Below are 918,608 nucleotides of genomic sequence, written 5' to 3' on the forward strand. Positions count from 1 at the left end.
GCGAAGCGGTACATCAGGTCGCGCCAGCTCCAGAACGAATCGGCCGCGCTCGCGCGGTACTCGGTAAGCCCGGCCATCGCGCGCTGGAACGCGTGCGAATGCAGGTTCGTCATGCCGGGCAGCAGCGGACCCGCCGCGCGCGCGACGCCCGCCGGCGCGACGCTGTCCGCGGCGACCGAACTCAGCACGCCGGCCGCGTTCCATTCCAGCAGCACATCGCGGCGCCAGCCATCCGGCAGCCACGCGTGCTCGGCAAACAGCGCGCGCGGCGATGCGTCGCGAGACAACGCTCTCGATTCAGTCATTCGGAACCCTTGGAAAAAGCGCTTTGGAAAAAGCGCCTTGAAAAAAGTGCTTCGAAAAAAGCGCTTCGGAAAACGTGCTTTGAGAAAAGCGCTCTGGAAAAAACGCGCGACGCACGCCGCGCGAGCCGCCATGTCGCCCGTTATGCAGGCACGCCGCGACGATGGACGGTCTCGCCGCCGCGAACCACCCGCGCGCACAGCGGACGTCCGAACCAGTACGCGAGTTCGGCGAGCGTCTCGATCTGCCAGACCGCGAAATCGGCCGGCCGGCCCGGCGCGAGCAAGCCGTGCCGATCGGCCTTGCCGAGCGCCTGCGCGGCGTGGCGAGTCACGCCCTGCAGCACCTCGGGCACGGTCATGCGGAACAGCGTGGCGGCCATGTTCATCGTCAGCGGCAGCGACGTGGCCGGCGAGGTGCCAGGATTGCTGTCGGTCGCGATTGCGATTGGCACCTCGTAGCGGCGCAGCAGATCGAGCGGCGGCAACTGCGTCTCGCGAATGAAGTAGAACGCGCCCGGCAACAGCACCGCGACCGTGCCGGCCGCCTTCATCGCCGCCACCCCCGCTTCGTCGAGAAACTCCAGATGGTCCGCGGACAGCGCATGGTGGCGCGCTGCCAGCGCCGCGCCGCCGCTGTTCGACAACTGCTCGGCGTGCATCTTCACCGGCAGCCCGGCCCGCGCGGCCGCGTTGAATACGCGCTCCGCCTGGGCCGGCGAGAACGCGATCCGCTCGCAGAATACGTCGACCGCGTCGACGAGCCCTTCGTCGACGAGCGCGGGCAGCATCTGCTCGCACACCGCGTCGACGTAGTCGTCCGCGCGGCCGGCGAATTCCGGCGGCAGCGCATGCGCGCCGAGAAAGGTCGTGTAGACGGACACCGGATACTGTTCGCCGAGCCGACGTGCAACGCGCAGCAACTTGCGCTCGCTCGCCAGATCGAGCCCGTAGCCGGACTTGATTTCGAGCGCGGTCACGCCTTCGGCAATGAGCGGCTCGATACGCGCGGCGGCCGCGCGCAGCAATGCGTCCTCGCTCGCCGCGCGGGTGGCGCGCACCGTCGACACGATCCCGCCGCCCTGCTGCGCGATCTGCTCGTAGCTCGCGCCGGCGAGGCGCTGCGCGAACTCGTCGGCGCGCTGGCCGCCGTACACGAGATGCGTATGGCAGTCGACGAGCCCCGGCGTGACCCACGCGCCGTGCAGGTCTTCGCGCGGCCACGCGGCGTACTCGGCGGGCAGCGCGTGCGCCGCGCCGAGCCACGCGATCCGGCCGTCGCGCACCGCGATCGCGGCGGCGTCGAGCGTATCGCGCGGGTCGCCCGCGGCGCACAGTTTCAGGTGATGCCAGACCGTCTGCTTCATCGGATATCCGTTACCGCCTGTGTTTGTCGTTGCACGAGGGCGTGCCGCAACCGGCTCAGGCAACGCCCGCCACAAGATGATCCACCCGCACCGCCAGCAGCGCGCCCTGCCCGCGCACCGTGCACGCAAGCGCGCGCGGCGCCGCGATATGCAGCGTGTCGCCGATGCCGAGCGCAAACCGCTGCGCGGGCTCGGACGCCCCGGACGCCACGTCGAACGCGACCTCCAGCGCGCCGTCCGCGCAGAACAGCAGCGCGTCGTCCGCCGACAGACGCTGCCGCTGCTCGCCGTCGACGCGCCATACCTCGAGCGAGCCGCGCGCCGCGTCGCGCCGCACCATCAGGTTGAAGTCGCGCGTCGCGCCGTCGGAGAGCACGGCGCAAAGCGCGGCCTCGCCCGAAAAGCGCGCGACGTCGAGCGGCTGCGCGAGCGTATGCGCGCGCCCTCCGGCGGCGTCGAGCCGCATGCCGGCCCCCGCCAGCAGCACCAGCGTGCGGTCGATGCCGGGAAAGCGCGAAAACGGTCCCGGCTGCGCGACGTCCGCGACGCTCACGCGCCACACGAACGCATCGAGCCCCGCGTGCGGCGGATACGCCGCGATCTCGCGCGTGACGCCGCCGCCGTTTTTCCACGGCGCCGCGACCAGATCCGCCGCGCGAATCAGCGTGAACGCGTCGCTCGCCGACGCGACGAACCCACCCCCGGCGACGACGGCCGACATGGCGCGCCTCACACGCCGCGGCCGAGCATCGGCAGCTTCAGCCCGGCCTCGCGAGCGGTCTGCTGCGCGAGGTCGTAGCCCGCATCCGCGTGACGCATCACGCCGGTGGCCGGATCGTTGAACAGCACGCGCCCGAGCCGCTCGTGCGCGGCATCGCTGCCGTCCGCGACGATCACGACGCCCGCGTGCTGCGAGAAGCCCATCCCGACTCCGCCGCCGTGATGCAGCGACACCCACGTCGCGCCGCCGGCGGTGTTCAGCAGCGCATTCAGCAGCGGCCAGTCGCTGACCGCGTCCGAGCCGTCCTGCATCGCCTCCGTTTCGCGGTTCGGGCTCGCGACCGAGCCGGTGTCCAGATGATCGCGGCCGATCACCACCGGCGCCTTCAGCTCGCCGCGCTTCACCATTTCGTTGAACGCCTGGCCGAGCCGGTAGCGATCCTTCACGCCGACCCAGCAGATCCGCGCGGGCAACCCCTGGAACGCAATCCGCTCGCGCGCCATGTCGAGCCAGTTGTGCAGGTGCGGGTCGTCCGGAATCAGCTCCTTCACCTTCGCATCGGTCTTGTAGATGTCCTCCGGGTCGCCCGACAGCGCCACCCAGCGGAACGGCCCCTTGCCTTCGCAGAACAGCGGCCGGATGTACGCGGGCACGAAGCCCGGAAAGTCGAACGCGTTCGCCACGCCCATTTCCAGCGCCATCTGGCGGATGTTGTTGCCGTAGTCGAGCGTGGCCGCGCCGCGCTGCTGCAGCGCCAGCATCGCACGCACCTGCACCGCCATCGACTGCTTCGCCGGCGTCACGATGCTCTCCGGCGCCGTCTTCTGCCGCTCGCGCCAGTCTTCGACGCGCCAGCCCTGCGGCAGATAGCCGTTGATCGGGTCGTGCGCGCTCGTCTGGTCCGTCACGCAATCCGGCGTGATGCCGCGCGCGACGCATTCGGCGAACACGTCCGCCGCATTGCCGAGCAGCCCGACCGACACCGGCTTGCCGGCCCGCTTCGCCTCGTCGAGCATCGCGAGCGCCTCGTCGAGCGTCTTCGCCTTTTGGTCGACGTAGCGCGTCTTCAGACGGAAGTCGATGCGCGTCTCGTCGCATTCGACCGCGATCATCGAGAAACCCGCCATCGTCGCGGCGAGCGGCTGCGCGCCGCCCATGCCGCCGAGGCCGCCCGTCAGGATCCAGCGGCCTTTCGGGTCGCCGCCGAAGTGCTGGTTCGCGACCGCGTAGAAGGTTTCGTACGTGCCCTGCACGATGCCCTGGCTGCCGATATAGATCCAGCTGCCCGCGGTCATCTGGCCGTACATCATCAGGCCCTTGCGGTCGAGTTCGTGAAAGTGCTCCCAGGTTGCCCAGTGCGGCACCAGATTCGAGTTCGCGAGCAGCACGCGCGGTGCATCCGCATGCGTGCGGAACACGCCGACCGGCTTGCCGGACTGGATCAGCAGCGTCTCGTCGTCGTGCAGGTCCTTCAGCGACGTGAGAATCTGGTCGTAGCAGTCCCAGTTGCGCGCCGCGCGCCCGATGCCGCCGTAGACGACGAGCGCGTGCGGGTGCTCGGCCACCTCGGGATCGAGGTTGTTCTGGATCATCCGGTACGCGGCCTCGGTGAGCCAGCTGCGGCAGGTCTTCTCGCTGCCGCGCGGCGCACGGATCGTGCGGGTCGGGTCGAGACGGGGATCGATATGCTTGGGATTATTCATCGTTGGGGCCCTCGGAAGGCATGAAATCGGTTCAGACGGATCAGGTGCTTCAAACGGTTCAGCAGTTCAGCGGTTCGGATGTCGCGTGTCGCCGCGCTCAGAAATGTCCAGTGAAACGGTAGCGGTTGCCCGGATGCCACAGGTTCGCCACCGACGCGACCCGTTCCTGCGACCACGTGCGCCGGTGCAGCACGAGGCACGGCTCGCGTTCGTCCATCGTCAGCAGTTCGCCGGTGGCCGCATCCGGCATCGCCGCCTCGATCCGGTACTCGACGCGCTGCAGCGGCGCGACGCGCACGAGATACTGGTTCGGCGTCGTGTGCGTGAAATCCTGCAGCGCGTACTCGGGTGCGATGTCCGGATTCACCCAGCGTTCTTCGAGCTGCACCGGCTCGTCGTTCTCGTAATGCAGCACGCGCGAATGAAACACCGGGCTGCCGTTGCCCATGTGCATTTCGCCCGCGAGCGCTTCGTCGGCCACCGCGGCGCCCAGGTGCAGCACCTTCGCGTGGTACTGGTGACCGCGCGCGACGATTTCGTCGGAGATGCTGCGGATCGCCACCAGCGTCGACTCGTATTTCGGCCGCGCGACGAAGGTGCCGGAGCCCTGCACGCGCGTGAGCACCTGCTCGGCGGTCAGCTCGCGCAACGCACGGTTGACCGTCATGCGCGCGACGCCGAATTCGCGCGCGAGTTCGTTCTCCGACGGCACCTGGTGGCCCTCCGACCACTCGCCCGCGTGAATGCGGGCGAGGATGAAGTCCTTGATGCCCTGGTAAGCCGGTGCGTTCATGCTCGCGGTTCCGTGATGCCCGGTGCGGCGCTTACTGCCCGGACGCGAACGCGAACGGGCTGTGCGCGGCGATCGTGCCGGCCTGCACGAGCCGCGCAATGGCGGCGATGTCCGGCGCGAAGTAGTGATCGAGCTCGTAGTGCGCGACCTCGCCGCGCAACGTCTGCATGACCTGCTGCAGGCGCGGGCTGGTTGCGTGGGGCGCGCGCAGGTCGACCCCCTGGGCTGCCGCGAGCAGTTCGATCGCGAGGATGTTCGCGGTGTTCGACGCGATCTCGCCGAGCTTGCGCGCCGCGAAGGTCGCCATCGACACATGGTCTTCCTGGTTCGCCGAGGTCGGCAGCGAGTCGACCGAGGCCGGATGCGCGAGCGTCTTGTTCTCCGACGCGAGCGCCGCGGCGGTCACGTGCGCGATCATGAAGCCGGAGTTCACGCCGCCGTCGCGCACGAGGAACGGCGGCAGCCCCGACAGCGTCGCGTCGATCAGCAGCGCGATGCGGCGCTCGGCGAGCGCGCCGATTTCCGCCACCGCCAGCGCGAGATTGTCCGCCGCGAACGCGACCGGCTCCGCATGGAAGTTGCCGCCCGACAGCACTTCGCCGGTGTCCGGGAAGATCAGCGGATTGTCCGACACCGCGTTCGCCTCGACGAGCAGCGTCTGCGCGGCCGCGCGCATCTGGTCGAGGCACGCGCCCATCACCTGCGGCTGGCAGCGCAGGCTGTACGGGTCCTGCACCTTGCCGCAGTCGCGGTGCGACTGGTTGATGGCCGAGCCTTCGAGCAGCGTGCGGTAGGCCGCGGCCGCGTCGATCTGGCCGGCGTGGCCGCGCAGCGCGTGAATGCGCGCGTCGAACGGCTTGACCGAACCCGCCGCGGCGTCGACCGACAGCGCGCCCGCCACGAGCCCGGTGCGGTACAGGTCTTCGATCGCGAACAGATGGTAGAGCGCGAGCGCGGTGGACGCCTGCGTGCCGTTGAGCAGCGCGAGGCCCTCTTTCGCCTGCAGCGTGAGCGGCTTCAGGCCGACGAGGCGCAGCCCCTCGGTGGCGGGCAGCCGTTCGCCCTGCGCGAACACCTCGCCGACGCCGAGCAGCGCCGCCGACATGTGCGCGAGCGGCGCGAGGTCGCCCGATGCGCCGACCGAGCCCTTGACCGGGATCACCGGCAGCACGTCGGCGTTGAACAGCGTGACGAGCGCTTCCATCACTTCGCGGCGGATGCCCGAGTGGCCGCGCCCGAGGCTCGACAGCTTCAGCGCGATCAGCAGCCGCACGACCGGCGCCGACATCGGCTCGCCGACGCCGACCGCGTGCGAGAGCACCAGGTTGCGCTGCAGCAGTTCGAGCTGCTCGCGCGGGATGTGCGTGCTCGCGAGGCGGCCGAAGCCGGTGTTGATGCCGTAAGCGGGCTCGCCCTTCGCGGCGATCGCGGCGACCGCGGCCGCGCAGGCGTCGATGGCGGCGTGGCTCGCCGGATCGAGCTGCAGCGTGACGGGCTGGCGGGCGATCTGGCGCAGTTGCGGGAGGGTCAGGTGGCCGGGCGTGAGGGTAATCATGTGAGAGCGTCCTGTCTATACAATTTCAATGAAGTGTAGCGGGACGAGCTTGTATATACAACTCCTTTTGTGACTTTTTGCCTCAGGGCTTTCCCGCATGAACACGCGCGAGATGGACGGGCGCACAAGCCCGCGAGGGGGACCCCGCGCGACGCTGCGGACGGGCCGTGGCGGCATCCGGCTTGTCTAGACACGCAACGAAAATGGGAGACACCGTGCGCGTGGAGCGGGCCGGCAGCGAACCCGGCGAGCGTCTGGCGGGTTCGGCGGCGGGGGCGGCGGGGGCGGCGGGGGCGGCGGGGGCGGCGGGGGTCGGCGGGGTTCGGCGGGTTCGGCGGGTTCGGCGGGTTCGGCGGGTTCGGCGGGTTCGGCGGGTTCGGCGGGTTCGGCGGGTTCGGCGGGTTCGGCGGGTTCGGCGGGTTCGGCGGGTTCGGCGTGGTCGGCGTGGTCTGCGTGGTCGGCGACATTCGGCAGTATTCGGCCGCAGCGCTGCCCGGTGTAAGCCGTGTAAGCGCGGGCGTTGCGCATCCGTAAGGTGAACTCGCTAAAATCCGCCGCTGCGCGGGATGTGGCTCGGCCATTCCCGCGACTCGTCCCCACGCCCGGATGCTTCGATGAATCTCGCGCTGAATTTCGAATGGCTAACCAATCTGCTCGCGATCCTGTTCGTGGTCGCGTGCCTGTATGACTCGCGCTACGACGAGTACGGCACGCTCACGCTCGCCGCGGCGGCAATGGGACTCATCGTGATGGCGATCGAAGTGTTCATCAGGCCCGCGTTCGAGCTGTCGCTGTAGCGGGCTTCGCGCAACCGCGCGCGCAGCGTGCGCCGCGCCAAAAAAGAAACGTGCAACCTGTTGCGGACCGACCCGGCCGCAGCATGCTGCACGTGAAAGCGGGCACAACCGCCATGGAGAAAGACCTGGTGCGTGGCCGCGCGGCGTTTCGCGGCCGGCCACGCCTGCGGAGCGGGCGGCGCGCAACGCCGGCCCCGCCCCCGTGCGACGGCGCGCGCGGACCGGCCCGAGCCGGCTGCGCGCGCGGACTTCAGATGGCCCAGCCGCCGAGATAGAACACGGCCAGCACGATGGCGATCGCCACGGTGCCGACGTTCAGCTTGCGGAACTCGCCGCTCACGATGCGGCCGATCACGAGCGTGCTGAAGCCGAGCATGATGCCGGTCACGATGTTCGCGGTCAGCACGATGAACACCGCGCACACGAGCCCGGACATCGAATCGACCATGTCGTCCATGTGCAGCTTGCTCACGCTCGACAGCATCAGCAGGCCGACGTACATCAGCGCCGGCGCGGTCGCATACGAGGGCACGAGCGCGGCGAGCGGCGAGAAGAACATCACGACGAGAAACAGCAGGCCGACGACCGCCGCGGCCATGCCGGTCTTCGCGCCGGCCGCGACGCCGACCGTCGACTCGATGTAGGCTGCCGCCGGCGCGCCGCCGAGCAGGCCCGAGAAGATCGAGCTGAGCGAGTCCGCGGTGAGCGCGCGCCCGCCGTTGATGATGCGGCCGTTCTCGTCGAGCTGGCCTGCCTGGCCGGCGACCGCGCGGATCGTGCCGGTCGCGTCGAACACGGCCGTCATCACCAGCGCGAGCACGCTCGGCAGCACCGCGAGCGACAGCGCGCCGCGGATGTCCATCGCGCCGATCAGCGACGTATGCCCCGGCGCGCTCAGCGACGGCACCGCGAACACGCCATGGAACGTCACGCTGGGGTCGATCAGCAGGCCGAGCGCCGAGATCGCGACGATCACGATCAGGATCGAGCCCGGCACGCGACGGCGCACGAGCCCGAAGATCGCGGCCAGCCCGACCACCGACATGATCGCGGGCAGCGCGGTCAGATGGCCGAGCGTGACCGGCAGGCCCGCGCCCGGGTTCTTCACGACGAGGCCGACGTCGTTCGCGGCGATCAGCAGCAGGAACAGCCCGATGCCGATGCCGGTGCCATGCGCGACGCCCGCCGGCAGATTGCGCAGGATCCACGAGCGCACGCCGGTCACCGAAATCCCGGTGAACACGACGCCCATCAAAAACACCGCGCCGAGCGCGACGGTCGGGTGCAGCCCCTTGCCGAGCACAAGGCCGAACGCGGTGAACGCGGTGAGCGAGATTGCGCAGCCGATCGCGATCGGCAGCTTCGCCCACACGCCCATCAGCAGCGAGCCGAAGGCGGTGGTCAGGCAGACCGCGACGAAGACGGCGCTAGTGTCGAAGCCCGCCTTGCCGAACATGCCGGGCACGACGAAGACCGAATAGACCATTGCGAGAAACGTGGTCACGCCGGCGACGAATTCCTGGCGCTGCGAGCTGCCGCGCGCGGTGATCTCGAAGTAGCGGTCCAGCCAGCCCTTGGCGGCAAAAGGCGTGACGCCCGGCTCGGCGAGCGGCTGCGCGTGGGGTTCCATCATGATGAGTGCCTCCTTTATCAGCAAGCTGAAACAGCCACAGGCACGGCTGTCATCAGGTTGGTCTCGGGTAAATTGGTTTAGTGTGGGTAAGGCAAGGTTGGAACGTTTGTCCCGGCCGCGTGTCGGTATGCCGGGTCAGGCTGCTTTCGTACGACGGTTGCCGGGATCCGCTTAACGCGCTCGCCGGGCCATCGCGATCGCACCGTTCTTCATTTGCTGCCCCGAAATGTAGGCGAAGACAACTATGTCTCCCATCGCATCAATTACATGCCGGTCATGTCAGGGGCCTTATATCCCTCAGCGCGCGGCGGGCGGCGCGCGCGCGCCGCGCGTTTACACCTACGGCGGCGCGGCCCGCGCGCGCGGGCAACTGCGGGCAGCCGGACATCGCAGGCGCGGCGGGTGTGACGTGCGCCTCGGGTGCGAAGGGTGCGCCGCACGCCACGGGTGCCACGGGTGCCACGGGTGCCACGGGTGCCACGGGTGCCACGGGTGCCACGGGCGCCGCGGGTGCCACTCACACCACTCACACCACTCACACCACTCACACCACGCACGCCACTCACGCCACGCACGCCACTCACGCCACGCACGCCACTCACGCCACGCACGCCACGGGTGCCATGGGTGCCACGGGTGCCGCGCACACCGCGGGCGCTGCGAGCCGCAGGTTAAACTCACGGCCGTGCGCCGCGCCCTTCGCCGCGCCGGCGCGCCTCGCCCCTGCCCCTGGAGCCCTTGCCGATGACTGGTGGTTTTCCCCGCCCTGCCTTGCCCGCCGCCGCCACGCTCCACGCGTCGCGCTGCCTGATCCTGCCGGTCGCCGCGGCCGCCGCGCTGTCGGGCTGCAGCCTGCTGCGGGGACCGCAGCGCGCGCCGATCACCGAGGCCGTGCCGGTGTTCGTCGAGCCGGCGAGCGCCGCACTCGTCGCGGGGGCGCCCGAGACGACCGTCCCGAGCGCCCCCGCCGAGCCGGAAGCCCCGAAAAAGCCGCGCCGGCCGCCGCCGCCCCCGCGCAGGATCGAGCCGCCGAAGCCCGTCGCGAGTCCGCGGCCGGCCGCGCCGCCCGCCCCGGCTCCGCTGATCACGACCCGCACGATCGGGCGCGACGACGCGCGCGGCCTGCTCGATGCGCAAGTGCAGAAGCCCGACGGCAAGGTCATCGGGCGCGCGGTCAACATGATTGCCGATGCGGCCGGCAAGCCGGTCGAGATGGTCGTGAACCTGCTCGGCTTCCTCGGCGTCGGCGACCGCAAGGTGAGCTTCCCGTGGAGCGCGTTCCGCTTCACGCCGGCGGACCGCAAGGTGCCGGTCACGCTCGATCTCGTGCCCGGCCGCACGCCGCCGCGTGAGCGCACGCGGGAGAAGGAGCACACCGCGACGCAGTTGCCGCTGATCGATGCGACCGTCGAGCGGCCGGACGGCGCGAAGGTCGGACGCGTCGTCGACGTGCTGATCGACGCCCAGGCGCAGCCGCAGGCGCTCGTGCTCGACGTGAGCGGCATGGTGAGCCCGGAGCGGCGCATGATCGCGGCGAGCTGGTCGGCCTTGCACCTCGTCGCGAAAGGTCAGGCGCTGCAGCCGCAAATCGATCTGAGCGAGGCGCAGATCGCGGCGTCGCCGCGCTATGCGTCGGGCGAGCCCGTGGAGGCGGTGTCGCCGGCGCCGCGCGCGCCGGCCGCTGCGCCGGCCACCGCGGCGTCGGCCGCGCGGGCGGTCCGATGAGCGGCGCAAGCAAGCTTCACCTGCGCAGCCTGCGCGCGCTCGACTGGATGAACTTCTTCGTCGCGAACGTGCAGACCGGGTTCGGCCCGTTCATCGCGTCGTACCTCGCGTCGCACAAGTGGACCCAGGGCGAGATCGGCATGGTGCTGTCGGTGGGGACCGTGAGCGCCATGGTGAGCCAGGTGCCGGCCGGCGCCGCGGTCGACGCGATGCACAACAAGAAGGGGGCGGCGGCATGGGCGACCATCGCGATCATCGTCAGCGCGGTGCTGCTCGCGAGCAGTCCGACGATGCTGCCGGTGATCGCCGCCGAGGTATTCCACGGCTTTGCGAGCTGCATGCTGGTGCCGGCGATGGCCGCGATCTCGTTCGCGCTGGTGGGACGCCAGAACCTCGGCGACCGGCTGGGCCGCAACGCGCGCTGGGCATCGATCGGCAGCGCGGTCGCCGCCGGGCTGATGGGGCTGTTCGGCGAATACTTCTCGGCGCGCGCGGTGTTCTGGCTGACCGCCGCGCTGGCGCTGCCCGCGCTCGTCGCGCTGTCGATGATCCAGCACACCGGCAGCGTGGGAGCGCTGCCGCACGACGCGCCGCCGCCGCCCGAGGACGGCGAGCGCGAAAGTCTGCTCGATCTGCTGCGCGACCGGCGCATGCTGGTGTTCGCGGCGTGCATCGTGCTGTTCCATCTGTCGAACGCGGCGATGCTGAACCTCGCGGCCGGCGAAGTCACGGCCGGCATGGGCGACAACGTGCAACTGGTGATCGCGGCATGCATCATCGTGCCGCAGGCGATCGTCGCGATGATGTCGCCGTGGGTCGGACGCTCCGCGCAGCGCTGGGGGCGCCGGCCGATCCTGCTGTTCGGCTTCATGGCGCTGCCGCTGCGCGCGCTGCTGTTCGCCGGTATCAGCAGCCCGTACCTGCTCGTGCCGGTGCAGATGCTCGACGGCATCAGCGCAGCCGTGTTCGGCGTGATGCTGCCGCTGATCGCCGCCGACGTCGCCGGCGGCAAGGGGCGCTACAACCTGTGTATCGGCCTGTTCGGACTCGCGGCGGGAATCGGCGCGACGCTCAGCACGGCGGCGGCGGGGTTCGCCGCCGATCACTTCGGCAACCGGATCAGCTTCTTCGGACTCGCCGCGGCCGGCGCGCTCGCGGTGCTGCTCGTGTGGGCCGCGATGCCGGAGACGCGCGATGCGGCGGGCGCCGAAGCGGCAGGCGCCGTGGCCGGGCCGGAGATGTGACGGCGGCGGCCCCCTTGACGGCGGCGACGAGGATGACGAAGCACGGCGGCGCCGTCCATCTATGAATCCGTCTCATCGATCGAGTCAAGGGGCTCAGCGACGGTCGATGTCATCGCCCCGGCAAAGCGCGGGGCAGGCGGGATCGCGTCAACCCGTGCGGCACGTTCCCGCCATGCGATTCACACAAGGATTTCTTCGGCGGTGTTCGTGTTCGCAAGTGTGACGACAAGCGCCGGCACCCCGGCCATATGGTCAGCGTCGGCTTCAGGTCGGCGAATCTTGACAGAGTGATGCGGCTTCAGATGGATTCGTTCATGTGTTGAGATGGCTGTGTATTTGAGACAGGTTAAATATTAAAATAAGCAGTCCTTTATTTTTTCGGATCTTATATACCGTGGATATATCACCAGTCAACTGGGCGCCTTTATCACAATGGAAGCTGGTTTGACGGCGGCTATTCCGGCCAAGGCAACGGCAGGAATAATTCCGCCATGCAAGGGACACCCGATGTCGGCCCCATTCCGCTGGGGCAATACAGCATAGGCGCGCCGTTTCATCATCCCCATGCAGGATACGCGATGCGCCTGACTCCACAAAACGGCACCTATACTTATGGACGCTCCGGTTTTTTGATTCATGGTGACAGCATGAGCCACCCGGGAAGCGCCTCTAACGGTTGCGTCATTGAACGCCGGTCAGTCCGGGGCCAGATCTGGGACCATATATTGCAGGTAGTCCGGTGATGCGGCGCATTCTCCTGTTACTGCTGGGCATACCCGCCTTATGCTTCGCCCGTCTGCCCGCCGGGCTACCCTGCGCAAGCTGGCCAGTCAACGTCACAGAAGTCAAGTTGCAAAATGCCGGAATCCTGCAGATTCCGCAGCTTGACGAGTCCCGGACAAAGGCCACTCCGGTTTCAATAGAGAAAATCGGCAAAGATCTTTACCGGCAAGTATTCGATATCACACTCTATTCCAAAGCAGGGCGGGAAATTCACGTTGTCACTGTCAATAACGCGTCATCCAGCGAATGCTCAATGAGTGACGTTACGGTGTATGTGATTTCCCGCAAATTCGACGCTCAAACACCATGATGCGATCGGCCGGATGGCGGTGAGGAACAGGCGAAATGCAAGGGCGTCGTCAGAACGCCTAATCCGAAGGCAGCGCCTCGCAAGGCCGCAGCCTGACGAACCTCAAAGGTAGGCCGCAGCCGCAGCGCCCCACCCCGCTCAATCCAGAAACCGCCCCGCCCGTTCGCGCAGCACCGCACTGAATTCGTCGAGCCACGCGATCGACAGGCGCCAGCTTTGCCAGTACAGGTCGACGTCGATCGGCTTGCCCGGCGCAATGTCGATCAGTTCGCCGCGCGCGAGATACGGCTCGACCATCCGCTCCGGGCACATCCCCCACCCCATCCCCGTCACGCACGCGCGCAAAAAGCCGGCGACGTGCGGAATCCAGTGCCGCGGCGGCTCGACCTGCGCGCGCGTGATGCGGCGCACGAAGCGCTTCTGCAACTGGTCCTTCGGGTTGAAGTCGATACACGGCGCATGCCGCAACGTGTCGCGCGTGACGCCCGCGTCGAAGTAGCGCCGATGAAACGCCGGCGCACATACCGCCCGGTAGCGCATCCGGCCGAGCCGCACCGCGCGGCAGCCCTGCACCGGCTCCGCCTGGGTCGTGACCGCGCCCTGCACGCTGCCGTCGCGGATGCGCTGCGCGGTGTGATCCTGGTCGTCGATCACGACGTCGAGCAGCATCGCGCGCTGCGCGCAGAAGTCGGCGACCGCATCGATGAACCAGGTGCCGACGCTGTCGTCGTTGACCGCGACGCGCAGCGTCGGCCACGCTTGCGGGCGTGCCCCCGGCAACGCCGGCAGCATCCCGCCAAGCTCCGATTCGAGCAGCTTCACGCGCTCGGTATGCCGGCACAGCAGCGCGCCGGCCGCCGTGGCCACGCACGGCTGGCCGCGCTTCACGAGCACGCTGCCGACGCGCTCCTCGAGCAGTTTCACCCGCTGCGACACCGCCGACGGCGTCACGTTCAGCGCACGCGCCGCGCGCTCGAACGAGCCATGCCGCACGACCCCCGCAAGCGCGTCCAGCAGCGCATAGTCGAGCATTAGCGTTCCTTAATCGAGGTTAGGGAAATGAGCTTCTCTTATGATCACCCAAGCCGCAGACTAGCGTGTATTCCGTTTCCGCGTCCACCCGAATCCGATGAACTGGCTCGCTTTTTCTCATGGCGCGGCGCTGTGCGCGTCGCTGATCGTCACCATCGGCGCGCAGAATGCGTTCGTGCTGCGCCAAGGCATCCAGCGCGCGCACGTCGGCAAGATCGTGCTGCTGTGCACGCTGTCCGATTTCGCGCTGATCGGCGCGGGCGTCGGCGGCGCGTCGGCGCTCGTCGAACGCTATCCGGCGTTCGTTCACGCCCTGCTGTACGTGGGTCTCGCCTATCTCGCGTGGTTCGGCGTGAGCGCGCTGCGCCGCGCGTGGCAGCCCGGTCATGCGGTGCTCGACGTGCGGCCGTCCGGCGCCGCCAGCGAACCCGCCACGCCGGGCGCGCTCGCGATCGTGCTCATGACGCTTGCGTTCACCTGGCTCAACCCGCACGTGTATCTGGACACGTTCCTGCTGATCGGCACCGCCGGCGCACGCGAGCCGCCGCACGCGCGGCTCGCGTTCGCACTGGGGGCGATGGGCGTGAGCGCGGTCTGGTTCGCCGGGCTGGGATACGGCGCGCGGATGCTCGCCCCGCTGTTTCGCCGCGCCGGCGCGTGGCGCGTGCTGGATGGCGCGATCGGCAGCATGGTGCTGCTGCTCGCGTTCGTGCAGTTGCGCTGACGCGGGGACGGTGCCGCACGCGCCACACGCCCCGCTCACCCCACACGCCCCGCACCCGGTCCGGCACGTCCGCGCAGCCTGACTGCCGAGGCTCGCCTCAGCGCAGCCTGACCGCCGGGACTTACCTCAGCAGGACTTACCTCAGCAGGACTTACCTCAGCAGGACTTGCCTCAGCAGGACTTGCCTCAACAAGACTTGCCTCAACAGGGCTTGCCTCAGCAGGACTTGCCTCAGCGCGGCGGCCCCGCCCGCCGGCGCATTAATGCGGCAGATCGGCCGGATCGCACAGTCCGGCCGCCCCGACACCGACGGTCTGCAGCGCGCCGTCGGCCACATAAGGCACCAGGCCGTCCGCACAGATCCTGCGCACCGTATCGACGGCGCAGGCACGATCGTCCGGCGCGCAATAGTCGATCGACACCACCGGCAGTCCGTAGCGCTCGCGCACCTCGTGCGCCTTGCCGAGCAGCCACGCGCGGTCCGCCGCCGGCACCGGCACGTAGCGCCGCTGCGCCTGATCCCAGCCGCTGTAGAGCGACTCGAACGCGACCGCATACGCAAGGTCGTGCACCTGCGGCAGAATCTCGAAGCCGCGATTGAAGATCAGCTTCGCTTGCGGATAGCGCGCGCCGATCGCGCGAATCACCGCGACGAGCCCCGCCTGCTGGCGCGCGCGCGCCGCATCGGTCTTCGCGATCAGCTGATACGAATCGAGCGTGTCGAGAAAGAAGCCGCGATACCCCTTGCGCCAGAGCGGCGCGATCACGTGCTTCACGTAGAACGCCGGCCAGCCCGGCGCCGCCTGGTCGATCACGCGCGAGCCCCACGTCGTGTTGTGGCCGGCGAGCCACGCGGGCGGAATCTGCGCATACCATGCGCGCTGCGGCGCCACTTCGCCGACGCTCACATACGCGAACCAGCGCGTGCGGCCGTCGGCATGCATGGCCGGATCGAAGCCGCTGTCGGGCTCGACCACCACCGCATCGAACGCGGACAACGGCTCGACCGGCACCGGTGCGCCGTAGAAGAACGCGACCGACGGCGCCGCACCCGCGCCGTCCGCGGGCGCCGCGCCCGCCGCGCCCGCTTGAACCAGCCCGCCGAGCGTGGCGAGCCACATCGCGCGAGCAACGCGGCGCAGGCGCCGCAGCGTCGTATCGTTCATCGCGCGCTCAGTTGTGCAACATGTAGGTTTCGTATTCGAGCCGCGAAAACTTGCGGTCGAGCACCAGCACCGCCGCCACCACGAGGATCAGCAGCGCCGCCGCGAAACCGTAGCCGTAGGCGTTCGGGCTCATCTGCAGCGTGCCCCACGTGAGCGCGCCGTTCAGGAACGCAAACGCCGCGCACAGGCGCAGCACCGTGCCGCGCGCGTCCAGATAGAAGAAGACGTTCAGCAGGCCGAGCAGCAGCACCTGCAGGCTGGCGGCAATCGCGTCGACGGTCAGCAGCGGCATGTAGAGCGTCGAAATATGCAGCGCCTGCAGCAGATTGCGGCCGAACGCGACGATCAGCAGCAGCATGATCGCCTGGATCTTGATGATCTCGTACAGACCCGCGCGCACGCTGCCCACCATCATGTCGCGCATGTCGTTGATATGGCGCAGCGTCGCGCCGCTGCGCACGGCTTCGTAGAACGCGTCGTAGTACTCGACGAAGTCCGCCTCGATGCGCACCAGAAAGGTCGCCATGCCCGGCATCACGCACACGTAGGCAATGAACACCGGAATGTCGTAGATCATCGACGCGCGCAGCGGCCCGATCACCGGCGTGCTCGTGCCCGGCGTGTACCAGAACATGAACTTGTCGATCCACACGCCGAGGTTGAACAGCAGCCCGACGAGCGCAAGCGACGGATACGCGAAGCGCCGGTCGAACGCCTCGAACGAAATCAGCCGGCCGCTGCGGTAGCCCCGGTAGATGAGCCCCGACAGGCCGCCGAGCAGCACCACGTGCCCCGCGACGAAGCCGCCCAGCAGCCCGACGATCCCATGCCGGTTCAGCAGCAACGCGAAGGCGACCGTGCAGCCGTAGCCGAGCGTGAACACGTAGAGAATCTGCCGGTACTGCTTGACGCTCGACAGGAAGATCACCGCGATCCAGATGTTGCTCACGACCACGAAGCCCGCCACCATCAGCACGCGATACGCGAGCGGCTCGCCGCGAAAGCCGGCGAGCATCGCGATGCTCGCGACCAGACCCGCGACCAGCGTGGTCACCAGCACGACGCCGTTGTAGTTCGACAGCACGAGGTCGTCGCGCTTTTCGAACAGACGGTCCGAGATGAAGCGCGTGAACGCGAGCTGCAGCGGCCCCGTGAGAATCAGGCTGAGCGCGATCAGATAGGTGACCGACACCTGGAACTGCACGATCGCGAACTTCGGAATCACGAACGCGAGGCTCATCACGCCGATCAGCAGAATGCCGAAGATCGACAGGATCAGCGGCCCCGAGCTGATCAGGCCGGCATAGGCATACGCGCGCGCGACGCCGAAGAGCGTCTCCTCGCGCAGGATCTTGCGCAGTTCGAAACCGATCCCGGCCATCAGCGCGCCTCCCCGCCATGCGCCGCCGCGTGCGGCACCGGGCAGCCGCGTACGGCGGCCGCGCCGGGCCGCGCGTCGGGGGCGGCCGCGAGTTGCGTGTAGAGCGTCTCGTAGCTGTGTGTCATCTGGGCCTTCGTGTAGTAACGGCGCACGCGCGCGAGACCTGCCTGCTGCGCGGCGCGCCAGCGCGCGTCGTCGTTCAGCAGCGCGAGCGCGGCCTGCGCGAATTTCGCCGGATCGGCAATCGGCACGATCGCGCCGGCGCTGCCGAACGCGCGGTCGTCGTCGCTGAAGCCCTCGATCAGCTGGCGGCACGAGCCCACGTCGGTCGTGACCGACGGCACCCCCGCCGCGAAGCCTTCGAGCACGACGAGCGGCAGCGCTTCGCTGATCGACGTGAGCGCGATCAGGTCGACCTTCGGCAGCACCGCGTCGATGCGCTGAAAGCCGAGAAACTTCACGCAGGCGGCAAGGCCCAGACTCTCGACCAGCGCGCGGCATTCGAGCGCGTAGGCCGGATCCTCTTCCTCCGGGCCGACGATCCAGCCTTCGATGTCCGGCATGCTGCGCGACGCGACGAACATCGCGCGAATGAAGGTCTTGATGTCCTTGATCGGCACCACGCGGCCGATCAGCGCGACCACGCGGCGCGGCCCCTCCGTGCGCTGGGCGACGAGCGGCGCGAGCGCGTCCACGTCGACGCCGTTCGGGATGCTGCGGGTCTTCGCGGCCGCCGCGCCGTCGGCGATCTGGCGCAGCCGGTTCGCTTCGTACAGCGCGACGATCTCGGCCGCCGCATCGTACGCGAGCCGGCCGAGCGCTTCGAAAAAGCGCACCCACAGTTCGCGGAAATAGCTGATGCGCGAGATGTCGCGCTCGAATGCGCCGCGGTTGTCGCGGATCCACTGGCTTTGCAGCAGATCGATCTTGCGCTCCTTCGTATAGATGCCGTGTTCGGAGACGAGCAGCGGCCGGCCGCTGCGGTAGTGCAGCAGCGTGCCGAGAAAGCCCGCGTAGCCGGTCGACACCGTGTGATACACGCGCGCCGGCGGCAGCTGCGCGGCGATGTTCGCGAGCTGCCACAGCGGCTTGTGCATGATCCGCACGGTCCAGAAGTAGTCGGTGAACGACGGGTCCGTGCAGTGCCGTTCGTACTGGTCGACGATGAAATCCCACGCGGCGCGGCTCGTCGAGAACTGCACCTCGTTCAGCGCGCCGTGCGCGCCGAGCGTCGGCACCATCTGCGCCATCAGCGCAGCCGCGCTATCGCCGTTCGCGCCGCGCAGCGCATCGTGCAGCCGCGCCGACTGCGCGAACGCGGCCGCGTCGCCCGCGACCTCGCGCGGCTTGTGCTCGACGCTGGGCGCCGCCTCGTACAGATAGTGCGCCTCGAAGTGCACGACGTTATCGGGCAGCGCGTAGGCCGCGCCCCGGTAGTCCTCCTCGCGGCTGCCGATGAAGACCACCGCGAAGCGCGTGTGCGGATACGCGCGCAGCATCTCGTTGACCCAGCTCGACACGCCGCCGCGCACGAACGGGAACGTGCCTTCGAGCAGCAGGCAGACATCGGCATCGGCGGCGCGCCGGTTCAGGGACGGATTCATCACGACCAGTAAGTGACAGTAGGTTTGAGCGTCGGCAGCGCCGCCGCGTTGCCGAGCGACGCAAGCAGTTCGCGCGTGAGCGCGTACTCGCCGCGCAGGAACGCGACCTCCGCGAGCCACGGCGTCAGGCGCTCGCGCGGAAAGCCGAGTTCCAGCGCGCGCGCCATCGCGGCGCCCGCATCGTCGGCGCGCCCCTCGGCGAGCGCGAGGCGGCCGCGGATCAGCCACAGCGCGGCATCGCGCGCGTCGATCGCGAGCGCGGCGCGGGCGTGCCGTTCCGCCTGTTCGAGCGTGTGCCGGTACACGGCGCCCTGCACGAGGTTCTGATAGATCAGCTCGAAGTACAGCTCGGCAAGCTGCCGGTTCAGCGCGTGGCGCTCGGTGCCGGAGCCGGCCTTCTCGAGCATCTGGCTTGCCGCGTAGATCTTCTGCATGATCTCGTTCTCGGCATGGTCCAGCGTGCCGTATGCGATCAGCCGCACGTCCTCGATCGGATCGGCGAGCAGCTCGCGCAGCAGGCTGCCGGTGGTGCGGGTCGGCATGCTCTGGATCGCGACCAGCGCGGTGAGCCGGTCGGTGGACGACACCTGGGTGTTGACGAGCCGCGCCTGCAGCCGCGCGCCGCCGCCATGCGCGACCCGCGACACCAGATGCGTGACGAATTCGGGGCGCCCCACCTCGGTGAGCCGCTCGTTCGCGCGCACAGCCGGAAACCACGCCGCCCACGCGCAGCTCGCGAGCACGATGAGGCCGCCCGCGAGCGGCACGAACGCGAGCAGCGCCCACAGCAGCCAGAACGCCGCGCGGCGCGGCTCGCGATAGCGCACCGGCAGCAGCGGCCGCAACAGGAACGCCTGCACCGCGGCGGCAAGCGCCTGGAGCGCGAAGCCGGTGACGAGCGGATCGACCCGCGGATCGACCCGCGCGCCCGCATGCGCGAACGCCCACCATGCGAGCGCCTGCACGAGCACGCAGCCGAGCGCGCGCAGCACGCCGGCGCAGAAGGCGGCGGCCCTAGACATCGGCGCCGCTGCGCTTGAGCAGGCGCTGCAGCGCCAGGCCCGGTTCGAGCGCCCCCAGATGCAGCGTATGCACGCCGATGTGCGCGCGCTCCATGTCGAGCTCGAACTGCGCGGCGAGACTGCTCTCGATACGCGCCAGATAGCCGTCGATGCCGGTCGTGTCGGTGGCCGGCATCAGGTTCACCAGCACCGAATGCGACGCGGTCTGCAGCGGCCACATCAGGTCGAGTGCGCGCCGGCGGCGCAGCACGTGCTCGAACAGCGAGTCGCCCTCTTCGCCGCGCGGAAACACCAGCGCGACCAGCGACGACGCGATCCCCGCCTCGCGCTGCAGCCGCGTGAGACGGCCGAGATCGAGCGCGAAGTCGTACGGGCACCCCGGCACCGCGGCAAGGATCCCCTGCACGAGACCCGCATGTTCGACGCCGTCCGCGTAGTACGCGAGCAGCACGAGCAGCAGTTGCAGGTTGTCGAAGTTCAGCGACAGGAACGGCATGCGCCTGACCGCGAGCAGCGCGATCACCTCGCCGTCGGCGCTCACGAGGGGCGCGCACACGAGATATTCGGTCTGCGCCGCGTTCACGCCTTCGCTGCGCAGATGCGCGACGCTTTTCGTGCGCAGCGCGTGCACCACCAGTTCGTCGCCGGCGACGAGCGCGAACGCGTCGCCGACCTGCGCCGCCGCCACGCTCGCGGGGCGGCCGTGGCGCACCGGAAACACCGCGCCGACTTCGATCTGGCATACCTGCGCGACGAATTCGAGCATCCCGGCCGCGCCCGGCAGCGCGCGCAGCGGCGCGCGCGAGCCGGCCGGCGCGTCGGCTGACGGATCGGCGGCCGCGGCGGCCGAGGCCTCCTGCGTGCCGGCGACCGACAGGCGCCGCAGTTCGGTGATCGAGTCGCGCAGCGTGGTCGGCTTCGACAGCAGGTCCTTTTCGAGCCGCTCGTGCGACAGCCGCATCAGGTAGTGGCTGTTCGTGATCGCGACGAGCCGGTCGTTCAGGTAGTCGTTGATCGTCGACGCGCGGCGCGCCCGGTGTCCCCACGTATCGCCGAAATGGCCCGCGATCACCGTCTGCAGCAGCCCGCCCGCGAAGAACATCACCGGCCACGGCGCGCCCGGCGGATAGCCGAGCTTCCACGCGCCCACCATCAGCGCCCCGCCGAGCAGCCCGGGCAGCGTGCCGTAGCGCAGCGCGACGACGAGCGGCGCGAACCACAGCCACGGGAAGCCCGCCTGCAGCAGCAGCGGATCGCGCGGGTCGAATCCGCGGCTCACGGCGAGCACGATCGCGACGAACACGGCCGTCTCGACGATCGCGAACGGCCGCGTGACGGCCGGCGCAATGAACCGGCGCAGCGGCCCGAGATGGCCGAACGGGTTGGAGCTGCGCGTCTTCGACGCGCCAGCGGCGGATTGCATCGCGGCGGAATTCACGGCCGGTTCCTTTTCACGAGTCCAGAGGGGCGACGGCGCACATGCCGCGCATGCAGCGCATGCCGGCTCAACGGCGCGGCGCGAGCGGCGCGAGCACCTTCGCGATCAGCCCGGTCGCCACGCTCGCGAGGCTCGAACGGCTCCAGCCGCTGCGCGAGCCCGTGGCGCTCCAGACGATCTGCCCCGAACGCACGTCGGTGAGCTCGAAGGTCAGGCCGACCACCGGCTCGCCGTCGACACCCGTCTTGTAGCGCCACTCCTCGACCGAGCCGGACAGGATGTAGCGGATCTGCTGCGACTGCGCCCACGCGAGCTTTTGCTGCGCATCGTTGCGCTGCGCGGTATCGAACAGCGCGTTCGAGCCCGCGTCGTCCGGCGCGATGCGCACGTCGGCGAGACCGTCCGCGCGCAGCACGCTCGCAGCGATCGACGCCGCGCTCTGGCCGGCCGACGGCGTTTCAGTGTAGTTCGCGATCGCGCCGACCGCCACTGCGTCGTGCGCGTGCAGCGCCGGCGCCGCGGTCTCCTTCAGCGTCCCGCAACCCGCCAGCAGCAGCGTTGCCGCTGCGGCCGCCGCGCACCACGACGCGGCCCGCTTCCACCCTTGCGTTCTGTTCATTGCCCCACTCCTTCGTCGATGTCGTCATTCATTCCGGCTGCGCGGCAAGCTGCCGCGCCCGCGTCCGTCAGGATCGCGCCGGGCCGCCCCGGTTGCGTCGCCCGGCGGCCCCGCGAGCGGGGCGCGGCCGGCGCCGGGGTATTCAGTAGAACCAGCTATAGCGTCCGCCGATCACGGTCACCGGCGCCGAGCCGACCTGCGACACGCTCTCGTGCTCCAGATACAACGCCGCGTGATCGCCGCCGAACACGCTGCCGGCCACGCCCACGGTCACCTGCGGCCCCCAGCCCTGGACCGAATCGTGCACGATGCCGACGTCGAGGAACGGCCGCCAGCGATGCGTGTACTGATCGAGCAGATCGGTGCCGAAGCTGAAAAAGAGTCCGTACTGCGCATACGTCGGCGGCATCACGTTCGTCGCCGCGATCGTCCCGAGCGACACCGGATACAGCCGCGCGAGCAGCGGATCGACGCCGCCATTGGCCGAATAGTTGCCGCGCGCGCCGGCAAGGCGCAGCGTGAAGTCCGGATAGTCGACACGAATCTTGTAGTCGATCTCGCCGGTGGACAGCACGCCGCTGCCGAGATAGTCGCGCGCCTGGCTGTAGAAGCGGTCCGCCTCGACGCTGCCCGTCGCGAACAGCTGCGGCGAGATCGTCCAGCGCACCCCGCCGATCAGGTTATCCTTCATGCCGCCCACCAGCAGTTGCTGCGATTCGGTCGCGCTCTGGTTGCGCCCGGCGCTGCCCGAGAGCGTCACGGCCGAATTGCGGCCGAGCTCGCCCGCGATGCTGAACGTGTCGAAGCTGTCGAGCCCCTCGCGCCGTCCGGCGTTCACCTGCAGCGCGGTATCGAGCGTCTGGCGGCGCAGATAGACGCCGAGCGAGCGGTCGACGCCCGGCACGTTCACGAGCTGCGTCCGGTCGGTGCTCCACTGATAGCGCTGCACGCCGGTCACGCCGACCATATAGGCGTCCGCGATCTTCAGGCTGCCCGCGAGCGTCTGCTCGACGTAATCGAGCGGATGCTCGACGTAGCTTTCGGCGTTCGCGTCGAGCGACTCGGGCCACGCCAGCGCCGTATCGACGAGGCGCGTATGCAGGTCGGTGTTCCGCGGCGCGCCGGCAAGGCCTTCGAACGCGAGCTGCTCGGCCTCGCCCGGCCGGTCGAGCGCGAGCGTTGCGTCGATGCGCCCGTCGATCGGCAGCCGCGAGCCCTGGTGATCGACGAGCCGCTGCATCGTCGCGGTGTCGCCCTCGGCCAGCGCGAGCGTCAGTTGCGAGTCCGCCGGACGCGCGAGGCGGCCCGCGTACTGCTGCGCAAGCCAGCGCTTCGCGAGCGGATCGGACTCGTGCGACAGCGCCCACGCGATCGCCACGTCGAGCGCCACCGCCGAGCGCAGCCGCGCGGCCGCCGTGCGGTCCATCGCATGGCTTGCCGGCGCGGGCGGCAAACCGGGCGCGTCGCCGAGCAGCGTGCGGCGCGTCGCGGCCATCGGGTCACGGCCGCCGTCGTCCTTCAGCAAGCGCCCCAGCAAGGCCGCCGACGCGTCGCCATTCTCGAAGATGTCGGCCAGCAGCACGCGCCGGCCGCGCAGTTCGTCGCGCCGCTCGATGTCCTGCCCCGCCCGGTTCCTGAGCAGCGCGCGCGCCGCGCTGCCGCCGGCGGCCGCAGTCTGCACGTCGTGCGCCATCTGCAGCCAGACCTTGCGGCGGATCGACCACGCGAGATCCGCGTCGCCCGCGCTCTCGCAGGCTTCGGCGAGCGTCAGCAGCCACAGCGGATCGCGCGACATCGACGCGCTCTGGCGCTGCAGATACTGCAGCGCCGCGGCCGGCCGGCTCATGCGCATCTCGGCGGCCGCGAACGGCCCCCACAGCGCGCTGTCCTGCAGCGAGCGCGCGCGCCAGGCGGCGAGCACGGTGCGCAGATCGGCGTCGCTGCCGTAGTCGACGAGCGTCCAGATCAGCGCGGCGCGCACGTCGTCGGTCGCGTCGGGCAGATCGACCGCGCGGCGCAGGTCGGCGAGCGCGGCGAGCGGCTGCCCCGTCTCGCGGTAGAACTCCGCGCGCGCGCCGAGAAAGCCCGCCGAGCGCTCGGCCCGCGCGCGCTCCTGCGGCGTGAGGCTCCTGAGCAGCGCGTCGGCGCGGTCCATCGCCTGCGCGAGCGTGTAGTAGTAGATCGCCTCCTGCAGCGCGCGCGTCGTGTGATCGCGCTCGAACTGAAGCTGCGACGTGCGGCCCGCGTCGAGCGGATACGGGTCGTAGAAGTACGTCATCGCGCTCAGGTCCTCGGGCGCCGCGTCGCCGCTCGCGAGCAGATGCCGGTAGGCCGCGTCCGCGACGCTGTCCTGCTGCAGCAGGCGCGCGAGCTGCGCGTCGTTGCGCCAGAACAGCGTGTCGGAATCGGGCGCGCCGGGGCTCGCGGTCTGCAGCATCGCGAGCGCCTGCGCATACTGGCCGTGGCGATACAGGATGCTCGCGCCGTGCAGCGCGTAGGACGTATTCCCGGGCTCCGCCTGCTGCAGCTTGCGCCAGATCGCCAGCGCCTCGTCGTCGTGACCGGCGCGCTCGGCCAGCAGCGCCATGCGCTCGTCGAGCGCGTGGCTGCCGGCGGTGCGCAGGCGCGCGCGCAGGAACGCGAGCGCGTCCTCGGGCCGGCCGAGCCGCTCGTAGGTTTCGGTCGTGGCATCGACGAGCCGCATGTCCCCGGGCGCCGCATCCGATGCATGCACCAGCGCGACCACGTACGACGCGTCGTCATGCAGCATCGGCGCGAGGCGCAGCACGTTGGCCCAGCCGAGCGGATCGTTCGACGCCTGTGCGTACGCGAGCCACGTGTGCAGTGCCAGCAGCGGCGCGCGATTCCACTCGGCCACCTGCGCGAGGCGCTTGAGCCACAGCGCCGAATGCGGATCCTTCGCGACCTGCGCGGCGGCGACCTTCTGCGCGTTGTCGAGGTCGCTCGATTCGAGGAACGACTGGTACAGCAGGCCCGGCAGATCGCCCGACACGGCGACAGGCGGCACGCCCGGCTGCAGGCGCGGCGGTGCCGCGGGCGGCGGCGCCGGGTGCGGCAGGGCTGCCGCGGCCGGCGCCGCTGCCCGTGCCGCCGATGCCGCCGGCACGGGGCCGTCGCCCTGCCCCACGGTGACGGACACGCGGATGAGCCTCGCCTCGCCCCACCGCGCCGCGGTGCGCCGCACGCCGCGCCATCCGTCGCCGACCGGTCCGTCCATGTACAGATAGGCGGCCGCGCGCGCGCCTTGCGGCGCCGGCGCCGCGCGCAGTGCGAGCGGCCCGCTGCCGCCTGCGCGCGCGCTGCCTTGCTGCTGCGTCGACAGCCTGAGCAGCGTCTTCGCATAGCGGTCCACGAGGTCGGGACGCTGCGCGGCGCGCGCGAGATTGAGCAGCACGATCAGCGTGTCGCGATCGTCGGCGAGCGTGCCGATGTGCACATCGGCGGCCTGCAGCGCCTCGTCGAGCAGGTTGCCCGCCTGCAGCGCGCGGACCCCGGCGATGAAGCAGCGGCGCTGCGCGGCGCGCGTCGTCGCGTCGGCCTGCAGGCTGAACCACGCGGCGGCGGCGCGCCGGTAGTCGCCGGCCCACAGTCCGTACTTCGCGACCTCGGCATTCCAGCGCGGGCGGTTCGGCGCGTCCTGCCGCGCCAGACGTCCGTACAGTTGCGCGGCGAGCGCGGGCGCGTCGAGCGCGGCCGCGTAGCCGGCCAGCACGGCGAGGTCCGCATTGCCCCACGCGTCGCCGGCCACTGCTGCCAGCCGCGTGCGCAGCGCGGCCAGTGCGCTCGCGCGGCGCGGGTCGCCGGGCGGGAACGAGAACGCCTGCTGCTCGTCCACGTTCAGACGCAGCAGCGTCGCCGCGCGATGCAGCCGCGCGTCGGGCAGCGCGTCCATGCGCGCCGCGATCCGCTCGGCCTCCGCGCGGCGGCCCAGTTGCGCGTACTGCGCGCCGAGCGTCTCGAGCAGTTCGACGTTATCGGGCTGCACGCGCAGCCACGCCTCCAGATAGGCGACGCCGAGCTCGCTCGGGCCGGTGGTCGCGGCGATCCGTTCGCGCAGCCCCTCGCGCGGCCACGTCGCGTAGAAGGTCAGCAGCACGACGGCTGCGAGCAGCAGCACGAGCCACGGCGGCGCGATGCGCGGACGGCTAGCGGCCACAGTCGATCTCGACCGGTTGGTACGTGACGCGCTGGCCGGCGACGCCGTTCGTCTCGAAGCGCAGCAGCGCGCCGTCCGCGTGCGTGGCGACCGGCTGGCCGGCGACGCGCACGCTGCAGCGCTGCGCGTTCGCGAGTTCGACGAACGGCTGGTAGTAGCCGCCGAATTCGAACGCCAGCCCGTGCGGCTTCACCTGGAAATGACGCACGAAACCGTTGGCCACCGCGATGTACGGCCGCATCGGCGCGGCGCTGCCGGCCGGGTCGAGCGTGAAGCGCGCGGCGCCGTCGGCGATGTGGATGTAGGTGCCGTCCGGCCCCGGCGCGTAGCCGGTCACGCCCGACGCGTGCGCGAGGTCGGGCACCTCGCGGCCTGCCCAGTGCAGCTCGCGCACCATGCCGTTGCCGCGCACCACCCAGCCGTCCGGCGTGCCGGTCTCGCGCGCCACCGCGAAGGTGCGCCAGTCGAGCACCTTGCGGATGTAGTCGGTCACGTGCACCGGCAGCACCGGCTCCTGCAGCACGGTCGTGAAGATGTGGTCGAGCGAGCGCAGCGACGCGACCTTCGTGCCGCTATACATGTGGTAGTAGATGTCGATCGGCTTGAAGCGCAGCGGGCGGTCGGTCATGTCGAAGGTTTCGAGCACGCGGTCGAAGCCGTAGAACGGGCCCTGCCAGTCGTTCGTGTAGACGTTCTCGTCCTGGTTCGGCGCGTACACCTGATACGCGCCCGGTCCCTTGTCGACGCCGATCGGCGCGATCGACGTCCAGCTCGGCGACGAGCGCGTGATCACCGTGTCGCCGCCGTTGAAGTTGTAGACGCCCGCCTCGTACGCCTTGCGCACGACGAGCGCGGGCGGCTCGCAGTCGCCGGACCATTGCAGCACCACGGTCTTCTTGCCCGGCGGCGCGAGACGCGAATTGATGTAGGCGATCGAGCCGGCGATCTCGCGGTCGATGTTGAACTTGTAGCCCGGGATGTTCAGCGAGAACGCGGCATCGCCGCCGCCGCGGTCGACCTTTGCGCCAGTGCTGCCGTCGACGTCCTCCCACTGGAACGGGTGCGAGTACGTATGCGAGCCGATCTCGACCCACGGCAGCGCGAACATCTTGCGCGCGATCGCCTCGAGCCGCGGCGAAATCTTCGGATACAGCCCGGTCGGACCGACCTCGCCTTCGATCACCGACAGCGTCATCGGGATCTTGTAGCGCGTGAAAATCTGCTCGTACAGCGCTTCGCCCGAGTAGTCCGGGCCGGGGAACTCGGCACGCGACGCGAAGCCGTCGCCGTCGACGTGCGTCATCAGCAGGCGGCGGCCGTTTTCGGTGGTCACGCTCGGCGACGGCAGCGCCGGCAGCCGCAGCGCGGCGGTGAGGAACTTCATCGGCTGGATCGCCCAGCGCTCCATCTCCACGCCGTCGAGCGACACGACCGTGTACGGCGCCAGCGCGTAGCCGCCCCACGGCATGACCGCCACCGGATCGACCTCGCTGCCGTTCACGCCGAGGCGCAGCAGCGCATGCCCCTTCGCGCCGACGCGCACGCCGAGCAGATCGCGCGGATCGGCGCGCGGATCGATTTCGAAGCCGACCATCGGATCGCGCGAAATCACGCTCACCGGTCCCGAGAACGGCCCGGGCACCGCCTGCAGATCGAGCCCGGCGGCAAGCGGGCCGCCCGGATCGAAGCCGAACTGGTCGAGGAAGGCGACCGGCACGTGGTCGACGACGCGCGCGGCAATCCAGCGCTCCCAGGCGCGCGTGTTCGGCACGCCGGAGCCCTGCAGCCAGACGACGACGCCTGCGTAACGGTCCGGCGTGATGTCGTTCGGCAGCCCGGACGCGAAGTCCGCGTACTGGACGTCGTAGCCGAGGTAGTTCAGCGGGGTCGCGAGATCGCGCACGCCGATGCTGCCGTCGAGCGGCGTCTTCGGGTCGCGGTCCTGCACGACGAGAATCTTGCGCGGCAGCACCTCGATCGCGCCGATACCGACGACGTCTTCCGCGGGGCTCGTCACGTAAGGCTCGACGCCCAGCGCGAGCACCGTCGCCGCGGTGCGGCGCGCGCACGCGCGGTCGGTGCGCAGGCAGTATTCGAGCGACACCACCGGCACGCCGGTCTGCGCGGTGAACGCGCGCGCCGCGGCCGCGCGGCTGTCGCGCAGCGCCGGCGGCACGTCGAGCGGCAGCGTGCCGGACGCGTTCAGGCCGGATACCAGCGAGTCGCCGACCACCGCATAGAGATCGTGTGCGACCGGCGCGGCTGCCTGCAGCGCATCCGCGCCGCCGACCACCAGCCGCGCGTCCGGGTGCGCGGCGCGAATCGCGCCGATGGCGGCGAGTGCCGCCGGCGAATCGAGCAGGAAGCCGCGATAGCCGCGCTGCCACAGCGGCTCGACCGTCTGCGCGACGAACTGCGCGGGCGTTTCGCCGGACTCGGCCGTGGTGCGCGCCAGCCACCGCGTGTGCGCGAGCGGATGGGCGAGCGGATCGAAGCCGCGCGCGGGATCGAGGATCACCGCGTCGAATGCCTGCAACTCGTCGACTGGCGGGTTTGCGCCGAAGTAGAACGCGAGATTGGGACGCCCGGCGGCGGCCGCGCCGGCGGCGGCCGGGACCGGCTGCACAGCGGCAGGCAGGCTGTCAGGCGCGCCGGTCTGGGTTTGAGCTTGGGTTTGTGCCTGAGCTTGGGTTTGTGCCTGAGCTTGGGTTTGTGCCTGAGCCTGGGTTTGAGCCTGAGCCTGAGCCTGAGCCTGAGCCTGAGCCTGAGCCTGAGCCTGAGCTCGCGCCGGCGTGCCGAGCGCACAGGCGAGCAGCCACAGCACGCCTGCGCACAGCGCGCGCGCCACCGTGCGGCGCTGCGCTTTCCACTGCCCCCACGGCCCGCGCGATGCGGGGCCGGCCCGGTCGGTTCTGTTTCGCATATCGTTCTTCTGGATGCGCTGCGCGCAGGCGCAGTGCGATTCTTGGGTCCCGTTTCACGAAGGCCGGAAATCACCGCGGTTTGCCGCCATTGCGCCGCATTCGGAGGGCGCTGCGATTGACCTCCCCAACGGATTCGCCGTGCGGACAGGCCCTGCGCCGCATCAATGAATCGGCGCGGATTTTAACTTGAATTTTGTGGCTTGCATGCATTCTTTTTTATCCCCACGCCGCTTTTAACTTTAATTCCGTCGATAGCCACGGGCCGGCAAATTGTTAAATCGGCGGGTTTGAAGCGGCGCAAACGTTTTCTGTCGATGCTTAACACCCCCACGTGCGGCATCGCGCCGCACAATGTCCGCCGGCTCAAGGTGTTGCAGCGACACCGCATGTTTTCAGCGCTTCGCATTATGCGCAACGACTCATCGCACGCCGGTACCCGGTTTCGAAACATGCGGCACATTGGCGCCATTGAGTTTTGTCGGCCGGTAATATCTGCGGCACGCCAGCGATTCAATCGCCTGCATTTAATGCTCAATGCGTCAATTACACATGAATACAGTCTGACTCATTATCAAGGTTGAAAAAATGACCGATTAGCCCGCATCGATTCAAATGGCGCGCCACCTGTCACCGCACAATCCGGTCATTTTTACCCAGTCCGCAGCCTTGAACCAGCAAAAAAGTCCTCATCTTGCGACGGACCGGCCGCTCAAAGGCCGCACCAGCCGATAGAATGCGCGATAGGTCCGGCGCACCGGACACGTGACGTCCCTTATCCGGCCTCCACACGCCATTTCTCCGCCTGCGGATACGCGTTGCATGAAAAGCAGCATCATGAGCCTGACGGCGAGCCGCCGTCACCGGATCGCGGCCTACACGGTGGCCGCGTTCATCGCCGCCGTGGCTGTCGGCGTGCTGCCGGTCGCTCGCGCTCCGGCGCCGACGGTGCCCGCCTTCCTGCCGATGTTCGCGGTCGCGGTGTTCGCCACCGAGGGCCTCACCGCCTATCTGTTGTGGACGCAGTTCGTGATCACGCGGCATGCCTTTCTCGCCGTGCTCGCCGGCGCGTATGGATACACGGCGATCGCGGTGATGCTGCAACTGCTGGTCTTCCCCGGCGTGTTCGCGCCGGCGGGTCTGCTCGGCGCCGGCGCGCAGGGCTCGGTCTGGATCTGGGCGTTCTGGCATTGCGGCACGCCGCTGTTCGTCGCGGCCGCGCTCGCGGTGCAGCAGCGCCACCCCGCGCCGCTGAGCGCGCCGCGCACCGCGCGCATCGGCGCGCTGCTGACCGGCACGCCGATCGCGCTCGCGCTGCTGCTCGGCTACCTGGCGATCCGCCATCAGGGGTGGCTGCCGCCGCTGATGGATGCGCAGACCGACCAGCGGCTGCCGCACAGTCCGCGCGGCATCGGCATCGCGCTGGTGTGCGCGGCCGCGCTGCTCTATCTGGTCCTCCGTACCCGCCTGCGCAGCGTGCTCGAACTCTGGCTCGGCGTCGCGCTGCTCGCGGGCCTCGCGGACGTCGTCGTGTCGATCGTCTCGAACGAGCGCTTTAGCGTCGGCTGGTATGTGTCGCGCGTCGAATCGGTGTTCGCGTCGAGCGCGGTGCTCGGCGTGCTGATCTGGGAGATCAGCCATCTGTACCGCGAACTGCATGCGGCCAATGCCCGGCTGAGCGCGGTCGCCGAGCGCGACGGGCTGACCGGCCTCTACAACCGGCGGCACTTCGACGAACACTATCCGGCCGCGCTCGCGCGGGCCTACCACACCCAGCATCCGCTTTCGATCCTGATGGTCGACATCGATCATTTCAAGGCCTTCAACGACACGCTCGGTCATCTGCGCGGCGACGACTGCCTCGTGGCCGTCGCCGTTGCGCTGCAGACGAGCCTGCGGCGCGGCGGCGATTTCGTCGCCCGTTTCGGCGGCGAAGAGTTCGCGGTCGTGCTGCCCGACTGCGATCGCGAGATGGCGCGCAGCATCGGCGAAAACCTGCGCGCCGCGGTCGCGCAGCTCGCCGTGCCGGCGCCCTGCGGCGACAGCGGGCACGTGACCGTATCGGTCGGCGTCGCGACGGTGAACCGCCAGTACCCGGCGAGCGCCGCCGAGCTGCTCGCGCACGCCGACGCCGCGCTCTACTGCGCGAAGGAAAGCGGCCGCGACCGGGTCACGACGTGGCCGACCGGCCCGCGCCGGCGCATGCCGGTGACGCTGCACTGAAGCCGTTCCTCAGACGAGCCGCGCGTACCTCAAGACAACCCGGGCACGCCGTTTGCTGAATGTCGCCCGGCGGCCACGCGTGCCGCGCGTCGGCAAACCGGTGCGGACGCACGCCGGCCATTCCCGACGACATCCGTCCACCGAGGAGGAGGAGTCCATGCTTCGCTACGCAGCCATTTTCTTCGTCATCGCCATCATCGCCGCCGTATTCGGTTTCGGCGGCATCGCCGCGGGCGCGGCGGAAATCGCGAAGGTGCTGTTCTTCATCTTCGTCGTGATCTTCCTCGTCACGCTGCTGATGGGCGTCGTGCGACGCTGAACGGCACGCTCATCCCGGCGCGCGCGACGCGAGGGCGCGCGCCGCTTTATACCGCTCGCCGCACGATTGTCTTTCAGAAACGCGTCTCGCCGCGCACGGGCGCCGGCCTATACTCAAGCACCCGCGGAAACGCGGTCTTTTTCAAGATCTCCTTAGCAAGCGCGGCTCGTCCGCGCTTTTTTTTCGTCTGCCCTACCCCGAACTTTCAACATCCCTTGTCATTCTTACGCAAGGCTGCCATTTTTGCGGATAGCTGATTAATTTCATGAACATCGCGACAAACTAAAAAATAATTAATCGAGGTGGCAGGCGTGTTTTATCTGCAAACGCCCATCATTCACGCATCGTCCATTTTCTGATGTCACCACCATGAACCAGCTACAAGCGATGCGTGTGTTTACGCGTGTGGTCGATCTCGCCAGCTTCAATCTCGCGGCGCGGCAACTGGGCATGTCGGCAGCGGCTGTCACGCGCAGCGTCAGCATGCTCGAAGCACACCTGAATATGCGACTGCTGAACCGCACGACGCGCAGCCTGTCGCTCACCGACGTCGGCAAGGAATATCTGGAAGGCTGCCGCGCGATCATCGAGAAGCTCGATGAAATGGAATCGAACCTCGTGCAGACCACGCGCGACCCGCGCGGCACGCTGCGCATCGCGGCGCCGATGACGTTCGCGGCGTCGGGCCTCGGCACGCTGCTCGCCGCCTATCGGGGCCAGCATCCGCGCGTCGATTTCGACGTGACGACGTACGACACGCATATCGACATCGTCGAAGGCGGCTTCGACGTGTGTTTCTCCGACGACCGGCGCCTTGCCAGCTCGACGCTCGTGAGCCGCACGCTCACCAGCATCGCCGAGGTCACGGTGGCCTCGCCGACCTATCTGACGCGCAGCGGCACACCGCGCGATCCGTCCGCGCTGACCCGCCATGCGCTGCTGACGGTCTCCGACGGCACCTCGCGCATGTGGGAATACACCGATGCGGACGGCGTGCACCGGGTCTGCACCGGCAACGGCCTGACCGCCACCAGCAGCGCGATGGTGCGCATCGCCGCGCTCAACCACATGGGCATTGCGCTGCTGCCGCTGCCGTTCGTCAACGAGGACATCCAGAGCGGCGCGCTCGTGCCGCTGCTCGAAGGCTACGAAGTCAATGGCGGCGCGCGCAGCGTGTCGATCGTCTATTCGGGCCGCAACTATCTTTCGATGAAAGTGCGCAGCTTCATCGATTTCGCCGTCAACCAGTACCGCGCACCGGACAAGACGGTCGCGCTGCGCGCAGTCGCCTGACCCCGCAACCCTGCAGCGACGAATCATGGCGAAAATACTCACAATCGAAGAAAACGAGGCAGTCGCGAACGACATCGTGCGCACCCTGAGCGCGAGCGGCTTCAGTGTCGACGTGGCGCGCACGGGCCGTGAAGGGATGGCGAAGGCGATGGCGGGCGAATACGATGTCGTCACGCTCGAACGCCGGCTCCCCGACCTCGACGGCCTCACGATCCTCACGACGATGCGCGGCGTGGGCCTCGAAACGCCAGTGCTCGTGACGAGCGAGCAGACGGAAGTCGAGCACCGGATCGAGGGGTTGCGCGCGGGCGGCGACGACTATCTGGCCAAGCCGTTCTCGCTCGACGAAATGTTCGCGCGCATCGAAGTGCTGCTGCGACGCCGGCCGATCAGCGTGAAAGCGCAGACGACGCTGCGCAGCGGCGCGCTCGAACTCGACCTGGTGCGCCGCCGCGTCACCTGCGGCGAGCGCGCGCTCGAACTGCAGCCCACCGAATTCCGCGTCCTCGAATTCATGATGCGGCATGCGGGCCAGGTGCTCACGCGCACGATGATCTTCGAAGCCGTCTGGGGCTGCCGTTTCGATCCGGGCACGAACCTGATCGACGTGCACGTCGGACGCCTGCGCAAGAAGGTGCAGGTCCCGGGCACGCGCCCGATGATCCGCACGATCCGCGGCTCCGGCTATCTGTTCGGCTGAGCGCGCGTCGCCTTTCCCGCCCGCGCGCATGCCGCGGGCGGCCGCCCCGGGCCCGCGCAAAGCGGGCCTTTGCGCTTTTCCGGGCGGCATCCGGCATCGTGCGTGCGAGCGCGCGGTTTCCGGTGCGGTGCGGTGCGGTGCGGTGCGGTGCGGTGCGGTGCGGTGCGGTGCGCTGCGCTGCGGTGCGGTGCGGTGCGGTGCGGTGCGCTGCGGTGCGGTGCGGTGCGACAAGGTGTGCCACGCCTTGCGCCGCTACAGCGTGCTCAACTGATAACCGTAGCGGCTGACCGTCTCGATGCGTACCTGCGGCAGGCGCTGCGCGAGCTTGCGGCGCAGCCGCGACACGACCAGATTCACGCTCGCCGGATCGACCTCGTCCTTCTCCGGCCACGCGTAGCGGATCAGCTGGTCGCGCGGCACCGGGGCATTCGGCTGCCGCATCAGACATTCGAGCAGCAGATATTCGCGGCGCGTGACACCCATGCGGCGCGTGCCCGACACCAGTTCGTGCGTGAGCGGATCGAGCGTGGGCACCGGGTCCGCGTCCGCCTCCTGCGCCGCGCGCGACGCGCTCGCGCGCCGCAACGCCTGCAGCCGCTCGTGCATTTCGATGAACGAATACGGATGCCCGAAGCACGCATCCGCGCCCGCCCGCAGCGCCCGCGCGCGATCCTGCGCACCGGCCTGGCCGATCATTACGACGATCGCCGCGCCCTGGCCGGCCCGCACGAAGTGCGGCAGCGCATCGAGCACCGCGGGGTAGGCGTTGATGTCGGAGGCCATCAGGATCAGCGCGTCGAACGGCTCCTGGCCGGCGAGAAAGGCGCCGTCGCGCAGGTCTTCGGCGCGCTCCAGACTGTGGGCGCTCTCCTGCAGCGCCTTGAAGAGCCATGTGGATTCGTGATGGGGGGGTGCGACGAAAAGGATACGCATTCAGTCACCGTCGCGGGACAAGAAAAAGGGCGATCGGGACCCCGCTCACGCGAGCGTCCTCGACCAGCATTCGATGGTCACGCGCGTGCCCGGATCGGCGCTGCCGATGTGCAGCGCGAAGTCGTGCACGCGCATCACGGCGGACACGATCGACAGCCCCAGCCCCGACCCCGCAACGTGGCGCGTGTGCTCGCCGCGATAGAAGCGCTGCAGCACCGCGTCGCGTTCGCGCTCCGGGATGCCGGGCCCGGTGTCCGTGATCTCGACGACCGGGCCGTCGGGCGTACGCAGCAGCGCGATGCGGACCGCGCCGCCGCGCGGCGTGAACTTGACCGCGTTGTCGACGAGGTTGCTGAACGCCTCGAACAGCAGCGCGCGATCGCCGTGGATCGCGGCCACCGCCTCGGTATGCACGTCGAAGCGGACCGCATGCAGTTCGGCGAGCGGTTCGTACAGCTCGCCGACCTCCTCGACCAGCGCGCGCAGATACACCTCGGCGAAGCCGCCGCGCCGCTGCAGCGCGCCGATCTCGGAGATGCGCAACATCGCGCGAAAACGGTCGAGCAGCGCATCGGTGTCGGCGCGCGCGCGCTCGACGCTCGCGCACAGCTGCCGGTCGCCGAGCGCATCGGCGCGCTCCGCGATATGGCCGAGCAGCGTGCGCACGTGCGCGAGCGGCGTGCGCAGATCGTGCGCAATGCCGTCGCAGGCGCCCTTCACCTCGTTCATCAGGCGCTCGACTTCTTCGAGCATGTGGTTGACCAGATGCGCGAGCATGTCGATCTCGTCGCGCCCGCCGACCGGCAGGCGCTGGCCGAGATCGCCGTCGGCGATGCGCGCGGTCACGCGGCGGATCGCCTTCAGGCGGCTCATCTGGCGAATGCTCAGCGCAAGGCCGCCGAGCACGCCCGCGGTCAGGCACAGCATCCCGCCGAAGATCAGCGCCTTGATGATCGTGTCGCGGATGCGCAGGATGTGCGTGAGGTCGCGCCCCAGCACGAGCGTGTCGCCGTCGGCGCGCTGCTGCGCCATCACGCGCACGACGGGCGACGGCACGCCGCCGGCGACCTGCAGCGTGTGATGCAGCGTCACGCCGCTGCGGTCGAGCGGGATGCCGGGCGGCAGCACCGCCACGTCGCCGGCGATCCGCGTGCCGTCCGGCGCGAACAGCCCGTAGTAGTCCTCGTGCATGCGCTCGTGTTCGAGCCGCCGGTTGATCGCGGCGGCCAGCGCATTGCCCGGCATCGAGTCGAAGTAGATGGCCTGCCACTTCATCACGATGTCGGTTTCGCGCTCCATCTGGCCGGTCACGGTCCAGCCGATGAAGCCGAGCAATGCCATCACGGACGACGAAAAGATCACCGCGTAGATCGTGATCAGGCGAAACGTGGTCGAGTGCCAGCGGCGCCCGAGAGAGGTCTGGGCGAAAAAGGAAGCGTCCGTCAAGATCGTGCGCTCAGCCGAGGATGTAGCCCGAGCCCCGGACGGTCTGGATCAGCGGCTTGACGCCCGGCGGATCCACTTTCTTGCGCAGGCGGCCCATGTGGACGTCGATCAGGTTCGTCCCCGGGTCGAAGTGGTAGCCCCAGACGGCCTCGAACAGCATCGTGCGGGTAATCGTCTGGCCGGCGTGGCGCATCATGAATTCGAGCACCTTGTACTCGGTGGGCAGCAGCACGATTTCCTCCCCGTCGCGCGACACCTTGCGCGAAATCAGGTCCAGTTCGAGCGGGCCCACCCGCAGCGCGGTTTCGAGCTGGGCAGCGGGACTCTGGCTGCGGCGCAGCAGCACTTCGAGCCGCGCGGTCATCTCCTCGGGGTCGAACGGCTTGGTCAGATAGTCGTCGCCGCCGGCGCGCAGGCCGCGCACCCGCTCGTCGACGTCGCCGAGCGCGCTCAGCATCAGCACCGGCGTCTGCACGCCGATGCTGCGCATCGTCGTGAGGATCGTCAGGCCGTCGACGCCCGGCAGCATGCGATCGAGCGTGATCACGTCGTACGCGTCGCTGATCGCGCGCGCCATTCCGTCGCGGCCGTTGGCGACCCAGTCGACTGTGAAACCGCGACTTTTCAGTTCGCCTACAATTTCTTGCGCGGTCATTTCATCGTCTTCGATCGTCAGCACTCGCGACATGATCGTCTCACGTGCCGCAGCCTGCCCGGCGGCGTTCAGCGGGCTGTGCGACAGGTTGTCTGCAGGCTTGCATGATGCCATATTCAATTGGCGGCTCCGTTCGGGGGAGGTACGGCTAGCGATTAAATTGAAAGCTTCGACTGCGCAGACTACGCGCGCGCGCCTAAAAACCCCCCCTCCGTTTCATTAAAATATATTTAAGTTTACGACATCTCCGCCCTGGGCGGCCCCGCTCGCCGCGCCGTGCGCCCCGCTGGCGGGCATGAACGAACTTTCATCCTGCCGACGCCATTCCGGTAGGGCCGCTCCCCTAGCCTGTGTCCATCCGGCGCCCATTCCGGGCGCTCCCTTCACCTGTCAAAGGATGGCCAACATGAAATACCCAACCCGCACTGCATGGATGACCCTGCTGCTCGTCGCGAGCGCGAGCGCCATGGCCGCGCCGCACCTGACGCCGCAGCAATGCCACGACTACCCGTTCGTCCCCGCGAAAGGCGAGGTCACGCATGCGCAGTTGATGCAGGAGCTGGGCGAGCTCGAAGCCCAAGGCTACAAGCCGAGCGACGACGAGACCATTTATCCGGCCGACATCGAAGCCGCCGAGAAGAAACTGCACGCGCAATACCGCGAGGATTGCCTGCCGGCGGCGAGTGCAAGCGCGCCGGGCGCCGCGAGCTAGACAAGGGACGATTTGCCCGTTCCGCCGCAGCCTCGGAACGGGAACGTTCCATCTCTCGAAGCCGCACTACGCATCAAATATCAAGAATCGAACCTGCGTTGCCTCTTGAATTATTATTCGTTATGCTTAATAAGCATCGAAAAGACTGGCAAGAATGTGAAAAAATCTTACAGCTACGGAGTGAACAGAGATCTCACTCCATCAGAACTATTTTTCCTGATTGCGGTGGATGAAACGCTAGACGAGCCTGGGATCGGGGACGTTGTCGGCGTCGCGTTGATTCTCGCAGGATGACCGTTTGTAATGGACCACTCATAGTGCCAATTACAGCAATTCATTGCGGAAATACATAGCCCTTCTTTATTTGGGCTGGATGAAAAACTCGATCGCGACACGGACCTGTATCACGACCTCGACTGGGAACCGCGAAAAATCGGGGAAGTCATGCAGAGGTAGGCCGACCGGTTCCGGGTCGACATCAAGGATTTTGACGTCACGTACTACATCCCGCAAGCCGGCATGAGTGCGCGCGCATTTTTCATGGTGACGCTGAAATCGCTCTTCAGTCCACAGGCTCGATCGTTGCTCGGCGGACGCTCACTCACCCTCGGCATGCTGGAAGAGGCCATGATCAAGGGGAAATGGCCGCGCGACCCATGATGTTTTCAAGTGCGTCACGCGGAATCGACGCGCTTCGTCGCGCGCGCCACGCGCACCTCCGGCGCCTCGTCCGCGTCCCGCGCGTCCTGCGCGGGCTGGCGCGCGAGCACCGGGCGCAGCGCTTCGCCGGTATGGCTGCCGGCCACCTGGGCGAGCCCTTCCGGATCGGCCGCGCCGACCACGGTGCCGCCGCCGGTGCCGCCTTCCGGGCCGAGGTCGATGATCCAGTCGGCTTCCGCGATCACGTCGAGGTCGTGCTCGATCACGATCACGCTGTGGCCGCCGTCCGCGAGCCGGTGCAGCACGCTGATCAGGCGGGCGACGTCGGCCATGTGCAGGCCGACCGTCGGTTCGTCGAGCACGTACAGCGTGTGCGGCGCTTTCTGGCCACGCCGCGTGATGTCGTCGCGCACCTTGCTCAGCTCGGTGACGAGCTTGATGCGCTGCGCCTCGCCGCCCGATAGCGTCGGCGACGGCTGCCCGAGCGTCAGATAGCCGAGCCCGACGTCCTGCATCAGCTTCAGCGGATGCGCGATGCTCGTCACCGCGTCGAAGAAATCGACGGCTTCGTCGATCTCCATCGTGAGCACGTCGCCGATGTTCCTGCCGCGCCACGTCACCGCCAGCGTCTCCGGATTGAAGCGCTGGCCGTGGCAGACGTCGCACGGCACCTTCACGTCCGGCAGGAAGCTCATGCCGATCGTGCGCACGCCCTGCCCTTCGCACACGGGGCACCGTCCGTCGCCGGTATTGAACGAGAAGCGCGACGCGCTATAGCCGCGCGCGCGGGCTTCCAGCGTGCCGGCAAACAGCTTGCGGATCGCGTCCCACACGCCGATGTAGGTAGCCGGGCACGAGCGCGGCGTCTTGCCGATCGGCGTCTGGTCGACTTCGAGCACGCGGTCGATCGCTTCCCAGCCGCTCAGGCCCGTGCAGCCTTGCCAGTCGTGCGTGACGTGAAGCGGCGCGTGCGCCGCGCCACGGCCCGCGCTGCCCGCGCTGCCCGCGCTGCCCGCGCTGCCCGCGCTGCCTGCGCTGCCTGCGCTGCTGGCGGCCTGCTGCGCGACGGCCGCGCGCGCGCGGCGCGTGGCCGGCGACGACAGCACCGAGCGGCCGACCGCGTCGAGCAGGTTCGTCATCAGCACGTCGCGCGCGAGCGTGGACTTGCCCGAACCGGACACGCCGGTCACCGCGACGAGACGCCCGAGCGGCAGGCTCACCGTGATATCGCGCAGGTTGTGCAGATGCGCGCCGTGCACGGTGAGCCACTGCCCGGGCTGCGCCGGCGCGCCGCGGCGCGCCGGCACGACCGTGCGGCGCGGCTGCAGCGGATGGACGATCGGCTGCGCGAGAAAGCGCCCGGTCACCGACGCCGGCTGCGCGGCGAGATCGGCGACGCCGCCCGCCGCGACCAGCGTGCCGCCGCGTTTGCCCGCACCCGGCCCGATGTCGATGATGTGGTCGGCGCGCCGGATCGTGTCCTCGTCATGCTCGACGACAACCAGCGTATTGCCCTTGTCGCCGAGCTTGCGCAACGCGTTCAGCAGGATCTGGTTGTCGCGCGGATGCAGGCCGATGGTAGGCTCGTCGAGCACATAGCAGACGCCCTGCAGGTTGCTGCCAAGCTGCGCGGCAAGCCGGATGCGCTGCGCCTCGCCGCCGGACAGGCTCGGCGCCGCGCGATCGAGGCTCAGATAGCCGAGCCCGACCTCCTCGAGGAACTGCAGCCGGCTGCCGATCTCGCTGACGACGTCGCGCGCGATCTGCGCGTCGCGGCCCGCGAGCTGCAGGCCGTCGATCCAGCGGCGCGTGCCGGACACCGTCCATTGCGCGATCTCGACGATCGGATGCGCGTCGAACGTCACCGCGCGCGCCACCGGATTGAGCCGCGTGCCGCCGCAATCCGGGCACGGCGTGTCGCCGACGCCTTCGGGCTCCTGCTCCTCCGACGGCAGGCTTTGTTCGCGCCCGCGGCCGTCTTCGGCGAGCACCGTGTCGTCGAACGCGGCACGCTGCTCGCGCGTCAGCGCGAGACCGGTGCCGACACAGCCGGTGCACCAGCCGTGCTTGCTGTTGTACGAGAACATGCGCGGGTCGAGTTCCGGGTAGCTGGTGCCGCACACCGGGCACGCGCGCCGCGTCGACAGCACCTTGACCTCGCCGAACGGCGCGCCCGCGCTGCCCGCCTGCAGCCATTGCGCGAGCCCGTCGAGCGGCGCGAGCAGATGCATCACGCCCTTGCCGAGTTCGAGGGTCTCGTCGAGCAGCTGGCGCAGCGGGGCCTCGTTGTCCGCCGACACGACGAGGTCCGCGACCGGCAGCTCGATCGTGTGCTCGCGGAAGCGGTCGAGGCGCGGCCACGGATCGACCGGCACGAACGCGCCGTCGACGCGCAGATGCGTGTTGCCGCGCGCCTTCGCCCACTTCGCGAGATCGGTGTAGACACCCTTGCGGTTCACGACCAGCGGCGCGAGCAGGCCGACGTGCTGGCCCTTGTGGTCGCGCAGCAACTGCGCCGCGATCGACTCGACGCTTTGCGAGGTGACCGGCGTGCCGTCGTGCACGCAGTGCTGCAGGCCAAGCTTCACGTACAGCAGGCGCAGGAAGTGCCAGACTTCCGACGTGGTCGCGACCGTGCTCTTGCGGCCGCCGCGCGAGAGCCGCTGCTCGATCGCGACGGTCGGCGGAATGCCGTAGACCGCGTCGACCTCGGGACGCCCGGCCGGCTGCACGATCGAGCGCGCGTACGCGTTCAGCGATTCGAGGTAGCGGCGCTGGCCCTCGTGAAACAGGATGTCGAACGCGAGCGTGGACTTGCCCGAGCCGGACACGCCGGTGATCACGCTGAAGCGGCCGTGCGGAATATCGACGTCGAGCGCCTTCAGGTTGTGCTCGCGCGCGTTGACGATGCGCACGACGTCCTCGCCCTCGACCTCGCGCCGCGCGCGCGCCGCCTTCAGCGCCTGCTGCAGCGGCACGCCGGACGGCTCGCCGAACGATGCGCCCGGCAACTCGCCCGCCGCGGACGCGCCGAGCGCCGCGGCGTACTGCTTCAGCGCGGCGCCGGTATGCGACGCGGCGCACGCGACCACGTCGTCCGGCGTGCCCGCGCAGACGACCTGGCCGCCCGCGTCGCCGCCTTCGGGGCCGAGATCGATCAGCCAGTCGGCCGCACGGATCACGTCGAGGTTGTGCTCGATCACGACGAGCGAGTGGCCGCCGGCGAGCAGCTTGCCGAACGCCTGCATCAGCTTCGCGATGTCGTCGAAGTGCAGGCCCGTGGTCGGCTCGTCGAACATGAACAGGCGCGCGACGGCCGGGGCCGCGCCGGCGCCGGCCTTCCCGTCCTTCCCGTCCTTCCCGTCCTTCCCGTCCTTCCCGTCCTTCCCGTCCTTCCCGTCCTTCCCGTCCTTCCCGGCCTTCCCGGCCTTCCCGGCCTTTTGCGCCTTTTGCGCCTGCGCGGTCTCGGCGAGGAAGCCCGCGAGCTTCAGCCGCTGCGCCTCGCCGCCCGAGAGCGTCGGCACCGGCTGGCCGAGCTTCACATATTCGAGGCCGACGTCGACGATCGGCTGCAGCACGCGCAGCACCTCCGCGTCGCCGGCGAAGGCCGCCACGGCCTCGCTGACGGTCAGCTCCAGCACGTCCGCGATGCTGAGCGCGTGCGCGCCGCGCGCGATCTTCACTTCGAGCAGTTCGGGCCGGTAGCGCCGGCCGTCGCAGTCCGGGCAGCGCAGATAGACGTCGCTCAGGAACTGCATCTCGACGTGCTCGAAGCCCGATCCGCCGCAGGTCGGGCAGCGGCCGTCGCCCGAATTGAAGCTGAACATGCCGGGCCCGTAACCGCGCTGCTGCGCGAGCGGCACCTTCGCGAACAGCTTGCGGATCTCGTCGAACGCGCCGACGTAGCTGGCCGGATTCGAGCGCGCGGTCTTGCCGATCGGCGACTGGTCGACGAACACCACGTCGCCGATCTGCGCGGCGCCGGCGAGCCGCCGGTGCGCGCCCGGCGATTCGGTGGCGATGCCGAGCTGGCGCGCGAGCGCCGGATACAGCACGTCCTGGATCAGCGTGGACTTGCCCGAGCCGGACACGCCGGTGATGCAGACAAGCCGCCCGAGCGGAATGGCGGCCGTGACGTCCTGCAGGTTGTGCTCGGACGCGCCTTCGAGCACGATGCGCGGCGTGTCCGGCGTGACCGGCCGGCGCGCCCAGTGCGCGGCGTCGGCGACGTGGCGGCGCCCGGCGAGATAGTCGCCGGTCAGCGTGCCGGCGCCGCGGATCTCGCGCGGCGTGCCGTCGAAGATGATCGAGCCGCCGCGTTCGCCGGGGCCCGGTCCCATGTCGATCAGCCGGTCGGCGGCCAGCATCACCGACGGGTCGTGCTCGACCACCACCAGCGTGTTGCCGGCGTCGCGCAGCCGGTGCATTGCCTCGACGATCCGGTTCAGGTCGCGCGGATGCAGACCGATGCTCGGTTCGTCGAGCACGAACAGCGTCTTCGTGAGCGACGTGCCGAGCGCGGTGGTCAGGTTGATGCGCTGCACCTCGCCGCCCGACAGCGTGCGGCTTTGCCGGTCGAGCGTCAGGTAGCCGAGCCCGACGTCGCACAGGTACTTCAGGCGCGTGCGGACTTCCGCGAGGAGCAGTTTGAGCGCGTCGTCGAGCAGCGCGCCGGGCAGCGTCAGCGTGTCGAAAAAGCGCTGGATCCGCGCGATCGGCAGCAGCATCAGGTCGTGCACGGTAAGGCCCGGCAGCGCTTCGAGCTGCGCGCGGCGCCACGCGACGCCGCGCGGCAGGAAGCGGCGCGCCGGCTCCAGCACGGCATCCGCGTTCTCGCGGGTGCCGAGGCGCCACAGCAGCGCCTCGGTCTTCAGACGCGCGCCGCCGCAGGTTTCGCAGGGCGTGTAGCTGCGGTACTTCGACAGCAGCACGCGGATGTGCATCTTGTACGCTTTCGATTCGAGGTACGCGAAGAAGCGCCGCACCCCGTACCAGTGGGTCTGCCACTTGCCGTTCCAGTCCGGCGCGCCGCCGATCACCCAGTCGCGCTCGGCCTGCGTGAGCGCCTCCCAGGGCGTGTCGCGCGGGATGCCGGCCTTCGCCGCATAGCGCATCAGGTCGTCCTGGCACTCTTTCCACGCGGGCGTCTGCATCGGCTTGATCGCGCCCTCGCGCAGCGTCTTGCGCGCATCGGGGATCACGAGGCCGAGATCGACGCCGATCACGCGGCCGAAGCCGCGGCACGCGTCGCACGCGCCGTACGCCGAGTTGAACGAGAACAGCGCGGGCTGCGGCTCCGCGTAGCGCAGGTCGCTGTCCGGGTTGTGCAGGCCGGTCGAGAAGCGCCAGATCTGCGGCCCGGCGGCGCCCGGCGCGTCGCCTGCGGCGGCCGGCGGAGCCTGAGGATCCTGCGGCAGCACGTAGACGTTCACGCGGCCGCTGCCGCGCTTGAGCGACGCCTCGATGGCCTCGATCACGCGGGCCTTGCCGGCCGAACCGATGCGCAGCCGGTCGGCCACCACGTCGAGCACCTTGCGCGGCCCGGTGGGCGACGCGACCTCGCGCTGCGCCTGAACGCGCGTGTAGCCGCTCGCGGAGAGCCACTGGCTGACCTCGTCGTCGCTTGCCGAGTCCGGCAACTCGACCGGGAACGTGACGACGAGACGCGGATCGTCCTGCGCGCAGCGCGCCGCGAGTTCCGCGTAGATCGTCTCGGGCGAGTCGTGCCGCACCGGCTGCGCGGTCTCGCGGTCGAACAGCGCGGCCGCGCGCGCGTACAGCAGCTTCAGGTGGTCGTTCAGCTCGGTCATCGTGCCGACCGTCGAGCGCGAGCTGCGCACCGGGTTGGTCTGGTCGATTGCGATGGCGGGCGGCACGCCGTCCACCCGCTCCACCTGCGGCCGGTCCATCCGGTCGAGGAACTGGCGCGCGTAGGCGCTGAAGGTTTCGACGTAGCGGCGCTGCCCTTCGGCATACAGCGTATCGAACACGAGGCTCGACTTGCCCGAACCCGACGGGCCGGTGACGACCGTCATCTGGCCGGTCTGCAGGTCCAGATCGAGGTTCTTCAGATTGTGCTGACGCGCGCCGCGAATGCGGATTTTTCCAGTAGTAGACACGTTGTCCGACCGTCCGAATGAGAGCGCCGGGCGCAGCCGCCAAAGCGCGGCGGCGCGGCTGCGGCGAGCCCCGCGCCGCCGGATGGGCGGTGTCGCGGGACGCCATGGAAGGGGACACTATACTGTATGTCCATACAGTTTTCTATCCGCGTGACGGAAGCGGGCGATGCGGGCTTCTACGCGGTCATACGGCCCGCAGGGCGGGAACCGACCCATGCCGTCGTTCCGGGTACGACGGATGCACCGTCAGAACTCACATTGACGACGCACCCCGGCCTTCCTCGCGCGGCAGCTTCGTGCAGCGCCGATTGCGCTTCGTCAGCCGACACCCCGAAAACAATCGCTCATACCCCGCTCGCCCCCCGACATCCGGGCCAAAACCGCATCCTGGCAACCCTGTCGCCATTCACGCAACAGTCAGGCATCGGCATGAGAATGACGCCGCAGCACCCCATGCATGGCCTTCTCCGACGGCACATATTCAACGCATTCGTACCCCAACGCCCGCAGATCGACGCCGTCGAACAGCGACGCTCCCCGCCCGAGCAAAACCGGCGCGATCGCGAAATGCAGTTCGTCGACGAGCCCCGCGCGCAGATACTGCCGGATCGTGTCCGGCCCGCCGCCGATCCGCACGTCCATTGCGCCGGCGGCCTCGCGCGCGCGGTCGAGCGCCTCGCGAATGCCGCCGGTGACGAAGTGGAACGTCGTGCCGCCTTCCATCTCGATCGACGGCCGGGCATGGTGGGTCAGGATGAAAACGGGCACGTGATACGGGGGACTGTCTCCCCACCAGCCTTTCCAGTTCATGTCGGGCCAGTCGCCCCGAACGGGACCAAACATGTTGCGCCCCAGGATCCACGCGCCGACGTTCCGAAAGCCACGGGCGGCAAAATCATCGTCGACGCCGGTCGTCCCGCCGTCCTTCCCGAACAGGGTCCGCTGGAACGTGCGTGTCGGGAACAGCCACTGGTGCAGTTCCATCCCGCCCACGCCGAGCGGATGATCGATGTCCTGATCCGGACCGGCGCCGAATCCGTCCAGCGAAATGGTGAAGCCTGCGACGCGAACACGTGTCATTGTCTGCCTCCGTCTGGATGCCCCGGCAACCGACGGACACCGACGTCCGTCGCAGGGAGCGATTCTGTCGTCACCGCGCGTCGTTTCCGAGCCGCGCCGGTATGACCGTCCGTTTACCGCACCTCGATGAAGGCCGTCAATCCGGATCGATGCGCTTTACCACCCCTGCTTCACCACCCCCGCTTTACCACCCCGTCACGCCCCCGACGCTGCCACGACCGCACAGGGACGGACGCTGACGCCCGACGGCGCGGCGTTCGTGCTGGCGGGTTCGTCTTCGTCGACGCTCGGCGATGCCTGATCCTGCCGTCGCCACGCGTGCGCGCCCCTGCCGCGCGCGTCGTTCGACGCTAGCCCGGTGCGCCCTCCTTGACGAAAGCCAGTCGGCTCCACGTCACGCCCATACGCCGGTTGCCGCGCTGCAACGATTCGGTCTGGAGGTTCAACACGGTTCGCCATCCATGAGCCTTCGCGAGCTCGATGGTCTCTTGCGCCGAAACGTCGAACATCCGCCGGCCCGCCGGAACCGGGCCGTGGCGCAACGACAGGGCCAGCACGGCGCCGTCGGAACGAGCGGCATGATGCACCGATGGTGCTCCGCAAACGCGATGTCCCGCCATTGCCCGATGAGCACGGGCGCGTTCTCCGCGTAGCCTTGCGTGCCGCTCGCAGGAATCGACACCAGCGCCCTCCGGGTATCCGTGTGTCGGCAAGTGTGCCAGAGTGCGGCCGGTCCGGCGCCGCTGCCTGTCCGGGCAGCGCGCGATGCGTAAATCGTCGGCACCGTCGCCGGCGAGCGACACGTCATCGCACGAGCGATGCCATAATCGCAGCTTCGCCGCGTTGACGTAGCCACTGCCCTCATGTTCTCCGTCCCGAAAGCGCTTCTCCCCCCGCTCATCGTCGCGTGCGCGATGTTCATGGAAAGCGTCGACGGAAACGTGATCGTCACCGCGCTGCCCGCCATGGCGCGCGACTTCGGGCGCGATCCCGTCACGCTGAAGATCGCGGTGACGAGCTACGTGGTCGGACTCGGCGTGTTCATCCCCGTGTGCGGCTGGTTCGCGGACCGCTTCGGCGCGCGCTCGGTGTTCCGCACGGCCATCGGCATCTTCGTCGCCGGCTCGCTGCTGTGCGCGGCGTCCGGCTCGCTCGTCACGTTCACGCTTGCGCGCTTCGTGCAGGGCGTCGGCGGTGCGATGATGGTGCCCGTCGGGCGGATCATCATCTTCCGGGTCGTGCCGAAGTCCGAGTTCATCCGCGCGATGAACTACCTGAGCGTGCCGGCCATGCTCGGGCCGGCCGCGGGGCCGCTGCTCGGCGGCTTCATCACGACGTACCTGCACTGGCGGCTGATCTTCTTCATCAACGTGCCGGTGGGGCTGCTCGGCATCTGGCTCACCAACCGCCACATCGCCAACTCGCGCGAGCCGCATCCGGGGCCGCTCGACTGGATCGGCTTCGTGCTGTCGGCCGGCGGCGCGGCGCTGTTCCTGCTGGGCCTGTCGCTGGTGGGCGGCAAGACCGGATCGAACGGCAACGCGCTCGCGCTGTGCGGACTCGGCGCGGTGCTGCTCGCGATCTACGTGCCCTACGCGCTGCGCATCGAGCGGCCGCTGCTCGATCTGCGCTTCCTGCGCGTCGCCACGTATCAGGCGAGCGTGCTCGGCGGTTCGCTGTTTCGCATCGGGCTCGGCGCGCTGCCGTTCCTGCTGCCGCTGCTGCTGCAGGAAGGGCTCGGACGAACGGCGTTCGAGTCGGGCCTGATCACCTGCGCGTCCGCCTTCGGCGGCATGTTCATGCGCACGCTCGCGTCCACGGTGCTGCGCCGCTTCGGCTTTCGCCAGGTGCTGATCGTCAACGCGGCGCTGTCGGGCCTCTCGATCGCGATCTGCGGCACCTTCTTCCCCGGCACGCCGACGTGGTGGATCTGGCTCATCGTGCTGCTCGGCGGCTTTTTCCCGGCGCTGCAGTTCACCAGCCTGAACTCGCTGATCTACGCGGACATCGACAGCCGCGACGTGGGCCGCGCCACGAGCCTCGGCAGCGTCGTGCAGCAGATGTCGCTCGGCCTCGGCGTGACGATCGGCGGAATCGTGCTGCAACTCTCGCAGACGCTGCACGGACATGCCCAGATCGCATGGAGCGATTTCTGGCCCGCGTTCCTCGTGGTCGGCCTGTGCTCGTTCGCCTCGATTCCGGTCACGCGCCGCCTGCCGCCGCAGGCCGGCGACGATATCGCGCGCGGCACGCGCGGCTGAACGCGCCGCGGGCAAGGTGACTGCCCGCGCGGCCATGCGGGTTGCGCGGGTTGCGCGGGTTGCGCGGGTTGCGCGGGTTGCGCGGGTTGCGCGGACATCATACGCACGACAACCACGACAGGCGCTGCGCCGTCCGCCCGATCCCGGCCCGCGACACCGGCACGCGTGCCCGTGCGCGCCGATGCGCGCTCTAGTCCTTCGCGGGACGGCCGGTCTTGACGGTTTCCACCGCCGCGACTGCTGCGAGAAAATCCTCGCTCGACGCACGTTCGAGCAGCAGCAGTCCCGCCCGCAGCACCTCGCTCTTCTTCACTTCGAGCCCTGCCTGCAGGCCTTTCTGCTTCAGCATGGCAATCTTCGCATAGTCGGACTTCGGCATCGTGAAGCTGTCGCGCACGACCTTTTCCTTCTTCAATGCGTCTTTCTTCGGCGCATTCTTTTTCACGGTTTCCTTCTTCACCGCGCCTTTCTTTGCGACGTCCTTTCTCGCGCGAGACGCCTTGCCGTCCGCCGCGACTGGGGCCGGTGCCGCAACGCTCGTCTCCACCGCTGCCGGATCGGCTGCGGCTGCGGCTGCGGCGCGGGGCTTGCGCGCCGGGGTCGCCGTCACGCGCGCGTCGGCTTTCGCCTTTGCGCCCGTCTTTGCGCCCGTCTTTGCGTTCGTCTTTGCGACTGTCTTTGCGTTCGTCTTCGGGGACGCGTCGGCTTTCGCATCGGCCTGGGGCTTCGCTCGGGCCGCAGCCCGGCCGCGCACCGCCTGCGGTGCGGCGGCCGCGGCGTCGGCACCGTCGGCGGACGCGCTCTTCGGAAAATGGAAGGCCTTGCGGGTCGGCTTCCTGACGCCCGGTTCGTTCATCACATGCTCCCTTTCTTAAACGGTATAAACAGTATATACCGTTTTAGGGTGCTCTCCGTGTGGGCGCAGCGCGTCCGCACGCGGCGCGCAACTCCAACCCTGTGATCAGGCGCCGGCCAGAAAACGCACGGCGTCGTTCAGTCCGCCGGCAACGTCAGCGCCGCGACCTCGCAGTTCGCCAGCGCGCGCAGCAACGCCGGGTCGAGCAGCAGTTTCGCGACGCGCACCCCGGCGCCCATCACGACCTGGCGGCGCGCCATCACGGCCGCGTCGACCAGGATGCGCCAGTCGGCCGGCACGCCAAATGCGGTGATCCCGCCAAACTCCATCCCGCTTTGCTCGACCGCCAGCTCGCGCTTCGCGAACGACAGCCGTTGCGCGCCGAGATGCGTCTTCACCGCGCCGTTGATGTCGAGCCGCAGCGCACCGAGCGTGACGATGGCAGCGTACTGCTCGGCCCCGTCTTTCCGATAGCGGATCACAATTGTGTTCGCGCAGTCTTCGAGGCCGAAGCCGTAGCGCGCACTGAAGGCGGCGGTATCCGACGCGTCGTCGCTGACGCTGAAGACCGCGACGCCTTCGGCCGGCAAATGCGCAATCACATGCGCCGGAAGATGATCGCCGAGCGCGCCGGCGGGGATCAGATCGAGCTGCGGGACGGATTCGTGCGAGTGCATGGCGGGCCGGCAATGGAGGACTGCCCGCTATTTTATCGGCTCGTGCGCCAGCGTGCAGCGTGCACGGCGACGCCGCACGGCAACCGGCCGTCGTGGACCGTGCGCGCCGCGCGCGGCGTCGCACGCCACATGACGGACAGGCGGATCATCCGGCGCAGGCGGAGCCGAAGCATGCGCGCACGCTCAGCTGCCCAGTCCCGGCGACAGGGCCGCATCGCCAGATAATCTGCAATCCGAACGATATTTTTCGATCAGACGGGCGCGCGCATCGTCGAGGTCCGGCGAGTAGTTGTCGATTGCGGGCCGATAACCGACCGACTCCAGTTCGGTCAGCTCGCGCATCAGGTCCCGGTGCGTCACCACGCCGTGAGCCGGCGCAAACGGGTACGCGTGGCACTCGGCGGGCGTGAGCGTGGTCGAAGCGAGCGCCGATGCGCTCAGCACCGCCAGCGCGGCGGGCACGATCAATCTGAAGCAGCGTTTCATGAATGTCTTCCTCCAGGGCGTCCCGCTCGCACCGGATCAACGGTGCGAGGCAGTCTGACGCGGGACGGCGGCAGGGGAAAGGTCAGGACTGCGTGGCTAGCGTAGGGGGGCGGGACTGTCGCACACGCGTCGCGCCGGTGAAGATTCTTTTAAGGTCCGCGCGGCATCGACGATGCGCGATAACGGCGGCGGCGCTGCGGCACATCGCACGTTACAGCGTCTGCGCGATCCGGCTCGCAATGCGCGCGATGCCCGTCGCGATGCGCCGCTCCCGACGGCTATCGAGAAAGACAACAACGGCTCGTGCGCGATCGGACCTTTCGTGCAGCTGTTCGACGACGCCTTCACGCTCGACACGGTGCGCGCGGCGAGCGTGTCGCTGCGCATCGAAGGCGCGGACGGCTTCGTGCTCGAAGGCGTGAGCCACATGGCCGAGATCAGTCGCGATCCGCTCGAGCTCGTCAGTCAGACCTGCGGCCCGCATCACCAGTACCCGGACGGCTTCATGCTGTTTCTCGGCACGATGTTCTCGCCGGTCAAGGACCGCGACAGCGAAGGCGGCCGCTTCACGCATCATCTGGGCGACGTCGTGACGATCTCGACGCCGTCGCTCGGCGCGCTCGTCAACACCGTGGGCCTCTCCACCGGGATCGCACCGTGGACCTTCGGCGTACGCGCGCTGTACCGCAGCCTCGCGGCGCGCGGTCTGATCGCCGGCTAGACGCGCCCGCGTGCGGCGCCGCCACGCATGATGCGCATCGCACGCATCACGCGCGCTACGCGAGCGCGACGCGCGCGACCGCGCTCACTGTCGCGATGCCGAGCGTCGTCATCAGCAGCGACGCACCGACATGGACGACGATCTCGCACGCCGCCCAGCCGAAGCGGCCCTGCTGCAGATCGGCCACGACTTCCGCGGAAAACGTCGAGAAAGTCGACAGACCGCCCATCAGCCCGGTGATGACGAACAGCCGCCACGCGCCCGGCAGCTCCGGCAGCCGCGCGAAGAACGCGACCGCGACGCCGATCACATAACCTGCGATGAGATTGGCCGCGAGCGTGCCAGGCGGAAGGTCGGGAAACAGGCCGTTGAGCCGCAATCCGAGCGCCCAGCGCAGCAACGAGCCCAATGCGCCGCCCGTTGCGACAGCAAGAATCGAGAGATACATGACGATGCCCCAGAAAGAAACACGTGCGGCGCGAGCCGCGCACAAAGGCGTGCTCGCGTGACGGGTTGTAGGCATCATCGGCTCGGAACGAGCGGTTAAGGGAGAATGCCATCTCCAGGTGCGGAGTCTATCATTCCGACTCCGTGCGTCAAGGCATTCCGCGCGCCGTGCGCACGGCGCGCGGAACGCCCTGCCCCCTCCCGCTACCGGTCGCAGCCGAGCTGCCGCCGGCCGGCCGCGCTCAGATCCGCTTCGCCCGCGCGGCCGCTGAAGCCGGTTTCGAAGTGATCCGCGGGAAAATCCGGCGGGCTCTCGCCGCTCAGGAAAGCCGGCCACTGACGCTTCAGATAAGCGTCGTTCTTCGCGCAGCCCGGCGCGGCCGCAATGTACATCACGTTGCTGTAGCCGGCGCCGCGATGCGCGTCCTCGACCGCATGAATCACGTCGCTGTGCCAGAACACCGCGTCGCCTGGCTGCATCGGCGGAATCGACGATAGCGCGTCGTGCAGCGGCGCATGCCAGCGCGGACTGATCGACAGCGCGCGGCCGGGCCGCGCGCCGCACAGGTCGTCGTCGGCGACGTCGTCCTGCAGCGCACGCAGCAGCACATAGACCATCGCGTTCGCCATCGGCACCAGTTGCAGCGTGCCGTCGCCCGGACCCTGCGGGGTGAGCGCGGTCCATCCCTGGAAGGTGCGGAACATCGAGCACACGGCGGGCGACGCGATCTCGCGCGCCGCGGGACGATAGGCCGCGTCGAACGCGTCGTAGCGACGCCAGTCGCCGCTGAACACGTGCCGGTAGACGCGCCGGAAGCCGTCGTCGAGCCAGCGCTCGACCGAGCCGCCGTCGCAATGCGCGGACAGTCCGAGCGACGCGGAGCCGGGCGGCCTGCGCCGCAGGCGGTCCGCGTACACGCTCACGCGGTCCGGGTCGAAGTGCGTGCGCCCTTCGCTTTGCCACTTCCACAGGCGGTTCAGGAAGATGCGCGTCAGCGTGAGTTCGGGCGACTGGCGGGCCTCCACCTGCGGCGGCGACCAGTAGATGCCGTAGATCTGCGGCTTGCCGGACGCGAGGTTGCCGAAATAGCGGTCTTCGGCGCGGCGCGCCAGCTTTTCGTCGAGGCGATTGCGGTCGACGTACTGCGCGATCGCGTCGTCCCACGCGGCCGCGCGCGACGCATCGAACACGCCGCGCACGACGCACGCGCCGCGCGTCCTGAGCGCCGCGATCGCCGCGTCGCTCACGCACTGGCCGGCGATGTCCGCATAGGCGATCTCCGGGATCACCGCCTCGCCGCGCTGCCGCTGCGCGACGATGTGCGCCGCCTGGCGACGGATATCGTCCTCGACGTCGCGGAATACCTCGCGATAATGCGGCAGGTTCTGCCGCAACTGGCGCTTCGCGGCGCGAATCGCCGCGGGCAGGTCTTCGATGTGCAAGGCGTCCAACGTCGGTCTCCGGGTGAGTGAAAGTGCCCACAGGTTAGCGCCGCGCGCGCATCCGAAGCGATACAATCCGGACAGCCTTTTTGCGCATTCAGACAATGAAACCCGCGTACGAACACGTGACGATGGACGCCGGCTGCTCGATCCGTGTGTTCCACCGCAAGCTGCCGCGCATTCCGTTCGAGTGGCACCGCCATCCCGAGTACGAGCTGACGCTCACGCTGAACAGCCGCGGCAAGCGCTATATCGGCGATTCGATCGGCCACTACGGGCATCACGACCTCGTGCTCGTGCCGCCGGACTTGCCGCATACGTGGTCGTCGAACCGCTCGATCGACGCGCTCGCGCCGCAGGTGGCTGTCGTCGTCTGGTTCGACGGCGACTGGGCGCGGCGCATCGCCGACTGCTGCGCGGAATACGAGGCGCTGCGCAAGTTGCTGCGGCGCGCCGCGTGCGGGCTCGCGTTCGCGCCCGAGGTGGGCGCGGGGACCGCGCAGCGGCTCGATGCGCTGCTGTCGCCGGCGCCGCGCGCGCGGCTCGGCGCGGCACTCGACCTCCTGTGCGCACTCGCGGACTGCGACGCCACGCCGCTCGCGTCGCCCGCCGCGTTCGACGACGTGCACACCGGGCGGCCGTCCGGGCACGAGCCGGAGCGCATCGACCGCGCGCTCGCCGTGATCGACGCCCGCTTCGCGCAACGCGTCACGCTGCGCGAACTGGCCGAGGCGGCGCGCCTGTCCGAACGCACGCTGAACCGCTACTTCGTGCGGCACCTCGGCGAAAGCGTCGGGCAGTACCTGACGCGCGTGCGGATCGGCCACGCATGCCGGATGCTCGCCGACACGACGTGGCCCGTCTCGGTGATCGCATCGCGCGCCGGCTTCCCGAACGTCGCGAACTTCAACCGGCAATTTCGCGCGCTCAGGCAGACGACGCCGCTTGCATGGCGTCGTGCGTTCGCGGGGGGCGGCGGCGTCGCCGAGGCAGCAACGCCGCTCGACGCGCGGCCGCCGTCGCTGGATGCGCTCGCCGGCGGACCGCACAGGCCGCGACGCAGCGGGCGATCCGTTTGAGCGCCGCGGCCGCATGCTTCATCGACTGCCTGATCGGAACGATCCGCGCGAGCATCGATGCCGCGACGCCCCAGATGCGACGGCTGCTGCATTCGGTCGAGTGGCTGCTCTAGCGGCGTTGCGCACGCACCGCGCCCGCCATTGCCAGCGCCATTGCCAGCGCTATCGAGCCAGGCCCGCTCCGCTGCCGCCCAGATACGCCGCCTGCACGCGGCTGTCCTTCATCAGCGTCTGCGCGGGGCCGCTCAGCGCGATGCGGCCGCTTTCGAGCACGTATGCACGCGACGCGATCTTCAGCGCCTGGCGCGCGTTCTGCTCGACCACGAGAATGGACGTCCCCTCGCGGCTGATCTGCCCGATCATGCCGAAGATCGCGCGCACGAGCTTCGGCGCGAGCCCCATCGACGGCTCGTCGAGCACGACGAGGCGCGGCTTGAGCATCAGCGTGCGCGCGATCGCGAGCATCTGCTGCTCGCCGCCGCTCAGCGTCCCCGCGAGCTGGCTGCGGCGTTCGAGCAGACGCGGAAACGTCTCGTACAGCGCCGTCATGCGCGCGTCGAGCACGGCCGCGTCGCGCCGGATCAGATAGCCGCCGAGCCGCAGGTTCTCCTCGACCGTCAGCGCGCTGAAGATGCGCCGCCCCTCCGGCACGTGCCCGAGCCCGAGCGGCACGATGCGGTGCGCGGGCCAGCCGTTCACGACCTGCCCGTCGAGTGCGATCTCACCGGCGCGCGGCCGGATCAGCCCTGAAATCGCCCGCAGCGTCGTCGTCTTGCCGGCGCCGTTGCTGCCGAGCAGCGCGACGATCTCGCCCTCGCCGACCTCCAGCGAGATGCCGTGCAGCACCTCGACCTTGCCGTAGTTCACGTGCAGATCGCGAATGCTCAGGAGTCCCACAGCGACGCCTCCCCGGCCTTGCCGTCGTCGGCCGTCTCGTCGGTGTCGGCCGTGCCCAGATACGCGTCGATCACGCGCGGATCGGCCTGGATGCGCGCAGGCTCCCCCTCGGCGATGACCACTCCGTGATCCATCACGACGATGCGGTCGGACACGCCCATCACCAGCATCATGTCGTGCTCGATCAGCAGCACCGTCACACCGTGCGCCCGAATGCGGCGGATCAGCTCCATCAGCGCCTGTTTCTCGGTCGGATTCATCCCGGCCGCCGGCTCGTCGAGCAGCAGCAGGCGCGGATGGCTCGCGAGCGCGCGGGCGATTTCGAGCCGCCGCTGATCCCCATATGGCAGGTCCGCCGCGCGCTCCCACGCGCGCGCGCGCAGTCCGACGAAGTCGAGCCACGCGAGCCCGTCGGCCGCATGCCGCGCCGTCTCCGCGCGCGCGGACGGCAGCCCCGCCAGCTCGGCGACGACCGGCGCGCGGAAGCGATGGTCCATGCCGACCAGCACGTTCTCGAACGCCGTCATGTCGCCGAACAGCCGGATGCCCTGAAACGTGCGCGCAATCCCGCGATGGACGATGCGGTGCGGCGCGCCGCCCGCGAGCGGCACGCCGAGCCAGCGCACCTCGCCGCCGGTGAGCCGGATCACGCCCGTCAGGCAGTTGAACACGGTGGTCTTGCCCGCGCCGTTCGGCCCGATGATGCTCAGGATCTCGCCGGCCGTCACCGTGAACGACACGTCCGCCACCGCGCGCACTCCGCCGAAGCGCCGCTCGATGTGGCGCACGTCGAGCAGCATCTCGCCGGGCACGACCGCGCGCACCGGCGCGGCGCCGGCCTCGTCGTCCGCCGCGCGCGGCGGCACGGCGCGGCGCGGCGATGCGGGCCACAATCCTTGCGGACGCAACAACATCAGGATCACCAGCGCGATCGCGAAGCCGAAGATGCGCCACAGGCTCAGAAAGCGCAGCATCTCCGGCAGCCCGGCGACGATCACCGCGCCGATCAGCACGCCGGGAATGCTGCCGCGCCCGCCGAGCACGACGATGATCAGGATCGTCACCGACTGCAGGTACGTGAAGCCGGTCGGGTCGATCGTGCCGAAACGCGCGGCGAACAGGCTCCCGCCGAGCCCGCCGATCAGCGCGCCCATCACGTATGCGAGCAGCTTCGTGCGCAGCGTCGGCACGCCGACCGCCTCGGCGGCCGACTCGTCCTCGCGGATGCTGGTCCACGCGCGGCCGAGGCGCGACTGGCCGAGACGGATCGCAAACACCAGCACGCAGCCGACGAACACGATGCCGAGTTCGTAGACCGCGCGCGGCGATGCGATCTCATAGCCGAACAGGCTCGGACTCGCGATCCCGTAGATGCCGTTCGGCCCGCCGGTGATGTCGAGGTTGGTGGCGATGATGCGCACGATCTCGCCGAAGCCGAGCGTGACGATCGCCAGATAGTCGCTGCGCAGCCGCAGCGTCGGATAGCCGATCACGATGCCCGAGGCGCCCGCGAACACGAGGCTGAACGGCAAGGTCTCCCAGAACGACAGATGCAGCAGCGTCTCCATCATCGCGGTCGTGTAGGCGCCGATCGCGAAGAACGCCGCGTAGCCGAGGTCGAGCAGCCCCGCATAGCCGACCACGATGTTCAGCCCGAGCCCGAGGATCGAGTACGTGACGATCGTGAGCGCCACGTCGACGATGTAGTTGCTCGCGACCGCCGGCAGCGCGGCCGCCGCGGCAAACAGCCCGAAGCCGGCGACGCGGCGCGGCACGGCGGACGAGGGGGCGAGCGCGCGCACCGGCTACATCCTCTCGACCACGCGTTCGCCGAACAGCCCGGTCGGCTTCACGACGAGCACGGCGATCAGCACGCCGAACACGAACACGTCGGTCCATTGCGACGACACATAGCCCGCGCCGAACGCTTCGAGCAGCCCGATCAGGATGCCGCCCGCCATCGCCCCCGGAATATTGCCGATCCCGCCGAGCACCGCGGCGGTAAACGCGCGCAGTCCCAGCACGAAGCCCATGAAGAAGTTGATCTGCGTGTAGTAAAGCCCCTCCATCACGCCGGCCACCGCCGCGAGCGCCGAGCCGACGAAGAACGTCAGCTGGATCAGCCGCTCGACCTCGATGCCCATCAGGCGCGCGGCGTCCTGGTCGATCGCGAGCGCGCGCATCGCGGTGCCAATGAACGTGTGATGCACGAAGAAGTAGAGCGCGAACATCAGCGCGAAGCTCGCGCCGACGATCCCGACCTGCGCATACGTGATCTGCACGCCGCCGATGAAAAAACCCGCTTGCGTGAGCAGGTGCGGGTAGGTCTTGAAGCCGGCGCCGTACAGCAGCAGCACGCCGTTTTCGAGCGCGAGCGACACACCGAGCGCGGTGATCAGGATCGACAGCCGCGGGGCACGCAGCAGCGGCTGGTACGCGAGCCGCTCGATCGCGAGACCGAGCAGGCCCGTCGCCAGCATCGACACGACGAGCGCCGCGACCAGCGCGACGAGCCACGGCAGATGCGTGGCCGCCAGCGCGGCGAGCGTGGTCCAGCCGAGGAACGCGCCGACCATGAAGAGATCGCCGTGCGCGAAGTTGATCAGCCGGATGATCCCGTAGACCATCGTGTAGCCGAGGGCGACGAGCGCGTAGAACGAGCCGATCGTCAGCCCTTCGACGACGAACTGGAAGAATGTGCTCATGGCGGCAACCCGTGGACGAGGACTGCCCGCGCTACTTCATCGCCACCCACTTCCCGCTGTCGTTCAGCATTTCGTATGGCTGGAACGCGTCGTTGCGCACGATCACCGTGATGTACACCGCGTGGCTGCGGTCGCCCTTCGCGTTGAAGCCGATCGACCCGGTCACGCCCTTGTAGTCGCGGATCTTATGCAGCGCGGCGACGACGTCGGCCGGCTTCGTGGACTTCGCATCCTCGATCGCCTTCGCGGTCACGCCGACCGCGTCGTATTCGTAGACCGAATACGGCCCGGGGCCCTGTCCATATGCTTTCGTATAGCCGTCGACGAAGCCGTGCGCGCTCGACAGGAACTGCGCGAGCGGCGCGGTCGTCACGATCATCCCGTCGGCGGCCGCGCCGGCCGTCTTGAACAGCGTCGGATCGTTGGTGCCGTCGCCGCCCATGAAAGTCGCCTTGTAGCCGAGCTGGCGCGCTTCCTTGACCATCAGCCCCGCTTCGGCGAAGTAGCCGGTGTAGTAGATCACGTCGGGCTTGAGCGCGTTCACCCGCGTGAGCGTCGGCGAATAGTCCATCTGCCCGGCCGTGATCGAGTTCGCGTACACGACATCGACGCCGTCCTTCTTCAGCGCCTCGACGGTGTTCTGCGCGAGCCCCTTCGAATACGTCGTGTTGTCGTCGATCACCGCCGCGCGCTTCGCGTGCAGGACATTCTTCATGAAGCTGGCGGCGAACGGACCCTGCTCGTCGTCGCGTCCGATCGTGCGGAACACGTTGTCCCAGCCCATCTCGGTCAGTTGCGGATTGGTCGATGCGTCGAGCACATAGGGAATGCCCGCCCGGTGGAACGCCGTCAACTCGGGCAGCGCGGCGCTCGAACAGTAGCCGCCCGCCACCGCGACCACGCCCGCGTCGATCAGCTTCTGCGCGGCCTGCACCGCGGTCTGCGCATCGCAGGCATCGTCTTCCGGGATCAGTTCGATCTTCTTGCCGAGCACGCCGCCCGCCGCATTGATCTTCTCGGCGGCGAGCTTCGCGCCGTTCAGGATGTCGGTGCCGGCGTTCGCCGAGCTGCCCGACAGCGGAACCGGCACGCCGATCCTGATCGTATCGCCCTGGCTGTAGACGGCGGTGGGAACGAGGCCGGCCGACACGGCGAGCGCGACGAGCGGCACAACGGTGGTCAGTTTCGTGCGAAAAGCGCCTTCATTTCGAATAGCCATATCGTTCTCCTTGTTGTGGAACAGTGGCGCAATCGGTCGAAAAGCGTCTGACGAACGGCCCCGCGGGCTCCCGCGCGGCGGCGGCACGCAGCAAAAATCCGGCACCCCGGCCGCAGGGCCCGGGAAAGCATATCCCCGGGTTACCCCGAAAGCGCTGGATTCATCATAGATCGCTCTGTCGCCAGTATGAAGGAAGAGGAAACACGTAGATCGCGCCGCCTTGCCGCGCTGCCGCTCCTGCGACAGCCTGCGCGCGGGCCGCGCGGCACACGGTGCGGTATTCAACAGTTCCTTACATCGCGCCCGCCGCGCTCAGGCATGATGACGGTCGCGGCCCGCCGCATCCGTGCTCCCATCCGGGCGCGTCCGGCGAGCCGGTCCCTGACACAGGAGATGCCCATGCCTGCCCACACGATCCGCCTTCACCGCGTGATCCGCACGACGCCCGAGCGCCTGTACCGGGCGTTTCTGGACGCCGATGCGCTCGTCAAATGGCTGCCGCCGCACGGCTTCACCGCACGGGTCCACCAGCTCGACGCGCGCATCGGCGGCCATCACCGGATGTCGTTTGCGAACTTCACGACCGGAGACAGCCACGCGTTCGGCGGCGAATACCTCGAACTCGTGCCGCACACGCGGCTGCGCTACACCGATCGCTTCGACGACCCGAACCTGCCCGGCACGATGGAGGTGACGGTCACGCTGCGCGAGGTGGCGTGCGGCACCGAGTTGCAGATCGTCCAGGAAGGCGTGCCCGAGGCGATTCCGGCCGAGGCCTGCTATCTCGGCTGGCAGGAATCGCTTGCGCTGCTGATCGCGCTCGTCGAACCGGAGATCCGCCCCGGCTAGCCGCGCGCGCCAGTGCGCGCGACGCTCACGCATGCGCGGGGTCGCGCAGCCGGAACTGCGCGACCGCAGCGGTGAGGCGTGTGCTCTGCTCTTCGAGCGACAACGCCACAGCCGACGCTTCCTCGACGAGCGCGGCATTGCGCTGCATCGTCTGCTCCATCTGCGTGACCGTGACGTTGACCTGCTCGATCCCGCACGACTGCTCGTCGGACGCGATGCTGATCTCGCCCATGATCGTATTGACGCGTCCGACGGCTTCGACGAGTTCGTCCATCGTCGAGCCCGCCTGCGCGACGAGGCCGCTGCCGTCCTCGACGCGGCGGGCCGACGCGCCGATCAGTTCCTTGATCTCTTTCGCGGCGGCCGCGCTGCGCTGCGCGAGCGCGCGCACCTCGGTCGCGACGACCGCGAAGCCGCGGCCCTGCTCGCCGGCGCGCGCCGCCTCGACGGCCGCGTTCAGCGCGAGGATGTTGGTCTGGAACGCGATGCTCTCGATCACGCCGACGATGCCGGAAATCCGCGCGGAACTCTCCGCGATCGCCGACATCGTCGCCACCACGCGCTGCATCGCCTCGCCGCCGCGCGACGCGATGCCGGCCGCGCCTTCGACATAGGTCCGCGCATCGCGCGCGTTGTCCGCGTTCTGGCGCACCGCCGCGGTCAGCTGCTCGACGCTCGCGGCCGCCTGCTGCAGCGAGACCGCCTGCTGCTCGGTGCGTCCCGACAGATCGACGTTGCCGCTCGCGATCGCCCGCACGTCGCCGACGATCGTCTCCGTGCTCGCGCGCACCTGCCTGACCGTCGCGGTGAGACCGGCCTGCATCTGCTGCAGCGCGTTCAGCAGATAAGCCATTTCGTTTTCGCGGGCGATCACGACGGTGCCGGTCAGGTCGCCCTTCGCGATCCGCTCGAAGTGATCGACGGCCGCGTCGATCGGCTCGACGATCGCCTTCGCGAGCGCGCGCTGCGCGAACAGGCCGACGACCAGCGCGAGGCCGGCCACCGCGCCGAGCGCCCAGACGATCCGGTGAAAACGCGCGGCGGCCGCGTCGTAGCGGGCCTTTTCGCGCGCGACCTGAAAATTTTCGAGCGCGCCGATCGCATCCTGATAGGCGGCGAAAAGCGCAGGGGGTGCCGCGTGCAGCGTGTCGAGGAAATTGAAGCCGTCATCGTGATCGAGTTGCGACAGCGCTTTCAGGAACACCTGATCGAGCAGCGCGCCCCGCTTCGCGTGCAGCGTGTCGTAGAGCGCCTGCTCCTGCGGCGCGCGGCCGTGCAGATGCGCGTACGCGTCGAGTTCGTCGTTGCTCTGCCGCAGCAACGCATGCAGTTGCGCGATCTCCGCTTTCGCGGGCTGCCCCGCGCTCACGCGCTGCGCGACGTCGCCGAAGCGCTCGCGCAGCACGAGCATGCGCTCGGAACTCGTCTTCAGGTGCAGCAGCGACGCGGTGTCGTCGCGATACATCGCTTCGAGCGATGCATTGCCCGCATACAGGCCGGCAACGCACGCGCCGACGACCAGCACGAGCAGCAGCGTATAGCCGGCGATCGTCGCAGCGAGTCCGCCGCGGATGGTGAACAGTTTTCGCATGACGATGCCCATAACGGGTGGCCGGACGCGTCCGATGACCAGATGGAGGGACCCGGCACGAAAGACGCGCGGCATCGCGCGACGCGGCGATCGTGGGGCTGCAGGCGGAATAACGGCGCATCGGATGAGGGGGTTTTGCGCGGACGCGACTTCGATGTGGCGAATTGCGACATCGCGGCCGCCGGCTTGCGATGCCTGGGGGCGAAGCGCCGGGGAGCGGCGCGGCGTGCGGCCGGGACAGCGGACGAACCCGTCCATGCCGGCCTTTCGGTATGAATCTGGCGCAATGTCGCTTGCCGAAGACGCCTGCGTGATTGGCCGCCATTCGGTTACGACATACAATCGTCTCGCCCGACCAGAAGATAGAATTTTCTGAAATGACCGAATATTCATGGACCAATTTTGAGCATTTCGTCAGAAACGAAGCGGGCTTGTCCCGGTCAGCCGCGCTCTCCCAATCGACCCGATTACATGAAGACCTGAATCTGACCGGTGACGACGCGGGCGCGTTTATGGCAAGTTTTTTTGAAGCATTTCCAGTGGCTGGCGGAGATTACGATTTCCACCGCTATTTCCTGATGGAAGGCGAAGGATTGCTTTATTCGTTCTTTCAGCGCTTTATCATGAGAAAATCGCACACGTTCAGACGCGAGCCGCTCACGTTGGGCCTGCTGTATCAGGCCATTCTCGACCGGAAATGGGATAGCGAGCGACTGGCGCGGCTGGGCAGGTAAATGCGTTTTGCGTCCTGTGTGGAGGAAACATCGCAGCGCATGGGCCTGTCGGGAATTTCGTGTTTAAGGCATAACATGCTCCCAAGGAGAGTTTATGCCTCGCAAACCTAAAGCCCAGCCGGCGGATCTGCCGGCGATTCCCGCCGAGTTGCTTGAGCAGTTCGGCAACGGCCCGATGACAGCCGAAACCATTAGCGCTGCGACGATGGCCTTCAAGAAGGCCCTGATCGAGCGTGCGCTGAACGGAGAGATGAACCATCATCTCGGTTATCCCACTGGCGCGGCCAGGCCGGCCGACGTTACCAACCAGCGTAACGGCCGGGGTGGCAAGACGGTTCTGACCGAGCATGGTCCTGTCCGTATCGAGGTACCGCGCGATCGTGACGGTAGCTTCCAGCCGATCCTGATACCCAAACACGAGCGACGCTTCACCGGCTTCGACGACAAGATCGTCGCCATGTACGCCCGCGGCATGACGGTCCGGGAAATCCAGGGCTTCCTGCTTGAGCAATACGGCACCGAAGTCTCGCCCGACTTCATCAGCTCCGTCACCGACGAAGTCATGGCCGAAGTCACCGCCTGGCAAAGCCGACCGCTTGAGCCGATGTATCCGGTCGTGTTCTTCGACGCCTTGCGCGTCAAGATCCGCGAAGACGCCGTGGTCCGCAACAAGGCTGTCTATCTGGCCTTGGGCGTGCTGCCCGATGGTTCGCGTGACATTCTCGGTTTGTGGATCGAGAACACCGAAGGCGCCAAATTCTGGATGAAGGTATTCAATGATTTGAAGACGCGCGGCATTGGCGACATTCTGATTGCCGTGACCGACGGCCTCAAAGGCATGCCCGAGGCGCTGGCAGCTGTGTTTCCTGCAACGACGCTGCAAACCTGTATTGTCCATCTGATTCGCAATAGCCTGGCCTACGCGAGCTGGAAGGACCGCAAGGCGCTGGCGGCCGCGATCCGGCCGATCTACACTGCGCCGAGCGCCGAAGCCGCGCAGGCCGAACTCGATGCCTTTGCCGAAAGCCCGTGGGGTCAGAAATTCCCGACAGTCAGTGTTGCCTGGCGCAGCGCCTGGGACCGCGTGATTCCGTTCTTCGCGTTCCCCCCGGACATTCGCAAGGTTATATACACTACGAACGCCATCGAGAATGTCAACTCGCAACTACGCAAGATCATCAAGACGCGCGGCCATTTCCCAAGCGACGATGCCGCGACCAAGCTCATCTGGCTGGCATTGCGGAATATCACCGCCGACTGGGGACGCGCAGCAAAAGACTGGAAAGCGGCCATGAACCAATTCGCTATCCTCTACGCGGATCGATTTGTTCGGCCATCCGTGTGATTCTCAACCCCGCCTTGAACACGGAATTCCTGACACCCCCCAGCGCATCGTATTACCCGGACCTCAATCCGCCCCTTCAAGCCGCTTCAAGCCGCTTCAAGCCGCTTCAAGCCTCTTCACGCCTCTTCACGCCTCTTCAAGCCTCTTCAAGCCTCTTCAAGCCTCTTCAAGCCTCTTCAAGCCGCTTCACCCCCCTTCCCCCTCTCCCTCTCCCGCCAGCCACGCACAGAACATCGCTACCCGCTCGTCCGCTGCCTTCGCGTCGGGCACATACGTGCAATAGCTGCGTGACGGCAGCCGCGGACCCGTGAACGGCATCACGAGCCGAGCGGCCGCGAGATCGTCCGCGACGAGCGCGCTCGGGCCCATCGCGATGCCAATGCCGTCGATGGCCGCCTGCAGCGTCAGATAGAAGTGATCGAAGGTCAGACTCGCGGCTGGACTGAGCGATGCGACGCCGGCCTTCGCGAGCCAGTCCGGCCATAGCCGCGGCAGGCTCGACGTATGCAGCAGCGTATGCCCGCGCAGATCACTGGGCGTGCGCGCGGGCACGCGCTGCAGCAGGTGCGGACTGCACACCGGCACGCGCTCCTCGGACAGGAACACGTGCATCGTGTAGCCATAGAACGTATCCGGACCGCCGCGGATGATCACATCGTGCGCGTCCTTCACGCTTTCCACCGGTTCGTTCGACGTCTCGACCTTCACGTCCAGCTCCGGATGCCGGTCGCGAAACCGCGCGAGGCGCGGCACGAGCCAGCGCAACGTGAAGGTGGCGGGTGCGTTCACCGTCAGCGTCCGCGCGACGGCGCCGGCAAGGCCATACGTCGCGCTCGCGCGCGCCAGTTCGTCGAATGCCGGACCGATCCTGTCGAGATAGGCCTTCGCGGCCGGCGTCAGCGACACCCGCCGGTTGTGCCGCTCGAACAGCGCCGTGCCGAACCACGCTTCGAGCAGCCGCACATGCTGGCTCACCGCGCCGTGCGTCACGTGCAGCTCGGCCGCGGCTTCCTTGAAGCTGCCGAGCCGGCCTGCCGCCTCGAAGGCGCGCAACGCATTGAGAGGAGGCAGCGTTCGCTTCATTCAGGTCAGTTTTCGTGACGCAAATGGTCAATTTATCGGGTTTGCCACCCGGCAGCAAGATAGATATTCTGCTTCCTGATACCTTGGAGCGAACCCATGTCCGTCGATGTCATGCTGATCGTGCTGTTCGCGGCGTTCCTGCACGCGAGCTGGAATGCCGTGGTGAAGTCCAGCCCGGACAAGTTTCTCGACGTGGTGTTCGTGACCGCCGGGGCCGCGCTCCTGTGCGTCGTCGCCCTTCCGTTCGTCGCGGCGCCGCTCGCGCCGAGCTGGCCGTTTATCGGCGCGTCCGCTGCGATTCACGTGCTGTACTTCCTGCTGGTGGGGGCCGCCTATCGCAGCGGCGACATGAGTCATGCGTATCCGCTGATGCGCGGCACGCCGCCGCTGCTCGTCGCGCTCGCGAGCGGTCCGCTGATCGGCGAGCGGCTGACGGGCGGCGAATGGAGCGGCATCCTGCTGATCTGCGCGGGCATCCTCGGTCTGCTGTTCACGCACGCGAGCCGCGGCCTCGCGAACCGCACGACCCGTCTCGCGCTGGCGAACGCGGCGGTCATTGCTGGCTATACGCTCGTCGACGGCACCGGTGTGCGCGTATCCGGGCATCCGGTCGCGTACACGATGTGGATCTTCGCGCTGACCGCGCCGCCGCTCGTGATCTGGGCCGCGCTGCGCCGCGGCCCGGACCTGCTGCGCCACGGCCGCGCCCGCGTGCCGCTCGGGCTCGCGGGCGGCGCCTGCACGCTCGCCGCGTACACGCTCGTGCTGTGGGCGATGACGCGCGCACCCGTCGCGCTGGTCGCGGCGCTGCGCGAAACCGCGATCCTGTTCGGCGCGCTGCTGTCGGCGTTCGCGCTGAAGGAGCGCCACGGCTACGGACGCTCGCTTGCGGCAGTCGTGATCCTGCTCGGCATCGTGACGCTCAAGCTCGCGTAAGCGCGTCCGCCAGTGCAAGCCCGCGCCACGAGGGCGCAGGCGCGCGCGCCGGCCCCGCCACGACGACGCCACAGCCGCACCAAGGCGCCACCACGGCGCCCAGGGCTGCGCTGCGCCGCACCGGCGCGGCACGGCATTTGCTGCATCGGGCACCGTCCCGTTTCCGCACGGACGCCGCCCGGTTGCGGCGCCGGTCAAGCCCATGAAAGCGTCCCGTCCTGCCTCCCCCGCCGCCGCCTGCGCGGCGCGCGCCGACACCGCAGCGCTGCCGGGCAACGCGCCGTGCGCCGAGCAGCGTGTCCCCGCACCCCGGCCCGCGCGCGAGCCGGCCGCTTCGGCGCTCGTGCTCGGCTCGCTCGGGGTCGTGTTCGGCGATATCGGCACCAGCCCGATCTACGCGCTGCGCCAGGGCGTGATGGACGCCGGCACCTCTGCTGCGCCGGTGGTGATGGGCACGCTGTCGATGATGCTGTGGGCCATCGTGATCGTCGTCATGCTGAAGTACGCGTGCTACGTGATGCGCGCGGACAACGAGGGCGAAGGCGGCATCATCGCGCTCTCGGCGCTCGTGAAGGCGAGCTTCGACGATGCATCCCGGCCCCTGCCGCGCACGCTGCTGCTGGTGGGCCTGTTCGGCGCGGCGATGTTCTACGGCGACTCGATGCTCACACCGGCGGTCTCGGTGCTCTCCGCAGTCGAGGGCTTGCGGCAGATCGACCCGCATTTCGGCCGGCTGGTCGTGCCGCTCGCCACGCTCATCCTGATCGCGCTGTTTCTGTTCCAGCGGCACGGCACCGGCGTGGTCGGCCGCTGGTTCGGACCGGTGATGGCGCTGTGGTTCCTCTTTCTCGCCGCGACCGGCGTCTACCGGATCGTGCAGCACCCGCGCATCCTCGCCGCGCTCTCGCCCGCCTGGGCGCTGCGGCTCGTCGAGCACGCGCCGGGCACCGCGTTCGTGATCCTCGGCGCGGTGATTCTCGCCTTGACGGGCGCCGAGGCGCTCTATGCCGACATCGGGCACTTCGGCACGAAGCCGATCCGCACGGCGTGGCTGCTCGTCGTGTTTCCATCCATCGTGCTCGGCTACTTCGGACAGGGCGCGACGATCCTGTTCCAGCCGGGCTCGGCGCAGCAGCCGTTCTTTCACGCGGTCCCGCACTGGGCGCTGATGCCGGGTGTCGCGCTCGCCATGCTGGCCACCGTGATCGCCTCGCAGGCGGTCATCTCGGGCGCGTTTTCAATGACGAGTCAGGCGATCGAACTGGGCTTCATGCCGCGGCTGCGCGTCGTCGAAACCTCGCGCCGGCAGCGCGGGCGCGTGTACGTGCCGGCGGTCAACGCGGTGCTGTTCGCCGCCGTGCTGTTTCTCGTGCTGACGTTCCGTTCGTCGGCGAAGCTCACGTCCGCCTACGGCATTGCGGTCGCGTTGACGATGTTCACGACGACGCTGCAGATGGTCGGCCTGTCGCGACATGCGTGGAAGTGGCCGGTGTTCGCGGTGGCGGCGGTCGCACTTGCGCTGCTGGCGGTCGACGGCATGCTGATCGCCGCGAACGTGCCGAAGATCGTCGACGGCGGCTGGTTCCCGATCTCGGTCGGCCTGCTGCTCTTCGCGCTGATGACGACGTGGTATCGCGGACGCCAGATCGCCGCGCGCAGCGCGCGCGAAAGCGAACCGCTCGACGCATTTCTGCCGCGGCTGCTCGCCGAGGCCGAGCCGCTCGCGCGGGTGCCCGGCACCGCCGTCTACCCCGGCAGCACGCCCGGCGCGACACCGCCGACGCTGCACCACAACGTGCGCCATAACCGCGTGCTGCACCGGACCGCGATCGTGTTCGCGAATCTCGCCGAATCCGCGCCGCGCGCCAACAGCGACACGCGCCTCGAAGTCACGGACCTCGGCCACGGCTGTTTTCAGGTGGTCGCGCGTCATGGCTTCGTCGAACGGCCGAATCTGCCCGCGCTGCTCAAGTTGCTGGAAGGCAAGCTCGGCGACTGGCGCTACGATCCGGCGCACACCACGTATTTCCTGCCGCGCGACGAAGTGATCGCGCCCGACGGCACCGAGGCAATGGCGCGCTGGCGGCACGCGCTGTTCGCGCAGATGTCGTTTCATTCGGCATCGAGCGCCGAATACTATGGGCTCGCGCCGGAAAGCGTGATCGAAATGGGCGCGCAGGTGGCGATCTGAACGGACCGGCGGCAGGCGTGCGCCCGTGGTTCGCTCATTCGCGCGCGGCTTGTTTATGCGGCTTGCCCGGCTTGCCCGGCTTATGCGGCTTGCCCGGCTTATGCGACTTGTGCGACTTGTGCGGCTTATGCGACTTATGCGGCGTCGACCGGCTCCACGACGCGGGTCGGATCGAAATCCGCCCAGCGGCCTTGCTGCCAGCGCCCGGTGGCGCGCTCGATCTCCAGGCTGCCGGCTTCGCGCAGGACCTCGGTGGCCGTCTGCTGCGTGTCGGGCGTGACGTGGACCGCGAGCAGCACGCCCGAATCGCGCGATTCGCGATGCACATGGGCGCGCGGAATCCGTCCGCCGCCGCGCATGTGCGACATCGCGCCGGCCAGCGAGCCGACATACGCGCCGACGCCTGCTGCGACGATCAGCACGAGCAGCGACGCGGACATCGAGCGGAAGATGGCAACGCCGACCACCGCGCCGATCAGCGCGCCGATTGCGCCCCCCTTGCCGGCTCCGGTGCTGGCCCGCTCGGACTCGCTGTCGACGCCCACGTCGCCGCCGATCGGATGACGCGCGTGCTGTCCGCGCGGATTCACGAAGAACAGCGACACGTCCTCTTCGACGAAGCCGCGCGCGAACAGCCGGCTCGCGGCATCCTCGGCGGCGGGAAAGGTCGTAAAGCGACCGGCTACGATCAGTGACATGATGGCTCTCAGGAAGGTCTTCCGGTGGACGGCGGCCGCGCCTCGGCATGTGCATCGGCCCGCCCCTGCCTCGACACTTCCGCTCCTTGACGACGCACGCTGCGTCACGGCATGCGCCGCGCCGGCTGCGTCGCGTGCTGCGCGTGCGGCGCAATGTCGGTCGGGCCCACGCCTTTCCGTCCGCCGGCACATCGCGAGCGATCGTACATCGACCGGCGGTTGCCTGTGGGCGCAGCAAGGCCGATGCCCGCGCTCGCGCGGTGGTGCCGGTGGGGCCGGTGGTGCCGGTGGGGCTTGTAACGCTTGTGGTTCGTCGCTCCGTGACGCACAGCGCGATCCCGCGTGGCCTGCGTTGCAGGCCCATGCTTCGCCAACCGATGCGTTCCGGGCCGATCGGCAAGGCCATCGTCCCTTGCGTTGCAAACTTTACGGGGACGTTGCAATGCTTGCGCGCGCCGCGCCGCACGGGCGCACCGCCGGGTCCGGCGAGCGCGGCACGCGGATTGCACACGATCGCACACGCGGATCGCACACGCCGGCTGCACACGCTTCACCCGCACGCGGACCGCACGAAGATCGCACGAAGATCGCACGCAGACCGGCCGTGCCCCTGCCCATCGACATCGAAAGGAGTTCTTCATGACCGCAGCGACGGCGGGGTTCCGGCCCCTCACCCGAACACGCATCCGCCCTGGCGCCCACCTGCCGTCCACGCCGCCCGCAGACCCGCATCGCAAGCCCCCGCCGCCGCCGCTGCCCGACGACATGCCGCCGCCGTTGCCCGAGGGCGACCCGCCCACGGACGCGCCGCCCGAACGCGCGGCATGACGGCACGCATGCCGGGCACCCCTACGAAACGCGTCCGCGCTACCGCCGGGCAGCGCCGTTACCGTGCCGTATACCCGCCGTCCACCGGCAGCGACACGCCGCTGATCATCGACGCCGCGTCGCTCAGCAGAAACAGGATCGGCGCCACCACCTCGTCCGGCTGCGCGAAGCGCCCAAGCGGAATCGCGGCGAGCATCGGATCGCTTTTCGCCGGATCGCTCCATGCGAAGGTCGCCATCGGCGTCAACGTCACGGTCGGATTCACGCTGTTCACGCGAATGCCGTGCGGGCCGAGTTCGATGCACAGCACGCGCGTGATCGCGTCGAGCGCCGCCTTCGACGCGCAATAGCTCAGATGGGCGGGCAGACCGACCAGCGCGGCCTGGCTCGACACGTTCACGATGCTGCCCGCGACGCGCCCCCTGTCGTGCCCGCCGCCGCGCGCATCGCACCTGAGCATCCCGCGCGCGACGGTGCGCGCGACAAGCGCTGCGCCGCGCGCGTTGACCGCCATCACGCGATCGAAGTGCTGTGCGTCGACATCGAGCGACGATTCGAGCGACGACACGCCCGCGCAGTTCACAAGACCGTCGAACGCATCGAGCGCGCCCAGCGCGGCGTCGATCGCATCGCCGTCGCCGGACACGTCGAGTCGCAGCGTCTCGCAACCGGCTTCGCCGGCAAGCGCAGCGAGCGCGGTCATGTCGCGCGCCGCCGCCACGACGTGCGCGCCGTCGCGCGCGAGCGCGCGGGCGCACGCGCGCCCGATGCCGCTCGATGCGCCCGTGACCAGCACCCGCTTGCCGGCGAAATCGAATCGGGCGGCCGTCATGATCCGCGCGCGGGCTTCAGCAGCACCTTGACCGACTCCGGCGAGTTCGCGATCCGGATCGCCTCGTGCCACTCGTCGAGCGTGAAGCCGTGCGTGACAATCCCTTTCGACGTGACGAGCCCCCTCGCGAGCAGGTCGATCGCGACCGGATAGCAGTACGGCCCCAGATGCGCGCCGCGCACGTCGAGTTCCTTGCGATCGCCGATGATCGACCAGTCGACGGTCGCATCCTCGCCGAACACGCTGAATTCGACGAAGCGCCCGAGCTTGCGGATCAGCGCGAGCCCCTGGCTCACGCCGGCCGCGACGCCGGTGGTTTCGATGTACACGTCGCAGCCGTAGCCGCCGGTGAGCGCCTGCACGATCGCGAGCGCGTCGTCGCGCCGCGGGTTGATCGTCACGTCCGCTCCGTACTGCTTCGCGAGATCGAGGCGTTCGTCGAGCATATCGATCACGACGAGCTTCTTCGGCGTCTTCAGGCGCGCAACCTGGGTCATCATCAGACCCAGCGGCCCCGCCCCCGCGATCACGACGACGTCGTCCAGCTGGATGTCGCCGCGATTGACCGTATGGATCGCACACGACAGCGGCTCGATGATCGCCGCGTCTTCGAGCGACACGCCAAGCGGGATCTTGTGCACGATCGCGGTGGACGGAATGCGCATGTACTCGGCCATGCCGCCGTCGGCGACCTCGCGCTGAAAGCCGAAGATGTGGTGCACCTCGCACATCCAGTACTCGCCCGAGCGGCAATAGCGGCACTTGCCGCACGGCACGATCTGCTCGGCGATCACGCGCTCGCCCATCTGCACACCGAAATGTTCGGCCGCGCCGCTGCCGAGTTCCTCGACATAGCCGAAGAATTCGTGGCCTGGAATGACCGGCGCCTTCACCCACGGGCTCGACCCGCCCCAGAACATCTTCGCGCCCTTGTAGCATTTGCAGTCGCTCGCGCAGATGCCGCACGCGGCGATCCGGATCACCAGTTCGTGCGGACCCGCGCGCGGCTTCGTCACACGCTCGACGCGGTAGTCTTCGGGCGCGTGGCAGACAATCGCGGTCATGTCCTGCGTGGCTTCGTGTGTCGTCATGGGAAGTCCCTGTGTGTCGGTAGCGACGATGAGTTGAGTTACCGCGAGCGTTCGCGGCTGATATAGATCGCGAGCAGGATGATTGCGCCCTTGATCACGTTCTGCACATAAGGATCGACGCCGATCATGTTCAGGCCGTTGTTCAGCACGCCGAGCAGCAGCGCGCCGATCAGCGTGCCGACGATCGAACCGCGCCCGCCGGAGATCGACGTGCCGCCCATCACGACGGCCGCGATCGCATCGAGTTCGAAACCGACGCCCGCGTTCGGCTGTCCGCTCATCAGGCGCCCGGTCAGCACGATCGCGGCAATCGCGGACGTGAAACCGGAAATCGTGTAGACGAGCAGCTTCACGCGCGCGACCCGCACGCCGGACAGACGGGTTGCCTGCTCGTTGCCGCCGATCGCGTACACGTAGCGGCCGAACGGCATGCGTTCGAGCAGCAGCCATGCGCACAGGTAGACCCCCAGCATCACGAGCACCGGCACCGGCACGCCGAGCGCATTGCCGTTGCCGAAGACGCCGATCCAGTCCGGCAGCCCGTCGATCGGATAGCCGCCCGTGTAGATCAGCCCGAGCCCGCGCGCGATGCCCATTGTCGCGAGCGTCACGATGATCGACGGCATGCCGGCCTTCGCGACGAAAAAGCCGTTCGCCGCGCCAAAGCCGATGCCGACCGCGAGCCCGACGCCGAACGCCGCCACCGCGTTGAGGCCGGCGGCCATCAGCCCCGCCGCGAGCGTGCCCGAGAGCGCCATCACCGAGCCGACCGACAGGTCGATGCCGCCGGTCAGGATCACGCAGGTCATCCCGACCGCGATGATCGCGTTGATCGACACCTGGCGCAGCACGTTCTCGAGATTCGCCGCACTCAGAAAGCTGCGGCTCGCGACCATCATCACCCCGCAGACGACCACGAGGCCGAGCAGCGGATAAAACAGCGTCGAGCGTGTCAGGTTCGCCCAGCCAGCGACGAGCGGCGCGTGGCGCGCCTGCGCGGCGGCGGCCGGCACATTCGAGGAAGAAGACGAGGTATCAGGCTGGTTCATGGGTCGCTCCTGGCTTGCCGGCCGTCGCATAGGTCATGACCGTGTTCGCGTTGATGCTGTCGCCTTCGAGCGTGGCCTCGATGCGCCCCTGGCGAAATACGCAGACGCGGTCGCACATGCCGACGATCTCCGGCAGTTCCGATGAAATCATGATGATCGCGTAGCCGCGCGCGGTGAGTTCGCGCATCAGCCCGTAGATCTCCGCTTTGGCGCCGACGTCGATGCCGCGCGTCGGCTCGTCGAAGATCAGGATCTTCGTGTGGTGGTTGAGCCAGCGCGCGATCACCACCTTCTGCTGATTGCCGCCGGACAGCGCCGCGACCTCGGTGTGCATCGACGGCGCCTTCACGCCGACGCGCTTCATGATGTCGGCCGTCGTGCGCGCCTCGTGGCCGCGATCGATGAAGCCGCCCGCGCGGCGGTACTTGCCGAGGTTGTTCAGCGAGATGTTGTCGCGGATCGCAAACGACGTGACGAGCCCTTCCGTCTTGCGGCTCTCGGGCAGCATGCCGATGCCGGCGCCGAGCGCATCGGCGGGATCGGCGAGCTGCGCGGGCGCGCCGTGCACGCGAACCGACTTGCGCCACGCGCGGTCCGCGCCGATCACCGCGCGCACCGTCTCGGTTCGCCCCGAACCGACGAGGCCCGCAAAGCCGAGAATCTCGCCTTCGTGCAGCGTGAACGCATTCACCGGCGCGTCTTTCGCCAGCTGCAGCGCGCTCACTTCGAGCACGGGTTGCGCATCCGCGCGCGGCGCGGGCCGCGGCGGAAAGCCGTGTTCGACGCGCCGCCCGACCATCATCTCGACGAGACGGCCGACGTCCGTCCGCGCGACGTCGGTCGTGCCGATGTACTGGCCGTCGCGCAACACCGTGATCCGGTCGCACACGTCGAAAATCTCTTCGAGGTGGTGCGAGATGAAGATCATCGTCACGCCCTGCCGTTTCAGCTCGCGCATGATCGCGAACAGATGGGCCGCTTCGGCCGGCGTAAGGGTGGCAGTCGGTTCGTCGAGGATCAGGATGCGCGCGTCGAGCGACAGCGCCTTGCCGATCTCGACGAACTGCTGCTGGGCGACCGACAGCGTGCGAACCGGCGCGTCGAGCGGGATCGCGACGCCGAGCCGCGCGAAGATCGCCGCGGCGCTGCGGCGCATGGCCGCCCGGTCGCGCAGGCGCCAGCGGTTCGTCCGCTCGCGGCCGAGAAACAGGTTGTCGACCGCGTCCAGATGCGGGATCAGGCTGAACTCCTGAAACACGATCCCGACGCCCGCGGCCACCGCGTCGTGATAGTTCGTGAAGTGGCGCGCCTCGCCGTCGATCCCGATTGCGCCGTCGTCGGGCGGATAGATTCCGCAGAGAATCTTCATCAGCGTCGATTTGCCCGCGCCGTTTTCGCCGAGCAGCGCGTGAATCTCGCCGCGCGCAATCTCGAGATCGATGCCTTGCAGCGCCTTCACGCCCGGAAAGCTTTTCGTGATCCGTTCGAGTCTGAGTATCGTATCCATCTGCTGCTCCCGTGCCGCGGCGCCGTCGCGCATCCGTGCCGCGACGCCGCCTCCGGCCGCTGTTATCCGTTGCCGTTACCAGCTGAAGCCCTTCGCGTTGCTCCGGTCGATCACCTTCACGTCGACCGGGATCGCCTTCGGCACCGTGGCACCCCACTTCTTCGCGAGCGCGATGCCGAGCGCAATGCGCACCTGGTCGGCCGGGAACTGCGCGGTCGTCTCGATGAACTTCGAGTCCGGCTTCTGGATCGCGGCGATCGCCTCCGGCGCGCCGTCCACGCTCGTCAGCCTGATGTCCTTGCCGGAGCCTTCGATCGCGCTCAACGCGCCCATCGCGCCGCCGTCGTTCACGCTGAACACGCCCTTCAGGTTCGGGTGGGCGGAAATCATGTTTTCGGTCACGGAGAGCGCGGTCGCGCGTTCCTGCTTGCCGTTCTGCGTATCGACCAGCTTCACGCCGGGGAACTTCGCGAGCGCCGCCTTGCAGCCGCGCACGCGTTCGAGAATCGGCACGACCGGAATGCCGTCGAGGATCGCGACCTCGCCGTTGCCGCCGATCGCCTTCGCGAGGTACTGGCACGACAGCAGCCCCGCATCGTAGTTTTTCGAGCCGACAAACGAATCGACCGGGCCGTCCGCGTTCGCATCCACCGCGACCACCACGACCCCGGCCCGCTTGGCGGCGGTGACCGCGGACTGGATGCCGGTGGAGTCGGTCGGATTCACGAGCAGGATGTCGATCTTCTTCTGCAGCATGTCCTCGACGTCGTTGACCTGCTTGCTGACGTCGTGATGCGCATCGGTCACGATCACCTGCGCGCCGATCGACGCGGCCGCCGCATCGAGCGCTTTTTGCATCGTCACGAAGTACGGGTTGTTCAGTTCCTGGAACGTCATGCCGATCCGCAACGGCGCGGCATGGGACGACACCGGCAGCACGAGTGCCGTGGCGAGCGCGCCTGCCACGGCGACCGGGCGAAGCGGCATGAAGGACTTGAAGGACTTGAAGGGCATGACAGTGTCTCCTAGGATGTGATGCAGCTTTTTTCAGGGTGAACGAAGCCCGCACACCCGCGAAGAACGGGTGCGGCAGGGTACTACCGGAGCGTGGAAATCGCGTGGAGCGAGACGCCCGCTATCGGGGCGGAGGACTCAGTGCCGCGCCGACGGGTGTCGCGTACCGGCCGTTCAGGCCCGGTGTCGATACGTGGTCGGGGCTGCCCTCGGACGGCGCGTGCAGGTTCGTCTCGCGGCTGCGCGCGTTCAGGCGCTGCAGCGCGCGGAACTCGGACGGCGACATGCCCTTGGCCGCGCGAAACTGGCGGTTGAAATTCGATACGTTATTGAAGCCGGACTGGAAGCAGATATCCGTGATGCTCATCCCGTCGGCGAGCAGCATGTGGCACGCCGCCTCGATCCGCAGACGGTTCACGTACTGCACGAACGGGGTGCCCATGTGCCGGTGGAACGCGCGCGAAAACGTCCTGACGCTCTGCCCGGTCAGCCGGGCGAGATCCGATTCCCGCAGATCGGATGCGAGGTTCTTGCCGATGTACGCGAGCGCGTGGCTCAGATGCGTGGACGGCACCTCGGTCTGCGCGTAGCCGACGCTCGCGAGCGGCGTCTGCTCCTTCGCTTCGCACAGGCGCTCGAAGATGCGCAGGAACAGCGAGATACGGCGCATCCCGCGTGCCGCGATGAGCGCTTCGAACAGCGGCGCGATCGCCGCACTCGTGTCCGCATCGAACAGGATGCCGCGGCGCGCGCCGTCGAGCAGCGGCTGGGCGTCGTGGCACTCGGGAAACGCGCTCATGCAGCGTTCGACGAACGGCTGGCCGAACTGGATCACGAGATTGCGGCGCTCGACGTGCTCGCCGTCGGACACGTCGCTGACCCAGTTGTGCGGCAGGTTCGGCCCCATCAGCACGAGATTGCCCGGCGCGAACGCGCCAACGTGATCGCCGACGAAGTAGCGGCCGCTCGTCGCGACGATCATCTGCAACTCGAACTCGGGGTGGAAATGCCAGCGGACCGTCTTGTACGGGTAGCCGTGCGACCAGGCCTTGAACGACTCGCCGCAGCGTACCTCAACGACTTCCAGATCCGGGCGCATCATGATGCCGTCTCCCCACTTGTATGATTCGGTCCGCCTCGCCCGGCCGGCACGATCACCGGCAAGCGCTTGCGTGAGTGGAAATTTACGGGTTGGGCCGCTTGTACTCCACTCACTTTAGGCCGTTTTTTCCATACTTTTTCGCCAGTTTCCGCACGCGATGGGCCAGGATGGCCAATATCTGCACGTCGCGGGCGCCGCGTGCGCTCGCGACGGCTTGTCAGGCCGGCGCTCAGGCCGGCCCGGCGGCGGCGGCCGCCGTGGCGCCCGCGGGACGGGTCGCCTCGTCGAGACTCAGGACCGCCTGCGCGATCGCCGTGGTCGTCGCGAGCGTGTTGATCGCACCGGTGCGCAGCGCGCCGAGCACCGCCGTGGTCTTGGTGATCTCGCTCGCGACCGCGATCACGTTCGGAATGCGGATCAGGTCCGCGAGCGACAGCCCGATCACGCGGCTCGCGAACGGCGTGCACACGGTGGCGCCGTTCAGATCGATGAAGTCGTAGCCCATCATGTCGCCGACCGCGCCCAGCTTGCGCGCGGCCGCAATCTCCGCCGCGGTGAACCAGCCCATGCGGACCATGCTGCTGTCCTCGTTGACTTCGCCAATGCCGATCAGCGCGAGCTGCGCGCGGCGCGCGTGGTCGAGCGTCTGCCGGACCGTGTCGTCGTCGAGCAGCGCCGCGCGCACCTGCGGGTCGATGACCAGCGCGGGCGCATAGAGCGTCTCGCTCTCGCCGCCGAAGCGCGCGGCGAAACGCCGGCACGTGTGATCGGCGTTCATCGTCTCGCCGCCGCGATACGCGCCGCCGATCGCGCAGACGAAGCTGCACTGGCGCCGCGTGGACGAGATCGCGTGGCCCGACACCGTGCTGATGTTGCGCCCCATGCCGACCGCCACGATCGTGTCGTCCGCGAGCACGCGGTCCAGATGGCTCGCGACAAGCCCCGCCAGCAGTTCGCGCTGCTTGTCCTGATCCTTGTGGTTCACGGAAATGATCGCGCGCTGCAAGCCGAAACGCGCCATCAGCGTCTGTTCGAGATCGCTCGTATCGCGCGCGTGGTGACGCACGCGGATCTCGACGATGCCCTCTTCCTGCGCGCGCTTGAGCAGCCGGCTGACCTTGGCGCGCGAGATCGAGAACGTCCGCGCGAGATCCTCCTGCGTCTGACCGTCGACGTAGTAGAGCATCGCGAGGCGGGTGAGTTCGTCGGTATCCATGGCGGCTTGACTTGATCCGGTGTCGGGACGCGCTGCGCGGACCGCGCGCGGGCTGCTCATTATAGGGGCCGCCCTTCGCGGCGCAGTCCGGGAGGAACGGTCCCGCCCGGGCCTGGCGGGGTCTGGCCAGGCTTACCCATATGAACATTTGATCATTATTGCACATATGATCAATTCGCCTCTCGATGCCTCCTCTCCGCTTTCAGGCCTATTAACCGCCTGAAGCACACATTTTAATTAAAAATCTCCGTAATTCGCGGCCCGATACCCCAAACCAGAAGAACATTGACAGCACACGCGCGCGTGGCTATATTTTCCGTCGCTGCGCATTTGATCAAACTCAATCAAATGATTGACCTGCCCAGGATGCGCGCGAGGCTCACGAGCCCGCCTTCGCCGACGCCGTCGGCGATGAATCCGCCATGAGGGGGTCCCGGCATGAAACGACCGCGGTCGGCAGTGCATCAGCGTTCAACGGCTTCCTTTCGGGCGGTGTCGAAAGACCTGCTGCTGCCGATCCCGGCGGAATGCGTGCGCAGCCTGTCGCTGCGAGGGCACCTCGCGCTCGTCGGCAGCCGCGCGCAGGAGGGCAATCGCGATTCGGTCATGCAACTGACGCGCATCGTGTACATGACGTTCTTCTTGCGGCAGATCAGCGTGGGCTGCACGGACGACGCGACGTTCCTCGCCGCCGAAGCCGCGCTCGACAAGACCGTCCAGGCCGCGCAGCACACCGGCCAATGGCAGGTGGGCGACGACGCAGTGCAGGCCATCGAAGCCCTTCTGCGGCTGTACGACGAAGAACTCGCCGCCGCTTCCGCCAAAACCTACTTCGCGGCCGAAAAGCGGCTGCAGCGCCTGCTGGGCTCGGCCGACGCGGCCTCGCCGCTGCGGCCTCAATGCGCCGCTTCGGAGGCCCGCATCGCCACGCCGTGACGCTCTTGCACGAGCGTGCTGAGCGCGTCGATTTCGCGCTGCGTGCGCAGCGCATCCCAGCCGAGCACGCCGGCCGCAAGCGCGGCGGTCTCGCTCAGCAGCGCGGGACCTAGCCGGCCGGCGAGCGCGAACGGCGTGCGGCGCAACAGCAGGTCGGCCAGATGCGTGACTGCTTCGTGCTCGCACAGGTACTGGATTTCGCGCACGGTGTAATCGGGCGCGCTGGCAAGCGGCACGTCGTCGGGGGCGCCCTGCAGCGGCGCGCAGAACTGCGCCACCGCCGACGCACGCGTGCCGTAACGCGACAGCAGCGCGTCGGCGCGCCCGGCGCTCACCGCGCCGCCGGCGGCCAGCGCGCTCACCCATGCGGCGCGGGCCGCCGCGCCGCGCGGGAAATCGCGGCCGCCGCCGATCGGCAGGTCGCGCGTATCGACGCGGCGCGTGCGTGCGAGGCGCGCGAGCACATCGTCCGTCACGGATGCCGCGAAGCCGCGAAACGTGGTCCATTTTCCGCCGACGAGCGACAGCACTGGAATCGGCGTGTCCGGGAGATGATCGACGTGCACGACGTGGTCGCGGCTCACGTCGCCCGGGTTCGCCGCGTCCGAATACGGCAGCGGCCGCACGCCGCTATAGCGGTAGACGATGTCCGCTGCGTCGAGCCGCAGCGCGGGAAAAATCTCCTTGAGCACGCCGAGCATGTAATCGACTTCGCTGTCCTCGCAGCGAACCCGGTCCGGGTCGTCGACGCGGATGTCGGTCGAGCCGACCAGCAGCTTGTCCATGAACGGATAGACGAGGCAGATGCGGCCGTCCCGCGATCCGAAGTACACCATGCGCCCACGCAACTGCGCATGCAGTTGCGGATGATCGACGATCAGGTGCGAGCCCTTCGCGCCGCCGATATAGTGCCGCTCGATGCCGAGCGAGCGGTTCACCCGGTCGATCCACGCACCGCCCGCGTTGATCACGAGCGTCGGCTTCACCGGGAACAGCCGGTCGTCCACGAGATCGCGCAGCCAGACCGTGTCGCCCTCCACATGGTCGACGCTCACGTAGTTCGCCGCGACGGACCGCTCGCAGGCGGCGAGGCCGTCGGCGACCAGTTCGTAATTCAGGCGTTCCGCCTGCGTCACCTGCGCGTCGTAATAGGTCGCCGTCGCCTTGATGGCCGGATCGAGCAGCGGCAGTTCCCGCCGCGCGCGGGCGCGCAGCGCGAGGCGGTGCCGCGGCATGGTCCGCGCATGCCGGCCGAGAAAATCGTACAGCGTCAGACCGAGCTTCGAAATGATCGCACCGCGATCCGCGAGCTTTGTCTTCACGCCGAAAAAGCGCAGCACCGACGCCATGATGCCGCCGAACACCGAATAGATCGGCAGCACGGTTTCCAGCGGCAGCACGACATGCGGCGCATTCTTCAGCAACAGGTTGCGTTCGAGCGTCGACTCGGCGACGAGCCGCAATTCGCCGGTCTCCAGATACTTCAGACCGCCATGGATCAGCCGCGACGGCGCCGAGCTCGCCCCCGACGCGAAATCGCCCTTGTCGATCAGCAGGCAATCGACCTGCTGCAGCGACAGGTCGCGGAACACGCCCGCGCCGTTGATGCCGCCGCCCACGATCAGCACGCTGATGCGCGGCTCCCGCGTCAGCTGATCGGGCACGCGTTCGCGCATTCGATTCGTCATCCTCAATTTTCCTTAGCCTTGCGCGGTCGCCGCGCGGTCGAGCGCCGGCCACAGCGGAGCGACGGCCGACAGAAGCTGGAGATACAGCCGATACGTGTCGCTGTAGCGCGCATGCCGTGCCGCATCCGGACGATGCGTGCGCTCGATGCGGCAAGCGTGCGCGCACGCTTGCGCGAGCGAGTCGAACAGCCCCGTGCCGACGCCCGCGCACAGCGCCGCGCCGAGCGCACTCGCCTCCTGGCTCTGCGGGATGTCGACCGGTATTCCGAGAATGTCGGCAAAGAGCTGCGCAAGAAACGGACTCGACGAGCCGCCGCCCGTCAACCCCGCACGGCTTGCGGCAAACGCGCTGGTGAGCGCCTCGACGTGATAGCGGTGGTTGAAGATCATCCCTTCGAGCACCGCGCGCGCCAGATGGCCGCGCCGGTGCCAGCTGCGCATCCCGAAGAACGATGCGCTTGCCGGCTCCTCGAACGGCGAGCCGAACAGGAACGGGTGGAACATCACGGAGCTCGGCCCGCTGAAGGCCGCCTGCAGTTCGTCCTCGATCAGCGCGAACAGCGACACGCCGCGCCGCGCGGCCTCGTTGGCTTCGTGTGCGAAGCATTCGCGCAGACACCAGTCGACATTGCTCGACGACGCGGGCGAAATCGACATGTTCATCCACTGGCCCGCTCGCGTGCCGTTGCGGCACGACCAGCGCGGATCCCGCTGCGGATGGTCGGACAGGATGCCGTTGATGCTGAAGGTCCCGGCCGTCATCGACAGCGCGCCGGCCTCGGTATACCCGATGCCGACCGCGCTCGACGTCACGTCGTGCAGACCGCACGCGACCGGCGTGCCCTCCCTGAGCCCGGTCTGCTGCGCCGCCTGCGCGCTCACGCGCCCCGCGAGCGCGGCCGACGGCACGATCGGCGGCAATGCGCCGGCAAGCGCGGTCAGACCGTAGAGCGCCAGCACGTCGCTGCTGTAGCCCTGCGTGCGGACATCGGTGAAGGACGAACTGGCCTCGGTCGGATCCGTCGCCGGCACGCCGGTCAGGCACAGACGCAGCCAGTCCTTGCAGAACAGCACATGGCCGATGCGCGCAAAGCGCGCCGGCTCGTTCACCTGAATCCATTTCAGCAGGCTCGCCGCCGCATACGGATAGGGGCGCTGCCCGCTCAGTTCGAGCGCCGCGTCGAGCACGCCGGCGTCGCGCCACTGATCGCGCACCTCGACAGCGCGGCTGTCGAGCGACAGGATGCCGGGGCCCAGCGGCGCGCCGGCCCGATCCACCAGATAGACGCCGTCGCCGTGCCCGGTCACGCCGACCGCGGCAATCGCGTCGGCAGGCACCTCGCTGCGCGCGAGCACTTCGCGGATCGCCTCGCGCGCGGCCGCCCACGTCTCGTCCATGTCGCGCTCGACGTGGCGCTCGCGCGGCTGGCGCTGCGGCACGCGCCGGCTGCCGACCGCAACCGTGTGGCCCGCGCTGTCGAACAGAACGGCCTTGGTCGCGGTCGAGCCGCTATCGAGGCCGAGCAGGTAGGTCTGCATCGTGTCTCCGATCCGCCGCCGCGACGCGCGTGTCAAGCGCCGTCGCGGCAACGGGCCGCGCCTAGCGGCGGTACTTCGAATCGACCGCGTCGATCGCCGACACGTTGCCCGCGCTTTTGCCCTGTTCGTCGAAGGTCTGCGCGAGGTACGCATCGACGATGGTCTTGGCCACTTCCGGCCCGATCACGCGCGAACCCATCGTGATGATCTGCGCGTTGTTCGACAGCGCCGCGCGCTCCGCCGAATACGTGTCGTGGCATAACGCGGCGCGAATGCCGCGCACCTTGTTGGCGGAAATGCACACGCCGATGCCGGTGCCGCACACGAGAATCGCGCGATCGTACTCGCCGCGCAGCACGCCGGACGCGACACGATCGGACAGATCCGCGTAGAACTCCTTCGGATCGGCCGCATTCTCCGATAGCTCGGACACGTCGTGACGGTCCTTCAGGTATTCCGCCAGGACATGGGCGAGGCCGGCTCCGGCACTGTCTCCCGCGATTGCAAGCTTCACGATGCTCTCCTTCAGATTAAAACGGCGTCGGACGGTGCACTCAGAGCACCGCGCGGACCCGTTCGATGATGTCCAGATAGCCGGCCACGTCCCACGCGGAACGGCCGATGAACAGGCCGTCGATATGCGCGCAGGCGGCCAGCTCCGCGCAATTGCCCGGGTTGACCGAACCGCCGTACAGGCACGGCACGCGCCGGCCCAGCACGTCGTGCGCGACCGCGATGATCTCGGCCTGGCGCGCGTCCGCGTAATCGGCGCTTGCGGGTACGCCGCGCTCGCCGATCGCCCAGACCGGCTCGTACGCGAACAGCAACGGCGCGTCCTGCTGCGCCGGGGCGAGGCGCGCGAGCGCGCCGCGCACCTCGGCGGCGAGCACCTCGGCGGCGCGCCCGCTTTCGCGATCGGCCAGCGTCTCGCCGATGCAGATGAGCGGCGTCAGCCCGTGGCGCACCGCGGCCTCGACCTTCAGCCCGACCGTCTCGTCGGTCTCGCCGAAATGCTCGCGCCGCTCGGAGTGGCCGAGCTCGACGAGGTCCATTGCGCAATCCACCAGCATCGGCGGCGATATCTCGCCGGTCCACGCGCCGTGATCGGCCCAATGCATGTTCTGCGCGCCGACCTTCACGCTCGTGTGCGCAAGCAGCGCCTTCACTTCGCGAATCGCCGTGAACGGCGGAATCACGAAGCGTTGCACCCGGGGATCGGCGTCGCCGGCGAGCAGACCTTCGGCGAAGGCCCGCGCCTGCGCCAGCGTCTTGTTCATCTTCCAGCTGGTGCCAATCCAGAAAGGGGTCTTGATCATGATGAATTCGTCAATCGGCTGCATGAGTGCGCGCCGCGTCGGCGCGCGGCGGGCGGCGCGAACCGCGCGCGCCCGCCCGGCCTGTCGACGCCCGCCGCCGGTGCATCGCAGCACCGCGCGGCGGCGGCGCGCCGGATTACTTCGCGAGCGTGAACGGTGCGATGTACTTCGACACGTTGGCCTTCGTGATCAGCACGCAGTCGAACAGCTGCTTCTCGCTCTTCGCGCCGGTCTTGCCCGTCTTCAGATACGAGTTCGCTTCTTCCACGGCCTTCGCGGCAAACGTCGCGACCGGCTGCAGCACCGTGTACTGCAGTTCGCCGGCCTTGATCGCCGCCACCGCCGCCGGCGACCCGTCGAAGCCGCCCACCTTCACCTGCGACAGCTTGCCCGCCTGCTTGAGCGCGGCGATCGCGCCGAGCGCCATCTCGTCATTGCCGCTGATCAGGCCGATGATGTCCGGGTGCGCCTGCAGCAGGCTCTGCGTCGCGTTGAAGCCCTGCGTGCGGTCCCAGTTCGCGACCTGCGAGCCGACTTCCTTCAGGTCGGGATACTGGCTCAGCACCGAGCGGTAGCCGTTCGAGCGCGTCGCCGCGTTGTTGTCGGACGGCGCGCCGAGCAGCTCGACAAAGTTGCCCTTCGTGCCGACGTCCTTCACCCATTGCTCGGCGCCGAGTGCCGCGCCCTGCGCGTTGTTCGACACGAGCTGCGCTTTCGCGAGACCTTCCTGGTTGATTTCGGCGTTGACGAGGAACACCGGAATATGCGCCGCCACGGCCTTCTTCACCGCGCCGATCGAGCCGCTCGCGTTCGCCGGATCGAGAATGATCGCCACCGACTTGTTGGTGATCGCGGTATCGATCAGCTGGCTTTCGGTGTTCGTGTCGCCCTTCGAGGCAGCGACGTTGGCGGTGTAGCCGAGCTTCTTCGCTTCGGCGGCCGCGACCTTGCCTTCGGTGAGCCAGTACGGGTTGGCCGGGTCGTTGACGATGATCGTCATGAGCCCGTGATTCGCTGCCGCCTGAGCCTGTCCGGCGAACAAAGGCATGGCAACGGCAAGCGCGGCGAGCAGCAGGGTTTTTTTCATGCTAGTCATGGTAGGTCTCTTTCTCGGTTGGTGATGGCGTGGTAATCCGACAAGCTTCCCGCAAGCCGGCGGGGCGACGCGTGCCGCCCTCCGGCTTACGTAGAAGTAGGTTGGCTGCCGGTCGACGCGGGACGCCTGACGCGGCGGCGATACTGGATGGCGTTCAGCATCACCGCGAGCACGATCACCGCGCCGGTGAACACCGTCTGCCAGTACGACGAAATGCCGATGATCACGAGGCCGTCGGACAGGAAGCCGATCACGAAGGCCCCGAGCAGCGTGCCGCGGATGTTGCCGGTGCCGCCCGTGAGCCGCGCGCCGCCGATGACCACCGCGGCGATCGCCGTCAGCTCGTAAGACAGGCCGGCCGTCGGACCGGCGGAGGTCAGCTGCGACGACAGGATCAGCCCCGCGATCGCGGCGCACACGCCCGACAGCATGTAGACGCCGATCTGCACCCGCTTCACCGGCACGCCGGACAGCTCGGCCGCGCGCTCGTTGCCGCCGGAGGCGTACAGCCAGCGGCCGAACGCGGTGCGGCCGAGCAGGATCGCGCCGAGCACCGAGACGACCGCGAGGATCAGCACGCCGACCGGAACGTCGAACAGGCGATTGAAGCCGAGCCAGTTGAAGCCCGTGTTGCCCAGATCGGCGCGCCCGCCGAGGTTGTTGTAGGTGAGGCCGTTGGTCATCAGCAGCGCGAGGCCGCGCACGACGTACATCACGCCGAGCGTGGCGACGAAGGCCGGCACCTTGAAGCGCGCGATCAGCACGCCGTTCACGAGGCCGATGAACGCGCCGAGCAGGCAGCACAGCACCACGACGACCCACACCGCCGGGTACAGCACGACGCCGAACAGATTCAGCGTCACGCCCTGCATGAAGAAGCCGGCGACCACGCCCGCGAGGCCGAGCGTCGAGCCGACCGACAGGTCGATGCCGCCGTTGATGATCACGAGCAGCATGCCGATCGCAAGGAGGCCGTAGATGGCCACGTGCGAGGCCATCGTCAGGAAGTTGTCCACTGAAAAGTAGTTCGGCGACAGCACCGAAAAGATGATGATGATCGCAATCAGCGCAAAGAATGCGCGCCCTTCGAGCAGGATCTTGCCGATCTCGAAGCCGTCGCCGAAACGGCCGGCGTGACGGTTCGACTGGGTGGTTTTGGCAGCGTCGTTCACGTTCGTGTCTCCGTACATGTCTTGTCTTGATCAGATCGCCACGGCCTCGCCGGAAGCGGCCATGATCTGGTCCTTGGTGGCATCGGCGCCGAATTCCGCGGATATCTTGCCCCGACGCATGACGACGATGCGATGCGCGATGCTCAGGCATTCGGCCACTTCCGAGGTGGAAAACACCACCGCGAGGCCGCGCGCGGCGCTCTCGCTCAGCAGCCGGAACACCTCGGCCTTCGCGCCGATGTCGATGCCGCGGCTCGGTTCGTCGAGCAGGATCACTTTCGGGCGGGTCGCGAGCATCTTGCCGATCACGACCTTCTGCTGGTTGCCCCCGGAGAGCGAACCGATCGCCGCGCCCGCGCCCGAAGTCTTCACGTGCACGTTGCGGATCGACTCGGCGATGATCGTGCGCTCGCGCGGAGTCGACAGCAGCAGCCCCTTGACGAACGTGCCGATGCTCGCGAGCGACAGGTTCGCGCCGACGTTCATCGTCTGCACGAGGCCGTCGCGCTGCCGGTCCTCCGGCACCAGCACGAGGCCGCGCGCAATGCGCCCGGCGATGTCGAGGCCGTCCACGTCCTCGCCTTCGAGCCGCACCGTGCCGCCCGTCGTCGGCACCCGTCCGGCCACCGCCTCGAGCAGCTCGGTGCGCCCGGCGCCCATCAGGCCGTAGATGCAGACGATCTCGCCCGCGCGCACGTCGAGCGACAGGTGATCGACGACCGACATGCCCGACCCGGACGCGTCGGCGACGCTCACGTCGTCGATCGACAGCGCGACCTCGCCGAACGCGTAGCCGCCCGGCGGCGAACCGAGATCGAAGTTCTCGCCGACCATGTTGCGCACGATCCACCCGAGGTCGATGTCCTTCGCCTCGGCGGTGGCGGTGATCCGGCCGTCGCGCAGCACGACCGCGTAATCGGTGATCTGCAGCGCCTCTTCGAGGTGATGCGAGATATAGACGATCGATACGCCGCGACTCGTCAGATCGCGGATCACCTTGAACAGCACCTCGACCTCGGACGCGCTCAGCGCAGAAGTGGGTTCGTCCATGATCAGGATGCGCGAATCGATCGACAGCGCGCGCGCGATCTCGACGACCTGCTGCTGGCCGAGACGCAGATCCTGCACGAGCGTGAGCGGATGGATCTGCTCCTCGTCGAGCGCCGTCATCAGTTCGCGCGTGCGGCGCGCTTCCTCCGCGAAGTTCACGCCGGTCGCGGTGCGCAGCTCGCGGCCCATGTAGATGTTGTCGCGCACGCTCAGGTTCGGCGCGAGGCTCAGCTCCTGGTGGATGATCGAGATGCCGTGATCGCGTGCGTCGTTCGACGATGCAAACGCGACACGCTCGCCGTCGAGCTCGATCTCGCCGGAGGTCGGCGTCTCGACGCCGGCGAGAATCTTCATCAGCGTCGACTTGCCGGCGCCGTTCTCGCCGAACAGCGTCGTCACCTTGCCGCGGCGAATCTCGAAGTTCACGCCCTTCAGCGCGTGCACGCCGCCATACGACTTGACGATATCGCGCGCGGACAGCACCACGTCGCCGGTTTCGGACGGGATCGGGAGCGCGCTCATCATTTCACGTCCAGCTTGACCGGCGTCACGAGCCAGCCGTTCGGGTTGATCAGCTGGAACGCGCCGACCACCGAAATGGTCTTGCCGGTCAGCTTGCTGGCGTCGATCTTCGCAAGCACGGCTTTTTTCATCGCCGTGTTGATCGCGTAGCCGGCGTTCTGGTAGTCGATCTGGTTCGTGAACTGCTCGAAGGTGATCGTGCCGGTCGCGTCGCGCAGGTCGGTGCCGTTGATCGCCGGGCCGGTCTGCACGCGAATCACCAGCGAGTCGGGCACGCCCGGCACCTTCACGGTGTAGATGCCCGAGTCGTCGCTGGTCGCCACGCCGGTGAACTTCACCGCCATTTCCGGCCCGATGCCGCCGCCCGGAATGCCGTACTGCTTGCCGGCGGCATCCTGATCCTTCGCGATCGCGGCGGCGAGCGTCGCCGCATCGACCGCGCGGTGCTCGATCGCAGCCTGCGTCTTCGGAAACTGGGTCACGCCATAGGCTGCCGGATCGAATGCCTTCACCTGGGTATCGTCGGCCGAGCCGATCTTCACGATCTTGACGCTCGCGGCCATCGCCCCGAGCAGCGCCAGCACCAGCACTGTCGCGACCGCGGTGGACACGCCGCGCCGCGAACGGCGCTTCAGCGAGGGAGCGATTGAGCTCATAGGAACAACTCCTGTACGTTGAAACTGCGGGCACGCCCAGCGGGCAGGCCCGCTTGCGTCGTGCCGCCCGGTTGCCGCGAGGCGTCTGCGGCGCACGCACGCGGATCGCTCCGCGCACGCATGCCGCCTGTCATGTCATGCCGTATCACGCTTGCTCCAGTCTTCGGCGATTACATCGAGCACGAGCGCCGCGGAGGCGGCGCCGGGATCGACGTGTCCGACGCTGCGCGCGCCGAGACGCGCGGAGCGCCCCTTCGTCGCCACCATCGCGCGGGTCGACTCGGCCCCATGTGCGGCCGCCTCGCGCACGCGCGCCATGATTTCGCGCAGCGGCCAGCCCGCTGCCATGCCCTGCGCGGCCGTCTGGGCCGCGGGCGCCCACACGTCGACCATCGTCTTTTCGCCGGGCTCGGCCTTGCCGCGCGTCCGGATGCCGTCGGCCATCGCGACGATCAGCGCCGGCGCTTCGGCGAGCGGCATCTGCGCGCGCACGCCGGCCACCCGCGCCGCGCGCATGAACGCGGTCGCATAGAGCGGCCCCGACGAGGCGCCCACCGCATTCAGGAAGCCCTTCGCCGCCGCGTTGAACTGGTCGGCGAGCGTGCCGGCTTCGGGCAGCGCCGCCAGCGCGCTGCACGCGCCGGCAAAGCCCTGCGCCATCGCGATGCCGTGGTCGGCATCGCCGATCTCGCCGTCGAGCCGGCACAGTTCGTCGCGCGCCGCGCCGAGCGTATCGGCGAGCTGACGGAACAGGCGCGCGACGTCGCCGGTGTCCAGTTCGGCCATCACGACGCCTCCTGGCGGAACATCGCGCACGCGCACGGATGATCGAGCAGGCGCTGCAGTTCGTCGTCGAGATGCATCAGCGTGATCGACGCCCCCGCCATTTCGAGCGACGTGCACAGCGGTCCCACGAGAGTCCGATGCACGACGAGTCCGGCCTGCGCGAGGCGCTGCGCGACGCGGCGGTTGACGATGTAGAGCTCCATCAGCGGCGTCGCGCCGAGCGAATTCACCAGCACCGCGACGCGTTCGCCGCGCGCCGCGCCCATTTCCGCGAGCAGCGCATCCATCATTTCGTCGACCACCGCGTCGGCGGGACGCAGCGGCTCGCGGCGCATGCCCGGCTCGCCGTGAATCCCCATGCCGACTTCCATCTCGCCTGCCGCGATGTCGAAATTCGCGCGCCGCGTCTGCGGCAGCGAGCACGGCGCCAGCGCGACGCCGAGCGTGAACGTGCGCGCGTTCGCGTGCCGCGCGACCCGCTCCACGTCGTCGAGCGGCATCATCAGATCGGCTGCGGCGCCGGCCGCCTTGAAGATGAACACGTTGCCCGCGACGCCGCGGCGCTGCGCGCGCTGATCGCGCGGCGCCGACGCGATGTCGTCGGTCGTCAGCACGGTGCGCGCCTCGACGCCGTCCAGCGCGAGCAGCTCGGCGGCCATGTCGAAGTTCATCACGTCGCCGGCGTAGTTGCCGTACATGAACAGCACGCCGGCGCCGCCGTGCGCGGCGAGCGCCGCGTCGACGGCCGGCTGCGGCGGCGGCGACGCAAACACGTTGCCGATCGCCGCCGCGTCGGCGAGCCCCTTGCCGACGAAGCCGAGAAACGTCGGCTCGTGGCCCGAGCCGCCGCCGATCACCAGCGCGACCTTGCCCGCGCGCGGACCGTGACGCGCGACGATCGCGCGCGGCGCGGCGTCGCTGCGCATCAGCACGTCGCCGTGGGCGGCCAGCACGCCTTCGAGCATTTCATCGACGGCGGCGTCGCCGTCGTTGATCAGCTTCTGTGTCATCACGCGGTCCATGGCGGTCGGGTCCGGTCAGAGGTTCAGGTCGGCGATGCCGGTGTCGAAGTGCGGCGCCCAGAACGCCACCGATTCGGCAATCTGCGCGACAACCTGGCGGTCGGTCGGCTCGCGCTCCTTGAACGACAGTTCGAGGCAGATCTCGTTGTCGCGGCCGCCGCCCGCGTGCAGCGCCTCGATCAGCGGCGCGGGCTGGATGCGGCCGCGCGCGTTGTACCCGGCGGTGAACGGGCGGTGGCCGCCCTTGTCCATCAGCGACTGCTTGATGTGGATGATCGGCGACACGCGCGGCACCGCGCGCGCCCACGCATACGGGTCGTAGTCGTCCGGGTTCGCGCTCGTCACGTCGCCGTGATCGATGTCGGCCATCATCCACATCGGCACCGCGGTGCCCGCGGCGCTCAGGCGCGCCTGCAGCGCCATGCAGGCCGCGATCGTCTCGCCGAACTCGCGGCCGATCGACATCGGCTCCCAGAACACGAACTTCAGGCCGGCCGCATGCGCGTGCTCGGCGACCTCGGCCCAGCAGTCGATCGCGGTGTCGATCAGCGCGTCGCGCCGGGCGGCGTCGTCGTAGTCGCGGTAGGTGAAGATCGCGAACTGCGTGCCGATCGACTCGCCGCCCAGGTCCGCGGTGATGTCCGCGAAGGTCTTGAACCAGTCGACGTAGTAACGCCGCACGTCCGCGTCCGGATGGCCGAAATGGTTCAGCCGTCCGTAAGGCCCGGTCATGCCCGACGTGATGCGCACCCCGGTGCGCGCAAGCGCCGCGCGCATCTGGCGCGTCAGGCGGCGCGTCACCGCGCCGGGCCACGACGGGTTGATGAACTCGTGCGTGAGCTGCACGTCGCGGATTTTCATCTGATGCGCGATCGCGTCGATCAGATCGTCGGGTTCCGCAAAGCGGTTCACGAGCGGGTTCGTGTTCAGCGAAAGAGTGAAGGCCATGGTCGTGTCGTAACGGATAAGGATCGATGTCGGCTCAGGCGGTCTTCCGCGCGGGACGCCCCTCGAACCACGCGCCGAACGCGGCCGTCTGGTCGGCGCTCATGTGCAGCCCGTGCTTCGTGCGGCGCGTCAGGATGTCCTCCGCGGTCTGCGCCCACTCGTCGGCCGTGAGGTAGCTCACCTCGGCCTCGTAGAAATCCGGCCCGAACTTGCGGCCGAGTCCCGCCAGCGACGTAGCCTGCCCGATCACCCGCGCCGTGCGCGCGCCGTAGGTGCGCGCGTAATAGCGCGCGAGCGCTTCCGGCAGCCACTCATGCTCGCGCTGCAGGCGGGCGATGAAGCGCGGCACGTCCGCCCCGTCGATCTCGCCGCCCGGCAGCGTCGCCTGCGCGGTCCAGTCGCGGCCCATCTGCGGGAACGTCGGCCGCAGATGCTGCAGCGCGTGCTCGGCGAGCTTGCGAAACGTCGTGATCTTGCCGCCGAACACGTTGAGCAGCGGCGCGCCGCCCTGGGTGTCGAGATCGAACACGTAGTCGCGCGTGACGGCCGACGGATTGCCCTTGCCGTCGTCGTAGAGCGGGCGCACGCCCGAGAACGTCTGCACCACGTCGTCGCGCTGCAGTTGCCGCGTGAAATAGCGGTTCACGGCGGCGAGCAGGTACTCGATCTCCGCTTCGTCGATCGCGACGCTTTCCGGCGCGCCATCCCACGGCACGTCCGTCGTGCCGACGAGCGCCATGTTGCCTTCGTACGGGTTGATGAAGATCACGCGCTTGTCGTGGTTCTGCACGAGGTACGCTTGCGGGCCGTCCCAGAACTTCGGCGTGATGATGTGACTGCCCTTGACCATGCGCACCTTGCGGGTCGACTGGCAGCCGGTGCGCCCGATCACGTCGGCCACCCACGGCCCGGCCGCATTGACGAGCGCGCGCGCCCGCACGACGCGGCTCGCGCCGTCGCGCGTATCGCGCAGCTCGACGCGCCACGCGCCGTTTTCGCGCTGCGCCGACACGCACGCGGTGCGCGTGAGCACCTGGGCGCCGCGCTGCGCCGCGTCGAGCGCGTTGAGCACGACAAGGCGGGCATCGTCGACCCAGCAGTCCGAATACTCGAAGCCGCGGCGGTACTGATCCTTGATCGGCTGGCCCTCGGGGCTGCGCCGCAGATCGAGCGTGCGCGTGCCGGGCAGCTTCTTGCGGCCGCCGAGATGGTCGTACAGGAACAGCCCGAGCCGCACGAGCCACGCGGGACGATCGTCCGGGCTGTGCGGCAGGACGAAGCGCATCGGCCAGATGATGTGCGGCGCGGCATTGAGCAGCACTTCGCGTTCGATCAGCGCCTCGCGCACCAGACGAAATTCGTAGTACTCAAGATAGCGCAACCCGCCGTGCACGAGCTTGCCCGAACGCGAGGACGTACCCTGCGCGAGATCGTCCTTTTCGCACAGGACGACCGACAGCCCCCGGCCCGCGGCATCGCGCGCAATGCCTGCCCCATTGACGCCGCCGCCAATGACGAGCAGGTCTACCATCGCGTTGTCGCTCATTGCACCGTCCTCCGTTCGACGTCCATACCCGATGAAAGCGCGTGCCGGCCAAAGCGCGCTTTCGCTTGCTGCGCGAGCGCGTCCCAGACCGGTTCCAGCGCGCGGCGCGCCTGCTGGTACGCGGGAAACAGCTGGTCGTAGGTGCGCACGAGTTCCGCATCGGGCGGCTCGGCCGCGCCCAGCAGCGGCGTAACCCACTCGGCGATGCACGCGTGCATGTCCGGGTACGCGCCGAGCGCGACCGCGGCCATCATCGCCGCGCCGGCCGCGCCGGCTTCCTCGCGCGCCGAGGTGCGCACCGGCGCGCCGACCGCTGCGCCGAGCACCGCGCGCAGCGCGCGCGAGCGCGTCGCGCCGCCCGTGAGCCGCAGGTCCTGCGGCATCGCGCCGCCCATCGCCGCGTAGCAGTCGCGCGTCGCCATTGCGAGCCCCTCGACCACGCCGCGCAGCAGGTCCGGGAAGCGGATCTCGCTGGTGAGCCCGATGAAACCGGCACGCGCATGGGCGTTGATGAACGGGCCGCGTTCGCCCCCGTCCGAAATGTACGGGTGGTAAAGCTGCACGCCGGGGCGGCCCTGCTGCAGCCACCCGTCGATCCGCTTCACGCGCTCGCTGGCCGAGAGCTTCGCGCCGAACTCGGCGAGCAGATCGCAGGCGAGGTTCAGGATCCAGTCGAGATTCAGCGTGGCCGCCATGTTCGATTGCACCTGCGCCGACATGCCCGGCAGCGGCAGCGCGATCACATAGCCGGTGCCCGCGTCGTTCAGGTGCACGTCGGCGTTGCCGAGCGCGCGCATGTGCATGCCGGTCGAGCCGATGATCGAGCAGGTCGCGCCGGCGGCGCCGTCGGTGTGAATGCCGGCGCCGAGCGCGGTCAGCACGATGTCGACGAAGCCGAGACACACCGGCGTGCCGGCCAGCAGGCCGGTGGCGCTCGCCGCCTCCGTAGACAGCGCGTGCAGCCGCTCGCTGCCGTCGACGATCTCCGGCAGCAGGTGCCGGTGCGCGCCCAGTTCGAGTGCGTCGATCACGCCGTCGTCGTACGCGCGGGTGCGGAAATTGCCATACGTGAAGCTCGCCTCCGACGGATCGGTTGCGCGCACACCGGTCAGTTTCAGGTACAGCCAGTCCTTGCAGTGCAGCGCGACTTCGGCGCGCGCGAGCACGTCGGGCATCGTCGCGGCCATGTGCGCGAGCTGCGCCCCCTGGCTGCAGGCCGCGAGCCCGGTGCCGGTGGCTTCGAAGCGCGCGCGGCTCGCCGGCTTGCGCTGCAGGCGCCGCACGGTATCGGCGGCGCGTCCGTCCAGCCACAGCCAGGCATCGGCGGCGGGCCGGTTGCCGGCGCCGACGAGCCAGGTGCCGTCGCCCTGCCCGGTGACCGCGACCGCACGGGTGCGGCGCGCGAGCCCGTCGACCCGCTCGCCGAGCATGCGCAGCGTCTGCGCACAATCGGACCACGTCTGTTCGAGCGACTGGAAGGCCGCGCCGTCGGCCTGCGTCGTGTAGCGGTTGGGCACCGAGGCCACCGCGATCTGCCGGCCGCTCAGGTCGAACGCCACGGCCTTGATGACCGAGGTCCCGGCATCGATGCCGATCAGCAGATCGTGTGCGTCGCGCGTCATCATGCCGGCTCCCCGGCGCGCGCCTCGCGGCAAAGCGCCAGCGCCGTTGCTTCGTCCGTGACCAGCCCGTTCAGCAGGCGGCTCTTGAGCACCGCGCGAATCGCCTTGATTTTCCCGGTTCCGCCCGCGATCGCGACGATGCGCCGTCCGGCCAGATCGGCCAGATCGGGCGCGACCGTGCGTGCCGCAAGCGATGTTTCGACGGGCTTGCCGTCGCAATCGAAAAAGTGGCCGAGCAGTTCGCCCTCGCCGCCCAGTTCGCTGACTTCGCGGATTTCGGCCGGCTCGATCATCTGCGACGCGACCAGCTGCGCATCCGGCAGCGCGCTGCCGATCCCGACGATCATCGGGTCCGCGTGCGCCGCCAGATCGAACACCTCGCGGATGCCGCGCTGCGACAGCAGCACCTCGCGATCCTCGGCGGTATTCGCGAAGAAAGGCAGCGGCAGCACATACGACATCGCGCCGGTTTTTTCGGCGAGGCGGTAGATCACGTCGTAGGGATTGGCCGCGTAATCGCGCGTCACGCCGCCGAGCAGCGACACGAAACGCACTTTGCCGGCCTCGACGTGCGGCATGTGCGCGACCACCGCCGCAAGCGTGCGGCCATGCCCGATTCCGATCACGCCGCCCTGGCGGGCCGCGATCTCGCGCTGCAGGAATTGCGCGCCGGCGATCCCGAGCGCGCGCAGCGGCAGGCCGTCTTCATGCAGCTCCGGCACCACCTCGCAATAGGCGAGGCCATAGCGCTCGGCGAGTTCGGCTTCCAGCACCACGCATTCCGCGATCTCGCCGTCGATCGTGACCTTCACCGCGCCGCTCTGGTTGGCGCGCATGATCAGCCGGTGCGCCTTGACGTTGCTGACGCCCAGACGCATCGCCACGTCGGCCTGAGTCTGGCCTGCGGCGTAATGCAGCCATGCGGCCCTGATCGCGAGGCTTTCCTCGGGATCGCGCCGGCCGGCGGATTTCGTCATGTCGTCTCCGTATGCCCATCCAACCCGCGAAGTGAATTTTTTTACGTCGCGTGTATTTTTTTTCAATATGGGCACTATAAGCATGTCAGCACGCCGCCGACATCCGACTTAACCCTTACCTGGTATCCCTGATACGCGAGGGCGAGCGGACGTGCGGCGCGCAGCGAAGCGGACGGCGGAAAACGCGGGAGAGGCGCTGGGCGCGGGGAGCAGCCCGGTGCATGGCCGATGCCTGAGCGTGCGCCGGAGCGCGGACGCGCGCAGCAGGGTGCGCTGAAATACAGAATTGCCTGTGGGGGATGGGGTGCGCGCGGTCCAGAGGGGGCCGCATGCCCGGAGCGCATCGACAGGGGAGACGATCCTGATTCGCGGCAGGCGGCCGGGGGATCGGCGATGCCGTCACGCGGCGCTTGCACGGATCGACCCGGCTTACGCCCCCGATGCGTCCGACATTGACGCAGCAACCGGCGTTCTGCTGTCCACCGGGGTTATCGGCTTGCCGCGCGTGTCGTCGCGTGTCGTCGCGGCCGTGCGCATCCGCGCATGGCGACGTGCCGTCCGCCGGTGCGGCGCGCCCGGCCGGTATGCGGGAGGGCCGGGCGCGAGCGCCCGGCAGGCGGGCCCCGCGCGTCGCCGGCAACCGCGGCGCGGCCGCGATGCCGGCCGCGCTCCGCGGCCCCTAGAACTTCGTGGTGGTGCCGACCATGAAGACCAGCTGGTTCGGCGTGCCCGAGCTGGATTCGAGGTCGCCGACCGTGCCGCCCGCGGGAACGAGGCTGTTGCCGTCCTGGCTGAACGTCGTCCCCGTTGCGTGCGAGTAGGCGGCAATCGCATAGATCGTCGTGCGGACCGACAGGCTGTACTCGGTGCCCGCGGACAGGTTGTTATAGGTCGCCGACGACCCGCCGTTCGTTCGGGTGTACGTGTAGCCGAGATCGACGAGCAACGCCGGCGTAAAGCGGTAACCGAGCGATGCGGCCGCCGTGTTGAAGTTCTCGGTCCGGTCGAATGCCGTATACGTGTCGTAGGGTTTCCACTGCGCGTTGCTGTAGCGGAGATTCGTGAAGAACTTGCCGAAGTCATATTCGGCCGCCACGTGCGTGATCATCCGCGAGCCGACGAACGGCGTGTTGCCGTACAGCGGCGTCACCTCGCTGTTCTGCGTCTGATCCGCGGTGCCCACGCCGCCCGCGCCGTCGTTCTTCGCAAACACGTAGCCGGCGGCGATGCTGAAGCCGCCGTGCGTATAGGAAACCGCCGCCGACGACGATCCCTGCGACGAAACATCGCCCGCAACCCCGCCGAGCCCGTACATCAGTTCGAACTGCACGCCGCGGTAGTTGGGGCTCGTATATTTGATCGCGTTCTGCAGGCGGAACGTGTTGTCGTTGTTATCGGCGTCGCCCGGCGTCGTGAACGCCGGGCCATAGCGGTCCGCGGTCAACGGCTGCACCAGATCGACCGTCGTATCCAGTTGCCGGCCGAGCGTGACGGTGCCGAAGTTCCTGTTACGCAGACCGACATACGCGTTCTTGCCGAATTCGCGGCCGCCCTGGCTCAGCTTCCCGGTATTGAGATTGAAGCCGTTTTCGAGGTTGAAGATCGCCGCGGAGCCGCCGCCGAGGTCTTCGGTCCCCTTGAGACCCCACTGGTTCGCGGTCAGATCCGCGCCCTGCAGTTCGAGTAACGAAGCTTTCCCGACGTTGTTGTAATAGGCGATCGCTTCGTCGAGTTCGCCGTACAGCGTCACGCTGCTCTGCGCGCGGGCCGACGAAGCGGCCCCCAGGGCGACGAACGTGGCCAGGACGGCGCGAGTCCGTGCGGAAGATTTCATTTTGTCTCCTTCATGATTAGTAAAACTAAATGTCTGGCGCATTGGCCTGCCTGTTTCGATACGGCCCTTCTGCCTGATGCGCTCACCGACGTGTTCAGACCGGTGCGTAGACGCGCACCACATTGCTCTTGCCCAGGTAGACGAAAACCTGATGGTTCTTCGTGTCCACCGCCAGCGTATGCGTATCCTTCTCGGCCGGCAGATGGTCGATCACCTGATTGGTGTCCAGATCGATGACTTCGAGGCTGCCGGACTTGTCGCCGAGGAACGCACGGCGAGCGCCGACGTCGATCGCCGTCTGATCGATCTTGCCGCCGTCGAACGGAATGCTCGCGAGCAGCTTGCCGCTCGTATCGACGATCAGCATTTTCTTGTCCCGGCTGCCGATGATCAGATGCTTCGCCTCGCTGTCGTACACCATCGGCTTCGCATCCTTGTGCAGATGAAAGTTCCACACGTCGGCAACCGTGTGCGTGTCCGGATCGATCACGTCCACCACGTTGTCGACCGGCTGATAGATGCGGTCGGTCGCATCGACATACAGGTTCACGTCCGGACCATGCTTCGCTTTGGCGGGCTTCAGCGCAATGTCGGCGATGCGCCCGAACGGCGGCGTGCCGGAAAAGACGGTCTCGGTGTTGCTGTCGTCATTGCCGACGAAAACCGCATCGCGACGCGAATCGAATGCGACGCCGTCCGGTGCTTTTCCGCCGGAATCGACGCTGGCCACCGGCTTGAAGTCCTGCTTGTCGATCACCACCAGCCGGTTCGCCGCCTGGTCCGCAATGAACGCGTACTGGCCGCTGAGCGCGATCCCGTTGGCGTCCTTGATCCCGTCGATGACCGCCTTCACCGCATGCGTCTTCGCGTCGATCACGACGACGTCGTGGTCCGGCGACTGCGCGAGCCAGATCAGGTTCGTCGCGGGATCGAACACGACCCAGTCGCCGTGCCCACCCTTGCCGGGCAGATCGATCGTCTTGACCAGCTTGTAGTGCGACTGCGCCTGGGCCGGCATCGCACACAGCGCCGCGCTGCATGCGACGAACGCCCAGGTGAAGGTTCTCCAAAAACGCTGCATGACGTCTCCTCCGTTGGTTTCGTGATAGTGGGATGCGTGAATCCGAGCGTGCTTCGCGAACCGGATGACCGGCTGCGATCTGCCAACCTTAAAATGTCGACATTTTTCATTCTACGTTACGACATTAAACTGTCAACCCAGTATTTGTGCCCAGTTTCAGGTCACCAGGACCGCATCGGCGGTCCCCAAAAACAGGAAACAGAACGGCGTGCCCGCGCGCCTCGCGGCAATCGGGCGAAGGCGTCGCGCACGCGTGGCGCGTTCAGTGCGCGCCGCCGTGCGGGATGCGAGGTGCGCGTCGTCCAGTCGTCGCGGCGCAATGCGCCGGCGTGCCGCCGGACGCTGTCAGGCGCGAGTGGCTTCGATCATTCCCGCGCGGCTGCGCAGCTGCGCAAGCCAGCGGGCTACCTCCGGTATCGCGAGATCAAACACGGGTCGCTCGGGGAAACGTTCGGCGAGCCCATACCAGCGGTGCGCGGACAACCCGAGCACGATATCGGCCAGCGTGAAGCGCCCCGCCGCGACGAACGGCTGGCCGTCGAGCCGTGCATCGAGCAGCCGCAGAAGCCGCGCGGTCCCGGTCAACGACGCATCGATCGTCTGCGGATCGCGCTGCGCCGGCGGCGTGCGCGTAAGCCCCAGGAACGCGATGCGCAGCGTGGCCCACAGCGTGCCGAGTTGCCAGTCCATCCAGCGCTCGACCTCCGCGCGCTCGCCGGGCTGCGTCGGCAGCAGCGCGCCGTCATGCTGTCGCGCGGCCAGATAGCGCAGGATCGTGTTGGATTCCCAGATCACCTGGTCGCCGTCGACGAGCGTCGGCACGAGCCCGTTCGGGTTCAGCGCACGATACAACGGCGTATCCACGACGCCGAATTCGAGACCCGCATCGATGCGCTGATAATCGCGCGCCTCGGCAAGGCCCAGTTCGGCGAAGCACCAGATCACCTTTTGCACGTTGATCGAACTGCGTCTGCCATAGAGTTGCATGCCCGTCCTCCGGTCAGGCCAGTTTGCCGGCCAGCACATTCAGCATCCCGGCACAAAAAAGAATGGCCAGCGGATTCAGCTTCGGCCGCAGCACGAACACTGCGAGCGAACACGCGGCGAGTCCCCAGATGAGCCATGTCGACGACGCCGCGCGCAGCACCACGAACGAGCTCGACAGGATCAGGCCCGTTGCGATCGGCACGAGGCCGCGCTCGGCGACGCGCCGCCACGGATGATGCGCGTGCCGCCGCCACACAAGCGTCGCGACGAGCGCCAGCACCGACGACGGCACGAACAGCGCCAGCGATGCGACGACGGCGCCGGGCCATCCGCCCGCCTTCCAGCCGATCAGCGTGGTCAGCAACGCGCCTGGGCCGGGCGCCGCGCGCGAGATCGCGTACAGATCGACGAACTGGGCTTGCGTCACCCAGCCGTGGATCGCGACCGCCTGCTGGTTGATGTCCGCCACGACGCTCTGCCCGCCGCCGATCGACAGCAGCGAGAGCGGCACGAACACCGCGATCAGTTGCAGGTAAAGATCGTCACGCATCGCGCGAAGCCCTCGCAGACAGCACGAGCCCCGCCGCACCGGCGACCAGCGCGACCGGCACGAGCGGCCAGCGCAGCACGCCGACGGCCACGAACACCGCGGCAACCAGCGCGAGCGGCCAGCGCGGCACGCCCCGCCCCACCCGCATGTTGCGCACCGCGACCGATGCGCTCAGCCCGAGCGCGCCGGCCGCGACGCCTTCCAGAAAGCGATGTGCCCACGGCAACTGGATCGTCGTATGCAACGCGCTGGCGAACAGCACGATGACGACCATCGGCGGCGCGAGCAGCGCCAGCACCGCGACGATGCTGCCCGCGACGCCGCACATCCGGTAGCCCACGTAGATCGACAGGTTGACGACGTTCGAGCCGGGCAGGATCTGCCCGAGCGTGAGCGCGCCGAGAAACTCCTCGGCGCCGAGCCAGCCGCGCTGCGTGACCACTTCGCGATAGATCCACGCGGACAGGCCGCCCCCGAAGCTCGTCATGCCGATGCGGCAAAACAGCACGAAAATCTGCCGCAGCGATACGTCGCCGCGCGGCCGTCCTTGCGCTACCGTCTGCATCGGCGCACCTCCTGGTTCGGGCCGGGCCGCCGGGCGGCTGCGGCGTTCAATGACGCTCCTCGACAAGCTGATGCTCGGCGCTTTGCCGCGCGATGCGCCGCATGAGCCTCGCGGGGCGCCGGCGCGCCCACACCGAGGCGATCACGCTGATCGCCGCGCATCCGAGCAGGCTCGCGGCAATCGGGCTGCGCAGGAAGACCGTCGGGTCGCCATCCGAAATCGTCAGCGCCTGGCGAAACGACTGCTCCAGCGTATGGCCGAGGATCAGCCCGAACAGCAACGGCGCCTTCGGGATGTCGAAGCGACGAAACGCATAACCGAGCACGCCGAAGCCGAGCGCCATGTACAGGTCGAACGTGTCGTTGTTGAACGAATAGACGCCCGCCGATGCGATCACGAGAATCAGGCACAGCAGGATCCTCGGCGGGACGTACAGAATGCGCGACAGGATGCCGACCAGCGGCAGATTCAACACCAGCAGCATGATGTTGCCGATGTACATGCTCGCAATCAGCCCCCAGACGAGGTTCGGCTGGGTGTGAAAGAGCATGGGGCCCGGCTGCATCCCGTACATGATGAACGCGCCCATGATCACCGCCGTCGCGCCCGAGCCCGGCACGCCGAGCGCAAGCAGATGCACGAACGCGCCGCAGGTGTCCGCGTTGGTCGCGGCTTCCGGTGCGGCGACACCTTCGATCGCGCCGTGACCGAACTCTTCCGGATGCTTCGACAGCTTCTTTTCCAGCACGTACGACATCATCGACGCGAGCGTGCCGCCGAGGCCCGGCGCGGCGCCGCACAAAAAGCCGAGCACGGACCCGCGAAAGATCGCGGGGCGCGCGCGGCGCCAGTCGTCGCGCGTGAATCCGAGCTTGCCCTTCACGCGCACCGTATGCAGCGTGCCGCCCAGCGTGCCCTCCACCATGCGGCCCACTTCGGCGATCGCAAAGAGCCCGACCACGACGACGAGAAAATCGACCCGGTCCTGCAACTCGGTGAGGCCCATCGTGAAGCGCGGCACGCCGCTTTGCAGGTCGATGCCGACGGTCGCGAGGCCGAGCCCCATGAACACCGCCATCATGCCCTTCGCGAGCGAATCGCCGGTCAGTGCGCTGACGGTCGACAGCGCGAAGCAGATCAGGCCGAAATACTCGGCGGGTCCGAAATGCAGCGCCACGGCCGCGAGCGGCGCGGCTGCGAACGACAGCGCGGTGACGCCGATCATGCCCGCGATGAACGAGCTGACCGCGGCAATCGACAGCGCCGCCGCCGCGCGCCCCTGTCTCGCAAGCGGGTAGCCGTCGAGCACGGTCATCACCGCGGCGGCGTCGCCGGGCGTATTCAGCAGGATGGCCGTCACCGCGCCGCCGTACATGCAGCCGTAGTAAATGCCGGTCAGCATCATCAGCGCCGACGTGGGATCCATGCCGAAGGTCACGGGGATCAGCAGCGCGATGCCGGCCGACGGCCCGATGCCGGGCAAATGACTGATCATCGTGCCGATGAACACACCGATCAGCGTGTACAGCAGATGCATCGGCGTTGCTGCGACAGCAAGCCCGTGCAAAATGCCATGAATACTGTCCATGATGCAAGCGCCTCAGAATGGGAGGGGCCCCGTCGGCATCGGAACGCCGAGAAGATGGGAAAAGGCCAGATAAAACGTGACGGTCACGCCCAGTGAGATCGCAAGATTCGTCTTCAGACGATTTCGATTGAAATAACTCAGCAGTCCGAACAGGAACACACTCGTCGCAATCAGATAGCCGGCCCGCTCGAAGCAGAAGTCGTACAGGGCGGTCCACGCGATCATCCCGAGCAGCACGCGCGGCTTGTACACTTCGTCGGGCGTTCCGGTGTGACCTGCGCTGCCGGCATGACCCGCGCTGTCGACACTGCCGGCGCCCGGCTGCGCGGCGACCTGAGCGACCTGAGCGACCTGAGCGACCTGAGCGACCTGAGCGACCTGAGCGACAGGCGGCGTGGCGGCGCACTGCGCCTGCAGGCGCTTCTTGCCGCGTGTTTCGAGCAGCAAAATGAGTGCCGACGCAATCAGGCCCACGCCGACCAGCGCCGGAAAGGCCTTCGGCCCCAGCGGATCGCTCAGCCGGACATCCGGCAGGTGGGCGTCCATGTAGAGGTACACGGCGGCCAGCACGAGCACGCACACCGCCAGCCAGCTATCGGACTTGATGCTTTTCATGTCTCCTCCAGAATTCGGTCGCGGCCGTGCGCCCCGCCGCCGGTTCGCGACGTCTGCCCACGCCGCGCACCGGCGCGCGGCGCGGCGCGTGCGCACCCCAAGGCGCACACGCGCTCGCTCGCGTTACTTCTCGTTATAGCGGCCCGGCTTCACGACTTCGGCAATCGTGCCGTCCGGCGCGCGGAACTTGAGCGCGCCCTCGCCCTTCGCGGACAGGATCTCGCCGCCGTACTGCCGGATCCTCTCGGCGGCCAGTTCCTGGTCGTCGACCGTGACGCCCCAGTGGTGCAGGCGCGGGCCGGGACCGGCCAGCTGCGCTTCGTGCGCGTCCTCGCTGTCGTACTTCATCAGCGTAAAGTCGATGTGGCCGTCCGTCATATGCCGCGAGATATGCTGGCGGTTGCGTCCGGTCTTGACCTCCGTAAAGCCGAACACTTCGGTGTAGAAACGGGTGGCCGCTTCGAGGTCGTCGACCTTGACAGCGAGGTGAACGATGCGTGACATAGGTTTCTCCATATCGGTACTGCGGGTTGAAAGGAAGGGGTTATCTGGCGAGCCCGAGTTCGCCCAGTAGCGGCGTCAACTGACTGCGCTGCTGCGCAAGAAAGGTGCGCGTGTCGGCACTGTCCTTGTAGTCGGCCGTCCACAGGTTGCGCTCCACCGCCGTTGCCCATTGCGACGATGCGGTCGCCTTCTGCAACACGTTGTCCCACCACGCGATCTCGGCAGGGGTCATGTTTTTGGGTCCGACGAGCACGCGCCACGTCGTGAAGTCGACGTTCACACCCTGCTCTTTCCAGGTGGGAACGGCGGCGAGCGCGCCGCCGTCGCGCTTCGCGCCGGCGACCGCGATCAGATGCACCCGGCCGGCTGCGCTCGGCCCGATCACGACGCCCGCTGGCGTCGCCGACGCGGTGACGTGTCCGCCCATCAGCGCGGTCAGCGCCTCGCCGCCGGAGTCGAAGAACACGACCTTGACCTTCGCGGGGCTCTGGCCGGCGGCCTTCACGACCATTGCGGTCGCATCGTGGCTCTGGCCGCCTGGCGAACTCGATACGCCGATCGTCACCGCCGACGGATTCTTCCGGATCATGTGGACGAGATCGGCGCCCGACTTGATCGGCGAATTGCCGGGCACCGAGAACACCACCTGCTCGGTCACGAGCACCGCCAGCGGCGTGACGTCGTCCATGCCCATCTTCGAGAGGCCGGTGATGCGGTTCGTGATCAGGGGCAACGCCTGCACCGTCACGAAGTCGCCGTCTGCCGGGTGCGAATTGATGTATGCGATGCTGACCGTTCCGCCGCCGCCCGGCCGGTTCACGACCGTCACCGGCTTGCTCGACAGCTTTTGCTGGTCGATCACGCTCTGCAGCGTGCGGGCCACGAGATCGAGCCCGCCGCCCGGCGCGCTCGGCACCACGATCTCGATCGGCCGGCGCGGTTCCCAGCCCGACGCGGCATGCGCAAGCGTCACGCACGCCGATATCATCGCGGCGCACACTGCTCGCGCCGCGCACGCATGTCGAAGCCTCCTGTTCATCATGTCGTCTCCTGATTGTGTGTGCCGATGGCACTTTAGAAATTGAATCCGTCGAAGGTGCTCTGGGCGAACAGCTGCTCCATCGGCACCGTTTGCCGGATCAGACCGTCGCGCTGCGCATAGCATTGCAGCGCCTCGAGTTCCGCACGGCTGCTGTTCACGCCGTAGCGCCAGTAATCCTTGCCCATCAGCGCCCTGACCCGGTCATATTCGTCAGTGATCCACGGATGCATGACCCGCAGCGTATCGGTGATCGCGAGCTCGTCGAGCGCGATGTCCCGCGCCTTCCTGAACGCCGCGTAGAGGTTCACCGGCAGCCACGGATGCTGCTCGACGAGCGTGCGCCGGATGCCGAGCGTGTGCATCGGCGGAAAGAATCCGGTCTTGCGAAACCAGGCCTCCTCGACCGCGCGAAAGTCCGTGAACAGCCGCTGCACCTGCGGATTGCGACCGAAGCACGACGGCGGCTTCGGCGCGATCAACGCATCGATCTCGCCGGCGTCGAGCAGACCCGCGAGCGTCTCGTGCGCCGCGACCGGCTCCGCCGTGATGTCGGATGCGAGCGCGTAAGGCATGCGCGCCTGACGGCCCGCCTGTTCGAGTCCGCCGACGATCCAGCGCACGTCGCGGCTCGCGATGCCGTACTCGTCGGCCAGAATGCCGCGCACCCAGATACCGGCGGTCTGCTGGAAATCCGGCACGCCGATGCGGCGGCCGCGCAACGCCTGCGCCGAGTCGATACCGCGATCGGTGCGCACATAGATCGCCGAGTGGCGAAACGACCGCGACAGGAAAACCGGCACGCCGACATAGCGGCTCTCGCCGCGCGCCGCGGTCAGCACGTGCGTGCCGAGCGAAAGCTCGGAGACGTCGAACTCGCCGTGCCGGAACGCGCGCTGAAACAGCTCCTCGGCAGGCCCGTGCACAAAGTTGATCTTGCAACCTTCAACGAGGACTTTTCCGTCGATCAGCGCCCGGGTCCGATCGGTCATCTGACAAGCCAGCGAGAGTTCGAGCATGAAATGAACACTTAGGCAGTGGGGTTAACCGGAGCACGGTGCTTCACGAAAGAAAGACCGCGCCACGGACCTGTTGATTTGCACTACGTAATAATGACTCCGCACCCGCGAGCCGCCGGGGTGCTCATGAACCGGCGACGCGCACGCCGCCGGTTCTCCGTTATGACTGCTGTGACGTGACGATTACTCCATGATGCCCATCAACTTCTGCCCGGCGCTCTGGGCGCTGGCGCGCGTCATGTCGTCGAGCGCGACCAGCATGCGCTCCTTGCCCCTGGATACGTGGCTGAAGCTGGTTTCGTAGCTCTGATTGACGCTGCGCGCCTTCAGTGCGTTGACGATTTCGCGGTGCTCCTGATTCGATTCGAGAAGCGCCCCGCGCTGCACGAGCCCGTGCACGCGAAACAGGTGGAATTCCTTGACGAACCCGCGATACAGCTTCGTCAGGCGGGTATTACCCGTGGACTGCACGATGTAGTCGTGAAACTCGAGATTCAGCGGATCGAAACGCGCGAAATCGCCCTTTTCCGCGGCGTCCTGCATATCCTCGACATAGGCGTCGAGTTGCGCCTCCATCTGTCTGGTCAGCATGGGGGCGAGCAGCGAGGCGGCCAGCGCAGTGAGACCGGCGCGCAGATCGTAGACCTCGATCGCGTCGTCGCGCGTGACCTGCTGGATGAACACGCCGCGCTGCGGGATCAGATAGACGAGCCCGAGTTCCGCGAGCGCCCGGCAGGCTTCGCGGACCGGGCCCCGGCTGACCGAGAGCTTGTCCGCAACGGCCTTCTCGTTCAGCCGCTGCCCGGGCTTCAGCTCGCCGCTGAGAATCATGCGTTCGATCTCGTGCTGGACGACGCCCGTCAACGTGTGCGCCCGGAAGTCGGCGAGGGAAACCGGAGTGTGGGGAGTGCGATTGCTTTCCATAATGATCGGAAGTCTAGGGTTCACCGTGCAAAATGTCAACACTTTACTTTTGATGTGTCGATACCGCCCCATCATCGTCGTACCGAGCCATCCGGTCAATCCTGAATCCGGGGCTTTCGGGGGCTCGCGGGCTGCGTGAGTTAAGCGTCGACGTAGCCGCGCGCCAGCCGCCCGCGTCGATCGTCGGTGAGGCTTGGGCGCAGCGCGCTGATGCGTCGCGTGAGAGCGCTCGCGGGCGACGCCAGGTCGCACGAGCCGTCCGCGCATCTGGGGCCACCCACCGGACGGGTGCCAGGATCGTTCAGTCCTGGCGGGTACGGTGCCACGCGATGATGCTGCGGGCACGATGATCGCGGTGGAGATCAGATAGGCCACGACAAACAGCAGCAGGTCTAACGCGCCTTCGAGGTCATAGCCATCGGGGTTATAGTCCGGTTGCTCGATCTTGCGTAACGTCCACATTGCGCCGTGCTGCAACCATAGCGGCACATCCCACGATATGTGCAGGAATGTCCACGCGAGCAGGTGACCGAGAATGAACCACACGATTAGCGATGTGCTCCACCACAGGAGCAGCGCTGAGCGTCGCATCATCGAACCTCGACCCGGCCATACGCCTTCAGATCGCTGCCCGGTACCGACATCGCAGGTTTATCCAGCCGGATGAACCGTTGCAAGCGTTCGAAGTCGGCGGGGTTTTTCACGGTTATGCATCCTTCGCCAAGATGCATGTCTCCCTCGGGATGAAGCCGGAACGAGCCTCGCCGGATACCGTGAATCATGGTCACATCGCCGCCGTGCGCATTCCAGAGCATGAACCACTGGCGATGATCGGTACTCGTGGTGGGCGCAGCGGCGGCCATGCGCGCCATGACGGAATGGCCCGGACGCCCGAAGCGAAGCTGGGTCAAAGACGGTGCGGCGAACTAGCAGCGAGAGCGGGCAAGAAAATTGACACCCCAAAATCGCCCGTAGAAGGGGCCTTCAGGGGTATTGGCGGGAAGTATTGAGACTTCGCAAGAATGTGTTCTGGCGGAGAGAGGGGGATTCGAACCCCCGATAGGCTATTAACCTATACACGCTTTCCAGGCGTGCGACTTAAACCGCTCATCCATCTCTCCGGCGGGAGTCGAAGTATAGCAGAGTCCGCGACCGCCGCCAGCCCCGTCCTGTTGCGCCGCGCCGCGCTCACGGATGGCGGATGTAGTCGACCAGCGCCTGCGTGTACGCATCCGGCTTGCGGTCGACGAGGCTCACCGCGATCGCCACCGCGAAGCCCGCCGGCACGCCGAACACGCCCGAGCTGATCGGGTCGATGCCGAACCAGCGCGCGCCCGCGAAGCCCGTCATCTGCGTGAAGAACGGATACGTCGAGACGATGTAGTAGACGCACACCGCCAGCCCCGCCACCATCCCCGCCACCGCGCCCGCGCGCGTCGTGCGCTTCCAGAACACGCCGAGCACCAGCACCGGGAACAGGCTCGACGCAGCCAGCGAAAACGCCGCGCCCACCAGAAACAGGATCTTGCCCGCGTTCAGCGACGCCACATACGACGCCAGCAGCGCCACCCCGAGCAGCAGGATCTTCGAAATGGTCACGCGCCGCTGGCTCGACGCGCCCTTGTCGATCATGTGGTAGTAGACGTCGTGCGACAGCGCATTGGCAATCGTCAGCAGCAGCCCGTCCGCCGTCGACAGCGCCGCGGCCAGCGCCCCGGCCGCCACCAGCCCCGAGATCACGTACGGCAGCCCGGCAATCTCCGGCGCCGCCAGCACCACCATGTCCGGCTGCATCTGGATCTCGCTCCACTGCACGATCCCGTCGTGGTTCGCATCGACCACCCGGATCAGGTTCGGCTCCAGCCTCAGCCACTGCGTGAGCCACGCCGGCAGATCGGCAAACGAGTGCCCCACCAGATGCGTCAGGATCTCGTACTTGATCAGCACCGCCAGCACCGGCACCGTCAGGTAAAACAGCGCGACGAAGAACAGCGTCCAGCCCACCGAGCGCCGCGCCGACGCCACCGACGTCGTCGTGTTGTAGCGCGTGAGGATGTGCGGCAGGCTTGCCGTGCCCAGCGACAGGCACAGCAGCAGCGACAGGAAATTGCGCTCGTGCGTCTGTCTGTCCTCGGCGGCCCCTTCCGGGAACGGCACCGACATCGGCACCGGCGGCGACGCGCGCGTGAGCAGCGCATCGCGCTCCTGCGACCACACGATGCGCGCGGCCTCCGCGTCGCGCGGAAACATCTCGAGTGCATGCTCGCTGGTATTGATGTCGCGCAGCGGACCATTGTGGCGGCGCAGCGCGTCCACCTGCTGGATCAGGCGCTGCTTCTCCTCGACGAACGAGCCCGGCAGCGCATCGATGCGCGCCTGCCACTGCTGCGCCTGGCGCCGGTAGTTCTCGCGCACGCTGCGATCGAGCGGCGCATCGCGCAGCCCGCGTTCGAGCCGGTCGACGCGCGCCATCAGCCGCCCATAGTTGAATTGCGGCACCCAGCCGAGGCCGTCCTGATGCGCGATCAGCGACACCGGAATCAGCATCGCCGAAATCAGGATGATGTACTGCGCGACCTGCGTCCACGTGACCGCGCGCATCCCGCCCAGAAACGAACACACGATGATGCCCGCCAGCCCGCAGAAAATCCCCACCGTGAAATCCACGCCGATGAAGCGCGTCGCGATCAGCCCCACCCCCTGGATCTGCGCGACGAGGTACACGAACGAGCACAGGATCGCCGCCAGCGCGGCAAGCCCGCGCACCGCGTTGCTCGAAAAGCGCGTGCCGAGAAAATCCGGGATCGTGTAGCGCGCGAGCTTGCGCACGTAAGGCGCGAGCAGGAACGCGGTGAGGCAGTAGCCGCCGGTCCAGCCCATCAGGTAGGCGAGCCCGTCGTAGCCGGTCATGTACAGCGACCCCGCGAGGCCGATAAACGACGCCGCCGACAGCCAGTCCGCCGCGGTCGCCATGCCGTTGAACGCGGACGGCACGCGCCGCCCGGCCACGTAGTACTCGACGAGGTCCGACGTGCGCGACAGGAGCCCGATCACCGCGTAGACCGCGATCGGCACGAACATGAACACGTAGCCGATCCATACGCCGGGGCCGGTCGCGCGCTCGATGCGCCACATCACGGCGATGAAGATCAGAAACCCGGCCGTATAGAGCGCGTACGAGCGGATCAGCCGGTGGGTCAGCGTCATCGGCCGGGTTTCCGCGCGGGGTCGGCGCTGCGCGCGTCCGCTTCGAGCGCGCGCTGCAGCGTGCGGTCCGCGCCGCGCATCAGCACGATGTACACCACGATCAGCGCAACGTAGATCAGGATCGCCCCTTGTGCGCCGATGTAAAACGGCAGGCTGAAGCCGCCGAAGCGCAAGGGCGCGAGCACCTTCGCCATCAGCGGCACGACAAACGACACGACGAAACCGATCGCCATCAGCACTGCGATCGTCGCCAGATTGAAGCGCCAGTAGCGCCGGTGGGCACGCGCCATCGCCGCCGACACCGGTGGCGGTTCGGGGGGCGGATTCAGCAGGGTGCGGGAAGCGGGACGTGGCGCGGCCATGCGCCTGTGTATCAAAAAGGGATCGAGCAGGCAATCGGGATTGTCCGCGCGCCGCCGCGCTGCCCACCGGCCCGCGTGCCCGCGCCGCGCGGGATCATGAAAAACGGCGGCCTGCCGCAAGGCAGGCCGCCGTTGTCGCGCGGTCATCGCACGGTCATCGCGTGCCGTAATCACGCGCCGTTTTACGGTTCATGCGGGCGGTACGTCGCCCGGGGATGCCCGCCGGCCGCGCCGGCCCCGCCTGCCTGCATCGATGCGCAAAAGGCAGGCGCTCTGCCCGTCAGCGCGCCTGCCCGAGTTGTTCGAGAATCGCCGGATTCTCCAGCGTCGACACGTCCTGGGTGATCGCCTCGCCGCGCGCGAGCGAGCGCAGCAGCCGCCGCATGATCTTCCCCGAGCGCGTCTTCGGCAGGTTCTCGCCGAACCGGATGTCCTTCGGCTTCGCGATCGGCCCGATCTCCTTGCCCACCCACGCCCGCAGCTCGCTCGCGATGCGCGCCGCCTCCTCCCCTTCCGGCCGCGCCCGCTTGAGCACCACGAACGCGCACACCGCCTCGCCCGTCGTCTCGTCCGGGCGTCCCACCACCGCCGCCTCCGCCACCAGCTCGTTGGCCACCAGCGCCGACTCGATCTCCATCGTCCCCAGCCGGTGGCCCGACACGTTCAGCACGTCGTCGATGCGGCCCATGATCGTGAAGTACCCCGTCTCCCGGTCGCGCACCGCACCGTCCCCCGCCAGGTACAGCCGCCCCCCCAGCTCCGCCGGGAAGTAGCTCTTCACGTAACGCTGCGGATCCCCCCACACCGTGCGCAGCATCGACGGCCACGGCCGCCGGATCACCAGTATCCCCCCCTGGCCGTCCGGCACCTCCTGACCCGTCTCGTCCACCACCGCCGCCATGATCCCCGGCAGCGGCAGCGTGCACGAGCCCGGCACCAGCGGCGTCGCCCCCGGCAGCGGCGTGATCATGTGCCCCCCCGTCTCCGTCTGCCACCACGTGTCCACCACCGGGCAGCGCCCGCCTCCCACGTGACGGTGGTACCACACCCACGCCTCCGGGTTGATCGGCTCGCCCACCGTGCCGATCACCCGCAGCGAGCTCAGGTCGTAGCGCTGCGGATGCACCTTCGCATCCGCCTCCGCCATCTTGATCAGCGAGCGGATCGCCGTCGGCGCCGTGTAGAACAGCGTCACCCCGTGACGCTCGATCATCTGCCAGAACCGCCCCGCGTCCGGGTACGTCGGCACCCCCTCGAACACCACCTGCGTCGCCCCCAGCGTCAGCGGCCCGTACGCAATGTAGCTGTGACCCGTGATCCACCCGATGTCCGCCGTGCACCAGAACACGTCCTCAGGCTTCCAGTCGAACGTCCACTTCAGCGTCTGCGCCGTCCACAGCAGATACCCCCCCGTGCTGTGCTGCACCCCCTTCGGCTTGCCCGTCGAGCCCGACGTGTACAGGATGAACAGCGGATGCTCCGCCTCCACCCACTCCGGCGCGCACTGCCCCGACTCCTGCTCCGCCAGCTCGTGCATCCAGTGATCGCGCCCCACCTGCCAGCCCACCGTCCCCCCCGTGCGCCGGTACACGATCACGTCCTTCACCGCCTCGCACCCGCCCAGCGCCAGCGCCTCGTCCGCGATCGCCTTCAGCGGCAGCGCGCGGCCGCCGCGCATCTGCTCGTCGGCCGTCACCAGCGCCACCGCCCCCACGTCCACGATCCGCTCGTTCAGCGACTTCGACGAGAACCCCCCGAACACCACCGAGTGCGTCGCCCCGATGCGCGCGCACGCCTGCATCGCCACGATCCCCTCCACCGACATCGGCATGTAGATCACCACCCGGTCGCCCTTCTTCACCCCGCGCCGCTTCAGCGCGTTCGCAAACCGGCTCACCCGCTCCAGCAACTGCGCATACGTGACGTTCGTCACCGTCCCGTCGTCCGCCTCGAACACCAGCGCCACCCGCTCGCCATGCCCCGCCTCCACGTGACGGTCCAGGCTGTTGTACGACGCGTTCAGCCGCCCGTCCCCGAACCACCGGTAAAACGGCGCATCCGTCTCGTCCAGCACCTGCGTGAACGGCGCATGCCAGCTCAGCGCCTCGCGCGCCAGACGCCCCCAGAATCCTTCGTAGTCACGCTCCGCTTCCGATACCAGCGCGCGGTATGCGTCCATGCCGGACACCGTTGCACCCGCCACGGCTTCGGCGGAAGGAGGAAAGACCCGGCTTTCCTGAAGAACCGATTCAATCGCAGACATCGACTACCCCTAGGTGAAGATGAAACGTGAAACCGCGTGCGGCCGGCCGGCCGCACGCACTGTGATCGATGATCGTGCCGCGCCTGTGCCGCGCGACACCCGTCTCCTGCCCTCGCCGGCGCTTCGCGCGCGGCGCCCATCCGCAGCGGCATGCGGCGCCGCACCATGCGCGCCACGTGCCACCGCCGGTTCAGTTGCACAGTAAACGTTGCAACTTACCGGCCACTTACGCAAGTGCGGGCACACCGGAGCACGTGCGCGCGCCGGCGCGCAGCGCATGTCCACGCGCGCGCATGCGGCCCGCGATAGCCGCCCGCGCGGCAGTGCCCGCCGACTGGCGCACGCGCCTTCCTGCGCGCCCTCTGCCGGCCGCGCGCCGCTTCGCGGGTCAGCCCGGCGCTTTGCGTGTTTCGCTGTGCGCGCTCCTTCACGTGCTCCTTCACGTGCTCCTTCACGCGCTTCTTTGCGCGCTTCTTCACGCGCTTCTTCACGCGCTTCTTTGCGCGCTTCTTTGCGCGCTTGTATGCGTCCTTTTACAATGCTAGCTGAACTCTCCGTCCGGATTCCAGCTTGAATCGCTACTGCCTGCTGCTCATCGCTGCCATGCTGCTGGTCGGCAGCAACGTCGGGATGGGCAAGTCGATCGTCGCCTTCGTTCCCGTTGTGCTTTTCGCGCTGCTGCGCTTCGTGATCGCGATGGCGGTGCTGTGGCCGCTGCTGCGGCCAGCGAAGCTGCGCCGCGTCAGGCGCGGCGAATGGCTCAACCTGTTCCTGCAGGCGCTGTTCGGCACGTTCGGCTTCACGCTGCTGATGCTCAACGGCGTGCAGCGCACGAGCGCGGTCGCCGCGGGCGTCATCACCAGTACGATTCCGGCGGTCATCGCCCTCTTCTCGTGGCTGTTGCTGCGCGAGCGGCCGAACGGCCGCACGCTCGTGTCGATTGCGCTCGCGATCGCCGGGATCGCGGTCATCAATCTCGCCCACGCGCAGCAGGGGCCGGCCGGCGAGGGCTCCGTCGCCGGCAACCTGATGGTGCTCGGCGCGGTGTGCTGCGAGTCGCTCTACGTGATCCTGTCGCGCCGCCTCACGCAAACGCTCGCACCGCTCGACATCTGCGCGTACACGCACCTGTTCGGCTTTCTGCTGATGCTGCCGCTCGGCGCCGGCGCGCTGCTGCACTTCGATTACGCGAGCGTGCCGCCGGGCATCTGGGCACTCGTGCTGTGGTACGGGCTGTCAGCCAGCATCTTCTCGTTCTGGCTCTGGATGAAAGGCATCCGCCATGTGCCGGGCAGCGTGGCGGGCGTGTTCAGCGCGGTGCTGCCGGTCGCGGCGGCGCTCTACGGCATCGCGTTCCTCGGCGAGCGGCCGACGCTCGCACACGGCATCGCGCTCGCATGCGTGATCGCGGGCATCGTGCTCGCGAGCCTGAAAACCCGGCTCGGCGACGCGCCGCCGATCGTGCCCTGACGCGGGCCGTGAAGCACGCCCTGAAGCGGGCCCCGAAGCAGGCCCCGAAGCGGGCCGTGAAACGTGCCCTGAAGCGGGCCCCGACCCACGCGCCGCCGCACCGGCGGCCAACCCGCTGCCCGCCGGCGCGAAACGCGCGCGGGTGTCGCTGTACAATAATGCGCCTGCCGCGCACTGTCCCGGCGACCGGCACGGCCGGCGCCGCGGCGCGGCCCGAATTCATCGCTTCGAACGCTGTCCATGTCCGCTTCGCGCTCCGACCCCGCCGGTCATCCGCCGCACCCGCTGCCCGCCGCCCGCGGCGCATGCGCGCGCGCCGGCCGGCGCATCCGCCGCCGGCACCCGGACGCACCGCCCCGCCGTTTTTTCTCCCCTGAAGCCGCCACGCCGTGCGCGCCTCGCGCGCGGCGCCCCGAGCGTCATTCCCCACTGAGCTAGCCATGACCGTCATCAAACAGGAAGACCTGATCCAGAGCATCGCGGATTCGCTGCAGTACATCAGCTACTACCATCCGCTCGACTACATCCAGGCCCTCGGCCGTGCGTATGAGCTCGAACAGAGCCCGGCCGCGAAGGACGCGATCGCCCAGATCCTGACCAACAGCCGCATGTGCGCGGAAGGCAAGCGGCCGATCTGCCAGGACACCGGCATCGTCACGATCTTCGTGAAGGTCGGCATGGACGTGCGCTGGGACGGCGCGACGATGAGCGTCACCGACATGATCAACGAAGGCGTGCGCCGCGGCTACACGCATCCGGACAACGTGCTGCGCGCGTCGATCGTGAGCCCGCCCGAAGGCGCGCGCAAGAACACGAAGGACAACACGCCGGCCGTGATCCACTACGAGATCGTGCCGGGCGACACGGTCGACGTGCAGGTCGCGGCCAAGGGCGGCGGCTCGGAGAACAAGTCGAAGTTCGTGATGCTGAACCCGTCCGACTCGATCGTCGACTGGGTGCTCAAGACCGTGCCGACGATGGGCGCGGGCTGGTGCCCGCCGGGCATGCTCGGCATCGGCATCGGCGGCACCGCCGAGAAGGCGATGCTGATGGCGAAGGAATCGCTGATGGACCCGATCGACATCCAGGACATCGTCGCGCGCGGCCCGCGCGACTGGATCGAGGAGCTGCGCGTCGAGCTGCACGAGAAGGTCAACGCGCTCGGGATCGGCGCACAGGGGCTCGGCGGCCTGTCGACCGTGCTCGACGTGAAGATCATGGCCGCGCCGACCCACGCGGCGAGCAAGCCGGTCGCGCTGATCCCGAACTGCGCGGCGACCCGTCACGCGCATTTCGTGCTGGACGGCTCCGGCCCCGCCGCGCTCGAAGCGCCGCCGCTCGACGCCTGGCCGAAGGTTCAGTGGGAACCGAACACCGAGACCAGCCGGCGCGTCGACCTGAACACGCTGACGCCGGCCGAGGTCGCGTCGTGGAAGCCGGGCCAGACGCTGCTGCTGTCGGGCAGGATGCTGACCGGCCGCGACGCGGCGCACAAGCGCATCGCCGACATGCTCGCGAAGGGCGAGAAGCTGCCGGTCGACTTCACGAACCGCGTGATCTACTACGTCGGCCCGGTCGATCCGGTGCGCGACGAGGCAGTCGGGCCCGCGGGCCCGACCACGTCCACGCGGATGGACAAGTTCACCGAGACGATGCTCGCGCAGACCGGCCTCATCTCGATGATCGGCAAGGCCGAGCGCGGCCCGGTCGCGATCGAGTCGATCCGCCGGCACAAGGCGGCCTACCTGATGGCCGTCGGCGGCGCGGCCTACCTCGTGTCGAAAGCGATCCGCAGCGCGAAGGTGCTCGCGTTCGAGGACCTCGGCATGGAAGCGATCTACGAGTTCGACGTGCAGGACATGCCGGTGACGGTCGCCGTCGATGCGAACGGCACGTCGGTTCACCAGACCGGCCCGAAGGAGTGGCAGGCAAAGATCGGCAAGATCCCGGTCGCGACGGCCTGAGGTTGCCCGCGCTGCCCGCGCCGCATCGCGCCAGACGAGGCAAGCCGGGGCCCGCGGCCCCGGCTTTTCGTTGGCCGCGCGTTTTGCCACGTTTGACCGCGTTTGGCCGCGTTTGCCCTGTTTCCCCGGTTTGCCGCAGGTTCGGCGCACGCGCGCCATTCCCGCGGCAAACGCCCCGCTCCTTGGCATTTTCGGAGCGGACGTTTATTGTTGTGTGCAATCCCTGTTCAAAGCCGCGCGAAGCCGCGAAGGAATTCATCATGCAAGGCGACAAAAAAGTTATCGAATATCTGAACGCCCAGTTGAAGAACGAGCTGACCGCGATCAACCAGTATTTCCTGCATGCCCGGATGTACCGCCACTGGGGCCTCGAAAAGCTGGGCAAGCACGAATACGACGAGTCGATCGGCGAGATGAAACATGCGGACTGGCTGATCGAGCGCATTTTCATGCTGGACGGCCTGCCGAACCTGCAGGACCTGCACAAGCTGCTGATCGGCGAGGAAACGAAGGAAATCCTCGAATGCGATCTGAAGCTCGAGCAGATCTCGCAGTCCACCTGCAAGGAAGCCATCGCTTATTGCGAGTCGGTGCGCGACTTCATCTCGCGTGAAATCTTCGTCAAGATTCTCGACGACACCGAGGAACACATCGACTGGCTCGAAACGCAGCTGGACCTGATCGACAAGGTCGGCATCCAGAACTACCAGCAATCCGGCATGGGACCGGTTGAATCCTGAGCGCGGCGACGCCGCGCTTCACACTGCCCCTGTTCCGGCCAACCCATCCTTCGTCAGCCTGCCACCGTGACCGCCTCCGAACCCGTCGCCTCCGTCGCACGCGTCAGCCCCGTTTCCGCCGCATGCGGCGCCGCCGGACCGGCGGCGGACCGCGCGCCGGTCGGCATCTTCGATTCGGGCCTCGGCGGCCTGTCGGTGCTGCGCGCGGTGCGCACGCTGCTGCCGGCGGAAGCGGTGCTGTACGTCGCGGACTCGCGCTACGCGCCATACGGCGAGCGCGACGACGACTTCATCGCCGACCGCACGCTGACGATCGCGCAGTGGGCGGTCGCGCAGGGCGTGAAGGCGCTCGTCGTGGCCTGCAACACGGCCACCGCGCAATCGATCGCGCTCGTGCGCGAACGGCTGCCGGTCCCGCTGATCGGCGTCGAGCCGGGCGTGAAGCCCGCCGCCGCACAATCGAAGACACGGGTGGCCGGCGTGCTCGCAACCCAGGTGACGCTGCGCAGCGAACGCTTCCAGGGGCTGCTCGAACGCCACTCGGCCGACTGCCGCTTCCTGTGTCAGCCCGGCCACGGGCTGGTGCAGGCGATCGAGCGCTGCGACATCGGCTCGGCGCAACTGCGCGCGCTGCTGCGCAGCTATCTGGAGCCGATGCTGGAGGCCGGCGCGGACACGCTGGTGCTCGGCTGCACCCACTACCCGTTTCTCGACGCGGCGATCCGCGACATCGTCGGCGACCGGATGACGCTGGTCGACACCAGCATCGCCATCGCGCGCCAGCTCGAACGCGTGCTCGACCAGCACGGCCTGCGCGCCGCGCCGGACAGCCTCCCCGGCTTGCCGCGCTTTTACTCGACCAGTGACGGTGCGCACCTGCAGCAGCTCGCCACGACGCTGCTGCAGATCGACGCCCCGGTGCAGCAGGTCGAGATTCCCTCGCGGCGGACCTGCGCGCCGGATTCCCAGGCGGCCTGAACACCCCCGGGCGGCGGGCGGCACGATGGCCAGCGTCCATCGCGCGTCGCCGCCCGCCGCGATCCGACCCCGCGTATCGCGCACACTGCCGGCTAACCGACTGGTTTGACTGAAAAAATTCCGCATCGGCCTCTTGCCAAAGCGCACAAAAATAATGATAATAATTCGCATTAACGTTAGCTCTTGCGTCTCGCCATGATTGTCTGTGTGTGCAAGTCCGTATCCGACCGTACGATCCGCGCCTCGATCGCTCAGGGGGTCGACTCGTTCGACGAGCTTCAGTTCGAGCTTGGCGTAGCGACCTGCTGCGGCAAGTGCGAGGAGTCGGTGCGTGACGTCATGGCGCAAAGCGGCATGTGCGCGAGCCGCTGCGGCGTCGAGCACCGCGGCCATCCGGTGCCGCTTACGTTCTACGAACGCAAGGCGGCCTGAGGCGCGCGCCGCCCCGCCGGCGCCTGCTGCCCGTCCGCGACGTCGCGTCGCGTCCGGCCTCCCCGCTTTTATCCACCGCCGTCAGCAAGCCAGTACCCGTTACCAGCCAGCGACCGCTCACGCTTGACAGGAGCCTGAGATGGAAATGCTGCTTGGTTTCGTCACGACACTGTGCATTTCGCTGCTGATTTTCCGTCCATGAAGCCGCGCCGCCCCACCGCCCATCCCGCCGGCGCGGAGCGACGCTGATGCGCGCCCCCGTTTTCCCTGCGGCCGCGACCTTGGCCGCGCCCGGCGGTACGCCGGCGCGCCGCGCCGATCTGCGGGCCGCGACGATCGCGCTGGTCGCGCTCGCGCACGCCGGCGCGCTGGCCCTGCTGTTGACGATGCGGACGCCTCCCGCGCCTCCGGTCGCATCGCCCGTGCTGAGCGCGGAACTGCTCGCCCCGGATACCGCTGCCCGCCCCGCTGCGCTTCATTCGAGCGCGCCGGCCCAACCGCGCATCGCGCACCCTGTCACGCCGAAGGCTCGGCCTCGTCCGGTGCCGCCCGCACAACCCACGGCTGCGGCCACGACCAAGGCCAAGGCCATGCCCTCCGCCGCTACGCCGACGCCTGAGGCAGCGCCAGACCTCACGCCCGCCCCTGCTGCGACGCCGCACAAGCCGACGGCCGCCGCGCCGCCGGCGCTCGCCTCTGCGCTTGCCGCATCCGCGACAGAGCCTGCGCCTGTGTCGACGCAGACGCCCACGCTCGCGATCGCCGCGCCGAAAGACGTCTCGCATCTCGACTGCGCAATCGCCCGCCCCGATTACCCGCTGATTTCGCGCCGCCGCGGCGAAACCGGCACGGTGGACGTGAGCTTCGTGGTCGGTCTCACCGGCGCGCTCGAACAGATCGCGGTGCGCAAAAGCAGCGGCTACGCGCGTCTGGACGCCGCCGCGCTCGCCGCCGTCAAGGCGAGCACCTGCAAACCGTATCGGGAGAACGGCGTGCCTGTGCGCGCCGCCTACACGCAGCCCTACCAGTTCGGTCTGGACGGTTAGGCCGCGGCGCGCGCCGGGCCGGTCGCGCGAAAGACAAACCGGCTTACGCCCGCTTCGAACAAGGAATAACGATGCAGAACTACGGTTTGGCCCATGTGTGGGCACAAGGGGATGTCGTCACGCGCGGGATCGCGCTCGCACTGCTGGCGATGTCGGTGCTGTCGTGGAGCGTGATCGTCGCCAAGGGCGTACAGGCGATGCGCGTGAAGCGTCTGACGAAAAACGCCGAGCAGGCATTCTGGCATTCGGACGATCTCGCCGACGGCATCGGCCGGCTCGGCGCGGCCGCGGCCACGCCGCAGGACAATCCGTTTCTCGCGCTCGCGCTGTCCGGCCAGCAGGCGGCCGAGCATCATCAGCGGACGCAACCGCATCTGCACGACCGGATGGACGTCTCCGACTGGATCACGCGCTGCCTGAAAGACACGATGGACGACAGCGTCGCGAGCATGCAGAGCGGCCTCGCGATACTCGCGTCGATCGGCAGCGTTGCGCCGTTTGTCGGCCTGTTCGGCACGGTCTGGGGCATCTATCACGCGCTGCTCGCGATCGGCGCGAGCGGCGCAAGCTCGCTCGATCACGTGGCCGGCCCGGTCGGCGAGGCGCTCATCATGACGGCGGCCGGCCTGTTCGTCGCGATCCCGGCGGTGCTCGGCTACAACGCGCTCACGCGCGCGAACAAGGCGCTCGTCGGGAAGCTGAACCGCTTCGCGCACGGTCTGCATGCGCTCTTCGTGACCGGCGCGCAACTCGCGCCGGCGCGCCAGGGCGCGGGGCTGCGCGTCGCGGCCGCGCGCCGCCCCTGACGCATGCCCCTGACCCGCGCCCCTGAGCACGCCCACAGCATAAGGTGTCCACCATGGCCATGAGCCCCTTCGCGAGCGACGATGACGACGCGCTGATGAACGAAATCAACATGACGCCGCTCGTCGATGTCATGTTGGTTCTCCTGATCGTTTTCATGGTCACGCTTCCGGTGATCCGCCACGCGGCACGCATCGACCTGCCGCATGCGAGCAGCCAGCCGCTCGATCCGAAACCCGCGCACGTCGACGTGTCGATTGCCGCGGACGGCGCCGTGCTGTGGGACGGCAAACCGGTCGACGACGCGGCGCTGCGCGCGCGCATCGCGCAGGCAGCGCAGTCGAGTCCGCAGCCGGAGCTGCATCTGAGCGCCGATCGCAAGGTTGCCTACGAAAAGGTCGCCGACGTGATGTCGGCCGCGCAGGCCGCCGGTCTCACGCGGATCGGCTTCGTCACGCAGCCGGATCGCCGCTAGTTGGCGCGCGCAGCGCAACGTGCACGGCGTGCGCCGTGCGCCGTGCGCCGTGTGCCGTGTGCCGCCTGCGCGGATCGCGTTTTGCGCGGCCCAAAGTAAAAGGCCTTCATCGAAAGATGAAGGCCTTTTTTGGTGCGCACTCGGCGCCTTCGGGCGGCACGACCGGATACTCCTCTCGAATGAGCAGCCCCGGTCGCTACATGCGACAGCCGTGGTCGACACGGACAGCGCGAGCGACCCTATCAGGCTCGCTGAAATAGCGGCCATGAAACTTCGCACAGGAAACGCCTTCGCGAAGGGATTTCAATATATCCCCGCCCATCCGCGCATTCAAGCAATTGCCCATTGAAAGTACTGATCGCAGACGGCGCTTAAATGACAAAACGAAATGACACCCGCAAAGCAGCGGTGGCCGCGATGACCGCGATCGCGCTGGCCGCGACGCGCGGCGCTCAGACGGTCGCTCACACGGTCGCGCGCGCGCTCGCCGCAGCAGGCGCGTTGCCGGGCGCGGCGAGCGTGCGCGCCGCGCCCGACCGCTCTTCCGATGCCGGGCATTCGCCCATGATGTGCCGGCCGGTATCCGGATCGAGCATCTCCACCAGGTAATCGACGAACGTGCGCACGGCCGGCACCATCCCCTGACGCGACACGAAGACCGCATACAGTTGCGGCGACGGCAGCGTCCAGCCCGGCATGACCGGCGACAGTTGCCCCGCACGCAGCGCCGCGCCGTACATCATCTCCGGCAGCGCTGCGATGCCCACCCCCGCCAGCACCGCCTCGCGGATCGTCATCAGGTCGGCACTCACCAGCCGCGGCTCGTGTTCGATGGTGTGGCGCGTGCCGTCTGGCGCGCTCAGCTGGAACGCGTGACGGCCGTCGGTGGTCGGCGTATCGAGCGTGTCGAAGCGCGCGAGGTCCGCCGGCTGCAGCGGCGGCGCATTCTGCTGCAGCAGGCTCGGCGCGCCGACCAGCATCTGCTGCGTGCGCCACAGCGGCCGCACGACGATATTGGCGTTTTCCGGCGGATCGGAGCGCACCCGGAGCGCCACGTCGATCGAGTCCTCGTAGAGGTCGACCACGCGGTTGGTCACGCGCATCACGACGCGTACCTCAGGATAGCGGTGCATGAATTCAGGGAGAATCTGCGACAGCAGCGTCTGCGAAATCGTCACGGGCACGCTCACGCGCACCGTGCCGCGCGGCGACGCGCGCAGTTGCTGCACGACGTTGACCGCCGCCTGGGCCTCGGTGAGCATCGCCTGGCAATGCTGGTAGAACAGCTGCCCCGCCTCGGTCAGCGCGAGCTTGCGCGTGGAACGCTGCAGCAGACGCACGCCGAGCGAGGCCTCGAGTTCGGTCAGGCGGCGCGACAGCCGCGACTTCGAGATGCCCAGCACACGTTCGGCAGCAGAAAATCCGCCGTGCTCGACGACCTGCGAGAAGTACATCAGGTCGTTCAGGTTATGCGAATCGATCTTCATCACATCGTTCCACGGATAGAACAATCCATTGCGTGAGGGTGGCTGGCACCCCTAAAAACGGTCCCTATAATAGCCCCATGTTTCAGAAATGACGTTATTCCCGATGTTTCAAGGTGACTTTTGATGAGCTCGACCCGTACGATCGAACGCACGTATCCGGCCGTGCGCACACTTGAAGGCGGTGGTTTCGTGGTCCACCGGCCGTTTCCGACCCGGATGCTGATGGACTTCGACCCGTTCCTGCTGCTCGACGAAATGGGGCCGGTCGACTACGCGCCCGGCGAAGCGAAAGGCGCGCCGGATCACCCGCACCGCGGCTTCGAAACGGTCACCTATGTGCTCGAAGGCCGGTTCGGCCACAAGGATTCGGCGGGCCACGCGGGCACGCTCGGCCCGGGCGACGTGCAGTGGATGACGGCCGGCGCCGGCGTGGTGCACAGCGAGATGCCCGATCCGGACTTCACGAAGAACGGCGGCCGCGTGCACGGGCTGCAGTTGTGGGTCAACCTGCCGCGGCGCGACAAGATGATCGCGCCGCGCTACCAGGAAATCCCGTCTGCGCGGATTCCGGTGGCCACGTCCGCCGACGGCAGCGTGCGCGTGAAGGTGATCGCAGGCGAGGCGCTCGGCGCACACGCGGCGATCGAGACGCGCACGCCGATTCTCTATCAGCATTTCACGCTGCAGCCGGGCGCGCGCATCGAGCATCCGGTGCCGGCCGACTACCGCGTGTTCGCGTATGGGCTCGCCGGTAGCGGCTACTACGGCGCGGAGCGCCGCGTAGCGGCCGCGCAGCAGATGGTGGTATTCGGCAACGACGGCGAGACAGTCACGCTCGCCGCCGGCGACGCGCCGCTCGATGTGCTGCTGCTCGGTGGCGTGCCGCTGAAGGAGCCAGTGGTGCGCTACGGTCCGTTCGTGATGAACACCGAAGACGAGATCCGTCAGGCGGTCGCCGACTATCAGGCCGGACGGATGGGCCGCATCGGACGCTGACGCGGGCGGGCTCAGGCGGCGCGCGGCTGGGCAAATTCGGTCACAATACCGGCTTGGGCCGCGCCGCGCATCGGCGGCGCGGCATCGCCCGTCCCCGTTCAGGAGCCCGCCGCATGGCCGAGTCCACCGTCATTGCCCACACTGGTTCGACGAATTTCCAGGTCCATTTCGACGACGGCAAGCACAGCTGGCTTGCCGACGAGCCGGAATCGCTCGGCGGAGGCGATCGCGGACCGACCCCGGTGGCGCTGCTGCTGTCGAGCCTCGGCGCCTGCACGTCGATCACGCTGAAGATGTACGCGCAGCGCAAGGGCTGGCCGCTCGACGACGTGCGCGTCGCGCTGTCGATCGAAACCGGCAGCGAAGGCTCGACGATCGAGCGGCGCATCACGCTCGAAGGCAATCTGTCGGACGAGCAGCGCGAGCGCCTGCTGCAGATCGCGAATGCGTGCCCGGTCCACAAGATCCTGTCGAATCCGATCGCGATCCGCAGCGGGCTCACGGCCGTCTGACGCACGCCGCAGCATGCCGGTCCGATCCCCTGTCCCCTGTGCACCGCTTGAAAGGAAGGCGTCGTTTTGAATTTCGAACACCTGATCCAGATCAATGACCCGTTGAACCCGCTCGTCGAGACGATGACGCGCGAGCAGTTGTGGGAAGGGCTCGTGCTGCGCGCCGAGCAGCCGCAACTGTTCGTGCTCGGACTCGACAGTTGCACGATCCTGTCGCGCACCGGCCAGACGCTCGAGCGCGAACTGCACTACGGTCAGGTGACGGTGCGCGACCGCGTCACGCTCGAACCGAACGAGCGCGTGCGCTACGACATCCTCGCCACCGAGACGCACGTCGGCGGCTCGCTGACGATGAGCATCGAGCAGCCGGACCCGCTGCAACTGTTTCTGCGCTTCGAGTACAGCACGACGCTGCCGGTCGCGGACAATCAGGATGCGCGCCAGACCCAGGAAATCGTCAAGTCCGCGTATCGCGAATCCGACATCGACACCGTGCGTCTGATCCGGCAGTTCGTGATGGGCCACAACGCATCGGACGGACTGCATTAGAGGCGGGTGGACGGCTGAAGCAGGTCTTGGCCGCTATCGAGAACCAATCTCCGATAGCGACGAGCGATTTGTAAATGCGAATAATTTGCATTTACAATCTATCCATCGACTCAGCCAACGGATGGAATGCATGACCGATCGCACACTCAGCCTCGGCCGCCCGGCGGGCGCGGCGGCCCACCGCCAGCCCGCCTCCGCCGCGCCGGCGGCGCGATCCGAGGAGCGCGCCGCCGGGCCCGCCGCGGTGCGCAGCGAAGCGTTGCTGCAAGGACGCAGCCACATCAGCATCGTGCACAACGGCGAAATCTATCAGTTGCGCGCCACGCGGCTCGGCAAACTGATTCTGACGAAGTAAGGACAACCGTACCGGGTATTGTGGGGACCGCCTCTTCGAGAGGCGTTGGCATTAGCCAGCCACGACGGCTTGCACGCGAGACTAGACCCCTTCGTGCGAACATCATGCCGGCCGTCGCAGCCAGCCAGGCCATTTTTTGCCCGGCGCTTTCTCGGGACGCCCCCGCTCCCGATCGCGCGCGTGCCGGCGCACGGCCGGGCCGTGCGGCGCGCGCATCGCGCGTCAGCCGGCGCCGCTCAGATGGTCGCCGACGTTTGCGCCGAACACCCGCTCGCGCAGCAACGCAAGCGCGTCGCGCGTTTTCGCCGCCTTCTCGAATTCGAGATTTTTCGCGTAGTCCATCATCTGCTTTTCGAGGCGCTTGATTTCCTTCGCCAGCTGCTTCTCGGACATGTCCTCGAACCTGGCGCGCTCCTGCTGCTCCTTCAGTTCCGCGCGCGCCTCGTCTACGTTGTAGACACCGTCGATGATGTCCTTGATGCGCTTGGTCACGCCGCGCGGCGTGATGCCATGCTGCGCGTTGAAGGCAATCTGCTTCGCGCGGCGGCGCTCCGTTTCGTCGATCGCGCGGCGCATCGAATCGGTCACGCGGTCCGCGTACAGAATGGCCTTGCCGTTCACGTTGCGTGCGGCACGGCCGATTGTCTGGATCAGCGAGCGCTCGGCGCGCAGGAAACCTTCCTTGTCGGAGTCGAGAATCGCCACCAGCGACACCTCCGGGATGTCGAGCCCCTCGCGCAACAGGTTGATGCCGACCAGCACGTCGAACGTGCCCAAACGCAGGTCGCGGATGATCTCGACCCGCTCGACCGTATCGATGTCGCTGTGCAGATAGCGCACCTTCACGCCGTGATCGGCGAGAAACTCGGTCAGCTGCTCGGCCATCCGCTTGGTCAGCACGGTGACGAGCACGCGCTCGCCCGCCTTCACCCGCTCGTTGATTTCGCCGAGCACGTCGTCGACCTGGCTGCGCGCCGGGCGCACCTCGATCTCCGGGTCGACGAGACCGGTGGGCCGCACGAGCTGCTCGGCGACCTGTCCGGAGGTCTTGCGCTCATAGTCGGCGGGCGTTGCCGACACGTAGATGACCTGGCGCATCTTGCGCTCGAACTCGTTGAACTTCAGCGGCCGGTTATCGAGCGCCGACGGCAGCCGGAACCCGTAATTGACGAGATTTTCCTTGCGCGCGCGGTCGCCGTTGTACATGCCGTTCAACTGGCCGATCAGCACGTGCGACTCGTCGAGCAGCATCAGCGCATCGCCCGGCAGGTAGTCGACGAGCGTCGGCGGCGGCTCGCCGGGCGCCGCGCCCGAGAAGTGCCGCGAATAGTTCTCGATGCCCTTGCAGAAGCCCAGTTCCTGCAGCATTTCGAGGTCGAAGCGGGTGCGCTGTTCGAGGCGCTGCGCTTCGACCAGCTTGCCGTCGCCATAGAAGAACTCGAGCCGCTCGCGCAACTCCGCCTTGATGGTTTCGACCGCGCGCATCACGGTCTCGCGCGGCGTGACGTAGTGCGACGACGGATAGACGGTGAAACGCGGAATTTTCTGCCGCACGCGGCCGGTCAGCGGATCGAACAGCTGCAGCGATTCGACCTCGTCGTCGAACAGCTCGACGCGCACCGCCATTTCCGCGTGCTCGGCCGGGAAGATGTCGATCGTGTCGCCGCGCACCCGGAACGCACCGCGCTGGAACTCGGTTTCGTTGCGGTCGTACTGCATCGCGATGAGCCGCGCAATGATGTCGCGCTGACCGATCCGGTCGCCGCTGCGCAGGGTGAGAATCATCTGATGGTATTCGGACGGATTGCCGATACCGTAAATCGCCGACACGGTTGCAACGATCACCACGTCGCGCCGCTCCATCAGGCTCTTGGTTGCCGACAGCCGCATCTGCTCGATGTGCTCGTTGATCGACGAGTCTTTCTCGATGAACAGGTCGCGCTGCGGCACATACGCTTCCGGCTGGTAGTAGTCGTAGTACGAAACGAAGTACTCGACCGCATTGCGCGGAAAAAATTCGCGAAATTCCGAGTAGAGCTGTGCGGCGAGCGTCTTGTTCGGCGCGAACACGATGGCCGGGCGGCCGAGCCGGGCAATCGTGTTGGCCATCGTGAAGGTCTTGCCCGATCCCGTCACCCCGAGCAGGGTCTGAAACGACAGGCCGTCGTGCACGCCCTCGACCAGCGTGTCGATCGCGCCGGGCTGGTCGCCCGCCGGCGCATAAGGCTGGTAGAGCCGGAAGGGCGAATCGTCGAACGTGACGAACCGCGACTCGTCGAGCGCGTCGTTGACTTCGGTCAGGTGGTGTTCGGACATGGATGCGGCGTCGGCGCCTGGGCAAAAGACCATTCTAGCCGGTTGCGGCGGCACGGGCTGCGCGCATGCGGGAACCGCGCCGGGCGTGGCGCGGCACAGGGCGGCCGCTACGACGCGCGGGTGCGGGTGCGGGTGCGGGTGCGGGTGCGGGTGCGGGTGCGGGTGCGGGTGCGGGTGCGGGTGCGGGTGCGGGTGCGGGTGCGGGTGCGGGCAGCGTACCGGCGATGCTGCGTTACAGCAAGGGAGCCGGCCTGCCCGGCACGGCCGCTCCACGAGGCCGGTGCACGACGGATCGCAGGCGCGCCGCCCCGCATGCGTTGTGGCGCGCGCCCAAGGCGCCAGCACGCTGTTTTTCAAGCAGATCGTGCCGCGCCGCGGCCGAACGGAGCCGAAAAAAGCGCCCGGATTCGTTACAATGACACGTTGTGCTCGCGGCGGCTGACTGCCGTGCGGACGGAGCGCCGTCCGCACCGGGTCGCCGTCCCGCCTGCCGCCGTATTTTTTTCCACTACTGCCGAACCATCATGTCTCTGTTCTCCGCCGTCGAACTTGCTCCTCGCGACCCGATCCTGGGCCTGAACGAAGCTTTCAACGCCGATACCCGTCCCACCAAGGTCAACCTCGGTGTCGGCGTGTACTTCAACGAAGAAGGCAAGATTCCGCTGCTGCGCGCCGTGCGCGATGCGGAAAAGGCGCGCGTCGAGGCAGGACTGCCGCGCGGCTATCTGCCGATCGAAGGGATTGCCGCGTACGACGCGGCGGTGCAGAAGCTGCTGCTGGGCAACGAATCGCCGCTGATCGCCGCCGGCCGCGTCGTCACCGCGCAGGCGCTGGGCGGCACGGGTGCGCTGAAAATCGGCGCGGACTTCCTGAAGCGCCTGAACCCCGCCTCCCGGGTCGCGATCAGCGATCCGAGCTGGGAAAACCACCGGGCGCTGTTCGAAGCCGCCGGCTTCGAAGTCGTGTCGTATCCGTACTATGACGCGAACACGAACGGCGTGAATTTCGACGGCATGCTCGCCGCGCTGAACGGCTACGCGCCGGGCACCGTCGTCGTGCTGCACGCGTGCTGCCACAACCCCACCGGCGTGGATCTGACCGCGGCCCAATGGAAGCAGGTCGTCGAGGTCGTGAAGGCGCGCGAACTGGTGCCGTTCCTCGACATCGCCTACCAGGGCTTCGGCGAAAACATCGAAGCGGACGCCGCTGCGGTGCGCCTGTTCGCCGATGCCGAGCTGAACGTGTTCGTATCGTCGTCGTTCTCGAAGTCGTTCTCGCTGTACGGCGAGCGGGTCGGCGCGCTGTCGATCATCACCGGCAGCAAGGACGAAGCCGCGCGCGTGCTGTCGCAGTTGAAGCGCGTGATCCGCACCAACTATTCGAACCCGCCGACACACGGCGGCTCGGTGGTGGCGGCCGTGCTGGGTTCGCCCGAACTGCGCGCCACGTGGGAAGCGGAACTGGGCGAAATGCGCGACCGCATCCGCGCGATGCGCCATGGCCTCGTCGAACGTCTGAAAGCGAACGGCGTCGCGCGCGATTTCAGCTTCGTGAACGCACAACGCGGCATGTTCTCGTACTCGGGCCTGAGCGCGCAGCAAGTGGACCGCCTGCGCGACGAGTTCGGCATCTACGCGGTCAGCACGGGCCGTATCTGCGTCGCCGCGTTGAACACGCGCAACATCGACGCGGTCGCCAGCGCGATTGCGCAGGTTCTGAAGTAACGTCCTGAGGCTACGGCGGAGCAGCCCGTCCTGAACGGGCTTGCCGGCGAACCTTCGAGCCGGCGGCAAGGCAACCTTCAGAGGTGGCCCGCCTGCCAGAAGAAACGGCGCCCCGCGGGGCGCCGTTTTCACGACTGCGAGGTGTGTCGGGCGCTTGCGTCTCAGCGGACATCCCGGTGAATGTCGTGCGTGACGAACCCGGCATCGTTCTGCGGCAACTCGAGCCAGCCCGGCTGCGCGAGGGACGCCCGAATATCCTGCAAGCCGCTTTCCCAGTGCTCGCGCATCGTGGACAGGCCGAACTGGTAGTCCTTGAAGTTGCCCTCGTATTCCTTCTCGCGGTAGATCAGATGAATCACGTTGTAGCGCTTCGAGCAGGACAGTTCGTCGGCAAGCTTGCACCAGGGGTCGTCGCGATGCTCGGGCGCGACCCGATCGAGCACTTCGCGCAGCACGTGCCTGAAACGCTGCGACCGCTGCAGCATGTCGGTGACGAGGCGCGTGCGGCTGGAGTACTGGATGTCCTTCATGCGGCCCTGCACGTCGGTAAGATTGTCCGGCACCGGACCGACCGCACTCCACAGGTCCACCTGAAACGCAAGCGTGTCGCGCCGCGGCGAAGTCTGGACAACCTCGTAGAGCGGCGTGTTGGACATCAGGCCGCCGTCCCAGAAGTACTCTCCGTCGATTTCCGTCGCGCCGAAACCGGGCGGCAGCGCACCGGATGCGATGAAATGCTCGGGCCGCAGCGTCGTGTGCGTGTTGTCGAAGTACACGAAGTTGCCGGTGCCGACATTCACCGCACCGACCGACACGCGCGTCTCGCCGGAATTGATCCGGTCAAAGTCGCATAGCCGCTCGAGTGTGGCTTTGAGCGGCGTCGTATCGTAGTAGCTCGCTTCTTGCGGCGACACCGACATGGCCGGGAGCGGAGGCGGAAACCGCGGTACGAAAAAGCCCTTTTGCCCCTGCATGATCGCGCCGGTCGCCTGCAGCGCCGTCAACGCCTTGCGCACCGGTTCGGCCGAATTGAACAGCGTGTCTTCGACGAAGCCCGGCATCGGCAAGCCGAGCGCCGGCTGGCAGATCGTGTTCCAGAATTCGAGCAACCGCGCGACGCGATGCTCGGGCGCGTTGCCGGCGATGATGGCGGTATTGAGCGCGCCGATCGAGATGCCCGCGATCCAGTTCGGCTGGATGCCGGCTTCCGCCAGCCCCTGGTAGACGCCCGCCTGATAGGCGCCGAGCGCCCCGCCGCCCTGCAGCATGAGCGCGACGGTTTCGTACTGGGACACGCCGTGCAGCGCGCGCGCCTGATGCCCGGCCGCTGCGCCGGCGCGCTCGCCGTCCCCGTCGCCGGCCGCGTCGATGCGCGCCCGCTTGACATTGCGTTGGGCCATGTCCGGCTCCTTACTGCATATACCAGCCGTGGCTCACGATGAACGATTGACCGGTCAAGGCCGCGCTCGGGAACGTGGACAGGAACAGCACGGTTTGCGCGACGTCTTCGACAGTGGTGAAAACGCCGTCCACGGTGCCCCCGAGCATCACGTTGCGGATCACCTGCTCCTCGCTGATGCCGAGCTCCTTTGCCTGCTCGGGAATCTGCTTGTCCACGAGCGGCGTGCGCACGAAGCCGGGGCACACGACATGCGAGCGGACGTTGTGCTTCGCGCCCTCCTTCGCCAGCACGCGCGCGAGACCAAGCAGTGCGTGCTTGGCAGCGACATAGGCCGACTTCAGCGGCGAGGCCTCGTGCGAATGCACCGAGCCCATGTAGATCACGATGCCGCCGCGATCGTCCTTGTACATGTGCTTCAGCGCCGCCTTGGTGGTAAGGAAGGCGCCGTCCACGTGGATCGCCTGCATCTTCTTCCAGTCCGAGAATGCGTAGTTTTCGATCGGATTGACGATCTGGATGCCGGCGTTCGAGATGAGAATGTCCACCGAGCCGAGTTCGGCCGCGACCTTGTCGATCCCCTGATTGACCGCTTCTTCGTTCGTGACGTCCATCGCCACGCCGAGCGCCTTGCCGCCCGCCTGACGGATCTCCTGCGCGACCGCATTCGCGCCGTCGAGGTTCAGGTCGGCGATCGCAACAGCGGCTCCCGCGGCCGACAGGGTCAGCGCGATCTGCTTGCCGATCCCGCTCGCGGCACCCGTGACGACCGCGACCTTGCCATTCAGATTGGTATTCTGCGACGACATTCAGCGCCTCCATACAGTTGATGAGCAATGAGACCATGGCGCGGCGGCAGTGCGAAACTATCCGGATGGCATAGGCCGTACGGACGAATGCTGCACTGCGGCCAACCCTGCTATTGTGCATGAACCGCGTGTCGTTCAGCGTGAAATCACACGCCGGCCAGGATCTCTTTACACTGTCTGTTTCACGCGCCGCCTGGCGCAGTCATTGCACCGAGTTGCAAGGAGAAACGCATGAATTATCGGAGACTGGGCCGTTCCGGCCTGCAGGTCAGCGAGCTGTCCATCGGCTCGTGGGTCACGTACGGCAATCAGGTGGATCGCCGCGCAGCCCGCGAGTCGCTTGCTGCAGCGCGTGATGCGGGCGTCAATTTCTTCGACAACGCGGAGGTTTATGCGGGCGGCGCGTCCGAGCAGATCATGGGCGAGGCACTCAAGGAACTGGCGTGGCCGCGCATCAGCTACGTCGTCTCGACCAAGTTCTTCTGGGGCCTGCAGGAGGCGCCGAACCAGTACCACACGCTGAACCGCAAATACCTGCTGAACGCGATCGACGGCTCGCTCGCACGCCTGCAACTCGATTACGTGGATCTCGTGTTCTGCCACCGGCCGGACCCGCATACGCCGGTCGAGGAAACGGTCTGGGCCATGAGCGACATCATCGCGCGCGGCAAGGCCCTCTACTGGGGCACATCCGAATGGAGTGCGGATGAAATCCGCGCGGCGTTCGAGATCGCGGAGCGGCACCACCTGCACAAGCCGGTCATGGAGCAGCCGCAGTACAACCTGTTTCATCGCAAACGTGTCGAGCAGGAGTACCGGCGCCTTTACGACGACATCGGCCTCGGCCTGACCACGTGGAGTCCGCTGGCATCGGGACTGCTGACCGGCAAATACCGCAGCGGCGTACCCGCCGACAGCCGCGCGCAACTGCAAGGCTACGACTGGCTGCGCAAGCAGTTGACCGACACGCACAGAAACGAGCTTGTCGCGAAGCTGGGCGCCATGGCCGACGAACTCGGCTGTACGGTCGCGCAACTGGCGATCGCGTGGATTCTGAAAAATCCGCATGTCAGCACCGTGATTACCGGCGCATCCCGCGTCTCGCAGATCGAGGAGAACATGAAAGCGAAGGACGTCGCCGCGAAGATCACGCCCGAAGTGAAGCAGAGGATCGAAGAGATCGTCGGCGACGCTTACGATTGAGCAGCACGTGGTGCGCGGTGGCGCGTCGCGTACAATACGCGGCCGCCCCGCGGCTGCCCGTCACCGGCGCCTCGCGCCCTCTCCGTTCTGTTTCGCCGAATCATGCTCAGTTACCGCCATGCCTTTCACGCCGGCAATCATGCCGACGTCCTGAAACACGCCGTCGTCGTGCAGTTGCTGCGCTACCTCGCCCAGAAGGACAAGCCGTACTGGTATGTCGACACGCACGCGGGCGCCGGCGTCTATGCGCTGAACGAAGGCTACGCAACCCGCACGGGCGAGTTCGAGACCGGCATCGGCAGACTCTGGGGACGCACCGACCTGCCCCCGCTGCTCGCCGACTACGTCGACGAAGTGGCAGCCCTCAATGCGGATGGTGAACTGCGTTTCTATCCCGGCTCACCGTATCTGGCCTGGCGCCTGATGCGCGAACAGGACCGCATGCGCCTGTTCGAATTGCACAGCACCGAAATCGAGGTGCTGCAGCACAATTTCCGCGACGCCGGCCGGCGTGCGATGCTGTACGCCGGCGACGGCTTCGACGGCATCAAGGCGCTGCTGCCGCCGCCCCCCCGCCGCGCGCTAACCCTGATCGACCCGTCATACGAGGACAAACGCGACTACAGCCGCACGCTGAACTGCGTTGAAGCATGCCTGCAGCGCTTTGCGACCGGAATGTATGCAGTCTGGTACCCGCAGGTCGCGCGTACCGAATCGCAGCGCTTTCCCGAGCAGTTGAAAAAGCTGCAGCCGGGCAACTGGCTGCATGTGTCGCTGACAGTCAGCGAGCCGCCCGCAGGCGGTCTGGGACTGTTCGGCAGCGGCATGTTCATCCTGAACCCGCCCTATACGCTGACGAACATGCTAAAGGTTGCCATGCCCTGGCTCGTCGAGGCGCTCGGCAACGACAAAGCCGCGCAATTCCGGCTCGAACACCGGATCGACTGAGCACGCCGTCCCGGCCGGCGGCAGGAAGGCGCTGGGCGCGCTGCGCGCAAACCTACTGCGGTGGCTGCACGGGGCGAACGGTCGGCTTCGTCCGCGCAGCGTTCGAACTACCGCCGTAGCCGGTATAGCCTCCGTTGCCGCCGGGCACCGCAATATAAGGCTCGACGACGATCGGCCCGGAGGACTCCGGAGCCAGCTCGACGGGTTTCGCGATCGGCCGGGCCTGCACGATCGGCGCATGCGAGAACGGCGCGGTCTGCAACACGATCCCGCCCTGACCGTCGTTGATGCCCTGCTGCGTGCCCAGCACTTCAGGCTGGCCCCCCGACGGGGCGGCAAAGGCGACGGTGAGCGGTATCGTCAGCAGGGCTGCGACGGCAATCCGCGTGATGGTGGTTGCGCGTTGCGACGAACGGGGTGAAAAGGCTGGGTGCATGAGCGGGCCGCGTCAGGATTGGAAGGCGGAACTGCGCAAATAACGCTTTACCTTACCGCGGTGGCAACGTTCAGGCTAGTCACATGGGGGTCTGCTCGACAGACAACGTAGGGCGACCGTCTGCCATCGGCGCGCAGAAACGACAAAGCCCCGCCAATGCGGGGCTTGCGCTTGACGGCCAGGCGGCCCGAGGCCGCCGCGACGCCGTTGCTTACAGCGAGTAGCCGTTCTTTTCGAGCGAACGGATGCGCTGTTCGAGCTGGACGATGTCCGTCGATGCGGCAAGGTATGCCTCGCGACGGCTACGCTCCGCGCCTTCGAACCAGTTACTCAGCTTTTCCAGAATGTATGCAAACATGATGTTCTCCAAGGATCAGGTGTGTGTCCCCGGTGGATGTCGCATCAGGGATTACCCTTATAAAGGGTTAACCCGCATTATAAGCGAATCAGATCGTTTGACCAGTGAAATGCCCGAATGATGTGCATTCTGTTTTGGAATGGTGCAGCAGCACACCGCAGGAAGGCCTCTGATTTTTATGGAATTAATGCCAGCCTTGGACACGATGAGCCGGCGAACCGCACCATTTTCGTGCACACGGACGCTGGACGCCGGGCGTTGGTGTCATGTGGCGGCCCTCGTCTACCCGGCCGCGCATTGCTCGCACGCCGGCGCATGCTCCGCGGCGAGACATTCGATGATCGGGCAATCGGGCCGCGCGTCGCCATGACAATGGGCGGCGAGGTGCGACAGCGTGTCGCGCATCTGGGTCAGCTCGGCAATCCGCCGGTCAAGGTCGGCCACATGCTGAAGGGCGATCGCCTTCACTTCGGCGCTCGCGCGCGAGCGATCCTGCCACAGCGCAAGCAGCCGGCGGATGTCGTCGACGAGAAAGCCGAGACGCCGCGCCTGGCGAATGAAGCGCAGAGAATGCACTTCCTGCTCGCCGTACACCCGGTAGCCGGCGCTCGTGCGCCCCTTTGCCGCCAGCAGGCCGACTTGCTCGTAGTAGCGGATCATCTTCGCCGTCACGCCCGACGCGCGGGCCGCTTCACCAATGTTCATCTGCGTTTCTCCACTCTGCCGGGCCATCGTACACCTTCCCACCGTGGGAAGGTCGACGGCGGCCCGGCATTCCAGCGGGCATCGCTCGCCCCCTTCATCTTTTCGAGGTAAATCCATGACGATCGAATTCCAGGTCACAGGCATGAGCTGCCAGCATTGCATCGCCGCCGTCACGAACGCCATCCGTGAGCATGATGCCGCCGCCCGCGTCGAGGTCGACCTCGCACACGGCCGCGTGAAAGTGGACTCCGCGCAGGCCGTCGACACGCTGAAAGCAGCGATCGGCGAAGCCGGTTACACGGTCGTCGCCACGCGTTGATACCAGCCTCCATGTTCAAGGTGGCGGTGATCGGCGCATCGGGGCTGCTGGGTCGCGCGCTCGTCGACGAACTGGCGCTGCAGGCAGGCTGGCACATCGTGACGACCGCCCTGCGGCGGGCCACTGCGCCAATGAAGACGCTCGACGTCCGCGACCCGGCGGCGCTCGAACAGTTCGTCGCGCGGGAAGCGCCCGACGCAATCGTGATCGCGGCCGCCGAGCGGCGCCCGGACATCTGCGAGCGCGACCCCGCGCTCGCCCGCGCGCTGAATGTCGATGCGGTGCGCACGCTCGCGGCGGCAGCCAACCGATGCGGCGCGTGGGTGCTGTCGATCTCGACGGACTACGTATTCGACGGCACGCATCCGCCCTATCGCACGGACGCCGTCCCGGCGCCGCTCAACGCGTACGGCCGCAGCAAGCTCGAAGGCGAGCAGGCGCTCGCGGAGACGGCGCACCTCGGCTGCGTGTTGCGCCTGCCGCTGCTGTATGGCCCGATCGCCGACTGGTCGGAATCGGCCGTAACCAGCCTCGTGCCGGCCATCGCAGCCTCGGCCGGGGCCGGACCCGATGCGAAGCCGGCCGTGATGGACGCATGGGCGATCCGCTACCCGACCTTCACGCCCGACGTGGCGCACGTGATCCGGCAGATGCTCGAATGCCACGCGCGCGGCGCAACGATCGGCGGCATCGCGCAGTGGTCCGGCGACGAGCCGATGACAAAACACGACATCGCGCTCCGGCTCGCGCACGCACTTCACCTCGATGCCCGGATCGTGCCGCAATACACGCCGGCGGACGCAACCCCGCGTCCTTATAACTGCCAGCTCGATGCCAGCCGGCTCGAGGCACTCGGCATTGGCCGCCGCACGCCCTTCGACACCGCGATCCGGCACGTGCTCGCACGCTTTCCGTGGCATGGCCCGAACGCCGCGCCCGTCGATGCGATGCCCTGAGTTGCCCCGATTGCGTTATCCCGACGGTGCGGCCCTGAGTTATCCGCGCCGTTCAGCAAAAATCCCGGCTGGTATGGCGCAGCCCCTCCAGCAGCGACGACAGATCGACAAGCCGCTGCGCCACCAGATGCCGCACCTCGCCCTCCCGCTGCCAGACTCCATACACCGCAAGCAGCGACGCGCCCAGCACCTCCTTGCGCTGCGCCTCGACCAGCGCCGGCCAGACGATCACGTTGACATGGCCGGTCTCGTCTTCGAGCGTCATGAAAAGCACGCCCTTCGCCGTGCCCGGCCGCTGCCGGACCGTGACGATCCCGCAGGCGCGAGCAAGCCGGCCGTCCGGATAGCCGTTCAGCGTCGCCGCCGGCAGCAGCCGGCTCGCAAGCAGTCTGGGGCGCAGCAGTTCGAGCGGATGACGGCCGAGCGTCAATCCCACCGACCGGTAATCCGCCACGACCTCACACGCCTCCGAAGGCGTGCCCAAGTCCGGCGTGTCGTCCTGCACCGCGGCGGGCGCCAGCATGTCCTTGTCCGGCACCGCGGCCACTGCCTGCCACAGCGCCGCGCGACGGTTGCCGGCGAGCGCGGCAAGCGCATTCGCGTCGGCAAGCACCTGCAGATCGTGCCGGCCCAGCTGCGCGCGGTGCGCGAGGTCGTGCACGCTCGCGAACGGACGCGCCGCACGCGCCTTCCCGATACGCTGCGCCGCATCCTCGTTCATCCCGCGCAGCCGCGACAAGCCGAGCCGCACGGCCGGGCGCGCCGCGCCAGCGCGCGACTCGAGCGTCGAATCCCAATCGCTGATCGTCACGTCGACCGGCAACACGACGACGCCATGCCGCCGCGCATCCTGCACGAGTTGCGACGGCGAATAAAAGCCCATTGGCTGGCTATTGAGCATCGCGGCCAGAAAGGCCTCCGGCTCGTGGCATTTCAGCCAGCTGCTCGTGTATACGAGCAGCGCAAAGCTCGCCGCGTGGCTCTCAGGAAAACCGTACTCGCCGAACCCCTTGATCTGCTCGAAAATCGCCTCGGCGAACTCGCGCGCATAGCCGCGCTCGAGCATGCCGTTGACAATCCGGTCGTAGTATTTTTCGAGGCCGCCCTTGCGCTTCCAGGCCGCCATTGCGCGGCGCAACTGGTCGGCTTCGCCGGGCGTGAAGCCGGCGGCGCACATCGCCACCTGCATCACCTGCTCCTGGAAAATCGGCACGCCGTACGTACGCTCCAGTGCGGCCCGCAAGGCGTCGCTCGGGTAAGTGACCGGCTCGATCTCCTGACGGCGCTGCAGATACGGATGGACCGCGCCACCCTGGATCGGCCCCGGGCGCACGATCGCAACCTCGATCACGAGATCGTAGAAATTGCGCGGACGCAGGCGCGGCAGCATCGACATCTGCGCTCGCGACTCGATCTGGAACACGCCGATCGTGTCGGCACGGCAGATCATGTCGTATGTCGGGCCGTCGCCATCGGGGATATCCTGCATGCTGAAGTGTTCGCCACGCCGCGCCGAAACCAGATCGAGCGTGCGCCGGATCGCCGACAGCATGCCGAGCGCAAGCACATCGACCTTCAGCAAACCTAACGATTCAAGGTCGTTCTTGTCCCACTGGATCACCGAGCGCTCCGGCATGGCCGCGTTTTCCACCGGCACGAGCCGCGTCAGCTTGCCGCGACTGATCACGAAGCCGCCCGAATGCTGCGACAGATGGCGTGGAAAATTCAGCAGTTGCGACGCGAGCTTCGCCCATGTCTGGATCAGCGGCGCCTGCGGATCGAGTCCGACCTCCGCGAAACGCTCCAGCAGATCGTCATGGTTATCGAACCAGTGATACGACTTCGCGACCCTGTCGATAATCTGCGCGTCGATCCCCAGCGCCTTGCCCGTTTCGCGCAACGCGCCGCGCGGGCGATAGGTCGACACCGCGGCAGCGAGGGCTGCGCGCTCGTGTCCGTACTTGCGATAGATGTACTGGATGACCTCCTCGCGCCGCTGATGCTCGAAATCGACATCGATATCCGGCGGCTCGCCCCGCTCCTTCGACAGAAAGCGTTCGAACAGCATGTTGCTGCGGATCGGATCCACCGCGGTGATCTCGAGGCAGTAGCACACCACGGAGTTGGCCGCCGAACCGCGCCCCTGGCACAGGATGCCCTGACTGCGCGCATACCGGACGATATCGTAGACCGTCAGGAAATACGGCTCGTAGCCAAGATCCTCAATCAGCGCAAGCTCGTGTTCAAGCTGCGTGCGCACCTGAACCGGGATGCCGGCGGCAAAGCGCTGCTGCGCACCGCGCCAGGTTTCCTGACGCAAGTAGGCGCCTGGCGTATAGCCCCGCGGCACGAGTTCATCGGGATACTCGTATTTCAGATCGTTCCCGAGCGAAAACGTACAGCGGTTCAGCACGTTGATCGTCTCGCGCAACGCCTGCTCCGGGTACAGGTTGGCGATGCGCAGCCGCGAGCGCAGATGCTGCTCGGCATTCGGCGCGAGCGCATAGCCGCACGCCTGGACCGGCTGGCCGATACGGATCGCCGTCATCGTGTCCTGCAGCGGTTTGCGCGAGCGCACGTGCATCACGACATGGCCGAGTGCGACGACCGGTACCTGCATCTGCCCGGCGGCATGCTCGATCGCACCGCGGTGAATATCGTCCATCGCGCGCTGTAGCTGGACCAGCCCGACCCAGGCGCGCCCCGGAAAAGTGGCATTGAGCCATTCGAGCTGCGACGCCAGCCTGTCTTCGCGCGCGGGAAAATCCGGCACGAGGATCGCGAGACAATCGGGCGCGCCACGCAGATGCGCGTGCGCGCGTTCGGGCCGCGACAGGTCTTGCGGCGTCAGCCGGTATTCGCCTTTCGGCATGCGGGTGCGCGCCAGCGTGATCAGCTCCGACAGATTGCCGTATCCCTCGCGATTCTGTGCGAGCAGGATCAATCCGAACGCAGGCGAACCGTCGGCATGGCGCAACTGGAAGTACGAACCGACGACGAGCGGCAGCGTTGCCTCCTGCGCGGCGACGTACGCGCGCACGATGCCGGCGAGCGAGCACTCGTCAGTGATCGCGAGCCCGGCATAACCGAGCTGGGCGGCACGGTCGGCCAGCTCTTCCGCATGCGACGCACCATGCAGAAACGTGAAGTTGGACAAACAGAACAGCTCGGCATAGGCCGGCACGAGGGTGGAGGTCATGTCCATCGCCCGTCATCCGAACAGGCCGTGCAAAAACCAGCGCGGTGCGTTTTCGGCATCGCGGCTGCTGACACGCTCACGGTAAATCCAGTAGTAGCTGCGGTCGTCCGCCTGCGCGACGAAATAATCGCGCGTGACCAACTGGCCGTCGAACCAGCCGGCCTCGATCCGCTCGGCCGGCGATACGACGCGCAGCGACGAGCCGTAGAACGGTCGATCGTCCCGCATCAGCAGACGCAACGGTTCGGCCAGCATCCAGGTCGGCCGCGGCAGGGTCTGCGGCAGGCCGTCGGCTTTCACCGCCTGGTGTACCGGCACCCAGCGGTTTGCGACCTCCGGCCGGTGATCCGCGAGGGGCGCCGGGCGCAGCACGTTCTCCTCGCCCAGACGGGCAATCAGCAGTTCGAGCAAACGCGCGTGATCTTGCGGCGAGGCGCCGGGCTGCGGAAACAGCGTCTGCGTTGCGGGCTCCGCGGGTGCGAAGCGCACCGCATCGAGCCGCAACGCGAGTGCCGGTGCGGGCAACGCGAGCCGGTGCAGCCGCTCGGTCAGAAGACGCAGCAGGTGTGCTTCTCGCCAGGTCGGATCGGCGAGCGCGATATCAAGCGTCGTAGGCGGCAGCGCCGCGCGGCCGCGCTCGTGTTCGATCGACAGCGTGAACGCCGATACGGCCAGCTGCTTCGCACACAGCCAGCCGCATAGCTGCACGAGCAGCCGGTGCGCGGCGAAGAGGGCGTGGCTTGCGTCCTCGATCCGGTCCGGCAACTCGACACGTGCCGAAAAAAACGGCGGCAATTCGAACCAGTCGAAGAGCTCCGGGGCAGTGCCGAATGCGCGATCCAGCGAGTCGAGCAATGTTTCGCCGCAACGCCGCAGCAGCCCCGCTCGCGGCAAGCGTCGCAGATCGGCAAGGGTGTCGCAGCCCAGTCCCGCGAACCAGTCGGCAAACGGACGGCATGCCGCGATTGCCTGCAGCGGCAACGGCGACAGCACGCGTTCGAGCGACGCGAACTGCAGGACCCGCCGGGCCCGCTGCGTTGCCAGCAGCGCGGCGCCGTACCCGGTCGGGGCAACGCCGATACGGGCGCTCAGACCGAGCGTGCCGAGCAGCGCCCTTGCCTGCCTGCACAGCGACAGCATGCCACCGAAAAGCCGCAGGCTCGCGCCGACTTCGACAACGATCGTGGCTTCGTCGAGTAATGCGAGATCGGGAGAAAACCTCATCAGCGATATCGCGACTTCACGCTGCACCGCGCATTCGCGCGCCATTTCGCGTTCGTACAGCATGGTCTGCGGCGAAAGCGTCACGACTCCGCCGCGCTTCATGCCGGGACTGACGCCGGCTGCGCGCGCCGCATCATCCGCGACGAGCACCGTGTCCCGCTCGAGCACGGCACTGCCGCACGCGGGCTCAGGCGACCACTTCGGCCGAAAGACCTCGATGCACAACCGTGGCAGATGAACGGCGAGAAAGACGCGCATGGCGGGAAAACAGAATGGGGGTGGGTTGAAGAGCAATCGACACAGATTCCGTACGCAGGGGGCCTCGCCGTTTCACGATGTCGACGCTCAAGCCTTCGTCGGTCGGTCGCAATATCAGCCTCAGCATGGCCGGCGATGCCTGCTGCGCCGTCTCGATCGGCCGGATCATCACGAACAGCGTTCCGGATGCCTGGGCGGCCAGATGCAGACGTCTCAGCGATGAGGCATGCGCGTGGTGTGCCCACAGCATCAGTGCGCCGCAACTGCCCGCACGCAGAATCTGCGTTGCGGACCAGAGGGCATCGGTAAATTTTGGTGTCCTGATCAGTAGCAGGCGATCAAGCGGTAATCCGATATGGCTGAGCCCCAGGGCGTCGGGCAGATGAGGGGGCTGTACCAGTGCAATCGGACGATCCGCAAGCCTGCCGAGCGCGGGCCGCAGGAGACGCATCTCGCCGCTCCCCGCCTGGCGGATCATCAGATCAATCAACACGCCGACCGGCCAGCCGCCGCCGGGCAACTCGGCCGATAGCGCCGGGTAGCCGGTATCCACGATATCGCCCTGTCCCTGAGCGAGTTGGGATGCTCGCCAGAGCGATGGATGAATGTCTTCAGCGCTGCTAGCCGGAGTGGGCATGAGGTGTAGGGAAATACTGTATATATATACAGCATCCTACACGGAAATTTTCCCATGCGATCCAGCACTTTTAATATGCCAGCGTGGGGATTTTTGACGGAAGGGAAAGATGGACAGTAAGCGTCCGGCCAAGTCACCTTGAATGCCGCTCAAGCACTTGCGAGTATCGCGTCCACTAAGAGCAAATAAGTGGACACGTGAACACTATCGAAGAACGCGCTCCGACGGAGCGCCGTCGCCGGCGACGCTACAGCGAACAGTTCAAGGCCGAAGTGGTAGCCGCCTGCCAGGCCACGGGCGTTTCGGTCTCAGCGGTCGCGCTGGAGCATGGGCTCAACGCGAACCTGCTGCGACGCTGGATTGATCAGGCCGAAGGCAGATTGCCGCGTGGAATGCCGGGGCGCCCGTCAGAAGTGCAGCCGTTACCGTCGCCGACGTTTGTTCCAGTCGCGCTGGAGCAGCGGAGTGTGCGCCCCGCAGAGATCCGGATCGAAGTGCATCGCGGCAACCAGTCGGTCACAGTGAGCTGGCCGGTCTCGGAGGCAACGCAATGCGCGGCCTGGCTGCGCGAGTGGCTGAGGTGATCCAGGTCGACGAGATCTGGCTGGCTGTTGAACCGCTGGACATGCGTGCGGGTTTCGATACGGCACTGGCGCGCGTGGTCAAGGTGTTCGGCGCTGCACATCCTCACCACGCGTACCTGTTCGCCAATCGCCGCGCCAACCGCGTGAAGGTTCTGATTCACGACGGTTTCGGCATCTGGCTGGCCGCCCGGCGCCTGAATCAAGGTCAGTTCAGCTGGCCACCTGTCGGCAGCGAGCCGAAGCAGCACACCCTCACGCACGAACAGCTCGCGGCGCTTGTGCTGGGCCTGCCGTGGCAACGCGTCGGACCGGACAGCGTGATCCGGATCGTCTGATGGCGGCGTAAACTGTTTCGCTTCTCCGGGTTGCTGGCTTCTGGCAGACTGATTCGCATGAACCTGCCATCCGATCTCGAAGCCCTCAGCCCGGAACAACTGCGCACGCTGGCAGCGCAGCTCGCGGCTCAGGTTCAGGCAAAGGATCTGGAGATCGAGGCGAAGGCGCGTGAAGTCAGCGAGCGTGACCGCGAACTGCGCTTCCGGCAGACACGTATCGACCATCTGACGCATGAGATCTCGATTCTCAAGCGCCAGCAGTTCGGCCGTCGCAGCGAGCAGTTCAACGGTGAACAGATGAACCTGCTCGACGAGGCGATCGATGGCGATCTGGCCGCCATCGAGATCGAGCTGGAGCAACTGCAACCCGCCACAGTCACACAGCGCGAACAGCCGAAGCGATCGGTTCTGCCTGCGCAGTTACCGCGCATCGAGATCCAGCACGAGCCGGACAGCACGACCTGCCGGTGTGGTTGCGAACGTGTCCGCATTGGCGAGGACGTCAGTGAGAAGCTGGACTACACGCCGGGCGTGTTCACGGTAGAGCGGCATATCCGGGGCAAGTGGGTATGCCGCAACTGCGAGACGTTGATCCAGGCCCCCGTGCCGGCGCATGTGATCGACAAGGGCATCCCGACCACGGGGCTGCTGGCGTCGGTACTGGTCAACAAATTCGCCGACCACCTCCCGCTGTATCGTCAGGAACAGATCTTTGCGCGTGCCGGTCTCGCCATTCCGAGGTCGACGCTGGGGGCGTGGGTCGGCGCGTGCGGAGTGCAACTGCAGCCGCTGGTGGACGCGCTCCGACAGGAGATGCTGAAGCAGGCCGTGCTGCACGCAGACGAGACACCGGTACAGATGCTCAGTCCCGGCAAAGGCAAAACACATCGGGCGTACCTGTGGGCGTATACGTCCACCCAGCTCAGCGGGTTGCGCGCCGTGGTCTACGACTTCGCCAGCAGCCGTGCTGGAGAGCATGCCCGGGCGTTCCTCGATGGCTGGCATGGCAAGCTGGTATGCGACGACTTCAGCGGCTACAAGGCATCGTTCCAGCAGGGCATCACCGAGATCGGGTGCGCTGCGCACGCACGGCGCAAATTCTACGAACTGCATGCCAACCACAGCAGCGAGGTGGCGAAGCAGGCACTACCGTTCTTCGCCGCGCTCTACGATGTCGAGCGCGACGCCGCAGCACTGAACGATGACGCCCGATACCAGCTTCGACAGCATCGAGCCAGGCCAGTGTGCGATGCACTTCACGAGTGGCTGATCACACATCGCCGGATCGTCTCCGAGGGCTCGGCGATAGCGAAGGCGCTGGACTACACGCTCAACCGGTGGGAAGCGCTGACGCGCTATCTCGACGACGGGGCTGTGCCGATCGATAACAACTGGGTTGAGAACCAGATCCGCCCGTGGGCTGTCGGACGCAACAACTGGCTGTTTGCCGGATCACTTCGTGCCGGTCAACGTTCAGCCGCGATCATGAGCCTCATCCGGTCAGCGCAACTCAACGGCCATGAGCCGCAAGCGTATCTCAAGGATGTTCTCACGCGACTGCCGACACACCGGCATAGCGATATCGCCTCGTTGCTGCCGCATCGATGGCAACCGGCCGCGACCAGCTAACTCCTTCCTCGCGCGTCAAGATGGGATGGCTGGCCGCTTACGATGGACAATCGGATGATCGCGGCGGATGGAATTTTGCTACGACAAAGTCATGCGTAGCTTTGCAGGCCGCCACGGGGATTCGGCACGCGCAATGACGCTAATGGCGCCGGGATGGATCCGCACCGCGCTGGGCGGCCCGGATGCGCCATTCGGTATTGAGGAGAACGTACCGGGTCTCGTGGACGTGTTGCTATCGAAGCGGGGTACGCCGGGCTTGCAGTACGTCGATTATCTCGGTCGTACCGTTCCCTGGTAGTTCGATATGCGCTGGAATCCAGACGCGCGGATTGACGGCGCGCATGTCCAGTCCGTAAACGGCCGAACCCCGCCACGGAGGTGGACGGGGTTCGGAGCGAGGGCATGAGGAGCCTGACGATTACCTACTTTCACACGGGAATCCGCACTATCATCGGCGTGGAGTCGTTTCACGGTCCTGTTCGGGATGGGAAGGGGTGGGACCGACTCGCTATGGTCATCAGGCATGACGGGTTGCTGCGTCGCCGGCACGGCGCCGCAGCCAATCGGGAAGAAGCGTAAAGAGGGATGCTGAAGCGGGGTTGCGTTGTTTCAGGCACAACACGCGATCTCAACCCGGGTGGTCTGCCGCGCATCCCGGTTCGGGGGCGGCGAAACACACCGGTTATAGGATCAAGCCTTACGGGCAATTAGTATCAGTTAGCTTAACGCATTACTGCGCTTCCACACCTGACCTATCAACGTCCTGGTCTTGAACGACCCTTCAAGGGGCTCGAAGCCCCGGGGAAGTCTCATCTTGAGGCGAGTTTCCCGCTTAGATGCTTTCAGCGGTTATCTCTTCCGAACATAGCTACCCGGCGATGCCACTGGCGTGACAACCGGTACACCAGAGGTTCGTCCACTCCGGTCCTCTCGTACTAGGAGCAGGCCCCCTCAAACTTCCAGCGCCCACGGCAGATAGGGACCAAACTGTCTCACGACGTTTTAAACCCAGCTCACGTACCTCTTTAAATGGCGAACAGCCATACCCTTGGGACCGGCTACAGCCCCAGGATGAGATGAGCCGACATCGAGGTGCCAAACACCGCCGTCGATATGAACTCTTGGGCGGTATCAGCCTGTTATCCCCAGAGTACCTTTTATCCGTTGAGCGATGGCCCTTCCATACAGAACCACCGGATCACTATGACCTGCTTTCGCACCTGTTCGACTTGTCAGTCTCACAGTCAAGCACGCTTATGCCATTGCACTATCAGCACGATTTCCGACCGTACCTAGCGTACCTTCGTACTCCTCCGTTACACTTTGGGAGGAGACCGCCCCAGTCAAACTGCCTGCCATGCACTGTCCCCAGACCCGCTTCAGGGCCCAAGGTTAGAACCTCAAACAAGCCAGGGTGGTATTTCAAGGACGGCTCCACGCAAACTGGCGTTCACGCTTCACAGCCTCCCACCTATCCTACACAGGCCGGTTCAAAGTCCAATGCAAAGCTGCAGTAAAGGTTCATGGGGTCTTTCCGTCTAGCCGCGGGGAGATTGCATCATCACAAACACTTCAACTTCGCTGAGTCTCGGGAGGAGACAGTGTGGCCATCGTTACGCCATTCGTGCAGGTCGGAACTTACCCGACAAGGAATTTCGCTACCTTAGGACCGTTATAGTTACGGCCGCCGTTTACCGGGACTTCAATCAAGAGCTTGCACCCCATCATTTAATCTTCCGGCACCGGGCAGGCGTCACACCCTATACGTCCACTTTCGTGTTTGCAGAGTGCTGTGTTTTTATTAAACAGTCGCAGCCACCAGTTTATTGCAACCCTTTCACCCTCCAGGCGCAGGCCTGTCAAGCTACAAGGGCGTACCTTATCCCGAAGTTACGGTACCAGTTTGCCGAGTTCCTTCTCCCGAGTTCTCTCAAGCGCCTTGGAATACTCATCTCGCCCACCTGTGTCGGTTTGCGGTACGGTCAATGTGAAACTGAAGCTTAGAGGCTTTTCCTGGAACCCCTTCCAGTTGCTTCGCTTCCGGAGAAGCTCGCGCCACGCCCTTGAATCCCGTGCCCGGATTTGCCAGAGCACCTTCTCCAACGCAGCGACCGGGACTTCCAACACCCGGACAACCTTCCGCGATCCGTCCCCCCATCGCATTTCACACTGGTGCAGGAATATTGACCTGCTTCCCATCAGCTACGCATTTCTGCCTCGCCTTAGGGGCCGACTCACCCTACGCCGATGAACGTTGCGTAGGAAACCTTGGGCTTACGGCGAGGGGGCCTTTCACCCCCTTTATCGCTACTCATGTCAGCATTCGCACTTCCGATACCTCCAGCACACCTTCCGGTGCACCTTCGCAGGCTTACGGAACGCTCTCCTACCATGCACATTGCTGTGCATCCGCAGCTTCGGTATATGGCTTAGCCCCGTTACATCTTCCGCGCAGGACGACTCGATCAGTGAGCTATTACGCTTTCTTTAAAGGGTGGCTGCTTCTAAGCCAACCTCCTGACTGTTTTAGCCTTCCCACTTCGTTTCCCACTTAGCCATATTTCGGGACCTTAGCTGGCGGTCTGGGTTGTTTCCCTCTTGACACCGGACGTTAGCACCCGATGTCTGTCTCCCGTGATTGCACTCTTCGGTATTCGGAGTTTGCTATGGCGAGGTAATCCGCAATGGACCCCTCAACCATGACAGTGCTCTACCCCCGAAGGTGATACACGAGGCACTACCTAAATAGTTTTCGGAGAGAACCAGCTATTTCCAGGTTTGTTTAGCCTTTCACCCCTATCCACAGCTCATCCCCTAACTTTTCAACGTTAGTGGGTTCGGCCCTCCAGCACGTGTTACCGTGCCTTCAGCCTGGCCATGGATAGATCACCTGGTTTCGGGTCTACACCCAGCGACTGGACGCCCTGTTCGGACTCGCTTTCGCTACGCCTGCCCTATTCGGTTAAGCTCGCCACTGAATGTAAGTCGCTGACCCATTATACAAAAGGTACGCCGTCACCCCTTGCGAGGCTCCGACTGTTTGTATGCATGCGGTTTCAGGATCTCTTTCACTCCCCTCCCGGGGTTCTTTTCGCCTTTCCCTCACGGTACTGGTTCACTATCGGTCGATCACGAGTATTTAGCCTTGGAGGATGGTCCCCCCATCTTCAGACAGGATTTCACGTGTCCCGCCCTACTTGTCGTACACCCAGTTCTTCCACACTGCCTTCGCCTACGGGGCTATCACCCACTATGGCCGCACTTTCCAGAGCGTTCAGCTGACAATGCAGATAAAGAGTACAGGCTGCTCCCATTTCGCTCGCCACTACTCTGGGAATCTCGGTTGATTTCTTTTCCTGCGGCTACTTAGATGTTTCAGTTCGCCGCGTTCGCTTCACATGGCCTATGTATTCAGCCACGGATACTCCATTCGGAGTGGGTTTCCCCATTCGGACATCTGCGGATCAAAGCTCGTTTGCCAGCTCCCCGCAGCTTTTCGCAGGCTACCGCGTCCTTCATCGCCTGTGATCGCCAAGGCATCCACCACATGCACTTGTTCGCTTGACCCTATAACAGGTGTGTCTCTTCCGACACCTTCCCGCTACAGGTTGAGTTTTCGCGTTGTGCCGTATTCCACTGCCCTCTTCCGAGGGCCCTGAGATACATCGATACAATCACAACCCTGATTCACCTACTCGCATCCATCTCGAGATGCTTTCGGCCAATCTCTTTACTACTTCTTCCTGATTGTTAAAGAACGACAGCCGGCGCACACCCTGTGCGCGCCGCCATGACTGGCTCAATCGCCAATGCACGCAGGCCCTGCCACCGCAGGCGCTTCGTGCATTGAGGACTGGTGGAGGCAGACGGGATCGAACCGACGACCCCCTGCTTGCAAAGCAGGTGCTCTCCCAGCTGAGCTATGCCCCCCATGTCTTCCCCCAGGGGCCCGCCTCCGACAGATTGGTGGGTCTGGCTGGATTCGAACCAGCGACCCCCGCCTTATCAAGACGGTGCTCTAACCAACTGAGCTACAGACCCCTGAGTCTGTCATGCCTACAGCCGATAAGCGTGAGCACTTGCGCCATGGCGCAGGCTCTGGAAAGGAGGTGATCCAGCCGCACCTTCCGATACGGCTACCTTGTTACGACTTCACCCCAGTCATGAATCCTGCCGTGGTGACCGTCCTCCTTGCGGTTAGACTAGCCACTTCTGGCAAAACCCACTCCCATGGTGTGACGGGCGGTGTGTACAAGACCCGGGAACGTATTCACCGCGGCATGCTGATCCGCGATTACTAGCGATTCCAGCTTCACGCACTCGAGTTGCAGAGTGCGATCCGGACTACGACCGGTTTTCTGGGATTGGCTCCACCTCGCGGCTTGGCTACCCTCTGTTCCGACCATTGTATGACGTGTGAAGCCCTACCCATAAGGGCCATGAGGACTTGACGTCATCCCCACCTTCCTCCGGTTTGTCACCGGCAGTCTCCCTGGAGTGCTCTTGCGTAGCAACTAGGGACAAGGGTTGCGCTCGTTGCGGGACTTAACCCAACATCTCACGACACGAGCTGACGACAGCCATGCAGCACCTGTGTGACGGCTCCCTTTCGGGCACCCCCACCTCTCAGCGGGGTTCCATCCATGTCAAGGGTAGGTAAGGTTTTTCGCGTTGCATCGAATTAATCCACATCATCCACCGCTTGTGCGGGTCCCCGTCAATTCCTTTGAGTTTTAATCTTGCGACCGTACTCCCCAGGCGGTCAACTTCACGCGTTAGCTACGTTACCAAGCCAATGAAGGCCCGACAACCAGTTGACATCGTTTAGGGCGTGGACTACCAGGGTATCTAATCCTGTTTGCTCCCCACGCTTTCGTGCATGAGCGTCAGTATTGGCCCAGGGGGCTGCCTTCGCCATCGGTGTTCCTCCACATCTCTACGCATTTCACTGCTACACGTGGAATTCCACCCCCCTCTGCCATACTCCAGCGCTGCAGTCACCAATGCAGTTCCCAGGTTAAGCCCGGGGATTTCACATCGGTCTTACAGCACCGCCTGCGCACGCTTTACGCCCAGTAATTCCGATTAACGCTCGCACCCTACGTATTACCGCGGCTGCTGGCACGTAGTTAGCCGGTGCTTATTCTTCCGGTACCGTCATCCCCACGAGGTATTAGCTCAAAGGTTTTCTTTCCGGACAAAAGTGCTTTACAACCCGAAGGCCTTCTTCACACACGCGGCATTGCTGGATCAGGGTTGCCCCCATTGTCCAAAATTCCCCACTGCTGCCTCCCGTAGGAGTCTGGGCCGTGTCTCAGTCCCAGTGTGGCTGGTCGTCCTCTCAGACCAGCTACAGATCGTCGCCTTGGTAGGCCTTTACCCCACCAACTAGCTAATCTGCCATCGGCCGCCCCTGTAGCGCGAGGCCCGAAGGTCCCCCGCTTTCATCCACAGATCGTATGCGGTATTAATCCGGCTTTCGCCGGGCTATCCCCCACTACTGGACACGTTCCGATGTATTACTCACCCGTTCGCCACTCGCCGCCAGGCCGAAGCCCGCGCTGCCGTCCGACTTGCATGTGTAAGGCATGCCGCCAGCGTTCAATCTGAGCCAGGATCAAACTCTTCAGTTCAAACCTGTTACTGTTTTCGGTTCCGCGGTCTCCCGCTAAACCGGTCGCTCACTCAACGTACTGACGTTGTGGCCAGGCCCTGCCCCTTGACGAAGCAGCCCTGACCTTCCTTTCAATACTGTGTGAGACACTTTGATACTTTTGCCCTGCGCGCGGCTCTTGCGAACCCCGCGCTGCGCGCCCTGCATCAAGTGCCCACACTTATCGGCTGTATGTTTTTAAAGAACATTCGCTGCGTGCTGCGCCCCGCTACTGCCCTGTTCACTCCGGCGCTGCTTCGCTGCGTTGCTGCGTCTGCAGCAGAGAAACGAGATTATGCAGAACCTCCTCCCCCCCGTCAACTCCACCTGCGAAAAAATTTGCAGCCCAGTGACGATCGCGTGAAAAAATGAAAAAGCGAGGCCGCTGACCACCTGGCTTATTGGCCAGGCTCCACCGGATCGTGCGCCGGATGCTTCGCCCGCACCGGACCAATCGCCCAGTCGTGCAATACCGTGTAGGCAACCGCCAGCAACGTCGGGCCGATAAAGACACCCAGAAAGCCGAACGCCAGCGCACCGCCGAGAATCCCCAGCATCACGAGGATCAGCGGCATGTCACTGCTCTTGCCGATCAGGATCGGCTTGATCACGTTATCTGCCATGCTGACCACGAGCACGCCCCAGACGAAAAGAAAAACGGCCCATCCCGTCGAACCGCCGTGAAAAAGCCAGATGGCCGCCGGCAACCAGACGAGTACCGGGCCGCCCGGGATCACCGACAGAAAGAACGTGGCCAGTCCCAGCAAAGCCGGTGCCGGCACCCCCGCAACCCAGCATCCCACGCCGGCCAGCACACCCTGCACGAGCGCCGTGCCGAGAATGCCGTACACCACCCCTCGCACGGTGCTGCCCGCCAGCGCAAGCAGGTACTCGGCACGCTCGCCGGCGATACGGCGCATACCCGCATTCAGCCACGCAGCGGCACCCTCGCCCCCCGTGTAGAAAAAGAATGCCAGCACGATGCTCAATGCGAGCAACCCCAGCCCGTGCGTGACCGCAATGGCCGCGCCCAGGATCCATCGTCCCGCAGGCGCAGCCAGTGTGTGCAGCTGCGTGGCCAGTTCCGAGCTGCCGCTTGCGAGACGCCCCCAGAACGCATCGATATTCGGACCGGCAATCGGAATCCGGATGACCCATGCCGGCAAATCCGGCAACCCCGATCCAAACAGCCGCTGTACCAGCGCAACCATCTGACGGGCATGCGCCCCGAACGCGAAACCCGCGTAGACGAACGGCCCGAGCACCACGACCAGGATGAGCAACACAATCAGCAACGCCGCCAGCCTGCGCCGCCCGCCGACCCACCTCGTCACCCGGCAGTACAGCCCCCATGACGTATAACTCAGGATCGCCCCCCACAGCAGCGCCGTCGTGAACGGAGCAAGCACCAGCAGCGAGCCGCCCACCAGCACGATCAATGCAAACACGGCGGCCAGCTGCTCGATCAGTTGGTCCGATTTCAAGGCTTCTCCTCGTTGCACGTCTGCGGCCCGCCGGGCCGGATCCCGCCAGTATAGAGGGCGGGACGCCCCCTGGAGGAGGCCGGCGGCACGGCCGCCAGGCCGCCCTGCGAAGGTCGGCCGCGGCCCGTCGGACGCGCCTGTCCGCGCATAACCGGTAAGGCCGCGCAGAAACGAATAGAATGTAGGGTTCTGTGCACCCCAAATCCCTGATTTATGCGCTCGCGAATCGCCAAACGTCTCCCTCCCGATGCCGACAAGCTCGTCGGACTCTCGCTCGCGCTATTCGCGTCGGGCAGCCGCACCGAAGACCGCTTCTGGGAAGCGAAGCTCGATGCGCTGCTGGCAAAGATCGTCCGCAACGCCAACCAGACCACGCTGGACGCTGCGCTCGATCACCTGCAGCAGAATCACCCGGATGCATACGGGGCACTCGCCGACATGGCCGAAACGCACAGCGAGTCTTTCCTCGTCGAGCATGAGGGCGCCCCGTACGAGGCCCTGCTGATCGCCGCGCCCGTGCTGGCCTGGACGCGTTACGCCATCCCGTCCGGTTCGCTAAAGGCCGACACGGCCGACGCGCTTCGCTCGCATCTGCAAGCACACGTCCTCGCCACCGGCACGCGCGTCGCGATGGCGCCGTTTCTCTACAGCATCGACCAGTTGCCGCGCCACCACGTCGAAACCTGGCGTCTTGCCCAGCAACTGACCCAGGCCGCGCTCTCCGGCGGCACCGTGCGGCTCAATTTCGGCGACCTGCCGGAAACCTCTCCGATTCTCGCCGACCCGCGCTTCCTGCTGGCTGTCGTCGCGGCGCCCGTCGGCTCGCCGGTGTTCCGCTGGCAGGAAGAGGAACACGGCAACCGGATCGAGCGCAGCCAGTGCCTCGAGCAATGGGCGACGCAAGGCGGCGCCAATCTCGCGCTCGCGCTGCCCGGCTGCGAGGTCGAATGCCTGCTGCCCGATGCCTACTACTCGGCCTGCCGCGACGCCGACGAGCAGGTGCGCCCGCACACGGTGCGCACGGCGGTGCGCTACCTGTTCGATACGATCAGCGCAGCCCCGGCCGATCTGCGCGCGGTGATCGGCGGCTTTGGCGAGCGCCGCATCGACGAATACCGTATCGGCTTTACGCGCCGCGGCAGCAACGACGTGATCTATGGCGTCGTCTGGCCGCTCTACGGGCGAGAAAACGGCGAAGCGGGCCAGGAAGAAGACTTGCCGGAAAGCGACGCCGCGAACGGCCCGCTGGATGAAATCGTCGCGCTGCTGAAGGAAACCGGCGTCACCGACATCCGTCGTCATGCGGGGCGCTTCGAGCCTGAATATTGCGACGATTGCGGCGTGCCGCTCTACGCCGATCCGCTCGGCGAAATCGTGCATGCGGAAATGCCGGAAGACGCGGACCCCGCACAGCCGCACTTCCATTGATCCGCGCGTTCGCGCAGTCCGGGCCCCGCCGCGAGCGGGGCTTTTTTTTGTCATTTGTCTTATGACTTCCGGCCAGGCCGTCAAACCGCAAGGAATTTGTCATCATTGGTCGCAAGGCGCACTCCGCCGCCTACATCGACTCATCAGGAGACATGGCATGCGATTCTCGGTTATCGGCCCGGACGCGGAGCGACGCGCCGGCCTCAAGGCACTGCTGCGGCAGATCGACCGCCTTGCACGCTTTGACGAAGCCCACGACTGGCGCCAGGCAAGCCGCATCTTGCGCCGCCAGCCGCACGACCTGCTGGTAATCGACTGGCAAGACCCGACGGCCGCCGCCGAAATCGGGCCGCTGCTCGCCGAGCACGTGGGCCTGCGTACCGCTGTGCTGGCGGGCGACCAATCGCAGCCATTCGTTCACGGCCTGCTGTCGCGCGGCGTGCTCGGCGTGATTCCGCGCACCACGGACCCGCGGCTGATCGTGCGGGCACTCGAAATCGTGCTGCTCGGCGGACACTATGTCCCGGCGGGCGCGCTTGCGTTCACGCCGGTGCCGCCGCCCGAAGCGCCACCGCACCCGCCGCACGCACCGCGCCCACCACACGCGCCACCCGAAGCCAACCCACCGCGCCGGCGCGCCCGCCTCGCGAGCGGACTGTCGCCGCGTCAGGAGCAGATCATGCGCTGCGTCCATATGGGCAACACCAACAAGATGATCGCTCGCACCCTCGGCATCAGCGAAGGCACCGTCAAGATCCATCTGGCGAGCATCTTCCAGCAGCTCGGCGCACCCAATCGCGCCGCTGCCGTCGCGCTCTACAACGGCTGGCTCGCCTCGCAACTGGAGGTGCTGCGCGGCGAAGACGAGAGCGCGCCCAAGCCGGTGATGGGTCAGGCGGGAAGCGTGCCGCTGCGTCCGCGCACGCCGCCGGCGTTCACCTACCCATTGCCGGCGGACAACGAGAGCGACCCATTGCCGATGGCCGCCGAACCGGGCGTCCCGTTCGGCGAACCCGACGACAGCGAGCCCGAATGAGTCCGCTCAGCAAGGCGAGGCGCGCGGCGCGAGCCGCGCTGGCATGGAATCCGCTCACACCTTTTTCCGTCCAACGAGTAATATGAGGCATATGGGATTCCTCTACACACCGCTTCCGCTATGGGTCGCAGTCGGTGGCTGGATTGCCGCCACGCTGCTGCTCGCGCTCGCGCTGTGGAAAGCCCCCTTCCGAAGACTGCAGGACGCCACGCTTCAGCACGTATGGCTCGCCATCATCGTGGCCGTCTCGGTGCTGTGGGCAAGCAATGCATGGCTCGAAGACGGCACCGTGATCCATCTTCTCGGCGCCACGCTCGTGGTCACGCTGTTCGACTGGCCGCTCGCGCTGATTGCAATGGCCGCGGTCACAGGGCTCGCCGCAGTCGTCTTCGACGCCTCCTGGGAGGGCATCGCGCTCACGTTCGTGGTCTACGGCGCGTTGCCGGTCGGGATCTCGGCGCTGCTGCAACGGGCTTGTATCGCCTGGCTGCCGCGCAGCCTGTTCATGTTCATCTTCGGTCAGGGCTTCATGTCCCCGGCGATCGCGGTGGGTCTCACATCGCTCGCCGCGCTGGCCACGCACGTGGCCGTTACCGGCGGCTCGCTGCTCGTCGTGCCGGTCGGCTACGCGTTCAGCGTGCTGCTGCTCGCCACCGGCGAGGCGTGGTTCACCGGCATGTCCACCGCGCTGATCGCAATCTACCGGCCAGCCTGGGTCACCACCTACGACGTGCGCCGTTACCGGCTAGGCGGTCCGCGCGTCTGACAAACCCCTGCACGCCGCAGTGGCGTCTCTCGCGCGTTCACGCGCGTCTCGAGAGGACCTACCACGACAGCGCAAAATAATTGTGTCAGGATTGAACTCATTCCTGTCGTCAGGCATCTTATCTGCCTGATGTCTCAATAGCCCTTACCGAACTAGATGGATTGCACCTACCTACCGCGCCGGTTGCTGCGGGTGGCCGGCCGGTTAGCGGCAGTTGCAGCGAGCGCCGCGCTCCTGTGTCCTGTTCCCGCATTCGCCGATCAGATCGAACAGCACAACGAACTCGTCCAGCACTACATCACCGACATGCACGCCAACCCGCTCGTTGCGGACTGTGCGGCACACGGTGACTTCGTCGCCAGTACCTCGACCGCCTTCGATCACGTCGAATTCCCACCCAGCTCGTTCGATAGCGCCCATTCGTCGATCACCCCGTGGAACGATTCGTTCGACGAGCGCAAGCAGCGCGTGAAGGTCGACACCATCGTTACCGTCGAAGGACTCGGGGTACGCCAGAACGGCACAGACGACCCTTCCGCGCTGAAATTCCGCTGCGGCTACGTGGGCAACCAGATGCTCGCGTTTAGCTGGAACGATCCGGTGCCGCCGCTCAGGCCGCACTACACGCGTGCGCCGGCACGGCACCATGTGGTCAAGGGCAGGCATGTGAGCGGCAAGCGGATCACCGGCAAGCACGTCACCAGGCACCCATCGCCGTCATCGCGGACAAGCAGCAAGAAGAAGGTGACGAAGAAGAAAACGCACTGACGCCCGCCGCGCACGTCGGCAACGAAAAGCGGCGTACACGTGAACGAACGTGTGCGCCGCTTTTCGTTTCCCGTCCGCACAACGCGGCGGCGCCGCTCTACGCGAACGTTTCCAGATGCACGAGAATCGCCTGCAGCATCGCCGCGCCGAGTGCCGCACTGCGCTCGCCGTTCCAGCCGACGCGCTCGTCGGGCAAATTCGCATTGTCCTTGAACGGCATTTCGAGCGTCAGCGACAGACAGCCGAACGCATTGCCGATGTACTTGGACGCGAGCTTGAGCGCATCCTCGCGATACTTGCTCGCCGCATACCCATGCTGATCCTGGAAGTCCGGGCTCGCCCGCCTGAATGCCTCGATGAACACCCTTTGCTCGCGCCCTTGCCGCTCGGTAAACCCCGGCAGCATCTCCGAGCCCGCGACGAACACATACGGCAGCGCCTCGTCGCCGTGAATGTCGAAGAACAGGTCGCACCCGCTCGCATGGATCGCGTCGCGCACCACCTGCACCTCGGGGCTGCGCACCGGATCCGGCGCCATCCATTCGCGGTTCAGATTGGCGCCGGCCGCGTTCGTGCGCAGATTGCCGTGCACGCTGCCATCGGGATTCATGTTCGGCACGATATAAAACACCGCATGCCCGACCAGCTTGCGCGCCACCGGATCGCCCGCCCAGTCGCCCCAGCCGGCGAGGCGTTTCACGAGCCCTTCGACGAACCACTCGGCCATCGTTTCGCCCGGATGCTGGCGCGCAATGATCCAGACTTTCTTGCGCGGCACGTCGTCGCGCCCGAGGCCGAGCGTGAGCAGCGTGACGGGCCGGCCTTCGACCGTCCGGCCAAGCTCGGTCAGGCGCGCGTGCGGCAATTGCTGCACGGTGCCGAGAAACGCCGCGTGACGCTCCTCGCCATACGGCTCGAAGTACGCGTAATAAATGCGATCGAACTCGGGCGTGTGCTCGATCGTCAACACGCGGCCGTCGTATGAGGTCGGCACGCGAAACCAGTTCACGCGGTCGTAGCTCGCCACCGCCTGGTAGTCGCGCCAGCCGTCCGGGAAGGCGCAGTCCGCGGCGTTCTCGAAGCGCATCACGCATCGTTCGCCGCGCGCGCCGGACAGGCAGAAGTAGAACCACTGCGCGAACCCGGCCGCGCTGTCGCACCGGACGCGCAGCCGGATCGCGTCGGCCTGCGCGCAGGACAGCACGTCAATCGCGCCTGCGTCGAAATTGCTCGTGATCGACAAACTCATGGCAGATGTCCCGGCTGGCCAGCGATGGATTCAGGAGAAACGCCGCTCATCCTGCGAGGCGGCGCCGAAACACATAGGTCGCGTCGTTCGATGCCGCGGCGTCGAACGCGTAGCCTTCGGCGTCGAAGTCCTTCAGTTGCGCAGGCGTCCCGATCCGGTTCTCGACCGCATAGCGCGCCATCAGGCCGCGCGCGCGCTTCGCGTGAAAGCTGATGACCTTGTAGCGCCCGCCCTTCCAGTCCTCGAATACCGGCGTGACCACCGGCGCGTCGAGCAGCTTCGGCTTGACCGACCTGAAGTATTCGTTCGACGCGCAGTTGACCAGCACGCGCGCCGCGCCCCGGCGCGCCTTCAGTTGCGCGTTCAGCGCCTGCGTGATGCGCTCGCCCCAGAACGCGTACAGATCCTTGCCGCGCGCATTGACGAAGCGCGTTCCCATTTCGAGCCGGTACGGCTGCAGCAGATCGAGCGGGCGCAGCAGTCCGTAGAGCCCGGAGAGCACGCGCACGTGCTGCTGCGCGAAATCCAGATCGGTCGCCGTGAGCGACCGGGCGTCGAAGCCCTCGTAGACGTCGCCGTTGAACGCGAGCACCGCCTGCTTCGCGTTGCGCGTGTCGAACGTCGGCGACCAGCGCGCGTAGCGCTCGACATTCAGTTGCGCGAGCGGATCCGAAATGCTCATCAGCGACGCGATCTGCTGCGGCGACAGTTCGCGCAGCCCGCCGATCAGCTCGGCCGCGTCGTCGACGAAGTCGGGAATCGTGTGCCGGCTGATGTGCGCGGGCGTTTCATAGTCGAGCGATTTCGCCGGCGACAGAACGATTATCATAGAAGCTTGCAGGCACGCCGTGCCTCGCGTTGATGACGAAAGCCCGATTGTAACGAATGCCTGCCTGCCCTGCCGCGCCCATCCCACGCGTCGTCCTCGATTCGAACGTGTGGATCGACATTCTCGTGTTCGACGATCCACATACCCGCCCGATCCGCGCCGCGCTCGAATCCGGCGCGCTCGAAGCGCTGATCGACGCGCGCTGCCTCGCCGAACTCGTCCATGTGCTCGATTACCCGCAGTTCGTGCGGCGCGCGCTCGACCGCGACGCCGCGCTCGCCACGCTCAGGCGCCTTGCGCGGCACGTCGAGCCGGCCGTGCCGGACGATCCCCGGCCGCTGCCGCGCTGCAAGGACCGCGACGACCAGAAGTTTCTCGAACTCGCGCACGCGTCCGGCGCCGACTGGCTGGTCTCGAAGGATCGCGCGGTGCTGAAGCTCGCCCGCCGCATCGCGCGCGATTTCGCCTTCCGGATCGCGCCGCCCGCGCCGTTCGTCAAGGCCTGCCTGGTCGCGGCCGCCGAGCCGGTGCCGGTCTGACGCGCACGCCGCGCGGCGATTCCCTACAATCGAGTCTCGAACCGTCCCGATCACCCCCGTCTCCACGCCGCCGCCATGAACGCACCGCACGATCCGCCCACGACGCCGTCGTTTCCGTCCCGCCTGCCGCACGTCGGCACGACGATCTTCACCGTGATGAGCGCGCTCGCCGCCGAAAAAGGCGCGGTGAACCTCGGTCAGGGTTTTCCGGACTTCGATTGCGATCCGCGCATCGTCGACGCCGTGTCGAACGCCATGCGCGGCGGTCACAACCAGTACCCGCCGATGGCCGGCGCCGCGCCGCTGCGCGAGGCGATCGCGGACAAGATCGCGCACCTGTACGGGCGCCGCTACGACGCGGCCAGCGAGATCACGGTCACCGCGGGCGCGACCCAGGCGCTGCTCACGGCGATCCTGTGCACCGTGCGCCCCGGCGACGAAGTCATCGTGATCGAACCGAATTACGACAGCTACCTGCCGTCGATCGAACTGGCGGGCGGCAAGCCGGTATTCGTCACGCTCGAAGCGCCCGACTACCAGATCCCGTTCGAGCGCCTCGCCGCCGCGATCACGCCCAACACGCGGCTGCTGCTGATCAACACGCCGCATAATCCCACCGGCACCGTCTGGCGCGAACACGACATGCGCCGGCTGGAAGCGATCGTGCGCGGCACGAATGTGCTGATCCTGTCCGACGAGGTCTACGAACACATGGTCTACGACGGCGCGCCGCACGAGAGCGTCGCGCGTTATCCGGAACTCGCGCAGCGCAGCTTCGTCGTGTCGAGCTTCGGCAAGACCTATCACGTGACCGGCTGGAAGGTCGGCTACGTTGCGGCGCCCGCCGCGCTCACCGCCGAATTCCGCAAGGTCCATCAGTTCAACGTGTTCACCGTGAACACGCCGATGCAGATCGGCCTCGCCACGTACATGCGCGACCCGCTGCCCTATCTGGAGTTGCCGGGGTTCTATCAGAAGAAGCGCGACCTGTTCCGCGCCGGTCTCGCGAACACGCGTTTCCGGCTGCTGCCCTGCACCGGCACCTATTTCCAGTGCGTCGACTACTCGGCGATCAGCGATCTGCCCGAGGCCGAATTCGCCCAGTGGCTGACGAGCGAAATCGGCGTGGCCGCGATTCCGGTGTCGGCGTTCTATCACGCGCCGCACGAATCGGGCGTCGTGCGTTTTTGCTTCGCGAAGCAGGAAAGCACGCTCGCGACCGCCCTCGAACGGCTCGCACGCCTGTAGGACGGAGCGCGCCGATGCGACCCGCGCTGCCGCCCACGACGCCCCGCGTCGCGCGAGCGGGCGTCGCGCGCGTCGCACAAGCGGGCGCGCGGCCGTGGGGCGCGCCGCGGGGCGGCGCCCGCGGCCGCACCGCGGCTTCAGTTGCGCGCGCTAGCCGCGATGAACGCCTTGCGGTCCGCCGTCACGCGCTGCGCGGCCGGCCGCTCGCCGACCTGCTCCGCGTAGCGCTTCCAGTCCACGCCGGCCTCGAGCAGCAGATCGCGGCCGTACACCTGCCGCGTCGCCAGCCCCACGAGCGGCAGACTCACGAAGCCCGCCGCATCCGCGACGCTGAAGCGCTCGCCGCACAGGTAAGGCCCGAACTTCGCGAGCCGCCTGAAGCCCGCAATGTGGCGCGTCAGCAGTTTCTCGACGCGTCCGCGGGTCGCGTCCGTCACCGTGCCGCCAAAAAACGCCTGCTTGTAGAGATCGCGCGCCACCAGTTCGAGATGCAGGTCGACGAACGCAATCATCTCGCGCTGCTTCGCCGCTTCCCATGGATCGGCCGCAAAGATGCCCCGCTCCGGATAGCGCGCGTGCAGGTACTCGACGATCGCCTGCGACTCGCAGAGATCGCCCTCCGCGGTCTGGATGAACGGCACCTTGCCGAGCGGCGAGTGCGCGAGCACCGCCTCGTCCTGGCCCGTCATCACCGTGACTTCCTCGAACGGGATGCCGTACTCGAGGAGCACGAACTTCACCTTGTTGTAGTAGTTGGACAACGCGAAACCGCACAGTCTGATCATCTGCCGCCTCCTGTATGCAAGCGACCCGGACCGCCTGTGCAGATCGCGCAGGCCGCCCGTGAGCGCATCCCTTCGAATCCCTCATCCTGACACCATCAACAGAATGGCACGACCGTGCTATTCTAGAGCAACTACGGAGACACGCAACCCCATGACCTCTCGCGAATACAGCATCGAGACCATCGGCATCGTCGGCACTGGCGCCATGGGGCGCGGCATCGCGCAGATCGCCGCACTCGCCGGCCTCGCGGTGCGCCTGTACGATACCAACCCGAGCGCCGTCGCCTCCGCGCGAGACTACCTGGCCGATACGCTCGCAAAGCTCAGCGCGAAAGGCAAGCTCGACGAAGCGCAGGCGCGCGACGCGCTCGCGCGTGTCGGGGGCGCGCAAAGCGTCGGCGAACTGGCCGGCTGCGATCTCGTCATCGAGGCGATCGTCGAGAAGCTCGACATCAAGCGCGCGCTGTTTCGCGAACTCGAAGGCGTGGTCGGCAGCGATTGCGTGCTCGCGTCGAATACCTCGTCGCTGTCGATCACCGCGATCGCCGCCGGCTGCAGCGATCCGTCGCGCGTCGCGGGCTTTCACTTCTTCAATCCGGTGCCGCTAATGAAAGTCGTCGAGGTCGTCGACGGACTGCGCACCGACCCCGCCGCCGGCGACGCGCTGATGGCGCTCGCGCGCCGCATGGGCCACACGCCGGTGCGCGCGAAGGACATGCCCGGCTTCATCGTCAATCACGCGGGCCGCGGAATGAACACCGAGGGTCTGCGCATCGCGGGTGAAGGGGTCGCGGCCTTCGCCGACATCGACCGGATCATACGCGAGCAGGCCGGCTTCCGTCTCGGCCCGTTCGAGCTGCTCGACCTGACCGCGCTCGACGTGTCGCATCCGGTGATGGAATCGATCTACCACCAGTTCTACGAAGAACCGCGCTTCACGCCGTCGCCGATCACCGGCACGCGGCTCGCGGGCGGCCTGCTTGGCCGCAAGACCGGCGAGGGCTTCTACCGCTACGAGGACGGCAGGCAGCAGGTCCCCGCGGAAGCGCCGGCGCCGGCGACGCTGCCGCCGCGCGTCTGGGTGAGCCGCCGCTACCCGGAAGCCCGCGCCGCCGTCGCGGCGCTCGCCGCCCGCGCGGGGGTGCCGCTCGACGACGGCGCGACGCCCGCGCCGGACGCGCTGATCGTCGTCACCCCGTATGGCCACGATGCAACGAGCGCCGCGGTCGACGAAGCGCTCGACGCACGCCGCGTGGTCGCCGTCGACACGCTGTTCCCGCTGGCAGACGCGCGCCGCCGCACGCTGATGACCACGCCCGCGACCGGCCGTACCGCCCGCGAGCAAGGCCACGCGCTGCTCGCCGCGGACGGCGCGGCGGTCACGGTGATCCGCGATTCGACCGGTTTCGTCGCACAACGCGTGGTGGCGACGATCGTCAACATCGGCTGCGACATCGCGCAAAAGCAGATTGCGACGCCGCAGGACATCGACCTCGCGGTCACCCTCGGGCTCGGCTATCCGCAGGGCCCGCTCGCACTCGGCGACGCGCTCGGCGCGCAGACGATCCTGACCATCCTGCGCAACCTGTCGAGCGTGCTCGGCGAGCCGCGCTACCGGCCCTCGCCGTGGCTCGCGCGCCGCGCGCAACTGGGCCTGCCGCTCACGCAGCCCGACGCTGCCGATCTCCCCACGGAGCCGCAACCATGACCGCCGAACTGCTCGCCTCGCGTCCGCCGCACAGCGATACGACGCTCGTGCTGACGCTGTCGAACCCCGGTGCGCGCAACGCGCTGCACCCCGACATGTACGCGGCCGGGATCGAGGCGCTCGACAGCGCCGAGCGCGATCCGTCGATCCGCGCCATCGTGCTGACCGGCGCGGACGGCTTTTTCTGCGCCGGCGGCAATCTGAACCGCCTGCTGGAAAACCGCGCGAAAGATCCCTCTGTGCAGGCGCAGAGCATCGAGTTGCTGGCCGGCTGGATCAGCGCGCTGCGCGCATCGAGCAAACCGGTGATCGCCGCGGTCGAGGGTGCGGCGGCCGGCGCCGGCTTCTCGCTCGCACTCGCCTGCGACCTGCTCGTCGCCGCCGACGACGCGAAGTTCGTGATGTCGTATGCGCGCGTCGGCCTGACACCGGACGGCGGCGGCTCGTGGTTCCTCGCGCAGGCGCTGCCGCGCCCGCTGGCCACCGAAATCCTGCTCGAAGGCAAGCCGGTCGGCGCCGCGCGGCTGCATCAACTGGGTGTGGTCAACCGGCTCGTCGCACCCGGCGCCGCGCGCGACAGCGCTGTCGCCTGGGCCGAGGAGCTCGGCGCGCTCTCGCCGAACGCGACCACCCGCATCAAGTCGCTGCTCGGCGCGGCGGCCGGGCAGCCGCTCGCCGCGCACCTGACGACCGAGCGCGATCATTTCGTCGCGGCGCTGCATCATCGCGACGCGCTCGAAGGCATCAGCGCGTTCCTCGAAAAGCGCGCGCCGCGCTACCGGCCGTAACGCACGCGCCCGCCATGGCCGTCTTTCAACTGCCGAAACGCCGCCGCCTCTACCTGATGCGGCACGGCGACGTGACCTACTTCGATGCGACGGGCCGCGCCATCGATCCGCACACGGTCCCGCTGAACGCGCACGGGCGCGAGCAGGCGAGCGCCGCAGGCCGCCTGTTCGCCGCGCAGCAGATCCGCTTCGACCGCGTGATCGTCAGCGGCCTGCCGCGCACGCTCGAAACCGCCGAACGCGTGCTCGCCGAAACCGGCCAGCCGATCGCGCCCGAGTCCAACCCGGCGCTGCAGGAAATCCGCGGCGGCAAGCTCGCGAGCATCCCGCCCGCCGATCTCGAAGCGGCCTTTCTCGGCGCCTTCGACGGCATCGTGCCCGAAAGCACGCGCTTTCTCGGCGGCGAGACGATCGGCGAACTGCTCGACCGCGTCCTGCCCGCGCTCGCCGCGCTGCGCGACGACCCGCATTGGGACACGATGCTGCTCGTGCTGCACGGCGGCGTGAATCGCGCCATCCTGTCACACGCGATCACCGCGGGCGGCCGCGCGTTTTTCGGCCATCTGTCGCAGGCGACCGGCTGCATCAACGCGCTCGATGTCGGAACACACCCGCGCGACTGGGTGCTGCGCACGCTCAATTTTTCGCCGCCCTCGCCGCTGCATCGCGACGTGCGCAACACGACAATGGAACTGCTGTACGCGCAATTCACCCAATTCAGACGCGACGCCTGACGTGCGCCGCACCGGAGGAGAGCATGGACGACGCCACGCCCGCACACCCGCCGCCGGATTACGGTGCGTTCATCGGCACGCGCGCGGTCGCGCAGCAGCAGCGCTTCGATACCGGCGCGCTCGAACACTGGCTCAGGCAGCACGTGGATGGCTTCGCGGGCCCGCTGACGGTCGAGCAGTTCGCCGGCGGCCAGTCCAATCCCACCTTCAAGCTGATCACGCCGTCGCGCGCGTACGTGATGCGCGCCAAGCCCGGTCCGGCGGCGAAGCTGCTGCCGTCCGCCCATGCGGTCGAGCGCGAATACCGCGTGATGGCCGCGCTCGCCGCGACCGAGGTCCCGGTCGCGGCCATGCTGGCGCTCTGCGAGGACGAAAGCGTGATCGGCCGCGCGTTCTACGTGATGGCGTTCGTCGAGGGCCGCGTGCTGTGGGATCCCGCGCTGCCCGGCATGACGCCTGCCGAACGCGCGGCGATCTACGACGAGATGAACCGCGTGATCGCTGCCTTGCACCGCATCGACCCCGTGGCGCTCGGCCTCGACGGCTACGGCAAACCCGGCAACTATTTCGCACGCCAGATCGGCCGCTGGAGCAAGCAGTATCTCGCGTCGCAAACCGAACCGATCGACGCGATGGCCCGGCTCATCGACTGGCTGCCGCAGCACATGCCGGACGAAAGCAGCGAACGCGTGTCGATCGTGCATGGCGACTACCGGCTCGACAACCTGATCTTCGATCCGCAAGCGCCGCGCGTGCTCGCGGTCCTCGACTGGGAACTGTCGACGCTCGGCGATCCGCTCGCCGATTTCGCGTATCACTGCATGACCTGGCACGTCGACCCCGCCCAGTTCCGCGGCATCGCGGGACTCGACTGGGCCGCGCTCGGCATCCCCGACGAGGCGCACTACGTACAGCGCTATTGCGAACGCACCGGCTTCTCGATCCACGGCGACTGGAACTTCTACCTTGCGTACAACATGTTCCGGATCGCCGCGATCCTGCAGGGCATCATGAAACGCGTCGTCGACGGCACCGCATCGAGCGCGCAAGCGCTCGATGCGGGCCGGCGCGCGAAGCCGATGGCCGAGCTCGCCTGGCACTACGCGCAAAAGGTCCGCTAACCGACATCTCCGTTCACCGCGAGGTTTCCGATGAATTTCGACTACACCCCGAAAGTGGACGCGCTGCGCACGCGCCTGCTCGCGTTCTTCGACGCGCACATCTACCCGAACGAGCACGCGTTCCATGCCGAGATCGCGGCCAACCGCGCGAACGGCAACGCATGGGTGCCGACGCAGCTCGTCGAACAGTTGAAGCAGCACGCCCGCGAAGCCGGCCTGTGGAACCTGTTTCTGCCCGACTCCGGGCGCGGCGCAGGCCTCACGAATCTGGAATACGCCCCGCTGTGCGAAATCATGGGCCGGGTGCCGTGGGCGCCCGAGGTGTTCAACTGCAATGCGCCCGACACCGGCAACATGGAGACGCTCGAACGCTATGGCACGTCGGAACACAAGCGCGACTGGCTCGAACCGTTGCTGCAGGGGCAGATTCGCTCAGCATTCCTGATGACCGAGCCGGGCGTCGCCTCGTCTGACGCGACCAATATCCAGACCCGTATCGAGCGCGACGGCGACGCGTACGTGATCAACGGCCACAAGTGGTGGTCCTCCGGGGCAGGCGATCCGCGCTGCCGGATTTTCATCGTGATGGGCAAAACGGATCCGCACGCGGCACGCCATCAACAGCAGTCGATGCTGCTGGTGCCCGCCGGTTCGGCCGGCATCACGATACACCGGCCGCTCGGCGTGTTCGGCTACGACGACGCGCCGCACGGCCACATGGAGATTACGCTCGAGAACGTGCGCGTGCCGGCGTCGAACATCCTGCTCGGCGAAGGGCGCGGCTTCGAGATCGCGCAGGGCCGCCTCGGACCAGGCCGGATCCACCACTGCATGCGCCTGATCGGTCTCGCGGAACGCGCGCTCGAACTGATGGCAAAACGCTCGCTCGAGCGCGTCGCATTCGGCAAGCCGCTCGCGCAACAGGGCGTCACGCAGGAACGCCTCGCCGAAGCGCGCTGCCTGATCGAGCAGGCGCGCCTGCTGACGCTGAAAGCCGCGTACATGATGGACACGGTCGGCAACAAGGGCGCGCGCGGCGAGATCGCGATGATCAAGGTGGTCGCCCCGAACATGGCATGTCAGGTAATCGACTGGGCGATCCAGATGCATGGCGCGGGCGGAATGAGCGACGATTTTCCGCTCGCCTACGCGTACACGTCGGCGCGCACGCTGCGTCTCGCAGACGGTCCCGACGAGGTGCACCGCAGCGCGATCGCACGGCTCGAACTGGCGCGCTACATGGACGGCGACGCGGCCGGACGCGTCGAGATGCCGGTCACGCGCGGCTAGCCGGCCCGGCACGCGCGCGGCAAGCCGGCGCGATCTGTGCTCTAATTTTTGCCTGACCGGGGCCGCCGCGCGGTCCCGCTCGCCCCAAGGAGGCACGATGATCGACGTCTATAGCTGGGCCACCCCGAACGGCCACAAAGTTCACATCATGCTGGAGGAGACCGGGCTGCCGTACACCGCGCATCCGGTGGACATCGGCGCGGGCGACCAGTTCAAGCCCGAATTCCTGGCGATCAGCCCGAACAACAAGATTCCCGCGATCGTCGATCCGGACGGACCGGAAAGCGCGGACGGCAAGCCGTTTGCGCTGTTCGAATCGGGTGCGATCCTGATCTATCTGGCCGAGAAAAGCGGCCAGTTCCTGCCGTCCGGTCCCGCCGCCCGCTACGCGACGCTGCAATGGCTGATGTTCCAGATGGGCGGCATCGGCCCCATGCTCGGCCAGGCGCACCACTTCCGCATCTACGCGCCCGAGCGCATCGACTACGCAGTCAACCGCTATACGAACGAGGCCCGCCGCCTGTACGGCGTGATGGACACGCAACTCGGCAAGACCCGCTTCCTCGCCGGCGACGACTATACGATCGCGGATATCGCCACGTTCCCGTGGACGCGGTCCTGGCAGAACCAGGGCGTCGATCTCGACGCGTTGCCGAACGTGAAGCGCTGGCACGAAGAGATTGCCGCGCGGCCCGCGGTCAAGCGGGGGGTGGACGTGCTGGCATCGGCCCGCAAGCCGCTCGACGACGCCAAGGCACGCGAGGTGCTGTTCGGCGCGACGCAATATTCGCGGCACTGAACCCAAGGCACTGAACTCGCGGTGCCGAACTCACGGCACTGCGCAGCCGGCACTGAGGCGCTGCTCAGGACGCGCTGCTCGCGCGGAGCGCGCTGCGCGGATAACCCGCGCAGCGCGCCAGACGCTAGAAGTAGTGCCGGGTAATGAACTCTGCGATGCACACCGGCCGTGCGCCGCCGTCACGTTCGAGCATCACCTCCCAGACCACCTGCACGCCGCCGTCGACGTCGTCGACGCTCGCCACCGCGAAGCTCGCCCGCACCCGCGAACCGACCGGCACCGGCGCCGTGAAACGCACGCGATTCAGCCCGTAGTTGACGCCCATCCGCTGCCGCAGCACGACCGTCTGTTCGAGCAGCCCCGGAATCAGCGACAGCGTCAGAAAGCCATGCGCGACCGGCCCGCCAAACGGCGATTCGCGTGTCGCACGCGCCGCGTCGACGTGAATCCACTGATGGTCGCCGGTGGCGTCCGCAAAGCGATCGACGCGCGTCGGGTCGATCGTCACCCAGTCGCTGACGAGCGGCTCGCCGCCGGCCAGCGCGCGCAAAGCAGCGGCATCGAGCCCCGACGGATCGCGCTTCACGCGTCTGCTCCCGGATCGCGCAGCCCGAACAGGCCCTTCGAACGCACCTGCACGACGGTTTCGCCGTGCTGGTTGCGCCCCGTCCATTCGGTCCAGATCAGGCCGCGATCCGGCTTGCTTGCGGACAGGCGCTTGTCGAGGATCGTGTTCGTCATCCGCAGCGTATCGCCGACGCGCACTGGCTTGATCCAGCGGATTTCGTCGATGCCGGGCGAGCCCATCGATGTCGAGCCGGCAAACGCGTTGCGCACGAGCAGTCCCATCATGACCGAGCAGGTGTGCCAGCCGCTCGCGACCAGCCCGCCGAACGGCGACGCAGCCGCGGCCGCCTCGTCCAGATGAAACGGCTGCGGATCGAACTGCTGCGCGAACGCGACGATTTCTTCGCGCGTGAACGTGTGCTCGCCGCACTCGATCACCATGCCGACCTGCATGTCCTCGTAACTCAAACCCATGACGAAAGCTCCGTGATTCGAAGGCGCGCTCACGCTTCGACCGGGGCAAAACCCGGCAACGCGGCAAAACGCGCAAGATGGTGATCGACATCGCCCAGCGTCGTCTCGATGATCGCGAGGCGCTTGAACAGATGGGCCGCAGCGAGTTCGTTCGTCACCCCCATCCCGCCGTGCAGTTGCACGGCCTGCTGGCCGACGAAGCGCGCCGCCTGCCCCACCCGCACCTTCGCGGCCGACACCGCGCGGCGCCGCTCGTCCGCGTCGCGGCTCGCGTAACGCACCGCGGCGACCCAGGTCAGCGAACGCGCCTGCTCCGCGTGGATCAGCATCTCGACCATCCGGTGCTGCAGCGCCTGGAAGCGCGCGATCGGCTGGCCGAACTGCTGGCGCGCTTTCGTGTATTCGACGGTCGCGTGATTCAGCGCGTCGAGTGCGCCGATCGCCTCCGCGCACAGCAGCACGATCCCGTAGTCGGCGATCTGTTCGAGCGCAGCCGCGCCCGCCTGCGTCCCGGCGAGACGCCGCGCGGGGCAACCGCGCAGCGCCAGCGTCGCTGCGCGCTGGCCGTCGATGGTCCGGTAATCCGTCACCTCGACGTGCGCGGCGTCGCGCATCGCGACGAACAGGCCGACCTCGCCGTCGCAGCGCGCCGGGACGATCCAGCCGTGCGCCTGCGCGCCGTGCTGCACGACCGCTTTCGTGCCGGTCAGCGCGTAATGGTCGCCGTCGCGCACGGCCACGGTGTCGAGTTCGAACAGGTCGTAGCGTGCCTGCGGCTCGTGAAACGCGACAGCCAGCGTCAGTTCGCCGCGAGCGATGCGTTCGAGCAGCGCGGCATCGTCGCCCGCCCCGCTGCCCGCGATGCGCAGGGCCTCGGTCGCCACCGCGTTCGCCCAGACCGGCTCGACCGCCAGCGCGCGGCCAAGCGCCTGCATCACCACCAGCATGTCGAGCGCGCCGCCGCTGAAGCCCCCCTGCGCTTCGGGCACCGGCAATGCGGTCAGCCCAAGCTCGGCAAACGCGTTCCAGTGCGTCTCCGACACGCCCGCCGCCGAGTGCACGATCGCCTGACGCGCTTCAAATATGTAATGCCGGTCGAGATAGCGGCGCAGCGCATCGGCGAATTGCTGCTGCTCGTCGGTAAAGGTGAAGTCCATGCGCCGCTCCTCACAGTCCGAGTATCATCTGCGCGATGATGTTCTTTTGAATTTCGTTCGAGCCGCCGTAGATCGACGTCTTGCGGAAGTTGAAGTAGTACGCGGCGAGCGGCGCGGCATCGTCGTCGCCGGCCACGCTGTGAGCGCGCTCACCCTCCAGATACGGCACGTCGAACGGCGCGGCCATCGGCCCGATCGCATCGAACATCAGTTCGGTCAATCCCTGCTGGACCTCGGTCCCCTTGATCTTCAGCATCGATGCTTCCGGTCCCGGCCCGCGGCCGCCGGCCTCGCTGGCGACAACCCGCTGCACGGTCACTTCGAGCGCCATCAGTTCGATTTCGAGGTTTGCGACCCGCGCACCGAACACCGGATCGTGCAGCAGCGGCTTGCCGTTCCTGCGCTGATTCAGCGCCAGCCGCTTCAGGAATACGAGTTCGCGCTTCGACTGGCCGACCCGTGCAATGCCGGTGCGTTCGTGTCCGAGCAGATACTTCGCGTAAGTCCAGCCGCGGTTCTCCTCGCCAACCCGATTCTCGAGCGGCACCCGGACGTCCTCGAAGAATACCTCGTTGACTTCGTGATCCTCGTCGAGCGTGATGATCGGGCGCACGGTGATGCCGGGCGTCTTCATGTCGATCAGCAAAAAGGAAATGCCCTCCTGCTTCTTCGCGGCGGGATCGGTGCGCACGAGGCAGAACATCATGTCCGCGTGCTGGCCGAGCGTGGTCCACGTTTTCTGGCCGTTCACGACATAGTGATCGCCCACCCGCTCGGCGCGCGTGCGCAGCGAGGCCAGATCAGACCCGGAACCGGGCTCGGAATAGCCCTGGCACCACCAGTCGGTGCCGTCGAGAATACGCGGAAGATAGTGGCGCTTTTGCGCTTCGCTGCCGTACTTCATCAGCACGGGCGCAACCATTGCGACGCCGAACGGCAGCACCGTCGGCGCGCCGACGCGGGCGCATTCGTCATCCCAGATGTGGCGCTGTGTCGCGTTCCAGCCCGGACCGCCGTACTCGGGCGGCCAGGCGACGGCCGACCAGCCGCGCGTGCCGAGCAGGCGGTGCCAGCTCGCGAAGTCCTCGCGATTCAGACGTTTGTGGTGCAGAACCTTGTCGCTCAGCGCGCGCGGCAGATTCGCCTCGAGCCATGCGCGGATGTCGGCGCGAAACGCCTCGTCGGCAGCGGAGTAATCCAGATTCATACGCTGTGTCTCCTGGCTAGCGCAGCCCGCTGCCAGAAGCGCACCGCGCTACTGCAGCGACCCCTTCAGGGCGGGCGGAACAGGCAACGGCACGATGTCGATGCCTTCCTCGGCCAAGGCGCGGGCATCCTCCGACGTGGTCACACCGCGAATGCTGCGAGACGGCGCCTCGTTGTAGTGAATGCGCCGTGCTTCCTCGGCGAAGCGATCGCCCACGTTCTCCGTGTTTTCCAGCACCTCGCGCAACACGCGCATCACCTGTGCCTGCAATGCCTGCGCATTCGCGGGCGGCTGCTGCGGCGCGCTCGCCCCCGACAGGTTCAGACGCGGCGCCGACGGCAGCCGGCTCACTTCGGTCGCGCCGCACATCGGGCATTCGACCAGCTGGCGCGCGCACTGCGACTCGAAGTCTTCCGCGGACGCGAACCAGCCTTCGAAGCGGTGACCGTGCGAGCAGTGTAAATCGAGGACCTTCATGGGAATCTGGGCTTGCGTACGAGTTTAGCGCAAAACGGCGTTTTTGGAACGATCGTTCGTAATTTTGCGGCCCGGCAACGGCAGGCTCGCGCGCCGGGGAAAACCGCTGAAAAATCCGCGCGGGTGCGCGATTCTAACGCGTTGCACGCCGACGCGCCGACGCGCCACGTGGCGCGTCGGGTCGTTCGATCCCTGTGGATCGTCAAGATGCGGGAAGGCGCCGCCTGCCGCGCGGCGGCAATCCGGCAATCCCGGCATGCGCGGCGCGCGCGGCTCAGTCCGGCTCGGGAGCGTTCAGCGGCCAGGCGCCCGACAGCACCTTTTCGAGCCAGAACGTGCCGATGATCGTCTTGACGTCGGTGACCTGACCGGTACGCACCCACTCCGACATCTCGGGCAGCGTTGCCGTGAAGATCTCCAGAAACTCGCCGTCATCGAGCTTGCGCTCGCCCGGCGTCAGGCCGCGGGCGAGGTAGATGTCGATGAACTCGGTCGAATACGAAATGATCGGGTGAATGCGCGTGACGTACACGTACTCGCGCGCGCTGTAACCCGTTTCTTCGCGCAGCTCGCGCTTCGCGCACGCGAGCGCGCCCTCGTCGGGATCGAGCTTGCCGGCCGGGTATTCGACCATCACCTTGCCGATCGGATAGCGGTACTGCCTTTCCAGCAGCACGCGGCCGTCGTCGAACAGCGGAATGACCATCACCGCGCCCGGGTGCTGGACATACTCGCGCGTGGCGTGCTTGCCGTCGGGCAAGCGCACCGTGTCGCGTTTCAGCGTGAGAAACGAGCCTTCATGAAGCGTCTTGCTGTCGAGATGGATCTCGATCAGCCCGTCGTCGTGATCCGGAAGTTCAGCCATGTGCAACCTCAGTACAGCGTGGTGCGCGACGGCCTCGGCCGTCAGCGCCGTTTGACGAGATACTGGAACGTAAAGCCGGGAAATGCGAACACGACGAACAGACTGAACGTGATCGCATAGAACTGCCAGCCCTGCTCGAAGCGGTTACCGGCACGCGCTTCGAGCATGAAGCCGAGTTCGCCGACCACCACATACAGCAGGATCAGCTCGGCGATGCGCAGCCATGCGCTCTTGCGCGCCGTCTTCAGCGGGAACACGCCGAACAGGCGCTGATTCAGGAACGGCAGGTTGGCGCCCACGAGCGCCAACAACACGATAAACCAGCCAGCGGCGGACATCAGAGCGTCAGGGTATGCGAGATGGCCTGCAGGCAAGCGCTCAGCAGATGACCCGGCACCAGACCCAGCACCAGCACGGCAACGCCGTTCAGCGCCAGCAGCGCGCGATTGAAGGCATCGCCCTGGAGCGGCGCCGTATCGATCGGATCGTCGAAGTACATCAGCTTGACGATGCGCAGGTAGTAGAACGCGCCGAACAGCGACGTGATCACCGCGAGCACCGCCAGCCACGTCAGACCCGCGTTCATCGTCGCCTGCAGCACCGCGAGCTTCGCGTAGAAGCCGACCGCCGGCGGGATGCCCGCGAGCGAGAACATCAGGATCATCATCACGAACGCGAACACCGGGCTGCGCTGATTCAGGCCCTTGAAGTCGTCGAGCGTTTCGGCTTCGAAATCGCGGCGCGTGAGGAGCATCACGATGCCGAACGTGCCGAGCGTGGTGATCAGATAAATGATGCTGTAGAACATGGCCGAGCCGTATGCGCTCGCCGCCGTGCTGGTCTTACCGTCCACGACGCCGGCGAGCAGCCCCAGCAGCACGAAGCCCATATTCGAGATAGCCGAATACGCCAGCATCCGCTTCACGTTGCGCTGCACGATACCGGTGATGTTGCCGACGATCAGCGACAACGCCGCAAGGATCACCAGCATCTGCTGCCAGTCGACGGCGAGCGGCAGCAGCCCCATCACGAGAAAGCGCAGTGCCCACGCGAACGCGGCCACCTTCGGTCCGCCGCCGGTCAGCAGCGTCATCGCGGTCGGCGCCCCCTGGTAGACGTCCGGCACCCACATGTGGAACGGCACCGCGCCCATCTTGAACGCGACGCCGGCGACGACGAAGATCACGCCGAACAGCAGCACCACGTCGTTGATGCGGCCCGACGCCACCGCCTTGAACACGTCGTTGATGTCGAGCGAGCCGGTCGCGCCGTACAGCATCGAGATGCCGTACAGCAGGAAGCCCGAGGCCATCGCGCCGAGCACGTAGTACTTCATCGCCGCTTCGTTCGACTGCGCGGCTTCGCGGCGCAGCGCGATCACCGCGTACAGCGACAGCGACATCAGTTCCAGACCCAGATACAGCGTCAGGAAGTTGTTGCCGGAGATCATCACCAGCTGGCCGAGCAGCGAGAACATCCCGAGCAGGAAGAAATCGCCCCGGTACAGATCGCGGTCTTCGAGATACTTGCGCGAGTAGACGATCGAGATCGCGTAGCCGATGCAGACGACCGACTTCATCATGTTCGCGAACGGGTCCACCACGTACATGTGGTCGAAGTAGTAATGCACCTGCGGATCGAAGGCGTTCACGGCGAACCAGACGCCGGCGGCCAGCGTCGACACGACGGCGATCAGGTACGTGGTGCGTCGACCGGCCTGGCCGACAAACGTGTCGTTGAGCCACGCGACAACGACGGCGAGCATCAGCAGGCCGTCGGGCAACAGGGCAGTCATAGGTGCGTTTTGCATGATCTTTTAATAGCTCCGCTCTGTGTTACTGAGGCAGCGGCAGTTTCGACTGCGCGACGTGGGAGAGCAGATTTTCCACGGATACGTGCATCACATCGGTGAAGGGCTTCGGATACAGGCCCATGAACAACGTCAATGCGGCCAGCACGACCAGCATGAAGAACTCGCGCGAATTGATGTCGAGGAGCTTCTTCACGTGGTCGTTGGCGACCGCGCCAAAATAGACACGCTTGTACATCCACAGCGTGTATCCCGCGCCGAGAATCAGGGTGAACGCCGCACCGCCCGCAATCCAGAAGTTGTACTGGACCGCGGCCAGAATCACCATGAACTCGCCGACGAATCCCGAGGTGCCCGGCAGCCCGCAGTTGGCCATCGCGAACAGCATCACCAGCGCCGCGAACTTCGGCATCGTGTTGACGACGCCGCCGTAGTCGGCGATCTGGCGCGAATGCATCCGGTCGTACAGCACGCCAATGCACAGGAACATCGCACCCGACACGAAGCCGTGCGAAATCATCTGCACGATCGCGCCTTCTGCGCCAAGCTGGTTGAAGATGAAAAAGCCCAGCGTGACAAAGCCCATGTGCGCAATCGACGAATACGCGACGAGCTTCTTCATGTCCGCCTGCACCATCGCGACCAGGCCGATGTAGATCACCGCGATCAGCGACAGCGTGATCACGACCGGCGCAAGGTAATGGCTCGCGTCCGGCGTGATCGGCAGCGAAAAGCGCAGAAAGCCGTATGCCCCCAGCTTCAGCATGATCGCCGCCAGCACGACCGAGCCGCCGGTGGGCGCCTCCACGTGCGCGTCGGGCAGCCACGTGTGTACCGGCCACATCGGCACCTTCACCGCGAACGCAAGGAAGAACGCAATGAACAGCAGAATCTGCGGCGTCATCGCGATCTTCGCGCTCTGCCACGTCGCGAGATCGAACGTATGCGTCTGCGTGTACAGGTACAGCAGCGCGACCAGCATGAGCAGCGAGCCCATCAGCGTGTACAGGAAGAACTTGAACGCCGCGTACACGCGGTTGGGGCCGCCCCAGACGCCGATGATGATGTACATCGGAATCAGCGTCGCCTCGAAGAACACGTAGAACAGCATCCCGTCCGCCGCGCAGAACACGCCGATCATGATCCCCGAGAGAATCAGGAACGACGCGAAATACTGCGCGACATTCTTCGTGATCACCTGCCAGCCGGCAATCACGACGATCAGCGTGATCAGCGCGGTCAACACGACAAACCACATCGAAATCCCGTCGACACCGAGGTGGTACGAGATGTTGAACCGCTCGATCCAATGCACATTCTCGACGAACTGGAGATCGGCCGTGCCCGGATCGAAGCTCGTGAAGAGCGGGATCGTGACGATGAAGCTGAGCAGCGAGCCGATCAGCGCAAGCCAGCGCGCCGGAGCGGGATTTCTGTCCGAACCGATAGCAAGGACCAGCAAACCGAACAGAACCGGCAACCAGATCGCAATACTTAAAATCGGAAACGTGTGCATGTAGAGGGCTCCCCCGCCTTATTTGCCGCCGAGCGTTACAAACAAAGTCAGGAGGCCCAGCATGCCGATGATCATGGCAAACGCGTAGTGATAAATGTAACCAGACTGGAGGAACCGGATCACGCCGGCGAACCAGCTGATAAAGCGCGCGCTGCCGTTGACGACACCATCGATGACGACCACATCGCCCTCCTTCCAGAGGCCGCGTCCGATCGCGACGGCGCCGCGCGCGAACACGACTTCGTTGATCTTGTCGAGGTAGTACTTGTTTTCGAGCAGCGTGTAGACCGGGCCGAGGCCGCGCGCAATGGATGCGGGCAGTTCCGGACGCTTCAGGTACAGGAACCACGCGACGAGGAAACCCGCGAGCGCCAACCAGACCGGCAGGCCCGACACCGAATGCAGGCCCATCAGGAACCAGCCTTCGAAGTCGCTCGCCATCTCCGCCATCGCCGGATGATTCGCGGCGATGTAGATCACCTTGTCGGCCACCACGCCATGCTGGAAGAAGTCGCCGAACAGCAGCGGCCCCACCGCGATCGCGCCGATCACGACCGACGGAATCGCGAGCAGCACGAGCGGCACCCACACCACCCACGGGCTCTCGTGCGGTTCGTGCGCGTGATCGTGACCATGGGCGTCGTGCGCGTCATGAGCGCCATGCGCGGCCGCCTCGATCGCCATCGGCGACTCGGGATGCTTCGGCTGGCGGAAACGCTCTTCGCCGTGGAACACGAGGAAGTACATGCGGAACGAGTACAGCGCGGTCACGAACACGCTCGCCACCACCGCGAAATACGCAAAGCCCGAACCCGGCAGATGGGACAGCTTCACGGCATCGATGATCGAATCCTTCGAGTAGAAGCCCGAGAAGAACGGCGTGCCGATCAGCGCGAGCGCGCCGACGAGCGTCGTGATCCACGTGATCGGCATGTACTTGCGCAGGCCGCCCATGTTGCGCATGTCCTGATCGTGGTGCATGCCGATGATGACCGAACCCGCGCCGAGGAACAGCAGCGCCTTGAAGAACGCGTGCGTCATCAGGTGGAACATCGCGACCGGGTACGCGGACACGCCGAGCGCGACCGTCATGTAGCCGAGCTGCGACAGCGTCGAATACGCGACGACGCGCTTGATGTCATGCTGGACGACGCCGAGGAACCCCATGAACAGCGTGGTGATCGCACCGATCACCGTGACGAACGACAGCGCGGAGTTCGACAGTTCGAACAGCGGCGACATCCGCGTCACCATGAAGATGCCGGCCGTCACCATCGTCGCCGCGTGAATCAGCGCGGAGATCGGCGTCGGGCCTTCCATCGAATCCGGCAGCCACACGTGCAGCGGGAATTGCGCGGACTTGCCCATCGCGCCGATGAACAGGCAGACGCAGGCCACCGTCAGCAGGCCCCAGCTGGTGCCGGGGAAGTGCATCGCGGCGAGCGCCTGGCTCTTCGCAAACACGTCGCCGTAGTTCAGCGACCCCGTGTACGCGAGCAGCAGCCCGATGCCGAGCAGGAAGCCGAAGTCGCCGATGCGATTCACGATGAACGCTTTCAGGTTCGCGTAGATCGCGCTTTCGCGCGTGAAGTAGAAGCCGATCAGCAGATACGAAACGAGGCCCACCGCTTCCCAGCCGAAGAACAGCTGCAGCAGGTTGTTGCTCATCACGAGCATCAGCATTGAGAACGTGAACAGCGCGATGTACGAAAAAAAGCGCTGGTAGCCGTCGTCGTCGGCCATGTAGCCGATCGTGTAGATGTGCACCATCAGCGACACGAAGGTCACGACGCACATCATCATCGCGGTGAGCGAGTCGACGAGGAAGCCGACTTCGAACTTCAGCTTGCCGATCGCCATCCACTCGTAAATGGTGGCATTGAAGCTCGCGCCGTTCATCACGTCCATGAAGACGATGCACGACAGCACGAACGAGATCGCGACGCCGAGAATGGTGACCGTGTGGGCGCCCGCGCGCCCCACCGTCCGGCCGAACAGCCCGGCGATCAGCGAGCCGGCCAGCGGCGCAAGAGGGACCGCCAGCAAAAGGTATTCATTGAGTGTCGTTGACATAACAGTCTGCCCCGAAATTAGCCTTTGAGCTGATCAAGATCCTCGACGTTGATCGTGTCGAGGCTGCGGAACAGGGTGACCAGAATGGCCAGACCGATCGCCGCTTCCGCTGCGGCTACCGTCAACACGAAGAAGACGAAGATCTGTCCATGCACGTCGCCGAGATAATGCGAGAAGGCGACGAAATTGGTATTGACCGCCAGCAACATCAGCTCGATGGCCATCAGGATAATGATGACGTTGCGGCGGTTGAGGAAAATGCCCACGACGCTGATCGCAAACAGGATCGCGCCGAGCACGAGGTAGTGAGCAAGGGTCAACATGATTTCTCTCCCGTCTCCGCTTAACTGTTCTTTGCCGCTTCCGGCGCGGCGGCAGCGGCGGCTGCCGCCGCAGCAGCCGCGGCTTCCGCCGCGAGCGTCGCCGCGGTCTTTTCCGTGGGCATCTTCACGACCCGCACGCGATCTTCGCGCCGCACCCTCACCTGCTCGCTCACGTTCTGGCGCTTGCTGTCCTTGCCGTGACGCGCGGTGAGCGCGATCGCCGCGATGATCGCCACCAGCAGCACCAGACCCGCCACTTCGAACGCGAAGATGTAGTCGGTGTAGATCACTTTACCGATCACACGCGTATTCGACCAGCCCGCCATCGCGCTGTTGGCCGCCACGGTCGCATCGCGCAGCGGCGTGACCGTGGCGCCGAAACCGCGCCACAGGATCAGCGCGGTCTCGACCACGATGATCGCCCCTACCAGGGTGGCCATCGGCACGAAGCGTTTGAAGTCGCGCCGCAGCACGTCGACGTTGATGTCGAGCATCATCACGACGAACAGGAACAGCACCATCACCGCGCCGACGTACACGAGCACCAGCAGGATCGCCAGGAACTCGGCCTCGAGCAGCATCCAGATCGCCGCCGCATTGAAGAAGGCGAGCACGAGAAACAGCGCGCAGGCCACCGGATTGCGGGCAGTGATCACCTTCAGCCCGGACACGGTCAGGAGCAGCGCGAAGATGTAGAACAGTACGGTCGTGAATTCCATGATTACCGGTTCATCGTGAGGCCATCGTCAGGCACGGTTTGGGCACAAATGCGCCGCGCTACAGCGCGTCAGGCAGCAGCCTACGGCCAGACTACAGGCCGGTACAGCGTGATACATCAACGTCGATCCCGCGGACTAGCGGTACGGCGCATCCGCGGCCTTGTTCGCAGCGATCTCCGCTTCGTAGCGATCGCCGACGGCCAGCAGCATCTCTTTCGTGAAATACAGGTCGCCGCGCTTCTCGCCGTGATACTCGAGAATATGCGTCTCGACGATCGAATCGACCGGGCAGCTCTCTTCGCAGAAACCGCAGAAGATGCACTTGGTCAGGTCGATGTCGTACCGGGTCGTACGGCGCGTGTTGTCGGCGCGCGTCTCCGACTCGATCGTGATCGCGAGCGCCGGACACACCGCTTCGCACAGCTTGCACGCGATGCAGCGCTCCTCGCCGTTTTCGTAACGGCGCAGCGCGTGCAGCCCGCGAAAGCGCGGCGAGATCGGCGTCTTTTCTTCCGGAAACTGCACGGTGATCTTGCGCTGGAACGCGTACCGTCCGGTCAGCGCGAGACCCTTCAGCAGTTCCGTCAGGAAGAAGGTCTTGAAGAAGTTTTGGATTGCGGTCATGAGTTCATCCGCCCTTATTTCCAGATATTCAACGGCGACATGATCCAGAATCCCACCACGACCAGCCAGACCACGCACACCGGAATGAACACCTTCCAGCCGAGACGCATGATCTGGTCGTAGCGGTAGCGGGGAAACGTGGCGCGCGCCCAGATGAATACCGACAGCAGCAGAAACACCTTCAGCACGAGCCACACCACGCCCGGCACGAACGACAGGAAGCCGAACGGGGCGCTCCAGCCGCCGAGGAAGAGCGTGGCCGCGAGCGCCGAGATCACGATCATGTTGATGTACTCGGCGAGGAAGAACAGCGCGAACGCCATGCCCGAGTAATCGATCATGTGACCGGCGACGATTTCCGACTCCCCTTCCACCACGTCGAACGGATGGCGGTTCGTTTCCGCGAGGCCCGATACGAAGTAGACGATGAACATCGGCAGCAGCGGCAGCCAGTTCCACGACAGGAAGTTGATGCCGTGCGACGCGAAGAAGCCGCGCTCCTGCGAACCGACGATACCCGACAGGTTCAGCGTGCCGGCCGTCATCAGCACGACCACCAGCGCGAAGCCCATCGAGATTTCATACGACACCATCTGCGCGGCCGCGCGCATCGCGCCAAGGAACGAGTACTTCGAGTTCGACGCCCAGCCGGCGAGGATCACGCCGTACACGCCGATCGACGAGATCGCCATCGCATACAGCAGGCCCGCGTTGATGTCGCCGAGCACCGCGCCCGCCTGGAACGGGATCACCGCCCACACCGCGAACGCCGGCACCACGACCATGATCGGCGCGATCATGTAGATCCAGCGGCTCGCCTGGGTCGGCTGGATCACTTCCTTCAGCAGCAGCTTCAGCACGTCCGCGATCGGCTGTAGCAGGCCCGCCGGGCCGACGCGGTTCGGGCCGAGACGCACGTGCATCCAGCCGATCAGCTTGCGCTCCCACAGGATCAGATACGCAACGCACAGCAGGATCACGACCGCCACGACGAGAATGCGCACCAGCGCCCACACCGTGGGCCACGCCGCACCGAGGAGTTGAGCGCCGCCGGAGTTGATCGATTCGAACATTTACGCCTTCTCCACGAGCAGTTCACCGAACAGGCTGCCAAGCGCCGCCGCGGCAGGCGTGGCCGCCGGGACGCGGACGACGGTTTCCGCGAGATTCGCATCGCGCACGGCCGGCAACTGCACCGTGCGTTCGCCCTGGCGCACGCGTACCGCGTCGCCGTCTTTCAGGCCGAGCCTGTCGAACAGCGCGGCGGGCAACGCCGCCGCATGCGCGGCGCGCGCGGCGTTCGTCAGGTGCAATGCATGGCCGCGCCGCACGAGCGGATCGGCGTGATAGATCGGCACGTCGGCGATGCGCTCGAACGCGCCCGCGGCCGCTTTCGACGCCGTGCCGCGCTCGACCGGCGCGTCGGTGCGATTCGACAGGCGCGACGCGATGTCGCCGTCGCCCAGCGCGGCGTCACGCACCTCCTCGGCCGTATCGAATGCGAAGCCAGGCAGCCCGAGCAGCGTACCCAGCACGCGCAGCACCTTCCAGGCCGGCCGCGTTTCGCCCAACGGGCGCACGACGCCGTTAAAGCTCTGCACGGCGCCTTCCGCATTGATGAAGGTGCCGGCGGTTTCGGTGAACGGCGCGACCGGCAGCAGCACGTCCGCATAGTCGGCGCCCGTCTGGAACGGCGACAGCACGACGACCATCTCGGCCTGATGCAGCGCCGCGAGCGCCTCGGCCGGATGGGCCGTGTCGAATTCCGGCTCGACGTTCAGCAGCACATAGCCCTTGCGCGGCTGCGCGAACACTTCGCGCGCGTTCAGGCCGCCCTCGCCCGGCAGCACGCCGACGACGTGCGCGCCCACCGTGTTGGCCGCTTCCGTGAGAAAACCGAGCGTCGCGCCGGTCGCATCCGCGATCCATTGCGCGGCCGCGTGGAGGCGCGAGAAGTCCGGATGACGGACCGCCCCGTTGCCGAGCAGCACGACGCGCGCGTCGCCCTTCGCGAGCGCCGCCGCGGCCCGCCGGCCCGCGTCGGTCGGCGTGACGCTGGCGAACGCGCCCGGCCGTGCGACGCCGTTGGTCTCCGCCACCGCCGCGGCGATATCGGCCAGCGCGTCGAACCACCCGGACGGCGCGGCGACGATGCGCTGCGCCTGCGGAATCAGCGCGTCGTCGCCGGTCGCCTGCACGAGCGTGAGCTTCGTGCCGTCCTTCGCCGCCTGGCGCAGCCGCGCCGCAAAAAGCGGATGATCGCGCCGCAGATCCGAGCCGACGATCAGCGCGGCATCGAGCGACGACAGCGAGGCGATCGGCGTGCCGAGCCACGGCGCGCCTTCGGGCGCGGCCGAGAAATCGGACTGGCGCAGCCGGAAGTCGACGTTGGGCGTGCCGATTCCCTGCGCGAGCTGCTTCGCGAGGAACAGTTCCTCGAGCGTGCTGTGCGGACTCGCGAGCGTCGCCAGCGCATGCGCGCCATAGGACCCCTTGATGCCGTTCAGGCCGCGCACCACGTAATCGAGCGCGGTCTGCCAGTCGGTTTCGAGCCACTTGCCGTCCTGCTTGAGCATCGGCTTCGTGAGGCGCTCGGGACTATTCAGGCCTTCGTACGAGAAACGGTCCTTGTCCGAGATCCAGCATTCGTTGATTGCCTCGTTCTCGAACGGCAGCACGCGCATCACGCGGTTGTTCTTGATCTGCACCACCAGATTCGCGCCGACCGAATCGTGCGGGCTCACCGACTTGCGGCGCGACAGCTCCCACGTGCGGGCGCTGTAGCGGAACGGCTTGCTCGTCAGCGCGCCGACCGGACACAGGTCGATCATGTTGCCGGAAAGCTCGGAGTCGACCGTCTTGCCGACAAACGACGTAATCTCGGAGTGCTCGCCGCGGCCCAGCATGCCGAGCTCCATCACGCCGGCGATTTCCTGGCCGAAGCGCACGCAGCGCGTGCAGTGAATGCAGCGCGTCATCTCTTCCATCGAGATCAGCGGTCCGACATTCTTGTGAAACACGACGCGCTTTTCTTCGCCATAGCGCGACGCCGACTTGCCGTAGCCGACCGCCAGATCCTGCAGCTGGCACTCGCCGCCCTGATCGCAGATCGGGCAGTCGAGCGGGTGATTGATCAGCAGGAACTCCATCACGGCCTGCTGACCCTTGACGGCCTTCTCCGATTGCGTGCGCACGATCATGCCGGAGGACACCGGCGTCGCGCAGGCGGGCACGGCCTTCGGCATCTTTTCGACATCGACGAGACACATCCGGCAGTTGGCCGCGATCGACAGCTTCTTGTGGTAGCAGAAGTGCGGGATATACGTGTCGACCTTGTGCGCAGCCTGGATCACCATGCTGCCTTCGGGCACTTCGACTTTCTTGCCGTCTATTTCAAGTTCAACCATGATGGTCAATCTTCCTTAACCTGTTACCGCTCAATCGTTCATCCGTTCGCCGCCTCATTGCCACCGGCGCTGGGGCGATGAATCCCGCGGTTGACGTTGCAGGCGGCGCGCGCTAGGCCGCCACCGTTTCCGACGCCGTCGCTGCGCCGGCGTGGCCGCCCACGAGGCAGCGCTTGTTGGCGACGTGATATTCGAATTCGTCCCAGTAATGCTTGAGCATCCCGCGCACCGGCATCGCCGCGGCGTCGCCGAGCGCGCAGATCGTGCGGCCCATGATGTTTTCCGCCACCGAGTTCAGCAGGTCGAGGTCTTCCTTGCGCCCTTCGCCATGCTCGATCCGGTTGACCACCCGGTACAGCCAGCCGGTGCCTTCGCGGCAGGGCGTGCACTGGCCGCACGATTCCTCGTGATAGAAGTACGACAGGCGCAGCAGCGAGCGCACCATGCAGCGCGTCTCGTCCATCACGATCACCGCGCCGGAGCCGAGCATCGAGCCCGCCTTCGCGATCGAGTCGTAGTCCATGTCGATCTGCATCATCATGTCGCCCGGAATCACCGGCGCCGACGAACCGCCCGGGATCACCGCCTTCAGCTTCTTGCCGCCGCGCATGCCGCCGGCCAGTTCGAGCAGCTTCGCGAACGGCGTGCCGAGCGGCACTTCGTAGTTGCCCGGCAATTCGACGTCGCCCGACACCGAGAAAATCTTCGTGCCGCCGTTGTTCGGCTTGCCCATCTCCAGATAGGTCTGCGGGCCGACCGCGAGCAGGAACGGCACGGCCGAGAAGGTCTCGGTGTTATTGATCGTGGTCGGCTTGCCGTACACGCCGAAGCTCGCCGGGAACGGCGGCTTGAAGCGCGGCTGGCCCTTCTTGCCTTCGAGCGATTCGAGCAGCGCGGTTTCCTCGCCGCAGATGTACGCGCCATAGCCGTGGTGCGCATGCAGCTGGAACGAAAAGCCCGAGCCGAGAATGTTCTCGCCGAGATAACCCGCGCGGCGGGCCTCTTCGAGCGCTTCCTCGAAGCGCCGGTACACTTCCCAGATTTCGCCGTGGATGTAGTTGTAGCCGACGGTGATGCCCATCGCGTACCCGCCGATCGCCATGCCTTCGATCAGCGCGTGCGGATTCCAGCGCAGGATGTCGCGGTCCTTGAAGGTGCCCGGCTCGCCTTCGTCCGAATTGCAGACGAGATATTTCTGCCCCGGAAACTGGCGCGGCATGAAGCTCCACTTCAGGCCCGTCGGAAAACCCGCGCCGCCGCGGCCGCGCAGGCCGGACGCCTTGACGTCCGCGATCACCTGCTCCGGCGTGATCTTCTCTTCGAGAATCCGGCGCAGCTGCTGATAGCCGCCGCGCGCGACGTAGTCTTCGAGGTGCCAGTTTTCGCCGTTCAGGCCGGCGAAGATCAGCGGTTTGATGTGGCGATCGTGTAACGCTGTCATTTCGAAAGCTCCTCGAGCAGCTGGTCGATCTTCGCACGGCTCATGAAGCTGCACATGCGGTGATTGTTCACCAGCAGCACCGGCGCATCGCCGCACGAACCCATGCATTCGCCTTCTTTCAGCGTGAACTTGCCGTCCGGCGTGGTCTCGCCGAAATCGATACCGAGCTTCTGCCGCAGATAGTCCGCCGCGCTTTCCGAGCCGCCGTGGGGGCCGAGCTGGCACGGCAGGTTCGTGCACAGCGTGATCTTGTGCCGGCCCACCGGCGCCGTTTCGTACATCGTGTAGAAGGTCGCCACCTCCTGCACCGCGATCGCCGGCATGCCGAGATAGTCTGCGACGAACTGCATCAGCTCCGGCGACAGCCAGCCATGCTCTTCCTGAGCCACGGCCAAAGCCGCCATCACGGCGGACTGTTGCTGACCGGCGGGATACTTCGCGATCGCGCGATCGATTTCTTTCAGGCCTTCAGCTGAGATCATTTTCAGACACGACTCTTTCAATTCCTACCGAACGAAAACCTGCCGCGTACCGCACGTTGCGACAGACCCGGCGTTCCCGTGCCCGGCGCGCGCCCGCCTGGCAGACGGCACGCGCCACGGTGAGCACCGCTCTTAACGATCGATTTCGCCAAACACGATGTCCTGCGTACCGATGATCGTCACGGCGTCGGCGATCATGTGGCCGCGCGCCATCTCGTCGAGTGCGGACAGATGGGCATAGCCCGGCGCGCGAATCTTCAGGCGATACGGCTTGTTCGCACCATCCGAAACCAGATAGATGCCGAACTCGCCCTTCGGATGCTCGACGGCGGCATAGGTCTCGCCCTCGGGCACGTGAAAACCCTCGGTGAAGAGCTTGAAGTGGTGAATCAGCTCTTCCATGTTCGATTTCATGCCGATGCGCCTCGGCGGCGCAACCTTGTGATTGTCCGTCATGACCGGACCCGGATTCTTGCGCAACCAGTCAATGCACTGTTTCGCAATCCGCGTCGACTGGCGCATTTCCTCGACGCGCACGAGATAACGGTCGTAGCAGTCGCCGTTCACGCCGACCGGGATGTCGAAATCCAGCTTGTCGTACACCTCATACGGCTGCTTCTTGCGCAAGTCCCATTCGACCCCCGAGCCGCGCAGCATCGGACCGGTCATGCCGAGTTGCAGCGCCCGCTCGGGGCTCACCACGCCGATGCCGACGAGCCGCTGCTTCCAGATGCGGTTGTCGGTGAGCAGCGTTTCGTATTCGTCCACGCAATGCGGAAAGCGCGTGAAGAAGTCGTCGATGAAGTCGAGCACCGAGCCCTGGCGCGTCTCGTTGAGCTTCGTGAGCGCTTTCGCGTTGCGGATCTTCGACGCCTTGTATTGCGGCATCGCGTCCGGCAAGTCGCGATAGACGCCGCCCGGGCGATAGTAGGCCGCGTGCATGCGCGCGCCCGAGACGGCCTCGTACACGTCCATCAGGTCTTCGCGCTCGCGGAACGCGTACAGGAACACCGCCATCGCACCGACGTCGAGCGCGTGCGAGCCGATCCACATCAGGTGATTAAGCACCCGGGTGACTTCGTCGAACAGCACGCGGATGTACTGCGCGCGCAGCGGCACCTCGATGCCGAGCAGCCGCTCGATTGCGAGCACGTAACCGTGCTCGTTGACCATCATCGACACGTAGTCGAGGCGGTCCATGTAGGGCACCGACTGCAGGAACGTCTTGTTCTCGGCCAGCTTCTCGGTGGCACGGTGCAGCAGGCCGATATGCGGGTCGGCGCGCTGGATCACTTCACCGTCGAGTTCCAGCACGAGGCGCAGCACCCCGTGCGCGGCAGGGTGCTGCGGACCGAAATTGAGCGTGTAGTTCTTGATTTCTGCCATGGCGTTCCCTTAGTGTTTCAGACCGCCGTAGCGGTCCTCGCGAATCACACGCGGCGTGATCTCGCGCGGCTCGATCGTCACCGGCTGGTAGACGACGCGCTTTTCCTCCGGGTCGTAACGCATTTCGACGTAACCGGAGATCGGGAAATCCTTGCGGAACGGGTGGCCGATGAAGCCGTAGTCGGTGAGGATCCGGCGCAGATCCGGGTGCCCGTCGAACACGATGCCGAACAGGTCGAATGCCTCGCGCTCGTACCAGTTGGCGGAACTCCAGATGTCGACGACGGACGGCAGCAGCGGCAGGTCGTCGTCCGGCGCGAACACGCGCACGCGCAGACGCCAGTTGTGCGTCACCGACAGCAGGTGCAATACCGCGGCAAAACGCGGACCGTCATACGCACCGTTGCCGTAGGTCTGGTAATCGACGCCGCACAGGTCGCTCAACTGCTCGAAGCGCAGCGCCGCGTCGTCGCGCAGGGCGCGCGCCACGTCGAGATAATCGCTCGCCTTGACGACGAGCGTCAGCTCGCCGGTCGCCTCGGTGATGCTCTGCAGGCGGCCGCCAAAGGCCGCCTCGAGGTTCGCTTTCAGGGTCTCGAGTTTGCTTGCCATATTGTGGGAGGCGTGCGCCTTATTGACGGGCGATGGTGTTGGTGCGGCGAATCTTGGCCTGCAGCTGGATCACGCCGTACAGCAGCGCTTCCGCGGTCGGCGGACAGCCCGGCACGTACACGTCGACCGGCACGATCCGGTCGCAGCCGCGCACCACCGAGTACGAGTAGTGATAGTAGCCGCCGCCGTTGGCGCACGAGCCCATCGAGATCACCCAGCGCGGCTCGGCCATCTGGTCGTAGACCTTGCGCAGCGCCGGCGCCATCTTGTTGCACAGCGTGCCGGCGACGATCATCACGTCGGACTGGCGCGGGCTCGGACGAAACACCACGCCGAAGCGGTCGAGGTCATAACGGGCAGCGCCCGCATGCATCATCTCGACCGCGCAGCACGCGAGACCGAACGTCATGGGCCACAGGGAGCCCGTACGCGTCCAGTTGATCAGCTTGTCAGCGGTGGTGGTGACAAAGCCTTCCTTCAAGACCCCTTCGATACTCATTTGCTTTCCACTCCAGACGGGACGGCCAGCCGGCCTACCCTCGCAAACCGGCGGTTAATCCATCACTCCCAATCGAGACCACCCTTTTTCCAGATGTACGCGAAGCCCAGCAGGAACTCGAGCAGGAAAATTATCATCGCCATGAAGCCGGGCCAGCCGATATCACGCAGCGCCACGCCCCACGGGAACAGGAACGCGGTTTCAAGATCGAAAATGATGAAGAGGATCGCGACGAGGTAGTAACGCACATCGAACTTCATGCGCGCATCTTCGAACGCTTCGAAGCCGCACTCGTACGGTGCGTTCTTTTCGGAGTTGGGCCGACTGGGACCGAGGATCTTGCCGATGCTGACCAGTGCTACACCTAAACCAACGCCCACGAGAAGAAACAGCAAAACGGGGTAATAGGGTGCGAGGTTCAAGACTATCCTCAATCGGTTGGTTGCCGCCAGGCGACAGCGCAAACCCGGCGAGAAATCACTTCGCTATGCTTGACGCCGCAAGCTTACCGCAAACGTCGCGCCAGAAGTGAAAATGCCAGCCGAAGCGAAGCAAGCGGCTGGCATTAAGATAACATTGGTGCCGACGGCGAGACTCGAACTCGCACAGCTTTCGCCACTACCCCCTCAAGATAGCGTGTCTACCAATTTCACCACGTCGGCACTGCATACAATCCGGGAAATCACATCGTAAAACCCGCGAATCGCTTCAAGACTTGAATTGTAACTGGTTTAAGCGGTTTGTTCAACGCACAACCGCACTTTTCCAGAAAATTTATTTCGGCACGTCCTGGCCCGGTGCGGATGCCGGTGCGGCCGGCAACGCGGCGGACGCAGCGACCGACGCAGCAACAGGCGCAGACGCTCCCGAAGCCGCCGCCGGCGCGGCGCCGAATTCGCCGAGCACGCCCGCGGAAGGCTTTGCGTGATACGAGCCGAGGTAGGTCAGCGCCAGCGTCGACGCGAAAAAGATCGCGGCCAGCACCGCGGTAGAACGCGACAGAAAGTTGGCCGAGCCCGTCGCCCCGAACAGGCTGCCCGACGCCCCGCTGCCGAACGCCGCGCCCATATCTGCGCCCTTGCCATGCTGAAGCAGCACGAGACCGATAATCCCAAGCGCCGACAGCAGTTGCACGACGATAATCAATGTTTTCAGATACAGCATCACACTCACCCGAGTCCCGATTTGACGCGCGCGGAGCAAACCGCCCCGCGCACAAAGTTCTTACCGCCCCGACGATCTGCTCAGTGGGCGGCGCACACCGCGCCGGCCGCCTCGCAGATCGCGAGGAAATCCCCGCTCTTCAATGACGCGCCGCCGATCAGGCCGCCATCGATATCCGGCTGGCGGAACAATTCTTCCGCATTCTCCGGCTTCACGCTGCCACCGTACAGCAACGGCACGCGCGCGGCGCCTGCGTCTTTCGCCGCGACGCGCGCACGCAGAAAGGCGTGCACGTCCTGCGCCTGCTGCGCACTGGCGCTGCGGCCGGTGCCGATTGCCCAGACGGGCTCGTACGCGACCACGATACGCGCCGCATCCTGCGCCGACAGCTTCGCGAGCACGGCCTCCAGCTGTTCGCCGACCACCTGTTCGGTGCGGCCCGCCTCGCGTTCGTCGAGCGTTTCGCCGACGCAGACGATCGGCGTCAAGCCCGCTTCGAGCGCGCGCTGCGTTTTGATCCCGACGCACTCCGCGCTCTCGCGATGGTAAGCGCGACGCTCCGAGTGCCCGACGATCGCGAACGATGCACCGAACTCCGCAGCCATCTCCGCGGCGACCTCGCCCGTATAGGCGCCCTGCCGATGCGCGGACACATCCTGCGCGCCCCAGCCGAGCCGCCCCCCTGCGAGCAGCGTCTGCGCCTGCGCGAGATAGGGAAACGGCACGCACACCGCGGCCCGTACCGCTTGCGGCAACCCCGCGACGCCTTGCGCCACCTCGCCGAGCAACGTCGCGTTGTGCGCGAGCTGCCCATGCATCTTCCAGTTACCGACTACCAGTTTTGCTCGTTGATTGCCCATCGTCTCGTCGTGTTGTCGCGGCCGCCCGCGTTGCGCGCCCGCGGGGTCGAGCCCCCTGCCGGGCGGCGGCCATCCGGGAAACACCCGAACCGGCGCAGCGCACGCAAAACGTCGCATTTTACTTTGCGCTGGCGGACCCGGTCAAACCAGCGCGCTCAGGCCCCGGGCCGCCAGTCGAGCACGATCTTGCCGACGTGCTCGCTGCTTTCCATCAGCGCGTGCGCGTCAGCCGCCTGAGCCGCCGCGAACACCTTGTAGATGACCGGCTTGATGCGCCCTTCCTCGAGCAGCGGCCAGACCTTGTCTTTCAGTTGCGCCGCGATCTTCGCCTTGAATTCGACGGAGCGCGGGCGCAGCGTCGAGCCCGTCAGGGTCAGGCGCCGCCGCAGGATTTCGTGCATGTTGACCTCGACCTTCGCACCGCCGAGCGTCGCGATCAGCACGAGCCGGCCGCCGTCGGTCAGCGCCGCGAGTTCGCGCGGCACATAGCTGCCGGCGACCATGTCGAGAATCACGTCGACGCCGCGATCGTGTGTGAGCGACTTGATGACCTCGACGAAATCCTCAGTCTTGTAGTTGATCGCGCGCTCCGCGCCCAACTGTTCGCAAGCGCGGCACTTGTCGTCCGAACCGGCCGTCGCGAAGACGCGAAAACCGAGTGCATGCGCGATCTGGATCGCGGTCACGCCAATGCCGCTCGAGCCGCCCTGCACCAGCAGCGTTTCATTGACGCCACCCTCGCCCGCGCCAAGATACGCGCGCTCGAACACGTTGCTCCAGACCGTGAAGAAGGTTTCGGGCAGCGATGCCGCCTCGACATCCGTCAGCCCTTTCGGCACCGGCAGACATTGCGCGAGCGGGACGGCCACATACTCCGCATAGCCGCCGCCCGCGAGCAGCGCGCACACACGGTCGCCCGTCTTCAGGCCGAACGGATTGTGGCGCTCGTCGAGCGCGCCTTCGACGATTTCGCCGGCCACCTCGAGTCCGGGCAGGTCCGACGCACCCGGTGGCGGCGCATAGCTGCCCTTGCGCTGGAACACATCCGGCCGGTTCACGCCCGACGCGGCCACCTTGATCAGCACTTCGCCAGCCTTGGGTTGCGGCGTCGGCCGCTCGGCGAGCTTCAGGACTTCCGGCGCGCCGAACTCGGTAATCTCGATCGCATTCATCTGCGTGACCTCCAGGGTTGGGATCGCGCTGCCAGCAAGCCGCCCGGCTCGTCACCGGCTGGCGCACACTCGCAAAACAGCCTCCCCTGCATGAAAAACGGCCGGCACGCGATGCGTTGCCGGCCGTTCCCAGACTACCTCATTATTGCGGCGTCGGTTCGCTCTGCGGCGCGCCGGATGCCGCCTCGTTCAACAAGGCCTTCGCCGACAGGCGCACACGCCCCTTCTCGTCCACCTGGATCACCTTGACCTTCACGTGCTGGCCGTCCTTCAGGTAATCGTTGATGTCCTTGATACGCTCGTTGGCGATTTCGGAGATATGCAGCAAGCCGTCCTTGCCCGGCAGCAGGTTCACGATCGCGCCGAAATCGAGCAGCTTCAGCACCGTGCCTTCGTAGATCTGGCCGACTTCGACCTCGGCGGTGATCGCCTCGATGCGGCGCTTCGCTTCGGCCATGCCCTCGGAGCTCGTGCTCGCGATCGTGACGACGCCGTCATCGGAGATGTCGATCGTCGTGCCGGTTTCCTCGGTCAGCGCGCGGATCACCGAGCCGCCCTTGCCGATCACGTCGCGGATCTTTTCCGGGTTGATCTTGACCGTGATCATGCGCGGCGCGAACTCCGACAGCTGCGTGTTCGCACCCGCCACCGCCTGGGTCATCTTGCCGAGGATATGCATGCGGCCCTCGCGCGCCTGGGCGAGCGCGACCTGCATGATTTCCTTCGTGATCCCCTGGATCTTGATGTCCATCTGCAGCGCGGTCACGCCCTGCGCGGTGCCGGCCACCTTGAAGTCCATGTCGCCGAGGTGATCTTCGTCGCCGAGGATGTCGGTGAGCACCGCGAACTTGTTGCCTTCGAGAATCAGGCCCATCGCGATGCCGGCGACGTGCGCCTTCATCGGCACGCCTGCGTCCATCAGCGCGAGGCAGCCGCCGCACACGGAGGCCATCGACGACGAACCGTTCGATTCGGTGATTTCCGACACGACGCGGATCGAGTAGCCGAACTCGTCGGCGCTCGGCAGGCACGCGACGAGCGCGCGCTTCGCGAGGCGGCCGTGGCCGATCTCGCGGCGCTTCGGCGAGCCGACGCGGCCGGTCTCGCCGGTCGCGAACGGAGGCATGTTGTAGTGAAGCATGAAGCGCTCGCGGTATTCGCCTTCGAGCGCATCGATGCTCTGCTCGTCGCCCTTCGTGCCGAGCGTCGCCACCACCAGCGCCTGCGTCTCGCCGCGCGTGAAGAGCGCCGAGCCGTGCGTGCGCGGCAGCACGCCGGTGCGGATCTCGATCGGGCGCACGGTGCGCGTGTCGCGGCCGTCGATGCGCGGCTCGCCGTTCAGGATCTGGCTGCGCACGATCTTCGCTTCGAGATCGAACAGCACGTTGCCGACCGTCGCCTTGTCCGCCGCCGGCGCGCCAGTCGCGGCCGCGTCCTCTTCGAGCTTCGCGGCGGTCGCTGCGTACACTTCCTTCAGCTTCGTCGAACGAGCCTGCTTGTCGCGAATCTGGTAGGCGGCGAGCAGTTCGGCCTGGGCAAAACCGCTCACGCGTGCAATCAGCGCCTCGTCCTTCGGCGCCGGCTGCCAGTCCCACTCCGGCTTGCCGCCGTCGCGCACCAGTTCGTGGATCGCGTCGATCGCCGTCTGCATCTGCTCGTGGCCGAACACGACCGCGCCGAGCATCACCTCTTCGCTCAGCTGCTGCGCCTCGGACTCGACCATCAGCACGGCGCGCTCGGTGCCGGCGACCACGAGGTCGAGCGCCGATTCCTTCATCTGCGCGCGGGTCGGATTCAGCACGTAGGCGTTATCGATGTACGCGACGCGCGCAGCGCCGACCGGGCCGTTGAACGGCAGGCCGGACACGGCGAGCGCAGCCGATGCGCCGATCAGCGCCGGGATGTCGGCCGGGATGTCCGGATTCAGCGACAGCACGTGCACGACGACCTGCACTTCGTTGTAGAAGCCTTCCGGGAACAGCGGGCGCAGCGGGCGGTCGATCAGGCGCGAGATCAGCGTCTCGCCTTCCGACGGCCGGCCTTCGCGGCGGAAGAAGCCGCCGGGGATCTTGCCCGCGGCATAGGTCTTCTCGATGTAGTCGACGGTCAGCGGAAAGAAGTCCTGGCCCGGCTTGGCGGTCTTCGCGCCGACGACGGTTGCGAGCACCACGGTGTCCTCGACGTCGACGATCACCGCGCCGCCTGCCTGACGCGCAATTTCGCCCGTCTCGAGACGAACGTTGTGCTGCCCCCACTTAAATTCTTTGACGATCTTGTTGAACATGGACATTGTCATTCCTTCACTCTTCGTTATGCCGCGCGGACCGGAACCGGCGCGGCCAGGCCAAGGCCGGCGCTACACGGGAAGAGGAGTGTTATGCCATTCCAGAGAATCGCGCCCACGCGCGAACCGCTGGAATGACACAAAGCTCTGCCCTGGAGCCCGACCGCATTTCGCCCTGCCCGCCGCACCCGCCTGGCGGCCGCTACGGGCTGATGCGCCTCGACGGAAGCACACCGTTAAAAAGCAAAATGCCTGCATCAGTGAACTGACACAGGCATCTTGCCAGGAGCGCATCGAACTGCGCGCCCGCTTACTTGCGCAGGCCCAGCTTTTCGATCAGCGCACGGTAACGATCTGCGTCCTTACCCTTCAGGTAGTCGAGCAGCTTGCGACGACGGCTCACCATGCGCAGCAGACCGCGGCGGCTATGATGGTCCTTCGCGTGCGACTTGAAGTGGACGGTCAGTTCGTTGATGCGGGTCGTGAGCAGTGCGACCTGCACTTCGGGAGAACCCGTGTCGTTGGCTGCGCGGGCGAATTGCGCGACGACGTCGGATTTCTTGCTTGCTTCAACTGCGGACATATTGTTTTCCTTGAAAACGGAACAGGCGGTCACGGAAGAATGGCCGTGCCGTGGAGGTACGACAAGCCGCGTATTGTAGCACAGGCCGGCGCGAGCGCGCACCTGCGCCGTGTGGGGCGGGCGTGGAACCGGTGCGCCGGCGCACAACCTTGTTCAAGGCCGCTTCATCACGCACGTCTCCGGCAGCACGGTCTGCTGCGGCGGTAGCGCGAGCACCGTGCGAAAGCCATAGCCGGAGCCTTCGTTGTCGAAGCGCACGCCCGGTGTGCCGGCCTTGTCCATCTCCATCACGTAAAGGGGCTGGATCAGCTGGTGGTCGTCGGCGCGCATCCACGACGGATGAAAGCTGTTGTCGAACCGCATCCCCTCGAGCGCGTGCGCGACCGCGGTCGGATCGGCGCTGGCCGCGCGGTCCATCGCGGCGGCGAGCATCTCGATCATGACCTCCATGCGCAGGACCGGGTAGTCGTCGCGCGCGGCCGGGAAACGCTTGCGGAACGCCTCGTACCACGCATCGGAGGCCGGGCCGCCGGCGTTCGGGTGCCAGTCGGCCACCGCCAGCACGCGCTTCACGCCGGCGTCGCCCAGCGCTGCCGGCGCGCCGAGGCTGTTGCCGTAGAACGTGTAGAACTTCACGTTCAGCCCCTGTTCGCGCGCCGCCTTCACGAGCAGCGTCAGATCGTTGCCCCAGTTGCCGGTGATCACCGTATCGGCACCGCTCGCGCGGATCTTCTCGATGTAGGGCGCGAAGTCCTTCACGCGGCCGATCGGATGGAACGTGTCGCCGACGATCGCGATATCCGGCCGCTTCTCCGCCAGCGCCGCGCGCGCGAGGCGGCTGACATCTTGCCCGAAGCTGTAATCCTGGTTCAGCAGGTAGACCTTTTTGACCGACGGATCATGCGCGATCACGTCCGCGAGCGCGTTCATCCGCATACCCGCGTGAGCGTCGAAGCGGAACTGCCAGAAACTGCAGTCCGCGTTGGTGAGCGCCGGGTCGTCGGCCGAGTAGTTCAGGAACAGCACGCGTCGATCCGGCTCGCGGCTGTTCTGCCGGTTGATCGCACCGATCAGCGCGGCCGCGATCGCGGAGCTGTTGCCCTGCATCACGAAGCCGATATGGCGGTCGAGCGCCGCGCGCAACTGCACGAGCGCCTGTTCGGTACTGCCCTTGCTGTCGAGCACGACGAGTTCGAGCGGGTGGGTACCGTCGGCGAGCTTCACGCCGCCGCGCGCGTTGACCAGCTCGATGCCGAAGCGCAGATTGCGCTCGACCGCCGCGCCGGCATCCGCGAACGGCCCCGACATCCCTTCGATCAGCGCCAGCTGGACCGGCGCACCCGGCGCCGGCGCGCCCGCATGCGTGTCCGGCTGCGCGCCCCGCGCCCCTTGCAGCGCCGCGGCGAACGTTGCCGCGACCACTACCGCCGCGCGCGCCGCCGCCGCGACGCGTCTCCACTTCGCCGCCATGCGCAGCTCCTCCGAATCGTTCGAACGGCGGATCATAGGGCCCCGGAGCCGCGACACGCAAGTGCCGGCCGCCATGCCGTTGCGCCGGCGCCGCGCAAGCGGCGCAGGCTGCGCAAGCGGCGCCCGGCACGCGCCTGCGCCGTCGCATGCGATTTTCCGCCCCCTCGTGTCAAAATGGCGGACATATCGATGACGGGAACGTCATCAGAGCGCCATCGGAGGAGTCCATGCCTACCCGTCTTTCATCCGCGTTCGCGCCGCCCGCGTGGCGGCGACTGCGGCGCGCCGCGCTCGCGTGCTGCGGCGCGCTGCTGCTTGCCGGCTGCGCGCAGCCGTGGCAACAGTTCCAGCAGGGCGAGGCCGAATCGACGATCGTCGCGCGACTCGGTCCGCCCGCGGAGATCTACGATCTGCCCAATGGCGGCCGGCGCCTGATGTGGCCCACCCAGCCCATGGGCGAAACCACCACCGCGGCCGACATCGATGCAAACGGCCGGATCGTCCGCGTGCGGCAAGTGTTGCAGACGAACGAGTTCTACAAGGCCGAGATCGGCACCTGGACGAAGAGCGACGTGCTGGTGAATTTCGGCCGCCCGGAGGAAACCGCGTACTTCCCGCTGATGAAGCGCGAAGTGTGGACCTACCGCTACCTCGAAGACAACGTCTGGTACATGCTGTACAGCTTCTACTTCGACAGCAACGGCATCCTGCGGCTCACGCAGAAGACCCCCGACCCGCTGCACGACCCCGACCGCCGCGAACTGTTCTAGGCGTGGCCGGATGAAACAAAGCCCTCGCCGCTTGCGCGGCGAGGGCTTTTTTATCGGACGTGGCAGCGTGCGAAAAACGCTCAGACGCCTTCCGAACGCTGCGGATTCAGCTTGTCGACGTTCCCGTACAGCTTGTTCAGCGCGGCAATATACGCCTTCGCGGAGGCCGCGACGATGTCCGGGTCGGTGCCCACGCCATTGACGATGCGCCCGCTCTTCGACAGCCGCACGGTCACCTCGCCCTGCGCCTGGGTGCCCGTGGTAATCGCATTCACCGAGTAAAGCAGCAGTTCCGAGCCGCTGCCCACTTCCGTTTCGATCGCGTTGAGCGTTGCGTCGACCGGCCCGTTGCCGCGCGCCTCGCCGGTCACCTCCTTGCCCTCGACCGAAAAGACGATGCGCGCATGCGGCTGCTCGCCGGTCTCCGAGTGCTGCGACAGCGACACGAACTTGTAGTGCTCCCGCTGCTGCGCTTCTTCCGACTCCTCGCTGACGATCGCGATGATGTCCTCGTCGAAGATCTCCGCCTTGCGATCGGCCAGTTCCTTGAAGCGCGAAAACGCGGCATTCAGCTCGCCTTCGCTGTCGAGCGCGATGCCGAGCTCCTGCAGGCGCTGCTTGAACGCGTTGCGCCCCGACAGCTTGCCGAGCACGATCTTGTTCGCGCTCCAGCCCACGTCTTCCGCGCGCATGATTTCGTACGTGTCGCGCGCCTTCAGCACGCCGTCCTGGTGAATGCCCGACGCGTGCGCGAACGCATTCGCGCCGACCACCGCCTTGTTCGGCTGCACGACGAAGCCGGTGATCTGCGACACGAGCTTCGAAGCCGGGACGATCTGCGTGGTGTCGATGCCCAGATCGAGGCCGAAGTAATCCTTGCGCGTTTTCACGGCCATCACGATTTCTTCGAGCGACGTATTGCCCGCACGCTCGCCGAGGCCGTTGATCGTGCATTCGACCTGGCGCGCGCCGCCGATCTGCACGCCGGCGAGCGAATTGGCCACCGCCATGCCGAGGTCGTTGTGGCAGTGCACCGAGAACACCGCCTTGTCCGAATTCGGAATCCGCTCGCGCAGCGTCTTCACGAGGTTGCCGTACAGCTCGGGCACGCCGTAGCCGACGGTATCCGCGATGTTGATCGTGGTCGCGCCTTCGGCGATCACGGCCTCCAGCACCCGGCACAGGAAGTCCATGTCCGAGCGGCTGCCGTCTTCCGGCGAGAACTCGACGTCGCTCGTGAACTTGCGCGCAAAGCGCACCGCGAGCTTCGCCTGCTCGAACACCTGGTCCGGCGTCATCCGCAGCTTCTTCTCCATGTGCAGCGGCGACGTGGCGATGAACGTGTGAATGCGGAAGTGATCGGCCGGCTTCAGCGCGTCGGCCGCGCGCTGGATGTCCTTGTCGTTCGCGCGGGCGAGCGAGCACACGGTGCTGTCCTTGATCAGCGACGCGATCGTGTGGATCGCATCGAAATCGCCGTTCGAGCTGGCCGCAAAGCCGGCCTCGATCACGTCGACCTTCATCCGCTCGAGCTGCTTCGCGATGCGGATTTTCTCTTCCTTGGTCATCGACGCACCGGGCGACTGCTCGCCGTCACGCAACGTCGTGTCGAAAATGATCAGTTTGTCGGCCATCTCGGGTCTCCTGCGGGGGATTCGGTCAAAAAAGGGGATAGGGAATGCGGATGTTTGCGCCACCGTAGGCGACGCCGGACAACGAACGAGGCAGACGGGGGGCGAAAACGATCAGCGCGGCAGGCGCGCTGGCGCTAGCACGCATAGCAGCGCACCGGCTTGAAGGAACGAAGGGGGGAATGCGGCGGTAACCATCCGCTGAATATAGCGGCATTCCGGCGATCCCGCAATTGGCGCGATACCGGTGCGGCCGCGCGCAACGAAAAACGGCAGCCGCGCGGCTGCCGTTACGACCGGAGCAACACGGCCGGCACCCGGCGGACGCCGCGCCGGCTAGCGCTCGCGCTGCACCGAGCGGGCGGGATTGGCCCGCCCGCGCAGCGCCTGATACCCCCAGAACGCGTAACCCGACAAGCCATACAGCACGAACAGGCCGAACAGCATCAGCGGCGGATCGGACGAAACCAGCACGAATGCGACCACCACCAGCAGAATGACGCCGAACGGCACGCGATGCCGCACGTCGAGCGCCTTGCCGCTGTAGAACGGCGCATTCGACACCATCGTCACGCCGGCGTAGATCGTCAGCGCAAACGCGACCCACGGCAGCCAGGTGAGGCGCACCGGCACGCGGTTGTCCGTGGCGAGCCAGACGAAGCCCGCGATCAGCGCCGCGGCCGCCGGGCTCGGCATGCCCTGGAAAAAGCGCTTGTCGACCACGCCGATGTTCGTATTGAAGCGCGCGAGCCGCAGCGCCGCGCCCGAGCAATAGACGAACGCCGCCAGCCAGCCCCAGCGGCCGAGATCCTTCAGCACCCATTCGTACATGACGAGCGCCGGCGCGACGCCGAACGACACCATGTCCGACAGGCTGTCGAACTGCTCGCCGAACGCGCTTTGCGTGTGCGTCATGCGCGCGACGCGGCCGTCCATCCCGTCGAGCACCATCGCGACGAAAATGGCGATCGCCGCGACCTCGAAGCGCACGTTCATCGCCTGCACGACCGCGAAGAATCCGCAGAAGAGCGCCGCCGTGGTAAACGCGTTGGGCAGCAGGTAGATGCCGCGCTTGCGCAGGAACTGCTGGCGCGCCGCGCGGCGACTTTCGAGCGCCGGCGTCGTGTCCTGCACGACCGGCTTGTTGCGGCGAAGCGGCCGCAGCTGCGAGGCAGCGCCGTTGCGCGGGCGACGTTTGAATGCGGCCATCGGAAACCCTCCTGCCCGCGTTACGGCGCGAGTTCGGCCAGAATCGTCGACGACGCGGACACCTTCTCGCCGATCGACACGCGCGGCCGGCTGCCGACCGGCAGATACACGTCCACGCGCGAACCGAAGCGGATGAAACCGTAGCGCTGACCGCGCGTGAGCGGCTCGCCGGCGCGCACATAGCAGAGAATCCGGCGTGCAATCAGGCCGGCGATCTGCACGGCCGTCACGGTCTGGCCGCTGGCGGTCTGGATCACCACCGCGTTGCGCTCGTTTTCGAGCGAAGCCTTGTCGAGCGCGGCGTTCACATAAGCGCCCGGGAAGTATTCGACCTTCGAGATCGCGCCGTCGACCGGCGAGCGTTGCGAGTGCACGTTGAACACGTTCATGAACACGCTGATCTTCAGCGCCTCGCGGTTCGCGTACGGGTCGTGCGCGGTCTCGACGGCGACGATACGCCCGTCGGCCGGACACAGCACCGCGTTCGCCTGGGTCGGGATCGGCCGCGGCGGATCGCGGAAGAACTGCACGACGAAGATCAGCAGCAGCCAGAACGGCCATGCGAATCCGAAGCCCGCGACGGCATGGATCAACAACGCAACGATGGCCGCGATGGCGATGAACGGCCAGCCTTCGCGCGCGATGATCGGATGAGGGTAATTCATGGATCGATTGGGCTCAGTATTTTTGCAAACCCGTAGGATAGCAAAAGCCGCCCAGGGTTCGGCACGCCTGGACGGCTTTCGGGATGACCGGCGCGACTGCGCCGGCGATCGGTCGGACGCTTTAGTTCTTCGACTGGTCGACGAGCTTGTTCTTCGCGATCCACGGCATCATCGCGCGCAGCTTCGCGCCGACCTGCTCGATCTGGTGCTCGGCCATCAGACGGCGGCGCGACTGCAGCGTCGGCGCGCCGGCGCGGTTCTCGAGAATGAAGCTCTTCGCGTATTCGCCGGTCTGGATGTCCTTCAGGACTTCCTTCATGACCTTCTTCGTCTCGGCGGTGATGACGCGCGGGCCCGTCACGTACTCGCCGTATTCGGCGTTGTTCGAGATCGAGTAGTTCATGTTCGCGATGCCGCCTTCGTAGATCAGGTCGACGATCAGCTTCAGTTCGTGCAGGCACTCGAAGTACGCCATTTCCGGCGCATAGCCTGCCTCGACCAGCGTCTCGAAGCCGGCCTTGATCAGGTCGACGGTGCCGCCGCACAGCACGGCCTGCTCGCCGAACAGGTCGGTTTCGGTTTCTTCGCGGAAGTTGGTTTCGATGATGCCCGCACGGCCGCCGCCGTTCGCCGCCGCGTACGACAGCGCGATGTCGCGCGCCGCGCCCGACTTGTCCTGCGCGACCGCGATCAGGTGCGGCACGCCGCCGCCTTGCGCGTACGTGCCGCGCACGGTATGGCCCGGCGCTTTCGGCGCGATCATGATCACGTCGAGGTCGGCGCGGGGAATCACCTGGCCGTAGTGGACGTTGAAGCCGTGCGCGAATGCGAGCGCGGCGCCCTGCTTGATGTTCGCGTGCACTCCCTTCGCGTAGACCTCGGCGATCTGCTCGTCGGGCAGCAGCATCATCACGACGTCCGCGCCCTTGACGGCTTCCGCCACTTCCTTGACAGCCAGACCCGCGTTCTCCGCCTTGCTCCACGATGCGCCGCCCTTGCGCAGACCCACCGTGACGTGCACGCCGCTGTCCTTCAGGTTCAGCGCGTGCGCATGGCCTTGCGAGCCATAGCCGATGATGGTGACCTGCTTGCCCTTGATGAGGGAGAGATCGGCGTCCTTGTCGTAGAAAACTTTCATGTCAGTTCCTTGGCTAGATTCGGTGAATTTCAACTGCTGCAGTGTGTGTTGCGTAGCCGGTGCGTCTCGCGTCGCGCCGCACCGGCCCTAACCGGTTCGAAAACCGCTGTCAGACCTTCAGGATGCGTTCGCCGCGCCCGATGCCCGAGCCGCCCGTGCGGACCGTTTCGAGAATCGCGGTGGCGTCGAGCCCCTCGATGAACGCATCGAGCTTGTCGCTCGCGCCCGTCAGCTCGATCGTGTAGGTCTTTTCGGTCACGTCGATGATGCGGCCGCGGAAAATATCCGACATCCGCTTCATCTCCTCCCGCTCCTTGCCGACCGCCCGTACCTTGATCAGCATCAGCTCGCGCTCGATGTGGGCGCCCTCGGTCAGGTCGACCACTTTCACCACCTCGATCAGGCGGTTCAGATGCTTCGTGATCTGTTCGATCACGTCGTCCGAGCCAATGGAGACGATGGTCAGGCGCGAAAGCGACCGGTCTTCGGTCGGAGCCACCGTCAGGGTTTCGATGTTATAGCCGCGCGCGGAGAAGAGGCCCACCACGCGCGACAGCGCGCCGGGCTCGTTTTCCAGCAGGACGGAAATGATATGTCTCATGGTTTCGCTTCTTCCAGATAGATGTCGATGCATGCGAACCGGCGCGCGCCGCTTCGTCCGCCCGCGCCCTTCGTGAAGGCGTGCATGACGAAGCCGGCCGCGGCGCCGTCGTTATAGATCTTCCGAGCCGAGCAGCATCTCGGTGATGCCCTTGCCGGCCTGAACCATCGGCCAGACGTTTTCGGTCGGATCAGTCTGGAAGTCGAGAAACACGGTGCGGTCCTTCAGGCGCAGCGCTTCCTTCAGCGCCGGCTCGACGTCCGCGGTCTTCTCGATGCGCATGCCGACATGGCCATACGCTTCGGCAAGCTTCACGAAGTCCGGCAGCGCATCCATGTACGAATGCGAATAGCGCTTGCTGTACTCGATCTGCTGCCACTGGCGCACCATCCCCAGATAGCGGTTGTTCAGCGACAGGATCTTGACCGGCGTGTCGTACTGCTTGCAGGTCGACAGCTCCTGGATGCACATCTGGATCGAGCCTTCGCCGGTGATGCAGAGGACGTCGTCGTCCGGGTGCGCCATCTTCACGCCCATCGCCGCCGGCAAGCCGAAGCCCATCGTGCCGAGACCGCCCGAGTTGATCCAGCGGCGCGGCTTGTTGAAGCGGTAGAACTGCGCGGCCCACATCTGGTGCTGGCCCACGTCGGAGCAGACGAACGCGTTGCCGTCGGTGAGCTCCCACGCCTTTTCGACCACGTATTGCGGCTTGATGATCTCGCTCGCGCGGTCGAACTTCAGGCAGTCCTTCGCGCGCCAGGCCTCGATGTCCTTCCACCAGTCGGCAAGCGCCGCGGTATCGGGCCCGTGCTCGGCGGTCTGCAGCTGCTCGATCAGTTCCTTGAGCACTTCCTTCACGTCGCCGACGATCGGAATGTCGACCTTCACGCGCTTCGAGATCGACGACGGATCGATGTCGATGTGGATGATCTTGCGCGGACGCGACGCGAAGTGCGCCGGGTCGCCGATCACGCGGTCGTCAAAGCGCGCGCCGATCGCGATCAGCACGTCGCAGTGCTGCATCGCCATGTTCGCTTCGTACGTGCCGTGCATGCCGAGCATGCCGAGGAACTTGCGGTCGCTCGCGCGGTAGCCGCCCAGCCCCATCAGCGTATTGGTCACCGGGTAGCCGAGCAGGTCGGCGAACTGGTTCAGCTCGCGCGAGGCGTCCGCGAGGACGATGCCGCCGCCCGTGTAGATGTACGGGCGCTTCGCCGACAGCAGCAGCGCCACGGCCTTGCGGATCTGGCCCGAATGGCCTTTGGTCACCGGGTTGTACGAGCGCAGCGACACGCTGCGGACCGGCTCGTACGCGCACGGCATCTTCGACACGTCCTTCGGAATGTCGATCAGCACCGGGCCGGGACGGCCCGTACGGGCGATGTAGAACGCCTTGTGGACGGTCGCGGCGAGATCGCGCACGTCCTTCACGAGGAAATTGTGCTTCACGCACGGACGCGTGATGCCGACCGTGTCGCACTCCTGGAACGCATCCTGGCCGATCGCGGCGGTGGGCACCTGGCCGCTGATCACGACGAGCGGAATCGAGTCCATGTAAGCGGTGGCGATGCCGGTCACCGCATTGGTGACGCCGGGGCCGGAGGTGACGAGGCACACGCCGACCTTGCCGGTGGAGCGCGCGTAGGCGTCGGCGGCATGGACCGCGGCCTGTTCGTGGCGCACCAGCACGTGCTGGATCCGCTCCTGCTTGTACAGCTCGTCGTAAATGTAGAGTACCGAGCCGCCGGGATAGCCCCAGATGAACTCGACGTCTTCGTCGGCGAGTGCTTTCATCAGCACGGTGGCGCCGATGGAGCCGGGTTCTTTGCTGGCAGTGGGGTCCGACGTGGAGAATTCCGCGCTAGGCATATTCATTATTCACCTTTCGAATTTTCGGCAAAAAATTGATCGGGTGCTCTCTGCCGGGCTTATGGCTCGGGTTCAAGCGGCGCGTCCAGTTGACAGGCGGGCTTCTTGGGCTACACCTCAATTGAGACAAGTCACTTATGTTGCGAACCAGAGACGATAGCCGTTGATGGCAGCACGGTCAAGCACATATTTTGCTGGGGGCCCGCCGGCGCGCGAAACCGCCGGCCCGCGCGGCACCGGCGCCCACCTTTTCCCCGGTCGGCGCGAAAGTTTGCTAGCATCCGCGGGTTTTACGACAATTTCGATCGATTACGCGCACACTTGCTGCGCCGACCCCTACGGATGGCATCAGACAAGGAACTCGCCGACTTTCTGGCGGGCGTCGAGAGGCGCGCATTCAAGCAGACCGTCTACGCCGTGCGGGACGACGACGCGTCGCTCGACGTCGTGCAGGACGCCATGATCAAGCTTGCGGAACGTTACGGCGACCGGCCGGCGGCTGAACTGCCGCTGCTGTTTCAGCGTATCCTGCAAAACGCGATCCACGATTTCTTCCGGCGCCAAAAGGTCCGCAACACGTGGATCAGCCTCTTTTCGTCGCTCGGCAACGGCGAGGACGACGAATTCGACCCGCTGGAGACCTTCGAGGCGCGGGACGGCGCCACCGGCGCCGAGAGCAGCGAACAGCAGCTGGAGCGGGAACAAGTCTTACAGTTGATTGACGACGAGATTCAAAAATTACCGGCACGTCAACGGGAGGCATTTCTGATGCGTTACTGGGAAGACATGGACGTCGCCGAGACCGCTGCCGCCATGGGCTGCTCCGAAGGCAGTGTGAAGACACACTGTTCGCGGGCGACTCATGCACTGGCGCAAGCGCTCAAGGCGAAAGGAATCACCCTATGAGCTCCTCTCTCGATACCCGGGAACTCGAATTCGCGATGCAGGTGCGCCGCGCGCTCGACGAAAATTCCACGCGCATTTCCCCCGCCGCCGCCGAGCGTCTCGCCGCGGCGCGCCGCACTGCGCTCGCCCGCAAGAAGGCCGAACCGCTCGACGCGCCCGTGTTCGTGCGCGCGTTCGCCACCGCCGGCGTGCCGGCGGGCGCCCCGCCGACGCAGCCCGGATCGCGCCGGCGCTCGCCGCTGCGCCGTCTGGCGCTCGCGTGGCCCCTCGTGGCGCTCGTGGTCGGGCTGGTCGCAATCGCATACTGGGAGGACCAGCAGCGCACGGCCGAACTGGCCGACATCGACGCCGCCATGCTGAGCGACGATCTGCCGCTCAATGCCTATCTCGATCACGGATTCAACGCGTATCTGACACGCGCCAACTAAGCGGGGATTCTTCGGGTGAGTTACAAGCGCGGCCTCGCCGTTGTTTTCGGATGCGCGATTGCGGCCCTCGTCTCGTTCGGCGCGACCTATCCACGCTTTTTCTCCCCTGCCGCGCCCGGCACCGGCCCCGCGCCGAAAGCCGCGGCCCCGGCATTGCCGGTCGAGCTCCCCGGCCTCCCCGAGAGCAGCCCGCTTGCGTGGGCGCGGCTGTCCGACGCGCAGCGCGTCGCGCTCGCGCCGTTTGCGAGCGAATGGAACCGGTTCAGCGACGCCCGCAAGCGCAAATGGATCAGGATCGCCGCGCGCTACCCGAAGCTCACACCGGAGCAGCAAAAGGCGCTGCACGACCGGATGACGCAATGGGTGCACATGACGCCGGAGCAGCGACGGGTCGCACGGGAAAACTACCAGGTGTCGCGCGAATTGCCGCGTGAAGCGCGCCAGCGCGCGTGGAAGGCGTATGAGCAGCTTCCCGAAAAGCAGAAGGAACGGCTCGCCGCGCTTGCGCGCAAGCATCGGCCCACCATCGTGAGCGCGCCGCCTTCCGGCAAGGTGGAACTGAAGGACATCAACCGTATCGTCAGCGAGCGCGAACGGGGCGCAAGCGCCGTTCGCGCCGGCAGCGCACCGGCAGTCGCCGCGCTCGCGCCGCCGGCGTCGGCCGCCGCGGCGCCCGGCGCGGCACCGGCGCAACCGGCATCGGCCGCGCCGGGCGCCGCGCAGCCGCTCTACAACGGATCCTGAAGCGCATGCGCGCGGCCTTTTCCGTCCCTCACCGTGCGTGAACCGCCGCCCCCTGCCCCCGTGCATGCCGCGGCCATCGTGCCGGCCCGCGCGCCGGCGCTGCGCCGGCGGCTCGCCGCGATGCTGTACGAGGCGGTATTGCTGTTCGGCGTCGTGTTCATCGCGGGCTATCTGTTCAGCACGCTGACGCAGCAGCGCAACGGCCTGACTCACCACAACCTGCTCGCCGCGTGGATCGGTCTCGTGATCGGTCTGTATTTCGTGTGGTTCTGGACGCACGGCGGCCAGACGCTGCCGATGAAAACCTGGCGTCTGCGCGTGGTCGCGGCAAACGGCGCGCCGCTGTCGGTGCCGCACGCGCTCGTGCGCTACGTGCTCGCGTGGCTGTGGTTCCTGCCGCCGCTCGCGCTGCATCCGCTGCTGCACCTGACGGTGCCGCACACGCTGCTCGTCGCGCTCGCGTGGTCCGTGCTGTGGGCCGCGTCGGGGCGGCTCGGCGCAAGCCGCCAGTTCCTGCACGACCGGCTGGCGCGCACCCGGCTGATCGACGTCACCCGCGAGGCGCCGCGCCCGGCGACGCCGCCCGCATCCGCACAGCCCTAGGCTGACGGGCGCGGCGCGCGTGCCGCTGCGTCGCCCCGCCCCGTCGCGCTTCCCGGTCGGCCCGGCCCTTCTTCGCCGGCTGCGTAATAAGAACTTCTCGTGACTGTCACGGCTCCGTCACGGCCCCATGGCGCAATACGGGCACCGCAACTCGACGCGTGAGCCATGGACCCCAAGACGTCCGCGACTTCCCTGTTCCGCCAGACCGGCCCAAGCGTCGACCCCGTCGCGTTTCGCCCCGATCCCGCCGCGGGCCGCGCGAACCTGCCGCTGCCCGTGCCGCCAATGGTCACCGCCCCGCATGCCGGCGAGCACGACGAAGACCACGTCGATCCGCACCGCTACCGCACGATCTGGCTGTCGGACATCCACCTCGGCTCGAACGGCTGCCAGGCGGGCTATCTGCTCGACTTCCTGCGCCACAACGATTCGGAGTACCTGTACCTGGTCGGCGACATCATCGACGGCTGGCAGCTGCGCAAGGGCTGGTACTGGCCGCAGGCGCACAACGACGTCGTGCAGAAGATCCTGCGCAAGGCCCGCAAGGGCACCCAGGTCGTCTACATCCCCGGCAATCACGACGAAGCCGCGCGCCAGTTCTGCGATCTTGCGTTCGGCGACATCCATGTGCGCGGCGAAGCGTTCCACACGACGCTCTCCGGCAAGCGCCTGTGGATCGTCCACGGCGACCTGTTCGACGGCGTGATCCAGCACGCGAAATGGCTCGCCTACCTCGGCGACTCGCTGTACACGCTGATCCTCGTGCTGAACCGCTGGTTCAACCGGATCCGCAACCGGCTCGGCTTCCCGTACTGGTCGCTGTCGCAGTACCTGAAGCACCAGGTGAAGAACGCGGTGAATTTCATCTCGTCGTTCGAGCGCGTGATGACCGACGAAGCGCGTCGCCGCGGCTGCGACGGCGTCGTGTGCGGCCACATCCACAAGGCGGAGATCCGCGACATCGACGGCGTGCTCTATTGCAACGACGGCGACTGGGTCGAAAGCCTCTCTGCCCTCGTCGAGACCTTCGAAGGCGAACTGAAGGTGATCTACTGGACCGTGCTGCGCGCGCCGCAGGCGAGCGCGCAGAAGGCCCGCGCCACCGCATGACGCATCGCCGCCGCTGTCCGCCGTTTCTCCACCCTCGAATGGGCCCACACTGATGAAGATCATGATCGTCACCGACGCCTGGGAGCCGCAGGTCAACGGCGTCGTCCGCACGCTGAAGAACACGACCCGCGAGTTGAGCGCGCTCGGCCATCAGGTCGAACTGCTCACGCCGCTCGAGTTCAGGACCGTGCCCTGCCCGACCTACCCGGAAATCCGCCTGTCGCTGCTGCCGCGACGCAAGCTGCACCGGCGCATCGGCACGTTTGCGCCGGACGCGCTGCACATCGCCACCGAAGGGCCGCTCGGCCTCGCCGCGCGCGCGTACGCGATCGAGCACAAGCTGCCGTTCACGACCGCGTACCACACGCGCTTTCCGGAATACGTGCAGGCGCGCTTCGGGATTCCGCTCGCCGCGACGTACCGGTTCCTGCGCTGGTTCCACAAGCCCTCGCTCGCGGTGATGGCGCCGACGCCCGTCGTGAAGGCCGACCTCGAACAGTTCGGCTTCACGAACGTCGTGCTGTGGACGCGCGGCGTCGACCTCGAAATCTTCCGCCCGATGGAGTCGAAGGTGCTGAACACCGCGCGCCCGATCTTCCTGTATGTGGGACGTGTCGCGGTCGAAAAGAATGTCGAGGCCTTCCTGAAGCTCGACCTCCCCGGCTCGAAGTGGGTGGCCGGCGAAGGCCCGGCGCTCGCCGAACTGAAGTCGCGCTACCCCGAGGTGAACTATCTCGGCGTGCTGAGCCAGGCCGAGCTCGCGAAGGTCTATGCGGCCGCGGACGTGTTCGTGTTCCCGAGCCGCACGGACACGTTCGGTCTCGTGCTGCTCGAAGCGCTTGCCTGCGGCACGCCGGTGGCGGCGTACCCGGTCACCGGGCCGATCGACGTACTCGGCGACGGCGGCGCCGGCACGATGAACGAGGACCTGCGCGAGGCCTGCCTCGAAGCGCTGAAGATCGACCGCGCGCACGCACGCGCATGGGCCGAGCGCTTCTCGTGGACGGCGGCGTCGGAGCAGTTCGCCGCGCATCTGAAACCGCTGCCGCGGCCGGCCCTGCGCACGGAAAGCGCAGCCGCGTGAGCCGTCCCGCCAGGCCGCCGATGTCCGCCAAAGCCACCCCGCTGCGCCGCGCGCCGGCGGCGCACGCCCGCGATGCAGCGGGCGCAGCCGACGGCGAACCGTTCGACGAGATCCACGAGACGCACGCCGCCGCAGCGCCCGCGCAGGGCCACGGCGGGCCGCGCGGACAGGCCGGCCCTTTGCCTGCGGACGCGCCGCGCGGCGCCGACGCCGGCCTCGTGTCCGCGCCGGCGCCGGCCGCTGCATTGCCCTCTCCACCGGCCCCCGCCTCGGACCCTGCCTCAGCTCGCCCGGAGGCCGCCGTGCACCGCGGCCAGCGGCTCGCGGCCTCCACGACGCCTGCACCTGCACCTGCACCTGCACCTGCCCCCGCCCCGGGCGCCGGCGCGGCGCCCCATACCGAGCCGCATCCCGACAGCCACGAACCGCTCGGCCCCGACGACCCGCTCGCGCCGCTGCCGTTCAATCCGTACAAGGGCAATCGCGGTCTCACCCGTGCATGGCACGCGATGAAGAATTCGCTCGCCGGCTTTCGCGTGGCGATCCGCGAAGAGAGCGCGTTTCGACAGGAACTGACGCTCGCGGCAATCCTCGTTCCGTGCGGCATGCTAGTGCCGGTCGAACCGGTTGCACGGGTGCTGCTGCTCGGCTCGGTGCTGCTCGTGCTGATCGTCGAGCTGCTCAATTCGAGCGTCGAAGCGGCGATCGACCGCATCTCGCTCGAGCGTCACGAACTGTCGCGCCGCGCGAAGGATCTCGGCAGCGCGGCCGTGATGGTCGCCCTCGGCATGTGCGTGATGACCTGGGCGCTGCTCGTCGGACCGCTCGCGCTGCGTTGGCTGCAGCACGTGCTTTGAGCCGGGGCGGCGCGTGGCCGCGCGTGTCACACCCCGGCGTCGATGCCGATTCGCATGAAAACCCTGGCGCTGATACTGATAGCGGAACGACCGGTTTATAATCAGCCGACGATCTCAAAAGTATCCATCGCGCCTGGGGGACCACGCTGCGTCGGCTTGCCGCCGCGTGCGGCACGCCCGGCGTCACCAGGGCCGGACGACATGGAAGCCAAAACTCCCCGCCGCACGCGAGAACGGATTCTCGAGCTGTCGCTGAAACTCTTCAACGAAATCGGCGAACCCAACGTCACGACGACCACCATCGCCGAAGAGATGGAGATCAGCCCCGGCAACCTGTACTACCACTTCCGCAACAAAGACGACATCATCAACAGCATCTTCAGCCAGTTCGAGCAGGAGATCGAGAAACGCCTGCGCTTTCCTGAAGATCACCGCGCAACGATCGACGAGATGTGGTCGTACCTGCAGTACATGGTCGAGTTCATGTGGCGCTACCGCTTCCTGTACCGTGACCTGAACGACCTGCTCGCGCGCAACCGCACGCTCGAAATGCACTTCAAGCAGATCATCAGCCACAAGGTGCGCTTTGCGAGCCAGTTCTGCGAGCAGCTCGTCGCCGACGGCGAAATGGCCGCCACGCCCGAGGAACTGGCGGTGATCGCCACCAACGTCGGCGTGATCGGCACGTACTGGCTGTCGTACCAGTTCGTGATGAATCCGCGCAAATACAACGAGCAGGATGCGATACGCGCGGAGCTGCGCCAGGTGAGCGTGCAGATCGTCTCGCTGATGGCGCCGTACCTGCGCGGGCGCTCGCGCGCGCTGTTCGACGACCTCGTATCGGGCCGGCTGCCGCAGCGCGAGTTCTACGACTACCTGCCGCCGCGCGACGGCGGCGCGACACGCAACGAACCGAAGGACACCTGACGATATGCAATCCGTGTGCGTCTACTGCGGCTCGTCGAACGGCGCGCGGCCGCTGTACGCCGAGGCCGCGCGCGCGTTCGGCGGCGCGCTCGTCGATGCGGGCCTCACGCTCGTCTACGGCGGCGGCAAGGTCGGCCTGATGGGCACGATCGCCGACGCGGTGATGACCGGCGGCGGCCGCGCGACCGGCGTGATCCCCGAGCTGCTCGTCAACAAGGAAGTCGGCCACGACGGCCTCACCGAGCTGCACGTCGTGCCCGACATGCATCAGCGCAAGAAGATGATGGCCGATCTGGCCGATGCGTTCGTCGCGCTGCCGGGCGGCGCCGGCACGCTCGAAGAGCTGTTCGAGGTCTTCACATGGGCCCAGCTCGGCTACCACCAGAAGCCCGTCGCACTCCTGAACATCGACGGCTACTACGATCCGTTGATCGCGCTGCTGCGGCACACGGTGCAGGAAGGCTTCATGCGCCAGGCCTACCTCGACATGCTGCTGGTCAACAGCGATCCGGTGCGCCTGATCGCGCGGCTGGCCGCTTACCGGCCGCCCGCGCACGACAAATGGACGGTCAGCCGCGAAGCGGTCTGAACCGCCGCGGCGCGGGCGGGCCGGAACGCCGCGCGACACCCCTCTCCACGATCGCCACGAGGTCCGCATGACGAAAGCCGTTCTCATCACCGGCGCGAGCCGCGGCATCGGCCGCGCCGCCGCGCGCCTGCTCGGCGCACGCGGCTGGTCCGTCGGCGTGAACTACGCGCGCAACGAAGCCGCCGCGCACGAAACCGCGGACGAGGTCCGGCGCGCGGGCGGCAACGCCCGCGTGATCGCAGGCGACGTCGCGCACGAAGCGGACGTCATCGCGATGTTCGACACGCTCGTGCAGACGTTCGGACGTATCGACGCGCTGGTGAACAACGCAGGCATCGTCGCGCCGTCGATGCCGCTGGCCGACATGGACCTCGCGCGTCTGAAGCGCGTGTTCGACGTCAACGTGCTCGGCGCCTACCTGTGCGCCCGCGAAGCGGCGCGCCGCATGGCGAAGGACCGCGGCGGCCACGGCGGCGCGATCGTCAACGTGTCGTCGGCGGCCGCGCGGCTCGGCTCGCCCAACGAGTATGTCGATTATGCCGGCGCCAAGGGCGCGATCGACACGCTGACAATCGGCCTCTCGAAGGAACTCGGCCCGCAGGGGGTGCGCGTGAACGCCGTGCGCCCGGGGCTGATCGACACCGACATCCATGCGAGCGGCGGGCGGCCGGATCGCGCGGCGGTGCTCGGCGCACAGACGCCGCTCGGCCGTCCCGGCAGCGCCAGCGAGGTCGCCGAGACGATCGCGTGGCTGCTCAGCGATGCCGCGTCCTACGTGAGCGGCGCCCTCGTCGACGTGGCCGGCGGCCGCTGAACCCGGCGCGGCGCGCCGCGCGCCGATCTCAGAACGACGAGCCCGGTTCCCGCAGAAACGCGATCTCCTGCGCGGTGGACGCGCGTCCCAGCACCGCGTTGCGATGCGGAAACCGCCCGAAGCGCGCAATCACGTCCGCATGCCGCAGCGCCGAGCGGTAATAGCTCGCGCCTTGCGGGTCCGCCGCAAACGGCTCGAACAGACGCACGGCTTCGCGCTGGCTGGCGAGCGACTCGTCGTGCTCGAACGGCAGATAGACAAACGCGCGATGAAACAGGCCCGGCAGCCGCTGGTCGGCGCCGCAGGCGACCATCCGCGCAGCGATGCCGAGCGCCTGCGCATCGGTCGCGAACGCACGCGCATCGCCACGGTAGAGGTTGCGCGAAAACTGGTCGAGCACGATCACGAGGGCCAGCGCCCCGAGCGGCGTCCGCTCCCATTCGTCCAGCGCGTGACGCGACGCCGCGTCGTGCAGTGCGCCGAAACGCGCACGCAGCATCGCGTCGAACGCGGGATCGCGGCGGAACCAGAGAGGCCTCGCGCGACCGAAGTCCGCGGAACCCGGCGCGCCGAACCAGCAATCGAGCACCGCGCGGGCACGCGGATCGAGCGACGCGTCGTCGTCGGCGGGAAGACTCATGCGTGCCACCGTGTGCGTATGTGCGCCATTCCCATCGCCCGCGAGCCCGCGACTTTCAGCCCGGCCGGTTGCGCATCCAGTCGGCGGTGTCGAAAAACGACTGCAGCAGACGCTCGCGCAGCGCGTCGTCGAAACCGCTGTCCTCCATCGCCCACGCCATGCAGCGCAGCCACTGGTCGCGCTCGGACGACGCGATCGCAAACGGCAGATGCCGCGCGCGCAGCATCGGATGACCGAAGCGGCTGACGTAATGATCCGGCCCGCCGAGCCAGCCGCACAGGAACCAGAACAGCTTGTCGCGCGAACCGTCGAGCGTCGGCGGATGCAGCGCCCGAATGCCCGCGAACGCCGGCTCGAGGTCCATCAGGTCATAGAAGCGGTCGACGAGTTCGCGCACGCGCGCCTCGCCGCCCACCCGTTCGAATGCGCTCGGTTGCTGCACCGGCGCTTCGTCGATCGAATCGGTCATACAGCCTGCTGCCTGTAGCAAAAGAAATCGGAAAGCGTCCCGCTCATGCGTCGCGCAGCGATTGCAGCGCGGGCCGCACGAGCACGTGACGCAGGCTCAGCCAGCCGCCGAGCCCGGCGCTCGCAACGCCCGCCGCAAGCCCGGCCGGCAGCAGCCACGGATCGAACGCCAGATAAAAGAAGAACACGTGCGCGGCCAGTTCCGAGCCGATCACCTCGGCGCCCACCGCCGCCATCAGCCCGGCGAGCGCGCCGACCACGACGAACTCCGCGACCTGCACCGCGCGCACCTGCCGGTGCGATGCGCCGAGCGCGCGCAGCAGCGCGGATTCTCGCACACGTTCGTCGCGCGTGCCGGCCAGCGCCGCGTACAGCACCAGCACGCCGGCCGCCAGCGTGAATGCGAACAGGAACTGCACCGCGTCGATCACCTGGCCGATCATCCGCTGCATCTGCGCGAGAATCGGCCCGACGTCGATCACCGTCAAGTTCGGAAACGCCGCCACCAGTCCGTCGATCATCGCGCCGCGCGTATCCGGCCAATGAAAACTCGTGATGTAAGTCGCAGGAAAATCCTGCAGCGCAGCGGGCGGCATCAGCACGAAAAAGTTGACCTTGAACGACCCCCAGTCGAGCTTGCGCATGCTCGTCACGGGCGCATCGATCGGCTGGCCGGCGACGTCGAAGCGCAGCGTGTCGCCGAGCTTCACTTTCAGCAGCTTCGCGAGCCCCTCTTCGATCGAGATCTGCGGCCGCGTCGTGTCGCCGTACCATGCGCCGCCGACGATGCGATTGTCCTCGGGACGATGCAGCGTGTACGACAGGTTGAACTCGCGGTCGACGAGACGCCGCGCGTTTTCGTCGCGAAACTGCTGCGGATCGACCGGCTTGCCGTCGATCGCGATCAGCCGGCCCTTCACCATCGGCGCGAGCACCGCGTCGGGCATCCCGTGCGACGCGAGATAGCGCGTGAGCGGCACGCGCTGATCGGGCTGGATATCGATCACGAACTGGTTCGGCGCATCGGGCGGAGTCGATTTGCGCCAGCCGGCGATCAGGTCGTTGCGCGTCATCGCAATCAGCAACAGACACATCAGGCCGATCGCGAGCGACGTGATCTGCAGCGCGCTCGCGCCGCTGCGCCGTTCGAGCGACGCGAGCGCATAGCGCCAGCCGATGCTCGCGTTGACGCGCTCGCTGCGCACGATGCGCGCGGCGAGCCACAGCGCGAACCACGCCAGCGACGCGAACACCAGCATGCCGAGCGCGAAGCCGCCCGCCACGATGCCGCCGAGCTTCAGTTCGCCCGCCGCGACGATCAGCAGCGCAGCGAACAACGCTATGCCGATCGCATAAGCCGCCCAGGCGGTGCGTGCCTCGCTGCCCCACTCGCGGCGCAGCACCCGCACCGGCGGCACGCGCGTGAGCGGCAGCAGCGGCGGCAGCGCAAAGCCGAACAGCAGCACGAGCCCCGCCGCGACGCCTTCGAGTGCCGGCCATGCGCGCGGCCACGGCAGCGCGACGTCGATCAGGCTGCCGAGCCACGCCAGCAGCACAAAGTGGCCGGCAAACCCGAGCACGACGCCGAGCGCGCCGCCGGCGAGCCCGAGGCCGAGAAATTCGATGAAGAACAGGGCGCGCAACGCACGCTGGCTGATGCCGAGACAGCGCATCGTCGCGCAGCCGTCCAGATGGCGGCGCATGTAGCGGTGCGCGGCCATTGCGATCGCCACCGCAGCCAGCAGCGCGGTCAGCAGCGACACGAGTTTCAGGAAATGCTCGGCGCGATCGAGCGTCTCGCGCACCTGCGGCTGGCCGTCGCGCACCGATTCGAGCGCCACGCCGCGCATCCTGCCATCGTCGACGCGCGCGTGGGCCCAGGCGGCGAACTGCGCGACCGCCGGATCGTCGCCGGCCACCAGCAGCCGGTACGTGATGCGGCTGCCGGGCGCGACGAGCCCGGTCGCCGCGAGATCGTCGGCGCGCAGCATCACGCGCGGCGAGAAGTTGACGAAGCTGAACCCGCGATCGAGCTCGCGCGTGATCACCGCGGCAATCGTGAACCTGCGCCCGCCGATCCGGACAGGGTCGCCGACCCGCAGCCGGAGGGCTTCGAGCAGCGTCGCGTCGACCCACACGGTGCCCGGCGCCGGGATGCCGCGCGCCGGATGGCCCGGCACGCCGGGCGCATCGGCGATGCGCAGCGCGCCGCGCAACGGATAGCCCGGCGACACCGCCTTGAGCGCGGCCAGCCGCGTGAGCGGCTGCGCGGCCGTCGAGCTGACCATGCTGGGAAAAATCGCCGTGTGAGCGGTGCGCAGGCGAAGCTGGCGCGCCTCGTCGAGAAACTGCGGGTCGACCGGATGATCGGCGCGCACGACGAAATCGGCACCGATCATGCGCCGGGCATCGCGTTCGAGCGCCTGGTGCAGCCGGTCCGCCAGGAAGCCGACGCTTGCGAGCGCGGCCACGGCCAGCACCAGCGCGACGAGCAGGATCGTCAGTTCGCCGGCGCGCCAGTCGCGCAGCGTCATGCGCGCGGCGAGCCGCACGAGGTCGGTGCCGCTCAAGCGGCGCGCCGGCGTGTCCGTCACCGGCCGCGGCGCAAACCGGGCCTGATCGCTCAATCGTGGCGACTCCGTACGAGACGCGACACCATATGCGAGGCCATCCCGCGAAACCCGCCCTGCACGCCGCGCCACAGACGCGGCAGCGCCCAGCTCGCGAGCATCAGGAAGCCGACCATCAGCACCAGGAACACCGACGGCACGAACAACGCGATCAGCAGGCCGACGAATACGAGCCCGTCCTCGGCGGTCGAGGTCACGACGTTGGACACGGGCTCCGGGGACAGATTGATCAGCGCGCGCGTGCCGGCCTTCGCGAGGTGCGCGGTGCCGGCCAGCGTGCCGCCGGCGAGTGCCGCCACCGTGAGCAGGGCCGGATCGGCATGGCCGAGCGCGCCGGCCGCCAGCACGGCGCCGGCGGGAATGCGGATGAACGTGTGAATCGCGTCCCACAGCGAATCGAACGCGGGAATCTTGTCAGCGAGGAATTCGGTGACCGTCAGCAGCGCCGCCACCCCCATGACCCACGGCGAAGCCAGCGCGGACAGCGTGTCGGGCAGATGGATCAGGCCGAAGCGCGCAAATACGCCGGCGAGCAGCACCGTCAGATAGAGCCGCAGGCCGCTGCCCCAGGACAGGCCCGCTGCAAGCGAGAGGGATTCGAGCATGGCCGCCTCCGGGCGCGCCGGGCGCTTCGCCGTGCAGCAGCCCCCCGCCGCATCGAAGCTTCCGGACCCGCGCCAAGCCGGCCACGGGACTGGTTAATATTGAGACCGGCTTCATTATAGCCACGTTGTTTCGCAGTCCGCAGGCTCGCGCGCAAGCTGTGGCCAAACGGCATCGGCGCCGGTCCAGGGGGCCGCGGCGCGATGCCGCCACGGCTTCACGAGCATGGACCCGGCAGGCTGAAATGGATTTGAGCCGGATCAACGAGGACAGAGGCGGAGCGCGGCGCGACAATCGGTCACGCCGCGCGGACCAGCACGAGCCAGGGGCGCGGGCCGGCCGGAGCGGCCGGGCATCAGCGGACGGCGGGCGGCGCCGCGCCGCCGCCGGCCAGCACCAGCTGGTCGACGAGTTCGAGCTTCAGGGGCGTGTCGACGGCAAGCTTTTTCTTCGCGATCACATATTTCCAGCCGCCGCCGCTGCCGGGGTTCCGGTAGAACGCGACGATCGCGACGTACCGCGTGTCGGGCTTCATCGGTTGCGACAGGCTGGCGGATGCGCCCGGGTTCAGCACCGTCGCCATGCTGTCCTGCAGGTCCTGCGCGAGCAGCGTGCGGTCGTGCGTCAGGAGATCGTCGTAGGACGCCCCGTCGAACAGCGTGCGGTCCCGGAGCTGGTAGACGCGCACCGCGACCGACGTCGCGCGGCCGGCGTCGTCCGGATTCAGCGCTTCGCGCGCCGAGAGATCGACGTTGAGGACCTTGACCTGCGAATAGAACACCGCGCGGTAGGCGCTGGACGAAGCGTCCGATACGCTCTGCCACGCGCCGCAGCCCGACAGCAGCAGGACAGCGGCAGCGGCGGCCACAGTGAAGCGGATAGACATCATGGATTTCTCGGTTAGGCGCGTTGCACGCGCAGATACGGATTGGCCTCGGGGGCCGGGAAAGCTTCATGAACGCCGAGCGGGATCGCGATCGTGCGTTCGTCGCCGGCAGGCAGCACCGTCGTCCAGCCGAGCCGGGGCGCGGGTCCCGCCGGGCGGGCGCCGATGCTCGGCACCGGCGCGATCCGCGAGGACACCTCCATGCGCAGATGAACATCCGCCTTGACCCCCACATAAAGCCGCACGAACGCCATCAGTTCGCGCTGCAGCCATGCGCCGGGCAACAGATCGTGCGCCTGCCGCGCATCGGCGGGGCGCAGCGTGACCCGCACTGCGCGACTGCGATAGATGAGCCTCCGCCCCAGCACGTAGCCGCCGCCAAGGCCGCGCCGCGCCCGCTTCGCCGCCTGCTGCGGCGCGCGCGTCGCCTGGTCCGCCTGCCCCCGCTGCTCCCCCTGCGCCGCCCCGCGCGACGTCAACGGCAGCGGTGCGCCGCTGCCGGTGCGCGTGGGAAAAAATTCGTCGACGCGCACATCGGCCCCCGGCACGGCCAGCGCGACGACCCCGGCGAGACCCTCGGCGGTTCGGGTCTTCTGCGTCAGCAGGCCCAGCAGCGCGAGCATCCGGACGTCCGGGAGCCCCGCGCGCTGCGGCTTGTCGCCCCAGCCGAAGCCGGCCAGGCACAGCAGGTTGCGCGAATGCGCGTCGTCGCCCCCCGGGCGGAAACTTTCCGGGTAACGGTACTTTTTCCACGCGCGGTACAGCAGCGTGACGAAGCGGTGATGGAACCGGTCGAGAAACGCCTCGACCACCTCGTGCCCCTCCTCGCGCAGCACGATATCGTCGATCAGGTGCGACGGCAGCGCCGCATCGACGCCGTACAGCCCCATGAAGGTCGTATGGACCGCCGGCGGCGCATGCGCGTCGATCTCGCCGGACAGATCCTCGCACCGCACCGCGGCCACCTCGCCCGCCGGGAACCCGACGCGCGGCCACGCGCGAAACCGCACGGGCTCGTGTTCCGGCGTATCGCGCGTGCCCCATCCGGGACGATCGGGCGCGCTCGATTCGAGCAGGCGGCACAGTTGCATGAAGCTCATGCGCGGCGCGCGCGCGAGCAGCGCATCGACGATCAGCGGCAGCGCCTGCGCGACAGGCGGCTCGTCGGAAGGAAGCGCTTGCATATTCATAGCGGAGCACGCTGCGCCTTGCTGCGCGGCCACGCCGTGCGCGTTTGCGACGGCAGGCTCACGATCGCGAGCTTCGTGAACAGGTTGATCTCCGCATACAGCGCGAAGAAGCGATGCAGCAGCTCGCCGAACAGCATCAGGTCGCCTTCGCCGGCAAACGCGTGCGAATCGAGCGTCACCTCGATCAGCACGCCGCGCTCGACCGCACCGCCCGACACCTCTTCGAGCAGTTCCTGCGCGACCCACAGGATGCCTTCGAGACGCCGGCGGTTCAGTTCGTCGTCGGTCCAGTCGTAGAGGGCGAGCGCGCCGCGCAGCACCTCCGCATTCATCATCGACAGGAAGTTCGGTGCGAGATGCGACAGCACGCGCCACTGGAAGCGGTCTTCCGTCGGCGGATAGAGCGGCAGCGTGGGCGCGACGAGATTCTTCACGCCCGCGACGTTCGGCGTGCTCGCCGCGAGTTCGCCGAGGCTCGCCTCGCGCAGTCCCTTGCGCGGCAGCAGCCCGTTGGTGCCGGTCACGCGCAGCGACAGGCTTTCCTCGGGGAGCGCGGTCATCGTCTCCCACGCGTGGCCGCCGAGGATCACCCAGGTCTCGTGCAAGCCCGACACGCCCGGGCGCACGCGCGTATGGAAATACCGCTCCGGCGCCTCGTGGCGCAGCATCCCGCCGCGATGCCGGAACGTGGCAAACGGCACGTACTCGTAGCGCCCGGCCGTCTCGTGATCGAACGCCTCGATTGCGTCGACCGAATACGTCTCGACGTGTTCGCCCTGGTGACCGGCCGGCACCACGCGATACTCGGTTTCGTCGTGACTGATCGCGAGCGGTTCGGCGTCGAGCTCGAACAGGTTGATTACCGGCGCGCAGAACAGCCGCAGGTTGTCGCGGCTGAAGCGCTGGTCCGTCGGGTACGCCTGCGTGAGGACCAGTTCGAGCTCGAAGCGGGTTGTCCCGGCCGGCAGCTTCGTGACGTCGAGCCCGCACAGGTCGACGAAGAGAAATTTTTCGCGGAACGAAAAATATTCGAGCAGCAGCTGATAGCCGGAAAACGCGGCGTCGGCGTTCGGCCACAGCCGCTCCTGTGCGGAGAAGCCGGCAGGCTCGAACGCGATGCCGGACAGCGGCACCGCCTCGCCGTCGCGCACGTCCGGGATGCGCCACAGCACCGACTCCACCTGGCGCGTGAGCGCGAGGTGCAGCGCAAACGCGACCGGCAGATCGGCGCTCAGATGCAGGCGCAAGCGTGTCAGATCGGTTTCCTCGCGCCGCGCCGAATGATGCAGCGCAAAGCCCAGCCGGATCACCGAGCGGCCGTCGTGCCGGACCGAGGGACCCGCGTGCGTGATGGACAGCGGCTGCAGCACCACCTCCTGCGTGGTCCGGTACAGGCACTGCACGGCCTTCGGCTGCGCGCCTCCGGTGCCGGCGGCCGCCGGCACGCCGATCGGCGCGGAGCGCACCGGCACGCCGGCCGGCACGACCTCGGTGCGCTGCAGGGTCTCCCGAAGCGGCGCCAGTTCGACGACCGACAGCGACGGGATCATCCGCAGGTAATGCGGCCACAGCAGGCTCACGAGTCCTTCCGTCAGCTCCGGCAGTTCGTCGTCGAGCTTCTGCTGCAGACGCCCGGCGAGAAACGCGAAGCCTTCGTGGAGCCGCTCGACATAGGGGTCGCGGTCGCCGACGCGGTCGAGATTGAGCAGGCGCGCCCGATCGGGATGCGCCTTCGCAAACGCCTTGCCGGATTCGCGCAGATAGCGCATTTCCGCTTCGTAGTAGCGCAGAATGGGATCGTCCATCCAGGTCATTCCTGTTTTTCAGTTTCAATGAACCAGCGACAGCGCGCGGGCGGGATCGAGTACGGTCATCTCGCCCTGGAGTGCGCCGATGCGGCGCGCGAGCGCGGGCCTGTCGGCGTCCTTGCGGTTGCTCGCGGCCTTCAGCGCCCGGACCAGCTGATGCTTGACCTCGAAGACGAGCCCCGGCTCCCAGCGCATGAGCGGCAGCGCGCCCGCGGACGTGTCCAGTTCGGTCAGCAGCGCGAGCGCGGTTTCCGCGCGGCCCGCGTGATCGGCAAGGCGCGCCATCACGAGCCGCTGCAGATAGCGATGGCGCTCGGTCTTCATCCCCGGCAGGGATTCGAGCCACGCGAACGCCGCCTCGATCCCCTCACGCGCGGCCAGCTCTCGCGCCTGCGCCTCGATTTCGGGCCAGTCGCCGGCGCGCGGCGCTTCGCTGCCGGCCGATACCGGCAGAGGCGCCAGCCCTTCGCCCGCCTCCAGGTCACGCACGACCGCGTGCCGTGCAATCCATTCGAGCGTCGTATCGTCGGCGAACGGCGTGCCGTCGCTGAACGCGAGACGCTCGATGCCGGGCAGACGTTCGAGAAACAGCGCGAAGTCCGCGCGCAGCAGTTCGCGCCAGCCCGCGTAAGGGGCGCCGACGTGATCGAGCGCGACGTGCTGGAAATACTGCAGGTCGAACCAGAGGTGATTGACGCCTTCCATGAACGCGCCCTCGACGCGCTCAAGCAGTTCATGCCACTGCTTCTGCAGCACGAGCCGCTTCAGCTGCTGCCGCAACTCGGCGCGCGGCGCGACGAGACGCGTCTGCGACGCCGCATCCGACGGCGGCACCTCGTGCAGCGTATCCCAGCGCACGCTCCGCACGAGCCGCACCGACGGCAGATAGCCGCTGTCCTGCTCGCGCAGCCACGCGGCCATCGAACGGGCCTGTTCGAGCAGATCGCGCCCCGACGCGATCGGCCTCGCCGGGGCGCCGGCCGCGACCGGCGGCGAGGCGGCCGCCCCACCGGCGTCGGCGCTGCGCTCGCTCGGGCCGGGGTGCGCGAGCCGCGCCACCAGCGGCTGCAGGTTCGGCCGCGCGGGCGCGGGCCACGCGTCCGTGAGCGTCAGCAGCACATCGAGCGCCGCAAGCGCGCGCTCCCGGTCCGCGGGCGCGAACGCGCCGCGCCGCTCCAGCAGATCCAGCAGGCGGGCGGTCGCCAGCATATCGAGCGCGCCCTTCTTCGCTTCGGCCCGCGCGGGAAGCACCGTTTCGCCAAACCGGTCGACGAGTGCGGCGGCCAGCTCCAGCCCGTCGGCCAATCCCGCCGGCCCGTCCTGGCGCAGTCGCGCGAACGCGTAGTAGCCCGCAAGACGCAGGTCCTTGCCGGTCTCCTTCAGCAGTTGCTCGCAGGAACGCACGATGAGGCCGTCGTCGATACCGGAGAGCTTCTGTGCTTCCTCCCGAAGCGTGAAAAAGACGTCCTCATACCCCGGGTCCCGCCCTACGCCGCGAGAGAGGTCTCCCCCGGAAACACCGGCCTCCCCCGCGAGCGGCATCAGCCACGGCGCCCACGTGTCGAGCCGCGCGCGCACGCGTGCCGCGGCGTCTGCGTGGGCAGGAAAGAGATTCCTGAACAGCTCGCCGAGTTTCATTCGGCCTCCGGAACAAATCCGTGCGGCAACGGTATCGCCGCGTGTTTCGCGGCGGCGACCGCGGCCGGCGGCAGCGGCGGCGGACTGCTCGCGGAAGGTCGGGGGCCGGCCTTCGCGCCGCCGGTCACAAAGATGCGCGCGGGCAGCGCGAAGTGCCGAAGCTGCAGCACGTCGAGCGGACCCGCGCCTGCATCGCTGCGCAACTGCACGCGCAGCGCTATCCCCTCGCTCGTCGCGGGGGTCCATGTCAGCAGGTAGCGCGCGTTGTCCTGCTGCGACACCTGCGCGCGTTCGAGCAGCCGGATCAGGCCGAAACGGCCCTGCGCATCGAGCGCGGTACGCAGCCCGCCCTGCTCGGTCTGCCATTCGATATGCGAGAGATTGTCCAATGATTGACCGGGCCACTCGAACGGGACCCACGCCTCTTTCTGGTTGAAGTAATCGAGCGTGCGTCCCGACAGCACCACCTTCATGCCGGTCACGCCCGGCGTCGCGACGCCGCGCAGATCGAAACGGATATGCGCATCCCCCGCCGGGAACAGCACCGTCGAAACACGGCTGAGCCGGTTCAGGCCGTCGAGAAATCCCGGGTCGAGCGTCAGCGAGCCGTGGTCGGCACCTTGCGCGGCGACCCACCGGTCGCCCTGACGCTCGACGACGCCCGCGAGCTGCGTCGCGACAAACTGGGCGATCATCCCGTTGTCCGGCCGCATGAAGCGCGCCATCTCCGGCAGCGACGCGTCGTTCTCCGAATCCGCAAACGGATAGCGGCCGCCGAACGTGCGATTCCAGTCGGCCAGGACCGACGTGCGCCAGATGTCGTTCAGGCTCGCTGCCGCGGGCTGCACCACGGCCTGCCAGGTCTGGTCGAGCGGCGCCTGCAGCAACTGGCCGAGGCCTGCCCATTGCTCGCCCAGGCTCGCGGCAACCCGGCTCGCGTAGTCGCGGCTTTCCGCGAGGTCCGACGTCCTGCCCTGCAACACGGACTGTGCGGCGACGCGTGACATCGCCTCGGGATCGGCGCTATTCACCATCTGCTCGATTTTCAGGCGCATCGCGGTCACGCGTTCAAGGTAGCGCGCAAGACTCAGGTCGCCGGTGGCAGCCAGTTGTGCCGGGGCCTCGCCCGTTTTGCCGGGCAGCGCGGACAGCGTGTCGCTGCCGCTCAGACGCAGGATCGGGCCAAAGGCGCCGGCAAGCGGGGCGAACTGCGGCTGCGCCTGCTTCGACGGATCCTGTTCAGCACTGCCGACGAACTGCTGCGCCTTGCTGATCAGGGTGTCCGAAAGCGACGGCACGCTCGCGCCCGTGCCCGCCTGGTACACGATCACGTTCATCAGCGCGACCAGCGGCGAGCGTTGCGGGTCACCCAGCAGGGCAAGCTGGTCGGCCGTCGCCGACAGCGTTGGCGCGGGCTGCCAGCGCAGGCTGTTGAGGAACTGCGCCCAGGCGCGCGCGTAATCGTCAAAGTAACGCTGGCGCAGTTCGGCCTTCAGTGTCGAGGGCGCCTGATTCGTGGTCTTCGCATCCGACAGCACCCAGTCGCCGGCCACGTTGCCCTTCTCGCCTGCTTCGTCAATTGCCTTCGAGATGCGTTCGTCCCAGGCGGCGCGCGTGAAGACACCTGGGATGGTCTGCGTCGTGTTGAACAGGCCCCGGCCGGTGGTGTCGCCGAGCAGCGCGGCCAGCGTCAGGGGCGGGTATTTCGGCTTTGCATCGTCAAGAATCTGCTGGTAAATCGCATCGGTCGAGTTCTGGATACCGTGCACTTCGATGATCGTCTGGCGCGCGGAGGCGACCAGAGCGCCGTCCGGTACGATTGCCAGCGTGGAGCCGCTCGCCGCCGTCCGGCGTCCGAGGTGCCCGGCAAAAAAGGCGATCGCGTGCTGGCGCAGGTCTTCCCACGTGCCCAACGAAAGCGGCGAACCGGACGGCCTTGCGGGAACCGCTGTCGCGACCAGTTGCGGCGTGAGGAAGGACGCGACCGCGCGCTGCGGCTGCGCGAGCATCAGGTAGGCCTTGAGCGTATCGTACGCGGCCTGCGCCTGGGCGCTGCCGCCGCTCGCGATTTCTTCGTCGGACAGGGCGGCGAGCTGGTGCAGGCGGTCCTCCAGTTTCTGGCGGACCGGCGCAACGAGGATGCGGCTTGCGGCGTTCTCGTAGCCTGGCCAGAGTGCGTCAAGCAGGGCATTGTCGCGGTTCAGGCCGAAGCGGGTGACCCACGGCGCGCCATCGCGCTGACGTGTCTCCAGCGTGTCGATCTGTCCGTCGAGGCTGCTCAGCGTTTGCAGCGCGCGCGTCGGATCCTGGGCGCCCGACAGCGTGGCGAGCGTATCGCGGACGGTACGGATCGTCGCCCGGTTCGCGAAACCCGAGACGATCGTACCGGCCATCCAGAGGCCGACAGCGGCGGTTGCGATCCATGCCGCGGTGGTCGAAAACGAGAAGCCGACACGGCGGCCGTGGATGCTTCGGCTGTGTTCGGCGACGGTCTGCCAGACGGAGCGCTGCTGCGCGACAGGCAGATTATCTTCTCCTTCTGGCTTCTCGATGTTTGCCGGCGGCTCCAGTTCGCGCTCCTTGAAAAGCGGTGCGAACAGCAAACCGTGCACGGCGTGCCGCCAGACACGTGACCGGGCCGTTTGCAGCACCAGACCCGACAGCGCACTACGAAGGTTTGAAATATGCTGCGACAGCTCAGCGGGATAGCGATCGTCTGCATCCTTCGTCAGCCGCGCGACACCGGCATCAGCCAGGTTGTGAGTGAGGTCTTGCAGTGACGCGTCGATCTCATCCGCGCTGACGCGCGCGTTCGACCACGTGAAGCCGATAGCCTCGTCGGGACTCGACGTCTCGCTGCCGAAATCGGTGACGTTGAGCAGATATGCGGGTGCGGCCCAGCGCAGCGCACGGGCATGGCGCGCGAGCCGCTGCGAGAGGTTATCGGCGTCGAAGGGAGCATGAGCCGAGCTGCGGTTACGCGTCACGACCACGATCGCGTCGACCGGCCGACAACGGCGCAGGCGGCGAATCTGGTCGAGCCAGTCGGTCTCAAGCGTGTCGCGGGTTTGCCTGGCGTACAGCAGGACTGCGTCGCCGGTAATCAGATACCCCGCCTCGACGAGTCCCGGCGCCAGGCGTTTCACCAGCGGCACGTCACCGACGATCAGCACCCGGCGATCCCGGTAACGCCAGCGCGAGCCGTGGCGGTCATGCAGGGCATTGCGAAGCCCGGCAACCCGGTCGGCTTGTCCGGGCGGCTGGCCCTGACTGTCATGATTACCGGATGCCGGCCGTCGGCCGGCGTCGTAACGGGCAAACCAGCGGGACGCTCTCAGCGAGGCGATCCACAGTAGCACCGCTTCGAAGTACTTGACCAGCAGGATCACCACCAGCAGGGCGGAAAACAGGGAAAGTCCGATGATGATCCGGGTATCGCGAGACCACCCGCGACGGGGCCCCTCCACCCATACCGCAATACCGAGCGCAAGAAAGACGATGACGGCCGCAATGCCAATGAACAGGCCGGCCGGTCGAGTCTCGCTTTTATTCATGTTGTGGTTCATATCTGCTTTCTGCACATGAGGGCGATCAGTTCCTCACCTTCGCCACACAGCACCCATTGCGGATCGCCCGTTGCCCGGGCACTTTCTGCGGCAAGGGCGACGGCCAGCCACGGCCCTGCGCCCGAACAGTCGCCCACCGAGGTCTCGAGCGCGATCCATCGTGTTTCATCCGGGAAGGACGCGGCTTGCCGAACCGCGCTCAGCGTGTCACTGGGCAGGCCATGCGTCCACACCGTGCGCAGGTAATCGCGTGAGGATTGTCCCCAACGGGTTGCAAGCTCAAGCGTCGAGGCGGCGGCATCGAGCGCGCCTTTGGCAGGCCGATGCAGCCGTAGCCTGACGGGATTGGCCGGTGACGCGAGGCGCGGATGCCCCACGAGCAGGGCGATGCCCGCCTCTGCGACTCCCTCGGACAGGACTGCACTGATTGCATCGCGAAGCTCAATAGCCACCAGCAGGTGCGCCGCTTGGACCTCCCGGCTGTCAAGCCACGCGTCCGTCCGGAAGAGCGGTATCGTGTGATTGCCCGGCACGACATTTACCTTCAACGCAGGGGTCCGTTCAGCAAACACTTCCCGTAGCCGGGTCTCGACCACGTCGGACTTCAGTCTGGACCGATGATGCAGTTCGACCTGGAGATTCGTTCGCGGTGGAAGCGCGTTGAGCTGCGGCAGGAGACGGTCGATCAGGCGTTCCAGCAGCCATGTACACACGGCTTGATGGCGGGCATGTTCGGCGATTTCGTTACCCGGCTGAAAACGCATATCGGGAATGTCGAGCCAACGTGCGTTGACTTCAGTATCCGCGACTGCGCCGCTTGGCCTGAGTTTCGCCCGTTCGGCTCCCGTCAGTATTCCTTCGAGTGCGTTTTCCGGATCGTTCGCGGCGAAACACCAGGCATGGCCCAGTATCGCCAGCGGTCTGCCCGCGACGTCGTGACACCTTTGCTCTGCCTCATCACTGACGCGATTGGTCGCCATTGCCTGATTGCGACGGACATAACCATACCCGAGCCAGGAGCACAGCAGAAATGCCCACGCCATGAACGGGTAGCCCGCGACACAGAACCCGAACCACAACGTGTTCGTTGGCATATCCGCAGGCCAGAGCACGATCGCCAGCGCCGCTCCCGCGCCCATCACGAGCACCAGCAGGGTCGTCCAGACGATCGTCGACGGCTGCGGCGCGGGCGGCACCTCGACCCGCGGCGGCACGCGATTGAAGTCGATGGGCATCGCTTACCGAACCTGCGCCCCGGCACACGAGGCAATGAGGATGGCCCCACACCGCGTGTGATCCCCGTCGCGCGATAGCGGCGTGGCGCCATCCCTCATCCTGCCGCTGCCCTCGACAATTTCGTTGTCGCCGTGGATCGGGCACGACACCTTGTCGCCAATTCGGGCCGCCCGGCGGCCCTTCACCTTGATGCGATCCGAGCCGGTCAGGATCTTGCCGCCATGGCTCGTTGCATCGCCTTCGTATGCGAGATTTTTCATTGGGTGTTTCCCCTCGGGAATAACGATTTAACTCAAGAACTGAGGCTTAACACTTGAGCAATCCATCAAATTCAACACCGATATTTACATCAGCTTATTTCTCCAGTATTTCTTAACATCTGAAGCCGTTCGATATCGAAATTTAGACCCCCTTCCTTCGGCATAGCCATCGATCCCAGACATTGAATCGTCTTCGGAAACGCGCTTATTTTCTACCAACACTCCATTTTCATCAAAATAATAGGCATACACCTGATAAAGCCGCCCATAGGTACCATCGCCACGATTATTTATATCCCATGCAACAATGGAAAACACATTGACGCGACCACGCAGAGGCATATAAAATATCGACTCGACTGTCGGCGCGCCTCCCTCAATCGAGTATCGCGCAAATTCTGTTTTTACGCATCCGTGCTTTGTTGGTCGATAAAAATCGAGAATCAATGGATATTCTGCGGTACCGCTCTCGATAGAAATTCTCGAGTTTGTTGCCAGCGCAGATGCATCGAAAACATTGTTCTTTACGTCCACCACTGGGCAATCGGTGGCACTTTCAGCACCGTACCCGCTGAGCGTGAAAACGAACAACATCGCACTCGCTACCAATAACTTGGGAATGAACATTTTACGCCACCTCTTTGGGGAGCCCAAGAATTGGGGCTACATTGTTATATGCAATCAAGCGTTCTGGATATCCAATTGTGCCACCATTTACCGCCTTCGAAATCGCATGGACATTCCCAGAATCCGAAACTCCGTTTACATTTTTCGTGACGGCCCAAAACACAAAGGCCGACTCGACCCCATACTCCAAATCGCTAAGAACAAGATCTGGATTTTCTACGAAATCGCGCTGATTATCCGGGAATCTTCGATTATGCTCATCTGTGAGCACCACGTAGTTGCTTTTGAATGTTGTTTGTATCAATCCTCTGCCGCGATATTTATAGCCGTCGCCAGATTCCTCGCTTCCATTTTTGTACCGATCCATATAAACATAGCTTGCGAGATTTTTTGGATTATATTCGTACTTGCTTGTTTCGGTCCATAATTTTTCCCGCTTCCGTCCAAAGTTGCAGACAATCTCACCCGACACTTCGTTATAGGCCCTTTTTCCTTTTGGCGGAGCATTGCACCCAAAAATCTGCTTCATTCGTTTCGCCGAATATGAGAGCCTTTCTTCGACATTTTTAAAGCCGCTCTCGACAGCGATCTGCGAGAGAAAATGGGCGATCCTTCTCGGAGTGGTGACTTGATAACCTTTCGCGTACTTATTGAGCGATGGGAGAATCTGCCGGTGATAAGATTCGCTACCATTCGGATCAACGGCGGCGAGCATTTCAAGTGTGATAATTCCGAGTTCTTGTGAAAAATTCCCCACCAACGCAACCGGATGAATATGAAAAATCTCAGGTCCCGGGAAACCCGGCACACCGGCCTTCACCTCATCCCACCACACGAGCCTGTCGATCCGTTTCTGCTCTTCCTCGTGCTGCGGCTTGGGCCCTGTCCGCTTCTCCAACTCGGCGATCAGCTCCTCCTTGTGCGGACCGTGCTGGTTGACCCATGCACGCCCCTGCCCGAGGAACGACTCGATGCCGTCGTCGCAGAACACCTCGATGTGGGCCATCCGGGTTCCGGACGTGCCTTGATTCAGCGCGTCGTAACGACCAGGGTGACCCATCGGGTCGCCTGCCTTGACGGGAATACCGCCGTCGCCTTGCGGATGCTCCTTTGTACACGTCCGATTCGCCGTCACGATCACGCGGTCGAACGTCGAGTCGGGGATCACCTCCTCCACGAGCGGCCCGCCGTTTTCCTGGCCCAGAGTCCCCTCGATCCTTCCCCTCGCATCCATAATCACGCGCCTATCGTTGTAGCCGCTCAATAACCGAGTTGGTTAAGAGCTTTCCGAATCGAAGAAGCATCCTTAAATGTATAGTGAACGGGCTTCCCATTCATCTTACCATCCCACCCTTCATCTAATTTTTCCACAACACCCTCTGAGGAATTAAAAATCGATGACTCAATTACCTGCGGAGCATGCATTCACATCTTCACAACGAATCCATCGTTCGATAACGTTTCCATTTTTCTGGCGATACCTTGATGCCATAAATCCCTGCGACAAACTAGATCGATTCACCAATACCGAATCACCTTGCACAAGGTAGGCTCTGGTAACTGATGATTTCTCGGGTTTTTCATAAAGATACGCCTTCTTGGAAATCACAGCGTGGGCAACCCAGGCGCCCGGCTCAATTTGCGCTACGTGGATAGACGTCTCATTCCGGTCATCACTCAGGATCTTCTTCAGCTTCGCGGCGTTTTCCGTGTCGCCATCTCCCTGTAATTGGATAAGTAGCTTCGAATAAATGCTTCTGTTACCTGAATTAGGTGGATCGCACGCAAGCAGATTGTCAAATGTAGTACCTTCCGCCAGATATGCTAAGATTGGGGGCTGTGAAACTTGGTGCCCACTTTTGTGTTTCGATGCGTAAGCGGCATAGGTGTCGGCTGCATTAGGTGGATTATCGAAGATCGGCTCAATATTGATGGACCACTGATGAGGCGGATGCCACTCTCCACCACAGATGGCATCTTGCGCCACATGCACAACACAGCCGTCCTTCATACGTACGAAAGCACATAGATACTCGGCCTGCACAGACACACCGTTGGAATCATCGAGATCTCCTTGGGCAGAAAAACTCACGATCGAGTATTGCCTGTCCGGAGACAGACTGTTTGCGCCGGGCTTGTAAAAGCTCAATCCCTCATCGAAAGGGGTAAACATCGTGCCATCTGGGCGCTTAAAGCGTAAAGATCGGTAGACATTGCCCCCACCATTGGCATACTCTAAAACACTTGATTCACCCGACACATTTACCTCGGCCTGAACGCAGGTGGACAGTACTGCTAATAATATAAATATTGATTTACGAATCATTTGAAGCCCTATAGCCGACCGCGAAGTTGATTGTAACGTTCTACAGCGGAATTCATGTGGCGTGATGAGCCATATATCTGAATAAGTTCGGCTTCATACTGCGACCTGTTCTCACCCCAGTGCGTAGGGTCTGCGCTCAGTCTCGCATGTCGTTCCCGAAGTGTATCAATTGACGCTCCAAGATCTGTAGTGACATTACCGGGTGCGTTGACGTCTTGATCAAGGACAAGTGCGCGACCCAAACGGGACAAAAAGAAGTCACTTGCAGAATTGCTATAGCCACTCGGCTTCTTAGCGATGGCAATGTGTAAACGGCCAATAAAATCCACAACCTGCTTCTTCTGATACTCATCATTTATCATCGCGTGCGCAATGGAAGCCAATGGTTTCGATTCCTTTGGGAATCCACTGTCCGCTTCTTGAAACCCTTTCTTGATGAAGTCATAGAGTTCCTGTCCGGTAATTTCCTTGTTTGCGGTATCACTGGATGAATAGTAAATCCTCGGGCCTTTTTCCTGTTTAATCGACCATCCACATTGGCAAAAAATTTCCTGAAACAGACTAGGATTTTCGTTTTGGAACTCCCAAATCTGTTGCGGGAGCTCTCCGTAGCCTTCTGGTGTCACCGTCTTCTGCATTGCACCGGCACTGAATGTCTGCCAATCCCAAGCCTGTACGGCATCCATATTGCCTTCGTTGGACGACATGGCGATCACGATCGCTTTTTCGTCCTCAGTGGCCTTGGACTTAACAATGAGGTCATCCCATCCTGTGAACTTGTCCAACTTCTTTGTACCCGCATAGACAGGGCCAAAGTACGTCTGTGGCGGAAGGTTACGGCGATGTCTCACCCAACGATAGCGGTTAAACACCTTGCCAAGGCAACATCCGCAGGCGCAAGTATCGTCGTTGAAAAAATTCCCCACGATAGCAACAGGATTGACGTGATAGACCTCAGGTCCCGGGAAACCCGGCACACCGGCCTTCACCTCATCCCACCACACGAGCCTGTCGATCCGTTTCTGCTCTTCCTCGTGCTGCGGCTTGGGCCCTGTCCGCTTCTCCAACTCGGCGATCAGCTGCTTCCACTTCGACGGGTTCGCCCACTCGCTTTCGTGCCTGACGATCAGCCGTGATGCAGCCTGCATCAGCCACGGATACCCGCCACGTTCGGTCTGCGCCAGCGTGCATAGTTCATCCGCTGCCTGCCTCCCATCGCCTCTCGTGAACAGGACGTTATAGACCTTCAGCATCAAGGGACTGAGCTTCGAACGCGACGCACGCTCGGCAACCTCGGCGCCGCTCGCATAATCAACCCACCCCTGGGTCGTCGCAAAGATCGTATGCGCCGGATCATGGGTATCCGCCACGCACTCGAAGTCGATCCACTTCTGCGCGAATTCCCGCGTCACCCGCCCGCCCGCGTGATTGAAGTCGCATACCCAGCCCCCGACCGGTTGACCCTGTGCATTCACGCCGTCCACGTGCCACCAGTTCACCGCGTAACCGGGATCGGGGTTCGGATGCGGCTCGGGGATTCGCCGCTTCGGGTCACGCGCCAGTTCGGCGAGCGAATACACCTGAACGGTATCCGTCTTTCTTGACTGCGGGTCTGCACCCGGGACGAATTTATTGCCCTGGGTGCGTTGATACAGCACCGTGCCCGGCGCAATCCGCAGAATTGTCGGCTCCGATGGCAGCCCCAGCGTCGCCCAGTCCTCCTTGTGCGGACCGTGCTGGTTGACCCATGCACGCCCCTGCCCGAGGAACGACTCGATGCCGTCGTCGCAGAACACCTCGATGTGGGCCATCCGGGTTCCGGACGTGCCTTGATTCAGCGCGTCGTAACGACCAGGGTGACCCATCGGGTCGCCTGCCTTGACGGGAATACCGCCGTCGCCTTGCGGATGCTCCTTTGTACACGTCCGATTCGCCGTCACGATCACGCGGTCGAACGTCGAGTCGGGGATCACCTCCTCCACGAGCGGCCCGCCGTTTTCCTGGCCCAGATAAATCCAGCCGCCGACGGCACGGGACGGCTCGACGTATCCGCCGGCTTCCGGCGGATACAGCACGGCCTCGTGCAGTTCCGTCACCTGGCCCCAGCCCTTTTCCTGCCTGCCGATGCTCACGCTCGCGCCCTGCGGCAGGATGCCAACGATTTCGCCGTGCGGGCTTTTGCGAACCCTCAGCCCCTGCTGCGACGAATCGGCAACCTGCCCGTTGCGCCCCGGCGAAGGCTTATCCTGCCCGTGCGGCGTCACCTTCCATTGCCGCGACCAGTACGACGGCCTGTCACGCTTCGGGAAGTTCGCGTAATCCTCGTTGGACATCAGGTGCATGTACAGGCTGTAGAACGTCAGCTTCGTGCCCTGGGGGAACTCCATCGTGTGCCGCACCAGCGCGAAGCCCGTGCTATACGGCGCCTGAACCGGTGATCCGCCATCGGTCGCAGCGATCTCGCTAACCGGATAGGTTTTGTTGGCACGAAACGCGATCAGCACGCCATCGGCGATGCAGCGCAGCCCCGCGTCAAGATCCAGCGATTGCCCGGCACCGGCCTCCGTGACGTGGATTCCACCATGCCACATGCCCTTGCGGCTCACGAGATACGCGCCTGATGGCTCGCGCTCGGCCAGCAGGCGGTAGATCTCGTGCTCGTCGGTGAATTGTGCGGAAGCCCCGGATTGACCCCGTCCCTTGCGCAGAAACGGAAAGGCGAACGGCAACGGCTTCAGCTTCGCTGGCGTCGGCGCTTGCGGCTTCTTCGGTACAGGTTGGCTTGTCATGATTGAGCTTATTCAGAAAATCCGAAGTTCGTTGCGTCCTTCACATCGTTGAGCGGCGCCCTGGACCATGTCGGGAATTTGAAGCTGCCACCGTCAGGGCCGTCGACTTTCAGGTTGCCCTTGAGCTCGATTTCTCCAGCCGGACTGCCGAGAATGATCTTGCCGCCCGAGAGCTTGATGTAGGCGCCAGACCCATCGCCGAGCGTGACACCCTTGCGGCCCGTGATAATCACCTCGCCGTCCGACGAACTGGCTGTCATGTCATGCATCGACATCAGTTCCATCGTGTCCGACTGTGCCTGGACCTGGACTTTTCCCCTCGCGGCGAGAATCCGGATCCCAAGCCGCGCTGCAAAAAACGAGATCGCTTCGCCAGCCGCGACTGCCATGCGCTTCATGACGCCGATGTCGAGCCCGTCTCCAGCAGTGACAAACATTTGCTTGCGGGCAGCAAGCTGCATCTGCTGGCCACTTGCGAGCCCAACGCCATCGGGAGCCGTCGCGACGATAACGGGCTTTTGAAGCCGCTTGAGCTTTTGCTGGATCAGCACGCGCTGTTGATCGATGTCAGCCTGCAACGCCTTCGCCGCGTTTGCCGAGTCATTGAGCGTATGCAGGATTTGTTCGGCCTGTTCGAGCGTCATGCCGGCATCCTGCATCGCGAGGTGCTGGCCGGCAGTGCCTGGCTGCCCTTCGGCGGTAATCAGCACACCCTTCGCACCCCGAACAGCAGCCAGCCCATCGGTGCGCAATTCCGCGCCACGCCCACGCTCCTTGCGATCACCGTCGACCATGTGCCCAAGATTGAGCTCGCTGGTCTGGAAGGGCGTCGTCAGATGGATGTGTTCGACGCCTTCCTTGTCCTCCATCCGCAGCTCGTTCTGCGCCGCCGTGCGAACGATGTTGCGGGTGTGATCGAGGTTATTGACCAGGTCAGGATGCAGGCTGTCATGCATGGCCCCGATGATCACGGGCCGGTCCGGATCGCCATCGGTAAAGATGATGGCCACTTCCGCGCCGTCGATCAGCGGAAAGTGATGACCATAGTTGCTGCCGCTGTAGGGCTTGGCAAGCCGCACCGGCCGGCTCGTTCCGCCCGGACTCCACTCGTCGAGATCGAACGGCAGCTTGATCACGTACCAGCCCTGCTCCGTCAGGTACGCGTATCTGTAGTTCCCCGGCGACGTAATGCGCGCCGGCAGGATGCCGTCAATGGCCGGTCGTGTGACCGAAGCGATCGGCGTCCGATACACACGATCGGACGGGATGCCTTCGAAGGTCACCCAATACGATTGGCTACGGCCACCGCTCGACTCCACTGCCGTGATGAAGAGCCCGTGTTTCGCGTCGGCCTGGACCGGCTCGACGCGCATGACTTCACCCGCTTCGAGCCAGAACGGATTGCCGGTGCCTTTGAAGGTGATCTGGTTCGCCAGATACGCCTCGTGACGCAGACGGGCGATCTGCCTACCCTCCTCCGGCGTCTCGTAATGCTCCCCCCAGCGGTAATCGATCCCGTTCGTCGACTTGTCGGCACGCGCAGCGTTTTCCTCGACGAGGAGCGATACGCCCGCCTGCCGGTGGTTGTAGTCGTGCAGGCGCACCGCTTCAGGCACGCGCCGGGTACGCTTCTCAAGCGTCTTGATCGCATCCGCGCCGGAACTCTCGAGCCCCGAGTCACGCCGGTACGCGACCGTGCGCTGCTTGCGCGCATAGGCATCGAGATCGTCGCCGAACACGATCACGGCGTGATCCTTCTTCTGCTCCCAGCGGAACCAGATGCCCTCCTGCGCACAGATGCGCTGGATGAAGGCAAACGTTGTCTCGTGGTATTGCGTAACGTATTCGTGCCGCTTGTACTTGCCGCGCAGCTGGAACATGAAATCGACGCCGGCGCGGTAGCCATAATGGCGCAGCGTGTCGGTCACGATTTCCTCGACCGACTGCTTCTGGAACAACCGGCTCGTGACGCCCCGGTTCAGGTCCGCGAGCACCGGCTCGAGCCGGACCCGGTAGTGCGTCTGGTCGGCCGTTGTTGCAAATTCATCGAACTCCGTGATGATGCCGTGGATGGTGCGCGCGGGCGGCATCTTGCTGAACTGCCCGGCGTTCTCCCCGAACATCTTGCGCAGAGAATCCATGTTCGGGTCAACCGGAGCAACGGTGAATCTCGCCGGTCGGCCGACCACCTGATCCATCGGCATACCGGCCGTCGGACTGGTGAACTCGATGTCGTAGTGATACAGCTCGCTCACGGCATCCCGGCCGCTGAACTTCAGCACCGAGAACAGCGCCGGATGCGGCGCGAGCTTCAACTCATAGGCCTGGGTAGGCAGGATTGACGACACGCAAGAACTCCGTTGAACGGGTGGGAGATCTGAACAGCACCGCCGGAGCCATCACGGCTCCGGCGACCGGCATACGAGACTGACCGGATCAGTCCGGTTTAACGTTTGGCCTCCGGCATCTGCGACACCACCGACAGCCCGATGTCCATGCCCTCGACCTGGAAGCCCTTCTACTGTGCCCCTCCCGGATGAAGGTCAAGCGCAATGGAGACCCGACCTTCTGGAATTTTTCCCGGGAAGATTTCCGTAACACTCCTTACTAAATCACGCTGACGATCTCCACCGAATTCGCCCGTAGCGATAGGGAAGCCAGCATCATGCCCCTGCGATCATCAGGCAACTGCAACCGTGCTGACGACGCCCCATTGTGAGGCTTCCATTCTTGCGGCTTGGTTTACCGTGGCGTATTAGACCGGATTATTATCAGACCGTCAAAGAAAATTCTCCATCAACCGGCAAAAGCGATTCCACTTTAATGAGATAAATACGCAAGCACCACTTCAACGGACGCCTTTAATGAGATAGCCGCGAAATTCTCGTGGAAATTTGACAATCGCAGAACCGGAGCGAGATCGCAAAGGCAATCCACAGCGGCATTGAAGCCCCTCCTGCCTCAAGACTTTCCCTGACGATCGTCAGAAATAGACAACTCATGTCAAGAAAATCTTATATTGAAGTTTTTTGTGACGCCCTTTCGCGGATAAATACAGATTTAACGTTAATTTATTTTAACAAATGCGCACCTCGAAGCATACGCATAGGGTATACAAATGTCTATGGCGTGTTAGGAATTTTTGCTGAGGTCTACGAAGTGGACAAGCATAAGCACGGTGAAGACGACAAAGTGCAGGCCGGCCAGGGTTTCGGGCAATCGCTCATAGTCTCGGGCCAGTCGCCGGAAACGGTTCAACCAGCCAAAGCTGCGCTCGACCACCCAGCGACGTGGCAACAGAACAAAGCCTTTTTTCACTTCAGGCGTCATCATGGCTGACTCGATGACGGATGCACTTGTTTCCGGGTCAGTACCCCACGGTTGCACCCGGCTTTGTGTCCGATCACTTATCTGGCTCAAGGAATGACGCAAGCCGGCTTGCTGCGACTCGCGTTGCATCATCTCTCCCGACTCGCGCTGGATTCGCTCCCATACACCTTCCGAAGGACGGCTCTTTTCGAGCTGAGCAGGTCTGAATGACGCCAATTCGCTGTCCTGTGCATCCATTGCACGCGCCTGCGCCGATGCCCAAGACTTTGCGTCGCCCCCCGCTGCCCGGGCCGCTGCCGCGGCCGCCTGTGCGTCTTTGAGCGTCCGAAGATCATGGCGATGCTGTGCGTCCAGCGCGTCGAAACGGCTCGTCACCGAGGATCGGAATGCCGGCGACTGATACCGTGCGGCCATCCAGCGCAGGAAAACCCGCATGTGATCGATGAAGTTCAGCCGGGCGACGTACGGGACAAGGTTTCGGTAGGCATCGATCAGATCCCAGATCTTGTACGTTGCCTTGCCGTCTGAAATCGGATGCGCGAGGGTGAATTTCTCGTAAGTCATCGGTTTCGATTTCTTCAAACTTTCCATCGTATCGAGCACCACGCCGTACGATACCGCCTCATTCAGCATGTCGCGCAAGACAACGCGTTGCAGTTCGGCACGCGCACCCAGTGTGCCCGGCGGCGCCCCACCGGTAATGTCTTCACTGGTACCCGGATACAGGTACTGGACTCCGCGGGTCCTCTCGAGACTGTCGAGGCGCTGGTAGAAACGCAGCTCATGCGCCGCGGCAAAATGCACGCAACGTTCAACCGATTCGGGCACGGACAACTTCTGGTCACCGTAGTTCTGTTTCACCATACCCAGAACCGGCAGCATGTTCAGCAGCTGATTGTCCTCCATCAGCGACGATACGGCATCCAGCAATCCCAGAAATTTGATCTGAATGGGAACCGCCGTATGGTTAGGATCCCTGGGATCGACGTAGGCCAGCTTCGCCTCGCTCGGGTGCTTGTAGGTTTCCGTCAGTTCGTTCGCAAACGCGCGCGCGATGACCCCGCCTCGATCAGCGCCGAAGATGGAAACCTGAATCCGCTGAATCTTGGGTATCGTCAACTTTACGTCGTCGATCGCGTTCTTGAACTGGGTCATCGCCGCCGCGAGCCGGTCCTCGACACCCGTGCCCAACAATCGCGCAATCGCCCGATTGTCCCGAAACCAGGGAATCGAATCGAGTGCGACACCGACAAATACGTCTTTTGCAACTTCGAACCCAGCCGCCATCGGATGGTTCTTGATGTCGTAGAGCGATGCACGGATGGCCGCCCGCCCACGTCTGACCCAGCGATCATTCTGCTCGAGCCTCAGGACCCGTCCCACACTCTTCGCTGAGTTTGCGGCCCCATCGATGAGGTCATTAAAAGACTTGACCACCGGCCGGTAAGAAAAATCCTCAAGCCCTTTCTTGAAGCCATCCGTCATTGCGTCTTTCGGCTTGATTTCAAGGCGATCAATGCCGGTGATCTTCTTGCCGGCGCTGACGGCTTTATCCTGGGCAGCTTTTGCGCTTTGCGCCGCCAGCTTCATGCCTGCAGACTTGACCTGCCCTGCCTTCGCGTCTTGATTCAGGTCCGTGCCGAGGCCAGAATAATAGAACGGATACCAGAATTGATTCGGCATCGTTTGACGACGCCGATCAACATTATCCCGGTGAGCCTCCCAGAGCCTGCAAATATTCGAGTATCTCGATGTAGTCTTGTCGTCGTGGTCACGATGCCGTCCGAATCCGTCGAAAAAGAAACCCATGTGAACCACCGCGCCACAAGGAATGCAGTCGTCCTTGGGGAATGCTTTCTGGTTCTCGCCAATCGCTACCTTTACATCCAGCGGCGTCCGATCGGCCGGATCGAGTTGTGTCGTTTCAGCCATGGGCGGCTCCTGTCCGCGCGTGATCAAAGTGATTGCTCCGGATTTCCTGAACCACCGAATCGGGCAGTTTCTGCATGGCGGCGCCAAACGCCCCAGGTTTCCCCTTCGTTTCCCGAAGGATGCGTTGCACCGCAGGATGCTCGTCAAATTCCGGATTGACGAGCAATGTGTAGTACACGTACTGCTCGAGGTCTACCGCATCGGTCAGGTGGTACTTCAACCAACCCTGCGATGCGACGCGCGCGGTACGTCGATACGCGAAAGCGTCGTCCAGGCCGTCCGGGTTCGCGGCCTTGCCATATTTCGTTTGAAACCAGTAGTCCACTTCCGTATAGTCGATTCTTGTCCCCCTCATGTCATGCCGAAACTCGAACTCGATATGGTCGTCGGGGTAGAAGTGCACGGCCAGCACTGCCTCGCCGGCACCGCCGGATATTTTTGTCTCCGGGAAATGCACCTGCGTTGTCTTGTGAATTTTCTTGATAGGGGCGTAAAGATTCCTGGCAGCTTCATCAGCGTCGTACACCTCCCAGTCAACCGTAAAATCCGTTCCCTTCAACGTGTAGCAACAACTCAGGCGACCGGCACCGGCACTGGGCATGAGGTCTCCGCCGCCACTGGCGGTGTTGCCGTATTTGTCATGAATGGTGAAGTCGCTGAGATTGAAAGGCGTGTAGTTCATGCCCTCCACGCTCACTCCCCGGTAAACAGGTTCCGAATCGAAAGCGCACCAGCCCACTAGCACCACGATCACGAAGAGCAGCACCATCACTCGTTTCGTCATGGGTTGGAACTTGCGTGGCTTTGAGCGATTTCAGGGGCGACCATGCGCGACGCCTCGTTCAACACACTACGGTCGATCCTGGACAGCGCCTCATGGTGAGTGCTTTCACCATCCACAGCACGTCTGAGCCGCTCACGGATCACTGGATGTTCATCGAAACATGGCGAAACGACGAGGCCTTTTGAAACATAATTCAGCAGATCGTCGTCGCTGTTGATGCGATAGCGGGCTGCTCGCTCGAGTTGCTCAGAGATACGAGCATAGAGCGTTAAATCCGGAACATCACCGAGCATCTCGTCGTACATGCCGCGCAACTGCATCGCGAGCTTATCGGCCTGACCGAGCCGAAGCAGTTCGCTGTGCTGCTCATTCGTCAATACATACTCGCCCATGACAGCGCCTTCAGCGGCCTCGACATCATTGCGCCAGACAACCTCGGTCAGATCCCGGTCGCGATACCAGACCTCGACGCACGGCGACAGAAACCGGTGCGCCTGCCCGGAGGTCCAGACAGCGCGCAACCGCTTCAGGATGCGGTTGTCGTAAAAGTGCAGGAAAAACGCGCGCTTGTCCGGTGTAGCGTATCGGCAGTGGTACCGCAAATGCCTGCTCAACGATTCAAGCGACGAGGGCGACCATAGCCACGTCAACATGTACAGGCCCAGCGACTCTCTCCAGAGACGCCGGAGCAGTCGATTCTGCAGATCGCGTGGATCAGACAGCACAATCCGGTCAAGCTGGATCAGACACGGCGCGATGTCCGTATAGGACTCAAGCACCGAATCGTGCCAAAGCGAAGTCCAGGCAAGCCGTGGCACCTGGGCGAGAAGCCTGTCAACGCCGGGGTTAGCGCGAGAATCGACCAGCAGATAAAGCTGCGTTTGCTGCCCGTCTTTTGACAGATCCTCGCATTGCGCCAGTAGACGTTCGCGCCACTGCTGCCACACCGATTCGACGTCATTGACCGAAGTCGGGCCGACGGAATTCGACATCACGCGACCTCCGTCATCGCTTCGACGCCGCGTTGGGCATCAAGCAAACATTCCCTGCACGGTCCGATCGGCATTGCGGGTAACGGCAGCGACAGATTGCCCGGTCCAGTCCAGTGGAAATTCCCGCACTTGAGCGTAATGTCGCCCGGGCAGCCGAGCTCGATATTGCCGTTATCGATCTTGATGTACGCTCCATTACTGGAAAGTGTGAGAGCGCCCTTCGAAACAGCGGTGATCGTTCCCTCGACGCTCGTGAACTGCATGGCCTTTGACGCCGCGAGCGTCATGCCGCCGGTACGCGCCTGTGCCAGAATGTCCTGCTTCGCCGCAACAAGTCGCATACCCTCTGCCTGTGCAAAGAGCGCCACCTGACGGCCCGCCGCGACGGTGTAGTTATGCATGACACCCACATCGTAGTTGCCGCCCGCCGTCGCGATCAGATTCTGATCTGCGTTTGTATGAAGGTGTCCGCCGGTGGTGAGGCCGATGCCCGCCGGCGCACTCATGAGGATGGCTGCACGCTTCAGGCCGTCGAGTGCGTGTGCATAGAGGTCCTTCTGCTTTTGCAGTTCGGCAACCGTTGCTTCGGCGGCCCGGACAGCCTCCGTCAGCGACTCCATATGGTCCATGGCTCGCTGCAGTTGTTCCCTCGCCTCAGTCATGTCGACCTGCTGCCCCGTGGCACCTGGCTGCGCTTCAGCAGAAACGAGCACCCCCTTCGCCCCCCGCACAACCACATGTCCATCGGTGCGCAACTCCGCACCCTGCCCCCGCTCCTTGCGATCCGCATCGACCATATGCCCGAGATTGAGCTCGCTGGTCTGGAAAGGTGTCGTGAGGTGAATGTGCTCGACGCCCTCCTTGTCCTCCATCCGCAATTCATTCTGCGCCGCCGTGCGAATGAGATTTCGCGTATTGTTCAGGTTGGTGACGAGATCGGGATGCAGGCTGTCATGCATCGCGCCCATGATGACCGGCCGGTTTGGATCCGATGCAGTAAATGCGAGCGCCACTTCCGCCCCGTCGATCAGCGGGAAGTGATGACCATAGTTGTTGCCGCTGTACGGCTTGGCGAACCGCACCGGCCGGCTCGTTCCGCCCGGGCTCCACTCGTCCAGATCGAAGGGCAGCTTGATGACATACCAGCCTTCTTCCGTAACGTAGGCATATCGGTAATTCCCGGGCGATGTGATACGCGCCGGCAGAATGCCGGTAATCGCGGGTCGCGGGATCGTATCCATGGCGGTCCGCCAGACCCGGTCGGACGGAATGCCCTCGAACGTCACCCGGTATGACTGGCTGCGCGCCCCATGCGAGCGCACCGACGTGACGAAGATCCCGTGCTTCGCATCGACCTGCACCGGGTCGACCTGCATGACCTCGCCTGCTTCCAGCCAGAACGGATTACCGGTGCCGGTGAAGCTGATCTGTCCCGCCAGATATGCCTCATGCCTCAGGCGCGCGATATTTTTGCCTTCTTCCGGCGTTTCGTAGTGCTCACCCCAGTGGTAGTCGACAGCATCGGTGCTTGTGTCGCCCTTCGCCGTATTCTCCTCGACGAGCAGCGATACATCGGCTTGCCGGTGGTTGTAGTCGTGCAGCCTGACGGACCCGGGCACACGCCTCGTTCGTCGCCGCAGCGTCCTGATCGAATCGGCGCCGACGCTTTCGAGCCCGGAGTCACGACGGTACGGTACGACACGCGGCTTGCGCGCATACGCATCCAGATCGTCGCCGAATACCATGACGGCGTAGTCCTTCTTCTGCTCCCACCGGAACCAGATGCCTTCTTCGGCACAGAGACGCTGAATGAAGGCGAACGTGGTTTCGTGATACTGCGTAACGTACTCGTGCCGCTTGTAGGTGCCGCGCAGCTTGAAGACGAAGTCGACCCCGGCCCGGTAGCCGAAATGTCGCAACGTGTCGGTGATGATCTCGTCCGCCGACTGTTTCTGGAACAGCCGGCTCATCGCCCCCCGGTTGAGATCCGCCAGCTTCGGTTCGAGGATCACCCGGTAGCGGGTCTCATCGGCGGACGTGCCGCATTCGTCGAACTTCGTGATGATGCCGTGAATGGTGTGCGCCGGCGGCTTCTTGCTGAACTTCGCCGCGTTCTCGCCATGCATCCTGAGCAGATGGCCCATGTCCGGATCGATCGGATCGATGGTAAACCGGGCGGGCCGCCCGATCACCTGGTCCATCGGGATTCCCGCCACGGGGCTCGTGAATTCGATCTCGTACCCGTACAGCTGGCTGATCCGGTCGACGCCCGTGAATTTCAGGACCGAGAACGGCGCCGGATGCGGCGCCAGTTTCAATTCATAAGCCTGCAGCGGCATGACCATCGACATCGGAAGCCTCACGGGAACACGACAACAGCAATATGGCCGGGGCGCCTCGCGATGCCCCGGCCGGTCAGGCCGACAATGTCAGATCAGCTTTTGGCCTTCGGCATCTGCGACACCAGCGACAGCCCGATGTCCATGCCCTCGACCTGGAAGTGCGGGATGATGAAGAGCTTGATGCGGAAGAAGCCCGGGTTGTCCTCGATGTCTTCCACCGTCACCTTCGCATCGCGCAGCGGGTGCGAGGCCTGCAGTTCGTCGCCCGGATCCTTCATCTCGGTCACGAGGCCCTTGACCCAGTTGTTCAGCTCCAGTTCGAGCAGACGCCGGTCCTTGGTCGTGCCGATGTTCTCGCGCTGGATCAGCTTCAGGTAGTGCGCGATGCGCGAAAGCAGGAAGATGTACGGCAGGCGCGCGTTGATGCGGCTGTTCGCGCTCGCTTCCTTCGTTTCGTACAGCGCGGGCTTTTGCGTCGAGTTGGCCGAGAAGAAGCACGCGAAGTCGTGGTTCTTGTAGAACGACAGCGGAATGAAGCCCAGATTCGCGAACTCGAACTCGCGCGTTTCGGGAATCAGCACCTCGGTCGGGATTTTCGGCTGCACGCCGGTGCCGAGATCGTACAGATGCACCGGCAGATCCTCGACCTTGCCGCCCGCCTGCGGGCCGCGAATCTGTACGCACCAGCCGTTGTTCACGAAGCTGCGGACCATGTTCGCCGCGAACGCAAACGACGCGTTCACCCACAGGTAGCGGTCGTGATCCGGGCCCTTCACGGCCTCCTCGTAGCTGAACGCCCGCACCGGCACCGTGTCCTTGCCGTACGGCAGGCGGCCGAGCACGCGCGGCATCGTCAGGCCGACATAGCGCGCGTCGTCCGTGTCGCGGAAGCTCTTCCACTTGATGTACTCGGCACGATCGAAGTAGTTGCCGATGTCCTGGATGGCCGCCACCTCTTCCATCGACTGCTTGCCGAAGAACGCCGCCCCCACCGAGCCGATGAACGGCATGTGCGCCGCCGCCGCGACCTTCGAGATGTTGCGCAGCAGCGCCACGTCCATCGGCGAATTGGCGAATTCGAAGTCGCTGATCATCGCGCTGATCGGCTGGCCGCCCGGCGTATCGTATTCCTCGATGTACGCGAGGCGATACAGGCCGCTCTGGATCAGCTCAGGCGTGTCCTCGAAGTCGCGCTGCAGCGCGTCCTTCGACACGTCGAGCACTTCGATGCGCGCGTTGCGGCGAAAATCCGTGCGCGACACCAGCATCTTGAGGCCGCGCCAGCGTCCTTCCAGTGCCTGAAACGCGGGCGCGTGCATCACTGCGTCGAGCTGGCGGCCGATCTGGCGATCGAGCTGGCCGATGTGGAAGTCGAGCAGCGACTTGTCGAGCCGGTCGACCGGCTGACTCGACTGCGCGACCAGTTCGAGAAACGCGCTCATGCCGCGCGCCATCCGTTCGCCGGCGGACGCCTCCGACAGCATGTCGTTGTCGCGAAATGCCTCGAGCGGGCGCGCCTCGGCCACGGGCGTGAGATTGATCTTGTTGCACAGCGACGCGTACACGCTGTCCGCCGTGTCGAGCACGACGGTCTGCGGCGCGCCCTGTGTGGATTCGTTCTGGTTCATGTCGGTTCCTGTTTGAAGCGCAACGCGGTTGCGAAAAGCCGTGAAAGCCGTGAAAGCCGTTTCGGGCCGGCGGCGCTCAGGCATGCCCTTCGGGCTGCGTCGCCGCCGTCGCGATCTGCGCGAGTTCGCCGCGCAGCCGGTCGGACAGACGCCTGTCCTTCAGGATTTTTTCGAATTCGCGGCGGAAGGTGCCGTTATCGAGCAGATTCGATTTCAGGTCGCGCAGCAGGTTGCGCATCGCCAGCAGCGCCTGCAGCTCGGGAATCTGGCGGGCAACCTGCTCCGGCTCGAAGTCTTTCATCGAGCGGAACGACAGGTTCACCGGCAGCTCCGCGCCGTCGCCGGCGAGCGTGTTCTCCGCAGCGAGACGCAGATCCGGCGCGTAATCGGCCAGCACGGCATCGAAGTTGTTCTTGTCGATGTTGACTTTCTTGCGCTCGGCGAGCGGCGCCTGCTCGCGGCCCGCGCTGAAGTCGCCGGCGACGAGCAGCTTGAGCGGCAGCTCGACCTTCTTCTGAGCGCCGCCGGTGTGCAGGTCCAGGGTGATTGATACGCGGCTTTTCGGGATTTCGCGCTGGAAGCTGTCCATAGTACTCCTCAGGATGTGCAGTTCGGGATTCCGCAGAACGTGCCCGCCGCAATGCCGTGCCTCGCGCCGCATCCGCGCAGACCCGCGCCGATACGCAATCGCGAAATAATGCTGACGGCACCCGATGGCGCGGCCTTTATTCATGCGACTTTATTTGCGACGGCGTATTAGAACGGATTATCGTCAGCGAGTCAAAGATTATCGGCCCGCGCGCACCGGAAGCGGATAAAACGCCTTCACGCAACGCCTTCATGCCAATTCCGCGGGGCGGCGATATCGCGTGTCACCGTGGCGCATGCGCAATGCGCGGACATCGTCCAGACCCTCCGCCCGGGCCCGCCTCACACGGATATCACAAGGACATCACAGGGATTTTCACATATTCCCACATAATTCACATTTATCAATAATTTCCAATTCCGCCACCTCTTATTATTGAGATAATCACCGGGCATGATCCGTCGCCATTCAAAAAATAAATTATTGTTAAATCTACCGCCAGATCCGAAAAAGCCCGGCTTTACCGCTATACAGCATTCGGATCTCACGTTTAAAATCCGCCGACCCGTAACAAAGCCATCGAAATCAAACCATGCGGATCGAAAAACCGCTCTGGCATGAGGGCCTGATCCTCACGCAACAGCACTTCCAGCAGCAGGACCGTTGGTCGGGCTTCGCGCTGCAGCAGATCGCGTGCGCCGCGCTCGCCGAGTCGTGGGGCACGCTGGGCGTCGAAGTCGATGAGCAGGCGCTGGCAGCGGGGCGACTCAAACTCGCCCAGCTCAAAGGGCGCTTTCCGGACGGCACGCCGTTCGACACGACGGTTGCCGACGCCATCCCGTCCGCGCGCGATCTGGCCGAGGTGCCGGCCGACCGGCAGCACGTCGTCGTGCTGGCCGCACTCGCGCTGCCCGACGCCAGCGGCAACAACTGCCGCTTCGACGAGACGGTGCTCGCGCGCCCGCGCCGCGCCTATCGGGAATTCGCGAAAGTCGCCGACCTGACCGGCACGACCGAGGCCGAGATCGCAGTCGAGCGCCATGCGATCCGCCTGCTGTTCGATTTCGAGCCGCATGCCGACGACACGGTCTGCGCGATCGCCCGTCTCGGCCGCGCCACCAACGGCCAGTTCCAGGTCGATCGCCGCTTCGTGCCGCCGTGCCTCACGCTCGGCAGTCATCCGCTGCACGTCGAGCGGATCAACCGTCTCGCCGACATCCTGCAGGCAAAAAGCCTCGCGCTCGGCGCGCGCCGCAGCGAGCGCCTCGAACAGGTCGCCGAATACGGCGTCGCCGACGTCCAGCTCTTCTGGCTGCTGCACTGCATCCACGCGGCATGGCCGGCGCTGCGGCTGTACGCATCGCATCCGGCGCGCACGCCCGAGCACCTGTATGTGACGCTGGCCCAGCTCGCCGGCGCGCTGATGACGTTTTCCACCGGCGCGCAGCTCGCCGAGCTCCCCGCCTACGACCACGCCCGCGCGGACGCGGTGTTCGCGCAGCTCGAAGCGACGATCCGCGACCTGCTCGACGCGATCATTCCGTCGCGCGTGGTGTCGATCGGGCTCACGCGCAAAAGCCCCACGACATGGTCGGGCCAGTTTCTCGACGAGCGCATCGCGCAGGGCGCCGCGGACTGGTACCTGTCGGTCAACGCGCCCGTGCCGGCGTTCGATCTCGTCGCGCAGCTCCCGCGGCTGTGCAAGATCGGCGCGCCGGACGACGTCGAGCACATCATCAACTCGGCGCTGCTCGGCATTCCGCTGAAAGCCGTGCAGCGGGTCCCGGCCGCCATTCCCGTGCGTCTCGACAACCAGTATTTCGCGCTCGACGCCGCCAGCCCCGCGCACGCGAAGATGCTCGCGGCGCGGGCCTGCCAGATCTATCTGCCGGCGTCGGTCCCCGACGCCACGCTTGAACTCTACGCGGTGCTGCGCGCATGACGACTCCGACTTCCGCCCGCGACGCACGGGCCCCGACGCCCCCCGCGCGCGACGCCGACCACCCCGGCGACGCGGGAATGCGCGACCTGTTGCGCGACACGGCGCTGCTCGCGACCTCGCTCGCACCCGGCAGTGCGGTGAACGAAGCGGTGCCGTTTCGCGAGCGCTGCCGCCAGGTCATCGACCGCTTCGCCGACGCGCTCGCGCGCCGCGGCTATCCCGACGATGTCCGGCACGAGGCGCTGGTCGCCCAGTGCGGCCTGCTCGACGAAACGGCATTGCGCTACCTGGACGAAGCGGGCCGCGCCGGCTGGGAACTCACCCCGCTGCAGGTCGAGCGCTTCAACCTGCACGACGCCGGCGAGCGCGTGATCGACGCAATCGAGGCACGCGTCGCGGAGCGCTCGCCGAACGCGGACCTGCTCGAATACTACGCGGCGATTCTCGGCATCGGCTTTATCGGCCGTCATGCGCGCGACGGCGCGGCGCGCCGCGCCGCGCTGATGGCCGCGCTCCATGCGCGGCTCGCCACGCTGCGCCCCGCTGCCGCGCCGTCGTTCGTCGCGGACCGCCCAGGGCGGCGCCTCGCCGACTGGTTCCACCGGCTGTCGCCGTGGGCCGTCGCGGCGCTCGCCTGCCTCGCGGCCGCCGTGCTGTGGGGCATGTGGGGCGCGACGCTCGACGCGCAGCTCGCGCACATCGTGCCGGCGAAGGCCGTCCAGCCGTGAAGTCCGATCTGCCCGTGCTGGCTTCCGCGCCGCCGCGCGCACGGTTCGCGGCTCACGAAGGGCTCGGCTATCCGTGGCGTCCGGTGATCGTGTGCGCCGGTGCGCTGGCGCTCGGCGTGACCTGGCTCGTCGCGCTTCCCGAGCGCGACGTGGCCTGGCTGCTCACGGCCGGCATCGTGCTCGCGATGGGGCTGCTCGCCGGCTGGCATGCCAGCCGGCTGTCCCGCGCGCGGCATCAGGGCGCCCGGGTGCTCGCCGCGCTGGGCGAAGCCACAGCGGCCATTCCGGTGCGGCTGCGCACCCGCATGCCGCTCGTGCTCGTCACCGGGGACGCACTGCACGCGCTCTTCGACCGGGAGGACGGCGAGCACTTCGCGCATGTCGGCGACGGTGCGATCTGGCTGCGCGTCGACCGGCCGCAGGATCTGCCGCCCCTCGCCGTGGCCGTGCGGCAGTGGCGCGACGGCCGTGCGCCGGATGGCGTCGTGCTGTCGGTGGTCCCCGCGCGTCACCGGGACACCGACGCGCTGACCCAGTCGCTGCGCGTCGTGCGCCAGGCCGCGGCCGATGCCGCGCGCCTGCTCGGCTCGGCGGCGTTGCCGGGATACGTCGCGGTCTATCAGCGGCTCACATACGAAAGCGATCCGGATGCGGCGGCCGGCCTCGCCGCACCGCGCTGGTACGGCGTCTCGTCCGCCACACGCATCGTCGACGCACAACGCTTCGAGCCCGTGATCCGCGCGGCCGAAAGCGAGACCCCGCGCACCGCGGCCGATCGCGCGACGGCCACCCGCGCCGCCGCGCTGGCGTCGATCGTCGGCTGGACGCAGCGCGTCGTGCTTCACGCGCTGACCGAGCGCCATCAGGCCGCCGCGCCGTGGGCGCTGTTCGGCGCCGGCTGGATCGACTGCGGGCCGGCCAGCGGGCCGGACAATCCGTGGGCGCGCGACGTGTATCGGCAAACGCGCGTGCAGCGGGTTGCGGCGGCCGCCTCGGCGGCGCCGTGGCCGCTGCCGCAGCCGCTGCTCCGCGCGCTGCCGCAGCGGCGCTGGATGTCGCCGCGCACGGCCGCCTGCGCGCATGTGCTCGCGCTGCTCGGCTGCGCCGCCCTCGCTGCGTTCTGGGCGTCCGCGCGCCACAACGCGGCGCTGCTGACCCGCGTCGGCGCCGATCTCGAACGCTATGCGGCGATCCCGGCGCCGCGCGACGCCGCGCGGCGCGACGCCCTGCAGACGCTGGTCGCCGATCGCGACGAGCTGGATCGCTATGCGCGCCTCGGCGTCCCGCCACACCTGTCGCTCGGACTGTACCGGGGCGCAGCGCTCATGCCGGCGCTCGACGACGCCATTGCGGCGTACGCGCCGCCGCCTCCGCCGCCCTCCATCGTGACGCTCGACAGCATGTCGCTGTTCGACAGCGGCGAGGCGCAGCTGAAGCCCGGCTCGACGCGCGCGCTCGTCACCGCGCTCGACATGATCCGCGCGCATCCCGACAAGCGGATCCTCGTCGCCGGCTACACGGACAACGTCGGGAGTCCGCCGCGCAACCTGGCGCTGTCGACCGCACGCGCACAGGCCGTGCGAGACTGGCTGACCGGCGCCTCCCGCATTCCGGCAACGCAGTTTGCGATCCAGGGATACGGCGATACCCGCCCGATCGCCACGAACGACACGGCCGCCGGCCGCGCGAAAAACCGGCGCGTGGAGATCACCCTCGTCCCCGACGCGGGGACAGCGCTGCCGCAGGACGCCGCCGCACCCGCGCCCGCGCCCGGCCATGCCGGCCCGGCCGCCCAGGCGAGCCCGCTCAGCCGCTGAACCGATCTGGCCTCCCGGAGCGCATGCTCCGGGAATTCAGGGCCCGGACGTGTGCTCCGGGCATGTTTCGCAGTACGAACCAGGAGAAGAAATGGCAATTCCGGCATACATGTGGCTCAAGGACGATGGCGGCGCCGACATCAAGGGTTCCGTGACCGTCCAGGGACGCGAAGGCAGCGTCGAACTCGTGGCGTTCAGGCATGGCGTGCACATTCCGACCGACGGCAACACGGGCAAGCTCACGGGCACCCGCGTGCACAAGTCGATCACGCTCACGAAGGAAACCGACTCGTCCACGCCGTACCTGTACAAGGCGGTGACGAGCGGCCAGACGCTCAAGTCGGCGGAGATCCGGTGGTACAGGATCGACGACGCGGGCAAGGAAAAGGAATACTTCAACACGAAACTCGACAACGTGAAGATCGTCGCGGTCAACCCGATGATGCACGACATCAAGAACCCGGAGTACGAGAAGCACAACCACCTCGAGGAAATCGAGTTGCGCTACGAGACGATCACCTGGTCGTACAAGGACGGCAACATCATCCACAAGGACACCTGGAACGAGCGCTCGTGATTCATGGACGCTCCGGCAGCCAGCCAGCAGGATCGGCGGCTGCGGACCGGCCAGTCTGTGTCGCCAGTCCGCCCGCGCGGACTGGTGCTTTCCCCGCGCGCAGGCCCGATCACCGCCGCCTGCGCCCCCGCCTGTGCCCCTTGCGAGCCGCCTCGACATGACCTCGTACCTCCCCCGCCCCCCGTCCCTGCGGGACGCCGCCGCTCTGCTCCAGCACCTCAACGCGCACTGCGCAAACGCGCTCGAAGCAGCAGCCAGCCTGTGTCAGACGCGCCTGGCGGACGAAATCACGGTCGAGCATTGGCTGCTGAAGCTGATCGAAGCCGGCGACGGCGATATCCCGGCGATCCTGCATCATTTCGCGCTCGACGCGGATACGCTCTGGGATGCGCTGCTCGGCGCGATCGCGCACGTGCCGCGCAACCTGCGCGGCAAGCCCAGCCTGTCGCCGCAACTGGCCGCCGTGCTGCAGGACGCCTGGCTGCATGCATGCAGCCGGCACGACGACACCGCAACGGCGTCGATCCGTTCGGGCAACGTGCTCCAGGCGATCGCCGACGCGCCGCATGTGTTGCGCGCCCCGCGCGCGTGGGCGCTGCTCGGCGCCAGCAGCGCCCAGATCGGGCGTCTGCTGCCGCGCCTCGGACCGCGCACCTGCGAGAACCCGCCCGGGCCCGCGGACGCGGATTCGGCCGGCCATGCGTCTGACGACGGCGACGATACCGCTCGCAGCACCGCTGCGAGCGTCGGGTACGGTGCCCCGTCCGGTGCGGCTGCAAGTACCGCTGCAACTGCTGCAAATGACGCTGCAAGTGCCCCTGCAAATGACGCTGCAAGTGCTGCTGCAAATGACGCTGCTCATGGCGCGACCGCCCATCACGCTGCCGCCTCTTCCGCCGGATCGTCCGCGCCGCGCCGCACACCGCCCGCGGGCGCGGCAGCGTCGCGCGCCGTCGCGCCCGCGCCCGCGCGCGACGCACTCGCCCGCTTCGCCAGCGATATCACGGCCCAGGCGCGCGAAGGCCGGATCGACCCGGTGTTCGGCCGCGACCGCGAAATCCAGCAGATGCTCGACGTGCTCGCGCGGCGCCGCAAGAACAATCCGATCCTCGTCGGCGAGCCCGGGGTCGGCAAGACCGCGCTCGTCGAAGGCCTCGCGTTGCGCATCGCCGAAGGCAGCGTGCCGGACGCGATGCGCGACGTGCGCCTGCTCACGCTCGATCTGGGGTTGCTGCAGGCCGGCGCCGGCGTGAAGGGCGAGTTCGAGCAGCGCCTGAAAAACGTGATCGACGAAGTCCAGGCCTCGCCGGTGCCGATCCTGCTGTTCATCGACGAAGCCCACACGCTGATCGGCGCGGGCAACGCCGCCGGCGGCGCCGACGCGGCGAACCTGCTGAAGCCATCGCTCGCGCGCGGCGAACTGCGCACGATCGCGGCGACGACCTGGTCCGAATACAAGGAATACTTCGAGCGCGACGCCGCGCTCGATCGGCGCTTTCAGATGATCAAGGTCGACGAGCCCGACGACGACGCGGCGTGTCTGATGCTGCGCGGCCTGAAGGCACGCTATGCGCAGCATCACCATGTGCACATCCGCGACGAAGCGCTGGTGGCCGCGGTAAAGCTCTCGCGCCGCTACATCCCCGCGCGCCAGTTGCCGGACAAGGCCGTCGACCTGATCGACACCGCCGCGGCGCGCGTGCGCATGGGGCTCGAAGCGCCGCCGGCGCAACTGCAGCGGGCGCGCGCCGCCGTCGCGGCGCTCGAACTGGAGTGCGCCGCGCTGGATGCGGATGCACGCGCCGGCGCCGCAAACGACGCGGCGAACGACACCGCGCGACGCCACACGCTGCATGCAGCGCTCGCGGAGGCCAAAACCGAACGGGACGAGGTGCAGGCGCGCTACGCGCAGGAACTCGAACTCGTGCGCGTCCTTCACGCGCAGCGCGATCACGCGGCCGCGACGCACGACCACACCGGCCTCGCGCCGGCCCGCCAGGCCCTGGCCGCCGCCCAGGGCAAAACACCGCTGGTTTCCGCGGACGTCGATGCGCAGGCGATCGCCCGCGTCGTCGCCGAGTGGACCGGGGTGCCGGCGGGCACTCTCCTCGAAGACGAGTTGCACGGCCTGCTCAGCCTCGAAGCGCAGCTCGCACAGCGCGTGGTCGCGCAGGACGATGCGCTTGCCGCGCTCGCGCAGGGCCTGCGCACCGCGAAAGCCGGCCTGAAAAGCGAACACGCGCCGCTCGGCGTATTTCTGCTGGCCGGACCATCCGGCGTCGGCAAGACGGAGACGGCGCTCGCACTGGCGGATTTGCTGTTCGGCGGCGAAGCGGCGCTGACGACGATCAATATGTCGGAGTACCAGGAATCGCATACCGTCTCGCAACTGAAGGGCTCGCCGCCGGGCTATGTCGGCTATGGCCGCGGCGGCGTGCTCACCGAAGCGGTGCGCCAGCGCCCGTACAGCGTCGTGCTGCTCGACGAGGTGGAAAAAGCCCATCGCGACGTGCTGGACCTGTTCTACCAGGTGTTCGACCGCGGCACGATGCGCGACGGCGAAGGCCGCGAAATCGACTTCCGCCACTGCGTGATCCTGATGACGTCGAATCTGGGCAGCGCGCAGATCGACGATGCCACGGCCGCCGACCCGGCGATCGCGCAGGCCGATCTGCGCGAGGCGATCCATCCGGCGCTCGTCGCGCACTTCCAGCCGGCGCTCTGCGCGCGCTTCCAGACGCTCGTCTACCGGCCTCTCGACGCCACGGCCCTCGGATCGATCGTCCGTCTGAAGCTCGCGAAAATCGCGGCGCGTCTGCGCCGGCAGCACGATGTCGCGCTGTCCTGCGACGACGCGCTGACCGACGCAATCGCGCAGCGCTGTCTCGCGCGCGAATCCGGCGCGCGCAATGTCGATGCGTTCCTGAACCAGCGCATCCTGCCGGCGGTATCGCGCGAACTGCTCGCGCGCATGGCGCACGGCGTCGGCACCGCGAAGATCGCGCTGTCCAGTGCGCCCGACGGCACCCTGACGGTCGACTTCCTCGAACGCGACGCGGTGTCGCCGCCGCAGCCGGCGCCCGCCGGTCCGCTCGCATAACCGGAGCCGCGCGATGCCTGTGGGACCGTCCCTTTACGACATGCTGCTCGGGCACATCGACGGCGAACCGCTCGCCCGCCATGACGACCGAACGCTCGAAATTCTCAGCGTGCAGGCCAACCTCCGGCGCATCCTCAACACGCGCGCGGGCGCCCTCAAGCACGTCCCGGACTACGGCTTGCCGGACCTCACGGAGGTCTACCGGAACCTGCCGGCGTCGGTGCACGACCTGCGCAACCAGATGGAGCAGACGCTGCTGCGTTTCGAGCCCCGTCTGCGCGCGGTCGAGATCGAGATCGACGACAGGCCGGATCCGGGTCTGCTCGTGCGCTTCACGATGATCTGCCACCTGCGCCACGCGGGACTCGTGCGCTTCGGGACATACTTCGAACCGCCGGGGCGCCTGCGTGTCGAGCGTCTGATCCATCGCGAGCGTTAGCGCGCGCTCCAGTCCCGTCACGCCGCCGCGCGGCGATGCATGGCGACGCCCGCCGCACGGCACACGCGCGGACATCCGCCTCGCGCAGGCGCAGGCACGCGGTCAGCCGGAACTCAGGCCGCGCCCACCAGCCGGTAGCCCACCCCCGTCTCGGTCACGATGTGCTCGGGCTGCGCCGGATCGCGTTCGAGCTTCTGGCGCAGATGGCCCATGTAGATGCGCAGATAGTGATAACTCTCGACGTGCGACGGCCCCCAGACGTCGCGCAGCAACTGGCGGTGCGTGAGGACGCGCCCCGCATGGCGCACCAGCGTCGCGAGCAGCCGGTATTCGATCGGCGTCAGATGCACGGCGGCGCCGTCGCGGCTCACCTGACGCAACGCGAGATCCACCGTCACCGTGCCGAAGCGCACCTGCGGCGAATCGTTGGCGCCACCGAGATTGCGGCGGCGCATGTGCGCGCGAATCCGCGCCAGCAGTTCGGACACGCCGAACGGCTTGGTCAGGTAGTCGTCCGCGCCTGCGTCGAGCGCGGCCACTTTCTCCGCCTCCTGGGTACGCGCCGACAGCACGATCACCGGCATGTCGCTCCAGCCACGCAGTTCGCGAATCACGTCGAGACCGTCCGTATCCGGCAGGCCGAGATCGACGATCACGAGATCGGGCTTGCGCGTCGCGGCCTCGACCAGCCCCTGCTTGCCGGTCTCGGCGTCGTACACGACGATGCCTTCGCCTTCGAGCGACGCCCGCACAAAACGGCGAATCTGCTTTTCGTCCTCGATCAGGACGACGGTGATGCTCAGGTCACTCATGGGCGGAAGTTGCGTTGGGCGTGTTGGGCGTGTTGGGCGTGTTGGGCGTGTTGGGCGTGTTGGGCGTGTTGGGCGTGTTGGGTGCTTCAGGCGCCGCCGGCGGCGGCGCGGCTGCCGTGTCGGCACCCCCCGCCTCGCGCTGCGACGCCACGTTATCATCGCGCGCCGCGGCGGGCAAACCGTCCGTCGCCGCCGTCCCGGACACGCCGACGCCCGCGTCCGCGCGCTCCTCGTCGGGCACCTCGGGGGCGGCCGGCGGTGTTTCGACCGGCAGCGTGAACCAGAAGCGCGCCCCTTCGACGCTGCCGTCCGCCGCCACCCGGTTCACGGCGCCGATCGCCCCGCCATGGGCATCGACGATCGCGCGGCAGATCGCAAGACCCAGGCCGATGCCCGGCTTCGCGGATTCCTTCTCGCCGCGCGTGAACTTCTCGAACACCCGCGCTTCCATGCCGGCGGGCAAACCCGGCCCCCAGTCGTCGACGCTCACACGCACGAACGGCTTGCCGTCCTCGTCGATGCGCTCGGCGCCGATCGCGAGCGGCGAGTCGGCCAGCGTATATTTCGCCGCATTCTCGAAGAGGTTCGCGAACAGACGCTCCATCAGCACCGCGTCGAGCCGCAGCAGCGGCAGGTCCGGCGCCAGACTCACCCGCACCGGATGCCGCGCGAGCGCGCGCCGGCAGGCGCGCAGCGCGGCGCCGACGGTTTCCTCCAGCAAGGTCCACTGGCGATTCAGCTGCAGGCCGCCCGCCTGCAGCCGCGCCATGTCGAGCAGATTCGTGACGATGCCGGTCATGCGCAGCGCTTCCTCGTGGATCGCCTCGACAAGCTCGTCGCCGGGCTGCGGCGTCGGGCGCGCATCGCGGGCCTGGGCGAGCATCGAGGAAAAGCCGACGATCGTCGTGAGCGGCGTGCGCAGATCGTGCGAGATCGCCGACAGCAGCGAATTGCGCAGCCGCTCCGATTCCATGCTGACGAGCGCGTCGCGCGCGATGTCGACGTAGTGGACCCGTTCGAGCGCAAGCGCGATCTGCGCGGCGAACGCGTCGAGCATGCGCTGCTGCTCGGGCACGTCGAGCTCGCGCGCCTCGCGCAGCACGACGGCCAGCACCCCGCGGGTGCGCATCGGCGCCTTCAGCGGCAGGTACAGCGCAGCCGCCGCGGGCAGCGTGTCGGTCCCGCGGCCCGCGGGCTTCTGCTGGTCGTACACCCACTGGCCGACGTCGATATCGAGCGCATCGCCTTGCAGCGTGATCGCGGCATCCGGATCCTCGATTTTCTGCTTCACCTGATCCACGCTGTCGGGCAGCAGGATCGCGACGCGCGCGCCGAACACCTCGCTCACGTGCCGGCTGCCGATGGCGACGATCTGCTCGGCGGTGAGCGCCGCCGCCAGCTCGCGCGCCATGGCGTACATCGCGCCGGTGCGCTGCTCGCGGCGCCGCGCGACGCTCGCCTCGCGGCGCAGGCTCGCGGTCAGGTTGCTGATCACGAGCGAGGTCAGCAGCATGCTGAAAAAGGTCAGCAGATACTGCGTGTCGGACACCGAGAACGACATGCGCGGCGGCACGAAGAAATAGTCGAACGCGGCGACGCTGACGAACGACTGGATCACGCCCGGCCCGCGTCCGAGCTTCACGGCCGTGAAAATCACGCCGAGCAGATACAGCATCGCGAGGTTCGTCAGGTCGATGTGCTCGATCAGCCCGCTCGCGATCAGCGTGATGCCAGTGCAGATCGCGAGCGCCCAGCCGTACGCGCTGAGCGGCGAGCGGCGCCCGCGCACCGCGCCGAGCGCTTCGCGCCACGCGCGCGCGTCGGCGCGCCGGCGCGTGTCGTCCGCGTGACGCTCGGCCGACACGCGGATCAGCGTCAGGTCGAGATCGCCGGCCGCGCGCTCGGCGATGCGCTCGCCGAGCGGCCGCCGCAGCCAGCGCGTCGCGCCCGTGCGCGCCGATGCGCCGGCGACGAGCTTCGACACGTTGCGCACCTGCGCATAGCCCAGCAGCGCCGCCACCGCGTCGTCGCCGGCGAGCGTGGCGGTTTCCGCGCCAAGCTCGGCGGCAAGCCGCAGCGCGTTCAGCGTGCGCTCGCGCAGCGCATCGGGCAGCCGCTGCAGTTTCGGCGTTTCCACATACACCGCGAGCCAGTCGGCCTTCAGGCTCGCCGCGAGGCGCGCCGCCGCGCGCACCAGCATGGGCGCCTCGGGCCCCGGGCCCACGCAGACGAGCAGCCGCTCGCGCGCCTGCCAGATGCGCTGGATCGAGCGGTCGGCGCGATACTCGCGCATCTGCGCATCGACCCGGTCGGCGGTGCGGCGCAGCGCCAGCTCGCGCAGCGCGATCAGGTTGCCCTTGCGAAAGAAGTTGCGCACGGCGCGCTCGGCCTGCTGCGCGAGGTAGACCTTGCCGTCGCGCATCCGGTCGAGCAGTTCCTCGGCCGGCAGGTCGACCAGCGTGACCTCGTCGGCCTGATCGAACACGCGGTCCGGTACGGTCTCCCACACGCGGATGCCGGTGATCTGCCCGACCACGTCGTTCAGGCTCTCCAGATGCTGGACGTTAACCGTCGTGTAGACGTCGATGCCGGCGTCGAGCAGTTCGTAGACGTCCTGCCAGCGCTTCAGGTGACGCGCGCCCTGCACGTTCGAATGCGCCAGCTCGTCGACGAGGATCAGCTGCGGCTTGCGCGCGAGCGCCGCGTCCAGGTCGAACTCGGCGAGCGTGCGGCCGCGGTAGTCGATCTGCGCGGGCGGCAGCACGTCGAGCCCGTCGAGCAGCGCCGCGGTCTCGCTGCGCCCGTGCGTCTCGGCCACGCCGACCACGACGTCGACCCCTTCGTCGACGCGCCGGCGCGCCGCCTGCAGCATCGCATAGGTCTTGCCGACGCCCGCCGACGCGCCGAAGAAGATCTTCAGCTTGCCGCGCAGGCGTTTTTCCTCATCGCGTTGCAGCTTGTCGAGCAGTTCGTCGGGATCGGGTCGGTTCATGCGCGAATTCTGGCGTTCGAGCGCGCCGGCGGGCGCCTGACAGACATGGTGGCACGGCTCGCGGGCCGCCGCAAACCCGGCGGCACGGCGCCGCCCGCATGCGCGACAAGGGCGGCGCCCTGCCCGGCGCCGCCCTGCCGCGACGCGCGGCGCGCGCTAGCCGCGTTGCGCGGCATCGAGTGCGAGATTGAGTTCCAGCACGTTCACGCGCGGCTCGCCGAACACGCCGAACTGCCGCCCTTGCGTGTAGCGCGCGACCAGCGCCTCGACGTCGGACACCGCCATCTTGCGCGCCTGCGCGACCCGTTCGACCTGGTAAGCCGCCGCGGCCGGGCTGATGTCGGGGTCGAGACCGCTCGCCGACGATGTCACGAGGTCGACCGGCACCGGCTTCGACATGTCGGTGCCGGCTGCCTTCAGCGCATCGAGCCGGCCCTTCACCTCGTCGAGCAGCGCCGGGTTGGTCGGCCCGAGGTTCGAGCCGCCGGAGTTGGCCGCGTTGTAGGGCATCGGGCTTGTCGCCGACAGGCGGCCCCAGAAATACTGCGGCGCGTCGAACTGCTGGCCGAGCAGCGCCGAGCCGGCCACCTTGCCGTTCTGCCCGATCAGGCTGCCGTTGACCTGGTGGTGAAAGACCGCCTGGCCGAACACGGTCATCACCGCGGGGTAGGCGAGCCCGGTGAGCGCCGACAGCACGGCGAAGATCACAACAAGCGGACGAAGCAACGATTTCATGATTGCGATTCTCTCCCCGGCCGGGGCGCGCGGGCCCATCCCGCGCGCCCCGGCCGCTTAGGCTTCCTAAACCCAGCCGAACGCGGCCAGTACCATGTCGATCAGCTTGATGCCGATGAACGGCACGACGATCCCGCCCAGCCCGTAGACCAGCAGATTGCGCCGCAGCAGCACGGCCGCGCCGAGCGGCCGGTACTTGACGCCCTTCAGCGCGAGCGGAATCAGCAGCACGATGATGAGCGCATTGAAGATCACCGCCGACATGATCGCGGAGGCCGGCGTCGCCAGATGCATCACGTTCAGCGCATTGAGCGCGGGATAGGTCGACGCGAACGCCGCCGGAATGATCGCGAAGTACTTCGCGACGTCATTGGCGATCGAGAAGGTCGTCAACGAGCCGCGCGTCATCAGCATCTGCTTGCCGATCTCGACGATCTCGATCAGCTTGGTCGGATTCGAATCGAGGTCGACCATGTTGCCGGCCTCCTTCGCGGCCTGCGTGCCGGTGTTCATCGCGACCGCGACGTCGGCCTGCGCGAGCGCGGGCGCGTCGTTGGTGCCGTCGCCGGTCATCGCGACGAGCCGCCCTTCGGCCTGGTGCGCGCGGATCGTCGTGAGCTTCGCTTCCGGGGTCGCTTCGGCGAGGAAGTCGTCGACCCCCGCTTCGGCGGCGATCGCGGCGGCGGTCAGGCGGTTGTCGCCGGTCACCATCACGGTCTTGATGCCCATCTTGCGCAGTTCGGCGAAACGCTCCTTGATGCCGCCCTTCACGATGTCCTTCAACTCGATCACGCCGAGCACGCGCGCGGCGCCCTGCTCGCCCTTTTCGGCGACCACGAGCGGCGTGCTGCCGCGCCGCGCGACCTCGGTCACGGCGCTCGTCACCTCAGCCGGAAAGCGCCCGCCGTGCGCCTCCACGTAGTGCTTCACCGCGTCGGCCGCGCCCTTGCGGATCTCGCGGCCCGGCCCGCCGGACGCACTTCCGGTGGGCGCAAGATCGACGCCGCTCATGCGCGTTTGCGCGGAGAACGCGAGAAACACCGCATGCAGCGACGCCATGTCGCGCGCGCGGATGTTGAAGCGCTGCTTCGCGAGCACGACGATGCTGCGCCCCTCGGGCGTCTCGTCGGCGAGCGACGACAGTTGCGCGGCATCGGCAAGCGCTTCCTCGCTGACGCCCGGCGCCGGCACGAAGGCCGACGCCTGACGGTTGCCGAGCGTGATGGTGCCGGTCTTGTCGAGCAGCAGCACGTCGACGTCGCCGGCGGCTTCGACCGCGCGCCCCGAGGTTGCGATCACGTTGGCCTGCATCATCCGGCTCATGCCGGCCACGCCGATCGCGGACAGCAGGCCGCCGATCGTGGTCGGAATCAGGCACACGAGCAGCGCGACGAGCGCGGTGATCGTCACCACATGGCCGGCCTTCGCGGCCTCGACCGAGAAGATCGAGAACGGCAGCAGCGTCGCGGTCGCGAGCAGCATCACGATCGTGAGCGCCACCAGCAGGATCGTCAGCGCAATCTCGTTCGGGGTCTTCTGCCGCTTCGCGCCTTCGACCATCGCGATCATGCGGTCGAGAAACGCCTCGCCCGGATTGGCGGTCACGCGCACGACGATCCAGTCCGACAGCACGCGCGTGCCGCCGGTCACCGACGAGAAGTCGCCGCCCGACTCGCGGATCACCGGCGCCGATTCGCCGGTGATCGCCGACTCGTCGACCGACGCGACGCCTTCGATCACCTCGCCGTCCGCCGGGATCACGTCGCCGGTCTCGACCAGCACGACGTCGCCGCGGCGCAGATCGGATGCGGTCATGATGCGGATCGGCGCCTTCGGATGCGGCTCGTTCAGCTTCTTGGCCATCACGTCTTTTTTCGCGCTGCGCAGCGACGCCGCCTGGGCCTTCGAGCGGCCCTCGGCCAGCGCCTCCGCGAAGTTCGCGAACAGCACGGTGAACCACAGCCACAGCGTCACCGCGAGGATGAACCCCGCGGGCGCCTCGGCCTCGCCGGCCAGCGCGGCGATCCAGAGGACCGTGGTCAGGATGCTGCCGACGTACACGCAGAACATCACCGGGTTGCGGAACTGCGTGCGCGGCGTCAGCTTGCGGAACGACTCCACGATCGCCGGGCGCAACAGCACCGGATCGAACATGGATCGGGTTGCATTGTGTTCAGTCATTGAATCCTCTTGTTCCCGAATGGTCCGCTTCAGTGGCTGCCGAGCATCATCAGCTGCTCGACGCCGGGACCGAGCGCGAGCGCCGGCACATAGGTCAGCGCACCGACCAGCAGCACGGTGCCGAGCAGCAGCACGACGAACAGCGGACCGTGCGTCGGCAGCGTGCCGCCCGTCACCGCGATGCGCTTTTTCGCCGCGAGCGAACCGGCGATCGCCAGCACCGGCACGATCGTGCCGAAGCGGCCGAACCACATGGCGATCGCCGTGAGCCAGTTGTAGAACGGCGTATTCACCGAGAGCCCCGCGAACGCGCTGCCGTTGTTGTTCGCCGCCGAGCTGAACGCGTACAGGATCTCCGAGAAGCCGTGCGCGCCGGGGTTCGCGATCCCCGCGCGGCCCGCGTCGCACAGCACCGCGATCGACGTGCCGACCAGCACCAGCAGCGGCGTGAGCAGCACGACGATCGACACCATCTTCATCTCGTACGACTCGATCTTCTTGCCGACATATTCAGGTGTGCGACCGATCATCAGACCCGCGACGAACACCGCGAGGAGCGCGAACACGAGCATCCCGTACATCCCGGAGCCGACGCCGCCGAAGATCACCTCGCCGAGCTGGATCAGCAGCATCGGATACAGGCCGCCGAGCGGCGTGAGCGAATCGTGCATCGCATCGACCGCGCCGCACGACGCGGCGGTGGTCGCCACCGTGAAGATGCCGGTCTGCGCGATGCCGAAGCGCGTTTCCTTGCCCTCCATGTTGCCGCCCGCCTGCAGCGCGCTCGCCGACTGGTCGACGTGCAGTGCCGTGAGCGCCGGGTTGCCGCGCTGCTCCGCGCTGATCTCGCCGGCCACGCAGGCGGCGAACGCGATCGTCATCACCGCGAGCACCGCGATGCCCTGCCTGCGATCGCCGATCATGCGGCCGAACACGAGACACAGCGCCGCCGGAATCACCAGGATCGCGAGCGTCTGGATGAAGTTGCTGAACGGCGTCGGGTTTTCGAACGGATGCGCGGAGTTCGCATTGAAGAAGCCGCCGCCGTTGGTGCCGAGCATCTTGATCGCTTCCTGCGAGGCCACCGGGCCCATCGCGATGGTCTGCGTGCTCACGCGGGTCGGCACGGTCTCGGGATTGCCCTGCGCATCCTTCACCGGATTGCCTTGCGCATCGACCTTCGGCGCCGCGTACGTGGTGGTTTGCAGCGTCGGCACGTCCTGATACGCGCGGAAGTTCTGGATCACGCCCTGGCTCATCAGCAGCGCGGCGATCAGCGCGGCCATCGGCACCAGCACGTAGAGCGTCACGCGCGTGATGTCGACCCAGAAATTGCCGATGGTCTGCGCCGAATGCCGCGCGAAGCCGCGAATCAGCGCGATCACGACCACGATGCCGGTCGCCGCCGACAGGAAGTTCTGCACGGTGAAGCCGAGCATCTGCGCGAGATAGCCGACCGTCTGCTCCGGCGTGTAATCCTGCCAGTTGGTGTTCGTGACGAAGCTCACCGCGGTGTTGAACGCGCTGTCCACCGACATCGCGCCGAACTGCTGCGGGTTGCCCGGCAGCCAGCCCTGCACGCGCAGGAGCCCGTAGACGGCGAGCGCGCCGAGCGCGTTCAGCGCGATCGTCGCGATCGCGTATTGCTTCCAGCCCATCTCGGCCGCCGCGTCCACGCCGGCCACGCGAAACAGCGCGCGCTCGAGCGGGGCGAACACGCGCACGACGCGCGCGCTGCCGTCCATCACACGGGTCAGATAGCGCGCCACCGGCACGGCTGCGGCAAGCAGCACGACCAGATAGAGTACGGACTGAAGCACATCGTTCGCAGTCATTCGATGTCCTCCGCGCGCAGCAGCGCATAGACCAGGTACGCGAACAGCAGCGCCGTCGCCGCCCCCGATAGCCACATGATCCAGCTCATGACCGCTCCCCCTGTCCGCGCCGGAACTGCATGAGCTTCTCGCAGCCGGCAATCAGCGCAAAGGTCAGCGCTGCGAACAGCACGATTCCCCCGACGTACAGCACATCCATTTCGTGTTCTCCCTTCACGGACTTTGGATGGCTGCAACGTTATGCCGATCGGCGTAAAGGCCTGGTCAAAGATCGGGGAGCGGGTGTAAAAAGCGCGTAAACGCCGTGCCGCGAAATACCGCGAAATGCGGGGAAACGCGCCGCCGCGCGCGCGCCGGCCCGGCGGAGCAAGGTGGAACGACAGGGAGCGGGAACAGCAAGACGCGGCGCGGCACACGCCGCGCGCGATTTTTGACGGTTTCGCTGCGCGGCTTCGACGCGCTTGCGAGCAAGCCAGCCAGCCGGTCACGACACCGGTCAGCGAACCGTCATGCGGCCCGGGGGCGCGGCCCGTTCAGGGCGGGCGAGACCCGTTCAGGGCAGCAGGATCGTCGAGCCGGTCGTGCGGCGGCCTTCGAGGTCCGCGTGCGCGCGCGCCACCTCGGCGAGCGGATAGCGCTGGTTCACGCTTGCCCTGACCTTGCCCGAGAGCAGCACGTCGAACAGTTCGGCGGCCATCGCCTCGTAGTCGCTGCGCTTCGCAATGTACGTGAACAGCGTCGGACGCGTGAAGAACAACGAGCCGCGTCCCGCGAGTTCCGACGAATCGATCGGCGGCAGCGGGCCGGACGCGTTGCCGTAGCTCACGAACAGGCCGAGTGGCGCGAGACAGTCGAGCGACGCGGCGTACGTGTCCTTGCCGATCGAATCGTAGACGACGGGTACGCCTGCGCCATCCGTGATTTCGCGCACGCGCTTCGTGAAGTTCTCGCGCGTGTAGACGATCGTGTGATCGCAGCCGTGGGTCTTCGCGAGTTCCGCCTTCGCGTCGGAGCCGACCGTGCCGATCACCGTGGCGCCAAGCGTCTTCGCCCACTGGCACAGCAGGAGGCCGACCCCGCCCGCCGCCGCCTGGATCAGCACGGTATCGCCGGGCTTGACCCGGTAGGTGCGGCGCAGCAGGTACTGCGCGGTCAGCCCCTGGAGCATGACCGAGGCGGCCTGTTCATCCGTGAGCGCATCCGGCAGCCGGATCACCTGGTCGGCACGCAGCACGCGCTCCTGGGCATACGCGCCGGGCGGCCGCGCGACGTACGCGACGCGGTCGCCCGGCGCGAGCGTGCTCACGCCAGGCCCGACCGCGCTCACCTCGCCCGCCGCCTCCATGCCGAGCCCGGCGGGCAGCGGCAGCGGATACAGGCCGGTGCGGAAATACACGTCGATGTAATTCAGGCCCACCACGTGCTGCCTGAGGCGGATCTCGCCTTCGCCGGGTTCGCCGACCTCGACGTCGACCCACTTCATCACGTCGGGGCCGCCGGGTTTGTCGAAACGGATTGCCTTGACCATCATGTCTCCTCGTGGGTCGATGACGCGCGCGGCGCGCGCCGGTGCTGCGCCCGTGGCGCCCGCGTTACATCTGCCCGGCGAGCCGCGCCGTCAGCACGTCGAGAATCATCCGCGCGGTCGAGATGTTCGTCGCGCACGGCACGTTGTGCACGTCGCATGCGCGCACGAGCGCGTTGATGTCGGGCTCGTGCGGCTGCGGCGTCATCGGGTCGCGCAGGAAGATCACCATGTCGACGTTGCCCTGCGCCAGTTGCGCGCCGATCTGCAGGTCGCCGCCGTGCGGCCCCGACAGCATCCGCTCGACGGTGAGCCCGTGCGCGTCGCTGATGCGCGCGCCGGTCGTGCCGGTCGCGACGAGCGCGCACTGCCTGAGCGTGTCGGCATACTCGCCGGCAAGGCGGACGATGTCGTCCTTCTTGTGATCGTGCGCGATCAGTGCAATGCGGGTGCTCATGAAGTCGCTCTCCTGAAATGTCGTCATTGATCCCTACCCTCGTGCGCGCGGCCGGCGGTGCGCGCCGGCGCGGCCCGTGCGACTGTACCGGCTCAGAACGTCCCCGGATAGGCCCCGCCGTCGAGCAGCCAGTTTTGTCCGGTGATATAGCCCGCGTGCACGCTGCACAGGAACGCACACGCACGGCCGAACTCGTCGCGGTTGCCGAAGCGGCCCGCCGGGATCGTCGCCATGCGCTGCCGGCGCGCGTCCTCGACGCTGATATTGTGCGCCTTCGCCTGCGCCTCGATGGTGGTAGCGATCCGGTCGGTGTCGAAGATGCCGGGCAGCAGGTTGTTGATCGTGACGCCGTCGCGCGCGACCTTGCGCGCGACGCCGGCGACGAAGCCGGTCAACCCCGAGCGCGCGCCGTTGGACAGCCCGAGCACGTCGATCGGCGCCTTCACCGACGAACTCGTGATGTTGACGATGCGCCCGAAGCCGCGCGCGCGCATGCCGTCGATCGTCGCGCGCATCAGCTCGATCGGCGTCAGCATGTTGGCTTCGAGCGCGCGGATCCAGTCGTCGTACGTGAACGCGCGAAAATCGCCCGGCGGCGGCCCGCCCGCGTTGTTCACGAGGATGTCCGGCTGCGGACACGCCGCGAGCGCGGCCGCGCGCCCCTCGGGCGTCGTGATGTCGCAGGCCACGGCCGTCACGTCGACGCCGCTCGCCGCGCGAATCGCGGCGGCCGTCGCGTCGAGCGTGGCGGCGGTGCGCGCGACGATCACCAGATTCACGCCCTCGGCGGCGAGCGCCTCGGCGCAGCCGCGTCCGAGCCCCTTGCTCGCCGCGCATACCAGCGCGGTGCGGCCCGCGATTCCCATATCCATGTCGCGCTTCCTCCGTGCGTTGAGCGTTTCGCCGCTGCAGCCGGGCTGCGCGCGGCGCCTCCCCGGATTCTAGAAGAATCGGGGCCCGACTGCCGGCGCGCCCGCGGCCGGCGCCGCATGCCTGTTGCGGACGTTTTGCCTGTTTTGCCTGTTTTGCCTGTTTTGCCTGTTTTGCCTGTTTTGCGTGTTGCACCCGCTGTACCCGCTGCACCCGCTACGCACGGCGCGGTCGGCGCGCACCGGCAATTTCGCTAAACTGTTAGCCGTGTGGCGCGGCGCGCCCGCCGGGGCCGCGCGTCCCCGGCGGCGCGCTGCCCGTCCCGACGCGCCCCGCCGTCGCCCTTTTTGCCGCTGGCTTGCCGCCCGCGCCCTTGCCGCCATGACCCAGGACAGCCGTTTTCCGAATCTTTTCATCCTCGATCACCCGCTGATCCAGCACAAGCTGTCCCACATGCGCGACCGCGACACGTCGACGCGCACCTTTCGCGACCTGCTGCGCGAAATCACGCTGCTGATGGGCTACGAGATCACCCGCAACCTGCCGATGACGACGCGCCGCGTCGCCACCCCGCTCATCGAGATCGACGCGCCGGTGATCGCCGGCAAGAAGCTCGCGATCGTGCCGGTGCTGCGCGCGGGCGTCGGCATGTCCGACGGGCTGCTCGAGCTGATTCCGTCGGCGCGGGTCGGCCATATCGGCGTCTACCGCGCCGAGGACCACCGTCCGGTCGAATATCTGGTGCGGCTGCCCGATCTCGACGATCGCATCTTCATCCTGTGCGATCCGATGGTCGCGACCGGCTACTCGGCGGTGCACGCGGTCGACGTGCTGAAAAAGCGCGGCGTGGCCGGCGACAGCATCCTGTTCCTCGCGCTGGTGGCCGCCCCCGAGGGCGTGCAGGTGTTCCAGGACGCCCATCCGGACGTGAAGCTCTATGTCGCGTCGCTCGACTCGCATCTGAACGAGCACGCGTATATCGTGCCCGGCCTCGGCGACGCCGGCGACCGGCTGTTCGGCACGAAGAACTAGCGGGGCCCGGACGAAAAACCGGCCGCGCACGCCGCCGCCGCACGCGGTCCCCGGCCGGCGGCATGGTAAAATTGCGCTCCGCTTATCGAGCGGCTCAACTTGCACGATCACCCGGCACTAACCTGGCACTAACCCGGCACTGCGCCAGCACGGCGGCCCGGCCGCGCGCCCCCTGCGAGGCGCCGCGCAGAACGGCCGCGCCAGCAGGCCGCAGGCCGGTCTGTGCCGCCCCCCGCCGCGCCGCGCGCGGCCACGTTCGCCGGGCAATCTTTCAAGCTGGGACCGCTCTGGCATCGAGGCGCGCGATCGCAGGCGCCCGACATCGCAACGACAAATGCACTGTGCGTGCGCCCGGCTGGCGCGCGCGATGGAGAAAAGTATGGCGGGTCATTCGAAATGGGCCAACATCAAGCATAAGAAGGCCGCGGCCGATGCCAAAAAGGGCAAGGTCTGGACGCGGCTCATCAAGGAAATCCAGGTGGCCGCGCGTCTCGGCGGCGGCGAGATCGATTCGAACCCGCGCCTGCGGCTCGCCGTCGACAAGGCGTACGACGCCAACATGCCGAAGGACAACATCAACCGCGCGATCCAGCGCGGCGTGGGCGGCGTCGACGGTGCGACCTACGAGGAAATCCGCTACGAAGGCTATGGCATCGGCGGCGCGGCGATCATCGTCGACACGATGACGGACAACCGCACCCGCACGGTCGCCGAAGTGCGCCACGCGTTCTCGAAGTTCGGCGGCAACATGGGCACCGACGGCTCGGTGTCGTTCATGTTCGATCACGTCGGCCAGTTCCTGTTCGCGCCGGGCACGCCCGAGGACAAGCTGATGGAAGCCGCGCTCGAAGCCGGCGCCGACGACGTCGTGACGAACGACGACGGCAGCATCGAAGTGCTGTGCCCGCCGAACGATTTCCCGAAGGTGAAGTCGGCGCTCGAAGCCGCCGGCTTCAAGGCGGAACTCGCCGAGGTGACGATGAAGCCCCAGACGGAGGTCGAATTCACCGGCGACGACGCGGCGAAAATGCAGAAGCTGCTCGATGCGCTCGAAAACCTCGACGACGTGCAGGAAGTCTATACGAACGCGTCGATCGCCGACGAATGAGCGGGCGCGGCGGCGTGCGGCACGGCGCCCGGGCGCGGCCGCGCGGGCGGGAGGATCACGGCCGGCGCCGCAGCGCCGGACGGTTACGGTTTTTTAGTCTTCGGGGAATCACATGAAGTTACTCGTCGTCGGCTCCGGCGGTCGTGAACACGCGCTGGCCTGGAAGCTCGCGCAGTCGCCGCGGGTGCAGCGCGTCTATGTCGCGCCCGGCAATGGCGGCACGGCGCAGGACGAGCGCCTGCAGAACGTCGCGCTCAGCGACCCGGCCGCGCTCGCCGATTTCGCCGAGCAGGAACAGGTGGCGTTCACGCTCGTCGGGCCGGAAGGGCCGCTCGCCGCGGGCATCGTCAATCTGTTCCGTGCGCGCGGCCTGAAGATTTTCGGGCCGACGAAGGAAGCCGCGCAGCTCGAAAGCTCGAAGGACTTCGCGAAAGCCTTCATGAAGCGCCACAGTATTCCGACCGCGGAGTACGAAACCTTCGCCGACGCCGCCGCCGCGCACGCGTATCTCGACGCGCACGGCGCGCCGATCGTGATCAAGGCCGACGGCCTCGCCGCCGGCAAGGGCGTGGTGGTCGCGCAGACGCTCGACGAAGCGCACGCGGCCGTGGACATGATGCTGTCCGACAACCGCCTCGGCGACGCCGGCGCCCGCGTCGTGATCGAGGAATTCCTCGCCGGCGAGGAAGCGAGCTTCATCGTGATGGTCGACGGCAAGCATGTGCTCGCGCTCGCGTCGAGCCAGGACCACAAGCGGCTGCTCGACGCCGACCAGGGACCGAACACCGGCGGCATGGGAGCCTACTCGCCCGCGCCGATCGTCACGCCGCAGCTGCACGCGCGCGTGATGCGCGAGATCATCCTGCCGACCGTGCGCGGCATGGAAAAAGAAGGCATCCGCTACACCGGCTTCCTGTACGCCGGCCTGATGATCGACGCGCAAGGCAACCCGAAGACGCTCGAATTCAACTGCCGCATGGGCGACCCGGAAACGCAGCCGATCATGGCGCGCCTGAAGGGCGACTTCCCGAGGGTCGTCGAGCAGGCGATCGCCGGCACGCTCGATACGGTCGAACTCGAGTGGGATCGCCGCACCGCGCTCGGCGTCGTGCTTGCCGCGCACAACTATCCGGACAGCCCGCGCAAGGGCGACCTGATCAGCGGCATTCCGGCCGAAACCGCCGACGCGGTCACGTTCCACGCCGGCACCACGCTCGCGGACGGCAAGCTGACCACGTCGGGCGGCCGCGTGCTGTGCGTCGTGGGACTGGCGGATTCGGTGCGCAGCGCGCAGGGTGTCGCATACGAGGCAATCAACCATATCGCGTTCGACGGGATGCAGTATCGGCGCGACATCGGATATCGCGCGATCGGCCGGAAGCACTAGCGCGGCGGCATCGGCCGGCGGCGCGTCCGCCTGCCGGGGTGTGCCCGGGGTGTGCCGGGGTGCGCCTGGTCCATCCGCAGGCGTGTCCGGCGCGCGGAATCGCCTTGGCCTGTCGGACAGGTCGAGCCGGCGCCCCCGGTCGCGCCGGCCGCCCCCCAATCGCGAGCGGGCCGCCCCCGCGCGCGATGCGCGCGGCGGCAAGCGAACCGGGTAGCGCTACACTACTCACCGTATTCGGGGCGGTAGCGGCTGCGCCCGTCGCACGGCAGACCGCCGGGCGCCGCGTGCGGCCCGAGCGGTCCGCCACACGCCCATCGCGCCAGCGGCCGCTGGCCCGGCGCTGCCCTGCCGGGCACTTTTGACGCATACCCCCGCGGCACCCGCTGTGCCGCACCGGAGCACCTCGACCGATGACGGATTCGACCTACGACGTACAGACTGTCCGCAGCTGGATGCAGGCCCTGCAGACGCGCATCGCCGATGCGCTCGGCGCCTTCGACGGCACGCCGTTCGGCACCGATGCATGGCAGCGCGCGCCCGGCGAGGCGCTGCGCGGCGGCGGCTGCACGCGGATCCTCGAAGGCGGCCGCTTCTTCGAGCGCGCCGGCATCGGTTTCTCGGACGTCGCCGGCGACGCGCTGCCCGGTTCCGCGAGCGCCGCGCGGCCGCAGCTCGCGGGTCGCGGCTTCGAGGCGATGGGCGTGTCGCTGGTGCTGCACCCGCGCAACCCGTACTGTCCGACCGTGCACATGAACGTGCGGCTGCTGAGCGCGACCCGCGCCGGCGAAGCGCCGGTGTACTGGTTCGGCGGCGGCATGGACCTGACGCCCTACTACGGTTTCGAGGACGACGCGCAGCATTTTCACCGCGTCTGCCGCGACGCGCTCGCGCCGCACGGCGACGCGCTCTATCCGCGCTTCAAGCGCTGGTGCGACGAATACTTCTTCCTGAAGCACCGCAACGAGGCGCGCGGCATCGGCGGCATTTTCTTCGACGACTTCGCCGAGCTCGGCTTTGCCGGATCGTTCGCCATGGTCCAAAGCGTCGGGGATGCCTTCCTCCACGCGTATCTGCCGATCGTCGAGCGGCGCCGCGACACGCCGTACGGCGAGGCCGAGCGCGACTTCCAGGCGTACCGGCGCGGCCGCTACGTCGAGTTCAATCTCGTGTTCGACCGCGGCACGCTGTTCGGACTGCAAAGCGGCGGACGCACCGAGTCGATCCTGCTGTCGATGCCGCCGGTCGTGAACTGGCGCTACAACTGGCAGCCGGCGCCCGGCACGCCGGAGGCGCGCCTCGCCCGCGATTTCCTCGTGCCGCGCGAGTGGGTGTGACGGCGCCGCCGCCGACCATCCCGCCGCCGCAGCCCGCACCGTCACGATAAAGGACCCGCACCTGAAGCCCGCCACTCACCCCGTTGCCCTGCCGCGCCGGATCGGCCTGCTCGGCGGCACGTTCGATCCGATCCACGACGGCCACCTCGCGCTTGCGCGCCGCTTCGCCGACGTCCTGCAGCTCACCGAACTGGTGCTGCTGCCGGCCGGCCAGCCGTGGCAAAAGCCGGACGTCTCGCCCGCGGCCGACCGCCTCGCGATGACCCGCGCGGCCGCCGCCTCGCTCGTGCTGCCGGGCGTGACGGTCAGCGTCGCGACCGACGAGATCGAGCACGAAGGCCCGACCTACACGGTCGAGACGCTGCAGCGCTGGCGCGCGCGCGAAGGCCCGGACACGTCGCTCGCCATGCTGGTCGGCGCGGACCAGTTGGTACGGCTCGACACGTGGCGCGACTGGCGGCGCATTTTCGACTACGCGCATCTGTGCGCATCGACGCGCCCCGGTTTCGACCTCGCGGCGATCCCGCCGGCGCTCGCCGCCGAAATCGCCGCGCGCCGCGCGCGCGCCGACGTGCTGCAAGCCACGTCGCACGGCCATCTGCTGATCGACGCCACGCTCGCCTTCGACGTGTCGGCCACCGAAATCCGCGCCCGGCTGCGCGAGAGCCTCGCGCAGCGCGCGGGCGGCGACGCGCGCGCCGCCGCCAGCCACGTTCCCGCCGCCGTGTGGGACTATATTGTTCAACATCACCTGTATCACCGCTAACCCTATGGATATTCGCAAACTGCAACGCGCGATCGTCGACGCACTCGAAGACGTCAAGGCGCAGGACATCAAGGTGTTCAACACCAGCCATCTGACCGGACTGTTCGACCGCGTGATCGTCGCGAGCGGTACGTCGAACCGCCAGACCCGCGCGCTCGCGTCGAGCGTGCGCGAGAAGGTGAAGGAAGGCGGCGGCGAGATCGTCAGCGTGGAAGGCGAGGACGTCGGCGAGTGGGTGCTGGTCGATTGCGGCGACGCGGTCGTGCACATCATGCAGCCCGCCCTGCGCCAGTACTACAACCTCGAGGAAATCTGGGGCGACAAGCCGGTGCGCGTGAAGCTCGCGAACCCGGGCCCGTTCGGCGCCGCCCGCGCGCTCGCCCCGCTCGACGACGCGGAAGACGACGAGGACGAGCCCGCCCGCCCCGCGCGCAAGAGCCCCGCGCGCCGCCGTTGAGCGCGGCCGTGACGCACTGCCCGCCGCGCAGCCGGAACCGGCGATGAAACTGCACATCGTCGCGGTCGGGCACCGGATGCCGGACTGGATCGCCACCGGCTTCGACGAGTACACGAAACGCATGCCGGCCGAGCTGCGCATCGAGTTGCGCGAACTGAAGCCCGAACAGCGCTCGTCCGGGCGGTCCGCCGAAAGCGTGATGGCCGCCGAACGGGTGCGCATCGAGGCGGCGCTACCGAAGCAGGCGCGCATCGTCGCGCTCGACGAGCGCGGCAAGGACTGGACCACGATGCAGCTCGCCGCCGCGCTGCCCGGCTGGCAACAGGACGGCCGCGACGTCGCGTTCCTGATCGGCGGCGCGGATGGCCTCGCCCCCGAACTGAAGGCGCGCGCCGATCTGCTGCTGCGCCTGTCGAGCCTCACGCTGCCGCACGCGATGGTGCGTGTGCTGCTCGCGGAACAGCTCTACCGGGCGTGGACCATCACGCAGAATCACCCGTATCATCGCGCGTGAGCGCGGGGGCGCGGGGGCGGCGGCTACGCGTGCTGCGCGTGGCGGGCGCGTCGTACGGTCTGGCCGGTTGCGTGTGTCGTGCGTTTCGTCTGCTTCGTGCGCTTCGTGTGATTTGCGTGTGTGTCGCGCCTTCCGTCTGTTCGCGCCTGCCGCGCGTGGCGCATCCTGCTCGGCCCGCGACGCATGCGTCGTGCGCCAGCCCCCTGCCGCCCTCATCGGCGACCGCTCCCCACCCGTCAACCAGGATTGTTCCGTCATGTCCGCGTCGACCACCGTCCGTTTCCCGTTCGTCTACCTTGCCTCGCAAAGCCCGCGCCGTCAGGAACTGCTGCAGCAGCTCGGCGTGCGCTACGCGCCGCTGCTGCCGCGCCCCGACGAGGATGCCGAAGCGCTCGAAGCGGAGCGGCCCGGCGAGCCCGCGCGCGACTACGTGCTGCGCGTATGCGCCGCCAAGGCGAATGCCGCGCGCGACCGGCTCCTCGCGGGCCAGCATGCGCCCGCGCCGATTCTCGTGGCCGATACGACCGTCACCATCGACGACGCGATTCTCGGCAAGCCGGCCGACGCGCGCGACGCGCGCGCGATGCTCGCGCGCCTCGCCGGACGCGAGCACGAGGTGCTGACCGCGGTCGCCGTGATCGATGCGCAGGGCGCGCTGCTGCCGACCGCGCTGTCGGTCTCACGGGTGCGTTTTGCTGCGGTGCAGGCAGCGGCGCTCGAACGCTATGTCGCCAGCGGCGAACCGTTCGGCAAGGCGGGCGCATACGGCATCCAGGGACGCGCGGCGGCGTTTGTCGAGCGTATCGAAGGGTCCTATTCGGGTATCATGGGTTTGCCATTATTCGAAACGGCCGCGCTGCTGCACGCAGCGCACGTCGACTTCTAGAACAAGACCATGAATGAAGAAATCCTGATCAACGTGACGCCGCAGGAAACGCGTGTCGCGCTGATCCAGCAAGGCGCCGTCCAGGAGCTTCACGTCGAGCGCACGCTGTCGCGCGGGCGCGTCGGCAACGTTTATCTCGGCAAGGTGGTACGGGTGCTGCCGGGCATGCAGTCGGCATTCATCGATATCGGCCTCGAACGCGCGGCGTTCCTGCACGTCGCCGACATCTGGCATCCGCGCCCCGGCGGCGAAAGCCCGCAGCCGGCGCATCATCAGCCGATCGAGAAGATCGTCTTCGAAGGGCAGACGCTGATGGTGCAGGTCGTCAAGGACCCGATCGGCACGAAGGGCGCGCGGCTGTCCACCCAGGTGAGCATCGCGGGACGCACGCTCGTGTACCTGCCGCAGGAACCGCATATCGGGATTTCGCAGAAGATCGAAAGCGAGGCCGAACGCGAAGCGATCCGCGCGCGCCTCACGGCGGTGCTGCCGACGGACGAAAAAGGCGGCTATATCGTGCGCACGATCGCCGAGGATTCGACCAGCGAGGAACTCGCGAGCGACGTCGCGTATCTGCGCAAGACGTGGGCGACGATCCTCGCGCAGGCCCAGCGCATGCCGCCGACGAGCCTGCTCTACCAGGACCTGAGCCTCGCGCAGCGCGTGCTGCGCGACTTCGTCAACGACGAAACGTCGCGCATCCAGGTGGATTCGCGCGAGACGTTCCAGAAGCTCTCGGAGTTCGCCGCCGAATTCACGCCGGCGGTGTCGTCGAAACTGCATCACTACACCGGCGAGCGGCCGCTGTTCGACCTCTATAACGTGGAGACGGAAATCCAGCGGGCGCTGTCGCGGCGCGTCGACCTGAAGTCCGGCGGCTATCTGGTGATCGACCAGACCGAAGCGATGACGACGATCGACGTGAACACCGGCGGCTATGTCGGCGCACGCAACTTCGACGACACGATCTTCAAGACCAACCTCGAAGCGGCGCACACGATCGCGCGGCAGCTGCGGCTGCGCAACCTGGGCGGCGTGATCATCATCGACTTCATCGACATGGAGAATGCCGAGCATCGCGACCAGGTGCTCGGCGAACTGAAGAAGGCGCTCGCGCGCGACCGCACCCGCGTGACCGTCAACGGTTTCTCGCAGCTCGGACTGGTCGAGATGACCCGCAAGCGCACCCGCGAATCGCTCGCGCACGTGCTGTGCGAGCCATGCCCGGTGTGCCACGGCAAGGGCGAGGTGAAAACCGCGCGCACGGTCTGCTACGACGTGCTGCGCGAAATCCTGCGCGAATCGCGCCAGTTCAATCCGCGCGAATTCCGCGTGGTAGCGTCGCAGCAGGTGATCGACCTGTTCCTCGAAGAGGAGTCGCAGCACCTTGCGATGCTGATCGACTTCATCGGCAAGCCGGTGTCGCTGCAGGTGGAGTCGAATCTGAGCCAGGAGCAGTACGACATCGTGCTGATGTAGGCTCACGCCGGCGTGCGCGAACGCACGGCGTGCCCGGGAACGCTCAACGAACGGAACGCGGACGGACGAAGCGCCTCCACGCGATCACGGCAAGCGGTGCGACGAACTTCACCGGCGCCCGGCGCGCCCTTCATGGCGATCGGCCGCCCCCTCTAGCGAATCGCCCTCGCCACCTGCTGCAACTGCTCGAACGCACTGAAGCGCGCGTCATGCAGCGCGGCAATCGCACCGTCTGCGGGCGCATACGTCTTGCTGATCTGCGACATGCCGCCCATCGCCGCGCGCACGCTGTCGAACTGGCCGCCGGCCACGCTGCCGAGCATCGCCGCGCCGAGCAGCACCGGCTCCTCCGCGCGCGTCGCGAGCACCGGCTTGCCCGTTGCATCCGCAAGCAACTGGCGCACCAGATCCAGGCGCCCCGCGCCGCCGCTGATCATCACACGTGCGATCGGCGCACCCGCGCGCGCCTGCGTCTCGATGATCTGGCGCAAGCCATAGCCGATGCTGCAAATGCCCGCGACGTACAACGCCACCAGGCTGTCGAGATCGCTCTCCATCCCGAGACCCGCGATCACCGCGCGCGCATGCGGATCCGCGAACGGCGCACGATTGCCCAGAAACTCCGGGACCACGTGCAGCCCGCGCGCGAGCGTCACCGCGTCCGACAGGCTCGCCGCCTGTTGCTGCGCGAGACCGGCCAGCAGCGCGGGCAGCGCTTCGCCGGCCTCTTGCGCGCGCCGTTGTGCGTCCAGCGTCGCCGGGTGCAGCGCGAGCAGCCGCTCGATCGCCGCCCCCGCCACCGACTGCCCGCCCTCGTTGAGCCACGCATCCGGCACCATCGCCGAGAAATACGGGCCCCAGACGCCCGGCACGAACACCGGCTCGCGGGTCGTCGTCATCGTGCACGACGACGTGCCGAACACATACGCAAGACACGCCTCGGGCTCGCCCTCCGCGCCGACCGTACCGATCCCGCCGGCATGCGCGTCGATGACGCCCGTCGCGACCGGCGTGCCGGCAGGCAGGCCAAGCTCCGCGGCCGCCTGCTCGGTCAGCCCGTTGCCGAGCGGCGTGCCCGGATCGACCACGCGCTCGCCGATGCGCGCGAAGCCTTCGTCCGCCAGCACGTCGAGTCCGACGCGCCGGAAATAGCTGTCGTCCCAGCGCCGCTCGTGCGCAAGATAGGTCCACTTGCAGGTGACCGTGCAGGTCGAGCGCGCGAGGTCGCCGGTTGCGCGCCACGTGAGGAAGTCCGTCAGGTCGAAGAATTGCCACGCCGCGGCAAACACCTCCGGCCGGTTCTCCCGCAGCCATAGCAGCTTCGGCGTCTCCATCTCGGGCGAAATCCGCCCGCCGACATACTTCAGCACCGGATGGCCGGTCGCGTTGATCCGCTCGGCCTGTTCGACGGCGCGGTGATCCATCCACACGATGATGTCGCGTCCGGGGTCGCCCGACGGACCGACCGGCAGCGGTTGCCCGCCCGCGCCGAGCACCACCAGCGAACACGTCGCATCGAAGCCGATGCCGGCGATCTGCGCGGGCGACACGGCCGCCTGCGCGAGCGCCGCCTTCACCGCATCGCAGACGGCGCGCCAGATCTCGCCGCTCGACTGCTCGACGATGGAGCCGCTCGCATGAAACAGCGTGATGTCGTGCTTCGCCGAAGCCACCATGTGCCCGGCGAGATCGAAGAGGCCGGCGCGCGCGCTGCCCGTGCCGACGTCGACGCCGACGACATAGCGGGTATCGCCGCGCGCAGCGGCGTGAACGTGTTCTGCTGTCATGACCGATGACCTGTCTGTTGGAGGGCGCGAACGGCCCGGCGCGCGCCGGGCCGGCGCCCGGTGTGCGGCGTCGTGCGATTACAGATCGACGCTGTTCGGAAGAATCACGAGGTCGCGAATCGTCACGTTGCGCGGCCGCGTCAACATGAAGAGTACCGCGTCCGCCACTTCCTGCGGCTGCATCAGGCTGCCGGACGCGAGCGCCTCGTCCATCTTCGCCTTCGGCCAGTCGTCGAGCAGCGCGGTGACGACCGGGCCCGGCGCCACCGCGCCGACGCGCACGCCGTGCTTCGCGAGCTGGCGCCGCGTCGTGTGCACGAACGCCTGCACCGCGAACTTCGACGCGGTATAGATCGGCTCCCAGACCACCGGAACGATCCCCGCGATCGAGCTGGTGAAGACGATGTCGCCGGACTTCTGCGCGACCAGGTGCGGCAGCACCGCATGCACCGAGCGAAACGCGGCGTTGATGTTCAGGTTCAGCATGCGATCCCATTCGTCGGGGTCGCCCGCGCTCACCTCGCCGCCGACGTATGCGCCCGCGTTCGCATGAAAGATGTCGAGGCCGCCCGCGAGATCGAGCAGCTTCGGCAGCAATGCGGACACCTGCGCCGGCTGCAGCAGGTCCACTTCGAGCGCGAGCGCGTTCGGGCCGAGCGCCGCGCAGCAGGCGGCGAGCCGCTCCCGCGCGCGGTCGATCAGCACCACCTTCGCGCCGTGCGCCACCAGCGCGCGCGCACACTCCAGACCGATACCCGAGGCCGCGCCGGTAATCGCGGCCACTTTTCCCTTCAACGATTCAGACATTGACTGCTCTCCTGGATGGCTGGCCTCAGGCGCGACCGTGCGTGACACGGGACTGCCGGGCGAGCGAATCGACGATCACCGCAATGGCCAGCACCGCGCCGGTGATCATGAAACGGAGTGACGAGGACAGGTTCAGCAACGTGAGGCCGCTCGCGATCGACTGGATCACGATGATGCCGAGCACCGCCGAATACGCGCTGCCGCGCCCGCCGAACAGGCTGGTGCCGCCGATCACCGCCGCCGCGATGGCGTTCAGGTTCACGTCGCCGGTGCCGGCCTGCTGGCTCGCCGACGCGAGCCGCGCGGCCGTCAGCACGCCGCCGAGCGCGGCGAGGCCCGCGCACAGCACGAACGCGCTCGTATAGATCGCGCGGACGTTGATGCCGGCGCGCCGCGCCGCTTCGTGGTTCCCGCCGACCGCGTGCATCGAGCGGCCCCAGCGCGTGCGCGTGAGCGCATAGTTCATCGCGACCGACAGCCCGAGAAAGACGCCGAACATCAGCGGCACGCCGCGCCCGCGGTCGAGATAGGCCACTACGAGCTCCAGCAGCACCGTGATCGCGACGCTGCGCGCGACGAGGCTGCCCACCGAGGCCGCCGAGAGCCGCATCGCATGGCGGCGCGCGCGCGTGCGCAAGCCGATGAACAGGATCGCCGCACCCGGCAGCAGCGCGAGGAGGTGCGAAACGGGCGCCGGGATGATCATCAGTTGTCCGAAATTGACGATCGTCGACCCGTACGGCAGGTTGATCGAGCCCGCCGCGCCGAGCACGTAGAGCTGCAGGCCGAGGATCGCGAGCAGTCCGGCCAGCGTCGAGACGAAGCTCGGCATGCCGAGCCGGTTCAGCAGCAGCGCATAGAGCGCGCCCACCACCGCACCCACCGCGAGCGCGACGAGGATCGCGAGCCACACGGGCCAGCCCGCGTTGACCCACAACATGCCGACCAGCGCCGATGCGAAGCCGCTCATCGAGCCGACCGACAGGTCGATCTGCCCGACCATCAGCACGCACACGATGCCGAGCGAAATCACGCCGACCGTCGAGCAGTCGAACAGCATGTTGACGAGATTGTTGGCCGACAGAAACACCGGATTCAGGCTCGCGAACACGGTCCAGATGATGACGAGGCCCACGACCACCGGCAGCGAGCCGAGATCGCCCGAGCGGACCCGCTCGACGAAGGCCGAGACGGTATCGCCGAGCCCGGCCGCGTGCTTCACGCGCACGTCGCTGCGATCGAGCAGCGTGGAAGGCGCCGCGCCCTGCGGGTCGGACGGGGCAGACTGTTGCGTTCGATGGCTCATGATCCTTCCTTTGTCCGGGCATCCTGCCCGGCCTGGCGACGGCCTGCGCGGCGCGACACCGCATTCTCGGTGGCGCCGGTAATCGCAGCCACCAGTTCCTGATTCGACGAGTCCGGATAGAACACGCCATTGTTGCGGCCGAGCCGGAGCACGACGATGCGGTCCGCGACCGCGCGCACGTCCTCCATGTTGTGGCTGATCATGATGACCGCATGGCCGCGGTCGCGCACGCGCTCGATCAGGTTCAGCACTTCGGCGGTCTGCGCGACGCCGAGCGCGGCGGTCGGTTCGTCGAGCATGATCAGCTTCGGGTCGAGCAGCAGCGAGCGCGCGATCGCCACCGTCTGGCGCTGCCCGCCCGACAGCGACGCGACGACGTCGCGCACGCTCGGAATACGGGCCGACAACTCGTTCAGCAGCGTCCACGCGCGCACTTCCATCTGCACCTCGTCGAGCCGCAGCGGACTCAACTCGCGTCCGAGAAAAATGTTGGCGACGACGTCGAGGTTCTCGCACAGCGCGAGGTCCTGGAAGACGGTCGCAATGCCGAGGTCGAGCGCGGCAGCGGGATTCGCGAGCGTCACCGGCTGGCCGTCGAAGGTGATCGTGCCGGCGCTCGGCTGATGCACGCCCGCCAGCACCTTCACGAGCGTCGATTTGCCGGCGCCGTTGTCGCCCACCAGCGCGACCACTTCGCCCGCATGCACGTCGAGTTCGATATCGGTCAACGCCGAGACCGCGCCGAAATGCTTCGAGACGCCGCGCAGGCTCAGCACGAGCTTGCCGGGCTTCGGGCGTGTCGTGGAAATGTCAGTCATGGAAACCACCCTCTCGAGATCGGGGCGCAGGCGGGCGAGCCGCCTGCGCCCCGCGTCATGCCGGATCAGTTCGCGATGCCGAGCTTCGCGCATCCCGCGGCATAGCGGCCGGTGCACAGGTCCTTCGCGCTCACGAAACCCTTGTCGACCACCTCGGCCTTCAGGTTCTTCGCGGTGATCACCTGCGGCTTGAACAGCTGCGTCGGCGTCTTGTAGAGCATCGTTCCGGCCTTCGGCGCGTGGCCTTCCAGGAAGCCGACCGCGACCTTCGCCGCAGCCGCCGCGACGATCTCGCTCGGCTTCAGGATCGTGTTGTACTGGTCGCCGGAGACGATCAGCTGCAGGCCGGCGAGCGTCGCGTCGTTGCCGGTGACGGGCGGTACCGGATTGACGCCGGCCGCCTTGAAAGCCGCGATCGTGCCGCCGGCCGTGCCGTCGTTGGCCGCCACGACGCCGACGATCTGCGAGCCGAAGCGCGTGATCTGGCCGCTCACCCATTGCTGCGCCTTCGGCGGCGCCCAGTCCGGCGTGTCGTACTCGGCGAGCGTCTTGTAGCCGCTGCCCGCGAGGCCCTCATGGATGCCCTTCCTGATCAGCCCCGCCGCCGCGTCGGTAGGCGAGCCGTTCACCTCGAGCACGCCGCCCTTGCCGGTCGGCACGCCGCTCGCCTTCAGATGCTGCACGAGCGACTGGGCAATCGACTTGCCGATGCCTTCGTTGTCGAACGATACGTAGTAATCGGCGGGCGTCGACGGCACGGGCCGGTCATACGCAATCACCTTGATGCCCTGGCTCTGCGCGAGGTGAACGAGCGAGGCGGCCGCGGTCGAATCGACCGGGTCGAGCACGATCACCTTCGCCCCCTGCGCAATCGCCGAGTTGAACTGTTGCTGCTGCTGCGCGACGTCTGCGTTGGCGTTCTGGTAGAGCACCTTGCAGTCCGGGCAGAGCTTGCTCATTTCAGCCTTGAAGCCGGGGTAGTCGTGTTGCTCGTAGCGCGTCGAGGCCTCGTCCGGCATCAGGAAGGCGACCGTGCCGCTGGGCGCGGCGAACGCCGCCGTGCTGCTCAGCAGGCTTAGCGTCAGTGCGCTGGCGCCGATCAGTTGGGTCGAAAGTGTGGTCATCGGTTGTCTCCGTTGTTGGAAAATTCCGGCACTGCGCGGTTCGCGGCGAGCCGGTACATGAGTCGGGATACTGCGGGCCTACGGGTCGCTACAGATACACAGACGGGCAGATACAGGTACAACAGGGGATCAGCATCCGGCGAACCGCGTCGGACAGGCGCATCGCGCAATCCACGCGCGCCGCATCGCATCGCGCTGCCATAGCTGAAAATTAGCGCCACTGCAGATCTTTCACTACTGAAAATCAAGCCGCGAACCGATACTTTTTTGCATTCGGGTTAATCCTGAGCGCACAAATCGTCAATTTTTGTGCAGTGCGGGCGGGGGGATTCGTGAGGGAGCGAGACAAATGTATCTGTCGTTGGGAAAGCTTGCACCGATCGGCCGTATGCAGGCGTGGCCGGGATCGACTAGCTGCCTCCGGATACTGCGCCGAGCACTTTATAGGTGCTTGATCTGCATCGCCCATGCCCTTGTGATCTGCGCGACCAACGGAAGCAGCCTCCCGCGCAGTCAGTAAGGGCGATGCAGTTATTTCAGATAAATCCGATTATCTATAGCGGTGGCAGATCGCATCGTTCTTGGCCGCTCGTCTAATGAAGCCATTTCATCGCTACCTGAGAACCCTGATGATCGACCCGCGCGACAAGGCCCGCTACGACAGCGTGGGCCATTACATCGAACTGACCCATTACGACGACCTACTCCCCGAGGATTCGCCGCGGGTCGCGCCAGCCCACCGCGCGTGGCTGCTCGTTGGCAATCTTGCCTACGCGCTCTTGTCTGGTGCTAGAGCGTGTTAGGTACTTTCGGTCAAACCTGGTAACCTGGCGGAATGCCAGAACGCAAGCCATATCCCACGGACGTTTCGGACGAGGAATGGAGCTTCGCCGCTCCCTACCTGGTCTTGATGAACGAAGGCGCGCCGCAGCGCCGATACGAACTGCGCGAAATGTTCAACGCGCTGCGCTGGATGGCGCGCGCCGGTGCGTCGTGGCGCATGCTGCCGACTAATTTTCCGCCGTGGGAGATGGTCTACCAGCAAACGCAACGCTGGCTTAACGCGGGTTGCTTCGAGGCGATGGTCAACGATTTGCGCTCGGTGCTGCGCGTGGCACAGGAGCGGCAGGGCCAGCCCAGTGCGGTTATCCTGGATGACCGCACGTTGCAGTCCACGTGTGAGAGCGGTCCGCGCGCGGGCTATGACGGTCACAAACGCAAGCGGGGCAGCAAGGTTCATATGGCCGTCGACACCCTGGGCCTGCTGCTCGCGGTACACATTACGCCGGCCAACGAGCAGGAGCGTGCGCAGGTGGGCGAGCTGGCGCGCCAGGTTCAGCACGTCACCGGCCAGACAGTGAAACTCGCCTTTGCAGACCAGGGCTATACGGGTGACACGGCGGCACAGGCCGCACGTGACGAAGGTATGGAATTGCAGGTCATCAAGTTGCCCGAGGCGAAAAAGGGCTTCGTGCTGCTGCCGCGTCGCTGGGTGGTCGAGCGCAGCTTCGGATGGCTCAACCGCTTCCGGCGGCTGGCACGCGACTATGAGCGCTTGCCTGAAACCCTGGCGGGCCTGCACTTTGTCGTCTTTGCCATGCTCATGCTCGTCCATGCTGTGCCCATTATCCAAAGTGCCTAACACGCTCTAGTGAGCATCTTGTGACGGAAAATGTGCACATCCAGTCGATGCTGCGTTTTATCGACGAAGTGCTTGATTACCGCCACTGGCGACGCATAGCATCGGCAGAGATTCGCCGGAACTGGGCAGATCTTCTGCGGCGTGCACTCGACAATGGCAGATGGTTCGTACTCGACTCGTCACACTCCGCGTCAATGGTGAAATGGACCAACGACTCAACTTGGCCTGACAGCGGATATTGGAGCATTGATGAAGCCGCACAGCATCTGTCTAATGCCACAGCCTTAAGGTGGCAATTGGCCAGTGTTTATCGGACGCGGCGGAGCAACGCAGCAGCAAGAGAGGCCATCATCGGAATACCAAAGGCATCTGAACGGCGCGTCGACATGCAAATGGCACAACACGTTGCATCGCCCGATCTCAACAGACTGAATCTAGATGACATCCACGCGAAAAATCCGGCAGGCGCCAGTTCTTTAACACCGCTCGCCGCAGATCAGCCTTTCGAATACATCGACAATGTGGCTAGCGGCGACGCCCTCGAGATTGCGGCGCGGGGGGTGCGGCTGACAGGCAATGAACCAGGTGGCTTTCGAATCAATCCGAACGGCATGGACGTTGACTATTTCGATGATCAGGGAAACCTTTGCGCCCAATATCATGAAAGTCACGGTGCCGCACACGGGCATAATTTTAGCGGGCGCATAAGGGACAGCAATCATCTCCCAATGTCGCCCATCCCCTGCAGATAACCCGCTTTCGCGAGGAAAAGTTGGATACCGACAATCACAACGGCTGGCAGCTTGCGACAAACAACGCGCTGCTGCTGCAAACATTCGGGACCTATCCGTCGTTTCATGACGCGTTCGTCCGAACCTTCCGCATGACGCGGGCACGGCAACATCCGGAGTCGCAGCAGCCTCCGGCCGCACCCGACACCGCGAATGCGGAGCACGAGCAGCTCGATCTGGAACTGGAGATCCTGCACAACCGCTATGGTCCGGAGCGTGACGATGCGCGACGCGACTTCGCTGTGTGGCTGAGGCTCGTCGACATCCGGAGCGCGAAGATCGACGTCAACGCGATGATCGACGGTAGCTGGATCATGGACCTATCCCTGTCCCGGGCGCCTGATGGTGTGATCCGGTTCGATCTGCTGCCCAACATCGGGCTCGATATCGAACTGACGTGCCGCGAAGCCGTGGTGTGCGCGGTCCGCCCTTACGTGCGCGGCGAGCTTTGACGTTCCGCGAACGATCAGGTCATGAACCGGCGCATAAAGATTGCGCGCGCAACGATATGCCGCCCGGCAAACGCACGATGCGCCGCCCGTGCGGTGCAATGAACCACTGGCTGCCGTGTGTGCCGGTATTGGCTTTTTTCAATATCCACCGGTATTTTTCTCGTGCTACGGTAGCCACATGGTCCGCAACGGATCAGCAATGCGCCATTCGCACGGCCTGCCGTACACAGTACGCCGATCGTCCGTCCGGTAGCCGCCCACGCAGCGCGCGACGGGCCGGCGGCTGTGCACTGTCACGGTAGTGCAAGACTGGATCGGCAGAATCCCGACCAGCATTAAAAATACGCAACGGGGCAAGAGCGCGATGAACAAGTACAAGGTGCTGTTTCTCTGCCTTGAGAACGCGGCACGCAGCATCATGGCGGAAGCGTTGCTGCGCGAACTGGCCGGCCACCGGTTCGACGTATTCAGCGCGGGCGCGGAGCCCGCGGCGCGCGCCCATCCGCTTGCGCTCGCCCAGTTGCGTCCGGGCATTTCGGAACTCGACCGGCTCGCCCCGAAAAGCTGGCTCGAATTTACCGGCGAATGGGCGCCGCGAATGGATCTCGTCATCGCCCTCGACCCGCGCGTAACCGGGTATCACGCCCCCGCGTTTCCGGGCACGCCGCTTTTCCTGCAGTGGGATTTTGCCGACCCGCTCGCGCCCGGTATGACTTCGGACGAGCGCGCCCGCTCGTTCGAGCGGGTGTTCTGGCAGATCGTGCGGCGTGTCACGCTGTTCATGGACCTGCCTCGCTTCGCTGCATCCGGCGCCGCGCACACGCCGCATGCGGACGATATCGTCTGCGGTTGCTGAGGCAAAAACCGGCGCGCGCGGCGCAAGGCAAGCAGCACGCACGGCTGCGTCTGCGTCTGCGCGACGCGCGCCGAACAAACGCCATTGCTTCAGCGGGTTACGCGAATTGCCCGCACCTTGTCCACAGGCTTGCAAACAATATCTGTGGATAATCTCGCGCTCATCGCAGCGCGTGTCCGCTACGCGGTCCCCAGACAGTCAAAAGCCCCGCGCGGCAATGCTGCCGCGCGGGGCTTCATTTCAGCGGATGGACGCCGTCGGCGCGCCGTATGAACCATGCGCCGCGCGAGCGGCGCGTCGCACTTACCGCGCGGCTTCCCGCATCGCGCGATATTCGCGTCGCACGATATCCATCAGTTCCGGCACCGACGTGTTCGCCGCCTCGTTCTCGTAGGTCACGCGGCCGCGCTGCATCAGCATCACGCGATCCGCGATGTCGAGTGTCTGCGCGTAGTTGTGCATGATCATCACGATCGACAGGCCGCCCTTCTCCTTCAGACGCAGCACCAGGTCGATGATCAGCCCGGCTTCGCGCGCGCCCATCGCCGCGAGCGGTTCGTCGAGCAGCAGGATCTTCGCGTTCGAGTTGACCGCGCGCGCGACCGCGATCGCCTGACGCTGCCCCCCCGACAACTGTTCCACCGGCAGATCCACCGAGGGCACGTGCACGCCGATCTCGTCGAGACACTCGGCGGCGCGCGCGCGCATCGCGCGATTGTTCAGCAGTCTGAACGGACCCGGATAGATGATCTCCCGGTTCAGGAACATGTTGTGGTAGATGCTCAGGGAATTGGCCAGCGCGAGATCCTGGTACACGCACTCGATACCGAGCGCGCGCGCGTGGTCCACCGAGCGCAGCATCGTCTCCTCGCCGTGAATCACCAGCTTGCCGCTCGTTTGCTGGTGAAACCCGGTCAGGATCTTGATCAGCGTCGACTTGCCGGCGCCATTGTCGCCGAGCACGCCGAGAATCTCGCCTTCCCTGAGCGTGAGCGTCACGCCGTCGAGCGCCGTCACCGCGCCAAAGCGCTTGACGATCTGCTCGGCGCGCAGTGCATAGGTCGCGTCGGACATCAGCGGCCTCCCTTGCGTGCGAGCCGCACGACATGAATGTTGAAAATCATTGCCGCGAGAATCGCCGCGCCGAGAATCATGTTGAACGTGAACGCGTTGATGCCGATCAGCGTAAAGCCGTCGTTCAGGATGCCGAGCACCGCCGCGCCGATCAGCCCGCCGATGATCGTCCCCGACCCGCCCGTGAGCGGCGTGCCGCCGATCACGGCCGCCGCGACCGCGAGGAACATGATCTGGTTGCCGCCTGCCAGCGGATCGATCGACGTGATCCGGAACCCCTCCAGAATGCCGGTGAAGCCCGCGAGCGTCGCCGCCACGATGAAGTTGCCGAGTTTCAGCCGGCTCACGCGAATGCCGGCCTCGCTCGAACCCAGCGGATTCGCGCCCGACGCGATCGTATGCAGCCCCCAGCGCGTATTGCGCAGCACGACGTGCATGACCGCGGCGATCGCCACCGTCCAGATGATTTCGCTGTAGCCCCAGTTGCCCATCACGCCCGAGAACAGCGGACCGCCCGGCGTCGACACCGGCGTGCCGCGCGAGATCGTCAGCGTGAAGCCGTTGACGAGGAACAGTGTGCCGAGCGTCGTGACGAACGACGGCAACCGCAGATACACGGTCACCGCGCCGTTGATGAGCCCGACCACCGCCGCCGCCAGCAGCCCCGCCACCACGCCCAGCCACAAGGGCGCGCCGGCGCTCTGCGCGAAGTACATGACGAACGGCGCGAGCGCAAACACCATCCCGGCGGACAGGTCGATCTCGCCGCCGATCATCAGCATGATCTCGCCGCACGCGATGATCGCGACCGGCGCGATGAACTGCGACAGGTTGACGAGACTCGCACTGGTCAACAGAAAGTCATGGTTGACCGTCTCGAAGTAGGCGCTGAGGATCAGCGCCACCGCGAGAATGCGCACTTCGGCGGACGTCCAGAGCCCGCGCGGCAAGCGCCGCGCGCGATCGGTTGATTGGCTGGTTTCGGACACGGATGCCATCACGATTTGATCGGACCACTGCGAGGCACGATCTGCGGCTTCGTGCTCTTGCCTTCATAACGCGTTTCGGTGTTCAGGTACGGATTGACCGTATCCTTCGTCACGAACTTCAGACCGGAGTTGATGTCGGCCGGGCCGACCAGTCCGCCGGACACGAGGAACGTGAACGCCTCGACGACCGTGTAGAAGCCCTGCACATAAGGCTGCTGGTCGATCGTGAAATCGAGGAAGCCGTCGTGAATCAGCTGCACGGTGCGCGGCAGCAGGTCGAAACCGCCGCCATGCACGCCCTTGGCCGGCAGGTTCGATTCCTTCATCACTTCCGCGACGCCCTGCGTGCTGCCCGCGTCCACCGCGAACATGCCCTTCAGGTTCTGGTGGCCGAGGTAGAACGACTTGATCTTCGAGAGTTCCTCGTTCACCGTCGGGCCGGTGGTGATCATCTGCGCGTCGATCTTCTTGCCGGACTTCTTGATGGCGTCCATGGCGCCGTCCAGACGCGGCTGGATGTTCAGCTGGCCCGGTGTCGCGATGAACAGCGCGACGAGGCCGCTGTCGACGAGGCTCGCGATGCGCTCGCCCATCTGGTAGCCCGACTGGTACAGGTCCTGGCCGATATACGCGAGGCGCGGGTTGGTGCTGCCGCGCGGCGCATCCGCGTTGTACGCGAACACCGGAATGCCGGCTTCGAGCGCGCGCTGGATCGGGGCGTTGAACGCCTTCGGATCGACGATCGGCACGGCGATCGCATCGGCTTTCGCGGCAATCGCCGCGTTCATCGCATTGACCATCTCGCCGACGTCGGCGTTCGCCGAACCGGTCCACTGATAGTCCATGCCGAACAGCGCGCACGCGTCCTGGATCCCGTACTGGGTCGGCACGAAGAACGGATTCGTCGTCACGTGGTTGACGAATACGATCTTCCAGCGCTTGTGCGCCGGGAAAGGTGCGCCGCCTTCGGCCGCGAAAGCCGGCGTGGCCACGCCGCCGAGCATCGCCATGGCGGCTGCAAGGCCCGCGCCCTGCAGCAGCCCGCGCCGGGCCGGCTGCTGAACCTGGTTATTCTCTTCCCGCTCCTCTGCCATCTCGTTCTCCCGTCTTCAGTTATACGAACCGTGTGTGTTCATGATTCATGACGGCACCGCCCGGGAAAGCCCCGGTGCCGTGCGCCGCCCTGCGCGAGGAGGCCGCCGGCTCCCGTGCCGGCCGACCCGCATGACGACCCGACCACGATGCTAGCTCACGCGGGTACGGCGATTAATCGATGTATACCCTTAACTAGTCGGACTATTTGATGAACAATCCGGCGCGCCTGAATGAACGCGCGGCGCCTGCCGCATCCCCCGTTTCCCCTGCCAAAAACGTGCCAGGCACACGCGCCGGCACACCGCGCGAAGATTCCGCGAAATTCGCGCAAACCCTTCATCCGTCTTGCAATGCAGCACGTACCCGATAGTGCGCGCAAGACGCGCCCGCGGTATGCGCGATGAGTCGGAACAGCCCGCGCGAACTTCCCATATGCCAGGCAGATAAACTTGCCCGTCACGCCTAAAATAGTATTACTATCTACGCTTGGCCTAGGAGGAGACAGATGAAAGATCCCAAACGCCCCCTGCGTTCGGCGCAATGGTTCGGCACGGCCGACAAGAACGGCTTCATGTATCGCAGCTGGATGAAAAATCAGGGTATTCCGGACCACGAATTCCAGGGCAAGCCGATCATCGGCATCTGCAATACGTGGTCCGAGCTGACTCCATGCAATGCGCATTTCCGCAAGCTCGCCGATCACGTGAAGCGCGGCGTGTTCGAAGCCGGCGGCTTCCCGGTCGAGTTCCCGGTGTTCTCGAACGGCGAATCGAACCTGCGCCCGACCGCGATGTTCACCCGCAATCTCGCGAGCATGGACGTCGAGGAAGCGATCCGCGGCAATCCGATCGATGCCGTCGTGCTGCTCACCGGCTGCGACAAGACCACGCCCGCGCTGCTGATGGGCGCGGCGAGCTGCGACGTGCCGGCGATCGTCGTGACCGGCGGCCCGATGCTCAACGGCAAGCACCAGGGACGCGACATCGGCTCGGGCACGGCCGTCTGGCAACTGAGCGAACAGGTGAAGGCCGGCACGATCTCGCTGCACGAATTCATGTCGGCCGAGTCCGGCATGTCGCGCTCGGCCGGCACCTGCAACACGATGGGCACGGCGTCGACGATGGCCTGCATGGCCGAGTCGCTCGGCGTCACGCTGCCGCACAACGCGGCGATTCCGGCCGTCGACGCGCGCCGCTACGTGCTCGCGCATCTGTCCGGCATGCGCATCGTCGAGATGGCGCTCGACGATCTGCGCCTGTCGAAGCTGCTCACGCGCGAGGCGTTCGAGAACGCGATCCGCACGAACGCGGCGATCGGCGGCTCGACCAACGCAGCGATTCACCTGAAGGCGATCGCCGGGCGCATCGGCGTGCCGCTCGAACTCGACGACTGGACCCGCATCGGCCGCGGCACGCCGACGCTCGTCGACCTGCAGCCGTCCGGCCGCTTCCTGATGGAGGAGTTCTATTACGCGGGCGGGCTGCCCGCGGTGCTCAGGCGCCTCGGCGAGGCGGGGCTGCTGCCGCATCCGGATGCGCTCACCGCGAACGGCCGCACGCTATGGGAAAACTGCAAGGACGCGCCGCTCTATAACGACGAGGTGATCCGCCCGCTCGACACGCCGCTCGTCGCGGACGGCGGCCTGTGCGTGCTGCGCGGCAACCTCGCGCCGAACGGCGCGGTGCTCAAGCCGTCGGCCGCCACCCCCGCGCTGCTCACGCACCGCGGGCGCGCGGTCGTGTTCGAGAACTTCGAGGACTACAAGGCGCGCATCGCCGACCCCGACCTCGACGTCACCGCCGATTCCGTGCTCGTGATGAAGAACTGCGGGCCGAAGGGCTACCCCGGCATGGCCGAGGTCGGCAACATGGGGCTGCCGCCGAAGCTGCTCGCGCAGGGCGTCACGGACATGGTCCGGATCTCGGACGCGCGGATGAGCGGCACCGCCTACGGCACCGTCGTGCTGCACGTGGCGCCCGAAGCGCGCGCCGGCGGCCCGCTCGCGGCCGTGCAGAACGGCGACTGGATCGAGCTCGACTGCCATGCCGGACGGCTGCATCTGGACGTGAGCGACGCCGAGCTCGCGCGCCGGCTCGACGCGTGGCGCGCCGCGCAACAGGCGCTGCCCGACGACGCGAGCGGCTACCGGCATCTGTACGTCGAACATGTGCTGCAGGCCGACGAAGGCTGCGACTTCGATTTCCTCGTCGGCTGCCGCGGCGCCGCCGTGCCGCGTCATTCGCACTGAGCCCACGCGGCGCGCGGCGGCGGCCGCGCGCACGCCCGTCCGTCAGAGCGCGCGGCCGCCGGGTTCGAGCACGCTCTCGGCGTCGGCGCCCGCGTTTTCGAGCTGCACGAGGCTCGCCTGACGCGCGCCGAGCGGATCGCGGCTCTGGATCGCCGTCAGGATCGCCTTGTGACGCGGCAGGGACAGCGCATGCGTATCCGGGTGGCGGCTCGTCAGCTTGATCGACTCCGATAGCGCGAGCGACAGCATGTTGCCGATGTGCGCGAGCAGGTCATTGTGCGTCGCAGCCATGATCGCGCGATGAAACTCCAGATCCGGTTCGAGCAGCGCGGTCGCGGTGGGCGCATGCTCCATGCGGTCGTAGGCGGACGCGATGCGCGCGACCTCCTCGGTGGTGGCCGCCGTCGCCGCGAGCGCCGCGGCCGCCGGCTCGATGACGCGGCGCACCGTGAGCAGCGTGCGGAAGAATTCGCCGGGCGGCACGCTGCTGAGCGTCCAGTACAGCACGTCCGGGTCGAGCATGTGCCAGTCTTCGCGCGGCCGCACGACGCTGCCCACGCGCGGCTTCGACACCACCAGCCCCTTCGCGACCAGCACGCGGGTCGCCTCGCGCAGCACGGGGCGGCTCACGCCATAGCGTTCGCACAGGTCGGCTTCGGCCGGCAGGCGCTGGCCGGGCCGCACCTCGCCGCCGACGATGGCGATGCCGAGTTCCTGCACGATGCGTCCATGCAGGCTCTTGCGTTGTGGCAAATGACGATAGTCCATAGGAAGAGATCGCGGCTCGCGTCCGCTGGCGTTATGGCACAACTCGGGCACAACTCGGACACAACTGGGGCACAACGGCGACACGACGTTGGCGAGCCTGGGACAAACCCGGCTCAGCGACAACGCCCCCCCCTGGCGGCGCGCCGCATGCCGGAGCGCATTCAAGCATAGCACGCGCTATCGGTGCGGTCGCCAGGGCCTTCTCACCCCCTGCGCGCGCCGCGCGTGCGGATCAGCGCAAATGGGCGCCGCGCGCGTCGAGCAGCTGGCGCAGAACGCTGCGATGACAGCGGTTTTCGTCCTCGCAGTAGCATCCGATCGAGAAGTCCGAGTTCTTCGATAACGCAGCCAGCAGGTCGAGGACTTTCGCCGGATCGCCTTCGCTCATCTGCGCGCGAAAGCCGCGCACGAAGCGCGTCCAGTCGGCGTCGCTCGCCGCGGACTTCGCTTCGGCCATCAGCGCCGGGGTGGGCGACAGCGTCGGCAGCCAGACGTCGTAGTAGTCGCGCGACGCGAACTCCGCCTTCGGCACACCGCGCGGCGGCCGCCTGACGGTGCCGATGCGCAGCCCCTCGCCAGCCTCGCGCTTCGATCCCAGTTGCACCACGCGAATCGCCATCGTCGGTCTCCTGTCGTTGCGGCGCGGACGCCGCTTCGGCGCCTGCGTGATTGCCTGCCTTGCCCCGCCTTGCCTGCCTTGCCGGCTGCCTCCGCGCCGCCTGTGCGCGCGATGCGCAAGTGTAGCGGAATACCCACCGCGCCAACCACCACGGACGATTCGGCCAGCCACGCGAGCGCTGGCCGCCGGTTTCGCGCGGCCCATCGGCTTCGCGCTGCCCATCGGTTTTGCACCGCCTGTCCGTTTCGCGCCGCCGGTCCGTTTCGCGCAGCGCGCGGCATACGCGACATTTTGCTTCGGACTGCCATTCGAATATCATGTCGGGCATCGTCGTGTCGCGTCAACTGCCGTGCTCCCAGTCCGCCCGCTCTCCCTGCCTGCCGATCGTCCCGCCCGCCCGATGGTTCGGCCGCCCCCCGCGTGCGCCGCAACGCGGGTGAGCGCACGCGGCACGGCCAGCGCGCGCGCCAGGTCGACCGCGCGGATGCTGCGCGCACTCGCGTGCGCACTCACCTGCGCAGCGCTGCTCGCGCTGCCGCCGCTCGCCCACGCGCTCACCCGCGACCCCGCATTTGTCGCGCGCTGCACCGCGCTCGCCGATACGACGATCGCGCCGCGCGCGATCGTCCTGCCCACCGAGGGCGCGCGCATCGACAGCGCCACGATGATCGCGGCGTCCGCGAGCGGCAACCAGAGCGGCGAATACTGCCGCGTCACGGGCACCATCGTTGCACGCCATCCGGGCACGCCCGACATCCACTTCGACCTGAACCTGCCGGTGAACTGGAACGGCCGCGCGCTGCAGATCGGCGGCAGCGGCTACGACGGCGTCGTCGTCAGCGGCACCGGCGTGACGCCGTTCTCGCCGACCCGCGCGCCGCTCGCCGAAGGGTATGCGACCTTCGGCGACGATTCCGGTCACGCGGGCAATGCCGCGCTCGCGGTGTTCGGCCTCGTGGATCGTGCGGTCGTGAACTTCGGCTACGCACATCTGAAGAAAACCCACGACGTCGCGCTGGCCCTGATCGAGCACATGTACGGACGTCGCCCGCAGCGGATGTACTTCGGCGGCGGCTCGACCGGCGGCCGCGAAGGCTACACGGTGATTCAGCGCTACCCGGACGATTACGACGGCGTCATCGCCAATTCGCCGGCGCTGAACTTCTCCGGCGTGCGCCTGATCGGCGTCGTGCTCGGCGAAGCGGAGTACGGCACGCCCGGCGGCTACCTGCCGCCCGCACTGCTCGAGCGGCTCTATCGCCGCACGCTCGACGTGTGCGACGGGCTCGACGGCGCTGTCGACGGCATCGTCAGCAACGTCGAAGCATGCCGCGCGCACGAGCAGGAGATCGTCGACGCGCTGCGCTGCCCGGCCGATGCGCCCGCCGGCATCGACTGCATGAGCGACGCGCAACGCGCAACCCTGCGCGTGCTGCGCGACGGGCTGTCGCTGCCCTACCCGCTCGCGTGGAACGCGAACCGCTATCCGGGCTACAACGTCTATCAGGGCACGCGCTTCACCGGGATGCTCGGGCTCGGCCACGAACCCGAACGGCGCGCGGCCCCGACGTTCTACGCGAACGGGTATCTGTACACGCAGGGCAACAGCTATCTGCGCTACTTCGTCGCGCGCGACCCGGGGTTCGACTCGCTCGGCTTCGACGCGCTGCATCCGGGGCGCTATCGCGAGACGCTCGTCACGCTCTCGCAGACCATCGGCGCGCTCGACACCAACCTGTCGCGCTACATCGCGCACGGCGGCAAGCTGATCACGCTGCAGGGCCTCGCCGACGAGGTGATCAGCCCGAACCAGACCATCGCCTACTACCATGCGCTGATCGCGCGCTACGGCGCCGGCACCGTCGATTCGTTCATGCGCCTCTACATGGTGCCCGGCTATCAGCACGGCAGCGGCGTCTTCATCCCGTCGGTCGACCTGCTGGGCGCGCTCGACGCGTGGGTCACGCACGGCGTGCCGCCGCAGACGCTCGTCGCCACCGACCTCGCGCCGCCAACCAACGGCCGCACCCGGCCGCTGTGCCGCTATCCGCTCTACCCGCGCTACGCGGGCCGGGGCAGCGTCAATCTGGCCAGCAGCTTCGTCTGCACGCCGCCCTGACCGGCGCCGCCCCGCGCCGCGTTGCGTCTTGACTTCATTGATTTTGGGCCTACCGTTAACACGAACGGACACGGCCGATGCAGGGAGCGCGGCCGCGGAAATCGCAAGGAAACATCATGGGTAACCGGTATGAACGCTCGCGCCTGTCGCGCTCGTTCACCTATAAGGGCATTCAGTACCACCCCGCCATGCTCGCCGTGCTGGCCGCGCAATGCGTGTGTCTCGCGGTATTTTCGTTCGCCGACACGCTGCTCGACAACGACAAGTGGCTTGCCGCGATGCTCGGCTTCAGCCTGCTGTTCGGACTGATCCTCACGCTCGGTTTTTTCGGCACGTGGAGCCAGTTCCGCGACGACATCGACCTGCGCACCTTCTTCGACACCAATCCGGTCGAACTGGCGATCGCGGTGGCGACCGCCGGCGAGGTGATCGCGATCCTGATGATCGCGCCCGTGAACTGAGCGCGCACCGCAAACGTGCATGAGCGGGCCGCACGCGCGGCGGTCAAGGATCAGGGCACGAGCCAGAGCGCGGCGCCGTAGATCGCGAGCGAAACGACGAACGTCACGGCGGTGTAGCCCATCACCCGCTGGATGCGGATGCCGGCGATCGCGACAACCGGCACCGCCCAGAACGGCTGCAGCATGTTGGACACGTTCTCCGCCATCGCGACGCCCATCGCGGTGCGCGGCACCGACGCATGCAGGCTCAGCGCGGCCGGCAGCACGAACGGTCCCTGCACGGCCCAGTGGCCGCCCGCGCTCGGAATCAGCAGCGTAATGATCAGCGAGCTCAGGTAGCTGAACAGCGGCAGCGTCACCGGCGTCGCGATCGCGACAAACGTCTTCGCAATCGCCGACGCGAGCCCGGTGCCCGTCATCATCCCCATGATCCCGCCGTACACCGGGTACTGCAGCAGCATCGAGCCGGTCTGGCGCGCCGCGCGGCGGATCGCATCCGCGTATGCGATCGGGGTGCGCTGCAGCGCAAGGCCGATCAGCAGGAAGATCAGGATCGTCGTATCGATGTCCAGATCGAAGCCCTTCGCATGCCAGGTCATCGCGAGATAGCCGACGCCGAGGGCGAGCAGCAGCAGCGTGCCGAGCATCGAGTTTTCGGCGCGCGCCGCAAACGACGTGCGCGCCGCGCCGCGCGCATGCGGATCGGCATCGGCGGGCGACGGCGCGTCGTCGGAAGTGGCATCCGTGAATGCGACGACGTGCTCGGGCTTCGGATGCATCGCGATGAAGATCGCCGTCATCACCACCACCACGGCAACGGTCGGCACGAACACGAAGGGCGCGAAGATCGTCTCGGTGAGCGGGATCACGTGACCGGTCGCCTTTTCGACGAGGTTCAGCGCGTTGCCGTGCGAAGCCTGCGACAGCGCGATCGAGCTCGACAGGCCGCTGTTGCAGATCGACCAGGCCGAGTAGCTGCCGGCGACGAGCCACGCGAAATCCACCTTGACGCGCCGCGCGATTTCGCGCGACAGCAGCGCGCCGACAATCAGCCCGAGCCCCCAGTTGAGCCACGCCGCCACGCCGACGATCGGAAACACCAGCAGCGCCGCGCGCGCGGGCGTGCGCACGCCGGCTGCCAGCGCGCGCAGACCGCGCTGCACGAGCGGCGCGTCGGCGATCGCATAGCCGGTGGCGAGAATCAGGATCATCTGCAGCGCGAAGCCGAGGATGTGGAACGTGCCCTCGTACCACGAGCTCAGAATGACCGGCATCGACGCGTGCGGCGCGAATCCGAACGCGAGCAGGATCACGACGAACGTCAGGCCGATGGACAGCACGAACGGGTCGGGCATCACCTGTTCGAACAGATAGACAAGACTGGCGACGACGCCGCGCTGGCGCTCGCCGGCGCGCGCGGGGGCGGATCCGGGTTGGGGGGTGTGCATGATGTCTCTTCCTGTGCCCGCGCGAGGCGCGGGTCCTGTGTCTCTGCGATCGCGGCCCGTCCGCCCGGAGGCGGACAGGACGCGGCGCTACCACGTGTACGCACAATGCATAGCGATACACGCGGCACGAACCCTACCTGATTTTGAGATTTGCTGCTCTGAAGCCGGCAAAAGGAAGCGCGCGAGGAAAGGAGACCCGCAAAAGCAAGAAGGCAGCCGGAGGCTGCCTTCTGTCGGGCGATGATCGCAAAGCGTCAGAACGCCGTACCGATCTGGAACTGGAATTTCTGGTACTGGTCGCCCGTGTGCTTGACGATCGGGAAACCGAGACTCAGCTTCAGCGGACCGATCGGCGAAATCCACGCGAGACCCGCACCATACGCGTAACGCAGCCCGTTGGAGCCGACGCTGTTGCCCTCGGTGCCCCAGACGTTGCCGCCGTCGACGAACGTGAACACGCGCAGCGTGCGATCGTAGCCGGTGCCCGGCAGCGGCAGCGTCAGCTCGATGTTGCCGACCAGCAGCTTCGAGCCGCCGATCGGGTCGCCGGTCGTCGCGTCGCGCGGACCCAGCGAGCTCGGCTCATAGCCGCGCACCGAACCGATACCGCCCGCGAAGTAGTTCTTGAAGATCGGGAACGGCTTGCCGTCGAGGCCGTTGCCGTAGCCGCTCTGGAAGTTCAGGCCGAGCACGAAGCCGCGCGCGAACGAGTAGTAGTATTGCGCCTGCAGGTCGGCCTTGTAGTACGGCGTGCTGCCGATCGGCGTACCCCACTCGGCGTTCGCCTGCGTGTAATAGCCGCGGCTCGGCACGAGCGCGCTGTCGCGATTGTCGCGCGACCAGCCGACCGTCAGCGGGTAGTTGTTCGACACGCGGCCGAAGTCGTTCACGTAGTCGATATAGCTTTGCGGCGTCGTCGAGTCGAGGTCGAGGCGGTCCTGCTCGATGCCGAGACCGAAATACACCATGTCGGTTTCGGAGAACGGGATGCCGAACTTCGTGTCGGCGCCCATGCTGATAATCCGGAAGCTGGTGTCGGTCGTGCTCGAATAATAGAGCGGCTCGCTCGTCCGGTAGTAGACGTCCGTGATCCGCTTGATGCCATCCACCGTGAAATACGGGTCGACCTGCGTGACCGTCAGCGTGCGGAACGTCGTGGCCGTGTTCACGTTCACCGCGAGGCTCGTGCCCGAGCCGAACACGTTGTCCTGCGACACGCCGGCCGACAGGATCGGGCCTTCGCCCGAGCCGTAGCCGACCCCCAGCGTGATCGAGCCGGTCGGCTTCTCGGTCACCTTGACGTCGACGTCGACCTGGTCGGTCGTGCCCTCGACGGGCACCGTGGTCACCTGCACGTCGGTGAAGTAGCCGAGGCGGTTGATGCGATCCTTCGACAGCGCGAGCCGGCTGGAGTCGAACCACGAGCTTTCGAGCTGGCGCATCTCGCGGCGGATCACCTCGTCGCGCGTGCGCGTGTTGCCGGTAATGTTGATGCGGCGCACGTACACGCGCCGGCCCGGCGTGACCTGCAGCGTCAGGTCGACCTTGTGGTGGACCTGATCGATCTGCGGCTGCGCATTCACCGTGGCAAACGCATAGCCGTATTCGCCGAGCTTGTCGACCAGCGCCTTCGTGGTCGCCTTCAGCTTCGCGGCCGAGAAGCGCTGCCCCGCCTTGATCGTGATGAGCTTCTGCAGCTCGGCCTGGCGGTCCAGCAGATTGCCGGCCAGATGGACGCCCGAGATCGTGTACGGCTGACCCTCGTGCACCGCGAGCGTCAGGTACATCTCCTTCTTGTCCGGCGTCAGCGACACCTGGGTGGAGTCGATGTTGAACTCGAGATAACCGCGGTCCAGGTAGTACTGGCGGACGTTCTCGAGGTCGGTGGTGAGCTTGTCCTTCGTGTACAGGTCGTTCTTCGTGTACCACGAGAACCAGTTCGGCGTGCCTTCCTGCATCTGGTCGCGCAGCGTGCTGTCGCTGAACACCTTGTTGCCGACGAAGTTGATCTGGCGGATCTTCGCGCTCGGCCCTTCGATCACCGAGAACAGCAGGCCGACGCGGTCCGTGTCGATCGGCGTGACGGTGGTCGTCACTTCCGCGGCGTAGTAGCCGCGCGTCAGATACTGGCGCTTCAGCTCCTGCTCCGCGCGGTCGACGAGCGCCTTGTCGTAGTAGCGCCCCAGCGACAGCCCGACCGCGTTCAGCGCCTTCGTCAGGTTGTCCTTGTCGAACTCGTGGATGCCGGCAAAGTCGATCGTGCCGATCGCCGGACGCTCCTGCACCTGCACGATGACGACGTCGCCCTCGGTCGAGATCTTGACGTCGTTGAAGAAGCCGGTCGCGTACAGCGCGCGGATCGCGTCAGTCGCCTTCTGATCGGTGAAGGTCTCGCCTTTCTTGATCGGCAGATACGCGAAGACCGTGTCGGGTTCGATGCGCCGCAGACCCTGGAGCCGGATGTCCTGAACCACGAACGGGGCGGTGGCGTAGGCCGAAGCCGCGGTGGCGCTCAGGCCAATAAATGTCAGCGCCCTGGCGCAGCGGGCCGATAGAGTGTGAACCTTCATGCAGGATAAGCGACAAGAATTCAATGCAATCTGGAAACCGCCGCCGCTGTTTTTCCCATATCTGGTGGACGGCGCGGAGGGGGATGTCTCTCGGGTCTACAGCTGCCTGATGCCGCGGGCCGCGACGGTCCGCGAACCCGGCCGGCGCCCTGCATCGGCCGGCTGCCTGTTGCCGGCGCGAGCACGAGGCGCACGCCGCGCGCAGGACACGCCGTCAGCACAACTGGAAACTTCAGGCTAAAGCCAGATCGGGAGTATAGAACGGAATGGTTCCGATGCGGCCAACCCGGGAATCATATGATTACCGCTACTTTCTTACTGCGTGGGTACATTCCTTACAGATCACGCCCATTCCTCCGATTTTTAATGAGGATTCTTCGTAGCATATCACGAGCCCATCCCCGTTAATCTGACCGGCATTCCCGTCTGCAACGGCATCCGCACGCGGCTCGACGGTTCATGCGCCGCCATTCTAGCGCATGGACACCCCCAACATTCATGAATGTTCAAATGAAAGCGAGAGCACGCGGCGCACGGGGGCCGCGTCGCGACCGGCAATCGAAATCCCGCGGACCGCCCACGCGAAGGTTGCGGGAAACAGACACGTGCCTGCGCCTGCAGCCGCCTGCAGTCACCGTCAGCTGTCCTGTGCGCGCGGCGCGGCCGGTGCGCCGCGCGCCCCCGGTTCGCCGTGTTCGCCGCCCGGGCGGCGCGCGCCGCCCGCCCCGGGCGACAGCGGCGCCAGCAGGTTGCGCAGGGCCGCCATGCTGAGCGGCCGGGCGAACCAGAACCCCTGCACTTCGTCGCAACCGAGCTCGGCCAGACGATCCGCCTGCGCCTGCGTCTCGACCCCTTCCGCGGTCACGCGCAGTTTCAGCGCGTGCGCCATCGCGATGATCGCCCCCACCAGCGCCTCGCACTGCGGATCCGTCATCATCCGCATGACGAACGAGCGGTCGATCTTCAGCCGGTTCAGCGGGAAGCGCGTCAGGTAGGCGAGGCTCGAATAGCCGGTGCCGAAGTCGTCGACCGCGACCTCCACGCCCAGCCTGCGCAGCGCCTGCAGCGTGCGCAGCGCGTCGTCGCTGTCGTCGAGCAGCACGCCCTCGGTGATCTCCACTTCGAGGCACGACGGTTCGAGCGCCGCGTCGTGCAATGCGCTTTCGATCATCGCGAGCAGGTTCTGCCGGCGAAACTGCTGCGGCGACACGTTGACCGCGACGCGCGGCAGCGTGCCGGTGAGCCGCAGCAGCTTGCCCGCCTCGCGGCACGCGGTGCGCATCACCCATTCGCCGATACCGTCGATCAGGCCGGTCTGCTCCGCGACCGGCACGAACTCGGCCGGGCTGATCATCCCGCGCAGCGGATGATTCCAGCGCAACAGCGTCTCGACCTGCGCGATATGGCCGGTCGCGAGCGTGATCTGCGGCTGGTAGACGAGGTGCAGCTGCTGGCGCTCGAGCGCTTCGCGCAGCATCGTTTCGAGCTCGAAGCGGCGCGCCGCCTGCCCTTCGAGTTCGGGCGAAAAGCGCCGTGCGGCGCGACCGCCGGCGCTGCTCGCCGCGGACAGCGCGACGTGCGCGCGCCGCATCAGCGTCGCCGCGTCGCCGCCGTGCTCGGGATAGCCGGCGCACCCGAGACTCGCGGCGATCGTGAGCGTGGTGCCGGCGCAGTCGATGGGGGCGGCGATGCGCGCGAGCGCCGCTTCCGCGAGCGCGTCGGCCGCCGCGCCGGTGTCGTCGACCCGCATCGCGAACTGGCTGCCGCTCACCGACGCGATCAGGCCGTCATGGGGAACCAGCCCGCGCAGCCGCTCGCCGACGATCTGCAGCACGAGCTCCGCGCCGTGCGAGCCGAGCGCGTCGCGCAGTTCGCGCAGCGAGTCGAGTTCGGCGAGGAGCACCATGAAACCGGTGCCGTCGCGCCGGCAGCGCGCGATCGTCAGATCGAGGCGCTCGGCGAACAGCGTCTGGTTCGGCAAACGGGTGATGCCGTCGTGATGCGAGACGTACCAGAGCCGCGCCTCCGACTGCGCGTAACGGCTCGTTTCCACGATCATGCCGACGTAACGGCGCGGCGCAGCCTGCGCGAAGGCGCCGCTCCAGTGCGGTTCGCGGCGCGCGCCGGGGCGTTGCGCGGGCGCGGGCGCCGGCCCCTCCGCCTCGCCCTCCCCGGCGAGCGCGAGCGGCGCGAGCGCGAGCATCACCGGCACGCGAGCCTTGTTGCGCTTCACGCAGGTCCATTCGCGTTCGTAATGCGCGTAGTGCGCGGATCGCGCCTGCGGCGACGATGCGAACCCCGCCGCGCCCGGCAGTTCGGCGCGGCGCCGCGCGAGTTCGGACGGATCGAGCAGCAGATGGTACGGGCAGCGCCCGACCAGTTCGTCCGCGCGATAGCCGGTCAGCCGCTCGCACGCGGGATTGACCGCTTCGAAGGTGCCGTCGGCCGCGCAGACGAACACGGCGTACGGCGCCGCAGCGAATGCCGCGCCGCCCAGTCGCTCGCCCATCGAACGATCGTCATGCATGCGCCACCCCCTCGGCGCGCGGCCGGCGGCACGCCGCATCGCGCCCGCGCCGGGCGGCGGCCCGCCCTCCGTTGTCGTCCATCGTCTCCCTCGCCCCCGATCTTCACATGATGTTCGCGCTGCCGGCGATTGCCTCGGCGCGTCGCTGCCGATCGCCTTCGATGCATTGCCGCAGGTCGCCGCGATGCCGGCACACCTGCGCACCTGCGCACTCGCGCACTCGCGCACCTGCACACTCGCACACTCGCGCACCTGCACACTCGCACACCGGCACGCGCCGCCAACCACAGCGTACCGCGCCCGCCTGACGAACACCTCACACCAGGCAGACCGCCTATGCCACCGCACGTCGCCGTGCGCAGTCGCACTGCCGCCTGCTCACGGCGGCGCACGGCGGCAGGCCGACACGAGGCTGACTCGCGAGACTGACCCGATCGTAATCGGACGGGCGCGTGAACGAAACCCGCGCAGGACGCGCAAGCGAATGTCGGGCGAGCCGGCTTAGCGCTCGCGCGTCTCGACCCGCACCGCGACCGGGCGCCCGGCGAGCGGCAGCGCGCGTGCGCGCAGCAACTTGAGCCGCTTCGCGCAGGCCGCGAGCAGCAACAGGATGGCGATGGCCGCCGCATCCCCCGCGAGGCCGTTCAGCCAGGCCGGCTTGCCGGCAAGCCGGACGGCCGTATCGACGCCGATCGACACAAGCGTGCCGCCGACGAAACAGACCAGCCCCTGACGGCCGACCTCGACCACCGCCGGCAGCCGTTCGGCGAGCCGCCGCACGATCTGCCACCGCACCAGCTGCGCGACGAGCCATGCCACCGAAACAAAGCTGAGCACGCGGATCGCGACGAGATTCTGCTTCATGTAGCCCGGTGTCGGCTGCGTGTAGACGCACAGCTTCACGTAAGCGATCCCCAGCGCGACGACGAGCGCCGCGACCGTGAGCGCACGCCCGGCGCCGCCGCGCTGAAACGCCCCGGATGCGGGGTGCAGGCGGCACAGCACGCCGAACATGAACATCAGTTGCCAGGCGAACGGGTTGAATGCCCATCCGCCGGGGTCCGTGCTCGGCAACAGACGGCCGAGCCACGCGCTCGCGAGCCACACCGCGACGCTCAAGGCGAGCGCCGCAGCGGGCCGCCGCGCGGCGAGCGGCACCGAAACCGGCACGCACAGCGCGAACAGCGTGTACATCGGCAGCACGGCGGACAGGAACGGCTGATGCTGCAACGTGACGATGCTGAGCAGGTCGCCGAGCGGATGCTGGAGAAATCCGTTCCAGCCGGTTTCGCCGGGAACCGGCGAGGCCACCCGGCACAGCGCGAGCGCCGCGCCGGCGACGAGCATCAGCGCCGCGGTCAGCAGGTAGGCGCGGTAGATCTCCCAGGCCCGCACGACGAAACGCCGCTGCGCGGCGCCGATGCCCCGATAGGCCTCGACGTACGAAAACGCGGCGGCCGACGCATACCCGCCGAGGAATACGAACACTTCGGCGGCGTCGCAGAATGCGTAGCTGTGCAGCATGAAATGCGACAGCACGCTGCCTTCAATGTGATCGATTGCAATGACGATCAGCACGAGACCGCGCAGAAAATCGATCTCGATCGATCGTCGGACGGGCGCATTCATCGACGGCGACTCCAGGGGGCAGCCGGCCGCAATGGAACGACCACGGGCCGCACGGGTAAAAATCCGGACAGGCAAACCGGAGAAACGCGAAGCAAGGCTTATGCCAAACTGCTGCCGAACATGTGCCGGACGCGCGAGCGCGGGCCAGCGGCGAGGCGCCAGGTGCAAGCGCGACGCCGATTGAACCGCAGCACTCGCCTCGTTGTAAACCCGAAGAATTTTCAACATGTTACGCGAGTCCGCCGCGTGTCCGTCACGTGCGGCCGGCCGCGCATCCGCGCGCTGCGACAGGCGCCGCGCCCCGCCTGCTCTCATTCTGGAAACCGCCCGATGCCGGCAGCAAGTGAAACGGCCGTAAAGCCCCGTGGGACGACGATACGCCGTGACGCATGGTTACAAATACGGCATGTCCACCGCGCACCGTGCGCCGCTGTCAGGCAGCCACCGCGGTCTTGTCGGCGGTCTTGTCGACGCTCCCGCCGGTGACACGGTCCGCCAGCTCGCCGCCCAGCGCGTCGACCAGATCGGCGAAGAGCCGTGCGAGCTCGCCGGTCATCAGCGTGATGTCGGCATCGAACTGCTCGTCGTCGTTTTGCGCGGCATCCCCGGCCTCGCGCAGCACGTCGAGCGGCGCGACGCGCTTGAGCGTCAACGACGGCGTCAGCACGAACGACACCCGGTCGTCCCATGTCATCGCGAGACGCATGCACTGCTTGCCGGCTTCGATGTGGCGGCGCATGTCGTCCGCATCGAGCGTGTGCCCGACGTAGCGCACCGTCGCATTGCCCTGCACCGGGGAGCGCAGTTCGGTATCCTGGTCGAGCGTGAAGCCGGCCGGCGCCTCGCCGCTCGCGAGCCAGCCGGTCATCGCGGCCACCGGCGAGCGCGCCACGCGCACGCTCGCGAGCGGCAGCTGGCCGGCCGACTTGACGAGCAAACCGAGTACTTCGTCCGCAAGCGTCTGCGACGCGGCGTCGATCACGAGCCAGCCCCGGACCGTATCGATCCACACCCGCGTATCGCGCCGGATGCTGAATGCGCGCGGCAGCAGCTCGTCCGTGACGAGCTCCTTGAGTTCGCGCATCTGCTTGCGGCCGGGCTTGAAGCCCTGCTGCTCCTCCCGTTCAAGCGCGCGCGAACGCGTGACCTGGTTGATCACCGACGCCGGCAGCAGTTTCTTCTCGCTGCGGAACAGCAGCAGCCACTGCCGGTTCGTCACGTGGACCAGCGGGCCGTTTTCGCGCGGCGGCGCCCATCCGTGGATGTGCCGCTCGACGCTCATGGCCGGCGCAAACGCATACGGCGCGAGCCACTGTTCCATCTGCTCGGGCTTGACCTGCCACGGCGCGGGGAGACGATGAAGCTGGAGATTCCTGAACCACATGGGCGTACGGGCAAAGCGCGCCATTCTATACGAGCGGGCGGCGACCGGCACCGTCGGACGGCGCGCGACGCCGCGTTCCTCGCGTGAATCACCTAGACTTTTCTTATGCAGCAGACGGAACAGGAGGCTGCCATGGCGGAATCGATGGTAGGCATCATCGTGGGGCTGATCGTGCTCGTCGGCTCGGTGGTGCTGGTCTCGACGCATCACCGGCGCGTGCCGCCGGGACAGCACGGGCTGCCCCGGCACGACGGCCACCGGCTGTGGGAACGGATGCGGCACCGGCACTGACGCACCGCACCGCCCGCCGGGCCGCGCGCCCGCGGGCAGGACAGCATTCGGCTCGCGCCGTGCTGGTCCGCGCGAACCGCACACGGAGACGACCATGCCTGACACGACAGAAGACTGGCAAACGGTTGAGTACGAAGGTTTCGAAATCCACGTGCTGGCGCGTCCGACGGAACCCGACGGCACTCGCTTCAGTTACGCCGGCTACGTGTGTCATCCGGGGGCCGACGCCCGCATGCCGGGCCATACGGTGCCGTTCCACGCGGACGGCGACGCATCGTATGCCAGCGCCGCGCAAGCGCGCGGCGACGCGCTCGCGGTGGGACGCGAGATCGTCGACGGAACCCATCCGGATCTGTCGGTGCTTGCGCTCGTGACGAGCGGCGCCTGAGCGGCCGCGCGCGTGCCGCCGGTTCAGGCGCCGCGCCGCGCGACCGGCGGCGGCCCGGCGCCGATGCCGGGCTCCGCGCGCGCGGCGCCGCGGACGGCGCGCGCGAGCGCGTACAGCCGCTCGTTGGCCGGCCCGGGTGCATGGTTCGCCACATTGCGGTGCGCGTTCTGCACCAGCGCGCGCCGCAGCAGCGTGTCCGTATGGAGACGCTCGATGGCGTTCGCAAGCGCTTCGACGTCGCCGGGCGGCACCAGCAGGCCGGCCTTGCCGTCTTCGAGCAGCGCGCGCGGGCCGCTCGGGCAATCGGTGGCGATGACCGGCGTGCCGAGCGCCATGGCCTCCGCGAGCACGATGCCGGATCCTTCGCCGCGGCTGCTGAGCACCAGCATCTCGGCCTGACGCACATACGGAAACGGATTCGGGCAGAAGCCGAGGAAATGCACGCTCGCGCGAATCCCCAGTCCGGCGGCAAGCTGCTCGAGCGCCTGCTGATCCGGCCCTTCGCCGATCAGCACGAGATCGGCGCTGCTCAGGCCGTGCGCGCGCGCGAGTGCAAACGCGCGCAGCAGCGTCGCGTGATCCTTCTGCGTTTCGTCAAGCCGCGCGACCGAAACGATGAACGTCTGCGCGGGCCGCGCTTCGAGCGGCACGCGCGCGCGGGCGCGCAGCCGGTCGACATCGATCACGTCCGGTAGCTCGACGAGATGCGCGGCGCGGCCGCTCATCAGCTGCTGCGCTTCGCCCAGCATGCCGGGCCCGAGCACCGCAAGCGTGTCGTAGCGGGCAAGCTGCGCGGCGTAGCGCGCGGCGGCCTCCGGGCGCGCTCCGGCCAGCGCCGTGGCGAGACTGAAGTGGCTCACGCCGATCCATGACGCGCGCCCGCTGCCCGCAATCGTCCGCAGCGACAGATCGAAATCGCACACCACGTCGTGTTCGCGCGCGAGGCGCCGCATGCGCAGCGCGAGGAGCGGCCGGATCGCGCGGCGCACACCGGCGCGGAACAGGCGCTTCAGCGCAGACGCTGCGTCGCGCCGGCGGCCCGCCTCGCATAGCGCGTACATCCATGTCGACGGAGCGAGCACGTGGAGCGGCACGTCGTCCGGCAAGCCGTGCGCGCGCCAGAACACGAGCGCGTCGCCGGGAAAGGTCAGCGCGAGAGCCGGCGTGAAGAGGCTCCGGTCGAGGGTCCGCAGCCATGCGAACAGCGACGCCTCCACCCCGCCTCTGCCGAGATGATCGACGTGAAACAGGATGCGCAGCGGCGCGCGGCGCGGCGCGGTGCGCGGCTCGATGCGGGCAGATCGGCTCTCGTAGGGCATGCTGGCGTGGGCGACGGCTGGACGAAGGCTGGGCAGGTGGCAACGGACGGCGGCATCGGGCCGCACGCGCCGGGCAGCCTGCACCCGGCGCGCGCCTGCGATTAAACCACAGGCATTGCACGTTTGACTTTCAGTCCGCCGACGGCCGGGCGCCGGGCGTCACGCCGCGTGCTGCTGGAACTGGATGCGGTGCAGGTGCGCGTAGAGGCCGTCCTGGCCCAGCAGGTCATGGTGACTGCCCCGCTCGACGATGCGCCCCTGCTCCATCACGAGAATGCGGTCGGCGCGCTCGATGGTCGAGAGCCGGTGCGCGATCACGAGAGTCGTGCGGCCCTTCATCAGCGTTTCCAGCGCGGCCTGCACGTGGCGCTCGGATTCGGAGTCGAGCGCCGAGGTCGCTTCGTCGAGGATCAGGATCGGCGCGTCCTTGTAGATGGCGCGCGCGATCGCGAGGCGCTGGCGCTGGCCGCCCGACAGCATCAGGCCGTTGTCGCCGACCAGCGTCTCGATGCCCTTCGGCATCGACTGCACGGTGTCCCACAGGTTGGCCGCCTGCAGCGCCGCCTTCACCTTGTCGGGGTCGGCGGACTGGCCGTAGGCGACGTTACGCGCGATCGTGTCGTTGAACAGCACGACGTCCTGGCTCACCATCGCGATCTGGCTGCGCAACGCATGAATGCCGTATTCCTGGATGGGCACGCCGTCGACGAGGATTTCGCCGCCGGTCGGGTCGAAGAAGCGCGGCAGCAGGTTCACGAGCGTGGTCTTGCCGCTGCCCGAGGGCCCCGCGAGCGCGACCATTTCGCCGGGTGCGACGCGGAACGACACGTGGTCGAGCGTCGCGCGTTCGTGCGTGCTGTTCGCGCCGTAGCTGAACGACACGTTGCGGAATTCGACCTCGCCCGACGCGTGTTCGAGCGTGCGCCCGCCGCCCTCGGGCTCGGCCGGTTCGTCGATCAGCCCGAAGATCAGTTCGCACGCGGTCATGCCGCGCTGCAGCGGCTGGTTCACGTCCATCAGGTGCTTGAGCGGCGAGATGATCAGCAGCATCGACGTGACGAACGCGACGAAGCCGCCCACCGTGGTCTGGTCCGACGACGACTGCACCACCGCGATCGTGATCACGAGCGCGAGCGCAATGGACGCGAGGAACTGCGTGAGCGGCTGCGCGAGGCCGCCCGACACCGTCATGCGCATGGCGTAGCCGCGCAGGCGACGGCTCATCTGCGTGAAGCGGTCGATCTCGTACTGCTCGCCGTTATGCACCTTGACGACCTTGTAGCCGCCCACCGTCTCCTCGACGATGTACGACAGCTCGTTCGTCAGCAACTGGTTCTCGCGGTTCAGGCGCCGCAGCCGCCGGTTGATCTTGCCGACGAGCCAGCCGATGGTCGGCAGCAGCACCGCGACGATCAGCGTCAGCTTCCAGTTCAGATAGAACAGGTAGCCGAGCAGGAACAGCACGGTGAGCGAGTCGCGCACCAGCGTGACGAGCACGCTCAGCAGCACGTTGAGGATCTGGTTGACTTCGAAGACGATCGCGTTGATCACCGTGCTCGCGGTTTCGCGCTGGAAGAAGCCGACGCTCGTGTGGATCATGCGGTTGAACATTTTCAGCCGCAGTTCGAGCAGGATCCGGTTCGACACATACGCGAGCAGATAGCCGGACGCGTACTGCGACACGCCGCGCACGAACGCGAGACCGATCACGGCGAGCGGCACGAGCCACTTCGCCTTGCTGCTGGCGTGCGTGCCGAAGCCCTTGTCGAGCAGCGGCTTGAGCAGCGCCGGAATACCCGCGTCCGTGCTCGCGCTGACCGCCATCGCGACGACCGCGCCGACCAGCACCCACACGAGCGGTTTCAGGTAGGGCCAAAGCCGGCGCATCACGACGGCGGGAGAAGACGCATCGCCTGAACCGATGACTTTGCTTAACGTAGGCTTGGCGCTCAAGGAATCCTCTGCGTGCGGGTCGCGCGAGCGCTGGCGAGGCGCAACAGGCGAAATACCGCATTGTAAACGTTTGACCGCGGCACGCACCCCTGGCCGGTCGGCCAGCCGCGCGCGCGACGCGGCGCCTTACCGCGCCGGACGCGGCACGGCGCTGTGTATACTTGCGCGGCCGGTTTCGCGCCGGCGCCCCCTATCGCGCCTCACTCTTCGTCCAGCGCATGACACAGACTACCCTCGGCGTTGCCATCATCACCCGGAATGCGGCGGCGCGCCTCGCCGAGTGTCTCACGGCCGTGGCCTTCGCCGACGACGTCGTCGTGCTCGACAGCGGCAGCACCGACGACACCCTCGCCATCGCTCGCAGCCACGGCGCGCGGATCGTGCAGTCGGCCGACTGGCCCGGTTTCGGGCCGCAGAAAAACCGCGCGCTCGACGCGCTCGGCACCGACTGGATCCTGTCGATCGACGCGGATGAAATCGTTTCGCCGGAGCTGGCGGCAGCGATTCGCGCGGCGCTCGCCGCGCCCGCCGCCGACGTGTACGCGCTCGACCGTCTGTCGTCGTTCTGCGGTCACTGGATCCGGCATGGCGGCTGGTATCCGGACTGGATTCCGCGCCTGTTCCGGCGCGGCGCCGCGCGCTTCTCGGACGACCTGGTGCACGAGCGGCTGGTGTTCGCGGGGGCGGCGCAGCGGCTGAGCGGCAAGCTGATGCACTACTCGTACGAAGACTTCGAAACGGTGCTGCGCAAGCTCGACGCCTATTCGAGCGCCGGCGCGCGCCAGCGGCGCGACGCGGGCGGGCGGGGCGGCTTCGGCAAGGCGCTCGGGCGCGCAGCGTGGGCGTTCTTTCGCACGTATGTGCTGCGGCGCGGCTTTCTGGACGGCCGCGCCGGTTTCATGATCGCGGTGTTCAACGCGGAGACCGTGTATTACCGCTTCCTGAAGCTCGCGCACCCGCGCGCGCCACACGACGCGCCGCGGCGCTGAAGCGCGGCAGGCGCGGCAGGCGCGGACCGCCCGCGCGCCGACGCCTTCCTGATACGTCAATGCGTCAGTAGACGATCTCGATCGAGCTGCCCGCGAGTTCGCCGCGCAGTGCAGCGAGCAGTTCGTCGGTCGGCTTCACGCGCCACGCGTCGCCGAGCCGGACCTCGCCCTCGGCATTCTCGCTCCGGTACACGACCTGCACCGCGAGGCCGCTCGGAATCTGCACCGCGCTCCGCTGCCGGCCGCCGTCAGCGCCGCCGAAGCCGCCCGCGCGCGGCCCGCCACGCGGCGCCGCCGGAGCCGGCGCCGCTTGGGGCGCATCGGGCGGCGCACTGTGCGCTTCGAGCACGCGGCGCAGCGCAAGCGCATCCGCGTTGCCGTTCATTTTCACCTTGACCGCTTCCGCATAGCGGCAGCGGGCGCGGCCCAGGTCCATCACCGTGTCGACGGTGAAGCGGATGCCGCCGGTGAACGCGTCGTTGCGCGCCTGGCCCTGCACGACCAGCAGTTCGTCTTCGCGGAACAGCGCCTTGTGCGCCTCGTACAGTTCGTTGAAGGCCGTGACTTCGCACTGCCCGGTGCCGTCGTCGAGCAGCGCGACGAGCATCTTGCCGCGCTGTGTCATCTGCGTTCGCAGCGAGACGATCACGCCCGCGATCAGCTTGTCGCGCCCTTCCTTCAGCTCGCCGATCTTCTGCCGCACGAAGCGGCGGATCTCGTCCCTGTACGCGTCGAACAGGTGGCCGGACAGATAAAAGCCGAGCGCGCCTTTCTCTTCCTGCAGCTTGCGCTTCTCCGGCCACTCGGGTTCGTCGACCAGTTCATGCCCTTGCGACGGCGCGTCGCCCATGTCGAAGAGCCCCGCCTGCATGGCGTTCGCGCTCGCCTGCTCGGCCGCTTCCATCGCGAGCGGCACGGACGCGAGCAGCTGCGCGCGGTTCGCGTGCAGCACGTCGAATGCGCCGGCGCGGATCAGCGCCTCGATCGTCCGGCGATTCACGATGCGCCGGTCGATGCGATTGCAGAAGTCGAACAGGTCGATGAACGGACCGTCCTCGCGCGCGCGCAGGATCTCCTCGATCGCGCTCTGGCCGCTGCCCTTTACCGCGCCGAGACCGTAGCGGATCGTCTTCGAGCGCTTGCCGTCCTTCTCCGCGACCGGCTCGAAGCGGTACGCCGACTGGTTCACGTCCGGCGGCAGCACCTTCATGCCGTTGCCGATGCAGTCTTCGAACAGGATCTTGACCTTGTCCGTGTCGTCCATCGCGAGCGACATGTTCGCCGCCATGAATTCGGCCGGGTGATGCGCCTTGAGCCACGCGGTGTAGTACGCCAGCAGCGCGTAGGCGGCCGCGTGCGACTTGTTGAAGCCGTAGCCCGCGAACTTCTCCATCAGGTCGAAGATCTCGTCGGCCTTCTCCGCGGTGAGCCCGTTGTCCGCCGCCCCTTTGCGGAACAGCTCGCGGTGCTGCGCCATTTCCTCGGCTTTTTTCTTGCCCATCGCACGGCGCAGCAGGTCGGCGCCGCCCAGCGAGTAGCCGCCGATGATCTGCGCCATCTGCATCACCTGCTCCTGGTAGACCATGATGCCGTAGGTCTCTTTCAGGACAGGTTCGACGCGCGGATCGGGGTACTCGACCGTCTCGCGCCCGTGCTTGCGCGCGCAGAAGCTAGGGATCAGATCCATCGGGCCGGGACGGTACAGCGCGACGAGCGCGATGATGTCCTCGAAGCGGTCCGGCTGCGCGTCTTTCAGCATGCCCTGCATGCCGCGGCTTTCAAGCTGGAACACGGCGACCGTGTTGGCCTTCTTCAGGATCGCGAACGACGCGGCGTCGTCGAGCGGCACCTGCGCGAGCGACCAGTCCTGCTTCGACGGATCGAGCCGGCGGATGTAGCGCTCGGCCCAGTCGAGGATGGTCAGCGTGGTGAGGCCCAGAAAGTCGAACTTGACGAGGCCGACCGCTTCGACGTCGTCCTTGTCGTACTGGCTGACGACGCCGCTTTCGTCGCCCTGCGTGTAGAGCGGGCAGAAGTCGGTGAGCTTGCCCGGCGCGATCAGCACGCCGCCCGCGTGCATGCCGACGTTGCGCGTGAGGCCTTCGACGCGCTGCGCGAGTTCGAGCAGTTGCCGCACCTCGTCCTCGTTGTCGAAGCGCTCCTGCAGCAGCGGCTCTTCCTTCATCGCGTCGGCAATCGTCACGTGCTTGCCGGGCTTGAACGGGATCAGCTTCGCGACGCCGTCGGTAAACATATAGCCGAGGTCGAGCACGCGGCCGATGTCGCGCACCGCCGCCTTCGCCGCCATCGTGCCGAACGTGGCGATCTGCGACACCGCATCCGCGCCGTACTTTTCCTTCACGTACTGGATCACGCGGTCGCGGCCATGCTGGCAGAAGTCGATGTCGAAGTCGGGCATCGACACGCGCTCCGGGTTCAGGAAGCGCTCGAACAGCAGGTTGTAGCGCAGCGGATCGAGGTCGGTAATGCCGAGCGCGTACGCGACCAGCGAGCCCGCGCCGGAGCCGCGGCCCGGCCCGACCGGCACGCCGTTGTTCTTCGCCCAGTTGATGAAGTCCGCGACGATCAGGAAGTAGCCCGGAAAGCCCATCTTGATGATCGTGCCGCACTCGAATTCGAGTCGCCCGTAGTACGTCTCGCGCTGCGCGTCGCGCGCGGCCGCGTCCGGGTAAAGCTGTTCGAGGCGCTTTTCGAGCCCCTCCTTCGACAGCCGCACCAGGTAGTCGTCGAGCGACATGCCGTCCGGCGTCGGAAAGAGCGGCAGCTTCGGCTTGCCGAGTTCGAGCGTGAGATTGCAGCGCCGCGCAATTTCGACGGTATTGGCAAGCGCCGAAGGAATGTCCGCGAACAGCGCGCACATCTCGTCCTGCGTGCGGAAGTACTGCTCGGTCGAGAAACGCTTCGGGCGGCGCGCGTTCGCGAGAATGTCGCCCTCGGAGATGCACACGCGCGCCTCATGCGCGGTGAAGTCGTCGGCCGTCATGAACTGCACCGCGTGCGTGGCGACGACCGGCAGCTTCAGTTGCGCCGCGAGCTTCACCGCCTCCTGCACGTAGGCCTCTTCGCCCGGCTGGCCGCAGCGCTGCAGCTCGATGTAGAAGCCGTTGCGGAATACCTGCGCCCAATGCTGCGCGCGACGGCGCGCCGCCTCCTCGTTGCCGGCCGCGAGCGCAAGCCCGATATCGCCCTGCTGCGCGCCCGAGAGCGCGAGAAGCCCCTCGGCGAGGCCGCCTTCGAGCCAGCCGGCCTCGATTTCGGCGCGGCCGCGGTACTGGTTCGTGAGCCACGCGCGCGTCAGCAGCTCGCACAGGTTCAGATAGCCGCGCCGGTCTTTCACCAGCAGCAGGAGCCGCGACGGCTTGTCGCGATCGGCCGGATTGGCGACCCAGACATCGCAGCCGGCGATGGGTTTCACCCCTTTGCCACGGGCTTCCTTGTAGAAACGGACGAGGCCGAAGCCGTTGCCGAGATCGGTCAGCGCGAGCGCACCCTGACCGTCTCCGGCCGCGGCCTGGACGACGTCGTCGAGGCGCACGATGCCGTCGGCAATCGAGAATTCGGAATGGACGCGGAGATGGACAAAGCGGGGATCTGACATGGGCGCTATTGTAACCCCAGCTGTAACCCCAGCTCACCCGGCGCTTGCGTCGCACAGGCGCGAAACGCCGCCTGCCGGCCGAACGGACAAGGGCTGACCAGACGGCCAGCGTGGCAAAGCGCGCGCTTGAGGGATAATACGGGTTTCGCCCTGCTCGCCATGGCCTTGCCATGGCCGCCACGTTATCGCCGCACCATCATGAGTATCGTCAATCTCGCCGCCTACCAGTTCGTGACGCTGGATTCCCTCGACGTGTGGCGCCCGGCCGTCACCGCGCGCTGTCTCGCGCTCGGTCTGCGCGGCACGATCCTGCTCGCGCCCGAGGGGATCAACCTGTTCGTCGCAGGCACGCGCGACGCTGCCGACGCGTTCATTCGCTATCTGCGCCACGACCCGCTGTTCGAGGGTAAATTCGCGCCGCTGCAGTTCAAGGAAAGCCTGTCGGAGAAGCAGCCGTTTCGCCGCATGCTGGTGAAGCTCAAGCGCGAAATCATCACGATGAAGAAGCCGGCGATCCGGCCGGAACTCGGCCGCGCGCCGTCCGTCGACGCAGCCACGCTCAAACGCTGGCTCGACGCCGGCCAGGACGACACCGGCCGCCCGGTCGTGATGCTCGACACGCGCAATGCGTTCGAAGTGGACGTCGGCACGTTCGACCACGCGCTCGACTACCGCATCGGCAAATTCAGCGAATTTCCCGGCGTGATCGAAGCCCACCGCGCCGACCTCGACGGCAAGACCGTCGTGTCGTTCTGCACCGGCGGCATCCGCTGCGAGAAGGCGGCGATCCACATGAAAGAGGTCGGCATCGAGAACGTCTATCAGCTCGAGGGCGGCATCCTGAAGTACTTCGAGGAAGTCGGCGGCGCGCATTATCGCGGCGAATGCTTCGTGTTCGACTATCGCACCGCGCTCGACCCATCGCTGCAGCCGACCGACACCGCGCAGTGCTTCGGCTGCCGCGCGATCGTCAGCGCCGACGCGCAACGCTCGCCGCTCTACGTGCCCGGCAAGACCTGCCCCGCATGCCATCCGCAGCGTCCCGCCGCGCAGGCGGCCTGATGGGTCTATGAGTCCGATCTCGCGCCGCGCCGGCGGCGCACGCACACACGCATGAGCCTGCCCGCCGCGCCCGCGTCCCCCGGCCGCATGGCTTTGCCCGCATGCGCGGACAGCGGCGCCGATCGGCCGTATCGGGGCCGCTTCGCGCCGTCGCCGACTGGGCCATTGCACTTCGGTTCGCTGGTGAGCGCGCTCGCAAGCTGGCTCGACGCGCGCGCCCGGCAAGGCGTGTGGCTCGTGCGCATCGAAGACATCGATGCGCCGCGCACCGTGCCCGGCGCCGCCCAGCAGATTCTCGCAACGCTCGCGCGCTTCGGCCTCGTCGCAGACGAACCGCCGCTGTGGCAAAGCGCGCGCACTGCCCACTACCGTGCCGCGTTCGACCAGTTGCGGCGCGACGGCTGGGTGTATCCGTGCGGATGCTCGCGCAAGGAAATCAGCGACTCGCTGTTGCGCGCCCATGCGCGCAACACGACGCTCGCCTACCCGGGCACGTGCCGCGACGGGCTGCACGGCAAGCCCGCGCGCGCCTGGCGGCTGCGCGTGCCGGATGCGCCCGCGGCCGCCATCGCGTTCGACGACCGCTGGCAGGGTCCGCAAACGCAGAATCTCGCGACGGAGGTGGGTGACTTCGTGCTGCGCCGTGCCGACGACCAGTGGGCCTATCAGCTGGCGGTCGTCGTGGACGACGCGCAGGCAGGCATCACGCATGTGGTGCGCGGCGCGGACCTGCTCGATTCGACCGCGCGGCAGATCTGGCTGCAGCGCTGCCTCGGCGTGCCGACGCCCGCGTACCTGCACGTGCCCGTGGTCGTCAATGCGGAAGGGGAAAAACTCAGCAAGCAGACCGGAGCAGCCGCGCTCGATGCGCAGCGCCCGCTCGATGCGCTCGCCGCGGCCGCGCAGCATCTGGGGCTCGCGGTCGCGCCGTGCGCGTCGCTTGACGCGTTTCTGGAAGCGGCCATTGGCGCATGGGCGCGGCGGCTGGCGGCGCGCGCAAGCCAGCTGGACACGCCCGCGCAGAAGGGCTGAAAAGAGCTGAATAGGGCTGATCGCCGCGCATGGCGCCGCGCCGATCAGGGGTCCGGGATCAGGACGAGGTCGTGCTCTTGCGGGGCATCCCGAAACCGCCGAGCAGCGCGGCGAGCGGCTGCTTCGATGCCGGCTTGGCCGCCGGCGCGGGCGCCTCGTCGGGCTTGCGGGTGGTCGGCGACGGCTCGTACGGCTTGTAGAAAAATTCGTCCACCGGCTGTGCACGGTGATGGTGCGGGCGCTCGAACGACGCCGCCGCACCCGGCGCGGCGCGCCGCCGCGCGGGACGCTCGTCGCGCTCGCGGCGCGCGCCGCGTTCTTCGTGGCGATGCCGCACCGGCACGTCGACCACCAGCGTCTGCACATCGAGCGGCCGCTTGATCAGCTTTTCGATATCGGCAAGCTGCTTGCGCTCGTTCGGGCTGCACAGCGACATGGCCTCGCCCGACGCGCCCGCCCGCCCGGTACGCCCGATGCGGTGCACGTAGTCCTCGGCGTTGAAGGGCACGTCGAAGTTGATCACCGCCGGCAGTTCGACGATATCGAGCCCGCGCGCGGCCACGTCGGTCGCGACCAGCGCGACGATCTCGCCGCGCTTGAACGCGTCGAGCGCCTGCATCCGCTCGTTCTGCGTGCGGTCGCCGTGAATCGCGGTCGCGACCACGCCGTCGCGCTCCAAGCTGCGCGCGAGACGGCTCGCGCCGATCTTGCTGTTGCAGAACACGATCACCTGCTTCAGGTCGCGTTCGCGGATCAGTTGCACGACCGCGCCGGTCTTGTCGCCCTCCGCCACTTCATAGACGGTCTGCGCGACGTTGGTGGCGGTCGAATTGCTGCGCGCGACTTCGATGGTCTGCGGATTGCGCAGGTAGGTCGACGCGAGCTTCTTGATTTCGCCGGAAAACGTCGCGGAAAAGAGCAGCGTCTGACGCTCCTTCGGCAGCAGGTTCAGGATGCGCTGCAGGTCCGGCAGAAAGCCCATGTCGAGCATCCGGTCGGCTTCGTCGAGCACCAGCATCTGCACCTGGCCCAGATTCGCGGTCTTTTGCTGCACGTGATCGAGCAGGCGCCCCGGCGTCGCGATCAGGATTTCGACACCGCGACGCAACTGCTCGGACTGCGGATTCATGTCGACGCCGCCGAACACCACCGCGCTGCGCAGCGCGGTGTGCTTCGCGTACGCGTGCACGTTGGCGGCCACCTGGTCGGCCAGCTCGCGGGTCGGCGTGAGGATCAGCGCGCGCACCGGGTGGCGCGCCGGCGAGGCGCTCGTATTCGCGTTCGGCAGCAGGCGCTGGATGATCGGCAGCGAAAAGCTGGCGGTCTTGCCGGTGCCGGTCTGCGCGGCGCCCATCACGTCGCGCCCGGCCAGCACGACGGGAATCGCCGTTGCCTGGATCGGCGTGGGCGTCGTGTAGCCCTGGTCGGCAATCGCCTTCAGGATGTCGGGCGCGAGACCGAACTGGTCAAAGGTCGCAGGATGGGTGGTGACGTCGGTGTCGGACATGGTGGCTTTCGCTAAAAATGCGCCTGCGCGGGGAATGCGGCATGGGCCGGGCCACAGAGCGCATCGGAATGGAGCGGAGCCACGGCGCGCCGCACGGCGCCCGATTGCGTCAGGTCGCGGTGCGGCCGGCTCCGGCCGGCGGAAATACCCGCCAGAAAGGGCGGTATTGTAGCACTTCAGCAAAAATACTCATGGCGCGCCTCGCGGCTTTCTGCTTGAGCCCGCCGATCGCCGCCCGCCGGCGGCGCGGCGCTAGCCCGGCGGCGCGACGCAGTCCGCCAGCACAGGCGGCGCGTTGGCGCCGGCCGTCTCGTCATACAGGTCCGCGCGCGGCCCCTTCGTCCACCAGACATAGCGTCCTGCCTGATAGCGCGCGCCCGACGCGGACAGCGTGTCGACGAACAGCCGCGGCTGGCCGTCCACCGGCACGAGCGCGAAGCCCTGATGGTTCGCCGCGTTCCAGTACGTCACGCGCAAGGACGTGCCGTTCGCGCACGTGTAGCGGTAGACATGCGGCACGCCCGTCCGGATGCCGGGCACCTGCAGCGACTGCGCGCTGGCCGGCGCCGCGCCGCCCAGCGAGGCGAGCGCGCCGAGCAGCGCCGCCCATTCCCTGATGCTCATCGGAAGCCTCCGGCCGTCACACGCCGCGCGCATCGCGGGCGCGCGGGAAACCCGCGGGAAGCGCCGGTCATGGGTCGATCGCATCGGCGCACGCATCGGTGGGCGCCGCCGCCACATGGCCGACGACCGGCACGATCTTCAACCCGGCCGACGCGATCCGGCACGGTGCCGCGGCAAGCCCGCAGCCGCCGAGCGCCGCGCACAGCAGCGCGAGCGCGCCGCATCGCCCCCAGCGGCGCAGCCGCGTGCCGTGATGTCTGCTCAACGCCATGTCGCCTCTCCTCGCGGTGCGGCCATGCATGTGGACGAATATGCGGCCGTGCATGTGGCCAAGGATGCGCCCGCGCATGCGCCAATCTCCGTCGCACGCACCGCTGCCGCCCGCGCGTGAACGCGGGCCCGGCATGCGTCCGGCGTCGCCCGCACGGCGCCCATGCACACGGCTAGCGGGCCGACACCGGTTGCACGGCCGCCGCGGCCCGCCTCGCGCGCTCGCGCGCCTCGTCGGTGTCGCGGCCGGTCGCCAGCGCCACGCCCATGCGCCGCTTCGCGAAGCTTTCGGGTTTGCCGAAGAGGCGCAGGTCGGCGTCGGGCACCGCGAGCGCGGCGGCGACGCCCTCGAACGCGATGCCGGCTTCGTCGAGCCCGCCGTAGATCACGGCCGACGCGCCCGGCGCGCGCAACGACGTATCGACCGGCAAGCCGAGAATCGCCCGCGCATGCAGTTCGAACTCCGACAGACGCTGCGAGCACAGGGTCACGAGCCCGGTGTCGTGCGGACGCGGGCTCACCTCCGAAAACCAGACCTCGTCGCCGCGCACGAACAGCTCGACGCCGAACAGCCCGCGCCCGCCGAGCGCCGCGGTGATCCGGCCAGCAACCTCGCGCGCGCGCTCGAGCGCGCGCGGCGACATCGGCTGCGGCTGCCAGGACTCGACATAGTCGCCCGCCACCTGAACGTGCCCGACCGGTTCGCAAAACGACGTGCGGATCTCGCCGGAGAGCGGATCGCGCGCGCGCACGGTGAGCAGCGTGATCTCGTAGTCGAACTGCACGAATCCCTCGACGATCACGCGGCCATGATTCACCCGGCCGCCGGCCATCGCGTACTGCCACGCGGGCTCGACATCCGCTTCGCTGCGCAGCACCGACTGGCCCTTGCCCGAGGACGACATCACCGGCTTCACGACGCACGGATAGCCGACCTGCGCGATGCCCGCCTTCAGCGCGTCGACGGAATCGGCAAACGCATACGGCGAGGTCGGCAAGCCGAGCGTTTCGGCGGCGAGGCGGCGGATGCCCTCGCGGTTCATCGTGAGCTGGGTCGCGCGCGCGGTGGGGATCACCTCGGCGAGGCCGTCGGCTTCGATCGCGGCCAGCGCGTCGGTGGCGATCGCCTCGATCTCCGGCACGATCAGGTGCGGACGCTCCCGCTCGACGAGCGCGCGCAGCGCCGCGCGGTCCGTCATGTCGATCACGTGCGCGCGATGCGCGACCTGATGGCCCGGCGCGTCCGGATAGCGGTCGACGGCGATCACCTCGACGCCGAGACGCTGCAGCGCGATGATCACTTCCTTGCCGAGCTCGCCCGCGCCGAGCAGCATCACGCGCGTGGCCGAGGCGGACAGCGGGGTGCCGATGCGTTGACCGATCTGCATGGGAACTCCAGAAAAATATCGGATCAGATGGAATGGCCTGACGCGCGATGTTAACATGCGCACCCTTCGCGCCGGCCGCGGCAAACCGCGCGCGTCCGCGCATGCGACGGCGCTCGCATGCGGCCGCCCGGGTGCGTTACCCTTACGCCTTCGTCTGTTCGAAGAGGATCGCCGTCATGTTCACCCCGCCTTCCGTCCGACGCATTGCGCGTCCTTGCGCCGCGCGCGTCACGCTGCCCCGCCGCTTCGCGCGCAGCGTGACGGCGGCGCTCGGCGCGGCGCTGCTCGTCGCGGCATGCGCGATGCCGACGCATCCCGACGCGAGCGCACCGCCCCCCGATCCGTTCAACCCGGCCGCCACGCAGCTGCTCGACAACACCGCGTGGCAACTGGTCGGCTGGAAGAACGCTGACGGCACGCCGCGCGCGGTGCCCGGACATGACGGCAGCGCACCGGTCACGCTCGATCTGTCGGCACAGACCGGCCGGCGCGTCGCCAGCGGCTTTGCGGGCTGCAACCGCTACACGGGTCCGTACACGCTGCAGGACGGCAAGCTCGGACTCGGCCCGCTCGCGGCCACGCGGATGGCGTGCGCCACGCCCGGCGGACAGTTCGAGCCTGCGTATCTCGACGCGCTCGCGCACATCGAGCGCAGCGGCGTGCAGATGCGCGCCCCGCAGCAACTGCTGCTGGTCCTCGACGACGGCGCCACGCTCACCTTCGCGCACGCCGCCCGATGACACGCTCCGGCCCTCCGCCGCGCGACCCGCGCGCCGTGCCCGCGGGACCGCCGGGGCCACCGGGGCCGCCGTCGTGCCGGCGCACGCGCACGCCGCTGTCGCCGCCGCGTCAGATCCACCGGTTTAAACTCGACGGGTTGCGGCCACGCGCCCCGTCATTCGTTGATGTCTAGCATGCACACGGTCGTTTTCGGCTGGTTCGGCGGATCCGCCGTCTGGTTCCTCCCTCTTCTGTGGCGCCTCGCGCGGTCCCTGCTGCCGGGCGACGCCGGCACGCGCGACGCCGGTGCGATCCGTCTGTGGCTCGGCTTCGCCGGCGTGCTGACGGCAAGCTGCACGCTGGAGGCGCTGGCCTTGCCGATGACCGGCCACGACGGGCTCGGCCGCGTGCTCGCAGGCGGCCTGACGCGGGTGCTGGGCCATCACGGCACGCCGTTCGCGATGCTGGCGCTGCTCGTTCTGGCGCTGCCCTGGCTGCTCGGCATGAGCTGGCGCTCGGTGGCCGTCTGGGCGGACGGCGCATTCGGACTCGGCTTCGGCACGGGCCGCGCGGCGGGTCGTCGCGACGACGACGCGCGCCGGCGCAGCCTCCCCGATGACGCCGCGCCGGCCTACGGTCCCACGCCGACCAATACGATGGCGCCGCGCGAGCGGGGCCGCTATGCGCGTCCGACCGTCTGGCGGCCGCCGGCCGTGAAGCGCAGCCCCTTGGGGGCCGGCGGCGAATTTCCCGCGAGCGCATCGAAAGAGGGCGGCGCGGGCTGGCAGGCGCGCGCCGCCACCTCGACGCGCGAGGCCGCAAGCCGGGCCTGGGCCCGCGCGACGAAGCACGACACCGCTGCCGGCAAACCATGGGCGCCCAGCGAACCGGTCGCGCCGCCGGGCTGGCTGCGCGACGTGGGCGCCCGGGCGCGGACCCGCAGCGTCGGCGGCGCGGCGGGCGGTTATGGCGGCGGTCATGGCGGCGGTGATGGCGGCGGTGATGGCGGCAGCAGCTTGAACAGCGCTCGCGCAGCCCACGCGCCGGCCGGGCGCGCGCCCGCACAGGCCGCGTCGCTCGCTGCGGCCGGCGCGACCGTCACGGCCACGGGGGGCGCCGGACCGAACCCGCTGCAGCCGGCCGTAGCGGCGGCGCGCGCGCGCCCTGTCAGCCTGCCTGCGTCCACGGGCAGCGGGGCCTCGCGCGGGCGCGCGGCGCTTGCGTCGGCCGGCGCGCCGGCCAGCGCCACGATGCCTGCCGCCGCGCCGACGCGCAGCGCGCGCGCGGGCGCGGCCGCGAACCTGTCGCGCGGCAACGCGGCCATCGCGGGCGCGACCGCCGTTCCGCCGCGGCCCCTGCCCGGGACGTCCCGGACGAGCCGGCTACCGGGCGGCGCGTACCTGCGCACGCCCGGCTATTCGCGGCCGATGCCGGCCACTCCGCGCGCCGAACCTCCCGCGCCCGCCGCGAGCGTGCTGGAGACCTTGCGCACGATCGAGGAGAACGCGGCCCGCTGGACGACGATCGCCGGCGCAAGCCTCGCGCGGCGCAGCAGCGCCGACGCGCCCAGGATCACGCCGGCGCCGGCCGCCTCGGGCAGCGCGGATGCGCGGACGAATGCGGCGCCGGCCGACGACGTCGTGCGCTGGCCCATCGGCGCCGAGGACAGCGCGGCGCGCATCGCTTTGCAGCCGGATGAGCACACGCGGGAAGCAATGAATGCCGCCGGTGCAACACTGCTCGTCGACGACACGCCTCCGCGCCGGGAAGACGCGCACGCAGAAGCACGGCAGCTTGCGGCCTCCGGTGCGGGTGCGGGTGCGGGTGCGGGTGCGGGTGCGGGTGCGGGTGCGGGGATCAGCGTAAGCGCCAGCACAGTCGCCAATACAGACGGATCGGATCTGCCCGCCCCCTCTACGCTTGCATTAGCAGCAGCCGGAGCCGAGTCGGCGCCGGCATTCACGTCGCCTGATCCGGTGCAGGCCGCGCCGACCCCCGCCGCGTCGGCCGAAACGCGCGCGCCAGCCCCGGCTCCGACGGCCATGACGGCCACGCCGCTCGCCGCCCGGGTCATCATCGAGCGCTCGCTCGCGCCGTGGGATCCTCAGGACAGCGAAGACAACGAAGACAGCGCAGCCCCGGCCGACGCGTTGCCGCAGCCGCACGACACGCTGCGCGTGCCCACTCCGCCGGCCACCGCGCCGCTCGGCGCCGCCGCCGGCGAAGCCGACACGGCCGGCGACGCGGATCGGCACGACACGCCCGCACCGCCGGTCTTCACGGCAGGATCGAACGTCGTTCGCTTCCCCGGTGCGTCTGCGATGGCCGGCGCGGCATCCGCGGCGGCGCGCGAATCCGGCGCCGGCGCTCGCCGCACAGCACTCGCCGGCGAGCAGGCCGAACCCCGCCTGCACGCGCCCGACGACGCCTCCGCCGCCTCCGCTGCTTCAGTTGCTTCCGCTTCCGCCGCCTCCGCTGCTTCCGCCGCCGCCACCGCAGTGAGCCCCCCCCTTACCCCCGCCGCCGCGCCCGCAGCAGCCTTGCCGCCGGCCGCCGACGACGACGCGGCGCGCCCCCCGGTGCGCGGCCACGCGCCGACCGTATTCGAATTCCACGCGCCGGCCGCCTCGCGCGTCGAACTGCCGGCGCTCGACCTGCTCGCGCGCGCCGACGCGGGCGTCGAACCGGTCTCCGAGCAGCACCTCGCCGACACGGGCCTCGTCATCGAGCAGCGGCTGCAGGAGTTCAAGGTGCCGGTGACGGTGGTCGGCGCGAGCGCCGGCCCGGTCATCACGCGCTTCGAGATCGAGCCGGCGCTCGGCGTGCGCGGCAGCCAGATCGTCGGGCTGATGAAGGACCTGTCGCGCGGCCTCGGGCTCACGTCGATCCGCGTCGTCGAGACGATTCCCGGCAAGACCTGCATGGGGCTCGAACTGCCGAATGCGCAGCGCCAGACCATCCGGCTCTCCGAGATCCTCGAGGCGGACGTCTACCAGCACTCGTCGTCGATGCTCACGCTCGCGCTCGGCAAGGACATCACCGGTCATCCGGTGGTCGCCGACCTGGCGCGCGCCCCGCACATGCTGGTCGCCGGCACCACCGGTTCGGGCAAGTCGGTGGCGATCAACGCGATGATCGTCTCGCTGCTGTGCAAGGCTACCCCCGAGGACGTGCGCCTCATCATGATCGATCCGAAGATGCTGGAGCTGTCCGTCTACGAGGGCATCCCGCATCTGCTCGCGCCGGTCGTCACCGACATGAAGCTCGCCGCCAACGCGCTCAACTGGTGTGTCGGCGAAATGGAGAAGCGCTACCGGCTGATGTCGGCGGTCGGCGTGCGCAACCTCGCGGGCTTCAACCAGAAAGTGCGCGACGCCGACGCGGCCGGCCGCAAGCTCGGCAACCCGTTCTCGCTGACGCCCGAGGCGCCCGAGCCGCTTGCCGCGCTGCCGCTCATCGTGGTCGTGATCGACGAGCTCGCGGACCTGATGATGGTGGCCGGCAAGAAGATCGAGGAGCTGATCGCGCGCCTCGCGCAGAAGGCGCGCGCGGCCGGCATCCACCTGATCCTCGCGACGCAGCGGCCGTCGGTGGACGTGATCACCGGGCTCATCAAGGCGAATATCCCGACGCGCGTGGCGTTCCAGGTGTCGTCGAAGATCGACTCGCGCACGATTCTCGACCAGATGGGCGCCGAGTCGCTGCTCGGCCAGGGCGACATGCTGTTCCTGCCGCCCGGCACCGGCTACCCGCAGCGCGTACATGGCGCGTTCGTCGCGGACGAGGAAGTGCACCGGATCGTCGAGCATCTGAAGCAGTTCGGCGAGCCGCAGTACGAAGACGGCATTCTCGACGGCCCGGCCAGCGAAGGCGCCGCGCAGGACCTGTTCGGCGACGCGCCGGATGCCGAAGCCGACCCGCTCTACGACGAGGCGGTCGCCTTCGTCGTCCGCACGCGGCGCGCGTCGATCTCGTCGGTGCAGCGCCAGTTGCGGATCGGCTACAACCGCGCGGCGCGGCTCGTCGAGCAGATGGAGACGGCCGGGCTCGTGTCGGCGATGGGCATCAACGGCAGCCGCGAAGTGCTCGCGCCCGGCGCACCCGAGTAACGCACGGCGCGCGCCGCCATGCGCGGCGGCTAGACCAGCTTGAAGTCGACCGGCGCGCCGATCTCGAAGCGCGCCGGCGCGGGATCGAGCAGGCCGGTCTCGCGGTCGCGGCGGAACACGTACGCGCAGTCGCTGCTCTGGTTGCCGACGATCAGCCACTGTCCGCCCGCATCGATCGCGAACTCGCGCGGCGCCCGCCCGAGGCTCGACTGCCGGCCGACCGGACGCACGCGGCCATCGTCCGGGTCGACCGCGAAGATCGCGATCTCGTTCGCGTCGCCGCGGTTGCTCACATAGAGAAAACGGCCGTCGGGCGACAGGTGCAGCGCCGCGCCGGCCTGCTCGCCGTCGAAGCCCGCTGCCGCGAGCGGCAGTTCCTGCAGCGGCGCGAGCGTGCCGCCGTCGTAGCGGAACACGCCGAGCGTCGCGCTCAGTTCGCTGACGAGATACGCATGCCGCCCGTGCGCCGCGAACAGCAGATGCCGCGGCCCGCTGCCGGCAGGCATGCCGATATCGGCCGGTTCGGCCGGCACGAGCACGTCGGCGCACGCAAGCGGCTGCGGCGAGCCGGCAGACGCAGCGGCCGCACCCGGTACACCCTGCGCACCCTGCGCACCCGGTACACCCGGTACACCCGGTACACCCGGTACACCCTGCACACCCTGCACACCCTGCGCATCCTGCACACCCGGCACACCCGGCGCACCCGGCGCACCCGGCGCACCCGGCGCACCCGGCGCACCCGGCACGTAACGGTACACGTCGAGCCGGTCGGCGCCGAGATCCTGCACGAACACATGACGCCCGTCCGGCGCGAACACCGCCGAATGCACGTGCGACGCCGCCTGGCGGCTTCGCACCGGCCCCTGTCCGGGCCGGCGCAGGATCTGCACCGCGGCGCCGACGGCGCCATCGGCCTGCAGCGGCAGCACCGCAAGGCTGCCGCCCGGATCGGCCGCCACCGAGTAGTTCGACACGAGCAGATACCGGCCGTCCGGCGAGAGCGCCAGATGGCACGGATCGTTGCCGCCGGACGATACCGCGTTCACGAACGCGAGTTCGCCGGTAAGGGGATCGAAACGAAACGCGCTGACGCCGCCCCGCAGCGACGCCGGCGCGTCGTCGCCGGGCAACTCGTTGACCGCGTAGACGTGGCGCCGGTCGCGGCTCGCCACGAGAAACGACGGGTTGACCGTCTTCGCGACCGACACCGGCCGCACCTCGCCGCGCGCTGCGTCGAAGCGATACACGTGGATGCCTTCGCTGCGCCCGCCGGTATAGGTGCCCACCAGCAGATGAAAAGCGCCGCCCGACGCGGGCGATGGATCGTGCGAGACCATGGAAGCGAAACCCTCTATCATCGAACCGGTGCCGCGCCGGCGCCATGCCGGCGCACGGACCGTGCGCGCCAGTATAGAAGAACCGCCGTCGCGCGCGCCCTGCGGCGCGCCTCACCTCGTGGAGCTTTCATGAACGTCACCTTCAGCCTGGGCCCGCTCGTCTCGCTGATCGCGGGAATCCTGATCCTCGTGATGCCGCGGCTGCTCAACTACATCGTCGCGCTCTACCTGATCATCATCGGCATCATCGGACTGTTCGGCATGGGTGCGTCCCACCTCTGAGCGCGCCCGCGCGGCTCAGCCGTGGGCCAGCTGTTCGAGCCGCAGGCGCCCCTGCAGCGACAGGCCGCCGACGGCATATTGACCGTCCGCCGCGCGGTAATGCCGGAAGCACGCACGCTCGATCAGAAACGCCGCCGCGGTCTGCAGCACGTTGCGCGACATGCCGAGGCCCTGCGCATCGAGCGGCAGCAGCGCGTCGCCGCTCAGTTCGCTCGCGGCGGACAGGATCGCAATGCAATCGGATTTCGACGGGTTCAGCATGGCTTTCATCCTCGAAAAAGTATCTTGCGCAAATTGCAAGCCTGCCGCGCGGCGCGGGCGCGCCGCCCAGCGAAGCCGGCCCAGTCCCGATTCTAGGCAGCCCGTTTGACAATTTCCAGGCACAGCTCGCCTGAGGCCCGCGCGCGACGCCGCTGAACCAAAAGCGTTTGCGCGGGTCCGGTAAAAACGGGCGCCTGCATCCCGGATGCCCGGCTCGCCTGCTCCGCTAACCTGCGCCAAGCTGCGCCAACCCGCCGCGCTCACGCGCCGCGCCAACCCGAATAACCATGCCCTCACTCATCGAAGACTATGCCCTCGTCGGCGACGGCCACACCGCGGCGCTGATCTCGCGCGACGGCTCGATCGACTGGCTCTGCTGGCCGCGGTTCGATTCCGGCGCGTGTTTCGCCGCGCTGCTCGGCACCGCGCAGAACGGCCGCTGGCTTCTCACCCCCGACACCGACGCGCCCCCGACCATCACGCGCCGCTATCGCGGCGACACGCTGATCCTCGAGACCGACTACGAATGCGCGCAGGGCGCGGTCACGGTGATCGATTTCATGCCGCCCGGCAACGGCTGGTCGGAGCTCGTGCGCATCGTGACCGGCCGGCGCGGCACCGTGCCGATGAAGATGGAACTGGTGCTGCGCTTCGACTACGGTTTCTCGGTGCCGTGGGTGAGCCGCCTGAAGCACGACAACGGCGTGAAGGCGATCGTCGGGCCGGACACCGCGGTCCTGCGCACGCCGGTCGAGTTGCGCGGCGAGAACATGCGCACCGTGGCGACGTTCAGCGTCGCCGAGGGCGAGCGCGTGCCGTTCGCGCTCGCGTACGCGCCGTCCCATCTGCGCGTGCCGCCGGCGCGCGATCCGTTCACGTCGCTTGCGCGCACGGAGAACCACTGGCTCGAATGGGCCGCGCGCAGCACCGTCAAAGGCAAATACGCCGCGCAGATCCGCCGCTCGCTGATCACGCTGAAGGCGCTCGCCTACGAGCCGACCGGCGGCATCGTCGCGGCGCCGACCACCTCGCTGCCCGAGCAGCTCGGCGGCACCCGCAACTGGGATTACCGCTACTGCTGGCTGCGCGACGCCACGATCACGCTGCTCGCGATGATGCGCGGCGGCTACTTCGACGAAGCGCGCGCCTGGCGCAGCTGGCTCGCGCGCGTGATGGCCGGCTCGCCGGACCAGTTGCAGATCATGTACGGCATCGCCGGCGAGCGGCGCCTGCCCGAATCGGAAATCGACTGGCTCGCGGGCTACGAGAACGCGCAGCCCGTGCGCATCGGCAACAACGCGGCGGGCCAGTTGCAGCTCGACGTGTACGGCGAGGTCATGAACGCGCTGCATCTCGCGCGGGTGGGCGGCCTGCAGGCGGACGACACCGCCTGGAACGTGCAGTGCGCCATGCTCGAACACCTCGAAAAGATCTGGCAGGAGCCGGACGAAGGCATCTGGGAAACGCGCGGCGGCCGCCAGCATTTCACGTTTTCGAAGGTCATGGCCTGGGTCGCGTTCGACCGCGCGATCAAGTCGGCCGAGACGTTTTCGCTGCCGGCGCCGCTCGATCACTGGCGCGCGCTGCGCGCGCAGATCCACGGCGAAGTCTGCGAAAAGAGCTGGAATCCGGCGCTCAACGCGTTCACCCAGGTCTACGGCGGCGACGAGCTCGATGCGAGCGTGCTGCTGCTGCCGCTGGTCGGTTTCCTGCCGCCCACCGATCCCCGCGTGATCGGCACCGTCGCCGCCACCGAGCAGTATCTGATGCACGGCGGCTTCGTCATGCGCTACCGCACCACCCACTACCACGACGGCCTGCCGCCGGGCGAAGGCACGTTCCTCGCGTGCAGCTTCTGGATGGTCGACAACCTCGCGCTGCAGGGACGCCTGCAGGAAGCGGAGGCGATGTACGAGCGGCTGCTCGCGCTCGCCAACGACCTCGGCCTGCTCGCCGAGGAATACGACCCGGCCGCGGGGCGCCTCGTCGGTAATTTCCCGCAGGCGTTTTCGCACGTCGCGCTGGTCCATACGGGCCTGAACCTGATGAAACACGAGCAGGAAATGGCCAAGGCCACCGGGCAGCCCGCACGCAACGGGACATGACGGTTCGTGACGGTTCCTGACGGCACGCAGCGCGTTTCCTTGACCCTGCGGGAACCCCGTATGGCGGCACAGCAACCTCGTCGCTACCATGAACTCATGACGTTTTAGCGGCCAGGAGGCGCTCCGTTGCTGCATTGCACAAATGGGGTTTGTCCGATATGATCAACCGTCACTCCTGGTCGATAATCAAGCGCCCGAGAAACCTGTCACGGCCGCCCGCACGCCAGCCCAAACCGTGCCCGCGCCGCCCCATGCGAAAGCCCCATACGCCGGAGCCCCGATGCTCTATCAATTTCATGAATTCCAGCGCGCGCTGCTGAGCCCGCTGACGGCCTGGGCCCAGGCCACGTCGAAGTCCTTTGCGAATCCGGCCAGCCCGTTTGCCTACGTGCCGGGCGCCACGCGCCTGTCGGCAGCTTACGAACTGCTTTACCGGCTCGGCAAGGATTACGAGAAGCCCGAGTTCAACCTCCATCAGATCGTCAAGGACGGGCACAATATTCCGATCGTCGAACAGACGATCGTCGAAAAGCCGTTTTGCCGGCTGCTGCGCTTCAAGCGCTATGCGGACGACACGGGCGCCGTCAACCAGCTGAAAGACGAGCCGGTCGTGCTGGTCTGCGCGCCGCTGTCGGGCCACCATGCAACGCTGCTGCGCGACACCGTGCGCACGCTGCTGCAGGACCACAAGGTGTACATCACCGACTGGATCGACGCACGCATGGTGCCGCTGGAGGAAGGCGAATTCACGCTGGACGACTACGTCGACTACATCCAGACCTTCATTCGCCATATCGGCGCGAAAAACCTGCACGTGATCTCGGTGTGCCAGCCCACCGTGCCGGTGCTGGCGGCCATCTCGCTGATGGCGAGCCGCGGCGAGGACACCCCGCGCACGATGACGATGATGGGCGGCCCGATCGACGCGCGCAACAGCCCCACCGCGGTGAACTCGCTCGCGACCCAGCATTCGCTCGAATGGTTCGACAACAACGTGATCCACACGGTGCCGCCGAACTATCCGGGCGTGGGCCGCAAGGTCTATCCGGGCTTCCTGCAGCACACGGGCTTCGTCGCGATGAATCCGGAGCGTCACGCGGCCTCGCACTGGGACTACTACCAGAGCCTGCTGCGCGGCGACGAGGACGACGCCGAGGCGCACCGCCGCTTCTACGACGAGTACAACGCGGTGCTCGACATGGACGCCGCGTACTACCTCGACACGATCCGCGTCGTGTTTCAGGAGTTTCGCCTTGCCGAGGGCACGTGGGTCGTCAACGGCGAGCGGGTGCGTCCGCAGGACATCCGCACGACCGCGCTGTTCACGATCGAGGGCGAGCTCGACGACATCTCGGGCGACGGCCAGACGCGCGCCGCGCAGGATCTGTGCAGCGGCATCCCGGCGCGCCACAAACGCCACTTCACCGCGGAAAAGTGCGGCCATTACGGCATTTTCTCGGGGCGTCGCTGGCGCACGATCATCTATCCGCAGTTGCGCGACTTCATCCTCGAACATAACCGCAGCGAAAAGCCGCATAAGGAAAAGGTCGAGGCGTAACGCCGCGATCGGTTGCGTGCGCATCCCGTTGCGCGCAGCAAAGAAAACGGCTCCTTGCGGGGCCGTTTTCCTTTTGCGTCCGGGGAAACCGGGGGAGGCCCGCGGCCTGCCCCTGCGAGGCTGCTAGCGGCGCAGCAGGTACGCGAGCAGCAGCGCCGTGTTCATCTGCACGATTTCGCTGCGCTCGGCCGGCGCGCTGAAGTCGCGGCCGAGCGTCGCCTCGAGCGTATAGCGGTTTGACACGATGTAGTAGCCCATGCCGGAAAGCGTCACATAGAACCGCAGCGGGTCGACGTCGGTCCGGAACAGCCCGGCGCGCTGGCCGCGTTCGAGGATGCCGCCCAGCGTCGCCACGATCGGCGAGATCATTTCGCGAATGCGGGTGGACTTCTGCATGTAGCGCGCTTCGTGCAGGTTCTCGTTGTTCACGAGCCGCAGCAGTTCCGGGTGATCGCGGTAGTAATCCCAGACGAAATGCGCGAGCCGCGTGATCGCCTCGACCGGCGCGACGCCGTTCAGGTCGAGCGAGCGCTCCGCCTCGGTGAGCGCGCCGAACGCATGCTCCAGCACCGCAGTGAACAGTTGCTCCTTGCTGCCGAAGTAGTAGTACAGCATGCGCTCGTTGGTTTCCGCCCGCCGGGCGATCTGGTCGACGCGCGCGCCGAACAGCCCACCATTGGCGAATTCCTCGGCCGCCGCGAGCAAAATGCGCCGTTTCGTGCCTTCAGGATCTCTTTTGATTTTCGGCTGATTCATGGTGGCATCATCGTGAGCCGCGTTGTCCGGGTCGCGCTACCTGCCCTGCGGATGCGCCGGCGGCGTCGAACGGGCGCGTCCTGGTCGAAAAACAGCGTTCTGCGGTCGCTGAAAAGCGATTTGATTATGGCATATGGTTTGCCAATGGCAATCGGGGAAATCGGCGATAATGCGCTCTTTCTCCGATGCCGCGCGCGCCCGCCACCCGGCACCGGCGCGCGAGCCTGTCGCCGCGCCGCGGCGGCGCGCCGGCAAGCCTCACCGTCGTGACCGTGACCGATTCGAAAACACTCGCAGACCGTATCGAAGATCTGCTGCCCCAGACCCAGTGCACGAAATGCGGCTACCCCGCATGCCGGCCCTATGCCGAGGCGGTGGCGCCTGGCACAGCGAACTACAACCAGTGCCCGCCGGGGGGCGCCGAAGGCATCGCCCGGCTCGCCGCGCTGCTCGGCAAACCGGTGATCCCGCTCGACACCACCCATGGCGTCGAGCGTCCACGCCCGCTTGCCGTCATCGACGAAAGCCTGTGCATCGGCTGTACGCTGTGCATTCAGGCCTGCCCGGTCGATGCGATCGTTGGCGCACCGAAACAGATGCACACGGTGCTCGAAGCGCTGTGCACGGGCTGCGACCTGTGCGTCGCGCCCTGCCCGGTCGACTGCATCGCGATGGTGCCAGTCACCGGCGACGCGACCGGCTGGCGCGCGTGGTCGCAGGCGCAGGCCGACGCCGCCCGCGCGCGCCACGACCAGCGCACCGCGCGGCTCGCCCGCGAGCGCGACGCCGCCGAGGCGCGCGCGGCGGCGCGCCGCGCCGCAAGCCATGCGGCAGCCGGCCACCCCGCGGCCCCCGACGCCGCGGCCGGCGCCCTCGCGTCGGCGGCGCCGTCGGCCGCCGCCGCGACGCCGGCCACGGGCGACGCCGACGCCGACGCAAAGAAGCGCGCGATCATCCAGGCCGCGCTCGAACGCGCGCGCCAGAAGAAGGAACAGATGGCCGCCCAGGGCACCCGGCCGCAAAACGTCGAGCGGCCGGACCCGCACGTACAGGCGCAAATCGACGCCGCCGACGCGCGCCGCCGGCGGCTCGGCATCCCGGCGGACGACGAGGCGGCACCGGCTGCCGACGGCGACGCGCCGAGCCCCCACCCCCGTCCCCGCTCGTCATGAACGCCACCAAACGCCGCGCGATCTTCGAAACGCTGCAAAGCCTGAATCCGCATCCGACCACCGAACTGGAGTACACGACACCGTTCGAACTGCTGATCGCGGTCATGCTGTCCGCGCAGGCCACCGACGTTTCGGTCAACAAGGCAATGCGCAAGATGTTCCCGGTCGCGAACACGCCGCAGCAGATCGTCGCACTCGGCGAAGAACGTGTGGCGGACTTCATCAGGACGATCGGGCTTTACCGGACCAAGGCGAAAAACGTCGTCGCGACCAGCCGGATACTGCTCGAACAGTATCGCGGCGAGGTGCCGGCCGAGCGCGAGGCGCTCGAAAGCCTGCCCGGGGTCGGGCGCAAGACCGCGAACGTGGTGCTGAACACCGCGTTCGGCATGCCGACCATCGCGGTCGACACGCATATCTTTCGGGTTGCGAACCGTACCGGACTCGCGCCCGGCAAGGACGTGCGCGCGGTCGAAACCGCGCTCGAAAAATTCACGCCGGCCGAATTCCGGCACGACGCGCATCACTGGCTGATCCTGCACGGCCGCTACGTGTGCAAGGCGCGGCGGCCCGAATGCTGGCATTGCGCGATCGAACCGCTGTGCGAATTCCGGCCGAAGACGCCCCCGCCGAACGACTGAGCGTCGCGCGGCCGGCATGACCGGCGCACGCGGCGTACAATGACCCGCTCGTCCATGTGCCGCGCGGGCATCGCGCGGCACGCCTCCGCGCTGCGCTCACTCCCGCTTTACACGTATCGCCTCACGATGTTCAATCCCAGCCGCGACGAAGTCCGACGCTTTTTCACCGATACCTGGCGCAAGCAGCGCGAAGGCGGCGTGCTCACGCCGCTCGAAGCCATCGCCGCGGACTGGATCGCCGCGCATCCCGAGTATCACGCGGCGCTCGCCGATACCGAAGGCGCCCCCGCGCAGGAGTACTCGCCCGAGCGCGGCCAGAGCAATCCGTTCCTGCATCTGTCGATGCATCTTGCGATCAGCGAGCAACTGTCGATCGACCAGCCGCCCGGCATTCGCGCCGCGCACGAGCGGCTCGCCGCGCGCCTCGGTTCATCGCACGACGCGCATCATGCGATCATGGAATGCCTGGGCGAGACGCTCTGGGAGGCCCAGCGCACCGGCACCCCGCCGGACACCGACGCATACCTGCAGCGCATCGAACGCCGCGCATCGCGCAACTGAAGCACGCCGCCCCCAGACGCACGACACCCCGCCGCAGCGGGGTGTCGTGCAGCAGCCGGACAGCCGGGCAAGCCGGCGCTGGCGGACCTACTTTTTCTGCACCAGCGAACCCGGCAGCGACTCGATGTAGGCGGCAATGTCCTTCATGTCGCTTTGCGACAGCGTCTGCACCTGCGCCTGCATGATCGGGTTGCTGCGGCCGAAGTTCGGGTTGCCCGTGCCCATCTGATACTGGCGCAGCGCCCAGTAGAGGTAATCGGCATGCTGGCCGGCAAGCCGCGGATACTCCGGGCTCACCGGATTGTTCAGGTTCGCGCCGTGACAGGCGGCGCAATTGTGGCTCTCGACGAGGGCCTTCCCGTTGGAGATGTCGGCCGCATACCCCACATGCGAGACCGCGAGGCCGAACAGGGCCGCGGTGGCGCAAACAGTCCGGAATACCGGGTAGCGTGCCTGCTGGGGCTTCTTCATGAATTCTCCTCACCCGCGAATGTGATCGGCCGGTCGGCTGGATGGGTCGGCGCGAGCCGGTTATTTGTCGGGATTGTCCGGCGAAGAAGCTGTCTGCGCCGCGTAATACGCCGCGATGTCGGCAATGTCCTGATCGGAGAGCGACGCGGCGATGGCGTGCATGGTCTGGAAGTGACGGTCGCCCTTCTTATACTCGCGCAGCGCGTTTTCGAGGTAGGCCTGGTTCTGGCCGCCGAGCATCGGTACCCGGTAGACCTCCGGGTAGGCGGTACGGTAATCGTCGATGCCGTGACAGCCGATACACGTGGCGACCTTCCCGCGCCCCGCGATGGGATTGCCGACGACGTCGGCCGCCTGCGCACAGACCGCGTAGCCCGCCCACACCGACAGCGCTGCGATTACCGCGTACTTGCCGACGAATTTATTCATAGCATGTCACCTGGCTTGAGGGGAAACGCACCCGCCGACGCGACGGTCTACTCCATCTTGTTCTTCTAGGCTCGCCACACAGTCTGAAAAAATTCGACCTGATTGTAACGCGACGCCGCGCGGGGCGTCCACCGAGGGCAAGCCCGTGTTTACGGCGTCGACGCAGGCACGAGCGCGCGCTGGCACACCTGCGCGAACGGCCGCGGCGCCACGGCGCCACGGGACGGCCACGCGTCCGCCATGCGCGACGCATTGCCCGGCGTCCGCGCCGGTCCACACCCTTCAGCGCACTTCAGCACCATTCAACACCGCCCCCGGCCATTTGCGCTTGCCCCGGCCGCACGCCCGTCGCCGAGGCCGCCGATATGTCCGCCGCTCCCCCCTCGCCGCGCGCCCGGCTCGCCGTGCACGCGTGCAGCCAGCGTGATCGGCACGGTCCCGGCACCCGATGCCGCGCGCGCCCCGCGCCAGCCGGATTCGGCCCGACAGGGCTTCTGACTTATACTGGAATTTTTCTCTCAAAAGAGCGCTCGTCATGCGTTTCGAAGGCTCACAGCACTACGTCGCCACCGACGACCTGAAACTCGCGGTCAATGCCGCCATGACGCTGCAGCGTCCGCTGCTGATCAAGGGCGAACCGGGCACCGGCAAGACCATGCTGGCCGAGGAGGTCGCCGCGGCGCTCGGCATGCCGTTGCTGCAGTGGCACATCAAGTCCACCACGAAAGCGCAACAGGGCCTCTACGAATATGACGCCGTGTCGCGGCTGCGCGACTCGCAGCTCGGCGATGCGCGCGTACAGGACATCCGCAACTACATCGTGAAGGGCGTGCTGTGGCAGGCCTTCGACGCGGAAGAGCCCACCGTGCTGCTGATCGACGAGATCGACAAGGCCGACATCGAATTTCCGAACGATCTGCTGCGCGAGCTCGACCGCATGGAGTTCCACGTGTACGAGACGCGCGAACTCGTGCGCGCGCGGCACCGGCCGCTCGTCATCATCACGTCGAACAACGAGAAGGAGTTGCCGGATGCGTTCCTGCGGCGCTGCTTTTTCCACTACATCCGCTTCCCCGATCCGGAGACGATGCAGCGCATCGTCGAGGTGCACTATCCGGGCATCCGGCGCGAACTGCTGAGCGCGGCGCTCGCGAGCTTCTTCGAGCTGCGCAACGTGTCCGGGCTCAAGAAGAAGCCGTCGACGAGCGAACTGCTCGACTGGCTCAAGCTGCTGCTCGCCGAAGAGATTCCGCCCGAGGCGCTGCGCTCGCAGGACGAGCGGCAGATCGTGCCGCCGCTGCACGGCGCGCTGCTGAAAAACGAGCAGGACGTGAGCCTGTTCGAGCGGCTCATCTTCATGAACCGCAACCACCGCTGATGTCGCGCCGAACCGGCCGCGGCGCGGCCGCGCGAGAGGACTGGGCATGCTGATCGACTTCTTTTACGCGTTGCGCGCGGCAAAGCTGCCGGTGTCGGTCAAGGAGTACCTGACGCTGCTCGAAGCGCTGAAGGCGCAGGTGATCCCGCCGTCGCTCGACGCGTTCTACTATCTCGCCCGCCTCACGCTGGTGAAGGACGAGCAATACTTCGACCGCTTCGACCAGGCGTTCGGCGCGTACTTCAACGGCATCGCGCACGCGGCCGACGCGATCCCCGACGTGCCCCCCGACTGGCTGAAGAGAAAACTCGGGCGCGAATTCACGCCGGAAGAAAAGGCGCAGATCGAGGCGCTCGGCGGCCTCGACAAGCTGATGGCGCGCCTGAAGGAACTGTTCGACGAACAGAAGGCGCGCCACGAAGGCGGCAACAAGTGGATCGGCACCGGCGGCACCTCGCCGTTCGGCAACGGCGGCTACAACCCGGAGGGCATGCGCATCGGCGGCGAGTCGGCGGGTCATCGCACGGGCGTGAAGGTCTGGGAGGCGCGCGCGTACCGCGACTACGACGACCAGGTCGAGATCGGCACGCGCAATCTGAAAGTCGCGCTGCGGCGTCTGCGCCGCTTCGCGCGCGAGGGTGCGGCCGAGGAGCTCGACCTGCCGGACACGATCCGCAGCACCGCCGCGAATGCGGGCTGGCTCGACCTGAAGATGGTGCCCGAGCGGCACAACACCGTGAAGGTGCTGATGCTGCTCGACGTCGGCGGCTCGATGGACGACCACATCAAGCGCACCGAGGAACTGTTCTCCGCGGCCAAAGTCGAGTTCAAGCACCTCGAGTTCTACTACTTTCACAACTGCGTCTACGACTTCCTGTGGAAGCACAACCGGCGCCGCCACGCGGAACGCACACCCACATGGGACGTGCTGCACCGCTTCACGCCCGACTACAAGCTGATCTTCGTCGGCGATGCGACGATGAGCCCGTACGAGGTGCTGCAGCCCGGCGGGTCGGTCGAATACAACAACCCGGAAGCGGGCGCGGTCTGGCTGCGCCGCCTCGCGGACCACTTCCCGCACCATGCGTGGCTGAACCCCGAGCCCGAAGGGCTATGGGAATACCGGCAATCGATCTCGGTGATCCGCGAAGTGCTCGCGCACCGGATGTATCCTCTCACGCTGGCCGGTCTCGAAGCCGCGATGCGCACGCTGAGCAAGTAAGCGCGCGCCGCCGCAGAAACCGGTCCTCCACCCCGTCCACCCCGTCCATCCCGTCTATCGTCGCCCGTCACGCCGCATGAGTCCGATTCCCTCACCCGAGCTGTCCGCCTCCCCTGCCCGCCCCGCGCGTTTGCGGCCGTTTGCCGATACGTCGCTGTCGGCGCTGGTCGCCGGTTTCGTCGCGATGATGACCGGCTACACCAGTTCGCTCGTGCTGATGTTCCAGGCCGGCGAGGCCGCGCACCTGTCGGCCGCGCAGATTTCGTCGTGGATCTGGGCGCTGTCGATCGGCATGGCGCTATGCACGATCGGCCTGTCGCTGCGGTTTCGCGCGCCGGTCGTGATCGCGTGGTCGACGCCGGGCGCCGCGCTGCTGATCGCATCGCTGCCGCATGTGGCCTATTCGCAGGCAATCGGCGCGTATCTGGTGTGCGCGCTGCTGCTCACCGCGGTCGGCCTGACCGGCTGGTTCGACGCGCTGATGAGGCGCATCCCGGCCGGCATCGCGGCCGCGCTGCTCGCGGGTATCCTGTTCGAGATCGGCATCGCGATCTTCCATGCGGCACAGGTCCAGACGCCGCTCGTGCTGGCGATGTTCGGCGTCTATCTGGTCGTCAAGCGCGTCGCGCCGCGCTATGCGATCGTCACGACGCTCGTGGCGGGCACCGCCGTTGCCGGTAGTCTCGGGCTGCTCGACTTCAGCCGCTTTCACGTGGCGCTCGCCCACCCGGTGCTGACGATGCCGGCGTTCTCGCTCGCGGCCACCGTCAGCATCGGCATCCCGCTGTTCGTCGTCGCGATGGCGTCGCAGAACGTGCCGGGCATCGCCGTGCTGCGCGCGGACGGCTACACGACGCCGTCCTCGCCGCTCATCGCGACGACCGGCATTGCGTCGCTGCTGCTCGCCCCGTTCGGCTCGCACGGGGTCAATCTCGCGGCGATCACCGCCGCCATCTGCACCGGCCCGGAAGCGCACGAGGATCGTCACAAGCGCTATACGGCCGCGCTCTGGTGCGGGGTGTTCTATCTGATCGCGGGGGTGTTCGGCGCGACCATCGCCGCGCTGTTCGCGTCGCTGCCGAATGCGCTGATCGTCTCGGTCGCGGCGCTCGCGCTGTTCGGCTCGATCATGAGCGGTCTCACGAATGCGATGCAGGACGCGCGGCAGCGCGAAGCAGCGCTCGTCACGTTCATGGTGACCGCTTCCGGACTCACGCTGCTGTCGATCGGCTCGGCGTTCTGGGGCCTCGTCGCCGGCGTGCTGACCCAGTTCGTGCTGACCGCGCGGCGCGCGTGAGCGCGGCGGAGCGCCGCCCGGCCGCTTCGCAACGCGCGTGCCTGAACGCGGCGGCACGCGCGGATGTCAAAAACGCATCACCCGATCCGCCATAAAATAGCGGTATCGAGCGGCATTCTGAGGCAACATGGCGACGAATGCCGCGGCTCGAAAGGCCGCAGCCGGTTCTGCGCATCGCGCGCGCCGGCCGTTGCGGCAACTTCCACTTCTGGACCATTGCGCCTGTGCGCCAGGAAGGCCTGATATGACTACCGCACTCGACCAACTGAAGCAATTCACGACCGTCGTCGCCGATACCGGCGATTTCCAGCAGCTCGCACAGTACAAGCCGCAGGACGCGACCACGAATCCGTCGCTGATCCTGAAGGCCGTGCAGAAAGCCGACTATCGGCCGCTGCTCGAAAAAACCGTGCGCGACCACGCGTCGAAGCCGGTCGGCGAGATCATCGATCACCTGCTGATCGCCTTCGGCACCGAAATCCTCAAGATCATCCCGGGCCGCGTGTCGACCGAGGTCGATGCGCGCCTGTCGTTCGACATCAAGGGGTCCATCGACAAGGGCCGCGAGCTGATCAAGCTGTACGAAGCAGCCGGCATTGCGCGCGAGCGCGTGCTGATCAAGCTCGCGTCCACGTGGGAAGGCATCCGCGCGGCCGAAACGCTGCAGAAGGAAGGCATCCGCTGCAACATGACGCTGCTGTTCTCGCTCGCGCAGGCCGCCGCCTGCGCCGAGGCGGGGGCGCAGCTGATCTCGCCGTTCGTCGGCCGCATCTACGACTGGTACAAGAAGAATGCGGGCAGCGCGTGGGACGAGGCGCGGGACGGCGGCGCGAACGATCCGGGCGTGCAGTCGGTGCGCCGCATCTACGCGTACTACAAGAAGTTCGGCTATCCGACCGAAGTGATGGGCGCGAGCTTCCGCACGACCAGCCAGATTCTCGAACTCGCCGGCTGCGATCTGTTGACGATCAGCCCCGATCTGCTGCAGAAACTGCAGGACAGCACCGCGAACGTCGAGCGCAAGCTTTCGCCGCGGATGGACGCGGGCGGCGCGATCGAGCGCGTGCCGGTCGACGAATCGTCGTTCCGCTTCCTCGTCAACGACGAGGCGATGGCCACCGAGAAGCTCGCCGAAGGCATCCGCGCATTTGCGGCGGACGCCGTGAAGCTGGAACAGCTGATCGACGGCCTGCGCCAGGGCTGATCGGACACATCCGGGCGGCGCTCGCCGCCCATCGCGCACGCCCCGCCAGGCGATTACAATCGTCTGCCGGGGCGTCGTGCCATCCGCGCGGGATCCGCCGCGCGCGAACCCGGCGTACCGCTTTTACCGGGAGCCGCTCATGCAGATCCATCCCTACGTGTTTTTCGACGGCCGTTGCGACGAGGCGCTGCGCTTCTACACGGAGAAGCTCGGGGCGCAAGTGCTGATGCGCATGCAGTACAAGGACGCGCCGCCTGAAGCGCAACGCACCGCCGACCCGAAAGTCGCGGAGCAGATCATCCACGCGTCGCTGCAGATCGGCACGTCGATCCTGATGTGCTCGGACGACTGCATGAACCCGGGTGTCACGCACAGCGGCTTTAGCCTGTCGCTGCACGCGGACAGCCTCGCCGACGGCGAGCGCCTGTTCAACGCGCTCGCCGAGGGCGGCAACGTGTTCATGCCGTGGCAGCCGACGTTCTGGTCGAAGGGCTTCGGCATGGTCACGGACCGCTTCGGCATCCGCTGGATGGTCACGCTCGCCGAAGGCGTCTGACGCAGCCGGCGGCGGGCGGCGTCTGTTGTGCGCGCATCCGTTGTGCGCGCATCCGTTGTTCCTGCAACCACTGCCTGCTGCCGCCTATTGCGGCCGCTTCGCCGCGGCCATCGGCGGCCCGTGCCGTTCGATGTTCCAGTTCGGTTCGATGTCGAGCAGCAGCGCGCGCAGCCCGTCGACCTGCTCGACCACACGCTGCGCGAGCCAGAACGGGCCTTGCAGCGGTGCGGCCGGCAGCGCGGCGCCCTCGTCGGCGGGCGGGGCGCTCCCGTCGGCGGGCGGCGGCGCGAGAAACCGCGCCGCGCCGCCAAAGCGCAAGCCGCGCGCCATATCCAGCAGCATCGCGCGCACCGCGCGCGCATCGCCGCGGCATTGCTGCGCGAACGCGGCGCGCGCCGCGGCATCGGCGTGCCCCAGCCCGCCGCTCGCGAGCAATTCGATCGTGCTCAGCAGCGAGCGGTGCAGCCGCTGGATCGCTTCGAGCTGCGCCTGCGGCACGTCGATCTCCTTCGCGACCGACGGCATCAGCGAGCGCAGCTGCACGAGCCGCCCGCCCAGCGCGAGGAAGGTGTTGAGCGGCTCATCGGCAGGAAACGGCATGCCGCCGACGAGACGCGTATAGACACGCGCGCATCCGCGCAGATTGTCCGCGAGCAGATAGCGCCACGAGTAGGTCGCGTGCAGCGGCAGCGCGAACGAAAACGCGAGCGCGATGACAATGCCGATCAGCACGTTCAGCGTGCGCCAGAGGCCCGTATCGATCAGGTTGTCGCCGTGGCCCGCGACGATCAGCATCGTGATCGCCGTCAGCAGGCCGATATAGCCGCCTTTGCCGATCGCATACCACGCGCAGACGGCGGCGGCCGCCGACATCAGCACGTAGGTGAGCCATAGCGAGCCGACCAGGCTCTGCTGCAGCAGCAGCACAAGACCGATCGATGCGCCGAGCAGCGTGCCCGCGGCCCGCTCGGTCGCCTTCTTGCGGATGTTGCCGTGATGCTGTAGGCCGCCGATCACGACCAGCAGCGTCACCGACGCCCAGATTCCGTGCGGAATGTGGATGCCGGTGGTGGCGAGAATCGACACCATCATCGCCAGCCCGACGCGCAGGCTGTGGAACACCTTCGCATGGCGATAGCGGTAGTACGGCGACGTGAACGCGCGCACTACCCGGCCCGCGAGCGAGCGGCGCACGACGATACGGGGAGAATCGGCAGAGGTCATGTTCGCGCACACCTGGACGGGGACGACGCGATCTCGCCCCCCGATATCCTGCACCCGAAAAGCACGACGCCCGCAGTTTTTTTCCTGCGGGCGTCGGATTGCATCAGATCATGCGCGACAGCGGCGAGCCGCTCAGCTTTCGACCACGTCCAGATAATCGCTCGGATGCGTGCGGTCTTCCGCGGCCTTCATCCCGACCGCGCGAGCCAGCAGGCTCACGACGATCGCGACCACCAGGTTCACGATCAGCGACCACACCGCCGCATAGCCCGGAATCGCCATGCCGAACAGGTGGAGCACGAAGATCGAGCCGTGCAGCTTCAGCGAAATCGCCATCCACGTGCCGGTGATGATGCCCGCCGCCCAGCCGAGCAACAGGCCGCGATGGTCGAGCACGCGCGTGTAGAGGCCCAGCACGATCGCCGGCAGCGTCTGGATGATCCAGATCCCGCCGAGCAGCTGCAGCTGGATCGCATAGGTGAGCGGCAGGCCGAGAATGAACGCGACCGCGCCGACCTTGACGATCAGCGACACCATCTTCGCGACATTCGTCTCCTGCTCGTGGGTCATCCCGCGATTGACGAACTCCTTGTGGATGTTGCGCGTGTACAGGTTCGCCGCCGCAATCGACATGATGGCGGCCGGCACCAGCGCGCCGATGCCGATCGCCGCGAACGCGACGCCGACGAACCACGACGGGAAGAAATGCAGGAACAGCGCCGGCACCGCGAAGTTCGGGCCGAATGCCTTGAAGTACGGCACGAACTCGGGCATGTCCTTCACGCCGGATGCGAGCGCCATGAAGCCGAGCAGCGCGAGCAGGCCGAGCACCAGCGAGTAGGCCGGCAGCATCGCCATGTTGCGGCGGATCGTATTGCCCGACTTCGACGACAGGATCGCGGTGACCGAGTGCGGATACAGGAACAGCGCGAGCGCCGAGCCGACCGCGAGCGTCGCATACGCGCTGTAGCCGTTCAGGCTCGCGACGTCGGGCGCCTTCAGCAGCAGCTTGGCGGGCGGCACCGCCGCGAAGATGTGGCCGAAGCCGCCGAGCTGCGGCGGAATCACGATGATCGCCGCAATGATCGTCGCGTAGATCAGCAGGTCCTTGACGATCGCGATCATCGCCGGCGCGCGCAGCCCCGACGTGTACGTATACGCGGCAAGAATCGCAAACGCGATGATGAGCGGCAGGTCGCCGACGAAGCCGGTGGTGTCGAAGCCGAGCGCGCCGATCACCACTTCGATACCGACCAGCTGCAGCGCGATATACGGCATCGTCGCGACGATGCCGGTCACCGCCACCGCAAGCGCCAGCGAGCGGCTGCCATAGCGCGCGCCGACGAAGTCCGCCGAGGTCACATAGCCGTGGCGCTTTGCGACGCTCCACAGCTTCGGGAACACCACGAACGCAAACGGGTAGATCAGGATCGTATAGGGCAGCGCGAAGAAGCCCGTCGCGCCGGCGCCGAACACGAGCGCGGGCACCGCGACGAACGTGTAAGCGGTGTACAGGTCGCCGCCGAGCAGGAACCACGTGACGACGGTGCCGAAGCGCCGGCCGCCGAGGCCCCACTCGTCGAGCCTGGCGAGGTCGCCGCGCCGCCAGTGCGCCGCGACGAAGCCGAGGATCGTGACGCCGATGAACAGCAGGACAAAGACGAAGGTTGCGACCGGATTCATTGTGCGCCCCCTTGCGGCCGGCCCGCCGACGGCTTTTTGGTTTTCACGTACACGAGCGCCGTGATCACGGCGCTGATCAGCACCCACAGCAGCTGATACCAGTAGAAAAACGGAAAATCGAACAGCGTGGGTTCGACCTTGTTGTACGACGGCACCCAGATCATTGCTATCCAGGGCAATACCAGCAACCAGAGCCAGTGGCGGTTCCCTTTATTCGCGTCGGCGTTTTGAGCCATGACGTCTCCTTGTGTTCTATTACATTGCGCCCCGCGGTAGACGGGTGGCGAGCCCGCCTGCGGATAGCCCGCGGGTACCCCGAAAATCTTCAGAAGAGTATAGGAGGGGCGAACGCCCGGTCAAGCCGGGGCGACCCCGAGGCGGTCCGCACGGCAAGACGGCGTGCGTCGCCGGGCGGCGCCCGCCGCCCGGGCCGGCCTGCGGGCGCATGCCAGCGACATGTCGACGGCATGCCGACGACCCGCCGCCGCGCGCCCGCGGAACCGGCGTCGGCCGGCGGGCGGGGCTCCCGCGCGCGCTAGATCGAGAACAGGCCGTCGCGCTCGCCCGCGCTCTGCCGCAGGCCCTTGACCCACTTGCGCGCGGGCAGACCGAGTTGCGCCTCGATCAGCTTCGCGCGCGCGTCGAGCGCGGCATACGGCACGGCCAGCGGCGGTCCCGAGAACGCCAGCGCGACGCGATTGCCGTCATGCACTTCGGGCAGCGCGACGACGCGGCCATCGAACGCCTCGGCGAGACGCTTCATGTTGCGCACGAAGCTCGGATGATCGCCGAACAGGTTGATCGTGGCGATGCCGGCCGGCGCGAGGCAGGCGCGCGCCGCGCGATAGAACGCCACGCTGTCGAGTACCGGACCGCGCGCCGTCGCGTCGTAGACGTCGATCTGCAGCGCGCCGATCGTCCCGTGCTGCGCCCGGTCGCTGACGAAGTCCCACGCGTCGGCCTCGTGCACCGTGAGGCGCGCGTCGTCCGGGGGCAGTTCGAACATCGTGCGGGCCGCGACCAGCACGGCCGGGTTCAGCTCGACCGCCTCGACTTTCGCGCGCGGCAGGAAGCGGTACGCGAACTTGGTCAGCGCCGCCGCGCCGAGGCCGAGCTGAACGATGCGCCGCGGCGTTTCGAGAAAGAGCAGCCACGCCATCATCTGTTGCGCGTATTCGAGCTCGATCTGATCGGGCTTGCGCAGCCGCATCGCACCCTGCACCCACTCGGTGCCGAAGTGCAGATACCGCACGCCGCCTTCTTCGGAGAACGTGACCGGCGCGAAGCGGGGCTTGCGCGGCGTATCGAGCCGGGGGGCGTCATCGGCCTGTGCGTCGCGCCGCGCGCGGGCCGTTTTCGGTCGACGGGCGGACGAAGAGGCGTCGCTGCTAAACGCGCGCGCCTCCGCAGAGGCGCGCCGGATAAGTTGGGTCATGTAAGAAGTCCGCGCCAGAGGCGCAATTTTTGATCGAACGAGAGCATAGCATTGGCCGGGCTCGACGAAGGCAGCACAAGTGTCTCGTAGCCCGCGGCGCCGATTACGCCGGCAAATCGCCCCGCCGTCTTGCCATTGAAGCAGACCTTTTTCAGCGACGGCGCATGCTCGCGCAACGACGCGAAGTCGTTCGGCTGGGCGTGGCGGATCGCTGAGTCGAGACTGCCTTCGCGATGGCACGCGTCGAGGACGTCCCAGATGCCGATGCCGTGCGCCAGCACGCGCGTGAGCCGCGCTTCGTAGGGCGCGTCGTGGAGCGAAGGTTCATCAAGCACCGCGCCCAGCAACCGCCAGAACTGGTTGCGCGGATGCGCATAGTATTGTGCGGCCGCGAGCGACGCCACTCCGGGGAAACTGCCGAGTATCAGCGTATGAGTGTCGCGCGCGACGACCGGGGGAAAGCCGCACAGCATCAGCGCGGCACCTTGCCGCCGCGCGGCGCGTCCGGGACGCTGGCGCGCGTGGCGCGAGGACCGGCGGGCGACGCGCCGGCGCGCGGGCGCTCCGCATGCGCGCGCGATGCCGTATGGTCGAGCGGCCGCGCGTGGTCGCGCGCCTGCGCACGCGGCCACGCGTGCGCGCCCTCGCCGTCGCGCGCGAGCCGCGTCCACAGCGACGGCAGCATGCACTCGGTCACCATCAGCGGCGCGCCGAGACGCCCGAACACCGAGCGGCGCGCGACGAGCGCATGCGCCGGCACGCCCCCGGCAGCCTGCGCGGCGAGCCGGTACAGCGGATGCCGCGCGGTCAGCCGGCGACTCACGAGGCTCGAGCGCGCGACACTGCTGTCGCTGTACAGCAGTTCGGCGAGCGGCCGGTTGCGCAGCCGGCGCATGGCCTGCCAGACGCCGCTGCTCGCGACGAGCGGCGTGATGCTATGCGCGGCCACCACCGCCACGCCGTCGACCGACAGCACGACTTCGCGCACCCACACCGGCGCGCGCGGCGCGAGGTCGAGCGCCGCATGCTCGTCGGCCCAGGCCGGCGCGACCGCTTCGCGCGTCACGCGCACGTCGACCGCGCCAAGCGTGCGCAGATGCGCGGTCAGCGAACCGCCGCGCGTAAGCCAGTCCTTCTGGCAGGCAGTGAAACCAGGCAGGGGCGCGACGCGCCAGTGCGCATCGGCCGCGTCGAAACGGATCAGCATGGGGAGCGATTATAGCGGGACAGCCCGCAGCGCCGCCCCGGGCATCGCAGACCCACAGGGCAAAACGCAAAGCGCAAAACACAAGGCACAAAAAAAGCGCTGCCCGTGGCAGCGCCTTTTGTGCGGACGACGTGCGGCCCGCAAGACTTGCAGTCCGCAAGACGTCCTGGCCGCGATACGTCCGGCCCGCGATACGTCGCGACGCGCGGCGCGCGCCGCCCGCCCTTAGCCCGCGCGTGCCAGCAGCAGCGCGTTGGTGCGCTTCACGAAGCTGGCCGGGTCTTCCAGCGCGCCGCCTTCGGCAAGCAGCGCCTGATCGAACAGCAGATGGCACCAGTCGTCGAAGTGCACGCCGTCAGCCTGCAGGCCCTTGACGAGCGCATGCTCCGGATTGACCTCCAGAATCGGCCTGAACGACGGCGCCTGCTGGCCGGCGGCCTTCAGCATGCGCTGCAGATAGCCGCTCATTTCGCCGTCGTCGGCGACGAGGCACGACGGCGAATCGGTCAGGCGGAACGTCAGCCGCACGTCCTTCGCCTTGTCCTTGAGCGCCTCCTTCATCTTCTCGACGAGCGGCTTGAGCGCTTCGCCCACTTTCTCCTGCTCGGCCTTCTCCTGATCGTCCAGCGCGCCGAGGTCGAGGTCGCCGCGCGCGACGCTTTGCAGCGGCTTGCCGTCGAACTCGTTGAGGAACGACAGCATCCACTCGTCGACGCGGTCCGTGAGCAGCAGCACCTCGACGCCCTTCTTGCGGAACACTTCGAGATGCGGGCTGTGGGTCGCGGCCTGCCAGGCGTCCGCGGTCACGTAATAGATCTTCGACTGCTCGGGCTTCATCCGCGCGACGTAATCGGCGAGCGCGACGGTCTGCTCGGCCGAGTCGTGATGCGTCGACGCGAAGCGCAGCAGCTTCGCGATGCGCTCGCGGTTCGCGAAGTCCTCGCCGACGCCCTCTTTCAGCACCTGGCCGAATGCCTGCCAGAAGGTCGCGTACTTCTGCTTGCCGGCCTCGTCCCCGGCGTTCGCCAGTTCTTCGAGCATCGACAGCGTGCGCTTGGTCACGCCGTCGCGAATTGCCTTCACGTCGCGGCTTTCCTGCAGGATTTCACGCGACACGTTCAGCGGCAGATCGCTCGAATCGACCACGCCCTTCACGAAGCGCAGGTAGTTCGGCAGCAGCTGTTCCGCGTCGTCCATGATGAACACGCGCTTCACATAGAGCTTCAGTCCGCCGCGATGATCGCGGTTCCACAGGTCGAACGGCGCGGCCGACGGCACGTACAGCAGTTGCGTGTACTCGCTGCGGCCCTCGACGCGGTTGTGCGTCCACGTGAGCGGGTCCTGATGGTCGTGCGCGATGTGCTGGTAGAACTGGCGATACTGCTCGTCGGTGACTTCGCTCTTCGCGCGGGTCCACAGCGCGCTCGCCTGGTTGACGGTCTCGTCTTCGTCCTTCGTGACCATCTCGCTCTTTTCCGCGTCCCACTCTTCCTTCTTCATCAGGATCGGCAGCGCGACATGATCCGAATACTTCTGGATGATCGAGCGGATCCGGTGCGACGACAGCAGTTCGTCCTCGTCGGCGCGCAGATGCAGCGTGATGCGCGTGCCGCGCGGCGCGCGCTCGATCGCCTCGACCGAGAAATCGCCCTCGCCGCCGCTCGTCCAGCGCACGCCCTCGGAGGCCGGCAGCCCGGCGCGGCGCGTCTCCACGGTGATCCGGTCGGCGACGATGAAACCCGAGTAGAAGCCCACGCCGAACTGGCCGATCAGCGCCGCGTCCTTCTGCTGGTCGCCCGACAGCTTGCCGAAGAACTCCTTCGTCCCCGAGCGCGCGATCGTGCCGAGGTGCGAGATCGTCTCGTCGCGGCTCATGCCGATGCCGTTGTCGTCGATCGTGATCGTGCGCGCATCCTTGTCGTACGACACGCGGATACGCAGGTTCGGATCGTTCTCGTACAGCGCGTTGTTCGCGATCGCCTCGAAGCGCAGCTTGTCGGCCGCATCCGATGCGTTCGAAATCAGCTCGCGCAGGAAAATCTCCTTGTTGCTGTACAGCGAATGGATCATCAGGTGCAGAAGCTGTTTGACTTCCGCCTGAAAGCTCATGGTTTCTTGTGCCATGGTCCGTCTGTCCTCGTTCGTGAATGATGTGCGGCGCGGTGCGGGTCGGCGGCCCGGCCTCCGGTCGGGCCGGCGCGACGGTCGCGGTGCGACCTCGCGGGCGCCAGCCCGGGGGCCGCCGCCCGCGTCGAGCGGGGAGATGGGGGCCGCCACTCGAAATTCAAGAGGGAAAATATTGGGGCAGGGATGCGCAGCCGCAGCGGCCGGGCCGGCCGGGCCGGAGCGCGGCCCGATTCCGGGGGGCATGCCCGCCGGGTATCGCCGGGTATCGCCGGGTATCGCCGGGTATCGCCGGGTATCGCCGGGTATCGCCGGGTATCGCCGGGTATCGCCGGGTATCGCCGGGTATCGCCGGGTATCCCCAGGTATCGCCGGGCCTTGTCGCGCGGTTCGGTCGTCCCTGTGTCCATTGTGACAAGCAAACCGGGACCCAACCGGGCAAGCCCCGGCAACCTCCATCAGTCGGCGCACTCCGGCAGGCGCACCCGCCGCGCGACCGAGTCCAGATAAGCGCCGAGCACCCCCGGCAACGCCGGATCGCCGCAGTTGGCCACGTTAAAGCGCATCCAGCTCGACGGCGACTGCTGCGGCGAAAACAGGCTGCCAGGCGTCAGCAGGAAACCGGCTTCGTGCGCGGCGGCCGCGAACGCGCTCGCATCGACGCCGGTGTCGGCCCACAGGAACATCCCCGCGCCCGGCGCCTGGAACAGCCGCAGGCCGGTGCGCTCCAGCATCCGCGCGGCCTTGTCGCGCACGCCGTCGAGCCGCGCGCGCAGCCGCTCGACGTGACGCCGGTAGTGCCCTTCCGTGAGGATCTTGTACAGCACGCGCTCGTTCAGCTCCGGACTCGTCATGCCGACCAGCATCTTCTGGTCGGCCAGCGCATTCGCCACGCCGGTCGGCCCCGCGATGAACCCCACCCGCAGGTTCGGCGCGAGCGTCTTCGAAAAACTGCCCAGATAGATCACGCGCCGCAACTGGTCGAGGCTCGCGAGCCGCGTGGCCGGATAGCCCGGCGGACACAGGTCGCCGTAGATGTCGTCCTCGACGACGATGAAATCGTAGGTCTGCGCCAGCTGCAGGATGCGAAACGCCTGCGATGCGGTCAGCGAGGTCCCGGTCGGATTCTGCAGCACCGAGTTGATCACCAGCATCTTCGGCCGCCAGGTCTGCACGAGCGCCTCGAGCGCGTCGAGGTCCGGCCCCTGCGGCGTGTACGGCATGCCCACGAGGCGCGCCCCCTGCGAGGCGAAGCGCCCGAACATCTGAAACCACGCCGGATCGCCGACGATCACCGCGTCGCCCGGCTGCACGAAGATGCGCGCGATCAGATCGATCGCCTGAGTCACGCCGGAGCACATCACGATCTGCTCGGGCGCCGCGCCGATCTCCTGCTCCTCGAGCCGTGTCTGCAACTGCACGCGCAGCGGCAGGAAGCCTTGCGGCGTGCCGAGGCGCAGCATGTGCGCCCCCGCCTGGCGGCCGAGCGTGCGCAAAGCGCCGGTGATCAGTTCGCCGTCGAGCCAGCGCTCCGGCAGGTAGCCGAGTCCGGGACCGCGCTCGGGCTGCGTCGACGGATGCAGCATGTTGCGCAGCAGCCAGACCACGTCGATCGTGCTCGGCACGGGCGCCGCCTCGGTGCGGCGTCCGCCCGGCAGCGGCACGGCGAGCCGCTCGCGCACATAGAAGCCGGAGCCGCGGCGCGACTCGAGATAGCCCTGCGCGACCAGACGCTCGTACGCCTCGACCACCGTGAAGCGCGACACGCTCTTGTCCACCGCCAGCTTGCGGATCGACGGCATGCGCATGCCCGCGCGAAACACGCGCTCGTCGATACGCCGCCGCGCCCACTGCACGAGCTGGTCGACGAGCGTCAGCGCGGCCGTATCGTGCGGCGCAGGAATCAGATCGGGAGGAACGGACATGCGAGGCCTCAACTGTACCGAGCACTATGTGGCCGATTGTACCGTTACTGTGCAGGTCGATGACGCTACATTCGTAGCGTGTCGCAGGCCGCCCGCCTGCGGCAGCCGGATCTGCCGCGCCGTGGCGCCGTGGCGCTGTGCCGCCGCCGGCCCCGCGCGGCGCCGGAGCGCCTCTTTGCGCGCGCCGCGCCGCATCCACCGTCCTGCCCCGCTCCCAGCCATGACCGTCTCTTCGCTTCGCCTCGACCATCTCGTGATTGCCGCGCGCACCCTCGACGAAGGCTGCGCGTACGTCGCCGACACGCTTGGCGTCGCGCCGTCGGGCGGCGGCGCGCATCCGCTGATGCGCACCCACAACCGCCTGCTGAACCTGTGGGGCGGGCTATACCTGGAAGTGATCGCCATCGACCCGGACGCACCGCCGCCCGCCGAGGGTGCGGTCCGTCCGCGGCTGTTCGCGCTCGACGCGCCGCACACGCAGGCGCGCGTCGCCGCCGGCCCGTACCTCGCGCACTGGGTGGCGCGCGTCGAGCGTCCGAAGGACCTGCGCCGCTGGCAGGCGCAGTACCCGCAGCGTCTCGCGCCGGTCGTGCCGATGACGCGCGGCGCGCTCGGCTGGGGCCTCACGGTGCCCGACGACGGCGCGTTCCCGGCGTGGCAAGGCGTCGGCGACGGGCTGCTGCCGTCGCTGATCCAGTGGGACACGCCGCGCCATCCGTCGGCCAGCCTGGCCGACGCGGGCCTTGCGCTGAAGGCGCTGCACGGCGTCCATCCGCGCGCGCAGGCGCTCGCCGAGCCGCTGCGCTGGCTCGGCGCCGCCCACCTGATCGCGCTGTCCACCGCTTCCGACGCCGCGGCCGCTCCAGCGCTCGCGGCCGACATCGAAACCCCAGCCGGGCTGCGTGTGCTCCGGTGACGGTAGCGCCGCCCGCCGGCGGCGTACACGGCGCGCGAACGACAAACTCGCGCATAATTGACGTTTTTCGAAGACGCCGGCCCGAGCCGGCCCCCCGTTGAGGACATCATGGATCAAAGCGACCTTCAAGCCCCGTCGTGGCAACTTTCCGAACGCGCGCGCAAGCTCACCAGCTCGGCGATTCGCGAAATCCTGAAAGTCACCGAGCGGCCGGAGGTCATTTCGTTCGCGGGCGGCCTGCCGTCGCCGGCCACGTTCCCGGCCGAACGCATGCGCGAGGCGTCCGACCGGATCCTGCGCGACACACCCGCCGCCGCGCTGCAGTACAGCGCGACCGAAGGCTATCTGCCGCTGCGCGAGTGGGTTGCCGCGCGCCACTCGGTCAATGGCGCGCAGATCCGCGCGTCGCAGGTGCTGATCACGACCGGCTCGCAGCAGGCGCTCGACCTGCTAGGCAAGGTGCTGGTCTGCCCGGACAGCCCGGTGCTGGTCGAAACGCCGACCTACCTCGGCGCGCTGCAGTCGTTCTCGATGTACGAGCCGCGCTACGTGCAGGTGCCCACCGACGACCGCGGCCTGATCCCGGACGCCCTCACGCCCGCGCTCACCGCCGGCGCACGGCTGCTGTACGCGCAGCCGAACTTCCAGAATCCGACCGGCCGGCGTCTGCCGGTCGAGCGCCGCCGCGCTCTCGCCGCGCTCGCGCAGCGCGCGCCCTTCCCGATCATCGAGGACGATCCCTACGGCGCGCTCGACTACGCCGGCGAGCCGCTGCCGACGATGCTGTCGATGGCGCCCGGTCACATCGTGCACCTCGGCTCGTTCTCGAAGGTGCTCGCGCCCGGTCTGCGGGTCGGCTACATCATTGCGCCCGAAGACCTGCACTTCAAGCTGGTGCAGGCCAAGCAGGCCACCGACCTGCACACGCCGAGCTTCACGCAGCGCATCGTGCACGAGGTCGTCAAGGACGGCTTTCTCGACACGCACGTGCCGACCATCCGCGCGCTCTACCGCGACCAGTGCGACGCGATGCTCGCCGCGCTGGCGCGCGCGATGCCCGAGGGCGTGAGCTGGAACCGGCCGGAAGGCGGCATGTTCATCTGGGTGAAGCTGCCGCCGCAGATCGACAGCATGAAGCTGCTCGAACAGGCCGTCGCGCAGAATGTCGCGTTCGTGCCCGGCGGCCCGTTCTATGCGAACGACGCGCAGCACAACACGCTGCGCCTGTCGTTCGTGACGGTGCCGCCCGCGCGCATCGAAGAAGGCGTCGCGCGCCTCGCGGCGCTCGTGCGCGCGCATCTCTGAGTGCCCGTTTCCCTTTGAACCCTCGACAAGGACTCCCGTCATGTCTCAAGTGAATGTGTATGACACGCTCAAGGCGCTCGGCATCGCGCTGCCCGCGGCCGGCGCGCCGGCCGCCGCTTACGTGATGAGCGCGCAAAGCGGCGACACGGTGTATCTGTCGGGCCATATCGCCAAAAAGGACGGCAAGGTCTGGGCCGGCAAGCTCGGCGATACGCTCGGCACCGAAGAAGGCAAGGCCGCCGCGCGCGGCGTCGCCATCGATCTGCTCGCAACGCTGCATGCGCACGTCGGCGACCTGAACCGCGTGAAACGCGTCGTCAAGCTGATGAGTCTCGTGAACTCGACACTCGCGTTCACCGAGCAGCACCTCGTCACGAACGGCGCATCGGAGCTGATGGTCGAGGTGTTCGGCGAGCGCGGCAAGCATGCGCGCTCGGCATTCGGCGTCGCGCAGATTCCGCTCGGCGCATGCGTCGAGATCGAGCTGATCGCCGAGGTCGAGTGACGCGGTTCCCGGCCGCGGCGGAAACGCCGCAACCGCCGGGGCAGCGCGTCCATCACGCGTCGCCGGGTGCCGTTGCGCCCGCGGCGCGTTTTTTTTCGGCGAGCCGCCCGCGCACGCACACCCGCACGGGTACGCGCGCGCGTGGCGACCGGCCTATTGCCGTGACCACAAAAAGAGAATAAAAAAATAAATAAAAATAGTGTCGGTACAGTGGCCGGCAGCCCCGCCACACAGTAGAATCGGCCGATCTGTCCACATAGGGATAAATCGATCCCATGTCCGCCCGCACTGTCCGCTTCAAACAGGTCGACGTATTCTCCACGGTCCCGTTCAAGGGCAACCCGCTCGCCGTGATTTTCGACGCGGACGGCCTCGACACGGCCCAGATGCAGGCCATCGCGCACTGGACCAACCTGTCCGAGACCGCCTTCGTCCTGAAAGCTAGCGACCCGGCCGCGGACTATCGCGTGCGCATCTTCACGACACACGGCGAATTGCCGTTCGCCGGCCATCCGACGCTCGGCACCGCGCATGCGCTGATCGACAGCGGTTATCAGCCGAAAACGCCCGGCCAGCTCGTGCAGCAGTGCGGAGTCGGCCTCGTCGCGCTGCGCGCGCAAGCGGACGGCACATGGGCGTTCGCCGCGCCGCCCGCCCGCATGACGCCGCTCGACGCGCCTCACTATGCGGCGCTCGCCGCCGCGCTGCGCAGCGACGCGATCGACTTCGACGCCGCGCCGTGCGCCGTCGATAACGGCGCGCCGTGGCTCGTCGTGCGCGTCAAGTCCGCCGATGCATGTCTCGCGCTTGATGCGGATTTCGCCGCACTCGCCCAGGTGGCCGCGTCGGCGGGTACCCACGGGCTCGCGATCTACGGTCCGCATCCGGCCGGCGGCCCGGCGACGTTCGAGATGCGCTGCCTGATGTCCGGCGGCCAGTTCGCCCTCGGCGAGGACCCGGTCACCGGCAGCGCCAATGCGGCGCTCGCCTGCCTGTTGAGCGCGCAGCAGCGCCGGCCCGGCGCGCACTACACGGTGCGCCAGGGGACGGCGCTCGGCCGCGCCGGTCAGGTGTCGGTCGCGTACGACGATGCGGCCTATACGGTCTGGATCGGCGGCCCGAGCGTCACGGTCGTCGACGGCACGTTTCGTCTGCGCTGAAAAGGATGTACGCGCGTGCAGCAGTCAATGCCGCATGCATGGAATCGACGGGTGAAATGAGTCCCTGCGGGCGTCGCGGGGCGCCATCCGCCCGCGGCGGCCTGTCGGTCGCGCCCACCGGCGCATCGGCGGCACGCATGCGGCATGACAGGGCGGTGGAGCCGATCGTATACCCGAACGGCGGCCACTTCCGTAATTCTGTGCCATTCAGTAATATCGAAAAAGATCTGCCGACCCTGTCTGGGTTCGGCATGACGCCACGCTGTTCGGCCCTGCGCATCTGTCCCGGCACCCCGCTCATCATGCAGCCAATTACGAAACCCGCGCAGTCGACCTTCCCGAATCCGCAGCGGCACGGCGTACGGGCAGGCCTGCCACGATGAGCCAGGCACGCTTTTCCACCTCACGCGACTCGCGGCCACATCTCGACCCGGGCTTGCCGCGCCGTCGGGCGCTGCTCGCGATTCCCGCGCTCGGCCTGCTCGTGCTGGTCCTGCTGTGGACGGTGATCTTCGCCCGCCTGTCGGTCGAGCGCGATTCCGCGGCGCGCGAGGCCACGGCCTCCGCGGCCATCCTGTCGGCCGCGCTCGAACAGCACACGCTCAAGGCGATCCACCAGGTCGACCAGATCACCCGCTTCGTCAAATACGAGTACGAGAAGGATCCGACGCACTTCGATCTCATCAGCACGGTCGCGAAGGGCGTGGTGCAAAGCGACACGCTGGTGCAGGTGTCGATCATCAACGAGCACGGGCTGCTCGTCGCGAACACCGCCGAGCAGAATCCGAAGCCGATCAACCTGTCGGACCGCGAGCACTTCAAGGTGCACGAGCACAACAACGACGACCAGCTGTACATCAGCAAGCCGGTGCTCGGGCGCGTATCGGGACAATGGACGCTGCAGATGACGCGGCGGCTGAATCATCCGGACGGTTCGTTCGCGGGGGTCGTGGTGGTGTCGGAAGACCCGAGCTACTTCACGAGCGACTTCTACAACAACGCGGCAATCGGCCGCGACGGCGTGATCGCCGTGGTCTCGGATAACGGCAGCGTGCTGGCGCGGCGCACCGGCAATACCGAAATGGCGCCGGGCAAGTTCTCCGCAGCCGGCGCCTATCCGGCTTCGCGGCACGTCTCGGGCACCTACTCCGATCCGATCGATCACGTCACGCGCATCTTCTCGTACCGCCACATCGACGGCTATCCGCTCGGCGTGCTGGTGGGCCTGTCGAAGGCCGAAGAGTTCGCCGACTACGACCACACGCGCAACGTCTACCTGCTGATGGCGGGCTTCATCTCGCTCGCGATGCTCGGCTTCTTCGCGGTGGCGACCGGCCTGATCGGCAAGCTGCTCGGCCGCGAACGCGAAATGACGCATCTGGTCGAATACGACCTGCTGACCGGCCTGCCGAACCGCTACGCGACGCTCCAGGGACTGCGCCACGACGTCGCGAATCCGGCCAACCTGAGCCGCCTCGCGATCCTCTTCATCGACCTCGACAACTTCAAGACCGTCAACGACACGCTCGGCCACAACGCGGGCGACATCGTGCTGCAGATGACCGCCGCGCGCCTCGCGGACGCCGTCGGCGACGGCGGCAGGCTGAGCCGCATCGGCGGCGACGAGTTCGTCGCGGTGGTCAAGGGCGACGACGTCGAGCAGCGCGCGGTCGAGCTTGCCGAAGCCGCCTCCGAGGTCTTCTCGAAGCCCTTCGAAGTGCGCGGCAGCGCGTTCGTGCTGCATGCGAGCATCGGCATCGCGCTGTACTCGGTGCCGAACGAGAACGAGATCGACCTGCTGAAGAAGGCCGACCTGGCGATGTACAGCGCGAAGGACGCGGGCAAGAACTGCTACCAGTTCTACTCGCCGCAGCTGTCGCATCGTGCGGACCATCTGATGAAGTGGGAGCAGCAGTTGCGCGTCGCGCTCGCCGAAGGTCAACTGTTCCTCGCGTACCAGCCGAAGATCGATCTCACGCGCCGCTGCATCACCGGCTTCGAGGCGCTGGTGCGCTGGAATCATCCGCAGCACGGCCTGATTCCGGCCAACGAATTCATTCCGGTGGCGGAGTCGACGGGCCTGATCGTGCCGATCGGCAACTTCGTGATCGAAACCGCGTGCCGGCAGCTCGCGCTGTGGCAGCAGCAGGGCTACGAAACGCTATCGCTCGCGGTCAACATCTCGGCAGTGCAGTTCTGGCGCGGCGACCTCTACGAGACGATCGCCCAGGCGATCGAGGAGACCGGCATCGCCGCGCGGCGCCTCGAACTCGAAATCACCGAGACCGCGATGATGGAGTATCCGGAACTCGTCTCGGAGAAGATTTTCGCGCTCAAGCGCCTCGGCGTGCGCATCGCGCTCGACGACTTCGGCACCGGCTACTCGTCGCTGTCTTACCTGAACCGCTTCTCGGTCGATACGCTGAAGGTCGACCGCTCGTTTATCCAGGCCATTCCGGCCGACCGCAGCGTCTGCGTGATGGTGACGGCGATCGTCAATCTGGCGCGCTCGCTCGGGCTCACGGTCGTCGTCGAAGGCACGGAAACAGAAGAACAGATCGCGTGGCTCGCCGCGCTCGGCCATATCGAGGCACAGGGTTTCCTGTTCTCGCGTCCGGTTCCCGCCGATGCGATCGGCGCGCTGCTCGACCGCTTCGGCGTGTGCGGCATGCGCGAGCAGCGGTCGTCGCACGAACCGGCCGCGGAGCGCACCGGCGCAACCTCGGGCAGCCAAGGATAACGGCAGCGAGGGCGCCCCGCGTCCTCGCCGCCCTCACGAACGCGCAGCATACCTCGGCCTTCCCGGAAGGATCGCGCGCGTCACCGGCCACACGATTCGCAGAGCGTTCCCGCCACCATGAAGAACGACGACCCGACGAGGCAAGGCGACCGGCTAGCGCTGTGGACACTGTTCCGCGTCGTCTGCGGGCTCTCGGCGCTGTCGTGGGGCGGGCTCGCGCTGATGGCGCAACTGGAAAACCACTATGTCGAGCGCGAGCAGCGGCTCTCGCGCGTCGCCTTCTCCGACCTGATTGCGCTCGCGTGGATGGTGCCGGGACCCGTCGGCTGCAACGTCGCGGTGCAACTCGGTCACGCGCTGCGCGGGCGGGCCGGCGCATGGGTCGCGGGTGTCGCGAGCGTGCTGCCGTTCTTCGTGCTGATGACGCTGTTCGCGATCTTCTACCGGACGCCGGCCGTGCATGCGGTCGCGTCGCGCACGCTGCTCGATCACTTCAGCGTCGTGCTCGGCACGCTGATCGGGATCACCTGGTACAAGCAGACGCGCGCGCTGGTGCGCGGCCGCCTCGAATGGGCCGCCGCGCTGCTCGGCTGCGTGACGCTGCTGCTCACGCACAGCCCCGCCGCCTACGTGGGGATGCTCGTCGTCGCGTTCGTGCTCGGCTGGCTCAACAGCCGCGCGCGCGACGCCCGCGAGCCCGCCCGCCTGAATGTGTCGTTCGGGCGCGGCGATGCGCGCATCGTGGTCTGCCTGTGCGTGCTGATCGTGCTGTTCGCGCTGCCGCTGCCGCCCCACTACGCGCTTGCGCTGCTCTGGCCGCGCCTCGCCGGCGCCGGCATGACGCTGTTCGGCGGCGGCTTCTCCGCGTTGCCGGTGCTCAAGACCCTGTTCGTCCGCCCGGGGTTGCCGGTGACCGAGGGCGACTTCACGCTCGCGTTCTCGCTGTCGCCGCTGTCGCCGGGGCCGCTGCTCAATGTGGTGCCGTTTTTCGGCTATCTGGTCAACGGCTGGAGCGGCGCGCTGATCGCGACGCTCGCGCTGTTCGTGCCGTCCGGCTGCCTGGTCGTGCTGGCGCGGCGCCATCTGCACCAGTTGCGCGACCATGCGCGCTTCGAGCAGGGCATGCGCGTGCTGCGCGCGGTCACGACGGCGTTTCTCGCGGTCGCGGTGCTGCGCATCGCGCAGCACGTGCCGCACGAGTGGCCCTATGCGGTCACCGCGCTGTTCGCGGGCATGTGCTTCGCAAAGCTGAAGGTGCCGGTCTACGTGGTCTATGGAACGGTAGCGGGCGCCTGCGGACTGTGGCTGATGTACGCGGGCATCGCCTGAGGCGCCAAGGGGGCGCCGGGGGGCGCCCGGGGGTGCCGGATGCCGTCAGGCACCGCGGCGGCGCTTCGTCACAGGCCGCCCGACAGTACGGCCACGCCGATCGTCACGACGCCGAGCACCAGGTTCACGAGCACGAGGCGCCGCACGGTGCCGACCGCTCGCGCGCCGTCGGGCCAGTTCTGTGCCTGCACCGCGCGACGGATGCGCGGAAACACCGCAAAGCGGATGTGCCCGAAGATCAGCATCATCACGATGCCGAGTCCCGCCATCGCATGCAACGGCCACGTCGCGTGCGCGCCGCCGAACTGCATCAGCAGAAAGCCGCCGGTGAGCAGGATCACCAGCACGGAGGCCGCGACCCAGTTGAAGAAGCGGGCGAACACGGACGCCCACAACGGCAGCCGCAACTGCGGCGACAGATCGGCAAGCGCGGGGCGCAGGCAGAAATGGGCAAAGACCATGCCGCCGACCCAGACGGCGACGCCGAGCAGATGCAGGAACAGTGCGAATTCGACGGCCTTCGTCATAACGTTTCTCTCTCAGGTGGGATGGGCCGCCCATGCGCGGCACGCTGTGCGCTGCACGTTGCACGTTGCGCGTTGCACGTTGCGCGTTGCGCGTTGCGCGTTGCGCGTTGCGCGGCCAATGACCGCTTTCGACCGCCTTTGGTGCGGCCAGTTCCGCGCGCCCCTTCCTGGGGTGTCAGCCGTGCGCGTGGCGGCACGCGCATCCGGACGCCGCCGCCGGGCGCAGACTACGCGAGCGCCGGGCGCATGCCGAGCAGCTTGAGCTTCGTGTCGGGCAAGCGCCCCTTGCGCGCGCGCTTGCCGACATAGCCGGCGAGCGCGGCCTTGTCGAGCGTTTCCTCGTATGCCTTGCCGCCGCGTCCGGTGCCGCTCAGCACGAGCCCCGCGCGCCCGATCGCGAGCGCCTGCGCGAGCGGCTCCCTGTCGTCGAGCCCCATCAGCGTGACGCCGCGGCCGCCGCCCGCGAGCGTCTTCATCTCGTCGAGGCTGAACACCAGCAGACGGCCGCCGCCGGACAGACAGGCCACGTGCGTTGCGTCGGGCACCATCGGCATCGGCGCGAGCGGCGCCGCGCCTTCGTCGATCGTCATGAACGCCTTGCCGGCCTTCACGCGGCTCACCATGTCGCCGACCTTCGCGATGAAGCCGAAACCATTGCTCGACGCGAGCAGCAGCGCCTGCTCGGCCGGCGCCGCGTAGTAGTGCATCAGGTGGCTGCCCGATTCGAGCTCGATCAGCGAGGTGACCGGCACGCCGTCGCCGCGGCCGCCCGGCAACTGCGCGACCGCCACCGAATACACGCGTCCGTTGCTGCCCCACGCGATCAGCATGTCGGGCGTGCGGCACTGGAACGCCGCATACAGCGCGTCGCCCGCCTTGAACGTGAAGCCGGCCGGATCGAGCCCATGCCCCTTCAGCGCGCGCACCCAGCCCTTCTGCGACACCACGACGGTGACCGGCTCGTCGACCACGCGCGCCTCGAAGGTTGCGCGCTTCTCCTGCTGGATCAGCGTGCGCCGCTCGTCGCCGAACTGCTTCGCATCGCTCTCGATCTCCTTCACGATCAGGCGCTTCATGGCCGGCTCGCTCGCGAGCAGCTCTTCGAGCTTCGCCTTTTCGCTGCGCAGTTCTTCGAGTTCCTTCTCGATCTTGATCTTTTCGAGCCGCGCGAGCTGGCGCAGGCGGATGTCGAGAATGTCGTCGGCCTGGCGCTCGCTCAGGCCGAACGCGGCGATCAGCGCCTGCTTCGGCTCGTCGGACTCGCGAATGATGCGGATCACTTCGTCGATATTCAGGTAGACGATCATCCGCCCTTCGAGGATATGGATGCGTTCGTCGACCTTCGTCAGGCGATGGCGGGTGCGGCGCGTGACGGTCGCGAAGCGAAAGCCGATCCATTCCTGCAGGATCTCGCCGATGCCCTTCTGGCGCGGCCGGCCGTCCGCGCCGATCATCACGAGATTCAGCGCCGCGCCCGATTCGAGGCTCGTGTTCGCGAGCAGCGAGTGGACGAATTCGGTCTGGTCGATGCGGCTCGTCTTCGGCTCGAACACGAGCCGTACCGGCGCGTCCTTGCCGGATTCGTCGCGCACCGCGTCGAGCAGCGCGAGCATCGACTGCTTCGTCTGCAACTGCTCGGGCGTGAGCGCCTTCTTGCCGAGCTTCACCTTGGGATTGGTGAGTTCCTCGATTTCTTCCAGCACCTTCTGGCACGACGTGTTCGGCGGCAGCTCGGTGACGACCAGTTGCCACTGGCCGCGCGCGAGCTCCTCGATCTTCCAGCGCGCGCGCACCTTCAGGCTGCCGCGGCCGCTTTCGTAGGCTGCGGCGATCTCGGCGTCGCTCGAAATGATCTGGCCGCCGCCCGGAAAGTCCGGCCCGGGAATCAGCTGCATCAGCTCCGCATGCGGCAGGGCCGGATGACGGATCAGCGCGACCGCCGCCGCGGCGACTTCGCGCAGGTTGTGCGACGGAATCTCGGTGGCCAGCCCGACCGCGATGCCCGATGCGCCGTTCAGCAGCACGAACGGCAGCCGCGCGGGCAGCAGCTTCGGCTCCTCGAACGAGCCGTCGTAGTTCGGCATGAAATCGACCGTCCCCTGACCGATCTCGTCGAGCAGCAGCTTCGCGATCGGCGTGAGGCGCGCTTCGGTGTAGCGCATCGCCGCGGCGCCGTCGCCGTCGCGCGAGCCGAAATTGCCCTGGCCGTCGATCAGCGGATAGCGCATCGAGAAATCCTGCGCGAGCCGCACGAGCGCGTCGTAGGCCGACTGGTCGCCGTGCGGGTGGTACTTGCCGAGCACGTCGCCGACCACGCGCGCCGACTTCACCGGCTTAGCGTTGTCGGCAAGGCCCATCTCGTTCATCGCGAACAGGATGCGCCGCTGCACCGGCTTCTGGCCGTCGCACACGTCCGGCAGCGCGCGGCCCTTGACCACGCTCACCGCGTAGTCGAGGTAGGCGCGCTCGGCGTACAGGCCAAGCGTCAGCGAATCGCCCGGCGCAGCCGCCGCGGCGAAAAGATCAGGCGTATTGTCGTCCATCTGCAGTCCGTATCCGTGTGTGATCCGAAGCGACGAGGCCCGGCGCGGCGCGCGCGCCGGGCGTGCGCTCAGATATCCGCTTCGACCTCGTTACCCTTTTCTTCGAGCCAGCTGCGCCGCGACGCCGCTTCGCCCTTGCCCATCAGCATCGTCATCCGCGCGACGGTGGCGTCGAAATCGAGATCGCCGAGCCTGACCGGCGACAGGCGCCGGGTGTCCGGGTTCATGGTCGTGTCCCACAACTGCTCGGCGCTCATCTCGCCCAGTCCCTTGAAGCGGCTGATGGTCCACTGCGTGTCGCGCACGCCGTCCTTGCGCAGCTTGTCGAGAATCGCTTCGAGTTCGCCCTCGTCGAGCGCGTAGAGTTTCTGCGCGGGCTTCTTGCCGCGCGCCGGCGCATCGACGCGAAACAGCGGCGGGCGCGCGACATGCACGTGACCGCGCTCGATCAGTTGCGGGAAATGCCGGAAAAACAGCGTGAGCAGCAGCACCTGGATGTGCGAGCCGTCGACGTCCGCGTCCGACAGGATGCAGATCTTGCCGTAGCGCAGATTGGACAGATCGACGGCATCGTCCGGGTTGTGCGGATCGACGCCGATCGCCACCGAGATGTCGTGCACCTCGTTGTTCGCGAACAGCCGGTCGCGTTCGGTTTCCCACGTGTTGAGCACCTTGCCGCGCAGCGGCAGGATCGCCTGATACTCCTTGTCGCGGCCCATCTTCGCGGAGCCGCCGGCCGAATCGCCTTCGACGAGAAAGAGTTCGTTGCGCGCGATATCGGTCGTCTCGCAGTCGGTCAGCTTGCCGGGCAGCACCGCGACGCCGGAGCTCTTGCGCTTTTCGACCTTCTGGCCCGCGCGGGTGCGCGCCTGCGCCTGGCGGATCACGAGCTCGGCGAGCTTCTTGCCGTGCTCGACGTGCTGGTTCAGCCACAGTTCCAGCGCCGGCCGCGTGAACGACGACACGAGTTTCACCGCGTCGCGGCTGTTCAGTCGCTCCTTGATCTGCCCCTGGAACTGCGGATCGAGCACCTTCGCGGACAGCACGAACGACACGCGCGCGAACACGTCCTCGGCGAGCAGCTTCACGCCTTTCGGCTGCAGGTTGTGCAGCTCGACGAAGCTCTTCACTGCCTGATAGAGGCCGTCGCGCAAGCCGGATTCGTGCGTGCCGCCGGCGGGCGTCGGGATCAGGTTCACGTACGACTCGCGCGTGAGCGGCCCTTCCTCGCTCCATGCGACGACCCACGCCGCGCCCTCGCCCTCGGCGAACGTGTCCTCGCTCGCGCGCGAACTGTCCGCGTAGCGCTCGCCTTCGAACAGCGGAATCAGCAGGTCGCTGCCGTTCATGCCTTCGAGCAGATAGCCGCGCAGGCCGTCGTCGTATTTCCAGCTCTGGCGCTCGCCGGTCTTCTCGTTGACGAACACCACCTCGACGCCCGGCAGCAGCACCGCCTTCGAGCGCAACAGCCGCTGCAGCTCGCCGAGCGGCAGGTTGGCCGAATCGAAGTATTTCGGATCCGGCGCGGCCGTCACGCGCGTGCCGGATTTCTTGTCCGCCTTCGTCGCGGCGCGCACGCTCAGCGGGCGCGCGAGATCGCCGTGCGCGAAACCGAGTTCGGCGACCTTGCCGTCGCGCCAGACGGTGACGTCGAGCCGCGACGACAGCGCATTGGTCACCGACACGCCCACGCCATGCAGGCCCCCCGAAAACGTATAGGCGCCGCCCGCGGCCTTGTCGAACTTGCCGCCGGCATGTAGGCGCGTGAACACGATTTCGACGACCGGCACGCCCTCTTCCGGGTGCAGGCCGAACGGGATGCCGCGTCCGTCGTCCTCGACCGAGACGGACTGGTCCGCATGCAGCGTCACGGTGATCTGCTTGCCGTAGCCGCCGAGCGCCTCGTCCGACGCGTTGTCGATCGCTTCCTGGATCACGTGCAGCGGATTTTCGGTGCGGGTGTACATGCCCGGCCGCTGCTTGACGGGCTCAAGGCCCTTCAGCACCTTGATCGAGGCTTCGCTGTAGGCCGCGTTTGGCTTTTTCGTAGACATGGTTGACTCGGATCCGTCGGTTCAACGTTGTCCACAGGCGCTGTGGACAGCTGCGTGGACAACGCGTTGAGTTCTCAAAAAAAGCGAAACGAAACAACGGGGTGAGGGGGCATGCCCGTGTCGCGGGCACGCCGCCAGGCTGCTGCTGCCCGACGCGCGTGCGCGGCGCGCTCGTCGGCGCGCCTCGCCTCGCGGGCAGCCTGTTCGCGGGGTATTGTACTGATTTCGATCGGCCCGGCAATTTGCCGGGCCGCGTGGGCAAGCGCGCGGCGCAGCACGGCGCCGCGTGGGGCCGGCGTCTCGCGCAGCACGGTGCCGCGCGTGGCGTGGCGTGGCGTGGCGTGGCGTGGCGCGACGCGGCGCGGCGCGGGTGCGCGCGGGAACGCGTGCCGGCCGGTCCGCGCATCAGGACCGCGCCCGGGTTGCCCGCCATGCACAAGCGCACCTACTTGCGTTTGCTCTCCAGTTCCTCCCAGCGTTCGAGCGCGGCGAGCAGTTCTTCGTCGATCGCCGCGTAGCGTTCTGTGAGACGCGTGCCCTCGGCCGCGTCTTTCGCGAAGATCGAGCCGTCTTCGAGCTGCGCGCCGATCGTCTTCTGCTCGGCTTCGAGCGCGGCGATCCGCTCCGGCAGCGCGTCGAGTTCGCGCTGCTCCTTGAACGACAGCCTGGCCGAACGCTGCGCATTGCGTCCGGCCGCGCTGTCCTTCGGGGCCGCTTCCTTCGCAGGCTCCTTCGGCGCGCCCTGCTGGGCGAGCTGACGCGAGCGCTCGCTTTGCACCTGCCAGTCCGTGAAGCCGCCGACGTATTCGCGCCAGGCGCCCGCGCCTTCCGAGGCAATCACCGAGGTGACCACGTTGTCGAGAAACGCGCGGTCGTGGCTCACCAGCAGCACGGTGCCGTCGTAATCGGTCAGCAATTCCTCGAGCAGTTCGAGCGTCGGAATGTCGAGGTCGTTGGTGGGTTCGTCGAGCACCAGCACGTTTGCCGGACGCGCAAACTGCCGCGCGAGCAGCAGCCGGTTGCGCTCGCCGCCGGACAGCGACTTGACCGGCGAGCGCGCGCGCTCCGGCGCGAACAGGAAGTCGCCGAGATAGCTCATCACGTGCTTGCGCGCACCGTTGATCTCGACCCACTCGCTGCCGGGGCTGATCGTGTCCGCGAGACTTTTTTCGGGGTCGAGCTGCGCGCGCATCTGGTCGAAGTACGCGACCTGCAGGTTGCTGCCGGTGCGCACCGCGCCTTCGTCCGGCTTCAGCGCGCCGAGGATCAGCTTCAGCAGCGTGGTCTTGCCCGCGCCGTTCGGCCCGACGAAGCCGATCTTGTCGCCGCGCATCACCGTGGCGCTGAAGCGCTCGACGATCGCGCGCCCCTCGTAGCGTTGCGTGACGTCGATCAGTTCGGCGACGATCTTGCCGGACTTTTCGCCCTGCGCGACGTCGAGCTTGACGTTGCCCTGCACCCCGCGGCGCTCGGCGCGCTCGCTGCGCAACTGCACGAGCCGCGCAATGCGCCCGACGCTGCGCGTGCGGCGCGCCTCCACGCCCTTGCGGATCCACACCTCTTCCTGCGCGAGCAGCTTGTCCGCCTTCTCGTTCTCGATGCGCTCGACTTCGAGCTGCTGCGCCTTGCGAACCTGGTAGGCCGCGAAGTTGCCGGGATACGACAGCAGGCGCCCGCGGTCGAGCTCGACGATGCGGGTCGCCACGCGGTCGAGAAACGCGCGGTCGTGCGTGATGAACAGCAGGCTCGAGCGCAGCGAGACGAGCAGTTCTTCGAGCCAGCGGATGCCGTCGAAGTCGAGATGGTTGGTCGGCTCGTCGAGCAGCAGCACGTCGGGCTGCACGACGAATGCGCGCGCGAGCGCGACGCGCTTCTGCATGCCGCCGGACAGCGCGCCGACCTGCGCGTCGCCGTCGAGCCCCAACTGGGCGAGCGTGGTGGCGACGCGGGTGCGCCAGTTCCACGCATCCGCCGCATCGAGCGAGGATTGCAGCGCGTTCATGCGGGCGAGCAGCGCGTCGTGCGGCTCGCCCTCCGGCGTGTGCGCGAGCGCATCCGCGACGCGATCGTATTCGTCGAGCAGCGCCCGCGCCTCGGTAAGGCCGCCGGCGACCGTGTCGAACACCGACGCCTGCGCGTCGAACTCGGGTTCCTGCGGCACGTAGACGGTGGACAGATTCTGCTGGCGCGTGACGAGGCCGTCGTCGGGCTTCGTGAGATCGGCGACGATCTTCAGCAGCGACGACTTGCCCGCGCCGTTGCGGCCGATCAGCCCGACGCGCTCGCCCGCCTCCAGCGAGAAATCCGCGTGATCGAGCAACGCGACATGGCCGAACGCGAGCTGTGCGCCGGTGATGGTGTAAAGCGACATGGGAAATGGAGTGAAGACAGCGCGGGATCGAAACGCCCTATTGTAACGGGCGTTCGCGACGCCGCCTGCTGGCCGGATGGCCAGGCTCGCGGCGCGGCGGCCAATCTGTCAAATTCCGGTAATATTGCGGGTCGCCGCGCGGGCGAAACAGGGCCGGATGGCGAGGGTCGGACTGCGTGGCTTACCGGTATCGAATTGAAGAAAGAGTGTGTCGTGAGCGAAGTAATGACCGAATACAAGAGCTGGGTCTGCCTGATCTGCGGGTGGATCTACAATGAGGAAGACGGCCTGCCGGACGAAGGTATCCCGGCCGGCACGCGCTTCGCCGACATTCCGGCGGACTGGCGCTGCCCGCTGTGCGACGTCGGCAAGGCGGAGTTCGCCGTGGTCGAGTTCTGAGGTGCGGGGAAGCGGGTCATTCGCATCGCGCGGTGGCTTTGCTATACTCTGGCCCCTATGGCGCGGTTCGGGTACGCGCCGCTGAATCAGGCCGACACGGTGCTACGACGGGTCACTTGGGAACGTAGCGTTGTATAGCCGACCGCCTGACGTCAACCGCTTCTCCCCGTAGTTCAATGGATAGAACAAGTGCCTCCTAAGCGCTAGATACAGGTTCGATTCCTGTCGGGGGGACCAATTGCCGATCCCCCGCATTCTGCAGAATTCCCGGAAACCCGTGATAGCATAAGGCTTCACGGGTTTTTTGTTTCTGTAGCGGTCCGTTGACGTGCTACGACAGCCGGGGGTATTTGGGGGTACTTCTTGGGGTACCCGAAGTACCCCTTGGAGGGATACCCCCATGCCTCTGACCGACAAAGCTATCAAGCATGCCAAGCCCGGCGAAAGACCATTGAAGCTGTTCGACGGCGGCGGCATGTTCCTGCTCATCACCCCTACCGGCCAGCGCTATTGGCGCCTCAAGTACCGCGTCGACGGGAAGGAAAAGTTGCTTGCGCTCGGCGTCTACCCAGATGTTTCGCTGGCGACTGCACGCAAGAAGCGCGATGAGGCACGCGAAAAGCTGGCAGCCGGTATCGACCCGAGTGAAGCCAGGAAGGAAACGAAGCGCGTGGCGCGCATCGCTGCGGTCAGTTCGTTCGAGGCGGTTGCGCGTGAGTGGTTCGACACACAGCGCGCTGGATGGACCGACGTCTACGCAGAGAAAGTCATTCACTCGCTTGAGATCGACGCCTTCCCAAAGATCGGCTCGCGCCCGATCGCCAGCATCGAGGCGCCGGAGATGCTGAATATTGTCCGCGCGATCGAAGCACGGGGCGTGCGCGAGACTGCCAAACGCATCTTGCAGCGCGCGAGGGCTGTATTCCAGTATGGCATCATGACCGGCCGCTGCACTCGCAACCCTGCAGCCGACATCGATGCGGAAACTATCTTGAAAAAAGGGCCGGGCGTCCAGCACATGGCTCGCGTGAAGCCGCTAGAGATCCCTCAGCTCATGCGCGATATCGCCGCGTACCAAGGTGAACCGGTTACCCGGCTGGCGCTCGAATTGATGGCTCTCACCTTTGTCCGCACGAAGGAAATGATCCGCGCTCAATGGACTGAGTTCGACGAGGACGCTGCCGAATGGCGAATCCCGCCAGAAAGGATGAAGATGCGCGACCCGCATATCGTTCCGCTCTCACGTCAAGCTCTGCTAGTGCTCAAACGCCTTCGGCAACTCAATGGCGATCGGCCGCACGTGTTCTACAGCGTACATGGCCGCGCTCCGATTTCTAACAACACGATGTTGTTCGCGCTCTACCGCATGGGCTACAAGTCGCGGATGACGGGACATGGATTCCGAGGACTCGCCGCCACGCTGTTGCGCGAGCTCGGCTACGGTCGCGATATCGTAGACCGTCAACTCGCGCACGCGGAGCGCAATCAGGTAACCGCAGCTTATGTTCACGCCGAATATCTGCCGGAACGGCGCAAGATGATGCAGCACTGGGCCGATCACCTTGACGAGCTCAAGGCTCGTTCTTAACGTTAGGTCTACGCGGGGAATAATCGAAGCATGCGTCACGCAGTTTGCCCGGGCTGCGGCTGTCGGGCGAATATACGCGAGGCCAATGGCGCGGTCGTTCGACATCCCGGCGAGCATCGAACAACGGGTGCCATAGCACACGCATGCATCATGCTCGGCGACAAATCGATGTCAGCGGCTCCCAGAAGAATGCTGCGAAATCGCGAATGTGCCAACCCGATTCCAGCGCTGTACGCAAAGCGTCGGAGCGGCGCGTGATTTCTCGTGACAGCGGTGATACGGCGCCCAGCGGTGTCCTGTTATGCAATCACTCCAGTGCTGCGTCGAGCTTCGCCTATTGATCGGGCTATGGATGTTGCCGTTTATTGGTTAACCTACATCGCTGTTGATGCTGGTTCCGTTCGAGTATGGCTCCACTGTGCGCACGGACCGCATTGCATCCGTTACGGGACTACGCGCTGCCTGTTACGGCAGCGCGTAGGTCGATGCGGGGTTGCTCGCCGTCGTCCATATCTGAAATTTCCACTTACCGATTCGCCGTTCACATGCGCCAGATCAAGAAGCAAACTGACCCTGTTTCACGGTCGTTACGTTGTCCCATTTCGGTCACACACGCCGGATACACCACATGTGTGACGGAACTGCATGGGTTCAGATCGTGGCGTAGTTGCTTTCGCGCCGACGCACTTCACGTTTCGGACAACGGTCATTAACTGCGGGGGCAGGGTGAGGGTTGTGCAACCGCGCGACATGCGCGCCGTTGCCCACCACCAGGCAGCCACTCGCATAGCGCTCGTTATGCCTGGTTACCCCCTGCTCAGGGCGCGGCCCCAAGACCCCGAGCACCGCGCGCCACGCCCACGCATCGCCACACATCCAGACGCGGCAGTACGCCCGTCTTGTCCATCAGTGGACACGGTCCGACGGCATTGCAAGACACCACTGACGTGAAGCGCGCGAACCGCGTAAAGCCGGTCGGTCGCATTCCAAGCTGGGCCCCTGCGGGTCAGGCCGGGATCTGCCCACGGCTCCAAGCGTCGAGACGGCATCGCCGGTCGAGGTGCGGTTAGAACCGGAGTTTCATTACGGCCCGCTTTGAAGCGGGCTCGAGCAGGCAGTGCGCCGAACGGACTTCTCACAGCGCGGCCACCTCTCAGGACATGCTTGGAAAGATCGAGGCTAAGGCGCGGCTTCTTGCGCTCACTCAGCGAGCCTCGTCACGCGTGGCGCCTTCGGCATCACCGCCAGGTGCGATCCTGGGACGGCGCGACTCGATGCGAAGCAACAGGTGATCGAGCATGCTAGGCAACTCCATTATCATCATGTGCGACTCCTTGCTTCCGGCGAACTCCTCCGCGAAGGGACCACGACGGAGCATTTTGATCAAGCGCCGCAGGCGCTCGACCGCGCGTTGAGCTGCCTTCGCATCGCTATTGCGCAGTTCGCGATAGACCTCGACTATCAATTCGTAGAGCCAAGGCAGATCGTCTCGCACCATGCTGCCGAACATCAACAACGCGATCGGATCGTCGCCTTCTTCGGAGACCATGTGCGATATGTCGTCCAGTATCATCGGATGCATCGGCCTGCGCCGACGCCTTGAGCGATAGTCCACAACATCCACTAGGCTCTCGTCGAGCTTGGAAAAACGTGCCTCGAACCCGCGCACGGTCGCCACAAGCTCCTCGAGAATCTCGGTCTGAGGCCGCGTGCGCTTTGCGTCTGGCGCTTGCTCTGGAATGGTTGCGATCTTCTTCTCGATATCCGGCCAAAGACCAGCAAAGCGATCTTTGACGCGGTCCTCCGGCTCGGGCACCTGAGCCGATTGATTGATCGATTGCACGATCTCCGAGAGGCCGGCCTTGCCCAACTTCTTGGCCTGGAACTGCGCGAGCGGCCCGCTAATGTCGCTAAACTCCAGCCCGAGCAGCAGCGGGATCACCTTGGCGCCCTGTAGCGACTTGGCCAACGCTCCGGCCTCGAACAGAATCCATGGTGAGCCGAGGTTCTCTGGCGTGACGCAGATGATGCCAAAGTTAGAGGACTCCAGTTCCTTAGCGACTTCTTGCGCCCATCGGTCACCAGCAGAGATATCGGCCTGAGACAGCCACGGTTGCACGTAAGGCAGCACCAGAGGTAGCCAGTGGTGCAGTGCTTGTGCGAGCTGGTGGCTGCGCTCGTCACTCCAACTGATGAAGATTTTCATCGCGTCCTCCGCTTGGCCCTGGTTGTTCCGTCGTTCTTGCGCTCGTGGAGTATAACGAAGATGATGGGGCGCTTTGGCGGATCGAGTGGCGTTATCAACTCATGCAGCGCGCCGGAGCGCAATTTGCAAGGTGATCGGCGAGTAAGCCAACGAGCAACCTGAGGTCGGTCGGAATCGGTGGAGGTCAACGCGTTAAGCCGCAGTACGATCCAGGTAGAATCGCTGCGTAAATGCGGCAGGCGACAGGTAGTCGTAGCGTTGCGCGCCGCGCTCCGGATGGATCAGCACCTTCTGCCCGGACGTACCCCCTCGAATATCGTGCCCGTTCCACCATTTCGCGAACTCGGTGCTGTGCGCGCGCAGTCTTTCGACCAGTTCGACAAAGGCCGGATCGTCGGCATAAAGATCATGCGTTGCGCGAGAACGGCTAATGCAATCCGAAAGCGACCGTCCGATTGACCTCTCAAGTTCCTGGCCCAGTTGCCGTAGATCTGGTGTAATCGCTCTATGTTCGGGTACGGACGGGGTTGCCCAACGTCTTCCGGGAAAGCTGCAATGTTAGAAGCGAAGAGCCTGACGATCATGCCGATCGATGGGGACCATTGGGATGGCTTGTTTGGCGGGTAGAGTCCCGGTAGACCGGCGCGAACGTCCGCTTCGGAGAACCTAGAATGTCCCTTGTGAGTCGGGCTGCGATCTTCCCGCGGCACGGAGCGCCGCGTCTGCATCGTCGGTCGGAGTTCGGCCAAGAGCAGACAGTCGTTTCCGCTGGCAAGATTGTCGAAAGCGGATGAAATATGGGTTGAATAGACCCTTACCCGGATAAACTCTTCTCGCTGTCCGCCGTTATGTTGTCGTTGTGGATTGCGACTATGGTTGCCCCCCCGTTGACCTGTTCGACGTCACGGTCTACGGTAATTCCCGTCACGCACTGCAATTTGTCACGAAGCCGTGCCGGCGTGCGAGGCACACAACAATTCTAGACTGCGATGCATACTCACTATGACAACCTGCGCGTGACGCGCAACGCAACACCCGGCGTCATCAAGGCAGCGTACCGCGCGCTGAGCCAGGAGTTCCACCCGGACAAGAACCTTGGCCGCGACACAACGCGGATAATGAAAATCATCAACGAGGCATATGCGGTGCTAAGTGACCCGGTGGCGCGGGCTCGGTATGACGCTACTTTGGCGGGTGACGATCGCCAGTCGAGCAGTGCGAAGCAGCAAGAAACGGACGGCGCGCAGCGCGCCGCGGAAGCGGCCGAGCGTCAACGCCGTGCAGGTGAGGCTAAAGCGGCTGCGGAGAAGCGGCGCGCGGATGAGGCCGAAGCGGCTGCAAAGAGGCGTCGAGAGGACGAAGCCGCAGAGCACAAACGTCAGGTTGAAGCAGAGACTAAAAGGATAGTGGAAGAATGCACGGGAGCCCTGGAACAGCTTGGCTACCGACTTGCGCAAAAGGCGGTAGGCTGGGAAGTCCGTGAACCACTTGGTGGACGGGCTCGGATAGGGTCGCTGGAAGAACTCGTTGACTACACGAAATCAAAGCAGTTTCAAAACAGACAACGTGCGGCCGCAGACGCTGAAAGTGTAGTTGAGGAATCAAACCTTACATGTGTTGAAGAATGTGCGAGAGTTCTTGCGCAGCTTGGCTATCAACTTACTAAAAAAGCGAGGGGTTGGGAAGTCCGAGAACCACTCGGTGGACGCGCGAGGATAGGGTCTCTGGTAGAACTCATTGAGTACGCGAAGTCAAAGCAGATTCAAAGAAGTCGACGGTGATCGACCGCGACGCAGCGCACAGAAAGGGCGAGCTCCAAACAGCACAGACGAAGTTGTCAGCACGCTCGTCCGCTGCGGTTCAACCGGGAAGGATTTTCGCAGCCTTATCGCCGTTTCATTGGCGCACCGGCGAAATCGTGAGCGATGGGCGTTGCTGGCCGTCATCCACGACTACCCGCCGAGCAACGACCCCATGATGAAGTACATCAATACCTACGGGTTGATTGAAGCGGTGGCGGCGGCGATCCAGCGCTGGATCGTGTCGTTCAACGGGCACCCGGAAAACATGCGCACGTTCGTCCAACGTTACGACCGTGTGGCGTCGGACGACCGCCAGGCGTTCATTGCGATGCCGCCCTCGACGGGTGCAGGGGACGGGGCGACCGAAACCGAATGACGGCGCTTGCCGCGCCCCGCCCGTACATGCCGCTTGCCCAGTGGCGTCGCTGTTCCTCGTTACAATCGTCGACAGACCGGCCTATACATCGGGAGCAGCATGGCAACCTTGTCCTCCATCGAAAAGCGGAAACTCGAACGCTTGCTTGGCATGAGCAGCGGCTATGTGCTCAACTTTTCCGACCGCACGTTTTCCCTCTTCTTCGAGGAGCACACCGGCCTGGACATCGACGACGCCAAATACCGGATCAACATGAGTTCGGGCTCCAAGGCCAACCGGATGCGGGGCTTTTGGACCATTGAACCTGACCACATCGTTGCCAAAGTGCTGGTCGCGATGATCGAGCACACCAACGAATACGAGTGCCTTCCCGCCGACGTGGACAATGCCCTGCTCGACGACGCGCAGAAGATCATCGACCGACTCCATCAAAACCCGTCGAGTCCTGTTCCGGAGGTCGACGCGTTCACCGCCAGCGTCAACGACCTGGACTTTGAAGCAGCCGCGAAACATATACGAACGGCCATCGATCAAAACGAGCCGGCTACCGCGCTTGATCGCTTGCATGTGTTCACGATCAAGTTTCTGCGCACGCACTGCGAGCGCCGCGGCATTGAGGTGAGTCGGGACAAGCCGCTGCACAGCCTTATGGGCGAGTACGTCAAAGCAGTTCGGGGGGCCGGACTGCTTGAGTCGGAGATGACCGATCGCATCCTGCGGAGCAGCATCAGCGTTCTGGAAGCATTCAACGATGTGCGCAACAACAAAAGCCTCGCGCACGACAACCCCATCCTGAACCACAGCGAGGCTCTGCTGATCTTCAGCCACATCGGTGCATCGATCCGGTTCATCCGAACGCTGGAAGGGCGAGCGGCGGGCCGATCGCGTTGAACGTTGCGTCCAAGCCCGGAGCGCGTATTGCCTTTACAATGGGGGAAAATCGTAGGCGACGCGGCCCTGTTCGGGTGAGCAGCCGGTTGCGAGGAACGGGGGATGGACATCTCGAAGAAAAAGGAGCAGTTCAACAAGGCATACGTCCGTGCCATTGCGGCGCAGGCCGGGTTCAACCCGTCCGAGCTGGAGGTGGACGACGATAGCGTTGACCTGGAACTAAGTGGCCGTGGATTCACCGGCGTGCTTCGCAACCCCAAGGTCCAGTTCCAACTCAAATGTACTTCGCAGGATCTCATCTCGGGCGACGTGATCAAGTTCCCGCTGTCCCGCAAGAACTATGATGACCTGCGGGGCACCAACGTACTATGTCCGCGCTACCTGGCTGTTCTACTCGTTCCTGATGATCCGGCCCACTGGGTGGAACATCATCAGGAACACATGCGCATGTATAACGCATGTTTCTACGTGTCGCTGCGCGACCAGCCGAGTACGACGAACAGCAGTAACGTTACAGTTGACGTACCGCTGAACCAGCGGCTCACGACCGACAGCCTCATGCACCTCATGACGCTTGCAAGCAATCGGGAGAGCGCGTGATGGACCGCAACGATTTGCTGAGACGCCTGGCTGACGTCACGACCGACCAGCTTGCTGCGTATCTCACGCTCACAGGCTGGAGGAAGGACGCGGACCTTGGCGATCTGGCATCGGTGTGGCACCGGCCCGAGCCAGACGCCATCGATGCCGAGGTGCTGCTGCCAACGTCGGCGCAGAGGGCCAAAGACTTCGGCAACCGCCTCGTTGATGCAGTCACCGCGCTCGCTGACTTCGCGCGGCGCACACCGCTTGAAATCGTTTCGGACGTGATGGGCCGCTTCGCTGACCGAATCAAGGTGCGCGTGTTTCACTTCGACGTGGAAGGTGGCACCATCCCCCTCGACGACGGGGTGATGTTGAACGAGCGTGCGCGCGACCTGATGGAAGCGGCGGCGTGCGCATCGATGTCGAAACGCCGACAGTTTAGTGGGCGCAGACAGGAAGAGGCCACCGAGTACCTGAAATCGCTGCGGCTGGGTCAGACCGAGGTGGGCAGTTACGTCGTCAACATCATCGCCCCCCTGCCGCAGCAGCAGACCACGCAACTCGGCCTGCCGTCCGTTCCGATGACCACCCTGGTAACAGCTACGCTGTCGTCCGGTTTGCGAGCGCTCGACAATGCGATCGAGACCGTGGCACGCGGTGGCAGCGCGATCGTGCTCGATGAGGCGATCAACAACGGCGCGAGCGCGAATTTGTGCGATGCCTTGGTTGGATTGAGCGGTACGGACAAGAAGCGCGGGTTCGAAGTGACGATTTCGCCGGCCAGCGGAAGCGAGGCCCCGAGCCTACCTGTCACGTTCGTGTTCGACCGTGACAAGGTGGAGCGGGTCGCGGAGGCCGCAGCCTATTACAAACGCGAGGACTACACCCTCCATGACCGAACGATCACCGGGTCCGTGGAAAAACTCGATCGGCCGTTGGCCGACGAAAGCGGAACGATCACGATCGTCGCGATGATCGAGGGCCAGCATAGGAAGGTATCGGTCGAACTCAGCAAGGACGACTACCAGGAAGCGATCACCGCTCACGGTGAGAAGCATCTGGTGCAGTGCCATGGCGATGTCCGCATCACCAATCACTCGGCTCGCATGCTCAACCCTCGGGACTTCAAGGTAATTCGGAACGGCGAGTTGTTGTAGGCGGCTGCAATTGTCGTCCCAGATGCCGACAGCAATACTTTAGAATCAGTGCGCTTTTAGCCATCAACCGCCCGGTACAAGCGATGCTTCGGATCGTCAGGACGTTTTCAGGAAAGACCGCCGCCAACTCGGACGCTGGCGATCTCAACAGATTTCTGTGCGATGTCCTAGTCGAGGTCGCTGCCGAGAACTATCGGCAAACCATGTACGAGTTTATGGCCCTCACCGAGAAAGGCGATCTGGGAAGCCCGCTCCATCTGGATCCGCCTCTTCGGGCGAACGAGCGGGTGATGTCCGGCTTGTTCGCCACGGCCATCTCCAGAGCGTCGCTGCGGTCAAGGACGGAAGTTAGGATTGACCGCCCAGAACAAATTCAAACTTTCGATGCTCTAAGCTACACCGGTACGCTGGATGAAGATGACGAGGCTCCATCCCCCACGAAGCACGGGCGGGTCGATTACCTTGCGTGGTATGGTAGCCGTGTGATTGGCATTGAGCTGAAGATGGCTGGCTTGAACTGCGCAAGCCCCACCGTCACCCAACAAATTGCGAGGCGGTGGGATAAGGCCGTAGCGCAAGCAAAAACGGTACAAACCTGCCTCCGTGATCGGCAACGAGACGATCGTGTCCGCTATCCGAGCCCTGCATCGCTAGCCTTGATGGTGCTCGTCGGCCGACGCAATACGAGTGTCGGGAATATCGAAAGCTTTGATGAGTCAGTGGATGCACTGGTACAGTCGGCGGTCGATGTCGTAACGAGCCTAAAGCCTCCGCCAAGGTTCATGGCGACTTATACGTTTCCGAACGAGTTCCGCAAGCTTGTACCGCGACGACAAGGGAAGGAGGCGCCCAAAGAAGGCAGTGCCATATACACACCGTTCGTGATGTTCATTGCTCGGGCCGCCATCAACTCGACGTGAGCGGATGATCTGATATATCGCAAGAATACCTACATATCGCGCAAGAGCTATCGTTGAAAGTAATGGAATGGACGCCCCCACCCGAAACGGCATCGATGTGCCAAAGTGGAAGTGTCGAAGCAACCACCTGACCGAGGGGAGCGCCCATCATGAAGATTACGACAGTTGGCATCGATCTGGCGAAGAACATTTTTGCCGTGCATGGTGTAAATGAGCATGGGAGGGCCGTCCTCCGGAAGATGCTCAAACGTGATCAGGTAGCGGCGTTCTTCGCCAATCTGCCGGCCTGTCTCATCGGCATGGAGGCGTGTGCCAGCGCACACCACTGGGCCCGTAAGCTGCAAGCGATGGGACACACGGTACGATTGATCGCGCCGCAGTTCGTCAAACCCTACGTCAAGACGAACAAGAACGACGCGGCTGACGCCGAGGCGATCTGCGAGGCCGTCACACGGCCGAACATGCGCTTCGTGCCTATCAAGAACATCGAGCAGCAGTCGGTGTTGTCACTGCACCGCGTTCGCCAAGGCTTCGTGCGAGCGCGCACCGCGCAGGCCAACCAGATTCGCGGTCTGCTCAGCGAGTTCGGGATTGTCGTTCCCCAGGGGATTGCGCATCTCGCCCGCCGGGTGCCCGAGCTAATCGAGGATGCCAGCAACGAGTTGACGGGCTCCTTCCGGCTGCTCATTCAGCGCCTCCTGGACCATCTGAAGGATCTCGACCAGCAGGTCCGCGAACTCGAACGTCAAATCCAGGCCTGGCACCGCAGCGACGACACCAGTTGCAAGCTTGCAAGCGTGCCTGGCATCGGACCGCTTACGGCCAGTGCACTCGTCGCGTCTGTCGGTGACGCGAAGAGCTTCAAAAACGGACGGCAACTCGCGGCCTGGCTTGGCTTGGTACCTAAACAGAACTCAAGCGGCGGCAAGAATGTGCTGCTCGGAATCAGCAAGCGCGGCGACACCTATCTGCGAACGCTGCTCATCCACGGCGCACGTTCCGTCATGCAAGCCGCTGAGCGCAAGCAGCAAAAGGACGGCTGGTTGGACGGATTGCTACAGCGACGAAACTCAAATGTCGCGGCCGTCGCGCTTGCGAACAAGAATGCACGGATCATCTGGGCGTTGCTCGCTCACGGCCGCGAATTCCGGCCTGATTACACGCCCGCGACTGCGGCCGCGTAATCAGGCCGGCCAAACACTGACGTAGACACCTTACAGGAGAGACGCAAACCACCGATTGCTCAGGCGATCATGAAGTGATGGCAGAACAGGTAAGACCGTGGCCGGAAAACTCTGGGTACACCAGTGTGCACAGGAGCACGCGAAAGTGATGAGAGCCCGGCCAGCGCATTCCATCAGGGACCGCCGGCCTCGCGCCGGACATCGAAGTCCGGATGCATGGCTGCAATCTCCACCTTCAGTTCACCACAAATGAGAGCTTGGCAAACCGGGGGCGTCCATGCATGGTGTACGCGGCACAGGGAGGAGGCAGGAGAAGGCGGTGGCGATTGAAGGAGAATGTTGCTTCTCACGGTAACACTTCCTCAATCGAACTCCACCACCATGGCGAAACATACGCAGGATACGAGCGGCAGTCAAACGGCAGAAGCAGAGATCAAGGGTACGGTCGGCCTGGACGATCTGATCCAGCAAGGCGCACGGCGCATCATCCAGCAGGCCATTGAGGCGGAACTGACAGCAATGCTCGAGCAGTATTCGAATGTGAAGACGATCGACGGCCGGCGGGCCGTTGTGCGCAACGGCTATCTGCCGGAGCGCGAGATCGTCACGGCCGTAGGCCCTGTGCCGGTCCAGGTGCCGAAGATGCGCGACCGCTCGGGCTCGGGCATCAAGTTCAATTCGGCGATCGTGCCGCCCTACGTGCGCAAGTCGCCTCGCGTTTCGTCGTCGCTGCCCTGGTTGTACCTGCGCGGCGTCTCGACCGGCGACATGGGCGACGCGCTGTCCGAGCTTCTCGGCGAGCAGGCCAAAGGGCTGTCGGCGAGCGTTGTGAGCCGCCTGAAGGCATCCTGGTCCGACGAGTATGAGCAATGGAAGAAGCGCGATCTGTCGAAGGCGCGATGGGTCTACTGGTGGGCCGACGGCATCCACACACAGGCGCGCACGGAGGATTCCGACGGCCAGTGCCTGCTGGTGATCATCGGCGTAAAACCGAACGGCGAGAAGGAGCGCGTGGCGCTCAGCGACGGCTATCGCGAATCGAAAGCGTCGTGGGTCGAACTGCTGCTTGACCTGAAAGCACACGGTCTGCAGGCACCGCCGTTGCTGGCTGTCGGCGATGGCGCGATGGGGCTGTGGGCGGCGCTCGAAGAAGTGTTTCCCCAGGTCCGTCACCAGCGCTGCTGGTTCCACAAGATCGGCAACATCCTCAACGTCATGCCCAAATCGCAGCACGGCCGTGCCAAGGCGGCGCTCGCGGAGATCTGGAACGCTGCGACGAGAGCGGATGCAATCGTCGCGTTTAACCAGTTCGTCGACACGTACGCGGCCAAGTACCCAAAGGCCGTCGAGAAGCTCACGAAAGATCGCGACGCGTTGCTCGCGTTCTACGACTTCCCGGCCGAACACTGGCAGCACGTGCGGACCACGAATCCGATCGAATCAACGTTCGCGACGGTGCGCCATCGCACGAGCCGCACGCGTAACTGTCTATCGCGCGCGACCTTCCTCGCCATGGCGTTCAAGCTGATTGAAGCCGCCGAGAAGTCGTGGAGGAAAATCCGCGGCGTCGACAAGATCGAGCCGCTTCTGAAGGGCATTCCCTTCAAGGACGGAACCCCGGTGATTGAAAGCACACCGGCTCCTCAAGCGCTGGCCGCCTGATCATGCCATCCCGCACGCATACACCAGACTTGACGATTGCTCTTCGCGCAACCGTACCTACCTTATGAATTGCCATGGGGTTTGGCCAATTACTTGTCTGTCATGTATCACTGAATGGCGGATGTGGCTTTGTAAGCGGTCGTCAGTCAACACTAGCATGTAGGGCCGCTTCGGGTCGACGCGCGCCGTCCGCCGGTCCAGGCGCGGTGCGACGGGGTCGTCGGGCAGTGGTCGGCCACAACCGGTCACTGGCACTCGATGCCAGAATTGTAGACAATCGTGGAGACTAGGAAGAACAAGCATCTTGCGCTCGGGACCGAAACAATGAAAGAGCATTGGCAACTGCCTGTCGCGGCGTCAGCTTTATTACATAGTCCGGAATTTGTGGTCCTCGCACGCCGGGATTGCGCGTTGAAATTGTTGATCGAGGGCGAGGACGGAGCGCCCAAAGCGATTACGCTGCAGTTCGCCGGGGTGGAGTCCTATAAGTGCACTTATCTGACCTCGTGTACTGCAAGCATATTCAATCTCGCGTACGGGAAACTCGTGTCGCTCGATAGTACGTGGCTAGATGAGGTGCGAAATGTGGGAAGGAAAGATCAAGCGACTATCAATGCGTTGCAGCATTTGATGATCACCTTTGATGACGGACCTTGCTACGAGATCATATGCCTCTCGTGGAATATCAACGACTGACCGCCAACATCATGTATCCCGGAGGTGCCGCCGAAAAATCGGGCGACAGTCGGCCAGGAACTGCCCTTCAAGAAAAAGAAAGTTGCTCCGCTGGAACGGCTACATCGATTCCAAAAGCGGACAGACGAGTACGCTGGACATTCGGCATATTGTAATGGTCCCGGACTGCTGATGCTCGTTCGGTGGTGGTTTCCATCAGACTCTATCTTCTGGTTGACGATGAAAATCTGTTTTTCCCGGAAAGGCTTCGATTCGCAATACGGGCGGATTGCCAGTCCGATTCTCCCTGATGGCCGTCTAGTGCCGCTCCCGATCCCGGCCGCCCATGACGATCTCACGATGAAAGATCTCGAACTCGCCAACGTGGATGTGGACGGCCTGCTCCATGACCTGTCGGGCGGTCGCTTGTCTATGGAGACTCGCATACATCTTGATCCCGACCTTGCTCGGACATCAAGCCAGCGACTGCCTGGGTGGCGGCCAGCGCTCGGTCAGACCGGTGCCGCGCACGGACATCTAGTCCGCCAAAAATTCGGTGTGGGAGACGTATTCCTGTTCTTCGGGTGGTTCCGAAAAGTTGAACGAGTCGGTGATCGCTGGCGATATGCGGTTTCAGCGCCGAACCTTCACGTAATGTTCGGCTGGCTCGAAGTCGCAGAAGTGCTTCCCATTGTGACTCAACGCGAAGATTGCCTGATGCGGCATCCATGGATCGCGACTCATCCTCACGTGGCAAAACCCGACCATTACGACAGCGCGTTGAACAATTTGTATGTAGCCGGTACAGCTTCACGATATGTGAATCGCGCCACGTTCGCTGCGGGGCAGTTCCCGCAGTTCAAGGATGCTCTTCGTCTTACGGAAGACGGTCGCACGCGGACGGTGTGGCGCCTACCGGGTTGGTTCATGCCCGACAGCACTCGGCCCCCGTTGTCATACCATCCTGCGGGTCCACGATGGGTCCATGATGAGCAAGGCGTGCTGTTACGCTCCGCCGCAAAGGGACAGGAGTTTGTGCTCGACGCCGACCACTATCCCGAGGCAGAGCCTTGGTTGAGGAACCTACTGGAGGAAGTTGTCTGATGCTCTACTTCGTCTACCTACGTCGACCCTCCGGCATTAGCGATCTGCGCCGCGATCCGTTCTGGGAGTTTGGCTGCTTCGGACAGACCGGCTGTCATCGAACTAACCTCATGCATCCCAACAGCAGCCCGCTGGCGACTGGCGACAGGCTCGTCTTTTTGCAGGGGGGCGATAGCGAAATACGTGTTGTCGGGTTGACGCCACCGATTGCGGTCAAGCGCGGCCAGCAACCGCTCAACGTTACCTGGGACCGGGCCTATCGGCCGCTACCTTATGCGATGGCGCCGGTGCTCACGAACAACAGCGGGTACACGGACTTTCCAGCCGTCGCGCGCATTCTCGAAAACACCAATCGAACCACCAATTGTGCGAAAGCGGCGAGTCGCCTTCGTAGCCGCAGTTCCCCCGTCGATCAGGATCTGCAGGAGCAACTGCTGAAGTGGTTCTCTCAAGACTCGCTACCGACGATCTCTCACTACCTAGAGGCGATCAGTGTGGTCGAGTCGAAATGGGTGCAGCACGGTCTTGCTGCCGGATGGGCCTCACCAGAGGAAAGGGCACTTCGATTCGCGGAAGCAAGCGGCGTCTATCCGGACTTCATCGAGGTCGATGAGGGAGCGCTTCCTGCCGCCAAAGTCGGCGCTACTCTAAATACTTGCAAGGCGGCAGATCCACAACGCAAAAAATTGCGAGCTGGGTGCAGGTGAGCAGTTCTCGCGCCAAGCGCAATTGTCAATGCCCACAGTTCCGACGGCTCGAAGACCCGCCGCGCGCTTTACCTGCGTAGTATCCGGGCAGGAAGATTTTCTACGTGCGTGATGCTGTATGCAATCTGATCGTAATGGACAAGGGTTAGCTTACCAGCCGCGTGAGAGTACATCGCCTTCCCGATACGAACGACATAGAGGCGCGGGATTTCGAATTCGTCGAGTCAGGGCATTCGCTCGCCTTTGCGGACAACCGATATCGTGTCTGCGCGGAGATATCGCTTGCCGTCCTGGACGTCCAATGGACGCTCTTCTCTGCAGACGACCTACACGTTCAATTGCTGTTTGTGCATCTTCAGGCGGCTGGGTCCGCTATGCGATCGATCGGTGGCGGCTAGGAGCGCGGCGATGCGGAAACTCACCGGGCTCTCATGAAAGCAGGTGGACTCATTTGCGTCTTGACTTCGGCTCGTGGGTGTCCGCTCCGCAATCGAGACCCGCCTTTGAAAAACGGACGGGGCGATCGGCGGCAAAGGGTCGGACTGAGCCATCCGTACCTGGGCTGTCCGACCCGAAGTGTCATTTACTCGGACCGACGTTCGGAAATTCAGGCGTTGGATCCGCCAGGAAAGCGACTATTCGATTATAGGGAACTCGCTCTACAAATTTTCATTTCGCAATCCTTATAATTTTAATTGATCCTTGTCGAGTAAAGCGCACTGCCCGCCCTCTGGATTCGATGCCGCGACAGAATTGCATCCAGTCGGCCTCGAAAGCCGCGTCGGATCGCATCGTTTCCCATGCACTTTGTGCTGCGACGCCCAGTTCTCCGTCATTCGAGCGAAAATTCGCCGCGACGGTCATCGCACGCAACATAGCGCGCTGCCGATCGTTAAAAAATAATGCCTTGGACAGCACGTCCCGGGCAGCGCGATCAAATGCGTTATAGGGTGCTTCGACAGCCAACTTGGCGTTAGGCATAATTTCGATCAGCACGTCGACGAGATGCTCGATATCTTCGCCATTGGCTGGGGCTTCGGCGTCTGCCTGCATTCGGATAGATGCTTGCATCAGATGCAGCACCGCGCCGACGCGGCACATACGCGTCATCGCATCATCGATCCGCTCACCCGTTAAATCGGATGCCTCGTCGAACAACTCATACAGGGGATGAAGATAGACCGTAGCGGGAAGTCCTTGGCGAGAGGACAGCCGTGGCTGACTGTCATTTGATGATACTGCTCCATGGGTAAGCGGAAATAAGTTAGGATCACTTAAAATTTTGGCGTTCATCTCATGCTCCCGGTCGCAAAGCATGAGGGGTTCTCGATGAAAGCCTCAATTGCTTGAGCAGGACCCACTCGGAACATGATTCGCCCCCCGAGGCGACGATCAAACTCAAGCAGGCAGCGACCGAAATCGCGAAGGCGCTCCCCAACATTGTCCGCATACGTGCATGAAGTTGTGCCGAGCCCTAAGAGGTCGGGGCATTGCGCGCGGGCTTGCTCGAAAAATAAGGAACGACTGATTGAGTTCGGGGCCTTGGCGCGGACGCGCAGGCGAAAGTGGATTGGGCACATAGTGCTGCCTCCTGTTGCGGATTAAGCAACCCGGTACCCGCTTCCAAACGGGTGGCCGGGCACATGACGAGGTTGGAAGACCGGCGCAACAGAAACCGGCGAGCCCGAGGGCTCCCCCGCCAAGGCCCGACCATTAAAGGCGCGCGTTGACGCACGGACGTAAAAAAAACCGCGCTATGGCGGCTGTCCGCCTGTTGCATTTCCGGCTTCCACCCCGGATCGCTGCTGTTTCAGCGATAAGTGCAGAGTACTGCCGTGCCAAATACAAGTCAAATGAAGGTCACTTCCGAAGCGAATTGCTGTATGCGGCAGATAGCGACGACTGTAACGAGCGGTCCTTGGGGGTATTTTTGGGGGTACTTATTCAAAAACTCTCCGAGGTACCTTATATCTACTTGGAAGTGTGAATTCTGTCGGGGGACCAGACAGCCCTCCCTGCCGCTCCCGGGATCGCCCGGAAAAGCCCCGTACGCGACGGGGCTTTTTGCTGTGATCGCTGCTCACGGCATCGCCCCGGCGGAGTGCACCCGGCCGCACCACGCGCCGGGCCCCGGCGTCCACGCGCTTCAGGCTCGGCGCCGGCATCGATACCGGTACAGTCCCGCGCGCGGCACACACCCCGGCTCACCCCAGCGCCCGCACCCCCTCGAACGCCAGCGAGAAAAACTCGTTCGCATGATCCGGATCGAGCCATCGCACGATGAGCGCAATCCGCTGCGACGGCTCGATCCACATGAACGAGCTCCCCGCGCCCACGCCGAAATAGCTCGACGCCGGCACGCCGGGAAACATCTTCTGCGCAGTGTTCAGCCACACGAGATAGCCGTAGTACGGCGCAATCGCACACGGCGTGCGCATGCGCGCAATCCATTCGCCCGACAGCACACGACGGCCTCCCGCCATACCGTCGTCGAGCAGCATCTGCGCGATCTTCAGCTGATCGTTCGCGCTGATCGACATGCCGCCGCCCCAGTGCGTGCCCCCGGGCACCGATTGCACGCGCCGTCCGTTGAGCTCCACCCACGCGTTGTCGTAACCGACCCAGCGCCAGTTGTCGCTCGCCCCGGCCGGACGCGCAATCGCGTCGCGAAACACCTCCGGCAGCGGCTCGCCGAACAGATGCAGCAACGCGAGCGACAGCTGGTTGATCCGCACGTCGTTGTATTCCCAGTACGTGCCGGGCGTGCGCAGCGGCCGCAGCTCGCCCTTGTTGCCGGCAGGCGGCTCGCCGAACGTGACCGCGCGATAGTGATCCGCCTGGTCGGACAGCCCGAAGCAGGTCCCCTGCCACTCGCTCGTCTGCTGCAGCAGTTGCGCCCAGGTGACGGATGCATTGTGCGCATCGTCGAAGCCGATGCCGGGCACGCGTACGCGCACCGGCTCGTCGAGATCGGGCAGCAGTCCGCGGTCGTGCGCGACGCCCGCGAGCAGCGCGAGATACGTCTTCGCGATACTGAACGTGAGGTCCGCGCGATCGGGCTCGCCCCACGTGGCAAGGACGCGTCCGTCAAGCGCGATCGCGCCGGACACCGGGCCGCGATCGTGCACCGGACCGAGCAGCCGGTTCCAGGGCGCGGGATCCTTCACGTGGACCCCCCAGTTGCCGTCCACCTCGCGATCCCAGGTCGATTCGTGCTCCACGGAAAACTGGATCGCGCGCTGCAAGGCTGGATTCGTATGCATGCCTAAGACTTTCGAAATTGAACGTTTATCGGACGTGCAGGCGCACGCGCGCCCACACGAGCGTGAACAGGCTCACGACCGCGGCGATCATCAGATAGAGGCCCGGCGCAAGATTGTTGTGGGTCACGGCAATCAGCCACGTGACCGCGAGCGGCGTGAAGCCGCCGAACACCGTGGTGCCGATGTTGTAGCCGAAGGCCATGCCGGTCGTGCGCGTGGCGGTCGGAAACAGGTCGGCCATCAGTGCGGGAATCGGTGCGAAATACGTGGCTTTCAGCAGCGCGACCCAGATGACCGCGGCTATCAGCGTCGGCAGCGACGGATGCGCATTCATCAGCACGAACGCCGGGTACACCGTCACGAAGAACACGGCGCCCGCCGCCAGCATGATGCGCGTGCGGCCGACCTTGTCCGACAGATGGCCGACGAACGGCACCAGCACCATCACGATCACGCCGGCCACCAGCGTCGCGATGAAGCCGGACGAGCGCGAGAGACCCAGTTGCCGCGACGCATAGGTCGGCATGTACAGCAGCATGTAGTTGGCGGTGGTCGTCAGCACGAGCGAGCCGATCCCGATCAGCAGACGTTCCTTCTGCGTCGCAAGCACTTCGCGCACCGGCGACGCGAGCTTCGCGGACTTCTCGAACTCCGGCGTCTCGTCGACGCGACGCCGGATATACAGGCCGATCGGGCCGATCAGCATGCCGAACAGGAACGGGATGCGCCACCCCCACCCCTCGATCTGCGGCGGCGTGAGCAGCCCCGTGATCAGCGCACCGAACAGCGACGCGAGCAGCACGCTCGCGCCCTGGCTGGAGAACTGCCAGCTCGACATGAACCCCGAGCGGGCCGGCGCGTGTTCGACGAGAAACGCGGTGGAACTGCCGAACTCGCCGCCCGCGGAAAAACCCTGCAGCAGCCGCGAGCAGAAGATCAGGATCGGCGCGGCTACGCCGATCGCGGCATACGGCGGCATCAGCGCGACCATTCCCGTGCCGATCGTCATCATCGCAATCGACAGCGTGAGCGACGCCTTGCGGCCGTGCCGGTCGCTGTAGGAGCCGAGCACCAGCGCCCCGACCGGGCGCGCGAGGTACGACAGCGCAAACGTGCCGAACGTGAGCAGCAGCGAGATCGTCCGGTCATGCACCGGAAAAAACAGCCGCGACAGCGTAGTGGCGAAAAACCCGTAGACGACGAGATCGTAAAACTCGAGCGCATTGCCGATGGACGTCGCAACGATCAGCCGGGTGACGTTCGGCTTCGATGCTTGCGCGTGCAACGGTTGCGCAATCGTGGCGGATTCACTGCTCATGACGGCGGTCTCCGGAGAGCTTGCATGGCAAAGGGATGGCGGGATCGCAGCCGGCTTCGACGCCGGCCTGCACGCTGCCGCGCGCGTCGCCACAGAAGAAGCGCGGGCGCAGCCGCCGGGTCGGCCCGTCCGGCGCTCCGACCCGATGTCTGGCGAGCATGCTGACATGGACGTTATTGGCGAACAATTACAATATTTCTCCTCGACCTTTGCCGGATCGGCAAGGGTCGCCCGTGTTTTCCCTCACGCATTCCCCGTGGACGTCATGGATCCGACCGCACTCCGCTATTTCCTCGAAGTCGCCCGCAGCGGCTCGCTCAGCAAGGCGTCGGAGCGGCTGTTCGTGGCCGCGTCGGCATTGAGCCGGCAGATCGCCAGGCTCGAAGAGCAGATGGGCACGCCGCTGTTCGAGCGCCAGCCGCGCGGCATGGCGCTCACCGAAGCAGGCCGGCTGCTCGCGAACCACGCGCGGCGCAGCCAGCTCGAAGACGAGCGCGTCGCCGACGAAATTCGCCACCTGAGCGCGCGCGGACGCGTGACGCTGCGCATCGCCGCATCGGAGGGCGTCGCGCCCGATTTTCTGCCGCAGGTCTGCGAGCATTTCCTGCGCACCTATCCGCGCGCGCATTTCCAGATGGACGTGTCGGTGCCGTCGCTCGCGACGCAGCGCGTGCGCGACGGCACGCACGACATCGCGGTGTGCTTCAGCATCGCACCGGAAAAAGACGTGCATGTCCACTATGCGCAGCGCGCCCCGGTGTATGCGCTGATGCGGCGCGGCCATCCGCTCGCGACGCGCAAGGCGGTCGCGCTGTCGGACCTGCTGTCGTGGCCGGTCGCCATTCACAGCGAAAGCGGCACGCTGCGCCAGCTGTTCGACGTCGCCTGCAGCCTCGAAGGACTCGCATTCGAGCCCGTGTTCGTCGCCAACATCCACACGGCGCTGCAGACCTTCGTGCAACGCTCCGACGCGATCACGCTGGCTGGTTATCTGACCGCGCGCAGCCGCCTCGCAAGCGGCGGCCTCGTGGCCCTGCCGATTCTCAACCCCGAGTTGCACCAGCGCACACTGCAGATCCAGACGATGGCGGGCCGTACATTGCCACGCGCCGTGGTCGAATTCGTCGAGCTGCTCAAGCGGGCGATCGAAAAGCCCGAACTCGTGGAGTAGCGGCACGCGCGCTCAACCCGTGCTCAACCCGCTCCCAGCCTGCCCTCAACCCGCGCGCAACTCGCGCACGCCCCGGCCCAGCCGGCGGCGCAGCAGCGTGCGCAGCGTCGCGCCGTCCGCGTAGCCCACTTCGGCCGCGATCGCGTCGATGTCCATCGCGCTCGTTTCGATCAGATGGCGCGCCCGCTCGACCCGCCGGTCCTGAAAGTACGCGAGCGGCGAGCGGCCGAGCACCGCCTCCGCGCGCCGCTGCAAGGTTCGCGGACTCGTCGCGAGATCGCGCGCGGCCCCCTGCAGCGAAAAGCCGTGGGCGAGGTGGGCGCGCGTCCATCGCTCGAAGCGCTCGATGAGCGGGTCGTTGTGCGCGAGATGATCGGGAATGATGTACGGCGCCTGCGAGACCCGTCCGTCGACCAGCATGTATCGCGCCGCCAGCGCGGCCAGTTCGGGACTCGCCTGCCGGATCAGCCAGAGCACGAGGTCCAGGTGCCCCATGGCGGCGCCGGCGGTCACGAACGGCCCCGACGGCACGACCATGCGATCCTCGTCCAGCCGGACCGCCGGATAGCGGCGGCGAAACAGCGGGCTCAGCCACCAGGTCGTCGTCGCCTCGTGCCCGTCGAGCAGCCCCGACTCGGCCACGAGGAAACTGCCCATGCAGGCGGTGGCAATACGCGCGCCCTGCGCGTGCCAGCCGCGCAGCCATGCCCCCGCCTCGCGCACGGCCGGCCGCGCGAGCCCCTCTACCAGCCGTTCCGGCGTGGCCGCACTGATTGCGGGCACAACGATCCAGTCCGCCAGCGGCGCGCTGCCCACCCGGGTCACGGCGACGCGCATGCCCAGCGCGGTCGTGACCCGGGTGCGCAGGCCGGCCAGCGTGACGTCGAAAGGCGGCGGTTCGCCGGGACGCGTCCGCGCGGCGAGCCCGTTCGCCATCCGGAGCGCGTCGAGCACCACGGCCATGCCGGTATCGAACACGCCGTCGAGAGAGAATACGAGAACACGCATGGCGTAAATGATGCGAATAATGTCATTTGCGATGCTACTGCCGCAGCCCGTTCGCGTCTATCCTGCACGGCAATCCCTCGCCACGACAGGAGCACCTCATGTCCGAAACCGCTGCTTCGCACGCGGATCGCCCTCACCCGCTCGACGCGGTCGTCTGGCATGCGCTCGCCGGCGCGCAGCGCCGCCTGGCATTGGGCGACGAGCGGGCGCGGCGCTATCCGGCCGCCGTCGCCCCCTTTGCGGCGATGTCCGATACGCATCCCGCGTCCTTCGACGCGTTGCGCGCCCTGATCGGCGCGCATGGACCGGTTTCGCTCGTCACGCCGCACGCGGTCCCGCTTCCGGCCGGCCTGAGCCGCGTGCGGCATGCCGTGCTGCTGCAGATGATCTGGCAGTCCGCGCCGCTGCCGTCGACGGCATGGGACCCCGTTACGCTCACGACGGCCGACGTGCCCGCGATGGCGAATCTGACCGCAGCGACCCAGCCGGGCCCGTTTGGGCCGCGCACGATCGAACTGGGCACCTATCTCGGCGTGCGCGCGCAGCACACGCTCGTCGCGATGGCGGGCGAACGCATGCGGCTCGACGGCTACACCGAAATCAGCGCGGTCTGCGTGGATGATGCGCATCGCGGACACGGCTACGCGGCGGGTCTGATGACACGGCTGATCGAGACGATCCGCACCCGCGGCGACACGCCGTTTCTGCACGTGCTCGCGTCGAATGCATCCGCGATCGCGCTATACCGAAGGCTCGGCTTTGTCGAGCGGCGCGCGATGCATCTCAGCGTGCTGGATCTCGCTGCCCGCTGACGTCATACGCCAAAGCGGCGCGCCAAACCACACGCCTGCGCCTGCGCCCGCCCGCGCGGCGGATCGACCGCCGCGGCGCCCGCGCGCGCGATGCCGGCGCGCGTCATGCGCCGGCGTACGTATTCAACATCGGCCAGTGCAGCGTATTGAACGCGGCCGCGCCGCGATTGACGGCCGGCGCCGCCGCCGGCGCGACCGGCAGCGCAGGCGGGCACGGATGCATGTCGCTCGCCTTGCGCGGCTGGGTCAGCGTCAGCAGCGCGGCGAGATCCGTCGCCTGCGCGAAGCGTGCCGTATCGAGCAGCGGCGGCGCGGTCCGGCCGACGATCTTCGCAAGCGTCGCCGCAATCGCCAGATGATCGTGGAACGCGTGATCGATGGTGGCCTGCTTCACATACGGCGACACCACGATCGCCGGCACCCGGAACCCATACCGGTCGAAGCGGAAGCCGCGCTGCGTCAGCGCCGTCGGCGCAACCGGCTTCAGCGGCGGCATGTCGGGGATATCGGCAGGGTTCGGGATCACGTGATCGAAAAAGCCGCCATGCTCGTCGAACACGATCACGAGAAGACTTTCTTCCCAGTACGGCGACGCGAGAAGCGCGTTGTACACCTGCTCGACAAGGGCCTCGCCGTTGCGCACGTCGCCGCACGGATGCATCGATTCGCCGTTGCGAAAGTTGCCGACCGGATCGTAGGTCGGCTCGATGAAGACGAAGCGCGTCGCGTCGAGCCGACCGCCTTGCAGCGCATTCATCAGTTCGACGTGGTGTACGAAGCGCCCGGGATGCGCATCCACGCCCCGCAGCGCCCACGACTGCGGCAAATCACCGTGTGCCACGAGCCACTCGGGCGGCGTCAGGCGCGTGAGCAGCGAGTCGCTCCCGGTGCCGAACTTCGATCCGTCGAACAGGCTCGACGCGATCGTCGTCGCATCGCCCGGCGAATGGTCGAGCCCCCACGAGGTGCCCGCCAGCGCGAAGAAGCGGTTGGGCCACGTGGGCCCCGGCATCGACGCAAACCAGCGATCGCATATCGCGAACTGTTGCGCGAGAAAGGTCAGCACCGGCAACTGATCGGGCGTGAAGCCGCGCAAGCCCGTCGCGGCGTCGTAGCCATGCAGCGCGAGATCGCACGCGAAGCCCGCGCTGTCCGCGTTCGCCGCGAGCGGCGGATACTGCCCGGCGGGCAGGTTCGCCGCGTCTTTCACCGCCTGTCCGAGATAGGCGCTGCCGTTGGCCGGACCGCACATCTGCACGAGCGTATCGGAGAACTCGTGTCCCGGATCGAACGCGAGCCGGAACGGCGCGCCCGGCGCCACCGCATGCACGCGTCCGTTCGCGTCCACGTTGCCGAACGGCGGCTTGCCGACAAGGCCGTCCGCCTGGGTGGCGACGCCTTCCGGCGTCCAGCCGCGCAAATCCGACCAGCCGAACAGGTTGTCGTAGGAGCGGTTCTCCAACATCAGCACGAACAACCGCTTGATCTTCTGGATCGCCGACATGGCATGCCCTCGCGGTCCGCTACCTGAACGCGTCCGCGAACTTGTTCGCCCCGTAGGGCAGGAACATCGCGGAGCCCGATATGAAGAACGTCCATGCCGCGTTTGCGCGATCGACAGGCTGTGCGTGACACAGCGCCCAGATCACGCAAAAGCCCACGCCGATGAAGAACGCGCTGAAGACGATCAGCCCCATCAGCGCGATCAGCCGCGACGTGCTCGGCACCATCGGCGGCAACTGGCCGGCTGCCGGCGGCGGCGTGCCGGCAGGCAGATCGGCCTCTTCGGACAGCGCCAGTCCGAGGTTCCAGTTCTGCCGGCGCAGCGTGCGAATCACGGCCATCCAGCTGATCGCGAGGATCGCCGCGATGCCGATCATGATCAGCGTCGTGGCACTGTCGCCCATCGGCACCGGTGGCGCCGGCGGCGACGAGGCGGCCGCCGGCGCAGTCTCCGCCAGCGCCGCCTGGCACGCCACGATGCCCGCGACGATACAGGCATCGCGTACACAGGCGCTGCCTGTCCGCCCGGGCGCGCGGCACGCGCGCGTCCAGGCGGCCCTCGGATGCATTCCGTCCATACCGTTCTCCCATCCTGTTCTTGTTCTGCGGACTCGCGCAGATCGAGCGAGCAGCGCGTCGCGCGCCGTCATGCCTCCCTGCCCGATGCGCAGCGATTGTCGAACATCGTCGAGGAGGGCGCCATCAAGTAAATGCACGATTGACCGTTAAATCAAGGCGTCATTTCATCGACGGGTTAGTCAGGACTGCCGGTCTTGTCTGTTCTTGCCGTGCAGCACGATCCGGCCCGTGCGGCCCGCGCGGCCCTGCGCTTGCGCGCACATCCTTTCCGCGCCTTCGCGCAGTGTCCGCGCGCCTGCACAGCGTGCTACCGTGCGCCGCAATTCGACCGGAAGGCGGCCGGGTCCGGCCTACACGACACGATGGAGCGGCTTTTCATGGGGCGCGCGAGCGCCGTCACCTACCTGCTGGGGCATCGCCGCGCGTGGCTCGCGCATATCGAGGCGACCTCCAGCGGCAGCGTCGAACGTGCATGGCGTCATGTCGAAACGATCGACCGGCTCGTACTCGACGTGCGGGCCGGCCGCGTGCGTGCGCTCGAACTGGCCGAGCCGAAACCGGTGACGATTTTCGTCACCGACTGACCCCGAGCGTCGCACCGAGCCAGCCGGCGATCTGCGCCAGTGTCTCGACGCACTGCGGAAACCGTGCAACCTGGCTGGGCGTCACCGGAAAGTTGTGGCCCATGTCCGGCGCGTGAAAATGCGTGACGGCCACGCCGGCGCGTTTGAGCCGGTCCGCGTACGCGATGCCTTCGTCGCGCAGCACGTCGTAGTGCGCGGTCGTCACGAGCGTCGGCGGCAACGGCGGAACGTCCGCGCGCCGCAGCGGCGCAAGGTCCGGATCGCCGGGTGTGCCCGTGGGCGCGTACTGCTGCCAGAACCAGCGCATCGTCTCCGCTTCGAGCCCGTAGCCGCGCGCGTTTTCCTCATACGAAGCGTGCCCCGCGCGCGGATGATCCGTCACCGGGTACAGCAGCAGTTGCGCCTGCAACGCGCGGGCGCCTTCGCGTGCGCAAAGCCGGTTAGCCGTCACTGCGGCCAGATTGGCCCCCGCGCTGTCGCCGCCGAGCGCGAGCCGGGACGCGTCCGCACCGAATCCGCTTGCGTGCGCACGCACCCAGTCCAGCGCGGCGCGCGCATCGTCGAGCGCAGCCGGATAGGGATGCTCCGGCGCAAGCCGGTACTCGACCGACACGACGATCACCCGCGCCGCTTCGGCAAGCAGGCGGCAAAACGGATCGACAGTCGCCACCGCGCCGATCACCCATCCGCCGCCGTGCAGATACACGAGCACCGGCAGCGCCGCCGCGTTGTCCGGTACGTAGACGCGCGCGCCGAGGCCCGGTGCGATCGCCACGTCGCGCGTCGCGACCGCGTTCGGCAAACCCTCCATCCGCGCGCGCTCCTGCACCGCGCGCAGCATCAGCGCGCGCGCCGTCCGCACGCGTGCTTCGTTGCCGGTGGCGGGCGGCAACGCGGCTGCCGCCGCGGCCTGTGCGTCGAGCAGGCGTCGAACCGCCGCATCGAATGGCTTGCGTTCTGTCATCGAGGATCCCTCTGGTTGCGCGGCGTGTCCACGCTTCGGAACGGCAACCTTGCGGGAACGAAGCGCCTGCCGCGATACCCGATTTTCGCCCGATCCAGGCCGGCTCGCCAGCGCGGGCGCGCGCACGCCCCCTTGACGAAACAGGTCCGCATTCCTGCCGGAATGCGGACCTGTTCGATGGCCAGCCCGTCCCGGTTGCCGCCGGCAACCGGGCCACGCGCCGCGCCTAGCGCGCGTTCTGAACCGGCGGCGAGTACGGGCTCACGGTCGTTTCGCCGCGCACACCCGCCTGCGAGGAACCGTTCGACGGCATCCCATAGCCGGTGTTTTCCGCCCGCGCGCCCGCTTGCTGCGCGGCAACGCGTGCTTCCGCCGCCTGAATGTTGTCCGGGTAAGCGTACGGATTGGCGGTGGCCGGGTTGTAGCCGGCCTGCTCGATCTGGATCAGTTGGTCGCGCACCTGTGCGCGGGTCAGCGGTGCGTTGCCTGCCTGCGCGAACGACGCGACCGGAACGGACAGCACAGCGGCAAATGCGACGGCCTTGAGCAGCGATTTCATGATATTCACCTCCGAAGATTGTTGTGCGAGGCGCTACGAGCACCGTGGTTCGCAGCGAGTGATGCCAGTCTAGAAGCCGCCAATCTCGGGATAAATACCTAAAAGTCGAATTCACCGTTATCGCCGCCGATACAATCCGCCGGCTGCCGGCGCGCATCGTCCGGGCCACGCCGGCCCGTTCGCGCCTGTTCATTCGTTCCCACTCGTGCTCACCCGCGCCCCTCCCCATCAATCAGGACGACGAATCAAACTGGCCGGCTCGCGCGACACCACGTCATTGCAGCCACTTGCGCGCGTCCCGTTCCCAGTCCGGCTCCGCGCATCCGGATGGATTTTCCGGCCCCAGCAACGTCAGATAGCCACGCGCCTTCATGCACGCCTCGTAGGTGCGCACCTGCACGCAGCGTCCTGCGCCCGCGTGGTACGCGGCCGCCTTGCAGGCCGCGATCGAATGATCCATCGGACCGAAGTCGAGATCGTCGGCCCGGGTGGTCATTGGCGCGTCGGAACCGGTCGGCGAGAATTCGAGCGGACCCGTCTGGGTACATCCGGCGAGCGAGGCCGCGGCCAGCGCGAACCACAGGAAAGCACAGCGTTTCATCCATCGATCTCCAGGGGGCATATCGCACCCATCATACGCCGCGCGTCGTCGCCCGGCCCGTGGCCGCCATTTCGGCGATAATCGCCGCCAGCCCGCTCGCTCGCGCGACTTCGCGGGCGCCCGTCCGGACCTTTTTCACGTCATGAGCAAGACAGCGAATCTCCAGCGTCAGATCGACGCGATGCTGCGCGAGGCGGTCGCGCTGCAGCAAAACGGCGCGCACGCGGAAGCCGAGGCGCGCTATCGCGAGATCCTCGCGCAGCGGCCCCGTCATTTCGACGCGCTCCAGTTGCTCGGCGCGCTCGCGCTGCAGACCGGGCGCGTCGACGAAGGCATCGCGCTGCTGAAGCAGGCCATCGCGATCAACGGCATGCAGGCGCCGCTGCATTCGAACCTCGCTTATGCGTTCAATGCGCAGCGCCGCTTCGGCGAGGCGCTCGCGAGTGCGAACCGCGCGCTCGCGCTCAAAGCCGATTTCGCCGATGCGCTGAACAACCGCGGCAACGCCCTTGCCGGGCTCGATCGCCCGGCAGACGCGCTTGCGAGCTTCGAGCGCGCGCTCGCGTTGCAGCCCGCTTCCGTGCAGGCATGGAACAACCGCGCGTGCGTGCTGCGCGACCTGGGCCGTCCGGCCGACGCGCTCGCGAGCTGTGACGAAGCGCTCGCGCTGCAGCCCGCCTACGCGCAAGCCTGGAGCAACCGCGCGAACGCGCTGAGCGATCTGAACCGTCCCGAGGAAGCGCAGCAGTGCTACCAGCGCGCGCTCGCGCTGGCGCCGGCGTTCGTGGATGCGTGGAGCAATCTCGGGCTCACGCTGGTCGACCTGAACCGTCACGAGGCCGCGCTCGATGCGTACGCGCGCGCGCTCGAACTCGACCCGCACGCGGCGGAACCGCACTGGAACCGCGCGTTGTGTCTGCTGCAACTGGGCCGCTTCGGGCCCGGCTGGCAGGAGTACGAGTGGCGCTGGCAGCGGCACCGGATCCGCGCGAGCCTGCGCCCGTTCGAGCAGCCGCTGTGGCGCGGCGACTTCCCGCTCGCGGGCAAGACGATCCTGCTGCATGCGGAGCAGGGTTTCGGCGACACGCTGCAATTCTGCCGCTATGCGCCGCTCGTCGCGGCAATGGGTGCGCGGGTCGTGCTCGAAGCGCCGGCGGAGTTGCTGCGGCTGCTCGCGACGCTCGACGGCGTCAGCACGCTCGTCGAGCAAGGCGCGCCGCTGCCGCCATTCGATTGCCACGTGCCGCTGCTGAGCCTGCCGCTCGCGTTCGGGACCGATCTCGCGAACATCCCTGCCGCCACACCCTACCTGCGCGCGGATCCTGACGCGGTGCGGCGGTGGGCCGACCGGCTGGCCGGCGAACCCGACGCATCCGACGCAGCCTGCGCCCCTCACGCCCCCCGCGGCGCGCCGGCGCTGAAGGTCGGGCTCGTGTGGGCGGGCGGCAACCGGCCGCATGTCGCCGAACTGCGCAAGAACGACGCGCGGCGCTCGGTTGCCTTCGCGCAGTTGCAGCCGCTGCTCGACGTGCCCGGCGTGCGCTTCTACAGCCTGCAAAAGGGTCCGGCTGCCCAGCAGCGCGACGCGTCGTCCGAGGCCGGCGCGCGGGTGGCCGACTACACCGGAGAATTCGCCGACTTCGCCGACACCGCCGCGTTCGTCGCCCGCCTCGATCTCGTGATCACCGTCGACACCGCCGTCGCGCACCTCGCCGGCGCGCTCGGCACGCCGGTATGGATCCTGAACCGCTTCGACACCTGCTGGCGCTGGCTGCTCGCGCGCACGGACAGTCCGTGGTATCCGCACGCGCGGCTGTTCAGGCAACCCGTGCCCGGCGACTGGGCAAGCCCGATCGCCGCCGCGCGCGAGGCGCTCGCGCAGTGCGCAGCCGGGCGCGGCAAGCCGGCCTGAGCGTGTCTGAGCGCACCGGCGCGCACCGGCCCGTCAGTCGCGTGCGGGGATGGTGAGCCCGCGCTGCACGGCCGGGCGCGCGACGAATGCATCGAGCGCGCGCCGCACGTTCGGGAAGTCGGCAAAACCGACCAGTTCGCCCGCCTCGTAGAATCCCACGAGGTTGCGCACCCACGGGAAGGTTGCGATGTCGGCGATCGTGTACGCGTCGCCCATGATCCACGCGCGCGTCGCAAGACGCTCTTCGAGCACGCCGAGCAGCCGCCGCGTTTCGGCCACGTAGCGATCGCGCGGCCGCTTGTCCTCGTACTCCTTGCCCGCAAACCGGTGGAAAAAGCCGAGCTGGCCGAACATCGGTCCGACGCCGCCCATCTGGAACATCACCCACTGGATCGTTTCGTAGCGGCCGGCGCCGTCCTGCGGGATCAACTGGCCGGTCTTGTCGGCAAGATAGATCAGGATCGCGCCCGATTCGAACAGCGCGAGCGGCTTGCCGCCGGGTCCGTCTGGATCGAGGATCGCCGGGATCTTGTTGTTCGGGTTCAGCGACAGGAACGCGGGCGACATCTGGTCGTTCGTGTCGAAACGCACCAGATGCGGCTCGTACGGCAGGCCGGTTTCCTCCAGCATCACGGAAACCTTCACGCCGTTCGGGGTCGGCAACGAGTAGAGCTGCAGACGCTCGGGATGCTGCGCCGGCCATTTGGCCGTGATCGGAAACGCGGACAGATCGGTCATCAGGGGCCTCGGACAGAGAACGGAGAGCGATGCGGCGCGCGCCATCGCGCGGCCAGGCCGCCTACTATAAACGCTCCCGCGACCGCGTTCCGGCGCGCTGCCGGCGCGGCTTCGCCGCCGCCCCCTCACAGTCTCACAGTCTCACAGTCTCGCGGCCTCGCCGCTTCGCCGCACGCGCGGCTTCACCTCACCAGGGATCGCCGGTGCCGCTGCCGGCCGTGCGGCTGAAACTCTCGCGCCACAGCCACGCGCCGATCTCGACCAGACGTGCGCGCTCCTCCTCGTCCAGCAAGTCCCAGGCGCTCGCGAGCCATTGCGCGAGTCCGGTGCAGACGCGTTCGGGATCCGAGGGCGCTTTTTCCTGCAGGTAATGTCGCTCGAACTGGGCCAGCACTTTCGCGGGTGTCATTGTCGGTCTCCTCCCGTAGCGGGTTCTCATGGACCCAGTCTAGACGAGCGAGACGCGACGCGCGACTCCTGGCAGCAAGCGGGCGCGGCGAGCAGTGTGGCAGACCGTGCGGCAAACACGCGGCAGGCACACGGCAGGCACGCGTCAGACAATGCGGCAAGCACGCGGCAGGCGCGCCTGCGCGCGCCGCCAGCCTGCCATCGCCGTGCGCGGGCGTTACGGCGCGTCGCGTCCGGCCTTGTCCTTCGCCTTTTCCTTGCCGTCTCCGTAGGCCTTGCGGATCGAGCCGGCCGCCTGCTGAAGGTCGCCCTTCAGTTCGCGAGCCTTGTCGCCGGTGGCCTTGCCCAGCCCCTCGTTCACCTTCCCCTTGACCTGTTCCGCGACACCCTTCACCTGGTCCTTGTTCATGGATCTCTCCGTGATATGCAACGCCGGCGCGACATTGCGCCGGTACACCCGGTTCAGCAAGCGCTGTACCCGCCACCCGGCGGCGTCCGTCAAAAAAAGTGCCGCGATGCCCTCAAGTCGCGCGCCGGCGCGCCGTCAACCAGTCATGGACACGACCCTTCCGCTGCCGGACAACGCGTCGTTCGCGACGCTGATCGATCAGGACATCGCGCATATCCGACGCGTGATGCGGCCATCGCTACACGGCGACCTCGGCGGCCCGATCCTGTCTCCCGCCTACTGGCGCAGACGGCTGCACGCGCTGCTCGATGCCGCGCACCTGTCGCACGCGCAGTTGTGCGCGGTCGACAGCCTGCTGCTGCAGCTCGACCGCTTCGATCCCGCCGCGAGCGATCCGGCGTGGGGCGCACAGCCGCTCGCGGCGCATGAAGGCCGCGTGCCGCGCTCGTCCGCGCTCGGCTGAACGCGCGGCGCACGGGCGCTTCGCGCGCGCCGGGCGTCCGGCGCCCTGTTCATTGCGCGAAAAAAAGCCGCGACGGTCAGTCGCGGCTGTCAACACGCCGTAACGCGGAAACAACTGCGCTACCCGACCGAGCATAGCGACGTTTGGTGACGTTTTTCTGCACGCCCGCGCGTCAGGATGGCCGCGCCGCGGCCGCCTGGACACGAATTTCTTCCCGCTAATCGCCGTCATTGCTCGAAAAGGGACACTGCCAGGTCATAATGTCCGCAAAAATCCCCAGCCAGGACTGTTCGTGACCGATCCCTCCGCGCTCGCGCTGCTCAAGCAGGCGCGCACCCGCTTCACTCAACGCGAAATCGCCGCGCACGTCGGCAAGGACATCAAGACCGTGCGCCGCTGGGAAAAGGGCGCCACCCCCTGCCCCGCGATGCTCGAAGCCGCGCTGCGCGACCTGCTGCGCGCCGGCACCGCGGGCACCGCGGGCGCCGCGGTTGCCGGTCGCCCGCAAGCGCAGGCGCCAGGCGACCCGGCGTTCCGCTTCATCGACCTGTTCGCGGGTATCGGCGGCATCCGCATGGGCTTCGAGGCCCAGGGCGGCACCTGCGTGTTCACCAGCGAGTGGAACGATTTCTCGAAGAAAACCTACCTGGAAAACTATGGCGAACATCATCCGTTCGTCGGCGACATCGTCGCCTTTCCGGAGCGCGACGTGCCCGCGCACGACGTGCTGCTCGGCGGCTTCCCGTGCCAGCCGTTCTCGATCGCCGGCGTGAGCAAGAAGAACGCGCTCGGCCGGCCGCACGGCTTCGCGTGCACGACCCAGGGGACGCTCTTTTTCGACGTGGCGCGCATCCTCGCCGAGCAGCGTCCCGCCGCCTTTTTGCTCGAAAACGTCAAAAACCTGCTGTCGCATGACAAGGGCCGCACGTTCGACGTGATCCTGCGCACGCTGCGCGACGAACTCGGCTATGAAGTGCACCACCGCGTGATCGACGGCAGCCATTTCACGCCGCAACACCGCGAACGCATCATCATCGTCGGCTTTCGCGGCGCGACCGCGTTCTCGTGGGACGACCTGCGGCTGCCGGCAGCCGGGCCGACGCTCGGCGCGATCCTGCACCGCACGGACGGCAGCGAGCCGTTGCTGCCCTGGGACCGCGACCGCTTCTTCGATCACGACGCGCGCCGCGTGCAGCCGAAGTACACGCTCACCCCGAAGCTGTGGGCCTATCTGCAGCACTATGCGGAGAAGCACCGTGCCGCGGGCAACGGCTTCGGCTACGGACTGGCCTTCGCGGACAGCGTGACGCGCACGCTGTCCGCGCGCTATCACAAGGACGGCTCGGAGATCCTCGTCGATCAGGGCCGGCGGCAGCGCCCGCGGCGGCTCACGCCGCGCGAGTGCGCGCGGCTGATGGGCTTTCCCGACACATTCCGCATTCCCGTCAGCGACACCCAGGCCTATCGCCAGTTCGGCAACAGCGTCGTGATGCCGGTGATGCGCGAGGTCGCGCGCATCATGCTGCCGCACGTCCGCGCGCTCGCTGCCCCGGCGCGCGCCGCCTGATGGTCGATATCGTCGATCCCGCGACCCGCAGCCGGATGATGTCCGGCATCCGCGGACGCGACACGCGGCCCGAGCGGCTCATCCGCAGCCTGCTGCATCGCCGCGGCTTTCGCTTCCGGCTCGACGTGCGCGAACTGCCCGGGCGGCCCGATATCGTGCTGCCGCGTTACCGGGCGGTCGTGTTCGTGCATGGCTGTTTCTGGCACGGCCATGACTGTCCGCTGTTCAAATGGCCGCAGACGCGCACCGCGTTCTGGCGCGAGAAGATCGAGCGCAACCGCAGCAACGATGCCCGCGCCCGCGCCGCACTGCTGGCCGCCGGCTGGCGCGTCGCATCGGTGTGGGAATGCGCGTTGCGCGGCGCCCACCGCGATCTCGACGGCGTGCTGCAAGCGCTGATCGACTGGCTCGACAGCGACGCGACCGAACTCGACGTGCGCAGCTGAGACGCACCCGCGGCTGCCTGCATCGCGTCGGGCTGCGTCGGGCTACACCGGGCCACACCGTGCCCCTGCCCGGCGCGGCGACGGCGAAACAGCCCCGGTGATACACTCGATCGAACAGGCCGGCGCGCGCCGGTGCATCGCGGCAACTCATCGCGAAACGATGCTTGAGGAGGCATACGATGGCTGATTTTCGTCTCTGGTCCGATGACTTCCCTTCGAACGGTTTCATGCCGAAAGCCCAGGAGTATGACGACAAGGCCTTCGGCGTCGACGGCGAAAACCTCTCGCCCGCGCTGCAATGGGAAGGCGCGCCGCCCGGCGCGCTGAGCCTCGCGCTCACGGTCCACGACCCCGACGCGCCGACGGGCAGCGGCTTCTGGCATTGGGTCGTCGTCAACCTCCCGGCCGAGCTCGGCGCGCTGCCGCGCAATGCCGGCAAGGCGGACGGCAGCCTGCTGCCGCACGGCGCGGTGCAGTTGCGCAACGACTACGGCACCGCCGGTTTCGGCGGCGCCGCGCCGCCGCGCGGCGACCGGCCGCATCGTTACATCTTCAGGCTGCACGCGCTGAAGGTCGCACAATTGCCGGTCACGCCCGACACGACCAACGCGGTGGCCCGTTTCATGACGCATCTGAACGAGCTGGATTCGACGACTTACACCGGCTTGTACGAACTGAAATAGCCGGCACCACGAGACGTCGCGGCACCGCAGGCATCCGGGTGCCGCGCGCACGGACGCGGCCCCGGGTGAGCGCAGCGGCGCCGCTCCTGTGTGCTCACGCCGACAGCAGCCCTCCTCCCTCACTCACGATGCACGCTCAAGCCTGCGGCCCCGACTCCTCCCCGCCCTGTGGCGCGAATGACCGCGCCACGCCCGATCCGGGCCGCGACGCGCCCGGCGGCCCGGCGCACGAGCCCGGCAAGGCCGAGCCCCCGCCGGGTGAAGCGCAGCGCGGACCCGGCGAAACGAACGACGAAACGAACGACGAAATCAACGGCAAAACCAACAGCAAACCCAACGGCAAAACGAACAGCAAAACCAACGGCGAAACAGAGCCCGGGCTGCCGCTGCCGCAGCGCTACTGGGCGATTCTCGTCGTCGCGCTCGGCATCACGCTGGCTGTGCTCGACAGCGCCATCGCCAACGTGGCCTTGCCCACCATCGCGCGCGATCTGCGCGCGAGCGCCGCCGCCTCGATCTGGGTCGTCAACGCGTACCAGCTGTCGATCACGGTATCGCTGCTTCCACTCGCGTCGCTCGGCGACCGCATCGGCTACCGCCGCGTCTATCTGGGCGGGCTGATCCTGTTCACCGCGGCGTCGCTCGGCTGCGCGATGTCGGGCACGCTCGTCACGCTCGCCACCGCGCGCGTGATCCAGGGGCTCGGCGCGGCGGGCATCATGAGCGTGAACACCGCGCTCGTGCGCGCGATCTATCCGGGCAGCCAGCTCGGGCGCGGCGTCGCGATCAACGCGATGGTAGTCGCGGTCGCGTCGGCCGTCGGGCCGACGATCGCCTCCGGCGTGCTCGCGATCGCGCCGTGGCCGTGGCTGTTCGCGATCAACGTGCCGATCGGCCTGGCGGCGATCGCGAGCGGCCTGCGGGCGCTGCCCCGCGACGCCGGCCACCGGGCGCCGTACGACTACGCGAGCGCCGCGATGAACGCGCTCGTGTTCGGGCTGCTGATCACCGCGGTCGACGGCATCGGCCATAGCGAGCGCTTCGGCTGGGTCGCGGCGGAACTGCTCGGCGCGCTGGCGATCGGGTACTTCTTCGTGCGGCGCCAGCTCGCCCAGCCCGCCCCGCTGCTGCCGATCGACCTGCTACGCATTCCGGTGTTCGCGCTGTCGATCGGCACGTCCGTCTGCTCGTTCGCTGCGCAGATGCTCGCGTTCGTGTCGCTGCCGTTCATGATGCAGGACGTGCTCGGCCTGTCGCAGGTGCAGACCGGGCTGCTGATGACGCCGTGGCCGCTTGTGATCATCGGCGCCGCGCCGCTGTCGGGCGTGCTGTCGGACCGCATGTCGGCCGGCTGGCTCGGCGGCATCGGGCTCGCGGCCCTAACCGTCGGGCTGCTGCTGCTCGCCGGGCTCGGCACGCACCCGACGCAGATGCAGATCATCTGGCGCATGGCGCTGTGCGGCGCGGGCTTCGGCATCTTCCAGTCGCCGAACAACCGCACGATGCTGTCGTCCGCGCCGCGCGAACGCAGCGGCGGCGCAAGCGGGATGCTCGGCACCGCGCGCCTCACGGGCCAGACGCTCGGCGCGGCGCTCGTCGCGCTGATCTTCGGCGTGGCGCCGCAGCACGGGCCGGTCATCGCGCTCGAAGTCGCGGCGGGATTCTCGGCGGTCGCGGCCGTCGTCAGCACGCTGCGGGTCACGCAACAGCGCCCCCGGCGCGCACGCGCTGCGTAAGCGCGCGAAGCCGGGCGAGGCTGCCGGACTCCGAGCGAACGCGAGCGACGCCGCGCGACCTTAGGCGTCCCTAACGACGCTGGGCCACGCTGGGCCACGCTGGGCCACGCTGGGCCACGCTGGGCCACGCTGGGCCACGCCGGGCCACGCTGGGCCATGCCGGGTCACGCCGGGCCACGCTGGGTCACGCCGGACCACGCCAAGTCACGCCAAGTCACGCCAAGTCACGCCGGCCAACGCCCGCAACCCGCGGCCCGCCGGCCCCCCGATGACGCGAACGCCCGCGCACTTGCCGTGCGCCGCGCGGTCTAACCCGTTACCCGCACCGCGTCGTCGCGCATCGTGCGGCTGCGGGCCCTCTCCCTTCCTGCAAGGCTTCCTGGCGATGCCGAGGAGGATTCCATGTCCCTGATCGTCGCAGCACGCTTCACCACGTTCCCCGCCGCCGAGGCCGCCGCGCAGCAGCTCTTCGAACGCGGGTTCGTCGGTGAAGATGTCAATCTCTTTTTCGTCAATCCGCGCGGACAGCATGCGCGCCATCCGCACGCCGGGGTCGAGTGGCACGATCCGGCCAGCGCGGCACACAGCGCGGCGCCACCCGGCGCCGGGCTCCATCACCACCGGATGGCGCTCGGCGCGGTGGTCGGCGCGATCGTCGGCGTTGCGCTGTTCATGGGTTTCCGGGCGGCGCTGCCGATCGTCGCGCTCGCGGCGGGTGTCGGCGCGTATCTGGGCGCGCGGATCGGCGCGACACTGCTCGCGCAGCGCGCGCGTCACGTGCATCACGAACGCGTGCTGCACGAGATGCGCAACTCCGGGGTGCTCGTGGCCGTGCACGTCGGCGAAACGAATGCGCTCGACGCCGCAAGCGTGCTGAGCGAAGCGGGCGGCGTCGATCTCGAACGCGCGCTCGGTCAGTGGCAACGCGGCCACTGGGCGGACTTCGACCCGACCGCGGCGCCGACGCCGTTCGCCGGGTGGCGCGAGCAGCATACGTGAGCAGAGGTGAGCAGAAGCGGGCTGCAGGCGCGCCGACCGGCACGCCTGCAGCCACGTCGCGCGGCCCCGCGCTGCGCGCGCGGGCTAGCCGGCGGTCACGTCGGCGAGCTTCACCGCCCGCGCGGTCACGGAGGACGCCGTCGCCACATTGCGCAGATCGGCAAGGAAGGTATCGCGCCACACCGACAGGTTGTTCTCGCGCAGCGGCGCCATCATGTCCGCGTGACGCGCCTGGCGCTCGGCGAGCGGCATCGAGAGCGCCCGTTCGAGGGCCTCGGCCATCTGCGACAGGTCGAACGGATTGACGACCAGTGCGCCCGGCAACTGCTCGGCGGCGCCCGCGAACTGCGACAGCACCAGCACGCCCGGGTCCGCCGGATCCTGCGACGCGACGTATTCCTTGGCGACGAGATTCATCCCGTCGCGCAGCGGCGTCACGTAGCCGACTTGCGACTGGCGGAACAGCCCCATCAGCAGGTTGCGCTCGTATTTGCGGTTCAGATACTGGATCGGCGTCCAGTCGAGCTGCGCAAAGCGGCCGTTGATGCGGCCCGCCTCGCCTTCGAGGTTCTGCCGGATGCGCTGGTAGGTCTGCACGTCCGAGCGCGTGGGCGGCGCGATCTGCACGAGCGAGACGCGCCCGTGCCAGCCCGGCGCGGTCTGCAGCAGGCGCTCGAAGGCCTGGAAGCGCTCGACGAGCCCCTTCGAGTAATCGAGCCGGTCGACGCTCATGATCAGCTTGCGGCCGCGCATCGCGTCGCGCAGGCTGCGCACCTGCTTGCGGTCGCTGAACTGCGCGGCGGCCTTTGCGATCGCGTCCGGGTAGATGCCGATCGGGTAGGCGCCCACTTTCAGGAAGCGCTGGAACGCGTGCAGCATCCCGTCCTCGCTCGACGTGCCGTGCCCGCCGCGCTCGACGTAGTCGACGAACGACTGCCGGTCCGCGTCGGTCTGAAAGCCGACCACGTCGTAGCTGCACATCGCCTTCACAAGTTCGTCGTGCGGCGGCACACTGCGCAGCACCTCGGGCACCGGAAACGGAATGTGCAGGAAAAAGCCGACCGGATTGGTCACGCCGAGTTCGCGCAGGCAGCGCGCGAACGGCAGCAGATGATAATCGTGCACCCAGATGATGTCGCCCGGCTCGATCAGTTCGCGAAGCTGGCGCGCCAGCGTCTGGTTCACGCGCAGATAGCCTGCGTATTCCTCGCGGTCGAAGCGCGACAGGTCGTTGCGGTAGTGGAAGGTCGGCCACAGCGTCGCGTTCGAAAAACCGCGGTAGTACTGATCGTAGTCGCGCCGCGTGAGGCCCACGGTCGCATACGTGACATTGCCCTGCTGCTCGATCACTGGCGCGCAAGGCTCGCTCACCGTTTCACCGCTCCAGCCAAACCAGACGCCGCCCGTCTCCCGGAGCGCGTCCAGCACGCCGATCGCGAGGCCGCCGGCGGCCGGCCGGCCTTCCTGGGTCGGCGCAACGCGATTCGATACCACGATGAGTCTGCTCATGGGTTCTCCACCTCATTCGGTTGTACGTGTATGCGGGGATGCACCGTAAGAAACCCGCAAGTTTCGTGCCGTGTGGTTCAGCAGGCGAGAGAGAAATTGGAACCGGATCGACCGGGCGAGTAAAAAATACCCGCCGCGCCCGTGGTGCGAGAAAATTTCAGCGCGGCCGACAGACGATGTCACCCGGCATTCAGGCGTCCTGCTCGGCGCCCAGATCGCGCTGGTAGTCGAGGCCTTCGGAGCGGCTGCCGCCCTGGTTATGCTCCCCGTCCGGCGGAGCATCGGGTGCGATGCGGTTTTGCGCGGCCGGGTCCGGCCCCGCCGGCGGCGCCCCGCTCGCGGGGTCGCGGCGCGGGTCGCGCTTCGCGTGGCGCGCGGAGCGCCGCAGTGCCGGATGTCTCATCGTCGTCACCTCCCGTTCAGGCGCGCCGCCGCGCGGGCAGCCTCCCTACAGTCTAGGGCTCGCAGCAGGACTTTGCCGGTAAAAGCAGTGGCGCTTTTGTAACACTTACAGCAACGCGGCGTCCGCTGACGGGACAGTCTCCGGCACGTCCCGCTCAGGCGTCGTCGACGGTCTGCGATGCGTCGGCGGCATCGCCGTCGGCCGCGCGGCTCGCGTCGTTGCCATATTCGACGAGCCGGTTGTACAGCGTCTTCAGGCTGATGCCGAGGATCTCGGCCGCGCGCGTCTTCACGCCGCCGCACTGTTCGAGCGTCGCGAGAATCAGCTGCCGGTCCGCTTCGGCGAGCGACGTGCCGAACGGAACGGTGATCGCGGTGCCGGCCGCCGGCTTCGACAGCGTGATCTGCAGCGGCACCGTCGCGGTGCTGTCGGAATCCGCGCTCGACATGATGTGCGCGCGCTGCACGTAGTTCTTCAGCTCGCGCACGTTGCCGGGCCACGGATACGCCATCAGCATGTCCTTCAGCGCGGGCGGAAAGTGCTTGCGGGTGCTGTGACGCTCGTTGAGTTCGTCGAGAAACGCCTGCGCGAGCAATTCGACGTCCTTGCCGCGCTCGCGCAGCGGCGGCAGGTTGATCGGAAACACGTTCAGCCGGTGATACAGGTCCAGCCGCAGTTTGCCTTCGAGCACCGCCTGCTCGGGATCGCGGTTGGTCGCGGCGATCACGCGCACGTCGGTTTCGATTTCGCGCGTCGTGCCCACGCGCATGAACATGCCGGTTTCGAGCACGCGCAGCAGCTTCACCTGCAACTCGATCGGCATCTCGGTGATTTCGTCGAGAAACAGCGTGCCGCCGTTCGCGCGCTCGAAATAACCCTTGTGCTGACGGTCCGCGCCGGTGAACGACCCGCGCTCGTGGCCGAACATCTCGGATTCGATCAGGTTCGGCGAAATCGCGCCGCAGTTCACCGCGAGAAACGCCTGCTTGCGGCGCAGGCTCAGTTGATGCACGGTCTGCGCGGCGACTTCCTTGCCGGTGCCGGACTCGCCGACCAGCATCACCGACGCGGCGGTCGGCGCAACCCGGCCGATCTGGTCGTACACCTCCTGCATCGCCGGCGAATTGCCGAGCATCAGGCCGAAACGGCCCATGCGCCGCAGTTCGCCGCGCAGCGTGCCGATCTCCGCCTTCAGGTCGCCCGCGCGCGGCAGCCGCGACAGGATCGCCTTCACCCGCTGCATGTTGATCGGCTTGACCAGATAGTCGGCCGCGCCCATCTTCAGCGCGCTGACGGCCGACTCGACGCTCGCGTGGCCGGTGATCACGATCACCTCGACGCCGGAGCGCGGGTCGAGGTCCTCGAACAGATCGACGCCGCTGCCGTCCGGCAGCTTCAGGTCGGTGAACACGACGTCCGGCATCTGCCGCACGAGCTGGATGCGCGCTTCGCGCAGATCGCCCGCGCTCGCTGTGGTGAGACCGTCCTCGGCGATGATGGCGGCGAGGGCCTCGCGGGTTCCGGCATCGTCATCGACAATCAGTACATGTGGCATCGCGTCTCGAAGGCCCAAAAGTGAGGGTGGCAGAGGGCATGCGCGTCGGCGCACGCCATGCGAGAACCGCCAGCGTGACGGTCGACCTGATACTTGCTCGCAACAATACCGGAATTTCCCTGAAAAAATACACGGATTGTTGCAAAACCATGCGCATTATAAGCTTTTATTAAGATATCACTGCATACCCCGGCCGTGCCACTCGTGGATGCGCCGCGTACGGCGCCCCCGGCTGGGCCTAGCCGTGCGGAAACGGCCAGGGTTCGCCGTGGCCGCCGTGGCCGCCGTGGCCATTGGGCGCCCCCGGATGCCGCGCGCCTGCCGCGCGGGGCGCAGACGACGCAGCCGCCGGCGCGGCCTGCGGCTGCGTGGCGACCGCGCCGCCCTCGCCTTCCCAGCGGCTCAGGTCGCGATTCAGGTTGACCTGCGCGACGCGATGCTTCTGCGCCCAGCGCCAGGCCAGAACGCCGCCGACCGCGACCAGCGCCCCAAAGATACCGATTCTCGGTTGTGCCATGATTTGTCCTCCTGTTCGGTGAGTGTCCCGCGACCCGCGTGCGCCGTGCCCGTGCCCGCCCCATGCACGGAACGCGCCGCGCGGCCCGACTGTCCGACTTTGCCTCGGCCATCCGCGCGGCGTAGCAAGATCCCGCTCGGGTTTCCGCTGGCGTTCCGCTGGCGTTCCCGCTGAGGGCCCCCGCGACAGCCCAGTGCGGCGCGCGGCCGGGCCGCATTACCCGCGTGCCGGCGCGCAAACGGCATGCCTGGCGCGATGGCGAGCGCCCACAGGCACGCGCGGATCGATGACGAGCGAATCGCCGCGCCGGCAAACCGGCCTGTCGCCTGCGCTTTCATCGGGCGTACTTTCAATCGGGCGTACTTTCATCCAGATTACGCCCGCGTCCGTCACGCAGGGTAAAAACGGCAGGCCCCACGTCCGTCGCCCGGTCACTTTTGCCGCGCGTCACGTGTCACGACCTGCGCCAGACGCGCAGGATCATGAGGTTAGACCGCGGGCGCGGCCCGTCGTTGAACGAATCGTCGTGCTGCCTCGCTGCCGCGCCGCGCATTGCGGTCGGCAACAAGCAGATGGTTAAATCAATTTTTATGAGATAGTGAATGAGTCAACGCGCCGGTGTGCGCGGCATTCACGAACACACTTGCACAGGACACCTGGTCATGACGTCAACCGATCTGGACCCACCCGTTGCCGCCGGCGCAGGCGCCCCGTCGGCGCCTGCGCCGGCGCGCGCGCCGCAGAGCGTGCCGGGTCTTACGTCCTATGGTCTGCTGTACGGTTCGTCGCCGGCGATGCTCGAACTGTACGAACAGATCGGGCGGGTCGCGTCGACCGATGCGACCGCGCTGGTCGTCGGCGAATCCGGCACCGGCAAGGAGCTGATCGCGCGGACGATTCACGAGCAGAGCGCGCGCAAGGACGCGCCGTTCATCGCGGTCAACTGCGGCGCGATTCCCGACGAGCTGATCGAAGCGGAGCTCTTCGGCCACGAGAAAGGCAGCTTCACGGGCGCGGTGCAGGGCCGCGTCGGCTACTTCGAACACGCGAACGGCGGCACGCTGTTTCTCGACGAAGTCACCGAAATGGCGCCGGTGCGCCAGGTGAAGCTGCTGCGCGCGCTCGAAACCGGCACGTTCTACCGCGTCGGCGGCAGCGACCTGATTCGCAGCGACGTGCGCGTGATCGCCGCCACCAACCGCGACCCCGCGCTCGCGGTCAAGGAAAACGGCTTGCGCGAAGACCTGATGTACCGGCTCGCGGTGTTTCCGCTGCGCGCGCCGCCGTTGCGCGAGCGCGAGGGCGACCGCGAACTGCTCGCGCAGTATTTCCTCGCGTCGCTCAACGCGCAGGAAAACACCGCCAAGGTCTTCAGCAAGCGCTCGCTCGACACGCTGCGCATGTGGTCGTGGCCCGGCAATGTGCGCGAGCTGAAGAACGCGATCTATCGCGCGTTCATCCTGGCGGAGAAGACGGTCGAGCTGCCGCATCCGCATCTCGCGTCGCGCACGAAGAAGGCGGTCACGCAGGGCGAGGCGCTGAGCGTATGGATCGGCACGCCGCTCGCCGACGCGCAGAAGCAGATCATCCTCGGCACGCTGAAGCATTGCGGCGGCGACAAGCGGCGTGCCGCGAAAGCGCTGGGCGTGAGCCTGAAAACGCTCTACAACCGCCTGAGCGCCTACGGCAACAACGACGACGACACGCCGGACGACGACGCGTCCTGACGGGTCCTGACGGGTCCTGACGCCGTCCGCACGGTGGACGGGCGGGCGCGCATCGCCATGCGGTTCGCGATCGCGCCGCCGGACCGGAGCGACGCCTGCGTCAGCGCCAGCGCGCGCGATACCCGGCGGCGTCATCGGGGCTGACGTCGGGAGCTAACGTCAGGGCTGATCTCGGGGCTGACGAGCGGCGCCCGCCCGCATCATGCGTATCGCATGATACTTTTGCAATTGCTTGCATTTTTCCTATCCCCTTCGCTCCACGCATCCTGCACAATGCTGCGGCATCGCAGAACCATTGCCGTTCGCGCTGCCCGTCGCGGCACGACGTGCGCAAGCGGCACATGCAGGAGTCCGAACAGGGATATGCCACACCATCCATTCGCCGCGCAGCGTGCACGCTGCGCGCGCCTCGTCTGTACCGTCGCGCTCGCCGCCGCCGTGTCGGCCAACCTCGGCGGATGCAGCTCGCTCTACTCGGAAAGCGCCACCGCGGGCGCCGGTATCGCCGGCGCGGCGGTGGCCGCCCAGGTCACGCGCAATGCCGCGGTCGCCACCGGCATCGGCCTGGGCGCCGTTGCCGCCGCGCAGGCCGGCGTGCAATACACCGAACGCGTCGCCCATCGCCATACGCAGGACAGCATCGCCCGCGTCGCCGGTCCGCTGCAGGTCGGCGCGGTCGCGCCGTGGAGCGTCACGCATTCCGTTCCGATCGAGGACGACGAACATGGCCGCGTCACCGTAAGCCGCGTCATCAGCAGCGGTGCGCTCGACTGCAAGGAAATCGTCTTCTCGGTCGATCACGACGCGACCCGCAAGGCGCCGGCAAGCAGCGCGTTCTACGTCGCCTCGGTGTGCCGCGACGGCGCGGCCTGGAAGTGGGCATCGGCCGAGCCCGCGACCGCGCGCTGGGGCGCCTTGCAATGAGCGCGCGCATCGGCACGCCATCCGAAGGCTGCGCGTCGAGCCCGCCGGGACGCGAGCAGCCCGCCCGCGCCCTCCGCTTCGGGCGCGGCGCGCTCGCCGCACGGCGCATCGGCCTGCGCGAGGGTTTGCGCATCGGGCTCGGCGCCGCGCTGTGCGTCGGCGCGAGCCTGCTGACGAGCGGCTGTGCATCGGTGGGCGCGGCAAGCGGCGCCGCCGCCGGCGTCGCGTCGGGGCTCGTGACCGCGAACCCGGCTGTGGGCATCGGCGTCGGCATCGCCGTGCAGGCCGCCACTGACGAAGCGATGAAGCGCTATATGCGTTCGATGCACGGCGACCAGCAAGACGTCATCGCCGCGCTGGCCGGCAGCATGCCGGTTGGCGCGAGCGCGCCGTGGCGCGTCGCGCACACGCTGCCGGTCGAAAACGGCCACGGCGAGGTTCGCGTGTTACGCGCGTTCTCGTCGGCGCTCGCGCTCTGCAAGGAATTCGCGTTCTCCGTCGCCGACAGCAACAAGCCCGCTGCGCACGCCGACTGGTACACGGCGAGCGCCTGCCTGCAGCAGCACGGCTGGAAGTGGGCATCGGCGGAACCGGCGGTCGATCGGTGGGGCACGCTGCAGTGACGCGGGCGGCCTGAGCGCCGCGCGCGGCGCTCAGCACACCGAGGCTCAGGCCGGGCTCCGGCCAAGGTCTCACACCGAGGCACAAGCCGGCGCTCCGGCCGAGGTCTCACGCCGAGGCACAAGCCGGGCTCCGGCCGAGGTCTCACGCCAAGGCAAAACCCGCGGCTCCGACCGAGGCCTCACACCGAGGCACAACCCGCGGCTCCAGCCGAGACACCCAGCAAAGCACAACCCGTGGCTCACACCGGCGTCAGCACCGGCTCGCCGGCGAAATGGCGCGCCGCGTTCTGCACGAAGTGCGCAACCGACGCGTCCACCGCTTCGGGCGAATGCGCGCCCACGTGCGGCGTCAATACCACGTTGGTCAACGGCAGCAGTGCGGCGGGCGGCTCGGGTTCGCCCTCGTAGACGTCGAGCCCCGCACCCGCGAGGCGGCCGTCCCGGAGCGCGGCAGCAAGGGCCGCCGTATCCACGACACTGCCCCGCGAGATATTGACGAGGTAGCCGCGCGGGCCAAGTGCGTCGAGCACCGCGCGATCGATCAGATGACGCGTGGCGGCGCCGCCCGGCGTCGCAATCACGAGGAAATCGCTCCAGCCGGCCAGCGCCGTCACGCTGTCGAAATAGCGTGCCGCGCTCGCGGGACGCGGATGGCGGCTGTGATAACCCACTTCCATGTCGAAGCCGCTTGCGCGATGGGCGAGCCGCTGGCCGATGTGGCCGAAGCCGACGATGCCGAGCCGCTTGCGCGCGAGCGTCGGCACCAGCGGCAAGGCATCGCGCCACACGCCGTTGCGGCACGCGACGTCCGACTGCGGCAGCCGCCGGACCGCCGCGAGCAGCAGTCCGAACGCGTGATCCGCCACGCAGTCGGCATTCGTGCCCGCGCCGTTGACCACCGTGATGCCGCGCGCGCGTGCGCGCTCGCGATCGATGTTCTCGTAGCCCGCGCCGAGTGCGCTCACGAATTCGAGCAGCGGCATCCCGTCGATCTCCGCGGCGCTCAGACCGGTGGTGCCGTTCGTGAGCACCGCGCGGATCGCCGCGCCGTGCGAGGCGAGCACGGCGGCGCGCCGATCCGCGCCCACCGCTTCGACAATCTCGAACGAGGCGGCGATCTGGCCGACGTGATGACCGGCCAGCGGGATAAGCAGCAGCAAAAGGGGCTTCATCGCGGCAACGGCCTGTGCAGGATAGGGGGCCGCTCATGGTATCCCGCCTGCATCGATTGCGCAGTGCGGATGGCAGGCGGCGCGCCCCCTCGCCGTCGGGCGCGTCGGGCGCGTCGGGCGCGTCGGGCGCGTCGGGCGCGTCGGGCGCGTCGGGCGCGTCGGGCGCGTCCTGGCACGTCCAGGCACGTCGGGCGCGGACGCGACGCATGCGGACCGCAACCCGCCAGCGCGCATTACAACGCGCGTTCGATCGCCTGTCCGAGCAGCGCGAGACCGAGGTCGATCTCGTCGTCGCGCACCGTCAGCGGCGGCGCGATCCGGAAAACCCCGCCCATGCCGGGCAACTGCACGATGTTCATGCTGAGTCCGAGCGTCATGCACTCGCGGGTGATGCGCGCGCCGAGCCCGTCGGCCGGATCCTTCGTGCGGCGGTCCTTGACGATCTCCACGCCGAGCAGCAGCCCGCGTCCACGCACGTCGCCGATGCAGTCGTAGCGCGCCATCAGGTCCAGCAGCCCGCGCCTGAGCCGCTCGCCCATCGCGTTCGCGCGTGCGACGAGCCCTTCGCGCTCGACCACGTCCAGCACCCGCAGACCGACCGCCGCGGGCAGCGGGTCGGACACATGGGTCGTATAGAACAGATAGCCGCGCTCGTGCGCGCGCTCTTCGATCTGCGCGGAAGTCACGACGGCCGCGAGCGGCAACCCGGCGCCCAGCGTCTTCGACAACGTCAGGATGTCCGGCGTGACGCCGTCGCGCTGGCACGCGAACATCGTGCCGGTGCGCCCGATGCCGGTCTGCGCTTCGTCGAGGATCAGCAGCATGCCGCGCTCTTCGCATTTGCGCTTGAGCGCCGCCATGTACCCGTCCGGCAGTTCGATGATGCCGCCCGAACTGAGGATCGGTTCCGCGATGAACGCAGCAAGATTGCCGCTCGACTGGCGGTCGATCAGATCGAACCCGTAGTCGAGTTCCGCGAGGTAATCGTACTGGCCGTCGCGCAGAAAACGCGGCCGATAGGCAAACGGCGCGGGAATCGCAAACGAGCCGACCGCGGCCGGGCCGACGCCCTGGCGGCCCGCGCTGTAGGTGGCCGACGCCGCGCCGCCGGTCATCCCGTGCCAGGACTGCGCGAAGCCGACGATTTCGTATTTGCCGGTGACGAGCTTCGCCATCCGGATCGCAGCCTCGTTCGATTCCGCGCCCGTGCTGAGCAGCAGCGCGCGGTCGAGTCCGGGCGGCGTGACCTGGGCGAGCCGCGTCGCGAGATCGACCACCGGTCGCGACAGCATCCCGCTGAACAGGTGGTCGAGCTTGCCGATGTATTCGCGCACGACCGACACGATCTCCGGGTGGCTATGGCCGAGCACCGCGCTCATCTGCCCCGACGTGAAATCGAGGATCGCGCGTCCGTCCGCGTCGTAGACGAAGCTGCCCTCGGCGCGCTCGATGATGAGCGGCTCGAAGGTGCCGCCGTAGCGGATCAGGTGTTGACGGGCATGGCGCCAGAAAGTGGGATCGTCGTTGTGGGACACCGTCGTTCTCCTCGCGGGATGGTCACATCGGCTTGCAGATCAGCTTGCAGTCTAGGGGGCGCTCTGCTTTCATAAAATCGAATACTTTTTATAGAAGATAGAAGCGAGGCTAATATCTTGAGCCGTTCCCTCGATATCGATCTGCTGCGCTCGTTTGTCGTCGTCGCCGAGGTGCGGGCGCTCAGCCGCGCGGCGAGCCGGATCGGCCGCACGCAGTCGGCGCTCAGCCAGCAGATGAAGCGCCTCGAAGACATCGTCGGGGAGCCGCTGTTTCAGCGCACCGGCCGTGGGGTCGCGCTGACTCGTCCGGGCGAGCGGCTGCTGATGCACGCGCAGCGCATCCTGCGGCTGCACGACGAGGCGGTGGCCGACCTGAGCGGCACGGGCTTGTCCGGGACGATCCGCTTCGGCTGCCCGGATGACTATGCGGCGGTGTTCCTGCCAGCGCTGCTGCGCCAGTTCGCGAGTCCGCACCCGCACGCGCAGGTGGAGGTCGTCTGCGGTCCGACACCGCGCCTCGTCGAACACCTGGCGCGCCACGCGCTCGACCTGGCGCTGATCTCGCTGCCGCACGACGCGCCGGATGACGACGTGATCCGGCGCGAGCCGCTCGTCTGGGTCGGCTATCCGGGACTCGATCCCGCGCACTTCGATCCGTTGCCGCTCGCGCTATCCGATCCGGACACGCTCGATCACGTGGCGGCCTGCGACGCGCTGCAACGGGCGGGCCGCGCGTACCGCGTCGCCTATGCGAGCAGCAGCCTCGCCGGACTGACCGCGCTGGTCCGCTCCGGGCAGGCGTTTGCAGTGGTCACGCAAACGGCGGTCGCCGCGGATCTGCACATCCTGAACGGCGACCCCGCGCTGCCGCCGTTGCCGACGGTGGGAATGACGCTGCGGTTCGAGCGGGCACGGCCCACCCACCTGGTCGCGGCGTTCGCGGAGCACATCCGGAGCACGCTGCCGCTGCTGTGAGCGGCACGGGGGTTGCGGGTTGCGGGTTGCGGGCTGCGGGCTGCGGGTTGCGGGTTGCGGGTTGCGGGCTGCGGGCTGCGGGCTGCGGGCTGCGGGCTGCGGGCTGCGGGCTGCGGGCTGCGGGCTGCGGGCTGCGGGCTGCGGGCTGCGGGCTGCGGGCTGCGGGCTGCGGGCGCGCAGTGTATCAACCGGTTGCGCGCGGCCCGCAGCCTCAGGCAGACGTCACGATTCGACGTCTTCGAGACTGAAGATTTCGGTCTGGTCGTTGTACGAGAAGATCTCGCCGTAGCGGCCCCAGTTGATCACCGCGTCGAGCGTTTCCTCGGCCGCGCTGTCCGACAGGAAGTCTTCGAGCTCCTGCTCGAAGCGCACGCGCGGCGCGCGATGCCCCGGACGCTCGTTGAGCACCTTCTTGATCCGCGCCGCGAGCGGCACGTGGCGCAGCAGATGCTCGGCGAACATCATCTTGCGCTCCTGCGTGCCGAACTCCGCGAACACCCGCGCCGGCGGCGTGAGGAAAATATCGCCCTCGCGCACGTCGGCGAACCCCAGATGCTGCAGCACTTCGGCCACCGGAAACAGGTCGTCCACCTCCAGATGCAGCGAGCGCGCGATTTCCGGCATGTCCGCGCGGCCGTGGTACGGCGCGGCCGCGAGCATCTCGATCAGACCCGCCATCAGGTTGGTCGACACGTGCGGCAGCCAGCTGCCCAGTTCGAGCCCCTTCTTCGCGGTCTCGTCGGGACGGCGCGCCGTCATCTTCGCGTAGATCTCGTCCACCAGCCGGCGAAACGCCGGATCCAGCCGGTTGCGCGGATGCGCGAACGGCACCTTGATCTCCGCCAGCACCCGCCCCGGATTCGACGACAGCACCAGAATCCGGTCGCACATGAACACCGCTTCCTCGATGTTGTGCGTCACGATCAGCACCGACCTGATCGGCATGCGCCCCTGCGTCCACAGGTCCAGCAGGTCCGTGCGCAGCGTCTCGGCCGTCAGCACGTCCAGCGCCGAGAACGGCTCGTCCATCAGCAGCAGCGTCGGATCCACCACCAGCGCGCGCGCAAACCCCACGCGCTGGCGCATGCCGCCCGACAGCTCGCGCGGATAGGCATTTTCAAAGCCGTCCAGACCGATCAGGTCGATCGCCGCGAGCGCCCGCTCGCGCCGCTCGCGCGCGCCCACGCCCTGCGCCTCCAGTCCCGCCTCCACGTTTTGCAGCACCGTGAGCCACGGAAACAGCGCGAAGGTCTGGAACACCATCGCGACCCCCTTGGCCGGGCCGTCCAGCGGCTTGCCGAGATAGGTCACGTCGCCGCCGGTCGGCCGGATCAGCCCGGCGATGATGCGCAGCAGCGTCGATTTGCCCGAGCCCGAACGGCCCAGCATCCCGACGATCTCGCCCTCGCGCAGCGACAGGTTCACGCCGTCGAGCACCAGCAGTTCGCCCTGGTTCTTGTTGAAACCGCGGCTCACGTCGGCGACGTTAAGAATCTCGTCGCCGAGGCGCGGCGGATTCAGCGGCACCTGCGTCGGTGCGGCGGTTACGGCAGCTTTAGGGTTTTGCATCGCGGATTCGCCTCTCATTTCCGGTCAGTCGAGCCGCAGCCGGGATTCGGCATAGGCATACATCGGTCGCCACAACAGGCGGTTGAACAGCGTCACGAACAGCGACATCACCGCAATGCCGAGGATGATCTTCGGAAAATCCCCCGCCGCCGTCGTCTGCGCGATATACGCGCCGAGCCCATGCGCCTCCACCTTCGTGTCGCCCCACTGCACGAACTCCGCCACGATGCTCGCGTTCCACGCGCCCCCCGACGCGGTGATCGCCCCCGTCACGTAGTACGGAAAAATCCCCGGCAGCATCGCCTTGCGCCACCACTGCCAGCCGCGGATCCCGAAGTTCGTCGCCGCCTCCCGGTAATCGTTCGGATAGGCGCTCGCCCCCGCGATCACGTTAAACAGGATGTACCACTGCGTGCCCAGCACGATCAGCGGCGACAGCCAGATGTCCGGGTTCAGGTGAAACCGCACGATCACGATCACGAACACCGGAAACAGCAGGTTCGCCGGAAACGCCGCCAGAAACTGCGCAAGCGGCTGGATCTTCTCGGCCAGCGCCGGACGCAGCCCGATCAGCACCCCCACCGGCACCCACACCAGCGAGGACAGCGCGATCAGCACCACCACCCGCACGAGCGTGATGAACCCGAGCACGAACACGTGGCCGACCTCGTCGAGCGTCACCCCGGTGCGCACGTAGGCCTCCACCCGGTACACCACATAGGCGGTCAGCAGCAGCACCAGCACGCCCCAGACGATATCGCCCACGCGCGACGCCTTGCCGCGCCCCGGCAGCTCGAACCGGATGCCGCGCGGCGCCGGCAGCCGCATCGGCACCCGTGCCGCGCGGGCGAACACCCAGCCGAGCGGCACCAGCAGCCGGTGAATGAGCCGCGTGCGGCGGATCAGGTCGAGCAGCCACGACTCCGGCGCATTGCCCGAACTCGTCGTCTCCATGCGGAACTTGTCGGCCCACGCGACGAGCGGACGGAACAGCAGCTGGTCGTACGCGAGAATCACCACCGTCATCGCGAGAATCACCCAGCCGACCGCGTGCAGGTTGCGCCCGGCAATCGCCTGCGCCAGATACGCCCCGATCCCCGGCAGCGTGATCGTGTTGTTGCCGACCGTGATCGCCTCGGACGCCACCACGAAGAACCAGCCCCCCGACATCGACATCATCGTGTTCCAGATCAGGCCCGGCATCGAGAACGGCACCTCCAGCTTCCAGAAACGCTGCCAGCCGGTCAGGTGAAAGCCGCGCGAGACTTCGTCCAGATCGCGCGGCACCGTGCGCAGCGACTGGTAGAAGCTGAACGTCATGTTCCACGCCTGGCTCGTGAAGATCGCGAAGATCGCCGCAAGCTCCGCGCCGAGCACGCGCCCCGGAAACAGCGCGAGAAAGAACGTCACCGTGAACGAGATGTAGCCGAGCACCGGCACCGACTGCAGGATGTCCAGAATCGGCACCAGCACGAGCCCCGCGCGGCGGCTCTTCGCCGCGAGCGTGCCGTACGCCAGCGTGAACACCAGCGAGGCGACGATCGCCGCGAGCATGCGCAGCGTCGTGCGCATCGCGTACTCGGGCAGATGCGACGGGTCGAGCGAGATCACCTGGGCCTTCAGCGTCGACATCGGCGCGAGCGTCTGGTGAAAGCCGATCGCGGCCATCGCGATCACGCAGATGATCAGCGGGAACGCAACGAAGTCCCAGCCATTGGGCAACAGACGCCACGCGGACGCGTGAGCGGTGCGTTTCAGGTCGAAGCTGAAGTCCATCAGGCACCCTTCGGGTTCACGTAAGCGGGTTCAACGGGCTGCGTACACGATGCGGCGCGGCGATCGGGGCGGCGGGACGGAACGGGACAATCGGACATGGCGAAACGTCGGTGGGCGGTGATCGGGGGCGTCGGGCGCCCAGGACGCGGGCACAAGCGCCGCGGCCCGCTGCGCCTTCCCGGCTCGGGACGGCACGACACTACACCAACCTGCGTTTCAGGCACAACCTTTTGGCGGAAATAGGCGCGCGGACCGCGCTGCCGCTCACGCGCCGGTCCCCGGTCCGCCATCGCCCGAACCGCGCCGCGGACGCCGGCCGGGCGGCTCGACGCCGGCGCATGTGCACCCGCGCGAACCGCGCCGCGCACACCGGTTGTGCAATCCCCGATGATATCGGGCCGCCCGAAGGTTAAAATCGCCCTATGCCGGCCCTTGCACCGCGCCGCGCGAAGTGCCCGCCCTACCCGGAGCGCTTCACGGGTTCGCGGCCGTCCGGCACCGCCTCGCCACGGCACACCCCGGTCGCCACGGCAGCGCAAGGCTGCCGCTCGCAAAGACAAGACAGATCAGGGAGTCGATGAACATAAAATCGCTGCGGCAGGCAACCGGCCCGCTCGGCCTCGCGCTGATCGCCCTCGCGTGCTGGCTCGCCGCCGGCCTCCTCTCGGACCGCATGGTGCTGCAGGAGCTGGACGCGGCCATCCGCACGCAGCGGCAAATTTCGTCGTCGGTCGTCGACAACATGGCTGCGGTGATCGGCAGCGACGTGTCGATGTCGCGCGCGATTCCCGCGACCATCGCGCAGATCGCCTCGATCCGCGACGCGCTCGCGTCGTCGCAGCGCGACCCGGACGGCGACGCAGCCGGGCGGCGCGCGCGCCTGCTGGCACAGCCGGCGCTTGCCGCCGCGGACCGCTTCCTGCACGACGCCCAGGCCAGCTCCGGGCTCGACGCGATCTGGCTCGTCAACGCCGACGGCCTGTGCGTCGCGGCCGACCTCCCGCAATTGCCCGGCACCGTGGGCACCGACATGCATGCCCGCCGGTTCCTGACGGGCGCGCTGGGCAACGTCGTTGCCGAAGTCTACGAAGTAGGCCACGTGAGCGGCGAACCCGGCATCTACCTCGCCGCGCCGGTGCAGGAGAGCGGTGCGACCGTCGGCGCGGTCGTCGCGAAGGTCGGCATCGCGCGTCTGCGCCACTGGGTGGCGCGTGCGGGCACCTTCGTCACCGACGCGAACGGCGTGGTCATCATGGCCTACGACAGCGCGCTCGAAGGCAGCGCGCTGCCCGGCGCCCGCGTGCTGCGGATGAGTGCCGCCGAACAGCGGCGCATCTATCGCCGCACCCGCTTTCCGCTCGTGCCGCTCGAAACCGGCATGCAGGAACTGCGCGAGGAGGCGCCGTGGATGCCCGCCGCGCTGGCCGGGCAACTGTACGCAAGCGAGGCGGCACGGCCGCGGCCCGCACTCTACGAATCGCGCAGCGTCCCGGGCGCGGGGCTGACTGCCCATCTGCTCGATCCGCTCGCCGCGTGGCCGGAGCTGCAGCGCAATCATCGGCGCGACCGCCTGCTGGTGTTTCTGACGCTCGCCGGCACCGCCGCGCTCGCCTGGGTGGTCACGACCTCGTACGCGCGCGAGCGGCGCCATCATCAGGCGACCCGCGACCTGGCCGAGCAGTTGCAGGGCGCCAATGCGCGGCTATCGGCCGAGGCGCGCCATGACGCGCTGACGGGTGCGCTGTCGCGCCGGTATTTCCTCGACCAGTTGCGCCGCGAAATCATGCATGCGCAGGCGGCCGGCAATCCGCTATGCGTGGCGATCGCGGACCTCGACCATTTCAAGCAGATCAACGACCGCTTCGGCCACCCGGCCGGCGACCGGGCGCTCGTGCATTTCGTCGAAACGTGCCGGGACGGACTGCGCGTGCACGACGCGATCGGCCGCCTCGGCGGCGAGGAGTTCGGCATCCTGCTGCCGAACACGACGCTCGAGGCGGGCCGCGAGGTCGTCGAGCGTTTGCGCAGCCGGCTGCGGACGACACCGGGCGAACGCTTGCCGGCGGCGGTCAGCCTGAGCGTGAGCATCGGCATCACCGGGCTGTCGCGCTACGACCAGCCGGAGCGGATCATGAGCCGTGCCGACCTGGCGCTGTACGCAGCGAAAAGCGGCGGACGGGACCGGATCGAGGTCCTTCCGCCGGACGACTCCGTGCCCCCTGCCCGCACCACGGCGACGACCTGGTGAGTGCGCGCGGCCGGCGCGCGACGCCCTCGACCGACGCGGCGCGGTGAAGCAGGTATCATCGACCATGACCGCGGGTAGCGCCGCTTACTCTATCGGGAGATTCGCATGAAGGGAAATCTGGTGATCGTGTGCCGCGATCAGGACGCCGACGCGTTTGACCAGTTGCTCGCCGAGTACGGCGCTTTTCAGACGCGCCTGTCCTCGACCACCTGGTATCTGAAGCTCGATGTCGCGCCCGAACTGATTCAGGAAGAGATCCTGACGCGCCTCGGCAAATACACCACGCACTATATTTTCGAGGCGGAAAGCGCCACCTGGAACACGGTGGACAGCGAAGCCGCGGCCGCGCTCAACACGCTGTTTTCCGCCTGAGGCAGTCCGGCGCGAACGCTACCAGGCGCGCCCGGAAGCCGGCGCGACACGCGGCATCGATTCGAACGGGAACGTCATCAGCACGCTCAGGCCCGAGCCGCCGCGATTGCCGATCTCCCACTTGCCCCCCGCGCGGCGCACCAGCCGCTCGACGATCGCGAGCCCCAGCCCGCTGTGTCCGTTGCCGCCGCGCGCCGGGTCGAGGCGCACGAACGGCCGGCTCGCATTGATGAGGTCCTGCGCGGCGATCCCCTTGCCGTGATCCTGCACGCACAGCGTGTAGCCGTCGGGCTTGCGCGCGGTCGAGACGACGATCGGCGGCGCGCCGTAAGCATGGGCGTTGTCGAGCAGATTCGACAGGATGCGGTCCAGCGTGGCCGCGGGCAGCAAAAAACCCGGGCCGGCCTTCAGATCGGTCTGCACGGTGGGCGCCCCGGCCGCGACCGCGCGGTAGCTGCGCACCACGCGCTCGCACTGCGCGTCCACTTCGAGCGGCTCGCTACGGTCGGCGGCGTCGTGCGCAAACACCAGAAACTGCTCGACGATGTGCGTCATCGAGTCGACGTCGCGCACCACGCCGTCGCGCGTCTTCGGCTCGTCCATCATCTCCGCGCGCAACCGCAGGCGGGCGAGCGGCGTCTTCAGATCGTGCGCGACACCGGCGAGCATCACCGCGCGGTCCTGCTCGGTGCGCGCGACTTCCTGGACCATCTGGTTAAAGCCGTGCGTGAGCTGGCGCAGCTCGCGCGGACCGCGCTCGGGAACGGGCGGCACCGGCAGGCCGCGACCGAACCGCGTGACCGCGAGCGCAAGCGAGCGCAGCGGCTGCTGCAGTTGCCAGGCGGCGAACAGCGCCGCCATCACCGCGAACGTGAAGATGATCGTGAGCCACAGCACGAGCCGGTCGAACGAGCGCGGCGGCCGCAGCGGCTGCACCGGCACGACGATCCAGTTGCGGTCCGCGGGCTCGCGCACCCACAGCTCCGGCGGGCGCCTGGGTCCGCCGAGCTTCACCTGCGAGCCGGCCGGCAGGCGTTCGCGCACGTCGTCAACGAAGTGCCCGAGCGGCGAGCGCGGATCCGGTTGCACGGACGGCACGCCGTTGCTCGCCGGGTCGACGAGGCGCACGCGCGAAGGCAGCGGCTGCAGCGGCGCGGTGGCGACGTGCTGGCGCACCGCATCGACAAGGAAGATGGCTTCCTCTACCGCGTAGCGGTTCTGGAACTGCTTGCGTTCGAGACGAAACATCACATAGCCGGCGAAATGCGACAGCAGCAGCACGCCGACGACCAGCAGGGCAAGGCGCCCGAACAGCGTATCAATGGGCCGACGCATGTTGCTCGCCATCGGGCACGAACACGTAGCCGCGGCCGCGCACGGTCTGGATGAAACGCGGATTCGACGGGTCGGTTTCGAGGATGCGGCGCAGGCGCCACACCTGCACGTCGATGCCGCGGTCGGTGCCGTCGTATTCCGGACCGTGCAGCAGTTCGAGCAGGCGCTCGCGCGTGAGCGTGCGCATCGGGTGGTTGACAAAAATCTTGAGCAGCGCGAATTCGCTGCCCGACAGCGTGAGCGGCTTGTCCTCCTGGTGCAGCGTGCGCGACTGGAAATCGAGCGTGAAGCGCCCGAACGTGAACGGCTCGCGCTGCTCCGGCGCGGCCGCCGACGGCAGCGTGCGGCGCCGGCGCAGCACCGCCTGCACGCGCGCGAGCAGCTCGCGCGGGTTGAACGGCTTGCCGAGATAGTCGTCCGCGCCCAGTTCGAGACCGACGATGCGGTCGACGTCGTCCGCGCGCGCGGTGAGCATGATCACCGGAATGTCGTCGCCCGAGGCGCGCAGCTTGCGCAGCGCGGTCAGCCCGTCGACGCCGGGCATCATCAGGTCGAGCACGATCAGGTCCGGACGCTCGCGCTCGAGCCGGCGCTCGAGCGAGCTCGCGTCGTGCAGCACCGACACTTCGATGCCTTGGCGCGCCAGATAGTCGCGCAGCAGGTCGCGGAGTTCGAGGTCGTCGTCGACGACAAGAATTTGAGTAGCCATGGTTCAAAGTTTAACGCGCAGCAATGAGGGAATCGGGTCAGCAAAGGGCTCAAAGGGTTACTTCGTGTTACGGCGAAAGGCGCCCGTAATCCCGCGTAACAGGGGCTGTGCGCCGCGTAACACAGCGCGCCGGGGAGATCTTTACTCTTCAGTCACCGGGTGCAGCCCGTCCAGGATCGCCGCGTTTGCATCACCGGGTATTCCATTACAAGGAGCCTTTCATGTCCATGAAATTGTCACGCATTCTCGCAGTCGCCGCCGCTTCCCTCGCCATCGGCACCGGGGCGGCCACGGCTTACGCGGCGCAGCCCGGCGGCCCGGGCGGCTGGCACCACGGCCACTTCATGCAGGAGTTGAACAAGCTGCACGGCGAACTGCACCTGAACGCGGATCAGCAGAAACTGTGGCAGGCCGCGCTCGACACGATGAAGCAAAACCGCGAAGCCGCGCGCGCCGCGCACCGGCAGATGCACGAGCAGATGAAGTCGATGATGCAGCAGCCGATCCTCGACCTGAACGCAATGCACGACCTGCACCAGAAGGCCGAAGACCAGAACCACCAGCGCCGCGAGCAGACGACGGCGGCATGGCTGAATTTCTACAACAGCCTGAACGACCAGCAGAAGACCACCGTCAGCACGGCGCTGAAGCAGCGCTGGGCGAAAATGGAAGCACGCCATCAGAAGATGCGCGAGCGCTGGGAACATCACCAGCAAAAGGGCGCCGCGTCGGCACCGGCGGCGCAGTAAGCACGCCGCACGCCGTGCCGGCGGCCTGCGCCGCCGGCACGGCACGGCTCAGGAAAACGCCGCGGGCTGCGAGTCCGCGGCGTTTTTTCGCGGCGCTTTTTCGTGGCGACGCGTCTGCTCTCATGTTTGCTCGCACGCCTCCCCTCACGTCTGCTCCCACGTCCCGCAGCCCGGCTCACCGCCCGCCTTCGCGCGCGTCGGTGCGACGCCACCCCCAGTCTCCGCGCGAACCGGCGCCGCGCTGGCCACCCGCCACGATCCCGCGTCCTGCATAGGGCCGGCACACTTGTGCGCGGCCGTGCGCGGTCAAGCGCGGTCGCACGCGGTCGTGCGCGGACGCACACGGACACGCCCTGGCGCCCGTGCGCCCCGCCCCGCCCCGCCCCGCCCCGCCCCGCCCTCATCAGCGAAGCACGCCCCCGCATGCCCAGGGTCGACCGCGCTACAACCGTCCGCCCGTTCGGGTAAAATACCGCGCTTTTCGGCCAGCCTCGCGGCAGGCCCCGGTCACGCCGCCCGTGCGCGCATCCTGGCCGGGTCCCGCAGCCGCGGCGAATCCGGCACGAGAATTTTGACCGCCTAGAATAGCGCGGCTGGCCACGAGCCGGCACGTGAATCGACCGTCGCATCGGGACGATCAGTCTGAATCAGGAGAACCATGAAAACGTTCGTGTGCATGACGCCCAGCGTCATGACGGCCGGCGCCAGCCAGCGCCGCGGCGCCCGTCGACCTCGCGGCCCCCGCGCCGCGCCTCGGCAGCGACGGGGCCCGGGCAGCGCGCGTGCCGCCTGAACGACCCGGCCCCTGTGCTGCCTCGCGCGACGGACCCGACCGGCCGCCGCGCTTCGCGAGGCAAGCGCAAAACGCGCTGCCGGTCGTGCACAACCGCTCAGCACCGGCTAAGTACCAGCCAGGCACGGGCGCACGACATGGCAGTCATGACTGGTACTGCGGCGCGACGCGCGCCGCGCAGCCGCCCGGGCTGCGCACCGCGCGCCAGCGGCGTCTTGCGCGGTGCGCTCCGCCCGCATCGTCGAGGACTTCCCTATGTTTCTGCAAGGCTATGGCCCGCTGATCCTCAACGGCACCTGGCAGACCGTCAAGCTGGCGGTGCTGTCGCTCGTGCTCGCTTTCGTGCTGGGCCTGCTCGGCGCGGCGGCCAAACTGTCGAGGAACCGCGTGAGTCACGGCATCGGCACCGTCTATACGACGCTGATCCGCGGCGTACCCGATCTTGTGCTGATGCTGCTGCTGTTCTACAGCATCCAGATCTGGCTGAACAACCTCACCGATCTGCTCGGCTGGAACGAGATCGACATCGATCCGTTCGTGGCCGGCGTCATCGTGCTCGGCTTCATCTACGGTGCGTACTTCACCGAAACCTTCCGCGGCGCGTTCCTCGCGGTGCCGCGCGGGCAGCTCGAAGCCGGCGTCGCCTACGGGATGTCCGGCTGGCAGGTGTTCTCGCGCATCATGTTTCCGCAGATGATGCGCCACGCGCTGCCCGGCATCGGCAACAACTGGCAGGTGATGGTGAAGGCCACCGCGCTCGTGTCGATCATCGGTCTCGCCGATGTCGTGAAGGCGTCGCAGGACGCCGGCAAGGGCACGCTGCGGTTCTTCTTCTTCACGCTGCTCGCGGGCGCGATCTACCTCGTGATCACCACGGTATCGAACTTCGTGCTGATCTACCTCGAAAAGCGCTACTCGACCGGCGTGCGAAAGGCTGACCTATGATCGGGATCATTCACGACTACTGGCGCAACTACCTCTACACCGACGGGTATCAGTACACCGGCGTCGTCATTACGCTCTGGCTGCTCGTCGTATCGATCGGCCTCGGCTTCTGCCTGTCCGTGCCGCTCGCGGTGGCGCGCGTGTCGAAGCGCAAATGGCTGTCGGCGCTCGTCTGGCTGTACACGTACGTGTTCCGCGGCACGCCGCTCTACGTGCAGTTGCTGCTGTGTTACACGGGCCTCTACAGCCTCGCGATCATCCGCAACAACGAGCTGACCAACGCGTTCTTTCGCGACGGCATGCACTGCACGCTGCTCGCGTTCACGCTGAATACCTGCGCGTACACCACCGAAATCTTCGCCGGCGCCATCAAGGCGACGCCCTATGGCGAGATCGAGGCCGCGCGCGCCTACGGGATGTCGCAGTTCACGCTGTACCGGCGCGTGATCCTGCCGTCGGCGCTGCGCCGCGCGCTGCCGTACTACAGCAATGAAGTGATCCTGATGCTGCATGCGACCACCGTCGCGTTCACCGCCACCGTGCCGGACATCCTGAAGATCGCGCGCGACGTGAACTCGGCCACCTACGAGTCCTTCAACGCGTTCGGTCTCGCCGCCCTTCTCTACCTGACCATCTCGTTCACGCTGGTGTGGCTGTTCCGCCGCGCCGAGCGCCGCTGGCTCGCTTATTTGCGGCCGCAAGGCAAATAAGCCGACCAAGGACCCCGACTCATGAACACCCGGATGCAAAAGCTCTTCGTCGACGAACTCCACAAGCGATACGGCGACAACGAAGTTCTCAAGGGCGTCTCGTTGCGTGCGCACGCAGGCGATGTGATCAGCGTGATCGGCTCTTCCGGTTCCGGAAAGAGCACGATGCTCCGCTGCATCAACTTTCTCGAACAGCCGAACGCGGGGCGCATTTTCGTCGACGGCGAAGAAGTCCGCACGCTCGCGGGCAAGGACGGCGCGCTGCGCGTCGGCGACCCGAAGCAGTTGCAGCGCGTGCGCACGAAGCTCGCGATGGTGTTTCAGCACTTCAACCTGTGGGCGCACATGACGGTGCTGGAAAACGTGGTCGAAGCGCCGATCCACGTGCTCGGCGTGCCGCGCCGCGAGGCCGAGGAGCGCGCGCGCACCTATCTGGAGAAGGTGGGCCTCGCGCCGCGCCTCGAAAAGCAGTATCCGTCGCATCTGTCGGGCGGCCAGCAGCAGCGCGTCGCGATTGCGCGCGCGCTGGCGATGAACCCGGACGTAATGCTGTTCGACGAGCCGACCTCGGCGCTCGACCCGGAGCTGGTCGGCGAAGTGCTGAAGGTGATGCAGAAACTCGCGGAGGAAGGCCGCACGATGATCGTCGTCACGCACGAAATGGGCTTTGCGCGCAACGTATCGAACCACGTGATGTTCCTGCATCAGGGCCGGGTCGAAGAGGAAGGCGTACCCGCGGAAGTGTTCGCCGCGCCGCGCAGCGAGCGCCTGAAGCAGTTCCTCTCCGGCAGCCTCAAGTAGCTGCGGATGTAGTTCATGCAGTATTACAGGGCGCTTACGAAGCGCCCTTTTTTGTGCCTGATGCCGAGCAACCGGCAGCGATCGTCCCATATGCTGCCCATCTATCCCGAAAAAGGGCGGTACTCCGCCTCCCCATCATCGTCAATAGTGGCAATCCTTAGGGTTGCCTCTAATCTGCTGCGAACCCCTTGTCCCGTAAGGCTTTTGGCCTGCTTTGTGGTGCCCGCGCAACCCTGCCAGGCACATTGGTATTGCAATTTGGAGACAACTGATCGGCCGGAGAGCAATTTCTTCTCCCATGCCGGGGTATTTTTGATAAATTAGTAACCAAAGTACCAAAACAAGGTTGTTTAAAAGTAGTTTCACTTCAAAAGAATGCCCCGGAGACACAGGTACACGAGGAGTCGACACCATGCAATGACGGCACGAGGCCACGCCGTCGCAGCAGACTCCCCCGCTACCCGACCCGTCTCCAGGCAGCAGGTTCGGTCCGATACCGTCGGTATCCGGGCACGATTCGCAGTACTGGCTATTTCTTTTTGACAGGGTATGGAGGAGAAGATGAAGAAAGCTTTGCTCGCCGCAGCGCTGATGTCGGCTGGCGTTATCGCTCACGCTCAGAGCAGCGTGACGCTGTACGGCCGTCTCGACGCAGGCGTCGAATACATCAGCGGCCTGCCGAATGCCGGCTACAACGGTTCGACCTCGCGCTGGCGCCTTGAGAGCGGTGACTGGGGCACGAGCCTGTGGGGCATGAAGGGCGTCGAGGATCTCGGCGGCGGCAACAAGGCCCTGTTCCAGTTGGAAGGCAGCTTCAGCACCGCGACCGGCGCGCTCGGTTCGTCGGGCTCGATCTTCAATCGCTGGGCAACGGTCGGCATGTCGAATGACCAGTACGGTACGCTGCTGCTCGGCCGCGAACTGTTCATCTCGAACGGCGTGTGGGACTTCGATCCGTTCGGCCAGTCGAACTGGTCGTCGGCCTCGCTGGTACGCGGCCGCAACTGGCCGCAGTCGAGCAACAACGTGTCGTACCAGTCGCCGAAGATCGACGGCTTCGACGTGTACGGCCAGTACGCGCTGTCGAACTCGACGAACTGGAACTACGGCGGCACGGGCGGCCAGGGTCGTGAAGACGGTCTGCAGATCACCTACACGAACTCGCTGTTCCAGGTCCGTGGCCTGTATGACGAAATCCGCGACGCAGCGAACGGCCAGCTCGACAACCCGTTCACCGCATCGCGCGAGTACTTCGCCGGCGTGAACGTGTTCCTCGGCCAGTTCAAGATTCAGGGCGTGTTCCAGGGTTCGCGCACATCGGGCATGACGGGCACGCCGTATGGCACGCCGACCACGACCAACCAGGAATGGGGTGGCGTGACGTGGCAAGCAACGCCGGCGGCTGCGCTGATCGCAGCGGTCTATCACGTGAACGCGAACAACGGTGGCGGCAACGCGAACATCTTCACGATCGGCGGCTCGTACAACCTGTCGAAGCGCACGCTGCTGGACATCCAGATCGCGACGGTGCGCAACAGCAGCACGGCCAACTTCGGTCTTGACGCGAACGCGGAAGGCCCGGGCGGCGGCACCGGTTCGTCGTACAACGAGAACCCGCTGTACGGCCACAGCCAGTCCGGCGTGTACGCGGGTATCCAGCACTCGTTCTAAAAGGACGGCGTAGACAACAACACTCCAGAATCGATTTCACGCTGCTGCGAGAGGCGCGTATCGGTGCGATGCCCGCGAGGGTGTCGCACCGTTTTTTTATCGGCGCGCATGTTGTCCAGACCGTGGCCCGGGCCCGAACCCGCGCCCAAACAAAAGGCGGCTCGTCGAGCCGCCTTTTTTCATGCATTGATCATGCATTGACGCGGCAGGTCATACCGCCGCTTCGTTCTCTTCGCCGGTGCGGATGCGGATGACACGCTCCACGTCGGCGACGAAGATCTTGCCGTCACCGATCTTGCCGGTGCGCGCCGCCCCGATGATCGCGTCGATCACCTGATCGCACTGGTCGCTCGCGACCACCACCTCGATCTTCACCTTCGGCAGGAAATCCACGACATACTCGGCGCCGCGATAGAGCTCCGTGTGGCCCTTCTGGCGCCCGAAACCCTTGACCTCGGTCACCGTCAGGCCGGTGAGGCCCACTTCGGCGAGCGCTTCGCGCACTTCGTCGAGCTTGAACGGTTTGATGATTGCGGTGATGCGTTTCATGGCTTGCCTCGTCGGGTTCGGGGTTCGGGAAAATCGAAAGGAAACAGATAGGTCCGATTCTACGCCGCGGCGCTTCGCTTGCCGACCCCGCGGCGCGGCGCCTCAGGCGAGCGGCTCGGTGAAGCGCGACGTGATCGGATAGCGCCAGTCGCGGCCGAACGCGCGATGGGTGACGCGAATGCCGATCGGCGCCTGGCGGCGCTTGTACTCGTTGATCTTGATGAGGCGCGTGACCCGCTGCACGTCCTGCGCCGCGTAGCCTGCTGCGACGATCTCGGCGAGCGAGCGGTCCTCCTCCATGTACATGCGCATGATCGCATCGAGCACGTCGTACGGCGGCAGGCTGTCCTGGTCGGTCTGGTTCTCGCGCAGCTCGGCCGACGGCGCGCGCGTCAGAATGCGCTCCGGGATGATGTCGCGCTTCGCAAAGCCCGTGGCCGCGTTGCGGTAGTGGCAGAGCCGGTACACGAGCGTCTTCGCGATGTCCTTGATCACCGCGAAGCCGCCTGCCATGTCGCCGTACAGCGTGCAGTAGCCGACCGCCATCTCGCTCTTGTTGCCGGTCGTCAGCACGATCGAGCCGAACTTGTTCGACAGCGCCATCAGCAGCGTGCCGCGCACGCGCGCCTGGATGTTCTCCTCGGTCGCGTCTTCGGCGCGGCCCGCGAATTCCGGCGCGAGCGCCGCGCGGAACGCGTCGAACATCGGTTCGATCGCGATCTCGTCGTAACGCACGCCGACGCGCCGCGCCATCTCGGCCGCGTCGCTGGTCGAGATGTCCGCCGTGTAGCGCGACGGCATCATCACCGCGCGCACCCGCTCGGGGCCGAGCGCGTCGCACGCGACGGCGAGCACCAGCGCCGAATCGACGCCGCCCGACAGCCCGATGATCGCGCCCGGAAAGCCGTTCTTGCCGATGTAGTCGCGCACGCCGGCGACGAGCGCCGCGTACACCTGCGCCTCGAGCGGCTCGTCCGGCGCGATCGCGCCCGGCAGCGGACGCGCGCCGTCGAACTCGACGATCGCGTGCCCTTCGGCGAACTGCGGCATCCGCGCGACCAGCGCACCGTCGCCATCCAGCACGAACGAGCCGCCGTCGAACACCAGTTCGTCCTGCGCGCCGACCATGTTCACGTAGACCATCGGCAACCCGGTCTCGCGAATCCGCGCGCGCAGGATGTCGACGCGCACCGCTTCCTTGTTCAGGTGATAGGGCGAGCCGTTCGGAATCAGCAGCACCTGGGCGCCGGCCGCCTTCGCCTGCTGCGCGGCGCGCGCGTGCCATGCGTCCTCGCAGATCACGACGCCGTACGTCACGCCGTCGAGCGCGAACACGAGCGGCTCCGGGGCGACCGCGAAGTAGCGCTTCTCGTCGAACACCTCGGTGTTCGGCAGTTCCTGCTTCAGGTAAGTGCCGACGATCTCGCCGCCGACGATCAGCGACGCCGCGTTGAACGTGTCGAGCGGCGGCACGCCGCGCTCGATCGGCGCGTTTGCTTTACCATGGCCGTGCGCCGCGTCGCGATGCGGATGCCCGACGACCACGTGCAGCCCGGCAAACGCCTTCAGCCGGGCGGCGAGATCGGCGAGCGCCGCGGCGCTCGCCGCGTAGAACGCCGGGCGCAGCAGCAGGTCTTCGGGCGGGTAGCCGGACAGCGCGAGTTCCGGCGCGACCAGCAGCCTCGCGCCGTCGGCGTGCGCGGCGCGCGCCGCCTCGACGATCTTCGCGACGTTGCCGGCGAAGTCGCCGACGGTGACATTGAGTTGGGCAAGAGCGATTCGGGTCTTCATGGCAGGATCGATGGCGAGCCACCCGGCGTACCGCGCGCAGCAACCGGCGCGGCCCGGCGGAACGGATACACGCGGACCAACAGGGACACACGAACGGGCCGCCGCAGCGCGGCAGCCCGTCCAGATCGGAACAGTCAACAGCTTGAACCAGCAACGCTTCGATTATCGCACGGGCATTCTGCGCTCGCCTTCCGAGGTAAACGCCGCCGAATGGAACGCGCTGCTCGCGCAGCAGCCCCATCCCACGCCCTTTCTGCGGCACGAGTTCCTGAACGCGCTGCACACGAGCGGCTCGGCGGTCGCCGGAACCGGCTGGGCGCCGCATTTCGTCACGCTGACCGACACGCGCAGCGGCCGGCTCGCGGCCGCTGCGCCGCTCTACCTGAAGAGCCACTCGTACGGCGAGTACGTGTTCGACTGGGCGTGGGCGGATGCCTACCGGCGCAACGGCCTCGACTACTATCCGAAGCTGCTGTGCGCGGTGCCCTTCACGCCGGTGCAGGGCAGCCGCCTGCTCGCCGCGCACGCGCATGCGCGTGAGCGCCTCGCGGCCACGCTGCTCGCGCTCGCCGAACAGTCGGACGTCTCGTCGCTGCACGTGCTGTTTCCGACCGCCGACGAGGCGCGCGCGCTCGGCGAACTCGGCATGATGCAGCGCGAGGGCGTGCAGTTTCACTGGCTGAACGAGGGCTATCGCGACTTCGACGATTTCCTCGCGACGCTCGAGCAGAAGAAGCGCAAGAACATCCGCGCCGAGCGCCGCAAGGTCCGCGAAGCGGGCGTCACGCTGCGCCGCGTGCGCGGCGAGGACATCCGCGACGACGAATGGCGCTTCTTCAGCCGCTGCTACCGGCAAACCTACCGCGAGCATTTCTCGACGCCGTATCTGAACCTCGAATTTTTCCGCACGCTCGGCGCAACGATGCCGGAGAACCTGCTGCTCGTGCTCGCCGAGCGCGACGGCAAGCCGATCGCGAGCTCGCTCGTCGTCTACCAGCGCGACGCGGACGGCGGCACGCTCTACGGCCGCTACTGGGGCGCGCTCGATCACGTGCCGTGCCTGCACTTCGAAACCGCGTACTACCAGCCGCTCGAATTCTGCATCGAGGAAAAGCTGCGCATTTTCGAGGGCGGCGCACAGGGCGAGCACAAGATGGCGCGCGGTTTCCGGCCCACCGTCACGCGCTCCGCCCACTGGCTCGCGCACCCCGCGTTCAGCGACGCGGTCGCGCATTTTCTCGCGAACGAAAGCAACAGCATCCACGCGTACGTGGACGAACTGCGCGAGCACGACCCGTTCCGGCACGCACGATGACCTCCCGCGCCGCGTCCCTGCCGTGGTTTCTCTATCTGATCGAATGCGCGGACGGCAGCGTCTACACGGGCATCGCGCTCGACGTGCAGGCGCGCTTCGACCAGCACTGCGCCGGCGCCGGCGCGCGCTACACGCGCTCGCGCAAGCCGCTGCGGGTGCTCGCGTCGTTCGAGCTGACCGACCGCGCGAGCGCGTCGCGCGCCGAGTACTGGGTCAAGCGGCTGAGCGCCGTGCAAAAGCGCGCGCTCGCGGCCGGCGAGCGCACGCTCGACTCGGTGCTGCCCGCGCGCGGCGGCGACACCCTGGAACTGGGTGCCGGCCCAGGCTGATTCCGATGCCGGTTGATCGCGCCCGTTGCTCCGTTGCTCCGTTGCTCCGTTGCTCCGTTGCTCCGTTGCTCCGTTGCTCCGTTGCCTCTCAATCGTACCGTGCAGCCTGCGGACGGCTCGCGCCCCCGTGTGTAGCCGCCCCCCCGGCCCGCAGCAAGCAAAAAAAAGCCGCGCCGCCCTTGCGGGCCGGCGCGGCGTGACACACTGCGCGACGCGACGGATTACTTGCCGTAGTTCGCGACGCCTTCGCTAATTTCCTTGTGGGCGGCGTCGATGCCGTCCCAGCCGTCGACCTTCACCCACTTGCCCTTCTCGAGCGCCTTGTACTGCTCGAAGAAGTGCCTGATCTGGTCCTTCAGGTAGGCCGGCACGTCGTCGATCGACTTCAGGTCCGCGGTCATCGGGCAGACCTTGTCGTGCGGCACCGCGACGAGCTTCGCGTCGACGCCCGATTCGTCCGTCATCTTCAGCATGCCGAGCGCGCGCGCGCGCACCACGCAGCCGGCGAGCAGCGGGAACGGCGTGATCACCAGCACGTCGACGGGATCGCCATCGCCCGACAGCGTCTGCGGAATGAAGCCGTAGTTGACCGGATAGCGCATGCCGGTGCCGACGAAGCGGTCGACGACGAGCAGTCCGAGTTCCTTGTCGGCCTCGTACTTCACCGGATCGCTTTGTGCGGGAATTTCGACGATGACGTTGAAATCGTGCGGCAGATCTTTACCTGCGGGGACGTGATTGAAGCTCATGAGCGTTCTCTGGTCAGGATGGAAACCGGGATGGCCGCGGCTGCGGCGGGCGGCACGGCGCCCGGCGGCGGGCGGGCGCCGCCCGCACGGCGGGCACGGCACGCGCAAGGCGCCATTATAGCAATCGCCCCATCCGGCCGATGGCGCGCGCGCCCGGATCGGCGCGATAATCGGTCGCAGCACGGCCTTACCCACCAGGAGCATGCATGGAAGAAGCGAAACACTTCATCGGCGGCGAATGGATCAATCCGTCGGACAGCGCGACGATCGCGGTGCTCGACCCGTCGGACGGCCAGCCGTTCGCCCGGCTCGCCCGCGGCGGCGCAGCCGACATCGATGCCGCGGTGCGGGCCGCGCGGCGCGCGTTCGACGGCCTCTGGGGCGCGGCCAGCGCCGCCGAGCGCGGGCGCGTGCTGCAGCGCCTGTCGATGCTCGTCGCCGCGCGCGGCGAGGAACTCGCGCAACTGGAGGCGCGCGACACCGGCAAGCCGCTGCGCCAGGCGCGCGGCGACGCGGCGGCGCTCGCCCGCTACTTCGAGTTCTACGCGGGTGCCGCCGACAAGCTGCACGGCGAAACGCTGCCCTACCAGCCCGGCTACACGGTCTTCACGGTGCGCGAGCCGCACGGCGTCACCGGACATATCGTGCCGTGGAACTACCCGATGCAGATCTTCGGACGCAGCGTCGCCGCCGCGCTCGCGGCCGGCAACGCGTGCGTCGTCAAGCCGGCCGAGGACGCCTGCCTGTCGGTGCTACGCGTGGCGGATCTGGCCGCGCAAGCCGGGCTGCCGGCCGGCGCGCTGAACGTCGTCACTGGCTACGGCCACGAAGCCGGCGCGGCGCTCGCGAGCCACCCCGGCATCGACCACATTTCCTTCACGGGCTCGCCCGCTACCGGCACGCTGGTCGCGCAGATGGCCGCCGCGCATCACATCCCGGTCACGTTGGAGCTGGGCGGCAAGTCGCCGCAAATCGTCTTCGCGGATGCGGACCTGGACGCCGCGCTGCCGGTGCTCGTCTCGGCGATCGTGCAGAACGGCGGGCAGACGTGCTCGGCCGGCAGCCGCGTGCTGGTCGAGCGGGCGCTCTACGAGCCGCTGCTCGAACGGCTCGGCGCCGCTTTTCGCGCACTGCGCGTCGGCCCCGCGCAGGCCGATCTCGATTGCGGGCCGCTCATCAGCGCCAGACAGCGTCAGCGCGTGCGCAGCTTCCTCGACGAGGCGCGCGAGGACGGCATCGCCACGGTGGCGCGCGGCGAAATTACCGGCAGCGCGCCCGACGGCGGCTTTTACGAAGCACCCGCGCTGCTGCGCGACGTGCCACCCGGGCACCGGCTCGCGCGCGAGGAGGTGTTCGGCCCGGTGCTCGCCGCCCTCCCGTTCGCCGACGAGGCCGAAGCGCTCGCGCTTGCGAACGACACCGCCTACGGACTCGTCGCCGGCATCTGGACGCGCGACGGCGCGCGGCAATTGCGCGTCGCGCGGCGGGTGCGCTCGGGCCAGGTGTTCATCAACAACTACGGCGCGGGTGGCGGCATCGAGCTGCCGTTCGGCGGTGTCAAGCAGTCCGGTTACGGCCGCGAGAAAGGCTTCGAAGCGCTCTACGGCTTCACGACGCTGAAGACGGTCGCGATCCGTCACGACTAGCGCCCGCGCGGCCGCGGATTCACCCGCGGACATCCCTGCAGCAGACAGTATCCACGACGTACAACCCTGGAGACATCATGCGGCTGACAGGTAAAACCGCCATCGTCACGGGCGCCGGTTCGGGCTTCGGCGAAGGCATCGCCAAAACCTACGCGCGCGAGGGCGCGAACGTGGTCGTCAACGATCTGAACGGCGCAGCGGCGGAGCGCGTCGCGAGCGAGATCGCACTGGCAGGCGGCAAGGCGATCGCCGTCGCCGCCGACGTGACCCGCCGCGACGACTGGGCGCGCCTCGCCGACGCGGCGCGGGAAGACTTCGGCAGCGTGCAGATCGTCGTCAACAACGCCGGCACGACCCATCGCAACAAGCCGGTGCTCGAGGTGACCGAGGCCGAGTTCGACCGGGTCTACGCGGTCAACGTGAAGAGCCTCTACTGGAGCGTGCAGCAGTTCGTACCGTATTTTCGCGAGCAGGGCGGCGGCGTGTTCGTGAACATCGCGTCGACTGCGGGCGTGCGGCCGCGGCCCGGGCTCGTCTGGTACAACGGCAGCAAGGGGGCGGTGATCGTTGCGAGTAAGGCGCTTGCCGCCGAGCTCGGACCCGATCGCATCCGCGTGAACTGCGTGAATCCGGTGATCGGCGAGACCGGGCTGCTCGCGGAGTTCATGGGTGTGCCGGACACGCCCGAAAACCGGCAGCGCTTTCTCGCCGGCATTCCGCTCGGCCGTTTTTCGACGCCGCAGGACATCGCCAACGCGTGCCTCTATCTGGCGTCGGACGAGGCTGCGTTCATCACCGGCGTGTGCCTCGAAGTCGACGGCGGACGCTGCGTCTGACGCGCGGCGTGCCCCCTGGGCGCGCCGTGTCCGTCGCAGATGCACCGCACAGGCATAGAATGCAAGCCAGCAGTAGCCCTGATCCACAACAACACCCGGAGACACCATGGCTAGTCCTGCGAATCCTTACCCGCAATCCGGCGCCGGCGCGCCGCCCTCCGCCACGGAAGAAGCGACCTACCGCAAGGTCGCGTGGCGGCTCATTCCGCTGCTGATGCTCTGCTATGTGGTCGCGTATCTGGACCGCGTGAACGTCGGCTTCGCCAAGCTGCAGATGAGCACCGACCTGCATCTGAGCGACGCGGTCTACGGCTTCGGCGCCGGCATCTTCTTTCTCGGCTACTTTCTGTTCGAAGTGCCGAGCAACCTGATCCTGCACAAGGTCGGCGCGCGCGTGTGGATTGCGCGGATCATGGTCACGTGGGGCATCATCTCGATGCTCACGATGTTCGTCACGACGCCGACCATGTTCTACGTGATGCGCTTTCTGCTCGGTCTCGCCGAAGCGGGTTTCTTCCCCGGCATCATCCTGTATCTCACTTACTGGTATCCGGCGCACCGGCGCGGCCGCATGACCACGTGGTTCATGACCGCGATCGCGCTGTCCGGCGTGATCGGCGGACCGATGTCGGGCTACATCCTGAAAGCGCTGAACGGCGCGAACGGCTGGCAGGGCTGGCAATGGCTGTTCCTGATCGAGGGCATTCCGTCGATCGTCGTCGGCATTCTCGTGTTCGTCGTGCTCGACGACCGCATCGCCCAGGCCAGATGGCTCACGGCCGACGAGCGCGCGCTGCTCGAACGCAACGTCGGCAGCGAGGAGGCAACCAAGCACGACCTGTCGCTCGGCCAGGTGTTCGCCAGCGGGCGGGTGTGGCTGATGACCCTCATCTACCTGTCATTCGTGATGGGGCTGTATGGCGTGAGCTTCTGGCTGCCGACGATCATCAAGAGCACCGGCGTGACCGATGCGTTCACGATCGGCCTGCTCGCGGCGATCCCGTTCGCGGCCGCAGTGGTCGCGATGCTGCTGGTCGCTCGCAGCGCCGACCGCCGCCGCGAGCGCCGCTGGCACGTCGCGCTGCCCGGCTTCGCGGGCACGCTCGGGTTGATCCTGTCAGTGGTCTGGGCGCACAACACGTGGCTCGCGATGACCGCGCTCACGATTGCGACGATGGGGATTCTGACCACCCTGCCGCTGTTCTGGAGCCTGCCGACCGCGTTTCTCGCGGGCACCGGCGCCGCAGCGGGGATCGCGATGATCAATTCGATCGGCAATCTGGCCGGCTTCCTGAGCCCTTACGCGGTGGGCTGGCTGAAGGAAACCACCGGGTCCAACGCGTCCGGGATGTACATGCTGGCCGCGTTCATGGCGCTCGGCGGCGTGCTCGCACTGTGCGCGCCGGCGCGGCTCGTGAACCGCTAGGCGGCTCGCGACCCCGCAGGCGGTGCGCCGTTTGCGCCGTTTGCGCCGTTTGCAGGGATTGCTGGGATTGCGCAGCCCTTCACGCGCTGCGCGCCGTGCCGGCCGCAAGCGGCCGCACGGCGCAAAGCGCTTACACCACGTTCATCGCGAGCGCGCTTTCCCGATAGTGCTCGCCGGCCTTCGCGGCATCGCCCAGCTGCTCGTGCAGGCGCGCGAGCGCGCGGTGCGTGCGAATCTTCAGCGTCTCGTTGTCGGCCAGTTTGAGCGCCGTTTCGAGGAACGCCTGCGCCTTGCCCCAAAGCTGCTGCTGCAGGCACAGACGCCCCAGCGCAAACAGCAGGTCCGCATCCTCGGGCCGCTCCTTGACCCATGCCTCGGCCTTCTGGATCAGCGGCAGCGCATCGCCGCCGGCCGTGTCCGGATAGCGGCGCAGCAGACGCGCGTCCCAGTTCTGCGCCAGCGCCTCCTCGACGATCTTGCGCGCGTCCTGCGGACGGTGAAGCGCGATCAGCAGTTCGGCCGCGAGATCCGCGAGACGCGGCGAATGCCGCTCGGTCGGCGCAAGCGACTGCCACAGTTCGAGCAGCGCATCGGCGTTGTGCCGCCGGTCGCGCAGCAGGTTCTCCGCCGCGAGCTGGCGCAGCCGCACCGCGACCGCCGGGTGAATCGCCTCGCGCTTCTCCAGCGTCTTCACGAGCTTGAGCACCTCGCTCCAGTTCTTCAGCTGCTGCTGCGCGCGCAACATGATCTGCTGCGCGTGAATGCGCCGTCCGCCCTGCGACTGCATCGCGGTGAGCGCGGCGAGCGCGCCGTCCGCGTCGCGGCCGTCCGCGCGCATGTCGGCGCTCGCCATCAGGCGCGCGTCCTGCCAGTCGGCCTGGTCGATCTGCGCGAGCCACTCGTCGCGCCGCGCGTACTCGCGCATCCGGTGCGCGGCGCTCGCGCCGACCAGCCCCGCCGCGCCCTTGTTGTCGCGGTTCGCGAGCGCCTCGCGGGCCGCCTTCTCGGCGCGCGAGAAGCGTCCCGCGTACAGGTTGCCGATCGCCTCGCGCAACGCGGCGTGCGCCCGCGCGGCGCGCGCCCGCGCGCGATAGGCCGCGACCCGCTGCGGCATGCGCAGCACGTTGCGCAGGATGCGCAACAGCGCATACAGCGCGATGAACAGCACCACGAGCCCGACGACGAACAGGTTCAGCGACAGGTCGACGCGATACGGCGGATACACCAGCAGCACCTGGCCGGCATCGAAATGGCCGGCCGTCGCGAACACCACTGCGATCACGAACAGCAGCGCGAGCCATAGAAGTCCACGGATCGCCATGCTCAGCTCCCGCTGCGGTACTGGTTGATCGCCTGCAGGCTCGTGCTCAGGTTCGGCAGCGCCACGGCGCCGGAGCCCTGATCCACCTCCTTCACGAGCGCACGCACGGTCTGCGTGCGCGGCGACGACGCATCGAAGTAGCGCACGAGCGCCGCATCGGCTGCCTGCAGATCCGACTTCAGCGTGGCTTCGTTGCGCGAGAGCAGCGACAGTCGCGCGGACAGCAGCCGCAGCTTCAGGTTCTCGCGCAGGAAATAGCCTTCGTCCGGCGACACCAGCATCGCATCGGGATGGTCGATGCGGCGTACCTCGACGAGGCTCCTCAGCTGCTGGCCGAGGCCGGCCGTGAACTGGCGCCACCACGCCTTCCAGCGCGGCTCGCCCGCCGCGGCGGACGCGCTGTCGAGCGGCACGGCCGCGGGCGCGGCCGCCGGCGTATGCTGCACCTCGCCGGCGAGCGGCAACGTGTCGACCATGTCGATCGCGTTGTCGAGCTTGATCGCCAGCCCGGTCAGATCGGTCGACGGCGCGGCCTTCAGCTTGTCGATGTCCTGCGCGATCGCCTTGCGCGCCATCAGCGCCTGCGGGCTGTTCAGCGCGGCGAGCCGCGTGTCGGCATGCTGCAGCGCGAACAGCGCGAGCTGCGTATTGCCGGTGAGCTGCAGTTGCTCGCTCGCGCTCGACAGCATCTGCCCGACTTCCGCGAAGGTCCAGTCGTCGCGGTTGCGCGCGAGATCCGCGTACTGCTGCTGCAGCGCCTGCTCGGCCTGCTGCGCATCGGCGAGCTTGCCGTCGAGCTGCGACAGCTGCGCGTCCATCTGGCGGACCGTGGCGACCGCCTCGTCGGTCTTCACGCGCAGCTCGGCGGTTTGCGCGTCGTTGGCCTGCTGGCGCTGCGTGAGCTGCGCATCGAGACGCACGATCTTGCGGTTCAGCGCATAGCCGCCGGCGCCCGCCGCGCAGGCGATCACCACGACGACGAACCACAGCAGCGGCGTGCTCGCGCCGCGCCGCGCGGAGGGCTCGCGCGGCGGCGCGACGGTGGGTCTGGGCGGCGCGACGGGCGCGGCCGGCTGGGGCGAAGCGTTCGTGGAAGCGTTCGATTCAGTCATGCGTGAATGAGCCGGAAGAGCGGAAACCGGTTGAACAACGGAAGGGACGGCTGACAGCAGCGCGTGCAGCATGCGTTCGTCGCCCGCGCCTGACACCGTAATGCTATCAAAACCCAGTCCCCGCGCGGTCTGCGCGATCCGCGGATGCGGCGCCACGAGCGCGGCGCGCTTCAGCTGCGCGATCTCGGCGGGGTTCAGGTGATCGCGCGCGAGCGCGTCGAGGTTGCGCACGCCTTCGGAGCTGGTGACGAGCCAGACATGCGGCGCGCCGGCGAGCAGCGCATGCACGCGCTGCCACGCGGCAATCGACGGCTCCGGCACGAAGCGCCGGTAGGCGGCGACCACGTCGACCTCGGCGCCCGCTTCGCGCAGGCGCTCGGCGAGCCATTCGCGGCCGCCGTCGCCGCGCACGATCAGCACCCGCGCACCGGCGAGCGACGCGACGCCCAGTTGCGCGTCGAGCGCGGCGAACAGCGCCTCGGAGTCGAAGCGCGCGGTCTCGTCCCCGGGCGCGGCCGCCGGGCTCACCACCCGGTACGCCGGCGCGGCGACGCCATGACGCGCGAGCGCGGCGACGCTGCCCGGCCCGACCACCGCGACCGGCAGCGCCGGCGGCCAGATCGCGTCGTACTGCGCAAGCGCGTGATCGACGGCGTTCGGCGACACGAACACGACGAGCGCATAGCGCCCGAGCGCGCCGAGCGCCGCTTGCAGCGGTGCCGGATCGGCAGTCGGCGCGATGCCGATCAGCGGGAAATCGAAGGTGGCGAGGCCCGCTGCCGCGAGCTCCGCGGCGAGCGCGTCCGACTGCCCGGCCGGGCGCGTCAGCACGACCGTGCAGGCCGGCGCGCCGGCGCGCGTGTCCTGCGCCATCACGCGCCGGCCGCCGGCGGGCTCGCGTGGCCGAGCGCGCGCACGATTTCGAGCGCGCCTTGCGCGACGAGCGCCTGCGCGACCTCGCGGCCGAGCTGCAGCGCGCCGTCGGGCGTGGGCGCAACGGCGCTTGCCTGCGCGTGCAGCACGCGCGCGCCGTCGGGCGTCGCGACGACGCCGCGCAGCGCGAGCGTGTCGCCCTGCCACGACGCGTGCGCGGCAAGCGGCACCTCGCAGCTGCCGCCGAGCGCGCGCGAGACCATCCGCTCCGCCTCGACCGCGACCGCGGTGCGCGCATGATGCAGCGGCGCGAGCCACGCCGCGAGCGCCGGCCGCCCCGCGCGAATCTCGATGCCGAGCGCGCCCTGGCCGGCCGCCGGCAGGCTGTCCTGCGGATCGAGCCACGCGCGGATCCGCGCGGCGAGGCCGAGGCGCTTCAGGCCCGCCGCGGCGAGAATGATCGCCGCATACTCGCCGCGATCGAGCTTCGCGAGCCGCGTGTCGAGATTGCCGCGCAGCGGCTGCACGACGAGCTGCGGGTAGCGCGCGCGCAGCATCGCCTCGCGGCGCAGGCTCGACGTGCCCACCACACTGCCCGCCGGCAGCGCCGCGAGCGTGTCGTAGCGGTTCGACACGAACGCATCGCGCGGGTCCTCGCGCTCCATGATGGTCGCGAGATCGAAGCCCGGCGGCAGTTCCATCGGCACGTCTTTCAGCGAGTGGACCGCGAGATCGGCGCGGCCATCGGCCAGCGCGGCCTCCAGTTCCTTCACGAACAGCCCCTTGCCGCCGACCTTCGACAGCGTGCGATCGAGAATCTGATCGCCGCGAGTCGTCATTCCAAGGATTTTTACGTCACAAGATGGATATAATTTGTGCAGCGCACTCTGCACGTGCTCTGCCTGCCACATCGCAAGGCGGCTCTGCCGCGACGCGATCGTCAGCGTAGCGGGCGGGGGCGCTGAAAACATCTCGGAACTCATTGCAAGGCCAGTGGGTAACGGGAGGGAATAACGGACAATGTTAGCACGCGCTACCGCGCCATCCGGCCCGCCGGATGCCCGCGCGGGCGTGCCGCAGCCACGAGGAGACAGGCCCGCCGCCCGCCATTCGCGCACGGTCGTGCGCGCAGCGAAGCGGATCCTGCGGGATCATGCAGCCGGATGCGTTTCGCCGCGCGGCAGCAGGCCCTCTCCCCCGTGCATCGCGCGGCGCGCCTCGCGCGTGCACGCATCGGCCAGCGCTGACCCGCAAGGGCCGGCATCGCCGCCGTCATTCCCGTTGTGCCGTTCGCAAGCGGCGCGGCCCGTCCGCGCGCTGCGGCGCAGCATGCCGCGCCGCGCGGTTCGCCGGTCGTTCACAAGCCGTCCCAAGGTAGTTCGCACGCAGTTCGAGTAGTTGCTGTTCTTCATCTCTTAGACCCCTGGCTTCCCTGAGGAAACCCATCGTGACGTCTTCCGGACCGGCGCGCCCTGCCCGCCGCAACAGTGCATCGCTCAACGGCTCGGCGGGTGCGCCCGCCTCCGCTCCCGCCGCCCCGGCCACCGCAGCCACCGCAGCCGCCCCGCGCCGCGCCGCGCGCGCAGCCGGACTCGCCGGCACCGCGCCCGCGGGCACTGGCCGCGCCGCCGCCAAAGCAGCCGGCTCCGCCCGCCCCGGCGCGGCCGGCAAGTCCGGCGCCGCACAGCCGGCGAAAACCGCTAGCCGCACCCGCGAGGACAAGGACCAGCCGCTGTTCGAGGACATCCGCTACCTCGGCCGCCTGCTCGGCGACGTCGTGCGCGAACAGGAAGGCGACGCCGTGTTCGACGTCGTCGAGACGATCCGCCAGACCGCCGTGCGCTTTCGCCGCGAGGACGACAACGCGGCCGCGCAAACCCTCGAAAAGAAGCTGCGCGCGCTGAGCCCCGAGCAGACCGTGAGCGTCGTGCGCGCGTTCAGCTACTTTTCGCACCTTGCGAACATCGCCGAAGACCGCCACCGCAACCGCCGGCACCGCATTCACGCGCTCGCCGGATCGGCCTCCCAGCCCGGCTCGATCGCCTACGCGATCGAGCGCCTGAAAGACACCAACGACGCCCCGGCGGCCGTGCTGCAGCGCTTCTTCGACGATGCGCTGATCGTGCCGGTGCTCACCGCGCACCCGACCGAAGTGCAGCGCAAGAGCATTCTCGACGCGCAGCACGACATCGCACGGCTGCTTGCGGAGCGCGACCAGCCGCTCACGGTGCGCGAGCGCGCGCACAACGAGTCGATGCTGCGCGCGCGCGTCACCTCGCTGTGGCAGACGCGCATGCTGCGCGACGCCCGCCTGACGGTTGCCGACGAAATCGAGAACGCGCTGTCGTACTACCGCGTGACCTTCCTCGAAGAAATCCCCGCGCTCTACGCGGACGTCGAGGCCGCGCTCGCCGAGCACGGGCTGCCCGCGCGGCTGCCGCCGTTCTTCCAGATGGGCAGCTGGATCGGCGGCGACCGCGACGGCAACCCGAACGTCACCGCCGCGACGCTGGAGGACGCGATCACGCGCCAGGCCGCGGTGATCTTCGAGCACTACCTCGAACAGGTGCACAAGCTCGGCGCGGAGCTGTCGGTGTCGAACCTGCTCACCGGCGCGAGCGACGCGCTCAAGGCGCTCGCCGCCGCCTCGCCCGACCAGTCGCCGCACCGCGTCGACGAGCCGTACCGGCGCGCGCTGATCGGCATGTACACGCGCCTCGCCGCCAGCGTGCGCGTGCGCCTCGGCGAAGGCGCGGTGCCGCTGCGCAGCGCGGGCCGCGGCGCGGCGCCGGTGCGCGCGCAGCCCTACGAGAGCGCCGACGCGTTCGCGCAAGACCTGCACGTGCTGCTCGATTCGCTCGCCGAGCATCACGGCGCGTCGCTCGCGACGCCGCGGCTCGCGCCGCTCGCGCGAGCCGCCGAAGTGTTCGGTTTTCACCTTGCGAGCATCGATCTGCGGCAAAGCTCCGACATCCACGAAGCGGTGATCGCCGAGCTGCTGCAGCGCGCCGGCGTCGAGGCGGACTACGCGGCGCTGCCCGAAGCCGACAAGCTGCGCGTGCTGCTCGCGGAACTCGCGCAGCCGCGCCTGCTGCGCTCGCCGTACCTCGACTACTCCGAGCGCGTGAAGAGCGAACTCGGCGTGCTCGAAGCCGCGCGCGTCGCGCGCGAGAAGTTCGGCGCGCGCGCGGTGCGCAATTACATCATCTCGCACACGGAAACCGTCAGCGATCTGGTCGAGGTGATGCTGCTGCAGAAGGAATCCGGCTTGCTGCACGGCCGCCTCGGCGACGCGCACACGCCCGCGCACGCCGCGCTGATGGTGATTCCGCTGTTCGAGACGATCGCCGACCTGCGCAACGCGCCGCACATCATGCGCGAGCTGATGGCGCTGCCCGGCGTCGACGCGCTGATCGCCCACCAGGGCGGCGAGCAGGAAGTGATGCTCGGCTACTCGGACAGCAACAAGGACGGCGGCTTCCTCACGTCGAACTGGGAGCTGTATCGCGCCGAACTCGCGCTGGTGGCGCTGTTCCGCGAGCACGGCGTGACGCTGCGGCTGTTTCACGGCCGCGGCGGCACAGTCGGCCGCGGCGGCGGTCCGACCTACCAGGCGATCCTGTCGCAGCCGCCGGGCACCGTCGACGGCCAGATCCGCCTCACCGAGCAGGGCGAGGTGATCGCCAGCAAGTTCGCGAACCCGGAGATCGGCCGGCGCAACCTCGAAACGGTGGTTGCAGCGACGCTCGAAGCGTCGCTGCTGCCGCACGACGACGCGCCCGCGCAGCTGCCGCAATTCGAAGCCACGATGCAATGGCTCTCCGACGCCGCGATGGCGTCATACCGCGCGCTCGTCTACGAAACGCCCGGCTTCAAGGAGTATTTCTTCGAGTCGACGCCGATCGCCGAGATCGCCGAGCTGAACATCGGCAGCCGGCCCGCGTCGCGCAAGCTGCAGGACCCGAAGCAGCGCCGCATCGAGGACCTGCGGGCGATTCCGTGGGGATTCTCGTGGGGCCAGTGCCGGCTGCTGCTGACCGGCTGGTACGGCTTCGGCAGCGCGGTCGCCGCGCATCTGGACGGCGCCGGCTCGGAGGCCGAGCGCGCGCGCCGGCTCGCGCAGCTGAAGAAGATGCACAAGCGCTGGCCGTTCTTCTCGAACCTGCTGTCGAACATGGACATGGTGCTGGCGAAGACCGACCTCGCGGTCGCGTCGCGCTATGCGGCGCTCGTGTCCGACAAGAAGCTGCGCAAGCACGTGTTCGAGCGCATCGTCGCGGAGTGGGAACGCACGACCCAGGTGCTCGGCGAGATCACCGGGCGGCATGAGCGGCTCGCCGACAATCCGCTGCTCGCGCGTTCGATCAAGAACCGCTTCCCTTACCTCGATCCGCTCAACCACCTGCAGGTGGAACTGCTCAAGCGCTATCGTGCAGGCGACACGCACGCACGGCTGCGGCGCGGGATTCACCTGACCATCAACGGCATCGCGGCAGGGCTGCGCAACACCGGCTGATCGCCGCCGGGGCTGGCCGGGGGCGTGCCTCATGTCCCCGGCCGGGCCTTGCCGGGCCTTGCTGGGCCTTGCTGGGCCTTGCTGGGCCTTGCCGGGCCTTGCTGGGCCTTGCTGGGCCTTGCTGGGCCTTGCTGGGCCTTGCCGGGCCTTGCCGGGCCTTGCCGGGCCTTGCCGGGCCTTGCTGCTGGACCTTGCTGGGCCTTGCTTGCTGGGCCTCGCCGAGGTCTGCCGGGACTCGTTGCACCCTTGTCCTGCCACCGCTCGCGCGCGGCCCATCCGGCGCGCGAGCGGGCCGTCCTACCGGGCCTCGATCATCAGCGCGTCCAGCTTGAACGAGCCGTCCTCCTGCACGTCGAAGTAGTCCCGCACCTCATCCGGCGCATCGCGCCACAGCGAGCGGATCGCCGCAATGCGCGCGGGCGGCGTGCGCATGCGTGCGACCCAGCCGGCGAATTCGATCGGCAAACGCCAGCGCGTGCGAATCTGTGCGTCGAAGCCGGCCGCCGCGAACGCCGCAAGCCATTCGTCGGCGCGGTAGTCGCGCACGTGCGAGCCGTCGCGCAGCAACTCGACCGCCTGGATGTGCGTGTCGAGCAGCGGATGATCGGTCCCGGCAATATCGATGAACAGCACCCGGCCGCCCGGCCTCAGCACGCGCCGCACCTCGGCGAGCGCCTGCGGCACGTCGCGCCAGTGGTGCGCGCTCATGCGGCTCACCACCCAGTCGAACGACGCATCTGCAAACGGCAGACGCTCGGCGGCGCCCTGCTGCGTGCGGATGTTGTCGAGCCCGCGCTCGCGCGCGGCGGCCTCGACGGTGACGAGCATCGGCGGCGCGATGTCGTACGCCGTCACGCTGCGCGCGTGCGGCGCCACCGCGAAGCTCGCGTGCCCGGCACCGCAGCCCATGTCCAGCACGTCGGCGCCGGGCGTCGCGGCGATGCTGTCGGCGAGCGTCTGCAGGTCGGCGCCCGTCGCGTGCACGTGACTGGTCAGATAGGCGGCGGCGGTCGTGCCGAATGCGTCGGCGACCTGATCGTGATGCTTCATCGCAAGCTCCTTGCTGGTGGCGCGGTTCGGCGCCGGTCGAACGCGCCGCGGATACAGCCCGGTCCGCGGCGCCGGAACGCAGCGCGCGACGGCGCTGCTGCCGCTACAATAGTCGGGCTCCTGTACCAGTACAAGTTGAGCGATTATTCCGGTATTGGAACTACCCGCATCGTCCGCACGCCTTTCGCCAACCGCCACGCATGAGCCCACCCGCCTCCACCGATCCGCTTCCGCCCCCGCTCGACGCATCGCCCGCGCACGCGCTCGGCGACTTCATCCGCGCGCATCGCGAGCGGCTCTCGCCGCAGGCGGTCGGCCTGCCGCCCGGTCCGCGCCGCCGCACGCCGGGGCTGCGCCGCGAGGAAGTCGCGCAGTTGTGCGGCGTGAGCCCCACCTGGTACACGTGGATCGAACAGGGGCGGCCGGTGTCCGCGTCGGCCGACGCGCTTGCGCGGATCGCGGTCGCGCTGCAGCTTTCGCGCGCCGAGCGCGCGTACCTGTTCGAGCTTGCCGCGCAACGCGACCCAGCCGAACCCGATCCGGCCGCCACCGACGCGCCCGGCACGCTGCTCGAGACCGTCAATCTGATCGCAGCGCCCGCCTACGTGCTGGACCGCCAGTGGAATGCGCTCGCGTGGAACGAGGCGGCGGCCGACCTGTTCGTCGGCTGGCTCGACGGCGCGCACGAGCGCAACCTGCTGCGCTTCACGTTCACGTCGCCCGAGGCGCGCACGCTGATCGCAGACTGGGAGACGCGCGCGCGGCGCCTCGCCGCCGAGTTTCGCGCGGACTCGATCCGGCATCTGAACGATGCGCCGACCCGCGGGCTGATCGATCTGCTCAGCGGCACCAGCGACGCGTTCGCGCGCTTCTGGGCGTCGCAGGACGTCGGCGAACGCGAGGGCGGCCGGCGTGAATTCAACCATCCGCGCCACGGCCGCGTCGTCTACGACCAGATCACCTACAAGCCGGCTCACCGCGAAGACCTGAAGCTCGTCGTGCTGGTGCGGCAGTAGCGGCAGCCGCCGGGATCCCGGCAACCCGCGGCCATGCGCGGCCATCCCCGGTCATCGCGCGGCCCAGCGGGGCGGCCCGCGGCGCGCCGGATGCTAAAATCGCAGTCTGGTCCGGCGCGGCGGCCTGCACGGCCACTCGTCCTTTCTTCGCACGTTCACTGCCCCAACACCATGACGTCCCAACTGCACAAAAAAGGCGAAGCCTGGTCGGCTCGCTTCTCGGAGCCGATGTCGGAGCTCGTCAAACGCTATACGTCGTCGGTCTTCTTCGACAAGCGGCTCGCGCTCGTCGACATCGAGGGCTCGCTCGCGCACGCCGCGATGCTCGCCGCGCAGAAGATCATCAGCGCCGACGACCTCGCGGCCATCCAGCGCGGCATGGCGCAGATCCGGGACGAAATCGGGCGCGGCGAGTTCGCGTGGCAACTCGACCTGGAAGACGTGCACCTGAACATCGAGGCGCGCCTCACCGCGCTGATCGGCGACGCCGGCAAGCGCCTGCACACGGGCCGCTCGCGCAACGATCAGGTGGCAACCGACATCCGGCTGTGGCTGCGCGGCGAAATCGACCGCATCGGCGGGCTGCTGACGGAACTGCGCCGCGCGCTGATCGACCTCGCCGAACAGCACGCGGCGACCATCATGCCCGGCTTCACGCACCTGCAGGTCGCGCAGCCGGTCACCTTCGGCCACCACCTGCTCGCGTACGTCGAGATGTTCTCGCGCGACGCCGGCCGCATGCGCGACTGCCGCGCCCGCGTGAACCGGCTGCCGCTCGGCGCTGCGGCGCTTGCCGGCACCAGCTACCCGATCGACCGCCACGCGGTCGCGCAGACGCTCGGTTTCGACGGCATCTGCGCGAACTCGCTCGATGCGGTGTCCGACCGCGACTTCGCGATCGAATTCACCGCCGCCGCCGCGCTCGTGATGACGCACGTGTCGCGCTTTTCGGAGGAGCTCGTGCTGTGGATGAGCCCGCGGGTCGGCTTCATCGATCTCGCGGACCGCTTCTGCACCGGCTCGTCGATCATGCCGCAGAAGAAGAACCCGGACGTGCCCGAACTCGCGCGCGGCAAGACCGGCCGCGTGAACGGCCATCTGATGGCGCTGCTCACGCTGATGAAAGGCCAGCCGCTCGCGTACAACAAGGACAACCAGGAAGACAAGGAGCCGCTGTTCGACACCGTCGACACGGTGGCCGATACGCTGCGGATCTTCGCTGAAATGGTGGCGGGCATCACCGTCAAGCCGGACGCGATGCGCGCAGCGGCGCTGCAAGGCTTCTCGACGGCCACCGACCTCGCGGATTATCTCGTCAAGCGCGGCCTGCCGTTTCGCGACGCGCACGAAGCCGTCGCGCACGCAGTGCGGATCTGCGTGGACCGCCAGTGCGATCTGGCCGACCTGTCGCTCGACGCGCTGCGCAGCGAGTTGCCGAACGTCGCGCACCTGATCGGCGAGGACGTGTTCGAGGCACTCACGCTCGAAGGCTCGGTCGCAAGCCGCAATCATCCCGGCGGAACCGCGCCGGAGCAGGTGCGCGCCGCGGCCGCGGCTGCGCGCGCAGCGCTGCAGTAAGCGAAGCGCCGCGCGGCCTCGGGCGGCGCGGCGTCTGTCCGGGGGATTCTCGCACCGGGCCTCGTGCCGGCCGCTTCCCCCGTTCCCGCCCGCACCGGCGAGGGCGCACGGGCAGGACTGCCAGGCAAATGCTCCGGCCACTCCGGCCACTCCGGCCACTCCGGCCACTCCGGCCACTCCGGCCACTCCGGCCACTCCGGCCACTCCGGCCACTCCGGCCACTCCGGCCACTCCGGCCGCTCCGGCCGCTCCGGCCGCTCCGGCCGCTCCGGCCGCTCCGGCCGCTCCGGCCGCTCCGGCCGCTCCGGCCGCTCCGGCCGCTCCGGCAGCCCCCACCGGTCGGCTGCCGGCACACAGCGCGCCCATCGCAGGTAGCGGCTGGCTACCTGCGGGCAACCGGCGCCTACGACCGATCGTCACACCCTCCCCTGCCGCCGTATCGCGCGGCCGCGGCTTTGGCGATAATGTGTGCATCGCCCCATGCCGCCGTCCCGCCCGCCATGATCATCCGCCCGCAACTGCACTGGCTGCGCATGCTGCTTGCCTGGCGCGGCTCCGTGCTGCCGCAGCTGCTGCCTCGCCTGTTCCTGGTCCTCGGCCTGTCGCTGATCGCGCTCGCCGGCCACGACCACGTCCTGAATCTCACGCTCGACTTCGGCACCGTGCCGTTCTCGCTCGTCGGCATCGCGCTCGCCGTGTTTCTCGGCTTTCGCAACAACGCGAGCTACGACCGCTGGTGGGAAGCGCGCAAGTTGTGGGGACAACTGCTGAATACGAGCCGTTCGCTGACGCGCGAGGCGCTCACGCTGCCCCGCGGCGCGTCCGATGCCGACCTGCGCGAGTTCGTACAGCTGCTCGGCGCGCTGCCGCACGCGCTGCGTCATCAGTTGCGCAAGAGCGATCCCCACGACGACCTCGCCAGCCGCCTGCCCGCGCCGCTCGCCGAGCGCGTGCTCGGCTCGCGCTACCGGCCGGTCACGCTGATGCTGATGCTCGGCGAGTGGACGCAGCGCCAGTCCCGCGCCGGCCGGCTCGATCCGTTCGCAGTACTCGCGTTCGAGCACAACCTGAATACGCTATCGGACGTGATCGGCGGTTGCGAGCGGATCGCATCGACGCCGTTGCCGTTTGCCTATTCGGTGATGATTCACCGCACCGTCTATTTCTTCTGCGCGGCGCTGCCGTTCGGACTCGTGTCGAGCATGGGCGTCTTCACGCCGGTGTTTTCGGTGTTCGTTGCGTACGCATTCATGGCGCACGAAGCGATCGCGTCGCAGCTCGAAGACCCGTTCGGCATCGACGAGAACCACCTTCCGCTGACGATGATGTCGGCGTCCATCGAAGACGCCACGCGCGACCTGCTCGGCGACCCCGCGCTGCCGATCCCGGGGCCGCCCGACGGCCAGTTCAAAGTGAACTGAGCGAGCGCGCCGGCAACCGGGGCTGCGGCGATGGCAGGCGCATTCCGGGCGCCCGTCAGTCGCCGCCGACGGCGTCCGACAGCCGCTTGAGCGTCGCCACGCGCGCGCCGATGATATCGATGCGGCCACGCGTGTCGGTCACCGCCGCCGACGACTCCAGATACCGGAACCACGCCTGCTGCGCGCGCCAGAGCAGCGGACGCACCCGCGCGGGCAGCTTGCTGCGCAGCCGCTCATAGTAGCGGCGCGTGTCGAACATCGCATGCTCGCACAACGCGTCCTCCCTGCAGGGCCGCAGCCGGGCCGGCGTCGCGCCGCGCCGGGCCAGCACGCTGCGCAACGCGAGCGCGCGGTCGCGCACCGGCTGCAGTTGCAGATCGGCTTCGGTGATCTGGTTGATCGATCCCTGGGCGCGTGCGAAAACGGCTGCATACAGCGGATTCTGCGCGTCGCGCGTCGCCTGCCAGCGCTTCTGGTTCCACTCCCAGGCTCGCCGCCGCGCCGGCGGCGAGCCGGCGAGCACCTGGCGGTAAGCGGTATTCATCGCCGTCTGCCAGCCGAGCTGCGCGGTTTCCATGCACTGCACCTGGCCCGCCGTCGTGGAGCGGTCCGCGCGCGCAAGGCACGCGCGCATCGCCGCGTCGATCGGATCGGCGGCCGCCACTTCCGCCCGCGCGCCGGGCGACGCGGCGACGAGCAGCGACGCCGCCGCACACAGCAGCGTCCTGCCTAGCGCCCTGCCGATCCGTTGCATGGGCATCATGATCAGTTGCGCACGCAATCGACGAAGTATTCGACGCGCCCGTTGACCGTTTCGCTCACGAGACCGTGGATGTCCGTGTGAAAGCCCGGGAAGCGTTCGTTGAATTCGCGCGCGAAGCGCAGGTAGTTCACGATCGTTTCGTTGAAGCGCTCGCCCGGAATCAGCAGCGGAATACCCGGCGGATAAGGCGTCAGCAGCACCGACGTGACGCGCCCTTCGAGCTCGTCGATCGGCACCCGGTCGACCTCGCGGTGCGCGAGCTTCGCGAACGCATCGGACGGTTTCATCGCCGGCTCCATGCTCGACAGGTACATCTCGGTGGTCAGGCGCGCAATGTCGTTCGCGCGGTAGACGCTGTGAATCTGCGAGCACAGGTCGCGCAGACCGATCCGCTCGTACATCGGAAAGTGCGACACGAATTCGGGCAGCACGCGCCACAGCGGCTGGTTGTTGTCGTAGTCGTCCTTGAACTGCTGCAGCTCGGTCACCATCGAGTTCCAGCGGCCCTTCGTGATGCCGATCGTGAACATGATGAAGAACGAGTACAGCCCGGTCTTCTCGACGATGATGCCGTGCTCCGCCAGGTAGCGCGTGACGATCGCCGCGGGGATGCCCGAGTCACCGAAGTCGCCGTCCACGTCGAGCCCCGGCGTGATGATCGTCGCCTTGATCGGATCGAGCATGTTGAAGCCCTCCGCGAGCGGGCCGAAGCCGTGCCAGCGGTCGTTCGGACGCAGCATCCAGTCCTCGCGCGAGCCGATGCCCTCGTCGGCGAGCTCGTCCGGGCCCCAGACCTTGAAGAACCAGTCGTCGCCGTATTCGGCGTCGACCTTGCGCATCGCGCGGCGAAAGTCGAGCGCCTCGGCAATCGATTCCTCGACGAGCGCGGTGCCGCCGGGCGGCTCCATCATCGCCGCGGCGACGTCGCACGACGCGATGATCGCGTACTGCGGGCTCGTCGACGTATGCATCAGATACGCCTCGTTGAAGCGGTGCCGGTCGAACGTGCGGTGCTCCGAGTCCTGCACGACGATCTGCGACGCCTGCGAGATGCCCGCGAGCAGCTTGTGCGTCGAGTGCGTCGCGAACACGAGCGCGCCGGTGCGCGGGCGGCCCGCGCCGATCGCATGCATGTCCTGGTAGAACGGGTGAAATTCCGCGTGCGGCAGCCACGCTTCGTCGAAGTGCAGCGTGTCGAGCAGGTCGCCGAGCAGGTCCTTGATCATCTCGACGTTGTAGACGACGCCGTCGTACGTGCTCTGCGTGATCGTCAGGATGCGCGGCTTCAGGTTCGGATGCTTTTCGAGCGCCTCGCGCGCGAACGGGTTCGCCTTGATCTTCTCGCGGATGTTCTCCGGCTTGAACTCGTCGCGCGGAATCGGGCCGATGATGCCGAAGTGATTGCGCGTCGGCGTGAGGAACACCGGAATCGCGCCGGTCATCGTGATCGCGTGCAGGATCGACTTGTGGCAGTTGCGGTCCACCAGCACGATGTCGCCCGGCGCGACCGTCGCGTGCCAGACGATCTTGTTCGACGTCGAGGTGCCGTTGGTCACGAAGAACAGGTGGTCGGCGCTGAAGATGCGCGCCGCGTTGCGCTCCGAGGCCGCGATCGGGCCCGTGTGGTCGAGCAGCTGGCCGAGTTCGTCGACCGCGTTGCAGACGTCGGCGCGCAGCATGTTTTCGCCGAAGAACTGATGGAACATCTGCCCGAGCGGGTTCTTCAGGAACGCGACGCCGCCCGAGTGGCCCGGACAGTGCCACGAGTACGAGCCTTCCTCCGCGTAGTGCACGAGCTCCTTGAAGAACGGCGGCGCGAGCGAATCGAGGTAGACCTTCGCCTCGCGAATGATGTGCCGCGCGACGAATTCCGGCGTGTCCTCGAACATGTGGATGAAGCCGTGCAACTCGCGCAGGATGTCGTTCGGCAGGTGCCGCGACGTGCGCGTCTCGCCGTACAGGAAGATCGGGATGTCGGCGTTGCGCCGGCGCACTTCGGTGACGAACGCGCGCAGCGCGACGATCGCCGCGGCAAGCTCCGGCGTCTCGCCCTCGACGACGACGTTCTCGACGTACGGCAGCAGCTCGTCGTCGTCGATCGACAGGATGAAGCACGACGCGCGGCTCGACTGCTGCGCAAACGACGTCAGATCGCCGTAGCTCGTCAGCCCGAGGACCTCGACGCCCTCTTTCTCGATGGCCTCGGCGAGCGCCCGGATGCCGGAGCCCGAGATGTTCTCGGAGCGGAAATCTTCGTCGATGATGACGACGGGAAAACGGAACTTCATGGGCGATTCTCCAAAAGAAACGACCGCTGACTTTGCTCAAGTGCAGCGGTCACCCGTATGGCTGGTGGCTCAATGCGCTGCCGCGCGTCACGTCTTCGGCAGCGTGACGCCGTGCTGACCCTGGTATTTGCCGCCGCGGTCCGCGTACGAGGTTTCGCAGATTTCGTCGCTTTCGAAAAACAGCACCTGCGCGACGCCCTCGTTCGCATAGATTTTGGCAGGCAAAGGTGTCGTATTCGAGAATTCGAGCGTCACATGCCCTTCCCACTCCGGCTCGAACGGCGTCACGTTCACGATGATGCCGCAGCGCGCGTAGGTCGACTTGCCGAGACACACCGTCAGCACGCTGCGCGGAATGCGGAAATACTCGACCGTGCGCGCGAGCGCGAACGAGTTCGGCGGGATGATGCAGACGTCGCCCTTGAAATCGACAAACGATTTCTCGTCGAAGTTCTTCGGATCGACGATCGTCGAGTTGATATTCGTGAAGATCTTGAATTCGTCCGCGCAGCGGATGTCGTAGCCGTAGCTCGACGTGCCGTAGCTGACGATCTTCCGGCCGTCCTCGGCCACGCGCACCTGGTCGCGCACGAACGGCTCGATCATGCGGTGCGATTCGGCCATGCGCCGGATCCACCTGTCGGATTTGATAGTCATAGTTGAACGCTGCGTGACGGATGAGGTCCGGCGCGCGAGGCCTGCGTGCCGGACGAAAGGCGCTTATTTTACGCGATCGGCGCGGCGCCGCCGCAATTGCGCCCCGCGCCGCGGCTGCCCGCGCACGCCCCGGCTCACGGCCGGATCAGGCCGCAGGCAATCGCCGGACCGGCGCCGTGCTGCGGGTAGGCGTACGGGTCGGACGCGTCGCGATGCAGCAGCAGCGAGCGGTGCAGCACCGAGCGGATGCCGTCGAGCGAGACGTCCGGCGCCACGATGAAACCGCTCGCCACGCCGTTTGCGTCCGCGTGGATGTTGCCGAGGTCGCCCTCGACGCGCGAGCCCGGCCTCAGCCGCTCGGCCGCCGGCGCGAACACCGGGCCGGCGCTCGCGCCGTCCGCCGCATTGCAGTCGCCGCGCTCGTGCACCTGCAGCGCGTGATCGCTGTCGGGCGGCAGCCCGGACAGGTTGTAGGTGACCTGTACGCCGTCCGAACGCTCGATGAACGTCACCTGGCCGCGCGCGGTGTTCCCCACGGTCGGCACCAGCTGTGCGCTGGCGTGCTTTTCCTGTGGCCTCAGGAAGGCGGTGCAGCCGCACAGCAGCAGGCTGCTGGCAGTCAGGACAATGAACGCGCGCACCGCCTGTCCGTCGATTCGTTTTCCCATGCGTTCCTCTTGTCGGCGGCCGAACGCCCCTGCGGCCGACGCGCCGAACCTCATCAAGCCGACATGATACCGCGAGCGCGCACGCATTCGACGCCCGCCGCCGGCCGCCCCGCGCACCGCTCAGGTGTTCTGGACGACGATGGTCGGAAACTTCGACGACATGTCGCGCGCGCGCTCCGCGATCTGGATCGCGACCCGGCGCGCGATGTCCCGGTAGATCTGCGCGATCCGGCCGTGCGGCGCGGCCGCGACGGTCGGCCGGCCGGAATCGGCCTGCTCGCGGATCGAGATGTCGAGCGGCAGGCTGCCGAGCACCTCGACGCCGTACTCCTTCGCCATCCGCTCGCCGCCGCCCGCGCCGAACACGTGTTCCTCGTGGCCGCAGTTCGAGCACACGTGCAGGCCCATGTTCTCGACGATGCCGAGAATCGGAATGCCGACCTTCTCGAACATCTTCAGCCCTTTCTTCGCGTCGAGCAGCGCGATGTCCTGCGGAGTCGTGACGATCACCGCGCCGGTCACCGGCACGCGCTGCGACAGCGTCAGCTGGATGTCGCCGGTGCCCGGCGGCATGTCGACGATCAGGTAGTCGAGATCCTGCCAGTTGGTCTGGCGCAGCAGCTGTTCGAGCGCCGACGTCGCCATCGGGCCGCGCCACACCATCGGGTTGTCCTGCTCGATCAGAAAGCCGATCGAGTTGGCCTGCAGGCCGTGGCCGTGCAGCGGATTCATCGACTGGCCGTCGGGCGAGTCCGGCCGGCCGGTCACGCCGAGCATCATCGGCAGCGACGGCCCGTAGATATCGGCATCCAGGATGCCGACCGAGGCGCCTTCGTCCGCCAGCGCGAGCGCGAGATTGACCGCGGTCGTGCTCTTGCCGACGCCGCCCTTGCCCGACGCGACCGCGACGATGTTCTTCACGTTCGGCAACAGTTTCACGCCCTGCTGCACCGTATGCGCGGCGATCTGCTGCGATACCGCGACGCGCACGCCGGCGACGCCCGGCACCGCGCGCAGCGCGTCGCCGACCAGCGTGCCGATCGCGTCGAACTGGCTCCTGGCCGGATAGCCGAGTACCACGTCGACACTGACCGTGTCATTCTCGACGACGACGTTGCGGAAATTTTTGGCCGCCGCAAACGGGCGGCCAGTGTTCGGATCGGCGAGGGCCGCGAGGGCCGCGTCGACCCGTGCCCGATCAATGCTCATCGACACTCCATGGGGGAACGCTTGCGGCACGGCGAAATCGAAGCTTCGGCCGTGAGCCGGAAATTGAAAGAAATTGTTATGCAGGATTGCGCGATCAGGGCATGCCGGGCAACCTTCGTCGTCGGCCGACCTTGGGGTCGCATCCTTGCATAGCTGACTATCATTGTAGTGGCTGACGCCGTGCCTTGCGTGAAGACCCTGCTTCGCTGTCGGACCCGACCGCGCGGCGGGTCCGACGCTGCGGCGCCGGCCGGTCATCACCCACGAGAGGATAACCAATGAACACCACCATCGCTTCCCGTCTCGCCGTCTTTACCGTTGCCGCGTCGCTGCTGGCCGGCTGCGCGACCCAGCAGGGCACCAACACGGCAGTCGGCACCGGCGTCGGCGCGGGCGCGGGCGCCGCGCTCGGCGCCATTTTCGGCGGCGGCAAGGGCGCCGCGATCGGCGCGGGCGCCGGCGCGCTCGTCGGCGGCATTACCGGCTACAACTGGCAGGCGATCCGCAACAAGCTGTCGGGCGCCACCCGCGGCACCGGCACGCAGATCACCGAGCAGCCGGACGGGTCGCTGAAGCTGAACATCCCCAGCTCCGTCACGTTCGACACCAACAGCTATGCGATCAAGCCATCGTTCGCCCCGGTGCTCGACCAGCTCGCGCAAACGATGACGCAGAACCCCGAGATCATCGCGCAGGTGGTCGGCTATACGGACAGCACCGGCAACCCGGCGTACAACCAGACGCTGTCGGTCAACCGCGCCCAGTCGGTCACCGGCTACCTCGGCCAGCGCGGCATCGCGCCGCAGCGGCTGTCGGCGATCGGCCGCGGCGAGAGCGACCCGGTAGCGGACAACAGCACCGAGGCCGGCCGCGCCGCGAACCGCCGCGTCGAAATCTATCTGCGCGCGACCGCGCAGCACGCGCAGTAACGCGCAGCGCATCGAAGGCGCCGCCGCCGCGACACATTGCGGGTTCCGCGGCGCCTCTCATGCCCTTTTTGGAAGGCTTCGGTAACCCGATCGAAAAAAATTTCGAACTCTCCGGCAACGGCGCTGTCATTGATTATGGTACGTGGCTGGCGATGCCGCCGCGGCACCATTCTCCTCTTGTCGTTGTTGCTCCGGGGCTTCAGCCCCGGTTTTTTTTGGCCGCGCGCTTTGCGGCGTGCTTTATGGGTCGGCTTTCTGGGTCGGCTTTCTGGGTCCGGTTTTTGGCCCCCCCATCCGCCCCCCCTCGACCGGTCTCCCCCGGGCGCCGCCCCCACGACCCCGCACGCGGCCCGGCGCGTCCCCACCGCTCGCCGCGGCCGCGCTGTTAAAATCGTGGTTTCGTCTTCGCGCCCACGCTTACTCCCGTCATGTCCGCATCCGCAACCGGTCTTTCCGCCGGCGCGCCGTCCGCGCGCCGCCAGATTCTCGTCACGTCGGCCCTGCCGTACGCCAATGGGCAAATCCATATCGGCCACCTGGTCGAATATATCCAGACGGATATCTGGGTCCGCACGCTGCGCATGCATGGCCACGAGGTCTACTACGTCGGCGCGGACGACACGCACGGCACGCCGGTCATGCTGCGCGCGGAGCAGGAAGGCATCACGCCGAAGCAGCTGATCGCGCGCGTCTGGCAAGAGCACAAGCGCGACTTCGACGACTTCGGCATCTCGTTCGACAACTACTATTCGACCGACTCCGAAGAAAACCGCGTGCTGTGCGAATCGGTCTACACCGCGCTGCAGGCGGCCGGTCTGATCGAGGCGCGCGAGATCGAGCAGGCCTACGATCCGGTCAAGGAAATGTTCCTGCCGGACCGCTTCATCAAGGGCGAGTGCCCGAAATGCGGCGCGAAAGACCAGTACGGCGACAGCTGCGAGGTCTGCGGCTCGACCTACCAGCCGACCGATCTGGTGAACCCCTACTCGGTCGTCTCCGGCGCGACGCCGGTGCGCAAGACCTCGACGCACTACTTCTTCCGGCTGTCCGATCCGCGCTGCGAGACGTTCCTGCGCCGCTGGGTGAGCGGGCTCGCGCAGCCCGAGGCCACCAACAAGATGCGCGAATGGCTGGGCGACGCAGGCGATGCGAAGCTCGCCGACTGGGACATCTCGCGCGACGCGCCGTATTTCGGCTTCGAGATTCCGGGCGCCCCCGGCAAGTACTTCTATGTCTGGCTCGACGCGCCGATCGGCTATTACGCGAGCTTCCGCCATCTCGCCGCGCAGCGCGGTCTCGATTTCGACGCGTGGATCCGCAAGGACTCGACCACCGAGCAGTACCACTTCATCGGCAAGGACATCCTGTACTTCCACACGCTGTTCTGGCCCGCGATGCTCGAATTCTCCGGTCACCGCACGCCGACCAACGTGTTCGCGCACGGCTTTCTGACGGTCGACGGCGCGAAGATGTCGAAGTCGCGCGGCACCTTCATCACCGCACGAAGCGTGATTGAAACGGGCCTGAATCCGGAGTGGCTGCGCTATTACTTCGCGGCGAAGCTCAACAGCTCGATGGAAGATCTCGACCTGAACCTCGACGACTTCCAGGCGCGCGTGAACAGCGATCTGGTCGGCAAATACGTGAACATCGCGAGCCGCACGGCGGGTTTCCTGATCAAGCGCTTCGAGGGCCGGGTGCTGGACAGCGCGATGCAGCACCCGCTGCCCGGTACGCTGCGCGCGGCGATTCCGCAGATCGCCGCGCATTACGAGGCACGCGAATACAGCCGCGCGCTGCGCCAGACGATGGAACTCGCGGACGCGGTCAACGCATACGTCGACGCGGCGAAACCGTGGGAGCAGGCGAAGGATCCCGCGCACGCGGCCGCGCTGCATGAAACGTGCAGCGTCAGCGTCGAGGCGTTCCGCCTGCTGTCGCTCGCGCTGAAGCCGGTGCTGCCGCAGGTGGCCGAAGCGGTGGAAGCGTTCCTGTCGATCGCGCCGCTGACGTGGGCCGACGCGGATGTGCCGCTCGACTCGGCGCGCCCGATCAACGCCTACCGGCATCTGATGACGCGTATCGATCCGAAGCAGATCGAAGCGCTGCTCGCGGCCAACCGCGGCTCGCTGCAGGCCACGACCACCGCTGCGCCGACTGCCGGGAAAGCGGCAAACGCCACAGCCGCCGCGACCGCTGCAACCGCTGCCAGCAAGGCCAGCCCGGCGGCGACCGGCGGCCCGGCCGATGCCTCGGGCGTCATTTCCATTGACGACTTCGCGAAAATCGATCTGCGCATCGCGAAGATCGTGGACTGCCGTGCGGTCGAGGGGTCGGACAAGCTGCTGCAGCTGACGCTCGATGTCGGCGAAGACAGGACGCGCAACGTGTTCTCCGGCATCAAGTCCGCATACCGGCCCGAGCAGCTGGTCGGCAAGCTGACGGTGATGGTCGCGAACCTCGCGCCGCGCAAGATGAAGTTCGGCCTGTCCGAAGGGATGGTGCTCGCCGCGTCGGCCGCCGACGAGAAAGCCGAGCCGGGCATCTACGTGCTCGAACCGGATAGCGGCGCGAAGCCCGGCATGCGCGTGAAATGATGCGCTGAGGGACAGCTTCGCCAGCGCCATGCAAAAAGCACGTCGGATGACGTGCTTTTTGTTTTTGCGCGAGAACCGGGACGGCGAGCGCCCGGTCGCGAGCCGCCCCTAATCCCCCCGCCCACTGCGCCACGGCCACGGCCAGCGGTCGAAGCGCCGCGTGTACAGCAGGCTGACGCCCTGGAACGTGCCGCCGAACGCCATCACCGACCAGTAGCGCGACAGGTTGACCGTCGCCTTGATCGCATTGCTCGCGGACTGCAGGCCCTGCTCGTAGCCGAGCACGAAACGCTGGTTCAGCGCCTTCGATATCATCACGACCTGCGGATCGGTCAGGCCGACGTCGCTCGTGCCGATCGAAAACTCGTCGAGCCCGAACGTCTGCGCAATCCGCTTGCCGCCCGCATTGCCGAGCAGTGCGAGCGCGGCGGTCATCGTGCTCTGCTGGCTCAGGTTGTTCCCCTGATCGGTCCCGTGACCGAACAGCAGCCACGACAGCTTCTCGTTGTCCGGCACGTTCGGCTCCGACACCAGCTTTGCGACCGGAGCATCGACCGTGCCGGTCACCTGCACGCCCGCCTCGACCTGCTGGTTGCGGCGCATCGCGAGAATATTGATGCCCGGATTGGACACCGGCCCGTTGAACGTGAAATAGCCGTTCTCGATTGCCAGCTTGCGGCCGAACGCGGTGTAGGTCGAGCCCTGAGTCACGCGTACGTCGCCCACCGCAAGCAGTGTCTGGCCCGGCGCGCTGCGCACGTTGACCGTGCCCATCAGCCCCAGGTCGGCCCCCGCGCCGCGGAAGCGGAAATCGCGGCCGAGATTGATCGATACGTCCGCATGCGGCGCGAAGCGGCTCGCGGGCTTGTCGCCGGCCGCGAGGCTCGTCGTCGCGCGGCGCGGAACGGTGCCGTCCGCGCGCATCACCACGACGTCGTCGCCAAGCTTCGGCGCGGCATCCTCCGGCATGTCGAACAGCGCATGATCGACCGTGAACTGGCCATTGATGTCGATGGCGCCCAGCTGGCCGCCGTTGGCGATCGTCGCGCTGCCTGACAGCGACAGCTTGCGGTCCGGCGCGGCGAACAGCTCCAGCTTGTCCGCGACGATGCGCGCAGTGAGGTCCGGCTCGGCGCTGTCGAGGCCGACCCGGCCGGTCGCGCGCAACGTGCCGCTCGCGCCGTGAAATTCGACCTGCTGGAAATCGACCAGATTGCGCGTCAACGCGATACGCACCACGCCGTCCTTCAGCTGCACCCCCTGGTCGACGAGCGTCGCCGCAAGGCCGTCGCCCGCCAGCGACCCGGACAGGTTCGGTTTCGCGACGGTGCCGGCCAGCGTCAGCTTCAGCGCGAGGCGGCCGTCGAGCAGGTAGGTCGGTCCGAGCAGCCCGCCGGTATTGCGCAGCGACGGCACGCTGGCCGTGACCGTGCCGGCGAGCGGCGCGTCGTCGCCGAGCGTCAGCAGCCCGTCCGCCGACGTGAGCAGGGTGTTCGCGTGTGCGTCGAACGTGCCGATGCGGCTCGCCTGCGCATGCACGACCGCGCTCAGCCGGTTGCCGTCGCTGAAGTCCGCGCGCGCCGACAGCGCGGTGATGCCGAGCGACGCGGCGCCGCTGCCGACTTCGACGCTGACGTCGCCGCTGCGCCGCCTGAGTTCCGCGTAACCGCGCGCGGCATGGCCGAGCGCGAAGTCCCAGGCGCCGTCGAGCACCAGATCGGTCCGCGCGGACGAGGACGCCGGCTCGCCGCTCAGCCGCGCGCGCAGCGCGAGCAGCCGCGCGAGCGAGAGATTCGTCAGCGTGCCGCTCGAACGCACGCCGTCGTGGCCGAACGCGAACGACTTCAGATCGAGCACCGCGCCCTCGGCCACGAGCCGCGTCGCGCCGAGCGTGACGCCGCCCGGCCCGGCGCTCACCGCAAGCGGCGCCTGCAGATCGAGCTGCACCGTGCCGCCGCTTTGCAGGCGCGTGAGCGTGCCGTCCCAGTGCGTGCCGTCGCGCGCCTCCGTCAGCCGGCCCTGGGCCGCAAGCGCCAGATCGAGCGGCTGTCCGCCGATCTTGCCGCTCGCCTGCGCGTCGAGCGTGTGCCGCGCGCGCGTGCCGGCAAGCCGCGCGGTGAGCGTCGCGAGGTCGAGCTCGCCAGTGTGCAGATCGCGCGCGTCGGTGGTGAACGCGAGCGCGCCGTTTGCGCCGTCGCGCAGTTCGGCGTGCCCCTGCGCGTGGCCGACGCGGTTCGCGCCGAGCACCACGTCGTCGGCCTTGTAATCGAGCACGACATTGGGATGCGCGATCGACCCCGTCACGTCGCCCTGCGCGCTCACCGCACCGGCGAGGCCGAAACCGAGCCGCGCGAGCGCGGGCGCATCGACGTGAAAGCTCAGACGATCGCCGGCGCGGCCGAAGCTGCCTTGCAGATCGACCTGGTTGCCGGCGATCGACAGGCTCGCGCGGCTCGGCAAGAGCCGCTGCCCGGCCAGTTGCACCGTGCCGCCGCCGGTGAGCGGCAGGCCGTCGTAGACGCTGTCGCCGAGGCGGAACTCGGCCTTCGTCGAAAACGCCGGACCCAGCGCACCCTGCGCGGCGAGCGTGCCGTTCACGCGCGCACCGGTCCGCGCCGGCGCCGGCCCCGTCGCGGGCGCGGGCCGTGCCGCGCCGCGCGCGTGCCCCGCGCCCCGCCCGGGCGGGCTGCTCGCGCGCGCAGGCGGGCGCGCCGCGAGGCCGAGCGGATCGAAGTCCGTGAAGGTGGCCTTCAGCCGGTAGTGGGCGTCGGCATCGTGCTTCAGCTCGCCGCTCAGGTCGACGCGGCCGCCGCCGGCGCTCACGCGCACGTCGCTGAAGCTCACCCGCGCGGGATCGGCAATCACCTTGCCCTGCGCGCGCAGCCCGGCCTTCGGATCCGCGAGGTCGAGCGTCAGGGTCTGCGTGTCGTTGTCGAGCCGGATGCCGATCGGCCCGGCGAGCCGCGTCGGGCGCAGGCGGGTCTCGAACGTGTTCAGGTCGAGCCCGGCGACCTGCAGATCGAAGCGGCCCGTCCTGCCGGACAGCGACCCGGCGCCGGTCACGGTGGCGTCGCGCACGAGCCGCACGACGAGGCCGTCGATGTGCTGCGTGTGCGCGTCGAGACGCACCTGGGCGTGCGCGTCGACGAGCGGCAACCGGTGCTCGACAAGCGTGCCCGGCTGCGCGTTGACGATCGACACGTCGCCGGCCACCGCGAAGCCGCCGGGTGCCGTTGCGCTGGCCGTCGCCGGCTGCAGGTCGGCGCGCAGCGCCAGATCGGCCGACGGCGCACCCGGTGCGAACGCCTTCGGGTCGACGTGATCGACGCGCAGCGTCACGCGCCGCAGCGGCACCGGCGCAAACGGCTGCGCCTCGACATGCGCGTGGCCGTTCAGCTTCAGCCCGCTTGCATCGACTTCGGCGACCAGTTGCGCGAGCGTGCCGCTCAACCGGGCGTCGACCTGCACCGGCTCGTTCTCGACCTTCCCCGTATAGCCGACGGCGCCGGAAAGCGCATACGGCTGCGCGCCGTCGAGCTTCAGCGACGCGGTGACCGAGCCGAACGGCGTATCGAGACTGTCGATCGACGCTTCGTGATGGATCCCGTCGCTGCGTCCGTGGAAGCGGAAATCGCTGAACGTGCGGGTCGTCGCGCCGTCGTGCAGCACCAGCCGGTCGACCCGCACATCGCTGATCCGCAGCGGCAGCGGCAATCGCAGCGCGTGCGGCATCGCCGGGGGGCCGCTGGACGGCGCGCCGGACGCGCCGACCCGCGCATCGATCGTCCCCACGTGCAGGTAGTCGATCGCAAACCGCCACGGGTGGCCGCTGAGCGCCCAGCGGCCGTCGACGTGGTCGATGCGGATGTCGGTGCCGCTGCCGTCGAAGCTGCGCCACTCGATCCCGCGCAACCGCAATCCGGTGGCAAGCGTGCCGCCTTCGAGCGTGCCCGTCAGCCGGCCGCCGAGCAGCTTCAGCGCCCCCTGCCACACGTATGCGGTGCCGCGCGCGGTCGTCGCCGCGCCGTACAGCGCGCCCGCCGCGAGCGCGACGAGCAGCGCCGGCACGCCGACCGTCCACGCGAGCGCCGTCCACAGCCGCCGCGGGCGGCGCGGCGGCGGCGCGCCGTCGGGCGGCGCCGCGCCGCCGGGTGGCGCGGGTGGAGGGGAGGTGGAGTCCGTCGTCATGCGCAATAGCGGTCCAAGTGAGCGTGCGCGAGCGTGCGAATCCCGGCGAACGCGGGGCCGCAACCGGGTGCGTCGCCGGACGGCAGACGCGGCCGGCGACGCAGCGGACAACCCGGCAAGAAGCGGCGCGAAAAACCGGGCCGGGGCGAGAGGGGCAGATGCGGCGTCATCAGAAGGCGATCCCGAGCGTCAGGTACGGCCGCACGCTGCGATCGCGGATGCCGTACGCCAGATCGATGTTGACCGGCCCGACCGGACTGCGCCACCGCGCGCCGATGCCCGTGCCGGGGTAAAACACCTTGTCGCCCCACGTGTCCGTTGCGGTGCCGATGTCGAAAAATACCGCCCCGCCCCAGTCGTGCGTGAACCAGTGCTGATACTCGGCCGTGCCGGTGAGCAGATATTTGGCCGGCAACACCGAGCCGTCCACTTCATTGCCGATGCTCTGGTAGCTGTAGCCGCGCACCGAGTTCGACCCGCCCGCCCGGAACAGCAGCGAGGCCGGAATCCCGGCCGCATTGCCGGTCGTGAACACGCCGCCGAACTCCGCGCGAAACAGCAGCAGATCCTGCTTGCCGATCGGGAAATACTGCTGGCCGCGCGCGTAGGCCCGCGCGAAGGTCTGGTCGGTGCCGACGCCCTTCACGGCAAAACCCGCTTCGACGTGGATCACGTTGCCCGAGCGCGGGAACAGCGGATCGTCGGTATTGCGGCGCGTCCACGACCACGCGGGCATCAGCGCGCGGGCGATGGTCGGCGAGGTCGCATTCTGGTCGAGCCGGTCGCGATAGTAGAAGAGCGAGTAGCCGTAGTCGAGATATTGCGACGTGCGGGTGGTCTGCACGCCGGTACGCAGGCTGTAGATGCGCGTATCGGAGACGTTGGTGGTCGTGTAGGACGCGAGCGCGCTGTTGGTCCACGCCCGCAGGCCCGGCGGCATCGACAGCTGGATCTGGCCGAACTGTTCGATCTGGTCGAGCCGGCCGCCGACCGTGAACGGCCACGCCTTGCCGAACGTGTTCAGGTAGGAATAGTTGCCCTGCACCTGCGGACCGGTGTCGGTCGCATAGCCGACGCCGCCGCGCACGCTGTTGTACGGGTATTCGCTCACCTTCACGCGCACGGGCGTGTCGAGCGGATGGGCCGGATCGTTCGCCACGTCGATCGCGACGCTCGCGTAGTAAGGCGTGTTCTGCAACTGGCGCTGCAGTTCCGCGACGCGCTGCACGTCGTAGATCTCCCCCGGCGAAATCGGGTTGACGTTCTGCACGATGCGCTCCGGATAGCGGCGCGTGCCGGACACCTGCAGCGGACCGAGCGTGAACGTCGGCCCGCTGTCGAACGTGACGCTCAGCTTCGCCGCATGGGTGCGCGGATCGATCAGCGCCTCCGAGCGCACGATTTTCGCGGCGACGTAGCGGCGCGCCTGCAGCGCCCGCAGCGCGGCGTTCTTCGCGCCGTCCCAGCCGGACTGCGTGAACGGATCGCCGTCGTGCAGCGAGAACGCGAAGCGGCTGGCGTTCTGCTGCGTGGGATCCTCGGTGAGCACCGGCCCGAGAAACGTCAGCGCGACCGACTCGACCCGGGTTCGCGGACCGGGGTCGACGCTCACCTTCACGTGTTTCGTGCCGCGGACGGTGCGCACGTCGGTACGCACGACCGGCGAAAAGTAACCGTCGGTCGCGACGAGATCGCGCACCTGCTGCGGCGTCGCGGTAATCAGGAATTCGAACTCATCGTCGCTCAGCGCGGGCCGTTTCGCGAAGCGGGTGATTTCCAGATGCGCTTCGAGCAGCTTGCGCAGCGCGCGCGGCGAGGCGTCGATGTCCACCTTGTAGGCGGCGTGCGCCGCGCTCGCCGCACAACCGAGCAGGATCGCCACGCACGCGAGCGCCGCGCGCCAGCGCCGCCGCGCCCCCGCCCGCGCGCGCCGCACCGCCGCCGGCGAGGCGGCCGCAGGCTGCGTGTGCGCCGCAGCGGCGCGCCGACGCGGTGGTTCGATCGTACTTCCCGCCAAACAGGACCTCCGGAAACTTGAGTGCCGTGCAACGGCCGGCGCGCCGCCGCGACCGCCCGACGGCTGCTATTTGACCACATCGGCGCGGCCCGCCGGGCGCGGCGCACGGCCCGCGCCGCGCGTTGGACGCGCCGACGCCCGGACGCGTTCCGCGAGATTGCGTCGGCGCACGGCGCTTGCGGTAAAATTGCGGCCAGCGCGGCGCCGCGCGCGCCATGCCCCTTTCCCATTACGGCCACCACGGACGTTCAGCCATGTATCAATCGGACATCACGCAGTTTCTGAACCAGCTGAAGCAGCAGAAGCCGGATCTGGAAGAGCAGCAGCGGCGCGGCCGCTCGCTGCTGTGGGACAAGCAGCCGATCGACCTCGAGGAACGCGCCGAGCAGCAGGCTTCGCGCGTGCAGCAGACGCCGTACCAGTACTACCAGAACTTCTGAGCGTGAGCCCCGCCGACGAGGCCCGCGCCGCCCGCGCGCAGCCCGACGCCGCGCTGTCCACCCCCGCGACCGATTCGACGCCCGACACCGTCGACGGCATCGCGTTCGCGCGCCTCTACGGCGAGCCGCTCTTCAAGCTGCCGCAAGACCTGTACATCCCGCCCGATGCGCTCGAGGTATTCCTCGAAACCTTCGAAGGCCCGCTCGACCTGCTGCTGTACCTGATCCGCAAGCAGAACTTCAACGTGCTCGACATCCCGATGGCGGACGTCACCGCCCAGTATCTGGGCTACGTCGAGCAGTTGCGCGAGCGCAATCTGGAACTCGCGTCCGAGTACCTGCTGATGGCCGCGATGCTGATCGAGATCAAATCGCGCATGCTGCTGCCGGTCCGCAAGGCCGACACCGGCGAGGAAGCCGAGGATCCGCGCGCCGAGCTCGTGCGGCGCCTGCTCGAATACGAGCAGATGAAGCTCGCCGCGCAGCGCATCGACCATCTGCCGCAGCTTGGCCGCGATTTTCTGCGCGCCGAGGTCTATATCGAGCAGAGCGTCACGCCGCGCTTTCCCGACGTGAACACCGAGGACCTGCGCGCGGCGTGGGCCGACGTGATCAAGCGCGCGAAGCTCGTGCAGCATCACAAGATCTCGCGCGAGGAACTGTCGGTGCGCGAGCACATGAGCATCATCCTGCGGCGCCTGCAGAACGCGCGCTTCATGGAATTCAGCGAGCTGTTCAACGTGGGCCGCGGCGTGCCGGTCGTGGTGGTGAACTTCATCGCCATGCTCGAACTGTCGCGCGAATCGCTGATCGAGATCACGCAGGCCGAGCCGTTCGCGCCGATCTACGTGCGCCTCGCGTATCTGCCGGCCTGAGTCGAGCGGCCAGGCCGGGCTTCCTGCGGATCCAGTCCCATGCATTTCGCATGACGCGCACGCCTTGTTCCGGTGCGCGCGGCCAATCGCCATCGCATCCACAAATCCTGCAAATCCACTACAATCCCGCGGTCCGAACCCGTCGTCACCGAAACGGGTAATTAATCGCACGAAATGCACCATCTTCGTGCATCCAGCCCGCGCTGCGCGAGAGAACCGCCGTCAACCATGAAAGTCATCAGCTCGATCCAGGAACTGCGCGACCAGTTGCGCGGGCAGAACCGCACGGCCTTCGTGCCGACCATGGGCAACCTGCACGAGGGCCATCTGTCGCTGATGCGGCTCGCGCGCCAGCACGGCGACCCGGTGGTGGCGAGCATCTTCGTGAACCGGCTGCAGTTCGGGCCCAATGAGGACTTCGACAAATACCCGCGCACGCTGCAGGACGACATCGAGAAGCTGCAGAAGGAAAACGTCTACGTGCTGTTCGCGCCCACCGAGCGGGACATGTACCCGGAGCCGCAGGAATACCGCGTGCATCCGCCGCACAACCTCGGCGACATCCTCGAAGGCGAGTTCCGCCCGGGCTTTTTCCACGGCGTCTGCACGGTCGTGATGAAGCTGATGTCGTGCGTACAGCCGCGCGTCGCGGTGTTCGGCAAAAAAGACTATCAGCAGCTGATGATCGTGCGGCGCATGTGCCACCAGTTCGCGCTGCCCACCGAGATCGTCGCGGCCGAGACCGTGCGCGATGCCGACGGGCTCGCGCTCAGCTCGCGCAACCGCTTCCTGAGCGCGGCCGAGCGCGCCGAGGCGCCGCACCTCGCGGCCGAACTGCAGCGCATGCGCGACGCGGTGCTCGCGGGGGGGCGCGACTTTGCCGCGCTCGAACGCGCCGCGATGGCCGCGCTCGCGGCGCGCGGCTGGCAACCCGACTACGTGGCGATCCGTCAGCGCGCGGACCTGCTGCCGCCGGCCGCCGCGGATACCGACGCGCCGCTCGTCGTGCTCGCCGCCGCGAAGCTCGGCACGACGCGCCTGATCGACAACCTCGAAATCTGACCCGGGCCGCCCCGCGCCCCGACACGCCTCACGGAAACGCGCCATGCAACGTCACATGCTGAAATCGAAGATCCACCGCGCCGCGGTCACCCACTGCGAGCTGCACTACGAAGGCTCGTGCGCGATCGACGAGGACCTGCTCGAAGCGGCGAACATCGTCGAGAACGAGCGCATCGACATCTGGAACATCAACAACGGCGAGCGTTTCTCGACGTATGCGATCAAGGGCGAGCGCGGCAGCGGCATGATTTCGCTGAACGGCTCGGCGGCACGGCGCGCGCAACTCGGCGATCTGGTGATCATCGCGGCCTTCGCGGTGATCGACGAGGCCGAGCTGAAGGCGGGCTGGAAGCCCGATCTGGTGTTCGTGGACGAGCGCAACCGCATCAAGGGCAGCCGCGACCACGTGCCGACCCAGAGCTGGACCTGACGCCGCCGGGCCTCGCGCGCGCTGCGGCGCGCCGCGCATGGGCCCGTCAAGTACCCGTTGCGCGCTGTCAGGCGCGCCGGTCAAGCATGCGGGTCAGGCGCGCCCGCTGGGCGCGGCCCAGTCGATGATCGGCTGCCACTGTTCGAGATCCTTCTCGACGCGGCTCTTCGCGACATCCCACAGCGTGAGGCCGTGCGCGGCAAGCTGCACGTAATTCTGCGTATCGCGCAGAAAGCCGAGCACCGGCAGCTTCAGGCCTTCGACGAACCGGTGCAGCTGCTCGGCCGAACGCGTGCGCGCATCGACCCGCATGCCGACCACGCCGACCTCGATCGCGCCTTTCCTCACGGCTTTTTCCTTCGCGAGCCGCTCGAGAAAGTCCTGGGTCGCGAGAATATCGAACATCGAGGGCTGCAGCGGCACGATCACCTTGTCGGCCAGTTCGAGCGCCACGCCGAGACGGTTGCCGTGCAGCCCGGCCGGCGTGTCGATGACCGCGTGTTCGAGCCCCTTCGGCGGCTTCACGGGCGACTCCAGATCCACTTCCCAGGCTTCGATCGGCGGCAGCGTCGCGGGGCGCAGGTCGAGCCACGCGTGTGCGGAGAGCTGCCGGTCGAGATCGGCGAGCGCGACCCACTCGCCGGCTGCCGCAAAATAGCCGGCCAGATTGGTCGACAGCGTGCTCTTGCCGACGCCGCCCTTCGGATTGGCCACCACGATTACCGTCATGAAGACTCCCGGGAAGAAGGCTGGCCCGGCCAGCCGGTTTGCCGCAACGCACCGGGAGCAACCGCCCGACCGGTTCAGCCGTTGATAATATCGACAAACCCGTGCGGGCCGGAAGTCCCGAACGGCCAATCGTCCCCGGATTCGACCGGCGAATCCCTCTCTTCGGCGGCATACCATGAGCACACTGCGCAGCGACCTCTCGATCGAACGCCTGCACGAACGTCAGCAGGGCACGTTGCCGGAACTGCTCGGCGTGCGCGTCATCGCGCTCGCCCAGGGCGCGCTCGACGCCGAACTCGCAGTGCGCGCCGCGCTGCTGGCGCCCAACGGCTTCCTGCACGCAGCGACCGTGATCGGCCTCGCGGATACGGCGTGCGGCTATGCATGCCTCGCGCATCTGCCGCAGAACGCCCGCAATTTCACGACGATCGAGCTGAAGAGCAACTTCCTCGGCACCTGCACGGACGGCACGATCCGCGCCGAAGCGCGCGCGGTTCATCTCGGCCGCTCGACGCAGGTCTGGGATGCGCAGGTCAGCGCGCCGGACGGCCGGGCAATTGCGCTGTTCCGCTGCACGCAAATGATGCTGTACTGAGGATTCCGTACCGAATTCATGCATGACGCATGCAATGCCGCAGGGCCGGCCACCTGGCCGGCCCTGCGGGCAGAAATCGCAGACCCGAAGCGCGCCGCGGCCTGCTGCCAGCGGCGCTCGCCTGCCTCGCCTGCCTCGCCTGCCTCGCCCGGCACGCTGCCCGGCCGGACAGCCGGACAGCCGGACAGCCGGGCGCCGCCGGATCGGCCAGGCCGCCAAGCGTTCAGTCGGCCCGCCCGCTCAGGCATTCAGGCATTCAGGCATTCAGGCTTTCAGGCTTTCAGGCTTTCAGGCATTCAGGCTTTCAGGCGCTGAGGCGCTCAGGCATTCACCGCGCGCAGCGCCCTCGCCCCGCCCAGCGCGCCCACGCCGCCGCCCAGCAGCGACTGCACGACCAGCGTGACCGCCCAGAACGCCGGATACTCCCAGCCGCCATGCGGCGACGCAAAGCCCCAGCCGTTGCGCAGATGCGCGGACATCGCGCCCAGCATGAACGGCAGCAGCACCAGCGCGACCCAGCGCACCTGCACGCCCAGCAGCAGCGCGATGCCGCCGGCCAGCTCGACAAAGGCGGTCACGTAGGCAAGCCAGCCCGGGTAGCCAATCGATTCGAAGAATTGCGCGGTGCCGGGCAACGTAAAGACGAAGATCTTTTGCAGGCTGTGCGCGAGATAGAGCACGCCGAGCGCGACGCGCAGGAGCGTGGCGGCATAGTCGGCGGAACGGGTCGGGTTCATCGGGAGTCCTTGTCGGCAGAAGGAGACGACGCAACGGGCGTCATCCACACCGCGGACTGTATTCGAACCCTGGCGGAGAAAAAATGGCCGGATTGGCTTAGATTATTTCCTGATGCGATTTAATCACGCCCGCGCGCTCCGGCCGCCCGGCCCGGCCGAGCGTGTCAGCGCATGGCCGCCCATAGCCGTTCGAGGTCCAGATGCGCCGCGAACGTATCGGCAAGCCGCTCCAGCGATGCCTCGCGCAGCGCCGCGTAGTCGAGCGGCGCGGCCTCGCGCAGCCCGGCCCACGCCAGCAGCGCCGTGCACGCGGCGGGCGTGTCGAACAGACCATGCACATAAGTCGCGACAATCCGGCCATCGGCGGATATCGCCCCGTCCGGCCGCAGACCGCCGGCCGTGGCCAGATGCAGCGCAGGCGCCGCGAGCGCCGGCCCCGTCGTCTCGCCCATATGGATCTCGTAGCCGCTCACCGGCACGCCGCCTGCCGCGCCGCGCGCAACGCCGTCCCCGCACAGCGCGCCGTCGAGCCGGCCCGCGACGTTTTTCAGCGTCTTGTCGCGCGTGAGCGTGGTCGAGAAGTCGAGCCAGCCGAACCCCTCGGCGCTGCCCGGCCGCCCCTCGACCCCATGCGGATCGGCCAGCGCGCGGCCCAGCATCTGCATGCCGCCGCAGACGCCGATCACGCGGCCGCCGTAGCGCAGGTGCCGCTCCAGCCGCTGCGCCCAGCCTTCGGCACGCAGGAACGCGAGGTCGTCCCGCACGTTCTTCGAGCCCGGCAGGATGACGAGGTCCGCCGCGGGCGGCGTCATGCCCGCGCGCACGTAATGGAAGTCGACCTGCGGATGCGCGCGCAGCGCGTCGAAGTCGGTATGGTTGCTGATGTGCGGCAGCACCGGCACGACCACGCGCAGCAGGTCCCCCGCCGCGCCGTCGTTCGCCTGCGCGGCGCGCAGCTCGCGCGGCAACATGTCTTCCGCGTCGAGCATCAGGCCGTGCAGGTACGGCAGCACGCCGAACACCGGCTTGCCGGTTCGCGCTTCGAGCCAGTCGAGACCCGGCTTCAGCAGCCCCGGATCGCCCCGAAAGCGGTTGATGACGAAGCCTCGCACCCGCGCCTGCTCGCTCTCCGACAGGCACGCAAGCGTGCCGGTCAGATGCGCGAACACACCGCCGCGATCGATGTCGGCGATCAGCACCACCGGGCAGTCGACCGCTTCCGCGAAGCCCATGTTCGCGATGTCCCGCTCGCGCAGATTGATCTCCGCCGGGCTGCCCGCGCCTTCGACGAAGATCGCGTCGTAGCGCGCCTGCAGGCGCGCGTACGATTGCCGCACCGCTTCGAACGCGACCGGCTTGTAGTCATGGTACGCACGCGCGTCCAGATTCAGGCGCGCCTCGCCATGGATGATCACCTGCGCGCCGCAGTCGCTCACCGGCTTGAGCAGCACCGGATTCAGGTCGGTCTGCGCGTCGATGCCCGCGGCCAGCGCCTGCAGGGCCTGGGCGCGGCCGATCTCGCCGCCGTCGACGGTCACCGCGCTGTTGAGCGCCATGTTCTGCGGCTTGAACGGCGCGACCCGCACGCCGGCGCGGCGGGCGAGCCGGCACAGGCCCGCGACGAGCGTGCTCTTGCCCGCGTCGGACGTCGTGCCCTGGATCATCAGCGTGCCGCGCGGCCGCGCGACGCCCGCCGGCGGCAATCCGCGCGCGGATTCCGGCGCGGACCCGGACGGGGCGCAAGGCAACGGCAAGGACGAATGCGGGGCGTTCACGGCGGCGGCAGTCATGACACGGAAGGCAAGGCGGGCATTATCCCATCGTGCCGAGCCTCGCCGGTACAATCCTGCGATGACTTTTCGCGACCTCACCTTCGTGCTCGGCGGCGCGCGCTCGGGCAAAAGCGCCCACGCCGAGCAGCTTGCGAGCGCAAGCGGGCGGCCCGTCACCTACCTCGCGACCGCGCGCGTCACCGGCGACGCGGAGTTCGCCGCGCGCATCGCGCACCATCGGGCACGCCGGCCCGCGCACTGGCACCTGCGGGAAGCGCCCACCGATCTCGCCGGCGCGCTCGCGCAGGTCGACGCGCCCGGCCACTGCGTCGTGATCGACTGTCTGACGCTGTGGCTCGCGAACCTGCTGTGCCCCGCCGACGGCGCGCCCGACCCCGGCTACGCGGCACGCGTCGATGCGTTCGAGGCGGCGCTGCGCAACGCCGCGGGCAAGGTGATCGTCGTCAGCAACGAAATCGGCCTCGGGGTCGTGCCGCTCGGCGCCGCCACGCGTCTGTACGTCGACGAACTCGGCCGGCTGAATCAGCGGGTCGCCGCGGCGAGCACGACGGCGACGCTGATGGTCGCCGGCCTGCCCCTCGCGCTCAAGCCGCCGGGCCGCGCATGACGCTCTCGCTGCCGCTCGTCGCCGCGCTCGCCACGGCCGGCGTGGCCATCGACCGCTGGTTCGGCGAGCCGCGCCGCGCCCATCCGCTCGTCGGCTTCGGGCGGCTCGCGACGCGCGTCGAAAGCGCGCTGAACAGCGGCCGGCGCGCCCGCCTCGCCGGCCTGCTCGGCTGGCTGCTCGCGGTGCTGCCGCCGACGCTGTGCGCGGCCTGGCTCGTCGCCGTGCTGCCCTTCGCGCTCGCCTGCGCGCTGCACGTCGCGCTGCTGGGGTTCGCGCTCGGCGCCCGCAGCCTCGACGAGCACGTCGCGCCGGTCGGCGCGGCGCTGGCGCGCGGCGACCTCGCCGCCGCGCGCGCGCTGACCGCGCGGATCGTCTCGCGCGAAACCGCGCACGCGGACGAAAGCGCGCTCGCACGCGCCGCAGTCGAGTCGGCGCTCGAAAACGGCAACGACGCGATCTTCGGCGCGCTGTTCTGGTTCGCGCTCGCCGGCGGTCCCGGCGCGCTCGCGTTCCGCCTCGCGAACACGCTCGACGCGATGTGGGGCTACCGCACGCCGCGCTATCTGCGCTTCGGCTGGGCCGCCGCGCGCATCGACGACGTGCTCAACTGGATTCCCGCGCGCCTCACCGCGGCCACCTACGCGCTGCTCGGCGACACGCGCACCGCGCTGCGCTGCTGGCGCGACCAGGCGCCGCGCTGGGACAGCCCCAACGCCGGTCCGGTGATGGCGGCCGGCGCCGGCAGCCTGAACGTGGTGCTCGGCGGCACGGCGGTCTATGACGGCACGCCCGAGCGGCGGCCGGTGCTCGGCGCGGGAGCACCCGCGCGCGCCGAACACGTCGCGGCCGCGCTGCAGCTGGTGCAGCGCGGCGTGGTCCTGTGGCTGGCGGCCCTGATCGTGCTTGCGCTGACGAGCCTGCCCTTCCATGGCTGAGCGCATCGCCCACGGCGGCAATCTGCATGAAGCGGCGCAGCGCTATGGCATGGCGTGGGACCAGTGGCTCGACCTGTCGACCGGCATCAACCCGTGCGGCTATCCGGTGCCGCCGGTCCCCGCCGACGCGTGGCGGCGCCTGCCCGACGACGGCGACGGCTTCGCGTCGTGCGCCGCCCGCTTCTACGGCGCGCCCGAAGCCGCCCACGTGCTGCCGGTCGCCGGCAGCCAGGCCGCGATCCGCGCGCTGCCGCACCTGTTGCCGCGCGGCCGCGTCGCGATCGCTCCGCTCACCTACGGCGAATATGCGCCGGCCTTTGCACGCGCGAACCACGCTGTCGTGCCGCTCGATACCGGCTGGGACTCGCTGCCCGCCGCGCTCAGCCATGTCGTGATCGTCAACCCGGACAACCCGGGTGCCGGCCAGCTCGACGCCGCCCGGCTGCTGCACTGGCACGCGCAGTTGCGCGCGCGCGGCGGTACGCTGCTCGTCGACGAAACGTTCGCCGACGCGCTGCCCGACGCCTCGCTCGCTGCGCACGCCGGAGCGCCGGGACTCGCCGTGCTGCGCTCGCCCGGCAAGTTTTTCGGGCTGGCCGGCGTGCGTGCGGGGTTCGTGCTCGCCGACGCCGCGCTCGTCGATGCGCTGCGCGCGCAGATCGGCCCGTGGACCGTCAGCGGACCGGCCCGGCACGCGGTGCGCGCCGCGTTCGCGGACCGCGCGTGGCAGGACGCGACGCGCACGCGGCTGGCTGCCGACAGCGCGCGTCTCGCCGCACTGTTGCGCGCGCAACGGCTCACCGTCCGCAGCACGCCGCTTTTTGCATGGACCCCTGATCCGCGCGCAGGCGCGCTGCATCATCAGCTTGCGCAGCGTGGCGTCTGGACCCGTCTGTTCGATGCGCCCGCGGGCATTCGTTTCGGATTGCCAGGTAATGAAGCGCAATGGCAACGCTTCGATCAGGCGCTGCGCGACAGCCTCGCCGCGCTCGCTGCTCCGTCTCCCCCCGCCCCCCGATCCCACCGATGAAAACGCTTGCCCGCCTGCCCGCGCTGTTCGCCTGCGTCGTGCTCGCCGCGTGCCTGCATGTCGCCAGCGCGCGCGCAGCGCTCAGCGTCACCGACGACAGCGGCGCGACGCTCACGCTCGCCGCTCCCGCCCAGCGGGTGATCAGCCTCGCGCCGCATGCGACCGAGCTGATCTATGCGGCCGGCGGCGGCGCGAAACTGGTCGGCGCGGTCGCGTACAGCGACTATCCGCCCGCGGCGCGCCAGGTGCCGCGCGTCGGCGATTACCGGGCACTCGACCTCGAACGCATCGTCGCGCTGAAGCCCGATCTGATCGTCGTGTGGCTCGGCGGCAATACGCCGGAGCAGATCGCCCGCCTGCGCGCACTGCACATTCCGCTGTTCCTCAGCGAGCCGCGCCGGCTCGACGACGTCGCGACCACGCTGCTGCGCCTCGGCACGCTGCTCGGCACGCGCGGCACGGCCGCGGCCGCCGCCGCCGCATATCGGCGCGGCATCGCGCAACTGCGCGCGCGCTACGCGAACCGGCCGACCGTCAGCGTGTTCTATCAGGTCTGGGACCATCCGCTGATGACGCTGAACGGCACGCACATGATCAGCGACCTGATCACGCTATGCGGCGGCCGCAATGTCTTCGCGGACCTCGCGCCGCTCGTGCCGACGGTGTCGACCGAAGCCGTGCTCGCCGCGAACCCCGAGGCGATCGTCACCGCGTCGGCCGGCGCGACCCGGCCGGACATGCCGCTGCCGCCGCTCGCCAGCTGGCGTGCGTGGCCAGGCGTCACGGCGGTGGCGCGCAACAACCTGTTCGCGATCGACGGCGATCTGATCGACCGCCCAGGACCGCGTCTCGTGCAGGCCGCCGCGCAACTGTGCGAAGACCTGCAGATCGCCCGCTCGCGCCGGCCGAAGCCCGCGCCTGCGGCGCCGTAGCCACACCGGGCGCCGCCGCGTTCACGCGTTCCAGCGCACGAGGGACCACTGCGCGCGGCACGCGTCGCGACGCAGCCACGCGATACCCGCCATCGCGAGCGACCAGTGCGTCGTCTGGGACACCGGCACGCCGAGCGTCAATGCGGCCACGACCCGCATCACGCCCGCATGCGTGACCGCGTAGACCGGCGCGCGGCCGCCGGGCAGCGAGGTGTCGAGCCAGTCCTGAACGCGTGCGGCGAATTGCGTCACGCTCTCGCCGCCATGCGGCCGTGCGTCGTGAAAGTCGGCTGCCCACGCGTCGAGCGCCGCACGCTCGATCTGGTCCCAGCGCTGCAACTCCCATGCGCCGAAGTCCATTTCCGCGAGACGCGCGTCGACGCGATGCGCGCACCCGAGCCGCCCGGCCAGCGCGGCGGCCACCGCTGCGCAGCGGCTCAGCGGACTCGTCAACAGCCGCTGCGGCGCCGGCGCGTGCAATCCGGCGAGCCGCGCGGCCACGGCCTGCGCGCCCGCAGCGGGGGAATCGGCGAGCGCGACGTCGCTGCGTCCATAGCAGACGCCGGCGTCGAGCGCGACCGCCGGGTGACGGATCAGGATGAGATCCACGCGAGCCCCGCGACATAGATCGCCACTTCGGCCAACTGCTGCGCGCATCCGAGGCAGTCGCCGGTATAGCCGCCGATGCGCTTGACGAAATAGCGCGCAAGGAACGCGCGCAACACGACGAGCCCGGCCAGCGTCACGCAGCCGAAACGCCAGTCCGGCCAGAACAGCGCCGGCAAACCGCACAGCGACGCCCATGCGAACGCGGGCACGCTCAGGCGCTGCGCGACCGGTTTGGCCTTGCCCTCGGGGCGCACGTAGTCGAGCGTGAGCAGCAGGCTGATCGCGAACGTGCGGCTCGCCGCATGTGCGCCGACCAGCAGCGCGGCGGCGCGCGCGGGCGGCAACAGCGCAAGCGTCTGCCACTTCAGCGCCAGCACGATCACGAGTGCGATCGCCCCGAATGCGCCAATGCGCGAATCATGCATGATGCGCAGCACGTCCTCGCGCGTGTAGCCGCCGCCGAACGCGTCGGCGCAATCCGCGAGCCCGTCCTCGTGAAACGCGCCGGTCGCGAGCAACGTTGCCGCCATCGACAGCAGCACGGCGACGCCCGGCGGCAGCCCGTGCAGCGCGGCGACGAGCACCAGCGCGGCGAGTCCGCCCACCAGCAGGCCGACGAGCGGAAAGTAGCGCGCCGACGACTGCAGGTAATGCGGCTCGAAACCGACCCAGCGCGGCACCGGCACGCGCGTGAAGTAGCCGAGCGCCGTGAAGAAGTAGCGGAGTTCGTCGCGCGGATTCGGCAGCGTGCGCATCGCGAACGGATGACCGGGGTTGCGGCGCTTACGCTTCGCGATCCGCGACACCCGCGGATTCGAAGCTCGCCATTTCGTTGACGAACGCGCAGGCGGCGCGCAGCAGCGGCACGGCAAGCGCCGCGCCGGTGCCTTCGCCGAGCCGCATGTCGAGCGCAAGCAGCGGCACCGCGCCGAAATGATCGAGCATGCGCCGGTGCCCGGCCTCGTTCGACGCATGCGCGAACACGCAGTATTCGCGCAGATGCGGCGCGAGCGCATCGGCGACGACGAGCGCGGCGGTCGCGATGAAGCCGTCCACCAGAATCGTCATGCGCGCTTCGGCCGCCGCGAGAAAAGCGCCCACCATCATCGCGATTTCGAAACCGCCGAAGGTTGCGAGCGCATCGATCGGATCGCGGCTCGCCGGATGCCGCTCGAGCGCGGCGGCCAGCACGTTGCGCTTGCGCGCAAGCCCCGCGTTGTCGAGCCCGGTGCCGCGCCCCACGCATTCGTCGATCGGCACGTTGCACAGGCGGCTCATCAGGCACGCAGCGGACGACGTGTTCGCAATGCCCATTTCGCCGAAGCCGATCACGCGGGTGCCGAGCGCGGCGTGATGGCGCACGCGCTGTGCGCCGGCCTCGATTGCACGCAGCGCGTCGTCGCGGGTCATCGCGGGCTCGTGCGCGAAGTTGCGCGTACCCGCGGCGAGCGGGATATCGACGAGTCCGTCCGCGGGCGGCAGCGGCGACGCCACGCCTGCGTTGACCACTTCGAGCGTCAGGCCGGCGACGCGGCTAAACGCATTGATCGCCGCGCCGCCGGCAAGGAAGTTCGCCACCATCTGCGCGGTCACGGCCTGCGGATACGGGCTGACGCCTTCGTGCGCGATGCCGTGATCGCCGGCGAACACGATCATCACGGGGCGCTCGACGCGCGGCTGCGTGCTGCGCTGGATCAGGCCCATCTGGCGCGCCAGCGTTTCGAGCCGGCCGAGGCTGCCCGGCGGTTTGGTCTTCGTATCGATGATCTGCTGCAGCGTGGCGCGCAGCGACTGATCGAGCGGTTCGACAACGGGTAAGGCAAACGTGGAACGCATGGATATCGGGTGCAAAAAGGAGTGGGCCGTGTCGAATCAGGCACCGCGCGGCGCCGGAATCAGCGCCTCGTGTGGCCCGTCGCGCAGCAGGATCAGCGGATAGCCGAACGCGCGGCTCGCGAGCGCGGGCGTCAGCACGTCGCCGACGCGCCCGGCCTCGACGCCGCCTGCGCCGTCCAGCAGCAGTGCATGGGTCGCGAAACGCCGCGCGAGATTCAGATCGTGACACGAAAAGATTACGGTACGCTTCGGCCCGGCGGCCCATGCGCGCAGCGCGTCGAGACAGTCGATCTGGTGATGCAGGTCCAGATGCGCGAGCGGTTCGTCGAGCAGCAGCAACGGCGCGTCCTGGCACAGTGCCGCCGCGAGCGCGACGCGCTGACGCTCGCCGCCCGACAGCGACAGCACGTCGCGCGCGGCGAATGCGCCGAGGTCCAGCAGATCGAGTGCGGCGAGCGCGGCGGCGCGGTCGGAGGGACTGTCCCAGCCCCAGCCCGCCAGATGCGGAAAGCGGTTGAGCAGCACACAGTCGAGCACGCTCGCGCTGAACGCATCGTGCACGCTTTGCGGCATCAGCGCACGGCGCCGCGCGAGCGCGCGCGGCGCCCAGTCGGTCATGCGCACGCCGTCGAGCACGACGTGCCCGGACGCCGGCTGCGCCAGCCCGGCGAGCGCGCCGATCAAGGTCGTCTTGCCCGCGCCGTTCGGCCCCGCGATGCACCAGAGTTCGCCGGGAAGAAAAGTCTGCGTGACGTCTTCGAGCAGCGTGCGCGTACCGGCACGCAGCGTCAATCGTTGCGTGCTCAACGACCCGGAGACGACCGGTGCGGCCGCGCCGGCGCCGCGCATCACGTGCGCCGCCTGCGCAGCAGCATCCACAGAAACACCGGCACGCCCGCGAGCGCGGTGATCACGCCGACCGGCAACTGCGCGGGAGCGATCACCGTGCGCGCCAGCAGGTCCGCACCCATCACCGCGCAGCCGCCCGCGAGCGCGGCCGCCGGCAGGAGCATCCGCTGGTCGTTGCCGAACGCGAGCCGCACCGTATGCGGCACCACCAGACCGACGAAGCCGATCGTGCCGCCGGTCGTCACCGCGGCGGCGGCCGCGAGCGATGCGACCAGGTAGATGCGCAGGCGCAGGCGCAGCACCGGGATGCCGAGCGCCTGCGCGGCGGCGTCGCCGCGCAGCAGCACGTTCAGTTGCGGCGCCGCCGGCAGGATCGCCGCAAGCACGATGCCCAACGCGGCCAGCGCGGGCCACGGCAGCGTGCCGCCGCTCAGGTCGCCCGTCAGCCAGAACAGCATCCCGCGCAGGCGGTCGTCCGGTGCAAGCGTGAGCAGCAGCGTAATCAGCGCACCCCAGCCCGCGGCGATCACCGCGCCGGTCAGCAGCAGCCGCGGCGACGTGTCGAGCGGCTCGCCGCGCCACAGCTCGCGGCGCGCGAGACCCAGCACCAGCAGGATCGACACGAACGCACCCGCGCATGCGCTCGCCTCGACGAGCCACCAGGCGACGCCGGCGAGCATCGCCAGCAGCGCGAAGCTTGCGGCGCCGCCCGATACGCCGAGCACGTAAGGCTCCGCGAGCGGATTGCGCAGCAGCACCTGCAGCAGCGCGCCGGCGCTCGCCAGCAATGCGCCGCAGGCGAAGCCCGCGAGCGCGCGCGGCAAGCGCAGTGCGCGCACGATTTCGCGGGCGAAATCCGGTGGTGCGTGCGGCGAAGTCCACAACGCGGCCAGCACGCGCGACGGCGTCAGCGACACACTGCCGAGCGCGAGCGATGCGAGCAGCACCGCGAGCGTCAGCATGCCGAGCACGCCCCAGATCGCAATCGCACGCCGCGCATGCATCACCGGGGCACGGGGCATGGACGCGCGATTCATGCGGACACTCCGCGCCCGCGACACCCGGCGCGCGCGCCGCGCACAGCGCGCGCAAGAACGCGGCGGCCCGCGCGGCAAGCACCGCGCGCGTGCGGAAATGACATCGAATGGGTCCCGTGTGCGCAAAGCCCGGCCCGCCTCCCCGCAGGCCGATGCGAAACCGGGCGACGCCACGCTGTCACGCATGACGCGCGGCGTGCCCTCCGTCTGGCCGGTATCCGGGCTGGCGACGCGTCGATCCGCCTTCCCACGCAGCGTTGCGCAGTGGCCTGTCGCGCGCCTTCGGCGAGGCGCGCAGCAAGATCGAGCCGCATGGTCATGCAGTCGCTTACCGTTGCGGGGGCAGCACAGGTTGGCTGCGCCGCGTGTGCGGCGTGGCGCCCTGTTTCCCGTTTAACTGCACACGCGCAGCGGCGTATGCGAGCACCAGAGTGCCGCAAGTGTAGGAGCGGCCCCTGCGGGCGTCAAGAAAACACGCCGCGCGACACCGGGTGCGTACGGCGCCGAACGGCAGGAAGCCGCTCATCCCTCATACTGTTACGTCTCGATACGAGACAATTGTCTGAAACTGCAGTAATCCGCGCTAAAATGCGGTGTCTTTAGAGGACGCAGCACATGCTCACCGAACTCGAAACTCTCTCACAAAATATCGGCAAGCTGATTGCGATCAGTCAGCGTCACCACGAGACAAATCTGGCCCTTCGGGCACAGCTTGCCGAAGCGCATGCCGAAATCGAGGCGGCCCATGCTGAACTCGCGCAGACCCGCGAGGCACGCGACGCGCTGCAAGCCGAACGCGACGCACTGTCGGCCAAGATCGACGACGCGCAGGTGCGCCTGAACGCGATCCTCGAAAAACTGCCGCGTGCGCGCTCGCAAAGCGAGCCGGACAGCCAGCTCGATCTGCTCGCTTCGGCGCAGCAGGAGGACGAATCCGGCAGCGCGTCCCACCGCCACGGAGAAAGTGCATGACCACCAAGCAGATCGAAGTCTCGATTCTCGGCCAGTCGTATCGCCTTGCCTGCTCGCCGGAAACCGAACACGCGCTGCTCGAAGCGGTCGCGCGCGTCGACGCCGAAATGACGAAAATCCGCGCGCACAGCAACGTGCGCGGCACCGATCGCATCGCGGTGATGGCAGCATTGTCGCTTGCATCGGAGCTGCTCAGGCTGCAGGCGAGCGTGCGTCACGGAGAAGCATTTCCCGCGGAGGAAATCCGGCGTACAATGCACCAGATGAATGAGCAGCTGGGCACTGTGATTCAACAGTACAGCATGCAGTAGTCAGTAAAAAAGGATTCGCTGTCGTGCGCGTGCCATCGCAGCACGCAGTCGGGTCCGGTCAGTTTAGCTTCCCTGCCTGGTTCGCCAAGGTCATATATTCCTTGAACCAATGCCATGTGCACGGTTGCGGAAATTTGTAGCACGGGTGTGCGCGTCACTCTGTCTGATGTACCCGAAGTGCTGCTAACTGCGACCAATTCTGAACCTCAGGTTCAGGATGCCGGCCTAGCGGCCAAGGCGGGGACCTTATTCAACGGCATCGGGCATTGCGTTCCGGTGCCGTTTTTCTTTGTGGCTGCGGTAAGGGTTGTGGTTGTGCGAGTGGCGGCGGTCCTTGCGATCGCCTTGCGCCGTGCCGCGCGGTTTCGCGCGCTTCCTTTCATTCTCCCCGTTGCATCCTGTCCATGCGCTACTGGCTGATGAAATCCGAACCGGACGAGGCAAGCATCGACGACCTCGCTGACGCCCCCCAACGCACGCTCCCCTGGACCGGCGTGCGCAACTATCAGGCACGCAATTTCATGCGTGACGAGATGCGGATCGGCGACGGCGTGCTCTTCTATCATTCAAGCTGCCCCGAGCCTGGCATTGCAGGCCTCGCGCAGGTCGCGTCGACGCCGTATCCGGACCCCACGCAATTCGATCCGCTAAGCCCTTACTACGATCCGAAGTCGACGCCGGAAACGCCCCGCTGGATGCTCGTCGACGTGACGTTCAAGCAGAAGGTGCCGCTGATCCCGCTCGCCGCGCTGCGCGAACATGAAGCGCTCGCGGGCATGCGCGTGCTCGCGAAGGGCAACCGCCTGTCGATCACGCCGGTCACCCCGGACGAGTGGCGCTTCATCACGAAGCAGCTCGCCTGAAACACGGCGGCGAGCACCGCCACGCGCGGCTCGGGAACCCACCGCCCCGCTCGCGCGCCTAAGCGTTGCGCGCATGCCGGCGTTGCGCCGCCGGCATGCGCGTTGCACGCGCAACAATAGAGCGCTTGCGATCCGCGCGGCGCACCGACTCATGCACCGCGCCCTACCGTGCCGCACACGCGCGGCACCGCTCACCGCTCACGCGAGGACACCCATCATGATGCAAAAAAACGCCCGCGCCTACGCCGTCGCGCTCGCTGTTGCCGCCCCGCTCGCGCTGACGCTCGCGCCGCGCGCCGCCCACGCGCAGACCCTCGTACAGAGCCAGCCGTCCGGGGTGCTGTCGCTGAACGCGCAGGCCAGTGCGCAAGTGCCGCAGGACGTGGTCGACATTACGCTCTTCTACGAGCAGGAGGCGACCGACCCGTCGACGCTCACCGCGACGCTGAACCAGCGCGCGGACGCCGCGTTGCGCGAGGCGCGCGGCGCGAGCGGCGTGAGCGCGCGCACCGGCGCGTTCTCGATCTATCCGACCAGCGATCGCGACGGTCATCTCACCGGATGGCGCGGCCGCACGGAAGTCGTGCTCGAATCGCACGATTTCGCGGCGGCATCGAAGCTCGCGGGCCAGATGTCGTCCGTGATGCAGGTGGGGGGCGTGCAGTTTTCGCTGTCGCCGCAGGCGCAGCGCGCGGCCGAGCAGAAGCTGACCGGCGAGGCGATCGCATCGTTCCGGCAGCAGGCCGGCGCCGCCGCCGAAGCGTTCGGCTACAGCGGCTATGCGATCCGCGAAGTGAATATCGGCCATAACGGCATCCTGCCGCGCCCGGTGATGATGATGAGCGCGCGCATGAATGCCGACGCAAAGGCGGCCGAGCCGCTGTCGATCGAGGCCGGCACGTCGACGGTGACGGTCAACGTGTCCGGCTCGGTGCAGATGAAGTAGCGCATGGGCCTGGCCGGACGAAAACGCCACGGCATGCCGTGGCGTGCGCGCCTGCCGGGCCGACGACGAACGCGCCGCCGTTCAGTCCGCGCGTGCCTGGGCGTTCGCCGCCTTCAGCGCCTCGCGGCCCTTGCGGCGGTACGCCCAGACGAAGACGCCGATCCCGATGACGATCATCGGCAGCGACAGCCACTGGCCCATCGACAGCCCGAGCGCGAGCAGCCCGAGGAAATCGTCGGGCTCGCGGGCGAATTCGACCGTGAAGCGCGCCAGCCCGTAGCCGATCAGGAACACCGCGGAGATCGCGCCGAGCGGACGCGGCTTGCGCGAAAAGAACCACAGCACGAGGAACAGCGCGATGCCTTCGAGCGCGATCTCATACAGCTCCGACGGATGACGCGGCAGCATGTGGTACTGCGCGAATATCGCATTCAGGTGCCACTTCGCCGCGAGCGCGGGATGCCGCGCGAGCCAGATCGCGTCGTCGTTCGACGCGCCCGGGAACATCATCGCCCAGGGCGCATCCGGCCGCGTCACGCGGCCCCACAGCTCGCCATTGATGAAGTTGCCGAGCCGGCCCGCGGCCAGCCCCGGCGGCACCATCGGCGCGACGAAATCGGTCACCTGCAGCCACGAGCGTCCGCGCTGGTACGCGAACAGGATCATCGCGAACGTGACGCCGAGAAAGCCGCCGTGAAACGACATGCCGCCCTGCCACACCTTGAAGATGTCGAGCGGATTCGCGAAATAATAATCTGGCTTGTAGAACAGCACGTAGCCGAGGCGGCCGCCCAGAATCACGCCGAGCACGCCGTAGAACAGCATGTCGTCGATATCCTTCGCGCTCCAGCCTTGCGCCGCGACGTAAGGCAGCCGCAGCCGCAGCCGGCCGACGACGATCGCCATGATGAAGCCCGCGAGGTACATCAGGCCGTACCAGCGCACGGCGAGCGGCCCCAGGTGAAACGCGATCGGGTCCAGATTGGGATGAATGAGCATCGTGTTGTGAAGTGAAGAGTCGTTCGGGTTCAGAAGCAGGTTGGACCGCGCGCGGCGCGCCGGATTCGCCGGCTGCCGCGCATCAGGCGCCGGCCGGCACGCCGGCGTGCGCCGCATGGGCGCGCACGATCTCGATGAAACGGGCCAGCACCGGGCTCACCTGCGCGGTGCGCCACACGAGCCCCGTCTCGATCGCCGGCACGGATTCGCGCAGCGGCCGGTACACGACACCGGTACGGCGCAGGTTACGCAGCGACTGCGGCACCAGCGCGACGCCCATGCCCGCTGACACCAGGCTGACGATCGTCTGCATCTGGATCGCCTCCTGGCCAATGCGCGGCGTGAGCCCGGCCACGCCGTAGCAATCCATAATGATGTCATAAAAGCCTGGCGCGAGACGCCTCGGAAAGACGACGAGCGGCGTATCGGCCAGGTCGCGCAGCGACAGCGGCGTGTCGGACCAGTCCGCGGGCGGCCGCGCGCGCCGTGCCGTGCGGCCGCATTCGAGCTGCGCCGCGCACGCGGCCGACATCGCGATGACGAGCGGCTCGCGCGCGAGCGGCAGCCACGACAGTTGCGCCGCGTGGCGCGGCGGCAGCGGCGCGATGACCAGCCCGGCGTCGAGCCGGCCCGCCGCCAGCTCGTCGAGCTGCACGTCGCTCGTCGCCTCGGTCAGCTGCAGGCGAACCCGCGGATGGCGCGCGCCGAAATCGCGCAGCAGCGACGGCAGCAGCCCGTAGTCGGCGGTCGACACGAACGCGAGCGACAACACCCCTTCCTCGCCGCGCGCAAGACTCTGCGCGAGCGGCCGCAAGCCCTCCGCGCCCGCCAGCAGGCGCTGCACCTCCGGCAGCAGCGCGGCGCCGACCGGCGTAAGCTCGACCGAGCGGCGCGTGCGCGCGAACAGCGCCACCCCGAGCGTGTCCTCGAGCGCGCGGATCGCCTGCGAGAGCGGCGGCTGCGTCATCGACAGGCGCGCGGCCGCGCGGCCAAAGTGCTTCTCTTCGGCAACGGTCACGAAATAGCGCAACGGGCGCAGGTCGGGCGGGGCGGGCAGCATCTCTGGCAAGGGGTTTCCGACTAATAGGTTTTCCGACTGAATCGGAGCTCAATAATATATTGGACACGCGCTTCGGGAAACCGCATGCTGGCGCGACGGGCGCGGCCCGTCGCAAACCATAGCAGCCCCGGGCCGCCCCCGGCAGGTCGGGCAGCGGGCCAGACAGGCCCGCGTGGCCGGACGTACAGATCAGGACAACCGGAAGGAGTTCCTCATGCCCTACAACCGTCGTTCGCAAAACATCACCCAGGGCGTCGCGCGTTCGCCGAACCGCTCGATGTTCTATGCCATCGGCTACCGGAAGGAGGACTTCGACAATCCGATGATCGGCGTCGCCAACGGCCATTCCACGATCACCCCGTGCAACGCCGGCCTGCAGCGCCTCGCGGATGCGGCCGTGCAGGCGGTCCGCGAGGCCGGCGCGAACCCGCAGGTGTTCGGCACGCCGACGATCTCCGACGGCATGTCGATGGGCACCGAAGGGATGAAGTACTCGCTCGTGTCGCGCGAAGTGATCGCCGACTGCATCGAGACCTGCGCGCAGGGGCAATGGATGGACGGGGTCGTCGTGATCGGCGGCTGCGACAAGAACATGCCCGGCGGAATGATCGCGCTCGCGCGGATCAACGTGCCGGGCATCTACGTGTACGGCGGCACGATCCGTCCGGGTCACTGGAAGGGCCGCGACCTGACGATCGTGTCGTCGTTCGAGGCGGTCGGCGAGTTCACCGCCGGCCGCATGTCGGAGGAGGATTTCGAGGGCATCGAGCGCAACGCGTGCCCGAGCACCGGCTCGTGCGGCGGCATGTACACCGCGAACACGATGAGCTCGTCGTTCGAGGCGCTCGGCATGTCGCTGCTGTACTCGTCGACGATGGCCAACCCGGACGACGAGAAAGTCGACTCCGCCGCCGAATCGGCGCGTGTGCTCGTCGAGGCGGTCAGGCGCGACCTGAAGCCGCGCGACATCATCACAAAGCAGTCGATCGAAAACGCGGTCGCGCTGATCATGGCGACCGGCGGCTCGACCAACGCGGTCTTGCACTACCTCGCGATCGCGCACGCGGCCGAAGTCGACTGGACCATCGAGGACTTCGAGCGCATGCGCAAGAAGGTGCCGGTCATCTGCAACCTGAAGCCGTCGGGCGAGTACGTCGCGACCGATCTGCACCGGGCCGGCGGCATCCCGCAGGTGCTGAAGATCCTGCTCGACGCGGGCCTGCTGCACGGCGAATGCATGACGATCACCGGCAAGACCCTCGCCGAGGAACTGAAGGACGTGCCCGCCGCGCCGCGCGCGGACCAGCAGGTGATCTTCCCGATCGCGCAGGCGCTCTACCGCGAGGGGCACCTGGCGATCCTGAAGGGCAACCTCGCGACCGACGGCGCGGTCGCGAAGATCACCGGGCTGAAGCACCCGGTGATCACCGGCCCCGCGCGCGTTTTCGACGACGAGCAGAGCGCGCTCGCCGCGATTCTCGCGGACCGCATCCAGGCGGGCGACGTCCTCGTGCTGCGCTACCTCGGCCCGAAAGGCGGCCCCGGCATGCCGGAGATGCTTGCGCCGACCTCGGCGATCATCGGCAAGGGCCTCGGCGAATCGGTCGGCCTGATCACCGACGGCCGCTTCTCCGGCGGCACGTGGGGCATGGTGGTCGGCCACGTCGCACCCGAGGCGTTCGTCGGCGGCACGATCGCGCTCGTGCAGGAAGGCGACTCCATCACGATCGACGCACATCGGTTGCTGCTGCAACTGAATGTCGACGACGCCGAACTGGCGCGCCGCCGCGCGGCCTGGCAGCCGCCGCCGCCGCGCTACACGCGCGGCGTGCTCGCGAAATACTCGGCGCTCGCCCTTCCGGCAAATCGCGGCGCGGTGACGGGCTGAACGGCGGCGCGCGGCCGTCCGCGCACGCCCGCGCGCTGGTCGGCCGCACGCAGGTCAATCGAAAGGGGCGCACGGTCAAACCGTGCGCCCCTTTCCTTTTATAATGCGACCACCACAAGTCGGGCCCTGCACCGACGGAGACCACAATGAGATCGAGATCGTATGCGACGCTAGCGCTCGCGGCGGCACTCGGAAGCACGCTGATGGCGAGCGGTGCGGCGCGCGCGGAAACGACGCCCGGACTGCTGCTCGCCGAGCAGCAGAACTGCATGAGCTGCCATGCGGTGAACCGGCCGTTCATGGGGCCGGCGCTTCAGGATGTCGCGAAGAAATACGCGTCGAAGCCCGATGCGCGCGCCTATCTCGCCCACAAGATCATCGACGGCAGCGCGGGCGTCTGGGGCACGCTGCCGATGCCGGCCAATACGCAGCTCACGCCGGCGCAGGCGCAGACGCTCGCGGGCTGGATTCTCACGCTGAAATAGGCGCGCCGCGCATCCACGCGCCCGCGCCGCTCAATGACCGCTGGCGCGCTGCGCGAGCGCCTCGTCCACCGCTTCGCGCACCCACCCGTTCAGCTCGGTTTCGAGCGCCAGCGCCACTTCGCGCGTGATCTGGCTGACCAGCCAGCCGGTGTGCTCGTTCAGCGCGTCGCGGCAATGCGCTTCGATCGCCTCGCGCCCGTCGCCCGACAGATAGCCGGCGACGCGGCCGCGCAGCCGCTCGGCGAGGCGGTCCGCGTCGAGACCGGCATGCTCGTCGCGCGCGCGAGCCACGGCCTGAAACGGCGGCGCATCGGCCGCGAGCGGCTGCGTGTCCACCTGCGGCGACGCCACCGGGTAGACCCCGACCTGCGCGCCTTGCGCGACACGCGTCCTGCCGGGTACGAGAATGTCCTGCAGCACCGGAATCAGGCTGTCGGACTGCATGTCGTGGAGATCGGGCGAGTCGGTCACGAGAAGGCTCCGTCGAAGGATCGGACGACGCTGGGCGGCGCCACCGCGCCGCTAGCCGCCCTGCTTGTAGTTGTTCAGAGCATAGCCGCGATCGCGGTAGAAGCGGTAGCGATCGCGCCCCGCCGCCAGCTCTTCCTGCGCGTTGCCGACCACTTCGAGCAGCCGCTCGAAGCGCGCGAACTGCGCCGGCACTTGCGCACCGAGATTCAGCAGCACCTGATGGTGCGGCGCAAGGTCGGCGTCGGCCGCGAGCACCACCGGGGTCTGTGCGGCGAGCGCGCTGTCGGCCATGCAGTGCGGCACGAAGTCGAGCGCCGAAAAGGTCCAGAGCATCGCGTCGAACGCGCGCAGCCGCGGCGGCTCGGCCAGCACGACGATCGGCTGGCCGGCCTGGTAGGCCTTGCGCGCGAGGCGGCACGCGTACAGCAGCGCGTCGCCGACGTTCGAGTGAAAGTCGATTCTCGTCATCGGCTGCTCCGGCTGCGCCCGTCGCGCCGGCAGGCGGCGCGTGCGGTCATGCCGACGCGCGGTCGATCAGGAACTGCGACAGCAGCGGCACCGGCCGCCCGGTCGCCCCCTTCGCGGCGCCGCTCTTCCAGGCGGTGCCCGCGATGTCCAGGTGCGCCCACGGATACGCCTCGGTAAAGTGCGCGAGGAAGCACGCCGCCGTGATGGCGCCGCCCGGCCGGCCGCCGATGTTCGCGAGGTCGGCGAAGTTCGACTTCAGCAGTTCCTTGTAGGCGTCGTCGAGCGGCATGCGCCAGGTCGGATCGACCACCTCGCGCGACGCGTCGAGCAGTTCGCCCGCGAGCGCGTCGTCCCGCGCGAACAGGCCCGTGTTGTGATGGCCGAGCGCGATCACGCAGGCCCCCGTGAGCGTCGCGACGTCGATCACCGCGGACGGCTTGAAGCGCTCCGCGTAGGTCAGCGCATCGCACAGGATCAGGCGGCCTTCGGCGTCGGTGTTCAGCACCTCGACCGTGAGCCCCTTCATGGTCGTGACGATGTCGCCCGGCTTCGTCGCCGTGCCCGACGGCATGTTCTCGCAGGTCGGCACGAGCACGACCAGATTCAGCTTCAGGCCCATCTCCGCGACCGCGCGCAGCGTGCCGAGCACCGAGCCCGCGCCGAGCATGTCGTACTTCATCTCGTCCATCGCCTCGCCCGGCTTCAGCGAGATGCCGCCGGTATCGAACGTGATGCCCTTGCCGACCAGCACGACCGGCGCGGTTTTCGCGCTCGCGCCCTGGTACTGCAGCACGATGAACTGCGGCGCTTCGACCGAGCCGCGCGTGACCGACAGGAACGAGCCCATCTTCAGCGCCTCGATCTGCTTCTGGCCCAGCACCTCGACCTTCAGCTTCCAGTCCTTCGCGAGCTTGCGCGCGGTCTGCGCGAGGTAGGTCGGCGTGCAGACGTTGCCCGGCAGGTTGCCGAGATCGCGCGTGAGGTCCATCCCGTTGGCGATCGCCACGCCCTGCCTGAGCGCCGCTTTCGCGGCCTTCTCGTCCGCGCTGTCGACGCTGAACACGACGCGGCGCAGCGAACGCGGCGTGGCATCGGGCTTGCTCTTCATCTGCGTGAAGCGGTAGGCCTGCTCGCGCAAGGCGAGAATCGCCGCGCGCACCGACCAGTCGGCGCTGCGCTCGAGCACCGGCAACTGCGCGAGCGTGAACGTGACCTGCACGATCTTCGTCGCGAGAATCGCGCGCCATGCGGCGCGCACCGCGTCGCCGTAAGCCTTCTGGCCGAACCCATCCTGTTTGCCGAGGCCGACCAGCAGCACGCGCGACGCGCCGATGCCCGACACCTCGTGCAGGAACAGCGTGGTGCCGTTCTTGCCGTCCATGTCGCCGGCCTTGATGATGCGGGTGAGCAGCCCGCCGGTCGCCGTGTCGATTTCGAGCGCGGCACCCGCCAGGGTTTGCGACTCGAACACGCCGATCACGATGCAATCCGACTTGCCTGTCAGGAACCCGTTCGACGTGCCTTTGCTCCAGTCACAGGCTTTTATGCTAAAGTCCATCGCGCTTGTCCTCGGATAAAATCTGGGCTAAGGATGAAAGCCGCAATTATCCGCTATTTTTCCCGCGGCGGCTGCAAGACGGGCTGACCGGCTCGGCCCGGCGCCGTCCGCGGCACGCACTGTCCTCCTCAACCATGATCTTTGAACGCTCCCTGCAGCGCGAACTCGCGTACACGGCCGGTGCCGTGTTCATGGTTCTCCTCACGCTCGTGCTGACGACGATGATGATCCGCATCGTCGGCTTCGCCGCCTCGGGGGAGATCGATCCGCGCGACGTGCTGGTCCTGATCGGCCTCACCGTGATCGGCTATCTCGCGATCATGCTGGTCGCCACGCTGTTCGTGTCCGTCCTGTTCGTGCTCACGCGCTGGTACAAGGACTCGGAAATGGTCGTGTGGCTCGCCTCGGGCGTGAGCCTCACGCGCTTCATCAAGCCGGTCGGCACCTTCGCCGCGCCGATCGTGATCATGATCATGTTCTTCGTGTTCGTCGGCTGGCCGTGGTCGAACCAGCAGAGCAAGCTGATCCGCGCGCGCTTCCAGCAGCGCAGCGACGTGTCGCTGCTCGCGCCTGGACAGTTTCGCGAATCGGCCGTGAATCACCGCGTATTCTTCATCGAGAAGATGTCGCCCGACCAGCTGCACGTGGAGAACGTGTTCGTCACGAGCACCGAGAACGGCAAGGTCAGCGTGATCGTGTCGAAAACGGGCCACACCGAGACGGAAAAGAATGGCGACCGCTTCGTCGTGCTCGAGAACGGCCGCCGCTACGACGGCGAGCCCGGCAAGCCCGACTTCCGGATCATGGAATTCGCGCGTTACGGCGTGAAGATCCAGAGCCAGCCGGTGGTCAGCCCGCCGACCACCACCAGCACGCCGACCCTCGACCTGTTCCGCAATCCGACCCGCGACAATCTCGCGGAATTCGCGTGGCGCGCGGGCCTGCCGCTGATCGCGATCAACCTGATGCTGCTCGCGATCCCGCTCGCGCACCAGAACCCGCGGCGCAGCCGCACCACCAATCTGGTGATGGCGGTGCTGATCTACCTCACCTACTCGAACCTGCTGAACGTGGTGCAATCGTGGATCGAGCAGGGCAAGCTGTCGTTCGCGGTGGGGCTGGTCGGGCTGCACGTGATCGTCGCCGCGCTGGTCGCGCTGATCTTCTGGCTGCGGGTGCGCAACCGCCCGCTGATCCGCTGGTCGATGTTGCGCCGCACGTCGCAAGGGGCCTGACCGATGCCGATCTACGAGAAGTACTTCGCGCGCCAGGTCTACCTCACGTTCATCTTCGTGCTGTTCGCGTTTTCGGGCCTGTTCTTCTTTTTCGACCTGATCAACGAACTGAACTCGGTCGGCCACGGCAACTACAAGTTCCAGTACGCGGTGCTGCGCGTCGCGCTGCAGACGCCGTCGCGCTTCTACGAAATCATCCCGGTTGCGGCGCTGATCAGCGCGATCTACGTGTTCGCGCAGATGGCCGCGAATTCCGAGTACACGATCTTTCGCGTCTCGGGCCTCGCGACCAACCAGGCGCTGCGTTCGCTGCTGAAGATCGGCATCCCGCTCGTGATTCTCACGTACCTGATCGGCGAAGTCGTCGGGCCGTACACCGACCAGCTCTCGGAGCGCGTGCGGCTCGAAGCGCTCGGCTCCGCGGTGTCGAGCAACTTCGAATCCGGCGTGTGGGTGAAGGACACGCTCACCGAGCGCGCGGACGGCGAGCAGGTCACACGCTTCGTGAACGTCGGCAAGCTGCAGCCGGACTCGACGATCACCGACGTGCGCATCTACGAGTTCGACTCGAAGTTCAGGCTGTCGAACGTGCGCCTTGCGAAAAGCGGCCGCTATCAGCCGCCCGGACACTGGCTGCTGAAGGACGTCACCGACACGCAGCTGATCGACGTGCCGCCCCCGCCCGGCACGCCGAAGGACACGCTCGACCCGGTCTACCGCGCGACCCAGCAGACGCTGCCCGAGTACTCGCTGCGCTCGGAGCTCACGCCGCAGATCCTGTCCGTGCTGCTCGTGTCGCCGGACAACATGTCGATGTTCAATCTGTTCCGCTACATCCAGCATCTGCAGCAGAACCATCAGGACACGCAGCGCTACGAGATCGCGCTGTGGCGCAAGCTGCTGTATCCGTTTGCGATTCTCGTGATGCTGGTGCTGTCGCTGCCGTTCGCGTACCTGCACACGCGTGCGGGCGTGGTCGGCATGAAGGTGTTCGGCGGCATCATGCTGGGGATGAGCTTTCAGCTCATCAATACGCTGTTCTCGCACATCGGCATGCTGAACACGTGGCCCGCGCCGCTCACCGCGGCCACGCCGAGCCTGATCTATCTCGTGCTGGGACTGGTCGGGCTGAAGTGGGTCGACCGGCATTAGGGATGGACATGAGGGGGCGCCCATGAGCCTGCACGGCATCGTCCTGTTCGGACACGGCGCACGCGATCTGCGCTGGGCCGAGCCGTTCGCCCGGCTCGCGGCGCGCGTCGCCGCGCAGCACGGCGCGGCGGGCCCGGTCGACCTCGCCTATCTCGAACTGATGACCCCGGACCTGCCCGCCGCCATCGCCGCCCAGGCCGCGCAGGGCTGCGCGACGATTACCGTCGTGCCGGTATTTTTCGGCCAGGGCGGGCACGTCAGACGCGACCTGCCGGCCGTGCTCGACGTATGCCGGGCCGCGCATCCGGGTGTGCAGATCCGCTGCGCCACAGCGGTCGGGGAAGACGATGCGGTGCTCGACGCGCTCGCCGCGTATTGCGTGCAGCAGGTGCGCGATCCGCGAAATCCGTAAGCGGCTGCATGCAGCCGGATGACGCGACGGATCAAGGGCTGACCCGCCGCGTGCGGACCGGATTGCGTCCGCTGAGGAACGCCTCGGCGCGCTTGAGAGTGCGCTTGAGAGTGCGCTTGAGAGCGCACCTGGACCGCGCTTGAAGCAGCACCTGATACCACCGCCTGGGCTTGCGCCCGAACACGCGCCCGGCGCCCGTCAGGCCGCCGCCGCGGTCTCGGAGAAGTCCTGCTGCGTATCTTGCTGCATATCGTGCTGCTGCGCGCGCGCGGCGAACGCCGCGCCGATCATCAGCAGGCTCGGCTGCGACGGATCGAGCCATGCCTGAGCATCGCCGTCGGCGAGGGCCTGCAAGGTCAGCGTGAGCATGCGTTCGCGCGGCGTGCTGCAGGCCTCGACGATCGCCACCGGCGTCGTGCCGGCGCGACCGGCGTCGATCAGCGTCTGCGCGATCTGCGGGCCGCTGTCGCGCCCCATGTAGAACACCAGCGAATCCGCGTTGACCTGCTCGCGAATCGCGTCGCTGTCGGCCGCGCGGCTGTACGTTGCGAGCGCGACGCTGCGGGCGACGCCGCGCAGCGTCAGCGAGCGCCTCAGCGTGGCCGCGCCGGCGAGCGCCGCGGTGATGCCCGGCACCACTTCGTAGTCGATGCCCGCGGCTTCGAGCGCGCGCATCTCCTCGTCCGCGCGGCCGAACAGCATCGGATCGCCGCCCTTCAGACGCACCACGACCGCGTGCGCGCGCGCCGCGTCGACGATCTGCTTGTTGATGAAATGCTGGGCCGTCGAGCGCTGCCCGCAGCGCTTGCCGACCGCGATCTTGCGCGCGCGCGGCGCGTAGTCGAGCATCGCCGGCTCGACGAGCGCGTCGTGCAGCACCACGTCGGCCGCGCCGAGCAGGCGCGCGCCGCGCACCGTGATCAGGTCGGCGGCGCCGGGTCCTGCGCCGATCAGGTACACCTTGCCCATGTGCTTTGTCCCATGCGCGGGCGCGAGGGCCCGCGTCGCATTACGCGGAAAACGCCCGGATCATGCCGGCGGCGACCGTATGGTGCGTCGCCTCGTCGATCAGCACGAACGCGCCGGTGCCCTGATGCGCATCGTAGGTATCGCAGACCACCGGCTTTTGCAGCGTCAGCGCGACGCGGCCGATGTCGTTCATCGCGAGATCGTGGCGGTCCGTGGCGTGCGACAGCGTGTGCACGTCGAGCACCTCGCGGATCGCGCCGATCCGCGCGAACACCGTGCTGGTGGTCTGCTTCAGCAGGTACTTGCGCTGCGTCGACAGCGGCGTCTCGTCGAACCAGCACAGGTCGGCTTCGAGCTTCTTCGCCGGCTCCGGCCGCGCCGCGGCCGGCACGAACATGTCGCCGCGCGACACGTCGACGTCCTCGGCGAGCCGGATCGTCACGGTCTGGCCGGCGAACGCGCGCTCGACCTGCGCGGTGCCGCCCGGCACCGGCGCGATGATCTCGGCCACCGTGGCCTCGCGCTGGGCCGGCAGCACGACGATCGCGTCGCCCACCTTGACTTCGCCCGCTTCGACACGCCCCATGTAGCCGCGGAAGTCGTCGGCCTGGCTGCCGTCCTGACGCGCGACCCACTGCACCGGGAAACGCAGCGCGTCGCCCGTCTGCGCGTCGACCGGCAGCATCTCCAGCACGTCCAGCAGCGGCTCGCCCGCGTACCACGGCATGCGCTCGCTCGCGCTCACGATGTTGTCGCCCCTGAGCGCCGACACCGGCACGAAGCGCACGTCCGCGAGACCCAGTTGACGCGCGAGCACGACGTACGCGTCGCGGATTTCGTTGAAGCGCGTTTCGCTGTAGTCGACCAGATCCATCTTGTTGATCGCGACGATCACGTGCTGCAGGCCGAGCAGCTTGACGATCGCGCTATGGCGCTTGGTCTGCGGCAGCAGTTGCGCCGCGCCCGCGTCGAACGTGACGCGCGTGGCGTCGATCAGGATGATCGCCGCGTGCGCGGTCGACGCACCCGTCACCATGTTGCGCGTGTACTGCTCGTGGCCCGGCGTGTCGGCAATGATGAACTTGCGGCGCGCGGTCGCAAAGTAGCGGTACGCGACGTCGATCGTGATGCCCTGCTCGCGCTCGGCTTCGAGGCCGTCGGTCAGCAGCGACAGATCGATCTCGTCGCCGACCGTGCGCTTGTTCTTCGCGCGCGACAGCGCCGACAGCTGGTCGGACAGCACCGCCTTGCTGTCGTACAGCAGGCGGCCGATCAGCGTGCTCTTGCCGTCGTCGACGCTGCCCGCGGTGATGAAACGCAGCACGCCGAGGTCTTCCGGTTGTTGAATGCTCATGATGTTCCTGCCCTCGTCGTCTGCTCAGAAATAGCCCTGCTTCTTGCGATGCTCCATCGCGGCTTCGGACGTCTGGTCGTCCATCCGCGTCGCGCCGCGCTCGGTGATCTCGGTCACCGCCGTCTCGGCGATGATCTTCTCGACGTCGTCCGCGTCGCTCTCGACCGGGCACGTGCAGCTGATGTCGCCGACCGTGCGGAAACGCACGAGCGCCATCTCGCTCGCCTCGCCCTCGCGCATCGGCGTGAGCGGGGTGACCGGCACGAGCAGGCCGTTGCGGCGCACGATCTCGCGGCGATGGGCGTAATAGATCGACGGCAGTTCGAGCTGCTCGCGCGCGATGTATTGCCACACGTCGAGTTCGGTCCAGTTCGAGATCGGGAACACGCGCAGGTGCTCGCCGCTGTGCAGACGCGCGTTGTACAGGCTCCACAGTTCCGGGCGCTGCGCCTTCGGATCCCACTGGCCGAACTCGTCGCGAAACGAGAAGATGCGCTCCTTCGCGCGCGCCTTTTCCTCGTCGCGGCGCGCGCCGCCGATCATCGCGGTGTAGCCGTGCGCCTCGATCGTCTCGAGCAGCGTCACGGCCTGCGCGGCGTTGCGCGAGTCGGTTTCGCGGCGCAGGCGCACCGTGCCGCGCCGGATCGAGTCCTCGACGTGCCCCACCACCAGCTGCGCGCCGATCTGCGCTGCGCGGCGGTCGCGGAAGTCGATCACCTCGTCGTAGTTATGGCCGGTGTCGATGTGCACGAGCGGGAACGGCAACGCCGTCTTGCGGTTCGCGCCCAGACCGAAGGCCTTCAGCGCAAGGTGCAGCACGACGACCGAATCCTTGCCGCCCGAGAACAGCAGCGCGGGCTTGCTGCATTCGGCGACCAGTTCGCGCAGGATATGAATCGATTCGGCTTCGAGCCAGTCGAGGTGATCCATCCGGTTTGCCGCCGCGGTCAGCGGTTCGTTGACAGGGGGTTCGAGCGTGGTGCTCATGTTCAGCGTCCTTTCTTGACGCATGGTGCGGGCTTCTGGCCCGCGCCATGCGGATAGTCTATCGGTTTTCGGCCGACGCCCTCAGACCGGGGCGTCCGCGCGGATGTCCGCGAGCGGGATCGTCGTGATGTGCAGGCCGCACTCCTTCGTGTCGCGCGACTCCCACCACCAGCGGCCCGCGCGGCTGTCCTCGCCCGGGCGCACCGCGCGCGTACAGGGCTCGCAGCCGATGCTCGGATAGCCGCGTGCGTGCAGCGGGTTGACCGGCACGCCGAACGCGCGCAAGTAAGCCCACACATCGTCCTCGCTCCAGTCCGCGAGCGGATTGAACTTCGCGATGCCGCGCGCCGCGTCCTGCTCTTCCTCGTGCAGCTCGGCGCGCGTGACGGACTGCTCGCGCCGCTGCCCGGTCACCCAGGCGCTCACGCCGGCGAGCGCGCGATTCAGCGGCTCGACCTTGCGGATCTCGCAGCAGCGCTTGCGCAGCTCGACGCTCTCGTAGAACGCATTCGCACCGTGCCCGCTCACGTAGGCATCGACCGCGGCGGCCTGCGGATGGAACTGCTCGATCTCGTAACCGTAACGCTCGCGCACGCGCTCCAGCATGCCGAGCGTTTCCGCATGCAGCCGGCCGGTATTGAGCGAGAAGATGCCGATCTTCACGCCGCGCGACAGGATCGCGTGCGTGAGCAGCATGTCCTCCGCGGCGAGGCTGCTCGCGAGCTTCACGTGCGTATGGCGGGCGGCGATCGCGTCGAGCAGCGCATCCAGGCGCCCGGCCTTCGCGGCCAGCTCCGGCGCGAGGTCCACGGCCGCGCTCATGCGCAAGCCCGCTGGGCGGCCGCCTCGCGGCGGCGGAACAGCGGCGACGGATTGTCGACCGCGCCCTGATACTGGACGCTGAACTCGTCGAACGCCTTCAGCGCGTCGTGGATGTCCTTGTCCGCGCGCACCGCGTACGCGTCGAAGCCGCAGCGGTACATGAACGTCAGCTGGTCGCGCAGCACGTCGCCGATGGCGCGCAGCTCGCCGCGATAGCCGTAGCGCTCGCGCAGCAGACGCGCGATGCTGTAGCCGCGGCCGTCGCGAAACACCGGAAAGTCCACCGCGATCAGCGCAAGGTGTTCGAAGTCGCCCGCGATGTCGGCCGGCTCGCTGTCCGGCGCGAGCCACACGCCCAGCGCATCCTGTGCGCGCGCGGCCTGCAGCGCGTCGCGCGCCTGCTGCCACAGCGCGAGCGGCACCAGCACCTTGCCGGCCGGCAACGCGGCCACGTCGGGCAGGCTGCCGTCTTCCGCGGGACGCACGACCGTCCAGTCGTCGTCGGCGATCGTGCGGTTCCTGATAATCGAAGCCATCTGCTTGTTCCTTGTTTCGCGTTAGGCGTGAGCCGGCTGACGGGACGCGTACACGCGCTCCTTGAACGGCGCGATGCCGATGCGGTTGTACGTGTCGATGAAGCGCTCGCCGTCGAGGCGATGCTCGACATAGGTATCGATCACCTTCGACACGACGTCCGGCATCTCGTGCGCCGAGAACGACGGGCCGATCACGCGGCCGAGCTGCGCGCCGTCCGCGCCCGTGCCCTGCTCGCCGCCGAGGGTGACCTGGTACCACTCGCTGCCGTCCTTGTCGACGCCCAGCACGCCGATGTTGCCGACGTGATGGTGACCGCACGCGTTGATGCAGCCCGAGATGTTCAGCGACACGTCGCCGAGGTCGTACACGAAGTCGAGGTCGTTGAAGCGCTCCTGGATCGCGAGCGCGATCGGGATCGACTTCGCGTTCGCGAGCGAGCAGAAATCGCCGCCCGGGCACGCGATGATGTCCGTCAGCAGCCCGATGTTCGGCGTGGCGAACCCTTGCGCCTTCGCCTTGCCCCACAGCTCGAACAGGTCGCGCTTCTTCACGTTCGCGAGAATCAGGTTCTGCTCGTGCGACACGCGCAGTTCGCCAAGCGAGTACTGGTCGGCCCAGTCGGCGACCGCTTCCATCTGCGCGTCGGTCGCGTCGCCCGGCGCCACGGTGCGCTGCTTGAGCGACAGCGTCACGCACGCATAGCCCGGCACGCGGTGCGGCCGCACGTTGCGCTCGACCCAGCGCGCGAACCCGCGGTCTTCCAGCAGATGCTTCTCGAACGACGTGTCGGTGTCGGGCAGTCGGTCGTACTGCGGCGGAGCAAAATGCTGCGCGATGCGCGCGACTTCGGCTTCGGTGAGCGTCGACGGGCCGTCCTTCAGATGCTGCCATTCCTCTTCGACCTGGGCGGCGAACTTCGCGGCGCCCAGCGCCTTCACGAGAATCTTGATGCGCGCCTTGTACATGTTGTCGCGCCGGCCGTAGCGGTTGTAGACGCGCAGCACGGCCTCGCAATAGGTCAGCAGATGCTGCCACGGCAGGTCTTCGCGAATCACCGCGCCGACGATCGGCGTGCGGCCGAGACCGCCGCCCGCGAGAATGCTGGCGACGAGTTCACCCGCGGCGTTCTTCTTCAGATACACGCCGAGGTCGTGGATCTGCACGGCCGCGCGGTCCTGCGTGGAGCCGGACACGGCAATCTTGAACTTGCGCGGCAGCCACGCGAATTCCGGGTGGAACGTCGACCACTGGCGCAGGATTTCAGCCCACGGACGCGGATCGACGAACTCGTCCGGCGCGACGCCCGCGAACTGGTCGGCCGTGATGTTGCGGATGCAGTTGCCCGACGTCTGGATGCCGTGCATCTGCACCGACGCGAGCTTCGCGAGGATCTCCGGCGTCTCTTCGAGCTGGATCCAGTTGAACTGGATGTTCGAGCGCGTCGAGAAGTGGCCGTAGCCGCGATCGTGCTCGCGGGCGATGCGCGCGAGCATGCGCAACTGGTCGCTGCGCAGGTTGCCGTAAGGAATCGCGATGCGGTGCATGTACGCATGGCGCTGCATGTACAGGCCGTTCTGCAGACGCAGCGGGCGGAACTCCTCCTCGCTCAACTCGCCCGACAGCCGGCGGCGCACCTGGTCGCGGTACTGCGCGACACGTTCGTCGACGATGGTCTGGTCGTACTGATCGTATTGATACATGCTGGGGCCCCAGTTTTCGTGGCGCGCGGCGTTCCGGTTACGCCGCGCGGTTCGCTCCGCCTTCGCCCGCCCCGACCTGCGCTGCAACCGCCGGCCCGGCGCTCATGACAAAGACAGATATCCATATTGAAAAAGATGGGATGATCGTAATAAACTTGCCTTATATTTCAAACGACTAAAAAATTCTTTTGATATGCGGCGAGGTTATATATGAACCTGCACCAATTCCGCTTCGTGCGCGAAGCCGTGCGGCAGAACTTCAACCTCACCGAGGCGGCCAAGGCCCTGTATACGAGCCAGCCCGGCGTGTCGAAGGCAATCATCGAGCTGGAGGACGAACTCGGCGTCGAGATCTTCACCCGGCACGGCAAGCGCGTGCGTTCGCTGACCGAACCGGGACGGATCATCCTCGCGTCGGTCGAGAAGATCCTGCAGGAGGTCGAGAGCCTGAAGCGGGTCGGCAAGGACTATGCGGCGCAGGACCAGGGCAACCTCGTGATCGCCGCGACCCATACGCAGGCGCGCTACTCGCTGCCCGCGGCGATCGCCGAGTTCAAGAAGCGCTTTCCGCGCGTGCACCTTTCAATCCTGCAAGGCAGCCCGACCCAGGTGGCGGAGATGGTGCTGCACGACCAGGCCGACCTCGCGGTCGCCACCGAGGCAATCTCGAACTATAAGGATCTCGTGTCGCTGCCGTGTTTCCAGTGGCACCACATCGCGGTGATGCAGCCGGATCATCCGCTGCTCGAACGCAAGCTGCTGTCGCTCGACGATCTGACCCAGTTCCCGCTGATCACCTACGACAACGCGTTCGCCGGCCGCACCAAGATCAACGAGGCATTCCGGCTGCGCGGGCTCGCGCCCGACATCGTACTCGAAGCGATCGACGCCGACGTGATCAAGACCTATGTCGAGCTCGGGCTCGGCGTCGGGGTGATGGCCGACATCGCGTTCAACGCCGAGCGCGACCGGCATCTGCGGGCGATGCCGGTCGGCCACCTGTTCGGCAGCAACGTCACGCGGGTGGCGCTGAAACAGGGCGCCTACCTGCGCAGCTACGTCTACACGCTCGTCGAGCTGCTCTCGCCGAGCCTGAACCGCCGGCTGATCGAGCAGGCGCTCAAGGGCGAGCACGAGAGCTACGAGCTGTGAGCGGCCGTGAGCCCTCGTTGAGCCCGTCGTGAGCCGCCCCTGCGTCGCCCCTGCACCGCCCCGGCCCCCGCTCTGCGCCGACGTGCGCCGCCCCGCTGTGCCCCAACCTGCGCCGCCCCGGCCCGCTGTGCCGCCCCCGGTGATCCGCTGCGAGCCCGCCCTGAATCCGCTCCGGGGCCGCGCTGAATCCGCTCCGGGGGCGCGCCGGCGCTCCGGGGCCGCGCCGGGGCGCTGCCCGCCGGCCGCCGTGGCGTTCCTCGCCGTCGCGCATGTCGCCCGCTTTCCCGCGTCACTTCCCGCCAAGGAGACCTCCGATGAAGTCCTGCAAGAAGAAAAGCCTGTGCGGCCTTGCCGCGCTGGGCGCCCTGCTGTTCGCCACGGCCGCGCAGGCCGACCTGAAGGTCGGCATCGACCTGTCCACCACCGGTCCGGCCGCGGTCATCGGCATCACCAGCAAGAACGCGATCCAGATGTGGCCCGATCGCATTGACGGCCAGAAGGCCGACTACATCATCCTCGACGACGCGTCCGACCCCGGCGCCGCCGTGCGCAACATCCACAAGCTGATCAACGAGGATCACGTCGACGTGATCGTCGGGCCGAACATCACGCCGGCTGCGCTCGCCGCGCTCGACCCGGCCGCCGCGAGCAAGACGCCGATGATCACGCTGGTCGGCTCGGCGAGCGTCGTCGAGCCGCAACAGGGCGCGCGCGTCTGGGCGTTCAAGATGGCGCAGACCGACGCCGCGATGGCCGACGTGATGACCCGCTACATGTCGAACCACGGCGTGAAGACGGTCGGTTTCATCGGCTTCGCGGACGGCTACGGCGACAGCTGGCTCGACGAGTTCTCGAAATTCGCGGCGCTGCGGCACATCCGGCTGGTCGCGACCGAGCGCTACAACCGCACCGACACGAGCGTGACCGGCCAGGTGCTGCGGCTGATCGCGGCTCACCCGGACGCGGTGCTCGTCGCGGGCGCCGGCACGCCGGCCGTGCTGCCGCAGCGCACGCTGATCGAACGCGGCTTTCACGGCCCGATCTACCAGACCCACGGGATCGCGACGCCGGAGTTCATCCGGCTCGGCGGCAAGGACGTCGAGGGCACGCTGTTCCCGACCCAGCCGGTGGTGGTCGCGCGCACGCTGCCGGCGGACCATCCGGCGAAACAAGCGGCGCTCGCGTTCGTCAACGCCTACGAGGCGAAGTACGGGCCGGGCTCGGTCACGCAGTTCGCCGGCGATGCGGCAGGCGTCTATCCGCGTCTGCAGGACGCAGTCGGGCGCGCGCTGAAGACCGCGCAGCCCGGCACCGAGGCGTTTCGCGTCGCGCTGCGCGAGGCGCTCGAACATGCGCACGAGCTGGTCGTGCCGAACGGCATCGTCAACACGAGCCCACAGGACCACGTCGGGCTCGACCAGCGCGCGAGCGTGATGGGCATCATCAGACACGGCAAGTTCGTGTACCTCGCGGACTGAGCGAGCGCGCAGCGGGAGAGCGGACTGGGGCGAGTACCGGGCGTCAGCAGGGTGCGGACCGGGCGAGGACTGTGTGCGCCGGGGTGCGAACCGGGCGCGGACCCAGGCGGGAACTGGGCGCTGTCCGGGTGCTGTCCGGGTGCTATCTGGGTGCTATCTGGGTGCTATCTGGGTGCTATCTGGGTGCTATCTGGGTGCTGTCTGGGTGCTGTCTGGGTGCTGTCTGGGTGCTGTCTGGGTGCTGTCTGGGTGCTGTCCGGGCGCGACCCCGCGCGCCCTGCCCGCGGCCCGCTAACGGCACATCGGCGGCCCGCGATGCAGCGCGTCGTTCTCGATCACCTCCACGCCGCGCACATCGTCCGCGAGCACGCCGGCAACCAGCGCCCGCGCGACCCGCTCGACGGAAATCGAGCGCCATTTCGCCGGCAGATACAGGCCGGCGCGCCGCGCGATGCTCTCGAGCGGCCGGCGCTCGCTGCGCTCGCCCAATAGAAAGGACGGGCGCACGATCGTGAGCGCCGGGTAGTCGAGCGCCTTCAGCGCCGCTTCGAGCTCGCCCTTGGTGCGGCTGTAGAACGTGTGCGCGTGCGGATCGGCGCCGATCGCGGTGACCACCGCAAAGTGCGCCGCGCCATGCTCGCGCGCGAGCCGCGCGATTCGCAGCGGGTACTCGCAGTCGACCCGGCGAAACGCGGCCTGCGAACCCGCGGTGGCGATCGTGGTGCCGAGCGCGCAGATCACCGCGTCGACCGCGAACAGGGATGACTGCGGAGGCGGGAATGATTGCGAGGTTGACTGCGGAGAAGACTGGGGAGATGACTGCGAGGCCGGCTGCGAGGCCGGCTGCGAGACCGACGACGGAGACAACTGCGAAGATAACTGCGAAGACATCTGCGGGGACATCTGCGGAGATAACCGCGAACCCGGCTGCGCGGCGGCCGGCTGCGGAACCGCAAGCGCGTCGAGCCGCTCGAAATCGACCAGATGCTCGACGATCCGGCTGCCGCCCGCGAGCCCGGCCGTCGCGATGCCGCTCGGGCGCCGCACCAGGAGCCGCACTTCGCCGACCCGCGGGTCGCGCGCGAGCAGCCGCAGGCAGGCGAGCCCGACGAGGCCGGTGCCGCCGGCCAGCAAGAGGGTCTTCGGCGCGTGGGCGGAAGCCGGCGTCGGGCTGGGCATGGGGGTCGTCGACATGCGCAAATCTGTCCTGGATGGGCACCGCCGCATCTTACCGCGCTCCCGCCGCCGCGCGCGCGAGGTCCGGGATATGCCCCCGGTTTGGTACAATTGCGGCGTCGTCCCGAACCCCTCGGGTCCGCCCGCACCGAACCGCCCATTCGCCCATCCGCCATGAATATCGAGCAAGCGCGTTTCAACATGATCGAACAGCAAATCCGCCCCTGGGACGTGCTCGACCAGGACGTGCTGAACCTGCTGTCGATCGTCAAGCGTGAGAATTTCGTTCCGCCGGCCTACCGCGATCTGGCGTTCGCCGATTTCGAGGTGCCGCTGCCGGCCGGCCAGCACATGCTGGCGCCGCGCGTCGAAGCGCGCGTGCTGCAGGAACTGGCCGTGAAGAAGCACGAGAGCGTGCTGGAAATCGGCGCGGGGTCGGGCTACATGGCGGCGCTGCTCGCGCATCGCGCGCAGCACGTGCTGAGCGTCGACATCGAGCCGGAACTGGCCGCGCTCGCGCAGGCCAACCTCGCCGCGAACGGCGTGCTGAACGCGCAGGTCGCCACCGGCGACGCCGCGCGCGGCTGGGCCGCCGCCGCGCCGTACGACGTGATCTGCGTGTCCGGCGGATTGCCGGTCCTGCCGCAAGACCTGCTCGACCAGCTGAAGATCGGCGGGCGCCTTGCCGCGTTCGTCGGCACCGCGCCAGTCATGAAGGCACAGATCATCACGCGGATCGACGAGAAGCAGTACCGCATCGCCGACGTGTTCGAAACCTACGTCGAACCGCTCGTCAACGCGATCCAGCCGCCGCGCTTCCGGTTCTGAGCGCGGCCCGAGCCCGCGGCGGGGCACCGCCGCGCATCCGCATTCCAGCGCGCCCGCGCTGCCACCGACCCGACCCGCTTCCGATGCAAAACCTCACCGCTCCCGCTCTCGCCGAATGGCTCGCCGATTCCTCGCGCCCCGCGCCCGTGCTGCTCGACGTGCGCGAACCCTGGGAGATCGAAACGGCGAAGATCGCCGGCAGCCTGTCGATTCCGATGCGCGAGATTCCCGCCCGCAGCGAGGAACTCGACGACGAAGCGCCGCTCGTCTGCATCTGCCATCACGGTGCGCGCAGCGCGCAGGTGGGGATGTTCCTCGAAGCGCGCGGCCATCGCAACGTATTCAACCTGCAGGGCGGCATCGACGCGTGGTCGCGCCAGGTCGACCCGGCCGTGCCCACCTACTAACCCCCGCAGCGCGCGGCCCCGACGGCCGCGCGCCCTCGCTCTCGCGACGGCCCCGGCATCGCCATGCCGGGGCCGTCGTCGTTCCGGCGTCCTGACGCGCCGGCGCTCCCGCACCGAACGGCCGCTGCCGCGCGTCGTTCAGCCCCCTCCTGCGCGCTGACCCGCACGCGCGGCCGACGCATGCACAACGCTGCAGCGTCGATGCACCGCGCACCAGATTGACGCCATCGCGCACCGAAAGCGCGTCGTTTCAGGCCCCAGATTGGATCGCCCTTGCATCGGATTGCCCCGCCTGCCGCGCGGGATGGCGTTGGCATGGAAGGTGCTAAATGGCGTCTTGTATTCAAGATCACACGTTACCACCACGACCGGGGACCTTTCGCTCATCGCGCGGGCCTCCCCCCAACCCGGAGCAACCGAAATGGATCGTCGTACTGCCCTCAAAGCCGTCGGCGCGACCGTGGCAGCCGCCGCGGCCAGCAGCCTGCCGTTCCCGGCCATCGCAGCCAAAAAATCCCCCATCAAGGTCGGCATACTGCACTCGCTGTCGGGCACGATGGCCATCTCGGAAACGGCGCTCAAGGACGTCGACCTGATGACCATCGCCCAGATCAACGCTGCGGGCGGCGTCGACGGGCATCCGATCGAACCGGTGGTCGTCGATCCGGCGTCGAACTGGCCGCTGTTCGCCGAGAAGGCGCGCCAGCTGATCAGCCAGGACAAGGTCGCTGCGATCTTCGGCTGCTGGACGTCGGTGTCGCGCAAGTCCGTGCTGCCGGTGCTCGACGAGCTCAACGGGCTGCTGTTCTACCCGGTGCAGTTCGAAGGCCAGGAAGAGAACAAGCACGTCGTGTACACGGGCGCCGCGCCGAACCAGCAGGCGATCCCCGCCACCGAGTATCTGATGAGCCAGGACGGCGGCGGCGCGAAGCGCTTCTTCCTGCTCGGCACCGACTACGTGTATCCGCGCACCACCAACGCGATCCTGCGCGGCTTCCTGCATTCGAAGGGCATCGCGGACAGCGACATCGCCGAGCAGTACACGCCGTTCGGCTTCAGCAACTATCAGAACATCGTCGCCGACATCAAGAAGTTCGCGTCCGCGGGACCGACCTGCGTGATCTCGACCATCAACGGCGACTCGAACGTGCCGTTCTACAAGGAAATGGCGAACCAGGGCATCAAGGCCACCGACATTCCGGTGGTCGGCTTCTCGGTCGCCGAGCAGGAGCTCGCCGGCATGGATACGAAGCCGCTGGTCGGCTACCTGACCGCGTGGAACTACTACGAGTCGCTGAAGAACCCGGTGAACACGAAGTTCGTCAACGCGTGGAAGCAGTACATCGCGGCCAAGGGGCTGAAGGACTACCCGGTCACCGACGACCCGATGGAAGCCTCCTACATCGGCATTCACCTGTGGAAGCAGGCGGTCGAGAAAGCGAAGTCGACCAGCGTGGACGCCGTGCGCAAGGCGCTGGTCGGACAGACCTTCCATGCGCCGAGCGGCTCGGTGGTCGAGGTGCTGCCGAACCAGTACCTGAAGAAGCCGGTGTACATCGGCCAGGTGCGCGCCGACGGCCAGTTCGACGTCGTGTGGAAATCGAAGGGCGTGGTGCCGGGCGAAGCCTGGAGCCCGTACATCCCGAAGCCGAAGAACGCGTAAGCGCCCGACTCCGGGTCTGCCGCCGCGCGCGCCAGCGCGCCGGCGGCGTGTCGTAGAAGGAAGAACCGCCGGACCGCCATTCATGACTACGCTCCTATCCTCACCGAAGTCCGCCGGCGCGCGGCTGCGCGCCGCCGCGCTCGCGCTGCTCGGCTTCGCGCTGCTGCTGCCCGCGTGGCCGGCGCACGCGCTGACCCCGCAGCAGGCGCTCGCGATCGCCAGCGGCGATACCGACTCGCGCATCGCGGCGCTTCAGCAGGCGAGCGAACATCCGGACGCGCAGCTGGCCGGCTTCATCGGCAAGCTGCTCAACGACGCCGTGCAGGTCGACGGCACCACCGTGCAGGTACAGCGCGGCGACGGCTGGGTCGACTTCGCGACCGGCAAGCCCGTCACGCCGAGCGACAACGCGCAGGGCGTCGTCAACAACAACTACATGCGCCGTGCGCTGGTGTCCGCGCGCGCGGCGCTCGACCTGTTCGCGCCGACCGCGGCGCAGCGGCTCGAAGCCGTGGAGCGTCTCCAGGACGATCCGGCAAGCGCCGAGCGCGGGCTCGTCGAACAGGCGCTGAAAACCGAAAGCGATCCCGCGATCCGGCAGCGGCTGCAACTGCTGCATGCGGCGATCCTGCTCGCGAGCGCGAGCCCCGACGAGCGGCTCGCCGCCGCGAAGGAGCTTGCGGCAAGCAACTATCCGGCGGTGCGCACGCTGCTGCTGTCGCGCCTCGCGAAATCCGGCGGCCAGTTCGTCGAACCGTCGCAGGCGGTGCGCGCGCAGATTGCCGCGAGCCTGTCGGCGATCGATTCGCGCCTCGCCTGGGGCGAGCGGGTGGGCACGCTGTTTTCGTCGATCAGCCTCGGCAGCGTGCTGCTGCTGGCCGCGCTGGGCCTCGCCGTCTGCTACGGGCTGATGGGCGTGATCAACATGGCGCAGGGCGAATTCATCATGGTGGGCGCGTACGCCACCTACGTGATGCAGGGCCTGTTCCAGAAGTACCTGCCGGGGCTCGAAAACTACGCGCTGATCGCGGCGGTGCCGTTTTCGTTCATCGTCGCGGGCGGCCTCGGCGTGGTCATCGAGCGCACCGTGATCCGCCGTCTCTATGGCCGCCCGCTCGAAACGCTGCTGGCCACCTGGGGCGTGAGCCTCGTGCTGATCCAGGCAGTGCGCAGCCTGTTCGGCCCGCAGAACGTGCAGGTGGACAATCCGCCGTGGATGTCGGGCGGCCTGCACCTGCTCGCGAACCTCACGCTGCCGTACAACCGCATCGTCATCATCGGCTTCACCGCGGTGGTGCTGCTCGGCATGTGGCTGCTCGTGTCGCGCACCCGCTTCGGGCTGTTCGTGCGCGCGGTCACGCAGAACCGGTCGATGGCCGCCTGCGTCGGCGTGCGGATCGCGCGGGTGGACATGCTCGCCTTCGGTCTGGGCACCGGCATCGCCGGCCTCGCGGGCTGCGCGCTGAGCCAGATCGCCAACGTGAGCCCCGAGATGGGCACCGGCTACATCGTCGACTGTTTCATGGTCGTGGTGCTCGGCGGCGTCGGGCAACTCACCGGCACGGTGGCCGCCGCGATGGGGCTGGGCGTGGCCAATACGCTGCTCGAAGGCGTGGCCGGCGCGGTGCTCGCGAAGATCGCCGTGCTGGTCGCGATCATCCTGTTCATCCAGAAGCGGCCGCAGGGCATGTTCGCCCTCAAGGGCCGCAGTGTGGAAAGTTAAGCCATGGCCGCAGTCGTCAATTCGGATGGATCGCCGGCGCTGCCGCCGGCGCCGCGCGTGCAACTCCAGCCGCCCACCCCGTTTCTTCCGCCATGGGGCTGGGCAGTGGTCATCGGCCTGCTGCTCGCGGCCTGCGTGGCCGCGCCGGTCCTCACCCTCGTCGTGCCGTCGGGCAGCGCGCTGCATCTGGCGCCGTACTGGATCGGGCTGTCGGGCAAGATTCTCTGCTACGCGATGGTCGCGCTCGCGATGGACCTCGTCTGGGGTTACGCGGGCATCCTGTCGCTCGGCCACGGGCTGTTCTTCGCGATGGGCGGGTACGCGATGGGGATGTACCTCGACCGCGCGATGACCGCCGCCAGCGGCACGCTGCCGGACTTCATGCAGTTCATGCAGTGGACGCGCTTTCCGTGGTACTGGGCCGGCACGCAGCACTTCGCGTACGCGCTGTTTCTCGCGCTCGCCGCGCCGGGGCTGCTCGCGTTCGTGTTCGGCTTCTTCGCGTTCCGCTCGCGGATCAAGGGCGTGTATTTCTCGATCATCACCCAGGCGCTGACATACGCGGCGATGCTGCTGTTCTTTCGCAACGAGACCGGTTTCGGCGGCAACAACGGGCTGACCGATTTCAACGTGCTGCTGGGCTTTCCGGTGGGCACGGCGGGCATGACAGTGGCGCTGTTCGTTGCCAGCAGCGTCGCGCTGGCGGCGCTCTTCCTGTTCTCGCGCTGGCTCGTGCGCAGCAAGTTCGGCCGCGTGCTCACCGCGATTCGCGACGCCGAGAGCCGGACCATGTTCTGCGGCTACAACCCGCTGTGGTTCAAGCTCGCGGTGTGGACCGTCTCGGCGATGATGTGCGGCCTCGCGGGCGCCCTCTACGCGCCGCAGGTGGGCATCATCAACCCGGGCGAGATGTCGCCGGCGAATTCGATCGAGATCGCGATCTGGGCGGCGATCGGCGGACGCGGCACGCTCGTCGGCCCGATCGTCGGCGCGCTCGTCGTGAATGCCGCGAAAAGCTGGCTGACCGTGGCGATCCCGCAGGTGTGGCTGTATCTGCTCGGCGGCCTGTTCATCGTGGTCACGCTGTTCGCGCCGTATGGCATGGTGGGCCTCGCGAAGCAATGGAGGGCGCGCCGTGGCTAACGACACCCCGTTCGACACGACGCTGTCCGCACCGGCACCCGACGCCGGCCGCGCGGCGCCCGACGGCTACGGCCGCGTGCTGAATCCCGGCCCCGACCTGAGCCACGGCGTCGCGCTCTATCTCGACGGGATCAGCGTGAGCTTCGACGGCTTTCGCGCGCTGAACCAGCTGAGCCTGTCGATCGACGCCGGCGAACTGCGCTGCATCATCGGCCCGAACGGCGCCGGCAAGACGACGATGATGGACGTGATCACCGGCAAGACCCGCCCCGATTCCGGCAGTGCGTTTTTCGGCCAGACGATCGACCTGCTCAAGCTGCGCGAGGCCGAAGTGGTGGCCGCCGGGATCGGCCGCAAGTTCCAGAAGCCCACGGTGTTCGAGGAACTCAGCGTGCAGGACAATCTGGAACTCGCGCTGAAGGCGGACAAGCGCGTGCGCGGCACGCTGCTGTTCCGGCTCGGCGGCGAACAGCGCACGCGCGTCGAGGAGGTGCTGCAGATCATCCGGCTCGGCGACGAGGCCGCGCGCCGCGCGGGCGATCTGTCGCACGGGCAGAAGCAGTGGCTCGAAATCGGCATGCTGCTGATGCTCGATCCGAAACTGCTGCTGCTCGACGAGCCGGTGGCTGGCATGACCGACGCCGAAACCGACCGCACCGCGGAGCTGTTCCTGTCGCTCGCCGGCAAGCACACGCTGATGGTGGTCGAGCACGACATGGAGTTCGTGCGCAAGATCGCCGACAAGGTGACCGTTCTGCACGAAGGCAGCGTGCTCGCCGAGGGCAGCCTCGAACAGGTGCAGGCCGACGAGCGGGTGGTCGAGGTCTATCTGGGGCGCTGAGGAAACCGAACCATGCTGCGTATCGACGCAATCAACCAGTATTACGGCGGCAGCCACATCCTGCGCAACGTCAGCCTCGAACTCGAAAAGGGCAAGGTGCTCACGCTGCTCGGGCGCAACGGCGTCGGCAAGACGACGCTGCTCAAGGCGCTGATGGGCGTCGTGGGCATCAGGAGCGGCAGCATCGCGCTCGACGGCGAGCGCATCGATACGCTGCGCCCCGACGCCCGCGCGCGCCTCGGCATCGGCTACGTGCCGCAGGGCCGCGAAATCTTCGCGCGCCTGACGGTCGAGGAAAACCTGCGGATGGGCCTCGCGACGCGCCCCGGCAGCGCGACGCTGCCCGACGAACTGTTCGAGCTCTTTCCGGTACTCAAGCAGATGCTGCGCCGGCGCGGCGGCGATCTTTCGGGCGGCCAGCAACAGCAGCTCGCGATCGCCCGGGCGCTGGCGGCCGGCCCCAAACTGCTCGTGCTCGACGAACCGACCGAAGGCATCCAGCCGTCGATCATCAAGGACATCGAGCGCGTGATCCGCATGCTCGCCGCGCGCGGCGAGATGGCCATCCTGCTCGTCGAGCAGTACTACGACTTCGCGAAATCGCTCGCCGACACCTATGCGGTGATGTCGCGCGGCGAAATCGTGCGGGCCGGCAACGGACCGGAGATGGACGCGGACGGTGTGCGCGCGCTGATCGCCGTGTGACGCGCGGCGCGCGGGTTTGCGCGGTTTGCGCGGTTTGCGCGGTTTGCGCGGTTTGCGCGGTTTGCGCGGTTTGCGCGGTTTGCGCGGTTTGCGCGGTTTGCGCGGTTTGCGCGGTTTGCGCGGTTTGCGCGGCTTGCGCGGTTTGCCGCGTCTGCCGCGCAGCCTGGCGCATGCTATGCTCGCCGCACCGCGCGCGTGCCCGCACAGCCTGCGCACGGCCGGTGCTCCCTCTGTTCCCATCATTGCCGTCCTCACGCCCACCGCATGTCGCTTCACGAACCCCCAGACACGCTTGCGATGCCGCACGACGCGGCCTTCGCGCCCTGGCACGCCCGGCTCGAACTCGGCTTCGCGCGCCAGGGTGCGCGCACGACGCTCGCGCATCGCCGGCATGACGGGCCGCTGCGCGTGCAGCGTCCGCTCTATCCCGAAGGCGCGGCAATCTGCCATGCGGTGATCGTGCATCCGCCGGGCGGCATCGCGGGCGGCGACCGGCTCGACATCGACGTCGCGCTCGACGCGCACACGCACGCCGTCATCGCGACGCCCGGCGCCACCAAGTGGTACAAGTCGAACGGGCGCCCGGCGCACCAGCGTGTGAACGTGAGCGTCGGCGCGCACGCGAGGCTCGACTGGCTGCCGCAGAACAACATCGTGTTCGACGCCACGCACGCGTCGCTCGACTTCACGCTGACGCTCGCCGAGGGCGCCACCGCGCTCGGCTGGGAAGCGACGCAGCTTGGCCGCCAGGCCGCCGGCGAACGCTGGTCGGCGGGCGCGCTGCGCGCGGTGTCGCGCATCGTCGGACCGGACGGCGAACTGCTGTGGCTCGAACGCACCCGGCTCGCCGCCGACGCCGCGTTGCGCGACGCGCCGCAAGGCCTCGCCGGCTTCCCGGCATGGGGCACGCTGTGGGCGGTCGGACCCGCCTGCGACGACGCGCTCGCCGAGCATCTCACCGCCACGCTGCCGTATGACGGCGCGGTCCGCGCCGCCGCCTCGTGCGTGAGTCCCGGCGTGCTGCTGGTGCGCGCGCTCGCGCAGTCGATGGAACCGCTGCAGCAGGCGCTCACCGCCTGCTGGCTCGCGCTGCGCCCGCTCGTGCATCAGGTCGAGGCGGTGCCGCTGCGTCTTTGGACGACCTGAGCGGCGCACGCCGCACGGGCTGGGTCACGTGCCGCTCAGCCGGCCATGCGTCCCACCTGCCCTGCCTGCCCTGCTTGCCCTGTTTGCCCTGTTTGCCCTGTTTGCCCTGTTTGCCCTGTTTGCCCTGCTTGCCCTGTTTGCCCTGCTTGCCCTGCTTGCCCTGCTTGCCCTGCTTGCCCTGCTTGCCCTGTTTGCCCTGTTTGCCCTACCCGGCCTGCCTGCCCAACCTGCCCAACCCGCGCCGCCCGCCCCACCACCCCACCCGGGCCGCGCGCCAGCCGGATCGCGCGCGCACCAGCTTGGCGCAGCGGCGCGCGCCATCGTGGTGCTCCGCGCCGTCAAACGCCGCGTCGAGCCCGTCGCACCAGCATGGCACGCGGCTTGCTCGATGATGCACCACGCGGCGGCCGCACGATGACGGCTGCCCGAAGAGGCCCCTTCGCCCCCATCCGACCACACGACCGCTCCCACATGAACGCACTCCATCCCCGCCGCGCGCGCCGCCACTGGCTCGCGGCCCTCGCCGCATTGCCCCTTCTCGCGCTCGGCGCCCCCTCGGCTCATGCCGACGACCTCGACCAGATCGTCAAAACCGGCGTGCTGAAGGTTGCCGTGCCCGACGACTATCCGCCGTTCGGCTCGGTCGGCCCCGACATGCAGCCGCAAGGCTATGACATCGACACGGCCGCGCTGCTCGCGAAATCGCTGCACGTGAAGCTGCAGCTCGTGCCGGTCAACAGCGCCAACCGCATTCCGTACCTGCAGACGAACAAGGTCGATCTCGTGATCTCGTCGCTCGGCAAGACGCCGGACCGCGCGAAAGTGATCGACTTCTCGGTGGCCTATGCGCCGTACTACCAGGGCGTGTTCGGTCCGGCCGGCCTGAAGGTGAGCGGGCCGGCCGACCTCACCGGCAAGACCGTCGGCGCGACGCGCGGCGCGCTCGAAGAACTCGCGCTCACGAAGATGGCGCCGAACGCGACGATCAAGCGCTACGAGGACAACAACGCAACGATCGAGGCCTACCTGTCCGGCCAGGTGCAGCTGATCGCAGCCGGCAACGTGGTCGCGGCAGCGATCAACGCGAAGCATCCGCCGCGCGCGCTGGAGCCGAAATTCGTCATCAAGGATTCGCCGTGCTACGTCGGGCTGAACAAGGGCGAGCCGCGCCTGCTCGCGAAGGTCGACGCGATCCTCACACAAGCCCGGACCGACGGCGCGCTCGACGCGCTGTCGAAGAAGTGGTTCGGCACGCCGCTGCCGGCGAACCTGTAAGCGGCGCACGCAATGCAGGCGGCCGCACGCACAAAGAAAGTTTAAAGAAAGAATATAGAAAGCAGTCCGAAAGACTTGGAAGACGCTCGATACCTTTTCGTGCCAACCTGCTATAAGCTTGTCGCGCAGCGGGCGGCAGCGGGCATACGCGCCGCCTGCCTCCCGCGAACCGGCACCCGAAGACACCGACATTCCCGATGAAGCTGACACCCCGCGAAAAGGACAAGCTCCTGATCTTCACCGCCGCGCTGCTCGCCGAGCGCCGTCGCGCACGCGGCCTGAAGCTGAACTACCCGGAAACGGTCGCGTTCATCACGGCCGCGCTGATGGAAGCGGCGCGCGACGGCAAGACCGTCGCCGAGGTGATGCACTTCGGCACCACGCTGCTCACGCGCGAGGACGTGATGGACGGCGTACCGGAGATGATCCCCGACATCCAGGTCGAGGCGACCTTTCCCGACGGCACCAAGCTCGTCACTGTCCATCATCCGATTCCCTGACTGCGCTCCGGAGCCCCGATGATTCCCGGCGAAATTCTCACGGACGACGGCGAGCACGAGTTGAACGCCGGCCGCCCGACCTGCGTGCTCACGGTGTCGAACACCGGCGACCGGCCCGTGCAGGTCGGCTCGCATTACCACTTCTACGAAGTGAATCCGGCGCTCAGCTTCGAGCGCGAAGCCGCGCGCGGTTTCCGGCTGAATATCGCGGCCGGCACCGCGGTGCGCTTCGAGCCCGGCCAGTCGCGCACGGTCGAGCTGGTCGCGCTGGCGGGCGCGCGCATCGTCTACGGCTTCAACGGCAAGGTGATGGGACCGCTGTAACGCGGCTCCGTCCCTCGCTTCTCTGCGGAACGCACATCATGACCTTACGTATTGGCCGCCGCGCGTATGCGGAAATGTTCGGCCCCACGACCGGCGATCGCGTGCGCCTCGCCGACACCGAGCTGCTGATCGAAGTCGAGCGCGATTACACGATCTACGGCGAAGAGGTGAAATTCGGCGGCGGCAAGGTGATCCGCGACGGCATGGGCCAGTCGCAGCGCGTCGCCGCCGAGGTGGCCGACACGGTCGTCACGAACGCGGTGATCCTCGATCACTGGGGCATCGTGAAGGCCGACATCGGCATCAAGGACGGCCGCATCGCGGCGATCGGCAAGGCCGGCAATCCGGACATCCAGCCCGGCGTGACGATCGCGATCGGCGCGGCGACCGAGGTGATCGCGGGCGAGGGGCTCATCGTCACCGCGGGCGGCATCGATTCGCACATCCACTTCATCAGCCCGCAGCAGATCGACGAAGCGCTCGCGAGCGGCGTGACGACGATGCTCGGCGGCGGCACTGGCCCGGCCACCGGCACCAACGCGACCACCTGCACGCCGGGACCGTGGCATCTCGAACGGATGCTGCAGGCCGCCGACGGCTACCCGATGAATCTCGGCTTCCTCGGCAAGGGCAATGCAAGCCAGGCCGAGCCGCTCGTCGAGCAGATCCGCGCCGGCGCGATCGGCCTGAAGCTGCACGAGGACTGGGGCACGACGCCGGCGGCCATCGACACCTGCCTGTCGGTCGCCGACGACACCGACACCCAGGTCGCGATCCACACCGACACGCTGAACGAGGCCGGCTTCGTCGAGGCGACGGTCGCCGCGTTCAAGGGCCGCACGATCCACACGTACCACACGGAAGGCGCCGGCGGCGGCCACGCGCCGGACATCATCAAGGTGTGCGGCGAGGCGAACGTGCTGCCGTCGTCGACCAATCCGACGCGGCCGTACACGGTGAACACGCTCGACGAGCATCTGGACATGCTGATGGTGTGCCATCACCTCGACCCGTCGATCGCCGAGGACATCGCGTTCGCCGAATCGCGGATCCGCCGCGAGACGATCGCCGCCGAGGACATCCTGCACGATCTCGGCGCGCTGTCGATGGTGTCGTCCGATTCGCAGGCGATGGGGCGCGTCGGCGAGGTGATCATCCGCACGTGGCAAACCGCGCACAAGATGAAGGTGCAGCGCGGCGCGCTGTCCGAAGACACCGCGCGGCACGACAACTTCCGCGCGAAGCGCTATGTCGCGAAGTACACGATCAATCCGGCGCTCACGCACGGCATCGCGCACGAAGTCGGTTCCATCGAACCGGGCAAGTGGGCCGATCTGGTGTTCTGGGAGCCGGCGTTCTTCGGCATCAAGCCGTCGCTGATCCTGAAGGGCGGCATGATCGCGATGGCGCAGATGGGCGACCCGAACGCATCGATCCCGACGCCGCAGCCGGTGCACTACCGCGACATGTTCGCGACGCGCGGCGGCGCGCTCGCGCGCACCTCGCTCACCTTCGTGTCGCAGCTGGCCGAGGAAGCCGGCATCGCGGCGCGTTACGGCCTCGCAAAGCGCATCGTGCCGGTCAGGCACTGCCGCCACGTGACGAAGGCCGACATGATCCACAACGCGTGGCGCCCGGCCATCAGCGTCGATCCGGAAACCTACCAGGTGATCGCCGACGGCCAGTTGCTCACCTGCGAGCCCGCCTCGGTGCTGCCGATGGCGCAACGCTATTTCCTGTTCTAGACGATGCGCACGCTCGACAAACGTCTCGCGGCGAACGCGCGACTCGCACCGGTGCTCGTGAAGCGCGCGCCGACCCTCACGCTCGATTTCGACGCGCGCCGCAAGAGCCGCCTCGCCGCGACGCTCGACAGCGGCGAAGCGGTCGCCGTGCTGCTGCCGCGCGGCACCGTGCTGCGCGACGGCGACCTGCTGGTCGCCGACGACGGCGGGCTCGTGCGCGTGGTGGCCGCGCCTCAGGCGGTGCTGATCGTGCGCGCGCCCGATGCGCTCACGCTCACGCGCGCAGCCTATCATCTGGGCAACCGGCATACGCCGGTGGAAGTCGGCGCCCACGCGCTGAAGCTCGAAGACGACCCGGTGCTCGCGGACATGCTGACGCGCGTCGGCGCCACCGTCGAGCGCGCGAGCGCGCCGTTCCAGCCCGAAGCGGGCGCGTACGGCGGCGGTCATCGCCATGGGCACGACGAAACCTTCGCCGAGGATTACGCACTCGCGCAACAGGTGTACGACGAGCATCACGGACACGCGCACGGGCATGATCACGCGCACGATCATGGTCATGCTCACGCGCACGATCACCCGCACGACCACGCGCATGCCCGCCCGCACGAGCACGACGGATGCGACTGCGCGCACGCGGATCCGCAGCATGCGTCTCGCTGAACTCACCGCGCTGCTGCATCTCGCTTCGCCTGCGCTGCCGATTGGCGCGTTCAGCTATTCCCAGGGGCTCGAAGCGGCGATCGAGGCGGGCCTCGTCACCGACGCCGACAGCGCGCGCGACTGGATCGCAAGCGGCCTTGCCAGCGTGCTCGCCGCGGGCGAGTTGCCGGTGCTCGCGCACCAGATCGCGCACTGGCAGGCGCACGACGCCGCCGCGCTCGGCTGCGCCAACCGCGCATTTCTGGCGAGCCGCGAGTCCGCCGAGCTGCGCCGCGAGACCGAGCAGATGGGCTGGTCGCTGCGGCAACTGTGCGTATCGCTCGAATGGGGCGATGCGGCGCGGCGCGCGACGCTCGCCGCGCTCACGCCGCTCGCGCAGCCCACCGCGTTCGCGTTCGCCGCGTTCGCGCACGACGTGCCTGTCGACGCCGCGCTCGCGGCCTACGCGTTCAGCTGGGTCGAAAACCAGACGGCCGCCGCGCTGAAGGCCGTGCCGCTCGGCCAGCTTGCCGGGCAGCGCATCCTCGTCGCGCTGCGCGGCCAGATCGACGCGGCGGTCGCGCACGCCTGCGCGACCGCCCCCGATGACATCGTCACCTTCGCGCCGCACCTGGGCATCCTGTCGGCGCATCACGAGTCGCAGTACTCGCGGCTTTTTCGTTCCTAGACCCGTACAGCCATGAACGCATCCCCGCACACCCCCGCTCCCCGCACGAAGAAACTGCCGCCGCTACGCGTGGGCGTCGGCGGTCCGGTCGGCTCCGGCAAGACCACGCTGCTCGAAATGCTCTGCAAGGCGATGCGCGATCGCTACGACCTCGTCGCGATCACCAACGACATCTACACGAAGGAGGACCAGCGTCTGCTGACCGTGGCGGGCGCGCTGCCGGCCGAACGCATCATGGGCGTCGAGACGGGCGGCTGCCCGCACACGGCGATCCGCGAAGACGCGTCGATCAATCTCGAAGCGGTCGACCGGATGCTCGCGCGCTTTCCCGACGCCGACATCGTCTTCATCGAATCCGGCGGCGACAATCTCGCGGCCACCTTCAGCCCGGAGCTGTCCGACCTCACGATCTACGTGATCGACGTCGCGGGCGGCGAGAAGATTCCGCGCAAGGGCGGCCCCGGCATCACGAAGTCGGACCTGCTCGTGATCAACAAGACGGACCTCGCGCCGCTGGTGGGCGCGAACCTCGACGTGATGGCCTCGGACACGAAGAAGATGCGCGGCGAGCGGCCGTTCGTGATGTGCAACCTGAAAGCGCTCGACGGTCTCGATCAGGTGATCGCCTTCATCGAGAAGAAAGGGCTGCTGACGGTCTGACGCGCACGCGGCGTGCGGCGCGCGGCGTGCGGCGTGCGGCGTGCGGCGTGCGGCGTGCGGCGGGGTCAGCCGGGTCACCGGGTCACCGGGTCACCGGGTCACCGGGTCGCCGGGTCGCCGGGTCGCCGGGTCGCCGGGTCGCCGGGATCAGCGCGGTCCGCGCGGTCAGCCGGGCAGCAGCGCCGTCAGCACGTCCACCGTTCGCGCGGTCGCGCCGCGATGGCGCGCGGCGAACGCCGAAGCCGCCGCGCCCATCGCGACGCGGCGCGGCTTGTCCGCGAACAGTTCGCGCAGCGTGCGCGCCAGTTCCGCGGGGTCCTGCACCTGCGCGGCGGCGCCGGCCGCCAGCGCGTCCGCGGTGGCTTGCGCGAAGTTGAACACGTGCGGCCCGATCAGCACCGGCACCCCGACTGCGCACGCTTCGATCAGATTCTGCCCGCCGAGCGGCAACAGGCTGCCGCCGATGAACGCAAGGTCCGCCGCCGCGTAATACGCGCCGAGTTCGCCCATCGAGTCGCCGAGCAGCACCGTCACGTCGGCCGGCAACGGCCGCAGCGCGGCTGCCGGCGCGGCGCCGCTCGCCGCCGGCGCCCAGACCGAGCGGCGCATGCTGTGCAAGCCGGACTTCTGCAGCAGCGCCGCGACCTCGTTGAAGCGCTGCGGGTGGCGCGGCACGAGGATCAGCAGCGCATCCTCGATGCCGAGCGCCGCGAATGCCTGCAGCACGAGCGCTTCCTCGCCCTCGCGCGTGCTCGCCGCGACCCACACCGGCCGCGCGCCGATCGCGCTGCGCCACGCATGGCCGCGCGCGGCCAGCTCGGGCGGCGCGCTCATGTCGAATTTCAGGTTGCCGAGCACCGCCACGTTGCGCGCGCCGAGCGTGCGCAACCGCTCCGCGTCGGCGGGAGACTGCGCCAGCACGCGCGCGAACCCGCCGAACACGTCGCGCGTCGCGCGCCCGAAGCGCGCCGCGCGACGAAACGAGCGCGCCGACATCCGCGCGTTGGTGAGCACGAGCGGCACATCGGCGCGACGGCATTCGTCGATCAGCGTGGGCCAGACTTCGGTCTCCATCACGAGTCCGAGCGCGGGGCGCCATGCACGCAGGAAGCGGCGTACCGCGCCGGGCATGTCGTACGGCAGATAGCAGCGCAGCACGCGCTCGCCGAACAGCTGCTCGCCGGTCATGCGTCCGCTCGGCGTCATGTGCGTGAGCAGGATGCGCGCGTCGGGGCGCGCCTGCATCAGCGCCTCGATCAGCGGCTGCGCGGCGCGCGTCTCGCCGACCGACACCGCATGCACCCAGACGAGCGGCGCGTCGTCCTCCGGCAGACGGCCCCGCGCATGGCCGAAGCGCTCGCCGATGTGCAGCCGGTAGCCGCGCTCCTTGCGCGAGCGGATCAGCAGACGCAGGACGGCGAGCGGCGCGACGAGCATCCACAGCGCGCGATAGACGAATCTCAGCATCCGCCCTCCGCGCCCGGACGGCGAGCGCCGCACATCACGCAGACGAGCGCGCAGGCAAATGCACAGGCAGACGCGCAGGCAAGCGCGCAGGCAGACGCACAGGCAAGCAGGCAGGCAGACGGACAGGCGGGCGCGCCGGCGCAGGCGGGATGGCCGGCGCTCAAACCAGCGCCCTGCCCTTCAGGCGTTCCAGAATGCCGAGCGGCGCGCACTCGGGCTGTGCCATGGCCTTGACCGGCAGGAAGAAGGTCTGCTCCATCATGAACTGGCCGGCCATCACCGCGTGCGAAGTCTGGTCCGAAAAGCACACCCACACGCTGCCGGGCGGAAACGGCATGGTCTGCTGCGGACTGTTCTGCTGGTAATCGGGATCGGCCTTCATGCTGTCGTGCAGATGCAGCATCAGATGGTCGTATTCGCTGCGCGGCGACTTCGTCACGTGCAGCAGGTTCATCAGCCACGCGGAGCCCGGCAGCGGCGCCTTGATCCGCGGCAGGAAGCGTTGCGCCATGTCCTCGAACGGTTCGCCGACGCGCCACACGCGCGGCGCGCCGTGCGGGTTCACGTTGGTGAACACGCGCAGGATCCGCTCGCCGTAATTCGGCCGCGACGGAAACGCGTCGACGTGCAGCCGGCTGTCGTCCTTGCGCCACGAGGTCTCGCGCGTCTCGACCTGATGCAGCCGCAGGCTGGTCGGCGCGACGCGCAGCTTGCCCGCATATTCGGGAAACAGCCCGTCGACGAGCGTGCGCGCGCCGGCCTGATAGCGGGCGATCAGCGCGCGCACCGCCGACTGCGTGACCGCGTCGCCAGCGACGCCGTGCAGCGCACCGCCATCCGGTTCGAGACTGATGTTCTTGCGCTTCGGGTCGGCGAGCGCCGGGTCGAGCAGCGCCCGCTCGCCGCCTTCGATCGCGAAGCGCAGATTCGGGAAGTACAGCACCTTGCCGCGCTCGACGCCCGCGAGCAGCGTCTCGCGCGGCACGGACAGATGCTGTCCGTGCCAGTCGGCGCTTGCGACTTCGATGATCTGGGTTTCGTTCATGGTCGCCCTTGATAGCGGATAGCGTGATTCAGGCGCGCTGCGCGGCGGCCACGCGCGGCGCGTCCTACAGCAGCCCGAAGCCGGCCAGCGCGGCGCGGACCTGCGGCAGTGCCGGCGGCTGCCCGGCCGTGCCGAGATTGACGACGTTCGGCGACCAGTAGCCGCCGGTGCGCCACGCGGTCGCGAAATTGTACAACTCGACCGTCGGCCGCTTCAGCGCTGCGGCGATGTGAACCAGACCGGTGTCAACCCCGACCGTGGCGGCCGCCCCGTCGAGCAGGCCGACCACCGCCGGCAGCGACAGCCGGGGCGGCACGATCGCCGCGCCGCCGAACGCGCGCGCGAGCCGCTCGCTCGTCGCCCGCTCGGCGTCGCTGCCCCACGGCAGCACGAGCGAGGCGCCGCGCCGCACCAGCGCCTCGCCAAGCTCGATCCATGCGGCTTGCGGCCACTCCTTGTCGGCGCGCGAGGTCGCGTGCACGAACACCACGTAGGGCACCGGCAGGTTCAGATCCGCCTCGGACAGCGCGAGCGCCGCGCGGCCGGTGTCGAGCCCGAAGTCGATCTCGTCGTCCGGCTGCGGCGGCGGATCGCCGAGCGCCGCGGCCACCAGCTGGCGGGTGCGCTCGACCACGTGCGTGCGCGGCGCGATCGGCACGCGCCGGTCGTAGAAGAAGCGCACCGGCCATTCGAAGCCCGCGCCCTCCGTGCGGTTCGCGAGGCCGACCACCGGCCCGCGCGCCATGCCCGCGACCCATGCGGTCTTGATGAGCCCCTGGCAGTCGATCACGAGGTCGTAGCGTTCGGCGGCCAGCGCGCGCCGGAACGCGCCGATCTCGCGCCAGTTTGCCGCCGACAGCAGGCGCTTGCGCCAGCGCCGCAGCGACACCGGCACCGCGCGATGGACGCCGGCGACCAGCTGCACGAGCGGCACGAAGCTCTCCTCGACGAGCCAGTCGATCTGCGCATCGGGATGGCGGCGACGAATGTCGGCGATCACCGGCATGTTGTGGACGACGTCGCCCAGCGACGACACTCGCACGATCAGGATCTTTTGCACGCTCAACACTGGAAAGACGGCCACCGGGCCTGAAGATGCAGAAAAAGGTCTGCAATTCTAGCGCGCCGCGCGCGGCCCGCATGCAAAAACGCGGCGCGGGTCCGCCACCCGCGCCGCGTCGTGCGGGGCAACCCGCGCTCAGAACGGCAGTTGCGCGTCCGGCTTCTCCGCGAGGATCACGCGGCGGAAGTCCGCCTGGATGCGCGCGAGCGCCGCGTCGCTGTCGGCCTCGAAGCGCATCACGACCACCGGCGTCGTGTTCGACGAGCGCGCGAGACCGAAGCCGTCCGGGTACTCGACGCGCAAGCCGTCGATCGTCACGACCTCGTCGGCGCCGGGAAACGTCGCGCTCTTCTGCAGCCGCGCGATCAGCGCGAAGTTCTCGCCCTCTTCGAGCTTGAGCTGCAGCTCCGGCGTCGCGCGCGAGTTCGGCAGCCCGTTGAGCAGCGCGCTCGGGTCGGCCACGCGCGCGAGGATTTCGAGCAGCCGCGCACCGGTGTAAAGGCCGTCGTCGAAACCGTACCAGCGGTCCTTGAAGAACACGTGCCCGCTCATTTCGCCGGCGAGCGGCGCACCCGTCTCGCGCAGCTTCGCCTTCACGAGCGAGTGGCCGGTCTTCCACATCACGGGCACGCCGCCCTTGTCCTTCACCCACGTCGCGAGATTGCGCGTGCACTTCACGTCGTAGATGATCTGCGCGCCCGGGTTGCGCGACAGCACGTCCTCGGCGAACAGCATCAGCTGGCGGTCCGGGTAGATGATCTGGCCGTCCTTCGTGACGACGCCGAGACGGTCGCCGTCGCCGTCGAACGCGAAGCCGATCTCCGCATCGGTTTCGCGCAGCGCGCGGATCACATCCTGCAGGTTCTCCGGATGCGCGGGGTCGGGATGGTGATTCGGGAAGGTGCCGTCGATCTCGGTGAACAGCTCGACCAGCTCGCAGCCGAGCGCGCGAAAGAGCTTCGGCGCGAGGCCGCCCGCCACGCCGTTGCCGGTGTCGACGACGAGCTTCAGCGGCCGCGCGAGCCGGATGTCGCCGACGATGCGTGCGAGGTACGTGTCGGCGATGTCGTAGCGGGCATAGCCGCCGGCGCCGCTCGCGAAGTCGCTTGCCGCGATGCGCTGGTACAGCGCCTGGATCTGCTCGCCGTAGATCGCCGCGCCGCGCAGCACCATCTTGAAGCCGTTGTAGTCGGGCGGATTGTGGCTGCCGGTCACGACGATGCATGAATCGACGCGCCGCGCGCCGCCTGGCAGGTCGAGCGGCACGCTCGCCGCGAAATAGCCGACCGGCGTCGGCACCATGCCGACGTCGACCACGTCGACGCCCGCGGCGCGCAGACCGTCCGCGAGCGCCACGATGAGACCGGGGCCCGACAGGCGGCCGTCGCGCGCGACGACGACCGCGTCGCCGCCCTGCGCCCGCACTTCGCTGCCGAACGCACGGCCGATCAGCCTGGCGGCCTCGTCGTCGAGCGTCTTGCCGATGACGCCGCGAATGTCATATGCCTTGAAGATGGATTGGGAAATCATGATGGGCTCACTTGCCTGCGATGAAAAATCTGACCGGCGCGCTGCGGCGCCGGCCCTCGTCGGAGAACGCCCTGCAGCGTTCGTGCCGGGACCCCGGTGTGTCCGGCGGGTGATCCAACTTATAATTGCGCCTCTCCGTCACGCGTTGCCGCCCCCTATTCTAATGCCTGGACGCCCTCCCCTCACAGCGTTGCCGCCCTGCGTGGCGCAACGGGCCGCCGCATCGGCCAGCACGCCGCGTGCCCGGCGGCACGCGCACGCCCGGCCGGGCGCGCGCGCGGCGGGCCGATGCTGACGCGCATGCGCCTGCGCCTGTCCGGCCGTCTCGCGCATCCCGACATCACGCGCGCGTTCGCCAACATCGTCTGGCTCGGGCTCGAACGCACCACGCAGATCGGCGTCGCGATCGCGATCAGCGGCGTGCTCGCACGCTATTTCGGGCCGGCTACGTTCGGCAAATGGCAATACGCGAACACGCTGCTGCTGGTGCTCTCGCCGCTCACCTGGGTGTGCGGCGCGGAGATTCTGGTGCCGACCATCGTCAACCGGCCGCCCGCGCAGCTCGGCACCGTGCTCGGCAGTGCGTTCGCGCTGCGCTTCGGGGTGGCGGTCGTCGCGCTGCTCCTCACGTGGACGGGCATCGCCGCGGGCGCGACGGACCCGCTCGTCGGCGCAATGCTCGCCGGCCTCGCGGTCACGATGCTGTTTCGCGAACCGTTCGTCGGCCTGATCAACGCGTGGCTGCAGAGCATGACGTACAGCAAGCCGCAGCTGCTCACGAGCATGAGCACCGCGCTCGCGAAGGCGGCGCTCGTCGCGCTGCTCGCCCACGCAGCCGTGGCGCCGGCCCGCTTCGGCTGGCTGTGGGCGCTCGAATCCGCGGCGATCGGCGCGGTGCTCGTCGTCTATTACCGGCGCCGCCACGGCGGCCGGCTCGGCTGGCATGTCGAGCGCGGGCTGCTGCGCCACTTCGCGAGCGCGGGCACGGTGTTCTGGCTCGGGCTCATCTGCATGTACCTGTTCCTGAAGCTCGATCGCCTGATGCTCGAACGGGCCATCTCGTTCGCGGATCTGGGCCGCTATTCGGCCGCGCAGCAACTGAACGAGAACTGGATCGCGCTCGCGCTGATGCTCGCGCAAACCATCGCGCCCGCGTTCGTCTACCGGGTGCAGGAGCCGCACCGGCTGCGCCGCAACCTGCTGCGGCTCACCGCGCTCGCCGCCGCGCTGATGACCGGCGGCGCGCTGGTGCTCGACCTGCTTGCCGCGCCGATCGTGCATCGCGTGTTCGGGCCCGCGTACGACAGCGCAATCGGCATCTTCCGCTGGGCGGTCTGGCTGTCGGTGCCCGCCGGCATCGAAGCGATCGGCAACCTCGTCGTGCTGAAGTACCAGGCGAGGTACGTGCTGCTCGCGAAGTGGCTGCTCGCGCTCGCCGTCGCGTTCGCGGCCAATCTGGCGGCAATTCCGCGGCTCGGCGCGTATGGCGCGCTGGTCGGGCTCGCGTGCGGCTACCTCGCGGCCGCCTCGGTCAACCTCTATTACATCCGCTTCAGGCTGCGCTCATGACGTCCGCTCCCGCCGCCACGCTCGACGACGTCGCCGTGCTGATCCCCGCGTACAACGGGCAGGCCGATCTCGAACGCACGCTCGCGTCGTTTCGCGAGGACGCGCCGGTGCGCGTGCTGATCGTCGACGACGGCAGCACGCCGCCGATCGTCGCGCCCGCGCTGCCGAACCTCGCGATCGACGTGCTGCGCATGCCGCGCAACGGCGGCATCGAGGCCGCGCTGCGGGCGGGCATCGAGGCGCTCGCCGCGCGCGGCGTGCGCTACGCGGCGCGCATCGACGCAGGCGATCTCGCGGCGCCGCAGCGGCTCGCGAAACAGCGCGCGTGGATGGAGGCGCACCCCGGCATCGCGGGGCTCGGCATGTGGACCCAGGTCGTCGCGCGCGACGGCGCGCCGCTGTTCATGCTGCGCCCGCCCGCCGCACCCGCCGCGATCCGCCGGCAGCGCTTCTACCGCAGTTGCCTCGCGCATCCGTCGATGATGCTGCGCGTCGACGCGGTGCGCGAGGTCGGCAACTATCGCGCCGACTACCGCTCGGCCGAGGACCTCGACCTGTTCCTGCGCCTGATGGCGCGCTACGACTGCGCGAACCTGCCCGAACTCGGCCTGTACTACGAGCTGAACGAAGGCGGCATCAGCGCGACGCGGCGACGCCGCCAGATCGTGTCGACGTTGCGCCTGCAACTGCGTTACTTCAACGCGCTCAATCCCTACGACTGGTTAGGACTCGCAAAGAACCTGCTGCATTTCGTCACGCCGTATCGCGCGCTTCAGGGTCTGAAGCGGCGGCTTTTCGCGGCGCGCCGCGGACATTCCGCATGAGCGCGCGCACGATCGCGCCGCACAGCGGCATCCCCGCGCGCGCTGTGCCGCACACGCGCCCGCGCCGCGTGGCCGCGCCTCCCCGCCACGCAGCCTTCACCGGATCGCCATGAAGCCGAATGCACCCTTGCGCATCATCCTCGTCTGCAACACCGCATGGGCGATCTATACGTACCGGCAGGGCCTGATCCGCACGCTCGTCGCGCGCGGCGTGGAGGTCGTCGTGCTCGCTCCGCCCGATCGCACGTTCGCGCTGCTCGTGCAGATGGGCTGCCGCTGCATCGCGCTGCCGGTCGCGTCGAAAGGCACGCGCCCGCGCGAGGATCTCGGCACGCTGTGGGCGCTCTATCGCCATTACCGCACGCTGCGCCCGCACCTGGTCTTTCATTACACGATCAAGCCGAACATCTACGGCTCGATCGCGGCGTGGCTCGCGCGCGTGCCGTCGGTGGCGGTGACGACCGGGCTTGGCTATGTGTTCATCCAGGCCAGCCGCGCGGCCCGGATTGCAAAATGGCTGTACCGTGTCGCGTTCCGCTTTCCACGCGAAGTCTGGTTCCTGAATCGCGACGATCTCGACGCGTTCCGCGCCCAGCGTCTGCTGGCCCATCCGGAGCGCGCGCGCCTGCTGCACGGCGAGGGCGTCGACCTCGGCCAGTTCGCCTGTGCGCCGCTGCCCGCGCGGCCCGCGTTCGCGTTCGTGCTGATCGGGCGGCTGCTGTGGGACAAGGGCGTCGGCGAGTACGTCGAAGCCGCGCGGCGCCTGCGCGCGCGCTACCCGCACGCGCGCTTCCGGCTGCTCGGGCCGGTCGGCGTCGACAATCCGAGCGCGATCACCCGCGATAAAGTCGCCGCGTGGGAGCGCGAAGGCGCGATCGAATACCTGGGCGAAGCGCACGACGTGCGGCCATTCATCGCCGACGCAGACTGCGTCGTGCTGCCGTCGTACCGCGAGGGCGTGCCGCGCACGCTGATGGAAGCGGCCGCGATGGGCCGGCCGATCGTCGCCACCGACGTGCCGGGCTGCCGCGAAGTCGTCGCCGACGGCGTCAACGGGCTGCTGTGCGCGGCGCGCGACGCCGCGAGCCTCGCGGACGCGCTCGCGCGCATGCTCGATCTCTCGCCCGACGCGCGCCGCGCGATGGGCGAGCGCGGCCGGCAGAAGGTCGCAGCGGAATTCGACGAGCGCGACGTGATCCACCGGTACACTGACCTGATTCGCACACTGACTGGCGTTTCACTTTGACGGAGCACAGCATGACCACGAAAGGCACGATTCTGGTAACCGGCGGCGCGGGCTTCATCGGTTCGCACACCTGTGTCGAACTGCTGAACGGCGGCTACGACGTCGTCGTGATCGACAACCTCGTCAACAGCCGCCGCGAATCGATCCGGCGCATCGGCGAGATCACCGGCAAGACGCTCGCCTTCTACGAAGCCGACGCGCGCGACGAAACCGCGCTCGCGCGCATCTTCGACGCGCACCCGGTGAGCGGCGCGATCCACTTCGCGGCGCTGAAGGCCGTGGGCGAATCGGTCGAGAAGCCGCTCGAATACTATGCGAACAATCTCGACAGCCTGCTCGTGCTGCTGCGCGTGATGCGCGAGCGCAACGTGAAGCAGGTGGTGTTCAGTTCGTCGGCCACCGTCTACGGCGTGCCGGAACGCTCGCCGATCGACGAATCGTTCCCGCTCTCCGCAACGAACCCGTACGGGCAGACCAAGCTGATCGCCGAGCAGATCCTGCGCGACCTCGAACGCGCGGACCCCAGCTGGCGCATCGCGACGCTGCGCTACTTCAATCCGGTCGGCGCGCACGAGAGCGGGCGCATCGGCGAAGATCCGGCCGGCATCCCGAACAACCTGATGCCGTACGTCGCCCAGGTCGCGGTCGGCAAGCTGCAGACGCTGCGCGTATTCGGCGGCGACTACGACACGCCGGACGGCACCGGCGTGCGCGATTACATCCACGTCGTCGATCTCGCGCGCGGCCATCTCGCGGCGCTCGACGCGCTCGCGCGGCTCGACCGCGGCTTCGTCGTGAATCTGGGCACCGGCCGCGGCTACAGCGTGCTCGACGTGGTACGCGCGTTCGAGCAGGCCAGCGGCCGCAAGGTGCCGTATGAGATCGTCGGGCGCCGCCCCGGCGACGTCGCGTCGTGCTTCGCCGATCCGGCGGCGGCGAGGCAGCTGCTCGGCTGGCAGGCCGAATACGGAATCGAACGGATGTGCGCCGATCACTGGCGCTGGCAGTCGTCGAATCCGCGGGGTTTCGCGTAAACGCAACGCCGCACCGGGCGGCGGCCGGCGGCGCGGCGGGCCGCCCAGGCCGCGCGCCGCGCGGCTCGACACACCGCGCGGCCGTTCAACACATTCCGGCGACCGCTCGACATTGCCCTTAAAAGCGCTTTCAATACGCCAACAACCGCATTTCCGATTTATATTTGCTACCATATCTGCAGCGGAATTCATTTATCCACGCATGGCGCATGTGGCACGCGCTGCAGACAACGCGGCCGCCTTTCCAACCGGTTTGCGACCGTTTTAGCAATGTTTTTGCACCGTTTTTGCAATTCTGGCAGCCAATACATTAGCGATAGCGAACCGTGCCGGAAGCAGGCACGGACCGGCACCGGTTCAGGTGCCTGAGGGCGGGTATCCTGGCAGCGTGGTCCGGGCTCGTCCCGAAGCCACACCGTTCTTGGCTGGAGTCCGTCCATGCAAGATGAAGATGACCGCACCGTACTAGACACGCTTTTCGGCACGGCCAGCCCCTGCTGGCGCCTGGGCAGCGACAGCAACGCGCTCGAACTCGCGGCCGTGCGCGGGCTGACCAACCTCAGCGTCGAGCTCGATGCGCAGCAGGCCGCGCAGGTGCGCGCGCTCACCGGCGTGACCGCTCACCTCGTGCTGGACATCGCGCTGTACGGGCATTCGCTGCAGCTGCACCTCGTCGGCAAGAAGCTCAACATGACGGACTGGGCCGGCACCGCCTCGGCCTACAGCGACACGCTGTCGGTCGCGCGCGATCTCGCACACGGGCTCGCGTTCGCCGAACAGGTCGTCTCCGAAGTCAACTCGCTCGTCGTGATCCTCGACCGCCATGGCATCGTGCAGCGCTTCAATCGCCTGTGCGAAGAAGTGACCGGCATGCGCGAAGTCGACGTGATCGGCAAGAGCGCGTTCGAGCTGTTCATGAGCGACGAGCAGGGCGAGCAGTCGCGCAGCAACATCACGCGGTTTTTCTCCAGCAGCACGCCGTATGCGGTCGAGCGCTACATCAATACGGTCAACGGCCCGCGCCTGTTCCAGTTCCGCAACAAGTTCGTGCATAGCGGCAGCGGCGTCGACGAGCAGTTCGTCATCTGCTCGGGCATCGACATCACCGACGAACGCACCGCGCAACTGCGCCTCGCGGAACTGGCCAATACCGACATGCTGAGCGGCCTGCCGAACCGCCACGCGATCAACGAGAAGATCCGGGCCGCGCTCGACGCGAGCCGCGCCGATCCGCACACGCAGGTCGGCATCCTGTTCCTCGATCTCGACAACTTCAAGCGCGTCAACGATCACTACGGCCACATCACCGGCGACCGGCTGTTGCAGAAGGTCTCGGGCCTCATCGGCGGGTGCCTGCCCGATGGCGCGACGCTCGCGCGCCTCGGCGGCGACGAGTTCCTCGTGCTGCTGGAGCGCTGCACGCCGGCGCTGCTCGAAGCCGTCGCACAGCTGATTCTCGAACGGCTGCGCACGCCGGCGCAGATCGACATCGTCGAAATCTACACGGGCTGCTCGATCGGCATCGCGCTGTACCCGCAACATGGCGACACGCTCGAAGACCTGGTGCGCAACGCCGACACCGCGATGTACGCGGCGAAGGAAGCCGGCCGCCACACGTATCGCATGTTCGCGCCGGAAATGAACCAGAAAGTCGCGCAGTTCATGTGGCTCGATACCAACCTGCGCAAGGCGCTCGAAGAAAGCCAGTTCGTGCTCCACTATCAGCCGGTCATCGATCTGAAGACCGGCCACGTGCACAACGTCGAGGCGCTGATCCGCTGGCAGTCGCCCGACCGCGGGCTGGTTTTCCCGACCGAGTTCATCCGCTTCGCGGAAGACTCGGGGCTGATCGGTCCGCTCGGCCGCTGGGTCATGCGCGCGGCGGCGGCCGAGGCGGCCCGCTGGAAAGCGCAGGGCATCGAAACGCGCATTGCGATCAACGTATCGGCACGGCAGTTGCGCGATGCGAACCTCGCCAGCCAGTTTGCGAAGGTGCTCGACGGCGCCGCGCTGCGCCCCGGCCTGCTCGATATCGAACTGACCGAAAGCTGCTTCGCGGAAAACGACGAGCTCGTCGCGAGCCTGATGAAGCAGTTCCGCGATCTCGGCGCGCGCATCCATCTCGACGACTTCGGCACCGGCTATTCGTCGCTGTCGCAGCTGGCGCGCCTGCCGATCGACGTGATCAAGCTCGATCGCAGCTTCGTCGCGGGCATCGACCAGAACCCGAAAACGCAGGCGCTCGTGCGCTCGGTGGTGGGGCTCGCGCGGGCGCTGGGCTTTGCGGTGGTGGCCGAGGGCGTCGAGACGGCGGGCGAAGCGGACTTCATCCAGCAAGTCGGCGTCGACTATGTGCAGGGCTACTATTATTCGCGTCCGATGGACGCCCAGACCTTCGAAGCCTGGATGCACGAGAAAAGAAAGTTCAGGCTGATCGCCTGAACTTTCTGTCACGGCTTGCTCAGGCGGCTGCGCGCGCTCACGGCACCGAGCGCAGCTTCGACATGCGGCGGTTCTGCAGCATCACGAGACGCTCCATGTACGCAATGTCCTTTTCCTCGAGCATGAACGCCGACCTCACCCAGTCTTCGGTGATGTCCATCAGCTCCGCGCGCGATAAAGGCAGCACGCGCTGACGCGCGCGCAGCATCGCACGCGTGCCGTTGAGCTTCGGCCGGATCACGTCGATGAACGTGCGCGTCGCAAGATACGCATCGCCCGCCTCGAAGGTCTTGTCCACCAGACCGCGCTCCGCATACCACTCGCCCGCATGCGGCTCGCCGCTGCCGATCAGGTTTTCCGCGAGCCGCATGTTCGCCTTGCGGGCCACCAGCGAGTAGCCGCCCATGCCCGGGAACAGGTTGAATGCGATCTCCGGAAAGCCGAGCCGCGCATCGCTTTGCGCAATCACGTAGTGATGCGCGAGCGCGGCCTCGAAGCCGCCGCCGAGGGCGCTGCCCTCGACCATCGCGATCGAAATGGCGCCCGTGCCGAAGCCCGAATAGATCTCGTACACGCCGTCGATGCATGAGCGCGCATAGGCCATCAGCCGGTCGCGATGCCCGTTGCGGATCACGTCGACGAAGAAGTCGAGATCGCCGCCGACGTTGAAGATCTCCGGCACCAGCGAGCCGGTGACCCAGAAGTCGAACGGCAGGCCGGAGTCGCGCGCCACGCGCGCGAGGTGGATGATGTCCGTGACGAGCTGCTGGTTAAAGCACGGCCGCGGCGCGGAACGCAGCATCATCCACATCGTGTTGCGTCCTTCTTCGTAATAAGCCGACAGTTGGCTCATCTCGCCCGCTTCGACAAACGGGCGGCATCCAGGGTGCGATTGAAGATTCATCGATGTACCTTTGTGCAAGAGTGGACAGAAAGGGAAACCCCGTCATGACCGGAAGAAAGGCAACCGCGTAATGGTTCATGCACGGTCATGCGGCATCGCCATTCTTGCTCGCACGAAGTACCTGCACGAAATGAATGACCCGAGAGAAAACTCGGTAAGAGAAGGAAACGCGAACGGTCGAAACACGCTTAAGAATGCGCAATGTGCCGTGTTTTGCTTAACCGGAACGATCAATAAGCGGCCCGAAGAAAAGGTACGAGATGGACATTTGGCTGCCGATCGGGCATTGACGAATACACGCAAACGATTGCTCGCGATGAATCGCGTCTGCCGCCCAATGCGCGCTTTCACGCCCGGCACGGACACCGTGAGCGCTGCGAAACACGTGCGATGCGCCGGATTTCACGGATTGCGAATTTTCCGGCGCGCCTGCACGTGTTTCACCGAAACCACGCGCCGCATGCCCGATGCATTCGCTCGACGCGCCCCGCCGGCATGTGCGCGTTGCGATAAAGTCATAATTCGTCGGGATTGTGTTTGCCAACGGTAATTCGCGGTTAAAGTAGGCATTTGTACCGCTCCGTGCGCGCCGCACGCGCTTCGCCATCCGCCGGAAAATCGCCATCACGCAGACGCTGCGTTTTCCCCCTTTCACGCACGGCCCAACCATGTCAGGCAAGACGTCTCTCCTCGACTCGATCCTCGTCACGCCAGCGTCGGGTGCGAGTCCGGTCACCGTCTCGATCCGCTCGTCGCTGCTATCGACGCTATTTGACAATTTGCGTCCGCTCGTGATGTCCGGCGTCGCAAGCGGGTTCGTCGCGCTGGTCGCGCTGTCGCGCACGCATCGCGGCTGGGCGGCGCTCTGGCTCGGCGCGGAAATCGTGCTGCTGGCGGCGCGCCTCGGCATTGCGTGGGCGTACCTCGCGCGCAACCGCGCGGAGCGGGTCCATCCGGGCCGCTGGGCGCGCCGGTATGCGCCGGTCTCGCTGCTCGCGTGCCTCGCGCTGGGCATGGGTTCGATGGCGTGCGTGGTGGCCGGCGACGCGGAACTGGCGTCGCTCGCGGTGATGGTGACGGCCGGGATCCTCGGCGGGATCGCATCGCGCAACGCGGCGCTGCCGCGGCTCGCGATCCTCCAGATCACGCTCGGCGCACTGCCGATCGGGGTCGGCGCGCTGCTCACGCCGATCCACGGCATGTGGATTCTCGTGCCTCCGCTGCTCCTCTACCTGATCGCGATGACCTCGGTCGTGCGGCGCCATTACAAGGTGCTGGTCGCGCTGATGACGGCCGAGCAGAAGCACGCCGAGCTGGCCGCCCGCTTCGACGCGGCGCTCGCGCATATGCCGCACGGCCTGTGCACGATCGACGAATCCGGCAAGGTGGTGATCGCCAACCGCCGCTCCGCCGAACTGTTCGGCTCGACCATCGAGATGCTGAAGCTGAACGTGCCGTTGCCCGAGTTCATCGGCCAGGTCGGGCTTGCGCGGTTCGGCGAAACGTTCCGCGCGGAACTGATCGAGCGCTGCACGACGTGGCTCGCGGACAATCACGGCCCGCTCGACCTGGAGCTGGACGACGGACGGCAGCTCGAAATGACGCGCAATCCGGTGCCGGACGGCAGCTCGGTGATCATCATCGAGGACGTGACGCGGCGCCGCGAATCGGAGGCGAAGATCCTGCACTGGGCGCGCCACGATCCGCTGACCGGCCTGCCGAACCGCCGCTATCTGTACGACCAGCTCGAATGGTCGCTTGCGCACCGCGCGAGCGGGCACCCGCCGCCGCTCGCGGTGATGTACCTCGATCTCGACGGCTTCAAGCAGGTCAACGACGCGCTCGGCCATCACGCGGGCGATCTCGTGCTGGGGATGGTCGCCGAGCGCCTGCGCCGCACGCTGCGCGACAACGAATGGGTTGCGCGGCTCGGCGGCGACGAGTTCGCGTTCGTCATCGAACACGTCGAGCAGCCTGGCGTGGCCGCGCTCGCGACGCGCGCGATCGCGCAACTGTCGGAGCCGTATGCGCTGCCGACCGGGGCGGCCGCGAAGATCGGCGCGAGCGCCGGCATTGCCTTCGCGGAGCGCGACGATACGTTCGAGACGCTGATCCGGCGCGCCGACGCCGCGCTCTACGAGGCGAAGGGCGCCGGCCGCGGGACCTTCCGCTTCGCCCCGGCGAGCGCCGGCGTGCAGACGCGCGGCGCGGACTGAGCGCCGCTTCGGCTTCGGCTTCGGCTTCTTCGGCTTCGGCTTCGGCTTCGGCTTCGCTTTCGGCTTCGGCTTCGGCTTCGGCTTCGGCTTCGCTTCGTCCCGTCTCGCTATGCGGCTACGCGGCTATGCGGCTACGCCACTACGCCGCTAACACCACGACGCCGCCCGGCCGCTCACCCCGCTAGGCCGCCTGCAGCGACCCGTCGCGCGCCGTCCACTGGGCGGCGGCATCCCGGCCGCTGCTCGCGCCGGTGCGGGCGCGGTTCGCCGCCGCGTGCTGCGCTTCGCTCTCGAGACGGAACACCGCCACCGCCGCCTGCAGCGCAGCGGCCTGCTCTTCGAGCGACTTCGCCGCGGCGGCGGCCTGCTCGACCAGCGCCGCGTTGTGTTGCGTCACCTCGTCGATCTGCGCGATCGCCTTGTTGACCTGGGCGATGCCGTCGCTCTGTTCGAGCGCCGCGGCTTCGATTTCGCCCATGATGCCGCTCACGCGTCCGACCGAATCCAGCGCTTCGTTCATCGTCTTGCCGGCCTCGGCGACGAGCGACGCGCCTTCGTCGACCTTCGCGGTCGACTCGCCGATCAGCTCCTTGATCTCCTTCGCCGCGGAACCCGCCCGCTGCGCGAGGCTGCGCACCTCCGAGGCGACCACCGCGAAGCCGCGGCCCTGCTCGCCCGCGCGCGCCGCCTCGACCGCGGCGTTCAGCGCGAGGATGTTGGTCTGGAATGCGATGCTCTCGATCATCCCGATGATCTCGGTCACCTTGCGCGAGGACGCGGTGATCCCGTCCATCGTTTCGGTGACGCGGCTCACGACATGGCCGCCGCGCGTCACCGTTTCGAGCGCGCCATGCGCGAGGCGGTTCGCCTGCTGCGCGTTATCGGCATTCTGCTTGACCGTCGCGGACAGCTCTTCCATGCTGGCCGCGGTTTCTTCGAGCGCCGCCGCCTGCTGCTCGGTGCGGCGCGACAGGTCCGCGTTGCCCGCGGAAATCTCATTGGCGCCGTGCGTGATCGCGCCGGTGCTCGCGCGCACCTTCGACACCGTATCGACGAGGCCGTCGCGCATCCGCGTGAGCGCGCCGAGCAGTTGCCCCATCTCGTTGCGCGAGCGCGTGCGCACCGCAATCGACAGGTCCCCCGCGGCGATCTGTTCGAAGTGTCGGATGGTCTGGCTGACCGGCTTGATCACCGCGGCCGACAGCCCGATGCGCGCGAGGACGCCGATCACGACCGCGACCACCGCGATCACGCCGAACACGAGCGTCGACATGCGAAAACGCATCGCGGCCGTATCGGCCTCGCGCTGCTGGTTGGCAATCTGCAACTGCTGCAGCGCGTCGATCGCTTTCGCGTACGTCGTGTACAGCGTGTTCGCGGTTTCGCCCTGGAGGTTGCGGAACGTGTTGAAGTCGTCGTCGTTCAATGCCTTGAACTCGGGCTCGATCGCCTGGCCGACGAGTGCGGCCCGCGCGCTCGCCACGCTTTGCGCGAGACGCTGTTCGTCGGCGGTTGCGAAAGGACCGGCCATGTAGTCGTGGAACGCGTCGTTCGACTCGACCAGCACCTTGTGCGCGGCCGGCAACAGGCCATCGGTCTGCTTGCCGACGCTGAAGAGGGTCTCGTACGTGCCGAGCGCGAGGCGCACCTGGAGCAGTTTGGCCGAACTCGCATCGAGCCGGGTCAGCGCGGCGGCGTTGTGCTGCACCTGCTGCAGGCCGTCGCTCGCGAGCTTTTGCGCACCATAGCCGATGCCGATCACGGTCAGCAGAAAGACGACGAATACGCCGATGACCAGCGTCAACCCGCCGCGAATGGTGAAGTTGTTTAACATTGTGTCTCCGTAACGTCCTTGGCGGACGGCTCACGCGCCGGGACCGTCCGGAGCGCACCGCGCCGCTACCGGGTTATCGGCGGCGCGCGGGCGCCGCTGGATAGGGGGAATCCATGACAGGCAAGGCTTTGCGGGAAAGCGGACGCACTATGTGGGAGCGCGTCCGGGCGGTCGTGCACCGGCCGGGTGCAGGCCGGCGCCTAGCGCGGCAGCTTGTGCCAGGCGATCGAAAACGACGTGTCGCCCTCGGTCAGGTAGTCGGTCGAGTGGCAGTCGTTTGACAACATGTCGCACTGGAGCGTCAGCGTCTGCTTGTCGCCGAACGCGAGGTTCACCGTCTGATCGGTCGCGCCGGCGGACTTCGGCGCGAGGCTGTACGAGAAGCGATAGGTCTGGGGCGGTGTCTGCGTGTGATCGCCGGTCACGACCAGCGTGCCGGTATTGGCCGGCGCGGGATTGAAGCGCAGGAGCGCGGTGTCGGCCATCTGCGTGACGCCGGCCAGCACGACCGGCTGCGCGTAGCCGCCCGCCCACGCGCTGCGCGCCGCCGCCACCAGGATGAAAGCCGCGAGAAATCGGTTCGACATGATTCGGGTTCCGCCAAAAACAGCAGTATGAACGAGCCCGCGCCGGTTTTCAGCCGCGACGGCACGGCCCGCGCCGCCGGCGCGTTTGCGGGGCCGACGGGTTTCATTTGTATAATTCGGGCTCTTCGCTCAGGCTCGAATTCATGCTCAGCTTTGCTATCGGGTTTCTCGTTTCGCTGCTGGTCACGCTGCTGATCGTGCGCTACGCGCATCTGCACGAACAGTACTTCACCGACACGGATCTGTCCGGTGTGCAGAAATTCCATGTGCGGCCGGTGCCGCGCATCGGCGGCGTCGGCATCCTGATCGGGCTCGTCGCGGCGGCGCTGGAACTCTACCGCACGTATCCCGTCGTGGCGGACGGGATTCTCGGCCTCGCCGCGTGCGGCGTGCCCGCGTTCGGCTCGGGCCTCGCCGAGGACCTGACCAAGCGCGTGTCGCCGCGCGCGCGGCTGATCTGCACGATGGCCGCCGCCGCGCTCGCGTACTTCTTCATGCACATCGCGGTGACGCGCATCAGCGTGCCGCCGCTCGATTTCCTGCTGTCCTGGGCCGCCGTGTCGTGCGTCGTGACGGTGCTCGCGGTGGCCGCGCTCGCGAACGCGGTCAACATCATCGACGGATTCAACGGCCTCGCGTCGATGGTCGCGTTCATGATGTTCGCGTCGCTCGCGTACGTCGCGTTCGAGGTGTCCGACCCGGTCGTGCTGTCGGCCTCGCTGATCATGATGGGCGCGGTCATCGGCTTCTTCATCTGGAACTTCCCGGCCGGGCTGATCTTTCTCGGCGACGGCGGCGCCTACTTCATCGGCTTCATGCTCGGCGAGCTGGCGATCCTGCTGGTGATGCGCAACCGCGAGGTGTCCGCGTGGTATCCGGTGCTGCTGTTCATGTACCCGATCTTCGAGACATGCTTCTCGATCTACCGCAAGAAGTTCGTGCGCGGGATGTCGCCCGGCATTCCGGACGGCGTGCATCTGCACATGCTCGTGTACAAGCGGTTGATGCGCTGGGCCGTGGGGGTGCGCACCGCGCGCGAACTGACGCGGCGCAACTCGCTGACCTCGCCGTATCTGTGGCTGCTGTGCCTGATCGCGGTCATTCCGGCCACGCTGTTCTGGCGGCACACGCTGCACCTGTTCTGCTTCGTGATGGTGTTTGCAGCCACCTACGTGTGGCTTTACGTGAGTATCGTGCGCTTCAGGTCGCCGCGCTGGCTGGTGGTGCGCCGGCGCCGCCGGTAAGCGGGCGCGCCGCGCACCACAGAAATGCCTGCACGCGGCGTATCGGGCGCCTCCCCCACCAGCAGCGGCACGGGCCGTTTCGGCAGGCCGGCTCCTCGTCCCCTGCTGCGTGGGGCCTGTTACCCCGACTGATATCCGGCGCGCGCTCGCAGCGGACACCATGTGTGGGTCACGAAGCCTGATCACCGCGCCGCGCGGCTTATTTGATGATCCTGCGAACGAGATAAATGGCACCAGCTGCAGCAAACAGCAAGCCGCTGCCCAGCATGACGAGTGCCTCGTCGGACCATTCTGCGAAAAGTCCATCCAGTGCGGTCTGCGTGTTTGACGCACGCCAGAGAACCTCCAGCGACGTCCCCAATGCCGCCATCACGATAGCAGTGCAGGCAGTCACTGCAAGCACGCGCACCCGCAGATCAGGTGATGATTCAGGCAGCCTCTGACGCCATCGCCTGCACCAGCGGGCAAACTTCACAGATCGAACGGACAAGTTAGCTCCGGAATAAGGTAGTGAGGAATCGCGGCGTACACTTCCCGCGCATGTTGCCCCCGTTGAGGACTGGATGTCCGCGTGCAGGAATCTGCACCCTGTCGCCCGGTCGGGCAGTACAGATCCCCAGGCATGCAGGCCGCGAGAACAGATGCAGATCTGCGAGGGCGGCCCCAGCTCCGCTGTCGGGCATCGGGTACTCCCTCCGGTCGGTGTGACAGGCCGCCGCGAGACATCGGTAGCAGAGCGACACACCGTCAGACCTGACCTGGACATATGCCCGATGTGTATGCACGACCGTGCTTGCGCACGGTCGCTGCCTGGCACACTCCGGTGCGTCCGGATTCAGCCGGGCGCGACGGTATCAAATCCAAGCCGGTGGGCTGCAGTACGCACTTCCGTGTCAAGCAACCTCGGCACGTCATCATATCCGTCAAGAAAGCGCATTACGCTGACGCTCAGCGCCTCTTCAACCAGCGCCTGGGCGTCGGCAATCGGGCGCCCCGCCAGCAGTCTGGCGGCCTCCACCGCCGCGCCATGGCACCAGTCGATCCCGGCGGCGCCACATTTTGATTCCAGAGCACTCTCGACATATGCGAGCAGGTCCCCGGCATCCGGCAGATCGAACTTCACACGCAGGGCGAACCGCCCACCACGCAACACTGCGGGATCCAGGATGTCCGGGTAGTTGGTCGCTGCGATGTAAATAATGTCCGGGACACGGCCGTGTGCACCGTCAATCGTTGCGAGAACCCGGTTTGTCACCGCCGAAACGTGTGACTGGCGCCGATCGGTCAGGACGGTATCCGCTTCGTCAATAAATACGATCGCCGGCCGCTGGTCCCGTGCGTTGCACACCAGCTTGTCCCACGTATCGGCGCGCGCAATCAGATCAGTTCCTGTGGTTGCGAGGAACTGCCAGCCCGTGTGCCTGGCAAGCGCCATCGCTGCGATCGTCTTGCCGGTTCCCGGTGGCCCATAGAAAAGGATGCCTCGCGGTAACGTGCCGCCCAGACGTATGAGGTCGTAGGCATTGCGCAGGCGTCCCGCGAGGTTCTCCAGTACCCCGCGTGATGGCACTGGCATGACTACGGATTCGAGGGCGGGTACATTTTCCGGCAACGTGCTGCGCTGTCCCTGTACCAGACGCATGGCCCGCATCGCAAGATCTGCGCTCACCGGTCCGTCAATCTCACCGTCGCGCCGCATCTCCTGTAGTTGGGGACCAAGGGCGGCAAGGCGGGCGGCGCTGAAACCCTCCCAGCGCCGCGCGAGAACATCAACGACCCTGGCATCAATCATCTCCCGATCGAAAGCGCTTGCCATGCTGCCCCAGACGAGGCTGCGGCGCGACTCAAGGTCCGGACACGGTACCTCGATGTGGAAATCGAAGCGCCCCGGCCGGATCGCCGCGCGATCGAGCTGATCCACATAGTTGGTGGCCGCCACCAGCACAACCCGTGCATCGCGCAGGCCAACGATCTCCTTGAGCAGCGTATTGACCATATCGCGGTCCATGGCATGCGTCATGCCAGCGCCGTCCCGGGGCTTCAGAAACGAATCGACCTCGTCAATGAACAGAACGCATGGTGCGCACCGGCGTGCGGTCCGGAACAGCCCCGTGAGTTTGCCTGGCGTCTCGTTGATCCACTTCGAGGCCATGTCACCGAAAGCCACCGACAGAAACGGCACGCGAAGCTCGCCAGCAAGCGCCTCGGCGAAGAGTGTCTTGCCATTGCCAGGCTCCCCGAAAAGCAGGATCCCGTTGCGCGAACTGCCCCCAGCGAGGATATCCTGGCCGACACCCAGCAGGCGACGTTTGGTGTCAGCCATGCCCGCGATGTTCCTGAACGAGCGACGCGCAGAAACGAGGAGCTCGCTACAGTCATGCGGCCCCGCGTCGACGGTCCGCCCCGCCGGTCCAGCGTGACGCTCGACGGGATGACGTGCCGGTGAAAAGCGCGCGGTCTCCGGTAGCGCAGACCGCTCTGCGATAACAGGCGTCTCCCGCGGAGCGGTTTCGGCCACAGCCGCTGCGGGAGGTTGAGTCCCGGTAGTCGACGCTCCCATCGCGGGGGCGGGCGTAAGCTTTTCCTTCAGGGGAATCCAGGCGCGGGCGCCTTCAACGAAAAGCCTGGACTTGCGGCTGACAAAGCGCTTCTGTGTCGTCGTGAATTGCATCCTGACCTCATGAGTCCGCGGACCGGCATGCCCCGGTCCGATCAATTGCCGCAGAACGCTGCGGAAACAGGACCAGGTTCTCATGAGGTTTTGTGAATGCAACCCATCCGAAGGCTTTGCAACCTGCCTGGCAAAGGCTGGTCTGCGGGCGCATCGTGAGTCCGTCATGACCACGGACGCAGTCGTGTGTACGAGTGTCGGTCTGATCGAGGACGTGACTGCTCCGATCCTGGGCCTGCGGCTGGACTACCGCCCCCCGCCGGCCCGCGTGGATCCGGAGGCAAATCGAATAGCAGATGCCGCTATCGTCGCGCTGATGCCAAGCCACAGTCCTGCCGGGCGCAGGCAAGACAAGGCTCCCCGATGGACCATGACTGGTCAAAGCCCTGTATCAGGAGAGCCGGGGGATGCGCGGCCGTGCTGCTTGACGCTGTCTACCCCACGATGATGCGTTGACCAGTAGTACGTCAAAGCTGTGGCCGCCTTGCCGTCTGGCCATGCCGTCACAGCCCCCCCGCGTTACGGGAATCCCTGAAGCGGCACGAGCGCGTGATCGTAGCCTTCTGCAACGCAGGATCAGGCCAACGGACAAACCCGGCTATCGATATCTCATGTGCTCGCGCGTATTGCCTGGACCTGCGACAAATTGTGACGCGTTGCCAGAAAACGAAATATGAATCCCGACACGCCGCATATGAGTTCTCATGGAGACGTGAAGGACAGGGAAAGCGATACTGGCACTGACAGGTTACACCCGCCTTCCAAGGCCAAGGATGGAACGATACGCCGACAGCCCGTATGAGGGTGCAGGGGTGGCCCGCAAAAATTGTCTCGGTCAAGGCTCTCGCAGGTACGGCGCTTTGCCCTGTCTACGATTTTGTTCCCAACAACCTCAATTCCGGTCGCAAAGATACTCCGGAAAACGGATGTAGCTGACATTGTGCGATTTCGGCGCTGGCGCGCTCTCGATCGCTTCAGCAGGCATCCAGTATTCGCCGCGCTCGAGCTGGTGCACGATATCCCAGTACTCGTTTTCCAGGGCCACGTGGTGGCTCAGCCGCTTCCCGTCTGTCACGGGAAAAAGTCGCCATTGCGATGGCCACTGGTGGTCGCACTCAAGGTGGAATCGCAGGTGCCCGTCGATGCAAACGTCGAAACTGCCCGATGCATCCCGCACCGTCTTTACGCGCGCGGCATACCGCGCCGGCGCCGGCTTCATGGATTTCGTCTTGCGCATGATCAATGTCATCGTAGTTCCGTTCCTGATATCGGGTCCCCGGTCCCACCTCAATTTCATACCCACTACCGGGGCCGCAGCCCCATACCCTGTGCTGGCGCGGCGTCCCGGCTTGCGGCATGCCCGCAGCAACCTGCAGCAGCGCATGGATGCGGCTCGCAGTCCTGCGCAGGTTCGTGGAATACCTGGCGCAGCAAGCCGTCCGTAGCGAAGGGTTCCGGGCGATTTCGATTCAAGCCGTGACCCGCCAGACGTCTACCCGCAGTTTCCGGAGACGAACCTGACGGCGTGGTCACCCGCACGACAGAGAATCCGCGTGCAGCACGCAACGTACGTCGTCCATCGTCACTGTAATAGCACCCCCACCCAAGTGCCGGCGTAATGCGGCATCAAGGATTTGCCTCAATACCGCCTCCGCATCCTCGATGGGCGTGGCTTCCATGAAGCGCGCCACGGCCTCAATGGTGTAGCGGGACATTGCAAAATTGTCGCCCGCCATCGTTCTCAGCCGTGATCTTACGTGCGCCCCAAGCGTCGTTTCCGTGACGTGATGGACCTGGGGTTGGCGCGCGATGCCGCCGCCCGCATGTGTTCGCTCATCCGGCTGGAGCCCGTCGGCGAGGCAAGAGCGGGCATGACACAGGTCGCTGCTGCACGGCTCCAGCGCGCACCGGGATTGCGCGCAGGCATCCGACGTCTGCCCGGAATCCGTGCCGGAAAAAATGAGTATGTACACCTTATCAGTCTGCATGACGATCTCCCGATTACAGGTTCAGGGCCTCTCCGCCCATGAAGAAGCCTGCCCGACCAGTCTCTCCCACAAAATTGCCATAGCAAGCCAACCTGCCGGAAAGGGAGCTCCGGTGAGCGGACCCGACGCGCCGAAGGACGCACGATCAGCACACAGGCAAACGGATTCGGGTGATCCGCGACTTGGCAGACGTGCGGCCGCAGAAAAACCCTCGCAGTCCTGCCGGCCGCGACAGGCATGCGGTCTGATGCCAGACGTGTTACCGGGGCTCCGGCGCACGTCACCGATAGCGTCAGGCGCGGCAGCGCAATCCTCACGCAGGCAAACGCCTTGTGTAAGTCGCGAAACAGGAAGGGCAACGTCTCGCATGCGGTTCAGAGCGAGCGTTCTCCATTCCTGTACCTCAGGTTGCGCGGCGCCCCCCCTCGAATCGCTATCGATAGCGGCTGAAAGCACACCATCGCGACGCATTTCGTCGCCGCTACGCGGCGCCGGCCACGGGTACTCCCCGTGCTTCCGCGATCAACAGCAGGCTCGTGCGCCATCGGGATCGCCAGCCATCACCATCGGCTTTGCTCGCTCACAACAGTGAGGACAGTGTGAGAAGAACCCTTCACCGACATCAGGGCAGAGCTTTCTGGCCCCCCTCCCGGCGCCAGCAGTACAAGCTCCCTGGCGATCGTCGCTCAGGAACTCCGGGCTGCTGCACCAGACAGGATGACGCAGTCACCAGTTGCTCGCCTCGCCCGTCCGTATACCCCAGCCGCCACGCCCCATCTCGGGCCGCGCTAACGGGCCTCACGACGCAGGCAAAATTCTTCTTGACAGGCGCCGTCGGTTCGGTTTGAATTCTGGAAACGCGGACAATCGTGCCGTTGGCCTCACCGAGGCACACCGGCAGCCGTGTCTCAGGCACCTGTTTCTTCTGTGGTCTCGCGAAATCGCGTGAGTGCACTGAACAGGCCTTGAGCTGATCAGGTTTCATCAGCCTCGCTGGAGGCAAGTGGTCCATCGGACCCAAGAGAAAACGTAAATGTGAAACGGCAGGCACCTTGCGGTGCGTACTGCCTGTTGAATGGACGATTTCCGTCCGTTTCTCGAAATGTCGGTCAGGTCGACTATCAGGTCTGCGTCGCGCAGATTCTTGCGCGCTCAATCGCCCCTCTGAAATCTCCCCGCGTCGCCGGGCCATCCGGGCTTGGGACGCTCACACAACGCCCGCATTTGCGCGGCTGTCGACGCCCCACGTGCAGCAATGCACGTCCTGCCTGACGCCCGTCCGTTTATCCCGCATCCGGGGCACGCGATGGTCGCCCGGGCTCACGGGCTTCAACTCTCAAAGCACGCAGACCCTCCTTCCGGCTGACCGGAGGACCTCCAGTTAAACGCCCTTCTGCGCACTGAACCAGCAACCAACATCTCCGACGGTCGGCGCCATGCCCTCGCCCGACCCGGCGCGCGCCCAATGGCGCGCGATCGCAAAAAACGCATCGGTCAACCGGTGCGTCGTGGGCGTTCCTTTGTGCTAGCGCGCACACAAAGGGGTTGTGCTGGCGCGTTTCAGTGCGAAAGGAGAGCAACATGAGCAGACGGTCCGAGGGCATCCACCATGCGGCGCAGATGAGCCGCGCCGCGCAAGGCGGAAAAGACTCAATCAAACATCGGCGACTCCATTGGGCTGAATTTTCCCGAATCATGGCCCGTGCGGGACATACGCTGGGTGCCGTCGACGAAGTGGCGGACTGGATGCCGGAATTTTTCATCTGGTTTATGGTTGCAGGCGCAACGAGTGCCGGAAACCTGGCCAATTACCGGTCGTCGATCTCCGTCATCCAGCGGATGGCCGGGCAGGACATAGGCAGAACGACCAGTAGCCGGCACCTCCAACTCGAGAGGCGCAACCGCTCAGGCAAGCATCGCGCACGTACTCCCGCAGAGTTCCTCGAACTGGTGTCCGTGGCAAGGCAACGCGATGAAGGCGTCGCACATGTTCTCTCCCTGATGCGGTGGCTTGGCTTGCGGCGGCGCGAAGCGCTTCGCTGCGGAACATCGCTGGAAAACTGGCGTAATTCGATCGTACAAGGCGGGCGACTTCTCGAAGTTAAAGTCGGTACGAAAAACCAGCGACCTCGCGAAACCGAGGTTCTGGAAAATCACGTTTCCGAAACCCTCGCAGCGATCGAAGCCGCCCTGGATTTCTGTCGCAGTCGTAATTTTGAACTCGTCTCCGGCTGTCACAACGACCTGAAAAGTGCAAAGTCCCGCCTCAAGAGCTTCTTTGACACTCTACCCATGCGCGACGCACTGTCGAGCCACTCGCTACGGTACTCGTATGCGGTCGACTACGCGAACGCCGAACTGGACAAGGGTGTGCCCCCGCTCGATGTCCTGATCGCACTAAGCGCCCGCATGGGGCACGGGCCAGGAAGGGTAGCCATGACGCTGGCTGTGTATTGCTGGCAGATCCGACATCGTTTTCCATCAACAATGAAGCTGCCCGCCGACATTGTGCCGGCTACCGGAGGAAAAAGCAAGAACGCAGACACTTCCCCTGGAGAAACGGTTGCGACACCAGCCCAGGCTCAACTACGGAAGACGTCGCAAGCATCGACCCCATTGGACGAGACTCGTGCTCTGGATGTATTCGGCGTTAGTACCATCAAGATTCGTGGATGCGCCGCATGTAGCGACGGACCGAATTTTCCTCTCGCCCCCTGACGCGGTACCAGCAGGACACTCACAGAAAATTCATAAATTTTCAAAGGAAACTAATTATGAAGGATTCCAAACTTACTCTGGAAGCACGCGCGATTCTTGGTAAATACAAGGACAGTGACGGCGCGTGTCGCACATTGCTTCCGCTCTGGAGTCGATTCGAGAGTTTTCTCTCGGTCGCGGGCGCGGTCCCTTTTAACATTCGTACGATTGAGGAAAATTCTCTACGCGCTTACGCGCACCACCTCGATTCTCTGGACATCCATGTCGATGACGCGTTGATCGCGCTGAGTGCGGTTCTCCTCATTTGCCTGCACGCCGGACACAACGCCAAGGTTCTGCGTTCGATCGTCATTCCGCGGGTACGCCGCCCTGTCGAGAACCGCCGGTGGGAATCGTTTCGGAAACGAACCTACACGCACCTCGATTCATCACAGCGGTCCCGAAGCAGAAAGCGACGAGCCAAACGCGAAGCGCAAGCCAGGGAGGCATCGGGATCTGAAGGTTCAATTCCGATGTAATGCGCACTGCCCAAACGACATCCCTCTGACACACGCTTATTGGAGAACACACATGACGCCTCAAATTGCCGCGGTATTTCAAAGTTCGACCGATGCCGCCGAAGCGGTCGAAGCACAAATTCTTCACGCGAACACCGGGGGAATCCTCATCCCGATCGGATCCAGGGATGGCGGACCCAAGGATTCGGGCACGGCCCGTCACCTGGGCGAACAGGATACGGGTCAGGAAGATGATCTCCAGGATCTCTACTGCGGCATGATGACGTCCAGGCGGGGTGGAATCTTTGACGTGGCGGCAGAACAGAGAGACCGCGTCGCCAGGTTCATTCGCACACGACGCCCCATCCTTACCGAACTCAGGAAATTCATCGTATCGGCATCTACTGACGCTTCATCGCAGCAGTTTGCCTCCGATACGCTGGACATGCTTCGCGTAGCCGGGATTGATTCGTCAAGCATCCACGCACTCTTTGTCGGCGCCCCTGAGCACTCAGCGATCGAGGACTCGCACCCGATTTTTCTCAAGGGGGCGCACGAGGCGCAAATCATCGTATCCCCCGAGGCCAGGTTTCGCCAATCATTTGCCTTTGGAAAAATGCTCCACCATAAGATCCCGGTCGCCTCCGTCTTGAACCGCGTCGTCAATTTCGAAACGGAGTTGATTGCCGCTCGCCTCGACGGAGCACCCGAGCGGGTCGTCCACGCTCTGGCTCATAAGGTGATCGTACAGCGTGAACTGCTTGAGGCAGCAGGCGAGCTGCGGAGCGTCGCTGAAGCACTGGGATTAACGGCTATCTCCGAAGAGGAATGGCGCGCGGAGTCAGGGTCTGCACCCGCTCGCGTGCGCGTGAAATCGACAAGGGCTGCATGACGACCTGCCCTGGTTAAGGCAGAACCACATGAATGAACACGTTTCCACCATTTCAGGAACTCAAATTGAACAAACAATCTCACAAGCCAGAACCCGATATCCTCGCCGGTTTGCATGCAGCCCTCGACTCTGTCACTGCGGCCGATCCAGATAGGTGCTGGCAACTGCATTACCACCTGGATTCCATCAAGGAAAGCCTCGGCCTGGTAAAGTGGTCGTCACTCGAACCGTATATCAGGAAGAAAATTCCGCTTTGCGTGCGCAAACCACCCAGGCAAGACCTTTGACGCTTGAGCTATAACAGTGTGCCGGCTTTATGCCGGCACACAACGCGCCAGCCATGTGCTCGCGGAAACGTGAGCCTTCTGGGATCAAGGCCAGATGGCTTTCATCCCGGGCTTGCCGTCGCCTTTGAGATCAAGCCCCCGGTAATACGATCACACGCAGCGCCGGACCATCGCGTGACGTCGACCAGCCAATACGTCTCAGAGCGACGCGCGCACCGCGGCCCCGCCCGGCACACCCTGCAGCGGGGTCGCCTGGGTCGGCTCGTACTCGGGCACCCAGCGGCGCAGGTCGCGCCGCACTTCGTCGTCGGGCAGCACGCGATGCTGCATCAGCCACGGCAGCAGTTCGTCGAGCAGGTTGTCCGGCACCTCGCGCGCCTGCGCGATGCGCAGCTTCGGATGCGGCGTGCGCGTGGTCGTCTCGTCGTCCGCGAGCAGCTCTTCGTACAGCTTCTCGCCCGGCCGCAGCCCGGTGAATTCGATGCGGATCTGATCCTCGGTGAAGCCATAAAGACGGATCAGATCGCGCGCGAGATCGACGATCCTGACGGACTCGCCCATGTCGAGAATGAAGATCTCGCCGCCCTGCCCCATGCTCGATGCCTGCAGCACGAGTTGCGCGGCTTCCGGAATCGTCATGAAAAAACGCGTGATCTCCGGGTGCGTGACGGTGACCGGGCCGCCCTTCGCGATCTGCTGCTGGAACTTCGGAATCACGCTGCCCGCGCTGCCGAGCACGTTGCCAAAGCGCACCGTCTCGAACTGCGTGCGCGTGCTGGTCTGCTGCAGCGCCTGGCAGGCCATCTCGGCAAGCCGCTTGCTCGCGCCCATCACGTTGGTCGGATTGACGGCCTTGTCGGTGGAGATCAGCACGAAATGGCGCACGTCGTGACGGATCGCCGCGCGCGCGACGCGATACGTGCCGAGCACGTTGTTGCGCAGCGCCTGCCACGTGTTGAGCTCTTCCATCAGCGGCACGTGCTTGTAGGCGGCCGCATGAAACACGATGTGCGGCGCGTAGCGCGACATCACCTGGTCGAGCAGCAGCGAATCCTTCGCGTCGCCGATGATCGGAATCAGCACATGATCGGGAAAGCGCTCGCGGGCCTCTTCGGAGAGCCGGTAAATCGCGTACTCGGACAGATCGAAGGCGACGAGCTGCGCGGGCCTGAACTTCAGGATCTGGCGGCACAGCTCGGAGCCGATCGAGCCGCCGGCGCCGGTCACCATCACGACGCGGTCGCGCAGCAGCGCCTCGACGTGCGGCGTATCGATCTTCACGGCGTCGCGGCCCAGCAGATCTTCGAGATCGATCTGGCGGATCTGCGACAGGAAGCCCTGGCCGGGCATCAGCGCGGTAAGCGACGGGACGACCATCGCCTTCACGCCGACGCGCACGCACAGCGTGGCGAGCCGCCGCTGCGTTTCGAGCGGCGCCGACGGAATCGCGATGATCGCGTGCTCGGCCTTGAGCGCCTGGGTCCAGCGCGCGAGCTCGCTGATCGGCCCGAGCACCTTGTGCCCGTAGATCTCGCGGCCCTGCTTCGCCGCGTCGTCGTCGAGCAGGCCGACGAGACGCCACTCCGCCGAGCGCGACAGCTCGCGCGCGAGGCTCGCGCCGGCGCCGCCCGCGCCGAGCACCAGCACCGGCTTGCCCTGCGCGACGAGACCGCCGTACAGATAGAACTCCTTGCTCGCCCGGTAGAGCGCGCGGGCGCCGCCCATCGCGAGGAACAGCAGCATCGGCGAAACCAGCAGGACCGAGCGGGGCACGACCGGCAGAGGCTGGAACATGACCGCGCCGATCATGGCCATCAGCCCCCCTGCCACCACCGCCTTCGCGATACGCACGAGATCGGGCAGGCTCGCGAACACCCACAGGCCGCGATACAGGCCGAACACCCGGAACATCAGCCCATAGATGGGCAACACCCAGACGAGCGCCATGCAGGCGCCCTTGAAGAAGATCGCGGGCACCTCGCCGTTGAAGCGGACCACGTAGGCGATCAGCCACGCGGACGCGGCGGCCAGCAGGTCGAAGAGAAAAGCGCTGAACGACAACCACGACGCCTTGGATGGCCACATAACCGGCAAACCTCGAAATTATTGTCCGTCCACGGCTTGAGCGCGGCGCCAGCGCACGTCGACGATCGCGCCGAGACACGCCAGCACGCCGTACCAGGCGGCGGAAATCAGCCACTGCTGGGGAGTGGGGCGGCCGAGGGTCCACACCGCAAGCGCCGCGCCCGCCAGCATCACCCCGTACCAGCATGCGGCGGTGCGTGCGTGACCGCCGCCCAGTCGCACCATTCGCTGATAGTAATGCTCGCGATGCGCCTGCCAGAATTTCTCCCCGCGTAACAGACGTCTCAATAATGTTACAGATGCATCCGCAATAAAAGGGGCAAAAACGATCGCGGGGAACCAGAGCGGCCAGACACCGCCACGCCAGCCCCAGTAGCCCAGGGCTCCCGCGAGAAAACCCAGCGGAATCGAGCCCGCGTCGCCCAGAAACAGCTTTGCCGGGTGAAAGTTGAGCAGCAGGAATCCGAAAGCCGCACCGGCGACCGCCGCACAGGCGAGCGCCAGCGGCAGCAGCGGATGCGAACCCGCCAGCGCGGCGATCGCATAGGCCCCGAAGCCGAATAGCGCCATTCCGCCCGCGAGGCCATCGGCGCCGTCCATGAAATTGTAGAGGTTGATGAGCCACAGCATCAGAAAGCCGACGCCGGTGACGAGCCACCAGGGCTGAGCCGCCGGATACACGGCCAGCAGCAGGACGACCGCCGCAAAATGGGCCGCAAAGCGCACGCGCGCGGGCAGACCGCGACGGTCGTCGATCTGCGAAATGGCCGCCAGCGCGAGCGCGGCGAGCGCGACGAGCCACAGGCTCGGCGCGAGCCCGAGGAACGCCGCCGCGCACACCGGCACGATGCCCCAGCCGCCCACCCGCGGGGTCGGACGGCTGTGCATCGAACGGTGATTGGGCACGTCTGTCGCGAGGCGCCATGCGAGCCCGGTGGCGAGCAGCACCCGCAGGATCGACGTCGATAACAGCGCGGCAACCAGCGCGACCGCCAGCCCCCCCAGCCAGGATGGGATCTCGAATGGCATGAGGACTAGTTCCTGGAATGACGTGACCGATACCAGACGGCGGTCGCGCGCAGCCCTTCCTCGGTACTGAAGGGCGGCCGCCATTCGAGGGTGCGCTTGAGCTTGCCGGTATCGAGTTGCAGGCTGCCGGTCAGCCGGTCGATCTGCGCCCGGCGTCCGGCGAGCGCCGCCACCGCCCGCAGCGCGGCAAGCGGCACCGGGAACAGGCGTGCCGGCCGCTCCAGCGCGCGTCCGACGTGGCGCAGCAGCAGCGAAACCGACGGCGCGTCGTCGTCGGCCACGTGAAAAACGCCGTGTGCGGCGCGCGGATCCGTCGCGCAGCGCAGCAGCGCATCGGCGAGATTGTCGACGTAGACAACGCTGCGCCGCGCCTTGATCGCGCCCAGCGGGAGCGGCAAGCCGCGCCAGATCGCGTGCATCATCTGCAGGAAGTTCGCGCGCACCTCGGGACCGTAGACGAGCGGCGGGCGCACCACCACCACGTCGAGCCCGGACGCATCGGCGAGGCCCGCGAGCGCGCGTTCCGCGCGCAGTTTCGATACGCCATACGGGTCTTCCGGCCGCGGCTCGGCGGATTCGGCCAGCGGCGCGCCGCCGTCGCCCTCGGCCACCGCCTTGACGCTGCTCGCGAACACGAAGCGGCGCACGCCGCGCGCGTGCGCCGCCTCGGCGATGCGCACGGTCCCCGCGACGTTCGTCGCATCGAATGCGGCCTGCGGATCCGGCGCCTCGTCGCGCATCACGTGCACCCGTGCCGCGAGATGAATGACGCTGTCCGCATGAAGGTCCGCCGGCCAGGCGGCCGCGATATCCGCGAAATCGGCCGATGCATGCACCCACTCCCGCACGCCGGGCAAGCAGGCGCCCGCATGGCGCACGAGTGCAGTGACCGTATGCCCCCCGGCCAGCGCACGCCGGCACAGCACACGGCCCACGAAACCATTCGCCCCCGTCACGACGATGTGGCTCACCAGAGCCTCCAGCCGAAGCGGTTGAAGAACCGGAACGCGGACGCGACGAACATGCGCACGTGCGCGAAGCCCTTGCGCGAAGCCCCACCGCCGTGGTGTACGACGCGTACCGCCGGCACATACGCAATCCGGGAAACGCGGGCGGTGCGCAGACTCAGATCGTAATCTTCGAAATAGAGGAAGTAGCGCGCATCGAAACCGCCGAGCTTGCCGAGCACGTCGGTGCGAAACAGCATGAAGCATCCGCTGACGATCGGCGGATTCCAGACCACGTCCCGCTCGTTGACCTGGTCGCGCATCTCGTAGTGTGCGAGGCGCGCGTCGAAGCGGGCGCGCAGCCCGGCCGGCAGGAAGCCGCGCACGAACAGATCGAGCAGCGTCGGATAGCGGCGGCACAGGTACTGGACGCCGCCCGCGTCGTCCGCGACGCACGGCGCCAGCAGGCCGACTTCCGGATGCGCGTCGAAGAACGCGCGCGCCGCGACGAGCGACTGCGCGTGCAGGTCGACATCCGGGTTCAGGATCAGATGAAAGCGGCTCGACGCCCCGGCGATCGCGAGATTGTGGCCGCGCCCGTAGCCGACGTTGCCCTGCCCGGCAATGACCCGGCATGCGACGCCATGTGCCGCGAGCGAGTCGATGAGCGCGCGGGCATCGCCGAGACCGCCGTTATCGACGAGACACACCTCGACCGGTTCGTCGGGCTGCGCGCGCCGCCATGCGTCGCAGGCGGCGCCCAACGTGGCCACCGTTCTCCCCAGCAAGGCCGTGTCGGGCCGATAGACGACGATGGATACCGACAGGCCTTGGGGTTCAGGGGACGTTGCGCGTGTAACCTTCATCGATGATTCGTCAGGGTGCCCGATCGGCCAGATCCGTGATTTTACTCGAACCGGTCTGCCGCCCGACGCTCTGCCACGCGCCGTGCGGCGCCGCGATGCTCAGGTGCCGTCCGCGACCGGCTGCAGCGCGGCCAGATGCTGCATGACGAAGCGGCCCACCCGAGCGCACAACGCTGTCCTGTCCTGCGACACGAACAGCACCGGCGCCCGCTCGGCCTTCATGTCGAGCAGCGACAGGTCGACGCCGTGCAGCACCGCCGCGTACTGGCCGTCCACTTCGTGGATGTCGTAGCCCCACAACTGCCCTTCGCCCGCGATCGCGAGCGACCGGTAGTACGAGTTGCGCGTCTTCGCCGTGGGCTGCAGCACGATCCGGCCTTGATTGACAAAGCGCAGGCCGTCGTCGTCGACACCGACGTGCCGCGCGATGTGGCGGGCATGCCCGATCGGATCCGCGACCAGGTCCTCGTAGGCGATCCGGTAAGGCGAAATGTGCCGGGACTCGAACAGTGTTTCGAAGTAGCGCTCGACCCGCAGCATGAAGTTGACCTTGTCGATGATCGTATGCCGGGGAATGTACAGAAAGGCCTCGTCTTGCGGCGAGCCGGAAAAGTTGTGCCACACGCCGGTTTCGATCGAAATCTGATAGGAGATCGCCTGGGCAAGCACGTCCTTGCGCCAGATATAGACGTGACGCCAGTGTTCGACATCGGAAAAGAAATCCGGCTCCTCGGCGAAGCGCTCCGACTCGATCTCGATCCCGAACACCCCGTTTTCCGAGCGCAGCCGGGATACGAGAAAATCCTCGTAGCGCTCCGACAGATCGGAGAAGGCGAGCGCAAAGGTGCGCAGCACGTCCGGAACGAAGGACTCGCCCGGGAAGCCAAGCTGGCGGGTACTGGCGAGCAGTTCGGTGAGCAGCGTCGACCCGGAGCGCGGCACCATGAAGATGCAGTACTTCGACGCAGCGGCGCCCTCGTTTTTCATCACGAGTTCCACCAGCTCCCGCGGGGAGCGCTGATACTGCGATCCGACATATTCGATCGGCAATGTCCACTCTTTCTCGAACAGCGCGGTCCGCTCGTCGATGCTGCGTGCCGGTGCCGCCACCGCGAGCGGCTGAAACGGCGTCGCCGCATGCTGCTCGACGATTTCGCGCGCGTCCAGCCCCGACATGCGGTCGTCGCATCGGAGTTGCAGCCGGCCCGTTGCCGCGTCGCACAGAACGATCGCGTGCAGCACGAAGGCGCGGCACGGGACGCTCTGTTGCGCCTTCTCGGCGTTGATCGCGAAATCGACGAAGCCGGCCGAGTCGAATCGCACGAACGCTGCGTACCGGCACGCGCTGTCCGCGCCCGCCACTTCGCTGTCCCAGAGTCGCGAGCCGTTCGCGCAGACCGACACGACGTAGCCGCCCTCGAAAAGCGCGGGAACGAACGACCCCATGACGAAATACAGCCCCGGCGTCGGGATGTGCGTGCGCACCGCCATCGTTTCATACGCGTGGGCGACCAGCAGCGCGCGATTCGGCGGAATCGGCACCTGCTCGTGCAGCGCGACACCCTCCCCGACATTGAGCGCGCCAAAGCCGCGCCCGTCTTGCGGACGGCTCGCCAGATGCGGCGCATACCAGCGCTTCACGCCCTCTTCGGTGAATTTGTGCTTTCTGAGGGCCGCGAAAAAATAGTCCCCGACCTTTTCGCCATACTGGGTACGAAAAACTGTCGAACTGCAAGGAAGCCCACCCAGGTCCTGATTTTCCATTTCTCTCGTCAAACCTTTCCGATCACAGGAACTTCTCATTGGCCGCTGCCCGGCGGGATTCGCCATCGCGCACGGCGCGCCGGTCGACCTGAAACGCCGCAGTATGCCTGAGCGGCCCGCACCCCCGCAGGTTCGCCGGCAGGCATCGGGGCGCGACAGCCGCACCCGCGCCCGGTGGCCGCCCTCCATGAATCCGCTGGCTCGGGCCCGCAGGAAAGGAACGAAAGGAATCAGAATGCCTTCGCGGGCCACCCTTTGTTAGACTGTCGGGCGTCCGGGCCAATGTTTCGCATTCTTACAAAAGTAAGAAACGGAAGCGATCAACCAGTCGCCTTCAAACAGGACCCGCCAGGCCGGCTACTTGCGTCGCACGACGCGGGTGCCGCGCGAAGTTGAAAAGACTGATATGAGCAAAGCTTACCAACGGCTCCCCTCGCTGACCGCAGGCCGGGGGATCGCGGCATTACTGGTCGCCGTTCACCACGCCTGCCTCGACTGGGGCGGCATTCTTACCCCGGTCGGGCAAGTCGGCTGGCTCGGCGTCGCGTACTTTTACATCCTGTCCGGCTTCGTGCTGACGTGGTCCTGGTCGCCCGCGCGCTCGACCGCCGAGTTCTATACGCATCGGCTCGCGCGCATCTATCCGATGCACATCCTGACGCTCGCGATTTCGCTCAGCGCCTTCATGCTGATCGGCAGCCCGCTCGCGGGTTACGTCGGCAATGTGCCCGGCACGATCGCGCAACTCTTCCTCGTGCATGACTGGCTGCCCGGACACCCGAACGTACGGCAGGCATGGAACGGCGTGTCGTGGTCACTGAGCGCCGAATTCGCGTTCTACCTCTGTGCGCCGCCGCTGCTGAAATGGTCCGGGAAGGCGACGAGCGGCACGCTCGTCAATCTCGCGGTGGTGCTGTTCCTGCTGATGACATTCATCGGTGTCGGGAGCACGCAGGTCCATGCGGAGCGCGTCTACGACTTCATGCAGTACAGTCCGCTCGCGCGTCTGCCGGAGTTCTTCTATGGCATCGTCGCCGCCCGGCTACTGGAGCGCGGCACGCAGATCACGGTCAGCCCGCTGGTCAAGCTCGCGATGTTCGCGCCGCTCGTCATCTACGTGACAGGCAACGAAAACCGCAATGCCATCGCGATGATCAGCCTGTGCGTGCCGGCCTTCCTGCTGTTCATCCAGAGCGGCGCGACCAACGACATCAACCGGAAAGCGTCCCTGCTCAATCACCCCTGGCTGCAGCTCGTCGGCGAGGCGTCGTTCTCGCTCTACATGACGCACGCGCTCGTGCTCGGCGCAATGGCCGGCGCGGTGCTCAGGCTGCATCTCCATGTGCACGCAATCATCCTGATTACGATTTTCCTCGCGACGAGCGTTGCGGTCTCGATCTTTTTCTACCGGTTCGTCGAACTGCCGCTGCGCCGCTTCATCCTGTCGCGCGTGCGCTTCGACAGGCCCGCGGTCGCCGCTCGTCGCGCAAGCGAGCAGGGAAGCAACAGCTGAGCGGCGCCGCAGCGCGCGGCAAGCCGAAACACTCCATGACTCAACGAGCGTTATTTCTCGACCGCGACGGCGTGATCAACGTCGATACCGGCTACGCGCACCGCCCGGACCAGATCCAGTTCGTCGACGGCATCTTCGACCTTGTCGCGGCGGCGACGCGTCTCGGCTACCGGGTCTTCGTCATCACGAACCAGGCCGGCATCGGACGCGGCTACTACACCGAACACGCGTTCCTCGCGCTGACGGACTGGATCGCGCGCCGGTTCGCCGAAGCAGGCGGCGCGATCGCCGGCACCTACTTCTGCCCCCACCACCCGGAGCATGGCGTCGGCGTCTATCGCCAATCGTGCGACTGCCGCAAACCCGCGCCCGGGATGCTGCTGCAGGCCGCGCGCGAGCATGGGATCGACCTCGCGCGCTCGGTGTTCGTCGGCGACAAGCAGTCGGACATGGACGCCGGCCGGCGCGCCGGCGTCGGCACGCTGCTCTATGTCGGCAACGAGCCCGGCTACACGCCCGACATCGGGCTCGCGTCGCCTGCGGACGCGATCGCCTATCTGAGCGACGCCGCCTCGGCATGATCGGGGGCGGGCCGCCGCCCTTCGCGCTGCCCCGCTCGCCTCGCAATGGTTCGACCCGAATCGCGCCGCGCGAAGCGACTCGGATAAAATACCGGGCCTGATCCGACCAGTTGTGCGCGTGCTGTGCGCGTGCCAGGCACCGCCCCGGCCGCACCATCCAGATCGAACCCGAGAACACGCTGCACACGAGAATGCCCCCCGTCGACCCGACCCGCCCCCTGCTCTGCATCGCGATTCCCACCTACAATCGCGCGGCCTATCTGGCGCTCTGCCTGCGCCAGTTCCTCGCCGACAAGGATCTCGTCGACAGCGAAGTGGTGGACATTCTCGTGTCGGACAACTGCTCGAGCGACGATACCGCTGCAGTCGTCGCATCGCTGCGCGAACAGGGTCTCGCCATCCGCTATATCCGCAACGACACCAACATCGGCTCGGACGCCAATATCGCGCAGTGCTTCAACTTCGCGCGCGGGCATTACGTGCAGATCATGGGCGACGACGACCTCTACCTGCCCGGACGGCTGCGCGACATCGTCGAGCGCCTGCGCGCGCGCGAATACGGCGTGGTGTGCCTGAAATCCTACGGCTACGAGCACGACTTCGCGAAAGAGCGTCCGCGCGGCGCGACCGGCTGGCGGGACTTCGAGCAGCTGGGCGATTTCCTGTACGAGGTCGGCCCGCTCATCACCTTCATCTCGGGCTGCATCATCAACAAGCAGTCGATTCCGGAGGTGGATGCGCGCGCCTTCTGCGGCAGCAATCTCGTCCAGGTGCACCTCGTCACGCGCGCGCTGCTGAAAGCACGCGCGAATGCTTACGAACTGACCTACACGCTCGCCTGCAAACGCGCCAACTCGGGCGGCTACGATTTCTCGGAGATCTTCGTGCGCAATCTGTTCGGGATCCTGCACGGATACGAACGCGACGGCCTGCCCAAAGAGGCCGTGCAGCGTCTGGGCACCCGGATGCTGATCAGCTACTACCCGTTCAACCTGCTCAGGCAACGGCTCGCCAGACAGGGCGATACGCACGCGACCTACCGCCGCTTCGCCGACCAGTTCGGCCGGCAAAGCGCGTTTTTGCTGTTCTGCGCACCGATCATCGTGCTGCCCCGGCCGCTCGGCATTGCATGGGGATGGGGCGCGGTGCTGGTCGGGCGGGTGTGGAACGGCGAACTCAAGCGCGGCTGGCATTTCGCACTGCACCGCCTGGGACGCCTGCTCGGCACGCGCTGAGGCCCGTGCGCCACGCCGGGCGCAGTCCTCATAGGAATGGAACGGCATCCGGCGTGCCGCATTGTCAAGCACGTCGCCATTACCTGTGACGTAAGTCAATGAAAGCCGGAAAGGACGCAGCCCCGCGCGAAAACGCGCATGGCACGGGGCGGCTCGCCGGGCATGCGCCGTGCTGATTTTCGGCATGGGCTCGAACCGCATGACATTTGACAGTAATGTAAGGGCCGGTTTCGAGTACAAACTGAAACACATTCATGAACCCGGCGCTATTGAACTTTTGCCGGGAGCAACGTTTACAAAGTAAACTAGCGGGATTGAAACGACGATTATCCCCATGATCAGGACCACCAGCCCGGCCGACACGCTGCGAACCAACGTCAATCAGTCCCTGCGCGCGAAAGAGGCGCTGCTCAACGACGCGCGGCTACTAGACGCTTTTTCCGCGGCCACGAGTCACGTCATCGACTGCTACAAGGCAGGCGGGCGTCTGTATGTGGCGGGCAATGGCGGTTCTGCAGCCGATTCGCAACACCTCGTCGCCGAATTCGTCAGCAAGCTCGCGCGCGATCGCAATCCGCTGCCCGCAGAAGCGTTGACCACGGATACCTCGATCCTCACGGCCATCGGCAACGACTATGGGTACGAGCACGTTTTCTCGCGCCAGCTGATCGCCAAACTCAAGCCGAACGACGTGTTCCTCGGCATCACCACGTCGGGCAAGTCGAAGAACATTCTGACCGCGCTGCAGGTGTGCCGGCAGGCCGGCGTGAAGTCGATCGTCTTCACCGGGTTCGGCGGCGGCCAGGCGGCCGAACTGGCGGATTACGCGCTGGTCGCCCCGGGCGATCGCACGAGCACGATTCAGGAACTGCACATCGTGCTCGCGCACAGCATCTGCGAATCCGTCGAGCTCGCGCTGTTTCCGATGGACGCCTGACCCGTTTCCACCCGCCGGCAGCGTTCGCCGCGTTCGAACGCGATCCTCGCCCACCCCATCAGGTATGGCACGTTATCCGCAGAGCTTGAACGGCATCCGCCCGGCCCCCGGCCGTCCGGGCGGGCTCGCCTTCGCTGCGCTCACGGCCATGCGGTATCATTGGCGCCCGACACGGACGCCGCTCTTTGATCATACGGTTAGCGTGCCCCGGCGCCCGCCTGCTGGCGGCGCACCCTGCCCGCGGCACGGCGAATGCGTGAGCCTGCGGGAAACGGGCATGCGATGCCGTCTGCCCGAAGCCGCCGGCGTGCCTGCGAGGCGAAGCGCGTCGGCGTGGCGCCGCAACCGGCTGCGTCCATCGCACGCCGTCCGCAAGCGCGCCGGCCTCTAGCGGGATTCGCCGACCGCACGCGCTTTAATCCCTGTTCAGGCAACGCGGAATCCCGGATCTGACATTCCCGGTCCCACAGTCAAAGGTCATACAAGGGCACGGCAAGGTTCAGTCAATCGGCACGGGATTATCCAATTACCCATTTCCAGGAGCTACGCTCAGATGAAAGTTGTACTGCTTGCAGGTGGCCTCGGCACGCGAATTTCGGAGGAAACGTCCGTGCGGCCGAAGCCGATGGTGGAAGTCGGCGGCAAGCCCATTCTCTGGCATATCATGAAAATCTATGCCGCACATGGACTGACCGATTTCATTGTCTGTTGCGGCTACAAAGGGTATCTGATCAAGGAATACTTCGCGAATTACTTCATGCACATGTCGGACGTCACCATCGACCTGGGCAAGAATTCAATCGAAGTGCACCAGAAAAAGGCCGAACCGTGGCGCGTCACGCTGGTCGACACCGGCGAAACCACGCAGACCGGCGGCCGCCTGCGCCGCGTGCGGGATTACATCGACGGCGATTTCTGCCTGACCTACGGTGACGGCGTGGGCTCGATCGACGTGACCGGCCTGATCGCCTTCCACCGCCAGCACGGCAGGCACGCGACGATGACCGCCGTGCAGCCGCCGGGCCGCTTTGGCGCGCTCGAACTGAACGACACCGAAGTGCGCTCGTTCATGGAAAAGCCCACCGGCGACGGCGGCTGGATCAACGGCGGCTTTTTCGTGCTGAACCCGGCCGTCATCGACCTGATCGAAGGCGACGACACGCTGTGGGAACGTCAGCCGCTCGAAGCGCTCGCCAGCACGGGCCAGTTGCAGGCGTGGTTCCATCACGGCTTCTGGCAGCCGATGGATACGCTGCGCGACAAGAACCATCTCGAAGAACTATGGACCACAGGGCGCGCTCCGTGGAAAACCTGGGAGTGAGCATGCAGGTAAGCCCCGCCTTCTGGAAAGGCAAGCGTGTATTCCTGACCGGGCACACCGGCTTCAAGGGTGGCTGGATGTCGCTGTGGCTCGCGTCGATGGGAGCGAAAGTCGCCGGATATGCGCTCGCCCCGAACACGCAGCCGAGCCTGTTCGAGACCGCCCGCGTCGCGTCGGTGCTCGAAGAGAACCACGTCGCGGACATCTGCGATCGCGAACGCCTGACTGCCGCGATGATCGCGTTTCGCCCCGACGTCGTCATCCATATGGCGGCGCAGGCGCTCGTGCGCTACTCGTACGCGTCGCCCGTCGAGACCTATGCGACGAACGTGATGGGCACCGTGCATGTGCTCGACGCGATCCGCCAGTGCTCCGGCGTGCGCGCGGCCGTCATGGTGACGTCGGACAAGTGCTATCAGAACAACGAGTGGCCGTGGGGCTACCGCGAAAGCGAGCCGATGGGCGGCTACGATCCGTACAGCAACAGCAAGGGCTGCGCGGAACTCGTCACGTCCGCGTATCGCCAGTCGTTTTTCCCCGCCGCCCGCTATGCCGAGCACGGCGTGGCGATCGCGTCGGGCCGCGCCGGCAATGTGATCGGCGGCGGCGACTGGTCCGCGGACCGGCTCGTGCCGGACGCGATCAAGGCGTTCCAGAGCGGCGAGCCGCTGATGATCCGCCACCCGGGCGCCGTGCGCCCATGGCAGCACGTCCTGGAGCCGGTGTCGGGCTATCTGGTGCTCGCCCAGGCGCTCGCCGAGCACGGCGTGAAGTTCGAGGGCGGCTGGAATTTCGGCCCTGGCGACGACGATGCGCGCAGCGTGCGCGAAGTCGTCGATCTGGTCATCCGGAATTACGGAGAAGGCGCGCGCTGGCAGCAGGACGGCGCCGAACAGCCGCATGAAGCGCACTTTCTCAAGCTGGACTGCTCGAAAGCCAGGCAGTATCTCGGCTGGCACCCGCGCTGGAATCTGGCGACCGCCGTCGAGGCCACCGTGGCCTGGCATCGGGCCCGCGCGAGCGGCACGGCGGACATGCAGCAGATCTGCCTCGCGCAGATACAGGACTATATCGAGGCCGCGCACCGCGGCGCGGTACACGGATAAATCAAGGATTGCTAAAGGTCTCTCACATGGCTATTGAAATCATCGATTCCCAGAAGCAGGCACAAGATGCGCTGCGCCAGAAAATCTCCGCGCTGGTCGACGAATATGCTGCGCTTGCTTTCGCGGACAAGCCGTTCGTCCCCGGACAGACCGTGATCCCGCCGTCGGGCAAGGTCATCGGCGCAGCGGAACTGCGCAACATGGTCGAGGCGTCGCTCGACGGGTGGCTCACGACCGGCCGCTTCAACGACACGTTCGAAAAGCGCCTGGCCGAGTACCTCGGCGTACAGCATCTGATCACGGTGAACTCGGGCTCGTCGGCGAACCTCGTCGCGTTCAGCACGCTCACTTCGCCGAAGCTCGGCGAGCGCGCGATCAAGCCGGGCGACGAAGTCATCGGCGTGGCCGCGGGCTTTCCGACCACCGTCAATCCGATCCTGCAGTTCGGCGCCGTCCCGGTCTTCGTCGACGTCGAACTCGGCACCTACAACATCGACGCGTCGCGCATCGAGGCTGCGATCTCCAGCAAGACGAAGGCGATCATGCTGGCGCACACGCTGGGCAATCCGTACAACCTCGGCGTCATCAAGGCGCTGTGCGAGCGGCACAACCTGTGGCTCATCGAGGACTGCTGCGATGCGCTCGGCGCGACCTACAACGGCCAGAAGGTCGGCACGTTCGGCGACATCGGCACGCTGAGTTTCTACCCCGCGCACCACATCACGATGGGCGAAGGCGGCGCCGTGTTCACCAACGACCCGGATCTGAAGATGATCGCCGAGTCGTTCCGCGACTGGGGCCGCGACTGCTACTGTGCGCCAGGCAAGGACAACACCTGCAACAAGCGCTTCTGCTGGAAGCTCGGCAACCTGCCGGAAGGGTACGACCACAAGTACACGTACTCGCACCTCGGCTACAACCTCAAGATCACGGACATGCAGGCGGCGTGCGCGCTCGCGCAGATCGACCGCATCGACGAATTCGTCGCGAAGCGCCGCGCGAATTTCGCGTTCCTGAAATCGCGTCTCGCCGGCTGCGAAGAATTCCTGCTGCTTCCGCATGCGACGCCGGATTCGGATCCGTCGTGGTTCGGCTTTCCGATCACGCTCAAGGACAACGCACCGGTCAGCCGCCTCGAACTGCTCACGTATCTGGACCAGAACCGGATCGGCACGCGCCTGCTCTTCGCGGGCAACCTCACGCGCCAGCCGTACATGATCGGCCGCAACTACCGCGTGGTCGGCGATCTGACCAACAGCGACATCGTGATGAACCAGACGTTCTGGCTCGGCATCTATCCGGGCCTGACGACCGAGCATCTGGACTACGTCGCGACGAAGCTCGAAAACTACCTCGGCGTCGGGTTCTGAGCATGGTTGCGCTCGACGAAACGCGCGCCGCGCGGACCATGTCGTTCCCGGAGATCGCAAACGCGGACTTCGAGCGGCTTGCCGCGTATATCGACTGCCGCGAATTCGACGGCAAGACCGTCCTCGTGTCGGGCGCGACGGGCTTCTTCGGCATGTGGATGCTTGCGTATTTTGCGTGGCTGCACGGCACGCGCAAGCTGCGCTTTCGCGTGCTCGCCATTTCGCGCGACCCGGGCCGGTTCGAGCAGAAGCACCCATGGATCAAGGGCGCGCCGTGGCTGGGCTGGATCACCGGCGACATCCGGGACTTTGCCCACCCGGCTGAACCCGTCGACTACGTGATTCACGCCGCCACCGACACCTCCGCGGCGGCCGGCCGCTCGGCGGGCGTGCTGTTCGACTCGATCGTCGGCGGCACCCGGCATCTGCTCGCCTGCGCGAAAGCGTGCGGCGCGAAGCGGGTTCTGCTCGTCAGCTCCGGCGGCGCGTACGGCGCTCAGGCGACGGACGTGCCGCGCCTCGTCGAGTCGTCGCGCACCGCACCGTCGACGATGGACACCGGCAGCGCGTATGGCGAAGGCAAACGCGTGATGGAACTGCTCGGCGCGATCCACTCGCACGAAACGCCGTGCGAGGTGGTGGCGGCGCGCTGCTTTGCGTTCGTCGGCGCCGGACTGCCGCTCGACGGCCACTTCGCGATCGGCAATTTCATCCGCGACGCGCTCACGCAGGAGCGGATCGTGATCCGCGGCGACGGCAAAGGAGTGCGCACGTACCTGTACGCGGCCGATCTCGCGATCTGGCTGATGCACCTGCTGCTTCGCGGCGGCAACCGCGAAGTCTACAACGTCGGTTCGGATGCCGAGGTCACGATCGCCGGACTGGCACGCGAGGTCATCGCCACGCTCGCGCCGTCGAAGGCTGTCGTGATCGAAGGCGCCGCCAGCAGCCCCGGTGCCGGCAACCGCTACGTGCCGTCGATCGACCGGGCGCGCGAACAGCTGGGCCTCGACGCATGGACGCCGCTGTCGCTGGCGATTCGCAACACCGCTCTGTGGGCTCCCGCAAACACATGAAAGCACTGATACTCTGCGGCGGACTGGGTACGCGCCTGCGAAGCGAAATCGGCGCGTCGCAAAAGGCGGTCGCCGACGTCGACGGGCGTCCGTTCCTCTATTACGTCATTGCCCAGCTCGCGAAGGCCGGCCTGCAGGATCTGGTGTTCTGCACCCACTACCAGTCCGAACAGGTCGAGCAATTCGCGGCGAGCCTGCCGCCCGACCCCGCGCGCAAGGTGGCCATCGTGCGCGAGCCGACCGCGATGGGCACCGGCGGCGCGCTCGTGCATGCGCTCGCCGAACTGCGTTACGACGGACCGTTCATCGCGCTGAACGCGGATACCTACCTCGACGCCAGCGCCTATCGCGCCGCAGCCGATGCGGCGGCGCCGGCGATCGTCGTGACGGCGGTCGACGACTGCGCGCGCTACGGCTCGATCCAGCTCGACGACCGGCAGCGGGTCGTAGCGCTCGTCGAAAAGGGCAAGCTCGGTCCGGGACTGATCAGTGCAGGCGTCTACGGCCTGCATACCCGCAGTCTGAACGCATTTCCCGTCGCCGCGCTCTCGATGGAGAAGGACATTCTCCCGTCGCTGATCGCGCAAGGGAGTCTCAGCGCGCAGATATACGAGGGCCCGTTCCTCGATATCGGCACGCCCGATAGCCTGAAATTCATTCGCGAACACGGTGTGCAGAAACTGTAATGAAAGATCACTTCAAAGACCTTGTGGTCAAGCATGACCAGCCTGTCGTCGAGGCGATCGGCGCCATCGAGCGCGGCCCCACGCAGATCGCGCTCGTGGTCGATGCGGAGAACGTCCTGAGGGGCGTGCTCACGAACGGCGATATCCGCCGTTTCCTGATGCAGGGCGGGCTGACCTCGGCGCCGGTGCATACCTGCATGAACCGCAACTTCCACGCGCTGCCGCTCGGCACGACGCGCGAGGAACTGCTGAAGCTGTTCGACCTCGGCTACAACGCGGTGCCGCTGCTCGACCCAGACGGCAGGCTCGCCGAGTTCGCGACACCCGATTTCTTCCCGCCGACCAAGGAAGTGGCGGTGCTCTCGCGCGCCCGCGCGCCGGTGCGCATCAGCTTCTCGGGCGGCGGCACCGACCTCACCTACTACTTCATGGAAAACGGCGGGGTCGTGCTGAATGCGTCGATCGCGCTGTATGCGCACGCAACGCTCATTCCGTCGCCCGGCCCCGAGATCAACATCGTCTCGCACGATATCGACCGTCACGAGCACTACCCGACGCTGCGCGCGCTGCTCGACAGCCCGGAAAAAGGGCTGCTCTCGTCGGTCGTCTCGGTGATCCGGCCTGATTTCGGCTTCGACCTGTACGTCCATTCGGACTTTCCGGTGGGCTCGGGGCTGGGCGGCTCGTCGGCGGTCGCAACCAGCGTCGTCGGTGCGTTCAACGAGTTGCGGCTCGACAAGTGGAGCACCTACGAGATCGCGGAACTCTCGTTCCAGGCCGAGCGGCTGTGCTTCAACATTTCGGGCGGCTGGCAGGACCAGTACGCGTCCGCGTTCGGCGGGTTCAACCTGATCGAGTTCGACGGCAAGCGCAACATGGTGCACTCGCTGCGCCTCGAAGACGCGATCCGCAACGAACTCGAAGAGTGCCTCGTGCTGTGCAACACCGGCATCGAGCACAATTCGGGCAATATTCACAAGCAGCAGCGCGAGGACTTCCACAAGAGCGACCGCAACAAGCCGTTGCTCGACATGGTCGAACTCTGCCGGAAAATGCACAAGCATCTGATCCGGGGCGACCTGAACGATTTCGGCAAGAGCCTGCACGAAGCGTGGGTCATCAAGCATGGACTGTCGAGCGCGATCAGCGGCAACACGCTCGATGCGATCTACAACTCGGCGCTCGAAGCCGGCGCGCTGGGCGGCAAGCTGCTCGGCGCGGGCGGGGGCGGATTTTTCCTGTTCTACGTGCAGCCCCGCAACCGTGCGGCCGTCTGCACGCGGCTCAAGTCGCTCGGCTGCACGCTCAGCACCGTGCGCTTCGAGCAGGAAGGCGTAACATCTTGGAGAACCAAAGCAGAATGAACGCATCGACATTCAAGATTGGCGATTTCACCGTCGGGGGTCCGCGCACGTTCGTGATCTCCGAGATCGGCAACAATCACAACGGCAGTCTGGAACTCGCAAAGAAGCTGGTCGACGTATCGATCGAAGCCGGCGCGGATTGCGTGAAGTTCCAGTTGCGCAACCGTGCTGCGCTCTACCGCACCGCGCCAGGCGAGGAAGGCTCCGAGGACCTGGGCGTCGAATACATCCAGGATCTGCTGAACAAGGTCGAGCTGACCAACGACGAACACCGCGAACTGCGCGAGTACTGCCGCGAAAAGAACATTCCGTACATGTGCACGCCGTGGGACGAACCCAGCGTGGACGTGCTCGCGCAGTTCGACGTGCCCGCGCTGAAGCTCGCGTCCGCCGACCTCGTCAACCCGTACCTGATCCGCAAGGCCGCGAGCCTCGGCAAGCCGCTGATCCTGTCGACCGGGATGTCGTTCGAACATGAAATCGAAGCGGCGGCCAGGCTGGTCCGCAGTCTCGGCGTGCCATTCGCGATGCTCCACTGCAACAGCACGTACCCGGCGCCGGAACAGGACATCCATCTCGGCTACATCAAACGTCTGCAGGAAATCCACGATGTGATCGGCTACTCGGGTCACGAGCGCGGCACCGCCGTCACGATTGCGGCCGTCGCACTGGGTGCGAAGGTCGTCGAGCGCCACATCACGCTCGATCGCAACATGGAAGGACCAGACCATGCCGCCAGTCTGGAACCGGCGGAATTCAAGGCGCTGGTGGACGGCATCCGCCAGGTCGACCAGGCGCTGCCGTGGACAGGCCCGGGCCGCCAGGCGAGCCAGGGCGAACTGCTCAACCGCGAAAACCTGAGCAAGAGCGTGATTGCGGCGCGCGCCATCAGCCAGGGTGAAACCTTCACCGAAGACAGCCTGCGCGTGGCAAGCCCCGGCCAGGGCCTCGCCCCTTACCGCCTGCCGGAACTCCTCGGCAAGACCGCCCACCGCGACATCCGCATGGGCGACTTCCTGTATGAGGGCGACCTGACCGGCGAGAAGACGGTGAAGCGGACCTATCGCTTCGCCGGCTACTGGGGCGTGCCGGTGCGCTATCACGACTTCCAGAAGTACACGGAGATGATCGAGCCGGATCTCTATGAGTTCCATCTGTCATACCGGGATCTGTCGCTCGCGCCGGAAAACTATCTGAAGACGGTCGACTGCAAACGCCTTGTGGTGCATGCGCCGGAACTGTTCGAAAACAGCGAACTGCTCGATCTGACCGCCGACGACCTCGGCTATCGCCAGCGCTCGATCGACAACATGAAGCGCGTCGTGGATGCCACCGAGCGCATCCGCCGCTATTTCCCGAAGGCGGACTCGGCGCTGATCGTCGCGAACGTCGGCGGCTTCTCGATGGACGAACCGTTCCCGCTCGCCCACCGCGCCGAACTGTATGCGCGATTCGTCGAGTCGTGTGCGAAGATCGATTTCGGCTCGACCGAACTGACGACGCAGAACATGGCGCCGTTCCCCTGGCACTTCGGCGGCCAGCGCCACCAGAACATCTTCATGATGCCCGACGAACTGGTGCAGAAGGCGCAAGAACTGAAACTGCGCTACTGCACGGATCTGTCGCATCTCCAGATGACCTGCAACCACTTCGGGATCGATTTCCAGGAGGCACTCGCGAAACTGATGCCCTACACGGCGCACCTGCATGTGGGCGACGCGCTGGGTGTCAACGGCGAAGGCGTGCTGATCGGGACCGGTGACATCAACTGGCAGCAAACGTGGGAGAAAGTCTCCGCGTACCCGGATGCCAGCTTTATTCCTGAAGTATGGCAGGGCCATAAAGACCACGGTGCCGGGTTCTGGCATGCGCTGGATTTCCTCACCAAGCTTGGCTAGGACGCCTCGATGAACGTCGCAGAATTCATTCTTTCCAATATCCAGAAGCTGGGTACCGATACCGCCTTCAGCCTGACGGGCGGCATGGCCATGCATATCAACCGCGCGGCGGCCGAGTCCGGCATGCGGATGGTCTATTGCAACCACGAGCAAGCCGTGGCGGCCGCGGCCGACGGCTACGCAAAGGCAAAAGACTACGTCGTGCCGGGACTCGCGATCGTTACGTCGGGGCCCGGGGTCACGAATACGATCACGTCGGTTGCATCGGCCTACTACGATTCCGTTCCGATGTTCGTGGTCGCCGGCCAGGTCAAACGAGCGGACATCAACGCGCACGGCGTGCGCAGCCGCGGCGCCCAGGAAACGCCGCATCTGGACCTGATGCGCCCCGTCACCAAGTGCGCGTTCCGGTACACGCCGGCAGAAGTCAATGACGAAACGCTGGCGGCCCATCTCGCCCAGGCGGTGACCGGCCGCAAGGGACCGGTGTTCATCGAGATTCCGCTCGACGTGCAGGCCGAGGTCGTGCCCGATGCGGACGCGCGTCTCGCGAAAATCGCCGCGCAGATCGCGACGATCGCCCATAAGGATCACGAGGTCCCGGAGGCCGCGGTCGAAGCGATCGTCGACGGCTTGAAGCACGCACGCAAGCCCGTGCTCGTCGTCGGCAACGCGCTGCGCATCGCGGGCATTTCGCGTGGCACGGTCCGGCAACTCGTCGAGAAGATCGGCGTGCCCACCCTGTTCACGTGGGCGAGCTTCGATCTGATGGCTTACGACCATGCGCTGAACTTCGGTTGCGCGGGCGGTCTCGCGCCGACCCACTCGAACCAGATCATCCAGTCCGCCGACTTCATCGTGTTCCTCGGCACGCGCCTCGACCTGCTGACCACCGCGTTCAATCCGGCCAACTACGGCAAGAACGCGCGCCGCATCGTCATCGAGCTGGACGAGAAGGAAATTGCGAAGAACGAGGGCTTGCCGAATACGACCTTCTTCAATGAGAACGTCGCGGGTGTCGTGGACGCGCTGCTCACGCGCGCACCGGCGCCGGACAGTGCGGAATGGCTCGCGCATTGCCGCAGCCTGCTCGCGCGCGATCGCGCCGACGAAGAGGCCGCGTTCGGTACGCCGCGCCTGACGACCTATCAGATTTCGAATGTGCTTTCGCGTTCGAAGCTCGGCAAATACGTGGTGCCGACCGCATCGGGCTATGCGATCGAGGGCATCGCGCGCTTCTTCAAGCCCGCCGAAAACGCGAGCTTCGCGTGGGCGGGGCACGTCCTCGGTTCGATGGGTCTCGGCCTGCCTACCGCGGTCGGCGCGGTCGCAGCGCTGAAGCAGCCGGTGGTGTGCCTTGAGGGCGACGGCGGCGTGCTGCTGAACGTCCAGGAACTGTTCACGCTGGCCGCCAATCCGGACCTGCCGCTAACGGTGATCGTCCTGAACAACGGCGGCTATCAGTCGATCATCAAGTCGCAGACGCGCGCGTTCAAGAAGGAGTTCGGCGCATCGGCAAGCTCCGGCCTGTATGAACTCGACTTCGCACTGCTCGCGAAACTGGCGGGCCTGCCTTACGAAAAGTGCGACACGCTGGAGCAACTGGAAGCCAGTCTGAACAGCGGCGCTCCGCGGCGCCTGATCGACGTGGCGGTCGAGGAAGACGGCTACCGCGGCCCGGCCGTGATGACCAAATTCGACGAAAACGGCAAGCCGTATTCGACGGATATCGGCGACGTGACCTGGGATCGCTGAGCATGCGGTGAATCCCGCGGCAGCCACGATGTTCGCCGCGGGTCATGCCGACCCGGCAGCGGATGGAGTCTGTGCTCCGTCCGCTGGCCGCGGCAGGTGTGCGTGGAACCGAAGTCTGCCGGCCGCCCCGCATCAGCTCATGCAGAATCCGGAAGTACAGGATATTTACACAGGGAATAGCGACCGAAGGTGCCTGATGCATCGACGCACTTTCCCTGCTGCCATAGCGACGAACTTCACCAGTGCGATAAACGATTCCCTTTGCGAGAGAATCCATAGCTGGAGGGTCGGCCACCTCATGACCGGACTCGGCGCCGAGCGCAGATTGACCGGGAAGTAGTCGTAATGCTCAAACAAAACGTCGGGATCTGCCTTTTGACGCGCCACCTTGATCTTTTCGATCAGTTCTTCTTCGGTCGGCGCGTAGAGAAAGTAGGGACTCAGATCGATCGGGTCTAGGTCGCGAAATGCCCGATGAACCGGTCCTTTATCTAGCACCGCAACAAATCCGGCGTTGTGTTCGTACCAGTTGTAGCTGTAGGCCGAGTTCCTGTACAGGATCGAAAATATCCCCTGCTCCCCTTCCACAGAGCTAAAGCGTATCGCGAATTTGTAGCTGCGCAGGCGAGACTCCTGATCGCCGTTGCTTTTGTCGAGGACGTCGCACAGAAGGCGGATCATCGGCATGCGCAGCGGATAGACATTACCCCATATGCGCTTGATTAATGCAATCGCTTCGGCATCGAACCGTTCGCCGGGATGGCGCAACGCGAACTTTGCCTGCATGAACAGTCTTCGCAGAATATCGTCGAGAAACGGCAAAATGCCGCGCTGCGGCTCGCTGATCAGCGCCGTCCGGATTTCCTGGTAGGTCATCTGGCCGGAGTCGACATGATAGGCGAGATGCTTTAGAAACCCGATGGTCCAGTCATACTGGGAAGGCTTGCCGTTGCGATCGGCATTTTCTTTCCATGTCGTTGAATCGTCAAAGTGATGGATGTTAAATTTGTTCATCACGATGGGGGTGGAGACAAAATAAAACGCCTTTGACGACATCCCTGCTTCCAGCATCCACCATGCGTGGGCGCATTGCTCCGCGCGCGCAAGCGTATTCTCGAACATCCGGATAATAGGGTCCGTTATGAAACCGCCGCGCAGAAAGAAACAACCAATGTTCGAGGTTGCGTGTTCAAACCCGAGCGCGCGGAAAAAATAGGATGCGTCGCCGTGCCAGATAAGCTGGTTGGTGCGAAATGCGGGCGACGGAAGCAGTTCTCCCTGCACGTCCGCCCAAAGATTGTTTACGTAAAACAGATCCGGAACGCTGGACTTCAGAAAATCGACAACCGCATTAAATCCAGCCTCGATCAGAGGGTCGTAGTCGGTAACGGGCCAGACAAACGTGTTCGACTCGCTCACATTCGCCTTGTACCATTTCAGGCACCAAAGCAGGTGATGCTCCGAAGTGGGTTCGTACGACGGCGGCGCTATTTCCTGGACGCTGAAGTTCGGCAGGCGGTCGTACGAATCGTCAAGAAATATGCTCCGGCCAAACGCCGGCTTGGTATTGAACGAAACGATGACGCGAACCCGCGCGTCCGGGCGTCTGCTTGCGAACCCCTCCAGCGAATCAATCACCTCAAGGAGCGTTTTTCGTACGCCAAGGGTGGGAATGATGACGTCCAGATGGACTGCATTGTCTGACGACGAATTCGGCATGGTGAAAGGTTATTAATTTGCATTACCATTGATAACACGAAGTATAACCTCGAAAGATTACGTGTCAGGTAAGCCCCTTCACATGCACTTATAAGCAACATTGCCGTCTCGCGTCGTGCCCCCCACTCGCACGCCGCAAGACAGCCAGAGAACGGACGTCCAGCCAGCACCCTACGCTGCCCCTAGGCAAGCCCGGCCGGTCGCCGACGTCGATCGCTGCACGAGCCGTGGATCTGTATCCGAGGCGTCGAGACCTAGCGGAAAAACAGTGCCCGTAGCCGGGATTTCAGCGATCCGGGCAAACGCGCCACTAACGCGTACGTTAGCCGGTGACGGTAGAGACGTACGACCAGCGCGCGGGTAACCCGCCTGAATGCATTGGGACGACGCGTCTGTGTGGCGCTTCGTGGGTAGAGCTTTTCCAGCCGGGTAACAGGTTCGAGGAACTGGAAGTCGTCCATCTCCGCTTCGCTAACGATCTGCCACTGCTCGGCAACCGTAGGGGAATCGATGAATTTGTACGCGAGCAGAAAATTCTCGTTGTCTTCGACTGGCGACACGACATAGCCGCGCGGATGCAACCGGACGAAGCGGTCACCGATCTGGGCCACGGTCAAGGTGCCGAACAGCGGAGTAAGTCCATCGACCCCCATCGCATCAAATATCAGACCCAGTTTCTTCACGAACTGGCGCTCGCTCAATGCTTCGCATCCCGAATAAAGCTCCTTGAGCATTTCGTTCAGAATGACTTTCTCGGGACAGGAACGGCACAGAAAGTCATAAATCTCGCCAAACTCGTCCGGCGTAATGCGCTCGGCCTTCTTGAACCAGCCAAAGCGGACCTGTGCGACAAGATGCGAATATATTTCATCGACCTGGCGACGCAACAACATTCCCTCGGAGCACATCGACCGGCGAACGTCACCGTAGTTGTAAGCGCCCCTGCGAATCAGATAGTTAAACTGACGCACCAGCCCGAACGTCCACGCATAGTAGCGGTAGGTCTTCGCAAGGCTCGAATACCGTGCCCATTCGGTATCGTCGCCCGCGTGATATGCCTTGCTTTCAACCTGAACAAGGTACATCGAGAAATATTGCACCTGCTCGTCGTGCAGCGTGGCGAGCGCAGTCGTCACGTGAGAGAAATGAGGACCACAGGTGTCGATGATCTCTTTCCAGACCGTACGATCGAGACGCTCTCTCTCGAAGATCCACGCACCCATCCCTGTGGCAATAAAATTGATGCCCGTGCTCATCACGAAGCGCTTGTAGGGCATCGCGGCGCGCGCGTGCACCATGTGCGTCGAAGGAACACTGTTGGTCTTGCCCGTTTGATCTATCCAGCTGGAGTTGAAGTAGACCGCCGGCGCAGTCGGCGCATTCAGCCAGTCCGTCAGGGCCCGCAAACCTTCCGGAAGGAATATCCGCTTGTCGCCCGCGAGCCAGATGTACCGCCCCTGTACGTATGCCGAAGCGGCATACGCGGATTCCTCCGCGGTCAGTTCGAAGCGATCCGAACGCACCACCTTAAGCACATGAAACAAGGATCTGATCGTTTCCAGCCGTGCCTCGACGCGCGCGTAATCGATCGGCGAATTCGGATCTGGATTCAGGAATACGATCAGTTCGGCACGGGAGAGGAGCAGCGGGGGTGCGTTGTTCACCAGGGAACTCAGACACCGAAAGAGATTTCGTTCCTTTCCCGTGGTCGGAACCACAATCGAAATCAACGGACCTTCCATCAACGCGCCCTCTTAAATGAATGCCAGGTATTGAAAACAACGGGAAATAGCCGACAGACGCTTCCGCATGATCATGGGGGTCCGCCCGCCATTTTGGGCACCTTGTCGCCCGGCCGCGACGCGACGATGTTCGTCACAGTGTCCGGCAAGCACCAAGCTGTCACAGGGACATAGCGTACTCTGACACTGCCACCGGAGAGGATGATTCTTTGAAAGAATTTGTCAGGATAACGATTGGCAAAAAAAACTCGCCTGACAAAATCAAGAGGTGTCTTGTCGCTGCCGCACACACGCGCTCATGTGAAGCGGTCTCACACCTGTCGCGCGCAAGGGAAGCTCTCCTGCAATGCCTGCGCGCGAAGCGGTAGCGCTCCGAGCCTGTGTGCCCTCGAACAAAGCCGCGGAGAGATGTGCCAGATAACCATCAGGCAGAATGGATCGTCAACACGTCACCAGGCAACACCGCCGCATCGGCCCGGCAGAGCCCTGCCCTGCCGGACGAACGACGCGCGTTTGCGCGCGCTCAGGCCTCGGAGACGATCGTGCCGTGCTCCATGGTGATACGGCGCGTGGCGAGTCTTTCGGCAAGCCCGTGATCGTGTGTGGCGATCACCAGAATGCCCGCGTCGCTCACGAATTGCTCGAGGCGCTCTTCGGCCTTGTGCTTGAAATGCTCGTCGCCCACGCTCATCCACTCGTCCATCAGCAGAATTTCTGGCTTGATGATCGTGGAGATCGAAAACGCGAGGCGCAACGTCATACCCGACGAATACGTCCGCACCGGAACGTTAAGGAAATCGCCGAGTTCGCTGAACTCCGCGATCTCCTCGGCAAGACTCGCAATCTGCTTCGACTTCAGGCCGAGGAAGAGCCCCCGCAGGTACATGTTCTCGTACCCGGTCGACTCCAGATCCATCCCCAGCATCGAGTCCAGCAGGCTCGTCACGCGCCCCTGCACACGGATCTTGCCGATCTCCGGCTCGTACACGCCCGCCAGCACGCGCAAGAGCGTCGTCTTGCCGGCGCCGTTGTCGCCAATCAGCGCGATGCGGTCGCCCTGCGCAACCTCAAGGTTGATATCGCGCAGCGCCTCCACGACCGTATGACCCGACTTGCCCACCAGCTTGCCGCCGGTGGCGGCCGCCATCACCGCACGCTTGAACGAACGCTGCCGCGCATCGTAAATCGGAAAACGAACGGTGACGTTCTCGAGCGAAATATGCATGTGAACGTTCTCCGTCAAAGCCAGTACGTCACGCGATGCCGCAGCTTGCCCAGCATGAGCAACGCGATACCCAGCCCCACGACGCCCATGGCGGACGCGGTGATCCAGATCGCCGGCGCCGGCATGGCCCCGAGCAGAGGCTGACGCAGCAGTTCGAGGAGATAGAAGAAAGGATTCAGATGGATCAGATGCTGACGCGCCGGCGAAAGCTGCTCGGCCTTCCAGATGATCGGCGTCACGAAGAACATCACCTGCATCAGGTTGCCGATCACCGGATGCATGTCGCGATAGCGCGTGCAGAAGATGCTCGTAATGCAGCCCATCCAGAACAGGTTCACGAGCACGATGAACATCGACAGCGGCAAGACCAGCAGCGTCGCATTCAGGTGAACCGGCAACACCGCCCACACCACGACGTAGACGAGAATGTTGTGTCCGAGAATGATGAGATGCCGGCACATCACGCGAAACACGAACATCGACAGCGGCAGTTTCATCTGCCGCAAGTAGTTCGTCGAGTTCGAGAATGCCTCGCCGAAGTCGGCGATCTGCCCGGCAATGAACGCCCAGATGATCAGGCCGAGTGCGAGATGCGGAATGAAGCTGACAGGGTTGTACTTGAACAGCGCACCGTAGAGCGGCCCCATTGCACCGATCATCACCGCCATGCTGATTGTCAGCCAGAACGGGCCGAGCATCGAGCGCCGATAGCGCTGACGAATATCCTGCATACCCAGCGCCACCCACAGATCACGGCAGCGCAAACCATCCCGGATGTCGTTAACGGCGTTTAGATACTTCACTCTCGGTAATTTTGAAGGCCAGTCTTGCAGACTGTGTGTTGATTGAGCATAGAACGCGACCTTACCGAACCTTGCACGGATACCGGTCGCATCTGCTGATGGGTACTGAAAGCTGACTGTGCGTCAACCTGACTGCGATCGCCGTGCGCGCATCGCTTGCAGCGTCAGAAACACACAGAGCACAGCCAAAAGTTGAGCGAAAACCTAATGAGACAGCACTATCGCATAAATTGGTGTGTAACTGCGGAAGTATCCGGCACTGAACCGACTTTGTCAACGCTGGGCCAGGCACAGGCCCAGCGCCTCCCGCCAGTGCGGCGCGCGCAAGCCAAATGTCCGGGCCAGTTTGTCGTTCGAGAGTCGCGAGTTGCGCGGCCGCACTGCGGGCGTCGGATACGCCGAACCTGGGATCGGTTCGACGCGAGGCCGCCTCGCCAGCCCGCTCATCTCGAAGATCGCTTCGGCAAAGCCGCACCACGACGTCTCGCCGCCCGCGCTCAGATGGTAGACGCCCGAATGGTCGTCCCACCAGCGGTTCCAGTCGTCGGCCGCCACCGCCTGCGCGAGCACCTCGGCGGTGAGCGCCGCGATCGTGGCGGACCACGTCGGCGCCCCGATCTGATCGGAGACCACCTGCAACGCGTCACGCTCGGCGGCGAGCCTGAGCATCGTCAGAAGGAAATTTCGGCCGCGCAGTCCATAGACCCAGCTGGTCCGAAAGATCAGGTGGCCGCCGCCTGCGGCCGCGATCGCCTGTTCGCCCGCAAGCTTGCTGCGGCCATACACGTTCAGCGGACCGACGCGATCGGTTTCCACGTAAGCACGCGCAAGGCTGCCGTCGAACACGTAATCGGTCGAATAGTGGACCAGCTTCGCGCCAAGTCGCCGCGCTTCCTGTGCGAGCAAAGCGGGAGCTTCGGCATTCAGCCGCGTCGCGCGTTCGACGTCCGTCTCGGCCTGATCGACCGCCGTATGCGCGGCCGGATTGACGATCAGGTGCGGCTTCACGTCGCGCAGCACCCGGTGCACCTGATCGAAATCGGCGAGGTCCATCTCGCCGCGCCCGACCGCAACCACGCGACCGAGCCCCTGAAGACTGCGCGCGAGCTCGAAACCGACCTGACCGCCGACGCCGGTCAGCAGGATCACGCGCTCCTGCCGCAGCGCAGGCATCGACGCGCTCACGCGAAACACTCCGCTTCTGCCAGGCGCTTGCCGGCTGCGTCCTTCTGCGCCACGACAGGCACAAAGTCGATCGGCCATGCGATCGCCAGGTCCGGATCGTTCCAGACGATGCTGCGCTCGTGCTCGGGACTCCAGTAATCGGTCGTCTTGTACAGAAACTCGGCGGCGTCGGACAGCACGACGAAGCCATGCGCGAACCCCGGGGGAATCCAGAGCTGGCGACGGTTGTCCGCGCTCAGATGAACGCCTGTCCACTGGCCGAACGTCGCGGAACTGCGCCGCAGATCGACTGCGACATCCCACACCTCCCCCGCGACGACACGCACGAGCTTGCCCTGGGGCTGCCGGATCTGATAGTGCAGGCCGCGCAGCACGCCGCGCATCGAACGGGAATGGTTGTCCTGCACGAAGGCGAGGCCGGGTGCGACCTGTTGCGCAAAATCGCGGGCATTGAAGCTTTCGAAGAAATATCCGCGCGCATCGCCGAACACCTGTGGCTCGACGAGCTTGACGTCTGCAAGCGACGTCGGCGTTACCGTGATTGCCATACGACCTGGTCCGCAAGAAGGTTGAGCAGATATTGGCCATAGCGATTCTTCGCGAGCGGTACCGCGAGCCGCTGCAGTTGCGCCGCGTCGATCCATTGCTGCCGATAGGCAATTTCCTCGGGGCAGGCGACCACGAGACCCTGACGTTTTTGCAAGGTCGCGATGAACGCCGCTGCTTCGATCAGCGAATCGTGCGTGCCCGTATCGAGCCACGCATACCCGCGCCCCATGATTTCGACTTCGAGCGCGGCACGCTTCAGGTAATGCAGATTCACATCGGTGATTTCCAGCTCGCCGCGCCCGGACGGCGTGATCTCGCGCGCGATGTCGCACACCGTGTTGTCGTAGAAGTACAAGCCCGTGACCGCGTAGTTCGAACGTGGCTTCGCCGGCTTCTCCTCGATCGACACCGCGTGAAATTCGCGGTCGAATTCGACGACGCCATATCGCTCGGGATCCTGAACGTGATAGGCAAAGACGGTCGCGCCACTCGTGCGCGCGTTGGCGCACTCGAGCTGCTTCGCAAGGTCGTGCCCGTAAAAAATGTTGTCGCCGAGAATCAGCGCCGAAGGATCATTGCCGACGAAATCCCGGCCGATGATGAACGCCTGCGCGAGCCCGTCCGGCGACGGCTGCACCGCATACCGGATGTTCATCCCCCACTGGCTGCCGTCGCCGAGCATCGCCTCGAAGCGCGGCGTGTCTTCCGGCGTCGAGATGATCAGCACGTCGCGAATGCCGGCCACCATCAGCGTGGAGAGCGGGTAGTAGATCATCGGCTTGTCGTAGACCGGCAGCAGCTGTTTCGACACGACGTGCGTGATCGGATAGAGCCGCGTACCGGAGCCTCCCGCGAGAATGATGCCTTTGCGTGCCATCTCGGATGTCCTCAGGCGCGTTGCGCGTAATTCGTCTCGACCCACTTGCGGTAGTCGCCCGACACGACCTCGTCGACCCACGCCTGCTGATCGAGATACCAGTTCACGGTCTTCGCGAGCCCCGTCTCGAATGTCTCCGCCGGCTTCCAGCCCAGCGTGCGCTCCAGCTTGCGCGCATCGATCGCATAGCGCCGGTCGTGGCCCGGACGGTCCTTCACATACGTGATCTGGTCGCGGTACGAGCCCGCGCCTTTCGGCCGCGCCGCATCGAGCAGATCGCACAGCGTGTGCACGACCTCCAGGTTCGTCTTCTCGTTCCAGCCGCCGATGTTGTACGTCTCGCCCGGCGTGCCGCGCGCGAGCACCGCGCGAATCGCGCTGCAATGGTCGCCCACGTACAGCCAGTCGCGCACGTTCTGTCCGTCGCCATAGACCGGTAACGGCTTGCCCGCGAGCGCGTTCGCCATCATCAGCGGAATCAGCTTTTCGGGGAACTGGTACGGACCATAATTGTTCGAACAGTTCGTCGTCAGCGTCGGCAGGCCATATGTGTGATGCCATGCGCGCACGAGATGATCCGAGCCGGCCTTCGAGGCCGAATACGGGCTGTTCGGCGCATACGGCGTGGTTTCGGAAAACTGCGGATCGGTTGGCGACAGCGAGCCGAACACCTCGTCAGTCGACACGTGCAGGAAACGGAACGCCGCCCGATCGGCGTCGTCCAGGCCGCTCCAGTGAGCCCGTGCTGCTTCCAGCAGTGTGAACGTGCCAACCACATTGGTCTGTACGAAGTCGCCGGGTCCATGAATCGAGCGGTCTACGTGGCTTTCTGCGGCAAAATGCACGACAGCGCGCGGAGCGTGCTCGGCGAACAGTGCATCGAGCGCCGCGCGATCGCAGATGTCGACCCGTGCGAACACGTGCCGCGCGTCGCCTTCCAGCGACTTCAACGTGCGCAGGTTGCCGGCATACGTCAGCTTGTCGACGTTCAGCACGGCTTCGTCGGACTGGCTCAGCCAGTCGAGCACGAAATTGGCGCCGATGAAACCGGCGCCGCCCGTCACGAGAATCATGGAGTTCCCTCTGGAATGTAGCGGCCTGTCACCACTGTATCGCATCGATCCGATGGCGCGTCGCACGCCCCCTCTGGCTCGGCATTTTACCCGGTCGCTGCGCGGGCTACGCAAAGCGGCGGCGCGGCTCCACGCAGCCGTGCCCGACCCCACCCTGGTCACGCAAGACAGGCCCGCACACCTCGCCGCATCACCCGGACACCGGCCCGTCGGGCGCAAGCGGTACACTCGTGGCAGATCCTGTTTTTCGCCCGTCGCATTCCAGCCACTTTTACTCCATGCCCCCTCCCCCCCTCGCCTTCGGCGACCTGCAAGGCTGTCATTCCGCTTTCCGGGCGCTGCTCGACAAACTGTCCCCGACCCCGGATACCCCGCTCTGGTTCGCCGGCGATCTGATCAACCGGGGCCCCGCTTCGCTTGCCACCCTGCGCGACGTGGTCGCCCTCGGCGAGCGCGCGAAACTCGTGCTCGGCAATCACGACCTGCACCTGCTGTCCGTCGCGGCCGGCATCCGCAAGTCGAAAAAAGGCGACACCATCGACGACATTCTTGCCGCGCCGGACGCCGAAGAGCTGCTCGACTGGCTGCGCCACCGCCCGCTCGCGCATTTCGACAACGGCATGCTGCTGGTGCACGCAGGCGTGTTGCCGCAGTGGGACCTCACCACGACGCTCGAACTCGCCGACGATCTGTCGCGCGCACTGCGCGCGCCTGACTGGAAGGAAACGCTCGCGGGTCTTTACGGCAACGAGCCGAGTCGCTGGAAGCCCGGCCTGAAGGGTATCGAGCGGCTGCGCGTGACCTGCTCCGCGCTCACGCGCATGCGCTTTTGCGACCTCGACGGCCGGATGGATTTCACGTCGAGCGGCGGCCTCGATGCCGCGCCGCGCGACTGCGTCCCGTGGTTCGACGTGCCGTCGCGCAAGACCGCCGACCTCACCGTCGTGTTCGGTCACTGGGCCGCGCTCGGCCTGCTGATGCGCGACAACCTGATCGGCCTCGACTCCGGCTGCGTATGGGGTGCGAAGCTGTCGGCAGTGCGCCTCGCCGCCAACCCGGCCGAGCGCACGCTCACCCAGGTCGCTTGCGGCAATGGCGACGACTGCGGGAGCAGCGCCGGCTAGCGCTCGCCGCGCCGCCCGTTCGCGTCGAGCGCGGGCACGACGCGAGCCGATCCGCCGGCTGCGTCCGCGTCGCCCGTCCCTGCATCCGCCGTCCACGGCTGCGCGGCCGGCACGACCGCCACGGCCGCCACGACAGGCACGACCGGCTCGACCGGCTCGACCGGCTCGACAGGTGCGACCGGCGCCAGGACGCCCGTCTGGAGGGTGCGCAGCGCCTGCGCGACCGCCGCCTCGGCCTGCGCGGCAAGCGCGCGCCGTTCGCCGCCGGCCGCGAGCGCGTCGCCAACATGGACGTGCGCGGTCAGCGGTCCGCCGCGCAGCAGCGCGTCGAGCGACTGCGCGAGCGACATGTCGCCGATATAGGCCGGCGCGCTCGACTGGCGGCCGTGCGCATCCTCGTACATCAGGCAGACCGGCTGCACCGGGCGGTCCGCCGACACGGCCGCCTGGAACAGATTCGCGTGGAACGGCAGCAGCGCAACGCCATCCGACGTGGTGCCCTCCGGAAACACGCACATCAGCTCACCCGCCGACAGCCGCGCCGCCAGCTCATGCATGATGCGCTTCGCGTCGCTGCGCTTCTCGCGCTGGATGAACACCGTCCCCAGTTGCTGGGCGAGCCAGCCGACCAGCGGCCAGTGGCGCACCTCCGCCTTCGACACGAACGGCGTCGGCCGCCACGCGTTGATCACGTAGATGTCGATCCACGACACGTGGTTCGCGACGACCAGCACGCCGCTGTCGAGCCGCGCGGCGTCGTTGTGGACCACCAGACGCATCCCGCACAGCCGCAGCATGCGCAGCGACCACGCACGGTTCAGCGCGGCGCGCTCGTCCGCGTCCGCGCGCGGAAAGCGCGTCGCGACGATCCACATGCCGTGCAGCAGGTGAACGAGCAGGCGGGCCTTGCGGAGTGCGAGCTTCATCGTCGGAACGGTGAGAGTGGATAAGGATTCGGTGATCGTCGCGCGGCGTGTTGGCGTGTTGTTCAGCGCAGGCGAGCCGCTGTCACGCCGGCTCGCGCGCTTCGTACGCCTCGTACGCGAGCCGCCCCGCGACGAGCGTCGCGCGCACCCGCGCCGGCAGTTCATAGCCGAGAAACGGCGTGTTGCGGCCCTGGCTTTTCAGCGCGCGCGGTTCGACGCGCCAGTGCGCAGCGCGCTCGAACACGCACAGATCGGCTGCCGCGCCCACCGCGAGCGTCCCCGCGTCGCGCTGCAGCACGCGCGCCGGCGCCGCGGTAATGCGTGCGAGCGCCTGCGCGAGCGGCACGCCGCTCTCGTCGGCCCATTTCACCGTCAGCGACAGCAGCAGTTCCAGCCCGGTCGCGCCGGGCGTCGCCTCGGCGAACGGCAGCAGCTTTTCGTCGTCGTCGACCGGCGTGTGCGCCGAGCAGATCGCGTCGAGCGTGCCGTCCGCGAGCGCGGCACGGATCGCATCGCGGTCGCGCTGCGCGCGCAGCGGCGGATCGAGACGAAACTGCGCATCGAAGTAGCCGATGTCGAGGTCGATCAGATGCAGATGGTTCGCGGTGACGTCCGCCGTCACCGGCAGCCCTTCCGCTTTCGCCGCACGCACCAGCGCGACGCCCGCAGCCGACGACAGGTGCGCAAGATGCACGCGCGCGCCGGTCACGCGCATCAGTTCGAAGATCGTGTGCAGCGCAATCGTCTCCGCGCACACCGGCACGCCCGACAGCCCGAGGCGCGACGCGAGCGCGCCGCTTGCCGCCACGCCGCCCTTGCCCAGATGCGCATCGAGCGGACGCAGCCACACGGTGTAGCCGTAGGTGTTCGCGTACTGCAGCGCGCGCAGCAGCGCCTGCGTATCGATCACCGGCGCATCCGCCTGCGAAAAGCCGACGCAGCCCGCTTCGGTCAGCTCCACCATCTCGGTGATCGCCTGGCCTTTCAGGCCGACCGTCAACGCGCCGAGCGGATAGACATGCGCCTGGTTCAGGTTGCGCGCGCGAAACTTCAGCATCTCGACGAGGCCGGGCTCGTCGAGCACGGGATCCGTGTCGGGCGGACAGACGAGACTCGTCACGCCGCCCGCGAGCGCCGCGGCCATCTCCGATTCGAGCGTCGCCTTGTGCTCGAAGCCCGGTTCGCGCAGCCGCGCGCACAGATCGACGAGTCCCGGCGCAACGGCGAGTCCGGTCGCGTCGATCGTGCGCTGCGCGCGGAAGTCCGCCGGCGCGGCGCCGCGCGCGGCGATCCGGCCCGCCGCGACAAACAGGTCCTCGCGCACTTCGGTGCCCGCTACCGGGTCGATCAGCGTGCCGCCTTTGATATGGATATTCATCTGCTGCCTTTCGTGGTGCGTCGCCGGTTGATCAGTCATGGTTGCCGGCGACGATGCCCATCACCGCCATGCGCACCGCAATGCCGAACGTCACCTGGTTCAGGATCACCGATTGCGGGCCGTCCGCGACCTGCGAATCGATCTCGACGCCGCGGTTCATCGGCCCCGGGTGCATCACGATCGCATCCGGCGCGGCGAGCGCGAGACGCTCCGGCGTGAGCCCCCAGCTCTTGAAATACTCCTGCGCGGACGGCAGCAGCGCGCCGCTCATGCGCTCGTTCTGCAGCCGCAGCATGATGATCACGTCGACGCCCTTCAGCCCCTCGTCGAGGTTGTGGAACACCCGCACGCCCATCTGTTCGAGACCGCCGGGCAGCAGCGTGCGCGGGCCGATCGCGCGCACCTCGGGCACCCCGAGCGTGGTGAGCGCATGAATGTCGGAGCGCGCGACGCGCGAATGCAGGATGTCGCCGACGATCGCGACGCGCAAGCCCGTGAAGTCGCGCTTGTAATGGCGGATCGTGTACATGTCGAGCAGGCCCTGCGTGGGATGCGCATGACGGCCGTCGCCGGCGTTGATCACGTGCACGTGCGGCGCGCAGTGCTCGGCGATCAGATAGGGCGCGCCGCTCGACGCGTGCCGCACGACGAACATGTCCGCGTGCATCGCCGACAGGTTGTTGATCGTGTCGAGCAGCGACTCGCCCTTGCTCGTCGACGACGCGTTGATGTTCAGATTCAGCACGTCCGCCGACAGGCGCTTCGCCGCGATCTCGAAGGTGGTGCGGGTGCGCGTCGAGTTCTCGAAGAACAGGTTGAACACCGATTTGCCGCGCAGCAGCGGTACCTTCTTCACCTCGCGGTCCGTTACGCTGACGAACTGCGCGGCCGTATCGAGAATGTGCGTGACGATCGCGCGCGGCAGGCCGTCGATGGTCAGCAGGTGCTTCAGCTCGCCGTTTCTCGTGAGCTGCGGATTGCCCTTCAGGAAGCCGTAGCGATAACGCTGCGGCGCGTCGCTCGCGGGCGACGGGGTCTGGGGAACCGGGTTGGCGGTGTTCATGGTGTCAAGGATTCAAACGGAAACGCGTTGCCGCGGACGGCGCGCACGCCGCCGCGCTCATTCGGCACGCGCTTCGATATGGAACGAGAAACGTCCGCGCGGCGCCGCGTCGCGCGCCAGCACGAGATTCGCATCGGCCGGCACGTCGAGCGTGCCGCCGACGAAGCGGGCCGCCACCGGCAGTTCGCGGCCGCCGCGATCGGCGAGCACCGCGAGTTCGACCGCGGCCGGCCGGCCGTAGTCGTACAGTTCGTTGAGCGCGGCCCGCACGGTGCGGCCGGTGTACAGCACGTCGTCGACGAGCACGATGCGGCGATTGTCGACGTCGAACGGCAGCGAGGTCGGGCTCGCCTGCGCGTGCAGGCCTTTTTTCGCGTAGTCGTCGCGGTGCAGCGCGACGTTGACGACGCCGAACGCGCTGGCGTTCAGATCCTGCGCGAGGCGCTCGGCCAGCCACGCTCCGCCGCTGTGGATGCCGGCCAGCACAGTGCCGCCGCCCGCCAGCGCAGCGCCGCAGGCGGCGCGAATCTGGTCGAGCAGCGCGCAATAGAGCGCTTCGGCGTCAATGGAGCGCATGGGCGTCAGGGAGTCCGTCAAGGTATTGCTGGAGAATCACGCGCGCCGCTTCGGCGTCGAGCATGTCCGCGCGGCCGCCGCGCGCGCGCAGGTCCGCTTCCGCTTCGACTGACGAATAGCGTTCGTCGACCCACGTGACCGGCAGACCGAAGCGGCCGTTCAGCTGGTTGCCGAAACGGGTGGCAAGCTGGGTTCGTGCGTGCGGGGTGCCGTCCGGATACATCGGCAGACCGACGACGAGCGCATCGGGCTGCCATTCGGCGATCAGCTTGCCGATTGCCTCGAAGCGGTACGCGCGGTCGCGGTTCTGCACGACGACGAGCGCGCGCGCACTACGCGTGAGCGAATTGCCGAGCGCGACGCCGATGCGCTTTTCGCCGTAGTCGAACGCCAGCAGCGTGGCTGCCCGTCCGGCTGCGTCGCTCATGCGTGACCCGCCTCGCCGGAGAGCGTGGACAGCGAGATGCCGAGCAGCGCAAGCGCCGCTTCGAGCCGCTCTTCGGCCGGCACGTCGAACACGATCTTCGGATCGGCTTCGACGGTCAGCCAGCCGTTGCGCGAAATCTCGTCTTCCAGCTGACCGGCGCCCCAGCCGGCATGGCCGAGCGTGAGCAGGAAGCGGTCGGGACCGGTGCCGCTCGCGACGGCTTCGAGCACGTCTTTCGACGTGGTCATCTCGAGCCCGCCGGGCACCGCCATCGACGACGTGTACGGACTGCCGTCTTTCGGATAGTGCAGCACGAAACCGCGCTCCGTTTGCACCGGACCGCCGAAGTACACCGGCACGTGCAGCAGGGGCTCGATTTCGAGCTTCAGGTCGATGCGATTGAAGAGCGCTTCGAGGTCGATATCGGTCGGCCGGTTGATCACGAGGCCGAGCGCGCCGCGCTCACTGTGATCGCAAAGGTAGACCACCGTTCCTGAAAACGTGGGGTCCGCCATGTTGGGCATGGCGATCAGGAACTGGTTGGTCAGATTGATGCGATCGGAACTCTTGGACATAGCGAAGATTCTAGCAAAGACGATGGGCAATGGCGGGCGCGGACGCTGGCGGTTTCGCGCTGACGGCCTTCCATCCACAGCAGTTCAATTGATGATGCCACTCTATCACGGGCTTACACCTCGCCAACGCGCCGGTGCGAATCCGGGTGAATCCGGGTGAATGCGCGCCGCGCAGCGGGATGGGCGCGCGCGATGCGCAGGCCCGTCGGGCAGCGCCGTGCGAACGGCCTACGCGCCGTCCTGCTCGAGCGCGCGGCTCAATGCAGCGAGCGCCGCATCCGCGGCCGGCGGCGCGATGCCGGCCGCGACCGTGTGCAGCATCGCACGCAGCGCCTGCACGGCCTGATCGAGCGCGCGCGCATCGGGCGCGGCGAGCGGCGCATCCGGCTGCGTCTGCGCGGCCGCGCCGGCATGCGCGCGACGACGCCACGCGAGGCCCAGCGCATCGGCCAGCAGCGCGACGTGGCCGAGCCCCGATGCACAGGCGGCCGCGCCGAGCCGGTACGCCGCGGCCGCCGCCTGCAGCGCGGCGCCGGCATCCACGGGCGCGGCGGACGGCTGCGCGTGCCCGTTGCCGGCGAGCGCCGCCATCGATGCGTCCGCGGTCTGCAGAAAATCCTCATACGCTTGCGCATTGAGCGTCAGCACGCCCAGCTCGCGCGTGCGCGAACCGGCGAGACCGCCCGCCTGCTGCGCGTGCGCGGCGCCCGCCTCCCACAACGCCTCGGACGCCTGCGTGCCCGCGACGTGCCAGTCCACCGTGAGGCCGTAGTCGTGCAGCAGTTCGACCTGCTCGGCGTCTTCGGCAGCCGCGCCGAACAGCGCATAGTCGCGCCACAGCAACGCGAGCGTCGTGCGCACCAGCGCGCGCGGCGCGTGAGGCAGGCCGCGTGCGTGATCCGCGAGCGCGAGGTTGCAGCGCGCGTAAAAACGCCGGGCATCGAGGTCGCCCGCGAGCCGGCCGCTGCCCCGCAGCGCGCGCGCACACGCGGCGGCCAGACGCCAGAAGTCGTAAGGATCGGACGAAACGAGGTCGCCGAGACAGGCGTCGAGTTCGTCGAACGCGGCCCGCGCGAGCGCGCTCGCCGCGGCGCTCGCGAGACCGTCGCTCGAATGCACGCGCAGCACCGGCAGCAGCGCCTGTTCATAGCGGGCGCGCAGATGCGCGAGCGGCTGCGCCGGCTGCGTGCCGAAGCGCGCGGGCGGCACGGGCCGCCGGGCCAGCGCGAGGTCGTCGAAGGCGACGCCGAAGCTCGCCGGCGTGCGCTGCGCGACGCGCGCGCACAGCGCCTGATAATGCGTGAAGAGCGTGGGCGAGCAGCTCAGCTCGCGCAGGTTGTGCCGCGCGAGCGCCGCGCGAAAGTCGCGCAGCGCGGCGCCGAACCCGTCGCGGATCTCCGCGCCGCCGTCGGACGCCTCCGCCGCCGTGAGCGGCGACGCGAGCACCAGCGCGTCCGCGAAGCGCTGCGCAGCAACCCAGCCGGCTTCGCGCAGCGCGGCCGCCGCACGCAGCAGCGGCGGCGCCGCGTTGCCGTGCTGCTCGAACGCCAGCTGGGCCTCGGCGAGCGCAAGCTCGGCGGAACGGACCGACCCGCCGCGCGGATTCAGCAACGCATCGAAGGGTTCGGACGGGGCGGATCGTGAAGTCATCGGCAGGCAGCATCCATCGGGACGGCGGACTGGCGCGCGCGCCGGGCAGCGGCGCCCACGCGCGACAAGGCGAAGCGCATCAGCGACCCGGCGTGCCGCCGTCCCGCCGCCGCGCCGCGATGGCGGCGCGCGGCGAACGCCCGGCGTCCGGGCCGCACGGACCGGGCATGACGCTCAGATCTGGACCATCTCGAAGTCTTCCTTGCGCGCGCCGCATTCGGGACAGGTCCAGTTGATCGGCACATCTTCCCAGCGCGTTCCCGGAGCGATTCCTTCCTCTGGCAAACCGGCTTCTTCGTCGTAAATCCAGCCGCAGATCAGGCACATCCAGCTTCTGTATTCCATTCTTGTGTCGGGTCTAAAAGAGCGTTGAAACGGGAGCCATGATGGTACCGTTTTGCCGCCCCGATGCCTAGCGACCGGAATCCGCGCGCGCCTTGTGCCGCCGGGCTTGCGCGGGTCGTGGGCAGGTGCGGCGCGACACCTTGCCGCGCGCGGCGCGCAAGCCCGGCTCCCGCAGGGAAAATGCGCGCGGCGTCGTAATCGGACGCATAATTGAGACGGCCGGGACGCGACCACCCGCCGTTCAACTCATCCTTCCGACCTTTTTCATGCCCAGCGACACCCCTCCGATCGTCCTCACCTTCGGCTTGAGCGACCCCACTGGCGGCTCCGGCCTCCAGGCCGACCTGATGACGCTGGCCAGCATGGGCTGCCACGGCGTCAGCGTGCTGACCGGCTACACGGTACGCGACTCGGCAGGCTGTGACGAAGTGACCGGCCTCGACCCGGAAACCGTCGCCACCCAGGCGCGCATGCTGCTCGAAGACATGCCGATCGCCGCGTTCAAGGTAGGCGCCGCGACTCGCGCGGAAGTCGTGAGCGCGATCGCCGAAGTCGTGGCGGACTACGACGAGGTTCCGCTGATTCTTGCGCCCGACTTCACGCTCGACGACGAACACGTGCTGGCCGCCGACGAACTGCGCGAAGCGATCGCCGACCTGCTCGCACCGCAAACCACGCTGCTGGTCGCCGACCACGCGACGCTCGTCACGCTCGCGCAGCCGGACGGCGACGCGGAGACGCCCAGCCTCGACGCCGCGATCTCGCATCTGCTGTCGCAGGGCTGCGAATACATTCTGTCGACGGAGACGGGCACGCACCGGCTCGTCAATACGCTGTTCAGCGAGGACGGGCAGCTTCGCCAGGACCTGTGGGATCGCGGACCGGACCGGGTGGCCGGCATCACCGATACGCTCGGCGCCGCGGTGGCCGCGCTACTCGCGCACGGGCAGGATCCGGCCGAGGCCGTCCGCGAAGCGCAGGAGTACCTTTACCAGGCGGTACGTCACGCATTCCGGCCCGGTATGGGCACCTATGTTCCCGACCGTTTCTTCTGGGCGCGCGGCGGCGACGACGACACCCCGGCTACGAGCGGCAGCAAAGGGCCCGCCGGGGAAGTGCGGCGGTGACTTGCGCGGGCACGCGCGGATGTCGCCGGTTGTGCGAGCGCGAATAATTCAATTTGCAAACATTATTATTTCATTTTAATGACCATCCCTTTCGTTACTCGAGCAGGGAAGAACGGATGCCCGACGTTGCGGCGCGCGAGCGCGAACGTTCGCTGCCGTGTGATGGGTCTGCGAGGCACCATCCGCGATTCGTCAGCGCCGCGGATCTGTCAATCAGCAAACGTTTCCTTTCATTAAACTACCGGCATCCCGGAAATGCGTGCGCGTGACGGGCGCCCGGACGATAGCCGTCTGGCCCGACGACACGCGATGACTCGCCGCAAGACACCGGGCGGAAAACGGATGTTCCAAACGACAGGTATATTACGGAAGTAATTAAATGTTACAGCCGACCTGACACCGAACCGGTATGATTTACGGACTGTAAAGTTTCCGGCCAACGTCATGTCGCACCGCCCGTCACCCGATATCCGCGCCTGCGGCTGCGTGCGCCGCGCGCAAGCGCCGCGCCGCAGCGGTATCTGTCGGCGCGTGCGCATCGGCGGGCCTCGGCGGAACCTGCTGACGTGAACGACAGGCCCCTGTCCCCCGCGCCGCATTCCGATGAATCGGGCGCCCACGAGCCGGAGTACACGCCGGACACCGCCGCGCTACAGCGGGTAGCGAATTCCGCCGCGCCCGGCAACAACATCCAGCGCGTCGCCGGCAGCGTCGCCAGCAAGCAGCGCACGTCGCTGCTGCGCCAGCGCCCGGTTACGATCTGGCTCACCGGGTTGTCCGGCGCCGGCAAATCCACCATCGCGTACGAACTGGAGCGCCGGCTGATCGCGCTCGGCCACCCGTGCTACGTGCTCGACGGCGACAACGTCCGTCACGGCCTCGGCAGCGATCTGGGGTTCACCCGCGAGGACCGGCGGGAAAATATCCGCCGCGTGGCCCACGTCGCCCAGTTGATGAACGACGCCGGTCTCATCGTGATTACCGCGCTGATCTCGCCCATGCATGAAGACCGCGCGATGGCGCGTGCCATCATCGACCCGGCTCGATTCGTCGAAACGTACCTGAGCGCGTCGGTCGAAACCTGCGCGCAACGCGACCCGAAAGGGTTGTACGAAAAGGCCAAAGCCGGCACCATCCACGCATTCACCGGCATTTCGGCGCCTTACGAGGCGCCGCGCGCGCCGGATCTTCGGGTGGACACCGCCACGCAGAGCGTCGACGCCAGCGTGGCCGCCATCTTTGCGCACCTGCGCGACAAATTCCTGCTGACAGACTAAGGCATCCCCCGCCGGGCTGATCGTCGAGCCCGGCCCCTCTGCGGTCCCGCCGCGCGCCCGACGAACAGACGAAAAAAAACCCGCATCGCTGCGGGTTGTCGGACTGGCGCGCCTCACGACGCGCCCGCACGGACAGCTTCTGAACGGAGCCCCGGACGGGGCCCCTGTTCCATTTACATGTCCATGCCCATGCCGCCCATGCCGCCCGGCATGCCGCCCGGTGCCGGCACGTCTTCCTTCGGCAGTTCGCACACGGCTGCGTCGGTCGTCAGCAGCAGGCCCGCCACCGAAGCTGCGTTTTGCAGCGCGGTACGCGTCACCTTCGTCGGGTCGACCACGCCAGCGTCGACCAGGTCGACGTACTCGCCGGTCGCCGCGTTGTAGCCGTAGTTGCCCTTGCCCGCGGCAACCGCTGCCACCACGACGCTCGCTTCTTCGCCGCCGTTCGTGACGATCTGGCGCAGCGGCTCTTCCATTGCGCGCAGCACGATCTTGATGCCGGCGTCCTGGTCGGCGTTATCGCCCTTGATGCTGGCGATGGCCGAGCGTGCGCGGATCAGCGCGACGCCGCCGCCTGCCACGATGCCTTCCTCCACCGCTGCGCGCGTGGCGTGCAGGGCGTCTTCGACACGTGCCTTCTTTTCCTTCATTTCGACTTCGGTCGCGGCGCCGACCTTGATCACTGCCACGCCGCCGGCGAGCTTCGCCACGCGTTCCTGCAGCTTCTCACGGTCGTAGTCCGACGTCGCTTCCTCGATCTGCGTGCGCACCTGCTTCACGCGCGCTTCGATGCTGGCTGCTTCGCCTGCGCCGTCGATGATCGTGGTGTTTTCCTTGCCCACCTCGATGCGCTTCGCCTGGCCGAGCTCCTGCAGCGTGGCCTTTTCGAGCGACAGGCCGGTTTCTTCAGCGATGACCTGGCCGCCGGTCAGGATCGCGATGTCTTCCAGCATGGCCTTGCGACGGTCGCCGAAGCCCGGTGCCTTGACGGCGACGGTCTTCAGGATGCCGCGAATGTTGTTGACGACCAGCGTGGCGAGCGCTTCGCCTTCGACGTCTTCCGCGATGATCAGCAGCGGACGGCCGGCCTTCGCGACCTGTTCGAGAACCGGCAGCAGGTCACGGATGTTCGAGACCTTCTTGTCGTGCAGCAGCACGAACGGGTTCTCCAGGACGGCGACCTGCTTGTCCGGATTGTTGATGAAGTACGGCGACAGGTAGCCGCGGTCGAACTGCATGCCTTCGACGACGTCGAGTTCGTCGGACAGCGACTTGCCGTCTTCGACGGTGATCACGCCTTCCTTGCCGACCTTGTCCATCGCTTCAGCGATACGATCGCCGATCGACGTGTCGCTGTTTGCCGAGATCGCGCCGACCTGGGCGATTTCCTTGTTGGTCGTGCAGGGCTTGCTGATCTTGCGCAGCTCTTCGATCGCTGCGGCGACGGCCTTGTCGATGCCGCGCTTCAGGTCCATCGGGTTCATGCCCGATGCGACGTACTTCATGCCTTCGCGCACGATCGACTGGGCCAGCACGGTTGCGGTCGTCGTACCGTCGCCTGCGTTGTCGCTGGTCTTGGAAGCAACTTCCTTGACCATTTGCGCGCCCATGTTCTGGAGCTTGTCCTTCAGCTCGATTTCCTTCGCGACCGACACACCGTCCTTCGTGACCGTCGGACCGCCGAAGCTGCGCTCGAGGACCACGTTGCGGCCCTTCGGACCCAGCGTGACCTTCACGGCGTTGGCGAGGATGTTCACGCCTTCGACCATCTTGGCACGGGCGGAATCACCGAATACGACGTCTTTAGCTGCCATCTTCTAACTCCTTGAATACCTTGAGATATGTTCCGGGAACAAGTGCTTACTTGTTGACCACGGCCATGATGTCTTCTTCGCGCATGACGAGCAGTTCGTTGCCGTCGACCTTGACCGACTGGCCTGCATACTTGCCGAACAGCACGCGGTCGCCGACCTTGACGTCGAGCGCGATCGGGGCGCCCTTGTCGTCGCGCTTGCCCGGGCCGATGGCCAGCACTTCGCCTTGATCCGGCTTTTCTGCGGCGGCGTCGGGGATCACGATGCCCGAGGCGGTCTTGGTTTCCTGATCCAGACGCTTGACGATCACGCGATCATGCAAAGGACGAAGGTTCATACACACTCCTCTCTTGATTGAGACTGAATAACACTGAGGAAAACCCGGCTGGCGGCGCCGGCCGGCAATGTTGTTAGCACTCGCGTGCAGTGAGTGCTAATTATATGGACGTGGGGTGACAAATTCAAGAAGGGGGAGCGGGGGATGTGGGGATTCGTTGTCGAGACCCGCTTAACTTTGAACCTGGTTCACTTAACCTTGAACCGCCCCTCCTTGGCGACGGCCTGTTTTCCCGAAAATTTCATTAAAAAACAATGCGTTATTACTTAAGCACCGCGACAACCGGGTGCTTCGGCAACGCTTCAGACACATCGAACCTGGTGCGATTCTGGCCGACGGTGCGCGTCCCGCGTCGAACCTGGGGAAATCCCGCAGATCGCGCGCAAATAGTTAGGGGAAGATTCGAAGACGCACTCGCGGCAGGACGACACGAGCGAATCTGACGCCTGGGCTATCTGCCCATCTCGATCCTTGCATGTCTCATCCGGTAATCGGCGGCTGCGGAGATGCTGGCGTCATGGATCGATTCGCGACAACCGGCGCCTCTTCGGCGACGGGTGCCGACGTCGCCGTTACGCGGCTCCGATCAGCGCGCCGACATCGGCAAGTTCGTCTTTCACTGTCCTATCGGCGAACACGTCGGCAACAGCATGATGCAGACGATTCAGGTGACCGATCGAAGGTCCAGCGAAGGTCCGGCCGCCCTATTCCGTCCGGCGTTCGCGTCATCTCGTCTTCTTGAGCGACGCCGGCACGAAGCGGTCGATCTCCGCGTCCGAAAACGTGAACTCCTCACTCACCTCCAGCGCCTGTTTGGCGTGCGCGTACGCATCGGCATCCGTCTGCGGCGCGCCTTTATAGACTGCCGCCAGTTTTTTCTGCAGTTCTTCGCGCTGTTTGAGCGCCTCGGCATGGGTGATCGCCTGCATCCGAAGATCTGTCAGCAGCGAAAGATACGACTCGCGCAGCGGCCATAAGCTCGCCGCCGTATCGCGGTGCTTCTGTGCCGTGCCGCCCGGATCGAAGCTCTTCATGTAGCCCGATACGAAGAGCGTGACGAACGAGATGCCTGCGGTGACGATCTTCAGACACAGCGAATCGACGAAGACGATCGACACCGCGCCGCACGCGGTCAACGCGGACAGTACGATCTGTGTCAGCTTGAACCGTCGAAGCGTATTGCCGGAACGGTCCGCCATTTTTTCGTGCGTCTTGTGCGCGTAGACGACGCGACCAAAGCACTCACGAAGCTGATCTTCAAGCGACGAGAATTCGGGCATTGCGTCCATCCGACAAGATGAGGTTGAAGCGCGGCCTTCGCCGTCCGCCGGCACCGCATCGGGGTGCCCGCATTCAACGCAAGGGCAACGCGGGCTACGGATTCAAGTCGTTACTCGATCGGCCACAAGCCCGGATAGTCGATCGCTTGCATGCCTCCAGTCGTGCGAAGTTCGAGACGCAGGCTCGATCCGCGCCGCTCGATCCGGTCCTGTTCCACCTGTTCGAGTGCGATGGAGCCGCCGCGCACGGCACAGGTCAGCGGGTTATCCGCAATCCGTACCGGCAGGCCCGTTTGCTCCGCAAGCAGCGCATCGATGCCGCCGAGCAGCGCTCCGCTGCCTGCGAGCACAACGCCGCGCTCGGCGATGTCGGCGCGCAATCGCGGCAACGTCTGCTCGATCACCGTCCGCACCGACGACACGATGCCGTTCAGCGAATCGCTCAATACCTGATAAATCTCGTGATTCGAAAGCGTGATGCTGCGCGGCAGGCCCTCTGTCAGGTTGCGGCCCGTCACTTCCATATGCCGGAGCACGGGTTCAGCGAACGCGTATCCGAGTTCGTTCTTGATCGCCGCCGCAGTTTGCTCGCCGATCAGCACGCCATGGTTGCGCCGAACATAGTCGGCAATGGCCTGGCCGAAGCTGTCGGTCCCGATCCACGCCGAACCCGTCTGCACGAGGCCGCCGCCCGCGATGACGCCCGCCTCGGTCATCGCGCCTCGAATGGTGACCATCATGGAACCCGCCTCGTCGAGAACCGGCAAGCCCGCCCCGATCGCGGCGGCCAGCGGTTCCGAAATCAGATACGCTGCGCGTGCGCCGGCACTCAGCGCGGCGTCGGTGATCGCACGCAGCTCGACCTGCGACGACGCTGACGGCACGCAAAAGATCACGCGCGACGAGGGAGCCCACTCCCCCGATTGATGCACGGTCTTGATGAACTGCGTAATCATCTGTTCGGCGCCGACGAAATCGCCGATCACGCCATGCTTCAGCGGGTTGATGCTCTGGACGACAGGATCGTCCGCCAAGGCCAGCGCCTGGGAGCCGACCGCTGCGATGACCCGGCCGCCGGCTGCACCGGCAGTGCGCCGGAACGCGACCAGCGACGGCTCGTCGAGCACCAGCCCCGAACCGCTTGCATAGATGAGGGTTCTCGCGCTGTCGAGATCGACCGCGAAGAAATCGGCTCCCGCGAGCGGCATCATGCTGCGCGCACGTTCCGTGACCGTCGGCGTCCCACGCGTCCCACGCGGCTCTCGCGCCGGAAACCACGGTCTCGAACTCGGGCGCCGCGAGGTGCCGGTTTCCTCGGCTTCCGGCTGCTTCGGGCCCGCCGGCACGTCGGCTTGCAGGATCTTCGGAATGAGCGCCGCACTGTCGTCGAGCCCCGCCAGCAGTTGCTGCGCCGTGGCCGCCGGAATCTTCGCGATGCCGCTTCGCACCAGTTGCGCGAGCTCGTCGTCCAGACCCAATGCGTCGACGACCCTGTCGAGCTGCTGCCGCGCGTCGTCCGGCTGGTTCATGCCGCGCTCCCGAGTTCCACGAGATCCAGGCCCAACGCGGCCTTCAGGTCGTGCAGGATGTCTTCGATCACCGGTCGCGCGGCATCGCGCACGGCCAGGAACCTGCCGGCCTCTTCGGCGGTCAGCGCGGAATAGTCGTCCGCGTCGAGCGCTGCGGAACCGCGAAGCCGGTCAATCGAATCGCGCAGCTTCGCGGATCGCGATTGCATCCCTGGCTCATCGATCGTCGAAATGGCGGCATGCAGCTGGCAACGGTCCAGCAACGCAGCCAGACGCGCGGCGTCCTCGCGCAGCATGGCCGACAGCGTATCGGCCTGCTTCTTCCAGAACAGCAGCCGCGTCGCCGACAACGTGCGCCGCGCCGCCTTCACCACGGCCCTCGGGTTCGTTTTGCTCTCGTCGCACAGCGTGGATGCGCTGCCGATCAGCCACACGATGTATTCGCCGAGCGCGAGCGGCGAGCCTAGATCGCGGGGCGCCCAGCCGGCTTCGGCAATTGGCACTTCCTGGGCGGCAAAGCTGCGGCTCGCCTCGGCGAATTCGCGGTGAGCGTAGTCGAGCAACAGCACGACATTGGTGGCTTCCAGCACGCCGAGTGACGACACGTCCGCAACGAATCCGCATTGCCGGAAGCTCGCATCGATCACCGCGTTGCGCAGTTCGGAGACTTCGTCAGCATTGCCATCGCCCGCGAAGCAGTCGGGCCACGGGCGCAGCCATTCCTTGTCCTTGCCTTCGCCCAAAGTCAGGCGAAACCCCAGCGCTTCCGTGCTTTCCTCACACAGTTTCTTCAGCAGGCGTTCCGGGACCTCGCTATCGGCCTGCGGCACGTACTCGCAGAAGTCCAGGTCCGCGACCGGCACGCCAAGGCCTAGCTGACACGCACTGCCGCTGATGCAGATGACGGAATCGATCCCCACCCTGATCTGCTTCGCGAGCTTGCCGATCGCGGCGAGCAGCGCACCATGCGGAAAAATGCTGGCGACGAAAAACGGGATGAAGACGCGCAGGTCACCGGCACGAACGACGACATAGCCGGGGCGGTTCACCTCGCCATCCACTGCGACGTCAACCGGCAGCGTGGCCGATATGGCGGTGGAGAGGAACCTCCATACCCAGGAAACGGACTTGACCAGATCGTCGTAATCCATCGCGTGCTTCGCGCGAGTCTGGCCGGCACGATCGATCAGATGGTGCCTGACGCATCTCGAAACGACATCGGGCATGAAGCCGAAGTTATCCGTGTCCACCGAACTGCCTCCCGTCGAAGGCCACACGCGATGTGCGGGCCGGCGCACTGGCCCGAGCTTGTCGTCAATCCATTATGGCATTCGAAAGCAAAAATGCGAGACCGTCAACCGGGCCCTGCTCGTTTCGTTTTGGTCCGACAGCCGTCGGTCGAGCGGCTGTGCGTTGTCGTCGCTGAGGCCGCGACGGGCAGTGGCCCATGGCCTCTCTTTGTTTCGGTCCCAGGCGAACGATGCGAGCTGTTCTTCGTTTCGCGATTGCCGACGATGCCCCCGGGCGAACGGCTGCTCGTGGCCGAATTCGACCGGATCCAGGCATCGGGATAATCATCCGCACCCTCACCTTGATCGTGACATGACCAACGAAGGACAACCCGGGACATCCGCCGCCCCGACGTATTCGTGGGAGCCAACGAAAGCACGGAAACAGGGATCGCCGCCTCATCAGCCCAGCGCCGCTCGCGCTTCGCGAAGAATTTCCTCTGACAGTTCCGGGTCATCCACTGCGCGAGCCAAAACGATGGCGCCGACCATGCTCGAAAGCATATGAATCGCGTGGCGGCGGGCATTTTTCTTTTTCGCCTTTGCAAGCGGTTCGGCGAAGCCTTCGACCATCCCTTCCACATGCCGCGTGAATGCACCTCGGGCCGCAGGTTCGCGTGCAATCTCGCTCGCCAGTGCAGCCATCAGGCATCCGTTTCCGCTGTCGTCGCGATGCTGCCCGGAGAGATATTCGTCGACGAATTGCGCCGTTGACTGCCCCGACGACGCACCTTCCCTCATGGAGCCCAGCGCTTTCGCCGATGCGTCCGCCATGCTGCTGGCGATGAGGTCCTCTTTGGATTCGAAGTGGTTGTAGAAGGCTCCGTGCGTAAGACCGGTCGCCTTCATGATTTCGCTGACGCTGACCCCGGAAAATCCGCGCTCGCGAAAAAGAATGGAAGCCTGTTCAAGAATGCGGGCATGCTTCTCGGCCGTTTCCTGTGGCGGGTAACGCATACATCCTCCCGAAGATCGCAAAAAGTCGTTGACGCCAAACATTATAGCCGTCATGCTTGGCACCCTGAAGCATGATGATCGTCATGTATAAATGGATGCAGGGCATGCGTCCGGTCGGTGCACGCCTCATAACATGATGATCATACTGCTTCATCCCGGTCACGGACTCCCCATTCCGGGCACCTCAACCCAGCTACCCGAGATCACTATGAAGCGATGCCTTGTCACAGGTTCCACTGGCGCTACGGGCGCTCCCACGGTCCGCTTGCTGCGGGCAAACGGCCACCCGGTCACCGCTTTCGTCCGACGCGAGGACGCGCGTTCCCAGGCGCTGAAGGAGTCGGGCGCCGACATCGTGGTCGGCGACATGCTGAACATCAATGATGTCCGGGGTGCGATGCACGACGTCGACAGCGCCTATTTTTGCTATCCATTGACACAGGGCGCCGTGGAAGCCGCGGCGATATTTGCTCAGGCTGCAAGCGAGCACAACCTGAAGCAGGTCGTCTACATGTCGCAACGACAGTCGCGCTCGCACGCACGCAGTCCGGCGACGCTGGGCCACTGGCTTTCCGAGCAGATCCTCGACCGCTCGGGTGTTCCGACCGCGCATCTGCGGGTCAACCTCTTTTCCGAATGGTTGCTGTACACGTCACCTTTGATCCGCGCCGGCCGCTATCTGACACCGTTCGACCCGGCGAGCCGGTTCGTGCCCATCGCCGCAGCCGATATAGCCCGTGTCGTCGTCAAGATTCTTGAGCAACCCGAATTATTTGGCCGTCAGGTTATCCCGATCACGGGCCCCGTCGAAGTCAGTCACCTCGAACTCACGAGCACGCTCGCGAGAACGCTCGGCAAGGAGGTTCGCTTCGAGCAGGTCTCGCCGGAGGAATTCGTCACGATCCTCGGCCTGGACGGCGATCCCGCATTCGCCGCCCATTTCAAGGCGATCAAGGTCGATCAGCAGGAAGGGCTGCTGACCGGCGTCGACAAAAGCGCGGCAGACATCGTCGGTCAACCGTTGACGACGCCCGAGCAGTTCATCGACGAGCATCGTCATCTGCTGGCGTAGCGCCCACTCCGCCGTAGTGAGCGGAGCAAGCGCCCGCAGCAAGGATTGGCACGCTTATCGCAGGCCGATGCCTGCGTGTCCGGTTGCACACCGCAAGCCACTGCGCCAGGCGTCACGCGAGATCGAGCACCAGCGACTCGCTTGCCGCACCGGACACGCAGATCATCATCACATTGCCGGCCGCGCGTTCGGCCTGCGTCAGCACCCCATCTCGATGGTCGGGACATCCGCCCAGCACACGGGTCTGGCATGCGCCGCACAGACCCTCGCGGCAACTGTATTCGACCTCGACGTTCGCCTCGAGCAGGACGTCGAGCAGGGTCTTGCCGGTCGGGACCACCAGGGTTCGACCGCTGCGCGCGAGTTCGACGGTGTAGCCGGCGTGCCGGGTCGCGTCGAGCGCCGCCGGGTTCGCTTCGAAACGCTCGACGTGAACCTGCGCGATGCCGCTAGCCGCGCATGCCGCTTCGAACGCGGCGAGCATCGGTCCCGGTCCGCAGCAATAGGCATGAACGCCGTCCGGTTGGCGCGCGAGACAGGCCGCGAGATCGAAGGGCCGGCCGCCCTGCTCGTCGTCGAAGTGCAGATGAACGTCCCCGCCGAGCGCCGCCAGGTCGTCGAGATACGCGGCCTGATCGCGACTGCGTGCGCAGTACACGAACCGGACGTCGCGCGCGCGCTCGCGCAAACGCCGATACATCGACAACAGCGGCGTCACCCCGATCCCGCCCGCGATCAGCAGCGTCGACGCCGCCGCTTCCTCGAGCACGAAATTGTTGCGCGGCGGACTGATCGAGAGCGTCATGCCGCACCGCAGCCGTTCATGCACGTACCGCGAACCGCCGCGACTCCTTGCATCGTGCAGGACGCCGACGACATAACGGTTGCGTTCCTCCGGCGCATTGACGAGCGAATAGCTGCGCGTGAGATCCTCCGTCAGGTGCAGGTCGATGTGGGCACCCGGCGCAAAAGGCGGAAACGCTTCGCCTTCGGGCGGAACGAGTTCGACGCTCAGCACGCTGGCCGCCTCCTGACGCAGCGTGCGCACCCGTGCGCGCAGCCTCGCGGCCGGGCGCGCTGCGCCGCTGTCGATGCGTGGCTCACTCATCGGCCCGGCTCCCCGACGCTTCGGCGGCGACCTCGCCGGATGACGGGTCACCTAAACCCGCCTTCGGGCGCGCGCCATGGACGGAGAAGAAGCGCTTGCGTTCGACCTTCTGGCCGATCGCGGCTTCATACGCGTCGCGCACGTCGTCGGGTTGGCCGTACTGGCCGAAGAAGTCCCGCAGATACGCCCCGAGCAGCGGATGCGCATCGAGTTCCGCAAGCGGTAAACCGTGGATCAACTCGTCGCGGCACGCCGACGGCAGGAACACGTTGCAATTCGCCGCGCGATCGGTGATCAGCCCCTTCGGTGTCTTGCCCGCGGCGACGGCTTCGAGTTCCTCGAAGAAGCGCCGGCGCAGCATCACGACGCCGCGATCGCTCGCGCCCAGCGTCTCTTTCGTGCGGTCCGTGACCGTGCCCTGGCCGACCCATGCGGCGAAGTCCTGATTCGCCACATGGCTCGTGATCCACTCGCCGTTCTCGTCGCGCACCGGTCCATACCATGCGGGAATGCGCGGCTGAACGTAAGGTTCCTGCTCCTTGGGCACCTTGCTGAATACCCAGAAGACGCTCAACGTATTCTCATCGTCGATCGGCACGCGCCATTCGAAGTGGTGGCCGAGATAAAACCCGTTCGGCCAGAGCGTGACGCGGCCTGTGGTCCACATCGGATTCTGCTCGGTTTCGTGCGCACGCAAGCGCTTGTACACGAAACCGAATTCGAACTCTTCGTACACCGCACGCAGATGAGTCGGCACGTGAGCCGCGTGGCTGTCCTGTTGCCGCTCGGTCCAGTTGTTGTGGGTCCATTCGAAGTGAACCGGATCGATCGAATTTTCCTGGCACTGGAACCAGTTGCACGGAATCGTCGCCATGACCACCTGCGCAAAGCCGTTCGTGTAGTGGAACGGCTCCCAGTCCGGCAACTCGGGCGCGGGCGCAGGGCCCATGTAGGCCCAGATCATCCCGGCCTTCGCGCGCACCTCGTAGGCGGTGATCTTCGTCTTCCGGCGCAGCCGTGCGTCCGCGTCGACGATCTCTTCGTAGGGCTGATGCGTGCATTGGCCGCTCGCATCGAACTCCCAGCCGTGATACGCACAACGCAGTCCGCATTGCTCGACGAAGCCGAACGCGAGATCCGCGTTGCGATGCGGACAACGGCGCTGCACCAGTCCAAACCGGCCGCCGAGATCCTTGAACAGCACCAGATCCTCGCCGAACAGGCGTATCGGCCGCACGTGCTTCGTCTCGAACTCGCTGACGCCCGCCACCGGATGCCAGTAGCGGCGCAGATAGTTGCCCATCGGCGTGCCCGGACCCACCTCGGTGAGCAACTGGTTCTTTTCCTGACTCAACATGACCCTTGTCCTCGAATGTTTGACACGAGGCCCCGCACGATCGTGCAACGCCCGCGATGAAGCGATTCTTGGTGAAGTCCCCTCTCGGCACAACCGCCACAAAACTCAAAGAAGTTGCCGATCGTCCTCGCGTACGCCGACCGACCGGCCGGGCCGATTCCACCGTTGCGCATCCGGAGCGGGCACAAAAAAACCCACGGGCATTCAGCCAGTGGGCTTGTGATCCAGACAGGCAAACCGCGCGATGTGTCAGCGGCGCAGCCGCTCACGCGGCATCGCAGGCGCCGGCGCGCGCCATGTCGTACGGATGGCGGACGTGGCGCGCGTACTGCCGCGGCGCCATGCCGGACCAGTGACGAAACGCGCGAATAAAAGCCTTTTCCGACGCGTAGCCGACACTCTCCGCGATGTCGATCAATCGTCGCTCGCTGTGCCTGAGCGCATCGCTCGCGAGATACATGCGGTACGACGTGAGATGGCCGATCGGCGTTTCGTTGACGAGTTCGACAAAGCGGGCGCTGAAGCGCGAACGCGACATGCCGGCCGCCGCTGCGAGCGCATCGACGGTCCAGTCGCGCTCGGGGTGGCGGTGCAGCGACGCAATCGCCTTGCCGATGTGCGGATCCATCAAGCCGCGCAGCCAGCCGGTATGGCTGACCGCGGACCCCAGATGCGCGCGCAACAGTTGCACGAACAGCACGTCGGCCAGCCGCGCCGCCGCGACCGCCCAGCCTGGCCGGCACGACATAGACTCGCTGATGAACGCCGTCAGCGTGTTGACGAGCCAGGGCTCCATGGCGGGATTGCTTGCCGGAACATGGATGAGCGTCGGCAAAACCGAGAACAGCGGACTACGGACTGCCTCGCGATAGACGACGATCCCGGTGTACAGTTCGCTCACCGACCCGCCGCCGCCCGCCGAGAGTCGCAATGGCGTATCGAAGCTCGGCCGGATTCCCTGGCTCTCCACCAGGTCGTCAAACGGCACAGGCTTGACGTCGGGCGATGACGCGAGCACGTGCTGGTGCCCGTGGGGCAGCAGCAGAAAATCGCCCGGCTCCACGCGCACGGGCGCCATCCCCTCGACAGTGATGTAGAACGGCCCGCCAAAACCGGTCCGGAATGCCGCTCCGTCGACCGCCGGCTTCAGAAAAGCCCATGGCGCGGCGAGCGAAAAATGCCCGGTCACGACCGCATCCGCGCGCAGATCCGCGAGGATGTCGCTCAACTGGTCCACCGCCATGGCTTTCTCCGTGTCGAGGCTAGAAGCGCTGCTGGATGCCCACCATCACGCCGAGCTGATTGACCCCGGCCGGCACCGTCCCCGCTGCCGCCACCGGATTCGCCGCAAGCGCGCTGTTGATCATGTACGCCACCGACGAATACAGTGTGGTCCGCTTCGAAAGAAAGTAATTCACGCGCCCTATCAGCATAGACGAATTCGATTGCGTACGAAGGATGTAGTGCAGCGCCTGCGCATCGAGCGACAGGACGGGGGTGACATCATAGCGGGCACCGAGGAAAAAGATATCGGACTGCGCGTGCGTCGCCGCCGATGTGTTGCGCCGGATCCAGCCGCCACCGATCCGGCCGTCGCCGAACTTCACGTAGCCGTCGACGATCGTGCGCTTGTCCTCGTCTGCAGGGCTGGTGAGCGGCGCGGCGGCGCCGGGGCCGCCATACATCACGTCATATGAGGCGGCCGCACCGCCCCACGCCGAGTCGTAGGCGACCAGCGCCGTGTACTGGCGGCACGCGACCGCGTCCCCGGGAATCTGGCCGGCGCAATTCGTTGCGGACGGTCCCGCCGGCCCCGCGGCATCGCGCCCGAAGCTATAGGTGCCGCCGAGCGTCACGCCGGCGAATGTGCCGAGATAGCCGACCGCGTTGTCGCTGCGCGCATTCGGCAGATAGGAGTCGAAACTCGCCATCGAATGCAGCGACGGGCCGATCACGTCCGCGTTGCCGAGCACGTACATCGTCATGTTCATCTGGCGGCCCAGCGTGAGCGTGCCGTAATTGCTGCTCACGCCGACGTTGGCCTGCCGCCCGAACAGACGGCCGCCATAGTTCAGTGCACCCGTGCCTGGCGCAAAGCCGTTCTCCAGCACGAAGAACGCCTTGTACCCGCCGCCGAGGTCCTCGGAACCGCGCAGGCCGAAACGCGACGGCATCTCGCCGGTCAGCGGGGACATGCCCGCGAACGAGCCCCCCGTCGCGGCATGGTTGTAGTACTCGACGCCCGTGTCGACGATCCCATACAGCGTCACGCTGCTTTGACCCCAGGCCAGCCCTGCCGTGCCGCACAGGACAACCGCTGCCAGATACTTTTTCATGAATATCCAAACCTTATATATAGTCATGCTTATTAAAATAATTTCCCGACCTCCGATTACTGCGCCATGCGCTGTCAGCCTCCTCTTAAACAATGAACCTGCGGCTGTGTGCCCCAGTTCGACATGCATGCGGTCGCGAGCCCCGGACGACGGGCCGGCCGGCGCCTGCCGCATGCCGTGTCTCCGGAAGAAGCGCGTGGCGCGGGGTTGCCGCTTATGCCGAATCCGATGGGTGCATTCTTTGCGTGGACAAAATGCCCGGCAATGACAGGGAAACTCGAATAAGTTGCAGATCGTCCCGGATTGCGTCATTCAGGAATCGGAGCCCGAAAAATCGGCGTATTCCCTGAATGCCCGCCGGAGTGGGAATGATTCGATGAATGTGCTAGCGCGAGACGAGCCGCCGCGAAAGTTCGGCGGCGGCATCGCACACCCTGTCGATCAATCCGCGATCGGGGGGCGACGCGTGAGGCCCGAAGCCGGGACGCGTCGTCGCGACCACCGTCCAGCCACCACCGGTGTCGTTGCGCACCGGCGCCGCGACAAAGCGGAGACCCGACTCTATCGTCTGCGCGGACACGCGCGTGCCGACGGTCACGCTTGCAACGCTTGTTGTTTGAGCAAAGCCCGGCGCTTCGGCGACACAGACGAATTCGCCCCCGTCGCGGACCGCGATGCCTGCGCTCAGGCCGGTTGCGTCGCGCAGCGCGTCGATAACAGCCTGCCCGCGATTCACTACCTCGAGCGAACCGAGATAGTCGAAGCCGAGCCGCAGCGCGGCTACACCTGGCCGGTATGTTCGGCCACGGCCCACGCGCTCGATGAAGCGCAATGATTCGAGCGTGTGCAGCAGACGAAACACCGTCATTCGGGAAAGACCAAGACGCCGCGACAGTTCGGGCGCGCCGAGCACCGGCTCGCGCGGCGAAAATTCGGCGAGGAGACGCAGCCCGCGCTCCAGTCCCGGCACCCGGTTGTGTTCATGACTGCGCGCCTCCCCCTCGCCGGAAAGCGCGCGAGCCGGGTTCACCGCTTCCCGATTTTTCATATGGAGTACCTGGCATATTTCAGCGCGGGACTCCGCGCCCAGGACGGCAGCTTAGGCACCGATGCGATAGAAGTCACTCCCCGAGGCGCCGCCAAACGTTGCCGAAACGCCCGGATTCGCTCGCTTCGCGCTCCTCCGATATCCGCATCGCCCTCCATGAGCGCCTCGTCGCACGGGACGAGGCGCAACTTCTTTGAATTTTGCGGTGGTTGTGCGACGCAAGGGGCTCACGAAGAATGCGTCCGTTCACGGTGCAACGCCGCGCAGCACCGCGTTACCGGGTTCGGCGACCGGGATCGCTCGCTGCACGCGCGAATGCGAACCGGGTGCGGAGCGTGATCGGGTGTCAGGACACACCCCCGGCTGCGCTGACAGACAACACTCAGCCGGACAGGCTGCAGGACGAATCATCTCCTTTGAGGACACGATGGAACTTTCGAGCTTGATCGACGAAGACGGGACAGGCGACCGTGCAGCGGCGGCCCATCGGCATGACGAGGCGCAAATCTCGAGCCGCATCGAACGCCTGCCGCTGACGCGCTGGCATACGCGGGTGCTGGGCATCGTCGGGCTGGTCCACATGACGGACGCATTCGACGCGCTGACCATCGCGTTCGTGATGCCCGTGCTGATCAATCTGTGGCACCTGACGCCGGCGCAAGCGGGCCTGATGGTCGCCGGCGGCTACGCAGGACAGACGCTCGGCGCATTGGTGTTCAGCGCGGCTGCCGAGCGCTTCGGGCGGCTGCGCGTGTTGCGCTGGCTGCTGGTGATCCTCGCGCTGGGCAGCCTCGCGTCGGCCTGCGCACCCAGCTACGGCGTATTCATTGCGCTGCGTTTGCTGCAAGGCATTGGCCTGGGCGGCGAATCGCCGGTATCGGCCACGTACATGAACGAGGTGTGTCCGGCAAGAATACGCGGGCGGCTGATCTTTATCCTGCAATCGACGTTCGCGGTCGGCAACCTCGTCGCCGCCGTCGCCGCGGTGTGGCTGATCCCCACCTACGGGTGGCAGGCGATGTTCCTTCTCGGCGGCCTGCCGATCCTGCTCGCCGCCATTCTGCCCTACACCGCCCCCGAGTCGCCGCGCTGGCTCGCGATCAACGGCCGCGTCGACGAAGCGAAGACGATCGTCGAACGGATGGAACGCGCCGTGCCGCACGCGCGGCGCGTAACGTTGCGCGCGCAACCGGTTACCGTTACCGTTACGCCCGCGTATGAGAAACAAGGACGCTTCAGTGCGCTCTTCGCGCGCGGCTTCGTGAAGCGCACTGTGGTGGTATGGTCGATGGCCTGCTGCGCAAGCCTGCTGACCTACGGCATCCTGGTCTGGCTCCCGTCGCTGTATCGGACGGTCTACCATCTGCCGCTGCAGGTTGCGCTGCGCTATGGGACGATCAGCATGGTCGCCACGCTGGCGGGCACGATCGTCGGGATTTTTCTGGTTGACGGGCTGGGTCGCAAAAGGACGTTTGTGCTCGCCTTTCTTGGCGCGGCGCTGCCGATGGTCGACCTCGCATGGCAAGGATTGTCCGCATCCGCCGGGGACGTGTTGGTGTGCGCATCGATCAGCGTTGCGATGATTGCGATCGTGCAATGCGGAATCTACGTCTACGCACCCGAGGTCTATCCGACGCGCATTCGCGCGAGCGGCGCGGGCGCCGCGTCGGCCATCACGAGGATAGCGTCGGTCGTCGGGCCGCTGATCATCGGCCAGTTGCTGACTCACCTGAACGTGCAGGCGGTATTCGGCTACTTCGCAACGGTATCGCTGCTCGGCGCATTCGCGATTGCGGCATTCGCGATGGAGACCCGCGGACGCACGCTCGACGAGATCGCTGCGTGATCAACGAATCGTCAACGGCCTTGTTCAGGCAAGCGAAAATGACACCCCTGCCCGTTTGAGCATGTGCTGACTGCGCGCCGGCAGATTTGCAAACTTCAGGTGCTTGCCTGCTTTCTGATAGCGGTCTTTCAGCGTTTCAAACGCAGCGATTGCCGAGTGATCGGCTACATGCAAATGCCGGCAGTCCGCGACGACCTCCCCGGGATCGCTTTGTGGCTTGAAGAGATCCTGAAAATTCCCCGTCGATGCAAAGAACAGGGTGCCGTGTAGCACATAGGTCGACGAACCATCCGCGCCTTCCTCGACCTCTGCCCGCATCTCGCGGGCGTGCTGCCAGGCAAAATTCAAAGCCGCAATAACGATGCCGGACAAAACCGCAATTGCGAGGTCGGTGAATACGGTAATCACCGTCACCATCACAATGACCAGAGCGTCGTTACGGGGGATTTTCCCAAGAATCCGAAAAGATCCCCACGCGAAGGTCTGCTGCGCAACGACCAACATTACGCCGACAAGGGCCGCTAAAGGAATGTGCTCGATAAGCGGCGACAGAAAAAGTATGAACAGCAGAATCATGATTCCGCTTGTCGCTCCGGATATTCGGCTCCGCCCGCCCGAACTCAGATTAATCATGGTTTGACCGATCATCGCGCACCCCCCCATCCCGCCGAACAGCCCGGAAATCACATTTGAGGCGCCGAGCGCAATGCACTCACGATTCGGCCGACCGATGGTTTCGGTCATCTCATCAGTGAGATTGAGGGTCAGCAGGGTCTCCAGCAAGCCGACTATCGCCATCAGCAATGCGTACGGAAAGACAATCCTGAGCGTCTGCGCATCGAACGGAATGACCGGTATGTGAAGGCTCGGAAAGGACCCCGCGATGTGAGCCATGTCTCCGAGTGTGCGCGTGGGCAAATGCAGGAACTGGCTGACCAGTCCGACGCTGACGATGGCAACGAGTGCAGGCGGAGCGGCCCGCGTGATGCGCGGAAGCAGATAGACGATGAGCATCGTCGCGGCGACGAGTCCGCACATGATGATCATGGACGTCCCATGAAGCCAGACTTCGCCGTGGGGCGTGGCCTCCTTGAAATGCTCCAGTTGCGCCATAGCGATAATGATAGCGAGGCCGTTAACAAACCCGATCATCACCGGATGCGGCACCATCCGAATGAGCTTTCCAAGACGCATGAACCCAAAAAGCATCATGAGCGCACCGCCCATGACGACCGTGGCCAAAAGGTACTGGACACCGTGCTGCACAACAAGTGCGACGATAACCACTGCCATCGAGCCCGCGGCGCCAGAGATCATCCCCGGCCTCCCACCAAAGATAGCGGTCAGCGCACAAATAATGAACGCGCCGTACAGACCCATCAGCGGGTTGACCCGCGCGACGAGTGCGAAGGCGATGCACTCGGGAACCAGCGCAAAAGAGGAGGTGATACCGGCAAGGATATTACCGGGAACATTCGAGAGCCACTGCTCTCGGGGCGTTTGAATCTTCATTGAAGTCGGTTCCACAGTCGGAATGCGCGCCAGACTTTCGTCCAGACGTGACAATACTGGGTTCGTTGCCGGTGAGACCACGGCTCGACATATGCCGCAACGGGAAGCGAATCCCTCGGGAGGCGCCGCGCCGATGCGAGATTCGATACGAAACGTGCCGCTCCAATGGAACGAACGCACCCCTACTTGAGAACCCCCACATGGGACGCCGTAGTGAACGGTCAGGAGGTTCTCGCCAAGGTACATAGGTATGTACCGCGTGAGGCAAGTGGGGCAAAGTCCAAGCGGGCACCAGATTAAATCAGCGCACAGTTTACCTGAAGATGCGCGGACGCGTTTGGGCACCAGAAATGTCGCGTCGTCGGCTGCAAACGATTTGGGAGAATGGCGACGGCGGCATTCTCACGGCCTATTGAGGATTCAACTGGCTACGGCATTCCGCGAATCTGCGGATGATACCGGCACAAATGCGTGCAGCCCAAGAGCGGTCATCCGGTTGCATCCGACTGATGCGGCCCGGAAATACAGATGCCGACGTTTCATACCACGAGGACCGGACAAGGTCACGTCCTCCCAGGCCGTCGGGGCTGCGCCGCAAGAAACCGCGCACCTGCGGACGCGATTGCCTGTTATAAACTATCGCGCTTTATGCAACGCGCAACCAGAAACGCGGTTGCGCCCTACCCCATTCCCTTTATGAACGATGTGTCGGCACATCGCAACGCGCCCATGCGATCGATGGATCAGGCAAGCCAATGGGCCATTCTCGGCGCGCTCAGATTTTTTCTGGCTCTGACGGTCGTCCTGGGTCATTTCGTCCGGTTCATCGCACCCGACACGCACTCGCTGTTCGACAGCACGGACGTCAGTTCGCGAAGCGCAGTGTGGGGCTTCTTCGTATTGTCGGGCTTCAGCATTGCCGCCAGCCTCCAACGGGATGCCAGCGGATATTTTGGGCGACGCGTCCTGAGAATCTATCCGCTGTACCTTGCCGCCATTGCCTGCGGACTGCTGTTGTATGCATTCGGCATCGTGCCGAAGGTGTTCCACTTCCCGCTGGGCGGCGAGTTCCTTGCCCCGACGGCCGGCACGGTCATCGGCTCGCTCCTCATGCTTCAAACCGCAGTCGGCGTCATCAAGATCATCTGGCCATCCTGGTCGCTCAGCATCGAGTGGTGGCATTACATGGTCGCGCCCATGCTGCGCAAGCTCCCCGGAACGCTGCTGATGGCCCTCGCCGCGTGCTCGTGGGTCCTCTACATCCGGTTCACCGCGGGCCCGGTATCGCCCGCCATCGATTCCATCCAGTTTGGGTGGCGCGCGTTCGCTTCGTCGTGGTTCTGGCTGAGCGGCTTCATCTTTTTCCGCATGAGAGCGGAAAAGGCCCGCATTGCACTACTGGTGGTCCCGGCGGTGGTCGCGATCGTGGCACAACGCTTCATCGGACTACCGTACCTTTTCACGCTGCTCGTTCTGCTCGTCAGCTCGGAGGTGAGACTCGGGCACCGGTGGGTCGTTCTGTTCGAGTGGCTCGGAGACGTGTCTTACCCGCTCTATCTCTTCCACGGCATGGTGCTGATCACCGCCGTTTCGATCGGGCAGGCTGGCGAGCTTCGCGTCCTCGTGGCCGCATTCTGCGTCTCCGTGCTGATGATGTACGCGATCGACCTGCCTTGCCGCAAACTCTTCCGCAAGCCACTCAAGGTGGTCCGGGTGACGTGACGTGACGTGACGTGACGTGACGTGACGTGACGTGACGTGACGTGATGCGATGCGATGCGATGCGATGCGATGCGATGCGACGCGACGCGCCGCGCGCCCGTGCATCGGACGGCCTGGCGACCCGGGCCGCCGCGCACACGTCGCGCCGGCCCGAACGCGCCGCATGCACATCACTTGCGCGCCACCACCATCACCTGAAACGTCCCCGGCACGACCTTCGCCGCATGCGGATCGTCCGCGCTGCCCGGGGCGGCGGGCGCAAACTGCGACGACACCAGGTACACGCGATGATGCTTCGCATCGAGCGACATCGTCCGTGCGCCGTCCAGCGTCGCCACGTTCTGCGCGACGTGGTAGTGGTCGGCGTCGTCCTCGTGCACGATGGTCAGCGTGCCGTTCGCGCCGTTCGAGCTGAACACGAGCCCGAGCGCCGGATCGAAAGCCGCGGAATCAGGGCGGCCGCCGATCGGCAACGTCGTGACGACGTGTCCCGACTGCGCGTCCACCACCATCATGTGCTGGTTCCGGCACACGGAGAACAGGCGCTCGTGCGCGGCGTCGATGGCCAGTCCCGTCGGCGAGGCGCAGTCGGGCAACGGCCAGTGCGCGAGTACCGTGCCCGCTTTGCCGTCCATTTCCACAATCTCGCCGCGATCCTCGATGTTCACGAACACGTGTCCGTGGCCGTCTGCGGCGAGCGCCTCCGGCTTGCCGCCCACCGGCATCGTCGCGACGATCTTGCGGGTCGCGACGTCGATCGCGCTCACGCTGCGGTCATGTCCGTTGCTGACGAACACACGTCTGAGCGCCGGCACATACAGGATGCCGTCCGGGTCCGGGCCCGCAGCCTTGATCGTGTCGAGCACCTTCAGCGTATCGAGATTCACCACGGCAATCGTGTTGGCCCGCCCGTTCGTCACGAAGCCAAGCTTGCGCTTCTGCACGAACGCAAAGCCGTGCACACCGTCGGTGTGCGCGATCTCGCCGACGAGCTTGCCGCTATTCGCGTCGATCACCTGCACGTGCGTGTCGCGGCTGATGAAGAGGCGCTTGCGCACCGGGTCGTACGCAACGTAGTCCCAGCGCTGCGCGCCCGGCAGCGTGTAGTGATGCGCCACTTCAAACGGCGCAGCCGTGGCGCTCGATGCGTGCGCAACGTTCAGCGTGGCGGCGAAGGCGGCGAGCAGCGCCGCGTGCAGTACGGATTTCAGTTTCATTCCAGTTCAGTTCCCGTCTCGGTATGCAGGGTAAATGCGCACAATCCCGTCCGTGCGCAGGTGCGGTTCAGCGAGTCATTCGTCGCTCGTATCCAGATCGAACGTGACCCACAGTTGTTCGTACAACGTCTTGCCGGCGAGCGTCGCGTCGGGCTTCGGATAATGCGCATCGCGCACCGCCGCGAGCGCCGCGCGGTCGAGCATGCCGATGCCGCTCGACACCACCACGCGCGCGCCGGACACCGTGCCGTCGCGATACGCGAACGCGACACGCGCGCGTCCCGACATCCCGGCCATGCGCGCCGATTCCGGGTAGCGCAGCGCCGCCTGGATCGCCGCGCGCATCGCGCCTTCGAAGCTCGGTGACGCCTTCGCCGCAGCCGGCGCCGCAGCCGGCGCCGCGGCCGGCGGCGGCGGCACCGGCCGTGCAGGCGGAGCCGGATCGGTCGGCGCGACCGCCGGCAAAGCGGGGGGCGGCGGCACGACGGGCTTCGGCACCGGCAATGGCACCGGCTTCGGCGGCGTTGCATGCACGACGTGATGCACGGGCGTGACGGCCTTGCGCACCGGCTGCTGCACGGGCTTAGGCACGGGCTTAGGCGCAGGCGGCGTGACGACCGGCTGCGGCGGCGCGACGAGCGTCAGCAGCACGGGCGACGGCGCAGGAGGCGGCGGCGTGTGCTCGTGCATCAGCCACGCGAGCGCGCCGGCCAGCAGCCCGCCCTCGACCGCCAGCGCCAGCACGGCAGCCGGTATCAGCGCCGGCCGCGGGCGCGGCTCACGCAAAGCAGGGGCGGTCGCCATATCAGTTCGCCGCCGGTTGAGCCGCCAGTGCGATCTGCGACACGCCCGCGGCGCGGCACGCGTCCATCACCGCGACCAGCTTTTGCAGTTGCGCCTGTTTCGCGCCCGCAATCGTCACCGCCACGTGGGCCGCATCCGCGCGGGCGGCAAGCATCGCGGTGAGCTGCGCCGGCGTGAGCGTGCGGCCGTCGACGGACAGGCTGCCGTCCGCCGCGAGCGACACCGTCACCCGGGCAGGCGGCAACGTCTGGGTCGTCGCGCTCGACGGCAGTTGCGTGCGCAACCCCGCGTTCGGAATCATGTGCAGCGTGATCATGATGAAGAACACCAGCAGAAAAAACATGATGTCGATCATCGGAATGATCTCGATGCGCGCCTTGCGCGCTTCGAAGTACTTCATCGTCACGCTCCCTGCGACGAAAGCTTGCCGAGCACCGCGCGCGGCGCCTCGCGCACCGTACGCGCGGTCTCGTGCGCGGCGCCGGTGAGCCGGTTCACGAGCGCGGCCTTGACGGTCTCAAGCTGATGCACGACACCGCGCACGCGGTTGTGCAGTCCGTTGAAGAACACCAGACCGATCATCGCGACGAACAGCCCCGACGCGGTCGCGATCAGCGCCTCGGCCACGCCGCCCGTCACCTGGGTCGGCGCGTTGCCCGGATTCGACAGCACCTGGAACGCGTTGAACATTCCGACGATCGTACCGAACAGCCCGAGCAGCGGCGCCAGCGTAACGATCGTGTCGAGCACCCACAGGAAGCGGTCGATCCGCGGCGCTTCGCGCATGATCGCTTCTTCGAGGCATGCATCGAGTTCCTCGCGCGACGCGTGGCCGGCGAGCCGGCCCGCGGTCGCGAACAGGCTTGCGCACGGCAACGCGTCGAAGCGCTCCGCGCACGACGCGAGCGCGCTCGCGTTGACCTGATCGAGCTGGTCGATCTGTTCGAGCGCCGCGCGGCTCGTTGCCGCCGCGCGGTGCAGGAACGCCACGCGCTCGATGATGATCGTCAGCGCGACGAACAGCATTGCCGCGATCACATACAGCACGCCGCCGGACTGGTTCGCCAGATGGATCAGGGAAGTGACAGACATGAGAGAAGCTCCGTTCAGAAGTCAGTGGACAGCGTGCCGATGAACGCGCGGCCCGGGATGGTCCAGTAGAGCGGCGTGTTGTCAGCGGCGGTATAGCCCGCCAGCGCGTCGATGCTGGTGCGGTTGAAGAGGTTGTCGATCTGGAAGCCGAGGTGCGTGTCGTGCGTCCACGGCGTCAGGTTTTTGAACGTATAGCCGAGCGCGACGTTCGTCACCGTGAAACCGCCGATCGGCTGCGTGTCGCCGGTATCGCCGAACTGGCGGCCGACGAACTTGGTGATCAGCGAACCGTTGAGCGCGCCGCGGTCGTAGAGCAGGCCGGCGACGGCAGTCTGCCGCGGCGCGTTCGGCATCCAGTCGCCGGTGCTCTTCTGCTTCGCCGAGTTGAACGTCAGGTTGCCGTACAGGCTGAAGCCGTCGCCCAGCACGAGCGTGCCTTCCGTTTCGACGCCCTTGTAGACCGCGCCGCCGGCGTTCGCGAAGATCGTGTTGTTGCCCACCGTGCGGCTCGTGACCGCATTGAGGAAGTCGATGTAATAGACGTCCGCCGAGACCGTGACGCGGTCGGTCTTGTAGGTCGTGCCAAGCTGGTAGTTATTGGTCTGCTCCGGAGCGGGCTGTCCCGAGATCGTCGGGCTTTGCACGTAGAACACGTTCAGGTTCGGTGCGAGGAAGCCCTGCGCGAACTGCAGATACGCGCTCCACGCCGGCGTGATCTCGTCATGCAACGTGAGCGAAGGCAGCACCTTCGTCCACGTGTGGCTGTAATCGAGCGGCACGCCGGAGCCCTGGTCCATTGGTGTATCGATGCCGCGATTGAACGACACGTACTTCAATCCCGGCGTCAGCGTGAGCCCGTACGGCAGCTTCCATGCGTACTGGACGTACGGCTCGAACGTGAGCAGGGTGTCCTGCATCGTGAAGTTCTGCGACAGGAACGCGAAGTTCAGCGAGTCGTCGACATTGAAGTTGTCGCGGAAGTTCGACTGGTGCGTGATCCACGCGCCGAGCTGCAGCGTGCCGGGACCCAGCTTGCGCTCGGCGGTCAGCACGTCGCCGAACGCGCGATAGTTGTTGTTCATTTCCTGGCCCGGCACGTCGTTCGCGCCGAGGCTCGTGCCGTTCGGCGTTTCGCCGTTCGGATCGAGCCCGTTGAAGCCGTTGTGATAGTAGCCGTAGGTGTACAGCTTGTTGTCGATCATCCACTGCGCGACCTTCGTCTTCACGTCGATGTATTCGAAGTCGGTGTTGATGAGGTCGAGGTTGTAGCCGTAGTACGCCTGGCTTGCCGGATCGCTGTTCAGGCCGAAATTGGGCCCGTACTGGGCGATCTGCGCGGCTGTCGCGCCGAGCGGCACGTTCTGGTGAATCTTGTTGTACGTCGCGAAGAATGTGACCAGCGTGTTGTCGCCAAGCGGCTTCTCGAGCTTGAAATACACGTTCTGGCGCTGCTGCCCGGCATCGGTCAGGTAGCCGTCGCTGCCCGACTGCGTGTAGCCGACCGTCGCGCGCGCATCACCCCACTGCTGCAGGTCGCCGGTATTGAGTTCGACGCCGCCGAGCCACGTGTCGAAGCTGCCATACGAGCCGAGCACCGAAAACGACGGCGTCAGCGACGGATCTTTCGAATCGATGCCGATCGTGCCGCCGAACGTCGCGAAGCCGATCTGCGACGCGTCGCCTGGTCCGCGATCGATGTTGATGTTGCCGATCACCTGGTTCGAGAAGAACGATGTCGAGTGATGAGTGAAGTCATTCGAATCGCCGAACGGAATGCCGTCGAACGTCACGTTGTACTGACCGTCCTGAAAGCCGCGGATCGACAGGCTTTGCGACTCCATCAGACCGGCGCCGTTCGGATCGATGTTCGACACGCTCGGTGCGATCTGCACGATGTCGCTGTAGTTCGATGTCGGCGCCGTGCTGTTCTGGATGTAGCGGCGGCTGATCACCGACTTCGGCTCGGTCGCGCTCAGCGTGCCCTGCGAAGGCGCCTGCGCGGCCGCGGTCGCCTTCTTCCTGGTTGCCGTGGCGTTGCTGTCGGCCGGCGAGGCGGCCGTGCTCTGCACCGTGCCGAGATCACCCGAGGTCGGGGTCTGTGCGTGAGCGAGCGGCGCGCCGGCGGCACACAGCGTCGCCAGAACGAACTGCGTAAGCGGCTTTTTTCTGAACGTGGTACGTACCCGTTGCATGATCCCTGCGTCCTTGTAGGAATATCGTGGAGAAGCAATGTGTCAGACAGGACGCGATGGTATCGACGGCGCATTAACGCGCAGTGATGGGTAACTTACGAAGTTAAAGTCCCCTGCCCCCAATAACGGGCACGCTTAAGTTTGTAAGTTCGCGGACACCGGTCGTTCATCCGCGCACGCCAGAATCGCCCGCTTCGGCGACACGCAGGCGCTCGCCGTCATCCCGGTACGCCGCGCATGACGCGGCCCGCCGCTCCGTCATTCCTACCCGCAGACATCATGAAACGTCTTCCCTCGCTGTGGCTTCTCGTCGCCCTCCTGTTCTCCGCCTGTACGACGGCCCCGGTCGCGCAGGCACCGCACACGGCCTGGCTGAACCCGGCCGACGTCCCGCTGCGCGTGCTGCTTGCGCCGCCGCCCCTCGACGGCTCCGCGCGGCAGCGGGCCGATCTCGCCGTCGTGCTCGACGCGCAGCGCGCCCGCACGCCGGCCGAGGCCGAGCGCGCCCGCGCCGATTCCGTGAAGTCGGTGTTCCGCTTCGCCGACGTGCTGGGTCCGAACTTCAATGCGGCGAATCTGCCGAAGACCGCCGCGCTGTTCGCGGCCGCCGGTCGCGACGCCGAAGCGGTTGCGAAAAATGCAAAGCACTATTTCAGGCGCGCGCGGCCGTTCATTGCGAGCCGCGACGTGCATCCGTGCGTGCCGGTCAAACCTGGCGATGCCTACGATTCGTACCCGAGCGGTCACGCCACGTTCGGCTACATGAGCGCGATCCTGCTCGCGCAGATGGTGCCGGAAAAGCGTGCGGCGCTCTTCGCGCGCGGCCGCGAGTTCGGCGAAAACCGCATCATCGCGGGCGTTCACTACCCCGACGACGTCGAGGCCGGCCGCATCGACGGCACCGTGATCGCCGCGGCGCTGCTCGCCGATCCTGCATTCAGGCAGGCGTTTGCCGCCGCGAAGGCCGAAACGCGCGCGGCGCTCGCACTCGACTGACGCCCCGCCTGTCACGAAACCGCCACACGTGCGTGGCAGGCTAGCGCCCCGCGTCCGCCGCGTGGCCGACGCGGGGCAGTTCACGATCTCACGGAAACGCGTCGCCTTGGAAAGTCAAATATCGAGCGCCTGTCCCGCCGGGCGCAAGCCTCGCATTCTGGTCGTCGAGGACGACGAGCGCGTGCTGCTTGAAATCGCCGCTGCGCTCGAAGACTTCGGCTTTGCCACCGACAGCCTCGCCACCGGACACGCGGGCCTGCTGCGCGCGCTCGACGGCGACTACGACGCGGTCGTGCTCGACCGGATGTTGCCGGACGTCGACGGGTTGTCGATTCTCGCGACGCTGCGCAACGTCGGCCGGCAAACGCCAGTGCTGATCCTGAGCGCGCTGTCGGCCGTCGACGAGCGCGTGCGCGGGCTGCGCGCCGGCGGCGACGACTACCTGACCAAGCCGTTCGACAGCCTCGAACTGACCGCGCGCCTGAACGCGCTGCTGCGCCGCCGCTCGAACGCGGGGAGCCGGTCCGCGCTGACGGTCGGCGATCTCTCGCTCGACCCGCAGACACGCGACGTGCAGCGCGCGGGCACGCGCGTCGAGCTCAAGCCGCGCGAATATCAGCTGCTCGAATATCTGGTGCTGCACGCGGGCCAGCCGGTCACGCGCGCCATGCTGTTCGAAGCGGTATGGCAGTACCGGTTCAACGCGCAAACCAACGTGATCGACATGCACATCGGTCAGGTACGCCGCAAGATCAGCCTGAACGGCCGCCTGCCGGCAATGATCCATACGGTACGCAATGTCGGCTACATCCTCCATGGCGGCGAATAAGCGACGCTCGCGCCTGCATACGGGCAGCGTCGGCTGGCTGCTGGTGGTGTTCGCCACCTCCGCCATCGTGCTCTTCGCGATGCTCTACTGGGCCACGTACCACTACCTGATCCACGAGGTCGACGAGCGGTTGCGCGGCGAAGTGCAGGAGTTTCACGACATCAGCCGCGCGGATGCGATCGCGGACATCACCGCGCTGGCGCAACGCGACGTGGCAAGCAGCCGCCCGTATGGCGTGTTCGACGCGCACGGCAAGTGGCTCGCCGGCAACATCCGCATGCTGCCGGGCGCGCGCGTGCGCAAGCCGTTCTACTACACGCAGCCGGTACGCGACGGCCGGCGCATCGAGACGGCGCACTATCGCGGCATCATCGTGCCGACCGACAGCGGTCTTCGCATTGTCGTCGGCCACGCGCTCGACGAGATCCTGCTGTTCGACCACACGCTGCTGAAGATGCTCGCGATCGGCCTCGCCTCGACGATCCTGCTCGCGATCGCCTGCGGCAGCGCGCTCACCGTCGTATCGAACCGGCGGATCCGCGCGATCAACCTGACGGCACAGGAAATCATCGCGGGCCAGTTGAACCGGCGCCTGCCGACGCGCGGCACGCATCACGACCTCGACCGCCTCGCGGAAATCGTCAATGCGATGCTCGACGAGATCGAGCGGCTCGTCGCCGAGGTTCGCGGCGTCTGCGCGGGCATCGCACACGACCTGCGCACGCCGATGACCCATCTGCGCGCCGGCCTCGAACGCGCGCGACGCCGCGCAACCGGCCCGCACGACTACGCGCAGGCGCTCGACACCGCAATCGCGCAGTCGGACGTCGTGCTCAACCGGTTCACCGCGCTGCTGCGCATCGCCGAAATCGAGGCCGACGGGCGCCGCGCCAGTTTCCGCGACGTCGCGCTCGGCACCGTGCTGCGCGACGTCGTCGAACTGTACGAGCCGGTCGCCGAAGCGCGCGGACTGACGATGCACGTGTGCGCGCCGGAGCCGGTCGAGGTGCGCGGCGACGTGGATCTGCTGTTCGGCGCGATCGAAAACCTGCTGGACAACGCGCTGAAATTCACCCCGCGCTGCGGCGCGATCACGCTCACGGCAACGCTCGACGAAGGCGAGCCTGTGCTGAGCGTCGCGGACACCGGGCCGGGCATCGACCCTGGCGAACGCGAGGCGGTGCTGCGGCCGTTCTATCGCGGCGCAAAACAGCATGCGGAAGCCGTGAGCGGACACGGCATCGGCTTGAGCCTCGTCGCCGCGACCGCCCGGGTGCACGACGCGCACCTCGCCATCCTCGACAACCAGCCCGGCTGCCGGATCGCGCTGCGCTTCAAGCGCGCGGCGACCCGCCGCACGGGTTGTGCCGCTGCGGCCGGATAGGCCCGCGGGCCGCACCGTGCCGCGCGATCGTCCTGCAAGCGCCGGCCGACGCGCCGCGGGAAGGCAGGCTGCGCATCCGCCCAAAGCGGCACGCCTCGTCAGACATCGGGTCATTTAATTTCGTATTCCTGATTACCTGACGAACAGCTTTCATTGCACACGCACCCATCCGCACGTCTTCGACCGGTGCGATAATGCGCGGCACCGTCACTGCCGCCGCGACCTCGTCCGATGACCCGCTCCTGCCGCCCGCTCGTCACCTCGCTACACCTCCTGCTGGGCGGCCTGCTGCTGCACGCCGGCATCGCGCTCGCGCATCCGCATGTGTGGGTGAAGTATTCGGTGCACATCGAGACGAACGGCACGTCGATCGTTGCGCTCGACGAGCGCTGGCGCTTTACGGAAGGCTTTCCGGTTCAGCTGGTCGGCGTCGATCAGTTGCCGGCCCACGGGCCGCTCGACGCCGCGCTGACCCAGCGCTTCCACGATCAGGCATTCGTTTCGCTTGCGCACGCATCGTATTTCACGCACCTGTTCGTGAACGGCAGCCCGCAGGCTTTCGGCACGCCGACGCACTTTCAGGTGTCGGTCGAAGACGGCAAGATCACCTACGCGTTCCGCCTGCCGCTCGCCGCGCCGCTGGATGCGCACGGCAAGCAGGTCGAACTCGGCGTGTGGGATCCGTCGTTTTACGTCGATTACGAACAGGCGTCCACGGATGCAGTGTCGTTCACGGCGGCGACGCCCTCCGGCACGCCGGCCCGCTGCACGATCCGCCAGGTCGTCGACAGCGCGCATCCGATCTTCAACGGCTTCGTGCTGCCGCACGCGAGCGCGATCACATGCTAGCGCGTGCCCGCGAGCACGCACGCCACGTGCTCGTCCGATGCCGCGCCGCGCTGCGCCGAGGCCGGCCCCGGGGCGAGCCTCGCGGTCAGTCCCGGGGCCAGCCTCGCAGTCGGCCCCGTTTGTCATGGACGTTCGCCCTCGCACTGGGTCTCGCCTGCATCGGGGCGCACGCGCAAACGCTCGACGTGTTCGGACAACCGGTCGGCGCGTCATCCGCGTCATCCGCGTCATCTGCATCGCCGGTGGCGGCCGCCGCGCCCGCCGCGCCGCTCATGCACGTGCCCGCTCCGGTACGCGCATTCGTCGGTGCATGGCTGCGCGTGCAGGCCGGCTGGAACGCGCGCATCGAAGACTTTCTCGGACAGTGGTCGCACGGTGCGTCGCTCGCCGCGTGGGCAACGCTGCTGCTCGTGTCGTTCGGCTATGGCGCGCTGCACGCGCTCGGGCCCGGCCACGGCAAGCTCGTCGTGAGCACCTATCTCGGCTCGCGGCGCGCGCGCGTCGCCGACGCGCTGCTGCTAAGCGGCTGGACCGCGACCGTCCAGGCGCTCAGCGCGATCGTGCTGGTGCTCGGCGCCGCGTGGCTCACGCGCGCGGGTCTGATGAACGTGATCCCGCATGCCGCGTCGCTCGAAACCGCGAGCTACCTGCTGCTGTGTGTCGCGAGCACATGGGCGATCTGGTCGAACCGCACGCGCAACGGCTGCTGCGATACCCAGTGGGCGGTCAGCCTGCCGCGCGGCGACGACACGCAAAGCCATGACGAAGGACGGCTGCGCGCCCCGGCATCCGCTGCGGCCGCCAGCGCCGCATCGGGCAACCCGATCCGGGACGCCGGCGATACGCCGGAAGGCGAAGACGCGAGCGCCGGAGAAGGCGCGTATCTGCATACCCGCCTGCGCGCGCTGACGCTCGCGCGCGGCGGCACCCGCCGCACATCGTCGAGCCGCCGCCCTGACGCCCCCCCCGCCGCGGCGCGCGCGCGGCTCGGCCAGATCGGCACGCTCGGGCTCGCCGCCGGATTGCGGCCCTGCGTCGGGGCGATCTTCGCGCTGGTCACGTCGCTTGCGAGCCACGCGCCGCAAGCCGGCATTGCGGCCACGCTGGCGATGGCCGCGGGCGTCGCGACGACCGTCACGCTGATCGGCATCGGCAGCGTCGGCGCGAACCGCACGCTCGCGCGCGCCGCGCTGCGCCGGGGTCTGCGCACGCAACGCGCCGCGCGGATCGTCGCGCTCGCGGCGATCGTCGCGATCCTGCTGTTTTCCGCGTTGCAACTGGCGCTGCTGCTAAGCGGCATCAGCGCGGCGTCGCTCGCTTGAGCACGTCAGTACGCAGCCTGTGAGCACATAAATACGCATGCACGTGAGCGCGCAAGCACGTGAACGGCCAGGCGCCCGCGCGCCGGCACCGCCTCGCAGGCCGAGTCGGACGGCAAACCGGCGGCGCGGCGCCGCACGCTGCGTCACACGGCACGGCCGGACTTCGCTACCATAGCGCATCCGTCTCCAGGACAACGGCGCGCACGTGAGCGCGGATCGCTGCGCGCCCTGCGAATTTCATCATGGACTACCGAGTCAGTTACGAACACAGCCTGAAAAGCGCACCCGACGAGTTCATCGTCCACGTGCCGTCGCAACTCGTCGAAGGCGTGCCCGACAATGTGGCGCGCGCGCTGCTGCCCGAGTACATCGCCGACCTGATCCTGCAGCGCTCGCCGAGCATCGGCAAGATCCGTCATCTGCGGCTGCTGTAGACGGCACCCGCGCTAGCGGGGCGGCGCCGGTTTCGTCGAGTCGTGCGCGCCGAACACCGGCAGGCGCCAGCCGAAGTAGAGCGACGCGAGGCGCAGCGCGACGCAGGCAAGCGTCGCGAGCCAGGGCGTCCATGCTTTCGCCCAGCCGGCCTCGGTGAAGACGGTTTCGACCGCCGCGCCAAGGAGCGCCGCCGACGCGTAGATCTCCCGCTGCAGGATCGCGGGCAGACGGCCGAGCAGCACGTCGCGCATCACCCCGCCGCCCACCGCGCTGACCGTGCCGAGCAGGATCGCGAGTTCCGCGCTATGCGTATAGGCAAGCGATTTTTCCGCTCCCGACACCGCGAACAGGCCAAGCCCGATCGCGTCGAAGAACAGCACCGGATGGCGCAGGCGCCGCACTTTCGCATACGCGACGATCGTGAGCACGGTGGCCAGCAGCGACACCGCGAGATAGCGCCAGTTCGACAGCCCGGCCGGCGGAATCGCGCCAATGCAGACGTCGCGGAGAATGCCGCCGCCGCACGCGACGGTAAACGTCACGGAGGCAATCCCGAACAGGTCGAGCCGACGCTGCCGCGCGGCCACCGCGCCGCTCACCGCGAACGCGAAAGTCCCGACGAGGTCGAGCACCGCGTAAAGCAGATGCGCGTTCACCGGCGATCTCCCTGCGCGTCGGGGGGCGCGGCCTGCCCCGGCGCCTGTTCTGCTGTCCGTCTCGACATGACTTGTTCCTTTGCTTCAGGCGCGAGGCCAGCGAGAGTATAGCGAGACGGCCGCCGCTTTCAACCGGCCGGCGGCGACGCCGGGCCGCGCGTGGCGTAAAATACGCGCTTTACCGGAAAAATCTCCCGCCCATCATGACGCTCGCCTCCACGCCTGAGATCATCGCCGAACTGAAAGCCGGCCGGATGGTGATCCTCGTCGACGAAGAAGACCGTGAAAACGAGGGCGACCTCGTGATCGCCGCCGAATTCGTCACCCCGGAAGCGATCAACTTCATGGCCCGCTACGGCCGTGGCCTGATCTGCCTCACGCTCACGCAGGAACGCTGCAAGCACCTCAACCTGCCGCTGATGACCTATCGCAACGGCACGCAGTACGGCACCGCGTTCACGGTCAGCATCGAGGCCGCGGAAGGCGTCACCACCGGCATCTCGGCCGCCGACCGCGCGCACACCATCCGCACCGCGGTCGCGCACGACGCGCGCCCGGAGCAGATCGTGCAGCCGGGCCACGTGTTTCCGATCATGGCGCAGCCCGGCGGCGTGCTCGTGCGCGCCGGCCATACCGAGGCCGGCTGCGACTTCACCGCGCTCGCGGGCCTGACGCCGGCCGCGGTGATCTGCGAGGTGATCAACGACGACGGCACGATGGCGCGTCTGCCCGACCTGCTCGAATTCGGCCAGCAGCACGGGCTGAAGACCGGCACGATCGCCGACCTGATCCACTACCGCAGCCGCACCGAATCGATCGTCGAGCGCATCGGCGAGCGCACGATGCAAACGGCGCACGGCCCGTTCCGCGCGATCCTGTACCGCGACCTGCCGAGCGGCCAGCCGCATATCGCGCTGGTGCGCGGCACGCCGTCCCCCGGGCGCGAAACGCTCGTGCGCGTGCACGAGCCGCTGTCGGTGCTGGACCTGCTCGAAGTCGGCACGTCGACCCACTCGTGGACGCTCGACGCCGCAATGAAGGAAATCGCCGCCCGCGACGACGGCGTGATCGTGCTGCTGAACTGCGGCGATTCGCGCGAGCACCTGATCGACGTGTTCCAGGCCTTCGATTCGAAGGACCGCGCCGACGCGCTCAAGCGCCGCCCGGTCGACTTCAAGACCTACGGCGTCGGCGCGCAAATTCTGCGCGAACTCGGCGTCGGACGGATGCAGGTGCTGTCGAACCCGCGCAAGCTCGGCAGCATGTCGGGCTACGGTCTCGAAGTCACCGGCTTCGTGCCGATGCCCGGCTGCGCGGTGCAGACGCAGCCGCCGTCCGCCGCCTGAATCCGCTCATCAGGCCGCGCCCGCACGGCGCGCGGCTCACCCCACACCACTACGGAATCACTATGGAAATCGGACAATACCAACCGAATCTCGACGGCGACGGCCTGCGCATCGGCATCGTGCAGGCGCGCTTTAACGAGCCGGTCTGCAACGGCCTCGCGGACGCCTGCATCGAGGAGCTCGAACGCCTCGGCGTCACCGGCGAGGACGTGCTGCTCGTGACCGTGCCCGGCGCGCTCGAAATTCCGCTCGCGCTGCAAAAGCTCGCGGAGAGCGCGCAGTTCGACGCGCTGATCGCGCTCGGCGCGGTGATCCGCGGCGAAACCTACCACTTCGAGCTGGTCTCGAACGAAAGCGGCACCGGCATTGCGCGCGTCGGCCTCGACTTCGGCATTCCGGTCGCCAATGCGGTGCTGACCACCGAGACCGACGAGCAGGCGGTCGCCCGGATGACCGAGAAGGGCCGTGACGCGGCGCGCGTCGCGGTCGAGATGGCGAATCTGAGCGTCGCGCTCGAACAGCTCGGCGGCGACGAAGAGGACGAAGACGAGGACGACGAAGAGGAAGAGGCATGAAGAGCGCACGTCGACGCTCCCGCGAGCTGGCCGCGCAGGGGCTGTACCAGTGGCTGCTGTCGGGCGCGAGCGCCAGCGAGATCAACGCGCAGCTGAGCGGCGCGCAGGGTTTCGACAAGGCGGACCACGCCCACCTCGACGCGCTGCTCGGCGGCGTGATCCGCGACAACGACGCGCTGAGCGCGGACCTCGTTCCGTACCTCGACCGCCCGCTCGACCAGATCTCGCCGGTCGAGCGCGCGGTGCTGCTGGTCGCCGCCTACGAACTGCGCAATCACGTGGACATTCCGTACCGCGTCGTGATCAACGAGGCGGTCGAGCTCACGAAGACCTTCGGCGGCGCGGACGGCTACAAGTACGTCAACGGCGTGCTCGACAAGCTGGCCGCGCAGGTGCGCCCGGCCGAAGCCCAGGCGGCACGCAGGGGCTGACGCGCCGTCGCCGCGCAAGACGGCGCGCGGCGGATGCCCGCACGCATCCGCGCGCCGCGCCCACCAGATCGTCTTCCCGCCAAGTCCGAAATCGTATGAACTCCGTGACCGAACCCCTGTTGCGGCTCGCCGCGCGCGTCGACGCGATCCAGCCCTTCTACGTGATGGAACTCGCGAAGCAGGCCGCGCAACTCGAGCAGGCCGGCCGCGACATCATCCACATGGGGATCGGCGAGCCCGACTTCACCGCGCCCGAGCCGGTCATCGACGCCGCCGCGTCCGCCCTGCGGCGCGGCGTCACGCAATACACGAGCGCCGTCGGCCTCGCCGCGCTGCGCGAGGCCATTGCCGGCCACTACGCGCATGCGTACGGCCTCGCGATCGACCCCGCGCGCATCGTCGTCACCGCAGGCGCCTCGGCGGCACTGCTGCTCGCGTGCGCGGCGCTCGTCGACCGCGACGACGAAGTGCTGATGCCCGATCCGAGCTATCCGTGCAACCGTCACTTCGTCGTCGCCGCCGAGGGCAAGCCGGTGCTCGTGCCATCGGGACCGGCGGAGCGCTTCCAGCTGACCGCCGCCGACGTCGAGCGGCTGTGGAACGCCCGCACGCGCGGCGTGCTGCTCGCGTCGCCGTCGAATCCGACCGGCACGTCGATCGCGCCCGACGAACTGCGGCGCATCGTCGAAGCGGTGCGCGTGCGCGGCGGCTTCACGATCGTCGACGAGATCTACCAGGGCCTCAGCTACGACGCGCCGCCGGTCTCCGCGCTCTCGTTCGGCGACGACGTGATCACCGTCAACAGCTTCTCGAAGTACTTCAACATGACCGGCTGGCGGCTCGGCTGGCTGGTCGTGCCGCCCGCGCTGGCCGGCGCGTTCGAGAAACTCGCGCAGAACCTGTTCATCTGCGCGTCCGCGCTCGCGCAGCATGCGGCGCTGGCGTGCTTCGAGCCGGCCACGCTCGCGATCTACGAAGCCCGCCGCCTCGAATTCGGACGGCGGCGCGCGTTCATCGCGCCGGCGCTCGAATCGCTCGGGTTCGGCGTGCCGGTGATGCCCGACGGCGCGTTCTACGTGTACGCCGACTGCCGTCAGGTCCCGCATGCGGCGGCGGGCGACAGCGCGGCGCTGACCCACGCGATGCTGCACGACGCGGGCGTGGTGCTGGTGCCGGGCATGGATTTCGGGCACCACGCGCCGCGCAGCTATATCCGCCTGTCGTATGCGACCGCATACGCGAAACTGGAAGAGGCGGTCGAACGCCTGCGCGGACTGTTCGAGCGCGGCTGAACCCGGGCTGCGCGGGCGGGGGGCGTGGGCCGGGCGTGGGCCGGGTACGATACGCGCGAGCGGTTCGAACAAAACAAAAGCCCCTGTCGGTCGTCGACCGACAGGGGCTTTGCTATTCGGGGTGCCAGGACGCGCCGCCTAGGCGCCCATTTCCTGCGGACTCACGGTGCGATGCGCAGTGTTGGCATCGTCCTGGACCTGCACCTTGACCGGCGTCGCGGTGTTCACGGGATGCGCGGCAAGCGTCACCTGCACGCGCTTCGCCGGGGCCGACGCGGTCGTCGTTACCGGACCCTGCGGCGCATTGACCGGTACGTTGCGGCCGCGCGCCACGTCGCGCAGGCGGTTGCGCTCGGCGATCACCTTCGCGCCATAGCCGCCGTCGTCGCGCGACGTCGCGCCGTTATACAGACGCAGCCCGCCGGGCAGCGAGCCGCCGCGCGCGATGCAGTCCTTCAGCACCAGCGCACCCACCTTGATGTTGGCAAACGGATCCAGCGCCGCGCGCTGGCCGCCGAAGTATTGCAGCTTGTCCGAATGGACCTTCGACATCACCTGCATCAGCCCCTGCGCGCCCACGCCGCTTTCCGCATACGGATTGAAGCCCGATTCGATCGCGATCACCGACAGCAGCAGCAGCGGATCGAGCCCGACCTCGCGGCCCGTTTCGAACGCCGCCTGCACGAGTTCGCCGACCGGCTCCTCGGCCACGTGATACCGCCGCGCAAGGTAAGTGGTCACTTGCTGCTGTTCGCGCACCGACACCAGCACGCGGTCGTCGCGCGCATCCGGCGCGACGCGCTGCTGCGGAATCAGCCGGGCCAGTGCGGTGATGCTTTGCACCGAATGCGGATCGAGCGCCGCAAACGCGGTGGCGGCCATGCCGCTCGCACCGCTGCCGTCGAAGGCGCCGTCATAGCTCGTATTGGCGACCGCACCGCCCGTGCTCGACGCCGTATTGGCCGAGGCGCTCAGGCCGTCGTCCGACGACGCGCCGCCTTGCGGCCGGATGGCCGGCAGCGGATCGCCCTGCAGCAGGCGGGCGGGACCCGCCTCGACGGCGGCCGTCAGCACCGGCATCAGCTGCGCCGCCAGCGTGCCGCGCCAGCCCGGCATCAGCCAGAGCGCGGCCGTCAGCAGGACGGCCAGGCCGCCCACGACGCTCAATACGTAATAACTCAAACGCGTACCGCGACGCAGCGCCGCGCGCACCCACTGCGCGACTCGCTCGTCGGGACGCCACGTTAACCAGGCGTTCATTCTGATCTCCCAACTTGCATGACCCGCGAACACCGCCGGATGAGCCGGCATCACACCACCTGTTCGCAGCATCAGGACGTCGCGCGCTCTGGTTAGGGTCGCAGCGGCGCCGGGAATACGGCAGTACGCCGTACGCGGGAAGCCATCTCAAAAAAATCCTGGCGCCATGCCGAAAAACATGTCGCGAGGGCTTCCACGCTAAAAAAGCCAGCATTGAATCGCGCTGGCGAGGACTTCCAAAAAGACCGTCAGATACCGTGCAGGGGTTCGGTAAACGGTGACGCGTTGCGTCTTCAGGACCGGGGGGCAGTGGTAAAAAGGTTCACGCCCTGCAACCAACGTGAGCGGATTCTAGGCACGGTTTAATAGATCGTCAACACTATAGGGCGACGAAACTATAACTATTTGTAATAACGAACACTGTTCAGTCGGTCAAGAACCCCACGCCAAGCGGTTCTTCGACCGGTCGCGGATTTTGCCCTGCAACGTGCGGTAAACAACGCAGGTAAAATCGACAATCGATCCGGCGCAGCGATTGCCTGCCGCCCCCTTGTTCCCGCCGCCCCGTGCGGCTCTCACCCGCCTCCGATGAAATATAAAGACCTGCGCGACTTCGTCGGCCGCCTCGAAACGCTCGGCGAACTGCGCCGCATCTCGCAACCCGTGTCGCCGGTTCTCGAAATGACCGAGCTGTGCGACCGCGTGCTGCGCGCGGGCGGCCCCGCCCTGCTGTTCGAGGCCCGCCACGGCCATGCGTTCCCCGTGCTCGGCAACCTGTTCGGCACGCCGCGGCGCGTCGCGCTCGGCATGGGCATCGACGGCGGCGACGACACCGCGCTGCAGTCGCTGCGCGACGTCGGCCGCCTGCTGTCGGCGCTGAAGGAGCCGGAGCCGCCGCGCGGCCTGAAGGACGCGGGCAAGCTGTTCTCGCTCGCGAAAGCGGTCTGGGACATGGCGCCGAAGACGGTCAGCGCGGCGCCCTGCCAGGAAATTGTCTGGGAAGGCGACGACGTCGATCTCGCGAAGCTGCCGATCCAGACCTGCTGGCCGGGCGATGCGGCGCCGCTCGTCACCTGGGGCCTGACCGTCACGCGCGGGCCGAACAAGCGCCGGCAGAACCTCGGCATCTACCGGCAGCAGCTGATCGGCCGCAACCAGCTGATCATGCGCTGGCTCGCGCATCGCGGCGGCGCGCTCGATTTCCGCGAATTCGCGCTGCAGAATCCCGGCGAGCCCTACCCGGTCGCCGTCGTGCTCGGCGCGGATCCGGCCACGACGCTCGGCGCCGTGACGCCCGTGCCGGACACGCTGTCCGAGTACCAGTTCGCCGGCCTGCTGCGCGGCTCGCGCACCGAGCTTGCGCGCTGCCTGACGCCCGGCGTCGACACGCTGCAGGTGCCGGCGCGCGCCGAAATCGTGCTGGAAGGCTTCATTCGTCCGCAGACCGGCACGCCGGCGGCGCCGCCCGCCGGCGCGCCGCCGCGCCCGAGCCGCGGCGCGAGCGCCGCTTACGAACACGCGCTCGAAGGCCCGTACGGTGACCACACCGGCTACTACAACGAACAGGAATGGTTCCCGGTGCTGACCGTCGAGCGCATCACGATGCGCCGCGACGCGATCTATCACTCCACCTACACCGGCAAACCGCCCGACGAGCCGGCCGTGCTAGGCGTCGCGCTGAACGAGGTGTTCGTGCCGCTCCTGCAGAAACAGTTCGCCGAAATCACGGACTTCTATCTGCCGCCCGAAGGCTGCAGCTACCGGATGGCGATCGTGCAGATGAAGAAGAGCTATCCCGGCCATGCGAAGCGGGTCATGTTCGGCGTATGGAGCTTCCTGCGGCAGTTCATGTACACGAAGTTCATCGTGGTCGTCGACGAGGACGTGAACATCCGCGACTGGAAGGAGGTGATCTGGGCCATCACGACGCGCGTGGACCCCGCGCGCGATACGGTGCTGGTCGAGAACACGCCGATCGACTATCTCGACTTCGCGTCGCCGGTCGCCGGCCTCGGCTCGAAGATGGGGCTGGACGCCACCAACAAGTGGCCCGGCGAGACCAGCCGCGAGTGGGGCCGTCCGATCGAAATGGACGCCGCGGTCAAGCGGCGCGTCGATGCGCTGTGGGACGAACTCGGCCTCTAGCGGCGCGCCGGCGCTTGTCTGGCGCTTGTCTGGCGCTTGTCTGGCGCTTGTCTGGCGCTTGTCTGGCGCCTGATCCCGCTTGATCCCGCTTTCCCACGGCTTTCCCGCCGTTGCCGGCCGCGCCGGCGGCCCGCCCAGACGGTCCGCCGCGCGCCCGCACGGCAGACCGCCCCCCAACACGAACAAGGAGCCGATTCGCGCATGCACGCGTTATCGATGCTGTCCGATGGTTTCTTTCTGTCGCTGTCGCTGTGCCTCGACATCGGCCTCGTCAACGTCGCGATCATCTCGCTCACGCTGTCGCACGGCTTCAGGCCGGGCTTCTGGCTCGGGCTCGGCTCGTGCTTGGGCGACCTGATCTACGCGGCGCTCGCGCTCGCCGGCATGGCCGCGCTGCTGCAGTTTCCGGCGGTGCGCTGGGTGGTCTGGATCGGCGGCGCGGCGATCCTGCTGATGCTGACCGCGAAGATGGCCCGCGAGGCGCTATTCCCCGCGTCCGCGCCGCCGGTCGAGGGCGAGGCCGACGCCTCGGCGCCGCGCCCCGCGCCCGCGCGCGGCTTCGCGCGCGGCGTGCTGCTCGCGATCTCGTCGCCCTCCGCGATCCTGTGGTTCGCCGCGGTCGGCGGCGCGCTGATCGCCAAGGCCGGCGCGACCACGCTCGCCGCCGCTGCGCTGTTTCTCGGCGGCTTTTTCGCCGGCGGGCTCGCGTGGACCGTGTTCATCTGCGCGCTCGCGAGCCACGGCCGCCAGCGCGCGGGCACGACGCTGCTGCGCGCGTGCCATGTGGTGTCGGCGCTGCTCTTCGCGTATTTCTCGTACAGCGTGATCGTGCACGGCTACCGCGATCTGATTGCGCCGCACACGCACGCGGCCGGCCTCGGCGCGTCCGCCGCCTGACCGGAACGCGGGCCGCCTAGCCGAAAAACTGCGCGAGACGCGACAGGTCGACGTTGCCGCCGCTCACGATCACGCCGACCCGCTTGCCCTCGACGGGCACGATGCCGTTGAACACCGCCGCCGCCGCGAGACAGCCGGTCGGCTCGACGACGAGCTTCATGCGCTGCGCGAAAAAGCGCATCGTCTCGACGAGCTGCGCGTCGGTCACGGTGACGATCTGCTCGACCAGCCGCTGGATGACCGGGAACGTGTACGCGCCGAGATGCGTGGACGCCGCGCCGTCCGCGATCGTCTGCGGCGCCGGAATGTGCACGATCTCGCCGCGCGCGAGCGACTGCTGGCCGTCGTTGCCCGCCTCCGGCTCGACGCCGGTCACCTTGCAGCCGGGGCTCAGTTCGGCCGCCGCCAGCGCGCTGCCGGAAATCAGCCCGCCGCCGCCGAGGCAGACGAACAGCAGATCGAGCGGGCCGGTTTCCTCGAGCATTTCCTTCACCGCGGTCCCCTGCCCAGCGATCACGTGCGGGTGGTCGTAGGGCGGAATCAGCGTCATGCCGCGCTCGCGCGCGAGCCGCTCGCCGATCTCCTCGCGGTTTTCCTTGTAGCGGTCGTAGAAGATCACTTCGCCGCCGTAGCCCTGGGTCGCGGCCACCTTCGCGGCGGGCGCGTCGTGCGGCATCACGATCGTCGCGCGAATGCCCGCGAGCTTCGCGGACAGCGCGATCGCCTGCGCGTGATTGCCGGACGAATAGGTGATCACGCCGGCGTCGCGCTGCGCGTAATCGAAGTGCGAAATCGCGTTGTACGCGCCGCGGAACTTGAATGCGCCCATGCGCTGGAAGTTCTCGCACTTGAAGAACAGCGACGCGCCGGTGCGTTCGTCCGCGGTGCGCGAGGTGAGCACGGGCGTGCGGTGCGCGACCCCTTCGAGGCGCGCGGCGGCGTCGACGACGTCGACGTAGGTGGGAGCGGGAAGCACTTGCATCGGCACGGGACTCCGAAGGCGGTGGGAAAACGTCATTGTCCCAGCTTCATCCGCTATTGCGTGACGAACCGCGCAGCGATGCGGCGCGAGCGCCGGGCGCCCATGCGAAAACGGCGCAACGCAGTCGCGAAGACTGCGTTGCGCCGTGCGTCAAAAACCGTGCGGCAACGCGCCGCCGGACTCAGCGACGATAGTAGCCGTGGTGCCAGTAATGGTGATAGTACGGGTGGTAATACGGATGGTAATAGCCGTAGTACCCGCCGCCCACCACCACGGCGGGCGGCGGCGGGGGCGCGTAGTACACGGGCGGCGGCGGCGGTGCGTAGTACACCGGCGGCGGCGCGTACACCGGATACACGGGAGCGACCGGAAGGCCGATGCCGATACCCACCGAGATGTGCGCCTGCGCTGCGGTCGCGACACCGAGACCCAGCGCGGCAGCCACGACAAATGGAACGATCCTCTTCACTTTTTTCTCCTGATGCGGCTTGGCCTGCTGGCTGTGCCGCCTGACTTGCAGCTCCTGTGTGACCCACTGTATCGAAAAAGGATCGCACTCGATGCGTGCATTTGTTGCAAATTGCAATTGCCCGCGCGCCGGAGCGCGACGCCGCCACCGGGCATTCGCGCAGCGAGGTCTCGGCGAGCGCGGCCATCGGCATGCTGGCCGAATTTACCGGAGCGCATCCGCGACGACCGTGCTATTCCGGTAATCTTTAATTACAAATTCAATTCAGCGTAACCGGTGCTCCGCTTGCGAGGTGCCGTAAACGGCAAAAGCCCGGCGTAAACCGGGCTTTTGCCGCAGAGCCAAACAAGCAGGCTGTCCGCTATCCGACCTTGACGTAGGTGAACTCCCGCGTGACGCTGGGCGGTACGTAGGCGCCACTGATCTTCACGCGCGGCGTGAGGCGCTTGCGCTGGTCCCACCAGCGGCGGCGCTGCGAATGAGTCAGGAACCGCAAGTGCTTTCGGTACGAAAAGATGCTCATATCGACCTCCCGAATCGGACTGCGACACAGAGAACAACCCTAACCGCACCTACCTGATATCGATCCTGAAAATTGTGAGCAGTTTCCGGACCCGATGGCGCAGCGTAGACAGATGACGCGCGTACGCCTCCATATCCGCGCCGGTTTGATCCGACGATACGCCGCCGCCCCGGCACGCTTGCCGCGCGATGCGCGGCGAATGCGCGACGAATGAAAGACCCGCGCGCGACCCACACGCGACGAATGCGCGATACTGCATGCTTGCCTTCAATTCGCTGTCTGGAGCAGGCCTCATGACCGCTTTCCCCCTGCCGCGCCTCGGCTTCATCGGCGCCGGGCGCCTCGCGCGCTGCCTCGCGCAGGGTTTCGCGCGCGCCGGCTATCCGGTTGTCGCGGTCGCGAGCCGCACGCACGCGTCGGCCCGCGAACTCGCGGCCCGCATCGACGGCTGCGCGGCGCTGGATACGCCGCAGCAGGTCGTCGACGCGGCCGATATCGTCTTTCTAGCCGTCCCGGATGACAGCATCGGTACGACGGCGAACACTTTGCGCTTTGATGGCGCCGGTGCCGATCACGCGCCGGGTTCCGCGCGTCTGCGCGCGCTGGTGCACTGCAGCGGTGCGTCGCCGGTGACGCTGCTCGACGCCGCGCGCGCCCAGGGCGCGGCCATCGGCGGCTTTCATCCGCTCTACCTGTTCGGCGGCGGCGCGGCCGACCTCGAACGCATCGCCGGCTGCTCGATCACCGTCGAAGCCGACGGTGCGCTGAAAACGACGCTCGACGCGCTCGTTCTGGCGCTGCGCTGCCACCTGCTGTCGATTCCGCCGGGCGGCCGCATGCTGTACCACGCGGCGGCGCATTACGCGGCGAGCTTTGCGCTGTGCAGCCTCGCCGAATGCGTCACGCTGTGGCGCACGCTCGGCTTCGCCGAGGACGACGCGCTGCGCGCGCTGCTGCCGATGCTCGCCGGCACGATCGAAACCGCCCGCGACAAGGGGCTGCCCGACGCGCTCGCGGGGCCGGTCTCGCGCGGCGACACGGGCGTGGTCAGCCAGCAGCTGGCACTACTCGAAGGCTGCGGCGGCGACCACGCGGCGCTCTATGCGCTGATGACGCGCCGCGCGGTCGACCTCGCGCGGCGCCGCGCGACACCGCCCGCGTCGCTCGAAGCGATCGCGCAGGTCGTCGAGCAGTCGCTCGCCCGCGCGCTCGCGCACGTGCCCGACGGGACGGGCGTCCACAAGCCGTGATAATGTGACGACCGGCGCCGCGAGCCGCAAGCACGCGCCGCCGGGACCAACCGACGAGAACACATAATGATCAAGGTCAGCATCCTCTACCCCTACCGGGAAAACGGCCGCTTCGACATGGACTATTACTGCCGCACGCACATGCCGCTCGCGGCACGCCTGTTCGGCGACGCGCTGAAGGGCTGGTCGGTGGACGCCGGCATCAGCGCGGGGCCGCCGGGCACGCCGCCGCCGTACGTCGCGGCCGGGCACTTCCTGTTCGACACCGTCGACGCGTTCTACGCGGTATTCAAGCCGGCTGCCGACACGCTCGTGGCCGACATTCCGAACTACACGGACGGCGGCAACGGCACGATCCTGATCAGCGAGGTCAAGGTCGCGATCTAGCGCACGGCACGCCCCTGCTGCGCCATCCCGAAGCGAAGCGACGCGCCGCCGGCAACCGGCGGCGCGCGTCCGATCAACCCATGGCCGCACAGGCCGGCACCTGGCGTTCGGCACGGCCGCGCGCCCATTAGAAGAAAGGATTCACGATGTTCGGCGAGATCGCCCGTTTTCTGCTCAATACCCTCTTCACCCTGTTCGGCGCCGCGCTGCTGCTGCGCGCCTGGCTGCAATTCGTGCGACTGCCGCCGTACAACCCGGTCACGAACGCCGTGCTGCACGTGACCAACTGGCTCGTGCTGCCGCTGCGCCACATCGTGCCGGCCACGCGCAGGCTCGACTGGGCGAGTCTGATCGCCACGCTGATCGCGGGCATTGTCTACGTGGTGCTGATGGTCGCGGTCACCGGCGCCGATCCGCTGCAGATGTGGCCGACGCTGCTGATCGTCGCGCTGCTGACAGTGATCAAGTGGGGCCTCAATCTCATCATCTGGCTCACGATCCTGATGGCGCTGCTGTCGTGGCTGAACCCGCGCTCGCCGGCGATGCCGATCCTGTTCCAGCTGACCGCGCCGTTCCTGAACCCGCTGCGCCGCGTGATTCCGCAAATGGGCGGCCTCGACCTGTCGCCGATCCTGCTGTTCGTGATCGTGCAGGTGCTGATGATGATCGTCACGCGCGTGGCGGTTCAGCTGACCTACTTCGTGATCTGAACGGATGACGCCGGGGCTCGCGCCGGCCCGCGCGACGGGCGCGGCGCGAGCGGACCCCGGCGGACAGCCGGTTACTGCGGCTGCGAGAGCTGGCCGTAGGCGACCGCGGAATTGTCGGGCGCGCGGATGATGAACATCAGCGTCGGCGTGTACAGGCTGCTGCCCGAAATCGGCAGGAACGTGATCGCCGCGCTGCCCGCATACGTCTTGCCGGACTGCAGCGTGCAGGTCGTGGTGGTGCCGGTGACGCTCAACGTGTACAGGTTCTCCGACGACGACGGCGTGGCGAGCAGCAGCGTGCCCGTCACCGGACAGTTGCTGAGGGTGCCGGACACGCTGCCGTCGGCGGCGACCGTCAGCGAACTGCCGGACTCGGACCATGTGCCGGTGACCGTGCCCTGCGTGACGGCGAGCGCATTCGCGGGGTCGTAGGTCCACGAGAGGCTGGTGGTCGTGCCGTTCGAGACAAAGCTGCCGCTGAAGGTCTGCGCGCTCGCGAACGTACCCGAACCCGAGGTGGTCGGGTAGTAAAAGGCGAGCGAGTAAGCGTCACCCGACGTGAGGGTCCAGTTGGGCGTCGTGGTCGTGATGGCGCCGAAGAACTCGTCCATCACGACGGTAGAGATCGACGTCACATACGACACGTTGTTCTGCGGATCGATGAACGCGGTGGTTTTATCCACGCCGGACTGCGACGTCCAGATGCCCTCGATGCCATTGCCGACCGCGGCAGTCGATCCTGCTTGCGGACTGGTGAGGCTCGGCAGTTCGACGCCGTTGACCGTGGCCGCAGGAGTCGACGCCGCGCCCGGCGCGCTCGCGGCGGTGGCCGCGGGCGTGGCCGACGCTCCGCTCCCGCCGCCTCCGCCGCACGCGGCGAGAGCAAGCGTTGCCAACAGGGATACCGGCAGATAGGTTTTGTTTTTCATGTCTTTTATTTGCGTTGAGTGGATACGGGCAGCAAACGCCTGCGCCATACCACAAGACGAATCGATCTCGATGATTTTCCGAATCGCCCCATTCCGCGCCTCACCCCGTTAGCTTGACGGGGCCCTCAAAGCCCATTCAAGGCATGATTTGCGGAACGAGACTTGTCCTTATACGGCCGCAATTCGGGAGACTTTAGCTTTTATTTGAATTTAATCGAATTCAATGCGGATCGCATTTTAATTCATGCGAATTGAATGAGATTGGCATGGGCAAGCATGTTTGTTGCATGACGCCTTGTGCAGACCGGCTGTGCGAGATGACGTCGTCACGAACGACACGTTCGCCGCGGCAGCTTGTGGGGCTCGGCAAACGAATTTTCTTATCAAATTTCGCGAATGCCCTCTATCTTCCTTGGAAAATTTCTGATGCCCTGTTTAACGAAGTCTATCCCTCTGGAAGAAACGTTCAATCAGGCGCGGCCTCACGAATTTCTTTCAATATACTAATAGGCGACTTTCGATAAATATCATGGTAAGCGGTATGTATGATGCTTTTCTCTTCGAATCCATGCCGACGCACGCCTGGATCCCGCGCCCAATAGAACCCGACAGAACACAACAGATGAAGACCTCTCGCCTGCCGCACGTGGACACCCCGGCTCCACACGCGCCCGCCCCGCGCGACGTCCGTCCAATTTGCCAAAGTGTGACGAAAGCGCGTAGAATCACGTGCTCTGCGGGCGTCGTATAATGGCTATTACCCTAGCTTCCCAAGCTAGAGACGTGGGTTCGATTCCCATCGCCCGCTCCACTTCCCGCCAGATCTGGCAAAGTATTCCCCCAAAAAAAACGGCTTGCGTACAAGCATACCCACGACGTCGCGTCGCGGGAGCGATCACGTCGCCGCCGTCACCTGCACCCTCGCCCGCGCCACGCGAACCAAGCCCGTCCAGCCAGGCCTGCTGAGGACGCTCGACGCGCTGCTCGACGAACGCAACGTCACCCGCGCAGCGCGCCTCTCGCTGACTCAGCCCGCCGTGAGCGCGATGCTCGCGCGTCTGCGCGAGAGCCTCGGCGACCCGCTCTTCGTCCGCTCGCAGCGCGGCATCGTGCCTCCCGCGCGCTCGAACTGGCCGCGCCGGTGCGACAGATACTCGGCGAGATCGACTGCGCGCTGATCACGCCACAGACCACGCCCGACGATCTGCATGCGCGCGCCCTGTTCGACGAGCGCTACGTCTGCGCCGTGCGCACGGATCATCCGGCCGCGGACCGGCGTCTCACGCTCGCCCGCTTTTGCGCGCTCGATCATGCGCTGGTGCCGTATGACGGCGGCAGTCTGAGCGGCGTCACCGACGACGCGCTCGCGCGCCTCCGCCGCGTAACGGTTTCCGTGGCAAGCCCTCTTGTATTGCCGGACATTCTGCGCGCGACCGACCTGATCGCCGCCGTCCCGTCGCGCCTTGTGCGCGACGCGGCCGGGCGCGCCGTCGTCGAACCGCCGCTCGACATTCCCGGCTTCACGACGCACCTCGCGTGGCATGCGCGCACGCATCGCTCGCCGGCGCACCCGTGGGCAAGAGCGCTCGTCGCCGAGACCTGCGAAGCGCCCGGACGCGCACACGGCGCGAAACGCGCATCCTGCACGGCGCAGTCCGGCTTGCGCCGGAACGGCACCACCGGCCGAGCGCCGCATCCGCCGGAGCCCGGTACCGGATGCCCGATGCCACCCTCATTCATGGTGCGGCTGGACGCCTGTCTTCGGGTTGTGCTACCTTCCTACCCCTGCGTCGCGGGCCCGTGCGTCGCAGCCGACGCATCCCGAGCCTGTTGAACCCTGCCGGGCCCGTGCGCGTACTGCGCGAAACGCGGATCGCCCGCGTCATCAAGGCCTGCGGGCCGCCGCGTCCCGATGACGGCAGTCGCCCGCCCGCCGCACTGGTCAAACGGCCGGCGCGCAGCCGGTCCGCGCCAGCCGCACTCCCGTTCTAGCCATCGACGATGATCCACACTCCTGATGAGGCGAGCCGCCCCGGCGATCTCGCCGCCGACACCGGCACGTCCGCCCTGCCGTCCACTTCGCCCGCCTCGCCCGACGCTGCCGCGCGAGGCGCCGAGGATGCGGCGCCCGCGCACGACGTGGCACACCCGCGCCGCATCCGCAGCTTCGTCACGCGCGCCGGACGCGTGTCCACCGGGCAGCGTCGCGCGCTCGACGAACTCGGACCACGCTTCGTCGTCCCGTATGCGCCCGCGCAGCCCGACTGGGACGGCGTTTTCGGCCGCCGCGCGCCGCGCATCCTTGAAATCGGCTTCGGGATGGGCGCGACCACGGCGGAAATCGCCGCGCACCGTCCCGACGACGACTTTCTCGGCGTCGAAGTGCACGAACCGGGCATCGGCGCGCTGCTGAAACTGATCGACGAGCAGCAGTTGCCGAACATCCGCATCATCCAGCACGACGCAGTCGAAGTGCTCGAACAGATGCTCGCGCCGCACAGCCTCGACGGTGTGCACATCTTCTTCCCCGATCCCTGGCACAAGGCCCGCCATCACAAGCGCCGCCTGATCCAGCCGGCCTTCGTCGCGCTGCTCGCCTCGCGCCTGAAGCCCGGCGCCTATCTGCATTGCGCGACCGACTGGCAGAACTACGCCGAGCAGATGCTCGACGTCCTCGGCGCAGCGCCTTCGCTCGCCAACACGGCCGAGGATTACGCGCCGCGCCCCGATTATCGTCCGGTGACGAAATTCGAGCGCCGCGGCCTGCGGCTCGGACATGGCGTATGGGATCTGATCTTCAGACGCCGCAGCGACGTCTGAGCGCACCGCCTCGCGCGCGGTTGCGCGCGAGGCGCGCAGGCCCCGATGGGGTCCGGCACGCCGCGGCTGTCACATCCCGTCACTTCTGGACGATCTGCACGCGGATGCCGTTCGGCAGGATGGTGATGGTCCCCGGTTCGTAGTGCACGCCGGCGAATTCCAGTTGCTCGGGCTTGAACGTGTAGATCGCGTACCCGTCGAGCAGTTGCGCGGCCAGCATGCCGGCCGCCTCGTTGATCTGTTGCGCGTACATGCGCGCGTCGCCGGACACGGTGACATGGTCGACGTTCGGCGACTTCAGCACCACCGAGTGGCGCGTCGGATCGTAGGCAAGCGCAGTGGACAGCGTGAACACGCCGTCCACCGGCGCCTGCAGGAACGGGCTCGCAAAGCGGGCATCGAGCTGCACTGAGACGCGATTGGCGTCCGGCAGGAATCCGACCACCGGATTCGACAGCGCGACGTCGAATAGCTGCGACACCGCGCGCTGGTACGGAAACTTGCGCTGCACGGCCGTCTGCACCTGCTCGCGCGAAAACGTGTAGTGCGAAGGGATGAACGGAAAGATCGGCGACGCGCAGGCCGCGAGCGACACCGCCATGCCGAGCGCCGCGACCGCCGCAAGCACGATTCGGCGCCGCGTCGGCGCCACGGGTTGGGTCATGCGACTTCTCCAGTAGAAATCGGCGCGCGTCAGTCGCGAAGCGTCAGTCACGCGCGGGACGGGTCAGCGTTTCGAGCCGGGTCAGCCACGCGAGCGCGTCGGCGCGCGTCGCGCCGCACATCTCGGCCTGCGGCTGCAACCCCGCGCAGCAGGCGGGGCGCTCGGGACGCCCGAAGATCGCGCACTGCAGATTCGCATCAAGCTGCGCGCACCGGACGCCGGCCGGCTTGCCGTCGGGCATGCCCGGAATCGGGCTGGATATCGACGGCGCGATGCAACACGCACCGCAGCCGGGGCGGCACGCATGACCGGCTGCATCGAACGGGACTTCGGCTGTCACCACGGGCTTTTCCTGAAACATCCTGACGCACGGGCCCGCTCCATCGAGCGGGCCGCTTCGCATTGTGCCATTGCTGCGGCCTGCGACCTTTTTACACAACGGCCCGCGCACACGGCACGCGTACACTGGAACAGCATCCAGGCCACGCCCGACGGGCGCCGGCGCCGCCCGGTCCAGCCGGCCGCCAACGCGGCAGCTTCGGACCGGGCAGACGCAAGCCCACCCGCACGCACGCCCACCCGCACGCGAATGCAAACCGGCAAACCCGCGAGCCGGCAAGCCCGCACGCAGCCGCTTGCGCACGGGCGTGGCGCTCACCGAGCCGCCCATGACCACTGCCGACGACCTGTTCCATCCCGACCTGCTCGCCAAGTACAGCGCGAACGGTCCCCGGTATACGTCCTATCCGACCGCGCTGCAGTTCCGCGACGATTTCGACCCCGCCGATTATCTGCGCGCCGCGCGCGACCCGGGCGCCGCCGCGACCGACCTGTCGCTGTACTTCCACATTCCGTTCTGCGACACCGTGTGCTTCTACTGCGGCTGCAACAAGGTCGTGACGAAAAACCACGCGCGCGCCCGCCCGTACCTCGCGCAGCTCAAGCGCGAGATCGCGCTGCAGGCAGCGTGCTTCGATGCGGGCCGCACGGTATCGCAGCTGCATTGGGGCGGTGGCACGCCCACGTTCCTGTCGCACGCCGAGATGGCCGAACTGATGGCGGCCACGCGCGAGCACTTCGTGCTGATGCCGGATGCGATCGGCGAATATTCGATCGAAGTCGACCCGCGGGCCGCCACCCCGCAAACCATCGTGCATCTGCGCAACCTCGGCTTCAACCGGCTGAGCCTCGGCGTGCAGGACTTCGATCCGCTCGTGCAGCAGGCGGTCAACCGGATCCAGCCGCTCGGCGTGACGGCCGCCGTGATGCGCGCCGCGCGCGCGACCGGTTTTCATTCGATCGGCGTGGATCTGATCTACGGGTTGCCGCACCAGAGCGTCGACAGCTTCAGCCGCACGCTCGATACGATCATCGCGCTCGCGCCGGACCGGCTGTCCGTGTTCGGCTATGCGCATATGCCGCAGCGCTTCAAGATGCAGCGGCGCATCGACGCGTCCGCGCTGCCGTCGCCGCACGGGCGGCTCGCGCTGCTGCGTCTCGTGATCGAGCGGCTGACGGACGCCGGGTATGTGTACATCGGGATGGACCACTTCGCGCTGCCCGGCGACGAACTCGCACGAGCACAGGCGCAAGGCACGCTGCACCGCAATTTCCAGGGCTACAGCACGCGCGCGGACTGCGACCTGATCGGCTTCGGCGCATCGTCGATCGGCAAGGTCGGCGACGTCTACGCGCAAAACGCGAAGACGCTGCCCGCCTACGCGGACGCGATCGACGCGGGGCGCCTCGCGATCGCGAGCGGGGTGCGCCTCACGCCCGAAGACCGGCTGCGGCGCGACATCATCACGCAACTGATGTGCAACCTCGTGCTGCGCTTCGACGAAATCGAAGCGGCCTACGGGATCGATTTCGCGCGCCGCTTCGCCCCGGAGCTGGCGCGCCTGCGCGCATTCGAGGACGACGGGCTCGTCGCCATCGGCCCGGCGCGCATCGACGTGCTGATGCCCGGGCGCATGCTGGTGCGCAACATCGCGATGGTGTTCGACGCGCACCTCGGCGAGCCGGCGCCCGAGCGCTACTCCCGCACGGTGTAACGGCTGGCGCCGGCTGCACGATCAGCGCGTCCGGCCGCAGCTTGCCCGAACCCCGGTTTTGCGACATAATCCGCGTTTCCCGCCGCGCGCGGCTCAATCCGCGCCCGCTGCACGACGTGCACAATGCCCAGGTGGTGAAACAGGTAGACGCAGGGGACTCAAAAATAGGTACTTGTGCCTATGGTTAGCTAGGGTTCAGCGTCCACAAAGCCATAACAGGCAAGGGTTTGCAGGAAATCTCGGCTCCTGAGCGAAAAGCCAGCTTTTCGAGCTAGGGGCCAATTAAGAGCCGGTACGGCGCGTACTGGCTCAAAGTAGGTCGTAGTAGGTAGTGCTGTAACATTGCGTCACGCCCGAGTGGTGAAATTGGTAGACGCAGGGGACTCAGACCAAATTTGAGCCCTCTCGAAGAAATTCTTGAGGTGAAGCCCGTCAAACTCGGTGAAGGCCCTGGACGAAGTCAGTCCGAGCTAATGCCGAGCCAAGCCCTTGGATCGAAAGGTTAAAGGGAAGGTGTAGAGAGCAGACGGCGGGCACCTAAGGTAAAGCGGTAACGCTGCGCTATGGTGAAGGCGTGCTCCAGACCACGAACGCCCTGCCCTGTGCAGGTCGGCGGCGAAAGCCGAAGTGGGAAGAAAATCCCCCGCCGCAAGGCGTGCCGGTTCGATTCCGGCCTCGGGCACCAATTCGGAAGCCGCCCCTGTTCATACAGGGGCGGCTTTTTTCGTTAAGCAAGGTAAGTTGTTCTCAGACCACCGAAGCGTCTTACCCTTGTCCGTCTTTGCGTATTTATGGGCCGGGTGGTGTCGATGATGGACCGCCCAGCCTGAAACGCCCGATCATCACCGCAGCCGGCTCCGGCAAGGTGCTCGCGTACTGAAAAAAGCTCGTTCTTCAGGCCGTACCGTTTCTGGACCACCGTTGAATTATTAGGCGATGGGGCAGAGATGCGCACTCGCGTCTGGCACACCATAAAAGGCTCGAGCCCTCCTCGTGCAGTTTTCAAGCACGGTTGCTGGGGACCGGAAACTGAACACGAGCATTCATGCACCTCTGCGCCCGATCCGGGGAAAATCAGGGGGCCAGAAACGCGCCCGGCAGTTCGAAGCCGGCGGCAGGACTCGAACCCTACGACCACCGGAAACCCCGGTAGGTCGGGCGATTCTGGTTGCACCTCTATACAAGATTCTGTATAGTTTATACACGGGAAACAACATCGTCAGGCGCACCATGAATCGCGTAATCTGCGGCATCGAAATCACGAAGGTGCGTAAGCCCGTAAGGCCCGCTCCTATCGACCTGTCCACGCCCGAAGGCGAGCGCATCGTGCGCGCCGCCGTGCGCCGGGTTATGGCGACGCACGAGCACGTCATCAAGGCGCTGGCGAAGCGCTAATGGAACTGCCGATCACCGCCGACACGGTGCGCGCCATCCACGACGAGATTCTTCGCGCCGAGCCCGGCCTGCATGGCGATCTTGGCGCAGACCGGCTTGAGGGGGCGCTTGCGCGCGTTGACAATCGCATCGCCTACGCCGATCTTGATGACGTGTTCGGCATCGCTGCAATGTACGCCGTCGCCATCGCGCGGCCACACCTTCAACGATGCGAACAAGAGGACGGCGCTCGTCGTGGCGTTGATGTATCTGTCGGCGCAAGGGGTCGATATCCCGCGCACCGACCAGCTTGAGGACATTATGGTCGGGGTCGCGCAAGGCATCATCGGCGAGTCAGACCTTGCCGATGTGCTCTACCAAATGGGCGGCGAATGAAAAACCAGAAATTTGAAAGCGTGTGGGATGCGATCGAAGACACGGCCGCCGATGCGGCGAACATGAAGCTGCGCGCGGCGCTCATGATCGAGATCGAGCGCCACATTAAGCGCGAGGGTCTGAGCCAAGCGGCTGCGGCCAAGCTGTTCGGCGTCACGCAGCCGCGTATCTCCGACCTCGTGCGCGGCAAAGTTGACCTGTTCGGGCTTGATGCGCTCGTGAACATGGTAAGCATGATCGGCGTCAGCTTGGAACTGCGCAGCGCGAAGACTCGCCGATCGCCGAAGGCATCCCCCGGCGGCTCGTCTCGCAAGGCCGCTCGTGCGCCGGAACTGGCGGCCGCATGAGCGCATGAGCGCCGCAGCAGACGACAAGCAACGAACCCGGCCGCGAGCCGGGTTTTTGCCATTCCAAGACGTGATTTTATTGAATCCCATCCTCGGGACGGAATTGAACTGCAAACTCGGGGAGCGGCAATGGACGAGCAGCACATTCAGAAGGTGATTGGCGAATTCACCAAGCGGGCCATCGACGCAATGGCGCCCCGCGTGGCACTAACTGGTTCGCCGAACTGGAGTTCGAATGCCGTCGGGCCAGTGGAGCCCTGAACCTACGTCCGGTGGTATTTTTGGTGGTATCCGCCTCGGAAGAATTCTGCAAACCGGCTCCAGTAAAGCGATAGCAAGAATTTTTTCATTCCGGCCCTGCACCAGCATTTCTTCCGGCAGAAATCTGCGAATTCCGAGAAACCCCGCAAGATCAAGGTCTTGCGGGGTTTTTCTTTCTCTTGTGGTCCGCGTTGTTCGCGAGACAGCCGGCGGTACTTCTGCTGGTATCCGGCCCGTTTCCAGTTAGCCTCGTCCGCTTGAATCCTCGACGGTTTGAACCACGTAGAACTTCGCCACGCGATCGCTGCTTTCCCATCCGATCGGCGCCCCCTTCGGCACGAAAAGCGCATCGCCCACGCCGAGCGAGAGCACGCTGCCGTCAGGCGCGGCGAACCGCACGCTGCCGGCAAGGAGATACATGAACTCGTTCAGGCGATGCGGACGAATGATCCGGTGGTAGGGCGTCGAATCCCACGTACCCGCCATATACGCAGCGTCGTCATCGTTGAAGACATTGTCGCCGCGACATTCGGGAGCCGGCCCCAGCAGCACCTCCGCCGGCAGCGTTGCCGTTGGCTTGAAATCGGCGTCGGCGCGTAAGGGAACGAGGCCGGTCTTCGTCGGCCGCTGGCAGGCGGCAGCGCAGAACACGAAACGCGTGCGGGATTCGGCTCGAATGCACAGCGCGGTGCCGCTGCCGATCACCGCGCCCTCTTGCGGCCCCAGGACCAACGGCGCCATTCCGGCCGCTTCCAGCGTCAGCGCCCCTTCCACGACGACGAGCGTTTCGATGTGAGGAAAACTCGCTATGTCGAGTTCGCCGATGAAGCCGACACGACCCGCGGCAATCGAGTCCGGCCCTTCCCAGGCGATCTCGCGATGCTGCGCGAAGGGATCGTTCTGGCCAAATGCGCCTTTGCGGAAGGCGGTCGGAAAAGGCGCACCTTCGGCACGGTGCAATACAAATGCTGCGCTCACTTTGACTCCCATGAATCACCCGATGATGGCTTCCTGTTGCCAACCATTTAACCAGCGCAAAAAAATCTGGGAACACTGATTTGAGCGGGCAAACAACGCAGTCCATCCATTGTGGGAGGGTCTGACAGCAGGGTCTGCGGTCATGGCGCAACATCGTTGCCGTGCGCAGAGTCAGGCGCGATCCGGATAAAGTCCGCGAGAGGCCGCGCAAGGCTGAATGGAGTCAGTTCGATCTGGACAAAGGCGAGTGACGCAATCTCGTCACGAAAAATCAGAACAGGAAGCGATCCCGGCAACGGGCCGCCCAGACGGGCAACGTGAAAGGCACCCCATGAACGACGTCCTTTCCATCAAGCTCTACACTCGCGTTGCCTGTTCTCCGGCAGGTTTTCCGCTGCCACGCGCGAGATCGGTATTTCGCAGTCCCAGGCTTCCGCCCGATTGCCGCGATGGACAGCGACCTCGGGGTGTACCCGCTGTCCCGCGACGCGCGCGGTGATACCCACCGAAGCGGGTGCCGATTTCCCGGCGCGCGCCGCCCCCACCGGCATCAGCGCGCAGCGTAAGCAGTACGCCGCCGTTTCAGCCGATACCCGCCCCACATCACGACCAGCCACACCGGCACCAGCCACACCGAGACCGACAGCCCCGGCGTCATCGCGAGAATCACGAGGATCATCGCCATGAACGCAAGACAGATCCAGTTGCTGACCGGAAACCACAGCGAGCGGAATACGAGCGGACGCCCCTGCGCCTCCATCGCGCGCCGCGCCTTCAGATGCGTGAGGCTGATCAGCGCCCAGTTCAGCACCAGCGCCGCCACGACGAGCGCCATCAGCACGCCGAGCGCCTGCGCGGGAATCAGATAGTTCACGATCACGCAGGTGAACGTCGCGAGCGCCGACAGGCCGATCGCCGCGTACGGCACGCCGCGCCGGTCCACCCGCATCAGCGCGCGCGACGCGTTGCCCTGCTCGGCGAGCCCGTACAGCATGCGGCTGTTCGCATACACACCGCTGTTGTAGACGGACAGCGCCGCGGTCAGCACGACGACGTTGAGCACGTTGGCCGTCAGCGACGAGCCGATCTGCGAAAAGATCATCACGAACGGGCTGCCGCCTGCGGCGACCCGGTCCCACGGATACAGCGACAGCAGCACGAGCAGCGAGCAGATGTAGAAGATCAGGATCCGGTAGATCACCTGGTTCACGGCCTTCGGAATGCTGCGCGACGGATCGTCGGCCTCCGCCGCCGTGATGCCGATCAGCTCCAGCCCGCCGAACGAGAACATGATCGCCGCGAGCGTCATGAACCAGCCGTGAAAGCCATGCGCGAAGAACCCGCCGTGCGACCACAGGTTCGCCACCGATGCCTGCGGCCCGCCGTGACCGCTGACGAGCAGATAGCCGCCGAACAGGATCATCCCGATCACCGCGGCGACCTTGACGAGCGCGAACCAGAATTCGGCCTCGCCGTAGGCCTTCACGTTCGCGAGATTGACCGCGTTGATGCCGACAAAGCACACGAGCGCCGATACCCACGCCGGCACGCCCGGCCACCAGAAATGCACGTAGGTGCCCACCGCCGTCAGTTCGGCCATGCTGACGAGCACGTACAGCACCCAGTAGTTCCAGCCCGACAGGAAGCCCGCGAAATCGCCCCAGTACCTGTATGCAAAGTGGCTGAACGAGCCGGCAACAGGTTCCTGCGCCACCATTTCGCCCAGCTGCCGCATGATCAGAAACGCGATGATGCCGCCCACCGCATAGCCGAGGATCATCGACGGCCCGGCGGCCTTCAGCACGCTCGCCGAGCCGAGAAAAAGACCCGTGCCGATCGCGCCGCCCAGCGCGATCAGCTGGATATGGCGGTTCTTCAGCCCGCGCCTGAGGCCGTCCTGCTGCCCGGTTGTCTTCACGATTGCGCCCCAGTGGATGGAAGGGATCGCCCGGGCGACGCATCGCGCGCACGGGCAAAGCCCGAGATTCTAGCGCGCCGGTCGCCGCCGCCGGATGCGCAGCGGCACGCCGGGATGCACGGAGATACGCAGGAATGCGCAGCGGCACGCAGCGACACCCCGGCGCACCAGCAAGCCGGCGCACGCGCCGGATGCGCCCTTCAGGGCGCGTAAGACGACGCCATGCCGCTTTCGAGCCCATGATCGAGCGTCGTGCGGATGATCGCCAGTCCGCGCGCGAGCGCATCGCGCGAGCGCGCCCCGGTCATGCAGATGCGCACCGCGTGCGGTGCCGCGTTGCGGCCGATCACGAAGCTGTCCGCCGTTTTGACGAGCACCCCCTCCTGACGCAGCGCGGCGGCAAACTCCGCGGCCCGCCACGGCTCCGGCAGCGGCAGCCACAGATGCGAACTGGTCGCCGCATGCCGGTACGTGACGCCGTTCAGCACCTCCTGCGCGATCGCATGCTGGCCCTCGATATGCGCGCGCTGCAGACCGTTCAGCCGGTCCATCTCGCCGTTTTCGATCCACCGCGACACCACCTCGGCCATCAGCGGCGCGGTCATCCAGCAATCGCTGCGGATCACCGCGGCGATCTTCGAGCACCACGCGCCCGGCGCCTGCAGATACCCGACCCGCAAGCCCGGCGCCACCGACTTCGAGAGCCCCGCGATCAGGAACGACTGCTCCGGCATGCGCGTCGCGAGCGGCGCGGGCGGCACGTCGAGCAGCATCGCGGGCACGAGGTCCTCGACGAGCAGCACGCCGTATTGCTGCAGGATCGCGGCAAGCGCATCGCGCCGCGCGTCGGACATCGTCGCGGTGGTCGGGTTGTGGATCGTCGGCACGCAGAAGAGCGCGCGCGGATGCAGCGATTTGCAGGCAAGCTCGAGCGCGCCGGGCACCAGCCCTTCCGCGTCGATCTCGACGCCCACGAGGTGCAGCCGCAGTTGCCGCGCAAGCGCAATGATCCCCGGATAGCTGACGACTTCGGCGAGCACCGTGTCGCCCGGCCGCGTCACCGCGCGCAGCACCGACGCCAGCGCGTGCTGCGCGCCCTGCGTGACCAGCACGCGCGACGCGCTCGCCGGACTGCCCGCGCGGCCGAGCCACGCGGCCCCCGCCAGCCGGTGGCGCATCGAACCGGCCTCGGGCGCGTACTGCAGCAGCTCCGCGGTGAGCACTTCGTCGCCGGCAATCTCGCACAACGTGGCCGACAGCGCGGTGGCCTCCGCGGTCGACTGCGGAATGTTCTGGCCGAGGTCGATCAGCGCCGGCACCGCCGCCGCGCCGCCGCGCTGCGCGCCGTGCGACGCGCCCGGCGGCAGGTCGCGGGCGCGCGCCTGCGCGACGTAGGTGCCGTCGCCGACCCGCGCGTTCGCGAGCCCCTGCCGTTCGAGTTCCGCATAGGCGCGGCTGATCGTGCCGGTCGTCACGCGCAGCTCGCTCGCGAGCGAGCGGTGCGGCGGCAGCTTCTCGCCGGCCGGCAACTGGCCGTTCAGGATCGCCTGCGCAAACGCGCGCGCAATCACCTGATATTTGGGGTCGCCGCCCGCCTCGATGCGGGGCAGCCATGCGTTCATCGCCATGATGCGATGGTCTCCTGACGGTAGGTTCCGGTGTCGTTTGATTGACATCATACGCATCCAATAGGGCGAAATTGGATGCAGTCATTTACTTTAATTGAACGGATTGAGTTGCCCGCCCGCGCTCCCTAGCATGGCGTCATTCCGAATCCAATCCTGCCGCCCCGATGCGGCACCCCGGCAGCCGCCGAGGAGCGCCTTGATGAGCCGTGAGACACCTCATATCAGCCGGATCGAGATCACGCACCACCAGCTCGAACTCGATCCGCCCTTTCCCGCCTCGTGGGATAGCCAGCCGCGCCGCAAATTTCCCGCCACGATCGTGCGCGTGTTCGACGACGACGGGCGTGTCGGCATCGGCTCGGGCGACGCGATGTACGGCTTTGCGGACTACCAGCACCTGTTCGTCGGCACGCCGGCGCTCGACCTCGCGCGCCACAGCGCGGTGCTCGACAACGTCGGCTTTCACGCCGGACGCCCCTGGCCGCTCGACATCGCGCTGTGGGATCTCGCCGGCAAGATCCGCGGCGAGCCGTGCTGGAAGATGATGGGCGGGCGCGGCAACCGGATCCGCGCGTATGCGTCGGGCGGCGTGCATCGCCGTCCCGCCGACGCGGCGCTGATGGCGCAGCAGGTTGCCGCGCGCGGCTTTCCGGCATTGAAGATCCGCTTCGGCCGCCCGCGCGTCGCCGACGACCTCGATGCGCTCGCCGCGGTGCGCGACGCGGTCGGCGAGCGGCTCGAACTGATGGTCGACTGCAATCAGGGCTGGCGCATGCCATGGGACACCCGCGCGCCGTGGACCCACCGCGAGGCGCTCGAGGTCGCCCGCGAGCTCGAAAAGCAGCGCGTCTACTGGATGGAAGAGCCGCTGCACCGCGGCGACTACGACGGCTATGCCGCATTGCGCCGCGACACGACGCTGCGCATCGCCGGCGGCGAGATGACGCGCGAGCGCTACGAATTCGACCAGTTGCTCGCGCGCGACTGCCTCGACGTGTTCCAGCCGGACGTCGCCTGCTCGCTCGGCATGGAGGGCCTGCGCCGGCTCGCCGAGGCCGTCGAGGCGCGCGGCCGGATGTTCACGCCGCACACCTGGGGCAACGGCATCGGCCTGATGGCGAACCTGCATCTGACCGCCGGCGCCGCGTCGGCGCCGTTCATCGAGTTTCCGTATGACCCGCCGCAATGGTCGATCGCGCGGCGCGACTTCATGCTGACCCAGCCGATCGACATCGACCGCGAAGGCTGGATCACGCTGTCCGACGCGCCGGGCCTCGGCCTCGCGCTCGACGAAGCCGCGCTCGCCGCCACGCAGAGTTCTCGCAGTACGTACGCCTGACGCGTCGAAGCCCCGCAGCCCCTACCAAAGCCAACAAACAATCAGGAGACAGAAGATGGAGATCAAGTCATGGATGCGCGCCGCCTGCGTCGCGCTCGCCGCCAGCGCGCTGTGGCCCGCTGCCGCGCGTGCCGGCAGCTGGTGCGCGAGCGGCAAGCCGGTCCACTTCGCCGGCGTCACGTGGGAGAGCGGCTCGTTCACCACCGAGGTGCTGCGCTACATCGCGGAGAAGGGTTACGGCTGCACGACGGACGTCATCCCGGGCAGCACCGCCGCGACCGAAACCGCGCTCACCCGCGACGACCTGCAGGTGTGGGGCGAGCAGTGGACCGGACGCTCGGCGATCATTGCGAAGGGCGTCGCGGACGGCAAGGTGAAGCTCGTCGGCGACACGCTGCCCGGCGGCACCAACGAGGGCTGGTACGTGCCCGCCTACGTGATCAACGGCGACGCGGCGCGCGGCATCAGGCCGATGGCGCCGAAGCTCGCGTCGGTCGAGCAGTTGCCGCACTACAAGAATCTGTTCGAGGACGACGAGGAACCCGGCAAGGGCCGCTTCCTGAACTGCCCGGCCGGCTGGGACTGCGAGCGCGTGAACACGCGCCTGCTGAAGGTGCTCAAGCTCGACGACAGCTACACCAACTTCCGCCCCGGCACCGGCGCGGCGCTCGACGCGGCGATCTCGTCGGCCTATGAGCGCGGCAAGCCGATCCTGTTCTACTACTGGGAGCCGGCCGCGCTGATGGCGAAATACAAGTTCGTGCAACTGAAGATGCCGCCGTTCAGCCAGAAATGCTGGGACACGCTGCGCGCGGACAACAGCGCGTCGCAATGCGCGTCGTCGTACATGGTGTCGCACCTGCGGATCGGCGTGTCGACGCCGTTCTATCAGGGCGAGCCGGATCTGATGGCGGTGTTCTCGAAGGTCAGCTTTCCGATGCCGTTCCTGAACCAGACGATCCTCGAGATGACCACGAAGAAGATCGACGGCGCGACGATGGCGAAGACGTTCCTGCGCACCCACCCGGAAATGTGGACGCCGTGGGTATCGAAGGACGCGGCGCAGAAGGTGAAGGCCTCGCTGGCCGGCGCCTGAGCGCCGGCATGGCGGCGGCGCGCCCGTGAGCGGCGCGCCGCCTGCCGGAGTGGATCGGAGGGTTGAACATGAACGGTTTTTTCCTGCATCTGTCGATCGCCGACTGGGTGAACAACATCGTCCAGTCGTTCGTCACGCGTTACGGCGACAGTTTTCACACTTTCAGCATCCTCGTGCTGCGCTACCTGCTCGTGCCGCTCGAAAGCAGCCTGCGCGCGCTGCCGCCGTGGCTCGTGCTGCTGGCGGTCGGCGCGCTCGCGTGGAACGCGACGCGCCGCCTCGGCCCGGCCTGCCTGTTCATGCTGCTGCTCTACGCGATCGGCTGCTTCGGACTCTGGAACAAGCTGATCGAAACGCTCGCGCTGATGGTGGTCGCCACCGCGCTGTCGGTGCTGCTCGGCGTCCCGCTCGGCATCCTCGCGTCGCGCCATGCATGGCTGCGGCGCATCCTGCTGCCGGTGCTCGACATCATGCAGACGCTGCCGAGCTTCGTCTATCTGATTCCGGTGCTGATGCTGTTCGGCCTCGGCAAGGTGCCGGCGATCCTCGCGACCATCGTCTACGCGCTGCCGCCGCTGATCCGCCTCACCGACCTCGGCATCCGCCACGTCGACGCGGACGTCGTCGAAGCCGCGCGCGCGTTCGGCACCACGCGCTGGCAACTGCTGCTGAACGTGCAGTTGCCGCTCGCACGGCCGAGCATCATGGCGGGCATCAACCAGACCACGATGATGGCGCTGTCGATGGTGGTGATCGCGTCGATGATCGGCGCGCGCGGGCTCGGCGAGGACGTGCTGGCCGGCATCCAGACTCTCGACGTCGGCAAGGGCACCCAGGCGGGACTGGCCATCGTGATCCTCGCCATCGTGATCGACCGCATCAGCCAGGGCTACGGCCAGGACCGCCGCACCCGGCGCCTGCTCGCGCTGCGCCGCAAGGCGCGCGCCGCTTCGCGCATCCCGTACCGCCGTGCGGCGGCGGACAAGGCCGACGAAGCGGACGAAGCAGGCGGCAGCGCCGGCGGCCAGGGCGGCCTCGAAACCCGCCCGACCCGCTAACCGGACCGCGAGGAGAATCTCATGGCAAACATCGAAGTCAGGCACGTCTACAAGCTCTTCGGCGCACCGGCCGCGCACGCGCGCGTGCTCGACCTGCTGAGAGCCGGCAAGGGTAAGGCCGAGGTGCTCGCGCAGACCGGCTGCAACGTCGGGCTGAACGACGTGAGCCTGTCGATCGGCTCGGGTGAGATCTACGTGATCATGGGCCTGTCGGGCTCGGGGAAATCGACGCTGGTGCGTCATTTCAACCGGCTGATCGAGCCGACCGCCGGTGAAATCGCAATCGACGGCGACGACGTGATCAGGCTCGACGCGGCGGGGCTGCGCACGCTGCGCCGCTACAGGATCAGCATGGTGTTCCAGAACTTCGGACTCCTGCCGCATCAGACCGTGCTCGACAATACCGCTTACGCGCTGCGCACGCGCGGCGAACACAAGGCCGAGGCCTACGCGAAGGCGCGCACGTGGCTCGCGAAAGTCGGGCTCGACGGCTACGGCGATCACTACCCGGACGAACTCTCGGGCGGCATGCGCCAGCGCGTCGGGCTGGCGCGCGCGCTCGCCGCGGATACCGACGTGCTGCTGATGGACGAAGCGTTCTCGGCGCTCGACCCGCTGATCCGCACCGAGATGCAGGACCAGTTGCTCGAACTGCAGGCGACGCTGAACAAGACGATCGTCTTCATCACGCACGATCTGGACGAGGCGCTGCGCATCGGCAACCGGATCGCGATCCTGCGCGACGGCGTGCTCGTGCAGCAGGGCACGCCCGAGGAAATCCTGCAGCGGCCCGCCGACGACTATGTGCGCCGCTTTGTCGAACGGCGCAGCGGAGGGCTGCCCGCACACTGAGCGCGGCCGGAGCAACCGGCCCAATCGACACGGGCCCCGGGTGCGACGGCCCCGGCGCGCGCCGCGCGCCGGGTAGAATGCGGGCGAAGCGGCGGCGTCTCGTGCGCCGCCGCGCTCCATCCGCCCCGTCTCGCCCCCATGAATCTCGAAAGCGTTCTTTTCACTCAGGGCTTCGGTTCGCGCCGCCAGTGTCGTGCGCTCGTCGCCGACGGCCGCGTGTCGATCGGCCACGCGACGTGCGTCGATCCGGACGCCGAGTTCGACACCGACGCCCTTCAGTTCAGCGTCGACGGCGTGCGCTGGCCCTATCGCACGCGCGCCTACCTGTTGCTCAACAAGCCCGCCGGCTACGAATGCTCGCGCGAGCCGCAGCATCATCCGAGCGTCTTCAGCCTGCTGCCGCCGCCATTCGCCACGCGCGGCGTGCAATGCGTGGGCCGGCTCGACCAGGACACCACAGGCCTGCTCCTGCTGTCGGACGACGGCCAGTTCGTGCATACGTACACGTCGCCGAAGCGCAAGGTCCCGAAGGTCTACGTCGCGACCGTGCGCCATCCGCTTGACGACGCGCAACTCGACGCGCTGCGCGCGGGCGTGCTGCTGCACGGCGAAGCGAAACCGGTGACGCCGCTCGCCGCGCACGCGCGCGCTGCGCACACGCTCGAACTGACGGTGCTCGAAGGCAAGTATCACCAGGTCAAGCGGATGGTGGCGGCTGCCGGCAATCGCGTCGAGGCGCTGCATCGTTCGCGCATCGGCGGACTGGCGTTGCCCGCGACGCTCGCCGAAGGCGCCTGGCAATGGCTCGACGCGGCGGATCTCGACGCGCTGCGCGCCGGCTGACAGGCCGCGCGGCGCTGCGCCGCAACATGCCGTTCCCTGCAAGTCGCCCTATACTGGGTTGAAGAATGACTAAAAAAGCTTCAGGGAGGGATCATGAATACCCCATCCATTGACGGGATCCCGTTCGCGCTTGTCGCCTCTCTTGGTCTCGGCATCGCCGTAATCGGCGTCATGCTGATCGCAATGCACCGGCGGCACACCTATTCTCCAAACCTGATCGGCGCGTTGATCGGCGCGCTGCTCTGCTTCCTGCTGCTCGAAGCGCTACCCGCGCTCACCTGAGCGCGGTGCGGGCGCGCAGGCGCGCAGAAAGTCGGCCACCGTCGGATAGCGCAGGCGCATGCGCAGTTCGCGCTTCATCCGCGCGTTCGACAGCCGCCGCGATTCGCGCATGAACGACAGCAGCATCGGGTCGAGCACGGCCTGCGCGTCGTCGCGCGACAGGCGCGGCGCGCGCGGCAGGCCAAACGCGTCCGCGACCGCGTCGAAGTATTCACCCATCTTCAGCACCGTGTCGTCGCTCGCGTGAAATATCCGCGATGGTTGCGCGCGCAACGTCATCGCAACAAGAATTGCCGCGAGATCGTCCGCGTGGATATGGTTCGTGTAGACGTCGTCGGTCTCGCACAGCGCGGGAACGCGCTTTTCGAGGCGCGCGAGCGGCAAGCGGTTGCCCGCGTAGATGCCGGGCACCCGCGCGATGCTCGCATGCACCGCGCCACGCGCGGCCGCGCGCCGCAGCTGCTGCTCCGCCGATACGCGGCGCTGCGCGCGCGGGGTCGCCGGCCGCACCGGCCGGGTTTCATCGACCCACGCGCCGCCACAGTCGCCGTAGACGCCGGTCGTGCTCGCATACACGATCCGCACCGGCCGCGCGCGTCTTGCGGTGCGCGCGGCCGCGCCGGGCGGCCCGGGTACGTCGGATACCTCAAGTACCTCGGGTACAATAGCGCCTGTTTCGCGGGCACCACGGGTGGTCCTGCGGCGCAGGCGCCCGACGGGCGCGCTGGGACTCGCGGCGGGCCGCCGCGGGTGGGCACGCAGCGCGGCAAGCAGCGCGCGCGTCCGGCGGTCGTCGGCGCCGCTGCGTGGCGGAGGCGCAAGATGCAGCACGGTCGGCGCGAGGCCTGCGAGGCGCTTCAGGCTCGCCCGGGCATCGAGGTCGCCGACGAGCGGCGTCACGCCGGCGGCGCGCAGTTCGGCGCAACGGGCAGGCTGGGTCGTCAGCGCAAAGACGCGTGCGCGCGGCTGCAGCAAGGCGACGCAACGCATGCCGACATCGCCGCAGCCCACCATGAGCACGCGCCGGCGGCGCAAGGTTCGGGTGACTTTCATCGTGACCGCATTGTAGCCGTGCGCCGCGGCACGCACGGATTATCGACTCTTCGTATTCGAACACGCTATGGCATTCAACGTTACGCTCCGGCAAAGCGGCCGGCAGTTTCAGGTAGAACCCGACGAACCCGTCCTGAGCGCCGCGCTGCGCCAGGGCATCGGCCTGCCGTACGGCTGCAAGAACGGCGCATGCGGCTCGTGCAAGGGCACCGTCGTGAGCGGCGAGCTCGAACAGCGCGCCCATTCGTCGTCTGCGCTGTCGAACGACGAAAAAACCCGCGGCATGGCGCTGTTCTGCTGCGCGACGCCGTGCTCCGATCTGGAAATCGACATCCGCGAAGTGGCCGGTGTCGGCGACATGCAGGTGAAGAAACTGCCGTGCCGCGTCAACGCAATCGAGCGCAAGGCCGACGACGTCGTCACGCTGAAGCTGCAACTGCCGGCAAACGAGCGTCTGCAATACCTCGCGGGCCAGTACCTCGAATTCATCCTGAAGGACGGCAAGCGCCGCAGCTACTCGATGGCGAGCCCGCCGCACGCGGACGGCCCGATCGAGCTGCACATCCGCCACATGCCGGGCGGCACGTTCACCGACCACGTCTTCAATACGATGAAGGAGCGCGACATCCTGCGCTTCGAAGGCCCGCTCGGCACCTTCTTCCTGCGCGAGGACTCCGACAGGCCGATCGTGCTGCTCGCGTCCGGTACCGGCTTCGCGCCGCTGAAGGCGATCGTCGAGCACGCGGTGTTCAAGAACCTGCAGCGCCCGATGACGCTCTATTGGGGCGGACGCCGCCGCAAGGACCTGTACCTCGCCGAACTGGCGGAGCAATGGGCGCGCGAGATTCCGGGCTTCCGCTTCGTGCCGGTGCTCTCGGAGCCGGATCCGAGCGACGCCTGGACGGGGCGCACCGGCTTCGTTCATCGTGCCGTCATCGAGGATCTGCCAGACTTGTCGGGCTATCAGGTGTACGCGTGCGGCGCGCCGGTCATGGTCGAGTCGGCGCTGCGCGATTTCACGCAGCACCACGGGCTGCCGGAAAGCGAGTTCTACGCGGATTCGTTCACCAGCGCAGCCGACCTCGCCAACCCGGTCTGAGCGCCGCGCGGCGGGCCGCGCAGACCATGAGGGCGGCCCGCTGCACAGTGCCTGCTGCACGGCGCACGAAATTCATGGTTTACACGGCCCCTCGCGTTGTCGTATTCTTTCGCGCATGAAACGCATCCAGTCCGAACTCCGACGTCGCCGCTCGCTGCTCCCGTAGGGATGCCGCCGGCTTGGTCACGGATTCGCGCTTCACCAGCGCCTGATGTTCGAATCACGAAAGCCACGGCATGCCGTGGCTTTTTGTTTGCGCGTCTGTTTTGCCTGCCCTTAGTGTTCCCCTTGTGTTCCCTTTCCGATAACCCCGTTCACCTGCATCGCCCGGAGCCCGCGCCATGAATTTCAACGAGTACCCCATCGAGTCGCTGATGTACATCACGAACCGGCCCGAAATCGTGTTTACGCACGGCAAGGGCTCGTGGCTGTATGACAACGCCGGCAAGCGCTATCTCGACTTCATCCAGGGGTGGGCGGTCAACAGCCTCGGCCACTGCAACGAAGGGATGATCGAAGCGCTCGAACGCCAGGCGCGCCTGCTGATCAACCCGTCGCCGGCGTTCTACAACGCGCCGATGGCGCAGCTCGCGGCGCTGCTCACGCAGCATAGCTGCTTCGACAAGGTGTTCTTCACGAACAGCGGCGCCGAAGCGAACGAAGGCGCGATCAAGCTCGCGCGCAAGTGGGGCAAAAAGCATCGCGACGGCGCGTACGAGATCATCACGTTCGATCACAGCTTCCACGGCCGCACGCTCGCGACGATGTCCGCGAGCGGCAAGCCGGGCTGGGACACGATCTACGCGCCCCAGGTGCCGGGCTTCCCGAAGGCCGAACTGAACGATATCGCGTCGGTCGAGAAGCTGATCAGCAGCAAGACGGTCGCGGTGATGCTCGAACCGATCCAGGGCGAAGGCGGCGTGATTCCGGCGACCCGCGAATTCATGCAGGCGCTGCGCGCGCTCACGCGCGAGCACGGCATCCTGCTGATCGTCGACGAAGTGCAAAGCGGCTGCGGCCGTGCCGGCACGCTGTTCGCCTACGAACTTTCCGGCATCGAGCCGGACGTGATGACGCTCGGCAAGGGCATCGGCGGCGGCGTGCCGCTCGCGGCGCTGCTGTGCACGAAGGCGGTCGAAGTGTTCGAGGCCGGCGACCAGGGCGGCACGTACAACGGCAATCCGCTGATGACCGCGGTCGGCCACTCGGTGATCGCGCAGCTCACCGCACCAGGCTTTCTCGATGGCGTGCGGGCGCGCGGCGACTATCTGCGCGCGAAGCTGCTCGAACTGTCGGAAGAGCGCGGCTTTGCCGGCGAACGCGGCGAGGGGCTGCTGCGCGCGCTGCTGCTCGGCAAGGACATCGGCAACCAGATCGTCGAGAAGGCGCGCGAGCTGCAACCCGACGGCCTGCTGCTGAACGCGGCGCGCCCGAACCTGCTGCGCTTCATGCCCGCGCTGAACGTGACGAACGAAGAGATCGACCAGATGATGGCGATGCTGCGTTCCGTGCTCGATTCGCTGTAAGCGCCGGCGGAGAACCCGATCATGTCGACCGTTGCCGGATTCTCGATTCGCCGCTTCGACGCCGCCGATACGGACGCGGTCGTCGCGCTGTGGCAGCAGGCGTTTCCCGAGTATCGCGATCCGGGACGACCGCATCGCGATCCGCGGCTGTCGATCGCCAACAAGCTGGCGACGCAGCCCGAGCTGTTCTTCGTCGCCGAGCGCGACGGCCTGGTGATCGGCACGCTCATGGCCGGCTACGACGGGCATCGCGGCTGGCTTTACTCGCTCGCGGTCGACGGCGCGCAGCGCCGGCTCGGCATCGGCACGCGCCTCGTGCGCCATGCCGAGGCGGCGCTCGCCGCGCTCGGCTGCCCGAAGGTGAACCTGCAGGTGCTCAACAGCAGGGCGGACGTTCGCGCGTTCTACGCCGCGCTCGGCTATCGCGCCGACGAGGTGATCAGCCTCGGCAGGCGCCTCGGCGAGCCGGCCGCGCCGGCGCGCGCGTAGGCCGCAAAAAAGGCCGCACGTCGGTTCGCGACGTGCGGCCTTTCCTGTCCCGATGCGGATGAAGGGCGGCCAGCGCCCCCTTCATCCGCCGCTCACCTGCTGCTCACCTGCCGCTCATTCGCCGAGATACGCGGCGCGCACCTTCGGATCGTCGAGCATCTGCTTCGCGTCGCCCGACATCGTCACGAGGCCCGAGTCCATCACGTAGCCGCGGTTCGCCGCCTGCAGCGCGAGACGCGCGTTCTGCTCGACCAGCAGCACCGTGATGCCCTCCTTCGACACCTCGCGCACCACCTCGAAGATCTTCTCGACCATGATCGGCGAGAGGCCCATCGACGGCTCGTCCAGCAGGAGCAGCTTCGGCTTGCTGATGATCGCGCGCGCCATCGCCAGCATCTGCTGCTCGCCGCCCGACAGCGTGCCCGCGAGCTGCGACGCACGCTCCTTCAGGCGCGGGAAGAAGCCGAACATGCGCTCGATGTCGGCCTTGATGCCGTCCGTGTCGTTGCGCAGGTAGGCACCCATCTGCATGTTCTCGATAATCGACATCCGCGCGAAGATACCGCGGCCTTCCGGCACCATCGCGAGCCCGCGACGCAGCAGCTCGTGCGGCGCGACACCCTTGATCGACTGGCCCATGTACTCGATATCGCCCGCCGCGTAGGCCTTCAGACCGGTGATCGCCTTCATCGTCGTGGTCTTGCCCGCGCCGTTCGCGCCGATCAGCGTGACGAGCTCGCCCTGCTGCACCTCCATGTCGACACCCTTGACCGCCTGGATGCCGCCGTAGTTGACCTGCAGGCCCTTGATTTTCAACATTGCCGTCGCCATTAGTGGACCCCCGCGCCCAGATACGCCTCGATCACCTTCGGGTCCTTCTGCACGTCCTGCGGCAGCCCCTCGGCGATCACCTTGCCGTAGTCGAGCACTGTCATGCGGTTGCACAGGCCCATCACCAGCTTCACGTCGTGCTCGATCAGCAGGATCGTCTTGCCGTCCGCACGGATCTTGTCCAGCAGCTTCGTCAGTTCGACCTTCTCGGTCGCGTTCATGCCCGCGGCCGGTTCGTCGAGCGCGAGCAGCTTCGGATCGGTCGCGAGCGCACGCGCAATCTCCAGGCGCCGCTGGTGACCGTACGACAGGTTGCGCGACGTATAGTCCGCGTACTGCAGCACGCCGACGTACTCCAGCAGTTCCAGCGCACGTTCGCGGATCTCGCGCTCTTCCTGGCGCTCCGAACGCGTCTGGAACACCGCGCCGAGCAGGCCGTGCTTCGTGCGCACGTGACGGCCAACCATCACGTTTTCGAGCGCGGTCATCCCGCCGAACAGGCGGATGTTCTGGAAGGTGCGCGCGATGCCCGCCTTCGCGACCTGATACACGGCCGTCGGCGTGTAGTTCTGGCCGTCGAGCCTGAACTCGCCCGAATCCGGCGTGTAGAGGCCGGTAATCACGTTGAAGAAGGTGGTCTTGCCGGCCCCGTTCGGACCGATCAGCCCGTAGATTTCGCCGGCCCGGATTTCGAGGCCGACTTCCGACAGCGCCTGCAGGCCGCCGAAGCGCTTGTTCACGCCCTTGACGGACAAACGGATCTGGTTATCGCTCATTGCATTATTCTCCTGTCAGGCTCTTCAGGCGCGCACCGGCTTCTTCGCATCGCGCCTTGCCAGCTTCGCGATCCGGTCTTCATGCTTCGGCGCGGGCCACAGGCCCTCCGAGCGGTACAGCATGATGAGCACCATCGCGAGACCGTACAGCAGCTGACGGATCACTTCCGTATCGATGATCTGGTGACCGAAGATCGCGTTCTGCAGCGGACCCATCGTCGAGCGCAGGAACTCCGGGAAGATCGCGAGCAGCACCGCGCCGAGAATCACGCCGGGAATGTGACCCATGCCGCCGAGCACGACGCACGCGAGCACCACGACCGACTCCCAGAAGGTGAACGATTCCGGCGACACGAACCCCTGGAAGCCGCCGAACATCGCACCCGACAGGCCGCCGAACGACGCGCCCATCGCGAACGCGAGCAGCTTCACGTTGCGGGTGTTGATGCCCATCGCCTTCGCCGCGATCTCGTCCTCGCGGATCGCCGCCCACGCGCGGCCGATGCGCGAGTGCTGCAGGCGCGTACACACCCAGATCACGAACAGCGCGCACAGCACGAACAGGTAGTAGTACTCATAGACCGTCGTGAAGGCGAAGCCGAACAGCTTGTGCGTCTGCGAGAAGTCGAAGTGGCCGATCGACACCGGATCGACGCCGGTAATCCCCTGCGGTCCGTTCGTGATGTTCAGCGGACGGTCGAGGTTGTTCATGAAGATCCGCACGATTTCCCCGAAGCCGAGGGTCACGATCGCGAGGTAATCGCCGCGCAGACGCAGTGTCGGGGCGCCGAGCAGCACGCCGAACACCGCCGCGAGCGCCATCGCCACCGGCACGACGAGCCAGTACGGCGAGTGGATGCCGCCCGGGAACAGGTGGCCGATCCACGCGAACTGCGTCGACAGATGCGGCGACGTGAGCAGCGCCGCGGTGTAGGCGCCGACCGCGTAGAACGCGATGTAGCCGAGGTCGAGGAGGCCGGCAAAGCCGACCACCACGTTCAGGCCGAGTGCGAGCATCACGTACAGCATGGCGAAGTCGAGCACCCGCACCCAGTAGTCGCCGCCGAAGGTGCCGATCAGGATCGGTGCGGCAACGACGAGGATCGTGGTAAGGACGCCGACCGTCAGCGTTCTGGTGAGGTTTTTCTCGGGGATGAGCGTCGTCGACGGCTCGATCGGTTGAATGGAGGTCATTTTGCGCTACTCCCTGTTATGCACGGTCCGCGACGCGTTCGCCCAGCAGCCCCGACGGACGGAACACCAGCACGATGATCAGCACGATGAACGCGAACACGTCCTGGTAGTTGCTGCCGAACACGCCGCCCGTCAGTCCGCCGATGTAGCCCGCGCCGAGCTGCTCGATAAGACCCAGCACCACGCCGCCGACCATCGCGCCGCCGAGGTTGCCGATCCCGCCCAGCACCGCGGCGGTGAACGCCTTCATGCCCGGGATGAAACCCATGTAGAAGTGCACATTGCCGTACTCGGACGCCACCATCACGCCGGCGAGCGCAGCGAGCGCCGAGCCGATCATGAACGTCGCCGAGATCACGAAGTTCGGATTCACGCCCATCAGGCTCGCGTTGTTCGGATTCTCCGCGATCGCGCGCATCGCGCGGCCAAGCTTCGTCTTGTGCACCAGCAGCAGCAGCCCCGCCATCGTCAGGAACGCGACAACGATGATCGTGATCTCGGTACCCGAGATCACCGCGCCGACCGAGGTGGCCGTCTGCGGAATCACGTTGATCGGATTCGTCGGCAGCAGTTGCGGGAAGGACAGCGGATTGCGGCCCCAGATGATCATCGCGAGCGTCTCGAGCAGGATCGACACGCCGATGGCGGTAATCAGCGGCGCGAGGCGCGGCGCGCGGCGCAGCGGCCGGTACGCGGCACGCTCGATCACGTAGCCGACTATCGCGCAGACGACCGCGGCGACGATGAGCGCGATCACCAGCATCACGACGCCGTTCATGTGCGGAAAGTGGTTGTTCAGCACGTTGATGGTTGATAGCGCAACCATCGCGCCGACCATCAGCACGTCGCCGTGCGCGAAGTTGATGATGCCGAGAATGCCGTACACCATCGTATAGCCCAGCGCGATGATGGCGTACACACTGCCGAGCACCAGCCCGTTGATGATCTGCTGGATGAAGATATCCATTTAATGCTCCTTAGCCCGTGCGACTGGATTCGCGCTCTTCGTCAGCCGGTGGGCGGTGACGACTCGCACAAATCGCAACGGCACTGCGGGTACTGATATAAAAGACCGGTAAGGGTTATTCGCCGCCGGTGCGCCGGACCACCGTGTTGCGGTCGCCGGCGCGCCGGAAGCGGGGTCAGGAAGACACCATGGGGTAGACCCGGTGCCGTCCGGCTGTACGTCCCGCCTGTCGTTTCACGGCGTCGAGAACCGCGGGATGGCTGTCCCTGACGTCGTGAAGCGCGAAGGCGCCTTCCCGCCGACATCCCGCGCCGCCGGATGCGATCAGACCGGGCCCGCCACGGCGGACGTCGGTCGGCATCGCAGCCGGCGCTCTGGGCGCGTCGATCGGGTCGGCGTGCTGCCTTGCATCGATGTGCGCGCACTTCGCTTCGTACGCGCACGGCACGTCAACCTGCAACGGCGTGTGGGACCGGGCTGCGGCTCGCTTGCCGCAGCCCGGTCCGTCGTCCGCGGCAACAGACGAATACGTCGTCTGGGCCGCGGCCCGGTCGCACGCGGCGGCTTGCGCCCGCACGCCCACCTCGCCGGCCCACACACCATCGCCGACGAGGATTTTTGCCCTGCTCGCGGACCCGCTCGCCTGCGTCGCAGGCGGCCCGTCCGTTGTGCTCGGTCCGCCGGAGGCATTTGCATCCGGCTGAACACGGTGATTCATGAAAGATGAGGCCCCGGGCCGCCCGGCCGGGGGGTGCGCCGTCCGCGACCGGACGACGGCTTCGACGCCGCACGACCCGCCGGCGGCAGCCTGAACGCCGCGCCGCGCCCGGGTGGGCGACTTCGTCGTACGCGACCCGACAGGCCGGGCTCCCATCACGGGGAGAACGCCCCGCCGCGAAAGCGGGAGCCGCGCCGGCAAGCGCCCGGCACCGGTCGCTCGCCCCTGGGTGATGATTTCCGCAACTGCCAATCGCACCCCGTTTTCGTTGTCGTTCGCGCACCCGGCGGCCCTCGCCCCCGATCCGCGCGCGTCGTCCATACCCGCCTTCAGCGTGTCAGGCAGCGTCGTTGCCGCGCCGTCACTGCTCAGGCCTGCCTCGCTATCGTTGCTCGCGCCGGACGCAGTCATTGGCGCAACCGCGGCCGCGCCGGACACGGTGTAAGCAAACTTGACTTGCATTCAGTGGTCTCCAGCGCCTTGCCGACATCGCGTCCCGAAGCCGCTCGGGCCTTGAGAACGCGCGCATTGTAACTCCAATTTTGCGATGGGCAATATTCCTGAAACGGCAGGGTTTTCCTGCATTGCAACCGTATTTTGAGATCAAAAGCAATTATCTGTTGCAACCGGGTTGCGACAATTTTCCGTGCATCAGTTGCACCAACGACGACCCCCGCGACACCGTGTGTTGCGGGCACAGGCTCAAACGCCCGAATTCAGGGCGTTTCGCGTTGGCTTTTGCTTTTCTATATTGAAATCGCGGACGCACAAATATGGTGCACAGAAAGTGCGGGCGATCGAATATGACAAATTAAACGGGGCTCGATCATGTCGCGAGTCAAAAAAATAAATCGCTGACGACCTCGAAAATAGTGTGCGGCAGCGCGCCAACCGGTCACTTTTGATGGTCTGGCACTTTTTGTCGGACCGGCGACGCGCGGAGCGCAAAAAAAAGCGCGCCAGCGGCGCGCCGTTCATTCGGCTCCGGTGCGGCTCATCCCGCGAGGCCGAGGCCGCGCGGCAGCGGAAACGCAATGTTCTCTTCAATGCCGTCGAGCGCGCGCACGTGGCGCACGCCAAGTTCGCGCAGCCGCGCGATCACCGCCTGCGCGAGCACTTCAGGCGCCGACGCGCCGGCTGTCACGCCGATGCGCAGCTTGCCGTTGATCCAGTGCGGATCGATCTGATCGGGAGAATCCACCATGTAGGCGGGAATGCCGCGCTTTTCGGCCACTTCGCGCAGCCGGTTCGAATTCGAGCTGTTTGGACTGCCGACGACGATCACGACGTCGCACTGCGGCGCCATGAACTTGACCGCGTCCTGACGGTTTTGCGTCGCATAGCAGATATCCTGCTTCTTCGGTTCGCGGATCGACGGATATTTCGCCTTGAGCGCCGCAATGATCTCCGCCGCGTCGTCGACCGACAGCGTCGTCTGCGTGACGAACGCAATGCGCTCGGGATCGGCGAGCTTCAGTGCCGCGACGTCGTCGCTGTCTTCGACGAGGTACATGCCTTCGGCCGTCTGCCCCATCGTGCCCTCGACCTCGGGGTGTCCCTTGTGGCCGATCATCACGATGTCGAAGCCTTCCTGGCGCATTTTCGCCACTTCGATATGCACCTTGGTGACCAGCGGACACGTCGCATCGTACACGCGCAGGCCGCGCGACTCGGCTTCGGTGCGCACGGCCTTCGAGACGCCGTGCGCGCTGAAAATCACCGTGTTGCCGGCCGGCACTTCGTCGAGCTGCTCGATGAAGATGGCCCCTTTCTTGCGCAGATCTTCCACGACGTACGCGTTATGGACGATCTCGTGGCGCACGTAGATCGGCGCGCCGTGCAGCGCGATCGCCCGCTCGACGATTTCGATGGCCCGGTCGACGCCCGCGCAGAACCCGCGCGGCTGCGCAAGGAGAATCTCGGCTTCGGCCAGAGTCGTATCCGTCATGCTCATGGTTACAGGATCCCGATGATTTTGACTTCGAACGTCAGCGCCTGACCGGCAAGCGGGTGGTTGAAGTCGAACAGCGCCGACGTCTCGCCGACCTCTTTCAGCACGCCCGCATAGCGTCCACCGCCCGGCGCATTGAATTCGACGAGATCGCCGGGCGAAAAATCCTCACCCACCATGCTGTTTTCGCGCAGCGTCGCGAGCGACACACGCTGGATCAGTTCCGGATTCCGGGGTCCGAACGCCTGCCCCGGCGCTAGCTGAAAGGTCGAGTGGTGGCCCACTTTCAGGCCCAGCAAAATAGCTTCCAGCGGCGGCGCCAGCTGGCCCGCGCCGAGCAGCAGCGTGGCGGGCTTGTCGCTGAAGGTGTTGATGACTTCGGCGCCATCGGCAAGCGAAAGACGGTAATGGAGCGTGACGTGCGAACCCGGTTTCACTTCGGAGATGTCGATGATGCTCATGCAGTACTCGCTGGGGTCGGAATGCGCCTGCGCGTCCCGCACAGGCCCGCGCGGGCAGCCCCTCGTCGGAGACGGCGCTCGTGGCCGCGCCGCGCGCAAAACCGTCATTGTAAGCCACATAGCCCACCGCGGCTTGGCGGTGTCGAGGCACGCCCCGATGTCGCCAGCCCGCGCGCGCGCCCACCGGAGAATCGCGACATGACCCCGAAACCGCACGTGCGCCTGCTCGCTCTGACAGACGCCTCCAGCGCTTCCAGCGCCTCCGCCGGGCCGCCGGGCGCGGCCCGGCCGTGCCTTGTCGAAGCACCCCGGCGGCGGGCGCGCGCCCGCCGCCAGCGCATGCCGCGGGAGCGCCTGCTCGCGTCGGGCCCGCACACGCTGACCGACGCCGAACTGATCGCGCTCGTCCTCGGCTCGGGCCTGCGCGGCCTCGACGTGTTCGGCATCGCCGACTCGCTGCTGGCGCGCTTCGGCTCGCTGCGCGCGCTACTCGACGCCACCCCGTCCGATCTGGCCGGCCTGCCCGGCATCGGTCCGGCGAAGACCGCGCAACTGCTCGCGATTCTCGAACTCGCGCGCCGCTCGCTCGTCGAGACGATGCGCGAGCGGCCGCTGATCGATTCGCCCGAGGCGGTCGAGAGCTATCTGCGTCTGCTGATCGGCTCGCGCCCGTATGAAGTGTTCATCTGCCTGTTTCTCGACGCGCGGCACCGGCTGATCGGCAGCGAGGAAAGCGCGCGCGGCTCGCTCACGCGCATGGCCGTCTATCCACGCGAAATCGTCCGCCGCGCGCTCAACCTCAATGCGGCCAGCATGATCGTCGCGCATAATCACCCATCGGGCGCGGTCAGGCCGAGCGCCAGCGACCGGCGCCTCACGCAGGTGCTGCGCGAGGCGCTCGCGCTGATCGACGTGAAACTGATCGATCACCTCGTGATCGGCACCCAGGAAACCTTCTCGTTCGCCCGCGCGGGCTGGAACTGACGCGCCCGCGACCGGGCGTCAAATAAGATTTGATGCGCCGGCGGCTTTTCTGCTAGAATTCCGGTTTGCCTATTTCCAACCCTGTTTCGATGCCCTCCAAAGGCAAAGGCATTCCCGCAGACCGGCAGCTGTATCGTGCCCTGGCGTTGCGGGAGGCTTTTACGGCGTCCGAACTCAGAATTTCAGCGTATTAGGAGTGCTCTCATATGGCACGCGTCTGCCAAGTCACTGGGAAAGCGCCGATGAGCGGCAACAACGTTTCCCACGCGAACAACAAAACCAAGCGCCGGTTCCTGCCGAACCTGCAAAGCCGTCGTATCTGGGTTGAAAGCGAAAACCGCTTCGTGCGCCTGCGCATTTCGAACGCGGGCCTGCGCCTGATCGACAAGAACGGTATCGACGCCGTGCTCGCAGACCTGCGCGCACGCGGCGTAGTCTAAGGAGCCCATCATGGCGAAAGGCGCACGCGACAAGATCAAGCTGGAATCGACCGCAGGTACCGGTCACTTCTACACCACCACGAAGAACAAGCGCAACATGCCGGAGAAGATGGAGATCAGCAAGTTCGATCCCGTCGCCCGCAAGCATGTGATGTACAAGGAAACCAAGATCAAATAAGGTCTGTCTCCTGCCTGCTTGACGAAGACGAAAGCCCCGCATCCGTGCGGGGCTTTTTGTTTTTGGCACCCTCTTTTTTGGGCACCCTCTTTTTCCGAAGCCACGTTTTTTTGGCCCGCCATCGCACGATCGACACACTTTTGCCGTTCGGCCAGCTTTCCCTCGCGAGCCGCGACGCGTATCCTTGCTCGCTTACCGGTAAACGGCGACACGGGTCGCGCGGGCTGTAAAAGTGATGGAGACGTAGCAGATGAATTTCGACGTAGCAATTGTCGGTAGCGGCCTTGCGGGTCTGAGTGTCGCGCTGAATCTCGCGCAAACACAGCGGGTCGCGGTGATCGCGAAGCGCACGATGACCGAAGGCGCGAGCGACTGGGCACAGGGCGGCATCGCTGCCGTGCTGGATTCGGACGACAGCATCGAAAACCACGTCAACGACACGCTGGTCGCCGGCGGCGGCCTGTGTGACGAAGCCGCCACCCGCTATATCGTCGAACACGGGCGCGCGGCAATCGAATGGCTGATCGCTCAGGGCGTGCCGTTCACGAAGGACGACGCGGCCGAACTCGGTTTTCATCTGACACGCGAAGGCGGCCACAGTCACCGCCGGATCATTCATGCGGCAGACGCCACCGGCCACGCAGTGGTCGCCACACTCAGCGAACGCGCGCGGCGCCATCCGAACATCACGCTGCTCGAAGAGCATCATGCGATCGACCTGATCACGTCCGAACGGCTGGGTCTGCCGGGACGCCGCTGTCACGGACTCTATGCACTCGACGTGCGCAGCGGCCGCACCGTTACCATCGAAGCGCCGCACACCGTGCTCGCCACCGGCGGCGCCGGCAAGGTCTATCTGTACACCACGAACCCGGACACCGCGACCGGTGACGGCATCGCGATGGCATGGCGCGCCGGCTGCCGCGTCGCCAACATGGAGTTCATCCAGTTTCATCCGACGTGCCTGTTCCATCCGTACGCGAAGTCGTTCCTGATTTCCGAGGCCGTGCGCGGCGAAGGCGGCATCCTGAAGCTGCCGGACGGCACGCGCTTCATGCCCGAGCACGATCCGCGCGCCGAGCTCGCGCCGCGGGATATCGTCGCACGCGCGATCGACTTCGAAATCAAGAAGCGCGGCATCGACTGCGTCTATCTCGACATCAGCCATCAGCCCGCCGCGTTTCTGCAGGAGCACTTCCCGACCATCCTCGCGCGCTGCCGCGAATTCGGCATCGACATCACGAAGGAGCCGATCCCGGTCGTACCGGCCGCGCATTACACCTGCGGCGGCGTGGTCACCGACCTCGCCGGCCGAACCGATGTCGGCGGCCTCTACGCGGTCGGCGAAACGTCGTACACGGGTCTGCACGGCGCAAACCGCCTCGCGAGCAATTCGCTGCTCGAATGCATCGTGATCGGCCGTTCGACCGCCGCTGCCATCGAGGAAGCCGGGTTTGATGCGGCCGGGCGAGCGGCGCTGCCGGATTGGGACGAGAGTCGCGTATCGGACCCGGACGAAGAAGTCGTGGTCGCGCACAACTGGGACGAGTTGCGCCGCCTGATGTGGAACTACGTGGGCATCGTGCGGACCGACAAGCGGCTTGCGCGCGCGCGGCATCGTCTTACGCTGCTGCGCGACGAAATCCAGGAGTACTACGCGCACTTCAAGGTGAGCCGCGACCTGCTGGAGTTGCGCAATCTGGTGGATGTCGCGTCGCTGATCGTCGACAGCGCACGTGCGCGCCGCGAAAGTCGCGGACTGCATTACAGCCGCGACTGGCCCGCGGCATTGCCCAAGGCGTTGCCGACCGTGCTCGCGCCGGAGCGCGTGCGCAATTTTCACGTCTGATCACCAGAAGGCGGGCCGGCGGCCGGGCCGGGCCCGGCCGCGCATCGGTCCGCGCCATCCGATACGACGGCAGGACCACGCGGACGATCGCTTCGCCCGCGCGTTCAACCGTCAGACGATACGCATCGAGTAGTCGGTCGCACGCACGTCCTTGGTCAGCGCGCCGATCGAGATGCGGTCGACCCCCGTCTCGGCAATCGTGCGGACGGTGTCCATGTTCACGCCGCCGGACACTTCGAGCACCGCGCGTCCCGCGGTGATACGCACCGCGTCGCGCATCGCATCGAATGAAAAGTTGTCGAGCAGGATCGACTGCGCGCGATGCGCAAGCGCCGCTTCAAGCTCCGTCAGCGACTCGACCTCGATCTGGATCGGCACGCCCGCCGCGAGCGCAAACGCTGCGTCCATCGCCGCGCCGATGCCGCCCGCCGCCGCGATGTGGTTCTCCTTGATCAGGATGCCGTCGTACAGCGCAAGCCGCTGGTTCGCGCCGCCGCCGACGCGCACCGCGTACTTCTGTGCGAGACGCAAGCCGGGCAGCGTTTTGCGCGTATCGAGAATGCGCGCGCGGGTATGGGCGACCTGATCGACGAAGCGGCGCGTCGCGCTCGCCACGCCCGAGAGCAGTTGCAGGAAGTTCAGCGCGTTGCGCTCCGCAGTGAGCAGCGCACGCGCCGGCCCCCGCAATGCGCACACGGCCGAATCCGCCGCCATCCGGTCGCCTTCACGGTAGCACCAGCGCACCTCGATACGCGGATCGACCCGCCGCATCACCGCGTCGAACCAGGGCACGCCGCACAGCACGGCGTCCTCGCGCACGACGATCCGCGCGTCGCGCATCTCGTCGGCCGGCACGAGGCGGCCCGTCAGGTCGCCCGCGCCCACGTCCTCGGCCAGCGCGTCGGCTACGTTGCGCGCGATCGCCGCGTCGAACGCCGCACCGTATTGCGCGCTCACCTCGGCAAAGACCGGCGACACCGCCTCGTCCCGATAGACCTGATCGACACCCATCAGGCTGCTCCCACGTTCGCGAACAACGTGGTGTCCCGCGCGAGATCGCCGCTCGCCTGCACGCGGGTCTTGCGACGCGCGGCGAAATCGAGCATGCGCTCGATCGGCAGGCGCGCGCGCTCACCGGTCGCGCGATCCACGAACACCTCGTTGTGGCCGCGCTCGAGCACGTCCGCGAGATTCGCGAGGCCGTTCATGGCCATCCACGGGCAGTGCGCGCAGCTCTTGCACGTCGCGCTGTTGCCGGCCGTGGGCGCCTCGATGAACGTCTTGTCCGGCGCGGCGAGCCGCATCTTGTACAGAATGCCGAGGTCCGTCGCGACGATGAAGCGCTGCGCGTCGAGCCGCTGCGCGGCATCGATCAGCTGCGTGGTCGAGCCGACGACGTCCGCCTGCGCGACAACGCTGTGCGGCGACTCGGGATGCACGAGCACCTTCGCATCCGGATAGTCGGCACGCAACAGATCGAGCTCGACGCCCTTGAACTCGTCGTGCACGAGGCACGACCCCTGCCACATCAGCATGTCCGCACCGGTCTTGCGCTGGATGTAGCTGCCGAGGTGCCGGTCCGGTGCCCAGAGGATTTTTTTGCCGCGCGCATGCAGGTCGGCGACGATGTCCAGCCCGATCGAGGACGTCACCATCCAGTCGGCGCGCGCCTTCACGGCCGCGCTGGTATTGGCGTACACGACGACCGTGCGGTCTGGATGCGCGTCGCAGAATGCCGAAAACTCATCGACCGGGCAACCGAGATCGAGCGAGCAGGTGGCGTCCAGATCCGGCATCAGCACGCGCTTGTCCGGGCTCAGGATCTTCGCGGTCTCGCCCATGAAACGCACGCCCGCGACCACCAGGGTCTGTGCGTCGTGAGCGCGGCCAAAGCGCGCCATTTCCAGCGAATCGGCCACGCAGCCGCCGGTCTCGTCGGCCAGCTCCTGCAACTCGGGGTCCACGTAGTAATGCGCGACGAGCACCGCGTTTTCGCGCACGAGCAGCGCGCGAATGCGCGCCTTCAGTGCGGCCTTCTCCTGCGCCGACGGTGCCTGCGGCACCCTTGCCCAAGCCTGGCCGATACCGCAGCTCGCACCCTGCGGCCGGTCGTACTCGATGCTCCTGATGGCCTGCTGACTCATGATCTCCTCTGCCCTGCTGAGCGGCCGCGCGCCGCCGGATGTCGCCTCTCGCGTCGACCGGCGTTTCAGCGGCCCTGAAAAGCAAAACCCCGCCAACGCGGGGTTCTGTGACGTAGCCGGATTTTAATGGATTTCGCGCTCAGGCATAGCGGCGCAGGCGCAACGCAAACTCCTGCAGCGACTTGATTCCGCTTTGCTCCGCGCGGTGACACCATTGCTGCAACTGCGCGAGCAGTTGCTCGCGCGACGCATTCGAGCGTTCCCACATCGCCGCGAGCTCGTTGCGCAACTCGATGTACGTGCGCAGCTTCTGGCTGTTCGCGAAAATCTGCGGCAACTGGCGCTTCTGCGGCTCGTCGAGGCCGGCCTCTTCCTTGTGGAACCAGCTGCGCGCTCCGCGCATCACCTGGTACTTCTCGCGCGCGCCCACTTCCTTCAGGTGCGCCAGCTCCTGGCGATACGCGCGCTTGATCGCCTTCGCGTAACGCGCCATCACCTCGTAGCGGTTCGCGAGCACGGCCTGCAGCGTGTCGTCGTCCGGCACCAGCTTGCCTGCGGCCAGACGCGGCGTGGGCGCGATCTTTTTCACTTTCGCGAGTCCGCACGCGGACAGCAGGCGGATATACATCCAGCCGATATCGAACTCGAACCACTTGTTCGACAGCTTCGCCGACGTCGCGTACGTGTGGTGGTTGTTATGCAGCTCTTCGCCGCCGATCAGGATGCCCCATGGGAAAATATTGGTGCTCGCGTCGGCCGAATTGAAGTTGCGGTAGCCCCAGAAGTGCGCAAGGCCGTTGACCACGCCGGCCGCCCAGAACGGGATCCAGACCATCTGCACCGCCCAGACCGACAGCCCCACGAGGCCGAACAGCGCGACGTCGAGCACCATCATCAGGCTCACGCCGAGAATCGGGTATTTCGTGTACACGTTGCGTTCGAGCCAGTCGTTCGGCGTGCCGTGACTGAACTTGCGCATCGTCTCTTCGTTCTTCGCCTCGGTGCGATACAGCTCGGCGCCCTCGAGCAGCACCTTCCAGATGCCGCGCGTCTGCGGGCTGTGCGGATCGTCTTCGGTCTCGCACTTCGCGTGGTGCTTGCGGTGAATGGCCGCCCACTGGCCGGTCAGCATGCCGGTGGTCATCCACAGCCAGAAGCGGAAAAAATGACTGACCGCGGGATGCAGATCGAGCGCGCGATGCGCCTGGCAGCGGTGCAGGTACACCGTCACGCCGATGATCGTGATATGCGTGGCCACGAGCGTGAACACCAGCAACTGCCACCATGAAAAATGCAGCAGGCCGTGAGCAAGGAAATCAAGCAGGGAATTCAGCAAGGCAATTTACCTGTGAAGCGAAGATGATCCGCCGCCGCGCAGACATGGGCCCGGCGGCGTCGGCAAAACGTAAGCATACATCGGGAACGCAGCTTATTCTACTCGAACCCCTACAAGTGTTTGTAACAATTGAAGATTTTTTGCGTTTAATCGAACAGCGCGCCTATGCCTCGCGCGCGAGCACGGCGGCGAAAAAACCGTCGGTCTGATGGCGATGCGGCGTCAGCGCGAGGTAGTCGCCCATCTCCAGATCGACCCGCTGCTCGGCCAGCACGTCGCGCGCCGGCACGAGCGCGAAGCCCGGGTGGTCGGCGAGGAACTGCGTGACGATCGCTTCGTTCTCGGCGTCGAGCATGCTGCAGGTCGCGTACACGAGACGGCCGCCGACCTTCACGAGCCGCGCCGCGCTCGCGAGGATCGACAACTGCTTCGGCGCGAGCTCGCCGACCGACTGCGGCGTCTGGCGCCACTTCAGGTCGGGATTGCGGCGCAGCGTGCCGAGGCCGCTGCACGGCGCATCGACGAGCACGCGGTCGATCTTGCCGGCGAGGCGCTTGATCTTCGCGTCGTGCTCGCTGTCGATCAGCACCGGATTCACGTTCGACAGCCCGCTGCGCGCGAGCCGCGGCTTGAGTTTCGCGAGACGCCGCTCGGAGACGTCGAACGCATACAGGCGGCCGGTCGAGCGCATCATCGCGCCGAGCGCGAGCGTCTTGCCGCCCGCGCCCGCGCAGAAGTCGACGATCATCTCGCCGCGCCGCGGCGCGACCAGCGAGCACAGCAGCTGGCTGCCCTCGTCCTGCACTTCGAGCCAGCCGTTGTGGAACGCGTCGAGCCGCGCGAGCGCCGGCTTGCCCGACACGCGCACGCCAAAGGGCGCGAACGGCGTCGGCGCGGCTTCGATGCCGGCGACCGAGAGCGCCTCCAGCACCGCCTCGCGCGTCGCCTTCAGCGGATTCACACGCAGGTCGAGCGGCGCCGGATAATTCAGCGCGGCGGCCAGCTGGGCGAGCTCGGCGGCCTCGTAGCGGGCCGACAGCGCCTCGTAGATCCAGTCCGGCAGGTTCATCTGGATCCGCAGCGGCAGGCTCGCGGGGTCGATCTTCGCGACGTGTTCGAGCCAGTTCGCCTCGCTCTCCGACACGAACGGCCGGATCGCCGAGCGCCCGGCCGTCTGCATCAGGCCAAGCAGCGCGAGGCGGCGCGTCGGGCTGCCGGAGCCGCTCTCGGCCAGGTGCGCGAATTCCATCCGGCGCCGCAGCACCGCGAATACCGCCTCGGCGATCACCCCGCGCTCGCTGTGGCCGAGCTTCGGATGCGCGCGGAAAAAACGGCTCGTGGCCGCATCGGCCGGACCGGCGAATTTCAGCACGTCCGCGAGCAGCGTTTCGGTCTGTCCAATCAGAAAACCATGCAGCCTCATACGCCCTCCCCGGCGGTCTGGCCAGCGAAGAGCCACTGCGGCTCCGGCGGCGTCAGCGCGACGCGCTGCCCGTCGACGGACAGACGCCCTTCGACGAACCAGCGCACGGCGCGCGGATAGATCACGTGCTCGGTGGCGAGCACGCGTGCGGCAAGCGTGGCCGCGTCGTCGCCGGGCAGCACGGGCACGGCGGACTGGATCACGATCGGCCCGTGGTCGAGCTGCGGCGTGACGAAATGGATCGATGCGCCGGCGACGCGCACACCCGCGTCGAGCGCCTGCTGATGGGTCTTCAGCCCCGGAAAGCTCGGCAGCAGCGACGGATGGACATTGAGCATGCGCCCCGCGTAACGCTCGACGAAGCCGGCGCTCAGCACCCGCATGAACCCGGCGAGCACGACCAGATCGGGCGCGAACCGGTCGATCTCGTCCGCGAGCGCCGCGTCGAACGCGGCACGCTCGGGAAAGCGGCGGTGATCGACCACCGCGGTGGCAATGCCCCGCGAAGCGGCAAAGGCAAGGCCCGCGGCGTCCGCGCGATTGGCGATCACCGCGCCGATCTGCGCCGGCCAGCCCTCGCTCGCGCACGCGCGGACGATGGCCTCCATGTTGCTGCCTCGCCCGGAAATCAGGATGACAAGTTTTTTCATTGGCGGATTTTATCATTCGGCTGTGCCCGAAACGGCGCCGCGCCGCTGCGCATCGCGCCATGCGTTTATAATCGTGTGTTTTGCGGCGTCCGGCCGCCACCCCAGCGCGATGCTGGCCGGCCCCCCACCGTTCACCGTGCCCAACCCGCTATCGTGAGAGTCTTCCGCGGTCTTCCCAATGCCGAGAGCCGCGCGCCGTGCGCGCTGACGATCGGCAACTTCGACGGTGTCCACCGCGGCCACCAGGCACTGCTCGCGCACGTGCGCGCGGCCGCGGACGCACGCGGTCTGCCGGTCTGCGTGATGACCTTCGAGCCGCACCCGCGCGAGTTCTTCAACCCGGCCGGCGCGCCGCCGCGCATCGCGATGCTGCGCGACAAGCTCGAAGCGCTGCGCACCCACGGGGTGGACCGGGTCGTCGTCGAGCACTTCAATCACACGTTCGCCAGCCAGTCGCCGCAGACGTTCGTCGAGCGGATCATCGTCAACGGGCTGCACGCGCGCTGGGTGATGATCGGCGACGACTTCCGCTACGGCGCGAAGCGCGCCGGCGACTTCGCGTCGCTGCGGGCCGCCGGCGAGCAATACGGCTTCGAGGTCGAGCAGATGGCGACGGTCGCCGACCCGTCGGGCGCGCGCATCTCGAGCTCGGGCGTGCGCACCGCGCTGGTCGCGGGCGACCTCGACGCCGCGCGCGCCGCGCTCGGGCGCGACTACCTGATCAGCGGGCACGTCGTGCACGGCGCGAAGCTCGGCCGCGACCTCGGTTTCCCGACGCTGAACCTGCCGATCGCGCACAAACGCCCGGCGCTGCTCGGCATCTTCGTCGTGCGCGTGCACGGCGTGGAGGCCGAGCCGCTGCCGGGTGTCGCGAGCCTCGGGCTGCGCCCGACCGTCGACGATTCCGGGCGCGTGCTGCTCGAAGTACACCTGCTCGACTGGCACGGCGACGCATACGGCAAGCTCGTGCGCGTCGAATTCCTGAAGAAGCTGCGCGACGAGGAAAAGTACGTCGACCTGGAAACGCTCAGCGCCGCGATCGCCCGCGACGTCGTGCAGGCGCGCGCGTGGTTCGCCGCGGCCGGCGCCGGCGCGCCGGGCAGCCGCACGACCGGCTTCGCGACGTCGGCCACGGACCGAATTAGCTAGCCGCCCGGGTGCGTGTCCGAGCCGGGCGCGGCACGCACCGGCCGCCGCGCATCGCAGGATCCGCCCGGCCGCCCGCCGGACGCACCCGATGCCCCGCGCGCCGCGCGCATGGCGCGCTCGCCGCGCCCACCGAACGAATTCAACGCGATCACACCATGAGCAACAAGAAAGCCGACTCGAAACCCCAGGCCCGCTACCCGGTCAATCTGCTGGACACCCCGTTCCCGATGCGCGGCGACCTGCCGAAGCGCGAACCGCAGTGGGTGAAGGACTGGCAGGCGCGCAAGGTCTACGACACGATCCGCGCCGCGAGCCGCGGCCGCAAGAAGTTCATCCTGCACGACGGCCCGCCGTACGCGAACGGCGACATCCACCTGGGCCACGCGGTCAACAAGATCCTGAAGGACATGATCGTCAAGGCGCGCAATCTGGCGGGCTTCGACGCGGTCTACGTGCCCGGCTGGGACTGCCACGGGATGCCGATCGAGATCCAGATCGAAAAGCAGTTCGGCAAATCGCTGCCGGCCGCCGAGGTCATGCAGAAGGCGCGCGCGTACGCGACCGAGCAGATCGAGAAGCAGAAGGCCGGCTTCCGGCGCCTCGGCGTGCTCGGCGACTGGGACAACCCGTACCGGACGATGAACTTCGCGAACGAGGCCGGCGAAATCCGCGCGCTCGCGAAGATCATGGAAAAGGGCTACGTGTATCGCGGCCTGAAGCCGGTGAACTGGTGCTTCGACTGCGGCTCGGCGCTCGCCGAGGCGGAAGTCGAATACAGCGACAAGTCCGATCCGACCATCGACGTGCTGTTCCCGTTCGCGGAAACCGAGCGGACCGCCCAGGCGTTCGGACTCGCCGCGCTGCCGCGCAGCGAGGGCGGCATCGTGATCTGGACCACCACGCCGTGGACGATTCCCGCCAACCAGGCGCTGAACGTGCACCCGGAGATCGTCTATGCGCTCGTCGACACGCCGCGCGGGCTGCTGATCCTCGCCGAAGAGCGCGTCGAGGCGTGCCTGAAGCTGTACGGCCTCGAAGGCCGCGTGATCGCCACGGCGGCCGGCGCAAAGCTCGCGAACCTGCGCTTTCACCATCCGCTCGCGTCCGCGCACCCAGCCTACCGGCGCACCGCGCCGGTCTACCTCGGCGAGTACGTGACGACCGAGACCGGCACCGGCATCGTTCACTCGTCGCCGGCCTACGGCGTCGAGGACTTCGTGTCGTGCAAGGCGCACGGCATGGCCGACTCGGACATCATCAATCCGGTGATGGGCGACGGCCGCTACATCGAGTCGCTCGCGCTGTTCGGCGGCCTGTCGATCTGGGCCGCGAATCCGAAGATCGTCGAGGCGCTGCAGGGCGCCGGCGTGCTGCTGCGCACCGAGAAGTACACGCACAGCTACATGCACTGCTGGCGTCACAAGACGCCGGTCATCTACCGCGCGACCTCGCAGTGGTTCGCCGGGATGGACGTGAAGCCGCGCGACTCCGGCAAGACACTGCGCGAAACGGCGCTCGAAGGCATCGAGAACACCGCGTTCTATCCGTCGTGGGGCAAGCAGCGCCTGTTCAGCATGATCGCCAACCGGCCCGACTGGACCCTGTCGCGCCAGCGCCAGTGGGGCGTGCCGATGGCGTTCTTCGTGCACAAGGAAACCGGCGACCTGCACCCGCGCACGCCCGAACTGCTGGAGGCGGTCGCGCAGCGCGTCGAACAGGGCGGCATCGAGGCGTGGCAGACGCTCGATCCGCGCGAGCTGATCGGCGACGACGCGAACCTCTACGAAAAGAACCGTGACACGCTCGACGTCTGGTTCGACTCCGGCACGACGCACTGGCACGTGCTGCGCGGCTCGCACAAGGACGTGCTGCAGTTCCCGGCAGACCTGTATCTGGAGGGCTCGGACCAGCACCGCGGCTGGTTCCATTCGTCGCTGCTCACCGCGTCGATGCTCGACGGCCGGCCGCCCTACAACGCGCTGCTCACGCACGGCTTCACCGTCGACGGCGAAGGCCGCAAGATGAGCAAGTCGCTCGGCAACGGGATCGATCCGCACGAGGTGTCGAACCGCCTCGGCGCCGAAATCATCCGTCTGTGGATCGCGTCGACCGATTATTCGGGCGAGCTCGCGATCTCCGAGGAAATCCTCAAGCGCGTGACGGAAAGCTATCGCCGCATCCGCAACACGCTGCGCTTCCTGCTCGCGAACCTGTCCGATTTCGACTACGCGAAAGACGCGCGCCCGCTCGACGACTGGCTCGAAATCGACCGTTACGCGGTGGCGCTGACGGCGCGCCTGCAGAACGAGGTCCTCGCGCATTACGAGCGCTACGAGTTCCACCCGGTGGTCGCGAAGCTGCAGACGTTCTGCTCGGAAGACCTCGGCGGCTTCTACCTCGACGTGCTCAAGGACCGGCTCTACACGAGCGCGCCGCAATCGGCCGCGCGGCGCGGCGCGCAAACGGCGCTCCATCACATCGCGAGCAGCCTGCTGCGGATCATGGCGCCGTTCCTGTCGTTCACCGCCGAAGAGGCGTGGAAGGTGTTCCAGCCGGCGAGCGAGACGATCTTCACCGAGACCTATCACGCGTTCCCGGACGTGCCGGATGCCGCCGCGCTGCTCGAGCGCTGGGCGCTGCTGCGCACCGTGCGCGGCGAAGTCACGAAGGCGCTGGAAGAGGCGCGCGAGGCGAACCTGATCGGCTCGTCGCTGCAGGCCGAGGTCGAGATTCGCGCGAGCGGCGCGCGCCACGACGCGCTCGCGAGCCTCGGCGCCGACCTGAAGTTCGTGCTGATCACCTCCGCGGCCACGGTCGTGAAGGTCGCAAGCGAAGCGGACGAGCGTGTCGAGGTCACGCCGTCCAGGTATCTGAAGTGCGAGCGCTGCTGGCATTACCGCGCGGACGTCGGCGAGAACGCCGAACATCCGTCGCTGTGCGGCCGCTGCTTCAGCAATCTGTTTGGAAGCGGTGAAACGAGGAGCGCGGCATAATGGCCAGATCCCTGTCGAAATCCGGTGGCGGCTCGCTCGCGCCCTGGCTTGGTGTCGCGCTGATCGTGATCCTGTTCGACCAGTTGACGAAGATCGCGGTGCAAAAGGTGTTCGCGTACGGCGTGCCGCACGCGATCACGCCGTTCTTCAATATGATCCTCGTCTACAACCGCGGCGCCGCGTTCAGCTTTCTGGCCGCCGCGAGCGGCTGGCAGCGCTGGGCGTTCACGGCGCTCGGCCTCGTCGCGGCGCTGGTGATCGGCTACCTGCTGAAGCGGCACGGTTCGCAGAAGCTCTTCTGCACCGCGCTCGCGCTGATACTCGGCGGGGCGCTCGGCAACGTGATCGACCGGCTCGCGTACGGCCACGTGATCGACTTCCTCGACTTCCACGTCGGCGGCTGGCACTGGCCGGCGTTCAACCTGGCCGACAGCGGCATCACGATCGGCGCGATTCTGCTCGTGCTCGACGAATTGCGGCGCGTGCGCGGCGCCCGCTGAGCGCGCGGTTCGCGGCCGGCGCACCCGCTGCGCCGGCCCTCATGTCTTGTCGGAGGCTTTCGGTGGCAACCGCTGAACTCGCAGGAAAACACCTCGTCCTCGGCCTGACAGGCGGCATCGCCTGCTACAAGATCGCCGAGCTCACGCGCCTGCTCGTCAAGGCGGGGGCCACCGTGCAGGTCGTCATGACCGAGGCCGCCACGCAGTTCATCACCCCGGTCACGCTGCAGGCGCTGTCCGGGCGGCCCGTGTACACGAGCCAGTGGGATGCGCGGATGCCGAACAACATGGCGCACATCGACCTGTCGCGCGAGGCGGACGCCATCGTGATCGCGCCGGCGTCCACCGATTTCCTCGCGAAGCTCGCGCACGGCATGGCCGACGATCTGCTCGCGACGCTGTGCGTGGCGCGCGACTGCCCGCTGCTGGTGGTGCCGGCGATGAATCGTCAGATGTGGCAGAACCCGGCGACGCAACGCAACTGCGCGCAACTGCGCGCGGACGGCATCGCGCTGCTCGGGCCGGACGCCGGCCCCCAGGCGTGCGGCGAAACGGGCGACGGGCGCATGCTCGAACCGCAAGCGATCCATGAGGCGATCGTGTCGTCCTTTCAGCCGAAGCGGCTGGCCGGCCGCCGCGTGCTGCTGACCGCCGGCCCCACGTTCGAGCCGCTCGACCCGGTGCGCGGCATCACGAACCGCTCAAGCGGCAAGATGGGTTTTGCGCTGGCGCGCGCGGCGCAGCAGGCCGGCGCCGACGTGTTGCTGGTCGCCGGCCCGGTCGCGCTGGAAACGCCCTGGGGCGTCGTGCGGGAAGACGTGCAGACCGCGCGCGAGATGTACGACGTGGTGATGCGCGCGGTCCGGGACTACGATGTATTCATCGGGGTCGCCGCGGTCGCCGACTGGCGCGTCGAGCGCGCGAGCGACCACAAGATCAAGAAGCGGGCCGACCGTTCGATGCCGACCTTCAGCTTCGTCGAGAATCCGGACATCCTCGCGTCCGTCGCGCAGTTGCCGCATCCGCCGTTCTGCGTCGGTTTCGCAGCGGAAAGCGGCGACCTGGAGGTCAATGGCGAAGAAAAGCGCGCGCGCAAAAACGTGCCGCTGCTGATCGGCAATCTGGGGCCGCTGACGTTCGGCCGCGACGACAACGAGGTCATGCTGTTCGACGCAGCCGGCGCATCGCGTCTGCCGCGCGCCGACAAACAGGCGCTCGCGGGCACGCTGATCGCGGAAATCGCCCGGCGCCTGCCGGACGCGAGCCCGCCCCGCTGACCGCGCGGCGCACACGCTCGCGCCCGCGTTACCTGGAGCCGTACTGCCATGACGCTACTTTCCGTGCTCGATCAGACGCCCGTGATCGACGGGCACTCGGTGGCGGACGCCATCGCCGCCACGGTGGAGCTTGCGCAACTCGCGGACGATCTCGGCTACACGCGCTACTGGTGCGCCGAGCATCACGGGCTGCGGGGCGTGTCGAACCCCTGCCCCGAGGTCATGCTTGCGCGGCTCGGCAGCGTGACACGCCGGATCCGGCTCGGCTCGGGCGGCGTGATGCTGCCCTACTATAGCCCGTTCAAGGTCGCCGAACAGTTCATGATGCTGGAGGCGCTGTTCCCGAACCGGATCGACCTCGGCGTGGGCCGCGCGCCGGGCGGCGACATGCGCACCGCGCAGGCGGTGGCGGCGGGCGCCTACAATCGCGGCGAAATCTTTCCGCAGCAGGTCGCCGATCTGGTCGGCCTCCTGGGCGGCGGCCTGCCGGGCGATCACGTGGCGAGCGGCGTCCTGCTGCAGCCGCAGGTGAGCACGCGTCCGCAACTGTGGATGCTCGGTTCGAGCGAATTCGGCGGACTGCTCGCCGCCCAGTTGGGCATCCGCTTCGCGTTTGCGCATTTCATCAATGCGCACTTCGGCACTCAGGTCGCGCAGGCTTACCGCGCGCGCTTCACGGCCGGCCACGAGCCGCAGGCTTATCTCGCGGCAGCTGTCTTCGTGATCTGCGCGGACACCGAGCGGGAGGCGGCGGATCTCGAAAAAGCCGTCGACTTGCGGCGCGTGCAGATGGCCTATGGCCTGAACGCACCGATCCCGACCGTCGAGCAGGGGCTCGCGCAGGAGTACGGCGAGCGTGAGCGCCTCGTGATCGACCGCGAAAAGCCGCGCAGCATCATCGGCACGCCGGAAAGCGTCACTGAACGGATGATCGACCTGCAGACCCAATTCGCCGCCGACGAACTGATCGTGCTGACGGTCGCCGGCAGTTACCGCGCACGCCTGCGCTCGTACGAACTGCTCGCGCAGGCGTTCGGGCTCGGCCACTGACACCCCGCCTCTTTCTTCCCGCCACCCTGGAACTGCATGAAACTCGACCTGAAGATTCTCGACCCGCGCATGCGCGAACAACTCCCGGCCTACGCGACGGGCGGCAGTGCGGGCCTCGACCTGCGCGCCTGCCTCGACGCACCGCTGACGCTGCAGCCCGGCGACACCGTCCTGGTGCCGACGGGGCTCGCCATCCACGTCGGCGATCCGGGCTATGCGGCGCTGATCCTGCCGCGCTCGGGCCTCGGACACAAGCACGGCATCGTGCTCGGGAATCTGGTCGGGCTGATCGACTCGGACTATCAGGGAGAACTGATGATTTCGACGTGGAACCGCGGCCAGACGACCTTCACGCTGAATCCGTTCGAGCGGCTCGCGCAACTGGTCATCGTGCCGGTCGTCCAGGCCGAGTTCAATATCGTCGACGAGTTCGCGCAAAGCAAACGGGGCGACGGCGGGTTCGGCAGCACCGGCCGGCATTGACGCCGCCGCGCGGCCGCGCTTGCGGCGCGCGTGATCGCATAAAAAAACGGCGCGGGCCCAGGGCCCGCGCCGTTTTTGCGTACTCGATGCGCGGCGGCTACTCGACCTCGACCGCTTCCGGATTGCGCGGCGCCGGCGTTTCGTCGAACGTGAGCTGCACCTTGTCGTCCGCATCGACGTCGACGGTGACACGGCCGCCGTTCATCAGCTTGCCGAACAGCAGTTCGTCGGCCAGCGCGCGACGGATCGTGTCCTGGATCAGCCGCTGCATCGGCCGCGCGCCCATCAGCGGGTCGAAGCCGTGCTTGGCCAGATGCTTGCGCAGCGCGTCGGTGAAGAGCGCGTCGACCTTCTTCTCGTGCAGCTGGTCCTCGAGCTGCATCAGGAACTTGTCGACCACTCGCATGATGATTTCCTCATCGAGCGAGCGGAAGCTGATCGTCGCATCCAGCCGGTTGCGGAACTCCGGTGTGAACATCCGCTTGATATCGGCCATTTCGTCGCCGGTTTCGCGGCGCGACGTGAAACCGATCGACGACTTCTGCATCGACTCGGCACCCGCGTTCGTCGTCATGATGATGATGACGTTGCGGAAATCCGCTTTCCGGCCGTTGTTGTCCGTCAGCGTGCCGTGATCCATCACCTGCAGCAGCACGTTGAAGATGTCCGGATGCGCTTTCTCGATTTCGTCGAGCAGCAGCACGCAGTGCGGCTTCTTCGTCACCGCCTCGGTCAGCAGCCCGCCCTGATCGAAACCCACATAGCCCGGCGGCGCGCCGATCAGCCGGCTCACCGCGTGGCGCTCCATGTATTCCGACATGTCGAAGCGGATCAGCTCGATACCGAGCGTGAACGCCAGTTGCCGCGCGACTTCCGTCTTGCCGACACCCGTGGGCCCGGAGAAGAGGAACGAGCCGATCGGCTTGTCCGTCTTGCCGAGGCCGGCGCGCGCCATCTTGATGGCGGCCGCGAGCGCGTCGATGGCCGGATCCTGGCCGAACACGACCGCCTTCAGGTCGCGATCGAGCGTCTGCAGCTTGCTGCGGTCGTCGACCGAGACGCTTTGGGCCGGCACGCGCGCGATCTTCGAGATGATTTCCTCGATCTCGCTCTTGCCGATTGTCTTCTTCTGCTTCGACTTCGGCAGGATACGCTGCGCGGCGCCTGCCTCGTCGATCACGTCGATTGCCTTGTCCGGCAAGTGACGGTCGGTGATGAAGCGCGCGGACAGTTCGGCGGCCGCGGACAGTGCGCCCGACGAATACTTGACCCCGTGGTGCTCCTCGAAGCGCGACTTCAGGCCGCGCAGGATCGCCACGGTCTGCTCGACCGTCGGCTCGGTGACGTCGACCTTCTGGAAGCGCCGCGACAGCGCCGCATCCTTCTCGAAGATGCCCCGATATTCAGTGAAGGTGGTCGCGCCGATGCACTTGAGCGTGCCCGACGAAAGCGCCGGCTTCAGCAGGTTCGACGCATCCAGCGTGCCGCCCGACGCGGCACCCGCGCCGATCAGCGTATGGATTTCGTCGATGAACAGGATAGCGTGCGGACGCTCCTTCAGCTCTTTCAGGACAGTCTTGAGGCGTTGTTCGAAATCGCCGCGATACTTGGTCCCGGCGAGCAGCGCGCCCATGTCGAGCGAATACACCTGGGCATCCGCCAGGATGTCCGGCACTTCGCCGCGCGTGATGCGCCACGCGAGCCCTTCGGCGATCGCGGTCTTGCCGACCCCGGCCTCGCCGACGAGCAGCGGATTGTTCTTGCGCCGCCGGCACAGCACCTGCACGACGCGCTCGACCTCGGCCTCGCGCCCGATCAGCGGATCGATGCGGCCGTCGCGCGCCATCTGGTTCAGGTTCTGCGTGAACTGGGCGAGCGGCGTTTCCTTCTGCGCCGCGGCTTCATCCGACTCGGTGCCGGATTCGCTCGACTTGGCCGCGTCGGCGTTGCTCGCCTTCGCGATGCCGTGCGAAATGAAGTTCACGACGTCGAGCCGCGTGACGCCCTGCTGCTGCAGGTAATAGACCGCGTGCGAATCCTTCTCGCCGAAGATGGCAACCAGCACGTTCGCGCCGGTCACTTCCTTCTTGCCGTTCGAGGTGGACTGCACGTGCATGATCGCACGCTGGATCACGCGCTGGAAACCGAGCGTGGGCTGCGTGTCGACGTCGTCCGTGCCCGGCACGGTCGGCGTGTTGTCATGGATGAAGTTGCGCAGGTTCTGACGCAGGTCTTCGATGTTGGCCGCACACGCGCGCAACACCTCCGCTGCCGTCGGATTGTCCAACAGGGCCAGTAAAAGATGTTCGACCGTAATGAACTCGTGCCGCGCCTGGCGTGCTTCCATGAACGCCATGTGCAGGCTGACTTCCAGTTCCTGGGCAATCATGCTTCCTCCATCACACACTGCAGCGGATGCCCGGCCTGCCGTGCGTGGGTAACGACTTGCTCGACTTTGGTCGACGCGATGTCCCGCGTGTAGACCCCACAAACTCCCCTGCCCTCGCGATGCACCTTCAACATGATCTGCGTTGCGGTCTCACGATCCTTATTGAAATATTCCTGCACGATCATCACGACAAATTCCATAGGCGTGAAGTCGTCGTTCAGCAGCACCACTTTATACATGGAGGGCGGCTTCAGCTTTTTTTCCTGCCGCTCCAGTACGGTGCTGTCCTGCTTGTCCGGAATAATCGCCATACACCCATTCTAAACAACTCGGACAGGCCCGCAATCCCTGTCAAAACCCGACCGGCCGGCCGGTGGACGCTTGCGTTCGCGCGCGGCGACCGCCGGGTCGGCCGCGCGCCGCACGGCGCCGAATGCGGGTCCGGCCGTGCGCGCTTCTCGTCGGCACCGCTATTGCAGTGCACCTGCTTCGAGTATCGCACAACCGGCCGGCGCGGACCGGGCGCGTGCCGGCGTACCGCCGGGCACCGCGCAGCGCCCGCGTACCCGTCATCTGAAGCGATTATCCGTCTTTTCAAGCCCCGCCGCTTGCGCTAGCCCACACAGGAAAAGCGGTAAAAACCCTGGAAATGGGAAGTTTGCAACGCCGCAAGGCCTGTCTCAAAATTCTCTTGACACCCGAATAAAGAGCCCCAACAATCAAGCTGGCACTTTTTTCAGTCAGCCAATATTCGAAAAAATGCCGATGGTGAGCTTGTGAGAGGAAACGGCTGCGCAGCGGCTGTGTAGCTTTTCGAGGGCTCGTGGTGGTGTCATGAGTTACAGGGGAAGTAGGAATGGCAACTGGTACGGTCAAGTGGTTCAATGACGCGAAAGGTTTCGGATTCATTACGCCCGACGAAGGCGGTGAGGATCTGTTTGCACACTTTTCGGCCATCCAGATGAACGGGTTCAAAACCCTGAAGGAAGGCCAGAAGGTGAGCTTTGAGGTCGTGCAAGGCCCCAAAGGCAAGCAGGCATCGAACATCCAGGCGGCAGCCTGAGTCTGTTCGGTACCCGTACCTGCAAACCCGGCCTCGCGCCGGGTTTCTTTATGGTGCGGCGCGCGCCGCTATCTTCGAGCCGCGACGCGTCACCCGAATGCATGTCGCATCAGGCGCGCGGTTTGCCTGGCACTGCTTCGATCATTCTATGTAAATGGCCGGCAAAGCGTTGCCAGGCATAGCGCCATCAATTACACACTTCGCATTCCCCTCCAGATTCCCCTCACTCTCTCCCGGCTGCCCCGCTTATCCATAGCCCCCTCGGACCATTGGCGGCGCGCAGAAGTCGTTGCTTTGGCAACCCGCTACATTCCCCTTTTGCCGTTACAGCGCTCCGCATTAGATGCGCACGGATGAATGTCAACGATGATGTCTGTGGTGTCGCTCCGTTCCCGGCTTCGTGCTAGATATACCTGCCTCAGAACAATTTTGCAGTGCGATGCATGCTGATGGGGAGACAGACAGATGGCGATTGAGTTTGAAGTCGGAGCGCATCGGCGCTGCACGCTCTACACGCGACAGGAGTATCGCGGCAATGCCTGGGGCGACGAGGCGCGCGCCGGCCGCCAGCTCATTACCTCGGCAGGATCGCGGGAACTCACGCGCGACGCGCGCCAGTTGACGCGGCTCGCCGGGTTCATGCGCAACGCGCGCGTGGGCACCTATGCGGGTGGCGCTGCGCCGGATCTGCTCGCCCAGGCACTACGGGTCGCGGTCGAGCACGGCGATGTGATTGCAGTCGCGCCCTGGTCGCGTGCCTCGGGCGGAGGCGGCACATCCGTCAGGCAGACTATCCGGCCGTATTACGAGACCGTCACTCCGTCGCAGCTATTGCGGCAAGCACGGCCGGTCGCAACTGCCACGCGTTCACTCAAGCGTCCGGTACTGCCGCGGCTGCCTGCCGAAGACGGCCTCGCGATCTGGTTCGCCCGCCCCGGCGACGTGCTGCCGGATGAAACCATCGCTACGCCGGTATCGATGCCGCTCGGCGGGACACAGCCGTTCGAGTACAGTGAGCACATGCCCGATGGTGACGACGAAAGCCTCGCGGGTATGCCGATCAAAGGAGGCCCGCCAAATACATGGGTAGAGAATCCATCAGGCAGTGGACAACTGCGTTTATACGACGCCAACGGTAACGCCGCAGCCGATATTGATTTCGATCACGATCATGGATTTGGTGCACCGCACGCCCATCACTGGAATGGGACAAGACCGCGATCTCGGTAACCCCGTGTCTATCCCTCCTTACTGAGATTGAAATGGAAAGTTTGAAAACCTTTAATCACTTCCACGACTGGTACATGGACACGATCCAGGTATCGAAGGAACGCAGGACATTGACGCTTGGTCTGTACCTTCAGGATCGGCGCGCCTCCGTGTCTTTTGTCGGAATGAATCGATGTGCGCTTGAAAATCTCGGGCTCCAGAACATCGTCTATGGGATTGAGGTTCTAGAGCCTGGCACGCCGCGTTATGAGAAAGCACGGCACATACTCGACAAGGCAGAACGGTGGACTGACGACAAACCGAGTCATGTTGCGCAGCTTTTCTCAACGTGTGGGGCTGAACTTGTCATCGAATTCGACTCGATCAAGGTGAGTCCCGAACCTCCCACAGCAGCCGGGAATGTATGACCGCAAGGCGGAAGAAGACGCGATTCGCTGGCGAGCTCGGTTGCTTCGTCCAGAAATACGCACGAAAGGCACACGCTGGGCATAATCCGAACGACAGGCGATACGACCGCAAGATCGAAAACGCGATGCGACGACTTCGGCCCGACGAGCTTTCCGAGTTGCTTTCCGGCGAGGACGGGAACGCCGATCTTGATTCGTCGGATTGAAACGCAAAAACCAACCCTCGCGAGTCGGCTATTTTTGTGTCCGTCTTCCCGGGCTGCCGGTTCGACGCCCGACCGGAAAGCTGGCGGGGATCTGCGCGTTCGCTGGGCGCGCATCGCGCGCCGTTCTTTTTTACCGCCTGCCGCCCTTTTTATAGGCGGAAAAACGCCGATCGGGATTCCCCTCCAGTTCGTGGGAACGTCTGGAAATGAAAAACTCCGGCGCACTCAATGTGCGCCGGAGTTTGCGGGAATTCGTGGCAATTTGTAAAAACCGCTCACATATTCTCGATCATCACCTTGCCGAAGCCCGAGCACGACACCTGGGTTGCGCCTTCCATCAGGCGTGCGAAATCGTAGGTCACACGCTTTTGCAGGATCGAGGTCTCCATTGCGTGGATGATCACGTCCGCCGCCTCGGTCCAGCCGAGGTGGCGCAGCATCATTTCGGCCGACAGGATCTCCGAGCCCGGATTCACGTAGTCCTTGCCCGCATATTTCGGTGCGGTGCCGTGCGTCGCCTCGAACATCGCCACCGAATCCGACAGGTTCGCGCCCGGCGCAATGCCGATGCCGCCGACCTGGGCCGCCAGTGCATCGGAGATGTAGTCGCCATTCAGGTTCAGCGTCGCGATCACGTCGTATTCGGCCGGACGCAGCAGGATCTGCTGCAGGAACGCGTCGGCAATCACGTCTTTCACGACGATGTCGGTGCCGGTCTTCGGATTCTTGAACTTCATCCACGGGCCGCCGTCCACCAGTTGCGCTCCGAACTCCTTCTGCGCGAGCGCATAGCCGTAGTCGCGGAACGCCCCTTCGGTGTACTTCATGATGTTGCCCTTGTGCACCAGCGTGAGCGAGCGCCGGTCGTTGTCGATCGCATACTGCAGCGCCTTGCGCACGAGACGCTCGGTGCCTTCGCGCGACACCGGCTTCACGCCGATCGCCGAAGTCTCCGGGAAGCGGATTTTCTTCACGCCCATCTCGTCGCGCAGGAAGCGGATGATCTTTTTCGCCTGCTCCGACTCGGCCGGCCACTCGATGCCGGCATAGATGTCTTCCGAATTCTCGCGGAAGATGACCATGTTGGTCTTCTCCGGCTCGCGCACCGGCGAGGGCACGCCCTTGAAGTACTGCACGGGCCGCAGGCAGACGTACAGGTCGAGCTCCTGGCGCAGCGCGACGTTCAGCGAGCGGATCCCGCCGCCCACCGGCGTCGTGAGCGGCCCCTTGATCGACACCACGTATTCGCGCACCACGTCGAGCGTTTCCTCCGGCAGCCAGACGTCCGGGCCGTACACGCGCGTGGCCTTCTCGCCCGCGTAGACCTCCATCCAGTGCAGCTTGCGCTTGCCGCCGTAGGCCTTCTCCACCGCCGCGTCGACTACCTTGATCATCACCGGCGTGATGTCGATCCCCGTGCCGTCGCCTTCGATGTAAGGGATGATCGGCTGATCGGAGACGCTGAGCGAGTAGTCTGCGTTGACAGTGATCTTGTCTGCGCCCGTCGGAACCTTGATGTGCTGATACGGCATGATCGGACTCCCGTGTCTGGTATGCGGATGGATGTGATGGGAAGACTGCGCGGCGCGGCGAGCCGGGCTCGCTGCGCCGGATACCTGCAAGCGGCCTGGCGGCTATTCTAGCCCAGCCGCGCGGGCGTGCCTCGCAGCGACGGATGCACGCGAAATGCCCCCGAACGCGCCGGCCGCGCGTCCGCGGTCTCCCGCGCCGCGCATCGCCGCGCGCCGGCAGCCCGTGCGCCCGGAAAGCGACTGGAACGCGCCCGGAACGCAGGTGCAAACGCCCCATCTCTTATGTCTTATATAAGACATAAGAGATGGTCACGCTGATTATGCATTATGATCCCGCCGTCGCCAACCCTCGCCAACCCCATGGGCTGCCCGTCCGCATGCGCCTGCTCGCCCTGAACAAGCCGTTTGGCACGCTGTGCCAGTTCTCGCCGCACGAGACCCGCGCGTCGCTCGCCGACTGGGTCAAGGTGCCCGGCGTGTATCCCGCCGGCCGTCTCGACGCCGACAGCGAAGGACTGCTGCTGCTCACCGACGACGGCGCGCTGCAGGCGCGCATCGCCGAACCGCGTCACAAGCTGGAGAAGCGCTACTGGGCCCAGGTCGAGGGCATACCGGATGCCGCGGCGCTCGCCCGGCTCGCGCGCGGCGTCGATCTCGGCGATTTCGTCACGCGCCCGTGCCGGGTCGATGCGATCGACGCGCCGCAGTCGCTGTGGCCGCGCGATCCGCCGGTCCGCTATCGGGCCGCGATCCCGACCAGCTGGCTCGCGCTGTCGATCACCGAGGGCAAGAACCGCCAGGTGCGCCGGATGACGGCGGCGATCGGCTATCCGACGCTGCGCCTCGTGCGCGTGGGCATCGGCGCACTCGAGCTCTTCGCGCTCGGCCTGCAGCCCGGCGAGTCCGTCGCGCTGCCGCCGCGCGCGCCCTGGGACGGCCTGCGCTGATCCGCCGCGCCGCCGACCGGCAAGCTGTCGCGAAGATTCCTGAAAGGCGGCGTCAACCGCGTGACGCGCTCACGCGTTATCCGACCCAGATGTCGTCTGAAGCCAGTCGGCATTCGGCCTGCCGCGTGTCGCGGCGGCTGGGCGGCCTGCGCCGCGCAGCCGGGCGCGAACGGCCGTGTCAGGCGAAATGTCTGCGGGTGTCTGTCAACCGAAAGGTGGGTGGCACGTTTACCGTGGTGACTCAATGACCGGGTCATTTGGTTAATTAACTCAAGCTGAGGATTCACAAAATGAAGAAACTGATCGCCGCACTGGTCGCTGGCCTCTTCGCAACGGCAGCATTCGCACAAGCTTCGGCACCGGAAGCCGCTTCGGCAGCGCCGGCCAAGAAGGAAGCGAAGGCAACGCACAAGAAGGCTCACAAGAAGTCGACGCACAAGAAGGCGCACAAGAAGGCAGCCGCTGCTGCTGCAGCGTCGGGCGCGTCGGAGTAAGCCGGCCGTCGCAACGCTGCCGGGAACGCGCATCACGTGCCGTTCCAGCGGCGTTGAAAGGCAGACTGTCGCAAGGCGGTCTGCCTTTTTGTTTTTGGAAGTAGACGACGCACTCACGTAATATCTGCGGGTTACCGATCCGCCAAGGAGTTTCGCCGTGCGAATTTCACTGCGCCCGATGCTTGCGCGTCTTGCCCTCGCTGTCGCCCTGCCGCTTGCCGCCGCGTCGCTGACGCTGGCCCCGACCCAATCCGCATTCGCCCAGATGCCGCCCGGCGCGAAACAGCCCGGCGACTTCCCGCGCGCGAGGCTGACCATCGGGATGTTCGTCGTCGACGCAGCGGTCGCCGCCAACGAGGCCGACCGCGAACAGGGGCTGATGTACCGCACGAAGCTCGATCCGAACGAAGGCATGCTGTTCGTGTTCAACGAGAACGCCGTGCACTGCTTCTGGATGAAGAACACGCTGATCCCGCTGTCGATCGCGTTCATGCGCGCCGACGGCACGATCACGGATATCCAGGAGATGGATGCCGAAACCACCAACAACCATTGTCCGAGCAACAACGGCGTGTTTGCGCTGGAAATGAGCAAGGACTGGTTCGAAGCGAAGGGCATCAAGCCGGGCATGGTCGTCAAGGGACTGCCGCGCCTGCAATAACGCCGCCCTGGCGGACGGTCCCGCGGGACCGTCCGCGCGGCGTTGCCGCGCCTGCGCCATCGCCCCACGAGCCGGCCGCTGGTCCGCAGCGCCGGCTTTTTTTGCGCTGGCGCGCGCGTGGCCGCGCCGGTGCGCAACCCGATGCATCTGCGTTGCAGGCACCTGCGCACCCGCCGCCCGGCCCCCGCCGGCTCGCCTGTGTCCCCCGCCCCGCGCGCCTGCCGCTCCCCGCGCACGATTCCTGCAAAAGGCAGCCCGACGCGCTATCCTATGACAGTGACCGCAGCACCGAGAGCGTCCGGCCGGCGTTGGCGCGCCGCCCGGCATCCCACCGGCGCACCACCCGAAGGAGGTTCACGTGCCCCGCAAGACTCCCATCGAGCGCTATCGCAACATCGGCATCAGCGCTCACATCGACGCCGGCAAGACCACCACCACCGAGCGCATCCTCTTCTACACCGGCGTGACGCACAAGATCGGCGAAGTGCACGACGGCGCCGCGACGATGGACTGGATGGAGCAGGAGCAGGAGCGCGGCATCACCATCACGTCGGCGGCCACCACGGCATTCTGGCGCGGCATGGCCGGCAACTATCCGGAGCACCGGATCAACATCATCGACACCCCGGGACACGTCGACTTCACGATCGAGGTCGAGCGTTCGATGCGCGTGCTCGACGGCGCGTGCATGGTCTACGACTCGGTCGGCGGCGTGCAGCCGCAGTCGGAGACGGTGTGGCGCCAGGCGAACAAGTACAAGGTGCCGCGCATCGCGTTCGTCAACAAGATGGACCGCGTCGGCGCGGACTTTTTCCGCGTGCAGCGGCAGATCGGCGAGCGCCTGAAGGGCGTCGCGGTGCCGATCCAGATTCCGGTCGGCGCCGAGGAGCACTTCCAGGGCGTGGTCGACCTCGTGAAAATGAAGGCGATCGTCTGGGACGACGACAGCCAGGGGATCAAGTTCGACTATCGCGAGATTCCGCCCGAGCTGCAGGCGAGCGCGAAGGAGTGGCACGACCGGATGGTCGAGGCCGCCGCCGAAGCAAACGAGCATCTGCTCGAAAAGTACCTCGGCGGCGAGCCGCTCAGCGAGGACGAGATCAAGCAGGGGTTGCGCGCGCGCACGATCGCCAACGAGATCGTGCCGATGCTGTGCGGCAGCGCCTTCAAGAACAAGGGCGTGCAGGCGATGCTCGACGCGGTGATCGACTATCTGCCGTCGCCGGTCGACGTGCCCGCGATTCTCGGCCACGACGAGCACGACCGCGAAGCCGAGCGGCATCCGAGCGACGACGAACCCTTCTCCGCGCTTGCGTTCAAGATCATGACCGATCCGTTCGTCGGTCAGCTGATCTTCTTCCGCGTCTATTCGGGCGTCGTCAATTCGGGCGATACCGTCTACAACCCGATCAAGGAAAAGAAGGAGCGCCTCGGCCGGATCCTGCAGATGCACGCGAACGAGCGCAAGGAAATCAAGGAAGTGCGCGCGGGCGACATCGCGGCGGCGGTCGGCCTGAAGGAAGCGACCACGGGCGACACGCTGTGCGACCCGGACAAGGTGATCATCCTCGAACGCATGCAGTTTCCCGATCCGGTGATTTCGCAGGCCGTCGAGCCGAAGACGAAGGCCGACCAGGAGAAGATGGGCATCGCGCTGAACCGCCTCGCGCAGGAAGATCCGTCGTTCCGCGTGCAGACGGACGAGGAGTCCGGCCAGACGATCATCTCCGGGATGGGCGAGCTGCACCTCGAAATTCTCGTGGACCGGATGAAGCGCGAGTTCGGCGTCGAGGCGACCGTCGGCAAGCCGCAGGTCGCTTACCGCGAAACAGTGCGCAACAAGGTCGAGGACGTCGAGGGCAAGTTCGTCAAGCAGTCGGGCGGCCGCGGCCAGTATGGCCACGCGGTGATCTCGCTCGAACCGGCCGCGCAGGGCAGGGGCTATGAGTTCGTCGACCAGATCAAGGGCGGCGTGATTCCGCGCGAATTCATCCCGGCGGTGGACAAGGGTATCCAGGAGACGCTGAAGGCCGGCGTGCTGGCGGGCTACCCGGTCGTCGACGTGAAGGTGACGCTGACGTTCGGCTCGTACCACGACGTCGATTCGAACGAAAACGCGTTCCGCATGGCCGGCTCGATGGCGTTCAAGGAAGCGATGCGGCGCGCAAAGCCGGTGCTGCTCGAACCGATGATGGCCGTCGAAGTGGAAACGCCCGAAGACTTCATGGGCAACGTGATGGGCGATCTGTCGAGCCGACGCGGCCTCGTGCAGGGGATGGAGGACATCGCGGGCGGCGGCGGCAAGCTGGTGCGCGCCGAAGTGCCGCTCGCGGAGATGTTCGGCTACTCCACGTCGCTGCGCTCGGCCACCCAGGGTCGCGCGACCTACACGATGGAGTTCAAGCACTACGCCGAGACGCCGGCCAACGTGGCCGAAGCGGTCATCAACGCGAAGCAGAAGTAACGGCCGCCCGTTCGGCGCACACCCGGGCCCGTCCATCGCGGACGGGCTTTTTTATCGCGGCACGCGGTGCGCGCGGAGGCAGTCTCCGCGCGCACCGCCCCCGAGGAGCCAACCGATGAGCGAGCATCACGAACACCCCGACGCAGCCGGCACGGCGCCGCGCGACTGGCGCGAGCACGGCGTGAAGGTGATCCGCGGCGACCAGCTCGACGCGAACACCGCCCAAACCCCCGGCATGAACCGTGCCGCGGCGATCGACGCGGCACGCGCCGGCGCACAGAAACTGTGGGCCGGCACCGTGACGATTCATCCGAACGCGAAGACCGGTGCGCATCATCACGGCGCGCTCGAAAGCGTGATCTACGTGGTGCGCGGCCATGCGCGGATGCGCTGGGGCGAACACCTGGAATTCACGGCCGAAGCGGGGCCCGGCGACTTCATCTTCGTGCCGCCCTACGTGCCGCATCAGGAGATCAACGCCAGCACCGACGACCCGCTCGAATGCGTGCTGGTGCGCAGCGACAACGAGGCGGTGGTCGTGAACCTGAACATCGACGCGGTCGAAGCCCCCGAAACCGTGTACTGGGTCGACCCGATCCATCGGCATCCGCACGAAAGCTGATGCGCAGTCACGCGCGGCGCCGATACGCCGATACGCCGATACCCCGATACGCAGGCGAACGGGCAGCCGTTCCCCATCCTCCGTCAATCGCTTACACTGAAGCGACTCCCCGCCATCGAACCAGCGTCAGGTGAGACGCGCCTGCCGCGTCTCACCTCAACGGACCGGATACGCCCCTGATGAAAATTCCCGCGGATCGCCCTGTCATACTCGCTCCCGCCCGCCGCCACGCCGATCAGTACGGCCATCACGCGCTCGACGAATTTGCCGCCGGACGCCTGTCGCGCCGCGACCTGCTGCGCTACGCAAGCGTGATCGGCCTGTCGCTCGCCGGCACCGGCCTGCTCGATATGCCGCTCGCGCGCGCCCAGGGCGGCGCCGGCGCGACGGTGCGTGTCGCGCACCTGATGCCCGCCGGCGCGATCGATCCGCTGACGGTGAGCGACGCGGGCGGCCTCGCGCTGCTCAACCAGACCGGCGAATTCCTCGTCGACGACGACGCGCAGGCGCATCTGAAGCCCGCGCTCGCGCTGTCGTGGAAGCCGAACGACAAGGGCGATGTGTGGACCTTCCGGCTGCGCCCGAACGTCCGGTTCAGCGACGGCCAGCCGTTCACCGCGAAAGATGTGGTCGCAACCTTCGACCGTCTCGCGGATCCCGCCAGCGGCTCGGCCGCGCTGTCCGCCCTCAAGGGTGTGCTGTCCAAAGGCGGCACGCGCGCGCTCGACGATCACACGGTCGCCTTCCATCTGGATGCGCCGAACGGCAACTTCCCGTATTACGTGTCGTCGGACAATTACAACGCGATCATGCTGCCGGCCAGCTACACCGGCAACTACGAAAAAACCTTCATCGGCACCGGCCCGTTCCGGCTCGATCACTACACGCCGAAGGTCGGTGCGGCATTCGTACGCAATCCTGATTATTGGGGTGAAAAGGCGCTGCCCGAGCGCGTGCAGTTTGCGTTCTATGCGGACGAGCCGGCCCAGATCCTCGCGCTGCAAGGCGGCGCGGCCGACGTCATGGGCACCTTCTCGGTGCAGGGCGGCGCCGGCATCCTGAACAATCCGGGCTTCAGGGTAATGGGCGTGCGGTCGAGCGCGCACCGGCAGATCCACATGCGCAACGACAGCCCGCTCTTTCGCGACAAACGCGTGCGCGAAGCGCTCGCGCTGTCGCTGGATCGCGACGTGATCGTGCGCGGGCTGTTTCGCGGCCGTGCGCAGCTCGGCAACGACAGCCCGTTCGCGCCGGTATTTCCGTCGTCGAACGCCGGCGTGCCGCAGCGGCACATCGACGTGGCGAAAGCGAAAGCGCTGCTCGCGCAGGCAGGCGTGCCGAACGGCTTCGACGTGACGCTCACCACCGAAAAGTACATGGAGATGTCCGACCTCGCGGTGGTCGTGCAAAATGCCGCGAAGGCCGTCGGCATCCGCATCGCGCTGAAAGTCGAGAGCCAGTCGCAGTATTACGGCGCAGGCACGCCGGGCAAATCGGACTGGCTCGACGCGCCGCTCGGCATGACCGACTACGGCCACCGGGGCATCCCGAACGTATTTCTGAACGCGACGCTGTCGAGCCACGGCACGTGGAACGCCGCGCATTTCCGCAACCCGCAGTACGACGCACTCGTCGCACAGTTCGTCGCCGCCATCGATCTCGCGTCGCAGCGCAAGATCTCCGGGCAGATCCAGCGCCTGCTGCTCGACGAAACGCCGGTGATCATCCCGTTCTTCTTCGACCAGCTGGTCGCGACGCGCAGCGCGGTACAGGGCATGCGCTTCACCGCGCTCCAGCAGCTCTATTTCGACCGCGTGACGCTGTCCGCCTGAGCCCGCCGCAAGGATTCGATGCCGACCGCCAAGGCTTTGGCCACCCCGCCCAGGACAGCGCGCCCGTTCGGCGCCGCCGCGCGCTTTCTCGCGACGCGCATCGCGCTGTCGCTCGTCACGCTGTGGCTGCTGTCGCTGATCGTCTTCGTGGGCGGCCAGTGGCTGCCCGGCGATATCGGCCGCGCGATCCTCGGGCCGCTCGCCGACGCGCGCGCGGTCGCCGCGCTCGATCATCAGCTCGGCGCGGACCGGCCGCTCGTCACGCAATACGTCAGCTGGCTCGCGCACATCGTGCGCGGCGACATGGGCGTCTCCTACGCGTACCGTGCGCCGGTCGCGCCGTTCATCGCCGACGCGCTCGCGCACTCGGCACAACTGGGGCTGCTCGCGTTCGCGATCGTGGTGCCGCTCGGCATCGCCGGCGGCGTATGGGCCGCACTGCACGCGGGCCGCTGGATCGACCGCCTGCTCAGTATCGCGGGCCTCGCCGCGACGGTCGTGCCCGAGTTCGTATCGTCGATCGCGCTGATTCTCGTGTTCGGCATCGTGCTGCGCTGGCTGCCCATCGAGGCAAGCGCCCCGCCCGGGGCGAGCGCGCTCGTGCAACTAAAGCATCTCGTGCTGCCGGTGTTGCCGCTCGTATTCGTGTTCTTCGGCTATATCGCGCGCATGGCGCGCGCGGGCACGATCGAAGCGCTCGATGCCGATTACACCCGCACCGCGGTACTGAAGGGCCTGCCGCGCCGCACCGTGATCGGCCGGCACGTGCTGCGCAACGCGCTGCTGCCGACGATCACGGTATCGGCCACGCAGCTCGGCTACATGATCGGCGGCCTCGTCGTCGTCGAGACGCTGTTTCATTACCAGGGGATCGGCTCGCTGATCTACAACGCCGCGAAGGCGCGCGACTTTCCGATGCTCGAGGCCGGCGTGCTGAGCATCGGCGTCGTCTACACGCTCGCCAACCTGCTCGCCGATGCGCTGCACCGGCTGCTCGATCCGCGGCTGCGCGTCGCGCGCAGCGCATGAGCGCGACGCTGCCGGCCGCCGCCGACGGCGCGCGCGCAACGCCGCTGCGCGCGCTGCTGCGCTCGCCCGCGTTTCTCGTGGGCTGCGCGATCCTGATCGGATGGCTCGTCTGCGCGCTCGCGGGACCGTCGATCGCGCCCTACGACCCGTACGCGTCCGATCCGCTGAACGCGCTGTTGCCGCCTGGCCACCTGCACTGGTTCGGCACCGACGCGCTCGGCCGCGACGTGTTCTCGCGCGTGCTCGCCGGCGCGCGCGACATCCTGACCGTCGCGCCGCTGGCGACGCTGCTCGGCACGCTCGCCGGCACCGCACTGGGACTCGCGCTCGGCTACTTCGGCGGCTGGGTCGATCACGCGATCGGCCGCGCGATCGACGCCGTGCTCGCGCTGCCGCTCGTGATCGTCGCGCTGCTTGCGCTGGCGGCAGTCGGCGCGTCGAATCTGACGGTGATTGTCGTGATCGGCATCACGTTCGCACCGATCACCGCGCGCACCGTGCGCGCCGCCGTGATCGCCGAGCGCCACCTCGACTACATCGCCGCAGCCGAGCTGCGCGGCGAGCACGCGCTCTACATCATGTTCGCGGAAATCCTGCCTAACGTGCTGCCGCCGATCATCGTCGAGGCCACGGTGCGCCTCGGCTATGCGATCTTCGCGGCCGCCACGCTGTCGTTTCTCGGCTTCGGCATCCAGCCGCCGTCGGCGGACTGGGGGCTGGCGCTATCCGAGTCGTACACGCTGATGGCCGGCGGCGCGTGGTGGACGGTCGTGTTCGACGCCGCCGCGATCGCGTCGCTCGTGATCGCGGTGAACCTGATCGCCGACAGCCTGCAGGAAACGCTCGCCCGATGAACCGACCGACCGACGCCGCCGCGTTCCCCGCCCCAGATCCGTCGCGCAGCGCGCAGGACGATGCGCTCACCGTGATCGGCCTGAGCGTCGCGTATCGCACGCACGGGCGCGTGCGCCCCGTGCTGCAGGACGTCTCGCTGTGCGTGAGGCGCGGCGAGGCGTACGGTCTCGTCGGCGAATCCGGTTGCGGCAAATCGACGCTCGCACTCGCGGCGCTGCGCTACCTGCCGCGCAACGGCGCATTGCAGGCCGGCCGCGTGCTGATCGGCGGCCACGACGTGCATGCGCTCGATGCCGGCGCACTGCGCACGCTGCGGGCGCGCACCGTATCGATGGTCTATCAGGACCCCGGGCGGGCGCTCAATCCGACGCTCACCATCGGCCGCCAGGTCGCCGAGGCATTCGAAGCGGCCGGCGAGCGCCGCGCCGACGCGATTGCGCACGCACACGACATGCTGTTGCGCATGCGCATCGGCGACCCCGCGCGGGTCATGCACAGCTACCCGCATCAGATCTCGGGCGGCATGCAGCAGCGCGCAGTGATCGCGATGGCGCTCGCATCGAACCCGACGCTGCTGATTCTCGACGAACCGACCACCGGCCTCGACGCGACCGTCGAGGCCCAGGTGCTCGATCTGATCGCCCAGCTGCGCGCGGAACTGGGCACCGCCGTGCTGTTCGTGAGCCACAACCTCGCGGTGATTGCGCGCATGTGCGAGCGCGTCGGCGTGCTGTACGCGGGCCGGCTCATCGAGGAAGGCGCGAGCGCCGACGTGTTCGGCGCACCGCGCCATCCGTATACGGTCGGGCTGCTGCGCTGCCTGCCCGGCGCCGGCCGTGACAAGACGCGCGCGCGGCTCGACACGATCGCGGGCGAGCTGCCAGCCGCGGGGCCGGCGCTGCCGGGCTGCCTGTATGCGCCGCGCTGCGGTCTCGCGGACGAACGCTGCCGCCGCGACACGCCGCCGCCGGCGCGCGTCGCCGCCGCGCACGGCGAGCAGATGGCGCGCTGCCACTATCACGAACGCGCGCACGCGCTGCCGCGCACGAGTCCGGCCGCGACTGCCGCCGGCGACGACGCGCGGGCCCACGCGCAGCCGGTTGCGCGCCCCGTCGCGCCGGTGCTGCGCATCGAACGGGTATCGAAGACTTTTGACGCATCGGGCCCGGCGTTGCGCGCGCTCGACGACGTCTCGCTCGAACTCGCGGCCGGCGAAACGCTCGGGCTCGTCGGCGAATCCGGCAGCGGCAAGACCACGCTCGCGAAGCTGCTGCTCGGCCTGCTCGCACCCGACGCGGGCGGCGTCATCGCGCTCGACGGCGCCCCGCTCGCCGCGCGCGTCACGCGGCGCACCCGCGCGCAGATCGTCGCGCTGCAGAGCGTCTTCCAGAACCCGGATGCCGCGCTCAATCGCGCGCTCGCGGTCAAACGACTGATCGGCCGGCCGCTCGCGCGACTCGCCGGGCTGCGCGGCGCCGCGCGCACGGCACGGCTCGCCGAACTCGCCGAGGCCGTCCGCCTGCCGGGGCGCTATCTCGACGTGCGCACCCGTCATCTGTCCGGCGGGCTCAAGCAGCGGGTCGCGATCGCGCGCGCGTTCGCCGGCGCGCCGCGCGTCATCGTGTGCGACGAGCCGACGTCGGCGCTCGACGTCTCGGTGCAGGCCGCGATCCTCAATCTGCTGGCGGACCTGCAGCGCGCGCGCGGCGTCAGCTACCTGTTCATCTCGCACGATCTGAATGTCGTGCGTTACCTGTCGGACCGGATCGCCGTGCTGTACGGCGGCCGCCTGCTCGAAATCGGTCCGGCCGCACGGGTTTTCGACGGGCCACATCATCCGTACACCGAAGTATTGCTGTCCGCGATGCCCATGTCCGGTAGCCCGCTGCCGGAACGGGTCCGAATGACCGGCGAGCCGGCGGCTTCAGCCTCAACCTCGTCCGCAAGTTCGTCCGCAACCCCGTCCGCGGCTGCGCCGACGCCTGTGTCCGGCTGCATCTTCCACCCGAGCTGTCCGCGCAAGCTCGGCACGCGCTGCGAAACCGACGATCCGCCGTTTGCCGACGCGGCGCCCGAACACCGGATCCGCTGCCACATCCCGGTCGACGAGTTGCGTGTGCTGCAGTGTCAACGCACGGACTGAGCGCGCCACCGCTAACCCGCTCGCCCGAGGACGGCGTTTCAAGTCCGAAACGTTTTTCGTCATTTCAATTGCATCGCGGCCCGAGGTGCCTCTGGCGCGTCAAGCAGGACGGGGCTTTGACAGCAATGGCATGGATATCGCTAAAGAACAGGCGGCATCCGGCACACCATGCACGCCCCGGCTGCGGACGCATCGACGCGCGTCGAGAACCGTTTCGACGGTCCACGCTCGCGCGCTCTGCTGTGCTCCGCCGCCATCGCGCCCGACAGAAAGGCGCGCAACGGAGGAAGCGGTGCAGGCCTGCCGGTGCCGCTGATGACCTGTACGACAGGTCATCGCAGCAAACGCGACGCGTCCCTGACAGCATATCGACTGGCACGCGCCACGGACTCGGGGCGCGATGAGGTCCGCATCCAGACGGACCCGCCGCGACAGTAACCGCGTGCGAGACGACGGCGACGAGGCGCCCGAGGCTCCTCGGGAGAGCAGTCATGGACACCAATAAATTCAATCAGCACTACTACGGGTTAACGAAGGGGCTTATAGGATTGACAGCGACTGTGATGCTGCTCGCATCCCAGACCGCATCAGCCGCCGATGGCGGCGGCGCCAGTCCGGGTTCAACGATGCATGCGGCTGCGCCTGTGATGGCGAGCGGCGCGGGGGTATCGACGCAGCCGGCGCAGGGGAACGCAGCGGCAACGAGCGCCGCGGCCTACGCTGCAACGGCCGCTGAAGACATCGCTGCGGTGTTTCAGTTGTCCAACTGCACCGAGGACAGCACCGGGCACTGCGCACGGCATCCGCGCGGCGGTGGCACGGCGAGCGCTTCGGGCGCTGGAAGCGGCGCGAACGGCGGCTCCAGCGGCTCCAGCGGAGTGGGCGGCGTCGGCGGCGGCGCGAGCGCCGGCGGCAGTCGAGGTGGCGGAAGCGGAAGCAGTGGCGGCGGTGGTGGTGGTGGTGGTGGTGGTGGTGGCGGTGGCGGTGGTGGTGGTGGTGGCGGTGGCGGTGGCGGCGGTGGCGGTGGTGGCGGTGGTGGCGGTGGTGGCGGTGGTGGCGGTGGTGGCGGTGGTGGCGGTGGTGGCGGTGGTGGCGGTGGTGGCGGTGGTGGCGGTGGTGGCGGTGGTGGCGGTGGTGGCGGTGGTGGCGGTGGTGGCGGTGGTGGCGGTGGTGGCGGTGGTGGCGGTGGCGGTGGTGGCGGTGGCCCCGGCGGTGGCGGCCCTGGCGGCGGCTTCGGCGGCGGAATGGGAGGCGGCTGCGGGTGCGGCGGCGGCCCGGCGGGCGGATTCGGTGGTGGCTTTGGTGGCGGCTTCGGCGGCGGCTTCGGTAAAGGCGGCGCCGGAGGCAAAGGTGGTGGCGGCAGCAGTGGTGGCGGCAAGGGACACTAGATCCCGGAACGCGGAGCCCCCGATCCGCTTTCCCGGCATCTGGTCGACCGTGCAGCCGATCGTCACCTCTCGGCAAGCGACGGCGGTGATGTCCCGATCCCCCGGTCGGGCGTCACCGCCAGAGCCGGGACGCGAGTGGCCGTCGGTGCCCCGGACAATCGCGCTATAGCATCTCCAGCGCGCGCTTGCTGCGCGGCGGCCTGAAATACGCGTCGATTGCCGCACACTGGTGCGCATCGAGCCGCAGGTCGAGCGCGCGACGATTGTCGCGGACGTGTTCCGCACGCGCCGCCTTCGGAATCGCGAACACGCCCGGCTGGCGCAGCGCCCACGCGAGCGCGACCTGAAACACCGAGACCCCGTGCGCATCGGCGATATCGTCGAGCGGCGAGCGCTTCGGCAAGCGCGCATGATCCACCGGACTGTAGGCCATCGCCGGCATCCGGTGCGCGGCCAGCCACGGCAGCAGATCGAATTCGGGGCCGCGCCGCGCAACGTTATAGAGAATCTGATTCGTCGCGCATCGCTCGCCGTCCGCCACCGCGCACAGTTCCTCCATATCGTCGGTATCGAAGTTGCTGACGCCCCAGTGACGGATCTTGCCCGCGCGGCGCAACGCCTCGAAACCCTCGACGGTCTCCGCAAGCGGCACCCCGCCCCGCCAGTGAAGCAGGTACAGATCGAGCCGGTCCGTCTTCAGGCGCTGCAGGCTGCGCTCGCACGCGGCTTGCACGCCGCGCCGGCTCGCATTGTGCGGATACACCTTGCTCACGAGAAACACACTTTCGCGCAGACCCGCGAGCGCATCGCCCAGCAGGCTTTCGGTGGCGCCTTCGCCGTACATCTCGGCGGTGTCGATCAGCGTCATCCCGAGTTCGATCCCCTCGCGCAGCGCGGCGATCTCGGCGGCCCGCCGGGCGGGCTGCTCGCCCATTTCCCATGTGCCCTGGCCGAGCTTCGGAATACGCTCGCCGTCCGGCAGGCTCACCGTGGCGATGTCGGTCGTCATGTTCTCTCCTCAGGTTGCGGGTTCGCGCCCCAGTGTAGCCGCGTTGGCGACCCGCGGGCGCGACGTCCGCAAAAGCCCGCTATAACGCGACGCGCCGATGTCATAGAATTGCCGCTCGCCCTTCTTGCGTCCGCCCCATGAATACAGCCTCGGAAGACCGCTGGCGCGACCTGCGTCCGGACCCGGAAAACGATACGCCGCTTTACCTGCAGCTCGCCCGCAAGCTCGCCAGCGCGATCCACGAAAACCGCTGGAATCCCGGCGAGGCGCTGCCGTCCGAGCGGGTGCTGTCGGACGCGCTCGGCGTGTCGCGCATCACCGCGCGCAAGGCGATCGCGCTGCTCGTCGAGCAAGGCCTGATCCGCCGCACCCAGGGCGCGGGCAGCTTCATCACGCCGCGCTACGAGGATCCGCTGTCGCGCCTGTCGAGCTTCAGCGAGATGCTGCGGCGACGCGGCTTCAGCCCGAGTTCGCAATGGCTCTCGCGCGAAATCCTGCCGGCGAGCCGCGACGAAGTGATCCAGCTCGGCCTGTCGCCGAACGCCGCCGTCACGCGGCTCAAGCGCCTGCGCCTCGCGGACGGCATCGTGATGGCAGTCGAGAATTCGACCTTTCCCGCCGCGCTGATCCCCGACCCGCACGCGATCGGCGATTCGCTCTACAGCTATCTCGAACAGCGCGGGCTCGGCATCGTGCGCGCGCTGCAGCACTTTCGCGCGGTCAATGCGAGCGAGGACATCGCGCAGCAGATGAGCATCGCGCCGAACGAGGCGCTGCTGCTGATCACGCGCGTCGGCTACACGGCCGAGCAGCGCGCGATCGAGCTCACCGACACCTACTGCCGCAACGACTACTACGATTTCGTCGCGGAGCTGCGCAAGTAGCGCGGGCGGCGCGCGTCAGTCGAGCCAGCACGGCGCGTCGCTGCCGATCGGCACCGGCGGACGCGCGAAGAACGGCGGCGTGAGGCTGAGCCGCTCGGCCGGCTGCGTGCCGAGCACCTCGCCGAACGGCGAGGCCACGCGCGCAAGGCAATCCTGCACGTCGTCGAAGCCGACGTCCGGCGCGCGCCAGCCGTCCTCGACCCGCCCCATCTGCTGCAGCCAGCGCCCGGTCTGCGCGAGCGAGACCCGCACGTGCCAGCTTCCGCCTTCGGTCGCGCGGCGCGCGAGCGCCGCCATCGCGCCGAACGCGGCAAGATAGCCCGTCGCGTGATCGAGCGCCTGACAGGGCAAATGCTTCGGCTCGACGCCGTGCACCGCTTCGCGCTCGCTCCATGCAATGCCGCTCGCGGACTGCACGAGACTGTCGAAGCCGCGCCGCTGCGACCACGGTCCGCGATGCCCATACGCCGACACCGACACATAGACGATGCCCGGCCGCTCTGCGGCCAGCGCTTCGGGCGAAAAGCCGCGCGCCGCCAGCGCGCCGGGCCGGTACGCCTGCAGGAACACGTCCGCGCCGGCCGCCAGCACGCGCAGTTGATCGCACGCGGCGGCCTCGCGCAGATCGAGCGTGGCCGAGCGCTTGCCGCGGCCGTTGTCAATGACGAGCGGCGCGATATTCGGCAAATGCGGGCCGTTCACGAGCAGCACCTGCGCGCCGTGCTGGGCGAGCGTGCGTCCCGCCACCGGACCGGCAATGATGCGCGACAGATCGAGCACGCGCGTGCCCCCCAGCGGCCGGTCCGCGCTGCCGCGGCCGACCGGCTCCGGCGGCGCGTCGCCGATCCGGACGATCTCGAACAGCGGCAGCGCGGCCACGGCCTGCGCCTGCTCGAGCGCATCCCATTCGTGCGGCGCGCGGATCAGCGCCGCGCACAGGCCCGCGTCCGCGAGCGCCTGGTCGAGCGATGCGCCGTCCCAGCCGCGGATCGCCTCGGCCACGGCGGGGCGGCCGTTCGCGCAGCCCAGCACCTTCAGCACCCCGCCCAGATGATGGGGAAAGTTCGTGTGCAACTGGATCCAGCGGTCGTCGCGGGTCGCGTAAAACCCCGTGACGGGGTCGCGCAGCGGCGGCGGCGGCCCGCCATTCACGCGCAGGTAACGCTCGCTGCGGAACGCGACCAGCGCGCGCCGCATGTCGAGCTCGACCTGCTGCACGCGGCCGGTGCGCAACCGGTCGCACTCGGCCGCGGCCAGCGCGGCAGCGCCGATCGTCGCGCTCGCCAGCGTACCGACGCGAAACACCGACGGCAGGCCCGGGTCGGCGCCGTGCAGCGCAACGTGGGCAAGCGCCTTGGGATCGCAGCCGGCGATCGTCCAGAGATGGCAAAGTGCGAGGTCGGGAGTCATGGTATGCGCCGGAAAGTGTCGTCAAAGTGCTGATGCGAGTCTAGAATTCGATCCAGCATCGATCAATCTTGATGAATAGAATCAATATAGATTGATTTTTCCGGTTTTCCGTCTTCTTTATATCGCGCCTCGCGCAGCCCGACATGCCGACCCACCTGACCGCCCCTGAAGCTGCCCATCTGCTCGGCATCAGCGTGCCGACGCTCTACGCGTACGTGAGCCGCGGGATGCTGCGCTCCACGCCCGACGCGCGCGGCCGCCACCGTGTCTACGACGCGGCCGAAGTGCGCCGGCTCGCGCGCCGCAAGGCGGACGGCAAGCGGGCCGGCAAGGTCGCGCAGAAGGTGCTCGACTGGGGCGTGCCGGTGCTCGAATCGTCGATCACGCTGATCGCCGACGGCCAGCTCTACTATCGCGGCCGCGACGCGACGCTGCTCGCCCGCAGCGCGTCGCTCGAAGAGGTCGCGGCGCTGCTGTGGGACTGCAGCGCGCGGCGGATCGCCGATGCGCCCGCCGCGCCGCTCGCCGCCGCGCAGTGGAATGCGTGGCTGAAGTTGTGGAGCGACAGCTCGCCGCTCGATCGCGCCGCCGTGCTGCTGCCCGCGGCCGCCGCGCAGATGCCGCGCGTCTGGGCGCAGGGGCGCGACGCGCAGCTCGATACCGCGTGCACGGTGATGCGCCTGCTCGCCGCGGCAATGATTGCCGGCGCGCCGTCGAACGAGCCGGTGCACCGCCAGCTGGCGGCGGCCTGGGGCATCCGCAGCCGGCCGCAGGCCGGGCTGCTGCGCGCGGCGCTCGTCGCGTGCGCGGACCACGAGCTGAACGCGTCGACCTTCACGGTGCGCTGCATCACGTCGACCGGCACGCATCTGTTCGGCGCGATCGCGGGCGGGCTCGCCGCGCTGTCGGGTCCGCGCCACGGCGGCGAAACAGCGCGCGTCGCCGCGCTGCTCGACGAGGCCGCCCGCGCCCCCGATCTCGACCGCTATCTCGCGACGCGGCTCGCGCACCCGAACGACGGCCGCGCCGGCGCGGTGCTGCCCGGCTTCGGCCACCCGCTCTATCCGCACGGCGACCCGCGCGCCCGCGTGCTGCTCGCGCTGCTCGCCGAATGCGCGCCCGCGCGCTCGCCGCTCGCGCGCGTCGAGGCACTTGCGCACGCGGTACGCGAAACGACAGGCAGCGCGCCGACGGTCGATTTCGCGCTCGCGGCGCTCGAACACGTACTCGGGCTGCCGGCCGGCGCCGCGTTCACGCTGTTCGCGCTGGGCCGCGTCGTCGGGTGGATCGCGCACGCGCTCGAGCAGGCCGCCGACGCGCGCCTGATTCGTCCGCGGGCACGCTACGTCGGTGACTACCCCACGGGGCCGTGAGCCGTCGCGCACGCCGCTGCACAGCCGCGTGGATTTCCCTAAAATGAAGCCCCCTGCCCGCTCCGGGTGCGTCAGCAGCCGACTTCCATGACCAGACCGCCCACTGTCGTCCCCTCCCGCCAGGCCGCCGCCGCGCCCAGCGACCGCACGCTGACGGTGATGCTGTGGCTCGTCGCCACCGGCTTCTTCATGCAGACCCTCGACTCGACGATCGTCAACACCGCGCTGCCCGCGATGGCGACGAGCCTCGGCGAGTTGCCGCTGCGCATGCAGTCGGTCGTGATCGCCTACTCGCTGACGATGGCGGTGATGATCCCCGTCTCCGGCTGGCTCGCCGACAAGCTCGGCACGCGGATGGTGTTCTTCAGCGCGATCCTCGTGTTCACGCTCGGCTCGCTGCTGTGCGCCAACGCGCAAACACTGAACCAGCTGGTGCTGTACCGCGTGATCCAGGGCGTCGGCGGCGCGATGCTGCTGCCGGTCGGCCGGCTCGCGGTGCTGCGCACGTTCCCGGCCGAGCGCTATCTGCCCGCGCTGTCGTTCGTCGCGATACCGGGCCTGATCGGCCCGCTGATCGGCCCGACGCTCGGCGGCTGGCTCGTGAAGATCGCCTCGTGGCACTGGATCTTCCTGATCAACGTGCCGGTCGGCGTGGCCGGCTGCATCGCCACGTTCATCTTCATGCACGACAGCCGCAATCCGCAGACACAAGGCTTCGACATGGCGGGCTACGTGCTGCTGATCGTCGGCATGGTCGCGATCTCGTTCGCGCTCGACGGCCATGCCGAACTCGGCATCCCGCACGCCGCCGTGCTCGTGCTGCTGATCCTGAGCCTCGCATGCTTCGTCGCCTACGGGCTGCATGCGGTGCGCGTGCCGCATCCGCTCTTCTCGCTCGACCTGTTCAAGATCCACACGTTCAGCGTCGGGCTGCTCGGCAACCTGTTCGCGCGCATCGGCAGCGGCGCGATGCCCTATCTGATTCCGCTGCTGCTGCAGGTGAGCCTCGGCTATACGGCCTTCGAATCCGGCCTGATGATGCTGCCGGTCGCCGCGGCCGGCATGACGTCGAAGCGCCTTGCTACGTCGCTGATCACAAAGTACGGCTACCGGCGCGTGCTCGTCACCAACACGATTCTCGTCGGCCTCGCGATGGCGAGCTTCTCGCTGACCGCCGCCGCGCAGCCGCTGTGGCTGCGCCTCCTGCAACTGGCGTTCTTCGGCGGCGTGAACTCGATGCAGTTCACCGCGATGAACACGCTCACGCTGAAGGATCTCGGCACCGGCGGCGCGAGCAGCGGCAACAGCCTGTTCTCGCTCGTGCAGATGCTGTCGATGAGCCTCGGCGTCACGGTCGCGGGCGCGATGCTGACCACCTTCACCGGACTGATTCACAAGGTCACCGAAGCAAACACGCTGCCCGCGTTTCACGCGACGTTCCTGTGCGTCGGCATTATCACGGCCTGCTCGTCGTGGATCTTCGCGCAGCTGTCGTCCGACATCCGGCAGCCTGCGAGAAAGACCGATCCGTCCGAGCGCACCTGACCGGCTGCGCGAACGCGCGGACCCGTGACGGGGCGCAGTGCGCACCAATCCGGTGCGCACTGCGGGGTACCGCGCCCGCGTGCACGAACGGCGCCATCGTCAAATACGCGATCGAACAGGCGGTCGGAGACACAGTCAGACACACAGCCGGACACACAGCGGGACACACGGCGGAACAGACCAACGGACCCGCGACCGGACGTGCAATCGACACCTGAGGCGAAACGTCGCGACGCGCGTGCCGCGCTTTTCCCGTGCGCACGGTTCTTGCTCGACTATGCTGTAAACTGGCGCACGACACGCCCGTCCCGCGCCCCGCTTCCGACCGACCGATCCATGATGAGCATGCTCGAACTCGACCCACCCGGCTTCCAGCCGCCCCGCCCCGTGGCCGGCGACGAAGGCTCACGGCGCACCGTGCTGTACGGCGGCTACACGGTGTTCAGCGTGTTCCAGCCGGTGTTCTCGGTATCGCACCGGCGTGCGATCGGCTACCACGCCTCGCTGCGCGCGCGCGACGAAACGGGCCGCCAGGTGCCGTCGCACGAAGTGTTCACGCAAGCCGCCCGGCGCGGCGATCTGCTCGAACTCGGCCGGCTCGCCGAATCGCTGCACCTGGGCAACTTCAACGCGTTCGACAGCCATGACGAATGGCTCTTCCTGAGCCTGCATCCCGCCGCGCTGATGGACACGAGCTACGGCGACGCGCTGCTCGCGGGGCTGAAGGCGCTCGGACTCTCCGCGCAGCGGGTCGTGCTGGAAGTCTCGGAGCAGGCGGGCGGCGAGACCACGCGCTTTGCGGAGATCATCGACGCGCTGCGCAAGTCGGGCTTCCTGATCGCGCTGGACGGCTTCGGCGCGAAGCACTCGAACATCGACCGCGTGTGGAACCTGCGCCCCGACATCGTCACGCTCGACCGCTGCATCCTCGCCCAGGCCAGCGAGCATTCGCACATCGAACGCGTGCTGCCGGGGCTCGTGTCGCTGCTGCACGAATCAGGGCAACTCGTGCTGATGGGCGGACTGTCGACCGAGCGCGATGCGCTGATCGCGCTCGAATGCAACGTCGATTTCGTGCAGGGCGCGCATTTCGCCGCGCCAAGCGTCGATCCGGTGCAGCCGCAGGCCGCGGCCGGACTGATGGATGCGCTCACCGCCGCGCTGCGCGAACGTGTCGCGCTGCGCGAGCGTGCACAGGCAGCGCGTCTCGCCCCGTACGTGAGCGCGCTCGAAACCGCCGGCGCGCAACTCACGGCCGGCGAACCGGTGACGAGGGCGAGCGCGCCGCTGCTCGCGCTCGGCGAAACGGCGCGCTGCTTCCTGCTCGATGCATCGGGCCGGCAGATCGGCGACAACGTGCAGCCGCCGGGCCGCGCCTCGCAGCGCGCCAAGCGCTTCCGGCCGCTGCTGCATTCGGAGGGCGCAAGCTGGGAGCGCCGGCCTTACTTCATCGGTGCGATGCGCACACCGGGACAGGTCCATCTGACGCCGCCCTACCTGTCGATCAACGAAGCGCACCTGTGCGTGACCGCGTCGATCGCCGCGCAGACCGCGCACGGCATGCAGGTGCTGTGCGTCGATATCAACTGGGAAGTCGCCGCCCATCGCAACTGAACCCGCGCGGCCCGCGCACAGTGGCATGTGACTCGCGCGCCGTGCCCGTGCGTGGCGCCCTCTCGCGCGCTGCCGGCGGTGCGCTTCGTCGCGCGCCGGCCGTCCTGACCGCCATCCGCGCGCATCGTCCCGCCTGGCTTCGAAGGCTGGTTCGACCGCGCGTCTCCGGCAAAATGCCGCTTTGTCCGCGAGTATCGTTATGATGTGCGCGATACGTCCTGTGCGACGGCTGCCTTACTGGAGAACGACATGGCGTCACCCAACGACACGATCAGCATGGCGCTGTTCTGCGATTTCGAAAACGTTGCGCTCGGCGTGCGCGATGCCAACTACGAAAAATTCGACATCAAGCTGGTCCTCGAACGCCTGCTGCTGAAGGGCAGCATCGTCGTGAAGAAAGCGTATTGCGACTGGGAGCGCTACAAGAGCTTCAAGGGCGCGATGCACGAAGCGAGCTTCGAGCTGATCGAGATTCCGCACGTGCGCCAGTCGGGCAAGAACTCGGCGGACATTCGCCTCGTCGTCGATGCGCTCGATCTGTGCTATACGAAATCGCACGTCAACACCTTCGTCATCATCAGCGGCGATTCCGATTTTTCGCCGCTCGTCTCGAAGCTGCGCGAAAACGCGAAACAGGTGATCGGCGTGGGCGTGCGGCAATCGACATCGGATCTGCTGATTGCAAACTGCGACGAATTCATCTTCTACGACAATCTCGTGCGCGAAAACCAGCGCAGCGTCGCGAAGCGCGACACCGCGCGCCAGGCTCAGCCCGGCGCCACGGCAAAACGCGCGTCGAATGAGGACAAGGCCCCGAAGCAGGACCTCGAAACACGCCGCACACAGGCCGTCGAAATGGCGGTGCAGACCTTCGATGCGCTCGCCTCCGAGCGCGGCGACAGCGGCAAGATCTGGGCCTCGGTGCTGAAGAATGCGATCAAGCGCCGCCAGCCCGATTTCAACGAAACGTATTACGGGTTCCGCGCATTCGGCAATCTGCTCGAAGAAGCGCAGGCGCGCGGACTGCTGGAGTTTGGCCGCGACGAGAAATCCGGCGCGTATGTGTACCGGAGCACGAGCGTCGCGGCGAACCTGGAGGCGTCAGCGGAACCGGCTGCCCCGACGCGCAAGCCGCGCGTGGTGGCAGCCGCGGCTGAGGCCGAGGCTGCAGCGCCACACGAGGCGCATGAGGCGCATGAGGCGCATGAGACACACGAAGCGCACGAGCGGCACGAAGCGCACGAGCCACACGAAAGACGCGAAACACATGAGCCGCACGACGCGCTGACACGGCACGAGCCGCGCGTCGAAGCGCCTGCGCGCGAACGGCAAACGATGACCGCCGATCTGTTCGGCGGCGAGCCTGTCGCCCGGGACGACACGCCCGCCGCGAGCGCAGACGCCGAAGCCGCCCCGCCGGCCGCGCGCAAACGCGGCGGCCGTACCGGTAGCCGCAAAGCCGCCGCGAAACCAGCGCGGCCGGCCGCGCCGCCGCCCGTGGTCGCCGATGCCCGAGGCGGACAGGCTGACACGCCCGACCCCGCGGTGGACGCACCCGCCGCACGCAAGAGCGCACGCAAATCCGCCGCGCATGGAAGGCGCCCGCGCAAGCCGGCCGCCACGCCAGCCGCCGAATAGTAAAAAGGCGCGCGCCACGATTGCGGATCGCACCATGCGCGTCAGCCCCAAAGGCGGAAAGCACAAGGCGGAAGACACAAAGCAGAAGACACAAAGCAGAAGACAAAAAACAGAAAGCCCTCGCAAGCGAGGGCTTTCTTCAGCGGTGCCGCGCGTTGTCCGCGTTACACGGATAAGCGCGTCGCGCGCAATTTACGCGAAATTCTTTTCGGCGAACGACCAGTTCACGATATTCCAGAACGCTTCGACGAATTTCGGACGTGCGTTGCGGTAATCGATGTAGTACGCGTGTTCCCAGACGTCGATCGTCAGCAGCGGCTTCGCGTCGGTGGTGAGCGGCGTGGCGGCGTTGCTCGTCGAGACGAGATCGAGCGAGCCGTCTGCCTTCCTCACAAGCCATGCCCAGCCCGAACCGAACGTTCCGACGGCGGTCTTCGTGAAGGCTTCCTTGAAGGCGTCGTAAGAGCCCCACTTCGCATTGATCGCATCGGCAAGCGCGCCCTTCGGTGCGCCACCGCCCTGCGGCGACAGGCTGTTCCAGAAGAACGTGTGATTCCAGATCTGCGCCGCGTTGTTGAAGATGCCGCCCGAGGCCTTCTTGACGATCTCTTCAAGCGACAGGTTTTCGAACTCCGTGCCCTTGATCAGATTGTTCAGGTTGGTCACATAGGCCTGGTGATGCTTGCCGTAGTGAAACTCGAGCGTCTCTTCGGACATGTGCGGAGCGAGCGCATTCTTCGCGTACGGCAACGGCGGGAGCGTATGTTCCATGGTGCTTTCCTTCTATCTGTGTGTGGGGAGTCGGTTTGCGGATCACGCTGTCGAGCAAACGATTGTAGGCGACTTGGAATAACCCCGCAAACCAGCGGACTTTATGCACTTCATCCGTGATCGCACTGCACACGCGGCCTCATTCGTGCTGCGGTCCGCGTGCGCACGCGTGGCGCACGATCACGGCAATGCCTTTCAAAAGCTGTCAGCAAGGCGGGGCTGCACATCGGCCAGCGTGATGTCCGCCGCGCCGTCGGCCAGGTGCACGCTCAGCTTGCGGCCCGGCTTCAATGCCGCCGGCGCGCGCACCGCGCGGCCGTTCGACGGATCGAGCAGCGCGGCATAGCCGCGTTCGAGCGTGCGCTGCGGACTCAGTACGTCGAGCCGCGCGGCGAGCGTCTCGACCCGCGCATGCCGCCGCTCGGCCTGGCGCGACATCGCCGTGTGCAGACGCTGAGCCAGCGCGTCGCCCGTCGAGCGATGCACGGTCAGATCGGGCCGCGCGCGCTGCCAGCGCATCTGCAACAGCATCAGGCGAGCACGCACGTCGCGTGCCCGCTGTCCGCCGGCCGATGCCAGCCGCGCCGCAAGCTGCTGCAGATGCGTCCGCTGCCGCGCAAGCCGCTCGGCGGGCGACACGAGCCGGCGCGCAAGCCAGTCGAGCTGTTGCGCGCGGCGCTCGAACTGCCGGTCGAAGCCGCGGGCCAGCGCCGTGTAATGCTGATCGAGCGCGCGCAGCAGCAGCGCGCGCTGCGGGCTGACGAGCTCGGCTGCGCCGGTGGGGGTCGGCGCACGCACGTCGGCGGCAAAATCGGCAATCGTGAAGTCCGTCTCGTGACCCACGCCGCTCACCACCGGGATCGCGCTGGCCGCGATCGCCCGCGCAAGCCCCTCTTCGTTGAACGCCCACAGGTCCTCGATCGAGCCGCCGCCGCGGCAGACGATCAGCACGTCCGCGTCGCGCCGCGCGTTCGCGGTCTCGATCATGGCCGCGAGTTTCGCGCCGGCGCCCGCGCCCTGCACCGGCGCCGGGTAGACGATCACCGGAATGTGCGGCGCGCGGCGCTGCAGCGTGGTCAGCACGTCGCGCAGCGCCGCCGCCTGCAGCGACGTCACCACGCCGATCGCGCGCGGATGGGCGGGCAGCGGCCGCTTGCGCGCGGGCGCGAAAAGACCCTCGGCTTCGAGCTGCGCCTTCAGTTTCAGGAACGCCTCGAACAGCCGGCCCTGGCCGGTGCGCCGAAGCGCTTCGACGTTCAGCTGCAGCTCGCCGCGCGGCTCGTACATCGTGACGAGCGCGCGCACTTCGATCCGGTCGCCTTCGCGCGGCGTGAACTCGGCGTACTGCGCGCGGCCGCGGAACATCACGCAGCGCATCTGCGCCTGCGCGTCCTTGATCGAGAAATACCAGTGGCCGCTCGCCGCGCGCGTGAAATTCGACACCTCGCCGGACACCCAGACGAGCGGGAACGAGCGTTCGAGCATCGTGCCGATCGCGCGATTGAGCGCCGAGACGGGGATGACGGCATCGCTGCCTGAGGTCGCGGGAGAGGCAAACGGAGAGTCGGAATTCATGCGGGGAATTGAAGTGGCAGGCCGCCCCGACAATAGACTGGACGGGGCCGCCCGTCCAGCGCGGCGCGCAGATTGTTAAAAGTGTCCACATGGCGGGAAGTCGCGGACCAGCACATCCAGATTGCCCGCGAACGCCGATAGAATCGAAGCAAGTTATTGATTTTTATACACTTTACAAACTCACAACGTAGTCGCATCCCGACAGAAGCCGCGTATGGACGGCGTTCCAGCCATTTCAAACGCCAATTTTCCACAAAGTTATCCACAGACGTCGACGCGCGGAGACGGCCGCGAGCCCGCCCGCTGGCGGCGGGCCGACTTGCGGCGCGGGACGCTCGCACGCTACAGTGCCGGGTTCCGGAAGCTTCCGTCGCGCCGCGCGTGCAGGACGTCGCGCCTCGTTTGCTTCCGTTCCGCTCGCCGCGTCGCCATGCTGCCCGCGTCGCCCGCGTCACGGCACGGGGCGGGTGGTCCGTGTCCTGTTCCCTTCGCCCGGAGAGTTGCCTTGCCCGTTGCCTCGCGTGCCCCGCGTGTCCCGCGTATCGCGCCCCGACGCGCCTCCCCGCTCCCGCCCGGCCGCGTCTGCCGGCGCCCCCGGCATGAGTAGCCTGAAGCAGCCGCTCGAAGCGCGCATCGCCCGCGAATGGCAGCGGCGCGGGCCCTTCGCGTGGACGCTGCTGCCGCTTGCCGGGCTGTTCGGCGCGCTCGCGCTTGCCCGGCGCGCAAGCTTTGCGCTCGGCTGGCGCAAGGCCGTCCGGGTCGGCGTGCCGGTGGTCGTGGTCGGTAACGTGACCGTTGGCGGCACCGGCAAGACGCCCACCGTCATCGCGATGGTCGAGGCCTTGCGCGCCGCCGGCTTTCACCCCGGCGTCGTGTCGCGCGGCTACGGCGCGCGTGTCGACCGGCCGACGCCGATCACCGCGGCGTCATCGGCCGGCAGCGGCGGCGACGAGCCGCTGCTGATCGCCCGCCGCACCGGGGCGCCCGTCTGGGTCAGCCCGGACCGCGTCGCCGCCGCCCGCGCGCTGTGCGCGGCGCACCGCGACGTCGACGTGATCGTCAGCGACGACGGCCTGCAGCACTACCGCCTCGCGCGCGACGTCGAACTGGTCGTGTTCGATCACCGGCTCGGCGGCAACGGCTTCCTGCTGCCGGCCGGTCCGTTGCGCGAACCGCTGTCGCGGCGCCGCGACGCGACGCTCGTCAACGACCCGTACGCGCGCGCGCTCCCGTCGTGGCCGAACACGTTCGCGCTGCGGCTCGTCCCGGGCGACGCGTGGCATCTCGGCGACCCGGCGCTGCGCCGGCCGCTCGCGCAATTCGCCGGCGAGCGCGTGCTGGCCGCCGCCGGCATCGGCGCGCCCGAGCGGTTCTTCGCGACGCTGCGCGCAGCCGGCCTCGCGCCCGCGACCCGCGCGTTGCCCGATCATTACGCGTATCGCGCGAGCCCGTTCGCGGACGTCGACGCGGACGCGATCCTGATCACCGAGAAGGATGCGGTAAAATTGGGGGCCTGGCACGATGCGCGGATCTGGGTCGTCCCGGTCGAAGCCGCATTGGATCACCGCCTGATTGAACTCGTCGTGGAGAAAGTCCGTGGACGCCCGTCTGCTTGAAATCCTCGTCTGCCCGATCTGCAAGGGCCCGCTCAGCTACGATCGCGCCGCGCAGGAACTCATCTGCAGTGCCGACAAGCTGGCTTACCCGATCCGCGACGGCATCCCGGTGATGCTCGTCGACGAAGCGCGGCAAACCGTCGAAGGCACGCCGGTCGAGCCCGTCGGTCCTGCGCCCGGCGCGTGATACGTCGTCGTGCGCGAGTCTGCGCGGCCTGCGGCGCGCGGTCTCGGCCGGAGCGTAGCGGGTGGCTTGGGTGGCTTGGGTGGCTTGGGTGGCTTGGGTGGCTTGGGTGGCTTGGGTGGCTTGGGTGGCTTGGGTGGCTTGGGTGGCTTGGGTGGCTTGGGTGGCTTGGGTGGCCCAAGCGGCCTCCCGGGTAGCCCGAGTATCCCGGGCGGCTCCGGCGGCCCGATGACCCGGGTGGCCGAAGCGTCCCGAGCCACGGCGGCCCCTCCTCGCGCAGGCCGCCCGAAACGACGGAGCGCACCGCCCGCTGCCGGCCGCCCCGCGCGCTGCCCCTGCCGTCTCTTCTGTCCCCTGTCCCTTCTGCCCGTTCTGCTCCGCTAGCCGATGACCGAAGCCGCCCCCTCCCATCCGCCGTTCATTGCCGTCGTGCCCGCGCGGCTTGCGTCGACCCGTCTGCCCAACAAGCCGCTTGCCGACATCGGCGGCTTGCCGATGGTGGTGCGCGTCGCGCAGCGCGCGCTCGCCTCGGGCGCGCAGCAGGTACTGATCGCATCCGACGCGCCAGCGGTGCTCGACGTCGCGCGCGCACACGGCATCGAGGCAGTGCTCACGCGCGCCGATCATCCGTCCGGCACCGACCGCCTCGCCGAGGTCGCCGCACACTTCGGCTGGTCGGACGACACGATCGTCGTCAACGTACAGGGGGACGAGCCGCTGATCGATCCGGCGCTCGTGTGCGACGTTGCGTCGCACCTCGCCGCAAGCACCGGCTGCGCGATCGCGACGGCCGCCCATCCGATCACCGACCCGGCCGAGATCTTCAATCCGAACGTCGTCAAGGTCGTGCTCGACGCGCGCGGCGTCGCGCTGTATTTCTCGCGCGCGCCCATTCCGTGGATGCGCGACGCCTACCAGCCGCACTGGCCGGAGGTCGCCGCGATGCCCGCCCCGCCGGGGCCGGCGGCGGTTTACCGGCATATCGGCCTGTATGCGTACCGCACCGGATTTTTGCGCACTTACCCTCATCTCGCCCACGCGCCGATCGAGCAGGCCGAGGCGCTCGAACAGTTGCGCGCGATGTGGCACGGCGAGCGGATCGCGGTGCGCATCACGCACGAAGCCCCGCTGCCCGGGGTCGACACGCCCGAAGATCTGGCCCGCGTGCGGGCGCTATTCGGTCCGTCCGCGTAAAAACCCGTGGCATAATCGATCCGGTCATGCGCTGCATCCGCACCATCCGTTTGTCTGGGTTCGTCCCCGGTTGTCCCGCCGCCCGCCGGTAGTCCCCGCTGCGCCGCCCTTGCGGTGTGCCGCGCGGGGCTCGCCGTGGCTGGCCCGATGCGGGCCGTCGTACTCCCCGAACCGAAACCGCGGATGCGCTTCACGTCACCGCGCCGCGAAAGAATTCACATAGAAATCTGGAGATATCAGATGCGTTTGATCCTGTTGGGTGCGCCGGGCGCCGGCAAGGGCACCCAGGCCAGCTTCATCAAAGAGAAATTCGGCATTCCGCAGATCTCCACCGGCGACATGCTGCGCGCCGCCGTGAAAGCCGGCACGCCGCTCGGTGTCGAAGCCAAACGTTATATGGAAGCGGGCGAACTCGTGCCCGACACGCTGATCATCAATCTGGTCAAGGAACGTCTGCAGCAGCCGGACTGCGCGAACGGCTACCTGTTCGACGGCTTCCCGCGCACGCTGCCGCAGGCCGAGGCAATGAAGCAGGCAGGCGTCGCGATCGACTACGTGCTGGAAATCGACGTGCCGTTCGACGAGATCATCGTGCGCATGAGCGGCCGTCGCGTGCATGCCGCATCGGGCCGCACATACCACGTGAAGTTCAACCCGCCGAAGGTCGACAACGTCGACGACGTGACCGGCGAGCCGCTGATCCAGCGCGACGACGACAAGGAAGAGACGGTCCGCAAGCGCCTCGATGTCTACGTCGCGCAGACGAAGCCGCTGATCGAGTACTACAACGGCTGGGCAACGAACGGCGATCCGTCGAGCAGCCTGAAGGCGCCGCAATATCGCGCAATCTCCGGACTCGGCACGGTCGACGAAATCCGCGCGCGCGCATTCGATGCACTGAAGTAACCCGCTTCGCCTTTCGCGACAATTTTCGCGACGCTCCCCGGACGTCGCGCCCGCGCCGGCCCGGGCGGATTCCGCCGGAGCGCACGCCTCGCGCGTGCGACGCACTGCCGCCCCTGCCTTGCGCGCGCTCAGCGCGCATGGGGTGAGCATTGAGTGTGTGCCCGGTGCCCGCCCAGCGCACCACTTGGTGCCCGCTCAACGCGCTTACCCGAGGCGCGCGGCTTCGCGCGATGCTTCGCCCTCCCAGGCAGTCCGGCCGATCCGCCACGGCCGCAGCGCCGCCGGCCTGGCCGCGCCCGTGCTTTCCGCGCTGCAACATAGCCGCTACAATCGGTCGATCGGTCGTCGATTTTTTATTCCAATATCACGACACCTGAACCCAGGAGAGAGCACATGGAGATTCGCGACAACGTATTCCTGATCACCGGCGGCGCTTCGGGCCTCGGCGCCGCGACAGCGCAACGGCTGGCGGCGCAGGGCGGCAAGGTCGTCCTCGCCGACCTGAACCAGCAGGCCGGCGAGGCGCTCGCGCAGGAACTCGGCGGCACGTTCGTCAAGTGCGACGTGAGCCGCGAAGACGACGCGGCCAGCGCGGTGGCCGCCGCCACCGCGCTCGGCCCGCTGCGCGGACTGATCAACTGCGCGGGCGTCGCGCCCGCCGTCAAGACGGTCGGCAAGGATGGCCCCCACCCGCTCGACGCGTTCACGCGCACGATCTCGATCAACCTGATCGGCACCTTCAATATGATCCGCCTCGCCGCCGCGGCGATCGCCCAGAACGCGCCGAACGCCGGCGGCGAGCGCGGCGTGATCATCAATACGGCGTCGGTGGCGGCCTTCGACGGCCAGATCGGCCAGGCCGCCTACGCGGCGTCGAAAGCCGGCGTGGTCGGCATGACGCTGCCGATCGCGCGCGACCTCGCGCGCAACGGCATTCGCGTGATGACGATCGCCCCCGGCATCTTCGAGACGCCGATGCTGCTCGGCATGCCGCAGGAAGTGCAGGATGCGCTCGGCGCGATGGTGCCGTTCCCGCCGCGGCTCGGCAAACCGGTCGAATACGCGATGCTCGCGCAGCAAATCGTCGAGAACCCGATGCTCAACGGCGAAGTGATTCGCCTCGACGGCGCGATCCGGATGCAGCCGAAGTAACCGCGCACGCACGCCGCAGCCCCGCCCGCGCGCCTCGCGGCGCGTGTGCGCGCGCCGGGATACAGCGGACAAGGCGGCGCGCGTCAGCCGCGGTCGTCGTGCTGCGTGCGCTGCCGCAGTTCGTGCAGCTGGGATTCGACCACCACGGCGTCTTCGGCGTCCGGCCGGTCGCCCAGATAGCGTTCGAGGTCTTCGAGCGCCGGGCGCAGATAGTCGAGCCGCGCATACGCAAAGCCGCGGTCGCGCACCTCCTCGATACTCTCCGGCAGCAGGATCACGAGCCGCTGCTGCACGGCAAGCAGCCGTTGCCAGCGCTCCGTCTGAAGATAGGTCGCCTTCAGGTTGCGCAGCATCCGCGCGACGATCTCGCGGCGCGTGGCCGGCTGCAGCAGCATGCGCAGCGCGCGGCTCACCGAGTCGCCCACCGACGTCACATACGGCTCCAGCATCTCCACCATCTCCGTCTCCGACAGCGAGCGGCCGGTGGCCGGATCGAGCATCACGTCGCCCTCGGGCGTCGTCACGCGCAGCAGGAAATGCCCGGGAAACGACACGCCGCGCACCGGAATGCCGAGCTGCGCGGCCATCTCCAGGTACAGCACCGCGAGCGAAATCGGAATGCCGCGGCGGCGCTTGAGCAGCACGTTCAGGTGGCTGTTGTCGGGATCGTAGTAGTCGTTGAGGTTGCAGACAAAGCCGAGCTCGCGAAAGAAATAGCGATTGAGCTGGCCGATTTTTTGCCGCAGATCGGCATCGGGCGGCATGCGCCGGCGCAGGCGCAAGACCAGTTCGTCGATCTCCGCGAGCACGCCCTGCAAGTCCAGGTCCGGATACGCGTCCTGCGCGAGCGACAGCGCGGCCTCGGTCAGCGGCAGACTATCGTCTTCGGCGACCAGCGTACTGAAATAGTCGAGAACCCGCGTCGTCGCAATCACTTCACCCGCCTTCTGAAATACGCGTACTTGAAGCCCATTAGCCACAGCATACTGAAATATAGCGCAGCAAACAGCACGAGACACGCCGCCAGCAGTGCGATGCGATCGAGGGGCCGCGCGCGCAGGCCGATCCAGTCGAAGCTGATCGCAAACCAGTGCATCGTGCCCGCGAGCACGAGGCAAGCACCCGCCATCTGCACGAGAAACAGCGGCCAGCCGCGCGAGGGCGTGTAAATGCCGCGCCGGCGCAGGCCGATGAGCAGCAGCAGCGCATTCATGCACGCGCCAAGGCCCACGCTCAGCGTGAGGCCCGCATGCGCGAAGATCGGCACGAATACCAGATTGCACAGCTGCGTGACGACCAGCACGCCGACCCCGATCTTCACCGGCGTCTTGATGTCCTGCTTCGCATAGAAGCCCGGCGCGAGGATCTTGATGAGAATCAGCCCGATCAGCCCGACGCCGTAGGCCGACAGCGCGCGGCCCACCATCACGACCGAGCGCGCGTCGAATTTGCCGTAGTGGAACAGCACGGCCGTCAGCGGCTCCGCGAAGAAGAACAGCGCGATCGCGCTCGGCGCGGCGAGCAGGAACGTCACGCGCAGCCCCCAGTCGAGCAGCGACGAATATTCATGGGGATCCGCGTCCACGTGCGCGCGCGACAGGCTCGGCAGCAGGATCGTGCCGAGCGCGACGCCGAGCAGCGCGGTCGGAAACTCCATCAGCCGGTCCGCGTAGTTGATCCACGACACGGCGCCCGGGCCGATGCGCGACGCGATGTTGGTGTTGATGATCAGGCTGATCTGCGCGACCGACACCGCGAACATCGCGGGCACCATCTTCGCGAGCACCCGCTTCACGCCCCGGTGCGCCAGCGCGCGCACCGGATTCAGGCCGATGCGCGGCACCATGTCGATCTTCTTCAGCGCCGGCAGCTGCACGATGAACTGCAACACGCCGCCGACGATCACCGCGCCCGCCAGCGCGTAGACTGGCGTCTTCAGATGCGGCGCGACGAACACCGCGGCGCCGATGAACGCGACGTTCAGCAGCACCGGCGCGAACGCCGGCACCGAGAAGCTCTTGTACGTGTTCAGCACGCTCGAAGCGAGCGACGTGAGCGAAATGAACACGATGTACGGAAACATGATGCGCGTCATCGTGACCGCGAGTCCGTACGCGTGCCCGTCGTGCTCGAGGCCCGAGGCCACCACGAACACGACGCCCCCGGCGCCCAGCACGCCGAGCACCGACAGGACGACGAGCGCCCACGCGAGCACGGTCGAGGTCGCGTCGACAAGCAGCTTGGTCGCGTCGTGACCCTGCTGGTTCTTGAACTCCGCAAGGATCGGCACGAATGCCTGCGAAAACGCACCTTCCGCGGAAATGCGCCGCAGCAGGTTCGGGATGCGAAACGCGACGTAGAATGCGTCGGTGAACTGGCTCGCGCCGAACGCGCGGGCGATCAGCGTCTCGCGGGCCAGACCGGTCACGCGCGACAGCAGCGTGAAGCCGCTGACCGTCAGCAGGGCTCGAATTAGATTCATGGGGCGCTCATTATACGGGTGCGCTGCGGGCGGTCGAGCCGCCGGGACGCGTATCGGACCCGTTTGACCGCCGGACGTTCACGCACGCCGCGCAGCCCGCGCGCGCCGCGCGGCCGCGGCCCGGGCCTGCCGCACGGCCGCAGCCGCGGCCGCGCATCGCGCCCGGCCAGTCTGAACGCCCGCCCGGCGCGCTCACCGGTCGCCGCCCGGATACATATTTGCGTTTGCCAGATGCGGGGCATTGTTGCTATAATCGCGGGTTTCGACGCTCGTCGCATTTTCGAGCGCGTCGAAAGAAGCTGTCCGGCGTTTTGCGCGGTTACCCGCCAGGCGCCCGCCGCACGAGTCCGGTTCCGTGGATCCGGATCAGCCGCGGCAAGCAGCGGGCAGACAATTCGACATTTTTGCGCTTCCGGGCAATCGCTCCCGGGGGTTCGATCCAAAAGCAGCGCCCGGTCCGCACGCCGGATACGCGAAACAGGAACAGGACAAGGAACCGTTATGGCTAACTCCGCACAAGCACGCAAGCGCGCCCGTCAGGCCGCGAAGGCAAACTCGCACAACTCCGCGCTGCGCTCGAAGTACCGCACCGCGGTCAAGGCAGTCCGCAAGGCCGTCGAAGCCGGCGACCACGCCAAGGCTGCCGAGATCTTCAAGGCATCGGCCAAGACGATCGACATCATTGCCGACAAGAAGATCGTTCACAAGAACAAGGCCGCTCGCCACAAGAGCCGCCTCGCTGCAGCCGTCAAGGGCCTGCAAGCGCCCGCAGCACAGTAAATCCGGCTTGGCCCGCTCCGGCGGGCCGGCTCCTGTTTCCGTCCGCTGCGTCATCAAAGCCCGCCTCTGTTGCGGGCTTTTTTGTTGCGCCCGCCGGTCGCCCGCGGGCACGCAGCAAGCAAGCGGCGTCAAGGCGTAAAAAACCCGCCTTGGCGGGTGGTGCGGCGTGCGCTAGATCTTCTTCTGAGGCTGCTGCGTGCCGTGATGCGCGGGCAGCTCGCATGCCTCGGTGACCACCAGGTCATTGTCCTTCGCGAAGTTCAGGACGAAATCGAACGCCATGGGTTCGAGTTCGCGCAGGCGGGAATCGAGAATCACGCACTTCAGATCGCCCAGCAGGATCGGGCGCACGTACTGCGAATACTTCATGTAGGCATTGGGGCCCTTGCCACTCGGCCCGAACATGGACATCACACCGGCCAGACGCTCCGACCAGTCGCTCGGGCGAAACTTCTTCCCGCCCCTGGTGATGCCCTGAATGAAATATTCGGTTGGAGGTGTGTCGGCCATGTACGAATACCTGTGTGACAGCCCGGCGGAGCGCCGGCGGATGCGGTTGCCTGAACACGTCGAGCACGCCCGGGCGGACCGCGCCGCCAGACGCCGCGAAGCCAATCATGTCGGCTCCCGGCCCGCGATTATAGCTCAGGCGACCTTTTTCCGCACTGCACACAAGCCCCCTTGCGCCTTGCCGCGCGCGTTCGCGCGCGGGCGGCCGGCCTTTTGGCCGACTCGTCAAACCGGCAGAAATCCTTTATGCTGCAACCAGTTACCACAAACGACGGCGGCGCCGTCCGGCGGTTTCGCCGGGTGAGACCGCCGTATTTGTTTCATGACCGCCAAGAAAATCCGTCACTACCTGCAGTTCAACGATTTCTCGCTGGAAGATTACGAGTACGTGCTTGAGCGCGCGCGCATCCTGAAGCGCAAGTTCAAGAACTACGAGACCTATCATCCGCTGCACGACCGCACGCTCGCGATGATCTTCGAGAAGAACTCGACCCGCACGCGGCTGTCGTTCGAGGCCGGCATCTTCCAGCTGGGCGGCCACGCCGTGTTCATGAGCACGCGCGACACGCAACTGGGCCGCGGCGAGCCGATCGAGGACGCCGCCCAGGTAATCTCGCGCATGGTCGACATCATCATGATCCGCACGTTCGGCCAGGACATCCTGCAGCGCTTCGCCGAGAATTCGCGGGTGCCGGTCATCAACGGGCTCACGAACGAATATCACCCGTGCCAGGTGCTGGCCGACGTGTTCACGTTCTACGAGCATCGCGGTCCGATCCGCGGCAAGACGGTCGCGTGGGTCGGCGACGCGAACAACATGCTGTACACGTGGATCGAAGCGGCGCAGATCCTCGGCTTCCGGTTGCGCCTGTCCACCCCGGCGGGCTATGCGCTCGACCGTACGCGGCTCGCCGCCGGAAGCCTGGCGGTCATCGAGGAGTTCGCCGACCCGAACGAAGCCTGCGCGGGAGCCGACCTCGTCACCACGGACGTCTGGACCAGCATGGGCTTCGAGGAAGAAAACGAGGCGCGCATGAAGGCCTTCGCCGACTGGTGCGTGGACACCGAAATGATGGCGCGCGCGAACCCTGACGCACTCTTCATGCACTGCCTGCCGGCGCACCGCGGCGAGGAAGTCACGGCCGAGGTGATCGACGGGCCGCAGAGCGTCGTCTGGGACGAAGCGGAAAACCGCCTGCACGTGCAAAAGGCGCTGATGGAGTTCCTGCTGCTCGGCCGCCTGAACCATTGAGCCAGCCCGCCCCCGGGCGGCCGCCGCAGCAGGCGGCGGCACGCGTGGCCGCCGGCGCGTGCCGCGGCCACCCGAAAACGCCGGGCCACCGGCGGTTTAGTGTCAAAATAATGTTTTTTCCGCGCTCCGGAGCGGCCGGCGCGCACTAGTCTTCCAGCTACGAGTTCACCATGAGCGATATCAACAAGGTCGTGCTCGCCTATTCGGGCGGCCTCGACACCTCCGTCATCCTGAAGTGGTTGCAGGACAACTACGACGCCGAAGTCGTCACGTTCACGGCCGACATCGGCCAGGGCGAAGAGCTGGAACCGGCGCGCAAGAAGGCCCTGCAACTGGGCATCAAGCCGGAAAACATCTACATCGAAGACCTGCGCGAAGAGTTCGTGCGCGACTTCGTGTTCCCGATGTTCCGCGCGAACACGATCTACGAAGGCGAGTATCTGCTCGGCACGTCGATCGCACGGCCGCTGATCGCCAGGCGCCAGATCGAGATCGCGCGCATGTCGGGCGCGCAGGCGGTCTCGCACGGCGCAACCGGCAAGGGTAACGACCAGGTGCGCTTCGAGCTTGGCTATTACGGCCTCGAACCCGGTATCAAGGTGATCGCGCCGTGGCGCGAGTGGGATCTGCTGTCGCGCGAAAAACTGCTCGCGTATGCGGAAAAAGCCGGCATTCCGATCGAAATGAAGCACAAGCAGGGCGGCGCGCCTTACTCGATGGACGCGAACCTGCTGCACATCTCGTTCGAAGGCCGGCACCTCGAAGACCCGAAGGCGGAAGCCGAACCGGACATGTGGCGCTGGACGGTCGCGCCGGAGCAGGCGCCGGACCAGCCGGAATACGTGGACATCGAATATGAGCACGGCGACCCGGTTGCGCTGAACGGCAAGCGCCTGTCGCCGGCCGACATGCTGACCGAACTGAACCGCCTCGGCGGCAAGCACGGCATCGGCCGTCTCGACCTCGTCGAAAATCGCTACGTCGGCATGAAGTCGCGCGGCTGCTACGAAACCCCCGGCGGCACGATCATGCTGAAGGCGCACCGCGGCATCGAGTCGATCACGCTCGACCGCGAAGTTGCACACCTGAAGGACGATCTGATGGCGCGCTATGCGTCGCTGATCTACAACGGCTACTGGTGGAGCCCGGAGCGCCGCGCACTGCAGGTGCTGATCGACCACACGCAGGACAAGGTCAACGGCTGGGTGCGCGTGAAGCTCTACAAGGGCGGCGTGTCGGTGGTGGCGCGCGACTCGAAGGACACGCTGTTCGACAAGACCATCGCGACCTTCGACGACGACGGCGGCGCGTACAACCAGGCCGACGCCGGCGGCTTCATCAAGCTGAATGCGCTGCGCATGCGTATCGCGGAAAACGCACGCCGCCAGCGCGGCTAGGCGGCTCGCCGCCGCGCGCGGGCGCGGGCAGGTCCGCGCTGGGTCCACGGCAGATCGAAGCAGGCGCCAGGCGAAAGCCTGGCGCTTTTTCTTTGCGCGTCGAACATGGCCGTCGGCGATCGGCCGCGCTACAGCACCACCGGCTCGGCTTCGAGTTCGACGCCGAAGCGCGCGCGCACGTCCTGCTGGATCGCGCGCGCAAGCGCGAGCACCTGCGCGCCGCTCGCGCCGCCGCGATTCACGAGCACCAGCGCCTGGCGTTCGTGCACCGCCGCCTCGCCGAGCGTGCGTCCCTTCCAGCCGCACCGGTCGATCAGCCAGCCGGCCGCGAGCTTCACGCGCCCGTCCGGCTGGCGATACGACACGAGCTCCGGCTCCTGCTGCCGCAACCGCTCGAAATGCGCGGTCTCGACCACCGGATTCTTGAAGAAGCTGCCCGCGTTGCCGAGCTGCAGCGGATCCGGCAGTTTCGCGCGGCGCACCGCGACCACCGCGTCGAAGACGGCCTGCGGCGTAGGCGCGGTCGCGTCGCCGTCGCGCGCCCCGGCGAGCGCCCGCGCAATGTCCGCGTATCCCGCGCGCGGCGCCCAGCGCTTCGGCAAGCGGAACGTCACCGACAGAATCACGAAACGATCGCGGCCGTCGCGCTTGAAAAAGCTGTCGCGATACCCGAACTGGCACGCTTGCGCATCCAGCTCGACCGTCTCTCCGCTTGCGAGTTCGAGCGCGCGCAGCGACACGAAACGCTCGCCCATTTCCAGCCCGTACGCGCCGATGTTCTGGATCGGCGCCGCGCCGACCGTCCCCGGAATCAGCGCGAGGTTCTCAAGCCCGGGCATGCCCGTTGCGAGCGTCCACGCGACGAACGCGTGCCAGTTTTCCCCGGCCGCGGCCTCGACATACCACGCATCCGCGTCCTCGCGCGCGACCCGGCGGCCGCGCAGCGCGATCAGCAGCGCCAGGCCGTCGAAGTCGCGCGTCAGCACGACGTTGCTGCCGCCGCCCAGCACGAGCCGCGGCAGGTCCGCGGCGCGCGGATCGCGCACTGCCGCGAGCAGCTGCGATTCGTGCGCGATCGGACAGGCAAGCCGCGCGCGAACATCGAAGCCAAACGTGTTGTGCGGCTGCAGCGAATAGCCGTGCGTGAAAGAGACGGAGTCGGAATGGGACATCGGAATCGGAAAACGGTCGGCGGCGCGCCCGCTGGCGCCGCGCGGCGACCTTGGGCAAAAAAGAGCGGCATCGGTAAAATAACGCCAGTCCACGATTATAGCGACAGCGCCGCGCCTCACCGGCGAGGCGAGCACGCCGCGCGTCGCAGCACTTTGGGAGAATGCAATGCCATCGTTTGACGTCGTCTGCGAAGCCAACATGATCGAAGTCAAGAACGCGATCGAGCAATCCAACAAGGAGATTTCCACCCGTTTCGACTTCAAGGGTTCGGATGCGCGGGTCGAGCACAAGGAGCACGAACTGACGCTGTTCGCCGACGACGACTTCAAGCTCGGCCAGGTCAAGGACGTGCTGATCTCGAAGATGGCCAAGCGCAACGTCGACGTGCGCTTTCTGGATTACGGCAAGATCGAGAAGATCGGCGGCGACAAGGTCAAGCAGGTCGTCACCGTGAAAAAAGGCGTGTCCGGCGATCTGGCCAAGAAGATCGTCAAGCTCGTCAAGGACAGCAAGATCAAGGTGCAGGCCAGCATCCAGGGCGACGCGGTACGCGTGTCGGGCACGAAGCGCGACGACCTGCAAAGCGTCATTGCGATGCTGCGCAAGGACGTGAGCGACACGCCGCTCGACTTCAACAACTTCCGCGACTGAGCCGCGCCACCGCGGGCGGACGTGCGCCCGCGCGAGCGGACCGATCGCGGCCGGCGGCTAGGCCTTCTTCTTGTCGCCGATCCGGCTTTCCTGCCCCGCCATCAGCTTCGCGATATTGGCGCGATGCCGCCAGATGAGCAGCGCGCTCATCGCGACGACCGCTAGCGCCACGACGTTCGTGCCGAACAGGAAGCCGTCGTACAGCGGCGCAAAGACCGCTGCAACGAGCGCCGCCAGCGACGAATAACGGAAAAAGAACGCGATGATGAGCCAGGTCAGCAGCGTCGCCACGCCCAGCACCGGATGGATCGCGAGCAGCACGCCGGCGGCCGTCGCCACGCCCTTGCCGCCCTTGAAGCGGAAGAACACCGGATACAGGTGGCCGAGAAAGACCGCAATCGCGGCCAGCGCGACCGCGTCCGGGCCGAGGCCGTAGCGCGGACCGAAATGGCTGACGAGCCAGACCGCGAGCCAACCCTTGAGCGCGTCGCCCAGCAGCGTCAGGATGGCGGCAACCTTGTTGCCGCTGCGCAGCACATTCGTGGCGCCGGGGTTCTTCGAGCCGTATGAGCGCGGGTCGGCCAGCCCCATCGCGGCGCTGACGATCACGGCAAACGAAACCGAACCGATCAGGTAGGCAGCGACGGCAACGATCAGGTTGTGCATCGGGAGTCTCTTCCAGGTCTCTTGTCAGGGTGAAACGGCGCCGCGCCCGCAGGCCCGAACGGCTGCCGCACGCGAAACGGGCCCTATTCTACCGAAGCGCACCGGCATCGCCGCGCGCCCCTAGTCGAGGTTCGCGCATTGCACCGGCTGCGCGCCGAGCAACGCCGTCAGCACCTGCGGATCGAGGCTCACGAGAAAGCCGCGCCGGCCGCCGTTCAGCCAGACGCGTTCGAGCGCGAGGATGCTGGCTTCCACGTAGACGGGCATCGCCTTGCGGGTCGCAAACGGCGACGTGCCGCCAATGAGGTAGCCGGAATGGCGGTTTGCGACCTCGGGCTTGCACGGCTCGACGCGCTTCACGCCGATCTGGCGCGCAAGGTTGCGGGTCGACACGGTGCGATCGCCGTGCATCAGCACGATCAGCGGCTTTGCCTGCTCGTCTTCCATCACGAGCGTCTTGACGACATGATGCTCGTCGACCTGCAACTGGCGTGCCGATTCGGCGGTGCCGCCGTGCTCGACGTAATCGTAAGGGTGCTCGCCGAAAGCGACGCCATGGCGGCGCAGAAACTGCGTGGCGGGCGTTTCGGAGACGTGTCGGGATTTGCTCATCGGCGCATTGTAAACGGCGCGACGGGGCGACGGCGTCCGTCGCGCCCGCGAACCGGCCGTGCGCCGCTCAGCCGCGCGGATGATGGGTCGCGTGCAGCACCTTCAGCCGCTCGCGCGCGACGTGCGTGTAGATCTGCGTCGTCGAGATGTCCGAGTGACCGAGCAGCAGCTGCACGACGCGCAGGTCCGCGCCATGATTGAGCAGATGCGTGGCGAACGCATGCCGCAGCGTATGCGGCGACAGCGGCGCGTGCACGTCCGCCGCGGCCGCGTGCCGCTTGATGATGTTCCAGAACTGCTGGCGGGTCATGCCTTCGGCGCGCGCGGTGACGAACAGCGCATCGGCCGCGCGCGCGCCGAGCAGCGCGGGGCGCGCCTCGCGCAGATACCGCTCGATCCAGCCGTGCGCTTCCTCGCCGAACGGCACGAGGCGCTCTTTCGCCCCCTTGCCCATCACGCGCACCACGCCCTCGTTGAGGCCGACTTCCACGGTCTTTAACGTGACCAGCTCGCTCACGCGCAAACCGCTCGCATACATCAGTTCGAGCATCGTGCGGTCGCGCAGACCGAGCGGCGTGTCGACGTCGGGCGCGCCCAGCAGCGCTTCGACCTGCGCTTCGCTCAACGTCGACGGGAACCGCGCCGGCTGTTTCGCCGACCGGATCCGCAGCGTCGGATCCGCGGCGATGCGATGCTCGCGCACCGCCCAGGCGTAGTAGCGCCGGAACACCGACAGGCGCCGGTTCGCCGAGGTCGATTTGTCCTTTTGCCGCACCACGCTATAGGCGGCGAGATCCGCTTCGCTCACCGTATCGAGCGACGCCTGACGGTGTGGCACGAGCCATTCGCAAAAGAGCCGCAAGTCGCGCCGGTACGCATCGAGCGTGTTGCGCGACAGCCCGTGTTCGAGCCACAGCGCGTCGCAGAACGCATCGATCGAGGCAAGACTCGTGTCCCGCAGCGGCGATGCGGCGACACCCTCCAGCGCCCTGTCGCTCATAGCAGGCCATCCTCTTCGTGCGCGAGCAGCCAGCGCTTGACCTTCAGCAGATAGCCATCCGTGTGGTGCGCGAACCCCCCGAGACCGCGCGCGGCGACCACGCGATGACAGGGAATCACGAGCGGCAGCGCGTTCGCGCCGCACGCCTGCCCGACCGCGCGCGGCACCGCACCGACGCGCTCGGCCAGTTGCCCGTAAGTCAGCACGGCGCCGCGCGGAATCTCCGCGATCGCGGCCCAGACACGCCGCTGGAACGCTGTGCCGAAGGTCGCGAGCGGCAGATCGAAGCCGGCCGACGCCTGCTCCAGGTAACGCCGGATCTGCGCAGCGGCCTCGCGCGCGAGCGGCGTGGCAGGCGCGAGCGCCGCCACCGCTTCCGGCAGGTAGACGATCTCGCGGACCGCATCGGCCTCGATACGGATGCCGATCTTGCAGAACGGCGCTTCGATCACAGCGTGATACATGATTGGCTTGCCCAGGTTGCGTGAACCGGCCGGCGCGGAGTCCGCCGGCGCCGGCATCCCGCTACTGTACGCTGCGCGCGCGGGCGGCTTCAAGCGGCCTCAAGCGGCTTCAAGCAGCCTCAAGCGCGTTCAGGCGGGTTCAGGCGGCCTCGTGCGGCGTCACGCAGCTTCAAGCGCCCACGCGACGTGCTCGCGCACGAGCGGCGACGCATCCTCCGCGCGCGCCCGCAAGGCCGCGATCATCGCCGCGCGCGTATCGTCGGCGACGCTGCCCGGCGACGCACGCAGCGCATTGCCGAGCGCGACGGCCAGATTGCGCAGCCAGCGCTCATGACCGATGCGGCGAATCGCGCTGCCCTGCATCCGCGCGTCGAAGTCCTGCGCGCTCCATCCGAACAGTTCGACGAGCGAAGCGCGATCGAGCCCGTGCCGCACGTCGAAATCGTCGACGGGCGCCGCCTGCGCGAACTTGTTCCACGGGCACACCAGCTGGCAGTCATCGCACCCGTACACGCGATTGCCGATCAGCGGGCGCAGTTCGTGCGGAATGCTGCCCTTCAGTTCGATCGTCAGGTACGAGATGCAGCGCCGCGCGTCGACCTTGTATGGCCCCACGATCGCACCGGTCGGACACGCGGCGATGCAGCGCGTGCAGGTGCCGCAGTGCTCGCCGGACCGCGCCGGCGCCTGCGCGGACACACGCGAGGCATCGGTCGGCAGCGGGATGTCGACGTAGATCTCGCCGAGAAAAAACAGCGAGCCGGCGTCGCGCTGGAGCAACAGCGTGTGTTTGCCGCGCCAGCCGATGCCGGCCTTTTGCGCAAGCTCGACTTCAAGCACCGGCGCCGAATCGGTGAACACGCGATACCCGTACGCCCCGATCTCCCCTTCGATTCTTTCGGCAAGCTGTTGCAGTCTGCCGCGCATCACCTTGTGATAATCGCGGCCGCGCGCATACAGCGAAACCACCGCCGCAGCGGGGTCGGCGAGCCGCGCATGCTCGTGCGCGCGCCACGACGCAGCGGTGCCGCTCGCGGCCGGGGACGCGTCGTGCGAGCTTTCGCCGGGTTTCGATGCGCGCTGCAGGGCGCTTTCGCAGGCCTTTCCGTCGTGCGCGCGGTGCAGGGCGTCAGTCGGCAAATAGGCCATGCGCACCGAGATCACACGTCGCGTATGGGCCACAAGCTCTGCGGGCCGCGCGCGTTTCATCCCATGTTTGGCCATATAATCCATCTCGCCATGGCAGCCCGCTGCGAGCCACGCGGCGAGTCCCGCCTCGGCCGAGCCTAGATCGGTATCGCTGATGCCGACCGCCCCGAAACCCAGTTCGCGGCCCCAGGCCTTGATGCGCAGCGCAAGCGCAGCCAGCGCCGCTTCATCGAATTGACGCATCGCACGCGCGTCGTCACCGGACGCGGACGTGCACGAAACGAGGGACTCCGGACTTCGGTTCATCACGCCATTTTACGAGAATGTCTGCCCACTCCGATCTCTCGCCCCCGCCGCTCGCCGGCGTTCTGCTCGAACGCCACTTCGCGCTCGCGGATGAAGCCGCCACCCAGGCATTCGGCGCGCGCTTCGCGCAGGCGATCGTCCAGGTGCGGCACGCGCAGATCACCCGCAACGGGGCGTTCGCCGGCCTGCAGGTGCAGTTGAGCGGCGACCTCGGCGCGGGCAAGACGACGCTCGTGCGTGCGACGCTGCGCGGCCTCGGTCATACCGGACGCGTGCGCAGTCCCACCTATACCCTCGTCGAGCCCTATGCGATTGCGCAGGCCGATGGGGAACTTGAGCTCCATCATTTCGATCTGTACCGGTTCAGCGATCCGGCCGAATGGGCCGATGCGGGCTTTCGCGAGTACTTCGACCGCGGTGCGGTCTGTCTCGTCGAATGGCCGCAGCGCGCAGGCGCCCTGCTCGGCGTGCCGGATCTCGTGTTTGCCCTCGAAGTCGACGGCGACGGCCGCGTGCTGGTCGCCCGGGCATTTAGCGAATCAGGAAAAGCATGTCTAGAAAGATGTTAATCAAGCCGTTCCGCTCGATCGAGTCCGCCGCCACCGCCACGCACAACTGGCGGCGACGGCAGATCCTGCGCGCGGGCGCCTCGACGCTGATCCTCGGGCTCGCGGTGCCGCGTCTCGCCTTTGCAAGCTCGGTGCTCGGCGTGCGCGTGTGGCCCGCGCGCGACTACACGCGCGTGACGATCGAATCCGACCAGCCGCTGCAGACGTCGCAGCAGATGCTGCAGGACCCCGACCGGCTCGTGGTCGATCTGAACGGCCTCGACCTCGATCAGGCGCTGCGCGATCTCGTCTCGAAGATCACGCCGAACGATCCGCAGATCCGCTCGGTGCGCGTCGGCCAGTTCGAACCGCACGTGGTGCGCCTCGTGTTCGACCTGAAGGGCTCGGTGAAGCCGCAGGTGTTCACGCTCACGCCGATCGGCTCGTACCACTACCGGCTCGTGTTCGACCTGTACCCGGCGGTCGCCCCCGATCCGCTGATGGACCTGCTCGCGCAGACCGAACGCAAGGAGCAGCGCCTGAGCGAGCAGAACGAAGCGCCCGCGCCGCTGAACGGCGCGGCCACGCCGCCGGTCCAGGACGACACCCAGGCGTTCTTCGACCGCTACGCGCAGAACAACGCGGCGCCGCCGCCCGCCCGCAAGCCGTCGGGGACCGCACCGGCGCCATCGCAGCCTTCGCAGCCCGAAGCGCTCGCGAGCAACCTGCCCGATCGCAACGACGATACCTACACGTTCATCAATCCACGCACCGGCCGCAGCAACACGGTGCGCCTGCTGACCATCGCGATCGATCCGGGGCACGGCGGCGAGGACCCGGGCGCGATCGGCAGCGGCGGCACCTACGAGAAGCACGTCGCGCTCGACATCGCGAAGCGGCTGCGCGCGAAGATCGACGCGCAGCCCAACATGCGCTCGATGATGACGCGCGACGCCGACTTCTTCGTGCCGCTGAACGTGCGCGTGCAGAAGGCGCGGCGCGTCGGCGCGGACCTGTTCGTGTCGGTGCATGCGGATGCGTTCACCACGCCGCTCGCGCGCGGCTCGTCGGTGTTCGCGCTCTCCGAGCACGGTGCGTCGAGCGCCGCGGCGCGCTGGATGGCGAACAAGGAGAACGAATCGGACCGTATCGGCGGCATCAACATCAAGACCAGCGATGCCGCCGTGAACCGCACGCTGTTCGACATGTCGACCACCGCGCAGATCCGCGACTCGCTGCGCTACGGCCACTTCGTGCTCGACCAGATCGGCGGCATCAACAAGCTGCACAGCGGACGCGTGGAGCAGGCGGGCTTTGCGGTGCTGAAAGCGCCGGACATTCCGTCGATCCTCGTCGAGACCGCGTTCATCAGCAACCCCGACGAAGAGCGCAAGCTGAACGACCCGGCCTATCGCGAAGAGATGGCCAACGCGATCCTGAAGGGCATCAAGCAGTACTTCGCGGCCAATCCGCCGCTCGCGCACGACCGCATGACCTGAACGGTTGCGCGCGCATCGACCGCACGGGGCGCCGCATCCGCCGTGCGCCGCAGGGACCCGGCGCGGCGGGCCGTACCGCACTGCGGTCGCGCGGCGCGGCGGCCCTCGCCGCACTGCGGCGCGCGACCGGCGTTCAGCGCGTGGCGCCCAGCCGCCGCGCGACCCAGCCGCCGAACACGTTGACCGCGAGTCCCGCCATCACGAGCGCCGCGCCGCCGATCTGCGGCGCCGACAGCCGTTCGCCGAGCAGCAGCGAGGCCGACGCGAGTCCCACGATCGGCACGAGCAGCGAGAACGGCGCGACCTGGCTTGCCGGATAGCGCGACAGCAGCCGGCTCCACAGGCTGTAGCCGAGCAGCGTCGCAATGAACGCCAGATAGATCACCGCGAAAATCGACGCCGCGCCGATCCCGGTCAGCGCCGCGACGATCCGCTGCGGCCCCTCGAAGCAGTACGAGAGCACCGCGAACGGCAACGGCGGAATCAGGCTCGCCCAGACCACGAGCCCGACCAGATCGACGTTTCCGACCCGCTTCGTGACGATGTTGCCGAGCGCCCACGACGCCGCTGCGCACAGCGTCAGCACGAAGCCGGCGAGCGTCATCGCATGGCCGCCCTGGAGGCCGATCACCGCGAGTCCCGCGGCGGCGATCGCGAGCCCCGCGAGGTTCGGCAGACGCAGGCGCTCGCCGAGCAGCAGCGCCGCGAACACGAGCGTAAAAAACGCCTGCGCCTGCAGCACCAGCGACGCGAGCCCGGCCGGCATTCCGACGTACATCGCGGAAAAGAGAAACGCGAACTGCCCGAACGAGATCGTGAGCCCGTACGCGAACAGCCAGCGCCACGCGACCTTCGGGCGCGGCACGAAAAACACGGCCGGCACCGCCGCGAGCGTAAAGCGCAGCGCGCCGAGCAGCATCGGCGGCACGCCGTGCAGACCCACCTTGATCACGACAAAATTCACCCCCCATGCGAGCACCACCACGAGCGCGCGCAGCAGATCCTTCGGCGCCATCGCTTCCCTCCTGTGGTCGTCGAAAGCCGGCAGTGTAGCCGAGCGCGCTCCCGCACGCTGCCCCCGTGGCCCAGTAGAATGATGCGTATTCCCACCCGAGCCGCCCGCCATGTCCTCCTCGATCAAAGCCGTCCTGAAGCCGCACGTGCGCGACATCGGCAACCTCGCCGTGCGGCGCGTGCTGCCCGCGCTGGCCGCACGGCTCGTGGGGCCGTTCATCTTCTTCGACCACATGGGGCCCGCCACGCTCGCGCCGGGCAGCGGCCTCGACGTGCGCCCGCACCCGCACATCGGCCTCGCCACGGTCACCTACCTGTTCGACGGCGCGATCATGCATCGCGACAGCCTCGGCTCCGCGCAGAAGATCGTGCCGGGCGACGTCAACTGGATGACCGCCGGCCGCGGCATCGTCCACTCCGAGCGCACTGCCCCCGAAGATCGCGCCCGCGGCCAGACGATCCACGGCATCCAGACCTGGGTCGCGCTGCCGCTCGAACACGAGGAAGCCGAGCCGTCGTTCGAGCATCACGCCGCCGCCACGCTGCCCGAGATCGAGCGCAACGGCGTGCGCCTGCGCGTGATCGCGGGCACCGCGTTCGGCGAGACCTCGCCTGTCACGACCTTCTCCGGCACGCTGTACGTGGCCGCTCACTTCGAGCCCGGCGGCGCGTTCGCGCTCGAACCGGAGCACGAGGAACGCGCGGTCTACCTCGTCGAAGGCGATCTGGAAATCGACGGCACGCCGCTCGAAACCGGCCAGATGGCGGTGCTCGCGCTCGACGAAACGGTCACGCTCGCGAGCAGCGGCGGCGCGACGGCAATGCTGCTCGGCGGCGAGAAGCTCGAAGGCGAGCGCTTCATCGAGTGGAATTTCGTCGCCAGCTCGCGCGCGAGGATCGAGCAGGCGAGGGAGGACTGGAGCGCGCAGCGGATGGGCACGGTGCCCGGCGAAACCGAGTGGATTCCCCTCCCCGAGCGCAAGCCGCAGTGAGCGCGGCCGCGCGCATTGAAATCGGCGCATCCGCCCCCAGCTAGCCTCCAGCGATTTTTTACCGACGAGGATCCCATGGATACCACCCTGTCCACTTTCGAAAAAGACGTGATCACCGCGTCGACCCTCGCGCCGGTGCTGGTCGATTTCTGGGCGCCGTGGTGCGCGCCCTGCAAGACGCTCGGTCCGATGCTCGAACGGCTCGAAGCCGAATACGCGGGCAAGTGGAGGCTCGTGAAGGTCAACGTCGACGAGAATCCGGAGCTGGCCGGGCATTTTCAGGTGCGCAGCATCCCGCACGTCGTCGCGTTCGCCGACGGCAATCCGGTCGACCAGTTCGTCGGCGTGCTGCCGGAAGGCCAGTTGCGCGAGTTCATCGACCGGCTCGTCCCGCAGGGCGCCGAAGCGGCGTTCGCGGAAGCACGCGCCGCGCTCGCCGAGGGCCGCCGCGAGGATGCGTACGATGCGCTGAAGGCGTCGCTCGCCTTCGATCCGGGCTTCGACGAAGCCCGCCTCGACCTGATCGAACTGCTGCTCGAAGACAACCGCATCGAAGAAGCGCGCAACGAGGTCGACCTGCTGTCGACGGTGGTCACGCAGGGCATCGATCCGCGCTTCAACGCGATCCGGACGCGGCTCGACGCGCTGGACGCGGCCACCGACCTGCCGCCCACGGACGCGCTCGAAGCCCGCGTCGCCGCCGATCCGCTGGATCTCGACGCGCGCTTCGACCTCGCAAACGCGCTGATCGCACGGCGCAAATACGGCGAGGCCCTGGAGCATCTGCTCGCGATCGTGCAGCGCGACCGCGGCTTTCGCGACGATATCGGCCGCAAAACGATGCTGTCGGTATTCGAGCTTGCCGGCCACCAGCGCGAGCTGGTGTCGCTGTGGCGGCGCAAGCTGAGCGCCGCGCTGAACTGAGCCGGACGGCATCGGGGGCAGGGCGGTGCGCTGCCTGTCTGCCTTGCGCTGTCTGCCTTGCGCTGTCTGCCTTGCGCTGTCTGCCTTGCGCTGTCGGCCTTGCGCTGTCGGCCTTGCGCTGCCTCCGCCTTGCGCTGCCTGGCGTGCGCTGCCGCTCTCGGGCAGCGCACGGTGACCGTCGCCGGCGTCGCCGGCCGGTGCGCCGCCGTCATGCGCGGACGCCTCGCGCCGCGACGCACGGCTCGCCGCCGGGCTACGCGTTTCCCGCCTTCGCGAGCGCGCGCAGCACATGCGCCGCCGCAGCAAAGCCAAAGCTCGCCGTCACGCATACGCTCGAACCAAACCCCGCGCAGTTCAGCCCGATCGGCCCGGCATAGCCCGGCGCCGTGTCGACGTGCTGCGCCTGCGCGTCGACGTCGCAGACCGCCGCCTCCGGGTAGATCAGCGGCTCGTCCGAATAGACCGCGCTGACCCGGAACTTCGCTTTCGGCCCCCGCGGAAAGCCGTGCTGCTTGCGCAGCTGCGCGCGCACCTTCGACAGCAGCGGGTCCTGAATCGTCAGCGCCAGATCGTCGATGCGGATGCGCGTCGGATCGAGCTGCCCTCCCGCACCGCCGATCGTGATCAGCGGCTGGCCGCGCTCGACGCACCACGCGATCAGCGCGGTCTTCGTGCGCACGCTGTCGATCGCGTCGACGACGTAATCGAAACCGCCGCCGAGCACCGGCACGAAATTGTCCGGCTCGATGAAATCCTCGATGCGCCGCACGTCGCAGCGCGGGTTGATCGTCGCGATCCGCGCGGCCATTGCATCGACCTTCGGCATGCCATAGTTGCCGTCGAGCGCGTGGATCTGACGGTTCGTATTGCTCGGTGCGACATTGTCAAGATCGACCAGCGTCAGGCTGCCCACCGCGCTACGCGCCAGCGCCTCGGCCACCCACGAGCCGACGCCGCCGATCCCGATCACCGCGACCCGCGCGCGCTCGAACGCCGCCAGCGCCGGCGCCCCGTACAGGCGGGCAATGCCGCCGAAGCGGCGGGCGTGCTCGGCGCCTTCAACGTCGCGAGGGGTGGGAGTAAGATCGGGCTGAACGGTTGCGCGAGACATCGGCGTGGATAAAGGCGGATCGTGGCCGCTATTTTGCCTGATCGGCGCGCGCCCGACCGCCTGATCGGCTTGGGCTTGACGCCGCGCGACACCGCGTGACACGTCGCACGCAGAAAATGGCTTCCTTCGCTATACTGATTGCACTGTAGCGTTTGCATAAAAATATGAGCTTATCTCTTGCCGACCTCCGGAAGAACTACTCGCTCGGTTCGCTGGACGTGACCGACGTCGACCCCGACCCGATCCGCCAATTCGACCGGTGGTTCGCGCAGGCGCTCGACGCGCAACTCCCCGAGCCGAACGCGATGACGCTCGCGACAGTCGACGCGCACGGGCGGCCATCGGCACGCATCGTGCTAATCAAGGGCGTGGACGAGCGCGGCTTCGTGTTCTTCACCAATTACGACAGCCGCAAAGGCGGCGAACTCGCCGGCAATGCGTACGCGAGCCTGCTGTTTTACTGGATCGAACTGGAGCGCCAGGTGCGCGTCGAGGGCAAAGTCGTCAAAACCAGTGCAGCGGAGAGCGACCGCTATTACGCATCGCGTCCGCTCGGCTCGCGGATCGGCGCGTGGGCGTCCGACCAGAGCCAGGTGATCGACAGCCGCGCGGCGCTCGAAGCGCGCGAGCGCGAAGTCGCCGCCCGCTATGGCGAGAGCCCGCCGCGGCCGCCGCACTGGGGCGGCTACCGGCTCGTGCCCGACGCAATGGAATTCTGGCAAGGCAGGCCCTCGCGCCTGCACGACAGGCTGCTGTACACCCGTTCCACGGACGAAGGCGCCTGGCGGATTGCCCGCCTCGCGCCCTGAACCGGTCAATCGCGCCGCCGCCCGCGCGCCTCTGCGATGCGCGCCGGGCGCGGCGAGGGTGCGCGGCCTGCCCCGGCGTCGCGTTGCGCGCCGGTCCGTCGTGCCCCGAAAGGCTTCGCTTGATATTTCATCGAACACGGAGAAATCGCATGTTCTGGGAGAAAAAGCTGGCGCAGTGGGTGGAAGACGTCAAGAGCAAGGCCAATCTGCCGGCCCGGCTCGTGCTGTGGGACGGGCAGCAGCACGACTTCGGCACCTTCGCGGCGCCGCAGGTCACACTGAAGGTCAACAGCGCCTCGGCGCTTCCGCTGCTGCTCGAACCGAGCCTCGACAATCTGGGCGAGGCGTACGTGAAGGGCAAGATCGACATCGAAGGCAAGCTCTCGGACATCATCCGCATTGGCTACTCGCTCGCGCGCAACACGGTGACGAGCGCCGGCAAGCTGAGCCGCGTGAAGCGCTACTTCACGCATTCGAAGACCTCCGACAAGAAGGCGATCCAGTATCACTACGACGTCTCGAACGACTTCTACAAGCTGTGGCTCGACGAGAACATGGTCTACTCGTGCGCCTACTTCGAGAACGGCGACGAGGATCTCGGCACCGCGCAGCTGAAGAAAATCGACCACATCCTGACGAAAATCCAGCTCCAGCCGGGCCAGCGCCTGCTCGACATCGGCTGCGGCTGGGGCGCGCTCGTCCTGCGCGCGGCGTCGAAGTTCGGCGCGCACTGCGTCGGCGTGACGCTGTCGCAGAACCAGTTCGATCTCGCCACCGCGCGCGTGAAGGCCGCCGGGCTGTCGGATCGCATCGAGATCCGCCTGCAGGACTATCGCGACATCGACGGGCAGTTCGATCGCATCACGAGCGTCGGCATGTTCGAGCACGTGGGCCGCAAGAACCTGCCAACCTACTTCAGGAAAATGCACGACCTGCTCGCCGACGACGGCGTCGCGATGAACCACGGCATCACGTCGAGCGATGCCGACAGCGGCGAAGCGGCGCTCGGCGGCGGCGAGTTCATCGACCGCTACGTGTTCCCGGACGGCGAACTGCCGCACATCAGCCTCGCGCTCGAAACGATGGCGCACGGCGGGCTCGAAGCGGTTGACGTCGAGAGCCTGCGCCGTCACTATGCGCACACGCTCGATCTCTGGGCGGACAATTTCGAGGCGCACGCCGACGAGGCGCGACAGCTCGTCGACGACGAGAAGTTCCGCATCTGGCGCGTCTACCTGGCGGGCTGCGCCTACGCGTTCGAAAACGACGACGTGTCGATCTACCAGGTTGTGTGCCGCAAGGCCGGCCGCAGCGCGAAAACGCTGCCGTGGTCGCGCCGCTACATGTACGACAAGCCGCTGTAAGGCCTGTTGCGCCGGCGCGGCGGACGGGCGGCGCCGGCGCAACGCTTGACAGCAACCGCACACCACGATGGATGAAAGCCGTACCCGCGAGCCGGCGCGCCCCGCCGGACAGCCCGCCGCCGATCCGGCGCCCGGGCAGTTCGATCTGTTCGGCGCTCCGGCCACCCCGCCCGCCGTCCCCTCCGACCCCGCACCGCCCGCCTCCGCTGCACCGAAAGCCCGGCGCAGCCGCGACGTGCTGCCCGCCGAGGTGTCCGACAAAGTCCGCGACATCGCTCGCACGCTGCCTCCGCAGGTCCACCTCGGCACGTCGTCCTGGTCGTTTCCGGGCTGGCAGGGGATCGTCTACGGCGATGCGTACAGCAACAGCAAGCTGTCGCGCGACGGGCTGACCGCGTACGGCGCGCATCCGCTGCTGCGCACGGTCAGCATCGACCGCTCGTTCTACGCGCCGCTCACGGTCGCCGACTACCTGCGCTACGCGCAACAGGTGCCCGACGCGTTCCGCTTTATCGTGAAGGCGCCCGCCGCCGTCACCGACGCGACCGTGCGCGGCGAGCAGGGCGAGCCGGTTTCGCCGAACCCGTGCTTTCTCGACGCGCGGCTCGCCGTCGACGAATTCGTGCGGCCCTGTCTGGATGGGCTCGGCGCGAAGGCCGGCGCGCTGGTGTTCCAGTTCTCGCCGCTGCCGGACGCGCTGCTCGCCGATCCGGCCGGCTTCGTCGCGCAGCTCGGCGCGTTTCTCGGCGCGCTGCCGCCGCTTCCGGAAGGCGCCTGCTATGCGGTCGAAATCCGCGATGCCGTGCTGCTCACGCCGCGCTTCATCCGGATGCTGAAAACGGCGGGCGTGCGCTACTGCGTCGGCATCCATGCGCGGATGCCGGATCCGCTGCGCCAGGCGGCCGCGCTCGCGCTGCTCGACGGCGAGCCCGCCGGGCCGCTGATCGTGCGCTGGAGCCTGCACGGAGGCTTTCGCTACGAGCAGGCCAAGGCGAAATACGATCCGTTCGACCGCCTCGTCGACGAAGATCCGGGCACCCGCTCGGCGCTCGCCGAACTCGCGGCGCGCTATGCGATCGCGGGCCAGCCGGTGGTGATCGCGGTCAATAACAAAGCCGAAGGTTCGGCGCCGCTCACGTGCGTGAAGCTGGCCGCCGCCATCGCCGACGCCTGCACGCGGCTCGCCTCCGCGGACGACGCCGGTCCGGCTGCGGCTGCGGCTGCGGCTGCGGGTTCGGCCACGGGTTCGGCGACCGCTGCAGCCACCGCTCCCGTCACCGGTGGAGCCATCGGACAGGAAGCGCCCGACACGGGCGGGGACACGGCGATCGCCGATTCGACGACGGGACCGTAGTACGCGACGGCATACCGCGCCGCATGAGACGCATGAGGCGCATGAAACCCACGACGCCCGGAGGCCCGTAAACGGTGCGCAACGGTGCGCAACGGCGCACGACGGCCCGCGCGACGTTGCACGGCAGCGCACGGCGGCACGGCGCCGCACCGCGCCGTCCCGCGCCGCTGCTCAGTGCCTCAGCCGGTGCGCAAACTTCTGCCGGAACTTCGCGACCTTGGGCGCAACCACGAACGCGCAATAGCCCTGGTTCGGGTGCTGCGCAAAATAGTTCTGGTGATACGCTTCCGCCGGCCAGTAGTTGCCGTCGAGCGGCACCACCTGGGTGACGATCTGGCCGTCGTAGATGCGCTCGTCGGCCAGCGCGCGGATCGCCTCGAGCGCGGTCTCGCGCTGCGCGTCGGAGTGCGTGAAGACGACCGAGCGGTACTGCGTGCCGACGTCGTTGCCCTGCCGGTTCAACTGGGTCGGATCGTGGATCGCGAAGAAAATGTCGAGAATCTCGCGATAGCCGATCCGCGCCGGGTCGAATTCGACCTTCACCACTTCGGCGTGGCCGGTATCGCCATCGCACACCTGCTCGTAGGTCGGCCGCTCGACGTGACCGCCCGCGTAGCCGGACTCGACCGCGCGCACGCCGTCCACTCCCAGATAGACCGCTTCGAGACACCAGAAACACCCGCCACCTAGGGTGGCGACTTCGCTCGTCTGACTCATGCTGCTGCTCCTGACTGGTTGCCGGCCGCGCGTGCCGGGCCGCGCGGCCGTGACGCCCGCGATTCCGCTAGAATCGGGGCAATCCGCTCGATGACTACATGACTTTAGACTCAACTTCACGCGCTCGCGTGCGCCTGCCCTCCCCGCCTCCGCTGCGGAGGGCTCACCAGCCATGAAACAGGCCACGCCGCCCAATTTCGACCCGAGCGCGTTTCGCCGCGCGCTCGGACAGTTCGCCACCGGCGTCACCGTGATCACTACGCGCGCCGCGTCCGGCCAGCTGATCGGCATTACCGCGAGCTCGTTCAACTCGGTCTCGCTCACGCCGCCGCTCGTGCTGTGGAGTCTCGCGACGCGCTCCGCGTCGATGCCGGTGTTCCGCTCGAACAGCCATTATGTGGTGAATGTCCTCGCCGCGTCGCAACTCGATCTGTGCCGGCGCTTCGCGACCGTCAAGGGCGACCGCTTCGAGGGCGTCTCGCACGCGGCCGGCGACTCCGGCATGCCGGTGCTCGACGGTGCGCTCGCCTGGTTCGAATGCCACAACCGCAGCCGCTACGAGGAAGGCGACCACGTCATTTTCGTCGGCGAGGTGGAACGCTGCGGCGTGCACCCGGACGCCGCAGCGCTCGATCCGCTGATCTTCCACGGCGGCGAGTTTCACGGACGCAAGCCGCTGTAGGCGGCCTGCGCGGTTCGCCCCGTCGCGTCACTCGGTACTGACGTGGCTGCGCGGAGTGCCGGTGGACGGCACCAGCGACACCGGCACGCCGGCATCTTCCTTCAGCGTCTGCAGCACGATGTTCGAGCGGATGTCCATCACGCCGGGCGCCTTGTAAAGCCGCTCCAGCACGAAATCGGAATAGTGCTTCAGGTTGTGCGCGAGTACCCGCAGCAGATAATGCGCCTCGCCGGTCACGACGAACGCGCCCACCACCTCCGGCCAGTCGCGCAGCGCCTCGGCAAAGCGCTCGTGCCAGTTCGGCTGGTCGTTGCGCATCGACACCTGCACGAACGCTTCCAGTTCGAAGCCGAGCACTTCGCGGTTCAGGCTGGCCCGGTAGCCGCCGATCACCCCCTGCTCCTCGAGCAGCCGCAGCCGGCGCAGGCACGCGGAGGGCGACAGCGCAATGCGCTCGGCCAGATCGAGATTGCTGATGCGCCCCTCCTGCTGCAGGACCGTCAGGATGCGGCAATCGGTGGTGTCGAGCGAGATCGCGTTCATATTCGGTCTCCCTTTTCCGTTTAAATCAAATTATGTTCCAAGGGACGCCAAAAAACGAGATTTATTCGCAAGCACATTTCATCCGGGGCCGCCTATCATGTGGGAACCGCTTGCGAAACCGCCCGCCGCCATGAACACCGTTTGGGATATCAGCCCCGCCCTCGACACCGCGACGCCCGTCTGGCCCGGCGATACGCCGCTCGGCATCGAGCGCGTGTGGCGCATCGAGGCCGGTTCGCCGGTCAACGTCGCGCGTCTGACGCTGTCGCCGCACACCGGCGCGCACGCCGACGCGCCGCTGCACTACGACGCGCACGGCGCGCCGATCGGGGCGGTGCCGCTCGACGCGTATCTGGGCCCGTGCCGCGTGATTCATTGCATCGGCGCGGCGCCGCTCGTCACGCCCGCGCATCTGGCCGGCGCGCTCGACGCGCTGCCGCCGCGCGTGCTGCTGCGCACGTACTCGCAAAGCCCCACCGGCTGGGACAGCCGGTTCTGCGCGGTCGCGCCGCAGACCATCGACCTGCTCGCCGAACGCGGCGCGCGGCTGATCGGCATCGACACGCCGTCGCTCGATCCGCAGGAATCGAAGACAATGGACGCACATCACCGGATCCGCGCGCACCGGATGGCGATCCTCGAAGGTCTCGTCCTCGATGCGATCGAGCCGGGCGACTACGAACTGATCGCGCTGCCGCTCCGATTCGCGACGCTCGACGCCAGCCCGGTGCGCGCGGTGCTGCGCGCGCTGCCGTCGGCCCCACCCGCCTGAACCCCGCCTTCTCACCCAGGACGACGATGAACCACCGCCACGAAGCCGAGGCGCTCGACCGCGCCGACCCGCTTGCGCCGCTGCGCGAGCAGTTTGCGCTCGTCCCCGACACGCTCTATCTCGACGGCAATTCGCTCGGCGTGCCGCCGCGTGCCGCCGCGGCGCGCGCGCACAGCGTGATCGCCGGCGAATGGGGCACGGGGCTGATCCGCAGCTGGAACAGCGCCGGCTGGTTCGCGATGCCGCGCCGGCTCGGCAACCTGCTCGCGCCGCTGATCGGCGCCGCGCCGGACGAGGTCGTGATCACCGACACGATCTCGATCAACCTGTTCAAGGTGCTGTCCGCGGCGCTGCGCGTCGCGCACGCGCGCGATCCGAAACGCCGCGTGATCGTGTCCGAGCGCTCGAACTTCCCGTCCGACCTGTACATCGCGCAGGGGCTCATCGAACAGCTCGACCGCGGCTACACGCTGCGCCTCGTCGACGATCCGGCCGAACTGCCGGCGGCGATCGATGCGGACACCGCGGTCGCGATGATCACGCACGTGAACTACCGCACCGGCTACATGCACGACATGGCCGCGCTCACGCAACTGATCCACGCGCGCGGCGCACTCGCGCTGTGGGATCTCGCGCATTCGGCCGGCGCGGTGCCGGTCGATCTGAACGGCACCGGCGCCGACTACGCCGTTGGTTGCACCTACAAGTATCTGAACGGCGGCCCGGGTGCGCCCGCCTTCGTCTGGGTCCCGCGGCAGCACCAGAACGCGTTCGCGCAGCCGCTGTCCGGCTGGTGGGGCCACCGCGCGCCGTTCGAGATGAATCCGCACTACCGGCCGGACGACGGCGTCGGCCGCTACCTGTGCGGCACCCAGGGGATCGTGTCGATGGCGCTCGTCGAATGCGGGCTCGACGTGTTCCTGCAGACCGACATGGCGGCGATCCGCCGCAAGTCGCTCGCGCTGACCGACCTGTTCATCGCGCTCGTCGAGACGCGCTGCGCGGCGTTCCCGCTGCGGCTCGTGACGCCGCGCGCGCACGAGCAGCGCGGCTCGCATGCGAGCTTCGAGCATCCCCACGGCTACGAGGTCATGCAGGCGCTGATCGCGCGCGGGGTGATCGGCGACTACCGCGAGCCGCACGTCCTGCGCTTCGGCTTTACGCCGCTTTACACGCGCTTCGTCGACGTCTGGGACGCCGTCGAGGCGCTGCGCGACGTACTCGCGCGCGAAAGCTGGCGCGCCCCCGAATTTGCCGCACGCGGCGCGGTGACCTGAGAGACACACGATGACCGACTCCCTCCTTCCGCCCCGCGATCCGTCCGCGGACGCCGCCCCCGGCACCGCCGCGGCTTGCGGCGCGCCCGCTGGAAACGGGGCCGGCGCCGCGCCGTCAGCGGGCTGCCCGTTCGGCGCGCATGGCACGCCCGGGTCCGATGTCCCGGCAGGCAGCGCCGGCTGGCACGACGCGCAACTCGACTTCTCGAAGTCGATGAGCTATGGCGATTACCTGTCGCTCGACGCGCTGCTGTCCGCGCAGCACCCGCTGTCGCCGGACCACAACGAGATGCTGTTCATCATCCAGCATCAGACGAGCGAGCTGTGGATGAAGCTCGCGCTCTACGAACTGCGCGCCGCGCTCGACGCGGTTCGCCGCGACGCGCTGCCGCCCGCCTTCAAGATGCTCGCGCGCGTCTCGCGCATCATGGAGCAGCTCGTGCAGGCGTGGAGCGTGCTGTCGACGATGACGCCCTCCGAATACACCGCGATGCGCCCGTATCTCGGCAGTTCGTCGGGCTTCCAGTCGTATCAGTACCGGCAGATCGAGTTCGTGCTCGGCAACAAGAATGTGCTGATGCTGCAGCCGCATGCGCATCGGCCCGAGGTGTTCGCCCAGGTGCGCGCGACGCTCGAAGCGCCGTCGTTCTACGACGAAGTGGTGCGGCTGATTGCGCGGCGCGGCTTCGCGATTGCGCCCGCGCGCCTCGAACGCGACTGGACTCTGCCGACCACGCACGACGCCACCGTCGAAGCGGCGTGGCTCGAAATCTATCGTCATCCCGCGCAGCACTGGGAACTGTACGAAATGGCCGAGGAACTGGTCGATCTCGAAGACGCCTTCCGCCAGTGGCGCTTTCGCCATGTGACGACCGTCGAGCGGATCATCGGCTTCAAGCAGGGCACCGGCGGCACGAGCGGCGCGCCGTACCTGCGCAAGATGCTCGACGTCGTGCTGTTCCCGGAACTCTGGCACGTGCGAACGATGCTCTAGCGCGCCGCGCGTCAGGCCGCGCGGGTGTGCCCGTCGTCCGCGGCGTCGCGGCTCGCGTCGTTGAGCTGCTGATAGCGGCGAAACTGTGACGGCGTCATCGCTTTCGCGTTCAGAAACTGCCGGTTGAAATTCGACAGGTTGTTGAAACCGACCTTGTAGCAGATGTCGGTCACGCTGAGTTCGTCGTCCATCAGCAGCTGACAGGCGAGATTGATGCGCATCCGGTTCACGTACTGTACGAACGGCAGCCCGGTGTGGCGGCGGAAGTAGCGCGAAAACGCGCTCACGCTCTGCCCCGCGAGTTGCGCGAGATCCGATTCGCGCAGTTCCGACGCGAGATTCTTGCCGATATACGCCAGCGCATGATTGATGCGCGTGGCCGCAAAACCGGTCGGATCGGCCTTGTACGCGGGGCTCGCGAGCAGCGTGCGGTCGGCGTCGGCGGCAAGCGCTTCGAGCATCGACATGAACAGCACGAGCCGGCGCAGTCCGCGCGCGTGCAGCAGTTCGTGAAACAGCGGCTGGATCCGCGCGCTCGTATGCGCGCCGAACGATACGCCGCGCCGCGCATCGGCGAGCAGCGTCTCGACCTGGCGCCACTCGGGAAAATTCTGCAGGCAGCGCGTGGCGAACCCGTCGCCGAACTGCAGCACCAGATTGCGCTGCGCGATCGTCACGCCCTCCGGGACTTCGCTGACCCAGTTGTGCGGCAGGTTCGGCCCGACCAGCACGAGATTGCCCGGCGCAAAGCTGTCGATGTGATCGCCGACGAACATCTTGCCGGTGGTCGCGACGATCAGGTGAATTTCGTACTCCGGGTGAAAGTGCCAGCGCACCGTGCGATACGGATAGCCGTGCGACCAGACCGTAAACGATTCGTCCGGCGGCACGGCGACAAGTTCGAGATCGGGTTGCACGGTGCGCTCCTGTGAGTTCTTCGGTCGGGCGTCTGCACGCGCAAACACGCCCCCTCCCGATGAAACCGCATACCGATACTTTTTTGCAGTGGGGTTCGCCCGCATTCCGCGCGGATCCGCCGTGAATCCGGCTTGATGCAACGCAGCAGCCGCACCGAGGCCCGCCGCACGGCGCAATGCCGCTGCCGGCTGGCCGCCGCAAGGTCGCTCACGCCGCGCTGCGCCAACGATCCTGGCGCTGGCCGCCTTGACATTCGACCGGCCGGGTACGATCATTCGCCCACACACAGAGCAAATGCTCTACATCATGAGGCGCGCGCGCGAACCGCGCGCCCTGCACTCTCAGGAGACATCCATGAACAGCGGCCAAGACGGCGGCGCGGGCGCCAATGTGATCCTGCACATCGGCGCGGGGTCGTTTCACCGGGCTCACCAGGCGTGGTATCTGCACCGGCTGAACGCGATGCGCGACGCGAACGAGCCCGCCTGGTCGCTCACGGTCGGCAACATCCGCGGCGACATGAATGCGGTGCTCGACGGGCTCGCCGCCCAGGGCGGCGTGTACACGCTCGAAACCGTCACGCCCGCCGGCGAGCGCGCATACGAAACGATCCGCTCGATCAGCCGGGTGCTGCCGTGGTCCGCCGGGCTCGACGGGCTGATCGAGGCCGGCTCGGACCCGGCCTGCAAGATCATTGCGTTCACCGTGACGGAAGGCGGCTACTACCTCGACGAGCATGACCGGCTCGACACCGCGAACCCCGACCTCGCGGCCGACCTGGCCGGCGGCCGCACGACGATCTATGGCGCGCTCGAAGCGATTCTCGCGGCGCGCATGCAGCGCGGCGCGGGTCCGGTCACGCTGCAAAGCTGCGACAACCTGCGCAGCAACGGCGAGCGCTTTCACGCAGGCATGAGCGCGTTTCTGGAACGCCGCGGCGCGGGCCCGCTGCGCGCCTGGTTCGATGCGAACACGCAAAGCCCGAGTTCGATGGTCGATCGCATCACGCCGCGGCCGACGCCCGACGTGCGCGAGCGCGTGCTGGCCGCCACCGGCTTCGACGACGCGGTGCCGGTGATGGGCGAGGCGTTCATCCAGTGGGTGATCGAAGACCGCTTCGCCGCGGGGCGGCCCGCCTGGGAGAAAGTCGGCGCGGAGCTCGTCGAATCGGTGGTGCCGTACGAGGAGGCCAAGATCCGCATCCTCAACGCGACGCATAGCTGTATCGCGTGGGCGGGCACGCTCGTCGGCCTGCGCTACATCCACGAAGGCACGCTCGATCCGCAGATCCGCCAGTTCGCGTTCGACTACGTGACGCACGACGTGATCCCGTGCCTCACACCGAGCCCGCTCGACCTCGCGCGCTACCGCGACGTCGTGCTCGAACGCTTCAGCAACCCGTATATCCTCGATACCAACCAGCGCGTCGCCGCCGACGGCTTCTCGAAGATCCCCGGCTTCATCGCGCCGACGCTCAGCGAATGCTTCGCGCGCGGCGTCGAGCCGGCCGCCACCGCGATGCTGCCGGCGCTGTTTTTCCGCTTCCTGTCGCGCTGGCAGACGGACGCCTTGCCGTATCAGTACCAGGACGGCGTGATGGACGCGAGCGCCGCACACGCGTTCTTCGCCGCGCCGGATCCGCTGCAGGCATTCTGTGCGGACCGGCTGCTGTGGGGCAGCATGGCGCAGACGCCATCGCTGGAACACGTGCTGCGCGGCGCGCTCGCGCGCGTCGACGCCTGGCTGCAACAGCGCGCCTGACGCGCCACCGACACCCTGTCTGCGCGCACGGGCCGCGCCGCGTTGCATACGCGGTGCGGCCCGTGCGTCATGTACGCTACCGCAGCCGGCCGCCGTGCCGGCCGGCGCGCCGGCGCGCCAGTTGCCAGTTGCCAGGTTAACGCCCATGGCGTCGGCCCGGCCGGACGGCTAAAGTAGCGCATCCCTCTGAACGAAGATTCCGCGCTCATGTATCTCGGCATCGACCTCGGCACGTCCGAAGTGAAAGTCCTGCTGCTCGCCGCCGATGGCAGCGTAGTCGGCACCGCAGGGTCCCCGTTCACCGTCTCGCGTCCGCATCCGCGCTGGGCGGAGCAAAATCCCGCCGACTGGTGGGACGGCACGCGCGCCGCGCTGTTCGCGCTGCGCGCGAAGCATCCCGATGCATTCGCCGGGGTGCGCGGCATCGGCCTGTCGGGCCAGATGCACGGCGCCGTGCTGCTCGATGCGCAAAACCGCGTGCTGCGCCCGGCGATCCTCTGGAACGACATGCGCAGTGTGGACGAGTGCGCGGCGCTCACCGCGCGTGCGCCCGCGTTGCACGAGATTGCCGGCAATCTCGCGATGCCCGGCTTCACCGCACCGAAGCTTCTGTGGGTCGCGCGTCACGAGCCGGCGCTGTTTCGCGAGACGGACTGCGTGCTGCTGCCGAAGGATTATCTGCGCCTGCAGCTCACCGGCACCCGCGTGTCCGATCCGTCCGATGCGGCCGGCACGCTGTGGCTCGACGTCGCGAAACGCGACTGGTCGGACGCGCTGCTTGCCGCTTGCGACATGCGCCGTGCGCAGATGCCGCGGCTGTGCGAGGGCAGCGCCCCGTCGGGCACGCTGCGCGCCGATGTCGCGCGCGAGTTCGGGCTGCGCGAGGATGTCGTGGTGGCCGCGGGCGGCGGCGACAACGCGACCAGCGCGATCGGGATCGGCGCGACGCAGCCGGGCGACGGTTTCGTGTCGCTCGGCACATCGGGCGTGCTGTGCGTGGTCGGCGACCGCTTCCGCCCGAATCCGGCCTCGGCCGTCCACGCGTTCTGCCACGCGATTCCCGAGCGCTGGCATCAGATGAGCGTGGTGCTGTCGGCGGCAAGCTGCCTGCGCTGGGTCTGCAAGCTGACGTCCACCGACGAGCCCACGCTGCTCGCCGAAGTCGAGGCGCTTGCCCCGGGCGCGCTCGCCGGCGCGCCGTACTTCCTGCCTTATCTGTCCGGCGAGCGCACGCCGCACAACGACCCGTTCGCGCAAGGCGTGTTCTTCGGGATGAATCACGCGACCGACCGGGCGCTGCTCGGCTACGCGGTGCTTGAAGGCGTGACGCTCGCGCTCACCGACGGGCTCGACGCGCTGCGCGCGGCCGGCGCCGAAGCGCGTGCGCTGTCGCTGCTCGGCGGCGGCGCGCGCAGCAGCTACTGGGGTCAACTGCTGGCGGATGCATTCGATACGCCGACGCGCAAGCACGGCGGCGGCGAAACCGGGGCGGCGCTGGGCGCTGCGCGCCTCGGCTGGCTCGCGGCGGGCGGCGATCCGCGGGAGGTGCTGACCCAACCCGCGGTGGAGCGCGAATTCACGCCGAATCCGGCCCGGCACGCGATGCTGCGCGCGCGCCTCGACGGATTCCGCGCGCTGTACCGCCATGTGCGGCCGCTGTTCGATCCGTCGCGCGAGCGCCTCGTTTAAGCGGCCCGTCGTTGCCCCTACCGCGAGGCTGACCGGCTGCCCCGTGCAGCGTCCATCCAGAGAAGCCTACTGTGCCCAAGTCAAACGAAAAACTCGATCTGGCGACCCGCGCCGCCTGGCTCTACTACGTCGCCGGCAATACGCAGCACGAGATCGCCGAAAAGCTGCAGGTGTCGCGGCCGGTCGCGCAGCGGCTGGTCGCCTTCGCGGTGGAGAAGAACCTGATCCGCGTGCGGGTCGACCATCAGCTTGCCGATTGCCTGACGCTCGCGGCGCAACTGTCGAAGCGCTACGGGCTGACGATGTGCGAGGTGGTGCCGGTCGACAGCGACACGCCGGAGGAAGTCGACCGCAAGCTCGCGGTGGCGGGCGCGCAGGTGATGGAGCGCTACCTGAACGAAGAGAAGCCGATGGTGATCGCGGTCGGCAGCGGCCGCACGCTGAAGGCGGCGGTCGATCAGATCGCGCAGCTCGACCGCCCGCAGCACCGGCTCGTATCGATGGTCGGCGCAATCGCCCAGGACGGCTCGTCGAACCGCTACGACGTCGCGCTGCACATCTCCGAGAAGACCGGCGGCAAGCATTTCCTGCTGCCGGCGCCGCTGCTGGCCGATAGCGAGGCCGAGCGGCAGCAGTGGTGCAATCACCGGCTGTATCGCATCGTCGAGTCGCTGAGCGCCGAAGCAGATGTGGCGTTCGTCGGGATCGGCAATATCGGGCCGAACTGCCCGCTGCACGAAGACGGCTTCATCACGTCGGCGGAGGTGAAGGAACTCGTGCAGAACAAGGCCATCGCGGAGATGCTCGGTCTGCCGATCGACGCATCTGGCGCGCACGTCGAATCGCCGACCGGGCGGCGCGTGACCAGCGTCGCGCTGGATTCGCCGCCGAAGCGCCCGACGATCGGCTTCGCCGGCGGCGCACGCAAGCACGACGCGGTGATCGCGGTGCTCAAGGGCGGCTGGCTGTCGGGACTGGTGACGGATGAGGACTGCGCGCGGGCGGCGCTGAAGGGGTAAGAGGAGCGGGCATGTGCCGGTTTCGAAGGCCGCCGGACACGGCTCATTCATAGCAGATGCGCAGCGTCCGCCACGCAACCCGGCCGGTCAGCGCTTCCCTGGCTGACGATCGACCGGTTGGTAGCGCACGCCGTCATAGACATCGCTTGTCAGCCGGCCATCGTGCTTCATGACGCGAACGCCAAACAGGCGGGGCTCCGTCTCGGGATTGCCGCCGCACGCTTTCGTGTGGTGTTCCCGCACTTCGACCTGAAAATATCCGGGCTTTTCATTCGACTCCATCAGAAGGCATTCATCCTTCAGCGTTGTCAGATCGAATTTCCGGATGGCGTCGGCAACGAGCCTGATTGCGTCGGCCTCGCTTTTTACCTGTGCGGGAAAAGCGGGGACAGAAAATGTCAAAAACAATAAAGCGAGCATGTAAAAACGTGACGCCATAAAATATCTCCCACCTCATCAATGGAATTATATGAAGTGAAATAATTGATCTTAATTTTTTCGCATAATGTTAGGCGGAGCGGGCAGTGTTGAATTTGATATCAAATGAGCCGGTGACAACCCCTTGGGATCCGCCGAGTGCACTCTGAACCATGTATTCCTGTTTTACTAGCGCAAATGAAAGATGCACCTCCTCAAAAGCGCCGTTCATTTTTACAGCCGTAATAACCACATCTGACATGGTGATGCGCAAATAGTCAAAGGGTACTCCGCTGGCCTTACGTAAAGTAAGAACAGCTTTTCGAATGCGTTTGCCGCCTAGGCAGTAGGTCATCAGCGTTGGACTGGCACGGTCAATTTTGTGAAAAAAGACCAGATCATCCACTGTTGCCTTGCCCGCGCCACCTCCTGAACCAGAGTTCATCGACGCCAGTTGATGCATGCTCCAATTCCAGTTGGCAACGTCGATTTCCCCCGCATGTGCTTCGTCCTGTGACTCCCCTGTTATGCCGTCTATTTTCACGAAAGCATCATTAGACATCGCGCATTACCTTTTCAAAATTTAATGAATTTGGCCAGTGCCTTGGCAACAACAAGCGACAGAATAAAAGAAATCATGACCGTGAAAATCATATAGAAATCCTCTACATTTTCGCACCCGATAATTCCGAGGCTAGAGCTGAATTTGGCAAGAATGTATGCGGCCGCATCAGAAAATCGAATATGTCCGAATATCCACGAGAAGCACAACGTGAGTATCAGAACTATTACTGTGCCAATGAGACGTTTCATTTCACATCCACGGTTCCATAGGCGAACCCTTTACTGCCAGGGATGGCTATTGGACTGCTGGCTTTGAGGCTCGCCCTCAGCTTGTCAAAGGCAATGGGGTCCGCCAGCGTGATACAACCTTCGCTCAGATTCCTGGGGCCGCGCGGATGGAGTCTGAAGTTTCCTCGCTTGACGTTGTGCACGAAAACCCAATCGTCCTGCGTGGTCGAGTTGTAGAGTGCGAACCATTTACTCCGGTCTGTTCCGTAAATATAAGTTCGAAAAAAATCGAGCAGATGAGTGAATACTCCGCCTGACCCACGATCCACGATGTAATAGCGTCCAGGGGGTAGCGGACCAACGTCAGGAATAGCGATGTCGGCAGGATTGTCCTTACCGGGGCCATCGCCCGAAAATGCCGCAAAATTTCCGACACCATCACAATGCAACGTAGACATTTGCTTGTTGTTCAGGGTGAACGTGCACGCTATCGGCATTCCCTGCCCCCAAGTTTCTGGTGCGCGCCTTTAGAGAGCGCGTTAGGCATTTTTTTGCAAACCATTTTATTCAAAGCGTTTTATCCTGTTGGCAGCCGCCTTCCAAAGCTCACGAGCTGATTGTAAATCAATGGATTGGATCGATACCCCCAACAACACGCTCCAGTGCAGATTGAGCAAGTACGACCTCAGCCGGCACTCCCGTATCCGCAGATATAATCTTTGCATCGTAGCGATGAGCCGCAACAAAATTTATTCCGCACACCGGCTGGCGAATAGTTTTTGGCATAAAATTTCCAAAATAATTTTCAGATTTGCTGATGCCTTACTCGCCGGCCGAAATCCGGTGCCGACGCCGACACTACCATCTTCACCAGACCATACCGGACTGACAGAGCATCAAATATCTGCGCACAAACCCAAATAAAACAAACTGCCTGACGAGATGTGACGAAATTAGCCGCCAGTCACGTCACCCCTCTATTTTCAATATTTTAGATTCCACTCTGAACTATTCGTGCGATGCCAGATTGTTGGCTTCGATTTATCGAAGCACCATATTCAAGGACGGTCATTTTAATTCATCTCCCATTTTTCGAGGCCCAGCTTTAACACCCCATAAGCCCCCTCTCAAATCACGCATTTCCGCGACAGCAAATACTAACGGGAACCTGTAACGGCACAAATCAGATAAATCCGATTTACGTCTACAGTCCGCCGCTTCACTGCGCATATACCTCCCTGACGATGCCGCAGCCTACGTCGCGCCACAGAGAACACCTCGACAATCTTTCTCGAGAGCACAAGCCTGTCGCTGTCAAAGCAGACGTGGCGTTCGTCGGGATCGGCAATATCGGGCCGAACTGCCCGCTGCACGAAGACGGCTTCATCACGTCGGCGGAGGTGAAGGAACTCGTGCAGAACAAGGCCATCGCGGAGATGCTCGGCTTGCCGATCGACGCATCCGGCGCGCACGTCGAATCGCCGACCGGGCGGCGCGTGACCAGCGTCGCGCTGGATTCGCCGCCGAAGCGCCCGACGATCGGCTTCGCCGGCGGCGCACGCAAGCACGACGCGGTGATCGCGGTGCTCAAGGGCGGCTGGCTGTCGGGGCTGGTGACGGATGAGGACTGCGCGCGGGCCGCATTGAAGCGGTAAGAGGAGCGGGCATGTGCCGGTTTCGATGGCCGGCCGGACACGGCTCATTCATAGCAGATGCGCAGCGTCCGTCACGCAACCCGGCCGGTCAACGCTTCCCTGGCTGACGATCGACCGGTTGGTAGCGCACGCCGTCATAGACATCGCTTGTCAGCCGGCCATCGTGTTTCATGGCGCGAACGCCAGGCGCATCACGCCGCCGAGCGCACCTCGACAATCTTCCGCGCGAACGCGAGCCCTTCGCTGTCGAACAGATGGCAATGTTCCGGCGCTGCGCCCAGCTTCAACGCCTCGCCGCGTTCGTGCTGTTCGAGCGGCGGAATGCGCGCAATCAGTCCGTCCGGTGCGACACCCGATTCCGCGTACAGGTAAGCAGCGTCACCGAGCGACTCGACCGTCATCGTCCGCGCGGCCACCCCGTATTCGCCCGCGCCGACAAGGTGCAGGTGCTCGGGCCGGATGCCGACCGTCACGCTGTCGCCCGCACGCGCGTTGCCCGGCTCCACCGCGACGCGCTGCTTCTCGCCGCTCTCGTAGCGCACGAGCACGCCGTCCGGCGTCACCGAGTCGATCACGCCGTCGAAGAAGTTCATCTTCGGCGAACCGATGAAGCCCGCCACAAAGCGGTTCGCCGGCGCGTGATAAAGCACGTTAGGACTGCCAACCTGTTCGAGATTGCCCGCCGACAGCACGACGATCTTGTCGGCAAGCGTCATCGCTTCCACCTGGTCGTGCGTCACGTAGATCATCGTCGTCTTCAGCTCGTCGTGCAGACGTGCGAATTCCAGACGCATTTTCACGCGCAGCGCGGCATCGAGGTTCGACAGCGGCTCGTCGAACAGAAACACCTTCGGCTTGCGCGTGATCGCCCGGCCAATCGCGACGCGCTGCCGCTGGCCGCCCGACAGCTGCTTCGGCTTGCGGTCCAGCAGGTGGTCGATATGCAGGATCTTCGCCGCGTTGCGCACCGCCACGTCGATCTCCGGCTTCTTCGCGCCGGCGAGCTTCAGGCCGAACGCCATGTTGTCGTACAGCGTCATGTGCGGATACAGCGCATACGACTGGAACACCATCGCAATGCCGCGTTTGGCGGGCGGCACTTCGTTCATGCGCTGGGCGTCGATCTGCAGTTCGCCGCCGCTGATCTCCTCGAGCCCGGCGATCATCCGCATCAAGGTCGATTTACCGCAGCCGCTCGGGCCGACGAACACGACGAACTCGCCGTCCGCGATGTCGAGGTTGATGTCGTGCATCACTTCGTTGTCGTCGTAGCGCTTGCTGATACCGCGCAGGGTCAGGCTTGCCATGATGTGTCTCCGTGTCTTGCTCGTACTACGTTAATCCGGTTCGGGCGCGCCACGCGCGCCGCTTCAGTGCGATTCCGCGGTAATGCGCTGCATCCATTGCGCGACGAGCACAGGCAGCTGCGCCATGTCGTCAAAGACATGGGCCGCGCCGGCCGCGGCGAGCGCGCCGACCTGCGCGTCGCTCGCATGGCCGCCGCCGACGAAGCCGAACACCGTCATGCCCGCCGCGCTCGCAGCGGTCACGCCGGTCACGCTGTCCTCGACGACGAGGCACGCCTCGCGCGCCACGCCCATGCCGTGCGCGGCGGCCAGATAGACGTCCGGCGCGGGCTTCGGATGCGCGACCGCGTCCGCGCAATAGAGCCGTTCGCCGAACAGCGGCGCGAGCCCGTTGCGCGTCAGCACGTGCTGCACGTACGCGCGGAAACTGTTGCTCGCGCAAGCTTTCACGAGCGGAATCCGCGCGAGCGCCTCGCCGATGCCCGCCACCGCCGGCGCCTGCATCGCCGCCGCCTCGACCGCGCCGCGAATCGCGGCGACGTCGCCGGCCGCATACCGCCGGCCGAGTTGCGCGGCCGCATTGGCCAGCACCTTCTCGATGCGCAACCCGAGCAGCGGCAGCACCACCGGCTCGACGTCCGCGCCGGGCCAGCGCGCCTGCAGCTCGCGCACCAGCATCCGCGCGGCCACGGCCTCGCTGTCGATCAGCACGCCGTCGCAGTCGCAAATGAGCGCGAGATCGTCCTGCGTCATTTGACCGCCCCGAACGTGAGACCGCGCACCAGCTGCTTCTGCGACAGCCAGCCGACGATCATGATCGGCGCCACCGCAAGCAGCGACGCGGCCGACAGCTTCGCCCAGAAGAGGCCTTCCGGACTCGAATACGACGCGATGAACACCGTCAGCGGCGCAGCGTTGGAACTCGACAGGTTGATGCTCCAGAACGCCTCGTTCCACGACAGGATCACCATCAGCAGCGCAGTCGACGCGAGCCCGGGCAGCGACATCGGCATCAGCAGGTAGACGATCTCCTGCCAGGTCGCCGCGCCGTCGATGCGGCCCGCTTCGAGAATGTCGCGCGGGATCTCGGCGAAGTACGTGAAGGTCATCCACACGGCGATCGGCAGGTTGATCAGCGTATAGACGATCACGAGCCCCGACACCGTATCGAGCAGGCCCGCATCCTTCCACAGCAGATAGATCGGTACCAGCACGCCCACCGACGGCATCATCTTCGTCGACAGCATCCACAGCAGCAGCGACTGCGTGCGGCGCGTCGGAAAGAACGCCATCGCATACGCGCACGGCACCGCGAGCAGCAGGCACACGACCGTGACGCCCACCGAAATCTGCACCGAATTCCACGCGAACGCGAAGTAGTTGCTGCGCGCGAACACTTCGCGGAAGCTCTCCAGCGTGGGCGTGAAGAAGAGCGCGGACGAATACGCCTGCTGCTCGGTCTTGAACGCGGTGATCGTCATCCAGAAGATCGGGAAGAACAGCAGCAGCGCGATCAGCCACGCGAGCACCCCCGGAATGGCGCGCCTGACGACGCTCAGCGGCGAGGTGGCCGGAACCGGTGAAGCAACAATCTGGCTCATTTTTCGTACTCCCCTTTCAGGTTCTTCGCGAGCATCCGCACGAGGAAGAACGACACGATGTTCGCCAGCACGACCGCGAGAATGCCGCCCGCCGAAGCGACGCCGACGTCGAACTGCTGCAGGCCGAGCGCATAGATCAGGTACGACAGGTTGGTGGTCGCATCGCCCGGGCCGCCGCTCGTGGTCGTATAGATCTCGGCGAAGATCGACAGCAGGAAAATGGTTTCCATCATCACGACCACGGCGATCGCGCGTCGCAGGTGCGGCAGCGTGATGTAGAAGAACATCGCGATCGCGCCCGCGCCGTCGATGCGCGCCGCTTCCTTCTGTTCCTGGTCGAGCGACTGGATCGCGGTGAACAGGATCAGGAACGCGAACGGCAGCCACTGCCACGACACGATCATGATGATCGCGGTGAGCGGATAGTCGGCAAACCAGTCGATCGGCTGCATGCCGAGCGCAACCATCAGCTTCGCGATGAGCCCGTAGACCGGATGCAGGATCATGTTCTTCCAGATCAGCGCGCTCACGGTCGGCATCACGAAGAACGGGGCAATCGCGAGCAGCCGCGCGATGCCCTGGCCGTAGAACTTGCGGTCGAACAGCACCGACAGCAGCACGCCGCCCACCACGGTGATCACGAGCACCGCGATGATCAGCTGAAGCGTGTGGACGATCGACGGAATGAACGACGGGTCGGTGGCGAGAAACCGGTAATTGCTCCACCCGGCGAAGCCTTTTTCGTCCGGATTGAGCAGGTTGTAGCGCGTGAACGAAAACCAGATCGTCATCGCGAGCGGAATCGTCATCCACAGCACCAGCAGCGCCGTGGACGGCGCCGCGAGCCAGCGTGCGGAATTCGCCTTGCGGGGCTCGCGTGCTTTGCCGGTTGGAGACTGTGCCTGCATGAGAGGAAGTCGCAGAGGACGCATGATGGGACCACCTGTACGGTAGGACGCGGGCGGCGGCAGCCGCCGGCGCGCCGGCATCCGGCGCGCGCGCCCGCTGTGCTGCGAAGACCGGCCGACGGGCGTCGGCCGGCGTGCTTCGGATTACTTCAGATAGCCGGCTTCGCGCATGGCGCGCTCGGTCGCGGCCTGGCCGGCGGCGAGCGCCTGATCGACCGACATCTGCCCTGCCACTGCACCCGAGATTTCCTGGCCGACCACCGTGCCGAACGACTGGAACTCAGGAATGCCGACGAACTGCACACCCGTGTACGGCACCGGCTTGAGCGTCGGATGGTTCGGATCGGCGGTCTCGATCGCCTTCAGCACGAAGCTGGCGAACGGCGCGGCAGCCTGGTACTGCGGCAGCGCATAGGTCGACTTGCGGGTTCCCGGAGGCGCCGAGGCCCAGCCTTCATCCTGCGCGACCATCTTGATGTACTCCTTCGAGGTCGCCCACTCGATGAACTTCTTCGCCGCGTCGGCCTGCTTCGACGACTTCGGAATCGCCAGCGCCCATGCCCACAGCCAGTGCGCGCCGCGCGGCGTGACTTCGATCGGTGCGGCGGCAAAGCCCACCTTGTCGGCGATCTGCGACTGCTGCTTGTTGTACAGCATGCCGGCGGCCACCGTCGCGTCGATCCACATCGCGCACTTGCCCGAGGCCATCAGCGTCAGGTTCTCGTTGAAGCCGTTCGAGCTCGCGCCCGGAGGGCCGTCTTTCTTCAGCAGGTCGACGTAGAACGACACCGCCTTCTTCCATTCCGGCGACGTGAGCTGCGGCTGCCACTTCTCGTTGAACCAGCGGCCGCCGAACGTGTTGACGACGGTCGTCACGTACGCCATGTCCTCGCCCCAGCCGGCCTTGCCGCGCAGGCAGATGCCGTAGACGCCGTGCGACGGGTCGTTCAGCTTGTCGGCGAACGTCTTGATCTGGTCGTAGGTCGGCTGGGCGGGCATCGTGAGGCCCTTCGCCGCGAACAGGTCCTTGCGGTAGAAGGTCATCGAGCTTTCGACGTAGAACGGCAGCGCATACAGCTGGCCGTTATACGACAGGCCGTCGCGCGCGGTCTTCACCACGTCGTCGAGATCGTAGCTCGCCGGCAGGTTCGCGAGCGGCGTGAGCCAGCCGCGCTTGCCCCACTGCGGGGCTTCGTATGCGCCGATCGTCATCACGTCGAACTGGCCGCTGCCGGTCGTGATGTCGGTCGTCGCGCGCTGGCGCAGCACGTTTTCCTCAAGGATCACCCAGTTCAGCTTGATGTCCGGGTTGGCCTTCTCGAACGCCGGCGACAGCTTCTTCAGCTCGATCATGTCCGGGTTGTTCAGGGTCGCGATCGTCAGCGTCGCGGCCTGCGCCCCCATCGCTGCGCACGCGATGGCGGCAGCGCCGATCGCCTTGAGCGCGGGTTTCATGGCTGATTTCATCGTATGTCTCCTTTCTCGTACGTTATGGTGGACTGCGTGGTCAAGGCAAAGATCAAGGCAAAAACAGGCCAGCGGAGCTGACCGTCGAACGCTCAGCTCATCCAGTTGCCGCCGTCGACGTTCAGGGTTTGCGCGGTGATGTAGTCGGCGTCGGCCGACGCGAGGAACAGCGCGGCGCCGGTGAGATCCTCGGGCACGCCCATGCGGCCGAGCGGCACGGCCTCGCCGACGAGACGCTTCTTCTCGCCGGGCGGGCGGTGCTCGTAGCGCGCGAAGAGCGCGTCGACCTGGTCCCACATCGGCGTGTCGACGACGCCCGGCGCGATGCCGTTCACGTTGATCCGGTGCGGTGCGAGCGCGAGCGCCGCGGACTGCGTGTAGCTCAGCACGGCGGCCTTCGTCGCGCAGTAGTGCGAGACGAGCGCCTCGCCGCGCCGGCCGGCCTGCGACGACATGTTGACGATCTTGCCGCCGCGGCCCTGCTCGACCATCCGCTGCGCGACCGCCTGCATCAGGAAGAACATGCCCTTCACGTTGACTGCGAACAGGCGGTCGAACACGTCCCAGGATTCGTCGAGGATCGGCCGCATGTCGAACAGCGCCGCATTGTTGAAGAGGATGTCGATCTGGCCGAACCGCTCGACCGTATGCGTGACGATGCGGGCGATGTCCTCGCGCCGCGTGACGTCGGCGCTGAGCGTGAGCACGCGCTCGCCGCTCGCCTCGCACAGCGCCTGCGCGAAGCTGTCCGCGGGCTTCACGTCCACCAGCACGCAACGCGCGCCTTCGTCGAGATAGCGCCGCGCGACCGCTTCGCCGATACCGCTTGCCGCTCCCGTCAGAATCGCCACCTTGCCGTCCAATCGCGCTGCCACTGCCTGTCTCCGTGTCGTCGTGAATGCCGTTGCGTGGTGAGCGGACGCTCATCACGCGAGCAATTGCTCTGTGAGTGATCGAATGATCGGATACGCACCCGGCCATGTCAAGGCACGAAACAAGATTTCGATGGTGCAGCGCGTCAGGCGTGTGTCAAGCATGCGCTCACCCGTCCGGGACGGCCCGATGTGAGCACATCCGCGCTGTTGTCGGAGATTCCGGGCTGACGACAATTTAAGTTATGTTATATCATTGCCATCCGCCGACGCGCCGGTGTGTCCGTGACGCATCCCTTGCCGCCGCGCAGCCGCAGAAAACGATTTCGACAACCTCGATACCCAAGGAAAACCGATGCAAGCACTCCACTCGAAGTGGTTCGCCGCGCGCCGCGCGCTGCGCGCCTTCCCGCGTGTCGCCGTCACGGCCGCTGTCGCCGCGGCCGCGCTCGCGACCGGCGGCGCTGCCCACGCGCAGGACTCGCGCATCCCGGTCGTCGCCGCCGAGAATTTCTATGGCGACGTGGTGCATCAACTGGGCGGCGAGCGCGTCGAAGTGACCAGCATCCTCAGCAATCCGGACGAGGATCCGCACCTGTTCGAAGCCAGCCCGAAGACCGCGCGCGCGCTGCAGCATGCGCGGCTTGTCGTCTATAACGGCGCCGATTACGATCCGTGGATGACGAAGCTGCTGAACGCGTCGAAGAACCCGGCGCGCACGACGATCGTCGCGGCCGATCTCGTCGGCAAAAAAGGCGGCGACAACCCGCACCTCTGGTACGATCCCGCGACGATGCCCGCGGTCGCGCGCGCGGTCGTCGCCGCGCTCGAAGCCGCCGACCCGGCCCACAAGGCCGTCTACGAGACGAACCTCGCCACGTTCCTCGCGTCGCTCAAGCCGGTCGATGCGAAGATCGCGGCGCTGCGCAGCCGCTACGCGGGCACTCCGGTGACGGCGACCGAACCCGTGTTCGGCTACATGGCCGACGCGATCGGCCTGTCGATGCGCAACATGCGGTTCCAGCTCGCGACGATGAACGACACCGAAGCCAGCCCGTCCGACATCGCCGCGTTCGAGCAGGACTTGCGCGGGCGCCGCGTGCGCGTGCTGATCTACAACAGCCAGGCGACCGAGCCGCTCACCCGGCGGATGTTGCAACTGGCCCAGCAATCCCATGTACCGACCATGAGCGTCACCGAAACCGAACCCGCCGGCAAGACCTACCAGACCTGGATGCTGTCGCAGCTCGACGCGCTCGCGCGCGCGCTCGCGGCCGGCGAAGGACAGCCCGGATGAGCCAGCCCGGCCACCCGCCGTCGGCCGCGACGCCGGTCCTCGAACTCGACGGCGTCACGCTCGCGCTCGGCGAACGCACGATCCTGCGCGACGCGAGCCTGCGCGTGAATCAGGGCGAATTCATCGGCGTGCTCGGCCCGAACGGCGCCGGCAAGACGACGCTGATGCGCGCGGTGCTCGGGCTCGTGCCCGCCGCGCGCGGCGCGATCCGCGTGCTCGGCAAGCCGGTCGAGCGCGGCAACGCGGCGATCGGCTACATGCCGCAGACGCGCAGCGCGCTCGCCGGCCGCCACGTGCGCGGCCGCGACTTCGTAGCGATGGCGGCCGACGGCCATCGCTGGGGCCTGCCCTACGCGGATGCGAAAACCCGCGCGGATGTCGGACGCGTGCTGGAACTGGTCGGCGCAAGCGCGCTCGCGATGCGTCCGCTGTCCGATCTGTCCGGCGGCGAGCGCCAGCGGCTGCTGCTCGCGCAATGCCTGCTCGGCGACCCGCAACTGCTGCTGCTCGACGAGCCGCTCATCAGCCTCGACCCGCATCATCAGAAGGGCGTGGTCGAACTGGTGCGCAGCGTGCAGCGCGAGCTCGGCATCGCGGTGCTGTTCTCCGCCCACGAACTCAATCCGCTGCTCAACGCGCTCGATCGCGTGCTGTATCTCGGCAACGGCGTCGCGGCGCTCGGCACGGTCGACGAAGTGATCACGAAGCCGGTGCTGTCGCGCCTGTACGGCTCGCCGATCGAGGTGATGCGCATCAACGGCCGCATCTTCGTGATGTCGGGCGACGTCGAAGTCGAAAAGCACGATCACGGACACGAGCACGACGAACACGACCACGGCGGCGCCGGCCCCGCGCACCCGCACGGTCACGGACACGGACACACGCACGATGTTTGAATACGACTTCATGGTGAATGCGTTCGCGGCGTCGGGGATCGTCGCGGTGCTGGCGGGGATCGTCGGCTACTTTCTCGTGATGCGCGGCCAGACCTTCGCCGGCCACGCGCTGTCGCACGTCGGCTTCACCGGCGCGACCGGCGCGGTGCTGATCGGCCTGTCGCCGATCTGGGGGATGATCGGCTTCACGCTCGCGGCCGGCCTCGGCATGGGCGCGCTCGGCGAACGGCTTGCGGGCCGCGACGTCGCGATCGGCGTGATCCTGTCGCTCGCGCTCGGCTTCGGGCTGCTGTTCCTGCACTTCTTCACCGCGTACGCGACCCAGGTGACCGCGCTGCTGTTCGGCAACGTGCTCGGCGTGAACGCGGCGACGCTCGGCGTGCTCGCCGGGCTCGGCATCGTCAGCCTGCTCGCGCTGGCGGCCATCATGCGCCCGCTGCTGTTCGCTTCGCTGCAGCCCGAGCTGGCGGAGGCGAAAGGCGTGTCGCTGCGCGCGATGTCGATGCTGTTCCTCGCGATCACCGCGCTCGCGGTCGCCGCGTGCACGCAGATCGTCGGCGTGCTGCTCGTCTTCACGTTGATGGTAGGTCCGGCCGCCGCCGCGCAGAATCTCACGACGCGCCTTGCGCGCGGACTGCTGGTCGCCGCGCTGCTCGCGCTTGCGCAGGCGTGGCTCGGCCTCACGCTCGCGTTCTACACCGACTGGCCGACGAGTTTCTGGATTACCGCGCTCGCCGCGCTCGTCTACGGCGCGAGCCTGCTGCGCCGGCGCTGAACACGGCAAGCGCCGGGCGCGCCGGCGCGGACCGCGGCGCGCTTACGCAAGCAACACCTTCGCATGATGCGCGAGGTGATCGGCGATGAAGCTCTGGATGAAGTAGTAGCCGTGGTCGTAGCCCGCATGGCGGCGCAGCGTGAGCGGCTGGCCGGCCGCCCGGCACGCGGCCTCGAACACCTCCGGGTAGAGCTGCTCGGCGAGAAATGCATCGCCGAGCCCCTGGTCGATCAGGATGCCCGCGGCGAAGCGCTGCGATGCGTGCGCGACCAGTTCGCTCGCGTCGTACGCTTTCCAGGCTTCGCGGTCCTCGCCGAGATAACCGCCGAACGCCTTCTCGCCCCACGGGCAGCGCATCGGGGCCGCGATCGGCGCGAACGCCGACACCGAACGGTAAATCTGCGGATTGCGCAGCGCGAGCATCAACGCGCCGTGACCGCCCATCGAATGACCGAAGATGCCGAGCCGCGCGCCGTCGACCGGCAACGTCGCGACGACGGTTTCGCGCAGCTCGTCACGCACGTATGAGTACATCCGGTAATGGCGCGACCAGGGCTCGCGTGTGGCATCGACATAAAAACCCGCACCCACGCCGAAGTCCCACGCCGCGCTCTCGCCGGCAATGCCCGCGCCGCGCGGGCTCGTGTCCGGCGCGATCAGTGCGATGCCGTGCTGCGCGGCGTAGCGCTGCGCGTCCGCCTTGATCGGAAAGGTTTCCTCGGTGCAGGTGAGGCCGGCCAGATAGAACAGCGCCGGCACCTTGCCATGCGCCGCCTGGGGCGGCAGGTAGACGGCAAACCGCATGGGCAGCCCGGTCGTCTGCGAATCGTGGGTATAGAACTGCTGCACGCCGCCGTGGCAGGCGTGCGAGGCAAGAAGTCTGGGCATCGCGCGCTCCGTTGCTGAGGCCGGTTGTCAGGGCAACGATCAGTACAGCACGACCGAGCGGATCGACTCGCCCTGCTTCATCAGGTCGAAGCCCTCGTTGATCCGTTCGAGCGGCAGCGTGTGCGTGATCAGGTCGTCGATGTTCAGCTTGCCCTCCATGTACCAGTCGACGATCTTCGGCACGTCGGTGCGCCCGCGCGCGCCGCCGAACGCCGAGCCTTTCCACTGCCGCCCCGTCACCAGCTGGAACGGCCGCGTGCTGATTTCCTCGCCGGCCGCCGCCACCCCGATGATGAACGACTGGCCCCAGCCCTTGTGCGTGCATTCGAGCGCCTGACGCATCAGCTTCACGTTGCCCACGCACTCGAACGAATAGTCCGCGCCGCCGTCGGTCAGTTGCACGATGTGGTCCACCACGTTCTCCACCTCGTTCGGGTTGATGAAGTGCGTCATCCCGAACTGCTTCGCGAGCGCAACCCGCTTCGGATTGATGTCCACGCCGATGATCCTGTCCGCGCCGACCATCTTCGCGCCCTGGATCACGTTCAGACCGATCCCGCCCAGCCCGAACACGACCACGTTCGCCCCCGCCTCGACCTTCGCCGAATACACCACCGCCCCGACGCCCGTCGTCACGCCGCAGCCGATGTAGCAGATCTTGTCGAACGGCGCGTCCTCGCGCACCTTCGCGACCGCGATCTCCGGCACGACGATGTAGTTCGAGAAGGTGGAGGTGCCCATGTAGTGAAACAGCGGCTTGCCGGCGAGCGAAAAGCGCGAGGTCGCATCCGGCATGAGGCCCTTGCCCTGGGTCGCGCGGATCGCCTGGCACAGGTTCGTCTTGCGCGACAGGCAGAACTTGCACTGCCGGCACTCGGGCGTATAGAGCGGGATCACGTGATCGCCCTTCTTCACGGTGCCCACGCCCGGCCCCACGTCCACGACGACGCCCGCGCCTTCATGGCCGAGAATCGCCGGGAACAGGCCTTCCGGGTCCGCGCCCGACAGCGTGTAGTAATCCGTGTGGCAGATTCCCGTCGCCTTCACCTCGATCAGCACCTCGCCGGCGCGCGGGCCTTCGAGGTCCACTTCTTCGATCGTCAGCGGGGCCCCGGCTTTCCATGCAATGGCGGCTTTGGTCTTCATCTTCAATGCTCCTGTGGTTCCTGAATCGGTCTTGCGAGGCAACGCGTGCGTGGGGTGCGCGCGACGCGCGCGCGTGGACCGGGCCGCGCACGGCCGGCGCACAGGATCGCAGAAATGCGGCGCACGCGCAGGTCGGAATCGGACGGACGATGGTCCGGTTGCGACATCGCCGCCGCGCATGCGCGACGCATGCCCCGGGGTCGCGCCGCCCCGGTCGCGGCGCCCGCGGGCTGCTCGCCGAAGAGGCCCATTTGCGCTGTTCTGGCACCTAATTGGGGTAAACCCATCCGGCGTACACGCGGCCCCCAAACAGCGTTATGTTCAAATTCGAATACACCTCATGGATTCTCACATATATCGCGCGCGCCCGTCGTCCCGGCGGGCCGCTGCGACAGCACCGCCACACGGGGCTTGCAGCGCAATCGCGGCGCTCCGGCGCGCGCCGCGCGGCGCGGCGGCGGCCCACGCATATGAGCGCCGCAAAGGCGGGAATAGTCCCCAGTGGTCTTGTTGATGCGCGTCTGACCGCATAACTTGGAGCCACTTCAAAACGAGATGATGGAGACAGACGTGACGCAATCCAACCCCGTTCACCCGTGCGACGAGCGGCTGCCCGCCGGGCAGCTTCTCACGCTCGGTATTCAGCACGTGCTCGTGATGTACGCGGGTGCGGTTGCCGTGCCGCTGATCATCGGCGGCGCGCTGAAACTGCCGAAAGACCAGGTCGCGTTCCTGATCAGCGCCGACCTGTTTTCGTGCGGCGTCGCCACGCTGATCCAGACGCTCGGCCTGTGGATCTTCGGCATCCGGCTGCCGGTCATCATGGGCTGCACGTTTGCCGCCGTCGGTCCGATGATCGCGATCGGCACGAACCCGAGCCTGGGCATTCTCGACATCTACGGCTCGACCATTGCGGCGGGGGCGATCGGCATCGTGCTCGCGCCTGCGATCGGCAAGCTGCTGCGCTTCTTCCCGCCGGTGGTGGTCGGCGTGGTGATCTCGGTGATCGGCCTGTCGCTGATGGAGGTCGGCATCAACTGGGCCGCGGGCGGCGTCGGCAACCCGGATTACGGCAATCCGCTGTTCCTCGGCCTGTCGCTGGTCGTGCTCGCGCTGATCCTGCTGATCAACAAGTTCGGCAAAGGCTTCGTCGCGAACATTTCGGTGCTGCTCGGCATCGTCGCGGGCTTCGTGATCGCGGTCCTGCTCGGCCGCGTGAACTTCGGCGGCGTCGCCGCCGCGCCGTGGGTCGGCATCGTGATGCCGTTCCACTTCGGGCTGCCGCATTTCGATCCGCTGTCGATCGCGACGATGGTCACCGTGATGTTCGTCACGTTCATCGAATCGACCGGCATGTTCCTCGCGGTCGGCGACATGGTCGAGCGTCCGGTCGACCAGAAGGCGCTGGTGCGCGGTCTGCGCGTCGACGGCCTCGGCACGCTTTTCGGCGGCATCTTCAACTCGTTCCCGCACACGTCGTTCTCGCAGAACGTCGGCCTGATCGGCGTGACCGGCGTGAAGAGCCGCTTCGTCTGCGCGACGAGCGGCGTGATCCTCGTGATGCTCGGCCTGTTCCCGAAGATGGCCCAGGTCGTCGCATCGGTGCCCGCGTTCGTGCTCGGCGGCGCCGGCATCGTGATGTTCGGGATGGTGGCCGCGAACGGCATCAAGGTGCTTTCGAAGGTCGACTTCGTGAAGAACCACCACAACCTGTTCATCGTCGCGGTCAGCGTCGGTCTCGGTCTGGTGCCGGTGGTGTCGCCGCACTTCTTCGCCCGGCTGCCGTCGCAGTTCTCACCGCTGCTGCATAGCGGGATTCTGCTCGCGTCGGTGTCGGCAGTCGTCCTGAACATCGTGTTCAACGGGGTGCGCGGCGAGCGTGCCGCGCGGCGCGACATCCACCGCACCGGCCGCGACTTCGACGGCCGCGGCGGCAATGACGACAGCGCGCCCGCCAGCGACGAAATGCTGCGCGCAGCCGACCTGCACTGATCCGCTCGCGCCGGTTGCGGCGCGACACCGGCTCAAAAAAAACGCCACGGCATGCCGTGGCGTTTTTACGTGGCGCGGGCCGGCGGATGCGGCCGCCGCGCCACCCGGTCCGACGCGGCCGCGCGCCCGGCGGCGCGGGGCGCGCACCCGGCCGCACATCTGGCCGCCCAGAGCGCGCCGACCTCGCGCGCTGCCGCTCAGTCCGCCTTCGGCGCGGCGGCGGCCACCGGCGTGCTCGCTGCCGCGTCGGCCGGGCGCGGCGTGTCGCCGGTGTGCTCGATCCATCCGCCGCCGAGCGCCTCGTACAGATCGACGAGATTGGTCAGGCGCGCCGCGCGTGCGGTGATCAGCGATTGCTGCGCCGCATACAGGTTCGTCTGCGCGGTCAGCACCGACAGATAGCTGTCGACGCCATTGCGATAACGCAATTGCGACAGGTCGAGACTGCGCTGCTCGGCAGCCGTATCCCGCTGCAGCGCGTCGATCTGCTGGTCGTAGGTGCCGCGCGCGGCGAGCCCGTCGGCCACTTCGCGGAACGCCGTCTGAATGGTCTTCTCGTAGGTGGCGATCTGGATGTTCTTCTGCACGTGCGCGAGATCGAGATTCGCCTTGTTCTGGCCGCCCGCGAAGATCGGCAGCGTGATCTGCGGCGCGAAGCTCCATGCCGCGGAGCCCGGATCGAACAGGCCGCCGAGCGTCGGGCTCAGCGTGCCGAAGCTGCCCGTCAGCGAGATCTTCGGGAAGAACGCCGCGCGGGCCGCGCCGATGTTCGCATTGGCCGCGCGCAGGTTGTCCTCCGCCTCCATGATGTCGGGCCGGCGCGTGAGCAGATCGGACGGCAGGCCGGCCGGAATGTCCGCGAGCAGGTCCTGGTCGCCCAGCGTGCGGCCCGGCGGCAAGTCGGCCGGCAACGGCTCGCCGACCAGCAGCACCAGCGCATTGAGCGACTGCTCGCGCAGCCGCAGCTGCGCCTGGTAGTTCGCCTTCGCCTGCTCGACCACCGTCTGCGCCTGGCGCAGATCGAGTTCGGAACCGGTGCCGTTGTCGAACTGCAGCTGCGTGATGTGGTACGACGCCTGCGCGGTCTTCAGCGTATCCGCGGTGACCTTCAGCAGTTCGTCATACGACAGCACGGTCAGGTACTGGTCGGCTACCTGCGAGACGAGCGAGATCTCGGCCGCCTTGCGCGCCTGCGCGGTCGCGAGGTACTGGTCGAGCGCCTGGGCCTTCAGGCTGCGGATGCGGCCGAAGAAGTCGAGCTCCCACGAGCCGCTCAGACCGACCTGGTACTCCGGAATGATCGTTTCGTTGAAGAACGACAGATCGCGCGGGGTGCGCGTGCGGTTCTCCGTGCCGACCGCATTGATCGACGGCATCAGCCCCGCGCGCGTGATGCGGTACTGCGCCTGCGAAGCCTCGATGTTCAGCACGGCCACGCGCAGGTCGCGATTGTTGTGCAGCGCGATTTCGATGAGCCGCTGCAGCCGCGGATCGGTGAAGAAGTTGCGCCAGCCGATGTCGGCCGCGGCCTGCGCCTGCGCGCTGCGCGCGGCGCTCGCCGCGCCCGGCTGCGTCGCGTAGACGCCGCCCGTCGGGAACGTGGCCGAGACAGGCGCGGCCGGGCGCACGTACTTCGGCTCCATCGTGCAGGCGGTGGCGACGAGCGCGACCGCGACTGCGATCAACGAGTGTTTATGCATCTCAATGCCCTTCCTTGCCCGAGCCGTTGCCCTCCGCGCCGCCTTGCGGATCGTGCGGATGATGCTGGTTGTAATGTGCGAGCGCCGCGTCCGGATCCTCCTTCTCGCCGCCGAACTTCGCGCGGATCACGACGAAGAACATCGGGATCATGAAGATCGCGAGGAAGGTCGCCGTCAGCATCCCGCCGATCACGCCGGTGCCGATCGCGTGCTGGCTCGCCGAGCCGGCGCCGTTGCTGATCGCGAGCGGGAACACGCCGAGGATGAACGCGAGCGACGTCATCAGGATCGGCCGCAGACGCAGACGGGCCGCTTCGAGCGCCGCCTCGACCGGCCCCATGCCCTGGCCGGTCTGCAGTTCGCGCGCGAACTCGACGATCAGAATCGCGTTCTTCGCGGACAGCCCGACCGTGGTCAGCAAGCCGACCTGGAAGAACACGTCGTTTTCCAGCCCGCGCAGCGTCGCGGCAAGCAGCGCGCCGAGCACGCCGAGCGGCACGACCATGATCACCGAGAACGGAATCGACCAGCTCTCGTAGAGCGCCGCGAGACACAGGAACACCACGAGGATCGAGATGCCGTACAGGATCGGCGCCTGCGAGCCCGACTGGATTTCCTGGAACGACAGGCCCGTCCATTCGTAGCCGATGCCGTTCGGCAGCTTCGCCGCGAGCGCCTGCATCGCCGTCATCGCCTGGCCGGTACTCTTGCCCGCCGCCGCCTGCCCCTGGATTTCGACCGCCGAGATGCCGTTGTAGCGTTCGAGCTTCGGCGATCCGTAGGTCCAATTGCCGGTGGCGAACGCGGAGAACGGCACCATCGCGCCGTCGGCGTTGCGCACGTACCATTTGTCCATGTCGTCCGGGTTCATGCGGAACGGCGCGTCGGCCTGCAGGTACACCTTCTTGATCCGGTTATCGGTATCGAGGAAGTTGTTCACGTATGCCGATGCCCACGCGATCGAGAACGTCTGGTCGATCGTCGACGGCGACACGCCGAGCGCCGCCGCCTTCTCGCGGTCGATGTTCACCTTGAACTCGGGCGTGTCGTTCAGGCCGTTCGGACGCACGAGCGCGAGCGTCGGGTCCTTCGCCGCCATGCCGAGCAACTGGTTGCGCGCGGCCATCAACGCCGCGTGGCCGAGGCCCGCGCGGTCTTCGAGTTCGAAGTCGAAGCCGGCCGCGGTGCCCAGTTCGGGAATCGACGGCGGGTTGACCGGGAACACCATGGCGTTCTTGTAGCCCGCAAAATGCATGTACGTGCGGCGCACGAGGGCCTGGACCTTCTCGTTCGCATGCTGGCGCTGCGAGTAGTCCTTCAGGCGCACGAACACGAGGCCCGCATTCTGGCCACGGCCCGCGAAGCTGAAGCCGTTCACCGTGAACACCGACTCGACGATGTTCTTCTCCTTCGTGAGCAGGTAGTCGGAGATGTCCTTCAGCGCGTGCGCGGTGGTTTCCTGGGTCGAGCCGGCCGGCGTCTGCACGAGCACGAACATCAGGCCCTGATCCTCGTCCGGCAGGAACGACTTAGGCAGACGCACGAACAGCATGCCCACCGCGACGATCACGACCAGATAGATGACGAGCCAGCGCCCCGAGCGCTTGATCACGTGGTGCACGCCGTTGTGGTACTTGTCGCGGCTCGCCTCGAAGGTGCGGTTGAACCAGCCGAAGAAGCCGGTCTTCACGCCGTGATCGCCCTTCGGGACCGGCTTGAGGATCGTCGCGCACAGCGCCGGCGTCAGGATCAGCGCGACCAGCACGGAGAGCACCATCGCCGCGACGATCGTCAGCGAGAACTGCCGGTAGATCGCGCCGACCGAGCCGCCCGAAAACGCCACCGGCACGAACACCGCCGACAGCACGAGCGCCACCCCGACGAGCGCGCCGGTGATCTGGCCCATCGCCTTGCGGGTGGCTTCCTTCGGCGGCAGCCCTTCCTCGGCCATCACGCGCTCGACGTTCTCCACCACCACGATCGCATCGTCCACCAGCAGGCCGATCGCGAGCACGAGGCCGAACATCGACAGCACGTTGATCGAGAAGCCGACCGCGCTCATGATCGCGAACGTGCCGAGCAGCACCACCGGCACCGCGATCGTCGGGATCAGCGTGGCGCGCAGGTTCTGCAGGAACAGATACATCACGAGGAACACGAGCACGATGCCTTCGAGCAGCGTCTTGACCACTTCCTCGATCGACAGGCGCACGAACGGCGTCGTGTCATACGGGTACTTCACGACCAGCCCGTGCGGGAAGTACTTCGACAGCTCGGTGATCTTCGCGCGCACCGCCTTCGCGGTGGCGAGCGCGTTCGCGCCGGTGGCGAGCTGGATGCCGAAGCCCGCGGTCGGCACGCCGTTGTACTTCGTGTCGAAGTTGTAGTTTTCGCCGCCCAGCTCGATGCGCGCGACATCCTTCAGCAGCACGCGCGACCCGTCCGGGTTGACCTTCAGCAGGATGTTGCCGAACTGCGCGGGCGTGTTGAGCAGCGTCGCCTCGCTGATGGTCGCCTGCAGCACCTGGCCGGGCACGGCCGGCGTGCCGCCGAGCGAACCGCCCGCGACCTGCACGTTCTGCGCCTGCAGCGCGGCCTGCACGTCGACCGGCGTGAGGCTGAACTTGTCCAGCTTGTCGGCGTCGAGCCAGATCCGCATCGCGTACTGCGAGCCGAACAGCGTGACCTGACCGACCCCGTCGATCCGGCTGATCGGATCTTCGACGTTCGACGCGACGTAGTTCGCGAGGTCGTACTTGTTCATGCTGCCGTCTTCGGAGTTGAAGGCCATCACGAGCAGGAAGCTGTTGCTCGATTTCGTGACCTTCGTGCCGAGCTGCTGCACGGCCTGCGGAAGCAGCGGCGTCGCCAGTTGCAGCTTGTTCTGCACCTGCACCTGGGCGATGTCGGGGTTGGTGCCCGCCGCGAACGTCAGCGTGATCGTGGCCGTGCCCGAGTCGTCCGACGTCGACGAGATGTAGAGCAGATGGTCCAGACCGCTCATCTGCTGCTCGATCACCTGGGTGACCGTGTCCTCGACGGTCTTCGCCGAGGCGCCCGGATACGTGGCGCTGATCTGGATCGACGGCGGCGCGATGGTCGGATACTGCGCGACCGGCAGCGTGAAGATCGCCGCGATGCCCGCGAGCATCAGGATGATGGCGATCACCCATGCGAAGATCGGGCGATCAATAAAGAACTTTGCCATGAAGCGCGCTCCCGGTTATTGCGCAGCGGAGGCCGCAGCGGCGCCGGAGGCCGTCTGCGTGCCGCCGGCGCCCGGCGCGCCCTGGGCGGCGGCGCCGGAAGCGGGGCTGGCGGGCAACTGGGCGGGCACGGTCTTCACGGTCATGCCCGGACGCACCTTGTCGACGCCCTCGACGATCACGCGGTCCCCCGGATTCAGACCGGAATCGACAATCCAGTTCGACCCGTAGGTGCCCGACGTGACGAGCTGGCGCACCGCGACCTTGTTGTCGGGACCGACGACGAGCGCGGTCGGCGTCCCCTTCTGGTCGTGCGTGATGCCGATCTGCGGCACCACCAGCGCGTGCTCCTGCACGCCCTCTTCGATGCGCGCGCGCACGAACATGCCCGGCAGCAGCACGTGGTCCCTGTTCGGGAAGAGCGCGCGGACCGTGACCGAGCCGGTGGTCTGGTCGACCGTCACGTCGGTGAACTGCAGCTTGCCCTGTTCCGCGTACGTGCGGCCGTCCTCGAGGATCAGCGTGACCTTCGCGGCGTTCGGGCCGCTCGTCTTCAGACGGCCCGCCTCCACCTCGCGGCGCAGCTTCAGGCCGTCGAGGCTCGACTGTACGAGATCGACGTACATCGGGTCGAGCTGCTGCACGGTCGCCATCAGCGTGGCCTGGCTCGCCTGCACGTACGCGCCCGGCGTGACCTGCGAGATGCCGACCTGGCCGCTCACCGGCGACACCACGTCCGTGTAGCCGAGGTTGATGCGCGCGGTGTCGACCGCCGCCTTGCCGGATGCGACGTCCGCCTGTGCCTGGCCTTCGGCGGCCACCGCGTTGTCGTAATCCTGCTTGCTGACCGCGTTCGCCGCGACCAGCACCTTGTAGCGGTTGGCCTGCGCGGTGACCGACGCGAGATTGGCTTCGGCCTTCTGCAGCGTCGCCTTCGCGCTGTCGAGCTGCGCGATGTAAGGCGCCGGGTCGATCTGGTAGAGACGCTGGCCGGCCTTGACCTCGCTGCCCTCGGTGAATTCGCGCCGCAGCACGATGCCGTCCACCCGCGCGCGCACCTGCGCGACGAGGAATGCGCTCGTGCGGCCGGGCAGCTCGGTGATCAGCGGCACCGGCGTCGGCTCGACGGTCACGATGCCGACTTCGGGCGTTTGGGGCGGAGGGGCCGATTGTTTTTGTCCGCACGCTGCCAGCAAAACGGCAGCCGTCGCGACAGTGATGAGGTGGAATGGAACCCGTTCGACGCGCATGGAGCGACCTCTGTCAAGGCTGAAAATAGAAAAAAGTGCACGCATCCCTCTGGGGGACGGCGGCGCACACAGGCGTCTTGCGACGCGCGACCGGAAGCCCTGCGACATACGGCGAGGCGGGCCCCGGCGCAATGAGCGCCAGACCGGGCAATGCGGCACCGCGCCGGCTCTGTCGGACGGCGCGTAAGGCTATTGTTAATACAACAGTGACGGATATTAACCGGTCGTTCACGCTAGAGCTATCGGATCGACGGGGTGCTATTATATATACATTCGCGTATGAATGTATGAACAGATTTGAGTTGGATAAGTGACCGGTTCAGGCAATAATTGTTCGTCGTTCACCAACAATCAAATTGTTTGTCACGGCTACACTGAAAAGTGACCGGACAGCCCGATACCGCAGGTCAGACGAATATGGTCAGAAGGACCAAGGAAGAAGCCCAGGAGACACGCGCGCGCATCCTCGATGCCGCCGAGCAGGTGTTTTTCGAAAAGGGCGTGTCGCGCACGTCGCTGGCGGATATCGCGCAGGCGGCGGGCGTCACGCGCGGTGCGATCTACTGGCACTTCGCGAACAAGGGCGACCTGTTCACCGAAATGTTCGACCGCGTCATGCTGCCGCTCGACGAGCTGAAGGCCGCCTCGATCAATCCGGGCGAGCCGGATCCGCTCGGCCGGCTGATCGAGATCTGCACGCTGTGCCTGCGCGACACCGCGGCCGACTCGCGGCGGCGGCGCGTCTTCGACATCCTGTTTCTGAAGTGCGAGTTCGTCGAGGACATGGGTCCGGTGATGGAGCGCTGTCAGACCAACATGCTCGAAGGGCTGCGCAACATCGAGACCGGCCTGCGCAATGCGATCGCGAAAGGCCAGCTCCCCGCCGATCTCGATGCGAAACTCGCGGCGCGAATGCTGCACGCGTTTGTCGGCGGGTCGCTGCGCGACATGCTGTTCCTGCCGGATGCCACCGAGTTCGGCCTGCACGCGCGGGAGAGGGTGGAGGGTATGTTCGACGCGCTGCGGCTGAGCCCGGCGCTGCGCACCGGCGCGACGCTGTCGTAAGCGAGGCGCACGCGCGGCGCGTCCAGGCGGGGTGCGGCGAGGTGCGACGAGGTGCGGCGGAGTACGGCAGGATGCGGCGGGATGCGGCGGGATGCGGCAAGGTCTGGCGGGTTGAAAGCGGATCGCGGCCGAGGGCGCCCGCCTGCGCGAATCGGTATGCGAACCCGTGCGCGACTAGTGCGCGAACCCGTGCATCGCGTACAGCAGCAGCGCGATCAGCACGATCATCACCGCCCATGCCCACTGCGGCAGCGCGTGCGGCGGCCGCTCCTCGCGCGATGCGCGCGGCGGCGTGCGCGAACCGAAGAGCGTTTGCGCCGCGCGCCCGGTCAGCGCGCCGGCGCTTCCCTGTCCGGGCAGACGCGCGCGGCGCGCGACGCCGGCAAGCGAAATGGGCCGCAAAAAAACGTGCTGACGGCGCGCCGGCGCGCTCCGTGCCCGGTTCGGCCGCAGCCCATGCTGCGCGAGCACGACCGCGCAGAATTCGTTGAAAAACGCATCGGCCAGTTCGTGCAGCGCATTCTCGATCTGGCGCGGCGGCAGCGCCGCGAGCGGTCCAGCGAGCGTTGCCCAGACCGCGTAATCGATCCGCGTGCCCTCGCCGCGCCCGCCCGTCCGCTCGTCGGCGCTCAGCGTCACGTCGATCTGGCCGCGCAGCGAACCGATCCCGTCGGCGCGCGCCTTGAAGCTGAGCACGCGGTGATGCACGCCGGCATGCGCCGGGTTTTCGCGCGCGACATGCGCGCGCACTTCGTAGCGAGCCCGCAGCGGCCCGAGCGGCACCATCAGCGTGAGCGCGAACTCGCCTTGCGACAGCCGGTTGAACGACTCGCAGTGGTCAAGGCTCGCGCGCAGCAGCGCGAGGTCCTGAAGCGCTTCCCAGACGACTGAAGGCGGCAGCGCAAGGCGCAGCGCGTCATTCAGTTCCATGACAGTCTCCCCGATGTGCCCCCGCGACCGGGATCACGACGTCTGATCGATGCGGTCGACACGCGATGCGTAAAACGCCAGACGCTCCCGGATCTGCCGCACCCCTTCGAAGGGGGTCTCGTAACTCCAGACCGCGTTCTCGACAAGGCCGTCCTCGGTGCGCAGGTGGTAATACGCGGCGTCGCCCTTGAACGGACAATGCGACGTGTGCTCCGAGCGGACGAGCCGCGCCATATTGACATCGCCGCGCGGAAAATAGAACACCTCGGGCAGCCCGGATTCGGCAAGCGTGAGCACCGCCAGCGAATCCGCCACCGTGACGCCCTGATGGATCACCCGCACGCGGTGCGGATTCGCGCGAATGTCGATGCGGTGCGCGCCGGACGCGGCGCCGGCGGCGGAAGAAGCGTCGGAGGAACGGGCATCGCTCATGTCACAGCTCCGTGAAGGTCGGCCCGGGCAAGCGCCGGGCCCGCCGGGCGCGTGCGTAACGGCTTGCCGACGGCTCGCTCGCCGGCGCGCGCAGACAAAAAAGCCACGGGTTGCCCCGTGGCTTCATTATCGGTCAAACGCCCGCAGCTTGCGCGTCGCCGCGCGGTCGCGCATCACATCGCCGCATTCACCGCATTTACTGCATGTTCCAGTAGAAGTCGCCGCGCGCCGTGCCATTGGCCGACACGGTCACGGTGCGCTGCTGCTCCTTGTCGTCGTAGCGCGCATGCACCGTGTAGCGCCCCGGATGCAGGCGCACCAGCATGTACGGGCCGCGCGAGGTCGCGTGGAGCACGTCGTTGCCGTGCGCATCGGCGATGCGCACGTGCACGTCGGCGAGGAAATCGCCGCCCGGGCCCGTGAAGCGCAACGCGAGCGGCCAGTGGTTTTGCGCGCGCTGCAGCGCCTTCGATTCGTCGCTGCCGACGCCGCCGGACACGAACGCGATCCCGTCCTGATGCTGGATCTGCGGCATGCCGCCGCCGTTCGTGTTGCCCGCGCTGGTGTTATCCGTGGTGCTGCCGCCGACCGTGCCGTTTTGCTGCGCCCATGCGCCGCCCGCAAAACCGAATGCCAGCGCGGCCGCCACGACCGACGCGATGAGCGTGCGACGATTGCGTTCGATATTCATGGCTTCGCTCCTTGGTTCAGAGTGTGGTTGAGGTCTGGAACACCCATCTTGCAACTTGCGTGCCTATCCGCGTTTTCCGCGACGGGCGCCTCGGGACGCCGCATCGGCGGCCGACGCCCGCTTCCGGCGGGAAAATCGCGCCGGCCCGTCGGCAATTCCTGCAAACGGACCGGCAAGTCTTACATCAACCGAGATCGACCGGCACGAAAATCTGCGAGTTGTCGCGCTGGATCAGCAGCGCGATGCTGTTGCCGGCGTGCGCGACCATCTGGCGCAACTGGTCGACGCTCGACACCGGCGAGCCGTTGACCGCGAGAATCACGTCGCCCGGCTGGATGCCGGCGTTCTCGGCCGCGCCGGTCGACTGCTGGACCAGCAGGCCGTGCGAGACGGAATCGTTGCTCTTTTCCTCCGGCGTGAGCGGCCGCACCGCGACGCCGAGGCGGCCCTGCACCTGCGCCGGCGCATTGCCGTTCGACGCGGTCTGCGCGTCGGACATCGAGCCGATCTTCACGCGGATGTCCTTGCTCGCCTTGTCGCGCCACACCGTGATCGTCGCCATGCTGCCCGGGTTGATCGCGGCGATCTGCGACGGCAGGCTGGCCGAATCGGACACCGCCGAACCGTTCACCGCAGTGATCACGTCGCCCGGCTGCAGCCCTGCCTTGGCGGCCGGACCGCCCGGATCGACCGAGCTCACGAGCGCGCCGACCGGCTTGCTCATGCCGAACGAGTTCGCGAGCGTCTGGTTCATGCTCTGCACCGCGACGCCGAGGCGGCCGCGGCTCACGTGGCCGGTCTTCACGAGTTCGTCCTTCACGCGCATCGCTTCGTCGATCGGAATCGCGAACGACAGGCCCTGGAAGCCGCCCGTCTGCGAGTAGATCATCGAGTTGATGCCGATCACCTCGCCCTGCAGGTTGAACAGCGGGCCGCCCGAGTTGCCCGGGTTGACCGGCACGTCGGTCTGGATGAACGGCGTGTAGTTCTCGTTCGGCAGCGAGCGCGATTTCGCGCTGATGATGCCCGAGGTCACGGTGTTGTCGAAGCCGTACGGCGAGCCGATCGCGACCACCCACTGGCCGACCTTGCTCAGGTTAGGATTGCCAATCTTCACCGTAGGCAGGTTCTTCGCGTCGATCTTCAGCACCGCGACGTCCGACTGCTTGTCCGCACCGACCACCTTCGCGCGGAATTCGCGCTTGTCGGTCAGCTTCACGGTCACGACGTTCGCGCCGTCGACGACGTGCGCATTCGTCAGGATATAACCGTCGCTGCTGATGATGAAGCCCGAACCGAGGCTCACGCTCGGCTCGTCGGACTGGTCGCCGCCGTCGCCGCCCTGCGCGCCCGGCACGCCGCCGAAGAAGTGACGGTAGAACTGGTAGAACGGATCGTTCGGGTCGATCGGCAACTGCTGTGCATTGCCGCCGTTGCCGCCTTGCAGCGTGGTCTGCTTGACCACGTGCTTCGCGCTGATGTTCACGACGGCCGGACCGTATGTTTCGACGAGCCCGGAGAAGTCAGGAATGCCGGTCTTCGCGGCCGCCTCGGCCGGCATCAGGGCAGCGGCGTGCGCCGCGGTGATCACCTGCGGCGCCGGCATGTTCCGGTGACCGGCCACATAGCCCGCGGACAGGGCAACGGCGACCGCGATGGCGACAGCGCTACGGGAGAGAGTTTTCGTATTCATCGTGGACTCCTGACAGGGAGGAAATCTTTATGGATGGACTGAAGCGTACGGCCTGTCACTTAAAAGAGTCTTAAGCGTTGAAACGTCGGCGAAAGTTCCGCCGGCGCGGCCTTGTGCGCGCGGACAGACGCCGCAGTCAAAAGCGCACGCTCACGAGCAGGCCGCCCGCCGGCGCCTCGCCGAGCGACACGCTTGCCGCGTGCTGCATCGCGATGCGCCGCACGATCGCCAGACCGAGACCGCTGCCCGCGACGTCCGTGCGCTCGCGGCTCGCGCTCGCGCCGACGCGGTAGAAACGGTCGAACACGCGCTCGCGCTCGGACTCGGGAATGCCGGGCCCGTTATCGGCGATCCGCACGACCGGGTGGCCCTCCTCGACGACGAGGCTCACGTCGACCCGGCCGCCGCGCGGCGTGTACTTCGTCGCGTTGTCGACGAGATTGTTGAGCATCACGCGCAATGCGTCGGCAGCGCCGGTCACGATGGCCGGCTCGCTGCGCTCGATGCCGAGATCGACGCCGCGCTGCTGCGCGAGCGGCGCGTAGGCGAGCACGCATTCGTCGAGCAGCGCATGCAGGTCGACGTGCGCGGTCTGCACGTGCCCGTCCGGCTCGGAGCGCGCGAGCGCGAGCAGTTGCTCGGCAAGCCGCGTCGCGCGCGTGACGCCCGCCTGCAGGTCGGCGAGCGCGTCGCGCCGGGTGGCGTCGTCGGCGGCGCGCGCGACGAGCTGCGTCTGGATCTGCAGCGCGGCGAGCGGCGTGCGCAGCTCGTGCGCGGCATCCGCGACGAACGCCTTCTGCGTGTCGAGCGCGTTCGACAGCCGGTCGAGCAGCCCGTTGAGCGCGCGCACGAGCGGCTGCACTTCGAGCGGCAGCCGCGCGGTCGGCAGCGGTTCGAGCGCCTCGGGATGGCGTGCGTCGAGTGCGCCGGTGACGCGGCGCAACGGCTTGAGCCCGCGGCCGACGACGATCCACACCGCCAGCCCGAGCAGCGGCAGCAGCACGATCAGCGGCCACAGCGTGCGCAGCGCGACGTTCGCCGCGAGGCGGTTGCGCACCGACAGCGGCTGCGCAAGCTGCACGACGTTGTCGCCGACGATCGCGCCGTACACGCGCCAGTCGCCGCGATCGGTGCGTTCGGTCGAAAAGCCCAGCTCCGCATGCGGCGCAAGCGGCGCACGCGGATGCGAGTAGTACATCAGCACGCCGTCGCGATTCCAGATCTGCAGCACGATCCCCTCGTCGCTCGTATCGCGCGAGCCGAGCACCTGCGAGAACGGTTCGGACGGCAGCGCCGCAGCGATTTCCTGCAGCTGGTAATCGAACAGCTCGTTGGCCTCGGCGAGCGCCTGCCGGTAGATCAGCCAGCCCGCAAAGCCGACGCCGGCCAGCACGATCGCGAGCAGCCAGAACAGCAGTTGACGGCGAATGGAACGCATCGGCTCACGCTTCCTTCGCGATCATGTAGCCGAGCCCGCGCACGTTGCGGATCAGGTCCGCGCCGAGCTTCTTGCGCAGCGCGTGAATGTAGACCTCGACGGTGTTGCTGCCGATTTCCTCGCCCCAGCCGTACATTTTCTCTTCGAGCTGGCTCTTCGAGAGCACCGCGCCCGGCCGCACGAGCAGCGCCTCGAGCAGCGCGAACTCGCGCGCGGAGAGCGCGACCGGCGCGCCGTCGAGCGTCACCTGGTGCGACGCGGGGTCGAGCGTGAGCGTGCCGTGGCGGATCGTCGAATCGCTGCGGCCGGCCTGGCGGCGAATCAGCGCGCGCATGCGGGCGCCGAGTTCGTCGAGATCGAACGGCTTCACGAGATAGTCGTCCGCGCCGGCGTCGAGCCCTTTCACGCGTTCGGCCACCGCGTCGCGCGCGGTGACGATCAATACCGGCAGCGTCTGGCCGCGCGCGCGCAGCGTGCGCAGCACGTCGAGCCCGTCGCGCCGCGGCAGGCCCAGATCGAGCAGAACCAGATCGTAAGGTTCGCCGCTTGCGGCGCTGAGCGCGGCCTCGCCGTCTTCGACCCAGTCCACCGCGAAGCCTTCGCCGCGCAGCGCCTTACGGACACCTTCCGCGATCATGCGATCGTCTTCGACAAGCAGTATGCGCATGGCTGCACGATTCCCCGAAACATGACGATGCCCGCATTCTAGCGCCCGGCCCCGCCCGCGTGCGCCCGCACACGCGAACGGCCGCGCGGCGCGTGCGGAACCCGCGCATCGCGTGCACGTCAGTTACACCGTTGGCGCGTCATGTCTCTACAATGAGCGCTTTTGCGCGGCACGCGACGTCGATCTGGCCCCGTCGAAAGCGGACGGATGCGCGACAGCCGCCCCAGCAATCCCGGCATGGCACGCGTCGCGCACGGCGCCTGGCTACGCCGATTTCCGCCCCTTGCGCTTTTTCACCCGGTCATGATGTCTGCTTTCCTGTCTTCTCTCGCGCGCCGCTTTGCGCGCCGCCTCGCCCCCCCTGCCCGTCATCCTGTCCCGAAGATCGCCCGCGCCGCCGTGCGCCCATGCGCGGCGCTGACGGTGTTCGCCTGCGCCGCGCTGTGCGTCGCGACGCCCGCCGACGCACGCCATCGCACGACGCACCCGTCGGTGAACGTGAGCACCGTATTGCCGCGCCAGGTGATGCTCGGATTCGAGCGGGCCCACGTGCCGCTATCGGACGTGAGCGTCGTCATCGAGAAGGTCGGCGACCGCACGCCGATCGTCGCGCTGAACGCGGGCAAGCCGATGCTGCCCGCCTCGACGATGAAGATCATCACCACCTGGTCGGGCCTGTCGATGCTCGGGCCGGACTACCGCTGGCGCACCAGCGCCTACGCGGACGGCACGCTCGACGCGAACGGCATCCTGCACGGCAACCTGTACATTCGCGGCACCGGCGACCCGAAGCTCGTGCCCGAGGAACTGATCGACCTGGTGCAGAAGATCCGCAAGGCCGGCATCAACGGCATCGACGGCGCGCTCGTGCTCGACAAGCAGTACTTCGACATTTCCACGCGCGACCTGCCGCCGTTCGACGACGACGTCACCGCGCCGTACAACGTCGGACCCGACCCGCTGCTCTACGCGTTCAAGTCGCTCACGTTCACGATGACCCCGTCGCGCGACGGCCGCGTCGCGATCGACGTGCTGCCCGAACTGTCGCAACTGCGCATCGACAACGCGCTGCGCGAAACGCGCGGCCCGTGTCGCGGCGACGTGCCGACACCGCGCATCGCGCAGCAGCCCGATGGCACGGTCACCGCGGAATTCACCGGCGAGCTGTCCGAGCGCTGCGGTCCGCGGGCGATCAACATGGCGGTGCTCGATCATTCGGCGTTCTTCGCGGGCGGCTTTCTCGCGCTGTGGCAGCAAAGCGGCGGCACGTTCACCGGCACGACGCGCGACGGCGCGGTGCCGCGCGACGCGCGCCTCGTCGCGATACACGACGGCCCGACGCTCGCGGACGTCGTGCACGACATCAACAAGTTCAGCAACGACACGATGGCGCGCAATCTGTTCCTGACGCTCGGCGCGGTCCGGCTCAAACCGCCCGGTACGCTGCAGAAATCGCGCGAGACGATCGAGACGTTCCTGCAGCGCCAGGGGCTCGACACCACGTACCTGACGATCGACAACGGCTCCGGGCTCTCGCGCGACGCGCGCGTGACGGCGCTCACGCTCGCGGACGTGCTGCAGGCGGCCAACGCGAGCCCGGTCGCGCAGGACTTCGTCAATTCGCTGCCGATCGTCGGGGTCGACGGCACGATGCGCAACCGTCTGACAACCGCGCCCGTGCGCGGCAATGCGCACATCAAGACCGGCACGCTGCGCAACGTCCGCGCGATTGCGGGCTATGTCGCATCCGCCGACGGCGTGAGCTACGTGGTCGTGAGCCTGATCAACGATCCGCGTGCGGAAGCCGCGCGCGCGGCGCACGACGCGCTGCTCGAATGGGTCTACCAGGGACCGACCGAGCCGATCCGCGAGGTCGACCCGGAGCCGCGCCGCAAGCCCAGGAAAAACCCGCACTGGCGCCACCCCCACTGAGGAACTCCTCTAGCGAAGCCGCGCGCGACAAGCCCCGGAGCGTGTACGCTTGCGGGCAGTGTTGAGCGCGCATCTCGCGTTTGCGGACCGGTCTGCCGGGACCGCCAGACCACGCCGCCGGCCATAACGACAACTTCCGCCGCGGCACTCGCGGCGGCCAGGGACCACGGAGGAAGACGGACATGCAATTCGATGCCGAATTGCTCCTGCTTGCCATGGCGCCGGTCTTCCTCGCGTGCATCGGCTGGGAAGCGTGGCACCTGCATCGCACGCGCCCCGGCGCGCAGCTCTACAGCTGGCGCGACACGCTCTGCAACGCGGCGCTCGCGCTGATGCAGCAGGCCGCGGACAAGCTCGCCTGGCTCGCGGTCATTCCCGTCTATGCGTATTGCTACGATCACTTCCGCGTGCACACGTGGCAGCCGGGCTGGCGCTCGTTTGCGGTGCTGTTCGTCGCGCAGGATCTGCTCTACTACGTATTTCATCGCTGCAGTCACCGCGTGCGCTGGTTATGGGCCGCGCATGTCGTGCATCATTCGTCGGAGCGCATGAACCTGTCGACCGCGTTTCGCCAGAGCCTGATGTACCCGGTCGCCGGCATGTGGGTGTTCTGGATTCCGCTCGCGGTGCTCGGCTTTCCGCCGCGGCAGATCATCGCGATCGTGCTCATCAACCTCGCGTTCCAGTTCTTCGTGCACACGCAGACGGTCGGCAAGCTCGGCTGGCTCGAATACGTGCTGAACACGCCGTCGATCCATCGCGTCCATCACGCGCGCAACGACCGCTATATCGACCGCAACTACGCGGGCGTGCTGGTGATCTGGGACCGGCTGTTCGGCACCTACGTCGAGGAAGATCCGCGCGACGCACCGGTCTACGGCATCGTCGAGCCGCTGCACACGTACAACCCGCTGAAGGCGACGTTTCACGAATGGGGGTCGATGGCCGCCGACTTCGTCGCGGTGCGGGGCTGGCGCAACAAGCTGCGCGCGCTGTTCGCCCCGCCCGCCTGGGCGGCCGCCTGGCACGCGCGGCGCGCGGGCGAGGACGGCGGGTGCGGCGCAGGCAGCGTCACCGGCAGCAATGCCGGCAGCAATACCGGCGGCGCTCGCGCGCTGGACCTGCCGCAACGGCCCCCGAAGATTCTGTAAGCGGCCGCCGCGCCGCGCAAGCGGAGGGCGCCACCTGCATCACATGGCAAAGGCCATCTACGAGGAGATGAAATCAAAATGAAACAACAGGGAACCCCCCATCGAGCCATGCTTCGCCTCACCCAGGCCGCGCTTGCCAGCGCCGCGTTCGCGATGCTGACGGCCTGCGGAGGCGGCGGCAGCAGCAGCAACGCGAGCAGCACGCCGGCGGGCGGCGCTAACCTGCAAGTCGTCTCGTTCGGTGACAGCCTGTCGGATGTCGGCACCTATTCGCCGGTGATCGCGGCGGACTTCGGCGGCGGCCGCTTCACGACCAATCCGGGCGAAATCTGGACGCAAAAGATCGCGGAATACTACGGCGGCACGCTGACGCCGGCCTATGAAGGGGGCTTCGGCGACCCGCTCGTGGCGACCGGCGGCTACGGCTACGCGCAGGGCGGCTCGGACGTCACGGTGGCGCAGGGCTTGGGCTGGGCGCCGAACAACATGGCGGCCACGACCGTGCCGGTCGCAACGCAGGTGTCGGAATACCTGAGCGCACATGGCAGCTTCAACTCGGGACAGCTCGTGCTCGTCAACGGCGGCGCGAACGACATCTTCCAGACGCTGGAAAACTCGAGTTCGCTGACGGCGATCGAAACCGCCGCGACCACCGCGGAAACCAGCACTGCCGGCCAGCCGGCCGCGGTGGTGCAGCAAGCGGTAGTGGGCGCGATTGCCCAGACGATCGCGTCGATGCAACTGGGCCAGGCGGCCGAAGCGATGGCGAGCGAGGTGGTCGGGCCGATCCTGAAGGGGGGCGCGACGCGCGTCGCGGTGATGAACGTGCCGGACATCGGCAACACGCCGATGGGCGTCGCGGAGGGCACCCAGGGCGCCTCGCTGCTGACCGCGATTACCGCGGCCTACAACTACCTGCTCGAAACGTCGATCAGCACCGCGCTCGGCGCACAGCCGACCAACGGTGTCTGGACGCTCGCGTCGGGCCAGAAAGTGGTGTGGATCGATACGTTCACGTGGCTCGACGGCACCGCGCTGCCGAACGCGCAGGCCGAAGGCTTCACGGTGACGAACACGGCCACCGCCTGCAACCTGACGCAAATGGAAACCAATGCGACCGCGTACGCGACCGCCAATCCGTCGGTGCTGACCGGTACCGGGCTGACGGCTGCGGAGTACGGCACGCAATTCGGCTCGTCGCTGTTCTGCTCGCCGCAGACGCTGGTGGCGTCCAACGCCGCGACGACCTACATGTTCGCGGACACGGTGCACCCGACGACGGCGTTGCACGCGCTGTTCGCGCAATATGTGGAGCAGCAGTTCGTCGCCGCGGGCTTCGGCAACTGATGCCGTGCCGGCCGCTACGGCCGGCACGCCGCACGACCGCGCGCGCACTTCGACACCCCGCTTGCCGCAAGGCAGCGGGGTGTTTTAACGTGGGCAGCGGACCGTACCGAGCCCGCCGGGCATGCGTGAAAAGACCTAGTGCTGCTGCGCTTCGAACGCGGCGGCGGCACGCCCGAGGCGATCGTTGACCGCGATCCACTCGATCGTCTCGGGCAGTTTTTCGATCAGGATGCGCTCGACCTGGGCGCAATCCAGCGCGCGCAGCAACCCGTACAGTTCGCGCGCGTACAGGTGCGGCTCCTCCGGTGCGGCAACGAAATGCACATGCGGTGCATCCGCCCACTGGCCGGCGCGCGACGCACGCGCGACGAGCGCCACCGGCTCGTCGCCTTGCCGCGCGCCGAGCAGCGCTTCGAGCGTCTCGAACGGCGCCAGCACGAGCGGGGTGCGCGGCGCGTAATGCGCCTTGAGCGTGCCCGACGCGCGCGGCGCGGTGGCATCCGAGCCATCCGGCAGACGCGGCGCTTCGCCGAGGACTTCGGCGATATCCTGCGGCGTGATATGGCCTGGCCGCAACAACGCGGGGAAACCGCGCGACAGATCGAGAATGGTCGACTCGATCCCGACCTCCGACGGACCGCCGTCAAGCACGTGAATCGTGCCGCCGAACTCGTCGCGCACGTGCTGGGCGGTGGTGGGGCTGACATGCCCGAAGCGGTTCGCCGACGGCGCCGCGACGCCGCCGTGACCGTCGCGCAGCGCGCTGAACGCGCCGAGCAATGCCTGCGCGACCGGATGCGACGGACAGCGCAGCCCGACCGAGTCCTGCCCGCCGCTCACCGCCGCGGAAATATGGGCCGCGCGCTTCAGGATCAGCGTGAGCGGGCCCGGCCAGAACGCGTCGATCAGCCGCAGCGCCTCCGGCGGCACCTGCGCGGCCCAGTAGCCGGGGTCGCCCTGCGGCGCGAGATGGACAATCACTGGATGATTGGCGGGCCGCCCCTTGGCCGCATAGATGCGCGCAATGGCCTCGGGGTTTTGCGCATCGCCGCCGAGCCCGTAGACGGTTTCGGTGGGAAACGCGACGAGTTCGCCCGCGGCGAGCAGGGCCGCAGCGTGCGCGATCTGGGCTGCGTCCGGCTGCACCGCGCCGGCGGGGCGTGCTTGATCCGTCATGGCGACGTGCGTCTCAGCTCTGGGGAATATGCAGCAGGCGCACGCAATCGCGCGCCGCGGTGCGGGCCTCGTCCAGCGACGCCGCCGTGAAGTTGACGTGCCCCATCTTGCGGCCGGGCCGCGCTTCTTCCTTGCCGTACAGATGCAGGCGCGCGGTCGGCATGGCCGCCACCTCCTGCCACGGCGGCGTGACCGGCGCGCTTTTGGCGCCGTCCGGAAACCAGACGTCGCCGAGAATGTTCAGCATGACCGCCGGCGAATGCTGCCGCGTGTCGCCAAGCGGCATGCCGGTCATTGCGCGCACCTGCTGCTCGAACTGGCTGGTCGCGCAGGCGTCGACGGTATAGTGGCCGGAATTGTGCGGACGCGGGGCCATTTCGTTGGCCACCAGCGTGCCGTCGTCGAGCACGAAGAACTCGACGCACAGCACCCCGACATAGCCGAGCCGCGCGGCGATCTGCAGCGCCGCCTGCTGCGCCTGCACGACGAGCGCCGCGCTCGCGTCCGGCGCCGGCACGATCGTATGCGCGAGCACGCCGTTGCGATGCACGTTCTGCGCGAGCGGATACACTGCCGAAGTGCCGTTCGCGCCGCGCGCGATCAGCGCCGACACTTCGAACTTCAGCGGCAAGCGTTTCTCCAGCACGCAGGGCACGCCGCCGAGCGACGCGTGCGCCTCGCGCACTTCGTGCGCATTGGCGACGCGCACCTGGCCCTTGCCGTCGTAGCCGAGGCGCGCGGTCTTCAGAATGCCGGGCAGCACGGCCTGGAGCGCCGCGTCGTCGAGCGCGGCGAGCGCTTCGGACGATTCGATCACGACGTGCGGCGCAACCGGCACGCCCGATCCGGCGATGAAGCGCTTCTCCGCGATGCGGTCCTGGGCGATCGCCACACAGCGGCCCGCCGGACTCACGAAGGTGGTGCGCGCGAGGAAATCCAGGCTCGCGGCCGGCACGTTCTCGAACTCGGTGGATACCGCAGCGCACAGCCGGGCCAGTTCGGTGAGCGCCGCTTCATCGTCGTATGCGGCGCACAGGTGGCGGTCCGCGACGGTGCCGGCCGGGCTCGTCGCGTCCGGATCCAGCACGGCGACGCGGTAGCCCATGGCCTGGGCGGCGAAACAGAACATGCGGCCGAGCTGGCCGCCGCCGACCATGCCCAGCCATGCGCCGGGCAGGATGGCGGAAACCGGGGCATTGTCCGGCGTCATCTCGGTCTCCCGACCCGCCGCGCCCGCGGAAGCCGAAGCGTCCTCGTGAGCATGCGGGTGAAGTGAGCGTGGGGATTGTGTCATCTCAGTGATCGGTCACAGCCGGCGCGCCAGGGGCACGCCGGCGTCTTACGGAATGGATGCGGGCACCTACAGCGCAGGCAACACCATCGCATGCGCGGCTTCGTTCTGGCGCACGCGGAACGCCGCCAGGCGGTTCGCATGATCGGCCGACGTGACGCTCAGGATCGACACCGCGAACAGCGCCGCGTTGGCGGCACCGGCCTCGCCGATCGCAAACGTCGCGACGGGCACGCCCTTGGGCATCTGCACGATCGAATGCAGCGAATCCACGCCCTTCAGGTACTTGCTCGCCACCGGCACGCCGAGCACCGGCACCGTGGTCTTCGCCGCCAGCATGCCCGGCAGGTGCGCGGCGCCGCCGGCGCCGGCGATGATCGCGCGCAGGCCGCGCTCGCGCGCACCCTCGGCATACGCGAACATCTCGTCCGGCATCCGGTGCGCGGAGACCACGCGGGCTTCGTACGGCACGCCGAACTCCTGCAGGATCGCAACGGCGTGTTTCATCACTTCCCAGTCGGAGCTGGATCCCATCAGCACGCCGACAAGCGGGGCGGCATGCGTGTGAGCAGTCTGGGCGGATACGGCTTCACTCATGTCTCAGGCTTCCTTTTGCGCGGGCGTCAGGCGAGCGTTTGCCCGGTCAGGCGCTCGAGCGCCTCCTGGTACTTCGCCGCCGTGCGGGCAACGACGTCCTCCGGCAGCTTCGGCGCGGGCGGCTCTTTCTTCCACGGCTGCGTTTCAAGCCAGTCGCGCACGAACTGCTTGTCGAACGACGGCGGGTTCGTGCCGACCTGGTACTGGTCCGCCGGCCAGAAACGCGACGAATCCGCGGTCAGGGCCTCGTCCATCAGGTAGAGCTTGCCGTCGTTGTCGAGACCGAATTCGAACTTGGTATCGGCAATGATGATGCCGCGCGTCGCCGCATAATCGGCCGCTTCCTTGTACAGGCGGATCGAGATGTCGCGGATGGTCGCCGACAGTTCGGTGCCGATGCGCCGTTCCATCTCGTCGTACGTGATGTTTTCGTCGTGATGCCCCATTTCCGCTTTCGCGGCGGGCGTGAAGATCGGCTCGGGCAGCTTTTGCGCGTTCTGCAAGCCAGCGGGCAGCGCGACGCCGCACACCGAGCCGCTCGCCTGATAGTCCTTCCAGCCGCTGCCCGCGAGATAGCCGCGCACCACCGCCTCCACGAGGATCGGTTCGAGGCGCTTGACGACGACCGCGCGGCCCCTCACCTGCTCCGCCTCGTCCGCCGCCACGACCGACTCGGGCGCGACGCCGCTCAGGTGGTTCGGCACGATGTGCTTCAGCTTGTCGAACCAGAAATTGGCCATCTGGTTCAGCACGCGCCCCTTGTTCGGAATCGGCTCGCCCAGCACGACGTCGAACGCCGACAGACGGTCGGTCGTGACGATCAGCAACTGGTCGTGGCCCACCGCGTAGTTGTCGCGGACCTTGCCGCGGCCGAGCAGCGGCAGCGAGCGGAGGGAGGATTCGTAGAGGGTAGACATCGTCGTAGTTCGCTAAAAAGGGGACAACGGTGGGACGACAAGAGGCGGCAACAAATAGCAAGCGCCGTTCCCCTATCTTGCGGGAACGGCGCTACGGACGGCAACCTGGCCGGACGGCCAGGGCCGCGCGATACCGCCCGTATCAGCGAACGACTTGCGCGAGCGCGCCCGACTGATACTTCTCCGCCATTTTATCAAGGGCGACCGGCTTGATCTTCGCGCCCTGGCCTTCGCAGCCGAACTGCACGTAGCGGTCGAGGCAGACTTTCTTCGTCGCTTCGCGGGCCGGCTTCAGGTAATCGCGCGGATCGAACTTGCCCGGATTTTCCGCCATGAAGCGCCGGATTGCACCGGTGATCGCCAGACGCAGGTCCGTGTCGATGTTCACCTTGCGCACGCCGTGACGGATGCCTTCCTGGATTTCCTCGACCGGCACGCCGTAGGTTTCCTTCATGTCGCCGCCGAATTCGCGGATTTCCGCGAGCAGCTCCTGCGGCACCGACGACGAGCCGTGCATCACGAGGTGCGTGTTCGGAATGCGCGCATGGATTTCCTTGATGCGCTGGATCGACAGGATGTCGCCCGTCGGCTTCTTGCTGAACTTGTACGCGCCGTGCGACGTGCCGATCGCGATGGCGAGCGCATCGCACTGGGTCAGGCGCACGAAGTCGGCGGCCTGCTCCGGGTCGGTGAGCAGCTGTTCGCGGGTCATCGTGCCGTCGGCGCCGTGGCCGTCTTCCTTATCGCCCTTCATCGTTTCGAGCGAGCCGAGCACGCCCAGTTCGGCCTCGACCGTCACGCCGATCGAATGCGCGAGCTCGACCACCTTGCGCGACACGTCGACGTTGTATTCGTATGACGCAACGCTCTTGCCGTCGGCCTGCAGCGAGCCGTCCATCATCACGCTCGTGAAGCCGCTGCGGATCGCCGCCATGCAGACGGCCGGCGACTGCCCGTGGTCCTGGTGCATCACGACCGGAATATGCGGATAAGACTCGACCGCGGCCTCGATCAGGTGACGCAGGAACGCCTCGCCCGCATATTTGCGCGCACCGGCGGACGCCTGCATGATCACCGGCGCGCCGACCTGATCGGCCGCCGCCATGATCGCCTGCACCTGTTCCAGGTTGTTCACGTTGAACGCCGGCAGCCCATAGCCGTTTTCGGCGGCATGGTCCAGCAACTGACGCATTGATACGAGAGGCATGCTTTACTCCTTAGATTGAAACAAATCCTGTGCCGTCGGCATCTATTATTGCGATTCTATCGCGATGCAAACCGCGTTCCCGCGCGCAAGCCGCGCCGTCCACCGGGACCACCCGGCTCACGGACGACGCGCTGCGCGCGAAGAGACGCCGCGGGTGCATGCGGCGTGCCGATCGGGGGCAACCTGAAGCGTGCAGCCGGTCAGTACGGTTCGCCCACCCGCACGATCTTCAGCGTATTCGTCCCGCCGGCCTGGCCCATCGGCTCGCCGACGGTCAGCACGACCATGTCGCCGCGCGACGCGTAGCCCTTGCTCACCACCGTTTCGAGCGCCTGCTGCAGCGCCGTGTCGCGGTCGCTGCTGGTATCCAGATGCAGCGGCGTCACGTTGCGGTAGATCGACATGGCCCGCTCGCTGCCGACGCGCGGCGTGAGCGCGAAAATCGGCACGTGAATCCAGTGGCGCGACATCCACAGCGCGGTGGAACCGGATTCCGTCAGCGCGACGATCGCCTTCGCGCCCAGGTGGAACGCGGTGAACAGCGCGCCCATGGCGATCGACTGGTCGATACGCGTGAACGTGCGGTCGAGGAAATCCTTGTCCAGCTCCGACTGCTCCGACTTTTCCGCTTCGACGCAGATCGCCGCCATCGTCTCGATGGTCTGCACCGGGTACTTGCCGGCCGCCGATTCCGCCGACAGCATCACCGCGTCGGTGCCGTCGAGCACCGCGTTCGCGACGTCGGACACTTCGGCGCGGGTCGGCACCGGCGCGTGGATCATCGACTCCATCATCTGCGTGGCGGTGATCACGAACTTGTTCGATTCGCGCGCCATCCGGATCATCCGCTTTTGCAGCGCCGGCACGGCGGCATTGCCCACTTCCACGGCCAGATCGCCGCGCGCGACCATGACGCCGTCGGATGCGTCGAGAATGCCCTGCAGCGCCGGAATCGCCTCGGCGCGCTCGATCTTCGCGATCATCTTCGGCTTGATGCCGAACGGCGCGCCGGCGATGTTCGCGAGCTGGCGGGCCATCTCCATGTCGGTGGCGTTCTTCGGGAACGATACCGCGACGTAGTCCGCGCCGAGCGACATCGCCGTGCGGATGTCCTCCATGTCCTTCGCGGTCAGCGCGGGCGCGGTCAGGCCGCCGCCCTGGCGGTTGATGCCCTTGTTGTTCGACAGGTCGCCGCCGATGCGCACGACCGTGTGAATCTCGGTGCCGATCACGCGCGCGACGTCGAGCACGATCAGCCCGTCGTTCAGCAGCAGCACGTCGCCCGGCTTCAGGTCGCGCGGCAGATCCTTGTAGTCGAGGCCGACGCGCTCCTCATTGCCGAGTTCGCATTCGGCGTCGAGGATGAACGGCGTGCCCGCCGCGAGCGTGACCTTGCCGTTCTCGAACTTGCCGACGCGGATCTTCGGTCCTTGCAGGTCCGCCATGATGGCGACTTCGCGGCCGGCCTGGCGAGCCGCCTCGCGCACGAACTCGGCGCGCTGGCGATGGTCGTCGGCGGTGCCGTGCGAAAAATTCAGACGTATCACATCGAGCCCTGCGCGAATCATTTGCAGCAGGATTTCCGGCGTGCTGGAAGCCGGTCCGATGGTGGCGACAATCTTGGTGGCGCGATGCATGAGTCTCCTCGTGAGAAAAGTATCGCTGGAATGAGCGCTGCGAGACAGGTGCGGAGGCTGCGCACCAGAGGATGCTGCCAGGGGCGGCGCGCCGGTTCGCGCCGGCGTCGCTTTGTGGGATGAAGCGGTGTTCGAGATGAGCGCGCGCAACGCGAGCGGCACGGACGGTGCCGCCGGCGGCGCGGCCGGGCCGCTGCGAGGTGCTGCGGGCGCGCCGGCGGCGGGCCCGATGGTCGACTCTGCGAGCGCCACGTCCGCCGGCGTCTGCGCGTCGAGCGCGGACGCGGCGGGTGAAGCCGATGAAGCGGATAAAACGTCTGAAGCGGACAAAGCGGAGGATACGGGCGAAGCGGACGCCGCCGGAGCGGAACGCGTTGGGCGCTCCCCCCTGGCGGCCGGCTTCGCGGTGCGGGCCGCGGTGCCCTGGGCTTGCGCCTTCGCGCGCGGCCGGGCCGGTTTTGCCGAGGGGGAGCGGGTCGCCACGTCAGGCCCGCGCTTCCAGCACCGCGACGGCCGGCAGCTTCTTGCCTTCGAGGAATTCGAGGAAGGCGCCGCCGCCTGTCGAGATGTAGCTCACCTTGTCGTGAATCCCGTATTTGGCGATTGCGGCGAGGGTATCGCCGCCGCCGGCAATCGAGAACGCCGGCGAGCGGGCGATCGCTTCGGCCAGCGTCTTCGTGCCGTTGCCGAACTGGTCGAACTCGAACACGCCGACCGGACCGTTCCAGACGATCGTGCCGGCCTTCTCCAGCTGGGCCGCAAGCGCCGCGGCGGTCTGCGGGCCGATGTCGAGGATCAGGTCGTCGTCCTCGACGTCGGCCACCGCCTTGACTTCGGCCGCCGCGCTCGCCGAGAACGCCTTGGCGGTGACGACGTCGGTCGGAATCGGCACCGACGCGCCGCGCGCCTTCGCCTGCTCGATGATCGCCTTCGCCTCGTCGACGAGGTCGGCCTCCGCGAGCGACTTGCCGATCTTCAGCCCGGCCGCGAGCATGAACGTGTTCGCGATGCCGCCGCCGACGATCAGCTGGTCGACCTTCTCGGCGAGCGACTTCAGGATGGTCAGCTTGGTCGACACCTTCGAGCCGGCGACGATCGCGACGAGCGGACGCTTCGGCGCGCCGAGCGCGCTGCCGAGCGCGTCGAGTTCTGCAGCGAGCAGCGGGCCCGCGCAGGCGATGCCCGCATACTTCGCGATGCCGTGGGTGGTCGCCTCGGCGCGGTGCGCGGTGCCGAACGCGTCGTTCACGTAGATGTCGCAGAGCTTCGCCATTTTCTGCGCGAGTTCGTCCGAGTCCTTTTTCTCACCCTTGTTGACGCGGCAGTTTTCGAGCAGCACCACGTCGCCCGGCGCGACCTGCACGCCGTTCTCGACCCAGTGCGCGACGAGCGGCACGTCGCGGCCCAGCAGCTCGGCAAGACGCTGCGCGACCGGCGCGAGCGAGTCTTCCGGCTTGAATTCCCCTTCGGTCGGACGGCCGAGGTGCGACGTGACCATCACCGCGGCGCCGGCGTCGAGCGCCGCGCGGATCGCCGGCACCGAGGCGCGGATGCGGGTGTCCTCGGTGATGTGGCCCGCGTCGTCCTGCGGAACGTTGAGATCGGCGCGGATGAACACGCGCTTGCCGGACAGCTTGCCTGCGGCGATCAGATCGGAAAGACGCAATACCTGTTTCATGGGCGTGGGGTTGCGGTTGAATGGAGGGCTGAGACGGACGCTGCGCGCGCGTGGCCGGCGCGACGGGTCTGGCTGGCCGACCCACCGGCGCGGCGCCGCCGGCATTGGCCGCGTGATGGCGCAATGAACCGGGAGCCCGCTATTTTACCCGATCCCTCCGCGGCGCAGGCCCGGAACTGCGTGAATGTCGCGTATTTGGCCACAATGCGGCAACGCGGGGCGGCGCGCTGCGCCGCAACATGCGCCCCTTCCGGCCGGCTCGCGAAGCCGGCCGGCCGCGGCGCACGCATGCCCGCTGCGTGCCGGCCCGCATGCCGGCCCGCGTGCCAGCCCGAACGCCAGCCCGAACGCCAGCCCGCATGCCAGCCCGCATGCCAACCCGCATGCCGGCTGCGCACCGGCCATGCGGGTGCCCGGCTCGCGCGCCGCGGCTGCGTCGCCGCGCCCGTGGTCCGGGCAAAAGACGCTAAAATAACGGACTTCGCCGCGTGCCGGACACAGGCATCCGATCCGGCGGCCGGCGCGGCGCGCGTCCGGGGAGCGCACCGGCCGGCGCGCCGCCACGGTCGTCGCGGCGTCACGCAATATTTCACATTTCCGCACCGCTGGAGAATCGTATGTCAATGGCAGACCGCGACGGCAAGATCTGGATGGATGGCAAACTCATCGACTGGCGCGATGCGAAGATCCACGTCCTCACCCACACGCTGCACTACGGAATGGGCGTTTTCGAAGGCGTGCGCGCGTACCGCACGGCGGACGGCGGCACGTCGATCTTCCGGCTGCGCGAGCACACGAAGCGGCTGCTGAACTCCGCGAAGATCTTCCAGATGGACGTCCCGTTCGACCACGCCACGCTCGCCGCCGCGCAATGCGAAGTGGTGCGCGAGAACAAGCTCGAATCGTGCTATCTGCGCCCGATCATCTGGGTCGGCTCCGAGAAGCTCGGCGTGTCGGCGAAGGGCAATACGATCCACGTCGCGATCGCCGCCTGGCCGTGGGGCGCCTATCTCGGCGAAGACGGCCTCGCGAAGGGCATCCGCGTGAAGACCTCGTCGTTCACGCGCCATCACGTGAACGTCTCGATGGTCCGCGCGAAGGCGTCGGGCTGGTACGTGAACTCGATCCTCGCCAACCAGGAAGCCACCGCGGACGGCTACGACGAAGCGCTCCTGCTCGACGTCGACGGCTACGTGTCCGAAGGCTCCGGCGAAAACTTCTTCCTCGTCAACAACGGCAAGCTGTACACGCCGGACCTGTCGTCGTGCCTCGACGGCATCACGCGCGACACGGTGATCACGCTCGCGAAGGACGCCGGCATCGAAGTGATCGAGAAGCGCATCACGCGCGACGAGGTCTACACGGCCGACGAAGCGTTCTTCACCGGCACCGCGGCCGAAGTCACGCCGATCCGCGAGCTCGACAACCGCACGATCGGCTCCGGCGCACGCGGCCCGATCACCGGGAAGCTGCAAAGCGGGTTCTTCGACATCGTGAACGGCAAGAGCGAAAAGTACGCGCACTGGCTGACCCGGGTCTGAGCACACGAACGCATCCGATCGCGGACGCGCCCGGGCGCGTCCGCCGCGAGTCTCCCACGAGAAAGCCCCATGAGCGAAATCAAGGAAATGCCGCTGGTCGAACTGTCCGCGAAAGACCTGCCGGCCTACTGCCCGAACCCGTCGATGACGCGCTGGAACGCGCATCCGCGCGTGTTCCTCGACATCACGCACGGCGAAGCGCGCTGCCCGTACTGCGGCACGCGCTACAAGCTGCGCGACGGCGAGGTGCCGCGAGGCCACTGACCGCACCGCGCGGCTTTCACGCGTGGCCGTGCCGCCGCCCGCGCGCCGCGCCGGCAGCCCGGCTGCGCGCCGCGCACGCCCGCTCCCATTCACCCCCGAACGCGGCACGCCTGCGCGCGCCGCGCGTTCCCACGACTCCGGAATCCCACCCTGATGCGTCGCGCGTTGGTTATCGCACCGAACTGGATCGGTGACGCATTGATGGCGCAGCCGCTGTTTTCGCGCCTCGTCAAACTGCATCCGCGCATCGTGATCGATGCGGTCGCGCCCACGTGGGTCGCGCCCGTGCTCGAACGCATGCCCGAAATCCGCGACGTCTACGCAACCGACCTCGCGCACGGCAAGCTGCAGTTCCTGCGCCGCTGGCAACTGGCGAGCGATCTGCGCGAAGTCGGCTACGACGTCGCGTACGTGCTGCCGAACTCGCTGAAATCCGCGCTGATTCCCTGGCTGGCCGGCATCGGGCTGCGCATCGGCTACACCGGCGAGAATCGCTACGGTCTGCTCAACGTGCGCCACGCGAATCCGCGCAAGGACGCCCGGCCGCCGATGGCCGGCCACTACGCGGCGCTCGCGTACGCGCCGGGCGCACGGGCACCCGACGACCTGCCGGCGCCGCGCCTCGACGCCGATCCGAACGAGGCGATGCGGGTGTCGGCGCGCTTCAATCTGGACACGCGCGTGCCGCTGCTGGTGTTCTGCCCCGGCGCCGAATACGGGCCGGCCAAGCGCTGGCCGCCCGAGCATTTCGCCGCGCTCGCGCAGATCGTCGGCCAGTCGTTCCCGTATGCGCAGATCGTCGCGCTCGGCGGCCCGAAAGACGCGCCGCTCGCGCAGGCGATCGCCGAGCGCGCGCCGAACGTGCGCAACCTGTGCGGCCAGACCGCGCTCGGCGAGGCCTGCGCGCTGATCTCGCGGGCGAGCGCCGTCGTCACCAACGATTCGGGCCTGATGCACGTCGCCGCCGCGCTGCGGCGCCCGCTCGTCGCGGTGTACGGCTCGACGGATCCGCGCCACACGCCGCCCTTGTCGGAGCTCGCAAAGGTACAATGGCTGCATCTCGAATGTAGCCCCTGTTTCGAGCGCGAATGTCCGCTCGGTCATCTGAACTGTCTGCGGCAGCTGAGCGCCGAACAGGTGTTCGGCGACCTGCGCGGCATGCTGCTCGCACAGCGTTGAGCCGTCCGACGTCCGCCCGCCGCGCGGCGCGCCTGCCGCACGGTTTCATCCCCGTGCCTTGCGGCGCGGGCATCCTCGGGGCGGTTGCGCCGGCTGCCGTCCCGCAACCGCGTCCGCCGCACACCAGAGACTGACGAGCCATGCCACGTTTTGCCCACATCTTCGAAGCCGCCGCGGATACGCTGAACGCCTACTACCAGGCGATCGCGGAAATCAACATCGACAGCTTGATGGGCCTGTGGATCGACGAGGACTTCGCGAGCTGCATCTGCGCGGACGGCGCGCATCTGCACGGTCTCGACGCGATTCGCGCGGGCCTCTCGGTCCAGCTCGAAACGAATCCGGTGTCGATCGAGCCGGTCGACATCCGCGTGTACGACAGTCTCGGCACGGTCGTCTATGCGATCGCCGAAGCGCACCGCCCGGTCGACCCCGCGGCCACGCCCACCATGGTCTTCGCCACCTACGTGCTCGTGCACGAGCGCGGCGAATGGCGGATCGCGCATATCCACGCGAGTGCGATGCCGAACGAAGCCGCGAACCAGTTCGCGGCGAAAATGCGTCATGGGCAGGGAGCGCTGCACTGACCCGGGCACCGGGTCTGGCCGCCGGGTCTGTCCACCTGAGTCTTTGCGGACCGCTGCAATGAACACGCCGCCGACCGATACGCCGGATACCCCGGAAACCCCGGACGCCGCCCCGCTCCACCCCGCGCGCACCGCGCACCCGAAGGCGCGCGCCGAACTGCGCTACGAGGCGCCGCTATGGCTGCCGAACCGCCACGCGCAAACCATCGTCCCCGCGCTGTTCGCGCGCCTGCCGGCGGTCGCCTACCGGCGCGAGCGCTGGGATACGCCTGACGGCGATTTCATCGAACTCGACTGGCTCGTCCACGATCCGGCCGCGGGCGCGCCGGCACCCGGCCGCCCGCTGCTCGTGCTGTTTCACGGTCTCGAGGGCAGTTCCGCGTCGCACTATGCGCGCGCGCTGATGGCGGCGGCGCGGACGCATGGCTGGCACGGCGTCGTGCCGCACTTTCGCAGTTGCAGCGGCCCGCTGAACCTGCTGCCGCGCTTCTACCATCTCGCCGACAGCGCCGAGGTCGACTGGGTGCTGCGGCGGCTGCGCCGCACGCATGCCGGGCCGCTCGTCGCGGCGGGCGTGTCGCTGGGCGGCAACGTGCTGCTGCGCTGGCTGGGCGAGCGGCGCGAGGACGCCGCCTTCGTCGATGCGGCCGCGGCCATCTCGGCCCCGCTCGACGTCCATGCGGGCGGGCGCGCGCTGTCGCAGGGCTTCGGCAGGATCTACACGCGCAGCTTCCTGAAGACGTTAAAGACAAAGGCGATGCACAAGCTCGATCAGTATCCGGGGCTGTTCGACCGGCAGGCGATGCTCGCGAGCCGGACGATGTACGCGTTCGACAACGTCGTCACCGCGCCGCTGCACGGCTTTCGCGACACCGACGACTACTGGACGCGCGCGACGACCCGGCCGCTGCTGCCGCAGATCACGGTGCCCACGCTCGTGCTCAATGCGCGCAACGACCCGTTCCTGCCGGGCGCGGTGCTGCCGTCGCGCGGCGACGTCTCGCCCGCGGTCGAACTCGACCAGCCACGGCACGGCGGCCACGTCGGCTTCATGACCGGACCGTTCCCGGGGCAGATCGACTGGCTGTCGCGGCGCGTGCTCACCTTCCTTGCCCCGTTTGCCGATCATGGATGACATCGTTCGCGACGCGCTCGCCAAATGGCCCAACGTCCCGCATTGCACCGGCTGGCTGATGCTCGACCGCCGCGGCAACTGGCGCATGCGCGATGAAGCCGCGCAGGCGCGCGGCGCGGCCGGCGAGCCGATCCGCCATGTGGCGCTGCTCGGCTTCATCAACCGCAATTACGAGGCGGACGCGCGCGGTCAATGGTTCTTCCAGAACGGGCCGCAGCGCGTATATATCGAACTCGGCTATACGCCGTGGGTCGTCCGGCTCGCCGCCCAGGACGACGGCGCGCTCGCGCTGACCGATCACGCGGGCCACCCGTTTGCGCCGGCTGCGGCATGGCTCGACGACGAGGGCAACGTGCTGTTCGCGGATGACGCCACGCCGCCGCGCATCGCGGTGCTGCACGATCACGATCTCGACCTGCTCGCGACGCACGCCGAATTTGCCGACGACGGCCGCAGCGGCACGCTGCGCTGGCGCGCGGACTGTGCGCTGCCGATCGGGCCGATCGCGCGCGCCGACGTCGCCGCGCGCTTTGGCTTCGTCACGAGTCCCGCACAGGAAGCCGCGCGCGGGACGGACTGAGCGGCCGGTGCGGGGGCGCATCGCGTGCGAAGCACGCGGCGGTGCGCTGCTATGATAGGCGCCCTCTACAGGAGTCTCGCGATGCCCGAACTCACCCATTTCGACGCCACCGGCCACGCGCACATGGTGGACGTGGGCGGCAAACAGGAAACCCGGCGGATCGCGGTCGCACGCGGATCGATCCGGATGCGGCCGGACACTTTTGCGCTGATTCGCGACGGCGGCGCGAAAAAGGGCGACGTGATCGGCGTCGCGCGCATTGCGGCGATCCAGGGGGCGAAGCGCACCGCGGATCTGATTCCGCTGTGCCACCCGCTAGCGCTCACACGCGTGAAAATCGATTTCGAACTCGACGAGCAGCTTCCGGGCGTCCACTGCACCGCGCAGGTCGAAACGTTCGGGCGCACCGGCGTCGAGATGGAAGCGTTGACCGCCGTGCAGGTCGGCCTTCTGACCGTCTACGACATGTGCAAGGCGGTGGACCGGGGGATGGTCATCACCGATGTGAGGGTGCTTGAAAAGCATGGCGGGAAGTCGGGGGATTGGGTGGCGGCGTGAACCGCGCGTGACGCGCGGCACGGCGGCATCCCTCTGCTGCTCGGCTGCTCTGCTGCTCTGCCGCTTCGCTACTCCGCTGCTCCGCCGCCCGGCCGCCCCGCCGCGCGGACAGGCCCGCACCGGTGACGCCACACGTGACCGGCATGCTGCCGGGCCTCAGCCGTCGCTGTCGTCGTCCCCCTGATCGCGCTCCGGCGGCGGCGTGCCGTACTTCTTGACGAGCGCCGCCTTGAAGCTTCCCAGTGTCTTTTGCTCGTCGCACAGATCGTACAGATCGGCGAGCTGGGTCGGCCAGTCCTTGAGTTCCGTGGCAAAGATCCGCAGGCGCTCGACCGTGTCAAACGCCGCTTGCGTGTCGCCGTCGAGCGCCTGCAGCACCGCATAGCGGCGCAGCACCGTCTCGCCGGGCAGCAGCGCGATGGCCTGCTTGTGCATGGCGAGCTTGTAGCCGAGGTCCGCCGTGTTCATCGGCAGCAGCGTGGCCATCCCGTACTCGCCCCACGCGCCGAACAGGAACGACGGATCGGCACGGTACTGCTCGGCCGGGCTCGAACCGTAATACAGCACCTCGGCGCGGTTGTAGTCGCGGAAGACCGGATACAGCACCGCCAGGCCGAAAAACACGATCAGCGAATACAGTCCGAACGACACGCGGCCCGGCACCCACCGCAGCGCGCGCGTATCGAGCAGACCGAACACGAACATCGCGGGCAGCAGGAAGAACATGTATTGCTGCGGATACTCGACGAGCGCGTGCATCGTCAGGACTCCGATCAGCGTGACCGCATAGATGCGCGCCGGCGTGTGCGGCACCCGCAGCGCGCGCACGAACCACGCGACGAGACCCGTCACGACGATGCCGAAGCCGAGCAGGCCGGTCTTGCCAAGCAGGTCGATCAGCACGTCGTGCGAGTTGTTGGCGATCTCCACGCCGCCGAGCGCGCGCACGAGGTCGAACTGGTAACGCGGAAACTCGCCCCAGCCGACCCCGAGCAGCGGGTGCATCGTGAACATCGTCCAGCCGTATTTCCACAGCGCGAGCCGCGGCGCGATCTGGCCCGCGTCGTGGAAACGCTCGGCGGCCGATTCGTCGAGCTGGAAGTGAAAATGCTGATTGGCCCAGCGCACTACCGCGTTGACGGAGAAGAACAGCACGACGAGCACCACCGGGATCAGCCATTCGCGGTGGCTGCGGCGCAGGGCCGGGTTGCGGCGGAACTCGGCAAACGCCATCCAGAAACCCGCCACGAAAATCACTGCCATCTGCAGCCAGGGTCCGCGCGAGACGGTCAGCGCGAGGCCTGCCGCGTAGACGATCGACAGCGCCGCCCACGCGAGCAGATGCAGGCGGCGCGTCTGCACGAGGTAGAGGGCGCTCGCCATCGCGAACGCGATGTACGTGGCCAGGTGATTGGCCTGCGCCATGTTGCCGAACGGCCGGCGATACACGGTGACGTTGTACGCGACGACCAGCGGCGAAAACTTCGCCTCCAGATGCAGCAGTTGCACGACCTGGCAGAACACCGCAAAGAGCCCGCCCACGATCAGCGCGCAGGCGGCCCAGCGCAGCGTCGTTTCGGTCAGCTTCGCGCGCGAAAACGCGAAGCCCGTGTGCGTCGCCATGAACGCGGCCAGCAGGTAGCCGCTGCCCAGCCAGTTCATCGACGGCTGCGCGACCGGCAGCACGAACGTCTGTGCAACCAGCCACAGGCCGAACAGCAGCGGCACGAGCGCGACGACGGGGGTGCCGAACGCAACCGGCGGGCGCGCGGTCGACACCATCAGAACGACCGCCGCGCTCGTCAGCACATACAGCGACAACGCAGTGAATTCCGCATAAAACGTCGGAATCGGATATGTGTGGTCGACCACCGCGTAGGGCAGAATCAACGCACAGGCGAGCAAAAGCAGAGACAGATATCGCGTGAATGGGGAAGGCATGAGTAACCGGAGGGCGTCAGCAACCGGCGCACTATACAAAAAATTCTCCGCGCTGTGCGCCGCACAAGTCCGAAAGTGCCAGAAAAGCGCCGATTGCCGCGTTGTGCCGCTCCGGTGATCTTCCATCTTGCTTACGCGCGGCACTCCGGCGGCGCGAGGTTCGCGGGCAACGTGGCAGCCTCCGCGGGCGTCGGCCCCGCACCTGGCGCGGGCAGCGACGACGCGCTCTTGCCGTTCGCAAAGCATTCCCACGTCAACGTGCCAGGCTGCGCGGCCCCTTGCGCGAGCGCGACGCGGGCGGTGGGCGAATCGGCGTTGTCGGGCACCGACGGCACGAGCACCAGCGTGTTCTTGCCCGCCGCCGCCACACGGGTGGTGAACGTGATCGCGATCTGGCCGTTGCCGTCGTCGATATGGATGGACTCGACATTGCGTGTGGCGGGCGGCGACGTATAGCCCCCGCCGAACGCGTTGCCGCTCGCCGCGTTCTCGGCAACCGCGAGACGCGCGGACGACGCAAGCGAGATCCCCTCGCCGACCCGGCTGCGCGCGAGGTAATCCTGATACGCGGGGATCGCATACGCAGCGATCACGCCGACGATCGCGAGCACGATCATCAGTTCGATCAGCGTAAAGCCGAACGCGCGCAGGCATTGCGTCAGGCGCGCGCCCCAGCGCAGCCGCCGCGGCGGCATGGGCGCGCGCGCGGGGCCGCCCGGCGGGCGGGCAGGAAAGGGCATGGGCGGCCGGACAGCGATGGACAGATTCATGAGCAGACTCCTGATACGAAAAGCGCCTGCCCCGGGAATCAGGACAGGCGCTTCGATCGTATCCAGCGAGGCCGCGCACTGGCAGTCGGCCGGATGGCCGGCGCCCGACGCCGTGCTCAGCCGGCGACGCGCTGGCGATTGCGGTGCCTGAACCACGCACCGGCGATCACGACGAACAGCGCGCCGGCCACGCTCATGCCGTACTCGGCATACGGCGTATCGAGAATCGGCCAGCGATCGCCGGCCGGGTCGTTGACGATCAGGCCGCCCGCGATCCAGCCGAGCAGCGCCGCGCCGAGCGTAATCACCACCGGGAACCGGTCCAGCAGCTTCAGGACGAGCTGACTGCCCCAGATGATCAGCGGAATGCTCACGACGAGGCCGAAGATCACGAGCGCGAGACGGTGCTGCGGATCGGCCGCCTCGGCGGCGCCGGCGATCGCGATGACGTTGTCGAGGCTCATCACGGCGTCGGCGACGATGATGGTCCGGATCGCCGCCATCAGCTTCGCGGCGGGCTTGATCTGCTCGTGCGGATCGTGCGCCGGCGCCATCAGGCGCACGCCGATCCACAGCAGCAACAGCCCGCCGGCGAACTTCAGCAGCGGCACGTCGAGCAGCATGACCGCGAACGCAATCAGCACCACACGCAGCGCGATGGCGCCGGCGGTTCCCCACAGCACGCCGCGCGTGCGCTGTGCGGGCGGCAGGTTGCGGCATGCGAGCGCGATCACGACCGCGTTATCGCCGCCCAGCAGGATGTCGATCACAATGATCTGGAGGACGGCGCCCCAGTGAAGCGTGGCGAGGAATTCGAGCATGGACGGAAAGGCGCGGCCAGCCCGCTTATCCGGCGCGAAGCCAAATAAAAAGCGGGGAAGCGCTCGAGCGCTTCCCCGCTGGGAGACTGCCCGCTTACGAAAGGTGATCGTAAGCGTAACAGAAATCGGCGGCGCCAGCCGCCCTGTTACATCTCGTGTGCCGGCTTACAGCACCGACTTCAGCAGACGGCCCATTTCCGACGGGTTCTTCGTGACCTTGATGCCGCACGCGTCCATGATTTCGAGCTTGGCTTCGGCCGTGTCGGCACCGCCCGAGATCAGCGCGCCGGCGTGGCCCATGCGCTTGCCCGGAGGCGCGGTGACGCCCGCGATGAAGCCGACCACCGGCTTCTTCATGTTGTCCTTGATCCAGTACGCGGCGTTCGCCTCGTCCGGACCGCCGATTTCGCCGATCATGATGACGGCGTCCGTTTCCGGATCGTCGTTGAACATCTTCATCACGTCGATGTGCTTCAGGCCGTTGATCGGGTCGCCGCCGATGCCGACCGCCGACGACTGGCCGAGGCCGAGCGCCGTCAGCTGGCCGACCGCTTCGTACGTCAGCGTGCCCGAACGCGACACGACGCCGATGCGGCCCTTCTTGTGGATATGGCCCGGCATGATGCCGATCTTCAGTTCGTCCGGCGTGATCGTGCCCGGGCAGTTCGGTCCGAGCAGCAGCGTCTTGCGGTTTTCGCGGCGCATGCGGTCCTTCACTTCGATCATGTCGCGCACCGGAATGCCTTCCGTGATGCAGATGACGAGATCGAGGTCGGCCTCGACGGCTTCCCAGATTGCGGCGGCCGCGCCTGCCGGCGGCACGTAGATGACCGACACGTTCGCACCCGTTTCCGCCTTCGCTTCCGACACGCTCGCGTAGATCGGAATGCCTTCGAAGTCTTCGCCGGCACGCTTCGGGTTCACGCCCGCGACGTACGCTTCGCGGCCGTTGGCGTATTCACGGCAGGCACGCGTGTGGAACTGGCCGGTCTTGCCGGTAATGCCCTGCGTGATGACTTTGGTGTCTTTGTTGATCAGAATCGACATGTAATGACCTCTGTTCGTTTGGCGTCGCGCCGGTGCGCCGGCAGGCGAAACACCGCTCGCCCGCGTCGCTCGCGCGCCGCCATGCGTAATCCTGGTTGACCGTCCCGGACCGGCTTACGCCTTGCCCGCGGCAGCCGCGACGACCTTCTGCGCAGCTTCTTCCATGCTGTCCGCCGAGATGATCGGCAGACCGGATTCGGCCAGCATCTTCTTGCCGAGGTCTTCGTTCGTGCCCTTCATGCGCACGACGAGCGGCACCTTCAGCGAGACGGCCTTCGACGCCGCGATCACGCCTTCCGCGATCACGTCGCAGCGCATGATGCCGCCGAAGATGTTCACGAGGATTGCCTTCAGATCCGGATTCTTCAGCATGATCTTGAACGCTTCGGTGACCTTCTCGGTCGTCGCGCCGCCGCCGACGTCGAGGAAGTTCGCCGGCTCGCCGCCGAACAGCTTGATGGTGTCCATCGTCGCCATGGCGAGGCCCGCGCCGTTCACGAGACAGCCGATGTCGCCGTCGAGCGAGATGTACGCGAGATCGAACTTCGACGCTTCGACTTCAGCCGGATCTTCTTCGTCCAGATCGCGGTACGCGACGATTTCCGGGTGGCGGAACAGCGCGTTCGAATCGAAGTTGAACTTCGCGTCGAGCGCGATCACCTTGCCGTCGCCGGTCAGGATCAGCGGGTTGATTTCGGCGAGCGATGCATCGGTTTCCCAGAACGCCTTGTACAGACCCTGCAGGATCGCGCGCGCTTGCGGGATCGACGCGTCCGGCACGCCGATCTTCTTCGCGAGCGCGTCCGCTTCGGCGTCTTTCAGGCCGACGGCCGGATCGACGGCGACCTTGTGGATCGCGTCCGGGGTCTTTTCGGCGACTTCCTCGATGTCCATGCCGCCTTCGCTCGACGCCATCACGACGACCTTCTGCGACACGCGGTCGATCACGAGGCCGACGTACAGTTCCTTCTTGATGTCGGCGCCTTCTTCGATCAGCAGGCGGTTCACCTTCTGGCCTTCCGGACCGGTCTGGTGCGTGACGAGCTGCATGCCGAGGATCTGGTTCGCGTACTCGCGCACCTGTTCGAGCGACTTGGCCACCTTCACGCCGCCGCCCTTGCCGCGACCGCCTGCGTGGATCTGGGCCTTGACGACCCACACCGGACCGCCCAGCTCCTCGGCGGCCTTGACCGCGTCGTCCACCGAGAACACCGGCTTGCCGCGCGGTACCGCGACGCCGAATTTCCGCAGGATTTCCTTACCCTGGTACTCGTGAATCTTCATGCGTGATTCCCTTCAGTCTGAGAGTTGGATAGAACTTCGTTTCCGCTGCTGCCGCTCAACCGGGCGCTGCCGTTACTGTCTCGCGTCCGCTCGCCGGCCGCGTTCGCGGCTTGCGCGGACCCCGCGGATTCCGGCGCGCGGCCGAACCAGCGCGGGTAGAACTGGCGCACCACTTCGCCGTCGAATCGCAGCGCGTGGCAGCGACCCAGCTGGAAAGGCGGTTTTGCGTTCGAGTCTGCGTCGCTGCCTGCGCCGTCCGTTCCCTGCGCCCCGCGCGACGACTGGCCGGCGGTGTTCCAGACGTCGCCAGCGAAGGCCTGGATGGCGGCAGTGGGCAGGATTGCGCAGAGCTCCGTGAGGTGCGTGCAGCCTGCGGTGCCGGCCAGCAAACGGGCAGCGTCGCGACGGAAGTTCTGGAACAGGTTGAGCCCGATGAGGGCCCGATAGGCGGGGTTACTGGCTTCACATCGACCGGGATAGGGCACCCAGTCGGACGACGCCTGCGCGTCGACAACGTTGAGCTTGCGATCGATCGTGATGCGGAGCCAGAGTTCATGGATCGGCTGACCGTTGGGCCGGACGCCCGACGCAAGCGCCACGTCGCGTGGCTTTTGGTCGGTCAGGCAGGCCTCGATGTCCCACAAACCGTCTTCGCGCTCATAGGCCTCCGCTCGGATCGCGCGGCGATGGCGCAATTGACGGGGAACTGGCGGGGCGAGCGGCATGCGGAAGGAAAGGCCAGATTGGAAAACCACTGGAGTTTAGCATACTGGGTATTTGAGACAGTCTGGATTGTGCACAGCACCAAGCCGGTGCGCGGGGCCGGTTCGCCGGCTATTCGCCGCTCCATTCGTCGTCGATACCCTTCAGAATCTTGCCGATGATGGCAGTGGAAAAGCCGCGCGCGGCCAGAAACCGGGCCTGCCGGGCCCGCTCGGCCGGGGTGTCGGGTAGCGTGCCGTATTTCTTTTGCCAGACGGCCCGCGCACGTTCCAGTTCGGTTTCGCGGAGCTGGGCGCTGGCCTCTTCGATCAGCGCGGTACCGACCGCGTGGCGCTTCAGTTCGCTGACGATGCGGCCCGCGCCGAGGCGCGCCGCGCGCCGGTGAATCAGGCTTTCCGCAAAGCGCGTGTCGGACAGCCAGCCCTCCTTCTCCAGCGAATCGAGCAGGCCTTCGAGCGCGTCTGCCGCGTCGACATAGGGAACCAGCTTGCGCGACAACTCCGCGCGGCTGTATTCGCGCCGCGACAGATAGCCAAGCGCGCGTGCCTTCAGCGAGCGCCCTTGCGTCTTGTCCGTGCGATCGGGGCGGGCACGGCGCTGATCCGACGAGCGGGTATATGCGACTTCCGCCTCGCGCGGGTGAGCGGCTCGCAGGATCGCGTGGGGGTCGGGCGGCTTCCCCGCAGCAGACGCCGAAGCCTGATCGTGGGCTTCGAATGCTTCGTGGGCTTCGTGGGCTTCGAGCGCCTCGAATGCTTCGAACGTTTCGAACCGGTCGGCCGCGCCTGGCGGTGTTTGCGCCGAGGGTCTGCCCGTCGGCGCCGCGGATTGAGACGCACGCCCGGGGTCGGTGCCCCTGGGACCCCGACCTCCGGTTTCGCTGCGCGGGCCGCCCGCATCTCGCATCCCGGCGGCGGGGGGGCCCTTGCGTATCACAGCGTGCTTACTCCTCTTCGCTCTCGATTTCCGCGTTCGAGTTGGCACCCGCGCCGGCTGGCAACTCGGCCATTGCATTCACCCCCAGCGATTCGCGAATGCGATTCTCGATTTCGCGGGCAATTTCGGGATTCTCGCGCAGGAATTCGCGTGCGTTGTCCTTGCCCTGACCGATGCGTTCGCCGTTGTAGCTGTACCAGGCGCCGGCCTTGTCGACGATCTTGGCCTGCACGCCGAGGTCGATGATTTCGCCCTGGCGTGAAATGCCTTCACCGTACAGGATGTCGAAGATCGCTTCGCGGAACGGTGGCGACACCTTGTTCTTGACGACCTTCACGCGCGTTTCGTTGCCGATCACCTCGTCGTTCTTCTTGATCGAGCCGATGCGGCGGATGTCGAGACGCACCGACGCGTAAAACTTCAGCGCATTGCCGCCGGTGGTGGTTTCCGGGTTGCCGAACATGACGCCGATCTTCATGCGGATCTGGTTGATGAAGATGACGAGGCAGTTGGTGCGCTTGATCGTGCCGGTGAGCTTGCGCAGCGCCTGCGACATCAGACGGGCTTGCAGGCCCGGCAGCGAGTCGCCCATTTCGCCTTCGATTTCGGCCTTCGGCACCAGCGCCGCGACCGAGTCGATCACGATCATGTCGATGGAGCCCGAGCGCACCAGCGCGTCGGCAATTTCCAGCGCCTGCTCGCCGGTGTCCGGCTGCGACACCAGCAGGTCGGACACGCTCACGCCCAGCTTGGCCGCGTATTGAATGTCGAGCGCGTGCTCCGCGTCGATGAACGCCGCGGTGCCGCCGAGCTTCTGCATTTCCGCGATGACCTGCAGCGTGAGCGTGGTTTTGCCGGACGACTCCGGCCCGTAGATTTCGACCACGCGGCCGCGCGGCAAGCCGCCGACGCCTAGCGCGATGTCGAGGCCGAGCGACCCGGTCGATACGACCTGGATGTCTTCGACCGCCTCACCCGCGCCGAGCCGCATGACCGATCCTTTGCCGAACTGTTTTTCGATCTGCGCGAGCGCGGCGGCCAGCGCCTTGCTCTTCTCAGCAGTCAGTCCAGCCGAGCCTTTCTTGCTTTCTTCCATGAATCGTCCTTTGCTATGATGAACGGCGTCTGAGGCAGACGTGCAGCCCATTTTGCGTGGACAGCACACTAAACGCAGACACTGTATAAAAAAACAGTAGTTTTGGCAAGCACGTTTCTCGCGCGTTTCTCTCGTTGCGCCAGCCGCGCCGTGCAAAACTACCGGCGACACATTCTGGAGACCGCCGCGCGCCGGGTGCCTGAACGGCGCCGGCGAGAGCGTTCTGGCGCATCATGCGAATTCTCATTGCCGAAGATGACAGCATACTCGCGGATGGTCTGGTCCGATCACTCCGCCAATCGGCCTATGCGGTCGATCATGTGAAAAGCGGCGTCGAGGCCGACACCGCGCTGTCCACCCAGAGCTTCGACCTGCTGATTCTCGATCTCGGCCTGCCCCGCATGTCCGGGCTCGAAGTGCTGCGGCGCCTGCGCGCGCGCAATTCGAACCTGCCGGTGCTGATCCTCACGGCGGCGGACAGCGTCGACGAACGCGTGAAGGGGCTCGACCTCGGCGCCGACGATTACATGGCCAAGCCGTTCGCGCTCAACGAGCTGGAGGCGCGCGTGCGCGCGCTCACGCGGCGCGCGGCCGGCGGCGGCGCGACGGTGGTGCGGCACGGCTCGCTGTCGTTCGACCAGGTCGGCCGGATCGCGTCGATCAACGACCAGGTGATCGACCTGTCGGCACGCGAGCTGGGGCTGCTCGAAGTGCTGCTGCAGCGCATCGGGCGGCTCGTGTCGAAGGAGCAGCTGGTCGATCACCTGTGTGAGTGGGGCGAGGAGGTCAGCAACAACGCGATCGAGGTCTACGTGCACCGGCTGCGCAAGAAGATCGAGCCGAGCGGCGTGCGCATCGTTACCGTGCGCGGGCTCGGCTACTGCCTCGAAAAGACGCCGCCGCAGACCCCGCCGGCCCCGGTGGCCCCGCCGGCCGCGTCCTCCGGGCTGGGCGCGGGGCCGCCGTCCGCGCCGTCCAGATAGGCACGACGATGTCCGCGCGCGCCCGGCGGCCATCCGCGCAAACGGCGGATCTCGACGACAAGGCGCGCGACGCGCGCTACGCGAACCCGTTCGCGCCGCCCGACGAAGCCGAGGCCGCCGCCGGGGCCCGGCCGCGCTCGCTGTTCGGCGAGATTCTCGACTGGATGCTCGCGCCGCTGCTGCTGCTGTGGCCGATGAGCATCGCCGTCACGTACCTGGTCGCCAAGTCGATCGCGAACGGTCCGTTCGACCGCGCGCTCGAAGCCGACACGTACGTGCTCGCGCGCCAGATCCATCCGGTGAACGGCGTGGCGGAGCTGTCGCTGCCCGGTGTGATCCGCGACTTCCTGGGCAGCGACAACGTCGACAAGGTGTTCTATCAGGTGCTCGGCACGCGCGGCGAGCTGGTGGCGGGCGACCGCGACATGCCGCTGCCGCACGAGGAAGACCGGCCGCCGCCGGGGCTCGTCGAGTTTCGCGACGACATGCTGCGCGGCAACGACATCCGCATCGCGTACACGACCGTGGCGTTTCCGCGGACGCCCGGCGCGCAGCCGGTGCTGGTGCAGGTCGGCGAGACGCTCGACAAGCGCCGGCAGCTTGCGAACGACATCATCAAGGGCGTGATCCTGCCGCAGTTCGTCGTGCTGCCGCTCGCGATCCTGCTCGTGTGGTTCGGACTGTCGCGCGGCCTTGCGCCGCTGCACGCGCTGCAGGCGCACATCCGCGCACGGCGGCCGGACGACCTGTCGCCGCTCGAGGCCCGCCGCGCGCCGCCGGAAATCGAGCCGCTCGTCACGTCGTTCAACGACCTGCTCACGCGGCTCGAACAGAACATGGCGCTGCAAAAGCGCTTTATCGCCGATGCCGCTCACCAGATGAAAACGCCGCTTGCGGGGCTGCGCACCCAGGCGGAGCTCGCGCTGCGCGAACAGGTGCCGGCCGAGGTGCACCGCTCGCTCGAACAGATCGCGACGAGTTCGGAGCAGGCCGCGCGGCTCGTGACGCAACTGCTCGCGCTCGCGCGCGCGGAAAACCGGCTGTCGGGGCAGATTTTCGCGCCGGTCGAACTGACGGTGCTCGCGCGGGCGGCCGTGCGCGACTGGGTGCAGGCCGCGCTCGCGAAGCAGATGGATCTCGGCTACGAAGGGCCGGACGACGCGGTCGAACTGGACGCGAATGCGGTGATGCTGCGCGAAATGCTGTCGAACCTGATCGACAACGCGATCCGCTACACGCCCGCGGGCGGCCGCATTACGGTGCGCGTGCGGCCGGACCCGCAGGCCGGGCAGGTGCATCTCGAAGTGGAGGATACCGGCATCGGCATTCCGGCGGCGGAGCGGGAGCGCGTGGTCGAGCGGTTTTACCGGATCCTCGGCCGCGAGGGCGACGGCAGCGGGCTCGGACTCGCAATCGTGCGCGAAATCGTGACGATGCACGGCGGCACGCTGACGCTCGACGACAACGTTTATCAGCAGGCGCCGCGCCTTGCGGGCACGCTCGTACGGGTGAGTTTGCCGATGCGGGAGCGGGTGGACGAGGGGGCGGTTTGAACGCGCGGGCGGGCAATCAGGGCCGACGAGCGGCGCGCCCTGCTCCACCGGTCCCGCCTGTCGAAATTTGCCTGGACGGGGCTTGACAAGCGCGGCCTGCATCTCCATAATTCGCGTTCTTTCGGCGAATTAGCTCAGTCGGTTAGAGCGACGGAATCATAATCCGCAGGTCCGGGGTTCGAATCCCTGATTCGCCACCAGTTGTAGAAAGGCCGCTGTCCCGCAAGGGCAGCGGCCTTTTTGGTTTTGGCCGACGCCAGCGAACCGAACGTCCAGATCACTGATATAAATAAAGAATCCGGCCGCGCTTCATGCGTTGCCCGATGAATCGAACCTGCAGCGAAGTGCAAGTATGCGGGGCCACGCTGTCACCATGCCGCCGCTGAAAGAAGCCATGGCCGGCGCCCTTCCATGCGTCCGCCGAGGGGCCGCGCGAGCCGGATTCTCCGTGCGGTTAGCCCTCACCGCCGTCCTGCGCCGCATGGCAAAGTGTCTCCCCACACGAACGTTCAGGCCGCCCGGCTACTCATCGTCCCCAAAAGAACTGCCCCCATTACTACTCCCGTCCTCATCGCGGTAAAACACCCCGTCCTTCGTTGAAATAGTCGCCACCGAAAGAGATCGTTGTCCTTCAAGCGCATTTCCGTTCTCGTCGAACTCCAGCGTTGTCGTATGAAATCTCGCCGCGCGAACGGGAATGCGCAGCCTGTCAGACTCCTTCAGCAATATCCTCTCGCGCGCAATCGTACTGGCATCACGCCCGCCCCCCGGGCCAAACTGGCCGCCCACGATCATGAAAAAAAGCGGCCTGACCGCCATTCCTTCCATTTTGCCGGGCGTCCGCATTTGCGTAGACATGTGCGTCAGAACGTTCTCATCGCCACCGTCATGGTATTTCATCATGACGATTTCCCCCCTCTCATTTACGCCATACAACGTAATGCTGTGGCACGTGGCGACACCTTCCGTCGACAACGCTTCCCTGCCGGTTTTTATCGTGACATAAGGATATTCAACATCGGGAAGATCCGTGTCCGTGTCGATACTTCTGACGGTATAGCGACCGTAAAGCGATTCAAATTCCCGGTATGTACACTTGCCGATTCCACGTGCGTTGACCGTTAGATGGTACTTTTCGTCGAATTTTTCGCAATCCGAAATATCCTTATCCCGCTGGGTCACCAGATACTCGCTTGGCGATCCATAAGCGTCGGCATCCTGAAACGGAAACCGTGAATCCGTGCCAGGAATATATGCGCCATGCTCGTCATACGCGCCCGCCTTCATCAGCGGCGCCCCAATCAGTTTTCCGTCGTCGCGCGGCATCGCGGTAAAGCGCGCTGGCCCGCCGTTCGGGTTGACAACCAGGTAAGCGCCCGGTTTCCCGGGGTAGTCCTGCAGCATCGCCATCGTCGGCGGACCGTCGGGGTCCGTTATCGGGAAAACTTCGCGCCTGTTTGCCGTTCGCCATCGCTGAAAGATTGCCGCACGCAGCGCGGCGTTTTGCTCCGCCCGCGTCGCCGCCGGCCGCGCGCCGGCGGTGTCCTTTGATGCGTTGTCGGCGGACGCCAGAACAGCCGGCGCGGACGGCGCCTTGCACTTCACCGAAAGCGGCGCACGCGCCGCGGCGGCCTGAGCCGGACCCTGCGCCCCGGCGGAGGCCGGACGCGGTCCGAGTGCCGCCAGCGCGGCGCCCCCGCGAGCGAAGGCGGGGTCGCTCCCGCCGCCTTCGCCGGTCGTCTGTGGCGGCGATGCCCAATCCGCCTCCCGCTCCTCGGTCTCGCGTGCGAATGTCGAGAACCCGGAAACGTCATTGCTGCCCATAGCGCTCCACTCCCCCTCTGTGACGACGTGGGCCGATCATAACGGCCTCGTTTCGGCACCGCGGGGCGTGGCACGAAGCGGATGCTCAGGAGACGAAGCCTCATCCGTGCCGAGCGGCGTCGGTTCAGCCCAACGCCGCCGGCGTGGCGAGCGCACGAGGCCCGCCCTCCTCAAGGCGCGAGCAGCAACACCGTCACCTGACTCGGCACCGTCTGCACGCCTGGGCAGTTCGTCGTGTTCTGCAGCGTCACGCTGGTGAGCCGCGACGCCGGCATCCCGCCGACCAGCACCGAAAACGCGCCGGTCAGCGAGCGCGTCGGGCCCATCATCGTGCCCGAGGCGACGCCGCCCATCGCGCCCGCGTTGTCGCCGTTGCTCAGCGGCACGATCGTCGACAGGTTGTGCGCCGGCGTGCCCCCGAACAGCACGTTGTAGACCGCCGGCACCCCCATCATCCCCTCCGCCAGGTTGGGGTACGGCAGGGGCGTCGGGATCGGGCCGGCCGGCGACGGCACCGGCGTCAGGCAGACGTCCGGAAAGCCCATGTTCAGACCGCCCATCTGGGTATTGGCAAACATGATGTCCTCAGCCCATGTGGATCTGTTCGGCGTCGACCTTGACGAGTTCGTCGGCGGTCATCAGCGTGTTTTTCGCGTGCATCGACAGCGTATGCTTCGCCTCGTGATGAATCTGCGCGGCGTTCAGCTGCTCGATCTCGTCGATGCGCCGGTACGAGCGGCGCGCGCGCAGATGGTAGCGTTCGAGCACCGTGTCGAGGCTGCGGCCCACCAGCTTCATCCGCTCGACGCATCCGCGCAGCAGATCCCCGGTGAACGACAGGCTGTTGACCAGCACCTCCCCTTTGACCGCGCTGACATTCAGTCCGCCCGCAAGCAGTGCGATATCCGAAGCGGTTTCCATTCCGATGCCGTCGCGCGCGGTCAGCCTGAGGCGCCCGCCCGCCGCGCGGATTTCCGCATCGGCGGGCAGATCCAGCGTCGCGTGAGTGTCGCCGGTTCTGTCCAGCACGGCGAGCACGTATGTGTCGACGGTATCGGTCAGCACCAGAACCTTGTCGCCCTTCGCCGGTTCGAGCAGGCAGCTTGCCGCGCGCCGCGCGCGCAGCAGCCGGTCGGCGGTCCGCACGGACAGCGCGGCGCCGGCCTGCACGACCTCGCCGTACTGCTGCCGCAAGGTCTCGGGGGTAACGGATGCGGTGATCATGCTCGGTCTCCTTGTGCAATTCGGTTCAATGAGCGGCGGGGGCCCCGCCCTGGGCGCCCCTGAAGTCTTCGGCCGCGGCGAGTTCGCCGCTGGTTTCGCGGGCGCGCGCGCGGTTCGCGCCGAGCCCCTGCACACCGTCTTCCCGGACCCGGTGCAGGCATGCGTTGACGAGCGTCGCGTCCGTGAAATCGGCCGCGCTCAGGTCCGCGTGCGAGAAATCGCCGTCGTCGAGCCGCGCGCCCGCGAAGCGCGCGGCATGGCAGCGGGCTTTCGCGAACTGCGCCTGGTACAGATCGCAGCCGGACAGATCGGCCCGCGACACATCGGCTTCAATGAAGATCGCCTTCTGCAACACGGCGTCCTTCAGGACGGCTCGCTGCAGCACGGCCTGCGGAAACAGCGCATAGGGCGCGCGCACCTTGTCGAGTTGCGCGCCGGACAGATTCGCGCTCTTGAAGTTGGCCTGGGTCAGATCGGCGCCCGAGAAGCGCGCGCCGCTCAGATCGCATTCGGTAAACTGCGCGGCCGTGAGCACGAGGTCCGAAAAATCGACCCCGGCCAGCGCGGCGCGAAAGAAGTTCGGGTTGAAGCACTCGGCGCCGTCAAACAGCACGCCGTCGAACCGGTCGTCGAAGAACGTGGTCTGACGCAGTTTCGCGCGCGTAAAGCGCGCCTGCGTCAGCGTGCTCTCGATGAACGCGCTGCGCTCCAGCAACGCGGACGAAAAGTCCGCGCCCGCCAGATCGCAGGCACTCACGCGCGCCAGCGCGAGGTCCGCTTCGACGAATCGCGCGCCGGCCATCGCACACTCGACGAGCTTGACCGCCGCCATCTTCGCCGCCGCCAGCGTCGCGCCGGCCAGCCGGCAGCGATGCAGCACCGCGTGGCTCAGGCTCGCGCCCGCGAGGTTCGCATCGGAGAAATCGCAGCGGTCGAGCACAGCCTCGTCGAGCCGCGCGCCCGCGAGATTCGCGCCGCGAAACGACACCTCCTCCAGGATCGCGCCGCGCAGGTCGATACCGCCGAGCTCGGCGCCGGCACAGTCCGCCGCCTGGATCACGTCGCCGTCGAACGCGCGCGCCGCCAGTTCGTCTGCGGTCATTGCGTCGTCTCCTTCAATGAGGTGCGGCCCAGGTTCGCGCCGTCGAACAGCGTCTGCGCGTCGCGGCGCAGCTTCAGCAGATCGGCCATGTACAGGTTGCTGTTGCGTGCGTCGGCGCCGGCGAACTGGGCGTTTTGAAGCACCGCGCCGCGCAGGTCGATGCGCGCCATGCGGGCCTGCGTGAAATCGGTCTTGACCGCGCGCAACCCGACCGCGTCCGCGTCGTCCAGCACCGCCTGATGCAGGCTTGCTTCGGAGAGATCGGCGTCGTCGAGATGCGCGCCCGCGAGGTTGGCCTGGTCCATCGCGATGCCGCGCAGGTTCGCGCGACGCAGATCGGCACCGGCAAAGCTCGCCCCGTCGAGCCGACAGCCGCGCACGACCCGCAGGCCCACCAGATGCGCGCCGGAGAAGTCGGCCTTCACGGCCGAGCCGCCCAGCAACGTGGCGCCCGCGAGCTTCGCGCCGCACAGGCGCGCGCCGTCGAGTTGCGCATTCAGAAACAGCGCGCCTTCGAGGTTCGCGCCGCAGAGGTCGAGGCCGCGCAGGTCCATGCCCGGCTGCTCCTCCGGCGAGGCGGCCTCTTCGACACCCGAATCATCAGGCGTACTGAATACGTCGATGAACTTCAGTCCGGCCGCCGAGACGCGTGCGAGCGTGGCGCCGCCGAGCCGGGCGGAGCCAAGCGACGCGCCGTCCAGTTGCGCATCGCTCAGGTCGGCGTCGCGCAGGTTCGCTTCGTCGAGAATCGCGCGCGAAAAATTCGCACCGTGGGCGCGCACGCCGGCCATGTCCGCCTTGCCGAGGTTGGCGCCTGTCAGGTCGGCGCCGCTCAGATCGGCGCCGGCGAGCGCCGCGTGCGCCAGCAGCGCGCCGCCGAGGCGCGCGCCGGCCAGCCGCGCGCCGCCCAGTTGCGCGCTCTCCATCAGCGCATTCGAGAAGTCGGCCTTCGACAGATCGAGGCCGCTCAGGTCGGCGGCCGTGAGGTCCTGCCCCGCGAACGACACGCCGCGCGCAAGGCCCGCGACCACCTGCTCGCGCAGCGCCAGCGACTGCGCGCCGACTTCGGTCGGCGGAAAATGCTGCGCACCGCGCCGATATGTGTCGAGCGCGCTCTGCTCCGCCTGTTCGAGCCGCTGCATCAGCTTCGGGTCGGCCAGCAGGCGCGCGACGTCCGGACGGGTCCCGCCGGCGGCTTTCATCGCGGCATCGGTGGCTTGCAGCTTCGCGAGCATCTCCGCAGCCTTGAAGCGCGGTGACGCTTTAGGGCGGGTCATCGCGTCGTAATCGAGGCCCTGTTGCGCGCACAGCGCCCGCATCGCGCGCTCCGCCTCGACCTTCTTCGCGAGCGCGTCGGCGCGCGCCTGCGCGGTCGCGCGCTCGGCTTCGTCGAGGATCTGCGGCAACGCGTCCAGACGCGGCGCCGGCATCTCCGGCGGCAGCGTATGGGCCAGCGCCTTGTCGATTTCGCCCAGATCCGGCGGCGCAAGCTGAAGGCGGCGCGCGGTCTCCAGCAACTGCACCCGCTGCGCCGTCAACTGCTGTTTCGCGCGCGCCAGTTCCTTCTCCGCCTTGCGCCGCTGGTTCGCCGCCATGAACCCCTGGGGCTGGGGCGTGGCCGCGGTGTCGGCCATCCCGGCGCGCGCCGCGGCATGTTGCAGGGATGCGGGGAGCAGCGGCGCGTCATTCAGCGCATGCAACGAACCCCGACGCTTGTCGAGCCGCTGCGCGAGCACCGCCTCGTAGTGCGCGGCAGGCTTCGGCGCATCGCGCGACTCCAGGCCCGCGACGAGGTGCAGCACGCTCGATGCATCGTCGCTCGCAATGGCAAGCGTGCCGCGGAAGATCAACGCCATATGCGCGGCGTTCGGGAAGAGCCAGAGCGTCTCGGCATGCATCGGCACGTCGCGCAACACTGGCTCGCCACCGCTCGGCTCCGTGATGAAACAGCGCACCACGTAGCCCGGCAGTGCGGTGCGCTGGCTCGCCTGCAACGGATGCATGCCGTCGATTTCCACCGCCTCGTCGCCGCGCAGAAAACCCGGCAGCCACTGATCCGGCGGCGCCGTGTTGAAGATGCGCCAGTCCATGTCGGCCGCGAACCCCGGAAAACGCGTCTTGCGCCAGTGTTCGTCGTAGGTGCCGGCCTTCGCGGAACGCTGCGGCCAGCTGATGTCGATCGGCGCGAAGCCCGCCGGCTCCGGACGATCGTCGGCACGCGCCGCCGGCGCCGCCGGATCGACGACGTTCGGCAGCGGCCAGGGGCCGCCCTCCTGCTCGGGCGGCATCCCCTTGCCGAGCGGATTGCGCGCGAAGCCCGCGCCGCCGAACGCGTGGGCATAGCTGACGTCGAGTTGCGCGAACGGCGCGGGTTCGGACGCGATCCAGTCGTCGCGCGTGCGGCTCCAATGCCGCTCGCCGACCACCGTCAGCGTCTTTTCGCACGCGCCCACCTTGACCCGCACCGGCAGGCTCGCCACGGGCGTGCCGCCAGGCGCGTGGCAGCGGCCTGTCATCAGGAACTCGGCGCTCGTCTTCGGCATGCCGGCGTCGAGCGCGGCGTCCTTGCCGAGTTGCGCGCTCACGAACTTCCAGAGCGCCGGTTCGGACACAGGCTGCGCGGTGTCGGCAAACGGCAGCAGGATCACCCCGGTCACCGCCAGCCAGTCCTTGTCGCCATCGGGATAGGTCCGGTGGAGAATCGCGAGGTTGCCGGGCTTGATCGTTTTCATCGTCGGGCGCCGTTAGACAATGATGAACATCTGCGCACCCATCATGCCGAGGATCGAATCCGTGATGCTGGTGCCCACGTTACTCAGCATGGTGCCGATGCTCTTGTTCTGCAGCGTCCCGGTTTCACTCTTGATGCCGGCCTGAAGAATGATTCTGGCGGCCAGCGTGGTCTCGAGCACGATCGCAAGATTCTGCTGGGTGAAGATGCCGATATTCGCAATCGTGTTCACGCCGGCCATCAGCTGCCCGCGCTGGCCCAGGTACATCGCGTCGTTGTCGCCGCCATAGAGATTGAGGCATGAGCCGACGAAAACCTGCTTCGTATCCTGCAGGTTCGTCCAGTAGTGGGCGCCGAGGATCGTCGTATGCGATTCGCCGCCGATCGAGACGGTCGACGCGCCGTCGACCTTCAACGTGTAATTGCCGCCCGCGGTCGTGCTCCACGTGCCGGCAATATTGGCCGTGTAATTCGCGCTCGCATTCGCTTGCGCCGTGCCCGGATTGCCGGCCTCCAGCGAGTAACTCCCGTCGAGGCTCGTGTCGAAATTGCCCGACCCGTCAAGCGGAGCGCTGTTGCCCTGCGAAACGGCACCGGCCAGCACGACGACGTTCTGCGCGGTGGAAAGCTTGATCCCGTCACCCGTGCCGTCACCCGCCGCGGAATGCGCGGTTGCTTGCGCTGCCTGCGCCGGCGACCCCGCCTCCCCCGACGCGCCCGCGCCCGCCGCCGCGCCGATGCGGATGAACGAATCCGCGTGCGGCGTGGAGATCGACACGCTCTGGTGGTCCTGCGAGTCCTCCATCTGCAGACGGTTGCCGCCGTGCGTCTGGATCAGGCTCTGGCTCGAATTGGCGCTCGTCACCAGGTTCGGGTTCTCGGTGTTCGATACCGCGCCGATGATGACCGGCGCGTCCGGGTCGCCGTCGGCAAACGACAGCAGCACCTCCGCGCCCTTGTGCAGCGGAAAGTGCATCCCGTTCTTCGCGCCGGCATACGGCGACGCCATGCGCACGCGCGCCGAGCCCTTGTCCGCGGGCTTGTCCGTGCGATCGAACGGCAGTTGCACCTTGTACTGGCCGTACTCGTCGAGCTCCGCGTAACGGCCGTTGCCTTCGGCGTCGATCGTCGCGTTCAGCGTTCCGCCGATGCGCGGCTTCGGCGTCGCGCGCTCCGGGCGGAACTGCACGTCCGCCGGAATCGCGCGGAAGCTGCAGCGGTAAGCGATCTCCGCCTGCTTGCCGCCGCGCCCGTCGTCGACGCTCGCGAGCAGCGCGCCCGCTTGCGAACCCCGGTGATGAATCTCCGTCACGAGGTAGCGCGCGTTGAACGGCGCACGGAAGTGGCCATGCAGTTCCATGAAGTAACCGGCGCGCAACCCGACCGCCGTGGCCTTGCCCGAGAACACCGCGCCGCCGCACAGGATTTCCTGGGCGCGCAGCTTCGCGTAGTGCTGGCCTTCGGCCTCGTCGTGAAAATTTTCGCCGTGGTACATGACCTCGCCGACGCCGTCGGCGCTCACTTCATGGCGGCATTTGAGCTCGACGGCCGCCTTGCGATAGTTGAAGTCGCGCAGCACGACCTCGCGCGGCAGCGGCCGGTAGCGGCTCGCGAAGCTCTGCACCGCGTCGGGGACGAGCCCGCTGTCGTGACGGTCGTCGGGAAGGTAGGTCACCTTCAGCGCATCGGCGGGCTGCATCAGCTTGTCGTCGACGATCACCATCTTGTCGGCCGTGCCGTCGTGATCGAAGTAATAGTAGATGCCCTCCTTTTCCATCCAGCGCGAGATGAAATCGAGGTGCGACTCCTGGTACTGGCAGACGAAGCTGCGCGCGCGATAGTGGTCGATGAGCTTTTGCTCGACATCTTGCCCCTGATGCAGCCCGCCGTCCTTCAGCACGTTCGCGACGATCTCGGGAATCGACTGCTCGTGCAGGTAGACCTCCGAGATGCGCCACAGCGAAAGCCGCCACAGACGCGGCACCAGCACCGCCTGATAGAACACGTAGCCGTCCGCCTGGTGCAGTTGCTGGAACTCGGCCAGCATGCCGTGATAGGGCGTCGCGCTGCGGCCGTCGGGCGCGAAGATGCGCAGCGTGGCCGGATGGTCGAGCACGGTGCGGAAATCGATGTCGGGGTCGCGCGCAACGAGGGTCAACGTGAACCGGAACGGCCGGGAGAGCGCCTCGACACCCTCCAGTTCGATCACGGAGAAAGGTTGCTCGGCAAACGCGGCCGACGTGAAGTCGAACCGCAGATTGGCCTGTTCGCTGTCAGTCAAACTCATGAACCTGTCCTCCTGGGGTTCCGGGGGCATGGCTGCCGCGCGGCCGTGCCGGTGGTGCGCATCGTGCGCACCGGCATGCCGCTGGCGCGGCCCGTTGCAGCGGGCGCGCTGCGTCGCTTACGCTCACGCGTCACGGTCCGGTTGAACGAAGAGATCATGCGCCACGTCACGGAAAAGATGCCGCCATTCTGGCGAGGCCGTCTTGCCGCCACATTTCAGTCGCATTACGGATGAAACAGCGCACGACGCGCCGGTCGCCGCCGCGTGCGCGGCACGAAGAAGAACGCAGCCGGCGGCGCGCGCCGGGCTTGAAGCATGCGGACGGTGTTGTTCATGCAAGTGTTGCCCTCCGATCGAAGCGGAATCACTTGTTCTTTCTGAATGCGGGGCGCGCGAGCGCCCTTGCCCTTTGCGCGCGTCGCCGCAGGGGTCCGTGCCGGACCGGGGATGGGATCGTTCGCCGACGGCGCAGCGCTATCCTGCAGGCCCGCAGGATAGCAGCTTCGTCCGTCCGTGTGTCAGCGGGGGCCGGGGGGCAGGCCGATCGAAACCGCGGCAGCGTCGCTGTCGCGCGCCGCAGGATCGCGCGCGTTGACCCGCGGGGCCCATTGACGCCGCAGCAACACGACGGCGCTGGCCGCGCCGAGCATCAGGAATACGACAATCGCCCGCATCGGCAGCGTGTAGCTGCCGCCCAGATGAAGCAGCCAGCCCGACAGGCTCGCCGACACGCCGCCCGCGAGACTGGTCGCGACCTGCTGCAGTCCGGTGTTGAGACCGACGGCCGGTTTCGGAATGAGCGTAAGCTTGACGAGCGCAAGGTTGTTCGCGGTCACCAGACCCAGCAGCGAAAGCGACACGATGTTCCAGAACAGCGCGGTCTCCGGCGAATGCGCATTCGCGCCCAGCAGGACCGTGCTGCCGCCCGCAAACCCGGCGACGATGAACGCCTTGCGCACGCTCACCGCGTCGTGGCCGCGCGCGATCGCGCGGTCCGCGGCCCAGCCCGCGAGCGCCGCGACAATCGCGATGCCGGCGAAACTGAAGAACGTGTACAGCCCCGATTGCTTCAGCGAAAACCCGCGCTGCTCGACCAGATAGGCCGGCATCCAGGTCATGCTGTAGAACGCGAAGTAGCTGTAGCAGAAGTTGGTGATCAGACCGCCCCACACCACCGGACTGCGCAGGAGATTGGCGAGCGGCACCGTGGCCGCCCGCTGCCTGGCCGCGGCGAGCCCCGCCGGCGACGGGAAATCGTTGCGCAGCATCAGCAGCCACGGGATCAGCCAGACCAGCCCGGCAAGACCGGTGACGACGAACATCGTGCGCCACGAGTGCGTTGCGATCAGCCACGCCGCGAGCGGCGCGCCCAGCGCCGGCCCCATCTTGCCGCCGATCGAATAGATGCCGAGCGCGGTGCCCTTGCGGGTTTCGTCGAAGTGGTCCGCCAGGTAGCGATAGGTCGCCGGCACCACCACCGCCTCGGCGGCGCCGATCAGCAGGCGCATCACGATCAGCGCCGACAGCGCGGTCACCACGCCGGTCGCCGCCGCAGCAGCGCACCACAGCGCGAAGCAGATCGCGTAAGGCCATTTGACGCCGTAGCGATCGACGAGCCACCCCATCGGCACCTGCAGCAGCCCGTAGGACCAGAACATCGCCGAGCCGAGCCAGCCGCGCTCGACTTGCGTCAGCGCGAATTCGTGCACGAACGGCGGGTCCGCAAACGCGGCGGACATACTCGTGCGGTCCGCAAACGAAATCATCAGCCCGAGCGCCAGCAGCACGAGAATGCCCCAGCGATGCGCCGGCCGTGCCGCCTTCTGTCGCGTTGTCCCGTCCAATCCGTCTCCGGCTACGATTGACCGCTGTTAGCCACTATCGGCCGCCATCGACCGCCATCGACCGCCCTCGTTCGCCCTCGCATGCCCGCGGCGCATCTAGCCGAGGCTGCCGGTCACGTCGTCGAACAGCTCGTCCACCGTCAGCCGGCGCGGGATGATCTTCTGGTCGAGCGCCCAGTCGATCGCGAGCTGGATGCCCTTGCGGTTCGCCTCCAGCCCGAGCGGCGGAAACACCGCCGGCACGCCCTGCGCGAGCGAGCGGCTTGCGGCGATCATCCGGTACAGCTCGCGCACGATATCCGGGCGCTGCTTCGACACGTTCTCGTGCACCACGAACATGTGATTGATCGGCACGACGCCCTCGCGCGCGAACCAGTCGCGCGCCGCGTTCTGCGCGTCGGGCACCAGCGTGCGCACGCGCTCGTCCTTCGGCATGTCCTCGCCGAGCAGCGCGGCCGCCAGTTCGCCGTCGAGCATCATCTGCGGAATCGACGAGCCCGCCGGCAGGCGCTCGCAGTTCCGCGGATCGCCGTACTCGGCCAGGTGCCCGTCGCCGAGCGTCATCCACGTGACCTTGTCGAGGTCCACGCCGTACTCGTGGCGCAGAATCCCGCGAATCCACAGCGCGGTGGTCTGCGTGTAGGTGCGCACGCCCACCCGCTTGCCTTCGATGTCCTTCGGCGCGAGCGCGCCGAAATCGATGTTGTAGCCCGCGCAATGATGCTGGAAGCGTCCCGAGATCGGCGCCGGCAGCAGCACATAGGGCTTGCCGTATGCCTTCGCCTGCAGGAACGTGACGATCGCGAGCTCGCCCGCATCGAACGCGCTCTCGCGCACCATCGCCTTGAAGCCGTTGTGCGCCGGATTGGGCCCGCAATAGTCGAGCGCAACGAGGTCGGACGTCACGCGCCCGTCCCGCATCGCCTTCGTCACCGCATACTCGGCCAGGTTGGTGCGCAGCGTCGGCACTCCGCTCAGCGTCGTCGTTGTCATGGATGTGATTCCTTCTCGTTGAATCGGGTCAAACGGATTCTGGTCAAACGGATGACAGCCGTACTTCGATCAGGCACGGTCCCGGCTCGCGAACCGAGCGGACCAGCGCCGCGTGAAAATCTTCCGCCGTCTCTACGGCCACCGCCGGCACGCCCATGCTGCGGCCCATCGCCAGCCAGTCGATGCGCGGCCGGTCGATGTCGATCATCGACAGCGCGCGTTCGCCCGGCGTGCCCGCGCCCATGTTCGCGTACTCGGCCTTCAGGATGGCGTAGCTGTTGTTGGCGAAGATGATCGTCGTGACGTTCAGCCCCTCGCGCGCCTGGGTCCAGAGCGACTGGATCGTGTACATCGCGCTGCCGTCGCCCACCATGCAGAACACGCGGCGCGCCGGGCACGCGAGCGCCGCGCCGGTGGCCACCGGCGTCGCATAGCCGATCGAGCCGCCCATGTTGTTGATGAGGTCGTGCGGCAGCGCGCCCATCGTGAGGCCCATCGACTCGCGCCCCGTCGTGAGCGACTCGTCGACGACGATGCACTGCTCCGGCAACGCCGCCGCAAGCGCGTGCGCAATGCTGAGCGGATTCAGCGCGCCGCTCGGCGCGGCCGTCTCGATGCGCGGCTGCGCGAGCGGCGCGGTGCCGGCCGCGCCAAGCGCCTGCAGCAGCATGTCGAAAGCGAGCTCGCTGTCCTCGTCCGCCTCGACGAGCGTGTGCACGAGCGTGCCTTCCGTCTTCAGCAGGCTCGGCTTGTCCGGGTACGCGAAGAACGCAACCGGCTCGCGCGTCTCGACCGTGACGATGTGCCGGAAGCCGTTCAGGAACGCCGTGGCCTGCGCGACCGCGTACGGAATGCGCGCAAGCGGCACGCGCCCCGCGCCGCGCTCGATGCGCGCGGTGAAGAACTGCGAGCCCAGTTGCGCGCCGGTCGCCGCCGCCACGCGCCCTGCCTTGTCGAGCGCCGCGCCGCGGGTCGCCTTGTTCGCGAGGATGATCAGCGCCGGCTCGCCCGAGCGCAGCACGCGCGCCACGTGCTCGATGCGCGCCGCGTCCGGCGCCTTGCGCGCCGCCGCGACCGGCGGCGGCAGTGCCGGTGCGGCGCCGGCCTGCTGCCAGGACGTGTCGCCCGGCAGGATCAGCGTCGCGATCTGCCCCGGATGGCCGCTTGCGCGCGCCACCGCCTGCGCGGTGTCCCACTCGATCGTGTCCGCGCCCTCGGCGCGGCGCACCCAGTGGCTCAGCGGCCGCGCGAGACCCTCGATATCGGAGGTGAGCGGCGGATCGTACTTCAGGTGCGACATCGAATGCTCGCCGACGACGTTCACCATCCCCGACGACGCGCGCTTCGCGTTGTGGATGTTCGCGAGCCCGTTGGCGAGCCCCGGCCCGAGGTGCAGCAGCGTCGACGCGGGCGTGTCCTTCATCCGGAACCAGCCGTCCGCGGCGCCGGTCGCCACGCCCTCGAACAGGCACAGCACGCTGCGCATGCGCGGATGGCCGCCGAGCGCCGCGAGAAAATGCATCTCGGACGTGCCGGGATTCGCGAAGCAGATGTCGACGCCCCGCTCGACCAGCGTCGCAACGAGGCTTTCCGCGCCGTTCATCAGTAGCCCGCCATGTCGCGTGCGAGACCGACCACGCCGTAGGTGCGCTGCGGCGCCGACATCAGGAAGCGATACCCTTCTTCCTGCAGCCGCCGGTGGTTCTTCGCGCTCACATGCGGATGGCCGACGACCACGTCGTGCTTGCGGCAGGTCTCGACGATGCGGCGCATCGCATCGATCACCTCGGGATGTTCGTACTCGCGCGGACAACCCAGCTGCTGGCTCAGATCGCCCTCGCCGATCAGGATGAAGCCGATGCCGGGCACGTTCGCGAGGATGTCGTCGAGGTTCTCGATCGCCTCGATGCTCTCGCACATCAGGCCGACGAGAATTTCGCCGTGCGGCGCGAGCGGCCACACGTCGGCCTTCGTGTAGTAGTCGGCCATCGACAGGCCCCAGTAGCGCGCCGCGTTGGCCGGACCGTCGCCGCGGATGCCCTTCGGCTCGTACAGCGGCGCGCTTTTCGGGCGCGCGTAGCGGCACGAGGCCACCGCGTTGTACGCCTGCTCGACGGTCGCCACGTGCGGCCAGATCACGCCATAGGCACCGCGATCGAGCACCTGCTTCGCGAAGCTCTGGTTCATCTCGACGCCGTTGGCGGGAATGCGCGCGAGCGGCGTCACCTTCGCCGCGACCGACGCGGACTCGGCGATCTGCTTGCGGCTCAGCAGGTACTGCAGCGCATCGCCGAGCGCGCTCACGTCGTACGGGTTGTGCTCCATCTCGAACACGAGGCCGTCATACGGCGCATCGCTCATCTCGATGGCGGTCTGCTTGTCGAGCTTCGCGAAAGCCGCGTGCGCGGCCATCCCGGATTCGAAAGCGCGGATGATGCTGTTCAGGCGGGTAGACATGAGGATCTCTCTTTCTCGATGCGCGCGCCGCATCCGTGATGCGCGCGCGCCTGGCTTGATTCGGTTGTCAGCGCAACGATGGATACAGCCGCTCGGCGGTCTTGCCGAAAATCCACGCACGCGCGTCGTCGTCGAGACACGCGAGTCCCTCGCCGGCCGCCGCGAGAATCGCCTTGAGCGTGCCCGGCGAGGTCGGGAAGTTCGAGCCCCACGCCATGCGCTGCGCGCCGAAGGCCTCGACGACGCGCGGGAAGAACGTGTCGGCGCTCGCCTTCTCCTTCCGCACGTCGCCGAAAATGCGCGGCGTGAGCTTCAGGTAAAGGTTCGGCAGATCGGCGAGCGCGAAAAGACCCGCCGCATTCGCGTACGGCGGCCCGTCGAGCACGTCCGGACGGGCGAGGTGGTCGAGGACGATGTTCACGCCCGGAAACTTCTCCGCCAGCATCCGTACCTGCGGCAAACCGATCGGCCCGGTCTGGATGCACATCGGCAGCTTCAGCTCGGCCAGCATCGCCCAGGCCCTGAACGACTTCGGGTTGTCGAGCTCGCGCGGATCGAAGTCCTTCGTCGAGCCGCCGGTGAAGATGCGCAGGCCGACGAGTCCCTGGTCCGCCCATGCGCGGATCACCGCGGGCACGTCGTCGGCCAGCATGTCGACCGAGCCGACCGCGGCGAGCCGGTCCCTGTAGCGGTTGCAGCTATCGACCACGTAGCGGTTGTCGAAGCCGTACGTCGTCGACGAGTGCACGACAGCCGCCTTCGCGACGCCGGCCTCGTCCATCGCCTGGATCAGCGCCTCGACGGTGTTGGGCCGCTCCTGCGACCAGTCCGAACGCTTGCCGAACAGCGGCGCGGGCGGATAGCGCGTCTCGTCGTCCGAGATGATGTGAGGATGAATGTCGATAAAGTTCATGATGTCCGTCCAGCCCGTCGCGGCCTTACAGGCCCCGGGCCTTGAGATGCTGGTCGAGGCGCGGATAGACGCGGCGTGCGTTGCCTTCGAAGATCGCGTGGCGGTCCGCGTCGCTCAGCGCCGCGCACGCATCGACGTAGCGCTTCGTGTCGTCGAAGTATTCGCCCGTGTCCGGATCGCGGCCGCGCACCGCGCCGATCATTTCGGAGCCGAACAGCACGTTGCTCGTGGGCACGACCTTCGTCAGCAGCTCGACGCCCGGATGATGGTAGACGCAGGTGTCGAAGAAGATGTTGTCGAGCAGCCCTTCGAGCGGACGCTTCGCGATCTCCAGCGACATGCCGCGATAGCGGCCCCAGTGATAAGGCACCGCGCCGCCGCCGTGCGGAATGATCAGGCGCAGCGTCGGGAAGTCCCTGAAGACGTCGCCCTGCAGCAGCTGCATGAACACCGACGTATCCGCGTTCAGGTAGTGCGCGCCGGTGCCGTGATGGCACGGGTTGCACGAGGCCGCGACGTGAATCATCGCCGGCACGTCGAGCTCGCACAGCGCTTCGTAGAGCGGATACCACTCGCGATCCGTCATCGGCTTGCCGGTCCAGTAGCCGCCGCTCGGATCCGGGTTCAGGTTGCAGCCGACAAAGCCCATCTGCTCGATGCAACGGCGCAGTTCGGGAATCGAATTCTTCGGCGGCGCGAGCGGCGATTGCGGCAACTGGCACACCGGCACGAAGTTATCCGGGTAGAGGTCGCACACGCGGCGCACGAGGTCGTTCGACACTTCCGCCCATTCGAGGCTCGTGCGTTCGTTGCCGAGGTGGTGGCTCATCAGGCCGGCGATCGGCGAGAACAGCGTGAGGTCGCCGCCGCGCTCTTTCTGCAGACGCAACTGGCCGTTGCCGACGCCCTCGCGAATCTCGTCGTCGCTCACATGCGCGCCGGCGCGCGGCGGCGCGCTGGCGGGATCGTTCGCGCTTTCGATCTGCCTCGCCCGCCAGTCGCGAAACGAGGCCGGGACGGTCGTAAAGTGTCCGTGGCAATCGATGATCATGATTGACTTCCTTGCGGGATTCAGACGCGGGGATCGACGAACAGCTCGCTCATGGACATGCGCCGCGGCGTCAGGCCCTGCCGGAATGCGGTGGCTTCGAGCGCTTCGATGGTCTTGCGGTTCTCCTCGATGCCGTACGGCAGCGGGTCGTTGCCGACGATCTCGCGCAGCTTCAGGTACTTCCTGTCACCGTTGCTCGTCGCTTCGCCCGCGTCGAGCTTCACGAGCCATTCCTGCTTCGCCTGCGCGAACGCGTCGTAGATCGACTTCGCGATCCACGGATGCTCGGCGAGCACCGCATCCTTGACGACGATCGTGCCGTGCATCGGATAGACGCCGGTGCGCGCGTAGTACTCCGCTTCCAGTTCGGCTGCGTTCGGGAACAGATCGGGATAGTCGGCCTCGACCTCTTTCCAGCCGCCCGTCGGGTCGCCGGTGCGGCCGATGCCCGCGTTGGCGCCGAAACCGGCGGACAGTTCGCCCCTCGCCATCATGTCCGCGAGCGAGCTGTCGGCGGGTGCGTGCATCACGTTCGGCGGCAACTGCAGTTGCGTGACGTGCTCTTCGTCGTCGACCACCCAGGTCACCTTCGACGAATCGAGACCGAACTCGTCGATCAGCACCTGGCGGGTCCACACGCCGGTTGTCACCGAGTACGCGCGCACGCCGACCTTCTTGCCTTCCAGATCCTTCGGCGTCCGGATGCCGGCGTCGGGGCGCACCAGCAGCCCCGCGTGGTGGAAGCGGCGCACGACGAAGACCGGCAGGCCGATGAACGGCGCACCGTAGGCACGCGCGATGATGTAGGTGGTCGGCGCCAGCTCGCAGACGTCGAACTCGACGTCGCGCACCATGCGGCGAAACGCGCCGATCTGCGGCTTCACCGTGACGAACTCGGCGTCCACGCCCTCGATGGGAATGGCGCCGCTGCGAATGGCGGATGTATGCGGATGCTCGGCGATCGCAATCTTGAGCGGGACTTTCCTGGCCAACTTTGCCTCCTGATGAATGGGACAGTCCGCTTGACCCGGCTCCGTTCATCGCTTCGCGGCGAGTGCGGACAGGGGGTGCGGCTGTGCAGGTGATCTCGTTGACGACATGATGTTTCGGACCTCGATCCGCGTCTATTGAAATAAGCCGCAGCCGTGTTAACCGTTCGGTAAAGCCCCTGGCGCGCGGCGCTTCGCATGCGTGCAGCCCGGCACCCGGCGCCACGTGTCGAAACCGCGCTCGCGCGGCGGCGAGCGCGCGGTCGAGACCGGCGATGCCCGCGTGCGCGACCCGGCCGATCACCTCGCCGGTCGCCAGATTCAGCACGTCGATCGAGCGGCCGCTGGCCGCGCCGCACCATGCACCGTCAATCAGCAGTCGCGTATCCGCGTCAGTCATGTGGGTCATCGAGACCCTCCTGGTCCGCTCCAAAAGAAAAAGCGCTTCCTGTCGAGCGTGGAAGCGCCAGACGGCCCGCAGCCGTCACGATTCAGGATGCGATGCGCGGCCGGAGGACCGCGGCGCGCGGCGCGCTCAGCCCTTGGGGGGCAGCGCGTGCAGGCTCATCGCGAGCGACACCGACGTGAAATAGCCGATGACGACAAGCAGCTCGGCTATCGCCGCGCGCCCCAGCTCCGCGTCGTAACGCGCGAAGCGCGCGTCGTCGATCACGCCGCCGGCCAGGATGTCGCAGACCGCCTCGCAAACCACGCCGATCCGCCCGGCGCCCCCGTCCGGCTGCCGCTCTTCGAGGATCGCGGCCACCACCGCCTCCGGCAAGCCGGCCTTCAGCGCGTGCTTGCGGTGGTTCGCGATCACATACTGCGCGTTCCAGAAGACGGCCGTCGACAGGATCGCCACTTCGCACTCCGCTTCGCTCAGCACCGGCGAGTGGTCGATGTGCGTGCCGATGATCTCCATGCCGTCCGCCAGCTGCGGATTGTGCAGCCACACGTTGAACGGCGTGGGAATTCGTCCCCGTCCTGCGCCGAGGCGGGCGATCACCTGCTTTTGCGCATCGCTCGCCTGCTCCGGGTCGATGCGTTTGAGTCGGTCGTCGTTCATGCTGTTTCCTTCGGATGAAAAAGCGCCGAATCCGGCGCCCGCGCGCGGCGCGGCGAGCGGGCCCGGCTGCGTGAATGAAAAGTTATTCGGGGGCAGCACGCAGCGCGCACCGCGCCGCCCTCAGATGCCGGCCGCCGCGAGCGCCGGAAACCACTGCCCCACGACGCAGGCCGGCCACGGAATCGGGATGATCCGGTCGAACACCACGTACACCAGCGCCGTCACGCAGCACGCGAGAATCAGACTGAGCCGCCAGCGCTCGCGCCCTTCGACACGCATGAACGCGACCATCATCAGCGGCACGGTCGGGATCATGCCGATCACCGCCATGCAGGCGAGAAACGCGAGGAACCAGCCGAAAAAGCGCGCCGCCCGCAGCAGCACCACCTTGTCCGGCAACGCTTCGCCCTGCACGCTCGCCATGTCCATGTGAATGCCGCCGGCGTGCGCGCCCCCCGGCGCGGGCGATGCGGCAAAGACCTTGTAGGCGAGACTCGTCGTGCCGGCCACGACGAGAATGCCCGCGACCACCGTCGGGCCGACCCGCGCCATGAAAATCCAGCGCTGCGCGCTCACCAGCATATACATCCCCACACCGATGAAGAACACGTACGCGAGGTCTTCGAACCCGAGCGCGATCTTTCCGCTCGGCCTCAGCCGCGCGAGCCCGCCGCTGCGGACGAGTTGCGCGAGCGGACGCAGGAAGACCAGCCCCGCCAGCACCAGCAGCACCAGCACCACCGGACGCGTGAGCCAGTCCGCGCCGTAGCGCATGATGGAAATCGACATGTAGCGCTCCATCAGCACGCCGAGCACCAGGCCGAGAATGAGCGGCGGACGCGCCCATTTCAGCCGCTTCATGCTCCAGCCGATCAGCCCGGAAACCAGCAGCACGATCATGTCGCCCCAACTGTGCGAGCCCTGGAACGCGCCGACATAGATGATCGGCATGATGACCGGCAGGATCAGCGTATAGCGCAGCGTCGAGATCTTTGCGAACTGCCCGCTCAACAGGAAACACAGACCCGCGCCGAAGATATTCGCGAGCGCGATGGACCAGACCATCGAATACGTCAGATCCAGGTGCTTCGTCAGCATGTCGGGGCCCGGGATGAACCCGTGCACCATCATCGCGCTGAGCAGGATGGCCTGGGCCGCGCCGCCCGGCACGCCGAACGACAGCATCGGCACGAGGCTGCCGCCTTCCCGTGCGTTATTGGCCGCCTCCGGCGCGATGACGCCGCGCACGTCGCCGGTGGTGAACGATTCGCGTGCGCCCTTCGAGGTGTGCAGCGCGTGGCCGTAGGCGATCCAGTCCGTCACCGCGCCGGTAATGCCCGGAATGGCGCCGAGCACCGCGCCCAGCCCGCCGCAGCGAACCACGAGAAACCAGTTGCGCAGGCTGTCGACGACGCCCTGCCGCATGCCGTGGCGCGCGCCGGGCGGGATCCGCTCGGCGATCGCGGTGCGCCGGATCGCGAGTTCGCACAACTCAGGCAGCGCAAACATGCCGAGGATGACCGGCACCTTCGGAATGCCGTCCTGCAGATACAGCAGATCGCCGGTCCAGCGCGTCTGACCGGTCACGACATGGGTGCCGACCATACCGATCAGGATTCCGAAGCAGGCAACGACGATTCCTTTCAGCGGCGCATTGCCCGACAGCGCGGACACCATCGAGATGCCGAAGATCGTCAGCCCCAGCATCTCGGGCGTGCCGATCGACAACACGAACGGCCGCACCAGCGGCAGCGAGATCGCGAGGATGACCGCGCCGATCAGCCCGCCCAGCAACGAGGACGTGTAGCACGCGCTCAGCGCGCGCGACGCTTCGCCGCGCCGCGTCATCGGCAGGCCGTCGAGCACCGTCGCCTGCGAGGCCGCGTGTCCCGGCACGCCGAAGAGCACCGCCGGAATCACGTCCGAGGTCGTGATCACCGACGCCATGCCGAGCAGCATCGCGAACGCGGCGTACGGATCCATCGTATAGGTGAACGGCACCAGCAGCGCAAAGCCCGTCAGTCCGCCGATGCCGGGCAGCAGCCCGATCGCGAGCCCGATCAGCACGCCGAACCAGAGAAAGACCAGGCGGTTGAATTGCAAGATGATCGACAGCGCGTGCCCGGCCGCCGACAACGTTGCATGGTTGATGAGATCCATAAGTCGTCCTGATGAGCGATCCACACCGGCACGCCCGCACAGCGAGCAGCCGGGGTTCGCCTGCGCGCGCACCGGCGCGCGGCGAGTCGAGGCCGCCGTCTACCGGCTGGCCAGCATCGGGTAAAGCACGCCGGCCGTGCGCCCCCAGACCCACGCGCGCTCGTCGTCGCTCAGGCTCGCAAAGCAGGCGTGGCCCTGCTCGACCAGCTTCTTCAACGGCCCCGCCGAGGCCGGATAGTTCGAGCCGAAGGCGAGGTGATCCGCGCCGAACACCCTGGCGAGCTGCGGGAAAAACGCCTGCGCGCCGCCCGGCGCCGCCTGCGCGAGATCGAAGGTGCGCGGCGTGATCTTCATGTAGACGTTCTCGAACCGCGCGAGCGCGAACAGGTCCGCGCAGCCGGCGTAGGGCGGGCCGTCGTCGAGCGCCGGGCGCGCGCAGTGATCGAGGACGATCTTCACCGTCGGGAAGCGCCCGGCCAGTTCCGCGACCATCGCGAGACCGCTCGGCGTCGTCTGGACCGCCATCGTCATGCCGATTTCCGCGCAGCGCGCCCAGATCGGGAAGGTGGCCGGATTGACGAGCCAGCTGCCGTCGCCCTGATGCGTCGCGCCGCCGGTGAACAGGCGGATGCCGCCCATCCCGCGCGCGAGCCAGTGGTCGAAGGTCTTCAATGCATCGGCGGCCAGCAGGTCGAACGAATAGACCCCGGTGAACCGCTTCGGCTGCTGCGCGACGCAATCCGCGACGTACGCGTTGTTGTGGCCATAGGTGGTCGACGAGTGGACGATCGCCGCCTTCGCGACGCCCGCCTCGTCCATCTCCGCGATCATCTGCTCGAACGTGACCGGACGCGTCGCGGACCAGTTCGAGCGATGCCCGTGCTGCGGAGCGATCGGATAGCGAACCGTATCGGTCGAAATGATGTGCGGGTGAATATCGATGATGTCTGGCGTCATGATGAGGAGACCTCGGGATGATGGGCTGCCGCTCGCCCGCGCTCGGGCTGCGGTCATTCAGCGCCGAAGACGAGCCGGCGTGCGCGCTCGATCTCCGGCTTCGGGGTGGCATATAGCGTGTTGACGATCTGCTCGACCGCGGCGCCGTCGATCGGATCGACCGGGAAGCCTTCCTGATTCATCGCCGCGATAAACCCGGGGTCCGCGACCGTCTTCGCGAAAGCCGTGCGCAGCGCGTCCAGCCGCTCCTCGGGCACTCCCGCCGGCACCGCGACGGGCCGTCCCGCCTGAAACGGCAACAGGAACAGGTTCAGCAGCGCTTTCACGCGCGGCTGCGTCACGTACGCACTCAGGTCCGGTACATCGGGATAGCCCGGCTGCTGTTTCCAGCCGAGCTGCAACAGCACGTGCATCTTGCCGTCCTTGAGCATGTGCGCGGGCGCGCCTTCGCGCAGCCCGTCGAGGGTCGAGGCCCAGCCGTCGACCTCGCCGCGCTGCATCGCCAGGTACACTTCGCCGCGGCCGGTATAACCGGGCACGATCTTCATCTTCATGCCGAGATACGTGTCGAGCAGCGCGGGCAGCGTGCGGTCCTCGTTCGAGAAGCCGGTCGCGCCGACATAGAACGTCTTGTGGAAGAGATCGTCGGCGCGCGTCACGCCGGAGCGCGTCATCCCGACCAGGCAGTAGTCGACCTTGCTAAGGCTGCCGAGCCACTTCACCTTCCGGGGATCGAAGCTGTGCTGCCGCGGATCGAGCAACGGCATATAGAGGTTATTGCGCTGCAGGAAGCCGATCACGGTGCCGTCATCGGGCTGGCTCGACTGCAGCGACGCAGCCGCGACCACGCCCCCCGCGCCGACCACGTTCATCACGATCGCATCCGGGTGACCCGGGACGTACTTCACGAAGAACCGCGCAAACTGGCGGGCCAGCGTATCGGTCGGCGTGCCCGCATCGGCGCTGACGATCAGCGTAATGTTCCTGCCGCGATAGAACTGCCCGACCGTCTCGCCCCGCACGGGTCCGGGGAAGGCCGCGGCGACCATGCCGAGCAACGCTGCACAGGCGCAAAGTGCGCTCCTGTAGTTCATGGCCGTCGTGTCTCCTGTCATCATCCGCGATCGGCTATCGCGCGAGGCCGAAGACCGTCGCTGTCCCGTGAGGGGATCGCGGTGTCTCCGTCTGTTTGTTGAGTGAATGCAGGCAGATTGTGCCAGCGCGTAAAACCCGGTCAATTGAGAAAAGCTGCGTCAGGCTTGAGCAAACCGTTAAGGCCCGGGAAAGCGCCTGCGCCTGCGCCTGCGGGTGCGGGTGCGGGTGCGGGTGCGGGTGCGGGTGCGGGTGCGGGTGCGGGTGCGGGTGCGGGTGCGGCTGCGGCTGCGGCTGCGGACAGGCCTGCACGCAGTGGGTACGCGCCGTCGCGTTCCTCCGCTTCCCCGCCTTCGCGTTTGATCGCTTCTGCGCCTTCGCGCTTCACCCTTGCCGCGCCTGCGCGGACCCGCCCGGCCGCTTTGAGCGGCCCGCGCCCGCAACGCTCCCCGCCGCCGCGCGTGCCGCTGCGGCGGGCCCGTCCTGCAGGCATTGCGCGGCCTCTTCGAGGCACGCAATCATCAGCTGCGCACTGGGGGTGAGGCCCCGGTTGCGATTCCACAGCACGCCGGCCGGACGCAGCAGACGCGGCAGACTTAACGGAAGCGTATAGAGCGGCTGCGAGGTATCGTGCGCGGGGGTGCCCGCCATCACCGCGATGAAGTCCGAGACCTGCAATTGCGCACGCGCCACGTGCACCGACAGCGTCTCGATGTAGTTGTTCGTCAACGGCACGTCGTGCGCCTCCAGGGTCCGCTCCAGCGGATCGCGCAGGATCGAGCCCGGCGGCGGCAGGATCCACGGGTACGGACGCAGGTCCGACCACGCGAGCGTCTTGCGGCGCGCCAGCGGATGATGCCGCCCTGTCGTCAGCGTCACCGGCTCTTCGAGCAGTTCCTTCTCCTCGAAGCTGCCGAGCGTGTCGGGCGGCGGCAGACGCCCCACCACCAGATCGAGATGGCCCTGCCAGAGCTCCGGCAACAGCAATGCGGTCGTCCCTTCGGTGACCATCACGTTGGTGCCCGGCGAGCGCGCCTTCAGCAGGCTCAGCGCCTGCGCAAGCAGCGCCGACGCCGAAGCGGGCAGCATGCCGATGTGCACCTTGCCTTCGGTGCCGGAACTCAGTGCCTTCAGTTCGTCGCGCGCCTGATGCAGGATCGCCAGCATGGCCCGCGCATGGCGAATGAGGCAATCGCCGTGCGGCGTGGGCACCACGCCCTGCGCGGTGCGCGAGAAGAGCGTGAGCCCGAGTCCGCGTTCGAGTTCGGCAAGCGACTTCGAGACGGCGGGCACCGTCACGTGCGTGATGTCGGCCACCTGGGTCAGGTTGCGGTACGTGTCGATCGCGACCAGCAGGCGCAGATGCCGTGCCTTCAGATTGATCTGCAGGTACCAGTCAAGTTCTGACATGTCGTGTACTCCACCGGCTTGACCCGCTTGTCAAGCGCGACGTGATTTTTCTCAATCGACAGCCGGGCCATGCGCAGGCAAGCGCCGGACAGGCACGCCGGCTCGCGCGGCGCGACCGGCGCCGCGGCTCGCAGGGTCTCCGTCTGCCGGGGGATGGGCGTGTTGAGGTAAGGCGCGCTCATTGTGCCAGCGCGATATCGCGCGTCGATTGAGAAAAACCGCTGTCTGGTTGAGCAGATGGTTAAGCCGCGTTCACTTCGCGCGGGACCGCCCGGCGCGCGACGGCGTGCCGAGCCCCGCCTGCAGATGCTGCGCGGCCTCTTCGAGGCACGCGACCATCAGCCGCGCACTGGGCGTGAGGCCCCGGTTGCGATTCCACAGCACGCCGGCCGGACGCAGCAGCCGCGGCAGACTTAACGGAAGCGTATGAAGCGGCTGCGATGCGTCGTTGGCGGATGCGCCGGCCATCACCGCGATGAAGTCCGAGACCTGCAGCTGCGCGCGCGCCACGTGCACCGAGAGCGTCTCGATGTAGTTGCTGGCGAGCGGCACGTCGTTGGCTTCGAGCGCGCGCTCCAGCGGATCGCGCAGGATCGAGCCCGGCGGCGGCAGGATCCATGGGTACGGGCGCAGGTCCGACCACGCGAGCGTCTTGCGGCGCGCCAGCGGATGATGGCGGCCGGTCACCAGCACCACCGGCTCCTCGAGCAGTTCCTTCTCCTCGAAGCTGCCGAGCGTATCCGGGGCCGGGAGCCGGCCCACGACGAGATCGAGGTGCCCCTGCCAGAGCTCCGGCAACAGCAATGCGGTCGTCCCTTCGGTGACCATCACGTTGGTGCCCGGCGAGCGCGCCTTCAGCAGGCTCAGCGCGCGCGGCAGCAGCGCGGAAGCCGAAGCGGGCAGCATGCCGACGTGCACCTTGCCTTCGGTGCCGGAACTGAGCGCCTTCAGTTCGTCGCGCGCCTGATGCAGGATCGCCAGCATCGCGCGCGCGTGGCGCACGAGGCAATCGCCATACGGCGTGGGCATCAGCCCTTGCGCGGTGCGCGAGAAAAGCGTGAGCCCGAGGCCGCGTTCGAGCTCGGCGAGCGACTTCGATACCGCGGGCACCGTGACGTGCGTCACGTCAGCGACCTGCGTGAGATTGCGGTACGTGTCGATCGCGACCAGCAGGCGCAAATGCCGCGCCTTCAGGTTGATCTGCAGATACCAGTCGACTTCCGACACCTGATCCACTCCATCGGCTTTACCGTTTCGTTAAGTATAGGACCATTTTTCTCAATCGACCGGACGCGCCCGCGCGGGCAAGATGCCGCTGCGCGCACGTCCGTTGCGCGCACCACCTTCGCACCGGCCTGTCCGGCCCATGGAGACTGCCGATGCTTCCGACGTTCACCCGCCGACGCTTCTTGCGCGACACCGGGCTTCTCGCCCTGAATCTCGCCGCCGGCGGACTGGCCGCGCCGCACGTCGCGCGCGCGGCATCGACCGCCATCACGATCGTCAGCAACCCCGGCCTCGAAAACGCGACGCTGAACGCATTGATGGAGCAGCAAGGCTATTTCAGGCGATTCGGCGTCCGTGCGCGGATCGTCGAGGCACCCGGCGTCGCGGGCCCCTTCGACGCGATTGCGAGCGGCGCCGCGGACGTCTGCATGGTGTCCGGTTACGACGGAGTGCTCTCGCGCATCGCGCAGGGCGCCCACGTCAGGATCGTCGGCGCCGGCATGAAGAAGTGCGCGCTGACGGTCTTTGCGCGGCCCGGCGCGGCGAGCACGCTCGCCGCGCTAGCGGGCAGGACGGTGGCGGTCGGTCCCCGCCGCGGCCTGCTGCATACGTTGATGCTGCAACTGATGAAGGTGAAGGGCATCGACGCCGCGCGGATCCGCTTCGTCGACCGGGGAAGCAACGAGCAGTGCTACGAAGCGGTCGTCAACGGCGAAGCGGATGCCTGCTGCGCGAGCATCTCGCACCGGTACGACGACAATGGACTTGTCGCGATCCGCGAGGGCAACTTGTGGCAGGCGCTGCCGGGATGCACGTTCCAGACCGCCTACGCATCCGGTGCGGCGCTCGCGGACAGGCACGATGCGCTTGTCGCCGTGATGGCCGCCTACGGTGCGCTCTACGATTACCTGATGTCGCCGGCCTCGCACGATGCATTCTTCGATGCGCGCCGGCATGCGCAGAAGCGGTTCGACCCGGCCTCGGCGCAGGCGATCTGGGATTTCAACCAGACGCAGCGCCCCTATTCGAAGGATCTTTCGCTGAGCGACCGCGATATCGCGTATCTGCAGGACATGTTCATCGGCTTCGGCGATCTGACGCGCAGGCAGCCGGTTGCCGCCGTCGCCGACATGTCGGCTGCGCATGCCGCGGCGCGACGGCTCGGCTGAGCCGCGCGCCGCGCGTGTCAGAACAGATGCCGGATCCCCGCGATCACGGACAGCTGCGCGCCGCCGGGCGGCGGATCCGCGACCGGCGACATCGTACTCGCCGAAAGCGCGAGCTTGCCGCCATTCTTGATGTGATCGGCAGTCAGATAGATCGAGGTGCGCTTGGACAGGAAGTACTGGCCGCGCAACACGAGCACCATCGCCTTGTTCGGCGATCCGTCGTACTTCAGTTGCGCCGCCATGCCGTCGATGTAGAGGAACGGCGTCACCGGCACCACGCCCGAGAGCCACACCAGGTTGCTCTTCGGCGTGGCGATGCCTTCGTCGTCGCGCCGGATCCAGCCCAGGCCGAAGCGCGAGCCGCGCACGTTGACATAGCCGCCGAGGATGAAGCGGCTGTCCGTGAGCTTCGGCGACGTGAGGCCGCCATAAGTGGCCGACGTGCCGCCGTAATCCCGCTCGTAGGCCGACGTCAGGCCCCAGTTCGACGCTTCGTACTTGAGCATCGCCGAATACTCCCGGCATTCGGTCGACGGCGTCGTTTCGCCGGGGCAGTTGCTGGCGGCGACGTTCGGCGGGTCGCCGTCGACCGCGTCGCGGCCGAAGCTCCAGTTCACGCCGGCATCGATGCCGGCCTTCTGAAAGCGATAGCTGATCGCATTATCGGCGCGCGCATCGGCCACCCCGTTGTCCAGCGTGGTGATGCCTTGCGCACCGGTGCCGAACGGATTGATCGGCGATGTCGCAAAGAAGCGCATCGTGTACTGCCGCCCTAAAGTCAGGCGTCCGTATTTTCCATCGAGGCCGACATAGGCCTGGCGCCCGAACAGACGCCCGCCCTGGCTCGACGTGCCGTTGTTCGGCGCAAAGCCGCCTTGCAGGTCGAATATCGCGCTCGTCCCGCCGCCCAGATCCTCGCGGCCGCGGATGCCGAAGTAGGACGTGGCCGTCCCCGCACCCACCTTGAAATTGCTGGTGGTCGTTTTGCCCACGGCCACGTTGTTGAGGTATTGCACGCCTTCATCGATCAGGCCATAGAGCGTGACGGAACTCCCGCCTCCCTGACCCGCGGCGGCCGCGCTGTCGCTATCCGCATGCGCCCAGACGGGTGTCATGCCGATCAGCGCGGCGCACGCGCATTGTGCGGTCTTGTAGTACATAGCCGTACCTGTCTCCTGATAGTAGTAGTCCGCGATTCACCGGTTCAGCGAGCCGTCAGCACGCGCAACCCGGGATAGACCGCGTTGTTTTCGTTTCTTTGTAACGCACTGAAATTCTGCCAGCGCGACGCGGCAGGTCTATTGAGAAAAATAGCGTGGGATATGAGCGAACGGTTAAGCGTCGCGTGCCAGCGCAGACGCGTCACGCGGGCGAACCGTGCAGCGCGATGCGTCGCTGCGATGGCGGGGCGACCGGCGACGCGCAGGGTGCGCAGGGTGCTCGGGGTGCACCGGATGCGATGGACGACGCGCGCGTGAGGTCCATCGGGCTGTTGATTGCGCTGCGCGCGAGGCTCGGGTGCGCGCGCGGAAGGCGGAAGGGGACAGGACTGCGGCAAAGCACCGCGAAGGGCGGCATCGGCCCAGCACGTCGCGTGAGTACCCACGGCCGGCGCCGCTACGCGATGGACGCGTAGCGACGTCGGCCGGACACGCTTACTGCACGATCGTCGCGTCCTTCATCAGGCCGCCCGTGAAGTGCGCCGCCGCCTTTTCGAGTGCGAGCGCCTGCAGTTGCTGGCGGATCGCTGCCTGCGCCTGATCGAATGCCGGAATCTGCGTCGCGCGCTTCGCGTCGAGCTTCACGATCGCGCGCGGACCGTTCGCGCCCGCGCCCAGCGCGATCGGGTCCGGCGTGACGCCGCCGACCGGCAGCGCGGTCAGCGCCTGCGCCACCGACACCGGCAAGCCCTGCGTCTCGCCTTGCGTGACCGGCGTCTTGAAGCTCACCCACGACATCGCGCCGCCCTGCGCCGCGCTCGGCACCTTGCTGTACTGGCGCGCGAGGCTGCCGAACGGCTGCCCCGCTTTCAGCTGCGCGAGCACCACGGTCGCGGTCGCCGCATCCGGCACGACGATCACGCTCGGCTTGTACTCCACCTTGCCGAGCGACGCGACGATCTGGTCGTAGCGCGCCTTCACCTGCGCATCCGTGACCGGCTCGGGACGAATGTGATCCTTCAGGTAAAGCTGCGTTTCGGCCGCCGCCTTCGCAGCGTTCATCGCCTGCACGACCTCGGGCTTCGTGCCGTATCCCGCCTTCTCGGCGCTCTGGCGGAACAGCTCGCGCGCGATCAGTTGCTGGCGCAACGCGGCGCGCAGTTGCGGCGTGTCGGGCTGATGGCCGGTCGCCATCGCGACGTGCACGGCCTCGTCCAGTTGCGTCTGCGGGATCGGCGTGCCGTTGACGATGGCCACCACGCCCACCGGCAACGGCTGTGCCGCGGGCGTGGCCGCATGCGCGGCGACGGCGCACAGCGAAGCGAAGGCACAGGCCGTCATCACGCGAATCAGGGTAGGGTTTTTCATGCATTCCTCGACGTTTTACTGCATTCAAAACACGCGCATCGACGATGCGCCACATCACCACGCCCCCGCTCGGCGCAAGCGAGCGCGGGCCGCTACGGTATCAATCGTTCCAGTTTAGCGTGGCGAGCACCAGCGTCCCCTTCGGTCCGAGCGCGGCGGGCCGCGCAAGCTGACGGCCCGCCGTCACCTCCGCCGACAGCAGTTGGCCGTGCCACTGCCACTGCACCCGCACGCCCGCGCCCGCACCCGCGAGCGTCGGAAAGCCCGGCACCGCGATCAGGTTGGCCTTGCCGGCGTCCAGAAACACATACGGCTCGATGCGGCTGTCGCGCCACGACGGCGCATTCACCCACGCGAGTTCGTTGCGCGACCAGATGCCCCGGTCGCCGACCAGATCGCCCGAACGGAAGCCGCGGATCGTATCCATGCCGCCGAGATAGAGCTGCTCGGAACCGAACAATGCCACATCCGTCCATTGCCCGCCCAGCGCGCCCCGATACGCGAGCTGCAGCCGGCCGAGCTTCGGCAGCGGCAGCGCGTAGGTGCCGGTCGCGTCGAGCTTCGTGAACTGGCTGTGCGCGTCCGCCTCGTCGATGTCCGGCGCGTCGTGATCGGCCTCGAACCACGGCAGTCCGCGCGATACGCCCGCATCGAGCGTCACGTTGGCTGCGGCGTCGTTCATCGCGAACTTGTGCAGCCAGTTGCCGCCGACGCGCAGCACCGCGATGTGCTGCGGATCGAGATCGATGCCGTTGACGACCCGGTCGGTGCGCCGCCACGACAGCGTCGCGTCCACGTTCACGATGTCCGCGAGCGTGCGGTCGAGCGTCTCGCTCCAGCCGAAGATGTGCGACAGCGTGCGGCCGTACAGCAGCGCGGTCGTGCCGATCAGCTGCTGGTACTCGGAGTCCGACACCGTGTAGCTGAACGTGTGGCGACCGAAGGGCACCGCGAACGAGCCGACCAGCGCATTGCTGTCGAGGCTGTCGATGTAGTTCACGCTCAGCGATTCCTGCAGGCCCAGCAGATTGTCCGCCTCGATGCCGGCCCGATAGCGCGTGAGGCCGGTCGCCGTGCTGCCGTAGTTGTCGACGCCGAGCGAGTAGTAGAGCGCATTGCCAGGCTTGTTCACGACGTCCACGATCGAATCGCCGGGGGTCTGCCCCGGCAGGATCTGCACCTCCGCCTGGTTGCGCCGCAGCCGGTTGATCTGCGCGGCGCCTTCGTCGAGATCGGCGAGACGCAGCGGATCGCCGGGGGCGGCCGGAAACGCGTTCTCGTAGCCGGCGTCGGTGAGCCATCCGCTGCCGGCCGATCGCTCGCCGGGCTTCAGCCGCGCGATCGGCTTGCCGTTGACGGTGTAACGCTCGATCCGGCCAGGCTGGATCGTCACGGTCAGCGTGCCCGATTCGAGGTTCTGCGGCCCCAGCACTGCGCGCGTCGTCACATAACCGGCCTGGATGAACGCGTCGGACAGCCATTTGAGCAGCACATTGATCCGGTGCGAACCGAGCCGGTGCCCGACGAACGGCTCGACGATCGCGTCGAGCGTCGGGCGCGACACGCCGCGCAGCGGCACGAACGGCTTTCCGCCGGGGCTGACGAGCACGATCTTGCCGACGCGAAACGTCGGCCCGCTCTCGACGATCCGGTCCACCGGCGTGCCGGGCGCAATCGCGAGCGTCGTGCCGGACGTACCCGGCGCGCCATACACCGACGCGGGCGCCTGCTGGAGCGCGCGCTGCCGTGCCTGTGCGCGCTGTTGCTCGATGAACTGCTGCGCCGGATCCTGAACCGGGCGCACCGGTTGCAGCGCCGGTGCGGGCGGAGGCGGCGGCGGCGCGGTCTGCGCCCACGCGCCGGCGGTGCTCAACGCCGCCAGCACCGACAGCGGGCAAATCAGCCGGACGTGCGGCCGGCGGGTACGGTGCATCCTGCCTGCATGGCCCAACGCGATCACCTCCACCACCACGTCGTCAGCCCGAGGTGCTGGCCGATCTGCACCGGCGTCGTCGTCGGCACCCGCAGCGTGGTCGTTGTGCCCGCAACCGTCGTGCCATTGCCGCCCGACAGATAGCCGCCGTCGATCACCGCGTCGCCGGTCAGCGAGACGCTGCCGTCGGCCGTGAAGCCGCCGCCGACGTCGGATGCGATCAGCTCGGCCCACGTGCTGCCGAAGAAGGCCTTGAAACCGTGCGGCTGGTTGATCGCCGAATAACCGGTCACGCCCGTTGCATACGTGACGGGCGCATCGACGCTCAGATTGCCGGTGGCGTAAACGTTGCCGCCGATGTTGCTTGCCGTCGTGCCCGCGTGAATCGCGATATCGCCGCCCGCCTGGATCGTGCCGCCATAGGGCGTCACGGTGCTCGACGCGCTTGCATGACAGAAGATCCAGCACGTGCGCGCATAGCTCGCCTCGCCTGCGAACACGGCGGCATTCTGGAATGCCTCGCTGGCCTCGATCGTGATGTTGCCGGCGTCCGCGTCAATGATGCCGCCCGAGTTCGTCACGTTGCGCGCCGAGATCGACAGTGCGCCTTGCGTCGCGTCGATATAGGCAAGCTGGGTCGGCTCGGTGACCGTTCCGTAGTCGACGTTCACGCCGCTCGTCGCGTGCGTGAAGAACAGGAAGCTGCCGCCCTGGTTCGAATACGCGACCGGCGCGCCGTTCTCGACGCCGCCCGTATGATCGATCACGTTCGACAGGTCGCCCTGCGCGCTCAGCGAGATGCCCTGGTTCGAAAGAATCCGCGCGTTGTCGTTCGTGATGTTGCCCTGCGCGGTCAGCGTGGCCGTCCCGTTGGCGGCGAACAGGATGCCGAGATTCGCGGCGCTCGAATCGTTCGTGATGTTGCCCGCTGCGCTCAGGGTCAGGTTGCCGCCTTGCGCGGTGCCGTCGCTCTGGATCGTGCCGGCCTGGATCACGCTGCCGGTGTTCGCGATGTCGCCGGTACTGGTCAGGCTGACGGCGCCGCTCTGCGCGGCCAGTTCGGCGGGTCCAGTCGCGTCGTCGCCGAGGCCGATGCCGTTCGCGTCGACCGTGACGTCGTTCGCGGCCAGCACTTGCGTGCCCTGCAGCGACACGCTGCCGGTCGTCGAGATCTGCACGTCGTTCTCGGCCTTGATCGAACCGTCCACGGCCGACACGTCACCCGCAGCCGACACGACGACGTCCCCGGCGCTCGCGTAAAGCTGGCCGAGGCTGTGCACGCCCGCGCCCTGATCGGTGACGATAAGCTGCACGCGGCCGGCCGTGAGGCCGCCCGCCGCGGTGATGTCCACCGCGATGCCCTTGTTCGATGCGCCAGGCGATGTCGAATCGACGAGCCAGTCGTGACTGTTGTCGGACGGCGAGAAGCTCGTGTCATAGGTGTTCGTGCTGCTGCCGACGATTGCGCGAATTCCGCTCGTCGAACTCGTGAACGCGTTGGTGACCGGACCGTTGACGTTCAACTGCTTCGCGATCAGATCGAGGTTGATCAGGGTGCCGGCCAGCCCGCCGGGGCCGACGGTGATCGCACCCTGGCGGGTGGTCAGCACGATATTGCGCTGAAGCACGCCGGGCGCGAGCGTCAGGTCGTCGAAGCTGACCTGACCGGTCGACAGCACCACGTGGCCGGTATTCGTGAAGCTGCCGCCGTCGACCGTGATGCCGTTCGGATTCGCGAGAATCACGTTCGCACGCGACCCGAGCACGTTGATGGGCCCCTCGATCAGCGAAGGATTCGTGCTTGTCACCTGATTGACGATCGTGCGCGCGTTGATGCCGACGTTGTTCAGATCCGCCCCGGCCCCGGACACGTTGAACGACGTATAGGTATTGTTCGACACGCCGCCGACGGCCGGCGCGAGGTTGACGACCTGATGGCCGTTCGACGCGGTCGAGACCGTGGTGGCGGTGGCGCCGTCCGCAACAATGCCCGCCGCCCGAACGCCGGACGCGAGCGCGAACGATGCGAGCGCCACGAGTGCGGATAACGACGGATGCCGGCGTGATTGCGCAGCGCTGCGCCGTGCCGCCGAACCGGACTGCAAGGCGCGCACGACCGGCATGCCCCGTACCAACGTTGTTCTGATTGTCATGGTGATCGAAACGGATGATTGCCGCGCGGCTGCGCGGCGTGGCCTCAATGTCGTGACACGTGCTGTGCAGCGTGTCGGATTTCCCCGTTATCCGGTGTCGTTAAACAGAAAAAGGACTTGTGTGCAGGCATTGCGTCGTGCGGTGCAAGCCGGGCCACGCAACGCGCTTTCGTCGCCTCGCCACGTGACAAACGCCGTGCGGGTGGCGGTCGAGCGGTTGACGCGGGCTTGAGCGAACTCAGCAGACGCGCTGGAGACTCCCACAGGATTTCACGTTAGGGGTTCCCGTCCCGACGCCCTTTTATTTCGCATACCTGATGAAAAGTGTTTCCTGCTCTAGAGCGGATGGCTCAGATCGGCGGCCAGTTGTGACGCAATGCTGTTTGCGCCTTCGGTCAGATCGCTCTTGATGTCGGCTGCGGCAACATTCAGTTTGCTGAAGTTGAACGTCTTCCGATATATCGCGTTGCCGGCAGCAAGCGGATTCGTCGCGTCAGGCTTCCTTCTGAACTGCAGCAGGTTTCCGGATTTCGGATACAGGGTGGCGCGCGCAGAAATATAGAGGTTTCCCGATTGCAACTGGTAACCGACGTCGACGAACAGGACGGCGCTGGCCGACGAATTATCGAACACGATCCGCTTTTCCGAATCCGACTCGACGGTATCGACGTCCAGAGGTGCGCTGAACCTGACGTCATGAAGCGTGGAAGCCGCATGGTTGGATGCCTGCTTCATGACGGCCCGGAAGTCGTAACCATGCAGTTGTTCGAGGATTGGGGCGGCCGTTTTCTCTGCCGAGGAGCGCCGCGCTGCGTCGATACCCGCTGCAAGCAGCGCGCCAAGGAGGCCGGTTGCGCCGGGGTTCGTCGGCGTCACGGTCACCAGCAGATCGTTTTGGGGGATGAACAGTTCGCCTCCGACATTTCCAAGCGCATGCTGCTCCTGCGTCGTCAGGGAAATCGGCGGGGTCGTGGCACATCCCGCCAATGCAGCGAGACACAAGGCAACTGAAATTGTTTTTGAATTCATCTTTACAGATCCATTTCTTGTTTGTAATCGGACGGATCGAACCATCCCCGTATTTGTTTTAAATCAGGTGTTATCAGCGGTACCTGCCTGGGATGTTTCGTCGCGTTATTGAACGCTTCGTTCTCCGCTGCGTTCGCCGCGCCCGTCGCATTCTGATCCAGCGGCCCCGCAAGGCCACCACCGGCCCGCATCGCAAGTGCCATCATCGCTGACCGGTCCAAGTCGGGTTGGATATGGGACAACTGTGATGAATTGGTAGGCAAGCTGTTTGCGGCAACAACGTATCAGGATTTTCCTAAATTACAGACCCGGTATCAGCGTAGTGCCGCTTCAGATCTGGCATCGCGGCTTCTCGCAAGATCCCCATTTGATCGGCGGTTGTCAATGAGCCTGTGTTTGTGGCAACAAATTCTTAAGACATCACCAGCCGTTCGCCCTACCAATCGATATCACGCGTTCGGAAACTGCTTCAATGGCGAGAAATCAACCTTCCATATATCAAGCTCGTAGAGATCGCCATGCTCGTCCAAGTTGACGGCAACCATAATTGGTATGCCATCGCTATCGATGAATTCCTTTTCGACCAACTGCACGCCGAGACGGCGAGGCCTCGTATCTGAGGCGCAAAAGCGCAGGCTCCCCATTCCACCATCGTTCATTTCTTCAACTCGGACGTCAGCAAGAGAACCGAGAAGCTCGGCTGCCCGAGGCTTCCCCGTAATTAGCGCAGCTAACAGCGCCCGCTCATCATCTTTCAACGATCTCACAGTGCCCATGTTCATCTCGGTGGCGTAATCCGCCCTACGTTAATCGTGCCATTCGGGAGCTTGTACGCACTGTAGTTGAAGGTCGTCCCATTCACAACGACCGTACCTGTGTACTGTCCCTGAGGCAACGAGGCTCCAATATTGTTGAGGTCACCGGTCACTGCACTTTGAACTGCAGTTGCATCGTAGCCGCCGCCGATCACGTGACGGAAGGTATGGCTGCTCTGATTGTCGTTGGCCCCGAACTGAATGGTTGGATTGCTCTCCGCTGACGTGTCTGTGGCAACACTTCCACCCAGCGCCAAAGTCTTTCCACACTATTTTTTCAACACATGTGTCTCGGCATACAACAGTCGCTTATTTTCTGCCTCGCTCAGATGAATACGGACTGGCTGGAACGCATCAATCACAGCCTCATAATTTTTGGCAGCCCAAGCTGATTCTGCCTTGATTCGTGCCATCTGAAGTTCTCTCTCGATTGCATATTTTTCACACTCCTCATTACGGAAATTGCTAAGCGCCGCAAAAGCATTTTCATCATGATTCAATAGGTCCGTTGCATAGGTTTCCACCAATCTAGCCAATTTTGTGAGGGCGATCGACAAATGGGCTTTATCACTAACCTGAAGTTGCCTCACCCACGCTGAATCTTGGGGCTGATATTTCAGCCGAAGAATCTCTTCGAGATTGAAAGGTCTTTCCATCGCATCACCTAGTGTTCGCTCGCCAATCTCCACTCCAACCTCAAATGATATTGCGTCATCGTAATGAATCGCCAGAAAAACGCGGTCGTTCTGAAATCGGATCAACCGATTATTGAGAACCACACAAATCAAACTGAACTTCGTCACCAGGGCGGAGAAAGCGAGTAAAACGTCGCCTCGAAAGTCTGTCATCTCGACCTCACTCCTTCGAGGGGTGTAGGCACCCGTCGCTGAGTTAAATGTCCACCCCTTGGATTGCAGCAAATTGCGCTCTGCGTTCAAAAAACCGCCAGTCGGGATTTGCTGCCCCGTGGTTGGGTCAATGTACGAATCGTAGATTGGATTACCTTCACTCATCGCTTGTCGCAAGTAACTCGAATTCTGCGCCCAGTTCGCTTGCGCCCCACCTTGATTTGGCAGATACAACATGTAATCACCGCTCGTCCAACCCGATGCGGTGGTCGTCGTGTCCTGCCCCCATTTGAACAGATTTAAGCCTCCGGGCGAACTGTCTGTGGCAACGAACTCATAGGCGCATCACTGCCCCAATCGTCACAACCTCATCGAATTGCGGCCAATCCTCCCGCACGCGAGCGAGCGTCCCTCGAACAAGATCATCCGGAATATAGGCTGGCTGCGGCTCGGGCAACGCGTCAAAGGGGCGCTCCATAAGCGGGTGATCGAGTATTGGGTTTCGCAGACCGGTCAATTCGCGTAAGCGGAACAGGAGCAGGATTTCCAACGGAGTGCGCGGAAAACCCGAACAGTCGTGAAACATTTTTTCACTGTCCCGCATTGAGTCATGGGTATGCCTGTCGCATGCCGCAAGAAGCCAGGGTCTCAATATTTCAGGGTCCGGTTCGCGCCATCGCTCCAGAATTCCTTCATAGACTGGTTCGCTGTATGCAAATGGCGGCCAGACATGGCTAACATCGCCGCGCCACGCTGAGAAAAGGCGCAACATGAACGCGTGGACCCGGCGATGGCGCTCTTCATACGACAACTGCAGCTGATAAGTCCGGTTCAGAGCCGCGTACGTCAGGTAACCGTGGTAAATACCGTCCTCTATGCGTCCGAGCAGGAAAAACATCGCCATCGTTTCTGTCATCAGCTCCCAGTCCATTCTGCGCAAGGGGCGCGCGTGATCCGGGAACAGTACCCGAAACTGGACGTGCCAGAAGAAATCTAGTTGCGCCGCGAACGCGGCGTAACCCAGAGCCTCATTTGCCTGTCGTTCCCAAGGCAAACACTGCAATGCCCGAGCTTCTGCCGTTCTAAGTAGCCGAACGCCAACGCCGCTATATGCGACACCGGGGAGATATTTAACGGTGTTCGTGACGTCGGTTCGCGCGTTATAGGCAATCACTGGCTCGATTGACCACGGCGTCGTATTCTCGATCCATGCAATGACCGACTTTCGACTAGGCCAATTTTTTGCAACACCTATAGCTTCAATGCTGTTGAGTTCGGTCATAGAAATTACTTTGGCAACCAAGGTTGAATTGCAATCTGCGTGGTCCCGGTCGCGCCAGGAGCAGGCACCCCCACCTGAACCTGCACCCCTTTGATCTGATACCCGGAGTCGATAGCGTTCTGGATGCTTTGCGTCAACGCTTGATTACTACTGGGTTGTGCGGCCCACGAGGTTCCACTAGGGTTTGTGGAAAGGTTAAGCCAAGCGTCAAGTTTTGTAGCTGGATCACCTTGTGCAGTGGCGGCGGCGTTCACGCCGTTTTGCGAAGATTTTACCTCAGCTACCCAGATAGTCTGAGTGTTGGGATCGATCGCCACCCCGTCTGCGCCATTGCCACTGTTGTTCTGCAAGGGCGAAAAGGTCAAACCTGTCTCTTGTTCTAGGGTCTGCAAACCCACAGCCTCACCAAGAACTCCGTTCTGCAAACCAGCCGTGTGCGACAGGGAGGAGCCATTCAGCGTTTGGCCGAAAAGACTTTCGACTGATTGGCTACCACCGTTTGTGGCAACAAATCAGCTTGAGATTCCGAACCACGAACCTTACCCGATGGATTTTCAGGGATGTGGTGGCGTTATCCCCAAGCTCGCATCTATCCCACCGCGCCGTGCCTTCTCTACGCACTTGAGCCAGTCTCCCCACGCGGCAGGGTCAGCGGTCGTTCCATCCTCAAGCAAGCTTAAGTCACCCAACATGGAGCCAAGTTCGTCAAATTTCGTGCGCTGATAGAGTTCGACGAGAAATTCAAACATCGAAAGATATGCCTCTTGAAGAGTGAGGCGGTCAGTCTGTATTGTCATTTCGCTCTCGAAAGTCCAGTTGCAGGATTGTATGTTTTCGGCGTCGCGTTCAGCCCGCCGTTCTGAATGACGCCGTTTCGAACGCTTCCCCAGAGTTGCGTGCCGTCGGGCAACGTTTGGGCATACCACTGGTTCCCATACGCGTCTGAACCCAGCAAGTTTTGGGGATTGTTAACCATATTAACCAAGGTTTGCTGGTTCTCTGGAGTATCCGTGAGATGCCCGACATCATCGCGGAAGATATGGGACAGCTGTGATGCATTGGTAGGCAAGCTGTTTGTGGCTCCAGCCGCACCGGCCACCAGTGCCCCACTCCCCACCGTCTGAGCCTCACCGGCCTGCTCTTCGTCGGTCGCTCCGCCGCTTTGCTGCGACGGCTGGATCGTGAACGTGTGCTCGTTGACCTGCTCGGGCTCTTCGCCGCAGTCGTGCCCCAGGCAGTTGTTCAACGTCTCATTCTCTGCCGCCGTGGCCGCCCCGATCGTGTTTTGGCCCAAGGCCGCCGCTGTACCACTGCCCAGCAGCATGGTCATCGCCGTCAGTGCCGCCACCTGGTCGGGCGTCGTGACCCCCTGGCCATCGGTCATCAACGAAGCAAGTTCGTTGGACGTCGCCGCCGACACGGCCCCGCCAATGGCTCCGCCCGCACAACGTCAGGACTTTGGCTTACATCAGAACCCAATGCGCCCTTCGGCTACGGCCTCCGCATAGCTCCGCGCTGCATGTCGATCCTTGTGGAATGCTTCATATTGCGCATCGGTCAGCAAGATCTCCTTCTCGTACTGCGCTGCCCTGCCCATAAGTACAGCCATAATTGGCGCGCCCTCTCTGAAAAACACTCTATACAACCATGGCTCATTAAATTCTTCTTTCACCGTCACTTTGAGCTACCCCCAATCGGACTTTCAATATAGCTACCAGCAGGAACCTGGTTAGTGACCGCTTCCGGAACACCGCCAGACGTGTAACCGCCGGGAATCCACAGACCATTAGCTCCTGGTTCATTGCCCGATGGTATACGGATGCCCACTGAAGATGGACTTGGAATATCAATACGACTAAGAGGTACCCCTTGCCATGCTCCCGATGGAATCCCTAGCGCTTGCTCAATTGCTGATACGTCGCCTCCGCTGGATTGCAGAAGATTATCAAGATACGACGACGGCATGACAAACTGCCCTCCTGGGCGCCCAACAAGATCGCGCCCGTACGTATCGAGTGCGCCTGTCGGAGTTATATACGAGGCACCGTCGCTAAACTGCCCTAAGAGGTCGTCAATAGCGCTTTGAGACATATAGCTCGCCGGATCAGGCCGCGAACCGCTAGGCAAGCTGAGTATCTCGTCGATCTGGCTTTGCGACAAAGTGTTGTTTGCGGCCACGCCAGCCGCAATTGCTGAAGACTCTTCAGCGGCAAACGCACCCTCCGCACCGTCAATTGCTCCTGCCTCTTCCCCCGCCACACCGTCAATGTCTACCGTCGTCGACAGCATCGACATCACATACAGGAACGTCGACGGCCCGCCGATCGAGTTCACAAAGCTCGTGGCCGCGCTCTTGAGCATCTGCGTGCAGGTCTGCGGATGGCCCAAGCAGTTGTTCATCGCCTCGTTCTGCGCTGCAAGCGCGCCGGCCGCGGCGTTCTGCCCGGCCAGTCCGGCCGCCGCCCCTCCGGCGAACGTCGCGAAGGCTGCAATCGCGGCCGCCTCGCCAGTCGTCACGTCTGGATCGCCACCGGTGATTGCGCTGGCAACATACGGCGTTAGCGCCGCGCTAGCCGCTGCCCCAATCGCCCCTCCCGCACACCCCGTACCGAGCGCCGCCGAACTCGCACACCCCAATGCGGCATGGCTCAATACGTAAAGCGGGTTGGTCGGGCCCGCCGTTCCGAGCGTTGGATTGGTCCCGTCAAAGGCAGTGCCGACGTCATATGCGGCCGCAGCGGATACGTCGCTTACCGCACTGTCCTCCAGCGCCCTCAGGAAGCTGCCGCCCTCAATCGCCTCCTGGACACTGGCCTGGATCGTCGCCTCCCCTGCAATCGCCAGCGCCTGCGTCGGTAGCCGCGCCACCGTCGCGGACGCCGTGGACACCACGCTATTCCCCGCGGACGGCTCCACCCCCGCAAGCGCCGCCAGGCTGCTCTGCGACGGCACCGTCGAAAAGCCGAATCCGGAACCGGAGTTGTAGGTAATGCCGTTCAGCAGACCCGCCGTCAACCCGGACACCAGCCCCGTCTCGAATGCAGAACCGAGATTGACGGTGCCGGTCGTCATGAACTGCGTGAGGGAGCTGGACGTCATCGCGGTCAAGCCCACCGACAACGCGAGATTGCCGAGGCCCGCACCGAGCGCACCGGCACCCGAGCCTGCCGCCGCCATCAGCGTCCCCGCTCCGGCCGTCGCACCGGAAAGCGATCCGATCGCGGCCGAAATTTCCGGCTGCAGCGCAATGGCAGCCACCACCGCCGCAGCCATCGCAAACAGTTCCATGCCCAAACCGCCGCTATCGGTGGCCACCATCGCGGTCTGCAAGTCATCGCTGACCGTGGACTGCGCAAACTGCCCGCCAAGCTGGTCCTTGAGACCCGCCAGCATCGCCTGTGTCGCGGCGGCGTTTTCGGTTCCGTCCGCGTTCGTCACGGCGAGCGCGCCGCCGATCTGGTCCAGGCTCTGCACCTGAAGGTCGTAGTTCGCAGCGCTCATGAATCCGCCCTGCTGCACCAAGGTTCCGGTGGTTGCCGCTACTCCGTCGCTCAATTGCTGATAGATCGTCCCGACATTCGTCGACCGCTGCTCGTTGGTCAGCGTGCCGGTATCGACCGTCAGGTTCTGCGCGCTGACCGAGCCCGTATTCAGCACGCTGTCGCTATAGTCCAGCGTGACGTTCGACCCGCTGATCTCCCCATCCGCGTTCACGCTCGCATAGTTCTGCGGCAGCAGCACCTCCGGCACCAGCGCCTGCACGGTCGGGCACGCGCCGTTGCCCGTTGCCGTGCAGCCCGGTTCGGGCACCGTCTCCTGCACATACCAGAGCATCGGCTGATTCACGAGCGCGAGCTGCGCCTGCGAAAGCTGCGTGCCGAGCGCGACGTTATTCTTCTCCGCATACTGCACCGCCGCGCCGTACAGTTCGTCGGTGTCCTGATTGTTGACGGACGTCTGGCTGGCACTGTCCGTCGCGCTCGTCGTGCTGTAGAAGCTGCTCTGCCCGGTCGCCTCCAGCGCCGCCTGCTCGACCTGCTGCGCCTGCGTGTACGGGTCGTAGTAGAACGGCACGTTGCCCGGCTGCAGGTTCGCCGGCAGCGACGCCACCAGCGAGGCCGGCGACAGCGCGTTCACGACCTGCGCGACCGGGTTGTTCGTCAGATACGTGACCGTCACCGACTGGCCCGCCGGCGTCTGCACCGTCGTGCTCCCCGGCGTGCCCGCCGTCGGGACGCTGGGCGCCACCGGCGTGCCCACCGTCTGTACCCCGATCGGCGTGTTCGACGGCAGGCCGGCCGCGCCCGTCACCGAGGTCGGCTGTCCGGACAGCGTGGTCACGCGCCCCGCGCTGTTCACCGTGGTCGTCGCGCCCGGCGGCACCGACGGCGGCCCGAGCAGAATCACCTGCCCCGACTGGGCCGGCGGCGGCGTATAGACGTTCGGGTTCGTCAGCCCATTGACGAGCGTCGCCCCGCTCAGGCTCACGCTCTGGCCGATCACGTTGCCCGTATTCGCGAGCGTCGGCGAATGCACGGACAGCGCGTTGCCCGCCTGGATCGTGCCCGCCACGAAGTCCGGCAGACCCACCGCATCCGGCAGACCGGCCGGGTCCTGCGGCGCGCTCGCACTGTAATCGCCGCCATACAGTTGCGCGCACAACGTCGTATCGTTCGCGCAGCCCCACGTTGCATACTGCGTGCCGTAGTGCGTAAAGCCGCTGCTCCAGTACGCGTACAGGTACTGGTTGTTGTTCGATGCACTGCTGCCCGCGTCGATGGCGACACTGTTCAGCGCAGTGACGAGGCTCCCCGTATTGCTGAAGGCACTGGCCGTCAGGTTGACGTCGTGGTTCGCCGTGATCGTGCCGGGGTTCGCCGACTGCACGTCGACGTACGCCTCGCAGTTGTTCGTGCAACCGGTGTACGGCGTCGCGCTGCCGTAGTTCTGGTGGACCTGGACCGGCGCGGCGATGCTGTTGGCCAGCGTCGCCGCATTGATATCCACGTCGTTGCCCGCCTCGATCGCGCCCGACGTGTTCGACACGCTGCCGGCCTGCGTGAGCGCCGCCGGCGTCGTCGACGCGTCGCCGCCCGCGCTGCCGGCGCCGCCGATCACGACGTTGCGTCCGGCGACGAGGTTGCCGTACGTATTGCTGACCGATCCCGCCGCGATCACGACGTCGTTGCCGGCGGCGACCGTGGCGTTGGTCTGCTGGTAGCTATACGTCTGCGAGTTCGGGTTCGTCGTCGACAGCGACGCGCACCCCGCGCTGAAGCCCGAGGCACAGCCGGCGGTCGTCGTCATCGTGCCGGTGTTCACGCCCTGGTTCGTGAAGCTCGATGCGGCAATGTTCACGTCGTTGCCGGCCAGCAGCGCACCGGCGTTCGTCAGGTTGCCGCCCGACAGGTTCAGGTTGTGGCCGGCGACGATCTGGCCGGTCGTGCCCTGAACGGTGACCGAGGACGATACCGACTGCACCGTCACCGCGCCGGGCGAGTCGAACGTGAACGAGGTCGGCCCCGTCGCCGGTCCTACCGCGCAGTCATTCTGCGCGTCGCACCCGTAAGTCCCGCCCGCATTGCCGCTGCCCCACACGGACACGCCGCCGGCTTGCTGCATCGCCAGCAGGCCGTTCATGAAGGCGGTGAGCGAGGCCCGGTCGACCGTATCGGTCACGGTGGAAGTCGCCGCCGTTCCGCCGTTCGACAGCGACTGCACGTTCACGGTGGCGTCGTGACCGGCGCTGATGGTGCCGCTCTGGTTGTTCAGGCTGTTCGCGCTCAGGCTCAGGTCGTTGCCGGCCGCGATCACGGAACTGCCGGCCGCGGCACCCGTCGTCGTCGTGGTTTCGGTGACGGTCGGCACGGTCAGCGTAGTGACCGGATACACGGTGCCATCGCCGTCACTGGTCGGCACCGAGCCGCCCTGCACGTACCACAGGTCGGCGGTCTGCGGGGTATTGGAGTCGCCGGTGTAACCGACCACGGTGGGCACCTGCACGAACTGCACCGTGCCGGACGTTGCAACGGGCGCGGACTGCGGACCCGCAACGCCGATATCGCCCACCCCGAGATCCGTATCGCCGACGCCGTCGGACCATCCCGAGGTCAGGCTCGGCACGATGCCCGTCACGGACAGCACGCCGCCCAGCGTGGCAGGTACCGTGGTCGAGACGTTGGTCAGATAGCCGCCGTCCGCGCCGATATCCAGAATCCCGTTCACCGTTTCCGTGCCGATCACCGTCGACATCAGCAGCGGCGTATTGACGACCGTCGTGGTGGTGGTGGTCGTCGTCGTCCCCGACGCCGCCGAATTGTCCACACTCCCGGCCGTCACCGTCAGATTGTTCGTCGCCGACAGCGTCCCGCCGGCGTTCGTCAGCGCGCCGCTCAGGGTAAGCGTCGCGTTGCCGCTGCCGGACGCGCCGTCGCCCGCCTTCGTCGTGCCGCCCGTGTTGTCGTAGCTCGACCCGCTGATCGTCAGCGCGTTCAGCGCCTCCACCGTGCCCGCGTTGGTGCCGGCGCCGTTGAGCGTGAACGCGTCGTTCGCGGTCACCGTCGCGCCGGCCTGGTTCGCGAGCGAGCCGTTGATCGTCAGGTCGTCGGCGCCGATCGTGCCGCCGTTGGTCACGGCGCCGTTCAACGTCAGCGTGCCGCTGCCCTGCGTGATCGTCCCCGTGTTGCCGATGCCCGCGCTCGCCGACACCGAAACCGCCGTCCCCGGCAAGGTCCACGTGCCGCTGTTGGCGAGGCTCTGCACGGACAGGTTCAGTCCGTTGCCGCCGTTGACCGTCCCATAGCGGCTCGCCGACGGATCGAGCGCCTGGTTCGGCAGGTTCAGCGTCGCGATGTTCTGCGCGAGAATCTGGCCCGCGGCATTGTTGAACGAGCCGTTGCCGCCGGTCACCGTGACGCTCGCATTGCCCGTCGCCGCGGCCGGGTTGTTCACGTCGCCCGCGAAGATCAGCCCGTTCGCGTTGTTCAGGCTGTTCGTTGTGAGCGCAAGCGTGTTCGTCGCCAGCAGACTGCCTGCGTTCGTCGTGCCGCCCGCGATCGTGAGATCCGCGCTCGGTGCGTAGATCGTGCCGGTGTTGTCCAGATTCGCGGCCGTGACGCTCAGCGTCTGCAGCGACGACAGGCTGCCGGCGTTCGTCACCGTCGAGCCCGATACCGTCAGGCCGCCGGACGCCATCTGCGCGCCGACGTTGTGCACCGTGCCGCCCGCGAGCGTCGCGCCGGCCTGGTAGGCTGCGGTTCCGCCCGTCGTGAGGCTCGTCGTGCCGGTCGCGCTATAGGCGCCGCCGATCACCGCGTTGGCCGTCGTCACGTTCGCGCCCTGCAGCGTCGCGTTGCCGGTCACGGAGAGCGACGGCGCGCTTGCGCTGAACGCCGCATCCAGTTGCCCTGCCGACGTATCGAGGTCGTTCGTCGCGGTCGCGCTCAGGTTGCCGCCCACCGCCAGCCCCTGCGTCGTGATGTCGGCCGCGCGCAGCGTCGCGTTCTGCGACGCAGTGGTCTGCGCGTTCAGCGTCAGGTTCTGGCCCGCGGCAAGCGTCATGTCGCCGGATGCCGACATCGTCCCGGAAGCGGTGAGGCTGCCGCTCGTCGCGCTCACGTCCAGATCGCCGAGACTCTGGACGTTGCCCTGCGCCTCGACGTCGGTGGCGGCCGCAATCGTTGTCGTGCCGCCCGATAACGCGGCGCCCGTCAACGTCACGCTGCCGCTCGTCGCGCTCAGCGTGCTCGTGCCGACCGCCGTCGTCGCGCCGAGCGACAGCGCGTTGCCGGCCGTGACACCGAGGTTGTTGCCGGTCTGGATGGCGCCGCTGACTGCGATGTCGTTGCCGGCCGCGAGCGTCGTATTGTTCGCGACGTCGAGCGCACCCGTGCCGTTGATGTCGCGGCCCGCCGTCACGCTCGCGTTGCCGGTGCCGTCCGCTTCGAGCGCACCGTTCAGGTTGGCGTCGCGGCCGGCGGCGATCGTCGTGTCCGTGCCGCTGTGCACGCTGCCGGAGACGGTCGCATCCTGTCCCGCCGACACGCTGACCGAGCCGGGGCTCGACACCGCGCCCGCCAGCGTGACGCTGCCCGCGGCCGAACCGATCTGCGCGTTGCCGCCGCTGTAGACCGTGCCGCCCAGGTTCACGCCCTGCTGCCCGGTCGCGCTGAACGCGCCGAGCGCCGTGATCTGGCCCGTGGTCGCGAGCGTGTTGCCGGCCGCGAGCGTCATGTCGCCGACCGACGAGGCAAGACCGTCGAGCGTCGCATTGCCGCCCGCGGCGACCGCCAGCGTCGAGCCGCTCGTCACGTTGCCGCCGAGCGTGGTGTCCGCTCCGCTCTGGATCGAAACGGCGCCGGGCGCCGACACCGTGCCGCTCATCGACACCGCGCCGCCCGCGTTCGCGCTCACGCTCGTGCCGGCCGCCACCGCCCCGCCGAGCTGGATCGCCTGCCCGGCCTGCAGGTTCACCGCATCCTGCGCCGCATCGACATCGCCCTGCCCCGTGATCGACCCTGCCTGCGCGGTGATCGAGACCGGACCTTGCGCGCCGGCCGTGCCGCCGATTGCGACGTTCTGCGCGGCGTCGATCGTCAGTGCGCCGTTCGACTGCGCGTTGCCGCTCACGGATGCGCTGCCGCCCTGCGCAGCGATCGTCGTATCGCCGACACCGGACACCGCGCCGTTCACGCTCGCGTTGCCGCCGCCCGTCAGGCTCACCGTGCTGCCGCCCTGCACCGCCCCGTTGACGGTCAGGTCCGCGCCGGCCGTCGCGACAATCGTGCCCGGCGCGGTGAGCGCCGAGCCGACCGTGAGGTCGCCGCTCGTCGCCTGCAGCGCAAGATTCTGGCCCGACACCGAACCCACCGTCATCGCATCGCCTGCGCTCAGCGTCGCGTTGCCGTTCGCTGCGACGGATGCGGCGTTCAGGTTGCCGCCGGCCGTCAGCGTCGCGCCTTGTCCCGCCGACACCGCCCCGCTTGCCGTGATGTCGCCGCCGGCATCGACCGTGTAGTTCTGGTTCGCGAGGCCGGTGCCAGCAATCGCCGTGCTCCCCGCGCTCGTCAGGCTGGCATTCTGGGCCGCATAGGTGCTGCCGACCGCGATGTCGCCGTTCGAACTGACGACCACGTTCCCCGCCGTAGCGGACAGCGGACCCTGCATGTTCGCGCCCAGTCCCGAGGCGTTCTGGACGATGTAGATCTCGCCGCTCGTGATCGACCCGTACTGGCTCGCATCGATCGCCTGGCCGTTCGCGCCAGCGATCGCGGCCGCGTTGTCCGGCAGTCCGTTCGATGCGGTGCTGTACGTGAGGCCGGTCGAATCCGACGCACTCGGCGTGACGCGCTGATTGCCGGTGATGACGTTGACGCGCTGGTTCGAGTACAGCGGCGCATTGATGTCGACGGTCTGGCCGATCAGGTCGAGGTTGCCGACCGTGCCTTCGATGCCCGCGCCGGGCGTGCCGTCGTTGCCGGCGGGCCCGTCGACCGTGATGTTGCCCGAGCTGACGTTGTACGCCACCGCGGCAGCGTTCGCGAAGCCGGTCGCGCTGCCGCCGATGCCGGTCAGGAACTGCGGCGTGCCTGTGGTCAGCGTCAGGTTGGTGACGTTCGTCACGCTCAGGCCGTTGACGGACAAACCGTTCGGCGACGCAATCACGACAGCTGCCGGCGCGCCGAACACTTCGAGTGGCCCGGCAAGCGTCGAGGCCGGGCCGGTTGCGGTGATCTGGTTGATGATCAGCGACGCGCTGCGGCCGCCCAGATCCGGATTGGCGCCGAGCGTGCCGCCGAGCAGCGGCGTGCCTGCCACCGTGCTGTTGTTGAGGACGAGACCGGCCGCGTCGACGTTGAACGACTGGTACTGGTTCATGCTCACGCCGTTGGCATTCGGCGCGGCAATGTCGACGACGGGCACGCCGGTGCTCGTCTGCGTGATGGCCGGCTGGAACGCGAGCGGCGCGCGCGGATCGACGATCGGCGCGGCATGCGCGACCTGGTCGGCAAGAAACACGGCCGGGGCGTAATACATCACGAGCGCCATCACGCATGCGATGACGCGCATCCACAGCGGCCGTGGCGCGGGCGAACACGCCGGGCCCGCGAAACGCCAGACCGCCCAGCCGATACGCCGTGCAGTCTCGCGCTGGGCGACGCGCGCACGCCCGATTAATCCCCGGTGGTGATTCCTTTTCATTATTGCTATTACGCGTTGAGCGCGTTTTTTATCGCCAGCCTGCCCGTGCGCAATGACGCCCATTGCGCAAACGCGGGCTGGATCGTGACCCTGACGGCATGCGAATCCGCTCCGACACGCCGCACATTTTGTGTGCGCGGAACCGGCCACTCCCCCGCGTTGCCGCGGACCCCAGGTGGCCCATACCGCGCTTTCATCTGTTCGGGCCGAACTCTAACAGAATCTTTCCGGATCGACTGTCAATAACCATCAAAGCTTGACTTTCTGATTCAATGCATTTTGAATTTAATAATTACGATATCATTTCAATTCAAATTGAATTGAATCGAATAGTCCGCTTCGGATTAACGCGCATTCGCGCGCGTACGCGAGATACGGCGGCCAATTACGCGCACGATCGCGCGTGCATTCACATGCGCATTCGCGCGCGCAATCGGGTGCAATCGGGCGCAATCGGGCGCGCGCCATTCAGGAGGCTTTCGGCGCAGCGTCGTCACGCTGCGTTCCGGTGTGCGTGCGTGGCGGGAAAGCGTCGTCGGATGACAACACCCGCGAGGCCGTAAACGGGTACGCGCGCGGGATGAACCGCGCGCGTACCGTCAACCGTCAACCCGCAGGAATCAGGATGCCGCCTGTGACGACAGGAAACGCCGCGCCACAATATTGATTGCGAGCACAACGAGAATCACGATCAGCGCCGCCGCATACGCGAGCGCGTGCGCGGAAGCGAACGGCTGGTTGATGAAGCTCCAGATCACGTATGTCAGGTAGCCGATCGGCTCGTGCGTCAGCTGGCCGTTCCACGTGTAGTTCGACCAGCCGGCCGTATAGATCAGCGGCGCGGTCTCGCCGACCGAGATCGCGAGCGACAGCAGAATGCCGGTCAGCACGCCGGAGCGCGCGGCCGGCAGCAGCACGCGCAGCACGACCTGATACTCCTTGCAGCCGAGCGCGTAAGCCGCCTCGCGCAGCGAGCCCGGGTTCTGCCGCATCGCGAGTTCGGTGAAGCGCGCGATGTACGGCATGATCAGCACCGCGAGCGTCATGGCGCCCGCCAGTGCGGAGAATTGCCAGCCGAGCCCGATCACGAGCGTCACGTAGCTGAAGTAGCCGAGCACGATCGACGGCACGCCGACGAGCACGTCGCCCAGAAAGCGGATGCAGCGACCCAGGTTGCCGCGCCCGTATTCGGCGAGATAGATGCCCGCCCCGACGCCGATGGGCGCCGCAAACAGCACCGCGCCGCCGCTCAGCACCAGCGTGCCTTCGATCGCGTTCAGCAGGCCGCCGCTGATGCCGTTGGTCACCTGCGTGAAGAGCGTCCACGAGAACGCGTGAATCCCCTTCTCGAAGACCGTCCAGAGGATGTCGGCGAGCGGCACGATCACCAGCACGAATGCCACTGCGCACAGCACGCCGAGCGCCCGGTTGAACACGACCCGGGTGCCGCGGATTTTCATCGGCAGTGCGATCGTCTCAGCCATGGCTGATTCCCCTTACGCGATACGTCAGCAAGCGTGCGATCACATTCACGATGACCGCGATGACGAGCAGCACCAGCGCGATTTCCGCCAGCGAGCGCACGGCCATCCCGCTCGGGTCCTGCAGCGCGCTGTCGAGCTGCGACGCGATGAACGCCGCCATGCTCGTGATCGGCCGGTAGATCGAATCCGGCAGGTAGTTGAGCGCGCCGCCGCTCACCATCAGCACCGCCATCGTTTCGCCCAGCGCGCGGCCGAGTGCGAGGATCGCCGCGCCGATGAGCGGCGTGCTGACCATCGGCAACAGGATCTTGCAGATCATCTCCGCCCGTGTCGTGCCGAGCGCGAAACACGATTCGCGCACTTCCTTCGGCACCCGCTGCATCGCTTCGACCAGCGTGCTCGAAATCACCGGCACGATCATCAGCGCGAGCACGATGCCCGCGGTCAGCAGGTTGTAGCCGGTCGCCGCCGGCCCGGAGAAAAACGGAATAAAGCCGAATGCGTTCGACAGCACCGGCGAGATGTCGCGCAGCACGAGCGGCGCGAGCACCTCCAGCCCCCACAGACCGTAGACGACGCTCGGCACCATCGCGAGCAGCTCCGCAATCTGCGCAAGTACGCCCAGCACGCGACGCGGTGCGTATTCGCTCAGAAAGAGCGCGACGCCGACCCCGACCGGCAGCGCGATGACAAGCGCAATCGCCGAGCTCGCGAGCGTGCCGACGATGAACACGAGGATCCCGTACTGCGCGCCCACCGCAACGGAATAGCCCTTGTGCATGACCGGATCGGCATAGAGGTTGCCGAGATTCCAGGTCTTGGAGAACAGAAAGCCGATGCCGTTGAAATGAATCGCTGGCCACGAGTAGCCAGCGAGGAAAACGAAAATCGCCAGCAGCGCGAGCGGAATCAGCAGCGCCAGCGCCTGAAGACCCAGCCGGAACGGATTCATGAACGGGACGCCTGAAAGAGCAACACAAATAGCGCGGCAGGCGCGGCGCAGCACACCGTGCCGCGCCGCGCCTGCCGCTCACCCGTTGTTACTGGATCTTGGCGATCTGTGCCTTGCTGAGCGCGGCGATCTTCGCCGGCAGCGGCACGAAGCGCACTTGTTCGAGGAACGACGCCGCGTTGCCGCCGGTCGGGCTGACCGCCCACGCCAGCAGGTGGCGGATCGCCTTCGCGGTGTCCGCATCGGCCTGCTTCGCGTTCACGATTGCGTATTCGTAGTTGATGATCGGATACGAATCCGCGCCCGGTGCGAACACGAGACTCAGGCGCTCGTCGGCCGGCGTCTTGCCGGTCAGCGCGCTCGCCGCCGCGTTGACGGTGCGCGTGCTCGGCAGCACGAAGTGGCCGTCGCGGTTCTTCAGCATCGCAGTGCCGAGGCCGGCCTTCGCGATCTCGTCATGGAAGCTCACGCCGATATAGGCGATCGAATACGGCGTCTGCTGCGATGCCTGCACCATGCCGGGGTTGCCGTTCGCGCCGACGCCGCCCTGTGCCGCCGGCCAGCTGATCGTCGTGCCGTAGCCCACGTTCTTGCTCCACGACGGCGTCGAGAACGACAGATACTGGCTGAAAATGAACGTGTCGCCGCTGCCGTCGGTACGGTGGATCGGCACGATCGCATGATCCGGCAGCTTCACGTTCGGGTTGAGCGCCTTGATCTTCGCGTCGTTCCAGTTCTTGATCGAGCCGTCGTAGATGCCGGCGATCGTCGGGCCGTCCAGCTTCAGATGGATCTTGTTCAGGCCCGGCACGTTGTAGTTGATCGTCTGGGCGGAAATCGCGAGCGGAATGTTCAGGACGCTCGGGTTCTGCTTGATCTGGCCGGCCGCCATATAAGCATCCGACGCGCCGATCTGCGCGACGCCCGAAATCGCCTGAGCGATACCCGTGCCGCTACCGGTGCCTTGCGTCGTGATCTTCACGTCCGGGTTGGCCTTCGCGTAGGCCGGCACCCACAGATTGAACAGCGGATACAGCAGCGTGGAACCCGTTTCGAGCAGGTTAGCCTGCGCGGCCTGTGCGCTGGCGCCAAACGGCATGACAACGGCTGCGGTCGCGACACCTGCGATGACAACCGCCTTCTTCAGGGCGACTCGATGAGATTGAGCGAACATGCCTTTCCTCCGTAGCGTTTGTGGTTTGGGCGATGGAGCATCGCAGAAAGGCGGATTTCATCATTACGACATGACAGATCCATGTCGCGTTTCATTCAATCGAGCTACAAACTTCTTTCGTTTTTGTTTCTTCGCCCTGAATCGACGATGGCACGGCGCTCGCGTTCATCTGGCGCTTGGAGCGTTTTTTAGCGCCACGTCAACGCAAAAAAGCGCGCCAGCCGACCGTGCCGGCTGGCGCGCGGAGCGCCGCACGCGCAAATAGAAGCTGAACGCCGCCGCTTAGTGCGTCTGCAGCGATGCGCCGATCTCGTCTCCATTCCCCGCGAACCAGCGCTTGCGCATCGGCGCGAGGAAGGCTTTGGCCGATACGCCAGCGACAATCGACACCACGGCCGCGCCGATCAGCACCGTCTCCCACGAGCCGCCGGCCGCGAGCAGCGACGCCACCGGCACGAGCAGCGACGCGGTGCCCTTTGCCGTATACAGCGTCCCCGCGTTCGATGCCGCGTACTTGCTGCCGAACGTGTCCGCGCAGATCGCTGGGAAGATCGAGAAAATCTCGCCCCAGCACAGGAAGATCAGCGGCGCGAAGATCAGGAATGCGTACGGATTATGGCCATAGGCGTTCATCCCGAGCAACGCGAGCCCTTCCCCGACGAATACGATCAGCATGGTGTTTTCGCGGCCGATGCGATCGGACAGGAAACCGCAGATCGGACGCGTGAGGCCGTTGAGCAGGTTATCGATCGACAGCGCGAGCGTCAGCAGCGGCAGCGTCGCGCCGAGGAACTGCACCGGCAGCTTCGCAAAGCCGAACGACTTGGCGATCGGGCCGAGCTGCGCGGTCGCAATCAGGCCGCCCGCGGCGACGAGCACGAACAGCAGATAGATCATCCAGAACAGCGGCGTCTTGACCATTTGCCCCGGCGTGTAATCCACCTTGCTGGTTACGACGCGCGACACCGGCTTGACGCCCTGCCCCGGATTCGGGCGGATCAGCGCAATGCCGAGCGCGAAAATCGCGATGCCCTGAATCAGCCCGAACACGAAGAAGGTCTGCTCGTAGCCCGAATTGTGGATCATGTTCGCGATCGGGATCACCGTCAGCGCCGCGCCCGCGCCGAAGCCTGCCGCGGTCATGCCGGCGGCGAGGCCGCGCTTGTCCGGGAACCACTTCAGCGCATTGCCGACGCAGGTTCCATACACGCAGCCGGCGCCGAGACCGGCCAGGACAGCGGCAAAGTAGAGCACCGGCAGCGTGGTCGCAAACGAATCGACCACCCAGCTCAAACCGACGAACACGGCGCCGCCCATCACGACCGGGCGCGGGCCGAAGCGGTCGACGAGCCAGCCTTCGAGCGGCACGAGCCACGTTTCGACCAGAATGAAAATGGAAAACGCCGTCTGGATCTCCGCACCGGTCCAGTGATTCTTCGTCTTCATCGGGACGACGAACAGCGTCCACGCATACTGCAGGTTAGCGACAAGCGCCATGCAGGCGATGCCGATGCACAACTGAACCCACCGGTTTCCCAGGGCGGAATGACCCGGCGTCGAGGCAGAGGATGCCATGACTCCTACTCTCCAAGATGAATAGCGGTTTGAGACACGGGGCGGCGCGGCACACGACCACGCCGGCGTCCCCCTGCTCGTCGAAGGCGAAGCGGCCGCCGCCGGATGCGCGTGCTGCCGCACCCGGCTGCCGCCTGTGCGTCAGATCACGACTTCTGCTCGTACACGCCGACCTTGTTGCTTGCGTTCAGATAGACGAACACGCGATGGTTGGCGGGATCGACCGTCAGCGTGTGCACCTTCGGCTCGGTCTGGATGTGACCGATCACCTGGTTGCTGTCGAGATCGACCACTTCGAGGTTGCCCGTCTTGTCGCCGATGTACGCGCGACGCGCCGCGGTATCGATCGCGGTCTGATCGACCGCGCCGGCGACCGCGATGGTGGTGACGAGCTTGCCGGTCGACGGATCGATGACGAGCATCTTCTTGTCGCCGGTGCCGATGATCAGATGGTTCGTCTTGCTGTCGTAGACGCCGCCCTTCGCATCGCTTTTCAGGCCGAAGTCCCAGACGGTTTCGATCTGGTTGGTGTCCGGATCGATCACGTCGATCTTCGAACCGACCGGCTGATACAGGCGATTGGTCGAAGCGACGTACACGCCCACGTCCGGACCGTCCTTGTCGTCTTTCGGCTCGAGCTTGTAGTTCGCGACCAGCTTGAACGGCGACTTCGGATCGAACATCGCTTCGTTGTTGCTGTCGTCGTTCGCAACGAGGACCTTGCCGGACTTCGTGTCGACGTTCACGCCGTCGGGCGTTTTTCCGCCGCTGTCGACGGACGCCAGACGGGCGAACGTGCGCTTGTTGTAGACGATCAGCTTGCCGGTCGTCGCGTCGGCCACATAGGCGTGATCGCCGTCGAACGCCACGCCGTTGCCCGAATCGACGTCGTGCAGCGTCTTCTTCACGGTCATCGTCTTCGCGTCGATCACCACCACGTTGTGATCGGGCGACTGCGACAGCCAGACTGCGTGCGTGTCCTTGTCATAGGCCACCCAGTCGCCGTGGCCGCCCTTGGCGCCCGGCAGATCGATGGTCTTGACGAGCGTGTATTGCGGCGTTTGCGCCTGTGCGGCGACCGAGACGAGCCCTGCGGCTGCGAGACAGAGGGACAGCGCCGTATGCCTGAGAAAAGCCATGTTGCCTCCTTAAGGAATTTCTGGTGTTGTGACGGGTATGCAGTTGACCGGCGCGTGCGGTCAGAACTTGTGCGTGATGCCGAGAATCGCGACGACCTGCGACGGCGTGCTCGAACTTGCCGACAGATCGCCGACCGTGCCGCCAGCGGCGACGATCGTCGAACCGTCCTCGCTGAACGTGGTGCCGCTTGCGTGCGAGTACGCGACGTCTGCGTAGAAGCTCGTCCGCTTGCTCAGCGTGTAGATGGCATTCACACCGAAGTTGTTGTATGTCGCCGAGGAATCGCCGCTCGAACGCGTATACAGGTAGGTAAGGCCGCCCGACACGCGCGGATTGAACTGGTACTGGACCGACGTCGCGCCGATGTTGTAGGTCTCGGTCGAATTGAACGCGCCATAGCTCATGTACGGCTTGTATTGCGCGTTGCTGTACCGGATGTTCGCGGTCAGGTTGCCGAGCACGTATTGCGCGGCGACCTGGACAATCTGGCGCGAACCGAACATCGGCGTGCTGCCGTACAGCGGCGTGACCGAATTGTTCTGCGTCAGGTCCGTCGCGCCGGTGCCGTCCACATCGTTCTTCGAAAACAGATAACCGGTGGCCAGCGTGAGGCCGCCGTTGTTGTATGCGGCCGCCGCGGAATACGTCTGGCCGCCGGACGCGTTGCCGGCAATCCCGCTTACGCCATACATCAACTCGTACTGGAAGCCCGCATAGGTCGGGCTCGCATACTTGATGGAGTTGTTGACCCACACCGTGTCGTCGTTGTTGTCGGCGTCGCCGGGCGTCGTGAAGGCCGGGCCGGCAATGTTGTCGCCGGTGATCGGCTGGATCAGGTCGACCGTCGGATCGAACTGGCGGCCGAGCGTCACGGTGCCATATGTGTTGCTCGCAAAGCCCACGTAGGCCGCGTGCGCGAAGATGCGATCGCCCGGAAGCGAGCCGTTCGCGATATTGAACGAGCTTTCCAATGTGAAGATCGTGGAGAGCCCGCCGCCCAGATCTTCCTTGCCCTTGAGGCCCCAGTACGTCGCGGCGTTATCGCCGCTTTGCATCGCGACGAGCGAATGACCGCCCGAGTTGCTGTAGTCCGCAATCGCCTCGTCAATGGTGCCGTACAGCGTGACGCTGCTTTGTGCGCAGGCGAGGCTCGAGACGGTGCCCGTCAGGATGGCCACCGCCGTTGCGTGGTATTTGAAATGTCTCACTGTTACTCCTCCTGGGGAATTTAAGTAGTAGTACTTATAAAAATCTGAAACTCTATGTTGCGAATGAATGCATCTGACGGTGGTGCCCGTGTCGCCCCGGGCACCGGGTCTGGCGGTTCAGATTGGCGGCGCGTCGAATGCGATGACGTTGCGGTGTCCGACATCAACCGTCCGCTGCGACACTCTGAGGGCAGGCTTAAGTCATGACCAATCGAATCGGTTTATACGCACCATAGAAATGAACTGATGGATGTAAGTAGTTCAAGTAGCGGGGGCTAATGGTTCATTCCGCATACGTGGGCGCGCCGCTGCGCATCGCACGGTCCCGCATCCCGGCGCGGCATGCTGGCCGTGCAACTCGGGCATCGCGGCGGCAGCCGGACATGCGCTCGCGACGCAGTGATACACGGGACTTATCGAAATGAAAACGTAATGTGGATGACAGCTAACGCGGCGCGATCAGCGCCGTCGACGCCAGGCAGTAAGGGAAATCACTGAACGAGACGGGCCGCGTTGGGCCCAGGCGGGGAATGCAAACGTATGCGACCGGGGCGTTGCGGCTCCGGCGATTCGCTACCCGGTGAAAGCCGGCGACCGGTACCCTTCGTCACGCGTGCCGCGCGCGTCACGCCGCCGCTACTCCCACTGCGCGACGCCGCCGTGTCGCGAGCAGGTGCCCGAGCGATGCCGGCTGAAACTGTAGCTGCCATCGCGGCATCGCGCGCTCGCGCCCGGCGGCACCTTGCCGCTGCGGGTTCGCGACGGCGCGTGCACCTCGTCGCCGTTGCGGTTGACGTAGTGCCCGTGCGATGTCAGATCGCTTTCATCGGGTTGGGTCCATGCATCCGGTGATGCGGTTCTCGCATGAGCAGCCGGCATCGACAGCACGCACGCGGCGAGCGTCGCCGCGAGCGCCACGATGCGCGCGAGCCTTGCCCGGCGCAGACACGTCATGCCGTTTCCTCGTTGAGTGGATGCTTTGCGATCGCGCACGCGCAGGTGCGCGCGGGACGCATAGTGTACGACGCGCCCGGGTCACGCACGCACAAGCAGCGAATCGGCGTGACGTGTCGCCGCGGACCCGCTCACGCTTTCTTCATGACGATCGCCGAACGCGCTCGTCGCGGCGCAATGCATCAGCGTATCGATGAAATATTTCGCGCGCGGCCAGGGACCATATCCCGCCGCCGTATTGATGTGCCCCGCCGCGCCGAGATTGACGAACGCGCTGCCGAAATGTTGGGCGAGCGTGCGCGCTTCGGCAGCCTCCATCCACGGATCGCTCTCGCTGCCGATCAGGATCGACGGCACGTTGAGCCGCTGCGCGCGGAACGCGCCGGCCGACGCGAACTTCTGCGGACTCGCCGGCGCCACGAACAGGATGCCGACCACGTCGCGCTCGTTCGCCCGGCGCGCGAGCGCATGCGCGGCGGCGAGGCATCCATAGCTGTGCGCGGCGAGCACGAAAGGCCCGCGCGCTTCGGCGAGCAGCGCGTCGACACGCTGCGCCCACCGCGTGAGAGACGGTGCATCCCAATCCGTCTGTTCGACGCGCAGCGAGCGGGCAAACTGGCGCTCGAGCCAGCTTTGCCAGTGCGCGTCCTCGCTCCCATGCAAACCGGGAACGGTCACCAGACGGGGGGGCCAATCGAGCTTGCCGCAGGCGCGCATGAACTTCTCCCTGACGATATCCGTGTTCGCCTAGCGTATCCGCGCACACCCGTCGGGCAAACCAATATTTTGTGATTTGCTTCCTTGCACGCCGGCCGGCTCCGCGTCCGTACCGCGCGTGACAGCGACTTCAGCGCGCCGGAAACACCCGCGCCGCGCGCGGCACCGCGAACGCGGCATCGCCCGCTTCGAGCGCGAGCGCACGCCAGGTGTCGCGCTCGATCTGCGCTTCGAGCGCCTCGCCCGCGCGCGACGCCAGTTCGACGCGCACCGTCGCACCCAACGGCACGACACGCCGCACGTCGACCGCAATACCGGCCTGCCGGCCGTCGGTCGCCGCTTCGAGCACGAGGTCGTGCGGGCGGACATACGCATGGGCCGGCCCCGTGAAATCCGCCGCGACGGCGAGCGGCACCGCGGCGCCATCGGCGACGAAGCCCCCGGCCGCCACCGTGCCCGGCAGCCGGTTCGCCGCACCGAGAAACGCGCAGACAAACGCGTTCGCCGGATGATCGTAGACGGCCTGCGGGCTGCCCGACTGCTCGACACGGCCCCGGTTCATCACGACGATGCGGTCGGCGACATCCAGCGCCTCCTCCTGATCGTGCGTGACGAAGATCGTCGAGATGCGCAGTTCGTCATGCAGGCGGCGCAGCCAGGCGCGCAGCTCCTTTCTCACTTTCGCGTCGAGCGCGCCGAACGGCTCGTCGAGCAGCAGCACCTTCGGTTCGACCGCGAGCGCGCGGGCGAGCGCAATGCGCTGCCGCTGACCGCCCGACAGTTCGGCCGGATAGGACTGCGCGAGCCAGTCGAGCTGCACGAGCCCGAGCAGTTCGTGGACCTTCGCGCGAATCTGCGCGTCACTGGGGCGCGTGCGGCGCGGCCGCGCACGCAGCCCGAACGCGACGTTCTCGAACACGGTCATATGGCGAAACAGCGCGTAGTGCTGAAACACGAACCCCACCTGCCGTTCGCGCGCGCCGATTGTCGCGACGTCCTGTCCATGCAGCACGACCTGCCCCGCGTCCGCGTGTTCGAGGCCTGCGATCACGCGCAGCAGCGTGGTCTTGCCGCAACCGGACGGCCCCACGAGCGCGACGAGTTCGCCGGCCGGAAAGTCGAGCGACACATCGTCGAGCGCCGCGAACGAGCCGAAGCGTTTCTGCAGATGACGTACGGTAATGCCCATCGTGTTGGCCTCTTCAGGATTGCGTCGCCGGCAGCGCGCGCGCGTCGCGCGCCGCGGCAAGCTCCGCGGCGACGCGCCGCTCGGCGATCAGCTTCAGTGCGAGCGTGACGAGCGCGAGCATCGCGAGCAGCGACGCGACCGCGAACGCCGCCGCCATGTTGTAGTCGTTGTAAAGCGCCTCGACGTGCAGCGGCATCGTATCGGTGCGCCCGCGAATGTGGCCGGACACGACAGACACCGCGCCGAACTCGCCCATTGCGCGCGCATTGCAGAGAATCACGCCGTACAGCAGCCCCCATTTGACGTTCGGCAGCGTGACGCGGCGAAAGATCTGCCAGCCCGACGCGCCGAGCACCCGCGCGGCCTCCTCTTCGTCGCTGCCCTGCGCCTGCATCAGCGGAATCAGTTCGCGCGCGACGAACGGGAACGTGACGAAGACCGTCGCGAGCACGATGCCCGGCACCGCGAACACGATCTGGATGCCATGCGCGTCGAGCCACGGGCCGAACCAGCCCTGCGCGCCGAACAGCAGCACATAGAGGAGCCCCGAGATCACCGGCGACACCGAGAACGGCAGATCGATCAGCGTGGTGAGCAGCGCCTTGCCGCGAAACTCGAACTTCGCGATCGCCCACGATGCGCACACGCCGAACACGAGATTGAGCGGCACGGCAATGACCGCGACCGTGAGCGTCAGCCGGATTGCCGCTTGTGCGTCCGGGTCGGACAGCGCGGCCGCGTAGACGCCGACGCCTTTGCTGAGCGCCTGCGCGAACACGGCGACGAGCGGCAGCGCGAGGAACAGCCCGAGAAACAGCAGCGCCGTCGCAATCAGAAGCGCGCGGATCACGCGCGGTTCGGTGACGGCATCCGTGCCGCGCGCGGCGCGCGCACGGCCTGCCACGGGCGCGCCCGAATACGTGCGATCGCTCATGGCCGCGCTCCACCCGGCGCGGCCGCGGCCGCAGGCACGGTGCGCGCGTTGCGGCGCGTGCGGCGCTGCAGCCGCCACTGCAGCGTATTGACGAGCAGCAGGATCGCAAACGACGCGACAAGCATCACGACCGCCACCGCAGTCGCGCCCGCATAGTCGTACAGTTCGAGCTTCGTGACGATCACGAGCGACGTGATCTCCGACTTCATCGGCACGTTGCCCGCAATGAAGATCACCGAGCCGTACTCGCCGAGCGCGCGGGCGAACGCGAGCGCAAATCCCGTGAGCAGCGCGGGCGTGACGGCGGGCAGGACGACGCGCGCGAACACGCGCCAGCGCGACGCGCCAAGGCAGGCCGCCGCCTCCTCCTGCTCGCGCTCGAAGTCTTCGAGCACCGGCTGCACGGTGCGCACGACGAACGGCAGACCGATGAAGGTGAGCGCGACGAACACGCCGAGCGGCGTGTACGCGATCCGGATGCCGAACGGCGCGAGCAGCCCGCCGATCCAGCCATTCGACGCGTACACGGCGGCAAGCGCGATACCCGCCACGGCGGTCGGCAGCGCGAACGGCAGGTCGACCGCCGCATCGACGATCCGCTTGAACGGAAACGTATAGCGCACGAGCACCCACGCGACGAGAAAGCCGAACACCGCATTGATGAGCGCGCCGACCAGCGCGGCGAAGAATGTCAGGCGATACGACGCAAGCACGCGTGCGGAGGTTGTGGCCGCAACGAACTGGTCCCACGAGAGCGTCGCGGTTTTCACGAACGCTGAGGCGAGCGGAATCAGGACCACGAGGCTCAGACAGGCCAGCGTGATGCCGAACGTGATGCCAAATCCGGGCAGCGCGCTCGGCTTGCGGAAAGTCAGTGTCGTCATGCCGGGAAAATAGCGTCGATGAGGTGCGCGGGATGATCGCCCGGCGCTGCGGGCGGGGCGATCAGGCAGACATTCCGCATCGGTCCGATGCAGGTCGTCAACTATCCGGCGAGTCTAGCGGCGCGACGGGCGTCGTCCAACCGACCATTCCTCATGTCCTTATATCGAAACCTGCTAAATGCGCCACAGGCATGGACGCGCAGTGCCACACGACGTCACGCGAGGAATAACGTTATACGGAATGGTCACAAGGCGCGGCGAGGTGTTCTGGCACACTGCCTCACACATGAAAAACGCTACGGAGTGAAGATGCAACGCCCTATTCCCTCGGTCTCGCCGTCCCGGCGCACCTTTCTCGCCGGACTGACGGCGGCGGCCGTAGCGTCGCTGGGTCTCGTGCGCCCCGCGAATGCGAGCCCGGCCGGGTCGCTGCTCAACGTGTCCTACGATCCGACCCGCGAGCTGTATCGGGACTACAACGCAGCGTTCGGCAAGCATTGGCAGGCGGAAACCGGGGCCAGCGTGCAGGTCGAGCAATCGCACGGCGGCTCGGGCAGCCAGGCCCGGGCGGTGATCGACGGCCTGCCGGCCGACGTCGTGACGCTCGCGCTCGCGTACGACATCGACGCGATCGCGGACCGCGGACTGATCGCCCCGAACTGGCAGAAGCGGCTTCCCGACAATTCGTGCCCCTATACGTCGACGATCGTGTTCCTCGTACGCAAGGGCAACCCGAAGCGCATTCGCGACTGGGACGATCTGACGCGCGCGGGCGTGAACGTGATCACGCCGAATCCGAAAACCTCGGGCGGCGCGCGCTGGAACTACCTTGCGGCATGGGCCTATGCCGAGCAGCAGCCGGGCGGCAACGACGCGAAGGCGAAGGCGTTCGTCGCGGCGCTGTACAAAAACGTGTCCATCCTGAACTCGGGCGCGCGCGGCGCGACCGTCACGTTCGTGCAGCGCGGCCAGGGCGACGTGCTGATCGCCTGGGAAAACGAAGCATTCTTGTCGCTCAAGGAATTCGGCGCCGACCAGTTCGAGATCGTCGTGCCGTCGTCGAGCATCCTGTGCGAGCCGCCCGTTGCGTGGGTCGACAAGATCGTCGCGCAGCATGGCACGCTCAAGCTTGCCACGGCCTACCTCGAATACCTGTACAGCGACGAGGGACAGCGGATCGCCGCGCAACACTTCTATCGTCCGCGCTCGAAGAACGTGCCCGCGTCGCTCACGCGCCAGTTCCCGAGCCTGAAGCTGGTCACGATCGACGGCGCGTTCGGCGGATGGCGCGCCGCGCAAAAGCGCCACTTCGCCGACGGCGGCGTGTTCGACAGCATCTATACGCGTAGCTGAGCCCAACCTGCGCTCAGCTGGCGGCCGTACACGGCGTACCGCCGCTGATAAGCGCCCCGTGTGTGCGCCCCGCTAACGACGCGCGCCCGCGCGCGGACGCGCAAGCGTCACACTCGCCAGCGCGGCATCGAGCGCGGCGGCCCCGCGGCGTTCAGACACGCTCACCGACGCATCCGGATCGCTGGCGGAATCCGCGTAGCTGAAGCGTTCGAGGGCGTAACAGGCGCCATCGTGCACGGTGCGCAGATCGCGCGCGTCGATCGTCTGGCTCATCCCGCTGTCGGTGTGGGCCCAGACCGCATAGCGCTGGCCGTGGATGATCCGGTCCGGCAGCCGCCGCGCGGATCCGCCCTGAAGACCGCCGCTCAGACAGGTGCGGACCGATGCCGGATCGCGGCTCATGCCGACCTGCAGATACTCGGTCTTGCGCGTCTGCGGCGGCGGCGCGATCACCGCGAGCGCGAGGCGCACCTCCAGCGTGCCGGGCGTCGGCGCGGTTCCGTCCCAGATCAGCCGCCAGCCCGAGGTCATCAGCGAACCGACAGGGACGTCCTGCGTCGACCGTGTCGCGGCCGCCGGCCGCAGCAGACTGACGCGACCGTCCGCGCTGCGCCAGCGCTGCGGCCGCACGGCGGCTGCGGCGGCGCTCGATGCGCCCGATGCGCCCGATGCGCCCGATGCGCTCGACGCGCTCCATGCGCCCGCCGCACCCGCCGCACAGCCCGCCGGCGCGGCGCTCGCGAGCACGCAACCCACGGCGCACAGCGCCGCGGTCCGGAACGCCGCCGCCCGGCGGCTGCGACTCATGCCGCGGGGTCCTGCCGCGCTTGCCGGCACGGCAGTCCGCGCCGCGACCGCTTGCGGGTCTCGACGCCCTCGGCCACGCTGCGCCACCAGCGCTCGCCGCGATGCGGCGCGGCCAGATCGAGCCGCTCGCCCATGCGCGGCGTCGCCACCCGGATGCCGCGCGCGGCCGCCAGCCCCGTCACGCGTTCGAACGGCTCCTGCCAGTGGTGCATGGCCAGATCGAACGTGCCGTTGTGAATCGGCACGAGCCAGCGCCCGCGCAGATCCGCGTGCGCCTGCACCGTATGATCGGGCTGCATGTGCACGTAAGGCCATTGCGCGTCGTAGGCACCGGTCTCGATCAGCGTGACGTCGAACGGACCGAGGCGCTCGCCGATGGTGCGGAAACCGTCGAAGTAACCGGTGTCGCCGCTGAAGAACACGCGCAGATCGCCGTCCGCGATCACCCACGACGCCCACAGCGTGCTGTTGCCGTCGAACAGGCTGCGGCCGGAGAAATGCTGCGCGGGCGTGGCCGTGAACACGAGGTCGTCGATCGTCGCGCCCTCCCACCAGTCGAACTGGCGCACCCGGGCGGCGTCGATTCCCCACTCGATCAGACGGTCGCCCACGCCGAGCGGCGTCAGGAACACCTCGGTGGTCGCGGCAAGCGCGCACACCGTCTCGCGGTCCAGATGGTCGTAATGATCGTGCGACAGGAGGATGCCGCGCAACGGCGGCAGGTCGTCGAGCGCGATCGGCGGTGCGTGAAAGCGCTTCGGCCCGACGCGCCGGAACGGCGATGCGCGCTCGCCGAACACCGGATCGGTCAGCCAGAACTGGCCGCGCAGCTTGAACAGCAGCGTCGAGTGCCCGAGCCGGTAGAGGCTGCGGTCGGGCGCGGCGTCGAGTTGCGCGCGCGTGAGGCCGTCGATGGGCAGCGCGCCGGCCGGCACCGTGCCGCGCGGCTTGCGGAACAGCATGTTCCATGCGATGCCGAGCGTCTTGCGCAGGCCTTGCGCGGGACGGGGCGCCGGGTTGCGGAAGCGTTCGCCGTCATGCTGCGCCGACGCGCCGGCGTGGCCGCGGGTGCGGCGCGCGGCCGCCAGCCCGAGCGCGCGGCGGGCCGAGCCGATCAATGCGTTCATATGCGATGCCCGGTTAAAAGTACACCGCACAGTGTAATTTATTGGCGAAAAAAGTAAACTGCCCGGTGTAAAATTCAGGGATGGAATCGAGCCTTGCCCCGCAGCGCCTGACCGACCGCAAACGTCAGGCCATCATCGCCGCCGCCCTCGACGAATTCCTCGCTGCCGGCTTCGACGCCACCAGCATGGATCGCGTCGCCGCGCGCGCCAACGTGTCGAAGCGCACCGTCTACAACCATTTTCCGGGCAAGGAAGCGCTGTTCGCGGCCATCCTGCGGCAACTGTGGGACACCGTCCACACCGGCGAAGCCGCCCCTTACCGGGCCGACGAACCGTTGCGCGCGCAACTGCTCGACCTGCTGCAGCGCAAGCTGCGGCTGCTGAACGACGACGCCTTTCTGGCGCTTGCGCGCGTCGCCATCGCGGCGGGCCTGCATTCCCCCGAACGCGCGCGCGACATGCTGGCGCGCCTCGGCGAACGCGAGGAAGACCTGACCGTCTGGCTGCGCGCCGCCGCCGCCGATGGGCGTCTGCGCATGACCGATGCCGCGTTCGCGTCGCAGCAGTTGCAGGGGCTGCTAAAGGCATTTGCATTCTGGCCGCAACTGACGATGGGGCAGCCGCCGCTCGGCGCGAAAGAGCAGCAAACGGTGGCGGAATCCACCGTCGACCTGTTCCTCGCGCGCTACGCCTGCTGACGCAGCGGGCACCGGCCGGCCCGCACGTGCATGCGTGGCCGTCGCGTGCATCGCCCGCCCGCCGCGCGCATCGCGTACGCGACTCGAACGTGGATGGCGCGCCCGGACTTTTTCCCGCTTTCAGCTGCGAACGCTCGCACGAGCGTCCGTCACGTCATCGCAGGCAACGCCTTTCAGCGCGCGCCAACGCATCCTCGCCGGACGGATTGGCAAAAAAGGCTTCGAGCGCGCGCATTTCCTCGTGCCCGGTCTGCAGCATGCAGCGCGTCTCGCGTGTGCGCGTGGCCCGGCCCGGATGAACAATCGCGCCGACGAACACGCCCAGAATCAGCAGCACGTTCGCCACCGCAATCACCCAGTCCCGGACCGCCGGCGCGGCCGCGCGCCGCGTATGCTGCCTATGCCGCGCTTTCCGGCAAAAGCTTGCCCCGCCGGGCCGCTCATCGGCTGGCTCTGACATTTCGTACTCCTTTATGTTATGAAGCGTGGGCGCCGGATCCGGGATCGGCCGCCGTCTAGTTGGGGCGTGGCGCGAACAGCGCGAACGCGAGATCGCGCCAGTACGTCGCCCAGCGGCGCGCGCGCGCACCTCGCTCGACATAGGCGCTCGTCAGCGTGACCTCGGCCGGGCCGTCGCCTTCGGCGGACAGCCAGATGCGTTCGCCGCGATACACGCGAACGCAGTCGCCACGCTGCATCCAGTAGTCGTAAGGGGAGTGGATACGCGTGAGCCAGATGCGCGTATCGAGGGCCTGCAATTCGGTATCGGCCGTCATGCGCCAGCTCACGGTTTGCCTCGGCACGAGGGTCAGGTGAATCACGACGCGGGGCGCGAGCGGCGTGCTGCCGGGCAAACCGGAGCGGTAACAGTCGGACTGCTGGCTTGATTCGGTCATGCTCATCTCCGTTGAATAAGCCGGCCAACGGAGGAGCACCCAAACAAAAGGCCTCGTCCATTTCCGGCGAGGCCTGGTGAATTGTGCAACCGCAGAGACTACTTAACGCACACCCGCCCCCCGTGATGTCGCCCAATGGGCGATCACTCGATGATTTTTCGCAATGGCGAGGTGGGCTGGCGTACGCATGAGATCGAGTTTCTCCGGCTCGTCAGTGCTTGTCAATGGAAATTCGCGCGCGATGCGCGGAGTGTCGCGCGTTTGCACGCACGCGGCGTGCCGTCGTGCGCAACGCATCGACGCGTCGGCACGGCGGCGGATCGCCCCGCTAGACAGCCTTCAATTCGAGCGGCAAGCGAATCTCGAAGGTCGTGCCCTGCCCTTCGCGCGAGCTGAAGCGAATCTGCGCGCGCAGCACCCGGCACAGTTCCCGGACGATCGCGAGCCCGAGTCCGGTGCCCGGAATATCGTCGCCCGCCGCGCGTTCGAATTCGTCGAACACGCGATCCGCGTCGGACGGCGCAATGCCGATTCCGGTATCGGTCACGCGAATCGACCAATGCGTGTCGTCGACGCGCGCCATCGCGAGTTCGATCGAGCCGGAAGCGGTGTACTTGGTCGCGTTCGACAGCAGGTTGAGCGCCACCTGCTTCACCTTCAGCCGGTTCGACTCGACGGCGCCCAGCCTCGGATCGAACGACATCAGCATGCGCAGGCCCTTCGCCTCGATGCCGGGCCGCGACGACGCGACCAGTTCGTCGAACAGCTCGCGCGCGTCGAACGGCGCGATTGCCGGCGGCGCTTCGTCGCCCAGCACGACCGCGTATTCGACCATCTGGTCGACGAGCTGCTTCATGTCCGTGGCGTGACGGTGCGCGAGCGCGAGCGCGGCGTCGGCCTTCGCGGGCGCGCGTCCGATCAGTTGCAGCGCGACGGAAAACGCATTCAGGAAGTTGCGCAGATCGTGCACCACGCTGCGCGTGATCTGCATGCGCGACTCGTGCAGGTCGCTCACGAGGCGCTGCTTCAGTTCGAGTTCGTGATTCGCGCGCTCCAGCTTGCCGGTGTAGTCGTCGATCTTGCGGTCGCGCTCGCTGACGACCTCGCGGATCGAGGTCAGCGTGACGAAGCTGAGCACCTCGGCAATCAGGCGGCGCGCGCGCTTTTCGTGGCGGCGCGTGAACGCGTGATCGCTCTCGGCGAACGCGTCGAGCGCGTCGCTCAGCGTGAGCTGGAACAGGTCGAGCTCGCGCACGAGCTCCTCGATCCGGTAGCCCTGGCGCCAGCGCACCATCCCGTGCATGCGCGCGTCGTGCTCGATCGCGGGCTCGACACGTTCGAGGTCCTGCTCTTCGATCGCCACGCACACACCGTCGAGAATGTCCGGCAGGTGATCCGCGAGCTGCTGGTAGGTGAGCCGGTCGGCCTCGACGAGGTCGACGTCGGCGAACACCTCGCTCATCCACTGCTCGGTCAGGTTCGCACGCTCGCGGCGCAGAAAGTCGGCCAGTCGGTGCAGGGGTCCAGTCGGGACGTCGGTCATCGCGGCCACTCAAGGGAAATTGGTTGAAAGGACAACGTTCTGCAGCGGCGTGCCGCGTGCACGTCCGGCCGGACCGACCTGACGGCGGCGGCCTGGCCATCCACCCGACGCGCCGTTCGCGCATGCGCCGCAGTCAGTGTATCTCCAAGTCACCCAGGAAAGACGCGCGCGACGGGGCGGCGGCGCGCCATTTTTTGCGCGACCGCGCAATCCGGTATTTTTGTCAGATGTTCGGCGCGCGCCCGATCTGGCGAGCCGCCGGACCCGCGACCCGCCGCAGGGCGGCGTGGCCGTGCCGGCCCGCGGCTGCTCCGGCCGCCCGCCGCGCGGATCGCGGACGCGCTTCGGTAAAAGGTTCTGTGTCGCGCGCGGATACGCCCGGTATCATGGGGGTCTGCCGCGCGACGAACGCCGCGGCCTTCGCACCCTGCCGGCCGCGGCGCTCGCCGTGCCGCCCTCAACCGCAGACGACAGGACGACCGGACGACATGGCTCAAGGAAAACAGATTCTGCTCGTGGACGACCAGGCCGATGCGATCGACGCGCTCGCGCTGCTGCTGGAACTCGACGGGCACACGGTGCGCACCGCGCACAGCGGCGCGGATGCGCTTGCCGCCGTGGCGACGTTCGTCCCGGATCTCGCGCTGATCGACGTCGCGATGCCGGACATGGACGGCATGGAACTGGCGCGCGCGCTCAGCCAGCAACCGGCGCTCGCGCACACGCGGCTGGTTGCGCTCACCGGCTTCGGCGGCCCCGACGACAAGCGCCGGGAGCAGGCAGCCGGCTTCCACGCGCACCTGACGAAGCCGGTCTCGGCCGAGCAGCTCACCGGCCTGATCGCCGACGCCGGCACGCCGCGGTAGCGGCGCCGCGGCGCGCGCCCCGTGCCGCCGGCGGCCGCGCCGCAAAGCCCCGCCGCGGCGGCCGGCGCAAGGCCGCAGCGGCTTCGCGCCCTACCGGTCGACGATCCGGCTCAGGTTGCCGCGCACCCGCTGCAGCAGCGCGATCAGTTGCCTGACCTCGGCGTCGCTGAAGCCGCTCAGGCCCTCGGCAGCAACCTCGTCGCCCACCTTGCGCGCCTTGCCGAGCGCGCGCTCGGCCTTCGGCGTCATGCGCACCTGCCGCTCGCGGCGATCGTCCGGATTGGTCCAGCGTTCGATCCAGCCCCCTTCCTCCATCCGGTCGAGCAGGCGCCCGGCCGAAATCGGCGCGACCTCCAGCAGGTCCGCGAGGCGGGCCTGGTTGACGTCGCCGTAATGCGCGAGGTAGGCGAGCGCGCGGCATTGCGCGCGCGTGAGATCGACCGACGACTTCGCGAGATCGTCGAAGCGCTTGCCGCACAGGCGGCCCACGTCCGAGATCAGAAAGCCGAAGCGCTCTTCGAATTGGGTTTCCATCGCGCGATTATACGAAAGCGCACACCCGCCCGCGCGGGCGGCATGCCGCGCTGCAGGTTCCGGTGGCCAGCGCGCGACACTGCCGATACAATAAGCATGCTTACTAATTATCCCGGCCCCGCCTTCCATGTCCTCCGAGTCACCGTCAGCCAGCCTCGCCGCCCTGAACCGGCCGATGATCACGATCTCGATCATGCTGGCCACGCTGATGCAGACGCTCGACAGCACGATCGCCAACGTCGCGCTGCCCCACATGCAGGGCACGCTGTCCGCGTCGCAGGACGAGATCACGTGGGTGCTGACCTCGTACATCGTCGCCGCGGCGATCGCCACGCCGCTCACCGGCTGGATGGCCGAGCGGCTGAGCGTGAAGCGTCTGCTCGCTTTCGCCGTGCTCGGCTTCACGGTTTCGTCCGCGCTGTGCGGGCTGTCCGCCACGCTCACGCAGATCATCGGCTCGCGGCTGCTGCAGGGGGTGTTCGGCGCGTCGCTGGTGCCGCTGTCGCAGTCGATCCTGCTCGACATCAACCCGCGCGAGAAGCAGGGGCAGGCGATGGCCGTCTGGGGCATGGGCGTGATGGTCGGGCCGATCCTCGGTCCGACGCTCGGCGGCTGGCTCACGCAGAGCTATGACTGGCGCTGGGTGTTCTTCATCAACGTGCCGATCGGCGCGTTCGCGCTATTCGGCATCCTCACGTTCCTGCCGTTCAAGGCGCCGCGCAAGGACGTATCGTTCGACGCGTTCGGCTTCATCACGCTGTCGCTCGCGATCGGCGCGCTGCAGGCGCTGCTCGACCGCGGCGAGCAGAAAGACTGGTTCGGCTCGAACGAGATCGTCATCGAAACGCTGATTGCGGCGATCAGCTTCGCGTTCTTTCTCGTGCATACGGCCACGGTCGGCCGCAAATCGTTCTTCAGGTACGAACTGCTCAAGGATCCGAACTTCGCGACCGGCACGTTCTTCATCTTCGTGATCGGCGCGGTGCTGTACGCGACGCGCGCGCTGCTGCCGCCGATGCTGCAGAACCTGATGAACTATCCGGTCGCGACCACCGGCCTCGTCACGGCGCCGAGCGGCGCGGGCACGATGGTCGCCATGCTGTTCGCCGGGCGGCTGTTGCGCCGCATCGACGCGCGCCTGATGCTGCTCGCCGGCTTCCTGATCTCCGCGTTCGCGCTCTGGCAGATGATGCATTACACGCTGGTGCTGTCCGAAGCGGACATCGTGTGGCCCGGCGTGATCCAGGGCTTCGGCCTCGGGCTGGTGTTCGTGCCGCTCAGCGCGCTGACGTTCTCCACGCTCACGCCCGAACTGCGCGCGGACGGCACCGCCACCTATAGCCTGATGCGCAATATCGGCAGCAGTATCGGCATTTCGATCGTGCAGACGCTGATGACGCGCGGCACGCAGATCGCGCACGCGAATCTCGCCGCGAACGTCACCGTCTTCAATCCGGCGATGCGGCCGATGCTCGACAGCGGCGGCCCCGACACGCTGATGGCGCTGAACGGGACGATCACGCAGCAGGCGGCCATGATTGCGTACCTGAACGACTTCAAGCTGATGTTCATCGCCACGCTGCTGGTGGTGCCGCTGCTGTTGCTGATCCGCCCGGCGCACCGCGCGGCGGATGCATCCGCCGCCCATGCGGCGATGGACTGACGGGCGCGCCGGTCCCACGAATGCGCTTGCGCACGCCGCTCAGCGCTCGATGCGCCGCCGCGTGACGCCGAGCAGCGCGGCCATCGCGGCGCGCGCGCCGGCGGGGTCGCGCGCGCGGATCGCGTCGAATACCGCCGTGTGCTCCGCAAGCGACGCGTTGTAGACGTCGGCGCGCCGCGCATTCAGGCGCAACTGCGCTTCGAGCGTGCGCTCGATCAGCGTGCCGAGCGGGATCAGCAGTTCGTTGCTGCACGCGTCGAGCACGCTCAGGTGAAAGCGCAGGTCCGCGCGCACCCATTCGTCGACGTTGCGCGCCGCCACCATCGCCGCGTGCGCCGCCTCGCAGGCGGCGAACGTCCGCGCATCGTGCGACGCGGCCGCGAGCGCCGCCGCGTACGGCTCGATCATCTCGCGCATCTCCTGCAGCTTCAGCGCGAAGGCGAGCGGCTCGGCAACCCGCGCGTACCAGTCGAGCAGATCGACGTCGAGCAGATTCCACGCGTGACGCGGCCGCACCCGCGTGCCGACGCGCGGCCGCGACTCGACGAGCCCCTTCGACGTGAGCGTGCGCAGCGCTTCGCGCAGCACCGTGCGGCTCACGCCGAAGATGTCCATCAGGTCCGCCTCGCGCGGCAGCACCGTTTCGGGCGCGTAATCGCCGCGCAGGATCGCGGTGGCAAGCTGTTGGGCGACGCGCCCGTGCAGATCGTGCTGAATGACGCTTCTCCCTGGCAAAGCCGGCCGGACCGGGTGTCCGGCCGACCGCGATTATCCGGCATCGCCGCGCCGCGGCCCAGCGCCCGGCTGCACGTGCCGCCTGCCACGGCCCTTCCCGCTGCCCGCGCATCGCAGACGATCGCCCAAATAATACTATTAATAGTATTAAAAGTCGATTTTGCGGTACCATAAGAGCCCCTGGAGTTCGTGCCGCCGGCGCATCGTCGCGCCGGCGGCCCCCCCGTCACTGCCCTGGCCCGCACGCATAAGGAGACGCTCGCCATGAAAATCACCAAGCTCGAAACTTTCGTCGTTCCGCCGCGCTGGTGCTTCCTGAAGATCGAAACGGACGAAGGCATCGTCGGCTGGGGCGAACCGGTGGTCGAGGGCCGCGCGCACACGGTCGCGGCCGCAGTCGACGAACTCGCGGACTACCTCGTCGGCAAGGATCCGCGCCTGATCGAAGACCACTGGCAGGTGATGTACCGCGCCGGCTTCTACCGCGGCGGCCCGATCATGATGAGCGCGATCGCCGGCGTCGACCAGGCGCTGTGGGACATCAAGGGCAAGCATCACGGCGTGCCGGTGCACGCGCTGCTCGGCGGCGCGGTGCGCGAGCGCATCAAGGTCTACTCGTGGATCGGCGGCGACCGTCCGGCCGACGTCGCGAACAACGCGCGCGCGGTCGTCGAGCGCGGCTTCAAGGCCGTGAAGATGAACGGCTCCGAGGAACTGCAGATCATCGACACGTTCGACAAGGTGCAGGGCGTGATCAACAACGTCGCCGCGGTGCGCGAGGCGGTCGGGCCGAACGTCGGCATCGGCGTGGACTTCCACGGCCGCGTGCACAAGCCGATGGCGAAGGTGCTCGCGCGGGAACTCGACCCGTACAGGCTGATGTTCATCGAGGAGCCGGTGCTGTCGGAGAACGCGGAGGCGCTGCGCGACATCGTCAACCAGACCAGCACGCCGATCGCGCTCGGCGAGCGGCTCTACTCGCGCTGGGACTTCAAGCACATTCTCGCGGGCGGCTACGTCGACATCATCCAGCCGGACGCGTCGCACGCGGGCGGCATCACCGAGTGCCGCAAGATCGCGTCGATGGCCGAGGCCTACGACGTCGCGCTCGCGCTGCACTGCCCGCTCGGCCCGATCGCGCTGGCGACCTGCCTGCAGATCGATGCGGTCAGCTACAACGCGTTCATCCAGGAGCAGAGTCTCGGCATTCACTACAACCAGGGCAACGACCTGCTCGACTACATCCGCAACCCGGAAGTGTTCCGCTATGAGGACGGCTTCGTCACGATCCCGCAAGGCCCGGGTCTCGGCATCGACGTGAACGAGGAGAAGGTGCGCGAGATGGCGAAGGTCGGACACCGCTGGCGCAATCCGGTCTGGCGCCACGCGGACGGCAGCGTCGCCGAGTGGTGAGCGGGGGCGCCGCCGCTCGCCGGGCGCGGCACGCCTGCCGCCCGGCGCGGCGGGCCGCCGCGCTTCACCCCACGCGCGGCGCGCCCGCCGCACGACGCCGTCAGCCGGCGCGCGCGACGTTACGGCCCATCGAACGCACAGGCGTCGCAGTTACGTAACATCCCGGACCGGAACCCGGTCCGCGCGCGGGCTTCACGCTTTGCGCGGCGTCCTCCGAACCCGTGCGAGCCTTGCTGGACAAGGCTCGCAGCGTGCGCCCGGCACGCCCGCCCGAAATTGGCCCATTCCTTGCTGTCATGTCTGCAAACGACAAAGCAAGAGGGCATCATGGGTGGTTTTCTCCCCGACTATCTGATCCGCGAACAGGCCGCCGTCGGCGCACTGGTCATCTTTGCCGTGCTGCGCCTGATCGGCGCGGGGCTCGCCTGGCAGCGCGGCTGGCGCATCTCGGTGGTCGAGAAATGCTTCATCGCGGCGGCGGTGCTGTACTGCGTGCCGCAACTGTTCGATCTGCTGACCGAATTCGTCGGCTCGAACACCGCGCTCGCCGCACTCGAAGGCAAGGCGAGCGGCTGCGCGATCGCGCTGTTCTGCGCGCCGATCGTCGGCCACAAGCTCGGTCTCGAATAGACCGCCTGTCACCCGGAAGTCACCCGGAACCTGTCGACATGATGCTGCTGCGAAACCGCATGACCTATCGCGCGGGCGACGTGCTCACGCTCAAATCCGGCGGCCGTCCGATGACCGCCACCTGGGCAGGCCCCGTCGTATTCGCGCCGGGCACCTGGCTCATCTGCCAGTGGTTCGACAACGACGGCGAACTGCATCAGGACATGTTCCCGGCCAGCATGCTGGAGCGGGTGCCCCGCGCACTCGCCGCATAAGCGCAGTAGCGGTTTTTCCGGCAGTTTCCGGACGGCCGTGTGTGTTCGCGCCGCGCAAGACCTTGCGCGGCGCTTTTTTGCGCCGGCGCGGGACGAACGCTCAGCCCCCGAGCACCGGCGCCACGCGATGCGCGAGCGCCGCGGCGACAATGAACACGCCGATCATCGCGAGCGCTTCGAGGTAGAGCAGATTCGCGAACGTATGCGCATCGAGCGTCGACGCCGTGCGCCGCAGCCTCGACAGCGCCGCAAAGCGGTTCAGCCCGCCGAGCAGCAGCACCAGCGCGACGAGCGCAAGCTTGAGCATCAGCACGTGACCCCAGACGCTCGCTTCGAGCACCGCCAGCGCGCCGCCCGCGCCGCGCAGGCCGATCAATGCGCCGCTCGCCAGCGCGATCGCGGCGAGCGGCAGCGACACATTCGACATCTGCACCGCGGTACGGATCAGCACGCCGCGCGCCGCGGACGAACCGAGCGCCGGTAGCACCGCAAGCCCGGCCGCGATCACCAGACCGCCCCACACGGCGCTCGCGAGCAGATGCACGGTCAGTACGCCGAACGCCGCGGACACGCGCAGGCCGCCGCCCGCCGGGCCCAGCGCCGCCTCGCCGGCCGCGACCGCGACGGCCGCGAGCCCGAGCAGCACGTGACGCAGCAGACCCGTGCGCGCCGCGAACGCCGCCAGCAGCATCACGCACGCGCCGCCGAAGGCGACGCTCCAGCCGCTGCGAAGCGGCGCATTCGAGAACACCGCCGGAATCGCGCCGAAGGCCTTCGGCAACGGCACGCCGCCGATCGCCGCGGCGGCGTACACGAGCCAGCCGAGATCGGCGAGCACCAGCACGACCGCCGCGCTCAGCATGACACGCTGCGCGCGCAGCCACGCGAGCCGCGCGGGGGCGATCGCCGCCAGCCCGTCGCGCGCGAGCCATGCGCCGAGCAGCGCCGCGCCGAGCGTGCAGGCAAACGCGATGTTCATCAGCGAGGCCATCGCGACCTGGCCGATCCACAGTCCGTGCGCGCTCATGCCGCAGCCACCGTGGGCGAGGCGTGCGCCGTGCGTGCCGTCGCGACGCGCGCGGCGGAATCGAATGAAGCAAGGGTGAACGGCGTGGCAACGAGCGCATCGGCACGGCGTGCCGCTGGGCGAAAAGGGAAGGACGTCATGTCGGACAGTCTGCTTGACGGGAAAGGAAACGACGATCAGGAAGAAGCGCGCGAACGCGCCGGCGACCCGGAAGTGTACCCTTCGACGGGCATCCCGCCTGCGGGTTCGACGACGGTGCCGCACAGGTCGCCGCGCTGCGCGCCGCTCACGCATCGCGCATGAACCTGCTGCGCCACAGCCGCGTTACATCGAATATCGCACTGTCGCATCGGCGTTTACGAGCACATCTGAATGGCCGGGCGCAAATAGTCAGCATCACCCTTCGATGCTAAAATTCGGGCGTCGTCGCAGCCTGAATCGCCCTCAAGCGGGACCGCTCGAAGTCTCGCGGGGACCCCGAATCTGATGGAGTGACGCGTGCTTTCAAAACGCCTTTTCCGCCCGCTTCTTGCGCTTGTGCTGATTGGCTCCGCTGGCGTCCTGAACGCCGCGAAAGCGCAAACTCAACCCCAGGCGCCCGACACGATGGCAGCGCGCGTGCAAGGCTGTACCGCATGCCACGGCGTGCACGGTCAGGGCAGCGACAACGACTACTTCCCCCGCCTCGCCGGCAAACCGGCTCAATACCTGTTCAATCAGCTCAGAAACTTTCGCGACGGGCGCCGCCGGTACCCGCCGATGAATTACCTCGTCACGTATCTGTCGGACGACTACCTGCACGAAATCGCCACGTATTTCTCCGGGCAGCGTCCGCCCTATCCGCCGCCGTCCGCACCGACCGTGTCGGCGGCCACGCTCGCGCATGGCGAGCAGATCGTGCTGCACGGCGACGCGGCGAAGAACATCCCCGCGTGCGCGGCCTGCCACGGCAAGGCGCTCACCGGCATGGAGCCGGCCATTCCCGGTCTGGTCGGCCTGCATGCGGACTACATCAGCGCGCAACTGGGCGCGTGGCGCTCGGGCACCCGCCATGCGATCGCGCCTGACTGCATGCACACGATCGCCACCCGGCTGAGCGACGACGACGTGAACGCCGTCGCGGCCTGGCTCTCGACGCGCACCGCGCCGCGCAATCCGGTGCCCGCGCCGGCCGGCTCGCTGAAGACGCCGCTTGCCTGCGGCAGCGAACCGCAATAAGGCACCGGGAGAGACCAACGATGAAACGCCAGCCCCTGTTTGCCCTGTCGGCCGCCGTCGTGGCCGCGGCTGTCACCCTCGTGCCCGTGCTGTGGTCGGGCGACGCCCTGCTGCACGGCAGCCGCGCGATGGCGGCCACCTCCGACGAAGACGCCGCGCTGATCACGAAGGGCGAGTACCTCGCGCGCGCCGGCGACTGCATTGCCTGCCACACGGTACGCGGCGGCCAGCCGTTCGCGGGCGGCCTGCCGATGCGCACGCCGTTCGGCACGATGTACACGCCGAACATCACGCCGGACGACAAGTACGGCATCGGCACGTGGACCTCGGACGACTTCTACCGCGCGCTGCACACCGGCCGCTCGAAGGACGGCAGCCTGCTCTATCCGGGCTTCCCGTTCACGAGCTACACGAAGGTCACGCGCGCGGACTCCGACGCGATCTACGCGTACCTGCGCTCGGTGCCGGCGGTTGCGGTGCCGAGCCGGCCGCACGAGCTGAAATTCCCGTTCAACAACCGCAACCTGCTGATCGGCTGGCGGACGCTGTTCTTCCGCGAGGGCGAGTACAAGCCCGATCCGACCCGCTCGGTCGAATGGAATCGCGGCGCCTACCTGATCGAAGGGCTTGGTCACTGCAGCATGTGCCACACGTCGATCAACGCGATGGGCGGCCCGGTCAGCTCGGCTGCCTTTGCGGGCGGTCTGATCCCGCTGCAGAACTGGTATGCGCCGTCGCTCACGTCGAACAAGGAAGCCGGCCTTGGAGACTGGGACATGAAGGACATCCAGAATCTGCTGAAGACCGGCGTCTCGCAGCGCGGCGCGGTGTTCGGCCCGATGGCGGAAGTGGTGCACAACAGCCTGCAGTATCTGTCGGATGACGACATCCGCGCGATGGCGACGTATCTGAAGACGATCCCGCAGAAGAAGGAGGCGCCCGAGCCGCTGCAACTGGAAACGTCCGCGCAGTTCGGCAGCGAACTGCTGCAGCAGGGCAAGAAGATCTACACCGACAACTGCGCGAAGTGCCATGAGGCAAACGGCCTCGGAATGCCGCCGAACTTCCCGCCGCTCGCGACCAATCAGTCGATCCAGATGCCGTCGGCGGTCAATCCGATCCGCATGGTGCTCAACGGCGGCTATCCGCCGAGCACCGAAGGCAACCCGCGGCCCTACGGCATGCCCCCGTTCGCGCAGGCGCTGTCGAACCAGGAGGTGGCGGCGGTCGTCACGTACATCCGGATGTCCTGGGGCAACCACGGCACGCCGGTGTCGCCGCAGCAGGTGGCGAACCTGCGCTCGGCGCCGCTCGACTGAGCAACCGGGCGACCCTCGCGCGACAAGCGGGCGCGGCCGCGGGCAATCCCGGCCGCGCCCTTACGCTTTTTAACGACGCGATTGCGCCAAAGCGTGCACAATAGCGCGCTTCCGGATGGAATCGGATGAAAGCCGGCGAAAGCGGATGACAGCGAAAGCCGCGCCGCCGGCCGGTGTCCGCGCGCTGCGGCCTTTCCAGCCCGCGTCACCCGGCCGCCGGCGGGCCGCACGACGCTCGCCGCACGCGTCGCCGCGCCGCCGGCAGGCAAGGCGCGCCGCCGTTCGTGCGGTATGCTATCGGCACGCCGGGATTCCCCATGCGGCCCGTGCGTCCGAAACTGCCCTCGCGGGCAGTCCGCCACCGCCCGTGCGTCGAAGCACGGCGGGCCGCGGATCCCCACTTCGCGCATGGCGGGCCGTCGCCGTCGCGGCACCCGGAATGCCTTCTTCGACGACGGGCGCATCCGGCATGAACAGCGTTTCTGGCCTCTGTTCGTGTCGGGAGGCAGTTTGTGTCAATCCGTCAAGCGCGCGCGACATCGCGTCGCAGCGGCCGCGAGCGACACACCACGGCCAGCCGGCATGTCTTCGGGACATGCCGGAAACCCCGGTGCGCGCAGCGCGCGTACCGCCGATCTTCCCGCGAACGGATCCGGCTTCGGCCCCGACGCGTGCCTCGCGGCCACGCATCACCGTTCTCGATACTTGCTTTGCAAAGAGTTTTTATGTCTTTTGAGTCTCTCGGCTTGTCCGAACCGCTGGTCCGTGCCGTACACGAACTGGGCTACACGTCCCCCACCCCGATCCAGATGCAGGCGATCCCCGCCGTGCTGAACGGCGGCGACCTGCTCGCCGGCGCGCAGACCGGCACCGGCAAAACCGCCGGTTTCACCCTGCCGATCCTGCAGCGCCTGAATGCGCCGCCGGCCACCGGCCGGCGCGCAGTGCGCGCGCTCATCCTCACGCCGACGCGCGAGCTCGCCGCGCAGGTCGAAGAAAGCGTGCGCGCGTACGGCAAGTACCTGAAGCTGCGCTCGACCGTGATGTTCGGCGGCGTCGGCATCAATCCGCAGATCGACGCGCTGCGGCGCGGTGTCGACATCGTGGTGGCGACACCCGGACGGCTGCTCGATCACATGCAGCAGAAGACGATCGATCTGACGCAGCTCGACATTCTCGTGCTCGACGAGGCCGATCGCATGCTCGACATGGGCTTCATCCACGACATCAAGCGCGTGCTCGCGAAACTGCCGCCGAAGCGGCAAAACCTGCTGTTCTCGGCCACCTTCTCGGACGAGATCAAGGCCCTCGCCGACAGCCTGCTCGACTCGCCCGCGCTGATCGAAGTCGCCCGCCGCAACACGACGGCGGAAACCGTCGCGCAAAAAATCCATCCGGTCGACCGCGACCGCAAGCGCGAGCTGCTGACGCACCTGATCCGCCAGCACAGCTGGTTCCAGGTGCTGGTGTTCACGCGCACCAAGCACGGCGCGAACCGGCTTGCCGAGCAACTGGGGAAGGACGGCATCAGCGCGCTCGCGATCCACGGCAACAAGAGCCAGTCGGCCCGCACGCGCGCGCTGGCCGAATTCAAGGACGGCACGCTGCAGGTGCTGGTCGCCACCGACATCGCCGCGCGCGGCATCGACATCGACCAGTTGCCGCACGTCGTCAACTTCGATTTGCCGAATGTGCCGGAAGACTACGTGCACCGGATCGGCCGCACCGGACGCGCCGGGGCGACCGGCGAAGCGGTGTCGCTCGTCTGCGTCGACGAGTGGCAGTTGCTGCGCGACATCGAAAAGCTGATCAAGCGACCGGTGCCGCAAGAAGTGATTGCAGGCTTCGAGCCGGATCCGCACGCGAAACCCGAACCGATCCAGCGCCGCGGCCAGGGCGGCGGCGGTCAGGGCGGCGGTGGCCGCGCGCCGCGCGCGCCGCAAGGCGCGCCGAAGCGTGAGGCTGCCCCGCAAAAACCCGCGCAACGGCAAGGCGAGCGGCCGGCAGGCGGCCGGCCTCCGAAGCAGGGTCAGCCGCCCCAGGCCGCGAAAGCCGGCGGCCAGACGCCACAGCCGGCTGCGCGCAAGGACGCTCCGCGCCACGAAACGGTCCGTCATGCCGACAAGCCGCGCGCGGCGGCTCACGAAGGCAACGCTGCGCATCCGGGGCGCCGGCCGCAGGCGCGGAGCGGCAATCCGGGCGCGCTGCTGGGCGGCGGCGCGCCGCGCAATGGCAGCGGTGCGGGAGCGGGCGCTCACGCACCGCGGGCACCGCGCAACGGCGGGCCGCGCGAAGGTTGAGCGACGCGCGGCACGCTTGCGCCGCGTGCACGCCGCGCGAGCGGCTGCCGCGCCGGGGCGCTAGCGCCCGGCGGCAGCGGCGGCGGCGGCCTTCAGGGACGCAAGCTGCCGCGCCCAGCGCGCGGCGACATCCTCGGCCTCGCCCGCCAGTTCGAACGTGATGCCGCTCGTGAGGCGCGCATAGCGCACGCGCTGCGTTTCCCCGCGCTCGATCGCACCGATGAAACAGGCAAGCCCGCCCGCGTCGCCCGATGCCGGCGCCAGCGTCGTGAAGCGCAACTGAACCTGATAGAACGTCTCGCCGCACACGAACGTCAACGCGCCCCGGCCCCCCGCCGCGAGCGCGGCCGCAGCCCGCGACTGCGGCCACAGCGCGAGACAGAGCGTGTGCGCATCCGGCGCATACAGCTCGCCCACCCCGAGCAGCGTCGTGTGCACGTGGCCGCGGGGGTCCGCGGTGAGCAGCGACGCGGTCCAGCCGGTTTTCGCCGCGAGCGATGTGCCGTCGAGCCACGCGCGCGGCGCGGCCGGCCAGGCGTCGAACACGGCCTGTTCGAGCGGACGGGCGGAAGCGGCATCGTTCATCGCGGGACTCCGTGGGTGTGATCCGGACATGCAGCGCCCGCGCGCATCGCACACAGACAAAGCGAAGGGCCCGCGCGAACGCAGGCCCTTCGTCTGATGCGGCCGCCGGCGAGGCGTCGCGCCCGACGCACGCAGCTCAGCGGAAAAACACGTGCTGCGTGATCTTCGCGAGCGGGTAGTGCACGCCCGAATGAATGCGCGCCGGCAGGTTGAGCGGCTTGAGCAGCATCTTCACGCACATGTCGGCGGACAGGTTGCGGCGCACGAGCGTGTTGATCCGCGCGGCCCGCTCGCGGTTGTAGGCGGAATCGTGCACGCGCTCCGGATAGCGCACAGCGAACACATGCCGCAGCGCGATTTCCGAATCTTCGTTCTTGATCTCCAGCACCCGGCGCATCAGCGCGCCAAGCACCGCAAGCCGGCCATTGCCCTCGATCTTGTTGTACTTCTTGAAGTATTTGAAAAAGTGCTTGTAGTGCCGCACTTCGTCCGTGCGGATGTTGTCGGTGATCTCCTTGAGCACCGGTTCGTCCGAGCACTCGCCGATCGCGCGGTACAGCGTGGCCGTGCCGGTCTCGACCACGCAGCGCGCCACCATTTCCAGCGCGCGCGTCTTCTCGAAATCCTCCACATTGCAGGTTTTCGAATACTCGTCGAAGAAGCGCTGAAACGCGGTGTCCCAGTCGAACTCGGGCCACACGTAGGCGATATAGGTTTTCAGCGCGCGGCCGTGCTGCAGTTCTTCCGGTTCCCACTCGCGCGACAGCCACGCCGACACTTCCGGGTCGCCGTTGAAGAAGGTGCTCAGGTTGCTGGTGTAAAGATCCGAGCCGCTTTCGATGAACGAGGCGGCGCACAGCAACAGCAGCAGGTCTTCGTTCGCCACCGCGCGTTGCCGGTCGATCCGGCTCAGGTCGATGTCCTCGATCCGCCAGGGCATGACATGGGTAAGCTCAGTGTGCATCGTGTGTTGCTCCGAAAGCTGTATCCACCCCGAGAGCTTGCCAAAGAACCCGCCCCGCTACGCCCGGCCGCCCTCTCGTCGATACAGCGCCTTGAATTAGAGTTAACCCGTTGTTATACGCATCTTAGCTGGTGTTCTGCAACTCTGCAGAGAGTACAGCACAGACCGTGCCGCGCTACCGGCGGTTCCCGTGCGCGAAGCGAAGGATTGTTTCAGATCAACACAGACCGCGCGAAGCGCGTGTCCGGCGCTTCCGGGCGAGCGACGGAGCGCGGGGGCAACGGCGGGACGGCGCGTCAACGGGCCGCGCAACGGGCCGCGCAACGGTCGCGGTGCGCGGCGCATCGCAGGCAGCGGTCACGCCGCTGCGATAACCGACGGAAAGGCGCGTCGAGCACATCCGCGCCGGAAAGGTCTCCGACATCCGCGCGGGCATCGGCCCGGGCTGTCGCCCGTCACCGGCGACAGCGGACACCGCGACCCGCCGTTCAGCAGCACCAGGCCGAACGACAGGGCCGCCTGCATCGGCCATTGCCAAATGGCATGCATCGGCATGCCGGGGTGCCGCACGTGCACACCCCGCGGCGCGAGCGGGCCGCGCGGGCGGGCGGGCCGCTCAGAAGCCGGCGGCGAGGCCGTCGCGCCGGCTGTCGCTCGCGGCCACATAGCCGCGCTCCGGCTCATTGCGATCGAGCTTCCAGATGAACTGGCCCGAACCGAAGTCCATGTACGGGTCGTCGATCGACTTGATCGTATGGCCGAGGCCTTCGAGCGCGCGCACCGTCTGCGGGTCGAGCGTCGCCTCGACGTCGATCGTGAAGTCGCGGTTCACCTTCCAGCGCGGCGCGTCGCAGGCTGCCTGCGGCTGCTGGCCGTAGTCGAGCATCCGCACGATCGTCTGCAGATGCCCTTGCGGCTGCATGTCGCCGCCCATCACGCCGAAGCTCATCACCGCCTCCTCGCGGCCGTCGACCCGCTGCGTGAGGAACGCCGGAATGATCGTGTGAAACGGCCGCTTGCCGCCCTCGACGACATTCGGCGAAGCCGGGTCCATCGAGAAGCCGCAGCCGCGGTTCTGCATCGAGATGCCGGTATCCGGCACGACGATGCCCGAGCCGAAGCCCATGTAGTTCGACTGGATGAAGCTCACCATCATCCCGCGCTCGTCGGCGACCGACATGTAGATCGTGCCGCCCGCCTTCGGCATGCCGAAGTCGAACGCGGTGGCGCGCCGCGGATCGATCAGCTTCGCGCGCGACGCGAGATACGCGTCGTCGAGCATCTGCGCGGGCGTGACGTCCATCGAGCGCGGATCGGCGACGTAGCGGTAGACGTCCGCGAATGCGAGCTTCATCGCCTCGATCTGCAGGTGCTGCGACGCGACGCTGTCCACCGGCAGCGCGCCGACGTCGAACTGTTCGAGGATGCCGAGCGCGATCAGCGCGCCGATGCCCTGCCCGTTCGGCGGAATCTCGTGGACCGTGTGGCCGCGATAGTCCTTGCTGATCGGCGCGACCCATTCGGCCCGATAGTGACGCAGGTCGTCCGCGGTCATCGCGCCGCCGCACTCGCGCGAGAACGCGGCGATGCGCTGCGCGATCTCGCCTTCGTAATACGCGCGCGGCCCGTGCTGCGCGAGCGCGCGCAGCGTCTTCGCGTGGCCGGGCATGCATACGCGCTCGCTCACCTCGGGCGCGCGGCCGTGCGGCATGAATGTCTGCGCGAAGCCGGGCTGATCCTTCAGGTCCGGCACCGCGGCCGCCCACTTGTAAGCGACGATGCTCGCCACCGCATGGCCGCGCTCGGCGATCTCGATCGCCGGCTCCATCAGGTCCGCGAACGGCAGCGAGCCGAATTTCTGGTGCAGCGCCTCCCAGCCGGCGATCACGCCCGGCACCGTGACCGCATCCCAGCCGCGCTTCGGCTGCTTCGCGAGGCCGTTTTCCTCGCCGTACTTGCGCCGGAAATAATCGACGCTCCACGCCGCGGGCGCGACGCCCGACGCGTTCAGCCCGTGCAGCTTCGCTCCGTCCCAGACGAGCGCGAACGCGTCGCCGCCGAGCCCGCACGACACCGGTTCGACCACCGTGATCGCGGCAGCCGCGGCGATCGCGGCATCGACCGCGTTGCCGCCTTTCCACAGCATGCGCAGCCCCGCCTGCGCAGCGAGCGGGTGCGAAGTCGAGACGATATTGCGCGCGAATACGGGCAGGCGCTGGGTCGGATACGGGTTATGCCAGTCGAAGCGGGTCATGTGAACACTCTCGGAGAGCGCGATGCGGCCACGCGCGGCGTGACGCACCTCGCGAAAGGGTGAGGCGAAAACATTCCATTGCAGCCGGAAGCCGCGCTAAACACAAATTCATTTATCAAATGAATCAATGCAGACGACGACTGAATACGGGGCCGGATGTCGGCGTCATGTGCGCGCCGGGTCGTTCGGCTGACGGACAACCTGGCGGATAGTCTTACAATAGCGGCACATCCACCCATTGTGCGCGAGGCGCCGCGTCGGCGCTTTGCCCGCGACACGATACTCATGACCCGAGACCCCCGCCTGACCCTCAACGCGCGTCAACAGGAACTGCTCGAGTGGGTGCAGCGCGACGGCTTCGTGACCGTCGACGATCTGGCGGCGCATTTCGAGGTCACGCCGCAGACAATCCGGCGCGACGTCAACTGGCTCGCCGACATGAACCTGCTGCGGCGCTATCACGGCGGCGCGAGCCTGCCGACCAGTTCGGAGAACGTGTCGTACACCGCGCGGCAGCGGATGTTCCACGACGAAAAGCGGCGCATCGCGGCGCTCGTCGCCACGCACATCCCGGATCAGGCGTCGCTCTTCATCAACCTCGGCACCACCACCGAGGAAGTCGCGCGCGCGCTGAACCGCCATCGCGGCCTGCGCGTGATCACCAACAACCTGAACGTCGCCAGCATGATGAGCGGCTACCCGGACTGCGAGGTGCTGGTGACCGGCGGGATCGTGCGTCCGTGGGACAAGGGCATCGTCGGCGAACTGGCGATCGACTTCATCCGCCAGTTCAAGGTCGATTTCGCGATCGTCGGCACGTCGAGCATCGAGGCCGACGGCACGCTGCGCGATTTCGACACGCGCGAGGTGCGCGTCGCCGAGGCGATCATCGAGCATGCGCGCACGGTGTTCCTCGCCGCCGACCACTCGAAGTTCGGTCGGCCCGCGCTGGTGCGCCAGGGGCATCTGGACCAGGTGGACGCGCTGTTCACCGACGCCGCGCCGCCCGCCGAGATGCTCGACACGCTCGCGGCGGCCGGCACGCAGGTCTACGTCGCCGGGTAAGCCGGCGCCGCCGGTGCCCCGGCGCCGCTGCTGCGGCGCACACCGGAGTTCGAGTGAAATCGCGAAGTTCCGCGCAGGCGCACACCGCCGCTGCGCGATGCGAATGTCAAACGGAAAATTTTCGGGGACGATTTGGCGTTCGCGGCCCGGTTGACTACACTCCAAACCCCGATGCCCGCTTCGTGCGGCACCGGACGTGACAGCCTGAACTCCCACCTGATCGTGTCGCGGATCGCCGCCCCTGCCGCCCCGGCAGTCTGGTCCGCGCGCCGCTTGCCCTGGAGAGAACGATGCTGAGCCCGCATGAATTCGCCACTTTGCTGCTGCTGAAGGACGCGCCCAATCAGGTCGACATGGACCGCCAGGAACTGGACGCCCTGTTCGAGCGACAGCTCGTGCAGCTCGAAAGGCTCGCCTCCGGCCGCCGCCAGTGGCGCGTCACCGAAAGCGGCGACTCGGCGGTCCGTGCCGCCAAGCGTTTCTCCTGACGCCGCCGATCTCCCTGACAAACCCGCGCTCGCACCGGGCGCGTCCGCGGTGCGCGTGTTTCGCGGGTGTTTCGCGCGTGTTTTGCGTATATCCCGCGCGTGTCCCGCCTGTGACCATCATGCCGCTGCGCCGCCGACGCACCGTGCCCGCGCGGGCCGGTTGCCGATGGCGCGAACAATCGTTCCGGCGCGGCGTCGGCGTGCAATCTCCACCCGCATCGCGACGCGCTTGCGCGCGGGGAATGATGCCCGCTCAACCGCCCCGTAGCGTCGGATCCACCGTCGCACGCCAGCTGATGGCCTGCGCGCGCCGACCGAGAAAATAGCTCACCCACTGATTGCGCGACTGCGGATCGCTGCTCTTCGCGAGCGTCTCGTAGTGCTGCGCGATCGACGCCTGGAACGCGCAATACGCGTCCTTCGTCAGATGACCGTGCCGATGGGCGACGTAGGCATCGAGAAACGCCGTATAGACCGGCTGCGCGTCGCTGCCGTAATCGACCGGCGCGGCGCCGCACATCTGCTGGAGCGCCGCAAACGACGGCGCGCCGAAGCTGCCCGCCAGGTCCGGCGTGTTCGCACAACCGGCCAGCAACGCCGCCGCCCCCATCCACCAGACTGCCCGCATGGTTCACCTCACGAAGACCGATAGACGTGAGTATCGTCGGTGGCCGCGCGTTGCGCCACTCGCGCGGGCCGGCTGCGCGCAAATCAACCTTTACTTTTTCGAATACGTTCGTTAAAGTTCGAAATCGAACATTCATGGTTCGATTCATTTCCTTTTCCCCGCGCACTTTCCCGTGTCATCCTCCCTTTTGCCAACCAAGGATCTGCAGCAGATGCAACGCACCCGGTACGATTTGCTCGTCGTGGGCGGCGGGATCAACGGCGCGGGCATCGCCCGCGATGCCGCCGGGCGCGGCCTGTCGGTCCTGCTGTGCGAACAGGACGACCTCGCGGCGCACACGTCGTCGGCAAGCACCAAGCTGATCCACGGCGGCCTGCGCTATCTCGAATACGGTGAATTCGGCCTCGTGCGCAAGGCGCTGCAGGAGCGCGAAACGCTGCTGCGCGCGGCTCCGCACATCATGTGGCCGCTGCGCTTCGTGATGCCGCACATGCCGAACCTGCGGCCCGCGTGGATGATCCGCGCCGGCCTGTTCCTGTACGACCACCTCGCGCGCCGCGAGCTTCTGCCCGGCTCGCGCGGCATCGACATGCGGCGCCACCCGGCCGGCGCGCCGCTCGTGGAGAGCATCCGGCGCGGCTTCGTGTACTCGGACGGCTGGGTCGACGACGCGCGGCTCGTCGTGCTGAACGTGCTCGACGCGAAGGAGCGCGGCGCCACGGTGCTCACCCGCACGAAGCTCGTCGAAGCGGCGCGCGCGGGCGGCGAATGGCATGCGCGCCTGCGTCGCGCCGACGGCACGAGCGCGGACGTGAGCGCCGGGGCCATCGCGAACGCCGCCGGTCCGTGGGTCGGCGAACTGCTGCACGGCGCGCTCGGGCTGCCGGCGCGGCACAGCGTGCGGCTCGTCAAGGGCAGCCACATCGTCACGCCGCGCCTGTTCGCGCACGACCACGCCTACATTTTCCAGAACCCGGACCGGCGCATCATCTTCGCGATCCCTTACGAGCGCGACTACACGCTGATCGGCACAACCGACATCGCCTACCAGGGCAATCCGTCGCAGGTCGCCATCGAGACGGACGAAGTGCAGTACCTGTGCGACTCGATCAACCGCTATTTCCGCCAGCCCATTTCGCCGGCGGACGTGCGCTGGAGCTACTCGGGCGTGCGCCCGCTGCTCGAGGACGAAAACGCGGACAATCCGTCGGCGGTCACGCGCGACTACCGACTCGAACTCGACGCACCGGAAGGCGAAGCCCCGCTGCTGTCGGTGTTCGGCGGCAAGATCACGACGTTTCGCAAGCTCGCGGAGGAAGCGCTCGACACGCTCACGCACGCGCTGCGCCGCCCGGCGCCGGCGTGGACCGCGGGCGTGCCGCTGCCGGGCGGCGACATCGCGCAGGCAAACTTCGCGCGCTTTCTGGCGCAGTTGGAGCAACAATATCCGTGGCTGCCGGCCGGGCTCGCGCATCGCTACGCCCGCGCGTACGGTACCCGGACGATGCAGGTCATCGGCGCGGCCGGCTCGGTGGCCGCGCTCGGCACCGCGTTCGCGCCGGACCTGTACGAAGCGGAGTTGCGCTATCTGCGCGACATCGAGTGGGCCACGTGTGCGCAGGACGTGCTGTGGCGGCGTTCGAAGCTCGGCCTGCACATCGAGCCCGGCACGCTCGCGAGCGTGATGCAGGACATCGACGCGTGGTTCGCCCGCACGCCCGCTCCGGGTGCGCGCGCTGGCCAGCCCGCATGACGTGCGCAGCCGCGCGCCGGACAGGCGGGGGGCGCGCGGGCGGTCACGCGCGCGCCGCGCGGTCTCCCGCCGGGAGATAGCGAAAACCGCGCGGCGGCCCGCCACGCCGCGCCGGGGGACCGCTTCCGTTGCAAGCCGCCACTGCGCGGCCCGATAGAACATGGAGATGAGACAGATGCAGGATCAGTACATCCTTGCGCTCGACCAGGGCACCACCAGTTCCCGCGCGATGCTGTTCGACCGCGCGGGCAACGTCGTCTCGACGGCCCAGAAGGAATTCGAGCAGATCTACCCGCAGCCGGGCTGGGTCGAGCACGACCCGCAGGAGATCTGGTCGACCCAGGCCGGCGTCGCGGCCGAGGCGGTCACGCGGGCGGGGCTGAACGGCACGTCGATTGCCGCGATCGGCATTACGAACCAGCGCGAGACCACCATCGTCTGGGATCGCGAGACCGGGCACCCGATCTACAACGCGATCGTCTGGCAGGACCGCCGCACCGCCGGTCTGTGCGACGAGCTGAAGGCGCAGGGGCTCGAACAGACGGTGCGGGCGAAAACCGGGCTGCCGATCGACGCCTATTTTTCCGCCACCAAGATCCGCTGGATTCTCGACAACGTCGAGGGCGCGCGCGAAAAGGCCCGTCAGGGCCGCCTCGCGTTCGGCACCGTCGACGCATGGCTCGTCTGGAACTTCACGAAGCACGCGCTGCACATCACCGACGTGACCAACGCGTCGCGCACGATGCTGTTCAACATCCACACGCGGCAGTGGGACGACGACCTGCTGGCCGCGCTCGACATTCCGCGCAGCATGCTGCCCGAGGTGCGGCCGTCCTCCGAAATCTACGGCCCGACCCGCACCACGGTATTCGCGTCGAAGATCCCGCTTGCCGGCATCGCCGGCGACCAGCACGCGGCGCTGTTCGGCCAGATGTGCACGCGCTCGGGCATGGTGAAGAACACCTACGGCACCGGCTGCTTCCTGATGATGAACACCGGCGCGCAACCGATCGAATCGCGCAACAACCTCGTCACGACGATCGCCTGGCAGATCGGCGAGCAGGTCCAGTACGCGCTCGAAGGCAGCATCTTCATCGGCGGCGCGGTCGTGCAGTGGCTGCGCGACGGGCTCGGCATCATCAAGAGCGCGGCTGACATCGAGGCGCTCGCGCGCAGCGTGCCGCACGGCGACGGCGTCTATCTGGTGCCGGCCTTCGCCGGGCTCGGCGCGCCGCACTGGAACGCGCGGGCGCGCGGCACGCTGTTCGGCGTGACGCGCGGCACGAGCGCCGCGCACATCGCCCGCGCGGCGCTCGACTCGATCGCATACCAGTCGCTCGACGTGCTGAAGGCGATGGAAGCAGATTCCGGTATCCGCATCGGCGAATTGCGCGTCGATGGCGGCGCCTGTGCGAACAACCTGCTGATGCAGTTCCAGGCCGACCTCCTCGGGGTCGACGCGGTGCGCCCGCGGGTCAGCGAAACCACCGCGCTCGGCGCCGCGTACCTCGCCGGTCTCGCCTGCGGCTACTGGAAGGACGTCGACGCGCTGCAGAGCCAGTGGGCGCTCGATCGCCGCTTCACGCCCGACATGGCGGCCGCCGACGTCGAACGCAACCTCGCCGGATGGCAACGCGCGGTGCGCGCCGCCAAGGCCTGGGCCGACACGCCGTGAGCGCCGGCGGGGCCGCGGCGCACCCGTCGCGGCCCCGCCCGAACGTGCCGGCGGCAAACCGGCGCGCAGCGGGATGCCGGCGCTGCGCGCCGCCGTCGCGTGCCGCCGGATCACATCTCATTTTTATTCAGTATTGCGAATCATGTCACCTTGTATTGCCGAATTCATCGGCACCGCGGTGCTCGTCCTGCTCGGCGACGGCGCGGTCGCCAACGTGCTGCTTGCCCGGACCAAAGGCCGGGACGCCGGCCTGATCGTCATCGTGACCGGCTGGGCGATGGCGGTGTTCATCGCGGTCTTCATGACCGCGTCGTCCAGCGGCGCGCATCTGAATCCGGTCGTCACGGTCAGCCTCGCGCTGGCGGGCAAGTTCGCGTGGAGCAAGGTGCCGGGCTACGTGGCCGCGCAGATGCTCGGCGGCATGGCGGGCGCGGGCCTCATGTGGGCCGCCTACCGGCAGCACTTCGCCCGGGAAGCCGACGCCGACCTGAAGCTCGGCGTCTTTTGCACCGCACCGGCCATCCGCAGCGTGCCGCACAATTTTCTTGCCGAAATGATCTGCACTTTCGTGCTGATTCTGGGCGTGCTGTCGCTCGCATCGCCGCAGATCGGGCTGGGCGCGCTCGACGCGGTGCCGGTCGGCCTGCTCGTGCTCGGCATCGGCATTTCGCTCGGCGGCCCGACGGGCTACGCCATGAGTCCGGCGCGCGACCTCGCGCCGCGGCTCATGCACGCGCTGCTGCCGATCCCGGGCAAGCGCGACAGCGACTGGCGCTATGCGTGGATTCCCGTCTGCGGCCCGCTGGCGGGCGGCGTCGCGGCCACCTGGGTCTACCTGCACGCCCACTGACCGGAGCGCGCGCGGCAGCCTGCGCACGCTCAGGCCGCCGCAAAGCACGTATCATGACGCTTTGCGCGTCGTACGCGAGCGTTCCACGCGCCCCCGCTTCCGCTGCTTCCGGTTTCATTCATGATCGACCATCTCATCTGCGACTGCGACGGTGTCCTCGTCGACAGTGAAGTCATTGCCGACCACGTGCTGCTCGAAACGCTCACCGTCACGTTCCCCGGTCTCGACTTCGCGAACGCGGTCAAGACCGCGTTCGGCCAGCAGACATCGCGCTTTCTCGCCGGCATCGAGGCGTCATTCGACATCCGGCTGCCGCCGGATTTTCTGGAGACGGTCGAGCACAACGTCGAAGCCGCGCTCGCGTCCCGCCTGAGCCCGATCGCCGGCGTGCGCGACGCGTTGCAGCAGGTCGCGCTGCCGGCGGCCGTGGTGTCGAACAGCCGGCTCACCCGCGTGCACGCGTCGATTCGCCGCGCGGGGCTGCAGCACGTGTTCGGCACGCGCATCTTCAGCGCCGAGCAGGTTGCGCGTCCGAAGCCGTATCCCGACGTGTACCTGTACGCGGCCGCGCAGCTCGGCGTGGAGCCGGCGCGCTGCCTCGTCGTCGAAGACAGCGTGGCCGGCCTGAACGCCGCGCGCACGGCCGGCATGAAGACCATTGCGTTCGTCGGCGCGAGCCATATTCCGCAAGGCTATGCCGACGCGCTGCGCAAGATGGGCATGACGCGCATCATTGCGAGCATGGACGATCTGCCGGCGCTCGTCGAAGCAGGCTTGCGCGGCGAGTTCGGCGAGCAGCAGTCGTAACCCCCGGCGCGCACGGGGCTGCGGCGCCCGCCTGCTCCGCGCGTCTGCGTCGCGTCGCGGCTTCGGCCCTGATCCCGCGAGCCCCGCCGTCCGCCCGCGGGCATCCGTCGGGATCAGGCTCTTGCGGTTCTTGCGGCTCTTGCGGTTCTTGCGGTTCTTGCGGCTCTTGCCAACGGCACCCCGGCGGCGCCCCGGCTGTGCCCCCGCGGTGCCCCGTCACGCGGCCTCAGCCACGGCCCGCTTGCCGGCCGGCGCATCGAGCCGCGCGGCGAACCCGGTCAATGCGAGCGCCGCGAGCGCGACGCCGGCGGCCACCCACGGCAGCGTCGCGAGCCCCCAGCCGTGGCCGATCGCCAGGCCGCCGAGCCACGCGCCCCCCGCATTGCCGATATTGAATGCGCCGATATTGAGCGTCGAGGCCAGATTCGGCGCGGCGCTCGCCTTCGCGACGACGCGCATCTGCAGCGGCGGCACCGTTGCGAACGCAGCGATCCCCCACACGAACACCGTCACGGCCGCCGCAAACGGCGTGTGGCTCGTGCGCGTGAATACCGCCATCACGACTGCGAGCAGCGCGAGGATCACCATCAGCGACGGCATCAGCGCACGATCCGCGAAGCGGCCGCCGACCGTGTTGCCGAGCGTCAGCCCCGCGCCGAACAGCACGAGCACCAGCGTGACGCCATGCGGCGAGAAGCCGCTCACCTGCTCCAGAATCGGCGCGATAAACGTGAACACGACGAACACGCTGCCGAAACCGAAGATGGTCATCGCAAGCGCGAGCCATACCTGCGGGTCGCGCATCACGCGCATTTCGTGGGCGAGGCCCGCCGGGCCGGTGTCGTGGCGGTTCGGCACGAGCGCGCTGACGCCGGCGAGCGCAGCGACGCCGAGGCCGCTGACGACCCAGAACGCGACGCGCCAGCCGAACTGCTGGCCGATGAAGGTGCCGAACGGCACGCCGAGCACGTTCGCGAGCGTGAGCCCGGTGAACATCAGCGCAATCGCGCTCGCACGCTTTTCCTGCGGCACCAGCGACGCCGCGACCACCGCGCCGATGCCGAAGAACGAGCCGTGCGCGAACGACGTGACGACGCGCGCAACCATCAGCATTGCGTAATCCGGCGCGAGCGCGCACAGCACGTTGCCGACGATGAACACGCCCATCAGCAGCTGCAGCGCGAGCTTGCGCGGCATCCGGCTGGTGAGCGCGGCGAGCAGCGGCGCACCGAGCGCCACGCCGAGCGCGTAGCCGCTCACCAGCAGCCCGGCCGACGGCAGCGAGACCGCGAGATCGCGCGCGACGTCGGGCAGCAGGCCCATGATCACGAACTCGGTGGTGCCGATCGCAAAGGCGCTGATGGCCAGCGCGAGAAGAGGAACAGGCATCGCAGGACTCCAGATTCAGGGTAGGGCGTCGCGCATGGGCCTCACCGCGCGGTCACGAACTCGACGACGACGCCCGGCGCAAGCGCGACAAACAGTTGCAATTCCCCGGTGAGCGGCACGTCGGCAAGCTGGTAGCGCACGCCGTGCGCACGCAGCCGCGCGACGAGCGCAGCCCATTCGGCCGCCGTTGCAACGCGCAGCGCGACGTGATCGATGCGCGGCGCGGTGCGGCCCGCGCCGCCCGCCCGCGTGGCCTCGACGAGATGAATCACCGGCCGGCCCTGCGCATGCAGCCAGTAGCCGCGCACGCCGAACGGCGGCCGCGGGCCGTCGTCGAGCCCGGCCACGTCGACGAAAAAACGGCGCGTGGCGTCGAGTTCGGCCGTGACGATCGTCGCGTGATCGAGATGCATCGCAGAAGCGGGCGCCTGACTGGCCTACCAGGGTTAATCGGTAGACGGATTGTCCGCGCGCCGCGTGAATTTGAGAATTGGCGTAGCATTTGAATGATTTTCAAAATTTCCTGAATAATTGGCGGATACCCTTGGCGATGGATAACCTCGGCGACATCCGGCTGTTCGTCGAAGCCGCGCAACTGGGCAGCCTGTCGGCGGCCGGCCGCAAGCTCGGCCTCACGCCGGCCGCCGCGAGCGCGCGTCTGCAGAAGCTCGAAGGCGGCCTGAAGACCCGCCTGTTCGAGCGCACCACGCGGCAGTTGCGCCTGACCGACGAAGGCCGGCTCTACCTGAACTGTTGCCGCCAGGCGCTACGCGCGCTCGACGACGCCGAAGCGCAGCTGCAGGCGGGCCGCAACGCGGTGCGCGGCAAGGTGCGGATCTCCGCGACCTCGGACTTCGGGCGCAATTTGCTGATGCAGTGGCTCGACGCGTTCAACGCGCTGTACCCGGACGTGAGCTTCGCGCTGACGCTGTCCGATTCGCTGTCGAATCTCGTGCAGGAAGACATCGATCTCGCGATCCGCTTCGGCGTGCCGCAGGACAGCGCGCTGGCCGCCCGGCCGCTCGCGCCGAACCGCCGGGTGCTGTGCGCCTCGCCCGCTTACCTCGCGAAGCACGGCGAACCGCGCGATCCGCACGACCTCGCGCGCTTTGACTGCATCGTGCTCGGCACCGCGTCCGGTCCGATCAACGAGTGGCGCTTCACGCGCGGCGACGAGGTCCAGCGCTACACGGTGCCGCTCGACACCGCGCGCGAGACCAACGACGGCGCGATCGCGCGGGAATGGGCGCTGCGCGGCTACGGAATCGTCGTGAAGTCGATGTGGGACGTCGAGGCGGACCTGCGCGCGGACAGCCTGAGGGTGCTGCTGCCCGACTGGCGCTACCCGGATGCGCCGCTGCATGCGCTCTACCACCGCAACCGCTTCATGGCGCCGCGCGTGCGTGTGCTGCTGGATTTTCTCGCCGCGCGTTTCGCGCAGGTGAGCGGCGAACTGGAGACGCTGCTCGACGCGGCGCGCCGGCGCGCCGCGCCGCAAGCGCCCGCCGGCGAACGGCTATAATGACGGACTACGCACGAAAACGCGCCCGCCCCGCCGCGCGGCGGCTCGCCGGCCCGGATCGGGGCCACTCCCCGGCCGGAATGCGCGCCCGTTTTCGCCCCCTCCACGCTGATACGACGCCCCCAGGTTAACCACTGCGACCGGCGAAATTCGATGACCAAGAAAGTTTATGTAAAGACCTTCGGCTGCCAGATGAACGAGTACGACTCCGACAAGATGGTCGACGTGCTCGGCGCCGCCGAAGGCCTCGTCAAGACGGACACGCCCGAAGACGCGGACGTCATTCTGTTCAACACCTGCTCGGTGCGCGAAAAGGCGCAAGAGAAGGTCTTTTCCGACCTCGGCCGCGTGCGCGAGCTGAAAGCGGCCAATCCGGCGCTCATCATCGGCGTGGGCGGCTGCGTCGCGAGCCAGGAAGGCGCGGCGATCGTCGCGCGCGCGCCCTACGTGGACGTCGTGTTCGGCCCGCAAACGCTGCACCGCCTGCCGCAGCTGATCGACGAGCGCCGCGCGAGCGGGCGCGCGCAGGTCGACATCTCGTTTCCCGAGATCGAGAAGTTCGACCATCTGCCGCCGGCGCGCGTCGACGGGCCGAGCGCGTTCGTGTCGATCATGGAAGGCTGCAGCAAGTACTGCAGCTACTGCGTCGTGCCGTACACGCGCGGCGAGGAAGTGTCGCGCCCGCTCGACGACGTGCTCACCGAGATCGCCGGCCTCGCCGACCAGGGCGTGCGCGAAGTCACGCTGCTCGGCCAGAACGTCAACGCCTACCGCGGCGCCGTCGCGCCCGGCTCGGCCGAGATCGCGGACTTCGCGACGCTGATCGAATACGTCGCCGAGATTCCCGGCATCGAGCGGATCCGCTACACCACGTCGCACCCGAAGGAATTCACGCAGCGCCTGATCGACGCCTACGCGCGCGTGCCCAAGCTCGTGAACCATCTGCACCTGCCGGTGCAGCACGGTTCCGACCGCATCCTGATGGCGATGAAGCGCGGCTATACGGTGCTCGAATACAAGTCGGTGATCCGCCGTCTGCGCGCGATCCGCCCGGACCTGTCGCTGTCGACCGACATCATCGTCGGCTTTCCCGGCGAAACCGACGAGGATTTCGACAAGACGATGGCGCTCGTGCACGAGATGCGCTACGACACCAGCTTCTCGTTCATCTACAGCCCGCGTCCCGGCACGCCGGCCGCGAACCTCGCGGACGACACCCCGCGCGAGCTGAAGCTGCGCCGCCTGCAGCACCTGCAGGCGACGATCGAGGAAAACGTGCAGCGCATCAGCGACGCGATGGTCGGCAAGGTCGAGCGGATTCTGGTCGAGCGTCCGGCCCGCAAGGACCCGAACGAGCTTGCCGGGCGCACCGAAAACAACCGCGTGGTGAATTTCCCCGCGCCGCCCGCGTCGCACGCGCGGCTCACCGGCCAGATGGTCGACGTGAAAATCGTCCATGCGTACCCCCATTCGTTGCGCGGCGAGCTTGTCCTCGTGAACGACGACGTCCCCGCGACGGCCCACTGAGCGCACGACTTACCGACAGGATCGACTCCCCGCCTTGAAGACCGCCCAGCAGCATCTGGAATTCACCGCACCGCGCGACGACAACGCGCGGCTCGCCAATCTTTGCGGCCCGCTCGACGAAAACCTGCGGCAGATCGAGCAGGCGCTCGACGTCACCCTGCAGCGGCGCGGCCACCGCATCTCGATCCGCGGCCGCGGCGCGAAGCTCGCGCTCACCGCGCTCGAAAACTTCTACAACAGCGCCCGCGATCCGCTGTCGGTCGACGACATCCAGCTCGCGCTCGTCGAGGCGCGTCACCCGGCGCGCGGCGGCACGAACGGCCACGGCCACGGCAACGGTGAAGACGACGTGCGCCTGCGCCACGACCCGGATCACCCGTTCGACGAACCCGCCGGCAACGACGCGACGGAGCCCGACGAGCTCGGCCCGAAGCTCTACACCCGCCGCGCCGACCTGCGCGGACGCACGCCCGCGCAGCGCGAATACCTGAAGCAGATCGTGTCGCACGACGTCACCTTCGGCGTCGGCCCCGCGGGCACCGGCAAGACCTACCTGGCCGTGGCGTGCGCGGTCGACGCGCTCGAGCGCGACCAGGTCAAGCGCATCGTGCTGACGCGGCCGGCGGTCGAAGCCGGCGAGCGGCTCGGCTTCCTGCCCGGCGATCTCGCGCAGAAGGTCGACCCGTACCTGCGTCCGCTGTACGACGCGCTGTACGACCTGCTCGGTTTCGACAAGACCGCGAAGATGTTCGAGCGGCAGATGATCGAGATCGCGCCGCTCGCGTACATGCGCGGACGCACGCTGAACCACGCGTTCGTCATCCTCGACGAGGCGCAGAACACCACGCCCGAGCAGATGAAAATGTTCCTCACGCGGATCGGCTTCGGCTCGAAGGCGGTCGTCACCGGCGACACGACCCAGGTCGACCTGCCGCGCGGCCACAAGAGCGGGCTGATCGAAGCGCAGCAGGTGCTGTCGAACGTGCGCGGCATCGCGCTCACGCGCTTTACGAGCGCGGACGTGGTGCGTCATCCGCTCGTCGCGCGCATCGTCGAGGCGTATGACGCGCACGCGCAGAAAAGCGACGGCGGCGGCCATGCCGAATGATCCGGCGCGGCGCCGCGCGCCGCTCACCCCGAACCTCGAGCCACACACCGCCCCCGCATGAGCCGCGCCCCGACACTCACGCTCAGCCTGCAATTCCCCGCCGCGAAGGCCTGGCCGCAGCACAAGGCGCTGTTGCCGCGCGCGAGCGTCGCGCGCTGGATCAAGGCCGCGCTGTTCGCCGACGCCGAACTGACGGTGCGCCTGGTCGACGCCGAGGAAGGCCGGATGCTGAACCGCACGTATCGCGGCAAGGACTACGCGACCAACGTGCTGACCTTCGCGTACGCGGAATCGGAAGACGATCCGGTGAGCGGCGACCTGATCCTGTGCTGCCCGGTGATCGAAACAGAGGCGGCCGCGCAGCGCAAGCCGCTTGCCGCGCATTACGCGCACCTGCTGGTGCACGGCACGCTGCACGCGCAGGGCTACGATCACGAGGTCGACGAGGAAGCGCAGGAAATGGAAGCGCTCGAAACCCGCATCCTCATTTCGCTCGGCTTTCCGGATCCTTACCGTTAAGCGGCCGACGACCGTTCCCGCCGCCGTGAGCACGCCCGTTCCCGACACCCCTCCGCGCTGCGCCGGCTATCCGCCGGCGCTCGGCGAGTCGCGCCTGCTCACCGACGACGAGCTGCGCGCGTCGCTCGAACGCACGCTCGGCGGCTGGGACCGCGCGCGCGATCTGTGGCTGTTCGGCTATGGGTCGCTGATCTGGAATCCCGGCATGCCGACCGTCGAAGCCGCGCGCTCGAAGGTGCACGGCTATCATCGCGGGCTTTATCTGTGGTCGCGCGTGAATCGCGGCACGCCCGAGCAGCCGGGCCTCGTGCTCGCGCTCGACCGCGGCGGCTCGTGCAGCGGCATCGCGTTCCGGCTCGCGGCCGAGGGCGCGATGCCGCACCTGGAAGCGCTGTGGCGGCGCGAAATGGCGATGGGCTCGTACCGGCCGGCATGGCTGCCGTGCCAGTTGGTCGACGGCCGGCGCGTCGAGGCGCTCGCGTTCGTCATGCGCCGCGAGGTGCCGAGCTACACCGGCAAGCTGCCGGACGAGATCGTGCAGACGGTGTTCGAGTGCGCGAGCGGCCGCTACGGCACGACGCTCGATTACGTGAGCCGCACCGCGGCCGCGCTGCGCGAGACCGGCATCCCGGACCGCGCGCTCGAAGCGCTGCTCGCGCGCTGCCGGGAAGCGGGCCGCGACGGCGGCTGAGCCAGGCTGAGCCAGGCTGCGCCGCGCGCGGGCGCGCGCTCGAAGACGCGGGTGAGAACCCGGCGCGCCGCGGCGTCCGCCCGTCCCGGCATCGTCTGCGATTTTTTTCGCCGGCCCGCGCAGCGCCGTTATCCGCTACGATGAGGCACGCGCCGCGCGGCCGGCCGGGACACGGTCCTGCCATGTGCGTGGTGTATCCTTAAGACTCAGCAACAGCGCGTCCGCGCTCCGCCCGGGCGCATCACCATGAACGACACGCCTCCCAGTCGACACCGAACCAGCGACAAACCCCAGGAAAAGCGCTCGCTGCTCGAGCGTCTGACCGACTTCATCTCGCCCGAGCCCGAATCTCGCGGCGAACTGCTGGAAATCCTCCAGGACGCGCACGAGCGCAATCTGATCGACGCGGATTCGCTGTCGATGATCGAAGGCGTTTTCCAGGTCTCCGAACTGTGCGCGCGCGACATCATGATCCCGCGCGCGCAGATGGACGCGATCAACATCGCGGACACGCCGGCCGAATTCATCCCGTTCGTGCTCGACAAGGCGCATTCGCGCTACCCGGTCTACGAAGGCAACCGCGACAACGTGATCGGCGTGCTGCTGGCCAAAGACCTGCTGCGCTACTACGCGCAAGAGGAATTCGACGTGCGCGGGATGCTGCGCCCCGCCGTGTTCATTCCCGAATCGAAGCGGCTGAACGTGCTGCTGCACGATTTCCGCGCGAACCACAACCACATCGCGATCGTCGTCGACGAGTACGGCGGCGTCGCCGGGCTGATCACGATCGAAGACGTGCTGGAGCAGATCGTCGGCGACATCGAGGACGAATACGATTTCGACGAGGAAAGCGGCAACATCATCGCGTCGCCGGACGGCCGCTACCGCGTGCGCGCGCTCACCGAAATCGGGCAGTTCAACGAAACCTTCGGCACGCACTACCCGGACGAGGAAGTCGATACGATCGGCGGCCTCGTCACGCATCATTTCGGGCGCGTGCCGCATCGCGGCGAAAAAGTGCGCATCGACGACCTGATCTTCGAGATCCTGCGCGGCGACGCACGCCAGATCCACATGCTGCTGGTGCGCCGCGATCCGCTCGCGGGCCGTCGCGAACGCGACGCGCAGCAGGCCCAGAGCTGATTCCCCAGTCCACCGCCGACCACGCAACAATGGCCGACCCGATCACTTCCCGCCTGCGCCGTGGCGCGGCCACCGCGCTCGCGCGCTCGCCGGGCCGCACGCTGCCGCGCTGGCACTACGCCGTCGCGCTCGCCGCGGGCGCGGCCAACACCCTGTCGTTCGCGCCGACTCCGCATGGCGGCTGGCTCGAACTCGCGATCTTCGCGTTCCTCTATGCGTGGCTCACGCGCACGACCGGCTGGAAAAGCGCCGCGCTCACCGGCGGCGCTTTCGGCTTCGGCAACTTCGTGACCGGCGTCTGGTGGCTCTACGTCAGCATGCACGAGTACGGCGGCATGGCCGCGCCGCTCGCCATCGCGGCGCTCGTGCTGTTCTCGCTGTATCTCGCGCTCTATCCGGCGTTCGCGGCCGGCCTCTGGTCGTTCTGCGCCGGTCACGCGGGCCACGGCGCGCACGCGGACCGGCCGTTCGCGCCGACCTGGCACGGCGCGTTCGCCTTCGCGAGCGCGTGGGCGCTCGGCGAATGGCTGCGCGGCACGGTGTTCACCGGCTTTCCGTGGCTCGCGAGCGGCTATGCGCAAGTCGACGGGCCGCTTGCCGGCTATGCGCCCGTGGCGGGCGTCTACGGGGTGGGCTGGGTGCTCGCGCTCGTCGCCGCGCTGCTGGTGCAGGCGGCCGTGCGCGCGCGCAAACCGGCGGCGCGCGGCAGCGCGGCGCGCCCCGGCCGCGCGCTGCCGGCGTTCGGCGCCGCGCTCGCGCTCGTTGCCGCGGGCCTCGCGCTGCCGCTCGTGAACTGGACGCAGCCGGTCGACGGGCCGCTCACGGTGCGCCTGCTGCAAGGCAACGTGAAGCAGAGCATGAAGTACGACCAGGCGGGCGCGATCGCGGCGATCCACGAGTATCAGCAGATGATTACGGCGAAGCCCGCGAATCTGATCGTCACGCCGGAAACCGCGATTCCGGTCCTGATCCAGCAGTTGCCGCCGTGGTTCGCGACGGCGCTGCGCCAGTTCTCCGACACGACCGGCTCGGCGGTGCTGTTCGGCGCGATCGGCGGCACGATCACGCCGGACGGCCAGCTGGTCGACTACACGAACAGCCTGTTTGGCGTCACGCCCGGCTCGCGCACGCTGTACCGCTACGACAAGCACCATCTGGTGCCGTTCGGCGAGTTCGTGCCGTGGGGCTTTCGCTGGTTCGTGAACCTGATGAACATTCCGCTCGGCGACTTCGCGCGCGGCGCGCCGGTGCAAAAGCCATTTGTCGTGCACGGCGAGGCGATCGGCGTCGACATCTGCTACGAGGACATTTTCGGCGAGGAAATCGCGCGCTCGATCCGCGACAGCACGCCCGAGCCGGGCATCCTCGTCAACACGACCGACCTCGCCTGGTTCGGCAACACGATCGCGCTCGACCAGCATCTGCAGATCGCCCGCATGCGCTCGCTCGAAACCGGCCGGCCGATGCTGCGCGCGACCAATACCGGCGCCACCGCGGCAATCGACGCGCACGGCCGCGTGATCGCGCGCCTCACACCCTTCACGGTCGGCTCGATCGACGTGACCGTGCAGGGCATGTCCGGCCATACGCCTTACGTGACGAGCGGCAACAACACGGTGCTGGCGCTCTCGCTGCTGCTGCTCGCGGTCGGCTTTGCCTTCGGCCCGAGCCTGCGGCGCCGCGGCGGCGACGCGTAGCGCGCGCCGCCCCAAAAATCCGCACCGTGCCCCCTTTCCGTTAAAATACAAGGTTTGGCACTTCGCTCCACGGCCGTCCCGCGCGCTCACGCGCGCCGGGGCGCGGCCCCTGCCCGAAAGGCACTTCATGCTCACGTTTCAGCAAATCATCCTGACGCTGCAGTCCTACTGGGACAAGCAGGGTTGCGCGCTCCTGCAGCCCATCGACCTCGAAGTCGGCGCGGGCACCTCGCACGTGCACACGTTCCTGCGCGCGGTCGGCCCGGAGCCGTGGCGCGCCGCCTACGTGCAGCCGTCGCGCCGCCCGAAAGACGGCCGCTACGGCGAGAATCCGAACCGTCTGCAGCATTACTACCAGTATCAGGTGGTGCTGAAGCCGGCGCCGGAGAACATTCTCGACCTCTATCTCGGCTCGCTCGCGGCGCTCGGCTTCGACCTGAAGCAGAACGACGTGCGCTTCGTCGAGGACGACTGGGAAAATCCGACGCTCGGCGCGTGGGGACTCGGCTGGGAAGTGTGGCTGAACGGCATGGAAGTCACGCAGTTCACGTACTTCCAGCAGGTCGGCGGCCTCGACTGCCGGCCCGTGCTCGGCGAGATCACCTACGGGCTCGAGCGTCTCGCGATGTACCTGCAGAAGGTCGAGAACGTCTACGACCTCGTCTGGACCGAGTGGGAAGAGCAGGGGCCGAACGGTCCCGAACTGCGGCGCCTGTCGTACGGCGACGTGTACCACCAGAACGAGGTCGAACAGTCCACGTACAACTTCGAGCAGGCCAACGTCGAGCTGCTGTTCACGTTCTTCAACAGCTACGAGAGCGAAGCGAAGCGCATGATCGATGCGCAGCTCGCGCTGCCCGCCTATGAACTCGTGCTGAAGGCCGGTCACACGTTCAACCTGCTGGACGCGCGCGGCGCGATCTCGGTGACCGAGCGCGCGGCCTATATCGGCCGCATCCGCAACCTGTCGCGCCAGGTCGCGCAGGCGTACTACGATTCGCGCGAAAAGCTCGGCTTCCCGATGCTCGGCAATCCGGTGCACGGCGTGCCCGGCCTCACCACCGACGAACAGGATGCCGCGATGCCCGCCTGGGCGCCGCCGCTGAAGGTCGAACGGCAGATCGACGCGGACTGACGGGAACACGAACACATGACTCATCCCCAACACGCCACCCTCCTCGTCGAACTGCTCACCGAGGAACTGCCGCCGAAGGCGCTCGCGCGTCTGGGCGACGCGTTCGCCGAAGGCATCGCGCAGCGCCTCGCCGCGCGCGAGCTGATCGAAGGCGAGCTGACGTTCGAGCGTTTCGCGACGCCGCGCCGCCTCGCGGTCGTGGTCCGCAACGTGCGCGCCGGCGCGCCGCAAAAGCAGGTGCGCGAGAAGGTGCTGCCGGTGTCGGTCGCGCTCGACGCGCACGGCCAGCCCACCGCGCCGCTCGCGAAGAAGCTGGCCGCGCTCGGCTTCCCCGACTTCCCGGTGAACGAGCTCGAACGCGCAACCGACGGCAAGGCCGAAGCGTTCTTCCTGCGCTACGCGGCGCCCGGCGCAACGCTCGCCGAAGGCCTGCAGGCCGCGCTCGACGAGACGCTGAACGTGTCGAAGCTGCCGATTCCGAAGGTCATGACGTACCAGCGCCTGGACGGCAGCAACATCCAGTTCGTGCGGCCCGTGCATCGCCTGACCGCGCTGCACGGCGACCAGGTCGTGCCGGTCGGCGCGCTCGGCGTCGACGCCGGCGACACGACGCTCGGCCACCGCTTCCTCAGCGAGGGGCGCATCGCAATCCAGCACGCGGACACGTACGCGGACACGCTGCGTCACAAGGGCTCGGTGATCGCGAGCTTCGCCGAGCGCAAGGAGCAGATCCGCGCGAGCCTGCTCGCGCAGGCCGGGGATGACCAGGTCGTGATGCCGGAGTCGCTGCTCGACGAAGTCGCGTCGCTCGTCGAATGGCCGGTCGTCTATCCGTGCCGCTTCGAGGACGAATTCCTGCAGGTCCCGCAGGAATGCCTGATCCTCACGATGCAGACCAACCAGAAGTATTTCGCGCTGACCGACCAGGCCGGCCGGCTGCGCTCGCGCTTCCTGATCGTGTCGAACATCGCGACCGACACGCCTGCGGAGATCGTCGAAGGCAACGAGCGGGTCGTGCGCCCGCGTCTGGCCGACGCGAAGTTCTTCTTCGAGCAGGACAAGAAAAAGACGCTCGCCGAACGCGTGCCGCTGCTCGCGAACGTCGTCTATCACAACAAGCTCGGCTCGGCGCTGCAGCGCGTCGAGCGGGTCGAGGCGCTCGCCGGCGCGATCGCCGCCCTGCTCGGTGCCGACGTCGCGCTCGCGAAGCGCGCCGCGCGCCTCGCGAAGGCCGACCTGATCACCGACATGGTCGGCGAATTCCCCGAGCTGCAAGGCACGATGGGCACCTACTACGCCCGCCACGACGGCGAGCCGGAAGAGGTCGCGCTCGCATGCACCGAGCACTATCAGCCGCGCTTCTCCGGCGACGCGCTGCCGTCCACCGCCACCGGCACCGTGGTGGCGCTTGCCGACAAGCTCGAAACGCTCGTCGGCATCTGGGGGATCGGCCTGCAGCCGACCGGCGAGAAAGACCCGTTCGCGCTGCGCCGTCACGCGCTCGGCGTCCTGCGCATCGTCGTCGAGAAGCAGTTGCCGGTCGATTTCGTCGAAATGCTGCGCACCGCGCATGCGCAGTTCGCCGCGCTGCCGAACGTGGCGGACTCGACCGAGGCAATCTACGCGTTCTGCATGGACCGTCTGCGCGGCCTGCTGCGCGAGCGCGGCCACGCGGCCGGCGAAATCGACGCGGTGCTCGCGCTGAACCCGACGCGTCTGGACGACATCGTCGCGCGGCTCGACGCGGTGCGCGAGTTTTCGTCGCTCGCGGAGGCGGCGTCGCTCGCCGCCGCGAACAAGCGCATCTCGAACATCCTGAAGAAGTCGGGAAGCGCGCCGTTCGACGGCGGCGTGCAGGCGGCGCTGCTGGTCGAGGCCGCCGAGCAGGCGCTCTACGCGCAGCTCGAACAGGTCGCGCCGCGCGTGCAGTCGCAACTGGCCACGCGCGCGTACACGGGCGCGCTGAGCGCGCTCGCCGCGCTGCGCGAACCGGTCGATGCGTTCTTCAACGACGTGATGGTCAACGCGGAAGATCCGGCGTTGCGTGCCAACCGGCTGGCCCTGCTCGGCGCGCTGCATCAGCAGATGAACTGCGTCGCCGACATCTCGCGGCTCGCAGCCTGAACGACGGACACCATCATGCCGAGCTCCTCCCGCAAAATCGTCGTGCTCGATCGCGATGGCGTCATCAACGTCGACTCGGACGCGTTCATCAAGTCGCCGGACGAATGGATTGCGCTGCCCGGCAGCCTCGAAGCGATCGCACGGCTGAATCAGGCCGGCTACCGGGTGGCGGTCGCGACCAACCAGTCCGGCATCGGACGCGGGCTGTTCGACATGAACGCGCTCAACGCGATGCATCTGAAGATGCACCGGATGGCGGCCGCGGTCGGCGCGCGCATCGACGCGGTGTTCTTCTGCCCGCACACGGCCGACGACCACTGCGAATGCCGCAAGCCGAAACCCGGCATGCTGAAGCTGATCGCGGAGCGCTTCGAGATCGAGCCGCAGGACACGCCGATGGTCGGCGATGCGCTGCGCGATCTCGAAGCCGGCGCCGCGCTCGGCTTCCGGCCGCATCTCGTGCTGACCGGCAAAGGGGCGAAAACCCTCGCGAAAGGCGGCCTGCCGCCGGACACCCGTGTGCATGACGACCTGCGCGCGTTCGTGCTCGACCTCCTCTCCCACACCGACGCGTAACGCGTCGGCGTCTTCGAACCGACCGCACTCCGATGCGCTTTCTCCGTTCGCTGCTGCTGCTGATCTACCTGGTGATCTTCACGATCCCGTACGCGCTCGCCTGCTTCGTCGCATTTCCGTTCCTGCGTGCGGACCGGCGCTACTGGATGGCGGCCGGCTGGTGCCGTGCGACGCTTGCGGTCGTGCGCAGCCTGAACGGCATCGACTACCGCGTAGAGGGGCTGGACCATCTGCCGGACGGCCCCGCCGTGCTGCTGTCGAAGCATCAATCGGCCTGGGAAACGGTCGCGTTTCCGGCGATGATGCCGCGGCCGCTGTGCTACGTATTCAAACGCGAACTGCTGTACGTGCCGTTCTTCGGCTGGGCGCTCGGGCTGCTGCGGATGATCCACATCAACCGCAAGGACGGCAAATACGCGTTCGAGTCCGTCGTGCGGCAAGGCAAGGCGCGGCTGGCGGAAGGCGCGTGGGTCATCATGTTCCCGGAAGGCACGCGCACCCCGACCGGCAAGCAGGGCAAGTACAAGACCGGCGGCGCGCGCTTTGCGGTCGAAACCGGCGCGCCGGTCGTGCCGATCGCGCACAACGCGGGACGCGTCTGGCCACGCAACTCGTTTTTCAAATATGCGGGTATAGTGACGGTGTCGATCGGCAAGCCCATCGACACGAACGGGCTCACACCCGATCAAGTGAACACGCGTGTCGAAGCGTGGATCGAGGCGGAAATGCGCCGTATCGATCCGGCCGCGTATCCGGCCAAGGCCGCGCCTTCCGCTGCTGCCCGCCTCTGACGCGCCCGGCGCCGCTCACACGGCGCCCCACACGGCGCCCTTGCGCCAGCCCGAAACACCGATGCCCAAGCCCCCTTCGCCGCGCCCGGCTGCGGCGCTCGATAGCCGGCAACTCGATCTGCCGCTGTTCGCGCAGCCGGCGGCTCCGAGCGCGCCGGCCGCCCCGCCCATCCCCGAAGGTACGCGCTTGCGCAGCGTGACGATCGGTGCTCGCACGCTGTCCTACGTGCTGAAGCGCTCGGCGCGGCGCTCGATCGGCTTTGCGATCGACAGCAGCGGACTCACGATCACCGCACCGCGCTGGGTGACGCTCGCGGACATCGAAGCCGCCATCGTCGACAAGCAGCGCTGGATCTTCGCCAAGCTGATCGAATGGCAGACGCGCGTCGAGCAGCGCGCGCTGCCGCGCATCGACTGGAAGGACGGCGCACAGGTGCCCTACCTCGGTCAGCCGGTGCGCGTGACGCTCGGCGCGCCGCGCGGCACGCTCGTGTTCGACGCGCAGCAGGCCGCGCTCGCGCTGCCGCTGCCGGCGCAGGCGGATCCGCAGCAGATCAAGGACCGCGTGCAGGGCTGGTTGCAAGGCGAGGCGAAGCGGCTCTTCGGCGAGCGGCTCGCGTATTACGCGCAGCGGCTCGGCGTCAGCTATCGCACCTACGCGCTGTCATCCGCGGCGACGCGCTGGGGCAGCTGTTCGAGCGACGGCAAGATCCGGCTGAACTGGCGGCTGATTCATTTTCCGTTGTCGATCATCGACTACGTGGTGGCCCACGAACTCGCCCACCTGCGCGAGATGAACCACAGCCCGCGCTTCTGGCAGACGGTCGAGTCGATTTTTCCGGAGTTCCGCGAAGCGCGGCAAACGCTCAAGCAACATCCGCCGGAGCTGCTGCCGACGCTCTGACGCGCCGGCAGCACGTGAGCGGCCCGCGCACGGCGCCGGACGTTCGTTACGGCTTGCGCTGGATGAATTCGATCTTGTAGCCGTCCGGGTCGGTGACGAACGCAATCACGGTCGTGCCGTGTTTCATCGGCCCCGCCTCGCGCACCACCGTACCGCCCTGCGCCTTGATGCGCTCGCAGGCGGCATAGGCGTCATCGACTTCGACCGCGAGGTGGCCGAAGCCGGCGCCCAGGTCGTAGGACCCGGTGTCCCAGTTGTGCGTCAGTTCGATGACGGTGCCGTCACGCTCGTCGGTGTAGCCGACGAAGGCCAGCGTGAATTTGCCATCCGGAAAGTCTTCGCGGCGCAGCAGCTTCATGCCGAGCAGTTCGGTGTAGAAGCGGATCGAACGGTCGAGATTGCCCACGCGGATCATCGTGTGAAGCAGGCGCATTGTGCCCTCCTGGTTGCGGTATCGAGGACGTCAATGTACCCGGAATCGCGCCGCGCCGCTCTGCCGATGGCCGCCCCGGCGCACGGCATGCACGCGCGCGATGGGGTCATCGCCCCGGCGGCGCGCCGCATTTGCTATCGTGCGCAACACCGCCTGCGCAAGCGCCCTGCACCGCGACACGCCGCAGCCGGCCGCCACAGCCAACCCCATCGAGATTTTCGCCACGGGCAGGGTCCGGCGCGTTCTCATGCGCACCGGACGCCGCCCGCGCTTCGACCCGTCATGCACACCCCTGCCCTCGCCGACCGCCGCTCGCCCGACAGCCTCGCCATTCTGACGATGATCCTGCTCTGCGCGATCTGGGGCCTGCAACAGGTGGCAATCAAAAGCGCCAACGCGTACCTGCCGCCGGTGTTGCAGGCCGGGCTGCGCTCGGCGATCGCCGCGCTGCTCGTCTGGGGCTGGGCACGCGCCCGCGGCACACCGCTCTTCGCAAACGACGGCACGCTGCGCGCGGGACTGCTCGCGGGCGTGCTGTTCGCGGCCGAGTTCGTCTGCATCTTCCTCGGCCTGACGCTCACCACGGCGTCGCGGATGGCGGTCTTTCTGTACACCGCACCGTGCTTCACCGCACTCGGGCTGCACTTTTTCGTCGCCGGCGAGCGCCTGCGGCGCACGCAATGGGCCGGGATTTTCGTCGCGTTCGCGGGCATCGCGCTCGCGTTCGCGGACGGCTTCATGCACGGCCACGCGGGCGGTCACGGTCACGGCCGCACGACGCTCGCCGGCGTCGCGGGTGACGCGCTCGGCGTGCTGGGCGGCATCGCCTGGGCGGCGACCACGGTGGTGGTGCGGGCGACCCGCCTGGCGTACGCGAGCGCCAGCAAGACCCTGCTGTATCAGCTCGCGGTATCCGCGGTCGCGCTGATCGCGCTGGCGCTCGCGAGCGGCGAGACCCACATCGCCGCCGTCACGCCGCTCGCGCTCGCCAGCCTCGCCTATCAGGCAGTGATCGTCGCGTTCATCAGCTATCTGACGTGGTTCTGGCTGCTCACGCGCTATGTGGCCTCGCGGCTGGCCGTGTTCTCGTTCCTGACACCGCTGTTCGGCGTCACGTTCGGCGTGCTGCTGCTCGGCGATTCGTTCAGTGACCGCTTCCTCGCGGCCGCGCTGATGGTGCTGGCGGGCATTGCGCTCGTCAACGCGCCGGTGCGGCGCGCGCGCTGAGGCGGCGCCGCGGCGCGCGTGCGCTCAGGCGGGACCGGGGCGCGCCGCCGCCACAGCCTGCGCGACGCGCACGTATTCGGCGACCGGCACGTCCTCCGCGCGACGCTGCAGGTCGAAGCCGAGTGCGTCGAAGTCCACCGTGTCGCGCAAGCTGGCGAGCGTGTTGCGCAACATCTTGCGACGCTGCGAAAACGCCGCCGTCACGACGTCGCCCAGCACGCGCGCGTCGACGTCGGGCAACTCGTGCGGGGCGTGCGGAATCATCCGCACGATCGCCGAATCGACCTTCGGCGGCGGCTGGAATGCGTCGGGCGGCACGTCGAGCAGCTTGTCGATCGTATAGCGGTACTGCAGCATCACCGACAGACGGCTGAACGCCTTGCTGCCCGGTTCCGCGACCATCCGCTCGACCACTTCGTTCTGCAGCATGAAGTGCTGATCGATCACCGCCGGCGCAAAGGCGGCGAGATGGAACAGCAGCGGACTGGAGATGTTGTACGGCAGATTGCCGACGATGCGCAGCGTCGGCGTGCCCGCCGGCGCCTGCGGGTCGGCGAGCGCGCCGAAGTCGAAGTCGAGCGCGTCGCCGGCGTGCAGCGTCAGCAACGCGCCAAACTTCTTCTGCAGCCGCGCGATCAGGTCGCGGTCCAGCTCCACCGCGTGCAGCGGCGACGCCGGCGTCGCGAGCCGCGCGATCAGCGGCTCCGTCAGCGCGCCGAGACCCGGCCCGATCTCGACCATGCGCTCGCCCTCGCGCGGACGAATCACGTCGACAATCGAATCGATCACGCCCATGTCGACCAGAAAGTTCTGCCCGAAACGCTTGCGTGCGAAGTGACCCTGATGCTGGCGGCTGGTGGACATCGGAAAAGGCGAAAAAAACGAAAAAGTCAGGCCGCGCGCCGATGGCCGGCCATCGTTACCGCGGTGTCGAGCGCCGCGATCAGGCTGCCCGCATCCGCGCGGCCGGTGCCGGCCAGATCGAGCGCGGTGCCGTGATCGACCGACGTGCGGATGATCGGCAAGCCGAGCGTCACGTTGATGCCTTCGCCGAAGGTGGCGAACTTCAGCACCGGCAGCCCCTGGTCATGGAACATTGCGAGCACGCAGTCGGCATCGTTCAGATAGCGCGGCTGGAACAGCGTGTCGGCCGGGTATGGGCCGCGCGCGTCGATGCCGGCTGCCTGCGCCTGCTTCAGCGCAGGCTCGATCACGTCGATTTCCTCGCGCCCGAGATAGCCGTTCTCGCCCGCGTGCGGGTTGAGCCCCGTCACGAGGATGCGCGGCGCGGGCAGCCCGAAATGACGGCGCAGATCGCTGTCGATGATGCGCAGCGTGCCGGCGAGCCCTTCGACCGTCAGCGCAGCCGGCACGTCCTTCAGCGGCAGATGGGTAGTCGCGAGCGCGACCCGCAGCGGGCGCGCGCCGGTGCCGGCGAGCATCATCACGACCTGCTGCGTGCCGGTGCGCTGTGCGAGATATTCGGTGTGGCCGGTGAACGGCACCCCTGCGTCGTTGATCGTGCTCTTCTGCAGCGGCGCGGTGACCATCGCGTCGTAGCGGCCGTCCATCGCGCCGTCGATCGCGCGGTCGAGCAGCGCCAGCACGTAGCGGCCATTGGCGGCATCGAGCCGGCCCGGCTGCGACGCGGCGCCGAGCGGCAGATGCTCGACGCGCACGCGATCGCCATGCGAGGCGAGAAACGCCGCCCAGTCGAGCCCCACGGCGCGCGCCCGCGCGTCGAGCAGACCCGCGTCGCCGAGCACCGTAAACTGCGCGCCGGGCCAGCGGGCGGGCGCCCCGACGAGCGCCTGCGCAGTCAGCTCGGGACCGACGCCGGCGGGCTCGCCGGTCGTGATCGCGATCTGCAGGGGGGCGCGCGAGGCCGCGTCGGAACGGGACATGAGCGTCAGTTCAGGTTCGGCTTGCCGATCAGGATGTTGACGTAAGCCGTGTCGCGCAGTTCGCGCAGCCAGTCCGCATAGGCCTGCTCGGCCTTGCGCTGGCCGATCGCCTGGCGCGCGAGGTTCATCTGCTCGGCGACCGAGCCCTTCGATTCGCGCCGGCCGAGCACCTGGATCAGGTGGTAGCCGTATTCGGTGCGCACCGGTTCGCTGATCTGCCCGACCTGCAGGCTGTTCATGGCCCGCTCGAACTCGGGCACCGTCTCGCCGGGGCTGATCCAGCCGAGGTCGCCGCCCTGCGCCGCCGAGCCGTCCTGCGAATAGGTGCGCGCGAATTTCGCGAAGTCGCCGCCCGCTTCGATCTGCTGGCGGATCTCCAGCAGCTTCTCGCGCGCCTGCGCCTCGGACATCGCGTCGCCGACGCGCAGCAGGATGTGCCGCACGTGGGTCTGCGGGATCACCGCAAGGTCGGAACTGGCCGAGCCCTCGGACGGGCGCCGGGCGACCAGCCGGATGATCTGGAAGCCGTCGTCGGTGCGGATTACGTCCGGGCTCACTTCGCCGGGGCGCAGCTTCGACGCCGCCTTCACGAACTCCGGCGGCAGCTGGTCAGCCGACTTGAAGCCGAGATCGCCGCCCTTGCCGGCGTCCGCCGCCTGCGAGTCTTCTTTCGCGAGCTTGCTGAACTTCGTGTTGCCCTTGAGCGCCGTTTGCAGGATCCCGTGCGCTTTCTGCTCGGCCGCGACGATCTCCGCCTCGGTGGCGCTGGACGGCACCTTCACGAGGATATGCTCGATGTTCAGGTCGTTCGACAGCCCGACGTTCGGACCGCGCTGGCTCGCGATGTAGTTCGCGACTTCCGCGTCCGACACCGTCACCTTCCGGTCGACCTCCTGCTCGCGCAGATGCGACAGGATCAGCTCGGTGCGCGCGTCGCGCGTGAACGTGGCCCAGGGCACGCCTTCCGCCTCGATGCGCGCGCGATACTCTTCGAGCGGCATGTGGTTGGCCGCGGCGAGCCGTTCGAGCGTGTGCTGCACGGCCGCGTCGTCGACGGTGATGCCGTCTTCCTTCGCTTGCTGCAGCTGGATGCGCTCGAGAATCATCTGGTCGAGCACCTGCTGGCGCAGCTGGTCGAGCGGCGGCACCGGTGCGTTCTGCTGCTGCAGGCGCCGCGTAATGAGCCCCATGCGGTCGTTCAGCTCGCGAACCGTGATCACCCCGTCATTGACGATTGCGGCAATCCGGTCGACCGGCTGGATATTGCTGGGCGCCGCCGCCGTGGGGCTCGCGGTCGCATTCGGGAGATTCTGCGCCTGTGCGGGCGCGACCTGCAGTAAGGCGGCAACGGCGGCACAACCCGCCAGAAGCGTTGCCAAGCGAAGCGTTTTCATGATACCCACAGAGACTCCAGATGATGTCGGGCACCCCGCGCCCGCCTTTGCGCCATTTTATAGGTGATCCGACCGCGGTCATTCGTAATTGGTGAAACGCGCCTCCGGCGCCGGATTCGGCGGCAGCGGCGTGTACCCCGGCACGCCCGAACGGAACGCCGAAATCAGGCCGTTATCCACGCTCGACAAGCCCTTGAACGTGATCTGCGCCAGCACGCGCGTGCCCTGGGTCGGCAGGCCGAGGGTGTTCACGCCGTCCGCGTAGCGCTGCACGCCGATGCCGAGCACCCAGCAGTCCGCGTCGTACTGCAGACCGACCAGGCTGTCGACGATCGCCCGACCCTGCAGGTCGTAATTCATCCGCACGACGCTGAAAAAACGATGCGTGAGCGGCCACTGCGCGGAAAAGGTGATCTGGTTGACGGGCGTGTTGTCCAGGGTCGTATCGGCTCGCGTGTAACGATAAGCGAGGTTGATCACCTTGCCTGACTGAGGACTGAAGCCGAAGCCGACGCTGCTCTGCGTCAGCTGGTTGTTGTCCGCATTATATTCGACCGCCGTTTCGGATGCGAAACCCGCCCCGAGCTTGATCGACGCGCCCGCGATCAGATCCGAGTGGGTGGCCTGCGCGGACGTCTGGGTCGGCAGCAGCGTGACGCGCTGATCCTGGAAGTAATACTCCTGCGCGAGCACGAAGCGCGCGCGCTCGTCGCCGGTTTCCGGGTTGATGAAGCGCGTCGTGATCGCAGCCGTGATGCGGTTCTGGTCGGCAATGCGGTCGTCGCCGACGAAGGTGTTCGGCGTGAAGATTTCCGCGAGGCCGAAGTCCGCGTCCGCCGTATCGAACAGCGGCGCGAAGATCTGGTTGCGGTACGGCGTGTACACGTAGTACAGACGCGGTTCGAGCGTCTGCAGGTAATCCTGCCCGAACAGGTGCACCGAACGCTGGAAGATCAGCCCGGTGTCGAACGACAGCGTCGGCACCGATTCGGTGAAGTACTTCGGCTGCCCGACCGGCGCATCCGAGCCGATCGAGCTCAGGTTGTACGACGCGAAGTGCCACTGCACCTTCGGCGTGACGAAGTAGCCCGGCCCGACGATCGAGTACGACAGGTACGGATCGAAGGCGACCCGGTCGCCTTCGGTCGAATCCGGCGTCGTGATCGTGAAGCGCGAGAAGTCGGCGGTCGCGCCATAGTCGAAGCCGCCGACGTCGTACTTCGCATACTTGACGTTGAATTCCGGCTCGCGCCCGTACGGCGCGATCGACGGCGCCAGCGTCTGCCAGTTCTGCACGCGCGCGAGCACCGACCACGGGCCGTTGTTGTACGTGAGCCCCGCTTCCTGCTGGTACAGCAGCTGCGTGCCGTTGAGGATCTGGCCGGAGGTCGAGCCGAGGTCTTCCGGGAACGTGTTGTCCGAGACCTTGTTGTAGTAGATATAGCCGCCGAACCCGTCGCCGAAGTTCTGGTTGTGCTGGATGAACAGCGCGTAGCGGTTGGTCTTCGTGATCGCGTCGTCCGGCAGGAAGATGCCTTCGATCGACCCCGAATAGTTCGAGGACAGATAGCGGTACGTCGCGTCGGTCTCGACGCCGCGCTTCGAGATCAGCTTCGGCGTGAACAGCAGATCGCGGTTCGGCGCGATGTTCAGGTAATACGGCAGGTCGAATTCGAAGCCGTTGGTCGAATCGAGCGAGAACGTCGGCGGCAGCAGGCCGCTGCGGCGCTCGCCGGACAACGGGAACGACATCCAGGGCGTGCCGAAAATCGGCACGCCCTGGAAGAACAGCACCGCATTGTGCGCAACCCCTTCGTCGGCGCCGGTGTCGAAATCGAACTCGCTGCCGCGGATATACCACGCCGGATTGCTCGTGCACTGGCACGCGGTATAGGTGCCCTGCGTGAAGACCGTGCGCTCGCTGTCGAGCATGTCGACGCGCTGCGCGCTGCCGGAGCCGCCTGTCATGTTGAAGTGGTACTTCGGCGTGCTCATGTAGCCTTCGCTCGAATCGAGCTGAAGGTGGGCGTCGGGCCCGGCGAAGCGCGCGCCGCTGTTGTCCACGACCACGTGACCGTAAGCATCGGCCCGATCCGTGTCCTCGTCGTAGTGCAGCGCGTCCGCCTTCAGCGTGAAGGTCGGACGGCGCACCTCGGCCGCGCCCTTTGCGGCGATGTCCACGCCGCTCGTGCCGTCCGCGAAATCGCCCAGCACGAAGGTGGCGGGCTTCTGGTCCGGCTTGAGCGGATGCTCTTCGAGTTGCGGCGCGAGGCGCATCCCCCACGGTGCATCGAGCGGCTGGGGCTGTGCCGCATCGCCCGACAACTGGGCGTGCGCGAGCGCGGGCATCAGGCCCGGCACGGCGAGCAAAGCCGCGACGAGCCGCCTTTTACGCGGCACGCCGCCGCGCGAGGAGGTCGTGAGGGAAAGCTGTCTGGGCGGCATGTATCGTTTGGCGAATCGGCCCGGCTGCCGGTCTCGGCATGCTGGATCCCGCGCCTCGTCTGCCCGACTGCGGCAGCCTTTCTCCATGCTGGTGGATCATCGGTTGGGCAATGAAGAGGCGATAAAGCGGGAGCAGCGAAAGCCGGCGCGAGCCGCGTCAAAAAAGTCGTGGGGTATTATATGGCAAGACGTTCTTCCCCCGGATTTGCCTCAGCCTTTTCATGAATCTGCCCCGCGCACCGCACTGTCCGCCGGACGCCCCCGCCTCCTCCGATACCCGCCTCGAACTGCTGCGCCGCTGGCTGGCAGGCTTCGCCAGCCGGTACGCGCTGGAGGCCGGCACGCTCGTGCCGGCCTCCAGCGACGCCAGTTTCCGGCGCTATTTCAGACTCGCCGGTAAGGAAGCGCAAGACGGCGTGCCGGGCACGCTGATCGCCGTCGATGCCCCGCCGCCCGAAAAATGCCGCGAATTCGTGCAGGTCGCGCAGTGGCTGGGCGACGCGGGCGTGCACGTGCCGCGCGTGCTCGAAGCCGATTTCGACGCGGGGCTGATGCTCGTCACCGATCTCGGCACCACGTCGTACCTGAGCGCGCTGAACGAAGGCAACGCGCGCGCGCTGATGCGCGATGCGCTCGACGCGCTGATCCGCTGGCAGCGCGCGTCGCGCCCGGGCGTGCTGCCGGCGTTCGACGAAGCGTTCCTGCGGCGCGAACTGGAGCTGATGCCGGAGTGGTTCGTCGGCCGCCATCTCGGCCGCGACGTGGACGACGCGACGCGCGGCGTGCTCGAACGCACGTTCGCGCTGCTGGTCGCGAGCGCGCGCGCGCAGCCGCAAGGCTACATGCTGCGCGACTTCATGCCGCGCAACCTGATGGTCGACCCGCGGCCCAACCCGCTGAATCCGGGCGTGCTCGACTTCCAGGACGCCGTGTACGGCCCGCTCACCTACGACGTCGTGTCGCTGCTGCGCGACGCGTTCATCAGCTGGGACGAGGCCTTCGAGCTCGACTGCTTCGCGTACTACTGGGAGCACGCGAAAAAGGCCGGCCTGCCGGTCGATGCCGATTTCGGCGAGTTCTACCGCCAGCTGGAATGGATGGGGCTGCAGCGGCACATCAAGGTGCTCGGCCTGTTCTGCCGGATCCACTACCGCGACGGCAAGTCTCACTACATGGCCGATCTGCCGCGCTTCATCGGCTACGCCCGCAAGGTCGCGCAGCGCTATGCGCCGCTCGCGCCGTTCGCGAGGCTGCTCGACACGCTCGAAGGCCGCGCCGCCGAAGTCGGCTACACGTTCTGAGAAACCGCACGCCGATGACCGCCACGCCGCTGACCGCCATGATCTTCGCCGCCGGGCGCGGCGAACGCATGCGCCCGCTCACCGACCACACGCCGAAGCCGCTGCTCGAAGCCGGCGGCAAGCCGCTGATCGTCTGGCAGATCGAACGGCTCGCGCAGGCCGGTTTCGCATCGATCGTGATCAACCATGCGTGGCTGGGCGCGCGCATCGAAGCCGCGCTCGGCGACGGCGCGCGCTGGGGCGTGCGGCTGCGCTACTCGGCCGAAGGCGACGCGCTGGAGACGGCCGGCGGCATCGCGCAGGCGCTGCCGCTGCTCGAAGACGGCGCGGCAGGCACCGCCTTCGTTGCAATTGCGGGGGACGTGTACGCGGATTTCGACTATGCGTCGCTGCACGCGCAGGCCGCGCGCGTGGCCCGCATGCCGGAGCCCGGCATGCATCTGGTGATGGTGCCCAATCCGCCGTTTCATCCGCACGGCGACTTCGGTCTCGTCGAGGGCAGGCTGTCGCTCGATGCGCAGCCGCGTCTCACGTTCGGCAGTATCGGCGTGTACGACACGCGGATGTTCCGTGCGCTGCCGCGCGGCACGCGCCGTGCGCTCGGACCGTACTACCGCGACACGATCGCCCGCGGCCTCGCGAGCGGCGAATGCTATACCGGACGATGGGAAAACGTCGGCACCCCTGAGCAGTTGCGGGCGCTCGACCAGCAGTTGCGCGCCGCGGCAGCCGGCTGAGCGTGCGCCGCGCGAGGCCGGAATTGCGCCGCGCCAGGCCGGATTCGCCCCGCGCCAGGCCAGGTTCGCGCCACACCAGGCCGGATTCGCGCCGCGCGAGGCCAGGTTCGCGCCACACCAGGCCGCATTCGCCCCGCGCGAGGCCAGGTTCGCGCCACGTCATACCCGGTCCGCGCCCCCGCACGCATGGCGCGCCGGGCCACACCCATGCGCCGGACCCGCGGGTTCAGCGCGACTCCGCCGCCGCTGCGGCCTCGGGCGCATGCGCGGCCTGCGCCGCGCGCTGCTGCAGCGCCCACATCTGCGCAAACAGGCCGCCGGCCTGCAGCAGTTCCGCATGAGTGCCGCGCTCGACGATCCGCCCCTTGTCCATCACGATGATCTGCTGCGCGTGCACCACGGTCGACAACCGGTGCGCGATGATCAGCGTGGTCCGTTCGCGGGCGATATGGTCGAGTTCCTGCTGGATCGCGCGCTCGGAGCGCGAATCGAGCGCCGAGGTCGCTTCGTCGAACACGAGGATCGGCGGATTTTTCAGGATCGTGCGCGCAATCGCGACGCGCTGCTTCTCGCCGCCCGACAGCTTCAGGCCGCGCTCGCCGACCGGCGTGTCATAGCCCTTCGGCAAACCTTCGATGAACTCGTGGATGTGCGCGGCGCGCGCCGCGGCGATCACCTCGTCGCGGCTTGCCTGCGGGCGGCCATAGGCGATGTTGTAGTAGATCGAGTCGTTGAACAGCACCGTGTCCTGCGGCACGATGCCGATCGACGCGCGCAGCGAATCCTGCGTGACGTCGCGAATATCCGCGCCGTCGATCGTGATCGCGCCGCCGCCCGCGCGCTCCAGGTCGTAGAAGCGAAACAGCAGGCGCGCGAGCGTGGATTTGCCGGAGCCGCTATGGCCGACCACGGCGGTGGTCGTGCCCGCCGCAATCGTGAAGCTCACGTCGTGCAGGATCTGCCGCGCCGGCTCGTAGCCGAAGTTCACGTGCGCGAAGCGCACCTCGCCGCCGCGCACCGCAAGCGGCGGCGCGTCCGCTCCGTCGGGCACTTCCTGACGTGCGCCGAGCAGCGTGAACATGCGGTCCATGTCCGTGAGGCTCTGCTTGAGCTCCCGATACACCACGCCGAGGAAGTTCAGCGGGATGTAGAGCTGCAGCATGAACGTGTTGATCAGCACGAGATCGCCCAGCGTGAGGCGCCCGGCCATCACCCCCTGGGTCGCGCGCCACAGGATGAACACGAGCCCGGTGCCGATGATCGTCTGCTGCCCGAAGTTCAGCACCGACAGCGAGTTCTGCGAGCGGATCGCCGCCGCGCGATAGCGCTTCAGGTTTTCGTCGTAGCGCTGCGCTTCCCACTCCTCGTTGCCGAAGTACTTGACGGTCTCGTAGTTGAGCAGCGAGTCGATCGCGCGCGAGTTCGCGCGCGAATCGAGCTCGTTCATCGTGCGGCGAAAATGCGTGCGCCACTCGGTCATCCTCACCGTGAAGGCCACGTAGACCGCCAGCGCGACGAACGTGACGATCGCGTAATACGCGTCGTACTTGACCACGAAAAAGCCCAGCACGAGCCCGACTTCGACGAGCGTCGGCAGAATGCTGTACAGCGAGTACGAGATCAGTTGCGTGATGCCGCGCGTGCCGCGCTCGATGTCGCGCGACATGCCGCCCGTCTGCCGGTCCAGATGAAAACGCAGCGACAGCGCATGCAGATGGCGGAACACCTTCAGCGCAAGCTGGCGCACCGCGCTTTCCGTCACCTTCGAAAACAGGATCTCGCGCAGTTCGGTAAACGCCGACGTCGACAGCCGCACCACCGCATAGGCGACCACCAGCAAGCCGACGCCGCCCAGCAGCACGATGCCGGGCGCGTGATCGGCGCGGCCGAGCGCGGTCAGGTGCTGCACGGCGGCGAGATTGTCGACGATGTGCTTCATCACGATCGGCACGCCGAGGTTCGCGACCTTCGCGCCGATCAGGCAGGCCAGCGCCAGCCCGACGCGCGTCTTGTAGGTGGCGAGGTACGGCAGCAGCGAGACGATCGTCTGCCAGTCGTTGCGCGGCCCGGTGGGCAGCGGCGAAGGTTCGGTGGTGGCGGCGTAGCGGCGCATGGGGCAATACGGCAATGAGGGGACGGCGTACGGCGGCGCGAACGCACGCGGCCGCCGGACGGGCGACCGGGGCGCGCGCTTTCCCGTACAATTCCTGATCTTTCTATTGTCGCAGAAGCCGGCGGGCGCCGCTTTCCTCTGCTTTCTCCGGCGGGCGGCGCACCGGCCGCGCCGCACTGCGGCGCAGACGCGTCGCCCGCCTCGCCAATCCGCTCGTAGGGGTACTTCGATGTCCGATCAGCTTCAACTCCCGCAAAAATCGTGTGCGCTGCGCGTCGTCCCGCAACCGTCGGACGCGAACGTGCACGGTGACGTGTTCGGCGGCTGGATCATGGCGCAAGTCGACATCGCCGGCTCGATCCCCGCGAGCCGGCGCGCCAACGGCCGTGTCGCGACGGTTGCGGTGAACTCGTTCGTGTTCAAGCAGCCGGTGTTCGTCGGCGATCTGCTGAGCTTCTACGCGGACATCGTGAAAACCGGCAACACGTCCGTGACCGTCGAGGTCACCGTCTACGCGCAGCGGATGAGCCTCGCGCAGGAACTCGTCAAGGTGACCGAGGCCACCCTCACCTACGTTGCCACCGACAGCGACCGCCGCCCGCGCGCGCTGCCGTCGCTCGACTGAGCGCGGCCCTCAGGCAGGCGGCCAGTCCTCGCGCAGCAGGCCGAACTGCAGCAGGTCGTGGTGCGCGCCCTGCCAGTAGCCGGCCTGGCGCGCCCGCCCCTCCTGCACGAAGCCCAGCCGCGCGGCGAGCCGCAGGGACGCGGCGTTCTGCGGATGAATCTGCGCGTCCACACGGTTCAGCGCCATCTGCGCAAACCCCCATGTCAGCGCCGCGTGCAACGCCTCGGTCATCAGCCCGGCGCCCCGCGCCGCGCGCGCGAGCTCGTAGCCGAGCGTGCAGCTGCGCCAGCCGCGGTTCCACTTGAACAGCCCGCAGGTGCCGACCAGCGCGCCGCTCGCGCGGCTGTGCAGCGCCCAGCGCACGCCCGGGTTCGGCAGTTGCCGCCAGCTCGCGAATGCCGCGATCAGCCGTTGCGCCTCGCGCACGTCGGTCATCGGATCGACGCCATACCAGCGCATCGCGGCGGCGTCGCCGTGAATCGCGAACAGCGCGGGGGCATCCGCCGCGCACAGCTCGCGCAGCAGCAGCCGGGGTGTGGCGAGGGTCGGGAAAGCGTTCATCGCGGAGTGTCTGGCCACGGGATGCGGCGCGGCGGCCGGGCTTACGCCGTGCCGCCCGCCCGCTCCTGCAGCAGGACGGGAATCGCGTCGTGCGGAATCGGCCGCGAGAAGAAATAGCCCTGCATTTCGTCGCATGCGCGCTCCTTCAGGAAGTCGAGTTGCTCGGACGTCTCGACCCCTTCGGCGATGACCTGCAGGTTCAGCGAATGCGCGAGCGCGATGATCGCCGACGTGATCGTCTCGTCGTCGCCGGACGCGCCGATGTCCGACACGAACGAGCGGTCGATCTTCAGCCGGTGCACCGGGAAGCGCTTGAGGTAGCTCAGGCTCGAATAGCCGGTGCCGAAATCGTCGATCGCGAGGCCGATGCCGAGCGCGCTCAACGCGTTCAGCGCCGACACTGCTTCCTCGGCATTGCGCATGATCGTGCTCTCCGTGAGCTCCAGTTCGAGGAAGCGCGGTTCGAGCCCGGTCTCGTCGAGCACCTGCATGACCATGTGCGCGATGTCGCGCTGCTGGAACTGGCGCGCCGACAGGTTCACCGACACGCGCGCGGGCGGCAGCCCCTCGTCCTGCCAGGCCTTGTTCTGCCGGCAGGCCTCGCGCAGCACCCATTCCGACAGCGGCCCGATCAGCCCGCACTCTTCCGCGACCGGGATGAACGCCGACGGCGGCACCAGCCCGACTTCGGGATCGTGCCAGCGCACCAGCGCCTCCATGCCGACGATCTGGCCGGTCTCGATGTCGACCTGCGGCTGGTAGTGCAGCAGAAACTCGCCGTCGCGCAGCGCGCGACGCAAGCGGCGTTCGAGGCTCAGCCGCGCACCGGCGCTCGCGTTCATTTCCGGCTGGTAGAACTGGAACGTGTTGCGGCCCATGTCCTTGGCGCGGTACATCGCGAGGTCGGCCTTCTTCATCAGCGTCTCGGCGTCGTCGCCGTCCTGCGGGAACAGGCTCGCGCCCATGCTGCAGCCGACGTACAGCTCGGTGCCGTCGAGCCAGACCGGCTCCGAGATCGAGGCGCGCACGCGCTCCATCCAGGCGATCAGCGACTGCTCGTCGACGATATCGGTCATCACGATCACGAACTCGTCGCCGCCGTGACGCGCGACCGTGTCGCTCGCCCGCGCGCAGCGCGCGAGGCGCTCGGCGACGACCGCGAGCAGCCGGTCGCCGACGCTGTGCCCGAGGCTGTCGTTGACGTTCTTGAAGCCGTCGAGATCGATGAACACGACCGCCACCCCCTTGTGGTGGCGCCGCGCGACGACGAGCGCATGCTGCAGCCGGTCGCGCAGCAGGTTGCGGTTCGGCAGGCGCGTGAGGCTGTCGTAGTTCGCCTGGTACTCGAGCTGCTCCTGGTAGCGGATCAGTTCGGTCACGTCGTTGATCACGCCGATGTGGTGCGTCGTCTGCCCTTCCGGGTCCGGCACCGGCGCGATGAACAGCTGGTTCCAGAACAGCGCGCCGTCCTTGCGGTAGTTGCGCAGCACCGCGCTTACTTCGCGGTTCGCCGCGAGCGCCTGGCGAATCGCGGCGATGCCCTCCTGGTCGTGGTCGTCGCGCTGCAGCAGCCGGCAGTCGTGGCCGATCACCTCGGACGGGTCGTAGCCGGTGATGCGCCTGAACGCCGGATTCACGTACTCGATCAGGTTGCCGCGCGCGGACGGGCCCGTGATCAGGATCGCGTTGACGCTCGCATCGAGCGCGCGGCTTTGCAGCCGCAGCGCGAGATCCGCGCGCTTGCGCTCGGTGATGTCGGTATAGGAGCCGAGCACGCCGATCACGCGCCCGTCGCTGTCGGTAAACGGCAGCTTGCTCGTGACCGTCGTGCGATGCACGCCGTCGATGACCAGATCGACTTCGTAGTTCATCTTCGGCACGCCGGTCTGGATCACCTCCTCGTCGAGCGTGCGCGCGGTACCCGCGTGCGCACGCCACGGCAGGTCTTCGTCGGTCTTGCCGACGACCTGCTCCGGATACGCGAGCCCCGCGTCGCGCGCGAACGCCATGTTGCAGCCGAGATAGCGCGATTGCGTGTCCTTCCAGAAGACGCGCTGCGGGATGTTGTCGATCACCGTTTCGAGCATCTGGTTCGAGCGCTGCGCTTCGGCCTCGGCGTTGATCTGCTCGGTGACGTCGTCGGCCAGCACGAAGATCGCCGGGCGGCCGGCAAACATCAGCGAGTGATAGGAAATGTCGACGTTGATCGTCGAGCCGTCCTTGCGCCGGTGAAGCCAGACGCCGGCCATCGTGCGGCCGAGCAGTGCGGACGGCCCGCTGCGCTGCAGATGCGATTCGAGCCGGCCGATTTCGCTCGCCGGGCGAATCTCGCGGATCGTCATCGCGAGAAATTCGCTTTCCGTGTAGCCGTATTGCTGGACCGCGGCGGCATTGACGGCCAGAAAGCGCAGCGTTTCGCGGTCGTAGATGTACATCGGCACCGGATGGGTGTCGAACAGCCCGCGAAACCGCTCGTCGTTGCCGAGCAGCGCCTTCGCGCGCCGCAGCCGCTCGCTCGCGGCGCTCTCGCGCGCGCCGAACGTGTAGATGAGCAGCGCGCCGCCGGCGAGCATCGTGACGATCAGCAGCAGCGTCGTATCGCGCGTCTTGCGCGCCGATTCCGCCAGCGACGCTTCGAGCGCACGGTTCTCCTGCCGGCGCAGCGTCTCCAGCTCGCCTTCGATGCGCGCGCGCTCGATTCCGAGCTGCGCATATGCGGCCGCGGCCCAGACGCGCGGCGCGCGCGGATCGCTCGTGCGCGCGCGCGCCAGCACGGCGCTCATCTGCGTCTGCAGCGCGGCGCCGTCCTTGCCCAGTTGCTGCAGTTGCGCCGCCATCTGCGGCTGATCGCCCCGTTCGCCGGCGAGCGCGCCTTCGAGTACGGCAAGCGCGCCGCCCGATGCCGCGCCGGCATCCGCCGGGACGGGCGCCGCGCCCGACCCGAAGCGCGCGAGCGCGGCGAAATCGCCGTCGAGCGCGGCCCGGTACGCGTCGAGGTGCTGCCGGAAATCGGTCGAGCGCAGCATCCGCAGGTCGGCGTCGCGCCGCGCGCAGATCTGCGTGTAGGCAACGAACGCATTCGCGCCGATTGCGGCGGCGACCACGGCGAGGTTGATCAGCAACCGCCTCGGGAAGATGGGTGTCATGGGTTCCGGACGTCAGTCGTTTTACGGACGAGGCGCACGGCGGGTGGTCCGTTTTCGATGCTTCTGGCGGCACCTGCGATCGATCTTCTCCGCGCCAACCCATGGATAACGGCGGCGGCCGGCCGGACTTGAGGGTTCGGCCGTAAAAAAAACCGCGGGTCAGCGGGCGAGGCCGAACTCCCGCATGGCCGGGACGAAGTCGTGATTGCCCTCGGGCTTGCGCGACAGCTTGGCCAGCACGTACCGCCGGAACGGTGCGAGATGCGCCCACTGCTCGGTCGTCGGCACCGCGAGCTGCGCGAGATGCGCCTGACGCACGACGCCGTCCGGCACCGCCTCGCTGCTGCGCCACGCGGGCGCTTCGTCGGGGGTGAACCAGTCGGGTTCGACATTGGCGTGGGTGCGCAGCATTTCGAACAGCGCATGATCGAAATTCGGCTCGATTTCGACGTCTTCCTCGACCGGAAAACGCGCGAGCAGCTTGCGGTCTTCGAGCGGCAGCAACTGCCATTGCGCGAGCGAGATGCGCAGCCCGAAGCGGTCGAGGTTAAAGCGCACGGACATCGGGATATAGGTCAGGTTCTCCGAGGATACGACTTCGAAATCGAACAGTATCGGTGCTTCGTGGAGTCCCATGGCAGTGTCCTCGTGCGCAGCAGGCAACGTGTAAGGTCGGCTTGAGGTATTTTAGAACCTTATTGGCGTCGCAAGCGGCTCAACCGCATGCGGCGTGCGGGCAAGTCTTTCGTCAGAGGAGAAGCGGGTTTGAACGCATCCGAAACCACCGCGCAGCCGGGCGCCATCGCGCTGCAGGTGCACCGGCACCGCGACGGCGCGGTCGAGACCGTCGCCGATCACGTCGGCCAGGAATGGCCGGTCGCGCTCGTGTTCAACGGCATATCGCACGCGGTGATGATGTGCACGCCGCGCGACCTGGAGGCCTTCGCGGTCGGATTCGCGATTTCGGAGGGCATCGTCGAGCGCGGCAGCGACATCCAGGACATCGAAGTCGAGCTGTACGACGGTCCGCTGCCGCATGCGCAGGTGCAGCTGCAGGTCGTGCAGCAGGCGTTCGTCGCGCTCAAGGAAAAGCGCCGCGCGCTCGCCGGACGAACCGGCTGCGGCGTGTGCGGCATCGAAAGCATCGATCTGCTGGACCTGAAGCCGGAGCGTGTGCCGGATACCGGCTTTCTCGCGCGGCTCGCGCCCGACGCGATCGCGCAGGCGGCGCGCGCGCTGCCCGCGCACCAGGCGCTCACGCGGCTGACCGGCGGGCTGCACGCGGCGGCCTGGTGCGACGCGGCGGGCGCGATCCGGCTCGCGTTCGAGGACGTAGGCCGCCACAATGCGCTCGACAAGCTGATTGGCCAGCTGGTGCTCGATCGCGCCGACTGCCGCGACGGCTTCGTGTTCCTGTCGAGCCGCGCGAGCTACGAGCTGGTGCGCAAGGCCGCGCGCGTCGGCGTGCCGATGCTGGCGACGATTTCGGCGCCCTCGTCGCTCGCCATCGCGATCGCGCGCGAAGCCGGAGTGCGGCTCGTCAGCTTCTGCCGGGAAGCGGGCTACGTCGACTACGATACGGTGACGGCGGCCGGATAGCCGCGCGCGCGGCAAAGGCCGCTCAGTCGAACGGCCGGAAATCCGGCTTGCGCTTCTCGAAGAACGCCTGAAACGCCTCGCGTGCTTCCGGCGCGAGCAGCATCTTGCCGAAGTGCACCGCTTCGTCGGTCATCTGCGCGTGCAGTTCGTGCTGGCTCGCGCGCTTCATCAGCGTTTTCGTCACCCTCAGCGACGACGCCGGCAGCGCGGCGAGCTTCGCCGCCTGCGCGAATGCAAACGCGTCGACCTCGGCCGCCGGCAGCAGCCGGTTCACGAAGCCCATGCGCTGCGCCTCGCGGGCATCGAACGCCTCGCCGAGCAGCAGCTTCTCGGCCGCCGCCTGATAGCCCGCGACCCGCGGCAGCAGCAGGCTCGACGCCGCTTCCGGGCACAGCCCCAGTTGCGTGAACGGCAGCGAGAACGTCGCCGTATCGGCCGCATACACGAGGTCGCAGTGCAGCAGCAGCGTGGTGCCGATCCCGACCGCCGCGCCCGCAACCGCCGCGACCACCGGCTTGTCGGCCGTGCTGATCGCGCGCAGGAACTGGAACACCGGCGCGTGCTCGCCCATCGGCGGCGCTTTCATGAAGTCTTCGAGATCGTTGCCGGCGCTGAAGATGCCGGCGCTGCCGCGGATCAGGATCGCGCGCACCGCGCGCTCCTCGCGCGCGGCGCTCAGCGCATCGGCCATCGTCTGGTACATCGCCGCGGTGATCGCGTTCTTCTTCTCCGCCCGGTTGAAGGCGATCGTCAGCACCCCTTCGGCGCGCTCGACCAGAATGTCCATCGTCATCTCCTCGTGCTGCTGAATGGAAAAACGGTTCGCCGGCCGGCGGGCCCGCGAACCGTTCGAAGCGGTCTACCGCAAACCGCGTATCACGCGCTCACAGACGCTCGATGATGCCGGCCGCACCCATGCCGGTGCCGACGCACATCGTCACCATCCCGTAGCGGTAGTTGCGGCGGCGCAGCCCGTGCACGACGGTCGCCGCGCGGATCGCGCCGGTCGCGCCGAGCGGATGGCCCAGCGCGATCGCGCCGCCGAGCGGGTTCACCTTCGCCGGATCGAGGCCGAGATCCTGGATCACCGCGAGCGACTGCGCGGCAAACGCCTCGTTCAGCTCGATCCAGTCCAGATCGTCCTGCCTGAGGCCGGCCGCCTTCAGCGCCGCCGGAATCGCCTCCTTCGGCCCGATGCCCATGATCTCCGGCGGCACGCCGCGCACCGCGAAGCTGACAAAACGCGCGAGCGGCGTCAGGTTGCACTGCTTGAGCACCTTCTCCGACACGACGATCAGCGCGCCCGCGCCGTCCGAGGTCTGCGAGCTGTTGCCCGCCGTGACCGAGCCCTTGTTCGCGAACACCGGACGCAGCTTCGCGAGGCCTTCGGCCGAGGTGTCCGCGCGCGGCCCTTCGTCGAGCGTCACTTCGCGGCTGTTCACCCGCACTTCGCCGGTCGCGAGATCCGGAAAACGCTCGGTGATCGTGTATGCGGCGATTTCGTCGGCGAATTCGCCGGCCTGCTGCGCGGCGAGCGCACGGCGGTGCGATTCGACCGAGAACGCGTCCTGCGCGTCGCGGCTCACCTTCCAGCGCTGCGCGACCTGCTCGGCGGTCAGCCCCATCCCGTACGCGATGCCGACGTCCTCGCTGCGATCGAAGATGTGCGGCGACATCGACGGCTTGTTGCCCATCATCGGCACCATGCTCATCGACTCGCAGCCGCCCGCGATCATCGCGTCCGCTTCGCCGACGCGGATGCGGTCCGCCGCCATTGCGAGCGCCGTCAGGCCCGATGCGCAGAAGCGGTTGACGGTCACGCCGCCGACCGTGTTCGGCAGGCCCGCGAGCAGCGCGCCGATGCGGGCGACGTTCAGCCCCTGCTCCGCCTCCGGAATCGCACAGCCGACGATCGCATCCTCGATCAGCGCCGTATCCAGCCCCGGCGCCTGCGCGACCGCCGAGCGGATCGCGTGCACCAGCAGTTCGTCCGGGCGCGTATTGCGGAACATGCCGCGCGGCGCCTTGCCGATCGGCGTGCGGCTCGCGGCGACGATATATGCGTCTTGCAATTGCTTTGCCATGAAAAGCTCCTTTGTCCGCGCGTCGGGCGTCAGTTGCGCACCGGCTTGCCGGTTTGCAGCATGCCCATGATCCGTTCCTGCGTCTTCTGCGTGCCGAGCAGCTCGACGAACGCACGACGTTCGAGTTGCAGCAGCCATGCCTCGTCGACGAGGCTGCCCGCTTCGACGTCGCCGCCGCACACCGCCTCGGCGATGCGGCTCGCGATCAGGAAATCGTGCTCGCTGATGAAGCGGCCGTCGCGCATGTTGACGAGCGACGCCTTGATCGTCGCGATCGCCGAGCGCCCCGCCACCGGCACCTGGGCGGCCCGCAGCGGCGCACGGTAGCCCGTGGCCGACAGCGCGCGCGCTTCCTTCTTCGCGACGTCGAGCAGCTCGAACACGTTGAAGACGATCGGATCGGACGGCTTCAGATAACCCATTGCGCGCGCATCGAATGCGGACGTCGAGACTTTCGCCATCGCCGCGTTCTCGAACGACTTCTGCACGAACTTCAGCAGATCGTTCGTCGCGCCGACCTGCGCGGCCGCGTCGGCCGCGCGCAGCGCCGCTTCCTTCAGGCCGCCGCCGGCCGGCACGAGGCCGACGCCGACCTCGACGAGGCCGATGTAGCTCTCGACGTGCGCGACGCGCTTCGCGCTGTGCAGCAGCAGTTCGCAGCCGCCGCCGAGCGCGATGCCCGAGACGGCCGAGACCACCGGCACGTTCGCATACTTCACGCGCAGCATGCCGTGCTGGAATTTCTTCACGAACGGCTCGATGCCCTTCGCGCCGCCCATCATGAAAGCGGGCATCGCCTCTTCGAGATTCGCGCCGGCCGAGAACGGGCCGCCCGGCGCACCGAGCTTCAGCGAGGTCGGCTGCCAGATCACGAGACCGCGATAGTCGCGCTCCGCGAGTTCGATGGCCTGCACGAGGCCGTCGATCACCGACGGTCCGATCGTGTTCATCTTGCTCTTGAACGACACGATCAGCACGTCGTCCTCGCCGGCGCGGTCGTCGACCCACGCGCGCACCGCGTCGGTTTCGAACAGCGTCTTGCCGCTCGTCCTGGGATCCGCGCCCGATTCACCGGCGAGCGGCGCGCGAAACACCTGGCGGCGGTACACGTCGAGCGAGGAGCGCGGCACGAACGCGCGCGCGGCCGGCGACCACGAGCCCTCGCCCGTATGCACACCGCCTTTCTCGGCGACCGGCCCTTCGAGCACCCATGCGGGCAGCGGCGCATTCGACAGCGCCTTGCCTGCGGCGATGTCCTCCTGCACCCACTCGGCGACCTGCTTCCAGCCCGCGGTCTGCCAGCCTTCGAACGGCCCTTCGTTCCAGCCGAAGCCCCAGCGGATCGCGAGATCGACGTCGCGCGCGTTGTCGGCGATCGACTCCAGATGCACGCCGATGTAATGGAATACGTCGCGGAAAATCGACCACAGGAACTGCGCCTGCGGATGCTGCGCCTCGCGCAGCAGCTTCAGCCGTTCGGCGGGCGGGCGCTTCAGGATGCGCGCGACCAGCTCGTCCGCCTTCGCGCCGCCTTCGACGTACTCGCCGCTCGCCGGATCGAGCACGCGAATGGCCTTGCCTTCCTTGCGGTAGAACCCCGCGCCGCTTTTCTGGCCGAGCGCGCCCTTCTGCACCAGCGCGGCAAGCACGGGCGGCGTTTCGTAGACCGGGAAAAACGGATCGTCCGCGAGGTTGTCCTGCATCGTGCGGATCACGTGCGCCATCGTGTCGAGCCCGACCACGTCAGCGGTGCGGAACGTGGCCGACTTCGCGCGGCCGAGACGGCTGCCCGTCAGGTCGTCCACTTCGTCAAACCGCAGACCGAACTTCGCGGCTTCCGCGATCACTGCGAGGATCGAAAAAATCCCCACCCGGTTCGCGATGAAGTTCGGCGTGTCCTTCGCACGCACGACGCCCTTGCCGACCACGCTGGTCAGGAAGGTTTCGAGCTGGTCGAGAATGGCCGGCTGGGTATCGACGGTCGGAATCAGCTCGACCAGATGCATGTAGCGCGGCGGATTGAAGAAGTGCACGCCGCAAAAGCGCGCCTTCAGGTCGTCGGCGAACCCCTGCGAGAGCGCGGTAATCGACAGGCCCGACGTGTTGGTCGCGAAGATCGCGTCCGGCGCGAGATGCGGCGACACTTTCCTGTACAGGTCGTGCTTCCAGTCCATGCGTTCGGCGATCGCCTCGATCACGAGGTCGCACTCGGCGAGCTTCGCGATGTCGTCGTCGTAGTTCGCGGGCTGGATGTATTGCGCGTCGTCCTTCACGCCGAACGGCGCCGGCGACAGCTTCTTCAGGTTCTCGATCGCCTTCAGTGCGATCGCGTTCTTCGGGCCTTCCTTGGCCGGCAGATCGAACAGAAGGACCGGCACCCTGGCGTTGATCAGGTGCGCGGCGATCTGCGCGCCCATCACGCCGGCGCCGAGCACGGCTACCTTGCGAATGATCAGATTGCTCACGTCGTTCCTCCGGGGAAGATATGCGGTTGCGCGAAGCGGCGTGGCCCGCTCTCGCGCGGCAGGGCTGGCGCGGGCGCCGGGCGGCGCCCGCCCTCGTGGGGCGTCAGAACAACGCCTCTTCGACGTCCATCAGCGGCTTCGCGCCCGCGCGCGCCTGGCGGATCGTCATCGCCGTTTCCGGCAGCAGCTTCGCGAAGTAGAAGCGCGCGGTCGCGAGCTTCGACTTGTAGAACGGGTCGCCGGACGCTTCCTTGTCGAGCGCGACGCGCGCCATGCGTGCCCAGAAATACGCGAACACCAGATGGCCGCAGGTGCGCAGATACGGCACGGCGGCGGCGCCCACTTCGTCGGGGTTCTGCATCGCCTTCATGCCGATTTCCATCGTCAGCTTTTGCATCTTCTCGCCGATGTCGGCGAGCGGGTTGACGAATTCCTGCATCTCCGGCTTGACGCCTTCGGCTTCGACGAATTCGGCAATCAGCTTGCCGAACTTTTTCATCTTCGCGCCCATGTCGCCGAGCACCTTGCGGCCGAGCAGGTCGAGCGACTGGATGCCGTTCGTGCCTTCGTAGATCATGTTGATGCGCGCATCGCGCACGTACTGCTCCATGCCCCACTCGGCAATGAAGCCGTGCCCGCCGAAAATCTGCATCGCGTGATTGGTGCCTTCGAACGCGTTGTCCGAGAGGAACGCCTTCAGGATCGGCGTGAGCAGCGCGACGAGGTCGGCGGCTTCCTCACGCACCGCTTCGTCCGCATGCGACAGCTCCTTGTCGATATGCAGCGCGGCCCAGTAGGAAAACGCGCGCGCGCCTTCCGCGTAGGCTTTTTGCGTGAGCAGCATGCGGCGCACGTCCGGATGCACGATGATCGGATCGGCGGCCTTCTCCGGCGCCTTCGGACCGCTCAGCGAGCGCATCTGCAGACGGTCCTTCGCAT

At 67.1% G+C, this 918,608-nt stretch carries 796 protein-coding genes, 7 tRNA genes, 3 rRNA genes, 1 other RNA gene, 11 pseudogenes and 2 riboswitches (2 of these 820 running past the window's edge); of the genes and pseudogenes, 361 read left to right on the forward strand and 457 right to left on the reverse strand.

Annotation, left to right across the window (positions count from 1 at the left end):
• From AC3AP7_RS10120 to hutH, 6 genes are all read right to left on the reverse strand, one after another.
• Positions 1-305, reverse strand: the 5' portion of a protein-coding gene (locus AC3AP7_RS10120) for a formimidoylglutamate deiminase (protein WP_475763433.1). 1,111 nt of this gene lie to the left of the window's left edge; the window shows 305 of its 1,416 coding nt (coding positions 1-305); it begins with the start codon at positions 303-305; its stop codon lies beyond the left edge, outside the window.
• A 140-nt stretch (positions 306-445) separates the two neighbouring features.
• A complete protein-coding gene (gene hutI / locus AC3AP7_RS10125; protein ID WP_475763431.1) occupies positions 446-1,669 on the reverse strand; it encodes an imidazolonepropionase in 1,224 nt (407 codons plus the stop codon).
• Between the two features lie 55 nt (positions 1,670-1,724).
• Positions 1,725-2,390 (reverse strand): HutD/Ves family protein, encoded by a 666-nt coding sequence (locus AC3AP7_RS10130; protein WP_475763429.1) that lies wholly within the window; start codon positions 2,388-2,390, stop codon positions 1,725-1,727.
• 8 nt (positions 2,391-2,398) lie between these two features.
• Positions 2,399-4,093, reverse strand: coding sequence for a urocanate hydratase (hutU, locus tag AC3AP7_RS10135; protein ID WP_475763427.1), 1,695 nt, complete (start codon positions 4,091-4,093; stop codon positions 2,399-2,401).
• A 97-nt stretch (positions 4,094-4,190) separates the two neighbouring features.
• Positions 4,191-4,886 (reverse strand): histidine utilization transcriptional repressor HutC, encoded by a 696-nt coding sequence (gene hutC / locus AC3AP7_RS10140; RefSeq protein ID WP_475763425.1) that lies wholly within the window; start codon positions 4,884-4,886, stop codon positions 4,191-4,193.
• 31 nt (positions 4,887-4,917) lie between these two features.
• Positions 4,918-6,441 carry a histidine ammonia-lyase gene (gene hutH, locus AC3AP7_RS10145; RefSeq protein WP_475763423.1) on the reverse strand — a complete coding sequence of 508 codons (1,524 nt, stop codon included), beginning with the start codon at positions 6,439-6,441 and terminating at the stop codon, positions 4,918-4,920.
• A gap of 614 nt (positions 6,442-7,055) precedes the next feature.
• Here hutH and AC3AP7_RS10150 point away from each other — a divergent pair.
• The gene (locus AC3AP7_RS10150) at positions 7,056-7,238 is read left to right on the forward strand and encodes a hypothetical protein (protein ID WP_475763421.1); all 183 of its coding nucleotides are present in this window, start codon (positions 7,056-7,058) and stop codon (positions 7,236-7,238) included.
• Between the two features lie 250 nt (positions 7,239-7,488).
• On the opposite strand, the gene AC3AP7_RS10155 is transcribed toward AC3AP7_RS10150, so the two are convergent.
• Positions 7,489-8,871 (reverse strand): NCS2 family permease, encoded by a 1,383-nt coding sequence (locus tag AC3AP7_RS10155; RefSeq protein WP_475763419.1) that lies wholly within the window; start codon positions 8,869-8,871, stop codon positions 7,489-7,491.
• A gap of 744 nt (positions 8,872-9,615) precedes the next feature.
• On the opposite strand from AC3AP7_RS10155, the gene AC3AP7_RS10160 reads away from it, so the two are divergent.
• From AC3AP7_RS10160 to AC3AP7_RS10175, 4 genes are all read left to right on the forward strand, one after another.
• The gene (locus AC3AP7_RS10160) at positions 9,616-10,596 is read left to right on the forward strand and encodes a PRC-barrel domain containing protein (RefSeq protein ID WP_475763417.1); all 981 of its coding nucleotides are present in this window, start codon (positions 9,616-9,618) and stop codon (positions 10,594-10,596) included.
• Positions 10,593-11,840 (forward strand): MFS transporter, encoded by a 1,248-nt coding sequence (locus AC3AP7_RS10165; protein ID WP_475763415.1) that lies wholly within the window; start codon positions 10,593-10,595, stop codon positions 11,838-11,840. Before AC3AP7_RS10160 ends, AC3AP7_RS10165 begins: the two co-directional genes overlap by 4 nt.
• A 398-nt stretch (positions 11,841-12,238) precedes the next feature.
• Positions 12,239-12,583, forward strand: a complete 345-nt coding sequence (locus tag AC3AP7_RS10170; RefSeq protein WP_487362699.1) for a tlde1 domain-containing protein — start codon at positions 12,239-12,241, stop codon at positions 12,581-12,583.
• Positions 12,583-12,933, forward strand: coding sequence for a hypothetical protein (locus AC3AP7_RS10175; protein WP_475763413.1), 351 nt, complete (start codon positions 12,583-12,585; stop codon positions 12,931-12,933). Before AC3AP7_RS10170 ends, AC3AP7_RS10175 begins: the two co-directional genes overlap by 1 nt.
• A 138-nt stretch (positions 12,934-13,071) precedes the next feature.
• Here the strand turns inward: AC3AP7_RS10175 and AC3AP7_RS10180 are convergent, their stop codons facing one another.
• On the reverse strand, positions 13,072-13,965 hold the full coding sequence (locus AC3AP7_RS10180) for a LysR family transcriptional regulator ArgP (protein ID WP_475763411.1): 894 nt from the start codon (positions 13,963-13,965) through the stop codon (positions 13,072-13,074).
• Positions 13,966-14,062: 97 nt separating this feature from the next.
• Here AC3AP7_RS10180 and AC3AP7_RS10185 point away from each other — a divergent pair, with 97 nt between their 5' ends.
• Positions 14,063-14,689 (forward strand): LysE/ArgO family amino acid transporter, encoded by a 627-nt coding sequence (locus tag AC3AP7_RS10185; RefSeq protein WP_475763409.1) that lies wholly within the window; start codon positions 14,063-14,065, stop codon positions 14,687-14,689.
• A gap of 260 nt (positions 14,690-14,949) precedes the next feature.
• Here AC3AP7_RS10185 and AC3AP7_RS10190 read toward each other — a convergent pair whose 3' ends face one another.
• The 8 genes from AC3AP7_RS10190 to AC3AP7_RS10225 all read right to left on the reverse strand — a co-directional run bounded on the left by AC3AP7_RS10190 (position 14,950) and on the right by AC3AP7_RS10225 (position 29,019).
• Positions 14,950-15,855, reverse strand: coding sequence for an endo alpha-1,4 polygalactosaminidase (locus AC3AP7_RS10190; RefSeq protein WP_475763407.1), 906 nt, complete (start codon positions 15,853-15,855; stop codon positions 14,950-14,952).
• 7 nt (positions 15,856-15,862) lie between these two features.
• On the reverse strand, positions 15,863-17,236 hold the full coding sequence (gene pelG / locus AC3AP7_RS10195; protein WP_475763405.1) for an exopolysaccharide Pel transporter PelG: 1,374 nt from the start codon (positions 17,234-17,236) through the stop codon (positions 15,863-15,865).
• Entirely contained in the window at positions 17,236-18,840 is a 1,605-nt protein-coding gene (gene pelF, locus AC3AP7_RS10200; protein ID WP_475763403.1) for a GT4 family glycosyltransferase PelF, read from the reverse strand. The genes pelG and pelF overlap by 1 nt, the downstream gene beginning before the upstream one ends.
• On the reverse strand, positions 18,840-19,862 hold the full coding sequence (locus AC3AP7_RS10205) for a tetratricopeptide repeat protein (protein WP_475763401.1): 1,023 nt from the start codon (positions 19,860-19,862) through the stop codon (positions 18,840-18,842). Before AC3AP7_RS10205 ends, pelF begins: the two co-directional genes overlap by 1 nt.
• Positions 19,855-21,300: a PelD GGDEF domain-containing protein gene (locus tag AC3AP7_RS10210; RefSeq protein WP_475763399.1), complete on the reverse strand. Its 1,446-nt coding sequence runs from the start codon at positions 21,298-21,300 to the stop codon at positions 19,855-19,857. Before AC3AP7_RS10210 ends, AC3AP7_RS10205 begins: the two co-directional genes overlap by 8 nt.
• Positions 21,301-21,367: 67 nt before the next feature.
• Positions 21,368-21,919, reverse strand: coding sequence for a penicillin-binding protein activator LpoB (locus AC3AP7_RS10215; protein WP_475763397.1), 552 nt, complete (start codon positions 21,917-21,919; stop codon positions 21,368-21,370).
• Positions 21,920-22,061: 142 nt separating this feature from the next.
• Complete coding sequence (locus AC3AP7_RS10220) at positions 22,062-26,096, reverse strand: tetratricopeptide repeat protein (RefSeq protein ID WP_475763395.1); 4,035 nt, start codon at positions 26,094-26,096, stop codon at positions 22,062-22,064.
• On the reverse strand, positions 26,086-29,019 hold the full coding sequence (locus AC3AP7_RS10225) for a bifunctional glycoside hydrolase/polysaccharide deacetylase family protein (protein ID WP_475763393.1): 2,934 nt from the start codon (positions 29,017-29,019) through the stop codon (positions 26,086-26,088). Before AC3AP7_RS10225 ends, AC3AP7_RS10220 begins: the two co-directional genes overlap by 11 nt.
• 820 nt (positions 29,020-29,839) lie before the next feature.
• Between AC3AP7_RS10225 and AC3AP7_RS10230 the strand changes: the two genes are divergently transcribed.
• The 4 genes from AC3AP7_RS10230 to AC3AP7_RS10245 all read left to right on the forward strand — a co-directional run bounded on the left by AC3AP7_RS10230 (position 29,840) and on the right by AC3AP7_RS10245 (position 33,552).
• Positions 29,840-31,240: a sensor domain-containing diguanylate cyclase gene (locus tag AC3AP7_RS10230; protein WP_475763391.1), complete on the forward strand. Its 1,401-nt coding sequence runs from the start codon at positions 29,840-29,842 to the stop codon at positions 31,238-31,240.
• 157 nt (positions 31,241-31,397) lie between these two features.
• Entirely contained in the window at positions 31,398-31,559 is a 162-nt protein-coding gene (locus AC3AP7_RS10235) for a DUF1328 domain-containing protein (protein WP_475763389.1), read from the forward strand.
• Positions 31,560-31,928: 369 nt separating this feature from the next.
• On the forward strand, positions 31,929-32,852 hold the full coding sequence (locus tag AC3AP7_RS10240; RefSeq protein WP_475763387.1) for a LysR family transcriptional regulator: 924 nt from the start codon (positions 31,929-31,931) through the stop codon (positions 32,850-32,852).
• 25 nt (positions 32,853-32,877) lie between these two features.
• Positions 32,878-33,552: a response regulator transcription factor gene (locus AC3AP7_RS10245; RefSeq protein ID WP_475763385.1), complete on the forward strand. Its 675-nt coding sequence runs from the start codon at positions 32,878-32,880 to the stop codon at positions 33,550-33,552.
• A 252-nt stretch (positions 33,553-33,804) separates the two neighbouring features.
• On the opposite strand, the gene AC3AP7_RS10250 is transcribed toward AC3AP7_RS10245, so the two are convergent.
• The 3 genes from AC3AP7_RS10250 to AC3AP7_RS10260 are packed head-to-tail and all read right to left on the reverse strand — an operon-like array spanning position 33,805 to position 36,619.
• Entirely contained in the window at positions 33,805-34,485 is a 681-nt protein-coding gene (locus tag AC3AP7_RS10250) for a response regulator transcription factor (protein ID WP_475763383.1), read from the reverse strand.
• Positions 34,486-34,530: 45 nt separating this feature from the next.
• Positions 34,531-35,931, reverse strand: a complete 1,401-nt coding sequence (locus tag AC3AP7_RS10255) for a sensor histidine kinase (RefSeq protein WP_475763381.1) — start codon at positions 35,929-35,931, stop codon at positions 34,531-34,533.
• A 10-nt stretch (positions 35,932-35,941) separates the two neighbouring features.
• Complete coding sequence (locus AC3AP7_RS10260; RefSeq protein WP_475767991.1) at positions 35,942-36,619, reverse strand: response regulator transcription factor; 678 nt, start codon at positions 36,617-36,619, stop codon at positions 35,942-35,944.
• Between the two features lie 373 nt (positions 36,620-36,992).
• Here AC3AP7_RS10260 and AC3AP7_RS10265 point away from each other — a divergent pair, with 373 nt between their 5' ends.
• Positions 36,993-37,298, forward strand: coding sequence for a DUF4148 domain-containing protein (locus tag AC3AP7_RS10265; RefSeq protein WP_475763379.1), 306 nt, complete (start codon positions 36,993-36,995; stop codon positions 37,296-37,298).
• A gap of 156 nt (positions 37,299-37,454) precedes the next feature.
• Positions 37,455-37,589, forward strand: a pseudogene (locus tag AC3AP7_RS10270) (STM2901 family protein); the annotation flags it as partial.
• Positions 37,590-37,972: 383 nt separating this feature from the next.
• On the opposite strand, the gene uvrA reads toward AC3AP7_RS10270, so the two are convergent.
• From uvrA to AC3AP7_RS10285, 3 genes and pseudogenes are all read right to left on the reverse strand, one after another.
• Positions 37,973-44,113, reverse strand: a complete 6,141-nt coding sequence (gene uvrA, locus AC3AP7_RS10275) for an excinuclease ABC subunit UvrA (RefSeq protein ID WP_475767989.1) — start codon at positions 44,111-44,113, stop codon at positions 37,973-37,975.
• A gap of 381 nt (positions 44,114-44,494) precedes the next feature.
• Positions 44,495-45,157, reverse strand: coding sequence for a dihydrofolate reductase family protein (locus tag AC3AP7_RS10280; RefSeq protein WP_475763377.1), 663 nt, complete (start codon positions 45,155-45,157; stop codon positions 44,495-44,497).
• 350 nt (positions 45,158-45,507) lie between these two features.
• Positions 45,508-45,711 (reverse strand): annotated as a pseudogene (locus AC3AP7_RS10285) (class I SAM-dependent methyltransferase); the annotation flags it as partial.
• A 360-nt stretch (positions 45,712-46,071) separates the two neighbouring features.
• Here AC3AP7_RS10285 and AC3AP7_RS10290 point away from each other — a divergent pair.
• Entirely contained in the window at positions 46,072-47,418 is a 1,347-nt protein-coding gene (locus AC3AP7_RS10290) for an MFS transporter (RefSeq protein WP_475767987.1), read from the forward strand.
• A 190-nt stretch (positions 47,419-47,608) separates the two neighbouring features.
• Here AC3AP7_RS10290 and AC3AP7_RS10295 read toward each other — a convergent pair whose 3' ends face one another.
• Positions 47,609-47,815, reverse strand: coding sequence for a hypothetical protein (locus AC3AP7_RS10295; RefSeq protein ID WP_475763375.1), 207 nt, complete (start codon positions 47,813-47,815; stop codon positions 47,609-47,611).
• Between AC3AP7_RS10295 and AC3AP7_RS10300 the strand changes: the two genes are divergently transcribed.
• Complete coding sequence (locus tag AC3AP7_RS10300) at positions 47,799-48,293, forward strand: hypothetical protein (RefSeq protein ID WP_475763373.1); 495 nt, start codon at positions 47,799-47,801, stop codon at positions 48,291-48,293. The genes AC3AP7_RS10295 and AC3AP7_RS10300 overlap by 17 nt on opposite strands.
• A 118-nt stretch (positions 48,294-48,411) precedes the next feature.
• Here AC3AP7_RS10300 and AC3AP7_RS10305 read toward each other — a convergent pair whose 3' ends face one another.
• On the reverse strand, positions 48,412-48,951 hold the full coding sequence (locus tag AC3AP7_RS10305) for a YbaK/EbsC family protein (RefSeq protein ID WP_475763371.1): 540 nt from the start codon (positions 48,949-48,951) through the stop codon (positions 48,412-48,414).
• A 183-nt stretch (positions 48,952-49,134) separates the two neighbouring features.
• Positions 49,135-49,437, reverse strand: a complete 303-nt coding sequence (locus AC3AP7_RS10310) for a DUF4148 domain-containing protein (RefSeq protein ID WP_475763369.1) — start codon at positions 49,435-49,437, stop codon at positions 49,135-49,137.
• A 283-nt stretch (positions 49,438-49,720) separates the two neighbouring features.
• Between AC3AP7_RS10310 and AC3AP7_RS10315 the strand changes: the two are divergent.
• Positions 49,721-50,158: pseudogene (locus AC3AP7_RS10315) on the forward strand (fumarylacetoacetate hydrolase); the annotation flags it as partial.
• Between the two features lie 55 nt (positions 50,159-50,213).
• Here the strand turns inward: AC3AP7_RS10315 and crcB are convergent.
• The gene (crcB, locus tag AC3AP7_RS10320) at positions 50,214-50,606 is read right to left on the reverse strand and encodes a fluoride efflux transporter CrcB (protein ID WP_475763367.1); all 393 of its coding nucleotides are present in this window, start codon (positions 50,604-50,606) and stop codon (positions 50,214-50,216) included.
• Between the two features lie 61 nt (positions 50,607-50,667).
• Positions 50,668-50,731: riboswitch (Fluoride riboswitch) on the reverse strand.
• Between the two features lie 78 nt (positions 50,732-50,809).
• Positions 50,810-52,057 (reverse strand): DUF1479 domain-containing protein, encoded by a 1,248-nt coding sequence (locus AC3AP7_RS10325; protein WP_475763365.1) that lies wholly within the window; start codon positions 52,055-52,057, stop codon positions 50,810-50,812.
• A 95-nt stretch (positions 52,058-52,152) separates the two neighbouring features.
• Here AC3AP7_RS10325 and AC3AP7_RS10330 point away from each other — a divergent pair, with 95 nt between their 5' ends.
• On the forward strand, positions 52,153-53,127 hold the full coding sequence (locus tag AC3AP7_RS10330) for a cupin domain-containing protein (RefSeq protein WP_475763363.1): 975 nt from the start codon (positions 52,153-52,155) through the stop codon (positions 53,125-53,127).
• A gap of 162 nt (positions 53,128-53,289) precedes the next feature.
• Here AC3AP7_RS10330 and AC3AP7_RS10335 read toward each other — a convergent pair whose 3' ends face one another.
• The 4 genes from AC3AP7_RS10335 to AC3AP7_RS10350 are packed head-to-tail and all read right to left on the reverse strand — an operon-like array spanning position 53,290 to position 57,948.
• Positions 53,290-54,024, reverse strand: a complete 735-nt coding sequence (locus AC3AP7_RS10335) for an ABC transporter ATP-binding protein (RefSeq protein ID WP_475763361.1) — start codon at positions 54,022-54,024, stop codon at positions 53,290-53,292.
• On the reverse strand, positions 54,012-55,826 hold the full coding sequence (locus AC3AP7_RS10340; RefSeq protein ID WP_475763359.1) for a branched-chain amino acid ABC transporter ATP-binding protein/permease: 1,815 nt from the start codon (positions 55,824-55,826) through the stop codon (positions 54,012-54,014). Before AC3AP7_RS10340 ends, AC3AP7_RS10335 begins: the two co-directional genes overlap by 13 nt.
• Positions 55,827-55,829: 3 nt before the next feature.
• Positions 55,830-56,729, reverse strand: a complete 900-nt coding sequence (locus AC3AP7_RS10345) for a branched-chain amino acid ABC transporter permease (RefSeq protein WP_475763357.1) — start codon at positions 56,727-56,729, stop codon at positions 55,830-55,832.
• 31 nt (positions 56,730-56,760) lie between these two features.
• Positions 56,761-57,948: a branched-chain amino acid ABC transporter substrate-binding protein gene (locus AC3AP7_RS10350; protein WP_475763355.1), complete on the reverse strand. Its 1,188-nt coding sequence runs from the start codon at positions 57,946-57,948 to the stop codon at positions 56,761-56,763.
• Between the two features lie 399 nt (positions 57,949-58,347).
• Between AC3AP7_RS10350 and AC3AP7_RS10355 the strand changes: the two genes are divergently transcribed.
• Positions 58,348-58,797, forward strand: coding sequence for an SRPBCC family protein (locus AC3AP7_RS10355; protein ID WP_475763353.1), 450 nt, complete (start codon positions 58,348-58,350; stop codon positions 58,795-58,797).
• Positions 58,798-58,822: 25 nt separating this feature from the next.
• On the opposite strand, the gene AC3AP7_RS10360 is transcribed toward AC3AP7_RS10355, so the two are convergent.
• Positions 58,823-60,388 (reverse strand): methyl-accepting chemotaxis protein, encoded by a 1,566-nt coding sequence (locus tag AC3AP7_RS10360; RefSeq protein ID WP_475763351.1) that lies wholly within the window; start codon positions 60,386-60,388, stop codon positions 58,823-58,825.
• Positions 60,389-60,765: 377 nt separating this feature from the next.
• On the opposite strand from AC3AP7_RS10360, the gene AC3AP7_RS10365 reads away from it, so the two are divergent.
• Positions 60,766-61,122, forward strand: a complete 357-nt coding sequence (locus tag AC3AP7_RS10365; protein ID WP_475763349.1) for a DUF1493 family protein — start codon at positions 60,766-60,768, stop codon at positions 61,120-61,122.
• A 94-nt stretch (positions 61,123-61,216) separates the two neighbouring features.
• On the forward strand, positions 61,217-62,467 hold the full coding sequence (locus tag AC3AP7_RS10370) for an IS256 family transposase (protein ID WP_475763347.1): 1,251 nt from the start codon (positions 61,217-61,219) through the stop codon (positions 62,465-62,467).
• 186 nt (positions 62,468-62,653) lie between these two features.
• Here the strand turns inward: AC3AP7_RS10370 and gcvA are convergent, their stop codons facing one another.
• A complete protein-coding gene (gene gcvA / locus AC3AP7_RS10375) occupies positions 62,654-63,550 on the reverse strand; it encodes a transcriptional regulator GcvA (RefSeq protein WP_475763345.1) in 897 nt (298 codons plus the stop codon).
• A gap of 96 nt (positions 63,551-63,646) precedes the next feature.
• Here gcvA and AC3AP7_RS10380 point away from each other — a divergent pair, with 96 nt between their 5' ends.
• A complete protein-coding gene (locus AC3AP7_RS10380; RefSeq protein WP_475763343.1) occupies positions 63,647-64,486 on the forward strand; it encodes an EamA family transporter in 840 nt (279 codons plus the stop codon).
• A 202-nt stretch (positions 64,487-64,688) separates the two neighbouring features.
• Complete coding sequence (locus tag AC3AP7_RS10385) at positions 64,689-66,677, forward strand: potassium transporter Kup (RefSeq protein ID WP_475763341.1); 1,989 nt, start codon at positions 64,689-64,691, stop codon at positions 66,675-66,677.
• A 134-nt stretch (positions 66,678-66,811) separates the two neighbouring features.
• On the opposite strand, the gene AC3AP7_RS10390 is transcribed toward AC3AP7_RS10385, so the two are convergent.
• From AC3AP7_RS10390 to AC3AP7_RS10425, 8 genes are all read right to left on the reverse strand, one after another.
• The gene (locus tag AC3AP7_RS10390; RefSeq protein WP_475763339.1) at positions 66,812-67,375 is read right to left on the reverse strand and encodes a hypothetical protein; all 564 of its coding nucleotides are present in this window, start codon (positions 67,373-67,375) and stop codon (positions 66,812-66,814) included.
• Positions 67,376-68,261: 886 nt separating this feature from the next.
• Positions 68,262-69,035 carry an SDR family oxidoreductase gene (locus AC3AP7_RS10395; protein WP_475763337.1) on the reverse strand — a complete coding sequence of 258 codons (774 nt, stop codon included), beginning with the start codon at positions 69,033-69,035 and terminating at the stop codon, positions 68,262-68,264.
• Entirely contained in the window at positions 69,032-70,126 is a 1,095-nt protein-coding gene (locus AC3AP7_RS10400) for an alcohol dehydrogenase catalytic domain-containing protein (protein ID WP_475763335.1), read from the reverse strand. Before AC3AP7_RS10400 ends, AC3AP7_RS10395 begins: the two co-directional genes overlap by 4 nt.
• A 38-nt stretch (positions 70,127-70,164) precedes the next feature.
• Positions 70,165-71,175 carry an ABC transporter permease gene (locus AC3AP7_RS10405; protein ID WP_475763333.1) on the reverse strand — a complete coding sequence of 337 codons (1,011 nt, stop codon included), beginning with the start codon at positions 71,173-71,175 and terminating at the stop codon, positions 70,165-70,167.
• On the reverse strand, positions 71,162-72,682 hold the full coding sequence (locus AC3AP7_RS10410; protein ID WP_475763331.1) for a sugar ABC transporter ATP-binding protein: 1,521 nt from the start codon (positions 72,680-72,682) through the stop codon (positions 71,162-71,164). The genes AC3AP7_RS10405 and AC3AP7_RS10410 overlap by 14 nt, the downstream gene beginning before the upstream one ends.
• Before the next feature lie 75 nt (positions 72,683-72,757).
• Positions 72,758-73,696: an ABC transporter substrate-binding protein gene (locus AC3AP7_RS10415; RefSeq protein ID WP_475763329.1), complete on the reverse strand. Its 939-nt coding sequence runs from the start codon at positions 73,694-73,696 to the stop codon at positions 72,758-72,760.
• 121 nt (positions 73,697-73,817) lie between these two features.
• Positions 73,818-74,798: an AraC family transcriptional regulator gene (locus AC3AP7_RS10420; protein WP_475763327.1), complete on the reverse strand. Its 981-nt coding sequence runs from the start codon at positions 74,796-74,798 to the stop codon at positions 73,818-73,820.
• 229 nt (positions 74,799-75,027) lie between these two features.
• Positions 75,028-76,014, reverse strand: coding sequence for a sugar-binding transcriptional regulator (locus AC3AP7_RS10425; protein ID WP_475763325.1), 987 nt, complete (start codon positions 76,012-76,014; stop codon positions 75,028-75,030).
• A gap of 438 nt (positions 76,015-76,452) precedes the next feature.
• Between AC3AP7_RS10425 and AC3AP7_RS10430 the strand changes: the two genes are divergently transcribed.
• The gene (locus tag AC3AP7_RS10430) at positions 76,453-76,950 is read left to right on the forward strand and encodes a hypothetical protein (protein WP_475763323.1); all 498 of its coding nucleotides are present in this window, start codon (positions 76,453-76,455) and stop codon (positions 76,948-76,950) included.
• Here the strand turns inward: AC3AP7_RS10430 and AC3AP7_RS10435 are convergent.
• The 30 genes from AC3AP7_RS10435 to acs all read right to left on the reverse strand — a co-directional run bounded on the left by AC3AP7_RS10435 (position 76,911) and on the right by acs (position 109,428).
• Positions 76,911-78,638, reverse strand: coding sequence for a glycerol-3-phosphate dehydrogenase/oxidase (locus AC3AP7_RS10435; protein ID WP_475763321.1), 1,728 nt, complete (start codon positions 78,636-78,638; stop codon positions 76,911-76,913). The two genes, AC3AP7_RS10430 and AC3AP7_RS10435, sit on opposite strands and share 40 nt — an antisense overlap.
• A 12-nt stretch (positions 78,639-78,650) precedes the next feature.
• Positions 78,651-80,177, reverse strand: coding sequence for an FGGY-family carbohydrate kinase (locus AC3AP7_RS10440; RefSeq protein ID WP_475763319.1), 1,527 nt, complete (start codon positions 80,175-80,177; stop codon positions 78,651-78,653).
• Positions 80,178-80,238: 61 nt separating this feature from the next.
• Positions 80,239-80,691 carry a D-erythrulose-4-phosphate isomerase gene (gene derI, locus AC3AP7_RS10445; protein WP_475763317.1) on the reverse strand — a complete coding sequence of 151 codons (453 nt, stop codon included), beginning with the start codon at positions 80,689-80,691 and terminating at the stop codon, positions 80,239-80,241.
• A 40-nt stretch (positions 80,692-80,731) separates the two neighbouring features.
• Positions 80,732-81,493, reverse strand: coding sequence for a triose-phosphate isomerase (locus AC3AP7_RS10450; RefSeq protein WP_475763315.1), 762 nt, complete (start codon positions 81,491-81,493; stop codon positions 80,732-80,734).
• Positions 81,494-81,629: 136 nt separating this feature from the next.
• Positions 81,630-82,589, reverse strand: a complete 960-nt coding sequence (locus AC3AP7_RS10455) for a D-ribose ABC transporter substrate-binding protein (RefSeq protein WP_475763313.1) — start codon at positions 82,587-82,589, stop codon at positions 81,630-81,632.
• 86 nt (positions 82,590-82,675) lie between these two features.
• Positions 82,676-83,761 (reverse strand): ABC transporter permease, encoded by a 1,086-nt coding sequence (locus AC3AP7_RS10460; RefSeq protein WP_475763311.1) that lies wholly within the window; start codon positions 83,759-83,761, stop codon positions 82,676-82,678.
• A 30-nt stretch (positions 83,762-83,791) separates the two neighbouring features.
• Positions 83,792-85,336, reverse strand: coding sequence for a sugar ABC transporter ATP-binding protein (locus tag AC3AP7_RS10465; RefSeq protein ID WP_475763309.1), 1,545 nt, complete (start codon positions 85,334-85,336; stop codon positions 83,792-83,794).
• Positions 85,333-85,989 carry a DUF2291 family protein gene (locus AC3AP7_RS10470; RefSeq protein ID WP_475763307.1) on the reverse strand — a complete coding sequence of 219 codons (657 nt, stop codon included), beginning with the start codon at positions 85,987-85,989 and terminating at the stop codon, positions 85,333-85,335. The genes AC3AP7_RS10465 and AC3AP7_RS10470 overlap by 4 nt, the downstream gene beginning before the upstream one ends.
• 135 nt (positions 85,990-86,124) lie before the next feature.
• The gene (gene dhaL / locus AC3AP7_RS10475) at positions 86,125-86,775 is read right to left on the reverse strand and encodes a dihydroxyacetone kinase subunit DhaL (RefSeq protein ID WP_475763305.1); all 651 of its coding nucleotides are present in this window, start codon (positions 86,773-86,775) and stop codon (positions 86,125-86,127) included.
• Positions 86,775-87,785, reverse strand: a complete 1,011-nt coding sequence (locus AC3AP7_RS10480) for a dihydroxyacetone kinase subunit DhaK (RefSeq protein ID WP_475763303.1) — start codon at positions 87,783-87,785, stop codon at positions 86,775-86,777. The genes dhaL and AC3AP7_RS10480 overlap by 1 nt, the downstream gene beginning before the upstream one ends.
• A gap of 27 nt (positions 87,786-87,812) precedes the next feature.
• Positions 87,813-88,745 carry a sugar phosphate isomerase/epimerase family protein gene (locus tag AC3AP7_RS10485; protein ID WP_475763301.1) on the reverse strand — a complete coding sequence of 311 codons (933 nt, stop codon included), beginning with the start codon at positions 88,743-88,745 and terminating at the stop codon, positions 87,813-87,815.
• Between the two features lie 34 nt (positions 88,746-88,779).
• Positions 88,780-90,291 carry a glycerol-3-phosphate dehydrogenase gene (locus tag AC3AP7_RS10490; protein ID WP_475763299.1) on the reverse strand — a complete coding sequence of 504 codons (1,512 nt, stop codon included), beginning with the start codon at positions 90,289-90,291 and terminating at the stop codon, positions 88,780-88,782.
• Positions 90,288-91,916, reverse strand: coding sequence for an FGGY-family carbohydrate kinase (locus AC3AP7_RS10495; protein WP_475763297.1), 1,629 nt, complete (start codon positions 91,914-91,916; stop codon positions 90,288-90,290). Before AC3AP7_RS10495 ends, AC3AP7_RS10490 begins: the two co-directional genes overlap by 4 nt.
• Entirely contained in the window at positions 91,913-92,890 is a 978-nt protein-coding gene (locus AC3AP7_RS10500; protein ID WP_475763295.1) for a sugar-binding transcriptional regulator, read from the reverse strand. The genes AC3AP7_RS10495 and AC3AP7_RS10500 overlap by 4 nt, the downstream gene beginning before the upstream one ends.
• 679 nt (positions 92,891-93,569) lie before the next feature.
• Complete coding sequence (locus AC3AP7_RS10505; RefSeq protein WP_475763293.1) at positions 93,570-94,724, reverse strand: porin; 1,155 nt, start codon at positions 94,722-94,724, stop codon at positions 93,570-93,572.
• 94 nt (positions 94,725-94,818) lie between these two features.
• Entirely contained in the window at positions 94,819-95,805 is a 987-nt protein-coding gene (locus AC3AP7_RS10510) for a YncE family protein (protein ID WP_475763291.1), read from the reverse strand.
• Positions 95,806-96,150: 345 nt separating this feature from the next.
• The gene (locus tag AC3AP7_RS10515; RefSeq protein WP_475763289.1) at positions 96,151-96,792 is read right to left on the reverse strand and encodes a glutathione S-transferase family protein; all 642 of its coding nucleotides are present in this window, start codon (positions 96,790-96,792) and stop codon (positions 96,151-96,153) included.
• Between the two features lie 13 nt (positions 96,793-96,805).
• Positions 96,806-97,342, reverse strand: coding sequence for a chromate transporter (locus AC3AP7_RS10520; protein WP_475763287.1), 537 nt, complete (start codon positions 97,340-97,342; stop codon positions 96,806-96,808).
• Positions 97,335-97,907 (reverse strand): chromate transporter, encoded by a 573-nt coding sequence (locus AC3AP7_RS10525; protein ID WP_475763285.1) that lies wholly within the window; start codon positions 97,905-97,907, stop codon positions 97,335-97,337. The genes AC3AP7_RS10520 and AC3AP7_RS10525 overlap by 8 nt, the downstream gene beginning before the upstream one ends.
• Before the next feature lie 46 nt (positions 97,908-97,953).
• Positions 97,954-99,495 carry a tripartite tricarboxylate transporter permease gene (locus AC3AP7_RS10530; protein ID WP_475763283.1) on the reverse strand — a complete coding sequence of 514 codons (1,542 nt, stop codon included), beginning with the start codon at positions 99,493-99,495 and terminating at the stop codon, positions 97,954-97,956.
• A 12-nt stretch (positions 99,496-99,507) separates the two neighbouring features.
• Positions 99,508-100,110, reverse strand: coding sequence for a tripartite tricarboxylate transporter TctB family protein (locus tag AC3AP7_RS10535; protein WP_475763281.1), 603 nt, complete (start codon positions 100,108-100,110; stop codon positions 99,508-99,510).
• 123 nt (positions 100,111-100,233) lie between these two features.
• Positions 100,234-100,614 carry a VOC family protein gene (locus AC3AP7_RS10540; RefSeq protein ID WP_475763279.1) on the reverse strand — a complete coding sequence of 127 codons (381 nt, stop codon included), beginning with the start codon at positions 100,612-100,614 and terminating at the stop codon, positions 100,234-100,236.
• Positions 100,615-100,654: 40 nt separating this feature from the next.
• Positions 100,655-101,656, reverse strand: coding sequence for a tripartite tricarboxylate transporter substrate binding protein (locus AC3AP7_RS10545; RefSeq protein ID WP_475763277.1), 1,002 nt, complete (start codon positions 101,654-101,656; stop codon positions 100,655-100,657).
• A gap of 32 nt (positions 101,657-101,688) precedes the next feature.
• A complete protein-coding gene (locus AC3AP7_RS10550; protein ID WP_475763275.1) occupies positions 101,689-102,645 on the reverse strand; it encodes an ABC transporter substrate-binding protein in 957 nt (318 codons plus the stop codon).
• A gap of 210 nt (positions 102,646-102,855) precedes the next feature.
• Positions 102,856-104,142: a GntR family transcriptional regulator gene (locus tag AC3AP7_RS10555; protein ID WP_475763273.1), complete on the reverse strand. Its 1,287-nt coding sequence runs from the start codon at positions 104,140-104,142 to the stop codon at positions 102,856-102,858.
• A gap of 44 nt (positions 104,143-104,186) precedes the next feature.
• A complete protein-coding gene (locus AC3AP7_RS10560) occupies positions 104,187-104,507 on the reverse strand; it encodes a tlde1 domain-containing protein (protein WP_475763271.1) in 321 nt (106 codons plus the stop codon).
• 119 nt (positions 104,508-104,626) lie between these two features.
• Positions 104,627-104,717 (reverse strand) — tRNA-Ser (locus AC3AP7_RS10565).
• Positions 104,718-104,784: 67 nt separating this feature from the next.
• Positions 104,785-106,803 (reverse strand): sodium:solute symporter family protein, encoded by a 2,019-nt coding sequence (locus tag AC3AP7_RS10570; RefSeq protein WP_475763269.1) that lies wholly within the window; start codon positions 106,801-106,803, stop codon positions 104,785-104,787.
• Entirely contained in the window at positions 106,800-107,165 is a 366-nt protein-coding gene (locus tag AC3AP7_RS10575) for a DUF4212 domain-containing protein (RefSeq protein WP_475763267.1), read from the reverse strand. Before AC3AP7_RS10575 ends, AC3AP7_RS10570 begins: the two co-directional genes overlap by 4 nt.
• Positions 107,166-107,445: 280 nt before the next feature.
• The gene (acs, locus tag AC3AP7_RS10580) at positions 107,446-109,428 is read right to left on the reverse strand and encodes an acetate--CoA ligase (RefSeq protein WP_475763265.1); all 1,983 of its coding nucleotides are present in this window, start codon (positions 109,426-109,428) and stop codon (positions 107,446-107,448) included.
• A gap of 570 nt (positions 109,429-109,998) precedes the next feature.
• Here acs and AC3AP7_RS10585 point away from each other — a divergent pair.
• From AC3AP7_RS10585 to AC3AP7_RS10620, 8 genes are all read left to right on the forward strand, one after another.
• Positions 109,999-110,898: a DMT family transporter gene (locus AC3AP7_RS10585; RefSeq protein WP_475763263.1), complete on the forward strand. Its 900-nt coding sequence runs from the start codon at positions 109,999-110,001 to the stop codon at positions 110,896-110,898.
• 440 nt (positions 110,899-111,338) lie between these two features.
• Complete coding sequence (locus AC3AP7_RS10590) at positions 111,339-112,862, forward strand: fumarate hydratase (RefSeq protein WP_475763261.1); 1,524 nt, start codon at positions 111,339-111,341, stop codon at positions 112,860-112,862.
• A gap of 260 nt (positions 112,863-113,122) precedes the next feature.
• The gene (gene bfr / locus AC3AP7_RS10595) at positions 113,123-113,602 is read left to right on the forward strand and encodes a bacterioferritin (RefSeq protein WP_475763259.1); all 480 of its coding nucleotides are present in this window, start codon (positions 113,123-113,125) and stop codon (positions 113,600-113,602) included.
• Between the two features lie 165 nt (positions 113,603-113,767).
• A complete protein-coding gene (gene murI, locus AC3AP7_RS10600) occupies positions 113,768-114,580 on the forward strand; it encodes a glutamate racemase (RefSeq protein ID WP_475767986.1) in 813 nt (270 codons plus the stop codon).
• Between the two features lie 195 nt (positions 114,581-114,775).
• Positions 114,776-115,012, forward strand: coding sequence for a (2Fe-2S)-binding protein (locus AC3AP7_RS10605; protein WP_475763257.1), 237 nt, complete (start codon positions 114,776-114,778; stop codon positions 115,010-115,012).
• A gap of 248 nt (positions 115,013-115,260) precedes the next feature.
• Complete coding sequence (locus AC3AP7_RS10610; RefSeq protein WP_475763255.1) at positions 115,261-116,058, forward strand: TonB family protein; 798 nt, start codon at positions 115,261-115,263, stop codon at positions 116,056-116,058.
• Between the two features lie 71 nt (positions 116,059-116,129).
• Positions 116,130-116,864 carry a MotA/TolQ/ExbB proton channel family protein gene (locus AC3AP7_RS10615; protein WP_475763253.1) on the forward strand — a complete coding sequence of 245 codons (735 nt, stop codon included), beginning with the start codon at positions 116,130-116,132 and terminating at the stop codon, positions 116,862-116,864.
• Positions 116,865-116,917: 53 nt separating this feature from the next.
• Positions 116,918-117,337: an ExbD/TolR family protein gene (locus tag AC3AP7_RS10620; RefSeq protein WP_475763251.1), complete on the forward strand. Its 420-nt coding sequence runs from the start codon at positions 116,918-116,920 to the stop codon at positions 117,335-117,337.
• Positions 117,338-117,801: 464 nt separating this feature from the next.
• Here the strand turns inward: AC3AP7_RS10620 and AC3AP7_RS10625 are convergent, their stop codons facing one another.
• On the reverse strand, positions 117,802-118,824 hold the full coding sequence (locus AC3AP7_RS10625) for a LysR family transcriptional regulator (RefSeq protein WP_475763249.1): 1,023 nt from the start codon (positions 118,822-118,824) through the stop codon (positions 117,802-117,804).
• 123 nt (positions 118,825-118,947) lie between these two features.
• On the opposite strand from AC3AP7_RS10625, the gene AC3AP7_RS10630 reads away from it, so the two are divergent.
• From AC3AP7_RS10630 to hemP, 4 genes are all read left to right on the forward strand, one after another.
• The gene (locus AC3AP7_RS10630; protein ID WP_475763247.1) at positions 118,948-119,820 is read left to right on the forward strand and encodes a pirin family protein; all 873 of its coding nucleotides are present in this window, start codon (positions 118,948-118,950) and stop codon (positions 119,818-119,820) included.
• 113 nt (positions 119,821-119,933) lie between these two features.
• Entirely contained in the window at positions 119,934-120,332 is a 399-nt protein-coding gene (locus AC3AP7_RS10635) for an OsmC family protein (RefSeq protein ID WP_475763245.1), read from the forward strand.
• 66 nt (positions 120,333-120,398) lie between these two features.
• Positions 120,399-120,881 carry an SRPBCC family protein gene (locus AC3AP7_RS10640; RefSeq protein ID WP_475763243.1) on the forward strand — a complete coding sequence of 161 codons (483 nt, stop codon included), beginning with the start codon at positions 120,399-120,401 and terminating at the stop codon, positions 120,879-120,881.
• Between the two features lie 130 nt (positions 120,882-121,011).
• Positions 121,012-121,236, forward strand: a complete 225-nt coding sequence (gene hemP / locus AC3AP7_RS10645; protein ID WP_475763241.1) for a hemin uptake protein HemP — start codon at positions 121,012-121,014, stop codon at positions 121,234-121,236.
• A gap of 222 nt (positions 121,237-121,458) precedes the next feature.
• On the opposite strand, the gene uvrB is transcribed toward hemP, so the two are convergent.
• Entirely contained in the window at positions 121,459-123,552 is a 2,094-nt protein-coding gene (gene uvrB, locus AC3AP7_RS10650) for an excinuclease ABC subunit UvrB (protein WP_475763239.1), read from the reverse strand.
• A gap of 524 nt (positions 123,553-124,076) precedes the next feature.
• Between uvrB and AC3AP7_RS10655 the strand changes: the two genes are divergently transcribed.
• Positions 124,077-125,276 (forward strand): amino acid aminotransferase, encoded by a 1,200-nt coding sequence (locus AC3AP7_RS10655; protein WP_475763237.1) that lies wholly within the window; start codon positions 124,077-124,079, stop codon positions 125,274-125,276.
• A gap of 161 nt (positions 125,277-125,437) precedes the next feature.
• Here the strand turns inward: AC3AP7_RS10655 and AC3AP7_RS10660 are convergent, their stop codons facing one another.
• Complete coding sequence (locus AC3AP7_RS10660; RefSeq protein WP_475763235.1) at positions 125,438-126,676, reverse strand: DUF3734 domain-containing protein; 1,239 nt, start codon at positions 126,674-126,676, stop codon at positions 125,438-125,440.
• Positions 126,677-126,686: 10 nt separating this feature from the next.
• Positions 126,687-127,484, reverse strand: a complete 798-nt coding sequence (locus AC3AP7_RS10665; RefSeq protein WP_475763233.1) for a 3-hydroxybutyrate dehydrogenase — start codon at positions 127,482-127,484, stop codon at positions 126,687-126,689.
• Positions 127,485-127,715: 231 nt separating this feature from the next.
• Here AC3AP7_RS10665 and AC3AP7_RS10670 point away from each other — a divergent pair, with 231 nt between their 5' ends.
• Together AC3AP7_RS10670 and AC3AP7_RS10675 are read left to right on the forward strand one after the other, a co-directional pair.
• Entirely contained in the window at positions 127,716-128,687 is a 972-nt protein-coding gene (locus AC3AP7_RS10670; RefSeq protein ID WP_475763231.1) for a potassium channel beta subunit family protein, read from the forward strand.
• A 102-nt stretch (positions 128,688-128,789) separates the two neighbouring features.
• The gene (locus AC3AP7_RS10675) at positions 128,790-129,635 is read left to right on the forward strand and encodes a 23S rRNA (adenine(2030)-N(6))-methyltransferase RlmJ (RefSeq protein ID WP_475763229.1); all 846 of its coding nucleotides are present in this window, start codon (positions 128,790-128,792) and stop codon (positions 129,633-129,635) included.
• A 52-nt stretch (positions 129,636-129,687) separates the two neighbouring features.
• Here AC3AP7_RS10675 and AC3AP7_RS10680 read toward each other — a convergent pair whose 3' ends face one another.
• The 3 genes from AC3AP7_RS10680 to cueR form a co-directional block, all read right to left on the reverse strand.
• Positions 129,688-130,071: a hypothetical protein gene (locus tag AC3AP7_RS10680; RefSeq protein WP_475763227.1), complete on the reverse strand. Its 384-nt coding sequence runs from the start codon at positions 130,069-130,071 to the stop codon at positions 129,688-129,690.
• 211 nt (positions 130,072-130,282) lie between these two features.
• A complete protein-coding gene (locus AC3AP7_RS10685) occupies positions 130,283-130,429 on the reverse strand; it encodes a DUF3563 family protein (protein WP_475763225.1) in 147 nt (48 codons plus the stop codon).
• Positions 130,430-130,711: 282 nt separating this feature from the next.
• Complete coding sequence (gene cueR / locus AC3AP7_RS10690; RefSeq protein ID WP_475763223.1) at positions 130,712-131,134, reverse strand: Cu(I)-responsive transcriptional regulator; 423 nt, start codon at positions 131,132-131,134, stop codon at positions 130,712-130,714.
• Positions 131,135-131,249: 115 nt separating this feature from the next.
• On the opposite strand from cueR, the gene AC3AP7_RS10695 reads away from it, so the two are divergent.
• Together AC3AP7_RS10695 and AC3AP7_RS10700 are read left to right on the forward strand one after the other, a co-directional pair.
• On the forward strand, positions 131,250-131,453 hold the full coding sequence (locus AC3AP7_RS10695; protein ID WP_475763221.1) for a heavy-metal-associated domain-containing protein: 204 nt from the start codon (positions 131,250-131,252) through the stop codon (positions 131,451-131,453).
• Between the two features lie 11 nt (positions 131,454-131,464).
• Positions 131,465-132,409, forward strand: coding sequence for a dTDP-4-dehydrorhamnose reductase family protein (locus AC3AP7_RS10700; RefSeq protein WP_475763219.1), 945 nt, complete (start codon positions 131,465-131,467; stop codon positions 132,407-132,409).
• Positions 132,410-132,461: 52 nt separating this feature from the next.
• On the opposite strand, the gene AC3AP7_RS10705 is transcribed toward AC3AP7_RS10700, so the two are convergent.
• The 3 genes from AC3AP7_RS10705 to imuA are packed head-to-tail and all read right to left on the reverse strand — an operon-like array spanning position 132,462 to position 137,727.
• Entirely contained in the window at positions 132,462-135,614 is a 3,153-nt protein-coding gene (locus tag AC3AP7_RS10705; RefSeq protein WP_475763217.1) for an error-prone DNA polymerase, read from the reverse strand.
• A 6-nt stretch (positions 135,615-135,620) separates the two neighbouring features.
• Positions 135,621-137,090, reverse strand: coding sequence for a Y-family DNA polymerase (locus tag AC3AP7_RS10710; RefSeq protein ID WP_475763215.1), 1,470 nt, complete (start codon positions 137,088-137,090; stop codon positions 135,621-135,623).
• Positions 137,020-137,727, reverse strand: a complete 708-nt coding sequence (gene imuA, locus AC3AP7_RS10715; RefSeq protein ID WP_475763213.1) for a translesion DNA synthesis-associated protein ImuA — start codon at positions 137,725-137,727, stop codon at positions 137,020-137,022. Before imuA ends, AC3AP7_RS10710 begins: the two co-directional genes overlap by 71 nt.
• A 197-nt stretch (positions 137,728-137,924) precedes the next feature.
• On the opposite strand from imuA, the gene tnpA reads away from it, so the two are divergent.
• The 4 genes and pseudogenes from tnpA to AC3AP7_RS10735 all read left to right on the forward strand — a co-directional run.
• The gene (gene tnpA / locus AC3AP7_RS10720; protein WP_475763211.1) at positions 137,925-138,311 is read left to right on the forward strand and encodes an IS66-like element accessory protein TnpA; all 387 of its coding nucleotides are present in this window, start codon (positions 137,925-137,927) and stop codon (positions 138,309-138,311) included.
• Positions 138,308-138,646, forward strand: a complete 339-nt coding sequence (gene tnpB, locus AC3AP7_RS10725; RefSeq protein ID WP_475763209.1) for an IS66 family insertion sequence element accessory protein TnpB — start codon at positions 138,308-138,310, stop codon at positions 138,644-138,646. Before tnpA ends, tnpB begins: the two co-directional genes overlap by 4 nt.
• A gap of 57 nt (positions 138,647-138,703) precedes the next feature.
• Positions 138,704-140,275, forward strand: a complete 1,572-nt coding sequence (gene tnpC / locus AC3AP7_RS10730; protein WP_475763207.1) for an IS66 family transposase — start codon at positions 138,704-138,706, stop codon at positions 140,273-140,275.
• Between the two features lie 82 nt (positions 140,276-140,357).
• Positions 140,358-140,573: pseudogene (locus AC3AP7_RS10735) on the forward strand (3-oxoacyl-ACP reductase); the annotation flags it as partial.
• A gap of 111 nt (positions 140,574-140,684) precedes the next feature.
• Here the strand turns inward: AC3AP7_RS10735 and rrf are convergent.
• The 6 genes from rrf to AC3AP7_RS10765 all read right to left on the reverse strand — a co-directional run bounded on the left by rrf (position 140,685) and on the right by AC3AP7_RS10765 (position 147,412).
• Positions 140,685-140,797 (reverse strand): 5S ribosomal RNA (gene rrf, locus AC3AP7_RS10740).
• Positions 140,798-140,961: 164 nt separating this feature from the next.
• Positions 140,962-143,842, reverse strand: a 23S ribosomal RNA gene (locus AC3AP7_RS10745).
• A 287-nt stretch (positions 143,843-144,129) separates the two neighbouring features.
• Positions 144,130-144,205: transfer RNA gene (locus tag AC3AP7_RS10750), tRNA-Ala, on the reverse strand.
• 34 nt (positions 144,206-144,239) lie between these two features.
• Positions 144,240-144,316, reverse strand: a tRNA-Ile gene (locus AC3AP7_RS10755).
• Between the two features lie 61 nt (positions 144,317-144,377).
• Positions 144,378-145,908, reverse strand: a 16S ribosomal RNA gene (locus AC3AP7_RS10760).
• The 16S, 23S and 5S rRNA genes sit together here with 2 tRNA genes alongside, the layout of an rRNA operon.
• Before the next feature lie 418 nt (positions 145,909-146,326).
• On the reverse strand, positions 146,327-147,412 hold the full coding sequence (locus AC3AP7_RS10765; RefSeq protein ID WP_475763205.1) for an AI-2E family transporter: 1,086 nt from the start codon (positions 147,410-147,412) through the stop codon (positions 146,327-146,329).
• Between the two features lie 213 nt (positions 147,413-147,625).
• Between AC3AP7_RS10765 and AC3AP7_RS10770 the strand changes: the two genes are divergently transcribed.
• The 4 genes from AC3AP7_RS10770 to AC3AP7_RS10785 all read left to right on the forward strand — a co-directional run bounded on the left by AC3AP7_RS10770 (position 147,626) and on the right by AC3AP7_RS10785 (position 151,410).
• A complete protein-coding gene (locus AC3AP7_RS10770; protein WP_475763203.1) occupies positions 147,626-148,840 on the forward strand; it encodes a DUF2863 family protein in 1,215 nt (404 codons plus the stop codon).
• 157 nt (positions 148,841-148,997) lie between these two features.
• Positions 148,998-149,876 (forward strand): helix-turn-helix transcriptional regulator, encoded by an 879-nt coding sequence (locus tag AC3AP7_RS10775; protein ID WP_475763201.1) that lies wholly within the window; start codon positions 148,998-149,000, stop codon positions 149,874-149,876.
• 91 nt (positions 149,877-149,967) lie between these two features.
• Entirely contained in the window at positions 149,968-150,642 is a 675-nt protein-coding gene (locus AC3AP7_RS10780) for an energy-coupling factor ABC transporter permease (RefSeq protein WP_475763198.1), read from the forward strand.
• 156 nt (positions 150,643-150,798) lie between these two features.
• Positions 150,799-151,410, forward strand: coding sequence for a BspC domain-containing protein (locus tag AC3AP7_RS10785; RefSeq protein WP_475763196.1), 612 nt, complete (start codon positions 150,799-150,801; stop codon positions 151,408-151,410).
• 97 nt (positions 151,411-151,507) lie between these two features.
• Here AC3AP7_RS10785 and AC3AP7_RS10790 read toward each other — a convergent pair whose 3' ends face one another.
• On the reverse strand, positions 151,508-152,659 hold the full coding sequence (locus AC3AP7_RS10790; protein ID WP_475763194.1) for a M14 family metallopeptidase: 1,152 nt from the start codon (positions 152,657-152,659) through the stop codon (positions 151,508-151,510).
• A 46-nt stretch (positions 152,660-152,705) separates the two neighbouring features.
• On the reverse strand, positions 152,706-153,488 hold the full coding sequence (yaaA, locus tag AC3AP7_RS10795; RefSeq protein ID WP_475763192.1) for a peroxide stress protein YaaA: 783 nt from the start codon (positions 153,486-153,488) through the stop codon (positions 152,706-152,708).
• Between the two features lie 56 nt (positions 153,489-153,544).
• Between yaaA and AC3AP7_RS10800 the strand changes: the two genes are divergently transcribed.
• Both AC3AP7_RS10800 and AC3AP7_RS10805 read left to right on the forward strand, forming a co-directional pair.
• A complete protein-coding gene (locus AC3AP7_RS10800; RefSeq protein ID WP_475763190.1) occupies positions 153,545-154,027 on the forward strand; it encodes a putative toxin-antitoxin system toxin component, PIN family in 483 nt (160 codons plus the stop codon).
• A 75-nt stretch (positions 154,028-154,102) separates the two neighbouring features.
• A complete protein-coding gene (locus AC3AP7_RS10805) occupies positions 154,103-155,275 on the forward strand; it encodes a pyridoxal phosphate-dependent aminotransferase (RefSeq protein ID WP_475763188.1) in 1,173 nt (390 codons plus the stop codon).
• Between the two features lie 137 nt (positions 155,276-155,412).
• Here AC3AP7_RS10805 and AC3AP7_RS10810 read toward each other — a convergent pair whose 3' ends face one another.
• Entirely contained in the window at positions 155,413-156,060 is a 648-nt protein-coding gene (locus AC3AP7_RS10810) for a glutathione S-transferase family protein (RefSeq protein WP_475763186.1), read from the reverse strand.
• 103 nt (positions 156,061-156,163) lie between these two features.
• On the opposite strand from AC3AP7_RS10810, the gene AC3AP7_RS10815 reads away from it, so the two are divergent.
• From AC3AP7_RS10815 to AC3AP7_RS10840, 6 genes are all read left to right on the forward strand, one after another.
• Positions 156,164-157,768 (forward strand): 3-hydroxyacyl-CoA dehydrogenase, encoded by a 1,605-nt coding sequence (locus AC3AP7_RS10815; protein WP_475767984.1) that lies wholly within the window; start codon positions 156,164-156,166, stop codon positions 157,766-157,768.
• Positions 157,765-158,556, forward strand: a complete 792-nt coding sequence (locus tag AC3AP7_RS10820) for an oxepin-CoA hydrolase, alternative type (protein ID WP_475763184.1) — start codon at positions 157,765-157,767, stop codon at positions 158,554-158,556. The genes AC3AP7_RS10815 and AC3AP7_RS10820 overlap by 4 nt, the downstream gene beginning before the upstream one ends.
• A 14-nt stretch (positions 158,557-158,570) precedes the next feature.
• Positions 158,571-159,290 carry a histidine phosphatase family protein gene (locus AC3AP7_RS10825; RefSeq protein WP_475763182.1) on the forward strand — a complete coding sequence of 240 codons (720 nt, stop codon included), beginning with the start codon at positions 158,571-158,573 and terminating at the stop codon, positions 159,288-159,290.
• A 23-nt stretch (positions 159,291-159,313) separates the two neighbouring features.
• On the forward strand, positions 159,314-160,411 hold the full coding sequence (locus tag AC3AP7_RS10830) for a phosphotransferase (protein ID WP_475763180.1): 1,098 nt from the start codon (positions 159,314-159,316) through the stop codon (positions 160,409-160,411).
• A gap of 30 nt (positions 160,412-160,441) precedes the next feature.
• Positions 160,442-161,701: an acyl-CoA dehydrogenase family protein gene (locus AC3AP7_RS10835; protein ID WP_475763178.1), complete on the forward strand. Its 1,260-nt coding sequence runs from the start codon at positions 160,442-160,444 to the stop codon at positions 161,699-161,701.
• 97 nt (positions 161,702-161,798) lie between these two features.
• Positions 161,799-162,500 (forward strand): glutathione S-transferase N-terminal domain-containing protein, encoded by a 702-nt coding sequence (locus AC3AP7_RS10840; RefSeq protein ID WP_475763176.1) that lies wholly within the window; start codon positions 161,799-161,801, stop codon positions 162,498-162,500.
• Positions 162,501-162,624: 124 nt separating this feature from the next.
• On the opposite strand, the gene AC3AP7_RS10845 is transcribed toward AC3AP7_RS10840, so the two are convergent.
• The 28 genes from AC3AP7_RS10845 to AC3AP7_RS10980 form a co-directional block, all read right to left on the reverse strand.
• Positions 162,625-163,086, reverse strand: coding sequence for a MaoC family dehydratase (locus tag AC3AP7_RS10845; protein ID WP_475763174.1), 462 nt, complete (start codon positions 163,084-163,086; stop codon positions 162,625-162,627).
• Positions 163,083-163,541, reverse strand: a complete 459-nt coding sequence (locus tag AC3AP7_RS10850; protein WP_475763172.1) for a MaoC family dehydratase — start codon at positions 163,539-163,541, stop codon at positions 163,083-163,085. The genes AC3AP7_RS10845 and AC3AP7_RS10850 overlap by 4 nt, the downstream gene beginning before the upstream one ends.
• A 29-nt stretch (positions 163,542-163,570) precedes the next feature.
• The gene (locus AC3AP7_RS10855; protein WP_475763170.1) at positions 163,571-164,698 is read right to left on the reverse strand and encodes an acyl-CoA dehydrogenase family protein; all 1,128 of its coding nucleotides are present in this window, start codon (positions 164,696-164,698) and stop codon (positions 163,571-163,573) included.
• Positions 164,699-164,708: 10 nt separating this feature from the next.
• Positions 164,709-165,905, reverse strand: coding sequence for an acyl-CoA dehydrogenase family protein (locus tag AC3AP7_RS10860; protein WP_475763168.1), 1,197 nt, complete (start codon positions 165,903-165,905; stop codon positions 164,709-164,711).
• A gap of 48 nt (positions 165,906-165,953) precedes the next feature.
• Positions 165,954-166,382 carry a DUF1178 family protein gene (locus tag AC3AP7_RS10865; protein ID WP_475763166.1) on the reverse strand — a complete coding sequence of 143 codons (429 nt, stop codon included), beginning with the start codon at positions 166,380-166,382 and terminating at the stop codon, positions 165,954-165,956.
• Positions 166,383-166,656: 274 nt separating this feature from the next.
• A complete protein-coding gene (locus tag AC3AP7_RS10870) occupies positions 166,657-167,247 on the reverse strand; it encodes an NUDIX domain-containing protein (RefSeq protein ID WP_475763164.1) in 591 nt (196 codons plus the stop codon).
• Between the two features lie 41 nt (positions 167,248-167,288).
• On the reverse strand, positions 167,289-167,585 hold the full coding sequence (locus AC3AP7_RS10875) for a DUF2818 family protein (RefSeq protein WP_475763162.1): 297 nt from the start codon (positions 167,583-167,585) through the stop codon (positions 167,289-167,291).
• On the reverse strand, positions 167,585-169,057 hold the full coding sequence (nuoN, locus tag AC3AP7_RS10880) for an NADH-quinone oxidoreductase subunit NuoN (protein WP_475763160.1): 1,473 nt from the start codon (positions 169,055-169,057) through the stop codon (positions 167,585-167,587). Before nuoN ends, AC3AP7_RS10875 begins: the two co-directional genes overlap by 1 nt.
• Positions 169,058-169,082: 25 nt before the next feature.
• Positions 169,083-170,573 (reverse strand): NADH-quinone oxidoreductase subunit M, encoded by a 1,491-nt coding sequence (locus AC3AP7_RS10885; RefSeq protein ID WP_475763158.1) that lies wholly within the window; start codon positions 170,571-170,573, stop codon positions 169,083-169,085.
• An 18-nt stretch (positions 170,574-170,591) separates the two neighbouring features.
• Positions 170,592-172,646: an NADH-quinone oxidoreductase subunit L gene (nuoL, locus tag AC3AP7_RS10890; protein WP_475763156.1), complete on the reverse strand. Its 2,055-nt coding sequence runs from the start codon at positions 172,644-172,646 to the stop codon at positions 170,592-170,594.
• 17 nt (positions 172,647-172,663) lie between these two features.
• Positions 172,664-172,969 (reverse strand): NADH-quinone oxidoreductase subunit NuoK, encoded by a 306-nt coding sequence (nuoK, locus tag AC3AP7_RS10895; protein WP_013339863.1) that lies wholly within the window; start codon positions 172,967-172,969, stop codon positions 172,664-172,666.
• Between the two features lie 20 nt (positions 172,970-172,989).
• Entirely contained in the window at positions 172,990-173,688 is a 699-nt protein-coding gene (locus AC3AP7_RS10900) for an NADH-quinone oxidoreductase subunit J (RefSeq protein WP_475763153.1), read from the reverse strand.
• 135 nt (positions 173,689-173,823) lie between these two features.
• Positions 173,824-174,312 carry an NADH-quinone oxidoreductase subunit NuoI gene (gene nuoI / locus AC3AP7_RS10905; protein WP_090803773.1) on the reverse strand — a complete coding sequence of 163 codons (489 nt, stop codon included), beginning with the start codon at positions 174,310-174,312 and terminating at the stop codon, positions 173,824-173,826.
• Positions 174,313-174,326: 14 nt separating this feature from the next.
• On the reverse strand, positions 174,327-175,385 hold the full coding sequence (gene nuoH, locus AC3AP7_RS10910; RefSeq protein ID WP_475763150.1) for an NADH-quinone oxidoreductase subunit NuoH: 1,059 nt from the start codon (positions 175,383-175,385) through the stop codon (positions 174,327-174,329).
• Positions 175,386-177,719 carry an NADH-quinone oxidoreductase subunit NuoG gene (gene nuoG, locus AC3AP7_RS10915; protein ID WP_475763148.1) on the reverse strand — a complete coding sequence of 778 codons (2,334 nt, stop codon included), beginning with the start codon at positions 177,717-177,719 and terminating at the stop codon, positions 175,386-175,388.
• A gap of 112 nt (positions 177,720-177,831) precedes the next feature.
• Complete coding sequence (gene nuoF, locus AC3AP7_RS10920) at positions 177,832-179,160, reverse strand: NADH-quinone oxidoreductase subunit NuoF (RefSeq protein WP_475763146.1); 1,329 nt, start codon at positions 179,158-179,160, stop codon at positions 177,832-177,834.
• A complete protein-coding gene (nuoE, locus tag AC3AP7_RS10925) occupies positions 179,157-179,642 on the reverse strand; it encodes an NADH-quinone oxidoreductase subunit NuoE (RefSeq protein WP_475763144.1) in 486 nt (161 codons plus the stop codon). Before nuoE ends, nuoF begins: the two co-directional genes overlap by 4 nt.
• Positions 179,643-179,774: 132 nt before the next feature.
• Positions 179,775-181,028 (reverse strand): NADH-quinone oxidoreductase subunit D, encoded by a 1,254-nt coding sequence (locus AC3AP7_RS10930; RefSeq protein WP_475763142.1) that lies wholly within the window; start codon positions 181,026-181,028, stop codon positions 179,775-179,777.
• Positions 181,029-181,037: 9 nt separating this feature from the next.
• On the reverse strand, positions 181,038-181,640 hold the full coding sequence (locus tag AC3AP7_RS10935) for an NADH-quinone oxidoreductase subunit C (RefSeq protein WP_475763140.1): 603 nt from the start codon (positions 181,638-181,640) through the stop codon (positions 181,038-181,040).
• A 19-nt stretch (positions 181,641-181,659) separates the two neighbouring features.
• Positions 181,660-182,139 carry a NuoB/complex I 20 kDa subunit family protein gene (locus AC3AP7_RS10940; RefSeq protein ID WP_475763138.1) on the reverse strand — a complete coding sequence of 160 codons (480 nt, stop codon included), beginning with the start codon at positions 182,137-182,139 and terminating at the stop codon, positions 181,660-181,662.
• A gap of 62 nt (positions 182,140-182,201) precedes the next feature.
• The gene (locus AC3AP7_RS10945) at positions 182,202-182,561 is read right to left on the reverse strand and encodes an NADH-quinone oxidoreductase subunit A (RefSeq protein WP_475763136.1); all 360 of its coding nucleotides are present in this window, start codon (positions 182,559-182,561) and stop codon (positions 182,202-182,204) included.
• Positions 182,562-182,716: 155 nt separating this feature from the next.
• A tRNA-Leu gene (locus AC3AP7_RS10950) sits at positions 182,717-182,801 on the reverse strand.
• Between the two features lie 112 nt (positions 182,802-182,913).
• Entirely contained in the window at positions 182,914-183,303 is a 390-nt protein-coding gene (gene secG, locus AC3AP7_RS10955) for a preprotein translocase subunit SecG (RefSeq protein WP_475763134.1), read from the reverse strand.
• Between the two features lie 80 nt (positions 183,304-183,383).
• Positions 183,384-184,163, reverse strand: a complete 780-nt coding sequence (tpiA, locus tag AC3AP7_RS10960; RefSeq protein WP_475763132.1) for a triose-phosphate isomerase — start codon at positions 184,161-184,163, stop codon at positions 183,384-183,386.
• Positions 184,164-184,318: 155 nt separating this feature from the next.
• A complete protein-coding gene (locus AC3AP7_RS10965; RefSeq protein WP_475763130.1) occupies positions 184,319-185,335 on the reverse strand; it encodes an NAD(P)H-quinone oxidoreductase in 1,017 nt (338 codons plus the stop codon).
• Between the two features lie 142 nt (positions 185,336-185,477).
• On the reverse strand, positions 185,478-187,625 hold the full coding sequence (gene pnp, locus AC3AP7_RS10970) for a polyribonucleotide nucleotidyltransferase (RefSeq protein WP_475763128.1): 2,148 nt from the start codon (positions 187,623-187,625) through the stop codon (positions 185,478-185,480).
• Between the two features lie 304 nt (positions 187,626-187,929).
• Entirely contained in the window at positions 187,930-188,202 is a 273-nt protein-coding gene (gene rpsO / locus AC3AP7_RS10975) for a 30S ribosomal protein S15 (RefSeq protein WP_475763126.1), read from the reverse strand.
• A 153-nt stretch (positions 188,203-188,355) separates the two neighbouring features.
• The gene (locus tag AC3AP7_RS10980) at positions 188,356-189,672 is read right to left on the reverse strand and encodes a branched-chain amino acid ABC transporter substrate-binding protein (RefSeq protein WP_475767983.1); all 1,317 of its coding nucleotides are present in this window, start codon (positions 189,670-189,672) and stop codon (positions 188,356-188,358) included.
• 227 nt (positions 189,673-189,899) lie between these two features.
• Between AC3AP7_RS10980 and AC3AP7_RS10985 the strand changes: the two genes are divergently transcribed.
• On the forward strand, positions 189,900-190,442 hold the full coding sequence (locus tag AC3AP7_RS10985; protein ID WP_475763124.1) for a hypothetical protein: 543 nt from the start codon (positions 189,900-189,902) through the stop codon (positions 190,440-190,442).
• 80 nt (positions 190,443-190,522) lie between these two features.
• On the opposite strand, the gene AC3AP7_RS10990 is transcribed toward AC3AP7_RS10985, so the two are convergent.
• The 6 genes from AC3AP7_RS10990 to AC3AP7_RS11015 all read right to left on the reverse strand — a co-directional run bounded on the left by AC3AP7_RS10990 (position 190,523) and on the right by AC3AP7_RS11015 (position 197,561).
• Positions 190,523-192,076, reverse strand: coding sequence for a 2-isopropylmalate synthase (locus tag AC3AP7_RS10990; protein ID WP_475763122.1), 1,554 nt, complete (start codon positions 192,074-192,076; stop codon positions 190,523-190,525).
• A gap of 333 nt (positions 192,077-192,409) precedes the next feature.
• Positions 192,410-193,282 carry a CDP-diacylglycerol--serine O-phosphatidyltransferase gene (gene pssA, locus AC3AP7_RS10995; protein WP_475763120.1) on the reverse strand — a complete coding sequence of 291 codons (873 nt, stop codon included), beginning with the start codon at positions 193,280-193,282 and terminating at the stop codon, positions 192,410-192,412.
• 20 nt (positions 193,283-193,302) lie between these two features.
• Positions 193,303-193,947, reverse strand: coding sequence for a phosphatidylserine decarboxylase (locus AC3AP7_RS11000; RefSeq protein ID WP_475763118.1), 645 nt, complete (start codon positions 193,945-193,947; stop codon positions 193,303-193,305).
• Between the two features lie 121 nt (positions 193,948-194,068).
• Positions 194,069-195,085, reverse strand: coding sequence for a ketol-acid reductoisomerase (gene ilvC / locus AC3AP7_RS11005; protein WP_475763116.1), 1,017 nt, complete (start codon positions 195,083-195,085; stop codon positions 194,069-194,071).
• A gap of 109 nt (positions 195,086-195,194) precedes the next feature.
• Positions 195,195-195,686: an acetolactate synthase small subunit gene (ilvN, locus tag AC3AP7_RS11010; RefSeq protein WP_475763114.1), complete on the reverse strand. Its 492-nt coding sequence runs from the start codon at positions 195,684-195,686 to the stop codon at positions 195,195-195,197.
• Positions 195,687-195,797: 111 nt separating this feature from the next.
• Positions 195,798-197,561, reverse strand: coding sequence for an acetolactate synthase 3 catalytic subunit (locus tag AC3AP7_RS11015; RefSeq protein WP_475763112.1), 1,764 nt, complete (start codon positions 197,559-197,561; stop codon positions 195,798-195,800).
• A 336-nt stretch (positions 197,562-197,897) separates the two neighbouring features.
• On the opposite strand from AC3AP7_RS11015, the gene AC3AP7_RS11020 reads away from it, so the two are divergent.
• The 10 genes from AC3AP7_RS11020 to AC3AP7_RS11065 all read left to right on the forward strand — a co-directional run bounded on the left by AC3AP7_RS11020 (position 197,898) and on the right by AC3AP7_RS11065 (position 205,617).
• Positions 197,898-198,461 (forward strand): RNA polymerase sigma factor, encoded by a 564-nt coding sequence (locus tag AC3AP7_RS11020; protein ID WP_475763110.1) that lies wholly within the window; start codon positions 197,898-197,900, stop codon positions 198,459-198,461.
• Complete coding sequence (locus tag AC3AP7_RS11025) at positions 198,458-198,889, forward strand: DUF3619 family protein (protein WP_475763108.1); 432 nt, start codon at positions 198,458-198,460, stop codon at positions 198,887-198,889. Before AC3AP7_RS11020 ends, AC3AP7_RS11025 begins: the two co-directional genes overlap by 4 nt.
• A gap of 15 nt (positions 198,890-198,904) precedes the next feature.
• Positions 198,905-199,633: a DUF3106 domain-containing protein gene (locus tag AC3AP7_RS11030; RefSeq protein ID WP_475763106.1), complete on the forward strand. Its 729-nt coding sequence runs from the start codon at positions 198,905-198,907 to the stop codon at positions 199,631-199,633.
• Positions 199,634-199,666: 33 nt separating this feature from the next.
• Positions 199,667-200,236 (forward strand): RDD family protein, encoded by a 570-nt coding sequence (locus AC3AP7_RS11035; RefSeq protein WP_475763104.1) that lies wholly within the window; start codon positions 199,667-199,669, stop codon positions 200,234-200,236.
• A 165-nt stretch (positions 200,237-200,401) separates the two neighbouring features.
• Positions 200,402-201,346 carry a UDP-2,3-diacylglucosamine diphosphatase gene (locus AC3AP7_RS11040; RefSeq protein ID WP_475763102.1) on the forward strand — a complete coding sequence of 315 codons (945 nt, stop codon included), beginning with the start codon at positions 200,402-200,404 and terminating at the stop codon, positions 201,344-201,346.
• A 52-nt stretch (positions 201,347-201,398) separates the two neighbouring features.
• Positions 201,399-202,430 (forward strand): glycosyltransferase family 4 protein, encoded by a 1,032-nt coding sequence (locus AC3AP7_RS11045; RefSeq protein WP_475763100.1) that lies wholly within the window; start codon positions 201,399-201,401, stop codon positions 202,428-202,430.
• 302 nt (positions 202,431-202,732) lie between these two features.
• Positions 202,733-203,287 (forward strand): diacylglycerol kinase, encoded by a 555-nt coding sequence (locus tag AC3AP7_RS11050; RefSeq protein ID WP_475767981.1) that lies wholly within the window; start codon positions 202,733-202,735, stop codon positions 203,285-203,287.
• Between the two features lie 201 nt (positions 203,288-203,488).
• Positions 203,489-204,214, forward strand: a complete 726-nt coding sequence (locus tag AC3AP7_RS11055) for a TetR/AcrR family transcriptional regulator (protein WP_475763098.1) — start codon at positions 203,489-203,491, stop codon at positions 204,212-204,214.
• 4 nt (positions 204,215-204,218) lie between these two features.
• Entirely contained in the window at positions 204,219-204,803 is a 585-nt protein-coding gene (locus tag AC3AP7_RS11060; protein ID WP_475763096.1) for an LOG family protein, read from the forward strand.
• A 67-nt stretch (positions 204,804-204,870) separates the two neighbouring features.
• Positions 204,871-205,617, forward strand: coding sequence for an SDR family oxidoreductase (locus AC3AP7_RS11065; RefSeq protein WP_475763094.1), 747 nt, complete (start codon positions 204,871-204,873; stop codon positions 205,615-205,617).
• A gap of 28 nt (positions 205,618-205,645) precedes the next feature.
• On the opposite strand, the gene AC3AP7_RS11070 is transcribed toward AC3AP7_RS11065, so the two are convergent.
• From AC3AP7_RS11070 to tssB, 22 genes are all read right to left on the reverse strand, one after another.
• Entirely contained in the window at positions 205,646-206,257 is a 612-nt protein-coding gene (locus AC3AP7_RS11070) for a DUF924 family protein (RefSeq protein WP_475763092.1), read from the reverse strand.
• Between the two features lie 55 nt (positions 206,258-206,312).
• Positions 206,313-206,726: a group II truncated hemoglobin gene (locus tag AC3AP7_RS11075; RefSeq protein WP_475763090.1), complete on the reverse strand. Its 414-nt coding sequence runs from the start codon at positions 206,724-206,726 to the stop codon at positions 206,313-206,315.
• Positions 206,727-206,769: 43 nt separating this feature from the next.
• Positions 206,770-209,259, reverse strand: a complete 2,490-nt coding sequence (locus tag AC3AP7_RS11080; RefSeq protein WP_475767979.1) for an ABC transporter permease — start codon at positions 209,257-209,259, stop codon at positions 206,770-206,772.
• 89 nt (positions 209,260-209,348) lie between these two features.
• Positions 209,349-209,960 (reverse strand): DUF4126 domain-containing protein, encoded by a 612-nt coding sequence (locus tag AC3AP7_RS11085; RefSeq protein ID WP_475763088.1) that lies wholly within the window; start codon positions 209,958-209,960, stop codon positions 209,349-209,351.
• A gap of 353 nt (positions 209,961-210,313) precedes the next feature.
• The gene (gene tssJ, locus AC3AP7_RS11090; protein ID WP_475767977.1) at positions 210,314-210,844 is read right to left on the reverse strand and encodes a type VI secretion system lipoprotein TssJ; all 531 of its coding nucleotides are present in this window, start codon (positions 210,842-210,844) and stop codon (positions 210,314-210,316) included.
• 14 nt (positions 210,845-210,858) lie between these two features.
• Entirely contained in the window at positions 210,859-212,034 is a 1,176-nt protein-coding gene (tssG, locus tag AC3AP7_RS11095; RefSeq protein WP_475763086.1) for a type VI secretion system baseplate subunit TssG, read from the reverse strand.
• Positions 212,031-213,839 carry a type VI secretion system baseplate subunit TssF gene (gene tssF, locus AC3AP7_RS11100; RefSeq protein WP_475763084.1) on the reverse strand — a complete coding sequence of 603 codons (1,809 nt, stop codon included), beginning with the start codon at positions 213,837-213,839 and terminating at the stop codon, positions 212,031-212,033. The genes tssG and tssF overlap by 4 nt, the downstream gene beginning before the upstream one ends.
• A 24-nt stretch (positions 213,840-213,863) precedes the next feature.
• Positions 213,864-215,480 (reverse strand): type VI secretion system protein TssA, encoded by a 1,617-nt coding sequence (tssA, locus tag AC3AP7_RS11105; protein WP_475763082.1) that lies wholly within the window; start codon positions 215,478-215,480, stop codon positions 213,864-213,866.
• Positions 215,477-219,034, reverse strand: coding sequence for an ImcF-related family protein (locus AC3AP7_RS11110; RefSeq protein ID WP_475763080.1), 3,558 nt, complete (start codon positions 219,032-219,034; stop codon positions 215,477-215,479). The genes tssA and AC3AP7_RS11110 overlap by 4 nt, the downstream gene beginning before the upstream one ends.
• An 8-nt stretch (positions 219,035-219,042) precedes the next feature.
• Positions 219,043-220,281, reverse strand: coding sequence for a hypothetical protein (locus AC3AP7_RS11115; protein ID WP_475763078.1), 1,239 nt, complete (start codon positions 220,279-220,281; stop codon positions 219,043-219,045).
• A gap of 3 nt (positions 220,282-220,284) precedes the next feature.
• Positions 220,285-220,542, reverse strand: coding sequence for a PAAR domain-containing protein (locus AC3AP7_RS11120; RefSeq protein ID WP_475763076.1), 258 nt, complete (start codon positions 220,540-220,542; stop codon positions 220,285-220,287).
• A gap of 84 nt (positions 220,543-220,626) precedes the next feature.
• The gene (locus AC3AP7_RS11125) at positions 220,627-221,169 is read right to left on the reverse strand and encodes a hypothetical protein (protein WP_475763074.1); all 543 of its coding nucleotides are present in this window, start codon (positions 221,167-221,169) and stop codon (positions 220,627-220,629) included.
• A gap of 1 nt (position 221,170) precedes the next feature.
• Entirely contained in the window at positions 221,171-222,409 is a 1,239-nt protein-coding gene (locus AC3AP7_RS11130; RefSeq protein ID WP_475763072.1) for a glycoside hydrolase family 19 protein, read from the reverse strand.
• A gap of 162 nt (positions 222,410-222,571) precedes the next feature.
• Positions 222,572-223,495: a hypothetical protein gene (locus AC3AP7_RS11135; protein ID WP_475763070.1), complete on the reverse strand. Its 924-nt coding sequence runs from the start codon at positions 223,493-223,495 to the stop codon at positions 222,572-222,574.
• An 8-nt stretch (positions 223,496-223,503) separates the two neighbouring features.
• Positions 223,504-226,284: a hypothetical protein gene (locus AC3AP7_RS11140; RefSeq protein ID WP_475763068.1), complete on the reverse strand. Its 2,781-nt coding sequence runs from the start codon at positions 226,282-226,284 to the stop codon at positions 223,504-223,506.
• 8 nt (positions 226,285-226,292) lie between these two features.
• Positions 226,293-228,632, reverse strand: coding sequence for a type VI secretion system Vgr family protein (locus AC3AP7_RS11145; RefSeq protein ID WP_475763066.1), 2,340 nt, complete (start codon positions 228,630-228,632; stop codon positions 226,293-226,295).
• Between the two features lie 784 nt (positions 228,633-229,416).
• Positions 229,417-231,546 carry a transposase gene (locus AC3AP7_RS11150; protein WP_487362642.1) on the reverse strand — a complete coding sequence of 710 codons (2,130 nt, stop codon included), beginning with the start codon at positions 231,544-231,546 and terminating at the stop codon, positions 229,417-229,419.
• On the reverse strand, positions 231,539-232,315 hold the full coding sequence (locus tag AC3AP7_RS11155; protein ID WP_475763064.1) for a DUF3304 domain-containing protein: 777 nt from the start codon (positions 232,313-232,315) through the stop codon (positions 231,539-231,541). Before AC3AP7_RS11155 ends, AC3AP7_RS11150 begins: the two co-directional genes overlap by 8 nt.
• An 11-nt stretch (positions 232,316-232,326) precedes the next feature.
• The gene (locus AC3AP7_RS11160; RefSeq protein ID WP_475763062.1) at positions 232,327-233,322 is read right to left on the reverse strand and encodes a DUF4123 domain-containing protein; all 996 of its coding nucleotides are present in this window, start codon (positions 233,320-233,322) and stop codon (positions 232,327-232,329) included.
• Entirely contained in the window at positions 233,322-235,673 is a 2,352-nt protein-coding gene (locus AC3AP7_RS11165; protein ID WP_475763060.1) for a type VI secretion system Vgr family protein, read from the reverse strand. Before AC3AP7_RS11165 ends, AC3AP7_RS11160 begins: the two co-directional genes overlap by 1 nt.
• Before the next feature lie 83 nt (positions 235,674-235,756).
• Complete coding sequence (tssC, locus tag AC3AP7_RS11170) at positions 235,757-237,292, reverse strand: type VI secretion system contractile sheath large subunit (RefSeq protein ID WP_475763056.1); 1,536 nt, start codon at positions 237,290-237,292, stop codon at positions 235,757-235,759.
• A gap of 76 nt (positions 237,293-237,368) precedes the next feature.
• A complete protein-coding gene (tssB, locus tag AC3AP7_RS11175) occupies positions 237,369-237,881 on the reverse strand; it encodes a type VI secretion system contractile sheath small subunit (RefSeq protein ID WP_475767974.1) in 513 nt (170 codons plus the stop codon).
• A 592-nt stretch (positions 237,882-238,473) separates the two neighbouring features.
• Between tssB and tssK the strand changes: the two genes are divergently transcribed.
• The 6 genes from tssK to tssE all read left to right on the forward strand — a co-directional run bounded on the left by tssK (position 238,474) and on the right by tssE (position 246,484).
• Positions 238,474-239,823, forward strand: a complete 1,350-nt coding sequence (gene tssK, locus AC3AP7_RS11180; RefSeq protein ID WP_475763054.1) for a type VI secretion system baseplate subunit TssK — start codon at positions 238,474-238,476, stop codon at positions 239,821-239,823.
• Complete coding sequence (locus AC3AP7_RS11185) at positions 239,820-240,551, forward strand: DotU/TssL family secretion system protein (protein WP_475763052.1); 732 nt, start codon at positions 239,820-239,822, stop codon at positions 240,549-240,551. Before tssK ends, AC3AP7_RS11185 begins: the two co-directional genes overlap by 4 nt.
• Positions 240,548-242,368 carry an OmpA family protein gene (locus AC3AP7_RS11190; RefSeq protein ID WP_475763050.1) on the forward strand — a complete coding sequence of 607 codons (1,821 nt, stop codon included), beginning with the start codon at positions 240,548-240,550 and terminating at the stop codon, positions 242,366-242,368. The genes AC3AP7_RS11185 and AC3AP7_RS11190 overlap by 4 nt, the downstream gene beginning before the upstream one ends.
• Positions 242,369-242,459: 91 nt before the next feature.
• Entirely contained in the window at positions 242,460-242,945 is a 486-nt protein-coding gene (locus AC3AP7_RS11195; protein ID WP_475763048.1) for an Hcp family type VI secretion system effector, read from the forward strand.
• A 157-nt stretch (positions 242,946-243,102) separates the two neighbouring features.
• Complete coding sequence (tssH, locus tag AC3AP7_RS11200; RefSeq protein WP_475763046.1) at positions 243,103-246,045, forward strand: type VI secretion system ATPase TssH; 2,943 nt, start codon at positions 243,103-243,105, stop codon at positions 246,043-246,045.
• A 13-nt stretch (positions 246,046-246,058) separates the two neighbouring features.
• Entirely contained in the window at positions 246,059-246,484 is a 426-nt protein-coding gene (gene tssE / locus AC3AP7_RS11205; protein ID WP_475763044.1) for a type VI secretion system baseplate subunit TssE, read from the forward strand.
• Positions 246,485-246,597: 113 nt separating this feature from the next.
• Here tssE and kdpE read toward each other — a convergent pair whose 3' ends face one another.
• The 10 genes from kdpE to AC3AP7_RS11255 all read right to left on the reverse strand — a co-directional run bounded on the left by kdpE (position 246,598) and on the right by AC3AP7_RS11255 (position 257,893).
• Complete coding sequence (gene kdpE / locus AC3AP7_RS11210) at positions 246,598-247,296, reverse strand: two-component system response regulator KdpE (RefSeq protein WP_475763041.1); 699 nt, start codon at positions 247,294-247,296, stop codon at positions 246,598-246,600.
• Positions 247,289-250,288, reverse strand: coding sequence for a DUF4118 domain-containing protein (locus tag AC3AP7_RS11215; RefSeq protein WP_475763039.1), 3,000 nt, complete (start codon positions 250,286-250,288; stop codon positions 247,289-247,291). Before AC3AP7_RS11215 ends, kdpE begins: the two co-directional genes overlap by 8 nt.
• Before the next feature lie 156 nt (positions 250,289-250,444).
• Positions 250,445-251,023, reverse strand: a complete 579-nt coding sequence (gene kdpC / locus AC3AP7_RS11220; RefSeq protein ID WP_475763037.1) for a potassium-transporting ATPase subunit KdpC — start codon at positions 251,021-251,023, stop codon at positions 250,445-250,447.
• Between the two features lie 66 nt (positions 251,024-251,089).
• On the reverse strand, positions 251,090-253,204 hold the full coding sequence (kdpB, locus tag AC3AP7_RS11225; protein ID WP_475763035.1) for a potassium-transporting ATPase subunit KdpB: 2,115 nt from the start codon (positions 253,202-253,204) through the stop codon (positions 251,090-251,092).
• A 29-nt stretch (positions 253,205-253,233) separates the two neighbouring features.
• On the reverse strand, positions 253,234-255,039 hold the full coding sequence (gene kdpA, locus AC3AP7_RS11230) for a potassium-transporting ATPase subunit KdpA (RefSeq protein ID WP_475763033.1): 1,806 nt from the start codon (positions 255,037-255,039) through the stop codon (positions 253,234-253,236).
• The gene (kdpF, locus tag AC3AP7_RS11235) at positions 255,036-255,128 is read right to left on the reverse strand and encodes a K(+)-transporting ATPase subunit F (RefSeq protein WP_475763031.1); all 93 of its coding nucleotides are present in this window, start codon (positions 255,126-255,128) and stop codon (positions 255,036-255,038) included. Before kdpF ends, kdpA begins: the two co-directional genes overlap by 4 nt.
• Positions 255,125-255,238: a potassium ABC transporter ATPase gene (locus tag AC3AP7_RS11240; protein WP_475763029.1), complete on the reverse strand. Its 114-nt coding sequence runs from the start codon at positions 255,236-255,238 to the stop codon at positions 255,125-255,127. Before AC3AP7_RS11240 ends, kdpF begins: the two co-directional genes overlap by 4 nt.
• 354 nt (positions 255,239-255,592) lie before the next feature.
• On the reverse strand, positions 255,593-256,567 hold the full coding sequence (locus tag AC3AP7_RS11245) for a quinone oxidoreductase family protein (protein WP_475767972.1): 975 nt from the start codon (positions 256,565-256,567) through the stop codon (positions 255,593-255,595).
• Positions 256,568-256,631: 64 nt separating this feature from the next.
• Positions 256,632-257,021, reverse strand: coding sequence for a methylglyoxal synthase (locus AC3AP7_RS11250; RefSeq protein WP_475763027.1), 390 nt, complete (start codon positions 257,019-257,021; stop codon positions 256,632-256,634).
• Positions 257,022-257,113: 92 nt separating this feature from the next.
• On the reverse strand, positions 257,114-257,893 hold the full coding sequence (locus tag AC3AP7_RS11255; protein WP_475763025.1) for an SDR family oxidoreductase: 780 nt from the start codon (positions 257,891-257,893) through the stop codon (positions 257,114-257,116).
• A gap of 379 nt (positions 257,894-258,272) precedes the next feature.
• Here AC3AP7_RS11255 and upp point away from each other — a divergent pair, with 379 nt between their 5' ends.
• The 9 genes from upp (at position 258,273) to rng (ending at position 266,854) form a co-directional block, all read left to right on the forward strand.
• Positions 258,273-258,923: a uracil phosphoribosyltransferase gene (gene upp / locus AC3AP7_RS11260; RefSeq protein ID WP_475763023.1), complete on the forward strand. Its 651-nt coding sequence runs from the start codon at positions 258,273-258,275 to the stop codon at positions 258,921-258,923.
• Positions 258,924-259,302: 379 nt separating this feature from the next.
• Positions 259,303-260,031, forward strand: coding sequence for a YebC/PmpR family DNA-binding transcriptional regulator (locus AC3AP7_RS11265; protein ID WP_475763021.1), 729 nt, complete (start codon positions 259,303-259,305; stop codon positions 260,029-260,031).
• Positions 260,032-260,143: 112 nt separating this feature from the next.
• Complete coding sequence (gene purD / locus AC3AP7_RS11270; RefSeq protein ID WP_475763019.1) at positions 260,144-261,418, forward strand: phosphoribosylamine--glycine ligase; 1,275 nt, start codon at positions 260,144-260,146, stop codon at positions 261,416-261,418.
• Between the two features lie 410 nt (positions 261,419-261,828).
• Positions 261,829-262,752 (forward strand): oxygen-dependent coproporphyrinogen oxidase, encoded by a 924-nt coding sequence (gene hemF, locus AC3AP7_RS11275; RefSeq protein ID WP_475763017.1) that lies wholly within the window; start codon positions 261,829-261,831, stop codon positions 262,750-262,752.
• A 46-nt stretch (positions 262,753-262,798) separates the two neighbouring features.
• On the forward strand, positions 262,799-263,518 hold the full coding sequence (locus AC3AP7_RS11280; protein WP_475767970.1) for a nicotinate-nucleotide adenylyltransferase: 720 nt from the start codon (positions 262,799-262,801) through the stop codon (positions 263,516-263,518).
• A gap of 4 nt (positions 263,519-263,522) precedes the next feature.
• Positions 263,523-263,975: a ribosome silencing factor gene (rsfS, locus tag AC3AP7_RS11285; protein WP_475763015.1), complete on the forward strand. Its 453-nt coding sequence runs from the start codon at positions 263,523-263,525 to the stop codon at positions 263,973-263,975.
• Positions 263,976-264,018: 43 nt separating this feature from the next.
• The gene (gene rlmH, locus AC3AP7_RS11290; RefSeq protein ID WP_475763013.1) at positions 264,019-264,489 is read left to right on the forward strand and encodes a 23S rRNA (pseudouridine(1915)-N(3))-methyltransferase RlmH; all 471 of its coding nucleotides are present in this window, start codon (positions 264,019-264,021) and stop codon (positions 264,487-264,489) included.
• A gap of 256 nt (positions 264,490-264,745) precedes the next feature.
• Positions 264,746-265,375 (forward strand): Maf family protein, encoded by a 630-nt coding sequence (locus tag AC3AP7_RS11295; protein WP_475763011.1) that lies wholly within the window; start codon positions 264,746-264,748, stop codon positions 265,373-265,375.
• A 9-nt stretch (positions 265,376-265,384) separates the two neighbouring features.
• Positions 265,385-266,854: a ribonuclease G gene (rng, locus tag AC3AP7_RS11300; RefSeq protein WP_475763009.1), complete on the forward strand. Its 1,470-nt coding sequence runs from the start codon at positions 265,385-265,387 to the stop codon at positions 266,852-266,854.
• 152 nt (positions 266,855-267,006) lie between these two features.
• On the opposite strand, the gene AC3AP7_RS11305 is transcribed toward rng, so the two are convergent.
• The 5 genes from AC3AP7_RS11305 to AC3AP7_RS11325 all read right to left on the reverse strand — a co-directional run bounded on the left by AC3AP7_RS11305 (position 267,007) and on the right by AC3AP7_RS11325 (position 272,696).
• Positions 267,007-268,641 (reverse strand): FGGY-family carbohydrate kinase, encoded by a 1,635-nt coding sequence (locus AC3AP7_RS11305; RefSeq protein WP_475763007.1) that lies wholly within the window; start codon positions 268,639-268,641, stop codon positions 267,007-267,009.
• A 78-nt stretch (positions 268,642-268,719) separates the two neighbouring features.
• Positions 268,720-269,448 (reverse strand): SDR family oxidoreductase, encoded by a 729-nt coding sequence (locus AC3AP7_RS11310; protein WP_475763005.1) that lies wholly within the window; start codon positions 269,446-269,448, stop codon positions 268,720-268,722.
• Between the two features lie 25 nt (positions 269,449-269,473).
• The gene (locus AC3AP7_RS11315; protein ID WP_475763003.1) at positions 269,474-270,754 is read right to left on the reverse strand and encodes a sugar ABC transporter permease; all 1,281 of its coding nucleotides are present in this window, start codon (positions 270,752-270,754) and stop codon (positions 269,474-269,476) included.
• The gene (locus tag AC3AP7_RS11320; RefSeq protein WP_475763001.1) at positions 270,751-271,572 is read right to left on the reverse strand and encodes an ATP-binding cassette domain-containing protein; all 822 of its coding nucleotides are present in this window, start codon (positions 271,570-271,572) and stop codon (positions 270,751-270,753) included. Before AC3AP7_RS11320 ends, AC3AP7_RS11315 begins: the two co-directional genes overlap by 4 nt.
• A 65-nt stretch (positions 271,573-271,637) precedes the next feature.
• On the reverse strand, positions 271,638-272,696 hold the full coding sequence (locus tag AC3AP7_RS11325) for an ABC transporter substrate-binding protein (RefSeq protein WP_475762999.1): 1,059 nt from the start codon (positions 272,694-272,696) through the stop codon (positions 271,638-271,640).
• 629 nt (positions 272,697-273,325) lie between these two features.
• Between AC3AP7_RS11325 and AC3AP7_RS11330 the strand changes: the two genes are divergently transcribed.
• The 5 genes from AC3AP7_RS11330 to AC3AP7_RS11350 all read left to right on the forward strand — a co-directional run bounded on the left by AC3AP7_RS11330 (position 273,326) and on the right by AC3AP7_RS11350 (position 276,437).
• Positions 273,326-273,499 carry a hypothetical protein gene (locus AC3AP7_RS11330; protein ID WP_475762997.1) on the forward strand — a complete coding sequence of 58 codons (174 nt, stop codon included), beginning with the start codon at positions 273,326-273,328 and terminating at the stop codon, positions 273,497-273,499.
• A 32-nt stretch (positions 273,500-273,531) separates the two neighbouring features.
• Positions 273,532-274,338, forward strand: coding sequence for an IS5 family transposase (locus AC3AP7_RS11335; protein WP_475762995.1), 807 nt, complete (start codon positions 273,532-273,534; stop codon positions 274,336-274,338).
• Between the two features lie 20 nt (positions 274,339-274,358).
• Positions 274,359-275,090 carry a hypothetical protein gene (locus tag AC3AP7_RS11340; RefSeq protein WP_475762993.1) on the forward strand — a complete coding sequence of 244 codons (732 nt, stop codon included), beginning with the start codon at positions 274,359-274,361 and terminating at the stop codon, positions 275,088-275,090.
• 20 nt (positions 275,091-275,110) lie between these two features.
• Entirely contained in the window at positions 275,111-275,581 is a 471-nt protein-coding gene (locus AC3AP7_RS11345) for a hypothetical protein (RefSeq protein WP_475762992.1), read from the forward strand.
• 364 nt (positions 275,582-275,945) lie between these two features.
• Complete coding sequence (locus AC3AP7_RS11350; RefSeq protein WP_475762990.1) at positions 275,946-276,437, forward strand: arsenate-mycothiol transferase ArsC; 492 nt, start codon at positions 275,946-275,948, stop codon at positions 276,435-276,437.
• Positions 276,438-276,740: 303 nt separating this feature from the next.
• Here AC3AP7_RS11350 and AC3AP7_RS11355 read toward each other — a convergent pair whose 3' ends face one another.
• From AC3AP7_RS11355 to AC3AP7_RS11365, 3 genes are read right to left on the reverse strand one after another with little or no spacing between them, the layout of a single operon-like run.
• Positions 276,741-277,511, reverse strand: a complete 771-nt coding sequence (locus AC3AP7_RS11355; RefSeq protein ID WP_475762988.1) for an ATP-binding cassette domain-containing protein — start codon at positions 277,509-277,511, stop codon at positions 276,741-276,743.
• Positions 277,511-278,509, reverse strand: coding sequence for an ABC transporter permease (locus AC3AP7_RS11360; protein ID WP_475762986.1), 999 nt, complete (start codon positions 278,507-278,509; stop codon positions 277,511-277,513). The genes AC3AP7_RS11355 and AC3AP7_RS11360 overlap by 1 nt, the downstream gene beginning before the upstream one ends.
• Positions 278,509-279,594 (reverse strand): sugar ABC transporter substrate-binding protein, encoded by a 1,086-nt coding sequence (locus tag AC3AP7_RS11365; RefSeq protein ID WP_475762984.1) that lies wholly within the window; start codon positions 279,592-279,594, stop codon positions 278,509-278,511. Before AC3AP7_RS11365 ends, AC3AP7_RS11360 begins: the two co-directional genes overlap by 1 nt.
• Before the next feature lie 506 nt (positions 279,595-280,100).
• Here AC3AP7_RS11365 and AC3AP7_RS11370 point away from each other — a divergent pair.
• Positions 280,101-281,843 carry an IlvD/Edd family dehydratase gene (locus AC3AP7_RS11370; RefSeq protein ID WP_475762982.1) on the forward strand — a complete coding sequence of 581 codons (1,743 nt, stop codon included), beginning with the start codon at positions 280,101-280,103 and terminating at the stop codon, positions 281,841-281,843.
• A 42-nt stretch (positions 281,844-281,885) separates the two neighbouring features.
• Here AC3AP7_RS11370 and AC3AP7_RS11375 read toward each other — a convergent pair whose 3' ends face one another.
• The gene (locus AC3AP7_RS11375) at positions 281,886-282,611 is read right to left on the reverse strand and encodes a FadR/GntR family transcriptional regulator (RefSeq protein WP_475762979.1); all 726 of its coding nucleotides are present in this window, start codon (positions 282,609-282,611) and stop codon (positions 281,886-281,888) included.
• 232 nt (positions 282,612-282,843) lie between these two features.
• Entirely contained in the window at positions 282,844-283,230 is a 387-nt protein-coding gene (locus AC3AP7_RS11380; RefSeq protein WP_475762977.1) for a DUF488 domain-containing protein, read from the reverse strand.
• Between the two features lie 484 nt (positions 283,231-283,714).
• Between AC3AP7_RS11380 and AC3AP7_RS11385 the strand changes: the two genes are divergently transcribed.
• Both AC3AP7_RS11385 and AC3AP7_RS11390 read left to right on the forward strand, forming a co-directional pair.
• Positions 283,715-285,349, forward strand: coding sequence for a tannase/feruloyl esterase family alpha/beta hydrolase (locus AC3AP7_RS11385; protein WP_475762975.1), 1,635 nt, complete (start codon positions 283,715-283,717; stop codon positions 285,347-285,349).
• Between the two features lie 116 nt (positions 285,350-285,465).
• Complete coding sequence (locus tag AC3AP7_RS11390) at positions 285,466-285,810, forward strand: hypothetical protein (RefSeq protein ID WP_475762973.1); 345 nt, start codon at positions 285,466-285,468, stop codon at positions 285,808-285,810.
• Positions 285,811-285,860: 50 nt separating this feature from the next.
• On the opposite strand, the gene AC3AP7_RS11395 is transcribed toward AC3AP7_RS11390, so the two are convergent.
• The 5 genes from AC3AP7_RS11395 to AC3AP7_RS11415 form a co-directional block, all read right to left on the reverse strand.
• Positions 285,861-287,258: a TIGR00366 family protein gene (locus AC3AP7_RS11395; protein ID WP_475762971.1), complete on the reverse strand. Its 1,398-nt coding sequence runs from the start codon at positions 287,256-287,258 to the stop codon at positions 285,861-285,863.
• 254 nt (positions 287,259-287,512) lie between these two features.
• Positions 287,513-289,828: an outer membrane protein assembly factor BamA gene (gene bamA, locus AC3AP7_RS11400; RefSeq protein WP_475762969.1), complete on the reverse strand. Its 2,316-nt coding sequence runs from the start codon at positions 289,826-289,828 to the stop codon at positions 287,513-287,515.
• Between the two features lie 637 nt (positions 289,829-290,465).
• Complete coding sequence (locus tag AC3AP7_RS11405; protein WP_475762967.1) at positions 290,466-292,355, reverse strand: putative bifunctional diguanylate cyclase/phosphodiesterase; 1,890 nt, start codon at positions 292,353-292,355, stop codon at positions 290,466-290,468.
• A 501-nt stretch (positions 292,356-292,856) separates the two neighbouring features.
• Positions 292,857-293,984 (reverse strand): OpgC domain-containing protein, encoded by a 1,128-nt coding sequence (opgC, locus tag AC3AP7_RS11410; RefSeq protein ID WP_475762965.1) that lies wholly within the window; start codon positions 293,982-293,984, stop codon positions 292,857-292,859.
• Positions 293,985-294,417: 433 nt separating this feature from the next.
• On the reverse strand, positions 294,418-295,368 hold the full coding sequence (locus AC3AP7_RS11415; protein ID WP_475762963.1) for a recombination-associated protein RdgC: 951 nt from the start codon (positions 295,366-295,368) through the stop codon (positions 294,418-294,420).
• Between the two features lie 132 nt (positions 295,369-295,500).
• On the opposite strand from AC3AP7_RS11415, the gene AC3AP7_RS11420 reads away from it, so the two are divergent.
• Both AC3AP7_RS11420 and AC3AP7_RS11425 read left to right on the forward strand, forming a co-directional pair.
• Positions 295,501-295,659 (forward strand): hypothetical protein, encoded by a 159-nt coding sequence (locus tag AC3AP7_RS11420; protein ID WP_475762961.1) that lies wholly within the window; start codon positions 295,501-295,503, stop codon positions 295,657-295,659.
• A 94-nt stretch (positions 295,660-295,753) separates the two neighbouring features.
• Positions 295,754-296,047: a hypothetical protein gene (locus AC3AP7_RS11425; protein ID WP_475762960.1), complete on the forward strand. Its 294-nt coding sequence runs from the start codon at positions 295,754-295,756 to the stop codon at positions 296,045-296,047.
• A gap of 23 nt (positions 296,048-296,070) precedes the next feature.
• Here AC3AP7_RS11425 and AC3AP7_RS11430 read toward each other — a convergent pair whose 3' ends face one another.
• On the reverse strand, positions 296,071-297,366 hold the full coding sequence (locus AC3AP7_RS11430; RefSeq protein WP_475762958.1) for a glycosyltransferase: 1,296 nt from the start codon (positions 297,364-297,366) through the stop codon (positions 296,071-296,073).
• Positions 297,367-297,525: 159 nt separating this feature from the next.
• Positions 297,526-299,319 (reverse strand): lipid A export permease/ATP-binding protein MsbA, encoded by a 1,794-nt coding sequence (gene msbA, locus AC3AP7_RS11435; protein ID WP_475762955.1) that lies wholly within the window; start codon positions 299,317-299,319, stop codon positions 297,526-297,528.
• Between the two features lie 218 nt (positions 299,320-299,537).
• Between msbA and AC3AP7_RS11440 the strand changes: the two genes are divergently transcribed.
• Positions 299,538-300,308 carry a glycosyltransferase family 2 protein gene (locus AC3AP7_RS11440; protein WP_475762953.1) on the forward strand — a complete coding sequence of 257 codons (771 nt, stop codon included), beginning with the start codon at positions 299,538-299,540 and terminating at the stop codon, positions 300,306-300,308.
• A 64-nt stretch (positions 300,309-300,372) separates the two neighbouring features.
• On the opposite strand, the gene dnaE is transcribed toward AC3AP7_RS11440, so the two are convergent.
• Positions 300,373-303,936 (reverse strand): DNA polymerase III subunit alpha, encoded by a 3,564-nt coding sequence (dnaE, locus tag AC3AP7_RS11445; protein WP_475767969.1) that lies wholly within the window; start codon positions 303,934-303,936, stop codon positions 300,373-300,375.
• Between the two features lie 189 nt (positions 303,937-304,125).
• Here dnaE and AC3AP7_RS11450 point away from each other — a divergent pair, with 189 nt between their 5' ends.
• Entirely contained in the window at positions 304,126-304,989 is an 864-nt protein-coding gene (locus AC3AP7_RS11450; protein ID WP_475762951.1) for a sulfurtransferase, read from the forward strand.
• Positions 304,990-305,076: 87 nt separating this feature from the next.
• The gene (gluQRS, locus tag AC3AP7_RS11455) at positions 305,077-306,021 is read left to right on the forward strand and encodes a tRNA glutamyl-Q(34) synthetase GluQRS (RefSeq protein WP_475767967.1); all 945 of its coding nucleotides are present in this window, start codon (positions 305,077-305,079) and stop codon (positions 306,019-306,021) included.
• Between the two features lie 58 nt (positions 306,022-306,079).
• Here gluQRS and AC3AP7_RS11460 read toward each other — a convergent pair whose 3' ends face one another.
• The 4 genes from AC3AP7_RS11460 to purT all read right to left on the reverse strand — a co-directional run bounded on the left by AC3AP7_RS11460 (position 306,080) and on the right by purT (position 309,810).
• A complete protein-coding gene (locus AC3AP7_RS11460; protein ID WP_475762949.1) occupies positions 306,080-307,528 on the reverse strand; it encodes a DEAD/DEAH box helicase in 1,449 nt (482 codons plus the stop codon).
• A gap of 252 nt (positions 307,529-307,780) precedes the next feature.
• The gene (locus AC3AP7_RS11465) at positions 307,781-308,152 is read right to left on the reverse strand and encodes an MliC family protein (RefSeq protein ID WP_475762947.1); all 372 of its coding nucleotides are present in this window, start codon (positions 308,150-308,152) and stop codon (positions 307,781-307,783) included.
• 67 nt (positions 308,153-308,219) lie between these two features.
• On the reverse strand, positions 308,220-308,423 hold the full coding sequence (locus AC3AP7_RS11470) for a DUF6726 family protein (RefSeq protein WP_475762945.1): 204 nt from the start codon (positions 308,421-308,423) through the stop codon (positions 308,220-308,222).
• A 172-nt stretch (positions 308,424-308,595) separates the two neighbouring features.
• Positions 308,596-309,810, reverse strand: a complete 1,215-nt coding sequence (gene purT / locus AC3AP7_RS11475) for a formate-dependent phosphoribosylglycinamide formyltransferase (protein ID WP_475762942.1) — start codon at positions 309,808-309,810, stop codon at positions 308,596-308,598.
• A gap of 176 nt (positions 309,811-309,986) precedes the next feature.
• Between purT and AC3AP7_RS11480 the strand changes: the two genes are divergently transcribed.
• Together AC3AP7_RS11480 and AC3AP7_RS11485 are read left to right on the forward strand one after the other, a co-directional pair.
• Positions 309,987-310,550, forward strand: a complete 564-nt coding sequence (locus tag AC3AP7_RS11480; protein WP_475762940.1) for an META domain-containing protein — start codon at positions 309,987-309,989, stop codon at positions 310,548-310,550.
• A gap of 174 nt (positions 310,551-310,724) precedes the next feature.
• Positions 310,725-314,639, forward strand: a complete 3,915-nt coding sequence (locus tag AC3AP7_RS11485; protein WP_475762939.1) for an FtsK/SpoIIIE family DNA translocase — start codon at positions 310,725-310,727, stop codon at positions 314,637-314,639.
• 29 nt (positions 314,640-314,668) lie between these two features.
• Here AC3AP7_RS11485 and AC3AP7_RS11490 read toward each other — a convergent pair whose 3' ends face one another.
• Entirely contained in the window at positions 314,669-315,979 is a 1,311-nt protein-coding gene (locus AC3AP7_RS11490; RefSeq protein WP_475762936.1) for a lactonase family protein, read from the reverse strand.
• Between the two features lie 129 nt (positions 315,980-316,108).
• On the opposite strand from AC3AP7_RS11490, the gene AC3AP7_RS11495 reads away from it, so the two are divergent.
• Positions 316,109-316,261 (forward strand): DUF3096 domain-containing protein, encoded by a 153-nt coding sequence (locus AC3AP7_RS11495; protein ID WP_475762934.1) that lies wholly within the window; start codon positions 316,109-316,111, stop codon positions 316,259-316,261.
• Between the two features lie 15 nt (positions 316,262-316,276).
• Here the strand turns inward: AC3AP7_RS11495 and AC3AP7_RS11500 are convergent, their stop codons facing one another.
• Entirely contained in the window at positions 316,277-316,522 is a 246-nt protein-coding gene (locus AC3AP7_RS11500) for a hypothetical protein (RefSeq protein ID WP_475762932.1), read from the reverse strand.
• Between the two features lie 287 nt (positions 316,523-316,809).
• On the opposite strand from AC3AP7_RS11500, the gene AC3AP7_RS11505 reads away from it, so the two are divergent.
• On the forward strand, positions 316,810-318,627 hold the full coding sequence (locus AC3AP7_RS11505) for a glycoside hydrolase family 15 protein (protein WP_475762930.1): 1,818 nt from the start codon (positions 316,810-316,812) through the stop codon (positions 318,625-318,627).
• A gap of 280 nt (positions 318,628-318,907) precedes the next feature.
• Positions 318,908-320,185: a polyhydroxyalkanoate depolymerase gene (locus AC3AP7_RS11510; protein WP_475762928.1), complete on the forward strand. Its 1,278-nt coding sequence runs from the start codon at positions 318,908-318,910 to the stop codon at positions 320,183-320,185.
• A gap of 123 nt (positions 320,186-320,308) precedes the next feature.
• Here the strand turns inward: AC3AP7_RS11510 and AC3AP7_RS11515 are convergent, their stop codons facing one another.
• Entirely contained in the window at positions 320,309-320,941 is a 633-nt protein-coding gene (locus AC3AP7_RS11515; protein WP_475762926.1) for a TetR/AcrR family transcriptional regulator, read from the reverse strand.
• Positions 320,942-321,207: 266 nt separating this feature from the next.
• Between AC3AP7_RS11515 and rsxB the strand changes: the two genes are divergently transcribed.
• The 3 genes from rsxB to AC3AP7_RS11530 all read left to right on the forward strand — a co-directional run bounded on the left by rsxB (position 321,208) and on the right by AC3AP7_RS11530 (position 323,315).
• On the forward strand, positions 321,208-322,113 hold the full coding sequence (gene rsxB, locus AC3AP7_RS11520) for an electron transport complex subunit RsxB (RefSeq protein ID WP_475767965.1): 906 nt from the start codon (positions 321,208-321,210) through the stop codon (positions 322,111-322,113).
• A complete protein-coding gene (gene nth, locus AC3AP7_RS11525) occupies positions 322,110-322,754 on the forward strand; it encodes an endonuclease III (RefSeq protein ID WP_475762924.1) in 645 nt (214 codons plus the stop codon). The genes rsxB and nth overlap by 4 nt, the downstream gene beginning before the upstream one ends.
• A gap of 126 nt (positions 322,755-322,880) precedes the next feature.
• The gene (locus tag AC3AP7_RS11530; RefSeq protein ID WP_475767964.1) at positions 322,881-323,315 is read left to right on the forward strand and encodes a DUF1841 family protein; all 435 of its coding nucleotides are present in this window, start codon (positions 322,881-322,883) and stop codon (positions 323,313-323,315) included.
• 87 nt (positions 323,316-323,402) lie between these two features.
• Here AC3AP7_RS11530 and AC3AP7_RS11535 read toward each other — a convergent pair whose 3' ends face one another.
• On the reverse strand, positions 323,403-323,786 hold the full coding sequence (locus AC3AP7_RS11535) for a c-type cytochrome (protein ID WP_475762922.1): 384 nt from the start codon (positions 323,784-323,786) through the stop codon (positions 323,403-323,405).
• Positions 323,787-323,846: 60 nt separating this feature from the next.
• Positions 323,847-324,215 (reverse strand): c-type cytochrome, encoded by a 369-nt coding sequence (locus AC3AP7_RS11540; RefSeq protein ID WP_475762919.1) that lies wholly within the window; start codon positions 324,213-324,215, stop codon positions 323,847-323,849.
• A 535-nt stretch (positions 324,216-324,750) separates the two neighbouring features.
• Between AC3AP7_RS11540 and AC3AP7_RS11545 the strand changes: the two genes are divergently transcribed.
• From AC3AP7_RS11545 to AC3AP7_RS11565, 5 genes are all read left to right on the forward strand, one after another.
• The gene (locus AC3AP7_RS11545) at positions 324,751-325,593 is read left to right on the forward strand and encodes an AAA family ATPase (protein ID WP_475762917.1); all 843 of its coding nucleotides are present in this window, start codon (positions 324,751-324,753) and stop codon (positions 325,591-325,593) included.
• A 46-nt stretch (positions 325,594-325,639) separates the two neighbouring features.
• Positions 325,640-326,815: a vWA domain-containing protein gene (locus AC3AP7_RS11550; RefSeq protein ID WP_475762915.1), complete on the forward strand. Its 1,176-nt coding sequence runs from the start codon at positions 325,640-325,642 to the stop codon at positions 326,813-326,815.
• Between the two features lie 76 nt (positions 326,816-326,891).
• A complete protein-coding gene (locus AC3AP7_RS11555; RefSeq protein WP_475762913.1) occupies positions 326,892-328,112 on the forward strand; it encodes a benzoate/H(+) symporter BenE family transporter in 1,221 nt (406 codons plus the stop codon).
• A gap of 244 nt (positions 328,113-328,356) precedes the next feature.
• Complete coding sequence (gene tal / locus AC3AP7_RS11560) at positions 328,357-329,316, forward strand: transaldolase (protein WP_475762910.1); 960 nt, start codon at positions 328,357-328,359, stop codon at positions 329,314-329,316.
• Positions 329,317-329,455: 139 nt separating this feature from the next.
• Positions 329,456-329,872 carry a VOC family protein gene (locus AC3AP7_RS11565; RefSeq protein WP_475762908.1) on the forward strand — a complete coding sequence of 139 codons (417 nt, stop codon included), beginning with the start codon at positions 329,456-329,458 and terminating at the stop codon, positions 329,870-329,872.
• 84 nt (positions 329,873-329,956) lie between these two features.
• Here the strand turns inward: AC3AP7_RS11565 and AC3AP7_RS11570 are convergent, their stop codons facing one another.
• The 8 genes from AC3AP7_RS11570 to AC3AP7_RS11605 form a co-directional block, all read right to left on the reverse strand.
• A complete protein-coding gene (locus AC3AP7_RS11570) occupies positions 329,957-331,096 on the reverse strand; it encodes an FUSC family protein (RefSeq protein ID WP_475762906.1) in 1,140 nt (379 codons plus the stop codon).
• Positions 331,097-331,228: 132 nt separating this feature from the next.
• A complete protein-coding gene (mctP, locus tag AC3AP7_RS11575) occupies positions 331,229-332,779 on the reverse strand; it encodes a monocarboxylate uptake permease MctP (RefSeq protein WP_475762904.1) in 1,551 nt (516 codons plus the stop codon).
• Positions 332,776-333,015, reverse strand: a complete 240-nt coding sequence (locus AC3AP7_RS11580; protein ID WP_475762902.1) for a DUF3311 domain-containing protein — start codon at positions 333,013-333,015, stop codon at positions 332,776-332,778. Before AC3AP7_RS11580 ends, mctP begins: the two co-directional genes overlap by 4 nt.
• A gap of 299 nt (positions 333,016-333,314) precedes the next feature.
• Positions 333,315-334,214, reverse strand: coding sequence for a class I SAM-dependent methyltransferase (locus AC3AP7_RS11585; RefSeq protein WP_475762900.1), 900 nt, complete (start codon positions 334,212-334,214; stop codon positions 333,315-333,317).
• The gene (locus tag AC3AP7_RS11590; protein ID WP_475762898.1) at positions 334,211-334,687 is read right to left on the reverse strand and encodes a DNA-deoxyinosine glycosylase; all 477 of its coding nucleotides are present in this window, start codon (positions 334,685-334,687) and stop codon (positions 334,211-334,213) included. Before AC3AP7_RS11590 ends, AC3AP7_RS11585 begins: the two co-directional genes overlap by 4 nt.
• Complete coding sequence (locus AC3AP7_RS11595) at positions 334,687-335,421, reverse strand: chorismate--pyruvate lyase family protein (protein ID WP_475762896.1); 735 nt, start codon at positions 335,419-335,421, stop codon at positions 334,687-334,689. The genes AC3AP7_RS11590 and AC3AP7_RS11595 overlap by 1 nt, the downstream gene beginning before the upstream one ends.
• Positions 335,422-335,646: 225 nt before the next feature.
• On the reverse strand, positions 335,647-337,545 hold the full coding sequence (gene htpG, locus AC3AP7_RS11600) for a molecular chaperone HtpG (RefSeq protein WP_475762894.1): 1,899 nt from the start codon (positions 337,543-337,545) through the stop codon (positions 335,647-335,649).
• 458 nt (positions 337,546-338,003) lie between these two features.
• Entirely contained in the window at positions 338,004-339,470 is a 1,467-nt protein-coding gene (locus AC3AP7_RS11605; protein ID WP_475762892.1) for an aminotransferase-like domain-containing protein, read from the reverse strand.
• A 220-nt stretch (positions 339,471-339,690) separates the two neighbouring features.
• On the opposite strand from AC3AP7_RS11605, the gene AC3AP7_RS11610 reads away from it, so the two are divergent.
• The 6 genes from AC3AP7_RS11610 (at position 339,691) to AC3AP7_RS11635 (ending at position 347,425) form a co-directional block, all read left to right on the forward strand.
• Positions 339,691-340,386, forward strand: a complete 696-nt coding sequence (locus tag AC3AP7_RS11610) for a VOC family protein (RefSeq protein WP_475762890.1) — start codon at positions 339,691-339,693, stop codon at positions 340,384-340,386.
• Between the two features lie 108 nt (positions 340,387-340,494).
• Entirely contained in the window at positions 340,495-341,691 is a 1,197-nt protein-coding gene (locus tag AC3AP7_RS11615; protein WP_475762888.1) for an aminotransferase-like domain-containing protein, read from the forward strand.
• A gap of 40 nt (positions 341,692-341,731) precedes the next feature.
• Positions 341,732-342,196, forward strand: coding sequence for a RidA family protein (locus AC3AP7_RS11620; protein WP_475762886.1), 465 nt, complete (start codon positions 341,732-341,734; stop codon positions 342,194-342,196).
• A 275-nt stretch (positions 342,197-342,471) separates the two neighbouring features.
• Positions 342,472-343,356 carry a PhzF family phenazine biosynthesis protein gene (locus AC3AP7_RS11625; protein WP_475762884.1) on the forward strand — a complete coding sequence of 295 codons (885 nt, stop codon included), beginning with the start codon at positions 342,472-342,474 and terminating at the stop codon, positions 343,354-343,356.
• A 379-nt stretch (positions 343,357-343,735) separates the two neighbouring features.
• Positions 343,736-346,096: a bifunctional diguanylate cyclase/phosphodiesterase gene (locus AC3AP7_RS11630; protein ID WP_475762882.1), complete on the forward strand. Its 2,361-nt coding sequence runs from the start codon at positions 343,736-343,738 to the stop codon at positions 346,094-346,096.
• A gap of 117 nt (positions 346,097-346,213) precedes the next feature.
• The gene (locus tag AC3AP7_RS11635; protein ID WP_475762880.1) at positions 346,214-347,425 is read left to right on the forward strand and encodes a chromate transporter; all 1,212 of its coding nucleotides are present in this window, start codon (positions 346,214-346,216) and stop codon (positions 347,423-347,425) included.
• A gap of 68 nt (positions 347,426-347,493) precedes the next feature.
• Here AC3AP7_RS11635 and AC3AP7_RS11640 read toward each other — a convergent pair whose 3' ends face one another.
• The 4 genes from AC3AP7_RS11640 to AC3AP7_RS11655 form a co-directional block, all read right to left on the reverse strand.
• On the reverse strand, positions 347,494-347,952 hold the full coding sequence (locus AC3AP7_RS11640) for a CopD family protein (RefSeq protein ID WP_475762878.1): 459 nt from the start codon (positions 347,950-347,952) through the stop codon (positions 347,494-347,496).
• A gap of 227 nt (positions 347,953-348,179) precedes the next feature.
• The gene (parC, locus tag AC3AP7_RS11645; protein WP_475762876.1) at positions 348,180-350,495 is read right to left on the reverse strand and encodes a DNA topoisomerase IV subunit A; all 2,316 of its coding nucleotides are present in this window, start codon (positions 350,493-350,495) and stop codon (positions 348,180-348,182) included.
• A 68-nt stretch (positions 350,496-350,563) separates the two neighbouring features.
• A complete protein-coding gene (locus AC3AP7_RS11650) occupies positions 350,564-352,549 on the reverse strand; it encodes a DNA topoisomerase IV subunit B (protein WP_475762874.1) in 1,986 nt (661 codons plus the stop codon).
• Positions 352,550-352,994: 445 nt separating this feature from the next.
• Positions 352,995-354,920, reverse strand: coding sequence for an ATP-binding cassette domain-containing protein (locus AC3AP7_RS11655; RefSeq protein WP_475762872.1), 1,926 nt, complete (start codon positions 354,918-354,920; stop codon positions 352,995-352,997).
• A gap of 225 nt (positions 354,921-355,145) precedes the next feature.
• Between AC3AP7_RS11655 and AC3AP7_RS11660 the strand changes: the two genes are divergently transcribed.
• The 3 genes from AC3AP7_RS11660 to AC3AP7_RS11670 all read left to right on the forward strand — a co-directional run bounded on the left by AC3AP7_RS11660 (position 355,146) and on the right by AC3AP7_RS11670 (position 356,907).
• Positions 355,146-355,319: a rubredoxin gene (locus AC3AP7_RS11660; protein ID WP_475767962.1), complete on the forward strand. Its 174-nt coding sequence runs from the start codon at positions 355,146-355,148 to the stop codon at positions 355,317-355,319.
• Positions 355,320-355,481: 162 nt separating this feature from the next.
• Positions 355,482-355,556: transfer RNA gene (locus tag AC3AP7_RS11665), tRNA-Arg, on the forward strand.
• Between the two features lie 163 nt (positions 355,557-355,719).
• Positions 355,720-356,907, forward strand: coding sequence for a tyrosine-type recombinase/integrase (locus tag AC3AP7_RS11670; protein WP_475762870.1), 1,188 nt, complete (start codon positions 355,720-355,722; stop codon positions 356,905-356,907).
• Between the two features lie 1,204 nt (positions 356,908-358,111).
• Here AC3AP7_RS11670 and AC3AP7_RS11675 read toward each other — a convergent pair.
• Positions 358,112-359,113 carry a toll/interleukin-1 receptor domain-containing protein gene (locus AC3AP7_RS11675; RefSeq protein WP_475762868.1) on the reverse strand — a complete coding sequence of 334 codons (1,002 nt, stop codon included), beginning with the start codon at positions 359,111-359,113 and terminating at the stop codon, positions 358,112-358,114.
• A gap of 192 nt (positions 359,114-359,305) precedes the next feature.
• The gene (locus AC3AP7_RS11680; RefSeq protein ID WP_487362700.1) at positions 359,306-359,614 is read right to left on the reverse strand and encodes an MmyB family transcriptional regulator; all 309 of its coding nucleotides are present in this window, start codon (positions 359,612-359,614) and stop codon (positions 359,306-359,308) included.
• Positions 359,615-360,102: 488 nt separating this feature from the next.
• Between AC3AP7_RS11680 and AC3AP7_RS11685 the strand changes: the two genes are divergently transcribed.
• The 11 genes from AC3AP7_RS11685 to AC3AP7_RS11735 all read left to right on the forward strand — a co-directional run bounded on the left by AC3AP7_RS11685 (position 360,103) and on the right by AC3AP7_RS11735 (position 370,176).
• Positions 360,103-360,894, forward strand: coding sequence for a J domain-containing protein (locus AC3AP7_RS11685; RefSeq protein ID WP_475762866.1), 792 nt, complete (start codon positions 360,103-360,105; stop codon positions 360,892-360,894).
• Between the two features lie 193 nt (positions 360,895-361,087).
• Positions 361,088-361,291 carry a hypothetical protein gene (locus AC3AP7_RS11690; protein WP_475762864.1) on the forward strand — a complete coding sequence of 68 codons (204 nt, stop codon included), beginning with the start codon at positions 361,088-361,090 and terminating at the stop codon, positions 361,289-361,291.
• A 99-nt stretch (positions 361,292-361,390) separates the two neighbouring features.
• The gene (locus AC3AP7_RS11695) at positions 361,391-362,182 is read left to right on the forward strand and encodes an abortive infection family protein (RefSeq protein ID WP_475762862.1); all 792 of its coding nucleotides are present in this window, start codon (positions 361,391-361,393) and stop codon (positions 362,180-362,182) included.
• A gap of 102 nt (positions 362,183-362,284) precedes the next feature.
• Positions 362,285-362,782: a DUF4365 domain-containing protein gene (locus AC3AP7_RS11700; protein WP_475762860.1), complete on the forward strand. Its 498-nt coding sequence runs from the start codon at positions 362,285-362,287 to the stop codon at positions 362,780-362,782.
• The gene (locus AC3AP7_RS11705) at positions 362,782-363,924 is read left to right on the forward strand and encodes a hypothetical protein (RefSeq protein WP_475762858.1); all 1,143 of its coding nucleotides are present in this window, start codon (positions 362,782-362,784) and stop codon (positions 363,922-363,924) included. The genes AC3AP7_RS11700 and AC3AP7_RS11705 overlap by 1 nt, the downstream gene beginning before the upstream one ends.
• Before the next feature lie 83 nt (positions 363,925-364,007).
• Complete coding sequence (locus AC3AP7_RS11710) at positions 364,008-364,844, forward strand: hypothetical protein (protein ID WP_475762856.1); 837 nt, start codon at positions 364,008-364,010, stop codon at positions 364,842-364,844.
• A 149-nt stretch (positions 364,845-364,993) separates the two neighbouring features.
• Positions 364,994-366,028, forward strand: coding sequence for an IS110 family RNA-guided transposase (locus AC3AP7_RS11715; protein ID WP_475762854.1), 1,035 nt, complete (start codon positions 364,994-364,996; stop codon positions 366,026-366,028).
• A 381-nt stretch (positions 366,029-366,409) separates the two neighbouring features.
• Positions 366,410-367,690 (forward strand): IS256 family transposase, encoded by a 1,281-nt coding sequence (locus tag AC3AP7_RS11720; protein WP_475767957.1) that lies wholly within the window; start codon positions 366,410-366,412, stop codon positions 367,688-367,690.
• A gap of 324 nt (positions 367,691-368,014) precedes the next feature.
• On the forward strand, positions 368,015-368,386 hold the full coding sequence (locus tag AC3AP7_RS11725) for a hypothetical protein (protein ID WP_475762852.1): 372 nt from the start codon (positions 368,015-368,017) through the stop codon (positions 368,384-368,386).
• Positions 368,387-368,605: 219 nt separating this feature from the next.
• Entirely contained in the window at positions 368,606-369,469 is an 864-nt protein-coding gene (locus AC3AP7_RS11730) for an Nmad3 family putative nucleotide modification protein (protein WP_487362701.1), read from the forward strand.
• Positions 369,469-370,176 (forward strand): hypothetical protein, encoded by a 708-nt coding sequence (locus AC3AP7_RS11735; protein WP_475762848.1) that lies wholly within the window; start codon positions 369,469-369,471, stop codon positions 370,174-370,176. Before AC3AP7_RS11730 ends, AC3AP7_RS11735 begins: the two co-directional genes overlap by 1 nt.
• A 669-nt stretch (positions 370,177-370,845) precedes the next feature.
• Here the strand turns inward: AC3AP7_RS11735 and AC3AP7_RS11740 are convergent.
• The 4 genes from AC3AP7_RS11740 to AC3AP7_RS11755 all read right to left on the reverse strand — a co-directional run bounded on the left by AC3AP7_RS11740 (position 370,846) and on the right by AC3AP7_RS11755 (position 374,944).
• On the reverse strand, positions 370,846-371,469 hold the full coding sequence (locus tag AC3AP7_RS11740; protein WP_475762846.1) for a hypothetical protein: 624 nt from the start codon (positions 371,467-371,469) through the stop codon (positions 370,846-370,848).
• A gap of 911 nt (positions 371,470-372,380) precedes the next feature.
• The gene (locus AC3AP7_RS11745; RefSeq protein ID WP_475762844.1) at positions 372,381-373,439 is read right to left on the reverse strand and encodes a serine hydrolase domain-containing protein; all 1,059 of its coding nucleotides are present in this window, start codon (positions 373,437-373,439) and stop codon (positions 372,381-372,383) included.
• 25 nt (positions 373,440-373,464) lie between these two features.
• Positions 373,465-374,757 (reverse strand): MFS transporter, encoded by a 1,293-nt coding sequence (locus AC3AP7_RS11750; protein WP_475762842.1) that lies wholly within the window; start codon positions 374,755-374,757, stop codon positions 373,465-373,467.
• Positions 374,747-374,944, reverse strand: a complete 198-nt coding sequence (locus tag AC3AP7_RS11755; RefSeq protein WP_475762840.1) for a hypothetical protein — start codon at positions 374,942-374,944, stop codon at positions 374,747-374,749. The genes AC3AP7_RS11750 and AC3AP7_RS11755 overlap by 11 nt, the downstream gene beginning before the upstream one ends.
• A 78-nt stretch (positions 374,945-375,022) precedes the next feature.
• Between AC3AP7_RS11755 and AC3AP7_RS11760 the strand changes: the two genes are divergently transcribed.
• Positions 375,023-375,928 (forward strand): LysR family transcriptional regulator, encoded by a 906-nt coding sequence (locus tag AC3AP7_RS11760; RefSeq protein WP_475762838.1) that lies wholly within the window; start codon positions 375,023-375,025, stop codon positions 375,926-375,928.
• Between the two features lie 45 nt (positions 375,929-375,973).
• Here AC3AP7_RS11760 and AC3AP7_RS11765 read toward each other — a convergent pair whose 3' ends face one another.
• The gene (locus AC3AP7_RS11765; protein ID WP_475762836.1) at positions 375,974-376,936 is read right to left on the reverse strand and encodes a GlxA family transcriptional regulator; all 963 of its coding nucleotides are present in this window, start codon (positions 376,934-376,936) and stop codon (positions 375,974-375,976) included.
• A gap of 98 nt (positions 376,937-377,034) precedes the next feature.
• Between AC3AP7_RS11765 and AC3AP7_RS11770 the strand changes: the two genes are divergently transcribed.
• Positions 377,035-377,748, forward strand: a complete 714-nt coding sequence (locus tag AC3AP7_RS11770) for a GNAT family N-acetyltransferase (RefSeq protein ID WP_475762834.1) — start codon at positions 377,035-377,037, stop codon at positions 377,746-377,748.
• A gap of 103 nt (positions 377,749-377,851) precedes the next feature.
• On the opposite strand, the gene AC3AP7_RS11775 is transcribed toward AC3AP7_RS11770, so the two are convergent.
• Both AC3AP7_RS11775 and AC3AP7_RS11780 read right to left on the reverse strand, forming a co-directional pair.
• Entirely contained in the window at positions 377,852-379,252 is a 1,401-nt protein-coding gene (locus tag AC3AP7_RS11775) for an alkaline phosphatase family protein (protein ID WP_475762832.1), read from the reverse strand.
• A gap of 19 nt (positions 379,253-379,271) precedes the next feature.
• A complete protein-coding gene (locus AC3AP7_RS11780) occupies positions 379,272-379,829 on the reverse strand; it encodes a hypothetical protein (RefSeq protein ID WP_475762830.1) in 558 nt (185 codons plus the stop codon).
• 363 nt (positions 379,830-380,192) lie between these two features.
• Between AC3AP7_RS11780 and AC3AP7_RS11785 the strand changes: the two genes are divergently transcribed.
• Positions 380,193-380,414, forward strand: coding sequence for a hypothetical protein (locus AC3AP7_RS11785; RefSeq protein ID WP_475762828.1), 222 nt, complete (start codon positions 380,193-380,195; stop codon positions 380,412-380,414).
• Here the strand turns inward: AC3AP7_RS11785 and AC3AP7_RS11790 are convergent.
• The 3 genes from AC3AP7_RS11790 to AC3AP7_RS11800 form a co-directional block, all read right to left on the reverse strand.
• Complete coding sequence (locus AC3AP7_RS11790; RefSeq protein ID WP_475762826.1) at positions 380,404-381,378, reverse strand: alpha/beta hydrolase; 975 nt, start codon at positions 381,376-381,378, stop codon at positions 380,404-380,406. The two genes, AC3AP7_RS11785 and AC3AP7_RS11790, sit on opposite strands and share 11 nt — an antisense overlap.
• A 226-nt stretch (positions 381,379-381,604) precedes the next feature.
• Positions 381,605-381,937 (reverse strand): DUF4148 domain-containing protein, encoded by a 333-nt coding sequence (locus AC3AP7_RS11795; RefSeq protein WP_475762824.1) that lies wholly within the window; start codon positions 381,935-381,937, stop codon positions 381,605-381,607.
• Positions 381,938-382,211: 274 nt separating this feature from the next.
• Positions 382,212-382,538 (reverse strand): hypothetical protein, encoded by a 327-nt coding sequence (locus AC3AP7_RS11800; RefSeq protein ID WP_475762822.1) that lies wholly within the window; start codon positions 382,536-382,538, stop codon positions 382,212-382,214.
• Between the two features lie 142 nt (positions 382,539-382,680).
• Here AC3AP7_RS11800 and AC3AP7_RS11805 point away from each other — a divergent pair, with 142 nt between their 5' ends.
• On the forward strand, positions 382,681-384,450 hold the full coding sequence (locus AC3AP7_RS11805; protein WP_475762820.1) for a tetratricopeptide repeat protein: 1,770 nt from the start codon (positions 382,681-382,683) through the stop codon (positions 384,448-384,450).
• Positions 384,451-384,483: 33 nt separating this feature from the next.
• Here the strand turns inward: AC3AP7_RS11805 and AC3AP7_RS11810 are convergent, their stop codons facing one another.
• The 3 genes from AC3AP7_RS11810 to AC3AP7_RS11820 form a co-directional block, all read right to left on the reverse strand.
• On the reverse strand, positions 384,484-385,188 hold the full coding sequence (locus AC3AP7_RS11810; RefSeq protein ID WP_475762818.1) for a glutathione binding-like protein: 705 nt from the start codon (positions 385,186-385,188) through the stop codon (positions 384,484-384,486).
• 187 nt (positions 385,189-385,375) lie between these two features.
• Positions 385,376-385,597 (reverse strand): hypothetical protein, encoded by a 222-nt coding sequence (locus AC3AP7_RS11815; protein ID WP_475762816.1) that lies wholly within the window; start codon positions 385,595-385,597, stop codon positions 385,376-385,378.
• 216 nt (positions 385,598-385,813) lie between these two features.
• The gene (locus AC3AP7_RS11820) at positions 385,814-386,005 is read right to left on the reverse strand and encodes a CsbD family protein (protein ID WP_475762814.1); all 192 of its coding nucleotides are present in this window, start codon (positions 386,003-386,005) and stop codon (positions 385,814-385,816) included.
• A 145-nt stretch (positions 386,006-386,150) separates the two neighbouring features.
• Between AC3AP7_RS11820 and AC3AP7_RS11825 the strand changes: the two genes are divergently transcribed.
• From AC3AP7_RS11825 to AC3AP7_RS11850, 6 genes are all read left to right on the forward strand, one after another.
• Positions 386,151-386,468: a hypothetical protein gene (locus AC3AP7_RS11825; protein WP_475762813.1), complete on the forward strand. Its 318-nt coding sequence runs from the start codon at positions 386,151-386,153 to the stop codon at positions 386,466-386,468.
• A gap of 292 nt (positions 386,469-386,760) precedes the next feature.
• Positions 386,761-388,035 (forward strand): DNA (cytosine-5-)-methyltransferase, encoded by a 1,275-nt coding sequence (gene dcm / locus AC3AP7_RS11830; protein ID WP_475762811.1) that lies wholly within the window; start codon positions 386,761-386,763, stop codon positions 388,033-388,035.
• On the forward strand, positions 388,035-388,481 hold the full coding sequence (locus AC3AP7_RS11835; RefSeq protein ID WP_475762809.1) for a very short patch repair endonuclease: 447 nt from the start codon (positions 388,035-388,037) through the stop codon (positions 388,479-388,481). The genes dcm and AC3AP7_RS11835 overlap by 1 nt, the downstream gene beginning before the upstream one ends.
• Positions 388,482-388,660: 179 nt before the next feature.
• Complete coding sequence (locus AC3AP7_RS11840) at positions 388,661-389,164, forward strand: YbhB/YbcL family Raf kinase inhibitor-like protein (protein WP_475762807.1); 504 nt, start codon at positions 388,661-388,663, stop codon at positions 389,162-389,164.
• A gap of 128 nt (positions 389,165-389,292) precedes the next feature.
• Positions 389,293-390,900 (forward strand): MFS transporter, encoded by a 1,608-nt coding sequence (locus tag AC3AP7_RS11845; protein WP_475762805.1) that lies wholly within the window; start codon positions 389,293-389,295, stop codon positions 390,898-390,900.
• Positions 390,901-391,302: 402 nt separating this feature from the next.
• On the forward strand, positions 391,303-391,899 hold the full coding sequence (locus tag AC3AP7_RS11850) for a hypothetical protein (protein WP_475762803.1): 597 nt from the start codon (positions 391,303-391,305) through the stop codon (positions 391,897-391,899).
• Between the two features lie 84 nt (positions 391,900-391,983).
• On the opposite strand, the gene otsA is transcribed toward AC3AP7_RS11850, so the two are convergent.
• The 4 genes from otsA to AC3AP7_RS11870 form a co-directional block, all read right to left on the reverse strand.
• Positions 391,984-393,408 (reverse strand): alpha,alpha-trehalose-phosphate synthase (UDP-forming), encoded by a 1,425-nt coding sequence (otsA, locus tag AC3AP7_RS11855; protein ID WP_475762801.1) that lies wholly within the window; start codon positions 393,406-393,408, stop codon positions 391,984-391,986.
• Between the two features lie 190 nt (positions 393,409-393,598).
• Positions 393,599-393,811 carry a hypothetical protein gene (locus AC3AP7_RS11860; RefSeq protein ID WP_475762799.1) on the reverse strand — a complete coding sequence of 71 codons (213 nt, stop codon included), beginning with the start codon at positions 393,809-393,811 and terminating at the stop codon, positions 393,599-393,601.
• Positions 393,812-393,965: 154 nt separating this feature from the next.
• On the reverse strand, positions 393,966-395,366 hold the full coding sequence (locus AC3AP7_RS11865) for a sigma-54-dependent transcriptional regulator (protein WP_475762797.1): 1,401 nt from the start codon (positions 395,364-395,366) through the stop codon (positions 393,966-393,968).
• Between the two features lie 238 nt (positions 395,367-395,604).
• Entirely contained in the window at positions 395,605-395,883 is a 279-nt protein-coding gene (locus AC3AP7_RS11870) for a hypothetical protein (RefSeq protein WP_475762795.1), read from the reverse strand.
• A 662-nt stretch (positions 395,884-396,545) separates the two neighbouring features.
• Here AC3AP7_RS11870 and AC3AP7_RS11875 point away from each other — a divergent pair.
• The 3 genes from AC3AP7_RS11875 to AC3AP7_RS11885 all read left to right on the forward strand — a co-directional run bounded on the left by AC3AP7_RS11875 (position 396,546) and on the right by AC3AP7_RS11885 (position 399,157).
• Positions 396,546-397,610, forward strand: coding sequence for a sigma-54 interaction domain-containing protein (locus AC3AP7_RS11875; RefSeq protein ID WP_475762793.1), 1,065 nt, complete (start codon positions 396,546-396,548; stop codon positions 397,608-397,610).
• 363 nt (positions 397,611-397,973) lie between these two features.
• Positions 397,974-398,534 carry a hypothetical protein gene (locus tag AC3AP7_RS11880; RefSeq protein WP_475762791.1) on the forward strand — a complete coding sequence of 187 codons (561 nt, stop codon included), beginning with the start codon at positions 397,974-397,976 and terminating at the stop codon, positions 398,532-398,534.
• Positions 398,531-399,157 carry a hypothetical protein gene (locus tag AC3AP7_RS11885; RefSeq protein WP_475762789.1) on the forward strand — a complete coding sequence of 209 codons (627 nt, stop codon included), beginning with the start codon at positions 398,531-398,533 and terminating at the stop codon, positions 399,155-399,157. Before AC3AP7_RS11880 ends, AC3AP7_RS11885 begins: the two co-directional genes overlap by 4 nt.
• A 239-nt stretch (positions 399,158-399,396) precedes the next feature.
• On the opposite strand, the gene AC3AP7_RS11890 is transcribed toward AC3AP7_RS11885, so the two are convergent.
• Positions 399,397-400,329 (reverse strand): 2-hydroxyacid dehydrogenase, encoded by a 933-nt coding sequence (locus AC3AP7_RS11890; protein WP_475762787.1) that lies wholly within the window; start codon positions 400,327-400,329, stop codon positions 399,397-399,399.
• Between the two features lie 233 nt (positions 400,330-400,562).
• The gene (locus AC3AP7_RS11895; RefSeq protein WP_475762785.1) at positions 400,563-401,864 is read right to left on the reverse strand and encodes an aspartate aminotransferase family protein; all 1,302 of its coding nucleotides are present in this window, start codon (positions 401,862-401,864) and stop codon (positions 400,563-400,565) included.
• Positions 401,865-401,981: 117 nt separating this feature from the next.
• On the opposite strand from AC3AP7_RS11895, the gene AC3AP7_RS11900 reads away from it, so the two are divergent.
• Complete coding sequence (locus AC3AP7_RS11900; protein ID WP_475762783.1) at positions 401,982-402,839, forward strand: LysR substrate-binding domain-containing protein; 858 nt, start codon at positions 401,982-401,984, stop codon at positions 402,837-402,839.
• Between the two features lie 222 nt (positions 402,840-403,061).
• On the opposite strand, the gene AC3AP7_RS11905 is transcribed toward AC3AP7_RS11900, so the two are convergent.
• Both AC3AP7_RS11905 and AC3AP7_RS11910 read right to left on the reverse strand, forming a co-directional pair.
• Positions 403,062-404,408 carry an ABC transporter ATP-binding protein gene (locus AC3AP7_RS11905; RefSeq protein WP_475762781.1) on the reverse strand — a complete coding sequence of 449 codons (1,347 nt, stop codon included), beginning with the start codon at positions 404,406-404,408 and terminating at the stop codon, positions 403,062-403,064.
• A 24-nt stretch (positions 404,409-404,432) separates the two neighbouring features.
• Positions 404,433-406,184 carry an ABC transporter permease gene (locus tag AC3AP7_RS11910; RefSeq protein ID WP_475762779.1) on the reverse strand — a complete coding sequence of 584 codons (1,752 nt, stop codon included), beginning with the start codon at positions 406,182-406,184 and terminating at the stop codon, positions 404,433-404,435.
• 577 nt (positions 406,185-406,761) lie between these two features.
• On the opposite strand from AC3AP7_RS11910, the gene AC3AP7_RS11915 reads away from it, so the two are divergent.
• Positions 406,762-408,432 carry a sensor domain-containing diguanylate cyclase gene (locus tag AC3AP7_RS11915; RefSeq protein ID WP_475762777.1) on the forward strand — a complete coding sequence of 557 codons (1,671 nt, stop codon included), beginning with the start codon at positions 406,762-406,764 and terminating at the stop codon, positions 408,430-408,432.
• A 105-nt stretch (positions 408,433-408,537) separates the two neighbouring features.
• The gene (locus AC3AP7_RS11920; protein WP_475762775.1) at positions 408,538-408,804 is read left to right on the forward strand and encodes a double-stranded DNA-specific endonuclease; all 267 of its coding nucleotides are present in this window, start codon (positions 408,538-408,540) and stop codon (positions 408,802-408,804) included.
• Between the two features lie 18 nt (positions 408,805-408,822).
• On the opposite strand, the gene AC3AP7_RS11925 is transcribed toward AC3AP7_RS11920, so the two are convergent.
• The gene (locus AC3AP7_RS11925) at positions 408,823-410,139 is read right to left on the reverse strand and encodes an ATP-binding protein (protein WP_475762773.1); all 1,317 of its coding nucleotides are present in this window, start codon (positions 410,137-410,139) and stop codon (positions 408,823-408,825) included.
• Positions 410,123-410,848 carry a response regulator gene (locus tag AC3AP7_RS11930; RefSeq protein ID WP_475762771.1) on the reverse strand — a complete coding sequence of 242 codons (726 nt, stop codon included), beginning with the start codon at positions 410,846-410,848 and terminating at the stop codon, positions 410,123-410,125. The genes AC3AP7_RS11925 and AC3AP7_RS11930 overlap by 17 nt, the downstream gene beginning before the upstream one ends.
• A 221-nt stretch (positions 410,849-411,069) precedes the next feature.
• Between AC3AP7_RS11930 and AC3AP7_RS11935 the strand changes: the two genes are divergently transcribed.
• The 5 genes from AC3AP7_RS11935 to AC3AP7_RS11955 all read left to right on the forward strand — a co-directional run bounded on the left by AC3AP7_RS11935 (position 411,070) and on the right by AC3AP7_RS11955 (position 416,517).
• Positions 411,070-411,597: a Spy/CpxP family protein refolding chaperone gene (locus AC3AP7_RS11935; RefSeq protein ID WP_475762769.1), complete on the forward strand. Its 528-nt coding sequence runs from the start codon at positions 411,070-411,072 to the stop codon at positions 411,595-411,597.
• Between the two features lie 1,048 nt (positions 411,598-412,645).
• A complete protein-coding gene (locus AC3AP7_RS11940) occupies positions 412,646-413,335 on the forward strand; it encodes an ABC transporter permease (RefSeq protein ID WP_475762767.1) in 690 nt (229 codons plus the stop codon).
• The gene (locus tag AC3AP7_RS11945; RefSeq protein ID WP_475762765.1) at positions 413,332-414,045 is read left to right on the forward strand and encodes an ABC transporter permease; all 714 of its coding nucleotides are present in this window, start codon (positions 413,332-413,334) and stop codon (positions 414,043-414,045) included. The genes AC3AP7_RS11940 and AC3AP7_RS11945 overlap by 4 nt, the downstream gene beginning before the upstream one ends.
• Positions 414,046-414,066: 21 nt before the next feature.
• A complete protein-coding gene (locus AC3AP7_RS11950) occupies positions 414,067-414,846 on the forward strand; it encodes an ABC transporter ATP-binding protein (protein ID WP_475762763.1) in 780 nt (259 codons plus the stop codon).
• 561 nt (positions 414,847-415,407) lie between these two features.
• The gene (locus AC3AP7_RS11955; protein WP_475762761.1) at positions 415,408-416,517 is read left to right on the forward strand and encodes a porin; all 1,110 of its coding nucleotides are present in this window, start codon (positions 415,408-415,410) and stop codon (positions 416,515-416,517) included.
• Positions 416,518-416,727: 210 nt separating this feature from the next.
• Here the strand turns inward: AC3AP7_RS11955 and glnK are convergent, their stop codons facing one another.
• Both glnK and AC3AP7_RS11965 read right to left on the reverse strand, forming a co-directional pair.
• Positions 416,728-417,066, reverse strand: a complete 339-nt coding sequence (gene glnK, locus AC3AP7_RS11960) for a P-II family nitrogen regulator (RefSeq protein WP_475762759.1) — start codon at positions 417,064-417,066, stop codon at positions 416,728-416,730.
• A 102-nt stretch (positions 417,067-417,168) separates the two neighbouring features.
• The gene (locus AC3AP7_RS11965) at positions 417,169-418,857 is read right to left on the reverse strand and encodes an NAD+ synthase (protein ID WP_475762757.1); all 1,689 of its coding nucleotides are present in this window, start codon (positions 418,855-418,857) and stop codon (positions 417,169-417,171) included.
• A gap of 142 nt (positions 418,858-418,999) precedes the next feature.
• On the opposite strand from AC3AP7_RS11965, the gene AC3AP7_RS11970 reads away from it, so the two are divergent.
• Both AC3AP7_RS11970 and AC3AP7_RS11975 read left to right on the forward strand, forming a co-directional pair.
• On the forward strand, positions 419,000-420,172 hold the full coding sequence (locus AC3AP7_RS11970) for a GNAT family N-acetyltransferase (protein WP_475762755.1): 1,173 nt from the start codon (positions 419,000-419,002) through the stop codon (positions 420,170-420,172).
• Positions 420,173-420,189: 17 nt separating this feature from the next.
• Positions 420,190-420,492: pseudogene (locus AC3AP7_RS11975) on the forward strand (GIY-YIG nuclease family protein); the annotation flags it as partial.
• A 230-nt stretch (positions 420,493-420,722) separates the two neighbouring features.
• Here AC3AP7_RS11975 and ppa read toward each other — a convergent pair.
• A complete protein-coding gene (gene ppa, locus AC3AP7_RS11980; RefSeq protein WP_475762753.1) occupies positions 420,723-421,250 on the reverse strand; it encodes an inorganic diphosphatase in 528 nt (175 codons plus the stop codon).
• A gap of 206 nt (positions 421,251-421,456) precedes the next feature.
• On the opposite strand from ppa, the gene AC3AP7_RS11985 reads away from it, so the two are divergent.
• The 3 genes from AC3AP7_RS11985 to AC3AP7_RS11995 all read left to right on the forward strand — a co-directional run bounded on the left by AC3AP7_RS11985 (position 421,457) and on the right by AC3AP7_RS11995 (position 425,158).
• Positions 421,457-422,896, forward strand: a complete 1,440-nt coding sequence (locus AC3AP7_RS11985; RefSeq protein ID WP_475762751.1) for an aldehyde dehydrogenase family protein — start codon at positions 421,457-421,459, stop codon at positions 422,894-422,896.
• A gap of 77 nt (positions 422,897-422,973) precedes the next feature.
• Positions 422,974-423,732, forward strand: a complete 759-nt coding sequence (locus tag AC3AP7_RS11990) for an SDR family oxidoreductase (RefSeq protein ID WP_475762749.1) — start codon at positions 422,974-422,976, stop codon at positions 423,730-423,732.
• 106 nt (positions 423,733-423,838) lie between these two features.
• Positions 423,839-425,158: an MFS transporter gene (locus AC3AP7_RS11995; protein ID WP_475762747.1), complete on the forward strand. Its 1,320-nt coding sequence runs from the start codon at positions 423,839-423,841 to the stop codon at positions 425,156-425,158.
• Positions 425,159-425,288: 130 nt separating this feature from the next.
• On the opposite strand, the gene AC3AP7_RS12000 is transcribed toward AC3AP7_RS11995, so the two are convergent.
• From AC3AP7_RS12000 to AC3AP7_RS12015, 4 genes are all read right to left on the reverse strand, one after another.
• Positions 425,289-426,479, reverse strand: coding sequence for a heme biosynthesis protein HemY (locus AC3AP7_RS12000; RefSeq protein ID WP_475762745.1), 1,191 nt, complete (start codon positions 426,477-426,479; stop codon positions 425,289-425,291).
• A gap of 2 nt (positions 426,480-426,481) precedes the next feature.
• Complete coding sequence (hemDX, locus tag AC3AP7_RS12005) at positions 426,482-428,464, reverse strand: fused uroporphyrinogen-III synthase HemD/membrane protein HemX (RefSeq protein WP_475762743.1); 1,983 nt, start codon at positions 428,462-428,464, stop codon at positions 426,482-426,484.
• Positions 428,464-429,447, reverse strand: coding sequence for a hydroxymethylbilane synthase (gene hemC, locus AC3AP7_RS12010; protein WP_475762741.1), 984 nt, complete (start codon positions 429,445-429,447; stop codon positions 428,464-428,466). Before hemC ends, hemDX begins: the two co-directional genes overlap by 1 nt.
• 168 nt (positions 429,448-429,615) lie before the next feature.
• Positions 429,616-429,876, reverse strand: a complete 261-nt coding sequence (locus AC3AP7_RS12015; protein ID WP_475762739.1) for a hypothetical protein — start codon at positions 429,874-429,876, stop codon at positions 429,616-429,618.
• A 35-nt stretch (positions 429,877-429,911) separates the two neighbouring features.
• On the opposite strand from AC3AP7_RS12015, the gene ppc reads away from it, so the two are divergent.
• The gene (gene ppc / locus AC3AP7_RS12020; RefSeq protein ID WP_475762737.1) at positions 429,912-432,980 is read left to right on the forward strand and encodes a phosphoenolpyruvate carboxylase; all 3,069 of its coding nucleotides are present in this window, start codon (positions 429,912-429,914) and stop codon (positions 432,978-432,980) included.
• Between the two features lie 297 nt (positions 432,981-433,277).
• Here the strand turns inward: ppc and AC3AP7_RS12025 are convergent, their stop codons facing one another.
• Complete coding sequence (locus AC3AP7_RS12025; RefSeq protein WP_475762735.1) at positions 433,278-434,030, reverse strand: class I SAM-dependent methyltransferase; 753 nt, start codon at positions 434,028-434,030, stop codon at positions 433,278-433,280.
• 200 nt (positions 434,031-434,230) lie between these two features.
• On the opposite strand from AC3AP7_RS12025, the gene AC3AP7_RS12030 reads away from it, so the two are divergent.
• From AC3AP7_RS12030 to AC3AP7_RS12040, 3 genes are all read left to right on the forward strand, one after another.
• Positions 434,231-435,046: a helix-turn-helix transcriptional regulator gene (locus tag AC3AP7_RS12030; protein ID WP_475762732.1), complete on the forward strand. Its 816-nt coding sequence runs from the start codon at positions 434,231-434,233 to the stop codon at positions 435,044-435,046.
• A 171-nt stretch (positions 435,047-435,217) separates the two neighbouring features.
• Positions 435,218-436,624, forward strand: coding sequence for an argininosuccinate lyase (argH, locus tag AC3AP7_RS12035; RefSeq protein ID WP_475762730.1), 1,407 nt, complete (start codon positions 435,218-435,220; stop codon positions 436,622-436,624).
• A 500-nt stretch (positions 436,625-437,124) separates the two neighbouring features.
• Positions 437,125-438,045: a bestrophin family protein gene (locus tag AC3AP7_RS12040; protein ID WP_475762728.1), complete on the forward strand. Its 921-nt coding sequence runs from the start codon at positions 437,125-437,127 to the stop codon at positions 438,043-438,045.
• A 55-nt stretch (positions 438,046-438,100) separates the two neighbouring features.
• Here the strand turns inward: AC3AP7_RS12040 and AC3AP7_RS12045 are convergent, their stop codons facing one another.
• The 5 genes from AC3AP7_RS12045 to apbC all read right to left on the reverse strand — a co-directional run bounded on the left by AC3AP7_RS12045 (position 438,101) and on the right by apbC (position 443,630).
• Positions 438,101-438,808, reverse strand: a complete 708-nt coding sequence (locus AC3AP7_RS12045) for a lysozyme inhibitor LprI family protein (RefSeq protein ID WP_475762726.1) — start codon at positions 438,806-438,808, stop codon at positions 438,101-438,103.
• Positions 438,809-438,810: 2 nt separating this feature from the next.
• The gene (locus tag AC3AP7_RS12050) at positions 438,811-441,096 is read right to left on the reverse strand and encodes an Orn/Lys/Arg family decarboxylase (protein WP_475762724.1); all 2,286 of its coding nucleotides are present in this window, start codon (positions 441,094-441,096) and stop codon (positions 438,811-438,813) included.
• An 87-nt stretch (positions 441,097-441,183) separates the two neighbouring features.
• The gene (gene dcd / locus AC3AP7_RS12055; RefSeq protein WP_475762722.1) at positions 441,184-441,753 is read right to left on the reverse strand and encodes a dCTP deaminase; all 570 of its coding nucleotides are present in this window, start codon (positions 441,751-441,753) and stop codon (positions 441,184-441,186) included.
• Positions 441,754-441,887: 134 nt separating this feature from the next.
• Complete coding sequence (locus tag AC3AP7_RS12060; protein ID WP_475762720.1) at positions 441,888-442,421, reverse strand: superoxide dismutase family protein; 534 nt, start codon at positions 442,419-442,421, stop codon at positions 441,888-441,890.
• 120 nt (positions 442,422-442,541) lie between these two features.
• Complete coding sequence (apbC, locus tag AC3AP7_RS12065; RefSeq protein WP_475762718.1) at positions 442,542-443,630, reverse strand: iron-sulfur cluster carrier protein ApbC; 1,089 nt, start codon at positions 443,628-443,630, stop codon at positions 442,542-442,544.
• A gap of 278 nt (positions 443,631-443,908) precedes the next feature.
• Here apbC and AC3AP7_RS12070 point away from each other — a divergent pair, with 278 nt between their 5' ends.
• Positions 443,909-444,559 (forward strand): YiaD family glycine zipper/OmpA-like lipoprotein, encoded by a 651-nt coding sequence (locus AC3AP7_RS12070; protein WP_475762716.1) that lies wholly within the window; start codon positions 443,909-443,911, stop codon positions 444,557-444,559.
• A 428-nt stretch (positions 444,560-444,987) separates the two neighbouring features.
• Complete coding sequence (metG, locus tag AC3AP7_RS12075) at positions 444,988-447,156, forward strand: methionine--tRNA ligase (RefSeq protein ID WP_475762714.1); 2,169 nt, start codon at positions 444,988-444,990, stop codon at positions 447,154-447,156.
• Between the two features lie 108 nt (positions 447,157-447,264).
• Here metG and AC3AP7_RS12080 read toward each other — a convergent pair whose 3' ends face one another.
• Positions 447,265-451,344, reverse strand: coding sequence for a translocation/assembly module TamB domain-containing protein (locus AC3AP7_RS12080; protein WP_475762712.1), 4,080 nt, complete (start codon positions 451,342-451,344; stop codon positions 447,265-447,267).
• 169 nt (positions 451,345-451,513) lie between these two features.
• Positions 451,514-453,346: an autotransporter assembly complex protein TamA gene (locus tag AC3AP7_RS12085; RefSeq protein WP_475767955.1), complete on the reverse strand. Its 1,833-nt coding sequence runs from the start codon at positions 453,344-453,346 to the stop codon at positions 451,514-451,516.
• A gap of 269 nt (positions 453,347-453,615) precedes the next feature.
• Here AC3AP7_RS12085 and AC3AP7_RS12090 point away from each other — a divergent pair, with 269 nt between their 5' ends.
• The 4 genes from AC3AP7_RS12090 to panD all read left to right on the forward strand — a co-directional run bounded on the left by AC3AP7_RS12090 (position 453,616) and on the right by panD (position 456,168).
• Positions 453,616-453,801: a DUF3460 family protein gene (locus AC3AP7_RS12090; protein WP_475762710.1), complete on the forward strand. Its 186-nt coding sequence runs from the start codon at positions 453,616-453,618 to the stop codon at positions 453,799-453,801.
• Between the two features lie 2 nt (positions 453,802-453,803).
• On the forward strand, positions 453,804-454,676 hold the full coding sequence (locus tag AC3AP7_RS12095; RefSeq protein WP_475762707.1) for a segregation and condensation protein A: 873 nt from the start codon (positions 453,804-453,806) through the stop codon (positions 454,674-454,676).
• A 228-nt stretch (positions 454,677-454,904) separates the two neighbouring features.
• On the forward strand, positions 454,905-455,738 hold the full coding sequence (gene panC, locus AC3AP7_RS12100; protein ID WP_475762705.1) for a pantoate--beta-alanine ligase: 834 nt from the start codon (positions 454,905-454,907) through the stop codon (positions 455,736-455,738).
• A 43-nt stretch (positions 455,739-455,781) separates the two neighbouring features.
• Positions 455,782-456,168, forward strand: coding sequence for an aspartate 1-decarboxylase (gene panD, locus AC3AP7_RS12105; RefSeq protein WP_475762703.1), 387 nt, complete (start codon positions 455,782-455,784; stop codon positions 456,166-456,168).
• Positions 456,169-456,261: 93 nt separating this feature from the next.
• Here panD and AC3AP7_RS12110 read toward each other — a convergent pair whose 3' ends face one another.
• Positions 456,262-456,897 carry a ParA family protein gene (locus tag AC3AP7_RS12110; RefSeq protein WP_475762701.1) on the reverse strand — a complete coding sequence of 212 codons (636 nt, stop codon included), beginning with the start codon at positions 456,895-456,897 and terminating at the stop codon, positions 456,262-456,264.
• Positions 456,898-457,072: 175 nt separating this feature from the next.
• Between AC3AP7_RS12110 and AC3AP7_RS12115 the strand changes: the two genes are divergently transcribed.
• Positions 457,073-457,492, forward strand: coding sequence for a PaaI family thioesterase (locus tag AC3AP7_RS12115; protein WP_475762699.1), 420 nt, complete (start codon positions 457,073-457,075; stop codon positions 457,490-457,492).
• 320 nt (positions 457,493-457,812) lie between these two features.
• Here the strand turns inward: AC3AP7_RS12115 and AC3AP7_RS12120 are convergent, their stop codons facing one another.
• A complete protein-coding gene (locus AC3AP7_RS12120) occupies positions 457,813-458,229 on the reverse strand; it encodes a DoxX family protein (protein WP_475762697.1) in 417 nt (138 codons plus the stop codon).
• A 164-nt stretch (positions 458,230-458,393) separates the two neighbouring features.
• Positions 458,394-459,893: a cobyric acid synthase gene (locus tag AC3AP7_RS12125; protein WP_475767953.1), complete on the reverse strand. Its 1,500-nt coding sequence runs from the start codon at positions 459,891-459,893 to the stop codon at positions 458,394-458,396.
• Positions 459,894-460,080: 187 nt separating this feature from the next.
• Here AC3AP7_RS12125 and cobU point away from each other — a divergent pair, with 187 nt between their 5' ends.
• From cobU to AC3AP7_RS12145, 4 genes are read left to right on the forward strand one after another with little or no spacing between them, the layout of a single operon-like run.
• The gene (gene cobU, locus AC3AP7_RS12130) at positions 460,081-460,629 is read left to right on the forward strand and encodes a bifunctional adenosylcobinamide kinase/adenosylcobinamide-phosphate guanylyltransferase (protein ID WP_475762695.1); all 549 of its coding nucleotides are present in this window, start codon (positions 460,081-460,083) and stop codon (positions 460,627-460,629) included.
• Positions 460,626-461,564: an adenosylcobinamide-phosphate synthase CbiB gene (gene cbiB / locus AC3AP7_RS12135; RefSeq protein WP_475762693.1), complete on the forward strand. Its 939-nt coding sequence runs from the start codon at positions 460,626-460,628 to the stop codon at positions 461,562-461,564. The genes cobU and cbiB overlap by 4 nt, the downstream gene beginning before the upstream one ends.
• Complete coding sequence (gene cobD / locus AC3AP7_RS12140) at positions 461,557-462,594, forward strand: threonine-phosphate decarboxylase CobD (RefSeq protein ID WP_475762691.1); 1,038 nt, start codon at positions 461,557-461,559, stop codon at positions 462,592-462,594. The genes cbiB and cobD overlap by 8 nt, the downstream gene beginning before the upstream one ends.
• A complete protein-coding gene (locus AC3AP7_RS12145) occupies positions 462,591-463,526 on the forward strand; it encodes a cobalamin-binding protein (protein ID WP_475762689.1) in 936 nt (311 codons plus the stop codon). Before cobD ends, AC3AP7_RS12145 begins: the two co-directional genes overlap by 4 nt.
• Before the next feature lie 21 nt (positions 463,527-463,547).
• On the opposite strand, the gene cobC is transcribed toward AC3AP7_RS12145, so the two are convergent.
• The 5 genes from cobC to AC3AP7_RS12170 are packed head-to-tail and all read right to left on the reverse strand — an operon-like array spanning position 463,548 to position 467,857.
• The gene (gene cobC, locus AC3AP7_RS12150) at positions 463,548-464,135 is read right to left on the reverse strand and encodes an alpha-ribazole phosphatase (protein ID WP_475762688.1); all 588 of its coding nucleotides are present in this window, start codon (positions 464,133-464,135) and stop codon (positions 463,548-463,550) included.
• On the reverse strand, positions 464,120-464,890 hold the full coding sequence (locus tag AC3AP7_RS12155) for an adenosylcobinamide-GDP ribazoletransferase (protein ID WP_475767952.1): 771 nt from the start codon (positions 464,888-464,890) through the stop codon (positions 464,120-464,122). The genes cobC and AC3AP7_RS12155 overlap by 16 nt, the downstream gene beginning before the upstream one ends.
• 28 nt (positions 464,891-464,918) lie before the next feature.
• Positions 464,919-465,971 carry a nicotinate-nucleotide--dimethylbenzimidazole phosphoribosyltransferase gene (cobT, locus tag AC3AP7_RS12160; RefSeq protein WP_475762686.1) on the reverse strand — a complete coding sequence of 351 codons (1,053 nt, stop codon included), beginning with the start codon at positions 465,969-465,971 and terminating at the stop codon, positions 464,919-464,921.
• A 36-nt stretch (positions 465,972-466,007) separates the two neighbouring features.
• On the reverse strand, positions 466,008-466,820 hold the full coding sequence (locus AC3AP7_RS12165) for an ABC transporter ATP-binding protein (RefSeq protein ID WP_475767950.1): 813 nt from the start codon (positions 466,818-466,820) through the stop codon (positions 466,008-466,010).
• The gene (locus AC3AP7_RS12170; RefSeq protein ID WP_475762684.1) at positions 466,820-467,857 is read right to left on the reverse strand and encodes a FecCD family ABC transporter permease; all 1,038 of its coding nucleotides are present in this window, start codon (positions 467,855-467,857) and stop codon (positions 466,820-466,822) included. Before AC3AP7_RS12170 ends, AC3AP7_RS12165 begins: the two co-directional genes overlap by 1 nt.
• Before the next feature lie 192 nt (positions 467,858-468,049).
• Positions 468,050-468,303, reverse strand: a riboswitch (cobalamin riboswitch).
• Positions 468,304-468,472: 169 nt separating this feature from the next.
• Here AC3AP7_RS12170 and AC3AP7_RS12175 point away from each other — a divergent pair.
• From AC3AP7_RS12175 to AC3AP7_RS12195, 5 genes are all read left to right on the forward strand, one after another.
• Positions 468,473-468,829 (forward strand): ATPase, encoded by a 357-nt coding sequence (locus AC3AP7_RS12175; protein WP_475762682.1) that lies wholly within the window; start codon positions 468,473-468,475, stop codon positions 468,827-468,829.
• Positions 468,826-469,140, forward strand: a complete 315-nt coding sequence (locus tag AC3AP7_RS12180; protein ID WP_475762680.1) for a cell division protein ZapA — start codon at positions 468,826-468,828, stop codon at positions 469,138-469,140. Before AC3AP7_RS12175 ends, AC3AP7_RS12180 begins: the two co-directional genes overlap by 4 nt.
• Before the next feature lie 66 nt (positions 469,141-469,206).
• Positions 469,207-469,388: non-coding RNA, 6S RNA (gene ssrS / locus AC3AP7_RS12185), on the forward strand.
• A 156-nt stretch (positions 469,389-469,544) separates the two neighbouring features.
• Complete coding sequence (locus tag AC3AP7_RS12190; RefSeq protein ID WP_475762678.1) at positions 469,545-470,003, forward strand: EVE domain-containing protein; 459 nt, start codon at positions 469,545-469,547, stop codon at positions 470,001-470,003.
• Between the two features lie 217 nt (positions 470,004-470,220).
• Positions 470,221-470,949, forward strand: coding sequence for an SIMPL domain-containing protein (locus tag AC3AP7_RS12195; protein ID WP_475762676.1), 729 nt, complete (start codon positions 470,221-470,223; stop codon positions 470,947-470,949).
• A gap of 81 nt (positions 470,950-471,030) precedes the next feature.
• Here AC3AP7_RS12195 and lgt read toward each other — a convergent pair whose 3' ends face one another.
• Positions 471,031-471,948 (reverse strand): prolipoprotein diacylglyceryl transferase, encoded by a 918-nt coding sequence (lgt, locus tag AC3AP7_RS12200; RefSeq protein WP_475762674.1) that lies wholly within the window; start codon positions 471,946-471,948, stop codon positions 471,031-471,033.
• Positions 471,949-472,030: 82 nt separating this feature from the next.
• Positions 472,031-473,008, reverse strand: coding sequence for a LysR family transcriptional regulator (locus AC3AP7_RS12205; RefSeq protein WP_475767949.1), 978 nt, complete (start codon positions 473,006-473,008; stop codon positions 472,031-472,033).
• A 214-nt stretch (positions 473,009-473,222) separates the two neighbouring features.
• Between AC3AP7_RS12205 and ilvD the strand changes: the two genes are divergently transcribed.
• Both ilvD and AC3AP7_RS12215 read left to right on the forward strand, forming a co-directional pair.
• Positions 473,223-474,896, forward strand: coding sequence for a dihydroxy-acid dehydratase (gene ilvD, locus AC3AP7_RS12210; RefSeq protein ID WP_475762672.1), 1,674 nt, complete (start codon positions 473,223-473,225; stop codon positions 474,894-474,896).
• 146 nt (positions 474,897-475,042) lie between these two features.
• Entirely contained in the window at positions 475,043-475,381 is a 339-nt protein-coding gene (locus AC3AP7_RS12215) for a c-type cytochrome (RefSeq protein ID WP_475762670.1), read from the forward strand.
• Between the two features lie 30 nt (positions 475,382-475,411).
• On the opposite strand, the gene AC3AP7_RS12220 is transcribed toward AC3AP7_RS12215, so the two are convergent.
• From AC3AP7_RS12220 to AC3AP7_RS12230, 3 genes are read right to left on the reverse strand one after another with little or no spacing between them, the layout of a single operon-like run.
• The gene (locus AC3AP7_RS12220; protein WP_475762668.1) at positions 475,412-475,852 is read right to left on the reverse strand and encodes a DUF2486 family protein; all 441 of its coding nucleotides are present in this window, start codon (positions 475,850-475,852) and stop codon (positions 475,412-475,414) included.
• A gap of 51 nt (positions 475,853-475,903) precedes the next feature.
• Positions 475,904-476,320 carry a DNA polymerase III subunit chi gene (locus AC3AP7_RS12225; RefSeq protein ID WP_475762666.1) on the reverse strand — a complete coding sequence of 139 codons (417 nt, stop codon included), beginning with the start codon at positions 476,318-476,320 and terminating at the stop codon, positions 475,904-475,906.
• A 46-nt stretch (positions 476,321-476,366) separates the two neighbouring features.
• The gene (locus AC3AP7_RS12230) at positions 476,367-477,878 is read right to left on the reverse strand and encodes a leucyl aminopeptidase (RefSeq protein ID WP_475762664.1); all 1,512 of its coding nucleotides are present in this window, start codon (positions 477,876-477,878) and stop codon (positions 476,367-476,369) included.
• 134 nt (positions 477,879-478,012) lie between these two features.
• On the opposite strand from AC3AP7_RS12230, the gene lptF reads away from it, so the two are divergent.
• Genes lptF through AC3AP7_RS12245 form a run of 3 tightly spaced genes read left to right on the forward strand, consistent with a single transcriptional unit; the run spans position 478,013 to position 480,677 of the window.
• Positions 478,013-479,113: an LPS export ABC transporter permease LptF gene (lptF, locus tag AC3AP7_RS12235; RefSeq protein WP_475762662.1), complete on the forward strand. Its 1,101-nt coding sequence runs from the start codon at positions 478,013-478,015 to the stop codon at positions 479,111-479,113.
• A gap of 3 nt (positions 479,114-479,116) precedes the next feature.
• Positions 479,117-480,265 (forward strand): LPS export ABC transporter permease LptG, encoded by a 1,149-nt coding sequence (lptG, locus tag AC3AP7_RS12240; protein WP_475762660.1) that lies wholly within the window; start codon positions 479,117-479,119, stop codon positions 480,263-480,265.
• A gap of 22 nt (positions 480,266-480,287) precedes the next feature.
• Positions 480,288-480,677 (forward strand): sirohydrochlorin chelatase, encoded by a 390-nt coding sequence (locus AC3AP7_RS12245; RefSeq protein ID WP_475762658.1) that lies wholly within the window; start codon positions 480,288-480,290, stop codon positions 480,675-480,677.
• Between the two features lie 198 nt (positions 480,678-480,875).
• Here AC3AP7_RS12245 and cobA read toward each other — a convergent pair whose 3' ends face one another.
• The 6 genes from cobA to AC3AP7_RS12275 all read right to left on the reverse strand — a co-directional run bounded on the left by cobA (position 480,876) and on the right by AC3AP7_RS12275 (position 487,046).
• Positions 480,876-481,646: a uroporphyrinogen-III C-methyltransferase gene (gene cobA, locus AC3AP7_RS12250; RefSeq protein WP_475762656.1), complete on the reverse strand. Its 771-nt coding sequence runs from the start codon at positions 481,644-481,646 to the stop codon at positions 480,876-480,878.
• A gap of 40 nt (positions 481,647-481,686) precedes the next feature.
• Entirely contained in the window at positions 481,687-483,000 is a 1,314-nt protein-coding gene (locus AC3AP7_RS12255; RefSeq protein ID WP_475762654.1) for a sulfate adenylyltransferase subunit 1, read from the reverse strand.
• A 24-nt stretch (positions 483,001-483,024) separates the two neighbouring features.
• Positions 483,025-483,987 (reverse strand): sulfate adenylyltransferase subunit CysD, encoded by a 963-nt coding sequence (gene cysD / locus AC3AP7_RS12260; RefSeq protein ID WP_475767947.1) that lies wholly within the window; start codon positions 483,985-483,987, stop codon positions 483,025-483,027.
• Positions 483,988-484,068: 81 nt separating this feature from the next.
• A complete protein-coding gene (locus AC3AP7_RS12265; RefSeq protein WP_475762652.1) occupies positions 484,069-484,809 on the reverse strand; it encodes a phosphoadenylyl-sulfate reductase in 741 nt (246 codons plus the stop codon).
• Positions 484,806-485,345 (reverse strand): DUF934 domain-containing protein, encoded by a 540-nt coding sequence (locus AC3AP7_RS12270; RefSeq protein ID WP_475762650.1) that lies wholly within the window; start codon positions 485,343-485,345, stop codon positions 484,806-484,808. The genes AC3AP7_RS12265 and AC3AP7_RS12270 overlap by 4 nt, the downstream gene beginning before the upstream one ends.
• 21 nt (positions 485,346-485,366) lie before the next feature.
• A complete protein-coding gene (locus AC3AP7_RS12275; protein ID WP_475762648.1) occupies positions 485,367-487,046 on the reverse strand; it encodes a nitrite/sulfite reductase in 1,680 nt (559 codons plus the stop codon).
• A gap of 210 nt (positions 487,047-487,256) precedes the next feature.
• Between AC3AP7_RS12275 and AC3AP7_RS12280 the strand changes: the two genes are divergently transcribed.
• On the forward strand, positions 487,257-488,198 hold the full coding sequence (locus AC3AP7_RS12280; protein ID WP_475762646.1) for a CysB family HTH-type transcriptional regulator: 942 nt from the start codon (positions 487,257-487,259) through the stop codon (positions 488,196-488,198).
• Positions 488,199-488,512: 314 nt separating this feature from the next.
• Positions 488,513-489,676, forward strand: coding sequence for an ABC transporter substrate-binding protein (locus AC3AP7_RS12285; RefSeq protein ID WP_475762644.1), 1,164 nt, complete (start codon positions 488,513-488,515; stop codon positions 489,674-489,676).
• Positions 489,677-489,967: 291 nt separating this feature from the next.
• On the opposite strand, the gene AC3AP7_RS12290 is transcribed toward AC3AP7_RS12285, so the two are convergent.
• Entirely contained in the window at positions 489,968-490,870 is a 903-nt protein-coding gene (locus AC3AP7_RS12290) for a Rossmann-fold NAD(P)-binding domain-containing protein (protein WP_475762642.1), read from the reverse strand.
• 156 nt (positions 490,871-491,026) lie between these two features.
• On the opposite strand from AC3AP7_RS12290, the gene AC3AP7_RS12295 reads away from it, so the two are divergent.
• From AC3AP7_RS12295 to ureG, 16 genes are all read left to right on the forward strand, one after another.
• On the forward strand, positions 491,027-491,680 hold the full coding sequence (locus AC3AP7_RS12295) for a protein-L-isoaspartate O-methyltransferase family protein (protein ID WP_475762640.1): 654 nt from the start codon (positions 491,027-491,029) through the stop codon (positions 491,678-491,680).
• Positions 491,681-491,763: 83 nt separating this feature from the next.
• A complete protein-coding gene (locus tag AC3AP7_RS12300; RefSeq protein ID WP_475762639.1) occupies positions 491,764-492,087 on the forward strand; it encodes a rhodanese-like domain-containing protein in 324 nt (107 codons plus the stop codon).
• Between the two features lie 421 nt (positions 492,088-492,508).
• On the forward strand, positions 492,509-493,750 hold the full coding sequence (urtA, locus tag AC3AP7_RS12305) for an urea ABC transporter substrate-binding protein (protein WP_475762637.1): 1,242 nt from the start codon (positions 492,509-492,511) through the stop codon (positions 493,748-493,750).
• A gap of 82 nt (positions 493,751-493,832) precedes the next feature.
• Entirely contained in the window at positions 493,833-495,473 is a 1,641-nt protein-coding gene (urtB, locus tag AC3AP7_RS12310) for an urea ABC transporter permease subunit UrtB (protein ID WP_475762634.1), read from the forward strand.
• Positions 495,474-495,476: 3 nt separating this feature from the next.
• Positions 495,477-496,616 (forward strand): urea ABC transporter permease subunit UrtC, encoded by a 1,140-nt coding sequence (gene urtC / locus AC3AP7_RS12315; protein WP_475762632.1) that lies wholly within the window; start codon positions 495,477-495,479, stop codon positions 496,614-496,616.
• Positions 496,570-497,457, forward strand: coding sequence for an urea ABC transporter ATP-binding protein UrtD (urtD, locus tag AC3AP7_RS12320; RefSeq protein ID WP_475762630.1), 888 nt, complete (start codon positions 496,570-496,572; stop codon positions 497,455-497,457). The genes urtC and urtD overlap by 47 nt, the downstream gene beginning before the upstream one ends.
• 12 nt (positions 497,458-497,469) lie before the next feature.
• Complete coding sequence (urtE, locus tag AC3AP7_RS12325; protein WP_475762628.1) at positions 497,470-498,162, forward strand: urea ABC transporter ATP-binding subunit UrtE; 693 nt, start codon at positions 497,470-497,472, stop codon at positions 498,160-498,162.
• 264 nt (positions 498,163-498,426) lie between these two features.
• Entirely contained in the window at positions 498,427-499,308 is an 882-nt protein-coding gene (locus AC3AP7_RS12330) for an urease accessory protein UreD (RefSeq protein WP_475762626.1), read from the forward strand.
• Positions 499,309-499,336: 28 nt separating this feature from the next.
• The gene (locus AC3AP7_RS12335; RefSeq protein ID WP_475762624.1) at positions 499,337-499,726 is read left to right on the forward strand and encodes a hypothetical protein; all 390 of its coding nucleotides are present in this window, start codon (positions 499,337-499,339) and stop codon (positions 499,724-499,726) included.
• A 53-nt stretch (positions 499,727-499,779) separates the two neighbouring features.
• A complete protein-coding gene (locus tag AC3AP7_RS12340; protein WP_475762622.1) occupies positions 499,780-500,583 on the forward strand; it encodes a transporter substrate-binding domain-containing protein in 804 nt (267 codons plus the stop codon).
• 197 nt (positions 500,584-500,780) lie between these two features.
• A complete protein-coding gene (locus AC3AP7_RS12345; RefSeq protein ID WP_475762620.1) occupies positions 500,781-501,083 on the forward strand; it encodes an urease subunit gamma in 303 nt (100 codons plus the stop codon).
• 18 nt (positions 501,084-501,101) lie between these two features.
• Positions 501,102-501,407, forward strand: a complete 306-nt coding sequence (locus tag AC3AP7_RS12350) for an urease subunit beta (RefSeq protein ID WP_475762618.1) — start codon at positions 501,102-501,104, stop codon at positions 501,405-501,407.
• A 38-nt stretch (positions 501,408-501,445) separates the two neighbouring features.
• Positions 501,446-503,152 (forward strand): urease subunit alpha, encoded by a 1,707-nt coding sequence (gene ureC / locus AC3AP7_RS12355; protein ID WP_475762616.1) that lies wholly within the window; start codon positions 501,446-501,448, stop codon positions 503,150-503,152.
• A gap of 3 nt (positions 503,153-503,155) precedes the next feature.
• A complete protein-coding gene (gene ureE, locus AC3AP7_RS12360) occupies positions 503,156-503,815 on the forward strand; it encodes an urease accessory protein UreE (RefSeq protein ID WP_475762614.1) in 660 nt (219 codons plus the stop codon).
• Positions 503,802-504,482 (forward strand): urease accessory protein UreF, encoded by a 681-nt coding sequence (locus tag AC3AP7_RS12365; protein WP_475762612.1) that lies wholly within the window; start codon positions 503,802-503,804, stop codon positions 504,480-504,482. The genes ureE and AC3AP7_RS12365 overlap by 14 nt, the downstream gene beginning before the upstream one ends.
• 12 nt (positions 504,483-504,494) lie before the next feature.
• On the forward strand, positions 504,495-505,142 hold the full coding sequence (gene ureG / locus AC3AP7_RS12370; RefSeq protein WP_475762610.1) for an urease accessory protein UreG: 648 nt from the start codon (positions 504,495-504,497) through the stop codon (positions 505,140-505,142).
• A gap of 165 nt (positions 505,143-505,307) precedes the next feature.
• Here the strand turns inward: ureG and waaA are convergent, their stop codons facing one another.
• From waaA to AC3AP7_RS12390, 4 genes are all read right to left on the reverse strand, one after another.
• Entirely contained in the window at positions 505,308-506,609 is a 1,302-nt protein-coding gene (gene waaA / locus AC3AP7_RS12375) for a lipid IV(A) 3-deoxy-D-manno-octulosonic acid transferase (protein ID WP_475762608.1), read from the reverse strand.
• Between the two features lie 160 nt (positions 506,610-506,769).
• Positions 506,770-507,654, reverse strand: a complete 885-nt coding sequence (kdoO, locus tag AC3AP7_RS12380) for a Kdo hydroxylase KdoO (RefSeq protein WP_475762606.1) — start codon at positions 507,652-507,654, stop codon at positions 506,770-506,772.
• 64 nt (positions 507,655-507,718) lie between these two features.
• Entirely contained in the window at positions 507,719-508,720 is a 1,002-nt protein-coding gene (gene waaC / locus AC3AP7_RS12385; RefSeq protein WP_475767945.1) for a lipopolysaccharide heptosyltransferase I, read from the reverse strand.
• A gap of 132 nt (positions 508,721-508,852) precedes the next feature.
• A complete protein-coding gene (locus AC3AP7_RS12390; protein WP_475762604.1) occupies positions 508,853-510,247 on the reverse strand; it encodes a phosphomannomutase/phosphoglucomutase in 1,395 nt (464 codons plus the stop codon).
• 288 nt (positions 510,248-510,535) lie between these two features.
• Here AC3AP7_RS12390 and AC3AP7_RS12395 point away from each other — a divergent pair, with 288 nt between their 5' ends.
• From AC3AP7_RS12395 to pdeR, 5 genes are all read left to right on the forward strand, one after another.
• Positions 510,536-511,816 (forward strand): oligosaccharide flippase family protein, encoded by a 1,281-nt coding sequence (locus tag AC3AP7_RS12395; RefSeq protein ID WP_475762602.1) that lies wholly within the window; start codon positions 510,536-510,538, stop codon positions 511,814-511,816.
• Entirely contained in the window at positions 511,813-512,640 is an 828-nt protein-coding gene (locus AC3AP7_RS12400) for a glycosyltransferase (protein ID WP_475762600.1), read from the forward strand. The genes AC3AP7_RS12395 and AC3AP7_RS12400 overlap by 4 nt, the downstream gene beginning before the upstream one ends.
• Before the next feature lie 109 nt (positions 512,641-512,749).
• The gene (locus tag AC3AP7_RS12405) at positions 512,750-513,886 is read left to right on the forward strand and encodes a glycosyltransferase family 4 protein (protein ID WP_475762598.1); all 1,137 of its coding nucleotides are present in this window, start codon (positions 512,750-512,752) and stop codon (positions 513,884-513,886) included.
• A gap of 11 nt (positions 513,887-513,897) precedes the next feature.
• Positions 513,898-514,920: a UDP-glucose 4-epimerase GalE gene (gene galE / locus AC3AP7_RS12410; protein WP_475762596.1), complete on the forward strand. Its 1,023-nt coding sequence runs from the start codon at positions 513,898-513,900 to the stop codon at positions 514,918-514,920.
• A gap of 438 nt (positions 514,921-515,358) precedes the next feature.
• Entirely contained in the window at positions 515,359-517,362 is a 2,004-nt protein-coding gene (gene pdeR / locus AC3AP7_RS12415) for a cyclic di-GMP phosphodiesterase (RefSeq protein WP_475762594.1), read from the forward strand.
• 37 nt (positions 517,363-517,399) lie between these two features.
• Here the strand turns inward: pdeR and AC3AP7_RS12420 are convergent, their stop codons facing one another.
• The gene (locus tag AC3AP7_RS12420; RefSeq protein WP_475762592.1) at positions 517,400-518,266 is read right to left on the reverse strand and encodes a crotonase/enoyl-CoA hydratase family protein; all 867 of its coding nucleotides are present in this window, start codon (positions 518,264-518,266) and stop codon (positions 517,400-517,402) included.
• Positions 518,267-518,483: 217 nt separating this feature from the next.
• A complete protein-coding gene (locus AC3AP7_RS12425) occupies positions 518,484-518,945 on the reverse strand; it encodes a hypothetical protein (protein WP_475762590.1) in 462 nt (153 codons plus the stop codon).
• On the opposite strand from AC3AP7_RS12425, the gene AC3AP7_RS12430 reads away from it, so the two are divergent.
• On the forward strand, positions 518,935-520,482 hold the full coding sequence (locus AC3AP7_RS12430) for a diguanylate cyclase domain-containing protein (protein ID WP_475762588.1): 1,548 nt from the start codon (positions 518,935-518,937) through the stop codon (positions 520,480-520,482). The two genes, AC3AP7_RS12425 and AC3AP7_RS12430, sit on opposite strands and share 11 nt — an antisense overlap.
• A gap of 181 nt (positions 520,483-520,663) precedes the next feature.
• Here the strand turns inward: AC3AP7_RS12430 and AC3AP7_RS12435 are convergent, their stop codons facing one another.
• Both AC3AP7_RS12435 and AC3AP7_RS12440 read right to left on the reverse strand, forming a co-directional pair.
• On the reverse strand, positions 520,664-522,316 hold the full coding sequence (locus tag AC3AP7_RS12435) for a methyl-accepting chemotaxis protein (protein ID WP_475762586.1): 1,653 nt from the start codon (positions 522,314-522,316) through the stop codon (positions 520,664-520,666).
• Between the two features lie 200 nt (positions 522,317-522,516).
• A complete protein-coding gene (locus tag AC3AP7_RS12440; protein ID WP_475762584.1) occupies positions 522,517-522,903 on the reverse strand; it encodes a hypothetical protein in 387 nt (128 codons plus the stop codon).
• 143 nt (positions 522,904-523,046) lie between these two features.
• Here AC3AP7_RS12440 and AC3AP7_RS12445 point away from each other — a divergent pair, with 143 nt between their 5' ends.
• Positions 523,047-524,147 (forward strand): MraY family glycosyltransferase, encoded by a 1,101-nt coding sequence (locus AC3AP7_RS12445; RefSeq protein WP_475762582.1) that lies wholly within the window; start codon positions 523,047-523,049, stop codon positions 524,145-524,147.
• Between the two features lie 199 nt (positions 524,148-524,346).
• Here the strand turns inward: AC3AP7_RS12445 and AC3AP7_RS12450 are convergent, their stop codons facing one another.
• The 4 genes from AC3AP7_RS12450 to AC3AP7_RS12465 all read right to left on the reverse strand — a co-directional run bounded on the left by AC3AP7_RS12450 (position 524,347) and on the right by AC3AP7_RS12465 (position 528,806).
• Positions 524,347-524,637, reverse strand: a complete 291-nt coding sequence (locus tag AC3AP7_RS12450) for a hypothetical protein (RefSeq protein ID WP_475762580.1) — start codon at positions 524,635-524,637, stop codon at positions 524,347-524,349.
• A 345-nt stretch (positions 524,638-524,982) separates the two neighbouring features.
• Positions 524,983-526,470: an AAA family ATPase gene (locus AC3AP7_RS12455; protein ID WP_475762578.1), complete on the reverse strand. Its 1,488-nt coding sequence runs from the start codon at positions 526,468-526,470 to the stop codon at positions 524,983-524,985.
• A gap of 1,240 nt (positions 526,471-527,710) precedes the next feature.
• Positions 527,711-528,067 (reverse strand): hypothetical protein, encoded by a 357-nt coding sequence (locus AC3AP7_RS12460; protein ID WP_475762576.1) that lies wholly within the window; start codon positions 528,065-528,067, stop codon positions 527,711-527,713.
• Between the two features lie 280 nt (positions 528,068-528,347).
• Complete coding sequence (locus AC3AP7_RS12465; RefSeq protein ID WP_475762574.1) at positions 528,348-528,806, reverse strand: hypothetical protein; 459 nt, start codon at positions 528,804-528,806, stop codon at positions 528,348-528,350.
• Positions 528,807-530,387: 1,581 nt separating this feature from the next.
• Between AC3AP7_RS12465 and AC3AP7_RS12470 the strand changes: the two genes are divergently transcribed.
• The 4 genes from AC3AP7_RS12470 to AC3AP7_RS12485 are packed head-to-tail and all read left to right on the forward strand — an operon-like array spanning position 530,388 to position 533,200.
• Complete coding sequence (locus tag AC3AP7_RS12470; RefSeq protein ID WP_475762572.1) at positions 530,388-531,524, forward strand: integrase domain-containing protein; 1,137 nt, start codon at positions 530,388-530,390, stop codon at positions 531,522-531,524.
• 56 nt (positions 531,525-531,580) lie between these two features.
• Positions 531,581-532,042, forward strand: coding sequence for a hypothetical protein (locus tag AC3AP7_RS12475; RefSeq protein WP_475762570.1), 462 nt, complete (start codon positions 531,581-531,583; stop codon positions 532,040-532,042).
• A 52-nt stretch (positions 532,043-532,094) separates the two neighbouring features.
• Complete coding sequence (locus AC3AP7_RS12480; RefSeq protein WP_475762568.1) at positions 532,095-532,913, forward strand: hypothetical protein; 819 nt, start codon at positions 532,095-532,097, stop codon at positions 532,911-532,913.
• 32 nt (positions 532,914-532,945) lie between these two features.
• Positions 532,946-533,200, forward strand: a complete 255-nt coding sequence (locus tag AC3AP7_RS12485) for a hypothetical protein (protein WP_475762566.1) — start codon at positions 532,946-532,948, stop codon at positions 533,198-533,200.
• A 198-nt stretch (positions 533,201-533,398) separates the two neighbouring features.
• On the opposite strand, the gene AC3AP7_RS12490 is transcribed toward AC3AP7_RS12485, so the two are convergent.
• From AC3AP7_RS12490 to AC3AP7_RS12510, 5 genes are all read right to left on the reverse strand, one after another.
• On the reverse strand, positions 533,399-535,285 hold the full coding sequence (locus AC3AP7_RS12490) for a polysaccharide biosynthesis protein (protein ID WP_475762564.1): 1,887 nt from the start codon (positions 535,283-535,285) through the stop codon (positions 533,399-533,401).
• A gap of 18 nt (positions 535,286-535,303) precedes the next feature.
• Positions 535,304-536,314 (reverse strand): MraY family glycosyltransferase, encoded by a 1,011-nt coding sequence (locus tag AC3AP7_RS12495; RefSeq protein WP_475767943.1) that lies wholly within the window; start codon positions 536,312-536,314, stop codon positions 535,304-535,306.
• A gap of 5 nt (positions 536,315-536,319) precedes the next feature.
• A complete protein-coding gene (locus AC3AP7_RS12500) occupies positions 536,320-537,285 on the reverse strand; it encodes a UDP-glucose 4-epimerase family protein (RefSeq protein ID WP_475762562.1) in 966 nt (321 codons plus the stop codon).
• Positions 537,282-538,127 carry a glycosyltransferase family 2 protein gene (locus tag AC3AP7_RS12505; protein WP_475762560.1) on the reverse strand — a complete coding sequence of 282 codons (846 nt, stop codon included), beginning with the start codon at positions 538,125-538,127 and terminating at the stop codon, positions 537,282-537,284. The genes AC3AP7_RS12500 and AC3AP7_RS12505 overlap by 4 nt, the downstream gene beginning before the upstream one ends.
• Positions 538,128-538,226: 99 nt before the next feature.
• The gene (locus AC3AP7_RS12510; RefSeq protein ID WP_475762559.1) at positions 538,227-539,768 is read right to left on the reverse strand and encodes a Stf0 family sulfotransferase; all 1,542 of its coding nucleotides are present in this window, start codon (positions 539,766-539,768) and stop codon (positions 538,227-538,229) included.
• A 529-nt stretch (positions 539,769-540,297) separates the two neighbouring features.
• Here AC3AP7_RS12510 and AC3AP7_RS12515 point away from each other — a divergent pair.
• From AC3AP7_RS12515 to AC3AP7_RS12570, 12 genes and pseudogenes are all read left to right on the forward strand, one after another.
• Positions 540,298-541,404, forward strand: a complete 1,107-nt coding sequence (locus tag AC3AP7_RS12515) for an acyltransferase family protein (RefSeq protein ID WP_475762557.1) — start codon at positions 540,298-540,300, stop codon at positions 541,402-541,404.
• Positions 541,389-541,985 (forward strand): annotated as a pseudogene (gene gmhB / locus AC3AP7_RS12520) (D-glycero-beta-D-manno-heptose 1,7-bisphosphate 7-phosphatase); the annotation flags it as partial. The gene AC3AP7_RS12515 and the pseudogene gmhB (AC3AP7_RS12520), both read left to right, overlap by 16 nt.
• 191 nt (positions 541,986-542,176) lie before the next feature.
• Positions 542,177-543,220 carry a glycosyltransferase family 2 protein gene (locus tag AC3AP7_RS12525; protein WP_475762555.1) on the forward strand — a complete coding sequence of 348 codons (1,044 nt, stop codon included), beginning with the start codon at positions 542,177-542,179 and terminating at the stop codon, positions 543,218-543,220.
• 334 nt (positions 543,221-543,554) lie between these two features.
• Positions 543,555-544,157 (forward strand): D-sedoheptulose-7-phosphate isomerase, encoded by a 603-nt coding sequence (locus AC3AP7_RS12530; protein ID WP_475762553.1) that lies wholly within the window; start codon positions 543,555-543,557, stop codon positions 544,155-544,157.
• A 553-nt stretch (positions 544,158-544,710) separates the two neighbouring features.
• Entirely contained in the window at positions 544,711-545,478 is a 768-nt protein-coding gene (gene rfbF, locus AC3AP7_RS12535) for a glucose-1-phosphate cytidylyltransferase (protein WP_475762551.1), read from the forward strand.
• A 2-nt stretch (positions 545,479-545,480) separates the two neighbouring features.
• Positions 545,481-546,584, forward strand: coding sequence for a CDP-glucose 4,6-dehydratase (gene rfbG, locus AC3AP7_RS12540; protein WP_475762549.1), 1,104 nt, complete (start codon positions 545,481-545,483; stop codon positions 546,582-546,584).
• Positions 546,585-546,610: 26 nt separating this feature from the next.
• Complete coding sequence (gene rfbH / locus AC3AP7_RS12545; RefSeq protein ID WP_475762547.1) at positions 546,611-547,954, forward strand: lipopolysaccharide biosynthesis protein RfbH; 1,344 nt, start codon at positions 546,611-546,613, stop codon at positions 547,952-547,954.
• Positions 547,955-547,956: 2 nt separating this feature from the next.
• Positions 547,957-549,030, forward strand: coding sequence for an NAD-dependent epimerase/dehydratase family protein (locus AC3AP7_RS12550; protein WP_475762545.1), 1,074 nt, complete (start codon positions 547,957-547,959; stop codon positions 549,028-549,030).
• A complete protein-coding gene (locus AC3AP7_RS12555) occupies positions 549,027-549,716 on the forward strand; it encodes a sugar phosphate nucleotidyltransferase (protein ID WP_475762543.1) in 690 nt (229 codons plus the stop codon). Before AC3AP7_RS12550 ends, AC3AP7_RS12555 begins: the two co-directional genes overlap by 4 nt.
• A complete protein-coding gene (locus AC3AP7_RS12560; RefSeq protein WP_475762541.1) occupies positions 549,716-551,080 on the forward strand; it encodes a GHMP family kinase ATP-binding protein in 1,365 nt (454 codons plus the stop codon). The genes AC3AP7_RS12555 and AC3AP7_RS12560 overlap by 1 nt, the downstream gene beginning before the upstream one ends.
• Positions 551,077-552,978 carry an N-acetylneuraminate synthase family protein gene (locus AC3AP7_RS12565; protein ID WP_475762539.1) on the forward strand — a complete coding sequence of 634 codons (1,902 nt, stop codon included), beginning with the start codon at positions 551,077-551,079 and terminating at the stop codon, positions 552,976-552,978. Before AC3AP7_RS12560 ends, AC3AP7_RS12565 begins: the two co-directional genes overlap by 4 nt.
• A gap of 9 nt (positions 552,979-552,987) precedes the next feature.
• Positions 552,988-554,733 carry a thiamine pyrophosphate-binding protein gene (locus AC3AP7_RS12570; protein WP_475762537.1) on the forward strand — a complete coding sequence of 582 codons (1,746 nt, stop codon included), beginning with the start codon at positions 552,988-552,990 and terminating at the stop codon, positions 554,731-554,733.
• Positions 554,734-554,898: 165 nt separating this feature from the next.
• On the opposite strand, the gene AC3AP7_RS12575 is transcribed toward AC3AP7_RS12570, so the two are convergent.
• The 8 genes from AC3AP7_RS12575 to rfbB form a co-directional block, all read right to left on the reverse strand.
• Positions 554,899-556,452 (reverse strand): hypothetical protein, encoded by a 1,554-nt coding sequence (locus AC3AP7_RS12575; RefSeq protein WP_475762535.1) that lies wholly within the window; start codon positions 556,450-556,452, stop codon positions 554,899-554,901.
• 254 nt (positions 556,453-556,706) lie between these two features.
• A complete protein-coding gene (locus tag AC3AP7_RS12580; protein WP_475762533.1) occupies positions 556,707-558,116 on the reverse strand; it encodes a hypothetical protein in 1,410 nt (469 codons plus the stop codon).
• Positions 558,117-558,717: 601 nt separating this feature from the next.
• Complete coding sequence (locus tag AC3AP7_RS12585; RefSeq protein WP_475762531.1) at positions 558,718-559,419, reverse strand: ABC transporter ATP-binding protein; 702 nt, start codon at positions 559,417-559,419, stop codon at positions 558,718-558,720.
• A 14-nt stretch (positions 559,420-559,433) separates the two neighbouring features.
• On the reverse strand, positions 559,434-560,222 hold the full coding sequence (locus AC3AP7_RS12590; RefSeq protein ID WP_487362644.1) for an ABC transporter permease: 789 nt from the start codon (positions 560,220-560,222) through the stop codon (positions 559,434-559,436).
• Between the two features lie 273 nt (positions 560,223-560,495).
• Positions 560,496-561,395, reverse strand: coding sequence for a dTDP-4-dehydrorhamnose reductase (rfbD, locus tag AC3AP7_RS12595; RefSeq protein WP_475767941.1), 900 nt, complete (start codon positions 561,393-561,395; stop codon positions 560,496-560,498).
• An 8-nt stretch (positions 561,396-561,403) separates the two neighbouring features.
• Complete coding sequence (rfbC, locus tag AC3AP7_RS12600) at positions 561,404-561,955, reverse strand: dTDP-4-dehydrorhamnose 3,5-epimerase (RefSeq protein WP_475762527.1); 552 nt, start codon at positions 561,953-561,955, stop codon at positions 561,404-561,406.
• Positions 561,940-562,833 carry a glucose-1-phosphate thymidylyltransferase RfbA gene (rfbA, locus tag AC3AP7_RS12605; protein WP_475762525.1) on the reverse strand — a complete coding sequence of 298 codons (894 nt, stop codon included), beginning with the start codon at positions 562,831-562,833 and terminating at the stop codon, positions 561,940-561,942. Before rfbA ends, rfbC begins: the two co-directional genes overlap by 16 nt.
• An 11-nt stretch (positions 562,834-562,844) precedes the next feature.
• Entirely contained in the window at positions 562,845-563,906 is a 1,062-nt protein-coding gene (rfbB, locus tag AC3AP7_RS12610) for a dTDP-glucose 4,6-dehydratase (RefSeq protein WP_475762523.1), read from the reverse strand.
• Positions 563,907-564,184: 278 nt separating this feature from the next.
• Here rfbB and AC3AP7_RS12615 point away from each other — a divergent pair, with 278 nt between their 5' ends.
• Positions 564,185-565,030, forward strand: coding sequence for a symmetrical bis(5'-nucleosyl)-tetraphosphatase (locus AC3AP7_RS12615; protein ID WP_475762521.1), 846 nt, complete (start codon positions 564,185-564,187; stop codon positions 565,028-565,030).
• Here AC3AP7_RS12615 and AC3AP7_RS12620 read toward each other — a convergent pair.
• The 8 genes from AC3AP7_RS12620 to AC3AP7_RS12655 all read right to left on the reverse strand — a co-directional run bounded on the left by AC3AP7_RS12620 (position 565,027) and on the right by AC3AP7_RS12655 (position 571,970).
• Positions 565,027-565,956, reverse strand: coding sequence for a lysophospholipid acyltransferase family protein (locus AC3AP7_RS12620; RefSeq protein ID WP_475762519.1), 930 nt, complete (start codon positions 565,954-565,956; stop codon positions 565,027-565,029). The genes AC3AP7_RS12615 and AC3AP7_RS12620 overlap by 4 nt on opposite strands.
• An 82-nt stretch (positions 565,957-566,038) precedes the next feature.
• Positions 566,039-567,334: a dihydroorotase gene (locus AC3AP7_RS12625; RefSeq protein WP_475762517.1), complete on the reverse strand. Its 1,296-nt coding sequence runs from the start codon at positions 567,332-567,334 to the stop codon at positions 566,039-566,041.
• A 31-nt stretch (positions 567,335-567,365) separates the two neighbouring features.
• Entirely contained in the window at positions 567,366-568,397 is a 1,032-nt protein-coding gene (locus AC3AP7_RS12630; RefSeq protein WP_475762515.1) for an aspartate carbamoyltransferase catalytic subunit, read from the reverse strand.
• A 57-nt stretch (positions 568,398-568,454) separates the two neighbouring features.
• A complete protein-coding gene (gene pyrR, locus AC3AP7_RS12635) occupies positions 568,455-568,973 on the reverse strand; it encodes a bifunctional pyr operon transcriptional regulator/uracil phosphoribosyltransferase PyrR (protein ID WP_475762513.1) in 519 nt (172 codons plus the stop codon).
• Positions 568,960-569,400 (reverse strand): Holliday junction resolvase RuvX, encoded by a 441-nt coding sequence (gene ruvX, locus AC3AP7_RS12640; RefSeq protein WP_475762511.1) that lies wholly within the window; start codon positions 569,398-569,400, stop codon positions 568,960-568,962. The genes pyrR and ruvX overlap by 14 nt, the downstream gene beginning before the upstream one ends.
• Positions 569,397-569,975 (reverse strand): YqgE/AlgH family protein, encoded by a 579-nt coding sequence (locus tag AC3AP7_RS12645; protein WP_475762509.1) that lies wholly within the window; start codon positions 569,973-569,975, stop codon positions 569,397-569,399. Before AC3AP7_RS12645 ends, ruvX begins: the two co-directional genes overlap by 4 nt.
• A 228-nt stretch (positions 569,976-570,203) precedes the next feature.
• A complete protein-coding gene (locus AC3AP7_RS12650; RefSeq protein WP_475762507.1) occupies positions 570,204-571,625 on the reverse strand; it encodes a hypothetical protein in 1,422 nt (473 codons plus the stop codon).
• A 174-nt stretch (positions 571,626-571,799) separates the two neighbouring features.
• The gene (locus AC3AP7_RS12655; protein ID WP_025527884.1) at positions 571,800-571,970 is read right to left on the reverse strand and encodes a rubredoxin; all 171 of its coding nucleotides are present in this window, start codon (positions 571,968-571,970) and stop codon (positions 571,800-571,802) included.
• 266 nt (positions 571,971-572,236) lie between these two features.
• Between AC3AP7_RS12655 and AC3AP7_RS12660 the strand changes: the two genes are divergently transcribed.
• Both AC3AP7_RS12660 and cysC read left to right on the forward strand, forming a co-directional pair.
• Positions 572,237-573,097, forward strand: coding sequence for a hydroxymethylpyrimidine/phosphomethylpyrimidine kinase (locus tag AC3AP7_RS12660; protein ID WP_475762505.1), 861 nt, complete (start codon positions 572,237-572,239; stop codon positions 573,095-573,097).
• Between the two features lie 689 nt (positions 573,098-573,786).
• The gene (gene cysC / locus AC3AP7_RS12665) at positions 573,787-574,374 is read left to right on the forward strand and encodes an adenylyl-sulfate kinase (RefSeq protein WP_475767939.1); all 588 of its coding nucleotides are present in this window, start codon (positions 573,787-573,789) and stop codon (positions 574,372-574,374) included.
• Positions 574,375-574,547: 173 nt separating this feature from the next.
• On the opposite strand, the gene groL is transcribed toward cysC, so the two are convergent.
• The 6 genes and pseudogenes from groL to AC3AP7_RS12695 all read right to left on the reverse strand — a co-directional run bounded on the left by groL (position 574,548) and on the right by AC3AP7_RS12695 (position 581,580).
• The gene (groL, locus tag AC3AP7_RS12670; RefSeq protein ID WP_475762503.1) at positions 574,548-576,188 is read right to left on the reverse strand and encodes a chaperonin GroEL; all 1,641 of its coding nucleotides are present in this window, start codon (positions 576,186-576,188) and stop codon (positions 574,548-574,550) included.
• Between the two features lie 46 nt (positions 576,189-576,234).
• Entirely contained in the window at positions 576,235-576,525 is a 291-nt protein-coding gene (locus tag AC3AP7_RS12675) for a co-chaperone GroES (RefSeq protein ID WP_475762501.1), read from the reverse strand.
• Between the two features lie 725 nt (positions 576,526-577,250).
• Positions 577,251-577,805 carry an SLATT domain-containing protein gene (locus tag AC3AP7_RS12680; RefSeq protein ID WP_487362645.1) on the reverse strand — a complete coding sequence of 185 codons (555 nt, stop codon included), beginning with the start codon at positions 577,803-577,805 and terminating at the stop codon, positions 577,251-577,253.
• Positions 577,806-578,014: 209 nt separating this feature from the next.
• Positions 578,015-579,016, reverse strand: a pseudogene (gene mreB, locus AC3AP7_RS12685) (rod shape-determining protein MreB); the annotation flags it as partial.
• Positions 579,017-579,330: 314 nt separating this feature from the next.
• Positions 579,331-580,485 carry a hypothetical protein gene (locus tag AC3AP7_RS12690; RefSeq protein WP_475762497.1) on the reverse strand — a complete coding sequence of 385 codons (1,155 nt, stop codon included), beginning with the start codon at positions 580,483-580,485 and terminating at the stop codon, positions 579,331-579,333.
• Positions 580,486-581,025: 540 nt separating this feature from the next.
• On the reverse strand, positions 581,026-581,580 hold the full coding sequence (locus tag AC3AP7_RS12695) for a TetR/AcrR family transcriptional regulator (RefSeq protein ID WP_475762495.1): 555 nt from the start codon (positions 581,578-581,580) through the stop codon (positions 581,026-581,028).
• Positions 581,581-581,713: 133 nt separating this feature from the next.
• Between AC3AP7_RS12695 and AC3AP7_RS12700 the strand changes: the two genes are divergently transcribed.
• A complete protein-coding gene (locus tag AC3AP7_RS12700; protein WP_475762493.1) occupies positions 581,714-582,652 on the forward strand; it encodes an NmrA family NAD(P)-binding protein in 939 nt (312 codons plus the stop codon).
• A gap of 112 nt (positions 582,653-582,764) precedes the next feature.
• Here the strand turns inward: AC3AP7_RS12700 and AC3AP7_RS12705 are convergent, their stop codons facing one another.
• From AC3AP7_RS12705 to AC3AP7_RS12725, 5 genes are all read right to left on the reverse strand, one after another.
• Positions 582,765-583,760, reverse strand: coding sequence for a PDR/VanB family oxidoreductase (locus AC3AP7_RS12705; protein WP_475762491.1), 996 nt, complete (start codon positions 583,758-583,760; stop codon positions 582,765-582,767).
• Entirely contained in the window at positions 583,753-585,117 is a 1,365-nt protein-coding gene (locus AC3AP7_RS12710) for a Rieske 2Fe-2S domain-containing protein (RefSeq protein ID WP_475762489.1), read from the reverse strand. Before AC3AP7_RS12710 ends, AC3AP7_RS12705 begins: the two co-directional genes overlap by 8 nt.
• 265 nt (positions 585,118-585,382) lie before the next feature.
• Entirely contained in the window at positions 585,383-586,360 is a 978-nt protein-coding gene (locus AC3AP7_RS12715) for an AraC family transcriptional regulator (protein WP_475762487.1), read from the reverse strand.
• 19 nt (positions 586,361-586,379) lie between these two features.
• A complete protein-coding gene (locus AC3AP7_RS12720; protein ID WP_475762485.1) occupies positions 586,380-587,453 on the reverse strand; it encodes a porin in 1,074 nt (357 codons plus the stop codon).
• A gap of 385 nt (positions 587,454-587,838) precedes the next feature.
• Positions 587,839-588,501 carry an IclR family transcriptional regulator gene (locus AC3AP7_RS12725; protein ID WP_475762483.1) on the reverse strand — a complete coding sequence of 221 codons (663 nt, stop codon included), beginning with the start codon at positions 588,499-588,501 and terminating at the stop codon, positions 587,839-587,841.
• A gap of 427 nt (positions 588,502-588,928) precedes the next feature.
• On the opposite strand from AC3AP7_RS12725, the gene AC3AP7_RS12730 reads away from it, so the two are divergent.
• Entirely contained in the window at positions 588,929-590,347 is a 1,419-nt protein-coding gene (locus AC3AP7_RS12730) for an MFS transporter (protein ID WP_475762481.1), read from the forward strand.
• Positions 590,348-590,371: 24 nt separating this feature from the next.
• On the opposite strand, the gene AC3AP7_RS12735 is transcribed toward AC3AP7_RS12730, so the two are convergent.
• On the reverse strand, positions 590,372-591,859 hold the full coding sequence (locus AC3AP7_RS12735) for a SulP family inorganic anion transporter (protein ID WP_475762479.1): 1,488 nt from the start codon (positions 591,857-591,859) through the stop codon (positions 590,372-590,374).
• 696 nt (positions 591,860-592,555) lie between these two features.
• On the opposite strand from AC3AP7_RS12735, the gene AC3AP7_RS12740 reads away from it, so the two are divergent.
• Positions 592,556-593,581, forward strand: a complete 1,026-nt coding sequence (locus tag AC3AP7_RS12740) for an acyltransferase family protein (protein WP_475762477.1) — start codon at positions 592,556-592,558, stop codon at positions 593,579-593,581.
• Between the two features lie 170 nt (positions 593,582-593,751).
• Here AC3AP7_RS12740 and AC3AP7_RS12745 read toward each other — a convergent pair whose 3' ends face one another.
• The 5 genes from AC3AP7_RS12745 to AC3AP7_RS12765 form a co-directional block, all read right to left on the reverse strand.
• Positions 593,752-594,798 carry a YncE family protein gene (locus AC3AP7_RS12745; protein WP_475762475.1) on the reverse strand — a complete coding sequence of 349 codons (1,047 nt, stop codon included), beginning with the start codon at positions 594,796-594,798 and terminating at the stop codon, positions 593,752-593,754.
• 75 nt (positions 594,799-594,873) lie between these two features.
• Positions 594,874-595,602, reverse strand: a complete 729-nt coding sequence (locus tag AC3AP7_RS12750; RefSeq protein WP_475762473.1) for an energy transducer TonB — start codon at positions 595,600-595,602, stop codon at positions 594,874-594,876.
• A 1-nt stretch (position 595,603) separates the two neighbouring features.
• Positions 595,604-596,002, reverse strand: coding sequence for an ExbD/TolR family protein (locus AC3AP7_RS12755; protein WP_475762471.1), 399 nt, complete (start codon positions 596,000-596,002; stop codon positions 595,604-595,606).
• Between the two features lie 2 nt (positions 596,003-596,004).
• Positions 596,005-596,694: a MotA/TolQ/ExbB proton channel family protein gene (locus AC3AP7_RS12760; RefSeq protein ID WP_475762469.1), complete on the reverse strand. Its 690-nt coding sequence runs from the start codon at positions 596,692-596,694 to the stop codon at positions 596,005-596,007.
• Positions 596,695-596,708: 14 nt separating this feature from the next.
• The gene (locus AC3AP7_RS12765) at positions 596,709-598,886 is read right to left on the reverse strand and encodes a TonB-dependent receptor (RefSeq protein WP_475762467.1); all 2,178 of its coding nucleotides are present in this window, start codon (positions 598,884-598,886) and stop codon (positions 596,709-596,711) included.
• 279 nt (positions 598,887-599,165) lie between these two features.
• On the opposite strand from AC3AP7_RS12765, the gene AC3AP7_RS12770 reads away from it, so the two are divergent.
• The 6 genes from AC3AP7_RS12770 (at position 599,166) to AC3AP7_RS12795 (ending at position 604,700) form a co-directional block, all read left to right on the forward strand.
• Complete coding sequence (locus tag AC3AP7_RS12770) at positions 599,166-599,882, forward strand: acid phosphatase (protein WP_475762465.1); 717 nt, start codon at positions 599,166-599,168, stop codon at positions 599,880-599,882.
• Between the two features lie 106 nt (positions 599,883-599,988).
• Positions 599,989-600,711, forward strand: a complete 723-nt coding sequence (locus AC3AP7_RS12775; RefSeq protein ID WP_475762463.1) for a response regulator transcription factor — start codon at positions 599,989-599,991, stop codon at positions 600,709-600,711.
• Positions 600,698-602,095 carry a sensor histidine kinase gene (locus tag AC3AP7_RS12780; protein ID WP_475762462.1) on the forward strand — a complete coding sequence of 466 codons (1,398 nt, stop codon included), beginning with the start codon at positions 600,698-600,700 and terminating at the stop codon, positions 602,093-602,095. The genes AC3AP7_RS12775 and AC3AP7_RS12780 overlap by 14 nt, the downstream gene beginning before the upstream one ends.
• 231 nt (positions 602,096-602,326) lie before the next feature.
• Positions 602,327-602,944: a DUF1007 family protein gene (locus AC3AP7_RS12785; protein ID WP_475762460.1), complete on the forward strand. Its 618-nt coding sequence runs from the start codon at positions 602,327-602,329 to the stop codon at positions 602,942-602,944.
• Positions 602,945-603,063: 119 nt separating this feature from the next.
• On the forward strand, positions 603,064-604,266 hold the full coding sequence (locus tag AC3AP7_RS12790; protein ID WP_475762459.1) for a nickel/cobalt transporter: 1,203 nt from the start codon (positions 603,064-603,066) through the stop codon (positions 604,264-604,266).
• 242 nt (positions 604,267-604,508) lie between these two features.
• Complete coding sequence (locus AC3AP7_RS12795; protein WP_475762457.1) at positions 604,509-604,700, forward strand: hypothetical protein; 192 nt, start codon at positions 604,509-604,511, stop codon at positions 604,698-604,700.
• A 12-nt stretch (positions 604,701-604,712) separates the two neighbouring features.
• Here AC3AP7_RS12795 and AC3AP7_RS12800 read toward each other — a convergent pair whose 3' ends face one another.
• The gene (locus AC3AP7_RS12800; protein ID WP_475762455.1) at positions 604,713-605,357 is read right to left on the reverse strand and encodes a trimeric intracellular cation channel family protein; all 645 of its coding nucleotides are present in this window, start codon (positions 605,355-605,357) and stop codon (positions 604,713-604,715) included.
• Positions 605,358-605,560: 203 nt separating this feature from the next.
• Between AC3AP7_RS12800 and ribBA the strand changes: the two genes are divergently transcribed.
• The 4 genes from ribBA to AC3AP7_RS12820 all read left to right on the forward strand — a co-directional run bounded on the left by ribBA (position 605,561) and on the right by AC3AP7_RS12820 (position 609,001).
• Positions 605,561-606,703, forward strand: coding sequence for a bifunctional 3,4-dihydroxy-2-butanone-4-phosphate synthase/GTP cyclohydrolase II (gene ribBA / locus AC3AP7_RS12805; protein ID WP_475762453.1), 1,143 nt, complete (start codon positions 605,561-605,563; stop codon positions 606,701-606,703).
• Positions 606,704-606,765: 62 nt separating this feature from the next.
• Entirely contained in the window at positions 606,766-607,278 is a 513-nt protein-coding gene (gene ribH / locus AC3AP7_RS12810) for a 6,7-dimethyl-8-ribityllumazine synthase (protein ID WP_475762451.1), read from the forward strand.
• Complete coding sequence (nusB, locus tag AC3AP7_RS12815; RefSeq protein WP_475762449.1) at positions 607,275-607,709, forward strand: transcription antitermination factor NusB; 435 nt, start codon at positions 607,275-607,277, stop codon at positions 607,707-607,709. The genes ribH and nusB overlap by 4 nt, the downstream gene beginning before the upstream one ends.
• Positions 607,710-607,804: 95 nt before the next feature.
• Positions 607,805-609,001: a pyridoxal phosphate-dependent aminotransferase gene (locus AC3AP7_RS12820; protein ID WP_475762447.1), complete on the forward strand. Its 1,197-nt coding sequence runs from the start codon at positions 607,805-607,807 to the stop codon at positions 608,999-609,001.
• 138 nt (positions 609,002-609,139) lie between these two features.
• Here AC3AP7_RS12820 and AC3AP7_RS12825 read toward each other — a convergent pair whose 3' ends face one another.
• Positions 609,140-610,261: a transglycosylase SLT domain-containing protein gene (locus AC3AP7_RS12825; protein ID WP_475762445.1), complete on the reverse strand. Its 1,122-nt coding sequence runs from the start codon at positions 610,259-610,261 to the stop codon at positions 609,140-609,142.
• 588 nt (positions 610,262-610,849) lie between these two features.
• On the opposite strand from AC3AP7_RS12825, the gene AC3AP7_RS12830 reads away from it, so the two are divergent.
• Together AC3AP7_RS12830 and AC3AP7_RS12835 are read left to right on the forward strand one after the other, a co-directional pair.
• A complete protein-coding gene (locus tag AC3AP7_RS12830) occupies positions 610,850-612,406 on the forward strand; it encodes a UbiD family decarboxylase (protein ID WP_475762443.1) in 1,557 nt (518 codons plus the stop codon).
• A gap of 201 nt (positions 612,407-612,607) precedes the next feature.
• Entirely contained in the window at positions 612,608-613,303 is a 696-nt protein-coding gene (locus tag AC3AP7_RS12835; RefSeq protein WP_475762441.1) for a LysE family translocator, read from the forward strand.
• Positions 613,304-613,319: 16 nt separating this feature from the next.
• On the opposite strand, the gene AC3AP7_RS12840 is transcribed toward AC3AP7_RS12835, so the two are convergent.
• The 3 genes from AC3AP7_RS12840 to AC3AP7_RS12850 form a co-directional block, all read right to left on the reverse strand.
• Positions 613,320-614,285, reverse strand: a complete 966-nt coding sequence (locus AC3AP7_RS12840; protein ID WP_475762439.1) for a threo-3-hydroxy-L-aspartate ammonia-lyase — start codon at positions 614,283-614,285, stop codon at positions 613,320-613,322.
• Between the two features lie 181 nt (positions 614,286-614,466).
• Positions 614,467-614,754, reverse strand: coding sequence for a hypothetical protein (locus tag AC3AP7_RS12845; protein ID WP_475762437.1), 288 nt, complete (start codon positions 614,752-614,754; stop codon positions 614,467-614,469).
• A 361-nt stretch (positions 614,755-615,115) separates the two neighbouring features.
• Complete coding sequence (locus AC3AP7_RS12850; RefSeq protein ID WP_475762435.1) at positions 615,116-615,277, reverse strand: hypothetical protein; 162 nt, start codon at positions 615,275-615,277, stop codon at positions 615,116-615,118.
• Between the two features lie 293 nt (positions 615,278-615,570).
• On the opposite strand from AC3AP7_RS12850, the gene AC3AP7_RS12855 reads away from it, so the two are divergent.
• From AC3AP7_RS12855 to AC3AP7_RS12865, 3 genes are all read left to right on the forward strand, one after another.
• Positions 615,571-616,527: a Rossmann-like and DUF2520 domain-containing protein gene (locus AC3AP7_RS12855; protein WP_475762433.1), complete on the forward strand. Its 957-nt coding sequence runs from the start codon at positions 615,571-615,573 to the stop codon at positions 616,525-616,527.
• Positions 616,528-616,593: 66 nt separating this feature from the next.
• Complete coding sequence (locus AC3AP7_RS12860) at positions 616,594-616,914, forward strand: EthD family reductase (protein ID WP_475762431.1); 321 nt, start codon at positions 616,594-616,596, stop codon at positions 616,912-616,914.
• A gap of 146 nt (positions 616,915-617,060) precedes the next feature.
• Positions 617,061-617,624 carry a YggT family protein gene (locus tag AC3AP7_RS12865; protein ID WP_475762429.1) on the forward strand — a complete coding sequence of 188 codons (564 nt, stop codon included), beginning with the start codon at positions 617,061-617,063 and terminating at the stop codon, positions 617,622-617,624.
• A 71-nt stretch (positions 617,625-617,695) separates the two neighbouring features.
• On the opposite strand, the gene AC3AP7_RS12870 is transcribed toward AC3AP7_RS12865, so the two are convergent.
• Positions 617,696-618,553 carry a hypothetical protein gene (locus tag AC3AP7_RS12870; protein ID WP_475762427.1) on the reverse strand — a complete coding sequence of 286 codons (858 nt, stop codon included), beginning with the start codon at positions 618,551-618,553 and terminating at the stop codon, positions 617,696-617,698.
• Positions 618,554-619,289: 736 nt separating this feature from the next.
• Between AC3AP7_RS12870 and AC3AP7_RS12875 the strand changes: the two genes are divergently transcribed.
• The 3 genes and pseudogenes from AC3AP7_RS12875 (at position 619,290) to trmB (ending at position 621,373) form a co-directional block, all read left to right on the forward strand.
• Positions 619,290-619,364 (forward strand) — tRNA-Gly (locus tag AC3AP7_RS12875).
• Between the two features lie 148 nt (positions 619,365-619,512).
• Positions 619,513-620,147 (forward strand): annotated as a pseudogene (locus tag AC3AP7_RS12880) (LysR family transcriptional regulator); the annotation flags it as partial.
• Positions 620,148-620,554: 407 nt separating this feature from the next.
• Positions 620,555-621,373: a tRNA (guanosine(46)-N7)-methyltransferase TrmB gene (gene trmB, locus AC3AP7_RS12885; RefSeq protein WP_475762425.1), complete on the forward strand. Its 819-nt coding sequence runs from the start codon at positions 620,555-620,557 to the stop codon at positions 621,371-621,373.
• A 79-nt stretch (positions 621,374-621,452) separates the two neighbouring features.
• Here trmB and AC3AP7_RS12890 read toward each other — a convergent pair whose 3' ends face one another.
• Both AC3AP7_RS12890 and AC3AP7_RS12895 read right to left on the reverse strand, forming a co-directional pair.
• A complete protein-coding gene (locus AC3AP7_RS12890; protein ID WP_475762423.1) occupies positions 621,453-622,037 on the reverse strand; it encodes a DUF1439 domain-containing protein in 585 nt (194 codons plus the stop codon).
• Positions 622,038-622,080: 43 nt separating this feature from the next.
• Positions 622,081-622,398, reverse strand: coding sequence for a YkgJ family cysteine cluster protein (locus AC3AP7_RS12895; protein ID WP_475762421.1), 318 nt, complete (start codon positions 622,396-622,398; stop codon positions 622,081-622,083).
• A gap of 307 nt (positions 622,399-622,705) precedes the next feature.
• Between AC3AP7_RS12895 and hemN the strand changes: the two genes are divergently transcribed.
• On the forward strand, positions 622,706-624,091 hold the full coding sequence (hemN, locus tag AC3AP7_RS12900) for an oxygen-independent coproporphyrinogen III oxidase (protein ID WP_475762419.1): 1,386 nt from the start codon (positions 622,706-622,708) through the stop codon (positions 624,089-624,091).
• Between the two features lie 1,230 nt (positions 624,092-625,321).
• Positions 625,322-625,486, forward strand: a complete 165-nt coding sequence (locus AC3AP7_RS12905) for a hypothetical protein (protein ID WP_475762417.1) — start codon at positions 625,322-625,324, stop codon at positions 625,484-625,486.
• On the opposite strand, the gene AC3AP7_RS12910 is transcribed toward AC3AP7_RS12905, so the two are convergent.
• Positions 625,483-625,704, reverse strand: coding sequence for a hypothetical protein (locus AC3AP7_RS12910; protein WP_475762415.1), 222 nt, complete (start codon positions 625,702-625,704; stop codon positions 625,483-625,485). The two genes, AC3AP7_RS12905 and AC3AP7_RS12910, sit on opposite strands and share 4 nt — an antisense overlap.
• Before the next feature lie 16 nt (positions 625,705-625,720).
• Here AC3AP7_RS12910 and AC3AP7_RS12915 point away from each other — a divergent pair, with 16 nt between their 5' ends.
• The 3 genes and pseudogenes from AC3AP7_RS12915 to AC3AP7_RS12925 all read left to right on the forward strand — a co-directional run bounded on the left by AC3AP7_RS12915 (position 625,721) and on the right by AC3AP7_RS12925 (position 626,469).
• On the forward strand, positions 625,721-625,861 hold the full coding sequence (locus AC3AP7_RS12915; RefSeq protein ID WP_475762413.1) for a hypothetical protein: 141 nt from the start codon (positions 625,721-625,723) through the stop codon (positions 625,859-625,861).
• Positions 625,858-626,121: pseudogene (locus AC3AP7_RS12920) on the forward strand (helix-turn-helix domain-containing protein); the annotation flags it as partial. The gene AC3AP7_RS12915 and the pseudogene AC3AP7_RS12920, both read left to right, overlap by 4 nt.
• 216 nt (positions 626,122-626,337) lie before the next feature.
• Complete coding sequence (locus tag AC3AP7_RS12925; protein ID WP_475762411.1) at positions 626,338-626,469, forward strand: hypothetical protein; 132 nt, start codon at positions 626,338-626,340, stop codon at positions 626,467-626,469.
• 243 nt (positions 626,470-626,712) lie between these two features.
• Here the strand turns inward: AC3AP7_RS12925 and AC3AP7_RS12930 are convergent, their stop codons facing one another.
• The 3 genes from AC3AP7_RS12930 to AC3AP7_RS12940 form a co-directional block, all read right to left on the reverse strand.
• The gene (locus AC3AP7_RS12930; RefSeq protein WP_475762409.1) at positions 626,713-627,447 is read right to left on the reverse strand and encodes a cupin domain-containing protein; all 735 of its coding nucleotides are present in this window, start codon (positions 627,445-627,447) and stop codon (positions 626,713-626,715) included.
• A 550-nt stretch (positions 627,448-627,997) separates the two neighbouring features.
• The gene (locus AC3AP7_RS12935) at positions 627,998-629,365 is read right to left on the reverse strand and encodes an amino acid permease (RefSeq protein ID WP_475762407.1); all 1,368 of its coding nucleotides are present in this window, start codon (positions 629,363-629,365) and stop codon (positions 627,998-628,000) included.
• Between the two features lie 200 nt (positions 629,366-629,565).
• On the reverse strand, positions 629,566-630,993 hold the full coding sequence (locus AC3AP7_RS12940) for an aminotransferase-like domain-containing protein (protein WP_475762405.1): 1,428 nt from the start codon (positions 630,991-630,993) through the stop codon (positions 629,566-629,568).
• Positions 630,994-631,192: 199 nt separating this feature from the next.
• Here AC3AP7_RS12940 and AC3AP7_RS12945 point away from each other — a divergent pair, with 199 nt between their 5' ends.
• From AC3AP7_RS12945 to AC3AP7_RS12970, 6 genes are all read left to right on the forward strand, one after another.
• Positions 631,193-632,332, forward strand: a complete 1,140-nt coding sequence (locus AC3AP7_RS12945; protein ID WP_475762403.1) for a mandelate racemase/muconate lactonizing enzyme family protein — start codon at positions 631,193-631,195, stop codon at positions 632,330-632,332.
• A 55-nt stretch (positions 632,333-632,387) separates the two neighbouring features.
• Entirely contained in the window at positions 632,388-633,428 is a 1,041-nt protein-coding gene (locus tag AC3AP7_RS12950; RefSeq protein ID WP_475762401.1) for an ABC transporter substrate-binding protein, read from the forward strand.
• Between the two features lie 68 nt (positions 633,429-633,496).
• On the forward strand, positions 633,497-634,486 hold the full coding sequence (locus tag AC3AP7_RS12955) for an ABC transporter permease (RefSeq protein WP_475762399.1): 990 nt from the start codon (positions 633,497-633,499) through the stop codon (positions 634,484-634,486).
• 21 nt (positions 634,487-634,507) lie between these two features.
• Positions 634,508-635,338 (forward strand): quaternary amine ABC transporter ATP-binding protein, encoded by an 831-nt coding sequence (locus AC3AP7_RS12960; protein WP_475762397.1) that lies wholly within the window; start codon positions 634,508-634,510, stop codon positions 635,336-635,338.
• A gap of 138 nt (positions 635,339-635,476) precedes the next feature.
• The gene (locus AC3AP7_RS12965) at positions 635,477-636,181 is read left to right on the forward strand and encodes a 16S rRNA pseudouridine(516) synthase (RefSeq protein ID WP_475762395.1); all 705 of its coding nucleotides are present in this window, start codon (positions 635,477-635,479) and stop codon (positions 636,179-636,181) included.
• Between the two features lie 93 nt (positions 636,182-636,274).
• Complete coding sequence (locus tag AC3AP7_RS12970; RefSeq protein ID WP_475762393.1) at positions 636,275-636,463, forward strand: hypothetical protein; 189 nt, start codon at positions 636,275-636,277, stop codon at positions 636,461-636,463.
• Here the strand turns inward: AC3AP7_RS12970 and AC3AP7_RS12975 are convergent.
• A complete protein-coding gene (locus AC3AP7_RS12975) occupies positions 636,446-637,516 on the reverse strand; it encodes an NAD-dependent epimerase/dehydratase family protein (protein ID WP_475762391.1) in 1,071 nt (356 codons plus the stop codon). The two genes, AC3AP7_RS12970 and AC3AP7_RS12975, sit on opposite strands and share 18 nt — an antisense overlap.
• Positions 637,517-637,583: 67 nt before the next feature.
• Here AC3AP7_RS12975 and AC3AP7_RS12980 point away from each other — a divergent pair, with 67 nt between their 5' ends.
• The 3 genes from AC3AP7_RS12980 to AC3AP7_RS12990 all read left to right on the forward strand — a co-directional run bounded on the left by AC3AP7_RS12980 (position 637,584) and on the right by AC3AP7_RS12990 (position 640,630).
• Positions 637,584-638,615, forward strand: coding sequence for a CDP-6-deoxy-delta-3,4-glucoseen reductase (locus AC3AP7_RS12980; protein WP_475762390.1), 1,032 nt, complete (start codon positions 637,584-637,586; stop codon positions 638,613-638,615).
• A 341-nt stretch (positions 638,616-638,956) separates the two neighbouring features.
• Positions 638,957-640,141 (forward strand): acetylornithine transaminase, encoded by a 1,185-nt coding sequence (locus tag AC3AP7_RS12985; protein ID WP_475762388.1) that lies wholly within the window; start codon positions 638,957-638,959, stop codon positions 640,139-640,141.
• Positions 640,142-640,162: 21 nt separating this feature from the next.
• Positions 640,163-640,630: a GNAT family acetyltransferase gene (locus tag AC3AP7_RS12990; protein WP_475762386.1), complete on the forward strand. Its 468-nt coding sequence runs from the start codon at positions 640,163-640,165 to the stop codon at positions 640,628-640,630.
• Between the two features lie 114 nt (positions 640,631-640,744).
• Here the strand turns inward: AC3AP7_RS12990 and AC3AP7_RS12995 are convergent, their stop codons facing one another.
• From AC3AP7_RS12995 to AC3AP7_RS13025, 7 genes are all read right to left on the reverse strand, one after another.
• The gene (locus AC3AP7_RS12995) at positions 640,745-641,461 is read right to left on the reverse strand and encodes an ABC transporter ATP-binding protein (protein ID WP_475762383.1); all 717 of its coding nucleotides are present in this window, start codon (positions 641,459-641,461) and stop codon (positions 640,745-640,747) included.
• Positions 641,461-642,237, reverse strand: coding sequence for an ABC transporter ATP-binding protein (locus AC3AP7_RS13000; protein WP_475762381.1), 777 nt, complete (start codon positions 642,235-642,237; stop codon positions 641,461-641,463). The genes AC3AP7_RS12995 and AC3AP7_RS13000 overlap by 1 nt, the downstream gene beginning before the upstream one ends.
• Positions 642,238-642,261: 24 nt before the next feature.
• Positions 642,262-643,431: an ABC transporter permease subunit gene (locus tag AC3AP7_RS13005; protein WP_475762379.1), complete on the reverse strand. Its 1,170-nt coding sequence runs from the start codon at positions 643,429-643,431 to the stop codon at positions 642,262-642,264.
• 16 nt (positions 643,432-643,447) lie between these two features.
• Positions 643,448-644,398: a branched-chain amino acid ABC transporter permease gene (locus AC3AP7_RS13010; protein WP_475762377.1), complete on the reverse strand. Its 951-nt coding sequence runs from the start codon at positions 644,396-644,398 to the stop codon at positions 643,448-643,450.
• Positions 644,399-644,573: 175 nt separating this feature from the next.
• Entirely contained in the window at positions 644,574-645,578 is a 1,005-nt protein-coding gene (locus AC3AP7_RS13015; protein ID WP_475762375.1) for a hypothetical protein, read from the reverse strand.
• A 532-nt stretch (positions 645,579-646,110) separates the two neighbouring features.
• Positions 646,111-647,070, reverse strand: coding sequence for a 4-hydroxy-3-methylbut-2-enyl diphosphate reductase (gene ispH / locus AC3AP7_RS13020; protein WP_475762372.1), 960 nt, complete (start codon positions 647,068-647,070; stop codon positions 646,111-646,113).
• Positions 647,071-647,072: 2 nt separating this feature from the next.
• Positions 647,073-647,528 carry an FKBP-type peptidyl-prolyl cis-trans isomerase gene (locus AC3AP7_RS13025; protein WP_475762370.1) on the reverse strand — a complete coding sequence of 152 codons (456 nt, stop codon included), beginning with the start codon at positions 647,526-647,528 and terminating at the stop codon, positions 647,073-647,075.
• 198 nt (positions 647,529-647,726) lie between these two features.
• On the opposite strand from AC3AP7_RS13025, the gene radC reads away from it, so the two are divergent.
• The 4 genes from radC (at position 647,727) to nadB (ending at position 650,979) form a co-directional block, all read left to right on the forward strand.
• Positions 647,727-648,512, forward strand: a complete 786-nt coding sequence (gene radC / locus AC3AP7_RS13030; protein WP_475762368.1) for a RadC family protein — start codon at positions 647,727-647,729, stop codon at positions 648,510-648,512.
• Between the two features lie 206 nt (positions 648,513-648,718).
• Positions 648,719-648,952 (forward strand): 50S ribosomal protein L28, encoded by a 234-nt coding sequence (rpmB, locus tag AC3AP7_RS13035; protein WP_475762366.1) that lies wholly within the window; start codon positions 648,719-648,721, stop codon positions 648,950-648,952.
• A 10-nt stretch (positions 648,953-648,962) separates the two neighbouring features.
• The gene (rpmG, locus tag AC3AP7_RS13040; protein WP_475762364.1) at positions 648,963-649,130 is read left to right on the forward strand and encodes a 50S ribosomal protein L33; all 168 of its coding nucleotides are present in this window, start codon (positions 648,963-648,965) and stop codon (positions 649,128-649,130) included.
• Positions 649,131-649,380: 250 nt separating this feature from the next.
• Positions 649,381-650,979, forward strand: a complete 1,599-nt coding sequence (gene nadB, locus AC3AP7_RS13045) for an L-aspartate oxidase (RefSeq protein WP_475762362.1) — start codon at positions 649,381-649,383, stop codon at positions 650,977-650,979.
• 111 nt (positions 650,980-651,090) lie between these two features.
• Here nadB and nadC read toward each other — a convergent pair whose 3' ends face one another.
• The 5 genes from nadC to purN all read right to left on the reverse strand — a co-directional run bounded on the left by nadC (position 651,091) and on the right by purN (position 656,532).
• Entirely contained in the window at positions 651,091-651,990 is a 900-nt protein-coding gene (nadC, locus tag AC3AP7_RS13050; RefSeq protein ID WP_475762359.1) for a carboxylating nicotinate-nucleotide diphosphorylase, read from the reverse strand.
• Positions 651,990-653,123: a quinolinate synthase NadA gene (gene nadA, locus AC3AP7_RS13055; protein WP_475762357.1), complete on the reverse strand. Its 1,134-nt coding sequence runs from the start codon at positions 653,121-653,123 to the stop codon at positions 651,990-651,992. Before nadA ends, nadC begins: the two co-directional genes overlap by 1 nt.
• A gap of 139 nt (positions 653,124-653,262) precedes the next feature.
• The gene (locus AC3AP7_RS13060; protein ID WP_475762355.1) at positions 653,263-654,459 is read right to left on the reverse strand and encodes a DesA family fatty acid desaturase; all 1,197 of its coding nucleotides are present in this window, start codon (positions 654,457-654,459) and stop codon (positions 653,263-653,265) included.
• Between the two features lie 163 nt (positions 654,460-654,622).
• Positions 654,623-655,882: an RsmB/NOP family class I SAM-dependent RNA methyltransferase gene (locus AC3AP7_RS13065; protein ID WP_475762353.1), complete on the reverse strand. Its 1,260-nt coding sequence runs from the start codon at positions 655,880-655,882 to the stop codon at positions 654,623-654,625.
• Positions 655,879-656,532, reverse strand: a complete 654-nt coding sequence (purN, locus tag AC3AP7_RS13070; protein ID WP_475762351.1) for a phosphoribosylglycinamide formyltransferase — start codon at positions 656,530-656,532, stop codon at positions 655,879-655,881. Before purN ends, AC3AP7_RS13065 begins: the two co-directional genes overlap by 4 nt.
• Positions 656,533-656,685: 153 nt before the next feature.
• Here purN and AC3AP7_RS13075 point away from each other — a divergent pair, with 153 nt between their 5' ends.
• The 6 genes from AC3AP7_RS13075 to dut all read left to right on the forward strand — a co-directional run bounded on the left by AC3AP7_RS13075 (position 656,686) and on the right by dut (position 663,984).
• Complete coding sequence (locus AC3AP7_RS13075) at positions 656,686-657,681, forward strand: bifunctional riboflavin kinase/FAD synthetase (protein ID WP_475762349.1); 996 nt, start codon at positions 656,686-656,688, stop codon at positions 657,679-657,681.
• A gap of 155 nt (positions 657,682-657,836) precedes the next feature.
• Positions 657,837-660,674, forward strand: a complete 2,838-nt coding sequence (gene ileS, locus AC3AP7_RS13080) for an isoleucine--tRNA ligase (RefSeq protein ID WP_475762347.1) — start codon at positions 657,837-657,839, stop codon at positions 660,672-660,674.
• Entirely contained in the window at positions 660,674-661,174 is a 501-nt protein-coding gene (gene lspA / locus AC3AP7_RS13085) for a signal peptidase II (protein ID WP_475762344.1), read from the forward strand. Before ileS ends, lspA begins: the two co-directional genes overlap by 1 nt.
• 62 nt (positions 661,175-661,236) lie before the next feature.
• Positions 661,237-662,451 (forward strand): bifunctional phosphopantothenoylcysteine decarboxylase/phosphopantothenate--cysteine ligase CoaBC, encoded by a 1,215-nt coding sequence (gene coaBC / locus AC3AP7_RS13090; RefSeq protein ID WP_475762342.1) that lies wholly within the window; start codon positions 661,237-661,239, stop codon positions 662,449-662,451.
• 48 nt (positions 662,452-662,499) lie between these two features.
• Positions 662,500-663,501, forward strand: coding sequence for an LLM class flavin-dependent oxidoreductase (locus AC3AP7_RS13095; protein WP_475762340.1), 1,002 nt, complete (start codon positions 662,500-662,502; stop codon positions 663,499-663,501).
• A gap of 36 nt (positions 663,502-663,537) precedes the next feature.
• Positions 663,538-663,984, forward strand: a complete 447-nt coding sequence (dut, locus tag AC3AP7_RS13100; RefSeq protein WP_475762338.1) for a dUTP diphosphatase — start codon at positions 663,538-663,540, stop codon at positions 663,982-663,984.
• Between the two features lie 97 nt (positions 663,985-664,081).
• Here the strand turns inward: dut and clpA are convergent, their stop codons facing one another.
• Both clpA and clpS read right to left on the reverse strand, forming a co-directional pair.
• Entirely contained in the window at positions 664,082-666,373 is a 2,292-nt protein-coding gene (gene clpA / locus AC3AP7_RS13105) for an ATP-dependent Clp protease ATP-binding subunit ClpA (RefSeq protein ID WP_475762336.1), read from the reverse strand.
• Positions 666,370-666,684: an ATP-dependent Clp protease adapter ClpS gene (gene clpS, locus AC3AP7_RS13110; protein ID WP_137331330.1), complete on the reverse strand. Its 315-nt coding sequence runs from the start codon at positions 666,682-666,684 to the stop codon at positions 666,370-666,372. The genes clpA and clpS overlap by 4 nt, the downstream gene beginning before the upstream one ends.
• Before the next feature lie 545 nt (positions 666,685-667,229).
• On the opposite strand from clpS, the gene cspD reads away from it, so the two are divergent.
• The 3 genes from cspD to AC3AP7_RS13125 all read left to right on the forward strand — a co-directional run bounded on the left by cspD (position 667,230) and on the right by AC3AP7_RS13125 (position 669,073).
• On the forward strand, positions 667,230-667,436 hold the full coding sequence (gene cspD / locus AC3AP7_RS13115) for a cold shock domain-containing protein CspD (protein ID WP_017776809.1): 207 nt from the start codon (positions 667,230-667,232) through the stop codon (positions 667,434-667,436).
• Positions 667,437-667,901: 465 nt separating this feature from the next.
• Positions 667,902-668,666, forward strand: coding sequence for a hypothetical protein (locus AC3AP7_RS13120; RefSeq protein ID WP_475762332.1), 765 nt, complete (start codon positions 667,902-667,904; stop codon positions 668,664-668,666).
• Positions 668,667-668,698: 32 nt separating this feature from the next.
• On the forward strand, positions 668,699-669,073 hold the full coding sequence (locus tag AC3AP7_RS13125) for a hypothetical protein (protein WP_475762330.1): 375 nt from the start codon (positions 668,699-668,701) through the stop codon (positions 669,071-669,073).
• Between the two features lie 481 nt (positions 669,074-669,554).
• Here the strand turns inward: AC3AP7_RS13125 and icd are convergent, their stop codons facing one another.
• Positions 669,555-670,811 (reverse strand): NADP-dependent isocitrate dehydrogenase, encoded by a 1,257-nt coding sequence (gene icd, locus AC3AP7_RS13130; protein ID WP_475762328.1) that lies wholly within the window; start codon positions 670,809-670,811, stop codon positions 669,555-669,557.
• Between the two features lie 377 nt (positions 670,812-671,188).
• Between icd and AC3AP7_RS13135 the strand changes: the two genes are divergently transcribed.
• The 10 genes from AC3AP7_RS13135 to AC3AP7_RS13180 all read left to right on the forward strand — a co-directional run bounded on the left by AC3AP7_RS13135 (position 671,189) and on the right by AC3AP7_RS13180 (position 683,415).
• On the forward strand, positions 671,189-671,758 hold the full coding sequence (locus AC3AP7_RS13135) for a pseudouridine synthase (RefSeq protein WP_475767937.1): 570 nt from the start codon (positions 671,189-671,191) through the stop codon (positions 671,756-671,758).
• A 290-nt stretch (positions 671,759-672,048) separates the two neighbouring features.
• Entirely contained in the window at positions 672,049-672,252 is a 204-nt protein-coding gene (locus AC3AP7_RS13140) for a hypothetical protein (RefSeq protein ID WP_475762326.1), read from the forward strand.
• A gap of 157 nt (positions 672,253-672,409) precedes the next feature.
• Positions 672,410-672,913, forward strand: coding sequence for a DUF192 domain-containing protein (locus AC3AP7_RS13145; RefSeq protein ID WP_475762324.1), 504 nt, complete (start codon positions 672,410-672,412; stop codon positions 672,911-672,913).
• A 358-nt stretch (positions 672,914-673,271) separates the two neighbouring features.
• Positions 673,272-675,377 (forward strand): elongation factor G, encoded by a 2,106-nt coding sequence (gene fusA, locus AC3AP7_RS13150; protein ID WP_475762322.1) that lies wholly within the window; start codon positions 673,272-673,274, stop codon positions 675,375-675,377.
• A 115-nt stretch (positions 675,378-675,492) separates the two neighbouring features.
• Complete coding sequence (locus tag AC3AP7_RS13155; protein ID WP_475762321.1) at positions 675,493-675,999, forward strand: cupin domain-containing protein; 507 nt, start codon at positions 675,493-675,495, stop codon at positions 675,997-675,999.
• A 179-nt stretch (positions 676,000-676,178) separates the two neighbouring features.
• Positions 676,179-677,831 carry an ABC transporter substrate-binding protein gene (locus AC3AP7_RS13160; protein ID WP_475762319.1) on the forward strand — a complete coding sequence of 551 codons (1,653 nt, stop codon included), beginning with the start codon at positions 676,179-676,181 and terminating at the stop codon, positions 677,829-677,831.
• A gap of 18 nt (positions 677,832-677,849) precedes the next feature.
• Entirely contained in the window at positions 677,850-678,860 is a 1,011-nt protein-coding gene (locus AC3AP7_RS13165; RefSeq protein ID WP_475762317.1) for an ABC transporter permease, read from the forward strand.
• Positions 678,857-679,714 (forward strand): ABC transporter permease, encoded by an 858-nt coding sequence (locus AC3AP7_RS13170; protein ID WP_475762315.1) that lies wholly within the window; start codon positions 678,857-678,859, stop codon positions 679,712-679,714. The genes AC3AP7_RS13165 and AC3AP7_RS13170 overlap by 4 nt, the downstream gene beginning before the upstream one ends.
• A complete protein-coding gene (locus tag AC3AP7_RS13175) occupies positions 679,711-681,858 on the forward strand; it encodes an ABC transporter ATP-binding protein (protein ID WP_475762313.1) in 2,148 nt (715 codons plus the stop codon). Before AC3AP7_RS13170 ends, AC3AP7_RS13175 begins: the two co-directional genes overlap by 4 nt.
• 921 nt (positions 681,859-682,779) lie before the next feature.
• The gene (locus AC3AP7_RS13180; protein WP_475762311.1) at positions 682,780-683,415 is read left to right on the forward strand and encodes a hypothetical protein; all 636 of its coding nucleotides are present in this window, start codon (positions 682,780-682,782) and stop codon (positions 683,413-683,415) included.
• Here AC3AP7_RS13180 and AC3AP7_RS13185 read toward each other — a convergent pair.
• A complete protein-coding gene (locus AC3AP7_RS13185; RefSeq protein ID WP_475762309.1) occupies positions 683,410-684,255 on the reverse strand; it encodes an aldo/keto reductase in 846 nt (281 codons plus the stop codon). The genes AC3AP7_RS13180 and AC3AP7_RS13185 overlap by 6 nt on opposite strands.
• 137 nt (positions 684,256-684,392) lie before the next feature.
• Here AC3AP7_RS13185 and AC3AP7_RS13190 point away from each other — a divergent pair, with 137 nt between their 5' ends.
• Positions 684,393-685,139 carry a GntR family transcriptional regulator gene (locus AC3AP7_RS13190; protein WP_475762307.1) on the forward strand — a complete coding sequence of 249 codons (747 nt, stop codon included), beginning with the start codon at positions 684,393-684,395 and terminating at the stop codon, positions 685,137-685,139.
• Between the two features lie 15 nt (positions 685,140-685,154).
• On the opposite strand, the gene AC3AP7_RS13195 is transcribed toward AC3AP7_RS13190, so the two are convergent.
• Positions 685,155-686,549: a CoA transferase gene (locus AC3AP7_RS13195; RefSeq protein ID WP_475762305.1), complete on the reverse strand. Its 1,395-nt coding sequence runs from the start codon at positions 686,547-686,549 to the stop codon at positions 685,155-685,157.
• Positions 686,550-686,692: 143 nt separating this feature from the next.
• On the opposite strand from AC3AP7_RS13195, the gene AC3AP7_RS13200 reads away from it, so the two are divergent.
• The 4 genes from AC3AP7_RS13200 (at position 686,693) to AC3AP7_RS13215 (ending at position 692,719) form a co-directional block, all read left to right on the forward strand.
• Positions 686,693-687,922 (forward strand): citrate/2-methylcitrate synthase, encoded by a 1,230-nt coding sequence (locus AC3AP7_RS13200; protein WP_475762303.1) that lies wholly within the window; start codon positions 686,693-686,695, stop codon positions 687,920-687,922.
• An 87-nt stretch (positions 687,923-688,009) separates the two neighbouring features.
• Positions 688,010-689,467, forward strand: a complete 1,458-nt coding sequence (gene mdtD / locus AC3AP7_RS13205; protein ID WP_475762301.1) for a multidrug transporter subunit MdtD — start codon at positions 688,010-688,012, stop codon at positions 689,465-689,467.
• 339 nt (positions 689,468-689,806) lie between these two features.
• Positions 689,807-691,081, forward strand: a complete 1,275-nt coding sequence (locus tag AC3AP7_RS13210) for an EAL domain-containing protein (RefSeq protein WP_475767936.1) — start codon at positions 689,807-689,809, stop codon at positions 691,079-691,081.
• 249 nt (positions 691,082-691,330) lie between these two features.
• Positions 691,331-692,719 (forward strand): NYN domain-containing protein, encoded by a 1,389-nt coding sequence (locus AC3AP7_RS13215; RefSeq protein WP_475762299.1) that lies wholly within the window; start codon positions 691,331-691,333, stop codon positions 692,717-692,719.
• A gap of 192 nt (positions 692,720-692,911) precedes the next feature.
• On the opposite strand, the gene sodB is transcribed toward AC3AP7_RS13215, so the two are convergent.
• Positions 692,912-693,490 (reverse strand): superoxide dismutase [Fe], encoded by a 579-nt coding sequence (gene sodB, locus AC3AP7_RS13220; RefSeq protein WP_475762297.1) that lies wholly within the window; start codon positions 693,488-693,490, stop codon positions 692,912-692,914.
• Between the two features lie 195 nt (positions 693,491-693,685).
• Positions 693,686-695,065, reverse strand: coding sequence for an exodeoxyribonuclease VII large subunit (gene xseA / locus AC3AP7_RS13225; protein WP_475762294.1), 1,380 nt, complete (start codon positions 695,063-695,065; stop codon positions 693,686-693,688).
• Positions 695,066-695,664: 599 nt separating this feature from the next.
• Between xseA and lpxK the strand changes: the two genes are divergently transcribed.
• The 5 genes from lpxK to AC3AP7_RS13250 all read left to right on the forward strand — a co-directional run bounded on the left by lpxK (position 695,665) and on the right by AC3AP7_RS13250 (position 700,117).
• Positions 695,665-696,681: a tetraacyldisaccharide 4'-kinase gene (gene lpxK, locus AC3AP7_RS13230; protein WP_475762292.1), complete on the forward strand. Its 1,017-nt coding sequence runs from the start codon at positions 695,665-695,667 to the stop codon at positions 696,679-696,681.
• The gene (locus AC3AP7_RS13235; RefSeq protein WP_475762290.1) at positions 696,662-696,868 is read left to right on the forward strand and encodes a Trm112 family protein; all 207 of its coding nucleotides are present in this window, start codon (positions 696,662-696,664) and stop codon (positions 696,866-696,868) included. The genes lpxK and AC3AP7_RS13235 overlap by 20 nt, the downstream gene beginning before the upstream one ends.
• Before the next feature lie 384 nt (positions 696,869-697,252).
• A complete protein-coding gene (gene kdsB, locus AC3AP7_RS13240; RefSeq protein ID WP_475762288.1) occupies positions 697,253-698,059 on the forward strand; it encodes a 3-deoxy-manno-octulosonate cytidylyltransferase in 807 nt (268 codons plus the stop codon).
• Between the two features lie 240 nt (positions 698,060-698,299).
• The gene (adk, locus tag AC3AP7_RS13245) at positions 698,300-698,965 is read left to right on the forward strand and encodes an adenylate kinase (RefSeq protein ID WP_475762286.1); all 666 of its coding nucleotides are present in this window, start codon (positions 698,300-698,302) and stop codon (positions 698,963-698,965) included.
• 393 nt (positions 698,966-699,358) lie between these two features.
• Entirely contained in the window at positions 699,359-700,117 is a 759-nt protein-coding gene (locus AC3AP7_RS13250; RefSeq protein ID WP_475762284.1) for a 3-hydroxyacyl-CoA dehydrogenase, read from the forward strand.
• Between the two features lie 83 nt (positions 700,118-700,200).
• Here AC3AP7_RS13250 and AC3AP7_RS13255 read toward each other — a convergent pair whose 3' ends face one another.
• Both AC3AP7_RS13255 and murJ read right to left on the reverse strand, forming a co-directional pair.
• Positions 700,201-701,052, reverse strand: coding sequence for a SirB1 family protein (locus AC3AP7_RS13255; protein WP_475762282.1), 852 nt, complete (start codon positions 701,050-701,052; stop codon positions 700,201-700,203).
• Positions 701,049-702,599, reverse strand: a complete 1,551-nt coding sequence (gene murJ / locus AC3AP7_RS13260) for a murein biosynthesis integral membrane protein MurJ (RefSeq protein WP_475762280.1) — start codon at positions 702,597-702,599, stop codon at positions 701,049-701,051. Before murJ ends, AC3AP7_RS13255 begins: the two co-directional genes overlap by 4 nt.
• A 501-nt stretch (positions 702,600-703,100) precedes the next feature.
• Between murJ and rpsT the strand changes: the two genes are divergently transcribed.
• On the forward strand, positions 703,101-703,379 hold the full coding sequence (rpsT, locus tag AC3AP7_RS13265) for a 30S ribosomal protein S20 (RefSeq protein WP_475762278.1): 279 nt from the start codon (positions 703,101-703,103) through the stop codon (positions 703,377-703,379).
• Positions 703,380-703,550: 171 nt separating this feature from the next.
• On the opposite strand, the gene AC3AP7_RS13270 is transcribed toward rpsT, so the two are convergent.
• Positions 703,551-703,889, reverse strand: a complete 339-nt coding sequence (locus AC3AP7_RS13270) for a DUF3579 domain-containing protein (protein WP_475762276.1) — start codon at positions 703,887-703,889, stop codon at positions 703,551-703,553.
• Positions 703,890-704,211: 322 nt separating this feature from the next.
• On the opposite strand from AC3AP7_RS13270, the gene argF reads away from it, so the two are divergent.
• The gene (argF, locus tag AC3AP7_RS13275) at positions 704,212-705,141 is read left to right on the forward strand and encodes an ornithine carbamoyltransferase (RefSeq protein WP_475762274.1); all 930 of its coding nucleotides are present in this window, start codon (positions 704,212-704,214) and stop codon (positions 705,139-705,141) included.
• A gap of 170 nt (positions 705,142-705,311) precedes the next feature.
• On the forward strand, positions 705,312-706,538 hold the full coding sequence (locus tag AC3AP7_RS13280; RefSeq protein ID WP_475762272.1) for an argininosuccinate synthase: 1,227 nt from the start codon (positions 705,312-705,314) through the stop codon (positions 706,536-706,538).
• A gap of 128 nt (positions 706,539-706,666) precedes the next feature.
• On the opposite strand, the gene murB is transcribed toward AC3AP7_RS13280, so the two are convergent.
• Positions 706,667-707,710: a UDP-N-acetylmuramate dehydrogenase gene (murB, locus tag AC3AP7_RS13285; protein ID WP_475762270.1), complete on the reverse strand. Its 1,044-nt coding sequence runs from the start codon at positions 707,708-707,710 to the stop codon at positions 706,667-706,669.
• A gap of 166 nt (positions 707,711-707,876) precedes the next feature.
• On the opposite strand from murB, the gene AC3AP7_RS13290 reads away from it, so the two are divergent.
• A complete protein-coding gene (locus AC3AP7_RS13290; protein ID WP_475762268.1) occupies positions 707,877-708,362 on the forward strand; it encodes a YajQ family cyclic di-GMP-binding protein in 486 nt (161 codons plus the stop codon).
• Between the two features lie 57 nt (positions 708,363-708,419).
• Here the strand turns inward: AC3AP7_RS13290 and plsY are convergent, their stop codons facing one another.
• From plsY to queG, 5 genes are all read right to left on the reverse strand, one after another.
• A complete protein-coding gene (gene plsY, locus AC3AP7_RS13295) occupies positions 708,420-709,028 on the reverse strand; it encodes a glycerol-3-phosphate 1-O-acyltransferase PlsY (RefSeq protein WP_475762265.1) in 609 nt (202 codons plus the stop codon).
• Between the two features lie 120 nt (positions 709,029-709,148).
• Complete coding sequence (locus AC3AP7_RS13300) at positions 709,149-709,640, reverse strand: aminoacyl-tRNA deacylase (RefSeq protein ID WP_475762263.1); 492 nt, start codon at positions 709,638-709,640, stop codon at positions 709,149-709,151.
• Positions 709,641-709,707: 67 nt separating this feature from the next.
• Positions 709,708-710,640, reverse strand: a complete 933-nt coding sequence (gene xerD, locus AC3AP7_RS13305; protein ID WP_475762261.1) for a site-specific tyrosine recombinase XerD — start codon at positions 710,638-710,640, stop codon at positions 709,708-709,710.
• Positions 710,637-711,104, reverse strand: coding sequence for a methylated-DNA--[protein]-cysteine S-methyltransferase (locus AC3AP7_RS13310; protein ID WP_475762259.1), 468 nt, complete (start codon positions 711,102-711,104; stop codon positions 710,637-710,639). Before AC3AP7_RS13310 ends, xerD begins: the two co-directional genes overlap by 4 nt.
• 159 nt (positions 711,105-711,263) lie before the next feature.
• Positions 711,264-712,559, reverse strand: a complete 1,296-nt coding sequence (gene queG / locus AC3AP7_RS13315; protein ID WP_475762257.1) for a tRNA epoxyqueuosine(34) reductase QueG — start codon at positions 712,557-712,559, stop codon at positions 711,264-711,266.
• Between the two features lie 17 nt (positions 712,560-712,576).
• Here queG and tsaE point away from each other — a divergent pair, with 17 nt between their 5' ends.
• Both tsaE and AC3AP7_RS13325 read left to right on the forward strand, forming a co-directional pair.
• A complete protein-coding gene (gene tsaE, locus AC3AP7_RS13320; protein WP_475762255.1) occupies positions 712,577-713,128 on the forward strand; it encodes a tRNA (adenosine(37)-N6)-threonylcarbamoyltransferase complex ATPase subunit type 1 TsaE in 552 nt (183 codons plus the stop codon).
• Positions 713,110-714,606 carry an N-acetylmuramoyl-L-alanine amidase gene (locus tag AC3AP7_RS13325; protein ID WP_475762253.1) on the forward strand — a complete coding sequence of 499 codons (1,497 nt, stop codon included), beginning with the start codon at positions 713,110-713,112 and terminating at the stop codon, positions 714,604-714,606. Before tsaE ends, AC3AP7_RS13325 begins: the two co-directional genes overlap by 19 nt.
• 133 nt (positions 714,607-714,739) lie before the next feature.
• Here the strand turns inward: AC3AP7_RS13325 and AC3AP7_RS13330 are convergent, their stop codons facing one another.
• The gene (locus AC3AP7_RS13330; protein ID WP_475762251.1) at positions 714,740-715,621 is read right to left on the reverse strand and encodes an EamA family transporter; all 882 of its coding nucleotides are present in this window, start codon (positions 715,619-715,621) and stop codon (positions 714,740-714,742) included.
• Positions 715,622-715,730: 109 nt separating this feature from the next.
• Between AC3AP7_RS13330 and AC3AP7_RS13335 the strand changes: the two genes are divergently transcribed.
• Together AC3AP7_RS13335 and trxA are read left to right on the forward strand one after the other, a co-directional pair.
• The gene (locus AC3AP7_RS13335; RefSeq protein ID WP_475762249.1) at positions 715,731-716,612 is read left to right on the forward strand and encodes a pirin family protein; all 882 of its coding nucleotides are present in this window, start codon (positions 715,731-715,733) and stop codon (positions 716,610-716,612) included.
• Between the two features lie 75 nt (positions 716,613-716,687).
• The gene (gene trxA, locus AC3AP7_RS13340; protein WP_475762247.1) at positions 716,688-717,536 is read left to right on the forward strand and encodes a thioredoxin; all 849 of its coding nucleotides are present in this window, start codon (positions 716,688-716,690) and stop codon (positions 717,534-717,536) included.
• A gap of 253 nt (positions 717,537-717,789) precedes the next feature.
• On the opposite strand, the gene AC3AP7_RS13345 is transcribed toward trxA, so the two are convergent.
• Entirely contained in the window at positions 717,790-718,647 is an 858-nt protein-coding gene (locus tag AC3AP7_RS13345) for a tRNA threonylcarbamoyladenosine dehydratase (protein WP_475767935.1), read from the reverse strand.
• Between the two features lie 164 nt (positions 718,648-718,811).
• On the opposite strand from AC3AP7_RS13345, the gene pdxH reads away from it, so the two are divergent.
• The 3 genes from pdxH to AC3AP7_RS13360 all read left to right on the forward strand — a co-directional run bounded on the left by pdxH (position 718,812) and on the right by AC3AP7_RS13360 (position 722,174).
• Positions 718,812-719,456, forward strand: a complete 645-nt coding sequence (gene pdxH, locus AC3AP7_RS13350; RefSeq protein WP_475762245.1) for a pyridoxamine 5'-phosphate oxidase — start codon at positions 718,812-718,814, stop codon at positions 719,454-719,456.
• A 149-nt stretch (positions 719,457-719,605) separates the two neighbouring features.
• A complete protein-coding gene (locus AC3AP7_RS13355) occupies positions 719,606-720,820 on the forward strand; it encodes a class I SAM-dependent methyltransferase (RefSeq protein ID WP_475762243.1) in 1,215 nt (404 codons plus the stop codon).
• 67 nt (positions 720,821-720,887) lie between these two features.
• Positions 720,888-722,174: a DUF72 domain-containing protein gene (locus AC3AP7_RS13360; protein WP_475762241.1), complete on the forward strand. Its 1,287-nt coding sequence runs from the start codon at positions 720,888-720,890 to the stop codon at positions 722,172-722,174.
• A gap of 171 nt (positions 722,175-722,345) precedes the next feature.
• Here the strand turns inward: AC3AP7_RS13360 and msrA are convergent, their stop codons facing one another.
• Positions 722,346-722,891: a peptide-methionine (S)-S-oxide reductase MsrA gene (gene msrA, locus AC3AP7_RS13365; protein ID WP_475762239.1), complete on the reverse strand. Its 546-nt coding sequence runs from the start codon at positions 722,889-722,891 to the stop codon at positions 722,346-722,348.
• A 172-nt stretch (positions 722,892-723,063) separates the two neighbouring features.
• Here msrA and AC3AP7_RS13370 point away from each other — a divergent pair, with 172 nt between their 5' ends.
• Positions 723,064-723,573: a flavin reductase family protein gene (locus AC3AP7_RS13370; RefSeq protein WP_475762237.1), complete on the forward strand. Its 510-nt coding sequence runs from the start codon at positions 723,064-723,066 to the stop codon at positions 723,571-723,573.
• Between the two features lie 27 nt (positions 723,574-723,600).
• On the opposite strand, the gene AC3AP7_RS13375 is transcribed toward AC3AP7_RS13370, so the two are convergent.
• Positions 723,601-724,116: an Lrp/AsnC family transcriptional regulator gene (locus AC3AP7_RS13375; protein WP_475762236.1), complete on the reverse strand. Its 516-nt coding sequence runs from the start codon at positions 724,114-724,116 to the stop codon at positions 723,601-723,603.
• 130 nt (positions 724,117-724,246) lie between these two features.
• Between AC3AP7_RS13375 and kynB the strand changes: the two genes are divergently transcribed.
• Genes kynB through kynA form a run of 3 tightly spaced genes read left to right on the forward strand, consistent with a single transcriptional unit; the run spans position 724,247 to position 727,159 of the window.
• Positions 724,247-724,888 (forward strand): arylformamidase, encoded by a 642-nt coding sequence (gene kynB / locus AC3AP7_RS13380; RefSeq protein WP_475762234.1) that lies wholly within the window; start codon positions 724,247-724,249, stop codon positions 724,886-724,888.
• 26 nt (positions 724,889-724,914) lie between these two features.
• The gene (gene kynU, locus AC3AP7_RS13385; protein ID WP_475762232.1) at positions 724,915-726,165 is read left to right on the forward strand and encodes a kynureninase; all 1,251 of its coding nucleotides are present in this window, start codon (positions 724,915-724,917) and stop codon (positions 726,163-726,165) included.
• Between the two features lie 10 nt (positions 726,166-726,175).
• Positions 726,176-727,159, forward strand: coding sequence for a tryptophan 2,3-dioxygenase (gene kynA / locus AC3AP7_RS13390; protein ID WP_475762230.1), 984 nt, complete (start codon positions 726,176-726,178; stop codon positions 727,157-727,159).
• 11 nt (positions 727,160-727,170) lie between these two features.
• Here kynA and AC3AP7_RS13395 read toward each other — a convergent pair whose 3' ends face one another.
• Positions 727,171-728,076, reverse strand: a complete 906-nt coding sequence (locus AC3AP7_RS13395) for an AraC family transcriptional regulator (RefSeq protein WP_475762228.1) — start codon at positions 728,074-728,076, stop codon at positions 727,171-727,173.
• Positions 728,077-728,431: 355 nt separating this feature from the next.
• Between AC3AP7_RS13395 and dalD the strand changes: the two genes are divergently transcribed.
• The 3 genes from dalD to AC3AP7_RS13410 all read left to right on the forward strand — a co-directional run bounded on the left by dalD (position 728,432) and on the right by AC3AP7_RS13410 (position 732,546).
• Positions 728,432-729,838: a D-arabinitol 4-dehydrogenase gene (dalD, locus tag AC3AP7_RS13400; protein ID WP_475762226.1), complete on the forward strand. Its 1,407-nt coding sequence runs from the start codon at positions 728,432-728,434 to the stop codon at positions 729,836-729,838.
• Between the two features lie 207 nt (positions 729,839-730,045).
• Positions 730,046-731,527, forward strand: coding sequence for a xylulokinase (gene xylB / locus AC3AP7_RS13405; RefSeq protein WP_475762224.1), 1,482 nt, complete (start codon positions 730,046-730,048; stop codon positions 731,525-731,527).
• A 71-nt stretch (positions 731,528-731,598) separates the two neighbouring features.
• Positions 731,599-732,546: a sugar-binding transcriptional regulator gene (locus tag AC3AP7_RS13410; RefSeq protein WP_475762222.1), complete on the forward strand. Its 948-nt coding sequence runs from the start codon at positions 731,599-731,601 to the stop codon at positions 732,544-732,546.
• An 87-nt stretch (positions 732,547-732,633) separates the two neighbouring features.
• Here AC3AP7_RS13410 and AC3AP7_RS13415 read toward each other — a convergent pair whose 3' ends face one another.
• From AC3AP7_RS13415 to AC3AP7_RS13425, 3 genes are all read right to left on the reverse strand, one after another.
• On the reverse strand, positions 732,634-732,984 hold the full coding sequence (locus AC3AP7_RS13415; RefSeq protein ID WP_475762220.1) for a hypothetical protein: 351 nt from the start codon (positions 732,982-732,984) through the stop codon (positions 732,634-732,636).
• Between the two features lie 70 nt (positions 732,985-733,054).
• Positions 733,055-733,525 (reverse strand): Hcp family type VI secretion system effector, encoded by a 471-nt coding sequence (locus tag AC3AP7_RS13420; protein WP_475762218.1) that lies wholly within the window; start codon positions 733,523-733,525, stop codon positions 733,055-733,057.
• Between the two features lie 247 nt (positions 733,526-733,772).
• Positions 733,773-734,252, reverse strand: a complete 480-nt coding sequence (locus AC3AP7_RS13425) for a DUF2778 domain-containing protein (protein ID WP_475762216.1) — start codon at positions 734,250-734,252, stop codon at positions 733,773-733,775.
• Positions 734,253-734,951: 699 nt separating this feature from the next.
• Between AC3AP7_RS13425 and AC3AP7_RS13430 the strand changes: the two genes are divergently transcribed.
• Positions 734,952-735,410 (forward strand): sugar-binding domain-containing protein, encoded by a 459-nt coding sequence (locus AC3AP7_RS13430; RefSeq protein WP_487362702.1) that lies wholly within the window; start codon positions 734,952-734,954, stop codon positions 735,408-735,410.
• Between the two features lie 191 nt (positions 735,411-735,601).
• Here the strand turns inward: AC3AP7_RS13430 and AC3AP7_RS13435 are convergent, their stop codons facing one another.
• From AC3AP7_RS13435 to AC3AP7_RS13460, 6 genes are all read right to left on the reverse strand, one after another.
• Positions 735,602-736,717: an ABC transporter ATP-binding protein gene (locus AC3AP7_RS13435; RefSeq protein WP_475762214.1), complete on the reverse strand. Its 1,116-nt coding sequence runs from the start codon at positions 736,715-736,717 to the stop codon at positions 735,602-735,604.
• Positions 736,718-736,780: 63 nt separating this feature from the next.
• A complete protein-coding gene (locus AC3AP7_RS13440; protein WP_475762212.1) occupies positions 736,781-737,470 on the reverse strand; it encodes an HAD-IA family hydrolase in 690 nt (229 codons plus the stop codon).
• Positions 737,467-738,318, reverse strand: a complete 852-nt coding sequence (locus tag AC3AP7_RS13445; protein ID WP_475762210.1) for a carbohydrate ABC transporter permease — start codon at positions 738,316-738,318, stop codon at positions 737,467-737,469. Before AC3AP7_RS13445 ends, AC3AP7_RS13440 begins: the two co-directional genes overlap by 4 nt.
• Positions 738,315-739,250 carry a carbohydrate ABC transporter permease gene (locus AC3AP7_RS13450; RefSeq protein ID WP_475762208.1) on the reverse strand — a complete coding sequence of 312 codons (936 nt, stop codon included), beginning with the start codon at positions 739,248-739,250 and terminating at the stop codon, positions 738,315-738,317. Before AC3AP7_RS13450 ends, AC3AP7_RS13445 begins: the two co-directional genes overlap by 4 nt.
• 120 nt (positions 739,251-739,370) lie before the next feature.
• Positions 739,371-740,693, reverse strand: coding sequence for an ABC transporter substrate-binding protein (locus AC3AP7_RS13455; protein ID WP_475762206.1), 1,323 nt, complete (start codon positions 740,691-740,693; stop codon positions 739,371-739,373).
• Between the two features lie 92 nt (positions 740,694-740,785).
• Complete coding sequence (locus tag AC3AP7_RS13460; RefSeq protein ID WP_475762204.1) at positions 740,786-741,568, reverse strand: L-iditol 2-dehydrogenase; 783 nt, start codon at positions 741,566-741,568, stop codon at positions 740,786-740,788.
• 352 nt (positions 741,569-741,920) lie between these two features.
• Here AC3AP7_RS13460 and AC3AP7_RS13465 point away from each other — a divergent pair, with 352 nt between their 5' ends.
• From AC3AP7_RS13465 to AC3AP7_RS13475, 3 genes and pseudogenes are all read left to right on the forward strand, one after another.
• Positions 741,921-742,862 carry a metal ABC transporter solute-binding protein gene (locus AC3AP7_RS13465; RefSeq protein WP_475762202.1) on the forward strand — a complete coding sequence of 314 codons (942 nt, stop codon included), beginning with the start codon at positions 741,921-741,923 and terminating at the stop codon, positions 742,860-742,862.
• A pseudogene (locus tag AC3AP7_RS13470) lies at positions 742,859-743,395 on the forward strand (ATP-binding cassette domain-containing protein); the annotation flags it as partial. The gene AC3AP7_RS13465 and the pseudogene AC3AP7_RS13470, both read left to right, overlap by 4 nt.
• A 355-nt stretch (positions 743,396-743,750) precedes the next feature.
• Positions 743,751-744,533: a metal ABC transporter permease gene (locus tag AC3AP7_RS13475; RefSeq protein ID WP_475762200.1), complete on the forward strand. Its 783-nt coding sequence runs from the start codon at positions 743,751-743,753 to the stop codon at positions 744,531-744,533.
• Positions 744,534-744,575: 42 nt separating this feature from the next.
• On the opposite strand, the gene fghA is transcribed toward AC3AP7_RS13475, so the two are convergent.
• Together fghA and AC3AP7_RS13485 are read right to left on the reverse strand one after the other, a co-directional pair.
• A complete protein-coding gene (gene fghA / locus AC3AP7_RS13480; RefSeq protein WP_475762198.1) occupies positions 744,576-745,421 on the reverse strand; it encodes an S-formylglutathione hydrolase in 846 nt (281 codons plus the stop codon).
• Positions 745,422-745,460: 39 nt separating this feature from the next.
• Positions 745,461-746,567, reverse strand: a complete 1,107-nt coding sequence (locus AC3AP7_RS13485; RefSeq protein ID WP_475762196.1) for an S-(hydroxymethyl)glutathione dehydrogenase/class III alcohol dehydrogenase — start codon at positions 746,565-746,567, stop codon at positions 745,461-745,463.
• 555 nt (positions 746,568-747,122) lie between these two features.
• Here AC3AP7_RS13485 and AC3AP7_RS13490 point away from each other — a divergent pair.
• On the forward strand, positions 747,123-748,559 hold the full coding sequence (locus tag AC3AP7_RS13490; RefSeq protein WP_475762194.1) for a nucleobase:cation symporter-2 family protein: 1,437 nt from the start codon (positions 747,123-747,125) through the stop codon (positions 748,557-748,559).
• Positions 748,560-748,756: 197 nt separating this feature from the next.
• Here AC3AP7_RS13490 and AC3AP7_RS13495 read toward each other — a convergent pair whose 3' ends face one another.
• From AC3AP7_RS13495 to AC3AP7_RS13505, 3 genes are read right to left on the reverse strand one after another with little or no spacing between them, the layout of a single operon-like run.
• Positions 748,757-750,259, reverse strand: coding sequence for an efflux transporter outer membrane subunit (locus tag AC3AP7_RS13495; RefSeq protein WP_475762192.1), 1,503 nt, complete (start codon positions 750,257-750,259; stop codon positions 748,757-748,759).
• 1 nt (position 750,260) lies between these two features.
• Positions 750,261-753,467, reverse strand: coding sequence for an efflux RND transporter permease subunit (locus tag AC3AP7_RS13500; RefSeq protein ID WP_475762190.1), 3,207 nt, complete (start codon positions 753,465-753,467; stop codon positions 750,261-750,263).
• Positions 753,468-753,482: 15 nt separating this feature from the next.
• Complete coding sequence (locus tag AC3AP7_RS13505) at positions 753,483-754,715, reverse strand: efflux RND transporter periplasmic adaptor subunit (RefSeq protein ID WP_475762188.1); 1,233 nt, start codon at positions 754,713-754,715, stop codon at positions 753,483-753,485.
• Between the two features lie 417 nt (positions 754,716-755,132).
• Here AC3AP7_RS13505 and AC3AP7_RS13510 point away from each other — a divergent pair, with 417 nt between their 5' ends.
• A complete protein-coding gene (locus tag AC3AP7_RS13510) occupies positions 755,133-755,780 on the forward strand; it encodes a TetR family transcriptional regulator (RefSeq protein WP_475762186.1) in 648 nt (215 codons plus the stop codon).
• A gap of 174 nt (positions 755,781-755,954) precedes the next feature.
• On the opposite strand, the gene AC3AP7_RS13515 is transcribed toward AC3AP7_RS13510, so the two are convergent.
• From AC3AP7_RS13515 to AC3AP7_RS13540, 6 genes are all read right to left on the reverse strand, one after another.
• Positions 755,955-756,710 carry an SRPBCC family protein gene (locus tag AC3AP7_RS13515; protein WP_475762184.1) on the reverse strand — a complete coding sequence of 252 codons (756 nt, stop codon included), beginning with the start codon at positions 756,708-756,710 and terminating at the stop codon, positions 755,955-755,957.
• 33 nt (positions 756,711-756,743) lie between these two features.
• Positions 756,744-757,142, reverse strand: coding sequence for a DUF427 domain-containing protein (locus AC3AP7_RS13520; RefSeq protein ID WP_475762182.1), 399 nt, complete (start codon positions 757,140-757,142; stop codon positions 756,744-756,746).
• 196 nt (positions 757,143-757,338) lie between these two features.
• Positions 757,339-757,833: a carboxypeptidase-like regulatory domain-containing protein gene (locus AC3AP7_RS13525; protein ID WP_475762180.1), complete on the reverse strand. Its 495-nt coding sequence runs from the start codon at positions 757,831-757,833 to the stop codon at positions 757,339-757,341.
• Between the two features lie 184 nt (positions 757,834-758,017).
• Positions 758,018-759,526 carry a DegQ family serine endoprotease gene (locus AC3AP7_RS13530; RefSeq protein WP_475762178.1) on the reverse strand — a complete coding sequence of 503 codons (1,509 nt, stop codon included), beginning with the start codon at positions 759,524-759,526 and terminating at the stop codon, positions 758,018-758,020.
• A 136-nt stretch (positions 759,527-759,662) separates the two neighbouring features.
• On the reverse strand, positions 759,663-760,964 hold the full coding sequence (locus AC3AP7_RS13535; RefSeq protein ID WP_475762176.1) for an ATP-binding protein: 1,302 nt from the start codon (positions 760,962-760,964) through the stop codon (positions 759,663-759,665).
• A gap of 4 nt (positions 760,965-760,968) precedes the next feature.
• Positions 760,969-761,631 carry a response regulator gene (locus AC3AP7_RS13540; protein ID WP_475762174.1) on the reverse strand — a complete coding sequence of 221 codons (663 nt, stop codon included), beginning with the start codon at positions 761,629-761,631 and terminating at the stop codon, positions 760,969-760,971.
• 303 nt (positions 761,632-761,934) lie between these two features.
• Here AC3AP7_RS13540 and dacB point away from each other — a divergent pair, with 303 nt between their 5' ends.
• From dacB to AC3AP7_RS13555, 3 genes are all read left to right on the forward strand, one after another.
• On the forward strand, positions 761,935-763,563 hold the full coding sequence (dacB, locus tag AC3AP7_RS13545) for a D-alanyl-D-alanine carboxypeptidase/D-alanyl-D-alanine endopeptidase (RefSeq protein WP_475762172.1): 1,629 nt from the start codon (positions 761,935-761,937) through the stop codon (positions 763,561-763,563).
• Positions 763,564-763,745: 182 nt separating this feature from the next.
• Complete coding sequence (locus AC3AP7_RS13550) at positions 763,746-764,714, forward strand: sterol desaturase family protein (protein ID WP_475762170.1); 969 nt, start codon at positions 763,746-763,748, stop codon at positions 764,712-764,714.
• Positions 764,715-764,792: 78 nt separating this feature from the next.
• Positions 764,793-766,061, forward strand: coding sequence for an SGNH/GDSL hydrolase family protein (locus tag AC3AP7_RS13555; protein ID WP_475762168.1), 1,269 nt, complete (start codon positions 764,793-764,795; stop codon positions 766,059-766,061).
• 135 nt (positions 766,062-766,196) lie between these two features.
• Here AC3AP7_RS13555 and AC3AP7_RS13560 read toward each other — a convergent pair whose 3' ends face one another.
• From AC3AP7_RS13560 to AC3AP7_RS13590, 7 genes are all read right to left on the reverse strand, one after another.
• Positions 766,197-767,237 (reverse strand): L-threonylcarbamoyladenylate synthase, encoded by a 1,041-nt coding sequence (locus AC3AP7_RS13560; RefSeq protein WP_475762166.1) that lies wholly within the window; start codon positions 767,235-767,237, stop codon positions 766,197-766,199.
• Between the two features lie 13 nt (positions 767,238-767,250).
• On the reverse strand, positions 767,251-768,447 hold the full coding sequence (locus AC3AP7_RS13565; RefSeq protein WP_475762164.1) for a 5-(carboxyamino)imidazole ribonucleotide synthase: 1,197 nt from the start codon (positions 768,445-768,447) through the stop codon (positions 767,251-767,253).
• A 150-nt stretch (positions 768,448-768,597) separates the two neighbouring features.
• A complete protein-coding gene (gene purE / locus AC3AP7_RS13570; RefSeq protein WP_475762162.1) occupies positions 768,598-769,125 on the reverse strand; it encodes a 5-(carboxyamino)imidazole ribonucleotide mutase in 528 nt (175 codons plus the stop codon).
• Positions 769,126-769,151: 26 nt separating this feature from the next.
• Positions 769,152-770,042: a phosphoribosylaminoimidazolesuccinocarboxamide synthase gene (locus AC3AP7_RS13575; protein ID WP_475762160.1), complete on the reverse strand. Its 891-nt coding sequence runs from the start codon at positions 770,040-770,042 to the stop codon at positions 769,152-769,154.
• Between the two features lie 142 nt (positions 770,043-770,184).
• Positions 770,185-771,249, reverse strand: a complete 1,065-nt coding sequence (gene fba, locus AC3AP7_RS13580) for a class II fructose-bisphosphate aldolase (protein ID WP_475762158.1) — start codon at positions 771,247-771,249, stop codon at positions 770,185-770,187.
• 200 nt (positions 771,250-771,449) lie between these two features.
• Positions 771,450-772,886 (reverse strand): pyruvate kinase, encoded by a 1,437-nt coding sequence (gene pyk / locus AC3AP7_RS13585; RefSeq protein WP_475762156.1) that lies wholly within the window; start codon positions 772,884-772,886, stop codon positions 771,450-771,452.
• A 484-nt stretch (positions 772,887-773,370) separates the two neighbouring features.
• Complete coding sequence (locus tag AC3AP7_RS13590) at positions 773,371-774,564, reverse strand: phosphoglycerate kinase (RefSeq protein ID WP_475762154.1); 1,194 nt, start codon at positions 774,562-774,564, stop codon at positions 773,371-773,373.
• A 617-nt stretch (positions 774,565-775,181) separates the two neighbouring features.
• Here AC3AP7_RS13590 and AC3AP7_RS13595 point away from each other — a divergent pair.
• From AC3AP7_RS13595 to moaC, 7 genes are all read left to right on the forward strand, one after another.
• Positions 775,182-776,105, forward strand: a complete 924-nt coding sequence (locus AC3AP7_RS13595; protein ID WP_475762152.1) for a branched-chain amino acid transaminase — start codon at positions 775,182-775,184, stop codon at positions 776,103-776,105.
• A gap of 69 nt (positions 776,106-776,174) precedes the next feature.
• The gene (locus AC3AP7_RS13600) at positions 776,175-776,369 is read left to right on the forward strand and encodes a zinc-finger domain-containing protein (protein WP_475762150.1); all 195 of its coding nucleotides are present in this window, start codon (positions 776,175-776,177) and stop codon (positions 776,367-776,369) included.
• Positions 776,370-776,522: 153 nt separating this feature from the next.
• Positions 776,523-777,548 carry a lipopolysaccharide heptosyltransferase II gene (gene waaF, locus AC3AP7_RS13605; RefSeq protein WP_475762148.1) on the forward strand — a complete coding sequence of 342 codons (1,026 nt, stop codon included), beginning with the start codon at positions 776,523-776,525 and terminating at the stop codon, positions 777,546-777,548.
• A gap of 140 nt (positions 777,549-777,688) precedes the next feature.
• Entirely contained in the window at positions 777,689-778,135 is a 447-nt protein-coding gene (locus tag AC3AP7_RS13610; RefSeq protein ID WP_475762146.1) for a nuclear transport factor 2 family protein, read from the forward strand.
• 58 nt (positions 778,136-778,193) lie between these two features.
• Positions 778,194-779,270: a hydrolase gene (locus AC3AP7_RS13615; RefSeq protein WP_475762144.1), complete on the forward strand. Its 1,077-nt coding sequence runs from the start codon at positions 778,194-778,196 to the stop codon at positions 779,268-779,270.
• The gene (locus AC3AP7_RS13620; protein ID WP_475762142.1) at positions 779,263-779,850 is read left to right on the forward strand and encodes a DUF2946 family protein; all 588 of its coding nucleotides are present in this window, start codon (positions 779,263-779,265) and stop codon (positions 779,848-779,850) included. The genes AC3AP7_RS13615 and AC3AP7_RS13620 overlap by 8 nt, the downstream gene beginning before the upstream one ends.
• Before the next feature lie 81 nt (positions 779,851-779,931).
• On the forward strand, positions 779,932-780,408 hold the full coding sequence (moaC, locus tag AC3AP7_RS13625) for a cyclic pyranopterin monophosphate synthase MoaC (RefSeq protein ID WP_475762140.1): 477 nt from the start codon (positions 779,932-779,934) through the stop codon (positions 780,406-780,408).
• Positions 780,409-780,564: 156 nt separating this feature from the next.
• Here moaC and AC3AP7_RS13630 read toward each other — a convergent pair whose 3' ends face one another.
• From AC3AP7_RS13630 to recA, 8 genes are all read right to left on the reverse strand, one after another.
• Positions 780,565-782,349: a PglL family O-oligosaccharyltransferase gene (locus tag AC3AP7_RS13630; RefSeq protein ID WP_475762138.1), complete on the reverse strand. Its 1,785-nt coding sequence runs from the start codon at positions 782,347-782,349 to the stop codon at positions 780,565-780,567.
• A 131-nt stretch (positions 782,350-782,480) separates the two neighbouring features.
• Complete coding sequence (locus tag AC3AP7_RS13635) at positions 782,481-783,044, reverse strand: pilin (RefSeq protein ID WP_475767931.1); 564 nt, start codon at positions 783,042-783,044, stop codon at positions 782,481-782,483.
• 191 nt (positions 783,045-783,235) lie between these two features.
• Entirely contained in the window at positions 783,236-783,940 is a 705-nt protein-coding gene (locus AC3AP7_RS13640) for a TerC family protein (protein WP_475762136.1), read from the reverse strand.
• Positions 783,941-784,105: 165 nt separating this feature from the next.
• Positions 784,106-784,987, reverse strand: a complete 882-nt coding sequence (gene sucD / locus AC3AP7_RS13645) for a succinate--CoA ligase subunit alpha (RefSeq protein ID WP_475762134.1) — start codon at positions 784,985-784,987, stop codon at positions 784,106-784,108.
• Positions 784,988-785,101: 114 nt separating this feature from the next.
• Positions 785,102-786,271, reverse strand: a complete 1,170-nt coding sequence (gene sucC, locus AC3AP7_RS13650) for an ADP-forming succinate--CoA ligase subunit beta (RefSeq protein ID WP_475762132.1) — start codon at positions 786,269-786,271, stop codon at positions 785,102-785,104.
• The gene (locus AC3AP7_RS13655) at positions 786,268-786,996 is read right to left on the reverse strand and encodes a DUF2889 domain-containing protein (protein ID WP_475762130.1); all 729 of its coding nucleotides are present in this window, start codon (positions 786,994-786,996) and stop codon (positions 786,268-786,270) included. Before AC3AP7_RS13655 ends, sucC begins: the two co-directional genes overlap by 4 nt.
• A gap of 109 nt (positions 786,997-787,105) precedes the next feature.
• Positions 787,106-787,900 carry a recombination regulator RecX gene (recX, locus tag AC3AP7_RS13660; protein ID WP_475767929.1) on the reverse strand — a complete coding sequence of 265 codons (795 nt, stop codon included), beginning with the start codon at positions 787,898-787,900 and terminating at the stop codon, positions 787,106-787,108.
• A 37-nt stretch (positions 787,901-787,937) separates the two neighbouring features.
• Positions 787,938-789,026, reverse strand: coding sequence for a recombinase RecA (gene recA, locus AC3AP7_RS13665; RefSeq protein WP_475762128.1), 1,089 nt, complete (start codon positions 789,024-789,026; stop codon positions 787,938-787,940).
• Between the two features lie 233 nt (positions 789,027-789,259).
• On the opposite strand from recA, the gene AC3AP7_RS13670 reads away from it, so the two are divergent.
• From AC3AP7_RS13670 to AC3AP7_RS13680, 3 genes are all read left to right on the forward strand, one after another.
• On the forward strand, positions 789,260-790,009 hold the full coding sequence (locus tag AC3AP7_RS13670) for a response regulator (protein WP_475762126.1): 750 nt from the start codon (positions 789,260-789,262) through the stop codon (positions 790,007-790,009).
• Positions 790,010-790,017: 8 nt separating this feature from the next.
• Positions 790,018-791,562 carry a sensor histidine kinase gene (locus AC3AP7_RS13675; protein WP_475762124.1) on the forward strand — a complete coding sequence of 515 codons (1,545 nt, stop codon included), beginning with the start codon at positions 790,018-790,020 and terminating at the stop codon, positions 791,560-791,562.
• 123 nt (positions 791,563-791,685) lie between these two features.
• Positions 791,686-791,762 (forward strand) — tRNA-Met (locus tag AC3AP7_RS13680).
• A 322-nt stretch (positions 791,763-792,084) separates the two neighbouring features.
• Here AC3AP7_RS13680 and AC3AP7_RS13685 read toward each other — a convergent pair.
• The 20 genes and pseudogenes from AC3AP7_RS13685 to AC3AP7_RS13780 form a co-directional block, all read right to left on the reverse strand.
• Entirely contained in the window at positions 792,085-793,386 is a 1,302-nt protein-coding gene (locus tag AC3AP7_RS13685; RefSeq protein WP_475762121.1) for a hypothetical protein, read from the reverse strand.
• 170 nt (positions 793,387-793,556) lie between these two features.
• Positions 793,557-793,964, reverse strand: coding sequence for a DUF4150 domain-containing protein (locus AC3AP7_RS13690; RefSeq protein ID WP_475762119.1), 408 nt, complete (start codon positions 793,962-793,964; stop codon positions 793,557-793,559).
• 7 nt (positions 793,965-793,971) lie between these two features.
• Complete coding sequence (locus tag AC3AP7_RS13695) at positions 793,972-794,610, reverse strand: DUF3540 domain-containing protein (protein WP_475762117.1); 639 nt, start codon at positions 794,608-794,610, stop codon at positions 793,972-793,974.
• A 25-nt stretch (positions 794,611-794,635) separates the two neighbouring features.
• The gene (locus tag AC3AP7_RS13700) at positions 794,636-795,712 is read right to left on the reverse strand and encodes a pentapeptide repeat-containing protein (RefSeq protein ID WP_475762115.1); all 1,077 of its coding nucleotides are present in this window, start codon (positions 795,710-795,712) and stop codon (positions 794,636-794,638) included.
• Complete coding sequence (locus AC3AP7_RS13705; protein WP_475762113.1) at positions 795,709-798,444, reverse strand: DUF2169 family type VI secretion system accessory protein; 2,736 nt, start codon at positions 798,442-798,444, stop codon at positions 795,709-795,711. The genes AC3AP7_RS13700 and AC3AP7_RS13705 overlap by 4 nt, the downstream gene beginning before the upstream one ends.
• 12 nt (positions 798,445-798,456) lie before the next feature.
• Positions 798,457-800,730 (reverse strand): type VI secretion system Vgr family protein, encoded by a 2,274-nt coding sequence (locus tag AC3AP7_RS13710; RefSeq protein WP_475762111.1) that lies wholly within the window; start codon positions 800,728-800,730, stop codon positions 798,457-798,459.
• A 518-nt stretch (positions 800,731-801,248) separates the two neighbouring features.
• The gene (locus tag AC3AP7_RS13715; RefSeq protein WP_475762109.1) at positions 801,249-802,574 is read right to left on the reverse strand and encodes an MFS transporter; all 1,326 of its coding nucleotides are present in this window, start codon (positions 802,572-802,574) and stop codon (positions 801,249-801,251) included.
• Positions 802,575-802,670: 96 nt separating this feature from the next.
• Positions 802,671-803,567 (reverse strand): phosphate ABC transporter substrate-binding protein, encoded by an 897-nt coding sequence (locus AC3AP7_RS13720; RefSeq protein ID WP_475762107.1) that lies wholly within the window; start codon positions 803,565-803,567, stop codon positions 802,671-802,673.
• Positions 803,568-803,610: 43 nt separating this feature from the next.
• A complete protein-coding gene (locus AC3AP7_RS13725; RefSeq protein ID WP_475762105.1) occupies positions 803,611-805,170 on the reverse strand; it encodes an acetolactate synthase large subunit in 1,560 nt (519 codons plus the stop codon).
• Positions 805,170-806,024, reverse strand: a complete 855-nt coding sequence (locus AC3AP7_RS13730) for an HpcH/HpaI aldolase family protein (RefSeq protein ID WP_475762103.1) — start codon at positions 806,022-806,024, stop codon at positions 805,170-805,172. Before AC3AP7_RS13730 ends, AC3AP7_RS13725 begins: the two co-directional genes overlap by 1 nt.
• Positions 806,025-806,091: 67 nt before the next feature.
• Positions 806,092-806,937 carry an amidohydrolase family protein gene (locus tag AC3AP7_RS13735; RefSeq protein WP_475762101.1) on the reverse strand — a complete coding sequence of 282 codons (846 nt, stop codon included), beginning with the start codon at positions 806,935-806,937 and terminating at the stop codon, positions 806,092-806,094.
• 25 nt (positions 806,938-806,962) lie between these two features.
• On the reverse strand, positions 806,963-807,988 hold the full coding sequence (locus AC3AP7_RS13740; protein WP_475762099.1) for an amidohydrolase family protein: 1,026 nt from the start codon (positions 807,986-807,988) through the stop codon (positions 806,963-806,965).
• A 20-nt stretch (positions 807,989-808,008) separates the two neighbouring features.
• Positions 808,009-808,980 (reverse strand): ABC transporter substrate-binding protein, encoded by a 972-nt coding sequence (locus AC3AP7_RS13745; protein WP_475762097.1) that lies wholly within the window; start codon positions 808,978-808,980, stop codon positions 808,009-808,011.
• A 207-nt stretch (positions 808,981-809,187) separates the two neighbouring features.
• Positions 809,188-809,386 (reverse strand): annotated as a pseudogene (locus tag AC3AP7_RS13750) (aldehyde dehydrogenase family protein); the annotation flags it as partial.
• A 126-nt stretch (positions 809,387-809,512) separates the two neighbouring features.
• Positions 809,513-810,043 carry a carboxymuconolactone decarboxylase family protein gene (locus tag AC3AP7_RS13755; protein ID WP_475762095.1) on the reverse strand — a complete coding sequence of 177 codons (531 nt, stop codon included), beginning with the start codon at positions 810,041-810,043 and terminating at the stop codon, positions 809,513-809,515.
• Positions 810,044-810,163: 120 nt separating this feature from the next.
• Positions 810,164-812,203 (reverse strand): tripartite tricarboxylate transporter permease, encoded by a 2,040-nt coding sequence (locus tag AC3AP7_RS13760; protein WP_475762093.1) that lies wholly within the window; start codon positions 812,201-812,203, stop codon positions 810,164-810,166.
• A gap of 99 nt (positions 812,204-812,302) precedes the next feature.
• A complete protein-coding gene (locus tag AC3AP7_RS13765; protein WP_475762091.1) occupies positions 812,303-813,160 on the reverse strand; it encodes an amidohydrolase family protein in 858 nt (285 codons plus the stop codon).
• A gap of 53 nt (positions 813,161-813,213) precedes the next feature.
• Positions 813,214-814,254: a hypothetical protein gene (locus AC3AP7_RS13770; protein ID WP_475762089.1), complete on the reverse strand. Its 1,041-nt coding sequence runs from the start codon at positions 814,252-814,254 to the stop codon at positions 813,214-813,216.
• Between the two features lie 382 nt (positions 814,255-814,636).
• A complete protein-coding gene (locus tag AC3AP7_RS13775) occupies positions 814,637-815,662 on the reverse strand; it encodes a LysR substrate-binding domain-containing protein (RefSeq protein WP_475762087.1) in 1,026 nt (341 codons plus the stop codon).
• Between the two features lie 252 nt (positions 815,663-815,914).
• On the reverse strand, positions 815,915-816,889 hold the full coding sequence (locus AC3AP7_RS13780) for a LysR substrate-binding domain-containing protein (RefSeq protein ID WP_487362647.1): 975 nt from the start codon (positions 816,887-816,889) through the stop codon (positions 815,915-815,917).
• 152 nt (positions 816,890-817,041) lie between these two features.
• Between AC3AP7_RS13780 and AC3AP7_RS13785 the strand changes: the two genes are divergently transcribed.
• Positions 817,042-818,058, forward strand: a complete 1,017-nt coding sequence (locus AC3AP7_RS13785; RefSeq protein WP_475762083.1) for an ABC transporter substrate-binding protein — start codon at positions 817,042-817,044, stop codon at positions 818,056-818,058.
• Between the two features lie 17 nt (positions 818,059-818,075).
• On the opposite strand, the gene AC3AP7_RS13790 is transcribed toward AC3AP7_RS13785, so the two are convergent.
• From AC3AP7_RS13790 to cysT, 24 genes are all read right to left on the reverse strand, one after another.
• Complete coding sequence (locus tag AC3AP7_RS13790) at positions 818,076-819,218, reverse strand: porin (protein WP_475762081.1); 1,143 nt, start codon at positions 819,216-819,218, stop codon at positions 818,076-818,078.
• Positions 819,219-819,713: 495 nt separating this feature from the next.
• Positions 819,714-820,586, reverse strand: coding sequence for a peptidylprolyl isomerase (locus tag AC3AP7_RS13795; RefSeq protein WP_475762079.1), 873 nt, complete (start codon positions 820,584-820,586; stop codon positions 819,714-819,716).
• 100 nt (positions 820,587-820,686) lie between these two features.
• On the reverse strand, positions 820,687-822,519 hold the full coding sequence (locus AC3AP7_RS13800) for a ShlB/FhaC/HecB family hemolysin secretion/activation protein (protein WP_475762077.1): 1,833 nt from the start codon (positions 822,517-822,519) through the stop codon (positions 820,687-820,689).
• 23 nt (positions 822,520-822,542) lie between these two features.
• Positions 822,543-824,672 carry a two-partner secretion domain-containing protein gene (locus AC3AP7_RS13805; RefSeq protein ID WP_475762075.1) on the reverse strand — a complete coding sequence of 710 codons (2,130 nt, stop codon included), beginning with the start codon at positions 824,670-824,672 and terminating at the stop codon, positions 822,543-822,545.
• A 336-nt stretch (positions 824,673-825,008) separates the two neighbouring features.
• Positions 825,009-825,701, reverse strand: a complete 693-nt coding sequence (locus AC3AP7_RS13810; protein ID WP_475762073.1) for a hypothetical protein — start codon at positions 825,699-825,701, stop codon at positions 825,009-825,011.
• Between the two features lie 2 nt (positions 825,702-825,703).
• Positions 825,704-825,907: a hypothetical protein gene (locus AC3AP7_RS13815; protein ID WP_475762071.1), complete on the reverse strand. Its 204-nt coding sequence runs from the start codon at positions 825,905-825,907 to the stop codon at positions 825,704-825,706.
• 243 nt (positions 825,908-826,150) lie between these two features.
• On the reverse strand, positions 826,151-826,477 hold the full coding sequence (locus tag AC3AP7_RS13820; RefSeq protein WP_475762069.1) for a DUF6984 family protein: 327 nt from the start codon (positions 826,475-826,477) through the stop codon (positions 826,151-826,153).
• Between the two features lie 308 nt (positions 826,478-826,785).
• Complete coding sequence (locus AC3AP7_RS13825) at positions 826,786-827,601, reverse strand: hypothetical protein (RefSeq protein WP_475762066.1); 816 nt, start codon at positions 827,599-827,601, stop codon at positions 826,786-826,788.
• 97 nt (positions 827,602-827,698) lie between these two features.
• Positions 827,699-828,646 carry a hypothetical protein gene (locus AC3AP7_RS13830; RefSeq protein ID WP_475762064.1) on the reverse strand — a complete coding sequence of 316 codons (948 nt, stop codon included), beginning with the start codon at positions 828,644-828,646 and terminating at the stop codon, positions 827,699-827,701.
• 5 nt (positions 828,647-828,651) lie between these two features.
• Complete coding sequence (locus AC3AP7_RS13835; RefSeq protein ID WP_475762062.1) at positions 828,652-829,044, reverse strand: hypothetical protein; 393 nt, start codon at positions 829,042-829,044, stop codon at positions 828,652-828,654.
• A 395-nt stretch (positions 829,045-829,439) separates the two neighbouring features.
• Positions 829,440-830,030 (reverse strand): hypothetical protein, encoded by a 591-nt coding sequence (locus AC3AP7_RS13840; protein WP_475762060.1) that lies wholly within the window; start codon positions 830,028-830,030, stop codon positions 829,440-829,442.
• Positions 830,031-830,114: 84 nt separating this feature from the next.
• Complete coding sequence (locus tag AC3AP7_RS13845; protein ID WP_475762058.1) at positions 830,115-830,318, reverse strand: hypothetical protein; 204 nt, start codon at positions 830,316-830,318, stop codon at positions 830,115-830,117.
• Between the two features lie 2 nt (positions 830,319-830,320).
• The gene (locus tag AC3AP7_RS13850; protein WP_475762056.1) at positions 830,321-838,714 is read right to left on the reverse strand and encodes a two-partner secretion domain-containing protein; all 8,394 of its coding nucleotides are present in this window, start codon (positions 838,712-838,714) and stop codon (positions 830,321-830,323) included.
• 752 nt (positions 838,715-839,466) lie between these two features.
• A complete protein-coding gene (gene pstA, locus AC3AP7_RS13855) occupies positions 839,467-840,330 on the reverse strand; it encodes a phosphate ABC transporter permease PstA (RefSeq protein WP_475762054.1) in 864 nt (287 codons plus the stop codon).
• Positions 840,323-841,282 carry a phosphate ABC transporter permease subunit PstC gene (gene pstC / locus AC3AP7_RS13860; protein WP_475762052.1) on the reverse strand — a complete coding sequence of 320 codons (960 nt, stop codon included), beginning with the start codon at positions 841,280-841,282 and terminating at the stop codon, positions 840,323-840,325. The genes pstA and pstC overlap by 8 nt, the downstream gene beginning before the upstream one ends.
• An 88-nt stretch (positions 841,283-841,370) precedes the next feature.
• Positions 841,371-842,456, reverse strand: a complete 1,086-nt coding sequence (gene pstS / locus AC3AP7_RS13865) for a phosphate ABC transporter substrate-binding protein PstS (protein ID WP_475762050.1) — start codon at positions 842,454-842,456, stop codon at positions 841,371-841,373.
• A gap of 282 nt (positions 842,457-842,738) precedes the next feature.
• Positions 842,739-844,031, reverse strand: coding sequence for an oxalate/formate MFS antiporter (gene oxlT, locus AC3AP7_RS13870; RefSeq protein ID WP_475762048.1), 1,293 nt, complete (start codon positions 844,029-844,031; stop codon positions 842,739-842,741).
• Positions 844,032-844,177: 146 nt separating this feature from the next.
• Positions 844,178-845,170, reverse strand: a complete 993-nt coding sequence (locus AC3AP7_RS13875) for a YncE family protein (protein ID WP_475762046.1) — start codon at positions 845,168-845,170, stop codon at positions 844,178-844,180.
• A gap of 60 nt (positions 845,171-845,230) precedes the next feature.
• Entirely contained in the window at positions 845,231-846,379 is a 1,149-nt protein-coding gene (locus AC3AP7_RS13880; protein WP_475762044.1) for a porin, read from the reverse strand.
• A gap of 636 nt (positions 846,380-847,015) precedes the next feature.
• The gene (locus AC3AP7_RS13885) at positions 847,016-847,333 is read right to left on the reverse strand and encodes a DUF3761 domain-containing protein (RefSeq protein WP_475762042.1); all 318 of its coding nucleotides are present in this window, start codon (positions 847,331-847,333) and stop codon (positions 847,016-847,018) included.
• Positions 847,334-847,414: 81 nt separating this feature from the next.
• Complete coding sequence (locus AC3AP7_RS13890) at positions 847,415-848,050, reverse strand: RBBP9/YdeN family alpha/beta hydrolase (protein WP_475762040.1); 636 nt, start codon at positions 848,048-848,050, stop codon at positions 847,415-847,417.
• A 130-nt stretch (positions 848,051-848,180) separates the two neighbouring features.
• The gene (locus AC3AP7_RS13895) at positions 848,181-849,239 is read right to left on the reverse strand and encodes a sulfate/molybdate ABC transporter ATP-binding protein (RefSeq protein WP_475762038.1); all 1,059 of its coding nucleotides are present in this window, start codon (positions 849,237-849,239) and stop codon (positions 848,181-848,183) included.
• 13 nt (positions 849,240-849,252) lie between these two features.
• Positions 849,253-850,173 carry a sulfate ABC transporter permease subunit CysW gene (gene cysW, locus AC3AP7_RS13900; protein WP_475762035.1) on the reverse strand — a complete coding sequence of 307 codons (921 nt, stop codon included), beginning with the start codon at positions 850,171-850,173 and terminating at the stop codon, positions 849,253-849,255.
• Positions 850,170-851,057 (reverse strand): sulfate ABC transporter permease subunit CysT, encoded by an 888-nt coding sequence (cysT, locus tag AC3AP7_RS13905; protein ID WP_475762033.1) that lies wholly within the window; start codon positions 851,055-851,057, stop codon positions 850,170-850,172. Before cysT ends, cysW begins: the two co-directional genes overlap by 4 nt.
• A 309-nt stretch (positions 851,058-851,366) precedes the next feature.
• Between cysT and AC3AP7_RS13910 the strand changes: the two genes are divergently transcribed.
• Positions 851,367-852,410 carry a sulfate ABC transporter substrate-binding protein gene (locus tag AC3AP7_RS13910; protein WP_475762031.1) on the forward strand — a complete coding sequence of 348 codons (1,044 nt, stop codon included), beginning with the start codon at positions 851,367-851,369 and terminating at the stop codon, positions 852,408-852,410.
• 72 nt (positions 852,411-852,482) lie between these two features.
• On the opposite strand, the gene AC3AP7_RS13915 is transcribed toward AC3AP7_RS13910, so the two are convergent.
• Together AC3AP7_RS13915 and AC3AP7_RS13920 are read right to left on the reverse strand one after the other, a co-directional pair.
• Positions 852,483-853,217: a hypothetical protein gene (locus AC3AP7_RS13915; RefSeq protein WP_475762029.1), complete on the reverse strand. Its 735-nt coding sequence runs from the start codon at positions 853,215-853,217 to the stop codon at positions 852,483-852,485.
• Positions 853,214-854,344, reverse strand: a complete 1,131-nt coding sequence (locus tag AC3AP7_RS13920) for an MBL fold metallo-hydrolase (protein ID WP_475762028.1) — start codon at positions 854,342-854,344, stop codon at positions 853,214-853,216. The genes AC3AP7_RS13915 and AC3AP7_RS13920 overlap by 4 nt, the downstream gene beginning before the upstream one ends.
• 80 nt (positions 854,345-854,424) lie before the next feature.
• Here AC3AP7_RS13920 and AC3AP7_RS13925 point away from each other — a divergent pair, with 80 nt between their 5' ends.
• Complete coding sequence (locus tag AC3AP7_RS13925; RefSeq protein ID WP_475762026.1) at positions 854,425-855,042, forward strand: TetR/AcrR family transcriptional regulator; 618 nt, start codon at positions 854,425-854,427, stop codon at positions 855,040-855,042.
• A gap of 154 nt (positions 855,043-855,196) precedes the next feature.
• Here the strand turns inward: AC3AP7_RS13925 and AC3AP7_RS13930 are convergent, their stop codons facing one another.
• From AC3AP7_RS13930 to AC3AP7_RS13940, 3 genes are all read right to left on the reverse strand, one after another.
• The gene (locus AC3AP7_RS13930; RefSeq protein WP_488324813.1) at positions 855,197-855,388 is read right to left on the reverse strand and encodes a hypothetical protein; all 192 of its coding nucleotides are present in this window, start codon (positions 855,386-855,388) and stop codon (positions 855,197-855,199) included.
• Between the two features lie 169 nt (positions 855,389-855,557).
• Positions 855,558-855,938, reverse strand: coding sequence for a DUF2917 domain-containing protein (locus AC3AP7_RS13935; RefSeq protein WP_475762022.1), 381 nt, complete (start codon positions 855,936-855,938; stop codon positions 855,558-855,560).
• A gap of 328 nt (positions 855,939-856,266) precedes the next feature.
• Positions 856,267-857,481, reverse strand: coding sequence for a sensor histidine kinase (locus tag AC3AP7_RS13940; RefSeq protein ID WP_475762020.1), 1,215 nt, complete (start codon positions 857,479-857,481; stop codon positions 856,267-856,269).
• A gap of 488 nt (positions 857,482-857,969) precedes the next feature.
• On the opposite strand from AC3AP7_RS13940, the gene AC3AP7_RS13945 reads away from it, so the two are divergent.
• The gene (locus AC3AP7_RS13945) at positions 857,970-858,347 is read left to right on the forward strand and encodes a response regulator (protein WP_475762018.1); all 378 of its coding nucleotides are present in this window, start codon (positions 857,970-857,972) and stop codon (positions 858,345-858,347) included.
• 90 nt (positions 858,348-858,437) lie between these two features.
• On the opposite strand, the gene AC3AP7_RS13950 is transcribed toward AC3AP7_RS13945, so the two are convergent.
• Positions 858,438-858,881: a MarR family winged helix-turn-helix transcriptional regulator gene (locus AC3AP7_RS13950; RefSeq protein WP_475762016.1), complete on the reverse strand. Its 444-nt coding sequence runs from the start codon at positions 858,879-858,881 to the stop codon at positions 858,438-858,440.
• Positions 858,882-859,008: 127 nt separating this feature from the next.
• Here AC3AP7_RS13950 and AC3AP7_RS13955 point away from each other — a divergent pair, with 127 nt between their 5' ends.
• The gene (locus AC3AP7_RS13955) at positions 859,009-860,544 is read left to right on the forward strand and encodes a DHA2 family efflux MFS transporter permease subunit (protein ID WP_475762014.1); all 1,536 of its coding nucleotides are present in this window, start codon (positions 859,009-859,011) and stop codon (positions 860,542-860,544) included.
• Between the two features lie 39 nt (positions 860,545-860,583).
• Here the strand turns inward: AC3AP7_RS13955 and AC3AP7_RS13960 are convergent, their stop codons facing one another.
• Positions 860,584-861,279, reverse strand: a complete 696-nt coding sequence (locus AC3AP7_RS13960) for a FadR/GntR family transcriptional regulator (protein WP_475762012.1) — start codon at positions 861,277-861,279, stop codon at positions 860,584-860,586.
• A 264-nt stretch (positions 861,280-861,543) separates the two neighbouring features.
• On the opposite strand from AC3AP7_RS13960, the gene dgoD reads away from it, so the two are divergent.
• The 3 genes from dgoD to AC3AP7_RS13975 all read left to right on the forward strand — a co-directional run bounded on the left by dgoD (position 861,544) and on the right by AC3AP7_RS13975 (position 863,576).
• Positions 861,544-862,692, forward strand: a complete 1,149-nt coding sequence (gene dgoD, locus AC3AP7_RS13965; protein WP_475762010.1) for a galactonate dehydratase — start codon at positions 861,544-861,546, stop codon at positions 862,690-862,692.
• 327 nt (positions 862,693-863,019) lie between these two features.
• Entirely contained in the window at positions 863,020-863,322 is a 303-nt protein-coding gene (locus AC3AP7_RS13970) for a hypothetical protein (protein ID WP_475762008.1), read from the forward strand.
• A gap of 38 nt (positions 863,323-863,360) precedes the next feature.
• Positions 863,361-863,576 carry a YodC family protein gene (locus AC3AP7_RS13975; protein ID WP_475762006.1) on the forward strand — a complete coding sequence of 72 codons (216 nt, stop codon included), beginning with the start codon at positions 863,361-863,363 and terminating at the stop codon, positions 863,574-863,576.
• Between the two features lie 100 nt (positions 863,577-863,676).
• Here AC3AP7_RS13975 and AC3AP7_RS13980 read toward each other — a convergent pair whose 3' ends face one another.
• Positions 863,677-864,603 (reverse strand): CopD family protein, encoded by a 927-nt coding sequence (locus AC3AP7_RS13980; RefSeq protein ID WP_475762003.1) that lies wholly within the window; start codon positions 864,601-864,603, stop codon positions 863,677-863,679.
• Positions 864,604-865,101: 498 nt separating this feature from the next.
• On the opposite strand from AC3AP7_RS13980, the gene AC3AP7_RS13985 reads away from it, so the two are divergent.
• From AC3AP7_RS13985 to AC3AP7_RS13995, 3 genes are all read left to right on the forward strand, one after another.
• Positions 865,102-865,821, forward strand: coding sequence for a c-type cytochrome (locus AC3AP7_RS13985; RefSeq protein ID WP_475762001.1), 720 nt, complete (start codon positions 865,102-865,104; stop codon positions 865,819-865,821).
• A gap of 20 nt (positions 865,822-865,841) precedes the next feature.
• A complete protein-coding gene (locus AC3AP7_RS13990; RefSeq protein ID WP_475761999.1) occupies positions 865,842-867,140 on the forward strand; it encodes a c-type cytochrome in 1,299 nt (432 codons plus the stop codon).
• 725 nt (positions 867,141-867,865) lie between these two features.
• Positions 867,866-869,440, forward strand: a complete 1,575-nt coding sequence (locus tag AC3AP7_RS13995; RefSeq protein ID WP_475767927.1) for a DEAD/DEAH box helicase — start codon at positions 867,866-867,868, stop codon at positions 869,438-869,440.
• Between the two features lie 60 nt (positions 869,441-869,500).
• On the opposite strand, the gene AC3AP7_RS14000 is transcribed toward AC3AP7_RS13995, so the two are convergent.
• The 3 genes from AC3AP7_RS14000 to AC3AP7_RS14010 form a co-directional block, all read right to left on the reverse strand.
• The gene (locus tag AC3AP7_RS14000; RefSeq protein WP_475761997.1) at positions 869,501-870,025 is read right to left on the reverse strand and encodes a hypothetical protein; all 525 of its coding nucleotides are present in this window, start codon (positions 870,023-870,025) and stop codon (positions 869,501-869,503) included.
• Positions 870,026-870,161: 136 nt separating this feature from the next.
• Positions 870,162-870,989 (reverse strand): ferritin-like domain-containing protein, encoded by an 828-nt coding sequence (locus AC3AP7_RS14005; protein ID WP_475761995.1) that lies wholly within the window; start codon positions 870,987-870,989, stop codon positions 870,162-870,164.
• Between the two features lie 616 nt (positions 870,990-871,605).
• Positions 871,606-873,243, reverse strand: a complete 1,638-nt coding sequence (locus AC3AP7_RS14010) for a gamma-glutamyltransferase family protein (protein WP_475761993.1) — start codon at positions 873,241-873,243, stop codon at positions 871,606-871,608.
• Between the two features lie 285 nt (positions 873,244-873,528).
• Between AC3AP7_RS14010 and AC3AP7_RS14015 the strand changes: the two genes are divergently transcribed.
• Together AC3AP7_RS14015 and AC3AP7_RS14020 are read left to right on the forward strand one after the other, a co-directional pair.
• Positions 873,529-874,308, forward strand: coding sequence for a DeoR/GlpR family DNA-binding transcription regulator (locus tag AC3AP7_RS14015; RefSeq protein WP_475761991.1), 780 nt, complete (start codon positions 873,529-873,531; stop codon positions 874,306-874,308).
• Positions 874,309-874,598: 290 nt separating this feature from the next.
• A complete protein-coding gene (locus tag AC3AP7_RS14020; RefSeq protein WP_475761989.1) occupies positions 874,599-874,796 on the forward strand; it encodes a hypothetical protein in 198 nt (65 codons plus the stop codon).
• Between the two features lie 253 nt (positions 874,797-875,049).
• Here AC3AP7_RS14020 and AC3AP7_RS14025 read toward each other — a convergent pair whose 3' ends face one another.
• A complete protein-coding gene (locus AC3AP7_RS14025; RefSeq protein WP_475761987.1) occupies positions 875,050-875,424 on the reverse strand; it encodes a hypothetical protein in 375 nt (124 codons plus the stop codon).
• Between the two features lie 211 nt (positions 875,425-875,635).
• Between AC3AP7_RS14025 and glpD the strand changes: the two genes are divergently transcribed.
• The 4 genes from glpD to AC3AP7_RS14045 all read left to right on the forward strand — a co-directional run bounded on the left by glpD (position 875,636) and on the right by AC3AP7_RS14045 (position 880,509).
• On the forward strand, positions 875,636-877,177 hold the full coding sequence (glpD, locus tag AC3AP7_RS14030) for a glycerol-3-phosphate dehydrogenase (protein WP_475761985.1): 1,542 nt from the start codon (positions 875,636-875,638) through the stop codon (positions 877,175-877,177).
• A gap of 175 nt (positions 877,178-877,352) precedes the next feature.
• Entirely contained in the window at positions 877,353-878,852 is a 1,500-nt protein-coding gene (gene glpK / locus AC3AP7_RS14035) for a glycerol kinase GlpK (protein ID WP_475767925.1), read from the forward strand.
• Between the two features lie 142 nt (positions 878,853-878,994).
• Positions 878,995-879,702 (forward strand): MIP/aquaporin family protein, encoded by a 708-nt coding sequence (locus AC3AP7_RS14040; RefSeq protein WP_475761983.1) that lies wholly within the window; start codon positions 878,995-878,997, stop codon positions 879,700-879,702.
• A 120-nt stretch (positions 879,703-879,822) separates the two neighbouring features.
• Positions 879,823-880,509 (forward strand): HAD family hydrolase, encoded by a 687-nt coding sequence (locus AC3AP7_RS14045; RefSeq protein WP_475761981.1) that lies wholly within the window; start codon positions 879,823-879,825, stop codon positions 880,507-880,509.
• A gap of 216 nt (positions 880,510-880,725) precedes the next feature.
• Here AC3AP7_RS14045 and AC3AP7_RS14050 read toward each other — a convergent pair whose 3' ends face one another.
• Both AC3AP7_RS14050 and AC3AP7_RS14055 read right to left on the reverse strand, forming a co-directional pair.
• The gene (locus AC3AP7_RS14050) at positions 880,726-881,898 is read right to left on the reverse strand and encodes an MFS transporter (protein WP_475761979.1); all 1,173 of its coding nucleotides are present in this window, start codon (positions 881,896-881,898) and stop codon (positions 880,726-880,728) included.
• Between the two features lie 41 nt (positions 881,899-881,939).
• Complete coding sequence (locus tag AC3AP7_RS14055) at positions 881,940-882,311, reverse strand: VOC family protein (protein ID WP_475761977.1); 372 nt, start codon at positions 882,309-882,311, stop codon at positions 881,940-881,942.
• 137 nt (positions 882,312-882,448) lie between these two features.
• Here AC3AP7_RS14055 and AC3AP7_RS14060 point away from each other — a divergent pair, with 137 nt between their 5' ends.
• From AC3AP7_RS14060 to AC3AP7_RS14115, 12 genes are all read left to right on the forward strand, one after another.
• Positions 882,449-883,420 (forward strand): LysR family transcriptional regulator, encoded by a 972-nt coding sequence (locus tag AC3AP7_RS14060; protein WP_475761975.1) that lies wholly within the window; start codon positions 882,449-882,451, stop codon positions 883,418-883,420.
• A gap of 153 nt (positions 883,421-883,573) precedes the next feature.
• Positions 883,574-884,947, forward strand: a complete 1,374-nt coding sequence (miaB, locus tag AC3AP7_RS14065; RefSeq protein ID WP_475761973.1) for a tRNA (N6-isopentenyl adenosine(37)-C2)-methylthiotransferase MiaB — start codon at positions 883,574-883,576, stop codon at positions 884,945-884,947.
• A gap of 34 nt (positions 884,948-884,981) precedes the next feature.
• Positions 884,982-886,055 (forward strand): PhoH family protein, encoded by a 1,074-nt coding sequence (locus AC3AP7_RS14070; protein WP_475761971.1) that lies wholly within the window; start codon positions 884,982-884,984, stop codon positions 886,053-886,055.
• A gap of 57 nt (positions 886,056-886,112) precedes the next feature.
• Positions 886,113-886,574: an rRNA maturation RNase YbeY gene (gene ybeY, locus AC3AP7_RS14075; RefSeq protein WP_475761969.1), complete on the forward strand. Its 462-nt coding sequence runs from the start codon at positions 886,113-886,115 to the stop codon at positions 886,572-886,574.
• 25 nt (positions 886,575-886,599) lie between these two features.
• Positions 886,600-887,265, forward strand: a complete 666-nt coding sequence (locus tag AC3AP7_RS14080) for a gamma-glutamylcyclotransferase (protein ID WP_475761967.1) — start codon at positions 886,600-886,602, stop codon at positions 887,263-887,265.
• Between the two features lie 246 nt (positions 887,266-887,511).
• A complete protein-coding gene (locus tag AC3AP7_RS14085; protein ID WP_475761965.1) occupies positions 887,512-888,408 on the forward strand; it encodes a CorC family transporter in 897 nt (298 codons plus the stop codon).
• Between the two features lie 29 nt (positions 888,409-888,437).
• Positions 888,438-890,105 (forward strand): apolipoprotein N-acyltransferase, encoded by a 1,668-nt coding sequence (gene lnt, locus AC3AP7_RS14090; RefSeq protein ID WP_475761963.1) that lies wholly within the window; start codon positions 888,438-888,440, stop codon positions 890,103-890,105.
• A 127-nt stretch (positions 890,106-890,232) separates the two neighbouring features.
• The gene (gene glyQ / locus AC3AP7_RS14095; protein WP_475761961.1) at positions 890,233-891,240 is read left to right on the forward strand and encodes a glycine--tRNA ligase subunit alpha; all 1,008 of its coding nucleotides are present in this window, start codon (positions 890,233-890,235) and stop codon (positions 891,238-891,240) included.
• A gap of 15 nt (positions 891,241-891,255) precedes the next feature.
• Positions 891,256-893,364 (forward strand): glycine--tRNA ligase subunit beta, encoded by a 2,109-nt coding sequence (glyS, locus tag AC3AP7_RS14100; protein WP_475761959.1) that lies wholly within the window; start codon positions 891,256-891,258, stop codon positions 893,362-893,364.
• A 15-nt stretch (positions 893,365-893,379) separates the two neighbouring features.
• Positions 893,380-893,940, forward strand: coding sequence for a D-glycero-beta-D-manno-heptose 1,7-bisphosphate 7-phosphatase (gmhB, locus tag AC3AP7_RS14105; protein ID WP_475761957.1), 561 nt, complete (start codon positions 893,380-893,382; stop codon positions 893,938-893,940).
• Between the two features lie 32 nt (positions 893,941-893,972).
• Positions 893,973-894,731: a lysophospholipid acyltransferase family protein gene (locus AC3AP7_RS14110; protein WP_475761955.1), complete on the forward strand. Its 759-nt coding sequence runs from the start codon at positions 893,973-893,975 to the stop codon at positions 894,729-894,731.
• Between the two features lie 61 nt (positions 894,732-894,792).
• Positions 894,793-895,635: a M48 family metallopeptidase gene (locus AC3AP7_RS14115; protein ID WP_475761953.1), complete on the forward strand. Its 843-nt coding sequence runs from the start codon at positions 894,793-894,795 to the stop codon at positions 895,633-895,635.
• 46 nt (positions 895,636-895,681) lie between these two features.
• On the opposite strand, the gene gloA is transcribed toward AC3AP7_RS14115, so the two are convergent.
• Positions 895,682-896,068, reverse strand: a complete 387-nt coding sequence (gloA, locus tag AC3AP7_RS14120) for a lactoylglutathione lyase (protein ID WP_475761951.1) — start codon at positions 896,066-896,068, stop codon at positions 895,682-895,684.
• A 282-nt stretch (positions 896,069-896,350) separates the two neighbouring features.
• Here gloA and AC3AP7_RS14125 point away from each other — a divergent pair, with 282 nt between their 5' ends.
• Positions 896,351-897,295: a DMT family transporter gene (locus AC3AP7_RS14125; RefSeq protein ID WP_475761949.1), complete on the forward strand. Its 945-nt coding sequence runs from the start codon at positions 896,351-896,353 to the stop codon at positions 897,293-897,295.
• Positions 897,296-897,319: 24 nt separating this feature from the next.
• Here AC3AP7_RS14125 and rsmA read toward each other — a convergent pair whose 3' ends face one another.
• The 4 genes from rsmA to AC3AP7_RS14145 form a co-directional block, all read right to left on the reverse strand.
• The gene (gene rsmA, locus AC3AP7_RS14130; protein WP_475761947.1) at positions 897,320-898,159 is read right to left on the reverse strand and encodes a 16S rRNA (adenine(1518)-N(6)/adenine(1519)-N(6))-dimethyltransferase RsmA; all 840 of its coding nucleotides are present in this window, start codon (positions 898,157-898,159) and stop codon (positions 897,320-897,322) included.
• 26 nt (positions 898,160-898,185) lie between these two features.
• Entirely contained in the window at positions 898,186-899,199 is a 1,014-nt protein-coding gene (pdxA, locus tag AC3AP7_RS14135) for a 4-hydroxythreonine-4-phosphate dehydrogenase PdxA (protein ID WP_475761945.1), read from the reverse strand.
• 5 nt (positions 899,200-899,204) lie between these two features.
• Positions 899,205-900,602: a peptidylprolyl isomerase gene (locus tag AC3AP7_RS14140; RefSeq protein ID WP_475761943.1), complete on the reverse strand. Its 1,398-nt coding sequence runs from the start codon at positions 900,600-900,602 to the stop codon at positions 899,205-899,207.
• Positions 900,603-900,671: 69 nt separating this feature from the next.
• Positions 900,672-903,038: an LPS-assembly protein LptD gene (locus AC3AP7_RS14145; protein WP_475761941.1), complete on the reverse strand. Its 2,367-nt coding sequence runs from the start codon at positions 903,036-903,038 to the stop codon at positions 900,672-900,674.
• 221 nt (positions 903,039-903,259) lie between these two features.
• Between AC3AP7_RS14145 and AC3AP7_RS14150 the strand changes: the two genes are divergently transcribed.
• Together AC3AP7_RS14150 and murU are read left to right on the forward strand one after the other, a co-directional pair.
• A complete protein-coding gene (locus AC3AP7_RS14150) occupies positions 903,260-904,339 on the forward strand; it encodes an aminoglycoside phosphotransferase family protein (protein WP_475761939.1) in 1,080 nt (359 codons plus the stop codon).
• A 14-nt stretch (positions 904,340-904,353) separates the two neighbouring features.
• On the forward strand, positions 904,354-905,076 hold the full coding sequence (murU, locus tag AC3AP7_RS14155; RefSeq protein WP_475761937.1) for an N-acetylmuramate alpha-1-phosphate uridylyltransferase MurU: 723 nt from the start codon (positions 904,354-904,356) through the stop codon (positions 905,074-905,076).
• Between the two features lie 226 nt (positions 905,077-905,302).
• Here murU and AC3AP7_RS14160 read toward each other — a convergent pair whose 3' ends face one another.
• The gene (locus AC3AP7_RS14160) at positions 905,303-907,189 is read right to left on the reverse strand and encodes an ABCB family ABC transporter ATP-binding protein/permease (RefSeq protein ID WP_475761935.1); all 1,887 of its coding nucleotides are present in this window, start codon (positions 907,187-907,189) and stop codon (positions 905,303-905,305) included.
• A gap of 229 nt (positions 907,190-907,418) precedes the next feature.
• Between AC3AP7_RS14160 and AC3AP7_RS14165 the strand changes: the two genes are divergently transcribed.
• Positions 907,419-907,814: an acyl-CoA thioesterase gene (locus tag AC3AP7_RS14165; RefSeq protein WP_475761933.1), complete on the forward strand. Its 396-nt coding sequence runs from the start codon at positions 907,419-907,421 to the stop codon at positions 907,812-907,814.
• 9 nt (positions 907,815-907,823) lie between these two features.
• On the opposite strand, the gene AC3AP7_RS14170 is transcribed toward AC3AP7_RS14165, so the two are convergent.
• From AC3AP7_RS14170 to AC3AP7_RS14180, 3 genes are all read right to left on the reverse strand, one after another.
• The gene (locus tag AC3AP7_RS14170) at positions 907,824-908,375 is read right to left on the reverse strand and encodes a GNAT family N-acetyltransferase (protein WP_475761931.1); all 552 of its coding nucleotides are present in this window, start codon (positions 908,373-908,375) and stop codon (positions 907,824-907,826) included.
• Positions 908,376-908,416: 41 nt separating this feature from the next.
• Entirely contained in the window at positions 908,417-911,521 is a 3,105-nt protein-coding gene (locus tag AC3AP7_RS14175; protein ID WP_475761929.1) for a sensor domain-containing protein, read from the reverse strand.
• 159 nt (positions 911,522-911,680) lie between these two features.
• Positions 911,681-912,157 carry a nitrate reductase associated protein gene (locus tag AC3AP7_RS14180; protein WP_475761927.1) on the reverse strand — a complete coding sequence of 159 codons (477 nt, stop codon included), beginning with the start codon at positions 912,155-912,157 and terminating at the stop codon, positions 911,681-911,683.
• Positions 912,158-912,286: 129 nt separating this feature from the next.
• Here AC3AP7_RS14180 and fdhD point away from each other — a divergent pair, with 129 nt between their 5' ends.
• Complete coding sequence (fdhD, locus tag AC3AP7_RS14185; protein ID WP_475761925.1) at positions 912,287-913,120, forward strand: formate dehydrogenase accessory sulfurtransferase FdhD; 834 nt, start codon at positions 912,287-912,289, stop codon at positions 913,118-913,120.
• A 22-nt stretch (positions 913,121-913,142) separates the two neighbouring features.
• On the opposite strand, the gene AC3AP7_RS14190 is transcribed toward fdhD, so the two are convergent.
• The 4 genes from AC3AP7_RS14190 to AC3AP7_RS14205 form a co-directional block, all read right to left on the reverse strand.
• A complete protein-coding gene (locus AC3AP7_RS14190) occupies positions 913,143-913,913 on the reverse strand; it encodes an enoyl-CoA hydratase (RefSeq protein WP_475761923.1) in 771 nt (256 codons plus the stop codon).
• Positions 913,914-914,004: 91 nt separating this feature from the next.
• On the reverse strand, positions 914,005-915,204 hold the full coding sequence (locus tag AC3AP7_RS14195; RefSeq protein ID WP_475761921.1) for an acetyl-CoA C-acyltransferase: 1,200 nt from the start codon (positions 915,202-915,204) through the stop codon (positions 914,005-914,007).
• A gap of 29 nt (positions 915,205-915,233) precedes the next feature.
• Positions 915,234-917,669: a 3-hydroxyacyl-CoA dehydrogenase/enoyl-CoA hydratase family protein gene (locus tag AC3AP7_RS14200; RefSeq protein ID WP_475761919.1), complete on the reverse strand. Its 2,436-nt coding sequence runs from the start codon at positions 917,667-917,669 to the stop codon at positions 915,234-915,236.
• A 103-nt stretch (positions 917,670-917,772) separates the two neighbouring features.
• Positions 917,773-918,608: the end of an acyl-CoA dehydrogenase C-terminal domain-containing protein gene (locus AC3AP7_RS14205; RefSeq protein WP_475761917.1), read on the reverse strand. It continues 952 nt past the right edge of the window; only the last 836 of its 1,788 coding nucleotides appear in the window; the start codon falls outside the window, past its right edge; its stop codon occupies positions 917,773-917,775.

The sequence above is a fragment of the Paraburkholderia sp. PAMB 6770 genome, from assembly GCF_057748135.1.

Excerpts from the sequence above, each read along its gene's own strand:
- hutI (WP_475763431.1), bottom strand. The coding sequence starts at position 1,669 with ATGAAGCAGACGGTCTGGCATCACCTGAAACTGTGCGCCGCGGGCGAC.
- AC3AP7_RS10130 (WP_475763429.1), bottom strand. The coding sequence starts at position 2,390 with ATGTCGGCCGTCGTCGCCGGGGGTGGGTTCGTCGCGTCGGCGAGCGAC.
- hutU (WP_475763427.1), bottom strand. The coding sequence starts at position 4,093 with ATGAATAATCCCAAGCATATCGATCCCCGTCTCGACCCGACCCGCACG.
- hutC (WP_475763425.1), bottom strand. The coding sequence starts at position 4,886 with ATGAACGCACCGGCTTACCAGGGCATCAAGGACTTCATCCTCGCCCGC.
- hutH (WP_475763423.1), bottom strand. The coding sequence starts at position 6,441 with ATGATTACCCTCACGCCCGGCCACCTGACCCTCCCGCAACTGCGCCAG.
- AC3AP7_RS10150 (WP_475763421.1), top strand. The coding sequence starts at position 7,056 with ATGAATCTCGCGCTGAATTTCGAATGGCTAACCAATCTGCTCGCGATC.
- AC3AP7_RS10155 (WP_475763419.1), bottom strand. The coding sequence starts at position 8,871 with ATGATGGAACCCCACGCGCAGCCGCTCGCCGAGCCGGGCGTCACGCCT.
- AC3AP7_RS10160 (WP_475763417.1), top strand. The coding sequence starts at position 9,616 with ATGACTGGTGGTTTTCCCCGCCCTGCCTTGCCCGCCGCCGCCACGCTC.
- AC3AP7_RS10165 (WP_475763415.1), top strand. The coding sequence starts at position 10,593 with ATGAGCGGCGCAAGCAAGCTTCACCTGCGCAGCCTGCGCGCGCTCGAC.
- AC3AP7_RS10175 (WP_475763413.1), top strand. The coding sequence starts at position 12,583 with ATGCGGCGCATTCTCCTGTTACTGCTGGGCATACCCGCCTTATGCTTC.
- AC3AP7_RS10180 (WP_475763411.1), bottom strand. The coding sequence starts at position 13,965 with ATGCTCGACTATGCGCTGCTGGACGCGCTTGCGGGGGTCGTGCGGCAT.
- AC3AP7_RS10185 (WP_475763409.1), top strand. The coding sequence starts at position 14,063 with ATGAACTGGCTCGCTTTTTCTCATGGCGCGGCGCTGTGCGCGTCGCTG.
- AC3AP7_RS10190 (WP_475763407.1), bottom strand. The coding sequence starts at position 15,855 with ATGAACGATACGACGCTGCGGCGCCTGCGCCGCGTTGCTCGCGCGATG.
- pelG (WP_475763405.1), bottom strand. The coding sequence starts at position 17,236 with ATGGCCGGGATCGGTTTCGAACTGCGCAAGATCCTGCGCGAGGAGACG.
- pelF (WP_475763403.1), bottom strand. The coding sequence starts at position 18,840 with ATGAATCCGTCCCTGAACCGGCGCGCCGCCGATGCCGATGTCTGCCTG.
- AC3AP7_RS10205 (WP_475763401.1), bottom strand. The coding sequence starts at position 19,862 with ATGTCTAGGGCCGCCGCCTTCTGCGCCGGCGTGCTGCGCGCGCTCGGC.
- AC3AP7_RS10215 (WP_475763397.1), bottom strand. The coding sequence starts at position 21,919 with ATGAACAGAACGCAAGGGTGGAAGCGGGCCGCGTCGTGGTGCGCGGCG.
- AC3AP7_RS10225 (WP_475763393.1), bottom strand. The coding sequence starts at position 29,019 with ATGCGAAACAGAACCGACCGGGCCGGCCCCGCATCGCGCGGGCCGTGG.
- AC3AP7_RS10230 (WP_475763391.1), top strand. The coding sequence starts at position 29,840 with ATGAAAAGCAGCATCATGAGCCTGACGGCGAGCCGCCGTCACCGGATC.
- AC3AP7_RS10235 (WP_475763389.1), top strand. The coding sequence starts at position 31,398 with ATGCTTCGCTACGCAGCCATTTTCTTCGTCATCGCCATCATCGCCGCC.
- AC3AP7_RS10240 (WP_475763387.1), top strand. The coding sequence starts at position 31,929 with ATGAACCAGCTACAAGCGATGCGTGTGTTTACGCGTGTGGTCGATCTC.
- AC3AP7_RS10245 (WP_475763385.1), top strand. The coding sequence starts at position 32,878 with ATGGCGAAAATACTCACAATCGAAGAAAACGAGGCAGTCGCGAACGAC.
- AC3AP7_RS10250 (WP_475763383.1), bottom strand. The coding sequence starts at position 34,485 with ATGCGTATCCTTTTCGTCGCACCCCCCCATCACGAATCCACATGGCTC.
- AC3AP7_RS10260 (WP_475767991.1), bottom strand. The coding sequence starts at position 36,619 with ATGTCGCGAGTGCTGACGATCGAAGACGATGAAATGACCGCGCAAGAA.
- AC3AP7_RS10265 (WP_475763379.1), top strand. The coding sequence starts at position 36,993 with ATGAAATACCCAACCCGCACTGCATGGATGACCCTGCTGCTCGTCGCG.
- AC3AP7_RS10280 (WP_475763377.1), bottom strand. The coding sequence starts at position 45,157 with ATGACACGTGTTCGCGTCGCAGGCTTCACCATTTCGCTGGACGGATTC.
- AC3AP7_RS10290 (WP_475767987.1), top strand. The coding sequence starts at position 46,072 with ATGTTCATGGAAAGCGTCGACGGAAACGTGATCGTCACCGCGCTGCCC.
- AC3AP7_RS10305 (WP_475763371.1), bottom strand. The coding sequence starts at position 48,951 with ATGCACTCGCACGAATCCGTCCCGCAGCTCGATCTGATCCCCGCCGGC.
- AC3AP7_RS10310 (WP_475763369.1), bottom strand. The coding sequence starts at position 49,437 with ATGAAACGCTGCTTCAGATTGATCGTGCCCGCCGCGCTGGCGGTGCTG.
- crcB (WP_475763367.1), bottom strand. The coding sequence starts at position 50,606 with ATGTATCTCTCGATTCTTGCTGTCGCAACGGGCGGCGCATTGGGCTCG.
- AC3AP7_RS10330 (WP_475763363.1), top strand. The coding sequence starts at position 52,153 with ATGAAACCCGCGTACGAACACGTGACGATGGACGCCGGCTGCTCGATC.
- AC3AP7_RS10345 (WP_475763357.1), bottom strand. The coding sequence starts at position 56,729 with ATGAGCACATTCTTCCAGTTCGTCGTCGAAGGGCTGACGATCGGCTCG.
- AC3AP7_RS10350 (WP_475763355.1), bottom strand. The coding sequence starts at position 57,948 with ATGGCTATTCGAAATGAAGGCGCTTTTCGCACGAAACTGACCACCGTT.
- AC3AP7_RS10355 (WP_475763353.1), top strand. The coding sequence starts at position 58,348 with ATGCCTGCCCACACGATCCGCCTTCACCGCGTGATCCGCACGACGCCC.
- AC3AP7_RS10360 (WP_475763351.1), bottom strand. The coding sequence starts at position 60,388 with ATGCGAAAACTGTTCACCATCCGCGGCGGACTCGCTGCGACGATCGCC.
- AC3AP7_RS10365 (WP_475763349.1), top strand. The coding sequence starts at position 60,766 with ATGACCGAATATTCATGGACCAATTTTGAGCATTTCGTCAGAAACGAA.
- AC3AP7_RS10370 (WP_475763347.1), top strand. The coding sequence starts at position 61,217 with ATGCCTCGCAAACCTAAAGCCCAGCCGGCGGATCTGCCGGCGATTCCC.
- gcvA (WP_475763345.1), bottom strand. The coding sequence starts at position 63,550 with ATGAAGCGAACGCTGCCTCCTCTCAATGCGTTGCGCGCCTTCGAGGCG.
- AC3AP7_RS10380 (WP_475763343.1), top strand. The coding sequence starts at position 63,647 with ATGTCCGTCGATGTCATGCTGATCGTGCTGTTCGCGGCGTTCCTGCAC.
- AC3AP7_RS10385 (WP_475763341.1), top strand. The coding sequence starts at position 64,689 with ATGAAAGCGTCCCGTCCTGCCTCCCCCGCCGCCGCCTGCGCGGCGCGC.
- AC3AP7_RS10390 (WP_475763339.1), bottom strand. The coding sequence starts at position 67,375 with ATGTCACTGATCGTAGCCGGTCGCTTTACGACCTTTCCCGCCGCCGAG.
- AC3AP7_RS10395 (WP_475763337.1), bottom strand. The coding sequence starts at position 69,035 with ATGACGGCCGCCCGATTCGATTTCGCCGGCAAGCGGGTGCTGGTCACG.
- AC3AP7_RS10400 (WP_475763335.1), bottom strand. The coding sequence starts at position 70,126 with ATGACGACACACGAAGCCACGCAGGACATGACCGCGATTGTCTGCCAC.
- AC3AP7_RS10405 (WP_475763333.1), bottom strand. The coding sequence starts at position 71,175 with ATGAACCAGCCTGATACCTCGTCTTCTTCCTCGAATGTGCCGGCCGCC.
- AC3AP7_RS10410 (WP_475763331.1), bottom strand. The coding sequence starts at position 72,682 with ATGGATACGATACTCAGACTCGAACGGATCACGAAAAGCTTTCCGGGC.
- AC3AP7_RS10415 (WP_475763329.1), bottom strand. The coding sequence starts at position 73,696 with ATGCCCTTCAAGTCCTTCAAGTCCTTCATGCCGCTTCGCCCGGTCGCC.
- AC3AP7_RS10420 (WP_475763327.1), bottom strand. The coding sequence starts at position 74,798 with ATGATGCGCCCGGATCTGGAAGTCGTTGAGGTACGCTGCGGCGAGTCG.
- AC3AP7_RS10425 (WP_475763325.1), bottom strand. The coding sequence starts at position 76,014 with ATGGATACCGACGAACTCACCCGCCTCGCGATGCTCTACTACGTCGAC.
- AC3AP7_RS10430 (WP_475763323.1), top strand. The coding sequence starts at position 76,453 with ATGAAACGACCGCGGTCGGCAGTGCATCAGCGTTCAACGGCTTCCTTT.
- AC3AP7_RS10435 (WP_475763321.1), bottom strand. The coding sequence starts at position 78,638 with ATGACGAATCGAATGCGCGAACGCGTGCCCGATCAGCTGACGCGGGAG.
- AC3AP7_RS10440 (WP_475763319.1), bottom strand. The coding sequence starts at position 80,177 with ATGCAGACCTACCTGCTCGGCCTCGATAGCGGCTCGACCGCGACCAAG.
- AC3AP7_RS10450 (WP_475763315.1), bottom strand. The coding sequence starts at position 81,493 with ATGATCAAGACCCCTTTCTGGATTGGCACCAGCTGGAAGATGAACAAG.
- AC3AP7_RS10455 (WP_475763313.1), bottom strand. The coding sequence starts at position 82,589 with ATGACTAGCATGAAAAAAACCCTGCTGCTCGCCGCGCTTGCCGTTGCC.
- AC3AP7_RS10465 (WP_475763309.1), bottom strand. The coding sequence starts at position 85,336 with ATGATGAGCGCGCTCCCGATCCCGTCCGAAACCGGCGACGTGGTGCTG.
- AC3AP7_RS10470 (WP_475763307.1), bottom strand. The coding sequence starts at position 85,989 with ATGAGCTCAATCGCTCCCTCGCTGAAGCGCCGTTCGCGGCGCGGCGTG.
- dhaL (WP_475763305.1), bottom strand. The coding sequence starts at position 86,775 with ATGGCCGAACTGGACACCGGCGACGTCGCGCGCCTGTTCCGTCAGCTC.
- AC3AP7_RS10480 (WP_475763303.1), bottom strand. The coding sequence starts at position 87,785 with ATGACACAGAAGCTGATCAACGACGGCGACGCCGCCGTCGATGAAATG.
- AC3AP7_RS10485 (WP_475763301.1), bottom strand. The coding sequence starts at position 88,745 with ATGGCCTTCACTCTTTCGCTGAACACGAACCCGCTCGTGAACCGCTTT.
- AC3AP7_RS10490 (WP_475763299.1), bottom strand. The coding sequence starts at position 90,291 with ATGAGCGACAACGCGATGGTAGACCTGCTCGTCATTGGCGGCGGCGTC.
- AC3AP7_RS10495 (WP_475763297.1), bottom strand. The coding sequence starts at position 91,916 with ATGATGACGCGCGACGCACACGATCTGCTGATCGGCATCGATGCCGGG.
- AC3AP7_RS10500 (WP_475763295.1), bottom strand. The coding sequence starts at position 92,890 with ATGACGAAATCCGCCGGCCGGCGCGATCCCGAGGAAAGCCTCGCGATC.
- AC3AP7_RS10505 (WP_475763293.1), bottom strand. The coding sequence starts at position 94,724 with ATGAAATCTTCCGCACGGACTCGCGCCGTCCTGGCCACGTTCGTCGCC.
- AC3AP7_RS10510 (WP_475763291.1), bottom strand. The coding sequence starts at position 95,805 with ATGCAGCGTTTTTGGAGAACCTTCACCTGGGCGTTCGTCGCATGCAGC.
- AC3AP7_RS10515 (WP_475763289.1), bottom strand. The coding sequence starts at position 96,792 with ATGCAACTCTATGGCAGACGCAGTTCGATCAACGTGCAAAAGGTGATC.
- AC3AP7_RS10520 (WP_475763287.1), bottom strand. The coding sequence starts at position 97,342 with ATGCGTGACGATCTTTACCTGCAACTGATCGCGGTGTTCGTGCCGCTC.
- AC3AP7_RS10525 (WP_475763285.1), bottom strand. The coding sequence starts at position 97,907 with ATGCAGACGGTAGCGCAAGGACGGCCGCGCGGCGACGTATCGCTGCGG.
- AC3AP7_RS10530 (WP_475763283.1), bottom strand. The coding sequence starts at position 99,495 with ATGGACAGTATTCATGGCATTTTGCACGGGCTTGCTGTCGCAGCAACG.
- AC3AP7_RS10535 (WP_475763281.1), bottom strand. The coding sequence starts at position 100,110 with ATGAAAAGCATCAAGTCCGATAGCTGGCTGGCGGTGTGCGTGCTCGTG.
- AC3AP7_RS10540 (WP_475763279.1), bottom strand. The coding sequence starts at position 100,614 with ATGTCACGCATCGTTCACCTCGCTGTCAAGGTCGACGACCTCGAAGCG.
- AC3AP7_RS10545 (WP_475763277.1), bottom strand. The coding sequence starts at position 101,656 with ATGATGAACAGGAGGCTTCGACATGCGTGCGCGGCGCGAGCAGTGTGC.
- AC3AP7_RS10550 (WP_475763275.1), bottom strand. The coding sequence starts at position 102,645 with ATGACCGATCGGACCCGGGCGCTGATCGACGGAAAAGTCCTCGTTGAA.
- AC3AP7_RS10570 (WP_475763269.1), bottom strand. The coding sequence starts at position 106,803 with ATGACGCTGACCCACCGGCTGATCCGCTCGTACGCGCTCTATACGGCC.
- AC3AP7_RS10575 (WP_475763267.1), bottom strand. The coding sequence starts at position 107,165 with ATGGCCGCGCCACGTCCCGCTTCCCGCACCCTGCTGAATCCGCCCCCC.
- acs (WP_475763265.1), bottom strand. The coding sequence starts at position 109,428 with ATGTCTGCGATTGAATCGGTTCTTCAGGAAAGCCGGGTCTTTCCTCCT.
- AC3AP7_RS10590 (WP_475763261.1), top strand. The coding sequence starts at position 111,339 with ATGACCGTCATCAAACAGGAAGACCTGATCCAGAGCATCGCGGATTCG.
- bfr (WP_475763259.1), top strand. The coding sequence starts at position 113,123 with ATGCAAGGCGACAAAAAAGTTATCGAATATCTGAACGCCCAGTTGAAG.
- AC3AP7_RS10605 (WP_475763257.1), top strand. The coding sequence starts at position 114,776 with ATGATTGTCTGTGTGTGCAAGTCCGTATCCGACCGTACGATCCGCGCC.
- AC3AP7_RS10610 (WP_475763255.1), top strand. The coding sequence starts at position 115,261 with ATGCGCGCCCCCGTTTTCCCTGCGGCCGCGACCTTGGCCGCGCCCGGC.
- AC3AP7_RS10615 (WP_475763253.1), top strand. The coding sequence starts at position 116,130 with ATGCAGAACTACGGTTTGGCCCATGTGTGGGCACAAGGGGATGTCGTC.
- AC3AP7_RS10620 (WP_475763251.1), top strand. The coding sequence starts at position 116,918 with ATGGCCATGAGCCCCTTCGCGAGCGACGATGACGACGCGCTGATGAAC.
- AC3AP7_RS10625 (WP_475763249.1), bottom strand. The coding sequence starts at position 118,824 with ATGAAGATCGATTCGCATAACCTGAACGACCTGATGTACTTCTCGCAG.
- AC3AP7_RS10630 (WP_475763247.1), top strand. The coding sequence starts at position 118,948 with ATGAGCTCGACCCGTACGATCGAACGCACGTATCCGGCCGTGCGCACA.
- AC3AP7_RS10635 (WP_475763245.1), top strand. The coding sequence starts at position 119,934 with ATGGCCGAGTCCACCGTCATTGCCCACACTGGTTCGACGAATTTCCAG.
- hemP (WP_475763241.1), top strand. The coding sequence starts at position 121,012 with ATGACCGATCGCACACTCAGCCTCGGCCGCCCGGCGGGCGCGGCGGCC.
- uvrB (WP_475763239.1), bottom strand. The coding sequence starts at position 123,552 with ATGTCCGAACACCACCTGACCGAAGTCAACGACGCGCTCGACGAGTCG.
- AC3AP7_RS10655 (WP_475763237.1), top strand. The coding sequence starts at position 124,077 with ATGTCTCTGTTCTCCGCCGTCGAACTTGCTCCTCGCGACCCGATCCTG.
- AC3AP7_RS10660 (WP_475763235.1), bottom strand. The coding sequence starts at position 126,676 with ATGGCCCAACGCAATGTCAAGCGGGCGCGCATCGACGCGGCCGGCGAC.
- AC3AP7_RS10665 (WP_475763233.1), bottom strand. The coding sequence starts at position 127,484 with ATGTCGTCGCAGAATACCAATCTGAATGGCAAGGTCGCGGTCGTCACG.
- AC3AP7_RS10670 (WP_475763231.1), top strand. The coding sequence starts at position 127,716 with ATGAATTATCGGAGACTGGGCCGTTCCGGCCTGCAGGTCAGCGAGCTG.
- AC3AP7_RS10675 (WP_475763229.1), top strand. The coding sequence starts at position 128,790 with ATGCTCAGTTACCGCCATGCCTTTCACGCCGGCAATCATGCCGACGTC.
- AC3AP7_RS10680 (WP_475763227.1), bottom strand. The coding sequence starts at position 130,071 with ATGCACCCAGCCTTTTCACCCCGTTCGTCGCAACGCGCAACCACCATC.
- AC3AP7_RS10685 (WP_475763225.1), bottom strand. The coding sequence starts at position 130,429 with ATGTTTGCATACATTCTGGAAAAGCTGAGTAACTGGTTCGAAGGCGCG.
- cueR (WP_475763223.1), bottom strand. The coding sequence starts at position 131,134 with ATGAACATTGGTGAAGCGGCCCGCGCGTCGGGCGTGACGGCGAAGATG.
- AC3AP7_RS10695 (WP_475763221.1), top strand. The coding sequence starts at position 131,250 with ATGACGATCGAATTCCAGGTCACAGGCATGAGCTGCCAGCATTGCATC.
- AC3AP7_RS10700 (WP_475763219.1), top strand. The coding sequence starts at position 131,465 with ATGTTCAAGGTGGCGGTGATCGGCGCATCGGGGCTGCTGGGTCGCGCG.
- AC3AP7_RS10705 (WP_475763217.1), bottom strand. The coding sequence starts at position 135,614 with ATGGACATGACCTCCACCCTCGTGCCGGCCTATGCCGAGCTGTTCTGT.
- AC3AP7_RS10710 (WP_475763215.1), bottom strand. The coding sequence starts at position 137,090 with ATGCGCGTCTTTCTCGCCGTTCATCTGCCACGGTTGTGCATCGAGGTC.
- imuA (WP_475763213.1), bottom strand. The coding sequence starts at position 137,727 with ATGCCCACTCCGGCTAGCAGCGCTGAAGACATTCATCCATCGCTCTGG.
- tnpC (WP_475763207.1), top strand. The coding sequence starts at position 138,704 with ATGAACCTGCCATCCGATCTCGAAGCCCTCAGCCCGGAACAACTGCGC.
- AC3AP7_RS10770 (WP_475763203.1), top strand. The coding sequence starts at position 147,626 with ATGCGCTCGCGAATCGCCAAACGTCTCCCTCCCGATGCCGACAAGCTC.
- AC3AP7_RS10775 (WP_475763201.1), top strand. The coding sequence starts at position 148,998 with ATGCGATTCTCGGTTATCGGCCCGGACGCGGAGCGACGCGCCGGCCTC.
- AC3AP7_RS10780 (WP_475763198.1), top strand. The coding sequence starts at position 149,968 with ATGGGATTCCTCTACACACCGCTTCCGCTATGGGTCGCAGTCGGTGGC.
- AC3AP7_RS10785 (WP_475763196.1), top strand. The coding sequence starts at position 150,799 with ATGGATTGCACCTACCTACCGCGCCGGTTGCTGCGGGTGGCCGGCCGG.
- AC3AP7_RS10790 (WP_475763194.1), bottom strand. The coding sequence starts at position 152,659 with ATGAGTTTGTCGATCACGAGCAATTTCGACGCAGGCGCGATTGACGTG.
- yaaA (WP_475763192.1), bottom strand. The coding sequence starts at position 153,488 with ATGATAATCGTTCTGTCGCCGGCGAAATCGCTCGACTATGAAACGCCC.
- AC3AP7_RS10800 (WP_475763190.1), top strand. The coding sequence starts at position 153,545 with ATGCCTGCCTGCCCTGCCGCGCCCATCCCACGCGTCGTCCTCGATTCG.
- AC3AP7_RS10805 (WP_475763188.1), top strand. The coding sequence starts at position 154,103 with ATGAACGCACCGCACGATCCGCCCACGACGCCGTCGTTTCCGTCCCGC.
- AC3AP7_RS10810 (WP_475763186.1), bottom strand. The coding sequence starts at position 156,060 with ATGATCAGACTGTGCGGTTTCGCGTTGTCCAACTACTACAACAAGGTG.
- AC3AP7_RS10815 (WP_475767984.1), top strand. The coding sequence starts at position 156,164 with ATGGCACGACCGTGCTATTCTAGAGCAACTACGGAGACACGCAACCCC.
- AC3AP7_RS10820 (WP_475763184.1), top strand. The coding sequence starts at position 157,765 with ATGACCGCCGAACTGCTCGCCTCGCGTCCGCCGCACAGCGATACGACG.
- AC3AP7_RS10825 (WP_475763182.1), top strand. The coding sequence starts at position 158,571 with ATGGCCGTCTTTCAACTGCCGAAACGCCGCCGCCTCTACCTGATGCGG.
- AC3AP7_RS10830 (WP_475763180.1), top strand. The coding sequence starts at position 159,314 with ATGGACGACGCCACGCCCGCACACCCGCCGCCGGATTACGGTGCGTTC.
- AC3AP7_RS10835 (WP_475763178.1), top strand. The coding sequence starts at position 160,442 with ATGAATTTCGACTACACCCCGAAAGTGGACGCGCTGCGCACGCGCCTG.
- AC3AP7_RS10840 (WP_475763176.1), top strand. The coding sequence starts at position 161,799 with ATGATCGACGTCTATAGCTGGGCCACCCCGAACGGCCACAAAGTTCAC.
- AC3AP7_RS10850 (WP_475763172.1), bottom strand. The coding sequence starts at position 163,541 with ATGGGTTTGAGTTACGAGGACATGCAGGTCGGCATGGTGATCGAGTGC.
- AC3AP7_RS10855 (WP_475763170.1), bottom strand. The coding sequence starts at position 164,698 with ATGGACTTCACCTTTACCGACGAGCAGCAGCAATTCGCCGATGCGCTG.
- AC3AP7_RS10860 (WP_475763168.1), bottom strand. The coding sequence starts at position 165,905 with ATGAATCTGGATTACTCCGCTGCCGACGAGGCGTTTCGCGCCGACATC.
- AC3AP7_RS10865 (WP_475763166.1), bottom strand. The coding sequence starts at position 166,382 with ATGAAGGTCCTCGATTTACACTGCTCGCACGGTCACCGCTTCGAAGGC.
- AC3AP7_RS10870 (WP_475763164.1), bottom strand. The coding sequence starts at position 167,247 with ATGGCTGAACTTCCGGATCACGACGACGGGCTGATCGAGATCCATCTC.
- AC3AP7_RS10875 (WP_475763162.1), bottom strand. The coding sequence starts at position 167,585 with ATGTCCGCCGCTGGCTGGTTTATCGTGTTGTTGGCGCTCGTGGGCGCC.
- nuoN (WP_475763160.1), bottom strand. The coding sequence starts at position 169,057 with ATGCAAAACGCACCTATGACTGCCCTGTTGCCCGACGGCCTGCTGATG.
- AC3AP7_RS10885 (WP_475763158.1), bottom strand. The coding sequence starts at position 170,573 with ATGCACACGTTTCCGATTTTAAGTATTGCGATCTGGTTGCCGGTTCTG.
- nuoL (WP_475763156.1), bottom strand. The coding sequence starts at position 172,646 with ATGTCAACGACACTCAATGAATACCTTTTGCTGGCGGTCCCTCTTGCG.
- nuoK (WP_013339863.1), bottom strand. The coding sequence starts at position 172,969 with ATGTTGACCCTTGCTCACTACCTCGTGCTCGGCGCGATCCTGTTTGCG.
- AC3AP7_RS10900 (WP_475763153.1), bottom strand. The coding sequence starts at position 173,688 with ATGGAATTCACGACCGTACTGTTCTACATCTTCGCGCTGCTCCTGACC.
- nuoI (WP_090803773.1), bottom strand. The coding sequence starts at position 174,312 with ATGACCGCAATCCAAAACTTCTTCAAGACCTTCTTCCTGACGGAACTG.
- nuoH (WP_475763150.1), bottom strand. The coding sequence starts at position 175,385 with ATGTTCGAATCGATCAACTCCGGCGGCGCTCAACTCCTCGGTGCGGCG.
- nuoG (WP_475763148.1), bottom strand. The coding sequence starts at position 177,719 with ATGGTTGAACTTGAAATAGACGGCAAGAAAGTCGAAGTGCCCGAAGGC.
- nuoF (WP_475763146.1), bottom strand. The coding sequence starts at position 179,160 with ATGACAGCGTTACACGATCGCCACATCAAACCGCTGATCTTCGCCGGC.
- nuoE (WP_475763144.1), bottom strand. The coding sequence starts at position 179,642 with ATGATCTCAGCTGAAGGCCTGAAAGAAATCGATCGCGCGATCGCGAAG.
- AC3AP7_RS10930 (WP_475763142.1), bottom strand. The coding sequence starts at position 181,028 with ATGGCAGAAATCAAGAACTACACGCTCAATTTCGGTCCGCAGCACCCT.
- AC3AP7_RS10935 (WP_475763140.1), bottom strand. The coding sequence starts at position 181,640 with ATGGCAAGCAAACTCGAGACCCTGAAAGCGAACCTCGAGGCGGCCTTT.
- AC3AP7_RS10940 (WP_475763138.1), bottom strand. The coding sequence starts at position 182,139 with ATGAGTATCGAAGGGGTCTTGAAGGAAGGCTTTGTCACCACCACCGCT.
- secG (WP_475763134.1), bottom strand. The coding sequence starts at position 183,303 with ATGCTGTATCTGAAAACATTGATTATCGTCGTGCAACTGCTGTCGGCG.
- tpiA (WP_475763132.1), bottom strand. The coding sequence starts at position 184,163 with ATGGGCAATCAACGAGCAAAACTGGTAGTCGGTAACTGGAAGATGCAT.
- AC3AP7_RS10965 (WP_475763130.1), bottom strand. The coding sequence starts at position 185,335 with ATGAATGCGATCGAGATTACCGAGTTCGGCGCGCCGGAAGTCCTGAAG.
- pnp (WP_475763128.1), bottom strand. The coding sequence starts at position 187,625 with ATGTCCATGTTCAACAAGATCGTCAAAGAATTTAAGTGGGGGCAGCAC.
- rpsO (WP_475763126.1), bottom strand. The coding sequence starts at position 188,202 with ATGTCCGCAGTTGAAGCAAGCAAGAAATCCGACGTCGTCGCGCAATTC.
- AC3AP7_RS10980 (WP_475767983.1), bottom strand. The coding sequence starts at position 189,672 with ATGGCGGCGAAGTGGAGACGCGTCGCGGCGGCGGCGCGCGCGGCGGTA.
- AC3AP7_RS10985 (WP_475763124.1), top strand. The coding sequence starts at position 189,900 with ATGCCTACCCGTCTTTCATCCGCGTTCGCGCCGCCCGCGTGGCGGCGA.
- AC3AP7_RS10990 (WP_475763122.1), bottom strand. The coding sequence starts at position 192,076 with ATGGCCGACAAACTGATCATTTTCGACACGACGTTGCGTGACGGCGAG.
- pssA (WP_475763120.1), bottom strand. The coding sequence starts at position 193,282 with ATGGCCGCATTCAAACGTCGCCCGCGCAACGGCGCTGCCTCGCAGCTG.
- AC3AP7_RS11000 (WP_475763118.1), bottom strand. The coding sequence starts at position 193,947 with ATGAATTACCCTCATCCGATCATCGCGCGCGAAGGCTGGCCGTTCATC.
- ilvC (WP_475763116.1), bottom strand. The coding sequence starts at position 195,085 with ATGAAAGTTTTCTACGACAAGGACGCCGATCTCTCCCTCATCAAGGGC.
- ilvN (WP_475763114.1), bottom strand. The coding sequence starts at position 195,686 with ATGAGACATATCATTTCCGTCCTGCTGGAAAACGAGCCCGGCGCGCTG.
- AC3AP7_RS11015 (WP_475763112.1), bottom strand. The coding sequence starts at position 197,561 with ATGAATATGCCTAGCGCGGAATTCTCCACGTCGGACCCCACTGCCAGC.
- AC3AP7_RS11020 (WP_475763110.1), top strand. The coding sequence starts at position 197,898 with ATGGCATCAGACAAGGAACTCGCCGACTTTCTGGCGGGCGTCGAGAGG.
- AC3AP7_RS11025 (WP_475763108.1), top strand. The coding sequence starts at position 198,458 with ATGAGCTCCTCTCTCGATACCCGGGAACTCGAATTCGCGATGCAGGTG.
- AC3AP7_RS11040 (WP_475763102.1), top strand. The coding sequence starts at position 200,402 with ATGGACCCCAAGACGTCCGCGACTTCCCTGTTCCGCCAGACCGGCCCA.
- AC3AP7_RS11045 (WP_475763100.1), top strand. The coding sequence starts at position 201,399 with ATGAAGATCATGATCGTCACCGACGCCTGGGAGCCGCAGGTCAACGGC.
- AC3AP7_RS11055 (WP_475763098.1), top strand. The coding sequence starts at position 203,489 with ATGGAAGCCAAAACTCCCCGCCGCACGCGAGAACGGATTCTCGAGCTG.
- AC3AP7_RS11060 (WP_475763096.1), top strand. The coding sequence starts at position 204,219 with ATGCAATCCGTGTGCGTCTACTGCGGCTCGTCGAACGGCGCGCGGCCG.
- AC3AP7_RS11065 (WP_475763094.1), top strand. The coding sequence starts at position 204,871 with ATGACGAAAGCCGTTCTCATCACCGGCGCGAGCCGCGGCATCGGCCGC.
- AC3AP7_RS11070 (WP_475763092.1), bottom strand. The coding sequence starts at position 206,257 with ATGAGTCTTCCCGCCGACGACGACGCGTCGCTCGATCCGCGTGCCCGC.
- AC3AP7_RS11075 (WP_475763090.1), bottom strand. The coding sequence starts at position 206,726 with ATGACCGATTCGATCGACGAAGCGCCGGTGCAGCAACCGAGCGCATTC.
- AC3AP7_RS11080 (WP_475767979.1), bottom strand. The coding sequence starts at position 209,259 with ATGACGCTGCGCGACTGGCGCGCCGGCGAACTGACGATCCTGCTCGTC.
- AC3AP7_RS11085 (WP_475763088.1), bottom strand. The coding sequence starts at position 209,960 with ATGCTCGAATCCCTCTCGCTTGCAGCGGGCCTGTCCTGGGGCAGCGGC.
- tssJ (WP_475767977.1), bottom strand. The coding sequence starts at position 210,844 with ATGTCTATCCGCTTCACTGTGGCCGCCGCTGCCGCTGTCCTGCTGCTG.
- tssG (WP_475763086.1), bottom strand. The coding sequence starts at position 212,034 with ATGAATATGCAAGCGCTTCCTTCCGACGAGCCGCCTGTCGCGCAGGCG.
- tssF (WP_475763084.1), bottom strand. The coding sequence starts at position 213,839 with ATGGACGATCCCATTCTGCGCTACTACGAAGCGGAAATGCGCTATCTG.
- tssA (WP_475763082.1), bottom strand. The coding sequence starts at position 215,480 with ATGAAACTCGGCGAGCTGTTCAGGAATCTCTTTCCTGCCCACGCAGAC.
- AC3AP7_RS11110 (WP_475763080.1), bottom strand. The coding sequence starts at position 219,034 with ATGAATAAAAGCGAGACTCGACCGGCCGGCCTGTTCATTGGCATTGCG.
- AC3AP7_RS11115 (WP_475763078.1), bottom strand. The coding sequence starts at position 220,281 with ATGCCCATCGACTTCAATCGCGTGCCGCCGCGGGTCGAGGTGCCGCCC.
- AC3AP7_RS11120 (WP_475763076.1), bottom strand. The coding sequence starts at position 220,542 with ATGAAAAATCTCGCATACGAAGGCGATGCAACGAGCCATGGCGGCAAG.
- AC3AP7_RS11125 (WP_475763074.1), bottom strand. The coding sequence starts at position 221,169 with ATGTTCATTCCCAAGTTATTGGTAGCGAGTGCGATGTTGTTCGTTTTC.
- AC3AP7_RS11135 (WP_475763070.1), bottom strand. The coding sequence starts at position 223,495 with ATGATTCGTAAATCAATATTTATATTATTAGCAGTACTGTCCACCTGC.
- AC3AP7_RS11140 (WP_475763068.1), bottom strand. The coding sequence starts at position 226,284 with ATGACAAGCCAACCTGTACCGAAGAAGCCGCAAGCGCCGACGCCAGCG.
- AC3AP7_RS11150 (WP_487362642.1), bottom strand. The coding sequence starts at position 231,546 with ATGGCTGAAACGACACAACTCGATCCGGCCGATCGGACGCCGCTGGAT.
- AC3AP7_RS11155 (WP_475763064.1), bottom strand. The coding sequence starts at position 232,315 with ATGGTGCTGCTCTTCGTGATCGTGGTGCTAGTGGGCTGGTGCGCTTTC.
- AC3AP7_RS11160 (WP_475763062.1), bottom strand. The coding sequence starts at position 233,322 with ATGTCGAATTCCGTCGGCCCGACTTCGGTCAATGACGTCGAATCGGTG.
- AC3AP7_RS11165 (WP_475763060.1), bottom strand. The coding sequence starts at position 235,673 with ATGTCGATGGTCATGCCGCTGCAGGCTTATGAATTGAAACTGGCGCCG.
- tssC (WP_475763056.1), bottom strand. The coding sequence starts at position 237,292 with ATGAACCAGAACGAATCCACACAGGGCGCGCCGCAGACCGTCGTGCTC.
- tssB (WP_475767974.1), bottom strand. The coding sequence starts at position 237,881 with ATGGACAGCTTCCAGCGCGAAATCCCGAAAAGCCGCGTATCAATCACC.
- tssK (WP_475763054.1), top strand. The coding sequence starts at position 238,474 with ATGCGGATCGAAAAACCGCTCTGGCATGAGGGCCTGATCCTCACGCAA.
- AC3AP7_RS11185 (WP_475763052.1), top strand. The coding sequence starts at position 239,820 with ATGACGACTCCGACTTCCGCCCGCGACGCACGGGCCCCGACGCCCCCC.
- AC3AP7_RS11195 (WP_475763048.1), top strand. The coding sequence starts at position 242,460 with ATGGCAATTCCGGCATACATGTGGCTCAAGGACGATGGCGGCGCCGAC.
- tssH (WP_475763046.1), top strand. The coding sequence starts at position 243,103 with ATGACCTCGTACCTCCCCCGCCCCCCGTCCCTGCGGGACGCCGCCGCT.
- tssE (WP_475763044.1), top strand. The coding sequence starts at position 246,059 with ATGCCTGTGGGACCGTCCCTTTACGACATGCTGCTCGGGCACATCGAC.
- kdpE (WP_475763041.1), bottom strand. The coding sequence starts at position 247,296 with ATGAGTGACCTGAGCATCACCGTCGTCCTGATCGAGGACGAAAAGCAG.
- AC3AP7_RS11215 (WP_475763039.1), bottom strand. The coding sequence starts at position 250,288 with ATGAACCGACCCGATCCCGACGAACTGCTCGACAAGCTGCAACGCGAT.
- kdpC (WP_475763037.1), bottom strand. The coding sequence starts at position 251,023 with ATGAAATCGTTGCTTCGTCCGCTTGTTGTGATCTTCGCCGTGCTGTCG.
- kdpB (WP_475763035.1), bottom strand. The coding sequence starts at position 253,204 with ATGACTGAACACAATGCAACCCGATCCATGTTCGATCCGGTGCTGTTG.
- kdpA (WP_475763033.1), bottom strand. The coding sequence starts at position 255,039 with ATGACTGCGAACGATGTGCTTCAGTCCGTACTCTATCTGGTCGTGCTG.
- kdpF (WP_475763031.1), bottom strand. The coding sequence starts at position 255,128 with ATGAGCTGGATCATGTGGCTATCGGGGGCGGCGACGGCGCTGCTGTTC.
- AC3AP7_RS11240 (WP_475763029.1), bottom strand. The coding sequence starts at position 255,238 with ATGGATGTGCTGTACGTCGGGGGAATCGTGCTGTTCGCAGCGCTGACC.
- AC3AP7_RS11245 (WP_475767972.1), bottom strand. The coding sequence starts at position 256,567 with ATGGTCAAGGCAATCCGTTTCGACAAACCCGGCGGCCCCGACGTGATG.
- AC3AP7_RS11250 (WP_475763027.1), bottom strand. The coding sequence starts at position 257,021 with ATGAGCACCCGCATTGCACTGATCGCGCACGATCACAAGAAGGACGAC.
- AC3AP7_RS11255 (WP_475763025.1), bottom strand. The coding sequence starts at position 257,893 with ATGGATATGGGAATCGCGGGCCGCACCGCGCTGGTATGCGCGGCGAGC.
- upp (WP_475763023.1), top strand. The coding sequence starts at position 258,273 with ATGACCCAGGACAGCCGTTTTCCGAATCTTTTCATCCTCGATCACCCG.
- AC3AP7_RS11265 (WP_475763021.1), top strand. The coding sequence starts at position 259,303 with ATGGCGGGTCATTCGAAATGGGCCAACATCAAGCATAAGAAGGCCGCG.
- purD (WP_475763019.1), top strand. The coding sequence starts at position 260,144 with ATGAAGTTACTCGTCGTCGGCTCCGGCGGTCGTGAACACGCGCTGGCC.
- hemF (WP_475763017.1), top strand. The coding sequence starts at position 261,829 with ATGACGGATTCGACCTACGACGTACAGACTGTCCGCAGCTGGATGCAG.
- rsfS (WP_475763015.1), top strand. The coding sequence starts at position 263,523 with ATGGATATTCGCAAACTGCAACGCGCGATCGTCGACGCACTCGAAGAC.
- rlmH (WP_475763013.1), top strand. The coding sequence starts at position 264,019 with ATGAAACTGCACATCGTCGCGGTCGGGCACCGGATGCCGGACTGGATC.
- AC3AP7_RS11295 (WP_475763011.1), top strand. The coding sequence starts at position 264,746 with ATGTCCGCGTCGACCACCGTCCGTTTCCCGTTCGTCTACCTTGCCTCG.
- rng (WP_475763009.1), top strand. The coding sequence starts at position 265,385 with ATGAATGAAGAAATCCTGATCAACGTGACGCCGCAGGAAACGCGTGTC.
- AC3AP7_RS11305 (WP_475763007.1), bottom strand. The coding sequence starts at position 268,641 with ATGACAGCAGAACACGTTCACGCCGCTGCGCGCGGCGATACCCGCTAT.
- AC3AP7_RS11310 (WP_475763005.1), bottom strand. The coding sequence starts at position 269,448 with ATGTCTGAATCGTTGAAGGGAAAAGTGGCCGCGATTACCGGCGCGGCC.
- AC3AP7_RS11315 (WP_475763003.1), bottom strand. The coding sequence starts at position 270,754 with ATGAGCCATCGAACGCAACAGTCTGCCCCGTCCGACCCGCAGGGCGCG.
- AC3AP7_RS11320 (WP_475763001.1), bottom strand. The coding sequence starts at position 271,572 with ATGACTGACATTTCCACGACACGCCCGAAGCCCGGCAAGCTCGTGCTG.
- AC3AP7_RS11325 (WP_475762999.1), bottom strand. The coding sequence starts at position 272,696 with ATGACCACACTTTCGACCCAACTGATCGGCGCCAGCGCACTGACGCTA.
- AC3AP7_RS11330 (WP_475762997.1), top strand. The coding sequence starts at position 273,326 with ATGATCGACCCGCGCGACAAGGCCCGCTACGACAGCGTGGGCCATTAC.
- AC3AP7_RS11335 (WP_475762995.1), top strand. The coding sequence starts at position 273,532 with ATGCCAGAACGCAAGCCATATCCCACGGACGTTTCGGACGAGGAATGG.
- AC3AP7_RS11350 (WP_475762990.1), top strand. The coding sequence starts at position 275,946 with ATGAACAAGTACAAGGTGCTGTTTCTCTGCCTTGAGAACGCGGCACGC.
- AC3AP7_RS11355 (WP_475762988.1), bottom strand. The coding sequence starts at position 277,511 with ATGTCCGACGCGACCTATGCACTGCGCGCCGAGCAGATCGTCAAGCGC.
- AC3AP7_RS11360 (WP_475762986.1), bottom strand. The coding sequence starts at position 278,509 with ATGGCATCCGTGTCCGAAACCAGCCAATCAACCGATCGCGCGCGGCGC.
- AC3AP7_RS11365 (WP_475762984.1), bottom strand. The coding sequence starts at position 279,594 with ATGGCAGAGGAGCGGGAAGAGAATAACCAGGTTCAGCAGCCGGCCCGG.
- AC3AP7_RS11370 (WP_475762982.1), top strand. The coding sequence starts at position 280,101 with ATGAAAGATCCCAAACGCCCCCTGCGTTCGGCGCAATGGTTCGGCACG.
- AC3AP7_RS11375 (WP_475762979.1), bottom strand. The coding sequence starts at position 282,611 with ATGGACTATCGTCATTTGCCACAACGCAAGAGCCTGCATGGACGCATC.
- AC3AP7_RS11380 (WP_475762977.1), bottom strand. The coding sequence starts at position 283,230 with ATGGCGATTCGCGTGGTGCAACTGGGATCGAAGCGCGAGGCTGGCGAG.
- AC3AP7_RS11385 (WP_475762975.1), top strand. The coding sequence starts at position 283,715 with ATGCTGCGCGCACTCGCGTGCGCACTCACCTGCGCAGCGCTGCTCGCG.
- AC3AP7_RS11390 (WP_475762973.1), top strand. The coding sequence starts at position 285,466 with ATGGGTAACCGGTATGAACGCTCGCGCCTGTCGCGCTCGTTCACCTAT.
- AC3AP7_RS11395 (WP_475762971.1), bottom strand. The coding sequence starts at position 287,258 with ATGCACACCCCCCAACCCGGATCCGCCCCCGCGCGCGCCGGCGAGCGC.
- bamA (WP_475762969.1), bottom strand. The coding sequence starts at position 289,828 with ATGAAGGTTCACACTCTATCGGCCCGCTGCGCCAGGGCGCTGACATTT.
- AC3AP7_RS11405 (WP_475762967.1), bottom strand. The coding sequence starts at position 292,355 with ATGCATGACGATCGTTCGATGGGCGAGCGACTGGGCGGCGCGGCATTC.
- opgC (WP_475762965.1), bottom strand. The coding sequence starts at position 293,984 with ATGAATGCGCCCGTCCGACGATCGATCGAGATCGATTTTCTGCGCGGT.
- AC3AP7_RS11415 (WP_475762963.1), bottom strand. The coding sequence starts at position 295,368 with ATGTGGTTCAGGAATCTCCAGCTTCATCGTCTCCCCGCGCCGTGGCAG.
- AC3AP7_RS11420 (WP_475762961.1), top strand. The coding sequence starts at position 295,501 with ATGGCGGAATCGATGGTAGGCATCATCGTGGGGCTGATCGTGCTCGTC.
- AC3AP7_RS11425 (WP_475762960.1), top strand. The coding sequence starts at position 295,754 with ATGCCTGACACGACAGAAGACTGGCAAACGGTTGAGTACGAAGGTTTC.
- AC3AP7_RS11430 (WP_475762958.1), bottom strand. The coding sequence starts at position 297,366 with ATGCCCTACGAGAGCCGATCTGCCCGCATCGAGCCGCGCACCGCGCCG.
- AC3AP7_RS11440 (WP_475762953.1), top strand. The coding sequence starts at position 299,538 with ATGACACAGACTACCCTCGGCGTTGCCATCATCACCCGGAATGCGGCG.
- AC3AP7_RS11450 (WP_475762951.1), top strand. The coding sequence starts at position 304,126 with ATGAGTATCGTCAATCTCGCCGCCTACCAGTTCGTGACGCTGGATTCC.
- gluQRS (WP_475767967.1), top strand. The coding sequence starts at position 305,077 with ATGGCTTTGCCCGCATGCGCGGACAGCGGCGCCGATCGGCCGTATCGG.
- AC3AP7_RS11460 (WP_475762949.1), bottom strand. The coding sequence starts at position 307,528 with ATGTCCGACACCGACGTCACCACCCATCCTGCGACCTTTGACCAGTTC.
- AC3AP7_RS11465 (WP_475762947.1), bottom strand. The coding sequence starts at position 308,152 with ATGAGCATCAGGGAATGGGCGGCGCTGCTCGGCGCGCTCGCCTCGCTG.
- AC3AP7_RS11470 (WP_475762945.1), bottom strand. The coding sequence starts at position 308,423 with ATGGCGTTGAGCAGACATCACGGCACGCGGCTGCGCCGCTGGGGGCGA.
- purT (WP_475762942.1), bottom strand. The coding sequence starts at position 309,810 with ATGCAGATCGGTCAACGCATCGGCACCCCGCTGTCCGCCTCGGCCACG.
- AC3AP7_RS11480 (WP_475762940.1), top strand. The coding sequence starts at position 309,987 with ATGTTCACCCCGCCTTCCGTCCGACGCATTGCGCGTCCTTGCGCCGCG.
- AC3AP7_RS11485 (WP_475762939.1), top strand. The coding sequence starts at position 310,725 with ATGCACACGGTCGTTTTCGGCTGGTTCGGCGGATCCGCCGTCTGGTTC.
- AC3AP7_RS11490 (WP_475762936.1), bottom strand. The coding sequence starts at position 315,979 with ATGGTCTCGCACGATCCATCGCCCGCGTCGGGCGGCGCTTTTCATCTG.
- AC3AP7_RS11495 (WP_475762934.1), top strand. The coding sequence starts at position 316,109 with ATGAACGTCACCTTCAGCCTGGGCCCGCTCGTCTCGCTGATCGCGGGA.
- AC3AP7_RS11500 (WP_475762932.1), bottom strand. The coding sequence starts at position 316,522 with ATGCTGAACCCGTCGAAATCCGATTGCATTGCGATCCTGTCCGCCGCG.
- AC3AP7_RS11505 (WP_475762930.1), top strand. The coding sequence starts at position 316,810 with ATGCCCTCACTCATCGAAGACTATGCCCTCGTCGGCGACGGCCACACC.
- AC3AP7_RS11510 (WP_475762928.1), top strand. The coding sequence starts at position 318,908 with ATGCTCTATCAATTTCATGAATTCCAGCGCGCGCTGCTGAGCCCGCTG.
- AC3AP7_RS11515 (WP_475762926.1), bottom strand. The coding sequence starts at position 320,941 with ATGAATCAGCCGAAAATCAAAAGAGATCCTGAAGGCACGAAACGGCGC.
- nth (WP_475762924.1), top strand. The coding sequence starts at position 322,110 with ATGAACGCCACCAAACGCCGCGCGATCTTCGAAACGCTGCAAAGCCTG.
- AC3AP7_RS11530 (WP_475767964.1), top strand. The coding sequence starts at position 322,881 with ATGTTCAATCCCAGCCGCGACGAAGTCCGACGCTTTTTCACCGATACC.
- AC3AP7_RS11535 (WP_475762922.1), bottom strand. The coding sequence starts at position 323,786 with ATGAAGAAGCCCCAGCAGGCACGCTACCCGGTATTCCGGACTGTTTGC.
- AC3AP7_RS11540 (WP_475762919.1), bottom strand. The coding sequence starts at position 324,215 with ATGAATAAATTCGTCGGCAAGTACGCGGTAATCGCAGCGCTGTCGGTG.
- AC3AP7_RS11545 (WP_475762917.1), top strand. The coding sequence starts at position 324,751 with ATGCGTTTCGAAGGCTCACAGCACTACGTCGCCACCGACGACCTGAAA.
- AC3AP7_RS11550 (WP_475762915.1), top strand. The coding sequence starts at position 325,640 with ATGCTGATCGACTTCTTTTACGCGTTGCGCGCGGCAAAGCTGCCGGTG.
- AC3AP7_RS11555 (WP_475762913.1), top strand. The coding sequence starts at position 326,892 with ATGAGTCCGATTCCCTCACCCGAGCTGTCCGCCTCCCCTGCCCGCCCC.
- tal (WP_475762910.1), top strand. The coding sequence starts at position 328,357 with ATGACTACCGCACTCGACCAACTGAAGCAATTCACGACCGTCGTCGCC.
- AC3AP7_RS11565 (WP_475762908.1), top strand. The coding sequence starts at position 329,456 with ATGCAGATCCATCCCTACGTGTTTTTCGACGGCCGTTGCGACGAGGCG.
- AC3AP7_RS11570 (WP_475762906.1), bottom strand. The coding sequence starts at position 331,096 with ATGACCTCTGCCGATTCTCCCCGTATCGTCGTGCGCCGCTCGCTCGCG.
- mctP (WP_475762904.1), bottom strand. The coding sequence starts at position 332,779 with ATGAATCCGGTCGCAACCTTCGTCTTTGTCCTGCTGTTCATCGGCGTC.
- AC3AP7_RS11580 (WP_475762902.1), bottom strand. The coding sequence starts at position 333,015 with ATGGCTCAAAACGCCGACGCGAATAAAGGGAACCGCCACTGGCTCTGG.
- AC3AP7_RS11585 (WP_475762900.1), bottom strand. The coding sequence starts at position 334,214 with ATGACCCAACTTATCCGGCGCGCCTCTGCGGAGGCGCGCGCGTTTAGC.
- AC3AP7_RS11590 (WP_475762898.1), bottom strand. The coding sequence starts at position 334,687 with ATGCTGTGCGGCTTTCCCCCGGTCGTCGCGCGCGACACTCATACGCTG.
- AC3AP7_RS11595 (WP_475762896.1), bottom strand. The coding sequence starts at position 335,421 with ATGCTGATCCGTTTCGACGCGGCCGATGCGCACTGGCGCGTCGCGCCC.
- htpG (WP_475762894.1), bottom strand. The coding sequence starts at position 337,545 with ATGGCACAAGAAACCATGAGCTTTCAGGCGGAAGTCAAACAGCTTCTG.
- AC3AP7_RS11605 (WP_475762892.1), bottom strand. The coding sequence starts at position 339,470 with ATGTCCGTTCCTCCCGATCTGATTCCTGCGCCGCACGATACGGCCGCG.
- AC3AP7_RS11610 (WP_475762890.1), top strand. The coding sequence starts at position 339,691 with ATGACCGTCTCTTCGCTTCGCCTCGACCATCTCGTGATTGCCGCGCGC.
- AC3AP7_RS11615 (WP_475762888.1), top strand. The coding sequence starts at position 340,495 with ATGGATCAAAGCGACCTTCAAGCCCCGTCGTGGCAACTTTCCGAACGC.
- AC3AP7_RS11620 (WP_475762886.1), top strand. The coding sequence starts at position 341,732 with ATGTCTCAAGTGAATGTGTATGACACGCTCAAGGCGCTCGGCATCGCG.
- AC3AP7_RS11625 (WP_475762884.1), top strand. The coding sequence starts at position 342,472 with ATGTCCGCCCGCACTGTCCGCTTCAAACAGGTCGACGTATTCTCCACG.
- AC3AP7_RS11630 (WP_475762882.1), top strand. The coding sequence starts at position 343,736 with ATGAGCCAGGCACGCTTTTCCACCTCACGCGACTCGCGGCCACATCTC.
- AC3AP7_RS11635 (WP_475762880.1), top strand. The coding sequence starts at position 346,214 with ATGAAGAACGACGACCCGACGAGGCAAGGCGACCGGCTAGCGCTGTGG.
- AC3AP7_RS11640 (WP_475762878.1), bottom strand. The coding sequence starts at position 347,952 with ATGACGAAGGCCGTCGAATTCGCACTGTTCCTGCATCTGCTCGGCGTC.
- parC (WP_475762876.1), bottom strand. The coding sequence starts at position 350,495 with ATGGACGACAATACGCCTGATCTTTTCGCCGCGGCGGCTGCGCCGGGC.
- AC3AP7_RS11650 (WP_475762874.1), bottom strand. The coding sequence starts at position 352,549 with ATGTCTACGAAAAAGCCAAACGCGGCCTACAGCGAAGCCTCGATCAAG.
- AC3AP7_RS11655 (WP_475762872.1), bottom strand. The coding sequence starts at position 354,920 with ATGTCGCTTTACACCATCACCGGCGCACAGCTCGCGTTCGGCCATGTC.
- AC3AP7_RS11660 (WP_475767962.1), top strand. The coding sequence starts at position 355,146 with ATGACCGAATACAAGAGCTGGGTCTGCCTGATCTGCGGGTGGATCTAC.
- AC3AP7_RS11670 (WP_475762870.1), top strand. The coding sequence starts at position 355,720 with ATGCCTCTGACCGACAAAGCTATCAAGCATGCCAAGCCCGGCGAAAGA.
- AC3AP7_RS11675 (WP_475762868.1), bottom strand. The coding sequence starts at position 359,113 with ATGAAAATCTTCATCAGTTGGAGTGACGAGCGCAGCCACCAGCTCGCA.
- AC3AP7_RS11685 (WP_475762866.1), top strand. The coding sequence starts at position 360,103 with ATGCATACTCACTATGACAACCTGCGCGTGACGCGCAACGCAACACCC.
- AC3AP7_RS11690 (WP_475762864.1), top strand. The coding sequence starts at position 361,088 with ATGATGAAGTACATCAATACCTACGGGTTGATTGAAGCGGTGGCGGCG.
- AC3AP7_RS11695 (WP_475762862.1), top strand. The coding sequence starts at position 361,391 with ATGGCAACCTTGTCCTCCATCGAAAAGCGGAAACTCGAACGCTTGCTT.
- AC3AP7_RS11700 (WP_475762860.1), top strand. The coding sequence starts at position 362,285 with ATGGACATCTCGAAGAAAAAGGAGCAGTTCAACAAGGCATACGTCCGT.
- AC3AP7_RS11705 (WP_475762858.1), top strand. The coding sequence starts at position 362,782 with ATGGACCGCAACGATTTGCTGAGACGCCTGGCTGACGTCACGACCGAC.
- AC3AP7_RS11710 (WP_475762856.1), top strand. The coding sequence starts at position 364,008 with ATGCTTCGGATCGTCAGGACGTTTTCAGGAAAGACCGCCGCCAACTCG.
- AC3AP7_RS11715 (WP_475762854.1), top strand. The coding sequence starts at position 364,994 with ATGAAGATTACGACAGTTGGCATCGATCTGGCGAAGAACATTTTTGCC.
- AC3AP7_RS11720 (WP_475767957.1), top strand. The coding sequence starts at position 366,410 with ATGGCGAAACATACGCAGGATACGAGCGGCAGTCAAACGGCAGAAGCA.
- AC3AP7_RS11725 (WP_475762852.1), top strand. The coding sequence starts at position 368,015 with ATGAAAGAGCATTGGCAACTGCCTGTCGCGGCGTCAGCTTTATTACAT.
- AC3AP7_RS11730 (WP_487362701.1), top strand. The coding sequence starts at position 368,606 with ATGAAAATCTGTTTTTCCCGGAAAGGCTTCGATTCGCAATACGGGCGG.
- AC3AP7_RS11735 (WP_475762848.1), top strand. The coding sequence starts at position 369,469 with ATGCTCTACTTCGTCTACCTACGTCGACCCTCCGGCATTAGCGATCTG.
- AC3AP7_RS11740 (WP_475762846.1), bottom strand. The coding sequence starts at position 371,469 with ATGAACGCCAAAATTTTAAGTGATCCTAACTTATTTCCGCTTACCCAT.
- AC3AP7_RS11745 (WP_475762844.1), bottom strand. The coding sequence starts at position 373,439 with ATGCATACGAATCCAGCCTTGCAGCGCGCGATCCAGTTTTCCGTGGAG.
- AC3AP7_RS11750 (WP_475762842.1), bottom strand. The coding sequence starts at position 374,757 with ATGAGCAGTGAATCCGCCACGATTGCGCAACCGTTGCACGCGCAAGCA.
- AC3AP7_RS11760 (WP_475762838.1), top strand. The coding sequence starts at position 375,023 with ATGGATCCGACCGCACTCCGCTATTTCCTCGAAGTCGCCCGCAGCGGC.
- AC3AP7_RS11765 (WP_475762836.1), bottom strand. The coding sequence starts at position 376,936 with ATGCGTGTTCTCGTATTCTCTCTCGACGGCGTGTTCGATACCGGCATG.
- AC3AP7_RS11770 (WP_475762834.1), top strand. The coding sequence starts at position 377,035 with ATGTCCGAAACCGCTGCTTCGCACGCGGATCGCCCTCACCCGCTCGAC.
- AC3AP7_RS11775 (WP_475762832.1), bottom strand. The coding sequence starts at position 379,252 with ATGTCGGCGATCCAGAAGATCAAGCGGTTGTTCGTGCTGATGTTGGAG.
- AC3AP7_RS11780 (WP_475762830.1), bottom strand. The coding sequence starts at position 379,829 with ATGGACGGAATGCATCCGAGGGCCGCCTGGACGCGCGCGTGCCGCGCG.
- AC3AP7_RS11785 (WP_475762828.1), top strand. The coding sequence starts at position 380,193 with ATGGAGCGGCTTTTCATGGGGCGCGCGAGCGCCGTCACCTACCTGCTG.
- AC3AP7_RS11790 (WP_475762826.1), bottom strand. The coding sequence starts at position 381,378 with ATGACAGAACGCAAGCCATTCGATGCGGCGGTTCGACGCCTGCTCGAC.
- AC3AP7_RS11795 (WP_475762824.1), bottom strand. The coding sequence starts at position 381,937 with ATGAAATCGCTGCTCAAGGCCGTCGCATTTGCCGCTGTGCTGTCCGTT.
- AC3AP7_RS11800 (WP_475762822.1), bottom strand. The coding sequence starts at position 382,538 with ATGAAACGCTGTGCTTTCCTGTGGTTCGCGCTGGCCGCGGCCTCGCTC.
- AC3AP7_RS11805 (WP_475762820.1), top strand. The coding sequence starts at position 382,681 with ATGAGCAAGACAGCGAATCTCCAGCGTCAGATCGACGCGATGCTGCGC.
- AC3AP7_RS11810 (WP_475762818.1), bottom strand. The coding sequence starts at position 385,188 with ATGACCGATCTGTCCGCGTTTCCGATCACGGCCAAATGGCCGGCGCAG.
- AC3AP7_RS11815 (WP_475762816.1), bottom strand. The coding sequence starts at position 385,597 with ATGACACCCGCGAAAGTGCTGGCCCAGTTCGAGCGACATTACCTGCAG.
- AC3AP7_RS11820 (WP_475762814.1), bottom strand. The coding sequence starts at position 386,005 with ATGAACAAGGACCAGGTGAAGGGTGTCGCGGAACAGGTCAAGGGGAAG.
- AC3AP7_RS11825 (WP_475762813.1), top strand. The coding sequence starts at position 386,151 with ATGGACACGACCCTTCCGCTGCCGGACAACGCGTCGTTCGCGACGCTG.
- AC3AP7_RS11835 (WP_475762809.1), top strand. The coding sequence starts at position 388,035 with ATGGTCGATATCGTCGATCCCGCGACCCGCAGCCGGATGATGTCCGGC.
- AC3AP7_RS11840 (WP_475762807.1), top strand. The coding sequence starts at position 388,661 with ATGGCTGATTTTCGTCTCTGGTCCGATGACTTCCCTTCGAACGGTTTC.
- AC3AP7_RS11845 (WP_475762805.1), top strand. The coding sequence starts at position 389,293 with ATGCACGCTCAAGCCTGCGGCCCCGACTCCTCCCCGCCCTGTGGCGCG.
- AC3AP7_RS11850 (WP_475762803.1), top strand. The coding sequence starts at position 391,303 with ATGTCCCTGATCGTCGCAGCACGCTTCACCACGTTCCCCGCCGCCGAG.
- otsA (WP_475762801.1), bottom strand. The coding sequence starts at position 393,408 with ATGAGCAGACTCATCGTGGTATCGAATCGCGTTGCGCCGACCCAGGAA.
- AC3AP7_RS11860 (WP_475762799.1), bottom strand. The coding sequence starts at position 393,811 with ATGAGACATCCGGCACTGCGGCGCTCCGCGCGCCACGCGAAGCGCGAC.
- AC3AP7_RS11865 (WP_475762797.1), bottom strand. The coding sequence starts at position 395,366 with ATGCCACATGTACTGATTGTCGATGACGATGCCGGAACCCGCGAGGCC.
- AC3AP7_RS11870 (WP_475762795.1), bottom strand. The coding sequence starts at position 395,883 with ATGGCACAACCGAGAATCGGTATCTTTGGGGCGCTGGTCGCGGTCGGC.
- AC3AP7_RS11875 (WP_475762793.1), top strand. The coding sequence starts at position 396,546 with ATGACGTCAACCGATCTGGACCCACCCGTTGCCGCCGGCGCAGGCGCC.
- AC3AP7_RS11880 (WP_475762791.1), top strand. The coding sequence starts at position 397,974 with ATGCCACACCATCCATTCGCCGCGCAGCGTGCACGCTGCGCGCGCCTC.
- AC3AP7_RS11885 (WP_475762789.1), top strand. The coding sequence starts at position 398,531 with ATGAGCGCGCGCATCGGCACGCCATCCGAAGGCTGCGCGTCGAGCCCG.
- AC3AP7_RS11890 (WP_475762787.1), bottom strand. The coding sequence starts at position 400,329 with ATGAAGCCCCTTTTGCTGCTGCTTATCCCGCTGGCCGGTCATCACGTC.
- AC3AP7_RS11905 (WP_475762781.1), bottom strand. The coding sequence starts at position 404,408 with ATGCAAAACCCTAAAGCTGCCGTAACCGCCGCACCGACGCAGGTGCCG.
- AC3AP7_RS11910 (WP_475762779.1), bottom strand. The coding sequence starts at position 406,184 with ATGGACTTCAGCTTCGACCTGAAACGCACCGCTCACGCGTCCGCGTGG.
- AC3AP7_RS11915 (WP_475762777.1), top strand. The coding sequence starts at position 406,762 with ATGAACATAAAATCGCTGCGGCAGGCAACCGGCCCGCTCGGCCTCGCG.
- AC3AP7_RS11920 (WP_475762775.1), top strand. The coding sequence starts at position 408,538 with ATGAAGGGAAATCTGGTGATCGTGTGCCGCGATCAGGACGCCGACGCG.
- AC3AP7_RS11925 (WP_475762773.1), bottom strand. The coding sequence starts at position 410,139 with ATGCGTCGGCCCATTGATACGCTGTTCGGGCGCCTTGCCCTGCTGGTC.
- AC3AP7_RS11930 (WP_475762771.1), bottom strand. The coding sequence starts at position 410,848 with ATGGCTACTCAAATTCTTGTCGTCGACGACGACCTCGAACTCCGCGAC.
- AC3AP7_RS11935 (WP_475762769.1), top strand. The coding sequence starts at position 411,070 with ATGTCCATGAAATTGTCACGCATTCTCGCAGTCGCCGCCGCTTCCCTC.
- AC3AP7_RS11940 (WP_475762767.1), top strand. The coding sequence starts at position 412,646 with ATGTTTCTGCAAGGCTATGGCCCGCTGATCCTCAACGGCACCTGGCAG.
- AC3AP7_RS11945 (WP_475762765.1), top strand. The coding sequence starts at position 413,332 with ATGATCGGGATCATTCACGACTACTGGCGCAACTACCTCTACACCGAC.
- AC3AP7_RS11950 (WP_475762763.1), top strand. The coding sequence starts at position 414,067 with ATGAACACCCGGATGCAAAAGCTCTTCGTCGACGAACTCCACAAGCGA.
- AC3AP7_RS11955 (WP_475762761.1), top strand. The coding sequence starts at position 415,408 with ATGAAGAAAGCTTTGCTCGCCGCAGCGCTGATGTCGGCTGGCGTTATC.
- glnK (WP_475762759.1), bottom strand. The coding sequence starts at position 417,066 with ATGAAACGCATCACCGCAATCATCAAACCGTTCAAGCTCGACGAAGTG.
- AC3AP7_RS11965 (WP_475762757.1), bottom strand. The coding sequence starts at position 418,857 with ATGAAGACCCGAATCGCTCTTGCCCAACTCAATGTCACCGTCGGCGAC.
- ppa (WP_475762753.1), bottom strand. The coding sequence starts at position 421,250 with ATGAGCTTCAATCACGTCCCCGCAGGTAAAGATCTGCCGCACGATTTC.
- AC3AP7_RS11985 (WP_475762751.1), top strand. The coding sequence starts at position 421,457 with ATGGAAGAAGCGAAACACTTCATCGGCGGCGAATGGATCAATCCGTCG.
- AC3AP7_RS11990 (WP_475762749.1), top strand. The coding sequence starts at position 422,974 with ATGCGGCTGACAGGTAAAACCGCCATCGTCACGGGCGCCGGTTCGGGC.
- AC3AP7_RS11995 (WP_475762747.1), top strand. The coding sequence starts at position 423,839 with ATGGCTAGTCCTGCGAATCCTTACCCGCAATCCGGCGCCGGCGCGCCG.
- AC3AP7_RS12000 (WP_475762745.1), bottom strand. The coding sequence starts at position 426,479 with ATGGCGATCCGTGGACTTCTATGGCTCGCGCTGCTGTTCGTGATCGCA.
- hemDX (WP_475762743.1), bottom strand. The coding sequence starts at position 428,464 with ATGGCGCAGGACACGCGCGCCGGCGCGCCGGCCTGCACGGTCGTGCTG.
- hemC (WP_475762741.1), bottom strand. The coding sequence starts at position 429,447 with ATGAGTTCCGAGATGTTTTCAGCGCCCCCGCCCGCTACGCTGACGATC.
- AC3AP7_RS12015 (WP_475762739.1), bottom strand. The coding sequence starts at position 429,876 with ATGAAGAACAGCAACTACTCGAACTGCGTGCGAACTACCTTGGGACGG.
- AC3AP7_RS12025 (WP_475762735.1), bottom strand. The coding sequence starts at position 434,030 with ATGAAGCATCACGATCAGGTCGCCGACGCATTCGGCACGACCGCCGCC.
- AC3AP7_RS12030 (WP_475762732.1), top strand. The coding sequence starts at position 434,231 with ATGAGCCCACCCGCCTCCACCGATCCGCTTCCGCCCCCGCTCGACGCA.
- argH (WP_475762730.1), top strand. The coding sequence starts at position 435,218 with ATGACGTCCCAACTGCACAAAAAAGGCGAAGCCTGGTCGGCTCGCTTC.
- AC3AP7_RS12040 (WP_475762728.1), top strand. The coding sequence starts at position 437,125 with ATGATCATCCGCCCGCAACTGCACTGGCTGCGCATGCTGCTTGCCTGG.
- AC3AP7_RS12045 (WP_475762726.1), bottom strand. The coding sequence starts at position 438,808 with ATGATGCCCATGCAACGGATCGGCAGGGCGCTAGGCAGGACGCTGCTG.
- AC3AP7_RS12050 (WP_475762724.1), bottom strand. The coding sequence starts at position 441,096 with ATGAAGTTCCGTTTTCCCGTCGTCATCATCGACGAAGATTTCCGCTCC.
- dcd (WP_475762722.1), bottom strand. The coding sequence starts at position 441,753 with ATGACTATCAAATCCGACAGGTGGATCCGGCGCATGGCCGAATCGCAC.
- AC3AP7_RS12060 (WP_475762720.1), bottom strand. The coding sequence starts at position 442,421 with ATGGGAAAACGAATCGACGGACAGGCGGTGCGCGCGTTCATTGTCCTG.
- apbC (WP_475762718.1), bottom strand. The coding sequence starts at position 443,630 with ATGAGCATTGATCGGGCACGGGTCGACGCGGCCCTCGCGGCCCTCGCC.
- AC3AP7_RS12070 (WP_475762716.1), top strand. The coding sequence starts at position 443,909 with ATGAACACCACCATCGCTTCCCGTCTCGCCGTCTTTACCGTTGCCGCG.
- metG (WP_475762714.1), top strand. The coding sequence starts at position 444,988 with ATGTCCGCATCCGCAACCGGTCTTTCCGCCGGCGCGCCGTCCGCGCGC.
- AC3AP7_RS12080 (WP_475762712.1), bottom strand. The coding sequence starts at position 451,344 with ATGACGACGGACTCCACCTCCCCTCCACCCGCGCCACCCGGCGGCGCG.
- AC3AP7_RS12090 (WP_475762710.1), top strand. The coding sequence starts at position 453,616 with ATGTATCAATCGGACATCACGCAGTTTCTGAACCAGCTGAAGCAGCAG.
- panC (WP_475762705.1), top strand. The coding sequence starts at position 454,905 with ATGAAAGTCATCAGCTCGATCCAGGAACTGCGCGACCAGTTGCGCGGG.
- panD (WP_475762703.1), top strand. The coding sequence starts at position 455,782 with ATGCAACGTCACATGCTGAAATCGAAGATCCACCGCGCCGCGGTCACC.
- AC3AP7_RS12110 (WP_475762701.1), bottom strand. The coding sequence starts at position 456,897 with ATGACGGTAATCGTGGTGGCCAATCCGAAGGGCGGCGTCGGCAAGAGC.
- AC3AP7_RS12115 (WP_475762699.1), top strand. The coding sequence starts at position 457,073 with ATGAGCACACTGCGCAGCGACCTCTCGATCGAACGCCTGCACGAACGT.
- AC3AP7_RS12120 (WP_475762697.1), bottom strand. The coding sequence starts at position 458,229 with ATGAACCCGACCCGTTCCGCCGACTATGCCGCCACGCTCCTGCGCGTC.
- AC3AP7_RS12125 (WP_475767953.1), bottom strand. The coding sequence starts at position 459,893 with ATGATCCAGGGCACGACGTCCGACGCGGGCAAGAGCACGCTCGTCGCG.
- cobU (WP_475762695.1), top strand. The coding sequence starts at position 460,081 with ATGACTTTTCGCGACCTCACCTTCGTGCTCGGCGGCGCGCGCTCGGGC.
- cbiB (WP_475762693.1), top strand. The coding sequence starts at position 460,626 with ATGACGCTCTCGCTGCCGCTCGTCGCCGCGCTCGCCACGGCCGGCGTG.
- cobD (WP_475762691.1), top strand. The coding sequence starts at position 461,557 with ATGGCTGAGCGCATCGCCCACGGCGGCAATCTGCATGAAGCGGCGCAG.
- AC3AP7_RS12145 (WP_475762689.1), top strand. The coding sequence starts at position 462,591 with ATGAAAACGCTTGCCCGCCTGCCCGCGCTGTTCGCCTGCGTCGTGCTC.
- AC3AP7_RS12155 (WP_475767952.1), bottom strand. The coding sequence starts at position 464,890 with ATGCGCACGCTGCCGAATCCGCGCGACGAACTCCGCTACTTCTTCACG.
- cobT (WP_475762686.1), bottom strand. The coding sequence starts at position 465,971 with ATGCGTTCCACGTTTGCCTTACCCGTTGTCGAACCGCTCGATCAGTCG.
- AC3AP7_RS12165 (WP_475767950.1), bottom strand. The coding sequence starts at position 466,820 with ATGCGCGGCGCCGGCGCGGCCGCACCGGTCGTCTCCGGGTCGTTGAGC.
- AC3AP7_RS12170 (WP_475762684.1), bottom strand. The coding sequence starts at position 467,857 with ATGAATCGCGCGTCCATGCCCCGTGCCCCGGTGATGCATGCGCGGCGT.
- AC3AP7_RS12175 (WP_475762682.1), top strand. The coding sequence starts at position 468,473 with ATGCTCACCGAACTCGAAACTCTCTCACAAAATATCGGCAAGCTGATT.
- AC3AP7_RS12180 (WP_475762680.1), top strand. The coding sequence starts at position 468,826 with ATGACCACCAAGCAGATCGAAGTCTCGATTCTCGGCCAGTCGTATCGC.
- AC3AP7_RS12190 (WP_475762678.1), top strand. The coding sequence starts at position 469,545 with ATGCGCTACTGGCTGATGAAATCCGAACCGGACGAGGCAAGCATCGAC.
- AC3AP7_RS12195 (WP_475762676.1), top strand. The coding sequence starts at position 470,221 with ATGATGCAAAAAAACGCCCGCGCCTACGCCGTCGCGCTCGCTGTTGCC.
- lgt (WP_475762674.1), bottom strand. The coding sequence starts at position 471,948 with ATGCTCATTCATCCCAATCTGGACCCGATCGCGTTTCACCTGGGGCCG.
- AC3AP7_RS12205 (WP_475767949.1), bottom strand. The coding sequence starts at position 473,008 with ATGCTGCCCGCCCCGCCCGACCTGCGCCCGTTGCGCTATTTCGTGACC.
- ilvD (WP_475762672.1), top strand. The coding sequence starts at position 473,223 with ATGCCCTACAACCGTCGTTCGCAAAACATCACCCAGGGCGTCGCGCGT.
- AC3AP7_RS12215 (WP_475762670.1), top strand. The coding sequence starts at position 475,043 with ATGAGATCGAGATCGTATGCGACGCTAGCGCTCGCGGCGGCACTCGGA.
- AC3AP7_RS12225 (WP_475762666.1), bottom strand. The coding sequence starts at position 476,320 with ATGACGAGAATCGACTTTCACTCGAACGTCGGCGACGCGCTGCTGTAC.
- AC3AP7_RS12230 (WP_475762664.1), bottom strand. The coding sequence starts at position 477,878 with ATGGACTTTAGCATAAAAGCCTGTGACTGGAGCAAAGGCACGTCGAAC.
- lptF (WP_475762662.1), top strand. The coding sequence starts at position 478,013 with ATGATCTTTGAACGCTCCCTGCAGCGCGAACTCGCGTACACGGCCGGT.
- lptG (WP_475762660.1), top strand. The coding sequence starts at position 479,117 with ATGCCGATCTACGAGAAGTACTTCGCGCGCCAGGTCTACCTCACGTTC.
- AC3AP7_RS12245 (WP_475762658.1), top strand. The coding sequence starts at position 480,288 with ATGAGCCTGCACGGCATCGTCCTGTTCGGACACGGCGCACGCGATCTG.
- cobA (WP_475762656.1), bottom strand. The coding sequence starts at position 481,646 with ATGGGCAAGGTGTACCTGATCGGCGCAGGACCCGGCGCCGCCGACCTG.
- AC3AP7_RS12255 (WP_475762654.1), bottom strand. The coding sequence starts at position 483,000 with ATGAGCATTCAACAACCGGAAGACCTCGGCGTGCTGCGTTTCATCACC.
- cysD (WP_475767947.1), bottom strand. The coding sequence starts at position 483,987 with ATGAGCACCACGCTCGAACCCCCTGTCAACGAACCGCTGACCGCGGCG.
- AC3AP7_RS12265 (WP_475762652.1), bottom strand. The coding sequence starts at position 484,809 with ATGAGCGCGGCCGTGGACCTCGCGCCGGAGCTGGCCGCGAAGGCCGGG.
- AC3AP7_RS12270 (WP_475762650.1), bottom strand. The coding sequence starts at position 485,345 with ATGGCTTCGATTATCAGGAACCGCACGATCGCCGACGACGACTGGACG.
- AC3AP7_RS12275 (WP_475762648.1), bottom strand. The coding sequence starts at position 487,046 with ATGTATCAATACGATCAGTACGACCAGACCATCGTCGACGAACGTGTC.
- AC3AP7_RS12280 (WP_475762646.1), top strand. The coding sequence starts at position 487,257 with ATGAACCTGCACCAATTCCGCTTCGTGCGCGAAGCCGTGCGGCAGAAC.
- AC3AP7_RS12285 (WP_475762644.1), top strand. The coding sequence starts at position 488,513 with ATGAAGTCCTGCAAGAAGAAAAGCCTGTGCGGCCTTGCCGCGCTGGGC.
- AC3AP7_RS12290 (WP_475762642.1), bottom strand. The coding sequence starts at position 490,870 with ATGTCGACGACCCCCATGCCCAGCCCGACGCCGGCTTCCGCCCACGCG.
- AC3AP7_RS12295 (WP_475762640.1), top strand. The coding sequence starts at position 491,027 with ATGAATATCGAGCAAGCGCGTTTCAACATGATCGAACAGCAAATCCGC.
- AC3AP7_RS12300 (WP_475762639.1), top strand. The coding sequence starts at position 491,764 with ATGCAAAACCTCACCGCTCCCGCTCTCGCCGAATGGCTCGCCGATTCC.
- urtA (WP_475762637.1), top strand. The coding sequence starts at position 492,509 with ATGGATCGTCGTACTGCCCTCAAAGCCGTCGGCGCGACCGTGGCAGCC.
- urtB (WP_475762634.1), top strand. The coding sequence starts at position 493,833 with ATGACTACGCTCCTATCCTCACCGAAGTCCGCCGGCGCGCGGCTGCGC.
- urtC (WP_475762632.1), top strand. The coding sequence starts at position 495,477 with ATGGCCGCAGTCGTCAATTCGGATGGATCGCCGGCGCTGCCGCCGGCG.
- urtD (WP_475762630.1), top strand. The coding sequence starts at position 496,570 with ATGGCATGGTGGGCCTCGCGAAGCAATGGAGGGCGCGCCGTGGCTAAC.
- urtE (WP_475762628.1), top strand. The coding sequence starts at position 497,470 with ATGCTGCGTATCGACGCAATCAACCAGTATTACGGCGGCAGCCACATC.
- AC3AP7_RS12330 (WP_475762626.1), top strand. The coding sequence starts at position 498,427 with ATGTCGCTTCACGAACCCCCAGACACGCTTGCGATGCCGCACGACGCG.
- AC3AP7_RS12340 (WP_475762622.1), top strand. The coding sequence starts at position 499,780 with ATGAACGCACTCCATCCCCGCCGCGCGCGCCGCCACTGGCTCGCGGCC.
- AC3AP7_RS12345 (WP_475762620.1), top strand. The coding sequence starts at position 500,781 with ATGAAGCTGACACCCCGCGAAAAGGACAAGCTCCTGATCTTCACCGCC.
- AC3AP7_RS12350 (WP_475762618.1), top strand. The coding sequence starts at position 501,102 with ATGATTCCCGGCGAAATTCTCACGGACGACGGCGAGCACGAGTTGAAC.
- ureC (WP_475762616.1), top strand. The coding sequence starts at position 501,446 with ATGACCTTACGTATTGGCCGCCGCGCGTATGCGGAAATGTTCGGCCCC.
- ureE (WP_475762614.1), top strand. The coding sequence starts at position 503,156 with ATGCGCACGCTCGACAAACGTCTCGCGGCGAACGCGCGACTCGCACCG.
- AC3AP7_RS12365 (WP_475762612.1), top strand. The coding sequence starts at position 503,802 with ATGCGTCTCGCTGAACTCACCGCGCTGCTGCATCTCGCTTCGCCTGCG.
- ureG (WP_475762610.1), top strand. The coding sequence starts at position 504,495 with ATGAACGCATCCCCGCACACCCCCGCTCCCCGCACGAAGAAACTGCCG.
- waaA (WP_475762608.1), bottom strand. The coding sequence starts at position 506,609 with ATGCTGAGATTCGTCTATCGCGCGCTGTGGATGCTCGTCGCGCCGCTC.
- kdoO (WP_475762606.1), bottom strand. The coding sequence starts at position 507,654 with ATGAACGAAACCCAGATCATCGAAGTCGCAAGCGCCGACTGGCACGGA.
- AC3AP7_RS12390 (WP_475762604.1), bottom strand. The coding sequence starts at position 510,247 with ATGATTTCCCAATCCATCTTCAAGGCATATGACATTCGCGGCGTCATC.
- AC3AP7_RS12395 (WP_475762602.1), top strand. The coding sequence starts at position 510,536 with ATGCTGACGCGCATGCGCCTGCGCCTGTCCGGCCGTCTCGCGCATCCC.
- AC3AP7_RS12400 (WP_475762600.1), top strand. The coding sequence starts at position 511,813 with ATGACGTCCGCTCCCGCCGCCACGCTCGACGACGTCGCCGTGCTGATC.
- AC3AP7_RS12405 (WP_475762598.1), top strand. The coding sequence starts at position 512,750 with ATGAAGCCGAATGCACCCTTGCGCATCATCCTCGTCTGCAACACCGCA.
- galE (WP_475762596.1), top strand. The coding sequence starts at position 513,898 with ATGACCACGAAAGGCACGATTCTGGTAACCGGCGGCGCGGGCTTCATC.
- pdeR (WP_475762594.1), top strand. The coding sequence starts at position 515,359 with ATGCAAGATGAAGATGACCGCACCGTACTAGACACGCTTTTCGGCACG.
- AC3AP7_RS12420 (WP_475762592.1), bottom strand. The coding sequence starts at position 518,266 with ATGAATCTTCAATCGCACCCTGGATGCCGCCCGTTTGTCGAAGCGGGC.
- AC3AP7_RS12430 (WP_475762588.1), top strand. The coding sequence starts at position 518,935 with ATGTCAGGCAAGACGTCTCTCCTCGACTCGATCCTCGTCACGCCAGCG.
- AC3AP7_RS12435 (WP_475762586.1), bottom strand. The coding sequence starts at position 522,316 with ATGTTAAACAACTTCACCATTCGCGGCGGGTTGACGCTGGTCATCGGC.
- AC3AP7_RS12440 (WP_475762584.1), bottom strand. The coding sequence starts at position 522,903 with ATGTCGAACCGATTTCTCGCGGCTTTCATCCTGGTGGCGGCGGCGCGC.
- AC3AP7_RS12445 (WP_475762582.1), top strand. The coding sequence starts at position 523,047 with ATGCTCAGCTTTGCTATCGGGTTTCTCGTTTCGCTGCTGGTCACGCTG.
- AC3AP7_RS12455 (WP_475762578.1), bottom strand. The coding sequence starts at position 526,470 with ATGGCTGACACCAAACGTCGCCTGCTGGGTGTCGGCCAGGATATCCTC.
- AC3AP7_RS12460 (WP_475762576.1), bottom strand. The coding sequence starts at position 528,067 with ATGACATTGATCATGCGCAAGACGAAATCCATGAAGCCGGCGCCGGCG.
- AC3AP7_RS12465 (WP_475762574.1), bottom strand. The coding sequence starts at position 528,806 with ATGCAGACTGATAAGGTGTACATACTCATTTTTTCCGGCACGGATTCC.
- AC3AP7_RS12470 (WP_475762572.1), top strand. The coding sequence starts at position 530,388 with ATGAGCAGACGGTCCGAGGGCATCCACCATGCGGCGCAGATGAGCCGC.
- AC3AP7_RS12475 (WP_475762570.1), top strand. The coding sequence starts at position 531,581 with ATGAAGGATTCCAAACTTACTCTGGAAGCACGCGCGATTCTTGGTAAA.
- AC3AP7_RS12480 (WP_475762568.1), top strand. The coding sequence starts at position 532,095 with ATGACGCCTCAAATTGCCGCGGTATTTCAAAGTTCGACCGATGCCGCC.
- AC3AP7_RS12485 (WP_475762566.1), top strand. The coding sequence starts at position 532,946 with ATGAACACGTTTCCACCATTTCAGGAACTCAAATTGAACAAACAATCT.
- AC3AP7_RS12490 (WP_475762564.1), bottom strand. The coding sequence starts at position 535,285 with ATGTGGCCATCCAAGGCGTCGTGGTTGTCGTTCAGCGCTTTTCTCTTC.
- AC3AP7_RS12495 (WP_475767943.1), bottom strand. The coding sequence starts at position 536,314 with ATGCCATTCGAGATCCCATCCTGGCTGGGGGGGCTGGCGGTCGCGCTG.
- AC3AP7_RS12505 (WP_475762560.1), bottom strand. The coding sequence starts at position 538,127 with ATGAAGGTTACACGCGCAACGTCCCCTGAACCCCAAGGCCTGTCGGTA.
- AC3AP7_RS12515 (WP_475762557.1), top strand. The coding sequence starts at position 540,298 with ATGAGCAAAGCTTACCAACGGCTCCCCTCGCTGACCGCAGGCCGGGGG.
- AC3AP7_RS12525 (WP_475762555.1), top strand. The coding sequence starts at position 542,177 with ATGCCCCCCGTCGACCCGACCCGCCCCCTGCTCTGCATCGCGATTCCC.
- AC3AP7_RS12530 (WP_475762553.1), top strand. The coding sequence starts at position 543,555 with ATGATCAGGACCACCAGCCCGGCCGACACGCTGCGAACCAACGTCAAT.
- rfbF (WP_475762551.1), top strand. The coding sequence starts at position 544,711 with ATGAAAGTTGTACTGCTTGCAGGTGGCCTCGGCACGCGAATTTCGGAG.
- rfbG (WP_475762549.1), top strand. The coding sequence starts at position 545,481 with ATGCAGGTAAGCCCCGCCTTCTGGAAAGGCAAGCGTGTATTCCTGACC.
- rfbH (WP_475762547.1), top strand. The coding sequence starts at position 546,611 with ATGGCTATTGAAATCATCGATTCCCAGAAGCAGGCACAAGATGCGCTG.
- AC3AP7_RS12550 (WP_475762545.1), top strand. The coding sequence starts at position 547,957 with ATGGTTGCGCTCGACGAAACGCGCGCCGCGCGGACCATGTCGTTCCCG.
- AC3AP7_RS12555 (WP_475762543.1), top strand. The coding sequence starts at position 549,027 with ATGAAAGCACTGATACTCTGCGGCGGACTGGGTACGCGCCTGCGAAGC.
- AC3AP7_RS12560 (WP_475762541.1), top strand. The coding sequence starts at position 549,716 with ATGAAAGATCACTTCAAAGACCTTGTGGTCAAGCATGACCAGCCTGTC.
- AC3AP7_RS12565 (WP_475762539.1), top strand. The coding sequence starts at position 551,077 with ATGAACGCATCGACATTCAAGATTGGCGATTTCACCGTCGGGGGTCCG.
- AC3AP7_RS12570 (WP_475762537.1), top strand. The coding sequence starts at position 552,988 with ATGAACGTCGCAGAATTCATTCTTTCCAATATCCAGAAGCTGGGTACC.
- AC3AP7_RS12575 (WP_475762535.1), bottom strand. The coding sequence starts at position 556,452 with ATGCCGAATTCGTCGTCAGACAATGCAGTCCATCTGGACGTCATCATT.
- AC3AP7_RS12585 (WP_475762531.1), bottom strand. The coding sequence starts at position 559,419 with ATGCATATTTCGCTCGAGAACGTCACCGTTCGTTTTCCGATTTACGAT.
- rfbD (WP_475767941.1), bottom strand. The coding sequence starts at position 561,395 with ATGCCTGCGCTGCGGCAGGAGCGCGTGATCCTGCTGACCGGCGTCGGC.
- rfbC (WP_475762527.1), bottom strand. The coding sequence starts at position 561,955 with ATGGCAATCACGGTAACGCCGACGTCGCTTGCAGACGTCAAGCTCGTC.
- rfbA (WP_475762525.1), bottom strand. The coding sequence starts at position 562,833 with ATGGCACGCAAAGGCATCATTCTCGCGGGAGGCTCCGGTACGCGGCTC.
- rfbB (WP_475762523.1), bottom strand. The coding sequence starts at position 563,906 with ATGATTCTCGTGACGGGCGGCGCCGGTTTCATCGGCGCCAATTTCGTG.
- AC3AP7_RS12615 (WP_475762521.1), top strand. The coding sequence starts at position 564,185 with ATGCCCCCTCCCCCCCTCGCCTTCGGCGACCTGCAAGGCTGTCATTCC.
- AC3AP7_RS12620 (WP_475762519.1), bottom strand. The coding sequence starts at position 565,956 with ATGAAGCTCGCACTCCGCAAGGCCCGCCTGCTCGTTCACCTGCTGCAC.
- AC3AP7_RS12625 (WP_475762517.1), bottom strand. The coding sequence starts at position 567,334 with ATGAATATCCATATCAAAGGCGGCACGCTGATCGACCCGGTAGCGGGC.
- AC3AP7_RS12630 (WP_475762515.1), bottom strand. The coding sequence starts at position 568,397 with ATGAACACCGCCAACCCGGTTCCCCAGACCCCGTCGCCCGCGAGCGAC.
- pyrR (WP_475762513.1), bottom strand. The coding sequence starts at position 568,973 with ATGCGCTCCATTGACGCCGAAGCGCTCTATTGCGCGCTGCTCGACCAG.
- ruvX (WP_475762511.1), bottom strand. The coding sequence starts at position 569,400 with ATGAGCGACGCAGCCGGACGGGCAGCCACGCTGCTGGCGTTCGACTAC.
- AC3AP7_RS12645 (WP_475762509.1), bottom strand. The coding sequence starts at position 569,975 with ATGTCCAAGAGTTCCGATCGCATCAATCTGACCAACCAGTTCCTGATC.
- AC3AP7_RS12650 (WP_475762507.1), bottom strand. The coding sequence starts at position 571,625 with ATGACTTCACGATCCGCCCCGTCCGAACCCTTCGATGCGTTGCTGAAT.
- AC3AP7_RS12655 (WP_025527884.1), bottom strand. The coding sequence starts at position 571,970 with ATGGAATACAGAAGCTGGATGTGCCTGATCTGCGGCTGGATTTACGAC.
- AC3AP7_RS12660 (WP_475762505.1), top strand. The coding sequence starts at position 572,237 with ATGCCCAGCGACACCCCTCCGATCGTCCTCACCTTCGGCTTGAGCGAC.
- groL (WP_475762503.1), bottom strand. The coding sequence starts at position 576,188 with ATGGCAGCTAAAGACGTCGTATTCGGTGATTCCGCCCGTGCCAAGATG.
- AC3AP7_RS12675 (WP_475762501.1), bottom strand. The coding sequence starts at position 576,525 with ATGAACCTTCGTCCTTTGCATGATCGCGTGATCGTCAAGCGTCTGGAT.
- AC3AP7_RS12680 (WP_487362645.1), bottom strand. The coding sequence starts at position 577,805 with ATGCCCGAATTCTCGTCGCTTGAAGATCAGCTTCGTGAGTGCTTTGGT.
- AC3AP7_RS12690 (WP_475762497.1), bottom strand. The coding sequence starts at position 580,485 with ATGGATTACGACGATCTGGTCAAGTCCGTTTCCTGGGTATGGAGGTTC.
- AC3AP7_RS12695 (WP_475762495.1), bottom strand. The coding sequence starts at position 581,580 with ATGCGTTACCCGCCACAGGAAACGGCCGAGAAGCATGCCCGCATTCTT.
- AC3AP7_RS12700 (WP_475762493.1), top strand. The coding sequence starts at position 581,714 with ATGATGATCATACTGCTTCATCCCGGTCACGGACTCCCCATTCCGGGC.
- AC3AP7_RS12705 (WP_475762491.1), bottom strand. The coding sequence starts at position 583,760 with ATGAGTGAGCCACGCATCGACAGCGGCGCAGCGCGCCCGGCCGCGAGG.
- AC3AP7_RS12710 (WP_475762489.1), bottom strand. The coding sequence starts at position 585,117 with ATGTTGAGTCAGGAAAAGAACCAGTTGCTCACCGAGGTGGGTCCGGGC.
- AC3AP7_RS12715 (WP_475762487.1), bottom strand. The coding sequence starts at position 586,360 with ATGGCGGTGGACCAGTTGAGCGACATCCTCGCGGATCTGCGCGCGGAT.
- AC3AP7_RS12720 (WP_475762485.1), bottom strand. The coding sequence starts at position 587,453 with ATGAAAAAGTATCTGGCAGCGGTTGTCCTGTGCGGCACGGCAGGGCTG.
- AC3AP7_RS12725 (WP_475762483.1), bottom strand. The coding sequence starts at position 588,501 with ATGAAAAATCGGGAAGCGGTGAACCCGGCTCGCGCGCTTTCCGGCGAG.
- AC3AP7_RS12730 (WP_475762481.1), top strand. The coding sequence starts at position 588,929 with ATGGAACTTTCGAGCTTGATCGACGAAGACGGGACAGGCGACCGTGCA.
- AC3AP7_RS12735 (WP_475762479.1), bottom strand. The coding sequence starts at position 591,859 with ATGAAGATTCAAACGCCCCGAGAGCAGTGGCTCTCGAATGTTCCCGGT.
- AC3AP7_RS12740 (WP_475762477.1), top strand. The coding sequence starts at position 592,556 with ATGAACGATGTGTCGGCACATCGCAACGCGCCCATGCGATCGATGGAT.
- AC3AP7_RS12745 (WP_475762475.1), bottom strand. The coding sequence starts at position 594,798 with ATGAAACTGAAATCCGTACTGCACGCGGCGCTGCTCGCCGCCTTCGCC.
- AC3AP7_RS12750 (WP_475762473.1), bottom strand. The coding sequence starts at position 595,602 with ATGGCGACCGCCCCTGCTTTGCGTGAGCCGCGCCCGCGGCCGGCGCTG.
- AC3AP7_RS12755 (WP_475762471.1), bottom strand. The coding sequence starts at position 596,002 with ATGAAGTACTTCGAAGCGCGCAAGGCGCGCATCGAGATCATTCCGATG.
- AC3AP7_RS12760 (WP_475762469.1), bottom strand. The coding sequence starts at position 596,694 with ATGTCTGTCACTTCCCTGATCCATCTGGCGAACCAGTCCGGCGGCGTG.
- AC3AP7_RS12765 (WP_475762467.1), bottom strand. The coding sequence starts at position 598,886 with ATGCAACGGGTACGTACCACGTTCAGAAAAAAGCCGCTTACGCAGTTC.
- AC3AP7_RS12770 (WP_475762465.1), top strand. The coding sequence starts at position 599,166 with ATGAAACGTCTTCCCTCGCTGTGGCTTCTCGTCGCCCTCCTGTTCTCC.
- AC3AP7_RS12780 (WP_475762462.1), top strand. The coding sequence starts at position 600,698 with ATGGCGGCGAATAAGCGACGCTCGCGCCTGCATACGGGCAGCGTCGGC.
- AC3AP7_RS12785 (WP_475762460.1), top strand. The coding sequence starts at position 602,327 with ATGACCCGCTCCTGCCGCCCGCTCGTCACCTCGCTACACCTCCTGCTG.
- AC3AP7_RS12795 (WP_475762457.1), top strand. The coding sequence starts at position 604,509 with ATGGACTACCGAGTCAGTTACGAACACAGCCTGAAAAGCGCACCCGAC.
- ribBA (WP_475762453.1), top strand. The coding sequence starts at position 605,561 with ATGACGCTCGCCTCCACGCCTGAGATCATCGCCGAACTGAAAGCCGGC.
- ribH (WP_475762451.1), top strand. The coding sequence starts at position 606,766 with ATGGAAATCGGACAATACCAACCGAATCTCGACGGCGACGGCCTGCGC.
- nusB (WP_475762449.1), top strand. The coding sequence starts at position 607,275 with ATGAAGAGCGCACGTCGACGCTCCCGCGAGCTGGCCGCGCAGGGGCTG.
- AC3AP7_RS12820 (WP_475762447.1), top strand. The coding sequence starts at position 607,805 with ATGAACTCCGTGACCGAACCCCTGTTGCGGCTCGCCGCGCGCGTCGAC.
- AC3AP7_RS12825 (WP_475762445.1), bottom strand. The coding sequence starts at position 610,261 with ATGAACGCCTGGTTAACGTGGCGTCCCGACGAGCGAGTCGCGCAGTGG.
- AC3AP7_RS12830 (WP_475762443.1), top strand. The coding sequence starts at position 610,850 with ATGAAATATAAAGACCTGCGCGACTTCGTCGGCCGCCTCGAAACGCTC.
- AC3AP7_RS12835 (WP_475762441.1), top strand. The coding sequence starts at position 612,608 with ATGCACGCGTTATCGATGCTGTCCGATGGTTTCTTTCTGTCGCTGTCG.
- AC3AP7_RS12840 (WP_475762439.1), bottom strand. The coding sequence starts at position 614,285 with ATGCAAGTGCTTCCCGCTCCCACCTACGTCGACGTCGTCGACGCCGCC.
- AC3AP7_RS12850 (WP_475762435.1), bottom strand. The coding sequence starts at position 615,277 with ATGAGCATCTTTTCGTACCGAAAGCACTTGCGGTTCCTGACTCATTCG.
- AC3AP7_RS12855 (WP_475762433.1), top strand. The coding sequence starts at position 615,571 with ATGACCGCTTTCCCCCTGCCGCGCCTCGGCTTCATCGGCGCCGGGCGC.
- AC3AP7_RS12860 (WP_475762431.1), top strand. The coding sequence starts at position 616,594 with ATGATCAAGGTCAGCATCCTCTACCCCTACCGGGAAAACGGCCGCTTC.
- AC3AP7_RS12865 (WP_475762429.1), top strand. The coding sequence starts at position 617,061 with ATGTTCGGCGAGATCGCCCGTTTTCTGCTCAATACCCTCTTCACCCTG.
- AC3AP7_RS12870 (WP_475762427.1), bottom strand. The coding sequence starts at position 618,553 with ATGAAAAACAAAACCTATCTGCCGGTATCCCTGTTGGCAACGCTTGCT.
- trmB (WP_475762425.1), top strand. The coding sequence starts at position 620,555 with ATGATCCACACTCCTGATGAGGCGAGCCGCCCCGGCGATCTCGCCGCC.
- AC3AP7_RS12890 (WP_475762423.1), bottom strand. The coding sequence starts at position 622,037 with ATGACCCAACCCGTGGCGCCGACGCGGCGCCGAATCGTGCTTGCGGCG.
- AC3AP7_RS12895 (WP_475762421.1), bottom strand. The coding sequence starts at position 622,398 with ATGTTTCAGGAAAAGCCCGTGGTGACAGCCGAAGTCCCGTTCGATGCA.
- hemN (WP_475762419.1), top strand. The coding sequence starts at position 622,706 with ATGACCACTGCCGACGACCTGTTCCATCCCGACCTGCTCGCCAAGTAC.
- AC3AP7_RS12905 (WP_475762417.1), top strand. The coding sequence starts at position 625,322 with ATGAATCGCGTAATCTGCGGCATCGAAATCACGAAGGTGCGTAAGCCC.
- AC3AP7_RS12925 (WP_475762411.1), top strand. The coding sequence starts at position 626,338 with ATGGACGAGCAGCACATTCAGAAGGTGATTGGCGAATTCACCAAGCGG.
- AC3AP7_RS12940 (WP_475762405.1), bottom strand. The coding sequence starts at position 630,993 with ATGGCGATGAACGCATGGCTGCCCCGCATCGAGGCGGGCGGCGACCCC.
- AC3AP7_RS12945 (WP_475762403.1), top strand. The coding sequence starts at position 631,193 with ATGAGCCGTGAGACACCTCATATCAGCCGGATCGAGATCACGCACCAC.
- AC3AP7_RS12950 (WP_475762401.1), top strand. The coding sequence starts at position 632,388 with ATGGAGATCAAGTCATGGATGCGCGCCGCCTGCGTCGCGCTCGCCGCC.
- AC3AP7_RS12955 (WP_475762399.1), top strand. The coding sequence starts at position 633,497 with ATGAACGGTTTTTTCCTGCATCTGTCGATCGCCGACTGGGTGAACAAC.
- AC3AP7_RS12960 (WP_475762397.1), top strand. The coding sequence starts at position 634,508 with ATGGCAAACATCGAAGTCAGGCACGTCTACAAGCTCTTCGGCGCACCG.
- AC3AP7_RS12965 (WP_475762395.1), top strand. The coding sequence starts at position 635,477 with ATGAATCTCGAAAGCGTTCTTTTCACTCAGGGCTTCGGTTCGCGCCGC.
- AC3AP7_RS12970 (WP_475762393.1), top strand. The coding sequence starts at position 636,275 with ATGAATACCCCATCCATTGACGGGATCCCGTTCGCGCTTGTCGCCTCT.
- AC3AP7_RS12975 (WP_475762391.1), bottom strand. The coding sequence starts at position 637,516 with ATGAAAGTCACCCGAACCTTGCGCCGCCGGCGCGTGCTCATGGTGGGC.
- AC3AP7_RS12980 (WP_475762390.1), top strand. The coding sequence starts at position 637,584 with ATGGCATTCAACGTTACGCTCCGGCAAAGCGGCCGGCAGTTTCAGGTA.
- AC3AP7_RS12985 (WP_475762388.1), top strand. The coding sequence starts at position 638,957 with ATGAATTTCAACGAGTACCCCATCGAGTCGCTGATGTACATCACGAAC.
- AC3AP7_RS12990 (WP_475762386.1), top strand. The coding sequence starts at position 640,163 with ATGTCGACCGTTGCCGGATTCTCGATTCGCCGCTTCGACGCCGCCGAT.
- AC3AP7_RS12995 (WP_475762383.1), bottom strand. The coding sequence starts at position 641,461 with ATGGCGACGGCAATGTTGAAAATCAAGGGCCTGCAGGTCAACTACGGC.
- AC3AP7_RS13000 (WP_475762381.1), bottom strand. The coding sequence starts at position 642,237 with ATGAGCGATAACCAGATCCGTTTGTCCGTCAAGGGCGTGAACAAGCGC.
- AC3AP7_RS13005 (WP_475762379.1), bottom strand. The coding sequence starts at position 643,431 with ATGACCTCCATTCAACCGATCGAGCCGTCGACGACGCTCATCCCCGAG.
- AC3AP7_RS13010 (WP_475762377.1), bottom strand. The coding sequence starts at position 644,398 with ATGGATATCTTCATCCAGCAGATCATCAACGGGCTGGTGCTCGGCAGT.
- AC3AP7_RS13015 (WP_475762375.1), bottom strand. The coding sequence starts at position 645,578 with ATGCAAGTCAAGTTTGCTTACACCGTGTCCGGCGCGGCCGCGGTTGCG.
- ispH (WP_475762372.1), bottom strand. The coding sequence starts at position 647,070 with ATGAGCATGACGGATACGACTCTGGCCGAAGCCGAGATTCTCCTTGCG.
- AC3AP7_RS13025 (WP_475762370.1), bottom strand. The coding sequence starts at position 647,528 with ATGAGCATCATCGACATCTCCGAAGTGAAACCGGGTTCGCACGTCACG.
- radC (WP_475762368.1), top strand. The coding sequence starts at position 647,727 with ATGACCCCGAAACCGCACGTGCGCCTGCTCGCTCTGACAGACGCCTCC.
- rpmB (WP_475762366.1), top strand. The coding sequence starts at position 648,719 with ATGGCACGCGTCTGCCAAGTCACTGGGAAAGCGCCGATGAGCGGCAAC.
- rpmG (WP_475762364.1), top strand. The coding sequence starts at position 648,963 with ATGGCGAAAGGCGCACGCGACAAGATCAAGCTGGAATCGACCGCAGGT.
- nadB (WP_475762362.1), top strand. The coding sequence starts at position 649,381 with ATGAATTTCGACGTAGCAATTGTCGGTAGCGGCCTTGCGGGTCTGAGT.
- nadC (WP_475762359.1), bottom strand. The coding sequence starts at position 651,990 with ATGGGTGTCGATCAGGTCTATCGGGACGAGGCGGTGTCGCCGGTCTTT.
- nadA (WP_475762357.1), bottom strand. The coding sequence starts at position 653,123 with ATGAGTCAGCAGGCCATCAGGAGCATCGAGTACGACCGGCCGCAGGGT.
- AC3AP7_RS13065 (WP_475762353.1), bottom strand. The coding sequence starts at position 655,882 with ATGAGGCTGCATGGTTTTCTGATTGGACAGACCGAAACGCTGCTCGCG.
- purN (WP_475762351.1), bottom strand. The coding sequence starts at position 656,532 with ATGAAAAAACTTGTCATCCTGATTTCCGGGCGAGGCAGCAACATGGAG.
- ileS (WP_475762347.1), top strand. The coding sequence starts at position 657,837 with ATGAGCAACAAGAAAGCCGACTCGAAACCCCAGGCCCGCTACCCGGTC.
- lspA (WP_475762344.1), top strand. The coding sequence starts at position 660,674 with ATGGCCAGATCCCTGTCGAAATCCGGTGGCGGCTCGCTCGCGCCCTGG.
- AC3AP7_RS13095 (WP_475762340.1), top strand. The coding sequence starts at position 662,500 with ATGACGCTACTTTCCGTGCTCGATCAGACGCCCGTGATCGACGGGCAC.
- dut (WP_475762338.1), top strand. The coding sequence starts at position 663,538 with ATGAAACTCGACCTGAAGATTCTCGACCCGCGCATGCGCGAACAACTC.
- clpA (WP_475762336.1), bottom strand. The coding sequence starts at position 666,373 with ATGATTGCCCAGGAACTGGAAGTCAGCCTGCACATGGCGTTCATGGAA.
- clpS (WP_137331330.1), bottom strand. The coding sequence starts at position 666,684 with ATGGCGATTATTCCGGACAAGCAGGACAGCACCGTACTGGAGCGGCAG.
- cspD (WP_017776809.1), top strand. The coding sequence starts at position 667,230 with ATGGCAACTGGTACGGTCAAGTGGTTCAATGACGCGAAAGGTTTCGGA.
- AC3AP7_RS13120 (WP_475762332.1), top strand. The coding sequence starts at position 667,902 with ATGGCGATTGAGTTTGAAGTCGGAGCGCATCGGCGCTGCACGCTCTAC.
- AC3AP7_RS13125 (WP_475762330.1), top strand. The coding sequence starts at position 668,699 with ATGGAAAGTTTGAAAACCTTTAATCACTTCCACGACTGGTACATGGAC.
- icd (WP_475762328.1), bottom strand. The coding sequence starts at position 670,811 with ATGCCGTATCAGCACATCAAGGTTCCGACGGGCGCAGACAAGATCACT.
- AC3AP7_RS13135 (WP_475767937.1), top strand. The coding sequence starts at position 671,189 with ATGCGCCTGCTCGCCCTGAACAAGCCGTTTGGCACGCTGTGCCAGTTC.
- AC3AP7_RS13140 (WP_475762326.1), top strand. The coding sequence starts at position 672,049 with ATGAAGAAACTGATCGCCGCACTGGTCGCTGGCCTCTTCGCAACGGCA.
- AC3AP7_RS13155 (WP_475762321.1), top strand. The coding sequence starts at position 675,493 with ATGAGCGAGCATCACGAACACCCCGACGCAGCCGGCACGGCGCCGCGC.
- AC3AP7_RS13160 (WP_475762319.1), top strand. The coding sequence starts at position 676,179 with ATGAAAATTCCCGCGGATCGCCCTGTCATACTCGCTCCCGCCCGCCGC.
- AC3AP7_RS13165 (WP_475762317.1), top strand. The coding sequence starts at position 677,850 with ATGCCGACCGCCAAGGCTTTGGCCACCCCGCCCAGGACAGCGCGCCCG.
- AC3AP7_RS13170 (WP_475762315.1), top strand. The coding sequence starts at position 678,857 with ATGAGCGCGACGCTGCCGGCCGCCGCCGACGGCGCGCGCGCAACGCCG.
- AC3AP7_RS13175 (WP_475762313.1), top strand. The coding sequence starts at position 679,711 with ATGAACCGACCGACCGACGCCGCCGCGTTCCCCGCCCCAGATCCGTCG.
- AC3AP7_RS13185 (WP_475762309.1), bottom strand. The coding sequence starts at position 684,255 with ATGACGACCGACATCGCCACGGTGAGCCTGCCGGACGGCGAGCGTATT.
- AC3AP7_RS13190 (WP_475762307.1), top strand. The coding sequence starts at position 684,393 with ATGAATACAGCCTCGGAAGACCGCTGGCGCGACCTGCGTCCGGACCCG.
- AC3AP7_RS13195 (WP_475762305.1), bottom strand. The coding sequence starts at position 686,549 with ATGACTCCCGACCTCGCACTTTGCCATCTCTGGACGATCGCCGGCTGC.
- AC3AP7_RS13200 (WP_475762303.1), top strand. The coding sequence starts at position 686,693 with ATGCCGACCCACCTGACCGCCCCTGAAGCTGCCCATCTGCTCGGCATC.
- mdtD (WP_475762301.1), top strand. The coding sequence starts at position 688,010 with ATGACCAGACCGCCCACTGTCGTCCCCTCCCGCCAGGCCGCCGCCGCG.
- AC3AP7_RS13210 (WP_475767936.1), top strand. The coding sequence starts at position 689,807 with ATGAGCATGCTCGAACTCGACCCACCCGGCTTCCAGCCGCCCCGCCCC.
- AC3AP7_RS13215 (WP_475762299.1), top strand. The coding sequence starts at position 691,331 with ATGGCGTCACCCAACGACACGATCAGCATGGCGCTGTTCTGCGATTTC.
- sodB (WP_475762297.1), bottom strand. The coding sequence starts at position 693,490 with ATGGAACATACGCTCCCGCCGTTGCCGTACGCGAAGAATGCGCTCGCT.
- xseA (WP_475762294.1), bottom strand. The coding sequence starts at position 695,065 with ATGAATTCCGACTCTCCGTTTGCCTCTCCCGCGACCTCAGGCAGCGAT.
- lpxK (WP_475762292.1), top strand. The coding sequence starts at position 695,665 with ATGAGTAGCCTGAAGCAGCCGCTCGAAGCGCGCATCGCCCGCGAATGG.
- kdsB (WP_475762288.1), top strand. The coding sequence starts at position 697,253 with ATGACCGAAGCCGCCCCCTCCCATCCGCCGTTCATTGCCGTCGTGCCC.
- adk (WP_475762286.1), top strand. The coding sequence starts at position 698,300 with ATGCGTTTGATCCTGTTGGGTGCGCCGGGCGCCGGCAAGGGCACCCAG.
- AC3AP7_RS13250 (WP_475762284.1), top strand. The coding sequence starts at position 699,359 with ATGGAGATTCGCGACAACGTATTCCTGATCACCGGCGGCGCTTCGGGC.
- murJ (WP_475762280.1), bottom strand. The coding sequence starts at position 702,599 with ATGAATCTAATTCGAGCCCTGCTGACGGTCAGCGGCTTCACGCTGCTG.
- rpsT (WP_475762278.1), top strand. The coding sequence starts at position 703,101 with ATGGCTAACTCCGCACAAGCACGCAAGCGCGCCCGTCAGGCCGCGAAG.
- AC3AP7_RS13270 (WP_475762276.1), bottom strand. The coding sequence starts at position 703,889 with ATGGCCGACACACCTCCAACCGAATATTTCATTCAGGGCATCACCAGG.
- argF (WP_475762274.1), top strand. The coding sequence starts at position 704,212 with ATGACCGCCAAGAAAATCCGTCACTACCTGCAGTTCAACGATTTCTCG.
- AC3AP7_RS13280 (WP_475762272.1), top strand. The coding sequence starts at position 705,312 with ATGAGCGATATCAACAAGGTCGTGCTCGCCTATTCGGGCGGCCTCGAC.
- murB (WP_475762270.1), bottom strand. The coding sequence starts at position 707,710 with ATGTCCCATTCCGACTCCGTCTCTTTCACGCACGGCTATTCGCTGCAG.
- AC3AP7_RS13290 (WP_475762268.1), top strand. The coding sequence starts at position 707,877 with ATGCCATCGTTTGACGTCGTCTGCGAAGCCAACATGATCGAAGTCAAG.
- plsY (WP_475762265.1), bottom strand. The coding sequence starts at position 709,028 with ATGCACAACCTGATCGTTGCCGTCGCTGCCTACCTGATCGGTTCGGTT.
- AC3AP7_RS13300 (WP_475762263.1), bottom strand. The coding sequence starts at position 709,640 with ATGAGCAAATCCCGACACGTCTCCGAAACGCCCGCCACGCAGTTTCTG.
- xerD (WP_475762261.1), bottom strand. The coding sequence starts at position 710,640 with ATGAGCGACAGGGCGCTGGAGGGTGTCGCCGCATCGCCGCTGCGGGAC.
- AC3AP7_RS13310 (WP_475762259.1), bottom strand. The coding sequence starts at position 711,104 with ATGTATCACGCTGTGATCGAAGCGCCGTTCTGCAAGATCGGCATCCGT.
- queG (WP_475762257.1), bottom strand. The coding sequence starts at position 712,559 with ATGAACCGAAGTCCGGAGTCCCTCGTTTCGTGCACGTCCGCGTCCGGT.
- tsaE (WP_475762255.1), top strand. The coding sequence starts at position 712,577 with ATGTCTGCCCACTCCGATCTCTCGCCCCCGCCGCTCGCCGGCGTTCTG.
- AC3AP7_RS13325 (WP_475762253.1), top strand. The coding sequence starts at position 713,110 with ATGTCTAGAAAGATGTTAATCAAGCCGTTCCGCTCGATCGAGTCCGCC.
- AC3AP7_RS13330 (WP_475762251.1), bottom strand. The coding sequence starts at position 715,621 with ATGGCGCCGAAGGATCTGCTGCGCGCGCTCGTGGTGGTGCTCGCATGG.
- AC3AP7_RS13335 (WP_475762249.1), top strand. The coding sequence starts at position 715,731 with ATGTCCTCCTCGATCAAAGCCGTCCTGAAGCCGCACGTGCGCGACATC.
- trxA (WP_475762247.1), top strand. The coding sequence starts at position 716,688 with ATGGATACCACCCTGTCCACTTTCGAAAAAGACGTGATCACCGCGTCG.
- AC3AP7_RS13345 (WP_475767935.1), bottom strand. The coding sequence starts at position 718,647 with ATGTCTCGCGCAACCGTTCAGCCCGATCTTACTCCCACCCCTCGCGAC.
- pdxH (WP_475762245.1), top strand. The coding sequence starts at position 718,812 with ATGAGCTTATCTCTTGCCGACCTCCGGAAGAACTACTCGCTCGGTTCG.
- AC3AP7_RS13355 (WP_475762243.1), top strand. The coding sequence starts at position 719,606 with ATGTTCTGGGAGAAAAAGCTGGCGCAGTGGGTGGAAGACGTCAAGAGC.
- AC3AP7_RS13360 (WP_475762241.1), top strand. The coding sequence starts at position 720,888 with ATGGATGAAAGCCGTACCCGCGAGCCGGCGCGCCCCGCCGGACAGCCC.
- msrA (WP_475762239.1), bottom strand. The coding sequence starts at position 722,891 with ATGAGTCAGACGAGCGAAGTCGCCACCCTAGGTGGCGGGTGTTTCTGG.
- AC3AP7_RS13370 (WP_475762237.1), top strand. The coding sequence starts at position 723,064 with ATGAAACAGGCCACGCCGCCCAATTTCGACCCGAGCGCGTTTCGCCGC.
- AC3AP7_RS13375 (WP_475762236.1), bottom strand. The coding sequence starts at position 724,116 with ATGAACGCGATCTCGCTCGACACCACCGATTGCCGCATCCTGACGGTC.
- kynB (WP_475762234.1), top strand. The coding sequence starts at position 724,247 with ATGAACACCGTTTGGGATATCAGCCCCGCCCTCGACACCGCGACGCCC.
- kynU (WP_475762232.1), top strand. The coding sequence starts at position 724,915 with ATGAACCACCGCCACGAAGCCGAGGCGCTCGACCGCGCCGACCCGCTT.
- kynA (WP_475762230.1), top strand. The coding sequence starts at position 726,176 with ATGACCGACTCCCTCCTTCCGCCCCGCGATCCGTCCGCGGACGCCGCC.
- dalD (WP_475762226.1), top strand. The coding sequence starts at position 728,432 with ATGAACAGCGGCCAAGACGGCGGCGCGGGCGCCAATGTGATCCTGCAC.
- xylB (WP_475762224.1), top strand. The coding sequence starts at position 730,046 with ATGTATCTCGGCATCGACCTCGGCACGTCCGAAGTGAAAGTCCTGCTG.
- AC3AP7_RS13415 (WP_475762220.1), bottom strand. The coding sequence starts at position 732,984 with ATGGCGTCACGTTTTTACATGCTCGCTTTATTGTTTTTGACATTTTCT.
- AC3AP7_RS13420 (WP_475762218.1), bottom strand. The coding sequence starts at position 733,525 with ATGTCTAATGATGCTTTCGTGAAAATAGACGGCATAACAGGGGAGTCA.
- AC3AP7_RS13425 (WP_475762216.1), bottom strand. The coding sequence starts at position 734,252 with ATGCCGATAGCGTGCACGTTCACCCTGAACAACAAGCAAATGTCTACG.
- AC3AP7_RS13435 (WP_475762214.1), bottom strand. The coding sequence starts at position 736,717 with ATGGCAAGCCTGACCCTGCGCGGTATCAGCAAGCGCTACGACGACAAC.
- AC3AP7_RS13440 (WP_475762212.1), bottom strand. The coding sequence starts at position 737,470 with ATGACGCAGGACGATCTCGCGCTCATTTGCGACTGCGACGGCGTGCTG.
- AC3AP7_RS13445 (WP_475762210.1), bottom strand. The coding sequence starts at position 738,318 with ATGAGCCAGATTGTTGCTTCACCGGTTCCGGCCACCTCGCCGCTGAGC.
- AC3AP7_RS13450 (WP_475762208.1), bottom strand. The coding sequence starts at position 739,250 with ATGCGTCCTCTGCGACTTCCTCTCATGCAGGCACAGTCTCCAACCGGC.
- AC3AP7_RS13455 (WP_475762206.1), bottom strand. The coding sequence starts at position 740,693 with ATGAAATCAGCCATGAAACCCGCGCTCAAGGCGATCGGCGCTGCCGCC.
- AC3AP7_RS13465 (WP_475762202.1), top strand. The coding sequence starts at position 741,921 with ATGCAAGCACTCCACTCGAAGTGGTTCGCCGCGCGCCGCGCGCTGCGC.
- AC3AP7_RS13475 (WP_475762200.1), top strand. The coding sequence starts at position 743,751 with ATGTTTGAATACGACTTCATGGTGAATGCGTTCGCGGCGTCGGGGATC.
- fghA (WP_475762198.1), bottom strand. The coding sequence starts at position 745,421 with ATGCCCAGACTTCTTGCCTCGCACGCCTGCCACGGCGGCGTGCAGCAG.
- AC3AP7_RS13485 (WP_475762196.1), bottom strand. The coding sequence starts at position 746,567 with ATGAAGACCAAAGCCGCCATTGCATGGAAAGCCGGGGCCCCGCTGACG.
- AC3AP7_RS13490 (WP_475762194.1), top strand. The coding sequence starts at position 747,123 with ATGATGGAGACAGACGTGACGCAATCCAACCCCGTTCACCCGTGCGAC.
- AC3AP7_RS13495 (WP_475762192.1), bottom strand. The coding sequence starts at position 750,259 with ATGCATAAACACTCGTTGATCGCAGTCGCGGTCGCGCTCGTCGCCACC.
- AC3AP7_RS13500 (WP_475762190.1), bottom strand. The coding sequence starts at position 753,467 with ATGGCAAAGTTCTTTATTGATCGCCCGATCTTCGCATGGGTGATCGCC.
- AC3AP7_RS13505 (WP_475762188.1), bottom strand. The coding sequence starts at position 754,715 with ATGCGCGTCGAACGGGTTCCATTCCACCTCATCACTGTCGCGACGGCT.
- AC3AP7_RS13510 (WP_475762186.1), top strand. The coding sequence starts at position 755,133 with ATGGTCAGAAGGACCAAGGAAGAAGCCCAGGAGACACGCGCGCGCATC.
- AC3AP7_RS13515 (WP_475762184.1), bottom strand. The coding sequence starts at position 756,710 with ATGGAACTGAATGACGCGCTGCGCCTTGCGCTGCCGCCTTCAGTCGTC.
- AC3AP7_RS13520 (WP_475762182.1), bottom strand. The coding sequence starts at position 757,142 with ATGAGCGATGCCCGTTCCTCCGACGCTTCTTCCGCCGCCGGCGCCGCG.
- AC3AP7_RS13525 (WP_475762180.1), bottom strand. The coding sequence starts at position 757,833 with ATGAATATCGAACGCAATCGTCGCACGCTCATCGCGTCGGTCGTGGCG.
- AC3AP7_RS13530 (WP_475762178.1), bottom strand. The coding sequence starts at position 759,526 with ATGAATACGAAAACTCTCTCCCGTAGCGCTGTCGCCATCGCGGTCGCC.
- AC3AP7_RS13535 (WP_475762176.1), bottom strand. The coding sequence starts at position 760,964 with ATGCGTTCCATTCGCCGTCAACTGCTGTTCTGGCTGCTCGCGATCGTG.
- AC3AP7_RS13540 (WP_475762174.1), bottom strand. The coding sequence starts at position 761,631 with ATGCGCATACTGCTTGTCGAAGACGATCGCATGATCGCGGAAGGTGTC.
- dacB (WP_475762172.1), top strand. The coding sequence starts at position 761,935 with ATGATGTCTGCTTTCCTGTCTTCTCTCGCGCGCCGCTTTGCGCGCCGC.
- AC3AP7_RS13550 (WP_475762170.1), top strand. The coding sequence starts at position 763,746 with ATGCAATTCGATGCCGAATTGCTCCTGCTTGCCATGGCGCCGGTCTTC.
- AC3AP7_RS13555 (WP_475762168.1), top strand. The coding sequence starts at position 764,793 with ATGAAACAACAGGGAACCCCCCATCGAGCCATGCTTCGCCTCACCCAG.
- AC3AP7_RS13560 (WP_475762166.1), bottom strand. The coding sequence starts at position 767,237 with ATGACGGATCAAGCACGCCCCGCCGGCGCGGTGCAGCCGGACGCAGCC.
- AC3AP7_RS13565 (WP_475762164.1), bottom strand. The coding sequence starts at position 768,447 with ATGACGCCGGACAATGCCCCGGTTTCCGCCATCCTGCCCGGCGCATGG.
- purE (WP_475762162.1), bottom strand. The coding sequence starts at position 769,125 with ATGAGTGAAGCCGTATCCGCCCAGACTGCTCACACGCATGCCGCCCCG.
- AC3AP7_RS13575 (WP_475762160.1), bottom strand. The coding sequence starts at position 770,042 with ATGTCTACCCTCTACGAATCCTCCCTCCGCTCGCTGCCGCTGCTCGGC.
- fba (WP_475762158.1), bottom strand. The coding sequence starts at position 771,249 with ATGCCTCTCGTATCAATGCGTCAGTTGCTGGACCATGCCGCCGAAAAC.
- pyk (WP_475762156.1), bottom strand. The coding sequence starts at position 772,886 with ATGCATCGCGCCACCAAGATTGTCGCCACCATCGGACCGGCTTCCAGC.
- AC3AP7_RS13590 (WP_475762154.1), bottom strand. The coding sequence starts at position 774,564 with ATGAAACAGGTATTGCGTCTTTCCGATCTGATCGCCGCAGGCAAGCTG.
- AC3AP7_RS13595 (WP_475762152.1), top strand. The coding sequence starts at position 775,182 with ATGTCAATGGCAGACCGCGACGGCAAGATCTGGATGGATGGCAAACTC.
- AC3AP7_RS13600 (WP_475762150.1), top strand. The coding sequence starts at position 776,175 with ATGAGCGAAATCAAGGAAATGCCGCTGGTCGAACTGTCCGCGAAAGAC.
- waaF (WP_475762148.1), top strand. The coding sequence starts at position 776,523 with ATGCGTCGCGCGTTGGTTATCGCACCGAACTGGATCGGTGACGCATTG.
- AC3AP7_RS13610 (WP_475762146.1), top strand. The coding sequence starts at position 777,689 with ATGCCACGTTTTGCCCACATCTTCGAAGCCGCCGCGGATACGCTGAAC.
- AC3AP7_RS13615 (WP_475762144.1), top strand. The coding sequence starts at position 778,194 with ATGAACACGCCGCCGACCGATACGCCGGATACCCCGGAAACCCCGGAC.
- AC3AP7_RS13620 (WP_475762142.1), top strand. The coding sequence starts at position 779,263 with ATGGATGACATCGTTCGCGACGCGCTCGCCAAATGGCCCAACGTCCCG.
- moaC (WP_475762140.1), top strand. The coding sequence starts at position 779,932 with ATGCCCGAACTCACCCATTTCGACGCCACCGGCCACGCGCACATGGTG.
- AC3AP7_RS13630 (WP_475762138.1), bottom strand. The coding sequence starts at position 782,349 with ATGCCTTCCCCATTCACGCGATATCTGTCTCTGCTTTTGCTCGCCTGT.
- AC3AP7_RS13635 (WP_475767931.1), bottom strand. The coding sequence starts at position 783,044 with ATGCCGCCGCGGCGGCTGCGCTGGGGCGCGCGCCTGACGCAATGCCTG.
- AC3AP7_RS13640 (WP_475762136.1), bottom strand. The coding sequence starts at position 783,940 with ATGCTCGAATTCCTCGCCACGCTTCACTGGGGCGCCGTCCTCCAGATC.
- sucD (WP_475762134.1), bottom strand. The coding sequence starts at position 784,987 with ATGTCGATTCTGATCAACAAAGACACCAAAGTCATCACGCAGGGCATT.
- sucC (WP_475762132.1), bottom strand. The coding sequence starts at position 786,271 with ATGAAGATTCACGAGTACCAGGGTAAGGAAATCCTGCGGAAATTCGGC.
- AC3AP7_RS13655 (WP_475762130.1), bottom strand. The coding sequence starts at position 786,996 with ATGCCGCTCGCCCCGCCAGTTCCCCGTCAATTGCGCCATCGCCGCGCG.
- recX (WP_475767929.1), bottom strand. The coding sequence starts at position 787,900 with ATGCGAGATGCGGGCGGCCCGCGCAGCGAAACCGGAGGTCGGGGTCCC.
- recA (WP_475762128.1), bottom strand. The coding sequence starts at position 789,026 with ATGGAAGAAAGCAAGAAAGGCTCGGCTGGACTGACTGCTGAGAAGAGC.
- AC3AP7_RS13670 (WP_475762126.1), top strand. The coding sequence starts at position 789,260 with ATGCGAATTCTCATTGCCGAAGATGACAGCATACTCGCGGATGGTCTG.
- AC3AP7_RS13675 (WP_475762124.1), top strand. The coding sequence starts at position 790,018 with ATGTCCGCGCGCGCCCGGCGGCCATCCGCGCAAACGGCGGATCTCGAC.
- AC3AP7_RS13685 (WP_475762121.1), bottom strand. The coding sequence starts at position 793,386 with ATGGGCAGCAATGACGTTTCCGGGTTCTCGACATTCGCACGCGAGACC.
- AC3AP7_RS13690 (WP_475762119.1), bottom strand. The coding sequence starts at position 793,964 with ATGTTTGCCAATACCCAGATGGGCGGTCTGAACATGGGCTTTCCGGAC.
- AC3AP7_RS13695 (WP_475762117.1), bottom strand. The coding sequence starts at position 794,610 with ATGATCACCGCATCCGTTACCCCCGAGACCTTGCGGCAGCAGTACGGC.
- AC3AP7_RS13700 (WP_475762115.1), bottom strand. The coding sequence starts at position 795,712 with ATGACCGCAGACGAACTGGCGGCGCGCGCGTTCGACGGCGACGTGATC.
- AC3AP7_RS13705 (WP_475762113.1), bottom strand. The coding sequence starts at position 798,444 with ATGAAAACGATCAAGCCCGGCAACCTCGCGATTCTCCACCGGACCTAT.
- AC3AP7_RS13710 (WP_475762111.1), bottom strand. The coding sequence starts at position 800,730 with ATGAGTTTGACTGACAGCGAACAGGCCAATCTGCGGTTCGACTTCACG.
- AC3AP7_RS13720 (WP_475762107.1), bottom strand. The coding sequence starts at position 803,567 with ATGACAACGACGACGCTGAGCGGAGTGCCGACGCTGCGCACCAACCTG.
- AC3AP7_RS13725 (WP_475762105.1), bottom strand. The coding sequence starts at position 805,170 with ATGAACGGCGCGGAAAGCCTCGTTGCGACGCTGGTCGAGCGGGGCGTC.
- AC3AP7_RS13730 (WP_475762103.1), bottom strand. The coding sequence starts at position 806,024 with ATGTCTACCCGCCTGAACAGCATCATCCGCGCTTTCGAATCCGGGATG.
- AC3AP7_RS13735 (WP_475762101.1), bottom strand. The coding sequence starts at position 806,937 with ATGAACTTTATCGACATTCATCCTCACATCATCTCGGACGACGAGACG.
- AC3AP7_RS13740 (WP_475762099.1), bottom strand. The coding sequence starts at position 807,988 with ATGATCATCGATTGCCACGGACACTTTACGACCGTCCCGGCCTCGTTT.
- AC3AP7_RS13755 (WP_475762095.1), bottom strand. The coding sequence starts at position 810,043 with ATGAACGACGACCGACTCAAACGCATCGACCCGGAGCAGGCGAGCGAT.
- AC3AP7_RS13760 (WP_475762093.1), bottom strand. The coding sequence starts at position 812,203 with ATGGATCTCATCAACCATGCAACGTTGTCGGCGGCCGGGCACGCGCTG.
- AC3AP7_RS13765 (WP_475762091.1), bottom strand. The coding sequence starts at position 813,160 with ATGACGCCAGACATCATCGATATTCACCCGCACATCATTTCGACCGAT.
- AC3AP7_RS13770 (WP_475762089.1), bottom strand. The coding sequence starts at position 814,254 with ATGAACTACAGGAGCGCACTTTGCGCCTGTGCAGCGTTGCTCGGCATG.
- AC3AP7_RS13775 (WP_475762087.1), bottom strand. The coding sequence starts at position 815,662 with ATGTCAGAACTTGACTGGTACCTGCAGATCAATCTGAAGGCACGGCAT.
- AC3AP7_RS13785 (WP_475762083.1), top strand. The coding sequence starts at position 817,042 with ATGCTTCCGACGTTCACCCGCCGACGCTTCTTGCGCGACACCGGGCTT.
- AC3AP7_RS13790 (WP_475762081.1), bottom strand. The coding sequence starts at position 819,218 with ATGTACTACAAGACCGCACAATGCGCGTGCGCCGCGCTGATCGGCATG.
- AC3AP7_RS13795 (WP_475762079.1), bottom strand. The coding sequence starts at position 820,586 with ATGAAAAACCCTACCCTGATTCGCGTGATGACGGCCTGTGCCTTCGCT.
- AC3AP7_RS13800 (WP_475762077.1), bottom strand. The coding sequence starts at position 822,519 with ATGCACCGTACCCGCCGGCCGCACGTCCGGCTGATTTGCCCGCTGTCG.
- AC3AP7_RS13805 (WP_475762075.1), bottom strand. The coding sequence starts at position 824,672 with ATGACAATCAGAACAACGTTGGTACGGGGCATGCCGGTCGTGCGCGCC.
- AC3AP7_RS13810 (WP_475762073.1), bottom strand. The coding sequence starts at position 825,701 with ATGAATTCAAAAACAATTTCAGTTGCCTTGTGTCTCGCTGCATTGGCG.
- AC3AP7_RS13815 (WP_475762071.1), bottom strand. The coding sequence starts at position 825,907 with ATGATGGCACTTGCGATGCGGGCCGGTGGTGGCCTTGCGGGGCCGCTG.
- AC3AP7_RS13820 (WP_475762069.1), bottom strand. The coding sequence starts at position 826,477 with ATGGGCACTGTGAGATCGTTGAAAGATGATGAGCGGGCGCTGTTAGCT.
- AC3AP7_RS13825 (WP_475762066.1), bottom strand. The coding sequence starts at position 827,601 with ATGTTGTATCTGCCAAATCAAGGTGGGGCGCAAGCGAACTGGGCGCAG.
- AC3AP7_RS13830 (WP_475762064.1), bottom strand. The coding sequence starts at position 828,646 with ATGACCGAACTCAACAGCATTGAAGCTATAGGTGTTGCAAAAAATTGG.
- AC3AP7_RS13840 (WP_475762060.1), bottom strand. The coding sequence starts at position 830,030 with ATGACCGATGGCCAGGGGGTCACGACGCCCGACCAGGTGGCGGCACTG.
- AC3AP7_RS13850 (WP_475762056.1), bottom strand. The coding sequence starts at position 838,714 with ATGCGCGTCATCGCATGCGTGATGGCGCTCGTGATGTATTACGCCCCG.
- pstA (WP_475762054.1), bottom strand. The coding sequence starts at position 840,330 with ATGGCTGAGACGATCGCACTGCCGATGAAAATCCGCGGCACCCGGGTC.
- pstC (WP_475762052.1), bottom strand. The coding sequence starts at position 841,282 with ATGAATCCGTTCCGGCTGGGTCTTCAGGCGCTGGCGCTGCTGATTCCG.
- pstS (WP_475762050.1), bottom strand. The coding sequence starts at position 842,456 with ATGTTCGCTCAATCTCATCGAGTCGCCCTGAAGAAGGCGGTTGTCATC.
- oxlT (WP_475762048.1), bottom strand. The coding sequence starts at position 844,031 with ATGGCATCCTCTGCCTCGACGCCGGGTCATTCCGCCCTGGGAAACCGG.
- AC3AP7_RS13875 (WP_475762046.1), bottom strand. The coding sequence starts at position 845,170 with ATGGCTTTTCTCAGGCATACGGCGCTGTCCCTCTGTCTCGCAGCCGCA.
- AC3AP7_RS13885 (WP_475762042.1), bottom strand. The coding sequence starts at position 847,333 with ATGACGTGTCTGCGCCGGGCAAGGCTCGCGCGCATCGTGGCGCTCGCG.
- AC3AP7_RS13890 (WP_475762040.1), bottom strand. The coding sequence starts at position 848,050 with ATGCGCGCCTGCGGCAAGCTCGATTGGCCCCCCCGTCTGGTGACCGTT.
- AC3AP7_RS13895 (WP_475762038.1), bottom strand. The coding sequence starts at position 849,239 with ATGGGCATTACCGTACGTCATCTGCAGAAACGCTTCGGCTCGTTCGCG.
- cysW (WP_475762035.1), bottom strand. The coding sequence starts at position 850,173 with ATGAGCGATCGCACGTATTCGGGCGCGCCCGTGGCAGGCCGTGCGCGC.
- cysT (WP_475762033.1), bottom strand. The coding sequence starts at position 851,057 with ATGACGACACTGACTTTCCGCAAGCCGAGCGCGCTGCCCGGATTTGGC.
- AC3AP7_RS13910 (WP_475762031.1), top strand. The coding sequence starts at position 851,367 with ATGCAACGCCCTATTCCCTCGGTCTCGCCGTCCCGGCGCACCTTTCTC.
- AC3AP7_RS13915 (WP_475762029.1), bottom strand. The coding sequence starts at position 853,217 with ATGAGTCGCAGCCGCCGGGCGGCGGCGTTCCGGACCGCGGCGCTGTGC.
- AC3AP7_RS13920 (WP_475762028.1), bottom strand. The coding sequence starts at position 854,344 with ATGAACGCATTGATCGGCTCGGCCCGCCGCGCGCTCGGGCTGGCGGCC.
- AC3AP7_RS13925 (WP_475762026.1), top strand. The coding sequence starts at position 854,425 with ATGGAATCGAGCCTTGCCCCGCAGCGCCTGACCGACCGCAAACGTCAG.
- AC3AP7_RS13935 (WP_475762022.1), bottom strand. The coding sequence starts at position 855,938 with ATGACCGAATCAAGCCAGCAGTCCGACTGTTACCGCTCCGGTTTGCCC.
- AC3AP7_RS13940 (WP_475762020.1), bottom strand. The coding sequence starts at position 857,481 with ATGACCGACGTCCCGACTGGACCCCTGCACCGACTGGCCGACTTTCTG.
- AC3AP7_RS13945 (WP_475762018.1), top strand. The coding sequence starts at position 857,970 with ATGGCTCAAGGAAAACAGATTCTGCTCGTGGACGACCAGGCCGATGCG.
- AC3AP7_RS13950 (WP_475762016.1), bottom strand. The coding sequence starts at position 858,881 with ATGGAAACCCAATTCGAAGAGCGCTTCGGCTTTCTGATCTCGGACGTG.
- AC3AP7_RS13955 (WP_475762014.1), top strand. The coding sequence starts at position 859,009 with ATGTCCTCCGAGTCACCGTCAGCCAGCCTCGCCGCCCTGAACCGGCCG.
- dgoD (WP_475762010.1), top strand. The coding sequence starts at position 861,544 with ATGAAAATCACCAAGCTCGAAACTTTCGTCGTTCCGCCGCGCTGGTGC.
- AC3AP7_RS13970 (WP_475762008.1), top strand. The coding sequence starts at position 863,020 with ATGGGTGGTTTTCTCCCCGACTATCTGATCCGCGAACAGGCCGCCGTC.
- AC3AP7_RS13975 (WP_475762006.1), top strand. The coding sequence starts at position 863,361 with ATGATGCTGCTGCGAAACCGCATGACCTATCGCGCGGGCGACGTGCTC.
- AC3AP7_RS13980 (WP_475762003.1), bottom strand. The coding sequence starts at position 864,603 with ATGAGCGCGCACGGACTGTGGATCGGCCAGGTCGCGATGGCCTCGCTG.
- AC3AP7_RS13990 (WP_475761999.1), top strand. The coding sequence starts at position 865,842 with ATGAAACGCCAGCCCCTGTTTGCCCTGTCGGCCGCCGTCGTGGCCGCG.
- AC3AP7_RS13995 (WP_475767927.1), top strand. The coding sequence starts at position 867,866 with ATGTCTTTTGAGTCTCTCGGCTTGTCCGAACCGCTGGTCCGTGCCGTA.
- AC3AP7_RS14000 (WP_475761997.1), bottom strand. The coding sequence starts at position 870,025 with ATGAACGATGCCGCTTCCGCCCGTCCGCTCGAACAGGCCGTGTTCGAC.
- AC3AP7_RS14005 (WP_475761995.1), bottom strand. The coding sequence starts at position 870,989 with ATGCACACTGAGCTTACCCATGTCATGCCCTGGCGGATCGAGGACATC.
- AC3AP7_RS14010 (WP_475761993.1), bottom strand. The coding sequence starts at position 873,243 with ATGACCCGCTTCGACTGGCATAACCCGTATCCGACCCAGCGCCTGCCC.
- AC3AP7_RS14015 (WP_475761991.1), top strand. The coding sequence starts at position 873,529 with ATGACCCGAGACCCCCGCCTGACCCTCAACGCGCGTCAACAGGAACTG.
- AC3AP7_RS14020 (WP_475761989.1), top strand. The coding sequence starts at position 874,599 with ATGCTGAGCCCGCATGAATTCGCCACTTTGCTGCTGCTGAAGGACGCG.
- AC3AP7_RS14025 (WP_475761987.1), bottom strand. The coding sequence starts at position 875,424 with ATGCGGGCAGTCTGGTGGATGGGGGCGGCGGCGTTGCTGGCCGGTTGT.
- glpD (WP_475761985.1), top strand. The coding sequence starts at position 875,636 with ATGCAACGCACCCGGTACGATTTGCTCGTCGTGGGCGGCGGGATCAAC.
- glpK (WP_475767925.1), top strand. The coding sequence starts at position 877,353 with ATGCAGGATCAGTACATCCTTGCGCTCGACCAGGGCACCACCAGTTCC.
- AC3AP7_RS14040 (WP_475761983.1), top strand. The coding sequence starts at position 878,995 with ATGTCACCTTGTATTGCCGAATTCATCGGCACCGCGGTGCTCGTCCTG.
- AC3AP7_RS14045 (WP_475761981.1), top strand. The coding sequence starts at position 879,823 with ATGATCGACCATCTCATCTGCGACTGCGACGGTGTCCTCGTCGACAGT.
- AC3AP7_RS14050 (WP_475761979.1), bottom strand. The coding sequence starts at position 881,898 with ATGCCTGTTCCTCTTCTCGCGCTGGCCATCAGCGCCTTTGCGATCGGC.
- AC3AP7_RS14055 (WP_475761977.1), bottom strand. The coding sequence starts at position 882,311 with ATGCATCTCGATCACGCGACGATCGTCACGGCCGAACTCGACGCCACG.
- AC3AP7_RS14060 (WP_475761975.1), top strand. The coding sequence starts at position 882,449 with ATGGATAACCTCGGCGACATCCGGCTGTTCGTCGAAGCCGCGCAACTG.
- miaB (WP_475761973.1), top strand. The coding sequence starts at position 883,574 with ATGACCAAGAAAGTTTATGTAAAGACCTTCGGCTGCCAGATGAACGAG.
- ybeY (WP_475761969.1), top strand. The coding sequence starts at position 886,113 with ATGAGCCGCGCCCCGACACTCACGCTCAGCCTGCAATTCCCCGCCGCG.
- AC3AP7_RS14085 (WP_475761965.1), top strand. The coding sequence starts at position 887,512 with ATGAACGACACGCCTCCCAGTCGACACCGAACCAGCGACAAACCCCAG.
- lnt (WP_475761963.1), top strand. The coding sequence starts at position 888,438 with ATGGCCGACCCGATCACTTCCCGCCTGCGCCGTGGCGCGGCCACCGCG.
- glyQ (WP_475761961.1), top strand. The coding sequence starts at position 890,233 with ATGCTCACGTTTCAGCAAATCATCCTGACGCTGCAGTCCTACTGGGAC.
- glyS (WP_475761959.1), top strand. The coding sequence starts at position 891,256 with ATGACTCATCCCCAACACGCCACCCTCCTCGTCGAACTGCTCACCGAG.
- gmhB (WP_475761957.1), top strand. The coding sequence starts at position 893,380 with ATGCCGAGCTCCTCCCGCAAAATCGTCGTGCTCGATCGCGATGGCGTC.
- AC3AP7_RS14110 (WP_475761955.1), top strand. The coding sequence starts at position 893,973 with ATGCGCTTTCTCCGTTCGCTGCTGCTGCTGATCTACCTGGTGATCTTC.
- AC3AP7_RS14115 (WP_475761953.1), top strand. The coding sequence starts at position 894,793 with ATGCCCAAGCCCCCTTCGCCGCGCCCGGCTGCGGCGCTCGATAGCCGG.
- gloA (WP_475761951.1), bottom strand. The coding sequence starts at position 896,068 with ATGCGCCTGCTTCACACGATGATCCGCGTGGGCAATCTCGACCGTTCG.
- AC3AP7_RS14125 (WP_475761949.1), top strand. The coding sequence starts at position 896,351 with ATGCACACCCCTGCCCTCGCCGACCGCCGCTCGCCCGACAGCCTCGCC.
- rsmA (WP_475761947.1), bottom strand. The coding sequence starts at position 898,159 with ATGTCCACCAGCCGCCAGCATCAGGGTCACTTCGCACGCAAGCGTTTC.
- pdxA (WP_475761945.1), bottom strand. The coding sequence starts at position 899,199 with ATGTCCCGTTCCGACGCGGCCTCGCGCGCCCCCCTGCAGATCGCGATC.
- AC3AP7_RS14145 (WP_475761941.1), bottom strand. The coding sequence starts at position 903,038 with ATGCCGCCCAGACAGCTTTCCCTCACGACCTCCTCGCGCGGCGGCGTG.
- AC3AP7_RS14150 (WP_475761939.1), top strand. The coding sequence starts at position 903,260 with ATGAATCTGCCCCGCGCACCGCACTGTCCGCCGGACGCCCCCGCCTCC.
- murU (WP_475761937.1), top strand. The coding sequence starts at position 904,354 with ATGACCGCCACGCCGCTGACCGCCATGATCTTCGCCGCCGGGCGCGGC.
- AC3AP7_RS14160 (WP_475761935.1), bottom strand. The coding sequence starts at position 907,189 with ATGCGCCGCTACGCCGCCACCACCGAACCTTCGCCGCTGCCCACCGGG.
- AC3AP7_RS14165 (WP_475761933.1), top strand. The coding sequence starts at position 907,419 with ATGTCCGATCAGCTTCAACTCCCGCAAAAATCGTGTGCGCTGCGCGTC.
- AC3AP7_RS14170 (WP_475761931.1), bottom strand. The coding sequence starts at position 908,375 with ATGAACGCTTTCCCGACCCTCGCCACACCCCGGCTGCTGCTGCGCGAG.
- AC3AP7_RS14175 (WP_475761929.1), bottom strand. The coding sequence starts at position 911,521 with ATGACACCCATCTTCCCGAGGCGGTTGCTGATCAACCTCGCCGTGGTC.
- AC3AP7_RS14180 (WP_475761927.1), bottom strand. The coding sequence starts at position 912,157 with ATGGGACTCCACGAAGCACCGATACTGTTCGATTTCGAAGTCGTATCC.
- AC3AP7_RS14190 (WP_475761923.1), bottom strand. The coding sequence starts at position 913,913 with ATGACGATGGACATTCTGGTCGAGCGCGCCGAAGGGGTGCTGACGATC.
- AC3AP7_RS14195 (WP_475761921.1), bottom strand. The coding sequence starts at position 915,204 with ATGGCAAAGCAATTGCAAGACGCATATATCGTCGCCGCGAGCCGCACG.